The sequence below is a fragment of the Streptomyces sp. BBFR2 genome, from assembly GCF_044497305.1.
Taxonomy (GTDB): domain Bacteria; phylum Actinomycetota; class Actinomycetes; order Streptomycetales; family Streptomycetaceae; genus Streptomyces.
Window position 1 is genome coordinate 3,256,311 of the sequence record NZ_CP172415.1, and the last position, 919,522, is coordinate 4,175,832.

At 72.3% G+C, this 919,522-nt stretch carries 796 protein-coding genes, 20 tRNA genes, 3 rRNA genes, 6 pseudogenes and 3 riboswitches (1 of these 828 running past the window's edge); of the genes and pseudogenes, 503 read left to right on the forward strand and 322 right to left on the reverse strand.

Annotated features, from left to right (window positions below):
• The first annotated feature begins 53 nt into the window (after nt 1-53).
• Nucleotides 54-482: a helix-turn-helix domain-containing protein gene (locus ACGH2B_RS12790; protein WP_399088132.1), complete on the forward strand. Its 429-nt coding sequence runs from the start codon at nt 54-56 to the stop codon at nt 480-482.
• A gap of 100 nt (nt 483-582) precedes the next feature.
• Here the strand turns inward: ACGH2B_RS12790 and ACGH2B_RS12795 are convergent, their stop codons facing one another.
• From ACGH2B_RS12795 to ACGH2B_RS12825, 7 genes are all read right to left on the reverse strand, one after another.
• Nucleotides 583-1,185, reverse strand: coding sequence for a ClpP family protease (locus ACGH2B_RS12795; RefSeq protein ID WP_399088134.1), 603 nt, complete (start codon nt 1,183-1,185; stop codon nt 583-585).
• Nucleotide 1,186: 1 nt separating this feature from the next.
• Nucleotides 1,187-1,825 carry an ATP-dependent Clp protease proteolytic subunit gene (locus ACGH2B_RS12800; RefSeq protein WP_399088136.1) on the reverse strand — a complete coding sequence of 213 codons (639 nt, stop codon included), beginning with the start codon at nt 1,823-1,825 and terminating at the stop codon, nt 1,187-1,189.
• Nucleotides 1,826-2,091: 266 nt separating this feature from the next.
• Nucleotides 2,092-4,482, reverse strand: coding sequence for an ATP-binding cassette domain-containing protein (locus tag ACGH2B_RS12805; RefSeq protein WP_399088138.1), 2,391 nt, complete (start codon nt 4,480-4,482; stop codon nt 2,092-2,094).
• Between the two features lie 90 nt (nt 4,483-4,572).
• Nucleotides 4,573-4,986, reverse strand: a complete 414-nt coding sequence (locus ACGH2B_RS12810; RefSeq protein WP_399088140.1) for a VOC family protein — start codon at nt 4,984-4,986, stop codon at nt 4,573-4,575.
• A 10-nt stretch (nt 4,987-4,996) separates the two neighbouring features.
• The gene (locus tag ACGH2B_RS12815) at nt 4,997-5,467 is read right to left on the reverse strand and encodes a helix-turn-helix transcriptional regulator (protein ID WP_399088142.1); all 471 of its coding nucleotides are present in this window, start codon (nt 5,465-5,467) and stop codon (nt 4,997-4,999) included.
• A 222-nt stretch (nt 5,468-5,689) separates the two neighbouring features.
• Nucleotides 5,690-6,301, reverse strand: a complete 612-nt coding sequence (locus ACGH2B_RS12820) for a DUF6461 domain-containing protein (RefSeq protein ID WP_399088144.1) — start codon at nt 6,299-6,301, stop codon at nt 5,690-5,692.
• 246 nt (nt 6,302-6,547) lie between these two features.
• Complete coding sequence (locus ACGH2B_RS12825) at nt 6,548-7,510, reverse strand: alpha/beta hydrolase (RefSeq protein WP_399096968.1); 963 nt, start codon at nt 7,508-7,510, stop codon at nt 6,548-6,550.
• Between the two features lie 834 nt (nt 7,511-8,344).
• Here ACGH2B_RS12825 and ACGH2B_RS12830 point away from each other — a divergent pair.
• On the forward strand, nt 8,345-8,701 hold the full coding sequence (locus tag ACGH2B_RS12830; protein WP_399088146.1) for a hypothetical protein: 357 nt from the start codon (nt 8,345-8,347) through the stop codon (nt 8,699-8,701).
• A 789-nt stretch (nt 8,702-9,490) separates the two neighbouring features.
• Here ACGH2B_RS12830 and ACGH2B_RS12835 read toward each other — a convergent pair.
• Nucleotides 9,491-9,614 (reverse strand) — tRNA-Ser (locus ACGH2B_RS12835).
• 609 nt (nt 9,615-10,223) lie between these two features.
• Here ACGH2B_RS12835 and ACGH2B_RS12840 point away from each other — a divergent pair.
• Nucleotides 10,224-11,075 carry a hypothetical protein gene (locus ACGH2B_RS12840; RefSeq protein WP_399088148.1) on the forward strand — a complete coding sequence of 284 codons (852 nt, stop codon included), beginning with the start codon at nt 10,224-10,226 and terminating at the stop codon, nt 11,073-11,075.
• 70 nt (nt 11,076-11,145) lie between these two features.
• Here ACGH2B_RS12840 and ACGH2B_RS12845 read toward each other — a convergent pair whose 3' ends face one another.
• The 3 genes from ACGH2B_RS12845 to ACGH2B_RS12855 form a co-directional block, all read right to left on the reverse strand.
• On the reverse strand, nt 11,146-11,712 hold the full coding sequence (locus ACGH2B_RS12845) for a hypothetical protein (RefSeq protein ID WP_399088149.1): 567 nt from the start codon (nt 11,710-11,712) through the stop codon (nt 11,146-11,148).
• 245 nt (nt 11,713-11,957) lie between these two features.
• Nucleotides 11,958-12,302 carry a hypothetical protein gene (locus ACGH2B_RS12850; protein ID WP_399088151.1) on the reverse strand — a complete coding sequence of 115 codons (345 nt, stop codon included), beginning with the start codon at nt 12,300-12,302 and terminating at the stop codon, nt 11,958-11,960.
• Nucleotides 12,303-12,313: 11 nt separating this feature from the next.
• Nucleotides 12,314-12,607, reverse strand: a complete 294-nt coding sequence (locus ACGH2B_RS12855) for a hypothetical protein (protein ID WP_399088153.1) — start codon at nt 12,605-12,607, stop codon at nt 12,314-12,316.
• 339 nt (nt 12,608-12,946) lie between these two features.
• Here ACGH2B_RS12855 and ACGH2B_RS12860 point away from each other — a divergent pair, with 339 nt between their 5' ends.
• A complete protein-coding gene (locus ACGH2B_RS12860) occupies nt 12,947-14,161 on the forward strand; it encodes an amidohydrolase family protein (protein WP_399088155.1) in 1,215 nt (404 codons plus the stop codon).
• Between the two features lie 64 nt (nt 14,162-14,225).
• Here the strand turns inward: ACGH2B_RS12860 and ACGH2B_RS12865 are convergent, their stop codons facing one another.
• Both ACGH2B_RS12865 and ACGH2B_RS12870 read right to left on the reverse strand, forming a co-directional pair.
• Nucleotides 14,226-15,011 (reverse strand): GntR family transcriptional regulator, encoded by a 786-nt coding sequence (locus tag ACGH2B_RS12865; RefSeq protein ID WP_399088157.1) that lies wholly within the window; start codon nt 15,009-15,011, stop codon nt 14,226-14,228.
• Between the two features lie 84 nt (nt 15,012-15,095).
• On the reverse strand, nt 15,096-15,365 hold the full coding sequence (locus ACGH2B_RS12870; RefSeq protein ID WP_399088159.1) for a hypothetical protein: 270 nt from the start codon (nt 15,363-15,365) through the stop codon (nt 15,096-15,098).
• A 75-nt stretch (nt 15,366-15,440) separates the two neighbouring features.
• On the opposite strand from ACGH2B_RS12870, the gene ACGH2B_RS12875 reads away from it, so the two are divergent.
• From ACGH2B_RS12875 to ACGH2B_RS12890, 4 genes are all read left to right on the forward strand, one after another.
• Nucleotides 15,441-16,199, forward strand: coding sequence for a GntR family transcriptional regulator (locus ACGH2B_RS12875; protein WP_399088161.1), 759 nt, complete (start codon nt 15,441-15,443; stop codon nt 16,197-16,199).
• A gap of 45 nt (nt 16,200-16,244) precedes the next feature.
• Nucleotides 16,245-17,168, forward strand: coding sequence for an FkbM family methyltransferase (locus ACGH2B_RS12880; RefSeq protein WP_399088163.1), 924 nt, complete (start codon nt 16,245-16,247; stop codon nt 17,166-17,168).
• A 1,044-nt stretch (nt 17,169-18,212) separates the two neighbouring features.
• The gene (locus ACGH2B_RS12885; protein WP_399088165.1) at nt 18,213-19,826 is read left to right on the forward strand and encodes an Hsp70 family protein; all 1,614 of its coding nucleotides are present in this window, start codon (nt 18,213-18,215) and stop codon (nt 19,824-19,826) included.
• Between the two features lie 162 nt (nt 19,827-19,988).
• Nucleotides 19,989-20,579 carry a hypothetical protein gene (locus tag ACGH2B_RS12890; protein ID WP_399088167.1) on the forward strand — a complete coding sequence of 197 codons (591 nt, stop codon included), beginning with the start codon at nt 19,989-19,991 and terminating at the stop codon, nt 20,577-20,579.
• A 124-nt stretch (nt 20,580-20,703) separates the two neighbouring features.
• On the opposite strand, the gene ACGH2B_RS12895 is transcribed toward ACGH2B_RS12890, so the two are convergent.
• Nucleotides 20,704-21,459, reverse strand: coding sequence for a glycosyltransferase family 2 protein (locus ACGH2B_RS12895; protein WP_399096971.1), 756 nt, complete (start codon nt 21,457-21,459; stop codon nt 20,704-20,706).
• Nucleotides 21,460-21,461: 2 nt separating this feature from the next.
• Complete coding sequence (locus ACGH2B_RS12900) at nt 21,462-22,250, reverse strand: GntR family transcriptional regulator (protein ID WP_399088169.1); 789 nt, start codon at nt 22,248-22,250, stop codon at nt 21,462-21,464.
• A 489-nt stretch (nt 22,251-22,739) separates the two neighbouring features.
• On the opposite strand from ACGH2B_RS12900, the gene ACGH2B_RS12905 reads away from it, so the two are divergent.
• From ACGH2B_RS12905 to ACGH2B_RS12960, 12 genes are all read left to right on the forward strand, one after another.
• Nucleotides 22,740-23,042 (forward strand): hypothetical protein, encoded by a 303-nt coding sequence (locus ACGH2B_RS12905; RefSeq protein WP_399088171.1) that lies wholly within the window; start codon nt 22,740-22,742, stop codon nt 23,040-23,042.
• On the forward strand, nt 23,039-23,284 hold the full coding sequence (locus ACGH2B_RS12910; RefSeq protein ID WP_399088173.1) for a hypothetical protein: 246 nt from the start codon (nt 23,039-23,041) through the stop codon (nt 23,282-23,284). The genes ACGH2B_RS12905 and ACGH2B_RS12910 overlap by 4 nt, the downstream gene beginning before the upstream one ends.
• Entirely contained in the window at nt 23,265-24,554 is a 1,290-nt protein-coding gene (locus ACGH2B_RS12915) for a hypothetical protein (protein ID WP_399088175.1), read from the forward strand. The genes ACGH2B_RS12910 and ACGH2B_RS12915 overlap by 20 nt, the downstream gene beginning before the upstream one ends.
• Nucleotides 24,555-24,724: 170 nt before the next feature.
• On the forward strand, nt 24,725-26,896 hold the full coding sequence (locus ACGH2B_RS12920; protein ID WP_399088177.1) for a cell division protein FtsK: 2,172 nt from the start codon (nt 24,725-24,727) through the stop codon (nt 26,894-26,896).
• Between the two features lie 140 nt (nt 26,897-27,036).
• Nucleotides 27,037-27,288, forward strand: a complete 252-nt coding sequence (locus ACGH2B_RS12925) for a hypothetical protein (RefSeq protein ID WP_399088179.1) — start codon at nt 27,037-27,039, stop codon at nt 27,286-27,288.
• A 60-nt stretch (nt 27,289-27,348) separates the two neighbouring features.
• Complete coding sequence (locus ACGH2B_RS12930) at nt 27,349-27,537, forward strand: hypothetical protein (protein WP_399088181.1); 189 nt, start codon at nt 27,349-27,351, stop codon at nt 27,535-27,537.
• Nucleotides 27,538-27,548: 11 nt separating this feature from the next.
• Nucleotides 27,549-28,157 (forward strand): hypothetical protein, encoded by a 609-nt coding sequence (locus ACGH2B_RS12935; protein WP_399088182.1) that lies wholly within the window; start codon nt 27,549-27,551, stop codon nt 28,155-28,157.
• A gap of 5 nt (nt 28,158-28,162) precedes the next feature.
• Nucleotides 28,163-28,558 carry a hypothetical protein gene (locus ACGH2B_RS12940; RefSeq protein WP_399088184.1) on the forward strand — a complete coding sequence of 132 codons (396 nt, stop codon included), beginning with the start codon at nt 28,163-28,165 and terminating at the stop codon, nt 28,556-28,558.
• A gap of 90 nt (nt 28,559-28,648) precedes the next feature.
• On the forward strand, nt 28,649-30,451 hold the full coding sequence (locus ACGH2B_RS12945; protein ID WP_399088187.1) for a DnaB-like helicase N-terminal domain-containing protein: 1,803 nt from the start codon (nt 28,649-28,651) through the stop codon (nt 30,449-30,451).
• 251 nt (nt 30,452-30,702) lie between these two features.
• Nucleotides 30,703-30,876 (forward strand): helix-turn-helix transcriptional regulator, encoded by a 174-nt coding sequence (locus tag ACGH2B_RS12950; protein ID WP_399088189.1) that lies wholly within the window; start codon nt 30,703-30,705, stop codon nt 30,874-30,876.
• Nucleotides 30,877-31,205: 329 nt separating this feature from the next.
• Complete coding sequence (locus ACGH2B_RS12955) at nt 31,206-32,342, forward strand: tyrosine-type recombinase/integrase (protein WP_399088191.1); 1,137 nt, start codon at nt 31,206-31,208, stop codon at nt 32,340-32,342.
• A gap of 345 nt (nt 32,343-32,687) precedes the next feature.
• Entirely contained in the window at nt 32,688-33,809 is a 1,122-nt protein-coding gene (locus tag ACGH2B_RS12960; protein WP_399088193.1) for a hypothetical protein, read from the forward strand.
• A 61-nt stretch (nt 33,810-33,870) separates the two neighbouring features.
• On the opposite strand, the gene ACGH2B_RS12965 is transcribed toward ACGH2B_RS12960, so the two are convergent.
• Nucleotides 33,871-34,677 (reverse strand): DUF6602 domain-containing protein, encoded by an 807-nt coding sequence (locus tag ACGH2B_RS12965; RefSeq protein WP_399088195.1) that lies wholly within the window; start codon nt 34,675-34,677, stop codon nt 33,871-33,873.
• Between the two features lie 198 nt (nt 34,678-34,875).
• On the opposite strand from ACGH2B_RS12965, the gene ACGH2B_RS12970 reads away from it, so the two are divergent.
• Entirely contained in the window at nt 34,876-35,847 is a 972-nt protein-coding gene (locus tag ACGH2B_RS12970) for a DNA cytosine methyltransferase (protein WP_399088197.1), read from the forward strand.
• 220 nt (nt 35,848-36,067) lie between these two features.
• On the opposite strand, the gene ACGH2B_RS12975 is transcribed toward ACGH2B_RS12970, so the two are convergent.
• Both ACGH2B_RS12975 and ACGH2B_RS12980 read right to left on the reverse strand, forming a co-directional pair.
• Nucleotides 36,068-36,155: transfer RNA gene (locus ACGH2B_RS12975), tRNA-Ser, on the reverse strand.
• A gap of 43 nt (nt 36,156-36,198) precedes the next feature.
• Nucleotides 36,199-37,809 carry a S1C family serine protease gene (locus ACGH2B_RS12980; RefSeq protein ID WP_399088199.1) on the reverse strand — a complete coding sequence of 537 codons (1,611 nt, stop codon included), beginning with the start codon at nt 37,807-37,809 and terminating at the stop codon, nt 36,199-36,201.
• Nucleotides 37,810-38,179: 370 nt separating this feature from the next.
• Here ACGH2B_RS12980 and ACGH2B_RS12985 point away from each other — a divergent pair, with 370 nt between their 5' ends.
• The 3 genes from ACGH2B_RS12985 (at nt 38,180) to ACGH2B_RS12995 (ending at nt 41,206) form a co-directional block, all read left to right on the forward strand.
• Nucleotides 38,180-39,028 carry a glycerophosphodiester phosphodiesterase gene (locus ACGH2B_RS12985; RefSeq protein WP_399088201.1) on the forward strand — a complete coding sequence of 283 codons (849 nt, stop codon included), beginning with the start codon at nt 38,180-38,182 and terminating at the stop codon, nt 39,026-39,028.
• Between the two features lie 53 nt (nt 39,029-39,081).
• On the forward strand, nt 39,082-39,918 hold the full coding sequence (locus ACGH2B_RS12990) for an ATP-binding protein (RefSeq protein ID WP_399088203.1): 837 nt from the start codon (nt 39,082-39,084) through the stop codon (nt 39,916-39,918).
• 319 nt (nt 39,919-40,237) lie between these two features.
• Nucleotides 40,238-41,206, forward strand: coding sequence for a DUF5926 family protein (locus ACGH2B_RS12995; protein WP_399088205.1), 969 nt, complete (start codon nt 40,238-40,240; stop codon nt 41,204-41,206).
• A gap of 623 nt (nt 41,207-41,829) precedes the next feature.
• Here the strand turns inward: ACGH2B_RS12995 and ACGH2B_RS13000 are convergent.
• A complete protein-coding gene (locus tag ACGH2B_RS13000) occupies nt 41,830-42,534 on the reverse strand; it encodes a bifunctional DNA primase/polymerase (RefSeq protein ID WP_399088207.1) in 705 nt (234 codons plus the stop codon).
• 653 nt (nt 42,535-43,187) lie between these two features.
• On the opposite strand from ACGH2B_RS13000, the gene ACGH2B_RS13005 reads away from it, so the two are divergent.
• Complete coding sequence (locus tag ACGH2B_RS13005; RefSeq protein WP_399088209.1) at nt 43,188-45,083, forward strand: SpoIIE family protein phosphatase; 1,896 nt, start codon at nt 43,188-43,190, stop codon at nt 45,081-45,083.
• Between the two features lie 227 nt (nt 45,084-45,310).
• Nucleotides 45,311-46,768 (forward strand): aminopeptidase P family protein, encoded by a 1,458-nt coding sequence (locus ACGH2B_RS13010; protein ID WP_399088211.1) that lies wholly within the window; start codon nt 45,311-45,313, stop codon nt 46,766-46,768.
• A gap of 181 nt (nt 46,769-46,949) precedes the next feature.
• On the opposite strand, the gene ACGH2B_RS13015 is transcribed toward ACGH2B_RS13010, so the two are convergent.
• Together ACGH2B_RS13015 and ACGH2B_RS13020 are read right to left on the reverse strand one after the other, a co-directional pair.
• Nucleotides 46,950-47,228, reverse strand: coding sequence for a DUF1876 domain-containing protein (locus ACGH2B_RS13015; protein ID WP_399088213.1), 279 nt, complete (start codon nt 47,226-47,228; stop codon nt 46,950-46,952).
• A gap of 60 nt (nt 47,229-47,288) precedes the next feature.
• Entirely contained in the window at nt 47,289-47,945 is a 657-nt protein-coding gene (locus tag ACGH2B_RS13020) for a TetR/AcrR family transcriptional regulator (protein WP_399088215.1), read from the reverse strand.
• 464 nt (nt 47,946-48,409) lie between these two features.
• On the opposite strand from ACGH2B_RS13020, the gene ACGH2B_RS13025 reads away from it, so the two are divergent.
• Nucleotides 48,410-49,732 carry a glycosyltransferase family 87 protein gene (locus ACGH2B_RS13025; RefSeq protein ID WP_399088217.1) on the forward strand — a complete coding sequence of 441 codons (1,323 nt, stop codon included), beginning with the start codon at nt 48,410-48,412 and terminating at the stop codon, nt 49,730-49,732.
• A 76-nt stretch (nt 49,733-49,808) separates the two neighbouring features.
• On the opposite strand, the gene ACGH2B_RS13030 is transcribed toward ACGH2B_RS13025, so the two are convergent.
• On the reverse strand, nt 49,809-50,099 hold the full coding sequence (locus ACGH2B_RS13030) for a DUF397 domain-containing protein (RefSeq protein WP_399088218.1): 291 nt from the start codon (nt 50,097-50,099) through the stop codon (nt 49,809-49,811).
• 388 nt (nt 50,100-50,487) lie between these two features.
• Between ACGH2B_RS13030 and ACGH2B_RS13035 the strand changes: the two genes are divergently transcribed.
• Complete coding sequence (locus tag ACGH2B_RS13035; RefSeq protein WP_399088220.1) at nt 50,488-51,144, forward strand: DUF4232 domain-containing protein; 657 nt, start codon at nt 50,488-50,490, stop codon at nt 51,142-51,144.
• A 262-nt stretch (nt 51,145-51,406) separates the two neighbouring features.
• Nucleotides 51,407-51,856, forward strand: coding sequence for a hypothetical protein (locus ACGH2B_RS13040; RefSeq protein ID WP_399088222.1), 450 nt, complete (start codon nt 51,407-51,409; stop codon nt 51,854-51,856).
• Between the two features lie 64 nt (nt 51,857-51,920).
• Here ACGH2B_RS13040 and ACGH2B_RS13045 read toward each other — a convergent pair whose 3' ends face one another.
• On the reverse strand, nt 51,921-52,460 hold the full coding sequence (locus ACGH2B_RS13045) for a MarR family winged helix-turn-helix transcriptional regulator (RefSeq protein ID WP_399088224.1): 540 nt from the start codon (nt 52,458-52,460) through the stop codon (nt 51,921-51,923).
• Nucleotides 52,461-52,559: 99 nt separating this feature from the next.
• Between ACGH2B_RS13045 and ACGH2B_RS13050 the strand changes: the two genes are divergently transcribed.
• A complete protein-coding gene (locus ACGH2B_RS13050) occupies nt 52,560-53,066 on the forward strand; it encodes a cupin domain-containing protein (protein WP_399088226.1) in 507 nt (168 codons plus the stop codon).
• A gap of 37 nt (nt 53,067-53,103) precedes the next feature.
• On the opposite strand, the gene ACGH2B_RS13055 is transcribed toward ACGH2B_RS13050, so the two are convergent.
• The gene (locus ACGH2B_RS13055; RefSeq protein ID WP_399088228.1) at nt 53,104-53,718 is read right to left on the reverse strand and encodes a hypothetical protein; all 615 of its coding nucleotides are present in this window, start codon (nt 53,716-53,718) and stop codon (nt 53,104-53,106) included.
• A 225-nt stretch (nt 53,719-53,943) separates the two neighbouring features.
• Between ACGH2B_RS13055 and ACGH2B_RS13060 the strand changes: the two genes are divergently transcribed.
• From ACGH2B_RS13060 to ACGH2B_RS13100, 9 genes are all read left to right on the forward strand, one after another.
• The gene (locus tag ACGH2B_RS13060) at nt 53,944-54,471 is read left to right on the forward strand and encodes a flavin reductase family protein (protein WP_399088230.1); all 528 of its coding nucleotides are present in this window, start codon (nt 53,944-53,946) and stop codon (nt 54,469-54,471) included.
• Entirely contained in the window at nt 54,464-54,838 is a 375-nt protein-coding gene (aroH, locus tag ACGH2B_RS13065; protein ID WP_399088232.1) for a chorismate mutase, read from the forward strand. The genes ACGH2B_RS13060 and aroH overlap by 8 nt, the downstream gene beginning before the upstream one ends.
• 125 nt (nt 54,839-54,963) lie before the next feature.
• Nucleotides 54,964-56,406, forward strand: coding sequence for an FAD-binding oxidoreductase (locus ACGH2B_RS13070; RefSeq protein ID WP_399088234.1), 1,443 nt, complete (start codon nt 54,964-54,966; stop codon nt 56,404-56,406).
• 35 nt (nt 56,407-56,441) lie between these two features.
• A complete protein-coding gene (locus tag ACGH2B_RS13075; protein ID WP_399088236.1) occupies nt 56,442-57,623 on the forward strand; it encodes an acyl-CoA dehydrogenase family protein in 1,182 nt (393 codons plus the stop codon).
• 119 nt (nt 57,624-57,742) lie between these two features.
• Nucleotides 57,743-58,723 carry a methionyl-tRNA formyltransferase gene (locus ACGH2B_RS13080; RefSeq protein ID WP_399088238.1) on the forward strand — a complete coding sequence of 327 codons (981 nt, stop codon included), beginning with the start codon at nt 57,743-57,745 and terminating at the stop codon, nt 58,721-58,723.
• A 76-nt stretch (nt 58,724-58,799) separates the two neighbouring features.
• Entirely contained in the window at nt 58,800-59,342 is a 543-nt protein-coding gene (locus ACGH2B_RS13085; protein WP_399088240.1) for a quercetin 2,3-dioxygenase, read from the forward strand.
• On the forward strand, nt 59,339-60,559 hold the full coding sequence (locus ACGH2B_RS13090) for an MFS transporter (protein WP_399088242.1): 1,221 nt from the start codon (nt 59,339-59,341) through the stop codon (nt 60,557-60,559). The genes ACGH2B_RS13085 and ACGH2B_RS13090 overlap by 4 nt, the downstream gene beginning before the upstream one ends.
• A gap of 39 nt (nt 60,560-60,598) precedes the next feature.
• Nucleotides 60,599-61,345: an SDR family oxidoreductase gene (locus ACGH2B_RS13095; protein WP_399088244.1), complete on the forward strand. Its 747-nt coding sequence runs from the start codon at nt 60,599-60,601 to the stop codon at nt 61,343-61,345.
• A gap of 220 nt (nt 61,346-61,565) precedes the next feature.
• Nucleotides 61,566-62,144, forward strand: coding sequence for a TetR/AcrR family transcriptional regulator (locus ACGH2B_RS13100; protein WP_399088246.1), 579 nt, complete (start codon nt 61,566-61,568; stop codon nt 62,142-62,144).
• 87 nt (nt 62,145-62,231) lie between these two features.
• Here ACGH2B_RS13100 and ACGH2B_RS13105 read toward each other — a convergent pair whose 3' ends face one another.
• Both ACGH2B_RS13105 and ACGH2B_RS13110 read right to left on the reverse strand, forming a co-directional pair.
• Nucleotides 62,232-63,671, reverse strand: a complete 1,440-nt coding sequence (locus tag ACGH2B_RS13105) for a LuxR C-terminal-related transcriptional regulator (RefSeq protein WP_399088248.1) — start codon at nt 63,669-63,671, stop codon at nt 62,232-62,234.
• 551 nt (nt 63,672-64,222) lie between these two features.
• Entirely contained in the window at nt 64,223-64,684 is a 462-nt protein-coding gene (locus tag ACGH2B_RS13110) for an ATP-binding protein (RefSeq protein WP_399088250.1), read from the reverse strand.
• 244 nt (nt 64,685-64,928) lie between these two features.
• On the opposite strand from ACGH2B_RS13110, the gene ACGH2B_RS13115 reads away from it, so the two are divergent.
• From ACGH2B_RS13115 to ACGH2B_RS13165, 11 genes are all read left to right on the forward strand, one after another.
• Nucleotides 64,929-65,801: a hypothetical protein gene (locus ACGH2B_RS13115; RefSeq protein WP_399088252.1), complete on the forward strand. Its 873-nt coding sequence runs from the start codon at nt 64,929-64,931 to the stop codon at nt 65,799-65,801.
• A gap of 175 nt (nt 65,802-65,976) precedes the next feature.
• Entirely contained in the window at nt 65,977-66,750 is a 774-nt protein-coding gene (locus tag ACGH2B_RS13120; RefSeq protein ID WP_399088253.1) for a YcnI family protein, read from the forward strand.
• Nucleotides 66,751-66,819: 69 nt separating this feature from the next.
• The gene (locus ACGH2B_RS13125) at nt 66,820-67,470 is read left to right on the forward strand and encodes an SCO family protein (RefSeq protein WP_399088255.1); all 651 of its coding nucleotides are present in this window, start codon (nt 66,820-66,822) and stop codon (nt 67,468-67,470) included.
• Entirely contained in the window at nt 67,467-68,045 is a 579-nt protein-coding gene (locus ACGH2B_RS13130) for a copper chaperone PCu(A)C (RefSeq protein ID WP_399088257.1), read from the forward strand. Before ACGH2B_RS13125 ends, ACGH2B_RS13130 begins: the two co-directional genes overlap by 4 nt.
• A gap of 247 nt (nt 68,046-68,292) precedes the next feature.
• A complete protein-coding gene (locus ACGH2B_RS13135; protein WP_399088259.1) occupies nt 68,293-70,617 on the forward strand; it encodes a copper resistance CopC/CopD family protein in 2,325 nt (774 codons plus the stop codon).
• Entirely contained in the window at nt 70,614-71,975 is a 1,362-nt protein-coding gene (gene efeB / locus ACGH2B_RS13140; RefSeq protein ID WP_399088261.1) for an iron uptake transporter deferrochelatase/peroxidase subunit, read from the forward strand. The genes ACGH2B_RS13135 and efeB overlap by 4 nt, the downstream gene beginning before the upstream one ends.
• Before the next feature lie 134 nt (nt 71,976-72,109).
• The gene (gene pheA, locus ACGH2B_RS13145) at nt 72,110-73,036 is read left to right on the forward strand and encodes a prephenate dehydratase (RefSeq protein ID WP_399088263.1); all 927 of its coding nucleotides are present in this window, start codon (nt 72,110-72,112) and stop codon (nt 73,034-73,036) included.
• A gap of 754 nt (nt 73,037-73,790) precedes the next feature.
• A complete protein-coding gene (gene serS, locus ACGH2B_RS13150; protein WP_399088265.1) occupies nt 73,791-75,080 on the forward strand; it encodes a serine--tRNA ligase in 1,290 nt (429 codons plus the stop codon).
• Nucleotides 75,077-75,904, forward strand: coding sequence for an HAD family hydrolase (locus ACGH2B_RS13155; RefSeq protein ID WP_399088267.1), 828 nt, complete (start codon nt 75,077-75,079; stop codon nt 75,902-75,904). Before serS ends, ACGH2B_RS13155 begins: the two co-directional genes overlap by 4 nt.
• Nucleotides 75,905-76,087: 183 nt before the next feature.
• A complete protein-coding gene (locus tag ACGH2B_RS13160; RefSeq protein ID WP_399088269.1) occupies nt 76,088-76,798 on the forward strand; it encodes a FadR/GntR family transcriptional regulator in 711 nt (236 codons plus the stop codon).
• A 416-nt stretch (nt 76,799-77,214) separates the two neighbouring features.
• Nucleotides 77,215-78,513, forward strand: coding sequence for a CynX/NimT family MFS transporter (locus ACGH2B_RS13165; protein WP_399088271.1), 1,299 nt, complete (start codon nt 77,215-77,217; stop codon nt 78,511-78,513).
• A gap of 174 nt (nt 78,514-78,687) precedes the next feature.
• Here ACGH2B_RS13165 and ACGH2B_RS13170 read toward each other — a convergent pair whose 3' ends face one another.
• From ACGH2B_RS13170 to ACGH2B_RS13190, 5 genes are all read right to left on the reverse strand, one after another.
• Nucleotides 78,688-79,401, reverse strand: a complete 714-nt coding sequence (locus ACGH2B_RS13170) for an adenosylcobinamide amidohydrolase (RefSeq protein WP_399096973.1) — start codon at nt 79,399-79,401, stop codon at nt 78,688-78,690.
• Between the two features lie 332 nt (nt 79,402-79,733).
• On the reverse strand, nt 79,734-80,501 hold the full coding sequence (locus tag ACGH2B_RS13175; protein WP_399088273.1) for an ABC transporter permease: 768 nt from the start codon (nt 80,499-80,501) through the stop codon (nt 79,734-79,736).
• Nucleotides 80,502-80,669: 168 nt separating this feature from the next.
• Entirely contained in the window at nt 80,670-81,581 is a 912-nt protein-coding gene (locus tag ACGH2B_RS13180) for an ABC transporter ATP-binding protein (protein WP_399088275.1), read from the reverse strand.
• A 79-nt stretch (nt 81,582-81,660) separates the two neighbouring features.
• On the reverse strand, nt 81,661-82,617 hold the full coding sequence (locus ACGH2B_RS13185; RefSeq protein ID WP_399088277.1) for an ABC transporter permease subunit: 957 nt from the start codon (nt 82,615-82,617) through the stop codon (nt 81,661-81,663).
• Nucleotides 82,607-83,743: an ABC transporter ATP-binding protein gene (locus ACGH2B_RS13190; RefSeq protein WP_399088279.1), complete on the reverse strand. Its 1,137-nt coding sequence runs from the start codon at nt 83,741-83,743 to the stop codon at nt 82,607-82,609. The genes ACGH2B_RS13185 and ACGH2B_RS13190 overlap by 11 nt, the downstream gene beginning before the upstream one ends.
• A 1,174-nt stretch (nt 83,744-84,917) precedes the next feature.
• On the opposite strand from ACGH2B_RS13190, the gene ACGH2B_RS13195 reads away from it, so the two are divergent.
• The 3 genes from ACGH2B_RS13195 to ACGH2B_RS13205 all read left to right on the forward strand — a co-directional run bounded on the left by ACGH2B_RS13195 (nt 84,918) and on the right by ACGH2B_RS13205 (nt 89,267).
• Entirely contained in the window at nt 84,918-85,784 is an 867-nt protein-coding gene (locus ACGH2B_RS13195) for a M24 family metallopeptidase (protein ID WP_399088281.1), read from the forward strand.
• On the forward strand, nt 85,781-87,808 hold the full coding sequence (locus tag ACGH2B_RS13200) for an SDR family oxidoreductase (RefSeq protein WP_399088283.1): 2,028 nt from the start codon (nt 85,781-85,783) through the stop codon (nt 87,806-87,808). Before ACGH2B_RS13195 ends, ACGH2B_RS13200 begins: the two co-directional genes overlap by 4 nt.
• Before the next feature lie 193 nt (nt 87,809-88,001).
• Complete coding sequence (locus tag ACGH2B_RS13205) at nt 88,002-89,267, forward strand: MerR family transcriptional regulator (RefSeq protein WP_399088285.1); 1,266 nt, start codon at nt 88,002-88,004, stop codon at nt 89,265-89,267.
• Between the two features lie 154 nt (nt 89,268-89,421).
• On the opposite strand, the gene ACGH2B_RS13210 is transcribed toward ACGH2B_RS13205, so the two are convergent.
• Both ACGH2B_RS13210 and ACGH2B_RS13215 read right to left on the reverse strand, forming a co-directional pair.
• On the reverse strand, nt 89,422-90,741 hold the full coding sequence (locus ACGH2B_RS13210) for a carotenoid oxygenase family protein (protein WP_399088287.1): 1,320 nt from the start codon (nt 90,739-90,741) through the stop codon (nt 89,422-89,424).
• Between the two features lie 4 nt (nt 90,742-90,745).
• On the reverse strand, nt 90,746-91,303 hold the full coding sequence (locus ACGH2B_RS13215) for a hypothetical protein (RefSeq protein ID WP_399088289.1): 558 nt from the start codon (nt 91,301-91,303) through the stop codon (nt 90,746-90,748).
• Between the two features lie 116 nt (nt 91,304-91,419).
• Here ACGH2B_RS13215 and ACGH2B_RS13220 point away from each other — a divergent pair, with 116 nt between their 5' ends.
• The gene (locus tag ACGH2B_RS13220) at nt 91,420-92,058 is read left to right on the forward strand and encodes a PadR family transcriptional regulator (RefSeq protein ID WP_399088291.1); all 639 of its coding nucleotides are present in this window, start codon (nt 91,420-91,422) and stop codon (nt 92,056-92,058) included.
• Nucleotides 92,059-92,143: 85 nt separating this feature from the next.
• Here ACGH2B_RS13220 and ACGH2B_RS13225 read toward each other — a convergent pair whose 3' ends face one another.
• The 6 genes from ACGH2B_RS13225 to ACGH2B_RS13250 all read right to left on the reverse strand — a co-directional run bounded on the left by ACGH2B_RS13225 (nt 92,144) and on the right by ACGH2B_RS13250 (nt 97,260).
• Entirely contained in the window at nt 92,144-92,707 is a 564-nt protein-coding gene (locus tag ACGH2B_RS13225; RefSeq protein WP_399088293.1) for a hypothetical protein, read from the reverse strand.
• 108 nt (nt 92,708-92,815) lie between these two features.
• Nucleotides 92,816-93,715, reverse strand: coding sequence for a zinc metalloprotease HtpX (gene htpX / locus ACGH2B_RS13230; protein WP_399088295.1), 900 nt, complete (start codon nt 93,713-93,715; stop codon nt 92,816-92,818).
• A 285-nt stretch (nt 93,716-94,000) separates the two neighbouring features.
• Nucleotides 94,001-95,119 carry a 3-oxoacyl-[acyl-carrier-protein] synthase III C-terminal domain-containing protein gene (locus ACGH2B_RS13235; RefSeq protein WP_399088297.1) on the reverse strand — a complete coding sequence of 373 codons (1,119 nt, stop codon included), beginning with the start codon at nt 95,117-95,119 and terminating at the stop codon, nt 94,001-94,003.
• A complete protein-coding gene (locus tag ACGH2B_RS13240) occupies nt 95,112-95,624 on the reverse strand; it encodes a PaaI family thioesterase (protein ID WP_399088299.1) in 513 nt (170 codons plus the stop codon). Before ACGH2B_RS13240 ends, ACGH2B_RS13235 begins: the two co-directional genes overlap by 8 nt.
• A 20-nt stretch (nt 95,625-95,644) precedes the next feature.
• Nucleotides 95,645-96,451: an SDR family NAD(P)-dependent oxidoreductase gene (locus tag ACGH2B_RS13245; protein WP_399088301.1), complete on the reverse strand. Its 807-nt coding sequence runs from the start codon at nt 96,449-96,451 to the stop codon at nt 95,645-95,647.
• Nucleotides 96,448-97,260 carry an SDR family oxidoreductase gene (locus ACGH2B_RS13250; RefSeq protein WP_399088303.1) on the reverse strand — a complete coding sequence of 271 codons (813 nt, stop codon included), beginning with the start codon at nt 97,258-97,260 and terminating at the stop codon, nt 96,448-96,450. Before ACGH2B_RS13250 ends, ACGH2B_RS13245 begins: the two co-directional genes overlap by 4 nt.
• 875 nt (nt 97,261-98,135) lie before the next feature.
• On the opposite strand from ACGH2B_RS13250, the gene ACGH2B_RS13255 reads away from it, so the two are divergent.
• Together ACGH2B_RS13255 and ACGH2B_RS13260 are read left to right on the forward strand one after the other, a co-directional pair.
• The gene (locus tag ACGH2B_RS13255) at nt 98,136-99,050 is read left to right on the forward strand and encodes an LLM class flavin-dependent oxidoreductase (protein WP_399088305.1); all 915 of its coding nucleotides are present in this window, start codon (nt 98,136-98,138) and stop codon (nt 99,048-99,050) included.
• Between the two features lie 105 nt (nt 99,051-99,155).
• Complete coding sequence (locus ACGH2B_RS13260) at nt 99,156-100,232, forward strand: HAD family hydrolase (RefSeq protein WP_399088307.1); 1,077 nt, start codon at nt 99,156-99,158, stop codon at nt 100,230-100,232.
• 322 nt (nt 100,233-100,554) lie between these two features.
• On the opposite strand, the gene ACGH2B_RS13265 is transcribed toward ACGH2B_RS13260, so the two are convergent.
• From ACGH2B_RS13265 to hisC, 5 genes are all read right to left on the reverse strand, one after another.
• Nucleotides 100,555-102,300 (reverse strand): GAF domain-containing sensor histidine kinase, encoded by a 1,746-nt coding sequence (locus ACGH2B_RS13265; protein ID WP_399088309.1) that lies wholly within the window; start codon nt 102,298-102,300, stop codon nt 100,555-100,557.
• 130 nt (nt 102,301-102,430) lie between these two features.
• Nucleotides 102,431-106,087 (reverse strand): thiol reductant ABC exporter subunit CydD, encoded by a 3,657-nt coding sequence (cydD, locus tag ACGH2B_RS13270; RefSeq protein WP_399088311.1) that lies wholly within the window; start codon nt 106,085-106,087, stop codon nt 102,431-102,433.
• Between the two features lie 161 nt (nt 106,088-106,248).
• On the reverse strand, nt 106,249-107,250 hold the full coding sequence (cydB, locus tag ACGH2B_RS13275) for a cytochrome d ubiquinol oxidase subunit II (RefSeq protein WP_399088313.1): 1,002 nt from the start codon (nt 107,248-107,250) through the stop codon (nt 106,249-106,251).
• Nucleotides 107,251-107,260: 10 nt separating this feature from the next.
• Entirely contained in the window at nt 107,261-108,766 is a 1,506-nt protein-coding gene (locus ACGH2B_RS13280; protein ID WP_399088315.1) for a cytochrome ubiquinol oxidase subunit I, read from the reverse strand.
• 265 nt (nt 108,767-109,031) lie between these two features.
• The gene (gene hisC / locus ACGH2B_RS13285) at nt 109,032-110,111 is read right to left on the reverse strand and encodes a histidinol-phosphate transaminase (RefSeq protein ID WP_399088317.1); all 1,080 of its coding nucleotides are present in this window, start codon (nt 110,109-110,111) and stop codon (nt 109,032-109,034) included.
• 407 nt (nt 110,112-110,518) lie between these two features.
• Here hisC and ACGH2B_RS13290 point away from each other — a divergent pair, with 407 nt between their 5' ends.
• Together ACGH2B_RS13290 and ACGH2B_RS13295 are read left to right on the forward strand one after the other, a co-directional pair.
• Nucleotides 110,519-111,619 carry a LacI family DNA-binding transcriptional regulator gene (locus ACGH2B_RS13290; RefSeq protein WP_399088319.1) on the forward strand — a complete coding sequence of 367 codons (1,101 nt, stop codon included), beginning with the start codon at nt 110,519-110,521 and terminating at the stop codon, nt 111,617-111,619.
• Nucleotides 111,620-111,963: 344 nt separating this feature from the next.
• A complete protein-coding gene (locus tag ACGH2B_RS13295; RefSeq protein ID WP_399088321.1) occupies nt 111,964-113,124 on the forward strand; it encodes a metallophosphoesterase in 1,161 nt (386 codons plus the stop codon).
• Nucleotides 113,125-113,191: 67 nt separating this feature from the next.
• Here ACGH2B_RS13295 and ACGH2B_RS13300 read toward each other — a convergent pair whose 3' ends face one another.
• Nucleotides 113,192-113,401 carry a hypothetical protein gene (locus ACGH2B_RS13300; protein WP_399088323.1) on the reverse strand — a complete coding sequence of 70 codons (210 nt, stop codon included), beginning with the start codon at nt 113,399-113,401 and terminating at the stop codon, nt 113,192-113,194.
• 214 nt (nt 113,402-113,615) lie between these two features.
• Nucleotides 113,616-115,409 carry a phosphomethylpyrimidine synthase ThiC gene (gene thiC / locus ACGH2B_RS13305; protein ID WP_399088325.1) on the reverse strand — a complete coding sequence of 598 codons (1,794 nt, stop codon included), beginning with the start codon at nt 115,407-115,409 and terminating at the stop codon, nt 113,616-113,618.
• Nucleotides 115,404-115,559: riboswitch (TPP riboswitch) on the reverse strand. It overlaps the preceding gene by 6 nt.
• A gap of 69 nt (nt 115,560-115,628) precedes the next feature.
• On the opposite strand from thiC, the gene ACGH2B_RS13310 reads away from it, so the two are divergent.
• Entirely contained in the window at nt 115,629-117,011 is a 1,383-nt protein-coding gene (locus ACGH2B_RS13310) for a YibE/F family protein (protein ID WP_399088327.1), read from the forward strand.
• Between the two features lie 136 nt (nt 117,012-117,147).
• Here ACGH2B_RS13310 and ACGH2B_RS13315 read toward each other — a convergent pair whose 3' ends face one another.
• The 4 genes from ACGH2B_RS13315 to ACGH2B_RS13330 form a co-directional block, all read right to left on the reverse strand.
• Entirely contained in the window at nt 117,148-117,573 is a 426-nt protein-coding gene (locus ACGH2B_RS13315; protein WP_399088329.1) for an SsgA family sporulation/cell division regulator, read from the reverse strand.
• Nucleotides 117,574-117,676: 103 nt separating this feature from the next.
• Nucleotides 117,677-118,453, reverse strand: a complete 777-nt coding sequence (locus ACGH2B_RS13320) for an IclR family transcriptional regulator (protein WP_399088331.1) — start codon at nt 118,451-118,453, stop codon at nt 117,677-117,679.
• Between the two features lie 501 nt (nt 118,454-118,954).
• Complete coding sequence (locus tag ACGH2B_RS13325; RefSeq protein WP_399088333.1) at nt 118,955-119,179, reverse strand: DUF5326 family protein; 225 nt, start codon at nt 119,177-119,179, stop codon at nt 118,955-118,957.
• Nucleotides 119,180-119,476: 297 nt separating this feature from the next.
• Nucleotides 119,477-119,794, reverse strand: a complete 318-nt coding sequence (locus ACGH2B_RS13330; RefSeq protein WP_399088335.1) for a cupin domain-containing protein — start codon at nt 119,792-119,794, stop codon at nt 119,477-119,479.
• A gap of 45 nt (nt 119,795-119,839) precedes the next feature.
• On the opposite strand from ACGH2B_RS13330, the gene ACGH2B_RS13335 reads away from it, so the two are divergent.
• The 4 genes from ACGH2B_RS13335 to ACGH2B_RS13350 all read left to right on the forward strand — a co-directional run bounded on the left by ACGH2B_RS13335 (nt 119,840) and on the right by ACGH2B_RS13350 (nt 122,567).
• Nucleotides 119,840-120,220 (forward strand): phage holin family protein, encoded by a 381-nt coding sequence (locus ACGH2B_RS13335; protein WP_399088336.1) that lies wholly within the window; start codon nt 119,840-119,842, stop codon nt 120,218-120,220.
• Between the two features lie 7 nt (nt 120,221-120,227).
• Nucleotides 120,228-120,803, forward strand: a complete 576-nt coding sequence (locus ACGH2B_RS13340; RefSeq protein ID WP_399088338.1) for a low molecular weight protein-tyrosine-phosphatase — start codon at nt 120,228-120,230, stop codon at nt 120,801-120,803.
• The gene (locus tag ACGH2B_RS13345) at nt 120,793-121,923 is read left to right on the forward strand and encodes a cystathionine gamma-lyase (protein ID WP_399088340.1); all 1,131 of its coding nucleotides are present in this window, start codon (nt 120,793-120,795) and stop codon (nt 121,921-121,923) included. Before ACGH2B_RS13340 ends, ACGH2B_RS13345 begins: the two co-directional genes overlap by 11 nt.
• A 164-nt stretch (nt 121,924-122,087) precedes the next feature.
• The gene (locus ACGH2B_RS13350; RefSeq protein ID WP_399088342.1) at nt 122,088-122,567 is read left to right on the forward strand and encodes an NUDIX domain-containing protein; all 480 of its coding nucleotides are present in this window, start codon (nt 122,088-122,090) and stop codon (nt 122,565-122,567) included.
• A 166-nt stretch (nt 122,568-122,733) separates the two neighbouring features.
• On the opposite strand, the gene ACGH2B_RS13355 is transcribed toward ACGH2B_RS13350, so the two are convergent.
• The 3 genes from ACGH2B_RS13355 to ACGH2B_RS13365 all read right to left on the reverse strand — a co-directional run bounded on the left by ACGH2B_RS13355 (nt 122,734) and on the right by ACGH2B_RS13365 (nt 126,591).
• On the reverse strand, nt 122,734-123,558 hold the full coding sequence (locus ACGH2B_RS13355) for a pyridoxamine 5'-phosphate oxidase family protein (protein WP_399088344.1): 825 nt from the start codon (nt 123,556-123,558) through the stop codon (nt 122,734-122,736).
• Nucleotides 123,559-123,607: 49 nt separating this feature from the next.
• Nucleotides 123,608-125,485, reverse strand: a complete 1,878-nt coding sequence (locus ACGH2B_RS13360; protein ID WP_399088346.1) for a globin domain-containing protein — start codon at nt 125,483-125,485, stop codon at nt 123,608-123,610.
• Between the two features lie 470 nt (nt 125,486-125,955).
• Nucleotides 125,956-126,591, reverse strand: coding sequence for an HAD family hydrolase (locus ACGH2B_RS13365; RefSeq protein WP_399088348.1), 636 nt, complete (start codon nt 126,589-126,591; stop codon nt 125,956-125,958).
• Nucleotides 126,592-127,073: 482 nt separating this feature from the next.
• Here ACGH2B_RS13365 and ACGH2B_RS13370 point away from each other — a divergent pair, with 482 nt between their 5' ends.
• Nucleotides 127,074-127,526 carry a GNAT family N-acetyltransferase gene (locus tag ACGH2B_RS13370; RefSeq protein WP_399088349.1) on the forward strand — a complete coding sequence of 151 codons (453 nt, stop codon included), beginning with the start codon at nt 127,074-127,076 and terminating at the stop codon, nt 127,524-127,526.
• Nucleotides 127,527-127,654: 128 nt separating this feature from the next.
• On the opposite strand, the gene ACGH2B_RS13375 is transcribed toward ACGH2B_RS13370, so the two are convergent.
• The 5 genes from ACGH2B_RS13375 to ACGH2B_RS13395 all read right to left on the reverse strand — a co-directional run bounded on the left by ACGH2B_RS13375 (nt 127,655) and on the right by ACGH2B_RS13395 (nt 133,877).
• A complete protein-coding gene (locus ACGH2B_RS13375; RefSeq protein WP_399088351.1) occupies nt 127,655-128,440 on the reverse strand; it encodes a TetR/AcrR family transcriptional regulator in 786 nt (261 codons plus the stop codon).
• An 868-nt stretch (nt 128,441-129,308) separates the two neighbouring features.
• Entirely contained in the window at nt 129,309-130,445 is a 1,137-nt protein-coding gene (locus ACGH2B_RS13380; protein WP_399088353.1) for a pyridoxal-phosphate-dependent aminotransferase family protein, read from the reverse strand.
• Between the two features lie 271 nt (nt 130,446-130,716).
• Nucleotides 130,717-132,201, reverse strand: a complete 1,485-nt coding sequence (locus tag ACGH2B_RS13385) for a serine hydrolase domain-containing protein (RefSeq protein WP_399088355.1) — start codon at nt 132,199-132,201, stop codon at nt 130,717-130,719.
• A 181-nt stretch (nt 132,202-132,382) separates the two neighbouring features.
• The gene (locus tag ACGH2B_RS13390; RefSeq protein ID WP_399088357.1) at nt 132,383-132,907 is read right to left on the reverse strand and encodes a GNAT family N-acetyltransferase; all 525 of its coding nucleotides are present in this window, start codon (nt 132,905-132,907) and stop codon (nt 132,383-132,385) included.
• A gap of 499 nt (nt 132,908-133,406) precedes the next feature.
• On the reverse strand, nt 133,407-133,877 hold the full coding sequence (locus ACGH2B_RS13395) for a DIP1984 family protein (RefSeq protein ID WP_399088359.1): 471 nt from the start codon (nt 133,875-133,877) through the stop codon (nt 133,407-133,409).
• Nucleotides 133,878-134,222: 345 nt separating this feature from the next.
• Between ACGH2B_RS13395 and ACGH2B_RS13400 the strand changes: the two genes are divergently transcribed.
• Entirely contained in the window at nt 134,223-134,363 is a 141-nt protein-coding gene (locus ACGH2B_RS13400) for a hypothetical protein (protein ID WP_399088361.1), read from the forward strand.
• A gap of 116 nt (nt 134,364-134,479) precedes the next feature.
• Here ACGH2B_RS13400 and ACGH2B_RS13405 read toward each other — a convergent pair whose 3' ends face one another.
• On the reverse strand, nt 134,480-135,037 hold the full coding sequence (locus ACGH2B_RS13405; RefSeq protein WP_399088363.1) for a sugar O-acetyltransferase: 558 nt from the start codon (nt 135,035-135,037) through the stop codon (nt 134,480-134,482).
• Between the two features lie 175 nt (nt 135,038-135,212).
• Here ACGH2B_RS13405 and ACGH2B_RS13410 point away from each other — a divergent pair, with 175 nt between their 5' ends.
• Complete coding sequence (locus tag ACGH2B_RS13410; protein WP_399088365.1) at nt 135,213-136,154, forward strand: LysR family transcriptional regulator; 942 nt, start codon at nt 135,213-135,215, stop codon at nt 136,152-136,154.
• Between the two features lie 115 nt (nt 136,155-136,269).
• Here the strand turns inward: ACGH2B_RS13410 and dnaB are convergent, their stop codons facing one another.
• A complete protein-coding gene (gene dnaB / locus ACGH2B_RS13415) occupies nt 136,270-137,739 on the reverse strand; it encodes a replicative DNA helicase (protein WP_399088367.1) in 1,470 nt (489 codons plus the stop codon).
• Nucleotides 137,740-138,204: 465 nt separating this feature from the next.
• Between dnaB and ACGH2B_RS13420 the strand changes: the two genes are divergently transcribed.
• Together ACGH2B_RS13420 and ACGH2B_RS13425 are read left to right on the forward strand one after the other, a co-directional pair.
• Nucleotides 138,205-139,542, forward strand: coding sequence for an MATE family efflux transporter (locus ACGH2B_RS13420; protein ID WP_399088369.1), 1,338 nt, complete (start codon nt 138,205-138,207; stop codon nt 139,540-139,542).
• 39 nt (nt 139,543-139,581) lie between these two features.
• Complete coding sequence (locus ACGH2B_RS13425; protein ID WP_399088371.1) at nt 139,582-140,445, forward strand: trypsin-like serine peptidase; 864 nt, start codon at nt 139,582-139,584, stop codon at nt 140,443-140,445.
• Nucleotides 140,446-140,515: 70 nt separating this feature from the next.
• On the opposite strand, the gene rplI is transcribed toward ACGH2B_RS13425, so the two are convergent.
• The 4 genes from rplI to rpsF form a co-directional block, all read right to left on the reverse strand.
• Nucleotides 140,516-140,962 carry a 50S ribosomal protein L9 gene (gene rplI, locus ACGH2B_RS13430; protein ID WP_399088373.1) on the reverse strand — a complete coding sequence of 149 codons (447 nt, stop codon included), beginning with the start codon at nt 140,960-140,962 and terminating at the stop codon, nt 140,516-140,518.
• 18 nt (nt 140,963-140,980) lie between these two features.
• Nucleotides 140,981-141,217, reverse strand: coding sequence for a 30S ribosomal protein S18 (gene rpsR / locus ACGH2B_RS13435; protein WP_003978893.1), 237 nt, complete (start codon nt 141,215-141,217; stop codon nt 140,981-140,983).
• Nucleotides 141,218-141,320: 103 nt separating this feature from the next.
• Complete coding sequence (locus tag ACGH2B_RS13440) at nt 141,321-141,917, reverse strand: single-stranded DNA-binding protein (protein ID WP_399088375.1); 597 nt, start codon at nt 141,915-141,917, stop codon at nt 141,321-141,323.
• Nucleotides 141,918-141,998: 81 nt separating this feature from the next.
• Entirely contained in the window at nt 141,999-142,289 is a 291-nt protein-coding gene (gene rpsF / locus ACGH2B_RS13445; protein WP_003978891.1) for a 30S ribosomal protein S6, read from the reverse strand.
• Nucleotides 142,290-142,518: 229 nt separating this feature from the next.
• On the opposite strand from rpsF, the gene ACGH2B_RS13450 reads away from it, so the two are divergent.
• The 3 genes from ACGH2B_RS13450 to ACGH2B_RS13460 all read left to right on the forward strand — a co-directional run bounded on the left by ACGH2B_RS13450 (nt 142,519) and on the right by ACGH2B_RS13460 (nt 145,229).
• Entirely contained in the window at nt 142,519-142,833 is a 315-nt protein-coding gene (locus ACGH2B_RS13450) for a hypothetical protein (RefSeq protein WP_399088377.1), read from the forward strand.
• A gap of 186 nt (nt 142,834-143,019) precedes the next feature.
• On the forward strand, nt 143,020-144,138 hold the full coding sequence (locus ACGH2B_RS13455) for a lipid II:glycine glycyltransferase FemX (RefSeq protein ID WP_399088379.1): 1,119 nt from the start codon (nt 143,020-143,022) through the stop codon (nt 144,136-144,138).
• Between the two features lie 59 nt (nt 144,139-144,197).
• Nucleotides 144,198-145,229, forward strand: a complete 1,032-nt coding sequence (locus tag ACGH2B_RS13460; protein ID WP_399088381.1) for an alanine racemase — start codon at nt 144,198-144,200, stop codon at nt 145,227-145,229.
• Between the two features lie 82 nt (nt 145,230-145,311).
• Here the strand turns inward: ACGH2B_RS13460 and ACGH2B_RS13465 are convergent, their stop codons facing one another.
• Nucleotides 145,312-146,790 (reverse strand): glycosyltransferase family 87 protein, encoded by a 1,479-nt coding sequence (locus ACGH2B_RS13465; protein ID WP_399088383.1) that lies wholly within the window; start codon nt 146,788-146,790, stop codon nt 145,312-145,314.
• 154 nt (nt 146,791-146,944) lie between these two features.
• Nucleotides 146,945-149,584 (reverse strand): transglycosylase domain-containing protein, encoded by a 2,640-nt coding sequence (locus ACGH2B_RS13470; RefSeq protein WP_399088385.1) that lies wholly within the window; start codon nt 149,582-149,584, stop codon nt 146,945-146,947.
• Nucleotides 149,585-149,945: 361 nt separating this feature from the next.
• On the opposite strand from ACGH2B_RS13470, the gene ACGH2B_RS13475 reads away from it, so the two are divergent.
• From ACGH2B_RS13475 to ACGH2B_RS13490, 4 genes are all read left to right on the forward strand, one after another.
• Nucleotides 149,946-150,626 (forward strand): helix-turn-helix transcriptional regulator, encoded by a 681-nt coding sequence (locus ACGH2B_RS13475; RefSeq protein ID WP_399088386.1) that lies wholly within the window; start codon nt 149,946-149,948, stop codon nt 150,624-150,626.
• A 46-nt stretch (nt 150,627-150,672) separates the two neighbouring features.
• A complete protein-coding gene (locus ACGH2B_RS13480; protein ID WP_399088388.1) occupies nt 150,673-151,755 on the forward strand; it encodes an inositol-3-phosphate synthase in 1,083 nt (360 codons plus the stop codon).
• An 80-nt stretch (nt 151,756-151,835) separates the two neighbouring features.
• Nucleotides 151,836-153,095: an MFS transporter gene (locus tag ACGH2B_RS13485; protein WP_399088390.1), complete on the forward strand. Its 1,260-nt coding sequence runs from the start codon at nt 151,836-151,838 to the stop codon at nt 153,093-153,095.
• Between the two features lie 109 nt (nt 153,096-153,204).
• Nucleotides 153,205-153,810 (forward strand): hypothetical protein, encoded by a 606-nt coding sequence (locus tag ACGH2B_RS13490; protein WP_399088392.1) that lies wholly within the window; start codon nt 153,205-153,207, stop codon nt 153,808-153,810.
• Nucleotides 153,811-153,935: 125 nt separating this feature from the next.
• On the opposite strand, the gene ACGH2B_RS13495 is transcribed toward ACGH2B_RS13490, so the two are convergent.
• Nucleotides 153,936-155,411, reverse strand: coding sequence for a CCA tRNA nucleotidyltransferase (locus ACGH2B_RS13495; protein ID WP_399088394.1), 1,476 nt, complete (start codon nt 155,409-155,411; stop codon nt 153,936-153,938).
• Nucleotides 155,412-155,684: 273 nt separating this feature from the next.
• Between ACGH2B_RS13495 and ACGH2B_RS13500 the strand changes: the two genes are divergently transcribed.
• From ACGH2B_RS13500 to trxA, 7 genes are all read left to right on the forward strand, one after another.
• Entirely contained in the window at nt 155,685-157,937 is a 2,253-nt protein-coding gene (locus ACGH2B_RS13500; RefSeq protein ID WP_399088396.1) for a DUF6049 family protein, read from the forward strand.
• Between the two features lie 46 nt (nt 157,938-157,983).
• Nucleotides 157,984-160,194, forward strand: coding sequence for a murein biosynthesis integral membrane protein MurJ (gene murJ / locus ACGH2B_RS13505; protein WP_399088398.1), 2,211 nt, complete (start codon nt 157,984-157,986; stop codon nt 160,192-160,194).
• Between the two features lie 104 nt (nt 160,195-160,298).
• Entirely contained in the window at nt 160,299-162,014 is a 1,716-nt protein-coding gene (locus ACGH2B_RS13510) for a protein kinase family protein (protein WP_399088400.1), read from the forward strand.
• Nucleotides 162,015-162,321: 307 nt separating this feature from the next.
• Nucleotides 162,322-163,014 (forward strand): RNA polymerase sigma factor SigM, encoded by a 693-nt coding sequence (gene sigM / locus ACGH2B_RS13515; protein ID WP_399088402.1) that lies wholly within the window; start codon nt 162,322-162,324, stop codon nt 163,012-163,014.
• Nucleotides 163,011-164,021, forward strand: coding sequence for an anti-sigma factor family protein (locus ACGH2B_RS13520; RefSeq protein WP_399088404.1), 1,011 nt, complete (start codon nt 163,011-163,013; stop codon nt 164,019-164,021). Before sigM ends, ACGH2B_RS13520 begins: the two co-directional genes overlap by 4 nt.
• A gap of 113 nt (nt 164,022-164,134) precedes the next feature.
• The gene (trxB, locus tag ACGH2B_RS13525) at nt 164,135-165,109 is read left to right on the forward strand and encodes a thioredoxin-disulfide reductase (protein ID WP_399088406.1); all 975 of its coding nucleotides are present in this window, start codon (nt 164,135-164,137) and stop codon (nt 165,107-165,109) included.
• Between the two features lie 48 nt (nt 165,110-165,157).
• Nucleotides 165,158-165,484 (forward strand): thioredoxin, encoded by a 327-nt coding sequence (gene trxA, locus ACGH2B_RS13530; protein ID WP_399088408.1) that lies wholly within the window; start codon nt 165,158-165,160, stop codon nt 165,482-165,484.
• A 70-nt stretch (nt 165,485-165,554) separates the two neighbouring features.
• On the opposite strand, the gene ACGH2B_RS13535 is transcribed toward trxA, so the two are convergent.
• The 9 genes and pseudogenes from ACGH2B_RS13535 to rpmH form a co-directional block, all read right to left on the reverse strand.
• Complete coding sequence (locus tag ACGH2B_RS13535; RefSeq protein WP_399088410.1) at nt 165,555-166,172, reverse strand: GNAT family N-acetyltransferase; 618 nt, start codon at nt 166,170-166,172, stop codon at nt 165,555-165,557.
• Between the two features lie 293 nt (nt 166,173-166,465).
• A complete protein-coding gene (locus ACGH2B_RS13540; RefSeq protein WP_399088412.1) occupies nt 166,466-167,554 on the reverse strand; it encodes a ParB/RepB/Spo0J family partition protein in 1,089 nt (362 codons plus the stop codon).
• Nucleotides 167,551-168,621: a ParA family protein gene (locus tag ACGH2B_RS13545; protein ID WP_399088414.1), complete on the reverse strand. Its 1,071-nt coding sequence runs from the start codon at nt 168,619-168,621 to the stop codon at nt 167,551-167,553. Before ACGH2B_RS13545 ends, ACGH2B_RS13540 begins: the two co-directional genes overlap by 4 nt.
• Nucleotides 168,622-168,912: 291 nt before the next feature.
• Complete coding sequence (gene rsmG / locus ACGH2B_RS13550; protein WP_399088416.1) at nt 168,913-169,638, reverse strand: 16S rRNA (guanine(527)-N(7))-methyltransferase RsmG; 726 nt, start codon at nt 169,636-169,638, stop codon at nt 168,913-168,915.
• 133 nt (nt 169,639-169,771) lie between these two features.
• The gene (locus tag ACGH2B_RS13555; RefSeq protein ID WP_399088418.1) at nt 169,772-170,278 is read right to left on the reverse strand and encodes a protein jag; all 507 of its coding nucleotides are present in this window, start codon (nt 170,276-170,278) and stop codon (nt 169,772-169,774) included.
• 13 nt (nt 170,279-170,291) lie between these two features.
• Complete coding sequence (yidC, locus tag ACGH2B_RS13560) at nt 170,292-171,470, reverse strand: membrane protein insertase YidC (RefSeq protein ID WP_399088420.1); 1,179 nt, start codon at nt 171,468-171,470, stop codon at nt 170,292-170,294.
• Nucleotides 171,471-171,473: 3 nt separating this feature from the next.
• Nucleotides 171,474-171,794 (reverse strand): membrane protein insertion efficiency factor YidD, encoded by a 321-nt coding sequence (yidD, locus tag ACGH2B_RS13565; protein ID WP_030285673.1) that lies wholly within the window; start codon nt 171,792-171,794, stop codon nt 171,474-171,476.
• Nucleotides 171,795-171,868: 74 nt separating this feature from the next.
• Nucleotides 171,869-172,225 (reverse strand): annotated as a pseudogene (gene rnpA / locus ACGH2B_RS13570) (ribonuclease P protein component); the annotation flags it as partial.
• Between the two features lie 24 nt (nt 172,226-172,249).
• The gene (rpmH, locus tag ACGH2B_RS13575; RefSeq protein WP_003949374.1) at nt 172,250-172,387 is read right to left on the reverse strand and encodes a 50S ribosomal protein L34; all 138 of its coding nucleotides are present in this window, start codon (nt 172,385-172,387) and stop codon (nt 172,250-172,252) included.
• Nucleotides 172,388-172,762: 375 nt separating this feature from the next.
• Here rpmH and dnaA point away from each other — a divergent pair, with 375 nt between their 5' ends.
• The 12 genes from dnaA to ACGH2B_RS13635 all read left to right on the forward strand — a co-directional run bounded on the left by dnaA (nt 172,763) and on the right by ACGH2B_RS13635 (nt 189,409).
• Nucleotides 172,763-174,622: a chromosomal replication initiator protein DnaA gene (gene dnaA / locus ACGH2B_RS13580; RefSeq protein WP_399088423.1), complete on the forward strand. Its 1,860-nt coding sequence runs from the start codon at nt 172,763-172,765 to the stop codon at nt 174,620-174,622.
• Nucleotides 174,623-175,702: 1,080 nt separating this feature from the next.
• Nucleotides 175,703-176,833 (forward strand): DNA polymerase III subunit beta, encoded by a 1,131-nt coding sequence (gene dnaN / locus ACGH2B_RS13585; RefSeq protein ID WP_030285679.1) that lies wholly within the window; start codon nt 175,703-175,705, stop codon nt 176,831-176,833.
• A gap of 161 nt (nt 176,834-176,994) precedes the next feature.
• Nucleotides 176,995-177,873, forward strand: coding sequence for a phosphogluconate dehydrogenase (NAD(+)-dependent, decarboxylating) (gene gnd / locus ACGH2B_RS13590; protein ID WP_399088425.1), 879 nt, complete (start codon nt 176,995-176,997; stop codon nt 177,871-177,873).
• Between the two features lie 38 nt (nt 177,874-177,911).
• Nucleotides 177,912-179,087, forward strand: coding sequence for a DNA replication/repair protein RecF (recF, locus tag ACGH2B_RS13595; RefSeq protein ID WP_399088427.1), 1,176 nt, complete (start codon nt 177,912-177,914; stop codon nt 179,085-179,087).
• Nucleotides 179,084-179,617, forward strand: a complete 534-nt coding sequence (locus tag ACGH2B_RS13600) for a DUF721 domain-containing protein (RefSeq protein WP_399088429.1) — start codon at nt 179,084-179,086, stop codon at nt 179,615-179,617. The genes recF and ACGH2B_RS13600 overlap by 4 nt, the downstream gene beginning before the upstream one ends.
• Nucleotides 179,618-179,937: 320 nt before the next feature.
• A complete protein-coding gene (gyrB, locus tag ACGH2B_RS13605) occupies nt 179,938-181,992 on the forward strand; it encodes a DNA topoisomerase (ATP-hydrolyzing) subunit B (RefSeq protein ID WP_399088431.1) in 2,055 nt (684 codons plus the stop codon).
• Between the two features lie 48 nt (nt 181,993-182,040).
• On the forward strand, nt 182,041-184,662 hold the full coding sequence (gene gyrA, locus ACGH2B_RS13610) for a DNA gyrase subunit A (protein WP_399088433.1): 2,622 nt from the start codon (nt 182,041-182,043) through the stop codon (nt 184,660-184,662).
• Nucleotides 184,663-184,678: 16 nt separating this feature from the next.
• Complete coding sequence (locus ACGH2B_RS13615) at nt 184,679-185,332, forward strand: DUF3566 domain-containing protein (protein ID WP_399088435.1); 654 nt, start codon at nt 184,679-184,681, stop codon at nt 185,330-185,332.
• A gap of 87 nt (nt 185,333-185,419) precedes the next feature.
• Nucleotides 185,420-185,493, forward strand: a tRNA-Ile gene (locus ACGH2B_RS13620).
• A gap of 180 nt (nt 185,494-185,673) precedes the next feature.
• Entirely contained in the window at nt 185,674-185,808 is a 135-nt protein-coding gene (locus ACGH2B_RS13625; RefSeq protein WP_003958712.1) for a DLW-39 family protein, read from the forward strand.
• 209 nt (nt 185,809-186,017) lie between these two features.
• Nucleotides 186,018-188,021 (forward strand): hypothetical protein, encoded by a 2,004-nt coding sequence (locus tag ACGH2B_RS13630; RefSeq protein WP_399088438.1) that lies wholly within the window; start codon nt 186,018-186,020, stop codon nt 188,019-188,021.
• A complete protein-coding gene (locus ACGH2B_RS13635; RefSeq protein ID WP_399088440.1) occupies nt 188,015-189,409 on the forward strand; it encodes a hypothetical protein in 1,395 nt (464 codons plus the stop codon). Before ACGH2B_RS13630 ends, ACGH2B_RS13635 begins: the two co-directional genes overlap by 7 nt.
• A 3-nt stretch (nt 189,410-189,412) precedes the next feature.
• Here the strand turns inward: ACGH2B_RS13635 and ACGH2B_RS13640 are convergent, their stop codons facing one another.
• Both ACGH2B_RS13640 and ACGH2B_RS13645 read right to left on the reverse strand, forming a co-directional pair.
• Nucleotides 189,413-190,708, reverse strand: a complete 1,296-nt coding sequence (locus ACGH2B_RS13640; protein WP_399088442.1) for a serine/threonine-protein kinase — start codon at nt 190,706-190,708, stop codon at nt 189,413-189,415.
• Nucleotides 190,709-190,831: 123 nt separating this feature from the next.
• Nucleotides 190,832-191,380: a helix-turn-helix domain-containing protein gene (locus ACGH2B_RS13645; protein WP_399088444.1), complete on the reverse strand. Its 549-nt coding sequence runs from the start codon at nt 191,378-191,380 to the stop codon at nt 190,832-190,834.
• A gap of 128 nt (nt 191,381-191,508) precedes the next feature.
• Between ACGH2B_RS13645 and ACGH2B_RS13650 the strand changes: the two genes are divergently transcribed.
• The 3 genes from ACGH2B_RS13650 to ACGH2B_RS13660 all read left to right on the forward strand — a co-directional run bounded on the left by ACGH2B_RS13650 (nt 191,509) and on the right by ACGH2B_RS13660 (nt 196,115).
• Nucleotides 191,509-191,581 (forward strand) — tRNA-Ala (locus tag ACGH2B_RS13650).
• A gap of 353 nt (nt 191,582-191,934) precedes the next feature.
• Nucleotides 191,935-194,739, forward strand: coding sequence for a DEAD/DEAH box helicase (locus ACGH2B_RS13655; RefSeq protein ID WP_399088446.1), 2,805 nt, complete (start codon nt 191,935-191,937; stop codon nt 194,737-194,739).
• Complete coding sequence (locus ACGH2B_RS13660) at nt 194,739-196,115, forward strand: hypothetical protein (protein WP_399088448.1); 1,377 nt, start codon at nt 194,739-194,741, stop codon at nt 196,113-196,115. Before ACGH2B_RS13655 ends, ACGH2B_RS13660 begins: the two co-directional genes overlap by 1 nt.
• 94 nt (nt 196,116-196,209) lie before the next feature.
• Here the strand turns inward: ACGH2B_RS13660 and ACGH2B_RS13665 are convergent, their stop codons facing one another.
• Together ACGH2B_RS13665 and ACGH2B_RS13670 are read right to left on the reverse strand one after the other, a co-directional pair.
• Entirely contained in the window at nt 196,210-196,827 is a 618-nt protein-coding gene (locus ACGH2B_RS13665) for a TetR/AcrR family transcriptional regulator (RefSeq protein ID WP_399088450.1), read from the reverse strand.
• 68 nt (nt 196,828-196,895) lie between these two features.
• Nucleotides 196,896-197,765: a 3-hydroxyacyl-CoA dehydrogenase family protein gene (locus ACGH2B_RS13670; RefSeq protein WP_399088452.1), complete on the reverse strand. Its 870-nt coding sequence runs from the start codon at nt 197,763-197,765 to the stop codon at nt 196,896-196,898.
• A gap of 200 nt (nt 197,766-197,965) precedes the next feature.
• Here ACGH2B_RS13670 and ACGH2B_RS13675 point away from each other — a divergent pair, with 200 nt between their 5' ends.
• Nucleotides 197,966-198,703, forward strand: coding sequence for an acetoacetate decarboxylase (locus tag ACGH2B_RS13675; RefSeq protein WP_399088454.1), 738 nt, complete (start codon nt 197,966-197,968; stop codon nt 198,701-198,703).
• 671 nt (nt 198,704-199,374) lie between these two features.
• Here the strand turns inward: ACGH2B_RS13675 and ACGH2B_RS13680 are convergent.
• A complete protein-coding gene (locus ACGH2B_RS13680; RefSeq protein WP_399088456.1) occupies nt 199,375-200,130 on the reverse strand; it encodes a DUF5324 family protein in 756 nt (251 codons plus the stop codon).
• A 279-nt stretch (nt 200,131-200,409) separates the two neighbouring features.
• Here ACGH2B_RS13680 and ACGH2B_RS13685 point away from each other — a divergent pair, with 279 nt between their 5' ends.
• Both ACGH2B_RS13685 and ACGH2B_RS13690 read left to right on the forward strand, forming a co-directional pair.
• Complete coding sequence (locus tag ACGH2B_RS13685) at nt 200,410-200,943, forward strand: peptidylprolyl isomerase (RefSeq protein ID WP_399096976.1); 534 nt, start codon at nt 200,410-200,412, stop codon at nt 200,941-200,943.
• A 145-nt stretch (nt 200,944-201,088) separates the two neighbouring features.
• Entirely contained in the window at nt 201,089-201,994 is a 906-nt protein-coding gene (locus ACGH2B_RS13690) for a rhomboid family intramembrane serine protease (protein ID WP_399088458.1), read from the forward strand.
• Between the two features lie 270 nt (nt 201,995-202,264).
• Here ACGH2B_RS13690 and crgA read toward each other — a convergent pair whose 3' ends face one another.
• Nucleotides 202,265-202,519, reverse strand: a complete 255-nt coding sequence (gene crgA / locus ACGH2B_RS13695) for a cell division protein CrgA (protein ID WP_030285707.1) — start codon at nt 202,517-202,519, stop codon at nt 202,265-202,267.
• A 177-nt stretch (nt 202,520-202,696) separates the two neighbouring features.
• Between crgA and ACGH2B_RS13700 the strand changes: the two genes are divergently transcribed.
• From ACGH2B_RS13700 to ACGH2B_RS13725, 6 genes are all read left to right on the forward strand, one after another.
• Nucleotides 202,697-203,467, forward strand: a complete 771-nt coding sequence (locus ACGH2B_RS13700; protein WP_399088461.1) for a DUF881 domain-containing protein — start codon at nt 202,697-202,699, stop codon at nt 203,465-203,467.
• Nucleotides 203,468-203,509: 42 nt separating this feature from the next.
• Nucleotides 203,510-204,214, forward strand: coding sequence for a class E sortase (locus ACGH2B_RS13705; protein ID WP_399088463.1), 705 nt, complete (start codon nt 203,510-203,512; stop codon nt 204,212-204,214).
• A 71-nt stretch (nt 204,215-204,285) separates the two neighbouring features.
• Nucleotides 204,286-204,462 carry a hypothetical protein gene (locus ACGH2B_RS13710; RefSeq protein WP_033266980.1) on the forward strand — a complete coding sequence of 59 codons (177 nt, stop codon included), beginning with the start codon at nt 204,286-204,288 and terminating at the stop codon, nt 204,460-204,462.
• Nucleotides 204,459-205,097: an aminodeoxychorismate/anthranilate synthase component II gene (locus ACGH2B_RS13715; RefSeq protein ID WP_399088465.1), complete on the forward strand. Its 639-nt coding sequence runs from the start codon at nt 204,459-204,461 to the stop codon at nt 205,095-205,097. The genes ACGH2B_RS13710 and ACGH2B_RS13715 overlap by 4 nt, the downstream gene beginning before the upstream one ends.
• Complete coding sequence (locus ACGH2B_RS13720; RefSeq protein WP_399088467.1) at nt 205,094-206,653, forward strand: class E sortase; 1,560 nt, start codon at nt 205,094-205,096, stop codon at nt 206,651-206,653. The genes ACGH2B_RS13715 and ACGH2B_RS13720 overlap by 4 nt, the downstream gene beginning before the upstream one ends.
• A 25-nt stretch (nt 206,654-206,678) precedes the next feature.
• Nucleotides 206,679-207,419, forward strand: coding sequence for a class E sortase (locus ACGH2B_RS13725; RefSeq protein ID WP_399088469.1), 741 nt, complete (start codon nt 206,679-206,681; stop codon nt 207,417-207,419).
• A 276-nt stretch (nt 207,420-207,695) separates the two neighbouring features.
• Here the strand turns inward: ACGH2B_RS13725 and pknB are convergent, their stop codons facing one another.
• From pknB to ACGH2B_RS13755, 6 genes are all read right to left on the reverse strand, one after another.
• Nucleotides 207,696-209,687, reverse strand: coding sequence for a Stk1 family PASTA domain-containing Ser/Thr kinase (pknB, locus tag ACGH2B_RS13730; RefSeq protein ID WP_399088471.1), 1,992 nt, complete (start codon nt 209,685-209,687; stop codon nt 207,696-207,698).
• A gap of 147 nt (nt 209,688-209,834) precedes the next feature.
• A complete protein-coding gene (locus ACGH2B_RS13735; protein WP_399088473.1) occupies nt 209,835-211,304 on the reverse strand; it encodes a peptidoglycan D,D-transpeptidase FtsI family protein in 1,470 nt (489 codons plus the stop codon).
• Entirely contained in the window at nt 211,301-212,698 is a 1,398-nt protein-coding gene (locus ACGH2B_RS13740; protein ID WP_399088475.1) for an FtsW/RodA/SpoVE family cell cycle protein, read from the reverse strand. The genes ACGH2B_RS13735 and ACGH2B_RS13740 overlap by 4 nt, the downstream gene beginning before the upstream one ends.
• Nucleotides 212,699-212,721: 23 nt before the next feature.
• On the reverse strand, nt 212,722-214,287 hold the full coding sequence (locus ACGH2B_RS13745; protein WP_399088477.1) for a Stp1/IreP family PP2C-type Ser/Thr phosphatase: 1,566 nt from the start codon (nt 214,285-214,287) through the stop codon (nt 212,722-212,724).
• 133 nt (nt 214,288-214,420) lie between these two features.
• Entirely contained in the window at nt 214,421-214,945 is a 525-nt protein-coding gene (locus tag ACGH2B_RS13750; RefSeq protein ID WP_399088479.1) for an FHA domain-containing protein, read from the reverse strand.
• Nucleotides 214,946-214,955: 10 nt separating this feature from the next.
• On the reverse strand, nt 214,956-215,780 hold the full coding sequence (locus ACGH2B_RS13755) for an FhaA domain-containing protein (protein ID WP_399088481.1): 825 nt from the start codon (nt 215,778-215,780) through the stop codon (nt 214,956-214,958).
• A 486-nt stretch (nt 215,781-216,266) separates the two neighbouring features.
• On the opposite strand from ACGH2B_RS13755, the gene ACGH2B_RS13760 reads away from it, so the two are divergent.
• Nucleotides 216,267-216,350 (forward strand) — tRNA-Leu (locus ACGH2B_RS13760).
• A 176-nt stretch (nt 216,351-216,526) separates the two neighbouring features.
• On the opposite strand, the gene ACGH2B_RS13765 is transcribed toward ACGH2B_RS13760, so the two are convergent.
• Entirely contained in the window at nt 216,527-217,177 is a 651-nt protein-coding gene (locus ACGH2B_RS13765) for an FMN-dependent NADH-azoreductase (protein WP_399088483.1), read from the reverse strand.
• Between the two features lie 127 nt (nt 217,178-217,304).
• Here ACGH2B_RS13765 and ACGH2B_RS13770 point away from each other — a divergent pair, with 127 nt between their 5' ends.
• Nucleotides 217,305-217,667 carry a winged helix-turn-helix transcriptional regulator gene (locus tag ACGH2B_RS13770; protein ID WP_399088485.1) on the forward strand — a complete coding sequence of 121 codons (363 nt, stop codon included), beginning with the start codon at nt 217,305-217,307 and terminating at the stop codon, nt 217,665-217,667.
• A gap of 37 nt (nt 217,668-217,704) precedes the next feature.
• Here the strand turns inward: ACGH2B_RS13770 and ACGH2B_RS13775 are convergent, their stop codons facing one another.
• Nucleotides 217,705-218,151, reverse strand: a complete 447-nt coding sequence (locus tag ACGH2B_RS13775) for a MarR family winged helix-turn-helix transcriptional regulator (RefSeq protein ID WP_399088487.1) — start codon at nt 218,149-218,151, stop codon at nt 217,705-217,707.
• 133 nt (nt 218,152-218,284) lie between these two features.
• Here ACGH2B_RS13775 and ACGH2B_RS13780 point away from each other — a divergent pair, with 133 nt between their 5' ends.
• The 4 genes from ACGH2B_RS13780 (at nt 218,285) to ACGH2B_RS13795 (ending at nt 222,673) form a co-directional block, all read left to right on the forward strand.
• Nucleotides 218,285-219,484 (forward strand): hypothetical protein, encoded by a 1,200-nt coding sequence (locus tag ACGH2B_RS13780; protein ID WP_399088489.1) that lies wholly within the window; start codon nt 218,285-218,287, stop codon nt 219,482-219,484.
• 329 nt (nt 219,485-219,813) lie between these two features.
• Complete coding sequence (locus ACGH2B_RS13785) at nt 219,814-221,253, forward strand: DUF2252 domain-containing protein (RefSeq protein WP_399088491.1); 1,440 nt, start codon at nt 219,814-219,816, stop codon at nt 221,251-221,253.
• 132 nt (nt 221,254-221,385) lie between these two features.
• Nucleotides 221,386-222,318: a hypothetical protein gene (locus ACGH2B_RS13790; protein WP_399088493.1), complete on the forward strand. Its 933-nt coding sequence runs from the start codon at nt 221,386-221,388 to the stop codon at nt 222,316-222,318.
• 10 nt (nt 222,319-222,328) lie between these two features.
• Nucleotides 222,329-222,673: a rhodanese-like domain-containing protein gene (locus ACGH2B_RS13795; RefSeq protein ID WP_399088495.1), complete on the forward strand. Its 345-nt coding sequence runs from the start codon at nt 222,329-222,331 to the stop codon at nt 222,671-222,673.
• A gap of 49 nt (nt 222,674-222,722) precedes the next feature.
• Here ACGH2B_RS13795 and ACGH2B_RS13800 read toward each other — a convergent pair whose 3' ends face one another.
• Nucleotides 222,723-223,865 carry an acyl-CoA dehydrogenase family protein gene (locus ACGH2B_RS13800; RefSeq protein ID WP_399088497.1) on the reverse strand — a complete coding sequence of 381 codons (1,143 nt, stop codon included), beginning with the start codon at nt 223,863-223,865 and terminating at the stop codon, nt 222,723-222,725.
• Between the two features lie 328 nt (nt 223,866-224,193).
• Here ACGH2B_RS13800 and ACGH2B_RS13805 point away from each other — a divergent pair, with 328 nt between their 5' ends.
• The 3 genes from ACGH2B_RS13805 (at nt 224,194) to ACGH2B_RS13815 (ending at nt 227,094) form a co-directional block, all read left to right on the forward strand.
• Nucleotides 224,194-224,862: a DUF5819 family protein gene (locus tag ACGH2B_RS13805; protein ID WP_399088498.1), complete on the forward strand. Its 669-nt coding sequence runs from the start codon at nt 224,194-224,196 to the stop codon at nt 224,860-224,862.
• A gap of 149 nt (nt 224,863-225,011) precedes the next feature.
• On the forward strand, nt 225,012-226,349 hold the full coding sequence (locus tag ACGH2B_RS13810; protein ID WP_399096979.1) for an HTTM domain-containing protein: 1,338 nt from the start codon (nt 225,012-225,014) through the stop codon (nt 226,347-226,349).
• Nucleotides 226,350-226,389: 40 nt separating this feature from the next.
• A complete protein-coding gene (locus ACGH2B_RS13815) occupies nt 226,390-227,094 on the forward strand; it encodes a TrmH family RNA methyltransferase (RefSeq protein WP_399096982.1) in 705 nt (234 codons plus the stop codon).
• Between the two features lie 204 nt (nt 227,095-227,298).
• Here the strand turns inward: ACGH2B_RS13815 and paaN are convergent, their stop codons facing one another.
• Nucleotides 227,299-228,981, reverse strand: coding sequence for a phenylacetic acid degradation protein PaaN (gene paaN / locus ACGH2B_RS13820; RefSeq protein ID WP_399088500.1), 1,683 nt, complete (start codon nt 228,979-228,981; stop codon nt 227,299-227,301).
• A 291-nt stretch (nt 228,982-229,272) separates the two neighbouring features.
• On the opposite strand from paaN, the gene ACGH2B_RS13825 reads away from it, so the two are divergent.
• The gene (locus tag ACGH2B_RS13825; RefSeq protein ID WP_399088502.1) at nt 229,273-229,857 is read left to right on the forward strand and encodes a TetR/AcrR family transcriptional regulator; all 585 of its coding nucleotides are present in this window, start codon (nt 229,273-229,275) and stop codon (nt 229,855-229,857) included.
• Between the two features lie 56 nt (nt 229,858-229,913).
• Here ACGH2B_RS13825 and ACGH2B_RS13830 read toward each other — a convergent pair whose 3' ends face one another.
• Nucleotides 229,914-230,450 (reverse strand): Lrp/AsnC family transcriptional regulator, encoded by a 537-nt coding sequence (locus ACGH2B_RS13830; RefSeq protein ID WP_399088504.1) that lies wholly within the window; start codon nt 230,448-230,450, stop codon nt 229,914-229,916.
• 223 nt (nt 230,451-230,673) lie between these two features.
• Here ACGH2B_RS13830 and pdhA (ACGH2B_RS13835) point away from each other — a divergent pair, with 223 nt between their 5' ends.
• From pdhA (ACGH2B_RS13835) to ACGH2B_RS13875, 9 genes are all read left to right on the forward strand, one after another.
• Nucleotides 230,674-231,843, forward strand: coding sequence for a pyruvate dehydrogenase (acetyl-transferring) E1 component subunit alpha (gene pdhA, locus ACGH2B_RS13835; RefSeq protein WP_399088506.1), 1,170 nt, complete (start codon nt 230,674-230,676; stop codon nt 231,841-231,843).
• On the forward strand, nt 231,840-232,871 hold the full coding sequence (locus ACGH2B_RS13840; RefSeq protein ID WP_399088508.1) for an alpha-ketoacid dehydrogenase subunit beta: 1,032 nt from the start codon (nt 231,840-231,842) through the stop codon (nt 232,869-232,871). Before pdhA (ACGH2B_RS13835) ends, ACGH2B_RS13840 begins: the two co-directional genes overlap by 4 nt.
• Nucleotides 232,871-234,265 carry a dihydrolipoamide acetyltransferase family protein gene (locus ACGH2B_RS13845; protein ID WP_399088510.1) on the forward strand — a complete coding sequence of 465 codons (1,395 nt, stop codon included), beginning with the start codon at nt 232,871-232,873 and terminating at the stop codon, nt 234,263-234,265. The genes ACGH2B_RS13840 and ACGH2B_RS13845 overlap by 1 nt, the downstream gene beginning before the upstream one ends.
• A 253-nt stretch (nt 234,266-234,518) precedes the next feature.
• Complete coding sequence (locus ACGH2B_RS13850; RefSeq protein ID WP_399088512.1) at nt 234,519-235,508, forward strand: NTP transferase domain-containing protein; 990 nt, start codon at nt 234,519-234,521, stop codon at nt 235,506-235,508.
• Nucleotides 235,505-237,934, forward strand: a complete 2,430-nt coding sequence (locus ACGH2B_RS13855; RefSeq protein WP_399088514.1) for a molybdopterin-binding protein — start codon at nt 235,505-235,507, stop codon at nt 237,932-237,934. The genes ACGH2B_RS13850 and ACGH2B_RS13855 overlap by 4 nt, the downstream gene beginning before the upstream one ends.
• Nucleotides 237,931-239,073, forward strand: coding sequence for a potassium channel family protein (locus ACGH2B_RS13860; RefSeq protein ID WP_399088516.1), 1,143 nt, complete (start codon nt 237,931-237,933; stop codon nt 239,071-239,073). Before ACGH2B_RS13855 ends, ACGH2B_RS13860 begins: the two co-directional genes overlap by 4 nt.
• Before the next feature lie 235 nt (nt 239,074-239,308).
• On the forward strand, nt 239,309-240,286 hold the full coding sequence (locus tag ACGH2B_RS13865) for an NAD(P)H-quinone oxidoreductase (protein ID WP_399088518.1): 978 nt from the start codon (nt 239,309-239,311) through the stop codon (nt 240,284-240,286).
• Between the two features lie 378 nt (nt 240,287-240,664).
• Entirely contained in the window at nt 240,665-241,498 is an 834-nt protein-coding gene (locus ACGH2B_RS13870; RefSeq protein ID WP_399088520.1) for a hypothetical protein, read from the forward strand.
• Between the two features lie 201 nt (nt 241,499-241,699).
• Nucleotides 241,700-242,260 (forward strand): bacterial proteasome activator family protein, encoded by a 561-nt coding sequence (locus ACGH2B_RS13875; RefSeq protein ID WP_399088522.1) that lies wholly within the window; start codon nt 241,700-241,702, stop codon nt 242,258-242,260.
• An 85-nt stretch (nt 242,261-242,345) separates the two neighbouring features.
• Here ACGH2B_RS13875 and ACGH2B_RS13880 read toward each other — a convergent pair whose 3' ends face one another.
• Nucleotides 242,346-244,010 carry a protein kinase gene (locus ACGH2B_RS13880; protein ID WP_399088524.1) on the reverse strand — a complete coding sequence of 555 codons (1,665 nt, stop codon included), beginning with the start codon at nt 244,008-244,010 and terminating at the stop codon, nt 242,346-242,348.
• Between the two features lie 407 nt (nt 244,011-244,417).
• Here ACGH2B_RS13880 and ACGH2B_RS13885 point away from each other — a divergent pair.
• A pseudogene (locus ACGH2B_RS13885) lies at nt 244,418-245,209 on the forward strand (protein kinase); the annotation flags it as partial.
• A gap of 851 nt (nt 245,210-246,060) precedes the next feature.
• Here the strand turns inward: ACGH2B_RS13885 and ACGH2B_RS13890 are convergent.
• The 3 genes from ACGH2B_RS13890 to ACGH2B_RS13900 all read right to left on the reverse strand — a co-directional run bounded on the left by ACGH2B_RS13890 (nt 246,061) and on the right by ACGH2B_RS13900 (nt 248,300).
• Nucleotides 246,061-247,104: a phosphotransferase gene (locus tag ACGH2B_RS13890; protein ID WP_399088526.1), complete on the reverse strand. Its 1,044-nt coding sequence runs from the start codon at nt 247,102-247,104 to the stop codon at nt 246,061-246,063.
• A gap of 15 nt (nt 247,105-247,119) precedes the next feature.
• The gene (locus tag ACGH2B_RS13895; RefSeq protein WP_399088528.1) at nt 247,120-247,545 is read right to left on the reverse strand and encodes a pyridoxamine 5'-phosphate oxidase family protein; all 426 of its coding nucleotides are present in this window, start codon (nt 247,543-247,545) and stop codon (nt 247,120-247,122) included.
• 98 nt (nt 247,546-247,643) lie between these two features.
• Nucleotides 247,644-248,300, reverse strand: coding sequence for a response regulator (locus ACGH2B_RS13900; RefSeq protein WP_399088530.1), 657 nt, complete (start codon nt 248,298-248,300; stop codon nt 247,644-247,646).
• A 327-nt stretch (nt 248,301-248,627) separates the two neighbouring features.
• Here ACGH2B_RS13900 and pdhA (ACGH2B_RS13905) point away from each other — a divergent pair, with 327 nt between their 5' ends.
• The 3 genes from pdhA (ACGH2B_RS13905) to ACGH2B_RS13915 are packed head-to-tail and all read left to right on the forward strand — an operon-like array spanning nt 248,628 to nt 252,280.
• On the forward strand, nt 248,628-249,818 hold the full coding sequence (pdhA, locus tag ACGH2B_RS13905; RefSeq protein ID WP_399088532.1) for a pyruvate dehydrogenase (acetyl-transferring) E1 component subunit alpha: 1,191 nt from the start codon (nt 248,628-248,630) through the stop codon (nt 249,816-249,818).
• Between the two features lies 1 nt (nt 249,819).
• Nucleotides 249,820-250,803, forward strand: a complete 984-nt coding sequence (locus ACGH2B_RS13910; protein ID WP_399088534.1) for an alpha-ketoacid dehydrogenase subunit beta — start codon at nt 249,820-249,822, stop codon at nt 250,801-250,803.
• A 22-nt stretch (nt 250,804-250,825) separates the two neighbouring features.
• Nucleotides 250,826-252,280 carry a dihydrolipoamide acetyltransferase family protein gene (locus ACGH2B_RS13915; protein ID WP_399088536.1) on the forward strand — a complete coding sequence of 485 codons (1,455 nt, stop codon included), beginning with the start codon at nt 250,826-250,828 and terminating at the stop codon, nt 252,278-252,280.
• A gap of 96 nt (nt 252,281-252,376) precedes the next feature.
• Here the strand turns inward: ACGH2B_RS13915 and ACGH2B_RS13920 are convergent, their stop codons facing one another.
• A complete protein-coding gene (locus tag ACGH2B_RS13920) occupies nt 252,377-252,553 on the reverse strand; it encodes a hypothetical protein (protein WP_399088538.1) in 177 nt (58 codons plus the stop codon).
• Between the two features lie 297 nt (nt 252,554-252,850).
• Here ACGH2B_RS13920 and ACGH2B_RS13925 point away from each other — a divergent pair, with 297 nt between their 5' ends.
• The 3 genes from ACGH2B_RS13925 (at nt 252,851) to ACGH2B_RS13935 (ending at nt 255,853) form a co-directional block, all read left to right on the forward strand.
• On the forward strand, nt 252,851-253,690 hold the full coding sequence (locus ACGH2B_RS13925; protein ID WP_399088540.1) for a GNAT family N-acetyltransferase: 840 nt from the start codon (nt 252,851-252,853) through the stop codon (nt 253,688-253,690).
• Between the two features lie 157 nt (nt 253,691-253,847).
• The gene (locus tag ACGH2B_RS13930; protein WP_399088542.1) at nt 253,848-254,540 is read left to right on the forward strand and encodes a GntR family transcriptional regulator; all 693 of its coding nucleotides are present in this window, start codon (nt 253,848-253,850) and stop codon (nt 254,538-254,540) included.
• Complete coding sequence (locus ACGH2B_RS13935; RefSeq protein WP_399088544.1) at nt 254,537-255,853, forward strand: nitrate/nitrite transporter; 1,317 nt, start codon at nt 254,537-254,539, stop codon at nt 255,851-255,853. Before ACGH2B_RS13930 ends, ACGH2B_RS13935 begins: the two co-directional genes overlap by 4 nt.
• A gap of 158 nt (nt 255,854-256,011) precedes the next feature.
• On the opposite strand, the gene ACGH2B_RS13940 is transcribed toward ACGH2B_RS13935, so the two are convergent.
• Both ACGH2B_RS13940 and ACGH2B_RS13945 read right to left on the reverse strand, forming a co-directional pair.
• The gene (locus tag ACGH2B_RS13940) at nt 256,012-256,836 is read right to left on the reverse strand and encodes a maleylpyruvate isomerase family mycothiol-dependent enzyme (protein WP_399088546.1); all 825 of its coding nucleotides are present in this window, start codon (nt 256,834-256,836) and stop codon (nt 256,012-256,014) included.
• Nucleotides 256,837-257,121: 285 nt separating this feature from the next.
• On the reverse strand, nt 257,122-257,652 hold the full coding sequence (locus ACGH2B_RS13945) for an LURP-one-related/scramblase family protein (protein WP_399088548.1): 531 nt from the start codon (nt 257,650-257,652) through the stop codon (nt 257,122-257,124).
• Nucleotides 257,653-257,716: 64 nt separating this feature from the next.
• Here ACGH2B_RS13945 and ACGH2B_RS13950 point away from each other — a divergent pair, with 64 nt between their 5' ends.
• The gene (locus tag ACGH2B_RS13950; protein ID WP_399088550.1) at nt 257,717-259,525 is read left to right on the forward strand and encodes an NHL domain-containing thioredoxin family protein; all 1,809 of its coding nucleotides are present in this window, start codon (nt 257,717-257,719) and stop codon (nt 259,523-259,525) included.
• Nucleotides 259,526-259,578: 53 nt separating this feature from the next.
• On the opposite strand, the gene ACGH2B_RS13955 is transcribed toward ACGH2B_RS13950, so the two are convergent.
• The 7 genes from ACGH2B_RS13955 to ACGH2B_RS13985 form a co-directional block, all read right to left on the reverse strand.
• Nucleotides 259,579-260,241 (reverse strand): hypothetical protein, encoded by a 663-nt coding sequence (locus ACGH2B_RS13955; RefSeq protein WP_399088552.1) that lies wholly within the window; start codon nt 260,239-260,241, stop codon nt 259,579-259,581.
• Between the two features lie 106 nt (nt 260,242-260,347).
• Nucleotides 260,348-261,394, reverse strand: coding sequence for an XRE family transcriptional regulator (locus tag ACGH2B_RS13960; protein WP_399088554.1), 1,047 nt, complete (start codon nt 261,392-261,394; stop codon nt 260,348-260,350).
• A gap of 145 nt (nt 261,395-261,539) precedes the next feature.
• The gene (locus tag ACGH2B_RS13965) at nt 261,540-262,496 is read right to left on the reverse strand and encodes a hypothetical protein (protein WP_399088556.1); all 957 of its coding nucleotides are present in this window, start codon (nt 262,494-262,496) and stop codon (nt 261,540-261,542) included.
• 368 nt (nt 262,497-262,864) lie between these two features.
• The gene (locus tag ACGH2B_RS13970; RefSeq protein WP_399088558.1) at nt 262,865-263,701 is read right to left on the reverse strand and encodes a DUF4232 domain-containing protein; all 837 of its coding nucleotides are present in this window, start codon (nt 263,699-263,701) and stop codon (nt 262,865-262,867) included.
• 503 nt (nt 263,702-264,204) lie between these two features.
• A complete protein-coding gene (locus ACGH2B_RS13975; RefSeq protein ID WP_399088560.1) occupies nt 264,205-266,112 on the reverse strand; it encodes a BTAD domain-containing putative transcriptional regulator in 1,908 nt (635 codons plus the stop codon).
• 1 nt (nt 266,113) lies between these two features.
• Complete coding sequence (locus tag ACGH2B_RS13980; RefSeq protein WP_399088562.1) at nt 266,114-267,406, reverse strand: M18 family aminopeptidase; 1,293 nt, start codon at nt 267,404-267,406, stop codon at nt 266,114-266,116.
• Between the two features lie 218 nt (nt 267,407-267,624).
• The gene (locus tag ACGH2B_RS13985; RefSeq protein ID WP_399088564.1) at nt 267,625-269,451 is read right to left on the reverse strand and encodes an acyl-CoA dehydrogenase; all 1,827 of its coding nucleotides are present in this window, start codon (nt 269,449-269,451) and stop codon (nt 267,625-267,627) included.
• Between the two features lie 192 nt (nt 269,452-269,643).
• Here ACGH2B_RS13985 and ACGH2B_RS13990 point away from each other — a divergent pair, with 192 nt between their 5' ends.
• The 3 genes from ACGH2B_RS13990 (at nt 269,644) to ACGH2B_RS14000 (ending at nt 272,620) form a co-directional block, all read left to right on the forward strand.
• Nucleotides 269,644-270,117, forward strand: a complete 474-nt coding sequence (locus ACGH2B_RS13990; RefSeq protein ID WP_399088566.1) for an SseB family protein — start codon at nt 269,644-269,646, stop codon at nt 270,115-270,117.
• Between the two features lie 176 nt (nt 270,118-270,293).
• Entirely contained in the window at nt 270,294-271,247 is a 954-nt protein-coding gene (locus ACGH2B_RS13995) for a pirin family protein (protein ID WP_399088568.1), read from the forward strand.
• A 239-nt stretch (nt 271,248-271,486) separates the two neighbouring features.
• Nucleotides 271,487-272,620 (forward strand): AI-2E family transporter, encoded by a 1,134-nt coding sequence (locus tag ACGH2B_RS14000; RefSeq protein WP_399088570.1) that lies wholly within the window; start codon nt 271,487-271,489, stop codon nt 272,618-272,620.
• Here the strand turns inward: ACGH2B_RS14000 and ACGH2B_RS14005 are convergent.
• The gene (locus ACGH2B_RS14005; RefSeq protein ID WP_399088572.1) at nt 272,542-274,764 is read right to left on the reverse strand and encodes a SpoIIE family protein phosphatase; all 2,223 of its coding nucleotides are present in this window, start codon (nt 274,762-274,764) and stop codon (nt 272,542-272,544) included. The two genes, ACGH2B_RS14000 and ACGH2B_RS14005, sit on opposite strands and share 79 nt — an antisense overlap.
• 467 nt (nt 274,765-275,231) lie before the next feature.
• Here ACGH2B_RS14005 and aspS point away from each other — a divergent pair, with 467 nt between their 5' ends.
• A complete protein-coding gene (aspS, locus tag ACGH2B_RS14010; RefSeq protein ID WP_399088574.1) occupies nt 275,232-277,004 on the forward strand; it encodes an aspartate--tRNA ligase in 1,773 nt (590 codons plus the stop codon).
• A gap of 74 nt (nt 277,005-277,078) precedes the next feature.
• On the opposite strand, the gene metG is transcribed toward aspS, so the two are convergent.
• From metG to ACGH2B_RS14045, 7 genes are all read right to left on the reverse strand, one after another.
• Nucleotides 277,079-278,797, reverse strand: coding sequence for a methionine--tRNA ligase (gene metG, locus ACGH2B_RS14015; protein WP_399088576.1), 1,719 nt, complete (start codon nt 278,795-278,797; stop codon nt 277,079-277,081).
• A gap of 200 nt (nt 278,798-278,997) precedes the next feature.
• Complete coding sequence (locus ACGH2B_RS14020; protein WP_399088577.1) at nt 278,998-280,611, reverse strand: MFS transporter; 1,614 nt, start codon at nt 280,609-280,611, stop codon at nt 278,998-279,000.
• Nucleotides 280,612-280,785: 174 nt separating this feature from the next.
• Nucleotides 280,786-281,034 carry a hypothetical protein gene (locus ACGH2B_RS14025; protein WP_399088579.1) on the reverse strand — a complete coding sequence of 83 codons (249 nt, stop codon included), beginning with the start codon at nt 281,032-281,034 and terminating at the stop codon, nt 280,786-280,788.
• 14 nt (nt 281,035-281,048) lie between these two features.
• A complete protein-coding gene (locus ACGH2B_RS14030; RefSeq protein ID WP_399088581.1) occupies nt 281,049-286,130 on the reverse strand; it encodes a putative T7SS-secreted protein in 5,082 nt (1,693 codons plus the stop codon).
• Nucleotides 286,130-286,726: a hypothetical protein gene (locus ACGH2B_RS14035; RefSeq protein WP_399088583.1), complete on the reverse strand. Its 597-nt coding sequence runs from the start codon at nt 286,724-286,726 to the stop codon at nt 286,130-286,132. Before ACGH2B_RS14035 ends, ACGH2B_RS14030 begins: the two co-directional genes overlap by 1 nt.
• Nucleotides 286,723-287,133 (reverse strand): SseB family protein, encoded by a 411-nt coding sequence (locus tag ACGH2B_RS14040; RefSeq protein ID WP_399088585.1) that lies wholly within the window; start codon nt 287,131-287,133, stop codon nt 286,723-286,725. Before ACGH2B_RS14040 ends, ACGH2B_RS14035 begins: the two co-directional genes overlap by 4 nt.
• 245 nt (nt 287,134-287,378) lie before the next feature.
• Nucleotides 287,379-289,523, reverse strand: a complete 2,145-nt coding sequence (locus ACGH2B_RS14045) for a VWA domain-containing protein (protein ID WP_399088587.1) — start codon at nt 289,521-289,523, stop codon at nt 287,379-287,381.
• 870 nt (nt 289,524-290,393) lie between these two features.
• Here ACGH2B_RS14045 and ACGH2B_RS14050 point away from each other — a divergent pair.
• Nucleotides 290,394-291,707, forward strand: a complete 1,314-nt coding sequence (locus ACGH2B_RS14050; RefSeq protein ID WP_399088589.1) for an alpha/beta hydrolase — start codon at nt 290,394-290,396, stop codon at nt 291,705-291,707.
• 91 nt (nt 291,708-291,798) lie between these two features.
• On the opposite strand, the gene ACGH2B_RS14055 is transcribed toward ACGH2B_RS14050, so the two are convergent.
• Nucleotides 291,799-292,617 carry a polysaccharide deacetylase family protein gene (locus ACGH2B_RS14055; protein WP_399088591.1) on the reverse strand — a complete coding sequence of 273 codons (819 nt, stop codon included), beginning with the start codon at nt 292,615-292,617 and terminating at the stop codon, nt 291,799-291,801.
• 373 nt (nt 292,618-292,990) lie between these two features.
• Between ACGH2B_RS14055 and ACGH2B_RS14060 the strand changes: the two genes are divergently transcribed.
• From ACGH2B_RS14060 to ACGH2B_RS14070, 3 genes are all read left to right on the forward strand, one after another.
• Nucleotides 292,991-293,731 (forward strand): ABC transporter permease, encoded by a 741-nt coding sequence (locus ACGH2B_RS14060; RefSeq protein WP_399088593.1) that lies wholly within the window; start codon nt 292,991-292,993, stop codon nt 293,729-293,731.
• Nucleotides 293,728-294,405: an ABC transporter permease gene (locus ACGH2B_RS14065; RefSeq protein WP_399088595.1), complete on the forward strand. Its 678-nt coding sequence runs from the start codon at nt 293,728-293,730 to the stop codon at nt 294,403-294,405. Before ACGH2B_RS14060 ends, ACGH2B_RS14065 begins: the two co-directional genes overlap by 4 nt.
• A 404-nt stretch (nt 294,406-294,809) precedes the next feature.
• Nucleotides 294,810-295,712, forward strand: a complete 903-nt coding sequence (locus ACGH2B_RS14070) for an ABC transporter substrate-binding protein (protein WP_399096985.1) — start codon at nt 294,810-294,812, stop codon at nt 295,710-295,712.
• A 273-nt stretch (nt 295,713-295,985) separates the two neighbouring features.
• Here ACGH2B_RS14070 and ACGH2B_RS14075 read toward each other — a convergent pair whose 3' ends face one another.
• Nucleotides 295,986-297,143 carry an ABC transporter ATP-binding protein gene (locus ACGH2B_RS14075; RefSeq protein ID WP_399088597.1) on the reverse strand — a complete coding sequence of 386 codons (1,158 nt, stop codon included), beginning with the start codon at nt 297,141-297,143 and terminating at the stop codon, nt 295,986-295,988.
• Between the two features lie 287 nt (nt 297,144-297,430).
• Here ACGH2B_RS14075 and ACGH2B_RS14080 point away from each other — a divergent pair, with 287 nt between their 5' ends.
• Nucleotides 297,431-298,372: an NADP-dependent oxidoreductase gene (locus ACGH2B_RS14080; RefSeq protein ID WP_399088599.1), complete on the forward strand. Its 942-nt coding sequence runs from the start codon at nt 297,431-297,433 to the stop codon at nt 298,370-298,372.
• A gap of 575 nt (nt 298,373-298,947) precedes the next feature.
• Here ACGH2B_RS14080 and ACGH2B_RS14085 read toward each other — a convergent pair.
• Together ACGH2B_RS14085 and ACGH2B_RS14090 are read right to left on the reverse strand one after the other, a co-directional pair.
• Entirely contained in the window at nt 298,948-299,997 is a 1,050-nt protein-coding gene (locus ACGH2B_RS14085) for a hypothetical protein (RefSeq protein WP_399088601.1), read from the reverse strand.
• Between the two features lie 46 nt (nt 299,998-300,043).
• Nucleotides 300,044-300,805, reverse strand: a complete 762-nt coding sequence (locus tag ACGH2B_RS14090; protein ID WP_399088603.1) for a hypothetical protein — start codon at nt 300,803-300,805, stop codon at nt 300,044-300,046.
• Nucleotides 300,806-301,481: 676 nt separating this feature from the next.
• On the opposite strand from ACGH2B_RS14090, the gene ACGH2B_RS14095 reads away from it, so the two are divergent.
• Both ACGH2B_RS14095 and ACGH2B_RS14100 read left to right on the forward strand, forming a co-directional pair.
• Entirely contained in the window at nt 301,482-302,252 is a 771-nt protein-coding gene (locus ACGH2B_RS14095) for a hypothetical protein (RefSeq protein WP_399088605.1), read from the forward strand.
• Nucleotides 302,253-302,685: 433 nt separating this feature from the next.
• Nucleotides 302,686-303,099 carry a VOC family protein gene (locus tag ACGH2B_RS14100; RefSeq protein ID WP_399088607.1) on the forward strand — a complete coding sequence of 138 codons (414 nt, stop codon included), beginning with the start codon at nt 302,686-302,688 and terminating at the stop codon, nt 303,097-303,099.
• A gap of 145 nt (nt 303,100-303,244) precedes the next feature.
• Here ACGH2B_RS14100 and ACGH2B_RS14105 read toward each other — a convergent pair whose 3' ends face one another.
• The 3 genes from ACGH2B_RS14105 to ACGH2B_RS14115 all read right to left on the reverse strand — a co-directional run bounded on the left by ACGH2B_RS14105 (nt 303,245) and on the right by ACGH2B_RS14115 (nt 305,485).
• Nucleotides 303,245-303,763, reverse strand: a complete 519-nt coding sequence (locus tag ACGH2B_RS14105; RefSeq protein WP_399088609.1) for a GNAT family N-acetyltransferase — start codon at nt 303,761-303,763, stop codon at nt 303,245-303,247.
• Nucleotides 303,764-303,787: 24 nt separating this feature from the next.
• Entirely contained in the window at nt 303,788-304,855 is a 1,068-nt protein-coding gene (locus ACGH2B_RS14110; protein WP_399088611.1) for a cation diffusion facilitator family transporter, read from the reverse strand.
• Between the two features lie 414 nt (nt 304,856-305,269).
• On the reverse strand, nt 305,270-305,485 hold the full coding sequence (locus ACGH2B_RS14115) for a hypothetical protein (protein WP_399088613.1): 216 nt from the start codon (nt 305,483-305,485) through the stop codon (nt 305,270-305,272).
• Between the two features lie 543 nt (nt 305,486-306,028).
• Here ACGH2B_RS14115 and ACGH2B_RS14120 point away from each other — a divergent pair.
• Nucleotides 306,029-307,252 carry a cytochrome P450 gene (locus ACGH2B_RS14120; protein WP_399088615.1) on the forward strand — a complete coding sequence of 408 codons (1,224 nt, stop codon included), beginning with the start codon at nt 306,029-306,031 and terminating at the stop codon, nt 307,250-307,252.
• Here ACGH2B_RS14120 and ACGH2B_RS14125 read toward each other — a convergent pair.
• The 6 genes from ACGH2B_RS14125 to tsaD (ACGH2B_RS14150) form a co-directional block, all read right to left on the reverse strand.
• Nucleotides 307,227-308,486, reverse strand: coding sequence for a cytochrome P450 (locus ACGH2B_RS14125; protein WP_399088617.1), 1,260 nt, complete (start codon nt 308,484-308,486; stop codon nt 307,227-307,229). The genes ACGH2B_RS14120 and ACGH2B_RS14125 overlap by 26 nt on opposite strands.
• On the reverse strand, nt 308,483-309,139 hold the full coding sequence (locus tag ACGH2B_RS14130) for a GTP-binding protein (protein ID WP_399088619.1): 657 nt from the start codon (nt 309,137-309,139) through the stop codon (nt 308,483-308,485). Before ACGH2B_RS14130 ends, ACGH2B_RS14125 begins: the two co-directional genes overlap by 4 nt.
• Nucleotides 309,120-309,476 carry a DUF742 domain-containing protein gene (locus ACGH2B_RS14135; RefSeq protein ID WP_399088621.1) on the reverse strand — a complete coding sequence of 119 codons (357 nt, stop codon included), beginning with the start codon at nt 309,474-309,476 and terminating at the stop codon, nt 309,120-309,122. The genes ACGH2B_RS14130 and ACGH2B_RS14135 overlap by 20 nt, the downstream gene beginning before the upstream one ends.
• Nucleotides 309,473-309,907 carry a roadblock/LC7 domain-containing protein gene (locus ACGH2B_RS14140; RefSeq protein WP_399088623.1) on the reverse strand — a complete coding sequence of 145 codons (435 nt, stop codon included), beginning with the start codon at nt 309,905-309,907 and terminating at the stop codon, nt 309,473-309,475. The genes ACGH2B_RS14135 and ACGH2B_RS14140 overlap by 4 nt, the downstream gene beginning before the upstream one ends.
• Before the next feature lie 36 nt (nt 309,908-309,943).
• Nucleotides 309,944-311,584 carry a sensor histidine kinase gene (locus ACGH2B_RS14145; RefSeq protein WP_399088625.1) on the reverse strand — a complete coding sequence of 547 codons (1,641 nt, stop codon included), beginning with the start codon at nt 311,582-311,584 and terminating at the stop codon, nt 309,944-309,946.
• Nucleotides 311,585-312,384: 800 nt separating this feature from the next.
• Nucleotides 312,385-313,464, reverse strand: coding sequence for a tRNA (adenosine(37)-N6)-threonylcarbamoyltransferase complex transferase subunit TsaD (gene tsaD, locus ACGH2B_RS14150; RefSeq protein ID WP_399088627.1), 1,080 nt, complete (start codon nt 313,462-313,464; stop codon nt 312,385-312,387).
• 391 nt (nt 313,465-313,855) lie between these two features.
• On the opposite strand from tsaD (ACGH2B_RS14150), the gene cbiE reads away from it, so the two are divergent.
• The 3 genes from cbiE (at nt 313,856) to ACGH2B_RS14165 (ending at nt 318,123) form a co-directional block, all read left to right on the forward strand.
• Nucleotides 313,856-315,307, forward strand: coding sequence for a precorrin-6y C5,15-methyltransferase (decarboxylating) subunit CbiE (gene cbiE, locus ACGH2B_RS14155; RefSeq protein WP_399088629.1), 1,452 nt, complete (start codon nt 313,856-313,858; stop codon nt 315,305-315,307).
• Entirely contained in the window at nt 315,304-316,080 is a 777-nt protein-coding gene (gene cobM / locus ACGH2B_RS14160; protein ID WP_399088631.1) for a precorrin-4 C(11)-methyltransferase, read from the forward strand. Before cbiE ends, cobM begins: the two co-directional genes overlap by 4 nt.
• Before the next feature lie 180 nt (nt 316,081-316,260).
• Nucleotides 316,261-318,123: a serine hydrolase gene (locus ACGH2B_RS14165; RefSeq protein WP_399088633.1), complete on the forward strand. Its 1,863-nt coding sequence runs from the start codon at nt 316,261-316,263 to the stop codon at nt 318,121-318,123.
• 127 nt (nt 318,124-318,250) lie between these two features.
• On the opposite strand, the gene ACGH2B_RS14170 is transcribed toward ACGH2B_RS14165, so the two are convergent.
• The gene (locus tag ACGH2B_RS14170) at nt 318,251-319,459 is read right to left on the reverse strand and encodes a cobalt-precorrin-5B (C(1))-methyltransferase (protein WP_399088635.1); all 1,209 of its coding nucleotides are present in this window, start codon (nt 319,457-319,459) and stop codon (nt 318,251-318,253) included.
• A gap of 309 nt (nt 319,460-319,768) precedes the next feature.
• On the opposite strand from ACGH2B_RS14170, the gene ACGH2B_RS14175 reads away from it, so the two are divergent.
• The 4 genes from ACGH2B_RS14175 (at nt 319,769) to ACGH2B_RS14190 (ending at nt 323,273) form a co-directional block, all read left to right on the forward strand.
• A complete protein-coding gene (locus ACGH2B_RS14175; RefSeq protein WP_399088637.1) occupies nt 319,769-320,125 on the forward strand; it encodes a type VII secretion target in 357 nt (118 codons plus the stop codon).
• A 6-nt stretch (nt 320,126-320,131) separates the two neighbouring features.
• On the forward strand, nt 320,132-321,802 hold the full coding sequence (locus ACGH2B_RS14180; protein WP_399088639.1) for an alpha/beta hydrolase: 1,671 nt from the start codon (nt 320,132-320,134) through the stop codon (nt 321,800-321,802).
• A gap of 31 nt (nt 321,803-321,833) precedes the next feature.
• Complete coding sequence (locus tag ACGH2B_RS14185; protein WP_399088641.1) at nt 321,834-322,385, forward strand: hypothetical protein; 552 nt, start codon at nt 321,834-321,836, stop codon at nt 322,383-322,385.
• A 117-nt stretch (nt 322,386-322,502) separates the two neighbouring features.
• The gene (locus ACGH2B_RS14190) at nt 322,503-323,273 is read left to right on the forward strand and encodes a cobalt-precorrin-6A reductase (RefSeq protein ID WP_399088643.1); all 771 of its coding nucleotides are present in this window, start codon (nt 322,503-322,505) and stop codon (nt 323,271-323,273) included.
• A gap of 14 nt (nt 323,274-323,287) precedes the next feature.
• Here ACGH2B_RS14190 and ACGH2B_RS14195 read toward each other — a convergent pair whose 3' ends face one another.
• From ACGH2B_RS14195 to cobG, 4 genes are all read right to left on the reverse strand, one after another.
• Nucleotides 323,288-323,785 carry a hypothetical protein gene (locus ACGH2B_RS14195; RefSeq protein WP_399088645.1) on the reverse strand — a complete coding sequence of 166 codons (498 nt, stop codon included), beginning with the start codon at nt 323,783-323,785 and terminating at the stop codon, nt 323,288-323,290.
• Between the two features lie 2,042 nt (nt 323,786-325,827).
• The gene (locus ACGH2B_RS14200) at nt 325,828-327,570 is read right to left on the reverse strand and encodes a precorrin-2 C(20)-methyltransferase (RefSeq protein ID WP_399088647.1); all 1,743 of its coding nucleotides are present in this window, start codon (nt 327,568-327,570) and stop codon (nt 325,828-325,830) included.
• Nucleotides 327,567-328,193: a precorrin-8X methylmutase gene (locus ACGH2B_RS14205; protein ID WP_399088649.1), complete on the reverse strand. Its 627-nt coding sequence runs from the start codon at nt 328,191-328,193 to the stop codon at nt 327,567-327,569. The genes ACGH2B_RS14200 and ACGH2B_RS14205 overlap by 4 nt, the downstream gene beginning before the upstream one ends.
• Before the next feature lie 133 nt (nt 328,194-328,326).
• The gene (gene cobG / locus ACGH2B_RS14210; protein WP_399088651.1) at nt 328,327-329,757 is read right to left on the reverse strand and encodes a precorrin-3B synthase; all 1,431 of its coding nucleotides are present in this window, start codon (nt 329,755-329,757) and stop codon (nt 328,327-328,329) included.
• Nucleotides 329,758-330,707: 950 nt separating this feature from the next.
• Nucleotides 330,708-330,828, forward strand: a riboswitch (cobalamin riboswitch).
• Between the two features lie 37 nt (nt 330,829-330,865).
• Between cobG and cobN the strand changes: the two genes are divergently transcribed.
• From cobN to ACGH2B_RS14240, 6 genes and pseudogenes are all read left to right on the forward strand, one after another.
• A complete protein-coding gene (cobN, locus tag ACGH2B_RS14215) occupies nt 330,866-334,492 on the forward strand; it encodes a cobaltochelatase subunit CobN (RefSeq protein ID WP_399088653.1) in 3,627 nt (1,208 codons plus the stop codon).
• Between the two features lie 221 nt (nt 334,493-334,713).
• Nucleotides 334,714-334,956 (forward strand): annotated as a pseudogene (locus tag ACGH2B_RS14220) (hypothetical protein); the annotation flags it as partial.
• Nucleotides 334,946-335,476, forward strand: a complete 531-nt coding sequence (locus tag ACGH2B_RS14225; protein ID WP_399088655.1) for a DUF6879 family protein — start codon at nt 334,946-334,948, stop codon at nt 335,474-335,476. The pseudogene ACGH2B_RS14220 and the gene ACGH2B_RS14225, both read left to right, overlap by 11 nt.
• 26 nt (nt 335,477-335,502) lie before the next feature.
• On the forward strand, nt 335,503-336,351 hold the full coding sequence (locus ACGH2B_RS14230) for a helix-turn-helix domain-containing protein (RefSeq protein ID WP_399088657.1): 849 nt from the start codon (nt 335,503-335,505) through the stop codon (nt 336,349-336,351).
• 134 nt (nt 336,352-336,485) lie between these two features.
• Nucleotides 336,486-336,710, forward strand: coding sequence for a DUF397 domain-containing protein (locus ACGH2B_RS14235; protein ID WP_399088658.1), 225 nt, complete (start codon nt 336,486-336,488; stop codon nt 336,708-336,710).
• Nucleotides 336,711-336,789: 79 nt separating this feature from the next.
• Nucleotides 336,790-337,272, forward strand: coding sequence for a hypothetical protein (locus ACGH2B_RS14240; RefSeq protein ID WP_399088660.1), 483 nt, complete (start codon nt 336,790-336,792; stop codon nt 337,270-337,272).
• A gap of 55 nt (nt 337,273-337,327) precedes the next feature.
• Here the strand turns inward: ACGH2B_RS14240 and ACGH2B_RS14245 are convergent, their stop codons facing one another.
• From ACGH2B_RS14245 to ACGH2B_RS14265, 5 genes are all read right to left on the reverse strand, one after another.
• Nucleotides 337,328-337,528: a DUF397 domain-containing protein gene (locus ACGH2B_RS14245; protein WP_399088662.1), complete on the reverse strand. Its 201-nt coding sequence runs from the start codon at nt 337,526-337,528 to the stop codon at nt 337,328-337,330.
• A gap of 108 nt (nt 337,529-337,636) precedes the next feature.
• A complete protein-coding gene (locus ACGH2B_RS14250) occupies nt 337,637-337,840 on the reverse strand; it encodes a DUF397 domain-containing protein (RefSeq protein WP_399088664.1) in 204 nt (67 codons plus the stop codon).
• A gap of 33 nt (nt 337,841-337,873) precedes the next feature.
• Nucleotides 337,874-338,077, reverse strand: a complete 204-nt coding sequence (locus tag ACGH2B_RS14255; protein ID WP_399088666.1) for a DUF397 domain-containing protein — start codon at nt 338,075-338,077, stop codon at nt 337,874-337,876.
• A gap of 108 nt (nt 338,078-338,185) precedes the next feature.
• A complete protein-coding gene (locus ACGH2B_RS14260) occupies nt 338,186-338,380 on the reverse strand; it encodes a DUF397 domain-containing protein (protein WP_399088667.1) in 195 nt (64 codons plus the stop codon).
• Nucleotides 338,377-339,261 (reverse strand): helix-turn-helix domain-containing protein, encoded by an 885-nt coding sequence (locus ACGH2B_RS14265; RefSeq protein WP_399088669.1) that lies wholly within the window; start codon nt 339,259-339,261, stop codon nt 338,377-338,379. Before ACGH2B_RS14265 ends, ACGH2B_RS14260 begins: the two co-directional genes overlap by 4 nt.
• Before the next feature lie 206 nt (nt 339,262-339,467).
• On the opposite strand from ACGH2B_RS14265, the gene ACGH2B_RS14270 reads away from it, so the two are divergent.
• The 4 genes from ACGH2B_RS14270 (at nt 339,468) to ACGH2B_RS14285 (ending at nt 341,781) form a co-directional block, all read left to right on the forward strand.
• Nucleotides 339,468-339,926, forward strand: a complete 459-nt coding sequence (locus ACGH2B_RS14270) for an ATP-binding protein (RefSeq protein WP_399088671.1) — start codon at nt 339,468-339,470, stop codon at nt 339,924-339,926.
• The gene (locus ACGH2B_RS14275) at nt 339,923-340,294 is read left to right on the forward strand and encodes a hypothetical protein (protein ID WP_399088673.1); all 372 of its coding nucleotides are present in this window, start codon (nt 339,923-339,925) and stop codon (nt 340,292-340,294) included. Before ACGH2B_RS14270 ends, ACGH2B_RS14275 begins: the two co-directional genes overlap by 4 nt.
• The gene (locus ACGH2B_RS14280; RefSeq protein WP_399088675.1) at nt 340,291-340,701 is read left to right on the forward strand and encodes a hypothetical protein; all 411 of its coding nucleotides are present in this window, start codon (nt 340,291-340,293) and stop codon (nt 340,699-340,701) included. The genes ACGH2B_RS14275 and ACGH2B_RS14280 overlap by 4 nt, the downstream gene beginning before the upstream one ends.
• A 204-nt stretch (nt 340,702-340,905) precedes the next feature.
• The gene (locus ACGH2B_RS14285; protein ID WP_399088677.1) at nt 340,906-341,781 is read left to right on the forward strand and encodes a glycosyltransferase family 2 protein; all 876 of its coding nucleotides are present in this window, start codon (nt 340,906-340,908) and stop codon (nt 341,779-341,781) included.
• 4 nt (nt 341,782-341,785) lie between these two features.
• Here ACGH2B_RS14285 and ACGH2B_RS14290 read toward each other — a convergent pair whose 3' ends face one another.
• Nucleotides 341,786-342,853 (reverse strand): NAD-dependent epimerase/dehydratase family protein, encoded by a 1,068-nt coding sequence (locus ACGH2B_RS14290; protein ID WP_399088679.1) that lies wholly within the window; start codon nt 342,851-342,853, stop codon nt 341,786-341,788.
• Nucleotides 342,854-343,127: 274 nt separating this feature from the next.
• On the opposite strand from ACGH2B_RS14290, the pseudogene ACGH2B_RS14295 reads away from it, so the two are divergent.
• Both ACGH2B_RS14295 and ACGH2B_RS14300 read left to right on the forward strand, forming a co-directional pair.
• A pseudogene (locus ACGH2B_RS14295) lies at nt 343,128-343,319 on the forward strand (helix-turn-helix domain-containing protein); the annotation flags it as partial.
• Between the two features lie 273 nt (nt 343,320-343,592).
• Nucleotides 343,593-344,477: an XRE family transcriptional regulator gene (locus ACGH2B_RS14300; protein WP_399096988.1), complete on the forward strand. Its 885-nt coding sequence runs from the start codon at nt 343,593-343,595 to the stop codon at nt 344,475-344,477.
• A 162-nt stretch (nt 344,478-344,639) separates the two neighbouring features.
• Here the strand turns inward: ACGH2B_RS14300 and ACGH2B_RS14305 are convergent, their stop codons facing one another.
• Both ACGH2B_RS14305 and ACGH2B_RS14310 read right to left on the reverse strand, forming a co-directional pair.
• The gene (locus tag ACGH2B_RS14305) at nt 344,640-345,692 is read right to left on the reverse strand and encodes an aldo/keto reductase (RefSeq protein ID WP_399088681.1); all 1,053 of its coding nucleotides are present in this window, start codon (nt 345,690-345,692) and stop codon (nt 344,640-344,642) included.
• A 334-nt stretch (nt 345,693-346,026) separates the two neighbouring features.
• Nucleotides 346,027-346,485, reverse strand: coding sequence for an Lrp/AsnC family transcriptional regulator (locus ACGH2B_RS14310; protein WP_399088683.1), 459 nt, complete (start codon nt 346,483-346,485; stop codon nt 346,027-346,029).
• A 62-nt stretch (nt 346,486-346,547) separates the two neighbouring features.
• Here ACGH2B_RS14310 and ACGH2B_RS14315 point away from each other — a divergent pair, with 62 nt between their 5' ends.
• Nucleotides 346,548-347,318: an AzlC family ABC transporter permease gene (locus tag ACGH2B_RS14315; RefSeq protein ID WP_399088685.1), complete on the forward strand. Its 771-nt coding sequence runs from the start codon at nt 346,548-346,550 to the stop codon at nt 347,316-347,318.
• Entirely contained in the window at nt 347,311-347,640 is a 330-nt protein-coding gene (locus ACGH2B_RS14320) for a branched-chain amino acid transporter permease (protein WP_399088687.1), read from the forward strand. The genes ACGH2B_RS14315 and ACGH2B_RS14320 overlap by 8 nt, the downstream gene beginning before the upstream one ends.
• Nucleotides 347,641-347,795: 155 nt before the next feature.
• Here the strand turns inward: ACGH2B_RS14320 and ACGH2B_RS14325 are convergent, their stop codons facing one another.
• The 4 genes from ACGH2B_RS14325 to ACGH2B_RS14340 all read right to left on the reverse strand — a co-directional run bounded on the left by ACGH2B_RS14325 (nt 347,796) and on the right by ACGH2B_RS14340 (nt 351,487).
• On the reverse strand, nt 347,796-349,130 hold the full coding sequence (locus ACGH2B_RS14325) for an LCP family protein (RefSeq protein ID WP_399088689.1): 1,335 nt from the start codon (nt 349,128-349,130) through the stop codon (nt 347,796-347,798).
• A gap of 484 nt (nt 349,131-349,614) precedes the next feature.
• Nucleotides 349,615-349,863: a hypothetical protein gene (locus ACGH2B_RS14330; RefSeq protein WP_399088690.1), complete on the reverse strand. Its 249-nt coding sequence runs from the start codon at nt 349,861-349,863 to the stop codon at nt 349,615-349,617.
• Nucleotides 349,864-350,029: 166 nt separating this feature from the next.
• Complete coding sequence (locus ACGH2B_RS14335; protein WP_399088692.1) at nt 350,030-350,998, reverse strand: M56 family metallopeptidase; 969 nt, start codon at nt 350,996-350,998, stop codon at nt 350,030-350,032.
• A gap of 3 nt (nt 350,999-351,001) precedes the next feature.
• Complete coding sequence (locus ACGH2B_RS14340) at nt 351,002-351,487, reverse strand: BlaI/MecI/CopY family transcriptional regulator (RefSeq protein ID WP_399088694.1); 486 nt, start codon at nt 351,485-351,487, stop codon at nt 351,002-351,004.
• Nucleotides 351,488-351,973: 486 nt separating this feature from the next.
• Between ACGH2B_RS14340 and ACGH2B_RS14345 the strand changes: the two genes are divergently transcribed.
• Entirely contained in the window at nt 351,974-352,549 is a 576-nt protein-coding gene (locus ACGH2B_RS14345) for a TerD family protein (protein ID WP_399088696.1), read from the forward strand.
• Between the two features lie 281 nt (nt 352,550-352,830).
• On the opposite strand, the gene ACGH2B_RS14350 is transcribed toward ACGH2B_RS14345, so the two are convergent.
• Nucleotides 352,831-353,286: a tellurite resistance TerB family protein gene (locus tag ACGH2B_RS14350; RefSeq protein ID WP_399088698.1), complete on the reverse strand. Its 456-nt coding sequence runs from the start codon at nt 353,284-353,286 to the stop codon at nt 352,831-352,833.
• 475 nt (nt 353,287-353,761) lie between these two features.
• Here ACGH2B_RS14350 and ACGH2B_RS14355 point away from each other — a divergent pair, with 475 nt between their 5' ends.
• The 4 genes from ACGH2B_RS14355 to ACGH2B_RS14370 all read left to right on the forward strand — a co-directional run bounded on the left by ACGH2B_RS14355 (nt 353,762) and on the right by ACGH2B_RS14370 (nt 357,399).
• Nucleotides 353,762-354,034: a hypothetical protein gene (locus ACGH2B_RS14355; RefSeq protein WP_399088700.1), complete on the forward strand. Its 273-nt coding sequence runs from the start codon at nt 353,762-353,764 to the stop codon at nt 354,032-354,034.
• A gap of 24 nt (nt 354,035-354,058) precedes the next feature.
• Entirely contained in the window at nt 354,059-354,580 is a 522-nt protein-coding gene (locus tag ACGH2B_RS14360; RefSeq protein ID WP_399088702.1) for a DUF5994 family protein, read from the forward strand.
• A gap of 262 nt (nt 354,581-354,842) precedes the next feature.
• Nucleotides 354,843-355,589, forward strand: coding sequence for a DUF6344 domain-containing protein (locus ACGH2B_RS14365; RefSeq protein ID WP_399088704.1), 747 nt, complete (start codon nt 354,843-354,845; stop codon nt 355,587-355,589).
• 1,126 nt (nt 355,590-356,715) lie between these two features.
• Entirely contained in the window at nt 356,716-357,399 is a 684-nt protein-coding gene (locus ACGH2B_RS14370) for a transglycosylase family protein (RefSeq protein ID WP_399088706.1), read from the forward strand.
• 107 nt (nt 357,400-357,506) lie between these two features.
• Here ACGH2B_RS14370 and ACGH2B_RS14375 read toward each other — a convergent pair whose 3' ends face one another.
• From ACGH2B_RS14375 to ACGH2B_RS14390, 4 genes are all read right to left on the reverse strand, one after another.
• Complete coding sequence (locus tag ACGH2B_RS14375) at nt 357,507-358,205, reverse strand: DUF4232 domain-containing protein (RefSeq protein ID WP_399088708.1); 699 nt, start codon at nt 358,203-358,205, stop codon at nt 357,507-357,509.
• Nucleotides 358,206-358,666: 461 nt separating this feature from the next.
• On the reverse strand, nt 358,667-359,539 hold the full coding sequence (locus tag ACGH2B_RS14380; protein WP_399088710.1) for an HpcH/HpaI aldolase/citrate lyase family protein: 873 nt from the start codon (nt 359,537-359,539) through the stop codon (nt 358,667-358,669).
• 5 nt (nt 359,540-359,544) lie between these two features.
• Nucleotides 359,545-360,606: an HpcH/HpaI aldolase/citrate lyase family protein gene (locus ACGH2B_RS14385; protein ID WP_399088712.1), complete on the reverse strand. Its 1,062-nt coding sequence runs from the start codon at nt 360,604-360,606 to the stop codon at nt 359,545-359,547.
• 187 nt (nt 360,607-360,793) lie between these two features.
• A complete protein-coding gene (locus ACGH2B_RS14390; RefSeq protein WP_399088714.1) occupies nt 360,794-361,897 on the reverse strand; it encodes an MBL fold metallo-hydrolase in 1,104 nt (367 codons plus the stop codon).
• 156 nt (nt 361,898-362,053) lie between these two features.
• Here ACGH2B_RS14390 and ACGH2B_RS14395 point away from each other — a divergent pair, with 156 nt between their 5' ends.
• The 6 genes from ACGH2B_RS14395 to ACGH2B_RS14420 all read left to right on the forward strand — a co-directional run bounded on the left by ACGH2B_RS14395 (nt 362,054) and on the right by ACGH2B_RS14420 (nt 370,376).
• A complete protein-coding gene (locus tag ACGH2B_RS14395; protein WP_399088716.1) occupies nt 362,054-362,350 on the forward strand; it encodes a hypothetical protein in 297 nt (98 codons plus the stop codon).
• Nucleotides 362,337-363,695, forward strand: a complete 1,359-nt coding sequence (locus ACGH2B_RS14400) for an amidase (RefSeq protein WP_399088718.1) — start codon at nt 362,337-362,339, stop codon at nt 363,693-363,695. The genes ACGH2B_RS14395 and ACGH2B_RS14400 overlap by 14 nt, the downstream gene beginning before the upstream one ends.
• 53 nt (nt 363,696-363,748) lie before the next feature.
• Nucleotides 363,749-364,321: a TetR/AcrR family transcriptional regulator gene (locus ACGH2B_RS14405; RefSeq protein ID WP_399088720.1), complete on the forward strand. Its 573-nt coding sequence runs from the start codon at nt 363,749-363,751 to the stop codon at nt 364,319-364,321.
• A gap of 1,321 nt (nt 364,322-365,642) precedes the next feature.
• Nucleotides 365,643-365,771 carry a hypothetical protein gene (locus ACGH2B_RS14410; RefSeq protein ID WP_399088722.1) on the forward strand — a complete coding sequence of 43 codons (129 nt, stop codon included), beginning with the start codon at nt 365,643-365,645 and terminating at the stop codon, nt 365,769-365,771.
• 121 nt (nt 365,772-365,892) lie between these two features.
• On the forward strand, nt 365,893-369,087 hold the full coding sequence (locus ACGH2B_RS14415; protein WP_399088724.1) for a lantibiotic dehydratase: 3,195 nt from the start codon (nt 365,893-365,895) through the stop codon (nt 369,085-369,087).
• Nucleotides 369,084-370,376, forward strand: a complete 1,293-nt coding sequence (locus ACGH2B_RS14420) for a lanthionine synthetase C family protein (RefSeq protein ID WP_399088726.1) — start codon at nt 369,084-369,086, stop codon at nt 370,374-370,376. Before ACGH2B_RS14415 ends, ACGH2B_RS14420 begins: the two co-directional genes overlap by 4 nt.
• 61 nt (nt 370,377-370,437) lie before the next feature.
• Here ACGH2B_RS14420 and ACGH2B_RS14425 read toward each other — a convergent pair whose 3' ends face one another.
• Nucleotides 370,438-371,448, reverse strand: a complete 1,011-nt coding sequence (locus ACGH2B_RS14425) for a helix-turn-helix transcriptional regulator (RefSeq protein WP_399088728.1) — start codon at nt 371,446-371,448, stop codon at nt 370,438-370,440.
• Nucleotides 371,449-371,622: 174 nt separating this feature from the next.
• On the opposite strand from ACGH2B_RS14425, the gene ACGH2B_RS14430 reads away from it, so the two are divergent.
• Complete coding sequence (locus ACGH2B_RS14430; protein ID WP_399088730.1) at nt 371,623-372,180, forward strand: DinB family protein; 558 nt, start codon at nt 371,623-371,625, stop codon at nt 372,178-372,180.
• A gap of 124 nt (nt 372,181-372,304) precedes the next feature.
• Here the strand turns inward: ACGH2B_RS14430 and ACGH2B_RS14435 are convergent, their stop codons facing one another.
• The gene (locus tag ACGH2B_RS14435) at nt 372,305-373,252 is read right to left on the reverse strand and encodes an NAD-dependent epimerase/dehydratase family protein (protein WP_399088732.1); all 948 of its coding nucleotides are present in this window, start codon (nt 373,250-373,252) and stop codon (nt 372,305-372,307) included.
• Between the two features lie 483 nt (nt 373,253-373,735).
• Between ACGH2B_RS14435 and ACGH2B_RS14440 the strand changes: the two genes are divergently transcribed.
• Both ACGH2B_RS14440 and ACGH2B_RS14445 read left to right on the forward strand, forming a co-directional pair.
• Nucleotides 373,736-374,617, forward strand: a complete 882-nt coding sequence (locus tag ACGH2B_RS14440) for an SDR family NAD(P)-dependent oxidoreductase (protein WP_399096991.1) — start codon at nt 373,736-373,738, stop codon at nt 374,615-374,617.
• Between the two features lie 197 nt (nt 374,618-374,814).
• On the forward strand, nt 374,815-375,906 hold the full coding sequence (locus tag ACGH2B_RS14445; protein WP_399088734.1) for a 3-oxoacyl-ACP synthase III family protein: 1,092 nt from the start codon (nt 374,815-374,817) through the stop codon (nt 375,904-375,906).
• A 124-nt stretch (nt 375,907-376,030) separates the two neighbouring features.
• Here the strand turns inward: ACGH2B_RS14445 and ACGH2B_RS14450 are convergent, their stop codons facing one another.
• The 4 genes from ACGH2B_RS14450 to ACGH2B_RS14465 form a co-directional block, all read right to left on the reverse strand.
• Nucleotides 376,031-377,665, reverse strand: a complete 1,635-nt coding sequence (locus ACGH2B_RS14450; RefSeq protein ID WP_399088736.1) for a multicopper oxidase family protein — start codon at nt 377,663-377,665, stop codon at nt 376,031-376,033.
• 104 nt (nt 377,666-377,769) lie between these two features.
• Complete coding sequence (locus ACGH2B_RS14455) at nt 377,770-378,297, reverse strand: hypothetical protein (RefSeq protein WP_399088738.1); 528 nt, start codon at nt 378,295-378,297, stop codon at nt 377,770-377,772.
• 693 nt (nt 378,298-378,990) lie between these two features.
• Entirely contained in the window at nt 378,991-379,161 is a 171-nt protein-coding gene (locus tag ACGH2B_RS14460) for a hypothetical protein (protein WP_399088740.1), read from the reverse strand.
• 205 nt (nt 379,162-379,366) lie between these two features.
• Nucleotides 379,367-380,548 carry a serine hydrolase domain-containing protein gene (locus ACGH2B_RS14465; protein ID WP_399088742.1) on the reverse strand — a complete coding sequence of 394 codons (1,182 nt, stop codon included), beginning with the start codon at nt 380,546-380,548 and terminating at the stop codon, nt 379,367-379,369.
• A 166-nt stretch (nt 380,549-380,714) separates the two neighbouring features.
• Between ACGH2B_RS14465 and ACGH2B_RS14470 the strand changes: the two genes are divergently transcribed.
• From ACGH2B_RS14470 to ACGH2B_RS14495, 6 genes are all read left to right on the forward strand, one after another.
• Complete coding sequence (locus tag ACGH2B_RS14470) at nt 380,715-381,347, forward strand: TetR/AcrR family transcriptional regulator (RefSeq protein WP_399088744.1); 633 nt, start codon at nt 380,715-380,717, stop codon at nt 381,345-381,347.
• Between the two features lie 570 nt (nt 381,348-381,917).
• Entirely contained in the window at nt 381,918-382,667 is a 750-nt protein-coding gene (locus ACGH2B_RS14475; RefSeq protein ID WP_399088746.1) for an urease subunit gamma, read from the forward strand.
• Nucleotides 382,660-384,690, forward strand: coding sequence for an urease subunit alpha (locus ACGH2B_RS14480; RefSeq protein WP_399088748.1), 2,031 nt, complete (start codon nt 382,660-382,662; stop codon nt 384,688-384,690). The genes ACGH2B_RS14475 and ACGH2B_RS14480 overlap by 8 nt, the downstream gene beginning before the upstream one ends.
• 51 nt (nt 384,691-384,741) lie before the next feature.
• The gene (locus ACGH2B_RS14485) at nt 384,742-385,416 is read left to right on the forward strand and encodes an urease accessory protein UreF (RefSeq protein WP_399088750.1); all 675 of its coding nucleotides are present in this window, start codon (nt 384,742-384,744) and stop codon (nt 385,414-385,416) included.
• A 71-nt stretch (nt 385,417-385,487) separates the two neighbouring features.
• On the forward strand, nt 385,488-386,192 hold the full coding sequence (gene ureG / locus ACGH2B_RS14490; RefSeq protein WP_399088752.1) for an urease accessory protein UreG: 705 nt from the start codon (nt 385,488-385,490) through the stop codon (nt 386,190-386,192).
• Entirely contained in the window at nt 386,189-387,022 is an 834-nt protein-coding gene (locus tag ACGH2B_RS14495) for an urease accessory protein UreD (protein ID WP_399088754.1), read from the forward strand. Before ureG ends, ACGH2B_RS14495 begins: the two co-directional genes overlap by 4 nt.
• 471 nt (nt 387,023-387,493) lie before the next feature.
• Here the strand turns inward: ACGH2B_RS14495 and ACGH2B_RS14500 are convergent, their stop codons facing one another.
• The gene (locus ACGH2B_RS14500; protein WP_399088756.1) at nt 387,494-388,426 is read right to left on the reverse strand and encodes a LysR family transcriptional regulator; all 933 of its coding nucleotides are present in this window, start codon (nt 388,424-388,426) and stop codon (nt 387,494-387,496) included.
• A gap of 75 nt (nt 388,427-388,501) precedes the next feature.
• On the opposite strand from ACGH2B_RS14500, the gene ACGH2B_RS14505 reads away from it, so the two are divergent.
• Together ACGH2B_RS14505 and ACGH2B_RS14510 are read left to right on the forward strand one after the other, a co-directional pair.
• The gene (locus ACGH2B_RS14505; protein WP_399088758.1) at nt 388,502-389,563 is read left to right on the forward strand and encodes a DMT family transporter; all 1,062 of its coding nucleotides are present in this window, start codon (nt 388,502-388,504) and stop codon (nt 389,561-389,563) included.
• A gap of 44 nt (nt 389,564-389,607) precedes the next feature.
• Nucleotides 389,608-390,069, forward strand: a complete 462-nt coding sequence (locus ACGH2B_RS14510) for a hypothetical protein (RefSeq protein WP_399096993.1) — start codon at nt 389,608-389,610, stop codon at nt 390,067-390,069.
• A 545-nt stretch (nt 390,070-390,614) separates the two neighbouring features.
• Here the strand turns inward: ACGH2B_RS14510 and ACGH2B_RS14515 are convergent.
• Nucleotides 390,615-390,688 (reverse strand) — tRNA-Gly (locus ACGH2B_RS14515).
• Nucleotides 390,689-390,936: 248 nt separating this feature from the next.
• Here ACGH2B_RS14515 and ACGH2B_RS14520 point away from each other — a divergent pair.
• From ACGH2B_RS14520 to ACGH2B_RS14530, 3 genes are all read left to right on the forward strand, one after another.
• The gene (locus ACGH2B_RS14520; RefSeq protein ID WP_345089704.1) at nt 390,937-391,122 is read left to right on the forward strand and encodes a hypothetical protein; all 186 of its coding nucleotides are present in this window, start codon (nt 390,937-390,939) and stop codon (nt 391,120-391,122) included.
• Nucleotides 391,123-391,336: 214 nt separating this feature from the next.
• Complete coding sequence (dcd, locus tag ACGH2B_RS14525; protein WP_399088760.1) at nt 391,337-391,912, forward strand: dCTP deaminase; 576 nt, start codon at nt 391,337-391,339, stop codon at nt 391,910-391,912.
• A 121-nt stretch (nt 391,913-392,033) separates the two neighbouring features.
• Nucleotides 392,034-392,531 (forward strand): phosphoribosyltransferase, encoded by a 498-nt coding sequence (locus ACGH2B_RS14530; protein ID WP_399088762.1) that lies wholly within the window; start codon nt 392,034-392,036, stop codon nt 392,529-392,531.
• 227 nt (nt 392,532-392,758) lie between these two features.
• On the opposite strand, the gene ACGH2B_RS14535 is transcribed toward ACGH2B_RS14530, so the two are convergent.
• The 3 genes from ACGH2B_RS14535 to ACGH2B_RS14545 all read right to left on the reverse strand — a co-directional run bounded on the left by ACGH2B_RS14535 (nt 392,759) and on the right by ACGH2B_RS14545 (nt 396,962).
• Nucleotides 392,759-393,676 (reverse strand): Yip1 family protein, encoded by a 918-nt coding sequence (locus ACGH2B_RS14535; protein WP_399096996.1) that lies wholly within the window; start codon nt 393,674-393,676, stop codon nt 392,759-392,761.
• Nucleotides 393,677-393,850: 174 nt separating this feature from the next.
• Nucleotides 393,851-394,384: a GNAT family N-acetyltransferase gene (locus ACGH2B_RS14540; RefSeq protein WP_399088764.1), complete on the reverse strand. Its 534-nt coding sequence runs from the start codon at nt 394,382-394,384 to the stop codon at nt 393,851-393,853.
• Nucleotides 394,385-394,694: 310 nt separating this feature from the next.
• Nucleotides 394,695-396,962 (reverse strand): heterodisulfide reductase-related iron-sulfur binding cluster, encoded by a 2,268-nt coding sequence (locus ACGH2B_RS14545; protein ID WP_399088766.1) that lies wholly within the window; start codon nt 396,960-396,962, stop codon nt 394,695-394,697.
• Nucleotides 396,963-397,280: 318 nt separating this feature from the next.
• On the opposite strand from ACGH2B_RS14545, the gene dnaK reads away from it, so the two are divergent.
• Genes dnaK through ACGH2B_RS14565 form a run of 4 tightly spaced genes read left to right on the forward strand, consistent with a single transcriptional unit; the run spans nt 397,281 to nt 401,489 of the window.
• On the forward strand, nt 397,281-399,143 hold the full coding sequence (gene dnaK, locus ACGH2B_RS14550) for a molecular chaperone DnaK (protein WP_399088768.1): 1,863 nt from the start codon (nt 397,281-397,283) through the stop codon (nt 399,141-399,143).
• Nucleotides 399,140-399,811, forward strand: a complete 672-nt coding sequence (gene grpE / locus ACGH2B_RS14555; RefSeq protein ID WP_399088770.1) for a nucleotide exchange factor GrpE — start codon at nt 399,140-399,142, stop codon at nt 399,809-399,811. The genes dnaK and grpE overlap by 4 nt, the downstream gene beginning before the upstream one ends.
• 45 nt (nt 399,812-399,856) lie before the next feature.
• Nucleotides 399,857-401,038 (forward strand): molecular chaperone DnaJ, encoded by a 1,182-nt coding sequence (gene dnaJ, locus ACGH2B_RS14560; RefSeq protein ID WP_399088772.1) that lies wholly within the window; start codon nt 399,857-399,859, stop codon nt 401,036-401,038.
• 1 nt (nt 401,039) lies between these two features.
• Nucleotides 401,040-401,489 carry a heat shock protein transcriptional repressor HspR gene (locus ACGH2B_RS14565; protein ID WP_399088774.1) on the forward strand — a complete coding sequence of 150 codons (450 nt, stop codon included), beginning with the start codon at nt 401,040-401,042 and terminating at the stop codon, nt 401,487-401,489.
• A gap of 319 nt (nt 401,490-401,808) precedes the next feature.
• Here ACGH2B_RS14565 and ACGH2B_RS14570 read toward each other — a convergent pair whose 3' ends face one another.
• From ACGH2B_RS14570 to ACGH2B_RS14580, 3 genes are all read right to left on the reverse strand, one after another.
• Nucleotides 401,809-402,213 (reverse strand): hypothetical protein, encoded by a 405-nt coding sequence (locus tag ACGH2B_RS14570; protein WP_399088776.1) that lies wholly within the window; start codon nt 402,211-402,213, stop codon nt 401,809-401,811.
• Nucleotides 402,214-402,661: 448 nt separating this feature from the next.
• Nucleotides 402,662-403,066, reverse strand: a complete 405-nt coding sequence (locus ACGH2B_RS14575; protein ID WP_399088778.1) for a TIGR03618 family F420-dependent PPOX class oxidoreductase — start codon at nt 403,064-403,066, stop codon at nt 402,662-402,664.
• 171 nt (nt 403,067-403,237) lie between these two features.
• On the reverse strand, nt 403,238-403,810 hold the full coding sequence (locus ACGH2B_RS14580; protein WP_399096999.1) for a Uma2 family endonuclease: 573 nt from the start codon (nt 403,808-403,810) through the stop codon (nt 403,238-403,240).
• 358 nt (nt 403,811-404,168) lie between these two features.
• Between ACGH2B_RS14580 and clpB the strand changes: the two genes are divergently transcribed.
• The 4 genes from clpB to ACGH2B_RS14600 all read left to right on the forward strand — a co-directional run bounded on the left by clpB (nt 404,169) and on the right by ACGH2B_RS14600 (nt 411,453).
• Complete coding sequence (clpB, locus tag ACGH2B_RS14585) at nt 404,169-406,808, forward strand: ATP-dependent chaperone ClpB (protein ID WP_399097002.1); 2,640 nt, start codon at nt 404,169-404,171, stop codon at nt 406,806-406,808.
• A gap of 86 nt (nt 406,809-406,894) precedes the next feature.
• Nucleotides 406,895-407,428 (forward strand): YbjN domain-containing protein, encoded by a 534-nt coding sequence (locus tag ACGH2B_RS14590; protein ID WP_399088780.1) that lies wholly within the window; start codon nt 406,895-406,897, stop codon nt 407,426-407,428.
• 300 nt (nt 407,429-407,728) lie between these two features.
• Entirely contained in the window at nt 407,729-409,864 is a 2,136-nt protein-coding gene (locus tag ACGH2B_RS14595; RefSeq protein WP_399088782.1) for a bifunctional polysaccharide deacetylase/glycosyltransferase family 2 protein, read from the forward strand.
• A gap of 248 nt (nt 409,865-410,112) precedes the next feature.
• Nucleotides 410,113-411,453: an LCP family protein gene (locus tag ACGH2B_RS14600; RefSeq protein WP_399088784.1), complete on the forward strand. Its 1,341-nt coding sequence runs from the start codon at nt 410,113-410,115 to the stop codon at nt 411,451-411,453.
• A 49-nt stretch (nt 411,454-411,502) separates the two neighbouring features.
• Here the strand turns inward: ACGH2B_RS14600 and ACGH2B_RS14605 are convergent, their stop codons facing one another.
• Nucleotides 411,503-412,687, reverse strand: a complete 1,185-nt coding sequence (locus ACGH2B_RS14605) for a pyridoxal phosphate-dependent aminotransferase (RefSeq protein ID WP_399088786.1) — start codon at nt 412,685-412,687, stop codon at nt 411,503-411,505.
• Nucleotides 412,688-412,838: 151 nt separating this feature from the next.
• Between ACGH2B_RS14605 and ACGH2B_RS14610 the strand changes: the two genes are divergently transcribed.
• From ACGH2B_RS14610 to ACGH2B_RS14675, 14 genes are all read left to right on the forward strand, one after another.
• Complete coding sequence (locus tag ACGH2B_RS14610; protein WP_399088788.1) at nt 412,839-413,096, forward strand: hypothetical protein; 258 nt, start codon at nt 412,839-412,841, stop codon at nt 413,094-413,096.
• Between the two features lie 480 nt (nt 413,097-413,576).
• Nucleotides 413,577-414,095, forward strand: coding sequence for a DUF2617 family protein (locus ACGH2B_RS14615; RefSeq protein WP_399088790.1), 519 nt, complete (start codon nt 413,577-413,579; stop codon nt 414,093-414,095).
• 204 nt (nt 414,096-414,299) lie between these two features.
• Nucleotides 414,300-415,955 carry a polyamine aminopropyltransferase gene (locus ACGH2B_RS14620; protein ID WP_399088792.1) on the forward strand — a complete coding sequence of 552 codons (1,656 nt, stop codon included), beginning with the start codon at nt 414,300-414,302 and terminating at the stop codon, nt 415,953-415,955.
• Between the two features lie 133 nt (nt 415,956-416,088).
• Entirely contained in the window at nt 416,089-417,084 is a 996-nt protein-coding gene (locus ACGH2B_RS14625) for an SRPBCC domain-containing protein (RefSeq protein ID WP_399088794.1), read from the forward strand.
• A gap of 69 nt (nt 417,085-417,153) precedes the next feature.
• Nucleotides 417,154-417,990 (forward strand): aldose 1-epimerase, encoded by an 837-nt coding sequence (locus ACGH2B_RS14630; RefSeq protein WP_399088796.1) that lies wholly within the window; start codon nt 417,154-417,156, stop codon nt 417,988-417,990.
• Nucleotides 417,991-418,033: 43 nt separating this feature from the next.
• Nucleotides 418,034-418,576 (forward strand): orotate phosphoribosyltransferase, encoded by a 543-nt coding sequence (gene pyrE, locus ACGH2B_RS14635; RefSeq protein WP_399088798.1) that lies wholly within the window; start codon nt 418,034-418,036, stop codon nt 418,574-418,576.
• A 251-nt stretch (nt 418,577-418,827) separates the two neighbouring features.
• Nucleotides 418,828-419,862 (forward strand): class II fructose-bisphosphate aldolase, encoded by a 1,035-nt coding sequence (gene fbaA, locus ACGH2B_RS14640; protein ID WP_399088800.1) that lies wholly within the window; start codon nt 418,828-418,830, stop codon nt 419,860-419,862.
• 100 nt (nt 419,863-419,962) lie between these two features.
• Nucleotides 419,963-421,735, forward strand: coding sequence for an MFS transporter (locus ACGH2B_RS14645; RefSeq protein ID WP_399088802.1), 1,773 nt, complete (start codon nt 419,963-419,965; stop codon nt 421,733-421,735).
• Nucleotides 421,736-422,376: 641 nt separating this feature from the next.
• Entirely contained in the window at nt 422,377-422,790 is a 414-nt protein-coding gene (locus ACGH2B_RS14650) for a DUF3151 domain-containing protein (protein WP_399088804.1), read from the forward strand.
• A gap of 209 nt (nt 422,791-422,999) precedes the next feature.
• Entirely contained in the window at nt 423,000-423,869 is an 870-nt protein-coding gene (locus tag ACGH2B_RS14655) for a tryptophan 2,3-dioxygenase family protein (RefSeq protein ID WP_399088806.1), read from the forward strand.
• Nucleotides 423,862-425,181, forward strand: coding sequence for a kynureninase (kynU, locus tag ACGH2B_RS14660; protein WP_399088808.1), 1,320 nt, complete (start codon nt 423,862-423,864; stop codon nt 425,179-425,181). Before ACGH2B_RS14655 ends, kynU begins: the two co-directional genes overlap by 8 nt.
• A complete protein-coding gene (locus ACGH2B_RS14665; protein WP_399088810.1) occupies nt 425,178-425,975 on the forward strand; it encodes an alpha/beta hydrolase family protein in 798 nt (265 codons plus the stop codon). The genes kynU and ACGH2B_RS14665 overlap by 4 nt, the downstream gene beginning before the upstream one ends.
• 73 nt (nt 425,976-426,048) lie before the next feature.
• Entirely contained in the window at nt 426,049-427,413 is a 1,365-nt protein-coding gene (locus ACGH2B_RS14670) for a sensor histidine kinase (RefSeq protein WP_399088812.1), read from the forward strand.
• Nucleotides 427,410-428,066 carry a response regulator gene (locus ACGH2B_RS14675; RefSeq protein ID WP_391646847.1) on the forward strand — a complete coding sequence of 219 codons (657 nt, stop codon included), beginning with the start codon at nt 427,410-427,412 and terminating at the stop codon, nt 428,064-428,066. Before ACGH2B_RS14670 ends, ACGH2B_RS14675 begins: the two co-directional genes overlap by 4 nt.
• Nucleotides 428,067-428,279: 213 nt before the next feature.
• Here the strand turns inward: ACGH2B_RS14675 and ACGH2B_RS14680 are convergent, their stop codons facing one another.
• Complete coding sequence (locus ACGH2B_RS14680) at nt 428,280-429,173, reverse strand: hypothetical protein (RefSeq protein WP_399088814.1); 894 nt, start codon at nt 429,171-429,173, stop codon at nt 428,280-428,282.
• A 237-nt stretch (nt 429,174-429,410) separates the two neighbouring features.
• On the opposite strand from ACGH2B_RS14680, the gene ACGH2B_RS14685 reads away from it, so the two are divergent.
• On the forward strand, nt 429,411-430,697 hold the full coding sequence (locus tag ACGH2B_RS14685) for an adenylosuccinate synthase (protein WP_399088816.1): 1,287 nt from the start codon (nt 429,411-429,413) through the stop codon (nt 430,695-430,697).
• A 228-nt stretch (nt 430,698-430,925) separates the two neighbouring features.
• Here ACGH2B_RS14685 and ACGH2B_RS14690 read toward each other — a convergent pair whose 3' ends face one another.
• Nucleotides 430,926-432,848: a protein kinase gene (locus ACGH2B_RS14690; protein WP_399088818.1), complete on the reverse strand. Its 1,923-nt coding sequence runs from the start codon at nt 432,846-432,848 to the stop codon at nt 430,926-430,928.
• Between the two features lie 211 nt (nt 432,849-433,059).
• Nucleotides 433,060-434,562 carry a serine/threonine-protein kinase gene (locus tag ACGH2B_RS14695; RefSeq protein WP_399088820.1) on the reverse strand — a complete coding sequence of 501 codons (1,503 nt, stop codon included), beginning with the start codon at nt 434,560-434,562 and terminating at the stop codon, nt 433,060-433,062.
• 657 nt (nt 434,563-435,219) lie between these two features.
• On the opposite strand from ACGH2B_RS14695, the gene ACGH2B_RS14700 reads away from it, so the two are divergent.
• Complete coding sequence (locus tag ACGH2B_RS14700) at nt 435,220-436,017, forward strand: polyphosphate polymerase domain-containing protein (RefSeq protein ID WP_399088822.1); 798 nt, start codon at nt 435,220-435,222, stop codon at nt 436,015-436,017.
• A 212-nt stretch (nt 436,018-436,229) separates the two neighbouring features.
• Here the strand turns inward: ACGH2B_RS14700 and ACGH2B_RS14705 are convergent, their stop codons facing one another.
• Nucleotides 436,230-437,633, reverse strand: a complete 1,404-nt coding sequence (locus ACGH2B_RS14705; protein ID WP_399088824.1) for a sensor histidine kinase — start codon at nt 437,631-437,633, stop codon at nt 436,230-436,232.
• A gap of 247 nt (nt 437,634-437,880) precedes the next feature.
• Nucleotides 437,881-438,559, reverse strand: a pseudogene (locus ACGH2B_RS14710) (response regulator transcription factor); the annotation flags it as partial.
• 495 nt (nt 438,560-439,054) lie between these two features.
• On the opposite strand from ACGH2B_RS14710, the gene ACGH2B_RS14715 reads away from it, so the two are divergent.
• The 3 genes from ACGH2B_RS14715 (at nt 439,055) to ACGH2B_RS14725 (ending at nt 442,191) form a co-directional block, all read left to right on the forward strand.
• Entirely contained in the window at nt 439,055-440,419 is a 1,365-nt protein-coding gene (locus ACGH2B_RS14715) for an aspartate aminotransferase family protein (RefSeq protein ID WP_399088826.1), read from the forward strand.
• A gap of 315 nt (nt 440,420-440,734) precedes the next feature.
• Nucleotides 440,735-441,409, forward strand: coding sequence for a GntR family transcriptional regulator (locus ACGH2B_RS14720; protein ID WP_399088828.1), 675 nt, complete (start codon nt 440,735-440,737; stop codon nt 441,407-441,409).
• A gap of 131 nt (nt 441,410-441,540) precedes the next feature.
• Nucleotides 441,541-442,191 (forward strand): hypothetical protein, encoded by a 651-nt coding sequence (locus ACGH2B_RS14725; RefSeq protein ID WP_399088830.1) that lies wholly within the window; start codon nt 441,541-441,543, stop codon nt 442,189-442,191.
• Nucleotides 442,192-442,243: 52 nt separating this feature from the next.
• Here the strand turns inward: ACGH2B_RS14725 and ACGH2B_RS14730 are convergent, their stop codons facing one another.
• Nucleotides 442,244-443,047, reverse strand: a complete 804-nt coding sequence (locus ACGH2B_RS14730; RefSeq protein WP_399088832.1) for an SLATT domain-containing protein — start codon at nt 443,045-443,047, stop codon at nt 442,244-442,246.
• A 310-nt stretch (nt 443,048-443,357) separates the two neighbouring features.
• Here ACGH2B_RS14730 and purD point away from each other — a divergent pair, with 310 nt between their 5' ends.
• From purD to ACGH2B_RS14745, 3 genes are all read left to right on the forward strand, one after another.
• Nucleotides 443,358-444,659, forward strand: a complete 1,302-nt coding sequence (purD, locus tag ACGH2B_RS14735; protein WP_399088834.1) for a phosphoribosylamine--glycine ligase — start codon at nt 443,358-443,360, stop codon at nt 444,657-444,659.
• A 583-nt stretch (nt 444,660-445,242) separates the two neighbouring features.
• A complete protein-coding gene (locus tag ACGH2B_RS14740) occupies nt 445,243-447,426 on the forward strand; it encodes a hypothetical protein (protein WP_399088836.1) in 2,184 nt (727 codons plus the stop codon).
• Between the two features lie 798 nt (nt 447,427-448,224).
• Entirely contained in the window at nt 448,225-449,691 is a 1,467-nt protein-coding gene (locus tag ACGH2B_RS14745) for a N,N-dimethylformamidase beta subunit family domain-containing protein (RefSeq protein WP_399097005.1), read from the forward strand.
• A gap of 92 nt (nt 449,692-449,783) precedes the next feature.
• Here ACGH2B_RS14745 and ACGH2B_RS14750 read toward each other — a convergent pair whose 3' ends face one another.
• Nucleotides 449,784-450,713 (reverse strand): LysR family transcriptional regulator, encoded by a 930-nt coding sequence (locus ACGH2B_RS14750; RefSeq protein ID WP_399088838.1) that lies wholly within the window; start codon nt 450,711-450,713, stop codon nt 449,784-449,786.
• 98 nt (nt 450,714-450,811) lie between these two features.
• Between ACGH2B_RS14750 and ACGH2B_RS14755 the strand changes: the two genes are divergently transcribed.
• Nucleotides 450,812-452,122: an MFS transporter gene (locus ACGH2B_RS14755; RefSeq protein ID WP_399088840.1), complete on the forward strand. Its 1,311-nt coding sequence runs from the start codon at nt 450,812-450,814 to the stop codon at nt 452,120-452,122.
• A gap of 81 nt (nt 452,123-452,203) precedes the next feature.
• On the forward strand, nt 452,204-453,103 hold the full coding sequence (locus tag ACGH2B_RS14760) for a phosphoribosylaminoimidazolesuccinocarboxamide synthase (protein ID WP_399088842.1): 900 nt from the start codon (nt 452,204-452,206) through the stop codon (nt 453,101-453,103).
• Nucleotides 453,104-453,155: 52 nt separating this feature from the next.
• Here the strand turns inward: ACGH2B_RS14760 and ACGH2B_RS14765 are convergent.
• The 4 genes from ACGH2B_RS14765 to ACGH2B_RS14780 all read right to left on the reverse strand — a co-directional run bounded on the left by ACGH2B_RS14765 (nt 453,156) and on the right by ACGH2B_RS14780 (nt 454,100).
• Nucleotides 453,156-453,228: transfer RNA gene (locus ACGH2B_RS14765), tRNA-Gly, on the reverse strand.
• A gap of 199 nt (nt 453,229-453,427) precedes the next feature.
• A tRNA-Gly gene (locus ACGH2B_RS14770) sits at nt 453,428-453,500 on the reverse strand.
• An 89-nt stretch (nt 453,501-453,589) separates the two neighbouring features.
• Nucleotides 453,590-453,661: transfer RNA gene (locus tag ACGH2B_RS14775), tRNA-Gly, on the reverse strand.
• 118 nt (nt 453,662-453,779) lie between these two features.
• The gene (locus tag ACGH2B_RS14780) at nt 453,780-454,100 is read right to left on the reverse strand and encodes an Lsr2 family protein (protein WP_399088844.1); all 321 of its coding nucleotides are present in this window, start codon (nt 454,098-454,100) and stop codon (nt 453,780-453,782) included.
• A 300-nt stretch (nt 454,101-454,400) separates the two neighbouring features.
• Here ACGH2B_RS14780 and purS point away from each other — a divergent pair, with 300 nt between their 5' ends.
• The 6 genes from purS to purM all read left to right on the forward strand — a co-directional run bounded on the left by purS (nt 454,401) and on the right by purM (nt 461,771).
• Nucleotides 454,401-454,652 carry a phosphoribosylformylglycinamidine synthase subunit PurS gene (gene purS, locus ACGH2B_RS14785; RefSeq protein ID WP_030284318.1) on the forward strand — a complete coding sequence of 84 codons (252 nt, stop codon included), beginning with the start codon at nt 454,401-454,403 and terminating at the stop codon, nt 454,650-454,652.
• Nucleotides 454,649-455,329 carry a phosphoribosylformylglycinamidine synthase subunit PurQ gene (purQ, locus tag ACGH2B_RS14790; protein WP_399088846.1) on the forward strand — a complete coding sequence of 227 codons (681 nt, stop codon included), beginning with the start codon at nt 454,649-454,651 and terminating at the stop codon, nt 455,327-455,329. Before purS ends, purQ begins: the two co-directional genes overlap by 4 nt.
• Nucleotides 455,326-457,575, forward strand: a complete 2,250-nt coding sequence (gene purL / locus ACGH2B_RS14795) for a phosphoribosylformylglycinamidine synthase subunit PurL (protein WP_399088848.1) — start codon at nt 455,326-455,328, stop codon at nt 457,573-457,575. The genes purQ and purL overlap by 4 nt, the downstream gene beginning before the upstream one ends.
• Before the next feature lie 415 nt (nt 457,576-457,990).
• Entirely contained in the window at nt 457,991-458,779 is a 789-nt protein-coding gene (locus tag ACGH2B_RS14800) for a sterol carrier family protein (RefSeq protein WP_399088850.1), read from the forward strand.
• A gap of 311 nt (nt 458,780-459,090) precedes the next feature.
• Nucleotides 459,091-460,650 (forward strand): amidophosphoribosyltransferase, encoded by a 1,560-nt coding sequence (gene purF / locus ACGH2B_RS14805; RefSeq protein ID WP_399088852.1) that lies wholly within the window; start codon nt 459,091-459,093, stop codon nt 460,648-460,650.
• Nucleotides 460,651-460,682: 32 nt separating this feature from the next.
• On the forward strand, nt 460,683-461,771 hold the full coding sequence (gene purM / locus ACGH2B_RS14810) for a phosphoribosylformylglycinamidine cyclo-ligase (protein WP_399088854.1): 1,089 nt from the start codon (nt 460,683-460,685) through the stop codon (nt 461,769-461,771).
• A 162-nt stretch (nt 461,772-461,933) separates the two neighbouring features.
• Here the strand turns inward: purM and ACGH2B_RS14815 are convergent, their stop codons facing one another.
• Both ACGH2B_RS14815 and ACGH2B_RS14820 read right to left on the reverse strand, forming a co-directional pair.
• The gene (locus ACGH2B_RS14815; protein ID WP_399088856.1) at nt 461,934-462,191 is read right to left on the reverse strand and encodes a DUF3073 domain-containing protein; all 258 of its coding nucleotides are present in this window, start codon (nt 462,189-462,191) and stop codon (nt 461,934-461,936) included.
• A 407-nt stretch (nt 462,192-462,598) separates the two neighbouring features.
• Nucleotides 462,599-463,738 carry a Leu/Phe/Val dehydrogenase gene (locus tag ACGH2B_RS14820; protein WP_399088858.1) on the reverse strand — a complete coding sequence of 380 codons (1,140 nt, stop codon included), beginning with the start codon at nt 463,736-463,738 and terminating at the stop codon, nt 462,599-462,601.
• Nucleotides 463,739-463,941: 203 nt separating this feature from the next.
• Between ACGH2B_RS14820 and ACGH2B_RS14825 the strand changes: the two genes are divergently transcribed.
• Together ACGH2B_RS14825 and bldC are read left to right on the forward strand one after the other, a co-directional pair.
• The gene (locus tag ACGH2B_RS14825; protein ID WP_399088860.1) at nt 463,942-464,781 is read left to right on the forward strand and encodes a hypothetical protein; all 840 of its coding nucleotides are present in this window, start codon (nt 463,942-463,944) and stop codon (nt 464,779-464,781) included.
• 602 nt (nt 464,782-465,383) lie between these two features.
• On the forward strand, nt 465,384-465,590 hold the full coding sequence (gene bldC / locus ACGH2B_RS14830; RefSeq protein WP_003980577.1) for a developmental transcriptional regulator BldC: 207 nt from the start codon (nt 465,384-465,386) through the stop codon (nt 465,588-465,590).
• Between the two features lie 1,008 nt (nt 465,591-466,598).
• Here the strand turns inward: bldC and ACGH2B_RS14835 are convergent.
• Nucleotides 466,599-466,673, reverse strand: a tRNA-Asp gene (locus ACGH2B_RS14835).
• Nucleotides 466,674-466,892: 219 nt separating this feature from the next.
• Nucleotides 466,893-471,002 (reverse strand): ATP-dependent RNA helicase HrpA, encoded by a 4,110-nt coding sequence (gene hrpA / locus ACGH2B_RS14840; protein ID WP_399088862.1) that lies wholly within the window; start codon nt 471,000-471,002, stop codon nt 466,893-466,895.
• A 144-nt stretch (nt 471,003-471,146) separates the two neighbouring features.
• Between hrpA and ACGH2B_RS14845 the strand changes: the two genes are divergently transcribed.
• A complete protein-coding gene (locus tag ACGH2B_RS14845; RefSeq protein WP_399088864.1) occupies nt 471,147-472,328 on the forward strand; it encodes an ABC transporter permease in 1,182 nt (393 codons plus the stop codon).
• 65 nt (nt 472,329-472,393) lie between these two features.
• Here ACGH2B_RS14845 and ACGH2B_RS14850 read toward each other — a convergent pair.
• The 3 genes from ACGH2B_RS14850 to ACGH2B_RS14860 form a co-directional block, all read right to left on the reverse strand.
• Nucleotides 472,394-472,467, reverse strand: a tRNA-Phe gene (locus tag ACGH2B_RS14850).
• Nucleotides 472,468-472,471: 4 nt separating this feature from the next.
• Nucleotides 472,472-472,546: transfer RNA gene (locus ACGH2B_RS14855), tRNA-Asp, on the reverse strand.
• Between the two features lie 47 nt (nt 472,547-472,593).
• A tRNA-Glu gene (locus ACGH2B_RS14860) sits at nt 472,594-472,666 on the reverse strand.
• A gap of 197 nt (nt 472,667-472,863) precedes the next feature.
• On the opposite strand from ACGH2B_RS14860, the gene ACGH2B_RS14865 reads away from it, so the two are divergent.
• The 3 genes from ACGH2B_RS14865 (at nt 472,864) to ACGH2B_RS14875 (ending at nt 476,924) form a co-directional block, all read left to right on the forward strand.
• Nucleotides 472,864-473,214 carry a metallopeptidase family protein gene (locus tag ACGH2B_RS14865; RefSeq protein WP_345088685.1) on the forward strand — a complete coding sequence of 117 codons (351 nt, stop codon included), beginning with the start codon at nt 472,864-472,866 and terminating at the stop codon, nt 473,212-473,214.
• Between the two features lie 1,206 nt (nt 473,215-474,420).
• A complete protein-coding gene (locus ACGH2B_RS14870; RefSeq protein WP_399088866.1) occupies nt 474,421-476,646 on the forward strand; it encodes a DEAD/DEAH box helicase in 2,226 nt (741 codons plus the stop codon).
• A gap of 205 nt (nt 476,647-476,851) precedes the next feature.
• Nucleotides 476,852-476,924: transfer RNA gene (locus tag ACGH2B_RS14875), tRNA-Lys, on the forward strand.
• Between the two features lie 157 nt (nt 476,925-477,081).
• Here ACGH2B_RS14875 and ACGH2B_RS14880 read toward each other — a convergent pair.
• Complete coding sequence (locus ACGH2B_RS14880; protein WP_399088868.1) at nt 477,082-477,489, reverse strand: MerR family transcriptional regulator; 408 nt, start codon at nt 477,487-477,489, stop codon at nt 477,082-477,084.
• Nucleotides 477,490-477,876: 387 nt separating this feature from the next.
• Here ACGH2B_RS14880 and ACGH2B_RS14885 point away from each other — a divergent pair, with 387 nt between their 5' ends.
• The gene (locus tag ACGH2B_RS14885) at nt 477,877-479,376 is read left to right on the forward strand and encodes a SulP family inorganic anion transporter (protein WP_399088870.1); all 1,500 of its coding nucleotides are present in this window, start codon (nt 477,877-477,879) and stop codon (nt 479,374-479,376) included.
• A 246-nt stretch (nt 479,377-479,622) separates the two neighbouring features.
• Nucleotides 479,623-480,762, forward strand: coding sequence for a PP2C family protein-serine/threonine phosphatase (locus ACGH2B_RS14890; RefSeq protein ID WP_399088872.1), 1,140 nt, complete (start codon nt 479,623-479,625; stop codon nt 480,760-480,762).
• A gap of 170 nt (nt 480,763-480,932) precedes the next feature.
• On the opposite strand, the gene ACGH2B_RS14895 is transcribed toward ACGH2B_RS14890, so the two are convergent.
• Nucleotides 480,933-482,036 carry a DUF2332 family protein gene (locus tag ACGH2B_RS14895; RefSeq protein WP_399088874.1) on the reverse strand — a complete coding sequence of 368 codons (1,104 nt, stop codon included), beginning with the start codon at nt 482,034-482,036 and terminating at the stop codon, nt 480,933-480,935.
• 385 nt (nt 482,037-482,421) lie between these two features.
• Nucleotides 482,422-482,573: riboswitch (cyclic di-AMP (ydaO/yuaA leader) on the forward strand.
• 12 nt (nt 482,574-482,585) lie between these two features.
• Here ACGH2B_RS14895 and ACGH2B_RS14900 point away from each other — a divergent pair.
• The 3 genes from ACGH2B_RS14900 to ACGH2B_RS14910 all read left to right on the forward strand — a co-directional run bounded on the left by ACGH2B_RS14900 (nt 482,586) and on the right by ACGH2B_RS14910 (nt 486,240).
• Entirely contained in the window at nt 482,586-483,794 is a 1,209-nt protein-coding gene (locus ACGH2B_RS14900; protein ID WP_399088876.1) for a M23 family metallopeptidase, read from the forward strand.
• Nucleotides 483,795-484,142: 348 nt separating this feature from the next.
• Nucleotides 484,143-485,087 (forward strand): aldo/keto reductase, encoded by a 945-nt coding sequence (locus ACGH2B_RS14905; protein WP_399088878.1) that lies wholly within the window; start codon nt 484,143-484,145, stop codon nt 485,085-485,087.
• 58 nt (nt 485,088-485,145) lie between these two features.
• Complete coding sequence (locus tag ACGH2B_RS14910; RefSeq protein ID WP_399088880.1) at nt 485,146-486,240, forward strand: protein kinase family protein; 1,095 nt, start codon at nt 485,146-485,148, stop codon at nt 486,238-486,240.
• A 472-nt stretch (nt 486,241-486,712) separates the two neighbouring features.
• Here the strand turns inward: ACGH2B_RS14910 and ACGH2B_RS14915 are convergent, their stop codons facing one another.
• Complete coding sequence (locus ACGH2B_RS14915; protein WP_399088882.1) at nt 486,713-487,015, reverse strand: hypothetical protein; 303 nt, start codon at nt 487,013-487,015, stop codon at nt 486,713-486,715.
• Between the two features lie 228 nt (nt 487,016-487,243).
• Here ACGH2B_RS14915 and ACGH2B_RS14920 point away from each other — a divergent pair, with 228 nt between their 5' ends.
• Entirely contained in the window at nt 487,244-488,194 is a 951-nt protein-coding gene (locus ACGH2B_RS14920; protein ID WP_399088884.1) for a YDG/SRA domain-containing protein, read from the forward strand.
• 41 nt (nt 488,195-488,235) lie between these two features.
• On the opposite strand, the gene trmB is transcribed toward ACGH2B_RS14920, so the two are convergent.
• Complete coding sequence (trmB, locus tag ACGH2B_RS14925) at nt 488,236-489,189, reverse strand: tRNA (guanosine(46)-N7)-methyltransferase TrmB (protein WP_399088886.1); 954 nt, start codon at nt 489,187-489,189, stop codon at nt 488,236-488,238.
• Between the two features lie 630 nt (nt 489,190-489,819).
• Here trmB and ACGH2B_RS14930 point away from each other — a divergent pair.
• Nucleotides 489,820-491,880: a PQQ-binding-like beta-propeller repeat protein gene (locus ACGH2B_RS14930; protein WP_399088888.1), complete on the forward strand. Its 2,061-nt coding sequence runs from the start codon at nt 489,820-489,822 to the stop codon at nt 491,878-491,880.
• Nucleotides 491,881-491,962: 82 nt separating this feature from the next.
• Here the strand turns inward: ACGH2B_RS14930 and lhgO are convergent, their stop codons facing one another.
• The gene (gene lhgO, locus ACGH2B_RS14935; protein WP_399088890.1) at nt 491,963-493,177 is read right to left on the reverse strand and encodes an L-2-hydroxyglutarate oxidase; all 1,215 of its coding nucleotides are present in this window, start codon (nt 493,175-493,177) and stop codon (nt 491,963-491,965) included.
• 272 nt (nt 493,178-493,449) lie between these two features.
• Nucleotides 493,450-494,907, reverse strand: coding sequence for an MFS transporter (locus tag ACGH2B_RS14940; RefSeq protein ID WP_399088892.1), 1,458 nt, complete (start codon nt 494,905-494,907; stop codon nt 493,450-493,452).
• A 686-nt stretch (nt 494,908-495,593) separates the two neighbouring features.
• Here ACGH2B_RS14940 and ACGH2B_RS14945 point away from each other — a divergent pair.
• A complete protein-coding gene (locus ACGH2B_RS14945) occupies nt 495,594-497,720 on the forward strand; it encodes an asparagine synthase-related protein (protein WP_399088894.1) in 2,127 nt (708 codons plus the stop codon).
• Here the strand turns inward: ACGH2B_RS14945 and ACGH2B_RS14950 are convergent.
• Both ACGH2B_RS14950 and ACGH2B_RS14955 read right to left on the reverse strand, forming a co-directional pair.
• Nucleotides 497,707-499,626: a sigma-70 family RNA polymerase sigma factor gene (locus ACGH2B_RS14950; RefSeq protein ID WP_399088896.1), complete on the reverse strand. Its 1,920-nt coding sequence runs from the start codon at nt 499,624-499,626 to the stop codon at nt 497,707-497,709. The two genes, ACGH2B_RS14945 and ACGH2B_RS14950, sit on opposite strands and share 14 nt — an antisense overlap.
• A gap of 231 nt (nt 499,627-499,857) precedes the next feature.
• Nucleotides 499,858-500,667 carry a TetR/AcrR family transcriptional regulator gene (locus tag ACGH2B_RS14955; protein ID WP_399088898.1) on the reverse strand — a complete coding sequence of 270 codons (810 nt, stop codon included), beginning with the start codon at nt 500,665-500,667 and terminating at the stop codon, nt 499,858-499,860.
• A 448-nt stretch (nt 500,668-501,115) separates the two neighbouring features.
• Here ACGH2B_RS14955 and ACGH2B_RS14960 point away from each other — a divergent pair, with 448 nt between their 5' ends.
• Nucleotides 501,116-502,495 (forward strand): NAD(P)/FAD-dependent oxidoreductase, encoded by a 1,380-nt coding sequence (locus ACGH2B_RS14960; RefSeq protein ID WP_399097008.1) that lies wholly within the window; start codon nt 501,116-501,118, stop codon nt 502,493-502,495.
• Nucleotides 502,496-502,834: 339 nt separating this feature from the next.
• The gene (locus ACGH2B_RS14965) at nt 502,835-504,619 is read left to right on the forward strand and encodes a SpoIIE family protein phosphatase (protein ID WP_399088900.1); all 1,785 of its coding nucleotides are present in this window, start codon (nt 502,835-502,837) and stop codon (nt 504,617-504,619) included.
• Between the two features lie 115 nt (nt 504,620-504,734).
• On the opposite strand, the gene ACGH2B_RS14970 is transcribed toward ACGH2B_RS14965, so the two are convergent.
• Nucleotides 504,735-506,039: an MFS transporter gene (locus ACGH2B_RS14970; protein WP_399097011.1), complete on the reverse strand. Its 1,305-nt coding sequence runs from the start codon at nt 506,037-506,039 to the stop codon at nt 504,735-504,737.
• 217 nt (nt 506,040-506,256) lie between these two features.
• On the opposite strand from ACGH2B_RS14970, the gene ACGH2B_RS14975 reads away from it, so the two are divergent.
• The 12 genes from ACGH2B_RS14975 to ACGH2B_RS15030 all read left to right on the forward strand — a co-directional run bounded on the left by ACGH2B_RS14975 (nt 506,257) and on the right by ACGH2B_RS15030 (nt 519,904).
• Nucleotides 506,257-506,814 carry a MarR family winged helix-turn-helix transcriptional regulator gene (locus ACGH2B_RS14975; protein WP_399088902.1) on the forward strand — a complete coding sequence of 186 codons (558 nt, stop codon included), beginning with the start codon at nt 506,257-506,259 and terminating at the stop codon, nt 506,812-506,814.
• A gap of 727 nt (nt 506,815-507,541) precedes the next feature.
• A 16S ribosomal RNA gene (locus ACGH2B_RS14980) occupies nt 507,542-509,070 on the forward strand.
• Nucleotides 509,071-509,377: 307 nt separating this feature from the next.
• Nucleotides 509,378-512,498 (forward strand): 23S ribosomal RNA (locus ACGH2B_RS14985).
• A 73-nt stretch (nt 512,499-512,571) separates the two neighbouring features.
• Nucleotides 512,572-512,688: ribosomal RNA gene (gene rrf, locus ACGH2B_RS14990) — 5S ribosomal RNA — on the forward strand.
• The 16S, 23S and 5S rRNA genes sit together here, the layout of an rRNA operon.
• 82 nt (nt 512,689-512,770) lie before the next feature.
• Complete coding sequence (locus ACGH2B_RS14995; RefSeq protein ID WP_399088904.1) at nt 512,771-513,418, forward strand: HAD family hydrolase; 648 nt, start codon at nt 512,771-512,773, stop codon at nt 513,416-513,418.
• Between the two features lie 113 nt (nt 513,419-513,531).
• Complete coding sequence (locus tag ACGH2B_RS15000; RefSeq protein ID WP_399088906.1) at nt 513,532-514,797, forward strand: MFS transporter; 1,266 nt, start codon at nt 513,532-513,534, stop codon at nt 514,795-514,797.
• Complete coding sequence (locus tag ACGH2B_RS15005) at nt 514,766-515,941, forward strand: acetoin utilization protein AcuC (RefSeq protein WP_399088908.1); 1,176 nt, start codon at nt 514,766-514,768, stop codon at nt 515,939-515,941. The genes ACGH2B_RS15000 and ACGH2B_RS15005 overlap by 32 nt, the downstream gene beginning before the upstream one ends.
• 310 nt (nt 515,942-516,251) lie before the next feature.
• Nucleotides 516,252-517,076, forward strand: a complete 825-nt coding sequence (locus tag ACGH2B_RS15010; protein WP_399088910.1) for a phosphatase — start codon at nt 516,252-516,254, stop codon at nt 517,074-517,076.
• A gap of 138 nt (nt 517,077-517,214) precedes the next feature.
• Complete coding sequence (locus ACGH2B_RS15015) at nt 517,215-517,424, forward strand: helix-turn-helix domain-containing protein (protein ID WP_399088912.1); 210 nt, start codon at nt 517,215-517,217, stop codon at nt 517,422-517,424.
• 118 nt (nt 517,425-517,542) lie between these two features.
• A complete protein-coding gene (locus ACGH2B_RS15020) occupies nt 517,543-517,641 on the forward strand; it encodes a 30S ribosomal protein bS22 (RefSeq protein WP_003948845.1) in 99 nt (32 codons plus the stop codon).
• Between the two features lie 212 nt (nt 517,642-517,853).
• Nucleotides 517,854-518,897 carry an NAD-dependent epimerase/dehydratase family protein gene (locus tag ACGH2B_RS15025; RefSeq protein WP_399088914.1) on the forward strand — a complete coding sequence of 348 codons (1,044 nt, stop codon included), beginning with the start codon at nt 517,854-517,856 and terminating at the stop codon, nt 518,895-518,897.
• A 14-nt stretch (nt 518,898-518,911) separates the two neighbouring features.
• Nucleotides 518,912-519,904 carry a lysophospholipid acyltransferase family protein gene (locus ACGH2B_RS15030; protein WP_399088916.1) on the forward strand — a complete coding sequence of 331 codons (993 nt, stop codon included), beginning with the start codon at nt 518,912-518,914 and terminating at the stop codon, nt 519,902-519,904.
• A gap of 73 nt (nt 519,905-519,977) precedes the next feature.
• Here the strand turns inward: ACGH2B_RS15030 and ACGH2B_RS15035 are convergent, their stop codons facing one another.
• From ACGH2B_RS15035 to ACGH2B_RS15050, 4 genes are all read right to left on the reverse strand, one after another.
• Nucleotides 519,978-521,168: a DUF5667 domain-containing protein gene (locus ACGH2B_RS15035; protein WP_399088918.1), complete on the reverse strand. Its 1,191-nt coding sequence runs from the start codon at nt 521,166-521,168 to the stop codon at nt 519,978-519,980.
• A gap of 284 nt (nt 521,169-521,452) precedes the next feature.
• The gene (locus ACGH2B_RS15040; RefSeq protein WP_030287733.1) at nt 521,453-522,241 is read right to left on the reverse strand and encodes an ECF subfamily RNA polymerase sigma factor, BldN family; all 789 of its coding nucleotides are present in this window, start codon (nt 522,239-522,241) and stop codon (nt 521,453-521,455) included.
• Nucleotides 522,242-522,599: 358 nt separating this feature from the next.
• Nucleotides 522,600-523,493 carry an HAD family hydrolase gene (locus tag ACGH2B_RS15045; RefSeq protein WP_399097014.1) on the reverse strand — a complete coding sequence of 298 codons (894 nt, stop codon included), beginning with the start codon at nt 523,491-523,493 and terminating at the stop codon, nt 522,600-522,602.
• An 863-nt stretch (nt 523,494-524,356) separates the two neighbouring features.
• A complete protein-coding gene (locus ACGH2B_RS15050; protein ID WP_399088920.1) occupies nt 524,357-524,644 on the reverse strand; it encodes a glutaredoxin family protein in 288 nt (95 codons plus the stop codon).
• A gap of 333 nt (nt 524,645-524,977) precedes the next feature.
• Here ACGH2B_RS15050 and ACGH2B_RS15055 point away from each other — a divergent pair, with 333 nt between their 5' ends.
• The 5 genes from ACGH2B_RS15055 to hemB all read left to right on the forward strand — a co-directional run bounded on the left by ACGH2B_RS15055 (nt 524,978) and on the right by hemB (nt 530,923).
• On the forward strand, nt 524,978-525,763 hold the full coding sequence (locus tag ACGH2B_RS15055) for a redox-sensing transcriptional repressor Rex (protein ID WP_399088922.1): 786 nt from the start codon (nt 524,978-524,980) through the stop codon (nt 525,761-525,763).
• The gene (locus ACGH2B_RS15060) at nt 525,760-527,130 is read left to right on the forward strand and encodes a glutamyl-tRNA reductase (RefSeq protein ID WP_399088924.1); all 1,371 of its coding nucleotides are present in this window, start codon (nt 525,760-525,762) and stop codon (nt 527,128-527,130) included. Before ACGH2B_RS15055 ends, ACGH2B_RS15060 begins: the two co-directional genes overlap by 4 nt.
• On the forward strand, nt 527,127-528,149 hold the full coding sequence (gene hemC / locus ACGH2B_RS15065) for a hydroxymethylbilane synthase (RefSeq protein WP_399088925.1): 1,023 nt from the start codon (nt 527,127-527,129) through the stop codon (nt 528,147-528,149). The genes ACGH2B_RS15060 and hemC overlap by 4 nt, the downstream gene beginning before the upstream one ends.
• Nucleotides 528,146-529,807 (forward strand): uroporphyrinogen-III synthase, encoded by a 1,662-nt coding sequence (locus tag ACGH2B_RS15070; RefSeq protein WP_399088927.1) that lies wholly within the window; start codon nt 528,146-528,148, stop codon nt 529,805-529,807. Before hemC ends, ACGH2B_RS15070 begins: the two co-directional genes overlap by 4 nt.
• Nucleotides 529,808-529,933: 126 nt before the next feature.
• Nucleotides 529,934-530,923, forward strand: a complete 990-nt coding sequence (gene hemB, locus ACGH2B_RS15075) for a porphobilinogen synthase (RefSeq protein WP_399088929.1) — start codon at nt 529,934-529,936, stop codon at nt 530,921-530,923.
• 61 nt (nt 530,924-530,984) lie between these two features.
• Here hemB and ACGH2B_RS15080 read toward each other — a convergent pair whose 3' ends face one another.
• Nucleotides 530,985-531,848 carry a LysR family transcriptional regulator gene (locus ACGH2B_RS15080; RefSeq protein WP_399088931.1) on the reverse strand — a complete coding sequence of 288 codons (864 nt, stop codon included), beginning with the start codon at nt 531,846-531,848 and terminating at the stop codon, nt 530,985-530,987.
• Nucleotides 531,849-532,058: 210 nt separating this feature from the next.
• On the opposite strand from ACGH2B_RS15080, the gene ACGH2B_RS15085 reads away from it, so the two are divergent.
• Entirely contained in the window at nt 532,059-533,090 is a 1,032-nt protein-coding gene (locus ACGH2B_RS15085) for an NAD(P)H-dependent flavin oxidoreductase (RefSeq protein ID WP_399088933.1), read from the forward strand.
• A 164-nt stretch (nt 533,091-533,254) separates the two neighbouring features.
• On the opposite strand, the gene ACGH2B_RS15090 is transcribed toward ACGH2B_RS15085, so the two are convergent.
• From ACGH2B_RS15090 to ACGH2B_RS15115, 6 genes are all read right to left on the reverse strand, one after another.
• Nucleotides 533,255-533,953 carry a tectonin domain-containing protein gene (locus tag ACGH2B_RS15090; protein WP_399088934.1) on the reverse strand — a complete coding sequence of 233 codons (699 nt, stop codon included), beginning with the start codon at nt 533,951-533,953 and terminating at the stop codon, nt 533,255-533,257.
• A gap of 302 nt (nt 533,954-534,255) precedes the next feature.
• Nucleotides 534,256-534,996, reverse strand: coding sequence for an ABC transporter ATP-binding protein (locus tag ACGH2B_RS15095; RefSeq protein ID WP_399088936.1), 741 nt, complete (start codon nt 534,994-534,996; stop codon nt 534,256-534,258).
• Entirely contained in the window at nt 534,993-535,574 is a 582-nt protein-coding gene (locus tag ACGH2B_RS15100; RefSeq protein WP_399088938.1) for a hypothetical protein, read from the reverse strand. The genes ACGH2B_RS15095 and ACGH2B_RS15100 overlap by 4 nt, the downstream gene beginning before the upstream one ends.
• A gap of 5 nt (nt 535,575-535,579) precedes the next feature.
• Complete coding sequence (locus tag ACGH2B_RS15105; protein WP_399088940.1) at nt 535,580-536,857, reverse strand: hypothetical protein; 1,278 nt, start codon at nt 536,855-536,857, stop codon at nt 535,580-535,582.
• A gap of 163 nt (nt 536,858-537,020) precedes the next feature.
• Nucleotides 537,021-537,416 (reverse strand): hypothetical protein, encoded by a 396-nt coding sequence (locus ACGH2B_RS15110; protein ID WP_399088941.1) that lies wholly within the window; start codon nt 537,414-537,416, stop codon nt 537,021-537,023.
• A gap of 228 nt (nt 537,417-537,644) precedes the next feature.
• Nucleotides 537,645-538,766 carry a YeiH family protein gene (locus ACGH2B_RS15115; RefSeq protein WP_399088943.1) on the reverse strand — a complete coding sequence of 374 codons (1,122 nt, stop codon included), beginning with the start codon at nt 538,764-538,766 and terminating at the stop codon, nt 537,645-537,647.
• A 70-nt stretch (nt 538,767-538,836) separates the two neighbouring features.
• Here ACGH2B_RS15115 and ACGH2B_RS15120 point away from each other — a divergent pair, with 70 nt between their 5' ends.
• On the forward strand, nt 538,837-539,808 hold the full coding sequence (locus tag ACGH2B_RS15120) for a LysR family transcriptional regulator (protein WP_399088945.1): 972 nt from the start codon (nt 538,837-538,839) through the stop codon (nt 539,806-539,808).
• A gap of 94 nt (nt 539,809-539,902) precedes the next feature.
• On the opposite strand, the gene argS is transcribed toward ACGH2B_RS15120, so the two are convergent.
• On the reverse strand, nt 539,903-541,681 hold the full coding sequence (gene argS / locus ACGH2B_RS15125) for an arginine--tRNA ligase (RefSeq protein WP_399088947.1): 1,779 nt from the start codon (nt 541,679-541,681) through the stop codon (nt 539,903-539,905).
• 177 nt (nt 541,682-541,858) lie between these two features.
• Here argS and lysS point away from each other — a divergent pair, with 177 nt between their 5' ends.
• Complete coding sequence (gene lysS, locus ACGH2B_RS15130; RefSeq protein WP_399088949.1) at nt 541,859-543,613, forward strand: lysine--tRNA ligase; 1,755 nt, start codon at nt 541,859-541,861, stop codon at nt 543,611-543,613.
• A gap of 93 nt (nt 543,614-543,706) precedes the next feature.
• Here lysS and ACGH2B_RS15135 read toward each other — a convergent pair whose 3' ends face one another.
• Nucleotides 543,707-544,561, reverse strand: a complete 855-nt coding sequence (locus tag ACGH2B_RS15135; protein WP_399088951.1) for a DUF3558 family protein — start codon at nt 544,559-544,561, stop codon at nt 543,707-543,709.
• A gap of 213 nt (nt 544,562-544,774) precedes the next feature.
• Nucleotides 544,775-545,698 carry a hypothetical protein gene (locus ACGH2B_RS15140; RefSeq protein WP_399088953.1) on the reverse strand — a complete coding sequence of 308 codons (924 nt, stop codon included), beginning with the start codon at nt 545,696-545,698 and terminating at the stop codon, nt 544,775-544,777.
• A 170-nt stretch (nt 545,699-545,868) separates the two neighbouring features.
• On the opposite strand from ACGH2B_RS15140, the gene ACGH2B_RS15145 reads away from it, so the two are divergent.
• The 4 genes from ACGH2B_RS15145 (at nt 545,869) to ACGH2B_RS15160 (ending at nt 549,495) form a co-directional block, all read left to right on the forward strand.
• On the forward strand, nt 545,869-547,062 hold the full coding sequence (locus ACGH2B_RS15145) for an RtcB family protein (RefSeq protein ID WP_399088955.1): 1,194 nt from the start codon (nt 545,869-545,871) through the stop codon (nt 547,060-547,062).
• A gap of 312 nt (nt 547,063-547,374) precedes the next feature.
• Complete coding sequence (locus ACGH2B_RS15150; RefSeq protein ID WP_399088957.1) at nt 547,375-547,779, forward strand: hypothetical protein; 405 nt, start codon at nt 547,375-547,377, stop codon at nt 547,777-547,779.
• A gap of 126 nt (nt 547,780-547,905) precedes the next feature.
• On the forward strand, nt 547,906-548,355 hold the full coding sequence (locus ACGH2B_RS15155; protein WP_399088958.1) for a hypothetical protein: 450 nt from the start codon (nt 547,906-547,908) through the stop codon (nt 548,353-548,355).
• A 390-nt stretch (nt 548,356-548,745) separates the two neighbouring features.
• Nucleotides 548,746-549,495 (forward strand): PP2C family protein-serine/threonine phosphatase, encoded by a 750-nt coding sequence (locus ACGH2B_RS15160; RefSeq protein ID WP_399088960.1) that lies wholly within the window; start codon nt 548,746-548,748, stop codon nt 549,493-549,495.
• Between the two features lie 62 nt (nt 549,496-549,557).
• On the opposite strand, the gene ACGH2B_RS15165 is transcribed toward ACGH2B_RS15160, so the two are convergent.
• The 4 genes from ACGH2B_RS15165 to ACGH2B_RS15180 all read right to left on the reverse strand — a co-directional run bounded on the left by ACGH2B_RS15165 (nt 549,558) and on the right by ACGH2B_RS15180 (nt 553,584).
• Complete coding sequence (locus tag ACGH2B_RS15165) at nt 549,558-549,962, reverse strand: peptidoglycan-binding protein (RefSeq protein ID WP_399088962.1); 405 nt, start codon at nt 549,960-549,962, stop codon at nt 549,558-549,560.
• 176 nt (nt 549,963-550,138) lie between these two features.
• A complete protein-coding gene (locus ACGH2B_RS15170; protein WP_399088964.1) occupies nt 550,139-550,903 on the reverse strand; it encodes an SDR family oxidoreductase in 765 nt (254 codons plus the stop codon).
• A gap of 262 nt (nt 550,904-551,165) precedes the next feature.
• On the reverse strand, nt 551,166-551,501 hold the full coding sequence (locus ACGH2B_RS15175; RefSeq protein ID WP_399088966.1) for a YnfA family protein: 336 nt from the start codon (nt 551,499-551,501) through the stop codon (nt 551,166-551,168).
• A gap of 505 nt (nt 551,502-552,006) precedes the next feature.
• The gene (locus ACGH2B_RS15180; protein WP_399088968.1) at nt 552,007-553,584 is read right to left on the reverse strand and encodes an FAD-dependent monooxygenase; all 1,578 of its coding nucleotides are present in this window, start codon (nt 553,582-553,584) and stop codon (nt 552,007-552,009) included.
• Nucleotides 553,585-554,134: 550 nt separating this feature from the next.
• Here ACGH2B_RS15180 and ACGH2B_RS15185 point away from each other — a divergent pair.
• Nucleotides 554,135-554,797 (forward strand): TetR family transcriptional regulator, encoded by a 663-nt coding sequence (locus ACGH2B_RS15185; RefSeq protein ID WP_399088970.1) that lies wholly within the window; start codon nt 554,135-554,137, stop codon nt 554,795-554,797.
• Between the two features lie 39 nt (nt 554,798-554,836).
• On the opposite strand, the gene ACGH2B_RS15190 is transcribed toward ACGH2B_RS15185, so the two are convergent.
• Together ACGH2B_RS15190 and ACGH2B_RS15195 are read right to left on the reverse strand one after the other, a co-directional pair.
• Nucleotides 554,837-555,217, reverse strand: coding sequence for a MazG-like family protein (locus ACGH2B_RS15190; RefSeq protein ID WP_399088972.1), 381 nt, complete (start codon nt 555,215-555,217; stop codon nt 554,837-554,839).
• Nucleotides 555,208-555,759: a hypothetical protein gene (locus ACGH2B_RS15195; RefSeq protein ID WP_399088974.1), complete on the reverse strand. Its 552-nt coding sequence runs from the start codon at nt 555,757-555,759 to the stop codon at nt 555,208-555,210. The genes ACGH2B_RS15190 and ACGH2B_RS15195 overlap by 10 nt, the downstream gene beginning before the upstream one ends.
• A gap of 324 nt (nt 555,760-556,083) precedes the next feature.
• Between ACGH2B_RS15195 and hemL the strand changes: the two genes are divergently transcribed.
• The 8 genes from hemL to ACGH2B_RS15235 all read left to right on the forward strand — a co-directional run bounded on the left by hemL (nt 556,084) and on the right by ACGH2B_RS15235 (nt 564,765).
• Nucleotides 556,084-557,391, forward strand: coding sequence for a glutamate-1-semialdehyde 2,1-aminomutase (hemL, locus tag ACGH2B_RS15200; RefSeq protein ID WP_399088976.1), 1,308 nt, complete (start codon nt 556,084-556,086; stop codon nt 557,389-557,391).
• A 121-nt stretch (nt 557,392-557,512) separates the two neighbouring features.
• A complete protein-coding gene (locus ACGH2B_RS15205) occupies nt 557,513-558,193 on the forward strand; it encodes a histidine phosphatase family protein (protein WP_399088978.1) in 681 nt (226 codons plus the stop codon).
• Nucleotides 558,194-558,414: 221 nt separating this feature from the next.
• Entirely contained in the window at nt 558,415-559,632 is a 1,218-nt protein-coding gene (locus ACGH2B_RS15210) for a hypothetical protein (protein WP_399088980.1), read from the forward strand.
• Nucleotides 559,633-559,755: 123 nt separating this feature from the next.
• Nucleotides 559,756-560,367, forward strand: coding sequence for a TlpA family protein disulfide reductase (locus ACGH2B_RS15215; RefSeq protein ID WP_399088982.1), 612 nt, complete (start codon nt 559,756-559,758; stop codon nt 560,365-560,367).
• A gap of 4 nt (nt 560,368-560,371) precedes the next feature.
• Nucleotides 560,372-561,133 (forward strand): cytochrome c biogenesis CcdA family protein, encoded by a 762-nt coding sequence (locus ACGH2B_RS15220; RefSeq protein ID WP_399088984.1) that lies wholly within the window; start codon nt 560,372-560,374, stop codon nt 561,131-561,133.
• Between the two features lie 4 nt (nt 561,134-561,137).
• Nucleotides 561,138-563,048: a cytochrome c biogenesis protein ResB gene (locus ACGH2B_RS15225; RefSeq protein WP_399088986.1), complete on the forward strand. Its 1,911-nt coding sequence runs from the start codon at nt 561,138-561,140 to the stop codon at nt 563,046-563,048.
• Nucleotides 563,045-564,199 (forward strand): c-type cytochrome biogenesis protein CcsB, encoded by a 1,155-nt coding sequence (ccsB, locus tag ACGH2B_RS15230; RefSeq protein WP_399088988.1) that lies wholly within the window; start codon nt 563,045-563,047, stop codon nt 564,197-564,199. Before ACGH2B_RS15225 ends, ccsB begins: the two co-directional genes overlap by 4 nt.
• Before the next feature lie 134 nt (nt 564,200-564,333).
• A complete protein-coding gene (locus ACGH2B_RS15235; protein WP_399088990.1) occupies nt 564,334-564,765 on the forward strand; it encodes a VOC family protein in 432 nt (143 codons plus the stop codon).
• Between the two features lie 27 nt (nt 564,766-564,792).
• On the opposite strand, the gene ACGH2B_RS15240 is transcribed toward ACGH2B_RS15235, so the two are convergent.
• The 3 genes from ACGH2B_RS15240 to ACGH2B_RS15250 form a co-directional block, all read right to left on the reverse strand.
• Nucleotides 564,793-565,413, reverse strand: coding sequence for a DUF4291 domain-containing protein (locus ACGH2B_RS15240; protein ID WP_399088992.1), 621 nt, complete (start codon nt 565,411-565,413; stop codon nt 564,793-564,795).
• A 291-nt stretch (nt 565,414-565,704) separates the two neighbouring features.
• The gene (locus ACGH2B_RS15245) at nt 565,705-566,142 is read right to left on the reverse strand and encodes a nucleoside deaminase (protein ID WP_399097015.1); all 438 of its coding nucleotides are present in this window, start codon (nt 566,140-566,142) and stop codon (nt 565,705-565,707) included.
• A 147-nt stretch (nt 566,143-566,289) separates the two neighbouring features.
• Complete coding sequence (locus ACGH2B_RS15250) at nt 566,290-566,688, reverse strand: PLD nuclease N-terminal domain-containing protein (RefSeq protein ID WP_399088994.1); 399 nt, start codon at nt 566,686-566,688, stop codon at nt 566,290-566,292.
• A gap of 86 nt (nt 566,689-566,774) precedes the next feature.
• Here ACGH2B_RS15250 and ACGH2B_RS15255 point away from each other — a divergent pair, with 86 nt between their 5' ends.
• Complete coding sequence (locus tag ACGH2B_RS15255) at nt 566,775-568,232, forward strand: menaquinone biosynthesis decarboxylase (protein WP_399088996.1); 1,458 nt, start codon at nt 566,775-566,777, stop codon at nt 568,230-568,232.
• Nucleotides 568,229-569,161 carry a menaquinone biosynthesis prenyltransferase MqnP gene (gene mqnP / locus ACGH2B_RS15260; RefSeq protein ID WP_399088998.1) on the forward strand — a complete coding sequence of 311 codons (933 nt, stop codon included), beginning with the start codon at nt 568,229-568,231 and terminating at the stop codon, nt 569,159-569,161. Before ACGH2B_RS15255 ends, mqnP begins: the two co-directional genes overlap by 4 nt.
• Before the next feature lie 161 nt (nt 569,162-569,322).
• Here mqnP and ACGH2B_RS15265 read toward each other — a convergent pair whose 3' ends face one another.
• Complete coding sequence (locus ACGH2B_RS15265; protein ID WP_399089000.1) at nt 569,323-569,928, reverse strand: DUF4870 domain-containing protein; 606 nt, start codon at nt 569,926-569,928, stop codon at nt 569,323-569,325.
• A gap of 66 nt (nt 569,929-569,994) precedes the next feature.
• The gene (locus ACGH2B_RS15270; RefSeq protein WP_399089002.1) at nt 569,995-570,582 is read right to left on the reverse strand and encodes a rhomboid family intramembrane serine protease; all 588 of its coding nucleotides are present in this window, start codon (nt 570,580-570,582) and stop codon (nt 569,995-569,997) included.
• Between the two features lie 100 nt (nt 570,583-570,682).
• On the opposite strand from ACGH2B_RS15270, the gene ACGH2B_RS15275 reads away from it, so the two are divergent.
• Complete coding sequence (locus ACGH2B_RS15275; RefSeq protein WP_399089004.1) at nt 570,683-571,420, forward strand: UbiX family flavin prenyltransferase; 738 nt, start codon at nt 570,683-570,685, stop codon at nt 571,418-571,420.
• A 55-nt stretch (nt 571,421-571,475) separates the two neighbouring features.
• Here the strand turns inward: ACGH2B_RS15275 and ACGH2B_RS15280 are convergent, their stop codons facing one another.
• Nucleotides 571,476-571,604 carry a hypothetical protein gene (locus ACGH2B_RS15280; RefSeq protein WP_399089006.1) on the reverse strand — a complete coding sequence of 43 codons (129 nt, stop codon included), beginning with the start codon at nt 571,602-571,604 and terminating at the stop codon, nt 571,476-571,478.
• Between the two features lie 123 nt (nt 571,605-571,727).
• Here ACGH2B_RS15280 and ACGH2B_RS15285 point away from each other — a divergent pair, with 123 nt between their 5' ends.
• The 4 genes from ACGH2B_RS15285 (at nt 571,728) to ACGH2B_RS15300 (ending at nt 575,720) form a co-directional block, all read left to right on the forward strand.
• Nucleotides 571,728-572,186, forward strand: a complete 459-nt coding sequence (locus ACGH2B_RS15285) for an Lrp/AsnC family transcriptional regulator (protein ID WP_399089008.1) — start codon at nt 571,728-571,730, stop codon at nt 572,184-572,186.
• 145 nt (nt 572,187-572,331) lie between these two features.
• Nucleotides 572,332-573,495, forward strand: coding sequence for an aminofutalosine synthase MqnE (gene mqnE / locus ACGH2B_RS15290; RefSeq protein ID WP_030287665.1), 1,164 nt, complete (start codon nt 572,332-572,334; stop codon nt 573,493-573,495).
• A gap of 171 nt (nt 573,496-573,666) precedes the next feature.
• Nucleotides 573,667-573,957 (forward strand): DUF4229 domain-containing protein, encoded by a 291-nt coding sequence (locus ACGH2B_RS15295; protein ID WP_399089010.1) that lies wholly within the window; start codon nt 573,667-573,669, stop codon nt 573,955-573,957.
• 413 nt (nt 573,958-574,370) lie between these two features.
• On the forward strand, nt 574,371-575,720 hold the full coding sequence (locus ACGH2B_RS15300) for a dicarboxylate/amino acid:cation symporter (RefSeq protein ID WP_399089012.1): 1,350 nt from the start codon (nt 574,371-574,373) through the stop codon (nt 575,718-575,720).
• A gap of 197 nt (nt 575,721-575,917) precedes the next feature.
• On the opposite strand, the gene ACGH2B_RS15305 is transcribed toward ACGH2B_RS15300, so the two are convergent.
• Nucleotides 575,918-576,799 (reverse strand): alpha/beta fold hydrolase, encoded by an 882-nt coding sequence (locus ACGH2B_RS15305; protein ID WP_399089014.1) that lies wholly within the window; start codon nt 576,797-576,799, stop codon nt 575,918-575,920.
• Nucleotides 576,800-577,082: 283 nt separating this feature from the next.
• On the opposite strand from ACGH2B_RS15305, the gene ACGH2B_RS15310 reads away from it, so the two are divergent.
• Together ACGH2B_RS15310 and ACGH2B_RS15315 are read left to right on the forward strand one after the other, a co-directional pair.
• Complete coding sequence (locus ACGH2B_RS15310; protein WP_399097020.1) at nt 577,083-577,730, forward strand: TetR/AcrR family transcriptional regulator; 648 nt, start codon at nt 577,083-577,085, stop codon at nt 577,728-577,730.
• A gap of 810 nt (nt 577,731-578,540) precedes the next feature.
• Nucleotides 578,541-580,472: an AMP-dependent synthetase/ligase gene (locus ACGH2B_RS15315; protein WP_399089016.1), complete on the forward strand. Its 1,932-nt coding sequence runs from the start codon at nt 578,541-578,543 to the stop codon at nt 580,470-580,472.
• A gap of 535 nt (nt 580,473-581,007) precedes the next feature.
• Here ACGH2B_RS15315 and ACGH2B_RS15320 read toward each other — a convergent pair.
• Both ACGH2B_RS15320 and ACGH2B_RS15325 read right to left on the reverse strand, forming a co-directional pair.
• On the reverse strand, nt 581,008-581,379 hold the full coding sequence (locus ACGH2B_RS15320; protein ID WP_399089018.1) for an ATP-binding protein: 372 nt from the start codon (nt 581,377-581,379) through the stop codon (nt 581,008-581,010).
• The gene (locus ACGH2B_RS15325; protein ID WP_399089020.1) at nt 581,376-581,612 is read right to left on the reverse strand and encodes a hypothetical protein; all 237 of its coding nucleotides are present in this window, start codon (nt 581,610-581,612) and stop codon (nt 581,376-581,378) included. The genes ACGH2B_RS15320 and ACGH2B_RS15325 overlap by 4 nt, the downstream gene beginning before the upstream one ends.
• A gap of 116 nt (nt 581,613-581,728) precedes the next feature.
• Here ACGH2B_RS15325 and ACGH2B_RS15330 point away from each other — a divergent pair, with 116 nt between their 5' ends.
• From ACGH2B_RS15330 to ACGH2B_RS15365, 8 genes are all read left to right on the forward strand, one after another.
• Entirely contained in the window at nt 581,729-582,583 is an 855-nt protein-coding gene (locus ACGH2B_RS15330) for a Scr1 family TA system antitoxin-like transcriptional regulator (RefSeq protein WP_399089022.1), read from the forward strand.
• A complete protein-coding gene (locus tag ACGH2B_RS15335) occupies nt 582,561-582,782 on the forward strand; it encodes a DUF397 domain-containing protein (protein ID WP_399089024.1) in 222 nt (73 codons plus the stop codon). Before ACGH2B_RS15330 ends, ACGH2B_RS15335 begins: the two co-directional genes overlap by 23 nt.
• Nucleotides 582,783-582,931: 149 nt before the next feature.
• Nucleotides 582,932-583,123: a hypothetical protein gene (locus ACGH2B_RS15340; protein ID WP_399097023.1), complete on the forward strand. Its 192-nt coding sequence runs from the start codon at nt 582,932-582,934 to the stop codon at nt 583,121-583,123.
• Nucleotides 583,107-583,631, forward strand: a complete 525-nt coding sequence (locus ACGH2B_RS15345; RefSeq protein WP_399089026.1) for a DUF6879 family protein — start codon at nt 583,107-583,109, stop codon at nt 583,629-583,631. Before ACGH2B_RS15340 ends, ACGH2B_RS15345 begins: the two co-directional genes overlap by 17 nt.
• Entirely contained in the window at nt 583,628-584,479 is an 852-nt protein-coding gene (locus ACGH2B_RS15350; protein ID WP_399089028.1) for a helix-turn-helix domain-containing protein, read from the forward strand. The genes ACGH2B_RS15345 and ACGH2B_RS15350 overlap by 4 nt, the downstream gene beginning before the upstream one ends.
• 44 nt (nt 584,480-584,523) lie before the next feature.
• Nucleotides 584,524-584,763 (forward strand): DUF397 domain-containing protein, encoded by a 240-nt coding sequence (locus ACGH2B_RS15355; RefSeq protein ID WP_399089030.1) that lies wholly within the window; start codon nt 584,524-584,526, stop codon nt 584,761-584,763.
• 76 nt (nt 584,764-584,839) lie between these two features.
• On the forward strand, nt 584,840-585,379 hold the full coding sequence (locus ACGH2B_RS15360) for a hypothetical protein (protein ID WP_399089032.1): 540 nt from the start codon (nt 584,840-584,842) through the stop codon (nt 585,377-585,379).
• Between the two features lie 35 nt (nt 585,380-585,414).
• A complete protein-coding gene (locus tag ACGH2B_RS15365; protein WP_399089034.1) occupies nt 585,415-585,963 on the forward strand; it encodes a CchlQ in 549 nt (182 codons plus the stop codon).
• A 64-nt stretch (nt 585,964-586,027) separates the two neighbouring features.
• Here ACGH2B_RS15365 and ACGH2B_RS15370 read toward each other — a convergent pair whose 3' ends face one another.
• Nucleotides 586,028-587,161 (reverse strand): hypothetical protein, encoded by a 1,134-nt coding sequence (locus tag ACGH2B_RS15370; RefSeq protein ID WP_399089036.1) that lies wholly within the window; start codon nt 587,159-587,161, stop codon nt 586,028-586,030.
• Nucleotides 587,162-587,313: 152 nt separating this feature from the next.
• Here ACGH2B_RS15370 and ACGH2B_RS15375 point away from each other — a divergent pair, with 152 nt between their 5' ends.
• The gene (locus tag ACGH2B_RS15375; RefSeq protein ID WP_399089038.1) at nt 587,314-587,808 is read left to right on the forward strand and encodes a MarR family winged helix-turn-helix transcriptional regulator; all 495 of its coding nucleotides are present in this window, start codon (nt 587,314-587,316) and stop codon (nt 587,806-587,808) included.
• Between the two features lie 415 nt (nt 587,809-588,223).
• Here ACGH2B_RS15375 and lysA read toward each other — a convergent pair whose 3' ends face one another.
• On the reverse strand, nt 588,224-589,558 hold the full coding sequence (gene lysA, locus ACGH2B_RS15380) for a diaminopimelate decarboxylase (protein ID WP_399089040.1): 1,335 nt from the start codon (nt 589,556-589,558) through the stop codon (nt 588,224-588,226).
• 11 nt (nt 589,559-589,569) lie between these two features.
• Nucleotides 589,570-589,923, reverse strand: a complete 354-nt coding sequence (locus ACGH2B_RS15385) for an SAV_915 family protein (RefSeq protein ID WP_399089042.1) — start codon at nt 589,921-589,923, stop codon at nt 589,570-589,572.
• A 220-nt stretch (nt 589,924-590,143) separates the two neighbouring features.
• On the opposite strand from ACGH2B_RS15385, the gene ACGH2B_RS15390 reads away from it, so the two are divergent.
• Complete coding sequence (locus tag ACGH2B_RS15390) at nt 590,144-590,392, forward strand: superinfection immunity protein (RefSeq protein ID WP_399089044.1); 249 nt, start codon at nt 590,144-590,146, stop codon at nt 590,390-590,392.
• Between the two features lie 483 nt (nt 590,393-590,875).
• Here the strand turns inward: ACGH2B_RS15390 and ACGH2B_RS15395 are convergent, their stop codons facing one another.
• Nucleotides 590,876-591,079 carry a cold-shock protein gene (locus ACGH2B_RS15395; protein WP_003984261.1) on the reverse strand — a complete coding sequence of 68 codons (204 nt, stop codon included), beginning with the start codon at nt 591,077-591,079 and terminating at the stop codon, nt 590,876-590,878.
• 271 nt (nt 591,080-591,350) lie between these two features.
• Here ACGH2B_RS15395 and ACGH2B_RS15400 point away from each other — a divergent pair, with 271 nt between their 5' ends.
• The 4 genes from ACGH2B_RS15400 (at nt 591,351) to ACGH2B_RS15415 (ending at nt 595,035) form a co-directional block, all read left to right on the forward strand.
• On the forward strand, nt 591,351-592,241 hold the full coding sequence (locus tag ACGH2B_RS15400; protein ID WP_399089046.1) for a menaquinone biosynthetic enzyme MqnA/MqnD family protein: 891 nt from the start codon (nt 591,351-591,353) through the stop codon (nt 592,239-592,241).
• A gap of 204 nt (nt 592,242-592,445) precedes the next feature.
• Complete coding sequence (gene mqnC / locus ACGH2B_RS15405) at nt 592,446-593,645, forward strand: cyclic dehypoxanthinyl futalosine synthase (protein WP_399089048.1); 1,200 nt, start codon at nt 592,446-592,448, stop codon at nt 593,643-593,645.
• 6 nt (nt 593,646-593,651) lie between these two features.
• Nucleotides 593,652-594,251: a hypothetical protein gene (locus ACGH2B_RS15410; RefSeq protein WP_399089050.1), complete on the forward strand. Its 600-nt coding sequence runs from the start codon at nt 593,652-593,654 to the stop codon at nt 594,249-594,251.
• Nucleotides 594,252-594,336: 85 nt separating this feature from the next.
• Nucleotides 594,337-595,035 carry a demethylmenaquinone methyltransferase gene (locus tag ACGH2B_RS15415; RefSeq protein WP_399089052.1) on the forward strand — a complete coding sequence of 233 codons (699 nt, stop codon included), beginning with the start codon at nt 594,337-594,339 and terminating at the stop codon, nt 595,033-595,035.
• A 50-nt stretch (nt 595,036-595,085) separates the two neighbouring features.
• Here ACGH2B_RS15415 and ACGH2B_RS15420 read toward each other — a convergent pair whose 3' ends face one another.
• Nucleotides 595,086-595,604, reverse strand: coding sequence for a GNAT family N-acetyltransferase (locus ACGH2B_RS15420; RefSeq protein WP_399089054.1), 519 nt, complete (start codon nt 595,602-595,604; stop codon nt 595,086-595,088).
• Between the two features lie 122 nt (nt 595,605-595,726).
• Here ACGH2B_RS15420 and ACGH2B_RS15425 point away from each other — a divergent pair, with 122 nt between their 5' ends.
• Nucleotides 595,727-597,046: a geranylgeranyl reductase family protein gene (locus ACGH2B_RS15425; RefSeq protein WP_399089056.1), complete on the forward strand. Its 1,320-nt coding sequence runs from the start codon at nt 595,727-595,729 to the stop codon at nt 597,044-597,046.
• 64 nt (nt 597,047-597,110) lie between these two features.
• Here ACGH2B_RS15425 and ACGH2B_RS15430 read toward each other — a convergent pair whose 3' ends face one another.
• A complete protein-coding gene (locus ACGH2B_RS15430; protein ID WP_399089058.1) occupies nt 597,111-597,398 on the reverse strand; it encodes a hypothetical protein in 288 nt (95 codons plus the stop codon).
• Nucleotides 597,399-597,432: 34 nt separating this feature from the next.
• The gene (locus ACGH2B_RS15435) at nt 597,433-597,738 is read right to left on the reverse strand and encodes a hypothetical protein (protein WP_399089060.1); all 306 of its coding nucleotides are present in this window, start codon (nt 597,736-597,738) and stop codon (nt 597,433-597,435) included.
• Between the two features lie 591 nt (nt 597,739-598,329).
• Between ACGH2B_RS15435 and ACGH2B_RS15440 the strand changes: the two genes are divergently transcribed.
• The 4 genes from ACGH2B_RS15440 to ACGH2B_RS15455 all read left to right on the forward strand — a co-directional run bounded on the left by ACGH2B_RS15440 (nt 598,330) and on the right by ACGH2B_RS15455 (nt 600,584).
• A complete protein-coding gene (locus ACGH2B_RS15440; RefSeq protein WP_399089062.1) occupies nt 598,330-599,202 on the forward strand; it encodes a helix-turn-helix domain-containing protein in 873 nt (290 codons plus the stop codon).
• Entirely contained in the window at nt 599,199-599,420 is a 222-nt protein-coding gene (locus tag ACGH2B_RS15445; RefSeq protein ID WP_399089064.1) for a DUF397 domain-containing protein, read from the forward strand. The genes ACGH2B_RS15440 and ACGH2B_RS15445 overlap by 4 nt, the downstream gene beginning before the upstream one ends.
• A gap of 129 nt (nt 599,421-599,549) precedes the next feature.
• Nucleotides 599,550-600,020, forward strand: coding sequence for an NUDIX domain-containing protein (locus tag ACGH2B_RS15450; RefSeq protein ID WP_399089066.1), 471 nt, complete (start codon nt 599,550-599,552; stop codon nt 600,018-600,020).
• A gap of 309 nt (nt 600,021-600,329) precedes the next feature.
• Nucleotides 600,330-600,584 (forward strand): hypothetical protein, encoded by a 255-nt coding sequence (locus tag ACGH2B_RS15455; protein WP_399089068.1) that lies wholly within the window; start codon nt 600,330-600,332, stop codon nt 600,582-600,584.
• A gap of 92 nt (nt 600,585-600,676) precedes the next feature.
• Here the strand turns inward: ACGH2B_RS15455 and ACGH2B_RS15460 are convergent, their stop codons facing one another.
• Nucleotides 600,677-601,666: a hypothetical protein gene (locus ACGH2B_RS15460; RefSeq protein ID WP_399089070.1), complete on the reverse strand. Its 990-nt coding sequence runs from the start codon at nt 601,664-601,666 to the stop codon at nt 600,677-600,679.
• 566 nt (nt 601,667-602,232) lie between these two features.
• Complete coding sequence (locus tag ACGH2B_RS15465) at nt 602,233-603,057, reverse strand: C40 family peptidase (RefSeq protein WP_399089072.1); 825 nt, start codon at nt 603,055-603,057, stop codon at nt 602,233-602,235.
• A gap of 717 nt (nt 603,058-603,774) precedes the next feature.
• Here ACGH2B_RS15465 and ACGH2B_RS15470 point away from each other — a divergent pair.
• The 14 genes from ACGH2B_RS15470 to nuoN are packed head-to-tail and all read left to right on the forward strand — an operon-like array spanning nt 603,775 to nt 619,937.
• Nucleotides 603,775-604,134, forward strand: coding sequence for an NADH-quinone oxidoreductase subunit A (locus ACGH2B_RS15470; protein WP_399089074.1), 360 nt, complete (start codon nt 603,775-603,777; stop codon nt 604,132-604,134).
• A gap of 9 nt (nt 604,135-604,143) precedes the next feature.
• Entirely contained in the window at nt 604,144-604,698 is a 555-nt protein-coding gene (locus ACGH2B_RS15475) for a NuoB/complex I 20 kDa subunit family protein (RefSeq protein WP_399089076.1), read from the forward strand.
• Nucleotides 604,695-605,417 (forward strand): NADH-quinone oxidoreductase subunit C, encoded by a 723-nt coding sequence (locus ACGH2B_RS15480; RefSeq protein ID WP_399089078.1) that lies wholly within the window; start codon nt 604,695-604,697, stop codon nt 605,415-605,417. The genes ACGH2B_RS15475 and ACGH2B_RS15480 overlap by 4 nt, the downstream gene beginning before the upstream one ends.
• On the forward strand, nt 605,417-606,763 hold the full coding sequence (locus ACGH2B_RS15485; RefSeq protein WP_399089080.1) for an NADH-quinone oxidoreductase subunit D: 1,347 nt from the start codon (nt 605,417-605,419) through the stop codon (nt 606,761-606,763). The genes ACGH2B_RS15480 and ACGH2B_RS15485 overlap by 1 nt, the downstream gene beginning before the upstream one ends.
• Nucleotides 606,764-606,789: 26 nt before the next feature.
• Nucleotides 606,790-607,662, forward strand: coding sequence for an NADH-quinone oxidoreductase subunit NuoE (nuoE, locus tag ACGH2B_RS15490; RefSeq protein ID WP_399097026.1), 873 nt, complete (start codon nt 606,790-606,792; stop codon nt 607,660-607,662).
• Nucleotides 607,662-609,017, forward strand: coding sequence for an NADH-quinone oxidoreductase subunit NuoF (nuoF, locus tag ACGH2B_RS15495; protein ID WP_399089082.1), 1,356 nt, complete (start codon nt 607,662-607,664; stop codon nt 609,015-609,017). Before nuoE ends, nuoF begins: the two co-directional genes overlap by 1 nt.
• Nucleotides 609,014-611,566, forward strand: a complete 2,553-nt coding sequence (locus ACGH2B_RS15500; RefSeq protein WP_399089084.1) for an NADH-quinone oxidoreductase subunit G — start codon at nt 609,014-609,016, stop codon at nt 611,564-611,566. Before nuoF ends, ACGH2B_RS15500 begins: the two co-directional genes overlap by 4 nt.
• Nucleotides 611,563-612,957: an NADH-quinone oxidoreductase subunit NuoH gene (gene nuoH, locus ACGH2B_RS15505; RefSeq protein WP_399089086.1), complete on the forward strand. Its 1,395-nt coding sequence runs from the start codon at nt 611,563-611,565 to the stop codon at nt 612,955-612,957. The genes ACGH2B_RS15500 and nuoH (ACGH2B_RS15505) overlap by 4 nt, the downstream gene beginning before the upstream one ends.
• Nucleotides 612,950-613,567, forward strand: a complete 618-nt coding sequence (gene nuoI, locus ACGH2B_RS15510; protein ID WP_399089088.1) for an NADH-quinone oxidoreductase subunit NuoI — start codon at nt 612,950-612,952, stop codon at nt 613,565-613,567. Before nuoH (ACGH2B_RS15505) ends, nuoI begins: the two co-directional genes overlap by 8 nt.
• Nucleotides 613,564-614,412: an NADH-quinone oxidoreductase subunit J gene (locus ACGH2B_RS15515; RefSeq protein ID WP_399089090.1), complete on the forward strand. Its 849-nt coding sequence runs from the start codon at nt 613,564-613,566 to the stop codon at nt 614,410-614,412. The genes nuoI and ACGH2B_RS15515 overlap by 4 nt, the downstream gene beginning before the upstream one ends.
• A complete protein-coding gene (gene nuoK, locus ACGH2B_RS15520) occupies nt 614,409-614,708 on the forward strand; it encodes an NADH-quinone oxidoreductase subunit NuoK (protein ID WP_030283548.1) in 300 nt (99 codons plus the stop codon). Before ACGH2B_RS15515 ends, nuoK (ACGH2B_RS15520) begins: the two co-directional genes overlap by 4 nt.
• Nucleotides 614,709-614,721: 13 nt before the next feature.
• A complete protein-coding gene (gene nuoL / locus ACGH2B_RS15525; protein WP_399089092.1) occupies nt 614,722-616,614 on the forward strand; it encodes an NADH-quinone oxidoreductase subunit L in 1,893 nt (630 codons plus the stop codon).
• A 12-nt stretch (nt 616,615-616,626) separates the two neighbouring features.
• Complete coding sequence (locus ACGH2B_RS15530) at nt 616,627-618,288, forward strand: NADH-quinone oxidoreductase subunit M (protein ID WP_399097029.1); 1,662 nt, start codon at nt 616,627-616,629, stop codon at nt 618,286-618,288.
• 5 nt (nt 618,289-618,293) lie between these two features.
• Nucleotides 618,294-619,937 (forward strand): NADH-quinone oxidoreductase subunit NuoN, encoded by a 1,644-nt coding sequence (gene nuoN, locus ACGH2B_RS15535; protein ID WP_399089094.1) that lies wholly within the window; start codon nt 618,294-618,296, stop codon nt 619,935-619,937.
• Between the two features lie 108 nt (nt 619,938-620,045).
• On the opposite strand, the gene ACGH2B_RS15540 is transcribed toward nuoN, so the two are convergent.
• Together ACGH2B_RS15540 and fahA are read right to left on the reverse strand one after the other, a co-directional pair.
• Nucleotides 620,046-620,525: a hypothetical protein gene (locus ACGH2B_RS15540; RefSeq protein WP_399089096.1), complete on the reverse strand. Its 480-nt coding sequence runs from the start codon at nt 620,523-620,525 to the stop codon at nt 620,046-620,048.
• 173 nt (nt 620,526-620,698) lie between these two features.
• A complete protein-coding gene (gene fahA, locus ACGH2B_RS15545) occupies nt 620,699-621,910 on the reverse strand; it encodes a fumarylacetoacetase (RefSeq protein WP_399089098.1) in 1,212 nt (403 codons plus the stop codon).
• A 706-nt stretch (nt 621,911-622,616) separates the two neighbouring features.
• On the opposite strand from fahA, the gene ACGH2B_RS15550 reads away from it, so the two are divergent.
• Both ACGH2B_RS15550 and ACGH2B_RS15555 read left to right on the forward strand, forming a co-directional pair.
• Nucleotides 622,617-623,630, forward strand: a complete 1,014-nt coding sequence (locus ACGH2B_RS15550) for a polyprenyl synthetase family protein (protein ID WP_399089100.1) — start codon at nt 622,617-622,619, stop codon at nt 623,628-623,630.
• Between the two features lie 326 nt (nt 623,631-623,956).
• Nucleotides 623,957-625,237 carry an outer membrane lipoprotein carrier protein LolA gene (locus tag ACGH2B_RS15555; protein WP_399089102.1) on the forward strand — a complete coding sequence of 427 codons (1,281 nt, stop codon included), beginning with the start codon at nt 623,957-623,959 and terminating at the stop codon, nt 625,235-625,237.
• A gap of 557 nt (nt 625,238-625,794) precedes the next feature.
• On the opposite strand, the gene rarD is transcribed toward ACGH2B_RS15555, so the two are convergent.
• From rarD to ACGH2B_RS15570, 3 genes are all read right to left on the reverse strand, one after another.
• Nucleotides 625,795-626,847, reverse strand: a complete 1,053-nt coding sequence (rarD, locus tag ACGH2B_RS15560) for an EamA family transporter RarD (RefSeq protein WP_399097032.1) — start codon at nt 626,845-626,847, stop codon at nt 625,795-625,797.
• A gap of 293 nt (nt 626,848-627,140) precedes the next feature.
• Nucleotides 627,141-628,238 carry a 2-oxoacid:ferredoxin oxidoreductase subunit beta gene (locus ACGH2B_RS15565; protein ID WP_399089104.1) on the reverse strand — a complete coding sequence of 366 codons (1,098 nt, stop codon included), beginning with the start codon at nt 628,236-628,238 and terminating at the stop codon, nt 627,141-627,143.
• Nucleotides 628,231-630,171, reverse strand: a complete 1,941-nt coding sequence (locus ACGH2B_RS15570; RefSeq protein WP_399089106.1) for a 2-oxoacid:acceptor oxidoreductase subunit alpha — start codon at nt 630,169-630,171, stop codon at nt 628,231-628,233. The genes ACGH2B_RS15565 and ACGH2B_RS15570 overlap by 8 nt, the downstream gene beginning before the upstream one ends.
• Before the next feature lie 878 nt (nt 630,172-631,049).
• On the opposite strand from ACGH2B_RS15570, the gene eccD reads away from it, so the two are divergent.
• The 14 genes from eccD to ACGH2B_RS15640 all read left to right on the forward strand — a co-directional run bounded on the left by eccD (nt 631,050) and on the right by ACGH2B_RS15640 (nt 647,257).
• Nucleotides 631,050-632,393, forward strand: coding sequence for a type VII secretion integral membrane protein EccD (gene eccD / locus ACGH2B_RS15575; protein ID WP_399089108.1), 1,344 nt, complete (start codon nt 631,050-631,052; stop codon nt 632,391-632,393).
• Nucleotides 632,394-633,274: 881 nt separating this feature from the next.
• Nucleotides 633,275-635,140 (forward strand): hypothetical protein, encoded by a 1,866-nt coding sequence (locus tag ACGH2B_RS15580; protein WP_399089110.1) that lies wholly within the window; start codon nt 633,275-633,277, stop codon nt 635,138-635,140.
• Nucleotides 635,141-635,375: 235 nt separating this feature from the next.
• Nucleotides 635,376-635,783: an NADH-quinone oxidoreductase subunit A gene (locus ACGH2B_RS15585; RefSeq protein ID WP_399089112.1), complete on the forward strand. Its 408-nt coding sequence runs from the start codon at nt 635,376-635,378 to the stop codon at nt 635,781-635,783.
• Nucleotides 635,774-636,442, forward strand: coding sequence for an NADH-quinone oxidoreductase subunit B (locus tag ACGH2B_RS15590; protein WP_399089114.1), 669 nt, complete (start codon nt 635,774-635,776; stop codon nt 636,440-636,442). Before ACGH2B_RS15585 ends, ACGH2B_RS15590 begins: the two co-directional genes overlap by 10 nt.
• Nucleotides 636,439-637,866, forward strand: a complete 1,428-nt coding sequence (locus ACGH2B_RS15595) for an NADH-quinone oxidoreductase subunit C (protein ID WP_399089117.1) — start codon at nt 636,439-636,441, stop codon at nt 637,864-637,866. Before ACGH2B_RS15590 ends, ACGH2B_RS15595 begins: the two co-directional genes overlap by 4 nt.
• On the forward strand, nt 637,863-638,828 hold the full coding sequence (gene nuoH / locus ACGH2B_RS15600; RefSeq protein WP_399089120.1) for an NADH-quinone oxidoreductase subunit NuoH: 966 nt from the start codon (nt 637,863-637,865) through the stop codon (nt 638,826-638,828). Before ACGH2B_RS15595 ends, nuoH (ACGH2B_RS15600) begins: the two co-directional genes overlap by 4 nt.
• Before the next feature lies 1 nt (nt 638,829).
• A complete protein-coding gene (locus ACGH2B_RS15605) occupies nt 638,830-639,417 on the forward strand; it encodes a NuoI/complex I 23 kDa subunit family protein (protein ID WP_399089123.1) in 588 nt (195 codons plus the stop codon).
• Nucleotides 639,414-640,091: an NADH-quinone oxidoreductase subunit J gene (locus ACGH2B_RS15610; protein ID WP_399089126.1), complete on the forward strand. Its 678-nt coding sequence runs from the start codon at nt 639,414-639,416 to the stop codon at nt 640,089-640,091. The genes ACGH2B_RS15605 and ACGH2B_RS15610 overlap by 4 nt, the downstream gene beginning before the upstream one ends.
• Nucleotides 640,091-640,465: an NADH-quinone oxidoreductase subunit NuoK gene (gene nuoK / locus ACGH2B_RS15615; RefSeq protein ID WP_399089129.1), complete on the forward strand. Its 375-nt coding sequence runs from the start codon at nt 640,091-640,093 to the stop codon at nt 640,463-640,465. The genes ACGH2B_RS15610 and nuoK (ACGH2B_RS15615) overlap by 1 nt, the downstream gene beginning before the upstream one ends.
• The gene (locus ACGH2B_RS15620; protein ID WP_399089132.1) at nt 640,462-642,366 is read left to right on the forward strand and encodes an NADH-quinone oxidoreductase subunit L; all 1,905 of its coding nucleotides are present in this window, start codon (nt 640,462-640,464) and stop codon (nt 642,364-642,366) included. Before nuoK (ACGH2B_RS15615) ends, ACGH2B_RS15620 begins: the two co-directional genes overlap by 4 nt.
• Nucleotides 642,367-642,368: 2 nt before the next feature.
• Nucleotides 642,369-644,081, forward strand: coding sequence for a NuoM family protein (locus ACGH2B_RS15625; protein ID WP_399089135.1), 1,713 nt, complete (start codon nt 642,369-642,371; stop codon nt 644,079-644,081).
• A gap of 8 nt (nt 644,082-644,089) precedes the next feature.
• Complete coding sequence (locus ACGH2B_RS15630; RefSeq protein ID WP_399097035.1) at nt 644,090-645,661, forward strand: NADH-quinone oxidoreductase subunit N; 1,572 nt, start codon at nt 644,090-644,092, stop codon at nt 645,659-645,661.
• 230 nt (nt 645,662-645,891) lie between these two features.
• On the forward strand, nt 645,892-646,755 hold the full coding sequence (gene htpX / locus ACGH2B_RS15635) for a zinc metalloprotease HtpX (protein WP_399089138.1): 864 nt from the start codon (nt 645,892-645,894) through the stop codon (nt 646,753-646,755).
• Between the two features lie 109 nt (nt 646,756-646,864).
• Entirely contained in the window at nt 646,865-647,257 is a 393-nt protein-coding gene (locus ACGH2B_RS15640; RefSeq protein WP_399089141.1) for a YccF domain-containing protein, read from the forward strand.
• A gap of 152 nt (nt 647,258-647,409) precedes the next feature.
• On the opposite strand, the gene ACGH2B_RS15645 is transcribed toward ACGH2B_RS15640, so the two are convergent.
• Nucleotides 647,410-647,898: a YajQ family cyclic di-GMP-binding protein gene (locus ACGH2B_RS15645; RefSeq protein WP_399089144.1), complete on the reverse strand. Its 489-nt coding sequence runs from the start codon at nt 647,896-647,898 to the stop codon at nt 647,410-647,412.
• 197 nt (nt 647,899-648,095) lie between these two features.
• Between ACGH2B_RS15645 and ACGH2B_RS15650 the strand changes: the two genes are divergently transcribed.
• Nucleotides 648,096-648,177, forward strand: a tRNA-Tyr gene (locus tag ACGH2B_RS15650).
• 84 nt (nt 648,178-648,261) lie between these two features.
• Here the strand turns inward: ACGH2B_RS15650 and ACGH2B_RS15655 are convergent.
• Nucleotides 648,262-649,158 (reverse strand): LysR family transcriptional regulator, encoded by an 897-nt coding sequence (locus tag ACGH2B_RS15655; protein ID WP_399089147.1) that lies wholly within the window; start codon nt 649,156-649,158, stop codon nt 648,262-648,264.
• A 147-nt stretch (nt 649,159-649,305) separates the two neighbouring features.
• Here ACGH2B_RS15655 and ACGH2B_RS15660 point away from each other — a divergent pair, with 147 nt between their 5' ends.
• Complete coding sequence (locus tag ACGH2B_RS15660; RefSeq protein WP_399089150.1) at nt 649,306-650,352, forward strand: YncE family protein; 1,047 nt, start codon at nt 649,306-649,308, stop codon at nt 650,350-650,352.
• Nucleotides 650,353-650,390: 38 nt separating this feature from the next.
• Here the strand turns inward: ACGH2B_RS15660 and ACGH2B_RS15665 are convergent, their stop codons facing one another.
• Both ACGH2B_RS15665 and ACGH2B_RS15670 read right to left on the reverse strand, forming a co-directional pair.
• On the reverse strand, nt 650,391-651,317 hold the full coding sequence (locus ACGH2B_RS15665; protein ID WP_399089153.1) for a maleylpyruvate isomerase family mycothiol-dependent enzyme: 927 nt from the start codon (nt 651,315-651,317) through the stop codon (nt 650,391-650,393).
• 403 nt (nt 651,318-651,720) lie between these two features.
• Nucleotides 651,721-652,176: a CBS domain-containing protein gene (locus ACGH2B_RS15670; RefSeq protein ID WP_399089156.1), complete on the reverse strand. Its 456-nt coding sequence runs from the start codon at nt 652,174-652,176 to the stop codon at nt 651,721-651,723.
• A gap of 300 nt (nt 652,177-652,476) precedes the next feature.
• Between ACGH2B_RS15670 and ACGH2B_RS15675 the strand changes: the two genes are divergently transcribed.
• Together ACGH2B_RS15675 and ACGH2B_RS15680 are read left to right on the forward strand one after the other, a co-directional pair.
• On the forward strand, nt 652,477-653,277 hold the full coding sequence (locus tag ACGH2B_RS15675; protein WP_399089159.1) for a DeoR/GlpR family DNA-binding transcription regulator: 801 nt from the start codon (nt 652,477-652,479) through the stop codon (nt 653,275-653,277).
• A 65-nt stretch (nt 653,278-653,342) separates the two neighbouring features.
• On the forward strand, nt 653,343-654,341 hold the full coding sequence (locus ACGH2B_RS15680; RefSeq protein WP_399089162.1) for a zinc-dependent alcohol dehydrogenase family protein: 999 nt from the start codon (nt 653,343-653,345) through the stop codon (nt 654,339-654,341).
• Nucleotides 654,342-654,930: 589 nt separating this feature from the next.
• On the opposite strand, the gene ACGH2B_RS15685 is transcribed toward ACGH2B_RS15680, so the two are convergent.
• Both ACGH2B_RS15685 and ACGH2B_RS15690 read right to left on the reverse strand, forming a co-directional pair.
• On the reverse strand, nt 654,931-655,593 hold the full coding sequence (locus tag ACGH2B_RS15685) for an SDR family oxidoreductase (protein ID WP_399089165.1): 663 nt from the start codon (nt 655,591-655,593) through the stop codon (nt 654,931-654,933).
• Nucleotides 655,594-655,998: 405 nt separating this feature from the next.
• Nucleotides 655,999-657,264: an amidohydrolase family protein gene (locus tag ACGH2B_RS15690; protein WP_399089168.1), complete on the reverse strand. Its 1,266-nt coding sequence runs from the start codon at nt 657,262-657,264 to the stop codon at nt 655,999-656,001.
• Nucleotides 657,265-657,446: 182 nt separating this feature from the next.
• Here ACGH2B_RS15690 and ACGH2B_RS15695 point away from each other — a divergent pair.
• The 6 genes from ACGH2B_RS15695 to ACGH2B_RS15720 all read left to right on the forward strand — a co-directional run bounded on the left by ACGH2B_RS15695 (nt 657,447) and on the right by ACGH2B_RS15720 (nt 660,002).
• Nucleotides 657,447-657,519 (forward strand) — tRNA-Thr (locus tag ACGH2B_RS15695).
• Between the two features lie 47 nt (nt 657,520-657,566).
• A tRNA-Met gene (locus ACGH2B_RS15700) sits at nt 657,567-657,639 on the forward strand.
• A gap of 88 nt (nt 657,640-657,727) precedes the next feature.
• A complete protein-coding gene (rpmG, locus tag ACGH2B_RS15705; protein WP_376682812.1) occupies nt 657,728-657,892 on the forward strand; it encodes a 50S ribosomal protein L33 in 165 nt (54 codons plus the stop codon).
• Between the two features lie 86 nt (nt 657,893-657,978).
• On the forward strand, nt 657,979-658,434 hold the full coding sequence (locus ACGH2B_RS15710; protein WP_399089171.1) for a MaoC family dehydratase N-terminal domain-containing protein: 456 nt from the start codon (nt 657,979-657,981) through the stop codon (nt 658,432-658,434).
• 1 nt (nt 658,435) lies between these two features.
• Nucleotides 658,436-658,870 carry a MaoC family dehydratase gene (locus ACGH2B_RS15715; RefSeq protein WP_399089174.1) on the forward strand — a complete coding sequence of 145 codons (435 nt, stop codon included), beginning with the start codon at nt 658,436-658,438 and terminating at the stop codon, nt 658,868-658,870.
• Between the two features lie 67 nt (nt 658,871-658,937).
• Entirely contained in the window at nt 658,938-660,002 is a 1,065-nt protein-coding gene (locus ACGH2B_RS15720) for a UDP-N-acetylmuramate dehydrogenase (protein WP_399089177.1), read from the forward strand.
• A gap of 186 nt (nt 660,003-660,188) precedes the next feature.
• On the opposite strand, the gene ACGH2B_RS15725 is transcribed toward ACGH2B_RS15720, so the two are convergent.
• Both ACGH2B_RS15725 and ACGH2B_RS15730 read right to left on the reverse strand, forming a co-directional pair.
• A complete protein-coding gene (locus ACGH2B_RS15725; RefSeq protein WP_399089180.1) occupies nt 660,189-661,208 on the reverse strand; it encodes an adenosine deaminase in 1,020 nt (339 codons plus the stop codon).
• 122 nt (nt 661,209-661,330) lie between these two features.
• Nucleotides 661,331-662,575, reverse strand: a complete 1,245-nt coding sequence (locus ACGH2B_RS15730; protein ID WP_399089183.1) for a pyridoxal phosphate-dependent aminotransferase — start codon at nt 662,573-662,575, stop codon at nt 661,331-661,333.
• Between the two features lie 181 nt (nt 662,576-662,756).
• Between ACGH2B_RS15730 and ACGH2B_RS15735 the strand changes: the two genes are divergently transcribed.
• The 47 genes from ACGH2B_RS15735 (at nt 662,757) to truA (ending at nt 699,915) form a co-directional block, all read left to right on the forward strand.
• Nucleotides 662,757-662,829: transfer RNA gene (locus ACGH2B_RS15735), tRNA-Trp, on the forward strand.
• A 109-nt stretch (nt 662,830-662,938) separates the two neighbouring features.
• Nucleotides 662,939-663,235: a preprotein translocase subunit SecE gene (secE, locus tag ACGH2B_RS15740; RefSeq protein WP_143940023.1), complete on the forward strand. Its 297-nt coding sequence runs from the start codon at nt 662,939-662,941 to the stop codon at nt 663,233-663,235.
• Nucleotides 663,236-663,307: 72 nt separating this feature from the next.
• Nucleotides 663,308-664,180 carry a transcription termination/antitermination protein NusG gene (nusG, locus tag ACGH2B_RS15745; protein ID WP_399089186.1) on the forward strand — a complete coding sequence of 291 codons (873 nt, stop codon included), beginning with the start codon at nt 663,308-663,310 and terminating at the stop codon, nt 664,178-664,180.
• 168 nt (nt 664,181-664,348) lie between these two features.
• On the forward strand, nt 664,349-664,783 hold the full coding sequence (gene rplK / locus ACGH2B_RS15750) for a 50S ribosomal protein L11 (RefSeq protein ID WP_030283474.1): 435 nt from the start codon (nt 664,349-664,351) through the stop codon (nt 664,781-664,783).
• A gap of 112 nt (nt 664,784-664,895) precedes the next feature.
• On the forward strand, nt 664,896-665,612 hold the full coding sequence (gene rplA, locus ACGH2B_RS15755) for a 50S ribosomal protein L1 (protein ID WP_399089189.1): 717 nt from the start codon (nt 664,896-664,898) through the stop codon (nt 665,610-665,612).
• 149 nt (nt 665,613-665,761) lie between these two features.
• Nucleotides 665,762-666,604: a hypothetical protein gene (locus tag ACGH2B_RS15760; protein WP_399089192.1), complete on the forward strand. Its 843-nt coding sequence runs from the start codon at nt 665,762-665,764 to the stop codon at nt 666,602-666,604.
• Between the two features lie 305 nt (nt 666,605-666,909).
• Entirely contained in the window at nt 666,910-667,440 is a 531-nt protein-coding gene (rplJ, locus tag ACGH2B_RS15765; protein WP_399089195.1) for a 50S ribosomal protein L10, read from the forward strand.
• Nucleotides 667,441-667,564: 124 nt separating this feature from the next.
• Nucleotides 667,565-667,954 carry a 50S ribosomal protein L7/L12 gene (gene rplL / locus ACGH2B_RS15770; protein WP_030283468.1) on the forward strand — a complete coding sequence of 130 codons (390 nt, stop codon included), beginning with the start codon at nt 667,565-667,567 and terminating at the stop codon, nt 667,952-667,954.
• A gap of 625 nt (nt 667,955-668,579) precedes the next feature.
• Nucleotides 668,580-672,065 (forward strand): DNA-directed RNA polymerase subunit beta, encoded by a 3,486-nt coding sequence (gene rpoB, locus ACGH2B_RS15775; protein ID WP_399089198.1) that lies wholly within the window; start codon nt 668,580-668,582, stop codon nt 672,063-672,065.
• 123 nt (nt 672,066-672,188) lie between these two features.
• Nucleotides 672,189-676,088, forward strand: coding sequence for a DNA-directed RNA polymerase subunit beta' (locus ACGH2B_RS15780; RefSeq protein WP_399097038.1), 3,900 nt, complete (start codon nt 672,189-672,191; stop codon nt 676,086-676,088).
• Nucleotides 676,089-676,305: 217 nt separating this feature from the next.
• Nucleotides 676,306-676,785, forward strand: a complete 480-nt coding sequence (locus ACGH2B_RS15785; protein ID WP_399097041.1) for a DUF1707 and DUF4190 domain-containing protein — start codon at nt 676,306-676,308, stop codon at nt 676,783-676,785.
• A 342-nt stretch (nt 676,786-677,127) separates the two neighbouring features.
• Entirely contained in the window at nt 677,128-677,499 is a 372-nt protein-coding gene (gene rpsL / locus ACGH2B_RS15790) for a 30S ribosomal protein S12 (protein ID WP_003948652.1), read from the forward strand.
• A 2-nt stretch (nt 677,500-677,501) separates the two neighbouring features.
• Nucleotides 677,502-677,972: a 30S ribosomal protein S7 gene (gene rpsG / locus ACGH2B_RS15795; RefSeq protein WP_004571813.1), complete on the forward strand. Its 471-nt coding sequence runs from the start codon at nt 677,502-677,504 to the stop codon at nt 677,970-677,972.
• A 39-nt stretch (nt 677,973-678,011) separates the two neighbouring features.
• Nucleotides 678,012-680,132 carry an elongation factor G gene (gene fusA / locus ACGH2B_RS15800; RefSeq protein WP_399089201.1) on the forward strand — a complete coding sequence of 707 codons (2,121 nt, stop codon included), beginning with the start codon at nt 678,012-678,014 and terminating at the stop codon, nt 680,130-680,132.
• A gap of 148 nt (nt 680,133-680,280) precedes the next feature.
• Nucleotides 680,281-681,474 (forward strand): elongation factor Tu, encoded by a 1,194-nt coding sequence (gene tuf / locus ACGH2B_RS15805; protein ID WP_399089204.1) that lies wholly within the window; start codon nt 680,281-680,283, stop codon nt 681,472-681,474.
• A 523-nt stretch (nt 681,475-681,997) separates the two neighbouring features.
• Entirely contained in the window at nt 681,998-682,306 is a 309-nt protein-coding gene (gene rpsJ / locus ACGH2B_RS15810) for a 30S ribosomal protein S10 (RefSeq protein ID WP_003948644.1), read from the forward strand.
• A gap of 14 nt (nt 682,307-682,320) precedes the next feature.
• Complete coding sequence (rplC, locus tag ACGH2B_RS15815) at nt 682,321-682,965, forward strand: 50S ribosomal protein L3 (protein WP_030283457.1); 645 nt, start codon at nt 682,321-682,323, stop codon at nt 682,963-682,965.
• Between the two features lie 8 nt (nt 682,966-682,973).
• Nucleotides 682,974-683,621, forward strand: a complete 648-nt coding sequence (gene rplD, locus ACGH2B_RS15820) for a 50S ribosomal protein L4 (RefSeq protein ID WP_399089208.1) — start codon at nt 682,974-682,976, stop codon at nt 683,619-683,621.
• Nucleotides 683,621-683,944: a 50S ribosomal protein L23 gene (rplW, locus tag ACGH2B_RS15825; protein ID WP_399089211.1), complete on the forward strand. Its 324-nt coding sequence runs from the start codon at nt 683,621-683,623 to the stop codon at nt 683,942-683,944. Before rplD ends, rplW begins: the two co-directional genes overlap by 1 nt.
• Before the next feature lie 40 nt (nt 683,945-683,984).
• Nucleotides 683,985-684,821 (forward strand): 50S ribosomal protein L2, encoded by an 837-nt coding sequence (gene rplB / locus ACGH2B_RS15830; RefSeq protein WP_030283452.1) that lies wholly within the window; start codon nt 683,985-683,987, stop codon nt 684,819-684,821.
• A gap of 12 nt (nt 684,822-684,833) precedes the next feature.
• Nucleotides 684,834-685,115: a 30S ribosomal protein S19 gene (gene rpsS, locus ACGH2B_RS15835; RefSeq protein WP_004571826.1), complete on the forward strand. Its 282-nt coding sequence runs from the start codon at nt 684,834-684,836 to the stop codon at nt 685,113-685,115.
• A gap of 43 nt (nt 685,116-685,158) precedes the next feature.
• Nucleotides 685,159-685,506 (forward strand): 50S ribosomal protein L22, encoded by a 348-nt coding sequence (gene rplV / locus ACGH2B_RS15840; protein ID WP_019329637.1) that lies wholly within the window; start codon nt 685,159-685,161, stop codon nt 685,504-685,506.
• Nucleotides 685,506-686,330: a 30S ribosomal protein S3 gene (gene rpsC / locus ACGH2B_RS15845; RefSeq protein ID WP_399089215.1), complete on the forward strand. Its 825-nt coding sequence runs from the start codon at nt 685,506-685,508 to the stop codon at nt 686,328-686,330. Before rplV ends, rpsC begins: the two co-directional genes overlap by 1 nt.
• Before the next feature lie 5 nt (nt 686,331-686,335).
• Nucleotides 686,336-686,755: a 50S ribosomal protein L16 gene (gene rplP, locus ACGH2B_RS15850; RefSeq protein WP_004571829.1), complete on the forward strand. Its 420-nt coding sequence runs from the start codon at nt 686,336-686,338 to the stop codon at nt 686,753-686,755.
• Nucleotides 686,755-686,979 carry a 50S ribosomal protein L29 gene (gene rpmC / locus ACGH2B_RS15855; RefSeq protein ID WP_030283449.1) on the forward strand — a complete coding sequence of 75 codons (225 nt, stop codon included), beginning with the start codon at nt 686,755-686,757 and terminating at the stop codon, nt 686,977-686,979. The genes rplP and rpmC overlap by 1 nt, the downstream gene beginning before the upstream one ends.
• Nucleotides 686,979-687,260 (forward strand): 30S ribosomal protein S17, encoded by a 282-nt coding sequence (rpsQ, locus tag ACGH2B_RS15860; protein ID WP_143940038.1) that lies wholly within the window; start codon nt 686,979-686,981, stop codon nt 687,258-687,260. The genes rpmC and rpsQ overlap by 1 nt, the downstream gene beginning before the upstream one ends.
• A gap of 131 nt (nt 687,261-687,391) precedes the next feature.
• The gene (gene rplN, locus ACGH2B_RS15865) at nt 687,392-687,760 is read left to right on the forward strand and encodes a 50S ribosomal protein L14 (protein WP_003974257.1); all 369 of its coding nucleotides are present in this window, start codon (nt 687,392-687,394) and stop codon (nt 687,758-687,760) included.
• A 3-nt stretch (nt 687,761-687,763) separates the two neighbouring features.
• Nucleotides 687,764-688,087 carry a 50S ribosomal protein L24 gene (gene rplX, locus ACGH2B_RS15870; protein WP_018847498.1) on the forward strand — a complete coding sequence of 108 codons (324 nt, stop codon included), beginning with the start codon at nt 687,764-687,766 and terminating at the stop codon, nt 688,085-688,087.
• A complete protein-coding gene (gene rplE, locus ACGH2B_RS15875; protein WP_143940040.1) occupies nt 688,087-688,647 on the forward strand; it encodes a 50S ribosomal protein L5 in 561 nt (186 codons plus the stop codon). Before rplX ends, rplE begins: the two co-directional genes overlap by 1 nt.
• A 5-nt stretch (nt 688,648-688,652) precedes the next feature.
• Nucleotides 688,653-688,838: a type Z 30S ribosomal protein S14 gene (locus tag ACGH2B_RS15880; RefSeq protein WP_003956452.1), complete on the forward strand. Its 186-nt coding sequence runs from the start codon at nt 688,653-688,655 to the stop codon at nt 688,836-688,838.
• A gap of 240 nt (nt 688,839-689,078) precedes the next feature.
• Nucleotides 689,079-689,477: a 30S ribosomal protein S8 gene (gene rpsH / locus ACGH2B_RS15885; RefSeq protein WP_004571835.1), complete on the forward strand. Its 399-nt coding sequence runs from the start codon at nt 689,079-689,081 to the stop codon at nt 689,475-689,477.
• A gap of 22 nt (nt 689,478-689,499) precedes the next feature.
• Nucleotides 689,500-690,039 (forward strand): 50S ribosomal protein L6, encoded by a 540-nt coding sequence (gene rplF, locus ACGH2B_RS15890; protein ID WP_399089222.1) that lies wholly within the window; start codon nt 689,500-689,502, stop codon nt 690,037-690,039.
• A gap of 3 nt (nt 690,040-690,042) precedes the next feature.
• Nucleotides 690,043-690,426, forward strand: coding sequence for a 50S ribosomal protein L18 (rplR, locus tag ACGH2B_RS15895; protein WP_399089225.1), 384 nt, complete (start codon nt 690,043-690,045; stop codon nt 690,424-690,426).
• Between the two features lie 46 nt (nt 690,427-690,472).
• Nucleotides 690,473-691,075, forward strand: a complete 603-nt coding sequence (gene rpsE, locus ACGH2B_RS15900) for a 30S ribosomal protein S5 (protein ID WP_006604888.1) — start codon at nt 690,473-690,475, stop codon at nt 691,073-691,075.
• Nucleotides 691,075-691,254, forward strand: a complete 180-nt coding sequence (gene rpmD / locus ACGH2B_RS15905) for a 50S ribosomal protein L30 (RefSeq protein WP_030283440.1) — start codon at nt 691,075-691,077, stop codon at nt 691,252-691,254. The genes rpsE and rpmD overlap by 1 nt, the downstream gene beginning before the upstream one ends.
• Before the next feature lies 1 nt (nt 691,255).
• The gene (gene rplO / locus ACGH2B_RS15910; protein WP_399089228.1) at nt 691,256-691,711 is read left to right on the forward strand and encodes a 50S ribosomal protein L15; all 456 of its coding nucleotides are present in this window, start codon (nt 691,256-691,258) and stop codon (nt 691,709-691,711) included.
• 229 nt (nt 691,712-691,940) lie between these two features.
• Complete coding sequence (gene secY / locus ACGH2B_RS15915; RefSeq protein WP_399089231.1) at nt 691,941-693,254, forward strand: preprotein translocase subunit SecY; 1,314 nt, start codon at nt 691,941-691,943, stop codon at nt 693,252-693,254.
• Nucleotides 693,254-693,907 carry an adenylate kinase gene (locus ACGH2B_RS15920; RefSeq protein ID WP_399089234.1) on the forward strand — a complete coding sequence of 218 codons (654 nt, stop codon included), beginning with the start codon at nt 693,254-693,256 and terminating at the stop codon, nt 693,905-693,907. The genes secY and ACGH2B_RS15920 overlap by 1 nt, the downstream gene beginning before the upstream one ends.
• Before the next feature lie 147 nt (nt 693,908-694,054).
• Nucleotides 694,055-694,897: a type I methionyl aminopeptidase gene (map, locus tag ACGH2B_RS15925; RefSeq protein ID WP_399089237.1), complete on the forward strand. Its 843-nt coding sequence runs from the start codon at nt 694,055-694,057 to the stop codon at nt 694,895-694,897.
• A gap of 225 nt (nt 694,898-695,122) precedes the next feature.
• Nucleotides 695,123-695,344 carry a translation initiation factor IF-1 gene (infA, locus tag ACGH2B_RS15930; RefSeq protein ID WP_003956442.1) on the forward strand — a complete coding sequence of 74 codons (222 nt, stop codon included), beginning with the start codon at nt 695,123-695,125 and terminating at the stop codon, nt 695,342-695,344.
• A 59-nt stretch (nt 695,345-695,403) separates the two neighbouring features.
• Nucleotides 695,404-695,517 (forward strand): 50S ribosomal protein L36, encoded by a 114-nt coding sequence (gene rpmJ, locus ACGH2B_RS15935; RefSeq protein ID WP_003956441.1) that lies wholly within the window; start codon nt 695,404-695,406, stop codon nt 695,515-695,517.
• Nucleotides 695,518-695,707: 190 nt separating this feature from the next.
• The gene (rpsM, locus tag ACGH2B_RS15940) at nt 695,708-696,088 is read left to right on the forward strand and encodes a 30S ribosomal protein S13 (RefSeq protein WP_100604412.1); all 381 of its coding nucleotides are present in this window, start codon (nt 695,708-695,710) and stop codon (nt 696,086-696,088) included.
• 93 nt (nt 696,089-696,181) lie between these two features.
• The gene (gene rpsK / locus ACGH2B_RS15945) at nt 696,182-696,586 is read left to right on the forward strand and encodes a 30S ribosomal protein S11 (protein ID WP_004571845.1); all 405 of its coding nucleotides are present in this window, start codon (nt 696,182-696,184) and stop codon (nt 696,584-696,586) included.
• A 27-nt stretch (nt 696,587-696,613) separates the two neighbouring features.
• Nucleotides 696,614-697,240: a 30S ribosomal protein S4 gene (gene rpsD, locus ACGH2B_RS15950; RefSeq protein WP_399089241.1), complete on the forward strand. Its 627-nt coding sequence runs from the start codon at nt 696,614-696,616 to the stop codon at nt 697,238-697,240.
• 108 nt (nt 697,241-697,348) lie between these two features.
• A complete protein-coding gene (locus ACGH2B_RS15955) occupies nt 697,349-698,371 on the forward strand; it encodes a DNA-directed RNA polymerase subunit alpha (RefSeq protein ID WP_143940049.1) in 1,023 nt (340 codons plus the stop codon).
• A gap of 128 nt (nt 698,372-698,499) precedes the next feature.
• Nucleotides 698,500-698,982: a 50S ribosomal protein L17 gene (gene rplQ / locus ACGH2B_RS15960; RefSeq protein WP_399089245.1), complete on the forward strand. Its 483-nt coding sequence runs from the start codon at nt 698,500-698,502 to the stop codon at nt 698,980-698,982.
• Between the two features lie 81 nt (nt 698,983-699,063).
• Nucleotides 699,064-699,915, forward strand: coding sequence for a tRNA pseudouridine(38-40) synthase TruA (truA, locus tag ACGH2B_RS15965; protein WP_399089248.1), 852 nt, complete (start codon nt 699,064-699,066; stop codon nt 699,913-699,915).
• 36 nt (nt 699,916-699,951) lie between these two features.
• On the opposite strand, the gene ACGH2B_RS15970 is transcribed toward truA, so the two are convergent.
• Nucleotides 699,952-700,782, reverse strand: coding sequence for a hypothetical protein (locus ACGH2B_RS15970; RefSeq protein WP_399089251.1), 831 nt, complete (start codon nt 700,780-700,782; stop codon nt 699,952-699,954).
• A 97-nt stretch (nt 700,783-700,879) separates the two neighbouring features.
• On the opposite strand from ACGH2B_RS15970, the gene ACGH2B_RS15975 reads away from it, so the two are divergent.
• From ACGH2B_RS15975 to glmM, 4 genes are all read left to right on the forward strand, one after another.
• Nucleotides 700,880-702,508, forward strand: a complete 1,629-nt coding sequence (locus ACGH2B_RS15975; RefSeq protein ID WP_399089254.1) for an ABC-F family ATP-binding cassette domain-containing protein — start codon at nt 700,880-700,882, stop codon at nt 702,506-702,508.
• Between the two features lie 428 nt (nt 702,509-702,936).
• Nucleotides 702,937-703,380, forward strand: coding sequence for a 50S ribosomal protein L13 (gene rplM / locus ACGH2B_RS15980; protein WP_030283422.1), 444 nt, complete (start codon nt 702,937-702,939; stop codon nt 703,378-703,380).
• A gap of 41 nt (nt 703,381-703,421) precedes the next feature.
• Nucleotides 703,422-703,934, forward strand: coding sequence for a 30S ribosomal protein S9 (gene rpsI, locus ACGH2B_RS15985; RefSeq protein WP_030283420.1), 513 nt, complete (start codon nt 703,422-703,424; stop codon nt 703,932-703,934).
• Nucleotides 703,935-704,095: 161 nt separating this feature from the next.
• A complete protein-coding gene (glmM, locus tag ACGH2B_RS15990) occupies nt 704,096-705,469 on the forward strand; it encodes a phosphoglucosamine mutase (RefSeq protein WP_399089259.1) in 1,374 nt (457 codons plus the stop codon).
• 70 nt (nt 705,470-705,539) lie between these two features.
• Here glmM and ACGH2B_RS15995 read toward each other — a convergent pair whose 3' ends face one another.
• Both ACGH2B_RS15995 and coaA read right to left on the reverse strand, forming a co-directional pair.
• Nucleotides 705,540-706,544: an esterase/lipase family protein gene (locus ACGH2B_RS15995; RefSeq protein WP_399089262.1), complete on the reverse strand. Its 1,005-nt coding sequence runs from the start codon at nt 706,542-706,544 to the stop codon at nt 705,540-705,542.
• A gap of 636 nt (nt 706,545-707,180) precedes the next feature.
• Nucleotides 707,181-708,170: a type I pantothenate kinase gene (gene coaA / locus ACGH2B_RS16000; protein WP_399089265.1), complete on the reverse strand. Its 990-nt coding sequence runs from the start codon at nt 708,168-708,170 to the stop codon at nt 707,181-707,183.
• Between the two features lie 183 nt (nt 708,171-708,353).
• Between coaA and ACGH2B_RS16005 the strand changes: the two genes are divergently transcribed.
• The 8 genes from ACGH2B_RS16005 to ACGH2B_RS16040 all read left to right on the forward strand — a co-directional run bounded on the left by ACGH2B_RS16005 (nt 708,354) and on the right by ACGH2B_RS16040 (nt 716,688).
• Nucleotides 708,354-708,608, forward strand: coding sequence for a hypothetical protein (locus tag ACGH2B_RS16005; RefSeq protein WP_399089268.1), 255 nt, complete (start codon nt 708,354-708,356; stop codon nt 708,606-708,608).
• Nucleotides 708,609-708,883: 275 nt separating this feature from the next.
• Complete coding sequence (gene glmS / locus ACGH2B_RS16010) at nt 708,884-710,731, forward strand: glutamine--fructose-6-phosphate transaminase (isomerizing) (protein ID WP_399089271.1); 1,848 nt, start codon at nt 708,884-708,886, stop codon at nt 710,729-710,731.
• A gap of 46 nt (nt 710,732-710,777) precedes the next feature.
• Nucleotides 710,778-711,146 (forward strand): holo-ACP synthase, encoded by a 369-nt coding sequence (locus ACGH2B_RS16015; protein ID WP_399089273.1) that lies wholly within the window; start codon nt 710,778-710,780, stop codon nt 711,144-711,146.
• Between the two features lie 462 nt (nt 711,147-711,608).
• On the forward strand, nt 711,609-713,072 hold the full coding sequence (locus tag ACGH2B_RS16020; protein ID WP_399089276.1) for an NAD(P)H-hydrate dehydratase: 1,464 nt from the start codon (nt 711,609-711,611) through the stop codon (nt 713,070-713,072).
• Between the two features lie 230 nt (nt 713,073-713,302).
• Nucleotides 713,303-714,496, forward strand: coding sequence for an alanine racemase (gene alr, locus ACGH2B_RS16025; protein ID WP_399089279.1), 1,194 nt, complete (start codon nt 713,303-713,305; stop codon nt 714,494-714,496).
• Nucleotides 714,493-715,758, forward strand: coding sequence for an alpha/beta fold hydrolase (locus tag ACGH2B_RS16030; protein WP_399089282.1), 1,266 nt, complete (start codon nt 714,493-714,495; stop codon nt 715,756-715,758). The genes alr and ACGH2B_RS16030 overlap by 4 nt, the downstream gene beginning before the upstream one ends.
• 25 nt (nt 715,759-715,783) lie before the next feature.
• A complete protein-coding gene (tsaE, locus tag ACGH2B_RS16035; RefSeq protein ID WP_399089285.1) occupies nt 715,784-716,314 on the forward strand; it encodes a tRNA (adenosine(37)-N6)-threonylcarbamoyltransferase complex ATPase subunit type 1 TsaE in 531 nt (176 codons plus the stop codon).
• A 182-nt stretch (nt 716,315-716,496) separates the two neighbouring features.
• Nucleotides 716,497-716,688, forward strand: a complete 192-nt coding sequence (locus ACGH2B_RS16040) for a hypothetical protein (RefSeq protein ID WP_399089288.1) — start codon at nt 716,497-716,499, stop codon at nt 716,686-716,688.
• 229 nt (nt 716,689-716,917) lie between these two features.
• Here ACGH2B_RS16040 and ACGH2B_RS16045 read toward each other — a convergent pair whose 3' ends face one another.
• On the reverse strand, nt 716,918-717,487 hold the full coding sequence (locus ACGH2B_RS16045; RefSeq protein ID WP_399089291.1) for a hypothetical protein: 570 nt from the start codon (nt 717,485-717,487) through the stop codon (nt 716,918-716,920).
• A 138-nt stretch (nt 717,488-717,625) separates the two neighbouring features.
• Here ACGH2B_RS16045 and tsaB point away from each other — a divergent pair, with 138 nt between their 5' ends.
• The 4 genes from tsaB (at nt 717,626) to ACGH2B_RS16065 (ending at nt 720,414) form a co-directional block, all read left to right on the forward strand.
• The gene (gene tsaB, locus ACGH2B_RS16050) at nt 717,626-718,285 is read left to right on the forward strand and encodes a tRNA (adenosine(37)-N6)-threonylcarbamoyltransferase complex dimerization subunit type 1 TsaB (protein WP_399089294.1); all 660 of its coding nucleotides are present in this window, start codon (nt 717,626-717,628) and stop codon (nt 718,283-718,285) included.
• Nucleotides 718,286-718,329: 44 nt separating this feature from the next.
• Nucleotides 718,330-718,857 (forward strand): ribosomal protein S18-alanine N-acetyltransferase, encoded by a 528-nt coding sequence (gene rimI / locus ACGH2B_RS16055; RefSeq protein WP_399097044.1) that lies wholly within the window; start codon nt 718,330-718,332, stop codon nt 718,855-718,857.
• Nucleotides 718,850-719,980: a tRNA (adenosine(37)-N6)-threonylcarbamoyltransferase complex transferase subunit TsaD gene (gene tsaD, locus ACGH2B_RS16060; protein WP_399089297.1), complete on the forward strand. Its 1,131-nt coding sequence runs from the start codon at nt 718,850-718,852 to the stop codon at nt 719,978-719,980. Before rimI ends, tsaD (ACGH2B_RS16060) begins: the two co-directional genes overlap by 8 nt.
• A 68-nt stretch (nt 719,981-720,048) precedes the next feature.
• On the forward strand, nt 720,049-720,414 hold the full coding sequence (locus tag ACGH2B_RS16065) for a hypothetical protein (protein WP_399089300.1): 366 nt from the start codon (nt 720,049-720,051) through the stop codon (nt 720,412-720,414).
• Here the strand turns inward: ACGH2B_RS16065 and ACGH2B_RS16070 are convergent.
• Entirely contained in the window at nt 720,398-721,621 is a 1,224-nt protein-coding gene (locus ACGH2B_RS16070) for a methyltransferase domain-containing protein (protein WP_399089303.1), read from the reverse strand. The genes ACGH2B_RS16065 and ACGH2B_RS16070 overlap by 17 nt on opposite strands.
• A gap of 701 nt (nt 721,622-722,322) precedes the next feature.
• Between ACGH2B_RS16070 and ACGH2B_RS16075 the strand changes: the two genes are divergently transcribed.
• Complete coding sequence (locus ACGH2B_RS16075; RefSeq protein WP_399089306.1) at nt 722,323-723,219, forward strand: polysaccharide deacetylase family protein; 897 nt, start codon at nt 722,323-722,325, stop codon at nt 723,217-723,219.
• 186 nt (nt 723,220-723,405) lie between these two features.
• Here the strand turns inward: ACGH2B_RS16075 and ACGH2B_RS16080 are convergent, their stop codons facing one another.
• Entirely contained in the window at nt 723,406-724,842 is a 1,437-nt protein-coding gene (locus ACGH2B_RS16080) for an FtsW/RodA/SpoVE family cell cycle protein (protein ID WP_399097047.1), read from the reverse strand.
• Between the two features lie 442 nt (nt 724,843-725,284).
• Here ACGH2B_RS16080 and groES point away from each other — a divergent pair, with 442 nt between their 5' ends.
• The 3 genes from groES (at nt 725,285) to ACGH2B_RS16095 (ending at nt 728,181) form a co-directional block, all read left to right on the forward strand.
• Nucleotides 725,285-725,593 carry a co-chaperone GroES gene (gene groES / locus ACGH2B_RS16085; RefSeq protein ID WP_030287454.1) on the forward strand — a complete coding sequence of 103 codons (309 nt, stop codon included), beginning with the start codon at nt 725,285-725,287 and terminating at the stop codon, nt 725,591-725,593.
• Nucleotides 725,594-725,696: 103 nt separating this feature from the next.
• Nucleotides 725,697-727,322: a chaperonin GroEL gene (groL, locus tag ACGH2B_RS16090; RefSeq protein ID WP_399089310.1), complete on the forward strand. Its 1,626-nt coding sequence runs from the start codon at nt 725,697-725,699 to the stop codon at nt 727,320-727,322.
• Nucleotides 727,323-727,587: 265 nt separating this feature from the next.
• Complete coding sequence (locus tag ACGH2B_RS16095) at nt 727,588-728,181, forward strand: GntR family transcriptional regulator (protein WP_399089313.1); 594 nt, start codon at nt 727,588-727,590, stop codon at nt 728,179-728,181.
• A gap of 241 nt (nt 728,182-728,422) precedes the next feature.
• On the opposite strand, the gene ACGH2B_RS16100 is transcribed toward ACGH2B_RS16095, so the two are convergent.
• Nucleotides 728,423-729,196, reverse strand: a complete 774-nt coding sequence (locus tag ACGH2B_RS16100) for an SDR family NAD(P)-dependent oxidoreductase (protein WP_399089316.1) — start codon at nt 729,194-729,196, stop codon at nt 728,423-728,425.
• Between the two features lie 216 nt (nt 729,197-729,412).
• On the opposite strand from ACGH2B_RS16100, the gene ACGH2B_RS16105 reads away from it, so the two are divergent.
• Nucleotides 729,413-730,324, forward strand: coding sequence for a LysR family transcriptional regulator (locus ACGH2B_RS16105; protein ID WP_399089319.1), 912 nt, complete (start codon nt 729,413-729,415; stop codon nt 730,322-730,324).
• 127 nt (nt 730,325-730,451) lie between these two features.
• Here the strand turns inward: ACGH2B_RS16105 and ACGH2B_RS16110 are convergent, their stop codons facing one another.
• A complete protein-coding gene (locus ACGH2B_RS16110; RefSeq protein ID WP_399089322.1) occupies nt 730,452-730,784 on the reverse strand; it encodes a WhiB family transcriptional regulator in 333 nt (110 codons plus the stop codon).
• Nucleotides 730,785-731,180: 396 nt separating this feature from the next.
• Here ACGH2B_RS16110 and ACGH2B_RS16115 point away from each other — a divergent pair, with 396 nt between their 5' ends.
• The 4 genes from ACGH2B_RS16115 to ACGH2B_RS16130 all read left to right on the forward strand — a co-directional run bounded on the left by ACGH2B_RS16115 (nt 731,181) and on the right by ACGH2B_RS16130 (nt 735,816).
• Nucleotides 731,181-731,792, forward strand: a complete 612-nt coding sequence (locus ACGH2B_RS16115) for a response regulator transcription factor (RefSeq protein ID WP_003948568.1) — start codon at nt 731,181-731,183, stop codon at nt 731,790-731,792.
• A gap of 497 nt (nt 731,793-732,289) precedes the next feature.
• On the forward strand, nt 732,290-732,865 hold the full coding sequence (locus ACGH2B_RS16120; protein WP_285229389.1) for a sigma-70 family RNA polymerase sigma factor: 576 nt from the start codon (nt 732,290-732,292) through the stop codon (nt 732,863-732,865).
• Nucleotides 732,866-733,017: 152 nt separating this feature from the next.
• Nucleotides 733,018-734,520 carry an IMP dehydrogenase gene (gene guaB, locus ACGH2B_RS16125; RefSeq protein WP_399089326.1) on the forward strand — a complete coding sequence of 501 codons (1,503 nt, stop codon included), beginning with the start codon at nt 733,018-733,020 and terminating at the stop codon, nt 734,518-734,520.
• Between the two features lie 183 nt (nt 734,521-734,703).
• Nucleotides 734,704-735,816, forward strand: coding sequence for a GuaB3 family IMP dehydrogenase-related protein (locus ACGH2B_RS16130; RefSeq protein WP_399089329.1), 1,113 nt, complete (start codon nt 734,704-734,706; stop codon nt 735,814-735,816).
• A gap of 106 nt (nt 735,817-735,922) precedes the next feature.
• On the opposite strand, the gene ACGH2B_RS16135 is transcribed toward ACGH2B_RS16130, so the two are convergent.
• A complete protein-coding gene (locus tag ACGH2B_RS16135) occupies nt 735,923-737,170 on the reverse strand; it encodes a nucleotide sugar dehydrogenase (RefSeq protein WP_399089332.1) in 1,248 nt (415 codons plus the stop codon).
• A 260-nt stretch (nt 737,171-737,430) separates the two neighbouring features.
• On the opposite strand from ACGH2B_RS16135, the gene ACGH2B_RS16140 reads away from it, so the two are divergent.
• Nucleotides 737,431-739,137, forward strand: coding sequence for a glycerol-3-phosphate dehydrogenase/oxidase (locus tag ACGH2B_RS16140; RefSeq protein ID WP_399089335.1), 1,707 nt, complete (start codon nt 737,431-737,433; stop codon nt 739,135-739,137).
• On the opposite strand, the gene ACGH2B_RS16145 is transcribed toward ACGH2B_RS16140, so the two are convergent.
• Entirely contained in the window at nt 739,074-740,726 is a 1,653-nt protein-coding gene (locus ACGH2B_RS16145; RefSeq protein ID WP_399089338.1) for a serine hydrolase domain-containing protein, read from the reverse strand. The genes ACGH2B_RS16140 and ACGH2B_RS16145 overlap by 64 nt on opposite strands.
• 187 nt (nt 740,727-740,913) lie before the next feature.
• Between ACGH2B_RS16145 and ACGH2B_RS16150 the strand changes: the two genes are divergently transcribed.
• The 6 genes from ACGH2B_RS16150 to ACGH2B_RS16175 all read left to right on the forward strand — a co-directional run bounded on the left by ACGH2B_RS16150 (nt 740,914) and on the right by ACGH2B_RS16175 (nt 749,838).
• A complete protein-coding gene (locus ACGH2B_RS16150) occupies nt 740,914-742,917 on the forward strand; it encodes a serine/threonine-protein kinase (RefSeq protein ID WP_399089341.1) in 2,004 nt (667 codons plus the stop codon).
• 186 nt (nt 742,918-743,103) lie between these two features.
• Entirely contained in the window at nt 743,104-745,260 is a 2,157-nt protein-coding gene (locus tag ACGH2B_RS16155; RefSeq protein WP_399089344.1) for a hypothetical protein, read from the forward strand.
• Nucleotides 745,261-745,394: 134 nt separating this feature from the next.
• Nucleotides 745,395-746,633, forward strand: coding sequence for an amidohydrolase family protein (locus ACGH2B_RS16160; RefSeq protein ID WP_399089347.1), 1,239 nt, complete (start codon nt 745,395-745,397; stop codon nt 746,631-746,633).
• Nucleotides 746,634-746,641: 8 nt separating this feature from the next.
• Entirely contained in the window at nt 746,642-747,796 is a 1,155-nt protein-coding gene (locus ACGH2B_RS16165) for an acyl-CoA dehydrogenase family protein (protein WP_399089350.1), read from the forward strand.
• 9 nt (nt 747,797-747,805) lie between these two features.
• Nucleotides 747,806-748,882 carry an acyl-CoA dehydrogenase family protein gene (locus ACGH2B_RS16170; protein ID WP_399089353.1) on the forward strand — a complete coding sequence of 359 codons (1,077 nt, stop codon included), beginning with the start codon at nt 747,806-747,808 and terminating at the stop codon, nt 748,880-748,882.
• 449 nt (nt 748,883-749,331) lie between these two features.
• Nucleotides 749,332-749,838: an ATP-binding protein gene (locus ACGH2B_RS16175; protein ID WP_399089356.1), complete on the forward strand. Its 507-nt coding sequence runs from the start codon at nt 749,332-749,334 to the stop codon at nt 749,836-749,838.
• Nucleotides 749,839-749,924: 86 nt separating this feature from the next.
• On the opposite strand, the gene ACGH2B_RS16180 is transcribed toward ACGH2B_RS16175, so the two are convergent.
• On the reverse strand, nt 749,925-750,851 hold the full coding sequence (locus ACGH2B_RS16180) for a cyclase family protein (RefSeq protein WP_399089359.1): 927 nt from the start codon (nt 750,849-750,851) through the stop codon (nt 749,925-749,927).
• A 97-nt stretch (nt 750,852-750,948) separates the two neighbouring features.
• On the opposite strand from ACGH2B_RS16180, the gene ACGH2B_RS16185 reads away from it, so the two are divergent.
• Nucleotides 750,949-751,860, forward strand: coding sequence for an SDR family oxidoreductase (locus tag ACGH2B_RS16185; protein WP_399089362.1), 912 nt, complete (start codon nt 750,949-750,951; stop codon nt 751,858-751,860).
• A 171-nt stretch (nt 751,861-752,031) separates the two neighbouring features.
• On the forward strand, nt 752,032-753,105 hold the full coding sequence (locus ACGH2B_RS16190) for a Zn-dependent alcohol dehydrogenase (RefSeq protein ID WP_399089365.1): 1,074 nt from the start codon (nt 752,032-752,034) through the stop codon (nt 753,103-753,105).
• 158 nt (nt 753,106-753,263) lie between these two features.
• Here ACGH2B_RS16190 and ACGH2B_RS16195 read toward each other — a convergent pair whose 3' ends face one another.
• Nucleotides 753,264-753,887, reverse strand: coding sequence for a flavin reductase family protein (locus ACGH2B_RS16195; protein ID WP_399097050.1), 624 nt, complete (start codon nt 753,885-753,887; stop codon nt 753,264-753,266).
• A 243-nt stretch (nt 753,888-754,130) separates the two neighbouring features.
• Between ACGH2B_RS16195 and ACGH2B_RS16200 the strand changes: the two genes are divergently transcribed.
• The 3 genes from ACGH2B_RS16200 to ACGH2B_RS16210 all read left to right on the forward strand — a co-directional run bounded on the left by ACGH2B_RS16200 (nt 754,131) and on the right by ACGH2B_RS16210 (nt 755,655).
• Complete coding sequence (locus ACGH2B_RS16200) at nt 754,131-754,685, forward strand: RNA polymerase sigma factor (RefSeq protein WP_399089368.1); 555 nt, start codon at nt 754,131-754,133, stop codon at nt 754,683-754,685.
• An 8-nt stretch (nt 754,686-754,693) separates the two neighbouring features.
• Nucleotides 754,694-755,359: a hypothetical protein gene (locus ACGH2B_RS16205; protein ID WP_399089371.1), complete on the forward strand. Its 666-nt coding sequence runs from the start codon at nt 754,694-754,696 to the stop codon at nt 755,357-755,359.
• 98 nt (nt 755,360-755,457) lie between these two features.
• On the forward strand, nt 755,458-755,655 hold the full coding sequence (locus ACGH2B_RS16210; RefSeq protein ID WP_399089374.1) for a hypothetical protein: 198 nt from the start codon (nt 755,458-755,460) through the stop codon (nt 755,653-755,655).
• A gap of 6 nt (nt 755,656-755,661) precedes the next feature.
• On the opposite strand, the gene ACGH2B_RS16215 is transcribed toward ACGH2B_RS16210, so the two are convergent.
• Both ACGH2B_RS16215 and ACGH2B_RS16220 read right to left on the reverse strand, forming a co-directional pair.
• Complete coding sequence (locus ACGH2B_RS16215) at nt 755,662-756,624, reverse strand: enoyl-CoA hydratase/isomerase family protein (RefSeq protein ID WP_399089377.1); 963 nt, start codon at nt 756,622-756,624, stop codon at nt 755,662-755,664.
• 424 nt (nt 756,625-757,048) lie between these two features.
• Nucleotides 757,049-759,298 carry an acetate--CoA ligase family protein gene (locus ACGH2B_RS16220; protein ID WP_399089381.1) on the reverse strand — a complete coding sequence of 750 codons (2,250 nt, stop codon included), beginning with the start codon at nt 759,296-759,298 and terminating at the stop codon, nt 757,049-757,051.
• A 625-nt stretch (nt 759,299-759,923) separates the two neighbouring features.
• On the opposite strand from ACGH2B_RS16220, the gene ACGH2B_RS16225 reads away from it, so the two are divergent.
• The 4 genes from ACGH2B_RS16225 to ACGH2B_RS16240 all read left to right on the forward strand — a co-directional run bounded on the left by ACGH2B_RS16225 (nt 759,924) and on the right by ACGH2B_RS16240 (nt 762,664).
• Nucleotides 759,924-760,376 carry a DoxX family protein gene (locus tag ACGH2B_RS16225; RefSeq protein WP_399089384.1) on the forward strand — a complete coding sequence of 151 codons (453 nt, stop codon included), beginning with the start codon at nt 759,924-759,926 and terminating at the stop codon, nt 760,374-760,376.
• Nucleotides 760,373-760,828, forward strand: coding sequence for a Zn-ribbon domain-containing OB-fold protein (locus ACGH2B_RS16230; RefSeq protein WP_399089387.1), 456 nt, complete (start codon nt 760,373-760,375; stop codon nt 760,826-760,828). The genes ACGH2B_RS16225 and ACGH2B_RS16230 overlap by 4 nt, the downstream gene beginning before the upstream one ends.
• Nucleotides 760,829-760,944: 116 nt before the next feature.
• Nucleotides 760,945-761,469: a GNAT family N-acetyltransferase gene (locus ACGH2B_RS16235; protein ID WP_399089389.1), complete on the forward strand. Its 525-nt coding sequence runs from the start codon at nt 760,945-760,947 to the stop codon at nt 761,467-761,469.
• 313 nt (nt 761,470-761,782) lie between these two features.
• A complete protein-coding gene (locus ACGH2B_RS16240) occupies nt 761,783-762,664 on the forward strand; it encodes an alpha/beta fold hydrolase (protein ID WP_399089392.1) in 882 nt (293 codons plus the stop codon).
• A 249-nt stretch (nt 762,665-762,913) separates the two neighbouring features.
• On the opposite strand, the gene ACGH2B_RS16245 is transcribed toward ACGH2B_RS16240, so the two are convergent.
• Nucleotides 762,914-763,642, reverse strand: coding sequence for a pyridoxal 5'-phosphate synthase (locus ACGH2B_RS16245; RefSeq protein WP_399089395.1), 729 nt, complete (start codon nt 763,640-763,642; stop codon nt 762,914-762,916).
• A 653-nt stretch (nt 763,643-764,295) separates the two neighbouring features.
• On the opposite strand from ACGH2B_RS16245, the gene ACGH2B_RS16250 reads away from it, so the two are divergent.
• On the forward strand, nt 764,296-765,462 hold the full coding sequence (locus ACGH2B_RS16250) for a macrolide family glycosyltransferase (RefSeq protein WP_399097053.1): 1,167 nt from the start codon (nt 764,296-764,298) through the stop codon (nt 765,460-765,462).
• A 168-nt stretch (nt 765,463-765,630) separates the two neighbouring features.
• Here the strand turns inward: ACGH2B_RS16250 and ACGH2B_RS16255 are convergent, their stop codons facing one another.
• Nucleotides 765,631-766,830, reverse strand: coding sequence for a thiolase C-terminal domain-containing protein (locus ACGH2B_RS16255; RefSeq protein WP_399089398.1), 1,200 nt, complete (start codon nt 766,828-766,830; stop codon nt 765,631-765,633).
• A 234-nt stretch (nt 766,831-767,064) separates the two neighbouring features.
• On the opposite strand from ACGH2B_RS16255, the gene ACGH2B_RS16260 reads away from it, so the two are divergent.
• The gene (locus ACGH2B_RS16260; protein WP_399089401.1) at nt 767,065-768,372 is read left to right on the forward strand and encodes an acyl-CoA dehydrogenase family protein; all 1,308 of its coding nucleotides are present in this window, start codon (nt 767,065-767,067) and stop codon (nt 768,370-768,372) included.
• 357 nt (nt 768,373-768,729) lie between these two features.
• Here the strand turns inward: ACGH2B_RS16260 and ACGH2B_RS16265 are convergent, their stop codons facing one another.
• Entirely contained in the window at nt 768,730-769,377 is a 648-nt protein-coding gene (locus tag ACGH2B_RS16265) for a TetR family transcriptional regulator (protein ID WP_399089404.1), read from the reverse strand.
• 366 nt (nt 769,378-769,743) lie between these two features.
• Between ACGH2B_RS16265 and ACGH2B_RS16270 the strand changes: the two genes are divergently transcribed.
• Both ACGH2B_RS16270 and ACGH2B_RS16275 read left to right on the forward strand, forming a co-directional pair.
• Nucleotides 769,744-770,535: a VOC family protein gene (locus tag ACGH2B_RS16270; RefSeq protein WP_399089407.1), complete on the forward strand. Its 792-nt coding sequence runs from the start codon at nt 769,744-769,746 to the stop codon at nt 770,533-770,535.
• A 729-nt stretch (nt 770,536-771,264) separates the two neighbouring features.
• Entirely contained in the window at nt 771,265-773,805 is a 2,541-nt protein-coding gene (locus ACGH2B_RS16275) for a PQQ-binding-like beta-propeller repeat protein (RefSeq protein ID WP_399089410.1), read from the forward strand.
• 97 nt (nt 773,806-773,902) lie between these two features.
• Here the strand turns inward: ACGH2B_RS16275 and ACGH2B_RS16280 are convergent, their stop codons facing one another.
• On the reverse strand, nt 773,903-775,204 hold the full coding sequence (locus tag ACGH2B_RS16280; protein WP_399089413.1) for a hypothetical protein: 1,302 nt from the start codon (nt 775,202-775,204) through the stop codon (nt 773,903-773,905).
• A gap of 234 nt (nt 775,205-775,438) precedes the next feature.
• Here ACGH2B_RS16280 and ACGH2B_RS16285 point away from each other — a divergent pair, with 234 nt between their 5' ends.
• Nucleotides 775,439-775,996, forward strand: coding sequence for a hypothetical protein (locus ACGH2B_RS16285; RefSeq protein ID WP_399089416.1), 558 nt, complete (start codon nt 775,439-775,441; stop codon nt 775,994-775,996).
• Here the strand turns inward: ACGH2B_RS16285 and ACGH2B_RS16290 are convergent.
• The 3 genes from ACGH2B_RS16290 to ACGH2B_RS16300 are packed head-to-tail and all read right to left on the reverse strand — an operon-like array spanning nt 775,956 to nt 778,415.
• Nucleotides 775,956-776,759 (reverse strand): enoyl-CoA hydratase/isomerase family protein, encoded by an 804-nt coding sequence (locus ACGH2B_RS16290; protein WP_399089419.1) that lies wholly within the window; start codon nt 776,757-776,759, stop codon nt 775,956-775,958. The genes ACGH2B_RS16285 and ACGH2B_RS16290 overlap by 41 nt on opposite strands.
• Nucleotides 776,756-777,238 carry a Zn-ribbon domain-containing OB-fold protein gene (locus ACGH2B_RS16295; protein ID WP_399097056.1) on the reverse strand — a complete coding sequence of 161 codons (483 nt, stop codon included), beginning with the start codon at nt 777,236-777,238 and terminating at the stop codon, nt 776,756-776,758. Before ACGH2B_RS16295 ends, ACGH2B_RS16290 begins: the two co-directional genes overlap by 4 nt.
• Before the next feature lie 25 nt (nt 777,239-777,263).
• Entirely contained in the window at nt 777,264-778,415 is a 1,152-nt protein-coding gene (locus ACGH2B_RS16300; RefSeq protein ID WP_399089421.1) for a lipid-transfer protein, read from the reverse strand.
• Nucleotides 778,416-778,506: 91 nt separating this feature from the next.
• Between ACGH2B_RS16300 and ACGH2B_RS16305 the strand changes: the two genes are divergently transcribed.
• Complete coding sequence (locus ACGH2B_RS16305) at nt 778,507-780,132, forward strand: FadD3 family acyl-CoA ligase (RefSeq protein ID WP_399089424.1); 1,626 nt, start codon at nt 778,507-778,509, stop codon at nt 780,130-780,132.
• 376 nt (nt 780,133-780,508) lie between these two features.
• Here ACGH2B_RS16305 and ACGH2B_RS16310 read toward each other — a convergent pair whose 3' ends face one another.
• From ACGH2B_RS16310 to ACGH2B_RS16330, 5 genes are all read right to left on the reverse strand, one after another.
• Complete coding sequence (locus ACGH2B_RS16310; protein ID WP_399089427.1) at nt 780,509-781,099, reverse strand: TIGR03086 family metal-binding protein; 591 nt, start codon at nt 781,097-781,099, stop codon at nt 780,509-780,511.
• 779 nt (nt 781,100-781,878) lie between these two features.
• Entirely contained in the window at nt 781,879-783,480 is a 1,602-nt protein-coding gene (locus tag ACGH2B_RS16315; protein WP_399089429.1) for a class I adenylate-forming enzyme family protein, read from the reverse strand.
• A 197-nt stretch (nt 783,481-783,677) separates the two neighbouring features.
• A complete protein-coding gene (locus tag ACGH2B_RS16320; RefSeq protein WP_399089432.1) occupies nt 783,678-783,932 on the reverse strand; it encodes a hypothetical protein in 255 nt (84 codons plus the stop codon).
• Nucleotides 783,933-785,256: 1,324 nt separating this feature from the next.
• Nucleotides 785,257-785,592 (reverse strand): laminin G, encoded by a 336-nt coding sequence (locus tag ACGH2B_RS16325; protein WP_399089435.1) that lies wholly within the window; start codon nt 785,590-785,592, stop codon nt 785,257-785,259.
• A gap of 213 nt (nt 785,593-785,805) precedes the next feature.
• Nucleotides 785,806-788,778 carry a BTAD domain-containing putative transcriptional regulator gene (locus tag ACGH2B_RS16330; RefSeq protein ID WP_399097059.1) on the reverse strand — a complete coding sequence of 991 codons (2,973 nt, stop codon included), beginning with the start codon at nt 788,776-788,778 and terminating at the stop codon, nt 785,806-785,808.
• Between the two features lie 480 nt (nt 788,779-789,258).
• On the opposite strand from ACGH2B_RS16330, the gene ACGH2B_RS16335 reads away from it, so the two are divergent.
• Nucleotides 789,259-790,500, forward strand: a complete 1,242-nt coding sequence (locus tag ACGH2B_RS16335) for an amidohydrolase family protein (protein ID WP_399089438.1) — start codon at nt 789,259-789,261, stop codon at nt 790,498-790,500.
• Between the two features lie 30 nt (nt 790,501-790,530).
• On the opposite strand, the gene ACGH2B_RS16340 is transcribed toward ACGH2B_RS16335, so the two are convergent.
• Both ACGH2B_RS16340 and ACGH2B_RS16345 read right to left on the reverse strand, forming a co-directional pair.
• Entirely contained in the window at nt 790,531-791,310 is a 780-nt protein-coding gene (locus ACGH2B_RS16340) for a GntR family transcriptional regulator (protein WP_399089441.1), read from the reverse strand.
• Complete coding sequence (locus ACGH2B_RS16345; RefSeq protein WP_399089444.1) at nt 791,307-791,849, reverse strand: GntR family transcriptional regulator; 543 nt, start codon at nt 791,847-791,849, stop codon at nt 791,307-791,309. Before ACGH2B_RS16345 ends, ACGH2B_RS16340 begins: the two co-directional genes overlap by 4 nt.
• A gap of 379 nt (nt 791,850-792,228) precedes the next feature.
• On the opposite strand from ACGH2B_RS16345, the gene ACGH2B_RS16350 reads away from it, so the two are divergent.
• From ACGH2B_RS16350 to ACGH2B_RS16395, 10 genes are all read left to right on the forward strand, one after another.
• On the forward strand, nt 792,229-792,495 hold the full coding sequence (locus ACGH2B_RS16350) for a hypothetical protein (RefSeq protein ID WP_399089447.1): 267 nt from the start codon (nt 792,229-792,231) through the stop codon (nt 792,493-792,495).
• Nucleotides 792,496-792,696: 201 nt separating this feature from the next.
• Complete coding sequence (locus ACGH2B_RS16355) at nt 792,697-793,647, forward strand: TIGR03619 family F420-dependent LLM class oxidoreductase (protein ID WP_399097062.1); 951 nt, start codon at nt 792,697-792,699, stop codon at nt 793,645-793,647.
• A 315-nt stretch (nt 793,648-793,962) separates the two neighbouring features.
• A complete protein-coding gene (locus ACGH2B_RS16360) occupies nt 793,963-794,748 on the forward strand; it encodes an SDR family NAD(P)-dependent oxidoreductase (RefSeq protein WP_399089450.1) in 786 nt (261 codons plus the stop codon).
• A gap of 192 nt (nt 794,749-794,940) precedes the next feature.
• Nucleotides 794,941-796,068 carry an LLM class flavin-dependent oxidoreductase gene (locus ACGH2B_RS16365; protein WP_399089453.1) on the forward strand — a complete coding sequence of 376 codons (1,128 nt, stop codon included), beginning with the start codon at nt 794,941-794,943 and terminating at the stop codon, nt 796,066-796,068.
• A 95-nt stretch (nt 796,069-796,163) separates the two neighbouring features.
• On the forward strand, nt 796,164-797,903 hold the full coding sequence (locus ACGH2B_RS16370) for an amidohydrolase family protein (protein WP_399089456.1): 1,740 nt from the start codon (nt 796,164-796,166) through the stop codon (nt 797,901-797,903).
• Nucleotides 797,900-799,426, forward strand: a complete 1,527-nt coding sequence (locus ACGH2B_RS16375) for an aldehyde dehydrogenase family protein (protein ID WP_399089459.1) — start codon at nt 797,900-797,902, stop codon at nt 799,424-799,426. The genes ACGH2B_RS16370 and ACGH2B_RS16375 overlap by 4 nt, the downstream gene beginning before the upstream one ends.
• Nucleotides 799,427-799,742: 316 nt before the next feature.
• The gene (locus tag ACGH2B_RS16380; protein ID WP_399089462.1) at nt 799,743-801,320 is read left to right on the forward strand and encodes an APC family permease; all 1,578 of its coding nucleotides are present in this window, start codon (nt 799,743-799,745) and stop codon (nt 801,318-801,320) included.
• Between the two features lie 369 nt (nt 801,321-801,689).
• Nucleotides 801,690-802,514 (forward strand): TIGR03619 family F420-dependent LLM class oxidoreductase, encoded by an 825-nt coding sequence (locus tag ACGH2B_RS16385; protein ID WP_399089465.1) that lies wholly within the window; start codon nt 801,690-801,692, stop codon nt 802,512-802,514.
• A 400-nt stretch (nt 802,515-802,914) separates the two neighbouring features.
• Nucleotides 802,915-803,316: a VOC family protein gene (locus tag ACGH2B_RS16390; RefSeq protein ID WP_399089468.1), complete on the forward strand. Its 402-nt coding sequence runs from the start codon at nt 802,915-802,917 to the stop codon at nt 803,314-803,316.
• Between the two features lie 42 nt (nt 803,317-803,358).
• Entirely contained in the window at nt 803,359-806,022 is a 2,664-nt protein-coding gene (locus ACGH2B_RS16395; protein WP_399089471.1) for a bifunctional FO biosynthesis protein CofGH, read from the forward strand.
• Between the two features lie 241 nt (nt 806,023-806,263).
• Here the strand turns inward: ACGH2B_RS16395 and ACGH2B_RS16400 are convergent, their stop codons facing one another.
• Nucleotides 806,264-806,527 (reverse strand): hypothetical protein, encoded by a 264-nt coding sequence (locus ACGH2B_RS16400; RefSeq protein ID WP_399089474.1) that lies wholly within the window; start codon nt 806,525-806,527, stop codon nt 806,264-806,266.
• Nucleotides 806,528-806,838: 311 nt separating this feature from the next.
• On the opposite strand from ACGH2B_RS16400, the gene ACGH2B_RS16405 reads away from it, so the two are divergent.
• Entirely contained in the window at nt 806,839-807,969 is a 1,131-nt protein-coding gene (locus tag ACGH2B_RS16405) for an ADP-ribosylglycohydrolase family protein (protein ID WP_399089477.1), read from the forward strand.
• Nucleotides 807,970-808,105: 136 nt separating this feature from the next.
• On the opposite strand, the gene ACGH2B_RS16410 is transcribed toward ACGH2B_RS16405, so the two are convergent.
• The 6 genes from ACGH2B_RS16410 to ACGH2B_RS16435 form a co-directional block, all read right to left on the reverse strand.
• Entirely contained in the window at nt 808,106-809,674 is a 1,569-nt protein-coding gene (locus ACGH2B_RS16410; RefSeq protein WP_399089480.1) for a sodium:solute symporter family protein, read from the reverse strand.
• 387 nt (nt 809,675-810,061) lie between these two features.
• Nucleotides 810,062-810,934, reverse strand: coding sequence for a DUF2690 domain-containing protein (locus ACGH2B_RS16415; protein ID WP_399089483.1), 873 nt, complete (start codon nt 810,932-810,934; stop codon nt 810,062-810,064).
• Between the two features lie 232 nt (nt 810,935-811,166).
• A complete protein-coding gene (locus tag ACGH2B_RS16420; RefSeq protein ID WP_399089486.1) occupies nt 811,167-812,390 on the reverse strand; it encodes a PLP-dependent aminotransferase family protein in 1,224 nt (407 codons plus the stop codon).
• 197 nt (nt 812,391-812,587) lie between these two features.
• Complete coding sequence (locus ACGH2B_RS16425; protein ID WP_399089489.1) at nt 812,588-812,788, reverse strand: DUF397 domain-containing protein; 201 nt, start codon at nt 812,786-812,788, stop codon at nt 812,588-812,590.
• 265 nt (nt 812,789-813,053) lie between these two features.
• Nucleotides 813,054-813,920, reverse strand: a complete 867-nt coding sequence (locus tag ACGH2B_RS16430) for a helix-turn-helix domain-containing protein (protein ID WP_399089492.1) — start codon at nt 813,918-813,920, stop codon at nt 813,054-813,056.
• A gap of 308 nt (nt 813,921-814,228) precedes the next feature.
• Nucleotides 814,229-814,996 (reverse strand): GPP34 family phosphoprotein, encoded by a 768-nt coding sequence (locus ACGH2B_RS16435; protein ID WP_399089495.1) that lies wholly within the window; start codon nt 814,994-814,996, stop codon nt 814,229-814,231.
• A gap of 257 nt (nt 814,997-815,253) precedes the next feature.
• Between ACGH2B_RS16435 and ACGH2B_RS16440 the strand changes: the two genes are divergently transcribed.
• On the forward strand, nt 815,254-818,307 hold the full coding sequence (locus ACGH2B_RS16440) for a D-alanyl-D-alanine carboxypeptidase (protein ID WP_399089498.1): 3,054 nt from the start codon (nt 815,254-815,256) through the stop codon (nt 818,305-818,307).
• Nucleotides 818,308-819,018: 711 nt separating this feature from the next.
• Nucleotides 819,019-820,545, forward strand: a complete 1,527-nt coding sequence (locus ACGH2B_RS16445) for a hypothetical protein (protein WP_399089501.1) — start codon at nt 819,019-819,021, stop codon at nt 820,543-820,545.
• Nucleotides 820,546-820,775: 230 nt separating this feature from the next.
• Here ACGH2B_RS16445 and ACGH2B_RS16450 read toward each other — a convergent pair whose 3' ends face one another.
• Nucleotides 820,776-821,093 (reverse strand): hypothetical protein, encoded by a 318-nt coding sequence (locus ACGH2B_RS16450; protein WP_399089504.1) that lies wholly within the window; start codon nt 821,091-821,093, stop codon nt 820,776-820,778.
• Nucleotides 821,094-821,477: 384 nt separating this feature from the next.
• Here ACGH2B_RS16450 and ACGH2B_RS16455 point away from each other — a divergent pair, with 384 nt between their 5' ends.
• Entirely contained in the window at nt 821,478-822,158 is a 681-nt protein-coding gene (locus tag ACGH2B_RS16455) for a hypothetical protein (protein WP_399089507.1), read from the forward strand.
• 142 nt (nt 822,159-822,300) lie between these two features.
• Complete coding sequence (locus ACGH2B_RS16460) at nt 822,301-823,662, forward strand: sensor histidine kinase (RefSeq protein WP_399089510.1); 1,362 nt, start codon at nt 822,301-822,303, stop codon at nt 823,660-823,662.
• Between the two features lie 98 nt (nt 823,663-823,760).
• On the opposite strand, the gene recQ is transcribed toward ACGH2B_RS16460, so the two are convergent.
• Together recQ and ACGH2B_RS16470 are read right to left on the reverse strand one after the other, a co-directional pair.
• Nucleotides 823,761-825,842: a DNA helicase RecQ gene (gene recQ, locus ACGH2B_RS16465; protein WP_399089513.1), complete on the reverse strand. Its 2,082-nt coding sequence runs from the start codon at nt 825,840-825,842 to the stop codon at nt 823,761-823,763.
• Between the two features lie 89 nt (nt 825,843-825,931).
• The gene (locus tag ACGH2B_RS16470) at nt 825,932-826,375 is read right to left on the reverse strand and encodes a DUF2000 family protein (protein WP_399089516.1); all 444 of its coding nucleotides are present in this window, start codon (nt 826,373-826,375) and stop codon (nt 825,932-825,934) included.
• Nucleotides 826,376-826,424: 49 nt separating this feature from the next.
• Between ACGH2B_RS16470 and ACGH2B_RS16475 the strand changes: the two genes are divergently transcribed.
• Complete coding sequence (locus ACGH2B_RS16475) at nt 826,425-827,294, forward strand: AraC family transcriptional regulator (RefSeq protein ID WP_399089518.1); 870 nt, start codon at nt 826,425-826,427, stop codon at nt 827,292-827,294.
• Nucleotides 827,295-827,407: 113 nt separating this feature from the next.
• Here ACGH2B_RS16475 and ACGH2B_RS16480 read toward each other — a convergent pair whose 3' ends face one another.
• Both ACGH2B_RS16480 and ACGH2B_RS16485 read right to left on the reverse strand, forming a co-directional pair.
• Complete coding sequence (locus tag ACGH2B_RS16480; RefSeq protein WP_399089521.1) at nt 827,408-827,743, reverse strand: deoxyxylulose-5-phosphate synthase; 336 nt, start codon at nt 827,741-827,743, stop codon at nt 827,408-827,410.
• A 335-nt stretch (nt 827,744-828,078) separates the two neighbouring features.
• Nucleotides 828,079-829,131, reverse strand: coding sequence for a response regulator transcription factor (locus ACGH2B_RS16485; protein ID WP_399089524.1), 1,053 nt, complete (start codon nt 829,129-829,131; stop codon nt 828,079-828,081).
• 160 nt (nt 829,132-829,291) lie between these two features.
• Between ACGH2B_RS16485 and ACGH2B_RS16490 the strand changes: the two genes are divergently transcribed.
• The 13 genes from ACGH2B_RS16490 to ACGH2B_RS16550 all read left to right on the forward strand — a co-directional run bounded on the left by ACGH2B_RS16490 (nt 829,292) and on the right by ACGH2B_RS16550 (nt 842,329).
• Complete coding sequence (locus tag ACGH2B_RS16490) at nt 829,292-829,438, forward strand: hypothetical protein (RefSeq protein WP_399089527.1); 147 nt, start codon at nt 829,292-829,294, stop codon at nt 829,436-829,438.
• Between the two features lie 220 nt (nt 829,439-829,658).
• Nucleotides 829,659-830,642: a 2-dehydropantoate 2-reductase gene (locus tag ACGH2B_RS16495; protein ID WP_399089530.1), complete on the forward strand. Its 984-nt coding sequence runs from the start codon at nt 829,659-829,661 to the stop codon at nt 830,640-830,642.
• Nucleotides 830,639-831,709 (forward strand): NAD(P)/FAD-dependent oxidoreductase, encoded by a 1,071-nt coding sequence (locus ACGH2B_RS16500; protein WP_399089533.1) that lies wholly within the window; start codon nt 830,639-830,641, stop codon nt 831,707-831,709. The genes ACGH2B_RS16495 and ACGH2B_RS16500 overlap by 4 nt, the downstream gene beginning before the upstream one ends.
• On the forward strand, nt 831,702-832,007 hold the full coding sequence (locus ACGH2B_RS16505; RefSeq protein WP_399089536.1) for a 2Fe-2S iron-sulfur cluster-binding protein: 306 nt from the start codon (nt 831,702-831,704) through the stop codon (nt 832,005-832,007). Before ACGH2B_RS16500 ends, ACGH2B_RS16505 begins: the two co-directional genes overlap by 8 nt.
• A 154-nt stretch (nt 832,008-832,161) precedes the next feature.
• Complete coding sequence (locus ACGH2B_RS16510) at nt 832,162-832,920, forward strand: hypothetical protein (protein ID WP_399089539.1); 759 nt, start codon at nt 832,162-832,164, stop codon at nt 832,918-832,920.
• A 102-nt stretch (nt 832,921-833,022) separates the two neighbouring features.
• Nucleotides 833,023-834,357 (forward strand): ATP-grasp domain-containing protein, encoded by a 1,335-nt coding sequence (locus ACGH2B_RS16515; RefSeq protein WP_399089542.1) that lies wholly within the window; start codon nt 833,023-833,025, stop codon nt 834,355-834,357.
• Between the two features lie 32 nt (nt 834,358-834,389).
• Nucleotides 834,390-835,736, forward strand: a complete 1,347-nt coding sequence (locus ACGH2B_RS16520; RefSeq protein ID WP_399089545.1) for an acetyl-CoA carboxylase biotin carboxylase subunit family protein — start codon at nt 834,390-834,392, stop codon at nt 835,734-835,736.
• Nucleotides 835,736-836,998: an acetyl-CoA carboxylase biotin carboxylase subunit family protein gene (locus ACGH2B_RS16525; RefSeq protein WP_399089548.1), complete on the forward strand. Its 1,263-nt coding sequence runs from the start codon at nt 835,736-835,738 to the stop codon at nt 836,996-836,998. Before ACGH2B_RS16520 ends, ACGH2B_RS16525 begins: the two co-directional genes overlap by 1 nt.
• Nucleotides 836,995-838,080 carry an LLM class flavin-dependent oxidoreductase gene (locus ACGH2B_RS16530; protein WP_399089551.1) on the forward strand — a complete coding sequence of 362 codons (1,086 nt, stop codon included), beginning with the start codon at nt 836,995-836,997 and terminating at the stop codon, nt 838,078-838,080. Before ACGH2B_RS16525 ends, ACGH2B_RS16530 begins: the two co-directional genes overlap by 4 nt.
• Complete coding sequence (locus ACGH2B_RS16535; protein ID WP_399089554.1) at nt 838,077-839,348, forward strand: MFS transporter; 1,272 nt, start codon at nt 838,077-838,079, stop codon at nt 839,346-839,348. The genes ACGH2B_RS16530 and ACGH2B_RS16535 overlap by 4 nt, the downstream gene beginning before the upstream one ends.
• Nucleotides 839,349-839,519: 171 nt before the next feature.
• Nucleotides 839,520-840,491: an EamA family transporter gene (locus ACGH2B_RS16540; RefSeq protein ID WP_399089557.1), complete on the forward strand. Its 972-nt coding sequence runs from the start codon at nt 839,520-839,522 to the stop codon at nt 840,489-840,491.
• Nucleotides 840,488-840,820, forward strand: a complete 333-nt coding sequence (locus ACGH2B_RS16545) for a hypothetical protein (RefSeq protein ID WP_399089560.1) — start codon at nt 840,488-840,490, stop codon at nt 840,818-840,820. The genes ACGH2B_RS16540 and ACGH2B_RS16545 overlap by 4 nt, the downstream gene beginning before the upstream one ends.
• 453 nt (nt 840,821-841,273) lie before the next feature.
• On the forward strand, nt 841,274-842,329 hold the full coding sequence (locus ACGH2B_RS16550; RefSeq protein WP_399089563.1) for a Shedu anti-phage system protein SduA domain-containing protein: 1,056 nt from the start codon (nt 841,274-841,276) through the stop codon (nt 842,327-842,329).
• 193 nt (nt 842,330-842,522) lie between these two features.
• Here ACGH2B_RS16550 and ACGH2B_RS16555 read toward each other — a convergent pair whose 3' ends face one another.
• The 3 genes and pseudogenes from ACGH2B_RS16555 to ACGH2B_RS16565 all read right to left on the reverse strand — a co-directional run.
• A complete protein-coding gene (locus tag ACGH2B_RS16555; RefSeq protein ID WP_399089566.1) occupies nt 842,523-843,950 on the reverse strand; it encodes a hypothetical protein in 1,428 nt (475 codons plus the stop codon).
• The gene (locus tag ACGH2B_RS16560; protein ID WP_399089569.1) at nt 843,907-847,335 is read right to left on the reverse strand and encodes an AAA domain-containing protein; all 3,429 of its coding nucleotides are present in this window, start codon (nt 847,333-847,335) and stop codon (nt 843,907-843,909) included. Before ACGH2B_RS16560 ends, ACGH2B_RS16555 begins: the two co-directional genes overlap by 44 nt.
• A 98-nt stretch (nt 847,336-847,433) precedes the next feature.
• Nucleotides 847,434-847,571 (reverse strand): annotated as a pseudogene (locus ACGH2B_RS16565) (IS5/IS1182 family transposase); the annotation flags it as partial.
• Between the two features lie 115 nt (nt 847,572-847,686).
• Between ACGH2B_RS16565 and ACGH2B_RS16570 the strand changes: the two are divergent.
• The 11 genes from ACGH2B_RS16570 (at nt 847,687) to ACGH2B_RS16620 (ending at nt 856,806) form a co-directional block, all read left to right on the forward strand.
• Nucleotides 847,687-848,625 (forward strand): hypothetical protein, encoded by a 939-nt coding sequence (locus tag ACGH2B_RS16570; RefSeq protein ID WP_399089572.1) that lies wholly within the window; start codon nt 847,687-847,689, stop codon nt 848,623-848,625.
• Between the two features lie 287 nt (nt 848,626-848,912).
• The gene (locus ACGH2B_RS16575) at nt 848,913-849,566 is read left to right on the forward strand and encodes an HAD-IA family hydrolase (protein WP_399089575.1); all 654 of its coding nucleotides are present in this window, start codon (nt 848,913-848,915) and stop codon (nt 849,564-849,566) included.
• Nucleotides 849,567-849,655: 89 nt separating this feature from the next.
• Nucleotides 849,656-850,858, forward strand: a complete 1,203-nt coding sequence (locus ACGH2B_RS16580; RefSeq protein ID WP_399089578.1) for a helix-turn-helix domain-containing protein — start codon at nt 849,656-849,658, stop codon at nt 850,856-850,858.
• A gap of 194 nt (nt 850,859-851,052) precedes the next feature.
• Nucleotides 851,053-851,499 (forward strand): hypothetical protein, encoded by a 447-nt coding sequence (locus ACGH2B_RS16585; RefSeq protein ID WP_399089581.1) that lies wholly within the window; start codon nt 851,053-851,055, stop codon nt 851,497-851,499.
• Entirely contained in the window at nt 851,496-851,690 is a 195-nt protein-coding gene (locus ACGH2B_RS16590) for a hypothetical protein (RefSeq protein ID WP_399089584.1), read from the forward strand. The genes ACGH2B_RS16585 and ACGH2B_RS16590 overlap by 4 nt, the downstream gene beginning before the upstream one ends.
• A 65-nt stretch (nt 851,691-851,755) precedes the next feature.
• Nucleotides 851,756-852,643, forward strand: a complete 888-nt coding sequence (locus tag ACGH2B_RS16595; RefSeq protein WP_399089587.1) for a glycosyltransferase family 8 protein — start codon at nt 851,756-851,758, stop codon at nt 852,641-852,643.
• Between the two features lie 41 nt (nt 852,644-852,684).
• Complete coding sequence (locus ACGH2B_RS16600) at nt 852,685-853,518, forward strand: phosphotransferase (RefSeq protein ID WP_399089590.1); 834 nt, start codon at nt 852,685-852,687, stop codon at nt 853,516-853,518.
• Nucleotides 853,518-854,249, forward strand: a complete 732-nt coding sequence (locus tag ACGH2B_RS16605) for a glycosyltransferase (protein ID WP_399089593.1) — start codon at nt 853,518-853,520, stop codon at nt 854,247-854,249. The genes ACGH2B_RS16600 and ACGH2B_RS16605 overlap by 1 nt, the downstream gene beginning before the upstream one ends.
• Complete coding sequence (locus ACGH2B_RS16610; RefSeq protein ID WP_399089596.1) at nt 854,246-855,160, forward strand: PIG-L deacetylase family protein; 915 nt, start codon at nt 854,246-854,248, stop codon at nt 855,158-855,160. The genes ACGH2B_RS16605 and ACGH2B_RS16610 overlap by 4 nt, the downstream gene beginning before the upstream one ends.
• The gene (locus ACGH2B_RS16615; protein ID WP_399089599.1) at nt 855,154-855,768 is read left to right on the forward strand and encodes an AAA family ATPase; all 615 of its coding nucleotides are present in this window, start codon (nt 855,154-855,156) and stop codon (nt 855,766-855,768) included. The genes ACGH2B_RS16610 and ACGH2B_RS16615 overlap by 7 nt, the downstream gene beginning before the upstream one ends.
• A 6-nt stretch (nt 855,769-855,774) precedes the next feature.
• Nucleotides 855,775-856,806 (forward strand): glycosyltransferase, encoded by a 1,032-nt coding sequence (locus tag ACGH2B_RS16620; RefSeq protein ID WP_399089602.1) that lies wholly within the window; start codon nt 855,775-855,777, stop codon nt 856,804-856,806.
• Here ACGH2B_RS16620 and ACGH2B_RS16625 read toward each other — a convergent pair.
• The 5 genes from ACGH2B_RS16625 to ACGH2B_RS16645 all read right to left on the reverse strand — a co-directional run bounded on the left by ACGH2B_RS16625 (nt 856,803) and on the right by ACGH2B_RS16645 (nt 862,521).
• On the reverse strand, nt 856,803-857,888 hold the full coding sequence (locus ACGH2B_RS16625; protein WP_399089605.1) for a phosphotransferase: 1,086 nt from the start codon (nt 857,886-857,888) through the stop codon (nt 856,803-856,805). The two genes, ACGH2B_RS16620 and ACGH2B_RS16625, sit on opposite strands and share 4 nt — an antisense overlap.
• A gap of 91 nt (nt 857,889-857,979) precedes the next feature.
• Nucleotides 857,980-859,689, reverse strand: coding sequence for a mobilization protein (locus ACGH2B_RS16630; protein ID WP_399089608.1), 1,710 nt, complete (start codon nt 859,687-859,689; stop codon nt 857,980-857,982).
• Nucleotides 859,690-859,693: 4 nt separating this feature from the next.
• Nucleotides 859,694-860,050, reverse strand: a complete 357-nt coding sequence (locus ACGH2B_RS16635; protein ID WP_399089611.1) for a plasmid mobilization protein — start codon at nt 860,048-860,050, stop codon at nt 859,694-859,696.
• 412 nt (nt 860,051-860,462) lie between these two features.
• Complete coding sequence (locus ACGH2B_RS16640) at nt 860,463-861,623, reverse strand: DUF3631 domain-containing protein (protein WP_399089614.1); 1,161 nt, start codon at nt 861,621-861,623, stop codon at nt 860,463-860,465.
• A 661-nt stretch (nt 861,624-862,284) separates the two neighbouring features.
• On the reverse strand, nt 862,285-862,521 hold the full coding sequence (locus ACGH2B_RS16645) for a helix-turn-helix transcriptional regulator (RefSeq protein WP_399089617.1): 237 nt from the start codon (nt 862,519-862,521) through the stop codon (nt 862,285-862,287).
• Nucleotides 862,522-863,174: 653 nt separating this feature from the next.
• On the opposite strand from ACGH2B_RS16645, the gene ACGH2B_RS16650 reads away from it, so the two are divergent.
• Nucleotides 863,175-864,359, forward strand: coding sequence for a tyrosine-type recombinase/integrase (locus tag ACGH2B_RS16650; protein ID WP_399089620.1), 1,185 nt, complete (start codon nt 863,175-863,177; stop codon nt 864,357-864,359).
• A 78-nt stretch (nt 864,360-864,437) separates the two neighbouring features.
• Here ACGH2B_RS16650 and ACGH2B_RS16655 read toward each other — a convergent pair whose 3' ends face one another.
• The 7 genes from ACGH2B_RS16655 to ACGH2B_RS16685 all read right to left on the reverse strand — a co-directional run bounded on the left by ACGH2B_RS16655 (nt 864,438) and on the right by ACGH2B_RS16685 (nt 869,256).
• The gene (locus tag ACGH2B_RS16655; protein WP_399089623.1) at nt 864,438-864,791 is read right to left on the reverse strand and encodes a hypothetical protein; all 354 of its coding nucleotides are present in this window, start codon (nt 864,789-864,791) and stop codon (nt 864,438-864,440) included.
• Nucleotides 864,792-864,902: 111 nt separating this feature from the next.
• A tRNA-Arg gene (locus ACGH2B_RS16660) sits at nt 864,903-864,975 on the reverse strand.
• 252 nt (nt 864,976-865,227) lie between these two features.
• A complete protein-coding gene (locus tag ACGH2B_RS16665; RefSeq protein WP_399089626.1) occupies nt 865,228-866,466 on the reverse strand; it encodes a cytochrome P450 in 1,239 nt (412 codons plus the stop codon).
• A gap of 414 nt (nt 866,467-866,880) precedes the next feature.
• Nucleotides 866,881-868,275, reverse strand: coding sequence for an NAD(P)/FAD-dependent oxidoreductase (locus ACGH2B_RS16670; protein WP_399089628.1), 1,395 nt, complete (start codon nt 868,273-868,275; stop codon nt 866,881-866,883).
• Nucleotides 868,265-868,489, reverse strand: a complete 225-nt coding sequence (locus tag ACGH2B_RS16675; protein ID WP_399089631.1) for a ferredoxin — start codon at nt 868,487-868,489, stop codon at nt 868,265-868,267. Before ACGH2B_RS16675 ends, ACGH2B_RS16670 begins: the two co-directional genes overlap by 11 nt.
• Before the next feature lie 270 nt (nt 868,490-868,759).
• Nucleotides 868,760-869,095, reverse strand: coding sequence for a hypothetical protein (locus ACGH2B_RS16680; RefSeq protein ID WP_399089634.1), 336 nt, complete (start codon nt 869,093-869,095; stop codon nt 868,760-868,762).
• Nucleotides 869,092-869,256 (reverse strand): hypothetical protein, encoded by a 165-nt coding sequence (locus ACGH2B_RS16685; RefSeq protein WP_399089637.1) that lies wholly within the window; start codon nt 869,254-869,256, stop codon nt 869,092-869,094. The genes ACGH2B_RS16680 and ACGH2B_RS16685 overlap by 4 nt, the downstream gene beginning before the upstream one ends.
• Before the next feature lie 102 nt (nt 869,257-869,358).
• Between ACGH2B_RS16685 and ACGH2B_RS16690 the strand changes: the two genes are divergently transcribed.
• Nucleotides 869,359-870,018: a TetR family transcriptional regulator gene (locus tag ACGH2B_RS16690; RefSeq protein WP_399089639.1), complete on the forward strand. Its 660-nt coding sequence runs from the start codon at nt 869,359-869,361 to the stop codon at nt 870,016-870,018.
• Between the two features lie 49 nt (nt 870,019-870,067).
• On the opposite strand, the gene ACGH2B_RS16695 is transcribed toward ACGH2B_RS16690, so the two are convergent.
• From ACGH2B_RS16695 to ACGH2B_RS16705, 3 genes are all read right to left on the reverse strand, one after another.
• Entirely contained in the window at nt 870,068-871,375 is a 1,308-nt protein-coding gene (locus ACGH2B_RS16695) for a M6 family metalloprotease domain-containing protein (RefSeq protein ID WP_399089642.1), read from the reverse strand.
• 123 nt (nt 871,376-871,498) lie between these two features.
• Complete coding sequence (locus ACGH2B_RS16700; protein WP_399089644.1) at nt 871,499-872,248, reverse strand: rhomboid-like protein; 750 nt, start codon at nt 872,246-872,248, stop codon at nt 871,499-871,501.
• 106 nt (nt 872,249-872,354) lie between these two features.
• Nucleotides 872,355-872,852 carry a MarR family winged helix-turn-helix transcriptional regulator gene (locus ACGH2B_RS16705; protein WP_399089647.1) on the reverse strand — a complete coding sequence of 166 codons (498 nt, stop codon included), beginning with the start codon at nt 872,850-872,852 and terminating at the stop codon, nt 872,355-872,357.
• Between the two features lie 153 nt (nt 872,853-873,005).
• Between ACGH2B_RS16705 and ACGH2B_RS16710 the strand changes: the two genes are divergently transcribed.
• Nucleotides 873,006-873,788 (forward strand): DODA-type extradiol aromatic ring-opening family dioxygenase, encoded by a 783-nt coding sequence (locus ACGH2B_RS16710; RefSeq protein ID WP_399089650.1) that lies wholly within the window; start codon nt 873,006-873,008, stop codon nt 873,786-873,788.
• A gap of 138 nt (nt 873,789-873,926) precedes the next feature.
• Here ACGH2B_RS16710 and ACGH2B_RS16715 read toward each other — a convergent pair whose 3' ends face one another.
• Complete coding sequence (locus ACGH2B_RS16715; protein ID WP_399089653.1) at nt 873,927-874,976, reverse strand: questin oxidase family protein; 1,050 nt, start codon at nt 874,974-874,976, stop codon at nt 873,927-873,929.
• A gap of 622 nt (nt 874,977-875,598) precedes the next feature.
• On the opposite strand from ACGH2B_RS16715, the gene ACGH2B_RS16720 reads away from it, so the two are divergent.
• The gene (locus tag ACGH2B_RS16720; protein WP_399089656.1) at nt 875,599-876,102 is read left to right on the forward strand and encodes a pyridoxamine 5'-phosphate oxidase family protein; all 504 of its coding nucleotides are present in this window, start codon (nt 875,599-875,601) and stop codon (nt 876,100-876,102) included.
• Nucleotides 876,103-876,213: 111 nt separating this feature from the next.
• Here ACGH2B_RS16720 and ACGH2B_RS16725 read toward each other — a convergent pair whose 3' ends face one another.
• Complete coding sequence (locus ACGH2B_RS16725; protein WP_399089659.1) at nt 876,214-876,744, reverse strand: hypothetical protein; 531 nt, start codon at nt 876,742-876,744, stop codon at nt 876,214-876,216.
• Between the two features lie 577 nt (nt 876,745-877,321).
• On the opposite strand from ACGH2B_RS16725, the gene ACGH2B_RS16730 reads away from it, so the two are divergent.
• Entirely contained in the window at nt 877,322-878,323 is a 1,002-nt protein-coding gene (locus tag ACGH2B_RS16730) for an RNA polymerase sigma factor RpoD/SigA (protein ID WP_399089662.1), read from the forward strand.
• A gap of 202 nt (nt 878,324-878,525) precedes the next feature.
• Here the strand turns inward: ACGH2B_RS16730 and ACGH2B_RS16735 are convergent, their stop codons facing one another.
• Together ACGH2B_RS16735 and ACGH2B_RS16740 are read right to left on the reverse strand one after the other, a co-directional pair.
• Nucleotides 878,526-879,854 (reverse strand): Ig-like domain-containing protein, encoded by a 1,329-nt coding sequence (locus ACGH2B_RS16735; protein ID WP_399089665.1) that lies wholly within the window; start codon nt 879,852-879,854, stop codon nt 878,526-878,528.
• An 82-nt stretch (nt 879,855-879,936) separates the two neighbouring features.
• A complete protein-coding gene (locus tag ACGH2B_RS16740) occupies nt 879,937-881,151 on the reverse strand; it encodes a CaiB/BaiF CoA transferase family protein (RefSeq protein WP_399089668.1) in 1,215 nt (404 codons plus the stop codon).
• Between the two features lie 291 nt (nt 881,152-881,442).
• Here ACGH2B_RS16740 and ACGH2B_RS16745 point away from each other — a divergent pair, with 291 nt between their 5' ends.
• Complete coding sequence (locus tag ACGH2B_RS16745; RefSeq protein ID WP_399089671.1) at nt 881,443-881,748, forward strand: hypothetical protein; 306 nt, start codon at nt 881,443-881,445, stop codon at nt 881,746-881,748.
• Between the two features lie 10 nt (nt 881,749-881,758).
• Here ACGH2B_RS16745 and ACGH2B_RS16750 read toward each other — a convergent pair whose 3' ends face one another.
• On the reverse strand, nt 881,759-882,361 hold the full coding sequence (locus tag ACGH2B_RS16750) for a YIP1 family protein (RefSeq protein WP_399089673.1): 603 nt from the start codon (nt 882,359-882,361) through the stop codon (nt 881,759-881,761).
• A gap of 83 nt (nt 882,362-882,444) precedes the next feature.
• On the opposite strand from ACGH2B_RS16750, the gene ACGH2B_RS16755 reads away from it, so the two are divergent.
• A complete protein-coding gene (locus tag ACGH2B_RS16755; protein WP_399089676.1) occupies nt 882,445-883,161 on the forward strand; it encodes a VIT family protein in 717 nt (238 codons plus the stop codon).
• Between the two features lie 270 nt (nt 883,162-883,431).
• On the opposite strand, the gene ACGH2B_RS16760 is transcribed toward ACGH2B_RS16755, so the two are convergent.
• The 4 genes from ACGH2B_RS16760 to ACGH2B_RS16775 form a co-directional block, all read right to left on the reverse strand.
• Nucleotides 883,432-884,586, reverse strand: a complete 1,155-nt coding sequence (locus ACGH2B_RS16760) for a P1 family peptidase (protein ID WP_399089679.1) — start codon at nt 884,584-884,586, stop codon at nt 883,432-883,434.
• A 223-nt stretch (nt 884,587-884,809) separates the two neighbouring features.
• Nucleotides 884,810-885,616: a hypothetical protein gene (locus ACGH2B_RS16765; RefSeq protein ID WP_399089682.1), complete on the reverse strand. Its 807-nt coding sequence runs from the start codon at nt 885,614-885,616 to the stop codon at nt 884,810-884,812.
• Between the two features lie 740 nt (nt 885,617-886,356).
• A complete protein-coding gene (locus ACGH2B_RS16770) occupies nt 886,357-887,514 on the reverse strand; it encodes a low temperature requirement protein A (RefSeq protein ID WP_399089685.1) in 1,158 nt (385 codons plus the stop codon).
• Nucleotides 887,515-888,045: 531 nt separating this feature from the next.
• Nucleotides 888,046-889,077, reverse strand: coding sequence for a methyltransferase (locus tag ACGH2B_RS16775; RefSeq protein ID WP_399097065.1), 1,032 nt, complete (start codon nt 889,075-889,077; stop codon nt 888,046-888,048).
• Between the two features lie 177 nt (nt 889,078-889,254).
• On the opposite strand from ACGH2B_RS16775, the gene ACGH2B_RS16780 reads away from it, so the two are divergent.
• Nucleotides 889,255-890,580, forward strand: a complete 1,326-nt coding sequence (locus tag ACGH2B_RS16780; protein ID WP_399089687.1) for an amidohydrolase — start codon at nt 889,255-889,257, stop codon at nt 890,578-890,580.
• Nucleotides 890,581-891,021: 441 nt separating this feature from the next.
• The gene (locus ACGH2B_RS16785) at nt 891,022-892,128 is read left to right on the forward strand and encodes a MerR family transcriptional regulator (RefSeq protein WP_399089690.1); all 1,107 of its coding nucleotides are present in this window, start codon (nt 891,022-891,024) and stop codon (nt 892,126-892,128) included.
• A gap of 422 nt (nt 892,129-892,550) precedes the next feature.
• On the opposite strand, the gene ACGH2B_RS16790 is transcribed toward ACGH2B_RS16785, so the two are convergent.
• Nucleotides 892,551-893,861 carry an MFS transporter gene (locus ACGH2B_RS16790; protein ID WP_399089693.1) on the reverse strand — a complete coding sequence of 437 codons (1,311 nt, stop codon included), beginning with the start codon at nt 893,859-893,861 and terminating at the stop codon, nt 892,551-892,553.
• 675 nt (nt 893,862-894,536) lie between these two features.
• Here ACGH2B_RS16790 and ACGH2B_RS16795 point away from each other — a divergent pair.
• Both ACGH2B_RS16795 and ACGH2B_RS16800 read left to right on the forward strand, forming a co-directional pair.
• Nucleotides 894,537-895,070, forward strand: a complete 534-nt coding sequence (locus ACGH2B_RS16795; protein WP_399089695.1) for an AMP-binding protein — start codon at nt 894,537-894,539, stop codon at nt 895,068-895,070.
• 642 nt (nt 895,071-895,712) lie between these two features.
• Nucleotides 895,713-896,117: a hypothetical protein gene (locus ACGH2B_RS16800; protein WP_399089698.1), complete on the forward strand. Its 405-nt coding sequence runs from the start codon at nt 895,713-895,715 to the stop codon at nt 896,115-896,117.
• 40 nt (nt 896,118-896,157) lie between these two features.
• Here the strand turns inward: ACGH2B_RS16800 and mscL are convergent, their stop codons facing one another.
• The 5 genes from mscL to ACGH2B_RS16825 form a co-directional block, all read right to left on the reverse strand.
• Nucleotides 896,158-896,664: a large conductance mechanosensitive channel protein MscL gene (mscL, locus tag ACGH2B_RS16805; protein ID WP_399089701.1), complete on the reverse strand. Its 507-nt coding sequence runs from the start codon at nt 896,662-896,664 to the stop codon at nt 896,158-896,160.
• A gap of 886 nt (nt 896,665-897,550) precedes the next feature.
• On the reverse strand, nt 897,551-898,384 hold the full coding sequence (locus ACGH2B_RS16810) for an S-methyl-5'-thioadenosine phosphorylase (RefSeq protein ID WP_399089704.1): 834 nt from the start codon (nt 898,382-898,384) through the stop codon (nt 897,551-897,553).
• A gap of 79 nt (nt 898,385-898,463) precedes the next feature.
• Nucleotides 898,464-898,811 (reverse strand): FmdB family zinc ribbon protein, encoded by a 348-nt coding sequence (locus tag ACGH2B_RS16815; RefSeq protein WP_399089707.1) that lies wholly within the window; start codon nt 898,809-898,811, stop codon nt 898,464-898,466.
• 69 nt (nt 898,812-898,880) lie between these two features.
• A complete protein-coding gene (locus ACGH2B_RS16820) occupies nt 898,881-900,191 on the reverse strand; it encodes an MFS transporter (RefSeq protein ID WP_399089710.1) in 1,311 nt (436 codons plus the stop codon).
• Nucleotides 900,192-900,472: 281 nt separating this feature from the next.
• Nucleotides 900,473-902,056: a potassium/proton antiporter gene (locus tag ACGH2B_RS16825; protein ID WP_399097068.1), complete on the reverse strand. Its 1,584-nt coding sequence runs from the start codon at nt 902,054-902,056 to the stop codon at nt 900,473-900,475.
• Nucleotides 902,057-902,257: 201 nt separating this feature from the next.
• Between ACGH2B_RS16825 and ACGH2B_RS16830 the strand changes: the two genes are divergently transcribed.
• Nucleotides 902,258-904,978 (forward strand): penicillin acylase family protein, encoded by a 2,721-nt coding sequence (locus ACGH2B_RS16830; protein ID WP_399089713.1) that lies wholly within the window; start codon nt 902,258-902,260, stop codon nt 904,976-904,978.
• Between the two features lie 622 nt (nt 904,979-905,600).
• Here ACGH2B_RS16830 and ACGH2B_RS16835 read toward each other — a convergent pair.
• Nucleotides 905,601-906,188, reverse strand: coding sequence for a 5-formyltetrahydrofolate cyclo-ligase (locus tag ACGH2B_RS16835; RefSeq protein ID WP_399089716.1), 588 nt, complete (start codon nt 906,186-906,188; stop codon nt 905,601-905,603).
• 87 nt (nt 906,189-906,275) lie between these two features.
• Between ACGH2B_RS16835 and galU the strand changes: the two genes are divergently transcribed.
• The 7 genes from galU to ACGH2B_RS16870 all read left to right on the forward strand — a co-directional run bounded on the left by galU (nt 906,276) and on the right by ACGH2B_RS16870 (nt 911,504).
• Nucleotides 906,276-907,178 carry a UTP--glucose-1-phosphate uridylyltransferase GalU gene (gene galU / locus ACGH2B_RS16840; protein ID WP_399089719.1) on the forward strand — a complete coding sequence of 301 codons (903 nt, stop codon included), beginning with the start codon at nt 906,276-906,278 and terminating at the stop codon, nt 907,176-907,178.
• 4 nt (nt 907,179-907,182) lie between these two features.
• On the forward strand, nt 907,183-908,499 hold the full coding sequence (gene glp, locus ACGH2B_RS16845) for a gephyrin-like molybdotransferase Glp (RefSeq protein WP_399089722.1): 1,317 nt from the start codon (nt 907,183-907,185) through the stop codon (nt 908,497-908,499).
• A 59-nt stretch (nt 908,500-908,558) separates the two neighbouring features.
• On the forward strand, nt 908,559-909,041 hold the full coding sequence (moaC, locus tag ACGH2B_RS16850) for a cyclic pyranopterin monophosphate synthase MoaC (protein ID WP_399089725.1): 483 nt from the start codon (nt 908,559-908,561) through the stop codon (nt 909,039-909,041).
• A complete protein-coding gene (locus ACGH2B_RS16855; protein WP_399089728.1) occupies nt 909,038-909,538 on the forward strand; it encodes a molybdenum cofactor biosynthesis protein B in 501 nt (166 codons plus the stop codon). Before moaC ends, ACGH2B_RS16855 begins: the two co-directional genes overlap by 4 nt.
• Entirely contained in the window at nt 909,535-910,158 is a 624-nt protein-coding gene (locus ACGH2B_RS16860; protein ID WP_399097071.1) for a GNAT family N-acetyltransferase, read from the forward strand. The genes ACGH2B_RS16855 and ACGH2B_RS16860 overlap by 4 nt, the downstream gene beginning before the upstream one ends.
• Nucleotides 910,159-910,309: 151 nt before the next feature.
• A complete protein-coding gene (locus tag ACGH2B_RS16865; RefSeq protein WP_399089731.1) occupies nt 910,310-911,359 on the forward strand; it encodes a hypothetical protein in 1,050 nt (349 codons plus the stop codon).
• Between the two features lie 72 nt (nt 911,360-911,431).
• A tRNA-Ala gene (locus ACGH2B_RS16870) sits at nt 911,432-911,504 on the forward strand.
• Nucleotides 911,505-911,656: 152 nt separating this feature from the next.
• On the opposite strand, the gene ACGH2B_RS16875 is transcribed toward ACGH2B_RS16870, so the two are convergent.
• Nucleotides 911,657-912,541, reverse strand: a complete 885-nt coding sequence (locus tag ACGH2B_RS16875) for a hypothetical protein (protein WP_399089733.1) — start codon at nt 912,539-912,541, stop codon at nt 911,657-911,659.
• A 544-nt stretch (nt 912,542-913,085) separates the two neighbouring features.
• Here ACGH2B_RS16875 and ACGH2B_RS16880 point away from each other — a divergent pair.
• The 3 genes from ACGH2B_RS16880 (at nt 913,086) to ACGH2B_RS16890 (ending at nt 915,304) form a co-directional block, all read left to right on the forward strand.
• Nucleotides 913,086-914,294: a serine hydrolase domain-containing protein gene (locus tag ACGH2B_RS16880; protein ID WP_399089736.1), complete on the forward strand. Its 1,209-nt coding sequence runs from the start codon at nt 913,086-913,088 to the stop codon at nt 914,292-914,294.
• A gap of 117 nt (nt 914,295-914,411) precedes the next feature.
• Nucleotides 914,412-914,951: a hypothetical protein gene (locus ACGH2B_RS16885; protein WP_399089739.1), complete on the forward strand. Its 540-nt coding sequence runs from the start codon at nt 914,412-914,414 to the stop codon at nt 914,949-914,951.
• Nucleotides 914,948-915,304 (forward strand): winged helix-turn-helix domain-containing protein, encoded by a 357-nt coding sequence (locus ACGH2B_RS16890; protein WP_399089742.1) that lies wholly within the window; start codon nt 914,948-914,950, stop codon nt 915,302-915,304. The genes ACGH2B_RS16885 and ACGH2B_RS16890 overlap by 4 nt, the downstream gene beginning before the upstream one ends.
• 66 nt (nt 915,305-915,370) lie before the next feature.
• On the opposite strand, the gene ACGH2B_RS16895 is transcribed toward ACGH2B_RS16890, so the two are convergent.
• The 4 genes from ACGH2B_RS16895 to ACGH2B_RS16910 all read right to left on the reverse strand — a co-directional run.
• Nucleotides 915,371-916,789 (reverse strand): glycosyltransferase, encoded by a 1,419-nt coding sequence (locus ACGH2B_RS16895; RefSeq protein WP_399089745.1) that lies wholly within the window; start codon nt 916,787-916,789, stop codon nt 915,371-915,373.
• 345 nt (nt 916,790-917,134) lie between these two features.
• On the reverse strand, nt 917,135-917,998 hold the full coding sequence (locus tag ACGH2B_RS16900) for a MerR family transcriptional regulator (RefSeq protein ID WP_399089748.1): 864 nt from the start codon (nt 917,996-917,998) through the stop codon (nt 917,135-917,137).
• Nucleotides 917,999-918,242: 244 nt separating this feature from the next.
• Nucleotides 918,243-918,641 (reverse strand): GntR family transcriptional regulator, encoded by a 399-nt coding sequence (locus ACGH2B_RS16905; protein WP_399089751.1) that lies wholly within the window; start codon nt 918,639-918,641, stop codon nt 918,243-918,245.
• A 181-nt stretch (nt 918,642-918,822) separates the two neighbouring features.
• Nucleotides 918,823-919,522: the 3' portion of an ABC transporter permease subunit gene (locus ACGH2B_RS16910; protein WP_399089754.1), read on the reverse strand. 266 nt of this gene lie beyond the right edge of the window; 700 of the gene's 966 nt are visible here — the last part of the coding sequence; its start codon lies off the right edge, out of view; the stop codon is at nt 918,823-918,825.

A 919,522-nucleotide genomic window follows, 5' to 3' on the forward strand; every position in this document is an offset into this window, starting at 1 on the left:
GGGCGGAACGTCGCTCCCTTCCCCCGGTGCCCCGGATCCCCGAGGCTGAAGGGGTGAGCCCTCATACGCGGAACGAAGCCCACGTCATCCCTCTGCGTCCGCAGACCCCGGCACCCGGCACCGGTCCGGCCGCCCCCGCACGGCACCCGGCCGGCGCGGCACCGGAGCCCGGGCCGAAGGAACCGCTCTGGCGGGACCTCGTCGGCCGGGCGCTGCGGCGCGAACGGCTGGCCCAGCGGCGCACGTTGAAGGAGGTCGCGCAGGCCGCGCGGATCTCGATGCCGTACCTGTCGGAGCTGGAGCGCGGCCGGAAGGAAGCCTCCTCCGAGGTGCTCGCGGCCGCCGCCCGCGCCCTCGGCCTCGACCTCGCCGACCTGCTCTCCCGCACCCAGGACGAACTGTCCCGGCCCGCCCGCAACCGGCCCCGCCGGGCCCGCACCTCGCCCCCGGCCCGGTACGACGTGCTCGACCTCGCCGCCTGACGGTACGGACGCGGCGCGGACCGGCCCGCGCCGCGTCCGTACCGGTGCGGCGGTGGCACACCCCCGCTGCCACCCCCGCACCGGTCCCGGCCGTACGGGCTCAGGTGAACGGCAGCCGGTGGCTCAGCACCTCGTCGGCGAGCCCGTAGGCGACGGCCTCCTCGGCGGTGAGCACCTTGTCCCGGTCCAGGTCCGCGCGGAGTTTCGCCACCTCGTGGCCGGTGTGCCGGGACAGCACCTCCTCCGCCTGCGCGCGGATCCGGGCCATCTCCTCGGCGGCGAGGCTGAGATCGGAGACCGTGCCGCGCTGACCCCCGCTGGCCGGCTGGCCGAGCAGCACCCGCGCGTGCCGGAGCACGAACCGCCGCCCGGGATCACCGCCGGCCAGCAGCACCGCCGCCGTCGACGCCGCCTGCCCGACACAGCAGGTGGAGATCGGCGCCCGGACGTACGACATCGTGTCGTAGATCGCCATCAGCGAGGTGAACGAGCCGCCGGGCGAGTTGATGTACAGCGAGATCTCGCGCTCCGGGCCCGCCGACTCCAGGTGCAGGAGCTGCGCGATGACGACGTTGGCGACCCCGTCGTCGATCTCGGTGCCGAGGAAGATGATCCGCTCGTTCAGCAGCCGGCTGAAGACGTCGGAGGAGCGCTCACCGTGCGGGGTCCGCTCGGTGACGTAGGGAACCGTGTACGACCCCATGTCAGAGCCCCGTCCGTCGGTGGGTCGTGGCCGGGGTGATGTCGGCGAGCGACCGCGCCACCTGGTCCACCATCCCGTACTCCCGGGCCTGTTCGGCGGTGAACCAGCGGTCCCGGTCACTGTCGCGGGCGATGGTCTCCTCGCTCCGCCCGGTGTGCGCGGCGGTGATCCGCCCGATCGTGTCCTTGGTGAACTGGAGGTTCTCCGCCTGGATCGCGATGTCCGCGGCGGTGCCGCCGATGCCCGCCGAGGGCTGGTGCATCATGATCCGCGCATGCGGCAGCGCGAACCGCTTGCCCGGCGCCCCCACCGTGAGCAGGAACTGCCCCATGCTCGCGGCGAACCCCATCGCCAGCGTCGCGACATCGTTCGGGATGAGGGTCATGGTGTCGTAGATCGCCAGGCCCGCGGAGACCGAGCCGCCGGGGCTGTTGATGTACAGGCAGATGTCGCTGCGCGGATCGTCCGCCGAGAGCAGCAGGAGCTGGGCGCACACCCGGTTGGCCGACACGTCGTCGACCTCGGAGCCGAGGACGACGATCCGCCGGGCGAGCAGTTGCGTCGCGAGATGGTCGTCGAAGGGGCTCGGCGGTGCGCCCTCGTCCGCCGCGCGGGGCGGAAGGGTGGCGAGTGAAGTCATCGGTTCTCCTCATCGGAGCGGGAATGCCGTCGACTCCACTCTTGGCCGCGGAAGCCCCCCGGGCACCGTTTCTCTGCCCACCGCAGATTCGCCATGGGCAGAGCGTTCAGCTCCGAACCTTCCTGACCTGCGGTGTTACGGGAACCGGCGGGGCCACCCGGCGCGCCCGGCGGCGGGCTGTGGCCGGGGCGCCGCCCGACGACCGGGGCCCCGGCGCCGCCCGGACGGCTCCGGCGCAGGTCAGCCCGCGCCCTTGGCGCTCCCCTTCACTCCCCCACGTACGCCGCCAGATGCTCGCCGGTGACGGTGGAACGCGCGGCGACCAGCGCGGCGGGCGTCCCCTCGAACACCACGCGGCCGCCGTCATGGCCCGCGCCGGGACCGAGATCGACGAGCCGGTCGGCGTGCGCCATGACCGCCTGATGGTGCTCGATGACGATCACGGACTTGCCGGAATCCACCAACCTGTCGAGCAGTCCGAGGAGTTGCTCGACATCCGCCAGATGCAGACCGGTCGTCGGCTCGTCGAGGACGTAGACGCCGCCCTTGTCCGCCATGTGCGTCGCCAGCTTCAGGCGCTGGCGTTCGCCGCCGGAGAGCGTGGTGAGCGGCTGGCCGAGGGTGAGGTAGCCGAGACCGACGTCGGCCAGCCGCTCCAGGATCTTGTGGGCGGCGGGGGTCCGCGCCTGCCCCGCGGCGAAGAACTCCAGCGCCTCGGCGACCGGCAGCGCCAGCACCTCGGCGATGTCCCGCCCGCCGAGGCGGTATTCGAGCACCGCGGCGTCGAAGCGCCGCCCTTCGCAGTCCTCGCAGGTGCTGGCGACCCCGGCCATCATCGCCAGATCGGTGTAGATCACCCCGGCGCCGTTGCACGTCGGGCAGGCGCCCTCGGAGTTGGCGCTGAACAGCGCCGGTTTGACGCCGTTGGCCTTGGCGAACGCCTTACGGATCGGGTCGAGCAGCCCGGTGTACGTCGCCGGGTTGCTCCGGCGCGACCCGCGGATGGGGCTCTGGTCGACGAAGACGACGCCCAGCTCCTCCGGTATCGAACCGTGCACCAGCGAACTCTTGCCGGAGCCCGCGACGCCGGTGATCACCGTCAGCACCCCGAGCGGAAGATCCACGTCCACATCCTGGAGGTTGTTGGCGCGCGCACCGCGGATCTCCAGCACCCCCTCCGGCTCCCGCACCGCCTCCTTGAGCGCGGCGCGGTCCCCGAGGTGGCGCCCGGTGACGGTGTCGCTGCCGCGCAGCCCGTCCACGTCCCCCTCGAAACAGACCGTGCCACCGGCCGTACCGGCGCCCGGCCCCAGGTCAACGACGTGATCGGCGATCTCGATGACCTCCGGCTTGTGCTCGACGACCAGCACCGTGTTGCCCTTGTCGCGCAGCCGCAGCAGCAGGTCGTTCATCCGCCGGATGTCGTGCGGATGCAGCCCGGCGGTCGGCTCGTCGAAGACGTACGTGACGTCGGTGAGCGACGACCCGAGGTGGCGGATCATCTTGACGCGCTGCGCCTCACCGCCGGACAGCGTGCCCGCGGGCCGGTCCAGGGAGAGGTATCCGAGGCCGATCTCGGTGAAGGAGTCGAGGGTCTGCCGCAGCGCGGTCAGCAGCGGGGCGACGGACGGCTCGTCGAGCCCGCGCACCCACTCCGCCAGATCACGGATCTCCATCCGGCAGGCGTCCGCGATCGAGACGTCCCCGATCGTCGCGGAACGGGCGTGCGCGGCGAGCCGCGTCCCGTCGCACTCGGGGCACGGCGTGAAGGTGACCGCCCGCTCCACGAACGCCCGGATGTGCGGCTGCATCGCCTCCTTGTCCTTGGCGAGCAGCGACTTCCGGATGCGCGGGATCAGCCCCTCGTAGGTCATGTTGATCCCGGCGATCTTCATCCGCACCGGCTCGTGGTGCAGCAGATCGTGGAGCTCCCGCTCCGTGAACTTCTCGATCGGCCGGTCCGGGTCGAAGAAGCCGGACTCCGCGTAGAGGCGGGAGTTCCAGCCGCCGCCGGTGTAGCCGGGGATGGTGAAGGCGCCCTCGTTGATCGATTTCGTGGCGTCGTAGAGCTGCGCCGGATCGAGATCGGAGACGGCGCCGCGCCCCTCGCAGCCCGGACACATCCCGCCCACCTTGTTGAAGGTGACCTTCTCCTTCTTGCCGTTCCCCACCGTGATGGCGCCCGCCGCCGACACCGACGGCACATTGAACGCGAACGCCCCGGGCGGCCCGACGTACGGCTTCGCCAGCCTGCTGAAGAGGATCCGCAGCATCGCGTTGACATCGGTGACGGTGCCGACCGTGGAGCGCGGATCGGCGCCCATCCGCTGCTGGTCGACGCTGATCACCGTCGTCAGCCCGTCCAGCACATCGGCCTCGGGCCGCGCCAGGCTCGGCATGAAGCCCTGGACGAACGCGCTGTACGTCTCGTTGATCAGCCGCTGCGACTCCGCCGCGATCGTGTCGAACACCAGCGAACTCTTCCCCGACCCGGAGACCCCGGTGAAGACCGTGAGCCGCCGCTTGGGGATCTCGATCGCGACGTCCTTGAGGTTGTTCACCCGCGCGCCGTGCACCCGGATCATTCCGTGGCTGTCCGCGAGATGCCCTGCGCCCTCCGGCCCGCCGACCGTTCCCGCGTTCGTACCCGTGCTCATCCCGGTGCTCTCTCCCGCTTCCACGCCCGCTCTGCTCCCTCCGTCGGCCGCTGTACCGCTCCGACCCCGTCCGACCTGCGTCTTCGCCCGCTACGACCGCGCCTGGGTGAAACGCAGCATGTTCCCCGCCGGATCCCGGAACGCGCAGTCCCGGACGCCGTACGGCTGGTCGACCGGCTCCTGGAGCACCTCGCCGCCCGCCGCGCGGATCCGCTCGAAGGTGGCGTCACAGTCGTCGGTCGCGAAGATGACCCCGCGCAGCAGCCCCTTGGCCAGCAGCTCCGCCATGGCCTGCCGGTCGGCGGGCGAGGCGTTCGGGTCGGCGAGCGGCGGTTCGAGGACGATGTTCACCCCCGGCTGCGACGGCGACCCGACCGTCACCCACCGCATCCCCTCGAACCCGACGTCGTTCCGCACCTCCAGCCCGAGCACGTCCCGGTAGAAACCGAGCGCCCGCTCATGATCGTCGACGGCGATGAAGCACTGCGAAAGCGTGATGTCCATACGCCCGACGCTACGGTCCACCGCGCGCATCCGCTTCTCCATTCGTGACGGGCTTCCCCGCGCCCCCGGCCGCTGCCCCGGCGGCCCGCCCGCCCCGCACCGGCCGCGTGAAGATCTTCGCCAGGCAGGGCGGCACCGCCTCACCCGCCGTGTGGTCACGGGCCCGGTAGGCGCTCGGGCTCTCCCCCACCAGCTCCGTGAAGCGCGAGCTGAACGAGCCGAGCGAGGTGCAGCCGACCGCGAAACAGACCTCCGTCACCGACAGGTCCCCCCGCCGCAGCAGCGCCTTCGCCCGCTCGATCCGCCGCGTCATGACGTACCCGTACGGCGTCTCCCCGAAGGCGGCCCGGAAACTCCGCGAGAAGTGCCCCGGCGACATCAGCGCGGCCCGCGCCAGGGCCGGCACATCCAGGGGCCCGGCGTACTCCCGGTCCACCAGATCCCGCACCCGCCGCAGCCGCACGAGCTCCTCCAACGTCATGGATTCAGCGTCGCACGGGGCACTGACAAACCGACCGGGGCCGGGGCCGGAAGCGGCCGGACCGACCGCCGAGGCCGCCCCGGCATCTCCCCGGAGCCTCCCCGGCCCGCGGACCGCGTATGAGGCGCACCGGATCACCGCAGCGGCCGGGCGGCGCCCCGGCCCGTTCCGTCAGGCACGGGGCACGCCATCAGGCACGGAGCACGCCGTCAGGGAGCGGAGCTAGATCCCGGGCATCGGCACCGATCCGCAGCAGAACTCCGCCCGCTCGAAGAGTTCCGGGGAGAGCCGCACGCCGGTGAGGTGATGGGCGAGCGCGAAAGCGGCTTCGGTGTGGGCGTCGATCACACGGTCGTCCGCATCGCTGAGGTCGAACCCCGACTCCCGCATGGCGTCGATGAGTTCGTCCGGGTGTGTGCCGTCGCGATCGTGGGCGAAGAGCGGCTCGAAGTGCAGCCGTATCGCGCCGTCCCGGTACCAGTAGAAGTGGTCCACCGCGTTGACGTTGCGGAAGTGCGAGACCACCGTCCGGCCCTGCGACAGGGGCAGCATGGCCTCGTCAGTGACGCCCAGATAGCCGTTGTACTCGACCATCAGCGACCACTCACCGAGCGAGGCGACCCCCAGGAACAGCCGGTCCTCATCGCCCGCTTCGTACGCCGGCTCGCTCAGCGCCGCGACCCCCGTCACCCCCGGCGCGGGCTCCGCACCGAGTGCCCGCAGCACCTCTTGGGGAGCGAGCCCGTGGATCAGGGTGACGCAGTACGCCTCCATCAACTCTTCGTACCGCTCACGCAGCCAGGCGTAGTCGGCGGCCGTCGTCGTATCGGTCATGAACGCAGCATCGCACCCACCACTGACATCCCGCCCCGCTCGCGGAGCCGTCCACCGCCCCCCGGCCGGCCACCCGCCCGGCCCGCGCCACCGCCCCGCTCACCGGACGTCCCCGCCCTCCCGCCCGCCGTATCCGTACGGCATCCGGAGTGACCGGTGACCGGTGACCGGCCGCGCGGAAAGCCCCGGGCGCCCGGAGCCGGTGCGGAGCGGGGCGCGGGTGCGAGGCGCGGGGCCCGTGTGCGTTCACCGGTCGAGGACGCGGCGCAGCCAGCGGACACGGGCCGCGCGGGCGTCACGGGCGACGGCGGCGTCGGGCGCGATCTGATCGAAACCGTGGAACCCGCCTGACCAGACATGGAGTTCGGCGTCGCCTCCGGCCTGCCAGATACGGGACGCGTAGGCGACGGCCTCGTCGCGGTAGGTCTCGGCGGCGCCGACGTCGATGTAGGCCGGCGGCAGGCCGGACAGATCGGTGGCGCGGGCGGGCGCCGCGTACGGCGGAATCCGCTCGGTCCCCCGGGCCTCACCGAGCAGCGACGCCCACCCGGCCCCGTTGGCACGCCGGTCCCACAGGCCACGGCCGGCCATCTGCCGGGCGGAGAAGGTGTCACGGTCGTCGACCATGGGGCACATCGCCAACTGCCCGGCGAGACGCGGCCCGCCCCGATCACGCGCCATCAGCGCGACGGCCACGGCCAGCCCACCGCCCGCACTGCCGCCCGCCACCACGATCCGCTCCGGATCACCGCCGAACTCCGCGGCGTGCAGCGCCACCCACACCAGCCCCGCGTAACAGTCCTCGACACCCGCCGGGTACGGATGCTCCGGCGCCAACCGGTAGTCGGCGGACACCACGACGAGCCCGAGAGGCTCCGCCCACTCCCGCAGAATGCCGGCCACCCCCGTACGCCCCGTCCCGCTGATCATGCCGCCGCCGTGCAGGTGGTAGACGACGGGCGCGCCCTCGGACAGCCCCACCGGACGCGTGATCAGCAACGGCACCTCCGGCGCCCCCACCGGCCCCGGAACCGCCCGCTCCACCACCTCGAACCGGCCGCCCTCCCGCAGCTCCTCCACCGTGGGATCAGGCCCGACCTCGGCGAGCCGCGCCCGCCACCGCGGCACCTCCCCGGGCGACGCGGGCTCAGCGGCCCGCAGCCCGGCCAGCCCGCCGAGCACACCCGCCGCCTCCGGATCGAACGGCACGGGGGCCGGGCGATCTTCCGGGGTTACCGCGCCGTCCGGCCCCGTTGCCCCCGAGGGCGTCCCGGGGGTCCGCTGCGGGCCGTCGTCCGGCACCGGGAGAGTGTTGTTCATGGCTTCCTTTCGGGACGGGTACGGGCTGCGCACCCGGCACGTACCGGGCACGCGGGCGGCGGCCCCGAACGGGACCGCAAGGAGCACGAAGGCGTCGACGAGCACGAAGGCGGCGCGGAACGCACCGACCGCGGGCGCGCGGACAGCCAGAGCTCCGGATCACCGAACGACGAGCAGTCCGGACCCGTGGCCGTGCCCGGACCCGTGGCCGTGCCCGGGCACGGATCCGCGCTCCGGTACGTACACGCCGCAGCCGATCACGCCCCGCCGGAAGCGGAAAGCGGTTTTCCTCGCACGAGAGGACGGCAAAGGGAGCCATTCCAAGGAAGACCCGCCCCCATCCCGGCGAAGCGACACACCAAGGCCACGTAGAAACATCAGCCCGGTCAAAGTCAAAGCCCATCGGGAAACCCGCCAAGAACCCGCCGAGAGACCCGCCACGTCCAGTACAACGCCTCCCCGTCCCCCAGGCAGGCGACCTCATTCCCGTCAAGCCCCGTCCATTCCCAGGCGGTTGAAGAGCCCAACGGGGGAATTGATGCCACATCGGCCATCCCCACCGCCCTCCACGACGGCGCCTCCCCCGCCAAACCCCCTCACGCCGATATGGCCGGACCGAAAGCGATCCGCCCGCCACGTGGTGGACCGGCCGGCCCCCGGCCCGTGACCGTAATACCGACCCCGTACGGGATCGGCCACGACCTCACGGAAGAGGGGACCTCCATGCCCAGTTTCCAGACCGGCTACGTACCGCACGGCTTCACCGCCGACGAGAACGGCGCACGAATCCACTACAAGGACGCCGTGCTCATCCCCGTCCCCCCGCCCAACGGCGGCTACGGCTGGAAGGGCCTGTGGTTCTCCCTCGGCTCCGACTTCGCCGACGTCCGCATCCGCGTCGCCCTCCACAACGGCACCACCTGGTCCACCTCCATCTACGACGTCCCGTCAGGCGGCGGACGCGTCGGCTTCTCCCTGGCCAACGGCACCACCAAGATCAGCCTGGGCCGCGCCAAGAAGTCCGCCACCGACACCGTCGACAACGCCCCGGTGGGCTGGCTCCTGGAATCCCAGGCCTGACCCCTCCCGGGACGACACCGCACACCACCGAAAGCGAGCGGGCCCGAAGCATTCCCTCCGCATACCGGACGGAGCGGCGAAACGTGGCCGGCAACAGCCGGCCACGGCACCCGGCACCCGGCACCCGCCCCGGAAATACCGAAGGCACCTCAAGGCGCCCGCAACTACCTGCCCGCGCCGACGCCAGACCCGGCTCCTGGAACTCGACGAGGCCAGACAGCAGAACAGAGAAAAACGCGCGACGCCCATAAGGGTGCTACTGGCCATCGCACTCTGCGCCCCAGGTCTCCACCTGCTCACGACCGGCGCTCACCGCCGTATTTTCGTGGCCCTGCCCGCAAGCTCCATGCTCTTCGGCAGCGTCCCCTCGCCCACGCCCTCCCGTCCTGGGCCCTGACGCCCCGCTCCGACGACGAGAACGACTCGGACACCCCAGTAAGAGCTACCCCCAACACCGCCCCGGCCCCACGGAAGACCTTCCACCCACCCCACTGACAGAGCCACGGCAAGCACAGCCGAACAAGCCGATCGACCGGCCAACGGGAGAAGCAGGCACGGCCAGAACCCCGTCCACAGCTCGTCCACACCCCTGGCCGACACAGGAAACCCCGGACACCGAGCCAGACACCACCAAGCCCGAGCAGACCCGCGACAGCCCCTCCACCCGCCAGATCCATGCCGGACGGAGCAGCGGCTCACAGCCGGACCACACCACCCGGCGACCGGAGACGAAGAAAGACCCCCAACCCGGTTTCCCCAGGTCAGGGGCCTTCTAGCAATGCTGAGCCGCGGAGGCTGTGGGATTTGAACCCACGGTGAGGGATCACCTCACGACAGTTTTCAAGACTGTTGAGGCTTCCGGCGCGGCATGCGGCCTGACCTGCCAGGGAGCTGCGGAACCCACTCTCACTCCCCCCGTCTTGGCCAGAAGATGGCCGCAAGTCCCCAGACCCTGGCCGGTCCAAGACGGCAGTGAGCACAGGTTCTGTGCGTGAACGCGGGCAAACCACAAGCTCAGGGGCCCAGACATGTAACCGATCACTCTCTGGTTGCAATTTTCTGCTGATAGCTGCCGCGTCCTCCAGCTATCGTTTGCACACACCCAGTCCACCTCTGGCCATATAGCCAGAAGGGACAGTACACAGGATCCGCGAATCACCGTCGCCGTCTTGAGCGTCACCCTCACACCTTCGAAACAATCCCATTCGAGCCAACGCCATCCACTAACCCTCTACACGCCCAGAGGAAAGCCGTGAAGGATGCTGCAGCGATAGATCTCCACCAGATGGTCTGCTCCCTTCACCACTTGGATACAGCACGGGAAAAATGGGTTTCCAGGAGATCTTGGCACTGGCGCAGAACTCGAGCTGAGCGCAATACGCAATCTCGCAAGCAGCGCCTACCCGAGTTTGCAGAGTACCTACCATTATTCTCCCCTGGGAGAAACTGGCCAGCCTCACTCCAGGATTCTTACCTAGTTCAGCACTACCCGCTCCCAGGGCGACTTTCACAGGCAACCTACATGCACCCCGAGGATATCCTGCCTGGGGCAAACTTGATCGAAGTGGCACCTGGGAGTAGGACCCGCGGAAAAAACAGCATAGTCAATTTTGAAGCCTTCCACCCAGTTGTCACAGCGAAGTTCGTCGACTACTCGCGTCTAGGTGGCAGCGGTCAGGCACTCTTGGCCTCGCGGACGGGAAAGGTAAAAGCCTTCTTCCTTGACAGTCACACGGCAGTCCAGCCTCCGCTAATTACACCTGACTCGTGCACTGAGGAATGCAACCGAAATCTGGTAGCAGGCGAGATCAAAAAGATCCTCATTGCCGGCGGATCTGAAATTTCTCGATCTACATATAGGGAACTGGCATTCAGTTCATCCCGCCAAGACAAGCAATTAATTGAGGCCGCCCGGGCAGGTCATACGTGGGGACTATTTAAAGTCACCCCCCGCGGGACGGCCCTAACTGATGCCGGTTACGTCTATCTTGATACCCTCAGGCGTCTGCGCGGGCAAAGGATCCCAGGCAAGGACCGAGAGGAAGCAATGTCATACGACTTCCGCGGCGCAAAGATCAACAACCTTCAACAAGGTGGAGTCAATCTCGGATCCCAAACCTTTAACGACAATGGACCTAAGCAGATTCCGCTTGAGCAAGCCACCGAACTCGTGCGGATGGTGCTCGATGAAGCCCCGCCTTTGCTCGCCTACGCCACAGTGGTACACAGCGAACTAAGGCGAGCGCAGGAAGAAGGAACCAGTCCCGATCGCGGAAGAATCGGAACTGCTCTTACCAATATCACTGCGGGACTAGCTGCAGGAAGTTCAGCACTTGCATTGGCTGAGGGGATCAGAAGCGCGCTAGGTTTCTGATCCCCCCTCCCCGCTAGGTGCCGCATGCGAGAGGGCGATCCGGTTGAACGCGGAACGCGAGCCGTAACAGTTACTGGACGTCCCCGGACCCCGACCGCGCCGGCGGCAGCAACAGATCCCGCTCCGGATGCTTCTCACCGGAAGTGCTGCCCTGCACCCCAAGATCCGTGCGCGCCGCATCGTGGAAGGTGTTGATCGCCCGGAACACGGCCCGATGCCGGTCGCGCCACTCCTCCAGGGTGCCGGTGATCTTGCCCGTCGCCTGCCAGTCGATTTCCAGGGCGATGGCGTTCAGGTCGTGGGCCGCTTCCATGACGTCGTCGGCGCCGAGCAACATGATGCGTTCGAAGGACCGGCCGCGGAGGCGGGATGCTTCCGCGTGTTCGGCGAGCAGCTCCTGCTGGGGCTTGTCCGCTGCGCGGATGCCTTCGTTGTCCTCGTAGATCCGGACGGCCAGGAAGATGACGGTCCGCATGCGGTCCACGTAGTCCTCGTACGCGGAGAGCTTGCGGTCGTCCCAGCGCGTCAGCAGCTCGTACCGTGTCCGGCTTCGGTCCGACAGGTAGTTGCCCACGTACGACGTGAGGGCGCCGAGCAATACCGCGCCGATCGTGACCAGTTGTTCGCCGGCAGCCATGTGCTCCCCCGAGCCGAGACTCATGTTGATGACTTGGCGGTCATCTTAAAGTCCGGGCTTCGCCGCCTTCCGTCCGTGGCTGGATCGAGGCGACACCTGGCGCTCGCGAACGCACGGAAGCCCGGCTCGCGTACGACGTCGTACGCGAGCCGGGCTTTCCCGGGTTGAGCTGGTGGTTTGGGGCGCAGACCACCACGATCAGCGAGTCCTCACCGCCCGATCAGGGCACCCGGCCCGGCAGCCCCTCAGCCGAAGGCGTCAGCCGGGAGCGTCGGCCCCTCTCCCTCCTCGCCACCGGTCTTGCCTTCCACCGGAGGCGTCGGCCACCCCAGGCGCTGCCCTCGGCTGTCGGCGATCCGGAGGACGTTCGTCAGGGCTTCGACCAGGCAGCCCGCCAGGTAGTGCAGCTCTTCCCGTGATGCGTGTTCCACGCCGAGCACCTCATGGGCGTGCTCGACGGCTCCGGCGGCCATGCCGAGTTGCACGGCTTCCGTGTTGTCCGCCAGGCGCCACATGAAGCCGGCGTCGTCGTCCGTGCTCAGGTGACACGGCTGACCGTTCTCCCCCGTCCAGGGGAGCAGGCGTGGCATCGGCGTCCGGGTCATGCGCGCACCCCCTTGCCGGAGGAGTGCGGGAGGCAGACCACTGCGGAGCGCGCCGCCCCGTGGCCGTTCTCCGTCTGCCGCTGCTCGTGGGCGAGGACGTACGGGCGGACGAGGTCGATGTCGCGGAGGTGCCCGGCTTCGTGGCGGGGCGGCGGGCTGACGAGGAGTGTGCGCCGCTTCTGGGCGGTGCGAGAGGACGGCCAACTCCCCTGCGCATGTCGGTGGCGCCCCCGTGCCGGGAGCAGTCGGCGGAGGGGCGGAACGAGGTAGCGGGCGATGCTGTGTGCCATGACGACCTGCTTTCTCAGGTTGGCGATGCCCCGGACCGATCGCGAAAGGGGCAGTTGTTCCGGCGTACGGAGCGCCTCACGGCGGGGCCCGTGGCGAGGAAGAGCAGGCTCACCAGGCCCTTTTACGCACGCGGGCGCACGGATTCACCAGGCGTGATTACCTGACGTAAATCTAGTTAACTAGCTTAGGCGGAAGGCGGAAGGTTCGCCACACCTTCGGGCGCGCACCCACGCCGACGAGGGAAAGTCCGGCACCGCCTTGTTGCTTGAAGGGTGGGTCTATACCCTCCATCTGACGCATCGTCAGATCGAGGTGTCCGGCACCTTCGGGAGGGCTCCATGACCAGCGAGGCAAGCGGCACGACCGAGATTCCGAAGATCATCAGCGTGGACGACCACGTCATCGAGCCCGCGCACCTCTTCGAGACCTGGCTGCCGGCGAAGTACCGGGACCGCGGGCCGAAGCCCCTCACCGCGGGCATCGGCGGCCTGGAGCGCGTCGCGAGCAAGTACCGGTTCACCACGGACCCCAACGGCCAGATGACCGACTGGTGGGAGTACGAGGGGAACCTCTTCCCGTACAAGCGGATCATCGCCGCCGTCGGCTTCTCCCGCGACGAGATGACGCTGGACGGCATCACCCGGGAGCAGATGCGCAAGGGCTGCTGGGACCCGAAGGCGCGGCTGGCGGACATGGACCTCAACCACGTCGAGGCGTCGCTCTGCTTCCCGACCTTCCCGCGCTTCTGCGGCCAGACCTTCGCCGAGGCCGACGACCTCGAAGTGGGGCTCGCGTGCGTACGGGCGTACAACGACTGGATGGTGGAGGAGTGGTGCGGCGACAGCGGCGGGCGGCTGATCCCGCTCTGCCTGATCCCGCTGTGGGACGTGAACCTCGCCGTCGCCGAAATCCGGAGGAATGCTGCCCGTGGCGTACGGGCCGTGACCTTCAGCGAGATCCCGACGTACCTCGGCCTCCCGTCGATCCACTCCGGCTATTGGGACCCGTTCTTTGCCGCGTGCGAGGAGACGGAGACCGTCGTCTGCATGCACATCGGCTCGTCCTCGCAGATGCCCGCCGCGTCCCCGGACGCGCCGCCGGCGGTGGAGGCGTCGCTCAGCTTCAACAACGCCATGGCGTCGATGATGGACTTCCTGTTCAGCGGCGTGCTGGTGCGTTTCCCGAAGCTCAAACTCGCCTACGCCGAAGGGCAGATGGGTTGGGTGCCGTACGCCCTGGAGCGCGCGGACGACGTCTGGGAGGAGCACCGCGCTTGGGGCGGCGTCCGCGACCTCATCCCGCACCCGCCGTCCACGTACTACTACCGGCAGATCTTCTGCTGCTTCTTCCGCGACAAGCACGGCGTCGCGTCGATCGAGACGGTCGGCGTCAACAACGCGACGTTCGAGACGGACTATCCGCACGTCGACTCGACCTGGCCGCACACCAAGCGGGTCGCCGAGGAGCACGTGGGCGACCTCCCGCCGGACGTCGTCTACAAGCTGCTCCGGGGCAACGCGATCCGGATGCTGGGGCTCGACTTCGACAAGTAGGGCAGCGGAAGCGTGCTGTGGCCGCACCAGGGTTCGGGGCGGCCACAGCAGGTAGGAGCGCTCGTCAGTGGCGGGCGGACGCCCCTGACATGGGGGTCGTGTATACCGCCGCGATGCGGTCGCCGCGCATCAGCAGGTGGGCGACCTCCACCGCACGCCCTTCGGCGTCCCGGGCGATCCTCTGGATGTACAGGACGGAGGTGCCGGGGCCGACCCCGAGTTCGGCGGCCTCATCCGCCGTGGGTGGCCGGGCGGTGAGCCGCTCCTCCACGTGGTCCGCCTCGACGCCGACGGCCGCGAGCCAGTGCTGGTAGACATCGCCCCATGGCGTTTCGCCGGCGAGAGTCAGCTCGGGCCCCCACGGTGCCCCCGCGACCATGTCGTACCGCAGGTAGGACCGCACGACGCTGCACGGGTACTCGTCCTGCGGGCGCTGGCCGAGGTGGACGAACTCCAGGAGTGGCGTCCCCGCCTCTATGCCCATCAGGTCCGCGATCTCCGGCGGTGCCACCACCTCCCCGCTGGTGGTCGAGACCTTGAGATCCGCATCGAGCCCGGTACGTCCTCGGCCGCGCCCACGACCACGCTCCCGCGGCGCGAGCTGCGACGGCCGGTCATTGGCGTACTCGATCAGCGGCACATCCGTACGCACGAAGGTCCCGCGCCCGTGGTATTTCGCGATCAGCCCCTCGCCGACGAGGAGCCCGAGGGCCTGGCGCACGGTCGGCGTCCCGGCCTTGTACGTGCGGACGAGCGCGCTCTCCGAGGGCAGACGCCCTTCGGTGCCGAACTCCCCGCTCCGGATCCGTCGGCGCAAATCCGCTGCGATCTCCTCGTATCGCTTAGCCATCCGCGCGCACCGCCGTTCCTCCAGTCGTACCTTCGTCGCTCGACCGCAAGGGCCGGCCCCCTCCCCATCCGTTCCGACATGCGTTCACCGCGGCCTCTGCTCTCCCCGCTCTTGGTCCGGCGGCTCCCGCCAGATGACGGCCCACGCGACGAGCCCGTCCTCGCCTCCGCCGATCCCGAAGCGGTCGGCACGCTCCAGCGCTGCGAGCAGCGCGCGCCACCTCGTCTCGGACGGGGATTCCGGCACGCTGACCTCGATGCGGATGCGGCCGTTGCGCCGGTTCATCCGGGGTTCGTACGCGGCCGCCTTGAGCCGCGCCGCGATGTCCTGCGCTCGGGAAGCAGGTGCAGGCACGGGCCCTCCGCCATAGACTGATACTCAGAGTAAAGTTAGTGAACTAGCTTAAGGCTAGTGGACTAGATTTGCTATATGCCTGAGCAGCCGCCTTACCTCGTCGTCGCCGACCGCCTCCGGCAGCGCATCACCACCGGCGAGTGGTCGCCCGGGGACCGGCTGCCGTCCCGCTCCGAGATCGGCGCCGACTACCAGGTCGGCGAGAACGTCGTACGCCGCGCGCAGGAACTCCTCATCGCGCAGGGCCTCCTCGAAGGCCGCGCGGGATCAGGCACGTACGTCGCGGAGCCGCGCGAACGCCTCCGTATGGTCCGGTCGTGGTGCCGCGATCAGCGCGGCGGCTCGCCCTTCCGCGCCGACATGGCGGGCGTCGGCAAGCGCGGCACCTGGGAACACCGCACCGAAGCGAAGGTTCCGGCGCCGGCGGACATCGCCGCACGCCTCGGCATCAGCGAGGGCGAACCGTGCGTGCGTACGGAGTACGAGTTCCTGGCGAACGGTAAGCCGGTACAGCTGTCCACGAGTTGGGAGCCGTACAGCATCACCGGCGGCACCATCGTCGTCCTGCCCGAGGGTGGTCCGCACGCCGGCCGGGGCGTCGTCGAGCGGATGGCGGAGATCGGTGTCGTGATCACGCACGTGGTCGAGCAGCCGGAGCCCCGCAAGGCCACCGCCCACGAAGCCCACCTCCTCGGCATCACGAAGAACTCCCTGGTCACGCACATCCAGCGGACCTACATGACGGAGGACGGGCGGCCGGCGGAGACCGCCGACATCGTCATCCCCGCCGCACACAGCGAGATCGTCTACGAGATCCCCATCGATCGCGTGTAGGTCCGCAACGCCACGCCACACCCCGTCCGACGTATGGGAGTTGGGATGACCGCCGCACGCCCGCGGATCAAGCGAGCCCTCGCCCGCTGGTACGTCCGCCACGCGCCGGGCACCCTCGGCAAGACCGCGATCCTCGACGGCTTCCTCAACGCCGAGCTGCGCGACCACCCGGTGCGGCGCCGCGCCCGCACCCGCTTCGGCGCCACCATCGCGGTGGACACCCAGGACCTCATCCAGCGCTACCTCTACCTCTTCGGCACCTGGGAGCCGAACCTCACGGGCTGGCTCGCCAGCCGGCTCAAGCCCGGCGACACCTTCGTGGACGTCGGCGCCAACATCGGCTACTACAGCCTGCTCGCATCCCACCTCGTCGGCGAGAGCGGGAACGTCGTGGCCATCGAGGCGTCGCCGACGTTCCATAAGGTCTTGGCAGCGAACGCCGCGGCCAACCGCTGCGGCAACCTGCGTGCCGTGAACGCAGCGATCTCCGACCGCGAGGAGACCCTGACGTTCACGCTTGCCAGCTCGCACAACATGGGGGCGAACAGCATCGTGCCGTACGCGGGTGAGGCGGAGTCGACGTTCGAGGCGCGGGCCTGGCTGCTGACCGATGTGCTGACGTCGGACGAGGTGGCCCGCGCCCGCGTCATCAAGATCGACGTCGAGGGGGCAGAGGGCGCGGTGGTCCGGAGCCTGGAGCCGATCCTGGACCGGCTTCGGCCTGATGTCGAGTTGGCCGTGGAGGTCACGCCGCAGCGGATGGCGGGGCTGGGGTTCTCCGTGGAGGAGCTTCTGGAGACCTTCACCAGCCGGGGGTTCCACGTGTACCGGATGGCCAACGACTACGCGGTGGAAAGCTATCCGGCGGCGCTGCGCCGGGGAGCCCAGGCACCGGTTCGATGGCGGGGGCCGGTCGTGGAGGAAAGCGAGTTTGTGTTCTCGCGGGTGGATTCTGGCGAGTTGCAGTGACTCTCCGAACTTTTGCCCAGAGGGCCAGCATCGGGATCTGGTTGCAATTTCCGCGGCCTCCCCATCAACTCGCCAAGAAACTAGGCTAGACACGACCCCATCCCTCCCTACACCTTCGATTCGAATGACGGGTTCCCCCGCGCGTAACTGACTCCCATGCAACCACCTTCCCCAAAGCTCTAGGTTCGAAAGTCCCAGCACGCCTCGCCACCAGCACGGAGGTTTGGCTAAGCGTGAAGACGCACCCTGTCACTCGCTTTCCGGAAACCCAAACACCCTCTGGGAATTCATTTGAGGACACTCCGCACTGTATTGCGCGAGTGACCGGTTAGCTGTGCGATGCGAACTTCAGTGAATCCCGCAGATTTAGCTTTGCGGATCAAATCATCGCGAGAACGCATGTATCTGCCATAGGTGAGCAGTTCACGCTCAAGCCCTTCACTGATGCCTTCTTCCATCTGCGCGCCAGAGGGGGCCCGCGACGGACTCAGGTTAGAGGATGTGGAGAACTCCTCAGGCGGGACCATGTCCATCGGTTCAGGGTTTGGCACTAAGCCCTCAATCCTGGGTGTTCAAAGCTGCACATGTTCAAGTTTGCGCACATTTCACATACAATCGGAATTTCTCTCGTAATACATTTACTCTCTGCGGGTGGCAAATCAGGATTTCTGGGCCTTCCAGCTTGCCTGGAATGGGAAACATACATGATCGTTCGGGCTGGACATCGACACTCCCTCCCAGTCCAACGGAAGGTACTGAATGGCTGCACCAAAGGTCGTTGTAGGGATCGATTTCGGCACACATGGGTCAGGAATCTCGTGGTGCACTTTCGGCGGGAGGAATGATGATCCCGCGGAGCGACGGATCAATTTCTTCAACTCCTGGCCAGGACAGCCAGTTGCCTCAGTAAAAAATCTCTCAGCGTTGTTGGTCGATGCAGAGTACGAGGTAACTGCCTGGGGGTATGACGCACGCAGACGAGCACTAAGCCACCCGCATGGGTGCGATGGCCCCCGGTACTACAGCGGTTTCAAAATGGGGCTCATGGAACAGGCCGTGGCAGATCGTATGGCAACGGGGGGAAGGCAGGGAAGCCCGAACGGCGACGACGCTGAAGATCTGGATGACGAGGAAGAAGAAGAGGAGTACGAAGAAGAAGATGAAGAAGACGACGAGCCCGAGGGAAAACAGCCCGAAGCTGACCAAGTTGAGTCCGCGGAAAGCGGTGATTGCAGGGTCACTCTGTCAGGCTCTCGCCGGAAAAACGCCGAGGAATTGATTACCGCCTACCTTAGGCACTTGTACGACACTGCCATCTCGCAGGTTACTGCCAGCGGCTACAGCAGGGAGGACATCCGATGGTGCCTCACCGTGCCTGCCATTTGGAGCGATGAGCAGAAACAAACTATGCGGGACATCGCCACCAAGGCAGGTATTCCCGCCGAGGACGGGCGCCTAATCCTCGCTCTGGAGCCGGAGGCTGCTGCTCACTACGCACGCGTCAGCGGCGTCAATTTGACCGTCGGCAACCTCGACGATGACGCAAGCCTCATGGAGCCCGGCTGCCGGTTCATTGTCGTGGATTGTGGAGGCGGCACCGTTGACCTCACTGCATATGAGAACGGCGCAGACGGCCGAATGGTGGAGATTGGTCTGCCGATCGGAGGTCCTCACGGCTCAGAGGAGATCAACCGTGCCTTCCGCGACGAGCACCTACTGGACCGCTTCGGCAAGCTGGAAATCTTGCAGGATCTCGCGTCGGAGCACCCCGATGCTCTCCTAGACCTAACCGAGGCGTGGGAGCGGGCGAAACTCCACTTTGGCCCCGAGGAAAGCGACCCGATCTATCTAACTCTGCCTACGGCGATCGACCGTCGCATCGGAGCTACTGTTCGCAAGCGTTTGTCCCGAAAGCAAAATGGTGTTACTGATGCCATCGTCGTGACCGCTGATGAAGCACGTAAGCTCTTCGACAATGTCGTACCTGACATCCTCGACCTCATCGACGAGCAGTTCAAAGAGATCGAGAATAGTGTAGGCCCCGGTAGCCGTGAACCCGTCGTCATTCTGGTAGGTGGGTTTGGTGCATCCCCTCTCCTGCAACACGCAGTCAAAACTCATCTCAAAGATCGGGCTCAAGTACTCGTTCCGCCTGATCCTGGCGCCGCAGTCCTATATGGGGCTGCCCACTTCGCTTACGAACCTCATACCCGTGCCCGCCGCAGCCGACTGACCTACGGGACTCAGTACTCACCTGAGTTCGAGGAAAACGTTGACCCAGAAAAGTACAGCTTCACCCTGAGCACCGGAGAAAAGCACTGCAAAAAGCGCTTCTCCAAACTCGTGACACGTGGCGACCTGGTGGATACAGATCAGGAGGCATACCACGTCTATGTCCCCCTAGAGGGCACATCAAGGAAACTGACTTTCGGCCTCTACTCCTCCACTGAGCCTAATCCACGCTATGTTACCGACGCTGGCTGCGAACATCTCGGAGAAATCACGATCGACCTAAAAAAGGTGATGGCATTCGCGCTCAAAGACCGCGGCGTCGCCCTTTACATGCGCTTTGGGGAGACTGAGATCAAGGCACGCGCCGTAGTACAGAAGAGCGGCGAAGAGGCGTCCACTACCCTCCGATTCCGCACTGACTACTAAACATCAAGGTTGATGGTGTCATACTACGACGACAACACACCCTCTCGCGTGCCCTCAAACTTCAGCCACCGAGAACACCTGCCCTCTCCGACACAAACCCGCCGCCTCGACCTTGAACTCGATGAGGGAGCACGCCGGCTGACCCTCCTGGAGCGGGATCATATGGTTCTGCAACAGGCGTATAAAGCGCAAGAGAGCCGCCTATCACGTCTGGAAAAACAACTGGACTCCTTCATGGCAAGTCAGACCCAAGGGCGCGGCGACATTGCTTCAAATAGCCACAGCGCCCACCACGTCATCGCACGCGAGTATGACGTACTCGTGGAGCAGAAGGTCCAGGGGCTAGCGAGGGCTACAGCAGGCGTAGCCCATGGCGAATTTCCCAACGGTGTGCCTCCGACACTGTGGCTAATGAGCCGGATCTGTATGGTGCTCTTCGGACCTGGCAAACCAGACGGAGAAACAGTTCTGGCTGTACTGGGTCGAGGCCGACTTGACCAGCTGGCACCACAGACCGCACGGCTATGCGAAGCTGCACTCAACCTAAGGCGACGATCCGCTCAAACAGGACTCCCCTGCCACTGGGATTTTGAAATCGTCCCTGGTCAACTTATCGACGAGGAGTGGCAGGAAGCGTGGCCATCGTGTGAACGCACCCTTCCAGGTCAATTTGTAATTTCTCCCGCTTATGTCGTAGCCGAACAAATCTATAGCAGACAGCGGGTTTTTACCAGCATTCCCATCCCCAACTGATTTGAGGGAAGCCGGGATAGGCTGATTTGGGAATATGGTTCACGGTGCATTCACGCGCCCAAGGCGGAAGGCTGTGTCCTGCAAGACGCACATGCAGGACACAGCCTCCCACTGAATATACGACTCAGCCTTCGAACCGCCAGTTCCCCATAGCCGCCAATGCCCGAGCCCGAGCCTGCACCACCGCGAACCGGGCCTCCCGCTCCCGCTCGTCAGCGTGCGCCGGCTGGCTCGTCACCTGCCCCGGCCACTTCCGGTAGAGGAGCCCGGTCTCCGCGGAGAACCAGCCTCGGGCCACCGCGCTCAGCGCCAGCAGAAGCCCGGTGTCCTCGGAGGCGGGCAGGGCCATCCAGCCGCCGAGGGCCAGCAGCAGATCCCGGCGGATGCACAGAGCCGCCGGGTGAACCTGCGCGCGGAAGTTGTGCTCCTCCCAGTGCTCCAGGACGGCGCCGCGCTCGATGATGCCCTCGGGCGGGTCCTGGTCGAAGCCGACGGTGGAGCCATCCGGCATCAGGTCGAGGACGCGGGACGTGGCCCAGCCGATCGCCGGGTCAGCGGTGAGGGCCTTCAGGTCACGGGCCAGGGAGCCGGGCGTCAGCATGTCGTCGGCGTCCAGGACGCGGATGTACTCGCCCTTCGCCCGGGAGAGCGCGAGAGTGCGGGCCATCGCGGCGCGGCCGTGGCGGCCCTGGCCGAAGCTGATGCGCGGGTCGTCGGGCACGTGCGGGCGGACCTCGTCCGTCTCGCCGTCCTCCTGGATCACCCACTGCCAGTCCCAGCCGTCCGGAAGCTCCTGCTCCAGCATCGACTTGTAGGCATCGGCGAGGTACTGGGCGGCCGGCGGGTGGACCGCCGTCATCACCGTGATCACGTTCGTCATCGTCACCACCGGGCCAGGGTCGTCGTGAAGACCATCTCGGTGCGGTCGCCGGGCAGGATGACGTCGGAGACCTCCACCACCCGGTCGGTGGTGTCGGTCGAGATCTTGCGGAGTTGGAACACGGAGACGCCCTTCTGGAGGCCGAGTTCCTCGGCCTCCTCTGCTGTCGGAGGCCGGGCCATGATGCGTTCCTCGATGTGGTCCAGTTCGATGCCGAGGGTCAGCAGCTGGTTCTGCGTGCCGCCTGCCCACGGTTCGTTGGACTCATCGAGGAGATCTGGGTTCGCCGAGACGACCTCGTGAACGAGGTAGGAGGTGACGAGGCTGAACGGGGCGTCGCCTTCGCGGGGGAAGGTGCGGTAGTTCCGCTCCAGCAGAAGCGTGCCCTCCGGGACGGAGAAGACGGCCGCCAGGTCTTCGTTGGCCGGCACCTCCCGGAAGTCGGCCTTGAAGGCGAGGTCGGAGACGGTGAGGCCGGTGTCGTGCTCGGTGGAGCCGGTCTTCTCGCGCTCCGCCTGGACGAGGCGCGCGCGGTCCTTCTCCCACTGGTGGCGCTCGTTGTTCCGCTCCACCCTCGGCCGCGGTTTGCGGACGAAGTTGCCGATGCCGTGGCGCTTGTCGATCAGTCCTTCGGCATGCAGCTCGCGGAGCGCGTCGCGCATCGTCGGCACGCTGGTCCGGTACTGCTCGGCGAGCTTGGTCTCCGCCGGCAGCTTCTCGCCCGGCCGGAGCTGGCCTGCGCGGATGTCCTGGCGCAGCGCCTCGGCGATCCGCTCGTACTTCTTGGCCATGGGTCCGCTCGCTGTCCGTCTCGGGTGCCGTTCCGTCCGTCTCGCCGGACAGCCTCAGCATAAGTCCTCAAGAGGAGTTGACGACGGCGGGCGAGCCCCCTACCTTCATCACATCGACTCCTAAAGAGGAGTTGAGGACAAGAGGTCTTCATGACTCTTGTCCGGTCGAGCCTGCCGAAAACCGAGGAAGGCGACTGTGGTCGCACGCCGAGGGAGCGACGGGAACCGGCTGTTCCTTGAGAACTGAATCGCACGGCGCCTGGCAAGCAGACCGTGCACTGACCAGTGGTTTTAGCCCCGGTGCCGTCGCTTTCCGGCGGCACCGGCGGCCATGACCACTCGTCTTCGACGAGCGGTTTCCGCGCCGGTCCCACAGGGGCCTACGGCGCGCTCACCGCGTATCTGCCGGGTCGGCGGCACTCCCGTGCAAAGGACATCGCTGCCGCCCCGTGCCCTCCCTGTCCACTGAACCCATTTCAGGAGAGCGCCATGAATGTCGCATTCGGCGGCTTCGAGCCTGGCTTCGACGACCCGATGGGCCTGACGATCGGGACGCCGCCCGAACTCTGGCTCGGCGTCCCGGGCGAGTCGGAGGAAGAACGGCTGACCCGTCTGGCGGCCGCCGCCGACATCCTCGCCGAGGAGCCGGGGCTGATGGACCTCGTGACCCACATCGTCACCGACGCCCTCAAGACCGAGACGCCCGACCTGCTCGCCCACCGGCGACGCCGCACCTCCCGTACCGATCATCGCCCGCACACCCGCACCCTCCCGGAAGGACTCGCCTCATGAACGGCTACTTCGACTACGACGAGTACGACCTCGCCGAGGACTACGACTTCACGCCCGCGGGCGCACCGCAGCGGGAACCCGCCGCCGGGTGCGACAACTGCCTGTTGCTGCCGGGCGAGGCCGTGACCGTGGGAGCCCTGACGGTCGTGTGCGCCTGCTGGATGGGACGGGGCGCCTCCGTGGAGGCGTGCCGCTGCGGGCCCAGGAAGGGGGACGCGCCCGGTGGCGGCATCCCGGACTGATCTCTCCTCCGCACCGGTCCCCAGGCCGGTAACCGAACAGGACGCGACCGCCGCCCGGCAGGCGATTCAGCAGTTGGAGAGGGTCGGCAAGCTCGTGACCCGCTCCCTGCTCGCCATCGGCTTCGGCGCCCTGGTGTTCACCTGCATCAACGTCACGACCTTCGCCACCTCGCACGACGTACCGGGCTGGGTGGCGTGGATGCTCGACCCGCTCGCGTCGATGGCGCTGTTGACCGTGTTGTACGTCGACGGAGTCCTGGCCGAGCAGGGCGGGTACAGCCCGAGCGGCTGGCCGTTCGCGCTCCGCTGGTTCGCCGGGCTGGCCACCTGGATCATGAACTGCTGGCAGAGCCTCTTCCCGGACGGGCACTTCCGCCTCGTCCCCTCCCAGGCGGACGCCGGCGGGCTTCTGCTCCACTCCGTAGCCCCGCTCCTGCTCATCGCGCTCGCCGAGGCAGCGGCCGGTTACCGGGCCTACCTCGCCGGGAAGTGCGCGGAGCACCGGCTCACCGTCAAGGCGTACCAGGAGACGGTGGCCGCCGAGCGGGCCGCGCGAGCCCAGCAAGCGCGTGAAGAGCGCGAGCGGGCCAAGGAAGCAGAACGCGCGCAGGAGCAGGAACGGGCCCGGCTGGCCCAGGAGCAAGCCCAGCGCCAGGCCGAACGCGAAGATCGCGAACACGCCGCGCGGCTCGCCGACGAAGCCCGGAAGGCGGAAATCGAGAAGGCCCGCGAGCTGGCCCGGATCGCGAGAGAGAAAGAGGAGCGCGAGGCCCGCCATACTGCCGAGCGACTGCGTGCCCAGACAGAAATCGAGGCCGCGGAGCGCGACCGGGAGGCCGAACGCGAAAGGCTCCGCATCAAGGCGGAAGCCGAGGCCAGGGCCCATGAGGAGAACGAGCGGGCCAAGCGGCAGGCGGCCGCCGAGCGGCGCGCCCGCGCGCCACGGACGCCCGTACGGCACCGCCGGCCCGCCTCGGAAAGCGCCTCGAAGAAGCAGCTCGCCGGCGTCGCGATTTCCGACATCCGCGCCTCGAACCGTGAGGAACGCATCCCTCGCGAAGTGCGCGCGGCTCAGCGGGACCAGGCCGAACGCGAGGCCGCCGCGGCGCTTCTCGACAATCGCGCGCCGGACCCCGTCCAACTCGCCAAGGCGTACGGCCTCGGCGAAACCTGGGGCGGTGACCGCATCCGCGCGGCCCGACGGCGGCTCGCCGAGGAGGACGGCTTCGAGGACGCGGTCATCGCCGCCGTACTCGAAGTGAGTGCCTGAGCGACCGCCTACGCGGCGGTGTGCGGCTCCGCGCCCACGGCTCCGCCACCCCATCGAAACACCGCAGCGCCGGGCCGTACGCCCTTCGCTGATCTGCCGCGGGGCGACCGTCCACGACTAAGCGACCGGCCGCCCCGCATGCCCCTCAACTTCTCGGAAGGACTCGCGCATTGAAGCATGAGGACGAGGAGCAATCGTCCGAGCACGGCGAGCCGGAACCCCGGTCCGCCCTCACCACAGAAACCGACGAACCCACCGCGGAAATCGGCGACTTGAACAAGGCACGCGACGCCCGCGCCCTCACCGCCGACCCGGTCGCGGTCACGCTGGTCGACGGCCCCGCCCCCACCGGCCCCGGGTTCCTGTCCCGCCTCGCCGGTGCCCGGCGCCGGGCGGTGCTCCCCGGCTGGCTCCGCTCCCGCCAGGAGCTGACCACCGCCGTGAAGTGGGTGGCCGGTCACTACGGCCACCTCACCGCGTACCACGGCATCCGTTCCCCGCTCTACGCCACGCGCCTCGTCCTTCAGGCGCCGCGCGGCACCGCCCGCTTCCTCGGTGGGGCGATGCGGTGGGTGGCGGACCGCGAGGGGGAGCCGGTCCGGCTGGCGGCGGTGCGCCGCGAGGACGCCGCCGACTACCTCAAGCTCTCCCGCCAGCGCGACGGCCGGGTACGGCTGCGCACCCTGACCACCGTCCTGGCCGCGCTCATCGGCACGTCCACGGCGCTGGCGCTGTACGTCCTGGCTCCGGGGTGGCTGCAATCCGTCTCCACCAGCGCCCTCGTGCTGGCGCTCGGCTGGACCGGCACCCCCGCCGACTCCCCGGTCATCACCCGCGCCGTGGAGACCTCCAAGGCGCCGAAGCTCACCAGCGACATCGTGCTCCGCGCGCTCGGAGCGCTGGGCATCCCGGCCATCAACCAGGCGCAGTCCAAGGGCCGGGACGGCTTCAGCTTCACCGCTCCGATCACCCGCGACGGTCCCGGATGGCGTGCCGAAGGCGATCTGCCATACGGCGTGACGGTCACCGACGTCATCGACCGCCGCGAGAAACTCGCCTCCGGCCTGCGCCGCCCTCTCGGTTGCGTCTGGCCCGAGGCGGTACCGGACGAGCACACCGGGCGCCTGGTCCTGTGGGTCGGCGACCAGGACATGTCCAAGGCGCGGAAGCCGAAGTGGCCGCTGCTGAGCGGCGGCAGCGTCGACCTGTTCAAGCCGGTGCCGTTCGGTACGGACCCGCGCGGGCGCTGGGTGGACGTGACCCTGATGTACATCGCGGGGATCATCGGTGCCATCCCGCGCATGGGCAAAACGTTCCTGTTGCGGCTGCTCCTGCTGATCGCCGCGCTGGACCCGCGTGCCGAGCTGCACACGTACGACATGAAGGGCACCGGCGATCTGGATCCGGTCGGCGACCGGGTCTCCCACCGGCACGCCGCCGGGGACGATGACGAGGCCATCGAGTACGCCCTCCGCGACTTCCGCGCCCTGCGCGAGGAGCTGCGGCGCCGTACCAAGGTGATCCGCTCGCTCCCCCGCGACCTGTGCCCGGAATCGAAGGTCACCAGCGAACTGGCCGACAAGAAGGACCTCCGGCTGCACCCCATCGTGATCGGCGTGGACGAGTGCCAGGTGCTCTTCGAACACCCCACCCACAGCGCGGAGTTCGAGGAGATCTGCACCGACCTCGTCAAGCGCGGCCCGGCCACCGGCATCGTGTTGCTGCTGGCCACACAGCGCCCGGACGCCAAGGCGCTGCCCACCGGCATCTCGGCCAACGCCTCGGCCCGCTGGTGCCTGAAGGTCATGGGCCAGGTTGAGAACGACATGGTCCTTGGCACCAGCTCCTACAAGCGCGGCGTACGCGCCACGATGTTCTCGTGGGCCGACAAGGGCGTCCACTACTTCGTCGGTGAGGGCGCCGACGCCCGGATCGTCGGCGCCGCCTACGTCGACAGCGTCGGCGCGGACGCCATCGCGGCCCGCGCCCGCCAGGCCCGGCAGAAGCTCGGCCTGCTCTCCGGACACGCCCTGGGCGAGGAGCCGGAGCAGAACACCACCGCCTCGTACGACCTGCTCGCTGACATCGCGCTTGTGGTGCCGGAGTCCGAGGAACGGGTCTGGAACGAGCGGATCGCCACCCGGCTCGCCGGTCTCCGCCCCGACATCTACGCGGGCTGGGCGGGCGAGAACGTCACCACCGCGCTCAAGCCGTACGGCGTCAGGACTCGCGGCGTGGCCGGCACCTCGGACGAGGGCGCCCGCACCACTCGCCGCGGCATCGTCCGCGCCGATCTCACCGCCGCGATTGCGGAACGTAGCGGATCACCGAAGGCGGCGTAGGCCCGCCGGGTCGCTACCGGTAGCGGGGGCTCCTGCTACCGGTAGCACCTCCGCTAGCACCCCAAAGCCGCTTCCACCAGCTCTGTAGCGCATAGCACCCCACCATCCACGACCCCGAAAAACTCCAGAGAGGCCCTGCGATGACCCCGACGACTGCTGCTGCCACGCTCTTCACGATCGTGACTCTTGGTTACCTCGCGCTCTGTGCGGTCAGCCCGTTCGGCAACTGCCGCAAATGCCGCGGCTTCGGCTTCTACATGAAGACCGACCGCCGGGGACGCCCGCGCCCCGGCCGGACCTGCCGCCGGTGCCACGGCGATCGCAAGCGCATCCGCGTGGGCCGCCACCTCTACAACGCCGCGGCCCGGACCCACCGCGACGGCACCCGCTGATCGCCGCGTAACCGGCCCCGGCACCACCCCACCACCGACCCGATCAAGGAGTACGCACCCATGGCCGTCACCATCTCGCTCGCCGCGCTCTTCGGAATCGTCCTGGCCCTCCTGCTCCGCGCCCGGACGCTCGGCTACGGCTCCGCCTTCATCGCCATGATGTTCGGCTTCTACCTCGCTTCCACCGGTGCGGCGGCGACCGTCAACGAACTCACCAACGCGGCCGTCGAAGCCCTCCGGAACCTGTAGGGAGACGCCCGGTGAGCGAGTACACCGTGCCGGCGAGGCGCCCCCGGAGGGCAGCCGCCGCCAAGTTAGCTCCCGTCATCGCCACCTCAGCAGTGCTGATCCTGGCCCGCGTCTGGAACGCGAACGGCGCCGAGCACTCCCTGGGCGACGCCTGGTTAATGGGCACGCTGGCCGTCTTCTCCTGCGCCGCGGGCGCCTTCTCCGCCATCGGGTACGCCGGCGCCCCCGTCATCACCGGGACCGCCTTCGCCGCGTCCGCCGCCTTCGCCCTCGCCGGAGTCGCCGCCTACGCAGACGGCTGGTCGCTGCCGCTCCTGCTGTGGGGCATCGCCACGGTCCTCGCGTACGCCCTGGCCCACCGGCACTGGCGCACGGATCGCCGCGAGGCCACCGCGTACGAACGGCGCCTCGCCGAGAAGCGCGAGGACCACGCCCACGTCGAGCGCATCGAGGCAATGCGCGGCCAGACGCAGATCACCATCGCCCGCGACCAGGCCATCTACGCGGCGAACCTCGCCGCGGCCCTCACCACCCGCGCCGCCCTTCCCGGCTTCGACGCCGCGGCGCTCACCGAGGCCGGTCTCCCGGAACTCCCGGCCGCCCGCACCACGGAGGAATGAGCCCCATGAACAACCCGCGTGGCGACGTACGCCTCCGCGCCACCGCCCCGGACAAGGCGTACGCCGATGCGCCGCGGCTCCTCGCCGAGATGCGGTGGGTCACCGATCAGGTCGCCGCGCAGCCGCTCAACACCGGCCTCAGCCGGGAGTTCTGGCTCCGCAAGGCCGCGCTCCTGGACCGCATCGCACTCGCGGAGACGGACGAGAGGTACAAGGCCGAGGCCGGCATCGCCGCGGCGAAGGCCGCTCACCACCTGGCGCGGTACGACCGCGAACGCGGCTCCGGCCCGTTCGCCACCCGCAACGGTCCGATCCCGCCCGACTCTCCGCAGTGGGGTTCGAACTACCGGCCGTACGTCCGCCAGGAATACGCCGCCTGGCAGCAGATCGCCCAGGGCTGACGCACCGGGGCGGTGGCACTCCCGTGCAAGGACAACGCCACCGCCCCGGCTCTCCCTGCTCATCCGAAGACAGAACAGGAGGCCTCCATCATGTCACCCGAGGCCGCACCGGAGCCGTACAACAACAATGTGCGGCCTCCCCACAGCGACCTCTCACGCGTCGCCGCCGGGCAACCGCCCCAGGACCTCGAAGCCGAGCAGTCCGTACTGGGCGCCATGCTGCTGTCCGCCCAGGCCCTCACCGAAGTGATCGAGACGCTGGACGCCGGTGACTACTACCGGCCCGCCCACGAAACGATTCACCGCGCGATCTGCGAACTGCACGACCAGGGCCAGTCCGCCGACCCGATCACCGTCGCCCACCGCCTCGGCACACGCGGCGACCTGGCCCGCGTCGGCGGAGCGTCCTACCTCCACACCCTCGTGGAGTCCGTGCCGACCGCGGCCAACGCGGAGTACTACGCCGAGATCGTGCGGGAGAAGGCCGAGCGCCGCCGCCTGATCGAGGCCGGCACGCGCCTCGTCCAGGCGGCGTCCGCCCCGGACGCCGACCCCCACCAGCTCCGCGCCGCGCTGCTCACGCAGATCACGGAGCTGACCGCCCGGCCGACGGAACCGGTCACCGAGGACCCGACGCCCACCGGTCCGCCGAACCCGCTCTACGACCGGCGGCCGGGCCTGCACCGCCCCCACCGACCCGGCCCGACTCCCCACCCGGACGTCTTCTGCGGCTGGCTCGGCGAAACGGTCCGCGAACTGGACCCGACCACGGAGGCGGACCCCATCGCGGTACTCGCCAACCTGCTCTCCGCCGCAGGCGCGATCATCGGCCGACGCCCCCACCTCATGGTGGGCAACGACCGCCACCCCACCCTCATCTGGGCCCTGACCATCGGCCCCACCTCCTCCGGCCGCAAGGGCTCCGCGACCTCCACCGCCCGCCGCGTCCTCGCCGAGGCCCTGCCGGACTTCTTCGGCCCCGACCACACCCCACGCGGTCTGAACTCCGGCGAAGGTCTCATCGAATACGTCAAGGACGACACCGGCGAGACGGCCGCCCCCGCCAGCATCGACAAGCGACTCTGGGTCGTGGAATCCGAGTACGCCGTCACCATGAGCCGCGGGCGGCGGGAGGGCTCCAGCCTGCCCGGCGTCCTGCGGCAAGCGTGGGACGGCGACTCCCTCGGCTCGATGGTCCGCGACTCCCTCAAGGCCACCAACCCGCACATCGCGATCCTGGGACACATCACCCCGGAAGAGTTCCGCGCCAAGATGCAGGGCTCCGAGATGGCCGGCGGCACGTACAACCGCTTCCTGCCGATCTTCTGCCACCGCAACCTGATCCTTCCCGGGTCGCGGGGCGCCAGCGCCGAGCTGATCACCAACCTGGCCAGCGGATGGCGCACCGTCCTCGCCGACGCTGCCCGCGTCGACGAGGTCGAATTCAGCGCCTCAGCCTGGGAGTTGTACTGCGAGGAGGTCTACCCGGCCCTGAGCGACGACTCGGCCGGCGGCGTCATCACACAGTTCACCGCCCGCGCCGCCCCGTACGTCCAGCGCGTCGCCATGGTCTACGCCCTGTGCGACCACACCGCCACCATCTCCGAAGCCCACCTGCGGGCCGCGTGGCAACTCCTCAACTACGCCCGCGCATCCGCCGTCCACCTCCTCGGCAGCACCACCGGCGACCCCAAGGTCAACAAACTCGCCGAAGCCGTCCGCACGGCCGGCCCCGACGGCCTCACCGCCGACCGCATCCGCCGTCTCTTCAAGAACACCACTCGCCCCGAACGCGACCGCCTCGTAGCCCAGCTCCTCGACCTCCCCGGCTACACCCGCTACCAGAAACCCACCGGCGGCCGCCCCACCACCATCGTGAAGTACGCGGGCTGACACCGGTAAGGGCGATAGGGCTGGAAAGCGCCCTGACCTGCGGAAACCTCGGAGCGAAAAGCGGTGCGGTCGGCGGTACGGAAAGCCCGCCGCCCCGTCCGGAGCGGACTTATCGCACCGCTCACCGCTCCCCATACCGCCCGCTCAAAACCCCAGGTCAAACGGCTTACCGCCGCTACCGCCCTTAACGCCCCCGCCTCACCGTGCTCTCCCCCTCGACGAGAGGACCGCTGCCCTTGCCCAAGGCCGAAATGCTCAAGCTTCCCGAAGTCCTCGACGAGATCTCCATGAGCCGCGCCGCCTTCTACCGCATGCGCGCCCGAGGCAATGCTCCCCGCCTCATCAAGCTCCCCAACGGCCAACTCCGGTGCCGTCGCCGCGACCTGGATGCCTGGTGGGAGCGATGCGAGCAGTCCACCGCTTGACGTAACCGCCGTCCGCGCGGGCCTGCCGACGCATCCGGCGGGCCCGCGCCTCCACGAAGGAGACGACACTGCATACCTACGACGTCCGCATCTGGGGTATCCGAAAGCGCAACAGCAAGAGCGCCCCCTTCCAACTACGCTGGCTAGTAGGAGGAGTTCAGCACCAAGCACCGTTCGCAACGAGGACACTCGCCGACGGCCGACGTTCACAGCTGAAGACCGCGGTCGCCAACGGCGAACAGTTCGACACCGAGACCGGGCTCCCCGTCTCCGAACTACGCGACCTGACCTCCCCGTCCTGGTACGAGCATGCCTGTGCATACGCCCTGATGAAGTGGCCCAACTCAGCAGCGAAGCACCGGGCGAACATCGCTGAGGCCATGGCCAACGTGACGGCCGTACTCGTTTCCTCCTCCAAGGGAGCCCCGGACCCCGAGACGCTCCGGCAGGCGCTCCGCGGCTGGGCCTTCCAGATGGTCCGCGACGGCGACGACGAGCTGATGCCCCGGAAGGACGCCGAGACACCACCCGACGACATCTCCCATGCCCTCACCTGGCTCACGGGCGCATCACTCAAGGTCGCGTACGTGGCCCAGTCCGACAACCTGCGCCGCGCCCTCAATGCCATCTCCCGTCGGCTCGACGGAAAACGCGCCGCGGATAACACCATCCTCCGGAAACGCACCACACTGAGCAACGCTCTCCGCTACGCCGTCGAACGAGAACTACTCCCCAAGAACCCGCTCTCCTCCATCGACTGGCGCCCACCACAGACAGACGACGAAATCGACTTCGAGTACGTCCCCGGCCCGAAGCAAGCAAAGCAACTCCTCCAGGCGGTACGAGGTCAGGGCCCACGCGGCGAGCACCTCTACGCCTTCTTCGGCTGCCTCTACTACGCCGCAATGCGCCCCTCGGAGGTAGCAAACCTCAAGAAGCGCAACTGCAAGCTCCCGGCGTCTGGCTGGGGCGAACTGGTCCTGACGAGCAGCCGCCCGGAAGTCGGCGCGGGATGGACGGACGACGGCAAGTCCTACGAGGAACGGGGCCTGAAGCGCCGAGCGCGCCGCGCAACGCGCTCCGTCCCGATCCCACCCGTCCTCGTACGAATGCTCCAGTCCCACGTCACGCAGCACGGCATCGCACCCGATGGCCGACTTTTTCAGGCCGCGCTCGGCGGCCGTGTCCGCTCTACGGAGTATTCCAACGTCTGGCAGGAGGCCAGGGAAAAGGCGCTACTGCCGGAGGAGTTGGAGACACCCTTGGCGAACGTGCCGTACTCGTTGCGACACGCTGGCGTCTCACTCTGGATCAAGGCAGGCGTGGACCCCGTCGAAGTATCCCGCCGCGCCGGCCACAGCGTCGCCGTGCTGTGGAAGTTCTACGCGAAGATCCTCCGCGGCCAAGAGCAGACGACGAATCAGCTCATCGATACAGCACTGGGTGACTCTGACCTCACGGAATAGGACATCTCGCCTGCTCATAGCTGCCCCGCACAGCAAGAGCCAATAGCGACAGTTGCCAACAGAACGCGCGCCGCGTAGGGGTTAGGCACCCACCTACTGGAGGTCTCTCCCTACGCCTCCCCAAGACCAATGGCGGGCGAGGAAGCGAGCCGCCCACGCTTTAGGGGCTCGACCAAGAGGATGAAGTGGCCTGGACGTCTAGGGGCCGCCCCGTACAGCGCCTGTGTGATCTGCACGCGTTGGTGGATGGCAGGCTTCCTCGGAAGAGCACTCCCTGGAGTGCCTACCCGTGAGGCCTTGAGCGGTTCATGTAGCACTGTCAGTGCAGTGCCCTAGGGTCAGCCCATGACCACCGGCCTTCATGTGATCAGCCCTGGGGACATACGTACACGCACGGAGATCCGTGCTGCGTTCGGGGGAAGCCCGCAGGGAGGGATCTGCCCCTCTGAGGAAAAGCGCAGCGTCAACCTCTACTCGGACCCAGACGTAGGCGAGAGGAACGGCTACTACGACGGTTGGTTGGCTGAGGAAGACGAGTTGGGAGCCGTCTTCGAGTACACCGGTGCCGGCAAGTCCGGCGACCAGACCTTTGACGGTAGTGCCGGATCAGGCAACAGGGCGATCCTTCGACACGCGGAGCAGAACCGAGTGCTTCGAGTGTTCACGCGGGTAGGCAAGGTGCCAGGGAGCGGGACAAAGACACACCGCTATCTCGGGACATTCACGCTGGACGGCATGGAGCCGTATGTGTGGCGCAGGGGCCATGGCGAGGACGGCAAAGAGCGCAATGCCATTGTTTTTCGCCTGCGCCAAGAGGGGGCCGTCCAGCGCTCCGAGCAGGACGAGATCCCCGCTGCCGACCAGACCACGGCTGAGTTCGTACCGTTCCGGGCGGTCACCGCAGCGATGTTCCAGTCAGACCCTGCAACAAGCGGCGCTCTGCCGCTCCCGAAAAAACGTGTTCGCAAAGGAAGTCCGGCACGAAAAGCGGCCCCCAACAAGGAGACCAGCGGCACGTTTGTCGTCCCTGAGGCTTTCAGTACCAAACTAAGTGTGCGCGCTGCCTCTGCTGCCACGGTCGCCATACGACACGAAGCCGAATTGACCCAGGCATATAAGGCCCACCTGGACTCCTTCGGGCACCGGACCGGCGCGTTTCAGATCAAGGTGAAGGGCCTCACCTCAACGCTCCGTACCGATTTGTACGATGCCACGGACCACGTGCTCTATGAGGCAAAGGGGTCGAGTTCCAGAGAGGACGTACGTATGGCCCTCGGGCAGATCCTCGACTACAGCCGCTATGTCAAGACGCCAGAGCATGAAGGCGAGCCCAAGCGCGTCATCCTGTTGCCGGCCGCCCCTCCTGCCGACATGTACACGCTGCTCGACCGGTACGACGTCGGGGTGGCATACCGGGCAGATGATGGCAGCTTCGTCGGAGAGGTTGTCCCCAAGAACGCCCAGTAGCGTGGCTACCTCTCTGTTGCCACACAATTGGCGACAGAGAGGAGCATACGCATGGTTACGCCTATATCTTCCACTGCCCGGAAATTTGCCCCAATGGCGTTGCACCAGAGTAGGGGACGAGGTCAAGCGGGTTCATCCAAGCATCGGAGAAATGGATGTTCAGGTGAAGCGCAAACGGGAGAAGGATGTCTTGGCCTGGGTCGGCATCGACCTGAAATAGGGATGCACCCGCCACCGGGGACCTAAAGAGGGAACCAGTACGAGCGTCACCCCACTGCAGGTGCCCCTTGCCTACCACCCACACACTATCGGGCCACTCAGCAGGATTACGATTCCGACACCAGTCCACGAGGTGGTTTCCAATCGTCTCCAGCTTAAGACTGTCAAACGCCACGACCATTCCCGATGTTGGAAAGTAGTCGTGATTCTTACCGTAAACCTTAGTGGAACGCGGTATGACGCCAGAGATTGGCCGGTATGCAGTCTTCGGCATACTGCGCATTCTACTGATCTTGTTGCAGGCGTCGACGAGCTGCACCCCGTCTAGCTTTGTCTTGACCTCCACCATCCCGTAAACGCATTCGTTGGGGATGATCCGAAACCCGTTGAGGCTCGTGAAGGGCGGCGTTCCCCGATCAATTAGGATAATATCGGATTGCGGCGAAACATCACCGTTTGCCGAGATAACTTCCGCATTGTGCACAGCTTCGACGTGAGCCGGCAGGTACCCAGAAAGAAACTCCTGAATCAGCACCTCACGCGACGTCCCGGCCTCGCCCTTGTGATTGAAGTTCTGAGACTGCTCGAAGTCGGCACGCATCCTTTTTGCTACTGAACCGAGGATCTTGCCGAGCTTGTCTTGGGTCATGTACGAATCTTAGAGGTGCTCGGAGAGCGGTAGTCACACCGCGGGACTGGGGCTTAAATTTGACCGCCGCAACCCAATGCGACTTGAGATTCAGCGGGTGAGATTTCGACGACCTCTCGCCCTGAGCCCCACAACGAATCGGCACTTCACTGCAGCAACTGCCCTAAGCAGCAAAGATGTTGCGAGCATGGAGAACTTATGAACGACTACAAGGTCGTGAACCTGTTTGCCGGAGCGGGGGGACTGGACCTCGCGGAATATAACTTGGGTATGCCGGCAGTGGGCATCGAATGGGACCCGTCCACTTGTTCCACTCGTCGGGCCGCCGGGTTGCCAACAGTCGAGGGCGACGTCCGTGCATTGAACCCAGCCGACTTCCCCTCTGCCACTACGCTCATCAGCGGACCGCCGCGCCAGGTGTGCAGCACCACTGGTCCTCCATCAGGGAATCGCTCACTAAGGGACATGCTCTCCCTCATACGATGCATGAGGGCTCGTGAGGACACCACGGCCTGCTTGGGCAACCTGGATGACGAACGAACGAGCCTAGCGCTGGAGCCTTTGAGATGGGCCCTAGCTGCCATTGATAGCGGCCTGCCCTACGAAGAAGTCGTACTGGAGCAGTCGCCATCGGTCCGGCCGGCGTGGAATGCAGTCGGTGAAGCTCTATCCGCTGAGGGCTACTCAGTGGCATGCGGAGTGCTGCGGGCAGAGGAGTTTGGAGTCCCGCAGACCCGCCTTTGCTCCGTGTTGATAGCCCGACTCCACGGGACGGCGCTTCTCCCGGAAACAACACATCAGCCGTTCCGCAGAGACGCTTCCCCCGCGTCAGCAGCTCCCGCGCTACTGCCGTGGGTAAGCATGGGCGAGGTGTTGGACCGCCCCAAATCCTATGTCGTGGTCTCCTGCTACGGCACTGCCGGAAACCCAAGGGCCCGCGGCCTACGCACCTCTGCAGAGCCGGCTTTCACCGTCACCAGCAAGTTCTCCCGCAATCAGGTTATGACCGCGGAACGCACTCCCCTTCGCCGCCTCTCTCCCTCTGAGGGAGGTCTTCTTCAGGGGTTTCCCGCTGATTATCCGTGGAGGGGAAGGAACATCTCCGAACAGATCGGCATGTCCATCCCACCGCCCCTGGCCACCCATGTCCTCGGTGCTGCGCTGGGATGAGACCACTCGCCTGCCCACGTCCTGTCGAGGTCAGCCCACGCCCCAGCTCAGAGCAACGCCCCAACACGCAGCACCGACGGCCCCCACCCTGGCCACAGGTTGGCCACACGCCTTGATCAACATCGGGATGCGGGCGAGTATAGGTGAGACACCCTCAACGCAAAAGGGGCGCCCGATCCACTCGGGCACCCCTTCTGACCAGCTACTTCGCTGACCTCTGCGGAGGCTGTGGGATTTGAACCCACGGTGAGGGATCACCTCACGACAGTTTTCAAGACTGTTCCCTTAGGCCGCTCGGGCAAGCCTCCCCGCGGCAGCGCCGGGGCGGTGCCGCGGGGTCAGGGTAGCGCGTCACTTGTCTCCTGTGCGCTGGCCCAGGGTGACTTCGGCGGTGTGCTCCTTGCCGTCGCGCTGGAAGGTCAGGGTGATCTTGTCGCCGGGCTTGTGCTGCCAGATCTCGCTGATCAGGGTGGGGCCGCTGTCGATGACGGTGTCGTCGAGCTTGGTGATCGTGTCGCCGGGGCGCAGGCCCGCGCGGTCCGCGGGGCCGTTCGGCGTGACGGAGTCGGAACCGCCGTTCCCGGTCTCGGGGATGGTCGCGCCGTTGCCGGTGTCCTTCATGGAGACCTGGACGCCGATCTGCGGGTAGATCGGCCGGCCCGTACGGATCAGGTCCTGGGCGACGCGGCGGGCCTGGTCGATGGGGATGGCGAAGCCCAGGCCGATGCTGCCGGACTGTTCGCCCTCGCCGCCCATGCCGCCGTTGCCGGCCGACTGGATGGCGGAGTTGATGCCGATGACGTTGCCGCCGGCGTCCATCAGGGGGCCGCCGGAGTTGCCGGGGTTGATGGACGCGTCGGTCTGCAGGGCGCTCATGTACGAGGCGCTGGAGCCGCCGCCGTCGCTGGACGCCACCGGGCGGTCCTTGGCGCTGATGATGCCGGTGGTGACGGTGCCGGAGAGGCCGAAGGGGGCGCCGATGGCGATGGTGGCGTCACCGACCTGTACGTCGGAGGACTTGCCGAGCGGCAGCGGGTTGAGTTTGGCGTCCGAGGCGTTCTTCAGCTTGATGACGGCGACGTCGTAGCCCTGGGCCCGGCCGACGACCTCGGCGGCGTACTTCTTGCCGTCGGAGAACGTCGCGGTGAGCTTGCCGCCGTCGGCGGCGCTGGCGACGACGTGGTTGTTGGTGAGGATGTGGCCCTGCTTGTCGTAGACGAAGCCGGTGCCGGTGCCGCCCTCGCCGGTGACACCCTGCGCCTCGATGGTGACGACGCTGGGCAGCGCCTTCTGCGCTATCCCGGCGACGGAGGTGGGCTTGCGGTTGAGCGCGCCGGCGTCACCGGACGCGGAGACCGTCGTCGAGGTGTGGTCGTCGCGGCCCGCGGCCCAGAAGCCGATGCCGCCGCCGACACCGCCCGCCACCAGCGCGGCGACCAGCACCGCGGCGACCAGACCGCCGTTGCGCCGCCGGGGCGGGGGCGGCGCGCCCCAGCCGTCACCGCCGCCACCGCCGCCGTACGGGGGCTGCTGCGCGCCCCAGCCACCGCCACCGCCGTACGCGGACAACTGGGTGGTCGGCTCACCACCGGGGGCGCCCGGGGCGCCGTACGCGCCGGGGGCGCCCGGCCCCTGGGCACCGGGTGCGCCGGGGCCCGGCGCACCCGGGTGCGGACCGTGCGGCGGTTGCTGCCCGGAGGCGGCGGGCCCGGAAGGCGCGGGTCCACCGGGCGCCGGCCCCGCGGCACCGGCGGCCGGAGCCGCGGGCTCCCCGCCCGGCGCGGGCTCCCCCGCCGCGCCCGGGGTGAAGCCGGGGGCGGGAGGCGCCGCGGGCGGGGGCGGGGTGCCCGGGGCCTGCGGGGCGGCCGGGGCGGCGGACGCGGGTGCGCCGTCCGACGCCTGGGGCGCCGCTTGCGGCTCGGCCTCCGGCGGGACGGAAGCGCCCTCGTTCTCGGTGCTCACAGCTCTCTCCTCGCTCACGACTGTGCCGGCCCGCCCCCGGTAGGCCCGCTCGGCCGGGGCGCCTCCTGCGCGCTCCGGTCCGCCGCGGTACGGGGCCGGGCTCCGGGTGGCCGGACGTTCCGGTCCCCGGCACCGGGGACGTGCCTGCGGACCGCGGACCGGGCTCCAGGATTCCGGATCCCGGTGGCCCGGGCGAGTCCCGGCCCGGACGGACGACCTCGCCTCAGCCTTTCCCACCGTGCGTCAGCGCACCGTAAGGCGAGGCTGTGACCGTCCCCATCCTTGATGCCGGGCCCCGATGGCGCATCCCCGGTAGCCGCCCCCGGGCAACGCGGGGCGGCCCCGGGACGGCGGATGGCACGATAACGCGGTGAACTGTGTACGCCCCGCCCAGGACGCCCGTCCGGACCGCCCCGCCCCGTCCGTCGTCGCCCACCGGGGCGCGTCCGAGGACGCCCCGGAGCACACGCTCGCCGCGTACCGGAAGGCCATCGAGGACGGCGCGGACGCCCTGGAGTGCGACGTCCGGCTCACCGCGGACGGTCATCTCGTCTGCGTGCACGACCGCCGGGTGAACCGCACGTCCAACGGTCGCGGTGCCGTCTCCGCCCTGGAGCTGGCCGATCTCGCCACGCTCGACTTCGGCTCCTGGAAGGCGGCGGCGGACGAGCCGGAGGCGCCGGACCGGCGGTACGAGGACCCGGAGCGGACCGGCGTACTGACCCTGGAGCGCCTCTTGGAGCTGGTCGCGGACGCCGACCGGCGCGTGGAGCTGGCCATCGAGACCAAACACCCCACCCGCTGGGCCGGACAGGTGGAGGAGCGGCTGGTCACCCTCCTCGACCGCTTCGGGCACACCGCCCGCCCCGGACGCCCGGCGGCAAAACCGCCCGCGATCCGGGTGATGAGCTTCTCGGCCCGTTCGCTGCACCGGGTGCGGGCCGCGGCGCCGGAGATCCCGTCGGTGTACCTGATGCAGTTCCTCACCCCGCGCCTCCGCGACGGACGGCTGCCGCCCGGCGTCTCCATCGCCGGCCCCGGTATCCGCATCCTGCGGGCCCACCCGGAGTACGTCGCCCGCGCCCACCGCGCCGGGCACCGTGTCCACGTATGGACCGTCAACGAGCCCGAGGACGTCGCGCTCTGCCGCGATCTCGGCGTGGACGCGGTCATCACGAACCGCCCGAAACAGGTACGAACCCAGCTCGGCCTGGGGTAGCCGCCCTCACCGCGCGTGCGCCCGCGCCTGCGCCCTGTAGGCCCACATGTCGGATGCGTCACTGCCCGGTACGTGGCCGGTTTCCGGTCCAGTCCATTGGGGAATTCATCCCGTGGCGTGGGGCAAAGGAGGTCTCGGGGGTGGCGTTGATGGTGGCACAGGAGGTGCCGACGTCGTCGATCATGGCCGTACCCCATGGTCCGGCGGGCGTGGGTATGGCAAGGCGGCGCATGCGCGGCGAGCTGTCGGCAAGGGGAATTCCGGACACGGTCATCGATGATGCCGCGCTGGTCCTGTCCGAGCTGCTGAGCAACGCCTGCCGGCACGCCCGCCCGCTGACCGCGAAGCATCTGCCGGACGCCGCCCGCGACGGCCACGGGCGCCCGGCCACCACGTACACGACCGCGCCCACGGGCGCCGCGTACGGGCCGTGCCACGAGGGCGCCGCGTACGCACCCGGGGACGGCCACCACGGCGGTACGCCGCCCGAGGCGGAGGCGGTGCTCGCCTCCTGGCGGGTGGACGACCGGGAGCGGCTGACGGTCGCGGTCACCGACGGCGGCGGGCCGACCCGGCCCCGCCCCTCCACCCCGTCGGTCACCGCGCGCGGTGGCCGGGGGCTCGCCATCATCCGTTCGCTCTCCCTCGACTGGGGCGTACGCCAGGTGATCGAGGGCGAGACCACGGTCTGGGCCGAGCTGTCCCTGCGGGACGCCTTCGCCGACCGCGTCGCCCGGACGCCGACGGCTCCGGCCCCCGTCCCCGCCGGGGCCCCGGGCCCGGAGGCCGCGCACCCGCCCCTGCCCGCCCCGGCGCCCCTGCCCGGCCTCCCGGAGCTGACGGACCTCTCCGGCTTCCCGGACCTCGAAGACCCGCTGCCACCGCGCTGAGACGGGCTGCCGCCGCACCCGGAGCGGCGGGCGGGGAGCCAGGCCCTCGGCGCACACCGCGGGACGGGCATGGCCCGAACACCGGGGCCTGTGAGGCCCGCGCCGCCCGCGGGCACGCCCTCCGCGAGGCCCGCACCGGCCGCCATGCCCACACCCCGCCCCGCGCCTCAGATCCGGCCACACCGCGCTCCGCCCGTACGGCGCTCCCGCGCGCACGGGACGTGGTGCACCCTCGGCCGACGCGCCCGCGCGCGTACTCCTCTAGGCTCGCGCCGACACGCGTCCACACGCACCGGATCGACCAGGAGACACCGCCGCCATGGCCAAGAAGCGCCGCCCTCAGCCCCAGGCCACCGCACGTTCCCCCCATGACGGGCCGGTGCCGGTCGTCGGTGCCCGGGAGCCCTGCCCGTGCGGTTCCGGCCGCCGCTACAAGGCATGCCACGGCCGGAGCGCGGCGCAGGCCGTCACCGAGTTGGTGCGGCGCCCGTTCGAGGGGCTGCCCGGCGAGTGCGACTGGGTCGCGCTGCGCGAGCTGGTGCCCGCCGCGACCGTCCCGCTGACGCTCAAGGACGGGCTGCCCGAGGGCGTGCCGTCGGTGACGCTGGCGACGGTGTTGCCGATGGCGTGGCCCGCGCTGCGCCGGGACGACGGTTCGGTCCTGCTCGGGCTGCAGAACGACACCTCCTCGGGCGATCTGAGCCGCGACCTCGCCGACACCCTGCGGCGGGCGCTGACCGCCGAGCCGGGCACCCCGGTGACCGCCGGGCGGCCCGAGGCCGACGGCCCGCGCCTTCAGGATCTGCTGGACACCGAGGCGCCTTTCGAGCCGGAGGTGCACACCGGGTTCGAGTTCTGGGTGGAGAACGCCGACCAGGCGTCCGGTGAGGTCGCCGCGTCCCTGGAGCGGGCGAACGCCGCCGCGCTGCCCACCGCCCGGATCGCCGGTCTGGAGGGCGCGTACTGGTGCGAGGCGCCCGGCAAGAACCACCTGCGCTGGGTCACCACGCACCCCGAGGAGCGGCTGCTGGACGCGCTCGCCCGGCTGCACGCCGCCGGGGAGTCGTCGCTCGGCGAGGACACCCGGCTGGTCGGCTCGTTCCGCGCCCACGGGCTGGTCGTCCCGGTGTGGGACCTGCCGTCGTCGATGAGCGCCGAGGACGTGACGGCACCGGCGGTCGCGTTCGGTGAGCGGCTGGCGAAGGCGCTCACCGACGAGACACCGCTGACCTCGGAGGAACGCCGGGCACGCGGCGGTCTCACCAACCGTCAGGTGACGCTCAGCTGACAGTGACCACTCCGGACGCCTCCGACGTGACTCCCGTCACAACACCCCCTACCTACGGGTAAAGAGGCGTCCGGAATACCGCGATCGAATTTGCGAACCGCCGATCTCTTGTTACGGTTCTGGGAGCCCGGTCGCTGGTGCATCCCCCGTCGCCAGCGACCGGGCGTTTCCATGTCCGCGGCCGGGTGTTCCGTCCCCCGCCGCCCCTCGCGCCCCCGACCTCCACGTTCGGCCTCCGGCGCCCCCTCATCGCCGCCCTCCTGGGCCCGCCGCGTACGGCCCGTACGGCATCCCTGCGCCCGCGTGAGCGCCTGAACGCCCGCCGGGCTCCGTGGAGTTGCCCCGCGCCGCGCACGGCTGCGTACGGGCACACGACCGGCGGGGCCGGACGGGCGTGTCGGTGACGGGCCTTCGGTCGTCAGGAGGTGACGAGGCGCCAGCCGTCATCCCGGGCCCGGGTCTTCGAGGCGCACCGCTGGGCCATCCGGGTGATTTCCCCGGCGGGTCGCCGATGCGGCCCCGGGGGCGTGCCGTCCAGGGGCATGGACGGCCACCACACCGCCGCGCGCACGGCTTCCCCCGGCCCCGTACCGCCTGGAGGCGAGGGGCGTGGCCGCCGCGCCTCAGTAGGCGAGGCGGCTGCCGTCCGGGGTGTGGGTGCTCGCGGTGACCAGGGCGTCCACGACGGTGGTGACGTCCGGGAGCCAGGGAGCCTCGGAGGTGGCGGCGGGGGCGCGCTCCCAGCGGACCGGGCCGGCGCCGGTCTGCGAGGGGGGCAGCACCAGATAGCCGCCGTCACCGTGGAACCGCAGCGAGCTGGGCACCTCGTCCCGGGAGTACAGCAGCTCCCCCAACTCCGCGAGGTCGTACGGGCTGACGAGCAGCGCGACGCGGGTGGGGGTGGCGATCACCGGGCCGAGGCGGACGCCGAAGTGGTCCAGGGCGGCCAGCGCCCGCGCGCCGGCGGTGGCCGGCAGGCTCACCGCGCACGGCGCGCGGCCACCGGTGGCGAGGATGACCGGGGCGTCGGGGCGGTTCGTCCACCACCAGCGGACCATGCGGGCGTCGGTGGTGGCCGCGAGCAGGCCGGGCTCGAAGGGGTGCGCGCCCGGTACGACGCACCCGGCGTCGGGGCAACTGCACCGGGGGGCCGCGCGGTCGCCGCGTCCGGACCGGGTGCCGGGCACCCGCTCACCGGAGCGGAGCCGTACGCCGGGCACCACCGGCCACTGCCATTCGGTGGCGCAGTGGAGCGCCGCGCCGATCAGGGCCGACTTCCCGGTGCGCCGGAACAGGTACTTGCGTCGCCTTCCGAGGATCTCGCGCATGAGCGCTCGTTCCTTTCGTTAACGCCGAGGGTTGCGTCCATCGCACTACATGCCGGTTCATCCCGCTGCGCGGCGCGTGGTGCGGGCCGGTCACCCTGCCCGGGGCCGGTCACACCACGTGGAGCTGTGGTCACCGCGTGGTCGAAGGGGCAGCGCATCACGCCGTACGCCGAGCGTGGAACGTGGCGGGAGGTGGCGCGCCGGGGCGCCTGCGGTGCGGTGGTGCGATCTCGCCACTTGTGGGTGCGTCGCGGTCGTCGTCCGTAATGACGCCCGTGCCTGCCGGTGGGTTCCGGTGCGGCCCCAACTGGCCCCGCATCTCTCGGAGTACGTACCCGCCATCGTGCATATGACGCGCTGCCGATCGCGGCCAGTCGACCTCAAATCGCCTTACTGAGGGCCCTTTTCAGGCCAAACAAGGGGACGGAAAAGCGGCGCCAAACCCTCGCCGGACAGTGCTGGACATCACATCTCCGGTGCGTGTAGATGTGGAGGCGCGGAGAGCTGAGCGGCACGATATGGGGGTTTGCGATGCTATTCCAGGCAGCGACGGAGCGGCGGAGCCGCACAGGATCGCTCAACAAAAGCCTTCATTTCCCACCGCAATCGGCGTTGAGCTGGGTAAATGATCGTGCCGTCGGACGCCGCCGCTCGTGAGCGCCTCCCACGTCCCGAAAGTGGCCGGAATCGATCCTTCTTCTTCCGGGCACACGCACACTGCCGCCGCTGCGGCGTCCGCGGCCGTCGGGCACGCCCCCGCCGCCGACGCGGCACCGCAGGCGCAGGCGCCCGGTACCACCGGCCCGGACTCCCCCGCCGAGGCCACCCCGCTCGACCGGATCGCCGTCGTCCAGGACCGGCTGGCGGGCTGGATCTCCGGGCTGACGACCCTCCACGACCTCACCGAACGGCTCGCGCGCACCCGGACCCTGGACGCGGCGCTCCATGAGGTGCTGCGGGCCGGTGCCGCTCTCGTCGGCGCGCCCCGGGGTCTGTTCGTCCTGGAACCGGCCGACGGACTCGGGCCCGCCACCACCGTCGGCCTCGGGCTCGGCCATGCCGAGCTGGGCCACCTCGAAACGGTCCCGCGCTCCGCCCTGGCCTACGGCCGCCTCCTCGACGGCCTGCCGGAGCCCTCCACCGGGCAGCGGCCCACGCGCCCGGAGCCCGGCCCGCTCGGGTCCGCCGCCGATCCGGAGTCCGAGCGCCCGGAGCCCGGCCCGCACGGGATCGCCGCCGATCCGGAGTCCGAGCGCCCGGAGCCCGGCCCGCACGGGATCGCCGCCGGGACCGCCGTCCGGCCGGACGCCACGCCCCCGGCGCACGGTGAGTCCTCGCACGCCCCCGGCGCCGGGGCCGTCCCCGGTGCCGCGCCCGACGGTCCGCACCGCGCCGGGTCCGTAACGCCCTCGCCCGTACCGCCCGCGGACACCGAGTCCGCCCTCGGGCACCCGGGGCCCCCGGTGGAGGCGGAGTCCCCCGGCGCCCCGGGGTGTCCGGGGGTCGCCGAGCCCGATGTGCTCGGGGCGCCGGGGCTCAATCCGCGGGTGCGGGAGGTCGCGACGCGGATCGGGTACGCCGCGAGTTACGCGGTGCCGTTCGACGCGGCGCCCGTCGGGCGGCTCGGTGTCGCCGTCTGGCTCTACGACGAACCGGCCGGGCCCGACGACCACCGCCGCCATCTGCTGGGGCTCTACCGCGCGTACGCCGCCGAGCATCTGGCCCGGCTGCTGGAGCTGCACCGGCAGCGGCACGCCACGGCGGCGCTCACCGCGGGGCTGTTGCCGCACCGGCTGCCCCGGGTGCCCGGTATCCGGCTGGCGGTGCGGCACAGCGCCGGGCCGCGCGGCGGCGGTGACTGGTTCGACGCGTTGCCGCTGCCGGACGGGGCCCTCGGGCTGGCCGTCGGTACGGTCTCCGGATCCGGTCCCGACGCGGTCGCCGCGATGGGGCGGCTGCGGGCGTCGCTGCGCGCGTACGCGGTGATGGAGGGCGAGGATCCGGTCGCCGTCCTCTCCGATCTGGAGCTGCTGCTGCGGCTGACCGAGCCGGACCGCTCCGCCACCGTGCTGTTCGCCTTCACCGAGGCGCCGGGCGGCGCGTCCGGTGCGGGCGGCGCGCCCTCGGGTGCGCCGGGCGGCCCGGTGGCGGCCGCTTCCGGCGGAACGTTCCCGCGCACGCTCACCGTGGCCGGGGCCGGGCACTGTCCGCCGCTGCTCACCGGGGAGCTGCGTACCGAGTTCGTGGAGACCTCGCTCTCCGCGCCGCTGACGATGCTGGCCTGCTGGGAGGCGCCGAGCGTGGAGATCGAGCCGGCACCCGGCGAGACGCTGCTGCTCTACAGCGACGGGCTGCTGCGCCGCACCGGCGACTGCGCGGACCGCGCCTTCGCCCGGCTGCGCGCGGCCGCCGCCGGGGCACCCCGGGAGGCCCGGCAGGACCCGGAGGCGCTCGTCGACCACATCCTCGGCCGCCTGCTGCCCCAAGGGCTCGACGATCCGGCCTCCCCGGAGGACGTCGTCCTGCTCGCCGCCCGCTTCGAGGCGTGAGCCGGGGGCGCGCGCCGACGGGGGCGCGCCCGGCCCCGCCCCCGTACGCCTGCCGGACCGGCGCCGCCGTCCGCGTCGGAGTCCGGCTCCGAACCCGGTCACCCGGGCTCCCGCCCGCCCTCACACCCCAAGGCCGAAGTGCCTGGGACGTCACACCTTTCGCCCTCTGGACCGTTTTCGGTTCGCACATACGATGGAGTGCGGTTCAGTCTTAACTAGGAGGCACCGTGACGGACGAGCTCACCCCGGAGACCCCGGACGAGGACGAGCAGCCGATCAAGCAGCGCAAGAACGGCCTGTACCCGGGCGTCTCGGATGAGCTCGCCGCGAACATGCAGAGCGGCTGGGCCGACACCGAGCTGCGCGACCTGAAGCCGATCGAGCAGGCGCCGAACGCCGCGCGCCGCCGCGCCGCGCTCTCCGCGCGCTTCCCCGGCGAGCGGCTGGTGATCCCGGCGGGCAACCTCAAGACCCGCTCGAACGACACCGAGTACGACTTCCGCGCGTCGACGGAGTACGTCCACCTCACCGGTGACCAGACCGAGGACAGTGTCCTGGTCCTGGAGCCCCGCGAGGGCGGTCACGACGCGACGATCCACCGGCTGCCCCGCTCCAACCGGGAGAACGGCGAGTTCTGGCTCGACGGCATGGGCGAGCTGTGGGTCGGCCGCCGGCACAGCCTGGCCGAGGCCGAGGCGCTGCTCGGCGTCCCCTGCGAGGACGTCCGCGAGCTGGCCGCCGCGCTGACCGAGGCGACCGGTCCGGTCCGCGTCGTCCGCGGCCACGACGCCGGTATCGAGGCGGCGCTGCGCGACAAGGTCACCGCCGAGCGGGACGAGGAGCTGCGCGTGTACCTCTCCGAGGCGCGTGTGGTGAAGGACGAGTTCGAGATCGGCGAGCTGCAGAAGGCCGTCGACTCGACGGTCCGCGGCTTCGAGGACGTCGTGAAGGTCCTGGACAAGGCCGAGGCGACCTCCGAGCGGTACATCGAGGGCACGTTCTTCCTGCGCGCCCGCGTCGAGGGCAACGACGTCGGCTACGGCTCGATCTGCGCCGCCGGTCCGCACGCCACCACGCTGCACTGGGTCCGTAACAACGGCCCGGTCCGCTCCGGTGACCTGCTGCTGCTCGACGCCGGTGTGGAGACGAACACCCTCTACACCGCGGACGTCACCCGCACCCTGCCGATCAACGGCCGCTACACCGACCTCCAGCGCAAGATCTACGACGCGGTGTACGAGGCGCAGGAGGCCGGTATCGCCGCGGTGAAGCCGGGGGCGAACTTCCGCGACTTCCACGACGCCTCGCAGCGCGTGCTGGCTCAGAAGCTGGTCGAGTGGGGTCTCGTCGAGGGCCCGGCCGAGCGGGTGCTGGAGCTGGGTCTGCAGCGCCGCTGGACGCTGCACGGCACCGGCCACATGCTCGGCCTGGACGTCCACGACTGCGCCGCGGCCCGCACCGAGGCGTACGTCAACGGCACGCTGGAGCCCGGCATGGTGCTGACCGTCGAGCCCGGTCTGTACTTCCAGGCGGACGATGTGACCGTCCCCGAGGAGTACCTCGGCATCGGCGTCCGGATCGAGGACGACATCCTCGTCACGGACGACGGCAACCGGAACCTCTCCGCCGCCCTGCCGCGCCGCTCCGCGGACGTCGAGGCGTGGATGGCCGGACTCCGCGGCTGACCCGCGCGTACCGCCCGCGCCACGGCCGGTGGCCCCGCACGCCGGGGCCACCGGCCATGGCATGTGGCGGGCGTTGTCCGTACGGGCGCTGTTGGGGCTGCCGCGCCCGGGCCGACCGGGTCCGCACGGGCCGCGTCCGCACGGCCCGCTTCCCTGCGTACAGCGTTCAAACGGCCGGAGTTCAGACGGACAGCGGGTACGACGTCCGGCCGGACGCCTGGTCGATCTCGTCGTGGGCCTTGGTCAGCAGTCGCATCGCCAGTTCGTTGAGGGCGCGGGCGGCGGCGACCTCCTCACCGACGCGCGGTTGGTTGGAGTCGGCCGGGTGGCGGCTGGCGTAGCCGTGCGCCCGTATCTCCTTGCCGTCCGGGAGCCGGACCAGCGCCGCGGCGCGGGTGCGGTGGGTGTCCTCCTGGAACTCCATCTCGATGTGCCAGCCGACCACGGTGTTCACCGTCATGACGTTCACCTCCGGGAGGGTCTGCCTCTCCCTCCAGGGTGCGCCCGTCCGCCGCGCACGTCAGTCCGTACGGGCCTCGGGAGCCGGGCCGGCGGTGGCGGCCGCGGCCGTCGTGCGGTAGGCGCCCGCCCGGACCGCGGCCCAGACGGCGGTGGCGGTGGACTCGGCGAGGTCCGCGTCGACGGCCTGCCGGGCGATGAGGATGCGGTAGTAGAAGGGCGCGCCGACGGCGGACATCACGGCTTCGGGGTCGGTGTCGGCGGGTACCTCACCGCGTTCGACGGCGCGCCGCACCAGTCCGCCGGAGAGCCGGAGCCGGTCGTGGAAGAAGTCCGCGAGCACGGTGTCGGCCTGGGCGTCGCGGGCGGCGGAGGAGACGACGGCTTCGATGAGGCGGCGCATGGGGGCGGCCGCGTAGAAGGCGCCGATGCGGCGGCAGAGCAGCCGCAGGTCGTCGGCGAGGCTGCCGGTGTCGGGCAGCGGGATGGCGGTGGCCGCCTCCAGCAGCAGATCGCAGACGAGTCCTTCGACGGTGCGCCAGCGGCGGTAGAGCGTCGCCAGGTGGATTCCGGAGCGCTGGGCGATGCGTTCCATGGTCAGCGCGGCGAAGCCGCCTTCGCTCAACTCGGCCTGTACGGCTTCGAGTACGGCGGCTCGGGTGCGTGCGGTCCGTCCACCGGGGCGGGCCCCTCCGTGTGGGTGGTGCGCTGGGGTCACAGCGACTCCGTATTGCAGTGTGGGTTCATGCCGCGTATCGTCCGTAACACATTAACGCGAGCGCTTTCGCGTTAACGAGGCGAGCGCCACTCTTACAGGGACGGGGACACGGCGGGGGATGTCCTCCCCTCCCTGTGAGAGGGCGCTGTCCGCCGTCGGCGTTCGGCGCTTTCCGGACACCCCGGACGCGGCGTCGCGGACATGACGACTCTCACATGGCGTGCGGCCGTCGCCGCATGGTGCAATCGAGTGAGCGGCAGGGCCACGGGCCTGGATCGATCGGGTTTTTGTCCGGTTCACGGCTCTACACCAAGCGTATACGCATTATGTATACTTGGCGTTTATAGTTGCGGTATGACCCTCCCTCTCCCCCCACTCGGCATACGTCTGCCCCGCGTCCGCCGAGCCGCCCGGCCCGTTCCGCCCGCTCCTGGCCTCCGGGCCCGTCGAGAGGCGGGGCGCTGATGGCCACGGACACCACGCACGCCGACGGCACGGCGGTCCCCACCCGCCGTGGTGGCTGGCGCTGGGACTGGCCGGTCCTCGCGGGCTGCGCCATCGCGGGCCTGAGCGTCGGGCTGGCTTCGCCGCCCGACACCTCGCAGCAGGCATGGGGCCTGTGCAGCGCCGTCGGGTACGCCGTCGCCGCGGTCATCGCCGCCTGTTCGGTGCGCCGCTGGGGCCGGTGGCCCGCGATCGTCTCCGTCGTCGGCGCGGGGCTGGTGCCGTTGATCTACCTGACGGTGATCGACAAGGAGCAGATGGAGGTCGGCGTCATCCAGCGCGGTGCGGCGCTGCTCCTGAAGTCCGGGACGCCGTACAACGCGGATCCGCACACCGTTCCGCAGTTCAACCCGTATCTGCCGGGGATGTCGCTGTTCGGGATACCCGACGCGCTGTTCGGCGACAATCCGCTGACCAGCGCGCGGCTGTGGTCGCTCATCGGTTTCCTGGCGGTGGTCCTGTGGGCGGTCCGCGTCCTGACGAAGGACCGCGGGCCGGCGCCGCTGGCGACGCCCGGCGGGGTCACCCCGAGCACCGGCGCCCTGTGGCTGATCGCCTGCCCCGTCCTCATCCTGCCGCTGACGATCGGTGGCGTGGATCCGCCGGTCATCGGCCTGATCGTGCTGGCGCTGGCCTTCCTCCAGCGGGACCGGCCGGGCGCCGCGGGTCTGGCGCTGGGTGCCGCCTCCGCGCTGAAGTGGACGGCGTGGCCGGCGATCCCGGTGGCGCTGGCGCTGCTGTGGGTGACGAAGGGGAAGGGCGCCGCGGCCAGGTGCGCGGCGGGTTCGGTGGGTCTCGCGGCGGTGTTCTCGATCCCGTCGGCGCTGATCGACTCCCACGCCTTCCTCCAGAACGCGATCCTCTACCCGCTCGGTATGGGCGAGGCGAACTCCACGGCGCAGAGCCCGCTGCTCGGCCACCTGATCGTCCTGCTGATGCCGGAGATCGGTAAGACGGTGACGGTCGCGCTGATCGGTGTCAGCGCCGTCGGTGTCGCGGTGTCGCTGCTGGTCCGCCCGCCGCGGACGGTCATCGCCGCCGCCGACCGCCTCGCGATCGGCCTGCTCCTGGCGATCGTCCTCTCGCCCGCGACCCGCCTCGGTTACGCGATCTACCCGGTCGTACTGATCTTCTGGCCCCGTTTCGCGGCGGCGCTGTCCCCGAAGGAAGCGCTCCCGACGATCCCGCGTCAGCAGACGGACGAGCCGACGCCGTCCGATGCCGGGACGGGCACCGGTACGGACGCCAGGTCCGGTAAGGGTGCGGAAGCCGCCGCGGGCTGACGCGGCACGGAGGAGAAAGGGCCGGGCCCGGGGAATCACCCCCGGGCCCGGCCCTTTCCGTCCGTCCGGCCGCCGTTCAGACCGTGAGCGTCCCGCCCTTGACCGCTGTCACGAACCGGCCCCACGCGCCCGTACCCACCACGAGGGCGGGCCCGCCCGGCACCTTGGAGTCGCGGACGGGGACGATGCCGGGGAAGTCTTCGAGGATTTCGACGCAGTCACCGCCGGCGTCGCTGTGACTGCTCTTGCGCCAGCGGGCGGTACCCGCGAAGTCCTCGGCCGCCCGGACGCGTTCGGCGCCGCCGGCCTCGCGGTGGCCGCTCTTCCGCCGGTGGCTCCCGGCGTCGTTCCTGTTGTGGAGCTGCATGTTCGTAGTCCTCTGCCGCTGCCTCGGTCATGACTGGGGGCACCCGCGGTGACGGCGCGGTGACCCTCGGCAGATCGTACGACCTGCGGTACGTGCCCACGAGGCGCGGGAAACCGGTGAGTTGACCGTGGTGGACGCCCGCGGTGCGGGGTGGTGGCGGCGGGGTCACGGGGTGGCGGTGCGTCAGGAGGCGTTGGATGTGCGGGGGTCGGGGCGGGGCGTTCCCGGGGCCGCGGGCGGGGCGGGCCGTGCGGGTTCCGGTGGGGATGTGTGGCTGTCTCGCACCTTCGCGGCACCTTTCACCAGTACGTATTCCGCGGACATGTCACTCTCGACGGCGAACGGCGCTCCCCCGCCGCTCCTTTGCCGAGCCCCACGAGGACCACGTATGCCCTTCCGCCTCCGCCGCTCCTTCGCCCTGGCCGCCGTCGTCGGCGCGACCGTGTTCGCCACCACGGCGTGCGACGCCGACGGGGGAGCCCCCGCCGCGCCGAGCGGCGCCGCCGGGTCGCCCGCCGGAACTCCCGCCGTCACGCCCGCCGTCACGCCCACCGGGTCGCCGTCCGCGTCCGGTGACGGGCGGGCGAACACCTCGCCCGGTGCGGGCGGGAGGGACGGCGCCGAGGAGGCGGTGGGCGACGCCTGCACCAGCGACAAGGTGGAGTTGGAGTTCGCGGATGCCGGGGGCACCCGCCCGGCGGTCCTCCTGAAGGCCACCAACATCTCGGACGCCGCCTGCACCGCCTACGGGATACCGGCCGTCGGCCACCCTGGCGCGCAGGCGCCCGTGGCCGCCGCGCCGCACGCCGACGCCCGCGCCGCGGTCGCCCTGGAGCCGGGCGAGACCGCGTACGCCGCGCTGCTCCTGCCCGAACGGGGCGGCCACCCGCACCACGCGACCTCGTTCACCCTCGGTCTGCGCGGTCAGGACGGCGAACCGCTCACCGCCCGGGCCACCTTGAAGGCCCCCGTCGAGGGCCTGACCGTCAACGACGCCTCCCGCGTCACCGCCTGGCAGGCGGTGCAGGAGGACGCGCTCGGCTGACCCGCACGGGCACCCTCCCCGTACGGGACGGTCGGTGCCGTACGGGGAGGGTCCCGCGAGGTCGTACGCGGGCGCCGGGTACGGGCCGGGCGGGCCGGTACGGGCCGGGCGCCGGGGTGCGGTCGCTGCCCGGGTGCCGTCCCATAGGCGCTCGGCGGGCGGGCCAAACCCGGTGCGGGGAAATTCCCCCGGACGGGGGTATCCGGGTGGTGGGTGCGGGCCGGGGCCGGGACGGTGGGCGTATCCGAGCAGAGGAGCGGTCATGGCGCACACGGCAACTCCGCAGAACGGACCGCAGCACGGCCCGCAGCACACCGATCCGGACGCCCCCCGTGCGTGGGCGGTGGGCGGCACGGTCTTCGCCGGGATCGTCCTGCTGGTCGGCGGCATTCTCGACATCCTCAAGGGCATCACCGCGCTCTCCTCCGACGCGATCTACGCCACCGTCGATCAGTACGTGTACCGGTTCGATCTGAACGCGTGGGGCTGGGTGCTGCTGGTGCTCGGCGTCGTCGCCGTCATCACCGGGCTCGGACTGCTGACGGACGCGATGTGGGCGCGGATCCTGGGCGTGATGATGGCGTCGCTCAGCCTCATCGCCAACTTCATGTGGCTGCCCTACCAGCCCCTCTGGGCGATCATCTCGATCGCCCTGGCCGCCTGGGTCATCTGGGCGCTCTGCGCCCACCGGCCCCAGCACCCGACACTCTGAGCCGGCTCCCCGACGGGTGCCCGCCACGTGTGACGCGTGGCGGGCGCCGGTGCGTACGGGGAGGTCAGGGCCGCTTCCGCCCGGTGGCGGGGGGCTCCTCGCCCGCCCCGGGCCGTTCCAGTTCCCGGAGCAGGACGCGCAGGGCGTGATCGAGGGTGGCCCGCTCGGCGGGGGCGAGACCGGCCAGGAGGCGGGACTCGTTCGCGACGTGGTCGGTGACGGCGGCGTCCACGACCTCGCGTCCGTGACCGGTGAGGGCGACGCGGAAGCTGCGCCGGTCACCGGGGTCGAGGCGGCGCTCCACCAGCCCGGCTTCCTCCAACCGGTCGAGGCGGTTGGTCATTCCGGCGCGCGAGAGCATCAGCGTCTTCGCCAGCTCGGACGGGATCAGGGTGTACGGCTCCCCGGAGCGGCGCAGCGCCGCCAGGACGTCGAACTCCCCGCGCCGCAGCCCGTGCCGGGTGAAGACGGCTTCCAGGGCGGGCGCGAGGACGAGGGTGAGGCGGCTCAGCCGCCCGAAGACCCCCAGCGCCGCCAGGTCCAGGTCCGGCCGTTCCGTGCCCCACTGGTCGACGATCTCGTCGACGGCATCCTTCTCACTCACACCCCCAGCCTATTCGACACCAGATAGTTTGACGCCTTACTGTCTCCTCTCGAACGAGGTGGCCGCACCGGCCGGCCTCACGAGATGAAGGGAAAGGGCATGTCCCTGCCTCTGCTCACCCCCGCCGACCGGGACGCGGTCCTGGTGCGCGACGCCGACGCCGAGACACTGGGCGGCGCCGGCAACACCCTGCGGCTCTTCGCCGACGCGGACACCACCGGCGGGGCGGTCAGCGCCCACCGCGTCACCCTGGCGCCCGGCGCCGACGGCGCCGCACCGCACCACCACACCGGCGCCGCCGAGCTGTTCTTCGTCCTCGGCGGACGGCTCCAGGCGCTCACCGGGGAGCGGGTGGTCACCGCCGACGAGGGGGATTTCCTCCTCGTCCCGCCGTGGATGCCGCACGCCTTCGCCGCCGAACCGGGCACGGAGGCGGACGTCCTCATCGTCCTCACCCCCGGCATCGAGCGCTTCGACTACTTCCGTCTGCTGGACCGGGTCCGCAAGGGCACCGCGGACCCGCGGGAGATCCTCGAATCGCAGGAGCGCTTCGACAACTTCTTCCTGGAGAGCCCCGCGTGGCAGCGGGCGCGGGCACCGCGCTGACCTGCACGGATCGGCCGCCCGGCGGCGCCTCACACGCTCAGTGGACCGTGGTGAGGAGCTGGTGGTAGACCACCGGCGCGACGAAGGAGAGGAGCATCGCGGTCGCGCCGACGACGACGCGGGCGACCGCGAACCGCTTGCGCATGGGCAACACCGCGGCGGTGAGCGCCAGGACGGCGACGAGGAGGAGCACGGCCCAGTAGCACCAGTAGTAGACGCCGAAGCGGTCCAACTCGGCGCGGTCGCAGGAGCCGCAGAACATCGGCGAGAAGTAGCCGAAGAGCCCGCCGAGGAACAGCATCATCACCGAGGCGGCGGTCGACACCCCCGTCCAGGCGATCGCCCACGGAGCGCGCGACTCCGGGCGCCAGGTCGGCAGCGCGGCGAGCGGGCCGCCGGCGTAGGGGCCGGTGCCGTCGTTCGCGGGGAGCCAGGTGCCGGGCGTGGCGGGGGCCGGAGCACCGGGCGGCACCCCGTCCTGACCTGCCGGAATGCCGGGGCCCGGCCGCGTCCCGTCCGCCCGGCCCGCCGCTGCCGCCCGGACCGCCGCGTCCGCCCCCGCTCCGCCCTGGATGAACCCGGGCGGCAGCGACAGGACGGGGCGGGGCGGCGGGGGCACGCGGGCGGGTCCGGTGGGCGGCTGAGCGGTCATGAGGTCATCCAACTGAGGTGCCCGGGGCGGCGCATGAGTCGCGGTACTCAGGCGGTGGGCGCCGCGCCGGGAGCGGCCGGGGCCGGTCACCGCCACCCCACCGGCCCCGTCAGCCCCACCCCTACCCGACCGGGTAGCCCTCGCGGACTACTCACGATGTCAGTAGTAACTGGCCGGTGACCGCCTTACGTTCGCTGTATGAGGTTCCCAGCGAACGGAGACACCGTGAGCACGACGACCCTGACCACCGCAGGCCCCTACGGAACCTCCGCCCCGGACCCGGCCTCCGGGGAGCAGTTGCGGCAGATCATGCGGCTGTTCCCGACCGGGGTCGCGCTGCTCGCCACCGGTGAGGGCGAGGACGCGGTCGCCATGACGCTGAACGCGCTGATGTCCGTGTCGCTCGCGCCGCCGCAGGTCGTGGTGAGCGTGCGCCGCGCGGCCCGCGCGCATCCGGTGCTGGAGGAGACCCGCGCGTTCCGCCTCTACCTGCTCGCCGGGGAACAGTCCGGCGACGCCGCGCTGTTCGCCTCGCCGGACAAGCCGACCGGTGCCGTGCTGACCCGGTACCTGGACTCGGCGGTGGCGCCGGACGCGCTGGCCGTCCTGGACTGCCGGGTGGAGACCCTGTACCCCGGCGGCGATCACACACTGCTGCTGGCCCGGGTCGCCACGGCCCGGACGCTGAACGAGGAGCGGGCGCCGCTGACGTTCCATCACGGGACGATGGCCGCCGGGGGTCACCGTGGCTGAGCGGCGGATGCGGGCGGTCCGGGGCGCCGTCCAGGTGACGGCCGACACCCGGGAGGCGGTGGGCGAGGCGACCCGGGAACTCCTGGGGCGGCTGCTGTCCGCGAACGGACTGACCACCGAGGACATCATCAGCGCGTTCTTCACCGCGACGCCCGACCTGACCAGCGAACTGCCGGTACTGGCGGCGAGCGAGGCCGGCTGGCGGCAGGTGCCGATGCTGTGCGCGGCGGAGATGGCCGTGCCCGGGACCCTGCCGCGGATCGTGCGGGTCCTCGTCCACGCCGAGCTGCCGCCGGAGCGGGACGTCCACCACGTCTACCTGCCGGGCACCACGCCCGACCGGCCCGCGCCCGCGCCGCCCGCCTGAGCGCGCCGGGCCCCGGCCCCGGCCCGCGGCGGACCCGTCCGAAAGGCCCGCCCGCGGCGGCCCGGCCGGAAGCCGCCCGGCGCCGCGCCCCCTGATCCGATCCCTGATCCGAGAAGAGGTTCTCCGTGACCGTGCTCCCCGCCGGACTGCCGGCCGATGTCGTCCACGCCCGCGGCGACGGCGGCCGGCCGCTGCCCCCGGCCCCCAACGTGAGCATGTTCCGCCCCCGCGACATCCACGGCGTCCTGCGCCCCGGTTCGGTCGACGAGGTCCGCGACGTCGTACGCGCCTTCGCGGCCGAACCGGACACCGCCGGCCGGCCCCGGCTGCACGCCGTCAGCACCGGGCGCAACTGGGGCCTGGGCTCCCGGGAGCCCGCCCGCGACGGCGCCGTCACCCTGGAGCTGAACCGGCTCGCCGAGATCCGGGAGCTGAACACCGACGAGGGCTGGGCCGTCATCGAACCGGGCGTCACCCAGCTACGCCTGGCCGAACTGCTGCGGGACACCGGCCGGATGCTCAACGTCACCGCCTCCTCCGGCCACACCAGCGTTCTGGGCAACATGCTCGACCGCGGAGTGGGCCTGCGCCGCCAGCGCACCGCCGACCTCGCCGGACTGGAGGTCGTCCTGCCGGACGGCGAGCTGATCCGCGTCGGCTGGTGGCCCGACGCGTCCGTCACCACCTGCGTCAACCCGCAGGGCCTCGGCCCGTCGCCGCTCGCCCTGTTCACCCAGTCCGACCTGGGCATCGTCACCGCCGCCGTCATCCGGCTGCTGCCGCGCCCGGAGGCCCAGCGCGTCGTGCGGCTCTCCTTCCCCCGCGAGGCGCTCGCCCCCGCCGTGGACGAACTGCGGCGCTGGAGCGCCCAGGGCCTGGTCCGCGGCGTGCTGAAGATCTACGACACGGTCTCCGCCGACTCCTACGGCGGCGTCCCGGGCTCCTACCAGGCGCACCTCTGCGTCGACGGGACCGCCCGCGCCGTCGAGGCGATGACCCGCACCATCGAGGCCGAGGCCGCCGCCTGCGGGCTGTTCACCGGATGGGTCCGCTCCGACGAGCACCCCGCCGGTGACGACGTGGTGGCCCGGGTCGTCGAGAGCGCCTACGCCGGGGACCCGTCGCACAACGAGGAGATGCTGCGCTCCGCCGTCGGGCAGGACGCCGACCGGGTCGACGCCGCGGGCGGCGGCTGGATCTTCTTCCTCCCGCTGGTGCCGTTCACCGGCGCCGCCATCACCCACGCCCGCGAACTCCTCGACCAGGTGCAGGCCGAGACGGGCACGGCCGCCGGCTGCACCGTCAACGCCCTGGACAGCGACGTCATCGACCTCGTCGTCTCGCTGCGCTTCCCGCGCACCGAGGCGGACGCCGCACGCGCCCACCGCGCGCTCGACCGCATCCACACCCTCTTCACCGAAGCGGGGTTCCTCCCGTACCGCCTGGACGCCGACCACCACGACTGGCTGGACCGGCTCTCCCCGGACGAGGGCGCCCGCGCCTTCGTCCGCCGCCTGAAGAAGAGCGTCGACCCCCACGGGGTCATCGCGCCCGGCCGGTACTCCTGACACCCCGCACTTCCCCTCGTAGCAGAAGGAAGCCCATGTCCTCCCCCACCGCAACGCCGCCCACCACCGCCGACGCCATACTCGCCGCCGCCCGCGACGCCGTCCCGCGCCTGCGGGAGCGCGCCGCCGCCATCGAGGAGCACCGCCGCCTGCCCGACGACGTCGTCGAACTGCTGCGTGCCACCGGTGTGTTCCGCGCCGCCGTGACCCGGGAGGCGGGCGGCCCCGGTCTGACGTCGATGCAGCAGGCCGAACTGGTCGAGATCCTCGCCACCGGGGACCCCTCCGCCGCGTGGTGCGCCATGATCGGCATGGACTCCGGGATCTACGCCGGTTACCTCGACGAGGCGACCGCCAAGGAGATCTATCCGCACCTCGACGTCCCCAACTCCGGCTGGATCTATCCCCAGGGCCGTGCCGAGCGGGTCGAGGGCGGCTACCGCGTCACCGGCCAGTGGCGCTTCGGCAGCGGCTCCACCCACTGCGAGGTGCTGGTCGCCGGCTGCCAGGTCTTCAAGGACGGCGTCCCCGAGCCCGACCCGTTCACCGGCGAGGAGCGCCAGTGGCGGGTGATGGTCGCCCGGCCCGAGCAGTACGAGATCACCGACACCTGGTACACCACCGGCCTCGCGGGCAGCGGCAGCGTCGACTACGCGGCCACCGACCTGTTCATCCCGGAGGAGCACTCGTTCTCCTTCCACGATCCGCGCCGTGAGGGCCCGCTCCACGCCTCCCCCGACGCGATCCTGCGCAAGATGTCCGGCGTCCCGCTGGGCATGGCCCGCGCCGCGCTCGACCACGTACGGGAGATGGCGCGCCACCGCACCGACCGGGAGACCGGCACGCCCTGGGCGGACGACGTGCGGGTGCAGTCCGCCGTGGCCCGCGCCGAGGCGGAGCTGGCCGCGGCGCGCGCCGGGGTCTACACCTCGCTGGAGCGGCAGTGGGACGCCCTGGAGCGCGGCGAGGAGCTGCGCCCGGAGGAGCGGGTGGCGACCGCGCTCGCCCGCCATCACGCCTTCCGCACCGCGCGCGGCATCATCCACACCCTGTTCGACCTGGTCGGCGGCGCTTCGGTGTACCGCCGCAAGTCGCCGATGGACCGGTGGCTGCGCGACGCCAACACCATGTGCCAGCACGCCGTCGCGCAGGACTCCATCCTCCAGCTCACCGGTCAGGTGCTGCTGGGCGGCGAGTCCCGCAGCCCGTTCTTCTGATCCGCACGCCGCCCGCGCGCCCGACGGCGCCGGCGGCCCGCGGCCCGGCTTTCGGTACCGGGCCGCCCGCAGGCGGCGGAGAAACCGCCGTCACCGCTTCACATCAACGGGGTATCCACATGTCCGCAACGATACGCATCGTCCTGTTCTCCGAGATCAACTCCAGACTCGGAGGCCCGTTCCTGAACGTGCTGGCCGCCCACCCGCAGGTGGACCTGGCCGCCGTCGTCACCTCGCCGCCCGGCCGCCAGTGCTCCTACTTCCAGGGCGAGCCGGACCCCGTCGACCTGGAGCGGCAGGCGCGGGAGGCCGGGATCCCGGTGCTGCGGCCCCGGCGGGTGTCCACGCCCGAGAGCGTGGCGGCGCTGCGGGAACTGCGCGCCGACTACTTCATCGTCGCCAACTTCCAGCAGATCTTCACGCCCGAACTCCTCGCCCTGCCCGGTGAGATCGTCGTCAACTTCCACCCCAGCCCGCTGCCGCGCTACGCCGGGCTCGCGCCGTTCTACTGGATGGTCCGCAACGGCGAACGGTTCAGCGCGGTCAGCGCCATCGAGATGGCCGAGGGCATCGACAGCGGCCCGGTGATCATGCAGCGGGAGGTGCCCGTCGACGGCACCGAGACGGCCCTGACCCTGCGCACCGCGCAGGAGGCGGCCAACGTCGAGATGTTGCGCGAACTCCTCCCGGAGCTGGCGGACCGCTCCTTCATCCGCGTCCCCCAGAACCCGGCGCTGCGCACCTACTTCAGCGCCCCGCGCGACGAGGACCACCTGATCGATTTCCGCGCCCCCGCCGCCACCGTCCAGCAGCTCGTCCGGGCCGGATACCGCCGCCCCGGCGCCCACACCTTCCGCGCGGACGGCACCCGGCTGACGATCCTCGGCGTCGCCCCGGCGGGCGGCGTCCACCTGCCGCCGCCGCCCGCGCCGGGCACCGTCCGCCGCGTCGGGGACGGTGTGTTCGTCGCGGCGGCCGACGAATGGCTGCGCGTCACGGCGATCGAACACGAAGGGGAGGAAATCCCTCCGCTCCAGGCGCCGTTGATGTTGACCGAAGGCATCCTCGGTCCACCTCAGCACCAGGCGGCACACGCCTGACCCAAATCGTCCCGGCCACCAGCGGTGGCCGGGACGCCCGCGGTCCCCCACCGCGGGCACGGCAGAAAGGAAGAAGATGAGTTTCATCCAGCGGGACGGCGGCGCGGCCGTTCCGGCCTCGCCCCCGAGCGCCTCGGGCGACGGCGGAGTCCGCCATGTCAAGGCCGGTGAGGGCCCCACCGTGTGGCTCAACGGCGACGTGTACACCGTCAAGGTCGGCTCGGAGGAGTCCCGGGGCGACCTGACCCTGCTGGAGGCGTCCGTGCCTCCCGGAGGCGGCCCGCCGCTGCACAACCACTCCCATGAGGACGAGGCGTTCTACCTCCTCGACGGTGAGCTGGAGATGCGCGCCGGTGACACCCGCTACGAGGTGCGGTCCGGCGACTTCGTCTTCGTCCCGCGCGGTACGTACCACCGGTTCCGCAACACCGGGCTGCACACCGCCCGGCTGCTCGTGATCTTCGCGCCCGGTGGTTTCGAACGCTTCTTCCTGGAGGCCGGCCGCGAGGCCCGGCCCGACGAGCCGATCCCCCCGTTCGACCCCGCGGACAACCCCGCGGCCAAGGAGATCGCGGAGCGCTACGGCTCCTTCCAGGCGGAGAACGGAGCGGTGGCATGACGACGACACAGGTGGCGGCCGCCAAGAGCCGCACCACGATGCCGCTGACCGTCTACGTCCTGGGCCTGGGCATCTTCGCGATGGTCACCAGCGAACTCCAGGTGTCCGGCCTGATGCCGGTGATGGCCCAGGGTCTGGACGTGCCGATCCCGAAGATCGGCTACCTCATCTCCTTCTACGCCTTCGCCATGGCCGTCGGCGGCCCGCTGCTCGCCATCGCCCTGCTGAAACTCCGTCACAAGACCAGCCTGATGGTCCTGTTCGTGACCTTCGTCATCGGTGAGGCGCTGGCCGCGGTCTCCCAGGGCTACGTGGTGATGGTCCTCGCCCGGATCATCACCGGCGCGGTGTCCGGCGCGTTCTTCGGCGTGGCGCTGGCCGTCTGCGTCGAGGTCGTCGACGAGAAGCTGCGCGGCCGGGCCACCTCCATCGTGCTGGGTGGCCTGATGGTCGGTACGGTCCTGGGTCTGCCGGGAGCCAACCTCATCGGCCAGCACTGGGGCTGGCGCGCCAGCTTCTGGACCGTCACGGTGCTCACCGCGGTCGTCGGGCTGATCACCGCCGCGACGGTGCCCGCGCTGGAGAAGCAGGAGGCCCGCAGTCTGCGCGAGGAGACCGCGGAGCTGAAGCGGCCCCGGCTGTGGGCGGTGTTCTCCACCAGCACCCTGGTCATCGGCGCGACGTACGCCGCGTTCAGCTACTTCACCCCGATCCTCAAGCAGGTCACCGGGTTCGGCGACGGCACCGTCCCGCTGCTGCTGATCGCCTACGGCGTGGCCACCGTCATCGGCAACAACGTCGTGGGACGGCTCGCCGACCGGTACACCCTCCCCGTGCTCACGTTCGGCCTGGTCGCGCTGACCGTGTTCCTGACGCTGTTCGGGCTCTTCGCCGACAAGCAACTCCTCGCCGTCGTCGCGCTGCTGGGCACCGGCCTGGTCGGCGTCACCATGAACCCGGCGCTGGTCACCCGCGTGATGCGCACCGCCAACGGCCGTCCGCTGGTGAACACCGTCCACACCTCCATGATCACCATGGGTGTCGTCATCGGCTCCTGGGCCGGCGGGCTGGGCATCGGCGCGGGCTACGGCCTGCGCGCCCCGCTGTGGGTCGGCGTCGGCCTGGCGGTCCTCGGCTTCCTCTCCCTCGTACCGGACCTCATCGCCGGACGGCGCGCCCGCCCCGCCGCGGAGCCGCTGCCCGACGCCGCTCCCTGACCCGCCCATGAAGCCTTAAAGCCACCAAGGAGTTACCGCATGAGTTCCCTGCGAGGGCATGTCGCTCTGGTCACCGGCGGCAGCCGGGGCATCGGCGCGGCCATCGCCCGCCGGCTCGCGGAGGACGGCGCGCACGTCGCCGTCACCTACGTCAACAACGCCGACGCGGCACAGGACGTCGTCCGCGCCGTCGGGAAGTCCGGCGGCACCGGGCTCGCCGTGCGCGCCGACTTCACGGACGCCGCCCAGGTCGGGCGGGCGGTCGACGAGGTCGCCGCGCACTTCGGGCAACTGGACGTGCTCGTCAACAACGCCGGTTTCATGGACGTGTCCGGCACCCCGGTCGCCGAGATCCCGCTGGACGTCGTCGACCGGACGCTGGACGTCAACGTCCGGGCGGCGTTCGTGGCCGCCCAGCACGCCGCCCGGCACCTGGGGCGCGGCGGCCGCGTCATCAACGTCGGAAGCTGCCTCGGCAGCCGGGTGCCCGGCCCCGGCGCCACCCTGTACGCGATGAGCAAATCGGCCCTGACCGGCCTGACCAAGGGCCTCGCCCGGGACCTGGGACCGCGGGGCATCACCGTCAACCAGGTCTCGCCGGGGCCGACCGACACCGACATGAACCCGTCGGGCGGGCCGAACGCGGACGCCCAGCGGGCGCTGACCGCGGTCGGCCGCTACGCGTCGCCCGAGGAGATCGCGGCGTGCGTCGCCTTCCTCGCCGGCCAGCCCGAGGGCTTCATCACCGGCGCGGACCTGGCGGTGGACGGCGGCACCACCGCCTGACCCGACCGGACGGCGGAGCCGCGCCGGGGTGTGCCAGGGATCTGGAACGGTCCCACGACGGCACCCCCGGCGCGGCTCCGCGCACGTCCGCCGAACGCCCCGGCCGGACGCCCCCGATCGCCGAACTCCCCTTCCCGGCAGGCATTTCGGCCCGGCCCAGGAACAGCCCGGCGGCCCGGTCCGTTGCAACCGAGCAGTACAGAAGACCTAGGATGGCCAGATGCCCAGACCACGTACGTTCGATGACGCCGAGGTCATCGAGGCCGCGATGCAGACCTTCTGGGCGCGCGGCTACGAAGGCACCTCCGCCGAGGAACTGTGCCGCCGTACGGGTCTGGGGAGAGGCAGCCTCTACAACGCGTTCGGCGCGAAGCAGTCGCTGTACGAGGAGGCCGTGCGCCGGTACGCCGACGCCACCTTCGACGATCTGCTGGCGGCCCTGGAGCGCCCCGGCCCGGTCAAGGAGCGGCTGCGCACCTTCATGTACGGCGTCATCGACGCGGACGTCGTCGACACCGACCACCGCGGCTGCCTCGTGGTGAACGCCGCCGTCGAGGTATCGGCCCGCAGCGATGTCATCCGCGATGTCATCCGCCGGCAGTCGAGCCGGATGGAGTCCACGCTCTGCGGGGTGCTGCTGATCGCCCAGCGCGCCGGGGAGATCTCCGCCGGCGCCGACCCGCTGCGCGCGACCCGCACCATCCTGGCCGTCCTCAACGGCCTGCGCGTCCTGGGCAAGATCGCCACCGACCGGGCCATGCTCACGGACGCGGTGGACGGGGTGCTGGCGACGCTCTAGGGCGGTCTTTTCCGGTCTTCGTGGATCAGGTCGCCACGGCCCCACGAAGACCGCGACGCCCTCCCTGAGGCCCGCCGCCCGGCTCCGTCAGGGCAGCCCCTTGGTGTGGGCGATGCCCAGCAGACCGATACGGGAGCCGATGCCCAGCACCTGGTACATACGGCGCAGGTGGTAGTTGACGGTGTGCGGCGACAGATGGATCTCGGCGGCGATCTGCCGGTTGGTCAGCCCGCCGATCACCAGCCGGGCGATGGCCCGCTGCCGCTCGTTGAGCGCCTCCCACGGGCCGGTCCGGGCGGACGTCACCGCGGTGGCCGCGTCCGGCGCGACGGCGGTGGCCGGGGCGGGCGCCGTTCCCGGCCGCCCGTCCGGCACCGTCCCGACGGCGGGCACCGGCTCGGGCCGCGCCTGCGGTGCCAGGAGCGGGCCCCCGGCCGCGTACGCCCGGGGCCGGTCGGCGCGGGCCGCGGCGAGCGGCGGCGCGGCGCTCCCCGCGGGGACCCGGGCGGGGTGGACGGTGCGGGCCCGCCGGCTCCCGGAGGCGTGCCGGACGCGCGGACTCCGGGCGGACGCCGGGTGCCCGGCCGGGCGGGCGTACGCGGAGCGCCGGGGCGGCTGCGGAGCGGCCTGCTGCCGCAGCGCGGCCCGTACGGTCGGCGGCACGGAGTCGTGGAGGACGCGCCAGAGCAGTTCACCGGTGAAGGCCAGGTCACGGCTGTCCGCGCTCAGCACCCCGGCGGCGATGGCCTCCTCGGTGGCGGGCAGCAGCTCGCTGGGGGTGAGCCCGAGGACGTGCGCCAGCTCGGCGAAGACGATCCGGGGGCCGAGGACCGCCGCGACGGGCACCATCCGGCGGCACTCCTGCGACCATCCCCGGGTCAGGCTCCGCACGAGGGCGCTCACCCGCGCGGGCACCGGCCCGTCCACGAGCTCGACGGCCGCGCCGCCGCGGATCCGCCGCTCCTCGACCAGCCCCTCCATCAGCGCCCGCGTGAGCCGGGGATGACCGCCGGCACCGGCCAGCTCGCGCCGCAGCGCGGGGCCGGGGCGACGCCCGAAGAAGTCGGCGGCCAGGACGTCGAGCGCGGCGGCGGGGAGCGGCGGCAGCATCCACCGTTCCTGGTAGCCGGCCATGCCCAGGAGGATCTCCTCGGCCGGCCGGTGGTCCCGGCCCGCGCGGCGGGCGGTGATCCAGACCACGGGTGCGTCGATGAGACCGCCGCGCAGCCGGTACAGGCTCCGCGCCTCCTCCTCACCCGCGCAGTGCAGATCGTCGAGGAGGACGGCCAGCGGGCGGTCCGTCGGTAAGCACCCCTCGGGCAGCCCGTTGACGACGGCGTACCCGGCCTCCCGCGCCACCCGGCCCGCCTCCCGCAGCATCCGCGACTTCCCGATGCCGGGCGGGCCCTCGAACGTCAGCAGCGCACTGCCGGGCACCGGCGGGGCCTCGACCAGCTCCCGCACCCCGGCGGTCTCCTCCGTACGCCCGCGCAGGGGCAGTTCATGCGGGCCGGGCAGAACATGCATGTCTGTATCGCCTTCGTCGTCGGGACGGCCGCCGTCGCGCGGTGACACCGGGCACCGCCCGGCACCTCACGCCCCGTGGGGAGATAAAGAAAAGAAGGGGTCCGTACAGAAGAAGAAGGGCTATACGGAAACCGCGCGGCACCGCCGGTGCCCCCGCCCCGTCCACGCCCTGAACGCGCTCCGATCAGCGCCCGCGCGACGTGCCCCCCGTGTGCACATGCGTCCTCCCCCTTGTGCGTACGACCCGTGTCCGACCCAACGCATCGTCACCGTAACACAGCCTTTGGATGCGGTCGTTACATTACTTTCGGCGGGCAATTGCGCAGCTCAGAGAGGTAGTTAGGGCTTTCTCTCCACGCGAGAAACGAGGCCCTGGAACGGGTTGCATGCGCGTGGTACAGAACCTCGACGCACCGGGTCCGCCAAGGGAGATCCGTAGGGGTCCCCGTCGTGGACACCGGCGTCCGCGCACGGACCCCACGCACGGAAAAGGCGGCCCGCACCGGCGGACCGCCGAAGAACACCGCGAGCGCCGCCGCCCGCCCCGGGCGCTACGACGCCATCGGCAGCGCCGCGCCCTCCCGCCATTTGAGGATCTTGTCGAAGCTGACCACGGCGCCTCTTCGGCCCGTCCCGGTGGCGTACCGGACGTGGTCGGTGAGCGCCTCGATGAGGAAGAGGCCCCGGCCGTCCTCGGCGTCGGCGGGGGCGGGCGGCGGGGTGAGCAGGGCCGGGTCGGCGGAGCGGGGGGCGCGGACGAAGCCGGGGCCGGAGTCGCTGACCTCGATGTGACAGGTGTCGCCGTCGATGTACGCCGTGACGCGGTAGTCGGAGCCGTCCTCGCCACCGCCGTGTTCGACGGCGTTCGCGCACGCCTCGGAGAGGGCGACCGACAGGTCGTAGCAGATGTCCGGATCGACGCCGGCGGTCTCCATCGCCCCCAGCAGCAGGCGCCGGGCAAGCGGCACACTGGCCGGTTCCCGGCGCAGATGGAGTGACCACCACATGCTCATCGCTCCAGCCTCCTGGCCGCGGCTCGACATACCGTTACGTATTGCCGCCGTAGGAGCGACGTAAGCATGCGCGGGGCGGCACACCGCTCGTTCGGCGGATGCGGAGTACCGAGCGCGCCGTGTAAGTGCGCTCCGGGGTATGCGCCCCCGCGCGCCCCGGTGTCCTCCGGTGGGCCCCTCAGGCGCCCCCGCGCGCCGACCTGCCGTAGGCCGCCCGTGACGCGGGTGGGATGATGGCGCGGCCATGACTGCCCCCGCCCGCCACGCGCGCGCCGCCGCCGATCTGCGGCTGCTGAGGGCCGCGGTGTTCACCGCGGTCTGCGTCGCGCTGTCCGCGGCCGGGCACATGGCCGGCTCCCTGGCCACCGTCCCGGTGTGGACGCTCGCCGCCGGGTGCGCCGCCGTCCTCCTCGTCGCCGCGCCACTGGCCGGACGGGAACGCTCCCTGCCCGGTATCGCCGCGGCGCTCACCGTCGGGCAGCTCGCCCTGCACGCCCTGTTCGCCACCGGGCAGCGCTGCGCCGCCCCGGGCACCACGGCGGGCGGGCGGCTCGACGAGGCGACGGTCATCGCTCTCGCACGGCGTCTGACCTGCGGTCTCGACGGCGTACGGCTCGGCGGCGAGACCGCGCAGCGCATCGTCGCGGAGAACGGCTTCGACCCGGCCGACCCGCGGACCGCCGAGGTCCTCGGCACCGGCGGCGCGCACGGTATGGCCGGAACCGGAATGGACCACCTCGCGGGCGCGCCGATGGCGCACTCGCTGCTGCCGTCGCTGCCGATGCTGCTCGGCCACATCCTCGCCGCACTGGCCGCCGGCTGGCTGCTGCGCCGCGGCGAGGCGGCCCTGTGGCGGCTGATCCGGCTCTCCGCACCGGTGGCGCACGAGGCCGCGGCGCGGGCCCTGGCCGGGGCGCTGCGCTCCGCGCTGGCGCTCGTCCGCGTCCTCCTCGCCGGGCTGCCCGGTCACCGCACCGGCCCCGCGGCGCCCCTCGCGCACGCGGCGGGCCCGTCCGGGCCCGAGGATCCGGCACTCCAGCACAGCGTCGTCCGGCGGGGCCCGCCCGCCGCGGTCCCGGGGCACGTCCGCACCGCCGGATACGCCCTCGCGGCCTGACGCGCACGCCCCGCCCGGCCTCCGGGTACGGGCTCCAGCGCCGTCACCGCCTGCGCCGGACCTTCCCTCGCGCGGCGCGCCGATGCCGGACGCATCGCCGCGCCGACGCCTGACGCTCTGCGCGTCGACACCGTTTTCGTCGACGCCTTCGACGCCGATGTGGAGACCTTTCGCCATGGCTTTTGCGACCACACCTCAGAACGACCCCCACCCGGCGGCACCGGCCGCCACCCCGTCCGCGCCGCGGCGCGCCCGGCGCCTCGCGCGGCGCCTGCCGGTGATCGGCGGCCTCGCGGCGGGCGGTGTGCTGCTGCTGGCCGCGCCCGCCTTCGCGCACGTCACCGTGCAGCCCGGCACCGCCGAACAGGGCGGCTACGCCACCGTCGGCATCAAGGTGCCGAACGAGCGGGACAACGCCTCGACGGTCAAGGTCGAGGTGACCTTGCCGACCGACCACCCGCTGGCGTCCGTCATGCCGCAGCCGGTGCCCGGCTGGACCGTCGAGGTCACCGAGGCGAAGCTGGCCAAGCCGCTGGAGATGCACGGCGAGAAGATCGACAAGGCGCCGTCGAAGATCACGTGGACGGCGGACGGCAAGGGCATCGCCCCGGGCCAGTTCCAGCAGTTCCCGCTCTCCATCGGCCAGCTTCCCGAGCACGCCGACCAGATCGCCTTCAAGGCGCTCCAGACGTACGACAACAAGGAGGTCGTGCGCTGGATCGAACCGGCGAAGAAGGGCGCCCCGGAGCCGGAGAACCCGGCGCCGGTCCTCGCCCTCACCCCGCCCGCCGGGGACGCCGGTGACGCCAAGCCCGCGGCCACCACGACCGCCGCCGCGGCCGCCTCCGGCAGCGACACCACGGCCCGGGTCCTCGGCGTCGTCGGCATCGTCGTCGGCATCATCGGAGTCGGCTTCGGCGTCCTCGCCGGACGCCGCCGCACCGCCTGACCGCCTCCGGGCCGGCGTCCGCGCGACGCCGGCCCGGCCCCCCGTTCACCGACCCCCGGACATATCGCCATGCGTGGAAAGACCCTGCTCGCCGCCGTCCTCACGGCGGCCGCCGCCCTCACCCTGACCGCCTGCGGGCCCGACGACGGCGGCGGCGACAAGCCCGCCGCGTCGGTCTCCGGCGCCACCGCCAAGCCGATCGTCACGCTCGACAACCCGATCGAGAAGCCGGACCTCACCCTCACCGACTCCGACGGCACGTCCTACGACCTGCTGGCGAAGACGAAGGGCCACCCGACCCTCATCTACTTCGGCTACACCAACTGCCCGGATGTCTGCCCGCTGACGATGGCCAACCTCGCCGTCGCCGTGAAGCAGCTCCCCAAGGCCGAACAGGACGATCTGCGGGTCCTGTTCATCACCTCCGACCCGGAGCGCGACACCCCCGAGGCCCTGAAGAAGTGGCTCGGCGGCATCAACAAGAACTTCACCGGCCTGACCGGCAAGTTCGCCGACATCCAGCGGGGCGCCCGCGACGTCAACATCGGCATCGACAAGCCGGTGGTGAAGAAGAACGGCGACGTGGTCTCCACCCACGGCGCGCAGGTCCTGCTGGCCTCCCCCAAGGACGACCGCATCCACTGGATGGGCATGCAGGACGCCACCCCCGAGAACTACGCCGCCGCACTCCCGAAGATCATCAAGGGGCAGAACCCGTGAACCGCCGCACCCTCGCCGCCACCGCCCTCGCCGCCGTCTGCGCCCTCGGCCTCGCCGGCTGCGGCGGCTCCGGTACGTCGGACAAGTCCGGCGCCCCCGCAGCCGCCGACGCCGCGAAGAGAGCCCCGCGGCTGAAGGTCTCCGGCGCGTACATGCCGCAGCCGGTCACCGACAAGATGGCCGGGGCGTTCCTCACCGTCGAGAACACCGGCGGCGCCGACAAGCTGACCTCCGTCACCAGCGACCTCGCCGACGACGTCTCCCTGCACATCACCAAGGGCAACGCCATGGAGCACGTCGCCTCCCTCCCCGTCCCGGCGGGCGGCGCGCTGAAGCTGGCCAGCGGCGGCAACCACGTCATGTTCATGGGCCTCAAGCGCAAGCCCGCCGAGGGCGACAAGGTCACCGTCGAACTGCACTTCGCCAAGGCCGGCCCGATCACCGTCCAGGTCCCGGTGAAGTCCGCGACGTACCGGCCCGGCGACGCCGGTGGCGGACACGACGGAGGCATGGGGGACATGGACCACATGGATCACTCCGGGGGCGCGGGCCACTCCGGGCACGGCCGCAAGTAGCCGGCCCGGGGGCGGGCTGCCGGTTGTGCGCCGCCCTTGGGGGCGCCGGTCCGGTGGCGCGTCCCTGGGATGCGCCGGTCCGGTGGCCCGCCCAGGGGCACGCCGGTCCGGTGGCCCGCCCAAGGGCACGCCGGTCCGGTGGCCCGCCCGAGGGGCGCCCGCCGCCCGCAGGCCCCCGGGTACGTCCGCTCCGTACCCGGGCCCCGCGGCCACTCGACGAACTCGACGAACACGAAGGGGAGCACCCATGACGACGCCCACCGGCACCGCCGCCCGTCCCCGGCGCGGTGCCGTCCGGCTCCGGCGGGCGGTGGCCGCGCGGCTGCCGGCCGTCGCCGTGGCCCTGTGCACTCTGCTGCTCGCCACCGCCGCACCGGCCCAGGCCCACGCGGCGCTGACCGGCAGCGACCCGGCCCAGGGCGCGGTGGTGGCGCACGCCCCGGAGCAGGTCACGCTCAGCTTCTCCGAGGGCGTGGCGATGGGCGACGACTCCGTACGGGTCCTCGATCCGCACGGCACCCGCGTCGACCGCGGCAAACTCCGCGACCTGTGCAGCGGCGAGAGCGTCAAGTACGGCACGGGCCTGCCGCCCGGCCTGCCCGACGGCACGTACACCGTCGCCTGGCAGGCGGTCTCCGCCGACAGCCACCCGGTCTCCGGCGCGTTCACCTTCTCCATCGGCGCGCCGTCCGCCACCAAGGCGCCGCTGCCGCAGCAGGAGGCGGGCGGCGGCCCGGCCGGCGCGCTCTACGGCGTCGCCCGCTACCTCGCCTACGCCGGGTTCGTGCTGCTCTTCGGCGGCGCCGCGTTCGTCCTGCTCTGCCGCCCCGCCGCGGCGGGCGTCCGCTCCGTGCAGCGGCTGACCGTGCACGGCGGCTGGGTCCTCCTCACCGCCGCGACCCTCGCCCTCCTGCTGCTCCGCGGCCCCTACACCGGCTCCGGCGACCTCGCCGGCATCGCCGACCTCGACTCCCTCCGCGCCGTCCTGGCCACGAAGACCGGCATCGCCCTCACCGCCCGCCTGCTCCTCCTCGCCGCCGCCGCGCTCTTCGTCACGCTGCTCTTCGGCGCGTACGAACGGACGCGGCGGGCGGCGGACGCGGGCGGCGTGGAAGGCGCACCGGGAGGCGCGGCCCGTACGGGTCCCGCCCCGGGCGAGGCGACGGCCCCCGGTCCTACGGGGGACGCGGCGGACCCCGGCTCCCCCGGCGGTCCGGCCCAAGGCTCCGGCGCCGCGGCGCGGGTACGGCTGCGGCGGCTCACCGCCGGGCTCACCGCGGGCGGTGCGCTGCTCGCCGTCGCGACCGCCGCGACCTGGTCGTTCGCCGAGCACGCCTCCACGGGGCTGCAGCCGGGTCTCGCCATCCCCGTCGATCTGCTGCATCTGCTCGCCGTCGCCACCTGGCTCGGCGGCCTCGCCGCCCTCGTCGTCTCCCTGTACTGGGGGCCGCCGGTGGAACGCGCCGCCGTCCGCCGCTTCTCCCGCCTCGCCTTCGGCTCGGTCCTCGCCCTGGTGGCCACCGGCCTCTACCAGTCCTGGCGCCAGGTCGGCACCGTCCACGCACTGACCGGCACCGCCTACGGCCGGCTCCTGATGTTCAAGGCGGGCCTGGTCCTCCTCCTCGTCGGCCTCGCCTGGATCTCCCGCCGGTGGACGGGACGCCTGACGGAGAACGAAGCGGGGGCGGGGGCCGGGAGCGGTACGGAGGCCGGTACGGCGGAAGCGGCCGGTACGGCCCCGGCCACCGTTCCCGGCCAGGCGCCCGCCCCGGGGACGGAGACGGACGCGGCGGCGGACCCGGCGGCGGAGCCCCGCCCCGAGGCCGCACCGGACACGCCCGGGGAGCCCGCGGCGGACCCGGCAGCCCCGGCGCGCGCCGCCACACCGGAGCGCACCGGCGCCGACGCACGCCCCGCCCCCGCGCTCCGGGACGCCCCGGACTCCGCCCCCGAGGCGGCGCCCCCCGCCCCCGTGGGGGAAACCGCCCCCGACCCCGTACGGGCCGCCCAACTCGCGCGCCAGCGGGCGGCGTTGAGCACCGCACGGGTCAAGCGGGAGCGCGACGCCGACCCGCAGCGGCTCGGGCTGCGCCGTTCGGTGCTGGCCGAGGCGGGCGTCGCCGTCGTCGTCCTCGCCGTCACCACCGTGCTGACCGGGACCGAGCCTGCCCGCACCGAGGCCGCCCTCCGGGCCGCCTCCGCCGAACGGTCCCCCGACGCCAACCAGCCCCGGGTCCTGACCATCCCGTTCGACACCGGCGGCCCGCACGGCGAGGGCACCGCCCGTATCGACCTCGACCCCGGCCGCGCGGGCGGCGGCAACCAGCTCCGGGTACGGATCTCCGACCCCTCCGGGGCCACCATGGACGTCCCCGAGATGAAGGTCTCCTTCACCCTGGGCGCCCAGCGCCTCGGCCCGCTCCCGGTGGCCGCCACCCACACCGGCAAGGGCCACTGGAGCGCCACCGACGTCCAGTTGCCCGTCCCCGGCCGCTGGCAGCTCTCCCTCCTCGTGAGGACCTCCGACATCGACCAGGTGACCGAGACCAGGAACGTGACGATCGACCGATGAGCACCAAGAAGCCGCACGGCAACCGCGCAGCGACACCGGGCGCGAAGCCCGTCCCCCCGCAGACCCCGCGCCCCGGAACCGCCCCGTCCGCACCGGCGGCCCCGGACACGCCCGCCGACGGCCCCACCGTCGAGCTGTCCCGCCGCCGTCTGCTCGGCACCGTCGGCGCCGCCGGGGCCGCCGGACTCGTCGTCGGCGGCGCGGGCGGCGTCATCGGCACGGCCGCCGCCCACGGCGACGCGCCCGCCCCGCTCACCGCCATCGGCACCACCCGCGTCCCCTTCCGCGCCGACCGCGCCGCCCACCAGCCCGGCATCACCACCCCGCTCCAGGCCAGCGGCCACCTCGCCGCCTTCGACCTCGCGCCGGACGCCGACCGCAAGGCCGCCGCCGCCCTGCTGCGCCGCTGGACCCGCACCGCCCGGGAGCTGATGGAGGGCCGCGCCCCCGCCCACGACACCGCCGTCGCCGCCGACGCCGGCCCGTCCTCCCTCACCGTCACCTTCGGCCTCGGCCACTCCTTCTTCGACCGCACCGGCCTGACGAAGCAGCGCCCCGGCCAGCTCGACCCGCTGCCCGACTTCTCCGCCGACGCCCTCGACCCGAAGCGCAGCAACGGCGACCTCTGGCTCCAGATCGGCGCCGACGACGCCCTCGTCGCCTTCCACGCCCTGCGCGCCCTCCAGAAGGAAGCCGCCCCCACCGCCCGCCTGCGCTGGCAGATGAACGGCTTCAACCGCACCCCCGGCGCCACCGCCCGCCCCATGACCACCCGCAACCTCATGGGCCAGCTCGACGGCACCAACAACCCCAAGCCGTCCGACCCCGACTTCGACACCCGTATCTTCGTCGGCCGCGACGCCGACGCCACCTGGATGCGCGGCGGCTCGTACGCCGTCGTCCGCCGCATCCGGATGCTCCTCGACGACTGGGAGCGGCGCTCCCGCACCGACCAGGAGAAGATCATCGGGCGCCGCAAGGACACCGGCGCGCCCCTGACCGGCGGCGACGAGACCACACCGATGCGCCTGGACGCCAACCGCCCCGACGGCCTGCCCGTCATCCCCGCCAACGCCCACGCCCGCATCGCCGCCCCCGAGACCAACCAGGGCGCCGCGATGCTGCGCCGCCCGTTCTCGTACCACGACGGCTTCCGGGACGACGGCGCCCCGGACGCCGGGCTCCTCTTCATCTGCTGGCAGGCCGATCCGCTGCGCGCCTTCACCCAGGTCCAGCGCAAACTCGACCGCGGCGACGCCCTCTCCCCCTTCCTCCGCCACGAGGCCAGCGGCCTGTACGCCGTCCCGCCCGCCCCGGAATCCGGCGGGTACGTGGCCCAGCCCCTGCTGGAGGGATGACGGATATCCACAAGGTGGCGGCCGGCGGCGGCCGCCCTGTGGACGGCGGACCGGCCCCCCGCGCGGGCTCGGTATCGTGACGGCACAGGGAGATCGGCGGGGCACCCCGCCGCGAACGCGAGGGAGACACCCGCATGTCGGCCAGTCGCTACACCTATCTCGGCCCGGCGGGCACCTTCACCGAAGCCGCACTGCGCACCCTCCCCGAGGCGGCCACCCGCGAGCTGGAGCCGATGGTCTCCGTGCCCGCCGCCCTCGACGCCGTCCGCGGCGGTGAGGCCGCCGCCGCCCTCGTCCCCATCGAGAACTCCGTCGAGGGCGGCGTCACCACCACCCTCGACGAACTCGCCGCCGGCGAACCCCTGATGATCTACCGCGAGGTGCTGCTGCCGATCGCCTTCGCGCTGCTGGTCCGCCCCGGCACCTCCCTCGCCGACGTCAAGACCGTCACCGGCCACCCCGTCGCCCAGCCGCAGGTCCGCAAGTGGCTCGCCGCCCAACTCCCCGACGCCGCCTGGGAATCCGCCGCCTCCAACGCCGACGGCGCCCGCCTCGTCCAGGAGGGCCGCTACGACGGCGCGTTCGCCGGTGAGTTCGCCGCCGCCACCTACGGCCTGGAGCCGCTGGTCACCGACATCCACGACGCGCAGAACGCCGCCACCCGCTTCGTCCTCGTCGGCCGCCCGGCCCGCCCCGCCGCACCGACCGGCGCCGACAAGACCTCGCTGGTGCTGTGGCTGCGCGCCGACCACCCCGGCGCGCTCCTCGAACTCCTCCAGGAGTACGCGGTCCGCGGCGTCAACATGATGCGTATCGAATCCCGGCCGACGGGCGAGGGCATCGGCCGGTACTGCTTCTCCGTCGACTGCGAGGGGCACATCACCGACCGTCGGGTCGGCGAGGTCCTGATGGGCCTCAAGCGGATCTGCCGCGGCGTCCGCTTCCTCGGCTCGTACCCCCGCGCCGACCAGGTCGCGGCGACCGTCCGCCCCGATATGACCGACGCGGCCTTCACCGACGCCGCCGACTGGCTCAACCGCTGCCAGGACGGCCGCCCTTGACGCGGGCGGACGCCTGACGGCGCGGGGCGCCCGGAGCGGCGACTTCCGGCCGCCGCCGGACGCCCGCACGGTCCCGTCCGACGCCCCCACCACGGGTGTTTCCACCCCCCTGTGGACTGTCCACAGGGTTATCCACAGGGGCGTTCCGGCGCCTGTGGGTAACCACTCGCGGGATTCGGACGGAATCGACAAATCACTCTGCCGACCCCAGACCTCACCACCTCGGCCCACACCGCCACACCTCGAACCGCGTCATCCCTTTTTCCGTGATCAGCCCTTTAGGGCTAGGTAACGCCACACGAAAGAGTGCGTGAAGAGGGTTTGGACACCTAATCCACGGCAGCGGATTCACCGCCCGGAGGTGCAAGTTCCGAGTTCCACAGATTCCACACACAGCCTGTGGATAAGAATGCCCACACCCCCCAAGCCTGTGGACAACTCGGCTTCCCCCTACCGCGCACCCCCGGAAATCCCCACCCGGAGACCGCCACGCCGCCCCGCCCCCACCACCCCGGACACCCCTCTCCACACCCCGGAAAACCGCCACGCCACGACATGAACGGCACCCCCGCGTCCGCCACGGGAATGCGCCGAATTCCTCCCGCCATTCCCTCCTCGCCGCCCCGCCCAGGCCCCCGGACCGACCCCCGCGCCTTCCCATACCTGCACAGAATAAATAACCCCAAAACAGACATTGCGCCATGCGCGGGAATATCGCGTCGAGCCCTGCCACCCCTCCCGGTAGCCTGGGAGGGTGATTGACCTTCGCCTGCTTCGTGAGGACCCCGACCGTGTGCGCGCCTCCCAGCGCGCCCGTGGAGAGGACGTCGCGCTCGTCGACGCCCTGCTCTCCGCCGACGAACGGCGCAGGTCGTCCGGCGTCCGCTTCGACGAACTGCGCGCCGAGCAGAAGGCGCTCGGCAAGCTGATCCCCAAGGCCACCGGCGACGAGAAGGCCGTCCTGCTGAAGAAGGCCGGCGAACTCTCCGCCGCCGTCAAGGCCGCCGACGCCGCCCAGGACGAGGCGAAGGAAGAGGCCCAGGCCCTCCTCCAGAAGCTCGGCAACCTCGTCCACCCCGACGTCCCCGTCGGCGGCGAGGAGGACTTCACCGTCCTGGAGACCCACGGCGGCATCCGCGACTTCGCCGCCGAGGGCTTCGAGCCCAAGGACCACCTGGAGATCGGCGAACTCCTCGGCGCCATCGACGTCGAACGCGGCGCCAAAGTCTCCGGCTCGCGCTTCTACTACCTCACCGGCGTCGGCGCCCTGCTGGAGCTGGCCCTGGTCAACGCCGCCATCGCCCAGGCCACCGCCGCCGGCTTCACCCCGATGCTCACCCCGGCGCTGGTCCGCCCCCGCGCCATGGAGGGCACCGGCTTCCTCGGCCAGGCCGCCGAGAACGTCTACCACCTGGAGCGCGACGACTACTACCTGGTCGGCACCTCCGAGGTCCCGCTCGCCGCGTACCACATGGACGAGATCGTCGAGGCGGAGAAGCTGCCGCTGCGGTACGCGGGCTTCTCGCCCTGCTTCCGCCGCGAGGCCGGTACGTACGGCAAGGACACCCGGGGCATCTTCCGGGTGCACCAGTTCGACAAGGTCGAGATGTTCTCGTACGTCGCGCCGGACGACGCGGAGAACGAGCACCGCCGCCTCCTGGACTGGGAGAAGCAGTGGCTGACCGGCCTGGAGCTGCCGTTCCAGGTCATCGACGTCGCCACGGGTGACCTCGGCGCCTCCGCCTCGCGCAAGTTCGACTGCGAGGCGTGGATCCCCACCCAGGGCAAGTACCGCGAGCTGACCTCCGCCTCGAACTGCAACGAGTTCCAGGCCCGCCGGCTCTCCGTCCGGATGCGCGAGACCGTCGACGGCAAGCAGAAGGTGCAGCCGCTCGCGACCCTCAACGGCACGCTCTGCGCCGTCCCCCGCACCATCGTGGCGATCTTCGAGAACCACCAGCAGGCCGACGGCTCCGTGCGGGTCCCGGCGATGCTCCGCCCGTACCTCGGCGGCCGGGAGATCCTGGAGCCCGTCGCCAAGTGACCGCCTCCGGATCCGCCTCCGACCTGCCCTACCAGCTCATCGCGACGGACCTCGACGGGACGCTGCTGCGGGAGGACGGCACGATCTCCGCCCGCACCCGCGCGGCCCTCGCCACGGCCACCGCCGCCGGCGCCGCCCACATCGTGGTGACCGGCCGCGCGGTGCCCTGGACCCGTCCCATATTGGAAGGGCTCGACTACCGGGGTATCGCGGTCTGCGGGCAGGGCTCGCAGGTCTACCACGCGGGCGAACGCCGTCTGCTGACCTCGGTGACCCTCGACCGCCAGCTCGCCGGTCTCGCCCTCGCCAAGATCGAGGTGGAGACCGGCCCGCTGCGGCTGGCCGTCAGCCGCGACGGCATCGAGGGCGAGGTCCTGGTCGGCCCGGGCTACCGGCACAAGGAGGGTCCGCTCCCGGCCGTCCCCGTCGACGACCACGCCGAGCTGTGGACCGCCCCGGTCAACAAGGTCTACCTCCAGCACCCGACGCTGAGCGATGACGCGCTGGCGGAGGCCGCCCGCGCGACCGCCGGTGACCTCGTCGGCGTGACGGTCTCCGGGCCCCACCTCGTCGAACTGCTCCCCCTCGGCCTGACCAAGGTCACCGGCCTCTCCCTGGCGGCCCGCCGCCTCGGCATCAAGGCCCACTCCACCATCGCCTTCGGCGACATGCCCAACGACCTCACCATGTTCGCCTGGGCCGCCCACGGCGTCGCCATGGGCAACGCCCACCCCGAGCTGAAGGCCGTCGCCGACGAGATCACCGCGTCGAACGAGGACGACGGCATCGCGGTGGTGCTGGAGCGGTTGTACGGGGGACTCTGAGGCCCGCCCGTCCCCGCTCCGGCGGGGACGGGGCCTTCTTCCGCCGGGGCCTCCGCCCGGCGGGCCCGTCCGGCCCGCCACCCCTGAACCGGCCCTGGTCTGCGCTTCCAGCGATCCGTGTACCCTCAACGTATGAGTTGTAGGATGACTGGGCAACCGGGCAGGATGAGGGTGTGAGGACGGATGGCGTTGCAGGCGGCGGGGCGGCGGTCCCTGGTGGACACGGTCGTCGAGGCGTTGCGAGCGCAGCTCGTCGCCGGTGAGTGGAAGGTCGGGGAGCGGATTCCCACCGAGCACGCGCTCGCCGAGCAGCTCGAAGTCGGCCGTAACACCGTCCGGGAGGCGGTACGGGTCCTGGTGCACGCCGGGATGTTGCGGTCCCGGCAGGGCGAGGGGACGTTCGTGGTGTCCGCCGCCGACCCGGGCGCGATCATGCGCGGGGTGCAGCGGGCCGGGATCCGCGACGTGCTGGAGGTGCGGATCGCGCTGGAGGCGGAGGCCGCGCGGCTTGCGGCGGTCCGCCACGAGCCCGCCGACCTGGAGCGGATGCGGGCGGCGCTCGACGCGCAGGCGCATCTGGAGGACGACGAGGGGCAGCCCGCGCACGGCAATCTGGAGCTGTACGCGGATCATGACGTCGCGTTCCACCGGGCCGTGGTCGAGGCGGCGCACAACACCGCACTGACGGCGACGTACGGCTGGTTCAGCAGTTCCGTACGGGAGGCGCTGGTCACGGCGTTGGACGACCAGGCGATTCCGAAGATCGTGCACGGTGATCACCATGCGGTCATGGAGGCCATCGCCTCCGGCGATCCGGAGGCCGCCGAGCGGGCGGTCCGGGCGCTGCTGGCCAAGCCGAGGGACGCCCTGGAGACGCTGCTCGCGGAGCGGTGAGGCGGGCGGCGGACGGGGGCGGCGGCGCCGGTCACGGGGTGTGGATCGGTGGCGGGCTGGCGGGCTGCGGGGGCTGTTCGGTCCCTGTGAGGGGAGCGGCTTCGGGCCCGTAGGGGTCCGGTCCCGTGAGAGTCCGGGTCCCATGGGGGCCGGGCTCCGTGGGGCGGGTTCGGCCCGGTGGGAGCTGTAGGGGGCCCTTGGGGCTGATCGGCCGGTCGCCGGTGAACGGTCATCGCCATCCGTGACCGTTCGCCGGGGTTCCGCCGGGGTTCCGCCGGGCGGATTTTCCCGGTCCCGCGTCTCCCTCCCCGTCCCTTTTCTCTTCATCCGCCCCCTTTCCTCTCCCCCTTCTCTCTTTTCCCTTCTCCTTCTCCCTTCCTCCTTTCTCTGAGTTCCGATTGGTGAGGTGTGTGCGCATGTCCGGGTTCAGATCCGAGGCCCCGTTGTCGGAGGCCCCTTTGATCGATGCCGAGGAGGATCTGGCGGCGGCGCCGCGGGTCGTCGTGGCGCGGCGGCGGTTGCGGGCGCATCCGGCGCTGCTGCTGACCGGGATCGTGCTGGCGTCGTTGAACATGCGGGCGGCGCTGGCGGGGGTGTCACCGCTGCTCGGTGAGATCGGGGGGCACTTCGGGCTGGCGGCGACGGCGAGCAGTCTGGTGACGGCGATTCCGCTGGTGTTCATGGGGCTCGGGTCGATCGTCGCGCCGAAACTGGCCCGGCGGTGGGGTACGGAGACGGTGCTGTGCGGGGCGTTGGTGCTGCTGTGCGGCGGGATCGTGCTGCGGGTGGCGCCGCCGGTGGTGGCGCTGTTCGCCGGGTGCGCGGTGGTGGGCACGGCGATAGCCCTGCTGAACGTGTTGATGCCCGGCCTGATCAAGCGGGACTTCCCGGACAGGGCCGCCGGGATGACGGGGCTCTACACGACGGCGATGGTGCTGGGCGCGACGGTGTCGGCGGCGACCGCGGTGCCGTTGGAGGAGGCGCTCGGCAGTTGGCAGGGGTCGCTGGTGTCGTGGTCGCTGCTGGCGGGGGCGGCGGCGCTGGTCTGGGTGCCGCAGGCGGTGATGTCCCGTAGGGGTACGCACCACGGGGAGGCGGCGGCACGTCCGGCGCACGCGTCCGAGGACGGGCCACGGCTGAGCCGGTCGGGGCTGGCGTGGCAGGTGACGCTGTTCATGGGGTCGCAGTCGCTGGTCGCGTACGTGACGATCGCGTGGCTGCCGACGATCTTCACGGACCACGGGATGGGGAAGGGCGAGGCGGGCCTCGTCTTCGCGTTCAGCACGTTGGTGCAGATGGCGGGTTCGTTCGTGGTGCCGATGCTGGCGGGGCGGATGCGGCGGCAGCGGGCGCTGGGCGTGATGGTGTCGGCGCTGATGGCCTGCGGTGTTGTGGGGCTGCTGGTGGCGCCGGTCGCCGGGGCGTGGCTGTGGGCGGTGCTGCTGGGGCTCGGTCAGGGCGGTGCGCTGGGGCTGGCGCTGACGATGATGGTGCTGCGGTCCGGCGACGCGCATACGGCGGCCCGGCTGTCGGGGATGGCGCAGACCGGCGGGTATCTGCTGGCGGCGGTCGGTCCGTTGGCGCTCGGTGCGGTGCACCAGGTGACCGGCGGGTGGAGCGTGCCGCTGACGCTGATGCTGGTGGTGTGTGCGGGGCTGGCGCTGCTGGGGATGGGCGCGGGCCGGGACCGTCGGATCGGGGCCCCGGGGGCCTGATCGACGCGGGGACGTACGGGAGCGGGGCGGTGGCCGAGTGGGCACCGCCCCGCTTCGTGTGAGTGTGGGGGGGCGGGGCCCTACGGGGCGGGGGCGTATCCCGTACGGGTGCGTGCGTAACACCTACGGGACGGGGGCCGGGCCCGTACGGGTGCGGGTTCCGGCCCGTAAGGGTCAGGGTGCCGGGGCCGGGCTGCGGAGGTGGGCGTCGCGGGCCACGGCCTCGTGGGTGGCGCGGTGGACGGCGCGGGCGAGGCGGGCGCCCCAGAGGGAGCGGGGGCCGCCGAAGTGTTCGGTGGGGGTGGCGTTCCCGGGGGTGCGGGCGGCGACGCAGACGGCGTCGGTGGGGGTGCCGGAGGCGTCGTAGCCGTTGTCGCGGAGGGCCTGGACCTTGGCCTCGGTGGCGGTGGTGACGGCATTGACGAGCGCCGCGTCGGTGAGGGGCACGGGGAGCGCGACGAGGATGTTGATCGTGCCGGGACCGGGGTGAGGCGCGGCGCGCTGAGCCGGGACAGCGGCCCAGCCGGAGACGCCGACGCCTGCGGTGACCAGAGCTTCCGCGCCGTCTTCCGCGGTGTGGGTGGCGGTGGCGAGGACATCTGCGGCAGTCATCAGGCCCACGCCGGGCGGGGGTTGGGGCGCCGGGTGCAGGGACGGTCCGGTCAGGGCGGGGGCGGCGATGCCGGCGAGGTGGCGGTGCGGGTCGTGGCGGGTGTAGCCGTGCGGGACCTGGGCGTTGAGGAACCAGTGGCGCTCGCCCATGCCGCCGCCGAGGACGGCGCTGGAGATCATCCGCCAGCCCGGACCGGCCCGCCAGAGGAGCGCCGGGAGGACGGCGGGTGCGCCCGGACCGGCGGCGCAAGGGTGGTACAGGGTCTCGGTGGTGATCAGCGGGGTGGCGTCCGGCGCCGTCGGGGGCGCGGGTGGCGTCGGGGGTGTCACGCGGTCACCTTACGGAGAGCCCGTACGGGGCCGTCGGCGCCTCTCCCCCGTTGTGCCTTCGGTCCGCCGGCGCCTGGGCCGCTCCCTCGTGCGCGGGACCCGGACCCGTAGGGGGGCCGCCCCGGACCCCTCCGTACGCGCGGGCCCGAACCCGTACAGGACCGCCCCGAACCCCTCCCGTACGCGCGGGCCCGAACCCGTACGGCAGTCGGTGACCTGGCCCCGTACGGGCCTTGGCCCCGGGCAGTTGTCCGGTGGTTTCGGTCGTGGGGTGGGGCTCATTCGTCTCCGGCGAGGGTGAGGGAGCGGAGGCGGTGGGTGGCGTACCAGGTGGCGGCGGTGGTGACGGCGATGAGGAGGATCGCGGCGGTGGGGAGGGTCACGTCGGAGGTGACGGCGGAGTCGGGGGCGAGGCGGGCGCCGAGGGCGAGGGCCCACTGCTGGATGCTGAGGGTGCGGGCGCCGGGGACGAGGTTGCCGAAGAAGGTTTCCCAGACGAGGGCGTAGACCAGGCCGATGACGACGGCGTGGCGGGTGATCGTGCCCAGGAGCAGGAAGAGGGCGGCGTAGGCGAGGGAGGCGATGGCCGCGGCGGTGGCGTAGGCGACGGCGAGGTGCTGGCTGTTGCCGTTGAGGATGAAGCCCGCGAGGAGGACGGGGAGGGCGGAGAAGACCAGGGTGACGCCGGTGGCGACGGTGAGTTTGGTGAGGACGATGGTGCTGCGGCGGACGGGTTTGGCCAGGAGGTAGATGACGGAACCGTCGTCGATCTCCGGGCCGATGGCGCCGGTTCCGGCGATGACGCCGAGCAGCGGGACGAGGGTGGCGAGGGCGAAACCGCCGAGGATCTCCTTGGTGGTGGTGTCGTCGGCGCCGCTGAGGGTGCGGACGGCGACGGCGATGACGAGGAGGAGGGCGGGCAGGGCGAAGAGGATCAGGGCGCGCCGGCTGCCGAGGAGGGCGCGGTAGGTGAGGCGGGCGACGGTCGGGTGGAAGAGGGCGGGGGGCGGGGCCGCCGTGGTGGTGGGTGGGCTGGTGGTGGACATCTGCGGGTTCCTTCCGGGCGGGGCGGCGTCGGACGGGTGGTGGGCGTGGCCCGTACGCCGGGTGGGCGCGGGCCGTGGGACGGGGCCGTAGGGGCGGCCGGGGTTTCCGGTCGGCGTGCGGGCCGTACGGCGTGCGGGTACGGGCCGGTGGTGGCCGGTCGGGGCGGGTCAGGCGGCGACGAGGTAGGAGAAGACGGACTCCAGGGATTCGTCGGAGGGGGAGACGGCCAGGAGGCGAATGCCCTGGTCGCGGGCGACGCGGGGCAGCAGGGCGGTGAAGCGGGCGAAGTCGACGGCCTGGATGTGGAGGGCGCCTTCGGTGAGGTCGACCTGGATGCCCGCGGTGGAGGGGTCGGCGATGAGGGCGGCGGCGAGGGCCCGGTCGTCGTCGGAGCGGACGAGGTAGCGGTGCGGGCGGTCCGTCATCAGGCGGCGGATCTTGCGGAAGTCGCCGGAGGCGGCGTGGCGTCCGGCGACGACGACCTCGATATGGGTGGCGAGCTGTTCGACCTCTTCGAGGATGTGCGAGGAGAACAGGACGGTACGGCCCTCGTCGCCCATCCGGCGCAGCAGTTCCATGAGGTGCATGCGCTGGCGGGGGTCCATACCGTTGAACGGCTCGTCGAGCAGCAGGACCGACGGGTCGTGGACGAGCGCGGAGGCCATTTTGACGCGCTGCCGCATGCCCTTGCTGTACGTCGAGATCTTGCGGTCCTGGGCGTGCGTCATGTCGACGGTGGCGAGGGCGGCGGCCGCCTGCGCGCGGCCGAGGCCGTGGAGTTCGGCGTTGGCGAGGACGAACTCGCGGCCGGTGAGAACGTCGTACATCGCCTCGCGCTCGGGGACGATGCCGAGGTGGCGGTAGCTGCGGGCGTTGCGCCAGACGGGGTCGCCGTCGAGGGTGACGGTGCCGTGGGAGGGGGCGAGGAAGCCGCCCATCATGTTGATGAGGGTGGACTTTCCGGCGCCGTTGGGGCCGAGGAGACCGGTGACGCCGGGGGCGATGGTCATCGTGATGTCGTTGACGGCGACGACGTTGCCGAACCAGCGGGAGACGTGGTCGATGCGGAGGGTGCTCACGGGCGCGGCTCCTCGTCGGTGGGATGGGTGACGGGCCCGGGGCGGTGCGGCCGGGCGGGGGCGGATGCGGGGCGGCGGGTCACAGGCCGGCCTTGCGGTAGCGGCGCATGAGCAGGGCGAACGAGGCGGCGATGGTGGCCAGGGTGATGACGAGGGCGAGGCTCCCCGCGGCGGTGGTGGGGGCCAGGCCCTCGGGGAAGGAGCTGCGGCCGCCGAGGAAGGTGGACTGGACGGCGTCGATCAGGGTCGTCGGGGAGAAGAGGCCGAGCCAGCCGATGGCGGCTTCGTGGCCCTGGACGTAGGCGATGCCCTGAAGTGCGCTGACGGCTCCGTAGGGGAGGGTCAGCGCGGCGATGACGGCGGCGACGCCGAAGCCGCGGCGCGGGGTGAGCGCGGAGATGACGAGACCGATACCGGCGAAGAGGAGGGAGAGGAGGGCGACGGCGATCAGGCCCTGGCCGAGGCCCTTGGTCTGGTCGGCGAGGTCCAGCTCCGCGAGGAGGGCGCCGATGTAGAGGATCAGCAGCGGGGTGGCGGTGAGGAGGAAGAGGGCCGCGGCGAGGGCGGCGAACTTCGCGGTGACGTAGTCGACGCGCTCGATGGGCCGCGAGAAGTAGAGCGGTACGGTCTTGAAGCGCAGGTCACGGGAGACGGACTGGGGTGCCTGGGCCGCGAGGTAGAGGCCGATGACGGCCTGGAGGTAGATCGCGTAGCGGCTGTAGTCGAGCGGCAGGCTGTGGGCCTTGGTGACGACGGTGACCGCGACCATGATCCCGGCGGGCAGGCACATGACGCCGAGGAGGAGCATCGGCAGGACCTTGGACTTGGCGGAGCGGCCGAGTCCGTAGGCGCCGCGCAGGCTCTGGACGAAGAGGGAGCGGCGGGCGTACGAGCGGCCGAGGCGGGGGCCGTCGTAATGGCGGTAGCCGATGTTGTGGATGACGTCGGGGGCGTGCGGTGCGGGGGCGGCACCGGGGCCGGGGCGGTGGTCGCCGGGTGCGGCGGCGGGTGCCGGTGAGGTGTGGTCAGCGGGCATCGGTGGCGCCTCCCTTCGGGGTGGGCGTGGGGCCGGGGGTGGCGGAACGGGGTGCGGGAGCGGTCGCCGCTCCGGGGCCGGCCGGGGCGTCGGCGCCGGCGGGGGTTCCGGCGCCGGCGGGGGTTCCGGCGCCGGTCGTGGCCCCGGGGCCGGTGGTCGCGGCGCCGGCCACGGGGGCGCGGAAGACCTCCGCGATGTGGTGGCGGCGGGGCTCCATGCGGACGAGGCCGAGGCCGAGGGCGGCGACGGTGTCGCGGACGAGGTCGTGCGGGTCGGCGCCACCGGGCGCGTCGGACGCCTCGATGTGGAGGAGGTGCCCGGCGGAGGTGGCCGGGGCGGCTCCGGGGACGTCGCGGCTGACGGTGGCGCCGGCGGCGACGAGGGCCGAGTGGAGGGCGGTGGTGCCGTCGGGGTGCGCGTCGGTGTCGGTGACCTCGACGACGAGGGAGGCGGTGGTCCGGGTGAACTCGCGGGTGGCGGACGAGCGCAGCAGCGTCCCGCCGTCGATGACGACGACGTGGTCACAGGTGCGCTCCAGCTCTCCGAGGAGGTGGGAGGTGACCAGGACGGAGATGCCGAAGTCGGTGTGGATGCGGCGGATCAGGGCGAGCATGTCGTCCCGGCCGACGGGGTCGAGGCCGTTGGTCGGCTCGTCGAGGAAGACCAGCTCCGGGTCGTGGACCAGGGCCTGGGCGAGTTTGACGCGCTGTTTCATACCCGTCGAGTAGCCGCCGATGGGGCGGTAGCGCTCCTCGTAGAGGCCGACGTGGCGGAGGGTGTCGGCGGTACGTTCGCGGGCCGCGGTGGGCGGCAGACCGGACATCCGGGCCATGTGGACGACGAACTCGGTGGCCGAGACGTCGGGCGGCAGGCAGTCGTGTTCGGGCATGTAGCCGACGCGTTCGCGGATGGCCGCGCCATGGGTGGTGACATCCATGCCGAGGACGCGCGCGGTGCCCTCGGTGGCCGGTGCCAGGCCGAGGAGGATCTTGATCAGGGTGGATTTTCCGGCCCCGTTGGCGCCCACCAGGCCGGTCACACCGGGCGCGATGTCCACGGTCAGCCGGTCCAGGGCGGTCACCCGCGGGAACCGCTTGCTGAGGCTTTCGGTCACGATGACGGTCACGTCTCGACGGTAGTGGCGCCGCTCACCCCGATCGTCCGCCCGGGCGACGGTACGGCCCTACCTCTCAGGGACGACGCCCCGTAGGGGATCCCCTCCTTCCGGGGCATGCGGCGTTGACGGGCGCGGTTGACGGGCGCGGTTGATGGGCGCGGATGACGAGGGAAGTTGGCGGGGCGGGGGCGGGGGCCGTACGGGGGTTGGCCGGGTGCGGCGGTGGGCCTGGGCTCGGACCGGGGTGCGGCGGGGCGGGGGCTCAGGGTGCGGCGGTGGGGCCGGGCTCGGGCCGGGGTGGCGGGTGCGGCGGGGCGCCGGGGCTCGGCACGGGTGCAGCGGTGGGCCAGGGCTCGGGCGGAGGGCATGCGGGGAGCCGGGGCACGGGCACGGGGTGCGGCGAACGGCGGGGCTCGGGCGGAGGGCGTGCGGGGAGCCGGGGCTCGGGCCAGGGGTGCGGCGGAGGGCCAGGACACGGACCGGGGTGCGGCGGGGAGCCGGGGCTCGGGCACGGGTGCGGTGGGCCTGGGTCCGGGCCAGGATGCGGCGGGGCCAGGGCTCGGGCGCGGCGATGGGCCAGGGCTCGGGCACGGGCGCGGCGGTGGGCCAGGGCTCGGGCGGAGGGCATGCGGGGAGCCGGGGCTCGGGCCAGGGTGCGGCGGAGGGCCAGGACACGGACCGGGGTGCGGCGGTGGGGCCGGGCTCGGGCCGGGGTGCGGGTGCGGCGGGGCACCGGGGCTCGGCACGGGTGCAGCGGTGGCCAAAGTTCGGGTCGGGGTGCGCCGGGGAGCCAGGGCTCGGGCCGGAGTGCGGCGAACGGCGGGGCTCGGACGGAGGGCGTGCGGGGAGCCGGGGCTCGGGCACAGGTGCGGTGGGCCTGGGCCCGGGCCGGGATGCGGCGGGGCCAGGGCTCGGGCGCGGCGATGGGCAGGGCTCGGGCACGGGCGCGGCGGGGAGCCGAGGCTCGGGCGGAGGGTGTGCGGGTGGGGGCGCGGGCGGCCGTGGAGGGGAGTGCCCGCGGGATTCAGGTAAGGGGAAACGCGGGGTTCGGGGAGGGGGATGTGCCGGGTTCGGTGGTGGTTCCGGTCTTCCTCTTGACGTAGACGTCAGCCATTGTCACATTCATCAGTGTCAAGTTACGTGCACGTACCGCAATGCTCTGCTCACGGACGGACGGTGGACGATGCCTGCAGTGACCTCACAGAATCCGGCGGCGACCGGGGGCCTCGGTGCGCGGCTGCGCGGCTTCCGGGAGGTCCAACGCCTCGCCTATGCCTGCGCGGAGGCCGTCGCCGCCCAGCTCAAGCCGGGGGTGACCGAGCGGGAGGCGGCGCGGATGCAGCGGGTGTGGCTGCGCGAGCGGGGGGTGCGGGACTGGTTCCACCTGCCGTTCGCGTGGTTCGGGGACCGGACGGCGTTCGCCGGCTTCCGCGTACCGCTGCAGTTCTTCCCGACGGGACGGCGGCTGGAGCCGGGGATGCCGTTCATCCTCGATATGGCCCCGGTGCACCGCGGCTTCACCGCGGACATCGGCTACTCCGGCTGTCTGGGCCTCAACCCGGTGCACGACCGGCTGATGGCCGACCTGGAGGCGCACCGTGAGCTGATCCTGCGGGAGGTGCGCGAGCGCCGTCCGCTGCGCGAGATCTACGAGGACGTCGAGCGGCTGATGGCGCGTCAGGGTCATACGAACCGGCACCGCGCCTACCCGTTCGGCGTCATCGCCCACAAGGTCGACCGGGTCCGCGAGCGTCGGTGGGCACCCACGGTGTTCGGCTTCGGGACGCAGTCCCTGAAAGGGCTGGCGGCGGACGCGCTGCACGGGCACCGGGAGGGCTGGTCCCCGCTCTGGAGCCCGTACTCCTTCTCCGACCATCCGCCGCAGCCGGGCCTGTGGGCCGTCGAACCCCATCTCGGATTCCGGGGCACGGGCGCGAAGTTCGAGGAACTCCTCGTCGTGACGGACTCCAAGGACCCGCAGGAGAGCGCCTTCTGGCTGGACGACGATCTGCCGCACGTACGGCGGTGGCAGGAGGAGAAGGCCGCGTGACACAGCTTCCGGAGCCGGTCGGGAACGAAGTCGTCGGGAACGAAGTCGAGGAAGAGGGCGAGGACGAGGACATGGCGGACGCGGTGGAGGGACGCGGAGCGGACGGCGCACCCGGTGCGGCGGGGCCCGGGAGCGGCGGGGCGGCACCGGGTCCCGGCGGCGCGGGCGGGGCAGGTACTCCGGGCCAGGACGGGTCGGACGCGCGTGGCGTGCGTGGTGCGGATGCCGGGCCGGGTGCGGTGGCCGGGGCCGCCGGACCGGAGACCGGGATTCCGGGGGCCCGGGAGCGGCGGGTGCGGACCGGCGGTATCGACCTGTGTGTCGCCGAGCTGGGTGACCCGGAGCGCCCCACGGTGCTGCTGGTGCACGGGTATCCGGACAGCAAGGAGGTCTGGTCCGATGTCGCGCGGCGCCTCGCTGGCCAGTTCCATGTGGTGCTGTACGACGTGCGGGGCTGCGGCCGTTCCACCGCGCCGCAGCCGCTGCGCGGTGGGTTCACACTGGAGAAGCTGACCGACGACTTCCTCGCCGTCGCGGACGCCGTCAGCCCGGACCGGCCGGTGCACCTGGTGGGGCACGACTGGGGCTCGGTGCAGTCCTGGGAGTTCGCGACGGTCCGGCGGACCGAGGGCCGGATCGCGTCGTTCACCTCCATGTCAGGGCCGTCCCTCGACCACTTCGGCCACTGGATCAAGCGGCGCCTCAAGCGGCCCACCCCCCGCCGCGCCGCCCACCTCCTGTCGCAGTCCCTGAAGTCCTGGTACGTCTACGCCCTGCACACCCCGGCCCTCCCGGAACTGGCCTGGAAGGGTCCGCTCGGCAAGCGCTGGCCGGCGCTCATGGCACGGTTCGAGAAGGTTCCGGGCGGCGCCTACCCGACATCGTCGCTGCCCCGCGACGCGGCCCACGGCGCCTGGCTGTACCGCGACAACGTCCGCTCCCGGCTGAGCCACCCCCGCGACGACGCCTTCGCGCACTGCCCCGTGCAGCTCATCACGCCGACCGGTGACGCCTTCTTGTCCGAGCGGCTCTACGACGACCTCGACCGGTGGGCGCCCCGGCTGACCCGCCGCACCCTCCCCGCCAAGCACTGGGTACCGCGCACCCGACCTGACCAACTCGCCGCGTGGATCACGGAGTTCGTCCACGCGCGGGAGGAGGGCGACCCGGCGAAGGAGGTCGCGGCGTCCGGGGCGTACGCGGACCGGTTCGGCGGCCAGTTGGTGCTGGTGACCGGGGCGGCGAGCGGGATCGGCCGGGCGACGGCGTTCGCCTTCGCGGAGGCCGGCGCGCGGATCATCGCGGTGGACCGGGACGCCGAGGGCGCCGCGCGCACCGCCGACATGGCCCGGCTGATCGGCGCGCCCGAGGCGCACGGCGAGGTGGCCGACGTCGCGGACGCGGCGGCGATGGAGAAGCTCGCGGACCGCGTCCACACCGCCCATGGCACGGTCGATGTGCTGGTGAACAACGCGGGGATCGGCCTGTCGGGCTCCTTCATGGAGACCTCCGTGGAGGACTGGCAGAAGGTCCTGGACGTCAACCTCTGGGGCGTCATCCACGGCTGCCGGACGTTCGGCAAGCGGATGGCAGAGCGCGGTCAGGGCGGGCACATCGTCAACACCGCCTCCGCCGCGGCGTTCCAGCCGTCCCGGGCGCTGCCCGCCTACAGCACCTCCAAGGCGGCGGTGCTGATGCTCAGTGAGTGTCTCCGTGCCGAGCTGGCGGGCCAGGGCATCGGGGTCTCTGCGATCTGCCCGGGACTGGTCAACACCAACATCACCGCCACCTCACGGTTCACCGGGGTGTCCGCCGACGAGGAGAAGGCCCGCCGGGCCAAGGCCACCCGCGCCTACGGGCTGCGCAACTACCCGCCGGAGAAGGTCGCCGACGCGGTACTGCGGGCGGTGGCCCGTAATCAGGCGGTGGTGCCCGTCACCCCCGAGGCGCGCGGCGCCCGCTTCCTCTCCCGTGTCGCACCCCGGGCCCTGCGCGCCGTCGCCCGGATCGAACCGCCGCTGTGAGCCGGGCCCGTGTCGGGGGCCGGGCGTTCCGGGCGGGCCCGGCCCCCGACACGGTGCGGGCCCGCCCGGGGCGGCCGTACCATCCCTCGCAGGACGGGGCGTTGCACGGCCGTCGCCCCGCCGGCGCCTCCCCGGTCGTACGCGCCGTGGCGGGTGCGGTGGGCGGCGCGGCCGACCTGTGAGGAGCACCGCCTTGACCGACCAGCCGCAGCCGGAGTACCGCATCGAGGATCTGGCCCGCCTCAGCGGCGCCACGGTCCGGACCATCCGCGCCTATCAGGACCGCGGTCTGCTGCCCCGCCCGGAGCGCCGGGGCCGGGCCAACGTCTACGGCGATGCCCACCTCGCGCGGTTGCGGCAGATCACCGACCTGCTGGAACGCGGCTACACCCTCGCCAGCATCAAGGAACTCCTGGAAGCCTGGCACGCCGGACGGGACCTCGGCGGGGTGCTCGGGCTGGCCGCCGAACTCGACGGGCCCTGGAGTGACGAGCAGGCGTCCCGGATCACCGTCGAGCAGTTGCACGACGCGTTCGGCGGCGCGGCGGACGGCTCGGCGCTCGACGGGGCGGCCCTCGCCGAGGCCGTCGAACTGGGCGTCCTGGAGCCCGTCCCGGGCCGGTCCGACGTGTACGCGGTGCCCAGCCCGCAGGAGCTGGCGGTCGCCGCCGAACTGCACTCGGCGGGTGTCCCGCTCGCCGCCGTCGCCACCCATCTGCGGGAGGTACGCGCACAGGTCGAGCACATCGCCTCCCGCTTCCTGGACTTCACCACCGAGCACGTCTTCCGGCCGTTCCTCGACCAGCCGCCGACGGAAGCCGCAGCGGCCGAGGCAGCGGCGCTGATCCGGCGGCTGCGCCCGCTGGCCCGGCAGACCATCGACGCCGAACTCGCCCGTGCGATGCGGACCCTCGCCACCCGCCATCTGCGCGAGCACCTCACCGTCACCCTCCCGCCGGGCGACGGTACCGGCGGGCCGGGGGACGGCGGGCCCAGGGGCGGCGGGCCCAGGCCCGCCGACAGCCAAGGGCACGCCCCCGGAGCGGACGTCCAGGGCCCCTCTGCCGCCGGACCGGGCCGGTACGTCGGTATGGCCAGTACGCCCCGGCGCCCGCCACATGAGGACGCCGCCGCGCCGCCCGCCGCGCCCGGGTCCGCTCCGGACCCCCGTGGTGAGACGGACCAGGTGGCGGTCATGCTGCCCGCCGACGCGGTCGCGGCCGTACGGGAACTCGTCGGCCCGGAGAACACAGCCGCGTTCCTCGCCGCCGCCGCACGACGGGAGGTGCAGGCCCGCACCCTGGACGCCCTGGTCACGCCGGCGCCGCCGCGCACCCACGGCACGGGCCCGGAGGACGCGGCCCCCGCCCCCGGGGCCGAGGAAACCGGCGCGCCCCACGGGACGGGCACCCCGTACAGGACCGGCGGAGCGGACAGGGCGGACAGAACCGGCGGCTGAGGCCGCGAGCCGGGCCTACGGCTGAGCCCACCGGCCGCCCCGGGACCGGCAAGAGCGGTGGCTGAGCCCACCGGCCGGGCCGCGGCCCGGCCTCGCCCTCATCGCACTGTTCTGTTGTCAAGGAGCAGGCCGGATACGCCGTGGCGCCGGGCGGTCAACGGGCGGGGTCGGGGATCCAGTTGCCGTGGAAGCCGTAGGGGACACGTCGGGGCAGGTGGATGGTGGCGACGGGGCCGGCGGTTATCTCCTCCGCGTCGAGGATCACCAGATCGCTGGTGTCCGTCGCCGCGTCATGGACGTAGGTCAGCAGCCAGCCGGGGCCACCAGGAGTGTCGTCGGCAGGGGCGAAGGCCGCTTCCCCGGGGGTGCGGCCGGGCCCGAAGCCGTACCGCTCGTACGCTCCGCTCCGCAGGTCGTACCGGAGCAGCGCGCCGGGGACCGGTCCGGAGCCGGGGCCCTCGGCGACGGTGGTGTGGCCGAAGCGGGCAGGGCGCCCGGCGAGACGGTCGTCGATCCGGGGGAACTCGCTGTCCTGGTCGTCGAGTTGTTCCTCGCGGACGGTGCCGGAGGTCAGATCGAGGGTCCACCGCCACAGGTGCGCCGGGGTCTCTCCGCCGAAAGAGGCGTACCGGGAGACGTACAGGACGATGCGGTCGACGCCGTCGTCGTGGGCGTTGAGGGCGTGGAAGACGTAGCAGGGGTCGATGGGGAGGCTGCGGACCGGGCCGAACGGGTCGTCGCGCCGCAGGACATGGAGGCGGGCGCCGTACTCCGGGTCCCAGCGGTAGGGCATGCCGGGGTGGGTGTGGTCGAAGACGACGGGGAGGTCCATGAAGACGACGTGGGCGTCGGTGAGATGGAAGTCGTGCATCATCGTGTGGCCCGGCACGTCGATCGGGCGGCTGACCGTCAACTCCCCCGCGGCGTCGGCACGGTGGTAGGTCAGGTAGGGCGGCCGGAGTCCGCCGTAGCCGAAGAAGTGCAGCTCACCGGTGGTGGGGCAGGTCTTCGGGTGGGCGGTCATCGCGGTGCCCAGGCGGCCGCCGAAGTCGTACGGGCCTAGCGTTTCCAGCTCATGGCCCGGGCGGTCGTCCAGTACGTAGGGGAAGGACGACTCGACCAGGGCCAGGGTGCGTCCGGCGTGCCGGACGACGTGGGTGTTGGCGAGACCGGCGGTGCGGTCGAAGTTTCCCCGGTCGTCGACGAGGCGGGCGCCGTCGGTGAAGGTCGTGGTGCGCACCCAGCGGTTGCGGTAGGCGGTGGCCCGGCCGGCTTCGAGGCGTACGCCGTGGACCATGCCGTCGCCGAGGAACCAGTGCGCCGAGGCGGCGGCGTGCGGGTTGGGGCCGTTGCGCAGGTACCAGCCGGTCAGCTCGGGCGGGACGGTGCCGGTGACCGGCAGGTCATGGACGGTGAGTTCGTCCGGCACCGGGGCGAAGTTGCCGGCCAGATGCGGGGCGGGCTGCGTGGTCATGTCGTCAGACTCCCTGGGCTCGGGCGGGGTGCTCGGGGACGGCCTCGGCGAGGTAGCGGGTGCGGGCCCGCTCCGGGTAGGAGGCGGTGAAGCGGGCCGGGAGGACGAACCCGGCGATCTGCACCATGACGGAGAGGCCGGGATGGCCACCGCCGAAGGACAGCGCCGCCTGGGCGAGGGCGGTGAGGACAGTGTTGATCTTCAGGAAGAGGGGGCTCGTGGTGATCTCGGGCGCCACCCGGCGGCGGGCTATGGCGAGGGTGAAGGGACACCCCGCGGCGATCGAGCCCCAGGCGAGGAGCGCCAGCCAGCCCATCGAGAGGGATCCGGCGTAGATCTTGAGGGCGCTCTCCGGCCGGAGGAAGGCGAAGGCGGTGAGGGCGGTGAAGAAGAGGACGGTGCCGTAGTCGAGCAGGCGCTCGGCGGGCGCCCAGCCCGCGGTGCGGTCGGCGAGAAGGAACACCGCCGCGAGCGTCAGACCGGCCAGCGCGCCCCACTGCCAACCGGCCGCGGACACGAGACCGAAGGCCAGCCATGGAATGAATCCCCGCAGGTACTGCACGACTTCTCCCCCCACCGGCGGGCCGAGCCCGCAGACGTTTCTGTTCCGACATGTCAAAAGTAGAAGGTGAGGTCCCGACGTGTCAACAGTGGAATGTGGGGAGTTAGTGTGCGGGTATGAGCCTGAAACACGCCGTACTGGGCCTGCTGTCCGAAGCTCCGGCCAGCGGCTACGACCTGATGAAGCTGTTCAACGCGTCCCTGGCCAACACCTGGCCGGCCACGCAGAGCCAGGTCTACGGCGAGCTGGCCAAACTGACCTCCGCGGGCCTGGCCGAGGTCTCCGCGCACGGCCCCCGCGGCCGCAAGGAGTACGCGATCACCCAGAAGGGCCTGGCCGAGCTGCGGCACTGGCTCGCCGACGTCGAGCCCGGCGGCCCGCACCGCGACGACAGCCTGCTGCGGGTCTTCTTCCTCGGCCTCCTCACCCCGCTGGAGGCCCGGGCGTACCTCCTCGGGCGCGCCCACGCCACCGCCGAGCTCCACGACAGGCTCCGCCGGATCGACGACGGTGCCGAGTGGGACGACGACATGATCTCCGTCTACGGGCGGCTCGCCCTGGAGTACGGGCTGCGGATGACGGCCGCGCAGGAGGAGTGGGCCCGCTGGGCGGCGGAGGAGATCGGCTCCGCGAAGGCCCGTGAGGCGAGCGAACGGGTCCGTACCCGCCACGGTCTCGCTCCCGGCGACGACGCCGGGAGCGCCCACGACAGCGACGGCCCCGCACCCACGGACCAGCACCCGTCGGCCCCGTAGGAGCGCCGCCGACGGAGAGCGGGCCCGCCCCGGGAAGTGCTTCCCGGGGCGGGCCCGCCCGTCGTACCGGTCTCGTCGTACCGGCTCAGAGTCCGGGCGCTCCCCACACCGGGAACCACCGGGCGAGGTCGCTCTCGATCCGCAGGTCATCCCCGAGCATCGCCTTGACCTGGAGTTCCAGCGGGTTGTCGCGCTTCTCGGAGCCGTCGGCCGCGGGGGCGAAGGGGTAGAACGTGCCGCGCTTGTAGAGGTAGACGAGCGCCAGCCGTCGCCCCTGGCCGTCCTCGAACCCCATCAGCGAGCAGAGCAACTGCGGGCCGAAACCGGCTCCCTCCAGGGCGGAGTTCACCGCGTGCAGGTCGTTGACCAGGCCCGCCACGTCCTGCGGGTCGTGCCGGGCCTGCATCCAGGTGTAGCCGTACGCGTCCTGGCTGAAGTCGACCGGCGCTCCCAGGAGGGCGCGGACGTCCGCCTGGATGCGGGCGAACTCACCGCCCTCGACGCTGGCGAAACAGACCGAACCGCGGCCGGTGGGCCTGAAGTCCGCCGCCGCTTCCAGGGTCACCGCCGCGGACGGCAGCGCGAAGAGCTGATCGAGGTCGGGGCGTACCTGCTTGCTGCGGCCGAGGAGGGCGTCCAGAAATCCCATGGCGTCATTCTCCCCGCTCGTCCCGCGCCCCGCCCGGGGCGCACCCACCGGGCCCGGAGAGCGGCGCGCCGCCGCCCCGGACATGCGCGCCCCGGGGCGCGCGCGCCGTCACGGGCGCCCCAGCTGTGCCGAGATCCGGCCCAGTTGGTCGAGGCGCTGCTCCAGCGTCGGGTGCGAGGACAGCAGCCGGCTGAAGGTCTCCTTGTTGAACGCCGGGGCGAAGAAGAAGGCGTTGAACGGCTGCGACTTGCGCAGGTCGTCGGTGGGGATCCGGGCGATCTGCCCGGTGACCTTGGTCAGCGCGGAGGCCAGCGCCGACGGGCGGCCGGTGAGGATCGCCGCGGCGCGGTCGGCGGACAGCTCGCGGTACCGGGACAGCAGCCGGGTCAGCAGGAAGCTGATCGCGTAGACCACCGCGCTGACCGCGGTCACCACGAGGACGGCGATCGCGGCGTTCTGGTCACGGTTGTTGCGGCCGACGCCGCTCCACAGGGCGGCGCGGGTGATGATCCCGGCCAGCACTCCCAGGAACGACGCGATGGTCATCACCGCGACATCACGGTGCGCGACGTGCGACAGCTCATGGGCGAGCACGCCCTCCAGCTCCTCCGGCTCCAGCCGCCGCAGCAGGCCCGTCGTGGCGCACACCATGGAGTTCTTCTGGTTGCGCCCGGTGGCGAAGGCGTTCGGGACGTCCGTCTCGGCGATGGCGACCCGCGGCTTCGGCATGTCGGCCAGCGCGCACAGCCGGTCGACGGCGCCGTGCAGTTCGGGCGCCTGCTCCGGGGTGACCTCCCGCGCGCCCATGCTGAACGCGGCGATCCGGTCGCTGAACCAGAACTGCGCGACGAACATCCCGCCGGCCAGCAGCAACACGATCACCCAGGCACCCTTGAGCAGCACCACCAGCGCGCCGACGACGACCACGTACAGCAGCCCGATGAAGAACATCGTGGTGACCATCCGCGAGGTCAGCCCGCGGTCGGGGGCGAATCGGGTCCGTGCCATGGCTTCCTCCACGCGCCGCGCCTTCGCGCACCGGGCGGCCCCGGCGTACGCGGCTTCCCGCGCGCCGGGTCCTGCTCACTGCGCCGCTCGTCTCCGATTCTCCCTCTTCCGGCCTGTGCGCGGAGTAAGCCCAGGTCAGCGGGGGCGGCGCAGCGGTCACCGGGGCCGGTGGGAGGCGCCCGCGCCGCGCCGGACACCGCGCGCCCTACGGGGACGGCACTCCCGCCGTCCCCGTAGGCGGGCGCCCCGGCGCGGGCAGAACCGCCGCGCGCCGGGGCGCCGGGCTCACGCCGCGGCCTCGCAGGTCGCCGCCAACGGGACGGTGAGCGCGCCGCGCTCGGGGCCGGAGCCGACCACGCTGAAGCAGACCCGGTCGCCGCCGCCGAGCGTCCCCGCCCGCAGGTCGTCGTGGAGCATCAGCACGGTCGACGCGGACACGGTGTTGCCCAGGGCCGCCGCGTTGCTCGGGATCTTCTCCCGGGGCAGCCCCAGCTCCTCGATGAGGTCCTGGACCATCGTCGGCGAACCCTGGTGCGTGTAGATCCGCGCGACCTTGTCGGGGTAGTGCGTGGTGGCCTCGCGCAACTGCGCGTCGTTGATGCGCATCGCCGTCGGGTAGAAGTGGCGGATGTGCGGCGGGCTGATGGAGTACCGCGGGCGCCCCGCCACGTCGGAGGGCGAGGTGCCGCCCGCGCCGCCCTCCACGTACCGGACGATCGGGTGGGTCAGGCCCGGCCCGCCGTCGAAGGACTGGGCGTCGCGGGAGTACAGCACCGCGTCCCCGGCGTCGTCACCCCGGGTGAAGACCAGGGCGGCGGCGGCGTCGGAGAAGGTGGCCGGGCTGGCCCACGTCAGCATCGGGGCGTCGGGCGCGGTGCGGTAGACCGGGTACAGCTCGCCGTTCTCGTCGAACATCGCCTGGCTGGGCAGGAAGTACGTGACGACCAGCGCGTTGCGGTAGTTGGCGCGGGCGATGTGGGAGGCGGCGCGGGCCACCCCGGCGCAGCCGGCGCCCGCCTGGATGGGCACCACCCCGTCGTCGAGCCCGATGAGCCGGGCCAGGTTGAAGGCGTCCTGGTCGAGCAGCCCTTCGTAGGGGCTGGCGGTCGCGAGGAACAGGCAGTCGAGGTCCTGGGGGCGTATCCGGGAGGCGTCCAGGGCGCGGCGGGCGGTCCGCACGATGGTGTCGAAGTCCCGGAAGAGTTCCGGGTCGTGGCTCTTGGCCGTGACGTTGAAGATCCGCCGCAGGTCCTGTCCCGACAGGTGCTCGGGCCGCTTGCGGTGGGGCAGACGGGCGAGGTCCGCCCACTCCTCGATCGGTATGACGCGGCCGGTCTCGGTGGCGACACCGGCGATCTCGTACGGGAAGGGCTGGGGCATCGTCACGGTCCTGTTCTCACGCATGGGACGGGTCGTCGGGCGGCGGGCAGGGACGGAGCAGCATGGTGGCGGTGGCGTGGGCGTAGAGGGTGCCGTCGGCGCCGGTCACCCGGGCCTCGGTCAGGGCACGCCGCAGATCGCCCTCGACGACCGTGCCGGTGCACAGGACGGGCTCGTCGCCGGTGCGCACCGGGCGCAGCATCCGCACGGCGAGGTCGGCGGTGGCGCCGCCGTACCCGGCCGGCAGCCGGGCCTGGGTGGCCAGCGCCGCGGCCGTGTCACAGAGCGTGGCGATGACCCCGCCGTGCATCACCCCGGGGAAGCTGGCCAGGTGCCTCCCGGGGCGGCAGGAGAGCACGACCCGGCCGGGCTCCACCTCGTCGAGCGTGACGTCGCCGAGCATCGCGACGGCGGGCAGACAGGGCGCCGGATCGGACATCAGGCGCCGGACGAAGCCCAATCCGTCGCTCTCATGGCGCCAGCGGTCCAGGTCCGGCGGGGTGCGCCAGACGTAGGTGCGATGGTTCACCAGATCTTGGTCGAGCACTCTCACTCCGGTACGGGGGCGGGGCGGGGCCGCAGGCCCGACGGCAGCCGCAGCCCGCCGTCGACGCGGAGGGTGGCCCCGTTGAGCATCGGGTTGTCCAGGACGTGCAGCACGAGGGCGGCGAAGTGGGCGGGGTCGCCGAAGGCGTCCGTGTGCGGGAGTTCGGCGCGGATCGCGTCGCGGGCCGGGTCGGGCAGCACGTCGAGCATCGGCGTCTCGAACATTCCGGGCGCCAGGGTGACGACGCGGATGCCGTACCGCCCCAGGTCCCGGGCCATGGGCAGGGTCATCCCGATCAGTCCGGCCTTCGACGCCGCGTACGCCGCCTGCCCGCGCTGCCCCTCGTACGCGGCGGCCGACGCGGTCTGGACGAGGACGCCCCGCTCCCCGTCGGCCGGCGCGTTACGGGCCATCCGTTCGGCCGCCAGCCGCGCCACGTTGAACGCGCCCGTCAGGTTCACCTCGACGGTCTCGGCGAACTCCGCGAGGGGGTGCGGCCCCCGGGCGGAGAGGGTGGTGCCGGAGCGTCCCAGGCCGGCGCAGTTGACTCCGATGCGCAGCGGAGCGGCCTCCTCCGCCCGGTCCAGGGCGGACGCGACGGCGTCCGGGTCGGTGACGCTGCCGGTCACCAGGTGCGCGCCGGGGCCCAGCTCCTTCAGGGCGCGCTCGCCCGTCTCCCGGCCGCGGGCGAGGAGGACCACCTCGTGGCCGCGGGCCAGCAGCGCGCGGGCGGTCGCCAGGCCCAGTCCGGAGGTGCCGCCGGCGACGAGCGCCGAACCGGGCCGCCCGGTGGCGCCGTCCGTGCTCACACGGCCTCCCCGGGGGCGGGCACCGGGACGATCCCGGGGTGGGCCGCGGAGAGGCCGCCGTCGACCACGAGGGTCTGCCCGGTGATGTACGCGGCCTGCGGGGTGAGGAGGAACGCGGCGAGGGCGGCCATCTCATCGGCGTCGCCCATCCGTCCTACGGGGACGTTCCGCAGGGTGGCGGGCAGGTCCATGCCGGTGTCGCGGGCGAACGCCTGCATGGTGCCGGTGTCGATGATGCCGCCGCTGACGGCGTTGACCGTGATGCCCCGGTGGGCGAGTTCGCAGGCAATGGAGCGCACCCACGCCTCGGTCGCCGCCTTCTGCACCCCCATCGCCCCGTAGGAGGGCAGGGCGAAGTCCGCTCCGATGGACGACATCGCCACGATGCGGCCGCCGTCCGTCATCAGGTCCGACGCGGCCAGCGCGGCGAGGAAGAACGCGCGGGAGTTGGTGGCGTGACTGCGGTCGAGGTGGTGCAGGCGCAGTTCGGTGACGGGGCGCAGCGGTCCGGCGGCCGCGTTGGAGACGAACGCGTCGATGCGGCCGTAGCGCTCGGCCACCGTGGCGAAGAGCCGCTCGATGTCCTCGGGCCGCTCGACGTCGGCCTGGACCACCAGGGCTTCCGCGCCGAGCGCGCGGATCTCCCCGGCGGTCGCCTCGGCGGCCTCGACCCCGCTCTTGCAGTTGACGACGATCGCCCCGCCCCGGGGCGCCAACTGGAGGGCCAGGGCCCGTCCGATGCCCCGGCTGCTGCCGGTGATGACGGTGACGGGCGACGGCGGGGGTGCGGTCTCGTGGTGCGCGGTCATGCGCCTCTCCTGAGGTCATGGGGCACCGGCGCGGGGTACGGCCGGTGGCGGATCGGGTGTGTCCAAGAGCGCGAGGGGCGTACGGGTGGTCCCGGGCGCCGGGGGCGCGCGGGGCGGTCCCGGGGGCGGAAGGGTCCGGCACCATCGGCGGATCCCTGCCGGAGAAACTGCGTTCCGGGGGCGGGCGGGCCGGTCAGGGGCAGCCTCGGAGGAACGGCAGGGCGGCGGGGGACGGCGCGGGCGCGGCCGTGCCGACGGGCGCCTCCCGGCGCTCTCCGCACCGGCGGACGGCGGGCGGCGGATGGCCCGGTCCGCTGCCGCGCGGCGGGCTGTCCGGCCCGCCGTGCGACCGTGCCGCGCGCTGCTCCGTCATCCGTCCGCTTTCCCTTCCGTGCGGGTCAGGGCCGTGCTCCACGGTGGTCCCGGCGCCATCTCCGAGGCGTTCGGACACCTCGCGGTGACGGCACGGGGACGGCCCCCCGGGACGGGCGGACACACGGCGGCCGGCCGACGCCCGCCCCCGCTTCCGGTGCGCCCCCTCGGGCACTCCGCCTACGGGACGGGGTACGTCCGCTCCCCGATCGCCCCCTTGACCACACGGCTGTAACTACCAGCTATTCCGTATTGTTCGCGCCACGACGGCACCGCGCCACCACCACCTGGGGGTGCCGCTCCGCCCCGCAACTCCCCAGGTCACCGCGGGTGGACGGCGGTATCGCGCCCCGCCGGACGGCCTCCGTGAGCGAGCAGCCCGGCGCACCCGGTGCGCGCGTCCCGGGCGGGGGCATCCCGGTACGGCCGGCCGCCGCCCCCGGTACGCGATCGACCCCGGGCACGCGCCCGTCCGGCCGGCCCGCCCCCGTACGCTGGCAGGCATGAGTCTGCGTCTGAGCACCGTGATCCTCCCGTACCGCAGGTGGCACGAGGGCGGCCGCGCCGCCTGGCAGCGGGCCGAGGAGCTGGGCTTCCACACGGCGTACACGTACGACCACCTGTCCTGGCGCGTCCCGTTCCGCGACGGGCCGTGGTTCGGCGCCGTGCCGACGCTCACCGCCGCCGCGGGCGTCACCGAGCGGATGCGGCTGGGCACCCTCGTCACCTCGCCGAACTTCCGCCACCCGGTCACCCTCGCCAAGGAACTGATCTCGCTCGACGACATCTCCGGCGGCCGGATCACCCTCGGCATCGGCGCGGGCGGCACCGGGTTCGACGCGAGCGCCCTCGCCCCCAGCGGACACGAGCCGTGGACGCCGCGCGAGCGGGCCGACCGCTTCGCCGAGTTCGTTCCCCTCCTGGACCGGCTGCTCACCGAGGACACCGTCACCTACGACGGCACCTTCTACGCCGCGGGCGGCGCGCAGAACATCCCCGGCTGTGTGCAGCGCCCCCGGCTGCCCTTCGCCGTCGCCGCGACCGGCCCGCGCGGCCTCAAGCTCGCCGCCCGCCACGGCCAGGCATGGGTGACCACCGGCGACCCGAAGCTGTACGCGACGGGCACGCCCGCCCAGTCCGTCGACGCGCTCCGGGCCCAGCTCGACAAGCTCGGCAAGGCGTGCGCCGACGCCGGACGCGACGCCGCCGCCCTGGACAAGATCCTCCTCACCGGCTTCACCCCCGACCGCGCCCGCCCCCTGGAGTCCGTCGCCGCCTTCGTCGACTTCGCGGGCCGCCACCGGGACCTGGGCTTCGACGAGCTGGTCGTCCACTGGCCGATCCCGGGGACGGACTTCGCGGCGGACCAGGAGGTGTTCGAGGAGATCGCCACGGAGGCACTGGGGCAGCTCGGCTGACGGCGGGGCCGGGTCGCTTCCCGCCCCGGAACCCCGCGCCCCGCCGGGGGAGCCCCGCCCGCCCCAGGGGTTCCCCTCACCGCCCCGTACGCGAAGATTGGCCCCGTGACCTCTCCGACGTACCCCCGAGTCCCCGGTCCGGGGGCGCTGCCCCGGCTGATCGCGACCGATCTCGACGGGACGTTGCTGCGCGACGACAAGACGGTCTCGGAGCGGACCATCGCCGCGCTCGCCGCCGCCGAGCGGGCCGGGGTGGATGTCTTCTTCGTCACCGGGCGGCCGGCCCGGTGGATGGACATCGTCAGCGATCACGTGCACGGCCACGGGCTGGCGATCTGCGCGAACGGCGCGGCCGTCGTCGATCTGCACCGGGGGCGCCGGTTCGTCGAGGTCAGCCCGCTGCCGGTGGTGGCCGCGCGGGCGGTGGTGGAGGCGCTGCGGAGCGCCGCGCCGGGTACGTCGTTCGCGGTCGAGCGGACCGGCGGCATCCACTACGAGCCGCACTACCCGCCGTTCCACCGCGACCCGGCAGCCGTCACCGCCCCGGTGGAGAAGCTGCTCGCCGACGACTTCGCCCCGCCCCCGGGGCCCGCTCCCCTCGCCCTGGGCCCGGCGGACGAAGGGACCGGCGCGCCCCTGGGGGCGACGGGTGCGGGCCCGGTGGAGGCCCGGGGTGCCCACCCGGTGGAGGCGACGGGTCCCGGCCCGGTGGCGGGCCCCGGCGCCACCCCGCCCCGTACGGTGAGCACCGTTCCGGGGGCCTCGGCGCCCGGGGTCGTCGCGGGCGGCATCCCCACGACGGGGGCGGGCCAGCCGGTGCTCAAACTGCTCGCGCACCACGACACGCTGGACCCGGACGCGTTCCTCGCGCTGGCGCGGCGGACCGCCGGGACGCTCGCCTCGTTCACCCGCTCCAGCCCCACCGCCCTGCTGGAGATCAGCGGCCTGGGGGTGAGCAAGGCCGGGACGCTCGCCCGGTGTTGCGCGGAGCGCGGGATCGCCCCGGAGGAGGTCACCGCCTTCGGGGACATGCCCAACGACATGGAGATGCTGGCCTGGGCGGGCGCCTCGTACGCCATGGCCAACGCCCACCCCGACGTCCTCGCCGTCACCACCGGCCGCACCGCCTCCAACAACGAGGACGGCGTCGCGGCCGTCATCGAACGGCTGCTGGGCGCCTAGAGGCGGCGCGGGGCGACGCCACGCGGCTGGGGCGACGCCGCGCCACCCGCGGTCGTACGGTCGCCGCGGCACCCGCGGGCGTACGGTCTGCCGCGGCCGGGCTGCCGTGCCCTCCCGGGACCCGCGCGCCGTCTCCGGGCCCGGGCGCACGTCACCGGCTGCGCGCCCTCCTCACGGACCGCCCGGCTCGGCGCGCACCGGCCACCCGCACGCCCCACCGTGGCCCGGCCCCGGCCCGGCGCGCGTCAGGCACCCGCACGCCCCCGCCGCGGCCCCGCGCACGCCGTCGTCCCGCGCGCCGCCGTGCGATGGCCCCGCGCCCTCACAGCGGCGCCTCCCACACCACCGTCGTGCCTCCGCCGTCCGGGCCGATGCCGGGGCCGTGGGTGCTCGATCCGCCCAGGGCCTCGGCGCGTTTGGCGAGGTTGCGCAGGCCGCTGCGGCGGCCGTCCGCGGGGATGCCGATGCCGTCGTCGGCGACGGTCAGGCGGACACCGTCCGTGCCGTCGGGCAGCGTCACCGTCGCGTCGACGACGACCTCGATACGGGACGCCCGGGCGTGCCGGAACGCGTTCGAGAGCGCCTCACGGACCGCGGCGATGAGGTTCTTGCCGGTCAGCTCGCCGACCCGGGCGTCGACCGGTCCGACGAACGACGCCGACGGCCGGAAGCCCAGCGGGACGGCGGCCGTGCCGATCTCCCGCAGCACCCGGGTGCGCAGCCCGGACGGCGCCTCGGCGGGCTCCTGCTGGAGGGCGAAGATCGCCGTCCGGATCTCCTGGATCGTCACGTCCAGCTCGTCCACGGCCTTGGCCATGTTCTCCTTCACCTCGGGCACCACGGCCCTCCGCTGGGCGCTCTCCAGCAGCATCCCGGTGGCGAACAGCCGCTGGATGACCAGGTCGTGGAGGTCGCGGGCGATGCGGTCGCGGTCCTCGTAGACGGCGAGCCGGGCCCGGTCGCGCTGCGCGTCGGCGAGGACCAGCGCCAGCGCCGCCTGCGCCGCGAACTGCGTGGCCAGGGTGCGCTCGGCCGTGGTGAAGGGGCGACCGCCGCGCGCCCTGGGGGTGGCGAGGGTGCCCAGGACCCGCCCGTCGCTCTTCAGGGGCAGCATCATGCTCGGCCCGAACCGCGGCGCCAGCGGGGTGACCATCCTCGGGTCGGTGGCCGAATCGTCGATGAACAGCGGCTCCCCGGCGAGCAGTTGCTCCGCCACCGGGCTGTCCGGCGGGATCTGCGTGCCCATGATCCCGGACGGGTCGTCCGCCGACACCGCGACGATCTCCAGACCGCCGTCCTCGTCGGGCAGCAGCACGATCCCCGCCGCCGAGTCCGCGAGGAGACGGGCCTGTTCGGCGACGACGGCGAGCGCGTCGTCGACGTCGCTGCCCTTGAGCAGCTCGGTGGTGACGGCGACGGACCCGTCGATCCAGTGCTCGCGCTGCCGGGTCGCAGCGTAGAGGCGGGCGTTGCCGATGGCGATGCCCGCCTCGGTGGCGAGGACCCGCACCATGTGCAGGTCCTCCTCGCTGAACTCGCCGCCGCCGTACTTCTCCGTCAGGTAGAGGTTGCCGAAGATCTCGTGCTGGACGCGGATCGGCACCCCCAGGAACGTCCGCATCGGCGGGTGCCCCGGAGGAAAGCCGCACGAGCGGGGGTCCCGGGTGAGGTCGGCCAGCCGCAGCGCCTGCGGATCGTGGATGAGCGCGCCGAGCAGCCCCCTGTGGCCGTCGGGCAGCGCGCCGATGCGCCGCCGGTCCTGTGCGGTCACGCCGTACGTGACGAAGTCCGACAGGCCCTCGCGCGCCTCGTCGATGATGCCGATCGCGGCGTACTTGGCGTCGGCGAGTTCGGCGGCGGTCTGCACGATGCGGTCGAGGGTGACGTGCAGATCGAGTCCGGCGCCGACGGTGCGCATCGCCTCCATCAGGCGCGGCACCCGCGCGGTCAGCTCCGTGGAGAGCCCCTGGAGGCTGCGGGTCGCCTCGGTGGCGGCCTGCAACGCGTCGGTGTCCGCCCCGGGCTGCCCGGCGTCCTGCGGTACGGAAGACCCTTCGGTGGCTGCCATACCCCGAGCCTAATACGGGCGGGTTTACGGGTGTTTGCGGCGGCGTACCGGGCCGGTGCGGGCCACGATCGCCCGGTGGGCACCCCCGGCGCGGCAGGGCGCCCACCGGGCGGGGAAGGGGCGCGTTCCGCTACCCGCGCGCCGCCCCCGCCACGGCCTCGCGCCCCGCCGCCCGCGCCCGCTCCCCCGCGGCCCCGGGACCGTACACCGCGTCCACCGCCCGCTCGCGCTCCAGCATCCGGCGGAACGGGCCGTCGGCCGCGGCCAGCTCCGCGTGGCCGCCGCGCTGCACGGGGCGGCCGCCGTCCAGCACCAGGATCTCGTCGACCGCGTCGAGCCCGGTGAGCCGGTGGGTGATCAGGACCGTGGTGCGGCCCTCGGTCGCGGCCAGCAGATCCGCGGTGAGCGCGTCGGCGGTCGCCAGATCCAGATGCTCGGCGGGCTCGTCCAGGACGAGGACCGGGAAGTCCGCCAGCAGGGCGCGGGCCAGCGCCAGCCGGCGGCGCTGACCGCCCGAGAGACGGGCGCCGTGCTCGCCGACCATGGTGTCGAGCCCGTCCGGCAGCGACCGCACCCACGGTGCGAGCCGCGCCCGCTCCAGCGCCTCCCACAGGTCACCGTCGCCGGTCACCCCCGGTGCGGCGAGACGGAGGTTCTCCCGCAGCGAGCTGTCGAAGACATGCGCGTCCTGGGCGCAGAGCCCGACCAGCCGCCGCACCGCGTCGCCGTCCAGCTCCGCGGCGTCCGTCCCGGCCAGCGTGTACGCGCCCCCCTCGCGGTCCAGGAACCGCAGCAGCACCTGCGCCAGCGTGGTCTTCCCGGAGCCGGACGGCCCGACGACCGCGAGCCGCCGCCCGGCGTCCAACGTGAAACCGACCCCGTCCAGCGCCGGGACCGCCTGCCCCGGGTGGCGCGCCGTCATCTCCCGTACGACCAGCGGGAACGGCGCGTGCGGCGCGGGCTTCGGCGCCTCCGGTTCCCGGACCGGGGCGGGCGCGTCCAGCACCTCGAAGACCCGCTCGGCGGCGCGCCGGGTCCGCAGCCGGTACTGCGCGGCGAGCGGCAGCCCGGCCACCGCCTCGAACGCCGCCAGCGGCGTCAGCACCACGACGGCGAGGAGCACACCGTCCAGCCGCCCGTCGTGCACCGCCCGCACGCCCAGCACCGCGGAGAGCGTGACGGTCACCCCGCTCAGCAGCGCCGACAGACCGGCGCCCACCCCTGCGGCCCGCGCCGAACGGGACGCGATCCGGGTCAGCGCCCCGTCCGCGTCCCGCACCGCGGCGATACGGGAGGCGAGCGCGCCCGCGACGGTCAGTTCGGCGGTGCCGGTGAGCAGGTCGACGACGCGGGTGGCGAGGGCGCCGCGGGCCGGGGCCAGGCGGCGCTCCGCCCGCCGGGACAGCGCGGCCGACAGCAGCGGCACCCCGGCCCCGGCGAGCAGCAGTCCGGCGGCGAGCACCGCGCCCGCCTCCGGCAGCAGCCAGGCGGTGAAGCCGACGGTGCCCGCGCCGACCACCACCGCCGCGCCGACCGGCAGCAGCCAGCGCAGGAAGTGGTCCTGCACCGCGTCGACATCGGCGACCAGCCGGGAGAGCAGATCGCCGCGCCGCCGCTCCCGCAGCCCGGCGGGGGCCAGCCGCTCCAGCCGCCGGTAGACCGCCACCCGTACGTCGGCGAGCATCCGGAACACCGCGTCGTGCGCCACCAGCCGCTCCGCGTACCGGAACACCGCGCGGCCGATCCCGAACGCGCGCGTCGCGGTGACCGCCACCATCAGATAGAGCACCGGGGGCTGCTCGGAGGCGCGGGAGATCAGCCAGCCGGACGTCGCCATCAGCCCGATCGCGCTGCCCAGCGCGAGACTGCCGAGCAGCAGCGCCAGCGCGAACCGGCCCCGGCGCGCCCGCGCCAGCCGCCGCAGCCGGGTGAGCGCGGAACCACCGGAGGAGGGGGCCACGGACGGGGCGACAGGGGAGTCGTCCGGGGCGGGGGCGGCACCGTCGTCCGGGACGGCGGGGCCGTCCGGCGCCGCGGCGGACCGCGCCGCCTCCCCGGGAGCCGGCGCCGTCGCCCCGTCCTCTCGTACCGCCCCGTCGTCCTCCACCGGATCCGGCAGCCGCACCACGCGGTCCGCCACCGCCAGCAGCGCCGGGCGGTGGACGACGAGGAGCACCGTCCGGCCGGCGGTCAGCCGGCGGACCGCGTCGACGACGGCCGCCTCCGTCGCCCCGTCCAGATTGGCGGTCGGCTCGTCCAGGAGCAGGATCGGCCGGTCGGCGAGGAACGCCCGGGCCAGCCCGATGCGCTGCCGCTGACCTGCGGAGAGGCCCGCGCCCGACTCGCCGATCCGGGTGGCGGCGCCGTCCGGGAGCGCGTCGGTGAAGTCGAGCGCCCCGGCATCCCGCAGCGCCCGGCGCACCGCCGCGTCGTCGGCGTCCGGACGCGCCAGCCGGACGTTCTCGGCGAGCGTCCCGGCGAAGAGGTGCGGCTGCTGCGGCACCCACGCGATCCGGGCGCGCCAGCTCTCGGGGTCGAGCGTGGCGATGTCGGTGCCGTCGACGAGGACCCGGCCCCCGGACGGCGCGGCGAAGCCGAGGACGGCGGCGAGCAGAGTGGACTTCCCCGCGCCGGACGGCCCGGTCAGGGCGACCGTCTCACCCTCCCGCACCTCGAACGAGGTCGCCGGGAGCGACGGGGTGCGGCGGCCCGGGTGGCGGACGGTGAGCCCGTCGACGGTCAGCGCGGTACCGGCGGGCGCCGGAGCCGTCCCGGCGGGCGGCAGCTCCGTCTCCAGCACGGCGAAGATCTCCTCCGCCGCCGCCAGCCCCTCCGCCGCCGCGTGGTACTCCGCGCCGACCTGCCGCAACGGCAGATACGCCTCGGGCGCCAGGATCAGCACCATCAGCCCGGTGGTCAGGTCGAGTTCGCCGTGGACCAGCCGCATCCCGATGCCGACGGCGACCAGCGCGACGGAGAGAGTGGCGAGGAGTTCCAGCGCGAACGAGGAGAGGAACGCGATCCGCAGGGTCCGCAGCGTGGCCCGGCGGTAGGCCCCGGTCAGCGTACGGATGGCGGTGGCCTGGGCCTTGGCCCGGCCGAAGACCTTCAGGGTCGGCAGCCCCTCGACGACGTCGAGGAAGTGGCCGGAGAGCCGGGACAGCAGCCGCCACTGCCGGTCCATCCGCGCCTGGGTCGCCCAGCCGATGAGCACCATGAACAGCGGGATCAGCGGCAGCGTGACGACGATGGTCAGCGCGGAGATCCAGTCGCCGGTGACGATCCGCGCCAGCACCGCGACGGGCACGACGACGGCGAGACCGAGCTGCGGCAGATAGCGGGCGAAGTAGCCGTCCAGCGCGTCGATACCGCGGGTGGCGAGCGTGGCGAGTTCACCGGTACGCCGCTCGCCGCTGTCCGGCCCCCGCTCCGCGCCGCCGTCACCGGTGGCGGGCCGGGTGGACGCGCCCGGCCCGAGCAGCGCCGCCCGTTCCACCAGCCGGGTCCGCAGCTCGGACTTGACCGCGGCGCTCGCGCGGTGCGCGGCGAGTTCGGTGAGCCAGGAGACCAGCCCGCGCCCGGCGGAGACCGCGGCGAGCAGAGCGAGAGGAACGGCCAGGTCAGCGAGGTCGCGGCGCTGCTGAAAGGCGCCGACGACGATCTCGGCGATGAGCATCGCCTGGCCGATGACGAGACCCGCGCCGACCAGCCCGAGGAGCACCACGGCGACGAGGAATCCGCGGGTGGCGCGGGCGTGACGGAGCAGGCGCGGGTCGATGGGTTTCACGTGAAACATCCGTCCTGGCAAGCCGGTTGACGCCGCCCCGGCAGGAGCGGCACCGCCCGGCGGGCGCGGGCTGGCGGCCCGGGAGGGCGCCGGTCCCGGCAGGACCGGCGCCGCCCCGGTCGGTGGCCGTGGCCCTCGCGGACGAGCACCACGGCCACCTCTCAATGGGCGTCGGCGATGTTCCGGGTGCCGATGCGCTTGCGGAACACCCAGTACGTCCACCCCTGGTAGAGCAGGACGATCGGCGTCGCGATACCGGCGCACCAGGTCATGATCTTCAGGGTGTACGGGCTGGAGGAGGCGTTGGTGACGGTGAGGCTCCAGGCGTCGTTCAGCGTCGACGGCATGACGTTCGGGAAGAGCGTCAGGAAGAGCATCGCCACCGCGGCGACGATCGTGAGGCCGGAGAAGGAGAACGCCCAGCCCTCCCGGCCCAGCCGGTTGGCCCCGAGCGCCGCGACCAGCGCGACGACCGCCACGATCAGCGCGATCAGGCTGGCGCCGTCGCCCCGGTGCGCCTGCGTCCAGATCAGGAACGCCGCCGCCAACGCCGCGGCGACCAGCCCGAGCCCGGTCGCCATCCGACGGGCCCGCTCCCGGATGTCACCGAGCGTCTTGAGCGCGGTGAAGACCGCACCGTGGAAGGTGAAGAGCGTCAGCGTGACCAGCCCGCCCAGCAGCGCGTACGGGTTGAGCAGGTCCAGGACGGTCCCGGCGTACTCCTTGTGCGCGTCGATCTTCACACCGTGCACGATGTTGCCGAACGCCACACCCCACAGGAACGCGGGCAGCAACGAGGCCCAGAAGATCGCGTGTTCCCAGTTGCGCTGCCACCGCTCCTCGCTCCGCTTGGCGCGGTACTCGAAGGCGACACCGCGCACGATCAGGCAGACGAGGATCAGCAGCAGCGGCAGGTAGAACCCGGAGAAGAGGGTGGCGTACCACTCCGGGAAGGCGGCGAAGGTGGCGCCGCCCGCACTGAGCAGCCACACCTCGTTGCCGTCCCAGACCGGGCCGATGGTGTTGATCAGGACGCGCCGCTCGGCACGGTCGCGCGCGAGCAGTTTGGTGAGGACACCGACCCCGAAGTCGAAGCCCTCCAGGAAGAAGTAGCCCGTCCAGAGCACGGCGATGAGGACGAACCAGACGTCGTGGAGTTGCACAGTCGCCTCCTTAGTACGAGAAGGCCATCGGCCGGTCGGCGTCGGAGTCGCCGCCGATCCTGGTGGGCGGGTTGAGGTCGTCGTCGGTCAGCTCCGGCGGCCCGGCCTTGACGTACTTGACCAGCAGCTTCACCTCGACGACGGCGAGGATCGCGTAGAGCGCGGTGAAGACGATCATCGAGGTGAGCACCTCGCCCTGGGAGACCCCGGGGGAGACCGCGTCGGAGGTGCGCAGCACGCCGTAGACGACCCACGGCTGGCGGCCCATCTCGGTGAAGATCCAGCCCCAGGAGTTGGCGATCAGCGGGAAGCCGAGGGTGACGAACGCCAGCGACCAGTACCACTTGGTCAGGCGGGCGCCGAGCGCGGTGTTCTTCGTGAGCGCGAGCCGGGGTGGCTCCTCGTCCCCGGTCCGCAGCCCCGGCGCGAGCCAGAACTTCCTCCGCGTCAGCCAGAGCCCGGCCAGCCCGATGACGAACGACGTCATCCCGAAGCCGATCATCCAGCGGAAACCCCAGTACGCGACGGGGATGTTGGGCCGGTAGTCGCCCGGTCCGAACCGCTGCTGCTCGGCCTTGTTGACGTCGTTGATGCCGGGCACCGGCGAGGAGAAGTCGTTGTGGGCGAGGAAGGAGAGCAGACCCGGGATCTCGATGGCGACCTTGTTGTGGCCCTTGTCGACGTCGCCGTAGGCGAAGACGGAGAACGGCGCGGGCTCCTCCTTGTCCCACAGCGCCTCGGCGGCGGCCATCTTCATCGGCTGCTGCTTGAACATCACCTTGCCGAGCGAGTCGCCGCTGATCGCGGTGAGCATCCCGGCGATCACCAGCGTGACCAGCCCGAGCCGCAGCGACGTCCGCATCACCTTCACATGCTTCTTGCGCATCAGGTGGTACGCGGAGATGCCGACCATGAACGCGGCGCCGGTGAGGAAGGCGGCGGTGAGCGTGTGGAAGACGACGACCAGCGTGGTGTCCTGGGTGAGCACCTTCCAGAAGTCGGTCAGCTCGGCCCGCCCGTTGGCGGCGTTGTACTTGTAGCCGACCGGGTGCTGCATCCAGGAGTTGGCCGCGAGGATGAAGTAGGCCGACAGGATGGTGCCGATCGAGACCATCCACATGCAGAAACAGTGGATCTTCTTGGGCAGCTTGTCCCACCCGAAGATCCACAGTCCGATGAAGGTGGACTCGAAGAAGAACGCGATGAGCGCCTCGAAAGCGAGCGGCGCGCCGAAGATGTCACCGACGAAGCGCGAGTAGTCGGACCAGTTCATGCCGAACTGGAACTCCTGGACGATGCCGGTGACGACGCCCATCGCGATGTTGATCAGGAAAAGCTTGCCCCAGAACTTGGTGGCCCGAAGGTACTTCTCCTTGTTGGTCCGCACCCATGCGGTCTCCAGCCCGGCCACCAGGGCGGCGAGGGAGATCGTCAGGGGCACGAAGAGGAAGTGGTAGACGGTGGTGATGCCGAATTGCCATCGCGCCAAGGTCTCTGGCGCCAACGCCAGCTCCACGTCGGTTCTCCTTACGTCGCCGTTTCCCTACGGCTTTTGCCCTTTATGCACGCAGTGAAGCGGGACATAAACGGCGCGCTTGTGAACGCGTTCACATTCACAAGCATTATCTCCTATGGGCCGGGGCCCGCTCGGACGGGGGGTGCGTGACCGCGATCACGCACCCGGCGCCACCTCCGCACCACGTCCACCCGCGAGGCGACCCGGAAAACACAGGAGGCCGCGGGCCCCTGCGGACCCGCGGCCTCCTGGCCGAATCACTCCGTCACAGCGTCTTGCGGAACTCCTCGGTGACCCCCAGGAACAGATCCATCGCCGCACTCTCGCCGATCGTCACCCGTACACCCTCACCCGGGAACGGCCGCACCACGACACCGGCCCGCTCGCACGCCGCGGCGAACTCCGCCGTCCGCTCCCCCAGCCGCAGCCAGACGAAGTTCGCCTCGGTCGGCGCGAGCTCCCAGCCCTGCGCGGCCAGCGCCTCGACGACCCGGGTCCGCTCAACGACCAGCGCCTCGACCCGCTCCAGCAGCGCCGCCTCACTACGCAGCGACGCCACCGCCGCCTCCTGCGCGAGCTGGCTCACCCCGAACGGCACCGCCGTCTTCCGCAGCGCCGCCGCCACCGGCTCGTGCGCCACCGCGAACCCGATCCGCAGCCCCGCCAGGCCGTACGCCTTGGAGAAGGTCCGCAGCACACAGACGTTGGGGCGGTCCCGGTAGAGATCGATACCGTCCGGCACCTCGGGATCGCGGACGAACTCGATGTACGCCTCGTCCAGCACCACCAGGATGCCGTCCGGCACCCGGTCGAGGAACGCCTCCAGCTCCGCCCGGCGCACGACGGTGCCGGTGGGGTTGTTGGGGTTGCAGACGAAGATCAGCCGCGTCCGGTCGGTGATCGCCGCCAGCATCGCGTCCAGATCGTGCACCTCACCGGAGGTCAGCGGGACCTGCACCGGGGTGGCACCCGAGACCTGGGTGACGATCGGGTACGCCTCGAACGACCGCCAGGCGTAGATCACTTCATCGCCCGGCCCGGCCGTGGCCTGCACCAGTTGCTGCGCCACGCCCACCGAGCCGGTGCCGGTCGCCAGATGCTCCACCGGCACCGAGAACCGGTCCGCCAGCTCCGCCATCAGCCCCGCGCAGGCCAGGTCCGGGTAACGGTTGAACGCACCCGCCGCCTCGACGGCCCGCTCCAGGACCCCGGGCAGCGGGGGATAGGGGTTCTCGTTGGAGGACAGCTTGTACGCCACCGGCCCGTCCGACGCCGCCGGCCGGCCGGGCTTGTAGGTGGGGATGCCGTCCAGCGCCGGACGCAGCTTCGGGGTCTTCTCGCTCACCGCAGGTCCTCCTCGACCGTCCCGTTCAACTCGAATACTGCACACCTTATGAGGATTCCCCCATCGGGCGGCAGCCCCCGCGAAGCCACTTCGGACGCCCGCCCTCACCCCCCTTGATCGCTTACGGCCCGTCGCCCGGCCGCACAGGGGGGCGCACTAGCCGCCGCTGTGCGCCGGTGGCTCGCTCCGTGGCGCGCGTCCCTCGTGAAGGTGACTTGAGACCTCTTCGAGACCTGGGAACATCGCCAGGCGAACACCCACACCAGCCCAGCTAAGCATCAGAGAGACCACTAACTACCTTCTTTTGCATGCCAATTGACGGTGCATCACCTTGCAGAAATGTTCCTTCACCAGCGGGTCCGGCGATCCCCTCCGATGGGCTTCCCGAGCCCTACTATCGGCTCGCCATGACAGCAGCAGGGAACCACCAGGTGAGCCGGTCGACCGGTCGCCGGCTGGGGCGGGCGGGCATCCGGGATGTGGCCGCCGCGGCCGGCGTATCGATCACGACCGTCTCCGACGCGCTCAACGGCAAGGGCCGGCTCCCGGACGCCACCCGCAGCCACGTCCGCGAAGTGGCCGACCGGCTGGGCTACCGCCCGTCCGCCGCCGCCCGCACCCTCCGTACCGGAAAGTCCGGGCTGATCGGCCTGACCGTGACCACGTACGGGGATGAACCTTTCACCTTCACCGAATTCCCGTACTTCGCGGAGATGGCGAGAGCCGCCACCTCCGCCGCCCTGGCCCGCGGCTACGCGCTGGTCATCCTCCCCGCGACGTCCCGCCACGACGTGTGGTCCAACGTCGCCCTCGACGGCACCGTCGTCATCGACCCGGCCGACGGCGACCCCGTCGTCACCGAACTCGTCCGCCACGGCCTCCCCGTCGTCTCCGACGGCCGCCCCGGCGGCTCACTGCCCGTGACCGGGTGGGTCGACAACGACCACGAAGCCGCCGTCCTCGGCCTCCTCGACCATCTCTCCGCGGCCGGCGCCCGCCGCATCGGCCTGCTCACCGGCACCACGACCGACACCTACACCCGCCTGTCCACCACCGCCTACCTCCAGTGGTGCGAACGCGTCGGCCAGGACCCGGTCTACGAGTCCTACCCGGCGCACGACCCCTGTGCGGGCGCCGTCGCCGCCGACCGGCTGCTGGCCCGCCCGGACCGCCCCGACGCCGTCTACGGACTCTTCGACCCGAACGGCACCGACCTGCTCGCCGCCGCACGCCGCTACGGCCTGCGCGTACCGGACGATCTGCTGCTGGTGTGCTGCAGCGAGTCCACCGTCTACGCCACCACCGAACCGCCGATCACCACGCTCTCCCTCAAGCCCCGCCGGATCGGCACCGCCGTCGTCCAGATCCTCATCGACGCCATCGAGGGGATCGCCACCGAGGGCCCCGTCGAGCAGGTGATACCGACCGACCTGATCGTGCGGACGTCGTCCCAGCGGCGCTCGCCCCGCACGACCGTCAGCCCGCCGCGCGGCCCGTCCGGCGACTGACCGGCCCGCGTCCGTACGGCGGCCGAGGGGCGCCGTACGGTGTCCCCTCGGCCGCGCCCCGGCGCGACGGCACCGCACTTGTCCGCCGTGGGCCGTGATCACGGGCCGCTCGGCGGGTACGCTCCCGGAATCGGCGGGGCGCACGCCCCGGCGGTGAGCGGGCGCCTTCCGGCGCCCGGAAAAAACGGGTTGATCTCGGGAGAAAACGTCCGGGAACGCCGGGCTCCGGCGGATTGACCACCCCCTGGTGCGTCACAACCCGCGAGCAGCGTTCCTATGATGGGCGAACGACACCGCGGACCGCCGTCGACCAGGCAAAGGTCCGAGAGGTACACGGCGGCGCGATGGTGGAGGGGTCAATGACTCAGGGGGCCGGTCAGGGACCCATGGCGTGGACCATGGCGGCACACACTCCGGCGTCCTCACCGCCGCCCGGACCGTTCGACGGCGCGCCCCTCGGACCGCCGCAGGACAACGCCCCCGCACCGCCGCCCGCGGCACCCGCGCCGCCCGCCGCCCCGGCGCCGCCCGCACCCGCGCCGCTCCCCGCCGAGCTGCCCGACGGGTACACCCCGACCGCCCGCGACCTCCCGGTCATCGGCCCGGCAGCCCGCACGGACACCCTCATCGACCAGCCCGCCGCGCAACTCCTGCCCACCCCGGAGCCGGAGGGCGACACGACCGCCGGCCCCGGCCCGCTCTACGTCGTCGGCGATGTGCACGGCTACTACGACGAGCTGCGCGAGGCGCTGACCGCCGAGGGCCTGATCGACGCGGACGGAAGCTGGGCGGCGGGCAACGCCCGGTTGTGGTTCCTCGGCGACTTCACCGACCGCGGCCCGGACGGCATCGGCGTCATCGACCTCGTCATGCAGCTCTCCGCCGAGGCGGCGGCGGCCGGCGGCTACTGCAAGGCGCTCATGGGCAACCACGAGCTGCTGCTGCTCGGCGCCAAGCGGTTCGGTGACACCCCCGTCCAGTCGGGTGCGGGCACCGCGTCGTTCCAGGCCGCCTGGCTGCTCAACGGCGGCCAGAAGACCGACATGGACCGCCTGGAGGACCACCACCTCCAGTGGATGGCCCGCCTGGACGCCGTCATGGAGGAGGACGGGCATCTGCTCGTGCACTCCGACACCACCGCGTATCTGGAGTACGGCGATTCGATCGAGGCGGTCAACGACACCGTCCACGACGTCCTCACCCGCAGCGAGGCCGACGAAGTCTGGGACCTCTTCCGGAAGTTCACCAAGCGGTTCGCGTTCCGCGACGACTCCGGCGCCGAGGCGGCACGCCGCCTTCTCGACACCTACGGCGGTACGCGCGTCGTGCACGGCCACAGCCCGATCCCGTACCTGCTGGGCGAGGTCGGCACGGAGGACAGCGACGGCGAGCAGGTCGCCGTCGAGGGCCCGCACGTCTACGCCGACGGCCTGGCCATCGCGATGGACGGCGGCGTCACCATGGCCGGCAAGCTCCTCGTCACCCAACTCCCGCTGGTCTCCTGAGCATTGGCGTCCGGCGCACCCGAGGGACGCCGGACGCCGTACCGGAGGCACGCTCCTCCGGCGGTGATCAGGTGAGGGCGAGCCAGACCATCCCGGCGCAGAAGACGGTGGCGGCAAGGGCGACCGGCGCGTGACGGATACGGCGGACGCGCTCGACGCGGTGCGCCGCGAAACCCACGACGACCGCGATGAACAGCACGAAGACCGCGCCGACCGTACCGGGCAGCGCCCCCTTGCTGAAGCCGAAGTTCCCAGTGTGCTGGAGGAACCAGCTCACGCCCGCCCACTTCATCTTTCCCACCCCTGTGCGCCCGTGCCGCCCTCACCGGCGGCGAACCGGAACGGCGGGATACGAACGGCCAACGTAACAACCCCTGGGCGCGCCCTACGGAACGGCAGCGCACGGGGCGGCAACCGGGAAGTGTCCGTGAACGGGCGCGGCGCGCCGACGCCACCCACGACGGTGGCCCCGGCGCGCCGCGGACGGAAGGTCAGTCGGCCAGCGGCAGATAGACGCGGTTGCCCGCCGCCGCGAACTCCTTGGACTTCTCCAGCATGCCCGCCTCGATCTCCTCGGGACTGGCACCGTCCTCGCCGCCGAACTGCTCCGTGATGCTCCGGCTGATCTTCATCGAGCAGAACTTCGGCCCGCACATGGAGCAGAAGTGCGCCGTCTTCGCCGGCTCCGCGGGCAGCGTCGCATCATGGAACTCCCGCGCGGTGTCGGGGTCGAGGGCCAGATTGAACTGATCCTCCCAGCGGAACTCGAAGCGGGCGTCCGACAGCGCGTCGTCCCACTCCTGAGCGCTGGGGTGCCCCTTGGCGAGGTCCGCCGCATGCGCCGCGATCTTGTACGTGATGACGCCGGTCTTCACATCGTCGCGGTCCGGCAGCCCCAGATGCTCCTTGGGCGTGACGTAACAGAGCATCGCCGTACCCCACCAGGCGATCATCGCGGCGCCGATGCCCGACGTGATGTGGTCGTAGGCAGGCGCGATATCCGTGGTCAGCGGGCCGAGCGTGTAGAACGGCGCCTCCTCGCAGATCTCCTGCTGAAGGTCGACGTTCTCCTTGATCTTGTGCATCGGGACATGGCCCGGGCCCTCGATCATCGTCTGCACACCGTGCGCCTTGGCGATCTTGTTCAGCTCGCCGAGCGTGCGCAACTCCGCGAACTGCGCCTCGTCGTTGGCGTCCGCGATCGAGCCCGGGCGCAGCCCGTCACCGAGCGAGAACGTCACGTCGTACGACGCGAGAATGTCGCACAGCTCCTCGAAATGCGTGTACAGGAATGACTCCTGATGGTGCGCCAGGCACCAGGCGGCCATGATCGAGCCGCCGCGGGAGACGATGCCGGTCTTGCGGCGGGCGGTCAGCGGCACGTACCGCAGCAGCACACCGGCGTGGACCGTCATGTAGTCGACGCCCTGCTCCGCCTGCTCGATGACGGTGTCCTTGTAGATCTCCCAGGTCAGCTCCTCGGCCTTGCCGTCGACCTTCTCCAGCGCCTGGTAGAGGGGGACGGTGCCGATCGGCACCGGGGAGTTGCGCAGCACCCACTCGCGGGTGGTGTGGATGTTGCGGCCGGTGGAGAGGTCCATGACCGTGTCGGCGCCCCAGCGGGTCGCCCAGGTCATCTTCTCCACCTCCTCCTCGATGGACGAGGTGACCGCGGAGTTGCCGATGTTGGCGTTCACCTTCACCAGGAAGTTCTTGCCGATGATCATCGGCTCGATCTCCGGGTGATTGACGTTCGCCGGCAGCACCGCCCGGCCCGCCGCGATCTCGTCACGGACGAACTCGGGTGTCACCCCCTCGCGGACCGCGACGTACTCCATCTCCGCGGTGATCTCGCCGCGCCGCGCGTAGGCGAGCTGGCTGACCGCCACGCCGTCCCGCCCGCGCCGTGGCTGGCGAGGCCGCCCGGGGAAGACCGCATCGAGATTCCGCAGGCCACCGCGGGGTGAGGTGTGCTTGAGACCGTCGTCCTCGGGGCGCGGTGGGCGGCCCGCGTACTCCTCGGTGTCGCCCCGCGCGATGATCCAGTTCTCCCGCAGCGGTGCCAGACCACGGCGGACATCGGTGTCGATCTGGGGATCGGTGTACGGACCTGACGTGTCGTACAGCGTCACGTCCTTTCCGTTGGTGAGGTGCACTCGCCGGACCGGTACCCGCAGGTCCGGGCGTGATCCGGCGACGTAGCCCTTGTGCCAGCCGATCTCCTTGACGGAGCCGTCCCGGCCGGACTCGCCGTTTTCGGGCGTGCGTGCATCCTGCAGAGTCATGAAGACCCAACTCCCTACGCCGGCATTACCCGGTAACAGGTTCGGCGGTCGACGCAGCGGCTTCCGTCCGCGGTGTTTCACGTGAAACACCGCCGGGACGAAGGTCAGCGCCCTCTCAGCCCGGTGCTCCGAGCTCCCGCGATTGCAAAGGTGGCACCACGGTAGCGGCCGGTACGCCGAGGTGGCCAGGGGGCCCGTGCTTCTTGCGATGATCGGGCGGTGACCGGCATCGACACGTCCTCCTCCGCCACCGCCTCCCACCACGGCCACAGCCATGGGCACGGGCACGGCCCGGCGGCCCCCGTCTCCCGACATCTGCGGAAGGTCATCGCCGCGGTGCTGATCCCGTTCGCGGTCGCCGTCGTGGTCGGACTGGCAGTGCTGTGGCCGGGCGGCGCCCCCGGCCACAAACCGTCCGGCGTCGGCTTCGACCAGCCCCAGGAATCAGCCCGCGTGATCAAGGTCGCCGAGGTCGACTGCGCGAAGGTGCACGCCGAACAGCAGCCTGCCCCGGGGGAGCAGCCGGGCGGGCCCCCGGCGAAGGCCAAGGGCCCGTGCGAAGTCGCGACGGTGAAGGTGACGACGGGTGAGAACACCGGCCGGACCTTCGACACGGTCGTCACCCCGGACGCGCTGCGCCACTACACCACCGGGCAGGAGGTCCGGGTCGCGTACTCCCCCAAGGCGCCGTGGGATCTGCAGTACTCGATCAACGACGTCGACCGGACGGTGCCGATGTGGGTACTGGCCGCGATCTTCGCGGGCGCCGTCGTCGTGGTGGGACGGCTGCGCGGGATTCTGGCGCTGGTCGCGCTGGTCGCGAGCTTCGGGGTGTTGACGCTGTTCATCCTGCCGGCGATCCTCCAGGGCTCGAACCCGCTGGTCGTCGCGGTGGTCGGCGGTAGCGCGATCATGCTGATCGCGCTCTACATGTGCCATGGGCTGACGGCCAGAACCTCGGTCGCCGTCCTCGGGACCCTCGCCTCGCTGCTGCTCATCGGGGTGCTCGGCTCGGTCTTCATCGGCTGGGCGCTGCTGACCGGCAACACCGACGACTTCACGGGGCTGGTCCACGGGCTCTACCCGGACATCGAGATCCGGGGTCTGCTGCTGGCGGGCATCATCATCGGCTCCCTGGGGGTGCTCGACGATGTGACGGTCACCCAGACCGCGGCCGTGTGGGAGCTGAAGGAGGCCGATCCGTCGGCGTCCTGGCGGACGCTGTACCGCGCGGCGATGCGGATCGGGCGGGACCACATCGCCTCGGTGGTGAACACCCTCGTCCTCGCCTACGCGGGCGCGGCGCTGCCGCTGATGCTGCTCTTCTCGATCGCGCGGAGCGGGATGGGCGCGGTCGCGGGCAGCGAGGTGGTGGCCGAGGAGATCGTGCGGACGCTGGTCGGCAGCGTCGGACTCGTCGCGTCGGTGCCGCTGACCACGCTGCTGGCCGCGCTGGTCGTCTCGGCCGACCGCGGGCGGCCGGACACTCCGGGGGACGGGAACGGAGCGGCCGGCCGGGGCGCGGACGCTCCACCGACCGGCGGCCGGGCGGCCGCGCGGCGCGCCGGGCGCGGGACACGCGGGCGGCGCCGCAGGGCGTGAGGCGCCGCCGGAAACCCGTCGCGCTGCCGGTGGTGCGGGCCCGGGCGGCCGGGCCCGTACCGCGTTCGGCCCGGACCACCGGGGGACAGGGTCGTCCGGGCCGAGCGCGGGCGGTGAGCCACCCGCGGCCTGCGGGTCAGCCCGCCTTCGACGCTTCGGTCAGGATGCGGTCCAGTACGGCGTCGAGGGTGTCGCAGACCTCTTCCGCGCCGAGGGGCACGAGGCGGTCCGTACGGTCGAGGAAGGCCACCAGGGGAGGGGCGCTGACGCGGAAGAGCGCGCGCTCGGAGCCCACTTGAAGGCTGATGAAGACATCGCTGAGATGGCCGCCCGCGACCGGTTCGATGCGTACATCGCCCTCGCCGGAGGGTCTGCTCAGTCCGTCGAGCATCAGCTCACGGCTGAAGGCCCAGGTGACCGGCATATCACCGGGTAGGTCGAAGGTGAGGCGGACGGCATACGGATCGGCGCTGTCGAAGTCCAACTGCACCGGGATCCGGAAGGCGAGTTCCTCCGAAACGAGGAAGCTCATGATCACTTCTGCCTGAACTGTGTCGGTCATCAACCACTGCCCCGCACTAGATCGGGATGGCCGGGATTCGTCCCCCGGAGCCCTATTGACGCCATCGTCTGTCACGTGCCAGCAGATCACAAGGAGTGAGTTTTCAGATACTGATAGAGAAGGCGAGTGTCGTTAGTGTCGCCTCCGCCATTTTCCGTAGCCGCGCCGTGACGGAGCGCAATCGGTGCAGTTCCTCGACGGGAAGAGAAACCGCCAGCGCCGCGGCGGCGGATCCGACCTGGATGGGAATCGCGGAGCAAACCGTGCCAAGGGCATATTCCTGTTGTTCATATGCGACGTGACCGCGACGCACCGTATCCAAACGATGCAGCAGATCGTCCTTGGATCGCACGGAAAAAGGGGTTATGGACTTCACCGGATAGCGGGAGAGATGTTCCTTGCGAGCGGCCGGGTCGAGCTGCGCCAGGAGGCACTGACCGATCGCGTGGGCGTGGGCGGCGGTGCGGAAGTCGACCCACTCCGTCACCGGTGGACGGTCCGGTGTGCCGCCGACCGCGACCACCTCCACCTCCCCCTCGCGGTAGACGGCGAAGTAGACCGCGGCGTCCAGCCGCTCACCCAGCGTGGACAGCGCCGTGGAGAGTTCCTGCCGCCGGTGCCGCTGCCCGCCCGCCCGTCCGAGGGCGTCCGCGGCCGCCCCGAAGACGAAGACGCCGTTGCACCGGCGGAGATAGCCCTCGTGGGTCAGGGTGCGGAGCAGGTGGTACGTGGTCGGCAGCGGCAGACCGGCCTCCCGGGCGAGTTGTTTTGCCGGGGCGCCCTCCGGGTGTGCGCCGACCGCTTCGAGGAGCCGCAGGGCGCGCTGGACCGAACCGATCAACGTGGGGTGGGAAATGGATTCGTCACTCGCGGCCGCCAACCTCAACCCCCAGTCCGATCGCCCGCGGGACACAGAGCCCCGGGCGCGGGATCGTTCCCGCGTCGCGCGCGTCTTCCAGGGCCCCGTCCGCGACATCCGGGCCGCGGTGTCGCCTCGGTCGCTTATTTTCCGGAACGTCAACATCCGGAAGATGCCTGCGACGGCACTCTAACGCGGTGCAACCAAGTGGTAACCCGAATGGCCTGGGAGTTAACTCACCTGGCGCACTTCTTGACCGGGACGTGGTGGGAGGGGCGTGGGATGGCGGGGGGGGTGAAGGGGCGGGTTATGGGTTCGCTGTGCTTCTGGGGCCCCCTCCCCCCTCCCCTCCCCACCCCTCGCCCCCGATGTTCAACTCACCGCGGCACAGCACTCATTTCGACGCACCGCAGTGCCGCCCCCCGGCACGGCCCCCGATACGACCGCACCCCGCTCCAGGGGGAAGGAGCGGGGCGTCGGCGGCGAGCGGGGACGGCGGTGTCGGTTGCCGTCGCGGTGCGGTTACCAGTCGCTCTTGGATGAGGTCGTGGAGGAACCGCTGAACCTGCGCACCAGGTAGATGACGCCCGCGATGAGGGCCGCCGCGATGAGGATCTTGAACAGCAGGCCGATGAGGAAACCGACCGCGCTGGCGATCAGCCCGCCGAAGACGACGAGCAGGACCACGGGTACGACGACCCAGGTCACCCACCACGGAAGCCCCGCGAATATTCCCTTACCTGCCACTGCTCTGCCCTGCTTTCTGTGTCCGCGGCGGTCCCGGCGCGGCCTGCCGTGCACCGCGCCGGACCCTGCCGTCGTCAACCGCTGCTGTGTACTGCTGCTGCCGTATCCGGAACTGCCGTTGACCGGAGATGGTCCGCTTCGCCCTTGCCGTGCGGTGGAGTGTGTGGTGCCGCTCCGTGCCGGTTCGGGTTCTGCGTCCCCCTTCACTCACGATGCTAGGGGGGTGGGGAGGGCTGTGGGGGCGGTGCGTCCCTGGGGTATCCCTGAGCCGACCCTTACGGGTTCCGGGGGCCGCTCTCAGCTTTCGGGGGGAGAGAACACCACCATGACCCTGAGGTCTTCGCTGATGTGGTGGAACTTGTGGGGGACGCCGGCCGGGACGTAGACCACGCTGCCGCGGGCGACCGACCGGGTTTCGCTGCCGACGGTGATCGCGGCCCGGCCGCTGACCACGAGGTAGACCTCGTCCTGGCGGTGCGGCTGCTGGGGGTCGGTGTCGCCGGCGTCGAGCGCGTACAGCCCGACGGACATGTTCCGTTCCTTGAGGAACTGCAGATACGCGCCGTCGTGGGCGGCCCGTTCCGCCTCCAGTTCGTCCAGTCGGAAAGCCTTCACGTCCTACCCCTCAGTCATCCAGGACTCGTCTGGGACGATCTCACCATGAAGAACTTCTTGGTCAAGACGATCGCCAACGCCGCGGCGCTTGCCGTGGCCGTCTTCCTGCTCAAGCCGGACATCTCGCTGACCGGCGACAGCACGGGTCACCAGGCGCTGACGCTGATATTGGTCGCGCTGATCTTCGGAGTGGTGAACTTCGTCGTCAAGCCGATCGTGAAGCTGCTGTCGTTCCCGTTGTTCATCCTCACGCTCGGCCTGATCACGCTGGTGGTCAACGCGCTGATGCTGATGCTGACGTCCTGGCTGGCCGGGAGTCTCGATCTCGCGTTCCACGTCGACGGTTTCTGGACCGCGGTGCTCGGCGGCGTGATCGTGTCGATCGTCTCCTGGGCCATGCACGTCATGCTGCCCGACGAGGACTGACCGCCCCGTGTCCCGTACGTCCCACCGTCCGTTCCGGGTCTGCTTCGTGTGCACCGGGAACATCTGCCGTTCGCCGATGGCCGAGTCCGTCTTCCGCGCCGAGGCCGCCGCGGCGGGGCTCGGGGACCGTGTCGTGGCCGACAGTGCCGGTGTCGACGGCTGGCACGAGGGCGAGGGCGCGGACCCGCGTACCGTCGCCGCCCTGACCGCGGCCGGGTATCCGGCGGACCACCGCGCCCGGCGCTTCGACGCCGCGTGGTTCGCCGGCCGTGACCTGGTGATCGCGCTGGACGGCGGGCATCTGCGGGCGCTGCGCCGGATGGCGCCCGGCCCCGGGGACGCCGCCAAGGTCCATCTGCTGCGGTCCTACGATCCCGCCGGGCCGGGGGCCGGGGCGCTCGATGTGCCCGATCCGTACTACGGCGGCCCGGCGGAGTTCGCGGCGTGCCTGGAGATGGTCGAGGCGGCGTGCGCGGGGCTGCTGACGGCGGTCTCCGGCGCCCTCGCCCGGGGGACGGCCGCCGCACCACCGCCCTCCGGGGGCGACGCCCCCGACTTCCCTAGGAGCGCTCATGACCGGTGACGGCACCCGTGCCGTACGCGCCGGGCTCCCCGAGCCCGTCGCCCACGAACCGTCCCTGCCCGGGCCGGTGTTCGCCGCCCACTACCATCTGCCCGGCGACGTCGGTGGTCCGTACGCCTACGGCCGGGACGCCAATCCGACGTGGACGCGGCTGGAGGAGGCCATCGGCACGCTGGAGTCGCCGGATGTGCCCGCGTACACCGTGACGTTCGCCTCCGGGATGGCCGCGATCAGCGCGGTGCTCTTCTCCCATCTGCGGCCCGGGGACGCGGTGGTGCTGCCGTCGGACGGCTACAACCTGCTGGCCGCGCTGCGGGAGAGGCTTAAGGGGTACGGCATCGAGGTCCGTACCGCGCCGACGGCGGGCGACGCGGCGCTGGACGTCCTGGACGGGGCACGGCTGCTGTGGCTGGAGACGCCGTCCAACCCGGGGCTCGACGTGTGTGATGTGCGGCGGCTGGCCGGCGCGGCGCACGAGCGGGGTGCTCTGGTGGCCGTCGACAACACCCTCGCCACCCCTCTGGGACAGCGGCCGCTCGATCTGGGCGCCGACTTCTCGGTGGCGAGCGGTACCAAGGCGCTCACCGGGCACGGCGATGTGCTGCTCGGTTATGTGTCCACCCGTGACGCGGGGCGGGCGGACGCGGTGCGGCTGTGGCGGAAGACGGTCGGTGCGATTCCGGGGCCGATGGAGAGCTGGCTGGCGCACCGTTCGCTGGCCACGTTGGCGCTGCGGGTGCGGCAGCAGTCGGTGGGCGCGTTGGCTCTCGCGGAGGCGTTGTGTGGCCGGGAGGAGGTCTCCGGGGTGCGGCATCCCGGGCTGCCGTCCGACCCGTCGCACGCGACGGCGGTGGCGCAGATGCGGCCGGGGCGGTTCGGCAACGTGGTGTCGTTCACGCTGCCGGACCGGGCGCACGCCGAGCGGTTCCTCGCCGCGTTGACGCTGGTGGATGACGCGACGAGTTTCGGGAGTGTGCGGTCGACCGCCGAGCGCCGGGCCCGTTGGGGCGGGGACGCGGTGCCGGAGGGCTTCATCCGTTTCTCGGTGGGTGTCGAGGATCCGGAGGATCTGGTCGCGGATGTGCGCCGGGCGCTGGATACGGCGCTGCGCGGGGCGTGAGGTCCGGCCCCGGTCGGCGCCGTCGCGGGCGGTGCGGGCCGGGGCTATCGTCGTGCGGGGGCGCGGCTCGGTGGTGCCGGAGGGCCGGGCCGTCCGCCGCGGGGGTGCGGAACCGGTGGCTCCGGTGGGGTTTCGGTGGCCGTCGGCTGCGGCATCTGTCCTCTATGACCGTACGGCCAGTCGTCAAACGGACCGCCCGGGCGATTCTGCTCGACGGCGCGGACCTCATCCTGATCAAGCGCACCAAGCCGGGCCGTGCCCCTTACTGGATCACGCCTGGTGGTGGTGTCGAGTCCACGGACGCCACGGTGACCGACGCGCTCCACCGTGAGCTGGACGAGGAGTTGGGCGCGAAGGTCAAGGACGTCGTGCCGGTGTTCGTGGACACCGTCGAGCACATCGGGGACAACGGTGTGGACGGTGTGAAGGTGCAGCATTTCTTCGTCTGCCGGCTGGACACCATGGATCTCTCCCGGCGGCACGGTCCGGAGGTCGAGGAGCCGTGCGGGGAGTACGAGATCGTGCGGGTGCCGTTCACCCGCGTGGGCATCGCCTCCGTCGAGGTCGTGCCGCTCTCGCTGCGGCACTATCTGGACGGGAACATCGAGGGCGTACGGGCGATGCACGCCCCTGACCTGGGGTGATCGTGAGTCCGCGCGGTGTTTCGGGCCGGTCGCCGGACGGGCGGGGTGCGGGGCGGGCGGGCCGCCGCTGGGGTACGGGCGGTGGTGTCGGAGCGCGATCCGGGGCGTAAAGGGCCCGGGGCGCGCCTCGTGTCGTGCGCCCCGGGGGTCCCGTCGCCGGCCGGTCTCAGCCGAACCAGCCGCGGAACTCCGGGTCCTCGGCGGGGCGTCGCTGCCGGGCCCGGGCGAGGACCCGCTCGACCTCGCCCTGGAACCCTTCGTTGAGCGCTTCGACGAGGCCGTCGGGCTCACCGCGCAGCCGGGGCTCGGCGGTGTCCTCGTGGCGGCCGCCGCGCAGGTGCTCCTGTTCGTGGCCGGGGCGGCGGAACGGCGGGCGGGTATCGGCTTCGGCTGCCGCGCCGAAGAAGTCGCCGCCCTTGCGCCGCTGGTCGTCGGTGCCCCAGGCGCGTGCGCCGCGCTCTTGCCGCGGGACCTTCTGAAGGTGCGGTATGTGCTTGGCGCAGTGGATGTACGCCTCCTCGACCTCGACGGCGACCCATAGCTGGGCGCGCCGCCCGGGGACGGGGTCGGCCGGCAGCCAGGGGTACTGCCGGCGCATCTCCTCGTCGAGGACCACCCGGGCCCGGCCGTTGATGTGCAGCCCGATGCGGTCCCGGAGGAAGTCGACCATCAGGATGCCGAGGCGGGGGTTCTCCGAGAGGTTGCCGACCGAGGCCATGACGCCGTTGCCGCGGTACTCGGGGTAGGCGAGGTACCGGTCGCCGAGCACCTGGACGAAGCCCGGCGGTCCGGCCCGGAACGAGGAGTCGCACTCGCCGTGCCGGTCCGAGGTGGCCAGGAAGAGCATCTCCTGGCGGGCCACGAACTCCTGCATGGCGCCGTTGAGGTGGTCGAGGACCTGGTCTCTGTAGAAACGGTTCGCCCGCTCGGTCGTTCCCAGCCGCTGCTGGACGAGGTGCTCCCCGTCGCTGCCCGGACGCGCGTCGTACATACCGTGACCCTCCCGCGGACCACCGGGTCCACCGTGTGCTGCCAAGACGTCACTCCCCCGCCGGGACCAGTTCGTCGACGGAGTCGTGGCGGATGCGGTCGGTCGGGATCCCGGCTCCCACCAGTGCCGCCACGCCGCTGCGGATGAGTCCGGGCGGCCCGGAGAGGTACGCGTCGAACTCCTGCCATGGGCCGTACTTCCGTACGGCGTCGGGCAGTTCGCCGGTGACGCCGTTCGCGCGGCCGGCCGCCGGGCCCGCGGCGACGACCGGGCGCACCTGGAGCCACGGGTAGGACTGTTCCAGCCGCAGCATGGTGTCCATGTCGTAGAGGTCGTGGTCGCTGCGGGCTCCGTAGAAGACCTCGACGCGGCGCTGGACGCCGTGGGTGGCGACGTCCTCGATGAGCGCCTTGATGGGGGCGATGCCGGTGCCGCCGCCCACGCACAGCAGGCCGCTGCGGGTGGTGTGGTCGACGGTCATGGAGCCGACGGGGCCGCCGAGGCGCAGGACGTCGCCGGGGCGGGCGCGGTGCACCAGCGCGCTGGAGACCCAGCCGGCCGGTACCGCCTTGACGTGGAAGGACAGCAGTCCGTCCGAGCGGGGCGCCGACGCGAAGGAGTAGTGCCGCCATACCCGCGGCCACCAGGGCGTTTCCAGGCTGGTGTACTGCCCGGCGCGGAACGGGTAGGGCTGGTCGGGGCGGACGGTGACGACCGCGATGTCGGGGGTGCGCAGTTCGTGGGAGACCACTTCGGCCTGCCACCAGGCGGGCGCGACGGCTTCGTCCTCCGCCGCCGCGTCGATCATGATCTGGGAGATCGCGGTGTACGCGCGGACCCACGCGGCCTCGGCCTCCGGGCCCCAGGTGAGCGTCGCGTACCGGGCGAGTGCGCCCAGCAGGCTCTCGCCGACGGCCGGGTAGTGGTCGGGCAGCGTGCCGTACTTGCGGTGGCCGCGGCCCAGGTGTGAGAGGTACGCGGTGAGGCGGTCGGAGTCGTCGATGTGCCGGGCGGCGGTGAGCAGGGCCTTGAAGAGGCGGTCGCGCTGGGTGTCCATCGCGGCGGGGAACAGTGCGCGCAGCTCGGGGTGCTGGACGAAGAGCACGGCGTAGAAGTACGACGTCACCTTGTCGGAGACCGGCTCGATCTCGGTGAGCGTGCGCCGGATGAGTGCCGCGTCGGGGGATTCCGGGACGGTGGAGGAGAAGGATTCCAGGGCGCCCGCGGTCTCCGGCGCCGACGCGGCGGCCGGGGCGGGGGCGGCCGCCGGAGCCGGGGTGGCGGGCGCGGCGGCTTCCGGGGTGGCGGGGGTGGCCGGGCCCAGGGGGGCCGTCGGGTCCGGTCTTGTCGCGTCGGGCGGGGCCGTGTCCGGGCCGGGGGCCGGTTGCTGCGCGGTCGCCCGGTCCGCCGGGGCGGGGGAGGTGTCCGTGGCGGGTGCGGGGCGGGCCGGGCGGTGGCCGAAGGCGGAGAACGCCACGGGCTCGGGTGCCGGGGCGGGCGCGGTCGCCCGGGCGGCGGCGGTGCCCACGGGACGGACCGGGTTCGGCCGGTGGCCGGGGACGCGCTCCTGTCCGGTCGCGCCCGTCTGCTCGGGCACCCGGGGCGCGGGGGCGGCGTCGAACCAACTGGCCGGGCGGCCGGTGGGCCGGCCGTCCGTGGCGTCGTGGCTGTGCGCGTCCGCGCCGCCGTATCCGTCGCCGCGGCCGGGCTCCGGTCCGCGCTCATGGCCGTGGGAGCCGTCGTCGCCGATGCCGCCACGGTCCGGCGGCGTCATACCGCCGTGCTCCTGGGGGTCGTGTCCGCCGTGAGCGCCGTCCGTCAGCTCCTGCTGCTCGTCGGACGGCTTCGTCGGAGTGAACCAGCCCCAATCGCCACTGCTGCCTCCGGAAGAGCCGTTATCGGCCGTCGCGGTGGTCGGAGCGTCCATGGTTAGCCTCGCCTCGAACGTCTTTCGGTTGTCGTCGCACTTTCCGCCGGTCGGAACGTGCCTGAATTCCCCCAGCCTGCCCCGGAATTCTTCAACCCCACCTGTCATTCCGGCAACGCCCGCCAAGACGGACAAAACTCACATTCCCGCTATAACGCCAGACGGGCGCCTTCCATACCTCTCAACCTCTCGCTCCGCCGGAACGGACAAACGCGCAGAAGCCATCATTTCGCGGGGCGCTTCACCGCCGGACCGCGTCGCTTCCGCGCCCGTCACGCGGGCGCTCACACCGCGCCGCCGCCGAACCGCCCCGACCATACCGGCAGTAGTTGAATCCACAAGGCCCCTTCCACACCAGGCTCCTGCACCACACCCGCGCACCCTCCACACGCCGCATCCGATATCCGCGGTTCCCGTCGGAGGGAAAAATTCATCATGCGCAACGGGCGAATCCACCACGAAATCCCGAATTACCAAGAGCCGACGACGAGTTCATATGCCTCCCGGAGATCACGCCCGGTGTACGCCCGAGTCGCCAGCCCGCTGACGTGGTGATCGGCGTTGACCGCGACCGACTCCGGGACCGCCGCGAACAGCGCGCTGTCCGACATCGAGTCGCCGTACGCCACGCAGTCCGCGCGGGTCAGCCCGTACCGCACGCACAGTTCGTCGGCTATCTCGACCTTCGCCGCCGCGGAGAGGATGCCCGCCGGGTCCACCCGCTCCCGGATCGGCACCGCGGGCCAGCGTGAGCCGCGGGCCGCGTCCGCGCCCCAGTCCAGCAGCCGCTCCACGAAGAAGCCGGGGGAGAGCGAGAGCACGGCGCACCGCTCGCCGCGTGCCCGGATGTCCGCCCAGACCTCCCGGATGCCGGCCAGCCAGGGCGCGCCCTCGAACGCGGCCGCCACCAGGGGTTCCGTCAGCTCCGCCGCCCACAGGTCGCACGCCCGCTGCGCGAACTCCGGCGGCGTCAGCTCCCCGGCCGCGAAGCCCCGCTCCAGCTCGGCGATCTCCCGGTCGAGCCCGAGCAGCCGGGAGATCTCCACGGCTGCGGCCGAACCGTGGAGCAACGTCCCGTCCATATCGAACAGATGCAACTTCCCCATGCCGCGGAGCCTAGGCGCTCCGCACCGCCCCGCCACGGCCCGAGTACCCCTACTTCTCCCCCATTCCCACCCCTACTTCCCGGCGCGGGCAACCACCTCGTACAGGGGTGGACCGCATCTGAACGGAAATTTCCGGGAGAATTCCGGGACGGATCAGGAACATCCCGGAGACGGAGTCAGGGGCCCGTTCAGGGATTCCCCGGAAAGGGACCCCTGAAAGAGGGCCCATGACGAAAGGGCAGGCCCCGCTCCGAAACCCCGGCGGCGGGACCGGGCCGAACCCGGCGGGCGGGCGGACGATACGGCCGGGCTCCGCATGCCGCATGCGGGCCGTCGGTACCGGGTTCCGGGCCCGGTACCGGAATCCACGCTCAGATGTTTGAGCCCCAAGGCCGGTCCCCGCTCTGGAAGCCTCGTGCCCCTCGCCCCCTCGTGCCTCCCCGGCCCGCGCCTCCGTACCGCGTCCGCATAGGGTCGCGCGCATGAGCGCTCTTGAGATCCGCCGCGCGACCGAAGCCGACCTCCCGGCCATCGTCGCGATGCTCGCCGACGACCCGCTGGGCGCCACCCGCGAGTCCCCGGACGATCTGACCCCGTACCGCTCCGCGTACGACGTCCTCGCCTCGGATCCGCACCAGCACCTGGTCGTCGCGGTCCGCGACGGCCGCACCGTCGGCACGCTGCAACTCACCGTCATCCCCGGGCTCTCCCGGCGCGGCGCCACCCGCTCGGTCATCGAGGGTGTCCGCGTCCACGCCGGGGAACGGGGCAGCGGACTGGGCACCCAGCTCATCGAGTGGGCCGTCGACCGCTCTCGTGACCTCGGCTGCCAACTCGTCCAGCTCACCTCGGACGCGACCCGTATCGACGCCCACCGCTTCTACGAACGGCTCGGCTTCGAAGCCTCCCACCTGGGCTTCAAGCGCCAGCTCTGACGGTCGCCCCGCCGATGCCCTGTCGGCGCCCCGCGCCGCCCCGCACCGCGCCGCCCCGCACCGCCCCGCGCCGCTCCGGGCCGCCGCCTTGCCCTCGTCCGCGAGAGCCGGTCCGCACGGCCGGTCCTCTACGGGCGCTGCCGCCCGGCCGACGCTGCGTCGGCGTTCCGCCCCTGCGCCCGGGCCCGCCGCGCGCGGTGCGCCTTCTGACGGCACGCCCCGCCGCAGTACCGCGCCGGACGCCCCGTACGCGCCACTGCCACCGGAGCGCCGCAGACACCGCACTCCACGCTGTTACGCCTTCGAGGCGCGGACGGTAGTTCCGTTACGGTGCGGCCCGGGCGGAGCGCGTCGCGCGCCAGCGCCGTCATCCGGCCCGGCACCCCGGTCGTATCCCCCGCCGCCACCCGCCGCCGCTCCATCGCCAGGCACCCCACCAGCAGCGTCCTCACGTCCTCGATCACGACGTCACCCCGTACCGCACCGGCTTCCTGGGCCCGTCGCAGCAGGACCTCGAAGGCCGCGACGAACTCCCGCCCGGCCCCCGCCGCACCGCCGGCGGCAGACAACTCCGGCGTCTCCAGTGCCTCGCCCACCGCACGGTTCTCCGTGGCCAGCCGGGCCACGGAGGCGAAGAAGCGGAAGAACACCTCGCCCGGTTCCGTAACGTCCGACAGGTCCTGCGCGGTGTCGGCGAAGAGGCGGATGCGGTCCGTCACCGCCGCCGCGAACAGCCTCTCCTTCGATGGAAAGTGGCGGTGGACGGTACCCGCCCCCACCCCCGCACGCCGCGCGATCTCCTCCAGCGTGACCACCAACCCGCCCTCCGCAAAGGCAGATCGAGCCGCCTGGAGCACCAGCGCACGGTTACGCCGGGCATCCGACCGCGAAGCCCCCGCACCCCCGCCAGACATCCGCACCTCTCCCGCGAGCAGCGCCCGCACACCTCGGAAACAGCCCCCATTTTAAACGGGGTCTACCACCCGTTTTCTTTCCGGCCACAAAACCTGGCTGTGACGGAGCAACGAATGGACGCAAGTGGGCGACGGAGCGGGAAGAGCGGCGCGAAGTCGCGCCGGTCCAGCGCGACGGAACGGAGTGACAGACACCGGACGCATACGTGCGGGACGGATGGGAGACGAGGGGAGCCGAGCCCGTGGAAGGAGCCGGGAGGGACGAGCGCGTCGGTGAAGTGAGGAGCGACGAGTACGCCCATGCGGGACCCGGATGACCGGGTGAGCGACCTTCTGAGCAGCAGTTACGCCGCCCCGCCATACCTCCGCCGTAGCGGAACAAGCAGCATCGGAGAGCGGCGCGAGACGCGGGAGGGGCGCATAGCGGGGAGGCGCAGACCGGGGAAAGGCACGGAGAAAGACGCGAAGCGAGGCGCGGAGACCGGCGCAGAGCTGAACTCCGAGAGGGGGACGAAGAGCCGCACCGCGCGCGAGCATGGAAAACGGCGCCGCACACGAGCCTCAGCAGTGCCGGGCCACCACCCCGCCCCGGTCACCGGCTGGCCACGACCGCCCCGAGAGCACTCACGCCCCCTACCCGGCGCACAAAGATGTCAACTTGCCTCGTTATTCGGAGACTTACTCCGCACCCTCGCTAACTTCCCCTCAACGCAAAGGGGTGGGGCTGTGTTTCACGTGAAACACAGCCCCACCCCTCGGGTTCACCGAAGCCGGAACTCCTCGCGGGCCCGCTCTGACGGCTACGGGGCGGCCCACCGACGTCGACGCCCGCCGGTCGGTACCTCGCGTGGCCCCGCTGCCGCCCGGTTCAGCCGCCGAGAACTCCGCTCCACGCGGTCTCGGCTGCCTCGGCCGCCGCGGCGCCGTCCACCGTCGCGCCCCGGGCCTCCAGACCCGCGGCGAGGGCCGCCAGCGAGGACCGCACCACGGAGAGGTCCGCGGCCCGGCCGTAGTGGTTCACCCGGATCATCTCCGTGGCGAGCGCCCCCGCGGCGGCCTGCACCGGGACCGTGCTGTCGGCCGCCAGGGCGGATGCCACCAGCTCACCGGCGTCCAGCCCGTCCGGCGCGCGCAGCGTGGTCGCCACCGGAGCCGCGTCCTCGTCCCGCGTCACGTACGGGGTGAGCCCGCCCAGCGCCCGGACGCCCGCCCGGGTGGCGGCGGACGCCGCGCGGTGCCGGGCGATGGCCGCGTCCAGCCCCTCGGCGTCGACGCGGTCGACGGCCTGTTCCAGGGCGAGCATCTCCAACTGTGCCGGGGCGTGCGGCAGCGCGGTGCGGCCCCCGTCGATCCAACGCTGCTTCCAGTCCAGCAGCGAGAGGTACGAGCGGCGGGGCGCCTGCGGGTTGGCCTCGATCCGCTCCCAGGCGCGGGCGCTGACCGATACCGCGGAGACCCCCGCCGGCCCTGCCAGCGCCTTCTGCCCGCCGATGACGCAGAGGTCCACACCCCATTCGTCGGTGAGCAGCGGTTCGGCGCCCACCGACGCCACCGCGTCCAGCATCAGCAGCGCGCCGTGCTCCCGCACCACGGCGCCGATCTCCGCCACCGGATTGGTGTTGCCGGTGGCCGCCTCGGCATGCACCAGGCTGACGAAGTCGATCTCCGGGTGCTCCCGCAGCGCCTCCGCGACCTGCCCCGGGGTTACCGCGCCGGTGAAGGGAGCCGTCACGGTCACCACCTCGGCCCCGCAGGACCGCAGCCAGCCGCCGAAGGTCTCGCCGTACGGTCCGGTGATGATGTTGAGGGCCGTGCTGCCGGGCCGTACCGCCGAGCGGATGCAGGCTTCCAGGGGCAGCAGCGCCTCCCCCTGCATCGCCACGACATCGCAGCGGGTCCGCATCAGCGCGGCGACCTTGTCCTCGATCCGCGCGAAGCGGGCCGCGTCGAGCGGCGGCAGATCCAGCAGAACCGGGGCTTCGGCATTCGCAGTCACGGCAGTCACAGTGGCCTTCCAGCGGTAGCGAGCCGCACGGTGGCGCGGCTCCTGACATCTCGCTCGACTGTACGTCCGGGTCCGTCGGCCCTGCCGTACGGCCCGGAGCACCGGCCGGAGGCCCCGGCGCGGCCCCGCGCATGCCCGCACCCGAGGCCCCAGTCCCAGCCCCGGGCCCGGCCCGTACGCCCGTCAGGAACGGCTCGGCGCATCCGCGTACGACCGCCCGGCACGCCACCCGGTCGGCTCGCCGGCCGACGCGCCCCACCGGCCGGAGCGTTCAGACCCGCCAGCCCTCCGGGTCCACCCCGCCCGGCACCGGTGCCTGTGGTGCGTACGGGCCCCGGGTGAGGACGAACGTCGCCAGGTCGAGATGGCTGACGGAACCGTCGTCGCCGCGCACCACGCGCAGCGTCTCCCCTGCGTAGTAGCCGTCGAGACCGGTCCAGGTGCCGTCCGGTTTCACGTGAAACCTCGACGCGCGGCCGGTGCCGGACAGCGGCGTCAGCTCCAGCCACCGCGCCTCGCGCAGCCGCAGTACGAAGGGTTTCGCGCCCCAGTACCAGGGACCGGTGAGCGCCAGCAGTTCCTCGTCCAACGGCCCGGACAGCGGCCGCCACGGCTCCGGGATGCGCGGCTCACGGTCGGCCACGGTCTCCAGCAGGCCGGTGGCGATACCGGAGATGGACGGCCCGTGCGTGCAGTTGGCCAGTGTGATGGCGGCGAGGTCCTGGTCCGGGTCGCACCACAGCGCGGCGAGGAAGCCGGGCATCGACCCGTTGTGCCCGACCAGCAGCCGTCGTCCCGGCGCCCCGCCCGGCACCGTACGGGGGCCCGTCCGCGCCAATTGCAGGCCCAGGCCGTACCCCGCGTCCCAGTCGTCGCCCTCCGGCGGTACCGCGGGCACCCGCATCTCCGCGAAGCTCGCCGCGGACAACACCCGCTCGTCACCACGCAGCAGGAACGTCGCCCACCGGCACAGATCGTCCACCGTGGACCAGAGCTGGCCCGCCGGTCCCATCAGCCCCGTGTCGTGCGCCGGTTCCGGCAGCAGCACGTCGGCCCACGGGTGCACCGCCCAGCCCCGCACGTACGGCTCCCTCGGCCCCACCGCCGTCTCCGTCATCCCCAGCGGTTCCAGCACCTCGTCGCGCAGCACCTCGTCCCAGGGCCGGCCGCCCCGCAGCCGTTCGACGAGCGCGCCCAGCAGCGCGTAGCCGAGGTTGGAGTAGTGGTGGCGCCCACCGGCCGGCAGCCGCTGCGGATGCCCGCCGAAGAGGTCCGCGAGCTCCGGGCGCAGCGTGCCCGCGGTCCGCTCCCACCAGGGGCCGCGCGGCTCGGCGGCCAGCCCGGAGCTGTGCGCCAGCAGCTCCCCGACCGTCGCCCCGGGCGCCTCGGTCCGGTCGAGATGGCGTCCGAGCGGATCGTCCAGCCGCAGCTTGCCCTCGTCGCGCAGCCGCAGCACCAGCACCGCGACGAACATCTTGGTCAGCGAGCCGATGCGGTACTGGACGGTGCCGTACGACGCGGGCGGTTCCGCCGCCCGCACTCCGCTCCACACCGTGCGGTCGCCCCGGACGACCGCTCCGACCACGGACGGCGCCCGTCCTTCGCGCTGCGCGGCGGCGAGCCGGTACGTCAGCTCCCGCCGGGTCTCCGGCAACAGCCCGGCGAACGTCTCACCCCCGGGGCAGCTCGACGCGTCCTGGACACCCGGCGCACGGGCGGGCTCGGGATGCGAACTCTCGGTCGGCACGGTGGACATGCTCCTCCTCAGCAGCGGCGGAGCGCCGGACACGAAACCGCCCGCCGCCGCCCACTCTCCCGCACCGGATCCGCCGCGGGCACCCCGCCCCGCGACGGCATCCGGTCACCTGCCCTTGACCTCCGGGACGTGGACGCTCTCAGGCCCCCGGCGAAGGGCCCGAGGAACCACCCGCCCCACATCACCCCCGGTGCTGATCCGCCTCCGTGATCCGGAAACGGGCCATGCCCTCTTCCGCGGACCACCGCCGGAACCCGGCCTTCTCCAGCACACGGACGGAGGCCGGGTTCGCCAGTTCCACATCGGCGAACACGGTGTGAACGCCGGGGGCGGTGAGGGCGAAGCGGGCGAAGGCACCGGCGGCCTCGGTGGCGTAGCCCCGGCCGCGACGGGACGCCACGATGCCGTACCCGATTTCGAGAGCCCCCTCGCCCGGCGGGCGGAACAGGCCGATCGAGCCCACCATCAGGCCGGTGTCCCGCTCGATGATCAGACGCTGGCCGTATCGCTCGTCGAGCCGACCGGGGTCCTGCTCCAAGAGACCCGCGATCACGCGGTCGCCTTCGGCGGGGAAGCCGTCCGCCCAGAAGGGCGAGGCGGTGTTGTCGATCACCGCGGCGGCCTCGGCCGGACACCAGAGCCGGAGAACGAGCCGGTCGGTGATCAGCTCCACGGGGGCCGATGAGGAAGATGAGGAAGAGGTCACGTGTCATTCCTGGTCGTCAGGGTGCCCGGCCCCGCCGCTCCGCAAGAGGCCGACGAGGCCGGACAGCAGTTGCGGAATCTCGCGGTCGGCGCCCCAGGCAGGCCCGCTGACCAGCCGTTCCCGTTCCTTCCGGGGGTGCTGACCCCGTGGTCGTTTCCGCGTACGTCCCGTTCCCGAGAAACTCGGGAGCGCCGCCGAGATCGCCGACGGGACCGCCGACGGATACCGATGGATACCGTCGGCGATCACCGTCCTCCGTGGTGCCGCGATGTGGAAAGCCCCGAACCCGCCCTCGCCGCCTCGAATCTGCACGTGGTGATGTGCTGTGCGCTGTACGCCGTTACCTGTACGCGGTGCTGAGCTGCACTGTGTCGTGGGGAGTCGAACCCCCGCGTTGCTCTTCACGCGCCAGGAGTGGGCCGGAAAACCGCCGGCCCTCGGTGTGTGCACGCCTCCGAAACAGCTACCTGCTCCACATCGTCACCGCTCGCCGGAGTTCTCAGTCCAGCAGGTCGACCTCCCAGTTCGTGCGCTGGATCCGCACATCGACCTCACGGATCTCCCGGGCGAGCGCATCCGCCTGACCACGCAGTTCCGCGACCGGAAGCGCGGAGAGCATCATCAGCTCGGACCTGAGCTGCCGGCCGTACCCCCGCTCGCCCTTCCCCGCCGCCGCGTCCGCCGCGGCGGTGACCACGGAGTGACGCAACCGCAGAACATCCCGGCGCGCGAGAGCATCGGTGAGCGTGCCGTCCGGGCCCATCTCCACAGTGGCGTTGGTCCGGTTGATCCGGCGGATCAGCGATTCCAGGGCGTCCAGCGCCTCACCGGCCTCGGCCAGAAGCTGAGCCGCGTCCTCGGCGGGCGTCTCCCCTTCCTGATACCGCGCACTGCTGACGACCCGCGCCCTTAGCTGCTCCACACGGCGCGTCGCCTCCGCGCGTTCCGCCAGTGCCTCGGCAAGCTTCACTCTCTCCCCCTCCGTGCCATGAGTTCGCAGGAGTATATGAATGCGAAGCCGCTCCTCCGCATCTGGTTTTCGCGCCGCCGCAGCCCTGACCAGCGAGAGGAGGACGAGCGGACAGCCGCTCCGGACGCCGCCGGGGAGAATCCGGCAGCCGCGCGGCAGACTCGCTCGTATGGTGCGCCTGAGGGTTCTCGCGACTGATGACTGGCCGTTGTGGCGGGACGTCCGTCTCGCCGCGCCGGCCGAGGCTCCGGGCCCCTTCAAGTCCCGGATCGAGGACTGGCACCGCGGCGAGGAGGAACGGTGGCATGCCCGTCCCGCCCTGCCCGGCGCTCGGGAGCCACCACCTTGAGGCTCACGGTGCTGCCCGGCAACGAGCCTGCGATGACGCTGTACCGACGTCACGGATCCGGCTTCTCCGGCGAACTCGGCGACCTCGTCTCCGACGACGGGACCGGAGAACGGCTGATGGTGAAGCGGCTTCGCTGAACTGCTGCCTCAGGAGCGCGTCGCTTCCTCAGGCGCTCGCGGGTCAGCCGGCGGTCTCCGAGAGAGTGCGGGCTCGCGGCACGTTCCGGCAGCGGGGTCCACCACCGGCCTCACCGTCAGCTGTTCCACCGCTTACGTGCGAACGCGGCCGGTCCGGTCACCAGAGTGTTGGCGGGCACGTCCTTCGTGACGACGGTTCCGGCGCCGACCACGGCACCGCGTCCGATCGTGACCCCGGGGAGCACCGTCACCCCCGCACCGAGCCAGGCGCCGGCTTCGATCGTGAGGGGTGCCATCGTGAGGAATTCGCTCCGGCTCCCGGCTTCCAGCGGGTGATCGGTGGCGATGAGGGTGGTCTTCGGTCCGATCAGCACACCGTCGCCGAGACGGATGGCGCCGCTGCCCACCTGGTCCATGAAGGTGCAGCCCTGGTTGACGAAGACGTCCTCGCCGAACTCGATGCCGAGTCCGTGGTGCGTGTAGAAGGGCGGATAAACGGTGACGGAGCCGGGGACCGGCTTGCCGATGATCTCGGACAGCAGGGCGTTGCGGGTGGCCTTGTCGTCGTAGGGCAGGGCGTTGAGCCGTGAGGTGAGCGTATTCACGTACTCGATCCGCTCGGCCACGCGGGCGAACTCGGCTGTGCGGACGTAGAGGCGATCTTGTTCAGGCATGAGAGTTCCTCACGAGGGGCGCTCGGGCCGGAGCTGTTGCGCGGCACCCGCCGCGAACGACGGGTGATCAACCGCTGGTTGACCGCAGCCATCAAAGCGATCGTGACAGTCCGGAATCAAACAACGCCTGCGACAGCAATGATCAACGGATGGTTGTCCACCTAGGATGAGCGGCATGGATGTCACCGCCGTACGCACCTTCGTCACCGTCGCGGACGCGGGACAGTTCCAGGAGGCCGCCATCGCCCTGACGGTCACTCCGCAGGCGGTGTCCAAGCGCGTGGCCGCGCTGGAGGGAGAGCTCGGTGTCCAGCTCTTCACCCGGGACGCGCGGGGAGCACGCCTCACCATCGACGGGCAGGCGTTCCTGCCGCACGCCCGTGCCTTCCTCCAGGCCGCAGAACGGGCAGCCGACTCGGTGCGGCCGGGCAGCCGGGCGTTGCGCGTCGACGTCATCGGCCGCCGGCTCTCCCTGGCGGGTCTGCTGCGCGGCTTTCATCTGGCCCACCCCGCCACCGCACTGGACGTGGTGACGCTGTTCGACTCCGACGCGGCCATCGCCGCTGTCCAGGCCGGGACGATCGACGCGACATTCCGCGCCGTGACCATGCCGGGCAGGCGCCTACCGCACGGCGTGGAAGCCACTGCCGTCTTCGACGAACCGCTCCATCTGTTCACCGGGCCGGGCCATGAATTCGCGGACGCCCCCGCCATCAGCCCCGCCCAGCTCGCCGGTCACCGAATCTGGATGCCCGGCAACATGCCCGGTACCGAATGGGCCGCCTACTACGACGAACTCGCGGCCGCCTTCGGCATCGTCATCGACCCGGTCGGCCCGGACTTCGGCATCGAGCCCCTGCTCGACACCATCGCCGGCTCCACGAAGCTGGCCACTTTCGTCAGCGAACAGACCCCCTTGGTCTGGCCCGCCGGCCACGACCTGCGCCGCATCCCTCTCAAGGACCCGATGCCGGTCTATCCGCACTTCCTGATCTGGCGCACCGACAACCCCCACCCCGCCCTGGGCGCCCTGCGCAGCCATCTCACCTCCGCCTACCCCGGACGCCCCGGCAGCGGGATCTGGACCCCGGCGTGGACCCGGCCCGCACCCGCCTGAGCCCCGCCCGCGGAGACGAAGCGAGTGGTGCGACCGGACTCCGGCCACCGACGGCGGCTCCGGCCGGGTGGGTGCGGCGCGGTGCTGCGCCGCACCCACCCGGCCGAGGGCGCCCTTACGTCTGCGCCATGTCCACGAACCGCGAGTAGTGGCCCTGGAACGCCACCGTGATCGTGGCCGTCGGGCCGTTACGGTGCTTGGCGACGATCAGGTCCGCCTCGCCCGCGCGGGGGGACTCCTTCTCGTACGCGTCCTCGCGGTGCAGCAGGATGACCATGTCCGCGTCCTGCTCGATGGAGCCGGATTCACGCAGGTCGGAGACCATCGGCTTCTTGTCCGTGCGCTGCTCGGGGCCACGGTTCAACTGGGAGAGGGCGATGACCGGCAGCTCCAGCTCCTTGGCGAGCAGCTTCAGGTTTCGCGACATGTCCGAAACCTCCTGCTGACGGCTCTCGGCCCGCTTGGAGCCGCCCGACTGCATGAGCTGGAGGTAGTCGATGACCACCAGCTTCAGCTCGTTGCGCTGCTTGAGGCGGCGGCACTTCGCGCGGATCTCCATCATGGAGAGGTTCGGCGAGTCGTCGATGTAGAGCGGCGCGGCGGAGACGTCCGGCATCCGGCGGGCCAGCCGCGTCCAGTCCTCGTCCGTCATGGAACCGGACCGCATGTGGTGCAGCGCCACCCGCGCCTCGGCGGACAGCAGACGCATCGCGATCTCGTTGCGCCCCATTTCCAGGGAGAAGATCACGCTCGGCAGGTTGCTCTTGATCGAACAGGCGCGGGCGAAGTCCAGCGCGAGGGTCGACTTACCCATCGCGGGACGCGCCGCGATGACGATCATCTGACCCGGGTGCAGCCCGTTGGTGAGCGCGTCGAGGTCGGTGAAGCCGGTCGGGACGCCCGTCATCTGGCCCTGACGGGAGCCGATCGCCTCGATCTCGTCGAGCGCGCCCTCCATGATGTCGCCGAGCGGGAGGTAGTCCTCGCTGGTGCGCTGCTCGGTGACGGCGTAGATCTCCGCCTGGGCGCTGTTGACGATCTCGTCGACGTCGCCGTCGGCCGCGTATCCCATCTGCGTGATGCGGGTACCGGCCTCGACCAGGCGGCGCAGCACCGCCCGCTCGTGGACGATCTCCGCGTAGTACTCCGCGTTGGCGGCCGTCGGGACGGACTGCACCAGGGTGTGGAGGTACGAGGCGCCGCCGACCCGCGCGATCTCCCCGCGCTTGGTCAGCTCCGCGGCGATGGTGATCGGGTCGGCCGGCTCGCCCTTGGCGTAGAGGTCGAGGATCGCCTGGTAGACCAGCTCGTGGGCGGGACGGTAGAAATCCTCGCCCTTGAGGACCTCGACGACGTCCGCGATGGCGTCCTTGGACAGCAGCATGCCGCCGAGGACGGACTGCTCGGCGTCGAGATCCTGCGGCGGGACCCGCTCGAAGCCACCGGACCAGGAGCCGCCCTCCTCGTCCCGCTCGGAGCGGTCGCCGCGGCCGCGGCCCTTGCCTTCGCCCCGGCGGAAGCGGCCGGCCGGCAGCCGGTCGCCCGGACCGGAGTCCGCCCAGGGATCGTCCATGGGCTCTGCCATGCTCACCCCGGCACCTCCTCCCGTCCGCGACGCGGACCTCGCCGTGCCTCTTCCTTCTTACGGCACGGCTCCGACAATTGAGACGCCCGACTCCGGTTACGGCGCGTCGAGTTCACGAGGTCCTCGGGCCGAAAGCAGGTGGCGGGCGCCGGTCAACGGTAGGCCCGCACGCACCGTCCGCCAATCTGGTTATCCACAGGCGGTGTGGATGACCGGCCCTGAGCTGTGGAGAACTCCGCCGTTCCTGTGCACGGCCTGGGGGAAACCACTGTGGACAAGCACACAATCACCCTCACCACACCGCTGTGACCTGCACCTTCGCCATCCAGAGGCTGTGGGGGAGAAAAACTTCGACAACCTGTTCATGATCGACGCCGCAGACGTGTGCGCCCTCACCCCGTCCAGCGAAAAGTAAGGATCACAAGCGCCTTGCATCCATTACCTGTGGAAGATTAGATTGAGTGCATGACACAGGCTCCCGCGACGCCACGGCGCTCCGCCCGCCGCCACGACCGCGAGATCATCGCACTCGCCCTGCCGGCCTTCGGCTCCCTCGTCGCGGAACCCCTGTTCGTGATGGTCGACAGCGCCGTCATCGGCCACCTCGGCACCCCGCAACTGGCCGGCCTCGGCGTCGCCGCCGCCCTGCTCACCACCGCCGTCTCCGTCTTCGTCTTCCTCGCCTACGCCACCACCGCCGCGGTCGCCCGCCGGGTCGGCGCCGGTGACCTGCCCGCCGCGATCCGCCAGGGCATGGACGGCATCTGGCTCGCCCTCCTCCTCGGCACCGCCGTCATCACCGCCGTCCTGCCGACCGCCCCCGCGCTGGTCGAACTGTTCGGCGCCTCCGGCACCGCCGCCCCGTACGCCACCACCTACCTGCGGATCAGCGCCCTCGGCATCCCCGCGATGCTCGTCGTGCTGGCCGCCACCGGCGTCCTGCGCGGCCTCCAGGACACCCGCACCCCGCTCTACGTCGCCATCGGCGGTTTCACGGCCAACGCCGTCCTCAACATCGGCCTGGTCTACGGCGCCGGGCTCGGCATCGCCGGCTCCGCCTGGGGCACGGTCATCGCCCAGTGCGCCATGGCCGCCGTCTACCTCGCCGTGGTGATCCGCGGCGCCCGCCGCCACGGCGCCTCGCTGCGCCCCGACGCCGCCGGGATCCGGGCCTGCGCCCAGGCGGGCGTGCCCCTCCTCGTCCGCACCCTCTCGCTCCGCGCCGTCCTGATGATCGCCACCGCGGTCGCCGCCCGGCTCGGGGACGCCGAGGTCGCCGCCCACCAGATCGTCCTCACCCTCTGGTCACTGCTGGCCTTCGCCCTCGACGCCATCGCCATCGCCGGCCAGGCCATCATCGGCCGCTACCTCGGCGCGGGCGACGAGGAGGGCGCCAAGGCCGCCTGCCGCCGCATGGTGCAGTGGGGCATCGCCTCCGGGGTCGTCCTCGGCGTCCTCGTCGCGGCCGCCCGGCCGCTGTTCATCCCCCTGTTCACCTCCGACGCCGCGGTGCGCGGCCCGCTCCTCACCACGCTTCTGGTCGTCGCCCTCACCCAGCCCGTCTCCGGCGTCGTCTTCATCCTCGACGGGGTCCTGATGGGCGCGGGCGACGGACCATATCTGGCCTGGGCGATGCTGGTGACGCTCGCCCTGTTCGCCCCCGCCGCACTGGCCGTCCCCGCACTCGGCGGCGGTCTCACGGCACTGTGGTGGGCGATGGCCCTGATGATGACCGTCCGGATGCTCACGCTCTGGCTCCGCGCCCGCTCCGGCCGGTGGATTGTGACCGGTGCCTTCCGTTGATCCTCTACCGATCTTCGCGACGTTGCCGATAATGACAAAGTGCGCCCGCTTGCCTGGAAAACGCTGCTGCCCCTGACGCTGGTGGTCATCGGGGCAGGCGTCGCCACGGGTTACGCCACCGAGGAACCCCCGCCACCGGCCCTCGCCGCCCCGGACGGCTTCGGCAAGTCCGGCAGCGGCGACGAGCCGCCCCAGGACCAGGACCCCGAGGCGACCACCCCCGCATCCGACGGCAGCGCCTACACCCCGCGCCGCACGGAGGAGAACGCCCGCATCGGCGCGGTCTTCGAGAAGGACGACACCGGCAACCACTTCTGCACCGCCAGCGTGGTGCAGAGCCCCGGACGGAACATGCTGGTCACCGCCGCCCACTGCGCCTTCGACCCGGACACCGGAAAGCCGGTCGACGACCTCGTCTTCGCCCCGGACTACCGCGACGGCGACGAACCCACCGGCCTGTGGAAGGTCCGGAAGACCTTCGTCGACCCCCGCTGGGCCTCCTCCGACGACGAGGACCTCGACGTCGCCTTCCTCACCCTGGACTCCAAGGGCGGCAAGCAGATCCAGGACGTCCTCGGCGGCAACACTCTCGGCATCGACCGCGGCTTCGACAACGAGGTCAAGATCACCGGCTACCCCTCCAGCCGGGACACCCCCATCTCCTGCCAGAACCGCACCACGAAGTACAGCAGCACCCAGATGCGTATCCAGTGCGACGACTTCGCCGGCGGCACCAGCGGCAGCCCCTGGCTCGCCGACTACGACCCCAAGAGCCAGACCGGCACCGTCATCGGGGTACTCGGCGGCCACCTCGGCGGCGGGGACGAGGACGACGTCTCGTACGCCTCGTACTTCGACGACGACATCGCCGCGCTCTACCGGCGCGCCCAGGACGGCGACTGAGCCGTCCCGGATACGGCGAAGGGCCGCACCCCGTTCCCGGGATGCGGCCCTTCGGCGTTTACTGCCCAGCTCAGGCGGCGACGACCTCGACGCCGACCTTCGCGGTGACCTCGGCGTGCAGACGCACGGAGACCTGGTGCGCGCCCAGGGTCTTGATCGGCGAACCGATCTCGACACGGCGCTTGTCGACGTCCGGACCACCGGCAGCCTTGACCGCCGAGGCGATGTCGGCCGGGGTGACGGAGCCGAACAGCCGGCCGGCGTCGCCGGCACGGACCGCGAGCTTCACCTTGACGCCCTCGAGCTGGCCCTTGACCTCGTTGGCCTGCTCGATCGTGGCGATCTCGCGGATCTTGCGACCGCGACGGATCTGCTCGACGTCCTTCTCGCCGCCCTTGGTCCAGCGGATCGCGAAACCACGCGGGACCAGGTAGTTGCGGGCGTACCCGTCCTTGACGTCAACGACGTCGCCGGCGGTGCCGAGGCCGGAGACCTCGTGGGTGAGGATGATCTTCATTATTCGGTCACCCTTCCCTTATCGCGCGGTGGACGTGTAGGGCAGCAGCGCCATCTCACGGCTGTTCTTCACGGCCGTGGCGACGTCACGCTGGTGCTGGGTGCAGTTGCCGGTGACTCGGCGGGCACGGATCTTGCCGCGGTCGGAAATGAACTTCCGCAGCAGGTTCGTGTCCTTGTAGTCGACGTAGGAGATCTTCTCCTTGCAGAACACGCAAACCTTCTTCTTAGGCTTGCGAGCAGGCGGCTTCGCCATTGTCTCTCTCCAGTGAGTTCAAGAAGTTTGTGCTGACGCCCTGGGGCCGCGGGCCGGAATCCGGTGGTGTTTCACGTGAAACACCACCGACGGCCGCACGGTCCTAGAAGGGCGGCTCGTCCGAGTAGCCGCCGCCGGAGCCACCGCCCCAGCCACCGCCGCCGCCACCCTGCTGGCCGCCGCCGGAGGGACCGCCGGTCGCCCACGGGTCGTCGGCGGGAGCCCCGCCGCCGCCCTGCTGCTGGCCGCCGCCGGGGCCGCCGCCCCAGCCGCCGCCACCCTGGCCACCGCCCTGCGGACCGCCGCCGAAGCCGCCGCCCCCCTGGCCACCGCGGCCGCTGGTCTTGGTGACCTTGGCCGTGGCGTTGCGCAGGCTGGCGCCGACCTCGTCGACGTCGAGCTCGTAGACCGTGCGCTTCACGCCCTCGCGGTCCTCGTACGACCGCTGCTTGAGGCGGCCCTGCACGATCACGCGGGTGCCCCGCGTGAGGGACTCGGCGACGTTCTCCGCCGCCTGACGCCACACCGAGCAGGTCAGGAACAGGCTCTCGCCGTCCTTCCACTCATTGGTCTGACGGTCGAAGGTGCGGGGAGTGGACGCGACGCGGAACTTCGCGACCGCCGCACCGGACGGGGTGAAGCGCAGCTCGGGGTCGTCGACAAGATTGCCGACAACCGTGATGACGGTCTCGCCTGCCATTAGGGGAACCTCTCGGCGGGTGTGCTGCTGGCTGCTGGTGTTGCTGCTACTCGGACCCGGTTACCGCTGACGCAGACGCGTTCAGTGGGTCTCGGGACGGAGGACCTTGGTCCGGAGGACCGACTCGTTCAGGTTCATCTGACGGTCGAGCTCCTTGACGACCGCAGGCTCGGCCTGCAGGTCGATGACCGAGTAGATGCCCTCGGGCTTCTTGTTGATCTCGTACGAGAGACGACGACGGCCCCAGGTGTCGACCTTCTCCACCTTGCCGTTGCCCTCACGGACGACGGAGAGGAAGTTCTCGATCAGGGGAGAGACAGCGCGCTCCTCCAGATCGGGGTCGAGGATGACCATCACCTCGTAGTGACGCATGTGGAACCCACCTCCTTTGGACTCAGCGGCCACGGTCGTTCCGTGGCAGGAGGGTCGTGATGCGTTCCGCGCCGGCTCCTACCGGAGTATCCGGACAGAGATGGGCGCAGACCGTACAGCGTACCCGCTGGCACGCTTCCGGTTGAAATCCGGCCGCAGAACCCCGCAATCTGGAACACATCGGGTGTGAGCGGCGTGACACCGCGCCGCCTCTCTTGGGAGGTGCCGCATGGCACAGGCAGTAAGGACCCCGCACAACCTGCTCGCGTTCCTCAACAGCGACGGCAGAGCACATCCAGTGGAGAACACGCTGGCCGCCGTGACCCTGGTCCTCGGCGCCATCGCCGTCTTCACCAGCCTCGCGCCCAGCCTGCACCTGGTCAGCTCCTGGGTCGGCCTGATCGGCATCGCCACCGGGCTCTGGAGCCAGTTCGTCTCGTCCACGACGGGCGAACGCTTCATGACGATCATCGGCCTCGGCGCCGCGGCCGTCGGCTTCTACATCGGCCTCGCGCACGGCGGACTCTTCGGCGGCGTCATCTGACCCGGCCGGACCGTTCCGTACCGGAGGCGGCGTCCAGCGCGGGCGCCGTCTCCGGCGTGCCCCGGCGTCTGTCGGGGCGGGCACGCACCCGGCTCCCGTACGCCTGAACGGGGCGCTCCCCAGTAGGCTTCGGCGCGAGAGCCGGAGCCCCGACCCTGGGGACACACCTGCCGAGGAGCGCCCCGCATGAGCCTGACCCTGAGGACCATCAGCCGAGAGCAGCATCTGGCGTATATCCAGAGTCTGCCGGCGGCGAGCCACATGCAGGTCCCGGCCTGGGCTGACGTCAAGTCCGAGTGGCGCTCGGAGAACCTCGGCTGGTTCGACAGGAGCGGCGAGCTGGTCGGTGTGGGCCTGGTCCTCTACCGGCAGCTCCCCAAGATCAAGCGGTACCTCGCGTACCTGCCCGAGGGTCCGGTCATCAACTGGTACGCGCCGAATCTGGAGGACTGGCTCCAGCCCATGCTGGCCCACCTCAAGCAGCAGGGCGCGTTCACCGTGAAGATGGGCCCGCCGGTGATCATCCGCCGCTGGGACGCCCCCGCGATCAAGGCCGGTATCCAGGACCCGGACGTCAAGCGGCTGCGGGACGTCGAGGCGACGCACATCGAGCCGCGCGCCTTCGAGGTCGCCGACCGGCTGCGCAAGATGGGCTGGCAGCAGGGCGAGGACGGCGGCGCCGGCTTCGGTGACGTCCAGCCCCGGTACGTCTACCAGGTGCCGCTCGCCAACCGTTCGCTGGAGGAGGTCCACAAGGGCTTCAACCAGCTCTGGCGCCGCAACATCAAGAAGGCCGAGAAGGCCGGTGTCGAGGTCGTCCAGGGCGGTTACGAGGACCTGGCCGAGTGGCAGCGGCTCTACGAGATCACCGCGGAGCGCGACAAGTTCCGGCCGCGCCCGCTCGGCTACTTCCAGCGCATGTGGACGGCCCTCAACTCCGAGGACCCCAACCGCATGCGGCTCTACTTCGCCCGCCACAACGGTGTGAACCTCTCCGCCGCGACGATGCTGGTCGTCGGCGGCCACGTCTGGTACTCGTACGGCGCCTCCGACAACATCGGCCGCGAGGTGCGCCCGTCCAACGCCATGCAGTGGCGGATGCTGCGCGACGCCTACGCGCTCGGCGCCACCGTCTACGACCTGCGCGGCATCAGCGACTCGCTGGACGAGACCGACCACCTCTTCGGTCTGATCCAGTTCAAGGTCGGCACCGGCGGTCAGGCGGCGGAGTACCTCGGTGAGTGGGACTTCCCGCTCAACAAGCTGCTGCACAAGGCGCTCGACATGTATATGTCGCGCCGCTGACCGTCCCTCCCGCACGTCCTCCGTCACACCCAGCCACGAGAAAGGTTCCGGGCCCGGCCATGGCGCTCACCCTCTACGTCGACACCGCGCGCTGGCGGGCGCATCACCAGAGCGTTCTCCAGCAGTTCCCCGGGCTGGTCCCGGTCTGCAAGGGCAACGGCTACGGCTTCGGCCACGAGCGCCTCGCCGATGAGGCCGCCCGCCTCGGGTCCGACATCCTCGCCGTCGGCACGACCTACGAAGCGGCGCGGATCAAGGACTTCTTCAGCGGGGACCTCCTCGTCCTGACGCCGTTCCGCCACGGCGAGGAGCCGGTACCGCTGCCCGACCGCGCGATCCGTTCGGTCTCCTCGGTCGAGGGGGTGGGCGGCCTGGTGGGCGCACGCGTCGTCATCGAGGTCATGAGCAGCATGAAGCGGCACGGCGTCACTCCGGAGGACCTGCCCAAGCTGGCCGCCGCCATCGAGGACGTCCGGCTGGAGGGCTTCGCCATCCACCTGCCGCTGGACCGCACCGACGGCTCCGACGCCGTCGAGGAGGTCATCGGCTGGATGGACCGGCTGCGGGCCGCCCGCCTCCCGCTCCACACCATGTTCGTCAGCCACCTCAAGGCCGAGGAGCTGGCCCGCCTCCAGCAGCAGTTCCCGCAGACCCGCTTCCGCGCGCGGATCGGCACCCGGCTCTGGCTCGGCGACCACGAGGCCACCGAGTACCGCGGTTCGGTCCTCGACGTCACCCGGGTCGCCAAGGGCGAGCGTTTCGGCTACCGGCAGCAGAAGGCCGCGTCCGACGGCTATCTGGTGGTCGTGGCCGGCGGCACCTCGCACGGCGTGGGCCTGGAGTCGCCCAAGGCGCTGCACGGGGTGATGCCGCGGGCCAAGGGCGTGGCGCGCGCGGGCCTGGCGACGGTCAACCGCAACCTCGCCCCGTACGTCTGGTCCGGCAAGCAGCGCTGGTTCGCGGAGCCGCCGCACATGCAGGTGTCGATCCTCTTCGTGCCGAGTGATGCGCCCGCGCCGCAGGTCGGCGAGGAGTTGGTGGCTCATTTGCGGCACACCACGACGCAGTTCGACCGGATCGTCGACCGCTGACGGGCCCACTGCCCGTACGACGAAGGCCCGGCCCCGCGGCACTCCCGCGGGGCCGGGCCTTCGCCCGTTCTTCCGGGAGGGCTCACTCCCGTACGGCGCCCCAGCGCACCCGCGGGGCGCTCTCGAAGTGCGCGGTCGCGCGGGGGAGCGGGGCCCGGCCCAGGACGAAGACGTCGGGTGCGCGGTCGAGGACGCCCCCGGACGGGTCGTCCGTGCCGTCCCGGCGGACCACATCGCGCTCCGGCAGCAGCACATCGCGGATCACGACGGCGCAGAGATAGAGCGTGCCCAGCAGATGCACCAGGATCGCCATCTGGTAGCCCTCGGTCGGCAGCCCCTGATGTTTGTCGCCGCTTCCCGTGTACGCGAGGTACAGCCAGATCCCCAGGTAGTAGAGGACCTCGCACGTCTGCCAGATCAGGAAGTCCCGCCACCGGGGCCGGGCGAGCGCCGCCAGCGGGATCAGCCACAGCACGTACTGCGGGGAGTACACCTTGTTCGTCAGGATGAAGAGCGCGACGACGAGGAAGGCGAGCTGGGCGAAGCGCGGGCGGCGCGGCGCGTGGAGGGCGAGCAGACCGAGACCGCCGCAGCCGACGAGCATCAGGAGGGTGGCGTAGAGGTTGGCGTTCTCCAGCGGGTTCCCGGTGCGCTGGGAGAGCAGCAGCCAGACGGAACCGAAGTCGATCGGCCGCTCCTGGCTGAAGGTGTAGAACTTCGCCCATCCCTCGCGGATGTGGAAGCCGCTCGGGCCGTGCGCGAACATCACCGGAAGATTCACCACGAGCCAGGAGGCGACGGCGCCGGCCAGGCAGCGGCCGTAGGCCCGCCAGGTACCGGCCCGCCAGCAGAGCACCAGCAGCGGGCCCAGGAGCAGGACGGGGTAGAGCTTGGCGGCGGTCGCCAGCCCGATGAGAACTCCGGCGCGGAGCGGGCGGCTCCGTGACCACAGGAGCATGCCCGCGGCGGTGAGCGCGACGGCGAGCAGATCCCAGTTGATCGTGGCGGTCAGCGCCAGCGCGGGGGCCAGCGCGACGAGCAGCCCGTCCCAGGGGCGGCTGCGGTGCGTACGGGCCACACAGACGACGAGGACGGCGGCGCAGACCATCAGCATCCCGGCGTTGACCAGCCAGTAGATCTGCTCGCGCTGGACGATCTCACCGCCGTTCGGGGTCAGCCAGGAGGCGACCTCCATGAACAGCCCGGTCAGGACGGGGTACTCCAGGTACTCCATGTCGCCGGGCAGCCGGTCGAAGTAGGGGACGAGCCCGTCGGCGAAGCCGCGCCCCGCGAAGAGGTGCGGGATGTCGGAGTAGCAGGCGTGGACGTACTGCGTGGTGGCGCCGAAGAACCAGCCGCCGTTGTAGCAGGGGAGTTTCTGCACCATCCCGAGGGCGAACATCCCGAGGGCGACGAGCACGATCACCCTGACCGGGGTCAGCCGGCCCGCGCCGGGCAGCGCCCGACGGCCGAGCGGTCCTCCGATCAGTTCGCTGCCGGCTGCCGCGACCTCGTCCCGCTGTGTGGGCCGTACGGACTCGTCCCCGCGCACGCTCGTCATGGGCCCATCCTGCCGCACGTCCCTGTGCGGAACGTGGCGAAGCCCCCGCCCGGTCGAGCCGGGGCGGGGGCTTCGTGGTGCGGTGTTTCACGTGAAACGGCCGTGGGTCCGGCGCTGCGCCGACGGCGGCTGTTTCACGTGAAACAGCGGTGAGTCAGGGGCGTTCCCCGGTGGGGCCGCCCCACCAGCCGGTAGGTCCGCCCGTCGGATCCGGCGATTCGCTGGAACCTCCGGTGTCGCCGCCCGTGCCGCCATCGGTTCCGCCGGGACCGCCGGTCGTACCGCCGTCGTTGTGGCAGCCGATGTCCCAGTCGGCACACGTCTCGGTGGCCGTCGGGGTCGGCGAATGGGTCGGTGTCTCGGAGTGCGTCGGTGTCTGGGACGGCGTCTGCGACGGCTTCTGGGACGGCTTCTGCGAGGGCTTCTGGGTGGGCATGCCGGGCTCGTCGAACGGCTGGCCGATGGGCGTGGCCTCCGGGAAGTCCTTGACCGGTGTCCCTTCCAGCGCCTGGATCATGTACTGCGTCCAGACCTCCGTCGGCAGCGCACCACCGTGGATCGAGTCGAAGCCGCCGACGCCGTTCATGGAGAGCTGGCGGGGGTTCTTCGGGTCCTCACGGAACATCGAGATCGCGGTGGAGAGCTGCGGGGTGTACCCGACGAACCAGGCCGACTTGTTCTCATCGGTGGTACCGGTCTTGCCCGCCGCGGGACGGCCCAGCTTCCGGGCTTCCTGCTTGGCCGTACCGTTCTGGATGACGTTCTCCAGCACCTTGGTGACGTTGTTGGCGATGTCCGGGGCGATCGCCGGTTCCGCGGCGGGAGCCTCGATTCCGTCCACCGTCTGCCCGTGGTGCTTCAGCTCGGTGACCGAGTACGGCTCCACCTTGGTGCCCGACTTCGCGAACGTCGCGTAGGCGTTGGCCATGCGGATCGCGCTGGGGGTCGAGGTACCGAGGGCGAACGAGGGGTTGAGGTACTTGTCGAAGCTCGCGTCCGAGATGCCCGCGGCCCGCGCCATGTCCCGCACCTTGCTCATCCCGACATCCATGCCGAGCTGGACGAACGGGGTGTTGACCGACTGCTCCATCGCCTTGTTCAGGGTGATGTAGCCCCAGGCGTGCTCGCTCTCGTTCTTCTGGTAGAAGGGCGAGTTGTCCTTCGACAGGTAGTCGGTGCCGTCGGCGTTCTTCACCTTGAGGTGGTCGTTGCCGTTGTAGCGGCTCTCCGGCGACAGCGGCTGGCCGTTGCTGTGCTGCGTCCCGTACTTCATCGCCGCGGCGAGGACGAACGGCTTCCAGGTCGAACCGACCGGCACACCGAAGGTGTCGGCGTTGTTGCTGAAGTGCCCCTTGTCGTAGCCCTCACCGCCGTAGATCGCGACGATCTTGCCGGTACCGGGCTCCACCGAGGCGCCACCGAACTGGACGTACTTGTCCTTCTCCCGCTTCTTCGGGTCGATGTAGCGCTTGTCGACCTTCTTCACCGAGTTGGCGAGCGCGGTGACCTTCTTCTTGTCGAAGGTCGTGTAGATCTGGAAGCCGCCCTTGTCGAACGCCGCCTGGCTGAGGTGGGCGTTCTTGAGGACGTACTTCTTCGCCGTGTCCGTCAGATAGCCGATCTGGCCGTTCTTGTCGGCCGATGTCTTCGGCTGCTGGGGCATCGGGAACTTCGTGTACTTGGCCCGCTCGCTCTTGGGCATCAGCCCCACCTGGACCTCGCGGTCGAGCACCCACGACCAGCGGTCCTTGGCCCGCTTCTCGTTCTCCTGCGGGCTGGAGTGCGGCACCGAACCACCGGCCGGGTCGTAGAGTTCGGGCCCCTTGAGCACCGTCACCAGCAGAGCGGCCTCGTCCGGCTTCAGGGCGCGGGCGTCCTTGCCGAAGTACGCCTGGGCCGCCGCCTGGATGCCGTAGGAGCCACGGCCGAAGTAGCTGGTGTTGAAGTAGCCCTGGAGGATCTGGGGCTTCTTCATCTTCCAGCCGACCTTGATGGAGATGAACAGCTCTTTGAACTTACGGGTGAGCGTCTGGTCCTGGCTCAGCATGGCGTTCTTGACGTACTGCTGAGTGATCGTCGAACCGCTCTGGGTCTCCTCGCCCTTGGCCATCTTGACCAGGGCGCGGGCGATACCCATCGGGTCGACGCCGGAGTCGTCCCGGAAGGACGCGTTCTCCGCCGCGATCGCCGCGTTCTGCAGCGACATCGGGATATCGCTGATCTGGACGATCTGCCGGTTGGTATCGCCGTCGCGGGCCATGACGTCACCGTTGGCCCAGTAGTAGATGTTGTTCTCCTGCCGGGCGGCGATGCTCTCCTTGGGCACCTCCACCAGCCACAGCGCGATGCCGGTGATCCCGACTATGACTCCCAGGAAGGCGATGCACAGCGTCGTGACCTGCTTCCACGACGGCACGAAGCGGCGCCACCCGACGCGTCCGGCCCGCGGGTAGTCGATGAAGCGCTTCTTGGCGGGGCCGTTTCCGCCCTGCCCGCGCCCCCTGCCACCGCTGTCCGCACCGCCGCCACGACGACCCCGGCCACCGCCACGTCCACCGCCGGCGGCCCCTCCCGCGTCGGACACCCGGCGGCGACCTCCGCGCTGCGCCGCACGACGTGCTTCCGCCCGCCCGCCGGGTGGCCGCTCCTGGCCGTGCGCGGCAGAGTGGGATGCGGAGCCGGAAGCAGCACCGCGGGGCGCCGCGCGACGCCCCGAAGACTGCTGTGCGGCACGTCGGGCCGCGGCGCGTCCGCCACCTTGCGGCTGTGGCGGTTTGCGACGGTGCTCGCTCATGGAACGGATACTCCTCGGGCAGGCGCGCTATCTCGTCGCCTGAAGGCGGTGGTTGTCTTCAGGTCCCCCCGATGCACGGCCCGTTCCTGACGCGCGGGCCGCACTACACCGAGCACAGGGACGCCACTTATCGGCCCACGGTTCCCGGCAGTCTGCATGCCGCACAGACTACGCACGGCCAAAACCTGCCCACCGCCTAAATTCACTCCAAATCAGGCAGGTTGGACCCTACGAATCGGTGATGTGACGCCGTTCACCGCGCCCCTGCTTGTCCCGTCCCACGTGGCGTTCTATCGTCTGGATGTATCGAGTCGATACATCAGCACGGCATAAAGAGAGTGCGGGATCGAGGAGGCAGAGCATGAGCAGACGCTCGGGCGTCCTCGAATTCGCCATCCTCGGCCTGCTGCGCGAATCTCCGATGCACGGCTACGAGTTGCGCAAGCGGCTCAACACCTCGCTCGGGGTTTTCCGCGCGTTCAGCTACGGCACCCTCTACCCCTGCCTCAAGGCGCTGGTCGCGAACGGCTGGCTCACGGAGAAGCCGGGCGGTCCGCCCGAGGGCGCGCCCGCCACGGCTCTGACCGGGCGCCGGGCGAAGATCGTCTACCGCTTGACCGCGGCAGGGAAGGAGCACTTCGAGGAGCTGCTCTCACACTCCGGCCCGGACGCGTGGGAGGACGAACACTTCGGCGTCCGCTTCGCGTTCTTCGGCCAGACGTCACGGGACGTCCGTATGCGCGTGCTGGAAGGACGTCGCAGCCGGCTGGAGGAGCGTCTCGAAAGGATGCGTACCTCCCTGGCCCGCAGCCGCGACCGGCTGGACGACTACACCCTCGAACTCCAGCGCCACGGCATGGAATCCGTGGAGCGTGAGGTCCGCTGGCTGAACGGACTCATCGAGAGCGAACGCACCGGGCACGAGCGGCATCCGCCCGGGCCCGCAGAGCGCGACAAGCAGGATCAGTCAGGAGAGACGGACGGCCTGCCCCGGCATCGGGGCGGATCCCGGCCGGACCCGTCCGATGACACCACCACATGAGGTCCTGTCCGGCAGGACCTCAGCGAGAACACAGGGAGCAACCGGAATGGGTTCGGTTCGCGTAGCCATCGTCGGCGTGGGCAACTGCGCCGCCTCGCTGGTACAGGGCGTCGAGTTCTACAAGGACGCCGATCCGGAGAGCCGTGTGCCCGGCCTCATGCACGTGCAGTTCGGCGACTACCACGTCCGCGACATCGAGTTCGTGGCCGCCTTCGACGTCGACGCCAAGAAGGTCGGCCTGGACCTCGCGGACGCGATCGGCGCCAGCGAGAACAACACCATCAAGATCTGCGACGTGCCGAACGCCGGTGTGACGGTCCAGCGCGGCCACACCCTCGACGGGCTGGGCAAGTACTACCGCATGACGATCGAGGAGTCGGAGCAGGCTCCGGTCGACATCGTCCAGGTCCTCAAGGACAAGCAGGTCGACGTCCTGGTCTGCTACCTCCCTGTCGGCTCCGAGGAAGCGGCGAAGTACTACGCACAGTGCGCCATCGACGCCAAGGTCGCCTTCGTCAACGCCCTTCCGGTCTTCATCGCCGGCACCAAGGAGTGGGCCGACAAGTTCACCGAGGCCGGTGTCCCGATCGTCGGTGACGACATCAAGTCGCAGGTCGGCGCCACCATCACGCACCGCGTGATGGCCAAGCTCTTCGAGGACCGGGGCGTCATCCTGGACCGCACGATGCAGCTGAACGTCGGCGGCAACATGGACTTCAAGAACATGCTGGAGCGGGAGCGCCTGGAGTCCAAGAAGATCTCCAAGACGCAGGCCGTCACCTCGCAGATCAGGGACCGTGAGCTGGGCGAGGACAACGTCCACATCGGCCCTTCGGACTTCGTGGCCTGGCTGGACGACCGCAAGTGGGCGTACGTCCGCCTCGAAGGCCGTGCGTTCGGCGATGTCCCGCTGAACCTGGAGTACAAGCTGGAGGTCTGGGACTCCCCCAACTCCGCGGGCGTCATCATCGACGCGCTGCGCGCCGCGAAGATCGCGAAGGACCGCGGCATCGGTGGCCCGGTGCTCTCCGCCTCCTCGTACTTCATGAAGTCGCCGCCCGTGCAGTACTTCGACGACGAGGCGCGCGAGAACGTCGAGAAGTTCATCAAGGGTGAGGTCGAGCGCTGACGCTCCCCCTGTATCGCCACACTCCACGGGCCCCCGGGTATCTCTCCCGGGGGCCCGTGGGCTGTGTGAGGCTGTGCGGCATGTCTGCTGTGCGCGACCTGCGTGTATTACTCCGGCTACGTGACTTCCGTTCGCTCCTCGCCGCGCGACTGCTGTCCCAGGCGGCCGACGGGGTGTTCCAGGTCGCGCTCGCCACCTACGTCGTCTTCTCGCCGGAGAAGCAGACCTCACCGGCGGCCATCGCGTCCGCCATGGCGATCCTGCTGCTGCCGTACTCGCTCCTCGGGCCGTTCACCGGCGTGCTGCTCGACCGCTGGCGGCGCCGCCAGGTCCTGCTCCACGGCAATCTGCTGCGCACCCTGCTGGCCTTGGCGACGGCGGCGCTGATCGCGTCGGACGTCCCCGACCAGCTCTTCTACGCCTCGGCCCTCGCGGTGACCGCGGTGAACCGGTTCGTCCTGGCCGGGCTCTCGGCCGCGCTGCCCCGGGTGGTCGACGGCGGACCACAGCTCGTCATGGCCAACGCCCTCGCCCCCACGGCCGGTACGCTCGCCGCGACGGCGGGCGGCGGGCTCGCCTTCACGGTCCGGCTGGCCGGCCCGGACGTGGACGCGTTCGTCATACTGCTGGCCGCGGCCCTCTACTTCTGCTCGGCGCTCACCGCGCTGCGTATGACGCCGCAGTTGCTCGGCCCCGATCTCACCGCCCGCCCGCCGCATCTGCGACAAGCCCTGCTGAGCACCGTACGAGGCATCGCGGAGGGACTGCGCCATCTCGCCGAGCGGCGCACCCCGGCCCGTGCGCTGGCCGCGATGACCCTCATCCGCTTCTGCTACGGAGCGCTGACGGTCATGGTGCTGATGCTGTGCCGGTACGCCTGGGTCGCGACCGAATCCGAGGGCCTGGCCCTGCTCGGGGTCACCGTCCTGGTGTCGGGCGCGGGCTTCTTCCTGGCCGCCCTCATCACTCCGTGGGCGGTGGCGCGCTGCGGCGCGTTCGGCTGGATCGCCTGCTGTGCCGCCATGGGCGCGGTGCTGGTGCCGGCGCTCGGGCCGTTCTTCACGCCGGGGCCGATGCTGGCCGCCGCCTTCGCCCTCGGTCTCGGCACCCAAGGAACCAAGATCTCCACGGATACGGTCGTGCAGTCCACGGTCGACGACGCGTTCCGCGGCCGGATCTTCGCCATCTACGACGTGCTGTTCAACGTCGCCTTCGTCGGTGCCGCCGCGGTCGCCGCCCTCATGCTGCCGCCGGACGGCAGGTCCGGCGCTCTGCTGCTCATGGTGACCGTGATCTACGCATTCGTCGCCGCGGCAGTGGTGCGCCCGAGGCGCGGTTAGGCGCCACTGCCCCTCATGGTCGCGGGCGGGCACAGCAGCCGGGCACGCGGACCAGGTACCTTACGGGCGTCCTGCACGAGCCTGTACACATCAAATTCGGGGGAGTTCCATGACCATGCCTCAGGGCCCGAACCCTTACGGCCAGGCGCCGTACGGGCAGAACCCCTATCCCCAGGCACCGCAGCCGCCCCAGGCTCCCTACGGTCAGCCTCAGCCCGGGTACGCCCACCCCCAGCAGCCACCGGCTCCGTACGGCTATCAGCAGCCGCAGCCGGGGTACCCCGCGCCGCCGCAGCAGCCCTACGCGCAGGGCGGTGCTCCCGTGCCTCCGCAGCAGCAGCCCTACGCGCCGCAGGGCGGTGCTCCCGTACCTCCGCCGCGTCCCGCCAAGAAGCGGTCCCCCATGGCGATCCTGAAGGGCATAGGCGTCGTCCTCGCACTGATCGTCGGCGCGATCTTCTGGATCAGCAGCATGGACGACGCGGACAGCGCCGAGGTCGGTGACTGCGTCAAGAAGTCCGAAAGCTCGCTCGACGACGGCCTCAAGGTCGTGGATTGCGGCACCTCGGAGGCCCAGTACAAGGTGACCGCGGTGCACAACGACACCTCCGACCCCTCCGTCTGCCCCGCGGGGGAGACGGCGTACTCCAAGTCCGTGCAGCGTCGTAAGCGCGCCGACACCCACATGGTGCTCTGCATGACCCCGACGAAGTAGAGCGTGATGAGGCTCGGGCGGTGTTTCACGTGAAACACCGCCCGAGCCTCATCCACCGTGTTTCACGTGAAACATGACGGCCCACCGACCGCCCGGCCCGCCGACCGCCTGTTTCACGTGAAACGTCAGCCCTGTGTGGCCCACCACTCCTTGAGAGCGGCGATGGCCGCCTCCCGGTCCATCGGGCCGTTCTCCAGCCGCATCTCCAGCATCTGCTTGTACGCCTTGCCGACGGCCGGGCCCGGGGCGATGCCCAGGATCTGCATGATCTCGTTGCCGTCCAGGTCGGGCCGGATCGCGTCCAGCTCCTCCTGCTCCTGGAGCAGCGCAATACGCTCCTCCAGACCGTCGTACGCGCGCGAGAGGGCGTTCGCCTTGCGCTTGTTGCGCGTCGTGCAGTCCGAGCGGGTGAGCTTGTGCAGCCGGGTCAGTTGCGGGCCCGCGTCACGGACGTAGCGGCGGACCGCCGAGTCCGTCCACTCACCGGTGCCGTAGCCGTGGAAGCGCAGATGCAGCTCCACCAGCCGCGAGACGTCCTTCACCAGGTCGTTGGAGTACTTCAGCGCGGTCATGCGCTTCTTGGTCATCTTGGCGCCGACCACCTCGTGGTGGTGGAACGAGACCCGGCCGTCGTTCTCGAACCGGCGGGTCTTCGGCTTCCCGATGTCGTGCAGCAGCGCCGCCAACCGCAGCACCAGGTCGGGTCCGTCCTCTTCAAGGTCGATCGCCTGCTCCAGGACCGTGAGCGTGTGCTCGTAGACATCCTTGTGCCGGTGATGCTCGTCACGCTCCAGCCGGAGCGCGGACAGTTCGGGCAGCACCCGGTCGGCGATCCCGGAATCGACCAGCAGCCTGAGCCCCTTGCGCGGGTGGGGCGCCAGGATCAGCTTGTTCAGCTCGTCCCGGACACGCTCCGCGGACACGATCTCGATCCGTTCCGCCATCGCCTTCATCGCCGCCACGACATCCGGGGCGACCTCGAAGTCCAACTGAGCGGCGAACCGGGCCGCGCGCATCATCCGCAGCGGGTCGTCCGAGAACGATTCCTGCGGAGTACCGGGCGTCCGCAGCACACGGGCCGCGAGGTCCTCCAGACCGCCGTGCGGGTCGATGAACTCCTTCTGCGGCAGGAAGACGGCCATCGCGTTCACCGTGAAGTCGCGGCGGACGAGGTCTTCCTCGATGGAGTCGCCGTAGGACACCTCGGGCTTACGCGAGGTGCGGTCGTACGCCTCGGAGCGGTACGTCGTCACCTCGATGTCGAAGGAGCTCTTCTTGCAGCCGACCGTGCCGAACGCGATGCCGACCTCCCACACCGCGTCGGCCCACGGGCGGACGATCTTCAGAACGTCCTCGGGGCGCGCGTCCGTGGTGAAGTCCAGGTCGTTGCCGAGCCGGCCCAGGAGCGCATCCCGCACCGAGCCGCCGACCAGGGCAAGCGTGAACCCGGCCTCCTGGAATCGGCGGGCCAGGTCGTCCGCCACGGGGGAGACCCGCAGCAGCTCGCTCACGGCACGGCGCTGCACCTGGGTCAGCGCGTTCGTCGACTGCGCAGACCGCTCGGACTGCGGGGCGGGGATGTCATTGTTGGCGTTCGGCACAACAGAAAAGGGTACGTGCCCGTGCCACGCCCGGCGTCCCGCCGCCGAGAGCGCCGCACAGGCCGGTCCGGCCGGTGATCTTGTGGCACACGCCATGGCACGACGCCGCGGCGCACCTCGTTACCATGCGTGGACGCACATTCCAACGACCACTGACGACGACGAGGGACGGGCGAGCGCGTGGCCGATGCGGCAAGGTTCCGGTGGACTGAACGGCCGCGCGGGCGCTGGCTACGACGCGGCGCGGCGCTGTTCACCGGGGTGCCCCTGCTCATGGGTGTGGTCCAGCTCCCGCAGGCCCCGGCGGCGCACGCCGCCCCCACCGGGCCGCACACCGTCGACGTCAGTATCGACTCGCTGACTCCGGCGGCCCCCGGCAAGGGCGACACCGTCACCGTCTCCGGCACGGTGACCAACGACAGCCGCTCCACGGTCACCGACGCCCATGTCGCCCTCCGGCGCGGCCCGGAGATCAGCGGGCGCAGCGCGCTCGACACCGCCGCACGGCGCACGGGCTTCTCCCCCGTGGAGGACGGCCCGGAGATCAAGGAGCGAACCGCCGACGTCGACACGCTGCAGCCCGGTGTCAGCCGCTCCTTCTCACTCCGCGTCCCGGTCAAGGACCTCGACCTCGGCGACGGCGGCGTCTATCAGCTCGGCGTCTCCCTCTCGGGCCGCCCGCAGGGACAGTACGAGCAGGTCCTCGGCGTCGAACGCACCTTCCTGCCCTGGCAGGAGGGCGAGACGGGGAAGAAGACCCAGCTCACCTACATGTGGCCGCTGATCTCCTCCACCCATCTCACCGCCCAGACCGACGCCGACGCGCAGCAGACGCCGGTCTTCCGCGATGACGATCTCGCTTCGGAGATCAAGCCCGGCGGCCGCCTGCAGCAGATGGTCGCGCTGGGCAAGGACCTCCCGGTGACCTTCGTCATCGACCCGGACCTCCTCGCGACCGTCGACGCGATGACCAAGCCGTACCGGGTGCACGGCCCCGACGGCCCCGCGGGCAAGAACCAGGACGTCGCCAAGCAGTGGCTGAACGACCTCACGGAGGCGGTGAAGAGCCACGAGGTCGTCGCGCTCCCGTTCGCCGACCCGGATCTCGCCTCCCTCGCCCACCAGGGCAAGAACGTGCCCAGCGCGCTCGGTCACCTCGGCCCGGCCACGGAGCTGGCGTCCACCACGGTCGACACCACGTTGGGCGTGAAACCGCGTACGGACTTCGCCTGGCCCGTCGACGGCGCGATCGACTCCTCGATCGTGGATGTCGCCACCTCCGCCGGTGCCCACAACGTCATCACCCGCAGCGACAGCCTGCGGGAGTCCGACCGGCTGACCTACACGCCCACCGCGGCCCGGCCCATCGGCGGCGGCAACACCGCCATCGTCGCCGACGAGGGACTGTCCACCGCTTTCGAGGGCGACCTCACGAAGAGCGGCCGGGCCTCCCGCGCGATCCAGTCGTTCCTCGCCCAGACCCGGCTGATCGGGCTCCAGGACCCCGACCGGCAGCGGAGCATCGTCGTCGCGCCGCAGCGGATGCCGTCCACCAGCCAGGCGCAGGCCATGGCCACGGCGCTGCGGACGCTGGAGACGGCCGACTGGACGCAGCCGCTGGACCTGAGCGACGCGGCCAAGGCCGAGCCCGACGAGGCGGCGGCGCGGAACATCCCGGCCCGCGCCGCGTACCCGTCGTCGCTGCGCCACCAGGAGATGCCCACCGAGGCGTTCCGCCAGATCCAGGAGACGCAGGCGGCGCTGGACGAGTTCCGGGTGAATCTGGACCGCCCCGAGCGCGTGGTGACGCCGTTCGGCAACGCGATCATGCGGGGGATGTCGACACAGTGGCGCGGCAACAGGGCCGGGGCCGCCGCGTTCCGCAGTTCGGTACGGGACTACCTCGACGAGCTGACGCGTAAGGTCCACCTGATCCAGAAGTCGAACGCCACGCTCTCCGGGCGCAGCGCGACGATCCCGGTGACGGTGCAGAACAATCTCCTCCAGGGTGTCGAGGGGATGACGCTGAAGCTGACGTCCTCGCAGCCGAACCGGCTGAGCGCGGGCGACCCGCAGGAGATCAAGGTGGACGGCGGCCACAGCCAGTCCTTCAAGTTCGACACCACGGCGAACGCCAACGGCCCGGTCCGCGTGAACGCCCAGCTCTACACCGCGGACGGAAAGCCGTACGGTCAGCCGATGACGTTCGTCGTGAACGTCACGGAGATCACCGCGACGGTGATGCTCGTCATCGCGGGCGGCGTGCTGCTGCTCGTCCTGGCGGGCGTGCGGATCTACCTCCAGCGCAAGCGCGCGGCCGCCCGGCAGACGGGCGAGGGCCCGCAGGGCGAGACCGGTCCGGACGGTTCCGACGGGCCCGAGGGCCCCGGCCCGGACGACCTCGACGACGCGGACGAGACCGACGGCGCGAACGGCGAGGACGCCGGGCAGCCGAGTGACCCCGCACCGGACACCGGTTCGGGAAACTCCGGTCCGTCCGGCTCAGGTGAGAAAGTGGACCGTTGATATATGGCGGGGCCGGAGGGCCGGCGACGGATGAGGTGGGGCAGCGATGAACGCGCCGTTTGACGGTGACCGCGGCCGGGGCGCCGAGGGCGACCCCGCGGGGCCGGTCCCACCGACGCCGCAGGCGCCCGGCGCCCGCGGCACCTACGCGCAGCAGGAGCCGTACGGCCCGGACGCGTACGGCCGGACCCCTTACACACCGGACGGCCCGCATCGCGAGACGCACCAGGGCTACGGATCCACGACGACCCCGGCGTACCCGGACGGCGCGGCACAGCAGCCGCCCGGCACGCCCGACGGACCGTTCCCGCCGCAGCCCGCCGCCCCGTACGCCCCCGGGCAGCAGGGCTGGGGCGCGCCCGCGCCGACCGCTCCCGCCGGCCCGTCGGCGGGAGCGCCGTACGGTGACGCGGACGCGACGATGCAGTTCGCCGGGGTGCGCGACACGGCCGGGCAGGAGCCGGAGTCCGACGCGTTCGCGCACCTCTTCCGCGATCAGCAGCCGTACGAGCCGCGTCGCCCGGTGGCGGCGGAGCCCGGGCCGGCGGCGGGTGTTCCCGAGGCCGTGCCGGAGCCGCCGGAGCCCGAGCCGGAGCCGGTCGCGGCAGCCGGGAAGCCGTCCGGGGGCCGCGCCTCCGGGCTGCTGAAGTCCAGTGCGGTGATGGCCGCGGGCACGATGGTCTCCCGTCTCACCGGCTTCGTCCGCTCCGCGCTGATCGTCGCGGCGCTCGGCGGCGCGGTGCTGGGTGACTCCTGGCAGGTGGCGTACCAACTGCCGACGATGATCTTCATCCTGACCATCGGCGGCGGTCTGAACTCCGTCTTCGTGCCGCAGTTGGTGCGCGCGATGAAGGAGGACGACGACGGTGGCGAGGCATACGCCAACCGTCTGCTGACGCTGGTCATCGTCATCCTGGGCGCGCTCACGGTCGTGGCGATCTTCGCGGCGCCGTTGCTCGTGAAACTCGTCTCGTTCGACATCTCCCGCGATCCAGCGGCCAATGAGGTCGCCGTCGCGTTCACCCGTTACTGCGTGCCCACGATCTTCTTCATGGGGCTGCACGTCGTGATGGGGCAGATCCTCAACGCCCGCGGCCGCTTCGGCGCGATGATGTGGACCCCGGTCCTCAACAACATCGTCATGATCGCCACGTTCGGGCTGTTCATCTGGGTGTACGGCACCGCCGAGACCTCCGGTATCGGCGTCACCACCATCCCCGACGAGGGCATCCGTCTGCTGGGCATCGGCACGCTGCTCGGTCTCGTGGTGCAGGCGCTGGCGATGATCCCGTACCTGCGGGACGCCGACTTCGCGTTCCGGCTGCGGTTCGACTGGCGCGGGCACGGGCTGGGCAAGGCCGCCAAGCTCGCGAAGTGGACCGTTCTGTTCGTCCTCGCCAACCAGGCGGGTGTCCTCGTGGTCACCCAGCTCTCCACCTGGGCCGGAAACACCGCGGACCGCCAGGGCCACCCCGGCACCGGCTTCATCTCGTACGCCAGCGCCCAGTTGATCTGGAACATGCCGCAGGCGATCATCACCGTCTCCGTGATGGCGGCGCTGCTGCCGCGGCTGGCCCGGTCGGCGGCGGACGGCGACAGCGGCGCGGTCCGGGACGACATGTCCCAGGGCCTGCGGACCTCGGCCGTCGCCATCGTCCCGATCTCGTTCGGTTTCCTGGCCCTCGGCGTCCCGCTGTGCACGCTGGTCTACGGCTCGTCCGGCGCGGGCGTCCCGATGGGCTACATGCTGATGGCCTTCGGTGTCGGCCTCATCCCGTTCTCGGTGCAGTACGTGATCCTGCGGGCCTTCTACGCCTACGAGGACACCCGGACGCCCTTCTACAACACCGTGATCGTCGCGGCGGTCAACGCCGCCGCCTCGGCCGCCTGCTTCCTGATCCTGCCCGCGCGCTGGGCGGTGATCGGGATGGCCGCCGCGTACGGCATCGCGTACATGATCGGCGTCGTGGTCGCCTGGCGGCGGCTGGGCAAGCGGATGAACGGTGACCTGGACAGCGCCCGTATCGTGCGCACCTACGCCCGCCTGGCGGGCGCGAGCATTCCCGCAACCGTGATCGCCGGTGCGGCGGTGTACGGCATCATGCAGGGACTCGGCAGCGGGTTCCTCGGGTCGCTCGCCGCACTGATCGTGGGTGCGGTCGCCCTACTGGGGGTCTTCTACGTGGCCGCACGGAAGATGCGCATCGAAGAGATGACGACGCTGGTCGGCATGGTCCGCGCCAAGCTGGGGCGCTGAGGCACAACCATCGACCGCCACCGCGTGTCGTGCATAGTGGCGGACTGTGGGCACAATTGTCGTGGCTCATTGAGCCTGCAACGGATGGGGAGGCAGGAACGACGGTGGCGGAACGGAGCACGGCTGCCGTCGACGTGGCCGACACGAGCGGTGACCAACCGCTGACCGCCAAGGCGGGGAAGGCCACGGACGACGGCGCGAAGCCCGACAAGGCGTCCGGCGCGGAAAAGGAAGCCGTCGGCACCGATGACGCGACCTCGGCAGCCGACGCACAACCCTCCGAGCTGCACAGCGGCCACAAGCTCGCCAAGCGCTACCGCTTGGAGGAGTGCGTCACCCGGCTGGAGGGATTCAGTAGCTGGCGCGCGGTCGACGAGAAACTGCGCCGCGCCGTCGGAGTGCACATCCTGCCCGCCGACCACCCACGGGCCCGCCCGGTGCTGTCGGCGGCCCGTTCCGCGGCGCTCCTCGGCGACCCCCGCTTCGTGCAGATCCTCGACGCGGTCGAGGAGAACGATCTCGTCTACGTCGTCCACGAGTGGCTGCCGGACGCCACCGACCTGGCCGCCGTGCTCGCCGCGGGGCCGTTGGAGCCGCACGACGCCTACCAGCTCGTCAGCCAGGTCTCGCAGGCGATGGCCGCCGCACACCGCGAGGGCCTGTCCCACCTGCGGATCAACCCCGGGTCGGTGCTCCGCACGGAATCCGGGCAGTACCGCATCCGCGGTCTCGCCATCATGGCGGCGCTGCGCGGGCTGACCTGCGAAGAGCCGCAGCGTGCGGACACGGAGGCGATCGGCGCCCTGCTCTACGCCTCGCTGACCCAGCGCTGGCCGTACGAGAACGACGCCTACGGCATGTCCGGGCTACCCAAGGGCGTCGGACTGATCGCTCCCGACCAGGTGCGGGCCGGCGTCCACCGCGGCCTGTCCGAGCTGGCCATGCGTGCGCTGGTCAACGACGGTGCCACCGCCTCCCGCCAGGAGCAGCCCTGCACCACTCCGGACGAGCTGGCCAAGGCGGTGGCGGCGATGCCCCGCATCCGGCCCCCGGAGACGGCGTTCACCACCCCGCCCCCGTACCAGCGGACCCAGTACCAGCAGGGCAGCTACGGTCAGGCGGCACGCAGCCACCCGATGAACCGCGCCACGCAGCCCGTGCCCACGCCGCCGCCCCCGCTGCAGAGCCGCACCGGCAAGGCACTGAAGTGGGGTGTCTCCGCGCTGCTGATCGCCGCGTTGGGTCTCGGTAGCTGGCAACTGGCGGACACCCTGCTCAAGCAGGAGAACGAGACCTCCGGCAGCGGGGCCCCGCAGCCCAACACGCACCACGACACCAAGCCGAACGGCAAGCCACTCAAGATCGAGGACGCCGCCGAGTACTACCCGGACGGCCGCCCGCAACATCCCGATCAGGTGCGCTACACCTATGACAAGGACTCCAGCACCTACTGGCGGAGCATGAGCTACCGCGACGGCCCCGACATGAACCCGCACTTCAAGCAGGGCGTCGGCATCGTCTACGACCTCGGCTCGGAGCAGCGGCTCGGCAGCGCGTCGATAGACCTGCACTACTCGGGCCAGCACACCAAGGTCACGCTCTACGCGGCATCGTCCCTGTCACCCTCCGCTCCGCTCAGCTCCATGAAGCGCCTCGGTGGCGCGGATACCTCGGAGACGACCGCGAAGGTCAAGCTCAGCTCCTCGGCGAAGGCACGCTACGTCCTGGTCTGGATGACGGCGATGCCCTACGCCCCGAGCGACGACTACAGCGGCGCGGGCTACAAGCAGGCCATCCGGGAGATCTCCTTCACCGGATGAGCGGGGAGCCCAAAAACGGCTCACCGGCATGCAGAAGCCCGGCCGGCGGATCGGCCGGGCTTCTGCTTTTCCCGTTCACCGGCCGGATCGACCGATACCACCGGATTTTCCCCGCATTCCGAAACAAGCCCGGTTTCCCCGTACGCGAATACCGCATTTCTCCCTCCCTTACCTCAGGCCACTGGACCGCGACCCCATTTGCGCTGGTCAGTGGCCCTCTTCCGAAGCCGTGCATCCGCAGTTTCATTTACTTTCGCCATGCGGCGGGCTTCAATGGGGCAGGGGAAAGAGCACCTGTGGGAGGGCCGTGCGCGCCGAAGATGACGAAGCAGCCACGTCGAGCGATGCCGAGCTTCTCGCGCTGCACGTCAAAGGTGATCCGGATGCCTTCGGGGAGATCGTCCGACGCCACCGTGACCGGCTCTGGGCCGTCGCGATCCGCACCCTCGGCGACCGCGAGGAGGCCGCCGATGCCGTGCAGGACGCACTGGTCTCCGCCTACCGGGCCGCCCACACCTTTCGCGGACAGTCAGCCGTCACCACCTGGCTGCACCGCATCACGGTGAATGCCTGCCTGGACCGTGCCCGCAAGGCAGCCTCCCGACGCACCTCCCCCATCGCCGAGACCGAACAGCTCGACCAGCTCCTGGAACCGCAGGAGTCGGCCGCGGTACCGGCGGAGCGTCAGGATCTCCACCGAGAACTGCTCGGTGCGCTGCGTACCCTTCCGGAGGAACAGCGCGCCGCGCTCGTCCTCGTCGATATGCAGGGCTATCCGGTCGCGGAGGCGGCGGCCGTTCTCGATGTGCCGACGGGCACGGTGAAGAGCCGCTGTGCACGGGGCCGGGCCCGGCTGCTGCCCCTGGTCCGGCATCTCCGGGCCGAGGGTGAAGGCGGAACGGCGAAGGCGGCAAGGAACCAGGAGCCGGGGGGATCCGTCCCACCGACACCAGGACCGAACGACACAGGTGCCGTGAAGGGCGGAGGTGGGCGAGCGTGACGTCGACAACCGGCACGGATGAGCATCCGGAGGTCTCCGAGATCTCCGACCTCACAGAGGGACTTCTTCCTCCGGCCCGCGCCACCGCACTCCGTGCTCACCTGGCCTCGTGCGCGCTCTGCGAGGACGTCCTCGCCTCGCTGGAAGAGATCCGGGATCTGCTCGGGACGCTCCCCGGCCCGGTGCCCATGCCCGCCGAGGTCGCCGGACGCATCGACGCCGCTCTCGCGGCCGAGGCGCTGCTGAACGCCATGCCGGAACCCTCGGTTTCACGTGAAACACCCGACGAGCCCGCTGCGGATCGCTCTGAGCCCGCTGCCGCTCCCCGTGAATCCGCCGACCCGATCAACGCTGTTTCACGTGAAACAGCCGAAGCCGCGGCCGATGTTTCACGTGAAACCGAGGCCACGCCGCCGTCCGGCGGTGTGAGCCGGCCCGCCGGGCATCCTCGCGGCACCACCGGCCCGGGACGGCGTACGCCAGGTGGGCGCTCGGCTCGCTCACGTCGCTGGCCCCGCGTCCTGCTGGGCACGGCTGCGGCCGCAGCCCTGATCGGGGTAGGCGGAATCGTCGTTCAGAACTCCTCGACCGACAGCGGTCCCGGTGGCGGTGGCGGGACGGACCGGCACACCACGGCGGAGGAGAAGGGCGCCGGCACACCTGGAGAGCTGTCCTCCGCGACACTCGCCACACAGGTCCACAAGCTCCTCGCCACCGCGGGCTCGCAGAAGTCCCCCGGAATCGGCACCCGCAGCGAACCGGAGACCCCGATGCGCGGCGGGAACGCCACCGTTCCGTCCTGCGTCAGCAGGGGCATCGGCCGCCCGGAGGCCCCACTCGCGGCCCGGCAGGACACCTACCAGGGCAAGAGCGTCTACCTCGCCGTCCTCCCCATGCCCTCCGACCCCAAGCGCGTCACCGCGTACGTGGTCGACGCCTCCTGCGTTTCCGCCACACCGCCGGCACCCGGGCAAGTCCTGCTGAACCGCTCCTACCCCCGGGACTGACCGGCCGCCTGTGCGCTGCGGCACGCCGGGAATGCTCGACCCGTAGGATCCGTTGGGTGGGGTGAGAGTTCCAGAGCCCCAGCAAGCAGTCGGCAGAGACAAGGAAGACACCCGTGAGCGACGTCCGCAACGTGATCATCATCGGCTCCGGGCCCGCGGGGTACACCGCAGCGCTCTACACCGCCCGTGCTTCCCTGAAGCCGCTGGTGTTCGAAGGTGCCGTCACCGCCGGCGGTGCGCTGATGAACACCACCGACGTGGAGAACTTCCCCGGCTTCCGCGAAGGCATCATGGGCCCCGACCTCATGGACAACATGCGGGCTCAGGCCGAGCGTTTCGGTGCCGAGCTGGTCCCGGACGACATCGTCGCCGTTGACCTCACCGGGGAGATCAAGACCGTCACCGACACCGCCGGCACCGTGCACCGCGCGAAGACCGTCATCGTCACGACCGGTTCGCAGCACCGCAAGCTCGGCCTGCCCCGCGAGGACGAGCTCTCCGGCCGCGGCGTCTCCTGGTGCGCCACCTGCGACGGGTTCTTCTTCAAGGACCAGGACATCGCCGTGATCGGCGGCGGCGACACCGCGATGGAGGAGGCCACCTTCCTCTCCCGGTTCGCCAAGACCGTGACGATCGTGCACCGCCGCGACACCCTGCGGGCGAGCAAGGCGATGCAGGAGCGCGCCTTCGCCGACCCGAAGATCAAGTTCGTGTGGGACAGCGAGGTCGCCGAGATCCAGGGCGACGCGAAGCTCTCCGGGCTGACGCTGCGCAACCTCAAGACCGGCGAGACCTCCGAGCTTCCGGTCACCGGCCTGTTCATCGCGATCGGCCACGACCCCCGTACCGAGCTCTTCAAGGACCAGCTGAAGCTCGACGACGAGGGCTACCTGAAGGTCGACGCGCCCAGCACCCGCACCAACCTGCCGGGCGTCTTCGGCGCCGGTGACGTGGTGGACCACACCTACCGCCAGGCGATCACCGCCGCCGGCACCGGCTGCTCCGCCGCTCTCGACGCCGAGCGCTTCCTCGCGGCGCTCTCCGACGGCGACGCCACCCCCGAGCCCGAGAAGACCGCGGCCGTCTGAGCCCGCGGTTTCCCAGCTTTCCACCACCCCTTGAGTAAGGAGACTGCCATGGCCGGCGCCACGGTTACCGTTACGGATGCCAACTTCGAAGAGGTCGTCCTCAAGAGCGACAAGCCCGTTCTCGTCGACTTCTGGGCCACCTGGTGCGGCCCGTGCCGTCAGGTTGCCCCGTCCCTGGAGGCCATCGCCGCCGAGCACGACGAGATCGTCATCGCCAAGCTCAACACTGACGAGAACCCGGCCACCACCGCCAAGTACGGCGTCATGTCGATCCCGACCATGAACGTCTACCAGGGCGGCGAGGTCGTGAAGACCATCGTCGGCGCCAAGCCGAAGGCCGGCATCGAGCGCGATCTGGCGGACTTCCTCGCCTGAGCGAACACCACGATGTTTCACGGGAAACGGGCCTGCCCCCTGCGGGGCGGGTCCGTTTTCTCATGCCCGCTCACAGCGGCCGTAGCGCGGGCTCCTTCTGCACCGCCCCCAGCAGCCGGTCGAGCGCCAACTCCACGTCTTCCTTCCACGACAGTGTCGACCTCAGCTCCAGCCGCAGCCGCGGGTACCGGGAGTGCGACCGCACGGTCTTGAAGCCGACGGCCAGAAGGTGATCCGCGGGCAGCAGGCATGCCGGTTCGGACCACTGGGCATCGCCGAAGGCCTCGATGGCCTTGAAGCCCCGCCGGATCAGGTCCTTCGCCACGGTCTGCACCATCACTCGCCCCAGCCCCTGTCGCTGGAATCCCGGAAGCAACCGAGCCGTCAGCAGTTGCACCGCGTCGGCCGACACCGGGCTCGTGGGAAACGCCGCCGCGCGCGGTACATAGGCGGGCGGCGCGTAGAGCACAAAGCCGACCGGCGCCTCGTCCACATAGACCACACGCCCACAAGAACCCCAGTCCAGCAGGACGGCGGAGAGCCAGGCTTCCTTCTCGGGGCCTGCACGGCCCGCTGCCACCGCGGCATCCCCGCGGACGGGGTCAAGCTCCCAGAACACACAGGAGCGACAGGGCTTGGGGATATCCGGAAGGTTGTCCAGGGTGAGCGGTACGAGCCGACGGCCCATGGCGCCAGATCCTCACTTCTCTCGCCCGCCGCACGCGGCCACCGTCCGCACCGCCGGCGCCCGGCGAACCGCGGTGCCTCCTCCGGCGGCCGCGCCGGATCCGACGGCGAGCGGCTTCGTGCGGCTCACCGGTCGCATGGCTCACTCCCCGGTGTGAGGCCACAGGGGCGGATGAGCCACTCTGTTCGCATCGTATCCACCCTTCATGGGTGGGAGTACCGCGAGAACGCAAAGGGCGGGCCGTGTCCCGGAATGCCTCCGGAACGCGGCCCGCCCTTTGCTCAGAAGTCAGCTCACTTCTCGCTGCCGTTCTCCTGGGGCGCACCGAGCACGGGCCCTTCGCCCGGGGCGAGGGTCCCCAGAATGCGCTCCAGGTCGTCCATGGAGGCGAACTCCACGACGATCTTCCCCTTCTTCTGGCCGAGGTCGACCTTCACCCGGGTCTCGAAACGGTCCGACAGCCGGGATGCGAGACCGCTGAGCGCGGGGGAGACGCGGGTGCCCGCCCGGGGCCCCTTCGCCTTGGCCTTGGCAGCCGGTTCCGATGCCTGGAGCGCCACGATCTCCTCGGTCGCACGGACCGACAGCCCCTCCGCCACGATCCGCCGGGCGAGCGTGTCCTGCGTCTCGGCATCGTCGACCGACAGCAGCGCACGGGCATGCCCTGCGGAGAGCACCCCTGCGGCAACCCGACGCTGGACGGTCGGAGAGAGCTTGAGGAGCCGCAGTGTGTTGGTGACCTGCGGGCGGGAGCGCCCGATCCGGTCCGCCAACTGGTCATGCGTGCACTGGAAGTCCTTCAGCAACTGGTCGTAGGCCGCGGCCTCTTCCAGGGGGTTGAGCTGAGCCCGGTGCAGGTTCTCCAGGAGTGCGTCGAGCAGCAGCTTCTCATCGTCCGTGGCCCGGACGATGGCCGGGATCTTGGCCAGGCCCGCCTCACGGCACGCCCGCCACCGGCGCTCACCCATGATGAGCTCATACCGGCCGGGCGACGCCTGCCGTACCACGACCGGTTGCAGCAGCCCCACTTCGCGGATGGACGTGACCAGCTCCGCCAGCGCGTCCTCGTCGAACACCTCCCGCGGCTGCCGGGGGTTCGGGGTGATCGCGTCCAGCTCCAACTCGGCGAAGTGCGCACCCGCCACCTCCGAGCCTGCCGCGGAAGCGTCCGCGGCAGGCTCGGCTGTTTCACGTGAAACAGGAGCCGTCGGCAGCGCCGCCACCTTGGCCGCGGCCACTCCCCGTTCCGGTGCCAGCACCGGGACCGCCGACGGTGACGTCGCGCCACGCCCCACCGCCGTGCCTCCCTGCTCGGCGCTCTGCGGCGCCGCGGGAATCAGCGCACCGAGCCCACGGCCCAGTCCCCTACGTCGTTCGCTCACTGCGTCCCCTCCGGCGTACCGTGCTGCGGTTCATAGTTCACACTCAGTTCCTGTGCCGCGGTACCACCCGCGCCGCGCAGGGCAATCTCTCTGGCCGCCTCCAGATAGGAGAGCGAGCCGCTGGATCCCGGGGCATAGGTGAGCACCGTCTGGCCGTAGCTGGGCGCCTCGGAGATACGCACCGAGCGCGGGATGCTCGTGCGGAGCACCTCTTTCCCGAAGTGGCTGCGCACCTCCTCGGCGACCTGGGAGGCGAGTCGCGTACGGCCGTCGTACATGGTGAGCAGAATCGTCGAGACGTGGAGCTTGGGGTTGAGGTGCCCCCGCACCAACTCGACGTTGCGCAGCAGTTGCCCCAGCCCCTCCAGCGCGTAGTACTCGCACTGGATCGGGATCAGCACCTCCGCACCGGCCACCAGCGCGTTCACGGTAAGCAGGCCGAGCGAGGGCGGGCAGTCGATGAGGACGTAGTCCAGCGGCTGTTCATACGCCTGGATCGCGCGGTGCAGCCTGCTCTCCCGCGCCACGAGGGAGACCAGCTCGATCTCGGCGCCGGCCAGATCGATGGTCGCCGGTGCGCAGAACAGTCCCTCGACATCGGGCACCGGCTGCACCACGTCCGACAACGGCTTGCTGTCCACCAGCACGTCGTAGATGGACGGCACTTCGGCGTGGTGGTCGATCCCGAGCGCGGTGGAGGCGTTGCCCTGCGGGTCGAGGTCGACGACCAGGACGCGCGCACCGTGCAGTGCCAGCGACGCCGCCAGGTTCACGGTCGTGGTGGTCTTTCCCACGCCGCCCTTCTGGTTGGCGACCACCATGACGCGCGTCTGTTCCGGGCGCGGCAGTGCTTCGCCCGAGCGGCCGATTGCCTGCACCGTCAGCTGAGCTGCACGACCGATCGGGGTGTCGTCCATCGGGGACGGTGTTTCACGTGAAACATTCTCCCCGAGCGACTCGCTGCGGGGACCGGGGACCGGATCGGTCATCGGTCCCGCGATATGGGCGTCGGACCGCAAGGATTCACTCTCCTCGACATCAGGCTCACAGTGCTCTGAGCCTGCCATGCTTTCGGTATCACGAACCAGTGAGGTCCGCTCTCCTGTGGATGAACCCACGTCTGTGGATACTTCGGTGCCCCGTGTGGGTCTACGGTCCCGCGGCTCGGCTGAGGCTTGACCACGCACGATGATCCCTTGCAGCAGAGAACGACGTTTCACGTGAAACACGATGCCAGCGCCACGTCCGAATAGGACGCGACACTCCGCCTTGCCACTTTTGCCTGGACCGCGCGGTGGGCGCCCCTCACCGATCGAGGGCGCGCCCACCGGTCCGTTGACAGTACTGCCGGGGCGGGATCAGCGACGCCGCCCCCGCGACGCCCGGCTGGGCCGGGCCGCCTTGGCACGCTTCGCGGCGAACCGCACACCGCCCGGACTCTCCCCGACCTCGACCCGGACCACGGTCGACAGCGGATCCACCACACCCTCGCCGACCTGCACCACCGAGGTCTCCACCACGCCCAACTTGCTCAGCGCCGCCCGGGCGCTCTTCAGCTCCTCCTCCGCGGTGTCTCCCTTGAGCGCCAGCATCTGACCGTACGGACGCAGCAGCGGAACGCCCCACCCCGCCAGCCGGTCGAGCGGCGCCACCGCACGGGCGGTCACCACATGCACCTGCGGCAACTTGCCCATGACCTCCTCGGCCCGCCCGCGGACGACCGTGACATGGTCCAGGCCCAGCAGCTCCACGACCTCCTGGAGGAAGTTCGTCCGGCGCAGCAGCGGCTCCAGCAGCGTGATCTTGAGGTCTGGCCGGACCAGGGCCAGCGGGATGCCGGGCAGGCCCGCTCCCGAGCCGACGTCGCAGACCGAGACGCCCTCGGGGACGACCTCGGAGAGCACCGCACAGTTCAGCAGGTGCCGCTCCCACAGCCTCGGCACCTCCCGGGGGCCGATCAGCCCTCGGGTCACACCGGCGTCGGCGAGCAGTTCGCCGTACCGCACGGCCTCCGCAAAGTGCTCACCGAATACCTCCTGCGCCTCTTTCGGCGCGGGAGGGAGCTCCGCTGCTGCCTCCGTCACGGGAACCGCCCTTCCTCTGGACTGCTGCTGGTGCTGCCGGAACCGGGGTCTTCCCCGGGATAACACAGAAGGCTGACAAGACTTGGCCCCGCCTGGCGTGCAGACGGGGCCAACGACACGGGAGTGCGGAGGGTCAGGCCGGCAGGACGATCACGCGTCGCTGCGGCTCCTCGCCCTCGGACTCGCTGTTCAGCCCCGCCGCCGCCACGGCGTCGTGGACGACCTTGCGCTCGAACGGCGTCATCGGGTCCAGCTTCACCGGCTGACCGGTCGCCTTCGCCTCCTCCGCCGCCTTCGCGCCCAGCTCGGCCAGCTCCTCGCGCTTCCGCGCCCGGAACCCGGCGATGTCGAGCATCAGCCGGCTGCGGTCACCGGTCTCCCGGTGCACGGCGAGGCGGGTCAGCTCCTGCAGCGCCTCCAGCACCTCACCGTCGCGGCCCACCAGCTTCTGCAGATCGCGGCTGGTCGAGTCGCTGATGATCGACACGGCGGCACGGTCGGCCTCGACGTCCATGTCGATGTCGCCGTCGAGGTCCGCGATATCCAGCAGACCCTCGAGGTAGTCGGCCGCGATCTCGCCTTCCTGCTCCAGGCGGGTCAGGGTGTCGGTGCCCTTGGCGGCAGGGGTCGTGTCCGTCACGAAAGGACTCCTCTTACTTCTTGGACGGGTGCTTGGGGCGCTGCTGGCCCTTGCGCTGTCCGGACTTGGTGGTACGGGACCCGGAGGAGCTGCCCTTCTCGGCAGCGCCGCCCTTCCCCTTGCCGCTCTCGGTGGACTTGCCGTCCTGCGGGGTCTTCTTCTCCAGCGACTGCTTCTTCTCGCCGCTCTGCTCGTCGCTCTTACCGGGCTGCGAGCTGGCCCGGGTCCGCGCACCGGCGGGACGCGCGGTGGCCGGACCGGCAGGCGCCTGACGCTTGGACTTCGGCTGCCGCTTGGGCTGCTGGCGGTTCTGCCGCGCCTCCTCGGCCGCCTTCTTGGCCTCGATCTCGGCCGGGTCCTCGACGATCTTGCCCTTGGCCCGCAGCCGCTCCTGCCGCTCCTCGTACGCCTTGCTGCCCGGGGTCGGGTTCCGGCGGATGACGAACATCTGCTGGCCCATGGTCCACACGTTGGTGGTCAGCCAGTAGACGAGGACACCGACGGGGAAGTTGATACCGAAGACGGCGAACATGATCGGGAAGACGTACATCAGCATCTTCTGCTGCTGCATGAACGGCGTCTTCACCGTGAGGTCGACGTTCTTCGTCATGAGCTGGCGCTGCGTGTAGAACTGCGAGGCCGACATCAGAACGATCATGACGACGGTGACGACGCGGACATCGGTCAGCGTGGCACCGAGCGCCTCGACCTTCGACGCGGAGTCCATGAACTTCACGGACAGCGGGGCGCCGAAGATGTGTGCCTGCTGCGCGCTCTCCAGCAGCGGCTGGTCGATGACGCCGACGATTTTGTTCTGCGCGATGTGGTTCAGGACCTGGTACAGCGAGATGAAGAACGGCGACTGGGCCAGAATCGGGAGACAGCTCGAGAGCGGGTTGGTGCCCGACTCCTTGTAGAGCTTCATCATCTCTTCGGACTGGCGCTGCTTGTCGCTCTTGTAGCGCTCCTGGATCGCCTTCATCTTCGGCTGGAGCGCCTGCATGTTCCGCGTCGCCTTGATCTGCTTCACGAAGAGCGGGATCAGACAGATACGGATCAGTACCACCAGCGAGACGATGGACAGACCCCACGCCGCGCCACTGTTCTTGTCGAAGATCAGGCTGTAGAACGAGTGGAACTGGACGATGATCCAGGAAACGGCGTAATAGAGGGGATTCAGGATCGTGTCCACGAATCAGGCTCCTTGGGCATTGGGCTGAGTCTCGGGCTGGGCGACGACGGGCTCAGAGGCGGTGGGCCCGCCCAGGCGGCTCCTCAGCCGCTGATGCCACACCGGACGCTTCCGGGGAGGGACGTGGTCGACGCCACCGAGCGACCACGGGTTGCAACGCAGAATGCGCCAAGCGGTCAGCGCAGTCCCTTTCACCGCGCCATGCCGGTCGATGGCGGTGTAGCCATAGTGCGAACACGACGGGTAGTACTTGCAGACCGGGCCCAGCAAGGGGCTGATGGTCCACTGATACAGCTTGATCAACAGCAGCAGCGGGTACTTCACTGTGCGCTCCCTCCCGGTCCCCTGCCGGGGATCCGAGGGTTGCCCCCCACGGGACGGCTGTCGCGCGGCACCTCACCCAGCAGCCGCTTCAGAGCGGCGTCCAGGTCACGGGCCAGCTGATCGTGGTCCGATTCACCCGCACCGGGCAGTGCCCGTACGACAACCAGGCTACCGGCGGGCAGCGCGGACAGCCGGTCACGCAGAAGGTGCCGGAGCCGGCGCTTGACCTTGTTGCGGACGACGGCGCCGCCAACGGCCTTGCTGACGACGAAACCCGCACGCGCGGGGGAAACGTGTTCCCCCGCTGCGTGCGGGTCCGTTGCACCGCTACGTAGATGAACGACAAGGAGCGGGCGCCCGGCCCTGCGTCCCCGGCGTACCGCGGTCGCGAAGTCCTCGCGCCGCCTCAGCCGATGCTCGGTAGGCAGCACGTCATGGACCTAGGGTCTGGCTGCTCAGGCCGACAGGCGGGCGCGACCCTTGCCACGGCGGGAGGCCAGGATGGCGCGACCGGCGCGGGTCCGCATGCGCAGACGGAAGCCGTGGGTCTTCGCGCGGCGGCGGTTGTTCGGCTGGAAGGTGCGCTTGCTCACTCGGGGGCTCCAGGAATGCTTGTTGCCTCATGCGAGACAGATGTGGGGCGTCGACTGGCTGTCACCGTGCGCCCACGAGTAGCTCGCAACGCCTAAGTGCACCGCTTCTTGACCGCTTGAGCGATCTTTGCCCATCGGAGGCAGGCGGCAGCAGCCATCGACAACTCGACCTGGTCACGGTACGCGCGGCTACGCCATCCGGTCAAACCACCGCTCGATCGCCCCGGACCGGGGGCCGCCGGGACACACTATGCACAGCCTGTGGACAACAACTTGAATCCCCAGGCCCGGCCTGACTACCGTGGCTGAACCCCGATTACTTCCCGCCCGTCCTGAGAATCACACATTCGTGGGACTGCTGAGAGAGCGTGTTCCGTGGCTGATGTACCTGCCGATCTTGCCGCAGTGTGGCCGCGCGTACTCGACCACCTCCTACGGGCGGACGGCGACGGCCTCAAGCCCAAGGACCAGGACTGGCTCAAGCGCACGCAGCCGCTGGCGCTCGTCGCCGACACCGCGCTGCTCGCCGTCCCCAACGAATTCGCCAAGGGCGTGCTGGAAGGCCGGCTGGCCCCGCTGATCGGCGAGGCCCTCAGCCATGAGTGCGGCCGCCCGATCCGGATCGCGATCACCGTCGACGACTCCTCCGAGGAGCCCGCCGCACCCGCGCCGCAGCCGCAGGCCCCGCAGCACTCCCCGCACCCTCAGCAGGGGCAGCACCCGCAGCACCAGCCGCCGCACGAGACGTACGAGAGCTACGACGGACGGCAGGGCTACGGGCGCCAGGGCGACGAGCTGCCGCATGTGCGGCCCGCCTACCCCGATTACCCGCAGCACCAGCAGCCCCGGCACGAGCCCGGCTCCTGGCCTCAGCACTCCTCCTCCATGCCGCCCGCGCCCGGTCCGCGCGAGGACTACGGCTGGCAGCAGCAGCGCCTCGGCTTCCCCGAGCGCGATCCGTACGCCACGCCGCCCCCCTCGCACGTACAGCAGCAGGGCGACTACCGCGGGCAGGGGCCCGAGCACCCGCGGGCGCAGCACTCCGAGGGGCGCGACCCCTACGATCCGCAGGCGCAGCGCCGGGACGCCGCCGAGCACCAGTCGGGGCGGCACGCCGGTCCCGGTCCGGCGCTGCCCGCGCCCAGTGGTGCGCCCGGCCCGCTCGCGGCGCAGCCCGCGCCGGCGACGGGTCCCGGTGAGCCGACCGCCCGGCTGAACCCGAAGTACCTCTTCGACACCTTCGTCATCGGCGCGTCGAACCGCTTCGCGCACGCCGCGGCCGTCGCCGTCGCGGAGGCGCCGGCCAAGGCGTACAACCCGCTGTTCATCTACGGCGAGTCCGGGCTCGGCAAGACGCATCTGCTGCACGCGATCGGGCACTACGCGCGGAGCCTGTATCCGGGGACCCGGGTGCGGTACGTGAGCTCGGAGGAGTTCACCAACGAGTTCATCAACTCCATCCGCGACGGCAAGGCGGACGCGTTCCGTAAGCGCTACCGCGACATGGACATCCTGCTCGTCGACGACATCCAGTTCCTGGCGAGCAAGGAGTCGACGCAGGAGGAGTTCTTCCACACCTTCAACACGCTGCACAACGCCAACAAGCAGATCGTGCTCTCCTCGGACCGGCCGCCCAAGCAGTTGGTCACCCTGGAGGACCGGCTGCGCAACCGCTTCGAGTGGGGTCTGATCACGGACGTCCAGCCGCCCGAGCTGGAGACCCGGATCGCGATCCTGCGGAAGAAGGCGGTGCAGGAGCAGTTGAACGCGCCGCCCGAGGTGCTGGAGTTCATCGCGTCCCGGATCTCGCGCAACATCCGTGAGCTGGAGGGGGCGCTGATCCGCGTCACCGCGTTCGCGTCGCTCAACCGGCAGCCGGTCGACCTCGGGCTCACCGAGATCGTGCTGAAGGACCTGATCCCCGGCGGTGAGGACGCGGCACCGGAGATCACCGCGACCGCGATCATGGCGGCGACCGCCGACTACTTCGGGCTGACCGTCGACGACCTCTGCGGCTCCTCCCGCAGCCGGGTGCTGGTGACGGCGCGGCAGATCGCAATGTACCTCTGCCGGGAGCTGACGGATCTGTCGCTGCCGAAGATCGGCGCGCAGTTCGGCGGGCGGGACCATACGACGGTGATGCACGCCGACCGCAAGATCCGGGCGCTGATGGCGGAGCGCCGCTCCATCTACAACCAGGTCACCGAGCTGACCAACCGCATCAAGAACGGCTGACGCGCGCGCCGCCGTGACGGCCGGTGCCGCGCCGCAGGGCGCTCCGGGAGATCCCGGGGCGCCCTCCGCGCTTTCCGGGGCCGTACACCGGCGCTCCCGGCCGTCCACGTGGCCTGCCTGCTCCCGGCCGCTAGCGGCCGGCCCCGCTTCCGCGGCCTTCTCATGGCTTCGCCCGTCCTCGTCGGGCGCCCTCGCGGGGTGGTCCGGCTTCGCTGTGCGGCGTTCTGCGGTGGCGGTGCGGTCGTCCCCAGGGGGTGCCGGAACGGCTCGGAAGGGCGCCGGGAAGGGGGTCCGGGACCGTCGGTGGGGGCGCCGGATCTGTGGACGACGCCCGGCTCTGTTCGATTTCCGGGGGAGGTCACGGCCTTCCTCCACAGATTGGGGGAAAATCTTCCGTCCACACCCTGGGGACTGGAAAGTTATCCCTGTGGGATCCACAGGCTCCCCTTCTGACGGATCATCGGGCGAGGTCAGAGGGGTGTGGATTTGTGGCAAACCGTAATCCACAGGCTGTGGACAGAGAGTTCGTCCACAGGGGGCCATTCGGGTTGTCCACCGGCTGCCCACAGGCTGGGGGCGGTTGTCCCCAGCTTCTCCACACCCCTGTCCACTGTTCGGCAACACGACACCGGCTCTCACCGGCCCGAGTGAAAGCGGTCACATCAACACCGGGGGTTGGGCTGTGGGGAACGTGGGTAAAACTGGGGACGGCGCTGGGGAGAAGTCGCCTTCCCCTGTGCATGGGGTGTGCAGAACTTTCGGCGGTCCACAGATCCGCCGGGTTATCCACGACCGCCACCCACAGGCCCGGTGGATAAAAAATCCGCGTTGACCTGCGAAAAGGCAGTTGTCCACGGTTTCCACAGGCCCTACTACTACGACCACGGATATCTACCGGGGAACTCGTTCGGAAACGGGGCCTGTGCACAACTCGCGCTCGGCTCGCCGACCGCCCGCCGAGCCGACTTGACCCCGAGCAGCAACGGCTGTCGGTGGCGTGCGTCAGACTGGAATCCGGCAACTCAGCCGACGACGAAAGCCAGCAGGGCGAGAGCCAGCAACAGCAGGAGGCGGTTTCCGGTGAAGATCCGGGTGGAGCGCGATGTACTCGCGGAGGCGGTGGCCTGGGCGGCCAAGAGCCTCCCGGCCCGTCCGCCGGTGCCCGTCCTCGCGGGCCTGCTGCTGAAGTCGGAGGACGGCAAGCTGTCGCTCTCCGGCTTCGACTACGAGGTCTCGGCGCGGGTCTCGGTCGAGGCGGAGGTCGAGGAGGAGGGCACCGTCCTCGTCTCCGGCCGGCTGCTCGCCGACATCTGCCGGGCGCTCCCCAACCGCCCGGTGGAGATTTCCACCGACGGTGTACGGGTGACCGTCGTCTGCGGCTCCTCCCGCTTCACCCTCCACACCCTGCCTGTGGAGGAATACCCGGCCCTGCCGACGATGCCCACCGCCACCGGCACCGTCCCCGGTGAGGTCTTCGCCGCCGCCGCCGCGCAGGTGGCGATCGCCGCCGGACGTGACGACACCCTGCCGGTGCTCACCGGTGTGCGGATCGAGATCGAGGGCGACACCGTCACGCTGGCCTCCACCGACCGGTACCGCTTCGCCGTCCGTGAGTTCCTGTGGAAGCCGGAGAACCCGGACGCCTCCGCCGTCGCGCTGGTCCCCGCCAAGACGCTTCAGGACACCGCCAAGTCGCTGAGCAGCGGTGACACCGTCACCCTGGCGCTGTCCGGTTCGGGCGCGGGCGAGGGGCTGATCGGCTTCGAGGGCGCCGGACGCCGGACGACGACGCGGCTTCTGGAAGGCGATCTGCCGAAGTACCGCACGCTCTTCCCGACCGAGTTCAACTCCGTCGCCGTGATCGAGACCGCGCCGTTCGTCGAGGCGGTCAAGCGTGTGGCGCTGGTGGCCGAGCGGAACACCCCGGTGCGGCTCAGCTTCGAGCAGGGTGTGCTGATCCTGGAGGCCGGCTCCAGCGACGACGCACAGGCTGTGGAGCGCGTCGACGCGGACCTGGAGGGCGACGACATCTCGATCGCCTTCAACCCGGGCTTCCTGCTGGAGGGCCTGTCCGCGATCGACTCCCCGGTCGCGCAACTGTCCTTCACGACGTCGACCAAGCCCGCGCTGCTCAGTGGCCGTCCCGCCAAGGACGCCGAGGCGGACGAGACGTACAAGTACCTGATCATGCCGGTGCGGCTCTCCGGCTGACGTCCGCACGCGGAGGGCCGGCCGGGGCTTCCGGCCGGCCCTCCGCGTCCCCGGGCGGGCGGAGCCGATGAGCGCTCGGGCCCACAGGTGTGCACGCACCACCCGGCGTAGGCTCGGAGGCGGGTACGAACAGCAACGACTACGTGCAAAGAGGGTCTCTGATGGAGCTCGGTCTCGTCGGTCTCGGCAAGATGGGCGGCAACATGCGCGAGCGCATCCGCCGCGCCGGCCACACCGTCGTCGGATACGACCGCAACCCCGATCTCGCGGATGTCCACAGCCTGGAAGAGCTTGTGGGCAAGCTCAAGGGTCCGCGGGTCGTGTGGGTCATGGTTCCGGCCGGTGACGCCACCCAGGCGACCATCGACGCGCTCGGTGAGCTGCTGTCCGAGGGCGACATCGTCGTCGACGGCGGCAACTCCCGCTGGACCGACGACGAGAAGCACGCCGAGGAGCTGGCGGCCAAGGGCATCGGCTTCGTCGACTGCGGTGTCTCCGGTGGTGTCTGGGGCCTGGAGAACGGCTACGCGCTGATGTACGGCGGCTCCGCCGAGGACGTCGCGAAGGTCCAGCCGATCTTCGACGCGCTCAAGCCCGAGGGCGAGTACGGCTCGGTGCACGCGGGCAAGGTCGGCGCCGGCCACTTCGCCAAGATGGTCCACAACGGCATCGAGTACGCGATGATGCAGGCGTACGCCGAGGGCTGGGAGCTGCTGGAGAAGGTCGACTCCGTCACCGATGTGCGGGAGGTCTTCCGCTCCTGGCAGGAGGGCACGGTCATCCGTTCCTGGCTGCTCGACCTCGCGGTCAACGCCCTCGACGACGACGAGCACCTGGACAAGCTGCGGGGCTACGCCGCCGACTCCGGTGAGGGCCGCTGGACGGTCGAGGCGGCGATCGACAACGCGGTGCCGCTGCCCGCGATCACCGCTTCGCTCTTCGCCCGCTTCGCCTCCCGCCAGGAGGACTCGCCGCAGATGAAGATGATCGCGGCGCTGCGCAACCAGTTCGGCGGCCACGCCGTCGAGAACAAGAAGTAACCAGCAGGTCCGCAGCCGCGGGAGGTCGGCGCAGCTCCATGCACGTCACGCATCTGTCGCTCGCCGACTTCCGCTCGTACGCCCGGGTCGAGGTCCCGCTCGAACCGGGCGTCACGGCGTTCGTGGGCCCCAACGGCCAGGGCAAGACCAACCTCGTCGAGGCGGTCGGCTATCTGGCGACGCTCGGCAGCCACCGGGTCTCCTCCGACGCGCCGCTGGTGCGGATGGGCGCCGAGCGGGCGATCGTCCGCGCCGCCGTCGCCCAGGGGGACCGGCAGCAACTGATCGAGCTGGAGCTGAACCCGGGCCGCGCCAACCGCGCCCGGATCAACCGCTCCTCCCAGGTGAAGCCGCGCGATGTGCTCGGCATCGTCCGTACGGTGCTCTTCGCGCCGGAGGATCTGGCGCTGATCAAGGGCGATCCCGGGGAGCGGCGGCGGTTCCTGGACGAGCTGATCACGGCGCGGGCACCGCGGATGGCCGGGGTGCGCGGCGACTACGACCGCGTCCTCAAACAGCGCAACACCCTGCTGAAGTCCGCGGCGCTCGCCCGGCGCCACGGTGGCCGGAAGATGGATCTGTCCACGTTGGACATCTGGGATCAGCACCTGGCGCGCGCCGGTGCCGAGCTGCTGGCGCAGCGGCTCGATCTGATCGCCGCGCTGCGTCCGCTGACGGACAAGGCGTACGCCCAACTGGCGCCCGGCGGCGGCCCGGTGGGCCTGGAGTACCGCGGTTCGGCGGGCGAGGCGATGGCCCGCGCGACCAACCGCGAGGAGCTGTACGGCGCGCTGCTCGAAGCGCTCGGCGAGGCGCGGAAGAACGAGATCGAGCGCGGTGTGACGCTGGTCGGCCCGCACCGCGACGAGCTGCTGCTCAAACTCGGTGACCTGCCCGCGAAGGGGTACGCCAGCCACGGCGAGTCCTGGTCGTACGCGCTGGCGCTGCGGCTGGCCTCGTACGACCTGCTGCGGTCGGAGGGCGAGATGCCGCAGACGCCGGAGGACGGCGGGCGGCGCAGCGGCGAGCCGGTGCTCGTCCTCGACGACGTCTTCGCCGAGCTGGACGCGCGGCGCCGGGAGCGGCTGGCGGAGCTGGTGGCGCCGGGCGAACAGGTGCTGGTCACGGCGGCGGTCGAGGACGATGTGCCGGGGGCGCTGGCCGGTCGGCGGTTCGCGGTGTCCGGCGGCACGGTCCGCGCGGAGACACCGTGAGCGAGGAGCCCGGGAAGAAGCCCGAGCCGGAGCTGTCGGGCATCGATCTGGCCCGGCAGGCGCTGGTGGCGGCGAAGGAGCAGGCGCGGGCGCGGGGCGCCGCCGCCCAGCAGAAGAAGCAGGCGCGCCGCGGCGGCGGGCTGCGCTCGGGCGCGCGGGCCGACGGCCGCGATCCGCTGCCGCTGGGCGCGGCGATCAACCGTCTGATCACCGAGCGAGGCTGGGAGACCCCGGCGGCGGTCGGCGGGGTGATGGGCCGCTGGCCGCAGTTGGTCGGCCCCGAGGTGGCGCAGCACTGCGAGCCGCAGCGGTACGACGAGGACGCCCGGGTGCTGACGGTGCAGTGCGATTCGACGGCGTGGGCGACGCAGTTGCGGCTGCTGGCCCCGCAACTGGTCCGGCGGCTCAACCAGGACCTGGGCCAGGGCACCGTGAAGCTCCTCAAGGTGCTGGGTCCGGGCGGTCCGGCGCGGCGGTACGGACCGCTGCGGGCGCCCGGCAGCACGGGCCCCGGGGACACGTACGGCTGAGGCGGTTCGCGCCTCCCGTGACGGTTGTGCACACAGGTTGTGGATGAGACTCCGCTCACGGTTGCGACCGGTTGACAGTCCGAAGCGCTGAGTGCCGGTGTGAGCGTCCTGAGGCCCCGTTCCAGATATGGGGAGTCGGCGGACGTGAGTTCAGGGCGGCACATGCGGACTCAGGTACCCGCAAAGCCCCATGAGTGTCGGCGCCACCGGTACACTGGTACGTAATCCCGCCGGATCGCGGGACACGTCGATCAAGACAGAACGACGCAGCCGCTCCCCTTCGACTCCGTGGGGTGTCCCCCACAGGCAGGGGAGGGCTCGTGCTGTGCCAGAAAGGGCGCTTCGTGGCCGACTCCGGCGACCTCAACGAGAACAACACGGCTTCCACCGAAGAGGGGGTCCCGGCAGGCGCCGCGGACGGTTCCTCCGGTGAGAAGTCGTACGACGCCAGCGCGATCACCGTCCTGGAGGGTCTGGACGCGGTACGCAAGCGCCCCGGCATGTACATCGGCTCGACCGGTGAGCGCGGTCTGCACCACCTGGTGCAGGAGGTCGTCGACAACTCCGTCGACGAGGCGATGGCCGGGCACGCCGACACCATCGACGTCACGATCCTCGCCGACGGCGGCGTGCGCGTCGTCGACAACGGCCGTGGCATCCCGGTCGGCATCGTCCCGTCGGAGAACAAGCCGGCCGTCGAGGTCGTCATGACGGTGCTGCACGCGGGCGGCAAGTTCGGCGGCGGCGGGTACGCGGTCTCCGGTGGTCTGCACGGCGTGGGTGTCTCCGTCGTGAACGCGCTGTCCCAGCGGGTGGCGGTCGAGGTCCGTACGGACGGCTACCGCTGGACGCAGGACTACAAGCTCGGTGTGCCGACCGCCCCGCTGGCGCGGCACGAGGCGACGGACGAGACCGGCACCTCGGTGACGTTCTGGGCCGACGGCGACATCTTCGAGACCACCGTCTACAGCTTCGAGACGCTCTCGCGCCGCTTCCAGGAGATGGCGTTCCTCAACAAGGGCCTGGCGATCTCGCTGACCGACGAGCGCCCGGACCACGTGGACGAGGAGGGCAAGCCGCTCTCCGTCCGGTACCACTACGAGGGCGGCATCGTCGACTTCGTGAAGTACCTGAACTCCCGCAAGGGCGAGCTGGTGCATCCGACGGTCATCGACGTCGAGGCGGAGGACAAGGAGCGGCTGCTCTCCGCGGAGATCGCGATGCAGTGGAACACCCAGTACAGCGAGGGTGTCTACAGCTTCGCCAACACCATCCACACCCACGAGGGCGGCACCCACGAGGAGGGCTTCCGCGCGGCGCTGACGGGTCTGATCAACCGTTACGCCCGTGACAAGAAGCTGCTGCGGGAGAAGGACGACAACCTCACGGGTGAGGACATCCGCGAGGGTCTGACCGCGATCATCTCCGTCAAGCTGGGCGAGCCGCAGTTCGAGGGCCAGACGAAGACGAAGCTCGGCAACACCGAGGCGAAGACCTTCGTCCAGAAGGTCGTCCACGAGCACCTGACGGACTGGCTGGACCGCAACCCCAACGAGGCCGCGGACATCATCCGCAAGGGCATCCAGGCGGCCACCGCCCGCGTCGCGGCCCGTAAGGCGCGCGATCTGACCCGCCGTAAGGGGCTGCTGGAGACGGCGTCGCTGCCGGGCAAGCTGAGCGACTGCCAGTCCAACGACCCGACCAAGTGCGAGATCTTCATCGTCGAGGGTGACTCCGCCGGCGGCTCGGCCAAGTCCGGCCGTAACCCGGAGTACCAGGCGATCCTCCCGATCCGCGGCAAGATCCTCAACGTCGAGAAGGCCCGGGTCGACAAGATCCTCCAGAACAACGAGGTCCAGGCGCTGATCTCGGCGTTCGGCACCGGTGTGCACGAGGACTTCGACATCGAGAAGCTCCGGTACCACAAGATCATCTTGATGGCGGACGCCGACGTCGACGGTCAGCACATCAACACCCTGCTGCTCACCTTCCTCTTCCGCTTCATGCGGCCGCTGGTCGAGGCGGGCCACGTCTACCTCTCCCGCCCGCCGCTGTACAAGATCAAGTGGGGCCGGGACGACTTCGAGTACGCCTACTCCGACCCCGAGCGGGACGCCCTGATCGAGCGCGGCAAGCAGGCCGGCAAGCGCATCAAGGACGACTCCGTCCAGCGCTTCAAGGGTCTCGGTGAGATGAACGCCGAGGAGCTGCGCGTCACCACGATGGACGCCGACCACCGCGTGCTCGGCCAGGTCTCCCTGGACGACGCGGCCCGCGCCGACGACCTGTTCTCGGTGCTGATGGGCGAGGACGTCGAGGCGCGTCGCTCGTTCATCCAGCGCAACGCCAAGGACGTCCGCTTCCTCGACATCTGAGTCTGTCGGCCCCTCAACAGCCGCAGCGCGAAAGGACTTTGAACCACCATGGCCGACGAGACTCCCCCCGTGACCCCGGACGGCACCACCGCCGAGGGCGCACCCGCCACCATCGAGGGCGTGGGTATGCGCGTAGAGCCGGTCGGGCTCGAAACGGAGATGCAGCGCTCCTACCTCGACTACGCGATGTCCGTCATCGTCTCGCGTGCGCTGCCCGACGTCCGCGACGGTCTCAAGCCGGTGCACCGCCGCGTGCTCTACGCGATGTACGACGGCGGCTACCGCCCCGAGAAGGGCTTCTACAAGTGCGCCCGCGTCGTCGGTGACGTCATGGGTACGTACCACCCGCACGGCGACTCCTCGATCTACGACGCGCTGGTCCGCCTGGCGCAGCCCTGGTCGATGCGGATGCCGCTGGTCGACTCCAACGGCAACTTCGGCTCCCCGGGCAACGACCCGGCCGCCGCCATGCGGTACACCGAGTGCAAGATGAAGCAGCTCTCGATGGAGATGCTGCGGGACATCGACGAGGAGACCGTCGATTTCCAGGACAACTACGACGGCCGGAACCAGGAGCCGACGGTCCTGCCGTCCCGCTTCCCGAACCTGCTGATCAACGGCTCGGCGGGTATCGCCGTCGGTATGGCCACCAACATCCCGCCGCACAACCTCCGCGAGGTCGCCGCCGGTGCCCAGTGGGCGCTGGAGAACCCGGACGCCTCCTCGGAGGAGCTGCTGGAGGCGCTGATCGAGCGGATCAAGGGCCCCGACTTCCCGACCGGCGCGCTGGTGGTGGGCCGTAAGGGCATCGAGGAGGCGTACCGCACCGGCCGCGGCTCGATCACGATGCGCGCGGTGGTGGCGGTCGAGGAGATCCAGAACCGCCAGTGCCTGGTCGTCACCGAGCTGCCCTACCAGGTCAACCCGGACAACCTCGCGCAGAAGATCGCCGACCTCGTCAAGGACGGCAAGATCGGCGGGATCGCGGACGTCCGTGACGAGACGTCCTCCCGTACGGGTCAGCGGCTGGTCATCGTCCTCAAGCGGGACGCGGTCGCCAAGGTCGTGCTCAACAACCTCTACAAGCACACCGATCTGCAGACCAACTTCGGCGCCAACATGCTCGCGCTGGTCGACGGGGTGCCGCGCACCCTCTCGCTGGACGCGTTCATCCGCCACTGGGTCACCCACCAGGTCGAGGTCATCGTCCGCCGCACCCGCTTCCGGCTGCGCAAGGCGGAGGAGCGGGCGCACATCCTGCGCGGTCTGCTCAAGGCGCTGGACGCGATCGACGAGGTCATCGCGCTGATCCGGCGCAGCGACACCGTCGAGGTGGCGCGCGAGGGCCTGATGGGCCTGCTCGCCATCGACGAGATCCAGGCCAACGCGATCCTGGAGATGCAGCTCCGCCGGCTGGCCGCCCTGGAGCGCCAGAAGATCACCGCGGAGCACGACGAGCTGCAGCAGAAGATCGACGAGTACAAGGCGATCCTCGCCTCGCCGGAGAAGCAGCGGCAGATCATCAGCGAGGAACTGGCCGCGCTGGTCGAGAAGTTCGGCGACGACCGCCGCTCCAAGCTGGTGCCCTTCGAAGGCGACATGTCCATCGAGGACCTGATCGCCGAGGAGGACATCGTCGTCACCATCACGCGTGGCGGCTACGTCAAGCGCACCAAGACCGACGACTACCGCTCCCAGAAGCGCGGCGGCAAGGGCGTACGCGGCACGAAGCTGAAGGAAGACGACATCGTCGACCACTTCTTCGTCTCGACCACCCACCACTGGCTGCTGTTCTTCACCAACAAGGGCCGCGTCTACCGCGCCAAGGCGTACGAGCTGCCGGACGCCGGACGGGACGCGCGCGGTCAGCACGTCGCCAACCTCCTGGCCTTCCAGCCGGACGAGCAGATCGCCCGCATCCTGGCGATCCGCGACTACGAGGCCGCGCCGTACCTGGTCCTCGCCACCAAGGCGGGCCTGGTGAAGAAGACGCCGCTGAAGGACTACGATTCGCCGCGCTCCGGCGGTGTCATCGCGATCAACCTCCGTGAGCAGGAGGATGGCAGCGATGACGAGCTGATCGGCGCCGAGCTGGTCTCCGGCGCCGACGATCTGCTGCTGATCAGCAAGAAGGCGCAGTCGATCCGCTTCACCGCCACCGACGAGGCGCTGCGCCCGATGGGCCGCGCGACCTCCGGTGTGAAGGGCATGAGCTTCCGCGAGGGCGACGAACTGCTGTCGATGAACGTCGTACGGGCGGGGACGTTCGTCTTCACCGCGACGGACGGCGGCTACGCCAAGCGCACGCCGGTGGACGAGTACCGCGTCCAGGGCCGCGGCGGTCTCGGTATCAAGGCGGCCAAGATCGTGGAGGACCGCGGTTCGCTGGTCGGCGCGCTGGTCGTCGAGGAGAGCGACGAGATTCTCGCCATCACCCTCGGCGGTGGCGTCATTCGTACGCGGGTCAACGAGGTCCGGGAGACCGGTCGTGACACGATGGGCGTCCAACTGATCAACCTGGGCAAGCGCGATGCCGTCGTCGGCATCGCACGGAACGCCGAGGCCGGGCGCGAAGCCGAAGAGGTCGACGGGGCCGAGGGGCCCGAGGAGACCGCTGAGGCGGCGGGTGCCGAGCCGGCGGCCGAGGGCGGGCAGCCCGCGGCGGAATAAGCACAAGGAGTAGGTCGTGAGTGGAGCCACGGGCGCTGCGGCGGGTGGAACGGGAGCCGGGAAGGGCACCTCGTCCGGACCCGCGACCGTGACGAAGGACAGCGCCCGTGGCTCCGGCACGTCCGGCAGCCCCGAGGGGGGAAGCATGACCGACACCCGTCAGCCGTATCCGCAGCATTCACAGCCGCAGCCCGAGGCGCAGCCGCCGCACAAGCCGTACGAGCCGCCGCGGGCGTACCCGGCGGACGGCGGCACCGGTTCGGTGCGGTTGCCGCGCACCGACGCCCGTACGGCGCCGCGCACCCGTAAGGCGCGGCTGCGGGTGGCGCGTACCGATCCCTGGTCGGTGATGAAGGTGAGCTTCCTGCTCTCCCTCGCGCTGGGCGTCTGCACGATCGTGGCGGTCGCCGTGCTGTGGATGGTGATGGACGCGATGGGCGTCTTCTCCACGGTCGGTACGGCGATCAGCGAGGCGAGCGGCTCCGCCGACGGCAAGGGCTTCGACCTCCAGTCGTTCCTGTCGCTGCCGCGGGTGCTGCTGTTCACCACCGTCATCGCGGTGATCGACGTGGTGCTGGCGACGGCGCTGGCGACCCTCGGTTCGTTCATCTACAACCTGTCGGCGGGCTTCGTCGGCGGGGTGGAGCTGACGCTCGCCGAGGACGAATGACCCGTCGGGGGCGGGCCGTGAGGGCGGCCCGCCCCTCGATTTTGGGAACGCCTCTGAAGTGCGCTAATCTTCTGGTGCAGCGAACGAGCGGCTATAGCTCAGACGGTTAGAGCGCTTCCCTGATAAGGAAGAGGTCCCAGGTTCAAGTCCTGGTAGCCGCACCGCCCATCGGCCCGGCCGGAGATTTCTCCGGCCGGGCCGATGTCGTTGACGGGGGCGGCAGTTGGGGCGGCCGCGGGCCGGTCGTCGCCCGGTGCGGAGGAGATAACCGATCGGTATCGGCCGGTGTGTATCATCGGCCCACATAGGTCCCCTACGTCAACGAAAGACGAGGTCGCGCGGTGAAGAAGCTTCTCCTGGTCGCACTGGCCGCCATCGGCGGGCTCCTCGTGTACCGCCAGATCCAGGCGGATCGCGCCGAGCAGGATCTGTGGACGGAGGCGACCGACTCCGTGCCCGCAGGTTCGGGTGTGTGAGACCAGACGCCCAGCACAGTTTGTACGGACCCCGGTTGCCACTGGCTTCCGGGGTTTCGTGCGTCGGGGGTGGGTGCGGGTGGCACCCGGGGTACGGACGCCGTGGTGCGGCTGTGGCTCCGCCCCGTGTGTTTGCCATAGCACATGATTGAGTTGCACTAGCAAAGTCACGTGGTGGGGTACCCGTACGGCGCGAGGGGGACGAGGGCATGGCACGACGGCATCGACGGTGGCGGGCGGCGCTGACCTGCGGGTTGTTGCTGGCGTCGGCCGCGGCACCGGCGCACGCCGCCCGCCCGGTACCGGCCGCCCGCGCCGAGGGCGGCGGCGCGGTGGCGGTCCTCGACTCCTCCGGCTCGATGGCGCGGGACGACGGCTCCGGCACCGGCACCGGCCGGATCGCCGACGCCCGTCATGCCGTCAGCGCCGTCGCCGATGCCGGGCCGGACGGCCACCCCACCGGGCCGCGGGGCCACGGGGACGGCGGAACGCGGGGGTGCGACGACGCCCGGTCGGTGCGGCCCGTCGGCCTGTCCGGCCGTGACGGTCTCGGGAAGGCGGTCGCCGCCGTCGGGTCCGAAGGGGGTGGCTCCATCGGCCGGTCGCTCCGGGCCGCCGCGGCCGATCTGCGGGCGCCCGGCGGGAGTTCCGGCGGTGAGCGGGCGATCCTGCTGGTCCCGGGCGGTGAGGACGGCTGCCGGACGCCGTCGCCGTGCGCGGTCGCGGACCGGATCGGCCGGTCGGCCGGGGAGCCGCGGATCGACACCGCCGGTTTCCAGGTGTCCGGCCCGGCCCGGCAGCGGCGGGAGTGCGCGGCCGGGGCGGGGGGCGGGCGGTCCTACGACGTGCGGGACGCCGCCGCGCTCACCCGGCAGGTGGAGCGGGCCGGGCAACTCTCCGCCGGTGGCTACCGCTTGAAGGGCGATCGGGTGCGTGGCGCGGCGTCCCGGGAGAGTGCGCCGAGCCTTACGCCCGGTCAGTACACCGACACCATCGGCCCGAACGAGAAGCGGTACTACGCCGTCGATCTGGATGCCGCCTCCACCGCCGACTTCTCGGCGACGCTGGCGCCGAGACCCGGCGCCGCCGTCGGCGTCGCGGACGCGCTCCACACCGAGCTGGCGTACGGCACCGCCGGTGTCTGCGGGGCCGCCACGCAGTTGTTCGGCCAGCGGGAGGGGGCCACTCCGCTCACCTCGGGGCTCAGCCGGGTGCCGTCGGAGAGCGGCTACCGCAGTTGCGACAAGGCCGGGCGGTACTGGTTCGTCGTCGAACGCCGAGCGGGGCGCGGGGCGGACGGCGCGCGGTGGCCGGTGGAGCTGACGTTTCACGTGGAACATCCGCTGGAGAAGGGCGTCACCCCCGCGCAGTCGGCACCGGAGTACGGCGCGGGCGGCAAGGACGCGGTGCTGCCCGCGGGCGCCCCGAAGGACGTCCGGGGCGGCACCGGCTTCAACGACGCCCGGGCGCTGGGTCAGGGCGTCTGGCGCGACCGGCTGCTGCCCGCCCGGACCCTCTGGTACAAGGTGCCGGTCGGCTGGGGCCAGCAACTCCGCTACGACGTGCAGTTCGCCAACGAGCCGACGGTGAACGGCCGCAGTACGCACTACTCGTACGCGGCCACCCAGGTCTACACACCGGACCGGGTGCCGGTGGGCAACGGCACCGGCGAGTTCACCTCCCGCAGGCCGTACACCGGGAAACCGACGTCGTTGCGGATGGGGACCGTGCCGGTGGCCTGGAGCAACCGCTACGAGTCCGGCACCCATGTCGTACCGGTGCACCGCGCCGGAGACTTCTACCTCGCGGTGACGCTGGGCGCCGACGCCGCCCGGTCCGCCCCGAACGCGCAGGTCGGGGTGGTGCTGCGGGTCGCGGTCCTGGGGAAGGCGAAGTCCGGCCCGGGGGCGGGCGCGGGCCGGGCCTCCCACACCACGTCCGGCGACACGGCGCCGGACGAGGACAACGGCAAGCTGCCCGGGGCCGGCTGGAAGCCCGGTCCGGTCGTGGCCGGGTGTTCCCTCGGAGTGGGGGTCCTGCTGCTGGCCGGGCTCGCGGGGGCGTACCTCCGGGCGCGCCGCCCGGTGCGGGGCGGTGCCGGGGCCGGGCCGGTGGATCCGCGGACGGACAGTACGGTGCGGCCGGCCGTTCCGGGGCAGGAGCAACGGGCGCGGGAGCGGCGGAGGAACGCGGCGAAGGGGGAGCCATGGTGACGGGGCGTGCGATCCGGAGGGCCACCGCCGCGCTGGCCGCGCTCTCGGCGGTGGCGCTGGCACCGGGCGCGGTGGGCACGGCGTCCGCGGCCGGCACGGACATCGAGGACGTGCCCCGCTACACCACGGCGCCGGACGCCGTCCCGGTCAAGGGCCGGGCCGGCGCGGCCGATGCCCCGGAGATCGGCACGGGGACGTACACCGACGCCATCGGGCGCGGGGAGCGGAAGTACTACACCGTGCCGCTCGACGCGAAGTCCACCGCGTACTTCTCGGTGGTCGCCGCGCCGCCGCCGGGCACCAAGGTCGAGGACCACGCCGACCGCATCAAGATCAGCGTGCAGGACGCCGACGGCACCATCTGCGACCGGGAGGCCGATCCGGCGTTCCGCGCGGACGGCACGGCGTACCCCATCGCCGACCACGCCACCCGCGGCGTCGACGGCGACAGCGCGCGGTGCCGGAGCGCCGGGGCGTACTACCTCGTCGTCAGCCGGGAGGGCCCGGCGACCTCCGGGCCGCAGGCGTGGCCGATCGAGATCACCCATCTCTCCGAGCCGGGTCTCAAGGGCACCCCGCCCGCCGCGCCCACGGAGGGCAGTTGGCCGTCGGCGACGCCTCCGCCGCCGGCCTCCGGTACCAAGCGGCAGGCCCGCGGTGGCAGCGGTTTCCACAACGCGGGGTCCGTGGGCACGGGGCTGTGGCGGGACCGCATCCGGCCCGGTGAGTCCCGCTTCTACCGGGTGCCGGTCGACTGGGGCCAGCGCCTCAACGTCAGCGCGGAGCTGCCCGACGCGGCCGGCGGCGCGGGCATCGCCAAGGCGCTCGGGGTGACCGCGTACAACCCGGCGCGCGGCGTGATCGACGACGACACCTTCGTCTTCTACGACGGGCGGCCCGCCGCCTCGAAGCTGTTCACCGCGCCCGTGGCGTACGGCAACCGCTTCGCCGCCTCCGACGAGGTGCGGGCCGTGCGGGTCGCCGGCTGGTACTACCTGGAGGTCACGCTCCACCCGGACGCCGCGCGGTTCTTCCCGCGGGGCGCGGACCTCACGCTGCGGGTGGACGTCCGCGGTGCGGCCCGGCCGGGGCCGGGGTACGCCGGGCCCGCCGGGGACTTCTCCGTACGGCCCGGGGGTCAGGAGGCGGCGGAGGAGGGGCTGCCCGCACCGCGGCCGGACGGCGGCGGGAATCTGCGGACACTGGGCTACGCCGGGATCGGCACGGGTGCGGTGCTGCTGGCCGCCCTCGGGGCCTGGACGCTGCGGGTCCGCCGGACGTCCGTCGCCGACGACCCCGCGCTCTCCGCGCAGGCGCACGCGGCGGAGCCCACGCGGTCGGGGCCGCGGGCCCCGGGCATCCCGCCCGGGTGGTCCGGCCGCCGGTAGCGGTCAGGAGACGGTGAGCGCCCAGATGCCGAAGGCGATGCAGAGCAGCGCGACGACGAGCACGGGCACCGCCACCTTGGCCGGTGGCCCGGGACGCCGCGCCACGGGGGCGGGCGGCACCGGCGCTGCGGGCGCCTGCGGTGAGGTGTAGGGCCGGGTGGCCGGCGGCTGCTGCCAGGGGCCGGCGGCCGGCCGGTACGTCCCCGACGGCGGTGTTCCCCAAGGAGTGCCGGGCGGTGTGCCCGGAGGCGTCGCGGGAGCCGGGACGTACGGGGCGGCCACCGGGGCCGGCGGGGTGGCGGGCGGCTGCGGGAGCGGCCGGGGCAGCGGCTGTCCGGGCGGGGCTAGGGCGAAGCTCCCGCTGCCGGAGGAGGAGCGCGGCGCGCCGGGAGCGCCGGGGCCGCCGTCGCGCGGCGGGGCGAGCGGTCCCTGTGGCCCGAACCCCTCGGGCAGCGGGCCTATGTGGTCGAAGACCTCCACGGCCTCCTCGTCGATGCCCGCCTCGGGCAGCAGCTCGACGGCGGCCAGCACCGCCTTCCGCGCCCCGGTGGCGGTACGGAAGCGGGACTCCGGGTCGGGGTGGAGCAGCGTCGCCAGCACCTGCCACAGCGGCTCCGGGACGCCCTCGGGCGCGTGCGGTACGCCGTGCTCGGTGAAGTGCCGCACCAGCGCGTCGGCGTCCGGTTTGGTGCCGGTGATCAGGTAGAGCGCGACCAGGCCGACCGCGAACAGGTCGGCGGGGAAGTCCGGTTCGGCGCCCAGCATCTGCTCCGGCGCGAAGTATCCGGGCGTGCCGACCACGTAGTTGGTCTCGGTGAGCCGCGGTTCGCCCTTGCGCATCGCGATGCCGAAGTCCGACAGGCGCAGATGCGGCCGCCCGGTGCCGGTCGCCTCCAGCAGGATGTTGGCCGGTTTGATGTCGCGGTGCACCACGCCCTCGTCGTGCACCGCGGTCAGCCCGGCCAGCAGTTGGTCCAGCAGGACGCAGACGTACCGCGGGGGCAGCGGGCCGTAGTCGCCGATGAGGTGGGCGAGCGAGCCGCCGTGCACCAGATCCATGGTGAACAGGACCTTGGCGTCGTCGGCGGCCCAGCTCGCCGGGGCGAGGACGTGCGGGTGGTCGATCCGCAGCGCCTGTTCGCGGACGAACCGCAGCAGGGTGTGCGCGTCGCTCTGCTGGAGCACCTTGGCGGCGACGTAGCGGCGCCGCCGGTGGTCCCAGGCACGCCAGACGGCGCCCACGCCCCCGCGCCCGACCGGGTCGACCAGTTCGTACCGCCCGGCGAAGATCTCACCCATGGTGCCCCGTCACTTTCCAACCTGTGCGTACCCGCGGTGACCGGCCCGGCCGGGCCGTGCCTTTCCGCTCGTCGCGGGTGCCTCGCCCGGTGGGCCGGTCCACGAGGAGCGGAAGGGCGCGGCCTAGCTCTGGTGCGCCTCGTAGTGGGCGACCGCGTCCCCGGTGCGGCCGGCACCGTAGACCCGGAGGAACTCTGCCAGCTCCGGGTGGGTGGCGGCGAGGGCGTTCGCCGCTTCGATGATCTCGCCGGCGTCCGAAACGGAGCGCAGCAGTGACTGGATCTCCCGCACCACGCGCCGCACGGTGGTCGAGCCGGTCGACGAGACGGCCTGCGAGGTGTTGCTCAGCACCGAACCGCCCGCGGTCTTCTTGATCTCGTCCATCCGGTCGGTGGCCTCGGCGGCGCTGACGCTGCCGTCGGCGACCTGACCGGCCAACTCCTGGAGTGCCTGGACCCGTTGGACCACGGCGGGGTTGCCTATCTTGGCCCGCTGACCGCTCATGAGCTGCGACAGCATCGGCGCGGAGAGACCGAGGACACCGGCGAGCCGGGCCTGGTTGAGCCCGAGGTCGTCGATGAGGCGGCGGAAGAGGGCGCCGAGCGGTTCCCCGTACCAATTTCGCTGCAGCTCCCGGGCCCGCGCGGTGGCTTCCTGCTGTGCTGCGTCCATGCCGTCTCCCCATCTCCCCGGTCACGCTTCGCTGCCGCGAATCTCGCGAAGCATCCTACGGAGAGCGACGGTGCCGGGCGATACCCGGTCGGGAAAGCGCCCCCGCACCAGGTACCCTGGTCGGCGACGGGGCCTTAGCTCAGTTGGTAGAGCGCTGTCTTTGCATGGCAGATGTCAGGGGTTCGACTCCCCTAGGCTCCACTCCTCAAACCCCTCCGAACTGCGAGAACGCAGAGCGGAGGGGTTTTTCCGTGGGCGGGGGCGCGGTGTTGGCGTCCCGTCCCGCCCCGCCCGCCGCACGGCGCCGTACGGCGGGAGCGGATACGTGCCGGGTGGCGCGGCGGCGTCCCCGTACTGGGGGCCCGGGGTGCCCTCGCGTACCCGCCGCCGACGTCGGCCGACGCTCGTTCCGGTCCGGTTTTTTCGTCCGCCCGTTCGGGAACACAGGGGCCCCCGCCGTCGTTCACAGCACTCCGACGAGACCGGCTTTCCCACGGGACCGGTACCCGGCGGGCGGTGGTTCGGCGGGGAGAGTCGGGGAGAGAGCGGTACGCATGACGGGGATGGCACGCGAAGAGGCGGAACTGCTGGCACGGTACGCGGCCGTGTTCGAGCCGGGCGATCCGGCGCGGACGGGCCGCGTCGTCTTCTGGGATCCGGCGGGCGGCGCCCCGCCGTCCGGACCGGCCACCGGTGAGCGGGGCACGGCCGAGCTGGTGGTGCCCGGCGGCGCGGCGGGGGAGGCGGCGCTGTGCCGGGTGCCCGTGCTGCGGCTGCCCCTGGCCGATGCCTTCCCGGCCCTGGCGCTCGCCCGCGCCCGGGGCGGTGACGGCGTCCACCGGGCCGCGGCGTTCTGGGGCGGCGCACTCGCCCTGGGGCTGCATCTGACCGCCCGGGAGCGGCTGCTGCCCGGGGTCTCCGCCGGCGGGTACGACGCCTGGCGGGCCGGGCCCCTCGACGCCGAGGACGCCCGGCGGCTGCGGGAGCTGGCCGGGGCGGCGCCCGCCGAGGCGTACGCGGCGCCGGGCAGCGACCCCGCGGAGCTGGTGCGCGCCTTCGCCGACGCGGTCGCCGACACCCTGCCGCGCACCGCCGCGGCGCCCGCCGCCACGGGCCGCGACGCGTTCGCGGCCACCGCCCCGCAGCACGTCCCCCATCTGCGGGAATGGGCCGAGGAGATGTCCGCGGGGCTCGACTCCGGTGTCCGGGTGTCGCTCCGGACCGAGCTGACGGAGGACGGCGACCGGCCGCCCGCCGTCCACCTGGTGCCCCGGGTGCACAGCCTCGCCGACCCCGATCTCGCCCTCGACGCGGACGAACTGTTCCGCAGCGCCGATCACGCGCTCGGCCCGCGCGCCCAGGCCGAGACGGTCCTCGCCGTCCGCCGGGCCGCCGGGGTGTGGCCGCCGCTGGAGCGGCTGATCCCGGTGCCCGGTCGGCTGGTCCTGGACGACGCGGAGGTCCGGGAGCTGTTCTCGGGCGCCGCCGACCGGCTGGCCGCCCACGGCGTCGACGTGGTCCGGCCGCAGGACGCCACCCGGGCGCTGACCGCCCGGGTGGTGATCGGCCCCGACCGTGAACCGCCCGCCGAACTCCGTTCCTTCTTCGGCGGGGACGGCACCGTCGCCGTGCGGTGGCGGATCGAGCTGGACGGGGAGCCGCTCACCGACGCGGAGACCGCCGCCGTCGCCGCGGACGGCCGGGCCGTGGTGCGGCTGCGCGAGCGCTGGGCCCTCGTGGACGCGGCCCTGTCGCGCAAGGCACGCGAGCCGCACCTGTCGCCGCTGACCGCGATCGAGGCCCTCGCCGCGGCGCTGACCGGCCACGCCGAGGTGGGGCCGGAACGCGTCCGGGTCGCTCCCGGGCCCTGGCTGGACGCCCTGCGCCGGTGCCTGGACGCGCCCGGCGACGGCGCCCCTTCGGACCAGCCGGCCGCGCTCACCGCCACCCTGCGCGACTACCAGTTGCACGGGCTGCGCTGGCTGACGCGGATCACCGAGCTGGGCCTCGGCGGCTGCCTCGCCGACGACATGGGCCTGGGCAAGACCGTCCAGTTGATCGCCCTGCACCTGGCCCGCCAGGACCGCGCGCACAGCCGGGGCCCCACGCTGGTGGTCTGTCCCGCCTCGCTGCTCGGCAACTGGGAGCGCGAGGTGGGCCGGTTCGCCCCGGGCACGCCCGTACGGCGCCACCACGGTCCGGGCCGGACACTCGACGGCGCCACCGACGGCTTCGTCCTCACCACGTACGGCACCATGCGGCTGGACGCGGAGGTGCTGGCCGGGCACGGCTGGGGGCTGGTGGTCGCGGACGAGGCCCAGCATGTGAAGAACGCCCGCTCCGGCACGGCGAAGGCGCTGCGGCGGATCCCCGCGCGGGCCCGGATCGCGCTGACCGGCACCCCGGTCGAGAACAGCCTCGCCGAACTGTGGGCGGTCCTCGACTGGACCACCCCCGGGCTGCTCGGCGGGTACGGGCGCTTTCGCCGCCGCTGGATCGCGCCGGTCGAGGCGGAGCGGCGGGAGGGCGTCGCGGAGCGGCCGACCGCCCGTCTCCTCGCCGACCTGGTGCGGCCCTTCCTGCTGCGGCGGCGCAAGACCGACCCCGGTATCGCGCCCGAGCTGCCGCCCAAGACCGAGACCGACCACCCGGTGGCGCTCACCGGAGAGCAGGAAACCCTCTACCGCGAGCAGGTCGACGCGGTGATGGCGGAGATCCGGTCCGGCAGCGGCATCGCCCGCAGCGGCCTCGTCCTCAAGCTGCTCACCGGCCTCAAGCAGATCTGCAACCACCCGGCGCAGTTCCTCGGTGAGACGGACGGGCCGCTGCCAGGACGCTCCGGCAAACTCGCCCTCCTCGACGAACTGCTCACCACCATCACCGCCGAGGACGGCGCGGCGCTGGTCTTCACGCAGTACGTCACGATGGGCCGGCTCCTCGAACGCCATCTGCGCGAGAGGGGCGTCGAGGCGCGGTTCCTGCACGGCGGGACGCCCGTGGCCCGTCGGGAGGAGCTGGTGCGGTCCTTCCAGGACGGCGCCTTCCCCGTCTTCCTGCTGTCCTTGAAGGCGGCCGGCACCGGTTTGAACCTCACCCGCGCCGATCACGTCGTCCACTACGACCGCTGGTGGAACCCGGCGGTCGAGGCCCAGGCCACCGACCGCGCGTACCGCATCGGGCAGACCCGGCCGGTCCAGGTGCACCGGCTGATCGCCGAGGGCACGGTCGAGGACCGCATCGCGCGGCTGCTGGAGGCGAAGAAGGAGCTGGCCGACGCGGTGCTCGGCGCGGGCGAGCAGGCCCTGACCGAGCTGACCAACGCCGAACTGGCCAACCTCGTGGAACTGAGGAGCATCTGATGAGCGGTTCGGACAGCGGCCGGGCGGTGGGTTTCCCCGCCTTCCCGGCGCGGCGGGGCAAAAGCGTCCGCGGCCGGTCGTTCTGGGCGGCGTCCTGGGCCGACGCGGTGGAGGACACCTGGCCCGAGGAGGGCCCGCTGCGGGAGGGCCGCGCCCTCGCGCGCGGCGGGCGGCTCGGCCCGGTCACCCTCGGCCCGGGGCGGATCGCGGCCGATGTGTACGGGGACGAGGAGGCCCGCACCACCGTCCTCACCCCACGGGAGCTGGACGACGACGCCTGGGAACGGCTCTGGGAACACTGCGCGGACCGGCCCGCCGTGGCCGAGGCGCTGCTGGCGGGCGAGATGCCCGAGGAGTTGCTGGAGGCGGCGGAGGACGCCCGGGTGGGGCTGCTGCCCGGCTACGCGAACCTCGTCGCGGAGTGCGGTTGCGACAGCTTCGACCACCCCTGCCCCCACGCCCTGGCCCTGGCCTACCAGGTGGGCCGGCTGCTCGACGAGGACCCCTGGCTGCTCCTCCTCCTGCGCGGCCGGGACGCGGAGAGCGCCCTGGAGGAGCTGAAGTACGCCGTGCTGTTCCGGTCGATGGCCGGGGCGGCGGACGAGGACGGCGAGGGCGCCGAGGACGACGGCGAGAGCGGGCCGGGCGACGGGGAGCCGGGCGACGGGGAGCCGGGCGACGGACCGGACGACCGGCTCTGGGAGGTCAACCGGCGGGCCTACGCCCGCCCCGCCGTCCCGCTCCCGCCGCTGCCCCCGCTGCCCGCGCCGCGGCAGCGCCCCGCCACGGTCACCGGCATCGGCGCCGACCCCTTGGAACTCCTCGCCGCGGACGCCGCCGTCCGGGCCCGGGAACTGCTCGCCGCGCTGCTCACCGATACCGCGCCGCCCCCGCCCCTGGATCGTTGGCAGGACACCGTACGGCTCGCCGCCACCCACCCCGATCCGCGCGTGCGGGCCCGGCTGCGGGAGTCCTGCGGTGATCCGGAGGGGCTGGACCGGGCTGCGGCGGCCTGGCGCACCGGCGGCCGGGCCGGGCTGGCGGTTCTGGCCGAATCCTGGGCTCCGTCGGGGCCGGAGGCGGCCCGGGCCCGTACCGCGCTGCTGGCCGCCTGGGAGGAGATGGAGGACGGGGCGGCCGGGGAGCCGTCCCCGTTCACGGTGGACGGCAACCACTGGACCCTGCCCGGCCGCGGTCTTCAACTGCGGCTGGGCCGCGACGGGCGCTGGTACCCCTACCGCCGCGCCTCCGGCACCTGGTGGCCGGCGGGCGCTCCCGGCCCCGATCCGTCCTCGGCCCTGGCCGAACTGCTGGAGCCGGCGGGGGCGGAGGAGGCGGAGGGAGAGGCGGAAGCCGCGGATCCGGCGGACGGCTGAGGGCCGCCCGCGCTCCCGCGGTGCCTGACCGCTCCGTCGGCGGCCGGGCGGATGCCGTCCCCGGTGGCCTCCCCGCCGGGGACGGGCGCCCCGGTCAGCCGTGCTCGTCCGGCCGGCTCAGTGCCTGGACGAGGTGGGGCAGGGCGCGGTGGACGAGCGCCGGGGTGTCGTGGTCACCGGCGTGGGTGACCTCCTGAGCGGTCAGGCCCTCGAAGAAGGCGACGACGAGCCGGGCGAGGGTGAGCGCGGAGACCTCGGGGGCGCGGCCGGTGCGCTCCAGGCAGCGGGTGAGGATGTCCGCGATCCCGGTGTTGAGGCGTTCCTCGTGCACGGCGAGGGCGCGGGCCACCTCCGGGTTCCGGGCGGCGTGCAGGGTGAACTCCATCGAGACCAGGAACCACGCGCGTTCCTGCTCGTTGTGGGCGGCCAACTGGTCGAAGAGGCCCGCCACCGGGTCGGGCGTGCCGCCAACTGCCTCGGCCCGGCAGGTGAGTTCCTCCAGCAGCCGGTCGGCGTGCGCGTCGTAGAGGGAGAGGAACAGCTCTTCCTTGTCACGGAAGTTGGAGTAGAAGGCACCCCGGGTGAGGCCGGCCCTGCTCACGATGTCGCTCACGGATGTGGCGTGGAAGCCGCGCTCGGTGAAGAGTGCGAGGGCGCTCTCACCGAGCGCGGCAACGGTGAGGGGGCGACGCTTGGTCGGGGATTTGGGCACGTACCGGCTCCTTGCTGCGGGGGGACGGCGTCGAGGGTACGTGCCCGTCGGCGGGCCGCCCGCCGATGTCAGCCAGGCAGGTCGTAGTCGTAGAAGCCACGCCCCGTCTTGACGCCGAGACGCCCCTCGTCGACGTAACGGCGCAGGAGATCGCGGGGCCCCTCGGGCAGGTGCGGGTTCTCCTCGGCGTAGTGGTTCTCGATGTCGAGGACCACGTCGAGGCCGACGGCGTCCATCATCCGGAACGGTCCGGCGGCGGTGCCCATGTTGACCTGCCACATCCCGTCGATGTCCTCGGGGGTGGAGACGCCGTCGGCGACGACGGCGAGGGATTCGCGCTTTATCGCGGCCCAGATGCGGTTGAAGATGAAACCGGTGCTCTCCTTGTGCGCCTCGAAGGGGTGGATGCCGTAGGCCGGGAGCGTGCGCAGGAGCAGGTCGAGGACGGCGCGGTCGGTGTGCCCGCACGACATGAGGTCGACGGCGTTCTGCTTCGGCGGCATGTAGAAGTGGATGTTCAGCAGCCGCTCGGGGTGACGGACGCTCCCGACGAGATTGCTGGTGGCGTACGAGGACGAGTTGCTGGCGAGGATCGCGTCGGCCGGAGCCGCCGCGTCCAGCTCTCCGAAGATCTTCTTCTTGAGATCCAGCCGCTCCGGTACGGCCTCGACGACCAGCCAGGCATCGTCCAGTGCGCGGGTCAGGTCGGTGGTGGTCTCGACGGTGCCCGGCCGGCCGCCCTCCAGGCTCGCGGCGACGGCGGGCAGCTCCTTCTCGACGTAGGCGCGGGCCGCGTCACCGGCCTCGGCGGCGGGGTCGTAGACACGGACGAGGCCGCCGCGGGTGGCGAACATCAGGGCGATACGGCGGCCGAGAGTTCCGGCGCCGATCACGGCCACGGGGCGGTTTTCCGGTGCGGTGGGGAGGGTGAAGGTCACGTTGACTCCTGGTGCGGTTCCCGTCGCGAGAGGCGGGGAGGGAGGCCGGGGCGCAGACGGCGTCACGGTCGACTACGAGATACAGTGTGTATCGGATACAAGGTGTATGCCAAATGGGCGGTGCGGCCCACCCCCTTATCCACCCCTATTTCCCGCGGGATGGATGGTCTGCCGCCCGGTCGAGAAAGCAAGGTCACACCATGCGCGAAGCCCAGATCCACCAGTTGCTCACCACGCCGGTGAACGCCCCCGCCTACCCGATGCCGCCGTACCGCTTCATCGATCGCGAGTACCTCAACATCACCTACCGCACCGACCCGGACGCCCTGCGGGCCGTCGTGCCGGAGCCGCTGCGGATACCCGAGCCGCTGGTCCGCTTCGAGGTGATGCGGATGCCCGACGTGACCGGGCTCGGCGACTACACCGAGTGCGGCCAGCTCGTCCCCGTCGAACTCGACGGCGAGCGGGGCGAGTTCAGCCTCGGGATGTACGTGGACAGCCTCCCGGCCATCGCCTCCGGCCGGGAGATGAGCGCCTACCCGAAGAAGGCGGGCGCCCCGCGGCTGTACGTCGACTCCGACACCCTCGTCGGCACTCTCGACTACGGCTCCCTCCGCGTCGCCACCGCCACCATGGGCTACAAGCACGCGCCGCTCTCCGCCGAGGACGCCCGCGCGGAGCTGTCCCTGCCCACGTTCATGCTCAAGACCACGCGGCACTACGACGGGCGTCCGCGGATCTGCGAGCTGGTGCGTACGGAGATCGCGGACCTCACGGTGAAGGGCTCCTGGAGCGGCCCGGCCCGCCTCCAGCTCTTCGAGCACGTCCTGGCGCCGCTGGCCGACCTCCCGGTCCGCGAGGTCGTGTCCGCCACCCACCTCCTCACCGACCTCACGCTCGGGATCGCCGAGGTGGCACACGACTACCTGGCGGACTGAGGCGGCCTGAGGGGGAGAGCCGGGCGGGCGGTCCGGGGCGATCCGGGTGGGGGCGGTCTCGCCGGCTCGGGAGGGGTGGGGCGGTTGCTCGGTCCGGCTCTGACTGGTTCGGGCCCGGTGGTTGCTCGGTCCGGTTCGGCTTGGCCGGGGCCGGCTGTGATTGCTCGGTGCGGGTCGGGCTTGATCGGCTCGGCTGGATCGGGGTGGGGCCGGTCGGGCTCGGGATTGGGCTCGGGCTTGGACTCGGTTCGGGGCCCGTCCGGTTCGGGCCCGGATCGGGCCAGGGGCGGGGCGGCGGCCCGGTACGGCTCGGGCGCGGGTGTGGTGGCCTGGCCTGGCCTGGCCGGTTCGGGCAGCGGCACCGGTCGGTTCGCCCGGCCGGTGCGGCCGTTTCACGTGAAACCTTGCGGGCGCCCGGAGACACCGATCGTCGATGTTTCCCGTGAAACATCCACGGCGGGTGGCCCTGCCCATGGGCGTACGGCCTGCCCTCACACGACGGTGCCCGCCACCCACCCAGGGCGACGGGCACCGTTCGGCATCCGGAGCGTGCGGGCCGGCCCACCGGCCTCGGCATCCCGGCCTGTGGTGGCCGCGCGTTGCCGCCACCCGGCAGCGCGCGGCCACGTGATGACGGCTCCGCGCCGGGCGGAGCCGCGGCGGCGCCGGGGTCAGGCCGAGGCGCCGCCCGGCCCGTCGCCGCGCTCCTTGTCCTCGTCCGGACGGTCGGCGCGGGCCGCGGGGCCGCTGCCGTCGACGGAGCTGAGCCGGCCGGGCTCGTTCACCTCGGTCGGGGCGGGCGGCTCCACCAGCCAGTCCGGGTTGGCCTGCTTGTCCCACCACTTCCAGGCGGCGACGGCGCCCCCGGCCAGCAGGCCCACCAGCAGCAGCCGCTTGGCGGCCTTCCCGGCCCGGGCCCGGCAGCGGTTCTTCCGCGCCAGCTTCTCGATCTCGGCGGCCGACACCTGACCGCGCAGCGCCGCGAGGGCCGCGGTGCCACGGGCGAACGCCTCCTCGCGGACCGGTTCGGCGGCCGCGCGGGCGGAGTGCACGGCGCTCTCCACCCGGGGCGCGGCATAGTCGGCGGCCTGCCGCGCCGCGGAGCGGGTGCGGTGGGCGGCGCGGCACGCCGCCGCGTCCACCTTCGGCGGCAGCGCGCCCCGGGCGTGCTCGATGTGTGGCTGCAGATGGCTGTCGTAGCGGGCACGGGCCTGCTGGGCGGCCTCCGTCATCAGGGGGGCCACCCGGGTGCGGGCCTGCTGCGCGGCCTCCGTCACCCTCGGCGCCACGCGCGTCCGCGCCTCCTGGGCGAACTGCACCGCGGTGTCCCTGGCCGTACCGGCGTAGGGAGCCACCACCTCAGCGGCGTGCCGCACGCTGTCCCTGGCCGAACCGGTCGCGGCACGCACGCTGTCCTTGCGGGTCACGGGATCCTCCTCCTCGGTGGTGTGTCCGGGTCCGTGGGGGCTGCTCCCCCAGCTCTGCTGTCTCGCCTGTCCACCCGGTTGACGATCATGCCTGCTCGCCCGCCGTACGGCATGTACCCGCGGGCATCCGGGTCACGGGCGGGTGCCCGGCGGCGGAAGACCCGCGCATACCGCCACCAGGGCGGGACGCACCGGGGCGGGCCATGGCACGGACCGCGCGCCGGGGCGGTCCGTGCGAGGATCGGAATCCGTCAGCGAAGACTCATGGAAGGCAGATCCGTGGCCGAGCAGCTCTACGCCACCCTGAAGACCAACCAGGGCGACATCACCCTTCGGCTGCTGCCGAACCATGCCCCCAAGACGGTCAAGAACTTCGTCCAGCTCGCCCAGGGAGAGCGGGAGTGGACCGACCCGGCCACCGGCCGCAAGTCCACGGACAAGCTGTACGACGGCACCGTCTTCCACCGCGTGATCAGCGGCTTCATGATCCAGGGCGGCGACCCGCTCGGCAACGGCACCGGCGGCCCCGGCTACGAGTTCGCCGACGAGTTCCACCCCGACCTGGCCTTCACCAAGCCGTACCTGCTGGCCATGGCCAACGCCGGTCCGGGCACCAACGGCTCGCAGTTCTTCATCACCGTCGCGCCGACCGCGTGGCTGACCGGCAAGCACACCATCTTCGGCGAGGTCGCCGACGAGGCCGGCAAGAAGGTCGTGGACGCCATCGCCGCAGCCCAGACCAACCCGCGCACCGACCGTCCGGTCCAGGACGTCGTCATCGAGTCGGTCACCATCGAGAACCGCGAAAGCTGACCCGGTGGCGGGCCGCCGTGCCCGCCGCCCCGGGAACCTTGCGCCCCGCCCGGTCGTAGACCAGGCGGGGCGCCCCGCGTGCTGGCCCGGTGGCGGGCGGGTGTGTTGTGATGACGCGCCCAGCCGCAGAGAGGACGACCGAGCGATGGACCAGGTGCCAGGCACGCCGCAGGAGCCGCAGGACGCGGACGGCGGGCGTGGCCTGCCGGGCTGCTACCGCCATCCCGACCGCCCGACGGGCGTCACCTGCACCCGCTGCGAACGGCCGATCTGCCCCGACTGCATGGTCAGCGCCTCGGTCGGCTTCCAGTGCCCGGAGTGCGTACGCACCGGCAGCGGCACGGGCCACTCCGCGCACGCCACCACCCCGCGCACCCTCGCGGGCGGCGCCGTCGCCACCGACCCCAAGCTGGTCACCAAGATCCTGCTGGGCCTCAACGTCGCCGTCTTCATCGCCGTCTACGCCACCAGCGGGCTCGTCGGGCGCCTCGACCTGATCGGCCTCGCCTTCGACCCGCAGCACTACCAGCTCGTCGGTGTCGCCGAGGGGCAGTGGTACCGCCTGCTCACCGCGGTCTTCCTGCACCAGGAGATCCCGCACATCGCGTTCAACATGCTGTCCCTGTGGTGGCTGGGCCCGCCCCTGGAAGCGGCGCTCGGCCGGCTGCGGTACACCGCCCTCTACCTGCTCGCCGGGCTCGGCGGCAGCGCCCTGTCGTATCTGCTCGCCGCGCAGAACCAGCCCTCGCTCGGTGCCTCCGGCGCGATCTTCGGCCTGCTCGGTGCCACAGCGGTCCTGCTGCGGCGGCTGAACTACGACATGAAGCCCGTCCTGATCCTGCTGGCCCTCAACCTCGTCTTCACCTTCCTGTGGCCGAATATCGCCTGGCAGGCGCATGTCGGCGGCCTGGTGGTGGGCGCGGCGGTGGCGTACGGCATGGTGCACGCACCGCGCGAGCGCCGCACCTTGGTGCACACCCTGACGTGTGTCGCCGCACTGCTGGTGATCGTCGGTGTGGTGTGGGTACGCACGCTCCAGTTGACCGGCTGAGAGCCGGACGGGCCTGGGGGTAACGGCCCCGGGAGGGCCCGTTCCGCGATGTTGTCCACAGTGCGTGGCGGACCCTGTGCACGCTGTGGGGAAAGCCCGCCCCGGAGTGAGCGAACCCGCGTTTCCCCAGTAAGCAAGGGGGGAGACGGGCCGCAGGGGCGGGCGGAACCGGTCACACCGGCGTCAACATCCCGAGAGGTTATCCACAGATCTTCTGAAGTTTTCCCCGGCTGTGGATAACTGTGTGGATGGCCTTGGGCAGGGCTTGCGTCACTTCCACTGCGTGGAGACGCCGAAGCCCACCGCGATGAAGCCGAACCCGCACACGATGTTCCAGTCGCCCATCGCCTTGACCGGCAGATCCGCCTCGGAGACGTAGTACAGCACGATCCAGGCGAGGCCGATCAGGAACATCGCCAGCATCACCGGAGCGACCCAGCCACGGCCGGAATTCATCTTCAGGCTGGTGGTCTTCGCCGGCGGCGGCGTGAAGTCGTCCTTCTTGCGGATCCGTGACTTCGGCACGAGGAACTCTCCTGTCGATGCGCTGCTCTCCCGCTCTCGACCCCTCGTGAGCGGGAGGTGCCCCCGTCCGCGCGGGCGTACGGGCGGGAGCCGGACGGATGCGCCGGGGAGCGGTTCGACGCCCCGGGGCGTCCGTTAGCGTAGTGCTTCCGCGGCGTCGTAAGGAGCAAGGGTACGTTGAGCACTTCAGCTGACTCCTCCGGCCGCCCGGCCCGCCCGCGGCTGCGGCCCGTCCGGCTGCTCACACTCGCCGTCTTCGCGCTCGCGGGCCTGATGTTCTGGCTCAGCTTCGACACCGCACGCGGCACCGATCTGCGCTCCGACGACTCCATGCTCCGCCTCTCCGACCTCATCCAGCAACGGAGCCAGAAGAACGGCGCCCACGACGAACGCAACGCGGTGCTGCGCCAGGACGTCGAGTCCCTCGCCCAGCGCGACAACGGCACCTCCGAGGCGGAGGAAGCCAAGGTCAAGGCCCTGGAGGAACGGGCGGGCACGGAGAAGCTGAAGGGCGAGGGCCTGTCGGTCACCCTCACCGACGCCCCGCCGAACGCCACCGCCAAGATCCCCGGCATCCCCGAACCGCAGCCCAACGACCTCGTCATCCACCAGCAGGACCTGCAAGCCGTGGTGAACGCGCTGTGGCAGGGCGGCGCCAAGGGCATCGAGGTCATGGACCAGCGGCTGATCTCCACCAGCGCGGTGCGCTGCGTCGGCAACACCCTGATCCTCCAGGGCCGCGTCTACTCCCCGCCCTACAAGATCACCGCCGTCGGTGACCGCGAGGCCCTGAACCGCGCGCTGACCGCGGCCCCCGCGATCCAGAACTACCTCCAGTACGTCAACGCCTACGGGCTCGGCTGGAAAGTCGACCAGCGCGAGGCGGTGACTCTGCCCGGCTACTCCGGCACAGTGGAGCTCCACTACGCACAGCCGGCGCAGCCGTAGCCCGCGCGCCGGTGACGGCGACGGGAGGGGGCGGGACCGGCGATGACGGTGCGGTGGATCGTCCGGACGTTCAGCGAACTCTGCGTCACGGCCGGCACCCTCATCGTGCTGTTCGTCTGCTACCTCCTCTTCTGGACCGGGGTACGCGCCGACAGCGCCATGGACCAGGAGATCGGCCGCCTCCAGGAACGCTGGTCGGCCGGCGCCCCCGGGACCGGTGACCCGCGCCCCGGCCCGGCCACCGCACCGGCGCCGTCCGACCACCCGCGCCCGTACACGGAGGGCGCCGCCTTCGCCGTCATGTACATCCCCCGCTTCGGCGCGGAGTGGTCCAAGCCCGTCCTCGAAGGCACCTCCACCGGTGTCCTGCGCCGCGGCCTCGGGCACTACACGGCCACCGCCCGCCCCGGCGGGACCGGCAACTTCGCCGTCGCGGGACACCGGCGTACGTACGGCGACCCGTTCAAGGAATTCCCGCAACTGCGGCCCGGCGACGCGGTGGTGCTCTCCGACGGCATCACCTGGTTCACCTACCGCATCGACCGGCGGCCCTACCGGACACTGCCCGACGACATCGGCGTGATCGACCCCGTCCCCCGCGCCTCCGGCTACCGCGGGCCCGGCCGCTACCTGACCCTGACCACCTGCGAACCGGAGTGGGGCCACAGCCACCGGCTCATCACCTGGGCACATCTCGACGCGACGCAGCCGGTGGCGCGGGGAAGGCCCCCGGCTTTGTCCGGCTGACCCACCCGGCCCCCTCCCCGCCCCGTACTCTGGTGGGGCAATCGACACCGTCATCGGCGAGTAGGGACAGCATGTACGGCTGGATCTGGCGGCATTTGCCGGGCAACACATGGGTGAAGGCGCTGATTTCCCTGGTGCTGGTGCTGGCGGTCGTCTTCGTGCTTTTCCAGTACGTCTTTCCGTGGGCGGAGCCGCTGCTGCCCTTCAATGACGTCACGGTCGATCAAGGGATGGCAGCCGTCCGATGAGTGCACGCATTCTCGTCGTCGACAACTACGACAGCTTTGTCTTCAACCTCGTGCAGTACCTCTACCAACTCGGCGCCGAATGCGAGGTGCTGCGCAACGACGAGGTCTCCACCGGCCATGCACAGGACGGCTTCGACGGGGTCCTGCTCTCCCCCGGCCCGGGCGCTCCGGAAGAGGCCGGGGTCTGCATCGACATGGTCCGGCACTGCGCGGACACCGGCGTCCCGGTCTTCGGCGTCTGCCTGGGCATGCAGTCCATGGCGGTCGCCTACGGCGGAGTGGTGGACCGCGCCCCCGAATTGCTGCACGGCAAGACCTCGCAGGTCTCGCACGCGGGTGAGGGCGTCTTCAGCGGCCTGCCCTCGCCGTTCACGGCCACCCGCTACCACTCCCTCGCGGTCCAGGAGGGCACGGTGCCGGACGAGTTGACCGTCACCGCCTGGACGGACAACGGCATCGCGATGGGGCTGCGCCACCGCGAACTGCCCGTCGAGGGCGTCCAGTTCCACCCCGAGTCGGTACTCACCGAGTGGGGCCACCGGATGCTCGCCAACTGGCTCGTCACCTGCGGTGACGCGGGAGCGGTGGAGCGCTCGACGGGGCTCGCCCCGGTGGTCGGCAAGGCCGGCGCGTGACCGCCACACGCCCCGAGCGTGACGGCACCCCTCATGATCCGTACGCCGTACCGGGCGCGTCCGGCGATCCGTACGGCGGGAACGGAGCCTTCGAGGCGGCGGTGGGGCGGCTCGACGACCCGCTGATGGACCCGCTGCCGGGTCCCGGCGGGCGGCACGCCCCTACGGACGGCGGGACGAACACCGCGCCCGGTGAGCAGCCGGGACCCGCCGGCCCGGCACCCGCCGGCGTCCCCGCACCGGGCGGCCCCGGCGGCCCAGGCGTCCCCACACCCGGCGTCCCCGGCGGTCACGCCCGGCTCACCGGCTCACCGGCGCCCGGCCACGCCTCCCCGTGGTTCCGGCCGCGCCCGGCGGAGGAGGCGCTGGCGGACGGCACACCGCCCGGACCGGCCACCGGATTCGGGCCCGAGACGCCCACAGGCCGCCACGCCGCCGCGGGCCCCGGGCCGGCCCAGGTCCCGGCGTTCGGCCCCGCGGTCGCCCCTCCTCGGGCCCCGGGCCCGTCCGCTCCCCCTGTAGCGCCGGTCACCGCCGGGCCGGTGACCGACGACGAGACCATGGCGCTGCGCCAGGCGGAGCGGGCCGGGATTCCGGGCGGCGACCCCTTCGGCAGCGACGTCGTTTCACGTGAAACAGCGCTGGACGAGACTTCGGTTTCACGTGAAACAGGAGCGGGCGCCGACGCCGTTTCACGTGAAACGGCGGATGCCCCGACCCCTGGCGGACGTGCCGCCCGTCGTAAGGCGGCCCAGCAGGCGGCGAAGCGCGGCGGGCGCCGCGGCAAGCACGGGGGCGCCGCGGCAGCCGCGGCCACCCCGGCTCCGCCGCCCGCGCCCACCTCCCGGCTGGAGGCCCGACGCGCCGCCCGCGCCGCGAAGGAGAGCCTGAGCCTCATCGCCAGCCGGGCCATCGGCGAGGTCTTCATCACGCTCGGCGTGGTGATGCTGCTGTTCGTCACCTACCAGCTGTGGTGGACCAACGTGCTGGCACAGAAGGAGGCGGGCGGCGCCACCACCACCCTCCAACATCAGTGGGACGAGGGCCGCGGCGAGAAGACATCCCCGGCCCAGGGCGAGCGCTTCGCCATCATGTACATCCCGAAGCTGGACGTGAAGGCACCGATCGCCGAAGGCATCGACAAGCACTCGGTGCTGGACCGCGGCATGGTCGGGCACTACGACAAGAGCAGCGGGATCAAGACCGCGATGCCCTGGGACAAGAAGGGCAACTTCGCGGTGGCCGCCCACCGCAACACCCACGGCGAGCCGTTCCGTTACATCAACAAGCTCACTCCGGGCGACAAGGTCGTCGTGGAGACGCAGAGTACGTACTACACGTACGAGATGGTGAGCATCCTCCCGCAGACCAGCCCGAAGAACGTCAGCGTCATCCAGCCGGTGCCGCAGGCGTCCGGGTTCAAGGCGCCGGGGCGCTACCTCACCCTGACCACCTGCACCCCGGAATTCACCAGTACCTACCGGATGATCGTCTGGGGCAAGATGGTCGCGGCGCAGCCGCGGAGCAAGGGCGAACCGGATGCGCTCACCGGCTGACCGAAGGTAAGAGGGGTACTACGCGGTGACTGCCACGGGCCATGACGAGGACATCGAACGGTCCGCGCCGCCGAACCGACCACGCCGGATGCGCCGCTCCGTCGCCGCCGTGATCAGCGTGATCGGCGAACTCCTGATCACCGCCGGGCTGATCCTTGGCCTGTTCGTGGGGTACTCGCTGTGGTGGACGAACGTTCTCGCCGACCGCGCCGCCGACAAACAGGGTGACGAGGTCCGCCGCCACTGGGCCGCTCCGAGTCCGAAGGGACCGGGGAAGCTGGACACCAGGGACGGCATCGGCTTCCTGCACGTACCGGCGATGAAGAACGGCGAGGTGCTGGTCAAGAAGGGCACCGGCTCCGAGATCCTCAACGAGGGGGTGGCCGGCTACTACACCAAGCCGGTCGCGTCCGCGCTGCCGCAGGAGAAGAAGGGCAACTTCACCCTCGCCGCGCACCGCGACGGCCACGGCGCGAAGTTCCACAACATCGACAAGCTCCGCGAGGGCGACCCGATCGTCTTCGAGACCAAGGACACCTGGTACGTCTACAAGGTCTACGCGGTGCTCGACCAGACCTCGAAGTACAACGTGGACGTCCTCGACCAGGTCCCCGAGGAGTCCGGCAAGCACAAGGCCGGCCGCTACATCACGCTGACGACCTGCACCCCGGTCTACACCTCGAACTACCGCTACATCGTCTGGGGCGAACTGGAGCGCACCGAGAAGGTCGACGCGGACCGCACCCCGCCGAAGGAACTCCGCTGACCGAAGGGCCGCCGCCCCAGGCACCCACCCGCTGGCTGTCCGCCGCCCCAGGCACCCACCATCCGGCTATCCACTCGCCGTGCCCACCCCGCGCGCCGCGCCCGTCCCACGTGGCGGCGAGCCCGGCCCTCCTGACAAGGCGGGCCCCACCCGCCGCACACTCCCGCCCCGGCCGGACAGCCGCAGACGAATGAGCCCCGGCCCCTGGAAAGGGGCCGGGGCTCACTCACAGAGCAGGTCGCTCACGTGGCTTCGGCTGAGGCGTGACCGCCGCCGCTAGGGGAACGGCCAGCCGCCGTCGTCGTCATCATCCCCGTGGTCACCGCCACCGCCGGCGGTGGTCAGCGTCACCGTCGTGGAGCCGGGGTCGGACGGGGTGGCGCCCGCCGGGTCCTGCGCCATGACCCGGGCGTTGTCGTCCTGGCTGCTGCCGTCCGCGAACCGGATGTTGGTGAACCCGGCCTCCTGGAGCGCCTTCTTCGCGTCCTTCACCTTCTGACCGAGGACGCTCGGCACCGGCTTCTGCGCCGCCGCCTTGCCCACGGTCAGCGTCACCGTGGAGTTGGCGTCGACCTCCGTATGACCCGCCGGGTTCATGGCGATGACCTTGCCGACCTGCGCCGGGTCGGACACGTCCTGCTCCTGCTTGGTGACCTGGAGCTGGAGGTCCTTCAGCTGCTTCTCCGCGGCGGCGAAGTCGTTGCCGACGACGTCGGGGACCTTCACCTTCGGGTTCGCCTTGGCGATCGTCAGCGTGATCGTGGCGGTCTTCGGCTTGCTGGCGCCCGGCTTCGGGTTCTGGTCGAGGACGGTGCCCTCGGCCTCCTCGGAGACCTTCTGGGTGACCTCGATGTTCTCGAAGCCCTTGTTCTTCAGCTCGGTCCGCGCCTCGTCCTCACTGAACCCGCGGACGTTCGGGACCTGCACCTGCTTGGGGCCGGTGCACAGCGTGACGGTGATCGTGCCGCCCTCGTCGATGGCGGCGCCTTCCGCCGGCTCCTGCTTGGTGATCTGGCCCTTCTCGACGTTCTCGCACGCCTCGCTGCCGCCCTTGGCGACCTTCAGACCGCCGTTGTTGTTCCGGGCGGACTCCTTCGCCTGCGCCAGGGTTTCGCCGACGACATTGGGCGCCGTCACCCCTCCGCCGGCGGTCTTGCCGCTGAACATCGCCTTGCCGATGAAGATCGCCCCGACCAGGACGAGGACACCGGCGACGGCCAGCAGGATCGTCGAGGTGTGGCTCTTCTTCGGCGGCCCGGAGGCACCGCGGCGGCCCGAGGGCCGGTCGTCGTAGCCGTAGCCGCCGTCGTCCGGGTTCATCGGAGGCAGCATCGCGGTCTGCGCACCCGGGTCCTGCGGCCGCAGCATCGTCGTGGGCTGGTCCTGGTCGAAACCGGCCGCGCCCATCGCGGCGGTGGCCGCGACCGGCTGCCCGTCGAGCGCCGCCTCGATGTCGGCCCGCATCTCATCGGCCGACTGATAGCGGTAGTCCGGATCCTTGACCAGCGCCTTGAGGACGATGGCGTCCATCTCCGGCGTGATCTCGGGATCGAAGTTGCTCGGCTTCTGCGGCTCTTCCCGCACATGCTGGTACGCCACCGCGACCGGCGAGTCACCGATGAACGGCGGCCGGACGGTGAGGAGTTCGTACAGCAGACAGCCGGTGGAGTAGAGGTCGGAGCGGGCGTCGACCTGCTCGCCCTTGGCCTGCTCCGGGGAGAGGTACTGCGCCGTGCCGATGACCGCGGCGGTCTGCGTCATGGTCATCCCGGCGTCGCCCATCGCCCGGGCGATACCGAAGTCCATGACCTTGACCTGACCGGTGCGGGTCAGCATGACGTTGGCGGGCTTGATGTCGCGGTGGACGATGCCGGCCCGGTGCGAGTACTCCAGCGCCTGGAGCACCCCGATGGTCATCTCCAGGGACCGCTCGGGCAGCAGCTTCCGCCCGGAGTGCAGCAGCTCCCGCAGCGTGGAGCCGTCCACGTACTCCATGACGATGTACGGGATCGAGACGCCGTCGACGTAGTCCTCGCCGGTGTCGTAGACCGCGACGATGGACGGGTGGTTCAGCGAGGCGGCCGACTGGGCCTCACGGCGGAACCGGGCCTGGAAGGACGGGTCACGGGCGAGGTCCACCCGCAGCGTCTTCACCGCTACGGTGCGGCCCAGGCGGCTGTCATGGGCGAGGTACACCTCGGCCATGCCACCGCGGCCCAGCACCGAGCCCAGCTCGTACCGGCCGCCGAGGCGACGCGGCTCATCCATAAGCTTCTCCAGCCCTCTCCGTCAGTCCCGACCGCACCCGTGTGTGGTCCGGCGGTGTGCTGTCCGGGCATACCGTACCCGGCGCGCCGCACCGGGCCGGGCCGTAGCCGCAAGCTGATATCCGACCGGTACGGCCATGCCCAGGAGTCACTTCTTGTCGCTGAGCACCGCTTCCATCACGCTCTTCGCGATCGGGGCGGCGAGCTTGCCACCCGCGATGTCACCGCGGAGTGTGTCGGACCCCTCAATCACGACGGCGACGGCGACCGGGGTGCCCTTGCCGGTCTTCGCGTAGGAGATGAACCACGCGTACGGGTTGTCCTTGTTGCCCTCACCGTGCTGCGCGGTACCGGTCTTGCCACCGACCGTCACGCCCGGGATCTGTCCGGCCTTACCCGTACCGTCCTTGACGACCGTCTCCATCATCTCCTGGAGCTTCTGGGCGTTCTCCGGCTTGAGCGGCTGGCTCATCTCCTTCGGGGAGTGCTGCTCCACGACGTTGAGGTTGGGCGCGACCAGCTTGTCGACCATGTACGGCTCCATCAGCTTGCCGCCGTTGGCGATCGCCGCGGTGACCATGGCCATCTGGAGCGGGGTGGCGCGGTTCGACGCCTGACCGATGCCGGCCTGGGCGTTCTGCGGCCGGTTGTCCACGGGGTAGACGCTCTCGGCGGCGCGGACCGGAGTGTCGACCTTCGCGTGGTTGAACCCGAACTTCTCCGCCTCGGCCTTCATCGTCTTGTTGCCGAGGTCCGCGCTGATCTTGCCGAAGACGGTGTTGCAGGACCAGCGCAGCGCCTCGCGGAGGCTGGCGTCCTTGCAGGGGATGTTGCCCTCGTTCGGCAGCGGGACGTGGTTGGTGTCCGGCAGGTACCAGGGCAGCGGAGACCGCGTCGGGGCGTCGATGTCGGTGTAGAGACCGTGCTCCAGCGCCGCGGCGGCCGTGACGACCTTGAACGTCGAACCGGGCGGGTACGTCTGGCGCAGCGCGCGGTTGAGCGTCGGGTCGTCCGGGTTGTTCTCCTTCAGCAGCGCGTTGTACGCCTCGGAGTCCTTGTCGCTCATCCCGGCGAAGGTGGACGGGTCGTACGACGGCGCCGTGGCCAGCGCGAGGATCGCACCGGTCTCCGGGTTGAGCGCGGCGACCGCGCCCTTCTTGTCACCCAGCCCCTCGAAGGCCGCCTTCTGGGCCTTGGCGCTGAGGGTGGTGACGACGTTGCCGCCCTCCTGCTTCCGGCCGGTGAGCATGTCGACGGTACGGCTGAAGAAGAGCCGGTCGTCGGCGCCCGTGAGGATCTTGTCGTACAGATTCTCCAACTGGTTGGATTCGAACGCCTGCGAGGCGTACCCGGTGACCGGCGCCCACATCTTGCCGTTCTTGTACGTCCGCTTGTACTTGTAGTCGCCGCTTCCGGTGGTCGTCGAGCCGGTTACCGGGGTCCCGTCGACGATGATGTTGCCGCGCGGCTTGCTGTACCGCTCGATGGCGACGCGGCGGTTGTCGCCGCTGTTCTTCAACTCGTCGGCCTGGACGAACTGCACCCAGTTGACGCGGACGAGCAGGGCGAGGACGAGCAGGCCGCAGAAGATCGCGACCCGGCGCAGGGGCTTGTTCACGGGCGGACCACCTGGGTCATCTCGGCATCGGTGGAGGGGGCGGGGGCCGGGGCGGGCCGCCGCGCGGTGTCGCTGATCCGCAGCAGGATGCCGACCAGCGCCCAGTTGGCGATCACGGACGAACCACCCTGGGCGAGGAACGGCATCGTCATACCGGTCAGCGGGATCAGGCCCGTCACACCGCCGGCGACGACGAAGACCTGGAGCGCGAAGGCCCCGGACAGGCCGATGGCCAGCAGCTTGCCGAACGGGTCGCGGGCGGCGAGCGCCGTACGGATACCCCGCTCGATGAGCAGGCCGTACAGCAGCAGCACGGCCATCAGACCGGCGAGCCCCGTCTCCTCACCGACGGTGGCGAGGATGTAGTCGCTCTTCGGGGCGATACCGCCGATGAGGCGGGAGTACCCCTGGCCGAGACCGGAGCCGAGGATGCCGCCGGAGCCGAAGGAGTACATCGCCTGCGCGGTCTCGGTGACGCCGCCGTTGAGCTTCTCCAGCGGGTTCAGCCAGTTGTGGACGCGGACCTGCACATGCGATTCGAAGGTGGCCACCGCGACGGCACCGCCGGCGCTCAGCAGCAGACCGAAGACGATCCAGCTCGTGCGCTCGGTCGCGACGTACAGCATGATCACGAAGAGGCCGAAGAAGAGCAGCGAGGTGCCCAGGTCGGTCTCGAAGACCAGGATCATCAGGCTCAGCGCCCAGATGACGAGGATCGGCCCGAGGTCACGCCCGCGCGGCAGGTACAGCCCCATGAAGCGGCGGCTGGCCAGCGCCAGCGCGTCCCGCTTCACCATCAGGTACCCGGCGAAGAACACCGCGATGATGATCTTCGCGAACTCACCGGGCTGCAGTGAACCGAGACCGGGCAGCGTGATCCAGATGCGCGCGCCGTAGCGGGCGGGGAAGAAGATCGGCGCGATCAGCAGCGCCAGCGCGACCACCATCGAGATGTAGGTGTAGCGCTGGAGGACGCGGTGGTCCTTGAGCAGGATCAGCACGGCGAGGAAGAGCGCGACACCCAGCGTCGACCACATCAACTGGCCGGGCGCCATCGGGCCGCCCAGCTTCGTCGTGGTGATCTGCGGCTCCTGGTCGAGCCGCCAGATGAAGACCAGCCCGAGTCCGTTGAGGAGGGTGGCGATCGGCAGCATCAGCGGATCCGCGTACGGCGCCCACTTACGGACGACGAGGTGGGCCACGCCCGCCAGCAGCGCCAGCCCGAGGGCGTAGCCGAGGACCCCGGCGGGGACCTCCTGCTTCTTGGCCAGCCCGACGTTGATGTACGCGAAGACCGGGATGACGATGGCGAAGACGAGCATCGCCAGCTCGGTGTTGCGGCGGCTCGGGGCTCCGATGGTGCCGATGGTGGTGGTGTTGGTGGTACTGCTCATGACGTGTACGGCCCCCTACGCCCTCACTGCTGGGTGCTGCAATTCTTTTCCAGCTTCAACTGCTCCTCGGAGGGGGCCTGGCTGGTGATGTCGGCCGGGGGAGTCGACGGGGACGCGAGGGTGCCGGGGGTACCGGCGGTGGCGGTCCGGTCGCCGGGGACGGTGGAGGTGCCGGGCCGGTGACCGCCGGTGTCGCCGGCCTTGCCGTTGCCCTGTGCCTTCTCCCGGTCCTTCTTGGCCTTGGCCGCGGCACGCTCGGCGGCCTCCCGCTGCTGCTTGCTCAGGCAGGCGTGCGCCTGCTTGCCCAGCTCGGTGACCTTGAGGGTCGCCTCGTCGCGGGTGTCGGCCGGGATCGTCTCCTTGACCTGGGTCTGCTGGTACAGCGGTAGGTACTTGAGTTCGATCTCGGGGTGGTCCTTGTCGACCTTGTTGAGCGAGATCCACGCCAGGTCCTGGCTGATGCCGCGGTAGAGCGCGACGTGATCGTCCTTGGCGCCGACGAAGTACTGGGTCTGCGTCCAGCGGTAGCCCGCGTAGAGACCACCGCCGATGACCGCCAGCGCGAGCGCCGAGAACAGCGACCGCTTGATCCAGGTGCCGCGGCGCCGCGGCTTGAGGAAGTCCTCGTCGGTGAAGGCGCCGAACGTGCCCTGCGGCGGCCCGCCGATGTCGCCGTCACCGCTGCCGGGCGGGCCGAAGCCGCCGCCGGGCGACTGCGCCGGGACGTCCCGGCCGCGGCCCAGTTCGGCGGCGCGGGCGGCCGGGGTCTGGAGGGTGCTCGGGTCGTTGAGCTGGTTCTGGTTCTCGGCGACCGCGCCGACGATGACCGGGGTGTCGTTGAACTGCCCGGCCAGCGCCTCGTTGCCGTCGACGTCGAGGACGTCGGCGACGATGCAGGTGATGTTGTCGGGACCGCCGCCGCGCAGCGCGAGCTGGATCAGCTCCTGGACCGTCTCGTGCGGTCCGTGGTAGCTGGCGAGGGTCTCCTCCAGCGTCTGGTGGCTGACGACACCGGAGAGCCCGTCCGAGCAGATCAGGTAGCGGTCACCGGCCCGGACCTCACGGATCGACAGGTCCGGCTCCACGCGGTCACCGCTGCCCAGGGCCCGCATCAGCAGCGAGCGCTGCGGATGCGTGGTGGCCTCCTCCTCGGTGATCCGGCCCTCGTCGACGAGGCGCTGCACCCAGGTGTGGTCCTGCGTGATCTGGGTGAGCTGACCGTCCCGCAGCAGATAGGCGCGGGAGTCGCCGACGTGCACCAGGCCCAGGCGCTGGCCCGTCCACAACAGCGCGGTCAGGGTGGTGCCCATCCCGTCGAGCTGCGGGTCCTCCTCGACCATGACGCGCAACTGGTCGTTGGCGCGCTGCACGGCGGTGCCGAGCGAGGTGAGGATGTCGGAGCCGGGGACGTCGTCGTCGAGCTGGACGAGGGTGGAGATCACCTCGGACGAGGCGACCTCGCCCGCGGCCTGACCGCCCATGCCGTCGGCGATGGCGAGCAGCCGCGGGCCGGCGTAACCGGAGTCCTCGTTGCCCTCCCGGATCATGCCCTTGTGCGATCCGGCGGCGAAGCGCAGGGAAAGACTCATGCGCACCTCACCTGTCGGCTCGGGGTACAGCCGGTCTCGTCGAGCCACACTGCCCACCCTCCGGTCGGGAGCACGCTCGGGGCCGTCGAGTGGACCGCCGCGGCTCGCTCGCTCCGCTCGCTCATAAGTCGTACTACTTCCGCAGCTCGATGACGGTCTTGCCGATGCGGATCGGGGCACCCAGCGGGATCGGGGTCGGCGTCGTCAGGCGGTTCCGGTCCAGGTACGTGCCGTTGGTGGAGCCGAGGTCCTCGACGATCCACTGGCCGTCACGGTCGGGGTAGATCCTGGCATGCCTGCTGGACGCGTAGTCGTCGTCCAGGACGATCGTCGAATCGTGCGCCCGGCCCAGGGAGATGGTCTGGCCCTGGAGGGCGACGGTCGTGCCCTGGAGAGTGCCTTCGGAGACGACCAGTTTGGTGGGGGCGCCCCGGCGCTGGCGGTTGCCGCCGCGCCCGCCTTCCTGGCGGCGTTGCTGCGGCGGCGCGGCCTGCTGCCGCTGGCCGCGTGCCTCCTGACCGCCCCTTCGGGCGGCGCCGCGCTGTGTGACGCGCGTGCCGAACAGATCGCTGCGGATGACCTGTACGGCCACGATGACGAACAGCCACAGTACGGCGAGGAAACCCAACCGCATGACCGTGAGGGTCAGCTCTGACATTGCCCCCGCTTCACCCTTCGGCTTGCCGGTAAACGATGGTGGTACTGCCCACGACGATCCGCGAGCCGTCGCGGAGACTAGCGCGGGTGGTGTGCTGCCCGTCCACCACGATCCCGTTCGTGGAGCCCAGGTCCTGGACCGTGGGGGGCGTGCCGACGCGGATCTCGCAGTGCCGCCGGGAGACCCCGGGGTCGTCGATCCGGACATCGGCATCGGTACTGCGGCCCAGGACGAGCGAGTTGCGCGAGATCTGGTGGCGGGTGCCGTTGATCTCGATCCAGCGCCGGGTCTGTGCCGGCGGCTGCGGCCCGGCACCGGGCGGTGCCGTACGCGGCGGAGCGCCGGGCGGCGGGGACGAGGGCATGGGGGGCGGGCCCACGTGGCCGCCGCCGGTGTAGCCGCCCCGGGGCGCCGACGAACCGCGCCCGGCGGGCGCCTGGCCCGGCTGTTCCTGGGATGTGCTGGAGGCGAGGGTGCGGCTGCGTACCCGGTAGAGGCCGGTGTCGAGATCGTCGGCCTTCTCCAGGTGCACCTTGATGGAACCCATGAAGGTGTACCGCTGCTGCTTGGCGTAGTCGCGGACCATCCCGGAGAGTTCGTCACCGAGCTGTCCGCTGTAGGGGCTGAGCCGCTCGTAGTCGGGTGCGCTCAGCTCGACGATGAAGTCGTTGGGGACGACCGTGCGGTCGCGGTTCCAGATGGTCGCGTTGTTGTCGCATTCGCGCTGGAGCGCGCCGGCGATCTCAACGGGCTGCACCTCGGACTTGAACACCTTGGCGAAGGTGCCGTTGACGAGACCTTCGAGACGCTGCTCGAAGCGCTTCAGTACTCCCACGGGGCACCTCCTTCCTCAGTCTTCGACAGAGTCGTCCTGATACTGCTTACCGATCGTATCCACGCGCCGGGAAATCAGCTGGTTCCCCTTTCCCGCCCGGAGTGACGAGTGTCCCCCCTCACAGGGTTGCCTGTTGGGGCGTTCGTTCCGTGCCCGCCGTCCGTGCACTGCGATGGTAGAGGTGCCCCGCCGACAGTGTCCCGCAACCGTTCACCTCGCTCCGGGCGGGGCCGGGTCCCGGCGCAAGGTGGCCGGGACCGGACGGGCGTACGAGGAGGGGAAGTGCGCCGGCGTCCGTGAGGCGGCCGGGAGCCGGGGCCGCGGTCCGCCGGCGGCGGCCGGTACGAGGGCCGGGCCGGGGGCGGGGATAAGGGCAGGTGAAACCACCCGCCGCGCCGTGCTAATGTTCTGCATGTCGCAAGGCGCTCCCCCGAAACGGGAAAGAAAAACCCGGATCGCGTGAGAGAATCTCACGACAACACCCATGCGCGGGTGGCGGAATAGGCAGACGCGCTGGATTCAGGTTCCAGTGCCCGAAAGGGCGTGGGGGTTCAACTCCCCCCTCGCGCACAGATGAGACCCCCGGTCTCCGGAGAAAATCCGGAGACCGGGGGTCTTTCGTTGTGCTTCTCACACCTTCCGGTTCCGGGGCCGCGATGCATCTCGTCCGAAAGATCGGCCGGGTTCCGGCCCCGGGATGACGCGGCGTGACCGGTCGTTCCCGGGGCGTACGGAGGTAGCGGGCGTCAGGCGGTGGCGAGGGCCGCGGCCTGACGGCCCTTGGCGGTGGCCTCGGCGAGCGCCTTCTCGCGGGACGCCTCGTACAGCGGGATCAGTTCGCTCATCGCGGGGTTGGAGGGCGCCATGGTCAGCTCGGGGACGATGAAGTCGACCTTCAGGCCGAAGCCGTCGCCCAGGACGGTCTCCAGGTAGTTCTGCACGTGGTCGGAGCCCTCGCGGGGGGTGCCGGGGGCGTACGAGCCGCCGCGGCTGGCGACGACGGTGACGGGGGTGCCCTTGGCGGACGGCTCGGCGCCGGCCGTGCGGCCCATGATGATCGTCTGGTCCAGCCACGCCTTGAGCGTCGAGGGGATCGTGAAGTTGTACATCGGGGCGCCTATGACGATGGCGTCGGCCTGTTCCAGCTCCTCGGCGAGGCGGGCGCGCAGGGCGAAGGCGGTCCGCTGTTCCGGGGTGTGGGTGGCCGGGTCGGAGAATCCGGCCGCGGCGGCGGTGCCGTCGAGGTGGGGGAGCGGGTCGGCGGCGAGGTCGCGGTAGATGACGGTGCCGTCGGGGTGCTCCGCCAGCCAGGCGGCGCGGAAGGCGGCGGTCACGGCGCGGGACGCGGAGCCGTCCTCGGGGAAGAGGGAGGAGTCGAGGTGGAGGAGCGTGGCCATGGTGGTCGGTCCTTCGCTTCGCGGCCGGGCGCTGCACGGCCTGCTGGTTGAATTTTGTACGTTGCTATTCATAACACAGGTGCTTACTTTTCCGCAGTACCAAACGGGAGGCCGGTAGGCTGGAGGCATGGCGGACCACGGCGAGGCGGCGTGCAGGCAGGTCGACGGCAGGATGACGCGCGTCTTCGAGCTGTTCGGGAAGCGCTGGACCGGCCTGGTCGTGGCCACGCTCCTGCCCGGGCCGGTGCACTTCGCCGATCTGCGGCGGGCGATCCCCGGCATCAGCGAGCGGATGCTCTCCGACCGCCTCGCGGAACTGGCGGCGACCGGCCTGGTGGTGCGTGAGGTGGACGCCGGGCCTCCGCTGCGCGTCGCGTACCGGCTGACCGAGGCCGGCCTCGCCATGGAGCCCGCGCTCAAGGAGCTGGGGCGGTGGGCCGAGACGTATCTGGCCGACGGCGGGCGGTGCCCGGAGCGCTTCCGCAAGTAGGCGCCCCGGGTCCGTAGGCGGCTTGTGGGGCGGGTGGTCAGCCGTTCCGCTCCTGTTCCCGTTCCTGGGCGGTGTTGTAGCGGAGCAGGTAGGACGCGAAGCGGGCGAGATCGGCCTCGTCCCAGTCGGCGAGCCGCTCGTGGAAGGCCTGGCGGCGGCTGGTCATGGCGTTCGACAGCACCGCGGCGCCCGCGGGTGTGGGGTGCAGCACCTGTACGCGCTGGTCGTCCGGGTCCGTCCGGCGCTCCACGAATCCCAGCTTCTCCAGTGCGGCGATCTGCCGGCTGACGGTGGACTTGTCCAGGAGATAGTGCGCGGCGAGGTCCGTCGCCCGGCATCCCCGCTGGTCGTCGAGGTGCGCCAGCAGGGTGTACGAGACCAGGGACAGCTCGGGGTGGATGCGGGCGGCGGTGGCGCGGGCGCGCCGGGCGAAGGCGGTGAGCTGCTGCTGGATGGTCTCGACGGATGCGTCGCGCTGGGTCATGGGTTGCCTTTCCGAGAAGTAGTTGTATAGTACAACGTGAATTGAGTTGTAAAAGCCAACCAATGAGCCATGAAGGTTGCAAAAGTCAACTTCTGGCCGCAGTCGAGCCGTCTAGCGTGAGAAGGCAAGCCCCATGAGTCCGGTCCGCTCCGACCACCACCCCGATCACGGACGTGAGCACCGTCGCAACCCGCACGCCGCCGGGCTGCGCCACGTACTGACACACCTGATCACCCCGCTGCTGATGTGCATCGGGATGGGCCTGGCCTACCTCGGCGCGTTCGCCAACCCGGCACCGCACGACCTGCCGGTCGCCGTCGTCGGCTCCGGGAAGAGCGCCCAACTGCTGGCACAGTCGATCAACGACAAGGCCGCCGGGGAACTCCAGGTACGGACGGTCGCCCACCGCGCCGACGCCGTGGACCAACTCCGCCACCAGGACATCTTCGGCGCGTACGTCCTCAAGGGCGGTGCGGACGGCGGAGCGCGGCAGGCGCCCGAACTCCTCGTGGCCACCGCGGGATCGGACACCAGCGCCACCGTCGTCCAGAAGATCTTCACACCGCTCGCCGCCGCACAGGGGCAGCCGCTGAAGGTCACCGACATCGCACCGACCGCGAAGGACGACCCCACGGGCCAGGGCATCTTCTTCCTGCTCGTGGCGATCAGCATCGGCTCGTACGCCTCGGTCGCGGTGATCGGCGGCGCCGGGGGCGTCCTCCCGATGCGGCTGCGGGCCGCGCTGGTGGCCGGTATGTCCTTCGTGGTGAGCATCCTCGGTGTGCTGTTCGCCGGGCCCGTCTTCCACCTCGTCGACCACGGACTGTGGGGACTGTGGGGCATGGCCTGGCTGTACTCCGCCGGCATCCTGCTGATCGGCGTCGGACTGCACACCTTCCTCAAGCGCTGGACCACGCTCGGCGTGATGGCGCTCTTCGTGATGCTCAACTTCACCTCGTCCGGCGGCATCTTCCGCCCCGAGATGCAGAACGGATTCTTCGCCGCCCTGCACTCCTTCTGGAACGGCGCAGGCTTCGTCGAAGGCACCCGCAGCCACGTCTACTTCGGCGGCAACGGACTGGCCGGACACGTCTGGACCCTGGTCGTCTGGCTGCTCGTCGGCGCCGTCATGATCACCGTCGCCGGCCTGGCCGAACGCCGCCGCAAGGCCGCCGAGAACGAAGCCGCCGAACGCGCCACGGCGGTCGCGGCAGCGGCGGTCGCCGCCACGGTGACCGACCCCGGCCCGCGGGCGGGACGCGACAGCGCGGCCCGCGCAACGGCCGAACACGCCGCGGAGGAAGAGGAGATGGAGGAAGCCGTGGGGGTGTGACCCGCACACGGCGGTGAGGGCCGGAGGCATCGGGGTGCCTCCGGCCCTCCGCCGTACCCGGGCGGCCGGAGGTGAACTGCGGTGGCGTGCACCGGCGTTGCCTGTGGAAAACGTCGGGCGCTGCGACTGCCGTGCAGGTCGGTGAGGGTGCGGAGCGCTCGCGCCGTGGGCCGGTACGGCAGGCTCCGGGCGCCTCGGGCCGGGCTTTTCCACAGGCCCGCCGCCCCCTCGTCGTGATCGGTAACGTCATCCGCGACAGGCCGGTCCGGGCACCACGCCCACGGCCGGACACCCCGTCCGGCACCGGCTCGAAACGACCGAAGGGGGAGGTGACCACGGTGGTACGAGTGCCGTACGTACCGGGTTTCGCACGGGCGGACACCGCGGGACGAGCCGCGAAAACCGCCGGACGGGCACTGCGGGAACGGCTGCCCAGATCGGCCCAGGCACTGCTCCCGCCCAAGACGACCGACCGGCCCGACGCCGTCACCGCCGTGGAACACACCAACGCCGGGCGGCTGCCGGAACTCACCCCGATACGCGTCGGACGGATGGCCGCCGGCCCGTTCGCCTTCCTCCGCGGCTCCGCCGGACTCATGGCCCACGACCTCACCACGGCACCCGTGACCGGCATCGGCGCACAGCTCTGCGGCGACGCCCACGCCGCCAACTTCGGGCTCTACGGCGACGCCCGCGGCGGCCTCACCATCGACCTCAACGACTTCGACGAAACACTCCACGGCCCCTGGGAATGGGACCTCAAACGCCTGGCGACCTCACTCGTCCTCGCCGGACGCGAAGCGGGCGCCGGTGAGGACACCTGCCTCGCCGCCGCACGGGACGCCGCGGGCGCCTACCGCCGCACCCTGCGACTCCTGGCAAAACTGCCGGTCACCGACGCATGGAACGCCATCGCCGACGAAGAACTGGTCTCCCACACCGACGCCAGAGACCTCCTGGGCACCCTGGAACGCGTCGCGGCCAAAGCACGCAACAACACCAGCGCACGGTTCGCCGCCAAATCGACCGTCCGCACCCCCGACGGCGGCCGCCACTTCATCGACGCACCCCCGGTACTGCGACGGGTACCGGACGCGGAAGCGGCGGCGGTCATCACCGCACTCGGCGGTTACCTCGACACCCTCCCCGACGACCGGCTACCGCTCCTGGCCCGCTACGCACCGCACGACGTGGCGTTCCGCGTCGTCGGCACCGGCAGCGTCGGACTCCGCTCGTACGTCGTGCTCCTCCTCGACCACCGAGGCGAACCACTGATACTCCAGGTCAAGGAGGCCCGCGCTTCCGCGCTCGCGCCCCACGTGGCGAAAGCCGGCTTCGAAGTCCCCGAGATACCCCACGAAGGACGCCGGGTGGTGCTCGGACAACGCCGCATGCAGGTGGTGAGCGACACCCTGCTCGGCTGGGCCACCGCCCACATACCCGCCACCGGCACCGCGGGAGACACCCGGACGACGGAGACCGCCTTCCAGGTACGGCAGTTCCGCAACCGCAAAGGCAGCGTGGACCCGGCAGCGCTCACCGGTGAGCAACTGGACGACTACGCCCGGATGACCGGAGCCCTGCTGGCCCGCGCCCACGCACACAGCGCCGACCCCCGCGTCCTCGCCGGATACTGCGGGAAATCCGAAGCGCTGGACGACGCCATGGGCAGCTTCGCGACGGCCTACGCCGACCGGACGGAAGCCGACCACGCAGAACTGTCCGCCGCGATCGCCGGCGGGCGGATCGCGGCGGAGAGGGGGGTTTGAGGGGAGGGGGTGGGGAGGGGCGGGGGGGGAGGCCCCCAGAGGAGCGCGGACCAGCCCCCGCCCCTCCCCGCTCCCCCGCCCTCTCCCAGCGCACCCACGCGTCCTCCTGGTACGGGGCCGTACGCTGGCCGGGTGACGAACTCGTACGCGGAGAACGTGCAGGACGGCCGGGGCGGAGCCGACGCCGGGGGAGCGGCGGACGCCACCGACACCAGGGGGGCGTCGGTCGCGCCGGATGCGACGGATGTGACGGGGGCGTCCGGGGCGTCCGAGGGGACCGGTGCGGCCGAGGAGGCGGCGACGGCGCGGCTCGCGGCGGCGGTGCGCGCTGCTGAGCAGGCGTTGATCGAGTTCGAGATCGCGGTGGAGACGTTCCGGGTGGAGGTGGAGAACTTCTCCCGGTTGCATCATCAGCGGCTCGGTCCGATGTACGCCCGGCTCGATGAGCTGGACGCGCAGATCGCGGAGGCGGTCGCCGCGCGGTCCGGTGATCCCGAGGACGTCCGTAAGGCGCGTGAGGCCCGGGCGGCGGTGTTGCCGATGCCCGAGGTGGAGGAGTTGTTCCACGGCTGGATGGGGCCGGACGGACTGTTCCCGGAGGCGCAGGCGATGCTCACCGAGCAGCCGGTGCAGCCGCCGCAGAAGGTGCGGCCCAGCGAGGAGGCCCGGCGGGCCTACCGCGATCTGGTGCGTAAGGCGCATCCGGATCTTGCGCGGGACGATGCGGAGCGGCGTCGTCGGGACGAGTTCATCGCCCGGGTCAATGCCGCGTACGCCGCCGGGGACGAGGCGGTGCTGGGTGCGCTGACGCGGGAGTGGGAGGCCGGTCCGGCCCCCGTCGAGGAGCGGCTGAGCGCGAGTGAGGAGCTGTACGCGCGGCTGGAGTGGCTGGCGGCGCGGAAGGAGATGCTGGCCGCGGCCGCGGCGGAGCTGGAGGAGAGTGCGATCGGCGCGATGATCAAGATGGCGCCGCAGGATCCGGACGGGCTGCTGGACGAGATCGCCGAGAAGCTGCTCGCCGATGTCTCCGAGCGCGAGGCGTACCTCTCCCAACTGGTCGGGTAGCGTCGGGGTCATGCACACAGGTTCTCTGCCCACGGTCCATGCCGACGCGCTCACGTCCGAGGATTTCCTGCTCGACGTCCGTGAGAACGACGAGTGGGTGGCGGGGCACGCCGAGGGCGCCCTGCACATTCCGATGAGCGAATTCGTCGCCCGTTACGCCGAGTTGACCGAGGCGGCGCCCGCCGACGGCAAGGTGTACGTGCTCTGCCGGGTCGGCGGGCGGTCCGCGCAGGTCACGCAGTACCTGCTCCAGCAGGGCGTCGACGCGGTGAACGTCGCGGGCGGGATGCAGGCGTGGGAGGCCGCCGGTCGTCCGGTCACGGACGGCAAGGGCGGCACCGGCCGGGTGGTCTGAGCCCCGGACCGGAGTGCCCGGGGCGTGGCGTTCCGCCCGCCCCGGGGTTTCAGCCCTCCTCGCGCAGGGGCTGCTCGGCGAGGAGGTCGCCGAGGGCTTCCTCGTGGGCGGCGGCGGGGCCGAGGGAGAGTTCCAGTTGCTTGGCCCAGGCGTGGTAGCGGTGGAGTGGGTAGTCGGTGTCCGCGCCGAAGCCGCCGTGCAGGTGCTGGGCGGTCTGCACGGTGCGGCGGATGCCGTCCGACGCCCAGATCTTGGCGACCGCCACATCGCCGGCCGGCGGCAGTGCGCCGGTCGCGCCCGTACCGATGCGCCAGGCGGCCTGCCAGAGGGTGGCCGCCATCGCGCGCAGGTCGATGAACCGGTCGGCCGCCTGCACCGCGACGGCCTGGAACGTGGCGAGGGGGAAGCCGAACTGTTCGCGTTTGCCGGTGTAGTCGGCGGTCATCGCGAGCACCGCTTCGCCCAGGCCCAGGGCGAGGGCGCAGATGCCGCAGGTCAGCAGTTGCCGTAGCTCCTCGGCGGCGCCGGTGGCGGTCAGGACGTCCGTGCCGGTCAGGCGTACCGAGGTGAGCCGCAGCTCGGCGTGGCGTTCGCCGGTGGTCGAGATCTGTTCGTGGCGGGTCAGGCCGGGGGCGGTGAGCGGGGTGAGGGCGAGGACCGCCCGGCCGTCGGGGGTGTGCGCGGGCAGCAGTGCCAGGTCGGCGCCGTAGGCCCAGGGGACGGCGGTCTGGACGCCGTCGAGCAGCCAGCCGTCGGTGTCCGGTCGTGCGGTGACGGCCAGCTCCGCCGCGTCGTGTCCGGTCCGTCCGCCGGAGGCGGCGGTGATCACGAGTTCGCCGCGTCCGATACGGGGCAGCAGTTCGGCGCGTACCGCTTCCGGCGCGTGGTGTTGCAGGAGGCGGGAGGCGGCGGCGCACTCCAGCAGCGGGACCCGGGCCAGGACGCGTCCTGCCTCGCGCAGCACCAGGCAGAGGGCGATCGGGTCGAGCCCGGCGCCGCCGTACTCGGGCGCGGTCAGCAGGCTGAGGAGGTCGGCCTGGGCGAGGGTGCGCCACAGGTCCCGGTCGAAGTCGTCGGCGACGGCGCCCGCGGTGAGCGCCGGGCTGGGTACCCCGTCGGGTGCCACCTGTGCGAACACGGCTTTCGCCGCCTCGGTGGCGGCCTGCTGCTCCTCGGTGAAGGTGAAGTCCACTGATTGTCCTTCCACGGGCGCTGACCTGACGAGGCGTCAAGGTAGAACAGGTTGCAGGAATTGGGAATGCGTACGGCTTCCGGCGGCGGCTCTCCGGGGCGCGGTCGTCGCCGGGGCGGGGGCCCGGATGGCCGCGGTCCGTACGGGGCCGAGGGCGCGGTCGCGAGTGGGGTGGCCCGTGGCGGGTGCGAACGGGGGCGCGGTGTGCGCCCGGCGGCGGTGCGGTGCCGGGGTGCCGGGTGACCAGGTGCGGCTGTGCCGGGTCGGGGTCTCCGGTTACGGTTCCGGGGCGTAGTGGGCCGATCGGGAATCTGGGAACGGGGCGGGAATGCAGTCAAACGGTGACGAATCGCGGTCGGTGGCCGCGCTCTCACTGCCCTCGCGGATCGTCATATGCATGGCGGTCAGTGCCGTGGCCGTGGCCGTGGCGATCCATCTGGCCATGATGTTTCTGCACGTCGCGCCGGAGAACACGCTCAGCAAGGCGCAGAGTGACGCGATCGGCGAGTACGTCTACCCCGAGTACGAGCAGAACTGGAAGCTCTTCGCGCCCAACCCGATGCAGCAGAACGCCGCCGTTCAGGTGCGCGCGGAGCTGCGTACCGGCGACGGCGGGGTGCGGACCACCGGCTGGACCGATCTCACCGCGCGCGACGGCCGTGCGGTTCACCACAATCCGGCCCCCAGCCATACGCAGCAGAACCAACTGCGGCGGGCCTGGGAGTACTTCGTCAGCACGCACAACGCGCAGAACGCCGCGATCGGAGCGCGCGGTGAGCTGTCCGAGCAGTACATCCGGCGGATCATGGTGCAGCGGATGGAGCCGGAGTGGTCGCGGCAGGGCCGCCCCGAGCGGTTCCAGGTCCGCTCGGTGACGACGCAGATCGCCCCGCCGAGCTGGAGCAGCGAGAAGATCAGCGACAAGCCCGCGTTCCGTGTACTGCCCTGGTGGCAGGTCACCACGGCGGACCTGCCCGAGGGGACGAAGAGCAAGTGACCGCAGCACCGGACCGGCGGGATCGGCAGCGCCAGGTGGATCGGCAGGACCAGCAGCAGCGAGCGGATCGGCAGGGGTTGCCGGATCAGGAGAACCGGGAGGTTCAGGGCGCCGGGGAGGAGCAGCGGGCCCGGCAGGCGTCGGAGGGCGTGTCCGCCGCCCCGGGTGCACCGGTTTCACGGGAAACGCCCACCGGGCAGGGGACGCCTCCCCCGCAGGGGCCCGAGTGTCCCTTGGCCCCGGAGTCCTCCGGCCCTTCCTCTCTCGCTTCCGAGACCCGTATCGAGCGCCTTGTGGGGAGTGGGTTCCGGCTGGTCACCGGGCGGGCGATGGCGCCGTACCAGACGGCGGTCCTCCGGATCGGGTTCGCGGCGACCTGGCTGCTGTTCCTGCTCCGGGAGTGGCCGCACCGCGCGGCGCTCTACGGGCCGGACAGTCCGTTCAGCCTGGACATGGCGCGGCGGCTGCTCGACGGCAATCACGCCTTCTCGGTGCTGCCGTGGTCGGACGGGCGTGGCTGGTTCGAGGTGGTCTACCTCTTCGCGGTCGTCTCCGCCGCGCTGCTGATGCTGGGCTGGCGTACCCGCACCATGTCGGTGCTGTTCATGATCGGTGTGCTGTCGCTCCAGAACCGCAGCGTCTTCATCGGTGACGGCGGCGACAACATCATCCATCTGATGGCGATGTACCTGGTGCTGACCCGGTGCGGTCAGGTGTGGTCGCTGGATGCCCGCCGCGCCCGGCGCACGGTGGAGCGGGGTGAGAGCGTCGGACGCGATCTGCCCGGCGTCGCCCTGTGGGCCGTCCTCGGCCCGGCGCTCGCCGTGGCCCAACTGCTCGGATGCTACGGCCTGAGCTGGTTCGGGCACGGTCCGTTCCCGTACGTGGGCTGGGGGCTGGCGCTGTGGCTGCTGTGGGCCGCGCACGGTCTGCGGTGGGTGGTGGACCGCCGCGCCGCGGGCGAGCCGCGGACGGTGCTCGACATCCTCGGCTCGGTACTGCACAACGGCGCCCTGCTGGTGATCATGGTCGAGGTCTGCCTTGTCTACGCGACCGCCGGCTGGTTCAAGATCCAGGGCTCGCGCTGGCAGGACGGCACCGCGGTCTACTACCCGATGCACCTGGACTACTTCTCGCCGTGGCCGGAGCTCTCCGGGCTGCTCGGCGCCAGCGGGCTGCTGGTCCTGCTCTTCACCTACGGCACGGTGATGGTGCAGGTCGCCTTCCCGTTCACCCTCTTCAACCGGCGGCTGAAGAACGCTCTGCTGGTCGTGATGGTCTGCGAGCACCTGTCGATCGCGTTCCTCCTCGGGCTGCCGTTCTTCTCCGCGGCGATGATCGCCGCGGACCTGGTGTTCCTGCCGACGCCCTTCCTGACCTGGATCGGCGGCCGGATCTCGGCGTTCACCGCCCGCCGCTCCACCCGCCGGGGCCCGTCGGAGCCGTCCGCCGCTGTGGAGGGTGTGCGGGCACCGGCCGGTCCGTAGCGCTTCCGCGGCGTTCTACGCTCGTGGGGTGAGCAGCGAGATGACCACCCCGGCCGAGCAGGGCCCTGACGCCGCGGCGGCGCCGTCCGCCGCGGCCGAACCGCTCCAGTACGACGAGGGCTACGGCCCGAAGGTCGGCGTCGGGCCGCACCCCGAGCCGTGGCCGGAGGATGCCCGGTACGACCCGGAGCTGCTCGCCGGGGGCGACCGGCGCAACGTCGTGGACCGTTACCGCTACTGGACGCGGGAGGCGATCGTCGCGGACCTCGACACCCGTCGCCACGACTTCCATGTGGCCGTCGAGAACTGGGGCCACGACTTCAACATCGGCTCGGTGGTGCGGACCGCCAACGCCTTCCTGGCCAAGGAGGTCCACATCGTCGGGCAGCGGCGCTGGAACCGTCGCGGTGCGATGGTGACCGACCGCTACCAGCACGTCCGTCATCATCCGGGCACCGAGGAGCTGACCGCCTGGGCCGCCGCCGAGGGGCTGCCGATCATCGGGATCGACAACCTTCCCGGTGCCGTGCCGCTGGAGACCACCGTGCTGCCGCGCCGCTGCGTCCTGCTCTTCGGTCAGGAGGGGCCGGGGCTGACGGAGGAGGCGCGGCGCCACGCCTCGGTGGTCTGCTCGATCGCGCAGTTCGGCTCGACGCGGTCGATCAACGCGGGCGCCGCCGCGGCCATCGCCATGCACGCCTGGATCGGCCGCCACGCCGTCATCGAACCGCCGGCCGCACCCTGACAGCACCTGCCGGGCCCTGTCGGAACCACGGACGCCCCGGCCGGAGGCGATGGGCCTCCGGTCGGGGCGTCGGGGTGCGGGCCAGGGACGGGCGGACCGGACCGGCGGACGTTTCACGTGAAACGTGCGTCGACGGGGGTGTCCGGACCGGCACGGCGTTTCACGTGAAACGTTGTGCCGGCGGCCCGACTCTCCCGGCACGTCTCACGCCGGGCGGCGCACCTCCACCGTCCGGAAGCGGTTGGCGACGAAGGCGCCGTCGCACAGCGCCGCGTTGGCGGACGGGTTGCCGCCGGAGCCGTGGAAGTCGGAGAACGCGGCGGTCTGGTTCACATAGACCCCGCCGGTCAGGTTGAGTGACAGTTGGGCGCACTCGTCCAGGCAGACGTCCTCGATCTGCCGCTCCACCTCGGGCGAGGTGGTGTACGCGCCGACCGTCATGGCGCCCTGCTCGCGGATCGTGTCCCGCAGCAGCGCCACCGCGCCGTCCGCGGAGTCGACGGCCACCGCGAAGGAGACCGGGCCGAAGCACTCCGTCCGGCAGGCTGCCGCGGACTCCGGCTTCGTACCGTCCAGCTTGATGATCGCCGGTGTGCGGACCGTCGCCCCGGGGAACTCCGGGTGGGTCACCGACCGGGAGGCCAGCGCTACCTCGCCCAGCTCGGCCGCACCGTCGAGACGTGCTTTGACCTGCGGGTTCACCAGTGCCCCCAGCAGGGCGTTGGCACGTGCGTCGTCCCCGAGCAGCCCGCTGACCGCGCCTGCCAGATCCGTGACCACCTCGTCGTACGACTTGGGGCCGGCGTCCGTGGTGATGCCGTCCCGGGGGATGAGGAGGTTCTGCGGGGTGGTGCACATCTGGCCGCTGTAGAGGGAGAGCGAGAAGGCGAGGTTGCCGAGCATGCCCTTGTAGTCGTCGGTCGACTCGATGACGACGGTGTTGACCCCGGCCTTCTCGGTGTACACCTGCGCCTGGCGGGCGTTGGCCTCCAGCCAGTCGCCGAAGGCGGTCGAGCCGGTGTAGTCGATGATCCGGATCTCCGGCCGGACGGCCAGCGTCTTGGCCAGGCCCTCGCCGGGGCGGTCCACCGCCAGGCACACCAGGTCGGCGGGGAACCCCGCCTCGGCGAGCACCTCGCGGGCCACCCGCACCGTCAGCGCCAGCGGCAGTACGGCCCGCGGGTGCGGCTTGACCAGCACCGGGTTGCCGGTCGCCAGGGAGGCGAAGAGGCCCGGGTAGCCGTTCCAGGTGGGGAAGGTGTTGCAGCCGATCATCAGGGCCACCCCGCGCGGCACGGCGGTGAACGCCTTGGTCAGCTCCAGCGGATCGCGCTTGCCCTGCGGCTTCGACCAGGGCGCCCGCTCCGGGACGCGGGTCTGCTCGGCGTACGCGTACGCCACCGCCTCCAGGCCGCGGTCCTGCGCGTGCGGCCCGCCGGCCTGGAGCGCCATCATGAACGCCTGCCCGCTGGTGTGCATCACGGCCTGGGCGAACTCATGGGTGCGGGCGCTGATGCGGGCCAGGATCTCCAGGCAGACGGCCGCCCGTGCCTCCGGTCCGGCGTTCCGCCACGCCGGCAGCGCGGCGCGCATCGCCGGCAGCAGCACATCGGGGTCGGGGTGCGGATAGGTGATGCCCAACTCGGGCCCGTACGGGGAGACTTCCTCGCCGACCCAGTCGTCGGTGCCGGGCTGGTCGAGGTCGAAGCGGGTGCCGCGTACCGCATCGAAGGCGGCGAGACCGTCCGGCGCCGCGCTCTCGCCGTACGCCTTGGGGTGCTCGGGGTGGGGCGACCAGTAGGCGCGGGTGCGGATCGTCTCCAGCGCCGTGTCGAGCGTCGGGCGGTGCTTCTCGATCAACTGCGCGGGGGTCATGTCGGCGGCCATCGAAGACCAACTCCTCGTCGAACCGGGCGGAGGGGAACAGGAGAGCGGAGCGCAAAAGCTGGCAACGGAGTTAGGGTAACCGAACGATCGGTCGGGGCAAGGGGGTCCGATGAGCCGGTGGAGAACCCGGCCGGAAGTGCCCCGCGCGCGGGGCCGGCGCGAGGCGTCACGAGGCGCCCGCGTCGGCAACGTCCCAGCAGGTCCGGGTCGCCCTGGATGTGCGTCAGGGATGTTCGGGACATCGTTCGGGCGCCCTGCGGGCGGGATGCGTGGGGTGCTGTAATCGTCTTCATGAGCAAGCGCGACGCCTATACGCCCGATTCGCTGCTCGCGGTCGCCGTTGAGGTGTTCATCGAGCGCGGGTACGACGGTACGTCCATGGAGCACCTCTCCCGGGCGGCCGGTATCTCCAAGTCCTCGATCTACCATCACGTACGGAGCAAGGAAGAGCTGCTGCGGCGGGCGATAAGCCGCGCGCTGGACGGGCTCTTCGGCGTCCTGGAGGAGCCGGGCGCGACCGGCGGCCGGGCGATCGAGCGCCTGGAGTACGTCACCCGCCGCGTCACCGAGGTCCTGCTGGACGAGCTGCCCTACGTGACGCTGCTGCTGCGGGTGCGGGGCAACACCGACACCGAGCGGTGGGCCATGGAGCGCCGCCGCGAGTTCGACCACCGGGTCGCCGCACTGCTGGAGCGGGCCGCCGCCGACGGCGACCTCCGCCCGGACGTGGACATCCCGCTGGCGACCAGACTGCTTTTCGGCATGATCAACTCCATCGTGGAGTGGTACCGCCCGGGGCGTGGCGGTATCGCCGGCCGGGACGAGGTCGCCGAGGCCGTCGTCCGGACGGCCTTCGCCGGCCTGCGCACCGCCTGACGGGCGGGGCCATGAGCCCGTACCCCCGCCGGGAGCCGCAGCGGCCGCCGGCCGCCTCACCGTGGCTGCGGCCCCAGCCCCGTCTCCTCGAAGACCAGCAGCGTGCGGGTGCTCAGCACCTCCGGCATCGCCTGGATCCGCGTCAGCACCAGCTCCCGCAGCTCCCGGTTGTCCTTGGTGTGCACCAGCAGCAGTACGTCGAAATCGCCGCTGACCAGTGCGATGTGGGAGGCGCCGGGGAGTGCGGTGAGCTGTTCGCGGACGGTGCGCCAGGAATTCTGGACGATCTTCAACGTGATGTAGGCGGAGGCCCCCTGACCTGCCCGTTCCTGATCCACCTGGGCGCTGAACCCACGGATCACGCCGTCGTCGATCAGTCGGTTGATGCGCGCGTACGCGTTGGCACGCGAGACGTGCACATGCTCCGCCACGGAGCGAATCGAGGCCCGCCCGTCGGTCTGGAGCATGCGCAGGATCGACCGGTCGATGGTGTCCAGCGGGCGGGCCGGAGGGGCCGCCGGGCCGGGTGTCCGAGGCGGTGGTGCCGCTCTCGGTGGCGCTCCGCCGGGATGGGCCATCTGTTCGTCCGGCATAGGGTCCTGCCTCCCCTTCTTGGACGCCCTGACTTCATCTGAAGCTGTGGAGAACCGTTTGTCCACAGGCCGGGCCCGCCTGTAGCCAAAATGCATCGGCGACCGAACAATCGGTAGGGAAGGGCTGACCGCCCCGACCCTTTTCATCCTGCCCATCCGTCGCCCGCCCCCATCCCACGAGGCGCACCGCGCCACCCCTTCGATCCCGGAGAAGGTGCTCGTCATGACGGTCCTTGAGCAGCCCGGCAGCAGCAGGCGCAAGGGCGACCTGCCCGGCCCGCCCCCCGCCTGGCACCCCCGCGTCGACCCGGCGCCGCTCCTGCCCGACGCGGAACCCCATCGGGTGCTCGGCACGGACGCCGCCCGGCAGCTCGACGCCGCACTCCTGAAGCGGCTCTACGTCCAGCTCGTCCGCGGCCGCCGGTACAACACGCAGGCCACCGCCCTCACCCGCCAGGGCCGCCTCGCGGTCTACCCGTCCTCCACCGGCCAGGAGGCGTGCCAGGTGGCCGCCGCCCTCGCCCTCCAGGAGCGGGACTGGCTCTTCCCCAGCTACCGCGACACCCTCGCCGCCGTCGCCCGTGGCCTCGATCCGGCCGAGGCGCTGACCCTGCTGCGCGGCGACTGGCACACGGGCTACGACCCCCGTTCCTGCCGTATCGCCCCGCTCTGCACCCCGCTCGCCACCCAGCTTCCGCACGCCGTGGGGCTGGCGCACGCCGCCCGTCTGAAGGGGGACGACGTGGTCGCGCTCGCCCTGGTCGGCGACGGCGGCACCAGCGAGGGCGACTTCCACGAGGCGTTGAACTTCGCCGCCGTCTGGCAGGCGCCGGTCGTCTTCCTGGTACAGAACAACGGCTTCGCGATCTCCGTCCCGCTGGCCAAGCAGACCGCCGCGCCGTCCCTGGCGCACAAGGCCGTCGGATACGGCATGCCGGGCCGCCTGGTGGACGGCAACGACGCCCCCGCGGTGCACGGCGTCCTCACCGAGGCGGTGCGCCGGGCGCGGGAGGGCGGCGGCCCCACCCTCGTCGAGGCCGTCACGTACCGCGTCGAGGCGCACACCAACGCCGACGACGCCACCCGGTACCGCACCGCCGACGAGGTCGAGGCGTGGCGGGCGCACGACCCGATAGCCCTGGTGGAGCGCGAGCTACAGGAGCGGGGCCTGCTCACGGACGAGTTCGCCGCCGCGACGCGGGAGGGCGCCGAGGAGATGGCGGCCGCCCTGCGCGAGCGGATGCACCAGGACCCGCCGCTCGACCCGGATGACCTGTTCGCCCATGTCTACGCCGAGCCCACCGCCCAATTGCGGCAGCAGGCCGGTCAGTTGCACGCCGAGCTGGCCGCGGAGGCCACCACCGACGAGCCCGCCCAGGAGGCCCGGCCATGACCCCGACCGCCGCCACCGCGCGCAAGCCCGCCACCATGGCGCAGGCGCTCACCCGTGCGCTGCGCGACGCCCTGGCCGAGGACCCGTCCGTCCATGTGATGGGTGAGGACGTCGGCACCCTCGGCGGTGTCTTCCGCGTCACCGACGGGCTCGCCGCCGAATTCGGCGACGACCGCTGCACGGACACCCCGCTCGCCGAGGCGGGCATCCTCGGCACGGCCGTCGGTATGGCCATGTACGGGCTGCGGCCGGTCGTCGAGATGCAGTTCGACGCCTTCGCCTACCCGGCGTTCGAGCAGTTGGTCAGCCATGTCGCCAAGATGCGCAACCGCACCCGCGGCGCCGTCCCGATGCCGCTGACGGTCCGCATCCCCTACGGCGGCGGCATCGGCGGCGTCGAGCACCACAGCGACGCCTCCGAGGCGTACTACCTGGCGACTCCGGGGCTCCAGGTGGTCACGCCCGCCACGGTCGAGGACGCGTACGGGCTGCTGCGCGCCGCCATCGCCTCCAACGACCCGGTCGTCTTCCTCGAACCGAAGCGGCTGTACTGGTCCAAGGCCGACTGGTCGCCCGAGGCGCCCGCGGAGGTGGCGCCCCTGGGACGCGCCGTGGTGCGCCGCCGGGGCACGGACGCCACGCTGATCACGTACGGGCCGTCGCTGCCGGTCTGCCTGGAGGCGGCCGAGGCGGCGCGGGCCGAGGGGTGGGATCTGGAGGTCGTCGATCTGCGGTCGCTGATGCCGTTCGACGACGAGACGGTCTGCGCGTCGGTGCGGCGCACCGGGCGGGCCGTGATCGTCCACGAATCGAGCGGTTTCGGCGGTCCGGGCGGGGAGATCGCGGCGCGGATCACGGAGCGCTGTTTCCACCATCTGGAGGCGCCGGTCCTGCGGGTGGCGGGATTCGACATTCCCTATCCGCCGCCCATGCTGGAAAGGCATCATCTCCCAGGAGTGGACCGCGTTCTCGACACCGTCGCCCGCCTCCAGTGGGAGTCGGACTGGACCGAAGGGAGGGGCGAGTGATGGCTGTGGTCCGTGAATTCACCCTGCCCGACCTGGGGGAGGGCCTCACCGAGGCCACCATCGTGCAGTGGATGGTCGAGGTCGGTGAGGTGGTCTCCGTCGATCAGCCGGTCGTCGAGGTCGAGACGGCCAAGGCGATGGTCGAGGTGCCGTGCCCGTACGGCGGTGTGGTCACCGCGCGCTTCGGGGAGGAGGGCACCGACCTTCCCGTCGGGGCACCGCTGATCACCGTCGCGGTCGGCGCGGCCACGCCCCCGGAGACGCCCGCGGATCTGGCCCCGGACACCGCCCCGGCCGCCCCTGCGCCGGAGACCGTTCCGGCGGAGTCCGCCGAGGGCTCGGGGAACGTCCTGGTCGGCTACGGCACGAGCGCCGCGGCCGCGCGCCGGCGGCGGGTCCGGCCCGGTGGCGGAGGCGGCGCGGCGGACGGTTCCGGCGGCCGACCGGAGCCCGTCGCACCCGGGGAGCCCGAGGAAGCCGGGGCGCCCCGTACGGTGGCCGTCATCTCCCCTCTGGTACGCCGGATGGCCCGGGAACACGGGCTGGATCTGGCCACGCTGCACGGCACCGGGCGGGACGGACTCATCCTGCGGACGGACGTCGAACGCGCGGTCCGGGAGCGGCAGGCCATCGCCACCGCCGGTGCCGCCACCGGGAATGTCCCGGCGGCCGGGAGCGTGCCCGCCACCGGCCGGACGCGGGCCGAGGGCGAGCGGATCCCGCTGCGGGGGATGCGCGGGGCGGCGGCCGAGAAGTTCACCCGCAGCCGACGGGAGATCCCCGACGCCACCTGCTGGGTCGACGCGGACGCCACCGAACTCCTCGCCGCCCGACGGGCGATGAACGCCCCGGGCGCCCCCAAGGTGTCGCTGCTGGCGCTGCTCGCCCGTATCTGCACGGCGGCGCTCGCCCGTTTCCCGGAGCTGAACGCCACCGTCGACACCGAGACCCAGGAGATCGTCCGGCTGCCCGAGGTCCATCTGGGGTTCGCCGCGCAGACCGACCGCGGGCTGGTGGTGCCGGTGGTGCGGGACGCCCACACCCGTACGGTCGAGGGCCTGTCCGCGGAGATCGCCCGGCTCACCGAGAGCGCGCGCTCCGGCGGCCTGTCGCTCGCCGACCTGACGCGTGGCACCTTCACCCTCAACAACTACGGCGTCTTCGGCGTGGACGGCTCCACGCCGATCATCAACCATCCCGAGGCGGCGATGCTCGGCGTGGGCCGGATAGCGCCCAAACCGTGGGTGCACGACGGTGAGCTGGCCGTACGCCAGGTCGTCCAGTTGTCGTTCACCTTCGACCACCGGGTGTGCGACGGCGGCACGTCCGGCGGCTTCCTGCGCTACGTCGCCGACTGCGTGGAGCAGCCCGCGGTGCTGCTGCGGGGGCTGTGAGCCGACGCGTCGGGAGCCGGGCGGCGCCGCGGCTCCCGACGCGGTGAGCTGGACGGATGTGGTGTGCGGTCCGGTTTCCGGTGCGCCCCGGGCGGGCTCGGGGCGGCTCCCGGTCGGTGCGTACGGATGCGCTCGGCCGGGCGTGTAGCCGGTTCGCCCCCGGAGTGGCCGGTGCGGTCCGTGGGCGGCGTGCGGCGGTCCGGCCGGTTCCGGTGAGCGGTGTGAGCGGCGTGAACCCGGCGATACTCAAGGGGTGAGTGACACGCGACGGCCGCCCGAGGACACCGGGGCTCGCCGGCCCCTCCCCGCCCATGACGCCCTCGTCCTGGCCGGGGGCGCGGCCCGGCGGCTCGGCGGGGCGGACAAACCCGCGCTCTCCATCGGTGGCCGTTCGCTGCTCGACCGGGTGCTGGCCGCCTGCCCCGACGCGGCGACGACCGTCGTCGTCGGCCCCCCGCGCCCGACGGTCCGCGCGGTGGTGCCCGCCCTGGAGGACCCGCCGGGCGGCGGCCCGCTGGCCGCCCTGGACGCGGGGCTGCGGCACACCACCGCCCCGACGGTGCTGGTCCTCGCCGCCGACCTGCCCTTTCTGACACCGGCGACGGTGCGCGCGCTGCTGACGGCGGCGACCGGCACGCCCCCGGACGGCGCGGCCCGTGTGGACGGTGCGGTGCTGCGCGACGCCGGGGGCCGCGATCAGCCACTGGTGGCGGCGTACCGAAGCGCTTCGCTGCGACGGGAGTTGGCGGTGTTGCGGGCGGCGCACGGTTCGCTGTCCGGTCTGCCGTTGCGCGCGGTGACGGCCGCTCTGACGCTGGAGCGCGTCGAGTCCATGTCGGCTTCGGCGTCCTTCGACTGCGACACCTGGGAGGACGTCGGCGCGGCCCGTGCCCGGATCAGGGAGCATGGAGGCGTGTTGGACGAATGGATCACCGCAGTCAAGGCCGAACTGGGCATCGAGCTGGATGTCGACACCAAGACGCTGCTGGACCTCGCCCGTGACGCGGCGCACGGAGTGGCCCGCCCGGCAGCGCCGCTGACGACATTTCTGATCGGATACGCGGCGGGCCGTCAGGAGGGCGGCGACGTGGCGGAACTGTCCCGGAGAATCGGCGCGCTGGCCGAACGCTGGGCGGCGGAGCACGCTTCCGATGACGGCGGCGCCTCCGGCGACGGTGGCGCTGGTGGCCCCGGTGGTGCTTCCGGCGGCGCGGGACGGCCCGACCCGAAGTCCGCCCCGTGACCGAGGGCGATTTCGACGACGCCTTCGCCGACGCCCTCGCCGTCGCCAACGGCGACCGGCACCCGCGAACGGAGAGCCAGGAGCCGTCCACCGCGGACCCCGGCGATCCGGCGGGGCCGCCCGTACCGCTCGCCGCGGCGGACGGGGACGGGGCGGACCCGTCAGCGACTCCGACGCGGGCCGGGGCCACGGACACGTTCTCGGCCCCGACCGCTCATACCTCGGCCCTGGTCGAGCCCTCGGCCCCGGCCTCGGACCTGGACCTTCTCGCCCGGCTGGTGGGAGAAGCGGGGACGGCAGCACGGCGGACGGTGCCGGAGCGCGGTCCGCTCGGAGCACACGGCTCAGGTGAGCCCGCCGCCGCGGAATGCGGTGCCACAGCTCCTCGCGCGGTCTCCGGCGTGACGGCCCCTGGGCACAGCGACGCCGGGCCCCTGGACTCCTGGGCACCGGTACTCGGGCCGATGGCATCCGGTACGGCACGCCCCGTCCGGGCGGCGGGTTCCGAGGCGGTGGGCGGCTCCGGCCCGTCCGGCTCCGGACCGGTGGGCGCCGGGGGTTCCGGTACGACGGCCGACGATGCGGCGCTGTGCGCCGTCCCGGTCTCGGCGGGAGAGGGCCCGACCGCCTCCGGCGCGGGCCGGGACAGCGGTACGTGCGGTGGCGCGCCGCCCGTGGCACCGGGCGGCGGTGCCACGGGAAACACCTGCGACGCCGTGCCCTCGTCGACCGGGAAGGGCCAGGCCCTGGGCGACGCAGGCTCCGACGCCGGGGCACCGGGCCCCAGCCCCGCCGGTGACGCGCGGCCCGGGGGCTCCGGCACCACGTGCTCCGGTGAGGTCACCAGGGGCTCCGACGGTGCCACCGGAAACGCCGGCCCGGAGAGCGACGCGAACGCCCCCGCGCAGCCCGGTACCCCTCGCACCTCCGGCGACTGCTCCACGTCCGACGACCGGCCGGCCTCCGACGACCGTCCCGTCTCCGGCGACGGGCCCGAACCCGGCAGCCGTCGTACATCCGGCGCCCGGCCCGAGCCCGTCGGCCACCGCACGTCCGGTGATCGGCCTGCCCCCGGGCCCCGGCGGCGGGCTGCCCCCGTCGCCTGGGCGATCGCGCGGGAGCGGGCGATCCGGGCGGCCGGCGGGCCCCGGCCGCCGGAACTGCGCGCAGGCGAGGAAGCGCTGGGGCGGACGCTGGCGGAGCCGCTCACCGCGCTGACCGACCTGCCCCCGTTCGACACCTCGGCCATGGACGGCTGGGCGGTCTCCGGGCCCGGCCCCTGGGACCTTGACCGCGTGGCCGGGGGCGACGGCACCGATCGCGGGATCCTCGCCGGTCACGCCGCCACGACGCTGGCGGACGGGCACGCCGTCGCCATCGCGACCGGGGCGCGGGTGCCGGACGGCGCCACCGCGGTGCTGCGCAGTGAACACGGCGAGATCCACGAGCGCAGCGACGGGCGGCGCCGGCTCGCCGCGCCGCGCGCCGTACCGCTCGGCCAGGACATCCGCCCCCGAGGCCAGGAGTGCGGCGCGGGGGAACCGCTGCTGCCGGCCGGTGTGCCCGTGACGCCCGCCGTTCTCGGACTGGCCGCGGCCGCGGGGTACGACCGGCTGACGGTCCACCCGCGGCCCCGCGTCGAGGTGCTGGTCCTTGGCGATGAACTGCTCCAGGACGGGCTGCCGCGGGAAGGCCGCATCCGCGACGCGCTCGGGCCGATGCTCGGACCGTGGCTGCGGTCCCTGGGCGTCGACGTCACCGGGACCCGGCCGCTCGGCGACGACGCCGACGCCCTCCACGCGGCGCTCACCGGCTCCACCGCCGATGTCGTGCTCACCACCGGCGGCACCGCGTCGGGCCCCGTCGACCACGTCCACCCGGCCCTGCGCCGGATCGGTGCGGAAGTGCTGGTCGACGGCGTGGCGGTACGCCCGGGGCACCCCATGCTGCTGGCCAGGATCGCCCCGGGCCGGTACCTCGTGGGCCTGCCCGGCAACCCGCTCGCCGCGATCTCCGGGCTGCTGACCCTGGCCGAACCGCTGCTGCGGAGCCTCGCCGCCCGCCCGCCCGCGGTACTGCCCCGCACCCCGCTGGGCGCGGCGCTGGCCGGGCATCCGCACGACACCCGGCTCGTTCCGGTCGCCTACCGCGACGACGCCCGTCACGGCCGCGTCGCGACTCCGCTGCCGTTCCACGGACCGGCCATGCTGCGCGGTATCGCCGCCGCCGACGCGCTGGCCGTCGTCCCGCCCGGCGGCGCCGACCGGGGTGACCTGGTCGGTGTGCTGGAACTGCCCTGGCCCACGGGGAGCGCGGCGGGTGGCTCCGAGAGATCGGGACCGCCGTACGGGCCCGGATCCCACCCCGGCGGCGGCCGTCCCGTACGCTCCACCTTTTCCGCACCCCCGACCGGAGGCGCCGCGTGAAGCTTCCCTCCCACGACGCCGCGGCGCGTGAGGTCCCCGAGGACAACTCCCGCCGGGTCCTGCTCCCGCGCCGGACACCTGTGGAGCCGATCCGGCAGGTCGCCAGACGGATCCTGATGGCGCTGCTCGTGCTGGTAGCGACGGTCTTCATCGTCTGGATGGACCGCGATGAATACCACGACAACGCGAACGGCACGGTCGATCTTCTCGACTGCGTCTACTACGCCACCGTCACACTCTCCACCACCGGCTACGGCGACATCGTCCCGTACGGCGACAGCGCACGGCTGCTGAACATCGTGCTCATCACGCCACTTCGGGTGCTCTTCCTGATCATCCTGGTCGGCACCACACTGGAAGTGCTGACGGAACGCACCCGTGAGCAGTGGCAATTGAAACGCTGGAGAAAAACCTTGCGTGACCACACCGTCGTCGTCGGATTCGGCACCAAGGGCCGGTCCGCCGTCCAGACCCTCTGCGCCACCGGACTGACCCGTGAACGCATCGTCATCGTCGACCCGAGCCCGAAGGTGATCGACTCCGCCGTTGCCGAAGGGTTCGTCGGCGTGGTCGGCGATGCCACCCGCAGCGATGTGCTCGTCCGTGCGGAGATCCAGCGTGCGCACCAGGTGGTCATCGCCACCCAGCGCGACGACACCGCCGTGCTCGTCTCGCTCACCGCGCGGCAGTTGAACAAGAAGGCCAACATCGTCGCCGCGGTCCGGGAGGAGGAGAACGCCCCGCTGCTGCGGCAGTCCGGCGCCGACTCCGTGATCACCTCGGCCAGCGCCGCCGGCCGGTTGCTGGGGCTCTCCGTCCACAGCCCCAGTGCCGGAACGGTCATGGAGGACCTCATCCAGCAGGGCAGCGGCCTCGATCTGGTCGAGCGCCCGGTCGTGAAGTCCGAGGTCGGCAAGTCCGTACGGGAGACCGAGGACCTGGTCGTCTCCGTGCTGCGCGGCCACCGGCTCCTCGGCTACGACGACCCGGCGGCCAGCCCGCTGCAGCCCGCCGACCGGCTGATCACGATCGTCCGTGCCGCCCCCGTCGAGGAGGGCGACCTGCCGGGCAAGTCCCGTGCGGCCAAGCCGCCGCTGCCGGGTTCCGGGGTCTCCTCGATGCGCCGCATGGACGACTGACCGCGCCGCCCTCGGTGGGCCTCACCGTCTGCTCCGCGATCCGGCTCGTTTCACGTGAAACGAGCCGTTTCACGTGAAACACGAGGAGGGAACGGCGCGTCAACTCCCTTTCCCAGCGGCCTGTTTCACGTGAAACAGGCCGCTGGGCGCGTGGTGCGGCGCCCCCTCTGGAGCCGTACCGGCATCAGCGGTGTGCCTGTCGCTGCGGGCGGCCCCGGCGAGTAGCCTCGCGGCCATGCGAGCGATCACCATTCCTGAACCCGGTGGCCCCGACGCCCTCGTCTGGGCGGAGGTGCCCGATCCGCAGCCCGCCGAGGGCGAGGTCCTGATCGACGTCGCGGCGAGCGCCGTCAACCGCGCCGATCTGCTGCAACGCCAGGGCTTCTACGACCCGCCGCCCGGTTCCTCTCCGTACCCCGGGCTGGAGTGCGCGGGCCGGATCGCGGCCCTCGGCCCCGGGGTGCACGGCTGGGCGGTCGGCGATGAGGTCTGCGCGCTGCTGGCCGGCGGCGGTTATGCGGAGAAGGTGGCGGTCCCGGCCGGGCAGGTGCTGCCGGTGCCGGACGGCCTCGACCTGGTGACGGCCGCCGCACTGCCCGAGGTCGCCTGCACCGTGTGGTCGAACGTCTTCATGATCGCCCACCTGCGCCCCGGAGAGACGCTTCTGGTGCACGGCGGCTCCAGCGGTATCGGCACGATGGCGATCCAGCTCGCCAAGGCGGTCGGTGCCCGCGTCGCGGTCACCGCGGGGAGCGCCGAAAAGCTGGCGCGCTGCGCGGAGTTGGGCGCGGATGTGCTCATCGACTACCACGAGCAGGACTTCGTGACGGAGGTACGCGCGGCCACCGACGGCAGGGGCGCCGACGTCATCCTCGACATCGTCGGCGCGAAGTACCTGGAACGGAACGTGAAGGCACTGGCCGTCAACGGCCGCCTCGCCATCATCGGGATGCAGGGCGGGGTGAAGGCGGAACTGAACATCGGCGCGCTGCTGGCCAAGCGTGCCGCGATCACCGCGGCCGGACTGCGCGCCCGCCCCCTGCAGGAGAAGGCCGCGATCGTGGCGGCGGTACGTGAACACGTCTGGCCGCTGATCGGCAACGGTCAGGTCCGCCCGGTCGTCGACCGCACCCTCCCGATGGCGGACGCCCCCGAGGCGCACCGCGTGCTCGACGCGAGCAGCCACATCGGCAAGGTCATCCTGACGGTCTGAGCGCTACGGGACTGGGCGTTGGAGGGGCCGCTGCCGAAGCCCGCACGGCACCTCCCGACCGGTCCGCGCCCGCGGCGCCCGGCAACGCGTACGAGGAAGCGTTGCCGGGCACCGGCGCTTCGGGGCACGTAGGTCTCCTCGCGGTCGACTGCTCGGTCGCCGCCCATCGGCACCATGTCGCCTCCGCGCACCCGGCTCCCCACCCGGGCCGCCCCGTCAGTGGTCGGCACCGAACCAGCCCGGCCGCATCCTGATCGGCCCCCTCGAACCCGTACGGCCCTGCCCCTCCCCCGCATAGACCGCCCGAGATGCCGGAATTGTTGCGTCATGTGACGCTGAGTAGGTCACACGGCGGCTCGGCACGGGAGGGGCACATCCGTGGCTCGATTCCCTATGCGTATCCCCATCGGCCTGCTGGTGGTCACGGCGGCGTTGCCCTTCTCCCTGGCGCTCGGTACGGCAGCGGCTCATGCGGCCGCCCCCGTATCCCTGGGGCAGGGCGCACTCCGCGCTGCCCCGCCCCCCGCGTCCGATGTGCCTGACACTTCGGACCCGGGCCCCTCCACCCACCGCGACCACCAGGGTGAGGAACCGGGCCTTCTCGATCTCACCGAGCTCCTGGGAGCCATCGGTGCCGACGGCATGCCGTCGGCTGCCGCCGCGCCGCCCGGCAAGGGCACACCCTCCGACGGCCGGCTCCCGCCGCGCCGCCCGGCCGACGACACAGCCGGGCCGCCGCGGCCACACGTACCACCGCACGCACCGCCGGCCGCACCGCACCGGCCGTCCGCCCCGGCGCCTCCCACCCCCGCCCCGCGCCCCCCGGCTCCGCACGTCACCCGGCCGGCGCCGCACCGTTCCCCGGACGGCGACCGCACCACCGAGGCCGCGTCCCCGTCCCCCCGGGCCACCCCCTCGCATCACCGCACCGCGCACCGGCACCCGGCCGTTCCGCCGCACCGCCCCGCGCGGGTGCCCGCGGCCGTTCCGCACGCGGTCCGCGCGGAGGAGTCCTCCGCGTCTGCCCCGGCGGTCCGGGAGGCGGACGACCGGCAGACACCGGATACCCAGGCCGAACCGCCGGCCACCGACGACTCGTATCCCTTCGCCGGTACGGGCACCCACGCCGAGCGGGTGCTCCCGATGGGTGCGGGGATGGCGCTCACCGGTCTGGGACTGGCCTTCCTCGCCCTCCGGCTGCGGCGCGGTTGACCCGGCGCCCGACCCGTACGCCGTTTCACGTGAAACACCGGCCGGCGGCCCCTTCTGGCGGGCCGCCGGACCCCGGCCGCCGGCCCGCCGCCGCAGGGCCGTCCGGCGCCCGCCCACGCTCCGGTACACCGGACCCGGCCAGTGGTTGCGGGCCGGTGGGGTCACCGCCTCCGGCGTACCCGTGTACGAGAGAATGGCGGTATGGATATGCCGATGAACGAACGGTCGCAGGAGAACCAGCACGTCCTGGTAGTCGGCCCGGACGGCATGGCGCTGGGGAGCGCCGCCGCCGGAGGCGGCGAGGGCGACGGGGAGTCCCGGGAGACACCGGTGACGGACATGGTCGAGCAGCCCGCCAAGGTCATGCGGATCGGCAGCATGATCAAGCAGCTACTGGAAGAGGTGAAGGCCGCGCCGCTCGACGAGGCGAGCCGGGTCCGTCTCAAGGAGATTCACGCCAGCTCGGTGAAGGAGCTGGAGGACGGGCTCGCGCCCGAGCTGGTCGAGGAGCTGGAGCGGCTGTCCCTGCCGTTCACCGACGAGTCGGTGCCCACCGAATCGGAACTCCGCATCGCACAGGCCCAGTTGGTCGGCTGGCTGGAAGGGCTGTTCCACGGCATCCAGACCGCGCTCTTCGCCCAGCAGATGGCCGCCCGCGCCCAACTGGAGACGATGCGCCGTGCCCTGCCGCCTGGTGCTGCCCTCGCCGAGGAGGGCGAGCAGCCCGGCCACGGCGGCGCGCGCTCCGGGCCCTACCTCTGAACTGCGGCGAACCGACCGGGAACCGCGAAAGGGCCGGGCACACACCCCGTGTGCCCGGCCCTTTCGCGTCAGCGCGACCGGTGGATCAGTCGCTGCGGCCCGTCGAGACCGTGATCTCCAGGGGTTCGTCACCGTGCGGGTCCCAGGCGGTGAAGCTGCTCGGGGACTGCTTGGTGACGGTGTTCTTCCCCCAGAGCACCTCGTTCTGCTCCTTGATCGTGTACTTCCAGTGCGCCTCGTCCATGCACTTCTTCACCGATTCCAGGTTCCGGAACAGGAAGGAGGGGACGTAGATCTTCTGCTTCTCGCCGTAGGGGTGCGAGGGGTCGGTGCACCGGCTGGTCTCGACCGTCAAGGACTTGTCCTCGGGCCGGGCGCTGCCCTCTTCGGGCGTGGAGTACGTCGACGTCGTCGGGTCGCTCGCATTGTCCTTGTGGTCGCTGCCGCCGCCACCGGCGCTCAGCCCGATGCCGATCGCGATGGCGGTCACCACCACCACACCCACGATCGTCGCGACGATGACCACCGGGGTGTTGTTCTTGCGCGGCCGTGGTCCGCCGTTCGCGGGCGGCATCGTCGGTGCCACCGGCGGCGGGGTGAACGCCGCCGGGCCGGGCGCCGACGTCGGGAACCCACCCGCGTTGTACGGCGCGGGTCCGGGCGCCGGGGTCGGGAAGGCGTTGTTCACCGGCGGCGGCGTCGACGGGCCGTACCCGGCGGTCGGCATCGGCTGGTACGGCTGCTGGACGTTCGGCGGCGCCGGGGTGTGCGGGGCGCCGGTGGCGGACGGGAAGACCGCCGACGAGACGGACGAACCGCTGGTGCGCGCCCGCGGGCCCTCGCTGATGATCAGCGGTGAACCGCCGGACTGTGCCGACCCGGCGATCCGCAGGCACTCGTCCTGCATCGCCTCGGCCGTCGGGAAACGCTCGTTGGGGTTCTTCTTGAGCGCCCGGGCGACCAGCGCGTCCACCGCCGGGGGCACCGACTGGTTGATGCTCGACGGCAGCGGCGGCTCCTCCTGCACATGCGCGTAGGCGATGGCCAGCGGGGAGTCCGCGTCGAACGGGAGCTGCCCGGTGAGCAGCTCGAAGAGCATGATGCCGACGGAGTAGAGGTCGGAGCGGGCGTCGACACCGCGGCCCAGCGCCTGCTCGGGCGAGAGGTACTGCGGGGTGCCGACGACCATGCCGGTCTGTGTCATCGATGTCACACCGGACTGCATGGCACGGGCGATGCCGAAGTCCATGACCTTGACGACGTTCCGCTTGGTCAGCATGACGTTGCCCGGCTTGATGTCCCGGTGGACCAGGCCCATCTCATGGCTCGCCTCCAGCGCGGCGAGCACATCGGCGGTGATCTTCAGCGCCTTCTGCGTCGGCATCGCGCCGTGCTGGGCGATGTCGCCGTCCAGTTCCGAGCGGAGCGGCTGTCCGGAGACGTACTCCATGACGATGTACGGCACCATGCCGCCGTCGAGCTCGTCCTCGCCGGAGTCGAATACCGAGACGATGTTGGTGTGCGTCAGCTTCGCGACGGACTGTGCCTCACGCCGGAAACGCTCGCGAAATGCCTGCTCACGGCCGAGTTCGCTGTGCAGGGTCTTGATCGCGACCTCGCGGTCGAGGACGCTGTCGTAGGCGAGGTGGACGGCCGCCATACCGCCTTCGCCGAGAAGATCACGAAGCTGGTAACGTCCCCCGCCTACCGAACGGCCCTCGTACGGGCCCTGAGCGCCGTCCTGGCTCATCGTTCCGCTTCCCCCTCGGCGCAGTGCCCGCACGTATGGCGATCACATCTGTTGATTGCGCAGCCAAGTCTGCCCCAGGGCAGTGACACGTCAAGCTGTGTGCCCGTTCCGTGACAGTTGCGCCCGATGCCATCCGGGCGTCCCGAAGCGGTCGCCCGGTGGTCGACTTGCGACGCGGGGTGGCCGGAAGGTTTGATGGCCGGTCCGCTCGGACCGGCGGGCGTTCCCGAGCCTGTAGCGTGCTCCGAAGGGGCAGGTGCGGATGGCCGCGCCCGCCCGGCGAGGACCGAGACCTTACCGCTCCGGCGGATCGAATTCGACGGCGAGGACCGATGGCACCGACGCAGGGCCCCCAGGGCCCGTCCGACCCTGACGCCACCGGCTCCCACACCTCCGACGTACCGGAGATGTGGGGCAACGGCGGCCTGGTCGGCGACGGCCGCTACCGCCTCACCCGCCGTCTGGGCCGCGGTGGCATGGCGGAGGTGTTCGCCGCCGAGGACGTACGGCTGGGCCGCACCGTCGCGGTGAAGCTGCTCCGCGCCGACCTCGCCGAGGACCCGGTGTCCAAGGCCCGCTTCACCCGCGAGGCACAGTCCGTCGCCGGGCTGAACCACCACGCCGTCGTCGCCGTCTACGACTCCGGCGAGGACTACGTCGGCGGCAACACCGTGCCGTACATCGTGATGGAGCTGGTCGAGGGCCGCACCATCCGTGACCTGCTGCTGAACGCCGACGCACCGCCGCCGGACCAGGCGCTGATCATCGTCTCCGGAGTGCTGGAGGCGCTGGCCTACAGCCACCAGCACGGCATCGTGCACCGGGACATCAAGCCCGCGAACGTGATCATCACCAACAGCGGCGCCGTCAAGGTCATGGACTTCGGCATCGCCCGCGCGCTGCACGGCGCCCAGTCGACGATGACCCAGACCGGCATGGTCATGGGCACCCCGCAGTACCTCTCCCCGGAGCAGGCGCTCGGCAAGACCGTCGACACCCGCTCCGACCTCTACGCCACCGGCTGCCTGCTGTACGAACTGCTGGCACTGCGGCCGCCGTTCACCGGTGAGACCCCGCTGTCGGTGGTCTACCAGCACGTCCAGGACATGCCGGTGCCGCCGTCGCAGGTCGCCGAGGTGCCGCCGGAGCTGGACGGACTCGTCATGCGCTCCCTGGCCAAGGACCCGGACGACCGGTTCCAGACCGCCGAGGAGATGCGCGGGCTGGTCCAGTACTCGCTGCAGATGCTGCACGAGCAGGGCGGTCACACCGGCACCTGGAACACCGGCCCGGTCGCCCTGCATGAGGGCGCCGGTACGGCCGCGATGGGCACCGCCGCGACCACCGCGATGCCGCACGCGGACGCCGGGCAGACCGCCGCGAACCCGATCCTGCCGCCCGGTATGCGCGACGACGACGGGGCGTTCGAGGGCGGTCACCGGCCGGCGCGGCGCGGCCGCGGCAAGTTCTGGCTGATCGCGGTGCTGGCGCTGATCGCCATCGCGGTGGGGGTGGCCTTCGCGGTGCGCAACAGCGGCACCGGCGGCGGTTCCACGCCCGAGCCCACCAAGACACCCACGTCCACCGCCGCCACCCAGGACGAGAACACCGAGGAACCGAGCGACGAGCCGACGGACGAGACCACCGAGCCCGGTGGCATCGGCGGCTACACCCCGCCGGCCTCCGAGGCCCCGCCGACTTCCGAGGAGCCCAGCACGCCGCAGTCCCCGACCGCCCCGACCACCCCGCCGACCTCGACGAACGGCGGCGGAACGACCAACGGCGGCACCAACACGGGCGGCACCGGCACCGGCGGGACGAGCAACGGCGGCACCACCGACGGCACCACCGACGGCGGCACCACCGACAACGGCGGGACGAGCGACGGCGGCACCACCGACACCGGTGGCGCCACCGACGGCGGACAGCCCACCACCGGCGGTACGGACGCGGGCGCGGCGGCCGGCACCACCCCCTGACCGCACCGGAGGTACGAACCTCCGCACGGCTTCCGGCCCCGGACGGCGATCGCCCGTCCGGGGCCGGAAGTTCATCCCGTGAACGCGTCCCGGACCGCCTGGTACTCGCGGGTCCACCAGACCGCCAGCGCGGACGCGGCGGGGAACTGCGGATCGGTGCGCCGGTCGCCGAGGCGGTAGCGCCAGGTCAGCATCCAGAAGTCGTTCAGCCGCTCCCACCACACCCGGTGGACGGCCGCGGCCAGCTCCCCGGGATCCGCGCCGCGGGCACCTCGGTAGGCGCCCGCGTACGCCGCCACCTTCGCCAGATCCAGCGTGCCGCAGGGCCGGACGAAGAAGATCGCGGCGGCGCGGACCGCCTCCTCGGCGCGCGGCTGGACGCCCAGCCGGTCCCAGTCGATGATCGCGGCGGGCGTGGCGCCCCGGTAGAGGACGTTGAGCGGGTGGAAGTCCCCGTGCACCCAGCCGACGGCCGCCGCGCAGGGGTCGGCCGGCCGGCGGTGGGCATGGCGTTCCAGCAGCGCCCGGCGCTCGCGCAGCCGGTGCTCGGCCAGCTCGTCGAAGCTGGTGCGGGGGCGGGTGACCCGGGCCAGCGCCAGCAGCTCGTCGATGACGTCGAAGGTCTGGGCCGGCTGGGCGCTGGGCTGGGCGTGCGGGGCGGGCCCCGGCCGCCGCTGGGCGGGCATCACCCGTTCCAGGGCGGTGTGGACGAGGCCGAGCAGCGCGCCGAGGCGGCGGGACTGGGCGAGGGTGAGCGCGGTGCCGCCGAGGTGTTCGCCGTCGACCCAGGGGTGCAGGGCGTAGCAGCGGCCGTCCAGGACGGTGACGGTGCGGCCGTCGGCGCGGGCGAGCGGCGGGGCGAGCGGCAGGCCGAGAGCGGCGAGCCGGAGGGTGGCGCGGTGCTGGCGGGAGATGGAGCCGCGGTCCCCGTCGAGGTGGTGCTTGAGGAAGTACCTGCCGTCGGTGGTGACCAGCGTGTATCCGCGGTTGAGCAGGCCCTCGGCGACGGGCTCGCAGGAGAGCGGCTCCCCGGCGTCGGCGTAGTGGGCGAGTAAGGAGCCGAGAGTGCGGCCGTCGGGGGCGGCCGCCGTCCGGACTACAGATGAGCGCAGCACGCGCCAGATGTTAGATCACTGGCCAGGGGCCCAGGGGGCGGTTCCGAATTCCGGTACATCGGTCAGGTGGTGCAAGGCGATGAATTCCGGCTCAATCCGCAGGAAAACCGGGTCGAACGGATCACCGTCGGCCAGCCGTGGCGTCCGGCCGAACCGCTGCCGTTCGGCGTCGGTCGGCTCGGCGAGCCGCGCCGTCCCGGTCAGGTGCACGGACCAGGCGTCACCGGCCCCGCTGTGGAGGTTGTCCGCCTCGTACGCGACGACCGCTCCGTCCAGGGCGCGGTGGTAGCCGTAGCCGCGGTGCAGGCGCACGAGCAGCCGGTCCCCGGTGACCAGGTGCCGGGAGATCGCGGTGAAGGGCAGCGCGCGCAGGCTCGACGACACCCGCCCGTAGGGGGTGCGGCCGAGGAGTTCCGTGGCGCGGGGATCGTCGCAGGGCATGTCGTCCAGCCTGCCGCCGGGCCGGGCGCCGCCGACAGGGGCAGCGGCCCTCAGCTCGCCGGGACGTTGGTCCCGCCGGGCCCGCGCGGCGGGCGCCGTCAGCGGCGTTCGGCCTGGCGCCGGGCGACGTAGGCGGCGGCCTGGGAGCGGCGCTCCATGCCGAGCTTGGAGAGCAGGCTGGAGACGTAGTTCTTGATGGTCTTCTCGGCGAGGTGGAGGCGCTCGCCGATGGCGCGGTTGGTCAGGCCCTCGCCGATGAGGTCGAGGATCCGGCGTTCCTGGTCGGTGAGGGAGGCCAGCTTGTCGTCCTCCTTGGTGCCGCCGCCCCGCAGCCGCTCCAGGACCTGCGCGGTGGCCACCGGGTCGAGGAGGGACTTGCCGGCGGCGACGTCCCGTACGGCGGCGAGGAGTTCGTTGCCCCGGATGGCCTTGAGGACATACCCGGCCGCACCGGCCATGATCGCGTCGAAAAGGGCTTCGTCGTCCGCGAACGACGTCAGCATCAGGCAGTTGATGTCCTCGTTCTGCGAACGGATCTCGCGGCAGACCTCGACCCCGCTGCCGTCCGGTAGCCGGACATCGAGCACCGCGACGTCCGGTCGGGTGGCCGGGATCCTGACCAGGGCATCTGCGGCGGTGCCGGCCTCGCCGATGACTTCGATGTCCGGTTCCCCCGACAGCATTTCGTGGACGCCGCGCCGCACCACTTCGTGATCGTCGAGCAGGAATACCGTGATTTTTCCATCCTCGTGCACGGCTCCAGTCTCACACATCGACCCTTCCCGTGCCCCAGGTCACCGATATAACGTGCCGGTGTCCCGGCGGCCTGCAACGCTGTGACCAGGAGTTGTTCCCAGCTTTCGCGATTTACTTGGAAATCCAAGCAAAATCGCAGGTCAGGGCCGTTTCCACTTAGGCTTTGACAATGGGTAACGTGCGACGGGCAGGCCACCTTCCGGGGCGCTTTGTTCCACCCGGATCCGGCCGCGTTCGCACCCACCCCGTGCGCCGTATCGGAACCGGGTGAGCCGCAATACGGCCACCGGCGGACCCCGGGGGCCGGACAGACGGAGGAGCAGCACGTGACCGTGGAAGGCACTGCCCAGCGGAAAACCACCCGCGGCGGCAGCAAGCGCACCACCGCCAAAAAGGCGTCACCGGCCAAGGACAAGGCCGCCCGCCCGGCGGAGCAGGACGAGCTCGTACAACTGCTGACCCCTGAAGGGCGGCGGGTCGAGCACCCGGAGTACGCGATCGACCTGTCGCCGGAGGAACTGCGCGGTCTCTACCGCGACATGGTGCTGACGCGGAAGTTCGACGCTGAGGCCACCACGCTCCAGCGCCAGGGTGAACTGGGCCTGTGGGCCTCCCTGCTGGGCCAGGAGGCCGCGCAGATCGGCTCCGGGCGGGCCCTGCGCGACGACGACTACGTCTTCCCGACCTACCGTGAGCACGGCGTCGCCTGGTGCCGCGGGGTCGATCCGACGAATCTCCTCGGCATGTTCCGCGGTGTGAACCACGGCGGCTGGGACCCGAACAGCAACAACTTCCACCTCTACACCATCGTCATCGGTTCGCAGACGCTGCACGCGACCGGATATGCGATGGGGGTGCAGAAGGACGGCGCGGATTCCGCGGTGCTCGCCTATTTCGGTGACGGTGCCTCCAGCCAGGGAGATGTCGCCGAGTCGTTCACCTTCTCCGCGGTCTACAACGCCCCGGTGGTTTTCTTCTGCCAGAACAATCAGTGGGCGATTTCCGAGCCGACGGAGCGGCAGACCCGCGTCCCGCTCTATCAGCGTGCCCGCGGTTTCGGATTCCCCGGCGTCCGCGTCGACGGCAATGACGTACTGGCCTGTCTGGCCGTGACCCGGGCGGCGCTGGAGCGCGCCCGCACCGGTCAGGGCCCGATGCTGGTCGAGGCGTTCACCTACCGGATGGGCGCCCACACCACCTCCGACGACCCGACGAAGTACCGCGCCGACGAGGAGACCCGCGCCTGGGAGGCGAAGGATCCGATCCTGCGGCTGCGCCGGTACCTGGAGGCCGAGGGGCTCGTCGACGACGCCTATCTCCACTCCGTCGGGGAGGAGAGCGAGGCGCTGGGCAAGCGGGTGCGGGACGCCGTCCGGGCGATGCCCGACCCCGACACCATGGCGATCTTCGAGAACGTCTATGCGGACGGGCACGCGCTCGTCGATGAGGAGCGCGCGCAGTTCGCCGCGTACCAGGCGTCGTTCGCCGACGCCGATGCCGCCGCGGAGGAGAACTGACATGGCCGTCCACGAGAAGATCACCATCGCCAAGGCGATCAACGCCTCGCTGCGTGCCTCCATGGAGGCGGACCCCAAGGTCCTCGTGATGGGTGAGGACGTCGGCAAGCTCGGCGGCGTCTTCCGCGTCACCGACGGCCTCCAGAAGGACTTCGGCGAGGACCGGGTGATCGACACCCCGCTCGCCGAGTCCGGCATCATCGGCACCGCGATCGGCCTGGCCCTGCGCGGCTACCGCCCGGTCGCCGAGATCCAGTTCGACGGCTTCGTCTTCCCCGCCTACGACCAGATCGTCACCCAGCTCGCGAAGATGCACGCCCGCGCGTTGGGCAAGGTCAAGGTGCCCGTCGTCATCCGCATCCCGTACGCGGGCGGCATCGGCGCGGTCGAGCACCACTCGGAGTCGCCGGAGGCACTGTTCGCGCACGTCGCGGGGTTGAAGTGCGTGACGCCGTCGAACGCGTCGGACGCCTACTGGATGCTGCAGCAGGCCATCGCCGGGGACGACCCGGTCATCTACTTCGAGCCCAAGCGCCGCTACCACGACAAGTCGCGCCTGGACACCGAGGCGATCCCGGACCCGCTGCACACCGCCCGGATCGCCCGCAGCGGCTCGGACCTCACGCTCGCCGCGTACGGCCCGATGGTGAAGGTCTGCCAGGACGTCGCCAATGTCGCGGCGGAGGAGGGCAAGTCGATCGAGGTCGTCGACCTGCGGTCGCTCTCCCCCATCGACTTCGACACCGTCCAGGCGTCGGTCGAGCGGACCCGCCGGCTGGTCCTGGTGCACGAGGCGCCGGTCTTCCTCGGCGTCGGCGCCGAGATCGCCGCCCGGATCACCGAACGCTGCTTCTACCACCTGGAGGCCCCGGTGCTGCGGGTCGGCGGTTTCCACGCGCCGTACCCGCCGTCCCGCCTGGAGGACGAGTACCTGCCGGGCCTGGACCGGGTGCTCGACGCCGTCGACCGCGCGCTGGCGTACTGAGGGGGAGAGGAGAGCCGTGACCATGACTGCAACCACCGCCTCGGCGCAGCGTTTCCGCGAGTTCAAGATGCCCGACGTGGGCGAGGGACTCACCGAGGCCGAGATCCTCAAGTGGTACGTACAGCCCGGTGACACCGTCACCGACGGCCAGGTCGTCTGCGAGGTCGAGACCGCCAAGGCCGCCGTCGAACTGCCCATCCCCTACGACGGGGTGGTGCACACGCTCAACTTCGACGAGGGCACCACCGTCGACGTCGGTACCGTCATCATCTCCGTGGACACCGACCCGGGCGCCGGCCCCGCGGAGGCGGCGGCCCCGGCCGCACCGGCCGCCGCGCCGGCGCCCGCCGAGGCCGAGGAACCGCAGGGCCGCCAGGCCGTGCTCGTCGGCTACGGCGCCGCTCCGTCCTCGACGAAGCGGCGCCCGCGCAAGGCTGCGCCGCAGGCCGCGGCGGAGCCGGTGACCGCGGGACTCCAGGCGGAGCTGAACGGGCGGTCCGCGGTGTCCGCACCGGCGGCCGTCCCGGCGCCGGCCGCTCCCGCTCCCGCCGTGTCCGCACCGGCCGCTCCCGGCGCGCCCCGGCCGCTGGCCAAGCCGCCGGTACGCAAGCTCGCCAAGGACCTCGGTATCGACCTGGCCACGGTGGTGCCGACCGGCGCCGACGGGGTCGTCACCCGCGAGGACGTGCACGCCGCCGCGGCCGCCGCGGCGCCTGTTTCACGTGAAACGGTGCCGGAGGCCGCACCCGCTCCCGAGGTGTCCGCCGCGCCGTCGGCCGGGGAGACCCGGATTCCGGTCAAGGGCGTCCGTAAGGCCACCGCGCAGGCGATGGTGGCGTCGGCCTTCACCGCGCCGCACGTCACGGAGTTCATCACCGTCGATGTGACCCGCACGATGAAGCTCGTCCAGGAGCTGAAGCAGGACCCGGACATGGCGGGGCTGCGCGTCAACCCGCTGCTCTTCGTCGCGAAGGCGTTCCTCGTCGCTCTCAAGCGGCACCCGGAGGTCAACGCGTCCTGGGACGAGGCGAACCAGGAGATCGTGCAGAAGCACGAGGTGAACCTGGGGATCGCCGCGGCCACTCCGCGCGGGCTGATCGTCCCGAACATCAAGGACGCGGGCGCCAAGACGCTGCCGCAGCTCGCCGAGGCGCTGGGCGAGCTGGTGGCGACCGCCCGCGAGGGCAAGACCTCACCGGCTGCCATGTCCGGCGGGACCGTCACGATCACCAACGTCGGCGTCTTCGGCGTCGACACCGGTACGCCGATCCTCAACCCGGGGGAGTCGGCGATCCTCGCCTTCGGCGCGGTCAAGCTCCAGCCGTGGGTCCACAAGGGGAAGGTCAAGCCCCGTCAGGTCACCACGCTGGCGCTCTCGTTCGACCACCGGCTGATCGACGGCGAGCTGGGCTCGAAGCTCCTCGCCGATATCGCGGGCGTCCTGGAGAAGCCGAAGCGGCTGATCACCTGGGGCTGACCCGGTAGCGCACGGCGAACGGCCGGTCACCGCTTCTGCGGTGGCCGGCCGTTGTGCGGTGTGTGCCGTGACGCGTCGGCCGTCCGGCCGCGCGTCTCAGCCGCGGATGAGGTCGACGACGTTCCGGAGATGGGCGACCGGACCGGTCGGCGCGGAGGTGTCCGCGTGCGAGGCGTTGCGGACCACCGTGGTGCCCGCCCAGACGGCGGCGGCGATCAGCACCACCACGGCGGTGGTCCGGGCGCGGCGGGCGGTGTTCGTCCTGGTCTGCATGGCTTCTCCCCCTCGGGTGCCGGAACCTTCCCGGCGTCATGCCTCCATTCACCCATGGATTTCCGCCCCGTCCGTACGCGTCAGGTACGGGATCAGCTACAACCTGAGAGGGACCCGGCCCCGCACTTCCGGAGGACCGGCGGTCGGAGAGCGCCTCCGGCGGTGGGGCGCGGCAGTCTCGGCCGACCCGTGCGGCCGGTGGGCGTCCGGGGTGGCCGCGAGGCCGGTGCGCGGGGTCGCGCGGCGGGTGCCGGAAAGGATTTGCCGCAGGCCAGGGCGGTGTTTAGCTTCGCTTCCATGAGCAGCAGTGAGGTGAAGATCCGGCGTTACCGGGAAACCGACGAGGACACCGTCGTCGACCTGTGGTCCCGCGCCGTCCGCCAGGCCCACCCCTTCCTCCCGGGGGAGGGCGGCGGCGAGCGCGCCCGCAGGCTCCGGGAGGTGTACCTCGTCCAGGCGGACAACTGGGTCGCCGAGCGGGACGGCGTCGTCGTCGGGCTGCTGGGGCTCATGGGCGCGGAGGTCGGCGGGCTGTTCGTCGATCCGGCGGCACAGGGCCGCGGCACGGGCCGGGCGCTGATCGAGCACGCCGCGACGCTGCACGGCGCGCTGACCTTGGAGGTCTTCGCGCGCAACGACCGCGCCCGCCGCTTCTACGACCACCTCGGCTTCACCGAGCGCTCCCGTCGGCCCGACGAGGAGACGGGCGAGACCCTGATCGCCCTGGACCGCGTCGCGCCGCTGCGGTCGGTGTCCTGGCTGCATGTGCGCGAGGGCCGGCTGCTCAGCGTGCGCACCCGCGGCAACGACACGTTCTACCTGCCCGGCGGCAAGTACGAGGACGGGGAGACCGCCCCGGAGGCGCTGTCGAGGGAGCTGGCGGAGGAGCTGGGCCTGACGGTCCCGGCCGCGGAGCTGACCGAGGCGTTCGTCATCCATGACGTGGCCCACGGGCAGGGTGGCCGCCGGCTGCACATGACCTGCTTCACGGGCGGTCCGCAGGACATCGAGCCGTCTCCCGGCCGGGAGATCGCCGAGTACGCCTGGTTCGACCGTGCCCAGGCGCGCGAGCGCTGTGCCCCGGCCCACGGTCAGGTCGTCGACCGGCTGGTGGCCCAGGGACTGATGGCGGGCTGACGGACCGCGGCCGACCGGGGCCGGGACGGGTACGCACGGCTCTGACCTGCGGATTCGATCCCGGCCCCGGCTTTGTTCCGGCCTCGTTCCCGGACACCGGGTGTCCGCATCGTGGAAGCCCCCCCGCATGCATACCTGTTGTATCTATCCTGTGCGCATGCCATCTGCCTCACCCGCCGCCCCCGGCCGGCAGTCCGCCGGGACTCCCCACGCCAAGCAGCCACCCGCCGCCGAACGCGTCTACACCCACGTCAAGGACGCCGTGCTCCAGCGCCGCTACGAAGGCGGGATGCTGCTCACCGAGGGCGAGCTGGCCGAGGCGGTCGGGGTGTCGCGGACGCCGGTGCGCGAGGCGCTGCTCCGCCTGGAGGTGGAAGGGCTGATCAAGCTCTACCCGAAGAAGGGCGCGCTGGTGCTGCCGGTCTCCGCACAGGAGATCGCCGACGTCGTCGAGACCCGGCTGTTGGTGGAGCAGTACGCCGCGGCCAGGGCCGTCCCGGCGTCCGAGGCGCTCCTCGACGAACTGGCCGGACACCTCCGCACCATGCGGGAGCGGTCCGCGGCGGGCGACCTGGCGGCGGTCTCCGTCGCCGACCGCTGCTTCCACGCCGCCCTGGTGCGAAACACCGGCAACCAGATCCTCAACCGCCTCTACGAGCAGCTGCGCGACCGGCAGCTACGTATGGGCGTGGCGGTGATGCACGCCCACCCGGACCGCATCGCCAAGAACGTCGCCGAGCACGCCGAGATCCTGGAGGCGCTGCGCACCGGTGATGCCGAGGCGGCCACCGCCGCCGTGCACCGCCACGTCAGTTGGGTCCGCAACCTCGCGCAGGGAGACGTCCGATGAGCGAGGGCACCACCACGGCACGGGCCCTGCCCGGCGACCCGCCCGGCGGCGCCCGCGCCGTGGCCGTCTGGGGCATCGGCGTCGCCGTCTACTTCGTCGCGGTCACCTACCGCACCAGCCTGGGCGTCGCCGGTCTGGACGCCGCCGACCGCTTCCACATCAACGCCTCGGCGCTCTCCACCTTCTCGATCCTCCAGTTGCTGGTCTACGCGGGCATGCAGATACCCGTCGGCCTGCTCGTGGACCGGCTCGGCGCCAAGAAGGTGCTGGCCCTCGGCGTCGTTCTCTACACCGTCGGCCAGTTCGGCTTCGCGCTCTCCGGTTCGTACGCCATGGCGCTCGGCTCGCGGGCGCTGCTCGGCTGCGGTGATGCGATGACCTTCATCAGCGTGCTGCGGCTGGGCTCCCGCTGGTTCCCGGCCCGGCGCGGGCCGATGGTCGCGCAGATCGCCGCGTTGGTCGGTATGGCGGGCAACCTCATCTCCACGCTGGTGCTCGCCCGGCTGCTGCACACCCTCGGCTGGACGGCCACCTTCGCGGGCAGCGCGGTGGGCGGTGTCGTCGTCCTCGTTCTGCTGCTGGCCTTCCTCAAGGACCACCCCGAGGGCTTCGCCCCGGCGCCCGCGCCCACCACGCACACCGGTGCCGCGTTCGTGCGCCGGCAGATCGCGGACGCCTGGCGCGAACCCGGCACCCGGCTGGGCATGTGGGTCCACTTCACCACGCAGTTCCCCGCGATGTTCTTCCTGCTGCTGTGGGGGCTGCCCTACCTCGTCGAGGCGCAGGGCCTGTCCCGGGCCACCGCGGGAAGCCTGCTGACCTTGATCGTCCTCTCCAACATGGTGATCGGCCTGATCTACGGCCAGATCATCGCCCGCCACCACGCGGCCCGGCTGCCGCTGGCGCTGGGCACCACCGGCGTCACCGCCGCGTTCTGGGCCATCACCCTCTACTGGCCCGGTCCGCACGCGCCGATGCCGCTGCTGGTGGTGCTCTGCCTGGTGCTCGGCGCCTGCGGTCCCGCGTCGATGATCGGCTTCGACTTCGCCCGCCCGGCCAACCCGCCGGAGCGCCAGGGCACCGCCTCCGGCATCGTCAACATGGGCGGCTTCATGGCCTCGATGACGACGCTGCTCGCCGTCGGTGTGCTGCTGGACGCGACCGGCGACAACTACCGGGTGGCGTTCACCTCGGTCTTCGTGCTGGAGGCGCTCGGTATCTCGCAGATCCTGCGGCTCCGTCGCCGGGCGGCGCTCCGTGAGCGGGAGCGGCAGAGCGTCAGCCGCGTCGAGGCGGTGCACGTTCCCGCCTGACCGCCGGTATGCCGCCGGACTGTGATCCCGCTGCCCCCCTTCTCCGTAACGCCCTTACGGAGAAGGGGGGTTGGCCGTATGGGCGCGGGCCCGCGTTTCACGTGAAACAGCCGCGGCGTTTCACGTGAAACACCGCGGCTGTCTCCGTCTGCCGTCCGCTACGGGGTGACGGCGAAGTTCTCCAGGATCGCCGTGGCCAGCTCCTGGTCACCATCGATCTTGATCTGGTCCGCGACGGCCCGCGGGCGGGACCGGCCGCAGGCCAGCCGGGCGAAGACGTCCCAGTCCAGGGCGAAGGTCACGGTCGGGCCGAGCGAGACGCTGCCGTCGACGGTGCCGTGGCCCTCGGCGTCCACCCGGACCGTCCGCATGAACTCCACCGGGCCGGTGACATCGAAGACCACCGCCGAACCGGCGGGCGCCTGCGCCTTCTTGGCGACGACGACCGGCAGCGTCTTGACCAGCAGGTCCCGGGCGATATGCGCGCCGGGGGCATCGAGATTGCCCGGTCGGCCCAGCGCCCGGCGCAGGTCCTGCTCGTGCACCCAGACGTCGAACGCGCGCAACTGGAGTACGAAGTCCAGCGTGCGGTCCTCGTCGAACGGGCTGCGCACCAGCGCGTCCGGTTGCCGGGTCTCGTTGCGGAGCTGCCGCGAGCGGCGGATGACGGTGTACTCCAGCTCGGAGACCATCTCCGGGGCGGTGTGGTGCCGGCGGACGTCGACCTGCACCTCCATCCGACGGGCCGACTCGCTGCGTACGTGGTAGAGGTCGCGCGGCAGCGAGTGGATCGGGCGCGGGTCGCCGAGCATCTCGCACTCCAGGCCGATGATGTGCGAGACCACATCGCGGACCGACCACCCCGGCAGGTCCGTCGCCCTGCTCCACTCCCCCTCGGCGAGCGGTGTCACCAGCTCGGTTACCGCTTCTATGGAGTGAGTCCAGGCATCGATGGAGGACTGAAGGCTGGGATGGACGGTCACGTGACCCCTCGGACGATTCGTACGCGGGCTGCTGTCTGGCAGTTAAGTTACGCTGCGCACGGGCACCCCGGCAGTGCTTTCGGGTGACCATCGTAGGCAGATTTCCCGTGGCATCCAGGCTTTCCGGCCCCGGCGGTGGTACTGTGCCCCGCCCCTGTGATCCGGCCGTCGCAGGGGGTGTCCGGACCGGCCGCCGAACAGGGCGCGAACCGGGCAATTCCCAACGGACCGGCGGCGCTTCGGCCGCCGCGCACAGAGCCGTCCGCATACGGCGGACCTTCGCCGTCAGTCGTCGTCCCGTTCCCGCTCCGCCATGCGGATCACGCAGACCGCCACCCCGATCAGCAGCGCCGGGTCGGCGTCCTCACGGACGACCTTGATGCCGTAGGTGTCGCGCAGCGTCAGCCAGCGGCGGGAGATCTCGGCGAGCAGTTCGCCCTCGTACTCGACGGCGAACTCGCGGTCCAGGATCTTGCCGCTGACGTCCAGTTCGGTGCCGTCGACCAGCTCCACGCGGTAGTGGTTGCGCAGCAGCGACAGGCGTTTGCGGCGGATGGTGGCGAGCGGCCGGTCGTCCCGCTCGATGGTCATCGCATCGCGCAGGCTCAGCACCTTCTTGCGCAGGGTGATCAGCACCCGGCCGTCGGTGCCCTTCAGCTCGAAGGTCTCCCGCAGCCGCAGGGCCTTGCCGTCGACGAGGAAGGCGTGGTGACCGTGTTCGTCGTCGATCCAGTAGTCGTCACCGATCCCGAAGATCCGGTCGCGGACGAGGTAGGTGCGCAAGGACGGGGCGTGGCCCCCGGTGAATGGCTGCATTGCTCACGTGTTCCCCACCGCCCCGGCGGAATGCGTGGTCAGGTGGGTGACGTTGAATGGGGTCATGGCTTCACGTGCGCGCGTCAGGGCCCCCGAGCTGATCGGCAAGGGCGGCTGGCTGAACACTGGCGACAAGGAACTGTCCCTCGCCGATCTGCGGGGACGCATCGTCGTCCTCGACTTCTGGACCTTCTGCTGTGTGAACTGTCTGCACGTTCTCGACGAGCTGCGCGAGCTGGAGGAACGCCACCGCGACACCGTCGTGATCGTCGGCGTGCACTCCCCCAAGTTCGTGCACGAGGCCGAACACCAGGCGGTCGTCGACGCCGTCGAGCGGTACGGCGTCGAGCACCCGGTCCTCGACGACCCGGAGCTGGCCACCTGGAAGCAGTACGCGGTCCGCGCCTGGCCCACCCTCGTCGTCATCGACCCCGAGGGGTACGTCGTCGCCCAGCACGCCGGTGAGGGCCACGCCCACGCCCTCGCGACGCTGGTCGAGGAGCTGATCGCGGAGCACACCGCCAAGGGCACGCTGCGGCGCGGCGACGGCCCGTACGTTCCGCCGGAGCCGGTCGCCACCGATCTCCGTTTCCCCGGCAAGGCCGTACGGCTGCCGTCCGGCAACCTCCTCGTCTCGGACACCACCCGTCATCAGCTCGTGGAGCTGGCGCCGGACGGCGAGCGGGTGGTCCGCCGGATCGGCACCGGCGAGCGCGGTTTCGGCCCCGGCACCTTCAACGAACCGCAGGGCCTGGCGCTGCTGCCCGACGGCACGGTCGCCGTCGCCGACACCGTCAACCACGCGCTGCGCGTCCTCGACCCGGAGACCGGCACGGTGACGACGGTCGCCGGGACCGGCCGCCAGTGGTGGCAGGGCTCGCCCGCCGCCGGCCCCGCCCTGGAGACCGACCTCTCCTCACCGTGGGACCTCGCCTGGTGGCAGGAGCGCCTGTGGATCGCGATGGCCGGCGTCCACCAACTGTGGACGTACGACCCGGCGACCGGCACCGTCGAAGCGGTCGCGGGCACCACCAACGAGGGGCTGGTCGACGGTCCGGCCGCCGAGGCGTGGTTCGCGCAGCCGTCCGGGCTCGCGGCCGGCGGTGACCGGCTGTGGATCGCCGACTCGGAGACCAGCGCGGTGCGCTGGGTGGAGCGGGCGGACGACGGCGGGTACACGGTGCGGACGGCCGTCGGCACCGGGCTGTTCGACTTCGGGCACCGCGACGGCGCGGCGGAGCAGGCGCTGCTCCAGCACCCGCTGGGCGTCACCGCACTGCCGGACGGTTCGGTCGCCGTCGCCGACACCTACAACCACGCGCTGCGCCGCTTCGACCCGGAGAGCGGCGAGGTGACGACCCTCGCGACGGATCTGCGGGAGCCGTCCGGCGCGGTGCTCGTCGACGACGACATCGTGGTGGTGGAGTCGGCACGGCACCGGCTGACCCGGCTGCGGCTGCCCGAGGAGGCGGTCCGGGTCGCGGCGGTCGCGCACCGCACACAGCGCGCGGCGACGGAGGTGGCGCCCGGCGCGCTCCGTCTCGACATCGTCTTCCAGGCACCGGCCGGGCAGAAGCTGGACACCCGCTACGGCCCGTCGACCCGGCTGCTGGTGAGCGCCACCCCGCCGGAGCTGCTGGCCGCGGGCGAGGGTGTGGGCACCGACCTCACCCGGGAGCTGACGCTGGCCGACGGCGTCACCGAGGGCGTGCTGCACGTCTCGGCGATGGCCGCGTCCTGCGACGACGACCCGGCGATCGAGTACCCGGCCTGCCATGTGCACCAGCAGGACTGGGGCGTGCCGGTGCGGGTCACCGACGGCGGGCGGGCCCGGCTGGGCCTGGTGCTCGCCGGGCTGGACGCGGAGGACTGACGGCGGGGCCGGTGACCGGGGGCGCGGGGCCCGTCCCGGTCACCGGCCGCGGCTCAGCGTTCGACGTGTGCCTTGACGCGCGCCTCGGGGAGGCTGGTGTACCAGTTGCCGACCTTCGCCTGCTGGGTGGCGTAGTTCGGCGTGTACTTCGAGAACGTGTAGCCCGTGACGCCCCGGCTGTCCACGCCGCGGTTGTCGGTGAGGGAGATCCACACCTTCTTGAGGGGCTTGGTGCCCTTCGTGGCGGCCGTGTTGGTGGGGATCAGCGCGTACGCGTCGCGGTTGGCCTGGACGGTGATCTGGCGGCCGATGAGCGAGTCGCCGGGGTCGCCCTCCAGGAAGCCCAGCGGCGTCTTGGAGTCGTCCAGGGTCACCTTGGGGGCACCGTGCAGGATGCAGGGACGGCTGAGCTTGTTGTGGTAGGTCAGGATCATCACGGACGGCTTGGTGCTCGTCGCGGCCTCCAGGCTGGAGGGCCCTCCCGAGCAGTCGGAGGGGCGGGCGCGGTGGGCCGCCGCGCCGGCGCCCGCCGCGCCCGCCCCGCCACCGATGAGGCGGTGCTTCTTCTTCTTGTCCTTGTACGTCGAGGAGGACGAGTGCTTCCGCGACTTGGAGGACTTCGAGTGGGTGCAGCCCGTCAGCGCGAGCGTGCCGCAGAGCGCTGCGGCCAGCGTCGCGTAGGTGACGGAACGGCGGCGTGAGCGGTGTGCGGTCATGAGGTTCCCCCAGTGGTTGCTGCGTTCAGCGAGCTGTCTGTGTCATGGCACCGCCACGATATCGATTCGCGCCCGACGCGCCAGGGCCGGTGGACGGGGATCCGGATCAGTGCCGGCACACCGGTAGATCGGTGTTCTGCAGTTGTTCCGGACGGATGCGGATGCCGGGCACCCACGCCTGACCGCCGTCGTGGTCGACGCGCAGCCAGATGCTGCTGTGCCCGCCGGCCTCGTCGGTGACGGAGACGCCATCGGCGATCCGGCACCGGGCGTGCAGGGTGTCGTCGTGCCAGACGTGGCCGACGACGTTGGGGCGGCGGTAGGTCTCGTACGGGTCGCGGGCCAGTCCGAGTCCGCAGTCCGGGCCGCGGCTCTCGCGGCAGGCCCGTTCGACGTTGAAGACGGTGACGGTGGCGCCCGCGCCGGACTCCGTCCCGCCCTCCGCCGTACCGGAATCCTTGGCGCCGCCGGTGAGTCCGAGGGCGGTGAGCCCGGCGGCGACGGCGACGGCGGCGCCGAGCCCGATGAGCAGCGGGCGCGGCCATCGCGGGCGGCCGGCGGCCGGTACGGCGGGCGTCCCCGGTACGGCAGCCGGGCCCGGCGGGTCGGTCCGGGGCCCCGGCACGGCCATGGGCCCGCCCGGGTACGGGGTCACGGCGGCGGGGGTGACCACGGCGGGCGCGGTGGGCCCGTCGGTCGCGGGGGCATCCGGTGCGCTGTTCCCGCGGAGCGCCGGGGACTGCGCCGGGATACGGGCGACGGTGGTCACTCCGGCCCCTTCGTCCCCCGCGGCCCCCTCCGTACCGCCGGGCGGTTCTTCCGCCGCGCCCGCCGACTCCTGCGCCGCGCAGGCGGCGTGCAGCAGGGCGACGAGGGCGGGCAGCCGGTCCTCCCCGGTGAAGGAGAGCTTGCACCACTGCACCAGCAGCCGTTCGTCCGGCAGGCTCTGGCCCCGCAGATACCGGGAGAGCGAGGAGCGGCTGGCCGGGAGCCGGGATTCCATTTCCTTGAGGCTGTAGCCCAGTTCGCCGTGCATGCGCCGCAGTGCCGTGACGAAGTCCCGTACGGGTCCGGTGAGATCGGCGGGCAGCGGGGCGAGCGGTTTGCGGCGGGCGTTCGCGGCGTGGTTCTGGTGGCCAGGCACGCCCTGCATTCCAGCACAGCGGCGGTACGCGTGCGAGGGGCACTTCCGCTCCCCTGTGACGGAAGTGCCCCTCGTGACACGATCCGGACCGGATCCGGACCGAACCGTGAAGTACACGCACCCGTGCGCCCCCTACGGGCGCCCCGGACGCCGCTCAGTCGCCGAAGACCACCGGTCGGTAGGGCTTGAACTCGGGGTCGCCGTCCGGCAGCCCGTACGTCAGGCTCCGGTGGTCGGTCCCGTGGTCGCCGCGTTGCTCGTACGCGGTGTAGGAGCTGTGCGCCGCGTCGTTCCACTTCTCGAAGATCACGGCATGGCGGGTGTCACTGGTGCCGTCCGCGTCGATCAGCAGGTCACCGGGGGTCAGCTCACCGAGGGAGATCGGGCGGGTCAGCGAACGGTCGGTCGCCAGCCCGACCGTGTTGGTCCCCGGCGTGGGCAGCCCCAGCGCCATCGACACATAGCCCGAGCAGTCCTGCCGGTAGCCGTCCTTCCAGTACGCGGTCTGGCTGTACGGGACCTGCGCACCGCCGTTCGCGGTGAGCCAGGTCGCCGCGCGCCGCAGCGTCTCCTCGCGGGAGGCGCTCGGCTGCTGCGGCGGCGGGCCGTCCTTGACGGGTATGCCCGGCAGCCGGTCCTCGGGTATCGCCACCGCGACGACGGTGAGGAAGCCCTCGACCGGCCCGGTCACATGCGCCATGTACGAGGAGCAGGCATCGCCTTCGCAGACCCTGCGGCCGGTGTCCACCTGGTAGTCGGCGGTGATCCGGTCCTGTCCGGCGGCGGTCTTGTTGATCATGCCGACGGCGGGGGAGGCGGTGTCGGCCGAGGCGTGCACCACCCAGCGGGTGCCCCAGGTCGGGAAGGTCGCCGTGGCCGCCTGCGCCCGGTCGGCGGCCGGGCCCGGCGCGGTCGCCGACCGGCCGTGCGCCACCCCCGCGAAACCGGTGACGCCCAGACCGGCTGCCGCGAGCACGGGCACCACCCGCCGCAGCATCCGCCGCCCGGCCCACCTCGTGGACGCCGCCGTTCCGTCGTCCGCCGCTCCCTGTCCGCCGGTGCCCGCGGGGGTGGTGCCGTACGCCGTGTCCGTGCCGCCGTGGCCGCGCATCCGCTGTCCCCTTCTGTGCCGTCCGTCGCCGTGTGTGCCGCCGCGGCGCCCGGCCCGTCGGGGCGGGCCGCTCGGTCCGCGGCGGTGGAGCCATCCTGGAACGCCCCGGTGGCCGATGCGGGCGACAACCCGTCCCATGGGACGTACGGCCCTCGCGCTACCTCGGTGACCTGCGGAAACATGCTGACCGGCGGGCCGGGAACGGGACGTGGGCCGCGGCGCGCGGGACATGACGGGACGGCGGTCGGCGCATCGGCGGCGGGCGGGCGGCGCCCGTGCCCGGTGGACCGGCCCGCAGACGAGGCAGGGCGCCCGCTGGGGGAAGGCGGGCGCCCTGGTTCTTGGGGGGGCGGTCGCCCCGGAGTGGCCTACCAGGTGGTGGCCGTGCTCAGGTCGGCCTGCCAGTAGGTCACCCAGGCGCTGTCGTCGAGGTAGGCGGAGCCGCCGGGCAGCGCCACCGGGGCCGAACCGCTGCCGCCCTGACCGTCGCGGTCGGCCAGGCTGACGTTCAGCGAGGTCCGCGTGTGCCCGTTGGTCCCGTTGCCGTCGCCGGACGAGGTCATGATGCCGGCGTAGCCGGATTCGCCGGGGGCGAGGGTGACCACCGCCTGCGGTTTGCTGTCCTCCAGCGGGGCGAGCGGCGCCTGGGCCTGGTCGAACTGGAGGAACGGGTAGGAGTACAGGTCGCAGCTTGTGCCGGAGGTGTTCTTCGCCTCCAGGAGAAGGTGGTTGACGGGCCGGTTCAGCGGCGAGACGGCGATGCTGACATCCGACGGGTCGCAGGCGGTGTGCTCGTCGGGGTCGCCGGTGGGGGCCGTCGGGCCGCCCGTGCCGGGTGCGTTGCCGGTCCGGTCGGAGTCCGGCCGCGCGTCGTCGGCACCGCTCTTGCCGGCCGGGGACTCCTTACCGGCCGCGCCGCCGGTGCCGCCGTCCGCGCGGACACCGCCGTTCTTTCCGGGGGCGGCGCTGTCCAGATGGTCCTGCGGCGCCGCGTCGAAGGGCTGCCCGTCGCTGGTCTTGAGCCGGTTCTCCGACTGGCCGCACGCGGTGAGGGTGAGCCCGGCGACGGCGACGAGGCCCGCCGCCGCGAGGCGGAGACCGGTACGCCGGAAGCCGGTACGGGAGGTGGCGGGCCCGGACGCGCCGCCGGTACGCCGGGTGCGCTGCGCCGACTCCGCGTGCGGCAGGTGCGACATACGTGACATGGCGGTCTCTCCCCCGATGGGCGGTGGCCGGTGGCGTTCTCCGAGCTGTCCACCACCTTGCCGCCCGCCGCTGCCGCGCTGCTAACGGATGCCTAACGGAGCCGGCCGGGCCGGAACCGGATGGGCCGGGGCGCCCTCCGACGTGCCCGGGCCGACCGGGCCGGGCTACCTCGTAGGACGGGCTCGGCCGCCCGCTGAGCTGGGCAGCCGCCGGTTGGGAACGCCGCGGGGCCGGGGCGCCGCCGGGCGGAGCCGCCTTGCCGGGCCGGGGCCGGGCCATCTCCGGTCCGGGCCACCGTCGGTCCGGGCCACCTCGTGGGGCCACCCGCCGGGCCGGGGCCGGAAGGGGCACCGCCGACGGGACGGGGCGCTGCCGGGCCGGGCCGGTGCGGGATTGCCGCCGAGCCGGGCGCCGGGACACTGCCGGGCCGGACTTCCCGGACTGGGCCGAGCCACGGGGCCGGGCGGGAGCCACGCAGCCCCGGCCCGGCCCCGCCCGCCGTTCAGGCCCCCGGCCCGCCCCCCTCCGAGCGCTCGTCGCGGGCGAACAACTGGGTGAGCGTGCTGATCGTGTAGACGTCGGTGGACTCCTCATCCACCAGATGCATCTCCGCGAGCCGGTCCAGCGCGTCCTGGGTGCGCTCCTGGTCGTACCCGGCGAGGGCCGCGGCCACCGACGAGTTCAGGTGCCCGTCGGCGCTGGTGGCCAGTGCGCTCAGCAGCCGGGCGTCATCGGCGGAGAGCCGGGCCACGGACATCCGCAGCGCGGCCGCGATACCGGTGTCCTCGGCGGACAGCAGCGCCAGCCGCCGCCGCTCGTCCCGCAGCGCCGACGCCAGCCGGCCCAGCCGCCAGCGCGGCCGGGCCGTCAACTGCGCGGCGGCGGCCCGCAGCGCCAGCGGTAGCCCGTCGCAGAGCGCGACCAGCTCCTGCGCCGCCGCCGGATCCTCGGCGACCCGCTCCGCCCCGAGCATCGCCCCGAGCAGCGCGGCGCCCTCCTCGTACCCCATCGCCTGGAGGCCGACGGGCCGGGCCCAGTCGGTGGCGACCAGCCCGTCGAGGCGGCTGCGGCTGGTGACGACGGTGGCGCAGTGCGGGCCGCCGGGCAGCAGCGGCCGCACCTGCGCCGAACCGCGCGCGTTGTCGAGGACCACCAGCAGCCGCCGCTCCGCCACCAGCGACCGGAACAGCGCGGACGCGGACTCGGCGGAGGACGGCACCCGCTCCGGCGGCGTGCCGAGCGCCAGCAGGAAGTCCCGGAGGATCTCGGCGGGATCCGCCTCGTCACCCTCCCCGAAACCGCGCAGATCGGCGAAGAGCTGACCGTCCGGGAACGCCGCGGCGTACTGGTGCGCCCACTGCACGACGCACGCCGTCTTGCCGACACCGGCCGGTCCGGCGACCACCGCGAGCGGACTCTCCTGCGGCGTACGGTCCGTCAGGATCGCGGTGAGTGCCGCGAGTTGGTGCTCCCGCCCCAGGAAACGGGCCGGTGGCCGGGGCAGCAGCCGGGGCGTCGCGGTGCCCCGCCCGGAGCCTTCCGCGGCGCCGGTGGCACCCGGCGCCGCGCCGCCCTGCGTGGGCACCCGGGGCTCGCCGGATTGCGCGCCGCCGGACGCCGGGGTGCCTGTTTCACGTGAAACAGCGGCCGGTTTCGCGGTCGGCCGGGCCTCCTCCGCCCGCAGGATCTCCTCGTACGCCCCGCGCAGCCGCTCGCCCGGATCGACGCCCAGTTCCTCGTTGAGCAGCCGGCGGGTGCGGTGGAACCACTCCAGCGCGTCGGACTGACGCCCCGTACGGAACAGCTCCCGCATCAGGCCGGCGATCAGGCCCTCGCGCAGCGGGTGGTTGACGGCGGCGTTGTAGAGCACCGCCGCGGCCTGTTCATGGGCGCCGAGTGCGCCGTGGGCGCGGCCCAGCGCCTCGACGGCGGTCAGCCGGCGCTCCTCCAGCGCGTGCGCGGCGGCGGCGAACGGCGGGCTGGTGACCGTGCCGGTCAGCGCCGGGCCGCGCCAGAGTCCCAGCGCCTCCCGCAGCAGCGGGACCGCGTCGGCCGGTGCCTCCTCGGGCCGGGCCAGCGCGACGAGTTCACCGAAGCGGTGGGCGTCGATCAGCTCCTCGGGCAGCCGCAGCAGATAGGCCGAGCCATGGGTGGTCAGCTCGATGCCGTACGCGTCGGCGCCGCCCTGGGCCAGCGTGGCGCGCAGCCGCGACACATGGCCCTGGACGACCGTACGGGCGTGTTCGGGTGGCTCGTCCTCCCAGAGCGAGTCGATCAACTGCTCAAGAGGGACGGTGGTGTTGGGCTGGAGCAGCAGCAGCGCCAGCACGCTCCGCCGTTTCGCCGGCCCGAGCGACAGCTCCCCGGAGCCGGTGGTGACGGCGATCGGGCCCAGCAGTGAGAAGTCCAACTCAGCCCTCCAGGAAGGCCGTCAGGGCGTTCGCGAGCAGGTACGGGTCCTCGGCGCCGCACAGCTCACGTGCCGAGTGCATGGAGAGGATGGCGACGCCGACATCCACGGTGGTGATGCCGTGCCGCGCGGCGGTGATCGGTCCGATCGTGGTGCCGCACGGCATCGCGTTGTTCGAGACGAACGACTGCCAGGGCACGTCGGCGCGCTCGCAGGCGGCGGCGAAGACCGCCCGCCCGTCGCCGTCCGTGGCGTACCGCTGGTTGACGTTCACCTTCAGGATGGGCCCGCCGTTGGGCATCGGGTGGTGTCCGGGCTCGTGCCGCTCACCGTAGTTGGGGTGGACGGCGTGACCGGTGTCGGAGGAGAGGCACAGCGTCCCGGCGAAGGCGCGGGCGCGGTCCTCGTACGCGCCGCCGCGGGCGAAGACCGAGCGCTCCAGGACCGATCCGAGCAGCGGCCCGTCGGCGCCGGTGTCGGACTGGCTGCCGTTCTCCTCGTGGTCGAAGGCGGCCAGTACCGGGATGCTGGTCAGCTCACCGGCCTCGGCGGCGGCGATCAGCGCGGCGGTGCCGGCGTGCACGGACAGCAGGTTGTCCATCCGCGGTCCGGCGAGCAGTTCGCAGTCGCGGCCCAGGTAGGCGGGGGGCTCGATGCTGTGGACCATCAGGTCCCAGCCGCGGACCTCGCCGGCGGGCAACTGCGCCTCCTGCTCGACGAAGGCGATCAGATCGCCCTCGTCGACCTGGCCCAGGCCCCAGATCGGCGTCATGTGGCGCTGCTTGTCCAGCTTCAGGCCGTCGGTGTTGACCGACCGGTCGAGGTGGATGGCGAGTTGCGGCACCCGCAGCAACGGGCGGTCGATGTTGACCAGGCGGTGGCTGCCGTCCCGGAGCGTGACCCGGCCGGAGAGCCCGAGGTCCCGGTCGAGCCAGGTGTTGAGCAGCGCGCCGCCGTAGACCTCGACGGCGACCTGCCGCCAGCCGTGCGCACCGGTGTCCGGCAGTGGTTTGACCCGGAGGTTGGGGGAGTCGGTGTGGGCGCCCAGGATGCGGAACGGGGTGGCGGGGCCGGCGCCTTCGGGGACGTACCACGCGATGAGCGCCCCGCCCCGCAGGACGTACTTGCCGCCGTGCTCACCGTCCCAGGCGTCGGTCTCCGCGACCTGCCGGAAACCCGCCGCTTCCAGCCGCGCCGCCGCGTTCGCCACCGCGTGGTACGGCGACGGACTCGCGGCGAGGAAGGACATCAGGTCGTCGGTGTGGCCGCGGTCGAAGCGGGCGGAGTTGGTCATGGCTCCAGCATAAGGAGGAGGGCTGCCGGTGGCCCGCGCCGATGCGGGCGGACCGTGGCCCGCTCCATCCTCTTCCGGCCAGGATGCGGGCGTTCGCCGGAGTTGCACCGCGGGGCGCGCGGGCCCTGCGTACAGCGGTGCCCGCCGTCCCCGGGGGATGGGGAGGCGGGCACCGCCGGTGGGCGGCGGGCCCGGACGGGTCCGGATCCGCCGCGGGCTCAGAACGCGGACTCGTCCAGCTCCATCAGGGACTGGTCGATGCCCTCGGCGAGCGAACGCTGCACGGAGAGGCCCGGCAGGACGTTGTGGGCGAAGAACTTCGCCGCGGCGATCTTGCCGGTGTAGAACGGCTTGTCCTTGGCGGTGGCACCGTCCAGCTTGCCGGCGGCGACGGCCGCGCCCTTCAGCAGCAGGTAACCGATGACGACGTCACCGGAGGCCAGCAGCAGCCGGGTGGTGTTGAGGCCGACCTTGTAGATGGACTTGACGTCCTTCTCGGTGGCGGCGAGGTCGGTCAGCATCGCGCCGACGATCGCCTCCAGGTCGGCGGCGGCCTTGGCCAGCTCGCCGCGGGCGGCGGCCAGCTCCTCGCCGCCGGTCTCCTGGGCCAGGAACTCCTTGATCTCGTTGGAGAGCGCGGTCAGCGCCTGACCCTGGTCGCGGACGATCTTCCGGAAGAAGAAGTCCTGGCCCTGGATCGCGGTGGTGCCCTCGTAGAGGGTGTCGATCTTGGAGTCCCGGATGTACTGCTCGATCGGGTACTCCTGGAGGTACCCGGAGCCGCCGAAGGTCTGGAGCGACTGCGCGAGCTGCTCGTAGGACTTCTCCGAGCCGTAGCCCTTGACGATCGGCAGCAGCAGGTCGTTCAGGCGGGTGGCGGCGGCCGCGTCCTCGCCCGCGGCCTCCTTGGCGATGATCTCGTCCTGGACGGACGCGGTGTAGAGCACCAGGGCGCGCATGCCCTCGGCGTACGCCTTCTGCGTCATCAGGGAGCGGCGCACGTCGGGGTGGTGCGTGATGGTGACGCGCGGCGCGGTCTTGTCGGTGAAGGCCGCGAGGTCGGGGCCCTGCACGCGCTCCTTGGCGTACTCCAGCGCGTTGAGGTAGCCGGTGGAGAGGGTGGCGATGGCCTTCGTGCCGACCATCATCCGCGCGAACTCGATGATCTTGAACATCTGGCGGATGCCGTCGTGCTTCTCGCCGAGCAGCCAGCCCTTGGCGGGGTGGTTGGCGCCGAACGTCATCTCGCAGGTGTTGGACGCCTTGAGGCCCATCTTGTGCTCGACGTTGGTGGCGTAGGCGCCGTTGCGCTCGCCCAGCTCACCGGTCTCCCAGTCGAAGTCGTACTTGGGGACGATGAAGAGCGACAGGCCCTTGGTGCCCGGACCGGCACCCTCGGGGCGGGCGAGGACGAAGTGCACGATGTTCTCGGACATGTCGTGCTCACCGGAGGTGATGAAGCGCTTGACGCCCTCGATGTGCCAGCTTCCGTCCTCCTGCTGGACCGCCTTGGTGCGCCCGGCGCCGACGTCCGAACCGGCGTCCGGCTCGGTCAGCACCATGGTGGAGCCCCACTGCTTGTCCACCATCAGCTGGGCGATGCGGTGCTGCTCCTCGGTGCCCTCGTCGTAGAGGACGCCGGCGAAGGCGGGACCGGAGGCGTACATCCAGATCGCCGGGTTGGCGCCCAGGATCGTCTCGGCGAAGGCCCACAGCAGCGAGCGCGGCGCGGTGGTGCCGCCGATCTCCTCCGGGATGCCCAGCCGCCACCACTCGGCGTCCATGTACGCCTGGTAGCTCTTCTTGAAGGTGTCGGGGACCGGCGCGGTGTTGGTCTCCGGGTCGAAGACCGGCGGGTTGCGGTCGGCGTCGGCGAAGGAGTCGGCCAGCTCGTTCTCCGAGAGCCGGGCGATCTCCGACAGCACGCTCCTGGCGGTGTCGACATCCATCTCCGCGAACGGTCCGGTGCCGTACACGCTGTCACGGCCGAGCACCTCGAAGAGGTTGAACTCGATGTCGCGGAGATTCGACTTGTAGTGCCCCATGGGTACGGCTCCGTATCAGTTCAGCAAGAGAGTGGCGCGTGGCGCCTCGTCGCGAGGCCCTGTGCGGTGCGAGACCCCGTCACGCAAATACCAGCAGGTAGCTCCGATGATGCTACCCATCGGTAATAAGAAGCAACCCCTAACCGGCCATCTGTGACGAGCATCCCGTCCCGACTCAGTACCCTGTGGCGCATGTACGGCTACGACCAGGACGCGGGTGCAGGGCAGCAGTACGGCGCGCCGCCGCCCCCGCCGCAGCAACCTCCCTCCGGGAGCTACGGCGAGCAGCCGCTGTATCCGGAGCCGTCCCCGCCCTCCCTCGCGGACGCGGTGCGCGCCTTCACGACCGGCTCGATGTCCGCCGAGGACTTCCAGGGGATCTTCGCGACCTCGAAGATCTACTGTCCGCGCGGTGACAACCCCGGCTTTCTGGCGCTGCACAACACCCAGCAGCCGGTGATCCCGATGTTCACCTCGCTCAAAGAGCTGCGGCGGTACGCGGGCAAGGAGTCCAAGTACTTCGTCATCACCGGTGCTGAGGTGCTCGACCTGCTGCCCACCGGCTACGGCTTCGTCCTCGACATGGAGGGTGACCACCGGATGGTCTTCGACGCGAAGGCGGTGGAGCAGATGGTCGACTTCGCGATGCGCCGGATGTACGGCTGAGCCGCCTCCCCTGACCGTGCCGAAGGGCCGGCCCGCACGCCGCGGGTCGGCCCTTCGCCGTGTCGGGGCGGCGGTGACCTGCTCCGACCTGCGGTGATGCGGTCAGGAATGCAGTACGCCTTGCGGGTTGTTCATCATTCAACTAAGTTGAAATCCGAACGACCGAGGAGGCCGTCATGCCCGCAGTGACCGTTGAGAATCCGTTGACCCTGCCGCGTGTGGCGGCACCCGCCGAAGCACGTCCCCGCCCCGTGCTGGCCGTCTCGACCGCGCCGAGCGGCTTCGAGGGCGAGGGCTTCCCGGTGCGCCGGGCGTTCGCCGGCATCGACTACAAGCACCTCGACCCGTTCATCATGATGGATCAGATGGGCGAGGTGGAGTACGCGCCCGGAGAGCCCAAGGGCACGCCCTGGCACCCGCACCGCGGCTTCGAGACCGTCACGTATCTGATCGACGGCACCTTCGTGCACCGTGACTCGCACGGCGGCGGCGGGGTCATCAACGGCGGCGACACCCAGTGGATGACCGCCGGGTCCGGGCTGCTGCACATCGAGGCGCCGCCGGAGTCGCTGGTCATGTCCGGCGGGCTCTTCCACGGCCTCCAACTGTGGGTGAACCTCCCCAAGCGCGACAAGATGATGGCGCCGCGCTACCAGGACATCGGCGGCGGCCAGGTCAAGCTGCTCACCTCGGCCGACGGCGGTGCGCTGCTCCGGCTGATCGCCGGTGACCTCGACGGCAACAAGGGCCCCGGCGCCACGCACACCCCGATCACCATGCTGCATGTCTCGGTCAATCCGGGCGCGGAGGTGACCCTGCCGTGGCGGGCCGACTTCAACGCCCTCGCGTACGGGCTGGCCGGACGCGGCACGGCGGGCGAGGAAGGCCGTCCGTTCCGGACCGGACAGGCGGTCGTCTTCGGCTCCGGTGACTCGCTCACCATCCGGGCCGACGAGAGTCAGGAGTCCCGCAGCCCGAACTTCGAGGTCGTCCTGCTGGGCGGGGAGCCGATCCGGGAGCCGATGATGCACTACGGCCCGTTCGTGATGAACACCCACGCCGAACTGGCCCAGGCCTTCGAGGACTTCCAGGCCGGGCGGCTCGGGACCGTTCCCGCCGAGGAGAGCTGAGCACGGCCCCGCGGGGGCGGTGGGCGCGGTCGTCCCGCGTTTCACGTGAAACATGGCGCGCCGCGCTCTCCGTTTCACGTGAAACACGGACCGTGCCGGCCGCCCCCGCACGGCTGCGTGGGTCCGGAGCCGGTCGCCGCGCGGGGCCGGGCCCGTCGGGGCGCCGCCTCCGCCACATCCGTACGGCGCCGCCCGAGGCGTGACGGCCGGTCGGCCGGTGCGCATGGTGGACTGGTCGGGTGCAGAACGACCTGAAGAGAGACCGGCCCCGCGGCGAGGCGCCGCTGCTTCCTGCCGCCGCCCGGCGGACCGCCGCCTGGTGCGCGGTGGCGCTGCTGGTGGCGGGGGTGATCGCGGTCGGCGTCTGGCTCTGTGTGAAGTTGAGCGCGGCCGTCACACCCGTCCTGCTGGCTCTGCTGGGCAGTGCGCTGCTCAGGCCGGTGTACCGGCGGATGGCGGCGATGAAGCTCAACCGTTCGCTGGCCGCCGGGCTGACCTGCGCCCTGCTGGTCGTCGTGGTCGGCGGCGCCGGTTACATCGTGGTCAGCGCGCTGGTCGACACCGGGGACCAGATCATCGCCTCGCTGAAGGAGGCGGCCAAGCAACTCTCCCAGCACTTCGGCACGGCCGGTACCTCCCTCGACGATCTCGCCTCCAACGCCAAGTCGCTGATCGGCAAGTTCGGCACCACCGCCGCCTCCGGGCTGCTGGCGGGCGTCAGCGTCGTCGGTCAGTTCATCGCGGCGGCGGTCCTCGCACTGCTGCTGACCTTCTTCTTCCTCCGCGACTCGGGCAAGGCGCTGGGCGCGCTGCGCGACTGGGCGCCCGGTGATTCGGCGCCGCAACTGGAGGGGATGGCCCGCCGCGGCTTCCAGGCGGTCGAGGGTTTCATGCGCGGCACCACCCTCATCGCCCTGATCGACGCCGTCTGCATCACCGTCGGACTGCTGATTCTGGGCGTCCCCAACGCCTTCGGACTGGGCGCGCTGGTCTTCGTCGGCGCCTACATTCCCTACCTCGGCGCCTTCATCTCGGGCGCCGTCGCGGTTCTGGTGGCGCTCGCCGAGGGCGGTTTCGTCAAGGCCCTGTGGGTGCTCGGGGTGGTGCTCGCGGTGCAGGTGCTGGAGGGGCACGTGCTCCAGCCGATGATCCAGAGCCGTACGGTCCAGATGCACCCGGCGGCCGTCCTGCTGGCGATCACCGCGGGCGCCGGGGTCGCGGGCATCCTCGGCATGCTGCTGGCCGTGCCGCTGACCGCAGCCGCCTTCGGCGCGCTCCACGAACTGCGCCGCCACTACGTCAGCTCGGCCACCGACTCGCCCGACTCGCCGGACGCCACGGGCCCGGGGGCGCCCGGCTCCGCACCCGCGTAGGGCGGTTCTCCGGCGTTCGGCTCCGCCGGGGAGCCACCGGCCGCGTCCTCGTAGATCTCGAACCACGTCGACTTGCCGTCGCCGCGCGGTTCCACGCCCCACGCGCCGGCCAGCAGCTCCATCAGCACCAGGCCGCGGCCCGAGGACGCCAGCTCGCCGGGGCTGCGGCGGTGCGGCAGCTCGTCGCTGCCGTCGGCGACGTCCACCCGCATCCGGCGGCTGCCGGCGGGGCCCGACAACTCGACGACCAGCAGCGCGTCCCCGTCGGTGTGTGTCAACACATTGGTGACGACCTCGGAGACCAGCAGCACCGCGGCGTCCACCTGCTCCGGGTCGGCCCAGTCGTGCAGGACGTCGCGGATCTGGCCGCGGGCCTCGGCGATCCGCTCCGGCTCGGCCTGCGCGATGGTCAGCACCGTGCGCCGCACCGGCCGCACCGCCTCCGGGCCACCCGCGCCCACCCGGCACGCGGCGGCGTCCCGGGACAGCAGCAGCATCGCGATGTCGTCCTCCCGCCGGTCCACCAGCGGCCCGGTCGTGTGGTGCGAGGACGGGCCGTGGACCGCCTGGACCAGCGCGTCCGCCAGCCGCTCCAGACCGCCGTCGGCGACCCCGTCCGGATGGGCCTCGATGACGCCGCGCAGCCGGGCCCAGCCGGTCTCCAGGTCGTGGCCGCCGGTCTCGATCAGCCCGTCCGTACAGACCAGCATCGTCTCGCCGGGCTCCAGCACCAGCCGGGTGGTGGGGTAGTCGGTGTCCGGTGTGATGCCCAGCGGCAGCCCGCCCGCGGTGGCGCGGACCAGCATGGTGCCGTCGGCGGTACGGATCGCCGGTTCGGGGTGCCCGGCGCGGGCGATGTCCAGCAGCCCGGTCGCCGGGTCGACCTCGATGTAGAGGCAGGTGGCGAAGCGCGGATCGCTGCCCGCGGCGCCCTCGGTGTCGTTGATGCCGGACAGGAAACGGGAGGCGCGGGAGAGCACCCCGTCCGGGTGGTGCCCCTCCGCCGCGTAGGCGCGCAGCGCGATCCGTAGCTGGCCCATCAGCCCCGCGGCCCGTACGTCGTGGCCCTGGACGTCACCGATGACCAGCGCGGTCCGGCCGGACGGCAGCGGGATCATGTCGTACCAGTCGCCGCCGACCTCCAGCCCGCCGCCGGTCGGCACGTACCGCGCGGCGACCGTCATGCCGGGGAGGTCCGGCCGGACCGTCGGCATCATGGTGCGCTGGAGACCGACGGCGAGTTCGTGCTGCGACTCCTGGGCCCCGGCACGGGCCAGTGCCTGGGCGAGCATCCGCGCGACGGTGGTGAGCACCGCCCGTTCGTCGGCGGTGAAGGCCACCGGGTGGTTGAACCCGGCCATCCAGGCGCCGATCGTGCGTCCCGCGTTGACCAGCGGCAAGAACGCCCACGAGGTGCGCGCGAAGCGGGCGGCGAGCGGCCAGGCGGTGGGGTAACGCGCGCGGTACGCCTCGGGCGTCGGCAGATAGATCGCCCGCCCCGTCCGGACGACCTCGGCCGCCGGGTAGTCGGTGTCCGTCGTCATATCGGTGAACGGCCGCTCCTCGCCGCCCGGCTGACCGTGGTGACCGATGACGGTGAGGCGGCCGCCGACGACGCCGAAGACGGCGAGGCCGTCGGGTATGAACCCCGGCATCGACAGTCCGGCCGCCACCCGCAGCACCTCCGCGGTGGACCGGGCCTCCGCCAGCGCCCGCCCGGCGTCCAGCAGGAACGCCTCGCGTGAGCGCCGCCGGTCGCCGGTGACCGGGGTGCGGGCGGCCGCGGTGTCCGGCTGCGGGTCGGGCACCTCCTGGACCGTGCCGAGCAGGGTGAAGGCGCCGTCGCGGGTCAGCGGGCGGCAGCGGGCGCGGACGGTGCGCAGCACCCGGCCGCCGGCGTCGACGACGCGCAGCCGGGCCTCGGCGAGACCCCGTTCGGCGACGGCGAGCTGCATCACCCCGTTGATCTCGGCGAAGTCGACCGGGTGGAAACGGGACCGTACGGTCGCCTCGGACAGCTCCACGGCCCGGTCCGGGAGCCCGAGCAACCGGGCGGCCTCGGCGTCGAGCCGGACCCGTCCCGAGGCGTCGTCCCAGCGCCACAGACCGGTCGCGAGGGCCGCCAGGAGATCCTTGGTACGCATTGCCTCACTTTAAGTTGATTCCTCCGGGCGTCACCAACGCGGTGAGCCGGTACGGGGCGGGCCGCGACCAGGGCGGCGCCGGGCCCCCGGGGCGCGGTGAGCCGGGCCCGGCGGAACAGCGGCCCGGCCCGGCGGCAGCTCGCGGCCCTCAGGCCCAGGCCCCGGCCCGGCAGCAGCCCGCGGCCCTCACGCCCCCCGCCTCGCGGCCCGCGCGCGGCGGCGCAACTGACCCACGGCCCACGCATGACGAGTGCGTCGCCCGCGCCTGCCTCCGTCCGGCCCCGGCCCGCAACCGCGCCGCCCCGCTGGCATGTATACGCCGACCCGGCCGCCGGCGCCGGGACGGTAACCTGGAGCGGTTATCACATACCCGGGGCGGTCCTCCACGGACGGCAGCGGTTCGGCCACGGACGGGCAGCGTCCGTGTGCGGCCTCCCCACCTCGACTCGCGACGACTTGGATGAGCGATGCATCGGTACCGGTCCCACACCTGCGGCGAGCTTCGGGCCGCGGACGTCGACACGGACGTCCGCCTCAGCGGCTGGCTGCACAATCGACGTGACCTGGGCGGCATCCTCTTCATCGATCTGCGCGACCACTACGGTCTGGTGCAGCTCGTCGCCCGTCCCGGCACCCCCGCCAACGAGGCGCTCTCCTCGCTGACCAAGGAGACCGTCGTCCGTATCGACGGCAAGGTCTCCGCCCGCGGCGCGGACAACGTCAACCCCGAGCTGCCGACCGGCGAGATCGAGATCGAGGTCTCCGAGGTCGAGGTGCTGGGCGCCGCCGAGCAGATCCCGTTCACCATCAACGCCGAGGACGGTGTCAACGAGGAGAAGCGCCTGGAGTACCGCTTCCTCGACCTGCGCCGCGAGCGGATGCACCGCAACATCCTGCTGCGCACCGCCGTCATCTCCGCCATCCGGCACAAGATGACCGCGCTCGGCTTCAACGAGATGGCCACCCCGATCCTGTCGGCCACCTCCCCCGAGGGCGCCCGCGACTTCCTCGTCCCCTCGCGGCTGCACGCCGGCAAGTTCTACGCGCTGCCGCAGGCGCCGCAGCAGTTCAAGCAGCTTCTGATGATCGCCGGGTTCGACCGCTACTTCCAGATCGCGCCCTGCTTCCGCGACGAGGACGCCCGCGCCGACCGTTCGCCGGGCGAGTTCTACCAGCTCGACGTCGAGATGAGCTTCGTCGAGCAGGAGGACGTCTTCCAGCCGATCGAGAAGCTCATGACCGAGCTGTTCACCGAGTTCGGTGGCGGCCGTACGGTCACCTCGCCGTTCCCGCGCATCCCGTTCCGCGAGTCGATGCTGAAGTACGGCTCCGACAAGCCGGACCTCCGCGCCGAGCTGGAGCTGGTCGACGTCTCGGACGTCTTCGCCGGTTCCGGTTTCAAGGCGTTCGCCGGCAAGCACGTCCGCGCGCTGGCCGTGCCGGACACCGCGGGCCAGTCGCGGAAGTTCTTCGACCAGATGGGCGACTTCGCCGTCCAGCAGGGCGCGAAGGGCCTGGCCTGGATCCGCGTCGGCGAGAACAACGAGCTGACCGGCCCGATCGCCAAGTTCCTCACCGACGAGGACACCAAGGCGCTCGTCGACGCGCTGGGCCTGGCGCCCGGCCACGCCGTCTTCTTCGGCGCCGGCGAGTTCGACGAGGTCTCCAAGATCATGGGCGCGGTCCGCGTCGAGGCGGCCAAGCGCACCGGCCACTTCGTCGAGGGCGAGTTCCGCTTCTGCTGGATCGTCGACTTCCCGATGTTCGAGAAGGACGAGGACACCGGCAAGATCGAGTTCTCCCACAACCCGTTCTCCATGCCCCAGGGCGGCCTGGAGGCGCTGGAGACCAAGGACCCGCTGGACATTCTCGCCTGGCAGTACGACATCGTCTGCAACGGTGTCGAGCTGTCCTCCGGCGCGATCCGTAACCACGAGCCGGACGTCATGTACAAGGCGTTCGCCATCGCCGGTTACGACAAGGAGACCGTCGAGGCGGAGTTCGGCGGCATGCTCCGCGCGTTCAAGTTCGGCGCCCCGCCGCACGGCGGCATCGCCCCGGGCGTCGACCGCATCGTGATGCTGCTCGCCGACGAGCCCAACATCCGCGAGACCATCGCCTTCCCGCTCAACGGCAACGCCCAGGACCTGCTCATGGGCGCGCCCAGCGAGGTCGAGGAGGCGCGCCTGAAGGAGCTGCACCTCTCGATCCGCAAGCCTCAGGTGAAGACCCAGGGCTGACGGACACCGCGTACGGCGAAGCCCCCGCGACCTTTCGGAAAGGTCGCGGGGGCTTCGTCCGTGCGGGCAGTCGGCTACGCCTCGTCACCGCCGCCGAAGCGCGTGCGGTACGTCTCCAGGTCGTCCTCGGTGATCTTCGCGAAGAGGACCGGCGGCACGGTGAACGGCGTACCCGCCGGGACGAAGGCCAGCGCCGCGGCCTCCTCGGCGCTCACCCATGCCGCGGTGTCGTCGGTCAGCGCGAACGCGCCGCGCATCGCCTTCGCGGACGCCGGGATGAACGGCTCGGAGATCACCGCGTAGAGGTGGATGAGGTTCATGGCCGTGCGCAGTGTCAGCGCCGCGGCGTCCTGGTCGGTCTTGATCTCCAGCCAGGGGGCCTTCTCCTCCAGGTAGGAGTTGCCCGCGCTCCACAGGGCGCGCAGCGCCGCCGCCGCCTTGCGGAACTGCAGGGCCTCCATGTGGCCCTCGTACTCCGCGAGCAGCCGCGCGATCTCCTCGCCGAGCTTCCGCTCCGCCTCGCCCGCCTCGGCGCCGGCCGGGACCTCGTCGCCGAACCGCTTGCGGGAGAACGACAGGACGCGGTTGACGAAGTTGCCGAGGGTGTCGGCGAGGTCCTTGTTGACGGAGGAGGAGAACAGCTCCCAGGTGAAGGAGGTGTCGTCGGACTCCGGGGCGTGCGCCATCAGGAAGTAGCGCCAGTAGTCGGCGGGCAGCAGCTCCAGCGCCGCGTCGGTGAAGATGCCGCGCTGCTGGGAGGTGGAGAACTTCCCGCCGTAGTAGTTGAGCCAGTTGAACGCCTTGAGGAAGTCGACCTTCTTCCACGGCTCACGGGTGCCGAGCTGGGTGGCCGGGAACATCACCGAGTGGAACGGGACGTTGTCCTTGGCCATGAACTCCGTGTAGCGCACGTCGTCCGCCTCGTACCACCACGACTTCCAGTCGCGGTTCTCCGCGTCGGCGTCCGCCCACTCCTTCGTCGATCCGATGTACTCGATCGGCGCGTCGAACCAGACGTAGAAGACCTTGCCCTCGGCGGCCAGCTCCGGCCAGACGTCGGCGGGGACGGGGACGCCCCAGTCCAGGTCGCGGGTGATGGCGCGGTCCTGGAGGCCCTCGGTCAGCCACTTGTGGGCGATGGAGGAGGCGAGCGTCGGCCACTCCGTGCTGCCGTTGCCGGCCAGCCAGCCCTCGACCTCGTGCTGCAGCTTCGACTGGAGGAGGAAGAGGTGCTTGGTCTCGCGGACCTCCAGGTCACCGCTGCCGCTGATCGCCGAGCGGGCGTCGATCAGATCCGTCGGGTCGAGCACCCGGGTGCAGTTCTCGCACTGGTCGCCGCGGGCCTTGTCGTAGCCGCAGTGCGGGCAGGTGCCGACGATGTAGCGGTCCGGCAGGAACCGCTCGTCGGCGTTGGAGTACACCTGGCGGATCGCCCGCTCCTCGATGAAGCCGTTCTCGTGGAGCTTGCGGGCGAAGTGCTGCGTCAGCTCGACGTTCTGCTGCGAGGAGCTGCGGCCGAAGTGATCGAATTCCAGGCCGAAGCCCTCGTAGATCGCCTTCTGCGCCTCGTGCTGCTCGGCGCAGAACGCGTCGACCGACTGCCCCGCCGCCTTCGCGGCCAGCTCCGCCGGGGTGCCGTGCTCGTCCGTCGCGCAGATGTAGAGGACGTCGTGCCCGCGCTTGCGCATATACCGCGCGTACACATCGGCCGGGAGCATGGACCCCACCATGTTGCCCAGGTGCTTGATCCCGTTGATGTACGGAAGGGCGCTGGTGATGAGGTGTCGAGCCATTGCCGGCTGCTCCCAAGTCGCTACGGTAAGTGAGGAATTGCTTTACGGAACGTCAATATCGTACTGGACGTGGCCAGGCGAATTCGCAGGCGTTTCCGCGGGCATTTCCGCCGGCGAAATGGCGGGTACGGGGCGCGGGACGGCCCCGTGACGGGCTGTTCCGGCCGGTGTACGGGCCGGGAGTGCCCCGGCCGTCCCGTTCAGTGCGGGGCGCCGTCCGGGGAACCGGTGCCGGGGCGGTGGCCGGGCGGCGGGCCGTGGCGCGGGGCACGGGCCGTGACCAGCAGCGCCGCGACGACGGCGGCCAGCAGCATCACCGACGCGGAGACGCTGATCGCGACGGTGAAGCCGTGCACCACCCCGTCCTTGACGACGGCGCCGCGCACCGCGGGCGTCAGCCGCCCGGTCCGCGCGGCGGCGAGCAGCCGGTCCGCGATGTACGTCGCCCCGGCCGACGTCGCGATCGTGTTCAGCAGCGCCGTCCCGATCGAACCGCCCACCTGCTGCGCCGTGTTGACGGTCGCCGAGGTGACGCCCGCGTCCCGCGGCGCGACCCCGGACGTGGCCGTCGCCATCACCGGCATGAAGATCAGGCCCATACCCAGCCCGACGAGGAGTTCGGCGGGCAGCACGTGCGGGGCGTACGCGGAGCGCGCCGTCAGGAACGTCAGCAGATACAGTCCGCCGGCCGCCAGCAGCGCGCCGGGCACCATCAGCAGCCGCGGCGGGAGATGGTGCAGCAGCCGCGCCGATATCTGTGTCGAGGCGGTGACGATGGCGGCGGTCATCGGCAAAAACGCCAATCCGGCCTTCAGCGGCGAATAGCCGAGCACGATCTGGAAGTAATAGGTCAGAAAAAGAAACATGCCGAACAGTGCGATGGTCGCCAGTGCCATCGTCAGAAAGGCACCACCGCGATTACGGTCCCGCACGATGTGCAGCGGCAGCAACGGATGCCGGGCCCGCGTCTGCCACCACGCGAACACCGCGAGCAGCGCGGCACCACCGCAGAGCAGCCCGAGCACCACCGCGTCGCCCCAGCCCCGCGGGCGCGCCTCGCTGCACCCGTAGACGATCGCCACGAGCCCGCCGCAGCCCAGCACCACACCGGGGACGTCGAGACGGGCGCCACCCCGCTCCGGGCGGTCGTGCAGGAAGACCGCGGCGCCGGCGAACGCCACCGCCGCGATCGGCACGTTCACATACAGACACCAGCGCCAGTCCAGATACTCGGTCAGCAGCCCGCCGACGATCAGCCCGATCGCCGCCCCGCCGCCCGCGATCGCCCCGTAGATCCCGAACGCCTTGCCGCGCTCCCGGCCGTCCGTGAACGTCGTCGTCAGCAGCGACAGCGCGGACGGCGCCAGCACCGCCGCGAACACGCCCTGCAACGCCCGCGCCCCGAACAGCAGCCCCGGCCCACCCGCCGCACCCCCGAGCCCCGACGCCACCGCGAACCCCACGAGCCCCACCATGAACGTCGTCTTCCGCCCGACGAGATCCGCGACCCGCCCACCGAGCAGCAACAACCCACCGAACGCGAGGGTGTACGCGGTGATCACCCACTGCCGGTCCGCATCCGAGATCCCCAGCTCCCGCTGCGCCGACGGCAACGCGATGTTCACGATCGTGGCATCGAGGACCACCATGAGCTGCGCGAGCGCGATGGTGATCAGGGCCCACCAGCGGTGGGGGTTCTCTGTGCCCAGGTTGGGGCCTGCTTCGGGTGCTCCGGCCTGGCCTGCCCGCTCCGCCCGGTCGGCTTGCCCGCCTGTGGTGACTTCCCCGTATCCCCCCTGGCCGTCTCCGCTCATCACCCGACCTGCTTCCGTCGGCCACTGTCCCGCACTCGTCCGCTGGATGCATGGATCGGGGCAAATGGGCTAGTTCATCCACTCAGCGTAGGAGGGGTGGGGGCGGAGTGCCTGGTGAGGGTGGTCGAGCCCCCCTGAAAGGGAGATGTAAGGCAGATGCTTTCCGCCCGATGGTCATTCATTGCTGTACTCGTCAACCCAAAGCCACTCTTTGCCGCGCTTTTTCAGCAAAGTCAGCGCTGTGGTGAGGCACTCCTGAAGTGTTTCCCCGTCGTAGCGCACCGGCCCGCTTTCTGCCAGCGGGCCGCCTGTGGCGACGAAGGTCCACGGGGCGCTGCCATGCGCGACCCTTTCGCCGTCACACTTGATGAGAGCTGATGCTCCCGTGGATGAAATTCGCGCCATAAGTGATTCGATGTCCATTGCGCAATGCCTTTCTATTTGTATCCGCGGAGGATCTCGCTAATTTCTTGGATTTCGTGCACCTGTCCCTTGGCTACCTTTGACACGGCTGACCAGAGGTCGGTGCGTGTTGGTCCGGATGTGATGTTGTTGCGTCGCATCAACTCCTCAACTGCGGCCACGGCGGTTCGTTTGTTTCCGTTGTCGTACATGTGGGCTCCGGCTATATCGCGGATTGCCACCGAAGATTTTTCCCAGAAGCCGTGGTAGCGCTCTGCGTTCCTGAGCATATTCTCTGGGGTGCCGTTCAGGAGGGTTGAGCCACCGTAACTTTCGTTTATCTTGGTGATTTCGTCGGCTGATATGGGTTTGCTGAAACCGCCATCACATGGGGAGAGTCCTAGGGGGTCCAGCCACCGGAGAGGGTTCCTTGTGTATGTGATGGGATTGTCGTCTGGCCGCAAACCCAGAGGGTCTGGGGAGAAGAATCGCCCGGTTTGAGTTTCGTAGTGCCGATGGAAATTGTAGTGTGCTTGCGTTTCTCTGTCGAAATACTGGCCAGGGAATCGAAAGGGGGTGTATGCGGTTGCTGCTTGGTTCCAGGTGAATGTGCCCCAGAGGGTGGAGCGGGAGCGCCAGGTCACGCGGCCGTGAATATCTCTCATCTCGGCGGGAGAGCCGGATGGATCACATATGATTGCGTAAGAGCGTCGATCTTTCCTGGGGGGGATTCCTGTTGTGCCCTCCAGTGTCGATGTCTTTTGCTCTGCCTGAAACGCTGGGAATATCCCATCGTAATCCCAGGAGATGATTACGCATATTGATTCTGGTGTCGTTCGGGAGTGTTCTTCGGAAAGAGTTGTGGCGTCCCATGTGAAGTGTGTCTGCTCGGCAATTGTTTGCTTTCTGCTCTCCAGGCGCAGCTTCGCCACCCGCCGCCCGAACGGGTCGTACAAATAGCGCCACACCGTTCCGTCCGGTGTCATCACCGACGTCAGGCGGTCCTCCGTGTTCCACGTGAAACGCCAGGTGTCGGGTTTGCGGGAGAGGCGGGTTTTCTGGCGGAGGGTGACGCGGCCGAGGGCGTCGTGTTCGTAGCGGTAGGCGCCGGCCTTGGTGATGCGGGTGCCGGTGTAGGTGCGGGGGCCGCGGGCTGTGGGGTTGGGGTGTTCGTCGGGCCAGGTGGCGTGGGTCTGGTTGCCGGCCTCGTCGTAGGCGTAGGTCTCGGTCCAGTTGGTGGCGTGGACGGCGGTGACGCGGCCCGCGCGGTCGAGGTCGAAGGTGCGGCGGCCGGAGTGGGAGTCGTCGAGGGCGATGAGGTGGCCGTCGGCGCGGTAGGTGTAGGTGCGGTGGTGGAGGAGGGTGGTGGCGGGGGCGGCCGATGCGCCGGAGGCTTCGCCCGAACCGGGTGCGCCGCCCGCCCCGGGTACGCCACCCATGCCGGGTACGCCACCCACGCCGGTCATGCCGGGTGCCCCGCTCGCCCCGGGTGCTCCGCCCGTCCCGCCCGCCCCAGGCCACCCCGGATCGAACGGACTGCTCGGCACTCCGGCACCCGGCGAGCCCGGACGGCCCCCGGCACCCGGCGAGCCCGGACCGCTCCCGGCACCCGGCGAGACCGCACCGCCCCCGGCGCCGACCGGCCCGGCCCCCGGCAGAGCGCCAGGCCACTCGGTCCCCGGCAATCCACCAGGCACCCCGCCCCCCGGCGAACCGCCCGGGAGGCCCGCAGCAGCCCCATTCGCCCCCTCCACCCGCAGCAGCGACTGCCCCGTCAGCCGTCCCGTCGCGTCCCACGTCGAGTCCAGCCGGAGCCGGTCGCCGATGGTGCGGGTGCGTTCGTTGCCTGCGGCGTCGTGGGTGAAGGTGAGGAGGTTGCCGCCGGTGGTGAGCGTGGTGCGGTTGCCGGCGGCGTCGTAGGTGTAGGTGCTGGTGTGGCCGGAGGGGGTGGTGCGGGAGGTGCGGCGGCCCAGGGCGTCGTAGGTGAACGTCATGGTGCGGCCGTTGACCGTTTCGGCGGTGACGCGGCCGAGGGTGTCGCGGGTGTAGGTGACCGTGGCGTCGGGGTTGGCGGCCTCCAGGAGGGCGCCGGACGGGGAGTGGGCGTAGGTGGTGACGAGTCCGGCGGCGTCCTTGGCGGTGATACGGCCCATGGTGTCGCGGGTGTAGGTCGTCACCTCGCCCAGGGTGTTGGTGCGGGTGGCGAGTTGGCCGGCCGCGTCGTGGGTGTAGGTCAGGACGCGGTCGTCGAAGTCGGTCTCCGAGATCAGGCGGCCGGCCGCGTCGTAGGCGTAGTTCCAGGTCAGGCCCTGGGGGTTGGTGACCTGGGTGAGGCGGAGTTCGGTGTCGTGGGTGAACTCGTGGCGGACGCCGTCGGGGTCGGTGCGGGCCACCAGCAGGTCGAAGTGGCCGTACTCGAAGCGGGTGGTGCGGCCCACCGCGTCCGTGTGGGAGGTGCGGTTGCCCTCGCCGTCGTAGGTCCAGGTCTCGGTGGCGCCGGTGGGGTCGGTGCGGGAGGCGAGTTTGCCCTCGACGGTCCAGGTCAGGCGGGTTGTCGCGCCCAGCGGGTCGGTGACGGAGACGACCCTGCCGAAGGCGTCGCGGACGTAGTGGGTGCTCGCGCCGAGCGGGTCGGTGACGCGGCGGGGGAGGCCCGCCGGATCGCAGTCGAGGCGGGTGGTGTGGCCGAGGGCGTCGGTGACGGCGGTGAGGTGGCCCCTGGCGTCGTGGGTGTAGGTGGTGGTGGCGCCGGTGGGGTCGGTGGAGGAGGTGCGGTTCCCGGCGGCGTCGTAGGTGTGGCTCCAGGTGGTCCCGTCGGGGGCGGTGGTGCGGAGCGGGCGGCCGCCGTCGTCGAAGACGGTGGTGGAGGTGGTGCCGTCGGGGAGGGTGAGACGGGTGGGGTTGCCTTCGTCGTCGTACTCGATGCGGGTGGTGCGGCCGAGCGGGTCGGTGACGGCGAGAACGCGGTGGTGCGCGTCGCGCACCGTGCGGGTGGTGGCGCCGGTCGGGTCGGTCTCCGCGACGATCTGGTGCCGGTCGTTGACCTGGTACGTCGTGATCCGGTCGTGGGAGTTGCGCAGGGTGTTGGTCCGCAGGCCGGTGGCCGGGTCGGCGTCGCCCCAGGTGAAGTGGGCGTGGAGGTGGCCGTCGGCGCCGCTCTGCCAGGTGCAGCGGTCGCGGTCGTCGTAGCGGTACGCGTAGCTGCTGCCGTTGGTGTCCGTCCAGGACGTGATGCGGCCCGTGTCGTCGTAGCCGAAGCGGAGCGGGAGTCCGCAGGAGTTGGTGACGGTGGTGAGGTTTCCCGCGTCGTCGTAGCCGTAGCGGAGGAGGAGCTGGTCGCCGCCGTCCGGGGCGCCGCCGGCCAGGTGGAGGGCGGTGACGCGGTCGCCCTCGGTGGTGAACAGCAGCCGGTATCCGGCGCTGTGGGTGAGGGCGACGGGGGCGCCCCGCTCGTCGTGGTTGAAGGTGTGGTGGTGGCCCCGGCGGTCGGATATCTCGTCGAGGAGGGCGAGGTCCTCGCCGTACGAGGTGAAGTACCAGCGCATACCGGTGGACGGCTCGGTGAGGACGTAGTCGCCGTCCGGGGTGCGCTCCAGGGGGCGTTGGGGGCCGTCGGCGGGGAGGGTGGGGACGCCGACGGCCGGGTGCGGGTAGGTGGCGAGGTTGCCCTCCTCGCCGATGAGGATGACGCCCTCGGCGTCGATCTCCAGCCGCTGGTCGAGCGTGCTCATCCAGGTGGGGCCGAACCAGTGGCCGGTGCGGTACGACGATTCGAAGGTGCGGGTGAAGGCGAGGGGGTGGCTGCCGGGGAGCTGGATGTCGGTCTGCGGCAGGATCATCCGGCCGGTGGCCATGTCGATCGGGTCGTTGCCGAAGGTCTTGCACCAGGCGATGCGGGCGCGGTCGCGGAGGGTGAGTTTGCCGCCGTCCCGGGCGGCGGTGCGTGCCGCGGTGCGGGCCGCGTCACGCGCGCCGGACCTCAGCAGCCCCTTGCCGACGGCGCCGACGCCCTTGCCGCCGACGAGATTGCCGAGGAAGGCGCCGCCCGCCTCGTAGGGGTCGCTGCCCCAGCCCTCGCCGAGCATCCCCTTGGCCAGCCGCCCGGGGTGGGCGGCGCTGCTCGCCAGCCCCAGCAGGGTGGTGGTCGTGTTGTTCATGAAGCGGATGGGGTTGCTGAGGTTGTACGGGTCGACCGGGTTGACCGTCCGGGCGAGGTTCACGGAGTCGGCCCCGGCCTTGATGAGGCCGCCGGCGGCGTGCATCAGGTTCATCCCGCCGGCGGCGACCCCGTCGGCGGCGTCGAGCACGGTCCGCTCGGTGAACTTGGGGGCCTGCGGGGCGTGGGCCAGCGCCGAGGTGAGCGCGTGGCGGGCGCGTTCGGCCGCTTCGTCCCGCTGGCTGCGGGCCTCCTTCAGCAGATGCTCGGCGGACGCGCGGCCCTCTTCGCCGGGGTCGGTGAACTCGCCGGGTTTCGGCGGTCCGTCACCGCTCCCCGAGCCGTCGGCGAGGGCGGCGTTGTACGCGTCGACCTTGCGGTTGTACGCGTCGGCCGCCTTCTCGGTGGCGTCCTGGGCACAGCGGTGGCGGTCGATGGCCGAGCGGGCCTTGCCCTGGGCCCAGGTGACGGTCTCGGCGTAGGCGTTGAGGGCCTTGCCCGCCGCCTCGCAGGCGTCCGCGGCGTGCAGCCAGGACTTCGGGTGGGTGTCGAACTCCTCGCGGAACCGGTCGGCGGCCTTGCCCTGCCAGGCGCCCGCGTCGAGTTTCCGCATCCCCTGCCCGACGCGTTCGAAGGCGGCGTAGAAGTCCTTGAGGTGGGCGGCCACCTCGTGGATCTTGGCCGGATCCCCGTGGATCAGCTCCTTCGGGTCCTCGCTCTCGCCGAGCTGCCGCTCCGCGACCTGGGCGCCGAGGACGTCGGCGACGTCGTCGCCGGCCGAGCGGACGGCGCGTGCGGCCCCGTCCGCGCCGACGGCGTGGAGGGCGTCGGCGGTGGTGTCCGCCGCGTACTCGACGGTCTCGCCGACCATCTCCTTCGCGCCGTCGACGGCTTTTCCGGCGGTGTCGGCGGCCGAATCGATGCCGTGCTTGATCGCGCCGAGCGCGTCGCCGATGCCCATCAGTGCTGCTCCCCGTCGGCGTGGTTCCGGTCGGCCGGTGCGTCTTCGGGGGCGTCGGGCAGCAGATGCCGCGCCGGGCTGGTCCGGATGTCCTCGGCGGTGCGGTGGAGCGCCTCGTTCCCCTCCAGGTACGTCTCCATGGATTCGGCGGAGGTGGGGTCCCAATTGCCGTGCTGGAACTGGGTGACCGGATTCTCGTCCAGTACGTCGTCCCAGGAGGTGTCCCGGAGTTGTTCGGCGCTCTTGGTCGGGTCGCCCATGGCGGCGTTGACGCCGATCTTCAGCGTCGTGGAAACGTACTGTTCCTGTTCGTGGTAGAGCCCGGCGGAGAGGTCGAGGCGGCGGGCGAATTCGTTGGCCTCGTGGATGAGACCGCGTACGCCCCACCCCCAGCGTTCGCAGAACGTCTCGAAGACCGTGGCCACCGCCGGACTTCCGCTTTCCAGCCCGGAGAGAGCCAATTTGTCGAATCCGTGGCCGAGTTGGGCGTCGGTGTCGAAACCCAATTCCTTCAGCTCGGATATCGCGCCGTTGATGCCCTTGGTGATCTGCTGAAGTGCTTCCGGGTCGACCTCGTAGCCGTCGGCGGGGCTCATACGGCGCCTCCGGCGGCGTCGGCGAGGTCCACGGCGACGGCGTCCGGGACGATGCCGGTCACCGGGGGGAAGAGCATGCCCAGCTCGCTCCCGGCGTTCAGCGCGACGCCCGCCGGGCTGCCGATGGCGGGGATGACGACGTCCAGCAGGCGGGCGCCGACCGCGCTCACGTGGTCGGGCGCCTCTTCGGGGGAGATGCCGCGGTGGGCGAGGAACCGTGCCAGCGCCTCTTCGTCGGTGAAAGCGAAGAGCCAGCGGATTCCGTCGGATTCCGTCGACATCAGATTGTCGCCGCTGAGGGGGATCAGTACCGGAGTGCGCCGGAATTCCCCTACGAGTGCTGCCGGGTTGCCCCGGCCGTCACGTATGCGCGATATCTCCGAGAGCAAGGACATGTCGCCCCCCATTGCCTGTTTCCTTCCCCTGTGCCGTGGCGCCCCCCCCGGGTCGCCGAAGACACCTTGCCATAAGGGGTGGGGCAGGTGTTCGAGGGTTTTGGCGGGCGGCTGAAAGAGGTGGGTATTCCCCGCGATAACCGGCTCGCGGGTCGGTTATTGCGGGGAAATGCGGGAGGGGCGGAAACGGCGACCGGCCGTGGTGCCGGGCCCGGAGGGGGCCCGGCACCACGGCCGGTCGGTCGAGGGCTGCGGGGTCAGTTGTCCTTGAGGATTCCCGCGGTGCGGGCTTCGGTGAGCCATTCGGGGAATTCGACCATGAGCTGCTGGTAGAGCTCGTCGGAGGAGAGGGCGCGGGGGTCGCGGCCGGCGTGGAAGAAGCCGGCGTTGTCGACGACGCGCTTTTCCGGGACGGCGAGGTCGTCGAGCTTGCGGAGGAAGTCGAAGCCCTTGGCGTCCGGGTCGCCGAAGCCGATGAACTGCCAGAAGATGGGGAGCCCGGCGGCCTCGCAGAGCGCCTTCTCGGCGGCCGGCTTGGAGGTCGGGGCGCCGTCGGTCTGGAAGATGACGAAGGCCGGGGCGGTGGTGCCGGACTTCTTGTAGTGCTGGACCACGGCGTCGATGGCCCAGTGGTAATTCGTCCGCCCCATGTGGCCGAGTCCGGCGTGGAGTTCGGCGATCCGGCCCTCGTAGTGGGTGAGGTCGAGATCGGCGGTGCCGTCGACGTCGGTGGAGAAGAAGACGACGGGGACGGTGCCGTCGTCGTCGAGGTTGGCGGAGAGGCCGAGGGCCTGCTCGGCGAGGTGCTGGACGGTGCCGTCCTTGTAGTAGTTACGCATCGAGCCGGACCGGTCGAGCACCAGGTAGACGGCGGCGCGCTGGGTGGTGAGGCCGTGCTTGTCGAGCGTCGCGGCGGCGGACTTGACGAGACTGACCAGTGCGGGCGCGGTGGCCTTGGCCTTGTCCAGGGGGGTGGCGGGTGCTGCCTGGTCGGCCTCTGCGACCGCCTCGGCCTTCGCGGTCTCCGGCTTCTCGGAGGTGGCCGGGGGCGCGTCGGCCGGCGTCGTGGACGGGGCCGTGGGCTCGTTCGCGGCGCCGGTGGCCGTGGGCTCGTGCGCCGTGGCGGTCTCGGGGGTGGCGTCCTCGGAGAGAGCGTCGTCGGAGGGGGCCGTTGCCTTGGCGTCCGTGGCGTCCGTGGCGGGTGCTTCGGCCGGGGCCGGGGCCGGGGCCGGGGCCGGGGCCGGGGCTTCGGCCTTCGGCTCGGTGGGGGCGTCGGCTTCGGTGGTGCCGGTCCCGGTGGCGGTGCCGGTGCCGGTCCCGGTGGCGGTGGTCTCGGGAGCGGTGTCCTCGGCCGAGGCGGGGGCCTCGGTGGCGGGGGCTTCGGCCTTGGTGCCGGTGGTCTCGGTGGCGGGGGCCGTCCATTCCGCTTCCGGCTTGGCCGTCGCCGTCGCCGTCGCCGTCGTGTCCGTGGTGTCGGTCGCCGCGACCGCGTCCGCGGCGTCCGTGGGGGCAGCGATCGCCGCAGGTCCGGTGGCCTGCACGGCCTCTGCCTCCACGGCGGTACCGGCGCCCTTCGCGGCCTCCTCGGCTACGGCCTCAGCGGCCCTGGCCTCGGGGGCTCCGGCCTCCGCGGCCCCGGAAGCCTGCGCGACCTCCGCACCCTCAACGGCGCTCGCGCTCTCCTCGGCCTTCTCCGTATCAACAGGCGCGGCCACCGCCGCAGTTGAGGGCTTCGCCGCGTCGAACGCCTGGCTCACCAGGTCGGTGGCGTCCTCGGCCGGAGCCTTCCGCTCGCCCGCTTCCGCCGATGCCGATGCAGATCCCGGCTCCGGCACCGATGCCGACGACTCGGCCTCCGGGCCGCCATCGGCTACCGCCTCGGCCGCGTCCTTGGCCGCGAGCTCCGCCTCGGCCTTGCTCCCGGCCTCCTGCTCGGCCTCGGCCTCGGCCTCGGCCGTAGCGTTCGCGGCCTCGGGGGCGCGTCCGGCCTCGTGCTTCGCACCGGCCCCGGCTTCCGCCTCGGCCCCGGCCGCCGCCTCGACGTCCCGCTCCGGTTCGGTGGCCTCGGGCTGTGCGGCCGCGCGGTTGGTCTGGGCGGGGACGGTGGGGGTCTCCGCCTCGGCGGTGGACTCGCCGGGGGCGGTGCGGGCGGCGGGGACCTCGGCCACGGGGCGTTCGGTGGCGGGCTGTTCGGCCGCGGGCGCGTCCGAGGCGGCCCGGTCCGCGGTGGCCCGGTCCGTCGTGGGCCGGTCGGCGGGGGCGGATTCCTCGCGGGCCTCCGGGATGGTGGTGGCGGAGGTGGCCGGTTCCGGCGTTTCCGTGCCGCTCGGTGTGGTGCCGGACTCCTCCCGCGTCGCCTTGGAGCGACCGAAAGCGTTGCGCAGCAGACTCCGAATGCCCATCGGCGGACCTCTCTTGGGGTGGTGGGTGCGGCGTATGTCCGTGAAGCTGCGGACATGTCCCTGACCAGGACGGATACGTAAGGGTAGCCGCCCGCACCGGCGTCACCGTGGGACCTCGGGCACCGCGTTGCCCTTACGGCGGGGCGCCGTACGGGCCGTCGGCGGGCGGTGTACGAGCCGTACGGCGGAGGTGCGGCGGCCCCCGTGACGCGATGCGTCGAGCGGGGAACCGGCCACGGGGAGAAGGGGAGGGCGGGGGCGTCCCGCATCTCTCCAGCTCACCGCCTCCGGCCCCGGCTCGTTGCCCCCGGGGCCAGCTCACCGCCTCCGGCCCCGGCTCATCGCCTCGGGGCCCCAGCTCCTCGCGTCCGATCCGCCAGCCCGCAGCCCCCGCTCTCCCACCCGTCACCTCCGCAGGGCGGCGACCCGTCCCACCCGGGGGCTCCCCCCGAGCCCAGGCCCAGGACTCCCCGAGACCGGCCACAAGGCCCCCCAGGGCTACCCGAGGGGAAATCCGGGCTCCCCCGAGCCTCCCCCGAGGTCGGATCCGGCCTCCCCTATAGCCGGCACCTGCCGTCGCCCGAGGCCAGATCCGGCCGCTCGGATTCCGTTCGTGGATACGTGCTCCCGTATGATCACCGCTCTTCTCCTGGTGCGTGGACGTGGCCGTGCGGGGGTGGGTGCGCATCACGGTGCGGACACGGGTCGGCAAGGTGTGGGTAAGGAATGGCCCCGGTCCGGTATCCGATGTCCGGTCGATCCCCTCTTATCCGGTGACCATCGGTCCGGGCCGCCCGTTGTGGGTCAAGGCGGTCGCAAGCCGGGAGCCGGGCGAGAGCCCTTGCGAGGGTGACAGGAGATGTGGGGCGCATGGGGCTGACCAGTCGGTCGCTCGAATTCGCGGTGGTGGCGCTGGCGGTGGTGCTGGTCGCGCTGACGGTGTGGCAGTGGCCGCGGTTGTCGGGGCGCGGGGTGCGCGTCCTCCTCGGCAGGCTCGGCGCCGTCGTGCTCACCCAGGTGGCGCTGGTGTGTGCGCTGGCCCTCGCGGTCAACAACAGCTTCGAGTTCTACGGCAGTTGGGACGACCTCCTCGGCAACGAGGACAAGGCGCCGGTCGCGGTCAGTGACAACGGCGGGCAGTACGCCTCCATCGGTACGACCAAGGGCGCGCTCATCCAGCCCGCGGGTCCGCAGGGGCTGGACCGGGTGACGGGGCTGCCGAAGGGCCCCGCCGACAAGGTCGGGAAGATGGAGTCGGTACGGATCGTGGGGCGCCGCAGCCGCGCGATCAACCCGGCGTTCGTCTATCTGCCGCCGCAGTACTTCCAGCCGCAGTTCCGCCGCCAGCGCTTCCCCGTGATGGTCGTGATCAGCGGTTACCCCGGCGGCATCATGAACCTCGCGCAGCACCTCCAGATCCCGCAGAACGCCGGGCGGCTGATCGCCAAGGGCACCATGCAGCCGACGGTGCTGGTGATGGTGCGGCCGACGATCGCCCCGCCGCGCGACACCGAGTGCGTGGACGTGCCGGGCGGCCCGCAGGCGGAGACGTTTTTCACCAAGGACCTGCCGGACGCGATGCGGTCCGCGTACCGGGTGGGCCACGACTCCAGCGCCTGGGGCGCGTTCGGGTACTCGTCGGGCGGCACCTGCTCGCTCCAGCTCGCGATGCGCAACCCGAAGATCTACACCTCGGCCGTCTCGCTCTCCGGCGACTACGCGATCAAGGACGACCTGACGACCGGCAGCCTCTTCGGTGCCGGCCCGGAGGGCGCGAAGCGGGAGCGGGAGCACGATCTGCTGTGGCGGATGAAGCACCTGCCCGTACCGCAGATCTCCGCGCTGGTGGCCAGCAGCCGGCAGGGCGAGCCGGACTACGGCGCGACGATGGACTTCCTCCACGCGGCGAAGCCGCCGATGACGGTCGACTCGATCATCCTGCCCCGCGGCAGCCACCAGTTCGGCACCTGGCGGCGTGAGGTGGTTCCGGCGCTGGAGTGGCAGAGCCGGCAGCTCACCTTCCCGCAGGACGTCGAGGCGGCGCCGCACAAGCCCGCCGCCCCGCACGACGCGCAGGCACCGCACGACGACAAGCCGGGCGAGCACCACACGGGGCAGCCGGCCGGTGCCCCGGCCCAGGCGGAGCGGCGCCGGGAGCCGGTGGAGTCCGCTACGCGGGACTGACGGCGCGGGAAACGGAAACGGGCCGGGCACGGGGTGAGCGATCACCCGGTGCCCGGCCCGTCGTCTGTCCGGGGGCGGTCCGGTGCCGGGGTCAGGGCCGGTAGACCATGCCCGGTTCCGGCTTCGCGGGCGAGAGGAGCTGGGAGACGGTGACGAGGGTGAAGCCGCGGTGCTTCAGCTCCTCGATGATCCCGGGGACGGCGGGGACGGTGCCCGGGTAGATGTCGTGCAGCAGGATGATGCCGTCCTGCTCGGTCTGGTCGAGCACCCGCTTGGTGATCAGCTTCGAGTCGTTGGTCTGGTAGTCCTTCGCGGTCACGCTCCACAGGACCTCGGCGAGCCCCAGCTCCTTGCTGACCTTCGCGACCTTCTCGTCGGTACGGCCCTGGGGCGGGCGCATCAGCGTCGGGGTCTTGCCGGTGAGGTCGTGGACCGCCTTCTGGACGCGGGAGAGCTGGTCGCGGATCTCCGCGGGGGTGGCGTCGGTGAGGATCTGGTGCGACCAGGTGTGGTTGGCGAGTTCATGGCCCTCGCGGTCGATCCGCTTCACCTCGGCGGGGCGCTCGGCGATGTGGTTCTTGCCGAGCATGAAGAAGGTCGCGTGGGCGTTCTCCTTCTTGAGGATGTCCAGCAGGCGGTTGGTGTTCTCGCTGGGACCCGCGTCGAAGGTGAGCGCCACGCACTTGGCCTCGCGGCAGTCGACGTCCGCGCCGTTCGCGCCGCTCTTGTCGCTCTTGCCGCCCTTTCCGTCCGCCGCGAGCTGGGCGTCGCGGGCCTTGACGTCGGCCGCGGGCGCGTCGTCCCGGGCGTCGGCGGGGACGATCTCGTTGGCGGGGGTGCAGCCGCCGAGAACCAGGGTGGCGGCGGTCAGCAGCCCGGCTATGAGGGGGCGGCGGGCGGTCTTCGGCATGGAACTCTCCGGGCGGCGCGAGGTACGGCGGCAGCCGTCCGGACGACTGCCGTCGGCTGCCCGGAACTATACATAGCGTGTAGAGATGCAGTGTCTACGTGGTGTGTCTACGTGGTGTGTCTACGCGGTGTGCCTACGTGGTGTGCAGAGGCGGGGCCGCCCGGAGTGCGGCAGTGCGGGTGCCCGTGGAGGGCGCCGGAGACCACGGGCTTCGGCGCCCGGGGCGGGGTGCCCGTACGGGAGAGGGCGCGGCCCCTACGGACGGCAGGCTCGGCCCCTACGGGGTTTCCGGAGCGGCGGGGCGCGGGGCGGGCGGGCCCGTTCGGACGCGTTCCGCGCGACAGGCCGCGGCGCCCCGGGGTGGACTCGTACCGTGACCGCACCGCCGGACGACTGCCTGGCCCGCAACGACTGGATCTGCGGCGACTACCTCAGCAGCCGCCGGCACATCCTGCTCGACGCGGTGGCCGAGCACGTCGAGTTGACGGTGGTCTCCGTCGCCCTCGGCGTGGTCGTCGCGGTGCCGCTGGCGCTGCTGGCCCGGCGGCACCGGTGGACGGCGGGTCCGGTGCTGGGGCTGACGACGGTGCTCTACACGATCCCGTCGCTGGCGATGTTCTCCCTGCTGCTGCCGGTCTACGGCCTCTCGTCCGCCCTGGTCGTGGCCGGACTCGCGCTGTACTCGCTGACCTTGCTCGTACGGAATCTGCTGGCCGGGCTGGCCGGCGTCCCCGAAGGGGCGAAGGAGGCGGCGCGCGGCATGGGGTACGGGCCGACCCGGCAACTGCTCACCGTGGAGCTGCCGTTGGCGCTGCCCGCGGCGATGGCGGGGCTGCGGATCGCCACCGTCTCCGCCGTCGCGCTCACCACCGTCGGCGCGATCGTCGGCCACGGCGGGCTCGGCAACCTCATCTACGCCGGGATGAACTCCTACTTCAAGGCGCAGGTGCTGACCGCGTCGGTGCTCTGCGTGTTGCTCGCCGTCGTCTTCGACCTGCTGATCCTGGGCGCGGAGCGGCTGCTGACCCCATGGCGGCGCGGGGCGCGCACCGCGCGGCGGGGGCGTGCGCGGGCGGCCGTGCGCCGCCTCGTACCGGCCGGGCGGCAGCCGTGAACGCGGTCTTGGGCGCCCTCGGCTGGCTGACCACCGCCGCCCACTGGACCGGCGAGGACGGCGTCTGGCACCGGCTCGCCCAGCACGCCGCGCTCACCGTCGGCTGCCTGCTGCTGAGCTGTCTGCTCGCGCTGCCGGTCGCGGTCGTCCTCGGGCACCTGGGGCGCGGCGGGGCGCTCGCCGTCAACCTCGCCAACGTCGGCCGCGCCGTCCCGACCTTCGCCGTGCTGGTCCTGCTGCTGCTCACGCCCCTGGGACGGCACGGCGAGTGGCCGACCGTCATCGCCCTGGTGCTGTTCGCCGTACCGCCGCTGCTGACCAACGCGTACGTGGGGATGCGCGAGGTCGACCGGGACGTGGTCCGGGCCGCACGGGGGATGGGCATGACCGGCAGTCAGCTCGTGTGGCGGGTCGAACTGCCGCTGGCGCTGCCGCTGCTGCTCACCGGCGTCCGCATCGCCGCCGTCCAGCTCGTCGCCACCGCCACCCTCGCCGCCCTGGTGGGCGGCGGTGGCCTCGGCCGGATCATCACCGCCGGCTTCAACCTCGCCTCCACCCCGCAGGTCGTCGCCGGCGCGGTCGTCGTCGCGGTGTTCGCGCTGCTCATGGAGGGGGCGTTCGAACTCGGGCAGCGGTACGGGGTCCGACGGTCGCGAGGACAGGGGGCGTGGTGAGGCGCCGCGGCCGGGCGACGGGCCCCGCGGCGGCTCCGGAGGCGGCCCCCGACACCGCCCCCGCCACGGCCCCGGGGACGGCGCGGGGAGAGGACCGGGCGCGTGTCCGGGCGGCGCACCCGGGGACGGCGGCCCGCGGCCGGGCGGTCGGTCCGGCGCGCGGCCGGGGCTCGCACGCCGGGGGCGCCGTACCGAGGCCCGGGGCGCGGGCCACCCCACCGCACGCCGGGGGCGCCCCTCAGCCGTCCGGGGCGCGGGCCACCGCTCCGTACGCCGGAGACACCTGCCGCCCGCCGGGGGCGCCTGCCCCGGCCCCGCGCGCTCCCGGAGCGCGCACCGCCCGCCGTGCCCGTACCGCCCGCCGCACCGGCCGCACGCTCGCCCTCGCCCTCCTCGCCGTCCTCCTGGTCTCCTGTGCGGGCGGTCCGTCCCTGGAGGACCGGGGTGCCGTCACCGCCGCGCCCGGGGACCGGCACCACCTCACCATCGGGTCGGCCGGTTTCACCGAGAGCGAGTTGCTGGCCCAGATGTACGCGGCGCTGCTCCGGCACGCCGGGTACCGCGCCGACCTCCTCACCGTCGGCAACCGCGAGCTGTACGAACCGGCCCTGGAGAGCGGCCAGATCGATGTCGTCCCCGAGTACGCGGCGACCTTCGCCGACTGGCTCCAGGCGAAGACACACGGGGCGGACGCCCGGCCGGTGGCCTCCCCGGACCTCGGCGCGACCATGACGGCGCTGCGCGCCCTCGCCGCCCCGCGCGGGCTGACGGTGCTCGCCCCGGGCCGCGCCGTCGACCGCAACGCCTTCGCCGTCAGCGCCTCCTACGCCGCCCGCCACCGCCTGCGCACCCTCAGCGACCTGGGCCGGGCGAAGCTGCCGGTGCGCCTCGCCGCGGGCGACGAGTGCGTCCGCCGCCCGTTCTGCGCGCCGGGGCTGCGAAAGACGTACGGCATCGACATCACGGCCGTCGACCCCAAGGGCGTCGGCACCACCCCGGCCAAGCAGGCGGTGCAGAACGGGCAGGACCAGATGGTGCTGACCACGACCACCGACGCGACCTTGGACCAGTTCGGGCTGGTGGTCCTCGCCGATGACCGCAAGCTCCAGAACGCCGACTACGTCGTGCCGGTCGTCAACCGCTCCCGCGCCGGGGGCGCCCGCGCCGCCGCCGCGCTCGACCGCCTCAACTCCGTCCTGACCACCGCCGACCTCGCCCGTCTCAACGAACGCGTCGACAGTTGGCGCCGCCTCCCCGAGGACGTCGCCCACGGCTATCTGACGGAGAAGGGACTGCTGCCGGAGTAGCCCGGCGACCGGCGTCGCGGAACCGCCCGGCCCGCCCCGGGGCCGGACGCGCGTCCGCAGGCCGTCACCGCACCTCACGCCCGCGCCACGGACGCAGGCACGGGCACCCGCCTCGCCGGTGGGCGCGGACCCCACCTCGCCCGTAGGCACGGATACCGCCTCGCCTGTAGGTAGGACCCTTCCTCGCCCGTAGGCACGGATACCGCCTCGCCCGTAGGTAAGAACCCCTCCTCGCCCGTAGGCGCGTCGGCCGGGCCGGGGGGCCGGTCCCTCTCACCCCGTGGGCACCGAAGCCACCTCGTCCGCGGCGCGCGGGGTCCCGTGCTCCCCGGGGACGATGGTGCGGCGCAGGGCCTCGTGCAGGCGGGTCGGGGTGAGGACGCCGAGGAAGCGTTCGCCGTCCAGGACCGCGATCCACCCCGCGTCGTGCTGCAGCATCTCGCCGAACGCCCGCTTGAGGGTGGCCCCGACCGGAACCCATGCCTCCATCCGCCGGGCGTGCCCGGACACCGGCCCCGACGCGCCCGCCAGCTCCGCGGCGCCCGCCCAGCCGTGCAGCGCGCCGGAGTCGTCCAGCACCACCGCCCACCGCGCGCCGCGCTCCCGCAGCCGGGCCGCCGCTTCGGCGGCCGGTTCGCCGAGCCGGGCGAGCGGCGGGTGCTCCAGGTCGGCCCGGTCGATCCCGGTGACCGACAGTTGCTTGAGCGCCCGGTCACTGCCGACGAACTCCGCGACGTACGGGGTGGCCGGGGCGCCCAGCACCCGGGCGGGCGTGTCGAACTGCTCGATACGGCCCTCCCCGTAGACGGCGATGCGGTCGCCGAGGCGGATGGCCTCCTCGATGTCGTGGGTGACGAAGAGGACGGTTTTGCCGAGTTGCCGCTGCAACTGCCGGAATTCGTTCTGGAGGTGTTCGCGGACGACGGGGTCGACGGCGCCGAAGGGTTCGTCCATGAGGAGGACGGGCGGGTCGGCGGCGAGGGCGCGGGCGACGCCGACGCGTTGGCGCTGGCCGCCGGAGAGCTGGTCGGGGTAGCGGTGTCCGTAGACGGTGGGGTCGAGTCCGACGAGGTCGAGGAGTTCCGCGGCCCGCGCCCGGGCCTGCTTGCGCGGGGTGCCGAGCAGGTGGGGGACGGTGGCGGTGTTGTCCAGGACCGTCCGGTGCGGGAAGAGGCCGACCTGCTGGATGACGTAACCGATCCGGCGCCGCAGCCGGACGGGGTCGGTGTCCGCGATGTCCTCGCCCGCCACCGAGATGGTGCCCGCGGTCGGGTCGATGAGCCGGTTGACCATCATCATCGTGGTGGTCTTGCCGCACCCCGACGGGCCGACGAGGGTGACGAGTTCCCCCTCCGCGACCTCGAAGGACAGACCGTCGACGGCGGTCGTCCCGTCCGGGTAGCGCTTGGTCACGGACTCGAAGCGGATCATCCGCCCATTCCAGCGCGCCCGGTCGCGCCGGTCCCCTCATCCGCGCAATCGGGTGGGCGGGCCACCGGCCACCGGGCGACGCGGCCCCCGGCCCGCCCGATTGCGCGGCGGTCCGGCCCACCCGGTGGCGCGGTCGCCCGGCAATCGGGTGCGGCGTCCGGATGGGGCGCGGCGCGGGGGCCGTACGAGTTGCTTCGGCGGCGCCGCCTTTCCGCCTGCCGCGTCGGGCCCGTCCGGCGTGCTTACGATCGCGCCCGGCCTCCGGTCGGACGGGTGGAAGGGACACGATGAGAGCCGTAGCAGTCAGCGCATTCGGTGCCGAGCCGCAGCTCATTGAGCTGCCGCAGCCCGAACCAGGGCCGGGGGAGGTCCTGGTGCGGCTGTCCGCCGCCGGGGTCAACCCCATCGACTGGAAGATCGCGGGCGGGATGTTCGGCGACGCCGTCAGCGCGTCGTTCCCGCTCGTCATGGGCGCGGACGGCGCGGGCGAGGTGCTGGCCGTGGGGACCGGCGTGCGGCGCTTCACCGCCGGGGACGCGGTGTTCGGCACGTTCCAGCGGCCCGAGCGCGGCGGCGGCTCGTACGCGGAGCTGGCCCTCGCCGACGAGCGGTCCCTCGCCCACGCGGCCCGCAGCGTCACCTACGCGACGTCGGCGGCGGTCCCGACGGCCGGGATGACGGCGTACAACCTGGTCGAGGAGACGCGCGTAGGGGAGGGCAGCCGGGTGCTGATCGTCGGGGCGACCGGCGGCGTCGGTTCCTTCGCCACGCAGATCGCCCATGGGCGCGGCGCCGAGGTCATCGCGACCGCGCGCCCGGTGCTGGCCGACCTGATGCGCACCCTGGGCGCCGCCGAGATCGTCGACCACACGGCGGGGCCGGTCGCCGACCAGGTGCTGGCCGCCCACCCGGAAGGCGTCGACGTCCTGATCGACCTGGTCAGCGACGCGGACGCGTTCGTGGAGACGATGCGGACGGTGCGGGACGGCGGAACGGCGGTGTCGACGATCGGCGCGGCCGACGCGGATGTCCTCACCGACCACAACCTCCGCGGTTTCAACTTCGTCAACCGGCCGTCCCCCCAGCTCCTGGAGATCCTCGCCGGGCACGTCGACGCGGGCCGTCTGACGGTCCTGGTCGGCAGGGAGATCCCCCTGGAGGAGGCCCCGGAGGCGGTGGCGGCGCTGCGCGACGGCCGGGCCCAGGGGAAGACGGTGCTGGTCATGTAAGGGCCCGGCGCGGCCTCTCCGCGACCGGGCACGGCCCGGGGCACGGAGGGCCGCCCGGAGGTACGGCGCGGCCCCGCGGGAGCTTCCTGCGGGGCCGCGTGGTGCGTGCGGGGACTTGAGGCCGGGGCGGTGGGCTCGGCGGGGGCCTGCGCTTCGGGAGCGTCCGGTGCGCGTTCGGCCTCCGGACGCGCCACCCGGCCGTCCCAGGGGCGGGCTGCTGGGCCCGGTGTGCGGCGTGCGCTCGGGCGCCGGGTGTCCGCCTTCTCCTTGGGCGGGACGGACACCCGGCCCGGGGGCCGTGGTGGGGCCCTTCCCTCTCGGGCGCGGTGCTCGGCCCTCGGGCGCGTTGCCCGGGCCGCCTGTCCTTCGGGTGCGTCGTCCGGGCCATGCGTCCCTCGGGCGTGCCGTTCGGCCTCGGCACCCGGTGGCTGCCCGGACCGGCGGCGGTCTCCCCTAGGGTGCGCCGTCCGCGCCCGCCCCAAGGCGCGCCGCCCGGGCCCCTCCGGTACCGGGCACGCGCCGCCCGGTACCGGCCTCCGCGCCCCCACCGCCCTCCGCGCCCCACCGGTACCGGCTCAGCCGCCCTGCCGCTCGGTCGCCGCCGGTTCCGTCAGCGGGTCCTCCGGCCGTCGTGCGGTGCCGCTGCGGTGGGTGCGCCAGGTGGTCCGTACGGCCCGGAGCACCGGGCCGCTCGCCGCCGTCAGGGCGGCGGTGAGCAGGGCTGCGCAGATCAGCGCCGTGATGCCGGTGTGCAGGGAGGCGGTGAGGGCGTCCGCGTACGTGGTGGCCGCCGGGCGCGGGACCGCGTGCGGCAGGGCGTCCAGGGCCCGGGAGCGGAGCGGGACGAGGGCCGCCGTCAGGAGGGCGGTGGCAGCGGCGCAGAGCAGCGCCGTGACGGTCAGGGCACGGCGCCGGCGGCGGGCCAGCAGCAGTCCGGCGGCGAGGCAGCCGGCCGCGGCCGGGGGCGCCAGCCGGGCCGTGGTCCGTACGGCCCGGTGGACGGCGCGGGCCCGGGGCACGTCGGCGGCGCGCAGCAGCACGATCTCGGTGCCGGTGTGCGGCACCCGGCGGGCGATGTCGATGCCCAGCCCGTTGGCGGAGAGCTGGTGTTTGACGCGTTCGATGACCGGGGCGACGTCGAGGCGGACGGCCGCGTCCCCGGGGGCGGCGAGGGCGGCGTCGAGGGTCTGGTGGGCGGTGCGGTGCACCTGCCGCCACAGGGCGGGGAAGGCCGGCCCGGTCACGACCTGCCGGACCTGCTTGTCGACGAACTCACGGATGCCGCGGGTGAACCGCTCACGCAGCGCGGGGCGTTGCCGCCGGGGGATGGCGGAGAGCAGCCCGTCGAGGTGGACGTGGTCCATCACCCCGTCGGTGACGTCGTCGACGATCGCGTTCCGGATGGTGCGGTCGCGGGCGAGCGGCGCGACGGCGCTGACGTACCGGTCGGTGTCGGTGAGCTGGTCGCGGGCCCAGCCGGCGGTCAGGGCGACCGGTACCAGTAGCGCGGCGAGGAGCAGCAGCACGGTGGCGGCGCCCGCCCGTCCCGGCCGCCGGGGGGCGCGGGGCGCCCCCTCGCGCGCCGTGCGGCGGCCGCCCCCGCGCAGGGGCGCGCTCGCGGTCACGTCGTCGCTCCTTCCGTGGGCGGCCCGCCGGCGGCCGGACCGCCTCTCAGGTGCGGGCCGTGGTGTGCCCGGGCGCCGGTGCGGCGGAAGCCGCCGCCGTGGTGGACGCGGGCGCGGTGGCGGCGCCCGCCGCGGCGGTGGGGGCGGGTGCGGGCGTGGTGGCGGCGTCCGCCGCGGCGGCGGGGCCGGGGACGGGTCCGGCCGGGGACGTGGCGCCGGGGGCGGCCGTCCCCGCCGTACCGCGGCGGCGGCGCAGCAGCAGGCCGGCGCCCGCGAGCAGGCCGGCGACGAGCAGCCACGGGCTCCAGGACGTCCAGGAGGGGCCTGAGGTGCCGCCGTGGGTCTCGGGCAGGTCGTCGATGTCGCCGGAGCAGGCGGCGGGGGCGGCGGAGCCGGGGGCGTGGACGCAGGCGGTGGTGGCGGCGCGGAGCGTGCCGGGGGCGCCGGTGGGGCCGTCGGCGCGGTCGCCCAGGACGACGCCGGCGGTCAGTACCCGGACGCCGCCCGGGGCGAGGTCGGTGTGCCAGACGGCGGTGTGGTCGGCGGTGACGTGGCCCTCGGGTGCCTCGGCGGACTCGGTGGTGGCGGGCAGCCGGGCCTCGACGCGGGCGCCGCGCAGCGGGACGGAGCCGAGGTTGCGGAGTGTGACGCGGTAGTCGAGCCGGTCGCCCGCCTCCGCCGCGTCGGTGCCGTCGCTGACCTCGACCGCCACCTGCGGCGGTGCGGGTTCCGCCGGGGGCCCGGCGGCCACGGCGCGTCCGGGGAGGGCGGCGGTGCACAGCAGGGCGCTCAGGAGGAGGGTTCGCATCCACCCATCCGAGCACCGCCCACCGCACCCGCCCCTCCGCCTTGACCGGGGCGCGGCCGCGGTTCACCCGCGCGGGTGGGCGCCGACGGGGCCGGATGCGGGCCCGGGCCCGCCTTCCCGGCGGCGGCCACCGGGTGGAGCGCCCCTCCCCTCCGGGCGAGCACCCCTCGCCTCCGGGGAACACCCTTCGCGTCCGGGGAGCCCCCCGGGCGTAGCACCCCACGCCCCCGGTGCTCCCCGGCCCCGGCTCCTCGGCGGTGGCCACCGGGCGGAGCGCCGCTCCCTCCGGGGAAGCGCCCCTCGCCTCCGGGAGGGCACCCCACGCCCCCGGGCGCTCCCCGGCCTGCCTCCCGGTCCCGCCTCCCCGGTCCCGCCTCCCCGGTCCCGCCTCCCCGGCGGCGGCCACCGGGCGGAGCGCCCCTCCCCTCCGGGCGAGCACCCCTCGCCTCCGGGGAACACCCTTCGTGTCCGGGGCGCCCCCCTCGCCCCCCGGGCGGGGCACCCCACGCCCCCGGTGCTCCCCGGCCCCGCCTCCCCGGCGGCGGCCACCGGGCGGAGCGCCCCTCCCCTCCGGTGGAGCGCCCCTCCCCTCCGGGGGGCACCCCTCGCCTCCGGAAGCCCCCTCGCCCCCGGCCGGCGCACCCCACGCCCCCAGGTGCGCCCCACCCGAGGTTGAATGCGCCCCGTGAAGGTGGTGCTGAGGTTTCTCGATGAGCGATTGCGGGCGGACGGGGCGTCGGGTGCGGTGGACATGGAGGAGGTGCCCGCCGTGCCGGAGGCGGTGGCGCGGTACCTGTGCGCGCGGCAGGAACGGTGGGCGGCGGAGCTGACCGCGCGCCGCGCCCTGCGGGCCGCCGCGGCTCCGTCCCGTCCCGGTCACGCCGCACTCCTCCGGCTGCTGACGGCCCCGTACGCCGGGCTCCCCGGCCACCGCCCGTCCTGGCTCCCGCCCGGCTTCGCCACGGCGTACGGGACCGGCGCCCCGGGCGGCTCGACCCCGGCGGGCCCCGGCGGGACGTCCGGCCCGGGTACGGCGGCCGCGGGCCCCGCGCCGGACGGCCCCCACGCCCGGGACCACCCCGGGACCCCGCCGAACGCCTCCGCCCCACCCGGTGGCGCCGCCACCGGGGACGAGGCGCTGCGGGCCGCGTGGGAGCGCTGGGCGGCGGAGGAGCGGCTGGCGCGGGAAGCGGCCGCGGTGGCGGGTGCGCGGTACTCCTGGCGTCCGGCGCTGCGGGCCCAGGGCGAGGAGCTGGGCACCGTACTCGACGGCGCCGGGCGCCCCCTCTGGGACACCGGTGTGCTGATCGCGGGCGGCCCCGGCCTCGTACGGAACGCCCCCGGCCCCGTCCTCGCCGACCTGGCCGCCAAGCGCCGTATGACCACCCTCCTCGACCCGGCGCGCACCGCCGACCGCCCCCTGCTCCGGCTGCTGGCCGCGGCGTAGGCACACGGAGCACACACGCACCGAAACGCGGCCACCGTCCGGCCGCCCCCGCCGACCGCACCCGGCCGCCCCCGCCGACCGAGCAGACCACCGGCCCCCGGAGCCACCGGACCGACCCCCACTGGACCCACCGGCCCACGGGACCGACCCCCTACCGGCCCACCGGACCACCGGCCCCGCACCCCACCCGCCCCCGAAACCGCCGCACCCGCCGCACCGCCGCACCCCACGCGCCCCGCTGCCAGGCATCCCGTCGGCCCCCACCGGCCCAGCCCCGTTTGATGGCCGTACGGGGGCCGCCTACGGTGCATACCGTCGGGGCACAGCAGCGGGCCGTGCCGTTGTGGCGGGCGGGTTCTTGCCGGGTGGCGGGTCCGGCGCCGCTGGGGCCCGTGGCCTCGGCGGATCAGGTCCCGGTACCGGAGGGCACTCCATGAGAATCCATCTGACCAGCGTCTTCGTCGATGATCAGGCGAAGGCCCAGCGCTTCTACACCGAGGTGCTGGGGTTCGAGACGAAGCACGACGTACCGCTGGGCGAGGGGCCGGACGCGGACCGCTGGCTGACCCTGGTCTCCCCGGAGGACCCCGGGGGCACCGAACTGCTTCTGGAGCCTTCCGGACACGCCGCCGTGCCGCCGTACAAGGCGGCGCTCTTCCTGGACGGCATCCCCGCCGCGTCGTTCGCCGTGGACGACGTGCCCGCCGAGCACGAGCGGCTGAGCGCGCTCGGCGTCCGCTTCGCCCAGGAACCGCAGGCGATGGGCCCGGTGACCACCGCGATCCTGGACGACACCTGCGGCAATCTGATCCAGCTCTTCCACAGCGCGGAGGACCACAGCGCGTAGGACGCGCCCGCGCGCCCCGTACCCCACCCGGCGCGCGCCCCGAGTCAGGGTCCGCCCCGACCGGCCGCGCGGCCACGTTCGCCCCGACCGGCCGCGCCCCGCTCGGGGGGGCCCGGCATCGGCCGAGCCGGGCCGCGCGCCTTTGTCACCCGCCGATGCGCCGGTGGAAGCAGACCCGGTCCTCCCCGGGCCCGTCGTAATCCGTGTGCACCGGCAGCCCGCCGACGCGCCGGTCACCGGCGCCTTCGGGCGCGAACCCCATCGCCTGGTGGAAGGCGAGGGAGGCGGCGTTCCCGGGGGAGACGATCGCGCGGACGTCGGTGCGGCCCGCCTCCGCCGCCTGTGCGAAGAACGCCGTGTAGAGCTGCCGGCCCACGCCCTGTCCCCGCAGTTCGGGGTGGACGCCGACGAAGTGGATGTACGCGTCGGTGGTGTTCTCCGGCGCGTGGAAGCCGACGAGGAACGCCTGCACCCCGCCTCCGTCGCCCGCCTCGGGGGATTCCAGGACCAGGCTCGTCCGGGAGAAGAACTGGAGGAAGAGGCGCGGCAGCAGGAGCGAGAGCGCGCGGGCCTCCTCGGGGGTGCGGGAGTCGCCCCACCAGTGCTGGACGCAGCGGACGAGCGCGGGGTGGTCGGTGACGCGGGCCGGACGCGGTACGGGCATGGCGTTCCTTCCGGGAGCCGGTGGTCAGTGGTGGTGCGGCCCCCGCCGGTGGACCGGGCCGTGGGCGTCCTCGCAGTGGCCTGGGGCCGCTTCGGGCGCGGGCCCGGAGCCGACGTGCAGCACGGTGTCGGCGTCCTGCTCCCCGACGTGGTCGACCTGGAGCGTGGCGTGGGTGATGCCGTAGTCGGTGGAGAGCAGGGACTGCAGGCGGCGGCGGACCTTGTGGCAGTCGCCGGACGGCGCCACCAGGATGTGCGCGGAGAGCGCGGGCTCTCCGGAGGTGATCTGCCACAGGTGCAGGTCGTGGACCTCCGCGACCTCGTCCGCCGCGACGAGGTGGTCGCCGAGCGCGTCCGGGTCGATCCCGGCGGGCGCCGCCTCCAGGAAGATCCGCCCGGACTCGCGGACCAGCCCGTACCCGGCGCGCAGCATCAGCGCGACGACGACGAGCGTGGCGAGCGCGTCGGCGCGGGCGAAGCCGGTCGTCCACACGACGAGTCCGGCGACGGCGGTGGCGACGAAGCCGAAGAGGTCGGTGAGGATGTGCTGGTAGGCGCCCTCGACGTTGAGGCTGGAGCGGTTGGCGCGGGAGAGGAACCACGTCGCGACGAGGTTCACCACCACGCCCGCCAACGCGGTGACCAGCACCAGTCCGCCGGTGACCGCGGGCGGTTCGATCAGCCGCCGCACCGCCTCGTACGCCAGCCAGGCGGACAGCAGGAGCAGGGTGATGCCGTTGGCCTGGGCGGAGAGGATCTCGGCGCGCTTGAGGCCGTAGGTGTAGCCGCCGCGGGCGGGCCGGGCGGCGAGCCGCATGGCGACCAGCGCGAGCACGATCGACGCCGCGTCGGTGAGCATGTGCGCCGCGTCGGAGAGCAGCGCCAGGGAGCGGGCGACGACGCCGATGACCACCTCGACGGCCATGAACGCGCAGATCAGCGCGAGTGCGGCGCGCAGCCAGCGGCGGTCGGCGTCGGGGGAGACGGTGTGCGCGTGGCTGTGTCCGCCGTGGCCGTGGGCGTGGGAGTGATCCGGACGGTGGCCGTGCGGCGGTTCCCCGCCCGGGTGGTGCCCGTGGGCGTGCTCACTCAAGGCGCGCTCCCTCCTGGTCGTCCTCCTGGGTCGTCCTCCTGGGTCGTCCACGCGAAGCAAACCGCACTTCCGCCCGATCTCCAAAGGCTGCACCGGTGACCGTTGTCATTCCCGTCGAACGGCGCAAAGCCGCAGGTCAGAAAGGTGGTTCCGTCTCGCGCGCAGTGGAGCGGAAGCCTCCGGTACGCCCCTGTCCGGGCTGCCCCGCCGTGCCCCGCGCCGTCTCACGCGCCCCGCCGCGCGCCCGCGCCGCCCTGCCCGCCCAGGGAACGACGAACGGCGGGCCGGCCGGCGTGGGATGCGCCGGCCGGCCCGCCGTTCGCCCCGGTTACGCGGGGCCGCCCGGACGGCCGCGGGGCGGGCAGATCTTCCGGCCCGCCCGTACCGAGCGGGTCGCGCCGTACTCCGGATGGGTCAGGTGCCGTCTCCCGTCGTCCCGGCCGCCCGGACGGCCCGGTGGTATTCGTCGTTGAGGGCGTCCGCCGCGGCCTCCGCCTCGGTCTTCGTGGGGATGCCCACGGCCGCGCGGGTTCTGCCGTCGGGGTGGGAGAGGTGGGCGAGATGCCCGTCGGGCGTGTGCACGATGTACCACGTGCCGTCCTTGTTACCGCGTGCCTCGAACATGCCCATGACGACTCCTCGTACCCGGAAGGGCACCTAACGTAGCGGGCCCTGTGGTCGGGCCCGCAACCCCGCCGTCAAGGTCCGCATTCGCCCCGGTGGTCAGTTCGGCGACGGGGGTGGCCCCTGCGGCGGGGGCGTCGCTCGGCGCCCGGGTCTCGACGGCGACGCGGGGCGCGGCGGTCGCGGCGGCGAGCCGGACGTCGAGGCCGTCGGGGGTGCCGCCGGTGTGTTCGGCGAGCGGCGGGGCGGGCGGGCGGAGTTCGGTGGAAGATCCAAAGCCGTGGACCGGGCGCCTCCCGGCTTCGTCGGGAATGGATGAAATTGCAGGTCAGGGGCGTGATGGGAGGGGGTTTTCGCGCCCTGCGGAAGGGGCGGGGGCGTCCGCTTCCGGGCGGGGTGGCGGGTGGGGGCTCTTGATAAGTGGCCGGTCCGAGACGATCTTGGGTGTGCCTGTGGCCCCGCGCGGGGGCGCGGGGGCGGCCGCCGGACGCGCGGGAACCTCCGCACCCCATTGTGTGTCGTCTACATCTATCGAGGAGTGCCGTGCCCGTGAGCCGAGCAGTGCCGCCGGACATCCTGTCGCCCGAATTCCGTGCCGACCCGCACGGCGCCTACCGCGTACTGCGCGACGACTTCCCGCTGATCCACCACGCGGCCACCGACAGCTACGTCCTCTCCCGCTACGAGGACGTCGAGCGCGCCTTCAAGGACCCGGTGTTCACCACCGGCAACTACGACTGGCAACTGGAGCCGGTGCACGGTCGCACCATCCTCCAGATGAGCGGCCGCGAACACGCCGTCCGCCGCGCGCTGGTCGCCCCGGCGTTCCGCGGCAGGACCCTGGAGACCGCGTTCTTGCCGGTCATCGAGCGCAACGCCCGCGAACTGGTCGACGCCTTCCGGGGCGACGGCAGCGCCGACCTCGTCGCACAGTTCGCGACCCGCTTCCCCATCAACGTCATCGTCGACATGCTCGGCCTCGACCGCGCCGACCACGACCGCTTCCACCGCTGGTACACCGCGATCATGGGCTTCCTCGGCAACCTCGCCCAGGACCCGGACGTCGCCGCCGCCGGACTGCGCACCCGCGACGAGTTCGCCGCGTACATGCTCCCGGTCATCCGCGAACGCCGCGCGCACCCGGGCGACGATCTGCTGTCCACGCTCTGTGCCGCGGAGATCGACGGGACGCAGATGAGCGACGAGGACATCAAGGCGTTCTGTTCGCTGCTGCTCACCGCGGGCGGCGAGACCACCGACAAGGCGCTCTCCGCGCTGATGTACAACCTGCTGCGCCACCCCGAGCAGCTTGCCGAGGTGCGTGCGGACCGGTCGCTGATCGCGCCCGCCTTCGCGGAGACCCTGCGGTACACCCCACCGGTCCACATGATCATGCGGCAGCCGTCCGAGGACGTGGCGATCGCCGGCGGGACGATCCCCGCGGGCGCCACCGTGACCTGCCTGATCGGCGCCGCCGGACGCGACGAGCGCCGCTACGCCGACCCGGACACGTTCGACATCCACCGCGCCGATCTGGCGGCCACCACCGCGTTCTCGGCCGCCGCCGACCATCTGTCGTTCGCGCTCGGCCGGCACTTCTGCGTCGGTGCGCTGCTGGCGAAGGCGGAGGTCGAGACCGGCGTCAACCTGCTGCTGGACGCGCTGCCCGACCTCGCCCTCGCCGACGGCGCGGCCCCGCGTGAGGAAGGCACCTTCACCCGGGGCCTGGACGCGTTGCCGGTCCGTTTCACCGCGGCGCGTACGCGGGGGTGAACTCCACCGGGAGCGCGGTCAGTCCGCGCATCCACAGCGACGGGTGCCACACCAGGTCCTCGGCGGGCACCGACAGCATCACGTCGGGCAGGCGGTCGAGCAGCACCTCGACCGCCGCCTGCGCGATGACCTCGGCGATCTCGGGCGCCGGGTAGGGGCAGGCGTGCTCGCCGTGGCTGAACGACATGTGGGCCTGGTTGCTGTCCGTCCCGGGCGCGGTGAAGTCCGGGCTGACCTGCGGATCGTTGTTGGCGGCCGCCAGGCCCATGACCAGCAGGTCACCTGCGCGGATGCGGCGCCCGCCGAGCTGGGTGTCGCGGGCGGCCCACCGGCCGATGTAGTTCTGCGTGGGGGTGTCCTGCCACAGCACCTCGTTGAGGGCCTGGCCGACGCTGCGGCGGCCACCGGAGAGCGACACCGCGAAGCGGTCGTCGGTCAGCATCAGCCGCAGGGTGTTGCCGATCCAGTTGGCGGTCGGCTGCTGGGCGGCGGCCATCACCACCAGCAGGTCGATGACGACCTCTTCCTCGGCCAGCTTCGCGTGGTGGGTCAGCAGCCGGGACGGTACGTCGGCGGCGGGCCGGGCCTTCCGCTCGTGGACCAGCCGGGCCATCCGGGCGGCGACCCGCTGGTGCGCCTCGATGGCGCCGGGCCCCTCGTCCAGCGATTCGGAGATGTCCTGGACGAGCTGCGGCACCTCCGTCGGCGCGATGCCGAACAGTTCGGTGACGACGAGCAGCGGCAGCCGCAGCGCGTAGTGGGCCATCAGATCGGCCTCGCCGCTGCCGGCGAACGCGTCGATCAGTCCGTCGGCGAGCCGTTCGCAGATCTGCCGCAGTTCGAACTGGTCGATGGCGAGCAGCGCGTCGCTGATCGCCCCGGAGCGGCGGCGGTGCTCGGCGCCCTCCGCGAACATCACCGACGGCTGGTAGCCGACGAACGGCATCAGCGACCAGTCGGCGGGGATCGACTCCCAGGCGTGCCAGCGCCGCGAATCGCGGGCGAACAGCTCGTTGTTGGACGTGACCTGGTGCACCTCGCGGTAGCCGAGGACGAACCAGGCGGGGATGTCGCCGTCCAGCAGGACCGGTGCGACCGGCCCGTGCTCGCGCCGCAGCTCACGGTAGAGCCGCGCCGGGTCGCCGCTGAGCTCTTCGCCGTAGAGCCGGACGGCGCCGGACGGGTGGGCGGCGGCGTGCGCGGGGCAGCCGGGCGGGGGGAACTGCTCGGTCACGGGGTGGCCTTCGCACTCTCGTGAGGGGCGGACAGGGAGTAGAGGTGGTTGGCCAGCGCGATCAGTACGGCCTTGCTGGACGCGCGGTCGCGGGCGTCGCACCGCACCAGCGGGATCCCGGGCGCCAGGTCCAGCGCCTCGCGGACCTGCTCCAGGGTGTGCTGCGGCCCGCCGAACTCGTTGCACGCCACGATGAACGGCATGCCGTGCGCCTCCAGCCGGTCGATCGCGTACCAGGAGTCGTCCAGGCGGCGGGTGTCGACGAGGACGACGGCACCGAGCGTCCCGGCGAACAGCCGGTCCCACAGGAACCAGAAACGCTCCTGGCCGGGGGCGCCGAACAGGTACAGCACGGCGCTGTCGTTGATGCTGATGCGGCCGAAGTCGAAGGCGACCGTCGTCGTGGACTTGGTCTCCACGCCGGTCGGGTCGTCGACGCCGACGCCCGCCCGGGTCATGGTCTCCTCGGTGCTCAGCGGACGGATCTCGCTGACCGACCTGACCATGGTGGTCTTGCCGACGCCGAAGCCGCCGACGATGACGATTTTCAGGCCGTTGTCCGCGGTGGCCCGCAGCGGGGTGCGGGACGGGGCGGCGTGGGCGTCCGGCGCCGGTGCGGCTCCGGGGGGAAGGTCAGAGGCGGTGGAGTGCAACGAGCACCTCCTTCAGCAGGTCGGTGTCGGGAAGGTGGTCCGCGGCGACCGCCCGGGGGTGACGGGCCGTCACCTTGCCGGTGTCCAGCAGGTCCGACAGCAGGATCCGTACGACGCTCACCGGCATCCGCAGCTCCGCGGAGACCTCCACGACGGCCATCGGGTGGCGGCACATGGACAGGATCCGCACGTGCTCCGACTGCATGCCGGGCGCCGGATCGCATTCGCTGACGATCAGGGTGACCACATCGAGGTGCCGGTCTTCGGCGGCGCGGCTGCGGCCCCCGGTGACGGTGTAGAGCCGGTCCGGATCGTCGTCGGGACCGAGTCGCTTCATGCCTGCTGCTCCGGGCTGAGTGTGCGGCCGCCCTCGCCGCGCGGGGCGGCGGCGAGGTAGTCGCCGATCTGCTCGACCAGCTCGTTCATGGTGAAGCCGATGAGGCCGACGTCGGCGTCCTCGACGGCGAGGAGGGCCAGGTGGGCGCCGTGTCCGGCCTCGACTATGAAGAGGATGCCGCCGTGGAACTCCGTCATCGCCTGGCGGATGCCGCCGGTGCCGTCGCCGAACTCCACGGACGCGCCGTGCGACAGGCTCTGGATGCCCGACGCGATGGCGGCGAGCTGGTCGGCCTGATCGATGGTCAGACCCGGGGAGTGGCACAGCTTCAGGCCGTCGCGGGAGAGCACCAGGGCGTGGCGGGCGCCCGGCGTCTTCTGGAGCAGGTTCTCCAGCATCCAGTCGAGGCTGCGGTCGGTCGTGTTCGTCATCGGCTCTCGTCCTCCGGGGGAGCGGGGGTGGGGGTGTTACGAAGGGTCGGGGGCGCCACCGGGGGCCCCGGGGCCGCCGTGGGCCGCGCCGCCGTCGCCGGACGCCGGGTGGCCGGGGTCCGTCCCGCCGTCGCGCCGGACGGCCCGGCGGAAGGTGCGGAACCGATCGGCGGCCTCCTCGTGGGAGCGGGCCGGGCGCGGTGCGGCGGGCCGCGGCGCGGGCTTCGGCGCGGCACCGGGCAGCGACGAGGCGGCCAGCGTCTGGCCCCGGCGCCGCTTGGGCAGTCCGCTCTCGCCGAACTCCTGCGGGGGCGCGGCCGCCCGGCGGTGCTGCTGCTGCGGCGGGACGGCGGCGCGCGGTGCGGGGGCCTCGGGCGCGGCGGGCGGCTGCGGCGCGGCGGGCCGCAGCTCGGCCGGCGGGAACGGGTCGAGCGGCGCGACCGGCTCGGCCGGGCCCCGGTGCGAGCCGTGGCGCGGCGCGGACTCCGACGGGGTGCGGCGCGCCGCGTGACGCGGCCCGGCGGTGCGGGTCAGCGACTCGGGCACGGTGTCCGGGACGACGGGCCGCTCCGGCTCCCGCACCAGCGGCCGGCCCTCGGTGATCAGTTGCTGCGGGATGAGCACCACGACGCTGGTGCCGCCGCGCGCCGACGGGCGGAACGACACGTTCAGGCCGTGCTTGCGGGCCAGGCAGCCGACGACGGCGAGGCCGAGACGGGTGCCGGACAGCGACATCAGGTCCAGGGAGTCGGCGGAGACCGCGGCCTCGGCGCGGCGCAGCGCCGTCTCCCCCATGACCAGTCCGCTGTCCTCGACGCTGACGACGACGCCCGCCTGGGTCTCCTCGACGTAGACGTGGACGGCGGACGACGGCGGGGAGAAGGACGTCGCGTTGTCCATGATCTCGGCGAGGGCGTGCATGACGCCCTCGGCCGCGTGCCCGGCGACCGCGAGGGTGCTGCTGTTGTGGAGCTGGACGCGGCGGTAGGCGCTGATCCGGCCCATGGCGCCGCGCAGCACGCTCTCCATCGGGATCGGCTTGTTCCAGCGGCGGCCGGAACGGGCGCCGGTCAGCACGGCGATGGAGTCGGCGAGCCGTCCGGCCTGCGCCGTGGAGTGGTCGAGCTGGAGCAGGTCGCCGAGGACGTCCTCGCCGTGCCGGTGCTCCATCTCGCGCAGGTCGGCGAGCATGCTCGTGGAGAGGGCCTGGACGCGTCCGGCGGCGTTCGCGCAGGCGGCCATGGCGGCGGCGCGCATCCGCTCCCCGCGGCCGACCTCCTCGGCCAGGCTGCGGACGATGCGCTGGTGGGCGGGGGCGGTGGGCAGCGGCACCCGGTTGAGCGCGGTGTCGGCGGAGGCGCCGGTGCGAAGCTGCGCGACGACGGCGGGCAGCGTCTCGTCGGCGAGCCGCTCGGCCTCGGCGCGGACCGCCTCGACGCGGGCGCGGTGCGCGCGGGCCTGCCGCATTCCGTAGACGGCGGCGGCGACCGCCCCGCTGAGTGCGACGGCCGTGGCGCCGCCGCCCCAGGCCAGGCCGGTGGCGACGGTGTCCGGGGCGGTGAGGACGGCCCACAGGCACAGCCCGCCGGTGATCAGGAGCGTGGCCACCAGGGTGAGTAGCGCGGCGCCGAGCGGCGAAGGCTCTGCCCGACGGCGGGAGGGTATCTGCGGTGACATCGGACGGGTCCTCGGAGCTCTTGCGGCGGCGGTACGGGGGAGGGGCCGGGCAGGGACGCGGACACGTTCCTGACGGGCCGTCCGGCCGACCGCACGGGCTCCGGGTCGCGGTGGGGCGCGGGCCGGTGCGCGGCGCGGGCGGAAGCGGAAGATCTTCTGCACTTTATCCGCTCGGTCGGATCCGGCAACCCTCGCCCGGGGGCGGCGGCTTGGACCGCCCCGGGGCGCCCCGGGGCACGGTGGGAGTAGACCCCGGAACAGTCGGGACATATGGGGTGATGGCGTGTCAGAGGATGCCCTTATCGGGGACACCCGAGGGTCACCAGGGGCGAGAAGTCAGGGATCCGTCAGGGGCCCGGGCGCGGTCGGAAGCGCCTGGACGGGGAGGTTCTGGAGTGGGGGCCCGGAACGGGAGAGGGAGCGGTAGTGGGGCCCGGAACGGGAGAGGGCGCGGTCCCGGGTGTGGTGAGCGGCGCGCCGGGGCCGTCTGCCTTTCCGCCGGTCCCGGCGCGGGCGCCCTAGGGGGAAGTGCGAGCGCCCTAGGGGGCGAATTAGGGGAGAAGCCCGGGTCGGCCCCACGGTGAGGGGGTTTCAGGCGGGGAGGTTCTGGAGTGGGGCCCAGCCCCGGGAGCGGGGCCCAGCCCGGGAGTGGGCCCCGGCCCCGGAGACGAGTTCCGGCATCCACCGGGCTGCTTCCCGGCGCGGGCTCCGCCGGCCTGGCCATCAGGTGACGCCACGTCCCGTGCCGGCCCCCCTCTTGACCGCTGTCCGCCCCGCCCCCCGCCTCCCCCGCCGCTCGCTCAGGCCGCCCGTCGCCCGCCTCCGGCCACAGGATGCAGCGCCGCGTACTCCAAGGGCGCCGACGGGTCGATGGAGACGTCCGCCGGTGCCGGGGCGGCTCCGGCCCGTACCAGGAGGTCGCCGACGGCGGCGATCATCGCGCCGTTGTCCGTGCAGAGCCGCAGGGGCGGCACCCGGAGGGTGAGGCCGGCCGCCGCGCACCGTTCCTCGGCGAGTGCCCGCACCCGGGAGTTGGCGGCCACCCCGCCGACCACCACCAGCGTGCCGACGCCGTGTGCGGTGCAGGCGGCCACCGCCTTACGGGTCAGGACGTCGGCGACCGCCTCCTGGAGTGAGGCGGCGCCGTCGGCGAGCGGCAGTTCCCGGCCCGCCGCGCGCTTCCGTTCCGCCCAGCGGGCCGCCGCGGTCTTCAGCCCGGAGAAGGAGAACGCGTACCGGGTGCGGGGGTCGCCGGAGGTGAGCGGCCGGGGGAAGGGGACGGCGCGCGGATCCCCCGCGCGCGCCGTCCGGTCGATGGCGGGCCCGCCGGGGTACGGGAGCCCGAAGACGCGCGCGACCTTGTCGAAGCACTCGCCCGCCGCGTCGTCCACGGTGTCCCCGAGGTGGACGATCGGATCGCGCGCCAGATCGCGGACGAGCAGCAGCGAGGTGTGGCCGCCGGAGACGATCAGGACGACGCACGGGTCGGGCAGCGGCCCGTGCTCCAGGGTGTCGGCCGCGACGTGCCCCGCCAGGTGGTGCACCCCGTGCAGCGGCACCCCGAGCGCGTACGCGAGGCTCTTCGCCCCGGCCAGCCCGACCTGGAGCGCACCGGAGAGCCCCGGCCCGGTGGTCACGGAGACCGCCCCGATGTCGGTCATCCGCAGCCCCGCGTCGTCCAGCGCGCGGTGGACGACGGGCAGCAGCGCGTGCACATGGGCGCGCGCGGCGATCTCCGGCACGACGCCGCCGAACCGCGTGTGCTCGTCCATGCTCGACGCCAGCGCGTGCCCGAGGAGCCGCCCGTCGCGCACCAGCCCCGCCCCCGTCTCGTCGCAGGACGACTCGATTCCCAGCACTACGGGGGCGGAAGGGGGCATGGGCGGGCTCCTCGGGGAGATTTCTGCGGGTCAGTTGTTATTGCGAATGATAGGCAATAGGGGCCTGGGTCGGCCCCGGCCGGGACTCCGCCCGCCCCCTGGCCGGGGGCTTCGCCCGGCTTGGCCTCCGGGGCCCCACTCGGCTCGGCCCGGGACTCGCCACGCTCCCGGCCATCACCCGGCCCCCGCGCCGTTCCGGCCCGCCCCAGGGGGCTCCGGACCCGCCCTCCCCCTGGGGCCGCACCCGTCCCCGCCCTGGGGCCGCACCCGTCCCCGCCCGGAGGGCACCCCCGCCCCCCTCAGTAGAGTGCGGAAACGTCCCCGGCCCCCCGGCCGCTTCTCCCCACCCCACCGGCCGCCCGGCGGCTCCCGAGGTTCGAGGTACTCGGCAGTGACCTCCCAGGCATCCCCTCCGCTCCCCGCCCCGCCCGTGCTCACCGTCGTCGGTATCGGCGCCGACGGCTGGGACGGGCTGGCCCCCGCCTCCCGCGACGCGCTGCGTACCGCCGGGGTGCTCCTCGGCGGCGCCCGCCAGCTCGCCCTGCTGCCCCCGGAGTGCGCCGGTGAACGCGTCACCTGGCCGTCGCCGCTGCGCCCCGCCGTGCCGGGGCTGATCGCCGCCCACGCCGGACGCGGGCTGACCGTGCTGGCCAGCGGCGACCCGATGTTCCACGGCATCGGCCGCACCCTCACCGAGGTACTGGCCGCCCTCCCCGACGCCCCCGGGGCGCCCCGCCCCCGGCTGCGGGTCCTGCCGCACCCCTCGTCCGTCGCGTACGCCTGCGCCCGGCTCGGCTGGCCGGTGGCGGGCACCGAGGTCGTCTCGCTGGTGGGGCGCCCGGTGGCGAGCCTCGCGCGGGTGCTGCACCACGGGCGCCGGGTGCTGGTCCTGTCGTCCGGCGCGGACACGCCCGCGCGGATCGCCGGGGCGCTGCGGGAACGCGGCTTCGGCCCGTCCCCGATGCGCGTCCTGGAGCAGTTGGGCGGCCCCGCCGAGGCGCGGACCGACGGCACCGCCGCCACCTGGGAGCGCCCGCCCGGCGACCCGCTGAACGTCGTCGCCGTCGAGTGCGTCCGCGAACCGGGCGCGCTGCGGCTGCCGGTCGTCCCCGGCCTTCCCGACGAGGCGTACGACCACGACGGGCAGCTCACCAAGCGCCACGTGCGGGCCGCGACGCTCGCCGCGCTCGCCCCGGAGCCCGGCGAACTCCTCTGGGACATCGGCGGCGGCTCCGGCTCCATCGCGATCGAGTGGCTGCGTGCCCACCCCGCCTGCCGCGCCGTCACCGTCGAACGGGACGACGCCCGCGCCGCCCGTATCGCGCGGAACGCGGACACCCTCGGCGTACCGGGCCTACGGGTGGTGCGGGGTGCCGCCCCCGGGGCGCTCGCCGGACTCCCCGCCCCCGACGCGGTCTTCATCGGCGGCGGCCTCACCGCCCCCGGACTGCTCGACGCCTGCTGGGCGGCGCTGCCCCCGGGCGGCCGCCTCGTCGCGAACACGGTGACCCTGGAGTCCGAGGCGCTCCTGACGCGGTGGTACCGGCGCCACGGCGGTGACCTGGTACGCCTCGCCGTCGCCCACGCCACCCCCGTGGGCGGCTTCACGGGCTGGCGCCAGGCGATGCCGGTGACCCAGTGGACGGGCGTGAAACCGGGCGAGCCCGTACCCGCCCCCTCCGGGGGAGCCACCCCCGCGTCCCCCGGGGACACCACCCCCGCGTCCCTCGGGGAAGCCGCCCCGGCGCCTCCCGGGGAAGCCACTCCGGCGCCTCCCGGGGAAGCCACCCCCGCCGCCCCCGAGGACCCCACCCCCACCCCTCCGGAGAACGAGGAACGATGACCGTCCACTTCATCGGCGCGGGCCCCGGCGCCGCCGACCTGATCACCGTGCGCGGTGCCCGTACCCTCGCCGCCTGCGGGGTGTGCCTGTACGCGGGCAGCCTGGTGCCGCGCGAACTGCTCGACGGGTGCCCGCCCGGCGCCCGGCTGATCGACACCGCCCGGCTCGACCTGGACACCATCACCGCCGAGCTGATCCGCGCCCACGAGGAGGGCCACGACGTGGCCCGGCTGCACTCCGGCGACCCGTCCGTCTTCAGCGCCGTCGCCGAGCAGATGCGCCGCCTGGACGCCGCGGGCGTGCCGTACGAGGTGGTGCCCGGCGTCCCGGCGTTCGCCGCCGCGGCCGCCGCCCTCAAGCGTGAGCTGACGGTCCCGACGGTCGGTCAGACCGTGATCCTCACCCGTATCGCCGAGCGCGCCACCGCCATGCCCGAGGGCGAGGACCTCGCCACCCTGGGGCGCAGCGGTGCGCTCCTCGTCCTGCACCTCGCCGCCCGGTACGCCGACCGCGTCGTCGCCGAACTCCTGCCGCACTACGGCGCCGACTGCCCCGCCGCCGTCGTGGCCCTCGCCTCCCGCCCCGACGAACTGGTCCTGCGCGGCACCCTCGCCGACATCGCCGGCCAGGTGAAGGCCGCGGGCGTGGTCCGCACCGCCGTCATCATCGTCGGCCGCACCTTGGCCGCGGAGCAGTTCGGCGACAGCTTCCTGTACTCCTCGGACCGCGAGCGCCCGGCGGACGGCCGCGGGGGCGCCTGGGGAGCGGACTGAGGGTGTTCCCCGCCGGTTGCGATCACCCGCCGGCGGGGAACACGCTGGAAGCGAGATGCGATGAGTGCGCCACGCGCCATCGCCCCTCGACGCGACGTTCCCCCTAGGGAGCGGGGATCGTCCGGGCGGTCGGATATCCCTGAATCCGGGAAGTGGTGCGCTGAAGGGTGAGGCGAAATCATGAACCCGGCATGGCAGGCGCGACACGATCTGACCCTCAGTCAGTACCAGCCCGAATTCGATGCGCGCGTCGCCCAGGGCTACCGCCTTCTCGACGTCAACGGATACAGCGTCAACGGCGTGGATCATTACGCCACCGTATGGGAGCAGTCGCAGGGACCGCCGTGGGTGGCCCGGCACGGATTGACCAGCCAGGACCACAACAGCCTTTTCCAGACGCTGCCCGTCCAGGGATTCCGGCCCGTATCCGTGAGCGGCTGTGACCGAGCCGGTCAGCCGCGTTTCACGTCGTTGTGGCAGAAGATCCCGGGCCCGGCTTTCGAAGCCCGGCACGGTATGACCCCGGAGCAGTACCAGACGGCGATAGATCAGTTCACGGCCCGGGGATTCCGCCCCGTCGACCTCTCCTGCTATCTCGACGCGGGGCAGGTGCGGTTCGCCGCGGTCTGGGACCAGTCACCCGTTCCCGGATGGGTCGCACGCCACGGCCTGACCTCCGCCGAATTCCAGACGGAATTCACGCGTCTGACAGGGCAGGGGTACATCCTGTGGCGCGTCAACGGCTACGAGGTCTCGGGTGGCACGCGCTATGCGGCGATCTGGATCAAAGGGCCCCCGGTGACCTGGCAGGCCCGCCACGGCCTTTCCTCCGCCGACCACCAATCCGCCTTTGACGCTCTCGTGGCGCGCGGATACCGGCTGCAGAAGATCAACGGCCATACCGCGGGCGGCACCACCGCATACGCCAGCATCTGGCACAAGCCGTACCTCTCCGACGACGACGAGAAGTTCATCCGGCAGACCGTGAACACGTTCATGACCGCGCACCGCGTGCCGGGCGCCTCCCTCGCGCTGACCGACTCGGAACGGCTGATCTTCGCCCGGGCGTACGGGGTGGCCGACCCGGCCACCAACGCCCCCGTGACCACCGGCCAACTGTTCCGCATCGCCAGTGTCTCCAAGCCGATCACCGCCGTGGCGATCTTCCGGCTGATCGAACAGGGCCGCCTCACCATGAACGACCGGGTCTTCGGCGCCGGTGGCATCCTCGGCACCACCTACGGCACCCAGCCCTACGGCACCAACATCGGCCAGATCCGCGTCCAGGACCTCCTGGAACACACCAGCGGCTGGGCGCGCTCGCAGGACCCGATGTTCGGTCACCTAGACCTCACACAGCGCCAACTGATCGACTGGATGCTCGGCCGCGACGCGACGGGCGCCCTCAACGCCCCGCTGACCCACACCCCGGGCACCACCTACGAGTACCTCAACTTCGGATACTGCCTGCTCGGACGCGTGATCGAGACCATCACCGGGCTGCTCTACGAGAACGCCGTACGCCAACTCGTACTGACGCCCTGCGGTATCACCGACATGCACATCGCCGGCGACACCCTCGCCGACCGGCGCAGCAACGAGGTCGTCTACACGCAGCAGGGGTCGGTGAGCCCGTACGGCATCCGCGTCTCACGGATGGACGCGCACGGTGGCTGGCTGGCCACGCCGACGGAATTGCTGCGATTCCTCGTCCGGGTGGACGGATTCACCGGCAAGCCGGACATTCTGTCGTCCGGATCCGTCACGACGATGTCCACACCGACCACCGCCCGCACCCCCGCCGGTGACCCGACCGGATACGCCAAGGGCTGGATCACCAATTCCGCGGGAAACCGCTGGCACGACGGCGACCTCCCCGGTAACACCTCGATCCTCGTCCGCACGAGCGGCCACCAGTGCTGGGCGGTCCTGGTCAATTCCCGGGACGACGCGAATCTGGACGCGATGCGTACCGACCTGGACAACGTCATGTGGACGGTGGTGCGCCGCATCACGGACTGGCCTGCGAACGACCTGTTCTGACCATGTCGAAGGCGACTCCTGACCATGTCGAAGGCGACTGGTGAAAGCAACGGGTGAATTGACTGGCGAAAGCAACAGGTGAATACGGAAAGGGGCGAGTCGTGTCGGATCGAGAAATGGCGCGCCCCTACGGCCCCGGCTCCCCCGTACGCCCCGGCCCTTGAGGCGTGGAGCGCCCCACCACCAGCCCCGCCCGGTCGATACAGACCACATCGACCGTCACGGGTGCGCCCCGCAGCACCGCCAGCGCCTCGTCCCGCGCGGTGGCGGCCACCAGATCGCCCAGGGGCACGCCGGCGGCGGCGCACAACTGGAGCGCCCCGAGGCCCGTGTTGGCGTCCGCGACGGCCGTGGCCAGCGCCTCGTCCGCACCGGCGTGCCGGGCCAGCTCCGCGAGGAACCCCTTGTCCACCTGTGACCGCGCCGAATGCAGATCGAGGTGCCCGGCCGCCAGCTTCGACAGCTTCGCGAACCCGCCGCAGATCGTCAGCCGCTCCACCGGGTGGCGCCGTACGTACTTCAGCACCGCGCCCGCGAAGTCCCCCATGTCCAGCAGCGCGTCCTCGGGCAGCCCGTGCAGCGCCACCGCGACCTTCTCGGACGTGGCCCCCGTACAGCCCGCCACATGGCGCCGCCCGGCCGCGCGCGCCACGTCCACCCCGCGCCGGATCGAATCGATCCACGCCGAGCAGGAGTACGGCACGACGACGCCGGTCGTCCCCAGGATCGACAGCCCGCCGAGGATGCCCAGCCGCGGGTTCCACGTACTGCGCGCGATCTCCTCACCGTGATCGACGGACACCTCGACCTCGACGTCCCCGCGCCCGCCGTACCGGGCCGCCACCTCGGCGAGATGCCCGGAGATCAACTGCCGCGGTACGGGGTTGATCGCCGGCTCGCCGACGTCCAGCGGCAGCCCCGGCCGCGTCACGGTCCCGACCCCGGGCCCCGCCCGGAACACCACCCCGGATCCGGCCGGCAGCTCCCGCACCGTCACCCGGATCAACGCCCCGTGCGTCACATCCGGATCGTCCCCCGCGTCCTTCACGACCGCCGCCATCGCCCACGACCGGTCCGCCGCCAACTCCTCCTTCGCCAGCGCGAACGACGGCGTGTGCCCCTTGGGCAACGTGATCCGCACCGGGTCCGGGAACTCCCCGCTCAACAACGCCGCGTACGCCGCCGCCCCCGCCGCCGTCGCACACGCCCCGGTGGTCCACCCGGACCGCAACCCGGTATGCGCGAGCTGGGCGCCGCGGCCACCGGCGGGGGCCTGCGCTCCCTGGGCCCCCGCCGCTCCCTGCGGCCCCGGCGCGCTCGCCCCGGACGCGCTCATCGCCGCCACCTGCCCTTTCACCACCCGATCCACCGCTACGCGACCCCGCGAGCCGCCCGCCCATGTTCCCCTGCCGCGCCCCACGGCACGTGGACCGGGTCACCCACTGCCCTACGGAACCACCGCTCCGCCGCCGCCCGGAATGCCCGGCACCGGACGGATCCGCCGCCCCCTTTCGGCCTGCCGTCGACCGAATCACGCCTCATAAAGGTGGCTTCTGCACGCATCACTTAGAGTGAACGGCTGTCTCTCCTGCCGCACAGGACAGACGGAAAACGTGAACGGGGAATCGGGGAATCGGGGGGCACTGTGCCGGACACCGAAGTACAGCCACAGACATTGCGTACCGCAGCGGGCCAGAGCGAGGAAATGCAGTCAGGGACGGGCTCCGCCATCAGCGCCCTGAACGCACACCACCAGAGCGTGCCAGGGCAGACCGCGGGATTCTCCTTCGCCCAGCAACTCCTGCGCACACACCACTCCTGGCAGGGCAGGCTCGGCGACATCCGGAAGGAATGCGGCGACGTCGCGCAATCCCTCCGGAAGTCCGCGGACAACTACGAGACGAACGACGCCGACACCGCGAGGTCGTTCACCCGGCGCTCCGAGAGCCAGGTCATGGTCCGCCCCGCGGCACAGTCCCGCCACAACAGCCCGTTCGGATGATGCCCGATGCCCACACTGCAGGAAATCCAGGATCTCCGCTTCTCCGCCCTGGAAGAGGCCAAGGAGGAATGGGCGAGGTCGGCGCATCGCTTCGGTGGCTACCAGGACCGGGTGGAAACCTACATGCAGCGCCCGTTGAAGGGCGATTGGTCCGGTGAGGCGGCTGACGCGGCACAGGTACGTCTGGGCCGTCTCGGACAGAACTTCCAGTTCGGCTCCCAGGAATGCACGCTCATCGAAGCCACCATCGACGGTTTCGTCACCGAGATGAAGGAGCAGCAGAAGCGGCTCCGCACACTGCTCGATGACGCGGCCGCGAAGGGGCTCAAGGTGTTGCCCAGCGGGGAAGTGGTCTACAAGGACGAGGGCTCCATTCCGACGGGAGACCCGGACGGGGGCACCCCGGACGCGGAGATCGAAAGGCGTGACCTCGAAGAGCACATCTTCGGTGTCCGGCGCACCGTCGAGGAGATCGACGGCCGGTACTCCATCGCCATCGCGCGCCTCCATACCGACCGTGGCCTGAAGGTCGACAGCCGGGAATCCCGGCGGGACGCCTCCGACATCTCCCAGATCGCCGGTACGGCGGTCGGCCTGCACACCGCTCCGCACCGGGGCACGGACCCCAAAAAGGTCCACGACTGGTGGAACGGCCTGAGCCAGGAGGAACGGGACGAGCAACTGGCACTGAATCCCGACTCGATCGGAAACCTCGACGGCATACCCGCCGAAACCCGTGACGAAGCGAACCGCGTCAATCTCGACCGGCTGATCGACGCGCACCCGCCTGGTTCACCCATGTCGGAAAGGGAAGCGGAACAGCAGAAGGGATTCCGCGCCATCAGGGACCGTCTCGACCGGGATGACGGGAAGAACCCCGAGCCGCTCCTCCTGGGAATCGGGGAAGAGGGTAACGGGCGGGCCATCCTGTCGTACGGAAACCCTGATACGGCCGACAATGTCGCTGCGTATGTGCCCGGTTTCAGCACCACGCTTGAGAGCGTGGGTGGTGACGACGGAGACCGGGCGCAGCAAGTCTGGAAGTCATCGACCGACGCGGACGCTGGCGAGAAAACCGCCTCGATCGTCTGGCTCGGGTACGACGCGCCGCAGAGCGTCGAAGTTGCCGGCGAGGGGCCGGGCAAGAGAGGTGGAGAAGACTTCGGCACCTTTCTCGACGGAGTTCAGGCAACCCATCAAGGAGAAAAGCCGCACGTCACGGCGATCGGCCACAGCTATGGCTCCTTCACCGTGGGTCAGGGAGCGCAACGCCCGGGGGGTATCGCCGCCGACGACATCATTCTTGTGGGAAGCCCCGGTACGGGGGCGGAGAGGGCGGAGGATCTCGGCGTGGGGAGGGACCACGTCTGGGTGGGCGCGGCGGAGTTCGACCCGGTCACCCACCTGCCTACCAAGGAAGAATCCATGGGAGGGTCCATCGGGATAGGGATAGGCAGCATATTGAACCCGCATCAATTGTGGTTCGGGCAAGACCCGGCCAGCCAAGATTTCGGCGCCATCCGCTTCGGTGTAGACCCGAGCGACCCCGCTCACGGAATCGATTCGCACTCCCGCTACTTTGAACCAGGAGATGGAGCGGAAGGAGATTCGTTGAGAAACATGGGGAAAATCGTCGCCGGACACCCGGAACGTGTGAGCCTCCAGGAGAGGAGGTAGTTCGATGCGGATACATGGCGCTGGTGCTTTCGTGGCAGGAATGCTGCTGGCCTGTACCGGAATCAGTGGTTGCTCGATCATTTCGGGAACCCCTGACCTGACTGTCGATCAGGCACTACGGAAGATCGACTCAAGCCTGGACGGGGTCTTCGGCGCGATAAATCCTCGCGTCAAGTGGAGGGAGGGGCCCGGTGAGATGAGTATGCACGAAAACTCGATCACCAGGGAGCCGGATGGAACGGTAGGTGTCCATCGGACGCGGTACCTACGAACCAAGGTGTCCGAGCGCAATCTCGATAGAATGACGGCGATTGTGCGTAAATACCTGAAGGGTTCCGGTTATGAGCTGGAGGAGGCTGTCGTGCGGCCTCACTTCGTCTCGGCGAAATCTTCCGACGGTCTTGAGGTGGGATTCTCGGCTGAGGAGGACGGGAGAATTTCCATCGGTGGCAGCGTGGATGCGAAATCTCCGGGCGGTCATGGCGGAGATATCGAGGGGGAGGAAGGCGACACCTTCCCCACCGCCCCCAACGGCAGCCCGGACCACCGCCCCGACCTCCGCGACCCCTACTGGTCCAAATAACCGACAGCCGTCCAAAGGCCCGGCCCCAGCCACCCGCCGGGCCGCACCACCCCTCCCGTACCCTTCCAAGGCGCTTTTCGCCGTTGAGATACCCAAGCCCCGAAGGACCCCGGCTCGATGACCGCTCACCCCACCGCACCGGGCTTGCGCCACGTCCTCATCCTCGGCGGCACCGCCGAGGCGCGGGAGCTGGCCGCGGCGCTGGTCGCGGGGGGCCGGGTGCGGGTCACGTCGTCGTTGGCGGGGCGGGTGGCGGCGCCGCGGTTGCCGGTGGGGGAGGTGCGGGTCGGGGGGTTCGGCGGGGTCGAGGGGCTGGTGCGGTGGGCGCGGGAGCACGGCGTTGACGCGCTGGTGGACGCCACGCATCCGTTCGCCGAGGTGATGAGCGCGAACGCGGCGCGGGCCGCCGCTGCCGCCGGGGTGCCGTTGCTGGCGCTGCGGCGCCCGGGCTGGGAGCCGCAGCCCGGTGACGTATGGCATCGGGTCGCGTCGCTGGACGGGGCGGCGGCCGCGCTGCCCGCGCTCGGGCGGCGGGTGTTCCTCACCACCGGCCGCATGGGTCTCGCCCGTTTCGCGCACCTCGACGGCCTCTGGTTCCTCGTGCGGTCCGTGGACGCGCCCGAGGGGCCCCGGCCGCCCCGTATGAAGACGCTGCTCGACCGCGGCCCGTTCACCCTTGAGGGGGAACGGGCCCTGTTGGCGGCGCACCGTATCGACGTGCTCGTCACCAAGGACAGCGGGGCCGCCGCCACCGCCCCCAAGCTCACCGCCGCGCGGGAGGCCGGGGTGCCTGTCGTGCTGGTGACCCGGCCCCCGGCGCCCGCCGGGGTGGCGACGGTGCCGGGGCCCGCGGAAGCGGTGGCGTGGCTGCGGGACCGGCTGGGCTGACGACCCGCCCGCCGTCAGCGCCTACGGGACGGGCGGCGCCGTCGCGTACCGCGGCAGGCGCAGGTGAACGCCTCGTCGCGGACCTGACGGTACGTGGGGGTGGCCTCCCGGCCGCACTGCGCGCAGCGGCACGGCCAGGGCTCGTACGCGCCGGGGCAGGGCACGAGGGGGAGGAACCCGGCGGCGTGCATGGTGCGTTCGGCGACGGTCGCCGGCTGGCCGGTCGGGGGCTGTCCCGCCGCCGGTGGCGCTATGGGGTGCGGGCCGGCCGGCGGCTGCGGCCCGGTGGCCGCCTCGGCACCCGGGGGCGGCCCGGTCGGCGGGTCGAGGTGGGGCGGCGCGGACGCGGCGGGCGCGGGCAACGGCACGGCGGCCACGGGCTGGGCCTGCGGCGCCGCGAGGCCGTCCGTCGGAGCCCCGTTGACCTGCGGATCGACGGTCGGGTACGCCCCGCCGCCGTCCTCCGCGACGGGCGCGAGCGGCGGCAGCGGCAGCGAGGTGCTGCCGTTCACGGCCGGGACGGGAAGCGGCGCGACGAGCCCGGCGGGCGGACCGGCGGGCACGGGGAGGACCGCCCGGTCGCTTCCTGAGGGGTAGCCGACGTCAACGGGTTGGCCGGTCCCAACGGGCTGGTCGGCGTCAACGGGTTGGCCGGTCCCAATGGGCTGGTCGGCGTCAACGGGTTGGCCGGTCCCAATGGGCTGGTCGGCGTCAACGGGTTGGCCGGTCCCAATGGGCTGGTCGGCGTCAACGGGTTGGCCGGTCCCAACCGGCTGGTCGGTGCCTACGGGCGAGGCGGTCTCCACGGGCCGGCCCGTATCCGTGGGCCGGTCGGTCCCGGCTAGGTGGTCTCCCCCGGTGGTCAGGTGGTCCGCCTCGGCGAGATGGCCCGTCTCTGCGGGCAGGGCGGCGTCCTCGGCGCGGTCCGCCGGTGCCGGGGTGGCGTGCGGCTGTTCCGGCGGTACGGGGGCCGGTGCGGGCGGTTCGGTCGGGGCGAGGCGCGCGGACGGGTCCGGCGGGGCGAGATACGGGCCTGCCGTGGGACGCGGGCCCGCCCAAGGCTCCTGCTCCTGCGACGCGGCGGGCTCGGGGCGCACCGGGCCGCCCGGGGAGGCTTCCGGACCGGAGGACGCCGGGGCCGTCGGGCCCGCCGTGGCTTCCGGCGCGGTGGCCGCCGTGGGCTCCGCGGGGCCCACGGACGCCAGGGGGCGGTGGCCCGTCGCGGGCTCCTCCGCCGCGGCCGTCACCGGCTCCTCGGACGCCATGGGCCCCGGCTCCGCCGTGGCTTCCGCCGCCGCGGGCGGGAGCGCCGGGCGGGGCGCGTCAGCGGTACCCGAAGCCGTGTCCGGGGCGGACCGTGTGCCCGCGACGACCGGCTCCGCACCGGGCAACTCCCGCGCGCGGCCCGCCGACGGGGCGGCGTGCGCCGCTACGGCCTCCGCTCCGGCCCCCTGGACGGGCCCGGAGCCCACCCCCTGCTCCGCCGCCACTCCCGGCCCCGGAACCTGAGCCACACCCGGAGCCGGAGCCGGAACCTGAGCCACACCCGGAGCCTCCATCCGCCCCGGAACCTGAGCCACACCCGGAGCCGGAGCCGGAACCTGAGCCACATCCGGAGCCGCCGCCTGCCCCGGAACCAAGGCCCCGCCCGCGTACGGGTTCGGTCCGGCGGTGTCACTTCCGTACGGGCTCGGTCCGGCGGTGTCACTCCCGTACGGGCTCGGTCCGGCGGCGTCGCCCCCGTACGGGTTCGGGACCGCACCCTCCCCGTACGGGGGCGGCGGCCGGAGCGCACCCGGGGACTGCCCCGGAACCGTCGCCCTCGGGTCCGTGCCCGTACCGGACGCTTCTCCGTACGGGCCGGGCGCGGCGGCTCCCGCTCCCGGCGCCTCCCCGTACGCACCGGACACCGACGGGCCGGTGCCCGGTGGTTGTCCGGGCAGCGGCGTGCCGGGGCCGCCCCCGGGCGCAGGGGCGTGAGGCATCGGCGCACCCGCGCCCGGGGCGGGGTAGTCGCTCGCGTGCCACTGGTGGAGGCAGTCGGCGCACCACCACAGCAGTTCGCCGCCGCCGTAGACGCCCTCGTCCTCCCAGAGGAGGTCGGTGCCGCCGCAGGACGGGCAGGGTGCGGCCGGGGTGCGGCGTCGCCGTGTGCGACGGCTCATGAGTGAGACCTGGTCATGGTTCTCCGACTTCATCTGTTCTGCGCCGTGATGGCAAGGGCACACCCCGCCGTTGCCCAGGGTGGGCGTGCGGTTCCTCGGGGGCGGAGGCGGAGGGCCTGCGCCCCGGGTCGGGACACGCACAGCAACAATGTGCCACCCGTCCATGGACAACAGCCGACAGTTCGGTCAATTTGGCGGACCGGCCTCGCGGGAAGCGCCCGGGAGGACCCGGGGCGGCCCCGGGGGCCCGCCCTCCAGGGAGCGGGCCCGTACGGATGTCCGGGCGGCTTCCGTGCGCCGACCGCGAGGCCGTTCGTCCGTAACGTCCCCCGTGCCCACCGGTGTTCACCCCTCGTCCGACCCTGAACCCTCCCGGATACGGGCCGCGCTCACCCCTCCGGGTACCGGCGCGGCGTCCACACGGACTCGGTGCCGTCGCCGCGCCGTACGGACCGCGTCTGCGACGAGCCGATCAGCAAGATCGTGCGCATGTCGACCTCGGCGGGGTCGAGGTCGGCCAGCCGCACGGTGCGGACGGACTCCTCGGGGCCGCCGACATCGCGGCCCAGCACGACCGGGGTGTCCGGCGAACGGTGCTCCAGCAGCAGGTCACGGGCCTTGCCGACCTGCCAGGTGCGGCTGCGGGAGCCCGGGTTGTAGAGCGCCAGGACGAGGTCGGCGGCGGCCGCGGCGCGCAGCCGTCCGGCGATCACCTCCCAGGGCTTGAGGCGGTCGGAAAGGGAGAGGACCGCGTAGTCGTGGCCGAGCGGCGCGCCCGCCTTGGCCGCTGCGGCGTTGGCGGCGGTGACACCGGGCAGCACCCGTACGGGCACGGTCCGGTACCGCTCCTCGGCGGCGACCTCCAGGACGGCGGTGGCCATCGCGAAGACACCCGGGTCGCCGCCGGAGACGACCGCCACCCGGCGGCCGCGGCGGGCCAGATCGAGGGCGAGTTCGGCGCGTTCGGACTCGACCTTGTTGTCCGAGCCGTGCCGTAGCTGACCGGGGCGGAGCGGTACCCGGTCCAGGTAGGTGGTGTAGCCGACGAGGTCGTCGGCGGCGGCCAGCGCGCCCCGCGACTCGGGCGTCAGCCACAGCGGCCCGGCCGGTCCGGTACCGACGACGACCACCTCGCCGGAGGCGGACCCGGGCGCGGCACCGGCCGCCCCGGCGGGGGCGTGCGCCGTCTCGCCGTCCGCCCCTGACGCGTCCTCCGGGGCGCTCCCGGGCACGCTCTCGGGGGTGTGCGCGGCTCCGTCGCGCGCCCCGGACGCGCTCTCGGGGGAGCCCCCGGGAACGCCCTCGGGGGTGTGTGCCGCCCTGTCGGGCGCCCCCGACGCGTCCTCCGGGGCGCCCCCGGATCCGCTTCCAGGAATCTCCTGTTCCGCCACCCGGCTCGGGACCACCGCCACCGCGAAGTACGGGACGGAACCAGGGTCGACGTCCGCCAGTTCCCCGGTGCGTTCGCCCGTCATCGTGGCGCGTTCTACGTAGCGGGCCTCCGGGAGGCGGCCGGAGCGTTCCATGGCGCGGCGGACGGCGGGGAAGGTGCGGCCCAGCTTCATGACGACGGCGGAGTCGGTGGCGGCCAGCCGGGCCGTCAGCTCCTCCTCGGGGAGCGTGCCGGGCAGCACCGTCAGCACCTCGTCGGCCTCCACCAGCGGCCTGCCCAGCCGGGCGGCGGCCGCGTTGATCGAGGTCACACCGGGGATGACCTCGGTCGGGTAGCGGTGCGCGAGGCGCTTGTGCATGTGCTGGTACGAGCCGTAGAAGAGCGGGTCGCCCTCGGAGATGACGGCGACGGTACGGCCCGCGTCGAGGTGCGCGGCGAGCCGGGCCGCGGCCTCCTCGTAGAAGTCGTCGAGCGCGCCCCGGTAGCCGCCGGGATGGTCGGTCGACTCGGTGGTCACCGGGTAGACCAGCGCCTCCTCGATGTGATCGGCGCGCAGATGCTCGGCGGCGATGGCGCGCGCGATGGACCGGCCGTGGCGGGCGCTGTGGTACGCCACCACATCGGCCTCGGCGATGACCCTTACGGCCCTTACGGTCATCAGGGACGGGTCTCCGGGGCCGAGCCCCACACCGTAGAGGCGGCCCGGGGTGCGGGCGGCGGACTGCTCGGGCACGCTCATTCCTCCTCGCTCGCCAGGGCGTTGACTGCCGCCGCGGCCATGGCGCTGCCGCCGCGCCGTCCGCGCACCACCAGGTGCTCCAGGCCCGCCGGATGGGCGGCCAGTGCCTCCTTGGACTCCGCGGCGCCGATGAAGCCGACGGGTATGCCGAGCACGGCGGCGGGCCGCGGCGCGCCCTCCTCGATCATCTCCAGGAGGCGGAAGAGGGCGGTCGGGGCGTTGCCGACGGCGACGACCGCGCCGTCCAGCTTGTCCCGCCACAGCTCCAGCGCGGCGGCGCTGCGGGTGGTGCCCAGCTCGGCGGCGAGCGCGGGCACCGACGGGTCGGCGAGGGTGCAGACCACCTCGTTGCCGGCGGGCAGCCGCTTACGGGTGACGCCGCTGGCGACCATGTTCGCGTCGCACAGGATCGGCGCACCGGCGCGCAGCGCGGCGCGCGCGCTCGCCACCACGCCGGGTGAGAAGGCGAGGTCGCGGACGAGGTCGACCATGCCGCAGGCGTGGATCATGCGGACCGCGACCCGGCTGACGTCGGCGGGCAGCCCCGCGAGGTCCGCCTCGGCGCGGATGGTGGCAAAGGACTGGCGGTAGATCGCCGCCCCGTCCTTCTCGTAGTCGAACACGGTGCCCTCGGTGTGGTGGGTCGGTGGTGGGGTGGGGAAACGGGTGCCGGATCGGGGTTTCCGGTCCGGGGTACTGCGTCGGGACGGGGTACGCGCTAACGGGCGCGGGGCCCGGGGCGTGGCCCGGTGGCGGTCACGGTGCGGTACCCGGGGCCGCCGGGGGCACCCCGGGCGCGACGGCTTCCGCCACCTGCCGCACGGTGGCGCCCGCCGCGAGCGGCTCCGGTGGCGCCCCCGGCCGGACCACGGTGACGTCGTAGCCACCGCCGGTCGCCAGGACGTCGATCCAGGCGCCGTGCGGGTGGCCGCAGCGGCGGTAGCAGCCGGACCACTGCACCGGCAGCGCGGGAGCCCGCCCGAGGGCCGCCGCCACGGCGCTCGCGTCGGCCCGTACGTCGGTCAGGGATTTGGCGCACCCGGGGCGCCCGGTACAGGCGCCGAGCCGGTACCAGGGCGAGTCCGGGGCGGTGACCAGGCCCGCGTCCGCGCACTCCCGCAACCGGGCGGCGGCCACCGGCCCGGCGACCCCGGGGACGAGGACGCCGCGCCACGGGGTCAGCCGGAGCGTGCCGTCCCCGTCGCCGGCGATACGGGTCAGCAGGCGCCACTGCGCGCCGGTCAGCCGCCCCAGCGGCGCCAGGACGCTCAGCGTGCGGCGCCCGCCGGGCCCTTCGACGGGTCCGGGTGACGGCGCACCGCCTTCCGGCCGGTCCGGGACGGTGCCGGGCGGTACGTACGCGGCGGGGACCCCGGCGGCGCGTAGTCGTTCGCCGACGGCGCGCGCGTCCGGCGCCGCGCCCCCCGGAAGATCCCGGACCCGCCAGGCGCCGCTGCCGCTCGCGTCGGCGGCGTCGAGGAAGACCCGGGCGGCGGCGAGCGCGGCACGGGCGGCGTCGGCGCCCGCGACCCGCAGCGCCGCCGGGGCGCCACCGGTACCGTCGGGGGAGCCGAGGAAGAGGAGAGCGGAAGGGGCGGCCCCGGGAGCGCCCCCCGGCCCCGCGTCGGCCGCGCCCGCCGCTCCCCCCGCGCCTGCCGCGTCTTCCGCGTCTTCTGCGATCAAGGTCACATCTCCGCCGAGGCCCGTCACGTCGCCCCGGCCGTCGTCCAGGACGAAGAGGAACCGGCCCGAAAGCCGCGCCGTCCACTCCTGCGCGCAGAGCATTCCGTCCAGCTCACGGGCCCAGCGCCGCACGTCGGCGGGGGTGCGGCCGTCGAGTCCGGCGAGCGGCGAGGCGACGATGTTGCGGACGCGTTCATGGCGTACGGAGGGCAGCAGACCGGCGTCGGCCAGCAGCGCGGCCAGGTCGCCGCCGCAGCCGTCGCCGAGGCCGCGCAGCTCCACGTTGCCGCGCGAGGTGAGGGAGAGCCCGCCGTCCCCGAAGCGGTCCGCCGCGTCCGCCAACGCGGTCGCCTGACGCTCCGTCAATTCCCCGGCGGGTACCCGTACCCGGGCCAGCGCACCGTCCGCCGCCGTGTGCAGCCGCAGCGCTCCCGGGCAGGCGTCACCGCGCTCACGCAGCGGCGGCTGGGCCCCGGAGGGCCGGTTCGAGGGGGAGGGCGGCATGGCCGCGAGCATACCGACGCCCCCCGAAGGCCGACGGCGCCCCGGGGCCCGCCCCGCCCACCGGCCCGGACACCCACCACCTCGCACGCGCCCCGTCCGGGATGCCCGTACGGGGCCCGGACCCGCATCCCGCAGCGGCCACCCGCCCTCTACGGGGAACGGCCCGCGTCCCGTAGGGGCCGCGCGCAGCCCTGTACCTCCGGAGCCACGCCCCCGGACGGGGAACCCGCGCTTCGGACCGGGCCCGCACCCCGTAAGTCCGAGGGCCCCGCCCCCGAGGGCCCGCCCCCGGTGAGGCCACCCGAGGATGCCCGCCCCGCCCGCCGCACGGCCCTGGCCGCCGCCCCACCGGAGCCGAACCCGCGCCCCGGGCCGCCCCGCACCCCGTACGCGCGGGGCCCCGCACCCCGTACGGCCGCCCGCAAGGGGCTCCGCACCTCGGGCCGGCCCCGCACTCCACCCCGGGCCGGCCCCGCACCCCGTAAGGCCACCCCGCAGGACCCACGCCCCGCACCCCGTACGGACTCCGCCCCGCACCCCGTACAGGCCCGAGCCCCCGCCCATCCAGCCGCCCCTCCCCGCAGGGGCACCCCGTAAGGCCACCCCGCAGGGCCCACGCCCCGCACCCCTTAGGGACTCGGCCCCGCACCCCGTACGGGCTCGGCCCCGCACACCCCGTACGGGCCCGACCCCCCCGCCCATCCAGCCGCCCCTCCCCGCAGGGGCACCCCGTAAGGCATCCGTGCGCCCGACCCGTAAGGCCATCCCGCCCGGGCCGCCCCATAGGGACATCCCGTAAGGGCAACCCACGATGGATCGCGCCGCGCCCCCAAGGCGCCCCCTGACCTCGTGCGTCGATCCGAAGGCCCGCTCCCGTGGCGGCGGGGCAGCCCTTACCATTCACTCCGGTGGGTCAGCCGGCCCGCCGACGCCGGCGACGGCGACGAGGGCTTTTCCCGACGCGGGGCGGCCCTCAGGGAGGAAGCCCGGTGAGAGTCCGGCGCGGTCCCGCCACTGTGAGCCCGGCAGCCGCCGGGTGAGTCAGGAACTCCCGCCGTCCAACGAACCACCCGGGGCGCGGATACCCCGAGGAAGGCTCTGCGCTCGCATGCTTCTGCTGCTGTCGACCTCCGACACCGATCTCCTCAGCGCCCGCGCCGCCGACGGCCCCGTGCCGTTCCGGCTCGCCAACCCGGCCCGGCTCGACCTCGCCGAACTCCCCGCGCTGCTCGACGGCGCCGACCTCGTCGTGGTCCGTCTCCTCGGCGGTATCCGCGCCTGGGAGGAGGGCCTGAACCTCCTCCTCGCCGAGGACCAGCACCGCCCCGTCGTCGTCCTCACCGGCGAACAGGCCCCGGACGCCCAGTTGATGGAGGCGTCCACCGTCCCCGTCGGCATCGCCGCCGAGGCGCACGCCTACCTCGCGCACGGCGGGCCGGAGAACCTCGGCCGCCTCGCCCGCTTCCTCTCCGACACCGTTCTGCTGACCGGCCACGGCTTCGAACCGCCGCAGCCCGCCCCGTCCTGGGGCGAACTGGCCCGGCCCGCCGCCCGTACGGACATCGACGGCCCGCTCATCCCGGTGCTCTACTACCGCGCCCACCACATGAGCGGCAACACCGGCTTCGTCGACGCGCTCTGCACCAAGATCGAGGAGGCCGGCGGCCGGCCGCTGCCGCTCTTCGTCGCCTCGCTGCGCGCGCCCGAACCGGAGCTGATCGAGGCGCTGCGCCCGGCCGACGCCATCATCACCACCGTCCTCGCGGCGGGCGGCACCAAGCCCGCCGAGGCGTCCGCCGGCGGCGACGACGAGTCCTGGGACGCGGGCGCGCTCGCCGCCCTCGACGTGCCGATCCTCCAGGCGCTCTGCCTGACCGGGAACCGCGCCGCCTGGGAGGAGAACGACGAGGGTCTCTCCCCGCTGGACGCCGCCACCCAGATCGCCGTCCCCGAGTTCGACGGCCGCCTGATCACCGTCCCGTTCTCCTTCAAGGAGATCGACGAGGACGGTCTGCCGACGTACGCCGCCGACCCCGAGCGCGCCGCCCGCGTCGCCGGGATCGCCGTCCGCCACGCCAAGCTCCGCCACATCCCGGCGCCGGAGAAGAAGCTGGCGCTGGTCCTCTCCGCGTACCCCACCAAGCACTCCCGCATCGGCAACGCCGTCGGCCTCGACACCCCCGCCTCCGCCGTCGCCCTCCTGCGCCGCCTGCGCGAGGAGGGTTACGACTTCGGCGACGAGGAAGTCCCCGGTCTCGCCTCCGGCGACGGCGACGAGCTGATCTACGCCCTCATCGAGGCGGGCGGCCACGACCAGGAGTGGCTGACCGAGGAACAGCTCGCCAAGAACCCGGTCCGCATCCCCGCCGCCGACTACAAGCGCTGGTACGCCACGCTGCCGCAGGAGCTGCGCGACGCCGTCGAGCGGCACTGGGGCCCGCCGCCCGGCGAGATGTTCCTCGACCGCAGCCACGTGGACGAGCCGGGCCGCGACCCGGAGGGCGATATCGTCCTCGCCGCCCTGCGCCGCGGCAATCTGCTGATCCTCATCCAGCCGCCGCGCGGCTTCGGCGAGAACCCGATCGCGATCTACCACGACCCCGATCTGCCGCCGTCCCACCACTACCTCGCCGCCTACCGCTGGATCGCCGCCTCCGCCGACGACGGCGGCTTCGGCGCCGACGCCATGGTCCACCTCGGCAAGCACGGCAACCTGGAGTGGCTGCCCGGCAAGAACGCGGGCCTCTCCGCCGCCTGCGGCCCCGACGCCGCCCTCGGCGACCTCCCCCTCGTCTACCCGTTCCTCGTCAACGACCCGGGCGAGGGCACCCAGGCCAAGCGCCGCGTCCACGCCACCCTCGTCGACCACCTCGTCCCGCCGATGGCGCGCGCCGAGTCGTACGGCGACATCGCCCGGCTCGAACAGCTCCTCGACGAGTACGCGCAGATCAGCGCCATGGACCCGGCGAAGCTCCCGGCCATCCGCGCGCAGATCTGGACCCTCATCCAGGCCGCCAGGCTCGACCACGACCTCGGTCTGGAGGCCCGCCCCGACGACGACGGCTTCGACGACTTCCTCCTCCACGTCGACGGCTGGCTCTGCGAGGTCAAGGACGCCCAGATCCGCGACGGTCTGCACGTCCTGGGCGCCGCCCCGACCGGCGAGGCACGCGTCAACCTCGTCCTCGCGATCCTCCGCGCCCGCCAGATCTGGGGCGGTACGTCCGCGCTGCCCGGACTGCGCGAGGCGCTGGGCCTGGACGAGTCCGCCGCGACCCGCACCACCGCCGACGAGGCGGAGGAGCGAGCCCGGGAGCTGGTCCAGGCGATGGAGGACGCCGACTGGGCGCCGTCCGCCGTCGCGGCCGTGGCCGCCGGACAGCCGGAACAGGTCGCCGCGATCCTCGACTTCGCCGCCCGCGAGGTCGTCCCGCGCCTGGCGGGCACCACCGCCGAGATCGACCACGCCGTCCACGCCCTCAACGGCGGTTTCGTCCCCGCGGGCCCGTCCGGCTCCCCGCTGCGCGGCCTCGTCAACGTCCTGCCGACCGGCCGCAACTTCTACTCCGTCGACCCCAAGGCCGTCCCCTCCCGCCTCGCGTGGGAGACCGGTCAGGCGCTCGCCGACTCCCTCCTGGAGCGCTACCGCACCGACAACGGCGAGTGGCCCACCTCCGTCGGCCTCTCCCTCTGGGGCACCAGCGCCATGCGCACCGCCGGTGACGACGTCGCCGAGGCCCTCGCGCTGCTCGGCGTCCGCCCCGTCTGGGACGACGCCTCCCGCCGCGTCACCGGCCTGGAGCCCATCGCCCTGGAGGAGCTGGGCCGCCCCCGCATCGACGTCACCCTCCGCATCTCCGGCTTCTTCCGCGACGCGTTCCCGCACGTCATCGGCCTGCTGGACGACGCGGTACGGCTCGCCGCCGGGCTGGACGAGCCCGCCGCCGACAACTTCATCCGCGCCCACGCCCAGGCCGACCTCGCCGCCCACGGCGACGAACGCCGCGCCACCACCCGCATCTTCGGCTCCCGCCCCGGCACCTACGGCGCGGGCCTGCTCCAGCTCATCGACTCCCGCGACTGGCGCACCGACGCCGACCTCGCCGAGGTCTACACCGTCTGGGGCGGCTACGCGTACGGCCGCGGTCTGGAGGGCCGCCCGGCCCGCGACGAGATGGAGAGCGCGTACAAGCGCATCGCCGTCGCCGCGAAGAACACCGACACCCGCGAACACGACATCGCCGACTCCGACGACTACTTCCAGTACCACGGCGGCATGGTCGCCACCGTCAAGGCGCTGAAGGGCACCGCCCCCGAGGCGTACATCGGCGACTCCACCCGCCCCGAAACGATCCGCACCCGCTCCCTCGTCGAGGAGACCTCCCGCGTCTTCCGCGCCCGCGTCGTCAACCCGCGCTGGATCGAGGCGATGCGCCGCCACGGCTACAAGGGCGCCTTCGAACTCGCCGCCACCGTCGACTACCTCTTCGGCTACGACGCGACCACCGGCGTCGTAGCCGACTGGATGTACGACAAGCTCGCCCAGACCTACGTCCTCGACCCCGACAACCGCGCCTTCCTCCAAGAGGCCAACCCCTGGGCCCTCCACGGCATCGCCGAACGCCTCCTGGAAGCGGAGTCGCGCGGCATGTGGGAGAAGCCCGACGCGGAGACCCTCGCCGCCCTCCGCGAGGCGTTCCTGGAGACGGAGGGGGAGCTGGAGGGCGAGGAGTGATCTTGCGCGGCGGCGGGGTTTTCTGACGCCGTGTGTCGGTGCCGTTGCGGCCCGTTCCGCCTGTGAGGGGTGGGGCGGGCCGCCACCTTTCCCGGAAAGGAGGGCGTGGCCGATAACTGCCTGGAGAGGGCCCTTCGGGCGGCCGCCGTTCTTGACGCCTCCCTCCCTCTCCCCCGAAGCTCGTGCAAGATGGCGAAAGCCGCTCGACACCGGAGGCAGTTATGGCACTGCGGTTCATCGGGATCGATCCGGATACCGGCCAGGTGGGCTCCCCCACCGTCTGGGTCGATGAGGCACAGGGGGAATTGGTCCTTCAGGGGTGGAAGCCGGACGCCCGGCTGGAGGCGGAGTGCGCCGCATTCGAGGCACCCGGCCACTCGCCGGGGATTCCGCCACACGAAGCAGTGATCCGTATCCCGGCACGCATGGTGCCGATGCTGAGAAAGGCGTGCGATGTCGCAGAAGGAACCAAGCTTCCACGAGCTGCTGGCGGCGACCCGACACTCGGCCGTACATCTGGAGATGCGCGACACGTACGGCGTGGGTGACGAGGCCGGGGACTTCGAGCACTGGAAGCGCACGGGCCACCGGGACGTCGACCCGGGATCGGCCTACTGGGCGCCCTGGGTGAAGCTGATCGGCGACACCGTGGCCCGGGGCGTCACCATCCGCCGCGCACGCGTGGTCTCGGAGCCGGTCACGGAGTACATCCGGTACGAGCACGCCGGCACCCCGGTCAACCTCCACGCGGGTGAGCAGGTCCGTTGGCTGCCCCGGCGCCAGGCGTCGGACATCGCACTGCCCGGCAACGACTGCTGGATTTTCGACGGCGAGACGGTGCTCTTCAACCACTTCACCGGTGAAGGAGACTGGTCCGAGCCCGGCTGGGAGGTCCGGACGGAACCCGCGGTGGCGCGTCTGGCCTCGGCCGCTTTCGAGGCGGTCTGGGAACGCGGAACCCCGCACGAGAAGTACCAGGTCTGACACGACGAACCGCGAAGAGCCGACTCATGTCCGTCTCCCCTTCCTCCAGCGCCCAGGCCGCCCGCGAAGCGCTCGCCGCGCGCCTCGGGGAGCTGCGCAGAGAGGCGGAATTGACCGGGCAGGAGTTGGCTCTCCGGTGCGGCTGGAGTCCGGCCAAGTCGTCCCGCATCGAGCGGGCCAGAACCCCCGCGTCCGACGCGGATATCCGCGCGTGGTGCGCGGCGTGCGGTGCCGAGGACCGGGCCGCCGATCTGATCGCTGTGAACCGCCAGGTCGATCAGATGTATGTGCACTGGCAGAAGCTCCACCGGCACGGCATGCGCCGGGCGCAGGAAGACGTGGTGCCTCTGCACCAGCAGACCCGTCACTTCCGGGTGTACTGCTCGAACGTGGTTCCCGGCATGCTCCAGACCGAGGCGTACGCCACGGCCCTGCTTTCGACGATCGCCGCGTTCCAGGAAACGCCTGACGACTCCGAGCAGGCGGCCGCTTCCCGGATCGAGCGTTCGCAGGTCCTGCATGAGGGTCGGCACAGCTTCGCTCTGCTCATGGAAGAGACCGTCCTTCGTTACCGCATCGGCGACAACGCCACCATGGCCGGGCAACTCGGTTATCTCCTGGCCACGATGGCGCTGCCGCACGTGAGCATCGGAGTTATCCCGTTCGCGGCCCGCCGCAGCGTCTGGCCGCTGGAAGCCTTCTACCTCTTCGACAACCGGCAGTCGACCGTCGAGCTTCTGACAGCTTGCGTGAACATCACCGCCCCGAGCGAAATCGCCACCTATGCAAAGGCGTTCTCCGAGCTGTCCGCGATGGCTGTGTACGGAGGCGCGGCCCGAGCGCTGATCTCGGATGCGATCACCTCGCTCGGGTGATTCACGTGCAATCTGCTGCAAGAACGTGGCGACAGGAATTTGCCGCTTCCTAGGCTCGTCCCATGACCTGCCGCCCGACAGGGCGGAGGAGGCCGGCATCCGGTCGGCCGACGGCAGCTCAGGAAGGGCACGAGATGACCGACCTGTACGGACTCCCCATCGACGACGCCGAGTTCCGCACCGCATGCGGAGGAAACACGCACCCGGACGGCGAGGCATGCGTGACGCTGGCCCGGATCGGGACGGATGCCTGGGCGCTGGGCGACAGCAAGCGCCCGGCCGGTGACTCGCTGCGTTTCACCTCGGCGGAGCTGGCAGCGGCCGGGATCGACCCGGCGCGCTTCGGGCTCTCCGCCTGATCTTCCGGTCCATCCGACCGACGGCCCCGCCTCGCACACCGACGGGCGGGGCCGTCGCCCTTTCCGGAACGGAGTGGCGGTGCACCATCACGGCTACGCATGGCTCGGTGAGAAGAAGGCGTTCGACAACGAAGCACTGAGGCGGCCTCCCCACCCCGACCCGCCCCCTCCCGCAGCCCCGGACGATGCGGCGGGGCAACGGCTGACCGCTCGGTACCGCGAAGTGGCGGCCGAATTCACCGTGACGGACCTCCCGCCCTTGCAGACCGCGCACTGGCTGATGAAACCGGCATCCGTCGTCCGGGGGACCTGGCAGGAGCCGAAAGAGGCCGGAGCGTGGATCGGTACTCAGCTCGCCGCGGTGGCCGGTCGGTTCGCGGCTCCTTCCGAACGGGACGAGGCACGCCTGGACCACCTGGTCACCTCGGCGCTGGAGCGGCTGACCTGGGGCGGCGACATCTCCCTGGGCCACTACCTCACCGGCACGCTCTTCCACTCCCTCGCCGTGATCACCTGCTCCCCGAACCGCGACAGCCCGGAACTGCGCTGCCCGCTGCGGTAGCGGAACGACGTGAGGGGTCCCGGCCGGTTGGCCGGGACCCCTCACATGATGGCGTTCAGAAAGCTGTGTCCTCGCCCTTGAGGTTCTGGACGAACGTGTCCCAAGAGCTTGCGGTGAAGGTGAGGTGGGGCCCGGCGGCGCGCTTGCTGTCGCGGACGGCGCGGCCATCGGTCGAGGTGCGGGCTACCTCGACGCAGTTGCCCTCCTGGTTGGAGTACGACGACTTCCGAAAGAGGGTGGTGATCTCAGGGTGCATGGCCAGTCCTCCGGTCAGCTCGGCAGGCATCGGTCCGTTGCACCCATCTCAACGAAGGAGCCCCCGGCCTTCAAGAGGGCCAGGGGCTCTGACGGGGGAACGAGCTGGTCAGCAGCTTGTGCTGTCCTCGCCCTTGAGGTTCTGGACGAACGCGTCCCAAGCGGCTCCGCCGAAGTCGATACGAGGCCCCTTGGGGCGCTTGCTGTCACGTACGGCGCGGCCATCGGTCGAGGTGCGGGCAACCTCGACGCAGTTGCCGTTCTGGCCCGAGTGCGACGACTTTCTGAAGGGGGTGGCGATCTCAGACTTCACGATGAGTCCTCCATCCGTTGGGTATGCCTTGGCTCAGCAACACGCCTCGCCGTCTTCTTTAAGGTTTTGGAGGAATGCGTACCAGGAGGCTGCGTTGAAGGCGAGTCGCGGCCCGGTGGGGCGTTTGCTGTCGCGGATGATGCGGCCGTTGGTCGAGTTGTGGGCGACCTCGACGCAGTCGCCGTTCTGAGCTGAGTGGGACGACTTCTGGAAGGGAGTGGTGATCTCAGATTGCATGGTCAGTGCTCCTAGCCAGGGCGCGAGGCTCGGTCCGGTGAGGCCATTTCAACGAAGGAGCCCCTGGCCTTCAAGAGGGCCAGGGGCTCTGGGAAAGGCGTGAGCTGGTCAGCAGTTCGTGCTGTCTACGCCCTTGAGGTTCTGGACGAACGTGTCCCAAGAGCTTGCGGTGAAGGTGAGGCGGGGCCCGGCGGTGCGCTTGCTGTCGCGGACGGCAGTGGCCCCGGGGATATTACGGGCGACCTCGACGCACTCCCCTTGGGAACCGCTGTAGCTGGACTTATGGAACTCGAAGTCGGTCACCGGTACTCCTTGATCAAACTGGCCAGTCGTGCGCGAGTGTCGTCGGGGGACAGCGCTTGTCTGCGCACGCTATCGAACAGCCCGCGATGCCTGTTCGCGTCCTCCTCACGCTCCAGCCACAGCCGGGAGCCCGCAGTTTCTACGTGGACTACGTCCAGCGCAGCGGGTTCCTCGAAGCCCACGATGACGAAGGGGCCGGTCATCGACGCGTGCGCCGCTGCTTCGAACGGCCACACCTGAAGCTTGATGTTGGGCAAGCTCGATGTTTCGAGGAGTCGCTCCAACTGCCTCCGCATGACCGTGGGGCCGCCGACCTGCTGGCGGAGGGCGCCCTCGGACAGCACGGCCCACAACTCCAGGTCCCGGCTTTCCATGAGCCGCGCCTGCCTGCTGATACGAGCCGCCACGAACTGGTCGACCTCGTCGGGGTCCTCCCACACGTCATCGGCCACCACGACAGCCCTGGCGTATTCGGGCGTTTGCAAAAGGCCGGGGACGAGTTGGTTCTGGAACGTACGGATCCGTGAGGCCCCGGCTTCGAGCTGGATGTACTCCAGCAGATCGCCGAGGTTGGTGTACTCCTCCCACCAGCCCTTTGCCCTGCGGCGCTCGCGGTCCGCCCTGGCGAGCGCCAGCAGACGATCGCGAGCGGGGCCGGGGCGTTCCAGTCCGTACAGGTCGCACAGCGCATGAAGGTCCGGATCGCGTACGGGCACCACGCCGCGCTCTATCTTGACGACCTTCGTCTGCGTAGCGGTCAGATGCTGTGCGGCCTGCGGCTGAGTCAGCCCCTGGGCGACGCGGAGCTTCAGCAGCTCGCCGCCCAGTTTCCTGCCCAGAACCGTGGATTTCCGCGCGGCGGCTGTCTGTTGACTCGTCACTTCTGGCCTTCCTTGAGCGCTGCGCACAGTCTGCGGTGGGACGGCTTCAGCCTGCAACACGATCGGGGCTATCACTCGCGGGAATTAATTCCCCAGTTTTAGTTGCGCCGGGGAATGGCTCGCTGTCACGGTGGGTCTCACCTCGTTCACGCTCTGGGGTAGGGGGTGTGGCGGGGTCTCCTTGTCGTGCTCTCAAGGGAACGCTCATGTCTGCGTACGTCGGCGCGCCAACACTCCAACTCCCATATCTCTCCTGCCAGTTACCCCTGGACCCCCGCAGCGTCCGCCGTGCCCGGCTGGCTCTCCGGGCCCGGTTGCTGGCCTCGGGGATCGGCCGGGACGCGGCCGGAGTCGCGGAGTTGCTGGTGTCCGAGCTGGTGACGAACGCGGTCAAGGCGCGGGCGCCGGTGATGGGGGCGGTCGGGGTCCGGTGCGGGGCGTCGGGGGACGGCCGGTTGCGGCTGGAGGTGCAGGACGGGAGTGCGGAGCTGCCCGTGCGTGAGGGATGTCCAGGGGAGGACGCGGAATGTGGGCGTGGCTTGATGCTGGTGGACGCGTTGGCCGATGGCTGGGGCGTCGTGCGGCACGTCATCGGGAAGACGGTGTGGGCGGAGCTTGCCGTCCCGCCTGCGGAGGGGCCGGGGCCGACGCTCCGGGCACGGTGAAACGGCCGGAACTCGTCGCGTACCGGGTGCGGGCCACGGCCCGGCGGCCGGACGGCGGGGAGATTCCGCTCGGCGGATGGGTGTCGTACTCGCCGGGTGGCGCGGTGGCCTGGATGCGGCGGCGGGCGGTGCAGGTCGCGCAGCAGGTGGGCGCGCCGTACGACGGGGCGGTACGGGCCTGGCTGAGGGACCCCGCCGAGCAGGACGGGGCGCGGGAGGCGCTGGTGGCGGGGGTCGGCGTCACGGTGCGGGCCGTGGACGCGTACGGGTGCCTCTACACGGTCGCCGTCCGCCCGGAGCGGCCCGCCGAGCGGGAACGGCCCCGCGTGCGGCGGGGGCGGGAGGCGGCGGCGTGGAGCGGCGTATGACGGAGCGGGGGCTCGTCTCGTCCGGGTACTGGTGCGAGCGGTACGTGTACTCCTCGGGGGACGCCGAAGCCGTCGCCTCGTGGGTGTCCGCCGCGGTACGGACCCCGGACGCGGCGGTACGCCGTATCGCCGACGACGCACGGGAGGTGAGCGCCGGGTGCGCGCCGTACGAACGGGACCGTGTGCGGCGGCTGCTGGACCGGCCGGAGGCGACCGAGGCGGCGCTCGCACTGCGCCTGGGAGCCGCCTGCGGGCTGACCCTCGACTGCGGCGCGACGTGGGTGGAGTGGTCGGCACAGCCGGCCCGGTTCCTGCGGCTGGCGAGCGGGACGGAGGCGGTTTGCCCCAGGAGGGCCGACACGGGGGAGGAAGGGTTCGGGGCGCCGTTGGACGCGGGGGTGGGGTAGGGCGGGCCGGGTGCGCAGGCCCCGAGCACGTCCCTTGGAACCCCCGGGCCCGTAGGGGGCCGCAGCCCCGTGCGGGTTTCCCAGACCCTTACGGCCCCCTCGCCCCTCCCGTTGTCAGAGTCGCGGCCCGGTCGGCCCGCCTACCGCGGCCCGGCCGGTACGGTCACTGGCATCACGCCTCATCCCAGCGAACGGAGCCCAGCCGTGCGTCACCCCCGCGTAGGCGTCGCCGTCTTGACGATGGGGAACCGGCCAGCGGAGCTGCGGGCGCTGCTCGACTCCGTCGCCGGGCAGGACACCGCCGCCACGCGGGTCGTGGTCGTCGGCAACGGCTCACCGCTGCCCGCACTCCCCGACTGGGTCACCACGGTGGAACTGCCGGAGAACCTCGGCGTCTCCGGCGGCCGCAACGTCGCGATGCGGCGCCTGGCGGAGTTCGGCGACGTCGACGTCCTGGTGGACCTGGACGATGACGGCCTGCTGGTCGGCACGGACGTCTTCCGCACCGTCGCCGATCTCTACGCGGCCGACCCGGAGCTGGGCATCGTCAGCTTCCGGATCGCGGACGAGAGCGGGCACACCCAGCGGCGCCACGTCCCCCGGCTGCGGGCGAAGGACCCGATGCGGGCCGGGCCGGTGACGACGTTCCTGGGCGGCGGGCACGCCCTGTCGATGCCGATGCTGGCGGAGATCGGCGGCTGGCCGGAGGAGTTCTTCTTCGCGCACGAGGAGACGGACCTGGCCTGGCGCGCCCTGGACGCGGGCTGGTCGGTGACGTACGAGCCGCGGCTGCTGCTGCAACACCCGCGGACCAGTCCCGCACGGCACGCGGTCTACCACCGGATGACGGCCCGCAACCGCGTCTGGCTGGCCAAACGCCACCTGCCCGCGGCGTTGGTCCCGCTCTACCTCGGCACCTGGACCGCCCTCACCCTGGCCCGCGTCCGGCAGCGGGACGGCCTGCGGGCCTGGGCCGGCGGCTTCACCGAAGGCGTACGGCAACCGTGCGGACGACGCCGGCCGATGCGCTGGTCCACCGTGTGGCGCATGACGCGGCTGGGCCGCCCGCCGGTCATCTAGGCCGTCACGCGGCGCCGGACAGGTGGCGCATCCACTGCGGGACGGCGTCGGGGCGTGCGGCCAGCCACCTCACGTACCGGTCGACTCCGTCCTCCACCGTGATCCGCGGTTCCCAGCCCAGGGCTTCGCGCATGCGGCGGGTGTCGGCGTAGCCGCCCATCGGATCGCCGGGCGGCAGCGGGCGTTCGACCAGGGCGGCGCCCGGGTGGTGCCTCACGATTCGCTCGGCAATGGCCCGGATCGTTGTCGGCCGCCCCGTGCCGACGTTGATCACGTGCCCGGACGCACCGGGTGCGACCAGCGCGCGGATGGTGCCTGCAGCGATGTCATCGACGTGGATGAAGTCGCGTACCTGATGCCCGCCGCCGTTCAGCTCCAGCGGAAGTCCGAGGTGAGCCCGCATCGCCAGCCAGGCCACCACCCACGAATGGCTGCCCTCCTTGACCGTCTGGGGCTCGCCGTAGACGGAGAAGTAGCGCACCACGCAGTACGGGATGCCCTCCGCCGCACCGGCGATCCGCACCTGGTGCTCGCCCCACAGCTTCGTATTGCCGTAGACCGACAATGGGGCGGGTACATCGTCCTCGTGGAACTGCACGGGGTCCCCGGCAGCGACGGGGCGGCCGTTGCCGTAGACGCTCGCCGACGAGGTGAACACCAACCGCTGCACGCGCCCCGCGCGGACCACTTCGTCCAGCAGGATCTGGGTTCCCGTGACGTTGGTCCCCAGCGCGGCGAGCGGGTTACGGGTGCACGCGGCCACGTCCGCCATCGCCGCGGCGTGGATCACGTAGTCGCTCTGCCCGATGACGTGCCGCATCAGCGCCCGGTCCGTCACATCGCCGACCACGGTGTCCCGGTGTCCGGTGTCGATGCCGAACAGCTCGGTGTAGACCCGGCTCGGATACGCGTCGAGCCTGCCGACCACGATCACGCGGGCACCGGCTGCCCGCAGTTGGACGGCGATCCGGCTGCCGATCAGCCCTCCACCGCCGGTAACCGCGACGGTCGCCCCCACGAAGGGGGACGAGGAACGGGAGAAGGGCGGGGGGACGCTTTCCGAGTTGCTCATTGCTTCCTCCGTTTCGAGTCCTGCTCCTCGCGGGCCACGCGACGGGCAGTCACTCCGTTCTCGGACGCTGAAAGCACGCCGTGATGCGCGCTTCGCGTTTCCCAGGACACCCCCGGAACTTCCTTTGCGGACCGGCCGCGGCGGTATCCGGTAACCGTCTTGCGCGTCACGCAAAAGAATTACAACGTCCTCGTTGTGTACGGCAGTTGGGAGAAGATCGGCGGTTGGGAGGTGTCCCGTGGATCCACACGAGGTGGTCTGGCGAACGACGTCGATGCGGGCGGCCGTCGGCCGGAGCGACCGACCCGCGATCATCCGGCTGGCACGCCGTGCAGCCGATATGACCCTCGATGAAGTCGGCCGGGCCGTCGGCTATACGGCGGCGTCACTGTCCCGGATGGAGAGAGGGAAACAGCCCCTGGGGGACGCGGCCTTCCTGCGGCGGATCGCGTCCGTACTCGACATCGACCCACGGGTGCTGGGGCTGCCGGTATCACCCCCGGAAACAGGCCGCGCGACGCCACCGGCGACACGTGCGCTCCCCGTTAGGGTGAGCATGGAGCCCCGTGGTGAGGAGACGGAAGAGATGCGACGGCGGAACCTCCTGGTCGGACTCGCAGCCACAACGGCCGCGGCCTTAGGAGCTCAGCCGGCCACCGCCGCCGCCCAGCCACGACGGCCCCTCGCCGGGCTCGAAGAACTTCTTCTCCATCGCCGTACGGCCGAAGCCCCCGCAGGTGTGGACCCGACCGGCGACACGGTGCAAGCGGCCGTCGACGCCTCCCGCGCGGAATTCGGCGCGGCCCGCTACGACCGGCTTGCCTACGAGTTGCCCGCCCGACTCACCCTCGCCCAGCAGCTCGGGGGAGCCGGAGACCCTGAGCGTTCGGCAGTCGCCGTCGCCGACCTGTACAACATCGCGACGCGCCTGTGCATCAAACTCGGCGGTGAGGACGGGCTCGCCGTCCTCACCGCTGACCGTGCCCTGACCGCCGCCCTCGACGGTGCCGGGCCGCTGACCGTGGCGGAGTCCTACCGCATGGTTTCCAGCGCCTGGCGGCGCGCCGGCCATCTCCAGCGCGCGACCGGCATCGCCCTCCACGCCGCACAGCAGCTCACCATCGCGGACCCGCGGGAGCAGGCCGCACACCTGTCGGTGCAGGGCAACCTCTACGCCACCGCCGCTTACACGGCCGCCAAGGCGGGCGACCGGCACACCGCGCACGACCTGATCGGCGAGGCGCACGCCGCCGCCGTACGGCTGGGCCGGGACACCGCGCTCCACGGCTCCGTATTCGGCCCCAGCCAGGTCCTCCTGCACCAGATCTCGATCAGCCAGCTTCTCGGGGACGCCGGGCAGGCCATCGCGTACGCGCGCGGGGTCGATGTCCGGTCCCTGCCTACCAGCGAACGCCGCGCCCGCTACTGGATCGACGTCGCCCGCGCCTACGACCAGTGGAACAAGCCCGTTCACTGCTATCGCGCGCTGCTCGCGGCCGAGGAGGCCGCGCCGCAGGAAGTGCGCCGGGGGTCCGTGAGGGTCCTTGTCGAGACTCTTCTGCGGCACGATCGCTCTCTCGCGGGGGTGCGGGACTTCGCTGTGAGAGCCGGAGTGTTCGCTTGACCTCATGAGGAGCTGGCCCGGCGCTTCCTGTTATTGGGTCCCCTCGTACGGCACAAGCAGGGTGACCAACAGCAGCGCCCCACGCCGGGTGCGCCTGTGAACGTGCCGGGCCGGGGCGCGCCGCCGCCGGGGGGCGCCCCGAAGCGGCGCCCCCGAGGAGCCCTACCTCACCCCATGCGCCGTCCGCCGGTACGTGGACCGCCGGTCCTCGATCGCGTCCCAGCGGTCGCCGTAGACGTTCGTGGTGATGGCGGGGTCGCGGAGGAAGTCGTGGGGGAAGCCGAGGGGGACGGCGCTGACGGTGTCGAGGCGGGTGAGGGCGTCGGCGTCGAGGGTGACGTCGAGGCTGGCGAGGTTGTCGGTGAGCTGGGATTCCTTGGTGGCGGCGATGAGGGGGATGACGTTGCCGGGGCGGGAGCGGAGCCAGGCCAGGGCGACCTGGGCGGGGGTCCAGCCGCCTTGGTCTGCGATGTCCAGGACGGCGTCGAGGACGGCGTCCTCGTGGGCCGCGGTGCCTTCGTTCTCCGTGGTGAGGCGGCCGGTCTCGCCCCGCCGGTACTTGCCGGTGAGTTTTCCGGCGGCCAGCGGTGCCCACGCCAGGACGGCCTGGTCGAACGCGCGGGCCTGCGGGAGGAGTTCGCGTTCGGGGGTGCGCTCCAGCAGGTTGTAGCGGAGCTGGGAGCCGGCGAACGACGTCCAGCCGCGCAGTTCGGCGAGGGTGTTGGCCTGCGCGATCTCCCAGGCGGGCCAGTCGGAGACACCGAGGTAGAGGACCTTGCCGGAGCGGACGACGTCGTCGAGGGCGCGCATCACCTCCTCGACGGGGGTGAAGTTGTCGCGGGCGTGCACCCAGAGGATGTCGACGTGATCGGCGCGCAGCCGGGTGAGGCTGTCCTCCAGGGCGCGGACGAGGCTCTTGCGGTGGTTGCCCGCCGAGTTGGGGTCGCCCGTGCGGGTGGCGCAGGTGTATTTCGTGGCGAGGACGAAGCGGTCGCGGCGCCCGGTGAGCAGTTCGCCGAGGATCGTCTCGGAGCTGCCGTCGGTGTAGTTGTTCGCGGTGTCGAGGAAGTTCCCGCCGGCGTCCGCGTACGCGTCGACGATCCGGGCGCTGACCTCCTTGGACGCGCCCCAGCCCCAGTCGTCACCGATGGTCATGGCGCCGAGGCTCAGCTCACTGACCCGCAGACCGGTCCTGCCGAAGAGCGTGTATCGCACGGTGTCCCTTTCGGTGCGGCGGGCGGCGGCCCGGAGTGGCCCGCCGCTGGTCAGGCGCGAGGCTAGGTGCTGGAGTGCGCTCCAGGGCAAGGGACACGGGCGCAGGGCCGCCGCCGGACACCGGCCACGGCCGCCGGGGGCGCCGGACCACCCGTACGGGGCGTCCCCGAGCGCCGGCCTCATTCCGTACGGGCCGAGAGCCCCACCCCGTACGGGACGCCCCCGAGGCGGCCCCGCCCCCGTACGGATCACCCCTACGGGACCACGGGACCACGGGACCACGGGACCGCAGCACCCCGGGACCGCAGCACCCCGGGACCACGGCACCCCGGCCCTACGGAACGCTCTTGATCTCCTTCATCGTCAGATGGGATTCGAGGCGGCGGACGGCGGGCAGACCGCTGAGCCGGTCGGTGAGGAACGCTTCGTAGGCGGCGTGGTCGGCGACGGCGACGCGGATGAAGTAGTCGGGGCGGCCGTACATCCGGCGGAACTCCACGACCTCCTCGAAGGAGGCGACGATGGTCTCGAACTCCTCGAAGCTCTTGCGGTCCTGCGCGTAGATCTCGACGTCGATCATGACTTCCAGGCCGCGCCCCACGGCCTCGCGGTTGATGACGGCGCGGTAGCCGGTGATGACGCCGGACTCCTCCAGACGCTTGACCCGGCGCAGGCAGGGCGGTGCGGTCAGACCGACGCGTTTGGCCAGTTCGACGTTGGTCAGCCGGCCGTCCTGACGCAGATGAAAGATAATTTCCCGATCGATCGCATCGAGTGGCACTTCCTTGCTCATATCGCGAGATTACAGGGTCTTTCGGCAATCAAATGAGGCGCGCCTTTTCCTAAAATTGCGCCATGCACACTCGTCCTGCCGTCGCGGTGCGGGCGCCCTCGGCCACGCCCGCACCACCCTCCCCGATACCGCCCCAGCCCTCTCCGGAGCCCTCCCCGGCGCGCGCGGCGTTCAAGGACTCGGCGGGCGCCGGGCTGGCGTTCGTCCCGCTCGGCCTCGCCTTCGGGGCGCTCGTGACGCAGTCGGGTCTGGACTGGTGGTGGGCGGGGCTGTCCGCGGTGCTCGCCTTCGGCGGCTCGTTCGAGTTCCTGCTCATCGGCCTGGTCACCGCCTGCACCCCGCTGGCGTCCATCGCCGTCTCCGCCTTCATGGTGAACGTCCGTCACGTCTTCTACGCGCTCTCCTTCCCCCTGCACCGCGTGACCGGCCGCCTCGGCAAGACGTACAGCACCTTCGCCCTGTGCGACGAGGCGTACGCGCTGACCACCGGGGAGGAGGCCCGCACCTGGCCCGGCCGCCGGATCCTCTGCCTCCAGCTCTATCTGCACCTGTACTGGGCGGGCAGCGCGGTGGCCGGGGCGCTGCTCGGCTCCCTCATCCCAAAGAGCGTCACCGGCCTGGACTTCGCCCTCACCGCGCTGTTCACCGTCCTCGCGCTGGACGCGGTGCGCGATCTGCGCGGCGATCCGCCCACGCCCGTGCTCGCGCTGCTCAGCGCGCTCGTCGCCCGGGTGCTCTGCCCGGACGAGATGCTGCCGGTCGCCTTCGGACTGTTCACCGCGGCCGTTCTGGCCCGCCACTTCGCGGCCCGCAGGAAGGCGCACCATGCCTGACCCGCGCTACGCGATCGCCGCGATCCTCGTCTCCGCCGCCGTCACCTGGGGCCTGCGCGCCCTGCCCTTCGCGGCCCTCACCCCGCTGCGCAACAGCTCCACGGCCCGGTACCTCGCCACCCGGATGCCCGCCGGCGTCATGGTGATCCTGCTCGTCTACGCCCTGCGGGACGTGCCCGTCACCCACGCGAGCGCCCTGGCCCCGCTCACCGCGCTGGCCGTCACCATCGGCCTGCACCTGTGGCGCCGCAACGCCCTGCTGAGCATCCTCGGCGGCACGGCCGTCCATACGTTCCTGGCGAGCGTGGTGTTCGCGGGCTGAGAGCCGCCGGCCGTCGTGCCGGACGGTCCGTCCCGTACGGGTTCCGGGCCGGGCCCGTAGGGGAGCCGCTTCGGTCCCGTAGGGGGAGGTCCCCTCCCGTAAGGGAGACGGCCCGCCCCGTACGGGACCGCCTCTCGTCCCGTACGGGTTCTCCCTCAGCCGCCGTCGGACGGGAAGTCCGGGCCGACCGTCAGCGTGATCTCGCCCGGTGGCGCGTCCGCCGCCTGACGGGGTGTGAGGTGGCCGGGGAGGCGGGCGGCGAGGATCTCGGCGTGGTCGCGCAGGCCCGCCGGGTAGCCGAGGGCCGTGGTGGCCGCCGCGGGGGCGTTTCCGGTGGTGGTGACGGTGAAGCCGAGGGCGCGCAGCGATGCGGCGGCGGTGGCGGCCCGGCCGGGGACGCCGGTGCCGTTGAGGACGCGGACGCGGACGGCGGACGCGGTGACGGGATGCGTGGCGGCCGCGGCCAGCTTCCGCTTGGCGGCGGCCCCGATCTCCCGGTCGTGCGCGAGGTCCCGGAAGACCTCACCGGCCTGCGGGTACTGCCAGACGACGTTGGCGCGGTCGCTGGGGACGTCCGCCTCGCGCGGATAGTTCGGCACGGTGAGGAAGGTGAGCCGGTCGGCGGGGATGTCCTTGAGGGTGGCGGCGAGGTCGTAGAGCGGCTTGATCCCGGCCAGCTCGCGGTCGGTGGTCAGGGACCGGGTGGCCGAGTCGAGGAAGTCGTAGAGCGAGCCAGGGCTGGTCAGTTGGGCGCGGGCCTTGGTGCCGAGGGCCTTCAGGAACTCCTGCTGGCGGCCGATGCGGCCGAGGTCGGAGCCGTCGCCGACGCTGTACCGGGTGCGGACGTAGCCGAGCGCCTGCTCGTCGCGGACGTTCTGGCAGCCCGCCGGCAGGTCGAGGCGGGCCTTGGTGTCGTGGATGGCGTGCTCCGGGCAGACCTCGATCCCGTCCAGGGCGTTGACCATGCCCTTGAAACCCTGGAAGTCGAGGGAGGCGAAGTGGTCGACGCGCAGCCCGGTGGCGCCCTCGACCGTCTTGATCGCGCAGGTCGCGGCCTTGCCGGTGTCGCCGGTGTCCCCGCCGATCGAGAACGCCTCGTTGATCTTGAAGTGGTGCGGCGCGGACGAGGAACCGTCGCCGCGGACGCAGGCGGGGATGCGCACCCAGGAGTCGCGCGGGAAGGACAGCGCGGTCGCCCAGCGCCGGTCCGCCGAGAGGTGCAGCAGCATCAGCGTGTCCGACTGCATCGTCGTCAGGCCCTTGCCGTACGCGGCGTTGGCGCCCGCGCGGCTGTCGGAGCCGACGACCAGGATGTTCTTGGAGCCGGGGCTGAGGTTGGCGGGCCGGTCGCCGAGCCCGTCGCCGATGTCGGCGCCGCGGATGTTGGCGTCGAGATGCTGGTAGACCCAGGCGCCCGCGCCGGTGGTGCCCAGCAGCACCGCGGCGAGGACGGCACCGGCCCACGCGACGATCCGGCCGCGGCGCGTCATCCGCAGCTTCCCGGACGGCGCGGGCGGGCGCGGCGCCCGGGGCGGTCCTCCCGTACGGGGCCGGGGGACCGGCGCGCCCGGAGCGCCCCGGCGCGCGGAAGCGGGACCGCGCCGGGGCCCGGGGACACCCCGGCCGGGCGGGGCGCCGGAGCGCGGGGATCCTGACCGGAGGGGCGGGCCGCCCCGGGAACTCTGCCTGTCGTGCACGCCGTTGGGCCTCCTCGTCGTGCGGATGCTACGTCGGGGAGCGCGGCTGCGGGGAGCGTCGCAGGTGGCGGTGGCAGACGCGGGGGCGCCGGACGCGCCGGACGGGCCGGGGGCGGCGCGGCGATCGGCGCGGTCGGGGCGGGCCCGATGGCGCGCACCGGCGCGGGCGCGCTGCCCGGCGGCGCCGCCGTGGCCATCGGGAGCAGCGGCGCGCGGGGGGCGCGCGACAGGGAGTGCGTACGCCCCGGGCGCGGGTCGGTTCCGCCGCGCCTGCCGGTCAGATGCCGGAGCTGGGGAGGAGCTGGATGGCGTCCGGGTCGTACCGGAACCAGCGGGCCGGATCGCCGCCGGCCGCCGTCCGCATCCGGCACCACCGGTCGCCGTCCTCGTCCGTCCACCAGGCGGTGATCCGGCCCACCGACCAGCGGCCGTCCGGGTACCGCACCTCGACGGGCTGGTAGACCCATCGCACCTCCGCCTCCGGCGGCGGACAGTCCCAGCTCGGGAGCGTGCACCTCGTCGCCATCTCCCCCTCCGAAAAAGCCGGTTGCCCTTGTGTGGACGTCCAGCGTACCGGCAATATCTACAGCTTTGTAGAACTTGCTCGCGGTGAGATCAACGGATCGGGCGCGTTGCCGCGCGGCAACGGCCACCGGGTGCGGCGGGGGTGCGCGCCCCGGGGAGCCCACCCCTCAGAGCGGCGTCGCGGCCTTGAGGATGAGGACGAGGGCGATCGTGGAGTTCAGGGAGGCGAGGGCCGACGTGGCGGTCCCGGCGGCGGCGACGAGCGCGGCGAGGCCGGTCGGGGTCAGCGCGGGCGGCCAGCCCCGGGCCGGCGGGACGGGCGCGAGCAGCGCCGCCACCCGCCGCGGCACCGGTCCGGTCTCCGCCGCGGCGAAGTGCGCCAGTTGCGGATGGGGGGCGCCCGCCCGGCCCACGAGCGCCGCCTTGCCGATCGCGTGCGCCGTCACCCGGCGGTCGCCGACGGCCCGTGCGGCCTCCTCGTCGGCCCAGCGCTCCGTGGCGTACGCCACCGCCGGGCGGAGCGGCAGCAGCAGCGGGTTGAGGCAGCCGGCCAGCCGTACGGCGAGCAGATAGCGGTGGTGATGGCAGTCCAGATGCGCCCGCTCGTGCGCGAACAGGGCCCGCCGCTCCGCGCCGCCGAGGCTGTCCAGCATCCCCTGCGACACCACGATCCGCCCCGGCCGGGCGCCCCGCCCCGGGCGGCCCGGGGTGCCCGGCACGGCGTACGCGTACGGTGCCGCGTCCGGGAGTACGGCGGGGTCGCTCCCCGGGGGCAGCGCGGCGAGCGCGTCGTGGGCGCGGGCCCGGATGCGGCGGTGGCGGCGCAGCGCCCCGGCGACCGTGACCGCCGCGGCGGTCAGCGCGAGGATGGCGGTGCTCCCGGCGATCTCCACGCCCGGCACCGCCGTGCGGACCTCCGGGTCGGACCAGCCGTCCGGCAGCGGGTTGCCGGGTAGCTGCGCCGTCCCGACGACCATCAGCAGCCCCAGGCAGAGCGTGCTGCACACCGCGAGGACGGCGGCGAGCAGGGTCAGCAGGCGGGTGGTGACGCGCGGGTGGAGGTGCTGGCCGGCGAGTTTGGCGATCGGCAGCGCGGTGAGCGGCAGGACCAGCGGGAGGAAGACGAAGAAGCCCACCGGTCAGTCCCCGCCGGGTGCCGGGCCGCCGGGGCCTTCGCCGTCCAGGAGGGCGCGCAGCACCTGCTCGTCGTGGGCGGACAGCGCCGAGACGAAGCTGGTCAGGACGGCGTCGCGGTCCGGTTCGCCGTCCAGGACCCGGCGCATCCGCAGCGCCGCGAGCCCCGCCTCGTCGGCGGCGGGCGTCCAGAGGTAGGCGCGGCCGGAGCGCTCCCGGGTGACGGCCTTCTTGGCGTGCAGCCGGGACAGGATCGTCATCACCGTCGTGTACGCGAGGTCGCCGCCGAGCCGTTCCTGCACCCAGGCGGCGGAGACCGGCTCCGGCGCGTGGTGCAGCGCGGTCAGGACCTGCGCCTCCAGCTCACCCTGGCCGCGGCGGCGGGCGCGCTCCGGGCCGCCCGCGCCGTACCCGCCGGAGGCGTCCGCGCCACCGGAACCGCCGCGTCCGGAGGGCGCGCCGAGCGCTCTTCCGAAGGATTTCCCGCCCATGCCGTCGCCTCCCGCCGTGCCGGGCGTCCCGGGGCCGGGACGTCGGGGCATCTTACGACCGCGCCCCGCGGTCCGCGCCGGGCGGCCGGTTCCGCCGTACGGGCCGGGGGCCGTAGGGGGAGGGCCACGGCCCCCGGCCCGTGCGGGGCGGGCCGTGGAGGGGGAGCCGTAGGGGAAGCCCCGTGGGGGACTTCCCGTACGGGGTGGGCCGTAAGGGAAGAGCCCTACGGGTCGGGCCCTTCGGGGTCACCCGTGGTGGACCGGCCCCGGTTCGCCGCAGCAACTTCTACACTCCTGTAGATTTTAACTCCGTGTGCCGCACCTGTCCCGCCCGTTCACCCGGGCGTCGGCGGGGCGGTGCCGTGCCCACCTCATAGCCCTCATAGCTCTGAACCCGATACGCCGGTCCGTGCGCGGCGCGCCGCGCGGCCGGGCGCCGCGTGCGTCCGGCCCGGGCCCGGACCGGCACAGCACTGGAGGTAAACCATGGGAGTCTCGCTGGCCAAGGGCGGCAACGTCTCGCTGTCGAAGGAGGCGCCGGGCCTGAGCGCGGTCACCGTCGGCCTCGGCTGGGACGTGCGGACGACGACGGGTGCCGACCACGACCTGGACGCGAGCGCCCTGCTCTGCACCGAGGCGGGCAAGGTCGTCTCGGACCTGCACTTCGTCTTCTACAACAACCTGACCAGCCCGGACGGCTCGGTCCAGCACACCGGCGACAACCTCACCGGTGAGGGCGAGGGCGACGACGAGTCGATCAACATCAACCTCACCGATGTCCCCGCCGAGGTCGCGAAGATCGTCTTCCCGGTCTCCATCCACGACGCGGAGAGCCGTGGCCAGAGCTTCGGTCAGGTCCGCAACGCCTTCATCCGCGTCATCAACCGCCGCGACGGCGCCGAACTGGCCCGCTACGACCTGAGCGAGGACGCCTCCACCGAGACCGCCATGGTCTTCGGTGAGCTCTACCGCCACGGCGGCGAGTGGAAGTTCCGCGCCGTCGGCCAGGGCTACGCCTCCGGCCTCGCCGGTATCGCCGCCGACTTCGGCGTCAACGTCTGAGGCGCCGCCGCACCGCGCGGCCGGAGCACCGGCAGCATCAGCCCGGCCCTGTACGGGAAGTCCGTACGGGACCGGGCGGACGCGTACGTAGGGGCGGTTCCGTACGGGGGATGCCGTACGGAACCGCCCCTACGTGGCGTCCGGGCCGATCGGGACCCTTACGGGCCGGTGGCCGGTCCCCTACGGGTCCGGCGCCGGGTCGGCCGGTCCCCTACGGGCAGGCGTCGGCCGGGCCGGTCCCCTGACGGGACCAGTCCCCTGACGCGACCGGCCCCGGGCCGTCAGAGGTCGAACTCGCCCGGGTTGATGTCCAGGGCGAAGCACGCCTCGCGGACCACGGCCTGCTCGGTCTTGTCGAAGTCGCCGTCCGCGCCGCCGATGACGATGCCGATCTGGATCACCGCACGCGCCTCGACCGGCTTCTTCTTCACCTTGCCGATCTCCTGCATCACGGCGACCTTGCCGAAGTCGAAGTCGGCGGTCAGCTTGTCGAGGTAGCCGTCGAAGCGCCGCTGGAGGTCGTCCGCCGCGAAGTTCTGGAGCACCTCGTTGGTGGCGATCAACTGCGCCACCCGGCGCCGCTCGGACGGGTCGATCGTGCCGTCGGCGGCCGCCACCAGCGCGCACATCGCCATGGAGGCGTCCCGGAAGGCGCCGCTCTTGAGGTCGTTCTTCTTGGCGACGAGCTGGGTCTGCATCGTCTGGGCGGAATCCTTGATCCGGTCCCACAGGGCCATCGGGATCTCCTTGTCGTCGTCGTCCGTTGTTCCGTGTGCCGGTGCTCCGGCGCAGGGGCGGGGCGGGCGGCGCGGTCCCCCGGTGCGGGCACCGTCACGCCCGGCCGACCGGCAGCCGTTTTGGTCATGCGTAGGTAAAATCTACAGGCATGTAGAAGTTCGCGGCCGGGGAGGTCCGCAAAGGGCGGGAGTGACCCCTTCCGGGAGCCCTCGCGGCTCCCCGGGCGGGCCCGCCCCGCACCCCGCCGGTACCGGCTTCCGCCCAGGGCATTCCGCCCCATACAGGGCAAGTCGGGGTTACGGTGGAGTGACCGGAGACCGTGTGCGCCGGCCGAGGCGTACACCCGGCCCTCCTTCCGGGAGACGGGGCGGCGCACGGAGCCCGGCCCGCGCCTCTCGCGGGCGGTCGCACCACCCGCGGGCGAGCCGCGCGGCCATGAGGCCCGAAGCGCCGGCCCCGAGTGAGGTGAGCGCGATGCAGACCGCCGTGAGCGTCCTCGTCCTGCTGGCACTGATCGCCCTGGGCGTCCTGTTCCTCGCCCGGGTCAACGCCCAACGGGCGGGCCGGATGGCGACCCACAAGTACGCGACGCTGCAACCCTCCTTCCGCCTCCGGATGCGCAAGTGGCCGCACGGCGGCGGCAGCCGCCCCGGACCGCACGCCGCCGGACCCCCGCCGCCCACCTCCGGCGGGCGCGGCGACGACCGGACCACCGGCCGCGGCGGCGACCGGACCACCGGAACCTGACCGCGGCGTCCGCCGCCCCGCGCCATGAACCCCGCCGCCACCGGGACCGCCCGCCGCCCCGCCCGCCCCGCACCCCCGCCCGTCGCCCGGCTCGCCATCGCGCCCGCCCCCGCCGCCGGCACCGCCCGCCGCGTCGACGGCGTCTGGTGGCCGCACTCGGCCGACCTGGAGGCCGAACTCCCCGAACTGCTCCCGGCGTTGCCCTTCGACTGGCCCCGCATCACGCACGCCACCGCGAACGGCGCGCTCTGGGCGCCGCTGCCCACCCTCACGCTCGTCGCCGGCCACGTCATCCGCCTGCGCCGCCTCCCCGACCGCCCGGGGCCGCCCACCCTCTGCCTGGTGGCCGCCGGTCTCGGCCGCTGGGACCTGCGCGTGCTGCCGCCCCGTACCGCCGAGGACGAGGCCGTACGCGTACTGGCGGGCGTCGCCACCGGGGCGCTCCCGGCCGACGCGCCCGTGCCGGGTGCGGACGCGGGGCCCCGCCGCCCGGAGCGCCCGGGGGCGGCCCGGCTACGCGACCCCCGCGCGCTCCGCAACCGCTGACGGCTGCCGGTACCCGCCCGCCGTGGGACACCGGGCGCCGCGGCTACTGCGGTCGGGTGGTGTTGATCCGAAGAACGGCACCGCGTGTGCGTCGCTCCTCCGATCCTCCCATTGCGTATTCATCATGAGAAAGCACCACAGAACCGGCAGAACGAAAAGCGGTGGCCCACCGCCGCGTTCCCGGTCCGGTGGCTGCGGTGCATCCCGTACCGACCGACATCCCGGCGGCCGACCGCCGGTACGTGAACGAAAGCGAGGGACCATGGCTGCGTCCAAGGTCATGAAGTTCTGGGCGGTGTGCCTTGCCGTACTCGGCAAGCTGCTGGCGACGTTCCGCTACGCCGCCCCCGGTGCGGCCGCCTGCCGCCGCGCCGCCCGGTACGGCGACTCCCTGTACGGCGCCACCCCGTACGCCCCGGCGCTCCGCACCACCACACGCGCCCCCCTCGCTCCCTGCACGCCGGCGCCACGCACCGCACCCGGCGCCCCGCGCACCGCGTACGCACCGCCGGTGGCGGTGGCGGCGGTACCGGTGGCGGCGGGCGATCCCGGCCCCGCACCCGGCGGCCCCGCGACGGCGCCCACGGCCCGGACCGCTTCCGCAGGCGCCTCCTCCGTACCCGCCACCTCCGCACCGGTCGCCGCGCCCGCCGCCGTCACCCCCGCCGCCCGCCGGGCACCCGAGGACCACTTCCTCCCCGAACCGCTGCCGGCGCCCCGCGCCCGGCTGCTGCCCGCGGCACCGTTCCTCCCCTCGCCCCGTATCGCGAGCCCCCGCGTACCGGAGCTGCGCGCCTACGACGGGCCGCAACTGCCGCCCACGCTCAAGCAGCGCATCCGGGCCGAGGCGCACGGCTCCTCACCCACCACCCGCAGCCGTCTCGCCACCGGGACCGAACCCTCACGCACCGTCCCGGCGGACGACCCGCACGGCGCCCCCGCGGCCGCCCGGTCCGCGGCCACCATTCCGGCGGCCCGCAGCCGCGAGCACACCGCCTGTACGACCTGACGGGTCCGACGCCACCGGGCGACACCCCGGACCCACGCCACATGCGCGGCGCTTCCGAGCGCCGCGCGGCGGTGTGCCCGGAGGGGGCGGGGGCGCGCGACCGGCCGGGGAGGTCGGGGAGACGTAGGGGGTGAGCGGGGGATGGATCAGGGGAGCCCGGCGCGTGAGGTGGCCGCGTCGGGGGATGAGGGACGGGGGGCGTACGCGAGTCGTACGGGCCGGGCGGCGGGGTGAGGCGGCCGGGCCCGTGCCGGAGCGTGAGTGCGTGCCTGCCGGCCCGTCGGGGTTCGGGAGGTCGGGCTCTCGGAGACCGGGGCCCGGGGGGGGCCGGGATTGCTGAGGTCAGGTGGCTGAGCCGCCTGGCCTTGTGTGCGTCCGTGTGACGCCGGGGGCGCCCGGTTCTGGGAGCGCGTCTGTGCGGCGCCGTTCTGTGTTCCCGTTCCTACGGAGAGCGTTCCGGCGCTCACGTCTCTACGGGCCTGTGTCCGTGCCTATGCCTGTGCTCGTGCCTATGCCTGAGCCCGTCCCTGTGCTCGTACTTGTGCTGAGCGTGCCGGTACGGCGGAGAGCGCCCGTATCCTCGCCCGGCCGCGCTTCGGCCCGTGCTCGCGGGATCTGGCCCGCCCGGGCGCCTGCCCCCCCCGTGCGGTGCCTGTCGTCGGGCGCCCACCGTGCGGCGCCCGTAGTCGGCGTACGCCGCTCCCAGCAGGCCGCCGCGAACCCGTCCGCCCGACCCGTCGTTTCCCGCCACGCAGGCCCTCGTACGCGCCGCGCGGCGCGCGTCTCTACACCTGGGTCCGCGGTGTCGCCACCCGACCCTCCCCGCCACCCCTGGCGACGGCCTCCCGCTACGGCGGGAGCGTGGCGGGGAAACGGATCAACCCGCCCTGGAAATGGGCAGGTTGGAGTTTTTCCCCGGCCGTTGCTCCGATGCGGCCTCCGCGCCGGGAAAGCCGCCTTCCGGAACGTCCCGTGTGCTTCCGCAACAGCGGCCGACCGGGTGAAACACGCGCATTTCAGGCTCAGCAGACGTGCCGAAAAGCATATTGCCCGGTTTCTTGGGTCGTGCCCACGGCCGTGGCGGACATCGCGTCACGGCGTCGCCGGAGCATGGAGGAAAGCCGTCATGTCGTCAGCTCTTGCCAAACGGTCCGTCGGAACCGTCCTGTACATGCTGGTCGTTGTCCTGAGCACGCTCGGCCTCGGCGGCCAGAGCGCCACCGCCGCGGCCCCCGCGGCACCGGTCGGACCGGTCGCCCCCGTGGGCACCGACTGGGACCGCATCGCCCACTGCGAGAGCAGCGGCAACTGGCACATCAACACCGGCAACGGCTACCACGGCGGCCTCCAGATCGCCCCCTCCACCTGGCGGGCCTACGGCGGCAAGAAGTACGCCCCGCGCCCCGACCTCGCCACGAAGTCCCAGCAGATCGCCGTCGGCGAACGTATCCGCAACGACCGCGGTCTCCAGCCCTGGCCCAACTGCGGCCGCTTCGGCGCGACCGGCTCGTCCGACGGCGTCAGCAAGGCCACCCCGGAACGCCCGGTCACCAAGCCCGCCCCGGCCCCGCAGGCCCAGCGCCCCTCGCACTCCCAGGTCCACCGCCAGCACGGCACCACCGCGCACCGGCAGCAGAGCTCCCTCACCGGCAGCGGCTACGTGGTCCAGCCCGGCGACTGCCTCTCCGTCATCGCGCAGCGCGCCCACACCCCCGGCGGCACCCAGAAGCTGTACGAACTCAACCGCCACACGCTCGACGAAGGCCCCGACCACATCTACCCGGGCCAGCGTCTGAAGCTGCGCGCATGAGCCGGGGAGAGGTGACCGGGGCCGTGGAGCCGACCGCCCTGGAGCCGGGGACCGGGGAGACCGGTGTCCCGGGAGCGGGTCCCGCCGAAGGGTTCGGCACCCTGGGATCAGTGGCCGCCGACCGGGTTGACGAAGGTGCCGGGGTGCGTGGCAGCGGACTGGTCGAGGATCGAACCGCCGAAGGACCACTGAAGCTGGAAGTGCTTGGTCTCGTTCGGGGGCGTGATCGTCACCATGCCGGGGGTGACCTGATTGCCGCTGGAGTCGGTGCTCGGCAGCAGGGAGATCGTGAAGTTGGTGTGCTCACCGGGCTTGAGGGTGACGGTGGGGGTCGCCTGGTTGGAACGGCGCAGGTCCCAGGAGCTGCCCTCGGTACCGCTGATGTTGACGCCCGGGAAGCCCTTGATCGTGCAGGTCGAGCTGCCGATGTTCTTCAGCCAGACCGCCGCGGTCTGCTGCTCGCCGCTCTTCATGTCGGGCACACCGCCACCGTCGGCGCCCCAGCCGGCCTGGAGACCGTCGGTGTGGCAGCGCTCCGTACCGCGCGGGGCCGAATCACCGGACTGCGCGGGCTTCCCCGCGGACGCCGGCGCACCCTCGTCGGTCGACTTACCGGCATCCGCGCCGTTGGCCTCCGCCGGGCCGCCCTTACCGGCGTCCTGACCGGCGGCCGTTTCCGCGGCGGCGGTCGGCGAAGCCTTGTCCGCACCACCCTCCTGGCAGGCGGTCAGGCCGATCGCGGCAGCGGCGATCAGGGAGGCGATGGCGGTCTTGCGGGCCAGACGGAGCGTGGTGTGGCGCGACATGGGGTTCCCCTCGTGGTTGATGCTGGTGCTGCGGCCCGTTCCTCCGTTCCGCACCCACTACATTGCCGACGCGCCCTGGTGATCCACTAACAGCGCACTAACGTCCGGACAGCACGCGAAACCCACGCCCCGCAGCGCCCCACTACGCCACTGAACAGTGGTGATGCCCCTTTTCCGCGAGGAAGACGGCGAAGTGCCACCGCGCGTTCCCCCTCCGCCGCCCCTGTCGCGACCGCCTCCTGGGAAGAGTCGCTCCGTACCTGCCTCCCGACGGGATCGGTGCTCCGTATCCGCCTCCTGACGGGAGCCGTTCCGCGCCTGCACCGGCGTCTGCACCGTGACGGAAGCCGGAGCGTGTCCTCCCCTGGCGGGAGCCGTCCGGAGACCCGGCAGGTCCGGGCCCTGGGGCCGTCGACCGGCCCGACGTCCGGGACGGCCGTCACCGACCGCCCCGGGAGCCGCTACCGTCCCGCGACCGCCTCCGCCAGCGCCAAGACGCGGCGGGCGTCCTCCACATGGAGGTTCTCGATCATGCGGCCGTCGACGGTGACGACGCCGCGGCCCTCCCGCGCCGCCTCGTCGAACGCCTCGATGATCCGCCGGGACCGCTCGACCTGAGCCTCCGACGGCGCGAACACCTCGTTGCACGGACCGACCTGCGCGGGATGGATCAACGTCTTGCCGTCGAAGCCCAGCTCACGCCCCTGGACGCACTCCGCCTCGAAACCGGCGAGATCCTTCACGTCGTTGAAGACGCCGTCCAGGATCACCTTGCCGCTCTCACGGGCCGCCAGCAGCGCCAGGGAGAGACCGGTCAACAGCGGCGCACGACCCGGCACATGCTCGGCGTGCAGCTCCTTCGCCAGGTCGTTGGTGCCCATGACCAGCACCGACAGCCGCTCCCCGGCGGCAGCCACCTCCCGGGCGTCCAGCATCGCCCGGGGCGTTTCGAGCATCGCCCAGATGGCCGTGTGCTCCGGCGCGCCGGCCGCCTCCAGGGCCCGCTCCACCTCCCGTACGGTCGCGGCCGATTCGACCTTCGGCACCACGACGGCGTCCGGACCGGCCGCGGCGGCGGCCCGCAGATCGTCGGCGTGCCAGGCGGTACCGGGGCCGTTGACCCGGATCGTCACCTCGCGGTGGCCGTACGCACCGGAGGCGGCGGCCGCGGCGACCCGTTCGCGGGCGGCGGCCTTCGCGTCCGGCGCCACCGCGTCCTCCAGATCGAGGATGAGCGCGTCGGCGGGGACCGACTTGGCCTTCTCCAGGACGCGTTCGTTGGCGCCGGGCATGTACAGCACGGAGCGGCGGGGCCGCAGCGCGGGACCGGTCACCGTACTCACTCCTCTCCGGCCGCGTCGTACGCGGCGCGCAGCTCGGGGTCGCGGGCGGCGAGCGCTTCCGCCAGCTCGACCACCACCTGGCACTGCTTGAATGTCGCGTCGTCCTGCATCTTGCCGTCGAGCATCACCGCACCGGTGCCGTCGCCCATCGCCTCGATGACCCGGCGGGCCCAGCGGACCTCGTCCGGCGACGGCGAGAAGACCTTCTTCGCGATGCCGATCTGCACCGGGTGCAGGCTCCACGCCCCGACACAGCCCAGCAGGAACGCGTTACGGAACTGGTCCTCGCAGGCGGTGGTGTCCTTGATGTCCCCGAACGGCCCGTAGTACGGCAGGATCCCGTGCGCCGCACAGGCGTCGACCATCCGCGCGAGGGTGTAGTGCCACAGATCCTGCTGGTACGTGGCCCGGGGCGCGTCCGCGTCCTGGGCGTCGGGGTCCTCGCGGACGAGGTAGCCGGGGTGGCCGCCGCCGACGCGGGTGGTCTTCATCCGGCGGCTGGCGGCGAGGTCGGCCGGGCCGAGGGAGATGCCCTGCATCCGGGGGCTGGCCCCGGCGATCTCCTCGACATTGGCGACGCCGGTGGCGGTCTCCAGGATGGCGTGCACCAGGATCGGCCGCCGGACTCCGGCCTTCGCCTCCAACTGCGCCAGCAGCCGGTCGACGTAGTGGATGTCGGCGGCGCCTTCGACCTTCGGCACCATGATGACGTCGAGCTTGTCGCCTATCGCGGTGACCAGCGTCAGCAGATCGTCGAGGACCCACGGCGAATCGAGGCTGTTGATCCGCGTCCACAACTGGGTGTCGCCGAAGTCGGTGGCGCGGGCGATCTCCACCAGTCCGTCCCGCGCGGCCTCCTTGCGGTCGGCGGCGACCGCGTCCTCCAGATTGCCGAGCAGGACATCGACGGTGGGGGCGATGGCGGGGATCTTCGCGGCCATCTTCGCGTTGCCCGGGTCGAAGAAGTGGATCATCCGTGACGGGCGGAACGGCACCTCCCGTACCGGCGTCGGCGCCCCGACAGCCAGCGGGCGGAAGAAGTCCTTCGGAGAGCGCATGCAGTCTCCCTGGTCGGATCGAGGGTTCCGGGGGCCGCCCGCGCGCACGAACGCCGACGGCGTGCGGCTCACTCTAGGCGGGCGTCCCGCGGATGCTACTGATCAGTATGTGTGCCGTTGGTCACCGCCCGCGCATGCCCCGGCGGGTGCCGCGGGCGGTGCGCGGACGGCCCGGCGGGGCTCGGCGTCACACCCGCGAGGCGGTCGCTGCGGGGGTGCCGGCCGGGCGGCCCGGGACCGGTATCAGGCGGTAGGCGTCGCCCTGGGCCCGGACCAGCCCGCCGGTGGGTGGCGGGAAGTGGGTGCCCAGGAGCAGGGTGCCGGTCCCGTCGAGGGAGGCGAGGAGGGTGCGCCGGGTGGCCACGGCCAGCTCGGGGTCGGTGTCCACGCAACTGCCCAGCGCGGGGTGGCCCAACTGGACGGGGTGGTGCACGCAGTCGCCGGTGACCAGGGCCGTGCCCGTGCGGCCGCGCAGCTCGACGGCGACGTGGCCCGGGGTGTGGCCGGGGGTGGGCAGCAGGCGGATGCCCGGCGCGATCTCGGTGCCCGCCGCCGGGACGTCGACGAGGTCGAACTGTCCGGCGTCCCGGACCGGGTGGACGGAGTCGCGGAACATCTGCCGGCGGGCGTCATCCATCTCCGCCGTGGCCCAGTGGTCCCACTCGCGGCGGGACGTCACATAGCGGGCGCGGGGGAAGGTGGGGCGCCAGTCGCCGTCATCGAAGCGGGTGTTCCAGCCGACGTGGTCGGTGTGCAGATGGGTGAGGAGCACCAGGTCGACGGTGTCCGGCGGGAAACCGGCGGCTTCCAGGCGGGCGAGGTAGTCGGTCCGCAGGCCGTTCCAGGCGGGGTTGGCGCGGGTCTTGCCGTTGCCGATGCCGGTGTCGATCAGTACGCGCAGATCGCCGACGGCGCAGGCGAAGGTGTGGCTGCTCAGACGCAGGATCCCGGCGTCGTCGGCGAAGTCGGGCCGCAGCCACGGGGTGTGGCTCACCAGCTCCGGGGTGGCGGAGGGCAGCAGCCAGGGGCCCGTCCGCGGGGGCAGCGCCACCTCGTCGACGCGGTGGAGGGTGAGGCCGCCCAACTCCCAGGCGGGCGCGGTCGGCAGGGACGGGCGAGGCGCGGGTGCCGGATGCCCGGGCGGGCGGGGTGCGGGCGCGGGGCCCGCCGTCTCCCCTTCCTCCCTCCCCGGCCTCTCCCTCTCTTCCGTCCCGCCGTGGCCGGGCGCCGGGCGGGGGTGGTGGTGCGGGTGTGCCGTGGTCTGCCGGGGTGTGGGGGTGAGGGGAACCATCTCTCGCGCCTCTTTCGTTCGCCGTAAAAGCAATCTGTTTGCGTTAGAGGACGCTAGCGCCTACTCTCAGCTAACGCAATGATTTAGCTTTAGCTCGATCGGGTGTCGGCTCCGGACCGCAGGTCGGTCCAACCGCGCCTGTACGGAGGGGAGTTCATGGACAGCGCGAACGAGAGGGCGGAAGGCGGTGCGCCCGCCGCGGGCGTCACACCGGCCGCGTCCCCCGCGACCGCGGAGGACGGCCGGCCGCCCTCTCCCGGCTTCACCGCCGGGGAGGCCGCGCGGGCGGTGGCCCGGACCGGGCTGCGGCTTCCGGTGGAGCGGCAGGCCGAGGTCGCCGCCGTCGCGAGCCACCTCCACACCGTCCTGCACGTCCTGCGCGAGCTGGACCTCGGGGAGACGCCCCCGGCCCACCACACCACCGAACGGGAGCCCGTCGATGCACCCCGCTGACCTGACGCTGACCGAGGCGTCCGCCGCCGTGCGGGCGCGGGAGCTGTCCCCGGTCGAGCTGACCGCCGCCGTCCTCGACCGCCTCGACGCCGTACAGTCCCGCCTCGGGCCCTACGCCGCCGTCACCCCCGACGCGGCGCGCGCGGCCGCCGCCCGCGCCGCGTCCGAGAGCGCGGCCGGGCGCCACCGGGGCCCGCTGCACGGCATACCGTTCGGGCTGAAGGACCTGATGGACGTCGCGGGGATGGCGACGGCCGCCGGATCCCGGGTGCGGGCCGGTCACCGCGCGGCCGCCGACAGCACGGTGGCCGCCCGTCTCGCCGATGCCGGTGCCGTCCTCCTGGGCAAGACGCACACCCATGAGTTCGCCTATGGGCTGATCACCCCGCAGACCCGGAACGCCCGGGACGGGAGCCGGATAGCCGGCGGGTCGAGCGGCGGGTCCGCGGTCGCCGTGGCCACCGGCGCCGCCACCTTCGCCCTGGGTACCGACACCGGTGGTTCCATCCGGGTCCCCGCCGCGCTCAACGGCGTCGTCGGACTCAAGCCGACCTACGGCCTCGTCCCGCGGCGCGGGGTGACCTCGCTGTCCTGGTCGCTGGACCACGTCGGCCCGCTCACCCGCACGGTGTCCGACGCCGCCCTCGTCCTCGGTGAGCTGACCGGCCCCGGGCACGCCCCCGTCCTCCCGCCCCCGGACGGCGACCTGGCCGGCCTGCGGATCGGCGTGCCGGACAGCTACTACTTCGACCACGTCAGCCCCGAGGTCGAAGCCGCCGTCCGGACCGCCCTCGACCGGATGGCGGGGCTCGGCGCCGAACTCGTCGCCGTCCGGACCCCGATGGCGCGCTACGTCCAGGCCGTCCACTGGGGGCTGATGGTCCCGGAGGCGACCGCTTACCACGAGGCCACTCTGCGCACCTCACCCGAGCTGTACGGGCCGGACGTCCGGGTGCTGCTGGAGGCCGGGACGACGGTCGCCGCGGCGGATCATCTGCGGGCCCGGCGGGCCCAGGCGCTGATGCGGGAGGCGTGGATACGTCTCTTCGAGCGGGTCGACGTCGTCGCCGCGCCGACCGTCCCGACGACCGCCACCGAGGTGGGCCGGTCCGCCGTGACCTGGCCGGACGGCACGGTGGAGAGCGTCTCCGACGCGTACGTACGCCTCTGTGCGCCGGCCAATATCACCGGGATACCCGCCCTGACCCTGCCCGTGGGTGAGGACACCGCCGGGCTGCCCATAGGCATGCAGCTCATGGGCCCTCCCCTGGGGGAGCCGGTGGTGCTGCGCACCGGGCACGCCTACGCCGTCCGGTACGGCGCCCCGACCGCCGTGGCTCCGTGATCCGGGGCGTCCGGGGCGGGCGGAACGCAACGATGTTGCTTTAAGGTGGCGTCATGAGTCCCAAGGCCATGGCGCGCCCCGGCGGGCGCAGCGCGCGCGTGCAGGAGGCGGTGCACACCGCCGTGCGGGAACTCGAAGCCGAGCAGGGCCGCGCCAAGCTGACCGTTCCGGCGATCGCGGCCCGTGCGGGCGTCACTCCGTCGACGATCTACCGCCGCTGGGGCGATCTCCATGAGCTGCTGTCGGACGTCGCGGTCGAGCGGCTGCGCCCCGAGGCGCCGCCGTCCGATCACGGTGCGCTCCGCGCCGATCTGACCGCCTGGGCCCGGCAGTTCCTCGACGAGATGGCCTCGCCGCCCGGCCGCGCCTACGTCCGCGACGCACTGCTGGGCGACCCCGACGGCTCCCACGCCGGGCAGTGCTCGGCCTACGCCGCAGGGCAGGTCGAGACGATCCTCGCCCGCGCACTGGAGCGCGGCGAGACCACACCACCCGTGGAGACGGTCATGGACCTCGTGGTGGCCCCGATGATGTACCGCATCCTCTTCCGCCCCGACCCGCTGACCACCGCCTACGCCGACCACCTCGTCGACACGGCCCTCGCCGCACCGGAGGAATCCGCCTGACGGCGCGGGCGGGCGGGTAGCCCGCGGCCCGGACCTGCGCGGCTCGGGCCGCGCGCCGGGCTGCACGGACCCGCGCGGTCCGGCGCACGGCCGGTCGGCCTGGCCCGCCTGCGCTCGCCGGCCCGCTTCCCTCGTCCCACGCCTGCCGCCCGCGCCTTGCCCGATGTCCGGTGCACGGCCGGTCGGCCTGTGCCCGTCGGCCCGTCCGCGGTCACGCTCTGCCCGCCGCAACTTTTCCCCGCCCAGCCCTGCGCTGCCCCGCCCAGCCCCGGGAAAGCCTCCGCTGCAGGACGCGCCCCGGAAATCCTCCGGAAATACTGGCCGCCACCTGCCGCCTGCATAGATATATGCCGTCCCCCGGCCTCTGTATATCCGCTACGGCGAACGGTGCGGCGGACGCATTCCGCCAACTGCTGAAGGCAAGGCCCCTCGGCCGGTCCGCAGGAAATACCGGACCTTGAGTGCCGTCCTTCGCCATCCACCCAACTGGTGAATGCTGGCGCGAATCCTCGCCATCATATTACCCACCGTAACAGCGGGCCCACCATGTGTGGCGAAGGCATTCCTCCTTACTGTCGGGTAAGAAGTTTCTTCGTCTATCGCGCCGCCTCGCCGCGCTCCCCGTCGATGTCCATGCGCCGTTATCGGGATTCCCCTACGGGGGAATGCGGTATCGGAGAAAGGGGATCTGTCAACGTCCGCCGGTGAGCGGTCGCGGGGTCGGAATGCTTCCGTCCGCCGCCGGATTCAGGGTCGCTCCGAGCGGCGATTCGCGGACTCCTTGCCTCGGATCGCGCATCTGACCTGCGTGGACACTGCCGATTGCCGCAAGGCGGGAGCGGTCTCCCCCTGCCGCTGTCGCCCGTGCGGGCCGCGCTCCGGGACCGTCGGAAGAGGGGACGGACTCATGTCCCCGAAAGAGGTCATGCGAGTTCGGCCATGTCCCTGGAGGGTGGCTGTGTGCGCGTACCAGGAAAGCGGTGGATGAATTGTTCGCGGAGAGTGAGGGGGTATTCCGTTCCGCCGCACAGGAATTTCGGGAAGTGAATTCCACCGGGCCCGGGTGTCCGGTTTTTGCTGCTTTGGATCCCTGGTTCGATAACGAGACATGGGCGGATGCGTGGCAGAGCGGGAAGTAAGCAGGGTGTTAACTCCCGGAGAACTGTTGACAGTCAAGATTGGCCAGTCCTACGGTTACGGCGCCCGGTCACCTGGCTGGCAGCGCGGTTCTCGGTAAAGGGAGTGGAGTTTTTCTCCCGCCCCCGTGCAATCCCTTTATTAACCGCGTGCACCACTCATTTCCCACGACAGGAGAACTGATATGCCCGCCGCTCTGCTGGAAGACTTCGACCTCGACATCCGTGAGCTCTTCGACGAGGAGGCCGGCGTCGAGACCGGTGCTCGCGCCGAGACCTCCCCGTCCGCCACGGGCATGACCTGCTGCTGCTGACCACCGGCAGCCCCGGGGCCCTGCGGCACAGCGCCGCCGGGCCCCGGACCTTTTTGAGCCGTACCCGGTAGCGGCCCGGGCCCCGGTGCCGGGCCGCCCCTCAGACGAGGAGCACGCTCAGGTGTCCCAGCAGTCCCTCTTCCATCCCGTCGGTATCGGCATGCTGCGTGCCCCCGTCCGTCCGGTGGCGGCGGCGCGCGCCACCGTCCCCGTGCCGGGGGCCGAGGGGGACGACCGGACCGTCGCCCCGGCGACCGCCCTGCGCACGCTCGCCGCCGACCCGCTGCTCCGGGAGGCTGTCGAGGTCGCCAGCCCCTCCCTCGCCGGGCTGCTCGCCCGGGTCGTCGACGACGGACAGGACATCGACCCGGAGCGGACGCACCGCGCCGTCCGGGCGCTCGCCGCCTACCGCCTCCGGATGAGCACCCGCGCCACGCCCTTCGGCCTGATGGCCGGTGTCGCCCCGGCCTCCTTCGACGCGCCCGCCGGGACCCCCGCCGAAGCCTCCGGCACGCGCCTGGGCACCGCGCACCGCCGCGCGGTGCGCCCCGACCGCGCCTGGCTGACCGGTCTCGTCACCGGATGGGAGCGGCGCCCCGGCGTGTTCCGGCAGCTCCCCCTCGTGGCCAACGCCCTCTGCCGGGTCCGCGGCGACCGCCTGATCCTGCCCTACCTGCCGCAGTCCGCCGACGAGGACGGCGCGGAGCACGGCGCCCGGCACGCTCAGGGCGTCAGCCTGAAATATTCGCGGGTGGTCGCCGCCGTCCTGGAGCTGGCCCACCGGCCCGTCCTGGGCTCAGCGCTGGCGGCGGAGCTGCGGGAGCGGTTCCCGGGGGCCACCGAGGAGGCCGTCGACAGCCTCCTCGCCCAACTCATCGGCAAAGAGGTCCTGCTGACCGGCGCCCGGCCGCCGCTGGAGGAGACCGATCCGCTCGGCCACGTACTGCGGTCCTGCGCCGCGGTGGACCCCGAGGCGCTGCCCGAGCGGGTGGAACTCGCCGCCGTCCAGAAGGAGATGGCGTATTACGCCGGGCGGCCTTTCGGGGACGGGCGGGCCGAACTGCGGGCGGTCACCGACCGGATGCGGAGGCTGCGCCCCGGCACCGATCTGCTCCATGTCGATGTGGCGCTCGACGCCCGGGTGCGGCTGCCCGCCGCCGTCGCGGAGGAGGCCGCCCGTGCCGCCGCGCTGCTGTGGCGGCTCTGCCCGGACGATGGCGGCCCCGCCCACCTGCACGAATACCAGCAGGCGTTCCTGGACCGCTACGGCACCGAACGGGACGTCCCGCTCACCGAACTCCTCGACCCGGACACCGGGCTGGGGGCGCCCGCAGGCTACCGGCGCCCTTCGAGCAACCGGACCGCGCCGCCGTGGAAGCCCGACCGGGACCGGGACCAGATCCTCGCAGCCCTCGCGCAGGAAGCGCTGCTGTCCGGCGCGTCCGAGGTGGTGCTGGACGACGACCATCCCGCCGTACGGCTCCTGGCGAAGGACACCGGCAGGCCGCCGGAGTCGCTGGAACTCCTCGGCCATCTGCAGGCCGCCGACCCGGAGGCGCTGGCCCGGGGAGACTTCCGGTTCGTACTGGCCAGCGCCGTGCCCCAGGCCGGACGGCTGCCCGGCCGGTTCGGCTACCTCTTCGACGGGCCGGACGGGGACGCCGTCGCCGCGCTGGCCCGCTCCGGCGGCACCGCGGCCGATCCGGAAGCCCTCTCCGCCCAGGTCGCCTTCCGGCCCAGCCGTCCGCGCGTCGCCAACGTCTCCCAGGCCCCGCGGTGGCTGGAGCGCCTGCTGCCCGTCGGCTGCTTCGCCGATCCCGGCGACCCGGCCGTCCTGGACCCGCGTGACCTGGCCGTACGGACCGATCTCGAACGCCTCCACCTGGTGGAGCGGGCCACCGGCCGGCCCGTGCGACCGGCCGTCTTCCACGTCCTCAACCAGGAGTGGGACATGCCCAACATGGCCCGCTTCCTCTGCGAGATCGCCGACAGCGGGCGGCGCCGCTGGCAGTCGTGGAACTGGGGCGGCGCGCTCGTCCTGCCGCGGGTGCCGCGCGTCCGCTACGGCCGCGTCGTACTCTCCCCCGCGCGCTGGCGGCCCGAGGAGTCCCTGCGTGACAGGACCCTGCCCTTCGAACAGTGGTGGGAGCACTTCCGTGCCTGGCAGGCGCGGTGGCACGTCCCCGACCAGGTGCAGGTCGGCCGGTCCGACCGCTTCGTCCAGCTCGACCTGACCTCGCCCGGCCACCCGCGGCTGCTGCGGCACGAGCTGACCCGTAAGGAACCCTGCGAGATACGCGAGACGCCCGCCGGCTCCGCCGGACTCCCCGACGGCTGGCTCCGGGGGCCGGACGGCCCGCACCACGCGGAAGTCGTCGTCCCGCTGCGCGCCGCCCCCGGGGCGCTCGCCGAGGGCGCGAAGCCGCGTACCGCACGCCGTCCCGCACCCCGCCGCGCGCCGGGCGCCGTCCACCTCCCCGGCGGCGAATGGCTGTACCTCTCCCTGTACGCCCCCGCGGACCGCCACGACGAACTCCTCGCCGCCCACCTCTCCCCGCTCCTGGAAGAGCTGCCGGACGAGGTGGACCGCTGGTTCTTCCTCCGCTACATCGATGAGAACGGCCCCCACCTGCGGCTGCGCTTCCACGGCCCGGCCGCCGCGCTCGCCCGCGGCCTCCAGCCGCGGCTCCACGGGGTCACCACCGCCCTGCACACCGCCGGACTGACCCGACGGGTGCTCTGGGACACCTACGACCCGGAGCTGGAGCGGTACGGCGGCCCGGAGGCGATGGCGGCCGCCGAGCGGGTCTTCCACGCCGACAGCGTCGCCGTTCTGGAGCACCTGCGGCGCCGCCACACCCGGCGCGAGCGGACCGAACCGCTGCTGGTCGCCGCCGCGGGCTTCGCCGATCTCGCCCGCGCCTTCCAACCGGTGGACGGGACGGCGCCCTCCGCCGGCGCCGACTGGCTGCTGCGGATGATCACCAAGGACGAGGAGCGGCAGCGCGCCTTCCGCGAACGCCGTACGAAGGCCCTGCCGCTGGTGGACCCCTACCGGGCAGGCCCGGAGGACGGCGCCGACGACGCGCTGCGCGCCCTGTGGCAGCGGCGCGCCGAGGCCACCACCCGCTACGGGGCGCTCCTCCGGGACCTGGGCGAGGAGAACTGGTCGGACCCCGACCACGTCCTCAGCTCCCTGCTGCACATGCACCACAACCGCCTCGTCGGCATCGACCGCCCCGGCGAACTGCTCGCGCACGCCATCGCCCGCGGCGCCGCCCAGGCCCACACCGACCGCAGGAGGCACACCCGGTGACTTCGACCGGCGCCACCGCTGCCCAGGACCTCCGTGCCCGCTCCGCCGCCGCGGCGTTCGGGATCGCCGAGCGGCTCGCCGACCCGCAGGGCCCGGCCGCGCGGACCCCCGGCCCGGCACCGTCGAGCCTGGACGACGGCCATCCCGCGATGGCCTTGCTCTGTGCCGAACTGGGCCATGAAAGAGAGGAGTTGCGCCGCGCCGCGCATGCTCACCTGTCCGCCGGGGCGGCCCTGCTGACCGCCGCCCCGCCGCAGGCACTCTTCCGCGGCGGCGTGCCGGCCCTCGCCTTCGCGGCCCATGCGGCCCGCCGGACCCCGGACGACTACGCCGGTCTCCTCGCCCGTCTCGACACGGCGCTCGACCGCGTCACCGCCCATGCCCTGCACGAGGAGAACGCCCGCCTGGACGCGGGCCGCGCCGGGGTCGGCTACTGGCGGTACGACCTGATCAACGGCGTCACCGGACTGGCCCGCCTGCTGCTGCTCCGGTACGGCACCCACCGCGAGACGGTGTCCGAGGCGCTGACCTATCTGATCCGGCTCACCCGCCCGCTGGCCCGCGACGGCGTGCCCGTACCGGGCTGGTGGTGCCACGAAGGCCCCGGCGCCCCCGGTGAACCGCACCCCCGATACCCCCACGGCCACGTCAACTTCGGCCTCGCCCACGGCATCAGCGGCCCCCTCGCCGTCCTGGCGACCGCGCTCCGCGACGGCGTCCCCGTCCCCGGACTGCGTACCGCCGTCACCGACCTCACCGCCGAACTCCTCGCCCACCGCACCGAGGCGGGCGGCTGGCCCGCGCAGATCGCCTTGGAGCGGTACGGCACCGAGCCGCCCGAGCCGGGCCGTACCGCGTGGTGCTACGGCACGCCGGGCACCGCCGCCGCACTCCACCAGGCCGGACGCGCCCTGGGCGACGCGGAGCTGTGCGCCCTCGCCGCGGACGCCCTCGCCGACGACCTCGACCGGCCGCGCGGCGTCACCGGCCACGCCTTCTGTCACGGCCACGCCGGACTGCTCCACCTGTGCCACACCCTCACCGAGGAGGCCCCGCACCCCCGGCTCACCGCCCACCGCGACGCCCTCGCCACCCGGCTCATCGCGGCGTACGACCCCGAACTCCCCTACGGGTTCCAGGAATCGGCCACGGACGCCGAAGCCGGCACGGACGCTCCCGCCGGTCCCGGTCTCCTCACCGGCGCCGCCGGCATCGCCCTCGCCCTCCACGCGTACGCCACGGGCGCCCCGCCGCGCACCCCGTGGGACGCGGCCTTCCTGCTGCGCTGAGGCGGCCGGGCCACGGGCGGCGGTTCAGCCCTCCGCCCACGGCCGGGCCACGGGCGGCGGTTCAGCACTCCGCCCCGGGAACCCGGCCCCCCGCTCCCGGTGCCGGGGCCTCCGGCCCCGCGGCCCGTCCGAACCGCTCGCCCAACTCCCGTGCGAGCACGCGGAGTTCAGGCGGTCCGATGACCTGGAAGTCGGCGCCGAGGGTGCCCAGCACCATCGCCGGCCACTCCAGCGCGTCCGCCGCGAACACCACCCGGCAGCGCCCGTCGTCCGTCTCCTCGACCGTGCCCCACCGGCCGATCCGGGCGCGTACCGCCGCCGCCGGGGCCTCGACCAGCGCCTCGGCGCGGTAGGGGCCCGGCCGGTTGTCCAGTCCGGCACGGACGAACGCGGCGGCGTCCTCGGCGGGCAGCTCCCGTGGCCGGAACCGTTCCCCCGTACAGCTCGGACCGGTCATCCGGTCCACCCGGAAACTGCGCCAGTCGTGCCGCATCAGGTCGTACGCGACGAGGTACCAGCGGCGCCCGGGGCAGACCAACCGGTGCGGCTCGACGTGGCGTTCGGTGCGGCGGCCGTCGGCGGCGGTGTAGGAGAAACGCAGCGCCTCGCTGTCCCGGCAGGCCAGCGCCACCGTGGTGAGCGCCCCCGGATCGACGCCGGCCGCGGCCGGACCGCCCCAGTCCGCCGGGACCGTCATCGCCCGCAGCGCCTCCACCCGCCGCCGCAGCCGCGCCGGCATCACCTGCACCACCTTGGCCAGCACCCGGACCGACGATTCCGCGATGCCCTCCACCGCGCCCTGCGCCGCGGCCTGGAGCCCGACGGCGAGCGCCACCGCCTCCTCGTCGTCGATCAGCAGCGGCGGCAGCGCCGCGCCCGCCGCGAGCTGGTACCCGCCGTCGACGCCGCGCCGCGCCTCGACCGGGTAGCCCAGTTCCCGCAGCCGGTCGACGTCGCGCCGGAGGGTGCGGGCGGAGACCTCCAGCCGGTCGGCCAGTTCGGCGCCCGGCCAGTAGCGGTGGGTCTGGAGGAGGGAGAGCAGGCGCAGGGTGCGGGAGCTGGTGTTCGCCATGCCCCCGATTCTCCCCGGCATTGCGGCCGGAAAGTGGCCGCAATGGCTCCTACCGTGGTCGCAGACCGAGGGAACGAACCGCCGGACGGCCCGCACGCGTCGCCCGGCGGACCCACCGCACACCTCGTCCGGACGCACCGCCGGCCGGACGACCCACCGACGGAGGGCGCGGACATGACCGCCGAGCAGCAGAACACCACCGAGCAGACCGCCGCACAGGCCGCCACCGGGGAGCACGCCGACCTGCTGGCCGCCCTCGCCCAGCAGCGCCACTTCCTGCGCTTCACCGCCCGCGACCTCACCGACGAGCAGGCCGGAGCGCGGCCCACCGCGAGCGAGCTGTGCATCGGCGGAGTGGTCAAGCACGTCACCGCCGTCGAGCGGGCCTGGGCCGGGTTCATCGTCGAAGGCCCGTCCGCCATGCCCGACTTCACCGCGATGACCGAGGCCGACCTGGCCCGCCGCGCCGACGAGTTCAGCGTGCTGCCCGGCGAGACGCTGGCCGGCATCCTCGACGACTACGCCAAGGTGGCCGAGCACACCGATGGGCTGGTGGCCGGCCTGCCGGACCTGGGCGCCGACCACCCGCTCCCGAAGGCCCCGTGGTTCGAGCCGGGCGTCCGCTGGTCGGCCCGCCGGGTGCTGCTCCACCTCATCGCCGAGACCGCCCAGCACGCCGGGCACGCCGACATCATCCGCGAGACCCTCGACGGCGCGAAGAGCATGGGCTGAGCCAGCGGCCCGGCCCGGTGCCTCCGTGAGCCGGAACGCCGTCAGGGGCGTGCGTCCTGCCGACGCACGCCCCTGAGGCCGTTCCCCGGGGCGCCCCCGACCGGTCTCGGGGGCGCCCCGGGTCTCACTTCCCGGCGGTCCGCTCCAGGCGGTCGCGCCACCAGTCCACCGTCGCCCCGACCTGCTCGTCGATCGGCGTGTGCCGGACGCTGAACTCCGCCTCGTAGGCGGACGCGTCCATCACGAAGCCGCGGTCGAACTGGTACCGGACCTCCTTCAACTCCCGCAGCATCGGGGAGAACAGCCCCCCGAGGAACAGCGCGAGCGGCGGCACCTTCTTCACCTCGACCGGCTCCGTACCGGCGTGTCCGGTCAGCCGCTCCACCATCTCCCGGGCCGAGCGGGCGGTCGACGTCGGCACGTGCCAGGCGCGGCCCAGGGCCCGTTCCTCACCCGCCACCTCGACCATCGCCCGCGCCACGTCGGGAAGGTAGGTCCAACTGTGCGCCGCGTCCGGGTCGCCGAGCGCCGAGACCGCCTTGGCGGCCAGCAGCCTCGGCAGCACCCGCCCGGCCAGATGCCCGCCGTCGGTGACGCCCGGCCCGAAGAAGTCCGAGGCGCGCACCTCGACCGCCCGGATCCGCCCGGCGTCGTGCAGCTTCTTCGCCTGCTCCCAACCGGCGGCGCGCACCCGGCCCTTGACGCCCGTCGCCGCCAGCGGCAGCTCCTCGGTCAGCGCCCCGTCGACCGGCCCGTATCCGTAGAGGTTCCCCAGCATGACGAGGACGGCGCCGCTGTCCTCGGCCGCCGCGCAGACCGACGCGGTGAGCGCGGGCCACTCGCGCCCCCAGCGCTGGTAGGGCGGCGCGGCGCACTGGTGGATCACCTCGGCGCCCCGCACGGCCTCCTTCAGCCGCTCGGTGTCGGCCGCGTCGCACGCGACGTGCTCGATCCCGTCCTGTGGACCGCGTCCCGTACGGGTGACGACCCGTACCGTATGGCCCTTCTCGACGAGCAACCGCGCTGTGGCCGCCCCGGCGGGCCCGTACCCAATGACGACATGAATGCTCACGCGGGCACAGTAACGCGCGGTCCGCGGCGGGCAACCTCCTTCGCCGGGGTCGATCGTCAACTGCCGCGTGCAGAAGGCAAATTCAGCCAGCGCGCCCGCCTCCATGGCCTCCCGCATCCCACCCGTCGCGGGGCGTGGCGGGCCGGCCGGCCACCGGTGCGCGGGACTCCCCGGGCGCCCCCGCCTGCGGACCAGTACCGGACCAGGGAGTTCCACCCGCGAGAGGGGCCCGGACCGTTCCCCCGGCCACGCCTGTACGGGGTGTCCGGACCGCCCGTCGGCCCTGTCCGGTATCCGCCGGTGCGGACGGGCCGTGGCCCCGCCCCACCGGGGCCGGCCCGCCGCCGACCGGAGAGGTAGGGGGTGCTTAGGGGGTGGACAGGGGTCTCGTACGGCGCTTCCGGGCGGTTGGTTACCTCTGTGGAGCCCGTCGTGAGGAGCACGTCGCGGGCCGTTGGGCGTGAGGAGTTCCCGTTGAAGAGCGTGCTGGTGACCGGGGCAGGGAACGGCATCGGCCGGGTGTCGTCGCTGCGGCTCGCCGATGCCGGGTACGAGGTTTTCGCGGCCGTCCGTACCCCGGAGGAGGCCGAGCGGCTCACGGACGAGGCGGCACGGGGCGCGGCGCGGCTGCACGCGTTCCCCCTCGACGTGACCGACGCCGAGGCGTGCGCGGCGGCGGTCGCGGAGATCGGCGACCGCACCGGCGCCGGGCCATGGGGCCTGGTCAACGCCGCCGCGGCGGTGACGGCGCGGGCGGTGGAGGAGACCGACGAGGAGGAGATCCACCGGCTGCTGGAGCTGAACCTCCTCGCCGCCGGACGCCTCGCGCGGCTGGTCCTGCCCGGGATGCGCGCCCGAGGGGCGGGCCGGATCGTCACCGTCTCGTCGGTGTCCGGCCGGGCCGTGCTGCCGTGGCTGGGCTGGTACAGCGCGAGCCGGGCGGCCGTCACGGCGATGACGCACGCCCTGCGGATGGAGACCGCGGGGACGGGGATCCGGGTGGTGCTGCTCGAACACGGTGTGCACCTCACCGGGCTGCTGGAGGAGGCGGCCGGGTCCCTGGAGCGCCCCAGCACCGTCTCGCCCGACTTCACCCGCTCCTACCGGGCGGCCGCCGCGGCGCTGCGCGACCGCGCCCGGTACACCCCCGCCGGTGAGCCCGCCGCCGCCGTGCACCGCGCCCTCACAGTGCCGCGCCCGGCGGCCCGCTACGTGGTGGGCCGCGACGCCCGCGTCGGCGCGGCCCTCGACGCCTGCCTCCCCTACCGCTGGGGCGACCCCCTCAAGCGCGCCCTCCTCGGCCTCACCACCCCGCGGCCGGCGACCCGCGCCCTGGCCGGGGCCTTCCGGCTGCCCCGGCTGTGACCGGGCCCCGGACCGCGCCGGGGGGCCTGAACTCCCGTTTCCCCTAGGGGTGGTGAACGCACCCCCTAGTGGAAGCGGGGCGCGCGGATAGGGGGCGGACAGGGGGTCGAAGGGCGGTACCTCCGCCGTTCCGGCTCGTTCTTCCCCGCACTACGGCACGTGACGTGCGTGCCGTACGGACCGAGGAGAGATGTGTGATGACGGCGGTGAATGGTGTGGCGGGCCGGATATCCGAGACGGACGGCGCCCCGCAGGACGCGGTGGACGGCCTCCCGGGGCGCGGCGGTGACGGACCCGCTCCGTACAGCCGGATCTCCCAGGTGACCGTCCACCTGCCGGAGACCGTGGAGACCGTGGAGGAGATCGAGGAGCGGGTCCGCGCGAACAGCCCGGGCATCCGTGTCCCGTCCGGACTGCTGCGCCGGATGTACGGGATGGTCGAGCGGCGGGTGGCGCCCGAGGGGGAGCGCCCGTCCGACCTCGCCGCCCACGCGGTCAGGAAGCTGATGGCGGAGGCGGGCACCGCGCCCGACGACATCGACCTGCTGATCTACTCCGCGGTGGGCATCGACACCATCGAGCCCGCCAACGCCCACATCGTGGCCGCCAAGACGGGCCTGACCTGCCCGGTCTTCGACGTCACCAACGCCTGCAACAGCGTGCTGAACGCCGTGGAGGTCGCCGACGCCCTCATCCGCGGCGGCGGCTACCGCCGCGTCCTCATCGCCTCCGGTGAGATGTGCACCCGCGTCACCCGCTGGTCGTTCGCCGACACCGAGGAGTTCCGCACCGGCGCCGCCTCGCTGACCTGCGGCGACGCCGGTGCCGCGGTGCTGGTGGAGGCGTCGGACACCCCGGGGATCACCGCCGGTACCGCCCTCGCCAACTCCCAGGGCTGGACCGCCGCGACGGTCTTCAACCCGTACCAGGTCCTGGACGAGCCGGCGCATCTGAGCATCGACTCCGGGCGGCTGCTCGCCTCCTTCGACGGGCTGCCCGAGGGGATCATGCAGTGGATGAAGGAGCGGGGCGACTCGCTCGACGACGTCGACCTGATCTGCGTGCATCAGCCGTCCGTCGCCTTCGTCGGCGCCTTCTGCGACCGGGTCGGCATCTCCGCGGACCGGATCCTGCCGACCTTCCCGCACACCGGCAACATCGCCTCGGCGACCCTCCCCCTCCAGCTCGTCCGCGCCCAGGAGCAGGGGCTGCTGCGGCCGGGCTCGCGGGTGGCGCTCTTCGGTATCGCCAGCGGCGCGAGCATGGGGGTCATCCTCCTCGACTGGTGACCCCCCTGTACCCGGGGCGCCGCCCGCCTCCCCTGTGTAGCGGCGCCCCGACCGGTGGCGCGGGCGGACCGGGAAACTCCGGCCCGCCCGCGTCCCCTAGGGGTCAACTCCCCTAATTTCAGGGTTACTTCAGGTACCCGAGCACTGTCATCATCCCCGACTCCGAGTGATAGACGTTGTGGCAGTGGAGCATCCACAGGCCGGGGTTGTCCGCGTCGAAATCGGCGTGGACGGTCCGGCCGGGGAGCACGATCGCGGTGTCCTTGCGGGGACCCGAGGAGCCGAGGGAGAAGGTGTGGCCGTGCAGGTGCATCGGATGCCACATCGTGGTGTTGTTGACGAACGACAGGCGGACGCGTTCGCCCGCGCGGACGGGGTGACGCCGCGCCGGGTCGTAGCGCTCGCCGTTGATGGCCCAGTCGTACTTCTCCATCGAGCCGGTCAGCCGCAGCTCGATCGTCCGGTCCGGCTTGCCGCCCTTGAGCCGCACCGACGCGTCGGCCGTGAGCTGATCCGCCCGCAGCAGCTTGCCGTCCAGCTCCTTCGGGCGTGCCGAAGCCTTCGGCGCCGCGCCCCCGCCGGAGCGCAGCAGCGCCCGCGCCGTCCGCTTCTTGCCCTCGGCGAGCGCGGTGAGCGGGAAGACGCCGTCCTTGACGGTGACGAGCACGTCGTACCGCTCGCCCATGCCCAGCAGCAGTGCGTCCGTCCCGGTGTGGGTGACGGGGAAGCCGTCGGTGTGGGTGACGGTCATCCGGTGGCCGCCGAGGGCGACGCGGAAGGCGGTGTCGCCGCCGGCGTTGATGAAGCGGATCCGGACGCGGTCGCCGGGCTCGGCGCGGAAGGTCTGCGGATCGTCCGCCGTCCGCCCGTTGACCAGGTAGTACGGGTAGGCGACGTCCCCGGCGTCCCCGCCGAGCAGATCGCTGGTCGCGCCCATCATCATCCGGGGCGGGCCGGACGGGCCGGGCCCCTTCCGGGCGGCGGTCCACGACGCGGTGGTCACCCGGCCCGCGCCCCCGGAGCGGCCCAGGCCCATGTCCATGCCCTCGTGCTCCATGTCCATGCCGCCGTGGTCCATACCGTCGTGGTCCATGCCCGCCATGCCCTTGCGCAGCTCCGCGAGGACCGCGTCGGGTGTGCTGCCGTCCACCCCGTCGACCCAGTCGTCGAGCACGACGACCCACTCCTTGTCGTACCGCAGCGGCTCCTTGGGGTCCTCGACGATCAGCGGCGCGTACAGCCCGCGGTCCTGCTGGACGCCCGAGTGCGGGTGGAGCCAGTACGTGCCGGGGTGCGCGGTGGCGAAGCGGTAGGTGAACGACGCGCCCGCCTTGACCGGCGCCTGGGAGAGCCCCGGCGTGCCGTCCATGTCGTTGCGGAGGGCGAGCCCGTGCCAGTGGACGGAGGTGGACTGCGGCAGATGGTTGGCGAGCGTGGCCTCCAGCGTGTCGCCGGCCGTCACCCGGATCTCCTTGCCGGGCAGCGCCTCCCCGTACGACCAGCTTCGGACGGTACGGCCGCCGAGGTCGAGGGTGGAGGGGGTGGCGGTGAGCCGCACCTTGCGGACGGCGCCTGGTTCGCGCGCGGACTCGGCGGCGGCGACCTCCTTGCCGTCCGGGGAGACGTAGTCGCGGGCGGCCGGGCCGCCGTGGCCGGAGTGGTCCGAGCCGGAGCCGGAGCCGGAACAGGCGGCGAGCAGACCGCCCCCGGCCAGGGCGATGCCGGCGCCGAGCGCGGTACGGCGGGTGGGGGTACGCATACGGAAATGCACCTCGTATCGGTGTGCTGCGAAAGAGTGGGCGGACGCGTGCGCCGGCCCCCGCGGCGTGCCGGGACGGCGGCCGGGGGCGGCGGGGCGCGCTCCTACAGGCGCAGCACCGAGGCTCGGGCGAGGAGTATGCCGTGGGGCGGCGGCGGGATCGGCCGCAGCGCGTGCGGCAGCCGGGCGAGCGTCGCCCCCGGCCCGTCCGCCGACCGGCGCGCGAAGGCGGCGCCGAGCAGCACGAGGGAGACGGCGGTGAGCACCGCCAGACAGATGGCCGCCGGGTCCGCCCCGCCCGGAGGCAGCGGCGCGTGCGCCCGGGGCGCGGCGGTGTCGCCGGAGAGGCGGGCCGGGCCCGCCTCCGGCGCCGTGGCCCCGGAGTCCCGTACCGCCATGGCGGAGGACGCGCCCCCGCCCATGTCCATGGGCCCGTGGGCGAGGGGCATACGGGCGGGCGCCATCGCCTCCGGCCCCGGGGCGTGGTGCGCCGCGGCGCCGCTCCCGGCGGTCGGGGAGGCGGGGTGCCCGGCGCAGTGCCCGAGGCTGTGCATCGCGACGATGCCGAAGACCAGCGCGGCGAAGAGCAGCAGTCGCCCGCACCAAGCGGTGACCCTCCACTGCCCGGCCACTGCGCGACCTCCCCTGCGTCCGTCGACCCGTCGTCCCCGGATCGTACCGGGAGGGGGTATACGGAGGGCGTAACGGGGCGCGGCACGGTGCGGGCACGGCCGGTGACCTGGGACGGCGGGGAGCGGGGTGCGCCCCGGTGCCGGACGGGCCCCGGAGACCCGCACCCCCGCGCGGCCCCGGGAGTTGTGTGCGGCGGGACCGTACCGGCGGGACCGTACCGGCGGGACCGTACCGGCGGGACCGTACCGGCGGGACCGTACCGGCGGGACCGTACCGGCGGGACCGTACCGGCGGGACCGTACCGGCGGGACCGTACCGGCGGGACCGTACCGGCGGGACCGTACCGGCGGGCGTTCCCGGCACGGCCGAGCGCGCCCGGCGCCCTGGGGCGGGGCAGGCACACTCCCCCACCCCGCCGCGGGACACCGCCGGGCTGCCAGGCCGCCGGACTCCGGGCTCCAGGCCGCCGGACTCCGGGCCCCCGAGGTCCGGGCCCCCGGACCGGCAGCCCGCCGGATCGCCGGATCGCCGGATCGCCGGACTCCGGACCTCCGGGCTACCGACCCCGGACCGCCAGTCCGGCAGCCAGTCGACCCTCAGGCCCGTCGACCCTCAGGCCCGTCGACCCTCAGGCCCGCCGGCCCGCCGGCCCGCCGGCCCGCCGGCCCGCCGGCCCGCCGGCCCGTCGGCCCTCAGGCCCCCACCGGCTCCGGATCCGCCGCCCGGAGCCGTCCCGTGCGGGCCAGGGCCGCGACGGCGGCGGCGCAGCCCAGTCCGGTCGCGGTCAGCGCGGCCCAGGTCAGCCACCGGTCATGGCGTGCCGCCCAGTCCCACAGGGCGCCTCCCGGCACGCCGGGCGCCATGCCATGAGTTCGGGCCGCTCCGGCACCGCCTCGGCACGGCCGGGAATCGCCGCACCTGCACGGCCGTGCAGGTGCGTCTGCGCGCAACGGCGGCCCTCGGAGGGCGACTTGCCGTACGGCGGACGCCGCGGAGGCGGCGCCCGGACGGTGCGCCGGGACCGCCCCGGCCCGCCCGCCGAACGGACCCGGGCGGGCGTCCAAGGTCTCAGTGATGGACTCCGACGGCGGCGGCGACCGCGGCGATCAGGCGGTGGTTCTCGGGGGCGCCCCCGCCTCCGGGCGCGAAGCTGCGGCGGGTGTAGCTGTAGGCGATCCCGGTGGCGGGGTCCGCGAAGGACTGCGCGCCGACCGCCCCGCTGTGGCCGAACGCCCGCGCGCTCAACGACCGCCCGTACCGCACGCCTTGGGCCTCGAAGCCCAGCAGGAAGTGGTCCACCTCGCCGGTGACCAGGTCCGTGCCGGGGGTGTGCGGGGCGGTGAACTCCGCGAGCACGTCCGGGCCGAGCAGCGGGACGCGGCCGTCGACCGGCGAGATCGCCGCGGCATACATCTTGGCCAGCCCCCGCGCCGTACCGACGCTGCCCGAGGAGGCCGAACCCTGGGCGCGCACCTCACGGGTGTTGGCGTACGCCACCAGGTCGGTGGGCGGATCGGCGTGCGCGTTGAAGGCGAGAGCGGTCAGACCGGTGGGGGCAGGCCCCCGGTCCGCGTCCGCCCGGCCGGGTTGTGCGGGCAGATAGCGGCTCTCCTCGCTCGCGGGCAGCCCGAGGTGGAAGTCGAGCCCGTAGGGGATCCGCAGCCGCTCGCCGTAGTGCTCCTGGAGCGTGCGGCCGGTGAGGCGGCGTACGACCTCGCCGGTCAGCGCCGTGGCGGTGAAGGCGTGGTAGCCGTACCCGCCGCCCGGCGCCCAGGCCGGGGGCAGCGCCGCGAGCAGTTCCGCCAGGCGTGGTTCGTCGGCGAGTTCCGAGGTGCTCAGCCCCTCCGGCGTGCCGAGGAGCCCGGCCCGGTGGGACAGCAGGTCGCGCAGCGTCAGTCCGGCTTTCCCGTCGGCGGCGAACTCGGGCCAGTCGCGCGCCACGGGCCGGTCGAGTTCCAGTACGCCGTCCTGCACGAGCAGCGCCGTGACCAGGTGGGCGGCGCCCTTGCCCGAGGAGTACAGGGCGAACAGGGAGTCACCGGTGACGCCCGGGCCGGTCCACAGGTCGACGACCGGCCGCCCGTGCAGCCGTACGGCCAACTGCGCGCTCAGCCCCGGCTCTCCGGCCGCCACGGCGGCGAACGCGGCGCGTACGGCGGTGAATCGGGCGTCGGCCGTGCCGTACACGGCGACCGCGGGCGGGGCGGACGGCGCGGGCGGGGCCGGAGGGGCGGCACCGATGCGGCTCATGGATTCTCAACTCCGTTGATCTGCTAGCAGGTTGGGCCGATCGGCCCGCCCATGACAGGCACGTCGGGGGACGGCGCCGACGCCGGCCGACGAGGCGAATCAAACTGTACGGTCCAGTTCACATGAACTCAACTGTTCAGTTCAAATAGTTGCTAGCATGAGGCCGATGAAGGACTCCACGAACAAGCGGAAGCTGCCGTCGGGGGAGCGCGCGGCCCGCAAGCGCGCGGCGATCATCGAAGCCGCCCGGGAACAGTTCCTCCGCCACGGATTCGGCATCGGTGTGGACCAGATCGCCGCCGAGGCGGGCGTGTCGAAGGTGACGATCTACAACCACTTCGGCAGCAAGGAGGACCTGTTCACCGAGGTGGTCGGCGACGCGCTCGACCAGGCCCTGGGCGACTCGGCCCGAGCGATGAACCGGCGACTGGCGGCCGACGACGACATCCGTGAGGTGCTCGCCGCCGCGGCCCGCGGCTGGGTCGAGGGCATCGCCCAGGACGAGGTGCTGGCGCTGCGCGCGCTCATCGCCGCCGAGTCGCACCGCTTCCCCCAACTGGGCCGCGCCTGGCGCGCCCAGGGCCCGGACCGCTTCGCCGAACCGCTCGCCGCCGCCCTGAAAACCCACGCCGACCTGGACATCCCGGACATGGAACTGGCGATCCTCCAGTTCTACGCACTGGTCCTCTACCCGCACATCGTCCACAGCGGATACGGCGAACGCCTCTCGCCCGACCTCGCGGAACGCCTGGTGGAACGCGGTGTGGACATGTTCCTGGGGTACTACCGCAGAACGTGACCCGGGCCGGGGCCGGGGCCGACGGAGCCGGCCCCGGGCGCGCTGCCGGCCCCTCTGCGAACGACTTCACCACCCGCGTTCTCGACCCGCGTTCTCGCCACGGCTGTCGTCCCCGGCGGCCACCCCACGGCGCCGGACACCGGCGCCGCCTGCTCCACCCGCCTGCTCCACCCGCCTGCTCCACCCGCCTGTTCCGCCCGCCTGGAACAAGACCACCACGCCCCGCTCGCCGACAGGTGACCGGGACGCCCGCTTGCCGGGTCTGACGATCCGCCCCACGCGTCAGCCGCAGGGCTTCATTCGAATGGCGGTTTCGGTATTCCCCCGTGAGGGTGCTGATCCGGGCGATCGTGAGGTGTCACTCCGGCCCGGTGATCAAATCAGCGCTACGAGTGGGCCGTTGACCAGCGGCGGTGTGGGAGCCGCGCCGGACGGAGCGCGGCGGAAATCCTCCGGCTTCCCCTTGTCCGCGCGAGGGCACATGGTCCGCGCGAGGGCACACGGCCGAACCGCAACGCGTAGGGCCCGGGGCGACACCCGTCCGGGGCGGGACGAACACGAGGTAGGTCTGTGCACCTGACGCAGCATGAGCAGGAACGCCTGATGATGTATCTGGCGGCGGAGGTCGCCGAGAAGCGCCGGGCCCGGGGCGTACGGCTCAACTACACCGAAGTGATGGCGTTGTTGATCGTGCATGTCCTGGAGGGCGCCAGGGACGGGAGGACCGTCGCGGACCTCATGTCCTCCGGGCGGAAGGTGCTGTCCCGGGAGGAGGTCATGGAGGGCATCCCCGAAATGATCGAGAACGTGCAGGTCGAGGCGACATTCCCGGACGGCACGAAGTTGGTCACCATCCATGACCCCTTCCCCGAGCCGGGCAAGGGCGAGGAGCCGGCCGTCTGGCCGGGGAAGACGGACTTCTCCCCGCTGGAGGGCGACCGGGTGGTGGAGTTCAACGTGGAAAGCGGCGACGCGGCCGCGAAGGGCGGGAGCACGGTCCCGCACAAGATCAAGATCATGGTCAAGAACGAGGCGGACCGCCCCGTCCAGGTCGGTTCACACTTCCACTTCGCCGAGGCCAACGCCAAGCTCACGTTCTCCCGCCACGCGGCGTGGGGCTACCGCCTCAACGTGCCATCCGGCAGCTCGGTGCGGTTCGAGCCGGGCTTCGAGGAAGAGGTCGAACTCGTACGCATCGAGGGTGAGAGGCGGGTCCACGGCCTGAGCCTGAACGAGCCGGGCCTGCCCAGGAAGAAGGACGGCTCCCTCGACGACGTCGACGGGGAATTCGATGACGAGGGGTGCCCGAAGCATGTCTGAGTGCCCGAACGGCTGCCCCTGCTGCCAGGAGGAGCCGGAGCGTAACGCTCCGCTGACCCGAGCCACCTACGCGGACCGGTTCGGCCCGACGGTCCGTGACCGTATCCGCCTCGCCGACACGGCGCTGAAGATCAAGATCGAGGCCGACTGGTCGGGCGGCCCCGGACGCAGCGGCGACGAGCTGGTCTTCGGTGGCGGCAAGGTCATCCGCGAATCGATGGGGCAGTCCGCCTACCCGCGTGATCCGCGGCGGCCCGAGGGGGATGCCGAGGCGACGGCCCGTGGCGCGGTCACACCCCCGGACACGATCATCACCGGCGTCGTCGTGCTCGACCACTGGGGCGTCGTCAAGGCCGATGTCGCCCTCCGGGACGGCAAGATCATGGCGATTGGCAAGGGGTGCAACCCCGAGATCATGAATCCGGTGCACGAGGGCGCCGGACCGCACAACGGCATCGGGCCGACACCCACCGACTTCGTCGTCGGCGCGGAGACCGAGATCATCTCGGGCAAGGGCCGGATCCTCACGGCGGGCGGGATCGACACGCACGTCCACTTCATCTGCCCCGACGAGGTCGGCGTGGCCCTCGCCTCGGGCGTCACCACACTCATCGGCGGCGGTACGGGCCCGGCGGAGGGCTCCACCGCCACCACCGTCACGCCCGGCTCCTGGCATCTGGACCGCACCTTCGAGGCGCTGGATTCCTTCCCGGTCAACGTCGGACTGCTCGGCAAGGGCGCCACCATGTCGAAGGACGCCCTGCTCAACCAGGTCGACGCCGGCGCCATCGGCTTCAAGATCCACGAGGACTGGGGCGCCACCCCGGCCGCTCTCGACCACTGCCTTCAGGTCTGCGAGGACACCGGCGTCCAACTCGCGCTGCACGCCGACTCGCTGAACGAGGCCGGTTTCCTTGAGAAGACCATCGAGGCCATCGGTGACCGCCCGATCCACGTCTTCCACGTGGAGGGCGCGGGCGGCGGCCACGCCCCCGACATGATCAAGATGGTGAGTCTGCCGAAGATCCTCCCCGCCTCCACCAACCCCACCCGGCCGCTGACCGTCAACACGGTCAAGGAGCACTTCGACATGGTGATGGTCGCCCATCACCTCAACCCGCAGGTCGCGGAGGACCTGGCGTTCGCGGACTCCCGTATCCGGCCCTCCACGATGGCCGCCGAGGACATCCTGCATGACCTCGGCGCCATCTCGATCATGTCCTCGGACGCCCAGGCCATGGGCCGCATCGGCGAGATGATCATGCGCACCTGGCAGACCGCGCACGTCATGAAGGTGCGCCGCGGCTTCCTCGAGGAGGACCTGCCGAAGAAGGCGTCGGAGAAGGCACCCCGGGAAGAGCCGGACGCGGAGCCGGAAGGCGCCGGGGCGGCGGATACCACGCCGGACCCCGAGGAGCCGTTCGCCGACAATCGCCGCGCTCGCCGGTACGTCGCGAAGTACACGGTCAACCCCGCCCTCGCCCACGGCATCGCCGAGGTGGTGGGGTCGGTGGAGACCGGAAAGCTGGCCGACCTCGTCCTGTGGGAGCCGAGGTTCTTCGGCGTCAAGCCGCATCTGGTCATCAAGGGCGGCCAGATCGCGTACGCGCAGGTGGGCGACGCCAACGCCTCGATCCCCACGCCGCAGCCGGTACTGCCGCGCCCCATGTGGGGGTCCACCGGCCTGGCACCGGGCGCCATCTCCTACAACTTCGTCACGCAGCGGGCCATCGACGCGAGCGCCGCCCGGAAGGCGAACGCCCCGGAGATGCCGGACGACGACCGGCCCCGGCGCCGCGAGCTGAACAAGCCGTTCAAGGCCATCACCAGCACCCGTGGCGTCTTCAAGGAACACATGAAGGAGAACCGCGCCACCCCCGACGTCAAGATCGACCCCGACACCTACGAGGTCATCATCGGCGGCGCGAAGGTGACGGATGTGACGACTTTCGTCGACGACAAGATCGTCGATCGGGCTTACGTCAGTGAACTGCCCATGGCCCAGCGGTACTTCCTCTTCTGATGCGGCGCGGGTGATGTTGGCTATGAGTGGTACGCGTCTTGGGGGTCGGCGATGAGCCGGGCCGCTCTCATGGTGCTGGCTGATGGCCGGTTTCCTGCTGGGGGGCATGCGCATTCCGGTGGGGCGGAGGCGGCGGTCGCGGCCGGGCGTGTCACGGATGCCGCTTCTTTGGAGGTGTTCTGCCGGGGGCGGTTGCATACCGCGGGTCTGGTTGCGGCGGGGCTCGCGGCGGCTGCCGCGGCCGGTGGTGATCCGTTGGCGCTCGACGACGCGGCGGATGCGCGTACTCCGGTTCCGGCGTTGCGGAGTGCGGCGCGTCGGTTGGGGCGGCAGATGATGCGGGCGGCGCGGGCGGCGTGGCCGTCGGCGGAGTTGGCCGCGTTGGCGGCGGCGCGTCCGCGTGGTGCGCATCAGCCGGTGGTGCTGGGTCTCGCGGCCCGTTCGGCGGGGCTGGCGTCGCTGGATGCCGCGTATGCCGCTGTGTACGAGAGTGTCAGCGGTCCGGCGACGGCGGTGGTCCGGTTGCTGAGCCTGGATCCGTTCGACGCGACCGCCGTCCTCGCCCGTCTGGCTCCCGAGGTGGACCGGGTGGCCGCCACTGCTGTCGCCGCTGCCCGGCGCGTTCCGGGGGAAGGTGTCGATGTCCTGCCGGCCGCGTCCGCGCCGTTGCTGGATCTCACCGCCGAGCAGCACGCGGCCTGGCCGGTCCGTCTCTTCGCTTCCTGACCCGCCGCCGGGAGCCCGTGTTCCCGGCGGCCCCGGGCGCCTCACGCGCCCGCTCGACTTACGGAGTCTGTATGCACCTCGACCACGAACTCGACGAGATCTTCCCGCACCGTCACAGCTACAGCGCCGCGGCGCCGGTCCGCCCCGACGGTTCCCGCCGTGCGTTGCGGATCGGTCTGGGTGGCCCGGTCGGCACCGGCAAGACCGCCACCGTCGCCGCCCTGTGCCGCGCGTTGCGCGACGAACTCTCCCTCGCTGTCGTCACCAATGACATCTATACGCGTGAGGACGCGGAGTTCCTGCTGCGTGAGGCGGTCCTGCCCGCCGAGCGGATCAAGGCGGTGGAGACGGGTGCGTGCCCGCACACCGCGATCCGCGACGACATCTCCGCCAACCTCGAAGCCGTCGAGGATCTGGAGGACGAGGTCGGGCCGCTGGATTTGATCCTGGTCGAGTCCGGTGGCGACAACCTCACCGCGACGTTCTCCAAGGGTCTGGTCGATGCGCAGATCTTCGTGATCGATGTGGCGGGTGGTGATGACATTCCCCGTAAGGGTGGTCCCGGTGTCACCACCGCTGACCTGCTGATCGTCAATAAGACCGACCTCGCTCCGTATGTCGGGGTGGATCTGGAGGGTATGGCCCGCGATGCCAAGGCGCAGCGTGGGGAGCTGCCGGTGGTGTTCACCAACGTCAAGTCCGACGGTGGTGTCACCCCCGTCGCCGCCTGGGTCCGCGACCGCCTCACCGCCTGGACCACGAGCGCCGCCGCATGACGCTCACGGACGAGAGGAACGCCCCCGAAGCCCCGCGGAACCCGGTGGCCGGTGTGCACGCCACCGCCCGCATCACGGCGGTCGACCGCGGCGGCGTCACCACCCTGCCCGTCCTCGACGGCGACGGCCCCTTCGAACTGCGGCGCCTGCGCGCCCGGGGGACCGAGGCGCGGGTATGCGTCATCGGCGCCATGAGCGCCCCGCTCGGCGGCGACCGGCTCCGTATCGAGGCCACCGCGCACCAGGACGCCACCCTCCACCTCACCTCCGCCGCCGCGACCCTCGCCCTGCGCGGCACCACCTCCGCACCCGCCACCTACGACATCCACCTCACCGTCGCGGACCGCGCCGAACTCCGTTGGCAGCCCAAGCCCCTGATCTGCGCCGCAGGCAGCAATCTGCACCAGAGCTGGACCATCGACCTCGCCCCCACCGCCCGCCTCGTCCTGCGCGAGGAACAGATCCTCGGACGCACCGGCGAACCGCCCGGCCACGTCGCCACCCGCCTCACCGTCCGCCGCGCCGGCCGCACCCTGCTCGTCCAGGAGACCGAGTACGGCCCCGGCGCACCCGGCTGGGACGGCCCGGCCGTCCTCGCCGCCCACCGCGCCACCGGCCAACTCCTCGTCATCGACCCGGCCTTCGAGACCGCCCCGCCGACCGTGCAACTCTTCGGCGACGCCTCCGACGGCTGCCACGCGGCCCTCACCCCCCTGACCGGCCCCGCCGTCCTGGCCACCGCCGTCGCCCCGGACGCCCTGCGCCTACGCCAGCTCCTCGACACCGCGCGGGCCGCCGTACCCCGCCCGGCCCCGGCGGACGGGCGGTAACCACCCCGCTGCCCGGCCGGCCGACGGTGGGCGACGGGCCGGACGGACGGACGCGGGGCGCTCCCCCAAGTCGGCGTGCCCAACGGTGCGTTATGCCACAGGCGTGCCCCGCACCCCGAAGCGGTCCGGACGACAAACAAGGCCCAGGTCGCCGACCTGGGCCTCAACTATGGAGCGGGTGACGGGAAGCGAACCCGCGTTCTGAGATTGGGAATCAGGGGGCTTTCGGGGGCCTGATGGCCATCTGACCAGCGAAGACGCAGCTACTGGGGATGGTGCTCCCGAATGCTTCTCCTGCACTTGCCGACCGCTGTTCACCGCTCCATCTGGCACGGGAGTGGCACGACGGCTTGCGGAGGCGGTGGTGAGGGCGACGACCGGCCGGCGACCGGCTCAGGCGAGGTGAGGATCACCGTAGGCAATCGGCGGCGTGCATGCGTGCATGCTCTCGGACGCCCCGGTAGTGGCGCCTCAGCGCAGGCCGGGGCGCGGTGACGGCAGACGACCCGCCGTGCCGCCGGCCTCGGCCAGGGCTTCGACGACGGCAAGGACCGATGGACGGACCGACCCGTCCGTGCGCCACGTCGCGTACACCCGGCGGATCAGCGTCGGCTCGACGTCTACGACCCGGATGCCGGCGGGAAGCGGCCCAAGGCCCAGCGTGGGCACTACAGCCAGACCCACTCCCGCCGAGACAAGGGCCAGTTGGGTGGGGTGCTCGTCGACGGTGTGCACGATGCGGGGCTCCGCACCGTGACTCCGCATGGTGAGTACCAGCCACTCGTGGCATGTCGAGCGTCGCGCCCGGCTGATCCACGGTTCGTCAACGAGGTCACCGATGCCCACCGAGGTGCGCTCGGCAAGGTGGTGTTCTTCGGGCAGGGCCACCTTGGCGGTGTCCGTCACCACGAGCCGCTTTGCCACGTCGGCGGGCCAAGCCAGAGGCGAGTGGGCCCAGTCCTGGACCACTCCGACATCCAGGTCGCCACGTTCCACCTGTACCAGAGGCGACGCGGAGTCGAGCTCGTTGATCCGCACTTCGAGGTCGGGCGCACGCTCGCCCAGCAGGCGCAAGGCGTGGGGGACCAGGCCCCGGGCCGCCGTGGGGAAGGCACCCAACGTCAGCGTGCCCACCACATCTGACCGGTGTGCCTGCAACTCGGCCTCGGTACGGTCCACCAGCTCCAGGATGTGTGCGGCACGGTCCGCCAGCAGGCGGGCCACAGGTGTCAGTTCCACGCCGCGCCCGCTGCGGATCACGATGCGGTGCCCGCACTCGTGCTCCAGCTTGCGGATCTGCTGGGAGACGGCGGACGCCGATACGTACAGGACGTCCGCTGCCGCGCTGACGGAGCCGTACTGAGCGAGGGCTCGCAAGGTGCGGAGGCGGTCGAGATTGAGCACGGTGAAGGACTCCTACATCGGCGGATCACATTTTATTGCTTGTCGTTGACGGGCGGTGATCGCAGGGTTTCCTCCATGGACTCGCTACGCCCCGGGGCCGACGAGGCAGCCTCCTCCTTGCCCCGCCCCGCCCCGCACTCCTCTCCCCACGCCGCTCCCGCGGCCGCCGTCCACCGCGTCGGTCCCGGTGCTCCGCAACACCCCGGCGCCTCCCGCTCCCCTCTCGACTGGCGGGTGCGCTTCGGTCTCCTCGCGTTGGTCTGGGGGCTGAGCTTCCTCTTCGTCAAAATCAGCGGGCAGGCGTTCGCGCCGCTCCAGGTATCTCTGGGCCGCGTCGCCTTCGGTGCCCTCGCCCTGCTTGCCGTCCTCGTGGTCCGACGGCAGCCGCTTCCGCGGATCGGGCTCCTGTGGGGCCATCTCGCCGTGGCTGCGCTCTTGCTGAACGCCGTCCCCTTCACGCTCTTCGCCTACTCCGAGGAGCGGATCACCTCCGCGCTCGCCGGCATCTGCAACGCCACCACCCCTCTGTTCACACTGCTGGTGGCGGTCAGCGCGCTGCCGGGGGAGCGTCCCCACCGTAACCAGATGGCTGGCATGGCCCTCGGATTCGCCGGGGTGCTGGTGGTCTTCGGCATCTGGAACGGTGCCGACGTGGGAGACCCGGCGGGTGCGGGCATGGCTTTGGGGGCGGCCATGAGCATGGGCGCGGGATGGGTATACGTCCGGCGCTTCGTCACCGGCTCCGGCCACTCCGCGCTGCCCCTGGCGGCCGCCCAACTGATCGCGGGTGCCGTCGAGCTTGCCGTGGTCACCCCCTTCCTCACCTCGGCGCCCACGGCCTTCCCGGCCGCACAGGTGCTCTCCCTCCTGATCCTGGGTGCGCTGGGCACGGGAGCGGCGTTCCTGATTCAGTACGGTCTGGTGCGGGACGCCGGCGTCACCATCGCATCGATGGTGACCTACCTGGTCCCCGTCGTCTCCACGCTGGCGGGCGTCGTCGTCCTGGACGAGGCGCTGAACTGGCATCAGCCGGTGGGCGCCGTCGCCATCCTGGCCGGCGCGGCTCTTTCGCAACGCACGGGGCGTACGGCGACTCCGTCGCGCGCGGCACCCCCCGACGAAGTCTCCGCCAAGTGACCGCCCCTTACGCGTTCGGGAACACCCGAAGAAGGGTGAACGAGTTGAAGATCGCAGTAGACGATCTCAGCGGCCCTGAGATCGCCCGGTTCCTCCAGGAGCACGTCCAGCAGATGCGGCCCATCACGCCGTTGGAGAGCAAGCACGCACTCGATCTCGACAGCCTCCGCAAGCCCGACATCACGTTCTGGTCGGTCCGGGACGGTAACGGCCTGGTGGGCTGCGGCGCGCTGAAGAGGCTGGACGCAGGACACGCGGAGCTGAAGTCCATGCGTACGCGGCCGTCACGGATTTCTGGGCCCCTGTTGACCGTCGTTTACCGCTCGATCCGGCACGGGAGTGGCGCGGCGGCTGGGTTTGCCGCTGAAGGGGCTTGCGCTGTACCCAGGGGCTTTTGCTCGGAGGGTGTGCGCAAGGGCGGTTCGGAGTTGGCATTGCTGCCGCGAGCGGTGGCTTGTCCTGCGAGGCTGGGCGGCGTGACGTACGCAGTGACAGTGGATACGTAGATCGCCGCAGTCGAAGTCGGTCGGTCGGCAACGGAGAAGGGTGCAGGCGCCCCTTCGGGCCACGACGGACGCGGCCCCTGCGCCCAAGCGGTTATGGGCGGGGAAAAAGTTCTCGCTGAGTTCAGCGCCCGATATGACAGTGGGCTGTTTATCGGTGCACAGAGCCATGATGCGTATCACGGTGGTTGCGAGGGCCCGGGATATCGATCAGCCGTGTGGCCCGGCGTGTTTGCGGCTGCCAGGCTGATCGCCCCCCCGGCTCTGGAATGGCCGGCCAGGTGCGGGCCTCATTGGGGAGCCCCTGTGCCAAGATCTTCTGCCGGATTTCTCCTAAACGGCCACCTGGGAACGTATGAGAGCCCCGATCCTCGGAAGGACCGGGGCTTTCACTTGGTGTTTCACCTGTCGGGGAGGCGGGACTTGAACCCACGACCTCTTCGCCCCGAACGAGGTTCGGGCGGGATCAGCACCTGCCTGTTTGGCGTTCCACAGGTCAGAGTGTCGGAAACAAGTAAGCCCCAGGCCACTGGCCTGGGGCTTCCGTCTGGAGCGGGTGACGGGAATCGAACCCGCGCTCTGAGCTTGGGAAGCTCATGTTCTACCATTAAACTACACCCGCGAAATCGCCAGCATGTGCGGCGAGATAACTGCGGACACTGTACCCCATGGCCCGGCCGGCGCGTGCGGCGCCACGGTGCGGGGTGGTGGCCCCGATGGTGTGAAGCTGCTGTGGGAGCGGGAGTTGGGGCGTACGGTGGGGTGGTTCCCCGGTTGCCGAGCGGGTGGGTCCATGGTCCTCGGCGGGGCTTTCCGGTGGCGGAGTGCCACTGGGGAAGGCGCCCGGTTGATCCCCTAATGTGGCTTTCGTTGTCCACGCAGTTGGGAGAGGACTTGATGGAGCGCACCGTCGTCCGTTGTGCCGAGGGGCACGTGTTCAGCACCGCTTCGTTCCCGATGCAGACCACCGACCGGCTCGGTCCCGGACGGCTGCTGCGGTGCCCGCGCTGTGCACGGCTGCGCAACGCGGTACCGGTGGAGTACGCGAAGCGGTAGCCCGGCGGCCCGCCCGGCAGGTGCCGCGGCGGGCCGGAACCGACGGAAGCAGGAGTGACGGGTGACGGCCCGGTCCCGGTGGGGCCGGGCCGTCCTCGTGTCCGGGCCCGGCGGCCGTCGGCCGGTGCGGTGGATCACCGCGGCCGGAGTTGCGCAGGTCACGCCCGTCCGTCGCGGGTGAGGTCCGGGTGGGCGGGCGCGTATCCTCGTCCCCGTGCTTCTCTCAGACAAGGACATCCGGGCCGAGATCGACGCCGGTCGGGTGCGCATCGACCCCTACGACGAGTCGATGGTGCAGCCGTCCAGCATTGACGTGCGTCTCGACCGCTACTTCCGGGTGTTCGAGAACCACCGCTACCCGCACATCGACCCCGCCATGGAGCAGGCCGACCTGACGCGTGAGGTCGTGCCGGAGGGTGACGAGGCGTTCATCCTGCACCCCGGCGAGTTCGTACTGGCCTCGACGTACGAGGTCATCACGTTGCCGGACGATCTGGCCTCCCGGCTCGAAGGCAAGAGCTCACTGGGGCGGCTGGGGCTGCTGACGCATTCGACGGCCGGGTTCATCGACCCGGGGTTCAGCGGGCACGTGACCCTGGAGCTGAGCAATGTGGCGACGCTGCCGATCAAGCTGTGGCCGGGGATGAAGATCGGGCAGCTCTGCATGTTCCGCCTGACCTCGGCGGCCGAGCACTCCTACGGGTCTGAGCGGTACGGCTCCCGGTATCAGGGCCAGCGGGGGCCGACCCCGTCGCGGTCCTTCAAGAATTTCCACCGTACTCAGGTGTGAAGGCGCGCCCGCCGGAGCGAGCGTGCGCGGCGGGGGTGGCGTACGGCGTGCGAAGGCGGGGCTTGCGCCCCGGGGCGTGGCGCGCACAGGGCGTAAGACAGAGAAGGTCTGAGAGAGATTCGTGAGTGATGTACGGGAAAACCTGACGTACGAGCGGTTCGGCGGAGCCATCCGCGAACTGGCGCAGACGATCGCCGACGACGGCTTCGAGCCCGACGTCGTGCTGTCGATCGCCCGCGGCGGAGTCTTCGTCGCCGGTGGCCTGGCGTACGCGCTGGACTGCAAGAACATCCACCTGGTGAACGTGGAGTTCTACACCGGTGTGGGCACCACCTTGGAGATGCCGGTCATGCTGGCGCCGGTGCCGAACGCCATCGACTTCAGCGACAAGAAGGTGCTGATCGCCGACGACGTCGCCGACACCGGCAAGACGCTCAAGCTGGTGCACGACTTCTGCAAGGACACCGTCGCGGAGGTCCGCAGCGCGGTGATCTACGAGAAGTCGCACTCGCTGGTGAAGTGCGAGTACGTGTGGAAGCGCACCGATGACTGGATCAACTTCCCGTGGTCCGTGCAGCCGCCGGTGGTCCGCCGGGACGACCAGGTGCTGGACGCCTGACGGGCGAACGAACTGATCCGAAGGGGCCGTGGCAGAGCGTCGCGGCCCCTTCGGCGTTCCGGCGTTCGCTGGGCCGATGCCGGTCCGGGCGGGCCCCACAGCCAAAACGGACGACGGACGACGGCCGAAGGGCCCCGTCCCCGGGAGAAATCCGGGGGCGGGGCCCTTCGGTCCGTACGGGCCGGGTGGCTGTTTCACGTGAAACAGCCACCCGGACGGTCGTACGGTCAGAGCGTGCCGAGCTTGACCAGGGCGAGCAGGGCGACCAGTTGGATCGCGGAGGCGCCCAGTGCCTTGGGCCACGGCAGGTCGTGGGACTTGCTGACCATCTGTGTCAGCAGGAAGCCGGAGGCCAGCCAGGTCAGCCAGCCCAGGACCGTCACCAGCGGGCTGTCGCCGCCGAGGAACATCGCGAAGAGCAGCCGGGGCGCGTCCGTCACGGCCGTGATCAGCATCGACAGGCCGATGGTGGGCGCCCAGGCGCCGTCGCCGCCGAGCTGGCGGGCGAGGGTGTGGGTGACCGCGCCGAGGATCAGACCGCCGACGATGAACATCACGGCGGTGATCAGCACCCACGGGATGCTCTGCGCGAGCGTGGCGTTGAGGACGTCCTCGCGCGCCTTGTCGAAGCCGAAGACGGCGAGCAGCCCGTAGAGGAACGAGACGATCAGCGCGGGCGCCCAGACCTGGTGGTCGCGCATCTGCCAGAACGTCGCCACCGGCCGCAGCACGATGCCGGACAGCAACTGCTTCCAGTGCAGCCGGGGGCCGGACGGGGCGGTGTTCTGCCCGGCACGGTAGACACCACCGTCGTCGTACTGCCGGCCGTCGTCCCCGTAGGGCTGCTGCCCGTACGCGTCCGGGGCCTCGCCGAGGCTGAACTGCTGGGTGTGGCCGGGGGCGTCGGCGGTGGAGTACGGGGGGTACGGCTGCTGCTGGTAGCCGCCGTCGCCGAAGTACTCCGGCTCGCCGGGGCGGTCCGGCTGTGTGGCGCCGGGCCCGCCGCCGTACGGCCCGGGCTGCGGCTGCTGCCACTGGGCGTGCGGGGGCGGGGGCTGCTGCCCGTAGGGGCCCTGCCCGTACGGTGCCTGCTGCCCCTGCTGCTGCCTGTCCTGTGCGGCGCGGGGATCTTGTCCGCGACCCATCCTGAATCCAGCCACGCCCTCGAACGTACCTGCTCCGCACCGGCCCGGTGACAGCCCGGGACGGCGGGAGGGGGGTTTGCTGCCGAGCTGTGACATCCCCTAGGGGTAACCGGACACCGCTACCTGCCCAAACCGGCCACGCCCCCTAGGGGATGCCCCGAGGGGACGCGCGCCTCAGCGGGCCGGCCCCCGGTGGAGGGTCAGCTCGGGCAGGCCCTCCATGTTGTCGGAGCCGGTGGCGACGGTGGTGAAGCCGTGGTGGGCGTAGAAGGCGCGGGCACCGGTGTTGGCCTCGAAGACATGCAGGGTGAGGCCGTCCGGCCGGTGACCGAGCGCCGTTTCCAGGAGCCGGGTGCCGAGCCCGCGGCGCAGTTCGTCCGGGTGGAGATAGAGGTCTTCGAGCGCGTCGCCGCGGACGGCGGCGTAGCCGATGACGTCCGTGCCGCGTTCGGCCACCCAGGTGGTGCAGACGGGCAGTAGCTGGTCGCGGATCCAGGCGGTGACGCCGTCGAGGTCGTGCCGCTGCGGCGGGAGGTAGGGCATGGTGACCCGCCGGGACTCGCGGTGGACGTGGGCGATGGCGCGGGCGTCCGCGGCGGTGGCGCGGCGGACGCGGACGCCGTCGTCGGCGGTGTCTCCGGTGGCGGCGGTACCGCGTCCGGGCGCGCTGTCGCCGGGCCGGGCGTCGGGTGCCGGGGCTGAGGTCATGGCCGTCATCGTGCCGGACGGCGCCCCGGACGTCGCCCGGATTTCCACCCCGGCCCGACGGGCGGAACCCGTAGGGGAGTCCCGGACCCGACCCGGACCCGACCCGGACCCGACCCCGACCCGGACCCGACCCGGACCCGACCCCGACCCGGACCCGACCCGGACCCGAAGACCGGAAACGCCGACGGCCGGCCCGTACCGGCACCGCTCTCGCGGTATCGGTACGGACCGGCCGTCGGCGGGGCCTGCCGTCAGGGGGCCGCCCGGGCGCGCCCGAAGGATTGCTGAGGGGCGGCCCGGGGCACCGGCCTCACTTCGCCGGTTCGGGCTCCGGGGCGTCCTCGGCGGGGGTGTCGTCGGCCGGGTCGGCGGGTGTCTTGACGGAGTCGAGCAGTAGCTGCGCGACGTCCACGACCTGGATCGACTCCTTCGCCTTGCCGTCGTTCTTCTTGCCGTTGACCGAGTCGGTCAGCATGACGAGGCAGAACGGGCAGGCGGTCGAGACGATGTCGGGGTTGAGGGAGAGCGCCTCGTCGACCCGCTCGTTGTTGATCCGCTTGCCGATGCGCTCCTCCATCCACATACGGGCGCCGCCGGCGCCGCAGCAGAAGCCGCGCTCCTTGTGGCGGTGCATCTCCTCGTTCCGCAGGCCCGGCACCTTGGCGATGATCTCGCGCGGCGGTGTGTAGACCTTGTTGTGCCGGCCGAGGTAGCAGGGGTCGTGGTACGTGATCAGGCCCTCGACGGGCGTGACCGGCACCAGCTTGCCCTCGTCCACGAGGTGCTGGAGCAGTTGCGTGTGGTGGATGACCTCGTACTCGCCGCCGAGCTGCGGGTACTCGTTGGCGATCGTGTTGAAGCAGTGCGGGCAGGTCGCGACGATCTTCTTGGCGGACTTCGGCTTCTTGGTCTCCGGGTCCTCGTCGTCCTCACCGAACGCGGCGTTCAGCGTGGCGACGTTCTCCGCGCCGAGCTGCTGGAAGAGGAACTCGTTGCCCAGGCGGCGCGGGGAGTCACCGGTGCACTTCTCGTCGCCGCCCATGATCGCGAAGTTCACGCCCGCGATGTGCAGCAGTTCGGCGAACGCCTTGGTGGTCTTCTTCGCGCGGTCCTCCAGGGCGCCGGCGCAGCCGACCCAGTAGAGGTAGTCGACCTCGGTCAGGTCCTCGACGTCCTTGCCGACGACCGGGACCTCGAAGTCGACCTCCTTCGTCCAGGCCAGCCGCTGCTTCTTGGCCAGACCCCAGGGGTTGCCCTTCTTCTCCAGGTTCTTCAGCATCGTGCCCGCCTCGCTGGGGAAGCTGGACTCGATCATGACCTGGTAGCGGCGCATGTCGACGATGTGGTCGATGTGCTCGATGTCGACCGGGCACTGCTCGACGCAGGCGCCGCAGGTGGTGCAGGACCACAGCACGTCCGGGTCGATGACGCCGCCCTCTTCGAGGGTGCCGATCAGCGGCCGCTCGGCCTCGGCCAGCGCCGACGCCGGGACGTCCGCCAACTGCTCGGCGGTCGCCTTCTCCGCGCCCTCGGCGTCCTTGCCGCCACCGGCGAGCAGGTACGGCGCCTTGGCGTGGGCATGGTCGCGCAGCGCCATGATCAGCAGCTTCGGCGACAGCGGCTTACCGGTGTTCCAGGCGGGGCACTGCGACTGGCAGCGACCGCACTCGGTGCAGGTGGAGAAGTCGAGCAGGCCCTTCCAGGAGAAGTGCTCGATCTGCGAGACGCCGAACTGGTCGTCCTCGCCCGGGTCCTCGAAGTCGATCTCCTTGCCCTCGCTGGTCATCGGCTGCAGCGCGCCGAGCGCGACATCGCCGTCCGCCTCGCGCTTGAACCAGATGTTGGGGAAGGCGAGGAAGCGGTGCCAGGCGACGCCCATGTCGGTCTTGAGCGAGACGGTGATCATCCAGATGAAGGACGTCGCGATCTTCAGCCCGGCGAAGAAGTAGGTGAGGTTCTGGAGCGTCGCGACGTCCATCCCCTCCAGCCAGTTGACGACCGGGTAGGAGATGAAGAACGACGCCTCGTAGCCGTCCACATGGTGCTGGGCGCCCTCCAGCGCGTGCAGCATGAAGATGCAGACGCCGACGATGAGGATGACCGCCTCGACGAAGTACGCCTGGCCGAAGTTGGAGCCCGCGAAGCGGGACTTGCGCCCCGGCTTCCCCGGCTTGCTCAGTTGGCGGATCACGATCAGCACGGCGATGCCGAGCGCCGTCATCGTGCCGAGGAACTCGACGAAGACGTTGTACGGGGCCCAGTCGCCGATGACCGGCAGGATCCAGTCCGCCTTGAAGAGCTGGCCGATGGCGTTGACGATCGTCAGCAGCAGCGAGAAGAAGCCCACCGCCACGAACCAGTGCGCCACGCCGACGACGCCCCAGCGGTTCATGCGGGTGTGGCCGAGGAACTCCTTGACCACGGTGACGGTGCGCTGCTTCGGGTCGTCGGTCCGGGAGCCGGCGGGGATGTTCTGGCCGAGCCGTACGAAGCGGTAGATCTGTGCGATGGCACGGCCGAACAGCGCGACGCCGACCGCGATTAGGACCAGCGACACGATGATCGCGGCGAGTTGCATTGATGGCTCCTCGGGCCTGCGAGAGCGGGGACTACTGCGACTACTAAGCAGTAACTTTTCGGGTCTGCGCTGAGGTTACCCAGTATCCCGGGCCCCATGAAGCCGCCCGGCCGGTGATCTGCGTCGCGCGAGCGCCCCCGCGCGAGGTGCCGTACGGGCCTTGGGAGGCGGCGGCGCGGCGGGTGCGCTCCCCTTGATCGCTCCACTGAGGATAAGGCCGACATAAAACTTGAGCGCTCAAGACTCAACTCTGTTGACAGGTTCTGAGGGCTGGTGCATGCTTGAGTCCGTTCCACTCAAGTCACTGGAGGAATCGACATGGCACGTGCGGTCGGCATCGACCTGGGTACGACGAACTCCGTCGTCAGTGTTCTCGAAGGCGGTGAGCCCACCGTCATCACCAACGCCGAGGGCGCCAGGACCACGCCGTCCGTCGTCGCCTTCGCCAAGAACGGCGAGGTGCTGGTCGGCGAGGTCGCGAAGCGCCAGGCGGTCACCAACGTCGACAGGACCATCCGGTCGGTCAAGCGCCACATGGGCACCGACTGGAAGGTGGACATCGACGGCAAGGGCTTCAACTCGCAGCAGATGAGCGCCTTCATCCTGCAGAAGCTCAAGCGTGACGCCGAGGCGTACCTGGGCGAGAAGGTTGTGGACGCGGTCATCACCGTCCCGGCCTACTTCAACGACTCCGAGCGCCAGGCCACCAAGGAGGCTGGTGAGATCGCGGGTCTGAACGTCCTGCGCATCGTCAACGAGCCCACCGCCGCCGCCCTGGCGTACGGCCTGGAGAAGGACGACCAGACCATTCTGGTCTTCGACCTCGGTGGCGGCACCTTCGACGTCTCGCTGCTGGAGATCGGCGACGGCGTCGTCGAGGTGAAGGCCACCAACGGTGACAACCACCTCGGTGGTGACGACTGGGACCAGCGCGTCGTCGACCACCTGGTCAAGCAGTTCCAGAACGGCCACGGCGTCGACCTGTCCAAGGACAAGATGGCGCTCCAGCGGCTGCGCGAGGCCGCCGAGAAGGCGAAGATCGAGCTGTCGTCCTCCACCGAGACGACGATCAACCTTCCCTACATCACCGCCTCCGCCGAGGGCCCGCTGCACCTGGACGAGAAGCTCACGCGCTCGCAGTTCCAGCAGCTCACCGCGGACCTCCTCGACCGCTGCAAGACCCCGTTCCACAACGTCATCAAGGACGCCGGCATCTCGCTGTCCGAGATCGACCACGTGGTCCTGGTCGGCGGTTCGACCCGTATGCCGGCCGTCGCCGAGCTCGTCAAGGAGCTGACCGGCGGCAAGGAGGCCAACAAGGGCGTCAACCCGGACGAGGTCGTCGCCATGGGCGCGACCCTCCAGGCCGGTGTCCTCAAGGGCGAGGTCAAGGACGTTCTGCTCCTCGACGTCACCCCGCTGTCCCTCGGTATCGAGACCAAGGGCGGCATCATGACCAAGCTCATCGAGCGGAACACCACGATTCCGACGAAGCGCTCCGAGATCTTCACGACGGCCGAGGACAACCAGCCGTCCGTCCAGATCCAGGTCTACCAGGGCGAGCGCGAGATCGCGGCGTACAACAAGAAGCTCGGGATGTTCGAGCTGACGGGTCTGCCGCCGGCCCCGCGCGGTGTCCCGCAGATCGAGGTCTCCTTCGACATCGACGCCAACGGCATCATGCACGTGACCGCCAAGGACCTGGGCACGGGCAAGGAGCAGAAGATGACCGTCACCGGCGGCTCCTCGCTGCCGAAGGACGAGGTCGACCGCATGCGCCAGGAGGCGGAGCAGTACGCGGACGAGGACGCGAAGCGCCGCGAGGCCGCCGAGTCCCGTAACCAGGGCGAGCAGCTCGTCTACCAGACGGAGAAGTTCCTCAAGGACAACGAGGAGAAGGTCCCCGCCGAGGTGAAGACCGAGGTCGAGGCCGCCGTCGGTGAGCTGAAGGAGAAGCTCAAGGGCGAGGACTCCGCCGAGATCCGCACCGCCACCGAGAAGGTCGCCGCCGTCTCGCAGAAGCTGGGCCAGGCCATGTACGCCGACGCCCAGGCCGCGGGTGCCGACGCCGGTGCCGCGGGCGCCGCGGGTGCCGGTGCGGGCGAGGCCAAGGCCGACGACGACGTCGTGGACGCCGAGATCGTCGACGACGAGAAGCCCAAGAAGGACGGTGCGGCGTGACGGAGGAGACCCCGGGCTTCGAGGAGAAGCCCGACGTCTCCGGCGCCGAGTCCGCAGGCAACGCTGACGACGCGGCGCGAGCCGAGTCCGCCGACAAGGCGGGCTCGGCCCCGGCCGGGGACGACAAGCAGGGCGCGCAGGACATCGCGCTCACCGCGCAACTGGACCAGGTGCGTTCGGCGCTCACCGAGCGCACGGCGGACCTCCAGCGGCTCCAGGCCGAGTACCAGAACTACCGGCGCCGGGTGGAGCGGGACCGCGTCGCGGTCAAGGAGGTCGCCGCGGCGAACCTCCTGTCCGAGCTGCTCCCGGTCCTCGACGACGTGGGCCGCGCCCGCGAGCACGGCGAGCTGGTCGGCGGCTTCAAGTCGGTGGCCGAATCGCTGGAGGCCGTGGTCGCCAAGCTGGGCCTGACGCAGTTCGGCAAGGAGGGCGAGCCCTTCGACCCGACGATCCACGAAGCCCTGATGCACTCGTACGCACCGGACGTCACGGAGACCACGTGCGTGGCCATCCTGCAGCCCGGGTATCGCATCGGTGAGCGGACGATCCGCCCCGCGCGGGTCGCCGTCGCCGAGCCGCAGCCCGGTGCCCAGGGCGGCAAGTCCGCCTCCGAGGACGGTGGCAAGGCTTCGGACGAGGAGAACGGTGGCCCGGACGAGGGCTGACGTGCGGACGGCAGCGAAGAAGACGCGGAAGGAGGGACGTCGGGGATGAGCACGAAGGACTTCGTCGAGAAGGACTACTACAAGGTCCTCGGCGTCCCGAAGGACGCCACCGACGCCGAGATCAAGAAGGCGTACCGCAAGCTGGCCCGGGAGAACCACCCGGACGCCAACACCGGTGACTCCGGCGCCGAGGCGCGCTTCAAGGAGATCTCCGAGGCCAACGACGTACTCGGCGACCCCAAGCGGCGCAAGGAGTACGACGAGGCGCGGGCGCTCTTCGGCAACGGCGGCTTCCGGCCCGGCCCCGGCGGGGGCGGCGGCAGCTTCAACTTCGACCTCGGCGACCTCTTCGGGGGTACGCAGGGTCCGGGGCAGGGGAGTGCCGGCGGCTTCGGCGGCGGCCTCGGGGACGTCTTCGGCGGTCTGTTCAACCGCGGTGGCGGTGCGGGCAGCCGCACCCAGCCGCGGCGCGGGCAGGACATCGAGTCCGAGGTGACGCTCAGCTTCACCGAGGCGGTGGACGGGGCCACGGTCCCGCTGCGGATGTCCAGCAAGGAGCCGTGCAAGGCGTGCTCGGGCACCGGCGACAAGAACGGCACCCCGCGGGTCTGTCCGACCTGTGTGGGCACCGGTCAGGTCAGCCGGGGCGCGGGTGGCGGCTTCTCGCTCACCGATCCGTGCGCCGACTGCAAGGGCCGCGGCCTGATCGCGGAGAACCCCTGCGAGGTCTGCAAGGGCAGCGGCCGGGCCACCAGCGCCCGGACGATGCAGGTCCGCATCCCGGCGGGCGTCGCCGACGGGCAGCGCATCCGGCTGCGCGGCAAGGGCACGCCCGGCGAGCACGGCGGACCTGCCGGTGACCTCTACGTCGTGGTGCACGTCCAGCCGCACCCCGTCTTCGGCCGCAAGGGCGACAACCTCACCGTCACGGTGCCCGTCACCTTCCCGGAGGCGGCGCTCGGCGGCGAGGTGCGGGTACCGACGCTGGGCGGCCCGCCCGTCACGCTCAAGATCGCACCGGGCACACCCAACGGCCGCACCATGCGGGCGCGGGGCAAGGGCTCGGCGCGGAAGGACGGCACCCGGGGTGACCTGCTGGTCACCGTCGAGGTGATCGTTCCCAAGGACCTCGGCGACAAGGCGAAGGAGTCGCTGGAGTCCTATCGCGAGGCGACCGCGGATCAGGATCCGCGGGCGGAGCTGTTCCAGGCCGCGAAGGGAGCATGAGATGGACAGCCGGGGTCACCGTCGGAATCCGTATGAACTGACCGAGGATTCACCGGTATACGTCATCTCCGTCGCGGCCCAGCTCTCCGGCCTGCATCCGCAGACCCTGCGCCAGTACGACCGGCTCGGACTGGTCTCGCCCGACCGCACGGCCGGGCGGGGCCGCCGGTACTCCGCCCGGGACATCGAACTGCTCCGCACGGTGCAGCAACTGTCCCAGGACGAGGGCATCAACCTCGCCGGTATCAAGCGCATCATCGAGCTGGAGAACCAGGTCGCGGCGCTCCAGCAGCGCGTCGCCGAACTCCAGGGCGCCCTGGAGGGCGCCGCCAGCGCGATGCAGCAGCGGGAGGCCGCGGTCCACGCGTCCTACCGCCGCGATCTGGTCCCGTACCAGGATGTGCAGCAGACCAGCGCACTGGTGGTGTGGCGCCCCAAGCGGGGCGAGTGACCACCGCGGAGCGCTGAGGGAAGCGGAGAGGGCCGGGGCGACCCGGCCCTTTCGCATGCCCGGGGGCGGGCCGGGCGTGCGGCCGTGAGGTGCCGGACCTGCTGAGGTGCGTGGCCGGAGGCGACCGGTCCGGAGGCGAGTGGGCTCCTGGCGGGGCGCTGGGTCTTACGCTCGCCCGGCTGCCCGGCTGCCCGGCTGCCCGGCTGCCCGGCTGCCCGGCTGCCCGGCTGCCGCCGGTCCCGGTCCCGGTCCCGGTCCCGGTCCCGGTCCCGGTCCCGGTTTCTTCCGACGGTCGCCCGGTCTTCCGGTGGCCGTCCGCTCAGTGTCCGCCGTATCCCGCTGTGGGCATCGACAGGCGGCGGTGGACGTCCGAGGTCATCGCGAGGTCGTAGACCGGTTCGTCGAGGTCGGCGGTGGCCAGGCGGATGCCGGCGGTGGCGCAGCGGGCGGCGAACGCGTCGGCGTCGTCCACGGCGTGTTCCAGCGCGCGGCGGTGCGGGGACACGAAGACATCGACCAGTCCGCGTTCCGCGTCGCGCCAGAGCGTGGGGTGCCCGGCGGGCAGCCGGTGCAGGCTCAGCCGGACGGTGAGGTCGTAGCCGCGGGCCGCCGCCCACCGTTCGCACATGGCGTGCTGTCCGCGGTCGTCGACGAGGAACGGCTCGTCGCCCAGCTCGGACAGCGGCATCAGACAGGCGAGGGCGGTGGCGCGGACCGGGTTCATCGTGCCCTCCGGGCGGGGTCGGTGTGCGGGCGAGAATACCGGCGTACGGCAGCCGTCGTAACGGGCCGTCACCCGCCGGGTACCCGTGGTCCGGGGCTGTCGGGCGCTCGCTCCCAACCGGCCTGCCGCCCGTGCTCCGGACCGGCTGACCGCCCGTGGTCCGGGCCGGTCGGGCGGCCGTCCTCGGGCTGATCGGGCGCTCGCTCCGGGCCGGGGGGTGCGGGCCGCGTTCCGGGCCGGGCGGCGGGCCCGCGCTCCGGGCCGGTCGGGTGCGTGTTCCGTACCGATCGACGGCCCGTGTTCCGCGCCGGTCGGGTGCTCGTGCCGGATCGGCCGGCCCCGCCCGCGCCCCGGCGGCTCCGGATCGGCCGACCGCCCGCGCCCCGGCGGCCCCGGAACCCGGGCCGCGCTCCCGGGCCTTGGCGCGGCGCTCCCGTGTTCCGCCGGTTCAGGCCCGGCCGAGTGCCCGGGTCACGGCGATCTCGATCACCACGCGCTCCGGGTTGGGGGTCGGCGTGCGGCCGTACCGCTCGGCGTACCGTCGCTCGGCGTCCGCGACCGCCGCCGCGCTGTCCCGGACCCGGGCGATGCCCTCCAGCGTCGCCCAGCGCCGCCCCGCGAACTGGCAGACCGCGGCCCGCGCCCCGTCCGCCCCGGCGGCCCGGACGTTCCGCGCCTTGGTGCTGCCGCCGCGCGTGATGATCCGCGCGATCCGCTGCTCCGCGTCGTACGTCACCCCGACCGGCACGACGTGCGGGGAGCCGTCGGCCCGCGGCGTGGTCAGCGTCGAGATGACGCGCTCGCCCCAGAAGGCGAGGTAGGCGGGGTTGAGGTCGGCGAGATCGTGGGCCATGGGGGAAGCGTAGCGACGGGGTCGGGGGCGCCCGTTTCCGCGTAGGGCGGGCGGTGTCCGGAGAGCCGTCCCGACGGGCGTGCCGCTGCCCGTACGGCGGTGGGTCCGGGTCCGCGTACGGCGAGGGGCCGGGCCCCGTACGGGCGGGCCCGGCCCCTCGGGGTGCCTGCCTCAGAGGAAGTCGCCGGTCTCCAGAGTGAAGGAGAACGGCGCGGGCAGCGGCAGCGGTTTGCCGAAGGCCACGGAGTGGGACTCGCGGTAGTCGTCCCCCTCGGGGTCGCTGAACAGCGTGACCGTGGAGGTCTCGCGGTCGACGAGGAGGTGGAGGGGGAGGGCCGCGCGGGCGTAGCAGTGGCGTTCGGCGACGCGGTCCTGTTTCGCCTTGCTGCTGGTCACCTCGACCACCAGGGCGACGCCGGTGGGTGGCATCCAGGGTTCGGCGCCCCGGAAGAGGCGGAAGGCGCGCGGTGCAACCGTGGCGTCGGGGATGACGTGATTCCTGGTGCACCGCCCTCCGCTGGGCAGGACCAGGCCCTTGTTCCCCGAGACGTCCATCTCGGTCGCCGAGGACCGGAAGAGCTGCCGGGCCAGTGTGCTCAGGTAGTCCTCGTGATCCCCGTCGGTCGGCGGCGACACAACAATCTCCCCCTCGATGAACTCGGCGCGGAAACCGTGGGGGGTGTCCATGCCGAGGAAGAAGTCCAGGAGGGTCTGCTGGTCGGTCGCCGTCGGCTCGTATGCCATAGCCGTCATGCTGCACCTCCATCGCGTTCCGGGCCAGTGTCGGCGCCGGGCATGGGGTGCCATTGGCATATGCGGACGGTTCACCCGTAGGTGTGGCAGGGCACGGTCCGGGGAACCCGGGCGCCGTGCCCGCGCGGCAGTCCCGGACCGGCTGCCGTACGTGGGTTTCGACCGGCCCCGCTCTTTCCGCATTATTGAGCCGATCCCGCTCAACTTTCATCTTGAGTGAAGTAGACTCAACTTACTGGACGCCAACCAGGGCATGTACCGGACGCGTCATACGCCCCGTACGCGCCCGCCGCCGGGCGGACCGGCAGTACAGGACGAGAACGCCGAGCACGAGGAGGACCCCGCGACCGTGGACGCCGAGCTGACCAACAAGAGCCGGGAGGCGCTGAGCGCCGCCAACGAGCGGGCGATCACCGCCGGGCACGCGGACATGACCTCCGCCCATCTGCTGCTCGCGCTGCTGGCCGGGCCCGCCGACAGCAACGCCAACATCATCGACCTGCTGGCCGCCGTCGGCGCGGACGCCGCGGTGCTGCGCGGCGGCGCCGAACGCCGCCTGGCCGCCCTGCCCAGCGTGCAGGGCTCGACGGTCGCGCCGCCGCAGCCCGACCGTGAGCTGCTGGCCGTCCTCACCGACGCCGCCCGCCGCGCCAAGGAGCTGGGCGACGCCTACGTCTCCACCGAGCACCTGCTCATCGGCATCGCGGCCAAGGGCGGCGCCACCGGCGCCCTCCTCGACGAACAGGGCGCGTCCGCCAAGAAGCTGCTCGCCGCGTTCGAGGCGTCCCGGGGCGATCGCCGGGTCACCAACGCCGACCCGGAGGGCACGTACAAGGCGCTGGAGAAGTTCGGTACGGACTTCACCGCGGCGGCGCGCGAGGGCAAGCTCGACCCGGTCATCGGGCGGGACCACGAGATCCGCCGGGTGGTGCAGGTCCTCTCCCGCCGGACGAAGAACAACCCGGTGCTGATCGGCGAGCCCGGCGTCGGCAAGACCGCCGTCGTCGAGGGGCTGGCCCAGCGCATCGTCAAGGGCGACGTCCCCGAGTCGCTGCGGAACAAGCGGCTGGTCGCGCTGGACCTCGGCGCGATGGTCGCGGGCGCGAAGTACCGCGGTGAGTTCGAGGAGCGGCTGAAGACCGTCCTCGCGGAGATCAAGGCCAGCGACGGCCAGATCATCACCTTCATCGACGAGCTGCACACCGTCGTCGGCGCGGGCGCCGGCGGCGACTCCGCGATGGACGCCGGCAACATGCTCAAGCCGATGCTGGCCCGCGGTGAGCTGCGGATGGTCGGCGCGACCACGCTCGACGAGTACCGCGAGCGGATCGAGAAGGACCCGGCGCTGGAGCGCCGCTTCCAGCAGGTGCTGGTCGCCGAGCCGACCGTCGAGGACACCGTCGCGATCCTGCGCGGGCTCAAGGGACGCTACGAGGCGCACCACAAGGTCGCCATCGCCGACTCCGCGCTGGTCGCCGCCGCCACCCTCTCCGACCGCTACATCACCTCCCGCTTCCTGCCGGACAAGGCCATCGACCTCGTCGACGAGGCGGCGTCCCGGCTCCGGATGGAGATCGACTCCTCGCCCGTCGAGATCGACGAGCTCCAGCGGTCCGTGGACCGGCTGAAGATGGAGGAGCTGGCGCTGCGGAACGAGACCGACGCCGGTTCCGTCGCCCGGCTGGAGAAGCTCCGCCGCGACCTCGCCGACAAGGAGGAGGAGCTGCGCGGGCTGACCGCCCGCTGGGAGAAGGAGAAGCAGGGCCTCAACCGCGTCGGTGAGCTGAAGGAACGCCTCGACGACCTGCGCGGACAGGCCGAGCGGGCGCAGCGCGACGGCGACTTCGACACCGCCTCCAAGCTGCTCTACGGCGAGATCCCCGGCCTGGAGCAGGAGCTTGAGGCGGCCGCGGCGGCCGAGGCGGAGCAGGAGGCGTCCGCCGAGTCGATGGTGAAGGAGGAGGTCGGGCCGGACGACATCGCCGACGTCGTCGGGTCCTGGACGGGCATCCCCGCCGGCCGCCTCCTCGAAGGCGAGACGCAGAAGCTGCTGCGCATGGAGGACGAGCTGGGCAAGCGGCTCATCGGCCAGGGCGAGGCGGTGCGCGCCGTCTCCGACGCGGTGCGCCGCACCCGCGCCGGTATCGCCGACCCGGACCGGCCCACCGGCTCGTTCCTCTTCCTCGGCCCCACCGGCGTCGGCAAGACCGAGCTGGCGAAGGCGCTCGCCGACTTCCTCTTCGACGACGAGCGGGCCATGGTCCGGATCGACATGTCGGAGTACGGCGAGAAGCACTCCGTCGCCCGCCTCGTCGGCGCGCCTCCCGGCTACGTCGGCTACGAGGAGGGCGGCCAACTGACCGAGGCGGTCCGCCGCCGGCCGTACTCCGTGGTGCTGCTGGACGAGGTGGAGAAGGCCCACCACGAGGTCTTCGACGTGCTGCTCCAGGTCCTCGACGACGGCCGGCTCACCGACGGCCAGGGCCGTACCGTCGATTTCCGGAACACCATCCTCATCCTCACCTCCAACCTCGGCTCGAACTTCCTGATGGACCCGCTGCTCAAGGAGGACCAGAAGAAGGAGAAGGTGCTGGAGAGTGTCCGGGCGGCGTTCCGGCCGGAGTTCCTCAACCGCCTCGACGACCTCGTCGTCTTCCACCCGCTCGGCACCGACCAGCTCCAGCGGATCGCCCGCATCCAGATCGACCACCTCCAAAAGCGCCTCGCCGACCGCCGTCTCACCCTCGACGTCACCGACGCGGCCCTGACCTGGCTCGCCTGGCTGGGCCAGGAACCGGTCGTGGACGCCCCGGCGCCGGACTTCTCGTACGGTGCCCGGCCGCTGCGCCGCCTGGTGCAGACCGCCATCGGCGATCAGCTCGCGCGCGCCATCCTCGCGGGCGATGTGCTGGACGGCGACACCGTCCGGGTCGACGTCGACGGCGACCACCTCGCCGTGACGTCCGCCCCCGCCGCCGCCCGGGACTGACGCGCCGTGCCCCGCCCCGCCCGGGGTTGCCAGGACGGGGCGGGCATGGTGGAGGATGACGCAGACCATACGAAGGGAATTCCACGGTGAGCATCGACCCGTCCTCGATTCCGAATTTCGGGGGCCAGCCCGAACCGCAGCCGACCGGGCCTGAGGGTCCCGTCGTGCCCGACCAGGATCTGGTCAAGCAGCTCCTCGACCAGATGGAGCTGAAGTACGTCGTCGACGAGGAAGGTGACCTCGCCGCCCCGTGGGAGCAGTTCCGCACGTACTTCATGTTCCGCGGCGAGGAGGAGCAGCAGATCTTCTCCGTCCGCACCTTCTACGACCGCCCGCACGGCCTGGAGGACAAGGCCAAGCTGCTGGAGGCGATCGACGACTGGAACCGCCGCACCCTGTGGCCCAAGGCGTACACCCACACCCACGACGACGGCACCGTCCGGCTGATCGGTGAGGCGTCGATGCTGGTCGGCACCGGTGTCGCGCTCGAACACTTCGTGTCGAGCACCGTGAGCTGGGTCCGTGCCTCCATCGAGTTCGACAAGTGGGTCATCGAGCAGCTCGGCCTGGAGTCCGAGATCGACGACTCCGGCGACGGCAAGCCGGACGACGAGGGCTGACCCGCCCACGACGCCTGACGCGGGCCCCCGGAACGCTTCCGTTCCGGGGGCCCGCGTCATGTCCGGCAGGCGGCGAACATCCGCTTTTCCCTCCGTATGGAATCCGGTGCCCTTTCCGCCGCGTACCGCCGCACCATGGCGGGAACCGGATCTCCAACCCGCCGGTAGGCCCCGGATACACTCCCCTGCCATGCGTGAACGGACAGTGGATACCAGGTGGCGAATACGGGCGCCGCGGCAGGACCGGAGCAGATCGGGCGGCGCCGGCGGTGACCCGCACAGCCGTGATGTCCGCCGCTGATGGCGGCCCGCGGCAAAGCGACCGGTAACGGCGCGGCCCGCCACAAACAGGCGAGAGACCCCCGGGCCCACTGGCTCCTCCTCGCCCTGACCCTGCCCGTCCTCTTCGGGGCCCTGCTCTTCCAGGGCTGGACCGAGAACGAGGTCGACGGCTCCAAGACCAAACAGGACTGCACCCGCCCGGTGCCCGCCGCCGCGGCGGACGCCGGACCCGTCCTCACCGTCAACGGCGACACGGCGCGCTCCACCTCGATGCCCGCCGGCACCGTCGCCCTCACCTACGACGGCGGCCCGGACCCGTACTGGACGCCGAAACTGCTCGACCTGCTGAAGAAGCACCACGCGCACGCCACCTTCTTCCTCGAAGGGGCGGACGCCGCGCAGTACCCCGACCTCGTCCGGCGGATCCGGGCCGAGGGGCACGAGATCGGCTCCCACTCCTACACCGGCGCCGACCTCGGCAACGCCTCCGGGGTGCGCCGCGCCCTGGAGCTGCGCCTCACCCAGGGCGCGTTCGCCGGGGCGGGCGGTTTCCGCACGACGCTGCTGCGGATGCCGATGACCACCACGGTCGCCACCCTGTGCGGTCGCGAATGGCGGGCGGCCGAGCGCGCCTCCGCCCACGGCTACACGCTGGTCGCCGCGGACCACTCGGGCCGCGAGCCCGCCCGCGGTCTGGTGCGGCAGTTCAGCCTGACCTCCCTCGCCTACCGCGAGACCGGGCAACTGCTCGCCGACCCGGACGCCCGCCGCTTCACCACCATCTCGGCGGGGACCGGCGCCACCGAACCCGCCATGACCGAGGCGGGCGCCCCGCAGCGCTGGCTGGGCACCGCGCTGATCTGGTTCCAGCAGCTTGGCCGCGGCTCCGTCTCCACCCTGACCTGGGTGCTGACGATCGCCGCCGCACTCGGCCTGTTCCGGCTGGTGACGCTGGTGCTCTTCGCCCGCGCACACGTCAGACGGCTGGAGCGGGAACGGCCCGGCGCGCCCCGGCTGCGGCAGATCACCGACCCGGTGACCGTCCTCGTCCCCGCGTACAACGAGGAGGCGGGCATCGGCACCACCCTCCGCTCACTCCTCGCCTCCACCCACGAGCGGCTCCAGATCCTCGTCATCGACGACGGCTCCACCGACCGCACCGTGGAGATCGCGGAGGGGTACGCCGAGCGCGACCCGCGGGTGCGGGTGCTCTGCCAGCCCAACTCCGGCAAGGCCGCCGCCCTCAACCACGGCCTGGCGTACACCCGCTCCCCGTACGTCGTGATGGTCGACGCGGACACCGTCTTCGAGGCGGACGCGATCGAGCGGCTGATCCAGCCGCTGGCCCATCCGGCGGTCGGCGCGGTGAGCGGCAACACCAAGGTCGGCAACCGCACCCGCCTCCTGGGCCGCTGGCAGCACCTGGAGTACGTCTTCGGGTTCAACCTCGACCGCCGGATGTTCGAGGTCCTGGAGTGCATGCCGACGGTGCCCGGCGCCATCGGCGCGTTCCGGATCGACGCGCTCATGGGCGTCGGCGGTCTGAGCGAGGACACCCTCGCCGAGGACACCGACCTGACCATGGCGCTGTGGCGGGCCGGCTGGCGGGTGGTCTACGAGGAGAACGCCATCGCCTGGACCGAGGTGCCCACCACGCTGCGGCAGCTTTGGCGCCAGCGCTACCGCTGGTGCTACGGCACCCTCCAGGCGATGTGGAAGCACCGCCGCGCGGTCCGGGAGGTCGGCCACGCCGGCCGCTTCGGGCGCCGCGGGCTGTCGTATCTCCTGCTCTTCCAGGTACTGCTGCCGTTGCTCGCGCCCGTCATCGACGTCTTCATGCTCTACAGCGTGCTGTTCACGGACAGCCCGGTGAAGTCGGTCGTGACGTGGTTCGGGTTCCTGGCGGTGCAGATCGCCGTGGCGGCGTACGCGCTGCGGCTGGACGGGGAGTCCCGGCGTCCGCTGTGGGCGCTCCCCTTCCAACTGCTGGTCTACCGGCAGCTGATGTACCTCGTGGTCCTCCAGTCGGTGGTCGCCTTCGTGACCGGCAGCCGGCTGAAGTGGCAGCGCATGCACCGCTCCGGTACGGCCGCCGCGGCGGCCCAGCACATCGGCGGCCCCCACGACCGCCGCAGTCTGACCGTTACGAGGTGACGACCCTGTATCCCCCCACATCCCCCACATCCCCCACATCCCCTACGGACCCACCACCCCCCGCCGACCCCCACCTGCCTCCCGCCGGATACGACCGGTGGCCTGCGACCCCCCACTTCGCAGGGCACCAGGAGTACGGCCAGGAGCACGGCCGGGGACACGGCGCAACGTACGGCCCGGGGTACGCCCCCGCCGCCGACCCCCTGTCCGCCCCGTTCCCGACCGGGACCGGGTACCTCCCACAGCCCGTGGCGCCCCACCGCCCCGGCAGCTACGCCCGCGAACCGCTGACGGCGTACGCGCCCGACCCCGGCGGCCCCGCCGCCGGCGCCTGGCCACCGCACGCCCCGGACCCCGTGGGGTACGCGCCCGAACCACTGGTGCCGTACGCCCCGGAGCATCCGGCGCCCGCCATGGGCGAGGTGGTGCCGTACGGCCCGGAGCCCGGCGGGTACGCGCCGGAGCCGGTGGCGCCGCACGACGCCGAGGTCGCCGGGGTGCCCGAGCCGCACCCGCTGGACCCGGCGGACGCGGAGGCGGTGCTGCCGGACGCGCCGCCGGTCGGGCTGCCCCGGCGCGGGCGCCGCCCGTCCCGGCGCCGCCGGACCCGCGTGGGTCGCGCCGTCCGGGCCTGCTGCGCCCTGCTCGTCCTGGTGCTGGGCGGCAGCGCCGGGGCGTACGCCTGGGCGGACTCCCGGCTGGACGACCGGCTCGACCTGTCCGCGCTGCCCGGCCGGCCCGCGCCCGGCAAGGGCACCAACTATCTGATCGTCGGCTCCGACAGCCGCGCCGGACTCACCGCACGGCAGGCCGAGGAGATGCACACCGGCTCCGGCGCGGAGGGCCGCCGCACCGACTCGATGATGGTGCTCCACACCGGCGCCCACGGCACCACGATCACCAGCCTGCCGCGCGACTCCTGGGTGGTGATCCCCGCCTACGTCGACCCGCGCACCGGCATCCACCACCGGGCCGCCCGCAACAAGCTCAACGCGGCGTTCTCGCTGGGCGGGCCCGAACTCCTCGTCCGCACCATCGAGTCCAACACCGGACTCCGGGTCGATCACTACACCGAGATCGGCTTCGCCGGGTTCGTCGGCATCGTGGACGCGGTCGGCGGGGTGCGGATGTGCGTGGACCGCCATGTGGTCGACGAGAAGTCCGGGCTCGACCTCACGCGCGGCTGCCACACCCTCTCCGGCCGCCAGGCGCTGGCCTTCGTACGCCAGCGCCACCAGGAGAAGCAGGGCGACCTCGGGCGCTCCCGCAACCAGCGGAAGTTTCTGGCCGCCCTCGCCGCGAAGGCGGCCTCCCGGGACGTCCTGCTCAATCCGTCCGCCCTCATCGGCACCGCCGGCGCGGGCCTGAGCACCCTGATCGTGGATTCCGCCACCGGGCTGCCCCGGCTGACCCGCCTCTTCGAGGCGCTGCACGAAGCGTCCTCCGGCCGCGGCAAGCAGCTCAACGTGCCCATCTCCGGCTTCGGCGTCGGCACGAAGAAGGGCAGCGTCGTCGTCTGGGACAAGGCGAAGTCCCGCCGCCTCTTCGCCGAACTCCGCGCGGACCGCCCGGTCACGGTCACCGGCTGAACCACACCTGACGGGGCGCGCCCACGCGCCCCGTCAGGCGGCCGGGCCATCAGCCCGTCAACCCCTTGAGCCGGACCACGGCCTCTTCGAGCACCTCGGTCTTCTTGCAGAAGGCGAACCGGATGAAAGGCGCCCCCTGGTCCCGGTGGTCGTAGAAGACCGCGTTGGGGACGGCGACGACGCCGGCGCGTTCGGGCAGTGTCCGGCAGAAGGCGTGGCCGTCGGTGTGGCCCAGCGGCCGGACGTCGGCGGTGACGAAGTACGTGCCCTGTGGCGGGTAGACCGCGAACCCGGCCGCGCGCAGCCCGTCGGAGAGCAGATCGCGCTTGGCGCGCAGATCCTCCAGGAGCCCGGTGTAGTAGCTGTCCGGCAGTGCCAGCGCCTCGGCCAGCGCGTGCTGGAACGGCCCGGCCGAGGAGAAGGTGAGGAACTGCTTCGCGGCGCGGACCGCGGCCACCAGCTCGGGTGCGGCGGTGACCCAGCCGACCTTCCAGCCGGTGAACGAGAACGTCTTGCCCGCCGAACTGATCGTCACCGTCCGCTCCCGCATCCCGGGGAACGACGCGATCGGCACATGCGCGCCCTCGAAGACCAGATGCTCGTAGACCTCGTCGGTGACGACCAGCAGGTCCCGCTCACAGGCGAGCCGGGCGATCTCGGCCAGCTCCTCGCGGGTCAGCACGGTCCCGGTGGGGTTGTGCGGGGAGTTGAGCATGATGAGCCGGGTGCGGTCGGTGACCGCGCCGCGCAGCTCGTCCAGATCGAGGGCGTACGTCCCGGACTCCGGCCGCGGGCGCAGCGTCACCGGCACCCGCCGGCCACCGGCCAGCGCGACGCACGCGGCGTACGAGTCGTAGTACGGCTCCAGGGCGATGACCTCGTCGCCGGGCTCCACCAGCGCGAGCAGCGCGGCGGCGATCGCCTCGGTGGCACCGGTGGTGACCAGGACCTCGGTGTCGGGGTCGTAGCTCAGGCCGAGGTGGCCGTAGAAGCGCTCCTGGTGGGCGGCGATCGCGGTGCGCAGTTCGGGGACGCCGGGGGCGGGCGGGTACTGGTTGCCGCGGCCGTCGCGCAGGGCGCGCACCGCGGCCTCGCGGACCTCCTCCGGGCCGTCGGTGTCGGGGAAGCCCTGGCCGAGGTTGATCGCGCCGGTCCGCGTGGCGAGCGCGGACATCTCGGCGAAGATCGTCGTACCGAATTCGGCCAGGCGGCGGTTGAGCAGCGGTCGGTCCATGCGCGCCATCCTCCGCCGAACCTCTGGTCTTCCTCAACTGCGCTTTGAGTCAGCGAGGCGGGGGCATCAGCCCCGGCACGGAGGGATCACCGGTGCGCGGCGACGCGTCCGCGGGGCTCCCGCTCGGGGGAACGGAAAGGGGTGCGGGCGGATGGGTGTGGCGCTTTTCCTGCTGATCGTGGTGGCGGTGGTGGGCATCGTGTCCGCCGCGTCCCGTGGCTCCGGCCGGGGCCGGAGCCGGTCGGGAAGCTGGTGGGTCGCGGGCGGGGACTCCGGCTCCGGCCATCTCGGCAGCCATCACGGACATCATGGACATCACGGCTGCGGCGGAGGCGGCCACCACGGCTGCGGCGGCGGTTCCTCCTGCGGTGGCGGTGGCGGTTCGTCCTGCGGCGGCGGCTCGTCCTGAGACGGCTCCCGGGCGGGGCGCTCGGCCCGGGGCGCGGAGCCGTCGCACGGGGCACCGGCGTGCGCCGGGGTGTGTCCCGGGGAGCGCCGGGCGGCCCGGTGGTGGCGGCGTAGGCGGTGTGACTCCCGTCCGCCCGCCGGGCGGCGTCCGTCCCGTATGTCCGCGTACGGGCCGTGGCCACCGTCTTCGTCCCGGGCCGCCGTACCGCCGTGGCGCGCGCCTTGTCGTGGCGGCCCGTTCAACAGGTCAAGACCCCTTGTGTGCTTGGCGGTTGAACAAATGATCTGATGGGCCCTCTGAGGGATGGAAACCCGGTGAAGACGGGAAATTCCGCTGTGGGGGCCGGGCATTCGTGGTTCCCTCTTCAGTGAGAATCCCCCAGTTCTCATCCCGCGTGGGCGCGAGCCGGCAGACAGATTCCCTGACGTTTTCCGGGGCGGGCCGGCCCACCCATCCACTGCGTGCTTGCGGAGCCGACCCATGCTCACGACCCTGACAACGGCCTATACCGATACCCGTGCATCAGATCTTGCCTGGGCGCTCGGCAGGGAGCCCCTGCCCGCCCTGGCTGTGCTCGATCTCCAACTCAACGACGCCCAGGTCCAGTTGAGGCTTCTGGGGGCCTCTCATCAAGTACTGCTGGAAGAGGAGCGCGGTGCGTGCTCCGAGACCGTCGCCTGTATGCCGGGCAGCAGTACCCCGCTCCCTCTGGGCGTGGCCAAGCGCCTGGGGGACTGGGAGTACGAATTCGCCGCCCATGTCGAGACGCTGTCGCGCGGCTCGTTCGCCGGGCGCGCCCAGGAATTGCTCGCGCTGGTCTCCGAGCATCCGCACGGCCTGGCCGGGACGTTCCCCGGCTCGCCGCACGCCTTCACCGCGATGCTCGCCCAGCGCCGTCACGGCGAGGTGTGCTGGCGGACCTGGCACTCCTACCCCCAGGAAGGGCGCCTGGTCACCACTCGTACGAGAGTGGGTGTACGGATCCCCGCGCCGGTGTGAGCCGGGCGGGCTCGGGGGCGGCGGGGCGCGGGGCCGGGGTGTGCCCGGCGGCAGGGGGCGCGGCGCTGGGAGGTGAGGGGCCCGCGCGCGGCGGCGGGCGGGCGCCCCCTGTGCACCACAATCATCCAACTCCCGTGTGTAGCACGCTTACTGCACTCTTGTGGGTGACGAATGCGCACGGAATCGTCACGTAGCGTTCATTTCATGATCGATCCGCAGGAGCCCGTTCCAATCACCCCCTTCGGGCCACCGGAGGTCCTGCGCCCGGCGCGGCTGCCGGTACGGTCCGGGCCCGGCCGGCTGCTCGTCCTCGCCGCGGTCTTCGTCTGCGCCGCCTGCGGCCTGGTCTACGAACTCGAACTGGTCGCCCTGGCCTCCTACTTGACCGGCGATTCGGTCACCCAGTCCTCCGTCGTGCTGTCGGTGATGGTCTTCGCGATGGGCATCGGGGCGCTGCTCGCGAAGCGGCTGCGCTGCCGGGCGGCGGTCGGCTTCGGCGTGATCGAGGCGGGGCTCGCACTGGTCGGCGGCTGTTCGGCGATGGCGTTGTACGCCTGCTTCGCGTGGTGCGGCCAGTCCCGCCCCGCGCTCGTCGGCTTCTCGCTGGTCATCGGGGTGCTCACCGGTGCCGAGGTGCCGCTGCTGATGACGCTGATCCAGCGGGTGCGGCAGCAGGACGCGGGCGGCGCGGTCGCCGATCTCTTCGCCGCCGACTACGTGGGCGCCCTCGTCGGCGGGCTGGCGTTCCCGTTCCTGCTGCTGCCGGTGCTCGGTCAGCTCACCGGGGCGCTCGTCACCGGCTCGGTCAACGCGGTCGCGGGCGGCGCGCTGGTCCTGTGGCTCTTCCGCCGCGATCTGACCCGGCGCGCCCGCCGCCGCCTGCTGGCCGTCAACGCGCTGGTGCTGGTGCTGCTCGCGGTGGCCGTCCTGCTGGTCGCCCCGTTCGAGCGTGCCGCCCGGCACGCGGTGTACGGCTCCGCCGCCCGGGTCGTGGTGCAGACCGGCGTCCAGGAAGTCGTGATGACCGGCGGTGCGGGACACGGGAGGAAAGGTTCCGGCGGGCCGCTCGCGCTCTACCTGGACGGCCGGCTGGAGGTCAGCGCGGACAACGAGTTCCGCTACCACCGGGCCCTGGTGCACCCCGCCCTCGCCGGCGGGCCGCACGGCCGCGTCGTGGTCCTCGGCGGCGGCGACGGGCTGGCCGTCCGCGAGGTGCTGCGCCACCGCGCGGTCCGCTCGGTCACCGTCGTCGAACTCGACCCCGGCATGTCCCGCCTGGCGCGCACCGACCCCGGGCTGGCCGCGCTCAACCACCACGCCCTGGACGATCCGCGCGTCCACCTCGTCACCGCCGACGCCTTCGACTGGCTGCGCGCGGCGAGCGCCCGCTGCGGACGCCGGTGCCGCGGCCCGTACGACGTCATCGTCTCCGACCTGCCGGACCCCCGGGCGACCGCCGGGACGAAGCTCTACTCCCAGGAGTTCTACGGTCTGGTGGCGCGGCTGCTGGCGCCGGACGGGCGGTTCGCGGTGCATGCCGGGGCGCCGGGGGAGCGGCCCCGGGAGTTCTGGACGGTCGAGGCGACGCTGCGGGCGGCGGGGCTGGCGACGGTGGCGTACCGCTCCCCCGGGCAGGGCGGCACGGGCACGCTCCCGGGGGCGGACCCGGGGGCGGCCGGCTCCGGGGACTGGGGCTTCATCCTGGCCGGGCACCGCGCCGGCGCGCTCGATGTGGCGGCGCCCGCGCCCCGGCGTCCGGCCGGGGTCCGCGCCGCCCTGCGCGACGGGGCGCGGGCGCTGTCCCGCGCCCGGATCGACGGGCTGCCGCCGTCGACGCTGATGCATCCGCGCTACGGCTGACTTCCGGCGCGGCGGACGCCCGGGCGTCCGCACCGGTACGGGCCCCGGGGCCGCCGGGCGGGCCGGGCCACAACGCCGCGGACACCCGCTGACGGCTCCCCGCGGCGGTGGCAAAGGAATTAGGCTCCCAGCCATGGAGCACGAGATGTACGTTCCGTTCCCCGTCAAGGCCGTCCGGCGGGCGCTCGGCGAGGCGCCGCGGGTCGCGCGCTGCGTGCCCGGCGCCCAGCTCGACGCCGAGGCCGACCCGGCCCGCCCCGAGGGGCGGCTGCGGCTGCGCGTCGGCGGCTCCACCATCACCTACCGGGGCACGCTGACGGTCACGTCCCCGGGGGAGGCGGGCGCGGACGCCACCGTCGAGGCGCGGGGCACGGAGGCGCGCGGTGCCGGGACCGTCGCCGTCACCCTGTCCGTACGGCTGGCGCCCGCCGAGTCCGGTACGGCGCTGACCTGCTCCGGCACGGTGCGCAGCGAGGGGCGGCTCGCCGAGGCCGGGGCCCAGCAGGCGCTGACCGCGGGCCGCCGCCTCCTCGACCGCTTCGCCGACCACCTCGCCGCCGATCTGGCCCGCCACCCGGTGGCGGACACCGGTGCGCCGGACGCGCCCGGTGACGCCGGGACGTCCGCCCCCGCCTCCGGGGCGGGCGCCGAGGGGCCCGGGACCACCGGGCCGGACGCCTCCGGGGACGAGGGCTCCGGGGCCGCCGCCCCCGGGGCCGGCCCGTCCGAGGGCGACCGTCCGCACGGCGGCATCTTCGACGCGGAGGTCCCGCCGTCCTCGCTCGCCCGGGAGCCGGACGACGGGCCCGACGCGGACGACGAGGCGTTCCCCGGGGCCGGCCCCGACGGTGTCGTCGACGGGGAGAACTACGACGGGCAGACGTACGACGGGCAGCACTTCGACGACGACGAGGACGCGGTGCCCGCCGAGGCGGCGCACGCGCGGCGCACGATGATCGGCCGCAGCGCCGAGGAGGTCGACCACGCCCCGCCGCGCGGCCGGTACGCGCCGGTGCCCGCGCCGGAGACCCGTTCCGCCTCCGCGGCGCTGCGCTGGGCGGCGCCGGCCGCCGCCGTGGCGCTGGCGGGCGCGGTCGTCGTCGGCCGGGCGCTGCGCCGCCGCCGCTGAGCGCGGGGCCGGTCCCCGGAGGGCGGCCGTTCCGCGGCGAACACGGGGGCATCGCCTAGGGTCGGGCGGGTGAGTACGGACAACACCTCCCAGGCGCGGCGGACCGTCGTACGGCTGACCGCGGGCGACGCCGAGGTCGACATCGAGCCGGACAACGGCTGCCGCCTCTCCGGTCTGCGCACCGGCGGCACCGAACTGCTGCGGCAGGGCGCGAAGTACGGCTGTTTCCCGATGGTCCCGTGGTGCGGGCGGATCGACCACGGGGAGTTCCGCAACGGCGCCGAGCTGCACCGGATGCCGGTCAACTCCCCGCCGCACGCCATCCACGGCACCGGCCGTGACCTGCGCTGGCGCACCGTCCGCCGGAGCGAGAGGGCCGCCGCCTTCACCTACGACCTCACCGACCCGGCCGCTCCCTGGCCCTACCCCGGCACCGTCACGCAGCTCGTGGAGCTGGCGGAGGACGGCCGGTCGCTCACCCTGACGCTGGGGGTGGAGGCGACGGCCGACTCGTTCCCCGCGCAGGCGGGCTGGCACCCGTGGTTCGTACGGCGGCTCGACGGCGGCGGCGCGCCCGTGGAGCTGTCCTTCGACGCGGCGTGGCAGGAGGAGCGCGGCGACGACCATCTGCCGACCGGCCGCCGGATCGATCCGCGGCCCGGCCCTTGGGACGACTGCTTCGGCATGCCGCAGGGCGTCGCCGCGACGGTGACCTGGCCCGGCCGTCTGGAGCTGACCGTCGCCAGCCGCGCCGAGTGGGTCGTGGTCTACGACGAGCAGGAGGCGGCGGTCTGCGTCGAGCCGCAGTCCGGCCCGCCCAACGGCCTCAACACCCTGCCGCGGCTGGTCACCCCGATCGATCCGCTGGAGGTCTCCACCACGTTCAGTTGGCGCCCGCTCGGCTGACCGGCGCGAATCCCCTGGTACCGGCCCAATTAAGCTCGTGGCCATGACCGAGGACGTACGCGGCGCGCTGCTGCAGCAGATCAAGGACAAGGCCGTGGTGCACGGCAAGGTGACGCTCTCCTCCGGCAAGGAGGCCGATTACTACATCGACCTCCGCCGGATCACCCTGGACGGTGCGGCATCGCCGCTGGTCGGGCAGGTGATGCTGGACCTGACCGCGGAGCTGGAGTACGACGCGGTCGGCGGTCTGACGCTGGGCGCCGACCCCGTCGCCGCCTCGATGCTGCACGCCGCCGCCGCGCGCGGCCGCCGTCTGGACGCGTTCGTCGTCCGCAAGGCGCAGAAGACCCACGGCATGCAGCGCCGCATCGAGGGCCCGGACATCAAGGGCCGCCGGGTGCTCGTCGTCGAGGACACCTCGACCACCGGTGGTTCGCCGCTGACCGCGGTGGAGGCGGCGCGAGAGGCGGGCGCCGAGGTCGTCGCGGTCGCCACGATCGTCGACCGCGGTGCCGCCGACGCCATCGCCGGGGCCGGTCTGCCGTACCTCACCGGCTACCGCCTCGGTGACCTCGGACTGGCCTGATCCAGGGCCGCCCGGCCCGCCGCGCGCGGCGGGGAAACAGCGGGTGGCGTCGGTCCTTCCGTACGCCACCGCGCTGACCAGTGTTTTTCTTCGGGGGTCGGCTGTTTCACGTGAAACAGCCGGCCTTCGGTGTGTCCGGCCCGGCAGGCGCCGCGGAGTGATCCGGGGCGTCTGGGAAGATGAGGGCGGCGCGGTCGTCGCCCCCAGGTCAGGGCCTAAACGCATACCCGTACTTCACAAGGAGCGGACAGATGCCCATCGCAACTCCCGAGATCTACAACGAGATGCTCGACCGGGCGAAGGCGGGCAAGTTCGCCTACCCCGCCATCAACGTGACCTCGACGCAGACGCTGCACGCGGCGCTGCGCGGTTTCGCCGAAGCGGAGAGCGACGGCATCATCCAGATCTCCACCGGCGGTGCGGAGTTCCTGGGCGGCCAGTACAGCAAGGACATGGTCACCGGCGCGGTGGCGCTCGCCGAGTTCGCGCACGTCGTGGCCGGGAAGTACGGCGTCAACGTCGCGCTCCACACCGACCACTGCCCCAAGGACAAGCTGGACGGCTACGTCCGTCCGCTGATCGACATCTCCGCGGAGCGGGTCGCCAAGGGGCAGAACCCGCTGTTCCAGTCCCACATGTGGGACGGCTCGGCCGAGACGCTCGCCGACAACCTCGCCATCGGCCAGGAGCTGCTGGCCAAGGCCGCCGCCGCCAAGATCATCCTTGAGGTCGAGATCACCCCGACCGGCGGCGAGGAGGACGGCGTCACCCACGAGATCAACGACGAGCTGTACACCACCGTCGACGACGCGCTGCGCACCGCCGAGGCGCTGGGCCTGGGCGAGAAGGGCCGCTACCTGCTGGCCGCCTCCTTCGGCAACGTCCACGGCGTCTACAAGCCGGGCAACGTCGTGCTCCGCCCGGAGCTGCTCAAGGACCTCCAGGAGGGCGTCAGCGCCAAGTACGGCAAGCCGGCCGGTTCGCAGCCGTTCGACTTCGTCTTCCACGGCGGCTCCGGCTCCACCGAGGAGGAGATCACCACCGCGCTGGAGAACGGCGTCGTCAAGATGAACCTCGACACCGACACCCAGTACGCGTTCAGCCGCCCGATCGCGGACCACATGTTCCGCAACTACGACGGCGTCCTGAAGGTCGACGGCGAGGTCGGCAACAAGAAGGTCTACGACCCCCGTAGCTGGGGCAAGCTCGCCGAGGCCGGTATGGCGAAGCGGGTCACCGAGGCGTGCGCCAACCTGCGTTCCACGGGCACCACGCTCCAGAAGTGAGCTGACACCGCTCCTGCGAGGGCCCCGCACCCGGGTGGTGCGGGGCCCTCGTGTGTGCGCCCGGCGGGAATCCGCCGCCGGTGGTGGGCATGCTCGCCGTATGACGATGCCGAGTCCGTCCGGGGGCGTCCGCCTGGCCTCACCGCAGGGCCGATGGGTGCTGCTGACCGCTGTCCTGGGGTCAGGAATGGCGATGCTCGACAGCACGGTGGTGAACGTCGCGCTGCCCCGCATCGGCGACGATCTCCACGCCGACCTGGGCGTTCTCCAGTGGACGATCACCGCGTACATGCTCACGCTCGCCTCGCTGATCCTGCTGGGCGGGGCGCTGGGGGACCGCTACGGGCGGCGGCGGGTGTTCCTCGTCGGGGTGGTGTGGTTCGCGGTGGCGTCGCTGCTGTGCGGGCTGGCGCCGACGTCGGGGGTGCTGATCGCCGCGCGGGCGCTCCAGGGCATCGGCGGGGCGCTCCTCACGCCGGGCTCGCTGGCGTTGATCCAGGCGGTGTTCCGGCCGGACGACCGGGCGCGGGCGGTCGGCGCCTGGTCCGGCCTCGGCGGGGTGGCCACGGCGATCGGCCCGTTCGTCGGCGGCTGGCTGGTGGACGGCGCGGGCTGGCGCTGGGTCTTCTTCCTCAACGTGCCGCTGGCCGCGGTCTGCGTCCCCGTCGCGCTGCGGTACGTACCGGAGACCCGGGAGCGGGCGGCGGCGCGCGGCGGGTTCGACGTGGCGGGCGCGGCGTTGGGGGCGCTGGCGCTCGCCGGGGTGACGTACGCGCTGATCGCGGCGCCGGGGCGGGGGCTGTCGGCGGGGGTGGTGGTGCCGGGCGTCGCGGGGCTGCTGCTGGGCGTGGCGTTCGTCGTGGTGGAGCGGCGGCGGGCGGCGCCGATGCTGCCGCCGGAGCTGTTCGCGATCCGGCAGTTCAGCGCGGTCAACGCGGTGACGGTGTGCGTCTACGCGGCGTTCGGCGGGTTCTTCTTCCTGTCGGTGGTGCAGCTCCAGGTGGTGGCCGGGTACTCGGCGCTGGCGGCGGGCACGGCGCTGCTGCCGACGACGGTGCTGATGCTGCTGCTCTCCGCCCGCTCGGGCGAGCTGGGGCAGCGCGTCGGGCCGCGTATCCCGCTGACCGTGGGCCCGCTGCTGTGCGCGGTGGGGATGCTGCTGATGACGCGGGTGGGCGCCGGGGCGTCGTACGTGGCGGATGTGCTTCCGGCGCTGGTGGTGCTGGGGGCGGGGATGGTGACGCTGGTCGCGCCGCTGACCGCGACGGTGCTGGCCTCGGTCGACGTGGACCGCGCCGGGCTGGCCAGCGGGATCAACAACGCGGCGGCGCGGGCGGCGGGCCTGGTGGCCGTCGCGGCGCTGCCGCTGCTGGCCGGGATGGGCCCGCAGGCGTACCGCTCGGCCGACGCGTTCGAGGCGGCGTTCCGCCGGGCGATGCCGTGGTGCGCCGGGGTGCTGCTGGCCGGCGCGGTGATCGCGTGCGTGGCGGTACGGACTCTCCCGGCGGTGGCGGAGGAGCCGGAGGAAGCCGCGGCGCCGGGAGTGGCCGGGGCGGCGGAAGCGGCCGGGGTGGCGGAGGCGGTGGCTCCCGGGGCGGCCGGGGGAGCGGCGGCGGTGGCCGGTCCCGGGGCCGGGCACGGCGCGCCGTGCCACCCGGAGTGCACGTACCACTGCGGGGTGGGGGCACCGCCGCTCGACCCGGGGGACGCGGCGGTGGAGCCGCCGGCGGGCGCGGGAGCGCCGCCGGGCTCCGGCGTCGCGCCCGGTCCCGGCGCGGAGGCGTCCGGCCCGGCAGGCCCGCCCGGCCCGTCAGCGCTGCCAGGCCGGTCAGGTCCGGAGCGGACGGGGCCGGAGGGCGGCGGGGCGACGTAGGGCACCTGGCAGGACGGGCCGGGTCACCCGGATCGGCCGAGCCGTTCGGACTGGCCGAGCCATCCGGACTGGCCGAGCCATCCGGACTGGCCGAGCCGTTCGGACTGGCCGAGCCACCGGGACCGGCCGCGTCTGCTCGGTCGGGCCGCACCTGCTCGGACCGGCCGAGCCACCCGGAGGGGCCGAGCCACCCGGAGGGGCCGAGCCACCCGGAGGGGCCGAGCCACCCGGAGGGGCCGAGCCACCCGGAGGGGCCGAGCCACCCGGAGGGGCCGAGCCACCCGGAGGGGCCGAGCCACCCGGAGGGGCCGAGCCACCCGGAGGGGCCGAGCCACCCGGAGGGGCCGAGCCACCCGGACTGGCCGCGTCTGCCTGGTCCGGCCGCACCTGCTCGGACCGGCCGCGCCGTCCGGCCGGCCGTCCCTGCCTGGTCCGGCCGCGTGCCCAGGCCCGGGTTCGCGGCCCGAAGGCCGTGACCGGAACGCGGATGGCCGTCCCCGGGCGCGGCGAGCGACCGCGCCCGTACGCACCCCGGGCACGTGCCCCCGCGCCCGCTCCTTTCCGGCCACGAGCCCGCCCCCTCTCCGTCCCGCTCTCCGGGCCGTGGCCGGGCCGCCTCCGTGACCAGGCAGACTTGAGGCATGGCCATTCACGAGAACCTTCTGGGGGGACCGCCCCCGACCCATCTGCCCGACGACCCGGGCCCGCGCGAGCTGCTCGCCGCCGGTACGGCACCCGCCGATGTCGCGGCGAAGTACCCGACCTCCTCGCTGGCCTGGGCACAGCTCGCCGACGACGCGTTCCAGGGCGGCCGGACCGTCGAGTCGTACGCGTACGCCAGGACCGGCTACCACCGCGGGCTGGACGCGCTGCGGCGGGCGGGCTGGAAGGGCCACGGCCCGGTGCCGTTCGAGCACGAGCCGAACCGCGGGTTCCTGCGGGCGCTGCACGCGCTGGCCCGCGCCGCCCACGCGATCGGCGAGGACGCGGAGTACGAGCGCTGCACCACCTTCCTGCGCGACTCCTCCCCCACCGCGGCGGACACTCTCTCCTGACCCCACCCGGAGGCCGGCCGTGCGGACGGCCGGCCTCCGGGCGCGCCCGCGCCGCCGTGGGCCGCCCGTGCGGTCGGCTCTTGCGCCACCCGCGACCAGCACCGATGATGCGAGTGGGGCGGCCGAACCGTCCCGAGGGGACCGGGGCTCCCGAGCCGATCAGGAAGGGGCGGACCGCTACCCGGAGTTCGCAGCCTGAGGAGTCCCTCATGTCGCACCCTTCGCCGTCCGCGCACAGCTCGCCCGCCGCCCCCGGCGACGCGCCGCTCGCCCCGGATCTCACCATCGGCGCCGCCACCACCACCCCGTACGAGGACTACGTCCACGCCGACGTCCTCACCCACCTCCAGCACCCGCTCTCCGACGATCCCGGCGAGATGGTGTTCCTGGTGACCACCCAGGTGATGGAGTTGTGGTTCACCGTCATCGTCCACGAGTGGCAGACCGCCTGTGAGGCGCTGCGCCGCGACGATCTGCCGGTCGCGCTGGACGCGCTGAAGCGCTCCACCCACGAGCTGACGGCGCTGAACGCCGCCTGGCAGCCGCTGGCCCGGCTGACCCCGGCGCAGTTCAACGCCTACCGCGGGGCGCTGGGCGAGGGTTCCGGGTTCCAGTCCGCGATGTACCGGCGGCTGGAGTTCCTGCTCGGTGAGAAGTCCGCGTCGATGCTGGTGCCGCACCGCGGCGCGCCGCGCGAGCACGCCGAGCTGGCGAAGGCGCTGCACGAGCCGAGCCTGTGGGACGAGGTGCTGCGGCTGCTGGCCCGCCGCGGCCACGCGGTGCCCGACGCCGTCCTGGAACGCGATCCGGCCGAACGGTACGAGCCGGATCCGGCGGTCGAGGCGGTCTGGGCCGGGATCTACGCCGGGGAGCAGGACACCGACCTCGTCGCCCTGGGGGAGGCGCTGACCGACGTCGCCGAGCTGGTCTGGCGGTGGCGCAACGATCATTTGGTCGCGACCCGGCGGGCGATGGGCGCCAAGATGGGTACCGGCGGTTCCGCGGGCGTGGCCTGGTTGGAGAAGCGGGCCCGCAAGAATGTCTTCCCCGAGCTCTGGACGGCACGCAGCCATGTCTGATCACCGCGAGAACCACGAGCCCCACACGCCCCGCGACCACCGTGCGGAGGCCGCCACCCTCGACGCCTCCGACCCGCTGGCCGCCGTACGGGACCGCTTCGTCCTCGACGACACCGTCTACCTCGACGGCAACTCCCTGGGCGCGCTGCCCCGCTCCGTCCCCGACAAGGTCGCCGACGCCGTCGCCCGGCAGTGGGGCGAGATGCGCATCCGGTCCTGGACCGAGGGCGGCTGGTGGGAGGCGCCGCAGCGGGTCGGCGACCGCATCGCCCCGCTCATCGGCGCCGCCCCCGGACGGGTCGTCGTCGGTGACTCCACCAGCGTCAACGTCTTCAAGGCGGTCGTCGCGGGCGTCCGGATGGCCGGTCCCGGCTGTACGGAGATCCTGGTCGACGCGACGACGTTCCCCACCGACGGCTACATCGCCCGTTCGGCGGCGCGGATGACAGGCCTGGCGGTGCGCCCGGTGGAGCCCGCGCGGATCGCCGACGAGGTCACCGAACGGACCGCGCTGGCGCTGGTCAACCACGTCGACTACCGCACCGGACGCCTCCACGACCTGCCCGGTATCACCGCCGCGCTGCACTCCGCGGGCGCGCTGGCGGTCTGGGACCTCTGCCACAGCGCGGGCGCGCTGCCGGTGGGGCTGGACGCGCACGGCGTCGACCTCGCGGTGGGCTGTACGTACAAGTACCTCAACGGCGGGCCCGGTTCGCCCGCGTACCTCTACATCCGCGAGAGCCTCCAGGAGCGGTTCGACTCCCCGCTGCCGGGCTGGAACTCGCACGCCGAACCGTTCGGGATGACGTCGGGTTACGAACCGGCCGACGGCATCGTCCGTGGCCGCGTGGGCACCCCCGACATCCTCTCGCTGCTCGCCCTGGAGGCGGCGCTCGACGCCTGGGACGGCGTCACCATCGAGGCCGTACGGACCAAGAGCCTGGCGCTGAGCGACTTCTTCCTCGACTGCGTCGCCGCGTACGTACCGCCCGGCGAGGTCCGCTCGGTGACGCCGTACGAGCACGCGCGGCGCGGCAGTCAGGTGTCGCTGGAGTGCGCCGGGGCGGGCGAGGTGATGGCGGAGCTGATCCGGCGCGGCGTGGTCGGCGACTTCCGCGAACCGGACGTGCTGCGCTTCGGGCTCACCCCGCTGTACACCTCCTTCACCGACGTGGACCGCGCCGCCCGGATCCTGGGCGAGGTGCTGCGGGAGCGGGCGGCCAAGTCCGGCGCGGAAGCGGACGGCGGCGCGGACGGTCCCGGTCCGGCGGCCGGGTCCGGCGATTTCGGGCCCGGCGCGCCCACCGCGTGAGCGTTCCCGACGAGGAGGCGGCGCTGCTGGGGCTCGCCCCGGTGGCGCCGCACCGCTCGCTGACGTACGGGCCCCATCCTGACCAGCGCGTCGATCTGTACGACCCGGCGCCCGGCACGGTCCGCGGTCCGCACGTCGTCCTCGTGCACGGCGGGTTCTGGCGCGCCGCCTACGACCGGACGCATCTCTCCCCGGCCGCCGCCGCGCTGGCCGGTCAGGGGCTGCCGGTCGCCCTCGTCGAGTACCGCAGGGTCGGCGCGGGCGGCGGCGGGGAGCGCACCTTCGGCGATGTGGCGGCGGCGGTCGCGGCGGCCACCGGGGCGTGGTGGGCGGACGGCGCGCCGCCGGACGGCCTCGTGCCTGTGCTCGCCGGGCATTCGGCGGGCGGGCAGTTGGCGTTGCTGACGGCGGCGCGGGCGGCCGGGCCGACCGGGCGGGTGGTCGCGGTCGCGCCGGTCGCGGATCTCGCGGCGGCGCACCGGCTCGGGCTGAGCGATCACGCCGTCGCCGCCCTGCTCGGCGACGGTCCCGGCTTCGCGGCGCGTCTCGCCGCCGCCGACCCCGTACGCCACCCACCGGTGGGCGCCTCGGTCACGCTGCTGCACGGCACGGACGACCCGGAGGTGCCGCCGCGGCTCTCGCGGAGCTTCGCCGCCGCCGCGCGGGCCGCCGGGGTGCCGGTGGCGCTGCGGGAGCTGGCCGGGGTGGGGCACTACGCACCGTTCGTCCCGTCCACCGCGGCGTTCCGCACCCTCCTGGAGGAACTGCGCGGGCCCGGTCCGCACACCGCGTAGTACTTGAGGCGGACCTCGGTAGATCCTCTTCCGTGGGGACGATTCGGGGGTGCGCGCTGCTTACCGTGGTGGGGTGAAAGAGACCCAGTCGCAGGATGCCCTGCGTTCCGAGGCCCGGATAGCCCGTGGCGCACTGCAGTTGCTGCGCAAGGACCTCTTCGAGGACGCCTTCGCCTTCCGCCCGATGCTGCCGCTCGACGATCCCGGCGTGCCGGGCTGGCGGCAGCGGATGCCGAAGCGGATGCGGCACCACATGCGGTGGGCGCCGCACATCGTGCTGGTGCTCGCCACGGTCGCGAACTTCCTGCTCGGGCTCTCCGCCACGATCGGCGTGGACCCCTACTACAACTCCGGCTTCCTCCCCATCCCGGCTTCCATCGTCTTCTGCCTGATCGTCGCGGTCCCGGTGGTCCTCACGCTCTTTCGGCCGGTCGGCGCGTTCTGGGTCTCGTTCGTCGGATTCGTCCTCGCGATGCTGGATTCCGGGAACGGCGCCTACGACGCGACCTGGCCGATGGTGTCGCTGCCCACGCACGTCGTCGTGATGGCGCTGGTCGTGCTGCGCACCCGGCCGCGGCTCGCGCTGGAGATGTGGGTGGTCACGCTCGTCGCCGGCGGGGTGCTGTCGACGTTCACGGGGGGCTTCGGCTACCGCGAGCTGTTCTCCCTCGCGGTGCCCTCGGCCTTCCTCCTCACCGCCGCCGCCGCGGTCCGCGCCTGGCGCGAGGAGCGGCGGCACGTCGTCGAGACGCAGACGGTCACCGCGGAGGAGCGCTCCCGCCGCACACTCCTCGAGGAGCGGGCCACCATCGCCCGGGAACTGCACGACGTCGTCGCGCACCACATGTCGGTCATCGCCATTCAGGCCGAGGCCGCGCCGTACCGCGTCGAGCACACCCCGCCGGAGCTGGCGACCTCCTTCGCCACCATCCGGGAGAACGCCGTCGCCGCGCTGACCGAACTCCGCCGCATCCTCGGCGTCGTCCGCTCCGAGGACCCGGACGCGTTCACCGAGAACGACCCGGAGGCGCCGCAGCCGAGCCTCGACCGCCTCGATGACCTGCTGAAGAGCGTGCGCGGTGCCGGACTGACCGTCGAGGCGGTCATCACCGGCGCGGCGCGCCCGCTGCCGCAGGGCGTGGAGCTGTCCGCGTACCGCATCGTCCAGGAGGCGCTGAGCAACACGCTGCGCCACGCGCCCGGAGCCGAGGCGCGGGTGGAGATCTCCTATGTGCTCGGCGGGATCGGGCTGCGTATCGTCAACGGCAAGCCCAGCCGGCTCGCCACCCCGTCACCGGGCGCGGGTCACGGCGTGCTCGGGATGCGGGAGCGCGTGCAGATGCTGGGCGGGGAGATGACCGCCGACCACACCGAGGAAGGCGGGTTCGAGGTCGCGGCGTTCCTTCCGGTCTCCGCCGCGGGGGAGGCGCAGTCATGATCCGGGTACTGATCGTCGATGACCAGGTGATGGTCCGCGAGGGTTTTTCGGTGCTGCTCAACGCGATGCCGGACATCGAGGTGGTCGGCGAGGCGGTGGACGGGCGGCAGGCCGTCGCGAAGGTCGGGGAGCTGCGGCCGGACGTCGTCCTGATGGACATCCGGATGCCGGAGATGAACGGTCTGGAGGCCACCCGCGAGATCGTCGCCGCCGACGCGGACGCGAAGGTGCTGGTGCTGACCACCTTCGACCTCGACGAGTACGTCTACCAGGCCCTCCGTGCCGGGGCGAGCGGCTTCCTGCTCAAGGACGCCTCCGCCGGGCAGCTCGCCGACGGTGTCCGGGTCGTCGCCTCCGGCGAGGCGCTGCTCGCACCGACCGTCACCAAGCGGCTGATCTCGGAGTTCTCCCGGCTGGGCACCCCCCGCGCGCCCGCCCAGGAGCGCATCGGTGAGCTGACCGAACGGGAGACGGAGGTCCTGGTCCTCGTCGCCCAGGGCCTGTCGAACGGTGAGATCGCCGAACATCTGGTGGTCGCCGAGTCGACGGTGAAGACGCATGTCAGCCGCATTCTCGTGAAGCTCGGCCTGCGGGACCGCACCCAGGCGGCGGTCTTCGCCTACGAAGCGCGGCTGGTCACGCCGGGGGGCTGAGCGGGAGGCCGGGGCCGTTCGCGTGACGGGCGGTGGTTCTCCGGGCGGCCGTGCCAGGGCGAGCCGGTGCTCCGGGCCCCTGGGCCGCGTGGGCTGTACGCGATCGGGTCGGCCTCGGGCCGGGGGCCGGGCCTCCCGTGTGGGTTTCACGTGAAACCGTCCACAGCCTGTGGACAGTTTTCGGCGGTGCGCCACCTCGGCGCACCGCCTCCGTCATTCCCGGGGCAGCGTCAGCCGCCACGCCCCCGGCTGCACCGTCCAGGTACGGGTACGGACCGGGCCGCCGACCACCGCGTCCGCGCGGTAGCGGAAATCCGGCCCGGAGACCGTCACCGCCCGTGCGCGGGCCCGCAGCGGATGGTCGGAGCCGGGACGGTCCACCACCACCTCGGCCAGCCCGTCGCCCCCGCCGGACGTCGCGGCGGACGCCTCCCCGCCGACCCCGGGCAGGGCGCCCGGCACCACGGAGACCCGCTGCACCGGCCGGTCCAGGTCCGCCAGCAGGACGCCGTCCGCCTCGATCCGCAGCCGCTGCCCCGGCACGCCGGGCCGCTCCCGCCCGGTGGCCTGCGCGGCGAGCGCCGACAGCGCGGCCCGCGCGGTGCGCGCCGCCGGACGCCACCAGGACTGCCGCCCGCCGTCGCCGGGCGCGGGGGACGGCGCTCCCGGCGGCGGATACGTCCCGGGGGCGGCGCCGTCCCCGTACGGGATGCGCAACCCGCCCAGGACGATGCCGTCGCTGTCGTCGGTGAGCAGATCGAGGGCGCGGGCGTCGCCGTCCAGGACGGTGCGGGCCGCGGCCACCGTGCCCGTGGGCACGCCCAGTGTCCGGCTCAGCGCCACCGTCTCCGCCGCGCCGACCGGCACCATCGACACGGCGACGCCGTCCAGCTCCCGTTCCTTGTGCAGCAGGCCGACGGCGAAGAGCAGCGCGCGGTCGTCGCCGATCACCACCGGGCGCCGCCGGCCTCGCCGGGAGAGCGCGCGGGCGAACTCCTCGGGACCGTCCGGAAGGCAGATTTTCGCCCCCGCGCCCGCACACAGCACGTCCTTGGCGATCCGGACGGACTCGCCGTCCGCCGTGCGGGCTGCGGGGTCGATGACCACGAGCAGCGGGTTCCCCCGTACGGGGTCCGGTGAAGAGTGCCCAGAAGGCTGCGCCGACACCTCGGTCCTTCCTCAGGTAGCATCTCGGTGCAAGAGCCCCTTGCGCTATTGCGCCAGGGGCTTCGTCTATTCCGGGGCACCGGTTCGACGGCTGCAGTGATGACATCCGCGTGCGACACGCATGCTCACGCCATCCACGCACGTTGGACATGCCCCGCCCGGAAGGGGTGTACGCCTGTGCCCGCACTTGTGCTGCTCGGTGCTCAGTGGGGTGATGAGGGCAAGGGAAAGGCCACCGATCTGCTCGGTGGGTCCGTTGACTACGTGGTGCGTTACCAGGGCGGCAACAATGCCGGCCACACGGTCGTCGTGGGTGACCAGAAGTACGCGCTGCACCTCCTCCCTTCCGGAATCCTCTCGCCGGGGTGCACCCCGGTCATCGGTAACGGCGTCGTCGTCGACCCGGCGGTCCTGCTCTCCGAGCTGAGCGGACTCAACGAGCGCGGCGTCGACACGTCCAAGCTGCTGCTCAGCGGCAACGCGCACCTGATCACGCCGTACAACATCACGGTCGACAAGGTCACCGAGCGCTTCCTCGGAAAGCGCAAGATCGGCACGACCGGCCGTGGCATCGGGCCGACGTACGCCGACAAGATCAACCGCACCGGCATCCGGGTGCAGGACCTCTACGACGAGTCGATCCTGACCCAGAAGGTCGAGGCGGCCCTCGACGTCAAGAACCAACTGCTCACCAAGCTCTACAACCGCCGCGCGATCGAGGCCGGCCAGGTCATCGAGGAGCTGCTGGGCTACGCGGACAAGATCAAGGGCTATGTCGCCGACACCACCCTGATCCTCAACAACGCGCTCGACGAGGACAAGGTCGTGCTCTTCGAGGGCGGTCAGGGCACGCTGCTCGACATCGACCACGGCACGTACCCCTTCGTCACCTCCTCGAACCCGACCGCGGGCGGCGCCTGCACGGGCGCGGGTGTGGGGCCGACGAAGATCAGCCGTGTCATCGGCATCCTCAAGGCGTACACCACCCGCGTCGGCGCCGGTCCGTTCCCGACCGAGCTGTTCGACAAGGACGGCGAGGCGCTGCGCACCATCGGCGGCGAGCGGGGTGTCACCACCGGCCGTGACCGCCGCTGCGGCTGGTTCGACGCGGTCATCGCCCGCTACGCCACCCGCGTCAACGGCCTGACCGACTTCTTCCTCACCAAGCTCGACGTGCTCACCGGCTGGGAGCAGATCCCGGTCTGCGTCGCGTACGAGATCGACGGCAAGCGGGTCGAGGAACTGCCCTACAGCCAGAGCGACTTCCACCACGCGAAGCCGGTCTACGAGATGCTGCCGGGCTGGTCCGAGGACATCACCAAGGCGAAGACCTTCGCCGACCTGCCGAAGAACGCGCAGGCGTATGTGAAGGCGCTGGAGGAGATGTCGGGCGCGCCGATCTCCGCGATCGGTGTCGGCCCGGGCCGTGACGAGACGATCGAGATCAACTCCTTCCTCTCCTGAGCCCTGAGCCTGGTGGCCGCCCGCAGGCGGCTCGAACGGCCGGGCCGGTGGACGCATCTCGTCCACCGGCCCGGCCGTTTCACGTGAAACGCCAACTCCCGTGCCCTGGCGGGTGTTTCACGTGAAACGCGGGTCGTCGTGTCCCTGCTCGGCGTTTCACGTGAAACACCAACTGGCGTGTGTCGCCCGCTGTTTCACGTGAAACAGCGGGCGCGGTGACTGTTCCGTTCAGCCTGTGCGGGAGTAGTTCCTCGGGCGCAGATCGCGGCCGAGGAAGTCGCGGCGCAGATCGCCGGAGCCGGTGAGCCGGAGCGCGGAGGCGTGGCCCGGACGGCAGTCCGGCCCGGGGTGGTCGACGACCGTGGGGCCGATGACCAGTTGGTTCCCTCCGGAGTAGAGGTCGGCGTGGGCGGTGCAGCGGCCCTCGGGCCCGTCGGCCACGAGGGTGACGGCCTTGCTGCCCACCGGCGCCCGGACGATCGTCAGCCGCTGGACGGCGCCCCCGCCGGTCGGCCGTTGCCAGGTGCCGAGGAAGCCCTCCGGCACCCGCTCCGACGCCGGAGGGACGCGGTGGAGCGTCGCCGTGCGGCCCGCCGCCGTCCACCGGAGCGTGCCGTCCGGGCCGGGCCGCAGCAGATGTTCGCCCAGCGCGGCGCACCGGCCGGGCGGCAGGGACCGGACGACCTGGGTGTCCAGCCGTAGCGCGGGCCGGTTCGCGGAGTCATGGACGGAGACCAGTTTGGCGTCGCTGCGGCACTCGTACGTCCCGCCGAGGCTGGTGCTGTTGGCGACCACCTCGCCGATCTTGCCGTGGCTGATCACGAACCGGCGCCGCTGGCCGGTGGGGACGCCGTCGCGCAGTACCGGACCTGCCCAGACGCCGATGTACCGGCCGGTGATGTCCGAGGAGTTGTCGCCGTCCGCGTGGTCGCCGCCGCGCAGCGCCGCCGGCAGCGCGAACGCCCCCGCGGCCAGCGCGCACACGGCCGCGGCGATCAGCAGCGTCCGCCACCTGCGGCGGCGTGGGGCCGGAGTCTGCGTCGTGCCGTCGGCCGGGCGCGGGACGGCGGTCGCGGTGCCCGCGCCAGGGGCGAGCGGCGGCGCGGGAGGCGCGGCGGGCGCCTGCTGCCCGGACCGTACGGTCGCGTCCCCGCCCGCCCGGGTCGCGGGATGCTCCGGGGGCCGGGGTGCCGGGCGCCGCTGGTCGCCGGGCGGGGTGTCGGTGTCGAGGAGACGTACCGCGTGACGGCCCAGGTGGGCGATGAGCCCGGCGGGCAGCCAGGGCGCGGCCGGGTCGCCGTCGCGCAGCGGATCTATCCGGGCGGCGATGTCCTGCGGCGCCGGCCGGTCCTGCGGTTCCTTGGCCAGACAGGCGCGGATCAGCTCGCGCACCGGGCCCGCGGGCGCCGCCGCCAGGTCCGGCATCTCCTGCGCGATCTTGAACATCACGGCGTGCACACCGGAGTCCATGGAGCCGAACGGCGCCCGGCCGGTCGCCGCGTACGCCAGCACCGAGCCGAGGCAGAAGATGTCGCTCGCCGGGCCGACGCGGTGGCCTTGGACCTGCTCGGGCGACATGAAGCTCGGTGAGCCGACGACCGTTCCGCTGCCCTGCTGGGTCTGTTCGCCGACCGCGTCCAGTGCCCGGACGATGCCGAAGTCGATGACGCGGGGGCCGTCGATGGTCAGCAGGACGTTGGACGGTTTGAGGTCGCGGTGGATGAGGCCCACGCCGTGGATGTCGATCAGCGCGCAGGCGAGGCCGTAGGCGAGGCGGCGCAGCGCGTACTCCGGGAGCGGGCCGTGCAGTCCGGTCCGGCCGAAGCCGCCGCCGACCACCTCGCTCAGCGTCGGCCCCGCGATGTAGCCGGTGGCGACCCACGGCACCTCGGCCTCGGTGTCGGCGTCCAGGACCGGCGCCGTCCAGCGGCCGCCGACCTTCCGGGCGGCCGCCACCTCGGCGCGGAAGCGGTCGCGGAACTCCTGCTCGGTCGCCAGCTCCGTGCGGATCAGCTTCACCGCGACGGTTCTGCCGCCCTCCGAGCGCGCGAGGTAGACCCGGCCCATGCCGCCGCTGCCGAGCCGGCTGAGCAGCCGGTAGTCCCCGATCCACGCCGGATCGCCGGCCGTCAGCCCGCGCAGGCCCTCCATCCGGGCGCCTCCCGTGTCGTTACCGTGCCCGCCGTCGTCGCCGGCCGCCGCGCCGTCACTCTCCGGCGCCCCTCCCGAGCGTAGGTGTCCCCGTATCGCACACCGGCCGCCGGGGCGTTACGACGGGAGAACGATCGATGGCGGTGCGGGTATCGGAACACCCGCGCTGACCGGCGGATTTCCCCCACCGCACGCGAATCGGACGCCGGGTTCACCGCACCTTGCGGTACGTCAGCGCGGGCGCCCCGCCGTCACCGTCGAAGGAGCGGCGCAGCCCCTCGGGAGTCTTCTCCAGCGTGCTCGGCTCACCCGGGCGGCAGCTCGTGGCGGGACCGGAGACGACGCGGGAGGGCCCGAGCCGGACCGGCGGGCCCGCGGAGCGGAGCGCGGCGGAGAACGTGCAACTGTAGGCGGCGCCGGACGCGGTCATCGTCAGGACGGTGTCCCCGGCCGCGCCCTGGGTGAGGGTGAACCGGCGCACGTCCGGCGAGCCGTCGGCCGACGCCTGCCAGGTGCCGAGGTACTCCGCCGGGATCTGGGCGGTCTCCTGGGCGCCCCCCGTACCGCCGCCCGCCGTGTCGTCGCTGTCCGCCGACGCGCTGTCGCTGTTCTTCAGCAGGAGGTACGCGCCGCCCGCACCGGCACCGGCCAGCATCAGCGCGCCCACGGTCAGCAGTGCGGTGGTGGTGCCCCGGCGGCGGCGTTTGGGGGCCGGGGCGGGCGCCGGGGCCGCCGGGTCGGCGCCGGCGTCGGGGTGCTCCGCCTCCAGCAGTTCCACGGCGCCGCGGCCGAGCCGGGCGACCAGCGCACCGGGCAGCCACGGTTCGTCGTCCGCCGTCGCGAGCGCCGCCGCGTCCCGCTCGGCCCAGGCGACGATCTGCGCGGGGGACGGGCGGGCGGCCGGGTCCTTCGCGAGACAGGCGGCGATCAGCGGGCGCAGCCCCTCGGGCACCTCGGTGAGGTCCGGCTCCGACTCGGCGATGCGGTACATCACGGCGTGCACCTGGCTCTCCGGCGTCCCGAACGGCGAGCGTCCGGTGGCCGCGAAGGCCAGCACCGAGCCGAGGCAGAACACGTCGCAGGCCGGGGTGAGGTCGTCGCCGCGGACCTGCTCGGGTGCCATGAAGCCGGGGGAGCCGACGGCCTCGCCGGTGCGCGTCACGCCGTGGTCGGTCACCGCCTCCAGGGCGCGGGCGATACCGAAGTCGATGACGCGGGGGCCGTCGAGGGTCAGCAGGACGTTGGAGGGCTTGAGGTCGCGGTGGATGATGCCCGCGGCGTGCACCGACTCCAGCGCGCGGGCCAGCCCCGCCGCCAGGATGCGCACGGTCCGTTCGGGCAGTCCGGGGCCGCGGCCGACGGTCTGCTGGAGGGAGGGGCCGGCGATGTAACCGGTGGCCACCCAGGGGGTTTCGGCCTCGGTGTCGGCGTCCAGGACCGGGGCGGTCCACTCGCCGCCGACCCGCCGGGCGGCCCGTACCTCGCGCCGGAAGCGGGTCCGGAACTCCTCCCGGCCCGCCAGTTCCGCGCGTACCAGCTTCACCGCGACCGTCCGGCCGCGGTCCGAACGGGCCAGGAAGACATGGCCCATGCCGCCTTCCCCGAGGCGTCCGATCAGCCGGTATTCGCCGATCCGACGGGGGTCCTGGTCCCTGAGCGGCACCGGCCCACCGGTGCGTACCGGCCGTCCCGCGCGTTCCGGGTGCAGTTCCACGATCGCCGCCCTTTCCCCGAAGCCACCCCCGGAGCCGCCCCGAGGATATCGACCGCCGGGCGGCGGCCGGGGCACGCACCCCGGCCAAGTGCGCCTCCCCCGGCCCGTTAACCCGGGAAGGGGGCGCGCTTAACCCGCCGGTGCCTAGCGTGCGGGACGTACCGGAGAACAGCCGGCGGAATCGGCCGCACCACACGGAGAGGGGAACGGCATGGAGCGTCCTGGACACCGCACGGCGCGTCCGGCGCCGGGGCCGCGCCGTGCGGCCACCCGTACGGCGCCGCCCGCGGGCACCGCGCCCGCCTCCCTGTCCGGTGCCGTGCGGGACGCGCCGATATCCGGCCGCCCGGTCGGGTGCCCGGCGGTGGAATGCGGGTATGCGGCCTGCTACGCGGCGCCTCCCACGGGGCGGGCCGGTCCGGGCGGGAGCCCGGGGCGTCCCCGCCCGGCGGGCCGGCCGGCCCGGGACGGCGCCGCGTTCACCCGCCCGCACCCGAACTCCTCGGTGCGGGGGACGGAGGGGCCCGGCACCGCACCGCACGCCGCCCTGCGACCAGCCGCCCCTGTCACCGCCGCCGATTCCCCCCGATCCCCAATATCCGCCTTCCGGTTCCGCTCCGCCGCAGGCCGCCGCCGCACGACCGCCAAGGAGACCGCGTGATTCCCGCCGTACGCGCCATCGCCCGCGCCGCCATGGGCGCCCGACCCGTTCCGCTCGCCGATGTCCAGGCGCGCGCCGAACTCCTCGCCCGCTACGACAACCGCTATCTCGTGCCGGTCGATGTCTTCGCCGAGTTCGCCGCCGAGCTGACCGACCGGCGCCGCCCCGGCGGCCCGTTCGCGTCGCTGTGCATCAACGGCCGCCGCTGGTTCCGCTACCGCTCCGTCTACTACGACACCCCTGACCTGCGTTCCTTCCATGACGACCAGCACGGGCGCGGGCGCCGTTTCAAGATCCGCGAGCGGCTCTACCAGGACACCGGCGAGCGGCAGTTCGAGGTGAAGCTGAACGGCACCGGCGGCCGGACCGTCAAGCACCGCCGCCCGCTGCTGCCGGACGACGTGGGCCTCGGCAACGGCCAGCGGGACTTCCTCGCCGGTGTCCTGGACCGCGCCTACGGCATCGACACCCCCGCCGACCTGGGGCATTCCTTGACCACCGACCACCAGCGCGCCACCTTCGTCGCCGATGGCCAGCGCATCACCTGCGACGCGGCCCTCGTCGGCCGGGACGCGCGCACCGGCCGCAGCGTCCGTGCCGACGGCGGGCTGGTCCTCGTCGAGACGAAGACCGCCGCCCCGCTGTCGGAGGCCGACCGTCTGCTGCGCGGCTACGGGTTGCGGGCCGCCGCGTTCAGCAAGTACTGCGGCGCCCTGTCGGCGCTCCGTCCCGACCTGGCCGCCAACCACTGGCAGCGCACGGCGGGCACCCCGTTCCCGGCCCGCGCGGCGTGAGGCGCTGAGCGCGGCGGCGCGCCGGGGCGGCGACCGGGAGGCGGGCGCGGCCCCCGGACGGTCCGTTCAGGACCCGTACCTGCCGCATCCCGCCGCCGCCCCGGGGCCCGTACGGTCATGACTTCCGTACGGGCCCCGGGGCTTGGCGCACGGGGCTGTCCGCCCGGTGCCGGGTCTCGCAGGGGTACGGCCTGCCGGTCCTCGTACGGGACCTACGCCCGGCCGCCGGGCTCCGTACGGTCGCGGCTCTCCGTTCGCCCGTCGTCGCCGCCGAACATCGCCGTCACGCGGGCGCCGCCGCCGGGGGCGCGGGTGAACTCGACGGTGCCGCCCGCCTCCTGGGCGGCGCGGCGGACGATGTCCAGGCCGAGGCCGGTGGAGCCGCCGCCGCTGCGGCCGCGTTCGGGGACGTGGCCCTCGGGGAAGCCGGGGCCGTCGTCCTCGACGGTGAGCCGGCCGCCGTCGCCGTCGGGGGCGCGGGCCACCGCGAGCCGTACACCGGTGCCCTCCGGGGTGTGGTCGAAGACGTTGCCGAGCAGCGCGTCGACGGCGGCGGCCAGCTCCGTCTCCTCGGCCCGGACCGGCACGGGGACGACCGCGCCGTCCCCGTCGCCGAGACCGTCGCGGCCGTCCGGGAGCGTGCACTCCAAGGCGCGGCCCTGGTCCTCGGCGAGCGGCAGCCAGAAGGCGGCGCGGTCGCGGACCACGGCGGCGAGGTCGGCCCGGGGCGGGCCCGAACGGTCCTCCCGCAGCGGCTTGCGGGCGGTGCGGATCACCTCGTCGACGCTCCGTTCCAGGGCCGCCACGTCCGCCCCGATCCGCTCCGCCTCCGCCGGGTCGCGCAGCCCCTCGGCGTCCAGCCGCAGCGCGGCGAGGGGCGTACGGAGCCGGTGCGCGAGGTCGGCGGCGTTCTCCCGCTCGGCGGTCAGGAAGGACTGGATCCGCTCGGCCAGATGGTTCAGCTCCCCGGCCACCAGCCGCAGTTCGGGCGGGCCGGACGGTTCGGCACGGGCCGTCAGATCGCCGCGCGCCAGCCGGTCGGCGACGCCGGCGAGCCGCCGGGTGGCGCCGACGAGCCGGGAGCCGAGCCGGTCGGCGAAGAGCAGCCCCAGCACCATCAGCCCGGCGCCCAGCCCCGCGAACCCCAGCGACGAGGCGAGGGTGCCGTCGTAGAGCTGGTCGTCGCCGATCGCGATGTGGATGACGGCGGTGCCCCCGGAGACACCCTGGACGGGCACCAGGACGGTGCGGCCGCCGCCCGGCGGTTCGTAGGTGAACGCCCGCCCGTAGCGCGCCAGCCGTACCGCGTCGGACACCGGCGCGGGCGGTCCCAGGACGGTACCGTTCCCGAGGATCACCGAGGTACGGGGCAGGCCGGGGCCGTTGGCCGCGGTGACCAGCGCCGTCGCGGCGGCGCGGCCGGACGCCGGGGCGGCGCCGGAGCCCGCGGCGAGCGCCTGCCCGAGCCCGGAGGCGAGCGCGTGCGCCCGCGAGGTGGCGTCGGCGGTGGCCCGGTCGGCGGCGTGACTGCGCGCCAGCAACGACAGCGGCACCAGGAGCGCGGCCAGGATCAGCGCGGTGGTGGCCGCGGTGACCAGCAGAATGCTGCGGCGCACGGCTACGCCCGGCCGGGGGCGGGACGACGCGGCCCGGGGCCCGCGGGGCCGTCCGGGGCGCCCGCGGCGTCCGAGGCCGTCTCACCCCGGAGGCCCGGTCCCGCGGCCTCACCCGGGGTGCCCGCCCCCGCCGACGTACCGGGCGGGCCGGACGCGCCCGGCCCGCCCGGGGCGGGCACCCCACCGGACGTCCCCGGGGCCGCCGCTTCCGCCGCCCCCGGCCCGTCCGCCGCCTGCGCCCCCTCCGTCTCCGGGGCCGCCAGCTTCACCCCCACCGTGCGGACCGTGTGCAGATAGCGCGGCCGCTGCGCCGTCTCGCCCAGCTTCCGCCGCAGCCAGGACAGATGGACGTCCACGGTCTTGTCCGCGCCGCCCAGCGGCTGCTGCCACACCTCGGCGAGGAGTTCGCGCCGCGAGACCACCTGGCCGGGACGGCGCGCGAGGTACGCCAGCAGGTCGAACTCGCGCGGCGTCAGATCCAGCGGCGCCCCGGCGAGCGTCACCTCACGGGCCGCGACGTCCAGGGACAGCTCCCCGATCCGTACCGCGGGCTCCGGCTCGGCGGTGCCCAGACGGCGCAGGACGGCCTTGATCCGGGCGTCGAGCTGGGCCGCGCCGAACGGTTTGACGATGTAGTCGTCGGCGCCGTCCCCGAGCACCGCGACCATGTCGGGCTCCTCGTCCCGCGCGGTCGCCACGATCACCGGTACGTCGCTGACCGCGCGCAGCATCCGCAGCACCTGCGCCCCGTCGACGTCCGGCAGCCCGAGGTCCAGGACGACGAGGTCGGGGCGGTCGGTGACGGCGGCGTCCAGGCCGGACATGCCCGTCGCCGCGGTGGCGACGGCGTGCCCCCGGTCGCACAGCGCCCGCACCAGCGCGCCGCGCAACTGGGGATCGTCCTCGACAACAAGAAGATGTGGCATGCACGTACCGTGCCACGCCCGCCCCGCCCCGGCGACGGCGGGCAGCCTCGCCCGGAGCCGTGCCCCGCTGCCCGGCCCGCCCGGACCGCCCCGGCCGAACCCGCACCACGCGCCCGGATCCGTCCCGGGGACATACCGCGACCGGCCGGACGGAGACCGCACCGCGACCAGGCCGGACGGAGTCCGCACCGGGCCCGGCCCGGACGACCCCCGCACCACAGCAGGTCCGCCCGGCGACCGCACCACCCCGGCGACCGCACCACCCCGCCGACCGGGCCCGCCGCCCCGTACGGGCCCGCGCCCCGCCACCCCCAGAGGGGCGCACACCCGCTCCCCTCACGCCCCCATGGCCCTCCCGCGCCGACACACTGTCCGCGCCCGCCCCGGCTGCCGTACAGACTGTCGGTACCGGTGGGCGGCCGGTGATCCCTAGGGTGAAGAGGTTCGCCGCGCCTGTCCCCGGCGGACCCGAGCGACCGATCCGAGGTACTGACCGTGACCACGACGCCCACCGCCCCCTCCGCCGCCGACGGCGCGGCCGTGAAGGCCGCCGACCGCGCGCATGTCTTCCACTCCTGGTCCGCCCAGGGTCTGATCGATCCGCTGCCCGTCGCCGGCGCCGAAGGCTCGTACTTCTGGGACTACGACGGCAACCGCTACCTCGACTTCTCGTCGCAGTTGGTCAACACCAACATCGGCCACCAGCACCCGAAGGTCGTCGCGGCGATCCAGGAGCAGGCCGCGAAGCTCTGCACGATCGCGCCGGGCTTCGCCGTCGACGTCCGGTCCGAGGCCGCCCGGCTGATCGCCGAGCGCACCCCCGGCGACCTCGACAAGATCTTCTTCACCAACGGCGGCGCGGAAGCCGTCGAGAACGCCGTCCGGATGGCGCGGCTGCACACCGGCCGGGCCAAGGTCCTCTCGGCCTACCGCTCGTACCACGGCGCCACCGCCGCCGCGATCAACCTCACCGGCGACCCGCGCCGCTGGCCCTCGGACACCGCGTCGGCCGGTGTCGTCCACTTCTGGGGCCCGTTCCTCTACCGCTCGCCGTTCCACGCCGAGAACGAGGCGCAGGAGTGCGAGCGCGCCCTCGCCCACCTGGAGGCGACCATCGCCTTCGAGGGCCCGCAGTCGATCGCCGCGATCATCCTGGAGACCATCCCGGGTACCGCCGGCATCATGGTCCCGCCGCCCGGCTACCTCGCCGGCGTCCGCGAGATCTGCGACCGCCACGGCATCGTCTTCATCCTCGACGAGGTGATGGCCGGGTTCGGCCGCACCGGCCACTGGTTCGCCGCCGACCACTTCGGCGTCATCCCCGACCTGCTGACCTTCGCCAAGGGCGTCAACTCCGGGTACGTCCCGCTCGGCGGCGTCGCGATCAGCGCCGAGATCGCCGCGACCTTCGACACCCGCCCCTACCCGGGCGGCCTCACCTACTCCGGCCACCCGCTGGCCTGCGCCTCCGCCGTCGCCACGATCAACGCGATGGCCGAGGAGCGGATCGTGGAGAACGCCGCGGAGATCGGCGAGACGGTCATCGGCCCCGGGCTGCGCGCCATGGCCGAGCGCCACCCGTCCGTCGGCGAGGTCCGCGGTCTGGGCGCCTTCTGGGCCCTCGACCTGGTGCGGAACAAGGAGACCCGCGAGCCGCTGGTGCCCTACAACGCCTCGGGCGCCGACAACGCCCCGATGGCGGAGTTCGCCGCCGCCTGCAAGCAGGGCGGTCTGTGGCCGTTCATCAACATGAACCGTACGCACGCCGTTCCGGCCTGCACCATCACCGCCGCCGAGGCCGAGAAGGGCCTGGCCATCCTCGACACCGCCCTCGACACGGCGGACGCCCACACCGTCTGACGGGACACCGCCACCCCCGCGGCGCGTACGCCGGGACCGCGCGCTCCCCTCACCGGGGGCGCGCGCCCGGACCGTACGCGCCGTACGTCAGGGAGGCCCCGCCGGGGCGCGTACCGCACGGCGCGCGCCCACCGGCCGACGGCGCGCGCCTGACCCGTCACCGGTCACCGGTGGCGGCCCCGCCCCGGCCCCCGGGCAGGTCACAGCGGCCCTCGCCTATCGTGGGCGGGGCCGCCGGCCCGCCGCGCGGCTCCGGGAGCAGGCCCCGCCACCGGGCTCTGCGGCCCCGGACCGGTCGTCGAAGGGGACGGACACATGGCCGCTGACCGGCCCGGCGCGGTCGTACGGCGCAACACCCTGCGCCGCCAGATCGCCGACGCGCTGCGCGACGAGGCGCTGGCCGGGCGGTTGCCGTGCGGCCACCGCTTCACGGTGAAGGAGATCGCCGAACAGTACGGCGTCTCCGCCACCCCCGTCCGCGAGGCGCTCCTCGACCTGTGCGCCCAAGGGCTGCTCGACATCGAGGAACACCGCGGCTTCCGGGTGCGCGCCTTCAGCGCCGACGACTACCGGGCCATGGTCGAGGCCCGCACCCTCGTCGTCGAGGGCGTCTTCCGTGGCTCCGGCGTCATGGCGGCGCGCCCCTCCGGCGAGGCACTGCTCTCCCTCCGCCGCCGCGCCGAGGAGGCCGAACGCGCCGCCCGCGCCGGCGACCTGGACGTGCTCATCGGCTACGACCTGCGGTTCTGGCGCGAGTTGGGCGGCCTCGTCGGCAACGCGTACATCGGGGACTTCCTGGACCGCCTCCGGGTGCAGACCTGGATGTTCGCCGTCCCGCTCCTGCGCGAGCGGCACGAACTGCGCGGCCTCCTCTGGCAGGGCCACCGCGCCCTCGCCGACGCCGTCGCCCGGCACGATCCGCCCGAGGCGCGGCGCCTGATCGCCGAGTACAACGCGCACGCCCTCGCTCTCGTGGGAACGCCCGGCTAGCACTACGCTGTCCCGACCGTCGGCCGGAACCTCCGCCACCGCGGACCACCCCGGCCCCGTCACACCCGTCCGCCCTCTCCGCACCACGCGCGCCCGTGCCAGTGGCCCCGACCGGAAGCGAGCACTCACTCGTGGCATGTGACCTGTGGCTGGTACCCCTCGTCGATGTGCTGTGCCACAGCCCCGACAACCCGTTCTCCGAAGAGATCGCCGCCTACGACAAGGCCCTGACGGAGGCCGGTCTGCCACCGGTGCCGGTCTTCAGCTACATGCCGGGGCTCTCCGGCGACGTGGCGCCGGTCGCCGGATTCGACTACGACGCGCTGCACTTCCTGCGCCGCGCCTACCTGCTGCACCTGTGCGGCCTGGAGGTGACCCCGGTCGACGAACTGGGCGGCGACTACGAGCAGTTGCTGGAGATGTTCGAGCAGACGGCCCAGCAGTCGCACCTCGTCTGGCACTACGACCACGCCGGGGCGTACGTTCCGGTCGATTTCCCGCACCCGCTGGCCGATGAGGAACTCCTCGACGGCGGCGGCCCGTTGGGCTCCTCCCACGGCCTCCTGCGCGACCTCGAACTGGTCGCCCCGGCCCTCGGCATCGACCCCGCCAACCCGCCCGCCCCGCCCGCGCCGCCGACCGGCCCCACCGGCCTGGAGGAACGGTCGGTGACCCCGCCCACCGACGACGGCCCGTTCGCCCGCGAGCGCCACGTCTGGCTCGGCCTGCACGCGGCCGCGACCAGAAGCCTCGGCCAGGGCTCCATGATCGTCTTCAGTTGACGCATCCACCGGCCCCGGAGGCGCACCCCGACGGGACGCGCCCCGGGGCCGTTCAGCGCGGCGGCTCCGGCGGACGCTGGCGCGGCATGTTCGGCCGGGCGCCCGGCGGCAGCGTGAACCGCCCGCCGCCCGGCTGCCCCGCCCCCTCGGCCCGCGGCCCGGACCACGGCAGCGCCGGCCGGTCCGTACGGGGCACCGGCCCGGCCCGGAACTGCGTCATCCAGTCGCCGGTCTCGGACCGCACCAGCTCCCCGATGTCCTCGTGGAAGCGGCGCAGCACCCCCAGACACCGCTCCGCCGCCTCGCTCGCCGTGCCCTCCGCCGGGCCGAGCACCTCCCGCACGCTCTCCGACGCCCAGTCGAACTGCAGCGCCTCCAGCCGCCGCTGGATCGCCTGCGCCGTCGCGACGTCCCGCATCCAGCCCGCCGTCACCCCGAAGTACCGGTCGCACCCCACGCAGACGGCGCCTATCAGCAGCGTCAGATACCCCCAGGGCGCCCCGCCGTGCCACGCCCCGGCCAGATCGATCAGCGGCAGCGCGGCGCCCACCGAGACCCCGGCGGCGGCACCGGCGCGCAGCGCCCGCGCGGCGCGCCGCTTCCCGCGCCGGTCGTTCAGGTACCAGTCGGCGGCGCGCAGCGCGCTCTCCTCCGTCCACGCGTAGAGCGCGTCCAGCCGGTCGGCGGGCTCGCCCCAGTCGCCGTGCGGGAACGCCCGCCCGGTCAGATCACCGGGGCCGCGCCCCTGGCCGCCGACCCCCAGCAGGGCGGCGGCCCGTGCCCAGCCGCGCCGCGGCTCCCGGCCCGGCCCGCCGTCCCCGGGCGTCCCCTCCGGCTGCATCTCCGGCTGACTCAACCGTGGACTCCCTCGTTGCGGCTACGTACGGTGCGCCCGGTGCGTAGGAAAAGCGGATGGATGATCACCCCTTCCTACCGCCGAACGGTGGGCCTTGCCCACAAGATCACGGGATTCCCGCCCGGAAGTGGCCGCCCATCGGGTATAGGGCGCCGGGTGCTCTCACCCGAAAGAGTTGCCGCACCCGGGGGCGCGGGGTTGCCGGGGCGACTTCCGGCCGTTCGCCCGGACGCCGCGGAGCGGGCGGGACCCGGCGGGACCTGAGGGGCGCCGGGCCGGGCCGGAACCCCGGACGGCTAGGCTGCCACCCGTGAAGGTCCTCGTCATCGGCGGCGGCGCCCGCGAACACGCCCTGTGCCGCTCCCTGTCCCTCGACCCCGACGTCACCGCGCTGTACTGCGCTCCCGGCAACGCCGGTATCGCCGAGGTGGCCGAACTCCGCTCCGTCGACGCCCTCGACGGCGCCGCCGTCGCCGCGCTCGCCGCCGACCTGGGGGCCGGACTCGTCGTCGTCGGCCCCGAGGCGCCGCTGGTGGCGGGCGTCGCCGACGCGGTCCGCGAGCGCGGCATCCCAGTCTTCGGCCCGTCGGCGCAGGCCGCCCGGCTGGAGGGCTCCAAGGCGTTCGCCAAGGACGTGATGGCCGCCGCGGGCGTCCCGACCGCCCGCAGCTACGTCTGCACCACCCCGGAGGAGATCGACGCGGCGCTCGACGCCTTCGGCGCCCCGTACGTCGTCAAGGACGACGGGCTGGCCGCGGGCAAGGGCGTCGTCGTCACCGAGGACGCCGCGGCCGCCCGCGCGCACGCCCTGGCCTGCGTGGAGCGCGGCGGCGAGGGCGGCGGGCAGACCGTCATCGAGGAGTTCCTCGACGGTCCCGAGGTCTCCCTCTTCGCGGTCACCGACGGCGAGACGGTCGTGCCGCTCCAGCCCGCCCAGGACTTCAAGCGCGCCCTCGACGGCGACGCCGGGCCCAACACCGGCGGCATGGGCGCGTACAGCCCGCTGCCCTGGGCCGACCCGCAGTTGGTCGACGAAGTCCTCGCCACCGTCCTCCAGCCCACCGTCGACGAACTGCGCCGCCGCGGCACGCCCTTCTCCGGACTGCTCTACGCGGGCCTGGCGATCACCTCGCGCGGGGTGCGGGTCATCGAGTTCAACGCCCGCTTCGGCGACCCGGAGACCCAGGTGGTCCTGGCCCGTCTGAAGACGCCGCTGGCCGGGCTGCTGCACGCCGCCGCGACCGGCACGCTGGCCGCCCTCCCGCCGCTGCGCTGGAGCGACGGCGCCGCGGTGACCGTCGTCATCGCCTCGCACAACTACCCGGGCACCCCGCGCACCGGCGACCCGATCGAGGGCCTCGCCGACGTCGCCGAGCAGGACAGCCCCAAGGCGTACGTGCTGCACGCCGGCACCAAGCAGGACGAGTCCGGCAAGGTCCTGAGCGCCGGCGGCCGGGTGCTGTCGGTGACCGCGACCGGCGCCGACCTCACCGCCGCCCGCGACCGCGCCTACCGCGCCGTGGGCCGGATCTCCCTGGACGGCTCCCAGCACCGTACGGACATCGCCCGCAAGGCCGCGGCGGACGCGTCCGGGGCGACGGCCCAGGCGTAACGCCACCCCGTTCCACCGGACGGCCCCGGTGCCCCGCCCACCACGGCGGGGCACCGGGGCCGTCGGCGTGTCCGCAGGTGGCCGGAGCTTTCCGGCGGGCGAGGGCGGGACACGGCCGCCGGGCGGACGGTGACGGGGGAGCGCCGCGGGGCGCGGCGCACGGCCGCCGGCGCCCCGTTCTCAGGCGGCCCGGCAGCGGGGGAGCGGGCGTGGTCCGGGCCCGGTCGCCGCGGGTCCCCGGGCGCGGGGGCCCGGCCGGGAGCAAGTTCCCAGCTTTGCCCAAAGCCATACCATCGAGTGACCGATCCGGTGACCTGCTGACGGGAGCCGGACCCCCAACTAGGGTGCCGCGCAGGCGTTCTGTTCCGCCCCGGTACGGCGGTCGCGGTGACGTCCGGCAAGTGGCTCACCGGCATTGCGATGTCAGTGGCCGGTGCCACAGTGGTGGGGAGCGCGCGACGGCTCGGGCACGGTGTCCGTGCGGGCCACGGCCGCCGGACGCTCCCGCTGTTCGGCTCGAAATGCGTGATCTCACCGATGTCTCCGTCCGTCTCCACGAGGACAGCAGGGGGTGTGCAGGCTCATGGCTGGTCCGGAAACAGGCGTCCTCGCGGCGCGCTCCCGTGCCCTGGCCGTGCTGCGGATCCGCGGTGCGGCGCTCGCCGTGGCGCTGCTGCCCGCCGCCGTCGCCGTGGTGCTGCTCGTCGGCGGCGCCACCGGCCGACTGGGCACGCCGGACGCCGCCGCGGGCTCCGGCTGGGGTCTGGCCCGGCTGGTGGTGAGCGGCGTCGCGGTACTGACGCTGGCGCTCGCCGTGCTGGCCGGCGCGGTCGTCGCCGGGGCCAGGCCGGCGCTCAGCCCCTCCGTCCCGGTGTCCGAGGAGGCCGCGCCCGACCTGTACCGCCTGGTCCGCGAGCTGGCCGACCGCCTCGACGTCCCCGCGCCGTCCGCGCTGGCCCTCACCCCGGACTGCGACAGTTGGCTGGAGGACCGTACGCACCGTGCCCACGGCCCGCCCCGGGGCACCCTCCGCTCCGTCCGTAAGGCCACGGCCCCGGTGCTGGTCATCGGCTCCCCGTTCCTGTGGTGGATGCGCGTCGGCGAGCTGCGCGCCCTCCTCGCCCCCGTCGTCGCCGGTACGGGCCCCGCCGCCGACCCGGACATAGCCGCGGCCCGCCGGTTCATCCGCGGGCTGGACGCCGCGGTCGCCGTCGCCGCCCGCGCCCGGGGCGTACGGGCCCCCGCGCTCCGCTTCGCGGGTCTGGCGGCGCGCCTGATGCTGCGCGCCTGCCGCGACCACGCGACGCTCATGGAACGGGCCGTGGCGGCCGCCGCCTCCGAGCGCGCCCAGGACGTCGACCACCGGCTGCGGACCGTCGCCCAGGAGCAGGTCGGCCTGGCGTACGCGGGCTGGGACCGCCTGCTGACCCGGGTCGCGCTGCCCGCCTGGCGGCTGGGCCGCTGGCCCGCGCACCTGGACTCCGGCGTGGTCTCCGCGCTCACCGAGCTGTCCCGCCGCGACCGGCTGGCCGACGGCTTCACCGCCCGCCTCGGCGAGCGCCCGGCCTGCGACCTCCTGGAGGAGCCCGGCCTCATCGACGGCGCGGCGTCCCTGCTGGCCGCCCGCCTCTTCCACGGCGGCCCCGCGACGGCCGGCCCCGGCTGGTCACCCGTCGGCTGGAGCGAGTATCCGGACGAGGTCGTGGACCGCACCTGGCGCCTGGAGGCAGCCCGCCTCCACCGCGTCCTGGACGACCTGCCCGCCGCATCCCCGCCCGCCACCGACGCGCACGAGCCCCGTGCCCCGGAAGGCCCGGCGGCCCACCCGGGCGGTTCCCCGGACCCTGCCGCCCTGCCCGGGGAGCCCGGCCCCGCGCCCCTGTCCGCCCCGGTGGCCGGGACCGGCGGTACGGCCACCGGCGCCCCGGCCCACGGCCCCTCCGCCGTGGCCACCGCGACCGCCCCGCCCCCGGCCGCCCCGTCCCTGGGCCCGACGCTGGAGCGGGTCATCGACCAGTTGTCGGGCGAGCCCGGCGCGGGCGACCTCGTAGCCGCCCGCCTGGACGCCGAAATGGCCCACGAGGCCCGCACCGCCGCCCAGCACCACGCCGCCTCGGGCACGCCGGGCAGCCCGGGCACGCCGGGTGGCCCGGAGCCGTTGGGTCACCCCGTCGCCCCGGAGCCGGCGGATACAGCCGGTTTCCCGGGGGCGCCGGACGCGGCAGGTTTCCCGGAGTCCGCGGACCGCCCCCGCTCCCCGGGTACGACGGACGGGCCCGGTGCGCCGGAGACCACCGACCGTTCCGGCTCCCAGGGCGCGAAGGACCGTTCCGGCTACCCGGAGGCGATGGCCCGCCCCAGCTCCCCGGAGGCATCGGGCCGGGCGGCGGCGCCCGCGGCCACGGGCCGGGCGGAGGTGTCCGGTCTCCCGGAGTTCGCCGGCATGCCGGAGCTGCCGGATCTGAGCGGTACGGACGGCCTGACCGACGGCGGCCTGCCGCTCTTCCCGCTCCAGCCGCCCCGCACCGGCCGTGACCTGCTCGCCGACCACGTCACGGCGATGGTCTGCTGCACCGCCGTGGACACCGCGGGCGCGGCCCCCGGCCTCGACTGGCTGGACGGCCCCGCCCTGCTGATCGACGGTGCCCGCCGCACCGACCTCGGCTCCCCCGTCCGCAGCCTCGTCGAGGACGGCGACGCCGCCCCCCTCCGGGCCTGGCTCGCGACGATAGGCGCCCGCCCTGAAAAACCGGTCCGCCTGCCCTGAGCCCGCCCACGCCGAACCGGCCCCCTGGTTCCGCTCGTCCAGCACTTTGCCGCCCTGCCGCCCTGCCGCCCTGCCGCCCTGCCGCCCTGCCGCCCTGCCGCCCTGCAGCCGTTCGCCCCGTAAGGCCCTCCCGCTCCCGGGAGACCCCGGCGCCCGCCTCCCGGCTCGTCCACCGCCGAGCCACGGCCGCCCCTGGCCCGCCCGACGCCTTGGCCCGCCCGACACCCCGGGCCCCGGCGTCGCTCCTGCTCACGGCCCTGCTCCCGCCCCACGGCGCCCTCGACGGCGCTCCCCGCAGCGCCCCCGGCAGGCACGGCCCCCGAACCCCGGCACCCCACGGCCTCCCCGCCTCAGCGCCGCCGAGCCCCCGCCCACCCGAAGCACCCGCGCCAGGCGGGCACCCACCACCTCCCGAGAAAGGGAGCGGCCGCCCGATGCCGCCCACCGCCAGGACGCCCGGCCCCGGCCGCGGACCCCACGCGTCACGCCCGCCACCCGAGCCCCCGGACCGCCCCGAACACCCTTTCCCGGACACCCCCGTGAGGTCCCGTTCCGTATACCTGCCGGGTTGTTTCTCTCGTCAAGTCCGTTGAATTCGCGACGAAGGGTGACCAACTGAGTGCTTAATGTGATGTGCTGGGAGCGGCCGCGCCGGTCCGGAGGACCTCTGCGGCGCCGCTCCCGCACGCCGTAGCGGCCCTGCGCGGGCGGCCCGTGACGCCGGCCCGCCGCAGGTGCCCGGCCGGCGGTGTACGGAAATCCGGCCGGCCCACGGGGGACGCGGGAGGGGAGCTGATGGTGGGGACGGATCAGATCAGGCGCTGGGAGTCGGGCGCCCTGGCCCACGCGGTGACGGACCCGTTCGGACAGGGCCCGCTGCCCTGGCTGCGCGGCAGCGAGAGCTACTACGACTCCGGCCACACCGCGCCCTGGTACGCCGACCACGGCGACCCGCGGGTGCCGCCGCCCCGCAAGCACAACGGCCCGCGCACCGCCGACGACATCCACCGGCAGATCAAGGGGTTCGCCACCACCGGCGCGGTCGCCCCGGGCGAGGCCATCGACTTCCGGGTCTCCGTCGACCCGCCGCAGCCGTTCAGCATCGACATCTACCGCATCGGCCACTACGGCGGCGCCGGCGCCTTCAAGATCACCACCAGTCCGCGGCTCTCCGGCATCGTCCAGCCCGCCCCGCTCGCCGCCGAGCGCACCGTCTCCTGCCACCACTGGTGGCTCTCCTGGCGCCTCCAGGTCCCCACGTACTGGAACCTCGGCGCGTACGTCGCCGTGCTGACCACCGCCGACGGCTACCGCAGCCACATCCCCTTCACCGTCCGCGACGACCACCCCGCCGACCTGCTGCTCCTGCTCCCCGACATCACCTGGCAGGCGTACAACCTCTACCCGGAGGACGGCCGCACCGGCGCCAGCCTGTACCACGCCTGGGACGAGGACGGCGCGCTCCTCGGCGAGCGGGACGCCGCCACCACCGTCTCCTTCGACCGCCCCTACGCCGGCGCCGGACTGCCGCTGCACGTCGGTCACGCCTACGACTTCATCCGCTGGGCCGAGCGGTACGGCTACGACCTCGCCTACGCCGACGCCCGCGATCTGCACGCCGGACGCGTCGACCCCTCCCGCTACCGCGGCCTGATCTTCCCCGGCCACGACGAGTACTGGACGGCGCCGATGCGCCGCACCGCCGAGCGCGCCCGTGACCAGGGCACCTCACTGGTCTTCCTCTCCGCCAACACCATGTACTGGAAGGTCGACCTCGCCCCGTCGCCCTCCGGCCCGGACGCGCTGCTCAGTTGCCGCAAACGCCAGGGTCCGGGCCGCCCCGCCCTCTGGCGCGAGACGGGCGAGCCGGAGCAGCGGCTGATGGGCGTGCAGTACGCGGGCCGGGTCCCCGAGCCCGCGCCGCTCGTCGTCCGCAACGGCGGCCACTGGCTGTGGGAGGCCACCGGCGCGGGCGAGGGCGACAAGCTGCCCGGCCTGGTCGCGGGCGAGGCCGACCGCTACTTCCCGCGCACCAGCCTCCCCGAGCACACCGACCGCACGCTGCTCGCCCACTCCCCGTACCGCGACACCGAGGGCCACCGCCGCCACCAGGAGAGTTCGCTCTACCGTGCCCCCAGCGGCGCCCTGGTCTTCGCCTCCGGCACCTTCGCCTGGTCACCCGCGCTGGACCGCCCCGGCCACATCGACCCCCGCATCCAACGCGCCACGGCCAACCTCCTCGACCGCATCTGCAAACGCGACTGACGGGCCGGTCCGCACCCGCGCCCCTGCCGTACCGGGCCCGCGAGGGGCCGGGCCCGGCCCCTCCCGGAAGCCGCCCGGCCCCGCGGACCGGCTCACTCCGGCGCGGCGCCGGGCCCCCGCTCCGCGAACGGCGCCATCTCCCGCGCCAGCGCCACCGTCAGCGCCCGGAAGATCCGCACCTCGGGGTGGGTGTCCCCGGCCCGCGTCGCCAGCACGCTGTGCGCGGGCGCCGCGTCCAGCACCGGTACGTACACCGCCCCCGGCCACGGGTAGTACCGCGCGAACGACGCCAGCCCGGAGCCCGCCCCGCGCCCGGCGGCCACACTCGTCAGCACGTCCTGCGGGGTCAGCGCGCAGTCCGGCGCCCGCCGCTCGCCCTCGCCGAAGTAGAGGTAGTCGGTGAACGGCCGCGGGGTGTGGCGCGGCAGCCGCAGATACGGTAGCTCCAGGACGTCGGCGACGCGCAGCCCCTCCCGCCGCGCGTCCGCGTACACCGACCCGGCCGGCACCGCCACGATCCGCCGCTCCGTCGTCAGCACGTCCACCTCGATGCCCTCGGCCTCGATCGCCGGGCGGACGAACGCGACGTCCACCCGGTGCTCACGCAGCGCGCTGCAGTGCTCCGTGAAGTTCAGTTGGACGAGCCGCAGCTCCACCTCGGGCCGCGCCCGCCGGAAGGCGTTGACCGCGGCGGGCGTGACCTCCCCCGAGCCGTGGCCCATCACCCCGACCCGCAGCCCGCGCGCGGGCGGACCGCTGCCGAGGGCCACCTCGGAGACGTCCTCGACCGCCGCGTTCGCCGCCGCCAGCAGCGTCCGGGCGTGCGACACCAGCCGCCGCCCCGCCGCCGTCGGCACCGCCGTGCCCCGGCCGCGGTCCAGCAGCCGGGTCCCGAACTCCCGCTCCAACTGCTGGACGTGCCCGGTCACCGCGGCCGGTGACAAGTACAGCCGGGCCGCCGCCCGCCCGAAATGCCCCTCCTCGACCACCGCCAGAAAAGAGGACAGCCGCCGCAGATCCATGGCGCCACGATACGGCCGCGCGCCCCGGCGGCTCGTACACGTTCACGATTCCTGAACGCGTACGGCACCCGCCCCTGGCCTCCCGTAGAACGGCCGGTATGACGACGCCTTCCCTCCGGGCCACCCGGCCCGCCGCCCCGGCACCCCCGGTCGCCCGGCGCCGCCACTGGCTGCGCGCGGGCTGGCTGATGACCGCGTCCGGCTGGAGCGCCAACCAGTTCTCCGCCCTCCTCGGCGCCTACCGCACCGACCTGGGCCTGACCGACGCCGCCACCACCGGCCTCTTCGCGGTCTACGTCCTCGGCCTGATCCCCGGCCTGCTGCTCGCCGGACCGGCCGCCGGCCGCCACGGACGCCGCCCGGTCACCTTCGCCGCGCTCGCCGTCTCCGCCCTGGCGACCTGCCTGCTGATGGCCGGCCCGGCCGCCGCCTGGCTGCTGTGGCCCGGCCGCTTCCTCACCGGGCTAGGCGCCGGCACCCTGCTCACCGCAGGCAGCGTCTGGATCAAGGAACTGTCCGCCGCCCCGTACGGCACCGCCCCCACCCCGGGCGCCGCGGCCCGCCGCTCCGGCCTCTTCCTCTCCGCCGGCTTCGCCTCCGGCGGCCTCGCCGCCGCCTGCATCGCCGAGTGGGCCCCGCACCCGATGGTCCTCGCCTACGTCCCCCACCTCGCCCTCACCGCGGCCGCCGCCCTCAGCGCCTCCGGCACCCCGGAAACGGGCCTCACCCACCACCCGGCCGCCCCGGCACCCGCCGGAAAGCCCACGCGGGCCGCCGGGTCCGTGCCCGCCACCGCCCCCGCGCCCGCCGCCGACCCCGTACTCACCACGGAGTCCACCCCCGCCCCGCCGTCCCCCACCGCCTTCCGCCGCCTCGTCGCCCCCCTCGCCCCCTGGGTCTTCGCCGCCCCCACCCTCGCCTTCGCGACCCTCCCGGGGCTGGTCGACGCCCACCTCGACGGCTGGCGCACCGTCTACGCGGGCCTCGCCACCGCCGTCACCCCCGGCACCGGCCTCCTCGTCGCCCCGCTCGCCCGCAGCCTCGCCGCCCGCCACCGCATGGCCACCGCCTACTGCGGCCTCGCCGCCATCGCGGCCGGCCTGCTCCTCGGCGCCCTCGCGGTGGCCCGCACCGACCCGGCCCTGGCCCTGCTCGCCGCGGCCCTCCTCGGCGGCGGCTACGGCCTCGCCGTCGCGTACGGCCTGACGGAGGTCGCCGCCCTCACCCCGCCGCACCGGTCGGCCCACCGCACCGCCCGCTTCTGGGCCCTGTGCTACCTGGGCTTCTGCGCCCCGTACGCGGTCACCCTGCTCACCGGTGTCTGGAGCCCGGCGACGGTGCTGACCGGCGCCGCGGCTCTCGCCCTGCTGACCCTCGCCGCCCTGGCCCGTAACGCGGCCCGCACCTGACCGGTCGCCCCCGCCCCGCCGCCCTTCCGCCCCGTACGGGAGAATCGGCAGGACTCCTGGACCAACCTACGCGGAGGCAGCGTGTCCGGTTTTGTAGAAAAGCCCGAGCCCTTGCAGGTGCCCGGCCTCACCCACCTTCACACCGGCAAGGTGCGTGACCTCTACCAGAACGCCGACGGCGAACTGATCATGGTCGCCAGTGACCGCATCTCCGTGTACGACTGGGTGCTGCCCACCGAGATCCCGGACAAGGGCCGCGTCCTCACCCAGCTCTCCCTGTGGTGGTTCGACCAGCTCGCCGACCTGGCCCCCAACCACGTCCTGACCACCGAGCTGCCGCCCGGCGCCCCCGCCGACTGGGAGGGCCGCACCCTCGTCTGCACCTCCCTGGACATGGCCCCCGTCGAGTGCGTCGCCCGCGGCTACCTGACCGGCTCCGGCCTCGCCGAGTACCAGGAGTCCCGCACCGTCTGCGGCCTGGCGCTCCCCGAGGGCCTCGTCGACGGCTCCGAACTCCCCGCCCCGATCTTCACCCCCGCCACCAAGGCGGCCGTCGGCGACCACGACGAGAACGTCTCGTACGAGGAGGTCGCCCGCCAGGTCGGCCCGGAGACCGCCGCCCGGCTGCGCCGCGCCACCCTCGACATCTACTCCCGCGCCCGCGACATCGCCCGCGGCCGCGGCATCCTCCTCGCCGACACCAAGTTCGAGTTCGGCTTCAAGGACGGCGAACTGATCCTGGCCGACGAGGTCCTGACGCCCGACTCGTCGCGCTTCTGGCCCGCCGACCTGTGGCAGCCGGGCCGCGCCCAGCCCTCCTTCGACAAGCAGTTCGTCCGCGACCACCTGACGTCCCCGGCGTCCGGCTGGGACCGCAAGGGCGAACTCCCGCCCCCCGGCCTCCCGCAGGACGTCGTCGACGCCACCCGCGCCAAGTACATCGAGGCGTACGAGCGGCTGACCGGCCTGACCTGGAGCTGATCCACGACAAAGGCCCCGTCCGGTGTTTCCACCGGCCGGGGCCTTTTCCTTGAGCGGACGACGAGGCTCGAACTCGCGACCTCAACCTTGGCAAGGTTGCGCTCTACCAACTGAGCTACGTCCGCATGCTCCGGGCGAATCCGGTGACCGTTTCCGGTCCCCGCCGCGCGGTGCGGGGACCACTATAGCCAATGAATGCGCCCTCGCGAACCACTTCCGCGGACCGCCCCTCTTCTGTGTCCGCCGCCACACCTCGACGGAAGATGGCTGCGAACACGACAAAGGCCCCGTCCGGTGTTTCCACCGGCCGGGGCCTTTTCGCTGAGCGGACGACGAGGCTCGAACTCGCGACCTCAACCTTGGCAAGGTTGCGCTCTACCAACTGAGCTACGTCCGCAGGCATCCACCCGGCTTTCACCGAGCGGCGCGACAGCTACTCTACCTGATCGAAAAGGCTGCTTGAGCCTGAAGATCGAGAACTGTCAGAGCGGGTGACAGGGATTGCACACTGCGCCTCCCTCTTGGAAAGAGGGCGCTCTACTACTGAGCTACACCCGCGTGACTCCTCGGGGCCCGGCTTTTCGGCCTCGCCCCTCGGCGTGCTCCAGACTCTAGCTGATCACCGGGGGTGCCGTGCAAGTCGGCTCCGTGCGGGGCACGGCACCCCTGTGCGGGGTCAGTGGTTGGCCGCGCTGAAGGCTTCGTAGACCTTCTTCGGGATGCGGCCGCGCGGCGGCACCTCCATCTGGTGCGAGCGGGCCCAGGCCCGGACCGCCGCCGGGTCGGGCGTCACCGCCGTGCGGTGGTACGCCTTGCCGGACTTGGCCCGCTTGCGGCCGGCCTCGACGAACGGCTCCAGGGCATCGCGGAGTTTCTTCGCATTGGCGGGATTGAGGTCGATCTCGTACGACTTCCCGTCCAATCCGAAGGCGACCGTCTCTGCGGCTTCTCCTCCGTCGATGTCGTCGGAGAGCGTTACTACTACGCGCTGCGCCACGGATATCGGTCCTTTCGTGCAGCAACCCCGTGTTGACGTGGGGTGTTGCTTCGGATCCTGTTGACAGGAATCAATGCTTTTTCATTTGTACAGCGGGGGGCAATGCATTGTGAAGCCCAGTTAATTTCTTCAGCGTGTCATGTCGCAATCCGGACCGTGGATCTTTTCGAGGATTTTCCCCGGTGTGCACGGCCGGCCGATACCGGACCGTGAGGGGACGGTCACTTGTCTATGCGCGTAGAATTTCGCACACGGTAGTGTGAGGGAACCGCCTTACGCACCACACCACCGGGAGTGCCAGTGGCACGCGTCGTAGTCGACGTCATGCTCAAGCCGGAGATCCTCGACCCGCAGGGCCAGGCGGTGCAGCGCGCACTGCCACGCCTGGGATTCGAGGGGATCGCCGACGTCCGTCAGGGCAAGCGTTTCGAACTTGAGGTGGAGGGCCCGGCCGACGACGCCGCCCTCGCCCGTATCCGCGAGATGGCCGAGACCTTCCTCGCCAACACCGTCATCGAGGACTTCACCGTCCGCGTCGAGGCCGGATCATGACTGCACGCATCGGCGTCGTGACGTTCCCCGGAACCCTCGACGACCGCGACACGCAGCGCGCCGTCCGGGTCGCCGGGGCCGAGGCCGTGCCGCTGTGGCACCGGGACAAGGACCTCAAGCAGGTCGACGCCGTGGTGCTGCCCGGCGGTTTCTCGTACGGCGACTATCTGCGGGCCGGGGCGATCTCCCGGTTCTCGCCGGTGATGGAGTCCGTCATCGCGCAGGCGAAGGACGGGATGCCCGTCCTCGGTATCTGCAACGGCTTCCAGGTGCTCACCGAGACGCATCTGCTGCCCGGCGCGATGCTGCGCAACGAGAGCCTGCACTTCGTCTGCCGTGAGCAGAAGCTGCGGGTGGAGAACGCCGGCACCGCCTGGACCACCGACTACAGCGCGGGCCAGGAGATCGCCGTCCCGCTGAAGAACATCGACGGCCGTTACGTCGCCGACGCGCGCACGCTCGACATGCTGGAGGCGGAGGGCCGCGTCGCCTTCCGCTACCTCGACGTGAACCCCAACGGCTCGCTCCGCGACATCGCCGGTATCACCAACGAGGCGGGCAACGTCGTCGGCCTCATGCCGCACCCCGAGCACGCCGTGGAACCGCTGATCGGCACGGGCCGTACCGACGGTCTCGGGTTCTTCACCTCGATCCTGAAGAAGTTGGTCAACGCATGACGCTGGACACGGTCACGCACGCCGCGCAGACCCCCGAGGCCGAGCAGCCCTGGGCCGAGCTGGGGCTGAAGCAGGACGAGTACGCGCGTATCCGCGAGATCCTCGGCCGCCGCCCGACCGGCGCCGAGCTGGCGATGTACTCCGTCATGTGGTCCGAGCACTGCTCGTACAAGAGCAGCAAGGTCCACCTGAAGCAGTTCGGTGAGAAGGCCCCCGAGAACGACGCGATGCTCGTCGGTATCGGCGAGAACGCCGGTGTCGTCGACGTCGGCCAGGGCTACGCCGTCACCTTCAAGGTGGAGTCGCACAACCACCCCAGCTACATCGAGCCGTACCAGGGCGCGGCCACCGGCGTCGGCGGCATCGTCCGCGACATCCTCGCCATGGGTGCCCGTCCGGTCGCGGTCGTCGACCCGCTGCGGTTCGGCGCCGCCGACCACCCCGACACCAAGCGCGTCCTGCCGGGCGTCGTCGCGGGCATCGGCGGCTACGGCAACTGCCTGGGCCTGCCCAACATCGGCGGCGAGGTCGTCTTCGACCCCTGCTACCAGGGGAACCCGCTGGTCAACGCCGGCTGCATCGGCGTGATGAAGCATGAGGACATCCACCTGGCGAAGGCGTCGGGCACCGGCAACAAGGTCATCCTCTACGGTGCCCGCACCGGTGGCGACGGCATCGGCGGCGTCTCCGTGCTCGCCTCGGAGACCTTCGACGACACCAAGCCGGCCAAGCGCCCCGCCGTCCAGGTCGGTGACCCCTTCCAGGAGAAGCTGCTCATCGAGTGCACCCTGGAGGTCTTCAAGGAGGACCTGGTCGCCGGTATCCAGGACCTCGGCGGCGCCGGTCTGTCCTGCGCCACCAGCGAGCTGGCGTCGGCCGGTTCCGGCGGTATGCGCGTCGAGCTGGACACCGTTCCGCTGCGTGACTCCTCCCTCTCGCCCGAGGAAATCCTCATGAGCGAGTCGCAGGAGCGCATGTGCGCGATCGTCGAGCCGGAGAAGGTCGACCGCTTCCTGGAGATCTGCGAGAAGTGGGACGTCATCGCCACCGTGATCGGTGAGGTGACCGAGGGCACCCGGCTGGAGATCTTCTGGCACGGCGAGCAGATCGTGGACGTCCCGCCGCGTTCGGTCGCCCACGAGGGCCCGACCTACCACCGGCCGTACGCCCGCCCGGACTGGCAGGACGCCCTCCAGGCCGACGACGCGAACAAGCTGGCCCGGCCGGGCACCCCCGAGGAGCTGCGGGCGCAGATCCTCCAGGTCGTGGCCTCGCCGAACCAGGCGTCGAAGGCGTGGATCACCGACCAGTACGACCGGTTCGTGCAGGGCAACACCGTCCTCGCGCAGCCGGAGGACTCCGGCATGGTCCGTATCGACGAGGAGACCAACCTCGGCGTGGCCCTCGCCACCGACGGCAACGGCCGCTTCGCCAAGCTCGACCCGTACGCGGGCGCGCAGTTGGCGCTGGCCGAGGCGTACCGCAACGTCGCCGCGACGGGCGCCAAGCCGCTGGCGGTCTCCGACTGCCTGAACTTCGGCTCGCCCGAGGACCCGGCGGTGATGTGGCAGTTCGCCGAGGCCACCCGTGGTCTCGCCGACGCCTGCCAGACCCTGGGGACGCCGGTGACCGGCGGCAACGTCTCGCTGTACAACCAGACCGGCGAGGTGGCGATCCACCCGACGCCGGTGGTCGCGGTGCTCGGCGTCATCGACGACGTCAACCGCCGGACGCCGGTGGCGTTCGCCGAGGCGGGGCAGCTCATCTACCTCCTGGGTGACACCAAGGAGGAGCTGGGCGGTTCGGCCTGGTCGCAGGTGGTCCATGACCACCTCGGCGGGCTGCCGCCCGAGGTCGACCTGGAGCGCGAGCGGCTGCTGGCGGAGATCCTCATCTCGGCCTCCCGCGACGGTATGGCCGACGCGGCGCACGACCTCTCCGACGGCGGTCTGATCCAGGCGCTGGTCGAGTCGTGCCTGCGCGGCGGGAACGGCGCCCGGCTGGTCGTCCCCGAGGGCGTCGACCCGTTCGTCTTCCTCTTCTCCGAGTCCGCGGGCCGCGCCGTCGTCTCGGTGCCGCGCAGCGAGGAGTTGCGCTTCACCGACATGTGCGGGGCGCGCGGTCTGCCGGCCACCCGGATCGGTGTGGTCGACGGTGACGCGATCGACGTCCAGGGCCAGTTCAGCATCCCGCTGGACGAGCTGCGGACGGCGCACGAGGAGACGATCCCGGGCCTGATCGCCTGATCGCCTGATCGCCTGATCGCCTGATCACCTGATCGCCTGATCACCTGGGCGTGATCGCCTGAGTGATGCCCGGCCGCGTACGGCGGCCCGGCCGCGCGGAACGGCCCGCCGGGGAATCTTCCCGGCGGGCCGTTCCCGTTCTTTTTCCGCGTTCCTGTTCCTGTTCCTGAGCCCGTTCCGTTCCGGGCACGAGGCCCTGGTGCGCGGGCCGGTCCCGCACGGGATACGCCGGTGGCCGTGCCTTCCCGTTCCCGCTCCCGTCGGTACGGCCCGGTGTTCCGAAAACATTTCTCCCGCCATATCCCGGCCACATCCCGGCATACGGCGCATAAGGGAGCCGACGGCTTTCCCCGGCGGTCCGGGAGAACGGAAAGCGCCCGGCCGTTTGTCAGTGGTGCCGCCTACGCTGAGCAACATGCCACCGACTGCCCGCGCCCGCAGGTACGACGGCCAAAAGACCCGCGCCGCCGCCCTCGCCCAGCTCGACCACGTACGCACCGCCGTAGGCGGTCTCACCCCCGAGCAGTTCGCCCTGCCCACCAGGCTGGGGGAGTGGACGGTGCGCGAGCTGGTCGCGCATCTCGCCATGGCCACCGGCAGCGTGGCGCGCGGTCTGGAGCAGCCGCCCCCGGCGAAGGCGGCGGCCACCCCCGCGCAGTGGCCCCGCGCCTCCGCCGCCCTCGCCGCCTCGGTCGACGACCGCACCCGCGCCCTGGCCGCCGCCCACGACCCGGTGGAGCTGCTGGAGCGCACCGCCGAGGAGTTCGCCCGCGTCACCGAGGAGACCTCCGCCGAGCGGGTCCTCGCCGTCCGTCCCGCCGCCATGCGGCTCGCCGACGCCCTGGCCACCCGCTGTGTCGAGCTGATCGCGCACTCCGACGATCTGGCCGCCGCGACCGGCGCCGGGATCCCGTACGACCGCCAGGCCCTCGCCACCGCCACCCGCGTGCTGGCGGACGCGCTGGCGGACGCGGCGCCGGGCGGCTCCGTCGAGGTCCGTATCCCGCCGTTCGCCGTCGTCCAGTGCGTCGAAGGCCCTCGCCACACCCGCGGCACCCCGCCCAACGTCGTCGAGACCGACCCGCTGACCTGGATACGCCTGGCCACCGGCCGGACGAGCTGGGCCGAGGCCCGGGAAGCCGCCCAGGTCACGGCCAGTGGCGAGCGCGCCGACATCGGCGGATATCTGCCGATCCTGTCCTGAACGGCCGACGCCCTCCCCGGCGTAGCGCATCTCACACGCGAGCGCGGGCGCTCGCGCGAGCCGTGGCCGCGAGGTGTATGCCGGACGCCGCCCGCGGCCGCGCCCGCGGTGGCGAGCCCGCCCGGCCGCACCCCGCCACAGGCCAGGCATCGCAAGGGATCGGGCGGCCGCGCCCGCCCGGTGCGCGCTCCCGGCGGGCGGACGGCGCGGCGTCCCGGCGCCCCCGCGTCGCGCGCCGCCGCCGAGCAGCCATCCGGCCCGGCGGCCATCCCCGGTTCGGATGAATCAGCGACCTGCCCTAGACTCAAGGCGTGCCACGTGGTGACGGACGACTCAGCCACGACCTGCTCCCCGGCGAGAAGGGCCCCCAGGACGCTTGCGGCGTCTTCGGTGTCTGGGCTCCGGGTGAAGAGGTCGCCAAACTCACCTATTTCGGGCTGTACGCCCTGCAGCACCGCGGACAGGAGTCCGCGGGCATCGCAGTGAGCAACGGCTCGCAGATCCTCGTCTTCAAGGACATGGGCCTGGTGTCCCAGGTCTTCGACGAGACTTCGCTCGGCTCTCTCCAGGGCCATATCGCCGTGGGCCATGCCCGCTACTCCACCACCGGTGCCTCGGTGTGGGAGAACGCCCAGCCGACGTTCCGTGCCACCGCGCACGGCTCGATCGCGCTCGGCCACAACGGCAACCTGGTGAACACCGCCGAGCTGGCGGATCTGGTCGCGGCGCTGCCCCGTGAGGGCGGCCGCGCGACCCAGGTCGCGGCCACCAACGACACCGACCTGGTCACGGCGCTCCTCGCCGGCCAGGTCGACGAGGACGGCAAGCCGCTGACCGTCGAGGAGGCCGCCCCGCGCGTCCTCCCGCAGGTCAAGGGCGCCTTCTCGCTCTGCTTCATGGACGAGCACACGCTCTACGCCGCCCGCGACCCGCAGGGCATCCGCCCGCTGGTACTCGGCCGGCTGGAGCGTGGCTGGGTGGTCGCCTCCGAGACCGCCGCGCTGGACATCTGCGGCGCGTCCTTCATCCGGGAGATCGAGCCCGGCGAGATGGTCGCCATCGACGAGAACGGCCTGCGCTCCACGCGCTTCGCCGAGGCCCGCCCCAAGGGCTGCGTCTTCGAGTACGTCTACCTCGCCCGCCCGGACACCGACATCGCCGGCCGCAACGTCTACCTCTCCCGTGTGGAGATGGGCCGCAAGCTGGCCGCCGAGGCGCCCGCCGATGCCGACCTGGTCATAGCGACGCCCGAGTCCGGCACCCCGGCGGCCGTCGGCTACGCCGAGGCCAGCGGCATCCCGTACGGCTCCGGCCTGGTCAAGAACTCCTACGTCGGCCGGACCTTCATCCAGCCCTCGCAGACCATCCGGCAGCTCGGCATCCGTCTCAAGCTCAACCCGCTCAAGGAAGTCATCCGCGGCAAGCGCCTGGTGGTCGTCGACGACTCCATCGTCCGCGGCAACACCCAGCGCGCCCTGGTCCGCATGTTGCGTGAGGCGGGCGCGAAGGAGGTCCACATCCGGATCTCCTCGCCGCCCATCAAGTGGCCGTGCTTCTTCGGCATCGACTTCGCCACCCGCGCCGAGCTGATCGCCAACGGCCTCACGGTCGACGAGATCGGCAAGTCGCTCGGCGCCGACTCCCTGGCGTACATCTCCATCGACGGCATGATCGAGGCGACCACCATCGCCAAGCCGAACCTCTGCCGCGCCTGCTTCGACGGCGAGTACCCGATGGAGCTGCCCGACCCCGAGCTGCTCGGCAAGCACCTCCTGGAATCGGAGACCGCGGGCGGGGCCAAGCCGGATGTCGACGGCGTCGGGACGCTGACGGCCGGTGTCGGCGGCGCCGATGCGCTGCGCCGCCCGTAGCCCGCACACCCCTCACACGAAAGTTCTGGGCCATGTCTCCTGAGTCCTCCGAGCCCGCGCGCACCAGCGGCGCCAGCTACGCGGCCGCCGGTGTCGACATCGAAGCGGGCGACCGCGCCGTCGACCTCATGAAGCAGTGGGTGAAGAAGGCCACCCGCCCCGAGGTCGTCGGCGGGCTCGGCGGCTTCGCCGGCCTCTTCGACGCCTCCGCCCTCAAGCGGTACGAGCGCCCTCTGCTCGCCTCCGCCACCGACGGCGTCGGCACCAAGGTCGACATCGCCCGCAAGATGGGCGTCTACGACACCATCGGCCACGACCTCGTCGGCATGGTCGTCGACGACCTGGTGGTCTGCGGTGCCGAACCGCTCTTCATGACCGACTACATCTGCGTCGGCAAGGTCTACCCCGAGCGGGTCGCGGCCATCGTCAAGGGCATCGCCGAGGGCTGCGTCCTCGCCGGTTGCGCCCTGGTCGGCGGCGAGACCGCCGAGCACCCCGGGCTGCTCGGCGCGGACGAGTTCGACGTGGCGGGCGCCGGCACCGGCGTCGTCGAGGCCGATCAGGTCCTCGGCGCCGACCGCATCCGCAGCGGTGACGCGGTGATCGCCATGGCGTCCTCCGGCCTCCACTCCAACGGCTACTCGCTCGTCCGCCACGTCCTCTTCGACCGTGCGGGCCTCGCCCTCGACCGCGAGATCCCCGAGTTCGGCCGCACCCTCGGCGAGGAGCTGCTGGAGCCCACCAAGATCTACTCGCTGGACTGCCTGGCCCTCACCCGTACGGCCCCGGTGCACGCCTTCTCGCACATCACCGGCGGCGGCCTGGCCAACAACCTCGCCCGCGTCATCCCCGACGGACTGCACGCCACCGTCGACCGCTCCACCTGGACGCCCGGCGCGGTCTTCGACCTGGTCGGCACCGCCGGCGCGGTCGAGCGCCTGGAGCTGGAGAAGACCCTGAACATGGGCGTCGGCATGATCGCCGTCGTCCCCCAGGAGTCCGTGGACGTCGCCCTGACCACCCTCGCCGACCGCGGCGTGGACGCCTGGGTCAGCGGCGAGATCGTCGAGCGCGGCGACCACGCCGAAGCGGTGACCCTGACCGGTGACTACGCGGGCTGACGCGCCGGTATCCGGGCAGCACAGAACCCGGTCCGAGGTGAGACACCCCGGACCGGGTCCGTGGAAAAGCTGTGCACGCCATGAGCGGATCCGCGAGCGGACACACAGAGGCCCGCAGAACGACCGCGGGTGGCTTCCCGCGGAAGTGTCTACGGTGCGTCGTCAGGCGCGGCGACGATGCTGGGACGAATCCTTCTCGTCCTCGTCATCGTCGTCGTTGTTATACAGGTCGGCGTACCGCGCGTACGGGTCGTCGTCCTCGTCATCCTCGAACGGCTCGCCGTTCGGCGGCTGCTGTGCCGGCTGTTGCGGCGATGCACCCAGCTCCTCGGCCAGGCGTGAGAGATCAGTCCCACCGCTGTTGTACTTCAGCTGGCGGGCGACCTTCGTCTGCTTGGCCTTGGCCCGGCCGCGCCCCATGGCTCGACCCCCTCAACGACGGGGCTCGACGGCCCCAGAGTCTTGACACGCGTTCATGATTCAGAGCGGACTCTCGACAGAGAGACCGGTCTGTAGGGCTTCAACGGTACCTGCTTCCGCGGCCATACGGTACGTCGCCCGCATCACCCGCCGCTCGGCATGACCTGCGAGGCGCCCTGTCCGCGCTGGTCAACTGCGATTTTAACCCGTCCCTTGCGGCGACCCGCCGACGGGTGGTGAGAGAAGTCTCCCCGGGCCCTGTCGGCGGGTCGCACAAGGGGCAATTTCCAGCCAGATTTCGGGCACCGACGCGGTGCCCGGCCGCGCCAGGCGACATTCCGGTACCGGCGAGGGTGTGTTTCCGGCCTTGCGCGGAAACACACCCCCGGCGCGGCCGGCCGTCGGCGTCAGCCGCGCCGGGCCTCCGCCATCCGCTGCTCCGCCAGCCGGTCCGCCGCCGCGACCGGCGGGATGCCGTCCGTCTTCGCACGAGCGAATATCGCCAGCGTGGTGTCGAAGATCTTCGCCGCCTTGACCTTGCACCGGTCGAAGTCGAAGCCGTGCAGCTCGTCGGCGACCTGGATGACACCGCCGGCGTTCACGACGTAGTCCGGCGCGTAGAGGATGCCGCGGTCGGCGAGATCCTTCTCGATACCGGGGTGGGCGAGCTGGTTGTTGGCGGCGCCGCAGACCACCGTGGCGGTCAGCGCGGGCACCGACACGTCGTTCAGCGCACCGCCCAGCGCACACGGCGCGTAGATGTCCAGACCCGGCGTACGGATCAGCGCATCGGTGTCGGCGACCGCGGTGACCTGCGGGTACGCCGCGAGCACCCGCTCGACGGAGGCGTCGCGCACATCCGTGACGACGACCTCGGCGCCGTCCTCCACCAGATGCCCGACGAGGTGGTACCCCACCTTGCCGACCCCGGCCACGGCGACCTTGCGGCCACGCAGCGTCGGGTCGCCCCACAGATGCTGCGCCGAGGCGCGCATGCCCTGGAACACGCCGTACGCGGTCAGCACCGAGGAGTCACCGGCGCCGCCGTTCTCCGGGGAACGGCCGGTGGTCCACTTGTTGGTGCGCGCCACGACGTCCATGTCCGCGACGTAGGTGCCGACGTCGCAGGCGGTGACGTACCGGCCGCCGAGCGAGGCGACGGCGCGCCCGTAGGCGAGCAGCAGCTCCTCGGTCTTGACGGTCTCCGGGTCGCCGATGATCACGGCCTTGCCGCCGCCGTGGTCCAGCCCGGCGAGGGCGTTCTTGTACGACATCCCGCGCGAGAGGTTCAGCGCGTCGCGCACCGCCTCCTCCTCGGAGGCGTACGCGTGGAAGCGGGTGCCGCCGAGGGCCGGGCCCAGGGCGGTGTTGTGCAGCGCGATCACGGCCTTGAGGCCGCTGGCGCGGTCCTGGCAGAGCACGACTTGCTCATGGCCGCCCTGCTCCGTACGGAACAGGGTGTGCAGCGCGCCGTCGGCGGGGGGTGCCGCCGGTGCGGGCTGCTCGGGGGAGGAGGGACGTACGTCGGTCACGGTGGTGACTCCCATAGGCCGCGGAGGAACGCCCTCCTGTGGGGTGGGGAGGGCCGGTCGGGAAGAGCGTAAGACCTCCGGGGAGCGAAGATCGGCCCTGTCCACGGGATGACCCACTCGCGGGGGACGGACGTGCGACGATTTGCCGTGTCCCGGGCCCGGCGGGGCCGTGGCCTCCGGTAACTCCCGGTGGTGGACTTCCCTTTGAAGGAGCGCGCGTGGCCCTGGCGTCGTCGGTGACGGTCCCGTATGCGGCGTACCTGCGGGTCTACGAGCCGCTGGCAGCTTTCCCGGAGCCGGAGCGCTCCCACTGGGCGCGGTACGCCAGGCGCGAGTCCACCCCGACGGCCCAGGACGAACAGCGCAAGGCCCTCGCCGACCTGCTGCCGACCCCGCCGGTCCCGGTCCCGGTGCACGAGAGCGCCGACGCGTTCGTCGCCCACGTCGACGAGGTGCCCTGCATCTGCCCGTGGCGCACCCGGCTGCGTGGCTGGCAGGCGCTCCAGGGCCTGCCAGAGCTGCTGCCCGCGCCGGTGCTGGACGCCGCGCTGCCCCCGGTGGTGCGCCTCCAGGCCGCCACCGACTACGAGGAGTGGCAGGAGCGCAACCCGGACGCCCGCCCCTGGATCCGCGGTGCCACCTGGCACGTCCCGGTCCGCTGGTTCGTCCTCTTCGACGACGCCGAGCGCGAGTACGAGCCGAAGGGCGCCGACGGGCCGCTGCTGCGCTACCGCACCCCGATGGTCGAGGCCCGCCGCCGGGTCGCGCGCGGACTGCGCACGCTGCGCGACGCCTTGGAGGAGGGCCCGCTGATCGACGGCCTGCTGGACGTGGGCCGGTGGCTGGAGGAGTTCCACCCGCGCTCCCTGGTGGAGCTGGATTACGGCGGGCTGGTCCACACGGTCTCCGAGCGGCAGCTCGCCGAGGACCGGTCGGCGGCGGAGGTGGCGCAGGGGCTGGCGGCACTTCGCGACGGCGACGGTGAGCGCGCGGGCGCCGCGTACGAGAAGTTGAGCGACCGGTGGCGGGCGGTGCGGGAGCGGCAGTTCTCCAGCTAATCCCCGGTCGGCCGGGGGCGGGCCGGGGGAGTGGGCCCTGTCGGGCGGCCGCGGCTTTCGCGCCGCCGCGGCCGGAACGCGGCGCAGGTCCGGGTGCGGGCGCCGGGACACGAGATGATCTTGAAAGCGGGCGTCGTCGCGTAGGCTGGTGCTCTCCAGGACGTAGGTCCCGATCCGGGCGTTTGCCTCAGTAGTGACCTAAAGCACTGACAACGGGCCTTGCGCCCAAGCCATATCCTCGTGCCAAAATAGGACAAGGAGTCTGACTTGGGCTCCTTCCGCTCTATTTTGGGTGGAGAGATCGGTATTGCGCTCCTTGAGGGGTCTAGTGACGCGTGATCACCCTGTGACTGATCGTCACGGTGGCGTGACTGTCCGCTATGACATGGTCCATCGGCTTCCGTCGAGGTTGAACACCTGAGAGGGCAATTCCATCGGTTTGGCCGACGTGGCTGGACGGATGGTGTAGTTGTAGTGCCGAGGACAAGCCGTTCGTCCTATAACCGACTCGGCCCGCGTCCGCCATTTCGGGCAACGCGGGTCAAGGTGCAGAATTTAGAGGAAAGAACCGTGATGGTTCGGTTCTCCCGAGGAGGCCGCTCATGACCGCTCGCACCCCTGACGCCGAGCCGCTGCTTACCCCCGCCGAGGTCGCCACGATGTTCCGCGTGGACCCGAAGACGGTGACCCGTTGGGCCAAGGCAGGCAAGCTCACGTCCATCCGCACGCTCGGAGGACACCGGCGTTACCGCGAGGCTGAGGTCCGCGCACTGCTCGCGGGCATTCCGCAGCAGCGCAGCGAGTCCTGAATAACCGCATAGCCGGGCTGTTTTCGGGGCCCCCAACCCGTAAAACACCCATGTAGCACCCTTAGCTCCACATAGCTCCATACGACGCGGCGCCCGCCCCAACGGGCCCACACCCGCAGCAGTTGGGTACGTCATCGATCGCGCTGGACTCCGCCGGGTCCAGCGCGATCTTTTTTGTGCGCGCGCTCCGGGGCCTCTCGCCGGCGCGGACCCCGCCCGTCGCGCCGCGCTCCCCGGCGCCCGCACAGGGGCCCTTCGCGGGCCCTGCGGACCGCTCCGTGGACAGACCCTGCGGTCTCCTTTCGGGTGGTCCCGAGGGCGGTGCAATTGCACATATTAAATGGACCAGTTGTAGGGCGAGGGTAAGTTCCCCGCATCTGGAAACTTGTGCGGTGACACCCGTCACACCGTGGAGAGGTTGAAGCTCCGCTTGCCTCTGCGGTAAAGGCCGGTTCGTCCGATGTGCTGTCACCAGCCTCCCACCGCAAGGGCGGTGACGATGCCTCCTTTGGTCATCAGGTGGCGGGACTTTGGGCCTTCGGCTCACGCGCCCCGTGAGCGGCCCGCGGCGCGCCCGGAGCGGAAGTTGGACGCCGCACCCGCCGAACGGCCCGCAGGCGCCCGCTGAGCCGCCCGGGGCGCCCGGTCGCGGAGAGAGGCAGGCCCCACGGCCGGTGGCGACAGGCGGGCGGGACTGCGGGGCGGTGGTGAGGGAGGGAGCGGATCCAGGGACGGGCGGCCGGAGGGGGCCCCGGAGTGACGGTCCGTAGAGCCGGATGCCGCCCCGGGGTGCTCGTCCTGACGGCTCGCCCCGAGGTGGCCGTCCGCCGGATGCTCCGCGCTCGGCGTTCGCACGGAAACCGACCGCGGTACGGAAACCGGCCGTCGTACGGAACCGATCGCCCCAGGGGGAGCGGTTCCGGAAAACGGGCGGTGGAGAGCGGGCGGGGCGGTGGCGCGGAAACGAGGAACGGCCCGCATCCTTATCGGATACGGGCCGTTCTGCTGCGGTCCTGACGGGATTTGAACCCGCGGCCTCCACCTTGACAGGGTGGCGAGCACTCCAAACTGCTCCACAGGACCTTGCTGCCGCTTCCGCTTGCGCGGTCGCTGCGAAGCAAGACTCTACAGCAGGTCAGGGGGTGCGGTCGAACCAGGCTCCGGGCGGTGCCCCGCCCGGCGTACGAGGGGCGTTCCGGGGCCCCTGCGGGCGGGTGCGCGGTGCCCGGAGCGGCGCGTACCGGAGCCGGTGCCCGGCCCGGGGCCGAGGGGCCCCGCCGCCGTCGGCTCCGGGCGACCGGGCTACGGTGCCGCCGCGTCCACGGCCTTGACGATGCGCTTGTCGGAGATCGGGTACGCGGTGCCCAGGGCGTGGGCGAAGTAGCTGACGCGTAGTTCCTCGATCATCCAGCGGATCTCCCGGGCCGCCGCCGGGACCGGGCGGCCCTGGGGGAACTGCTCCAGGAGCCAGGCGTACTCGTCCTGCATCTCCTTGACCTTCGCCATACGGGCGCGGTCGCGTTCGGCGTTGGTCGGGAGCTGCTGGAGGCGGCGGTCGGCGGCGACCAGATAGCGCATCAGGTCCGGCAGCCGCTTCGCGCCGTGTGCGGTGACGAAGCCGGGCTTGATGAGCGCGGCGAGCTGCTCCTTGATGTCGGTGAGCGACGGCAGCAGCGAGGGGAACGAGGTGTCCTTCAGGCGCCGTTCGCACGCCTGCCAGGCGGCCAGCACCTCCTGGACCTGCCCGATCGTCTTCATCGTCGCGTCCACCAGATCGGCCCGGACGCCGTCGAACAGCTTCCGGAACGACTCCTCGTCCCAGGCGGGGCCGCCGCGCGCGGCCATCAGCCGGTCGGCGGCGGCGGTCACGCAGTCGTCGAAGAGCGCCGGGATGGAGCCGTGCGGATTGCGGGACAGGGCGAGCTTCTGCTGGTTGCTCAGCTTCGACTGGGCGAACTTGGCGGGGTTGGAGGGGATGTTGAGCAGGATGAGGCGGCGGGTGCCGGCCCACATCGCGGTCAGTTGCTCCGCCTCGGTGTCGAAGAGGCGGACGGCGACGCTGCTGCCCTCGTCGACCAGCGCAGGGTACGCCTTCAGCGGCTGGCCGGCCCGGCGCGTCTCGAAGGTGCGGGGCAGGGCGCCGAGCGTCCAGGAGGTCAGGCCCGTGCGCTGTTCCAGGCCGGGGAGGGCCGGACCGTCGCCCTTGGTGCCCTTGCCGCCCTGGGCGGGGCGGTCCGCCGCCTGCTCGAACGCCTTGGAGATCGCGGCGCGGGTCTTCGGCTTGAGCTGCAGCCGCAGCGCCTCCAGGTCCTTCGCCTCGGCCAGCTTGCGGCGCCGTTCGTCCACCACCCGGAATGTGATCTTGAGGTGGTCGGGGACCTTGGCGGTGTCGAAGTCGTCGGCGGAGACCGGGACGCCGACCATCCGCTGGAGTCCGGCGGCCAGCGACGCCGTCAGCGCGCCCTGGAGCGGGACGGTGGTGTCGAGGAAACGGGCCGCGAAGTTCGGCGCGGGCACGTAATTACGGCGGATGGGCTTGGGCAGCGAGCGGATCAGCTCCGTCACCAACTGCTCGCGCAGGCCCGGGATCTGCCAGTCGAAGCCCTCGGACGCCACCTGGTTGAGCACCTGGAGCGGGATGTGGACGGTGACGCCGTCCGCGTCCGCGCCGGGCTCGAACTGGTAGGTGACCTTGAACTTCAGCTTTCCCTGCCGCCAGGAATCGGGATAGTCGTCCTTGGTGACGGCTTCGGCCGATTCGTTGATGAGCATCGAATGCTCGAAGTTGAGGAGTTCGGGCTCCTCCTGGCGCTTCTTCTTCCACCAGGCGTCGAAATGCGCACCGGAGACGATGTCCGCCGGAATGCGCTGGTCGTAGAAGTCGAAGAGGGTTTCGTCGTCGACGAGGATGTCGCGGCGGCGGGCACGGTGTTCCAACTCCTCGACCTCGCCGAGGAGTTTGCGGTTGTCGTGGAAGAACTGGTGGTGCGTGCGCCAGTCACCTTCCACCAGAGCGTTACGGATGAACAGATCGCGGGAGGTCTCCGGGTCGATACGGCCGTAGGCGACCTTGCGCTGCGCGACGATCGGGACGCCGTAGAGCGTGACCCGCTCGTACGCCACCACCGCGGCCTGTTTCTGCTCCCAGTGCGGTTCGCTGTAGGTGCGTTTGACCAGGTGCTGGGCGAGCGGTTCGATCCACTCCGGCTCGATCTTGGCGTTGACGCGGGCCCACAGCCGGGACGTCTCGACCAGCTCGGCGGACATGATCCAGCGCGGTGGCTTCTTGAACAGCGCGGAGCCGGGAAAGACCGCGAATTTGGCGCTGCGGGCACCGAGATATTCGTTCTTCGCGTCGGTGTCCTTCAGCCCGATGTGCGAGAGCAGACCGGCCAGCAGCGACGTATGGATGTGGTCGGGCGCCGCGTCCTGTTCGCTGAGGTGAATTCCCATGGTCTTGGCGACCGAACGCATCTGGGAGTAGATGTCCTGCCATTCGCGTATGCGCAGGTAGTTCAGGAATTCATTGCGGCACATACGGCGGAAGGCGGAGGAGGAGAGGGCCTTTTGCTGCTCGCGTACGTAGCGCCAGAGATTCAGGTACGCGAGGAAATCTCCGCTCTCGTCCTTGAACCGGGCGTGCTGCTGATCGGCCTGCTGCTGCTTGTCGGAGGGCCGCTCGCGCGGGTCCTGGATGGAGAGCGCCGCCGCGATGACCATGACCTCGCGGACGCAGTTGTTCCGGTCGGCCTCCAGCACCATGCGCGCCAGCCGCGGGTCGACCGGTAGCTGGGAGAGCTTGCGGCCCATCGGGGTGAGCCGGGGGCCACCGCCCTTCGCCGCGCCGTCCTTCGCGCCGCCGGAGCCGCCCTTCGTACGGGCCTCCAGCGCGCCCAGCTCGTGCAGCAGGTCGACGCCGTCCTTGATGTTGCGGCGGTCAGGCGGGTCGATGAACGGGAACTTCTCGATGTCGCCGAGGCCGGCGGCGGTCATCTGGAGGATGACGGAGGCGAGGTTGGTCCGCAGGATCTCCGCGTCGGTGAACTCGGGACGGGAGAGGAAGTCGTCCTCGGAGTAGAGGCGGATGCAGATGCCGTCGCTGGTACGGCCGCAGCGGCCCTTGCGCTGGTTGGCGCTGGCCTGCGAGACCGGCTCGATCGGCAGCCGCTGCACCTTGGTGCGGAAGCTGTAGCGCGAGATGCGGGCCATACCGGGGTCGATGACGTACCGGATGCCGGGCACCGTCAGGGACGTCTCGGCGACGTTGGTGGCGAGCACGATGCGGCGGCCGGTGTGGCGCTGGAAGACGCGGTGCTGCTCGGCGTGGGAGAGGCGGGCGTAGAGCGGGAGCACTTCGGTGGCGCGGAGGTTCTTCTTGTTGAGCGCGTCCGCGGTGTCGCGGATCTCGCGCTCGCCGGAGAGGAAGACGAGGATGTCGCCGGGGCCCTCGGCCTGGAGTTCGTCGACGGCGTCGCAGATCGCGGTGATCTGGTCGCGGTCGCTGTCGCTGCCGCCCTCCTCCAGGAGCGGGCGGTAGCGGACCTCGACCGGGTACGTCCGGCCGGAGACCTCGACGATCGGGGCGCTCGGCGCCTCCTCGTCCCCGGCCGGGCGCGGCGCGTCCGGGCCGACCGCCGCGAAGCTGCCGAAGTGCCGGGCGAAGCGCTCCGGGTCGATCGTCGCGGAGGTGATGACGACCTTGAGGTCCGGCCGCTTGGGCAGCAACTGGGCGAGGTAGCCCAGGAGGAAGTCGATGTTGAGGCTGCGCTCGTGGGCCTCGTCGATGATGAGGGTGTCGTACTGGCGCAGCTCGCGGTCGGTCTGGATCTCGGCGAGCAGGATGCCGTCGGTCATCAGCTTGACGAGGGTCTCGCCGCCGACCTGGTCGGTGAAGCGGACCTTCCAGCCCACCGCCTCGCCCAGCGGCGTGTTCAGCTCCTCGGCGACGCGCTCGGCGACCGTACGGGCCGCGATCCGGCGCGGCTGGGTGTGGCCGATCAGCCCGCGGACGCCGCGCCCCAGCTCCAGGCAGATCTTGGGGATCTGGGTGGTCTTTCCGGAGCCCGTCTCACCGGCGACGATCACGACCTGGTGGTCGCGGATCGCCTCCAGGATTTCGTCCTTCTTCTGGCTGACCGGAAGCTGTTCGGGATAGCTGATCGCGGGCACGGCGGCGCGCCGGCGGGCGACGCGCTCCTCCGCCTCCGCGACCCCGTCGGCGATCTCGGCGAGGACGGCCGTACGGGCCTCGGGCTTACGGATGCGCCGGGCACCGTCGAGCCGCCGCCCCAGCCGCTGCTGGTCGCGCAGCATCAGCTCGGGCAGCCGCTCCAGGAGAGCGGGGAGCGTGGGCGCGGCCGCGGGCGCGGCGGAGGCGCCGTCGGGCAGGGCGGAGGCAGGCTGACTGGACATACGCGTCCCAGGATCTCACCTCCCCGATTCGGCTGGCGAACGATTTGCCGGAGCGGGCGGGGCGCCCCGGGCGGGCGCGCCCGCGACCACCCCCGGAACCCACTTGCACGGGTATATCCGTATTACGTGCTTTAGCGTGTTCGCATGGCTGATCAGCACGGCGCCCACGGCCCGGACGGCACGCCCCCGCGCGGCGGGCCGGAACCGTACGACGGGACGGACGGGCACGACGCCCCCGGTGACGGCACCGGGGCGGGGCCCGCGCACGGGGCCCACGGCCGTCCCGCGACCGCCGCGCAGCACTGGCACGCCTTCAGGACCTCACCGTTCTTCCCCGCCTGCGTCCTCGTCGTCATCCTCGCGGCGGCCGCCGGGCTCTTCGCCGGCTCGTACACGTACACCATGGCCAATCCGACGCCGCGCCATGTGCCGACGGCGATCGTCGGGCGGGCGGCCGCCCCCGGCGGCGGGCCGACGCGCGAGAAGATCTTCATCGACGGCATGGAACAGGCGCTGAACGCCTCGCTGCGGCTCACCGTGTATCCGACGTACGCGCAGGCCAGGAAGGCGGTCGAGGAGCAGCGGGAGTTCGCGGTCGTACGGTCGCGCGGGGCGGGTGTGGAGCTGGACGTGGCGGGCGCCGCGGGCGCGTCGGTGGCGGAGCTGCTGGCCACGGCGGGGCCGAAGGTCGGCCGGGCGGTCGGGGTGCCGGTCCGCGTCCAGGACATCAAGCCGCTCCAGAAGGGCGACCCGCGAGGGCTGGCGCTCTTCTACATCTCGCTCGCCGCGGTGATCATCGGCTTCGTCGGCGCGATCCAGCTCAGCGTGCACGCCCGCGCCCTCAACCCGGCCGAACGGATCGCCTTCACGATCGCCTACGCGCTGCTCGGCGGCTTCGCCATCGCCGCGATCGTCGACTGGTGGCTGGGCGCGCTCAGTCTGCCGTTCGTGCACTCCTGGCTGATCCTGGCGTTCACGATGTTCACGTCCGGCATGGTCTTCACGATGTTCAACACCCTGATGGGCCGTTGGGCGATGATCCCCACCTGGGGCGTGATGGTGCTGCTCGGCAACCCGTCCTCGGGCGGCGCGGTCTCCTGGCCGCTGCTGCCGTCGGCGCTCGGCCACATCGGCCGGTGGCTGCCCCCGGGCGCGTCGGTCAACGCCCAGCACACCGCGGTCTACTTCGGCGGCTCCCGGCACCTCTTCCCGTATCTGGTGCTGGCCGGCTGGGCGGTGGTGTCCTGCACGGTCTTCTGGGTGTGGCGCCACCGTCATCCGGGCGGCCGGGAGACGGCGAAGCCGCCCGCGCACGCGGCGGAGTGAGCGGCGCCCGTGCCGCACACGAAGAAGGCCCCGATCCGAAGATCGGGGCCTTCTCCCAATGGGTGTGGCTGGGGCCGGGGTCGAACCGGCGACCTATCGCTTTTCAGGCGATCGCTCGTACCAACTGAGCTACCCAGCCGCAGCGGTCCTGACGGGATTTGAACCCGCGGCCTCCACCTTGACAGGGTGGCGAGCACTCCAAACTGCTCCACAGGACCTTGCATTGTGCGGAACGACGTGAATCATTCTCGCACACGGTGTTGCGTGCCCCCAACGGGATTCGAACCCGTGCTACCGCCTTGAAAGGGCGGCGTCCTGGGCCACTAGACGATGAGGGCTGATGGCCCGCCTTGGCGTCGTTACCGGCGCCGTCGGGGACGTGAGAAGCATATGGGATGGGAGGACCGTTCGCCAAAACGGTTGACCTGGCGTCGCCGCGACGACCTGTGGCGGGGCACCGCGGCGCCTTTCGGGGACGGGCCCGGGGGCGCGCCGGGGGCGGCGCGGTAGGGCGGTGGGGGCGGACAATGGCCGGGTGCTGGAAATGACGCGCGAGGAGTTCGAGGAACTGGTCGCCGAGGCGCTCGACCGGATCCCGCCGGAGCTGACCCGGCTGATGGACAACGTGGCGGTCTTCGTCGAGGACGAGCCGCCGTCCGACGATCCCGATCTGCTCGGGCTCTACGAGGGGACGCCGCTGACCGAGCGCGGTGAGTGGTACGCGGGCGTGCTGCCCGACCGGATCACCGTCTACCGGGGGCCGACGCTGCGGATGTGCGACACCCGGGAGGACGTCGTCGCCGAGACCGAGGTGACGGTGGTGCACGAGATCGCCCACCATTTCGGCATCGACGACGAGCGGCTGCACGCGCTCGGGTACGGCTGAGGGGTGCGGGGGCGTGCCGGGCCGCGCGGGTGGACGGTGTCCCGTCGCGGATGCCGGATGCGGGCCGGTGTGCGGGCGCGTCCCGGATCGGGGCGGTGCGGCGCGTGTCCTCGGGCGGGGCGCGGGAGTTGGGCAGGGCGTCCCCCGCTCTTCCAGCCGGCCGCGCCGACGTCTGCCGCCGTCCGCGCCCCGGGCCCGGAGGCCCCCCGTGCGACCGAACCCCGCGATCCCCGCGCCAGTGGCGGACGCCGCCCCGCCGCTCCCCGGAACGCCCCGCGCCGCGTCAACGCCCGCGTCCCGTAAGGACGGTGGGCCGGTGCGCCGGGCCGTCGCCGCGGTGGCCGCGGTCGCGTCGCTGGCCGCGCCGCTCGCCGGATGTGTGAGCGTGAGCGGGCATGTGCCGCGGCCGGTGGGGAGTGCCGCGCCGCGCGGCGGGACGGAGGGCAGGGCGCCGCGCGCGCCGGGCGGGCTCACGGTCGACGGCAGCGGCTCGGGGCCGCACCGCATGGGGCGGCCCGTGGCCACCCCGGGGGCGGGGGAGCGCGGCGCGGGCCGCCCTGGGGAGGACGGGGCCGGGCGTACACCGGGGGCGGAGACCGCCGCGTCACCCGTGTCGTCCCGGACCGCCGATGTGCCGCAGGGCGGGGCGGGATCTCCGGCGGGGCCGCCGCCGTCGGCGTCGGGGCCGGTCGCCGGGCCCGCCTCGCCCGCCGGGCCGACGCCGCCGGCCACGCCGGGCAGCCCCGTACCGCCGTCCGGTGACGCGGGGACGCCGACCGCCGGGGCGTCCGGGCCCACGCCGCAGGCGCCGGGGCCGCTGCCGGACGTGCTGCCGCCGGTGGGCTGAGGCGGCCCGGGCGCCGTAGGGGGCCGCGTCGGGTGCCACGTGCGTACGTGGGCGTCGTGACCCTGCCGCTGGGGGGCGCCCGGGCGGGCCGGTGTCGTGCCGGCGGGACGGCGGGGCCGCGGAGGTGGCCGGGTGGTCGCGGTCCGTGGCCGTATCGGGTGGGCCGGGAGCCATTTGCCTTACCGGGGTGGAGGTGCGTATGGTGGTAGATCGTTTGATCCCATTTGCCCGGCGCCAGAAAAGAAGCGCGCCGCGTGGCGCGTTCTCTCCCTTGCCGTGGCTGACCGCATTGAGGCGGTCTCTGTGAAACACACGGAGTTTGGGCGCGTGCCGAGACTCCGGAAGGTTTCGCATTTCGCATGTCCATTTCCACTGAACAGTCCGTCCTGCCCGCAGACGACGAGCAGGCCGTGACGGCGCTCCCCGCCGAGGCCGCCGAGCAGACCCCCGAGGCCCCTGAGGCCCCCGAGGCCGTCGCGGAGGCCGCCGCCGACGAGGAGCCGCAGATCACCTTCGCGGACCTCGGTCTCGACGAGAAGATCGTCCGCAAGCTCGCGCAGAACGGCGTCACCACGCCGTTCCCGATCCAGGCGGCGACCATCCCGGACGCCATCGCCGGGCGCGACATCCTCGGCCGCGGCCGTACCGGCTCCGGCAAGACCCTCTCCTTCGGTCTGCCGCTGCTGACCCGCCTGGCCGGCGGCCGGACCGAGAAGAAGCGTCCCCGCGGCGTCATCCTCACCCCCACCCGTGAGCTGGCCATGCAGGTCAGCGACGCGCTCCAGCCCTACGGCGACGTCCTCGGCCTGAAGCTGAAGGTCGTCTGCGGCGGCACGTCCATGGGTAACCAGATCTACGCCCTGGAGCGTGGCGTCGACATCCTCGTCGCCACCCCGGGCCGGCTGCGGGACATCATCAACCGCGGAGCCTGCTCGCTGGACGAGGTCGAGGTCGCCGTCCTCGACGAGGCCGACCAGATGGCCGACCTGGGCTTCCTGCCCGAGGTCACCGAGCTGCTCGACCTGGTGCCGACCGGCGGCCAGCGGATGCTCTTCTCCGCCACGATGGAGAACGAGATCGGCACGCTGGTCAAGCGGTACCTGAACGAGCCGGTCAGCCACGAGGTCGACAGCGCCCAGGGCAACGTCACGACCATGACCCACCACGTCCTCGTCGTGAAGCCGAAGGACAAGGCGCCGGTCACCGCCGCCATCGCCGCCCGTAAGGGCCGCACCATCATCTTCGTCCGCACCCAGCTCGGCGCCGACCGCGTCGCCGAGCAGTTGCGGGACGCCGGTGTGAAGTCCGACGCGCTGCACGGCGGTATGACGCAGGGCGCGCGGACCCGCACGCTGGCCGACTTCAAGGACGGCTACGTCAACTGCCTGGTCGCCACCGACGTCGCCGCGCGCGGTATCCACGTCGACGGCATCGACCTGGTCCTCAACGTCGACCCGGCCGGTGACCACAAGGACTACCTGCACCGTTCCGGTCGTACGGCCCGTGCGGGCCAGTCCGGCACCGTCGTGTCGCTGTCCCTGCCGCACCAGCGGCGCCAGATCTTCCGGCTGATGGAGGACGCGGGCGTCGACGCCTCGCGCCACATCGTCGGCGGTGCCGGCGCGTTCGACGACGACGTCGCCCGGATCACCGGTGCGCGCTCGCTCACCGAGGTGCAGGCCGAGTCGGCCGCGAACTCCGCCAAGCAGGCCGAGCGCGAGGTCCAGGAGCTGACCCGGGAGCTGGAGCGGGTGCAGCGCCGCGCCGCCGAGCTGCGCGAGGACGCGGACCGGCTGACCGCCCGCGCCGCCCGTGAGCGCGGCGAGGACCCGGCCGAGGCGCTCGCCGCCGTCGCCGCGACCGTGGAGGCCGCGGCCGCCGAGGTCCCGGCCCAGGCCGACGACGCCGAGGACCGCCGCCCCGCCGAGCGCACCCAGCAGCGCGACGACCGCGGCAACTACGAGCGCCGCGACCGCCGTGACGACCGTTCCGGTGGCCGTTCCTTCGACCGCCGTGACGACCGGTCGGGTGGCCGTTCCTTCGAGCGTCGTGACGACCGTTCCGGTGGGCGTTCCTTCGACCGTCGGGATGACCGTCGTGACGAGCGTTCCGGTGGCCGCTCGTTCGACCGCCGTGACGACCGTTCCGGTGGGCGTTCCTTCGAGCGTCGTGACGACCGGTCGGGTGGCCGTTCGTTCGACCGCCGCGATGACCGTCGTGACGAGCGTTCCGGTGGCCGTTCCTTCGACCGTCGGGATGACCGCCGTGACGACCGGTCGGGTGGCCGTTCCTTCGACCGCCGTGACGACCGTTCCGGCTTCAGCCGTGACCGCGGTGACCGTCCCAGCCGTCCGTTCAACCGTGACGAGCGTTCCGGGGGCCGTTCCTCCGGTGGCTACCGTTCCGGTGGCGGCGACCGTCCGTTCAACCGTGACGACCGCTCCGGTGGCCGTCCGTCCGGTGGTTACCGTTCCGGTGGCGGCGACCGTCCCTACGCCCGCCGAGACGACCACCGTGGCTCGGGCGCCGGTACCGGTTCCTTCGGCCGCCGTGACGACAAGCCGCGCTGGAAGCGCAACGGCTGACCGTAGCTGACCCCGGACACCGCGCCGCCGTGAGACGGCGCCACCGGTCCGCCCGCAGGGCCCGTACCGCACGCAAGTGCCGTACGGGCCCTGTGCGTTGAGCCTTTCGGCGGGGCGCGTCCGCGCCGGCTCGGGCCGCCGCGGGGTGCCTCGGACGGCAATACCTTCGGGCGGCGGGAGGGTGTCGGGCTATGCTGCTCGGTGCGGGCCATTAGCTCAATTGGCAGAGCAGTGGACTTTTAATCCATTGGTTCAGGGTTCGAGCCCCTGATGGCCCACCGGATGCGGTGCGTTGTAGCGCCGCTGACCTGCGAAGGAGCGCCTCACCCGGGATTCACCGGGTGGGGCGCTCCGGCTTTCCGGCCGCTTGCGTGCGCGATGCGTGCGCGGACGGCCCGGCGGGCCGCACGCCGGATGCCGTACGCGCCCGGGGCGTCAGGCGTCGTCGGCGGTTCGGGCGGTGCGGGCGCGGAGGGTGGCGGCGAAATCCTCGGCGCGGGCGAGTTGGCGGCGCAGGTCCTCGATCTTGCGGGCGGCGGCGGTCTCGTAGCCGCGTACGCGCTCCAGGAGCTGTGCGCGTTCGGCGGGGTCCGGGGCGTCGGGGGCGTCGAGGCGGTCGGTGGCGGTCAGCAGGTCGCGCATCTCGTCGAGGGTGAAGCCGAGGGGTTTCATCCGGCGGATGACCATGAGGCGGGCGACGTCGGTCTCGGTGTAGAGGCGGAAGCCGCCCTGGGAGCGGGCCGAGGGGGTGACCAGGCCGGTCTCCTCGTAGTGGCGGATGGTGCGCAGGGAGAGTTCCGTGCGCGCGGCGACCTCGCCGATCTGCATGTGTTCGCTGCTCACCTGGTGCGCCCTCTCGCGGCCGGGCGGCGGGGAGGCCGCCGCCGATCTCTACCCTAACGTCAGGGTAGAGTTGGTGTCCGGGGAGAGCGTGACGCCCTCCCCGTGTGTGCGGGCGCGCCCCGCGCCGTCCGCCGTGCCGGGACGGAAGGCCGTTCCCGGTGAGCACCGCCGAGTCCGGGAGCGCGCGCATGTCCAGGATGCCGGGCGCCGTCTGCCCGCCGTGATCCGGCGTCACCGCTGATCAGCCGGGGTGTGCGCGAGCCCGAGCCCGCGCGCCCCGGATCTTTCGCCCGCGTGTTGTGCCGCGCGGCCTCCGCGAGGGCGTTCCGGCCCCGCGCCACTTCCGTGCGCCCGCCGGGGCGTGCCCGAGCCCGACAGGTGACCACCTTGCCCCTCTCCGTACCGTCCGTGGCCGCGCGTCCGCGTCCGGGCCGTCCGCCCTGGCTCTCCCCGAGTGTCTTCCGGGTGGAGGTCCTGGCGGGTCTGGTCGTCGGTCTCGCGCTGATCCCCGAGGCGATCTCCTTCTCCGTCATCGCGGGCGTCGACCCGAAGGTGGGGCTCTTCGCCGCCTGCACCATGGCGATGGTGATCGCCTTCGTCGGTGGCCGGCCCGCGATGATCTCCGCGTCCACCGGCGCGGTCGCGCTGGTCGTGGCGCCCGTCGCCCGGCAGCACGGGCTCGGGTACCTGATCGCGACCGTCATCCTGGCGGGTGTCTTCCAGATCGTTCTGGGGGCGCTGGGGGTGGCCCGGCTGATGCGGTTCGTACCGCGGTCGGTGATGGTCGGGTTCGTCAACGCGCTGGGGATCTTGTTGTTCACCGCGCAGATCCCGAATCTGCGCGGGGTGCCGTGGGCGGTGTATCCGCTGGTCGCCGCGGGTCTGGCGCTGATGGTGTTCTTCCCCAGGATCACCCGGGCGGTGCCCGCGCCGCTGGTGTCGATCGTGGTCCTCACGGTGATCACGGTGGCCGCCGGGATCGCGGTGCCCACCGTCGGCGACAAGGGGCGGCTGCCGTCGTCGCTGCCCGTTCCGGGGCTGCCTGACGTGCCGTTCACCGGTCACACGTTGACGGTCATCGCGCCGTACGCGCTGGCGATGGCGCTGGTGGGGCTGATGGAGACGCTGATGACGGCCAAGCTGGTGGACGAACTCACCGACACCCGCTCGAACAAGACGCGGGAGTCGATCGGTCAGGGCGTCGCCAACATCGTCACCGGGTTCTTCGGCGGGATGGGCGGCTGCGCGATGATCGGCCAGACGATGATCAACGTGAAGAACGGCGCCCGGACCCGGCTGTCCACCTTCCTCGCGGGCTTCTTCCTCCTGGTCCTCTGCATCGCCCTCGGGCCGGTCGTGTCCGAGATCCCGATGGCCGCGCTGGTCGCCGTGATGGTGCTGGTCTCCGTCGGGACCTTCGACTGGCACTCGGTGCGGCCCGCGACGCTGCGGCGGATGCCGTTCGGCGAGACCGCCGTCATGGTGCTGACCGTCGTGGTCGTGGTGGCCACCGGCAATCTCTCGATCGGGGTGGTCGTCGGTTCGGTCACCGCGATGGTGATCTTCGCGCGCCGTGTCGCCCGGCACGCGGACGTCACGGCGGTCACCGATCCGGACGGTGGTCAGGTCGTCTACGCGGTGACCGGCGGGCTGTTCTTCGCCTCCGCCAACGATCTGGTCACCCGGTTCGACTACGCGAACGACCCGGAGAAGGTGGTCATCGACCTGTCCGCCGCCCATGTGTGGGACGCCTCCTCGGTCGCCGCCCTGGACGCGGTCACGGCCAAATACGCGCAGCGCGGCAAGAGCGTCGAGATCACCGGCCTGAACGCGCCCAGCGCGGATCTGCACCGGACGCTCAGCGGCGCGGTCGCGGGCGGTCACTGACGGGCGGCCGCCCCGGGGCGCGGCGGCTGCGGGGCGGTACGCGTCAGGGGCGGGCGAGGCCCTCCACGCTCGGGGCCGGCCCGGTCCGGGACCGCGCCCGGAACCCCCGCGGGCCGGGCCCGGATGACCCGTCCGGCCCCCGTGAACTCGCCGTCCGGGCCCGGGGCGGACAGCCTTGGGAGGCCGGAGGAGCGGCCGGGAGCACGGCCGGCCGCGGGCAGGTGAGGCGGGAAGAGGCCGGTGCGGATGGGGCGAGGCGGGCGGGAGCGCACGGGCGACCGGGAGCGGTGGGCGCGGCGCGCGCAGATGTCGCCGGCCGGCCGCCGGGTGGCGCGCTGGCTGCCCGTGGCCCTGATCGTCATCGGCGTCGTCTTCGACAGCGTCACCCCCGCGCGCTACACCGCCTCGCCGTTCTTCTCGGCGGCGCCGCTGGTCGCCGCGCCGCTGTACTCGCTGCGGAACACGGCGCTCACCGCCCTCGCGGCGCTGCTCGGCCAGTTGACGGCGGCCCTCTACACCGACACCCAGGACACCAATCTCTCCGCCACCGAGGTCTTGACCGTCTTCGTCGTCGCCGTCCTCGCCCTCGGCATCAACCGCGTCGTACGCCTCTCCGACGCCCGGCTCGCCTCCGTACGCGATGTCTCCGAGGCGGCGCAGCGGGCCGTGCTGCCGACGCCGCCGGAGCGGATCGGGGGGCTGGCGGTCGCCGCCCGCTACGTGGGCGCGCAGGCCGACGCCCGGATCGGCGGGGACCTCTACGCGGTGCAGGAGACCCCGCACGGCGTGCGGCTGATCGTCGGTGACGTACGGGGCAAGGGGCTGGAGGCGGTCGAGGCGGCGGTGATCGTCATCGGCGCGTTCCGGGAGGCGGCGGAGCAGGAGGCGACGCTGGAGGCGGTGGCCGGCCGGCTGGAGCGGGCCCTCCAGCGGGAGGGGCGGCGGCGCGAGGGCCTGGACCAGTACGAGGGGTTCACCACCGCCGTGCTCGCGGAGATCCCGTCCGGGGAGCGCGCCGTGCTGCGCGTCCTCAACCGCGGGCATCCGCCGCCGCTGCTGCTCGCCCCGGACGGCGGGCTGCGGACGCTGGTGCCCGCGGTGCACGCGCTGCCGCTGGGGATGAGCGAGGTGGCCGGGTGGCCGGACCGGGCGGACGAGACGTTCTTCCCCGCCGGTTCGGTCCTGCTGCTGTTCACGGACGGCCTGACGGAGGCCCGCAACCGCGCGGGGGAGTTCTACGACCCGGTGGCCCGGCTGCGCGGCCGGGCCTTCCCCGGGCCGGAACGGCTCCTGGACACGCTGGTCACCGAGGTCGCCGCGCACACCGGCGGGGCGGGCGCCGACGACATGGCGCTGCTGGCGGTGCAGCGGCCGCTGGAGGAGTAGGGCGCGCGGGCGTGGAGCGTCGCGTGGGCGCGGCGGGGCGCGGGCGGAGCGGCGCCCGGCGCGCGGGGGGCTGGTGCGCGCCGGACGCGCGGGGGAGCCCTGGGACCGCACCCGCGCGCGGGGCGTACGGCCGGGCCCCGCGCGCCGGTGCCGCCTCCGGGTGCGGACCCCTACGCCACCCAGTGCAGGCTCTGGCCGTACGCCCCGGTCAGGGCCACCGGGCGGTCGTCCAGCGCGAGGGTCAGCAGCCGTTCCCGGTCGTCCGGGGCGAGGCGGACGGCGGACGGGGCGGGCCGCCACGGGGTGACGGAGTGGTGCTCCTGGGAGATCCAGTGGCCGCCGCCCGGCCGCCCGGCGAGCAGCGCGCGCACCCGGTCGGCGAACCGCTCCCGGTGCGCGGGCGGCAGCGCGGGCAGCACATCGGTGTGCAGGACGACGAGGGTGGCGTCCGCCGGGACCCGCGCCGCCAGTGCGGGCAGCTCCCCGACCAGGTCGCCGCGGACGATCTCGGGCCGCGGCGCCGCCCGTACCGCGTCCACCGCCGCCGTCAGCAGCCGCGCGCGCTCCGGGGTGCCCGGCCACACCAGGGACCGCAGCCAGCGCAGCGCCTCGGGGTCGCCCACCGGGTCGAGCGGGGCGGGATCGATGCCGCCGCGCCACACGATCTCCGGCAGCCGCGCGGGCGGCGCCGCGTCCGCCTCGGCCACCCGGTTCTCCCGTCCGACGCGGCACCGGAAGGTGACCGGGCTGTCCGGGGCGCCGAGGGTGTGCGTCTCCGGGGGCGCGGCCGGCCCGGGCGTCCCCGGGGCGGCGGGCTCGTACGCGTACCGGTAGCGGTCCGGATGGAGGCAGAGGCCGGCCGAGGTGCCCAGCTCCAGGAGGGCCAACGGGCCGCGGAGGCGGGCCAGGAGGGGCAGCAGGGCGGCGCAGCGGGCCGGTTCGCCGGTCCGGGGGGAGCGGCTCATGACGACGGCGCGGACCTCGTCCCAGTGCCGGATCGTCCACTCGCGCCAGCGGCCGTACGCCGGCTCGCCGCGCGGGCCCTGCTCGGCGTGCGGACCGTCGAGGTGGCGGACGGCCGCCAGCAGAAGGCCGGGGTGCTGCCTGTCGCCCGCCGGGAGGGACGCGGCGAGGAGTTCGCACAGCTCCTGGTCCTGCCCGATCCGCGCCGTCAGCTCCTCGTGGGCCGCACACCGGCCCCGCGCCTGCCACCAGGAGAAGTCCCGGTAGCGCGCTGCCAGGGCCGGTGCGTTGTTGACGAAGTCGACGACCATGATCAGACGCTACTTCGCTCACGGAGCGTGAGGGATACGCACCCCTCCGCATAACAAGTGATGCACAATCACGCGGAGGCCGTTTCGTGAGGGGCGGTCAACTCGCCCGTTTTTCACGGATGTTGCCCCGGAAAGTCTTGGCCAGGGAACGCGGTCGGGCGGAGCGGATTCACGGGAACGCTTGGAAAACGGCCGCGATCTCTATTACTGTCCGATAACGGAGCGCGGTCGTCCCAGCCGTCGCAGAGGCGGCACCGTGCCCCCACGCCGAATCCCGTACGCGCTCTTCAGGTACCCGGACATCCGGGCACACCGGTGGTCACTTCGCATACGGCGCTTCCGTGCACGCCGGTGCGCCGATATTTCGTGAACTGCCGTGATGTGTCCTGATGTTGTGCCGGGCGGCCCGAGCGGCGCGGAGGGAACCGGGGAACCACCACCATGGGGTGAATCGGACGCCTCGGCCAGAGGCCGCCCGTAGGAGACCTTCCTGCTCCGAACCCGTCAGCTAACCCGGTAGGCGCGAAGGAAGGAAAGGAGTGCGCCCCCGTGGCGTCCAACAGGCTTGCCCCCGAGGCCCCGTCCGCCCACCTCTCCCACGGCTTCGCCCCCGGGCCGACCGCCGCCCCGGCCGACACGGCGGTCTTCGCCCCGGGCACGTTCACCCAGGAGGGCCTCGCCGCCCAGGGCCCCGGCCCGTACGGCGCGGACGCCGGCGGGCCCGCGCCGCTGGAGACCGCGGGCGCGGCGGACGACGCCCCCGGTGAGTGGAACCCGACCGAGGAGTCCGTGCGGGCCGTCCGCGGCCGTCACCGTGTCGCCAAGCAGCGCGGCGGGCTGGCCCGCGGCGGCACGGTCCTCGGCGTCGGCGTGATCGCGGCGGTCGGCGCCGGCGGGATGGCGACCGCCGAGGAGAAGCCGCCGGTCCCGATCTCCGTACCGGACCTAGGCACCCTCGCCGCCGACGTCACCGGAGCGCTGCCGGACGCCGAATCGCTCCCCGGCATCGGGCCGTTGCTCGGCTCCTCCGACGACGCGGACACCACCACCGCGGCGCCGCTGTCGTCCGCCGGCCTCACCACCGAGGACGGCCGGGGGACGGGCGCCGGGGAGGCGCTGCGCAGCCGCATCCTCCAGCAGGCCGACAACCAGCAGACCGCCGCCGAGCGCGACGCCCGGGACGCCGCCGAACACACCGCCTTCGCCCAGGCGGAGAAGACCGCGGCGGGCGACCACCAGGACGCGGTGGCCGACGCGAAGGCGGAGCGGGCCGAGGCCGCGCGCAAGGAGGCGGCCGCCAAGGCGAAGCGCGAGGCCGAGGCCCGTGCCAAGGCGGAGGCGGCCCGCCTGGCCGAGCTGGCCAAGAGCTATCTGCTGCCGGTCACGTCGTACACCCTCACCGCGAGCTTCGGTCAGGCGGGCGACCGCTGGGCCGCCGACCACACCGGCCAGGACTTCGCCGCCCCCACGGGTACGCCGGTCAAGGCCGTGCACTCCGGCACCATCACGCAGGCGGGCTGGGCCGGTTCGTACGGCTACCGCATCGTCCTCACCCTCGACGACGGTACGGAGCTGTGGTTCTGCCACCTGTCGTCGATGGTGAAGACCGGCGGGAAGGTCTCCACCGGCGAGGTCATCGGCCGTGTCGGCGCCACCGGGAACGTCACCGGCCCCCACCTTCACCTGGAGGTCCGCCCCGGTGGCGGCGGCCCCATCGACCCGGTGCCGTGGCTGCGCGGGCGCGGGCTGCACGTCTGACCCCTGGGGGAGCCGGCTGATTCCGGGGGCGCCGTCGTCGGCGGGAGGTGCGGCGCCCGGGTGTCCGGCGCCGCGCCGGGGCGCCGTCGCGGTTCCGGGCGGACCGTGGTTGCCGGGGCGCGCGGGGCGCTGCCGTGCGCCGGGCGGGGGCCCGGGCACCTGGGGCGCGCACGGTGCCGGCGCGCGCCGGTCGTGGCCCCGGTCCTGGCCCCGGGCGAGGCGGCTCCCCGGGCGCCCGTCGCGGTGCCGTGGCGGGGCGCGGCGGCCCGTACGCCCGGCATACGGGACGGGCTCCTCCGGATGCCGCGCGCAGGAATATCTCCGCACGTCGTCACGCTGCACCTACGCATGACCACCACCACGCGTAAGCCCCTCGGCTCGCTCTCCGTCTCCCCGCTCTGCCTCGGCGGCAACGTCTTCGGCTGGACCGCCGACGAGTCCGAGTCCTTCGCCGTGCTCGACGCGTACGTCGCCGGCGGCGGCAACTTCATCGACACCGCCGACGTCTACTCGGCCTGGGTGCCGGGCAACAAGGGCGGCGAGTCCGAGACCGTCATCGGCGACTGGCTCGCCGCCCGCGGCAACCGCGACGATGTCGTCATCGCCACCAAGGCCGGCGCCCACCCCGACCTCAAGGGCCTGGCCGCCGACACGATCAAGAAGGCCGTCGAGGGTTCGCTGCGCCGCCTGCGTACCGACCACATCGACCTCTACTACACCCACTACGACGACGAATCGGTCGAGGTCGGCGAGTTCCTGACCGCCCTCGACGACCTCGTCCGGGCCGGCAAGGTCCGCGAGATCGCCGCCTCCAACATCTCCGCGGCGCGCCTGGCCGAGGCCCTGGCCTTCTCCGAGCGCGAGGGCCTCGCCCGCTACATCGCCCTTCAGCCGGAGTACAACCTGGTCTCCCGCGACACCTACGAGGGCGAACTGGCCGATGTCGCCGCCCGCCACGGCCTGGGCGCCGTCCCGTACTACGCCCTCGCCTCCGGCTTCCTGACCGGCAAGTACCGCCCCGGTACGGACGTCGACAGCGCCCGCGCCGGCAAGGCGGCCGCCCACCTCGCCACCGACCGCGGCGTCCGCGTCCTGACCGCCCTCGACACCGTCGCCGCCGCCCACGACGCGGAGATCGCCACCGTCGCCCTCGCCTGGCTCGCCGCCCGCCCCACGGTCACCGCCCCGATCGCCAGCGCCCGCACCACCGCCCAGCTCCCCGCCCTCCTGGCCGTTCAGGACCTCCGGCTCACCCCGGCGGAGCTGGAAGCGCTGGACGAGGCTTCGGCGTAACGGGGAGCGCCGGGCGGGAGATCCGGAAAGCACCGGGAAGCACCGGGAGGGAATCCCCATGGAGGAGGCACGCGGGCCGGACACGGCGCCCGCGCCGCTGCCCGCCGGCCGGCTGGCGGCGTACGCGGACGCGGGCGCGCGACTCGCCCTGCTGAGCGACCGCGACCTCGGCGCCGCGGTGGCCGCCGCCCCGGTGCACGGCTCGGGTGTCGGCGGCCGGCGGACGGAGATGGAGGCCGGGGGACGGCGGGTCTTCGTCAAACGGGTCCCGCTGACCGACCTCGAACTGCGGCCGGAACACGTCCGCTCGACCGCCAACCTCTTCGGTCTCCCCCTCCAGTACCAGTACGGGGCGGGCTCGGCGGGCTTCGGCGCCTGGCGGGAACTGGCCGCACACCTCATGACCACCGCCTGGGCCCTGCGCGGCGCGTACGCGGGATTCCCGCTGCTGTACCACTGGCGCGTCCTGCCGGACCGGCCCCCGGACGACTTCGCCGACCTGTTCGGCGGCGTCGCGGGAACCGTCGCCCACTGGGACGGCTCCGCCGCGGTACGCCATCGGCTGGAGGCCATCGGCAGCTCCTCGTCCAGCCTGGTGCTCTTCCTGGAGCATGTGCCCCGGACGCTCACGGACCACCTCGGCGACGTCCGGCGCGGCGCCTGGGCGGAGCCCGGCGGCGCGGCGCCCTACCTGTGGGCGGAGAGCGAGCTGCGGCGCGGCACCGAGTTCATGAGCGCCCGCGGGCTGGTCCACTTCGACGCCCACTTCCGCAACCTGCTCACCGAAGGCCGCCAGGTCTACTTCACGGACTTCGGCCTGGCCCTGAGCCGCGACTTCGACCTTTCCCCCGAGGAACACGCCTTCCTCACCGGCCACCTCGCGTACGACCGCTCCTACGCCCTCGGGCACCTGCTCCGCCACCACCTGCCGGAAGCCGTACGCGGCGACACCGATCAGGAAGCCTTCCTGAAAGCCTGGCTCGTGGGCCACCGCCCCGACGGCGTTCCCCCCGAAATCACCCAGCTCCTCGACCGGCACGCCCCGCATGCGGCAGTGCTGGCCGACTTCCACCGCCGCTGGTTCGAGGTGAGCAAACGGACGCCGTTCCCGGGCACTGAGATCGAGAGGGCGTTGAGGGCGAGCGGGTGTTGAGGCGAGGGGGCCTTGAGATCGAGGGGGTGTTGAGGGCGGTGAGGTGACGAGGGCCGAGGGCTGGCGGAGGGGCGGCCGAGGGCCGGGGCCTGAGGGCTCGGCCGGGTGAGCGGGCGGCCGGGCGGCCCGTTTCGACCGGCCGCCCCGTTTCGGCCGGGTGACCGGTTCGGTTGGGGTGACCGGTTCTGTCGGGGCGGGCGCCTGGCTGGGCTTCGGTTCGGCCTTGCGGTTGTCCGGGCCGGGGCGGCCCAGCCTGGCTCGGTCCGGACCGGTCCGGACCAGCTCGGCCTGGCTTCTGCTTCAGTTGCGGCCTGGCTCGGTCCGGTCCAGCTCGGCCTGGCCCGGGGCCTGGCTTCTGCTTCGGTCGCGGCTCCGACTCGGGCCCGCGGTTGTCCGGCCCGGCCGCTCCGCGGCCCCCGGCCCTCCCCAGTCACCTGCCCCCGGCCGCCCCGCCCTGGTCACCCGCCCCAGGTCACCCGCGCCGGTCCGCCACCGCCCACGACGCCAGCGCCATACCGCCGGCCACCGCGAAGACCGACGGCCACGCCCCGATCTTCTTCGCCAGCGGATGCGACCCGGCGAACGCCGCCACATACGCCCCGCCCAGCGCCGCCGCGGCCTTCCCGCCGGCCTTCTCCTGCCACCCCTTGGCCGCCACCGCCCCGGCAGCAGCCAACGCCACCCCACCCAGAGGCCGCTTCTTCGTCCACCGAGCCACGGCGTAACCACCCACGAGACCGGTCGCGGCCACCGCTGCTGTCGGAATGTTTGCCATCACTCATGCCTCTCGTTCACAGCTTTGATAAGCGTCTCGCTAACGGACTTTACGCCCGTGTCACTGAACCTGGGCGGGCTGCCCACCAGGGCAAGGAACGCAGGAGCGCTACGCCGGCAGATGTCCGACAGGCACAAAGGCCTTGAGCGTTTACGAAGGTAGATGTGGCTCTGCGCACATCGCTCGTGAACGCGTGCCATTTCTCTGGTGAGTTGGCAAGATCAAGTCATGGCGAAGGAGAAGTCGGCACCCATTTGTTTTGGAACCCCTGAAGGGGTAACCGAGGGGCAGTGGTTCAAGGGGCATCAGGAACTGCACGATGCCGGAGTGCACCGCGAGTTGGGCAAGGGCATCTCGGGAACCGCTTCGGGCGGGGTTGATTCCATTGTCCTCTCCGGCGGATATGTCGATGATGTCTACGGCGAAGAAGAGATCATCTACACCGGCGAAGGATCCCGAGATAGGGAAACGGGGCGCCTCTATGCAGACCAAGACATGGCAAGTAGGGGCAACGCGGGGTTGTTGCTCAACGAGGCGCGTGGCCACGAAGTTCGCGTCATTCGCGGCCTGAAAATCAAGGGTAAGAAGCGGCGCAGGGCCACGGGTGGGTACGAATACTGCGGATTGTTCCGGGTTGCCGACCACTGGATGACCGTCGGGAAAGAAGGTTTTCTCGTCTGCCAGTTCAAACTGGTGAAGTTGAGTCCCGGTGAGGTTCCCGCCGCGAAGCCGATTTCCCTTCCGCAGGGCGAGAGCACCGCTGTTGAGGAAGTGATGCTTCGTGCTGTGGAGTACCAACGTCTGGTTCGGGACTCCAAGGTGGTCCGTGCCGTGAAGGAAATGTACGACAACACATGCCAGATATGTGAAAGTCGCCTCCAGGTATCCCCCGAGGGGGAGGCGTATAGCGAGGCCGCGCACATCCAGGCATTGGGTAAGCCGCATGGCGGGCCAGACGTACTGGAGAACGTTCTCTGCCTATGCGCTAACTGCCACGCACTGTTTGACCGGGGCGCGCTTCAGCTATCCGATCACCTTGAGGTGCTCGACGGGCTGACGCGGGAGATTAAAAGCAAGCTGACAAAGATCCGGGAGCACAACATCAAGATCGAGTATGTGCGCCAGCATCGGCAGCGTTGGGACGACCGCTTTAGCACGCCCCTCGATCGCGAAATGTGAGGGCGAAGAAGACAGCTCTGGCTAACGCCGCAGCCCCTCCTCTACCCCTTCCGGAACATCAAGTCCCGCACCACATGCCCCTTGTCCAGGCCCTGGCCCTCGAATTTGGTGAGGGGGCGGAAGGCGGGGCGGGGGGCGTAGTCGGGGTGGAGGTTGTGGAGGGTGGGTTCGGCGGTGAGGACGGTGAGCATCTGCTCGGCGTAGGGCTCCCAGTCGGTGGCGCAGTGGACGAGGGCGCCGGGGGCGAGGCGGGTGGTGGCCAGGCTGATGAAGTCCGGCTGGATGAGGCGGCGCTTGTGGTGGCGCTTCTTCGGCCAGGGGTCGGGGAAGTAGACGCGCAGTCCGGCCAGGGAGCCGGGGGCGAGCATCTCGCGCAGCAGGATGATCGCGTCGCCGTTGGCCACGCGGACGTTGGTCAGGCCGTTCCGTTCGGCGAGGGCGAGGAGGTTGCCCTGGCCCGGGGTGTGGACGTCGCAGGCGAGGATGCCGGTGTCCGGGTCGGCGGCGGCCATCTGCGCGGTGGCCTCGCCCATGCCGAAGCCGATCTCCAGGACGACCGGACGGCCGTCGAAGAACGTGTCGAGGTCGATACGGGAGAGCCCGTCGATGTCCCGCCCCCACACCGGCCACAGGCGGCGCAGCGCGTCGGCCTGGTTCGGCGAGACGCGGCTGCGGCGGGGCTGGAAGGAGCGGATCCGGCGCTCGTGGTGGTCACCGGCCGGGTCGGCGGCGGGCCCGGTCCCGTCGGGGAACATCGGGCCGTCGCGGCGGATCCGCGGTGCGCCGGAGGCGTGGGAGCCGCCGGATTCCGGGGCCAAGGTGCCGTCGGCGGTGCTCCCGGCGGGGACGTTCGCGCCGGTCACGTCCGTGGCCGGCGCACTGCCGCCGTTCGGTTCGCTGCCTGCCGGGGCGCCGTCGGCAGGCGACGGGGCGGCGCCTTCCGGGACGCGGGTTTCCTGGCTGCCGGACTCGGGGGTGCGGGGGTTCTCGGACACAGTGCCGAGATTCTACGGGCCGGAGAGAGGCACGGCCCGGGCCGGACGTCCCGAGCCGGCGGGACCACGGGCCCTGTCCTCTTCTTCCTCTTCGTCCTCCGTCATCTCTGTATGCCGGACCGGGACGGCTTCTCCGTGTGCCGGGCAGGCGGGGGAGGGTATACGAGGCCACCGGGCGGCGCCGGGCCGCAGAGCCGGGGGGACGTTCCGGGGTCTGAGGCCGCCGGACCGGGCGACCGTCCCTACTTCCCGTGTCCCCCGGACCGGGCGGTTCCTTCCGGGGCCCGAGGCCGCCGGACCGGGCGACTGTCTCCACTTCCCGTGACCGCCGGGCCAGGCGATTGCCTCCGCTTCCCATGACCGCCGGACCAGGCGATTGCCTCCGCTTCCCATGACCGCCGGACCAGGCGACTGCCCCCACTCCCCGTAACCGCCAGGCCGAGCAACCGCCCCCGCCCCCTCCGTAACCACCGGACCGACCAACCACCCCCTCACTCCCCACGCCATCAGCCCTTCACCGCTCCTACCCCGCCCCCGCGTACCCCCCTCCCCGGGGGTGGCTGGCGCGCTGTGGAGCGGGCTGCATACGATGCGTGGCCGCCACACGAACAAACCAGGGGGTAGGCCGGTATGACGCAAGGGCAGGAGAACACGGGGCATCCGCAGGGAGAGCCGCCGGGCTCCGGGCCGGAGCGGCCGGCCGACGCGGGCCAGGGGCCGGGGGCGGGCCAGGAGCGGTCCGCCGCTCCCGGCGCCCCGCAGCCGGAGGCGGGTGGGCCCGCGCAGCCGCAGTCCCCTGAGCAGCCCCGGCCGGGTCAGGCGCAGGGACAGGCCCCCGCACGCCCCGCCGGGACCATGAAGCTGGCGGCCGTCCAGCCTCCCACCGCCCCGCAGCAGGGCCCGGACCAGCAGGTTTCCGGTCAGCAGCCCCCCGCCGGGACCATGCAGTTCTCCATGGCCAAGCCCGGCGGCCGGCCCGCCCCCGGCACCCCGCCGGTGCCACCGCAGGGCGCGCCGGGCGCGCAGCCGCAGCAGGGACAGCCCGGCGCCCCGCAGGGTCAGCCTGGTGGCCAGCCCCCGCAGGGTCAGCCCGGCATGCAGAGCCCGCAGGCCCAACCGGGCCCGTACGGTGCCCCGCAGGGCGCCCCCGCCCCGCAGCCCGGTCCGTACCCGCCGCCCGGCCAGGGAGTACCGGGCGCGTACGGCCAGCAGGGCGGGGCGCCGGGCGTGTACCCGCCGCCCGGCGGACCGATGGGCCCCGGCGGACCGATGGCTCCCGGGCCGGGCGGCGCCGCCCACCCGCAGCCCGGTGCGCCGCAGGGGTTCGGACAGCCGCCGCAGGGCGGGCCGGGGTTCGTGCCGGGGCCCGGCGGGGCGCCCGGCGGACCGAGCCGGGGGATACCGGTGCCCGCGATCATCGCGATCGTGGTCGTCGTCGTACTGATCATCGGCACCGGCGGTTACTTCCTGCTGGCGGGCGGCTCCGGCGGCGACGAAGCGCAGCAGCAGCCCCCGGCGCTCTCCATGAGCCGGATGTGGAACACCGACCTGAAGAAGAGCGACAGCCGGCCCAGGGAAGAGCTGGGCATGCGGTCGGTGTGGCTGGTCGACGGAGCCGTCGTCTACGGCGACAAGGACGGCGTCCGCGCGTACGACGACCAGACCGGTAAGCAGGAGTGGGAGCTGGAGACGCCGAAGGGCGCCGGCGCGGTCTGCGCGCTGCCCACGGAGCCGAACGGTGACGGCGTCGCCGCCGCGGTCTTCGACTCGGGCGGCGGCGACTGCTCCTTCCTCTCCGTCTTCGACACCGGCACCGGCCACACCCTCTGGGTGCGGAACCTCAAGGGCCGGCAGTCGGAGGACCGCCCCGTCGTCGGCATCAGCCACCGGGAGGTCGTGGTCGCCATCGGTGACACCTACTCCGGCTACGCCATCTCCGGCGGCGCCGGCAAGTGGAGCCTGAAGTGGCCCGCCGGTGAGTGCACCGCGTCGTTCGGGATCAGCAACGAGTACCTGGCGCGGGTCAGCGACTGCACGAAGGCAAAGCCGAAGCGGGAACTGCTCATCCAGGAGCACGAGCTGGACAGCATGAACGCCTCCGTCCCCGGCGAGAAGATGGAGGTCCAGCGCGTCCTCTCGGACCGCCCGCTGGTCCTGCTGATGGCCGACTCCGGTGAGAACCGGGCGCTGCGGACCTTCGACTCGGAGGGCAAGCCCAAGCCGGACCGGAGCATCGAGCTGACCGGTGACCTCGACGAGCTGGACCTCGACGCCCGGACGACCATGGTCGACGAGGACTCCAAGATCCTGCTGACCACGTACGCCAACCACACCGGCCTCGCCGCCCTCGACCTGAAGACCGGCAAGCGCCTGTGGAAGCGGGCCGGGGCGGTCGCCGTGGCCCTCGACGACGAGAACGTCATCGCCGTCGGCAACTCCCACGGCAGCCCCGCACACCACTCCTCGCAGGACCCCGAACTGCTGTCGATGGGCCTGCGGGACGCCAAGACGAAGCTGATGGGCACCCTCTTCACCCAGGGCCACGACCTGCCGTCCCCGACGAGCATGTCGATGCGGTGGGACGGATACGGCGTGCTGTACGTCGAGGGCGAGTCGCTGACGACCGGCCGTCCGTTCCTCCGTGCCTACAAGGCGTCGAAGGGCTCGCCGATCCCCATCCCCGCCGACTGACGACCCTCCACCGGGCGGCCCGCCGCCCGTGAGCACCGCGTGGGCGGTGCGGGCCCGGCGCCCGCACCGCCCACGTCCGCGTTCAGCGCCGGTCCAACGCGGCCCGCACCCGCCGGGCGATCTCCCGGCCGATCGGCAGGGACGCGGTGGCCGCCGGGGACGGGGCGTTGAGGACGTGGACGATGCCGGGGGACTCGGCGAAGAGGAAGTCGTCGACGAGGGTGCCGTCGGGGAGGACCGCCTGGGCGCGGACCCCGGCGGGGGCGGGGCGCAGATCGTCCTCGGTGACGGCGGGCAGCAGGCGGCGCACGGCGGCGGTGAAGGCACGGCGGGAGAGCGAGCGGTGCAGCTCGCCCGCGCCGTACCGCCAGTGGCGCCGGGCTATGTGCCACGAGCCGCGGTAGGCGAGGGTGCCGGCCAGCTCGGCGGGGCGCAGCGTGCGCCAGTCGTAGCCCTCGCGGGCCAGGGCCGGGACGGCGTTCGGCCCGATGTGGACGGCGCCGTCGATCCCGCGGGTCAGATGGACGCCGAGGAACGGGAACGCGGGATCGGGCACGGGGTAGACCAGGCCGCGCACCAGCCCGGCGCGCTCCGGGGCGAGAAGGTGGTACTCACCGCGGAACGGCACGATCCGCATGCCCGGGTCGTCCCCGGCCAGCCGCGCGACGCGGTCGCTGTGCAGACCGGCGCAGTTGACCAGGGCGCGGGCGCGGTGGACCGTGCCGTCCGCCGTGGCGACGGCGACCCGCCCCGGACGCCGCCCGATACGAGTCACCTCCGCGCCGTACACGAGCCTCGCCCCGGCCTCCTGGGCGAGGCGGCCGTAGGTGCGGGCGACGGCCTGGAAGTCGCAGACGCCGGTGGTGCCGACGTGGATGGCGGCGAGGCCGCGCACCTCCGGCTCGTACGCGGTGATCTGGGCGGGGCCCAGCTCGCGGACGGGCAGACCGTGCTCGCGGCCACGCTGGATCAGGGCGTGCAGCCGGGGCAGCTCATCGCGGTCGGTGGCGACGATCAGCTTGCCGGTGACCTCGTGCGGGATGCCGTGCTCGGCGCAGAACCCGACCATCTCGGCCGACCCCTGGAGGGCGTAGCGGGCCTTGAGGGAGCCGGGCGGGTAGTAGATGCCGCTGTGGATCACGCCGCTGTTGCGACCGGTCTGATGGCGGGCCGGGCCGGACTCCTTCTCCAGGACCGTCACCCGCAGCCCCGGCACGGCACGGGTGAGCGCATGCGCCGTCGAGAGCCCGACGATGCCCGCACCGATCACCAGCACATCGCAGTCGTACGCCGCCACTGCCCCTCCCAACCGCGAGAACGCGGGAACCGCCCCCGACGCGGGCCACCCCTGACCGCGGCCCGCTCGCCGTCGCCCGACGACCTACCCCATCATGACGCGAGGTACTGACAACGCCATGTGACCAGGGCGGGAACCCGTACAGAGCGGCCGGAACGGCGGCGGAAGCGGGCAACTGCGGCGGAACCGGCGGGCGGGCCGACGAGCCCCGGCCCCGGAGCGGGCCGCCGCGCGCCCCTCGGCCGCGAGCCCGGCCCCGGCCCCGGCCGTTCCTACGCCGGCGCCGCCAGCAACGGCCGGGCCCGCTCCCGCAGCTCCACCACGCGCGGCTCGTCCCCGTACGGCTCCAGGCGGTGCAGCAGATCGCGGACGTACTCGGTGGTGCGGGCCGAGGAGATGCGGCCGGCGACCTCGACGGCGCGGGTGCCCGCGGCGCAGGCGGCGTCGAGGTTGCCGGACTCCAGCTCGGCGACGGCGGAGACCACCAGACGCAGCCCGTGCGAGCGGACGAACTCCTCGGTGGGCCGGGAGAGGGCCTGTTCGGTGAAGCGGCGGACCTGGCGGGGCAGGCGCAGATCGCGATAGCACTCGGCGGCGTCGGCGGCGAACCGCTCGTAGGAGTAGAAGTCCAGCCAGGACGGGTCGGCGTCGCCGCCGCGGGAGCGCTCCAGCCAGCCCTCGGCGGCCTTCAGCGCCACCTCGCAGGCGCGCGCCTCCCCGGCCTTCGCCTGGGCGCGCGCCTCGACGAGACGGAAGAAGCTCATGGTGCGGGCGGTGGCCAGGCCGCGGTTGCGCTCCAGCGCCGCCTGGGCGAGATCGACGCCCTCGTCGGCGAAGCCGCGGTACGTCGCCTGGAGGGACATCGAGGCGAGGACGTAGCCGCCCAGGGGGACGTCGGCCGCGGCGCGGGCCAGCCGCAGCGCCTGGATGTAGTAGCGCTGGGCGGCCTCCTGCTGCCCGGTGTCGAACGCCATCCACCCGGCGAGACGGGTGAGTTCGGAGGTCGCGCCGAACAGCGCGCGCCCCACTTCATCGCTGTACGAGGCCAGCAGCAGCGGTGCCGCGTCCACCCGCAGGCACTCCGGCACCATCGACGAACGCCAGTCGCCGCCGCCGTACTTGGAGTCCCAGCGGCGCGCGTCCTCCGCCGCCTCGCGGAGCTTGCTGACATCGCTGTGGCCGACATGCTGCGGCGTCGCCGCGTCCGCGGGCGAGGCGGCGTCCTTCCCGCCCGCCTCGGCCGCTTCGGCCGCGTTCCGCGCCACCGAGCTGTCGGCCGGGGATATCAGCCACCGGGAGGCGGGGGTGGCGTACGCGCTGACGGCGAAAGATCCGGCCAGGCTCTGCCAGATGCCCCCGCCGCCGGCCCGCCGTCCGGCCAGATCCAGCCGGTAGAGATCGGTGGCGGAACGTACCGCCGCGCCCACATCGCGGGGAAATGTCAGCCCGACCTCGGGCGCCGGATCGGCGTCGCCCAGCCCGATCTCGTGCAGCGGGACCGGCCGGCCGAGCTTGCTGCCGATCGCGGAGGCGATCAGATGGGGCGCGGCGCCCTGCGGCACCATCCCCTTGGAAACCCAGCGGGCGACGGACGTCTTGTCGTAACGAAGCGTCAACCCGCGCTGTGCGCCGAGGTCGTTCACCCGGCGCGCCAGACCGGCGTTGCTGATACCCGCGAGGGCGAGAACGGTGCCGAGCTTCTCGTTCGGCCCGCGTATATCCCTGGACATGCGCACCCCTCGACACTGCGACGGCAGCCCCGGTGCCCCGGGGCGTGCGTCCACCCAGAGTAGTTCGCCGGATCCCGACCGTTAAGGGCCGGTGTCGCGGATGGCGAGATTCATCTTCGGCCGGGGGAGCGGGAGTTGGCATGTGCTCCGGGTACGTGTTGCCGTGCGCCCACACGTGCGCGCTGCCTCCCCGGAGGGGCCGCCGCTTCCATGGGTGCCGCGTGGGTCGGCCCGCTGTACCGGATCCGGTGGGCTGGGGGATACCGCCGCTCCATTCCCCGCGGGCGGCGGTCCGGCCCGGGAGGCGCAGCCCGCCTCCCGGGCCGTCGCGCGAGCCGGACGCGGCCCCCGCGCCGCCGGTCCGTACGAGGTGCCGCCACACGCGCCGACTGAACATGGTTCAGCAGACTTTGGCCGAATAGCATCGGACGGCAAAAACGCGCCGCGGGCCTCCGCCGCGGCACGGCGCGCCCCCGGCGGCCACCGCGCGCCCCCGTCCACGCTCCACCGCGTGGCACACGGCACGGCCCGGCCCAGGGGCGTCAACTCCCCACCGCCGGGCGCCGCCCCGCCGCTCCGTTCGGCTCCCGCACGCCCCCGCCATGGCAGCATGGACCGCACAACGGCTGAAATCCGCGGTACGGGGCGGTGGCGCGCCCCCGCGGCACGGGGAGCGGGGAGGCGGTATGCGCTGGTTGGTGGGGTGGAGCAGTGCCACCGCGGGACCGGCCGCCACCGGGGGGAGCCGCACGGTCCTGCCCGTGGGCGCCCAACTCCTGTGGGACGGGCCGGATCCGCTGTGGGCGGTCGGCGACTGGCGGCCCGACGAGGTACGCACCGTCCGCGCCGACCCGGAGACCGCGCTCGCCGTCTTCGGCGTCTGCGGCGCCACCGACGATCAGCTCCGCGTCGGCCTCTTCGCCGCCCGCGGCGGTGCGCTGCGCCACCTCACGGCCTGGCCCGGCAGCTACACCGCCGTCGTCCGCATGGGCCGCCGCCTCACCGTCACCGGCGACCTCGCCGGGGCCCGCCCCGTCTTCCACACCCCCTGGGAGGGCGGCACCGCCTTCGCCACCGCCGCCCTGCCCCTCGCCGACCTCACCGAGGCCGGACTCGACGTCGGCCACCTCGGCGCCCTCCTCGCCTGCCCCGACGCCCCCGAGGCGCTCGGCTCCGGCACCCCCTACGAAGGGGTGCGCCGCGTCCCGCCCGGACACGCCCTGGTCCTGCGCGGCGGCGCCCACGAGATCACCTCGTACGAACCGGCCGCCTCCCTCGCCGTCGCCGCCCCTCAACTCGCCCCCGACCAGGCGATCGACGGCGTCCGCGAGGCCCTGGTCGAAGCGGTCCGGGCACGGCTGGCCGGCCCCCGGCACGCCCCCGACCCGGACGGGCCCGACGGCCTGGACCCGGGCCCGGTCCCCGGCATGGGCCCCGCCGAGCGGCGCGCGGCCCGCGGCGCCCCCGCCCCCGGCATCGGCGCCGACCTCTCCGGCGGCAGCGCCTCGGGCACCCTCGCCCTGCTGGCCGCCGGACTGCCCGGCGCCCCCGGGGCGCTCACCGGCCACGGCGAACGCCTCCTCGCCGTCACCTTCACCGACCACACCACCCAAGGGGGCCGCGCCCACCGCGACGCGGAACTGGAGCGCGCCCGCGCCCTGGCCGACAACCCGCGCCTGCACCACCGCGTCGTCACCGGCGGCGAGGAGGCCCTGCCGTTCGCCGGGCTCGGCACCCTCCCGCTCACCGACGAGCCGGGCCCCTCCCTCGTCACCGCGTTCCGCCACCGCAGCCGCCTGCTCGCCGGGGGCGCCGACCACCTCACCGGCCACGGCGCCCGCCAGGTCCTCGACGCCCACCCCGCCCGCCTCGCCGACCTCCTCCTCGACCGCCGCCGACGCCACCTGCTGCGCCCGGTCACCGCCCTGGCCAGGGCGGACGGCCCCTCCGCGCACTCCGTCCTGGTGCCCTTCACCGTCTACCGCGCCGCCCGCAAACTCGCCCGTACGCCCTACGGGACCGGGGTCGCCGAAACGGCGCGGCGCCTGGTGGAGCGGGGGGCCGGCGGCATCGGGGACCCGGCCGGGGGCGGCGCCGTCGACGCCTCCCTCGCCGCGCTGTTCTGGTGCCGCCCCGGGCCCGCCGCCCGCTGGCTCACCGGGGAGGCGCTGGCCGAGGTGGGGATGCGGCTGGGCGCCGCGGCGACGCGCGCCCCCGGCGCGGGGCGGCCGGGCGAGCGCCGGGCGCGCGCCGCGCTGGCCCGCCACGCCGCCGACCACCGTGTCTTCGAACAGGCCGCGGAGGTCCGCAGCCAGCGCCTGCACGCACCCTTCCTCGACAACCAGGTGGTCCTCGCCTGCCGGGCGCTGCCCGACACCCTCCGCGTCCAGCCCGGAGCCCGCGCCGCCGTCCTCCGCTCCGTCCTCGCCCAGGCAGGCGTACGGGACCTCCCGCCGGGCTGGGGCGCCCCCGCGCACCTCCCGCACACCGCCGCCCTGCGCACCGGGCTGCGCGCCGCCGTCGACGGTCTGGTGCAGCTCTTCGACGCGCCGCTGCTCGCCGACGCCGGGCTGGTGGAGGCGCGGGTCGTCCGCAAGGCGCTGTGCGCCGCCGCCGAGGGCGCCGCGCTGCCCCTGGACGGCCTGGCCGAACTGGTCTCCACCGAACTGTGGCTGCGCCGCCTGGTCCTGCGCCGCGGCAGTTGCTGGACCGACGCCGCCGCCACCCCGCGCCGCCGCGCGGTCGCCGCCGGGGTCCCGCCTCTGAACGGCGTGGCAGGAGCTGCCAACGCGCCCCGTATCAGCGGCAGTTGATCCGGGAGTCCGCCCAGTCCGCGAACGCCAGCGTGTCCACCGGGGTCCACGGCGCCACGGTCAGCCGCAGCGTCTTCACCCCCGTCAGCGGGACGTGCACCGGCACCGCGGGCCGCCCGCCGCGCACCACGCCGGAGCGCCACAGCACCGCGCCGTCCCCGTCCACCGAGAACCGCACCGCACCGAGGCCCAGGCTGAGATCGTCCACCCCGGCGCGGGCGTCGTACGACGTGCAGGCGCGGTTCAGATCGATGACGACGGTGGACGTGCCGTGGACCGTCACGCCGTGCGGGTACGACCGGCCGCCGATCTCCGGCTCGTCCCGCTGCCATATCCAACTGCTCTCCGCGGCGCGGACCTCCGGCTCCGTACCGTCCCCGCCGATATCCATCCCCAGCGAACTGAGCAGGTACGGCGTCTCCGGCACCGGGGTCGGGGACGGCGTCGGCGTCGGCGTCGGGGACGGCGTGGGCGTGGGCTTCGGCGTGGGCCTCGGCGGGGTGGGACGCGGTGTCGGCGTGGGCCTCGGCGCGGGCGGCGCCGGACGTGCCGAGGGCGGGGCGGGCTCCGGCTCCGGGGCGGGCGGCGCCGGCGTCCGCGGCGCCACGGCGGGCGTCGGCTCCCGCTTCGCCTCCGGCTTCGGCGGCTCCTGCGCCCCGGTCATCGCCATCGCCAGCGCCGCCCCGGCCACGACCATCACCCCGGCGCCGATCGCCACCTTGGCGGGCAGGCCCAGCGCCTCCCCGGCCGCGGCACCGCCCGCCGCACCGGAGGACGAGGAACCGCCCGCCGCGGCCGCGGCGCCCGCCCCGGCCGCCGCGCCGACCCCGGCCGTCCCCGCGACCGCCGCCGCGGCCTTGACCGCGTACGACGCGGCGAACCAGCCGATGACGGCGACCGGCAGCACCGCCCCGATCCGCTGATTGACGTCCGCGACCTCCCGCGCCGCCATCCGGCACCGCGCACACTCGTCGAGATGCTTGCGCAGCCCCCGCTCGGCCCGCATCCGCAGCCCGCCGCGGGCGTACGCGCCGAGCCGGTCGGCGTAGCGCGCGCAGTCGCCCCCGGCCGTCAGCGACCGGCTGACATGGGCCTGGAGATACGCCTGCTTCAGCCCTTCCCGGGCACGGTGCGCCAGCACCGCCGTGGCGTTGGCGGTCAGCCCGAGCAGCGGCGCGACCTGACTGGGCGTCTCCTCCTCGACGGTGGTGTGCCACAGCACCGTCTGGTAGCGCTCCGGCAGGCTCCGGAACGCCCGCATCGCCAGCGTCCGCTCGGCCTCCTGCATCGCCCGGACATCGGCCCCGAGATCGACCCCGCTGCCCGGACCGCCCCCGGCATCCATCGACGTCCCGGCCGCGGAGACCGCGAACACCGCGAAATCCTCGACCAGTTGCTCCCGCTTCGCGGTCTTCGCCCAGGCCGCCGCCACCCGCCGCACCGTCGTCAGCAGATACGCCCGCACCGCGGTGTCCGGCCCGGCACCGCCCCGCACCGCCTGGAGCGTACGGGCGAACACCTCGCCGGTCAGATCCTCGGCGGTGTGCGCGTCCCGGCAGCAGGTGCGCGCGTAGCGGCGTACGGCATCGGCGTGCCGGCGGTACAGCTCCTCGTACGCGCCGTCGTCGCCGCCCCGCATGGCGGTGATCAGCACGGCGTCGGACGGCGGGGCGCTCTCGGCGCCGTCCGCGCCCGCGGGTGGCTCCGGCGATGCCTCGGCGGGCTCGCGCTGCGGCGGCACACCGGCGAGCGGCGGTGCCTCGGCGCGGTCGTGACGTGCGGCCGGCTCGGTGGCCGGGGGAGCGGGGTGCGGCGGACGCGCCTGTTCCGGTACTCCGGATCGTTCGCCCGGGTCCGTGGTGGTGTGGTCCCCACCGCGCCGTTCGTCCCGCCCGTCAAGAGTCATAGCCAAGGCCCCCGAACACGCCGTCACACCGGAACACCGCGCAAGCGTGCCACACGACACGCCCGGGCCGAGGGGTCCGTCCCCTTAACCACTCATCCGGGGCGCACTGCCCGGAGAGGGTCCCTCCGACCGCCACCACGAGGCACAATGTGCGCGCGCCGGAGCCGGACGCCCGGCTCCGGCGGACCATCGGGGCCCGGCCGGAACACGCCGCCCCGGCCGGAGCCGCGCTCAGCTCTGCGGCCGCGACCGCAGCCCCTCCAGAAGGATGTCCAACAGCCGTGCGGAAGCCGCCTGTTGATGCCCCGGATCGGGCAGCGACGGCGCGCTGGTGGCGATCACCAGCAGGACGTCGCCGACCGTGACGTCCGGCCGCAGCGCCCCCGCCGAGCGGGCGCGCTCCACGAGCCGCCCCACCACCTCCAGCAGCGCGGGCACACCCCCGGGCCGCTCCGTCTCCGCACCGAACACGGAGCCCTCCGCGGCGGGCTCCCCGCCCACCGGCGCCGGACGCTGCTGCGGCACCCGGGCACCCGTACCGGGCAGCCCGTCCGCGCACTCACCGGCCGCCTCCGCACCGGCGCCGACGCGCAGGACGTTCGGCGGCAGCAGCCGGCCGGCGCCCGAGGCGACCGAGGTCCGCAGGAAGCGGGAGAGCGCCGACCAGGGGTCCTCCTCCTGGCCCAGCGCGGTGCGCGCCTGCTCGGTCAGCCGGGACGTCTCCTCCTCGGCTATCCGCCGCACCAGCACGTCCTTGCTCGGGAAGCGGCGGTAGACCGTCCCGACGCCGACCCGCGCCCGCCGTGCGACGTCCTCCATGGGCGCGCCGTACCCCAGCTCGCCGAAGACCTCGCGCGCGGCGCGCAGTACGTGCTCCAGATTGCGCTGTGCGTCCACCCGCAGCGGTGCGCTGCGGGCACCCCCCGTGGGCCGCGCGGCAGGTCCGCCGCGGCCGTCGGCATCGGCGCCGTGCGCCGTGGCACGCCCGCCGTTACCGGGCGCCGTGACGGCGCCCGACCAATGTGTGCCCTGAACATGCATGTGTGATCCCCCGGTCATGACGTCTCCCCCCGGAGACTCCCCGCCCTGACGGCTCAGGGGCGCGCCGATCGAGCGGGCCCGCCCCCCTGAACCACCGAACATAGTTGAGCCCCGGTCAAGAATGAAGGGTCAGTTCCGGGCACATGGCACCCCCGATCGGCCTACCGCGGGGGCGGCTTCTCCTCGGCCTCCGGCCACCGCCCCGCAACCGCCCGTCTGACCTGCGCACCTCCTCCGCATATCGCGGAAGCCGACCCTCCGTCCGGGCCCGTACGACCGCCTGCGCATTTCGTCGAGCCTGTGGACAAAGCGCGGCCGGGGGTGCGTCATGGAACGGTGCTGTGCCTTCCCGGGGGCACAGTGCCTCCTGGGACTGCTGTGCCGCCGGCCGGCCGGAACCGGGAGCCTTCCGGGACCGGTCCACCGCGAGGAGAGCTCTGTGAAGGCTGTGTCTTCGAACGAAGTGGCGCGCATCCTGATCGTCGGCGGCGGTTACGTGGGCATGTACACCGCCCTGCGGCTCCAGCGGAAGCTCAAGCAGGAGCTGCGGCAGGGGACCGCCGAGATCACGGTGGTCGACCCCGAGCCGTACATGACGTACCAGCCGTTCCTCCCCGAAGCGGCGGCCGGATCCATCTCCCCGCGCCATGTCGTCGTACCGCTGCGCCAGGTGCTGCCGCGGTGCCGCGTCGTCATCGGCGAGGTCACCGCCCTCGACCACGAGGCGCGCACCGCGACCGTCGAGACCCTCGCCGCGGAGGAGGCGGGCGCCGCCGACGCCGAGATCTCCTACGACGAGCTGATCCTCGCGCCCGGCTCCGTCTCCCGCACCCTCCCGGTCCCCGGACTCGCCGACTTCGGCATCGGCTTCAAAACCGTCGAGGAGGCCATCGGCCTGCGCAACCACGTCCTCGAACAGCTCGACATCGCCTCCTCCACCCGCGACCCGGCGGTCCGCGACGCCGCGCTGACCTTCGTCTTCGTCGGCGGCGGCTACGCGGGCGTCGAGGCGCTGGCCGAACTGGAGGACATGGCCCGCTACGCCGTCCGCTACTACCACAACGTCGAGCCCACCGACCTGAAGTGGATCCTCGTCGAGGCGACCGGAAAGATCCTTCCCGAAGTGGGTCCCGAGATGGGCCGCTACGCCGTACGCGAGCTGCGCGCCCGCAACATCGACGTCCGCCTCGACACCCGCCTCGACTCCTGCGAGGACCGGATCGCCGTCCTCAGCGACGGCTCCCGCTTCCCCACCCGCACCCTGGTGTGGACCGCCGGCGTCAAACCGCACCCGATTCTCGCCGCCACCGGCCTGCCCCTCAACGACCGCGGCCGCCTCAAGTGCACCGCCGCCCTCCAGGTGGACGGCGCCGACCACGCCTGGTCCGCCGGTGACGCCGCCGCGGTCCCCGACCTGACGGCCCCCGAACCCGCCACGCCGGACGACCCGCCCGCCCTCTGCGCCCCCAACGCCCAGCACGCCGTCCGCCAGGCCCGCACCCTCGCCGAGAACGTCGCCGCCGCCGTCCACGGCGGCCCGCTCCTGGAATACCGCCACAAATACGCCGGCTCCGTCGCCTCCCTCGGCCTCCACAAGGGCGTCGCCCACGTCTACGGCCGCAAGCTCAAGGGCTACCCGGCGTGGTTCATGCACCGCGCCTACCACCTCAGCCGCATCCCCACCTTCAACCGCAAGGCCCGGGTGCTCGCCGAGTGGACCCTCGCCGGCCTGTTCAAACGGGAGATCGTCTCGCTCGGCTCGCTGGAGCACCCCCGCGCCGAATTCGAGCTGGCCGCCGGAACGGGCCGCCACAACGAGACAAGCTGACCGCCCGCCACCGGGGCGCGCCACGCCCCACCCGAGCGGCCCCGGCCGCCCCGGGTCCGGCCGGGCGAAACGGAGCCCGGAACTCCCTCCCGGCGCCCGGACGTCTGACGGATACCGCCCGGGTCGGCCACACTGGTCGTGTGACCATGGGTGGGCCCGTCTCTGCGAAGAGTAATAATCACGAGGAAGACGGACGTTTGCTGCAGCACGTCAGAGGGCGCCACCCAGGGCCCCGGCCGACCCCCGGCCGGTTCCCCGGCGGGCGCTTCCCCCGCGCCGAAGGCCCCGGGCCCTGGAGCCACAGCCCGCGCGACGAAGCGAAGTAAGAGGTACCCCTCCGTGATCTTCACGCGCTGGAGCGCCAAGCTCCCTCAGCGGCGCACCGCCCGCCCCGGCCGCGCCGCAGCCCCGGCCGCCACCCCGCCGAACGCCCGCCCGGCACCCGCCGCCGACGGCTCCGGCGGCGCCGTCCCGGCCGCCCGCGCCGAGTCGTCCGGCCCCGCGGCACCCGAGGGCGACGCCCCGCCCGACACCCCCGAGGAGGGCACGGAGGCGAGCGCCCCCACCCCGCCGCCCACCGTCGACGCCCTCTCCGCCCACGACATCCTCGGCACCATCCCCGCCCTGGTCGCCGTCGTCTACGGCCCCGAGCACCGCCTCGCGTACGTCAACGCCGCCTACGCCACCGTCTTCGGCCCCCGCCCGGCCGGGCACACCGCCCGCGAGGCCCTGCCCGAGCTGGACGAACTCGGCCTGCTGCCCCTGATGGACCAGGTCCTGCGCAGCGGCCGCACCCGGATGGTCAAGTCCCGCCGGGTCCGCGCCGGCGCCGGCCGCGCCCGCGACGGCTACTACACCTTCACCTGCACCCCCATCGAGGTCGCCGCCAGCGGCCCGGCCCCCGACCCGGAGGTCGCCTGCGTCGCCCCGCACAAGGGCGTCCTCGTCTTCGGCGCCGAGGTCACCGACCAGATCGAATCCGCCGAACGGCTCCGCGCCAGCGAGGCCCGCCAGCGCGCCGCCGCCGTCACCCTCCAGCGCTCCCTCCTCCCGCAGGAGCTGGAGCAGCCCGACGACCTCCGGGTCGCCGCCACGTACCGCCCCGGCGGCACCGACGCCGCGGTCGGCGGCGACTGGTACGACGTCATCACCCTCGGGGGCGGCCGCACCGCCCTCGTCATCGGCGACGTCATGGGCCGCGGGGTGCGCGCCGCCGCCGTCATGGGCCAGTTGCGCACCGCCGTCCGCGCCTACGCCCGCCTCGACCTGCCGCCCCACGAGGTCCTCCAGCTCCTCGACGGACTCGCCGCCGAGATCGACGCCAGCCAGATCGCCACCTGCGTCTACGCCGTCCACGACCCGAACGAGGGCCGCCTGGTCTACGCCTCCGCCGGCCACCTCCCGATCCTCGTCCGCGACGCCGACGGCGCCGTCCACCGCGCCGCCGAACCGACCGGCCCGCCCCTGGGCACCGGCGGCTGGCTGCACACCTCCGGCACCGTCCCGCTCGGCCCCGGCGCCGCCGCCGTCCTCTACACCGACGGCCTCGTCGAGCGCCGCGACAAGGACATCGACCACGGAGTGGAGGCGCTGGCCGACGCCTTCGCCGGCGCGGACGACACCCCGTCCGTCGTCTGCGACCGCCTGCTGCGCGCCATGGGCATCACCGACGCCCACGACGACGACGTCGCGATCCTCGTCGTCCAGCACCCCGAGCGCACCGGCCACGACGCCGAGCTGTTCCACAACGCCGTCCTGGAGCTGCACGGCGGCACCGAGGCCGCGCCGCGCGCCCGCGCCTTCGCCTCCGGGGTGCTCGCCTCCTGGCGTTTCGCCCCCGACCTGCACGACCTCGGCGTCCTCGCCGCCAGCGAACTGGTCGCCAACTCCCTCCAGCACGGCACCCCGCCGATGCGGCTGCGCCTGCGCCGTACGGACCGCCGCCTGATCGTGGAGGTCACCGACGGCGACGACCATCTGCCGCGCCGCCGCACCGCCGAGCCCGCCGACGAAGCGGGCCGCGGCATCTCCATCGTCGCCACCATCGCCTCCCACTGGGGCGCCCGCCGCACCCCGGACGGCGGCAAGTCCGTCTGGTGCGAATTCGCCCTCCCGTCCGCCTGACCCCGGGGCCCCGGACACGACGAACGGCCCGGCGCGTCACGCCGGGCCGTTCCCCCTGCTCACTCACCCGTACGGTCTCCCCCTACGGGCACGGGCCACCGCCCGCCGATGCCGTTCAGGCCACCGCCACCGCGGTCTCCGCCTCGGCCGCCGGATCCGCCGCCGGACGGGCCGGAGCGGCCGCCACCCGGTGCGGGTTGTCCTGCGCCGGGGTCAGCATCCGCCCCAGCCGCAGCGACAGCGCGGTGATCCCCAGCGCGCACAGCACCAGCATCCCGACGTACGCCACCGACATCCCGTGGCCCACCATCAGCGCGCCCACGGCCGGACCGACCGCCAGCGCCAACTGCTTGACCAGCGCGAACGCCGAGTTGTACTGCCCGATCAGCGACGCCGGAGCCAGATCGGCCACCAGCGGCGACACCGTCGGCGACAGCAGCGACTCCCCGATGCCGAACAGCGCGTACGTCGAGATCAGCAGCGTCGTCGCCACCACCTGCGCGCCGTGCACCAGCCCGGACAGCCCGGCGGCGATCCACGCCACCGTCCAGATCAGCCCGACCACCGCCATCACCCGGCTGCGGCGCCGCCGCTCGACGAGCTTGAGCACCACGAACTGCGCCACCACGATCGCCGCGGTGTTGGCCGCCAGCGCGATACCCAGCGTCGCCGGCGCGATCCGGGTGACCTCGGTGGCGTACGCCGCGAGACCCGACTCGAACTGCCCGTAGCAGGCGAAGAAGAGCACGAAGCCCAGCACGCACAGCCACACCATCCGCCGGTCCGACAGCAGCGCACGCCAGGCGCCCTGCGGCCGCTCACCGGTCGGCACCGCGTCCTCGACCTTCGGCGCCCGCGGCAGCCGTACGGTCGCCACCGCCGCGCCGAGCACCAGGAACATCGCCGCCTCGATGGCGAAGAGCCGCACGAAGCTCGACGCGTTCGTCTCGTCGACGAGCAGCCCGCCGACGAGCCCGCCGATACCGAGCCCGAGGTTGTTCAGGAAGAACTGCGTGGCGAACGCCCGCGAGCGGGTGACCGTCGTCGAGCACCACACGATCATCGTGGCGAGCGCCGGCTGGATCACCGCGATACCGGCACCGAGCGCCACCGCCGACGCGATGACCTGCGCCTCACTGACGGACAGCCCCAGACCCAGCGCACCGACCGCCGCCGAGACGGTACCGACGACGGCCACCGGAAGGGGCCCGCGCCGGTCGATCGCCCGACCGGTCAGCGGCAGCACGACCAGCGCCGACACGGCGAGCATCGCCAGCACCACACCCGCGGTACTGGCGCCCAGGTCCCGCACCTTCGCCACATAGACGTAGAGATACGGAACCGTGAAGCCGTTGCCGAACGCGCTCAGCGCGTTCCCCAGCTGGATCCGGCGCAGCGCGGCGCCCATCGCGGTGGTCACACTCACCTACCTAGGTCAGGTCGGAAGACGGTCAGGAAGTACGGAACGAACGGCGGAGGAAGTCCGGCGGACCGGCGCGTGGACACACGGAAGCGCCCCCGCCTCTCCAGGGGACCGGGACGGTCACACCCTGAAGACTTCAACTCTAAAGTTCGAAGCTAAAGAGTACATGGCGAAGGACTTCAACGCCAATGAGTTCCATGCCATACTGCGGCGCATGCCTGAGACCTCAGATACGGCCGGCACCGCCGAGCCGAGCCTTGAGGAACAGATCGCGGCCTACCAGCGAGAGTTCCAAGACCTCGACCCCCAGGTGGAACAGGTCGTCTCCGCACTCCAGCGGCTCAACCGGCGGATGAACGTCGCCTACGGACGCCAGACCGCCACCCTCGGCATGAGCAACGCCGAATGGGAGGTCCTCAAGGCCCTCGTCGTCTCGGGCGCCCCGTACCGCCTGGGCCCCGGCGAACTCGCCAAGCGCCTCGGCCTCACCCCCGCCGCGATGACCCACCGCATCGACCGCATGGCCGCCGAAGGACTGGTCAACCGCGAGCGGGACGAGAACAACCGGGTCCGCGTCATCGTCGAGCTGACCCACGAGGGCCGCGAGAAGTGGCTGGAGGCGATGCGCATGGCCTCCGTCTTCGAGGAAGACCTCCTCCAGGACCTCGACGGCGAGGAGCGCCGCGTCCTCGGCGCGGTCCTCACCCGCCTCCTGCGCCGCGTCGAGGAGACCCAGCCCGACGCCGAAGGCCGCCTCACCGACCTCGACTGACCAGCGTTTGACACGCCCCTGGCCGATACGTAGTGTTCTCCGAGTTGCCACGTAGCCGGAACGGTTCTGTGGCAGCCATCCGCCGCATCGCGGCACACCACTACTGCACGACTCCTCACCGGGACGAATTTCGGCATGCCCGAATTTCACACCGCGACGTGATTATGCGTCACCGGGGAATTCCGCTAAAGTAGTGACCCGCCAAGGCCCGCAAACGAAAGTGCGCAGGCCGAAGCAAACCCTCCGACGGGTAATCGGAAACGAATTCGGACCGGAAACGGCGAGAATCGGATCTGCTAGAGTCGGAAAGGCCGGAAAGCGAAAGCCGAAGGCCACCCCGCTCCAACAGGGGGCCGGAAACGCCCAGCGGATCTGGTAAGGTTGGAAACGCGGAAAAGCCGAAAGGCCCGACCGCACCGGCGGAAATCAGAACCGAAAGGATCTGATAGAGTCGGAAACGCAAGACCGAAGGGAAGCGCCCGGAGAGCCTGGTGAAACAGGCACAAAGGAAGCGTCCGTTCCTTGAGAACTCAACAGCGTGCCAAAAGTCAACGCCAGATATGTTGATACCCCGTTACCGGCCATCAGGCCGGAACGAGGTTCCTTTGAAAGCCCACCAAAGCCCACAGGGTGACGGTGGCACACACAGCGAGGACGCTGTGAACCATCGGACTATTCCTCCGATGGTTCCGCTCCCGTGTGTGTTCACCCGGATTACCGGGAAACATTCACGGAGAGTTTGATCCTGGCTCAGGACGAACGCTGGCGGCGTGCTTAACACATGCAAGTCGAACGATGAAGCCGCTTCGGTGGTGGATTAGTGGCGAACGGGTGAGTAACACGTGGGCAATCTGCCCTTCACTCTGGGACAAGCCCTGGAAACGGGGTCTAATACCGGATACGACCACCGACCGCATGGTCTGGTGGTGGAAAGCTCCGGCGGTGAAGGATGAGCCCGCGGCCTATCAGCTTGTTGGTGGGGTAATGGCCTACCAAGGCGACGACGGGTAGCCGGCCTGAGAGGGCGACCGGCCACACTGGGACTGAGACACGGCCCAGACTCCTACGGGAGGCAGCAGTGGGGAATATTGCACAATGGGCGAAAGCCTGATGCAGCGACGCCGCGTGAGGGATGACGGCCTTCGGGTTGTAAACCTCTTTCAGCAGGGAAGAAGCGAGAGTGACGGTACCTGCAGAAGAAGCGCCGGCTAACTACGTGCCAGCAGCCGCGGTAATACGTAGGGCGCAAGCGTTGTCCGGAATTATTGGGCGTAAAGAGCTCGTAGGCGGCTTGTCACGTCGGATGTGAAAGCCCGGGGCTTAACCCCGGGTCTGCATTCGATACGGGCAGGCTAGAGTTCGGTAGGGGAGATCGGAATTCCTGGTGTAGCGGTGAAATGCGCAGATATCAGGAGGAACACCGGTGGCGAAGGCGGATCTCTGGGCCGATACTGACGCTGAGGAGCGAAAGCGTGGGGAGCGAACAGGATTAGATACCCTGGTAGTCCACGCCGTAAACGTTGGGAACTAGGTGTGGGCGACATTCCACGTCGTCCGTGCCGCAGCTAACGCATTAAGTTCCCCGCCTGGGGAGTACGGCCGCAAGGCTAAAACTCAAAGGAATTGACGGGGGCCCGCACAAGCGGCGGAGCATGTGGCTTAATTCGACGCAACGCGAAGAACCTTACCAAGGCTTGACATACACCGGAAACGGCCAGAGATGGTCGCCCCCTTGTGGTCGGTGTACAGGTGGTGCATGGCTGTCGTCAGCTCGTGTCGTGAGATGTTGGGTTAAGTCCCGCAACGAGCGCAACCCTTGTTCTGTGTTGCCAGCATGCCTTTCGGGGTGATGGGGACTCACAGGAGACTGCCGGGGTCAACTCGGAGGAAGGTGGGGACGACGTCAAGTCATCATGCCCCTTATGTCTTGGGCTGCACACGTGCTACAATGGCCGGTACAATGAGCTGCGATACCGCGAGGTGGAGCGAATCTCAAAAAGCCGGTCTCAGTTCGGATTGGGGTCTGCAACTCGACCCCATGAAGTCGGAGTCGCTAGTAATCGCAGATCAGCATTGCTGCGGTGAATACGTTCCCGGGCCTTGTACACACCGCCCGTCACGTCACGAAAGTCGGTAACACCCGAAGCCGGTGGCCCAACCCCTTGTGGGAGGGAATCGTCGAAGGTGGGACTGGCGATTGGGACGAAGTCGTAACAAGGTAGCCGTACCGGAAGGTGCGGCTGGATCACCTCCTTTCTAAGGAGCACTTCTTACCGAGTCCTTCGGGGTGAGGTCAGAGGCCAGTTTGTGAGCGAATGTCTTGCACTGGTTGCTCATGGGTGGAACGTTGACTACTCGGCACACTCGGTTGATTGTCATTAGTACTGCTTCGGCGTGGAACGTGAGGGTCATCTGGTTGTGTCGGGCACGCTGTTGGGTGTCTGAGGGCACGGACGAGAGTTCGTACCTTCGCGATGCCGGCCCCAGTGAACTCAGCCTTCGGGTTGGGGTGGTGGGTGGCTGGTCGTTGCTTGAGAACTGCACAGTGGACGCGAGCATCTGTGGCCAAGTTTTTAAGGGCGCACGGTGGATGCCTTGGCACCAGGAACCGATGAAGGACGTGGGAGGCCGCGATAGGCCCCGGGGAGCTGTCAACCGAGCTTTGATCCGGGGGTGTCCGAATGGGGAAACCCGGCAGTCGTCATGGGCTGTCACCCGCTGCTGAACACATAGGCAGTGTGGAGGGAACGCGGGGAAGTGAAACATCTCAGTACCCGCAGGAAGAGAAAACAACCGTGATTCCGGGAGTAGTGGCGAGCGAAACTGGATGAGGCCAAACCAGTCACGTGTGATACCCGGCAGGGGTTGCGTGGTTGGGGTTGTGGGATCTCTCTTTCACAGTCTGCCGGCTGTGAGGCGAGTCAGAAACCGTTGGTGTAGGCGAAGGACATGCGAAAGGTCCGGCGTAGAGGGTAAGACCCCCGTAGCTGAAACATTGACGGCTTGCTTGAGAGACACCCAAGTAGCACGGGGCCCGAGAAATCCCGTGTGAATCTGGCGGGACCACCCGTTAAGCCTAAATATTCCCTGGTGACCGATAGCGGATAGTACCGTGAGGGAATGGTGAAAAGTACCGCGGGAGCGGAGTGAAATAGTACCTGAAACCGTGTGCCTACAAGCCGTGGGAGCGTCGCACAAGGACTTGTCCTTGTGTCGTGACTGCGTGCCTTTTGAAGAATGAGCCTGCGAGTTTGCGGTATGTTGCGAGGTTAACCCGTGTGGGGGAGCCGTAGCGAAAGCGAGTCCGAATAGGGCGTTTTAGTAGCATGCTCAAGACCCGAAGCGGAGTGATCTAGCCATGGGCAGGTTGAAGCGGAGGTAAGACTTCGTGGAGGACCGAACCCACCAGGGTTGAAAACCTGGGGGATGACCTGTGGTTAGGGGTGAAAGGCCAATCAAACTCCGTGATAGCTGGTTCTCCCCGAAATGCATTTAGGTGCAGCGTCGTGTGTTTCTTGCCGGAGGTAGAGCACTGGATAGGCGATGGGCCCTACCGGGTTACTGACCTTAGCCAAACTCCGAATGCCGGTAAGTGAGAGCGCGGCAGTGAGACTGTGGGGGATAAGCTCCATGGTCGAGAGGGAAACAGCCCAGAGCATCGACTAAGGCCCCTAAGCGTGTGCTAAGTGGGAAAGGATGTGGAGTCGCAGAGACAACCAGGAGGTTGGCTTAGAAGCAGCCATCCTTGAAAGAGTGCGTAATAGCTCACTGGTCAAGTGATTCTGCGCCGACAATGTAGCGGGGCTCAAGCACACCGCCGAAGTCGTGTCATTGCCATATGAGCCCTAACGGGTGTGGTGATGGGTAGGGGAGCGTCGTGTGCCGGGTGAAGCAGCCGTGGAAACGAGTTGTGGACGGTTCACGAGTGAGAATGCAGGCATGAGTAGCGATACACACGTGGGAAACGTGTGCGCCGATTGACTAAGGGTTCCTGGGTCAAGCTGATCTGCCCAGGGTAAGTCGGGACCTAAGGCGAGGCCGACAGGCGTAGTCGATGGACAACCGGTTGATATTCCGGTACCCGTTGTGAAGCGTCAAACATCGAATCAGGCGATGCTAAGTCCGTGAAGCCGCCCTGGATCCTTCGGGTGAAGGGGAGTGGTGGAGCCGACGGACCAGACTTGTAGTAGGTGAGTGATGGGGTGACGCAGGAAGGTAGTCCAGCCCGGGCGGTGGTTGTCCCGGGGTAAGGGTGTAGCCCGTCATCTAGGCAAATCCGGATGACATTGAGGGTGAGACCTGATGCCGAGCCGATTGTGGTGAAGTGGATGATCCTATGCTGTCGAGAAAAGCCTCTAGCGAGTTTCATGGCGGCCCGTACCCTAAACCGACTCAGGTGGTCAGGTAGAGAATACCGAGGCGTTCGGGTGAACTATGGTTAAGGAACTCGGCAAAATGCCCCCGTAACTTCGGGAGAAGGGGGGCCATTGCTGGTGATCGGATTTTCTCCGTGAGCTGGTGGTGGCCGCAGAGACCAGCGAGAAGCGACTGTTTACTAAAAACACAGGTCCGTGCGAAGCCGTAAGGCGATGTATACGGACTGACGCCTGCCCGGTGCTGGAACGTTAAGGGGACCGGTTAGTCATGATTCGTCATGGCGAAGCTGAGAACTTAAGCGCCAGTAAACGGCGGTGGTAACTATAACCATCCTAAGGTAGCGAAATTCCTTGTCGGGTAAGTTCCGACCTGCACGAATGGCGTAACGACTTCTCGACTGTCTCAACCATAGGCCCGGTGAAATTGCACTACGAGTAAAGATGCTCGTTTCGCGCAGCAGGACGGAAAGACCCCGGGACCTTTACTATAGCTTGATATTGGTGTTCGGTTCGGCTTGTGTAGGATAGGTGGGAGACTGTGAAGCGGCCACGCCAGTGGTTGTGGAGTCGTTGTTGAAATACCACTCTGGTCGTGCTGGATGTCTAACCTGGGTCCGTGATCCGGATCAGGGACAGTGTCTGGTGGGTAGTTTAACTGGGGCGGTTGCCTCCTAAAGGGTAACGGAGGCGCCCAAAGGTTCCCTCAGCCTGGTTGGCAATCAGGTGTTGAGTGTAAGTGCACAAGGGAGCTTGACTGTGAGACTGACGGGTCGAGCAGGTACGAAAGTAGGGACTAGTGATCCGGCGGTGGCTTGTGGAAGCGCCGTCGCTCAACGGATAAAAGGTACCCCGGGGATAACAGGCTGATCTTCCCCAAGAGTCCATATCGACGGGATGGTTTGGCACCTCGATGTCGGCTCGTCGCATCCTGGGGCTGGAGTCGGTCCCAAGGGTTGGGCTGTTCGCCCATTAAAGCGGTACGCGAGCTGGGTTTAGAACGTCGTGAGACAGTTCGGTCCCTATCCGCTGTGCGCGTAGGAGTCTTGAGAAGGGCTGTCCCTAGTACGAGAGGACCGGGACGGACGAACCTCTGGTGTGCCAGTTGTTCTGCCAAGGGCATGGCTGGTTGGCTACGTTCGGAAAGGATAACCGCTGAAAGCATCTAAGCGGGAAGCCTGCTTCGAGATGAGGGCTCCCTCCCACTTGATGGGGTAAGGCTCCCAGTAGACGACTGGGTTGATAGGCCAGATATGGAAGACCGGTAACGGTTGGAGTTGACTGGTACTAATAGGCCGAGGGCTTGTCCTCAGTTGCTCGCGTCCACTGTGTAGGTTCTGAAGTAACGACCTGTGTTGTGCCGGGTTGGTTAACTTCATAGTGTTTCGGTGGTCATTGCGTTAGGGAAACGCCCGGTTACATTCCGAACCCGGAAGCTAAGCCTTTCAGCGCCGATGGTACTGCAGAGGGGACTCTGTGGGAGAGTAGGACGCCGCCGAACAATTTTTAGCTCCGGTCTCCGCAACCAGTTTGGTTGCGGAGACCGGAGCATTTTTGCGTTCAGGCCCGGTTACGCTCGGGGAATGCGCTACGACCTGGTCATTTTCGACAATGACGGTGTGCTGGTGGACAGCGAGCCGATCTCGAATCGGATTCTCGCCGCGCACCTGACGGAGTTGGGCCACCCCACCACGTACGAGGAATCGATACGGGACTACATGGGCTCCGCCATGCACCGTATTCATGACCTGGTGCTGGAACGGTCCGGGAAGCGGTTGCCCGAAGGGTTCGATGACGCGTTCCATGACCGGGTTTTCGCCGCGTTCCGTACGGAATTGAAGCCGGTGCGGGGCGTCGACGGCGTACTGGACCGGTTGGCGGCGGCGGGGGTGCCGTACTGCGTCGGGTCGTCCGGTAGTCATGAGCGGATCCGGGTGGGGCTGCGGACCACCGGGCTTTACGGGCGCTTCGCCGAGGAGCGGATCTTCTCGGCGCAGGACGTCGGCCGGGGGAAGCCGGCGCCGGATCTCTTTCTGTACGCGGCGGAGCGGATGGGCGTGGCGCCGGAGCGGTGTGCCGTCGTCGAGGACAGTCCGCTGGGAGTGGCGGCGGCTCGGGCCGCGGGGATGGAGGTGTACGGCTTCACGGCGATGACGCCCGCCGCGCGCCTGGCGGAGGCGACCGGGCTCTTCGCGGAGATGGCGGAGCTGCCCGCGCTGCTGTCGGCGTAGTCCCCCGGGGGCGGCGCCCGCGCCGTGTCCCGTCGACAGCCGGACGCCGTCCGCGGAATTACCTGTGTGACCCACCTACCGTTCGGTAGTGGCGAGTTCTACGCTGTGCGGCCATGACGGCGCCTCGGGTTCCCGGTACGCAAGCGCGGTACGGCAGGGTCTCGCTGGCCCTCAGCTTCTTCGTCCAGGGCACGGCGTTCGCACTTCTGGTGACGCGGATTCCGGCGATCCAGGACCGGTACGGGATCTCCGACGCGCTGCTGCCCGCCTTCCTCGCGGCGGTGCCGGTGCTGGCCGGGATCGGCAGCGTACTGACCGAGCGGCTGGTGCGGCGGGTACGGCCGAGCCGGGTGCTCCGCGCGGCGCAGCCGGTGGTCTGTCTGGCGCTGTGGGCGGTGGGCGCGGCCGGTTCGATGGCGCAGGCGGCCGTGGCGCTGGCCGTGTTCGGGCTGGCGGTGGGCGTGTTGGACGCGGCCATGAACATGCTCGGGGTCAGCCTCCAGCGGGCGTACGGCCGGAGCATCATGCTCGGCTTCCACGCCACGTACAGCCTGGGCGGTATCGCCGGGGCGTCGCTGGCGTGGGCCGGGGCGCACGGGGAGGTGTCGCTCGCGGAGCTGTACGGGCCGGTGGTGGCGGTGCTCGTCCCGGTGGCGGTGGTCGCCGGGCGGTGGTTCGTCGACGGGCCGGCGGTGGCGGGGCGGGACCGCGGCGGGCCGAACGGTGAGGGGCAGGGCGGTGCCGGCGCGCCGGGCGGCGTGGCCGCCGTCCCGATGCGGCTGCTGTTGCCGCTGTGTCTGGTGATGGCGTTCGCGTACATCGGGGATTCGACGGTCTCCAACTGGAGCGCGAAGTACCTCCAGGACGTGCTGGGCAGTTCCGAGCAGGTGGCGACGGTGCCGTACAACGTCTACATGGTCACCACGCTGCTCGGGCGGGCCGTCGGGGATCCGGGGGTGCGGCGGTTCGGGGCGGGCGCGGTGGTGCGGGCCGGGGCGGTCGTCGCGGCCGGAGGGTTCGCGGTGGTGGCGGTGGCGCCGGGCCCGCGGACGGGGATGGCCGGATTCACCCTGCTCGGCCTCGGGCTCTGCGTGATCGTGCCGCAGACCTTCGCGGCGGCCGGACGGCTGGCGTACGAGCACAACGGCGCCGGGGCGTCCGACAGCGCGATCGCCCGGCTCAACATCTTCAACTATGTGGGCTTTCTGGTGGGTTCGCCGCTGGTCGGGGTGCTCGGGGACGCGTGGAGCTATCGGGGCGCGATGCTCGTACCGATGCTGCTGGTGCTGGTGACGCTGGTGTACGCCCGCTCGTTCGGGTCATCCGGTGCCCGATACGGTGACGGGCATGAGCGGCCGCGCACAGCTGATGTGGGATGAGGCAGTAACGGGCTACGACTTCGGCCGCGGGCACCCCATGGATCCCGTACGGCTGGCGCTGACGATGCGGCTGGTGGAGGCGTTCGGGCTCGACCGGGCGCCCGTGGAGGTGGTCGCGGCGCGGCCCGCGGGCGAGTCCACGCTGCGGCTGGTGCACCGCGCGGACTATCTGGACGCGGTACGGGCCGCCTCCGCCGATCCGGCCGTGGCGGACGCCCGGTACGGGCTGGGCACCGAGGACGATCCGGCGTTCCCGGGCATGCACGAGGTGTCCGCGCTGATCGCCGGGCAGTCGGTGGGCGCCGCGGAGGCCCTGGCGCGCGGGGACGCGCTCCACGCGGTGAACTTCGCGGGCGGACTGCACCACGCGATGCCGGGCGGGGCGGCGGGTTTCTGTGTCTACAACGACGCGGCGCTGGCCATCGCCCGGCTGCTGGAGCTGGGCGTGGAGCGGGTCGCGTACGTCGACACCGATGTGCACCACGGGGACGGTGTCCAGGCGGCGTTCTGGGAGGACCCGCGGGTGCTGACCGTCTCGCTGCACGAGCACCCGCGGACGCTGTTCCCGGGGACCGGCTGGCCGCAGGAGGCTGGCGGGCCGGGCGCGGAGGGCAGCGCGGCCAACCTGGCGTTGCCCGCCGGGACCGGCGACGCGGGCTGGCTGCGGGCGTTCCACGCGGTGGTGCCCGAGCTGCTCGGCGCGTTCCGGCCGCAGGTGCTGGTGACCCAGCACGGTACGGACACCCACATCGAGGACCCGCTGGCGCATCTGGGGGTGAGCCTGGACGCGCAGCGGACGGTGGCGCTCGCCTGCCACACGCTGGCCCACGAGTACGCGGACGGGCGGTGGCTCGCGCTGGGCGGTGGCGGATACGCGGTGGTGGACGTCGTCCCGCGTGCCTGGACCCATCTGGTGGCCATCGCCACCGGGCGGCCGCTCGACCCGGGGACGCGGGTGCCCGAGGAGTGGCGGCACGAGGCGTTCCGCCGCACCCGGCAGCCCGCGCCGCACCGCATGACCGACGGCGCCGAACCGCGCTGGCGCGACTTCACCGACAGCGGCTACGACCCGGCCGACCGGCTCGACCAGGCGATCCTCGCCACCCGCCGCGCCGTTTTCCCGTCACACGGCCTGCTGCCGTGAGGTGAAGGGGGCTACGGGGGCGGGACACGGCCCGCGCGGCTCGGCCTCGGTCCGTCCGTCCCCGTGCGGCTCGGCCCCGTGCGGTTCACCCCGCCCTCGGCCCGACCGTCCCCGCGCTGCCCGCCCCGCCCTCGTACGCCTGCGGTGCTCCCGGCGCTCCCGGTGTGGCTCCGGCCCGCTCCCGTACGGACCGGCCTCGGCCCGCTCCGTTCGGCCACTGCCCCGAGGGGCGCGGCTCCGACGCGCCCCGTGCGTCCGGATGTGTGACTACCGGGCGGTTCCGGCCCGTGGGGGCGGGTGGCGGGCGAGCATGGGCGGCGTGTCGGGGACCGGTGCGTTGCGCGCCCATCTGATCGAGGCGCGGCTGGCGGGGACCCTCGCGACGCCGCGGGAGAAGAGCCTGGCCCGCTACCGCCTCTTCGCGGCGCGCGACCCCCGGGTGCTGCTGGGGCTCGACCCGGTGGGGGAGTGGCCGGTCGCGGAGGTGGCGCGGCTGATGGCTCGGGTCTGCGGGGCGCCGGCGGGCCCTCCGGACGCCCGGGGCTCGAACGTGATCGACCCGGACCGTACGCTCGCCGCCCTGGGACGGTTCGCCGACCGGATCGCCGCGGCGGCCCGCCGGCGCGCCCCGGTACTGCTCGGCACCGGTCACCCGCAGGGCCTGCTGGAGTTCTACGCCGCGCTCGCGGACGGACTGGCGGCGGCGGGGTGCGCCGTACTGACCCCGGGGCGGGGCCTGCCCGCCGCCCTGACCGCGGGGTGCGGCGTACGCACGTACGTACTCGACTACGTACGGGGAGTCGCGCTGATGCGCGGGACCGGCGTGGGGGGCGCATCCGGCAAGGGGCGTGTGCATACCCATTCGCCCCTCCCCGTGCGGCTGGCCCTCGCCGCCGCGGCGGAGGGCGGCGGGCCGTTGCCGGAACTGGTCATCGGCGATCACGGTTGGATCTGCGGTGCAGGTGAGCTGGGGTTTGAGGCGATCGGGCTGGCCGATGCGGACGATCCGGGGCCGTTCGTCGGAGAGGCGGAGGGCCGGGTGTGCGCGGTGGTGCCGCTGGACGACGCGGTGGCCGCCGCGCACTACCGGCCGCTGTGGCGGTATGTCCTCAATAGGGCAGAACTGCCCTGTTAGTTGGGCTTTTCGCGGTCCCGGTGGCTCCTCTTCCCCACTCGCATCACCCGCCCCTAAATTGGGGAGTGAGCGCATAGCGACGAAGAGTGACCGGAGGGGAAGCCGGTGCCCGTCATATGCGGAAGGTGCAGGTGTGGCATGGCTGCGGACCAGAAACCTCTGAACGAGGTCGTGTTCCTGACGGTGGCGGAGGTCGCCGCCGTGATGCGAGTGTCGAAGATGACCGTGTACCGCCTGGTGCACAGCGGTCATCTGCCCGCGATCCGGGTGGGCCGGTCGTTCCGCGTGCCGGAGCAGGCGGTCCACGACTACCTCCGGGAGTCCTACGTAGGCGTCGAATCGGCCTGACGGAGACTCCCGGGCCCTCGATTACGCCGTACGCCCGGCGCCGGGTAGGCTGGCCCGATGTAGGTAGTGTGGGCTCGGACGCCCCGCACCGAGTGATTCGAAGTGAGCGAGGGTAGTCGTGGGCTCTGTTATCAAGAAGCGGCGCAAGCGGATGGCCAAGAAGAAGCACCGCAAGCTGCTCAAGCGCACCCGCGTGCAGCGTCGCAACAAGAAGTAAGCGACGCGGATCGCGTTTTCGTGGCCCCCCACCGCCTTGTGCGGTGGGGGGCCACGGTGCGTTCCGGCGGCTCGTACGGCGAGCTCCTGGGGCCGGTGGGGCGGAAACGCGGCCCCGGGCGGTGTGAGTCGTCGTGGCCCGATGGCGACCCGATAGCGTGGAGCGCACAGCTCGGCCCAGGCGGCGGGCCGAGGGCGGAAGGAGTGCCGGTCTTGGGCAAGGTCGTGCTCGTCACGGGAGTCGCCCGGCAGCTCGCAGGCCGGTTCGTCCGGCGCGTCCTGCGCGACCCGTCCGTGGAGCGGGTGATCGGCGTCGACGCGGTGGCCCCCGCGCACCCGATGGGCGGCGCGGAGTTCTTGAAGGCCGACATCCGGCATCCGGCCATCGCCCGCGTCCTGGCGGAGACCGGCGTCGACACCGTCGTCCACATGGACGTCAACAGCACCCCGCCGGGCGGCCGCGGCGGCCGCACCGCCGTCAAGGAGACCAACGTCATCGGCACCATGCAGCTACTCGGCGCGTGCCAGAAGGCGCCCCGGGTGCAGCGACTGGTCGTCAAGTCCAGTACCGGCGTCTACGGTTCCGCCCCGCGCGATCCGGCGGTCTTCGGGGAGGACACCCCGCCGAAGTCGCTGCCGTCCGGCGGGTTCGCCAAGGACGTCGTCGAGGTCGAGGGGTACGTCCGCGGCTTCGCCCGGCGCCGCCCGGACGTCGCGGTGTGCGTCCTGCGCTTCGCCAACGTCCTGGGGCCGTGCGCGGACTCCCCGCTCGCCGAGTACTTCTCGCTGCCGGTGCTGCCGACGGTCCTCGGATACGACCCGCGGCTGCAGTTCGTGCACGAGGAGGACACGCTGGCGGCGCTGCTGATCGCGGCGTCCGAACCACGTAGGGGCACGCTCAACAGCGGCACCTTCAACATCGCGGGCGACGGCGTACTGCTGCTGTCGCAGACCGCCCGCCGGCTGGGCCGCCCGACGCTGCCGCTGCTGCTGCCCACCGTCACCTGGGCCGGTGCCGCGCTCCGCGCCGTCGGCGTCACGGACTTCTCGCCCGAGCAGATCCGGCTGCTGACCCACGGCCGGGTGGTCCGCACCACGCAGATGCGCGAGACGCTGGGCTTCGAGCCGGAGTACACGACGGCCCGGACGTTCGCGGAGTTCGCCCGCAGCCGTGGCCCGGGGCTGCTGCCGCCCCGGACCCTCGCCCGTACCGTCGACCGGCTCGCCGACGCGCTCTCCGCGCGCCCGGCCCAGTGAGGAGTTCACGCGAGATGGCGGACGCCAAGGTCATTCCGTTCGGCGAGGAGCCCCGGGCGCGCCACAAGGCCCGGCGGACGGTGAACGGCACCGCCTCCGTACTCACGCCCGTACCGGAGGCCCGCACCGGGGATTCGCGCCCGGCGCCGCCGGCGGCGCGCGGCGGCCGCTCGCTGGACGAACGCCTCGCCGGTGGCCTGCGCTTCCTGCGTCGGCGCCTGACCGGCGAGTACGAGGTCGACGACTTCGGCTACGACGAGGAGCTGACCGACCAGGTCCTGATGTCGGTGCTGCGCCCGCTGGCCGAGAAGTACTTCCGGGTCGATGTCCGCGGTGTGGAGAACATCCCGGCGGACGGCGGCGCGCTGGTCGTCGCCAACCACTCCGGGACGCTGCCGCTGGACGGCCTGATGCTCCAGACCGCGGTCCACGACCACCATCCGGCCGACCGGCATCTGCGGCTCCTCGCGGCCGATCTGGTCTTCGTGCTGCCGGTGGTCAGCGCGCTGGCGCGGAAGGCCGGACACACCCTGGCGTGTGCGGAGGACGCGCAGCGGCTGCTGGAGCGCGGCGAGATCGTCGGGGTGATGCCGGAGGGGTTCAAGGGCATCGGCAAGCCGTTCGCCGACCGGTACAAGCTCCAGCGCTTCGGCCGGGGCGGTTTCGTCTCGACGGCGCTGCGGGCCGGGGTGCCGATCGTGCCGTGCTCGATCGTGGGCGCCGAGGAGATCTACCCGATGATCGGCAACGCCCGGACGCTGGCGCGGGTGCTGGGCCTGCCGTACTTCCCGGTGACGCCGACGTTCCCCTGGCTCGGGCCGCTGGGCGCGCTGCCGCTGCCGACGAAGTGGACGATCCAGTTCGGCGAGCCGATCGCGACGGACGGCTATCCGCCGGAGGCGGCCGACGACCCGATGCTGATGTTCAACCTCACCGACCAGGTCCGGGAAACGATTCAGCACACGCTCTACAAACTGCTGGTGCAGCGCCGGTCGGTCTTCTTCTGACACCTGCTCCGACAGCGTTACGGCCCGCTCCCCGCCCGGTTGTGCCGCCGGGCGGGAAGCGGGCCGTACGCCGTCAGCCGCGGGTGTTCTCGCCGTCGATGCCCAGACCGGGCAGCAGGCCCGGGATGAGCGGCGGCACGGTGATGTCCGGGTGGTCAGCGGAGCCCTTGCCGCCGCTGTGCGACGGCGTGGGGTCGTCGTGGGCGGAGCCGCCCAGCAGACCGCCGGTGTCGCCGCCGAGCAGCCCCTGCTCCTCGGACGGGGTGGACGAGGGGCCGGCCGGGTGGCGGGCGTCGCCCTCGGCGCCGGACGGGGCACGCTCCTCGGAGGCCGATGGGTTCGGCTGCCCGGACGCGCGGTCCGGCGTGGCCGGTGAGGCGCCCTGCCGCGCCGCTTTCTCCGGGGTGGGCAGCAGGCCGCGCAACGGCTTGACCTGCTTGTCCATCGCGTCGAAGACCGAGCTGACCTCGTCTCGCGCGTCGGTGAGCTGAGTGGGGAGCCGGTCGCGTAGCTGCGTCCAGGTGGCGCGGTGGGAGGCGGTGAAGGAATCCAGCGTCTCGATGGGGCCGAGGGAGCCGTCCCGCTCGTACGCGGCGTACAGCAGGCGGTGGCCCTCGCCCGCGTCGTGGGTGATCCCGGCGAGGGTCCGGCGGACCTCGGCGAGTGATTCGTGGTCGAGGTCGGCGGCGCGGCCGCGCTCCATCAGGCGGCGGGCCTCCAGCATCCGGGTGGCGGCCTGGTCGAGGTAGAGCCGGCCGCGGTCGGCGTCGTCGTCGGTCAGACCGAGCTTGAAGTCCTCCATGCCGCGCTTGAGGCCGTAGAGGGAGTCGCCGGGCAGTGCGTCGGAGCTGGCGGCGGCGACACCGCTGAACGCGCCGGCGGCGACGCCGACGGTCAGGCCGCCCGCCGCGAGCCGCTTCGTCAGCCGGGAGCGCGGGCGCAGCTTCCCGAGCTGCTCGGCGGCGCGGTGGGCGCCGCCGGGGGAACGCTGTCCGGGCACCCGGGCGCCGTCGGAGGGCGTGCCTTCGGCGAAGGCGGCCTCCATCGCGGCCATGAGCTGGGCGCGCTGGACGCTCTTCACCTCGGTGGCCAGTTCCGGCTTCGGGAGTTCCCCGAGGCCGTCCGCCACCGCCAACAGTCGTGCTTCACCCGGCGTCTGTGCCGCGGCGTCGTCCTGGTCCTCGGCCGCGCCCCGGGAGGTCTGGTCCTCCAGGGCCTGGGCGAAGGCGTTGGCCCGCCGGTGCACCGAGATATGTGTGATCACGGGCGGCACCTCCTCTCGTCATCCCGCTCGGCTCCCCTGACTGGCTTGGACCATCCAGACGGGCCGGACGGTTGCACGCCGCCCTCCGCGGCCACTCGAAGGAGTGAGCGGCAGCGGACAGGGCGTGACCGCTTGGAGCCTGCATCCCGCACAACGAGCGGCGCGGCACACGGGTTACGCACACACGATGATCTGACCGAGGGGGCACGGCCGCTCACCGTACGTCACCGAAAGTGGACGTACGTGTGACCGGGCGGCGGACGGGAGGGCGGGGTGGGCGAGGGTCAGCGGGCGTCTTCGGGCAGCAATCGGGCGAGGGTGCGCACCGCGCGGTACTGAAGGGTCTTGATCGCGCCTTCGTTCTTGCCCATCACGCGGGCGGTCTCGGCGACCGAGAGACCTTGCAGGAAGCGCAGGGTCACGCACTCCTGCTGCTGGGGGTTGAGCTTGCGGACCGCCTCCAGCAGCGCGGCGTTCGAGAGCGATTCGAGGACGGAGTCCTCGGGGCTGCGCTCGACCTCGTTGGCGTCGAGCATCTCGCCGGTGGTGACCTCCAGGCGGAACCGGGAGGACTTGAAGTGGTCGGCGACGAGGTTGCGGGCGATCGTCACCAGCCAGGCGCCGAAGTCGCGGCCCTGCCAGGTGAAGGTGCCGATGCGGCGCAGGGCTCGCAGGAATGTCTCGCTGGTGAGGTCCTCGGCGGTGGCCCGGCCGCCGACGCGGTAGTAGATGTAGCGGTAGACGGTGTCGGCGTACTGGTCGTAGAGGCGGCCGAAGGCTTCGGCCTCCCCGGACTGGGCGCGTTCGACGAGGTCCATCATGCGACGGCTGTCGCTGTCGACGGGGCGGCGGGCGGTGGTCGTGCCGGTGCCGGAGCGGCGGGATCTGCCGGCGGTCGCGGGCTTGCCGACCGCCGCGCTCCCGTCGGCCAGGGCGTAGCAGGGGCCGGCGGGGACGGCTGTGGCGAATGCGGGGACGGCGTACGCGGTGGGGACAAAACTGCGCAGGTGGTCGACGAGCGTCGTACGCAGCGTAGCCAGGCCCGAGGCGTCAACCCCGACGTGTGGGTACACGGGACTCCCAGAGGCAGAGCTTCCATCACGTGCAGTGCGGGACCATTCACTCGTCGTAGGGACGTGTGGGTTCCGGAATGCGTCTGAGGAGAATAACGCTTCGTATAGGCAGCGCTACACCCAGTTGTTCAAATCGTCGATTACTTACGGTCCGTGCCTGAATAGTGGCGGAAGTAGTATCGATTACTGAGCAGCTTTTGATCGAAAGGTGACGCAATCTGCCTGGTTGGAGGGCGTGTTGTGGTGGAGCGCCAGCAACCGGACCGCAGGTGGGGCGGGGTGGGGCGCCGTGGTGAACGGACGCGCCCGGCTGCCGGTGATCAATCCTGGTCAGCGGCGGCGTACGGGGACGGGCGGGTCAGCGGCGGCGGCGCTGGAGGGCGATGGCGGCGGCCGCACCGCCGGCGAGCGCGCCCACCCCGGCGGCGGCCGGGATGCCGATCCGTACGGCCTTGCGTCCGGTGCGGTAGTCGCGCAGCCGCCAGCCGTGTTCCCGGGCGTGCTTGCGCAGCCGTCCGTCGGGGTTGATGGCGTAGGGGTGGCCGACGAGGGAGAGCATCGGGATGTCGTTGGCGGAGTCGCTGTACGCGGCGCAGCGGGCGAGCTGGAGGCCCTCGGCGGCGGCGAGGGCGCGGACCGCCTCGGCCTTGGCGGGGCCGTGCAGCGGCTCGCCGACGAGCTTGCCGGTGTAGACGCCGCCGACGGATTCCGCGACGGTGCCGAGCGCGCCGGTCAGGCCGAGCCGCCGGGCGATGATCGTCGCGGTCTCGATGGGCGCCGCGGTGACCAGCCAGACCTTCTGGCCGGCGTCGAGGTGGGCCTGGGCGAGGGCGCGGGTGCCGGGCCAGACGCGTTCGGCCATGTACTCGTCGTAGATCTCCTCGCCGATGGACATCAGCTCGGAGACGCGGTGGCCCTGGACGATGGAGAGGGCGCTGTTGCGGACGTCGGCCATGTGCTCGGGGTTCTCCGAGCCGGCCAGCCGGAAGTAGATCTGCTGCCAGGCGAAGCGGGCCAGGTCGCGCTTGTGGAAGAAGTGGCGCTTGTAGAGGCCGCGGCCGAAGTGGAAGAGGGCGGCGCCCTGCATGACCGTGTTGTCGAGGTCGAAGAAGGCGGCGGCGTGGTCGTCGCCGACGACCGGGAACTCCGGCTCCTCCGCGGCGGCGCCCGTGAGGGTCTCCGTCTGCTCCGTCTGCTCGGCCTCCTGGGAGGTTTTGCGGGCGGCCTCGGCCGCGGCTTCGCCGGCCAGCACGCTGCGGGCGGTGGCGGGGCGACGGCGGCGGCCGAGCCAGGCGGGGGCGCGGACCCCGGAGAGCGCGGCGCCGAGGCGGTTGCCGGGGGCGGCGGGCGCGTCGGAGGGAGCCGCGCCGGGCTGTTCCTCGGGCGACGGGGTGCCGGGCGCTCCGGGGGGACCGCCGGCGGGGCGGTGGTCGGGCGACGGCGTGTCGGGCGTCCCGAAGGGACTCCTACCGGGGCGGTGGTCGGGCGACGGGCGGGCCATACGGACAGCGTAGCCAGTCGCTTCGGTGGTTCCGGTGACGGCCCGGTGTCGTGCGACGGGTGGGGAGCCGAAGAGCGGGTGACGGGCCGGGCGGGAGGCCGGGGCGGTGTCGCGGCCCGTGCCGGGGCGGGCCACGGCCGGGTGCCGTACGGCTCCGGGGCGTACGGAGGCTCCGTACGGGAGTGGCGTGAGTGGGCGCGCGGGGCCGGGGCGGTGAGGTGTACGGGGCGTCGGGGGGCGGCTCCGGGGGCGGGGTGAACGTGCGGGCGCGGGCGGGGCGCGGCCTCCGGAGTGGCCTCCGGCCCCGGGGAGCGCGGAGGTGCCTCCCCCTGGGCCTGGCCTCGGGCTCCCGGGGCGGCGCGGACATGCTCTGTCCTCGCCCCGGCCCCGGCCTCGGTTCCCAGGGCGCGGAGGAGCCCCCCGGGCTCGGCCTCAGACTCCCGGGGCGGCGCGGACGTGCTCCGGCCCCGGGCCTGGCCTCAGACTCCCGGGACGGCGCGGACGTGCTCCGGCCCCGGCCTCAGACTCCCGGGGCCGCGCGGACGTGCTCCGGCCCCGGCTCCGGCCCCGGTCTCGGCCCCGGGCCCCCAGGGCGGTGGAGGGCCGGGGCCGGCTCAGGCTCCCAAGGCGGTGCGGAGGCGGGCGGGGTCGACGCGCCAGAAGTCGTGTTGGGCGCCGTCCACGAGGATGACCGGAATCTGCTCCCAGTATTTGCGGTGCAGTTCGGCGTCCTCGGTGATGTCCTTCTTCTCCCAGGAGGCGCCGGTCTCGGCGCAGATCCGCTCGATGACGGCCTGGGCGTCGTCGCAGAGGTGGCAGCCGGGCTTCCCGATGAGGGTGACGGTGCGCTCTGCGGGGCTCTTGCGGGGGGCGCGGCTGAACATGCCGAACGAGGGGGCCATGGGGTCATTGTGCCGGGCGCGCGGCGGCACGGGACGGCTCGGAGGTCGACTACCATCGGTGGGCGATTTGTAGGTTTCCGGGGGCACAGCGGTGAGGAGTGAGGGCGCGTGCTCCCGTCGGCGAACCCGTGTGACCTGCGGGTAGCGGGCGAACGGTGCGGTGCGGAAGTTGGTTCCGCGAACGGCGTCAAAAGCCGCGTGACACCGATCACTTTGGCCAGACAAAGCGGACATCATCTTTGTGCACGCGTTCACAAAGACATAGCCTGCACAGGACAGGGCGACCGGGTGACGTATGGCCGCCCGCAGCCCCGCTCTACCCGCAGGAGCACCGTGGCAACTGGCCGAACTCACCGACCGGCGACCCGAAGCCGAGGGATTCCCGAGGCCACCGTCGCCCGGCTTCCGCTGTATCTGCGTGCGCTGACCGCGCTCTCCGAGCGCTCGGTCCCCACGGTCTCCTCCGAGGAACTGGCCGCAGCGGCGGGGGTCAACTCCGCCAAGCTGCGGAAGGACTTCTCGTACCTCGGCTCCTACGGGACGCGCGGTGTCGGGTACGACGTGGAGTATCTCGTCTACCAGATCTCGCGCGAACTCGGCCTCACCCAGGATTGGCCGGTTGTCATCGTCGGTATCGGTAATCTCGGCGCCGCGCTCGCCAACTACGGCGGGTTCGCCTCGCGTGGTTTCCGGGTGGCCGCGCTGATCGACGCCGATCCCGCCATGGCCGGGAAGCCCGTCGCCGGAATCGCGGTGCAGCACACCGACGAGCTGGAGCACATCATCGAGGACAACGGCGTCTCGATCGGCGTGATCGCGACGCCCGCCGGCGCCGCCCAGCAGGTCTGCGACCGGCTCGTCGCCGCCGGTGTCACCTCGATCCTCAACTTCGCGCCGACCGTGCTGACCGTCCCGGACGGTGTGGACGTACGGAAGGTCGACCTCTCCATAGAGCTGCAGATCCTCGCCTTCCACGAGCAGCGCAAGGCGGGCGACGACGGCGGCGTGGCCGCGGCCGCACCGGCGCCCGCGGCCCGTGCCGTCGCGGAGCCGGCCGCGGCACCGGCCGACGACCGCAAGGGACCGGACGGGGACGTCCCCGCCGTGATGCCGGCATGAGCTTGCTCGTCGTAGGACTCAGTCACCGCACGGCGCCCGTGAGCGCGCTGGAGCGGGCCGCGCTCGCGCCCGAGGTGCGGGGGAAGCTGCTCCAGGAGGCCGTCGCGGCCGAGCCGGTGAGCGAGGCGGCGGTGCTCTCCACCTGCAACCGCATCGAGCTGTACGCGGACGTGGACAAGTTCCACGCCGGTGTCGCCGAGCTGTCCACGCTGCTGGCCCGCCACGGCGCCGCCGAGCTGGACGAGCTGACGCCCCATCTCTACGTCCACTACGAGGACCGCGCCGTCCACCACCTGTTCTCGGTGGCCTGCGGGCTGGACTCGATGGTCGTCGGCGAGGGGCAGATCCTCGGGCAGATCAAGGACGCGCTCGCCGTCGCTCAGGAGCAGCACACCGCGGGGCGGCTGCTGAACGATCTCTTCCAGCAGGCGCTGCGGGTCGGCAAGCGGGCGCACAGCGAGACCGGTATCGACAAGGCCGGGCAGTCGCTCGTCACCTTCGGTCTGGAGCAGCTCGCGGGCGGCCCGGACGTCGAGGGCTGGGCGCGCGGCAAGCGGGCGCTGGTCATCGGCGCCGGTTCGATGTCGTCGCTGGCCGCCACCACCCTGGCCCGCGCCGGGATCGGTGAGCTGGCCGTCGCCAACCGCACCGTGGAGCGCGCCGAGCGGCTGGCCCGGATCCTCACCGAGCCGGGCGGCCCGGGCGCCGCGACCGGCCTGCGGGCCCGCGCCGTGGCGATGGCCGCCGTGGACACGGAGCTGGCCGCCGCCGATGTCGTCGTCTCCTGTACGGGGGCGACCGGTCTGGTGCTCGGCGCCGAGGCGGTCGCCGCCGCCCGCGCCGGGCGCACCGCGGAGCTGGCGCTGCTGGACCTGGCGATGCCGCGGGACATCGACGCCGCCGTGCACCGTGTCGAGGGTGCGCACCTCGTCGACATCGAGTCGCTGGCTCAGGCGTCCGCGGACGCGCCGATGGCGGCCGATGTGGACAAGGTGCGGTCCCTGGTCGCGGACGAGGTCGCCGCGTTCGGCGCGGCGCAGCGGGCGGCGCACATCACGCCGACCGTGGTCGCGCTGCGCACCATGGCCGCCGATGTCGTGGCGAGCGAGATGGCCCGCCTCGACGGCCGCCTTCCCGACCTGGACGACAAGGAGCGCGCGGAGATCACCCAGACCGTGCGCCGGGTCGTCGACAAACTCCTGCACGCGCCCACCGTGCGGGTCAAGCAGCTCGCGAGCGAGCCCGGCGGCGCCGGGTACGCGGACGCGCTGCGGGAACTCTTCGATCTCGACCCCCAGACGGTCGCCGCCGTCAGCAGGGCCGATACGCGGGCCGACAGGCACGATGCAGCACGGGAGCGGGCATGACTGACAGCACAACGAGGGGTACGCCCCTTCGGCTGGGCACACGGCGGAGCAAGCTCGCCGTGGCCCAGTCCGGACAGGTCGCCGACGCGGTCCGCGAGCTGACGGGCCGCCCCGTCGAGCTGGTGGAGATCACCACGTACGGCGACACCTCCCGCGAGCAGCTCGCGCGGATCGGCGGCACCGGCGTGTTCGTCTCCGCGCTGCGCGACGCGCTGCTCGCCGGGGAGATCGACTTCGCGGTCCACTCGCTCAAGGACCTGCCGACGGCGCAGCCCGGGGAGCTGACGCTGGCGGCGGTGCCGCGGCGCGAGGACCCGCGGGACGCGCTCATCGCCCGCGACGGGCTCGCCTTCGAGGAGCTGCCGGACGGCGCCCGGGTGGGGACGGGCTCCCCGCGGCGGATGGCACAGCTCAACGCCTGGGCGCGGTCGCTGGGCCGCCGTATCGAGGCGGTGCCGATACGGGGGAACGTCGACACCCGTATCGGCTTCGTCGAGAAGGGCGAGCTGGACGGCGTCGTACTGGCGGCCGCCGGGCTCACCCGGATCGGCCGTATCGACGAGGCGACGGAGCTGCTGTCGCCCGACATGGTTCTGCCCGCCCCCGGCCAGGGGGCACTGGCGGTCGAGTGTGCCGCGGTCAACGCGGACCTCGCCGCCCAGCTCGCCGGACTCGACGACCCCTTGACCAGGGCCGCCGTGATCGCCGAGCGTTCCCTGCTCGCCGCCTTGGAGGCCGGCTGCTCCGCACCTGTGGGTGCGCTGGCCGACTTTCCCCCGAACTCTCGGCTCCGTTCGAGCGGGGGAGGCCCCATGGCCGGCGAACAGACTGTCACCGAAATGCGCCTGCGCGGCGTCGTCGGCACGACCGACGGCAGCGCGCTGGTGCAGCTGTCCACCACCGGGCACGTACCCGCCTCTCCCGACGACGCCACGACGCCGCTGCGCATGGGCCGTGAACTCGCCGCCGAGATGCTCGCCAAGGGTGCGGCCGGTCTTATGGGGGAGCGAGCACTTTGAACCCCACCGCCCCGAATCACTCCGCCTCCGGTCAGGTCACCTTCCTCGGTGCCGGGCCGGGAGATCCGGGTCTGCTGACGCTGCGTGCCGTGGAGGCACTGGCCCAGGCGGACGTCCTGATCGCCGACCCGCAGGTGCTGGACGTCGTGCGTACGCACGCCCGTCCGCAGGTGGACACTCCGCTGCAGGCGTCAACTGACGAGGCGTCAAAGCCCGTCATGCCCGCAGAAGTTTCCTCGCTGCGCGACACCGCCAATCTTGTCATGGGGGCCGCGCGCTCCGGCAAGCGGGTCGTCCGTGCCGTGACCGGCGACCCCGGTCTGGACGGCAACGTCGCCGAGGAGATGCTGGCGTGCGCCGCCGAGGGCATCGTCTTCGAGGTCGTGCCCGGTATCGCCGCCGCCGTGGGCGTCCCCGCGTACGCCGGGGTGCCGCTGCGGGACGCCGAGGGCACCGACGTCCGGTTCGTCGACGCGCGCACGGCGGACGGCCGCTGCTGGGCCGAGCTGGGCGGTTCCGACGCGACCGCCGTCGTTTCCACCAGCCTCGACTCGGTGGCCGCGGCCGCCGGTGAGCTGGTGTCGGCGGGCCGTAAGCCCGACACCCCGATGACGGTCACCGTCGCCGGGACGACGACCCGCCAGCGCACCTGGAACGCCACCCTCGGGTCGGTCGCGCAGGTGCTGAAGGCCGCGAAGGTGCTGCCGTCGCCGGACGGCGGGCAGCCGGTCATAGCCGTGGTCGGTGAGCGGGGCGCCGTGGCGCAGCGCGACCGGCTGTCGTGGTTCGAGTCCAAGCCGCTGTTCGGCTGGAAGGTCCTCGTACCGCGGACGAAGGAGCAGGCCGCGTCGCTCTCCGACCAGCTCGTCTCGTACGGCGCGGTGCCGCACGAGGTCCCGACGATCGCCGTCGAGCCGCCGCGTACCCCGCAGCAGATGGAGCGGGCGGTCAAGGGCCTGGTCACCGGCCGGTACGAGTGGATCGCCTTCACCTCGGTCAACGCCGTCAAGGCGGTCCGGGAGAAGTTCGAGGAGTACGGGCTCGACGCCCGCGCGTTCGCCGGGATCAAGGTCGCGGCGGTCGGGGAGCAGACCGCGAAGGCGCTGGTCGCCTTCGGTGTGAAGCCCGATCTGGTGCCGTCCGGTGAGCAGTCGGCGGCCGGGCTGCTGGAGGACTGGCCGCCCTACGACGCGGTCTTCGACCCGATCGACCGGGTCTTCCTGCCGCGCGCCGACATCGCCACCGAGACGCTGGTGGCGGGCCTGATCGAGCTGGGCTGGGAGGTCGACGACGTCACCGCGTACCGCACGGTGCGGGCGTCGCCGCCGCCGGCCGAGACGCGTGAGGCGATCAAGGGCGGCGGGTTCGACGCGGTGCTCTTCACCTCGTCCTCGACCGTCCGCAACCTCGTCGGTATCGCGGGCAAGCCGCACAACGTCACGGTGATCGCCTGTATCGGCCCGGCGACCGCGAAGACCGCGGAGGAGCACGGGCTGCGGGTGGACGTGATGTCGCCGGAGCCGTCGGTGCACAAGCTGGCCGAGGCGCTGGCGGACTTCGGCGCGGCGCGCCGGGACGCCGCGATCGAGGCGGGCGACCCGGTGACCCGGCCCAGCGAGCGCCGTCCGGGCTCGCGGCGGCGCCGCGCGACGCCGTAGCGCCGGCCCGTGCCGTGCCCTGCCCCGTATCCGCTCCGGCGGGTGCGGGGCGGCGCTGTTTTTGGGGCCGCGGGCCCGACGTCGCGTCGGCAAAGGCAGCGGCGGGGCGGGCGTAGCGTGGACGGTATGACGAAGTACGGAACCTTCCCCGGCGCGCGGCCCAGGCGGCTGCGGACCACCCCCGCCATGCGGCGGATGGTTGCCGAACACCGTTTGCACCCGGCCGATCTGATCCTCCCGGCGTTCGTCCGTGAGGGGATCTCGGAGCCGGTGCCGATCTCGGCGATGCCCGGCGTCGTCCAGCACACCCGGGACACGCTCCGTAAGGCGGCGGTCGAGGCGCTGGAGGCGGGCGTCTCCGGGATCATGCTCTTCGGCGTGCCCGAGGAGGCGAAGAAGGACGCGGCGGGCACCGTCGGTACGGACCCGGACGGCATCCTCCAGGTCGCGCTGCGGGACGTGCGTGCCGAGGTCGGCGACGATCTGGTGATCATGTCGGACCTGTGCCTGGACGAGTTCACCGACCACGGCCACTGCGGGGTGCTGGACGCGGACGGCCGGGTCGACAACGACGCGACGCTGGAGCGGTACGCCGAGATGGCGCAGGTCCAGGCGGACGCGGGCGCCCATGTGGTGGCGCCCAGCGGGATGATGGACGGTCAGGTCGGCGTCATCCGGGACGCGCTGGACCAGACCGGCCACGAGGACGTGTCGGTCCTGGCGTACACCGCGAAGTACTCGTCGGCGTTCTACGGGCCGTTCCGCGAGGCGGTCGGCTCGTCGCTGCGGGGCGACCGCAAGACGTACCAGCAGGACCCGGCGAACCTCCGCGAGTCGATGCGGGAGCTGGCGCTCGACCTCGACGAGGGCGCCGACATGGTCATGGTGAAGCCGGCGCTGCCCTACCTCGACGTGCTGGCGAAGGTCGCGGACGCGGTGGACGTGCCGGTCGCCGCGTACCAGATCTCCGGGGAGCTGGCGATGATCGAGGCGGCGGCGGAGAAGGGCTGGATCGACCGGGACAAGGCGATCCTGGAGACGCTGACCGGCATCAAGCGGGCGGGCGCCGATCTGATCCTGACGTACTGGGCGACGGAGGTCGCGCGCGGGCTGTGAGCGGGGGCGCGCCCGTGGGGCGCGTGTCCGGTGGTGCGGCGTCCGGTGACCGTGGAGACGGTCACCGGACGCCGTCTTCGCTCCCGGCGGCGGTGGCGGCGTGCAGGAATTCCCGGAGCAGCCGGCGGTCACCGCCCGCGGTGAGGTGGGCGAGGCGGACGGGGACGGCGGGGGCGCCGGTCAGCGGGATGAAGCGGACCCCGGAGTGGCCGACGCGGCGGGCGGCCGGCGCCGGGACCACACCGACACCGCGGTCGGCGGCCACGGTCTCCAGCCATTCGTCGTAATTGGCGCACGGAATGACGGTGTGCGGGGCGGCGCCGGGGGGCCAGGAATCGGGGGTGGTGGTGCCGGTGACGGTATTCACCACGAGCGGCCACCGGTGGAATTCCGACCAGTCGATGCTTTCGCGGTCGGCGAGAAAGGAAGAGGCCGCCACGGCGGCGATACGTTCTTCGTCGAAGAGCGGATGGACAATCGCCCCGGCGGGTGCGGTGTGGCCGCGGAACACGGCGATGTCGACGGTCGCCGAGGCGAGGGCGGCGGCCGGATCGTCGACGCGGACGAGGGTGACCTCCGCGTCGGTGGCCCGCTCGAAACGGGCGAGGGCGTGCTGCGCCCACGGGTCGGGCAGCAGCCAACTGAAGCCGAGGCGGAGCGTGCGGTGGGCGCGCATCTCCCGGACGGCCCGGTCGAGGTCGCCGAGGACGCGGCGGGCGTGGCCGAGGAAGTCCCGGCCCGCGGGGGTGAGGGTGGTGTGCCGGGACGAGCGGTCGACGAGGCGTACGTCCAACGCCGCCTCCAACTGCTGGATCGTGCGGGAGAGCGCGGGCTGGGTGAGGTGGGAGGCGGCCGCGGCGCGGGTGTAGGAGCCGTGGTCCGCGAGCGCGGTGAAAGCGCGCAGATGCCGCAATTCCAGATCCATGTCCGCGAAGCATAGTTCAGCGCCGAGAGGCATTTCCCGGCGCTGCGGCGGCTCCGTAAAGTGGCGGAGCGGCCGGGTTTTCCGGGCGGTTTCCGCTTTCGGCCTGGTCCTGCCTCCGGCCTTTTCCGATTTCCGGCGGGCGCGGCCGGGCGGTCGCGTCTTCCGGTCCGCCGCCACGTCAGTTCCGTGTCCCGCACCGAAGGAGCCACCGTGTTCGACCTGTCCCAGTTGCGTGTTCCGCTCGTGCAGGCGCCGATGGCCGGGGGTCCGGGTTCCGTGGGGCTGGCGGTCGCCGTGAGCCGGGCCGGTGGCCTCGGCACCCTCGCCGCCGGGTACAAGACGCCGGCGCGGCTCGCCGAGGAGATCGCCGGGGTGCGGGCGGGCACCGGCGCCCCGTTCGGGGTCAACGTCTTCGTCCCGCAGGACGTCCCGCACCCGGACACGGTCGCGTCGTACCGCGCGGAGCTGGCCGCGGAGGCGGCGCGCCGGTCGGTGACGCTGCCCGAGCCCGACCGGGGTGACACCGACTTCTGGGACGAGAAGATCGCGCTGCTGACGGAAGACCCGGTGCCGGTCGTGTCGTTCACCTTCGGCGCGCCGCCCGCCGAGGTGGCCGGGGCGCTGCGGCGGGCGGGCAGCCGGGTGGTCGTGACGGTCACCACCGTCGCCGAGGCGGCGCAGGCCGAGGCGCGGGGCGCCGACGCGCTCTGTGTGCAGGGCCCGGAGGCGGGCGGACACCGCGGCACCTTCGACCCGTACGCCGAGCCGGACCCGATGCCGCTGGCCGAGCTGCTGCCGGCCGTCGCGGCGCGTACCCGGCTGCCGCTGATCGCCGCCGGTGGCCTGGCGACCGGCGCGGACATCGCGGCCGCCCTGACCGCCGGGGCGACGGCCGCGCAACTGGGCACCGCGTATCTGCGGACCCCGGAGGCCGGTACGCATCCGGCGTACCGGGAGGCGCTGACCCGGCCGGAGTTCGCCGCCACGGTCGTCACCCGCGCGTTCTCCGGCCGCTGCGCACGCGGGCTGCGCAACCGCTTCATCGAGGACCACGACGCCTCCGCCCCGGCCGCCTACCCGCTCGTCAACCAGCTCACCAAGCCGCTGCGCGCCGCCGCCGCGGCCGCGGGCGACCCGCACGGCCTGAGCCTGTGGGCGGGCGTCCACCACCGCGGGACACGGGCCGTTCCGGCGGGGGAGCTGACGGCGGAGCTGTGGGCGGAGGCATCCGCCGCCCTGTGAGGGGGGCGGCGGCGAGGGCGGGCGGCGCCTGTGCCGGGAGGGGGCGGCGGCGAAGGGCGGCGCGTGTGCCGGGAGGGGGCGGCGGCGAAGGGCGGCGCGTGTGCCGGGACACGCCCGCCGTACGCGTCGCCCCGGCCCGGCGGCCGCCGCCCGCCGCCGCGTGCTCAGCTCGGCTGGTCGCCGGTGTAGCGGTAGATGTTGCCTGCGGAGTTGACGCCCCAGACGGTGCCGTCGGCGGCCGCGCCGATGTCGGTGAGGGCGCCTGAGATGAGGATCCAGGGATCGGCGTCGTTGCCCGAGTACCGGTAGATGTTGCCGGCGGAATTCACGCCCCAGACGTTGGTGCGGGATCCGGCGGAGATGCGGGTGAGGGCGCCGGAGATCTGGATCCAGGTGTTGGGGCTCTGGTCGCCGGTGTAGCGGTAGATGTTGCCTGCGGAGTTGACGCCCCAGACGGTGCCGTCGGCGGCTGCGCCGATGTCGGTGAGGGCGCCCGGGATGCGGGTCCAGGGGTTGGCGTCGTCGTTGGTGTACCGGTAGATGTTGCCGGCCGAGTTGACGCCCCAGACGTTGGTGCGGGATCCGGCGGAGATGCGGGTGAGGGCGCCGGAGACCTGCTTCCAGGTGTTGGGGCTCTGGTCGCCGGTGTAGCGGTAGATGTTGCCGGCGGAGTTGACGCCCCAGACGGTGCCGTCGGCGGCTGCGCCGATGTCGGTGAGGGCGCCCGGGATGCGGGTCCAGGGGTTGGCGTCGTCGTTGGTGTACCGGTAGATGTTGCCGGCCGAGTTCACGCCCCAGACGTTGGTCCGGGAACCGGCCGAGATCGCTGTCAGGGCGCCGGAGATCTGCTTCCAAGAAGCCATGCCACGCTCACTTTCCCTGCTCGTGGACGGTACGTCCGGAACTTCGGCAGGGCAGCGGAGGACCAAACGGCACAATGTCGTGATTGATCTTCAATACGACTGAAAGCAGCCTGTTTGGTGCGGTGTTTCCGGTCACGGAAAGGGAGGCGGCCCCGCCGCCCTCGGCCCTCGCGGCTCGATCGGTGGTCCTGCCGGCGAGGGATCGACAGAGCGGGACGTCTTTGCAAGTCACCCGTTGGGGGCGGCCGTGCCGCGCGGGTGGCCTTGCGGGGATGCGGGAGCGGTGGCGGCCCCGCGCCGGATCAGGGCGTCGCGCGAGCGCCCAGCAGGGCCGTGTACGCCTCCTCCGCCGCGCGGGCCGGTGTGCTCCCGTGCGGGGCATGGGCGAGGAACGTGGCGGTGGGGCCCGAGTGCAGGAGCCCGCCGTCGTGCAGCACCGCCACATGGCCGGCCTCTTCGGCGAGGTCGGTGACGTCGTGGGTGGAGAGCAGCACCTGTACGCGGTCGGTCAGTCCATTCAGCAGCGTGCGGAAGACGCGCCGCTGGTGCGGATCCATGCCGGCGGTGGGTTCGTCGAGGAGCAGGACCCGGGCGTCATGGACCAGCGCGCCCGCGACACCGACGCGGCGCAGTTGCCCGCCGGAGAGCCGGTCGGTGCGGACACCGGACCGCTCGCCGAGCTCGACGGCGGCGAGGGCCCCGGAGGACCGGTCCCACGCGTCGCTGCGGCTCAGCCCCTTCAGCCAGCCCACGTAGGCGACGTATTCGCGCGCGGTGAGGCCGGGCATGGCGGTGATGTGCTGCGGCATCCAGGCGACGGCGGCGCGGTACGCCGCACTGCGGGAGGACAGCCGCCCCAGGCGGACGGTGCCGGAGCGCGGCTGCACCACGGCCGCCGCCAGCTTGAGCAGCGTCGACTTCCCGGCACCGTTGGGCCCGAGCAGGATGGTGAGGCCCTCCGGCAGCCGGAAGCCGAAGTCCCGCAGGACGGGGGCCTTGCGGCGGCCGTAGGAGTAGGTGCAGGCGGTCAGTTCCAGGGTCATGACAGCTTCCTCGACATACGCGGCAGGGTCGCGATCCCGGCCAGGAACAGTACGGCCGCCCCGAGGGCGGCGTGCGGGGCGCCGGGCGGTTCGGGCACCACGGTCCAGGGATACGGGTCGCCCGAGGCCCGGAATCCGAGCAGGACGACGGCCATCAGCCACGCGACCGGAACGAGAACGCCGCGCGGGCCGGTGACGGTCCGCGCGCAGAGGAACAGTCCGGTGAGGAAGGCGGTGTTGCGCCCGGCGGCAGCCGCCTGCGTGGCCCCGGTGAGGGGCACGAGCAGCAGCCCGAGGACCACGGCCGTCAGCACGACGGCTGTGACCAGCGCCGTGTCCCACCGGGCGACGCGGCGGGTACCCGAGACCTCGGCCGCGGGCAGCCGGGCGGACAGCACGACGGCGAGCCCGGCCACGACGGGCACGGGGGCGAAGGACGACAGCACCACGTTGCTCCCACCGACGAGGGAGGGCAGCGCGACGAAGGTGTCGCGGGACGCCAGGACGTACAGCAGATACACGGCCAGCGCGACCGGGAGGACGATCAGGGCGCGGCGCGCCTTGAGCCACCAGAGCATGTCCGTCACCCGCCGCCGTGGCACGCCTGACGGCGGCTTTCCTCGAACCAACGGGCCTGTTCCGCGGCGGGCTCGCGGTACACCCTCCGCAGCAGCGCCTCCGCCGCCTTCCGCCGGCCCCGGGCGTCCGGGTCCCTCTCCTCGGCCTGCCGGTGGCGCAGCGCGGACTCCTCACCGGTGGTACGTGCCGCCCAGGAGGAGAGGGCGGTCGCCAGGACGGGGGAGGGACGGGGGCAGCCGAGCCCGACGGCGGCGTCGGTGAGGAGCGCGCGGGCCTGTCCGGTGGCGGCCGCGGCGGAGAGCGGGAGCTGCCACTCGCCGGGCCGGGAATGCCCGGCGAAACGCCCGTGGTTGATGCTGTCCGTGATGCGCTGCGGTGAGCGGTGGACGCCCGCCGCGGCGAAGTCCGCGAGGACGGACACGGCCGCGCGCCGCACGGCTTCCAGATGCTCCGACCGCTCCCGCGGCATACACACCTCGGGGGCTGTTCCGGCACAGCGCATCGCGCCGCGGCCGGTCGCCAGCGGTGGATTGTGGTCCCAGTCGCCCACGAGATGCAGGGCGCCCGCGGCCGGTACGACCGCGAGGGCGGCCGCCGGGACGAGGCGCAGCAGGCCACGCCGGACGGGAAGCCACAGGGTCGCCACCGCGAGGCCGATTCCCCCGGTGAACAACAGCGGCGGTGCGAGGGAGAGCCACGTCGCCTCCTCGCCGAACATGAGGTCACCCGGGAACTGCCCGGCCACATGCCGGGGCCAGTAGGCCGTCGCAGTGTGGGAGAAGGCGACGAGGATCCATACGGCCACCGCGAGCAGGGGGGCGGCGATGAAGCGGGGGACGCGCTGCCCGGCACCGAACCCGATGACGGCGTGCGCGCCACAGAGCACAACGGCCATGAGCAGCGGCCCGAGGCTCCCGGCCGTGGGAGCGGCCCCGGCGGCGACGAGCGCCAGCGCCGCCGGGAGCACGAGGGTCAATGACGCGGCGCAGACGACGGGCAGCAGTACCTCGGCGGCGACGCGGTACCGGGACCGGGCCGGAGCCAGGTCCCATACCCCGTACTCCTTGAGCCGTCCGCTCTCCCAGGCGCCCAGGCACGACGCCATGGCGTACGCGAACGCGTACATGGGGGTGAGGGAGAGGGAGACGGCACGCGGTGCGTAGTGCAGGCCGTCGTCCACGACCGGAAGGACGGTGACGAAGAAGTAGAAGGATGTCAGCGGGATGGCGAAGAGGGCGCCCCATGCGGCGCTGCTGCTGCGGAACCGCAGTAAGAGTCTCAAGGTTTCTCCGGTGGGGAGCGGTGTCCGTGCCCGCGGGCGCCGGTGCGTCGGCAGGGCTTCGACGGCCTCGGGCCGGTCCGGGCCGCCGCCGGATTCCCCAGGCGGCGGCCCGTATGCCGTGCTGTTGCTTTCCGGTGCGGCGGAGAATTCCGCGTGGTTTCCGCTACTTATCGGCCGCGCTGGTGTCGACGGCGACCTTTTCCACGTCGACGTAAGCATTTCCGGCCTTATTGCTTACGCCTGTGATGGCGAAGTAGTAATTGCCGCTCGGGAGATTGTGCCACTCGCCCATGGAGCTGTCCGAAGAGTTGAAGCAGGCGGTGAAGCGCTTTTCGTCGTAGCCCGGGTCGGGCTGGAAGGGGAGGTCGCGGTAGTACCGGACGTCCGCGTTGTGGGAGGTGGATCCCGACCCCGAGACGTAGCAGCCCTTCCACCAGAGCTGTGAATAGGACCCGTCGGCCCAGCGCCGGGACTCGAAGCCGTCCCCGCCGTCCTTGACGGAGCTGGTCCAGTTCGCCCAGGCGGCCGGTGCGGTGGCGAGGAGAAGGGCGCCGCTCATACCGACGACCGCTGCGATTCTTTTCTTTTTTAACACTGATTCCCCCCGTGGGAATGTTTTTCAGGGTGCTGTGATGCGCCCTTGGATGCCCAGTGAGATTAAAGGGGTTCCTGTGTGGTGTCAAAAGGTTCTTGTTGGTTGGTTTTTTCCGCCACCGGAAGAGAAAAGCGGGGCAGCGGATTCCGCTGCCCCGCGGTCGTGCCGGGGAAATGTCTGCCGGGCCGTCTCTCAGGTGAATGCCAGGATCCCCGCCAGTGACAGCGCCGCCGCGAGGACGGTCGAGCCGGCGCCGAGGGCGACCGGCCGTGCGCCCGTGCGGATCAGCGACATCAGGTGCACCGACGTGCCGAGGCCGAAGAGGGCGCCCGCCAGCAGCAGGGTGGTCAGGGTCTGGGCGGCGCTCAGGACGGGGGCGGGCAGGACGCCGGAGCTGCGGACGGCGACCATCGCGATGAAGCCGAGGACGAAGAGCGGGACCAGGGGCGGGCGCTTGCCGGTGGCGTCGGCGGTGCCCTTGCGGCGGCGGATGACGCTGTAGCCGGCGATGAGGGGGGCGAGCAGGACGACGCGGGTCAGTTTGACGACGGTGGCGACGGCGAGGGCGGCGGGTCCGGCGACCGAGGCGGTGGCGACGACCTGCGCGACCTCGTGGACGCTCGCGCCCGACCAGACGCCGAAGGAGGTGTCGGACAGGCCCAGCGGGTGCTGGAGCAGCGGCAGCAGGACGATCGCCAGGCTGCCGAAGATCGTCACCAGCGCGACGCCGGTGGCGAGGTCCTCCTCGTCGCTGTCGCTGACCGCGTCCATCGCCGCGGCGGCGGAGGCGCCGCAGATGGAGAAGCCGGTGGAGACCAGCAGGGTGGTGCCGGGGCGGATGCCCAGCCGGCGGCCGAGCCACATCGTCCCGGCGAACGTCCCGGCGACGGTCACCGCGACCACCAGCAGCACCCCCGGGTCGAGCTGGAGCACCTGGGAGAGTGCGAGCTGGAGGCCCAGCAGGACGACGCCGGTGCGCAGCAGCTTCTTCGTGGCGAGCTTGGCGCCGGGCAGCACCCGGTCGCCGAGCAGCCCGGTGTTCCGGGCCAGCGCGCCCAGCAGCACCGCGATCGTCAGGGCGCTGACCGCCGGGACGAGCCGGTTGAGCCCGTACGAGACGGCGACGCCGGCGACGACCACGGCGAGGCCCGGACCGTGGTGGGCGAGCCACCCGGAGCCGCTGCCGGCACCGGGCGCGGGCCGGTCGCCGGAGGGCTGCGCGGCGCTCTCCGCGGGGGTGTGCGGGAGGGGCGTGGCGGCCGGTTCCGGGGCGCTGCGGTGGTCGGGGCGGGCGGTCCCGTCAAGAGAGGGCATGTCCCGATCGTCCGATCGGGGGACAGTTCGTGGTAGCCACCAACCCCCTATGCACCCATAGACTTGTGCTATGGACGGCCAATACGCTATGAGGACGGATCTGCGGTCGCTGGAGATGCTGCTCGCGGTCGTCGACCAGGGCAGTATCGGTGGCGCCGCGCGGGCCCTGCAGGTCGCGCAGCCCTCGGTCACCAACCGCATCAAACGGCTGGAGCGGCACCTCGGGCTGACCCTCGTCGTCCGCTCGCCGCGCGGCTGCCGGCTCACCGACGAGGGCGTGGCGGTCGCCGACTGGGCCCGCGAAGTCCTCAGCGCCTCCGACCAGTTGGAGACCGGCGTCGCCGCGTTGCGCCGCAGCCACGACTCCCAGCTCAGCGTCTCCGCGAGCCTGACCGTCGCGGAGTACCTGCTGCCCCGGTGGCTCGCCGACCTGCGGCTGCGCTCGCCGGACACGGGCGTGGCGCTGCGGATGTGCAACTCCGAGCAGGCCGCCCAGGACGTGCTGCACGGCGCCGCCGACCTCGGCTTCATCGAGGGCCCGCGCACCACGCGCGGACTGCACGCCCGGGTCGTCGCCGTCGACGACCTCGTCATCGTCGTCGCGCCCGGCCACCCCTGGTCGCGGCGGCGCCGCCCGCTGACCGTCGCCGAACTGGCCGCCACCCCGCTCATCGCCCGCGAGAAGGGCTCCGGCACCCGCGACACCCTCGACCACGCCCTCGTCCGCGCCGGGGCGGAGAGCGCCGCCGCACCCCGCCTCGAACTGGCCTCGACCGCCGCGATCCGTACGGCGGTGCTCACCGGGCAGGGCGTCGGTGTCCTCAGCCGGTTCGCGATCAGCGACGACATCCGGGGCGGGCGGCTGCGCGAGGTCGCCGTCGAGGACGTCGATCTGCGCCGCCGGCTGCGGGCCATCTGGCGCGCCGGCTCCCAGCTCTCCGGCCCCGCCGCCGATCTCACCAACTGTGCCCTGCAGTCGAGTTGGGGCCGCCCGGCCCCCGCCACCCGTACGCGGACCGCCCCGGCGGAGGCGGCGGGCTGACCCGGGCCCCGTCCGCGTACGGCCCCGCGGACGCGAACGGCCCCGGCGGGACGCCGGGGCCGTTCGGTGCGCGCCCGGGCGGGCGCGGGGTGGGTCAGAGGCGCTCGGGGGTGCGGATGCCCAGCAGCGCCATGCCCTGGTGGAGGGTGCGGGCGGTCAGGTCGCAGAGGAAGAGGCGGTTCTCCACCTGCTCGGGCGTCCCGGCCTTCAGGACCGGGCACTGGTCGTAGAAGGTCGTGTAGAGCGACGCGAGCTGGTAGAGGTACGCGGTGACCTTGTGCGGCGCGTACTCGGCGGCGGCGTCCGCGACGGTCTCCGCGAACTGGTCCAGGTGCAGCCCGAGCGCCCGCTCCGCCGGGGCCAGCGCCAGCTCCGGGTGGGCGGCGGGCCTCGCGTCGCCCGCCTTGCGCAGGATCGACTTGATGCGGGCGTGCGCGTACTGGATGTAGACCGAGGTGTCGCCGTTGAGCGAGACCATCTGGTCGAGGTCGAACTTGTAGTCGCGGTTGGCGGAGGTGGAGAGGTCCGCGTACTTCACCGCGCCGATGCCGACCTGGGCGCCGCGCTCGGTGATCTCCTCCTCCGTCAGGTCCAGGGCCTTCTCGCGGACGACGGACGCCGCCCGGTCGATCGCCTCGTCGAGGAGGTCCACCAGCCGCACCGTCTCGCCCGCGCGGGTCTTGAACGGCTTGCCGTCCGCGCCGAGGACGGTGCCGAACGCCAGTTGCTGGGCGGTGGTGCCGTCCTTGAGCCAGCCCGCCCGGCGCGCCGTCTCGAAGACCATCTTGAAGTGCAGCGACTGCCGGGCGTCGACGACGTACAGCAGGGTGTCGGCGCCGAGGTTGCCGACCCGGTCGCGGATGGCGGAGAGGTCGGTGGCGGCGTAGCCGAAGCCGCCGTCGGACTTCTGGACGATCAGCGGGACGGGGTTGCCGTCCGGGCCCTTGACGTCGTCGAAGAAGACGCAGAGCGCGCCGTTGGAGCGGACCGCGACGCCCGACTCCTCCAGCAGGCGGCAGGTCTCGGCGAGCATGTCGTTGTAGCCCGACTCACCGACCACGTCGGCGTCGTGGATCTCCATGTCGAGCTTGTTGAAGACGGAGTAGAAGTAGACCTTCGACTCGTCGACGAACTTCTGCCACAGCGCGAGGGTCTCCTCGTCGCCCGCCTGGAGGTCGACGACCCGGCGGCGGGCCCGGTCCTTGAACTCCTCGTCGGAGTCGAAGAGCGCCCGGGACGCCTTGTAGAGGCGGTTGAGGTTGGACATCGCCGCCTCACCGGCCTGCTGCGACGCCTCCTCGGGCTTCTCGGCGGCCTGGTGGTCCAGCTCCTGCGGGTGCTCGATGAGGTACTGGATGAGCATGCCGAACTGGGTGCCCCAGTCGCCGATGTGGTGGCGGCGCACCACCTTCTCGCCGGTGAACTCCAGGATCTGCACGACGGCGTCGCCGATCACCGCGGACCGCAGGTGGCCGACGTGCATCTCCTTGGCGACGTTCGGCTGCGCGTAGTCGATCACCGTCGTGCCGGGGTGCTCGGCGTACGGGACGCCGAGCCGGTCGTCGGCGGCGCGGGCGGCCAGCGTGGTGACGATCGCCTCGTCGCTGAGGGTGATGTTGAGGAAGCCGGGGCCCGAGACCTCGATGTCCTTGATCAGCTCGGGCGCGGAGATCTCCCCGACGACCTTCCCGGCCAGCTCCCGCGGGTTGCCCTTCAGCTTCTTCGCGAGCGCCAGCATGCCGTTGGCCTGGAAGTCGGCCCGGTCGCTGCGTCGCAGCAGCGGGTCGGCGGGACCGGCCTCCGGCAGGGCTGCCGAGAGGGCGTCCGCGACGCGCTGGTGGACCGTAGCTGCGAGGGAGGGGACCGAAGCCATGGGGTGCTGCCGTTCCGTTGAAGGCGATCAGGGAAGTTGATCTGTCGGTAAAGGGTTTGCGGTCAGTATTCCACGGCGGTTCCATCGGTTTTCCGTCTGGGAGAATGGGGAAACCGGGCGCGTGCCCGGCACAGCAACCGTGAGCGAACGAACGCAGCGCGCAGCGCGGAGAGCGCCGTGAGCGCAGAAGAGGAAGGGCCGACCGTGGCTCAGAGCACCGAGACAGCCGACTGGGTCTCCCGTTACGCGGATGAGGTCATCGCCGAGTCGGAGCGTCGCGCGCCTGGCAAACCGGTCGTCGTCGCCTCCGGCCTGTCGCCCTCCGGCCCGATCCACCTCGGCAACCTCCGCGAGGTCATGACCCCGCACCTCGTCGCCGACGAGATCCGCCGCCGCGGCCACCAGGTGCGGCACCTGATCTCCTGGGACGACTACGACCGCTACCGCAAGGTCCCCGCGGGCGTCGACGGCGTCGACGAGTCCTGGGCCGAGCACATCGGCAAGCCGCTGACCTCCGTCCCGGCGCCGAAGGGCTCCGCGTATGCGAACTGGGCCGAGCACTTCAAGGCCGCGATGGCCGCCGCCCTGACCGAGCTGGGCGTCGCGTACGACGGCATCAGCCAGACCGCGCAGTACACCTCGGGCGTCTACCGCGAGCAGATCCTGCACGCGATGAGGCACCGCGGTGACATCGACGCGATCCTGGCGCAGTACCGCACCAAGAAGGCGCCCGCCAAGAAGTCGCAGAAGCCCGTCGACGAGGCGGAGCTGGAGGCGGCCGAGGGCTCCGGCGCCGCCGGGGAGGACGACGGCAGCGCCGGCGGCGCGGGCTACTTCCCGTACAAGCCGTACTGCGCAGAGTGCGGCAAGGACCTCACCACCGTCACCGCCTACGACGACGCCACCACCGAGCTGACGTACACCTGCGCCTGCGGCCACGGTGAGACGGTCCGCCTCGCCGAGTTCAACCGCGGCAAGCTGGTCTGGAAGGTCGACTGGCCGATGCGCTGGGCCTACGAGGGCGTGATCTTCGAGCCGTCCGGCGTCGACCACTCCTCGCCGGGCTCGTCGTTCCAGGTCGGCGGCCAGATCGTCGGCATCTTCGACGGCACGCAGCCGATCGGCCCGATGTACGCCTTCGTCGGCATCAGCGGCATGGCCAAGATGTCGTCGTCCAAGGGCGGCGTGCCGACCCCGGCCGACGCGCTGAAGATCATGGAGCCGCAGTTGCTGCGCTGGCTCTACGCCCGCCGCCGCCCCAACCAGTCCTTCAAGATCGCCTTCGACCAGGAGATCCAGCGGCTGTACGACGAGTGGGACCGCCTCGGTGCCAAGGTCGCCGACGGCTCCGCGCTCCCCGCGGACGCCGCCGCGTACGCCCGCGCCGTCGGCACCGCCGCCGGTGAGCTGCCGAGGACGCCGCGCCCGCTGCCGTACCGCACGCTCGCCTCCGTCGCCGACATCACCGCCGGCCACGACGAGCAGACCCGCCGCATCCTCAGCGATCTGGACCCGGCCCATCCGGTCACCTCGCTCGACGAGGTCCGGCCCCGCCTCGACCGCGCCGAGCACTGGATCACCAGCCAGGTCCCGGCCGATCAGCGCACCATCGTCCGCGCCGAGCCGGACGCCGAACTGCTGGATTCGCTCGATGACCAGGCGCGCGCCTCGCTGCGGCTGCTGCTCGACGGGCTTGCGACGCACTGGTCGCTGGACGGCCTGACGCACCTCGTGTACGGCGTGCCGAAGGTGCAGGCCGGGTTCGCGGCGGACGCCACGCCGAAGGAGCTGCCGCCGGAGATCAAGGTCGCCCAGCGGACGTTCTTCGCGCTCCTGTACCACCTGCTGGTCGGCAAGGACACCGGCCCGCGGCTGCCCACCCTGCTGCTCGCGGTCGGCGCCGACCGCGTCCGCACGCTGCTGGGCGGCTGACCCCCGGGCCCGTACGCGGTCCGCACACGTCGGCGCCCGCCATCCCCTCGGGGGTGGCGGGCGCCGACGTATGCGGGGGCGGGCCTTGAGGCGTCAGCTCTTGGTGTCCTTGGAGTCGTCCGAGCCCTTGGCGTCCTTGCCGTCCTTGTCGCCGGACTTCTCGTCCTTGGACTTGTCGTCCTTCTCGGCCTCGTCGGTGGGCTTGCCGCTCGCGCTCTTCGAGGCGTCCGGGGCGGCGGGCTTGCCGGTCGCCGACTCCAGCGCCTCCTGGGCCGCCTTCTCCGCGTCCTTCAGCAGGTCACTGGCGTCGGGGGTGTCCCCGCCGGCCAGCCCCGCGCCGTTGTAGTTCAGCGTCAGCACGATGTTGGCGGCGCGGACCACGACCGTCTGGTTGCGGTAGTCGTTGCCCTTGCTCTTCATGTTGTACGTGATCCAGGTCGCCGCGTCGCCGGTGCCGTCGACCGCGCCGGACTTCACCTTCGTGGCGTCCTTGGTGGCCTTCGCCAGCTCGACCTGCTTGGCGTAGAACTCCTCGGCGCGCTTCTCACCGGTGGCGTTCACCGCCGCCTCGGAGTCGTACCGCTTGAAGCTGACGTCCAGCCAGCGGAACTGGCTGCCGTCGACGCCCTCGGACTTCGAGCTGTACCAGGAGCAGGTGGCGCTGGTGTTCGGGTCGGAGCTCTTGCCCTTCTCACCGGCGTCGTTCTTCGGCTTGGGCAGCAGCTTCTTGAGCGTGCCGTTGGAGAACACCGTGCACGGGTCGGGCAGCTTCGCGTACTTCGCCGGGGCCAGGCTCGGCGACGCCTTCCCCGCGGAGGTGGCGGACGACGCGGAGTCCGAGGCGTCGGCGGCGTCCTTCGAGCCGGAGTCGGAGCAACCGGCGACGAGCATCACCGGTACGGCCGCGCAGGCGAGAATGCTGGCGAGTCGCTTGGATGAACGGTGCATGGTTCCTTCGCTGTTCGTCGTTGTTCCGGCACATCAAGGCCGTTCCGGTGCGCCGGAACGTACGGCACCGGCGGTGTCCGGACCAGGGCGTACGGCGACAGACCCTAGACCGCACCGTACGTGGCGCGCGGACGATTCGCCCCGTAGATCACCTGGCGAAACGGACTGTTCGGCGACAAGCCGACAGAAGGATCAATCGCCGCGAAGGGCGCATTACTCGCTGAGCGAGTCGGCCAGCTCCTCGGCCAGCGCATGGGCCTTGTCCTGCAGTTCCCCGCTTTCCGGGACCCGCGTCTTGTCGGTCGACCACTGGTCGTAGGTGAGCGTCACGATCACATTCGACGTGCGGAACACCACAGTGATGTCGCGGTGCACCCCGGAGTCCGCCGTGGCCAGCGCGTCCTGGAGGAAACCCGCGTCCCCGAGGTCGTCCAGGGTCTGCGCGGTGGTCCCGGTGGACGGGGAACCGCTCGGGGCGCCGCCCTTGCCGTCCTCGCCCTCGCCCTTGCCGGGTCCGCCGTCCGCCGAGACCCCGCCCGCGGCGTCACCGGCCGCCCGCCGCGCCTCGGTCGCGCCGCCCTTACCGTCCTTGGCGTCCTTACCGCCCTTGCCGTCCTTCTTCCCGGGCGTCGCGGACGAACTGGGCGCGTCGCTCGGCGGCGCGGACTCCGTACCCTCCTGCGGCACGCCCGCGGCCAGCGCCCGCTCCCCGTACAGCTCCCGCGCCCGGTCGTCGTCGCTGATCTTCGTGTCGTACGAGACGACCCGCTGGATGTCGAGGGTCAGATGCCGGGTCCCGGCCGTGGACTCCCGCTTCCAGCGGCAGCCGACGCGGCGGTCCGTGTCGTACGTGACATCGGCCTGCCCGCCGTAGACCTGCGCGGCTTCCTCGCCGGTCAGCCGCTTGCCGTCACCGGGCAGCAGCGATCGTACGGTCGACTCGGCGGGCAGCCGGCACGCGTCGGGGAGCGTCGAGTAGCGGCCCGGCTGACCGGACTGCGCCAGCGCCGCCGGGTCACCGCCCTTCTCGTCGGCGCCGCCCGTGGCGGAGGAGCCGCCCGAGCAGCCGGCGAGGCCGACGGTCAGTGCCGCGGCGGCCGCCAGTGCGGCAGTGGGGACGAACGACCTGCGCTGCATCGTCCGGTGCTCCTTCCTGCGAATGCCCGGGAAATCCGGTTGCCGCCGGACGGCGGGCGATGGACACAATGTCTACCGCACGTCTCACCGCACACGCCGGTCGACCGTCCCGCATCGCATGGATGGTCCGCGTTTTGCGTTCTATGTCTTTTCGGGGGAATGAGGAAGTTATGTCGTACACCGAGCTGCCCGGTGCGCAGGTGCCGATCCGGATGTGGGCCGACCCGTCCACCGTCGAGGGCGCCGCGATGCAGCAGCTCCGCAACGTCGCCACCCTGCCGTGGATCAAGGGCCTCGCCGTGATGCCCGACGTCCACTACGGCAAGGGCGCCACCGTCGGCTCGGTCATCGCCATGCACGGCGCGGTCTGCCCCGCCGCCGTCGGCGTCGACATCGGCTGCGGCATGTCCGCCGTGAAGACCTCCCTCACCGCCGCCGATCTGCCCGACGACCTCTCCCACCTGCGCTCCCGCATCGAGCGGGCCATCCCCGTCGGCCGCGGTATGCACGACGAGCCGGTCGACCCGGGCGCTCTCCACGGCTACCCGACGGCCGGGTGGGACGACTTCTGGTCCCGCTTCGACGGCGTCGCCGAGGCGGTGCGCTTCCGCCAGGACCGCGCCACCAAGCAGATGGGCTCCCTCGGCTCGGGCAACCACTTCATCGAGTGCTGCCTCGACGAGGACGGCTCCGTCTGGCTGATGCTCCACTCCGGCTCCCGCAACATCGGCAAGGAGCTGGCGGACTTCCACATCGGCCAGGCCCAGAAGCTCCCGCACAACCAGGGCCTCGTCGACCGCGACCTCGCCGTCTTCATCGCCGACACCCCGCAGATGTCCGCGTACCGCAACGACCTCTTCTGGGCCCAGGAGTACGCCAAGCACAACCGCGCCGTGATGATGGCCCTCTTCCAGGACGTCATCCGCAAGGAGTTCCGCAAGGCCCGCCCGGTCTTCGAGCCGGTCATCAGTTGCCACCACAACTACGTCAGCGAGGAGCGGTACGAGGGCCTGGACCTGCTGGTGACCCGTAAGGGCGCCATCCGCGCGGGCAGCGGTGAGTACGGCATCATCCCCGGCTCGATGGGCACCGAGTCGTACATCGTCCGCGGTCTGGGCAACGAGAAGTCCTTCAACTCCGCCTCCCACGGCGCCGGCCGCAAGATGAGCCGGAACGCCGCGAAGAAGCGCTTCTCGACGAAGGACCTGGAGGAGCAGACGGCGGGCGTGGAGTGCCGTAAGGACTCCGGTGTCGTGGACGAGATCCCCGGCGCGTACAAGCCGATCGGCAAGGTCATCGAGCAGCAGCGGGACCTGGTGCAGGTCGTGGCCAAGCTGAAGCAGGTTGTCTGTGTGAAGGGGTGAGGCCGCCCGGCGACCGGGCGGTGTGCGCGCACCGCGCCGCTCGATGACCGGGCGGTGTCCGCGCATCGCGCCCCTCGTCGCCGTCGGAGCGTGCGTCAGCGCACGCCCTGCGAACGGCAGTTGTCCGGTGACGGGGGCGGGCCGGTAGCGGGCGCAGGCTTCGGCGGGCCTCCCCCGGGGGAGGCGTTCTTCTACATGTCTGTAGTAAGAAGGGGGCGGGTGGTGTCCCGTCAGCTCATCGGGGATTCGGTACGGCTGACGGGGCGTCGTGCTGCCCGCACATGTGGAATCGCCATACACAGGGGAGAAGTTATGACAGACCGAATGCGGCGTACGCGGTTCGCGGCGAGCGCCTTGGTGGGCTGTGTGTCGCTGCTGGCGCTGGCGACCTCGCCGGCTGCCGCTTCGGCGGAGGGGTGCGCAGGGAATCCCGGTTCCACCGACGGTTCGGGCTCCGTCTGCCTCAACGTCAAGGGGACCAAGCTCAAGGTCAACAAATTCACCCTCGACAAGCAGTCGAACAACCGCGCCTGGAAGGACAAGCCGGTCATCACCGCGGGGAAATGGAAGTGGACGGGTAAGACCGTCAGCGCCCGGCGCGTCGAGAACAAGAAGGTCAGCAAAACCATCAACAAGAGCTTCCCCAACAACACCCGGATGTGCGGTTACTGGAGCAAGTACCCGGGCACCAAGGCGTGCATCACGATCCACAAATGATCCGGCGCTCTTGACCGGAATATGATCCGGTAGTCTTGCCTGGCGGTGGGTGGGTCGCACCCTGGCGGGGTGATTCCCGCCCACTCGCCGCCAGGCGCGACGGAGCAGGTGGAACGAGGAGGGCGGATGCCGACAGCGCGGAAGGGCGCGACGCCGACGACGCGGCCCCGGGAGGGCAGGCGAAAAAGCAGCCGCCTCCTTCTCCCGCTCGGTCTCGCCGTGTTCGCGGGGTGGATCGCCGTGGTGGTCGTCGGCATCGCACGGGAGCCCGACCCGGGAGCGCCCTCGCAGCAGAGACTCGCCTCCGGTGTGGAAGAAGAGCTGCGCAAAGGCGATGCGGAAAGTCTCGCCCGCTACATCAACGGTGACGGTGCGGACGCCTACGCCAAAACACTGGTCGGCAAGGTGAAGGATTCCGGGGAATCCCGGGAGGCCGCCGTTTCCCGCCCGAACGAAAAGCAGGTGCAACTGCACGCGCCGCATCTCTGCATGACATGGGATGTGGAGAAGAGCGACGGGCGTTTCTTTCTCGACCCTGTTCCGCCGGTGACGCCGGGGCCGTGTCCCGCGCGCTGAAGTTTCGGTGGGCTGAAATTCCGGATTGCATTGCCGGGGTGCTGAAGTCCGGGACGGTCGAATCCCGGCGAGTCGTTATGTGAAGTGCCGGCGCGCTGGAATTCTGACGCGCTGAATTCGGCTCCACGTTTTCCGTCGGTCTTTTCCCTCGACCTTTCCCCCGGCCTTTTCCCTCGGCCTTCCCCGGTGCCCCGCTGTGTCCCGTTCTGGCCTCCGCTCCCGTTCCCGCCCTCGTCCCGCCTCTGTCTCCCTGTCTCCCTGTCTCCCGTCTCGCCGGGCGCGACCGCCGGACCCGGGCACACAATGGAGGGGAGGCGTGCGGCATGCGCGTCTCGGGGCAGCAGTGATGTCGAGGCGGCCCGGTCGGGGCGGGCGGCGGGGAGTGTGCCGATGCGGTACGTCACCGTGACCGCGCTGAGCCACACGGGGCTGGTCCGGGAGCAGAACGAGGACAGTCTGGTGGCCGGCCCCTGGACGCTCTGCGGAACCGTCACCGAGAACCCGCAGACCCTTGTCTTCCCGCTCGGTCATCCGCTGGTCGTAGCGGTCGCCGACGGTATCGGCGGCCAGCCCGGCGGAGAGGTCGCCAGCGAACTGACCGTCCGTCAACTCTCCATGTCCAGCGGCTCGTTGGGATCCGAGGAGGCGCTGCGTGACGCGCTGGACGTCTGCAACCGCGCGGTCTACGACGCCGCCGACCGCAACCGCGCCCTGGCGACCATGGGCACCACCGTCGCCGGTGTGGTCGCCCTGGCCGACTCCGTCCTCGCCTTCAACGTCGGCGACAGCCGGGTGCTCGCAGCCGGACCGGACGGGCTGCGGAGGCTCAGCACCGATGACAACCCGCCGCTCTCCCAGGGCCGCCGCACCACCTCCCTCCTCACTCAGTCCCTCGGCGGCGGACTGCGCTTCACCCCCGTCGTCCCGCATGTCGCGACCGTCCCGCACACCCCCGACGCGCGGTACCTGATCTGCACCGACGGCCTCACCGACCCCGTACCGGAGGACGAGATCGACGACGTGCTGCGCCGGTACGCGAACGACAACAGCAAGGCCGCGTTCACGCTGTGGAAGGCCGCCATCGAGGCGGGCGGGCCGGACAACATCACCCTCGCGCTGATCGGCGTCGGGCTGGACTGACCGGCCCCGGACAGCCGTAAGGGCCGCCCGGGGACGGCCCTTACGGGTGGGACGGAAAGGAATCAGGCGGCGACGGTACCGGCGTGGTACAGCGCGTTCCAGGTCTCGGGGGTCACGGCGCCGTCCGGCACCAGACCGTAGTTCCGCTGGAAGTTGACGATCGCCACGAGGGTGGGGGCGTCGAAGGTGCCGCTGAGACGGTTCCAGCCCAGGTACTTGCGGTTGGCCAGCAGGCACTGGATCTGCGACACGCGGTCGCCCTGGTCGCCGAAGGAGGTGGTCTGCCGGCCTTCGTAGAACGCGCAGGCGGCCGGGCCGTCCACGACGTTGTCGCCCATGGCGGCGAAGGCCGGACCGGCGGAGACGCCGGCGGTCAGCGCGCCCACGGCGACGGTCAGTACGGCGGCGCGCTTGAGGGCGCGGCCGGAACGGCGGATACGGGGGAGAGGGTTACGGAAGGTACTCACGCTTCTCCCCGTTCCCCGCGACACGGATTCCATGTGGCCCGCCGGAGCCCGATGTTGATCTTCATGGTGATCTTTCTGTGGGCGGGATGTGTGGACGCGGTGAGCGGTCCCCGCGACGCCCCGCAGCGCCCTCCGCAAGCCGCGCTACGGCGGCCGGGGCGGTCCGGCCGGCGGTCTCAGGAGGTGCGGTGGACCTTGGAGTTGGACGCCTGGGCGCGCGGTCGGACCACCAGCAGATCGATGTTGACGTGGGACGGGCGGGTGACGGCCCAGGTGATCGTGGCGGCGACGTCATCGGCGTCGAGCGGCTCGGCCACGCCCTCGTACACCTTCGCCGCCTTCGCGGTGTCACCACGGAAGCGGGTGGTCGCGAACTCCTCCGTCTTCACCATGCCGGGTGCGATCTCGATGACGCGGACGGGCTGCCCGCACAGCTCCAGCCGGAGCGTCTCGGCGAGGACGTGTTCACCGTGCTTGGCGGCGACGTACCCGCCGCCGCCCTCGTACGTACCGTGCCCGGCGGTGGACGAGACAACCACGACGGTGCCGTCCCCGGACGCGGTGAGCGCGGGCAGCAGCGCCTGGGTGATGTGGAGCGTGCCGAGGACGTTGACCTCGTACATGGCGCGCCAGTCGGCGGGATCGCCGGTGGCCACCGGGTCGGCACCGAGGGCGCCCCCGGCGTTGTTGACGAGCACGTCGCAGCGGCCGAGGGAGGCGGCGAACGCGTCGACGGCCGCCCGGTCGGTGACGTCGAGGACGTACGCCTGGGCATCCGGAAGCGTGGCGGCCAGCTCCTCGATACGGTCCCGGCGCCGCGCGGTGAGCACGACGCGGTACCCGGCGTCGGCCAACTGCCGCGCGGTGGCGGCACCGATACCGCTGCTGGCTCCGGTGACGACGGCGGTACGGACGCCTGCGGTGCGCTCCTCGGCGGTCATGCGCTCTCCTCGGGACAGGGACGGAGACACCCGCCGCGACGACGGGCGCCCGGTGCGCCACCCAGGATAGGCGGCACGATCTTGAACGAAACGCGGTGCGGCGAACGGCAGCGAGGGCCGGTGAGGGCCGGTGAGTGCCGCGCCTGGCTGCCTGATGGGCCCGTGGGCGGGTGTTGGTGGGGCCGGGCCCGGGGTCTCGCCTCGGCCCGGGAGCCGGGGCGTTTCAGGGGCCCGGCCCGGGATGTCGCGTCGGCCCCGTGGGTCAGCGGCCCCGGGGCGCGTACATGATCACGGCCATGCCGGCCAGGCAGATGAGGGCGCCGGTGATGTCCCAGCGGTCGGGCCGGTAGCCGTCGGCGACCATGCCCCAGGCGAGGGAGCCCGCGACGAACACCCCGCCGTACGCGGCCAGAATGCGCCCGAACTCGGCATCCGGCTGCAACGTCGCGGCGAAGCCGTAGACGCCCAGCGCGATGACGCCCGCACCGATCCACAGCCAGCCTTTGTGCTCCCGCACGCCTTGCCAGACGAGCCACGCCCCACCGATCTCGAAGAGCGCGGCAAGAACGAACAGCAACACGGAACGGGCGATCACCATGCGCCCCAGAGTAGAAGCGCCGTCCTACTGCCCCGGTCGGGCCGATGACGTACATATGCCTGCGAGCGGCACCGGCTGGGCGGAGGAAAGGGCGTGGGCCGTCCCGGCTCGACACCGCCGTCCCGGCTCGGCACCGCCGTCCCGGGGCTTGGGTCTACTGGGCCGGCAGCCGGCAGCCGGCAGCCGGCAGCCGGCAGCCCGGTGGTTGGGGCTGGTGGCCGGCGGTCGGGATCCGGGGCCGGCGGCCAGCAGCCCATCGGCCGGGGCTGGTGATCGGTAGCCGGGACGGGCGGTCGGCAGCCAGCACCGGCCGGTTGGAGGTGGTGCCGATACGCCGCCGCACCGCACCGAGGCGACGACGGGCACCCGCGTCGGACGGCTGCCGGACGAGCCGCCCGCCCGAAGCAGACCCCAGTCCCCGACCCAGACCCCAGAGCCCGGCCAGCCCCGGCTCCCGCGCCCAACCGCCGACGGGCGGTCAGCTCCGCTCGCTCTGCGGGGTTGTTCAGGCCGCAGCCGGACCGGCGGCGTGGTGAGCGGGGCGGTCGGTGGCTTGGGCGGAGGGCTGGTCGTCGCTCCGGTCGCCGGTGGGGAGGCTCGCTCCCGTCCAGTGCTGGAGCGCGTCCCGGAGGGCCGCGGCGCGGGTTGCCGGATCGGTCGCGTCGTCGGCCCAGGCTATGTAGCCGTCGGGGCGGACGAGCAGGGCGGTGCGGCGGTCGCTGCGCCAGGATGCGGTGGTCAGACGGTCGCTCGGGGCGTCGGGTGTTTCGCCGGGCGGGGTGATGAGGACGAAGGTGCCGCGGCGCAGCAGCGCGTAGAGGCGGTTGTCATCAGCCAGGTGGAGGTCGGGGGCGCGGCGACCGGTCAGCGGATGGGCCGTGCGGGGCGCCGGATAGGCGAGGGCGAGACCGGAGAGCCGGCGGACGGCGCCCCGGGCGATCGGCGGGACGTGGTTGACGACCTGCGCCACAGCCGCCCGCGCGGCGCGCTGCGGCGGGGTCCGGAGCTGGGCGAGGCGGAGCAGGGCGCCGCTGGTGCGCAGCACCGCCGCGCCGACCGGGTGCCGCTCGGCCTGGTAGCTGTCCAGCAGGGACTCCGGGGCACGGCCGCGGAGGACGGCGGCGAGTTTCCAGCTCAGGTTGGCGGCGTCCTGGAGACCGGTGTTCATGCCCTGACCGCCCGCGGGGGAGTGGACGTGCGCGGCGTCGCCCGCGAGGAACGCCCGGCCGACGCGGTAGGAGGGGGCCTGCCGCTCATCGCTGCGGATACGGGAGATCCAGCGGGCGTCGTGCATGCCGTAATCGGTGCCGAAGGCGAGCCGGGTGAGGGTGCGGACCTCGTCCAGGTCGGCGGGCGTGTCCTCGGCGGGCTGATGGCGGGGGCTCCAGCCCGTGATGCGGTACCAGCCGTCGCCGAACGAACCGATGAGGGCGACGGCGTCACGGGTGGCCTTGAGGGAGAACGGGTGTGGCGGGGACTGCGCCAGCCGTACATCGGCGAGGATCAGGGAGTGGAGCACGGACCGGCCGGGGAACGGCACCCCGAGCGCGGTGCGGACCGTGCTGTGGGCCCCGTCCGTGCCGACGAGGTAGGCGGCGCGGAGGCTGTGGACCCCCTCGGCGTCGCGGACGCGGACCGTCACCTCGGACGAGGTCTGCCGGACGTCCTCCACCGCGGAGTCGTACCGGAAGGTGACCCCCGCCTCACGGGCACGCCGGATCAGCAGCCGCTCCACTTCGTACTGCGGGACGGCGAGGACGAGGGGGAAGCGTGACCGCAGCCGGCTCGCGTCGACGGTGACGCCGCCGAAGAGCCGCAGTTGCCGCAGCGGATGGCCGACGGCGACGAGCGTGTCCGCGAGACCGCGGGCGTCGAACTGCTCCAGGGTGCGGGCGTGGACCACCAGGGCGCGGGTGAGATTGCTGATGGTCTCCGGGCGTCGCTCCAGGAGCGTCACCCGCACCCCCGCCTCGGCGAGGTCCCCCGCCAGCAGCAGCCCCGTCGGCCCTGCCCCGACGACCAGCACCTCGGCTTGGGCGTCGACGGGGCCGGGCCCGGAGGGCGCGGCGCTCCCCTGCTCCACCGCGTCCCCCGTCCCCTTCTCCCCCTCGGGCCCGGCTGGACCCCGCCCGGCCGCACCATCCGGCGCCGCCAGGTTCTGCGGTCCGCCCGTGATGGCCGGACCCTCCGTACCGGCCCGGCCGCGGGCACCCGCCGGTGCCTCTGTGACCGCCGGGTCCGCCGCGTCTCTCGGCGCGTCCGTGCGCTCCGCGCCTGCCGCCGTACCTGATGTGTCGTGCATGTCGTTCATGGCCGCCTCCCCGTGCCACACGTACTGCCCAACCTGTTGCGACCGACGTACTGCTGGCGGTGCGGGACGCCTTCGCGGTGATCTACGCGGTGACCTACGCGGTCGTTCCGCGGCAGCGCCCCGACATCAGTGCCAACACTTGTTGGTCAACGCTTGTTGGCAAGCGTACGTCCGCCGCGTCCGCGAAGTCAACGGTTGTGGGCAAAAGCGCGCGGGCGCTCCCGCGCGTCTCGTCCCGTCGCAGGTCAGGGCCGGTGCGCGTCCGGCCCGGTCGGACCGGGAGCCTCCCGGGGTCCACGTCTGTGGGCATACAGTTGTGGGCATGGCCGAGCGAGCAGCTTCCGTACCGTCCCCCGATGCCGTGGCGGCGGACGCCAACGCCGCCACCGTGGTCTCCGGCGCCCGCCCCCGCCGCTCCGACGCCACCCGGGCCGCGATCCTGACCGCCGCCCGCGAACGCTTCGCCGCCGACGGCTACGAGCGCGCCACCATCCGCGCCATCGCGCGCGACGCCGGGATCGATCCGTCGATGGTGATGCGGTACTACGGCAACAAGGAGGGCCTGTTCGCCGCCGCGTCCGCGATCGATCTGCACGCGGAGGAGTTGGCCGCCGTGCCTCGGGAGGAGATGGGCGCGCGCCTGGTCCGTCACTTCCTGGAGCGCTGGGAGTGCGACGAGACGCTGACCGGCATGCTCCGCGTCGGCGTGACGAACGAGGCGGGCGCGGAGCGGATGCGCGGGGTGTTCCGGGACCAGATGGGACCGGTGATCGCGCGGGTCTGCCCGGCGCCCGAGGAGGCGCCGCGCCGCGCCGCGCTCGTCGCCTCGCAGATCCTGGGCATGGCACTGTGCCGCTACGTCCTGCGCCTGCCGCCCGCCGTCGACCTCGGACGGGACGAGATCGTGGCCTGGACGGCCCCCGTGGTGCAGCGCTACCTCACCGCCGCGCACCCCGAGGGGATGGACACCGCACCGGGCGTCTGAGCGGTGCGCCGGACGAAGCGGCCTCGCCGCCCGCCGGCATCAGCCCCGGGGCAGACGCTCCGCGAGACCGGCCAGATGCCCGTCGAAGACCTCGCGGGCCTGCGGGGTGAGAGTCGTGAGGGCGACCAGCGCGGTCACCGCGACGTCGCACAGCTCCCGCTGGACGTCCTCCCAGGTGTGGCTGCGGCCCTTGCGGGGGTTCTGGCCCAGTGTGCCGATGACGGCCTGGGCCACCTCGCCCGCCTCCTCGGAGAGCTTCAGCACCCGCAGCAGCCGCTCCTGCTCGGGCGGCAGGGCGCTCTCCCGGTCGAGCCAGGCCACCAGCGCCTCGACGGTCTCCCAGACGTCGGTGGAGAGCGGAGGCCGGGCACCGGGGGAAGACCCGCCCGCCGGCTCTCCGGCCGCCACCGCTACGGCCACACCAGGCAGTACGCCTGGTGACCCGCCTCGTGGAGCCGGTGGCTGAAGTCCTGCCACTCGTGCAGTAGCTGGTAGACGGTGTAGGCGTCGCGCGGGCCGCCGCGGTCGGGGACGGTGGACCATATGAACGCGGCGGCGCCGACGGACTCCTCGCCGATGCCGCGCAGCGGGTCGACGACCGTCATCGGCAGCTTGACCACCGCGTAATCGGGGTGCAGGACGACGAGTTCGAGCGGCGGGACCTTGTGGAGCGGGACGCCCTCGATGCCGGTGAGCACCATGGCCGCCATGGTCTCCGGCTTGATCTTGGTGAACATGCCGCCCATGCCCAGCTCATCGCCGCCGAGCTCCTCGGGACGCATCGAGATCGGTACGCGGGCGGCGGTGGCGCCGTTCGGCGCGCCGAAGTACTTGTACGTCACCCCCATGCGGCCGCCTCTGCTGTGCCCACCCTTGATCCCGTCGCGCCGGTGGCGGCCGCGCTGGGCGCGTTCCGGGCCCCGGTCCTCGGTCCCTTCGCCCAGTCCGCCACCGCGATGCATATCTCCCACCCGACCACTCGCAGCCTCAGCCACGCAACCCGATCATCGTCTCAGAACCTCCCCCGTCACCGGCGCGTGAAACCGCCCCGCCGCACGCCCCCGCGCGCCTCTGAGACCATGGGTGGCGTGACCCCTTCGTACGATGCCCCAGTTTCGCAGACGCGCGGGGGTTGACGCCCGGCCGAGAGCGGGAGGAATCCAGAGGGAACGGGAAGGAACGGCGTGGGCCGGGCCGGTCGTGCGCCAGGGTTTCCCGCACCGTTGTCAGCCGGGCCGTGTCCGTGTGGCACCGCCCTTCCTCCGTATATGCAGGTCAGGATCGCTGTGACTTTTCCTTATGAAGCCCCTGTTTCGCAGTCGCTGTTCGACCGTGCGTCCCAGGTGACGCCCGGTGGCGTGAATTCGCCGGTGCGGGCCTTCCGGGCCGTGGGTGGTACGCCCCGGTTCATGGTGTCCGGCGCCGGTCCGTACCTGACGGACGCCGATGGTCGCGAGTACGTCGACCTCGTGTGCTCGTGGGGACCGATGATCCTCGGACATTCCCATCCCGAGGTGATCGCGGCGGTCCAGGAGGCGGTCGCGCGCGGGACGTCGTTCGGGACGCCCGGTGCGGGCGAGGTGGAGCTGGCGGAGGAGATCGTCGCGCGGATCGCGCCGGTCGAGCAGGTGCGGCTGGTGTCGTCCGGCACCGAGGCGACGATGTCCGCGATCCGGCTGGCGCGCGGTTTCACCGGCCGGGCCAAGGTCGTGAAGTTCGCCGGCTGCTACCACGGGCATGTGGACGCGCTGCTGGCCGCGGCCGGTTCGGGCGTGGCGACCTTCGGGCTGCCGGACACCCCGGGTGTGACGGGCGCGCAGGCGGGCGACACGCTCGTGCTGCCGTACAACGACATCGAGGCGGTCCGGGCGGCGTTCGCGGCGTACCCGGGTGAGATCGCGTGTGTGATCACCGAGGCGTCGCCGGGCAACATGGGCGTCGTCCCGCCGCTGCCCGGTTTCAACCAGGGTCTGAAGGACCTCTGCGCGGCCAACGGCGCGCTGTACATCTCCGACGAGGTGATGACGGGCTTCCGTGTCTCGAAGGCCGGTTGGTACGGGCTCGACGGCGTCACCCCGGACCTGATGACGTTCGGCAAGGTGATGGGCGGCGGCTTCCCGGCGGCGGCGTTCGGCGGGCGCGCCGATGTGATGGCGCATCTGGCGCCGGCCGGCCCCGTCTACCAGGCGGGCACCCTGTCCGGGAACCCGGTCGCGACCGCGGCGGGCGTCGCGCAGCTTCGGCTGCTGGACGACGCGGCGTACGCGAAGGTCGACGCGGTCTCCGCGGAGGTGCGGGCGCTGGTCGGCGAGGCGCTGACCAAGGAGGGTGTGGCCCACCGCGTCTCGGTGGCGGGCAACATGTTCTCGGTGTTCTTCACGGACGCCGAGGTGACGGATTACGACGCGGCGAAGGCGCAGGAGGCGTTCCGCTTCACCGCGTTCTTCCACTCGATGCTCTCCCAGGGCGTCTACCTGCCGCCGTCCGCGTTCGAGTCGTGGTTCGTGTCGACCGCGCACGATGCCGCGGCGGTGGAGCGGATCGCCGCCGCGCTGCCCGCCGCCGCGCGGGCGGCGGCCGAGGCGAGGGCCTGAGCCGGAGCGCGGCAGGCGGCCGGGGCGCGTACCGGTTCGGCCGCGCGCCCCGGCGGGGCGGTGTTTCCACGGACCCACGGACCCACGGGCCCACGGACCGACGACTGAATGAATGGGTGACATGAGCAGCGAAGACTTCACCGTGGTGCATCTGATGCGGCACGGCGAGGTGCACAACCCGGAGGGTGTCCTCTACGGGCGCCGCCCCGGGTACCACCTCTCGGATCTGGGCCGGAAGATGGCCGACCGGGTCGCCGAGCACCTCGCGGACCGCGACATCACGCATGTCGTGGCCTCACCGCTGGAGCGTGCGCAGGAGTCGGCGGCGCCGATCTCGGCGGCGCTGGGGCTCACGACGGCGACCGATGAGCGGCTGATCGAGGCGGCGAACGTCTTCGAGGGGAAGACGTTCGGGGTCGGCGACGGCGCGCTGAAGAAGCCGGGCAACTGGAAGTACCTGACGAACCCGTTCCGTCCGTCCTGGGGCGAGCCGTACATCGAGCAGGTCGTGCGGATGATGGCGGCGCTGGGTGCGGCGCGGGACGCGGCGCGCGGGCACGAGGCGGTGGCGGTCAGCCATCAACTGCCGATCTGGATCGTGCGGAGCTTCGCGGAGCGGCGGCGGCTGTGGCACGACCCGCGGCGGCGGCAGTGCACGCTGGCGTCCCTGACGTCGTTCACGTTCCAGGGCGACAAGATTGTTTCCGTCGGTTACAGCGAACCGGCGCGGGACCTCGTCCCGTCTCATCTGCTGGCGGGTGCCAAGCCGGTGAAGGGGAAGGCGAAGGCGTTCGGCGCGTGAGGTGAGCGTGGTGTGTCCCAGGGGCGGCCCGGTCGTGGGCCGCCCCTTCGTCGTCCGGGGGCGCGTGCGGGCTGACGGCTTGTCAAGGATGACTCGCTGGAAGTAGGAAAAGTCATAAGAATTAACTGAATAGCGCGGAACCTCCTTGTTCGCCAAGCCATCTAACCGATTGTCCATTTATATGGTTATTGAAATCGGCGAGCACGGATGGGGACGACGCTATGCGCGCAATCAGTCGGCGGAACCTGCTGGGAATGGGTATCGGGGCGGCCGCGGCGCTGGGCGTCGCCGGCTGCTCGACCGGTTCGGACACCGCCTCGGACAAACAACGGGTCAAGAACGCGATCCAGGCGCGGCCCAAGCTCATCGGCGACGGCTCGACCGCCGACTACGGACGCCAGCCCCACCAGCCCGGGAAGCCCGAACGGCTGGAGCCGGGCCAGACACCACCACAGTTCGTGATCTTCTCCTGGGACGGCGCGGGCGAGGTCGGCAACGGCCTCTTCCCCCGCTTCCTGCGACTCGCCCGGGACCACGGCGCGGCCATGACCTTCTTCCTCTCCGGCCTCTACCTCCTGCCGGAGAGCAAGAAGCACCTCTACCTCCCGCCCAACAATGCGCCCGGCGCCTCCGACATCGGCTACCTCACCGACGAGCACATCAAGGCGACCCTCAGGAACGTCCGTCAGGCATGGCTCGACGGCCACGAGATCGGCACCCACTTCAACGGCCACTTCTGCGCGGGCTCCGGCACGGTCAAGAACTGGACGCCCGACCAGTGGAGCTCCGAGATCGACCAGGCCGTGGACTTCGTCACCAAGTGGCGGACGAACACCGGCTTCACGGATCTGGAACCGCTGCCCTTCGACTACCGCAAGGAGCTGATCGGCGGCCGTACCCCCTGCCTCCTGGGGCAGGAGAACCTGCTGCCCACCGCCGAGAAGCTCGGCTGGCGCTACGACGCCAGCTCGCCCGGCGGCCTCCAGATGTGGCCCCGTAAGAAGGGGAACATCTGGGACTTCCCGCTCCAGCAGATCCCGTTCCCCGGCCACACCTTCGAGGTGCTGTCGATGGACTACAACATCCTCGCCAACCAGTCGAAGAACTCCACCCGCGCCCCGTCCGTCAACTACCCGGGCTGGCGCCGCCAGGCCACCGACTCGTACATCTCCGGCTTCCAGCGGGCGTACGAGACCAACCGGGCGCCGTTCTTCATCGGCAACCACTTCGAGGAGTGGAACGGCGGCATCTACATGGACGCCGTCGAGGAGGCGCTCAAGCACATCGCCAACGAGCAGAACAAGGATGTCCGGATGGTCTCCTTCCGGCAGTTCACCGACTGGCTCGACGCGCAGGACCCCGCGGTCCTCGCCAAGCTCCAGTCGCTCCAGGTCGGCCAGCAGCCCGCCGGCGGGTGGAAGACGTACCTCGCGGCCTGACGCACTCCCGCGCGCGGCCCGTCCGACGGGCCGCGCACGGCCGTGACATGCCGTTTCGTGGCGGGAACCGCCCGGTGAGGGGGGCGCCAAAGATCCGGAATCAGCCCATGCGAAACTTTTCACATGAGTGCCTGCCGCGCCCCCCGCCGCCTCACCGGCCGCCGTCGCCTCACCCTGCTCGCCGCGGGGACGGTGCTCGCGTCGCTGACGCTGAGCGCCTGCGGCGAGGGCACCTCCGGCGGCTCCTCGCAGACCCGGTTCGTCCAGGGCAAGAACGGCATCGCCAGGGTCGCCGCGGCCGACCGGCAGCAGGCGCCGGACATCGCGGGCGAGAGCACCACCGGCGCACACCTCGACCTCGCCGACTACAAGGGCAAGGTCGTCGTCCTCAACGTCTGGGGCTCGTGGTGCGGTCCGTGCATCGCGGAGGCGCCGAACTTCGCGAAGGTCGCCAAGGACACCGAGAAGCAGGGCGTCCAGTTCGTCGGGATCAACACCCGCGACAACAAGACGCAGGCGACCAGCTTCGAGGACCAGCACAAGATGCCGTACCCGAGCCTGTTCGACCCGGCCGGCAAGCTGATGCTCCGCTTCCCCAAGGGCAGCCTGAACCCGCAGTCGATCCCGTCGACCATCGCCATCGACCGGCACGGGAAGATCGCCGCGCGCTCCCTCGGCCCGCTCGCCGAGGACGATCTGCGCGCGATGCTCAAGCCGCTGATCGCCGAGAAGTGATCACGTGACCACCCTCGCCGCGGCTGTGTACAACGACACCGTCATGACCGGCGCCCTGCTGGCGGCGGTGCCCCTCGCCCTCCTCGGCGGGCTGGTCTCCTTCTTCTCGCCCTGCGTCCTGCCGCTCGTACCGGGCTACATGTCGTACGTCACCGGCGTCACCGGCACCGACCTCGCGGAGGCCAAGCGCGGCCGGATGTTCGCCGGGGCGCTGCTCTTCGTCCTCGGCTTCACCGCCGTCTTCGTCTCCGGCGGCGCGCTCTTCGGCTTCTTCGGGCAGCGGCTCCAGGAGAACAAGGAGATCATCTCCCGGGTCCTCGGCGCCCTGATGATCCTGCTCGGGCTGGCCTTCGCCGGTGTCCTCAAGCGGTTCGGCCAGCGCGAGGTGCGCTTCCACAAGAAGCCCGCGATGGGGCTGGCCGGCGCGCCGCTGCTGGGCGCGCTCTTCGGCGTCGGCTGGACGCCGTGCCTGGGCCCCACCCTCACCGCCGTCAACACCCTCGCCCTCAACCAGGCGAGCGCCCCGCGCGGCGCGCTGCTCACCGTCGCGTACTGCCTGGGCCTGGGCCTGCCGTTCATCGCCGTGGCGCTGGCGTTCCGCCGGATGCTCGGCGCGTTCGGCTGGGTCAAGCGCCACTACGTCTGGGTGATGCGGATCGGCGGCGGCATGATGGTCGCGCTCGGCATCCTCCTGGTCACCGGCGTCTGGGACGGAATGATGTCCGGGCTGCAGAGCTGGACGCAAAGCTCCACCGTTGGGATCTGAACCGATGTCCACCACGACCGACACCTCTCGCGACGCGGAGTCCGGCGCCCCGCGCGACGGCGACGCGGGCTCCGACCTCGGCGCGGCCGGATCGCGGCTCTCCACCGCCCCCAAGGAGGAGATCAGCTTCCCCTCGCTCGGCCCGATCGGCTGGGTGCGGTGGTTCTGGCGCCAGCTCACCTCGATGCGGGTGGCGCTGCTGCTGCTCTTCCTGCTCTCGATCGGAGCCATCCCCGGCTCACTGATCCCGCAGACCTCCATCGACCCCACCAAGGTCGACGCCTTCCGGGCCGACCACCCCACGCTCGGGGACGTCTACGACAAGCTCGGGATGTTCCACGTCTACAGCTCGGTGTGGTTCTCCGCGATCTACCTGCTGCTGTTCATCTCCCTCATCGGCTGCATCGTGCCGCGCACCTGGCAGTTCGTCGGCCAGCTCCGCGGCCGCCCGCCGGCCGCGCCGCGCCGGCTGACCCGGCTGCCCGCGTACGCGACCTGGCGTACGGCGGCGGAGCCGGAGGCGGTGCTCGACGCGGCGCAGCGGCTGCTGAAGAAGCGGCGGTTCCGCGTCCACCGGGCCGGTACGGCGGTGGCCTCCGAGAAGGGGTACCTGCGGGAGCTGGGCAACCTCGTCTTCCATGTCGCGCTGATCGTGATGCTGGTGGCGTTCGCCGTCGGCAGCCTGTGGAAGTCCGAGGGCGGCAAGCTCATCACCGAGGGCGACGGCTTCGCCAACAACCTCACGCAGTACGACGACTTCAAGTCCGGCCCGTTCTACGACCCGGACGCGATGGCGCCGTTCGGCTTCACCCTCAACAGCTTCGACGCGACGTACGAGCGCACCGGCCCGGAGCGCGGCACGCCGCGGACCTTCCGCGCCAACGTCACATACTTCACCGGCTCGGACGGTGAGGAACACCGCACCAAGATCGAGGTCAACGAGCCGCTGGACATCGCCGGCTCGCGGGTCTACCTGCTCAGCCACGGCTACGCGCCGCAGGTGAAGGTCAAGGACGGCCGCGGCAAGGTCGTGTACGACGGCGCGGTGCCGTTCCTGACGCAGGACCCGAAGAACTTCACCTCCACCGGTGTGGTGAAGGTGCCCGGCGCGCAGACCAAGGACGGCGAGCGCAACCAGTTGGGCTTCCAGGGCTTCTTCGTGCCGACCTTCGGCGGCAAGGGCTCCGGCTCGATGTTCTCGACCTTCCCGGCGCTCGACTACCCGGTGCTGACGCTCACCGCGTACCACGGTGACCTGGGGCTGGACTCGGGGCTCTCGCAGAGCGTCTACCAGCTCGATCAGAAGCACCTCAAGCAGTACAAGGTGAAGGACCGCAAGCTGGCGCAGATGATGCTGCCGGGCGAGACGATGAAGCTGCCGAACGGCGACGGCTCCATCACCTTCACCGGCGTCAAGACCTGGGCCAGCTTCAAGATCACCCACCAGCCGGGCAACGGTCTCGCGCTGACCGGCGCGGTGGCGGCGCTGCTGGGCCTGGCGGCCTCGCTCTTCATCCAGCGCCGCCGGGTGTGGGTCCGCGCCGAGCCGGGCCCGGACGGCACCACCGTCGTCGAGATCGCCGGTCTGGGCCGCAGCGAGTCGGCCCGGCTCCCGGAGGAACTCGCCGGTCTCGCCGCCGCGCTGACCCCGGACGCACCGGTCGCACCGGACGCGGAGCCGGACGACGGGCCGGACGACGGGCCGGACGACGGCCCCGGCGCGGACGGCGCGTCGCCGGCCACCGGCAAGGCGTCCACCGAGGACGGAGCCCCCGGTGAGTCCTCCGCCGAGGTCAAGGCCCCCGCCGCGGCCCCGGCGTCCCCCGACGAGGAGGCCCCCGAAGGCCCCGAAGACCCGGCGCAGCCCACCGACTCCGCCGACCCCGCTGACCCCTCCGAAGGAGCGCGCGCGTGAACATCGCGGCCGCAGCCAACGAGACACTGGCGCACAACAGCAATCTGCTGGTCTACGGCGCGATGGCCGTCTACACCCTGGCCTTCCTCGCGCACATGGCCGAGTGGGTGTTCGGCAGCCGCAGCAAGGTCGGCCGTACGGCCGCCGCGCTGACCGCCGAGACGGAGCAGCCCGCCACCGTCACCGTCCGCGCGGCGGCCAAGGGCGGCACCGCGGTACTGGACCGGCCCGCGGTCGTCACCCGTACCGCGCCCGGCGCCCGGGACGTCCCCGACGGCCCCGGCGCGGCCGGCGGCACCGAGAAGGGCGACCTCTACGGCCGGATCGCCATCTCCCTGACGGTGCTGGCCTGGGCGCTGCACCTCGGCGGTGTGGTCACCCGCGCCCTGTCCGTGCAGCGTGCCCCCTGGGGCAACATGTACGAGTTCTCGACGACGTTCGCCGCCGTCGCGGTCACCGTGTACCTGATCCTGCTGGCGCTGAAGAAGAACGTCCGCTGGATCGGACTGCCGCTGGTCACCACCGTCCTGCTCGACCTGGGCCTCGCGGTCTCCGTCCTCTACACCGCCAGCGACCAGCTCGTTCCGGCGCTCCACTCGTACTGGCTGTGGATCCACGTCAGTTGCGCGATCATCTCCGGCGCCGTCCTCTACATGGGCGCCGTCGCCACGCTGCTCTTCCTCTTCCGCGACCGCTACGAGGACCGGCTCGGCGACGGCCGGGTCGCCGCCCTGCACGAGCGTCTTGACACGCTGCGCCGCTCCGGCAAGGACAAGCAGGAACCGACGTTCTGGCTGCGGGTCCGTATCGGCGCCAACGACGTGCTCTCCCGGCTGCCCGCCGCCGCCTCGCTCGACAAGTTCGCCTACCGGGTCAACGCCACGGTCTTCCCGCTGTGGACGTTCACCATCATCGCGGGCGCCATCTGGGCCGAGGCCGCGTGGGGCCGCTACTGGGGCTGGGACCCCAAGGAGGTCTGGTCCTTCATCACCTGGGTCGCGTACGCCTGCTACCTGCACGCCCGCGCCACCGCCGGCTGGAAGGGCCGCAAGGCCGCCTGGCTGGGCCTGATCGCCTTCGCCTGCTACCTCTTCAACTACTACGGCGTGAACATCTTCGTCACCGGTCTGCACTCCTACGCCGGCGTCTGACGCGCCCGTATCCACCCCCGGAGGCGGTCCCGTTCGCGGGGCCGCCTCCGGGCGTTTCCGGGACGGCGCCCGGCACAGCGGCGCGCGGGCGCGAGCGGCGCGCGCGGGCCGGGCGCGCCGCCTACGGTGAGCGCATGGAACAGCGCATCACCCTGATCACCCTGGGCGTCACCGATCCCGCCCGCGCCAAGCGGTTCTACGAGGCGCTGGGCTGGCGCGGCCAGGAGGTCGAGGAGACCGTCTTCTTCCAGGCGGGCGGCCTGGGGCTGGTGCTGTGGGGCCGGGAGAAGCTGGCGGCGGACGCCGGGCTCGAACCCGGTACGCCGGGCGGCTTCGGCGGCATCGCCCTGGCCCACAACGTCCGCTCCGATGCCGAGGTCGACGCCCTGCTGGCGGCGGCGGAACGGGCCGGCGCCACCGTCACGAAGCCCGCCGCGGTCAACCCGATCGGCTTCTACTCCGGCGTCTTCACCGACCCGGACGGCCACCCCTGGGAGATCGCGCACAACCCGGGCTTCCCGCTGGCGGCCGACGGCTCGCTGACACTCCCGGACTTCGGCGCCTGACCCGCGGCTGCCCCGGCGTCCGGCCCGCTATGCCGGGGACAGCGCCGGGGTCTCCGGCGGCGCCGGGTACGGGCGTTCCGCGGGCAGCAGCGCGGTGGCGGCGGCGGTGTCGCCCGCGCGCACCAGGGCGTGGATCTCGCGGGCCAGCGGGGTGACGTCGGTGATGGCGACCGTCCACTCGTCGGCGTAGCGCCGGGCCGCCTCCCCGGACAGCCCCAGTTGGAGTGAGCGGTACGGCAGCGGGCGCAGCGCGAGGTCACGCTCCGGGTCCCACTGGAGCCGCACCGGGGACGCCGTCAACTGCCGCCGCCAGGCGTCGTGGTCGGGGTGGACGCGGGGGTCGTGGTGGGAGAGGCAGGCGGTGCGCAGCGCGGCGTCGAAGCCCGCGCGGTCGATCTCGACGGCGAGCACCGTCTCCTGACCGGGCTTGGTGGCCCAGCCGCAGCGGTACATCATCCACAGGAACGACGGCTTGATCCACGTCATGCGGTCCCGCTTCCAGGCCGCCGGGAACCGTCCGTCGCGGGCGGCCGGCCCGCCGAGCGACGGGGTGTACGCCTGGTAGACGGTGACGGTACGTGCGGTGTGCCGGGCCCGGACACGCCGTGCCGGCTCGTCGACGGCGGGCCGCCGGGCGGGAAGATCCATGGGACCAGGGTGGCCCGGCGGGGCGGCGGGGGCCACCGGATTTCGGGGCCACGGGCGAGCGGGAGCCGGTGCCGGCCCGCTCCGCCGGTGCCGTGCCCGAGCCGTGCCCGAGCCGGACGCCGGGCCCGCCGCCCTGGACCCGCCGCCCGGGCCCGCCGCCCCGCGCCCGCCGCCCCGCGCCCGCCGTTCGCGCCCGCCGTTCGCGCCCGGCGGGACCCGCGTCCGCCGCCCGCCCCTGGCCCGCCCCGCTCGGCGCGCGGCCTCACCTCGTCCGTCGCTCCGGACGCGGCCTCACCCCGTCCCGCCGCCCCCGATGTCCTCCCGCCACAGCTCCGGGTGCCGGCCGGTGAACTCCCGCATCAGGGCGGCGCACTCCGGGTCGTCGAGGACCACGATGCGCACGCCGTGGCGGGCCAGCCAGTCGTGGCCGCCGTGGAAGGTGCGGGCCTCGCCGACGACGAGCCGGGAGATGCCGAACTGCCGCACCAGACCGCTGCAGTACCAGCACGGCGAGAGGGTGGTGACCATCGTGGTGCCGCGGTAGCCGGGGCGGCGGCCGGCCGCGCGGAACGCGGCGGTCTCGGCGTGCGCGGACGGATCGCCGTCCTGGACGCGGCGGTTGCGGCCACGCCCCCAGAGCGCGCCGTCGGGCCCGTAGAGCGCCGCGCCGATCGGCACGCCGCCCTCGTCGCGTCCGGCGCGCGCCTCGGCCAGCGCGGTCGCCAGCATCGTGCGGGCCTGTTCCTGGAGGTGGCGGGGGTCGCCGGGCAGCGTGGGGGCGGGGTGGTCGTCCGTGCCGTCGCGCATCAGGGCGTCGCGGTCACGCGCCCATTCCTGGCGGCCGGACTCCGATGGGTCGTCCATGCCGCCAGAGTGTCAGTCCTTCGACGGCGGCGGGTTCTGGCCGGGGCCGTTCGGCGTGCCGTCGTCGCGGCGGCGCAGCTCCTCCTCGCGGCGGCGCAGGTCCGCCTCCCAGTCCTTGAGCAGCGCCTCGTCCTTCTTGTTCTCGTCCTTGAGGGACTGGAGGAACTCGGGGTTGTCGTCGGGCGCCACCCAGGTGGCGCGGGCGCGCGGCGCGCCGCCCGCGGGCGTACGGACCTTGCCCGCGACGAGCCAGGCGACGGGGCCGACCAGCACCTCGCCGAAGAGCAGGATGATGAGCACCCAGATGACCTTGGGCAGGCCGCGGATCTGCGACTCCGGGGTGTTCACGCAGTCGATGAACGCGTAGATCCACAGGGCCAGGACCAGAAGGAACGGCAGATACCTGAGCATTGCGGAGGGCCCCCTGGGCGCGGCGGCGGGCCCGCTGCGGGGCCCGGTGACCCGTCCAGGGTAGTGCGTACCCGATACTGGGACGTATGGCTTATGACGATCTCCGCTCGTTTCTGCGGGCGCTCGACCGGGAGGGCGACCTCAAGCGCATCAAGGCCGAGGTCGATCCTCATTTGGAGGTCGGCGAGATCGTTGACCGGGTGCAGAAGGCGGGCGGCCCCGCGCTCCTCTTCGAGAACGTCAAGGGCGCGGCGATGCCGCTGGCCATGAACGTCTACGGCACCGACCGCCGCCTGCTGAAGGCCCTCGGCCTGAAGTCCTACGGCGACATCAGCGACAAGATCGGCGGACTGCTCCGGCCCGAGCTGCCGCAGGGCTTCGTCGGGATGCGGGAGGCGTTCGGCAAGCTCGCCGGGATGACCCACGTCCCGCCGAAGAAGGTCAAGGGCGACGACGCGCCCGTCCAGGAGGTCGTGCTCCGCGGCGAGGACGTCGATCTGGACGCGCTTCCGGCGCTCTTCACCTGGCCGAAGGACGGCGGCTCCTTCTTCAACCTGGGCCTGACGCACACCAAGGACCCCGAGAGCGGCATCCGCAACCTCGGGCTCTACCGCCTCCAGCGCCACGACAAGCGCACCATCGGTATGCACTGGCAGATCCACAAGGACAGCCGCAACCACTACCAGGTCGCCGCCCGCCGAGGTGAGAAGCTGCCGGTCGCCATCGCCTTCGGCTGCCCCCCGGCCGTCACGTACGCGTCGACCGCGCCGCTGCCCGGCGACATCGACGAGTACCTCTTCGCCGGGTTCCTCCAGGGCAAGCGGATCGAGATGGTCGACTGCAAGACCGTCCCGCTCCAGGTCCCGGCGCAGGCGGAGGTCGTCATCGAGGGCTGGCTGGAGCCCGGCGAGATGCTGCCGGAGGGCCCGTTCGGCGACCACACCGGCTTCTACACGCCGCAGGAGCCGTTCCCGGCGCTGAAGATCGACTGTGTGACGATGCGGAAGCGGCCGCTGATCCAGTCGATCGTGGTGGGGCGCCCGCCGACGGAGGACGGGCCGCTGGGCCGCGCGACGGAGCGTTTCTTCCTCCCGCTGCTGAAGATCATCGTCCCGGACATCGTGGACTACCACCTCCCGGAGTCCGGCGGCTTCCACAACTGCGCGATCGTCTCGATCGACAAGAAGTACCCCAAGCACGCGCAGAAGGTCATGCACGCCATCTGGGGCGCCCACATGATGTCGCTGACCAAACTGATCGTCGTCGTCGACGCCGACTGTGACGTCCACAACCTCCACGAGGTCTCCTGGCGGGCGCTGGGCAACACCGACTACGCCCGCGACCTGACCGTCGTCGAAGGCCCCGTCGACCATCTCGACCACGCCTCCTACCAGCAGTTCTGGGGCGGCAAGGCAGGGATCGACGCGACGCGGAAGTGGCCCGAGGAGGGCTACACCCGCGACGGCGGCTGGCCGGACATGGTCGAGTCGGATCCCCGTACGGCGGCGCTCGTCGACCGCCGGTGGAAGGAGTACGGCCTGTGAGCAGCGAAGCCCTCCCCGGCGACGGCGGGGCGCAGGTCCCCGCCGCGGCCCCGCGGCCCGGCCGGACCAAAGCCTTCCTGCGCCTGGTGATGATCGAGCACTCGGTCTTCGCGCTGCCCTTCGCCTACATCGCGGCGCTCACCGCGATGTTCGAGTGGGACCGGAACATCCACTGGGTCCGGCTGCTGCTGGTGACGGTGGCGATGGTCGGGCTGCGGACGTTCGCGATGGCCGCCAACCGCATCATCGACCGCGAGATCGACGCCCGGAACCCGCGCACCGCCGGCCGTGAGCTGGTGACCGGCGCGGTGTCGGTCCGCTCTGCGTGGACCGGCGCGCTGATCGCCGTCGTCGTCTTCCTGGGCGCCGCGGCGCTGCTCAACCCGCTGTGCCTGGCGCTGGCGCCGGTCGCGGTGGTGCCGATGGTGGTCTATCCGTACGGCAAGCGGTTCACCAACTTCCCGCAGGCGATCCTCGGTCTGGCGCAGGCGATAGGGCCGGTCGGGGCGTGGTTGGCGGTGACCGGGTCGTGGAACTGGGACGCGGTGATCCTCGGCCTCGCCGTCGGCATCTGGATCGGCGGCTTCGACCTGATCTACGCCTGCCAGGACGTGGAGACGGACCGCGAGGTCGGGGTGAAGTCGGTGCCGGCGCGGTTCGGCATCCCGGCGGCGATCCGGGGCGCCCGCGCCTGCCACACCGTCACCACCGCACTGCTGGTCTGGTACGCGCTGGCCACCGGCGCCGGGGTGTTCTTCTGGATCGGCCTGGTGATCGTCGCGGGCGCGTTCCTCTACGAGCACACGATCGTCCGGCCGCACGACCTGTCGCGCCTGAACCGCGCGTTCTTCAGCGTCAACGGCTTCATCGGCATCGCGCTCTTCGTCTGCGCCCTCGCCGATCTGCTGGTGCGCGGTCTGACGGTGTGACGGCCTGACGCGGCGGTACGGATACGGCGGCGGCCCGGAGCTGAAGCTCCGGGCCGTTTCCGTTCGGCGGGGCAGGGCGGTGCCGTCCGTCCCCGCGCGCGGACCGGGCGCCCTCACCGGGCGGCCCGGCCGGTCACCGCCGAGGCGACCGGCCCCGGGGCTCACGGCTTGAGCATCGGCCAGGCGATCAGGCGGGGGTAGGACCACCACTCGCCGCGGTTGGCCTTCACCGTGGCGATGATGCCGCAGATCACGCTGGCGAGGCCGTACCCGCCCATCATGATGATCACCGTCAGCATCGGGACGGCGAGCCCGGCGGACTCGCGCTGCGCCTCGTCGGCCACCATGCCGAAGACGAGCATCGTGCTGAAGTAGAGGACGGTGCCGATGACCGCCATGATCGCCTGGGTGAGGCCGAAGTTCAGCGCCTCGGTGGTGTGGTGGCGCAGGTACGGGTCGTTCTTGCTGCGGGAGTCGTTCCGCATCGACATCGGGCCGATCCAGCCGGCGAACGCGCCGATCCCGCAGCACACCATCGACCCGGCGGTGAGCGTCAGCACCGCGCTCAGGTGCGCCCACATCGCGGTGGAGTACGACGACCGTCCCGACGGGGGCTGCGGGGCGTATCCCGGGGCGGGGTACTGCCCCGGGGCCGGGTAGCCGTATCCGCCGGGTGGCGGGGCCGGCTGCTGCCATCCCTGGGCGCCGTAGGGCTGCTGCGGCTGCCCTTGCGGGCCGTAGCCGTAACCGGGCTGCTGGTCGGACATCTCGTCACCCCGTCGCACTGCGAGCCGGACGGCAGGCCCGCCCGGTGCTCTTCCTTCACCGAGAGATTACGGGACACCACTGACAGCGGGGCGGGCGGAGCGGTGCGGCAGGGCGCGCAGCGCGAACGCCGCGAGCACCCCGCCGGCCAGCCCGAAGAGGTGGCCCTGCCAACTGACGTCCCCGGCGCCGGGCAGCACGCCCCACAGCAGCGAGCCGTAGAGCACCGCCACGCCCAGACCGATGAGGACGTCGGGCAGTGAGCGGTCGGTGAAGCCGCGGGTGAGGAGGAAGCCGAGGATGCCGAAGACGACGCCGGACGCGCCCAGGGTGTTGCTGTGCGGGGAGGCCGTCAGCCAGACGCCGAGCCCGCTGACGACGGTGATCAGCGCGACGGCGGCGAGGAAGCGGCGCACGCCGGTGCGCAGCGCGGCGAGGAAGCCGAGGACGAAGAGCGGCACGGTGTTGGCGGCGAGGTGGCCGAAGCCGAAGTGGAGGAAGGCGGCGGGGATGATGTCGGCCAGCTCCGGCAGCTCGCGTGGCCGGATCCCGAAGGTGTCGAGGGCGTTGCCGCTGAGGCTGTCGGCGATCTCCAGCACCCACAGGAGGGCGGTCCAGCCCAGCATCAGGAAGAGCGCGGGCTTCGCACGGCTCATGGTCCGGCCTCCTCGGTCGCGGCGCCCGCCCGGACGGCGGGGTTCACGGGGGAGAACGGCCGTGACGGGGTCGGCGGTTCCGCCGGATAGGCTCGATGTCGTGGAGTTCTCGCCCGTCGACACCAGTTCATCCGGCGCCCCGCAGCCGGCTCCCGGCCCGCGCCGCCCGTGGGTCGTCGGGGTCTCCGGCGCCTCCGGCACCCCGTTCGCCGCCTCGGTGCTCCGCGCGTTGCTCGCCGCGGGTGAGGCGGTGGATCTGGTGGTGAGCCGGGCGTCCCGGCTCACGCTGCTGGACGAGACCGGCATCGCGTTCCGGGATGCCCACTGGCAGGACGACCTGCGGCAGTGGCTGGCGCGCGGCGCCGACGGCAAGCCGGGGACGTTCGCGGTGAGCGACGAGGAGCTGGCGCGGGTGCGGCACTGGCCGGCGGGGGATCTGGCGGCGGGCCCGTCGTCGGGTTCGTATCCGGCGAAGGGGATGGTGATCGTCCCGGCGAGCACGGCGTGTGTCGCAGGGGTGGCGCTCGGACTCTCGAAGGATCTGCTCCAGCGGACGGCGAGCGTGACGCTCAAGGAGCGGCGGCCGCTGGTGGTCGCGGTGCGGGAGACCCCGCTGAGCGGACCGACGCTGAAGCAACTGGTGGCGCTGGACGAGGCGGGCGCCGTGGTGCTGCCCGCCTCTCCGGCGTTCTACGCGGGGGCGACGCACATCCAGGATCTGGTGGATTTCGTCGCGGGCCGGGTGCTGGACGCGGCGGGGGTGCCGCACGGTCTGTACCGGCGCTGGGAGGGGGAACTGGGGCGGGCCTCCCGTGAGGAGGGCCCCGGTGTCCGTTAGGGAGAGGTCCGCGGGGGCCGGGCCGTTCGGCGGCGCGGGGCCCGCGGTGCGCGGGTCAGCGCTTCTTGGCGGCGCGCTGCGTACGGCGCCGGGCCCGCGGGGCGGCGGGCTGGTGAGCACGGGAACGATTGGCCCGGTCCTGCAGCTCGCGCATGCGGGCGTAGGCCATCTCGATCGAGTACACGGTGACAACTCCTGTGAAGATCGTCCTTGATCGTTTGAGAGAATCACAGGGCATCGGGCCCTGTATGCCTTAGATTCTACATGTAGAACTCGAAAATGCATAAAGATTGGAAGGCTAGAGTCCATGGACGCGGTGGATAGGCAGCTCATCCAGGCACTTCGCGAGAACGGGCGGGCCTCGTACGCGGAGCTGGGCCGGCTCGTCGGCCTCTCCGGGCCCAGCGTCACCGACCGCATCAACCGTCTGGAGGCGGCCGGGGTCATCACCGGCTACCGCGCGACGATCGACGCCAAGTCCCTCGGGCTCGGCGTCACCGCCCTGGTCGGCATCTCCCTGTCGGACGCCGCCGACCACGAGGACGTCGCCCAGCGGCTGCGTGATCTGGAGGAGATCGAGGACTGCTGGTTCATCGCCGGCGACGACTCCTACATGCTCAAGGTCCGCGTCGGCGACGTCGACGGCCTGGAGACCACGATCCGGCGGCTCTCCGGCACCAAGGGCGTCTCCCGCACGCGCACCACCATCGTGCTCTCCACCAAGTGGGAGAACCGCGTCGGCGAACTCCCCGAGGAGTCCGTGTAGCAGACGCCGGGCGGGCGGGGTGTCCTCAGGGGGCCCCGCCCTTCCCGCGGGCGGGGGAGTAGGCTCGGGCGGGTCCGTTCGCAGGGGCGGAACAGGACGGAATCGGACACGGCAGAGACTGGGAGGCGACCGGATGGCTGCGTCGATGGATGCGGGCCTCAAGCGCGAGCTGGAGGCGAAGGTCCACGCCGGCGAGCGGCTGACCCGCGAGGACGGCATCGCCCTCTACGAGTCCGACGACCTGGCATGGCTGGGCGGTCTCGCCCACGAGGTGCGCACCCGTAAGAACGGCGACGTCGTCCACTTCAACGTCAACCGTCACCTCAACATGACGAACGTGTGCACCGCGTCGTGCGCCTACTGCTCGTTCCAGCGCAAGCCGGGCGAGAAGGACGCGTACACCATGCGCATCGAGGAGGCCGTCCGCCTCGCCAAGGCGATGGAGAACGACAATCTCACCGAGCTGCACATCGTCAACGGGCTCCACCCGAACCTGCCGTGGCGCTACTACCCGCGCTCCCTCAGCGAGCTGAAGAAGGCGCTGCCGAACGTCTCGCTGAAGGCGTTCACCGCCACCGAGATCCACCACTTCGAGACCATCTCCGGGCTCTCCGCCTCCGAGATCCTCGACGAGCTGATCGAGGCGGGCCTGGAGTCGCTGACCGGCGGCGGCGCGGAGATCTTCGACTGGGAGGTCCGGCAGCACATCGTCGACCACCGCACCCACTGGGAGGACTGGTCGCGCATCCACCGCCTCGCGCACGAGAAGGGTCTGAAGACCCCGTGCACGATGCTCTACGGCCACATCGAGGAGCCGCGCCACCGCGTCGACCACGTCCTGCGGCTGCGTGAACTCCAGGACGAGACCGGCGGCTTCCAGGTCTTCATCCCGCTGCGCTACCAGCACGACTTCGTCGACATGCAGGACGGCAAGGTCCGCAACAAGCTCCAGGCGCGCACGACGATGGCCACCGGCGCCGAGGCGCTGAAGACCTTCGCCGTCTCCCGGCTGCTCTTCGACAACGTCCCGCACGTCAAGTGCTTCTGGGTGATGCACGGTCTGCAGACCACGCAGCTCGCGCTCCAGCACGGCGCGGACGACATGGACGGCTCGGTCGTCGAGTACAAGATCACCCACGACGCGGACAACTACGGCACGCCCAACAAGCTGACCCGTGAGGACCTCCTCGACCTGATCCGCGACGCCGGCTTCCGCCCCGTCGAGCGCAACACCCGCTACGAGGCGATCCGCGAGTACCCGGGCCCGGACCCGGACCGCCGTGAGTCGCCGCAGGCGATGCGCGTCTGACGCCGTGTACCGACAACGCCCCCTGGCTCCGGCCGGGGGGCGTTCCCGGTGGTCGGGGACGTCCCCGCGGCGGCCGGGCAACGGCCGCCGGGGCCACGGAAGATCGCCCTCGGCGCTGTGCTTGACTGGTTGGCGACCCTTTGGTTGCCGTTGAGAAGAAGGTTCCGCACCGTGAGCAGCCCCAAGTACGCCACTCTCCGCTACACCGCGCTCCGCATCGGCCTCTTCCTCGCCTGCTTCGCGGTGGCCTGGGGGCTCGCCTGGCTCGGGGTCATCCCGCTCGCGATCAAGGGCTCCAACATGGTCTGGCTGCTGCTGGTCGCCATCGTGGTCTCCGCGCCGCTCAGCCTGGTGCTGCTGCGCAAGCAGCGGGACGCGATGTCCGTACAGATCGTCGACAAGGTCGAGCGGCAGCGGGAGCGGCTGGCCGCCAACCGCAGCCAGGAGGACGGCCTCCTCTGAGCCGCCGGGCCGCGCCGCGGCCCGCCGTCACGCCACCGCCGCCCGCCGCCGCGGTGTCGGACACCTCACATCCCTCTTCCGCCGTCCCGGACGCCCCGCCTCGGAATTTCCCTTCCGTGGCGGGGCGTTCGGCATGGACGGCCGGTTCCGCGGGCGAAAAGACCAAAGATTTCCTTTGGGTTCCCCAAAGCTTGAGTGTTAACGTAATCGCCATGAAGGCAGCAATCGCGCACACGTTCCCGCCGGGCATCCGGCTTGTGGCGCGCCTGCACGTCGATCTTTGCCGCTGTGTCTCCGCGGCCTGTTGCCGTCGCTGAACCTGAGCGGCCGGAGATCCGCGTACGGACCTCCGGGCGGCCTGACGCCCCCCACCTTCACCTTCCCGACGCCTGACCTGTCCAGGAGTGTGTCCGTTGTCCACGTCCTCCGAGACCTCCGCATCCGCGGCCAAGTCCCGAATACCGAAGATCCCGTTCTGGGTCCAGATCCTGGCCGGTCTGGTCCTCGGCGTCCTGCTCGGCTGGATCGCCAAGAGCGGTGACGTCGCCTGGCTGACCTCCACGCTGGGGCACATCGGTGACCTCTTCGTGCAGTTGCTGAAGCTCGCCGTCGCCCCGCTGGTCTTCTTCGCGATCCTGGTGTCGATCACCAACCTGCGGCAGGTCAACAACGCCGCCCGGCTCGCCACCCGCACCCTGCTGTGGTTCATGGTCACCTCGCTGATCGCCGTCGCCATCGGCCTCGCGATCGGCCTGCTGACCCACCCCGGCGCGGGCACCGGCCTGACGCCGAAGGACGGGCAGGCGCCCGAGCACGCCGGTTCCTGGATCGACTTCCTGACCGGCATCATCCCCACCGACGTCATCACGCCGTTCACCGAGCTGAACGTCCTGCAGATCGTCTTCCTGGCCGCCGTCGCCGGTATCGCCGCCCTCCAGCTCGGCGAGAAGGCCGAACCGGTCCTGAAGATCAGCCGCTCCGCCCTGGAGCTGCTGCAGAAGGCCCTGTGGTGGGTCATCCGCCTCGCCCCGATCGGCACCGTCGGCCTCATCGGCCGCGCCATCGCGACGTACGGCTGGGACCTCATCGGCAAGTACGTGACGTTCACCGTCGACATCTACGTCGGCTGCGCCCTCGTGCTCTTCGGCGTCTACCCGCTGCTGCTGTCGACGGTCGCCAAGGTCAACCCGATCCAGTTCTTCAAGGGCGCCTGGCCCGCGATCCAGCTCGCCTTCGTCTCCCGCTCCTCGGTCGGCACCATGCCGGTCACCCAGAAGGTCACCGAGCGCCTGGGTGTGCCCAAGGAGTACGCGTCCTTCGCGGTGCCGTTCGGCTCGACGACCAAGATGGACGGCTGCGCCTCGATCTACCCGGCCATCGCCGCGATCTTCATCGCGCAGATCTTCGATGTGCCGCTGGGCATCGGTGACTACATCCTGATCGTGTTCGTCTCCGTCATCGGTTCGGCGGCGACCGCCGGTCTGACCGGCGCGACGGTCATGCTGACCCTGACGCTGTCCACCCTGGGCCTGCCCCTGGAGGGCGTCGGTCTGCTGGTGGCGATCGACCCGATCCTCGACATGATGCGCACCGCCACCAACGTCGCGGGCCAGTCGGCGGTCCCGATCATCGTCGCCGCCAAGGAGAAGATCCTCGACCGCGACGCCTACGCGACGGCCCACGGCAGCACGCTGGAGGCGGACGCGGAGAGCGCCGCCGCCGAGCAGGTCGCCCCGGTGCCCGCCGCGGCCGCCGCGAGCTGACCCCCGCGCGGGCCGTCCGTCCCCCGGCCCGCGCGTGACGGCGCCCCCGGAACCCCACGGTTCCGGGGGCGCCGTCGTCGTACGGGCCCGGCGGCCGGCCGGTGTCCGCGATCCCGTCGGCCCGCGGCGGCCGGTGTCCGCGATCCCGTCGGCCCGCGGCGGCCGGTGTCCGCGACCCCTCGGCCCGCGGTGCCTTCTCAGCCCCTTTCCGCGGCGTCCGTGTGCGCCAGGACCGCCGCGGCGAGCGGGCCCTGGACGGCCGGCGGCAGGGCGTGGCCCATGCCCGGGATCTCCGTGGTGCGTACGGCGTTGAGGCACTGCGCGAGGTGGTGCGGGTGCGGCGGCGGGAACACCGGCTCGGCGGGGGCCACGATGACCTGCACCGGAACGCGGTTGGCGGCCAACTCCGCGGTGCGCAGCAGCCCGTCGGGGTCGGCGCGGGAGTGCGCGCTCGGCGGGGTGTGCGTCCCGGTGTGCGCGATGATCCGCCGCTCCAGCTCCCGGTACCACACCGCGTCGAACGGCAGTCGCCCACCGGCGAGGAGCTGCCAGTGCTCGGTGCGTCGGTCCAGTTCGGCCTCCTCGCCCCGGTCCTCGACCGGCCGTGCCCAGAATTCCAGGACCTCCGGTGAGATGCCCGGCAGCTCTTCGGCGGGGACCTCGGTGCCGTCCGGCGCGGTGTACGGGCGGGTGCTGAGCGCGTTGGTGCCCATCAGGGTGGCGGAGCGGACCCGTTCGGGGTGGTCGGCGAGGACGAGCTGGCTCAGCATGCCGCCGAGGGAGAGCCCGACGAGGTGGGCGCTGCCGATGCCCAGCCCGTCGAGGACCGCGACGATGTCCTCGGCGAGCGCCGCGATCGGATACGGATCGGTGTCGAACGCCCAGGTGGAGCGGCCGGTGTCGCGGTGGTCGTAGCGGATCACGCGGTGCCGCCGGGCGAGCGCGTCGACGAACTCCTCGGGCCAGCCGATGCCGGACGCCTGCGCGCCCATGACCAGCAGCAGCGGGGGCGCGTCGGCCGGACCGCGCTGCTCGGTCCACAGGCGGATACCGGGGGCGGCTTCGACGTACTGCTGCATGGGGTCCTCCGGGGTCGGATACGGGACGGGGCGGACGGTGCGGCCGGGCCGGTGCGCCGCCGTGCGGCGGAACCGGGCCAGGGAACGGTCGACCCACGAAACGAGACGGTCCGTCTCGTCGTGTCGAGACGCATCGTCTCGTCACATGGGGGGTGACGTCAAGGGAAGGGGTGTGCGAGCCGAAGATCGTAAACTTCGGTGCGGTCGAGGGTGGGACGGAAGGGCGTTCGGCGTGGGTGCGGTGAAGGGCAAGCGGGTGCCGCGTGCGGTCCGCGAGCAGCAGATGTTGGACGCGGCGGTGATCACCTTCGCCCGGCACGGCTACCGCGCCGCCTCGATGGACGGCGTCGCGGAACTGGCCGGGGTCTCCAAACCGCTCGTCTACCTGTATCTGCACTCCAAGGAAGAGCTGTTCAGCGCCGTCATCCGCCGGGAGGCCGCGGCGCTGACGGCGGCGGTGACGGCGGCGGTGGAGCCGGACGCGCCCGCCGACCGGCAGCTCTGGAGCGGGCTGACCGGCTTCTTCGCCTACACCGCCGCGCACCCCGAGAGCTGGGCGGTGCTGCATCAGCAGGCGCGGACGCAGGGCGAGCCGTTCGCGCGCGAGGTGGCGGCGATGCGCGCCGGGCTGGTCGACTTCGTCGCCGGTCTGATCGCCGCCGCGACCCGCGAGGCGGGCTGCGCCACCGGACCGGCCGGCCACGAGGTGGCGGGCCTCGCCCACGCCCTGGTCGGCGCGGCGGAGTCACTCGCCGAATGGGCCAACGTCCGCCCCGGGGGCGAGGGTTCGGCGCGGGGCGCCGCGGCCGGTCCCCGGGAGGCGGCGGAGCGCACGGCCGCCACGTTGATGGACTTCGCCTGGACGGGGATGGGGCGGCTGATGGCGGGGGAGCGGTGGGAGCGGCCCCGGGCGGCGGGGGAACGCCCGTAGGGGGCCGACCGGTTGAGCTGCTGCGAGGCTCGGGCTGTGGGGCCTGTGGCGGCCCGCCGGTGAGCGGCGCGGCCGCTGAGCCGGCCCTCGCTGTCGGCCGTGGGCGGCTCCGCCGTGGGCGGCTCCGCCGTGAGCGGCGGGCGCCCGGCATCCTGTTCCGCCCCGACTCCGCCGCGCCGTGAGCGGCGGGCGCCCGGCATGCCGTTCCGCCCGTCCCCTCACCAGCTTCGAGACGTGGGCCCGCCGGCACATGAGCCCCACCGCGTGAGGTCCGCGGAACCGGCCCGGCTGCCGTGACTTCGGCCCCGCACCCGGGAGTTGCCGTACGGAACCCCGGCGGCCTCCTGCCATCGCCTCGATCGGCTCCCGTACGGAGGCGGCGCCGGTCCCGACTCCCTTGGCCGGTCGGCGCATTGGCGGTGCCCTGCCAGGAGTCCGTGTCAGGGACCCGAGTCAGGAATCCGTGCGGTGAAGGCGCTCACCGGGCATTGGCCAACGCGTCGCCCTCGCGTAAATTTACCGGGAAGTAAGGTTACCGGCGGGTCGGGCCGGCTGTCGGTCACGCACCGCTCGGCGACCTCGGCCGACCTCAACACCCGTGAAAAAGAAGGGAGTTGGCCGACCTGCCGGATGTCCCCGCGCATCCCCACGCACACCCCCGCGCATCCCGTTCCCGTACCGCCCCGCACCACCCCGCTCCCCTCCCTCCCCACGTAGCGCACCCGTCCACGTTCCGCGTATGCGGCGTGGCCGCCGCCCGTCGGGCCGTACGCGTCCGACGGCGACTCCACCACCGACGAGGAGCCGCTCGTGTCCCGCCAGGATTCCGCCCCGCCCCCGCACCCGCCCACCGGTTCCGCGACGACGGCCCACGGCGGCGCCGTCCGGGAGGCGGCGACGCCCCCGCTGGCGCCGCCGCTCGTCCACGGCTCGCTGGCGGACCTGCCGTTCGTCAACGCCGAACGGGCGCCCGGAGCGGTCGCACTGGCCCGGCGGCAGGCCGACGGCGGTTGGCGCGACGTGACCCGCGCGGCCTTCGCCGACGAGGTCCGGGCCGTCGCCAAGGGGCTGATCGCCCACGGACTGCGCCGCGGTGACCGGCTCGCGCTGATGGCTCGCACCACGTACGAGTGGATCCTCATCGACTGCGCCGCCTGGGCCGCCGGGCTGATCACCGTCCCCGTGCACCCCACGGCCTCCGCCCACCAGACGGCCTGGATCCTGCACGATTCCGGGGCCGCCGCCTGCGTCGTGGAGAGCGTCACGGAGACCCGGCTGGTCACCGGGGTGCGCGGCAAACTGCCCGGACTCGCCCACCTGTGGCAGTTCGACACCGGCGCCCTCTCCCAACTCGTCGCCGCCGGACGGGAGGTGCCCGACGCGGCGGTGGAGGAACGGCGCGCCGCCACCGGCCCGTCGGACCTCGCCACCCTCCTCTACACCTCCGGCACCACCGGCCGCCCCAAAGGCTGCGCACTGACCCACGGCGCCCTCCACGCCGGTATCGACAACACGGCGGCGTTGCTCCGCCCCGCTCTCGCCCCGGACGACGAGGGCCCCGCGGCCACGCTCCTCTTCCTCCCCCTCTCCCATGTCTTCGGCCGGATGGCCGCCCTCACCTGCCTGCGCGCCGGGGTCCGCCTCGGCCACGCCCCGAGTGTCCGGACCGGCGACCTCCTCGACGGTCTGGCGTCCTTCCGCCCGACCTTCCTCCTGACCATCCCGTACGTCCTGGAGAAGTTCTTCCGCACCGGGCGGGCCACCGCCGAGGAGGCGGGACGCGCCGCCGTCTTCGACCGCGCGGCCCGGATCGCCCGCGCCTACGGGAAGGCCACCGCCGCCCGCGACCGCGGCACCGGAAAGGGCCCGGGCCCCGGCCTGAAAGCGGCCCGCCGCCTCTACGATCCGCTGGTCTACCGGCCGGTCCGCGAGGCGCTGGGCGGCCGGGTCCGGTACGTCTTCTGCGGCGGCTCCCCGCTCGACCGCCGCCTCGCGGGCTTCTACGCCGGCGCCGGCATCGAGGTCCTGGAGGGCTACGGCCTGGCGGAGACCTGCGGCGCCGCGACCGTCACCCCGCCGTCCCGGCCCCGGCCCGGCACCGTCGGCCGGCCGCTGCCCGGCGCGGCGGTCCGGATCGCGGACGACGGTGAGGTGCTGCTGAGCGGCGGGCAGCTCTTCGCCGGTTACTGGGACGCGGCCCGCGCCACGGCCGTGCCCGCGACCACCGGCGGCTGGTTCGCCACCGGTGACGTCGGCGCGCTCGACGCGGACGGATACCTCACCCTCACCGGCCGCAAGGACGAGCTGATCGTGACCAGCGGCGGCCGGAAGATCGCCCCCGGCCCGCTGGAGGACCGTCTGCGCGCCCACCCGCTGATCGCCCACTGCCTGGTCACCGGCGACAACCGCCCCTACCTCACCGCCCTGCTCACCCTGGACCCCGACGCCCTCGCCCACTGGCGCCGCACGGCCCGCAAACCGGACACCCCGCTCGCCCGCCTCGTCGGCGACCCGGACCTCCGCGCCGCCCTCCAACGCGCCGTCGACGACGCCAACCGCCTCGTCTCCCGCCCCGAATCCATCCGCCGCTTCGCCGTCCTCCCCGTGGAATTCACCGAACGCTCCGGCCACCTGACTCCGTCCCTCAAACTCCGCCGCACGGACGTGACCAGCGATTTCGCGGAGTGGATCGAGGGGCTGTACGGGGGCGGGGGAGGGGCAGGCGGTACGGGGGCGGGGTGACGCGGCGCGTCGTGGGTGGCGGAGGCGCCCCGGGCGCGGGGCCGTCCCGTACGGCTCGGCTGCGGGGTGGGCGGCCGTGGTCCGGCGCGGCTCCGGTCGGGGGCGGTCGTGGGGCCCGGTGCGGCTCCGTCCGGCAGGCGCGGGGCCGTCCTGTACGGCCCGGGTGCGCCCCGTACGCGTGGATCGGGCGGCCCGCGCGAGCCGCCCGGAGTGACCCACGTGACCTGACTCCCGCGTAAGAAACCCGGCACCCCCTATGGAGCCATCCCGCGCGGCACGTCAGACTGGAACCCCCGTGTCACCTCTGTGGGGGAGGTGGCACGGGGGTTTCCGTGTGCGGGGTGGGCGGGGTGAGTCCTGGGGCGGAGGCGGAGGCGTAGGCGGAGAGTTGGGCCCGGGCCCGCTGCCCCGGAATTCAAGGAAACCCCGGGGACCCTCCCGCCGTACCCCGCCCCCTCATCGGGTAGAGGCAGAACCGGGGGCCCACCCACCCCCTACGGGACATCCCCCACCCACCCCCGAGCCCTCGGCGCCCTCACTCCCGCGGCAGCTCGCACCACACGGTCTTGCTCCCGCTCCCGCGCCGCACGCCCCAGCGCAACGCCACCGCCTCCAGCAGCGCCAGCCCGCGCCCGCCCTCCTCGTCCCGGCACGCCGTCCGCCGTACGGGCAGCGCGAACGGCTCCGGATCGGTCACCGCCAGCCACGTCCGCCCGTCGCCCCCGCCGGTGACCTGCACCGTCACCGGCGCCCCCGACCCGACATGCCGGATCACATTGCTCAGCAGCTCACTGGCGCACAGTTGCGCGTCCCCGCACCCGTCCCCCAGATGCCTCCGCAATTCCCGCCGTACGGTGCGGACCGCGCCCGGCACGGCCAGCAGCTCCAGCAACAGCGTCGCCCTCACCGCACCGCGGCCTTGAACAGCGCCCCCGCCAGCCGCAGCGCGGTCGTGCCGTTGCACCGCCCCAGCGCGACCAGCGGCATGTGCCGCGTCCCCGCGAACGCCACCAGGTCCACGTCGAGCGAAGGCAACGTGATCCCGTTCGCCCGCAACGCGTCCCGCAACGTCGCGCAGCAACCGTCGACGTCATCGGGGGACGGGAAGTCCTCGGGGAGCGGTGAGAGGTGATCAGTCATGACATACGCCCTTCCGTGCGCTGTGTGACGAAGCCCTCACAGCGTGGGGTCGCCGGGCGTAGCGTGGGAAGGGAATCGGGTTGTGCAGAGCAACCTGCGTACTGCGGTGGTGAGTTATGCCTCCTCGTAAGAGCCCCGAAGCCTGGTTGAACGTGCCCTGTTTCTACGGGGCGGAGCTGCGCTATCAGCGGGAGGCCGCGGGGCTCACGTTGGAGGAGCTGCTGAAGGGGAGCTTCCGTGGCATCTCCTTCCTCAGCCAGATCGAACGCGGAGAGCGCAGGATGCCCGCCGATCTGGCCGCGCATGTGGACAGCAAGCTGGGTACGGGCGACTTTTTCCAACGGCGCTGTGAAGACGCCGCGAGAGCCAGCCGGAACGGACTTCCCCGCTACTTCGCCAACATTCCGGAGCTGGAGAAGAGCTCGACGACCGTCGAGGACTGGGCGCCTTCCGTCTTCCCCGGTCTGCTGCAGACCGAGGCGTACGCGCGAAAGCTCAGCGTGACGGTGACGCCGTGGCAGGAGGACGAGGAGATCGAGCGCAAGGTGCGTGCGCGAATGGAGCGCGCGGCCTTCTGGGATCAACGGGACCGCCCCGCGTACTGGGCGATCCTGCACGAGAGGTTGATCCGCCAGCCGTTGCTTCCGCCGGAGGAGATGGCGGAGCAGTTGGAGCACATCGCCGAAGTCATCCGGGCCAGCAAGAGCGTTGTGCAGATCCTTCCGGAAACGACGGTCGCGCACCCGCTGATGATGGGCATGGCCAAGCTTCTGACCTTTGCTGATGAGCCTCCGATGGTCTGGTCCGAGGGTGATTTCAGCGGCCAGTCCATCGATGATCCGGCGCTCGTTGCGGGCTACCGCAGGTCCTACGATCGGCTCAGGGCCGCCGCGCTGTCACTGGAGGCGTCCCTCGCCCTCATCGAAGACGCGGCAAGGAGATACCGGGATGAAGCGCAGGCGCAGTACTGAATTCGACGGCGCCTGCTGGCGTAAGAGCAGCTACAGCAACGGCGACGGCGCGGACTGCGTGGAGATCGCCGACAACCTCCCCGGCATCGTCCCCGTCCGCGACTCCAAGGCGGCGCCGGGCGGACCGGCCCTCGTTGTTCCGGCGGGGGCCTGGCACCGGTTCGTCACGGCGGTGAAGGGCGAGGAGTTCGCCGCGTAGGGACAAGGGCCGGGAAATTCACCGAATTCTGATCTCTCCGGTCGGTTTCCTGTTCTCTCAACTGGCCTTGCTTGACGCCGCGTTCACCGGTCGCGAGGATCGTTTGTGAGGCGGCGCGTCGGCGCTGTGAAGAGGGGGTGGGTGTGTCCATGAAGGTCACCAAATTGGTCAGCACGTGTGAACACGACAACTGTCCCACGCTGTACGCCACCGACCGTGGCACGTTTTTGGTCCAGGGGGAAACCCCGGCCGATCACGGGCTGAACATTCCCGGACACGAAAATCTCGTGGAGATCCCGGCGGACCTCATCAGGAAGGCGATCCGTGGCAAGCTCATCTAAGACGTTGGGAGAATACTTCGCCGCTTTCGAGCGGGAAGCATTCAGGCTGGAAACGCTCGACGACTACGGGAAGTCGGGGAACGCGGCGGCCTTCCAGTCCTTTCTGGCGGGTGAAGAACAACCGGTGGACTACAACGACCACTGGGTCGCTGAGCTTCGCAAGCGTTCCGCAGGAGGAAAGCGGATCTACCGGGTGCATGTCCTGTCCCGTCCGTTGACGCCGTACCTCCAGTACGAGTTGGGCTGGGGATACTGGAAGAATATGACCGGTGGTGAGGAGTTCTTCATCCTCGACACCACCGAGCAGCCGAATCCGTTCGAAGGGGTGCCGGACTTCTGGCTCTTCGACTCCCAGACGATCGCCGTACTGAATTACGACGACGAAGGCGGGTTCCTGGGAACGCAGGAACTCTCGGCGGACCGGGTGGAGGAATACCTGGCGATCCGCGACAAGGCCATGGAACAGGCCGTGCCCTTCCCTGACTGGTGGGCAGAGCACGGCCAGTGAATCGGGCCCAGATCGGTGCGGCGCTGCGGGCACTGCGGAAGACCTCCGGCAAGGAGGCCAAGGCAGTGGCCCGCAGCGCCGTCATGTCCCAGTCGAAGCTGTCGAAGATCGAAAACGGCAGGCTGACCCCGAGCCCCCAGGACGTGGACCGCATCCTGGGGGCCATCGGCGTTTCCGATGAAGTCAGAAGTGAGTACATAGAAGCATCACGCGAGGCCGCCACGGAGGCGGTCGCCTGGCGACTGCTGAAAAGGACAGGGCTTCACAAAGCGCAACAGGTGACGAGGGCGCTCGAAACCCAGATGTCCATGATGCGGCTCTTTCAGCCGTCGCTTGTTCCTGGGCTGTTGCAGACTCCGGAATATATTCGGGCCATTCTGGCACGGCATGGGCTCTCCGAAGACTCCTTCAGGAAAACCGTCGCAGGTCGGCTGGAGCGGCAGGAAGTTCTCTACGATACGAGCAAGGAGCTGCGGTTCGTCATCACTGAGCCCGTGCTGCGCTGGTGCATCGTGCCGCCGCCGATGATGGCTGCGCAAATGGACCGCATCATCTCCGTTTCGCGACTCACCCACGTGGATATCAGAGTGGTGCCGCTCGGCGTGCGACAGTCCGACGTCCCCGGTCATTCTTTCGTGATTCGCGATGACCGCATGGTGGCAGTGGAAACGATTCACGCCCAAGTCACGGTGACCGACCCCCAAGATGTGGAAATCTATGTCCGCAAGTTCGAAGGGTTCGCGAAAATGGCGGTTTCCGGTGCGGAGATGCGCGGGCTGCTCGAAGGTATCCGCGACGACTTCTTGAGCGAACAGGAAAGTGGCGCCCGCGGCGCCGAATCCAGGTGACGATGGACCGGAAAATCTCGTCCTCCAAGGAATGAGGAAGGTCCATGACGGTGTCGCGGAATGAGGATCTTTACGTACTGCCGCTCGACGGGGTGGAATTCCGGGCGGCATGCGGTGGCAACACGCACCCGGACGGGGAGTCCTGCGTGACCCTCGCCCGTATCGGTCCCGGCGTGTGGGCGATGGGCGACAGCAAGCGGCCCGGTGGGGAGCCGTTGCGGTTCACGACGGCGGAGTTGGCGGCGGCCGGGATCGACCCGTCGCGGTTCGGTCTCTCGGCCTGACGGACGGCCGTCCACCCGGTGGCCCCGCCCGCAGGCTCGGGCGGGGCCACCGCAACTCACGGAAGGGTGCGGGCCGTTGCATCACCACGGCTATCTCTGGGTCGGTACGAAGCGGGGCGTGAAGGGCGGCGAGCCGGACGGTGTTCACTTCGACCGGGAGGGGTTCCGGCGGCCGCCGCCCCCGATGGAGCCGGTCGCGACCTGTCCGCCCGATGTGGTCGAGCGGTACCGGCGGGCGGCGGCGGAGTGGCGTACCGGTGAGATGCCGCCGATCGAGGTGGCGCTCTGGCTGACGAAACCGGCCGGGCAGGTACGGGGCACCTGGCGCGATCCGGCCGGGGCGGCGGACTGGCTGGCCGGGCAACTCGCCTCGTACGCACCACGGTTCGCCTCGGTGCAGGAGCGGGACGTAGAACGGCTGGCGCGATGGGCGGGCGCCGCGGCCGACCGGCTCGGGCGGGGGCTGGACGTGGTGCACGGGGTGTATCTGGGGCGCCCGCTGTTCCTGTCGTTGGGGGTGGTGACGTGCTCACCGAACCGGGCGCGGGGCGATCTGCCCTGCCCGTTGCGGCGCCCTGCCGGTGCGGCCCTTTCCGGCCCGGTTGTCGCTCAGTAGATTCGGCCCCACATTCGATCACCACGGGGGACGGTATGGACTGGGGGACGCTCGCGGGGGCGGTCAGCGGTGGGGCGTTGGCGATGGCGGGGACGGTGCTCGCCGACCGGTTGCGGCATCGGTACGAGGCGGACCGGGGGACGGGGGAGCGGCGGCGGGCGGTGTATCTGGAGTTCATCACGGCGGCGGAGGCGTGCCATGCGCGGTTGCGGGCGATAGCCGAGGACCCGGCGGCCGAGGCGGATCCGGAGACGGCCGGGCGGGTGGCGTTGAGCGAGGCGGGGATCTACGAGGCGCGGGAGCGGCTCTTCCTCGACGCGACCACCGGGGTGGCCGGTGCCGGGCAGGCGATGTTCGAGCGGCTGCGCGCGGTGCAGCGGGCGGTGGCGGGCGGCGCCGCGCTGACCTCGGCCGCCTTCCACGACGCGTACCACCCGTACATCGGCGCGGTGTGGGCCTACCGCGTCGCCGTCCGTGAGGAGTTGGAGGGTCAGCACCTCGTGCCGGCGGATTTCGGGTGGGGCCGGTGGGACGGTAGGGACCGGTGCGCGAGGTGCCGGGAGGCGGCCGTGGCGGGGGTGTGAGGGGGCGGGCTCGCCCGGCCTTCCGCCTCGGACGGCCCGGTGGTCGGGCCGTCCGGCGCCCGCCTCAGACGGCCCGGCGGGACACGGCGCCGACCCCGCCGCCCGCGTCGAGGCGGGGGATGCGCCGCTGGGCGGCGTGGGCGGCGGCCCGGTAGCGGGGGTCGGGGCGGAGGGTGTACTCGCGCAGGCAGGCTTCGGTGAACTTGATGACGTGCTCGTCGCCGTGGTCGGCGGCGCGGGCGGCCTGGTCGGCGAGGGACGGCAGGTCGGGGAGCTCGTCGCGCCAGGCGTCGCTGCCCTCGCCGCGCCGGTCGGTGGTGAACGCGAGCAGCAGCGCGGTGTGTACCTGCCAGAGCCGGGCCAGCGTCGGTTCGTACAGCTCGTGGGGGAGGTGGGGCAGGACGAGGCGGGCGGCGGCGGGGGCGGTGACGCCGTGGACGAGGGGGACCGGCGCGACCTCGGGGTGGCCGAGGTAGACGTCGGTGAACTGGAGGGTCATGTCGCCGAGCAGGCGGGGCGCGTGTTCGGGGGCGAGGCGCGTCAGGCTCTCGTGGTAGCCGGGGTGGTCGGTGAGGGCGTCGAGGCGGTGGCGGACCGCGCCCGGGGTGAGGCCGCCGTCCTGCGGGTCGCGGGGGAGCGCGGCGACGGCGGACGGGAGGGTGAGGGTGCCGTTGAGGCTCGGCGCGCCGGGGAGTTCGGCGTAGCGGGCGGCCCAGTAGGCGAGGCCGCGGGCGAGTTCGGTGAGCTGGAGCCCGGTGGCGTCGGCGCCGGCCGCGTGGAGGCCGCGGACGGCGTGGGCGGTGCGGATCAGGCCGTGGGTCAGGCCGGCGAACAGGCCGGGGAGCAGCCGGGGCCACCAGCGGACGAGGACGTCGCGCCAGGGGGCGTCGGCGAGTTCGCGGGCGAAGAGGGCTTCCCAGTCGCCGGCCCGGTCGAAGGCGCCGAGGGCGGGGCGCCAGGACGACGGGTCGGCGGGGTCGAGGGGGAAGCGGGCGGCGGGCGGGGCGTGGTGGTCGAGGGCCTTGCGGTAGCGGCCGACCCAGCGGGCGACCTCGTCCTCGTGGCCGAGTGCGGCCAGTGCCTCGGCGCCCATGGGGCCGTGGCTGGCGAGGTCGACGCCGTGGCCGCGTTCGTAGCCGAGGTCGTCCATCCGTTCCAGGGCGTCGTTGAGGGCGTCGCGGTATTCGGTCGACGGCATGTGCTCTCCCCGTTCTGATCGGTGCGGTCCGGGCCTGGGCGGTCCGGGTCCGAGGGGTCCGGCCTGGGCGGTCCGGGCCGGGCGGTCGGGCCCGGCCGGATCGCTTAGGTTTGCCAAACAGTTTGGTTTTCCGAACCATCTAGACTCGCAGTATGCCCCACACGCCCGAACCCGGGAAGGCCCCCCGGGTGCCGACCCCCGCGGAACTCGAAGTCATCGGCCTGGTACCGCTGTTGGAACCGTTCTTCCGGCCCGGCGCGGTACGCGGCCAGATGCCGGAGAAGATGCGGACGGCGATGGAGACGAACGGACTGACCGCCCGGCACGGCGCGGTCCTGCCGCAGTTGCTGGCCTGCGGCCCGCTGACCGTCGGCGAGATCGCCCGGCGGCTGCACATCTCCCTGCCCACCGCCAGCGAACTGGTCGGCGCCCTCAACCGCGCCGGGATGGTCACCCGGACCGAGGACCCGGCCAACCGCCGCCGCGTCCTCGTCGCCCTCGCCGACGCCTACCGCCCCGCCCTCGAAACGTTCGTCGCCCACCGCTCCGAAAGCCTCCTGCGCGCCCTCGACGCCCTCACCCCCGAGGAGCGCGCCGGCTTCCTCGCCGGACTGGCGGGATGGGTACGGGAGATCGGGGAGAGCTGAGGGGACCGGGAAGCGGGGAGAGTCAGGGGGAAATCAGGGGCCCTTCCCCCGTACCCCTGCCACCCGCCGGGCAGGGATCAGCCCGGGGGCCCACCCACCCCCTACGGGACATCCCGCACAACCCACCCCGCTCTCCGCCCGCCTCCGTAGGGGAAGCGGGAACGCATCCCGTACGGGAATGGCACCCAGGCGCACCCCGTACGGGAAAAGCAACCGGGCGCACCCCGTACGGGACGCGCCCAGCCAGGCCCGATAACAGGAGGCGGGCGACGCCCCGTACGGGAGCCGAACGCCACCCCGGACGCCCCCGTACGGCCGCACCCCGTACGGGCCCCCGGCCGCCCCCCCCCGCACAGGAAGCGGCCGGGTACCCCCGTTCAGGAGACACCCGGCCGCGCCCCGTAAGGGCCCCCGTCTACACCCCCACGTCCCGCCGCTGGATGTCCTGAAGGTTTTCGCGGCGTACGAGCAGCCGGGCCTCGCCGTCGCGGACGGCGGCCACGGGGGGCCGTCCGACCAGGTTGTATCCGGAGGCCATCGAGAGCTGGTAGGCGCCGGCGACGGGGACGGCCAGCAGGTCGCCGGGGCGGATGTCGTCGGGGAGCGGGACGTCGGCGGCGAGGATGTCGCCCGCCTCGCAGTGCCGTCCGACGACGGTGGTGGGCCGTACGGCGGCGGTCGTGCGGCGGCCGATCAGGCGCGGGGCGTAGCGGACGCCGTACAGGGCGGGGCGCGGGTTGTCGCTCATGCCGCCGTCGACGGCGACGAAGGTCCGGCCGCCGGTGTCCTTGACGGCGAGGACGCGGTAGAGCGCGACGCCCGCGGGCCCGGAGACGGCCCGGCCCGGTTCGATGAGCAGGCGGGGCACGGTCAGTCCGGCGACCGCGCAGCTCTCGACGAGTTCGGCGCGCATCCGCCGGGCCAGGGTGGTGAGGTCGAGGGCCGGGTCGCCGGGGCGGTAGGCGATGCCGTGGCCGCCGCCCATGTCCAGCTCCGGCAGGGTCACGCCGTGTGCGTCGCGGACCCGGGCCATCAGGCCGACGGTGCGGCGCAGCGCCGCGAGGTACGGCCGGACGGTGGTGATCTGTGAGCCGAGGTGGCAGTGGAGGCCGGTCAGTTCGAGTTGCGGTTGGCCCAGGACGCGGGCGATGGCGTGCTGGGCGGAGCCGTCGGTGAGGGAGAGGCCGAACTTCTGGCCGTCGGTGCCGGTCCGGATCTTCTCGTGGCCGCCGGCGGAGATGCCGGGGACGACGCGCACCATGACCTTCTGGTGGCCGGTGGGGCCGACGAGGGCGGCGAGGCGGGCGATCTCGGAGGGGCTGTCGATGACGATCCGGCCGACGCCGAGCCGCAGCGCGCTGTCGAGGTCGTGGGGCGATTTGGCGTTGCCGTGCAGCACGATGCGGTGCGGGTCGAAGCCGGCGGCGACGGCGAGTTCCAGCTCACCGGCGGAGCAGACGTCGAGGCCGAGCCCTTCCTCGTCGATCCAGCGGACCATGGCGCGGCAGAGGAACGCCTTGGCGGCGTAGTGGACACCGGCCTCGGGGAACGCGTCGCGGTAGGTGCGGCAGCGGGCCCGGACCTCGTCCTCGTCGAGGAGGTAGAGGGGGGTGCCGAAGCGGCGGGCCGCCTCGGCGAGCGGGACGCCGCCGATCGCGAGGTCACCGTCGGGCAGGCGGGTGGCGGAGGACGGCCAGACGGACAGGTCGTCGGCGTCCTCGGGGAGGCGGGGGAGGACCGCGGTGGTCATGGCGGCCCCTTTCAGACGGTCCGGGCGGTGCGCCGGACGGGCTGCCGCGGGATGGCCGCGCGGGCCGGCGGCGTGGTGGCGCGGGGTGCGGTGAACGTCGGGTCGACGGTCAGCAGGGGTGTGCCCAGCGGGGCGGTGAGGGTGCGCAGCGCGGTTTCGGAGAGCCGTATCCAGGGCTGTCCGGCGCCGAGGGTGGCGGTCAGCCGGTCGGGGCCGGTGAAGCCGACGGCGGTGCGGGCGCCGAGCGGGGTGCGGAACAGGCGGATCGCGGGTCCGGTCCGGCCCGGCCGGACGGGGACGCAGAGGAGTCCGGCCGGGTTCGGTTCGGGGGGTTCGGCGTCGTCGTCGTACGAGTGCAGGCACATGCGTCGGTCCTCCGGGAAGTCGGGGCCCCGGACGCGGGGAGGCCGCCGGGGCGCACCGAACGTATCCCCGCCCGTGGCGGCCCGCGGGCCTGTCCTGACGGGTCTTTGACGGCGGGTGGCCCGGCCCTTGCGGATCACTGACGGCGGGTCGGGAGGCGGCGAGCGGCTCGGAAGAGGGTGTTGATACCGGCCAGGTACGGTGTGCTCACGTCAAGAGCAGATGAACGACCGGGAAGTGTGGTGCAAGGTGTTCGACCTCAAGTCTCTGGCCCCCGTGGTGGCCGTGGCGCTCGCGGCGGTGGTCCTGGTGATCTACTTCATCCCCACGTACGTGGCGTTCCGCCGCAAGGTGGAGGTCCGCTGGGTGGTCCTGGCGATCAACGTGTTCCTGGGCGGCTCGCTCGTGGGCTGGGTGATCGCCCTCGTCCTGGCGACGCGGAAGCCGGCCGGACCGCCGCAGACGGCTTGACGGTGTGAACGGGGCTCTGCCCGGGGCGTGCGGGCCGGAAGGCTCCGCCCCGGCGACACCCGGCCCGGTCCGTGCCGCCGGGGCCGCGGAATCATGACGGAACCCTGACAGAAAGCCCCGGAAGAACCGCGGCGGAGGAACCTCCCGGAGGATTCCGCGGAACGCGGAACAGGCCCCGGGAACTCCCGGGAATTCGGGTGAACGCGAGCCTCTGCTGACCTGGGAGTCAGGAAATCGCGGCGGCCGGCCGGTGCCGCAGATCCGTTTCCGCGGCCGTTTCCCCCGATGTTTTCGTCCGGTACATGCCCGGTTTGCGCGACGTATGTCGGTGCTTCGGCACGGGGAATCGGAAAACCGGTTGCGGCCGGTGGAAAAACCGAAAAAAGCAGGAGCCCCGCTCGCCGCCGAAGTGGCGGAGCGGGACTCCTTGGGTACTGCTCTTGAGAACTCCTGCAATGGCCGTTACCGGCCGTCCCCAGGTGCTCAGACCGGGGTGACGTTCTCCGCCTGTGGGCCCTTCGGGCCCTGCGTGACGTCGAAGTTCACCTGCTGGTTCTCCTCCAGGGAGCGGAAGCCAGAGGCGTTGATCGCGGAGTAGTGGACGAAGACATCCGGGCCGCCGCCGTCCTGGGCGATGAAGCCGAAGCCCTTTTCAGCGTTGAACCACTTGACGGTTCCGGTAGCCATAAGCCCTCCTTGGGCCAAAGGGTTGCCCTGCTCCAGAACCTGCAAACAAGTCTGAAAACGACGAAAGCCTGCGGGTTACATGCTCCGCAGGCTCTGTACTGCAAGGGAAACCAAACTGCAACTTGCGCTGAGCGTAGCATGGTGCGCTCGTGCGGTGGAAGAGCCAAAGATCACGTTTACCCGAAGGGGTCAGAGTCATGCGTGCGCCGCGCGGGGGGCCATATGCGCCCCCGCCGTGCCGGTTCCCGACCCGCGGGTCTAGCCTCCGCATGTGGACAATTCAACCTTTGGTGACGCTCCCGCCGATGCCGCTGCCGACGCCCGTCGCAGCCGGCCGCGGGTGGGCCACATCCAGTTCCTGAACTGCCTGCCCCTTTATTGGGGCCTCGCCCGTACGGGCACGCTGCTCGATCTGGAGCTGACCAAGGACACCCCGGAGAAGCTCAGCGAGCAGCTCGTCCGCGGGGAGCTGGACATCGCCCCGGTCACGCTCGTGGAGTTCCTGCGCGCCGCCGACGACCTCGTGGCCTTCCCGGACCTCGCGGTCGGCTGCGACGGTCCGGTGATGTCCTGCGTGATCGTCTCGCAGAAGCCGCTGGAGCAGCTCGACGGCGCCCGGGTCGCCCTCGGGTCGACGTCGCGTACCTCGGTGCGGCTGGCACAACTGCTGCTCGCCGAGCGGATCGGCGTCAAGCCGGACTACTTCACCTGCCCGCCGGACCTGGGGCTGATGATGCAGGAGGCGGACGCCGCCGTCCTGATCGGGGACGCCGCGCTCCGCGCCAACCTCCACGACGGGCCCCGGCTCGGCCTCCAGGTCCACGACCTGGGGCAGATGTGGAAGGAGTGGACGGGCCTGCCGTTCGTCTTCGCGGTCTGGGCGACCCGCCGTGAGTACCTCGCGCGCGAGCCGCGGGTGGTGGAGAAGGTCCACGAGGCGTTCCTCGCCTCCCGGGATCTGTCGCTGGAGGAGGTCACCAAGGTCGCCGAGCAGGCCGCCCGCTGGGAGTCCTTCGACGAGACGGTGCTGGAGAAGTACTTCACGACGCTGGACTTCCGCTTCGGCCCCGACCAACTGCGCGGCGTCACGGAGTTCGCCCGCAGGGTCGGCCCGACCACCGGTTTCCCCGCCGATGTGGCGGTGGACCTCCTGGGGCGCTGACCGGCCGGGCCACCGGCGCGCGCCGCGCCTTCCCGCGCCCCTGACGTCACCGGGTACGCCCCTGACGTCCGGCCCGTCGCCCGTACGTCACGTCACGGCCCGGCCCGCCTCCCGTCCGGTCGCGGCGGGAGGCCCCGGGGCGGCCCGGAGTCCCTGGCGTAGGCTGGGCCGGTCCGTCAATACCCCTCCGAAAGGGACGCTCCGGTGACCGAGAACGCCGACCTCCAGTCCGTACTCGACCGCGCCGCCGAGGGCGGCCGCATCACGCCGGAGGAGGCGCTCGACCTCTACCGTTCCGCGCCGCTGCACGCCCTCGGGCGCGCCGCCGACGCCGTGCGCCGCCGCCGCTACGCCGGCACCGAGCACATCGCGACGTACATCATCGAGCGGAACATCAACTACACCAACGTCTGCGTGACGGCCTGCAAGTTCTGCGCGTTCTACGCGGCGCCGAAGGACACGAAGAAGGGCTGGAGCCGGGACCTCGACGACATCCTGCGCCGCTGCGCGGAGACCGTCGAGCTGGGCGGCACCCAGATCATGTTCCAGGGCGGCCACCACCCGGACTACGGCGTCGAGTACTACGAGGAGCACTTCTCCGCGATCAAGAAGGCGTTCCCGCAGCTTGTGATCCACTCGCTCGGCGCGTCCGAGATCGAGCACATGGCGCGGATCTCGAAGGTGTCGGCCGAGGAGGCGATCCGCCGGATCCACGCCGCCGGGCTCGACTCGTTCGCCGGTGCCGGTGCCGAGCTGCTGCCGGAGCGGCCCCGTAAGGCCATCGCGCCGCTGAAGGAGTCCGGCGAGCGCTGGCTGGAGATCATGGAGATCGCCCACAACCTCGGTGTGGAGTCCACCTCCACGATGCTGATGGGCACCGGCGAGACCAACGCCGAGCGGATCGAGCACCTGCGGATGATCCGGGACGTGCAGGACCGTACGGGCGGCTTCCGCGCCTTCATCCCGTACACCTACCAGCCGGAGAACAACCACCTGAAGGGCCGGACGCAGGCGACGCTCTTCGAGTACCTGCGGATGATCGCCATCGCGCGGATCTTCCTCGACAACGTCGCGCACATCCAGGGTTCCTGGCTGACCACCGGCAAGGAGATCGGTCAGCTTTCGCTGCACTACGGCGCCGACGACCTCGGTTCGATCATGCTGGAGGAGAACGTCGTCTCCTCCGCCGGTGCCAAGCACCGCTCCAACCGCCAGGAGATCATCGACCTGATCCGCAAGGCGGGCCGCGTCCCCGCGCAGCGCGCCACCACGTACGAGCACCTCGTCGTCCACGACGACCCGGCGAACGACCCGGTCGACGAGCGCGTCGTCTCGCACATCTCGTCCACCGCGATCGAGGGCGGCACCGCCCACCCCGAGCTGAAGCTCATCGACGCGGGCTGAGCCGCGGTGCTGACCCTTCACGTCGCCGAGTCCTCCCCGAAGACCGCGGTCCTGGTCGAGGGCGCGTCGCTCGCCGCCGTCGGCCCGTACGAGGAGCTGGCCGCCGCCCGCCCCGGAGCGCGGGTGCGGCGGTGGCCCGGCATCCTTACCCCGGGGCTGCTCAACCCGTACGGGCCCGAGCTGCTGGAGGACGCCTACCACCCGGATCCGCGTGAGGCCGACGAGTTCGGCACCGAGCCGGTCACCGGGGAGCGGGCGCGGGCGATCTTCCGGGCCGACCCTTCGCGGCGCGGCGCGAGCGCCCGGCGCGGGATCCAGCGGCTGCTGGCGCACGGCACGGTCGCCGTCGCCGGGGAGCTGCGTCACCGGGCGGTCGTGGACGCGGTGCGCCGGGCCGGGCTCGCGGTCGGGCAGCGTCCGCCGAATCCGCCGGGCCCGGCGTCCTTCTCGCCGTCCCCGCTCGTCCTGCTGCCGCCGCTGACGGCGGGCGGGCCCGCCCGGTTCGCCGTGTTCGACGTGCCGGACCGGGCCGCCCTCGTCCGGCTCGGGGCCGCCACCTGCGTCGCCACCGTCATCGGCGGACGTCTGGTCCACCGCCGCCGCTGACCGCCGGCGGGCCGCGTCCGCGTCCCTTCCGTCCCGGTGCGTGCCCGGTGCCGGGTGCCGCGGGGCGACGGTGGACAATGGCCGGGTGACCCGAGCATCCCTGGACAAGCAGCCGCACGAAGTCGCCGCGATGTTCGACGACGTGGCGGCGCGCTACGACCTCACCAACGACGTGCTCTCCCTGGGGCAGGCCCGGCTGTGGCGCAAGGAGGTGGACCGGGCGGTCGCCGCGCGGCCCGCCGAGCGCATCCTCGACCTCGCCGCCGGGACGGGTACGTCCTCGCTGCCCTTCGCCCGCACCGGCGCCCACGTCGTGCCGTGCGACTTCTCCGTGGGCATGCTCCGCGAGGGCAAGAAGCGCCACCCGTGGCTGCCGTTCACCGCGGGCGACGGCACGAAGCTGCCCTTCGCGGACGAGGTGTTCGACGCCGTCACCATCTCCTTCGGCCTGCGCAACATCCAGGACACCGACGCCGCCCTCGCCGAGCTGTACCGCGTCACCAAGCCCGGTGGCCGCGTGGTGATCTGCGAGTTCAGCGAGCCGACGTGGGGCCCGTTCCGCACCGTCTACACCGAGTACCTGATGCGGGCGCTGCCGCCGGCCGCCCGCGCGGTCAGCAGCAACCCGGACGCGTACGTCTACCTCGCCGAGTCGATCCGCAGTTGGCCCAACCAGCCCGCGCTCGCCGCCCGGCTCCAGGGCGTCGGCTGGTCGAAGGTGGCGTGGCGCAACCTCACCGGCGGCATCGTCGCCCTGCACCGCGGCGTCCGCCCCGCGCACTGACACCGGCCGGCCGGGGCGGCGCACCGCCCCGGCCGCTCACCGGCGCGGTCTCAGAGCGCCAGCCGGTAGCAGTACGCCGTGAGGTCCGGCTTCTCGTACGTCTCCGCGCGCCGCATGCCGAGCCGTTCGGCGACCGCGACGGACCGCGCGTTCCGGGTGTTGATCATCGCGACGACCTCGGGGACACCGGCCGCCCGGACGTCGTCCAGCGCCGCGCGTGCCGCGGCCGTCGCGTATCCCTTGCCCCAGTGGCCGCGCCCCAGCCGCCAGCCGATCTCGATCTCACCGACCGGGCCCCACGATTCGTGCGGCCACGGCTGGGCGCCGGTGAAGCCGAGGATGCTGCCGTCCGGGCCGAGCAGGGTGTAGAGGCAGTAGCCGCGTTCGGCGTGGTGGCGGCGCTGGCGGGCGGTCAGTTCGTCGTAGACGGAGAGTTCGGCCGGGGCGCCGCCGTGGAACTCCATGACGTCGGGGTGGGCGAAGGCGTGGTGCCAGTTCCACGCGTCCTCCTCGGTGGGTACCCGCAGTGCGACGGCGGGGGGCGCGCCGTCCGTGGTCGTCTTCGTCATCGGCTTCACGGCCAACCCTTCAGGTTCTGATCACCAAGGCCCCCATAGACTGCCCATGCCCGGTGCCGTTCGGCACCCCGGATATGCAGAAATCCAGATATCGACTTCCCTGGAGATCCCCCGTGACCGAGTCCGCGCCCGTGACCGAGTCCGCGCCCGCCGCCGAGCGGCGCTCTGAGCACAGCGCGGATGTGATCGTCGTCGGCGCCGGTCCGGCCGGCTCCGCGACCGCCTACCACCTCGCCCAGGCCGGACTCGACGTCCTCCTGCTGGAGAAGACGGCGTTCCCCCGCGAGAAGGTCTGCGGTGACGGTCTGACGCCGCGCGCCGTCAAGCAGCTCGTCGCGATGGGCATCGACATCTCCGAGGAGGCGGGCTGGCTGCGCAACAAGGGCCTGCGCATCATCGGCGGCGGCTCCCGCCTCCAGCTCGACTGGCCCGACCTCGCCTCCTTCCCCGACTACGGACTCGTCCGCAAGCGCGACGACTTCGACGAGCAGCTCGCCCGCCAGGCGCAGAAGGCCGGCGCCCGGCTGTACGAGCGCTGCAACGTCGGCGCCCCGATCGTCCACGAACTCACCGGCCGGATCACCGGCGTGCACGCCAAGCTCGGTGCGGAGAAGACGCCGGTCACCTTCCACGCGCCGCTGGTCGTCGCCGCCGACGGCAACTCCACCCGCCTCTCCGTCGCGATGGGCCTGCACCGCCGCGACGACCGCCCGATGGGCGTCGCGGTCCGTACGTACTTCACCTCGCCGCGCCACGACGACGACTACCTGGAGTCCTGGCTGGAGCTGTGGGACCGCCGCGGCGCCCAGGACCGGCTGCTGCCCGGCTACGGCTGGATCTTCGGCATGGGCGACGGCACCAGCAACGTCGGCCTGGGCATCCTCAACTCCTCGTCCGCCTTCAAGGAGCTGGACTGGCGGGAGATCCTCAAGGCGTGGTGCGCCTCCATGCCCGAGGAGTGGGGCTACACCCCCGAGAACATGACGACGACGATCCGCGGCGCGGCGCTGCCGATGGCCTTCAACCGCCAGCCGCACTACACCCGCGGTCTGCTGCTCGTCGGCGACGCGGGCGGGCTGGTCAACCCGTTCAACGGCGAGGGCATCGCGTACGCCATGGAGTCCGGCGCGCTGGCCGCCGAGGTCATCGTGCAGGCGCACGCCCGCGCCACCTACCTCCAGCGCGAACGCGCCCTGGAGCGCTACCCGAAGGTCCTCAAGGAGACCTACGGCGGCTACTACTCCATGGGCCGCGCGTTCGTGAAGCTCATCGGCAACCCCAAGGTCATGCAGATCGCCACCCAGCGCGGCCTGACCCACCCGCTGCTGATGCGCTTCACCCTCAAGATGCTCGCCAACCTCACCGACCCGACGGGCGGCGACGCGATGGACCGCATCATCAACGGGCTGAGCAAGGTCGCCCCGAAGGCGTGATCGCGCGGGACGGCCCCGGCCACGCCCCTGGCCTAGGGGCGTGACCGGGGCCGCGTCCTTGCCGTCAGTCCGGACGGCGACCGGCGTCGGCCGCCTGCCTGCGGTACGTATCGAGCAGATCCAGCGCGTGGTTGAGCCGCCAGGCGATGTCCGCCGCCTCCTCGGGCGGGATCGACCCGAGGAGAAGCCGGTACCCGGTCCGCCGGCACCCGCCGCACGGCTCCTTCAGCTCGATGTCGTCGAACTCGATCCCCAGCCGCCGGAAGGCGTTGACGAACGCGCTGCCCTTCTCCTCCGCCTCCTGCCGTTCGCCGTCCACCCAGAAGGCGTGGTCGGCCTTGATGAAGTCCATGTGTACGTCTCCTGTACGTCTTGGTGGAAGGGCGCTACGCGACGGCGGCGCGGAGTTCTCGGGGCTGCGGGCGAACGGCCCGGGACCCGGCCCCGCGTTCGTACGCGATGAGGTACGGGCGGATGAGGGCGATCTCCTCACCGTCGAGCGGCAGCGCCCTGCGCCGGACGTGGTCGGGCAGCGGCCGCCGGGCGTACGGCGGGGCCGGTGCGATGACCGGGGGTGGAGGCGGTGGGGGTGGCGGGAAGAGGAAGGCGGACACCTGGCGGGCGGCTGAGCGCGCACGGCGGCGGGCCGGTTCTCCTAACCAGAGGAACAGCAGGGCGATAAAATCGCGCATTGGTTGTCAACTCCTCAGTGGTGGTGACTTCTTCCCCCGGTGGCCGTGGCTGCGGCGTGCCGGGGTGGTACCCGCGCCCCCTGCCGTGGCCGGGTCGGCGCTGGCAGGCGCCGACCGGATCGGCCGGGCAGGGGGCGGGGCATCAGGGGCGTCGGGGCGGGGCGGTGGTGAGCCCGTGAGCCCTGTCGCCGGTGACCTGATGTGTCGCGGCCGACGGACTCGATCCCGTTCCCAACCGGCTCTCTCCCCGTAGCCGTGCGAAGTGCCGCTCGACTCGCTCGTACAGCGCCTCTTGCCTTCGGGTGAGGTCGTCCGTCTCCGTTTGCCCGGTGGGCTCTTCGTTCTGCTCGTGCTTGATCACGGGTGTCCCCTTAGCGAGCAACTTCCATTGCGGGCACGGCCGTTCGCGCGTACCCGCTGGTTTCTCACCATCAGAATGCGCTTACGTCAGAGGCATCCGCAACACCCGATACGGTGAAATAGAAATTTGCACGCGCTGCCGGAATTGCGGGGTGGCGCCGGGAATCGGCAGGTGACAGGCGATGACGGGGCACGGCAGACTGTTGGGCACCGGAAGAGGAGGGGGAGCCCGTGAGTGCGCCTACGGTGCGTCGTCGGCGACTTGGCGCGAAGCTCCGTGCCCTACGCGGTGACCTCACACTCGAAGAGGTCTCGGAGCGGTCCAAGGGCACGTTCGCCGTCTCCAAGCTGTCGCGGATAGAGACGGCCAAGAGCGCGGCGAAGGCGAAGGATGTCGAGCAACTGCTTGACCTGTACGCCAAGCTCGGCCGGAAAGTGAGCGCCGAGCTACGCGCGGCCCTGGTCATCCTGACGAAAGAAGGCGCCCAGCGCGGCTGGTGGCACTCGTACCGGGGTGTTCTTACGCCGGTGCACGAGGATCTGATCAGCCTGGAAGCTGAGGCGGAGTCGGTGTGTACGTGGCAGCTCGGCGTGATCCCCGGACTGCTCCAGACGGCCGAGTACGCGCGCGAAATCATTCGGACGACGGCGATGTCCGAAGCTGTCGAGGCCAAAGTCGATGCCCTGGTCGAGATCCGTCTCGCTCGCCAAGCGATCCTCACCCGCGACAGCGATCCCCTGACGCTGTGGGCGATCATCTCGGAACAGGCGCTGCGCTCGACCACCCAGACCGCCGACGCGATGGACGAGCAGCTGGGGCGGCTTCTGTCGCTGGGAAAGCGGCCGAACATCAACATTCAGGTCCTGCGTTCCGGCGCTCCCCTGCATGTGGGACAGCTGGGCACATTCACCGTTCTCGGATTCGGTCCTCACGCGGACCTTGACGTGGTCCACACGGAGGGGCTGACCTCACTGCTCTACATCGAGGACCACGACAAGGTCGCCGTACACCGCGATGCCTACCAACGACTCACTTCTGCTGCTGAGTCCGTCGAGGCGTCGGCGAAGTTGATCACAGAGATAAGAAGGAAGAACAACACATGAGCCATGTTGACGACGCGTCGACCCTGTCCGTGACGTGGTGGAAGTCCTCGGCTTCCGGGGCGCAAGGGGACTGTGTCGAACTCGGCATTGTCGATGACGCGACGGTCGCCGTCCGGGACAGCAAGAACCCCCGGGGGACCGCCCTGCTGCTTTCCCACGAGCAGATGACCGCGTTCGTCTCCGCTGCCGCCTCGGGCCGGTTCGGCGGGGTCGCGTAAGGGAGGCCCTTTCGACCGCTGATCCGGCGAACGCGTCGAGACGCTCCCTGTGCGGCCTGGGCCGTGCGGGGAGCGCCGTGCTGTTCGGCGGAAGCGTGATCGATGGCCCCGCGCACCGAAAGGCCGCCCATGACCCGCACCGAGTTCTACGACGACCCGGACGCTCCCGAGCCCAACAGCCTCGTGGTCGCCGCCTCCGCCGTCGTCACTGATGCGGAGGGGCGCATTCTTCTCCAACGCCGCCGGGACAACGGGCTCTGGGCGCTGCCCGGGGGCGGCATGGAGAGGACCGACTCGCTCCCCGGGACGGCTGTCCGGGAGGTGAAGGAGGAGACGGGGCTGGACGTCGAGATCACCGGGCTGGTGGGGACGTACACCGATCCGCGGCACGTCATCGCGTACGCGGACGGCGAGGTGCGCAGGCAGTTCAACGTCTGCTTCACGGCCCGGGTCGTGGGTGGGCGGTTGGTGATCTCGGACGAGTCGACGGAGCTGCGGTTCGTCCGGCCGGAGGAGATCGACCGGCTGCCGATGCATCACACGCAGCGGCTGCGGATCGGGCATTTCCTGGAGCGGCGGGAGCGGCCGTACCTCGGCTGACGCGGCGGCCGTGCTGCCCGGGGAGCCGGTGAACCGCGGTGCGCGGAACGTGCGGCGGGGCGCACCCGGCGGCGCCGACGAGCATCCCGGGGGACGCGTCGGCCACCCCGCGGACCGGCCGGGCTCCGTCGCCCACTCCGATCGGCAAGCGCACCCCGAAGGCGTGAACCGCGGGCGCCCATCGGCGCCCCGTGTCACCTCACCGGGTACGGCTGCCCCCGAGAACGTCCTCTTCCGAGCAGGTCACGCATGGTCCGCGCGGGCCGGGGGGAGTACGGAGGGGATTCATCAGCCCGTGGATGTGAGGTCATGGAGTTGGACGCGATGATCAGGGATGCCGAGGGAGCGCGCGACGAGCTGCGGGCCGCGCTGCTGGGGGTCGGTGTCGTCCTGCCCACCGTGCGGCTCGACGCCGCGTCGGTCGCCGGGGAGGACCCCCGGCCATTGGTGGAGCTGGGCCGCTGCGCCCCCGACGTGGCACGGCAGCTCGCCGCCGTCCTCCGCCGCTGCGCGATGCACAGCACGTACGAACGGAACCGGCAGGAGGCGGGCAGCAGGCCGTGATCCGGGGAGCTGCCGGGGCGGCGCCCCGTGACGCGGGCCGTCGGCCGGGGCAGCGTCCCCTGAGCCCGTACGCCGTCCCCGGGAGCGGTCCGTCAGGGGCGTGCGGTCCCGTCGGCGGGGCGGCCGTCGGCGCGGCGTTCCCGGTGGCGGGCCAGCAGATGGCCGCCCGCGGCGGTCGCCGCGAGGACGGCGCCGCCGGCGGCGAGGAGCGTGGTGGCGCGCAGCTCCCCGGAGGTGATCCGCGCCAGCTCCGCGAACCGCGCCTCGGTCGTGGGGTGTTGTTCCGCCGTAGCGCCGCCCCCGGCGGCCACCGGCCCGTGCGGGGCGCGGGGGTGTGAGGTGTGCGGGCCGCCGGAGGCCGGGCCCCCGGGGCCCGGCTTCTTCGCGTACGGGCCCTCGGCGCGGGGGAGTTCCCGGTGCGGGCCGCCGGGCCGCGGCGCGGTACCGGGCGCCGGGGCGGGCCCGCCGGACGGACCGGACGGAGTACGGCGCGGCGCGGCGGACGGCGCACCCGAAGGGACCGCGGACGGCGCACCCGAAGAGGGCCCGGACGACTGCCCGGACGAGCTTCCGGACGGCGGGCCGGACGGTTCGTGCGCCGGTCCCGTGTCCGCGACGGTGGTCCGTACGGTGACGCTCCAGGGGGCGTCGTCGGGGCAGACGCCCTCGATCGCCCAGGCCGCCCGGGCGTCGGCCCGCGCGGCGGCGGCCTCGTCGACCGGCCCGAGGCCCAGCGGCACCCGGGGGGCGGTCCGCGCCGTGCCCCGGTAGGTGCCGGTCTCTCCCTGGCGTTCCAGGGTGACGGTGCCGTCCCGCAGCACCCGCCCCTCGCCGCTGATGTTCCGCGGCATCCGCCGCTCGTCGCCGACCGCGCAGGTCACCGCCACCGTGACGGACCGGCCGCGGCGTACGGTCGCCGGATCGACGGAGGCGGACGGCCCGTCACCGGAGGCCGCCGCCCGGGCCGCGGCGGCGGTCGGTATGGACCGCGCGACGGGCGTGGCCGAGGCCGCCGGTGCGGTGAGGGCGACGGCGGCCGCGCCGAGCGCGGACACGGCCAGGGTGCGCGCGGCGCGGCACATACGGGTCCTCCTGGTACGGCGTCGGGAACGCCCCGGGCCGACCGCCCCGGGCGCCGGGCCCCGCACCTCTCCGTGCGGGGCCCGCTTCCGTAAGCCATGTCAGCCCAGGCCCGGCCGGCGCGCACCCGGAACGGTGCGGCGGAGGGGCACCGGTGAGCCGAACGGGCGGAAGGTGCCGGGCCCGCGCCGGGCCCGCGCCCCGCGTCCCGCTCCCCTGTTCCGCGCGGCGGACGGCGAGAGACACAACGTCCCAGGCGGTCCACCGGTCGCTGCCGGATCCCCCGTGAGGGTGGAATCCGTCCGGAATCCGCCGCCCCGCCACGCGAAAGGGCCACCCACGTACGCCGATACGGACCCGACCGCGTACGCACACCCGGCCACGGGCCCGCCGCACGCCGAAGGCCGCCCCTCCCGAGCGGTGGGAGGAGCGGCCTTCGTCAGGCGTTACAGGGCGGCCGACCCGTCACGGATGGATCCGCCGGAAAGGGGTCGTACCGGGAGGAACGGGCGCCGCAGCGCGCCGCGTCCGGACCGGTAACGGGCCGGGTGCTGCGGTGGTGCCGGTCTCAGAGGACGCGGACGGCGCCGGTGGGCTGGTCGTAGCTGAGCGGACGCTCGACCACACCGGTGCTGGAGTTCTGCGCGCCGATGAAGTTGCCGTTACCGACGTAGACACCCACGTGGTACGCGCTGCCCGCGCTGCCCCAGTAGAGGATGTCGCCGACCTGGAGGTTGCCCAGACCGACCTGGGTACCGGCGGTCGACTGCGACTGCGAGACGCGCGGCAGCTCGATGCCGATCTGCCGGAACGCGGCCTGCGTGAGACCGGAGCAGTCGTACGCGGAGGGGCCGGTGGCGCCCATGACGTACGCCTTGCCGACCTGCGCGCGCAGGAAGGAGAGCAGCGTGGCGGTGGAGCCGGTGGCACCGGTGGAGGGCGTGCTGTCGGTGGAGCCGGAGGGCTCACCGCCCGTCAGAAGGGTGCGGTCGGCGGAGCGGGAGGCGCGGACCTGCTGGGCCTCGGCGGCCTTCTTGCGGGCCTCCTCCGCCTTCTTCTTCGCCTCGGCGGCCTTCTTCTCGGCCTCGGCCTTGTCCTTCTTCGCGGCCTTCGCGGCGGTCAGTGCGGCCTTGTCCTGCGCGGCCTGACGCTCGTACACCTCCGCGACCTGCTGCGTGGCTTCGGCGCTCTCGGCGAGGTCCACGGAGAGTGCCGTCGTGATGGTCGGCAGCTCCTGGGTTTCGGAGACCGGCTTCTCGGCGGCGTTGGCCGGAACGGTCGCTCCGGTCACCGCGAGGGTGAGGAAGCCACCGGTGACGCCCGCACGCAGGGCCCGCGAGGACGCGGAACGGCGGGGCTTCCGGTGGCTGGGTATGAGTGCGTTCGGGGACATGGCACCACGGCTATCAAGAGTCACAGGTTGCTGCCAACAAAGGTGGCTTGCACCACACTTGACGCGTACACGATGAACAAAAGGGATCAATTGCCGACCGTGGTGCCACTCGAACGGTGTCCGAAAATCGCGATCATGCACCTACGCACGGCTTTTACAGCCGATGCGGGCGGAAGGGGGCGCCTATCACCTCTCCAGGCGCCACGCCAAGGCTTCCCGTAGGTCAAGGAGTTATGGCGCGAAACCGCGTGGGATAGCTCACTCGTGAGTGTCCGTTATGTTCCCGTGATCCGCCGCCGGATCGCCGCTCGTGAAGGCGTGCACGTACGGACGATCACGGGCGGATCACGAGGCGGTCACGCCACCGGCCGCGCGGCTTATAGCAGTTGACGGTGTCCAGTGCCAATTTGCCTGCACGGCGCCTGTCTTGATAATGACATCGCCGCCCTGACCAGCGGTAACCCGCGTGAATGTCACCTCTCGTGATCACTCGCGCGCTTCACGTACGTAGCTCACCGCTCATCCGACTTCATGATCCTTCGTCAGGTGGTGGAGATCACAAAGGCGTTGGTGTACCCCGTGTCGCAGATCACAGGAGGACGGGCATAGGATGCAGGCGGTCCGGGCTTGTGAACTGCCTCACATGCGCACGATCTCTGTGGGGCGAGCCCGGGCGGACCGCCATCCAGTCATCGTCGACTGAAGGGAGCGAGGACGGTGAACGCCTATGCGCCCATCCTCGTACTGGGAGCCCTCGGGGCAGGCTTTGCGATCTTCTCCGTCGTGATGGCCACGCTCGTGGGACCCAGGCGCTACAACCGGGCCAAGCTCGAAGCGTACGAATGCGGGATCGAGCCGACTCCGCAGCCGGCGGGCGGCGGTCGCTTCCCGATCAAGTACTACCTGACGGCGATGCTCTTCATCGTCTTCGACATCGAGATCGTCTTCCTCTATCCCTGGGCCGTCACCTTCGACGCCCTGGGGGTGTTCGGGCTCGTCGAGATGCTCCTCTTCGCGCTCACCGTCTTCGTCGCCTACGCCTATGTATGGCGTCGCGGCGGCCTGGAATGGGACTAGGGGCCACCCATGGGACTTGAAGAGAAGCTGCCCAGCGGCTTTCTGCTGACCACCGTCGAACAGGCCGCGGGCTGGGTACGTAAATCCTCCGTCTTCCCCGCCACCTTCGGGCTCGCCTGCTGCGCCATCGAGATGATGACGACCGGCGCCGGGCGCTACGACCTCGCCCGCTTCGGCATGGAGGTCTTCCGCGGCTCCCCGCGCCAGGCGGATCTGATGATCGTGGCCGGGCGGGTCAGCCAGAAGATGGCGCCGGTGCTGCGGCAGGTCTACGACCAGATGCCGGACCCGAAGTGGGTCATCTCCATGGGCGTCTGCGCCTCGTCGGGCGGCATGTTCAACAACTACGCCATCGTCCAGGGCGTCGACCACATCGTCCCGGTCGACATCTACCTGCCGGGCTGCCCGCCGCGCCCCGAGATGCTGCTGGACGCCATCCTCAAGCTCCACCAGAAGATCCAGGAGACCAAGCTCGGCGTCAATCAGCGGCAGGCGGCCCGTGAGGCGGAGGAAGCCGCGCTCAAAGCGCTCCCGACGATCGAGATGAAGGGACTGCTGCGGTGAGCGAGCAGGACGACCCCAACGCACCCGGCCAGAACGTCCCGGCCCAGCGCGACGACACCGGCGACCTCATCGCCACCCGCCGCGGCATGTTCGGCGCCGCGAACGGCGGCGACACCTCCGGCTACGGCGGACTCGTCCGCACCGTACGGCTGCCCGGCGCCAGTGCCCGCCCCTACGGCGGCTGGTTCGACGAGGTCGCCGACGAACTGGAGGGCGCCCTGGAGGAACAGGGCCTGGTCCCCGAGAACGTCATCGCCAAGACCGTCGTCGACCGCGACGAGCTGACCTTCCACATCGAGCGGGAGTTCCTCCCGGCCGTCGCCCGCACGCTCCGCGACGACCCCGCGCTCCGCTTCGAGCTGTGCACCGGCGTCAGCGCCGTCCACTTCCCCGGCGACAAGGGCCGCGAGCTGCACGCCGTCTACCACCTGCGCTCGCTCACCCACAACCGGCTGATCCGGCTGGAGGTCTCGGCCCCCGACGCCGATCCGCACATCCCGTCGGTCGTCGCCGTCTACCCGACCAACGACTGGCACGAGCGCGAGGCGTACGACTTCTTCGGCCTGATCTTCGACGGCCACCCGGCGCTCACCCGGATCATGATGCCCGACGACTGGCAGGGCTTCCCGCAGCGCAAGGACTACCCGCTCGGCGGCATCCCCGTCGAGTACAAGGGCGCCCAGATCCCGGCTCCCGACCAGCGGAGGTCGTACAGCTGATGACTCCTTCCCCTTCCCCCGCCGAAGCGTCCGCCGCCCCCGGGCCGCGCGAGACGACCGAGGGCGCCGTCTACACCGTCACCGGCGGCGACTGGGACGAGATCGCGACGGCCGCCGCCGCGTCCGACGACGAACGCCTCATCGTCAACATGGGCCCCCAGCACCCCTCCACGCACGGCGTGCTGCGGCTCATCCTGGAGATCGACGGCGAGACCGTCACCGAGGCCCGCTGCGGTATCGGCTACCTCCACACCGGCATCGAGAAGAACCTCGAATACCGCACGTGGACCCAGGGCACGACGTTCGTCACGCGCATGGACTACCTGACGCCGTTCTTCAACGAGACGGCGTACTGCCTCGCGGTGGAGAAACTCCTCGGCATCACCGAGCAGATCCCCGACCGGGCCACCGTCGTCCGCGTGCTGCTGATGGAGCTGAACCGCCTCTCCTCCCACCTCGTGGCCATCGCCACCGGCGGTATGGAGCTGGGCGCCACCACCATCATGATCTACGGCTTCCGCGACCGGGAACTCATCCTCGACCTCTACGAGTTGATCACCGGCCTGCGGATGAACCACGCGTACATCCGCCCCGGCGGCCTCGCCCAGGACCTGCCGCCCGGCGCCGTCGACCAGGTCCGCGCCTTCGTCAAGAAGATGCGCAAGAACCTCCCCGAGTACGACAAACTCGCCAGCGGTAACCCGGTGTTCAAGGGCCGCATGGAGGGCATCGGCCACCTCGACCTGGCCGGCTGCCTCGCCACCGGCGCCACCGGCCCGATCCTCCGCTCCGCCGGTCTGCCGCACGACCTGCGCAAGACCCAGCCGTACTGCGGTTACGAGACCTACGACTTCGAGGTGCCGACCGCCGACACCTGCGACGCCTACGGCCGCTTCCTGATCCGCCTGGAGGAGATGCGCCAGTCGCTGCGGATCGTCGAACAGTGCCTGGACCGGCTGGAGCCCGGCCCCGTCATGGTCGCCGACAAGAAGATCGCCTGGCCCGCGCAGCTCGCCCTCGGGCCGGACGGTCTCGGCAACAGCCTCGACCACATCAAGAAGATCATGGGCACCTCGATGGAAGCCCTCATCCACCACTTCAAGCTCGTCACCGAGGGCTTCCGGGTCCCGCCCGGCCAGGCGTACGCCGCCGTGGAATCCCCCAAGGGCGAACTGGGCGTGCACGCCGTCAGCGACGGCGGCACCCGCCCCTACCGCGTGCACTTCCGCGATCCGTCCTTCACCAACCTGCAGGCCATGGCGGCCATGTGCGAAGGCGGTCAGGTCGCCGACGTCATCGTCGCCGTCGCATCCATCGACCCCGTGATGGGAGGCGTCGACCGGTGACCGAGAACGCTGCGACGAGCCTGGGCATGCCCTCGCTCCCCGCCCCCGACTACCCGGACGACGTCCGCGCCCGGCTGGAGACCGACGCCGCGGAGGTGATCGCCCGCTACCCCGGCGCCCGCTCCGCGCTGCTGCCGCTGCTCCACCTCGTCCAGGCGGAGGAAGGGCATGTCAGCCGCACCGGCATCCGCTTCTGCGCCGACCGCCTCGATCTGACCACCGCCGAGGTCACCGCCGTCGCCACCTTCTACTCCATGTACCGCCGCACCGACGGCGGCGACTACCAGGTCGGCGTCTGCACCAACACGCTGTGCGCGGTGATGGGCGGCGACGCCATCTTCGAGCGGCTCCAGGAACACCTCGGCATCGCGGGCGGCGAGACCACCGAGGACGGCGCCGTCACCCTCGAACACATCGAGTGCAACGCCGCCTGCGACTACGCGCCCGTCGTGATGGTCAACTGGGAGTTCTTCGACAACCAGACCCCGCAGTCCGCCACGCGCCTCGTCGACGACCTGCGCGCCGGACGCACCGTCGAACCCACCCGCGGCGCCCCGCTCTGCACCTTCAAGGAGACCTCCCGGATCCTCGCCGGCTTCCCCGACGCGCGCCCCGGCGCCGTCGAGGCCACCGGCGGCGCCGGACACGCCTCCCTCGTCGGACTCCGCCTCGCCAAGGGCGAGACGGCACCGGGCCGCGCCGCCGACCACGTCATCGCCCCGCGCACCACCGCCGACGGCGCGGAGCACACCGCGGAACACCCGCCGGGCGAACCGCCGTCGGGCGCCCCCGGCGAGCAGGCGTCCCCGGCCCACCCCAGCTCCCACGACGCGCCGCAGCAGACCTCGGCCTCCGACGAGCACCACCCGTCCGGGCCCGAAGCCGAGGAGGGGAAGTGATGACGATGGCAGCCGAGGTCGACGAAGCCAGCCCGCAGAAGATCCTCGCGCCGGTCCTGTCCGCCTTCTGGGACCAGCCCGGCTCCTGGACCCTGGACACCTACCGCCGCCACGACGGCTACGAAGGGCTCCGCAAGGCCCTCGCCATGGCCCCCGACGACGTCATCGCGTACGTCAAGGACGCCGGGCTCCGCGGACGCGGCGGCGCGGGCTTCCCCACCGGCATGAAATGGCAGTTCATCCCGCAGGGCGACGGCAAACCGCACTACCTCGTCGTCAACGCCGACGAATCCGAGCCCGGCACCTGCAAGGACATCCCGCTCCTCTTCGCCAACCCGCACTCCCTCATCGAAGGCATCGTGATCGCCTGCCACGCGATCCGCTCGAACCACGCCTTCATCTACCTGCGCGGCGAGGTCGTCCCCGTCCTGCGCCGGCTGCACGAGGCGGTACGCGAGGCGTACGCGGCGGGCTTCCTCGGCAAGAACATCCTCGGCTCCGGACTCGACCTCGACGTCACCGTGCACGCCGGTGCCGGAGCGTACATCTGCGGTGAGGAGACCGCGCTGCTCGACTCGCTGGAGGGCCGCCGCGGCCAGCCCCGGCTGCGCCCGCCCTTCCCCGCGGTGGAGGGCCTGTACGCCTGCCCCACCGTGGTGAACAACGTCGAGTCCATCGCGTCGGTCCCCGCCCTCATCCACCGCGGCAAGGACTGGTTCCGCTCCATGGGCAGCGAGAAGTCACCCGGCTTCACGCTCTACTCCCTCAGCGGCCACGTCGCGAGCCCCGGCCAGTACGAGGCGCCGCTCGGCATCACCCTGCGCCAGCTCCTCGACATGAGCGGCGGGATGCGCCCCGGCCACCGCCTGAAGTTCTGGACCCCGGGCGGCTCGTCCACCCCGATGTTCACCGAGGAACACCTCGACGTCCCCCTCGACTACGAGGGCGTCGGCGCCGCCGGTTCGATGCTCGGCACCAAGGCGCTCCAGTGCTTCGACGAGACCACCTGCGTGGTCCGCGCCGTCACCCGCTGGACGGAGTTCTACGCCCACGAGTCCTGCGGCAAGTGCACCCCCTGCCGTGAGGGCACCTACTGGCTCGTCCAACTGCTCCGCGACATCGAGGCGGGCAAGGGCCGCCCCGGCGACCTCGACAAGCTGAACGACATCGCCGACAACATCAACGGCAAGTCGTTCTGCGCCCTCGGCGACGGCGCCGCCTCGCCGATCTTCTCCTCCCTGAAGTACTTCCGCGAGGAGTACGAACAGCACCTGTCCGGCAGGGGCTGCCCCTTCGACCCCGCCAGGTCGACCGCCTGGGCCGACAACGACGCTCACCTGGGGGTGAACGCATGACCGTCACCACGAACGCCCCCCACAACGGCGGGGGCGGCGAGGCGGCGAAGCCGCCCGAGGACCTCGTCACGCTGACGATCGACGGCGTGGAACTCTCCGTCCCCAAGGGGACGCTGGTCATCCGCGCCGCCGAACTCCTCGGCATCGAGATCCCGCGCTTCTGCGACCACCCGCTGCTCGACCCGGCGGGCGCCTGCCGCCAGTGCATCGTCGAGGTCGAGGGCCAGCGCAAACCGATGGCCTCCTGCACCATCACCTGCACCGAGGGCATGGTCGTCAAGACGCAGCTGACCTCGCCGGTCGCCGAGAAGGCCCAGCGCGGCGTCATGGAGCTGCTGCTCATCAACCACCCGCTGGACTGCCCGGTCTGCGACAAGGGCGGCGAGTGCCCGCTGCAGAACCAGGCGATGCAGGTCGGCGACCCGGAGAGCCGCTTCGAGGGCGGCAAGCGGACGTACGAGAAGCCCGTCGCCATCTCCACACAGGTCCTCCTCGACCGCGAACGCTGCGTGCTGTGCGCCCGCTGCACCCGCTTCAGCAACCAGATCGCCGGTGACCCGATGATCGAGCTGATCGAGCGCGGCGCCCTCCAGCAGGTCGGCACCGGCGACGGCGACCCGTTCGTGTCGTACTTCTCCGGCAACACCATCCAGATCTGCCCGGTCGGCGCCCTCACCTCCGCCGCGTACCGCTTCCGCTCCCGCCCCTTCGACCTGGTGTCGTCGCCGAGCGTCTGCGAGCACTGCGCCGGGGGCTGCGCCACCCGCACCGACCACCGCCGCGGCAAGGTCATGCGCCGCCTCGCCGCCGACGACCCCGAGGTCAACGAGGAGTGGATCTGCGACAAGGGCCGCTTCGCCTTCCGGTACGCGCAGCAGCGCGACCGGCTGGAGAGCCCCTTCGTCCGCAACGCCGACACCGGTGAGCTGGAGCCGGCGAGCTGGCCCGAGGCGCTGGCCGCCGCCGCCCGCGGTCTGGCCGCCGCCCACGGCCGCACCGGCGTGCTGACCGGCGGCCGCCTCACCGTCGAGGACGCCTACGCGTACGCCAAGTTCGCCCGAACCGTCCTCGGCACCCACGACATCGACTTCCGGGCCCGCCCGCACAGCGCCGAGGAGGCCGGTTTCCTCGCCTCCCGGGTCGCCGGACGCGGTCTGGACCAGGGGGGTACCTCCCTGTTCGAGCGAAGCCGAGAACTTGGGGGAGGCAGCGGGGTCACGTACCGCGCGCTGGAGCAGGCGCCCGCCGTCCTCCTCGCCGGGATCGAGGCGGAGGAGGAGGCGCCCGGCGTCTTCCTGCGGCTGCGCAAGGCCCACCGCAAGCACGGCCAGCACACCTACGGGCTCGCCCCGTACGCCACCCGCGGGCTGATCAAGACCGGCGGCACCCTGCTGCCCGCCGCCCCCGGCACCGAGACCGAATGGCTCGACGCGCTCGCCGGGGGCGTCGGTCTCGACGGCGACGGACGCGAGGCGGCCGAGGCGCTGCGGGGCGAGGGCGCCGTCCTCGTCGTCGGCGAACGCCTCGCCACCGTGCCCGGCGCGCTGACCGCCGCGGTCCGCCTCGCCACCGCCACCGGCGCCCGCCTGGTGTGGATCCCGCGGCGCGCCGGGGAGCGCGGCGCCGTCGAGGCGGGCGCCCTGCCGGGGCTGCTGCCCGGCGGCCGGCCCGCCACCGACCCGCGCGCCCGCGCGGAGACCGCCGCGATCTGGGGCGTCGCCGAACTGCCGTCCGGCCACGGCCGGGACACCGGCGAGATCGTCGAGGCCGCCGTCACCGGCGAGCTGGGCGCCCTGCTCGTCGGCGGCGTGGAGGTCGCCGACCTGCCGGATCCGGCCCGCGCCACCGCCGCCCTCGACGCCGTCGGCTTCCTCGTCAGCCTGGAGCTGCGGCCGTCCGCCGTCACCGACCGCGCCGACGTCGTCCTCCCCGTGGCCGCCGTCGTCGAGAAGCCCGGCACCTTCCTCAACTGGGAGGGCCGGGCCCGGATGTTCGAGGCGGCGCTCAAACCGGACCAGATGACCCGGCGCCACCTCCAGGCCGACGCCCGCGTCCTCCACATGCTGGCCGACGCGCTCGGTACGCCGCTGGGGCTGCCGGATGTGCACGCCGTCCGCCGGGAGCTGGACCGCTTCGGCGGGCGCGGTGGCCCGTACGCCGCCGACCCGCTGGAGACCGGCCGTCCGGTGCCCCGCCCGGAGCCGGGCGAGGCGGTCCTCGCCGGCCACCGACTCCTGCTCGACCAGGGAAAACTCCAGGACGGCGACGAAGCGCTGACCGGCACCCGGCATCCGGCGGTGGCGCGGCTCTCCGCCGCCACCGCGCGGGAGACCGGCGTCGCCGACGGCGAGCTGCTGGCCGTCACCGGCCCGGCGGGCACCGTCCGCCTGCCCCTGCACATCACGCCGATGCCCGACCGGGTCGTCTGGCTGCCGCTGAACTCCACCGGCGGCGGCGTGGCGGCCGACACCGGCGCGCACCCCGGTGAACCGGTCACGATCGCCGCCGTCCCCGGTGCCCCGGCGACGGCCGAGGAGGTGGACGCATGATGCCGCAACTCGCGCTCGGCACCACGGCGCTGGCCCAGGAAGACCTGTCGATGTTCGGCCGCGACCCGTGGTGGCTCATCGTCATCAAGGCGGTCTTCTGCTTCGCCTTCCTGATGCTGACGGTGCTGTTCTCCATCGTCTGGGAGCGCAAGGTCGTCGCCTGGATGCAACTGCGTATCGGCCCCAACCGCCACGGTCCGTGGGGGATGCTCCAGTCCCTCGCCGACGGCATCAAGCTGATGCTGAAGGAGGACGTGGTCGTCAAACGCGCCGACAAGGCGGTCTACGTCCTGGCGCCGGTCGTCGCCGCGATCCCCGCCTTCATGGCCATCGCGGTGATCCCCTTCGGCCCCGCGGACAACGAGATCTCGATCTTCGGTCACCGCACCCCGATGCAACTGACCGACCTGCCCATCGGCATCCTCTACATCCTCGCCACCGCCTCCGTCGGCATCTACGGCATCGTCCTCGCCGGCTGGTCGTCCGGCTCGACGTATCCGCTGCTCGGCGGGCTCCGCTCGTGCGCGCAGATGATCTCCTACGAGATCGCGATGGGGATGTCGTTCGCGGCGGTCTTCCTCTACTCCGGTTCGATGTCGACGTCGACGATCGTGCAGGCGCAGCAGGACCGCTGGTACGTGCTGCTGCTGCCGGTCTCCTTCATCATCTACATCGTCGCGATGGTCGGTGAGACCAACCGCGCGCCGTTCGACATGCCGGAGTCCGAGGGCGACCTCGTCGGCGGCTTCAACACCGAGTACTCGTCCATCAAGTTCGCGATGTTCATGCTCGCCGAGTACATCAACATGGTCACCGTCTCGGCGGTCGCGATCACGCTCTTCCTGGGCGGCTGGCGCGCGCCGTGGCCCGTCTCGACGTTCTGGGAGGGCGCCAACCACGGCTGGTGGCCGCTGCTGTGGTTCACGCTCAAGGTGCAGCTTCTGCTGTTCTTCTTCATCTGGCTGCGCGGCACGCTGCCCCGGGTCCGCTACGACCAGTTCATGAAGCTGGGCTGGAAGGTGCTCATCCCGGTCTCGCTGCTGTGGCTGATGCTCGTCGCCACCGTCCGCGCCCTGAAGAACGAGGGCCACGACTTCCAGCAGATCGTCCTGTACGTCGCCGGCGCCGCCGTCGCCCTGCTGCTGATCTCCCTGGTCGCCGACTTCTTCCGGCGCGGCGCCGCACCGGACGGCAAGGAGCCGGACGGTGCGGACGACGGCGCCTTCGACCCGATGGCGGGCGGATTCCCCGTCCCGCCGCTGCCCGGACAGGAGGTGCCGCCGGTGCCGCGCCGACGGCCGCGCCACGAACGCGAGTTGATTGTCAGTGGCCGGGTGGACACTGTCAGTGACGTAGAGGGAACGGACGGAAAGGGGGGCGACGGTGCCTGAGTTCCAGAACCCTGTGGCCGGCTTCGGCGTGACCTTCAAGGCCATGTTCAAGAAGCGGCTGACCGAGCAGTACCCGGAGGAGAAGAAGCCGACGGCGCCCCGGTTCCACGGCCGCCATCAGCTCAACCGGCACCCGGACGGCCTGGAGAAATGCGTCGGCTGCGAGCTGTGCGCCTGGGCCTGTCCCGCCGACGCCATCTACGTCGAGGGCGCCGACAACACCGACGAGGAGCGCTACTCCCCGGGCGAGCGCTACGGCCGCGTCTACCAGATCAACTACCTGCGCTGCATCCTGTGCGGCCTGTGCGTCGAGGCGTGCCCGACCCGCGCGCTGACCATGACCAACGAGTACGAGCTGGCCGACCGGACCCGCGAATCGCTCATCTACACCAAGGAGGAGCTGCTCGCGGGCCTGGAGGACACCATGGTCGACACCCCGCACGCGATCTTCCCCGGGATGACGGAGAAGGACTACTACCGGGGCCTGGTCACCGAGGCCGCTCCCGGCACGGTCCGTCAGACCGCCCACAGCAAGGGCGAGATGCCGCAGGAAGCGGCCCACACCACGGGGGAGAACGAACCGGCCGCCCCGGAGGTGATGGAACGATGAACTCCCTCGCCGCCGCGGCCTCCACCGGTGAGGCCGTGCAGTTCTGGATCCTCGGCACCGTCGCCGTCATCGGCGCGCTCTGCACGATCCTGATGAGGCGCGCCGTTCACAGCGCCCTCTCCCTGGCCGGCACCATGATCGTCCTGGCGGTCTTCTACCTCGCCAACGGCGCCTATTTCCTCGGCGTCGTCCAGATCGTCGTCTACACCGGCGCGATCATGATGCTCTTCCTCTTCGTCGTGATGCTCGTCGGTGTCACCGCCGCCGACTCCCTCAAGGAGACGCTGAAGGGCCAGCGCTGGCTCGCCGCCACCCTCGGCCTCGGCTTCGGCGTCCTCCTGATCGCCGGGATCGGCAACGCCTCCCTCAAGGAGTTCAACGGCCTCGGCGACGCCAACGCGGGGGGCAACGTCCAGGGCCTGGCCGCCCTCATCTTCACCAAGTACGTCTTCGCCTTCGAGGTCACCGGCGCCCTGCTGATCACCGCCGCCGTCGGCGCGATGGTCCTCACCCACCGCGAGCGCACCGAGCGCACCCCGTCCCAGCGCGAGCAGTCCCTCGCCCGCATCAAGGACGGCAAGCAAGTCACGCCCCTCCCGGCCCCCGGCGTCTACGCCCGCCACAACGCCGTCGACATCCCCGGCCTGCTCCCCGACGGCACCCCGTCCGAGCTGACCGTCAACCCCACGCTCCGCGGGCGCGGCCAGATCCGTGACGTCTCCCGGGAAGCCCTCGCCGAGCTGAAGGCCCTGGAGCAGCGGTCGGAGGAATGGCTCGGCCGCGGCGGATCCGAGCCCCCGGCCGCCCCGTCCCCGGCGGCGCCGAAGGAGGAGGCCAGCAAATGAACCCGGTCTACTACCTCTACCTCGCCGCCCTGCTGTTCACCATCGGCGCGGCCGGCGTGCTGATCAGGCGGAACGCCATCGTGGTGTTCATGTGCATCGAGCTGATGCTCAACGCCTGCAACCTCGCCTTCGTCACCTTCTCCCGTCTGCACGGCAACCTCGACGGCCAGATCATCGCCTTCTTCACGATGGTCGTCGCCGCCGCCGAGGTCGTCGTCGGGCTGGCGATCATCGTGACGATCTTCCGCACCCGTCATACGGCCTCGGTCGACGACGCCAGCCTGATGAAGCTGTAAGGGGTCGCACAAAGTGGAGAACTTGATCGCGCTGCTCATCGCGGCACCGCTGGTCGGTGCGGCCCTGCTGCTGTGCGGCGGTAAACGCCTCGACCGCACCGGCCACTGGATCGGCACGCTCCTCGCGGTCGCCTCCTTCGCCGTCGCCGCCGTCCTCTTCACCGACATGCTCGGCAAGGCCGCTGATGACCGCGCCCTGCACCAGCACCTGTTCACCTGGATCCCGGTCGGCGGCTTCCGCGCCGATCTCGCCTTCCAGCTCGACCAGTTGTCGATGACCTTCGTCCTGCTGATCACCGGGGTCGGCTCACTGATCCACCTCTACTCGGTCGGCTACATGGCGCACGACGAACGGCGCCGCCGCTTCTTCGGGTACCTCAACCTCTTCCTCGCGGCGATGCTGCTGCTCGTCCTCGCCGACAACTACCTGCTGCTGTACGTCGGCTGGGAGGGCGTCGGCCTCGCCTCGTACCTCCTCATCGGCTTCTGGCAGCACAAGCCCAGCGCCGCCACCGCCGCGAAGAAGGCGTTCCTCGTCAACCGCGTCGGTGACGTCGGCCTCTCCATCGCGATCATGCTGCTGTTCACCACCTTCGGCACCTTCGCGTTCGGCCCGGTCCTCGACGCGGCGGGTACCGCGACCTCGGCGGGCGAGGGCAAGGTCACCGCCATCGCGCTGATGCTGCTGCTGGCCGCCTGCGGCAAGTCCGCCCAGGTGCCGCTGCAGTCCTGGCTCGGGGACGCGATGGAGGGCCCGACCCCGGTCTCCGCCCTCATCCACGCCGCCACCATGGTCACCGCGGGCGTCTACCTCATCACCCGCTCCGGGGCGCTCTTCGACGCCGCGCCCGCCGCGCAGACCGCGGTCGTCGTGGTCGGCGCCGTCACGCTCCTCTTCGGTGCGATCGTCGGTTGCGCCAAGGACGACATCAAGAAGGCCCTCGCCGGGTCCACGATGTCGCAGATCGGCTACATGATCCTCGCCGCCGGCCTCGGCCCGATCGGCTACGCCTTCGCGATCATGCACCTCGTCACCCACGGCTTCTTCAAGGCGGGCCTCTTCCTCGGCGCCGGTTCGGTGATGCACGGGATGAACGACGAGGTCGACATGAGGCGTTACGGAGGGCTGCGCAAGCACATGCCGGTCACCTTCGTCACCTTCGGCCTCGGCTATCTGGCGATCATCGGTTTCCCCGGTCTCTCCGGCTTCTTCTCCAAGGACAAGATCATCGAGGCGGCGTTCGCCAAGGGCGGCACCGAGGGCTGGATCCTCGGTGGCGCGGCCCTCCTCGGCGCCGCGATCACCGCGTTCTACATGACCCGCGTGATGCTGATGACCTTCTTCGGTGAGAAGCGCTGGGATCCGGACGAGGTCCATCCGCACGAATCCCCGAAGACCATGACCATCCCGATGATCGTCCTCGCCTTCGGTTCGGTCTTCGCCGGCGGCCTGTTCAGCGTCAACGAAGCCTTCGTCACCTGGCTGGAGCCCGTCACCTCCCTCGCCCACGGCCACCCGCCGCTCGGTGCGACGGCCACCACCGCCGCCACCGTCGTCGTCCTCCTGATCGGCGTCGCCACCGCCTGGCTGATGTACGGCCGCAAGCCCGTACCGGCCACCGCGCCCCGCGGCTCTCTCCTCACCCGCGCCGCCCGCCGCGACCTCCTCCAGGACGACTTCAACCACGTGGTCCTGGTCCGCGGCGGCACCCATCTCACCGACACCCTCGTCCGCCTCGACCACACCCTCGTCGACGGCGCCGTCACCGGCACGGCCCTCACCATGGGCGGACTCTCCGGCCGTCTGCGCCGTCTGCAGAACGGCTTCGTCCGTTCCTACGCCGCCCAAATGGTCGGCGGGGCCGCCGTCCTCGTCGCCGTGACCCTGCTGATGAGGGGTGTCTGACCCATGGCAGCCATGTCGTTCCCGTTGCTGACCTGCGCCGCGGCGCTCCCGGCGGTCGGCGCCGTCGCCACCGCCGCGCTCCCCGCGGCCCGGCGCACCGCCGCCAAATGGGTCGCGCTGCTCTTCTCCGTCGCCACTTTCGCGCTGGCCCTGGTCATCGCCTTCCGCTTCGACCCCGGCGCGAAGGGACCGTTCCAACTCACCGAGTCCCACGCCTGGATCGCCGACTTCGGCGTCCGCTACGAGCTGGGGGTGGACGGCATCGCCGTCGCCCTGATCGCCCTGACGGCGCTGCTCATCCCGTTCGTCATCCTCGCGGGCTGGCACGACGCCGACCCGCTGGAGGAGGCCCGGCCCAACCGCCGCTGGCGGCCCACCCAGGGCTTCTTCGCCCTGATCCTCGGGGTCGAGGCGATGGTGATCCTCTCCTTCGAGGCCACCGACGTCTTCCTCTTCTACCTCTTCTTCGAAGCCATGCTCATCCCGATGTACTTCCTCATCGGCGGCTTCGGGGACGGCGCGAGCGGCGCCGACGAGGAGGGGGCGGCGGCCCGGCGGGCGAGCGCCGCGGTGAAGTTCCTGCTGTACAACCTCGCCGGTGGCCTGATCATGCTCGCCGCGGTCATCGGTCTCTACGCCGTCACCGCAGATCAGCTCGGCGCCGGCACCTTCTCGCTCCAGCAGATCGTCGAGGCGCGCGCCGCCGGCCATCTGGCCCTCGGCACCGGCACCGAACGCCTGCTGTTCCTCGGCTTCTTCTTCGCCTTCGCGGTGAAGGCGCCGCTGTGGCCGCTGCACACCTGGCTGCCGGGCGCCATGGGCGAGTCCACGTCGCCCGTCGCCGTGCTGATCACCGCGGTCGTCGACAAGGTCGGCACCTTCGCGATGCTCCGCTTCTGCCTCCAGCTCTTCCCCGAGGCCAGCCGCTGGGCCACCCCGGTCATCCTCGTCCTGGCCCTGATCAGCATCCTCTACGGCGCGCTGCTCGCCGTCGCCCAGCGGGACATCAAGCGGCTGATCGCCTACGCCTCGATCTCCCACTTCGGCTTCATCATCCTGGGCATCTTCGCGATGACTTCCCAGGGCCAGGGCGGCGCCACCCTCTACATGGTCAACCACGGCATCTCCACCGCCGCGCTGATGCTGGTCGCCGGGTTCCTCATCAGCCGCCGCGGCTCCCGGCTCATCGCCGACTACGGCGGGGTGCAGAAGGCCGCGCCGCTGCTCGCCGGCACCTTCCTCATCGGCGGCCTGGCCACCCTCTCGCTGCCCGGTCTCGCCCCGTTCGTCAGCGAATTCCTCGTCCTCGTCGGCACGTTCAGCCGCTACCCGGTCATCGGCATCATCGCCACCGTCGCCATCGTCCTCGCCGCGCTCTACGTCCTCGTCCTCTATCAGCGGACGATGACGGGCCCGCCGAAGGACGAGAAGATCCGTGCCCTGCCGGATCTGCGCGTCCGCGAGCTGGTCGTCGTCGGCCCGCTGATCGCCCTGCTGCTCTTCCTCGGCGTGTACCCCAAGCCGCTGACCGACCTCGTCAACCCCGCGGTCGACCACACCCTCTCCGTCGTGGACGAGCAGGACCCCAAGCCCGAGGTGCGGGTGGACGCGGTGCCCGGGCACCAGCGGGCCGGTCACCCCGCGCACCACCACGATGCGGAGGCCGCGAAGTGAACCCCGTGACAGACGTCCACACCCTGTGGACAACGGCGGCCGAGGCGCCCGGGAGGATCCCGGCCCCGCACATTGAGTACGCCCAGATCGCCCCGACCCTCATCGTCCTCGGCGCCGCGGTCGTCGGCGTCCTCATCGAGGCGTTCCTGCCCCGCCGTAACCGCTACACCGCGCAGTTGCTGCTCTCCGTCGTGGCGCTGGCCGCCGGGTTCGCCGCGGTCATCGGCCTCGCCGCGGGCGGCTTCGCCACCACCAAGGCGCATCTCGCGGCGATGGGCGCCCTCGCCGTCGACGGCCCGGCGCTCTTCCTCCAGGGCACCATTCTGCTGGTGTCCCTGGTCGCGGTGTTCACCTTCGCCGAGCGGCGCCTCGACCCGGTGGCGCACGGCAATCGCGTCGATTCCTTCGCCGCGCAGGCGGCCGCGGTGCCGGGCGGCGCGGCCGAACAGCAGGCGGTCAAGGCCGGGTTCACCACCACCGAGGTCTTCCCGATCCTGCTGTTCGCCGTCGGCGGCATGCTGATCTTCCCCGCCGCCAACGACCTGCTGACCCTCTTCATCGCCCTGGAGGTCTTCTCCCTCCCGCTCTACATCCTCTGCGCGCTCGCCCGCCGCCAGCGTCTGCTCTCCCAGGAAGCCGCCCTCAAGTACTTCCTCCTCGGCGCGTTCTCCTCGGCGTTCCTCCTCTTCGGCATCGCCCTGCTCTACGGCTACGCCGGAACGGTCACCTACGCGGGCATCGCCGAGGTCATCGCCGACGGCGCCAAGCAGATCGACCCCGCTCTGGCGGGCACGATGGGCAACGACGCCCTGCTGCTCATCGGCGGCGCGCTCGTCCTGATGGGCCTGCTCTTCAAGGTCGGCGCGGTCCCCTTCCACATGTGGACGCCGGACGTCTACCAGGGCGCCCCCACCCCCGTCACCGGCTTCATGGCCGCCGCCACCAAGGTCGCCGCCTTCGGCGCGCTGCTGCGGCTGCTGTATGTCGTACTGCCCGGGATGCGGTGGGACTGGCGGCCGGTGATGTGGGCCGTCGCCATCGTCACGATGCTGGGCGGCGCGATCGTCGCCATCACGCAGAACGACATCAAGCGGCTGCTGGCGTACTCCTCCATCGCCCACGCCGGGTTCATCCTCGCCGGTGTCCTCGCCACCAACCGGGACGGCATCTCGTCCGTCCTCTTCTACCTCGCCGCGTACTCCTTCGTGACGCTCGGCGCGTTCGCCGTCGTCACCCTGGTCCGGGACGCCGGGGGGGAGGCGACACAGTTGTCGAAGTGGGCGGGGCTGGGCCGCCGTTCACCGCTGGTCGCCGCGGTGTTCGCGGTCTTCCTGCTGGCCTTCGCGGGTATCCCGCTGACCTCCGGGTTCGCCGGAAAGTTCGCCGTCTTCAAGGCGGCGGCGCAGGGCGGCGCCGGCTGGCTCGTCGTCATCGGTGTGCTGTCGTCGGCCATCGCCGCGTTCTTCTACATCCGCGTGATCGTGCTGATGTTCTTCAACGAGCCGAAGGCCGACGGCCCGACGGTCGCCGTGCCCAGCCCGCTCACGACGACGGCCATCGCCATCGGCGTCGTCGTCACGCTGGTGCTCGGCCTGGCGCCGCAGTACTTCCTCGACCTCGCGGGGCAGGCGGGCACCTTCGTCCGCTGACCCCGCCGGGCGGGCCCGGGGCACCACGCCCGGTCCCGCCCGGAGAAGAACGGCCGCCGCCCGGACCCTTGTGCAGGGTCCGGGCGGCGGCCGTCGTACGGGCCGGGCTCAGCCGCCGTTCGGCGCGCCGCTGGGCAGCTTCGGCAGATCCGGGATCTTCACCTTGCCGTCTTCCGCGCGCTGGTACTTCTCCGTCGGGCCGCCCTTCCAGGTGACGGTCAGGCTCTTGCCGTCCGCGCCGGGCTTGAGGCGGCCCATCGTGCGGCTGGTGTCCCCGTCGGTGCACTTCAGCGCGACCATCGACAGTCCGGCCATCGATTCGACCTTGCCCAGGCAGCCCGCCTCGTGACCGCGGCTGAGGGCGGCGGTGCCGTTCTTGAACACCAGGATGAGCGGGTCGCCGCCCTCCTTGGTCTCCCAGGCACCCTCCAGCGCCGCGTCCCCGCTGGGCTTGGAGCCCGCGTCGGGGGCCGACGGCGCGCTGCTCTCCGGTGTGGCCGGCTTGTCCTCGGAGCTGCTGCTGCCGCAGCCGCTGAGCAGCATCGCGGCGAGGGCGGCCGCTCCGGCGATCTGCGCTGCCTTGCGCACCTGCGTCTCCTCGATCGGTGGGGAGTTGGGAGCCGTGAGGCTAGCAGGAGGGGTGTGGAGAGGAGGTGACGATCGTGCGCCGACCGCCGACCGCCGACCGCCGACCGCCGACCGCCGACCGCCGACCGCCGCGCCTCCGTCTCCCGCCGCCGCTGCGGCCGGTGGCCGGGAGGTCAGGGTGCGGCCGGTGCCTCCGGTGCGGGGAGGATGCGGCCGGTGACCTCGCCCAGTCCGATGCGGGCGCCGTCGGGGCCGGGGGCCCATGCGGTCAGGGTGACCTCGTCGCCGTCCTGGAGGAACGGGCCCTTGCCCTCGGTGAGTTCGAGGAGGCAGCCGCGCTGGTCCGGCTCGGGGCCGGAGACCGTACCGGAGGCGTAGAGGTCGCCGGTGCGCAGGGAGGCGCCGTTGACGGTCATATGGGCCAGTTGCTGGGCTGCCGTCCAGTACATCGAGGAGAACGGGGGCCGGGAGACGGTCTCGTCGTTGATCCGGACCTCGATGCGCAGGTCGATGCCGCCCGGCTCGGCGGCCGTGTCGTCGAGGTAGGGCAGCAGCGGGAAGTCGCGGGCGGGCGGGGCGGTGCGGGCGTCGTCGAAGGCGTCGAGCGGGGTGATCCACGCGGAGACGGAGGTGGCGAAGGACTTGCCGAGGAACGGGCCGAGCGGGACGTACTCCCATGCCTGGATGTCGCGGGCGGACCAGTCGTTGACGAGGCAGACACCGAAGACGTGGTCGCGGAACGACTCCAGCGCGACGGGCTCGTGGAGTGTGGAGGGGGTGCCGACGACGAAGCCGACCTCGGCCTCTATGTCGAGGCGGCCGGAGGGGCCGAACGTCGGCGTGGCGTCGCCGGGGGCCTTGCGCTGGCCGTTGGGGCGGACCACCGGGGTGCCTGACACGACGACGGTGCCGGCGCGGCCGTGGTAGCCGATCGGCAGGTGCTTCCAGTTGGGCGGGAGGGCGGCACCGTCCGGGCGGAAGATCTTGCCGACGTTGGTGGCGTGGTGCTCGCTGGCGTAGAAGTCGACGTAGTCGGCGACGTCGAAGGGGAGGTGGAGGGTGACGTCGTCGAGAGGGTGCAGCAGGGGGGCGACGACGGAGCGGTGCGCGGGGTCGGTCAGCGCGGTGCGGACGGCGCTCCGGACCTCCGTCCACACCGCCCGTCCCGCGGCCAGCAGAGCATTGAGGGAGGGCGCGGCCAGCAGTCCGGCGTGGGCGGGGCGCAGGGGCGCGGGCAGCGCGCTCAGATCGAGGACGTACCGGCCGTAGCGGACGCCGATGCGGCGGCGCGCGGGCGCCCCGGCGAGGGTGAACACGCCGTAGGGCAGGGTGTGCGGGCCGAAGGGGTCGTCTTCGGGGAGGTCGAACGGGCTCTGCTCGGTCATGCCAGCTCCTCGCGTTCGTCGTCACCGGCGGGCGCGGCGTGGTGGCCCCGCCCGCCCGGCCGGTGGCCGTGGGGTCGATCAGCAGACTACGGCCCGCCCACCGCCCGCCGCGGCCCCTGTGGATAACTTCTCGCAGCCCCTGGCCGGGTGGCGGAAACGGGTGGGGGAGGGCGCGATCGGGTGCGGGGCCGAGGCCCGTACGTACACGGGCGGGGCCGGGTCGCCACCGTGGTCAGTGGCCCGTTCCGGGCCTCCGGCCGGTCTTGGGGCTGCGGCGCACCGGGATGCCGGGGTGGCGTGATGCGCCGGGACGGCTCGTACGCGCCGGTCGCCCCGATGGATCCGGCGCCCGTGCCCGACCGGAGCCGCACCCGGCGAACCGGCCCGAGCCCCCCTGCCCCGCGCCGGGCCCGATCACCTGCCTGACCGGCCGCCCGCCCCGGGCAGGCCACCTCGGGCCCCGCCCACTCCCCACCTCGCGGCCCCGCGCCCCACCAGGGAAGTCACCCAATCCTCGCCCCCATCCGCGTCATATCGGGGGAAAAGGGGCCTGGGAACATACCGGGCACAGGGCTGGTCGGCTGCCGATGGGGTTCGGGGGGCGGGCGCTCACGGTGATCGAACTGGGACCGGATACGCTGGCGGGCGGTGGAGACAGCGACAGATCGACATTCCGTTTGATCGTCAGCAGACAGGAGTACCCCTCGTGACCGTCGTCGGGCCCTTCGGGCTGAGCGTGCGGGACCAGGCTCTTGAGGCCGATGTCCAGGCCGGGTTGGCGGCTGTCGAGGAGGGCCTGCTGGAGGCCACCAAAAGCGACGTGCCGTTCATCACCGAGTCCGCACAGCATCTCGTCCGCGCGGGCGGCAAGCGGTTCCGGCCGCTGCTCGTCACGCTCGCCGCGCAGTTCGGTGACCCGTACGCGCCCGGTGTGGTGCCCTCGGCCGTCGTCGTGGAGCTGACGCATCTGGCGACGCTCTACCACGACGACGTGATGGACGAGGCGGACGTGCGCCGCGGTGTGGCCAGCGCCAACGCCCGCTGGGGCAACTCCCTCGCCGTCCTGACCGGCGACTTCCTCTTCGCGCGGGCCTCACACATCCTCGCCGACCTCGGGCCCGAGGCGGTCCGTATCCAGGCCGAGGCGTTCGAGCGGCTGGTGACGGGCCAGATCCTGGAGACCGCGGGGCCGCGCGACGGGCACGACCCGGTGGAGCACTACCTCGACGTCCTCGCCGGGAAGACCGGTTCGCTGGTCGCCGTGGCCTGCCGCTTCGGCGCGATGATGTCCGGCGCCGACGAGAACACCGTCGACATCCTCACCCAGTACGGCGAGCGGCTCGGCACCGCCTTCCAGCTCGCGGATGACGTCCTCGACATCGCCAGCGACTCCCACGAATCCGGCAAGACACCCGGCACCGACCTGCGGGAAGGCGTCGCCACCCTGCCGGTGCTGCACCTGCGGGCCCGCGCCGAGAGCCCGTCCGGCACCGCCGAGGACCGCGCCCTGTGCGAGCTGCTCGCCGGTGACCTCACCGATGACGCCCGGCACGCCGAGGCGCTCGCCGGGCTCCGCGCCCACCCCGCGCTGGAGCAGGCCCGCCGCGACACCGTCCGCCACGCCCAGGAGGCCCGCGCCGCGCTGGCGCCGCTGCCGGAATGCATGGCGAAGACGGCGCTGGAGAGCCTCTGCGACGCGGTGGTCCACCGGGCGGGCTGAACCGGAGCGGACGCTTCCCGGGAGTACGGCGCTACCGGCCCCGCTCCAGGTCACGGACGCTCCCCGGGCCGCGGGACGGTGCCGGGTGCGTGCCGCCTGCCACCACGGTGCCAGGGCCCGTGTCACCCTCCTGGTGTAGGAGGTCCGTTCCGCGCTGACCGGATGTCATACCCCAGCAGGAGGACGGGTTGGCTCTGCGGGTTGACGCGGTACTCCGGCCGGTTTGATGGGATGAGAGTCACCACAACGCGGCGGGTACGGCCACGATGGGGCCCGGGGGGACCGGTGCGCAGCGCGGGTCCGCCGCTCACGACGGAGGTAGGCACATGCCACGGAACGAACCGACAGACGCCACCGCGGGCGCCCCGGAGCTGGCGGGGGACGGCCCGGTGAAGCGCAGCAAGGCCGTCCGGTACGGGATCCCGGTCGCGGTGGTGGGGGCGGTGGCGACGGTCGGGCTGGTCCCGGCGTTCGCCGGAGCGGGCTCGCCCGATCTGCCGAAGATCACGGCGCAGCAGCTCCTCACCAAGATGGCCGGGTCCGGCACCCAGCAACTGTCCGGCACGGTCCGCGTCACCACGGATCTGGGACTGCCGTCGCTGCCGGGCGCGGAGAGCGCGCTCCCGGGCTTCGGCGGCGCGGACGGCCCCGGCGCGGGCGACGGCGGCGCACCGAAGTCGCCGCAGAACAAGCTGATGGAGCTGGCCTCCGGCTCCCACACCCTGCGCGTCGCGGCCGACGGCCCCGCCAAGCAGCGCGTCACCTTCGTCGACGGCGGTTCCGAGTACAGCCTGATCCGCGACGGTGCCCACGCCTGGGCGTACGACAGCCGCAGCGACACCGCCGTCCGCTCCGAGCGGCCCGCGGACGCCGCGCACGGACCGCGGCACGGCGCGAAGCCGCCGCGTGACCTGGCCGGGGCCACCCCGCAGGAGCTGGCCCGGCAGGTGCTGGAGGCCGCCGGGGACAGCACCTCCGTCACCGTCGGCGACACCGCGAAGGTCGCCGGGCGGGACGCGTACCAACTGGTGCTGACGCCGAAGCAGAAGGGTTCGACGGTCGGGTCGGTCCGGATCGCGGTGGATGCCGCCAACGGCGTACCGCTGAAGTTCTCGCTGCTGCCCCGAGGCGGCGGCGCCCCCCTCGTGGACGCGGGCTTCACCACCGTCGACTTCGCCCGTCCGGCCGCCTCGTCGTTCGCCCCGCCCCGCGGCGCCAAGATCACCGACGCCCCGCGGACGCACCCGGGGAAGGACGGTCTCCACGGCCCCAAGGGGTTCGAGGGCTTCAAGGGCTTCAAGGAGTTCCGTGACGGGAAGGGCGCGCGGAACACCGAGGGCCCGGAGAACCTCACGGTCCTCGGCAAGGGCTGGGACCGCGTCGCCGTGCTGAAGGGAGCCGGCGGTCCGCTGCCGACCGGCAAGGGCGGGGTGGGCTCCTTCCTCGACAGCCTCGGTGACAAGGTCCACGGAGAGTTCGGCACCGGCCGGGTCTTCACCACCCGCCTGGTCAACGCCCTGATGACCGACGACGGCACGGTCTACGTCGGCGCCGTCGACCGCCAGACCCTCGTCAACACGGCGAACACCGCCCGCGCCGCCAAGTAGGCCCTCCGGCCCCGGGGGCGCCCGGCACCGACCGGCGCGCTCCTGGGGCGGGGCGGGTCGTCCGGGGCCGTCGTACCGGCGCCCTGGGCATCCGTCGCCGCGGCCGGGGCCGCCCGGTCCTGACAGGGCCGCCCGGTCCATACGGTGCAGGGCCGCTTCCGGGGCGGCCGGTCTTGGCCTGGACGCCGCCCGGGCGCCCGGGCCCGCCGCCGTCAGCCCGTACGGGCCCGGGCTGCCCCGGGCCGGAACACCCCGGGCCGGACCCCTGACCGGACCACCTCGGGCCGGGGCACTTCAGGCCCACGAGGCCCACGAGCGCCCCTGAAGCCGCAGTGGCTCAAAGTCCAGCGGCCCGAAGTGGAGCGCCCCCGAAGCCGCGACGTCCCCAGAGCCGAGCGCCCCCGAAGCCGCAACCAACGTCCCAGAGCCGAACGACCCGCAAGCCGCAGCGGCCTCAAAGCCGCAGTGCCCTGAAACCGCAGCGGCCTCAAAGCCGGGCGCCCCCGAAGCCGAGCGCCCCCCAGATCCGCAGCGCCCCTGGCCCTCAAGCCCGCCCGTCAGGCCGTCGGCTCCTCCCCGGCCCCCGCCGGAAGCCGTGCCCCAGGCTCCCGGGCAGCGGTGCTCCCGACCGCACTGCCACCGACCGCACTGCCACCGGCCGCACCGCTCCCGACCGCACTGCCACCGGCCGTACCACCCTCGGCCGCACCGCTCCCGGCCGCTCCGCCCCGGGCCGCCGTCGCGGCGGCGGCCCGGCGTCCGGCGGTCGCCATCGCCGCTCGTGCCGTACGGGCGGTCCGCAGCGCGTCCCAGGTCAGCAGCGCCAACGCCAGCCACACCAGGGCGAAACCGGCCCACCGCTCCGGCGGCATCGACTCGTGGAACACCAGCAGGCCCAGGGCGAACTGGAACGTCGGCGCCAGGTACTGGAGCATCCCGATCGTCGTCAGCGGCAGCCGGACCGCCGCGGCGCCGAAGCAGATCAGCGGCACCGCCGTCGCCACCCCGCAGCCCACGAGCAGCAGCGCCGTGCCGGTGCCACCGCTCACGAACACCGAGTCGCCGCGGACGCCGAGGAAGATCAGGAAGCCCACCGCGGGCACGAACTGCACCGCCGTCTCCGCGGCGAACCCGTCCACACCGTCGAGTTTGATGCCCTTCTTGAGCAGGCCGTACGTGGCGAACGAGAAGGCCAGGACCAGCGAGATCCACGGCACCCGGCCATAGGCGACGGCCATCACCAGCACCGCGAGGGTGCCCACGCCCACCGCCGTCCACTGCAACGGCCGCAGCCGCTCGCGCAGCACCAGCACCCCGAAGGCGATGCTGACCAGCGGATTGATGAAGTACCCGAGTGACGCCTCCAGGACGTGCCCGGCGTTCACCGCCCAGATGTACAGGAACCAGTTGACGGAGATGACCGCCGCGCACGCCGCGACCAGCCCCATCCGGCGCGGCTGCCGCAGCAGCGGACGCACCCACGACCAGCGCCGCAGCGCCACCAGGATGAGCCCGGCGACCGGCAGCGACCACGCCATGCGGTGCGCCAGGATCTCGGCCGGCGCCGCGGCGTCCAGCAGATGCCAGTAGAGCGGCAGCAGCCCCCACATGCCGTACGCGGCGAGGCCGTACGCAAGCCCTGTGCGCTGCGTGTTCCCAGAGTCCAAGGAAGCCCTCCCGATGCTGCCCGGCCTGCCCCGGGCGGGCGATGCCGACCCTGCGACGGTAGCGCCGCCCCGCCCGCCTGTCATGTGCGTACCGGCATACGGTCATGACCGCCGGGCGGCCCGGCGACGCACCGCCCCTCACCGCCCGAACCCCCTGGTCACAGCGGTGGAACGCACCGGTGCCCCCACCGGACGAGCCGGGTGGGGGCACCGGGAGGAGCGCGCGGGTGCGGTGCTCAGCCGACGACCGTCCAGGTGTCGTTGCCGGCCAGCAGGGCACCGAGGTCGCCCTTGCCCTTCTGCTCGGCGGCGGCGTCCAACTGCTCGGCCATGAGGGTGTCGTAGACCGGGCGCCGGACATCACGCAGCACCCCGATGGGGGTGTGGTGGAGGGTGTCGGGGTCGGCGAGGCGGGTGAGGGCGAACGCGGTGGTGGGCGACGGGCTGTGCGCGTCGTGGACGAGGACGGCGTCGGTGCCTTCCTCGGTCACGTCGATGATCTTCAGGTCGCCGGTGGCCGGGTCGCGGGTGACGCCCTGGGAGCCGAGGCCGTCGGGGGCGGGGGTGCCGAAGCGGATCGGCTGTCCGTGCTCCAGGCGGATGACGGCTTGCTGGGCGCGGTCCTTGTCCTTGAGGGCTTCGAAGGCGCCGTCGTTGAAGATGTTGCAGTTCTGGTAGATCTCCACCAGCGCGGTGCCCGGGTGGTCGGCGGCGGCGCGCAGCACCGAGGTGAGGTGTTTGCGGTCGGAGTCGACGGTGCGGGCGACGAACGACGCCTCCGCCCCCAGCGCCAGCGAGAGGGGGTTGAACGGCGCGTCCAGCGACCCCATCGGCGTCGACTTGGTGATCTTGCCGACCTCGGACGTCGGCGAGTACTGGCCCTTGGTCAGTCCGTAGATCCGGTTGTTGAACAGCAGGATCTTGAGGTTGACGTTGCGGCGCAGGGCGTGGATGAGGTGGTTGCCGCCGATGGACAACGCGTCGCCGTCACCGGTGACGACCCAGACCGACAGGTCGCGGCGGGCGGAGGCCAGGCCGGTGGCGATGGCGGGGGCGCGGCCGTGGATGGAGTGCATCCCGTAGGTGTTCATGTAGTACGGGAAGCGGGACGAGCAGCCGATGCCGGAGACGAAGACGATGTTCTCCTTCGCCAGGCCCAGGTCGGGCATGAAGCCCTGGACGGCGGCGAGGACGGCGTAGTCACCGCAGCCGGGGCACCAGCGGACCTCCTGGTCCGATTTGAAGTCCTTCATGGACTGCTTGGCCTCGGCCTTGGGGACCAGCGCCAGTGCCTGCGGCCCGGAGGCGGCCGGCCCGGGGATCGTCTCAGTCATCGATGGCCTCCTTGAGAGCCGTGGCGAGCTGCTCGGCCTTGAACGGCATGCCGTTGACCTGGGTGTAGGAGCGGGCGTCGACCAGGTACTTCGCCCGGACGAGGGTGGCGAGCTGGCCGAGGTTCATCTCGGGGATGACCACCTTGCCGTAGGCGCTCAGGACGTCGCCGAGGTTCTTGGGGAAGGGGTTGAGGTGGCGCAGATGGGCCTGGGCGATCGGTGTGCCGGCGGCGCGCAGCCGGCGGACGGCCGCGGTGATGGGGCCGTAGGTGGAGCCCCAGCCCAGCACGAGGGTGGTGGCGGCGCCGGTGGGGTCGTCGACCTCCAGGTCCGCCACCTCGATGCCGTCGATCTTGGCCTGCCGGGTGCGGACCATGAAGTCGTGGTTGGCCGGGTCGTAGGAGATGTTGCCCGTGCCGTCCTGCTTCTCGATGCCGCCGATCCGGTGCTCCAGCCCCGGTGTGCCCGGCACCGCCCACGGACGGGCGAGGGTGCGCTCGTCGCGCTTGTAGGGCCGGAAGACCTCGGTGCCGTCGGCCAGGGTGTGGTTGGGGCCGGTGGCGAAATCGACGCGCAGGTCGGGCAGTTCACCGGTCTCGGGGATGCGCCACGGCTCGGAGCCGTTGGCGAGGTAGCCGTCGGACAGCAGGAACACCGGGGTGCGGTAGGTCAGCGCGATCCGGGCCGCGTCCAGCGCCGCGTCGAAGCAGTCGGCGGGGGTCTTCGGCGCCACGATCGGCACCGGCGCCTCACCGTTGCGCCCGTACATGGCCTGCAGCAGATCGGCCTGCTCGGTCTTGGTCGGCAGACCCGTCGACGGCCCGCCACGCTGGATGTCGACGATGACCAGCGGCAGTTCGAGGCTGACGGCGAGTCCGATGGTCTCCGACTTCAGCGCCACACCGGGGCCGGACGTCGTCGTCACCGCCAGCGAGCCACCGAACGCGGCGCCCAGCGCCGCGCCGATCCCGGCGATCTCGTCCTCCGCCTGGAAGGTACGCACACCGAAATTCTTGTGCTTCGACAACTCGTGCAGGATGTCGGAAGCCGGCGTGATCGGATACGAACCCAGATATACCGGCAGGTCCGCCTGCACACCGGCGGCGACCAGTCCGTAGGACAGGGCCAGGTTTCCGGAGATGTTGCGGTACGTCCCCGTCGGGAATGCCTTCGTGGCGGGCGCGACCTCGTAAGAGACCGCGAAATCCTCCGTCGTCTCCCCGAAATTCCAGCCCGCCCGGAACGCCGCGACATTCGCCTTGGCGATATCCGGCTTCTTCGCGAACTTCGCCGCCAGGAACTTCTCGGTCCCCTCCGTCGGGCGGTGGTACATCCACGACAGCAGACCCAGCGCGAACATGTTCTTGCTGCGCTCGGCCTCCTTCCGGGAGAGCCCGAAGTCCTTCAGCGCCTCGATCGTCAGCGTCGTCAGCGGCACCGGATGGACGCGGTACGCCTCCAGCGAACCGTCCTCCAGCGGGCTGGTCGCATAACCGACCTTCGCCATCGGGCGTTTGGTGAACTCATCGGTGTTGACGATGATCTCCGCGCCGTGCGGCACATCCGCCAAATTCGCCTTCAGGGCGGCGGGATTCATCGCCACCAGCACATCAGGAGCGTCGCCCGGGGTGAGGATGTCGTGATCGGCGAAATGCAACTGGAAACTGGAAACGCCCGGGAGGGTTCCGGCAGGAGCGCGGATCTCGGCGGGGAAGTTCGGCAGCGTCGACAGGTCATTACCGAAAGTCGCGGTCTCCGACGTGAACCGGTCACCCGTGAGCTGCATGCCATCGCCCGAATCACCCGCAAAACGGATGATCACCCGGTCCAGGCGCCGGACCTCCTTGCCTGTGCCTCCGTCACCAAAGGAGCGCTGTTCCCCGACGTGCGCTCCGTCGGCCTGTTCGGCTGTGCTGCTGACCTGGCTGGTCACTGCTTCGGACCTCCCTAGAGGGGTACGGCTCCCCGCCGGAGGCGGGCTCGGGACGTGTCATGCCGACCGGACGGTCCCCTCACCATCGTACGGGGGTAAGGGTCGCCTTCCCTGGGCCGATCACATGATGGACGCTCTCGTGAGACGGCTGATGCTTGCGAATTGTCATGAAAACACTGGTTACATCCCTGCCCTCCCGAGGCGCTCCGGACTCCGTCGGCGCTCCGGCAATGGTGCTAGGGCTCCGGACCTACGTCCCCCGGGGCGCACGGTGTGCGCCTGGACCGGAGGGGAGCGGTGCGGTCGTTCCGGGAAGAGTGGGGCACGGATGGCGGGCGGGGAAAGGTGATCCCTGTCACTCGGGTGTGGGGTGGCCGCCTCCGGCGGAGGCGTGCCCGGGCCTGCGGTGCGGGTGCGGTCGCTTGCCGGGACGGCCGGGGCAGGGCGGTCGCCCGTCCCGGGTTCCGCGGGGGTGTCACTCCCGGACGTACCGACGCGATCGGGGCCCTTCGGGCCGGCCGTTTCCGGAGCGCCCGGGATGGTCGCCCTCGGGCGTGCCGGGGTGCCCGCGCTCCTCTCGTGCCGACTTGCCCCTGTGCGGGCCGCTCGCCCCGCTACCGGCTTTGACCTGCCCTTTTGTCGGTTCCGGCGGGGCCTGTGGCCGGGGCGTCCGGCGGGTGGGCCGCGCGGGGGTGACCGTAGGGTGGCGCCGTGCGTACAGGGGAGGGGTGACGGGCGATGGCGCGGGACGAGGGTGGTCGGCCGCCGGGAAGGGGCGCCGCTCGGTCGCGGCAAACCCGGCATGTGTCCCTGTACGGGGGCAAAGCGCTGACGGCTGATGGTTGTTGGGCGGATCGCCGCCGGGCGGAGGCCCCGGCGTGAGCGCGAGCGTGAGCGCCCCCGAGGAGCGGCGCACCACCCTGAGCCGGGTCACCCTCATCACCGTGGGCGGCCGCCGCACCGATCTGGTCGTCCCGTCCGGGGAACCCGTAGGGGCACTCCTGCCGGAGCTGCTGCGGCTGCTCGGTGAGCGCCCGGCCGGCCCCGGCGTGCGGCGGCTGGTCACCGCCGACGGCACCGCCCTCGCCCCGGACAGTTCCCTCACCGCCGCCGGAGTCGCGGACGGCGCCGAACTTCACCTGGTCCAGGGCCCGTTCACACCCGGTGCCCGCCCGGACGACGGCCGCATCGCCGAGGTCGCCGCCCCGCTGGAGGTACGGGGCTGGGGCTGGGGCGCGCGGAGCGCCGCGGTGGCGGCGGGCGCGGCGGGCGTCCTGCTCGGCGCCGTCGCGGGCGCCGGGGCCGGCCGCTGGTACGGCGGCGACGCGGCCGCCGCGCTGTGGCTGGGCGTCGCCGCGGTGCTGTCCGGCGGCGCGGGCGCCGCCCTGGCCGCGACCCGGACCACCCGACGCGCCACCGGGGCGGTCCTGTTGCTCCTCGGCGGCACCCTGGGGGCGTACGCCTCCTGGTACGCGACCCCGGGAGGCGAGGCCCGCCTCGCCGCCCTCGCCGGGACCGCCGCCGTCCTCCTCGCGCTCTTCGGGCTCCGCGCCCCCTGGCGGCGCGCGGCGCACCTGGGAGCCGCGGCGGTCCTCGTCTCCCTGGGGGCGTGGGAGGCCGGTCTGGCGCTGACCACACCCGCCCGTACGGGTGCGGTGCTCGGCCTCGTGGGCGTCCTCGTCCTGGGCCAACTGCCGCACCGGGCACTGGCGTCGGCCGGGCTGACCGGCCTCGGCGACCGGCCGGCGGGCGCCACCCCGGTCAGCCGCCACCGGGTGGCCGCCGCCCTCGGCGCCACCCACCGGACGCTCGCCCCGGCCACCGTGGCCCTCGCCGTCTCGACCGGCGCCGGCGGCTGGCTCGCGGCGGGCCAGGGGGACGCGTGGGCGGTGGCCGCCGCACTGCTGCTGGGCCTGGTGCTCTGCGCCCGGTCCCGCGCCTACCCGCTGGCCGTACAGGTCGCCGCGGTCGCCGCCGCCGGGTGCGCCGCCTGTCTGCACCCGGTGGTGCGCTGGGCCGCGGACGGCCCGGCACCCGCCGCGGGCGCGCTCCTGTGCCTGCTGGCCGCCCTCCCGGCCGCACTCCTCGCCCTGCGCACCACGGCCCCGCGCCCCGGCCTGCGGCGCGCCGTCGCCCGCGCCGAGTCGGTGGCGGTCGTGGCCCTGATCCCGGTGACGGCGGGCGCCCTGGGCGCGTACGCCCTGCTGGGGAACGTCTTCTGACGCGCGGCGGCGGAGGGACGGACGAGCGGATGAACGGTACGGAGCGGGTGCCCGGGGCGCCGCGGCCACCGGTGGCGGAGGCGGCCCCGCAAGGCGCGTCCGCGCTCCCGGAACCGCCGGACCCCTCTGAGCGGTCGGAACAGTCGGCGGTGCCCGAACAGCCGGGGCGGGCGGCCCCGGGGGAACGGCCGGAGGCGACGGAGCGGCCGGTCCGGCCGGAGACACCGGAGACACCGGAGGAAGAGGGGCGGCGGAACGTGGCGGCACGGGAAGGGACGAGGGGCGCGCCGGAGGCTTCCGGAGCGGGTGCCCCCGGGCGCACCGACGTGAACGTCCCGGGGGTGCCCGGCACGGATGCCTCGGGGGCGCCCGCGCAGGTGGCGTGCGCCGGGGGCGAGGCGGAGCCGGAGCCGGTCCCGGGCCCGCCACCGGGTGGCCCGGACCTCAGGCCGGATGCCGGTCCGGGCCCGGCGCCGGGCGGAGCGCCGTCCCCGGCCGGAGCCGCGCCCGTGGTGCCGGGCCCGGGCCCGGCACCCGCCGCACCCGCGCCCGGGGACGAGGCACGGGCCCCGGCCGCTCCGATGGCTTCCGCCGCAGGTCAGGCCCTGCCCGCGCCCGCCGCCGACGCGCCACGGAACCCGGCTGCCCCCGCGGCTTCCGACGCCGCGCAGCCCCCGCCCGTATCCGCCGGCCCGGCCCCGGGCCCGGCCACTCCCGGTGTTCCGGGTGGGGCACGGCCCCCGGCCGCACCCGCCCCGGCGCAGGCCCCGGCCGCACCCGCTGACGGTCCGGCGCGGGCCCTGCCCGTACCCGTCGCTCCTACGGACGCGGCACCCGCCCCCGCCCGGTACGGGCGTCCCGGGCTTCCGGCGCGTACGCCCGTGTCCGTACCGCTGCTGCCGCCCGAACTGGCCGACGGGCAACCCAAGCCGCGGCGTGGTGATCCGCTGGGGCGGCGGGCCGGGCGGGCGCTGCGGAAGGTGTTCGCGTCGTCGCCCGCCTCCGAGACGGCGGCGGTCACGGAGGCGGCGGCCGCCATCCGGCAACCGGTCGTCACCGGGCGGCAGATCGCGGTCTCCAGCATCCGGGGCGGCGCGGGCAAATCCACCGTCGCGGCGCTGCTCGCGCTGACCTACGCCCACCACCGGCCCGATCCGGTGCTCGCCGTCGAGGCCGATCCGGCGCTCGGCACGCTGCCGCACCGGCTCGGCGCGCGCGAGGTGCGCTGGTCGGGCAGCGATCTGGCGGAGATCGTCGACCCGTCGATGCTGATCACCGACCTGACCGGCTATCTGCTGCCGTTCGCGGGCGGCGGCTGGCTGCTGCCCGGCAGCCAGGGCGCGATCGGCACCCGGCTGGACCTCGACACGTACCGCACCGTCATGACCTCGCTGCGGCGGCACTTCGCCGCCACCGTCGTCGACTGCGAGACCCTGCCCGCCGAGGTGGCCCGCACCGCGCTGGTCACCACACAGGCCCGGGTGCTGGTCACCCCGGCCACCCCGGAGGGCGTCGCGGCCACCCGTTCCGTACTGGACTGGGTGGGCGGTCTGCACCCGGGGCTGCTGCCGACCACCGTCGTCGTCCTCACCCACCTGGCGCCCGACACCGGGGTCGACGCCCGTACGGCCACCACCCACCTCGGCGCGGGCGGTGCGGCGGTGCTGGCGCTGCCCTACGACCGCCACCTGGCCGCGGGCGGCGCGATCCGTACGGAGCTGCTGGGCGAACGGACCCTGGCGGCCGCCGCCCGGATCGCCGCCGAGGTGATGAACCGCGCGGTCTCCCGCGAACCCGGCCGCCGCCCCTCCGACCGGCCCGCGCACGGCGGCGAACCGTACATCGCCCACGGCGTCGTCCGCCCCGCCGGCCCCGCCACCGCCCGGCCCCGCCCGGTGCCGACGATCGTCCCCGGCGCCACCGGTCCCGCCGGGCCGGCCCCGGGGCCCGCCACGGTCATCCCCGCGGGGTCCGCCACGGGTGCGCCCGCCGAGCCCGCCACGGTCATCCCCGCAGGGCCGGTCGCCGCCTCCGTCGCGGGACCGCAGCCCCACGCTCCGGTCGGTCCGCGGCAGCCGCAGGGACAGCCCGCGCACCAGCCGCACCTTCAGCACCCGCTCCCGCACCAGGACCAGCCGCCGCACCAGGCTCAGGCCCCCCAGCAGCACCACGTGCCGTACCAGGAGCATGCGCCGCACCAGGGCCCGCTCACTCATCAGGGACAGCGGCCTCATCAGGCCCAGGCCACACCGCGGAATCAGTCGGCTCAGCAGAGCCCGATGCCCCAGCAGCCCCACGCACCGCAGGGCACTTACACACCGCAGCAACCCCTGACTCCGCAGCAGCCCCTGACTCCGCAGCAGCCTCTGCCTCCCTCACACCCTCTGCCGCCGCAGGCGCCCGGCTCGTCACCCCTTCCTCCGCAGCCCGGAGCCGCGCCGCAGCACCCCGTGTCGCCGTACGACAACCCGTACATGCAGCCCCGCCCGCCACAGGGAACGCAACAGCCGCCCTCGTCGCCGCACCCCCAGGCGCCCCCGTACGGACAGCCGCCGCAGCAGCCCGGCGCCGTCCCTCCGGGGCAGCCGGAACCGCTGCGTGCCACCCGGCATCCCCAAGCGCCCCCGGAGGCGGGACAGCCGGACGGTGCCGGCGGCGGTGAGCGGAGTCCCTTCGATCCGCCGCCCGACGAGCGGAGCCCCTTCGACGGCGGTCCGCTGCCCCGCCCGGACGGCGCCGGGGCCTGACCCCCGGGTGCGGCCCCGGTCCGCCGGCGTACGGGCGGGGCCGCGCCGCTTCCCGGTCCTGTCCGTATGGCGGGCAGGACCGTCCGGCAGGCGGCCGCAGAGCCGGGACGAAGTGGGGTCAACCCCACCGACGGCGCGACGCGGCTGCTCAGCGCGGGAAGAGCAGGGCCTAGACTCCGTGCGTACAGATCGTCGAAGTCGTTGAACAAGCGCAGTCAGGGAGCGAGGGGCGGACGTGCCGGACGACACGACCGTGCGCACCATCACCAGCGCCGCGGAGTACTTCCAGGGGTATTCCTTCGTCGGCCTGGTCGCCGTCGTCGGTGTCCTCTTCGTGGCCGTGGCCTTCGGCGCCGGGCGGCTGCTGCGGCCCGTGGTTCCGACGCCCGAGAAGCTGCTGACGTACGAATGCGGTGTGGACCCGGTCGGTGAGGGCTGGGCGCACACCCAGGTCCGCTACTACGTCTACGCCTTCCTCTACGTGATCTTCGCCGTCGACTCGATCTTCCTGTTCCCCTGGGCGACGGTCTTCGCCGCCCCCGGCTTCGGCGGCGTCACGCTCGTGGAGATGTTCATCTTCCTCGGCTTCCTCACCGTCGGCCTGCTCTACGCATGGAAGAAGGGCGTCCTGGAATGGACGTGACCCCCGCCCCCGACGGCGCGTCGGCAGCGGCCGAGGGCTCCGCCCGCGCCGATCTCCCGATGCCGCGCCGCCTGGGCACGCTCGCCCGCCTGGCGCCCGAACCGATGAAGGTGGTCCTCAACTGGGGCCGCCGCTACAGCCTCTGGGTCTTCAACTTCGGCCTCGCCTGCTGCGCCATCGAGTTCATCGCCGCGTCCATGGCGCGCCATGACTTCATCCGGCTCGGCGTCATCCCGTTCGCGCCCGGCCCGCGCCAGGCCGACCTGATGGTCGTCTCGGGCACGGTCACCGACAAGATGGCCCCGGCCGTCAAGCGCCTCTACGAGCAGATGCCCGAGCCGAAGTACGTCATCTCCTTCGGCGCCTGCTCCAACTGCGGCGGCCCGTACTGGGACTCGTACTCGGTGACCAAGGGCGTCGACCAGATCATTCCGGTGGATGTCTACGTACCGGGCTGCCCGCCCCGCCCGGAGGCGCTGCTCCAGGGCATCCTCAAGCTCCAGGAGAAGATCGCCCGCGAATCGCTGGGCGAGCGGTACGGGACCACCAAGACGCCCGCGGCCTCGGTGGACGCGCTGCGCAGCGGCCTGGTGGCGCCCCCGGCGCCCGGTACGCCCGCCGCGCCGGAACCCGGCGGCCCGGGGGAGGAGCCCCGATGAGCGAGCCGACGAACGAGCCGGTGGGCGGGGCGGCGAACGAGCCGGTGGGCGGGGCGGCGAACGAGCCGGTGGGCGGGTCGGCGGAGGCGCCGGCGGGCGAGGCGGGCGAGCCCGTCGTCGGCTGGCTGCCCGGCCCGGCGAGCGCCCTCTTCGGCGCGGGCGCCACCGCGGAGAGCGCCTACGACCTGCTGACCGTCGACGTACCGGCCGACCGCTGGATCGAGGCCCTGACCGTCGCCCGCACCGCCCTGAGCTGCACCTATTTCGACTGGCTGAGCGCCGTCGACGAGCCCGGCACCGGCTTTCGGATCTGCGCGCACCTCGCCGACGTCTCCCGCCCCGGCACCGTGCGGCGGCTGCTGGTCCGCACGACCGTGCCGCACGAGGCACCGGTGCTGCCCACCGCCACCGGCGTCTACGCGGGCGCCGCCTGGCACGAACGCGAGACGCACGAGATGTTCGGCGTGGACTTCACCGGCCATCCGCACCTCGCCCCGCTGCTGCTTCCGGAGAACTTCGAAGGCCACCCGCTGCGCAAGGACTTCGTCCTCGCCGCGCGGGTCGCCAAGGCATGGCCGGGCGCCAAGGAACCGGGCGAGTCCGAGCACGGCGGTCCCAAGCGCCGCCAGATGCTGCCGCCCGGCGTCCCCGACCCGAACGAATGGGGCCCGCTCAAGGGCCAGCTCCCCCCGGCCCCGGCCCGCCCGGCGCGCGGCGCACGCGCGGCCGGCGGTGCGCGGGCCGCCGGGGCCGAACGCCCGGCCGGTGCGGGACGCGCCGCCGCCGCGGAGCGCCCGGCGGCGGGCGAACGCCCCGCCCGCCGCACCCGCACGGCGAGCGCCGGATCGGCCAGCCAGCGCACCACCCCGGCCACGGATTCCGCGCCTGCGGGGGCCGAGGCTCCGTCCGGACCGGCCGCACCGCCCGGACCGGCTGGGCACGAGGCTCCGGCCGCTCCCGCCACACCGACTGGGCCTGCGGCTTCGGCGAAGCCGGAGACGGCAGCGTCGGCCGAGCCCGAGGCGGCGGCGAAGCCGGAGACGGCGGCGTCGGCCGAGCCCGAGGCGGCGGCCAAGCCGGAAGCGCCGGCCAAGCCGGAGGCGTCGGCCGGAGGCGCGGCCTCCCGCCCGCCCAGGCCCGCCGCCGCCACCTCCTCGGACGCCCCCTGGCACCACGCCCGGCCGGCCTTCGGGGAGCCCGGGCCCGCCCCGGCGGACGCGGCTCCCGGCGGCACCGGCTCCGGTACGGACGACAGGACGGGAAGCCCCGGCGAGGAAACCGGCCCGGACGAGAAATCCGGCCTCGGTGAATCCACCGGCACCGGCGAGAAACCCGGTCCCGACCAGGGCCCCGGCACCGGCGAAAACACCGGCACCGGCGAGGCCACCCCCCACCAGGACCCGGCAGGAGGCGACACCCCATGAGCGACGCTCTCGACATCGTGGTGCGCCTGCTCGCCGTCTTCGTCGCCTTCCTCGTCCTCCCGCTGGTCGTCGGCCAGACCGAACACAAGGTCATGGCCCATATGCAGGGCCGCCTCGGACCGATGTACGCGGGCGGGTTCCACGGCTGGGCGCAGCTCGTCGCCGACGGGGTGAAGTTCGCGCAGAAGGAGGACATCGTCCCGGCCGGCGCCGACCGGCGGATCTTCCAGCTCGCACCCGCCGTCGGACTGCTGCCGTACCTGCTGGTCCTCGCCGCCATCCCCATCGGACCGGGCGACGCGGTCGGCCAGAGCCTCGACGCGGGCCTCTTCTTCGTCCTCGCGGTGATGGGCGTCGGCGTTCTCGGCTCGATCATGGCGGGCTGGGCGTCGGCCAACAAGTTCTCCCTGCTCGGCGGCTTGCGCACGGCCGCCCAACTGCTCGCCTACGAACTGCCGATGCTGCTCGCCGCCGCCTCCGTCGCGATGGCCGCCGGCACCCTCTCGCTGCCCGGGATCCTCGACTCCTTCCACTGGTGGTGGGTGCCGTGGCAGCTCATCGGCGGCGTGGTCTTCTTCGTGGCCGGACTCGCCGAACTGCAACGGCCGCCGTTCGACATGCCGGTCGCCGACTCGGAGATCATCTTCGGTGCGTACACCGAGTACACCGGCCTGCGGTTCGCTCTCTTCCTGCTCGCCGAGTACGCGGGCATCGTCGTGCTCTGCGCGCTGACCTCCGTCCTCTTCCTCGGCGGCTGGCACGGCCCGTCCGGCGCCGACGGCCTCGGCTGGCTGTGGACGCTGCTCAAGACCGCCGTCCTCGCCTTCGTCATCATCTGGCTGCGGGTCACCTACCCGCGGCTGCGCGAGGACCAGTTGCAGAAGCTCGCCTGGACCGTCCTCATCCCGCTCGCCCTCGTCCAGATCGCCCTCACCGGCGTCGTCAAGGTGGTGACCTCCTGAGATGGCCGCGGACAAGAAGTCCAAGCCGTCCGGCTTCCCCGGCTCCGGGCTCGCCAAGGGCCTCGCCGTCACCCTCCGGACGATGACGAAGCGCACCACCACCGCGCAGTACCCCGATGTCCAGCCCGACCTGGCACCGCGCACCCGCGGCGTCATCGGACTGTTCGAGGAGAACTGCACCGTCTGCATGCTCTGCGCCCGCGAATGCCCCGACTGGTGCATCTACATCGACTCCCACAAGGAGACGGTGCCGCCCGCCGCCCCCGGCGGCCGCGAGCGCAGCCGTAACGTCCTCGACCGTTTCGCCATCGACTTCTCCCTCTGCATGTACTGCGGTATCTGCATCGAGGTCTGCCCCTTCGACGCCCTCTTCTGGTCACCGGAGTTCGAGTACGCCGAGACCGACATCCGCGAGCTGACCCACGAGCGCGACAAACTCCGCGAGTGGATGTGGACCGTGCCCGAACCGCCCGCCCTCGACCCCGCCGCCGAGGAGCCGAAGGAGATCGCCGCCGCCCGTAAGACGGCCGACAAACTCGCCGCCCAGCAGGCCGCCGCCGACACCGAGACCTCCGGGGAGGACGCGTGACGCTCGCCGCCGCAAGCCACGGCTTCCTCACCCCCTCCGGCGTCGAGATCGTCTTCCTCCTCGTCGGCCTCGTCACCCTCGGCGCCGCGGTCGCCACCGTCACCACCCGGCAGCTCGTCCACGCCGCGCTCTGGCTGGTCGTCGCCCTCGGCGGCACCGCCGTCGAGTACCTGCTGCTGACCGCGGAGTTCATCGCCTGGGTCCAGGTCCTGATCTACGTCGGCTCCGTCGTCGTCCTCCTGCTCTTCGGGCTGATGCTCACCAAGGCGCCCATCGGCCGGTCACCGGACGCCGACTCCGGCAACCGCTGGGCCGCCGTCGCGGTGGCCGCCGCCTCCGCCGCCGCCCTGGTCTGGGTCGTCGTCGACGCCTTCCGCGCCACCTGGATCGAACTCGGCACCCCGCAGGGCACCACCGAGACCACCGGCCGCAGCCTCTTCCAGTACTGGGTCCTCCCCTTCGAAGCCCTCTCCGTCCTGCTGCTCGCCGCCCTGGTCGGCGCGATCGTCCTCTCCCGCAAGGGCACCGGCACGGCCGGCCCCGGCGGGGGCGGTACGGCCCCGGCTGCGGCACCCGGCGCGGCGGGCACCCCGGTCGGCGCGGCCCCGGCACCCTCCGGCCCGGCGGACGCCCCCGGGGCCCCCGGCCCCGCCCCGCGAGAGGACCAGCGCTGATGCATCTCGTCCATCCGGCCGTCCTCGCCGCCCTCCTCTTCTGCACCGGGCTGTACGGCGTGCTCGCCCGCCGCAACGCGATCCTGGTGCTGATGTCCGTCGAGCTGATGCTCAACGCCGTCAACCTCAACCTCGTCGCCTTCGACGCCTGGCTGCGCGACACCCTCCACGCCGGTCAGGCACTGACCCTCTTCACCATCGCCGTCGCCGCCGCCGAGATCGGTATCGGCCTGGCGATCGTGCTGCTCGTCCACCGCCACCGCGGCACCTCCGACATCGACCGGCTGCGGGCCCTCGCCGACACGCCGGGCACCCCGGACGCCGACGGCACCACGGACCCGCAGCCGGACACCAAGGCGGAGGCCACCGCGTGACACCCACGACCACCGCCGTCCTCGTCCCCCTCCTGCCGTTCCTCGGCGCGGTCGCGGGGTTCTTCCTGGGCCGCCGCGCCCCCGGCTTCGTCCGGCCGCTCGCCGTGCTGCCCACGCTCGCCGCCGCCGTGCTCGCCGTCGTCACCGCCGCCGGGGTGGGCACCGGGCCCGCCACCGACGTCGCCACCCGGCTCACCCCGACCGGCTCCGTCCCCATCGACCTGGCCTTGCACCTCGACGGTTTCGCCGTCCTGATCGCCGTCCTCGTCGGCGTGGTCGCGACCTGCGTGCAGATCTACTCCACCGGCTATCTGCGCGACGACCCGCGCTACCCCTCGTACGCCGCGCTGGTCTCGCTCTTCACCTCCGCGATGCTGCTCGTCGTCTACACCGGCGACCTGATGGTGCTGCTCGTCGGCTGGGAGGTCATGGGCATCTGCTCGTACTTCCTCGTCGGTCACTACTGGGAGACCGAGGCCGCCCGCGCCGCCTCCCTCAAGGCGTTCCTCGTCACCAAGCTCGGCGACGTCCCCTTCCTCTTCGGCATCTTCGCGCTCGCCGCCGACACCGGGACCTTCCGCATCACCGGCATCCTCGGCTCCGTCGCCCGCGACGGTCTCGACCACCCGACGCTCATCGCGCTGCTGCTGCTCGCCGGTGTCGCGGGCAAGTCCGCGCAATTCCCGCTGCACACCTGGCTGCCCGACGCGATGGCCGGCCCCACCCCCGTCTCGGCGCTCATCCACGCCGCGACGATGGTCGCCGCCGGTGTCTACGTCGTCGCCCGGCTCCTCCCCGTCTTCGCCGCCTCCGCCGCGGCGCTGGTCGTCCTCGCCGTCATGGCCGCGATCACCATGATCGGCTCCGGTCTGGCCGCGCTCGCCCAGGACGACGTCAAACGCGTCCTCGCCTACTCGACCATCGGCCAGCTCGGCTACATGACCGGCGCCCTGGCCGTCGGCGACCGCGGCGCGGCCGTCTTCCACCTCCTCTCCCACGGCGCCTTCAAGGCCCTCCTCTTCCTGGGCGCCGGGGCGCTCATCCACGCCGCCGGCACCAACTCGCTCTCCGCCATGTCCCGGATGAGCGGCCTCGACCGGCGCGTCCCCGACGCCTTCTGGACCGTCACCGTGGCGCTCCTCGCGCTCGCCGCGATCCCGCCGTTCTCCGGCTTCTTCTCCAAGGAAGCCGTCCTCGGTGCCGCCGAGCACGCCGCCACCGGTGGGGCCGCGGGCATCCCCGGCGCGGCCGGCTGGACCGTCCTGATCTCCGGGCTGATCGCCGCCCTCCTCACCGCCGGATACGCCACCCGGCTGTGGCTCCTCGCCTTCCGCGGCAGCGGCGCGGAGGCCCCCGACCACGGCCCGCAGCCGCTCGCCATGAAGGCCGTGCTCTGGGTCCTCTTCGTCCCCACCGCCGCCTTCGGCCTGGCCGCGCCGCTCCTGGCCGACTGGTTCGACGGACGTTCCCTCACCCCGGCCCTCACCACCTCCGTCCTGGGCACCGGCATCGCCCTCGTCGGCGGCCTCGTCACCTACGCGACCTGGCGCCACACCACCGCACCGGCCACCCGCACCGCGGCGGACAACGCCGCCACCGACCCCGGCCGGGTGCTGCTCGGGCCGCTGTACCGCCCCGCGGCCGCCGGGTTCCACCTCGACGCCGCCTACACCGCGCTGTTCGTCCGGCCCGTCCGCGCCGCCGCGGTCCTCGTCCGCTTCCTCGACCGTGAGGTCGTCGACACCTACGTCCGCGCCGCCGGAACCGGCCCCCGCTGGCTGGGCGCCGCCGTCCGCCGTGCCCAGACCGGCAATGTGCAGACCTACCTCGGCGCACTGCTCGCGGGCGCGCTCGTCCTGGCCGTCGCCGCCGTCCTCGTCGCCACGGGCACCGGAGCCTGACCATGAATCACACCGCTATGCAGCTGCTCCTCGCGGCCGTCGTCGTGCTCCCGCTGCTGGGCGCCGCCGCCGCGCTGCTCCCGGCCCCGCCCGGCCTCCGCGGCCGCGGCCCCGACCAGGCCGTCCTGCGCCACGGCGTGACCGTCACCGGTGTCGTCCTCGCCGCGGCCGTGGCCCTGGCCATCGGCTTCGACCACGGCCACCCGGCCACGATGCAGGCCACCACCGACCTCAGTTGGATCCCCGCGCTGGACATCCGCGTCCACCTCGGCATCGACGGCATTTCGCTCCCCCTCGTCGTCCTGACCGCGCTGCTGACCTTCCTCTGCGCGCTCTACAGCTACTTCTCGATGCCCAAGGGGCCGTCCCCCAAGGCGTTCGTCGCGCTGCTCCTCCTGCTGGAGTCCGGCACTCTCGCCACCTTCGCCGTCCTCGATCTCGTGCTGTTCTTCCTGGCGTTCGAGATGGTGCTCATCCCGATGTACTTCCTCATCGCCCGCTGGGGCGGCAATTCCGGCGGCGCGGTGTCCGGCGCTCCGTCCGGCCGGGAGTCGGGCGGCCGGCAGGCGGCCGCCTGGAAGTTCATCCTCTACACGCTGCTCGGTTCCGTCGTCATGCTGCTCGGCCTGCTCCTCGTGGGTGTGAAGAGCGGCACGTTCGACATGGTGGCACTCGCCACTGACAACGGCCCGAAAGCCCAGCTCAGCCACACCGTTCAGCTCGTCGCGGTGCTCGCGATCGGCATCGGTCTGGCCGTGAAGTCGCCGCTGTGGCCACTGCACAGTTGGCTGCCGGACGCCCACACCGCCGCCCCCACCGTCGGCTCGGTGCTGCTCGCCGGCGTCCTGCTGAAGATGGGCACGTACGGTTTCGTGCGGATCGCGCTGCCGATCGCGCCCGAGGGCATGCACACCTTCGCGCCCTACCTCGCGGCCCTCGCCGCCGTCGGCATCGTCTACGGCTCGCTCGCCTGCCTCGCGCTGGTCCGCAAGGGCGCCAAGGGCGATCTGAAGCGGCTGATCGCGTACAGCTCCGTCGGCCACATGGGCTTCGTACTGCTCGGCATCGCCTCCATGACGCCCACCGGCGTCAACGGCGCGCTCTTCGCCAACATCGCCCACGGCCTCATCACCGGCCTGCTCTTCTTCCTGGTCGGCGCCCTCAAGGACCGCACCGGCACCACCGACCTCGACACCCTCGCCGGTGCCACCGGCGCCGCCCTCTACGGCCGTGCGCCCCGCTTCGGCGCCTTCCTCGCCTTCGCCGCCGTGGCCTCCCTGGGCATCCCCGGGCTGGCCGGGTTCTGGGGCGAGATGCTCGCCATGTTCGGCGCGTTCCACCCGGCCCCCGGGCTCAGCCGGCCCGCCTTCCTCACCTTCATGGCGCTGGCCGGGCTCGGCACCCTGCTGACCGCCGCGTACCTGCTGCTCGTCGTCCGCCGCGTCTGCATGGGCGCCACCCCCGGGGCCGACGAGCCCGCCGCCGCGGTAGAGGAGGGCACCGCCTCCCCGGACGAGGCCGCGCACCACGCCGCCCCGGGGAGGAGGCCCGCCACCGTGAGCGCCGCGGGCGCCCTCATCCCCGACATCGCCCGTCACGAATACGCGGCCTGGAGCCCCCTCGCCGCCCTCACCGTCCTCGCCGGACTGTGGCCCGCGGCCCTCCTCGGCCTCACCGACCCGGCCGTCCAGCAGCTCCTCGGAGGCGGCAAGTGACCAGCCCGATGATCCCGACGGCCGCCGGCGGAGCGGCCTCCCTGGTGCAGTCCGTCGACTGGGCCGCCCTGGCGCCGCCGGTCATCACCGCCGCCGTCGCCCTGGTGGTGCTCGTCGCGGACCTGTTCCTCCCGGTGGCCCGCAAGCCGCTCCTGGGGTGGCTCGCCACCGGGGGCCTCGCCCTGGCCGGGCTCTCCCTGCTGCCCCTGACCGGCGGCGACCGCCGGACCTTCTGCATCGGCGGCGGGGACGTCTGCAGCTATGTCGCGGACCCGTTCGCCCTGGTCATCCAGTTCCTGGTGCTGGCCGGCGCGCTGCTGACCGCGCTGCTGTCCATCGACACCGTGAAGGACGGCGGCCTGCCCGCGGGCGAGTACTGGTTCCTGCTGCTCTCCTCGGCCGCCGGCGCCGCCCTGCTGCCCGCCTCCCGTGACCTGGCGACCCTAGTCCTCGCCCTGGAGGTGGCCTCGCTGCCCGCCTTCGCCCTGGTCGGCCTGCGCCGCGACGACCGGCTCTCCTCCGAGGCGGCCCTGAAGTTCTTCCTCTCCTCGGTGGCCGCCACCGCCGTGATGCTCCTGGGCGTCAGCTTCCTGTACGCCGCCACCGGGAGCCTCCACCTGACCCGCGTCGCCCATGGGCTCGCCCACCTCCCGGACCCGCGCCTGGCCACCCTCGCGAGCGCCGGTGTGGCCCTCACCCTCGTCGGCTTCGCCTTCAAGACCGCCGCCGCGCCGTTCCACTTCTGGGTGCCCGACACCTACGTCGGCGCCCCGCTGCCCATCGCCGCGTACCTCTCCGTCATCGGGAAGGCCGTCGGCTTCTCCGGTCTGATCCTCGTCACGGTCGAGGGCTTCCCGTCGTACGCGCACATCTGGGGGCCGGTGCTGGCGGTGCTGGCCGCGCTGACCATGACCGTCGGCAACGTCGCGGCCCTGCGCCAGGACCCGGGCCGCGCCCACAGCGCCGTCCGGCTGCTGGCCTGGTCCTCCGTCGGCCAGGCCGGATACCTGCTGGTGCCGATCGCCGCCGCCGCGTACGCCGACGCCCCGGGGCGCGCCATCGGGTCGACCGTCGCGTACGCCCTGATGTACGCCGCGGTGAACCTCGGCGCGTTCGCCGTCGCCGCCCTGGTGGCGCGGACCAGCCCGGCCAACCGCCTCACCGACTACCGCGGTCTCGCCACCCGCCGCCCCCTGGTGGCGCTGGCCCTCGGCTTCTTCCTGCTCTGCCTGGCCGGGCTGCCGCCGGGCGTCATCGGCCTGTTCGCCAAGGTCACGGTCTTCTCCGCGGCCGTCGACGCGGGCCTGGGCTGGCTCGCCGTCGTCATGGCCGTCAACGTGGTGATCGCGCTCTACTACTACCTGCGCTGGACTGCGGTGCTGTTCCGCGGCGCCCCCGAGGACGCGGCCGACGAGGTGTCCGTCGACGTCACGGCCGGGGGAGCCGCCGTGGCCCGCCCCGTGGCCGCCCGGATCCCCGTGCCGCTCGCCGTCGCGCTCACCCTGGCCACCGTCCTCGGCGTCGCCCTCTCCGGCGCCCCGCAGCTCGTCCTGCGCTTCGCCGCGAGCACCCTCCTGTAGCGCTGCCTCGGCGCCGCTCCCCGGCCGGAGCACCTCTGCTCCGCGCCCGCCGCCGGGCCGCCGTACGCGCCCGCCGGGCACCCCGTGGCCCCCGGAACCGGCCCTCCCCGGGTGCGGAGGGTCAGGGAACCTGCCCTCCTCATCCCGCGTTGACCAGTGAGGAAGGATCCACCGAAGGGTGGAACGCGCAAGCACAGGGTTCCCCTGCCGGACCGCTTGGAGGGCGTACGGTGCACCGCGGGCACAACGGGCTCAAAACCGCCGTACTCCTCGGCGGTCTGTCCGTCCTCATCCTCGTCATCGGCGGCTTCTTCGGACGTACGGGCCTGATCGTCGCCGTGCTCGTCGCGGTGGGGACGAACGCCTACGCCTACTGGAGCAGCGACAAGCTCGCGCTGCGGGCCATGCGCGCCCGCCCGGTGAGCGAGTTCGAGGCGCCCGGCCTGTACCGCATGGTCCGTGAGCTGTCGACCGCCGCCCGCCAGCCCATGCCGCGTCTCTACCTCTCCCCGACCCAGGCGCCGAACGCCTTCGCCACGGGCCGTAACCCCCGTAACGCCGCGGTCTGCTGCACCGACGGCATCCTCCAGTTGCTGGACGAACGGGAGCTGCGGGGCGTGATCGGCCATGAGCTGAGCCATGTCCACAACCGCGACATCCTCATCTCCTCGGTGGCCGGGGCGCTGGCCTCCGTGGTGATGTTCCTGGTGAATTTCGCCTGGCTGATCCCGGCCGGCCGCTCGGACGACGACGACCGCCCCGGGGTGCTCGGCATGCTGCTGATCATGATCCTGGGTCCGCTCGCCGCCTCCCTGATCCAGCTCGCCGTCAGCCGCTCCCGGGAGTACCAGGCCGACGCGTCGGGCGCCCGGCTCACCGGCGATCCACTCGCCCTGGCCTCCGCGCTCCGTAAGCTGGAAGCGGGCACCCAGCAGCTTCCGCTGCCACCGGAGCCCCGGCTGGAGACCGCGGGGCACATGATGATCGCCAATCCGTTCCGCGCGGGCGAGGGCATGTCGCGCTTCTTCGCCACCCACCCGCCGATGCGCGAGCGCATCAGCCGTCTGGAGCGGATGGCCGGCCCTCACATATGACCGCCGGGCCGCCCCCGCACCCGGGGGCCGCCTCGCAACGTTCCCCACCGGCCGCCGCGTCTACGAGGGCGTACGCACCCGTCGTCCCGCCCGTGGAAGGCTGTCGATCATGAAGCTCCTCCTCAATGTCATCTGGTTGGTCCTCAGCGGCTTCTGGATGGCGCTCGGCTATGTCCTCGCGGGCATCATCTGCTGCGTCCTGATCGTCACGATCCCGTTCGGTATCGCGTCCTTCCGCATCGCGGGCTACGCGCTCTGGCCCTTCGGCCGTACCACCGTCGAACGCCGGGACGCGGGCGCCGGGTCCATGATCGGCAACATCGTCTGGATCGTCTTCGCGGGCTGGTGGCTGGCGCTGGGCCACATCTTCACCGGCATCGCGCTCTGCATCACGATCATCGGCATCCCGTTCGGCATCGCCAACTTCAAGATGATCCCGATCTCCCTGATGCCGCTCGGCCGCGAGATCGTGCCCACGGACGAACCGTTCGCCACCCGCTGACCACGCCGCCGGAGCCACGGAGCGGGGCGGCGGGCCCGCCCGTACACGCCGGTGGGGCGGCGCGCCCATGGCCCGCCGCCCCACCCGGTCGTTGCGTCCTGCCGGCGGCGCGGTGCCCCGCTCCGCGGGCCCGTACCGCCGTACGCCGGTGACTACCGGTAGTTCACGAACTGGATCGCGAAGTCCAGGTCCTTGCCCTTCAGCAGCTGCTGGACGGCCTGGAGGTCGTCGCGGCTCTTGGAGCTGACCCGCAGCTCGTCGCCCTGCACCTGCGCCTTGACGCCCTTCGGGCCCTCGTCGCGGATCGTCTTGGCGACCTTCTTGGCGTTCTCCTGCGAGATGCCCTCCTGGATGGAGGCGAAGATCTTGTACATCTTGCCGGAGAGCTGCGGCTCGCCCGCGTCCAGCGCCTTCAGCGAGACCCCGCGCTTGACCAGCTTGGACTGGAAGATGTCGAGGACGGCGGCCACCCGGCTCTCGGCGTTGGCCTTCATCTCGATCTTCTCGCCCGACCACGCGATCGACGCGTCCACGCCCTTGAAGTCGTAGCGCTGCGAGATCTCCTTGGCGGTCTGGTTGAGGGCGTTGTCGACCTCCTGCCGCTCGACCTTCGAGACGATGTCGAAACTGGAGTCGGCCATGGTGAGTTGGCTCCTCGTGGATAGGTCCGTCAGGGAAACGGCCCGTCCCGGACCGCCCCGCCAGCCTAGAGGAGGCACCCCCGCCACCTGCGACCCCGGCCATGGAACCGAGTGGCGGAGCACCCCCTGCCATCAGGTATGGTTTACGTCGTTGCCACGGAGCGCCGCAGCAAGCGGATCTCCTGGCAGCAAACCCTGGCGGTGTGCCCGAGCGGCCAAAGGGAGCAGACTGTAAATCTGCCGGCTTCGCCTTCCCAGGTTCGAATCCTGGCGCCGCCACAGTTGGGGAACGGCCCGTGATCAGCGGAAACGCGATCACGGGCCGTTTTCGTTGCCCGGGTGACCCCGCCCCGGGGCGTACGTTCACCCGGTCGACGGCCGTGGCCCCACCGCTTTCACCTGGGCGCGGAACCAGCGGTGCGCGGGGTCGGCGGAGTGGCGCGGATGCCAGGCCATGCCGAGGTCGAGCGACGGCAGGTCGAGCGGGATGGTGAAGGTGCGCAGGCCCAGCGCCTCGATGGTGTCCGGGAGCCAGCCGGGGAGCGTGAGGCCGACGAGGTCGGTGTCGCGGGCCAGTTGCATCGCGCTCATATGGCTGGGGACGACGGCGGCGACGCGGCGCCGCAGGCCCAGGTCGGCCAGGGCGCGGTCGATGGGGCCGAGGCGCCGGCCGCGCCGGGAGATGCCGATGTGGTCGGCGGCGGCGAACCGGCGGGCGGTCAGCGGTCCGTCGAAGAGCGGGTGACCGGCGCGGGCGAGGCCGACCAGGGACACCCGGGCGAGCGGTTCCGTACGGGTCTCCGGGTCCAGGTGGTCGAGGACGCCCAGTTCCACGTCGATCCGGCCCTGGCGGAGCGCCGGGCCGTCCTCCACCGCCTCGGGCAGGAAGACGAGGTCGACGTGCGGGGCGGCCGTGCGCAGCCGGTCGGTCAGCGGGCCGGCCAGCCCCGCCAGCAGGATGTCGCCGGCCTGGAGTGTGAAGGTGCGGTCCAGGTCGGCGGCGCGGAACGGCGCCGACGGGCGGAACAGCCGCTCGCAGTCGCGCAGGACGCCGCCGACCTGGTCCCGCAGTTCCAGGGCGCGCGGGGTCGGCACCATCGTCTGCCCGGCGCGGACCAGCAGCGGATCGCCGACGGCGCGCCGCAGCCGGGCCAGGGTGCGGCTGACCGCGGCGGGCGAGGTGCCGAGCCGTTCGGCGGCGCGGGTCACGCTGTTCTCCTGGAGCAGCGCGTCGAGCGTGTGCAGCAGATTGAGATCCATAACCCCCGGGAACCTTCCTGACCTGCATCTTTGCGCATATCGGCAATGGTTCTGTGCCTATCTTTGCATTGCCGCGTAACGCGGTCCGCGCCGAGAGTGAGGAGGTCGCCGCAGCCGCGGGGACACCTCTTCGCCAAGGAGCGCGTCATGCCGCAGTCCGCCCGTGCCGGTCGTGAAGGTGACGTCCTGGCCGTGGTCAGCCAGACCGGGCCCGCCATCTCGTTCCACGACGCCGCCACCGACCGGCACCTCGGCACCACCGAACTCGCCGCCGAACCGCACGAGCTGTGCTTCGACCCCGTACAGCGCCTGCTGTGGTGCGCCACCCCGTACCTCTCCGGCGTCTACCACGACAACAGCGGGCGGCGGACGGAGGTGACCGTCCTCGACGCCGACACCCGCCGCGTCGTCGGGACCGTCGATCTCGCTCCGGAGCACGGGCCGCACGGCCTGGCGCTGGACGCGGCGCGTGGGCGGCTCTACGTCAGCGTCGAGGGCTCCGCGGACCGGCCGGGCGGCGTCGTGGTGATCGACACCGCGACCCGGCGCCCCCTCGGGCGCATCGATACCGACGCGCCCGGCCCGCACTGGTTCATCCTCTCCCCGGACGGCACGACCGGTTACGCCACCAACAAGGAGGCGCCGTTCGTCTCCGTCGTGGACCTCGGCAGCGGCGCGCTCACCGCGAAGATCGAGGTACCGGGGAGCGAAGGGCTGGCGGTCTCGCCGGACGGGGCGCTTCTCTACGTCGCCGCGCCCTACGCCGCGTTCGGTACGCCCGCCGCGCCCGGGGAGGAGCGGCCGGAGCCCGGGATCCGGGTGATCGACACCCGTACGCTGCGGGTGACCGGCACCCTGCCGACCGGGGACGTCGTCCTGCCGGTGCACACCACGGCGGACGGGACGCTGCTCGTGGGGGAGACCCGCCAGGAGCCCGGGGGCGGGCAGGCGCCGGGGCGCCTCACCGTGTTCGCCGCCGGTGACCACCGCCGTCTGGGCGAGGTGGAGGTGGGGACGCTGCCGCTGACCCTCACCTCGTCACCCGACGGCCGGATCGGCTACGTGGCCGCCACCGGCTCCTCGACCGTCGACCTCGTCGATCTGGTGACGCTGGAGCGGCTGGCCCGGCTCGACGTGCCGCGCCGCGGCGGGCCGGGCGCCCACGGGCTGGCGTATCTGCCCCGGGAGGCCTGAGCGCCCCGGGCGGCCCGCGCCACGCCCGGCGGCTCCCGTCAGGTCAGCCAGAACGCCGCCCGGTCCCGCCACAGGGTGAGCAGGTCCCGGTCTCCGGTGATGTCCAGGGAGCCGTCGGGGACCGGTCGCCCGTAGAGGAAGAGCAGCAGGGCGGTCGGGGTGGCGCGGACGGTGACGGCGGCCGGGGCGGCGGTGCGGTGGAGGACGGGGGCGTCGCCGGTCAGGTCGACGAGCCAGCGGGCGGGGGCGGTCGGTCCGGGAGCGTCGCAGGTCAGGGGGTGGCCGGCGGCCGAGGGGGTGTTGCCGGGGGCGGGGCTGCCGCTTGCCGCGGGGCCGCCGTCCGCCGGGGGCGCGCCGCCCGTGGGGCTGCCGCCGCCCGCCGCGGCGCCCGGTGCCGTGTCGAACGCCAGGGTGCGCCCCGGGCCGAGGACGGCGGGGGAGCCGGGGAGCGGTGCGTACGCCTCCGGGTGGTCGCAGAAGGACAGCCACTCGTCGACCGCGTCGCGGGCCGCCTCGTCCGTGGCGGTGAACTCCGCGCCGACGGCGAGCGCCGCGTCCGCGCGGTGGACGAGGGTCTCGCCCGCCATCCGCCGGGCCCAGAACGCCGGGGACGTCACACCGGGCAGCACCGTCCACACCCGGGCGCCGGGCCCGGCCGCGCGCAACTCCGCGACCAGCCGCCCGGCGCCCTCGTCCAGCCAGGCGCCCAGGGCCGCCATGTCCTCGGCCCGGCGCGGCGCGACCTCGTTCACCGCGTCGTCCGGGACCTCCCGGGTGGCGCGGGTCCGGACGATCTCCTCGACCCAGCGGTGCGCACCCCCGACATGCCGCACCAGTTGCCCCAGATGCCATCCCGGGCAGCCGGGAACGGGCGTGAGCGCGTCGGCCCCCTCGACGAGGTCCCGCAACTGCGCGGTCTGACGGGCGATTTCGGCGCATCGGCGATCGAAGTCCGGTGTCGTCATGGCCGGATCGTACGGCGGGGCGGAGGGGGCCGCCACGCGGTTACGGGGCGGCGCGGTGCCGGGGAAGCGGAGGCTCCGGGCGTCCTTCGGGGGCAGGCGTGTCGGGGTGCGGCGGCGTGCGCGGGCGGGGCGGCGCGCACGCTCCGGGCGATCTCGGGGCGCGGAGGTTCCGGGGCCTCCGGACACATGGCTCCGAGGCCCGGCGGGGCGTACACGGCGGGACCTGGCCCGGGCCATGGGCGTACGGGCCGGGGCTCGCCCCGCACGCTCCCGGTGCCCGAGCCCCTGCCGCGACCGGCCGCCGTCCCGCGCGGAACGGCGGCCCGTCAGCCGACGCCGCTCACGTACGCGGTACGCACACCCCGCGTATGCGGTACGCACACCCCGCGTACGCGGACGCGTCTCACCGCGCGTCCGCGTACACCCGCCCCGCGAACTCGGCGACCTGGGCGTCGGTGAGGTTCTTGGCGAGATCCGCCTCGGTGATCATGCCGATGAGGCGGTGGCCGGCGCGGACGTCGATCACCGGGAGGCGCTTGATCCGGTGCTGTTCCATGGTGTCGAGGACCTGCCGGGCGTCCGCCGCCGCGTCGATCCAGTGGAGGGGGCCGTCCAACGTGCCGGCCTGCACCGTCGCCGGGTCGATGCCCTCGGCGCAGCACCGGATCACGATGTCGCGGTCGGTGATCATGCCGATGAGACGGTTGTTGTCGCCGCAGATGGGCAGGCAGCCGACGCCCAGATCGCGCATCATCCGCGCCGCCGCGCGCAGCGAATCGTGGGCGCCGATGCAGTGCGCCCCGCTGGTCATGATGTCCTGGGCGCGCAGCGGGCCGGCCGTGTCGGATGTGCCGGGCATGACAGTCTCCTTCCGGGTGGCGGAGCGCCGCGACACCCCCCCCGGCGGCGCCCCGGGGCGGCTCCCCTTCCGCCCCTTTCGTGCCGTCTTCTCCTTCCATCACACCACCGATGCCCGGGCCCCGCCGCCCGCCCCGGACGCGCCCCGCGAGCGGGACGCGAACCCCCAGGGGGAACCCTGGGAATTCCCTGAACTTCACATAAAGTGTGTGACTTTCGCATGCCGCGCCTTATCGTCGGAGGAAGCCGTGAGCGACGTTCCGGGGGAACGCGTCGAGCCAGCGAAGGGGGGCGGCCGGCCATGCGACCGAGCCGTGGGTCGGAAGCAGAAGTGGAAGCGCGCCGCAGGACGGTCCTGCGCCAGGTCGCCGACGAGGGCGAGATACGGATAGCCGATCTCGCCGAGCGCCTCGGCGTCAGCGTGATGACGATGCACCGCGATCTCGACAACCTCACCGAACGCCAACTCCTCCACAAGGGACGCGGGGTGGCCACCGCCTTCCCTGTCGTCACCATGGAGAGCGCGGTCCGCTTCCGTGAGCACGCCGACCTCGACATCAAGACGGCGCTCGCCGACGCGCTGGCCGCGGAGGTCGCCCCGGGCAGCACCGTCCTCGTCGACTGCGGCTCCACCCTCTTCCCGCTCGCCCGCCGCCTGGCCGCCGTGGAGGGCGTCCACGTCATCACCAACTCCCTGCGCGTCGCTTACCTCCTGTCCGGCTCGTCCGCCGAAGTCACCCTGCTGGGCGGCCGGTTCCACGAGGACTTCGAGTCCTGCGCGGGCCCCCGCACCCGGCGTGAGCTGCGCGGGCTGCGCGCCGCCGTCGCCTTCGTCACCGCCACCTCGATCAGCGCCGGGCGGCTCTACCACCCGGTCCGCCAGTACGCCGACAACAAACGCGCCTACGTCCAGGCCGCCGACCGGGCCGTACTCGCCGTCAGCCACCGCAAGTTCGGCCGCACCGCCCCCTGCGGCTACGGCGACGTCGGCGCGTACGACCTGCTGCTCACCGACGACCGCGCGCCCGCCGACGAACTGCGCACCGCCCGGGAGCTGGGCACCGAGGTCCGCACCGTCACCCCCGCCGCCCCACGGACCTGAAAGCCCCCGCCCACCCGCCACCCACGCACCACCGCACCCGGAACCGCAACGAGAAAGGCCGATCCATGCGCGCCGTCGTCGTCGAAAAGCCCGGCACCCACACCCTCACCACCGTCGCGGACCCGACCCCCGGGCCCGGCGAGGTCGTCGTGGCGCCCGCGGCCGTCGGGATCTGCGGAACCGATGTGCACATCGTCGAGGGCGAGTTCGCCCCCACGCCGTACCCGATCATCCCCGGGCACGAGTTCACCGGCGAGGTCGTCGCCCTGGGGGAGGGGGTGGCGGGGCTGCCCACGGGCACGCAGGTCGCCGTCGACCCCTCGCTGTTCTGCGGCGCCTGCCACTTCTGCGCCATCGGCCGGGGCAACCTCTGCGAGCGGTGGGGCGCCATCGGCGACACCGTCGACGGCGCGATGGCCGAATACGTCACGGTGCCCGCCGCCAACTGCCACCGCCTCCCGGAGAACGTCGACACCGTCCAGGGCACCCTCATCGAGCCGCTCTCCTGCGCGGTCCGCGGCTTCGACGTCCTGCCGCGCCGCCTCGGCGACCACTACCTGATCTACGGCGCCGGGACGATGGGGCTGCTGATGCTCCAGCTCGCCCGCGCCGCCGGAGCCGCCTCCCTCTCGGTCGTCGACGTCAACGAGGATCGCCTCGCCGTCGCCGCCCGCCTCGGCGCCGACGCCACCGCCACCGGCGCCGACGCGCTGGAGCGCCCCGGGGGCTGGGAAACGGTCATCGACTGCACCGGCGCCGTCCCCGCCATCGAGGACGGCCTCACCCGGGTGCGGCGCGGCGGTACGTTCCAGCAGTTCGGGGTCGCGCCATCGGCGGCCAAGGCGTCGTTCTCGCCGTTCCAGGTCTACAACGACGAGATCACCATCGTCGGCTCGATGGCCGTCCTGCACAGCTTCGGCCGCGCCGTCGACCTCATGGCCAAGGGCGTCATCGACGCCGACATGATGCTCACCCACCGCTTCGCCCTGACCGACTTCACCACCGCCCTGGACACCTTCCGCGCGGGAACGGGCCGGAAGATACAGATCCTCCCGGGGGCTTGATCGGGGGCGCCCCCGCCGGGCGGTCGTGCTCCCCGTACCGGGGGCCCCGGCCGGGCGGGAGGCTTCGCGCCTGCACGGGGGCGGCCGTGGGGCGCGCCCGCACCGGGACGGCACGGGCCAGGAGGGGGCGGCCACGGGCCGGACGGGGTGTGATGGCCCTGCGGCCCTGCGGCCCTGCGGCCCTGCGGCCCTGCGGCCCTGCGGCCCTGCGGCCCTGCGGCGCAGCGGCCCACACCGCCCGGTGTCGCGGGAGCGGGCGCGCGGCCGGGCCTGTTCCGGCCGGGCGGTTGACGGGCAACTGCCGCTCCGATCAGCGTGGTTCCGGCCGGGCCCCGGCCGGACCGGAGACGGCCCGGCCGGACGGTGCGAGGGCCCGGCGCGACGCCCGGCCCCGGCGGCTTGCCCTGGCCCGACGCTCCGAACGTCCCGCTCTCACTCCGGTGACCCGCCCTGGAGGGATGGCCCGACGTCCGATCCGATGGCGCGGCGGCCCGCACCGTCCCGGCGGCACGAGAACAGTCCGCACGAGAACAGTCCGCGACGCACCCGGCGGGGCCGCAGCCGACCGGCCCCGCCGGAGGCCGCCGGATCAGCTCCCGGCCACCGCCCGTACCGCCTCCTCGACCGGTGTCCCGCCGTTGATCAGCTCCAGCGTGCGGCCCGCGGTGGCCGGGGTGTCCAGCAGGGCCAGCAGCGTCGCCGCCACGTCGTCGCGGGTCACCTCGGCCCGGCCCGTCGACTCCGCCAGCGTCACCCGGCCCGTCCCCGCGTCGTCGGTCAGCCGTCCGGGACGCAGGACCGTCCAATCGAGTCCGGCCCGCGCCCGTACGTCCGTGTCCGCGGCGCCCTTGGCCCGCAGATACGCGGCGAACACCGGGTCGGTGCCCTCCGGCGGCTCCCGGTCCGCGCCCATCGAGGACACCACCACGAACCGCCGGACGCCCGCCGCCTCCGCCGCGTCGGCGAACAGCGACGCCGCACCGCGGTCCACGGTGTCCTTCCGGGCGGCGCCGCTGCCCGGCCCCGCGCCCGCGGCGAACACCGCGGCGTCCGCGCCCTCCAGATGCCGCGCCACATCCGCGACGGACGCCGACTCCAGATCGCACACCACCGGTTCGGCACCCGCCGCCAGCAGGTCACCCGCCTGCTCCGGCCGGCGGATGACGCCGGCCACCTCGTCCCCGCGCGCGGCGAGCAACCGCTCCAGCCGCAGCGCGATCTGACCATGTCCACCTGCGATGACAATGCGCATGCCGCCGACCGTAGACGACCTGGCCCCGAAACCCGTCCGCCGCGACGGACCCACCCCCGCCCCGGGCCCGCACGGCCGACACCCCACCCGCTACCCGCCTCCGGCCCCCACCAACGAGCCGCACCCCGGAGCCACCCCTTACGGGCCCGGGCCCACGCTCACCCCCACACCCACCCGGAACGCCCCCGCACCGCCCCACCGAACCCGCAGTCCCTCACCCCTGGCGCCACCCCTTACGGGCCCGGCCGACGCACCCACATACCCACACGGAACGGCCCGGCACTGCCCACCGAACCGGAGCCCCGGACAACCCCCCGCCCCCGGGCAATCCCCGGCCCTCGAACAGCCCCCGGCCCCGCCCCGAGCCACCGGCCTCACCCCGATGTCACCCCGGCCCGCCCCCGCTCACCGCTGTGACTGCCGCGGCAGTTCCAGGGCCACCGCCACCGCCGCGTCGCAGTACTCCCGTACCGCGCTGGTCCGCGCCACCACCCGCCCCCGGTGGATCACCACCCGGCTGTACGCCAGCGACAGCACCCCCGCGATCCGCTCGCCCCGCACCGCCAGCAACTCCGCCGGGAAGCCCGCCTCGACGCGGACCTCCGGCAGCCCCTGGACCGCCCGCGCCGCCCCGCTCACCGCCTCGTACGCGGCCTCCGGCGTGGCCTCCCCGAGGGACGCCAGCAGGTACGCCGCCTCCAGCGGGTCACCGCGGCCCACCGGGTTCGCCGCGTCCCGCAGCGCGCCGCTGCCCGCCGCCACCCGTACGCCCGCGTCCCGCAGCAGCCGCACCGGCGCGGGCCGGGCCACCCGGGACCCGTACCGCTCCAGCGCCGTGCAGTCGCCCTGGGGCAGGCAGACGACGGTGACGTCCGCCGCCGCGAGCTGCTCGGCGACCCGGCCCGCCACACTCCGCGGCATCCGGGCCATCCCGGCGCACGGCCCGATCGCCACCCCGGGCCGCAGCCCGCCCGCCATCGCCGCCAACCGGGCCAGCCGGGCCGGATCGTCACCGTCCGTGTGCAGATCCACGGGAGCGCCGTGCTCCGCGGCCACCGCGAGCACCGCCTCGACGTGCCCGGCGGGATCCGGGTCCAGATCCGGGCAGCCGCCGACCACGGACGCGCCCATCGCGACCGCGTCCCGCAGCATCGCCAGCCCGTCCGCGCCCGCCACCCCGGTCAGCACCCGGGGCACCGCCACCGCCGACAGATCCGCCAGCCCCCGCAGCGACCGCCGCGCCTTGAGCACCGCCTCCAGCGCCCGCAGCCCCCGCACCCCGCCGACCCGGACATGGGTGCGCGAGGCGGTCGCCCCGTGCCCGAGCTGCAGCAGCGCCGCCTCGGTGGTGCGCCGCTGGACGTCGTCGGGGGAGTCGGACGCCGGGCCCGCCGCGTCCGCGGTCAGCGCCGTGTCGCAGTGCGCGTGCGGTTCCACGGGCGCCGGCAGCAGCAGATAGCCGGAGAGATCCACCCGGGCGCCCTGCGGGGCCAGCGCCCCGGCCGTCCCGACCGCCTCGATACGCCCGCCGCCGAGCCGTACGTCCACCGTGCGGCCGTCGGCGAGCCGCGCGCCGCACAGCACCAGGGAGCCCGCTTCGGAGTGCGCGGACGAGCCGCCGTCCGGCCTGCCCGGCCGCGAGGGCGGCTGCGGTGAACTGCTGTCGGACATCGCGCTCCTCGAAGCCACGGGCGTGCAAGATCACGCAGCGTGCCCCGAGCCTAGGACGCGCCCCCGGGCGCCCCGCGCAGGCGCGGAATAGTCGTACCGGCGTGGTGCGGACCGCCACGGCGGGCGCCGCCCGGATACGGATTTCACGTTTGGCGGCGGGCCGTGTAATGTCTTCATCGCTCGCCCCAATAGCTCAGTCGGCAGAGCGTCTCCATGGTAAGGAGAAGGTCTACGGTTCGATTCCGTATTGGGGCTCTGGTGTGAGGATTCCTCGCCTTCGGGCGAGGTCACCTTCGCATCGCAGCGGTGTAGCTCAGTCGGTAGAGCAAGCGGCTCATAATCGCTGTGTCACCGGTTCAAGTCCGGTCACCGCTACTGACAGTAGCCGATTGTGGGGTCGGTCCTTCGATCGGCTACTCTTTTATGCGTTCATCCATCCGTCCGTCCGTCAAGGAGCACTCACGTGGCTGCCACCGACGTCCGCCCGAAGATCACGCTGGCCTGCGTGGAGTGCAAGGAGCGGAACTACATCACCAAGAAGAACCGGCGTAACAACCCGGACCGTCTTGAGATGCAGAAGCACTGCCCTCGTTGCAACTCGCACACCGCGCACCGCGAGACGCGATAACTCAGGCTCGTTCGTGAGGCCGTCCCCAGATAATGGGGGCGGCCTCACGGCGTTATCACCCCAGTAGTCAGGGAGGTTGCGAGCCAATGGCGCTCGACCCGTCATTCATCGGTCGTACGTACCCGCCCACCGACCCGTATGAGGTCGGCCGGGAAAAGATCCGGGAATTCGCCGAGGCGATCGGTGATCCGAATCCCGTGTACACCGATACCGAAGCGGCCAAGGCGCTCGGCCACCCCGAGGTGATCGCCCCGCCGACCTTTGTGTTCGCTATCACTTTCCGGGCCGCGGGACGGGTGATCGAGGACCCGCAACTCGGCCTGGATTACAGCCGCGTGGTGCACGGCGATCAGAAATTCGCCTACTCACGCCCGGTGCGCGCCGGTGACCGGCTCAGCATCACCTCCACCATCGAGGCGATCAAGACGATGGCCGGCAACGACATCATCGACATCCGCGGTGACGTCCACGACGAGAACGGCGAGCACGTCGTGACCGCGACCACCAAGCTCGTCGCCCGCGCCGTCGAGGAGGCGTCCTGACATGACCGCGAAGATCTCCTACGACGACGTCGAGGTCGGCACCGAACTCCCGGCGCAGTCCTTCCCGGTGACCCGCGCCACCCTCGTCCGCTACGCGGGCGCCTCCGGCGACTTCAACCCGATCCACTGGAACGAGAAGTTCGCCAAGGAGGTCGGGCTGCCGGACGTCATCGCGCACGGCATGTTCACCATGGCCGAGGCCGCCCGCGTCATCACCGACTGGGCCGGCGACCCGGCGGCCGTCGCCGAGTACGGCGTCCGCTTCACCAAGCCCGTCGTCGTCCCCAACGACGACACCGGCGCGCTCATCGAGGTCAGCGGCAAGGTCTCGGCCAAGCTCGACGACGAGGCCCGTACCGTCCGCGTCGACCTCACCGCGAAGAGCGGCGGCCAGAAGGTGCTGGGCATGTCCCGCGCCGTGGTCCGCCTCGCCTGAGCGGACACCCGCCGGGCGGACACCTGCGGGGGCGGCCGGTACCGGCCGCCCCCGTACCCTTGGGCGCGTGCAGGAACGCCACGAGGAAACCCAAGCCCCGCTCGCCCCGCTGACCACCTTCCGGCTCGGCGGCCCGGCGAACCGACTGATCACGGCCGTCACGGACGACGAGGTCATCGCCGCCGTCCGGGAGGCCGACGCCGCCGGGACCCCGCTGCTGATCATCGGCGGCGGCTCCAACCTCGTCATCGGCGACAAGGGCTTCGACGGCACCGCCCTGCGTATCGCGACCCGCGGCTTCACCCTCGACGGCACCCGCCTGGAGCTGGCCGCCGGCGAGAACTGGTCCGACGCCGTCGCCCGCACCGTCGAGGCCGGACTCGCCGGGATCGAATGCCTCGCCGGCATCCCCGGCTCGGCCGGCGCCACCCCGATCCAGAACGTCGGCGCGTACGGCCAGGAGGTCTCCGCCACGATCACCGAGGTCGTCGCCTACGACCGGCGCGCCGAGGAGACGGTCACCCTCACCAATGCCGAGTGCGCCTTCTCCTACCGGCACAGCCGCTTCAAGGCCGAGCCGGACCGCTACGTCGTGCTGCGCGTCCGCTTCGCGCTGGAGGACGCGGGCGGGCTCTCCGCGCCGCTGAAGTACCCCGAGACGGCCCGGGTACTCGGCGTCGAGGCAGGTCAGCGCGTTCCCGCGGCCACCGCCCGCGCCACCGTCCTCGCCCTGCGGGCCGGCAAGGGCATGGTCCTCGACCCGGACGACCACGACACCTGGTCCGCCGGTTCCTTCTTCACCAACCCCGTCCTCACCGAGGCCGAGCACACCGCGTTCGTCGCCCGCGTCCACGACCGTCTCGGTCCGGACACCGCCCCGCCCGCCTTCCCCGCCGGCGACGGCCTGGTGAAGACCTCCGCTGCCTGGCTGATCGACAAGGCCGGTTTCACCAAGGGCTACGGCACCGGACCCGCCCGCATCTCCACCAAGCACACCCTCGCCCTCACCAACCGCGGCGAGGCCACCACCGAGGACCTCCTCGCCCTCGCCCGCGAGGTCCGCGACGGCGTCCACGCCGCCTTCGGCATCACCCTCGTCAACGAGCCGGTGACGGTGGGCGTCAGCCTCTAGCACGTACGCCGGCCTCCGGCCCGTACGACGACGGCTTCCGGCCCCGGAAGGTCCGGGGCCGGGCGGCCGGGCCCCCGCGCCGCCCGGCCGCACCCCGCCCGGCCGCACCCCGCGGCCGCTACGAAGCCGCCGGCCGCCGGACCACCGCGTACGGGCCGCGCGCCCGGCCCGGCGCCCGTAGCGCCCTCAGCCCGCCAGCCAGGCGTCGATCCCCGCCAGCAGCCGTCCACGCTCCGGCTCCGGCGCCCGGGAGCCGCGGACCGACTGCCGGGCCAGCTCCGCCAGCTCCGCGTCGGTGAAGCCGTGCGTGCGCCGCGCGATGTCGTACTGCGCGGCCAGCCGCGAGCCGAACAGCAGCGGATCGTCGGCGCCCAGCGCCACCGGCACCCCGGCCTCGAAGAGCGTCCGCAGCGGCACGTCCTCCTGCTTCTCGTACACGCCCAGCGCGACGTTGGACGCCGGGCACACCTCGCACGTCACCCCGCGCTCCGCCAGCCGCCGCAGCAGCGCCGGATCCTCCGCGGCGCGCACCCCGTGGCCGACCCGCCCGGCGTGCAGATCGTCCAGACAGTCCCGCACGCTCGCCGGACCCGACAGCTCCCCGCCGTGCGGCGCCGCCAGCAGCCCGCCCTCGCGCGCGATGGCGAAGGCCCGGTCGAAGTCCCGCGCGAAACCCCGGCGTTCGTCGTTGGAGAGCCCGAACCCGACAACGCCCTGCCCCGCGTAGCGCACCGCGAGCCGGGCCAGCGTCCGGGCGTCCAGCGGATGCTTCATGCGGTTCGCCGCGATCACCACTCGCATCCCCAGACCGGTCTCCCGCGAGGCGGCGCGGACCGCGTCCAGGATGATCTCCAGCGCCGGGATCAGCCCGCCCAGCCGGGGCGCGTAGGACGTCGGATCGACCTGGATCTCCAGCCACCCCGACCCGTCCGCGACATCCTCCTGGGCGGCCTCGCGCACCAGCCGCTGGATGTCCTCGGGGGACCGCAGGCAGGACCGGGCGATGTCGTACAGCCGCTGGAAGCGGAACCAGCCGCGTTCATCCGTCGCCCGCAGCCTCGGCGGCTCCCCGCCGCGCAGCGCCTCGGGCAGATGGACGCCGTACTTGTCGGCCAGCTCCAGCAGGGTCGTGCTCCGCATCGACCCCGTGAAGTGCAGGTGCAGATGGGCCTTCGGCAACAGACGCACGTCACGAACGCTCTCCATTCACCGATCTTGCCGCACACACCCGCCACGCCGGTAGTCCGGTCCCCGAACGAGCTGACCGGGGAAAACGCGTGCGGGCCACCGGGAGACCCCGATGACCCGCACGAACGGCCCGCGGACGGCTACCGCGCCTCGGCCAGCAGCCGCTGGATCCGCGTCACACCCTCGGCCAGATCGTCGTCGCCGAGCGCGTACGACAGCCGCAGATAGCCGGGCGTACCGAACGCCTCACCCGGGACGACCGCGACCTCCGCCTCCTCCAGGATCAGCTCCGCCAGCTCCGCGCTGCTGCCCGGCCGCCGCCCGCGGATCTCCTTGCCCAGCACACCCTTCACCGACGGGTACGCGTAGAACGCGCCCTCCGGCTCCGGGCACACCACACCGTCGATCTCGTTCAGCATCCGCACGATGGTGCGCCGCCGCCGGTCGAAGGCGGTCCGCATCGCCTCGACGGCCGTCAGATCGCCGGTCAGCGCCGCCACCGCCGCCGCCTGCGCGACGTTCGCGACGTTGGACGTGGCGTGCGACTGGAGGTTGGTCGCCGCCTTGACCACGTCCTTCGGCCCGAGCACCCACCCCACCCGCCAGCCGGTCATCGCGTACGTCTTCGCCACGCCGTTGACCACCACGCACCGGTCCCGCAGCTCCGGCACGACCACCGGCAGCGAGCAGAACTCCGCGTCGCCGTAGACCAGATGCTCGTAGATCTCGTCGGTCAGCACCCACAGCCCGTGCCGCGCCGCCCACCGGCCGATCGCCTCGACCTGCTCACGCGGGTACACCGCCCCGGTCGGGTTCGACGGCGAGACGAACACCAGCACCTTGGTCCGCTCCGTACGCGCCGCCTCCAACTGCTCGACGCTCACCCGGTACCCGGTCGTCTCATCGGCGACCACCGGCACGGGGACGCCTCCGGCCAGCCGCACCGACTCCGGGTACGTCGTCCAGTACGGCGCCGGGACGAGCACCTCGTCGCCCGGGTCGAGCAGGGCCGCGAACGCCTCGTAGATCGCCTGCTTACCGCCGTTGGTCACCAGCACCTCGGCCGGTTCGACCTCGTACCCCGAATCGCGCCGGGTCTTCTCGACGATCGCCGACTTCAGCTCGGGCAGCCCGCCGGCCGGGCTGTAGCGGTGGTACTTCGGCAGGCGGCAGGCGGCGACGGCCGCCTCCACGATGTAGTCGGGCGTGGGGAAATCGGGCTCCCCGGCGCCGAACCCGATCACCGGGCGGCCGGCGGCCCGCAGGGCCTTGGCCTTGGCGTCGACGGCGAGTGTGGCGGACTCGGAGATGGCCCCGACACGGGCGGAGACCCGGCGGGACCCGCCTGCGGAACCGGTGGTTTCTGAGGAGGAGACAGCGCTCATGACGGCATCGTCGCAGACCTCGGGCGGCCCGGCCGGGGGCTTTCCCGGCGCCACCCGGGACGTTTCTGTTCGACGCCCGGCCTCGGAACACGTACACTCGCTGACCGTTGGCTCCCAACCGGGCAGCGCGTTCCACGCACTTGGTGCGCCGGACACATGAGGTAGGTTGGGGGACGCACAAAGGGTCGTAGCTCAATTGGTAGAGCACTGGTCTCCAAAACCAGCGGTTGGGGGTTCAAGTCCCTCCGGCCCTGCTACACGCACTTCTTCACCGCAGTGCGTGCACGCGTACGTACTGAAATGCACCGCCGTGCGGCCGGGCCGGACGCTGTACGGCCACGACCCGGATTCAGGTGAGGACGAGTGACGGACGCCCTGGGCTCCATCGACATGCCTGAGCGCGGTCGTTCCGAGGACGACACCGCGGAGTCGAAGAAGAAGCCCCGTCGCGGCGGTAAGCGCGGCAAGAAGGGCCCGCTCGCACGTATGGCGCTCTTCTACCGTCAGATCGTCGCGGAGCTCCGCAAGGTCGTCTGGCCCTCCCGCAGCCAGTTGTCGACGTACACCACCGTGGTGATCGTCTTCGTCGTCATCATCATCGGTCTCGTAACCGTGATTGACTTGGGGATCAACCGAGTCGTCGGGTACGTCTTCGGCTGATCCCGCGGAGGGCACCTCAGCGGGGTGCCCTTTCGCATGTTCAACCCCTTGAAGCCAGGAAGAAGCAGCCACGTGTCTGACCCGAACCTGAACGACGCCGCCGAGCCCGTCACGGCCGCTGAGGCCGACGTGGACGCGGCCGTCCCGGCCGAGGTCGAGGGCGACGCTGCCGCCGTCTCCGATGGCGAGGGCGCCGTCGACATCGTCGAGGACGCCGACGGCGCCGACGAGATCGACGCCGAGGACACCGAGGCCGGTGAGCCCGCCGAATCCGCCGCCGTGCACGTCGAGGACGAGGCCGAGGCCGCCGAGGAAGAGGCGGAGCCGGTCGACCCGATCACCGCCCTCCGCGACGAGCTGCGCGGCCTGCCCGGTGAGTGGTACGTCATCCACACCTACGCGGGCTACGAGAAGCGCGTGAAGGCCAACCTGGAGCAGCGCGCCGTCTCGCTCAACGTCGAGGACTTCATCTACCAGGCCGAGGTCCCCGAGGAAGAGATCGTCCAGATCAAGAACGGCGAGCGGAAGAACGTCCGCCAGAACAAGCTCCCGGGCTACGTGCTCGTGCGCATGGATCTGACGAACGAGTCCTGGGGCGTCGTCCGTAACACCCCCGGCGTCACCGGCTTCGTGGGCAACGCCTACGACCCGTACCCGCTGACGCTGGACGAGATCGTCAAGATGCTCGCCCCGGAGGCCGAGGAGAAGGCCGCCAAGGAAGCCGCCGCGGCCGAGGGCAAGCCGGCGCCGCAGCGCAAGGTCGAGGTCCAGGTGCTGGACTTCGAGGTGGGCGACTCCGTCACCGTCACCGACGGCCCGTTCGCGACGCTCCAGGCGACGATCAACGAGATCAACGCCGACTCGAAGAAGGTCAAGGGCCTCGTCGAGATCTTCGGCCGCGAGACCCCGGTCGAGCTGAGCTTCGACCAGATCCAGAAGAACTGACACTCTTCCGGACACCCGCTTCCGATCAGGTCAGACCGGCTCTCGCAGCCTGTCTGACCTGCTCGGTTTTCGGCCGCGCGACTATACCCGTTATCGTTGTGCGGTATGCCTCCATCCGGATGACCGGATAGCGGGGCGAACCACCTCTCACTAGGACCCGGAGAGAGCATGCCTCCCAAGAAGAAGAAGGTCACGGGGCTCATCAAGCTCCAGATCCAGGCCGGTGCCGCGAACCCGGCCCCGCCGGTCGGCCCCGCGCTGGGTCAGCACGGCGTGAACATCATGGAGTTCTGCAAGGCCTACAACGCCGCGACCGAGTCGCAGCGCGGCATGGTCGTGCCGGTGGAGATCACGGTCTACGAAGACCGTTCCTTCACCTTCGTGACCAAGACCCCGCCGGCCGCGAAGCTGATCCTCAAGGCCGCCGGTGTGGACAAGGGCTCCGGCGAGCCCCACACCAAGAAGGTCGCGAAGATCACCGACGCCCAGGTGCGCGAGATCGCCACGACCAAGATGCCCGACCTCAACGCCAACGACCTGGACGCCGCCGCGAAGATCATCGCGGGCACCGCCCGGTCCATGGGCGTCACCGTCGAGGGCTGACAGCTCGTACCGGCGTAACCGCCACCCGTGGCAGGGCCAGGCGCTGGCCCGCACCACGACTCCATCCTCCGCGCGGTGAGAACCGCACGGTCGCACCTGTTCAGGAGCAGCAGTGAAGCGCAGCAAGACTCTTCGCAACGCGGACGCGAAGATCGACCGGGAGCGTCTGTACGCCCCGCTCGAGGCCGTCCGTCTCGCCAAGGACACCTCGTCCGCCAAGTTCGACGCGACCGTCGAGGTTGCCATGCGTCTGGGTGTCGACCCGCGCAAGGCCGACCAGATGGTCCGCGGCACCGTGAACCTCCCGCACGGCACCGGTAAGACCGCCCGGGTCCTGGTCTTCGCGACCGGTGACCGTGCTGCGGCCGCGGAGGCCGCGGGCGCCGACATCGTCGGCTCCGACGAACTGATCGACGAGGTCTCCAAGGGCCGTCTGGACTTCGACGCCGTCGTCGCCACCCCGGACCTCATGGGCAAGGTCGGCCGCCTCGGCCGCGTGCTCGGTCCCCGTGGTCTGATGCCGAACCCGAAGACCGGCACCGTCACCCCGGATGTCGCCAAGGCTGTCACCGACATCAAGGGCGGCAAGATCGAGTTCCGCGTGGACAAGCACGCGAACCTCCACTTCATCATCGGCAAGGTCTCCTTCGACGAGTCCAAGCTGGTGGAGAACTACGCCGCGGCGCTCGAGGAGATCAACCGCCTCAAGCCGTCCGCCGCGAAGGGCCGCTACATCAAGAAGGCGACCATCACCACCACGATGGGCCCCGGCATCCCGCTGGACGCCAACCGCACCCGCAACCTCCTCGTGGAGGAAGAGGCCGTCTGATCCGAGTGATCGACGTGCCTCCAGCGCGCGCAGCATGACGCAGGCCCCGTGTCCGGAACCGGACACGGGGCCTGTTGCGTGCTGTGTCGGTGGGGTGCATTAGAGTCACCCCCGCATTCCGCACAGCAATTTTCTAGGGGGAGCCTCAGATGCGTAGCACGCGAATCACCGCCGCGGTGGCGGGGGTTGTTCTGCTGGTGGGCGGTCTCAGCGCCTGTAACAACGGTGCCAAGGGGTCCGGCAGCGGCGGCGGTGGCGCCGCGGGCGGCGACAAGGCGGCGCCGGCGGACGCCCTGAAGGCGGCCAAGGAGGCCACGGCGGCCAAGAACTCCGCGAAGTTCGACGGCACGACCGAGACCACCAACGCCAACGGCCGGTTCAAGCAGACCACCAAGGGCGGTCTCGACTGGTCGCAGGGCATGCAGATGAACGTCGAGAACACCCTGTCCGGCGCCAAGAGCCCCACCGGCGGTAAGCCGATCAAGGCGCTCTACACCCAGGACGCGGTGTACATGAACATGGGCTCGGCCATGCCCGGCGCGGGCGGCAAGCCCTGGGTCAAGTACTCCTACGAGGCCCTGTCGAAGCAGATGGGCGCGTCCGGCACCGCCGTCAAGGACGTCCTCAGCAACGCCAACCCGAGCATGCCGATCGAGCTGCTGATGGCCTCCGGCACCGCCAAGGTCGTCGGCAAGGAGCAGGTCAACGGCGTCGAGGCGACGCACTACACCGGCACCGTCACCATGGCCGACCTGAGCAAGAACCTCAGCAAGGAGATCCGCGACGCCGTCCAGAAGCAGTTGGAGCAGGGCGGGGCGAAGAGCGAGAAGCTCGACCTCTGGATCGACGGTGACAACCTCCTGGTGAAGAAGGAGGAGCACGTCTCCGGCAAGATGCCGACCGACGCGACGGCGTTCTACACCGACTACGGCACCAAGGTCGCCGTCGAGCCGCCGCCGGCGAGCCAGACGATGACCGCCCCCGGCGCCTGACCGAGGCGCGGCACCGCAGGCGAGGGGCGTGACGGCGCCCCTCGCGGCGGATTTGCCTGCGCGTGGGCCGTTCGCGTACCGTACCGAGGAAGCCAAAGACCGCTGGTTGTCTCTGCGCGTCCTTCCCGGGGCGCGTGGTGGCCGAAGGATCCGCTAGCTGCGGACGGCCTGCGCAGGTATGTGTGGATGAACTCCCGGACGCTCCGTCGGACGGTCGAGTCACGCCCCGTGCGCCTGCGCCGGGGCGTTTGTTTTGCCCAGCCCCTTCTGCGCGGTCCTCATCACCCGGAAGGAGGCCGAGGCTCATGGCAAGTCCCGACAAGGTCGCAGCTGTCGAGGAGATCACGGACAAGTTCCGTAACTCCAACGCTGCTGTCGTCACCGCGTACACCGGACTTACCGTCGCGCAGATCAAGGATCTGCGCCGTTCGCTCGGTGACAACGCTCAGTACCGTGTGGTGAAGAACACGCTGACCAAGATCGCGGCCCAGGAGGCCGGGATCTCCGTGCTGGACGAGCACCTTCAGGGCTCGACGGCCGTCGCCTTCGTCACCGGTGACCCGGTCGAGGCGGCGAAGGGTCTTCGTGACTTCGCCAAGGAGAACCAGAACCTCGTCATCAAGGGCGGTGTCTTCGAAGGGAAGGCACTCTCTGCTGACGACATTAAGAAGCTTGCGGACCTCGAGTCCCGCGAGGTTCTGCTCAGCAAGCTGGCCGGTGCCATGAAGGGCAAGCAGTCGCAGGCTGCCTCTGTCTTCCAGGCGCTGCCGTCGAAGCTCGTCCGCACTGTGGACGCGCTCCGTGCCCAGCAGGCCGAGCAGGGCGGTGCCGAGTAATTCGGCTCGCACATTGGCGGCTTCCGTCTAGGCGTGCCTAGGCGGAGCGGCCACAGCGGGCCCGACGTACGCCCGCCTCACATGTACATCCGGCACCAGCCGAATTAGTGGAAGGACCGCCACCATGGCGAAGCTCAGCCAGGAAGACCTGCTCGCGCAGTTCGAGGAGATGACCCTCATCGAGCTCTCCGAGTTCGTGAAGGCGTTCGAGGAGAAGTTCGACGTCACCGCCGCCGCTGCCGCGCCGGTCGTCGTTGCCGGTGGCGCCGCCGCCGGTGGCGACGCTGCCGCCGCCGAGGAGCAGGACGAGTTCGACGTCATCCTCACCGGTGCCGGCGACAAGAAGATCCAGGTCATCAAGGTCGTGCGTGAGCTGACCTCCCTGGGTCTGAAGGAGGCCAAGGACCTCGTGGACGGCACCCCGAAGCCGGTCCTGGAGAAGGTCGACAAGGCTGCCGCCGACAAGGCCGCCGAGGCCCTCAAGGGCGCCGGCGCCTCCGTCGAGGTCAAGTGACCTCACTGAGTCTCCGACTCACGTCCTGAACGCCCTCGTGGCGTAGCGGGACCAGCGAAGGGCGATCACCCAAGCGGGTGGTCGCCCTTCGGCGTGCTCGTCACGGCTGCGGCGCCCCCGCCGACGTGCGAGTATGGTGATCTTCGTCGTCCGGACGTGGGCCGTGTGACGTTCCCGCCGGGGCTGGGGGCCTTGACGAACCGCACGTGGCGCGCAATTCTCGGGACGCGATGCGAAGCGGTCCGAGCTCCGAGGCATGGATCGCGGGCGAAGAGGGAAGCATCGATGTGCGCCACAGGCGCGGGGCTTTCGGCAGGCGCAGGGCATTGAACGCACAGCAGAACAACGAGGGGCTCCTCCGGTGTGGAGGCGCCACCTCCCGGAGGGAGAAGAGCGGTATCACGGCGTTGAACCGGTCTTCCGGAAACTCGCTCTGGACATCAGTGGGCCAAGTGGCTACACTGACCCTTTGCGCTGCCTGTTAGCTGCTCCCTGCCCGTCACCAGGGGCATACCCGAAGTCGAACATCACTGATCGAACCGCTCTGACCTGGGCTTTCCCTCAGTCTGTTCCTCTCGGGACCGGTACGCGCGTAGTGAGTCCGAGCCCTCGGAAGGACCCCCTCTTGGCCGCCTCGCGCAACGCCTCGACTGCCAATACGAACAACGGCGACAGCACCGCCCCGCTGCGCATCTCCTTTGCGAAGATCAAGGAGCCCCTCGGGGTTCCGAACCTCCTTGCGCTGCAGACCGAAAGCTTCGACTGGCTGCTCGGCAACGCCGCATGGAAGGGTCGCGTCGAGGCTGCGCTGGAGAGTGGGCAGGAAGTTCCCACCAAGTCCGGTCTGGAAGAGATCTTCGAAGAGATCTCCCCGATCGAGGACTTCTCCGGGTCGATGTCGCTGACGTTCCGCGACCACCGCTTCGAGCCCCCGAAGAACAGCATCGACGAGTGCAAGGAGCGCGACTTCACGTACGCGGCTCCGCTCTTCGTCACCGCCGAGTTCACCAACAACGAGACCGGCGAGATCAAGTCCCAGACGGTCTTCATGGGCGACTTCCCGCTCATGACCAACAAGGGCACCTTCTGCATCAACGGCACCGAGCGTGTCGTCGTCTCGCAGCTGGTCCGCTCGCCGGGTGTCTACTTCGACAGCTCCATCGACAAGACGTCCGACAAGGACATCTTCTCCGCCAAGGTCATCCCCTCCCGTGGTGCCTGGCTGGAGCTGGAGATCGACAAGCGCGACATGGTCGGTGTGCGCATCGACCGTAAGCGCAAGCAGTCCGTGACCGTGCTGCTCAAGGCCCTCGGTTGGACGACCGAGCAGATCCTTGAGGAGTTCGGCGAGTACGAGTCCATGCGCGCCACCCTGGAGAAGGACCACACCCAGGGCCAGGACGACGCGCTGCTCGACATCTACCGCAAGCTGCGTCCGGGCGAGCCGCCGACGCGCGAGGCCGCGCAGACGCTGCTGGAGAACCTCTACTTCAACCCCAAGCGCTACGACCTCGCGAAGGTCGGCCGCTACAAGGTCAACAAGAAGCTCGGCGGCGACGAGCCGCTCGACGCCGGTGTGCTCACCACCGACGACATCATCGCCACGATCAAGTACCTGGTGAAGCTGCACGCCGGTGAGACCGAGACGATCGGTGAGAACGGCACGGAGATCGTCGTCGAGACCGACGACATCGACCACTTCGGCAACCGCCGTCTGCGCAACGTCGGCGAGCTGATCCAGAACCAGGTCCGTACGGGTCTCGCCCGTATGGAGCGCGTCGTGCGTGAGCGCATGACCACCCAGGACGTCGAGGCGATCACGCCGCAGACCCTGATCAACATCCGGCCGGTCGTCGCCTCCATCAAGGAGTTCTTCGGCACCAGCCAGCTCTCGCAGTTCATGGACCAGACGAACCCGCTGTCGGGCCTGACCCACAAGCGCCGTCTGTCCGCGCTGGGCCCCGGCGGTCTTTCCCGTGAGCGGGCCGGCCTGGACGTCCGTGACGTGCACCCCTCGCACTACGGCCGCATGTGCCCGATCGAGACGCCCGAAGGCCCGAACATCGGTCTGATCGGTTCGCTCGCGTCGTACGGCCGGGTCAACGTCTTCGGCTTCATCGAGACGCCGTACCGCAAGGTCGTCGACGGCCAGGTCACGGAGGAGGTGGACTACCTCACCGCGGATGAGGAGGACCGCTTCCTGATCGCGCAGGCCAACGCGAAGCTCACCGATGACATGCGCTTCGCCGAGCAGCGTGTGCTGGTCCGCCGGCGTGGCGGCGAGGTCGACCTCGTCCCCGCCGACGAGGTGGACTTCATGGACGTCTCGCCGCGCCAGATGGTGTCGGCCGCGACCGCCATGATTCCGTTCCTGGAGCACGACGACGCCAACCGCGCGCTCATGGGATCGAACATGATGCGCCAGGCCGTTCCGCTGATCAAGGCGGAGTCGCCGCTGGTCGGCACCGGTATGGAGTACCGCTGCGCGGTCGACGCCGGTGACGTCATCAAGGCGGAGAAGGACGGTGTGGTCCAGGAGGTCTCCGCGGACTACATCACCGTCGCCAACGACGACGGCACGTACACCACGTACCGCGTCGCCAAGTTCACCCGCTCCAACCAGGGCACCTCCTTCAACCAGAAGGTCGTCGTGGACGAGGGCGCGCGGGTCATCGAGGGCCAGGTCCTCGCCGACGGTCCGTCCACGGACGAAGGCGAGATGGCGCTCGGCAAGAACCTGCTCGTGGCGTTCATGCCGTGGGAGGGTCACAACTACGAGGACGCGATCATCCTGTCGCAGCGCCTCGTGCAGGACGACGTCCTCTCCTCGATCCACATCGAGGAGCACGAGGTCGACGCCCGTGACACCAAGCTCGGCCCGGAGGAGATCACCCGGGACATCCCGAACGTCTCCGAGGAGGTCCTCTCCGACCTCGACGAGCGCGGCATCATCCGTATCGGTGCCGAGGTCGTCGCCGGCGACATCCTCGTCGGCAAGGTCACGCCCAAGGGTGAGACCGAGCTGACCCCCGAGGAGCGGCTGCTCCGCGCGATCTTCGGTGAGAAGGCGCGCGAGGTCCGTGACACCTCGCTGAAGGTGCCGCACGGTGAGATCGGCAAGGTCATCGGCGTCCGCGTCTTCGACCGCGAGGAGGGCGACGAGCTTCCTCCGGGCGTGAACCAGCTGGTCCGCGTCTACGTCGCGCAGAAGCGCAAGATCACCGACGGTGACAAGCTCGCCGGCCGTCACGGCAACAAGGGCGTCATCTCGAAGATCCTGCCGGTCGAGGACATGCCGTTCCTGGAGGACGGCACCCCGGTCGACATCATCCTCAACCCGCTGGGTGTCCCGTCCCGAATGAACCCGGGTCAGGTCCTGGAGATCCACCTCGGCTGGCTCGCCAGCCAGGGCTGGAAGGTCGAGGGCGTCGACGAGGACTGGAAGAAGCGGCTGCACGCGATCTCCGCCGACGAGGTCGCCCCCGGCTCCAACGTCGCCACCCCGGTGTTCGACGGTGCGCGCGAGGACGAGATCTCCGGCCTCTTCGAGTCGACGATCCCGAACCGCGACGGCGAGCGCATGGTGAAGGGCTCCGGCAAGGCCCAGTTGTTCGACGGCCGCTCCGGCGAGCCGTTCCCGGACCCGATCTCGGTCGGGTACATGTACATCCTCAAGCTGCACCACCTGGTCGACGACAAGCTGCACGCCCGCTCGACCGGTCCGTACTCGATGATCACCCAGCAGCCGCTGGGTGGTAAGGCCCAGTTCGGTGGCCAGCGCTTCGGTGAGATGGAGGTGTGGGCGCTGGAGGCGTACGGCGCCGCGTACGCCCTCCAGGAGCTGCTCACGATCAAGTCCGACGACGTCACCGGCCGCGTGAAGGTCTACGAGGCCATCGTCAAGGGCGAGAACATCCCCGAGCCCGGCATTCCCGAGTCCTTCAAGGTGCTCATCAAGGAAATGCAGTCGCTCTGCCTCAACGTGGAGGTGCTGTCCTCGGACGGTATGTCCATCGAGATGCGCGACACCGACGAGGACGTCTTCCGCGCGGCGGAAGAGCTCGGTATCGACCTGTCCCGGCGCGAGCCGAGCAGCGTCGAAGAGGTCTGACGGGTCTGGCCGGGGCCTCCCTGTGAGGCCCCGGCCAACCCCGGACCCCGTCAGACCAAGATTGAGACTCGTCCCTGACAGCAACAATTGTCGGGGCAACCCCCGAAGGTGGGATTGACGACAGTGCTCGACGTCAACTTCTTCGACGAGCTGCGGATCGGCCTCGCCACCGCTGACGACATCCGTCAGTGGTCGCACGGTGAGGTCAAGAAGCCGGAGACCATCAACTACCGCACCCTCAAGCCCGAAAAGGACGGACTCTTCTGCGAGAAGATCTTCGGTCCGACGCGGGACTGGGAGTGCTACTGCGGTAAGTACAAGCGCGTCCGCTTCAAGGGCATCATCTGCGAGCGCTGCGGCGTCGAGGTCACTCGCGCCAAGGTGCGCCGTGAGCGGATGGGCCACATCGAGCTGGCCGCTCCCGTGACCCACATCTGGTACTTCAAGGGCGTCCCGAGCCGGCTGGGTTACCTGCTGGACCTCGCGCCGAAGGACCTCGAGAAGGTCATCTACTTCGCCGCCTACATGATCACCTGGGTGGACGAGGAGCGCCGCACGCGCGACCTGCCCTCGCTGGAGGCGCACGTCTCCGTCGAGCGTCAGCAGATCGAGCAGCGCCGCGACTCCGACCTGGAGGCCCGCGCCAAGAAGCTCGAGACCGACCTGGCCGAGCTGGAGGCCGAGGGCGCCAAGGCCGATGTGCGCCGCAAGGTGCGCGAGGGCGCCGAGCGCGAGATGAAGCAGCTTCGTGACCGCGCGCAGCGCGAGATCGACCGTCTCGACGAGGTCTGGAACCGCTTCAAGAACCTCAAGGTCCAGGACCTGGAGGGCGACGAGCTGCTCTACCGCGAGCTGCGTGACCGCTTCGGCACGTACTTCGACGGTTCCATGGGCGCCGCCTCGCTGCAGAAGCGCCTGGAGACCTTCGACCTCGACGAGGAGGCCGAGCGCCTCCGCGAGATCATCCGCACCGGCAAGGGCCAGAAGAAGACCCGTGCGCTCAAGCGCCTCAAGGTCGTCTCCGCCTTCCTGCAGACCCGCAACAGCCCCAAGGGCATGGTGCTGGACTGCATCCCGGTCATCCCGCCGGACCTGCGTCCGATGGTGCAGCTCGACGGTGGCCGCTTCGCGACCTCCGACCTCAACGACCTGTACCGCCGCGTCATCAACCGCAACAACCGCCTGAAGCGGCTTCTCGACCTCGGCGCGCCCGAGATCATCGTGAACAACGAGAAGCGCATGCTCCAGGAGGCCGTCGACGCGCTCTTCGACAACGGCCGCCGCGGCCGCCCGGTGACGGGCCCCGGCAACCGTCCGCTGAAGTCGCTGTCCGACATGCTCAAGGGCAAGCAGGGCCGCTTCCGTCAGAACCTGCTCGGTAAGCGTGTCGACTACTCGGCGCGTTCCGTCATCGTCGTCGGCCCGCAGCTCAAGCTGCACCAGTGCGGTCTGCCGAAGGCCATGGCGCTGGAGCTCTTCAAGCCGTTCGTGATGAAGCGCCTGGTCGACCTGAACCACGCGCAGAACATCAAGTCGGCGAAGCGGATGGTCGAGCGCGGCCGCACGGTCGTGTACGACGTCCTCGAAGAGGTCATCGCCGAGCACCCGGTGCTGCTGAACCGTGCGCCCACCCTGCACCGTCTCGGCATCCAGGCCTTCGAGCCGCAGCTCGTCGAGGGCAAGGCCATCCAGATCCACCCGCTCGTCTGCACCGCGTTCAACGCGGACTTCGACGGTGACCAGATGGCCGTCCACCTGCCGCTCTCCGCGGAGGCGCAGGCCGAGGCCCGCATCCTGATGCTGTCCTCGAACAACATCCTCAAGCCGGCCGACGGCCGTCCGGTCACCATGCCGACGCAGGACATGGTCCTGGGTCTGTTCTTCCTCACTACCGACGAGGAGGAGCGCAAGGTCATCGGTGAGGGCCGCGCGTTCGGTTCGGTCGCCGAGGCGATCATGGCGTTCGACGCCAAGGAGCTGTCGCTCCAGGCGAAGGTCGACATCCGCTTCCCGATCGGTACGGTTCCGCCGCGGGGCTTCGTCCCGCCGGTCGCCGAAGAGGGCGAGCCGGAGTGGCAGCAGGGCGACTCGTTCCGTCTGCGGACGACCCTGGGCCGCGCGCTCTTCAACGAGCTGCTGCCGGAGGACTACCCGTTCGTCGACTACTCGGTGGGCAAGAAGCAGCTCTCCGCGATCGTCAACGACCTCGCCGAGCGCTACCCCAAGGTCATCGTGGCGGCGACGCTCGACAACCTGAAGGCGGCCGGCTTCCACTGGGCGACCCGTTCCGGCGTCACCGTCGCCGTCTCGGACATCGTCGTCCCGGAGGCCAAGAAGGGCATCGTCGCGGGCTACGAGGCCCAGGACGAGAAGGTCCAGAAGCAGTACGAGCGCGGTCTGATCACCAAGGACGAGCGCACTCAGGAACTGATCAACATCTGGACCAAGGCGACCAACGAGGTCGCCGAGGCGATGAACGAGAACTTCCCCAAGACGAACCCCATCTTCATGATGGTTGACTCGGGTGCCCGAGGAAACATGATGCAGATGCGGCAGATCGCCGGTATGCGTGGTCTGGTGTCGAACGCGAAGAACGAGACCATCCCGCGTCCGATCAAGGCGTCCTTCCGCGAGGGCCTGTCCGTGCTGGAGTACTTCATCTCCACGCACGGTGCCCGTAAGGGTCTGGCGGACACCGCCCTGCGTACCGCCGACTCGGGTTACCTGACCCGTCGTCTGGTCGACGTCTCGCAGGACGTGATCATCCGCGAGGAGGACTGCGGCACCGAGCGCGGCCTCAAGCTGAAGATCGCGACCCGCGGCGCCGACGGCTCCCTGCGCAAGACGGACGACGTCGAGTCGAGCGTCTACGCCCGGATGCTGGCCGAGGACGTCGTCGTCGACGGCAAGGTCATCGCCTCCGCCAACGTCGACCTCGGTGACGTGCTCATCGACCAGCTCGTCGCGCACGGCGTCGAGGAGGTCAAGACCCGCTCGGTCCTGACCTGTGAGTCGGCGGTCGGCACCTGCGCCTTCTGCTACGGCCGTTCGCTGGCCACCGGCAAGCTGGTCGACATCGGTGAGGCGGTCGGCATCATCGCCGCCCAGTCCATCGGTGAGCCCGGCACCCAGCTCACGATGCGTACCTTCCACACCGGTGGTGTGGCCGGTGACGACATCACCCTGGGTCTGCCGCGTGTCGTCGAGCTCTTCGAGGCGCGTACGCCCAAGGGTGTCGCCCCGATCTCGGAGGCGGCCGGCCGCGTCCGGATCGAGGAGACCGAGAAGACCAAGAAGGTTGTCGTCACCCCGGACGACGGCAGCGACGAGACGGCGTACGGCGTCTCCAAGCGCGCCCGTCTGCTGGTGGGCGAGGGCGACCACGTCGAGGTCGGCCAGCCGCTGACCCTGGGTGCCATCAACCCGCACGACGTGCTGCGGATCCTCGGCCAGCGTGCCGTCCAGGTCCACCTCGTCGGCGAGGTCCAGAAGGTCTACAACAGCCAGGGCGTGGCGATCCACGACAAGCACATCGAGATCATCATCCGGCAGATGCTGCGCCGCGTGACGATCATCGAGTCCGGCGACGCGGAGCTGCTGCCGGGCGAGCTGGTGGAGCGCTCGAAGTTCGAGGGTGAGAACCGTCGCGTCGTGGCGGAGGGTGGCCACCCGGCCTCCGGCCGTCCGCAGCTCATGGGTATCACCAAGGCTTCGCTGGCGACGGAATCCTGGCTGTCGGCCGCCTCCTTCCAGGAGACGACCCGAGTGCTGACGGACGCGGCGATCAACGCCAAGTCCGACAGCCTCATCGGCCTCAAGGAGAACGTCATCATCGGTAAGCTCATCCCGGCCGGTACGGGCCTGTCCCGCTACCGCAACATCCGGGTGGAGCCCACCGAGGAGGCCAAGGCCGCGATGTACTCGGCCGTCGGTTACGACGACATCGACTACTCGCCCTTCGGCACCGGCTCCGGCCAGGCGGTCCCGCTGGAGGACTACGACTACGGTCCGTACAACCAGTAAGGGCCCGGTCCGCACGACGCCGCAGGGCGGTCATCCCGTACGGGGTGGCCGCCCTGCGGCGTTGCCGGCGGATGCGCCGCGGACCGCGGAACTCGCGCTCCCATTGCTGCGTCTGTGATGAGAAGATGGGGATCAACTGTCGAGCGGGGGAGGATCGCGCATGGCATTCCAGCCCTGGCAGGGTGGGCAGCCCGCTCAGCCGCATCAGGTACCGGCGATGCGTGCCTCGCACGCGGACCGTGAGCGTACGGTCGACGTGCTGAAGGCCGGGTTCGCCGAGGGGCGGCTCGCGCAGGGGGAGTACGAGCAGCGGATCGGCCGTGCCTACCAGGCGCAGACCCATGCCGAGCTGCAGATGCTGGTGGCGGATCTGCCGACGGGCCCGGTGGGCCAGTCGCAGTTCGAGCCGCGGCCGGTCCCGGCGACGTTCATGCCGGTCGCACCGATGCCGGTGCCGCCACAGACCAACAGCTCCGCCACCGCCGCGCTGGTCTGCGGCATCCTGACGCCGGTGACGTGGGGGGTGACCGCGATCCCGGCGGTGATCCTCGGACACAAGGCGCGCGCCGAGGTGCGCCGGACCGGTGAGCGCGGCGACGGCCAGGCGCTCGCCGGGCTGGTCCTGGGCTGGCTGGGCATCGGCGGCTGGGCGCTCTTCATCGGGCTCATGATGATCGCACTGGTGGCACACGCCTGACCCGCGCCGCCCGGCCGGCGGGTGACGGGCGGGTGACGTCCGTTCGGCCGTCCGGGTGACGTTCCGTGAGCACTCCGACCGGTTGCGCCCGGCGTGTCGGCCGCGGAGCATTTGTTTTGACCGGAGTCGGTGAGGTAGGTACGCTCAGACCTTGTGCCTGGGGTGTGCCCTGGCTGCCATGCGTGTCTTCAACCGTATGGAGCCACTACCGGCCACGCCGCAATCTGCGCCCGTTTTCCGCCTCGCGGAGAGTGCTGCAGTGTTCGACACACCCGACCTCGTGGGTCGGTGGGTGTTCCAGGTTAGCTTTACCGTGATCGGCACACAGAAACCGGAGAAGTAGTGCCTACGATCCAGCAGCTGGTCCGTAAGGGCCGGCAGGACAAGGTCGAGAAGAACAAGACGCCCGCACTTGAGGGTTCGCCCCAGCGCCGTGGCGTCTGCACGCGTGTGTTCACGACCACCCCGAAGAAGCCGAACTCGGCCCTGCGTAAGGTCGCGCGTGTGCGTCTGACCAGCGGGATCGAGGTCACCGCTTACATTCCGGGTGAGGGCCACAACCTGCAGGAGCACTCGATCGTGCTCGTGCGTGGCGGCCGTGTGAAGGACCTGCCGGGTGTTCGGTACAAGATCATCCGCGGCTCCCTCGACACGCAGGGCGTCAAGAACCGCAAGCAGGCTCGCAGCCGCTACGGCGCCAAGAAGGAGAAGTAAGAATGCCTCGTAAGGGCCCCGCCCCGAAGCGCCCGGTCATCATCGACCCGGTTTACGGTTCTCCTCTGGTGACCTCCCTCATCAACAAGGTTCTGCTGAACGGCAAGCGCTCCACCGCTGAGCGCATCGTTTACGGCGCCATGGAGGGTCTGCGCGAGAAGACCGGCAACGACCCGGTCATCACGCTCAAGCGCGCGCTCGAGAACATCAAGCCGACCCTTGAGGTCAAGTCCCGCCGTGTCGGTGGCGCGACCTACCAGGTCCCGGTCGAGGTCAAGCCCGGCCGCGCCGCCACCCTCTCGCTCCGCTGGCTCGTGGGCTACTCCCGCGCCCGTCGCGAGAAGACCATGACCGAGCGCCTCATGAACGAACTGCTCGACGCCTCCAACGGCCTCGGCGCTTCGGTCAAGAAGCGTGAGGACACGCACAAGATGGCCGAGTCCAACAAGGCCTTCGCGCACTACCGCTGGTAGTCGCAACCCCCATCGAGACCGAGAGAAGACTGAGCCGATATGGCTACCACTTCGCTTGACCTGGCCAAGGTGCGCAACATCGGCATCATGGCCCACATCGACGCGGGCAAGACGACCACCACCGAGCGGATCCTGTTCTACACCGGTGTCTCGTACAAGATCGGTGAAGTCCACGACGGCGCTGCCACGATGGACTGGATGGAGCAGGAGCAGGAGCGTGGTATCACCATCACCTCCGCTGCCACCACCTGTCACTGGCCGCTCGAGAACGTCGACCACACGATCAACATCATCGACACCCCCGGGCACGTCGACTTCACCGTCGAGGTGGAGCGGTCCCTGCGTGTGCTCGACGGTGCTGTGACCGTGTTCGACGGCGTGGCCGGCGTTGAGCCCCAGTCCGAGACCGTTTGGCGTCAGGCGGACCGCTACGGCGTGCCGCGTATCTGCTTCGTCAACAAGCTCGACCGCACCGGCGCCGAGTTCCTGCGCTGCGTCGACATGATCGTGGACCGCCTGGGCGCGGTGCCGATCGTGATGCAGCTGCCGATCGGTGCCGAGGCCGACTTCGAGGGCGTCATCGACCTGGTGCGCATGAAGGCCCTGGTCTGGTCCGCCGAGGCGGCCAAGGGCGAGATGTACGACGTCGTCGACATCCCGGCCGACAAGGCCGAGCTGGCCGAGGAGTACCGCGGCAAGCTGCTCGAGACCGTCGCCGAGAACGACGAAGAGATCATGGAGCTGTACCTGGAGGGCCAGGAGCCCACCGAGGAGCAGCTGTACGCCGCGATCCGTCGTATCACCATCGCCGCCGGCAAGGCCGAGAACACCACCGTCACCCCGGTGTTCTGCGGTACCGCGTTCAAGAACAAGGGCGTGCAGCCCCTGCTCGACGCCGTGGTCCGTTACCTGCCGTCGCCGCTCGACGTCGAGGCCATCGAGGGCCACGCGGTCAACGACCCCGAGACGGTCGTCACCCGCAAGCCCTCCGAGGACGAGCCGCTCGCGGCGCTGGCGTTCAAGATCGCCAGCGACCCGCACCTGGGCAAGCTCACCTTCATCCGTGTGTACTCGGGCCGCCTCGAGGCCGGCTCGCAGGTGCAGAACTCGGTGAAGGGCAAGAAGGAACGCATCGGCAAGATCTACCGGATGCACGCGAACAAGCGTGAGGAGATCGAGTCGGTGGGTGCCGGTGACATCGTCGCCGTCATGGGTCTGAAGCAGACCACCACCGGTGAGACCCTCTGCGACGCGGGCAGCCCCGTGATCCTTGAGTCGATGGAGTTCCCGGCCCCGGTCATCCAGGTCGCCATCGAGCCCAAGTCCAAGGGCGACCAGGAGAAGCTGGGTGTCGCCATCCAGCGTCTCGCCGAGGAAGACCCCTCGTTCCAGGTGCACACCGACGAGGAGACCGGCCAGACCATCATCGCGGGTATGGGCGAGCTGCACCTCGACGTGCTGGTCGACCGTATGAAGCGTGAGTTCCGCGTCGAGGCCAACGTCGGTAAGCCGCAGGTCGCGTACCGCGAGACGCTGCGCAAGCCGGTGGAGCGTCTGGACTACACGCACAAGAAGCAGACCGGTGGTTCCGGTCAGTTCGCGAAGGTCCAGATCGCCATCGAGCCGCTCGAGGGCGACGGCTACGAGTTCGAGAACAAGGTCACCGGTGGCCGTATCCCGCGGGAGTACATCCCGTCCGTGGACGCGGGCTGCCAGGAGGCCATGGAGTTCGGCGTGCTCGCCGGCTACCCGCTGACCGGCGTCAAGGTCACCCTTCTCGACGGTGCCTTCCACGACGTGGACTCCTCCGAGATGGCGTTCAAGATCGCCGGTTCGATGGCCTTCAAGGAGGCCGCCCGCAAGGCCAGCCCGGCCCTGCTGGAGCCGATGATGAAGGTCGAGGTGACGACGCCCGAGGACTACATGGGTGACGTCATCGGCGACATCAACTCGCGTCGTGGTCAGATCCAGTCCATGGAGGACCGCGCCGGCGCCAAGCTCGTCACGGGCCTGGTTCCGCTTTCGGAGATGTTCGGCTACGTCGGAGACCTCCGCAGCAAGACCTCGGGTCGCGCAAGCTACTCGATGCAGTTCGACTCCTACGCCGAGGTTCCCCGGAACGTCGCCGAGGAGATCATCGCGAAGGCCAAGGGCGAGTAGCTCCGTTAGCCGGAACACGCTTTAGGCTTGACACCGTCTGCCGGGGCAAACCCCGCAATCCGTGAGGAATGCCCCGGCGGTCGGCATCCCAGCAAAGATCACCTGGCGCCGATGAGTAAGGCGTACAGAACCACTTCAGGAGGACCCAGTGGCGAAGGCGAAGTTCGAGCGGACTAAGCCGCACGTCAACATCGGCACCATCGGTCACATTGACCACGGTAAGACGACCCTCACGGCCGCCATTACCAAGGTGCTGCACGACGAGTACCCCGACCTGAACGAGGCCTCGGCCTTCGACCAGATCGACAAGGCTCCCGAGGAGCGTCAGCGCGGTATCACGATCTCCATCGCGCACGTCGAGTACCAGACGGAGAACCGTCACTACGCCCACGTCGACTGCCCCGGTCACGCGGACTACATCAAGAACATGATCACCGGTGCCGCCCAGATGGACGGCGCGATCCTCGTGGTCGCCGCGACCGACGGTCCGATGCCGCAGACCAAGGAGCACGTGCTCCTGGCCCGCCAGGTCGGCGTTCCCTACATCGTTGTCGCCCTGAACAAGGCCGACATGGTGGACGACGAGGAGATCCTGGAGCTCGTCGAGCTCGAGGTCCGTGAGCTCCTCTCCGAGTACGAGTTCCCGGGCGACGACGTCCCGGTCGTCAAGGTCTCGGCGCTGAAGGCGCTCGAGGGCGACGCCGAGTGGGGCAAGTCGGTCGTGGACCTGATGAAGGCCGTCGACGAGGCGATCCCGCAGCCCGAGCGTGACGTCGACAAGCCGTTCCTGATGCCGATCGAGGACGTCTTCACGATCACCGGCCGTGGCACCGTTGTCACCGGTCGTATCGAGCGTGGTGTCCTCAAGGTCAACGAGACCGTCGACATCATCGGCATCAAGCCGGAGAAGACCACCACCACGGTCACCGGCATCGAGATGTTCCGCAAGCTGCTCGACGAGGGCCAGGCCGGTGAGAACGTCGGTCTGCTGCTCCGCGGCATCAAGCGCGAGGACGTCGAGCGCGGCCAGGTCATCATCAAGCCGGGCTCGGTCACGCCGCACACCTCCTTCGAGGGCCAGGCGTACATCCTGTCGAAGGACGAGGGTGGCCGCCACACCCCGTTCTTCAACAACTACCGCCCGCAGTTCTACTTCCGCACCACGGACGTGACCGGCGTCGTGACCCTCCCCGAGGGCACCGAGATGGTCATGCCGGGCGACAACACCGAGATGAGCGTCGAGCTCATCCAGCCCGTCGCCATGGAGGAGGGCCTGAAGTTCGCCATCCGTGAGGGTGGCCGGACCGTCGGCGCCGGCCAGGTCACCAAGATCAACAAGTAAGTCGTTGATCGGGGTAACCCGGTAGCTCCCTGCGAGCGTTCGAGCCTCGGCTCACGGAAGCGCCCGCACGGCTTCGGCCGTGCGGGCGCTTTCCGCTGCCCGGAAACGGGCCGGCGGCGGTCGGGTGGCGCGCCCGGCCGTGCGGCGTCAGGTGTAAGTGATCGTCGCGTGGGATAGGCTCTACGGCTCGATTGGCCTCGGCCCTTGGCCGTATGGCACACTGTCCAGGTTGCTCGGTTGAGTGCCGATGCTGCGCGCCTCCCGCCGGGGGGACCGGAAGCGAGTCCTAGGTATTCGTCGCCTCTTATCAGGGGCGGAAGTACGGGAATCTTCCGGGAAGCGTCAGCGGGGTGCCTCAGCCAGGCGCTCGGTGGGTGTTCTGCCCCCACGTCTCCTTCTCGAAGGATTTCCGTACGGAAATTTCTCCGGTGGGAGTGCGACACGCCCGACCGCGTGGGTCGGAGGCGGAACGCGTACGCACCGAGTCCCAGAGCGTTACGAGAGACAGGACTACGAAGTAGCCATGGCGGGACAGAAGATCCGCATCCGGCTCAAGGCCTACGACCACGAGGTCATCGACAGCTCGGCGAAGAAGATCGTCGAGACGGTGACCCGCACTGGTGCGTCGGTCGCGGGCCCGGTGCCGCTGCCCACTGAGAAGAACGTGTACTGCGTCATCAAGTCGCCGCACAAGTACAAGGACTCGCGCGAGCACTTCGAGATGCGCACGCACAAGCGCCTGATCGACATCCTCGACCCGACGCCCAAGACCGTTGACTCGCTGATGCGCCTGGACCTTCCGGCCGGCGTTGACATCGAGATCAAGCTCTGAGAGGCGCGGAAGAGATGGCTAAGCAGATCAAGGGCATCCTGGGCGAGAAGCTCGGCATGACCCAGGTCTGGGACGACAACAACCGTGTCGTTCCGGTGACCGTGGTGAAGGCCGGCCCCTGTGTCGTTACCCAGGTGCGCACCAATGACCAGGACGGCTACGACTCCGTCCAGATCGCCTTCGGCGAGATCGACCCGCGCAAGGTGAACAAGCCCCTCAAGGGCCACTTCGCGAAGGCCGACGTCACCCCCCGCCGTCACCTCGTCGAGGTCCGTACCACCGACGCCGGTGAGTACACCCTCGGCCAGGAGCTGACCGCTGAGACCTTCGAGTCCGGCGTCAAGGTGGACGTGACCGGCAAGAGCAAGGGCAAGGGCTTCGCCGGCGTCATGAAGCGTCACGGCTTCCACGGCGGCAAGGCTTCCCACGGTGCCCACCGCGTGCACCGTAAGCCGGGCTCCATCGGTGGCTGCGCCACCCCGGGCCGCGTGTTCAAGGGCATGCGGATGGCCGGTCGTATGGGCAACGAGCGGGTCACCACCCAGAACCTGACCGTCCATGCCGTTGACGCGGAGAAGGGTCTGCTGCTCATCAAGGGCGCAGTTCCTGGTCCGAACGGCGGCCTCGTCCTGGTCCGTACCGCGGCCAAGGGGGCCTGAGGTAACCGATGAGCACCATTGACATCCTTTCGCCGGCAGGCGACAAGGCCGGGACCGTCGAGCTCCCCGCGGAGATCTTCGACGCGAAGGTCAGCGTTCCGCTGATCCACCAGGTCGTTGTCGCACAGCTGGCCGCTGCCCGTCAGGGCACGCACAAGACCAAGACCCGTGGCGAGGTCCGCGGCGGTGGCAAGAAGCCGTACCGCCAGAAGGGCACCGGCCGCGCGCGCCAGGGTTCGACCCGTGCGCCGCAGTTCGCCGGCGGTGGCGTCGTCCACGGCCCCGTGCCGCGTGACTACTCGCAGCGGACGCCCAAGAAGATGAAGGTCGCCGCCCTGCGCGGTGCCCTCTCCGACCGGGCGCGCAACAGCCGTATCCACGTCGTCTCCGGCGTGGTCGACGGCGCGATCTCCACCAAGGCCGCCAAGGGTCTCCTCGGCAAGGTCAGCGAGCGGAAGAACCTGCTCCTGGTCGCCGAGCGCTCCGACGAGGCCGCGTGGCTGTCCGCCCGCAACCTGCCCCAGGTGCACATCCTGGAGCCGGGCCAGCTGAACACGTACGACGTGCTCGTCTCCGACGACGTGGTCTTCACCACCGCCGCTCTGGAGTCCTTCGTGTCCGGCCGGAACGCTGAGACCGAAGGGAGCGACGCCTGATGACTGAGGCCGTCGTCACCAGCAAGACCTTCTCGGACCCGCGCGACGTTCTCGTCAAGCCCGTGGTCTCGGAGAAGAGCTACGCGCTGCTGGACGAGAACAAGTACACGTTCATCGTCGCGCCCGGCGCGAACAAGACCCAGATCAAGCAGGCCGTCGAGGCGGTCTTCTCGGTCAAGGTCACCGGGGTCAACACGATCAACCGCCAGGGCAAGCGCAAGCGCACCCGCACCGGTTTCGGCAAGCGTGCCGACACCAAGCGCGCCATCGTGACCCTCGCCGAGGGCGACCGTATCGACATCTTCGGCGGTCCGACCGCCTAAGGGCGGTCTGGATCGTCCGGAATCGGACGAGGACTGAGAAATGGGTATCCGCAAGTACAAGCCGACGACCCCGGGCCGTCGTGGCTCCAGCGTCGCCGACTTTGTCGAGATCACGCGGTCCACGCCGGAGAAGTCGCTGGTCCGCCCGCTGCACAGCAAGGGCGGCCGTAACAACGCCGGTCGTGTGACCGTTCGCCACCAGGGCGGTGGCCACAAGCGCGCCTACCGAGTGATCGACTTCCGTCGTCACGACAAGGACGGCGTGCCGGCCAAGGTCGCGCACATCGAGTACGACCCCAACCGCACCGCGCGCATCGCGCTGCTGCACTACGCAGACGGCGAGAAGCGCTACATCATCGCGCCCCGTGGCCTGTCGCAGGGTGACCGGATTGAGAACGGCCCCGGCGCCGACATCAAGCCCGGCAACAACCTGCCGCTGCGCCACATCCCCGTGGGTACGACGATCCACGCGATCGAGCTGCGTCCGGGCGGCGGTGCGAAGTTCGCCCGCTCGGCCGGTGCCTCCGTGCAGCTCCTGGCGCGTGAGGGCTCCATGGCCCACCTGCGTATGCCGTCCGGTGAGATCCGCCTGGTCGACGTCCGCTGCCGCGCCACCGTCGGCGAGGTCGGCAACGCCGAGCAGTCGAACATCAACTGGGGCAAGGCCGGCCGTATGCGCTGGAAGGGCGTCCGCCCGACCGTGCGTGGTGTCGTGATGAACCCGGTCGACCACCCGCACGGTGGTGGTGAGGGCAAGACCTCCGGTGGTCGCCACCCGGTCTCGCCGTGGGGTCAGAAGGAGGGTCGTACGCGTTCGCCGAAGAAGGCTTCGAACAAGTACATCGTCCGCCGCCGCAAGACGAACAAGAAGCGCTAGGAGCGGGTTTAGATGCCGCGCAGTCTCAAGAAGGGGCCCTTCGTCGACGACCACCTCGCCAAGAAGGTGGATGTTCAGAACGAAGCCGGCACCAAGAACGTCATCAAGACCTGGTCCCGCCGCTCCATGATCGTCCCGGCCATGCTCGGCCACACGATCGCGGTGCACGACGGCCGCAAGCACGTCCCGGTGTTCGTCACCGAGTCGATGGTTGGCCACAAGCTCGGCGAGTTTGCGCCGACCCGCACCTTCCGCGGCCACGAGAAGGACGACCGCAAGTCGCGGCGTCGTTGATCGGCGGAGTGCGAAGACTATGACTGACACCGAAGGGACAACCATGGAAGCCAGGGCCCAGGCGCGGTACATCCGCGTCACGCCCATGAAGGCCCGCCGCGTGGTGGACCTTATCCGTGGCATGGATGCCACGGAGGCTCAGGCGGTCCTGCGTTTCGCCCCGCAGGCCGCGAGCGTGCCGGTGGGCAAGGTGCTGGACAGCGCCATTGCCAACGCCGCGCACAACTACGACCACACCGACGCCGACAGCCTCTACATCTCCGAGGCGTATGTCGACGAGGGCCCGACCCTGAAGCGGTTCCGTCCGCGCGCCCAGGGCCGTGCCTACCGGATCCGCAAGCGGACCAGCCACATCACCGTGGTCGTCAGCAGCAAGGAAGGAACCCGGTAATGGGCCAGAAGGTAAACCCGCACGGGTTCCGGCTCGGCGTCACGACGGACTTCAAGTCCCGCTGGTACGCCGACAAGCTGTACAAGGACTACGTCAAGGAAGACGTCGCCATTCGTCGCATGATGACGAAGGGCATGGAGCGCGCCGGTATCTCCAAGGTGGAGATCGAGCGCACCCGTGAGCGCGTCCGCGTTGACATCCACACCGCTCGTCCGGGCATCGTCATCGGCCGCCGTGGCGCCGAGGCCGACCGCATCCGCGGCGAACTGGAGAAGCTGACCGGCAAGCAGGTCCAGCTGAACATCCTCGAGGTCAAGAACCCCGAGACCGATGCTCAGCTCGTGGCCCAGGCCGTCGCCGAGCAGCTGTCCTCCCGCGTCTCCTTCCGTCGCGCCATGCGTAAGAGCATGCAGTCGACGATGAAGGCCGGCGCCAAGGGCATCAAGATCCAGTGCGGTGGCCGTCTCGGCGGCGCCGAGATGTCCCGCTCGGAGTTCTACCGCGAGGGCCGTGTGCCCCTGCACACCCTCCGGGCCAACGTCGACTACGGCTTCTTCGAGGCCAAGACCACCTTCGGCCGTATCGGCGTGAAGGTCTGGATCTACAAGGGCGACGTCAAGAACATCGCCGAGGTTCGTGCGGAGAACGCTGCCGCCCGTGCGGGTAACCGCCCGGCGCGTGGTGGCGGCAACGACCGCCCGCGCCGCGGTGGCGAGCGTGGCGGCCGCGGCCGCAAGCCGCAGCAGCAGAACGCCGCTGCCGAGGCCCCCAAGGCCGAGGCCGCTGCCGCTGCTCCGGCGGAGACCCCCGGAACGGAGGCCTGACCGACATGCTGATCCCTCGCAGGGTCAAGCACCGCAAGCAGCACCACCCGAAGCGCAACGGCATGGCCAAGGGTGGCACCGAGCTGGCCTTCGGTGAGTACGGCATCCAGGCCGTCACCCCGGCTTACGTGACGAACCGTCAGATCGAGTCCGCTCGTATCGCGATGACCCGTCACATCAAGCGTGGCGGCAAGGTCTGGATCAACATTTACCCGGACCGCCCGCTCACGAAGAAGCCGGCCGAAACCCGCATGGGTTCCGGTAAGGGTTCTCCGGAGTGGTGGGTCGCGAACGTCAAGCCCGGTCGGGTGATGTTCGAGCTGTCCTTCCCGAACGAAAAGGTTGCCAAGGAGGCGCTGACCCGCGCCGCCCACAAGCTTCCGATGAAGTGCCGCATCGTGCGGCGCGAGGCAGGTGAGTCGTGATGGCGGCCGGTACCAAGGCGACCGAGCTGCGCGAGCTGAACAACGAGGACCTCGTTGCCAAGCTTCGTGAGGCCAAGGAGGAGCTGTTCAACCTCCGCTTCCAGGCGGCGACCGGACAGCTTGAGAACCACGGTCGGCTCAAGTCCGTCCGTAAGGACATCGCCCGGATCTACACCCTGATGCGTGAGCGTGAGCTGGGCATCGAGACGGTGGAGAGCGCCTGATGAGCGAGAAGAATGTGACTGAGACGAACGACCGCGGCTTCCGCAAGACCCGTGAGGGTCTCGTCGTCAGCGACAAGATGGACAAGACCGTCGTCGTCGCCGTCGAGGACCGTGTCAAGCACGCGCTGTACGGCAAGGTCATCCGCCGTACCAACAAGCTCAAGGCGCACGACGAGCAGAACGCCGCGGGTGTCGGCGACCGCGTCCTCCTCATGGAGACCCGGCCGCTGTCCTCCTCGAAGCGCTGGCGCATCGTCGAGATCCTCGAGAAGGCCAAGTAGGCAGTTCCCGTAAGGGAACGCCACGAAATACCGCCTGAGGGTTCCCCCTCAGGTCAGTTCCGCCAGGCTCGGCGGGGCCCCGCCTCACCGCGGGGCCCCGCCGGGAACCGGCAGACGATCAGGAGATAGACGTGATCCAGCAGGAGTCTCGGCTTCGCGTCGCCGACAACACGGGTGCGAAGGAAATTCTCACCATCCGTGTTCTCGGTGGCTCGGGCCGGCGCTACGCGGGCATCGGTGACGTCATCGTCGCCACCGTGAAGGACGCGATCCCCGGTGGCAACGTGAAGAAGGGTGACGTCGTCAAGGCCGTCATCGTTCGCACCGTCAAGGAGCGCCGCCGTCCGGACGGCTCGTACATCCGCTTCGACGAGAACGCGGCCGTCATCCTCAAGAACGATGGCGACCCCCGCGGCACCCGTATCTTCGGCCCCGTGGGCCGTGAGCTGCGCGAGAAGAAGTTCATGAAGATCATCTCGCTCGCGCCGGAGGTGCTGTAACCGATGAAGATCAAGAAGGGCGACCTGGTCCAGGTCATCACCGGTAAGGACAAGGGCAAGCAGGGCAAGGTCATCGCGGCCTTCCCCCGCGAGGACCGTGTCCTGGTCGAGGGTGTCAACCGGGTCAAGAAGCACACCAAGGCCGGCCAGACCGCGCGCGGCTCGCAGACCGGCGGCATCGTCACCACCGAGGCCCCGGTGCACGTGAGCAACGTGCAGCTCGTCGTGGAGAAGGACGGCAAGAAGGTCGTCACCCGCGTCGGCTACCGCTTCGACGACGAAGGCAACAAGATCCGCGTTGCCAAGCGGACCGGTGAGGACATCTGATGACTGCCACCACCAACGCGCCGCGTCTCAAGCAGCGCTACCGCGAAGAGATCGCCGGGAAGCTGAAGGACGAGTTCTCGTACGAGAACGTCATGCAGATCCCCGGTCTGACCAAGATCGTGGTCAACATGGGTGTGGGCGACGCCGCCCGCGACTCCAAGCTGATCGACGGTGCCATCAAGGACCTCACCACGATCACCGGCCAGAAGCCGGCCGTCACCAAGGCCCGGAAGTCCATCGCGCAGTTCAAGCTGCGTGAGGGTCAGCCGATCGGTGCCCACGTCACCCTCCGCGGTGACCGCATGTGGGAGTTCCTGGACCGCCTGCTGTCGCTCGCGCTGCCGCGCATCCGCGACTTCCGCGGGCTGTCGCCGAAGCAGTTCGACGGCCGGGGCAACTACACCTTCGGTCTCACGGAGCAGGTCATGTTCCACGAGATCGACCAGGACAAGATCGACCGTACCCGGGGTATGGACATCACCGTGGTCACCACGGCGACCAACGACGATGAGGGCCGTGCCCTTCTCCGTCACCTCGGCTTCCCGTTCAAGGAGGCGTGAGCGAGATGGCGAAGAAGGCTCTGATCGCGAAGGCTGCTCGCAAGCCCAAGTTCGGTGTGCGCGCCTACACCCGCTGCCAGCGCTGTGGCCGCCCGCACTCCGTCTACCGCAAGTTCGGCCTCTGCCGCGTGTGCCTTCGTGAGATGGCTCACCGTGGCGAGCTGCCGGGCGTGACCAAGAGCTCCTGGTAATCCCCTAGTTGGGATGACCCGGAAGCTCTCGGTAAGCATCCGGTCGGCAGGCGCCCCGCCCTTCGTCCCGTAGGGTAGAAGGGTTGGGCGCCCCGCCGCCCGAGACCGACCGCGGGCACCTCGTCCGCATAACGTCGCTTACTACGCCGTAGGTCCCCGTGCCGCACCCGTCCCGACTCTGATCGGGGAGAGGGATGGCACATATAGGAAACCCCGGCGAGAGAGGCCGAAGGCCAATTCATGACCATGACTGATCCCATCGCAGACATGCTGACCCGTCTGCGGAACGCGAACTCGGCGTACCACGACACCGTCGTGATGCCGCACAGCAAGATCAAGTCTCACATCGCGGAGATCCTCCAGCAGGAGGGCTACATCACCGGCTGGAAGGTTGAGGACGCCGAGGTCGGCAAGAACCTCATCCTCGAGCTGAAGTTCGGCCCGAACCGCGAGCGCTCGATCGCCGGCATCAAGCGCATCTCGAAGCCGGGCCTGCGGGTCTACGCAAAGTCCACCAACCTGCCGAAGGTCCTCGGCGGCCTGGGCGTGGCGATCATCTCCACGTCCCACGGTCTCCTGACCGGCCAGCAGGCCAGCAAGAAGGGCGTGGGTGGGGAAGTCCTCGCCTACGTCTGGTAATCAGGGAACGGAGGAAAAGCTAATGTCGCGTATTGGCAAGCTGCCCATCCAGGTTCCCGCTGGTGTGGACGTCACCATCGAGGGCCGCACGGTCAACGTGAAGGGTCCCAAGGGCTCCCTTTCGCACACCGTCGCCGCGCCCATCGAGGTCGCCAAGGGTGAGGACGGCGTCATCAACGTCTCCCGCCCGAACGACGAGCGTCAGAACAAGGCCCTTCACGGCCTGTCCCGCACGCTGGTGGCGAACATGATCACCGGCGTGACCGCGGGCTACAGCAAGGCGCTCGAAATCAGCGGTGTCGGCTACCGCGTCCAGGCCAAGGGCTCCAACCTGGAGTTCTCCCTGGGCTACAGCCACCCGATCCTCGTCGAGGCGCCCGAAGGTATCTCCTTCAAGGTCGAGTCCCCGACGAAGCTCAGCGTCGAGGGCATCGACAAGCAGAAGGTCGGCGAGGTTGCGGCGAACATCCGCAAGCTGCGCAAGCCTGACCCGTACAAGGCCAAGGGCGTCAAGTACGCCGGCGAGGTCATCCGCCGCAAGGTCGGAAAGGCTGGTAAGTAAGCCATGGCATACGGTGTGAAGATCGCGAAGGGTAACGCCCGTAAGGGTGCCGCCCTCAAGCGGCGCCACATCCGCATCCGTAAGCGGATTTCGGGTACGCCGGAGCGTCCGCGTCTGGTCGTGACGCGCTCCAACCGCGGTATCACCGCTCAGGTCATCGACGACATCGCGGGCCACACGCTCGCGTCGGCGTCGCACCTGGACGCGTCGATCCGTGGCGGCGACGGCAGCAAGGGCGACCAGGCCAAGCAGGTCGGTTCCCTGGTTGCCGAGCGCGCCAAGGCCGCCGGCGTCGAGGCCGTCGTGTTCGACCGCGGTGGCAACCAGTACGCCGGGCGCATTGCCGCTCTGGCGGACGCCGCCCGCGAAGCCGGGCTGAAGTTCTAAGCCCCGGTTCCGGAGCTAGCGGACGTAACAGAGAGAGGTAAATCCAATGGCTGGACCCCAGCGCCGCGGAAGCGGTGCCGGTGGCGGCGAGCGGCGGGACCGGAAGGGTCGCGACGGTGGCGCTGCCGCCGAGAAGACCGCATACGTTGAGCGCGTTGTCGCGATCAACCGTGTCGCCAAGGTTGTCAAGGGTGGTCGTCGTTTCAGCTTCACCGCGCTCGTCGTGGTGGGTGACGGTGACGGCACCGTAGGTGTCGGTTACGGCAAGGCCAAGGAAGTTCCGGCTGCCATCGCCAAGGGCGTGGAAGAGGCCAAGAAGAACTTCTTCAAGGTTCCCCGTATCCAGGGCACCATCCCGCACCCCATCCAGGGCGAGAAGGCTGCGGGCGTCGTCCTGCTCAAGCCGGCTTCCCCCGGTACCGGTGTGATCGCCGGTGGCCCGGTGCGCGCCGTCCTGGAGTGCGCGGGCATCCACGACGTCCTGAGCAAGTCGCTCGGCTCGTCGAACCCGATCAACATCGTGCACGCCACGGTGACCGCGCTTCAGGGCCTTCAGCGCCCCGAGGAGATCGCGGCCCGTCGTGGCCTGCCGCTGGAGGACGTTGCTCCCGCAGCCCTGCTGCGTGCGCGTGCCGGGGTGACTGCGTAATGCGCATCAAGATCACCCAGACCAAGTCCTACATCGGTAGCAAGCAGAACCACCGTGACACGCTGCGTACGCTCGGCCTCAAGCGGCTGAACGACAGCGTCGTCCGGGAGGCCCGTCCCGAGGTCGTCGGCATGGTGCACACCGTGCGTCACCTCGTGACGGTCGAGGAGGTCGACTGACATGGCGGAGCAGAACCCGCTGAAGGTCCACAACCTCCGTCCTGCCCCGGGCGCCAAGACCGCCAAGACCCGTGTCGGTCGTGGTGAGGCGTCCAAGGGTAAGACCGCTGGTCGTGGTACCAAGGGCACCAAGGCCCGTTACCAGGTTCCGGAGCGCTTCGAGGGCGGGCAGATGCCCCTCCACATGCGTCTCCCGAAGCTGAAGGGCTTCAAGAACCCCGCTCACAAGCAGTTCCAGGTCGTGAACCTGGAGAAGCTGGCCGCGCTCTACCCGCAGGGTGGCGAGGTCACGGTGGCCGATCTGGTCGCCAAGGGCGCGGTGCGCAAGAACGAGCTCGTCAAGGTCCTGGGCCAGGGCGAGGTCTCCGTGGCGCTGCAGGTGACGGTGGACTCCGTCTCCGGCTCTGCCAAGGAGAAGATTGCCGCTGCCGGCGGCACCGTCACCGAACTCCTCTGAGTTCGTTGGTTCAACTGACCGGGGATGCCCATCGTTTGGGGCATCCCCGGTCGGTCGTTCCACGGGGGTACGGTCGCCGGTAAGGTGGCCTGCCGGTGCAACTTTTCCAAGGGGGATGCACCGGACCCCCGCCGCACGGTCCGTCCGTGCGGCGTTTCAGGCCGCTTTTATTCGTCGATCCTCAAGACCGTCACCTCTCGCCCGTCCGGCGGGGGGCGCAGGAGGCACCGTGCTCACCGCGTTCGCCCGAGCGTTCAAGACGCCCGACCTGCGCAAAAAGCTGCTGTTCACGTTGGGCATCGTGGTGCTCTACCGGATCGGTGCCCACGTCCCGATCCCCGGGGTGAATTACACCAACGTCGAGACCTGCATGAAGAGTCTCGGCGGGAACAACGGATTGTTCGCCCTGGTGAACATGTTCAGCGGTGGTGCGCTGCTGCAGGTCACGATTTTCGCGCTGGGGATCATGCCGTACATCACGGCGAGCATCATTCTCCAGTTGCTGACCGTGGTGATTCCCCGGCTGGAGGCCCTCAAGAAGGAGGGCCAGACCGGCCAGGCGAAGATCACCCAATACACCCGCTATCTGACCATCGCGCTGGCGATTCTGCAGGGCACCGGCCTGGTGGCCACGGCCCGCAGCGGTGCGCTCTTCAACGGCTGCCCGGTCGCCGGCGAGATCGTGCCGAGCGACTCGATCTTCACCACCATCACCATGGTCATCACGATGACCGCCGGTACCGCGGTGGTCATGTGGCTCGGTGAGCTGGTCACCGACCGCGGCATCGGCAACGGCATGTCGATCCTCATGTTCATCTCGATTGCCGCCGGTTTCCCGGGCGCGCTGTGGCAGATCAAGACCACGGGCAAGCTCGCGGACGGCTGGGTCGAGTTCTTCGCGGTGATCGCCGTCGGACTCGCGATGGTCGGTCTGGTGGTCTTCGTCGAGCAGGCGCAGCGCCGCATTCCGGTGCAGTACGCGAAGCGCATGATCGGCCGCCGTTCTTATGGCGGTACGTCCACGTACATCCCGCTCAAGGTGAACCAGGCGGGTGTGATTCCCGTCATCTTCGCGTCATCGTTGCTCTACATTCCGGCCCTGGTCGCACAGTTCAGCGGCTCGAATGCCGAGTGGGCCCGGTGGATCGAAACGAACTTCACCAAGGGAAACCACCCGGTTTACATCGTTACGTACTTCCTGCTGATCGTCTTCTTCGCCTTCTTCTACGTCGCGATCTCCTTCAACCCCGAAGAAGTTGCCGACAACATGAAGAAGTATGGTGGCTTCATCCCGGGTATCCGGGCTGGTCGCCCGACGGCCGAGTACCTCAGCTACGTGCTCAACCGGATCACGTGGCCGGGCTCGCTGTACCTGGGGCTGATCGCACTCGTGCCAACAGTGGCGTTGGTGCTGTTCAACGCGAACCAGAACTTCCCGTTCGGCGGGACGAGCATCCTGATCATCGTGGGTGTGGGCCTGGAGACCGTGAAGCAGATCGAGAGCCAGCTTCAGCAGCGCAACTACGAAGGGTTCCTCCGCTGATGCGAATCGTCCTCGTCGGACCCCCGGGAGCCGGTAAGGGTACGCAGGCCGCGTACCTCGCCCGGAACCTTGAGATCCCGCACATCTCCACGGGCGACCTGTTCCGCGCCAACATCAGCCAGGGGACGCCCCTGGGTGTCCAGGCGAAGTCCTACATGGACGCCGGCAACCTGGTCCCCGACGAGGTCACGATCGGCATGGCCGAGGACCGTCTGGAGCAGGCGGACGCCGCCGGCGGCTTCCTGCTCGACGGCTTCCCGCGCAACCTCAAGCAGGCCGAGGCGCTCGACGTCTACCTCAAGGGCAAGGGCATCACGCTGGACGCGGTGCTCGACCTGGAGGTCCCCGAGGACGAGGTGGTCAAGCGGATCGCCGGCCGCCGCATCTGCCGGAAGAACTCCGCGCACGTCTTCCACGCCGAGTACAGCAAGCCGAAGACCGAGGGCGTCTGCGACGTCTGCGGCGGCGAGCTGTACCAGCGCGACGACGACCACGAGGACACGGTGCGCAAGCGCCTGGAGGTCTACCACTCGGAGACCGAGCCGATCATCGACTACTACAAGGCGCAGGAACTCGTCGTGACGATTCCCGCCCTCGGCAAGGTCGAAGAGGTCACGCAGCGGGCGATGTCCGCTCTCGGACGCGGCGAGTAACCTCCGCGTACGCTTCGCATACGGCCGCGGTGCCCGCCCTGGGCACCGCGGCCGTATCGTATGGAGGGGCGGGCGCGCCCGCACGGTGGTCGGCCGTGCGAACGACGCGGTTGTCGGCACAGTCGGTTCAGGAAGGCGTTACCCGCCATGGTGGAGATCAAGACCCCTCAGCAGATCGCGAAGATGCGCGAGGCGGGGCTGGTGGTCGCCGCCATCCACGCCGCGACCCACGAGGCGGCGGTGCCGGGCGCGACCACCCGTGATCTGGACCAGGTGGCCCGTAAGGTCCTCGCCGACCACGGTGCGAAGTCGAACTTCCTCGGGTACGGCGGCTTCCCCGCGACGATCTGCACGTCGGTCAACGACGTGGTCGTCCACGGCATCCCGGACGACGAAACGGTCCTCCGTGACGGCGACATCATCTCCATCGACTGCGGCGCGATCATCGACGGCTGGCACGGCGACGCCGCGTACACCGCGTTCGTCGGGTCCGGGCACTCCGCGGAGCTGGTCGAGCTGAGCCGGGTCACCGAGGAGTCCATGTGGGCCGGGATCGCGGCGGTCGCCAAGGGCAACCGGCTGATCGACATCTCCAAGGCGATCGAGGGCTACATCCGCCGCCAGCCGCGTCCGTCGTGCGGCAAGTACGGCATCGTCGAGGAGTACGGCGGCCACGGCATCGGCTCGCAGATGCACATGGACCCGCACCTGCTGAACTACGTCGACCGCAAGCGCGGCCGTGGCCCGAAGCTGGTGCCGGGCTTCTGCATCGCGATTGAGCCGATGGTCAACCTCGGCACGCACAAGACGCACGTCCTCGACGACGAGTGGACGGTCAAGACGAACGACGGCGGCTGGTCCTCGCACTGGGAGCACTCGGTGGCGCTGACCGAGGAGGGGCCGCTGGTGCTGACCGCGGTCGACGGCGGCCGTGCGAAGCTCGCCGAGCTGGGTGTGACGGTGGCGCCGGATCCGGCCGCGGGCGCCTGACGGCGGTCGCTCGTCGGTTGCCGCCGTGCGGGGTCCGTGCGGAGGAACGGTGACGGGCCGTGGCGCGGTGGAGTAAGGATCTCCCCGGGTGGGCAATAATCGTGGATTCGTCTTTTCGGGGCCTCTGACGTAGACTGACGCGTCGGCTCTCGTGCATCTGCCTGCCCTTGGCGTGGTGGCTCTCGCGGGGGAGCCGATCAAGGTAGCCGATTCGAAAGGCGAAGCGTGGCCAAGAAGCAAGGTGCCATCGAGATCGAGGGCACCGTGATCGAGTCTCTGCCGAACGCGATGTTCAAGGTGGAGCTCCAGAACGGTCACAAGGTCCTCGCGCACATCAGCGGCAAGATGCGGATGCACTACATCCGTATTCTCCCGGATGACCGGGTCGTGGTGGAGCTCTCTCCGTACGACCTGACGCGTGGCCGGATCGTCTACCGCTACAAGTAGATCTTGTCGGCGCCCCGCTCCGCCGGGGTGACGGCACTGACCCGGAGAACCTCACACCCATGAAGGTCAAGCCGAGCGTCAAGAAGATCTGCGACAAGTGCAAGGTGATCCGCCGCCACGGCCGGGTCATGGTCATCTGCGACAACCTGCGCCACAAGCAGCGCCAGGGCTGACGCACGACCACCTGCATTTCGCAGTTCGCGCGACGCACGTAATTCGTACATACGCAGACACCCGACCCCCGCGTTTTTCGCGTGGGACGAAACCCCCGGCTCGGAGGCCGGGGCCCGGCTCGTAATTCAGCTGAGTCTTACGGGAACGGTGCTGCGGAAGACCTCCGAATAGCCATCAGGAGCCACATCAATGGCACGCCTCGCAGGCGTTGATCTCCCGCGCGAAAAGCGCGTGGAGGTCGCCCTCACCTACGTCTTCGGTATCGGGCGCACGCTGTCGCAGCAGACCCTCGCCGCCACCGGCGTGGACCCCAACACGCGGGTTCGCGACCTGGCCGAGGAAGACCTGGTCAAGATCCGCGAGTACGTGGACAACAACCTCAAGACCGAGGGTGACCTCCGTCGCGAGATCCAGGCCGACATCCGCCGCAAGGTCGAGATCGGTTGCTACCAGGGTCTGCGTCACCGCCGCGGCCTGCCGGTCCACGGCCAGCGCACCAGCACGAACGCCCGTACCCGCAAGGGCCCGCGTCGCGCGATCGCCGGCAAGAAGAAGCCGGGCAAGAAGTAGTCCTCAGCAGGACGCACTGCGGTTCCGTTTCCCCGGGCCGCGGAAGTCAGCGGTCTTCGCTGTAGGACCGACCACCTCCATTAGGAGAATTTCATGCCTCCGAAGGGCCGTACGGCCGGCGCCAAGAAGGTGCGCCGCAAGGAGAAGAAGAACGTCGCCCACGGGCACGCTCACATCAAGAGCACGTTCAACAACACGATCGTTTCGATCACCGACCCGACCGGCAACGTGATTTCCTGGGCCTCGGCCGGTCACGTGGGCTTCAAGGGTTCGCGTAAGTCGACTCCGTTCGCCGCGCAGATGGCCGCCGAGTCGGCTGCCCGTCGCGCGCAGGAGCACGGCATGCGCAAGGTCGACGTGTTCGTCAAGGGTCCCGGCTCCGGCCGTGAGACCGCGATCCGCTCCCTCCAGGCCACCGGCCTCGAGGTGGGTTCGATCCAGGACGTCACCCCGACCCCGCACAACGGCTGCCGCCCTCCCAAGCGCCGCCGCGTCTGACCCACTGAAGTAGGAGACAACTAGACAATGGCGCGTTACACCGGGGCCGACTGCAAGCGTTGCCGTCGGGAGAAGCAGAAGCTCTTCCTCAAGGGGAGCAAGTGCGAGAGCGCGAAGTGCCCGATCGAGATCCGTCCTTACCCCCCGGGTGAGCACGGTCGCGGGCGCACCAAGGACAGCGAGTACCTGCTCCAGCTTCGTGAGAAGCAGAAGTGCAGCCGTATCTACGGTGTCCTTGAGAAGCAGTTCGTGAACTACTACAAGGAAGCGAACCAGAAGACCGGCAAGACCGGTGAGAACCTTCTGCGCATCCTTGAGACCCGCCTCGACAACGTGGTCTACCGGGCCGGCTTCGCCAAGTCCCGCGACCACGCCCGTCAGCTGGTGCGTCACGGACACATCAACGTGAACGGCCGCAAGACCGACATCCCGTCGGCCCGCGTCTCCGTGAACGACATCATCGAGGTCCGCGAGGGCTCCCGGAACCTGACCCCCTTCGAGGTGGCCAAGGCCGAGGCCGGCGAGAAGACCGTTCCGGCGTGGCTGGAAGCGATCCCGTCGAACCTCCGGATCCTCGTGCACAGCATGCCTGAGCGCCAGGTGATCGACACCCAGGTGCAGGAGCAGCTCATCGTTGAGCTCTACTCCAAGTAAGTAGGGCGACGGGCTCGGGCGGCACAGGTTCTCCGGAACCGCGTGCCGCCCGTACCCTTGTCAGCAGAGGGCGTCAAATAGCGGGCGCCCACGACTGAAGGAACACACATGCTTATCGCTCAGCGTCCGTCGCTGACCGAAGAGGTCGTCGACGAGTACCGCTCCCGGTTCGTGATCGAGCCCCTGGAGCCGGGCTTCGGTTACACCCTCGGTAACTCCCTCCGCCGTACGCTCCTCTCCTCGATCCCGGGTGCGGCGGTCACGTCGATCCGTATCGACGGTGTCCTGCACGAGTTCACCACCGTGCCGGGCGTCAAGGAGGACGTCACCGACCTCATCCTCAACATCAAGCAGCTCGTCGTCTCCTCGGAGCACGACGAGCCGGTCGTGATGTACCTGCGCAAGCAGGGCCCGGGTCTGGTCACCGCCGCCGACATCGCGCCCCCGGCCGGTGTCGAGGTGCACAACCCGGACCTGGTCCTGGCGACCCTGAACGCCAAGGGCAAGCTGGAGATGGAGCTGACCGTCGAGCGCGGTCGCGGCTACGTCTCCGCGGTGCAGAACAAGCAGGTCGGCCAGGAGATCGGCCGGATCCCGGTCGACTCGATCTACTCGCCGGTCCTCAAGGTCACCTACAAGGTCGAGGCGACCCGTGTCGAGCAGCGCACCGACTTCGACAAGCTGATCGTCGACGTCGAGACCAAGCAGGCCATGCGACCGCGTGACGCCATGGCGTCCGCCGGTAAGACCCTGGTCGAGCTGTTCGGTCTGGCGCGTGAGCTGAACATCGACGCCGAGGGCATCGACATGGGCCCGTCCCCGACGGACGCCGCCCTCGCCGCCGACCTGGCGCTGCCGATCGAGGAGCTGGAGCTCACCGTTCGGTCGTACAACTGCCTCAAGCGTGAGGGCATCCACTCGGTGGGCGAGCTGGTGGCCCGCTCCGAGGCGGACCTGCTCGACATCCGCAACTTCGGTGCGAAGTCGATCGACGAGGTCAAGGCCAAGCTCGCGGGCATGGGCCTGGCGCTGAAGGACTCGCCCCCCGGGTTCGACCCGACCGCCGCCGCGGACGCCTTCGGCGCGGACGACGACGCGGACGCCGGTTTCGTGGAGACCGAGCAGTACTGAGTTCCACCGGCCGGGCCCGGGGCGCGTACCCCGGGCCCGGCCGTGCGTGATCTTCCGCGGGGCGGCCGCCTCGCGGGAACTGACACCGGTACCTGATACGGCCGGTGCAGCAATGGAGGAGAAACACCATGCCGAAGCCCACCAAGGGTGCCCGTCTGGGCGGTAGCGCGGCGCACGAGCGTCTCATGCTGCGCAACCTGGCCACCGCGCTCTTCGAGCACGGCCGCATCACGACGACCGAGGCCAAGGCCCGTCGTCTGCGCCCGTACGCCGAGCGTCTCGTGACCAAGGCGAAGAAGGGTGACCTGCACAACCGTCGTCAGGTCATGCAGCTCATCTCGGACAAGAGCATCGTGCACACGCTGTTCACCGAGATCGGCCCGCGGTTCGAGAACCGTCCGGGTGGTTACACCCGCATCACCAAGATCGGTGCGCGCCGTGGCGACAACGCCCCCATGGCCGTCATCGAGCTGGTGGAGGCGCTGACCGTGGCCCAGGAGGCCACCGGTGAGGCCGAGGCCGCCACCAAGCGTGCGGTCAAGGAAGACGCGCTGAAGAAGGACGCCGCCGAGGCGACCGAGGCGCCGGCCGAGGAGTCCAAGGACGCCTGAGGCCGCTGAGTCCCGCGGGCGGGCCCGTTCCCTTCGGGGAGCGGGCCCGTTCCGTTTGCCGTGCTCTGAGAGGATCGACGGGTGAGCGATGAGGTGGAGCCCGGGTTCGTCCGGGTGCGGCTGGATCTTTCGTACGACGGCGCGGAGTTCTCCGGCTGGGCGAAGCAGCGTGAACGGCGCACCGTCCAGGGCGAGTTGGAGCAGGCGCTGCGGACGGTGACCCGTTCCGGCGAGACGTACGAGCTGACCGTGGCCGGGCGGACGGACGCCGGGGTGCACGCGCGCGGGCAGGTGGCGCATGTGGATCTGCCCGAGGGGCTGTGGGCCGAGCACGGGGAGCGGCTGCTGCGGCGGCTGGCGGGGCGGCTGCCGAAGGACGTCCGGGTGTGGCGCGCCGCGGAGGCGCCGTACGGCTTCAACGCGCGGTTCTCGGCGATCTGGCGGCGGTACGCGTACCGGGTCACGGATCACCCCGGGGGCGTGGATCCGCTGCTGCGCGGCCATGTGCTGTGGCACGACTGGGCGCTCGACGTGGACGCGATGAACGCGGCGTCGCGGGCGCTGCTGGGGGAGCACGACTTCGCGGCGTACTGCAAGCGGCGTGAGGGGGCGACGACGATCCGTACGCTCCAGGAGCTGAGCTGGGTGCGCGGCGCGGACGGGATCGTCACGGCGACGGTGCGGGCGGACGCGTTCTGCCACAACATGGTGCGCTCGCTGGTGGGCGCGCTGCTCTTCGTCGGGGACGGGCACCGGCCCGTCGACTGGCCGGGGAAGGTGCTGGCCGCGGGCGTGCGGGACTCGGCGGTGCATGTGGTGCGGCCGCACGGGCTGACGCTGGAGGAGGTCGGCTACCCGGCCGACGACCGGTTGATGGCACGGAATCTGGAGGCGCGGAACCGGCGGACGCTGCCGGGGGCCGGGTGCTGCTGAGGACGGGCGGGGCCGTCGCCCCGCCCGCGCCGCCCGTCAGGACTGCTGCTCCCGTGCGGCCTTCGCCGCCTGGTCCTTGCCGCGCTGGATGATGCGCGCGAAGGCGTAGGACTCGCCGTCGCGGCCGATCTGGAGGGCGGGGGCGGACTGCTTGGTGACGCGCTCGCCGTCGAGGTAGCCGGCGATGGTGAAGTACGCGTACCGGCCGGTGGCGTTGGCGGTCATCCGGCAGGCGGTGCCGCGGCAGAACTCCGCGCCGACGTGGCCGCCGGCGAGCGGGGCGAGATTGCCCTGGGCCTTCTTGACGCGTTCGGCGGCGTCGGGGGAGTCCAGCGCGGCGATTCCGATGGTGACCGCGACGCCGCCCTTGGCGTAGGTGGCGCGCAGCAGTGTCCTGCAGCCGTTGTGCTTCAGCAGGGAGCCGAGCGCGCCCTGGGTGCCGGCCGTGCAGTCCTTCGACGCGGACTGCGCGGTGCGCGGGTAGGTGTGCTCGCCGATGACCATGGCCTTGTCGGGGAAGAGGGTGGCCGTGGTCAGCGGGGCGCGGTCCTTCGCGGGGTCGGTGATGTAGTCCCGCGGGTTGGGCGGCGGGGGGACCGAGACGTCGGAGAACGACGGGTGCGGCTCGGGGGCGGCGGAGCCGGAGGCGGCGGTGCCCTTGGGCGGCTTGTTGTCGGAGCCGCCGCTGAGGACCATCGCGGTCGCGACGATGCCCGCGACGACGAGGGCGGCCACCGCCCCGCCGCCGATCATCAGCCAGCGCTTGCGCCGGGCGCCCGCCTCGCTCCGCTCGGCGAGTGCCTCCCAGTCCGGGGTGGAACCGGACCCCCCTGGGCCGTCGAACGGCCCCCCATGCCCAAAGCTCATGCCGCGCATCCTAACGACCGCGGGTATCCGCGCGGCCACTGCCGCCGGACCGTAATCGGGTTGGGGAATGCGGCGCCGGGCGGCGACAATCCGGTCCATGGGACATGTGGAGGCCGGTCATCTGGAGTACTACCTGCCGGACGGGAGGGTGCTGCTCGGGGACGTCTCCTTCCGCGTCGGCGAGGGCTCGTCGGTCGCGCTGGTGGGGGCCAACGGCGCGGGCAAGACGACGCTGCTGCGGCTGCTCGCCGGGGAGCTGACGCCGCACGGCGGCGCGGTCACGGTCAGTGGCGGCCTCGGCGTGATGCCGCAGTTCGTGGGGTCGGTGCGGGACGAGCGGACCGTGCGTGACCTGCTGGTCTCCGTCGCGCCGCCGCGGCTGCGGACGGCCGCGCGGGCGGTGGACGCGGCCGAGGAGGCCGTGATGACGGTCGACGACGAGGCCGCCCAGATGGCGTACGCGCAGGCGCTCAGCGACTGGGCGGAGGCGCGCGGCTACGAGGCCGAGACGGTCTGGGACATGTGCACCACCGCCGCGCTGGGGATGCCGTACGAGAAGGCGCAGTGGCGGCTGGTGCGGACGCTCTCCGGCGGTGAGCAGAAGCGGCTGGTGCTGGAGTCGCTGCTGCGCGGCGGCGACGAGGTGCTGCTGCTGGACGAGCCGGACAACTATCTGGACGTGCCGGGCAAGCGGTGGCTGGAGGAGCAACTGCGGCAGACGAAGAAGACAGTGCTCTTCGTCAGCCACGACCGGGAGCTGCTGGCGCGCGCCGCCGACAAGATCGTCAGCGTGGAGCCGGGGCCCGCGGGGTCGGACGTGTGGGTGCACGGCGGCGGCTTCGCGACGTACCACGCGGCGCGCAAGGAGCGCTTCGCCCGCTTCGAGGAGCTGCGGCGGCGCTGGGACGAGAAGCACGAGCAGCTCAAGAAGCTGGTGCGGAACCTGCGGCAGGCGGCGGAGAACAGCCACGACATGGCCTCCCGCTACCACGCGGCGCAGACCCGGCTGCGGAAGTTCGAGGAGGCAGGTCCCCCGCCGGAGCCGCCGCGGGAGCAGGAGATCACCATGCGGCTGCGCGGCGGCCGCACCGGCGTACGTGCCGTGACCTGCGCGGACCTGGAGCTGACGGGGCTGATGAAACCGTTCTCGCTGGAGGTCTTCTACGGCGAGCGGGTCGCGGTGCTGGGGTCGAACGGCTCCGGCAAGTCGCACTTCCTGCGGCTGCTGGCCCAGGACACGGAGCGCCCGGTCGCGCACACCGGGCAGGTCAAGCTGGGCGCCCGGGTGGTGCCCGGGTACTTCGCGCAGACCCACGCCCACCCGGAGCTGACCGGCCGCACCCTCCTCGACATCCTGTGGACGGAGCACGCCAAGGACCGGGGCGCGGCGATGAGCGCGCTGCGCCGGTACGAGCTGGAGCGCCAGGCGGAGCAGCGGTTCGAGCGGCTGTCGGGCGGGCAGCAGGCGCGGTTGCAGATCCTGCTTCTCGAGCTGGCGGGCGCCACGGCGCTGCTGCTGGACGAGCCGACCGACAACCTCGACCTGGAGAGCGCCGAGGCGCTGCAGGAGGGGCTGGACGCGTTCGACGGCACGGTGCTGGCGGTGACGCACGACCGCTGGTTCGCCCGCGCCTTCGACCGCTTCCTGGTCTTCGGCGCGGACGGCGTGGTCCGCGAGACGACGGAGCCGGTGTGGGACGAGGGGCGCGTGGCGCGGGAGCGGTGAGGGACGCGGCCCCGGGGCATACGGGACGCGACGGCGATGCGTACGGGCGGGCCGGGCGCCGCGGCCGTCCCTGTCCGCAGGGCCGATCGGGTACGGAGCCGGACCCTCGCGGGGCCGGGTCCGGGCCGGTCGGGGCGGTGGCCCGGGGCTCGCGGGTTCGTCCACCGGTTCGAGGCGCGTTTTGACCCGGCCGGGGGCGGGCCGGTATTCTGCCAGTTCGTTATGCGTATTGGCTTGCTCTATCTCACGTGAGGGGCCCTTACGCCGGCCACCGGGCCGATGAACCGGCGGCGGACGATCGGGTTGCGTCACCCGTAGCGCCGCACTGCCGGTCCGATCGACCGAGGTGCCAGTACAGGACCCCGTCTCCTGAGTCTCCTCCGGGAGGCATGGGTGACCCCATCACTGAAGAAGCGAAGGCTACGACCGTGCGTACGTTCAGCCCCAAGCCCGGCGATGTCCAGCGCCAGTGGCACGTCATTGACGCGCAGGACGTTGTCCTGGGCCGTCTGGCCTCTCAGGCCGCGTCCCTTCTGAGGGGCAAGCACAAGCCGGTGTACGCGCCGCACGTTGACACCGGTGACTTCGTCATCATCGTCAACGCCGACAAGGTGCACCTCTCCGGCAACAAGCGCAGCCAGAAGCTGGCCTACCGCCACTCCGGTTTCCCCGGCGGTCTGCGCTCCGTCCGGTACGACGAGCTGCTCGACAAGAACCCCGAGAAGGCTGTCGAGAAGGCCATCAAGGGCATGCTCCCCAAGAACACCCTCGGCCGTCAGATGCTCTCGAAGCTGAAGGTCTACGCGGGCGCCGAGCACCCGCACGCTGCGCAGCAGCCGGTCCCGTTCGAGATCACCCAGGTCGCGCAGTAAGTCCGGCCACCCCCTAAGACGAAGAGAATCTGAGGAGCATCGTGGCCGAGACCACTCCCGAGAACGTCATCGAGAACGAGGACGTCGTCGAGGAATACACCACCGAGACCGAGGTCGTGGAGGGTGAGTACACCTCCGAGTCCCTCGCCTCCCGCTTCGGCGACCCGCAGCCGGCCGCCGGCCTGGGCCGTCGCAAGAACGCCATCGCCCGCGTCCGGATCGTTCCGGGCACCGGTCAGTGGAAGATCAACGGTCGCACCCTTGAGGGCTACTTCCCCAACAAGGTGCACCAGCAGGAAGTCAACGAGCCCTTCAAGGTGCTCGAGCTCGACAACCGCTACGACGTGGTCGCCCGTATCTCCGGCGGCGGCATCTCCGGCCAGGCCGGTGCGCTGCGTCTGGGCGTCGCCCGTGCGCTGAACGAGGCGGACGTCGAGAACAACCGCGGCACCCTGAAGAAGGCCGGGTTCCTCAAGCGTGACGACCGTGCGGTCGAGCGCAAGAAGGCCGGTCTCAAGAAGGCCCGCAAGGCGCCGCAGTACAGCAAGCGCTGATCGCGCTCGCTGCGCTCGCAGCACTTTCCCGTACGCCCCGGTGGCACTTTCCGTGCAGCCGGGGCGTTCGGCTATCCGGGACCGGTGCGTTATTCGGGCGTCCGGGAGGCGTATACCTGGACGCAATGCCTGGTTCAAGCTCATCTATGCGGAGGACACCAGTGGGACGACTCTTCGGAACGGACGGGGTGCGCGGTGTCGCCAATGCGGATCTGACGGCGGAGCTGGCGCTCGGCCTGTCGGTCGCTGCGGCGCACGTACTCGCAGAGGAGGAGTCGGGGCACGGCCGCGCTCTGGAGGGACGCAGGCCGGTGGCCGTCGTCGGGCGGGACCCGCGGGCCTCGGGTGAGTTCCTGGAGGCGGCGGTCGTCGCCGGGCTGGCGAGCGCCGGGGTGGATGTGCTGCGGGTGGGCGTGCTGCCGACCCCGGCGGTGGCGTATCTGACGGGTTCGCTCGGCGCGGACCTCGGCGTGATGCTCTCCGCGAGCCACAACCCGATGCCCGACAACGGCATCAAGTTCTTCGCCCGCGGTGGCCACAAGCTCGCCGACGAGCTGGAGGACCGTATCGAGCGGACGTACCGGGCGCACGCCTCCGGTGAGCCGTGGGAGCGGCCGACCGGCGCCGGGGTGGGCCGGGTCACCGTCTACGACGAGGGGTTCGACAACTACGTCGCGCATCTCGTCGGGGTGCTGCCCAACCGGCTCGACGGGCTGAAGATCGTCATCGACGGGGCGCACGGCGCGGCGGCGCGGGTCTCGCCGGAGGCGTTCGCGCGGGCGGGGGCGGACGTCGTCACCATCGGCGCGGACCCGGACGGCCTCAACATCAACGACGGCTGCGGCTCGACGCATCTGGGCCTGCTGCGCGCGGCGGTCATCGAGCACGGCGCCGATCTGGGTGTGGCGCACGACGGTGACGCGGACCGCTGCCTGGCCGTGGACCGCGCGGGCAACGAGATCGACGGCGACCAGATCCTCGCCGTGCTGGCGCTGGGGATGCGCGAGGCGGGGACGCTGCGGAAGAACACCGTCGTCGCCACCGTCATGTCCAACCTCGGCTTCAAGCTGGCGATGGAGCGGGCCGGGATCGACATGGTGGCGACCGCGGTCGGCGACCGGTACGTGCTGGAGGAGATGAAGGCGCAGGGCTTCGCGCTCGGCGGTGAGCAGTCCGGGCACGTCATCGTGCTGGACCACGCCACCACCGGCGACGGCACGCTCACCGGTCTGATGCTGGCCGCGCGGGTCGCCGCGACGGGCCGGCCTCTCCACGAGCTGGCCGCGGTGATGGAGCGGCTGCCGCAGGTGCTGATCAACGTCCCGGATGTCGACAAGTCGAAGGTCGCGACCTCCCCGGCGCTGTCCGCGGCGGTCGCCGAGGCGGAGCGGGAGCTGGGCTCGACCGGCCGGGTGCTGCTGCGGCCGTCCGGTACGGAGCCGCTGGTGCGGGTGATGGTCGAGGCGGCCGACATCGAGCAGGCGCGGGCGGTCGCGGAGCGGCTGGCCGACGCGGTGAAGTCGGCGCTGGGCTGAGCCCCGTCCCGTACGCATGACGTGCCCCCGGTCGCGAGCTGCGGCCGGGGGCACGGGCGTTCACGACGGGTCAGAGGGCCGGGCCGTAGTCGCGGCACTCCGGGGTGAAGTGCGGGTCGTTCGGGCCGAGGGCGTTGACGACGTTCTGGAGGGTGGGGCTGTCGAGGAAGAGGCCGACGTGGCCGGCGTTGTCGTCGGGGCACTGGTCCTGGAGCGTGATGTTGGTGACGCCGTCGCCGTGCAGGAAGCCGTTGGTGTACGGGGTGACGACCTTGTCCTGGGTGGTGCCGATGACGACGTAGCGCACGCCCGGCACGGTGTCGCCGTCCTTCCACAGGTCCTTCTGGAAGTCGGAGTCCACCTCCTGCTGCTTGAGCCCGGTGAGCCCGGCGAGGTCGAAGAGGTTGTTGACGAAGCCGAGGGCGTTCATCTGTTTGCCGAGGCCGACCAGTCCGTCGAGGGTGGTGCCGTGGTTGCTGGGGGCGATGCCGACGAGGGTGCGGATCTTCGCGGCGCCGCCCAGCCGCTTGAGGTAGTGGTTGGGCATCATGCCGCCCTGGGAGTGGCCGACGATGTCGGCCTTCTGCGCGCCGGTGGCGGCGAGGACCTTGTCGACGAAGGCGCCGAGCTGCTTCGCGGAGTCGCCGATGTCGGTGAGGCCGCCGACCCGGCCCGCCGACAGGTGGTTCATGCCGTAGTTGAACGCGTAGACGCAGTAGCCCTGGTTGGCGAGGGTGGGGGCGAGGGCGACCCAGTTGGCGCCGGCGTTGGCGAAGGTGCCGTGGGAGAGGATCACCGGGTAGGGGTGCTCGGCGCTCGGTTTGCAGTTCCAGTCGTTGGCGCCGGCTACGGCGTCCGGGCTGGTCAGGAAGTTGTGGACGGCGGTGCCGAGGTCGCCGACGGGCAGGTCGGCGGCGCGCGCGGGGGCCTTCGCGGCGGTCGCCGGGGCGGGCGTGGCCTCGGCGGGCGCGGTGAGGGCGAGGCCGGCCGCGCCGAGGCAGAGCGCGGCGGCGGCAGCGGCCAGGCGGCGCCGCGGGCGGCGGTGGCGGACAGGCCGACGGGGTGCGGGTGTCATGGGGGGCTCCTGGTGAGAGGGCAGGCCGGGTCCGGGCAGGCCGGACCGGTCGGCGGACTGTCAACGAGGGGGGAGCGCGCGGGGGCATGCCGCGGTGCGTCCGGCTGGGCCGGACGGCGTACGGACGGCCGTGGGGACCGTGCGTGGGCGGGTGCGCCCCGGTGGTGCGGGTGGGTGACGGGACGGCTCAGGGGCCCCGGCGGCCGGGGTCGGGGGGACGCGCCATGGCACCTGCCTGCCTCGTCAGGGACGCGGTCCGCGTACGGAGTGCGGGTACGGGCCGCGTGCATCACCGGTGTACGTCGTGCGGCACACGGCCCGGAAAGCTCTGTGCCCGGACCGTGTGTTACCTGACGGTAGGGCGGTGGTGTCGCCGCCGACAAGACGTGGGACACGGGCAATTACGGGGCGCCCGGGCGGCGTGCGGCGCGTGTATCCGGCCGGGGCGGGTGCGGATCGGTCGTGCACGGAGGGTTCCGGGGCGGTGCGGGCCCGCGTTTCCGGCCGCGTGCGGGGCGGCCGGGCGGCGGTGCGGGCCCGGCGTGCGCGGGGGCGGTGGCCGGTCCGCCGGGTGCGGGGTGTGCCGTCGCGCCGGGCCGGGCCGGGGCGTCCCGCCAGGATCGTCCGGACGTTCCGTCAGAGCTTGCGCAGGGACAGGCGCTGGACCTTGTGGTCGGGGCCCTTGCGCAGGACGAGGCCGGCGCGGCCGCGGGTGGGGGCGACGTTCTGTTCCAGGTTGGGCCGGTTGACGGTGCGCCAGATCTGCCGGGCGTAGTCCAGGGCCTCCTCCTCGGAGACCTGGGTGTAGCGGCGGAAGTACGAGGACGGGTCCTGGAACGCGGTCGCGCGCAGTTTGCGGAAGCGGCCGAGGTACCACTTCTCGATGTCCTCGGTCCGCGCGTCGACGTAGACGGAGAAGTCGAAGAAGTCGGCGAGGCCGAGGCGGGTGCGGCCGTCCTTGCCGGGCAGTGCGGGCTGGAGGACGTTCAGACCCTCGACGATGAGGATGTCGGGGCGGTGCACGGTGAGCCGTTCGCCCGGCACGATGTCGTAGATCAGGTGCGAGTAGACCGGCGCGGTGACCTCGGCGCGGCCGGACTTCACATCGGCGACGAAACGGGTCAGCGCCCGCCGGTCGAACGACTCCGGGAATCCCTTACGGGACATCAGCCCGCGGCGGTGCAGTTCGGCGTTGGGGTAGAGGAATCCGTCGGTGGTGACCAGCTCGACCCGGGGGTGTTCGGGCCAGCGCGCCAGCAGCGCCTGGAGCAGGCGCGCGGTGGTCGACTTGCCGACCGCGACGCTGCCCGCCACGCCTATGACGAACGGGGTGCCCGGCTGTGAGCCGTGGCCGCCGCCCGCGTCGCCGAGGAAGGTGTTGAGCGCGCCGCGCAGATTGCTGGTGGCGCCGACGTAGAGGTTGAGCAGCCGGGAGAGCGGGAGGTAGACGTCGCGGACCTCGTCGAGGTCGATGACGTCGCCCAGTCCGCGCAGCCGCTCGACCTCTTCGGCGGTGAGCGGCAGCGGGGTCTTCTCCCGCAGCGCGCTCCACTCCGTACGCGTCAGATCGACGTACGGGGAGCGCTCGGCGCGGCGTCGTTGCTGCGGATCGGTCGTCGGGGCCACGGGTTCATTGTGCGCGGGCCTCCGGGGGCGGCGACCCCGGGGTCGGCCGGGAGTGCCCGGGTGGCCGGAAGTGGATGTGCGGGGCGGGAACGGTTGGGAGCCTTGCGCCGTCTTCGACCGTGGACCGGGGTACCCGGGGCGGACGGTGCAGGGCCCGGAGCGGGCCGGGGAGGGGTGGACGGGATGGGTGGACGGCAGAGCAGGGGCGTACTGCGGCGGCGCCGGGGCGGGACGGCGACGGCGGAGCGGGAGACGTTCGCCGCCCTGGTCCACGCCGAGCTGGCCGAGGAACTGCCGGACGTGGACCTGGACCTGGACGAGGACCTCGACGGTTTCCTGGAGCGGTACGCCTCCCCGGCCTGCACGGACGCGGAGGCCGAGGAGGAGTTCCTGGAGACGGTCCGGCAGGCGGCGGAGCGGCTGGAACGCGGGTACTGAGAGCGGGGCGCGGCGGGCGCGGGGGCGCGGGGCGGTCCGGGAGTTGTCCCCGGGGGATGACTCCCGCCGTGTCCCCGGGGCCGGCGGCGGTCGCCGCGACGGCTCCGCCGGGGCCCGGCGGCGCACAACGGCCCGGTGCCGTAGGGGCGCACGCGCGCCGTTGTGCGCCGGGTCCGGAGGCGTTCGCGCGGGCCGGATCCGGCCGCGGCGCGCCGGATGCGGCCGGGCGGCTGCCGGGCACGGGGGCGCGCGGCACCGGCGCGTACGCTGCCCCCATGTGCGGAATCGTGGGTTATGTGGGCGGGCAGAGCGCCCTGGACGTCGTACTGGCCGGGCTGCGCCGACTGGAGTACCGCGGGTACGACTCGGCGGGCGTCGCGGTGCTGGCCGACGGCGGGCTGGCGTCGGCGAAGAAGGCCGGCAAGCTCGCCAATCTGGAGAAGGAGCTGGCGGCGCGGCCGCTGCCGGCGGGGACGACGGGCATCGGGCACACCCGGTGGGCCACCCACGGCGGGCCCACGGACGCCAACGCCCACCCCCATCTGGACAACGCCGGGCGGGTCTCGGTCGTCCACAACGGCATCATCGAGAACTTCGCCGCGCTCCGCGCCGAGCTGACCGACCGCGGCCACGAGCTGACCTCCGAGACGGACACCGAGGCCGTCGCCCATCTGCTGGCCGAGGCGTACTCGTCCTGCGGCGATCTGGCCGAGGCGATGCGGCAGGTGTGCCGCCGGCTGGAGGGCGCGTTCACCCTCGTCGCGGTGCACGCGGACGCGCCGGACGTGGTCGTCGGGGCGCGCCGCAACTCCCCGCTGGTGGTCGGCGTCGGCGAGGACGAGGCGTTCCTCGCGTCCGATGTGGCGGCGTTCATCGCGCACACCCGTGAGGCGATCGAGCTGGGCCAGGACCAGGTCGTCGAGGTGCGCCGGGAGGGCGTGACCGTCACCGACTTCGACGGGGCGCCGGCGCAGGTGCGCGCGTACCACGTCGACTGGGACGCGTCCGCCGCCGAGAAGGACGGCTACGACTACTTCATGCTCAAGGAGATCGCCGAGCAGCCGAAGGCGGTCGCCGACACCCTGCTGGGCCGGATCGACGGCGCCGGGGTGCTGTCGCTGGACGAGGTGCGGATCCCGCCGGAGGTGCTGCGGGAGGTCGACAAGGTCGTCATCGTCGCCTGCGGGACGGCGTACCACGCGGGCATGATCGCGAAGTACGCCATCGAGCACTGGACGCGGATCCCCTGCGAGACCGAGCTGGCCAGCGAGTTCCGCTACCGCGATCCGATCATGGGGCCGCGGACGCTGGTCATCGCGATCAGCCAGTCCGGCGAGACGATGGACACGCTGATGGCGCTGCGGCACGCCCGTGAGCAGGGCGCCAAGGTCCTCGCCATCTGCAACACCAACGGCTCGACCATTCCGCGCGAGTCGGACGCGGTGCTCTACACCCACGCCGGTCCCGAGGTCGCGGTCGCCTCGACGAAGGCGTTCTTGACGCAGCTCGTCGCCTGCTACCTGGTGGCGCTCTACCTCGGGCAGGTCCGCGGGACGAAGTGGGGCGACGAGATCCAGGGCGTGGTCCGGGAGCTGGCCGCGATCGGCACGCAGGTCGAGCAGGTGCTCGGCACGATGGAGCCGGTGCGGGAGCTGGCGCGGAGCCTGGCCGGCAAGAACACCGTGCTGTTCCTGGGGCGGCACGTCGGCTACCCGGTGGCGCTGGAGGGCGCGCTCAAGCTGAAGGAGCTGGCGTACATGCACGCCGAGGGCTTCGCGGCGGGCGAGCTGAAGCACGGTCCGATCGCGCTGATCGAGGAGGATGTGCCGGTCGTGGTGGTCGTCCCGTCGCCGCGCGGCCGTTCCGTCCTGCACGACAAGATCGTCTCCAACATCCAGGAGATCCGGGCCCGCGGCGCCCGCACCATCGTCGTCGCGGAGGAGGGCGACGAGACGGTGGTGCCCTACGCCGACCACCTCGTGCGGATCCCGCGGACCCCGGTACTGCTCCAGCCGCTGGTGTCGGCCGTTCCGCTCCAGGTCTTCGCCTGCGAGCTGGCCACCGCCCGCGGCAACGAGGTCGACCAGCCGCGCAACCTCGCCAAGTCGGTGACGGTGGAGTGAGCCGTCGTCAGCGGTGCCCGGCGCGCCCCGGGGACGGGGTGCGCCGGTGATCATCGGGGTGGGGATCGACGTCGCCGAGATCGACCGGTTCGGGGCGGCGCTGGAGCGTACGCCGGAGCTGGCGCGGCGGCTGTTCATCGACGCGGAGCTGGTGCTGCCGAGCGGGGAGCGGCGCGGCACCGCCTCGCTGGCGGCCCGTTTCGCCGCGAAGGAGGCGGTGGCCAAGGCGCTCGGCGCGCCCGGCGGGCTGCACTGGACCGACGCCGAGGTGTACGTCGAGGACAGCGGCCAGCCGCGGCTGCGGGTGCGCGGCACCGTCGCCGCCCGCGCCGCCGAACTGGGCGTCCGCGCCTGGCACATCTCGCTCAGCCATGACGCGGGCGTGGCGTCGGCGGTGGTGGTGGCGGAGGGGTGAGGCCCGGGGCGCGCGGCCCGGAGACGGCGCGCCCGGGATGGACCGGCAGCGGGGCGGAGCCGGGCCGGGGCGGCCGGGGTCTCGCGCACGGGCCCGGGCTTCCTCCCGTACCGGCGGTAGGTCTCCCGGCCGGTGTCGACCATCGGCGACACCGGCGCGGCGGGCAGGCCCGTCCCTCACGGGCCGCTTCCCTCATGGGGCCGGGCAGTCCCTTACGGGGCGTGGCCGGCCCTTACGGGTTCCGGCGTCCCTTACGGGTTCGGCCCGCCCCTACGGGCCCCCACGTCCCCTACGGGCCTGGCCTTCCCCTACGGGTTCCGGCGTCCCCTACGGGCTCGGCCCTCCCCGTACGGGCACACGTCCCGTACGGGACGGCCCGCCCGCTCCGTCCGCACTCGCTCCGTCCCCCGGCCCGCCCCGTAGCCCGTGCCGCACCGGCGGGCCGGTGTGAGACTGGGGCGCATGAGGACTGCGTACAGCGTGGCGGACGTGCGGGCGGCGGAGCGGGAGTTGATGGCGCGGGTGCCCGAGGGGGCGCTGATGCAGCGGGCGGCCGCCGGGCTCGCGGCGGTCTGCGCGCGGCTGCTGAGCGGGGGGCGCGGGGTGTACGGCTCCCGGGTGGTGCTGCTGGTCGGCAGCGGGGACAACGGTGGTGACGCCCTGTACGCCGGGGCGCGGCTGGCGCGCCGGGGCGCCGGGGTCGGTGCGGTCCTGCTGACGCCGGAGCGGGCGCACGCCGGGGGACTGGCGGCGCTGCGGGCGGCCGGCGGCACCGTCGCCGACGACGCGGAGCACGCCGTGGCCCGCGCCGATCTGGTGGTCGACGGCATCGTCGGCATCGGTGGCCGTGGCGGACTCCGTCCCCGCGCCGCCCAACTCGCCGCGCTGGCCGCCGGGTCGGCCACCGTCGTCGCCGTGGACCTGCCGAGCGGGGTGGACGCGGACACCGGCGAGGTCGCGGGGGAGGCGGTCCGGGCCGATGTGACGGTGACGTTCGGGGCGTACAAGCCGGGGCTGCTGATCGATCCGGCGCGGGAGCGGGCCGGGGTGGTGCACCACGTCGGCATCGGGCTGGCGCCGTCCGCGTCGCCCGCCGCCGAGGCGTTGCAGCACGCGGACGTGGCGCGGCTGCTGCCGGTGCCGTCGCCGGAGAGCGACAAGTACCGGCGCGGGGTGGTCGGCGTGGTCGCCGGCTCCGCGCGCTATCCGGGCGCGGCGGTGCTGGCGGTGGCCGGTGCGCTGCGCGGCGGCGCGGGCGCCGTCCGGTACGTCGGCCCGGCCGCCGACGCGGTCCTCGCGCGCTTCCCGGAGACGCTGGTGCACGCCGGGCCGCCGCACCGCGCGGGCCGGGTCCAGTCCTGGGTGATCGGCCCCGGCATCGGCGACGAGGCGGACGCCCTGGACGACGTCCTCGCCGCCGACGTGCCGGTGCTGGTGGACGCCGACGGGCTGCGGTTCCTGACGCCGGAGCGGGTACGGGCCCGGACCGCGGGCACGGTGTTGACCCCGCACGCCGGGGAGGCCGCCGCGCTGCTGGGCACCGACCGGGCCGAGGTCGAGGCGGGCCGCTGGCGGGCGGTCGGCGAACTGGCCGCCAGGTTCGGCGCGACGGTGCTCCTCAAGGGCTCGACGACGCTGGTCGCGGACGGCTTCGGCCCCGTACGGGTCAACCCCACCGGGACCGGCTGGCTGGCGACCGCCGGCAGCGGCGATGTGCTGTCGGGTCTGGCCGGATCGCTGCTCGCCGCGGGGCTCGTCCCGCGTGACGCGGCGTCGGCGGGCGCGTATCTGCACGGCCTCGCGGCGCGCTTCGCCGCCGGTCCGGACGGTGCGCCCATCACCGCCGCGCAGGTCGCCGGACGCCTCGCGGCGGCCTGGCGGGACGTCGGACGGCACACCCCGCGCACCGGCGGGACGGCCCGCTGAGCGGCGGTCGCGGGCCGGTGCCCGCACCCCGCGCGGACGCTGTTTCCGGGGTCGGGGCGGGGCCTGTGTGTCGCCCCGCGCACCGGCGGGACGGCCCGCTGAGCGGCGGTCGCGGGCCGGTGCCCGCACTCCGCGCGGAGGCTGTTTCCGGGGTCGGGGCGGGGCCCGGGGACGGTGTCCGTCCGGGCGTACCCCGGGTCCGCCGGGCGGCGCCTGAGACACTGAGAGGGATGAACGAGAGAGCAACGCGGGCCCGCGCCGTCATCGACCTCGCCGCCGTGCGGTCGAATGTCCGAGCGCTGCGCGGCCGCGCACCCGGGGCAGAGCTGATGGCCGTGGTCAAGGCCGACGGCTACGGACACGGCGCGGTGCCCTGTGCGCGCGCCGCCCGCGCGGCCGGCGCGAGCTGGCTGGGCACCGCGCTGCCCGAGGAGGCGTTCGCGCTCCGCGCGGCCGGGGACACCGGACGGCTGATGTGCTGGCTGTGGACGCCGGGCGGCCCCTGGCGCACCGCCGTCGAGCAGGACATCGACGTCTCCGTCAGCGCGCTGTGGGCACTGCGCGAGGTGAGCGAGGCGGCCCGCGCCGCCGGGCGCCCGGCCCGCGTCCAGCTCAAGGCCGACACGGGCCTGGGCCGCAGCGGCTGCCAGCCCGCCGACTGGCCGGAGCTGACCGCCGCCGCCCGCGACGCCGAACGCGCCGGGCTGCTCACCGTCACCGGCATCTGGTCCCACTTCGCCTGCGCCGACGAACCGGGCCACCCCTCGATCGCCGCGCAGCTCACCGCCTACCGCACGGCGCTGGCCGTCGCCGGGGCCGCGGGGCTGCGCCCTCAGGTACGGCACATCGCCAACACCCCGGCGCTGCTGACCCTGCCCGAGTCCCACTTCGACCTGGTCCGCGCCGGCATCGGGATCTACGGCATCTCGCCCGCGCCCGAGGTCGGCACCGCCCGGGAGCTGGGGCTGCGCCCCGCGATGACGCTCCAGGCGTCGCTCGCCTCGGTCAAGGGCGTCCCGGCCGGCCACGGCGTCTCGTACGGCCACCACCACACGACGGCGGCCGAGACCACGCTCGCGCTGGTGCCGCTCGGCTACGCGGACGGCATCCCGCGCCACGCCTCCGGCAGCGGCCCGGTGCTCGTCGCCGGGAAGCGGCGGACGATCGCCGGGCGGGTCGCGATGGACCAGTTCGTCGTCGATCTGGACGGCGACACCGCGCTGCCGGGCGACACCGCGGTGCTCTTCGGGCCGGGCGACGACGGTGAGCCCACCGCCGAGGACTGGGCGCGGGCCACCGGCACCATCGCGTACGAGATCGTCACGCGGATCGGCGGCCGGGTCGCCCGCGTCCACCGCGACGGCGCGCCGGAGCCGGGCGTGCCCGCGGCGGTGGGCAGCCGCGGCGTCGGGGGTACCGGATGACGGACGGCCGGGACGCGGCGGCCGGGGCCACGGCCGTGGGCAACTGGGCGAAGGCCGGGCGCCACGCGGGCCTGGCGGGCGCCGCGATCGGCGTGGTCGCCGCGGGCGCCGCCGCCGGGGTGGCGATGGAGCGGATGACGGTCGGCCGCGGGATGCGCCGCCGCGCCCGCGTCGCGCTGGACGCCGTCGGCCCCTACGGCACCCTGCGCGGCGCCCCGGGCACCGCCGTCGCCGAGGACGGCACCCCGCTGTACTACGAGATCGACGAGACCGGTGACACGGCGCCGCGCCCCCGGACGTCGAAGGGGACGGCCGCGTCCGGCGCCGAGCGGGCCGCCGCGCGGCAGGCCGCCGAGGTCCGCCGCCGCCTCGCCGGACCGCGCCGCCGCTCGCCCGCCCCCACCGTCGTCTTCTGCCACGGCTACTGCCTCAACCAGGACTCCTGGCACTTCCAGCGCGCCGCGCTGCGCGGCGCGGTCCGCACCGTCCACTGGGACCAGCGCAGCCACGGCCGCTCGGGCCGCTCCCGCCCGCCCGCCGACGGCGGCGCGCCGGTCACCATCGATCTGCTGGGCCGCGACCTGAAGGCGGTGCTGGACGCGGCGGCGCCCGAGGGGCCGCTGGTGCTGGTCGGGCACTCCATGGGCGGGATGACGGTGATGGCCCTCGCCGACCAGTACCCGGAGTTCGTGGCCGAGCGGGTCGCGGGCGTCGCGCTGATCGGCACGTCCGCCGGGCGGCTGAGCGAGGTGGCGTTCGGCCTGCCGTCGTTCGGCGTGAAGGCGTTCCACCGGCTCGCCCCCGGCCTGCTGAAGGTGCTGGGCGCGCAGAGCGACGTCGTCGAGCGGGGCCGCCGCGCCACCGCCGACCTCTTCGCCGGGATCATCAAGCGGTACTCCTTCGGCACCCCGCAGGACGTCGACCCGGGCGTCGCCCGCTTCGCCGAGCGGCTCATCGAGGCCACCCCCATCGACGTCGTCGCGGAGTTCTACCCGGCCTTCGCCACCCACGACAAGGCGGCGGCGCTGGTGGCGTACGACACGGTCGCCTCGCTGGTGCTCGCCGGGGAACGCGATCTGATCACCCCGGCCGACCACAGCGAGGCCATCGCCGAACTGCTGCCCGCCACCCGCCTGCTGAAGGTGGACGGCGCCGGCCACCTGGTGATGCTGGAGCGCCCCGAGCTGGTCACCGAGGAGCTGGTGACGCTGATCGAACGGGCCGCGTCGGGCGGACGGAAGGGCCGCCCGGCCCGGGCCTGACCGCCGCGCCCGTACCATTTGCGGCATGAGTGCCACCGCCACACAGACCCGTGTCACCGTCGAAACGCCCGAGCGTATGCAGGAGTTGGGACGCCGGCTGGCCGCGCTGCTGCGCCCCGGTGACCTGGTGCTGCTCACCGGCGAGCTGGGCGCGGGCAAGACGACGCTCACCCGCGGCCTGGGCGAGGGCCTGGGCGTACGCGGCGCCGTCACCTCCCCGACCTTCGTCATCGCCCGGGTCCACCCGTCGCTGACCGGCGGCCCCGCGCTGGTCCACGTCGACGCGTACCGCCTCGGCGGCGGGCTCGACGAGATGGAGGACCTGGACCTCGATGTGTCGCTGCCGGAGTCGGTGGTGGTCGTGGAATGGGGTGACGGCAAGGTCGAGGAGCTGTCCGACGACCGGCTGCACGTCGTGATCGAGCGCGCGGTGGGCGCGGACGCCCCCGCGGACGCCGGGTGGGAGAGCGACGCCGCCGACGTCCGCACGGTGACGGTCACCGGGATCGGCGCCCGCTGGACGGACGCGGGCCTCGCGGAGCTGACCACGGGCTGACCGGCCCGGCGGGCGTCCGCCGCGGGTGCGGGGCCACGGGTGCGTGTGTGTTTTCCGACAGGCCGTCGGTAACGTGTTGCGCCGGTGGCCTCTGCCGTGGTGACATGGGAAGAGGAGAAGAAGTTAGGCTTGCCTAAGTTCGCTCTCGTCCGCCGCTTGCCCCAGGAACCCGGGAGGCGACCATGACAGCCCACGAGCCCGCCGCCGCACCGCCCGCCCACGAGACGTGCGACGCACCGCCCACCATGCGCCAGCTCCTCGCGTCCTGCGCCGCCGCCACCGCCGTCTCCACACCCCCCGAGCCCCCGGCCGCCGCACCCGCGGCCGAGCCCGGCCACCCCGCCCCGTCAGCCCCGGAGCGCGACGCGGCATAGCCCGTACGGGGGAGCGGTCGGCCCTGGGACACGCACGGGCCGGCCCTCACTCGTGTACGGGGTGCGGCCCCCTCAAACGCCGATGCCGCGGGCCGGAGCGCGGCCGCGGTGGGGCCCCGGTCGAACGGAAAGCCGGGCCCCGGGCAGGAACGGAAGGGCCCCGGGCAGGAGCGGAAGCCGGGCCCCGGACAGGGGAGGCGCCGCCGGAAGCCCCGCGCGGGCGGCCCCGTCAGGCGACCACGACCACCTTCGTGCCGTTGACCGCGAAGTCCCACATCGCGGCGCCGTCGGCGCGCGATTCGCGGATACCGCCGGTGCGCTGCGAGGCGTCCGGGTTGGGCGACGAGCCGTCGACCGCCGCGCTGAAGCCGATGACCACACCGTCCACGCCGGCGAACCGTACGACGTGCTCGATGGCGATGCCGTCCGACCCGGTCACGCTCACCGACCGCGAGGTCACCGCGTAGGTGCCCATCGGCGGGGAGACCGTGCTGGGGGCGACGGTGAAGGTGCGGACGGGGGTGTTGTCCGCGCCGACCAGCCAGACCCGCTTGGCGCCGAGCGCGTAGACGATCCGCTTGCCGGTGCCGGACGCCTCGGGGACCTCCGGCGCCGCCGGGCGGTGCTCCTTCTTGCCGCCCCCGGGCCGCGCGGGGTGCTTGCCCGCGGTGTCACCGCTCTTGTGGTGCGGACGCAGATCGGCGGGGGCGGACGCCGACGCCTGGTAGCCCAGGAAACCGACCGCGACCAGCGCCGCCGCGGTGAGCGCGGTGACGATCGTGCTGCTCCTGGCGGGCATCGCTGTGCCACCTTCCGCTGTGTGCGCTTCCGTGGTGCTCGCCCGCCGGGGCGAGTCGGCTCGCGGTCCGATTGACGTACTGGACGCCGACCGTAGCACCGGAAAAGGCACCGCCCGGCGCGCCGTACGCTTGAGGGCGTGCTGCTCCTAGCCCTAGACACCGCCACGCCCGCCGTCACCGTCGCGCTCCACGACGGGGAGCGGGTCCTCGCCGAGTCCCGCCAGGTGGACGCGCGCCGCCACGGTGAGCTGCTGCTGCCCGCCGTCGACCGGGTGCTGGCCGAGGCGGGCGTGAAGCTCGACGCGGTCACCGATCTGGTGGTCGGCGTCGGCCCCGGCCCCTACACCGGCCTGCGGGTCGGCCTGGTCACCGCCGCCTCCTTCGGCGCCGCGCTCGGCATCCCGGTGCACGGCCTGTGCTCCCTGGACGGCCTCGCCCACGCCGCCGCCCTGGACACCCCCTTCATCGTGGCGACCGACGCCCGCCGCAAGGAGGTCTACTGGGCCCGCTACGGTGCCGACGGCCGCCGCCTGACCGAACCGGCCGTCGACCGCCCCGCCGACCTCGCCGAGCAGGTCGCCGGTGTCCCCGCCGTCGGCGCCGGCGCGCTCCTGTACGACACGGTCTTCACCGGCGTACGGCGCGACGGGCCCGAGCACCAGTCCGGCGCCGCCCTCGCCTCCGCCGCCGCCGCGCGGCTCGCCGCCGGTGAGGAGCTGCTGGAGCCCCGGCCGCTCTACCTGCGCCGCCCCGACGCCCAGGTCCCGGCCAACTACAAGGTGGTCACGCCCCGGTGAGCACGACCGTCCCGGGCGCCGTGGACGCCCCCGTCCTGCGCGAGATGCGCTGGTGGGACCTGGACGCGGTGCTCGCCCTGGAGCGGAAGCTCTTCCCGGAGGACGCCTGGTCGCCCGGGATGTTCTGGTCCGAGCTGGCGTACGCCCGCGGCCCGGCCGCCAACCGCCGCTACCTCGTCGCCGAGAGCGGCGGGGAGATCGTCGGCTACGGCGGACTCGCCGCCGTCGACGGCACCGGCGACATCCAGACCATCGCCATCGCCCGCGCGCGCTGGGGCACCGGCCTCGGCGCCCGGCTGCTGACCGCGCTGCTGACCGCCGCCACCGCCTTCGAGTGCCACGAGGTGCTGCTGGAGGTCCGTGTCGACAACCACCGCGCCCAGCGCCTCTACGAACGCTTCGGCTTCGTCCCGCTCGGCTTCCGCCGCGGCTACTACCAGCCCGGCAACGTCGACGCCCTGGTCATGCGGCGCGCCGCGACCGACCCGGACGCCGAGGCCCCGGACCCCGATCCGGACGCCGCCCCCGCCCCCGACGCCCCCCGTTCCAAGGAATCCGATCACCATGGCTGACTCCCGCGGCGGACCGCTGGTCCTCGGCATCGAGACCTCCTGCGACGAGACCGGCGTCGGCATCGTCCAGGGCCACACCCTGCTCGCCGACGCCGTCGCCTCCAGCGTCGACGAACACGCCCGCTTCGGCGGCGTCGTCCCCGAGGTCGCCTCCCGCGCGCACCTGGAGGCGATGGTCCCCACCATCCAGCGCGCCCTGAAGGACGCCGGCGTCGCGGCGAGCGACCTCGACGGCATCGCCGTCACCGCGGGCCCCGGGCTCGCCGGCGCCCTGCTCGTCGGCGTCTCGGCGGCGAAGGCGTACGCGTACGCCCTCGGCAAGCCGCTGTACGGCGTCAACCACCTCGCCTCGCACATCTGCGTCGACCAACTGGAGCACGGCGCGCTCCCGGAGCCGACGATGGCGCTGCTGGTCTCCGGCGGCCACTCCTCGCTGCTGCTGGCGCCCGACATCACCTCCGACGTCCGGCCGCTCGGCGCGACCATCGACGACGCGGCGGGCGAGGCGTTCGACAAGGTCGCGCGGGTGCTGCACCTCGGCTTCCCCGGCGGCCCGGTCATCGACCGCTACGCGCGCGAGGGCGACCCGGAGGCGATCCGCTTCCCGCGCGGTCTGACGGGGCCGCGCGACGCCGCGTACGACTTCTCGTTCTCCGGTCTGAAGACCGCGGTGGCCCGCTGGATCGAGGCGAAGCGGGCGGCCGGTGAGGAGGTGCCGGTGGCGGACGTCGCCGCGTCCTTCCAGGAGGCGGTGGTGGACGTGCTGACCCGTAAGGCCGTCCGCGCCTGCAAGGACAACGGCGTCGACCACCTGATGATCGGCGGCGGTGTCGCGGCCAACTCCCGGCTGCGGGCGATGGCCGCCCGCCGCTGCGAGGACGCCGGGATCACCCTGCGGGTGCCGCGGCCCAAGCTGTGCACGGACAACGGCGCCATGGTCGCGGCACTCGGCGCGGAGATGGTGGCCCGCGGCCGCGCCGCCTCCGACTGGGACCTGCCCGCCGACTCCTCCCTCCCGGTCACCGAACCCCACGTCCCCGGCGCCCACCCCCACGACGGCCACGGCCACACCCACGACCACGACCACGTCCACGAGCTGAGCAAGGAGAACCTCTACGGCTGACCGGGCGGGCGGGGGCCCTCGCTACCCTGGCAGCGGCCGAACGGCCGGCGGCGCGCGGGGAGGCGGGCATGGACTGGTTCTGGTGGGTCTTCATCTTCTTCATGGCGGGCGGCTTCGCGAAGGTCGCCGACCTGGCGCGCGGCGCGCTGCGCACCCGCCACGAGCGCCGTATGGAGCGCCTGGAGACCGACCGCGCGCGCCGCGCCGAACTGGCCGCCGCCCAGGAGCCGCCCAAGCCGGTCTGCGGCTGCACCCACCATCTCGCCAAGCACGACAAGAGCGGGAAGTGCCACGAGCCGGTGGAGCGGCCGGTCGCCTGGGACGCCGACCACCGGCCGGTGCGCTACGAGGCCGGCACCTGCGCCTGCCAGCAGTACATCGGCCCGCAGCCGCTCGCCCAGATCTACGCCGAGGACCTCACCGACCGGGCGTGACCCGCGGGTTCGCCGGGTGCCCGAGCAGCATCGCGGGGGCGCCCGCGACCCGGGTGAGGAAGACCGTGCAACTGTTGCGCCCGCCGAGCTTCAGCTTCTTGCGCAGTTCCTCCGGCTCCACCGCCGACCCGCGCTTCTTGATCACCGCGACGCCGACCTCCCGCTCCCGCAGCAGCGCCCGCAGCTTCTTGACGTTGAACGGCAGCACATCCGTGATCGCGTAGGAGGTGGCGTACGGCGTCGGGACCAGGGTGTCGGCGGTGATGTAGGCGATCGTCGGATCGATGAGCCGCCCGCCGACCTGCCGGGCGACGTCCGCGACGAGATGCGCGCGGATCACCGCGCCGTCCGGCTCGTGCAGCCAGCCGCCGACCGGGCCCGGCTCCGGGTCGGGCAGGTCCGCGCCGAGCAGCGACTCCCCGGCGGGCAGCAGCGTCGCCCGGCGGCCGCCCGGCCGGACCGCCCCGGGCGCCGTGTCCCCGGCGGGCCCGAACCACAGCACCGCCTCCTTCACGTCGCCGCCGTCGGAGATCCACTCGGTCTCGGCGTCCGCGGGCAGCGCCTCGTGCGGCACGCCCGGCGCGATCTTCAGCGCCGCGTACGGGGCGGTGCGGGCCGCGCCGATCGCCCAGGACAGCGGCGGGGAGTACGCCTCGGGGTCGAAGATCCGCCCGCCGCGCGCCTTGGTGCGCCGCGCCGGATCGACGAAGACCGCGTCGTAGCCGGTGGTGTCGGTCTCCGTGACGTCCGCGCGGCGCACCTCGATCAGGTCGCCGAGCCCGAGCGCCTCGGCGTTGGCGCGGGCCGCGGCGCAGGCCAGTGGGTCCCGGTCGACGGCCAGCACCCGGATCCCGGCGCGGGCCAGTGCGAGCGCGTCCCCGCCGATGCCCGCGCACAGATCGGCGACGGAGCGGACGCCCAGCGCCGCGAGGCGGGCGGCGCGGTGCTCCGCGACGGCGGTCCGGGTGGACTGCTCGACCCCGTTCGGCGTGAAGTACATCCGCCGGGCGTCGGCCCCGAACTTGGCCGCGGCGCGCTGGCGCAGCCGCGCCTGTCCCAGCGCGGCGGAGACCAGCTCCGCCGGATGCTCCCGGCGCAGCCGGGTCGCGGTGGCCAGCTCATCGGCCGGGTCATGGTCGTGCAGGGCGTCCAGCAGCGCCTGCCCCTCGGAGGTGAGCAGCGCGGCGAAGGAGTCGGGATCGGTCACGCCCCCATCATTCCTCCCCGCCGCGGCGGTGCGGCGGACGGGCCGGACGAGCCTGGTCCCCCGGGGCCCTTACGGGGTGAGGGCCGGAGCCCGTACGGGGGTTGGCCGGGGCCGTACGGGGCGGGAGCGGAGCCCGTACGGGATGGGCCAGGGCCCGTAGGGGACGGAACCAGAGCCCGTACGGATGGGCCGTGGCCTTACGGGAGGGGGCCCGGAGCCCGTACGGGGTGAGCCGGACTCCGTCCGGGGCGGGAGCGGAGCCCGTATGGGACGGGCCAAGAGCCGTAAGGGACGGAAGCGGAGCCCTACGGGACGCGCCGGTGCCCCGTACGGGCCGGAAGCCGAACCCTTACGGGGCAGGCCAAGCCCCGTACGGGCCGGAAGCCGATCCCGTACGGGACGGCCCGACACCGTACGGCCCTGAGCATCCCTCCACGAGCCGAGCCGGCCCCACGCCGTTCCGAAACCCGGCCCCCGACCCGCCCCCGACCCCGCCCCGACCCGCCCCGACCCGCTCGGCGTACGGCGGGTGGGGCCGTCGGGCGGACGGCGCGCCGGGCGGCGTGGGCCGGTCGCCTGACTCTGCCGCGTGGCGGGCGGCGGCGCGGCGGAGGGCGCTGCCACGATCCGGCGTTATGCAGCTAATCAGACTTTTCTCGCGATCCGGGTGTCCCGGGCCGGCCCGGGCGGTGCCCCGCCCGGTGGCGCGCCGCACCCGTTCCCTGGCCGCGTTCGGCGCCCTGGGTCTGCTCGCCGTCGGCTGCTCCGCCGCCGCGACACCCTCCTCCCAGGACAACGTCCCCGCCCACGGCCGCCCCGCCGTGGCACCCGCCGCCCGCGCCCTGCTCACCCAGGCCAAGCTGCTCGAACGGGCCCAGGCCCGCCGCGACGCCGTGGCCGCCCGCTGGGGCCTGGACGAGGCACCGCTGGAGCCCCCCGAGCCACCCGCGGCCAAACCGCACGTCACCACCGAGCCGGTCTTCTCCCGTGGCGACGACCCGAAGCTCCCGGTCGCCCTCTCCCGCGTCCCGACCGACCGGAAGATCGTCTTCCTGACCCTGGACGACGGCTACGACAAGGACCCCGAGTTCCTCCGGATGACGAAGGAACTCCACATCCCCTACAGCGCGTTCCTCAGCGACTACCTCGCCAAGGACGGCAAGGGCTACGGCTTCTTCCGCACCGTCCAGCAGCAGGGCAACGGCGTGCACAACCACACGCTGCACCACCCCTACCTGCCCGGCCTCAGCGTTGACCGGCAGCGCGAGGAGATCTGCGGCCAGCAGGAGAACCTCACCCGCGAGATGGGCCGCACCCCGCGCCTCTTCCGCCCGCCCTACGGCGACTACTCCCGCGAGACCCTGGAGGTCGCCGCCTCGTGCGGTATCAGCGTCGTCCCGCTGTGGGCCGAGGAGTTCTTCCCCGACCGCATCGACTACAGCCGCGGCGACGGAAAGCTGCACCCCGGCGACATCATCCTGAGCCACTTCCGGGGCCGCGACGACTGGCAGGCGACCATGCCCGACCTGCTCCGCAACGTCCTGCGCACCGCCACCGAACAGGGCTTCGCCCTCGCCCGCCTGGAGGACTACGTCTGAGCCGGACCCCTGCGGGCGGCGGCGGCCGGGGCGTGACGCTCCCGCCCGCCGCGTACGGAACGGCCACCGCGTCCGCTCCGCGCGGGCGGCGGCCGGCCGCCGGGGCGCGGCGCTCCCGGCCGTCGGCGCTCCGGCGGCCGGGGCACGGCGTAACCGTCACTCTCCGGGCCGCCGGCTTCCCGCCCGTCAGCTCCCCGGCGCGCCCGCGCGCGGGGCCGGCACGCCGCGCCGGGCCGCGCGCCGCCGGGTGCGCCGGGCGAAGGCGCCCACCGGCTCCCGGCGCCGCTGCGCCGCATCGCTGATCCGGAGCAGGACGGCGACCATCATCCAGTTCGCGACCAGCGACGATCCGCCCTTGGCGAGGAACGGCAGCGCCTTGCCGGTCAGCGGGATCAGCCCCGTCACGCCTCCGGCGACCACGAAGACCTGGAGTATCAGCGCGCCCGACAGCCCCACGGCGAGCAGCTTGCCGAACGGGTCGCGGGCGCTCACCCCGACCCGGAACCCGCGCTGCGCGAGCAGGGTGTACAGCAGCAGGACCGCCATCACCCCGGCCATGCCCAGTTCCTCGCCGACGGTGGTGAGGATGAAGTCGCTGTTGCCCGCGAACCCGACCAGCTCGGGATGGCCCTGACCCAGCCCGGCGCCGCCCACGCCGCCGCTGCCGAAGCTGAACAGCGACTCCGCCGACTGCGCGGAGATCAGCCCCGGCGGCCGTTTCTCCGGCGGCAGGAAGATGTCCATCGGGTGCAGCCAGGCCATCACCCGGCCCTTGACGTGCGGCTCCGCCGACCCGACCACCGCCGCGCCGACCGCCGCCATCAGCAGACCGCAGACCACCCAGCCGGTCCGCTCGGTGGCCATGTACAGCATGATCACGAAGATGCCGAAGAAGATCAGCGACGTCCCCAGATCACGTTCGAAGACCAGCACCAGCAGGCTGATGACCCAGATCGTGAAGATCGGCCCGAGCTGCCGGCCGGGCGGTAGCTGAACCCCCATCACCCGCCGCCCGGCCAGCGCCAGCGCGTTGCGGTTGACGGTCAGGTACCCGGCGAAGAACACCACGATCATCAGCTTCACGAACTCGCCGGGCTGCAACGACAACGGCCCGAGCAGGATCCACCGCTTGGCGCCGAACTGGTCCGCGCCGAAGAACGCCGGCGCCATCAGCAGCACCAGCCCGACCGCCATCGTCACGTACACGTACCGCTGGAGCACCCGGTGGTCGCGGACCAGGAGCAGGATCGCCACGCAGACCGCCGCCCCGAGCCCCGTCCACAGCAGTTGCCCGTCGGCCGCCTGCGCGGTCTGCAGGCGCGGCAGCCGTTCGTAGGTGATGTCCAGCCGGTTCAGCAGGACGAGTCCGATGCCGGTGAGCAGCGTGGCCAGCGGCAGGATCAGCGGGTCGGCGCGCTCGGCGACGCGGCGGACGACCAGATGCGGGACGAACGCGATCAGCACCATCGCGCCGGTGAACCACGGCAGTCCGCCGGGCAGCCGCCCTTCCATCGACAGTCCGGTGTAGGCGTAACCGCCGACGGTGATGGCGACGGCGAAGGCGAGCATCCAGGCCTCGGTCCGGCGGCGGTCCGGCGCCTGGGCGAGCGCGGCGAACGTCATCGTGCGCTCGACGTCGCTCTCCTCCCGGGCGGCCCGTGCCGCACTCCTCGCTCCTCGCACCTGTTTCCTCCGTCGTCCGGGAAGCCGCCCGCCCCTGTGGCCGGCTCGGGCAACCCTTGAGGGAGACCGGAGTCCGGGGCGCGGGGTTGCGGCGGCCGCCCCTGATGTGTCCGGTTCGGCACGGTATCCGGCCGGAGCGGCGCCGGGTATGGCGCATCGGGGCCGCGCCCGGGGCCCGCCGTGGCCGCGCCGGTCCGTTTCCGGCGCGACTGGCACTCCACTTGACCGAGTGCTAACCGCGTCATAGTGTCGGCGTTGGCACTCTCCGAAGGGGAGTGCTAAGCACGGCGATGGGCTGGTCCGGCACCCGCGACGACGGATCCATCTGCTCGCCACCTCAGACAGTTAACCCCGTGAGATCTCCGAAGGGGGAGGTCGGATCGTGACGACCGCCAGCACCAAGGTTGCCATCAAGCCGCTTGAGGACCGCATCGTGGTCCAGCCGCTCGACGCCGAGCAGACCACGGCCTCTGGCCTGGTCATCCCGGACACTGCCAAGGAGAAGCCCCAGGAGGGCGTCGTCCTGGCCGTCGGTCCGGGTCGCTTCGAGGAGGGCAACCGTCTTCCGCTCGACGTTTCCGTCGGCGACGTCGTGCTCTACAGCAAGTACGGCGGCACCGAGGTGAAGTACAACGGCGAGGAGTACCTCGTCCTCTCGGCTCGCGACGTTCTCGCGATCGTCGAGAAGTAAGTCACCCAGCATTCTGCTGTGATCTGCGCCCCTGGTTCCCGCGTCCAAGCACCGGGGCAGGGGCGCAGTTCGTTGAGAGCACGACGTTAAGGACACGTAACTCATGGCGAAGATCCTGAAGTTCGACGAGGACGCCCGTCGCGCCCTGGAGCGCGGCGTCAACAAGCTTGCCGACACGGTGAAGGTGACGATCGGCCCCAAGGGCCGCAACGTCGTCATCGACAAGAAGTTCGGCGCGCCGACCATCACCAACGACGGCGTCACCATCGCGCGTGAGGTCGAGGTCGACGACCCCTACGAGAACCTCGGCGCCCAGCTCGTCAAGGAGGTGGCGACCAAGACCAACGACATCGCGGGTGACGGCACCACCACCGCCACCGTGCTGGCCCAGGCGCTGGTCCGTGAGGGTCTGCGCAACGTCGCCGCCGGCGCCTCCCCCGCCGCCCTGAAGAAGGGCATCGACGCCGCCGTCAAGGCCGTCTCCGACGACCTGCTCGCGACCGCGCGTCCCATCGAGGACAAGACCGACATCGCCGCCGTCGCGGCCCTGTCCGCCCAGGACAAGCAGGTCGGCGAGCTGATCGCCGAGGCGATGGACAAGGTCGGCAAGGACGGTGTCATCACCGTCGAGGAGTCCAACACCTTCGGTCTGGAGCTGGACTTCACCGAGGGTATGGCCTTCGACAAGGGCTACCTCTCGCCCTACATGGTCACCGACCAGGAGCGGATGGAAGCGGTCCTGGAGGACCCGTACATCCTCATCCACCAGGGCAAGATCGCCTCGATCCAGGACCTGCTGCCGCTGCTGGAGAAGGTCATCCAGGCGGGTGGCTCCAAGCCGCTGCTGATCATCGCCGAGGACGTCGAGGGCGAGGCCCTGTCGACCCTGGTCGTCAACAAGATCCGTGGCACCTTCAACGCCGTCGCCGTCAAGGCGCCCGGCTTCGGCGACCGCCGCAAGGCGATGCTCGGCGACATGGCCACCCTCACCGGTGCCACCGTCATCGCCGAGGAGGTCGGCCTCAAGCTCGACCAGGCCGGTCTGGACGTGCTGGGCACCGCCCGCCGCGTGACCGTCACCAAGGACGACACCACCATCGTCGACGGTGGCGGCAACTCCGAGGACGTCCTCGGCCGCGTGAACCAGATCAAGGCCGAGATCGAGACCACCGACTCGGACTGGGACCGCGAGAAGCTCCAGGAGCGCCTCGCCAAGCTCGCCGGCGGCGTCTGCGTCATCCGTGTGGGCGCGGCCACCGAGGTCGAGCTGAAGGAGAAGAAGCACCGTCTGGAGGACGCCATCTCCGCGACCCGCGCCGCGGTCGAGGAGGGCATCGTCTCCGGTGGTGGCTCCGCGCTCGTCCACGCCGCCAAGGTGCTGGAAGGCGGCCTGGGCAAGGAGGGCGACGAGGCCACCGGTGTCGCCGTCGTCCGCCGCGCCGCCGTCGAGCCGCTGCGCTGGATCGCCGAGAACGCGGGCCTCGAGGGCTACGTCATCACCTCGAAGGTCTCCGAGCTCGACAAGGGCCAGGGCTTCAACGCCGCCACCGGCGAGTACGGCGACCTGGTCAAGGCCGGCGTCATCGACCCGGTGAAGGTCACCCGCTCCGCCCTGGAGAACGCCGCCTCCATCGCCTCGCTGCTCCTCACGACCGAGACCCTGGTCGTCGAGAAGCCCGCCGAGGAGGAGCCCGCCGAGGCCGGCCACGGCCACGGCCACGCCCACTGACCCGGCCCTCCATCAGGCCGCGCCGGTAGCGCCGCACGAGGCCCGGTCCCCTTCGGGGGGCCGGGCCTCGCGGCGTCACGTGAGGGCTTGACCGGTACGGGCCGGGACCCGCGTCAGGCGGCGGACGAGGTGCCGCCCTCAGGGGCCGTAAGGGTTCCGGCCGGATTTCCGCGTCAATACTTCTCCGGGATGCCACCCGTGGAGATGTGCGCCCGCTGTACGGGCGGACAGGTGGTCCAAGGTGTCCGAAGGGCAGGAGGGGCGTATGGCCGTCGAAAGTGACGAGCGTCAGCCGGAGATTCGGCCCGGCACGGAGGCGCCCCGTGCCTTCCGCCCCCTGCGCCGCCGCGGCGTCCAGCGGCTCGCGCGGGAGCGGTGGGGAGAGGGGCGCTCCGTCTGGTCGGCCGATGCCGAAGGGCGGGAGCTGGTCGTCGATCAGGTCGTCGTCGGTGAGGAGCGGGCGCCCGCCGCCGTCGCGGACGTGCTGGGGATCGAATCGCACGAGGCGGTGTGCGTGCGCCGCCGCCGGTTCGTCCTCGACGGCAAGCCGGTGCTGCTGGCCACGAGCTATCTGCCTGCCGCGCTGGTGGCCGGTTCGGCGATCGTCCAGGAGGACACCGGGCCCGGCGGCGTCTACGCCCGCCTGGCCGAACTGGGCAGTGAACCGGTGCGCTTCCGGGAGGAGATCCGCAGCCGCATGCCGTCCCGTGACGAGGCGGACCGGCTGAGCCTCGGCGCCGGGACGCCCGTGATGATCATCGCCCGCACCGCCTTCGCGGCCGGCGGCCGCCCCGTCGAGGTCAACGAGATGACCCTGGACTCGTCGGCGTACGTCCTGGAATACGACATCGAGGCGTAACGGTGGCGCGCGGAGCCGCGGTGCTCGGGGCCCGCTGATCCCGACGTGGGCCGCGTCCGGCGGGCCAGGCCGGGGCCCACACCTCCGCGCACCCCGGGCCGGACCGAGCCGGAACGCACGCCCACCGCACCCGCCGGACCGGGACGCACGCCCACCACGCCCGCCGCGGCGGACCGGGACGCACGCCGCCGCACCCACCCGGGCCGGAGTGCAAGCCATCGCGCGCCCCGGCGCCCGCGCGTCACTTCGGCCCGAACTTCCGCCCCGTACGCGAGGTCAGGCCGCTCAGCACGCTGCGCGGGGTCAGTTTCACGGCGCCCATCAGGGCCTTGTAGCGCGGGTCGGGGATGGAGAGCGAGCGGCCGCGGGCCAGGTCCTGCATCGCGGCGTCGACCAGCTTGTCCGCGTCCAGCCACATCCAGCCGGGGATGTTGTCGGTGCGCAGTTCGGCCCGCTGGTGGAACTCCGTCCGGACGAATCCGGGGCACAGTGCCATCAGCCGTACCCCGCTGTCCGCCAGATCCCGCGCCGCGCCCTGTGTGAACTGCACGACCCACGCCTTGCTCGCCCCGTAGGTGCCGCTTGGCACGAACGCCGCGACGGAGGCGACGTTGACGACCCCGCCGCGCCGCCGCTCCCGCATCCCGCGCACCGCCGTCGTGGTCAGCCGCAGCACCGCCTCGCAGTGCACCTTCAGCATCGCCAGCTCATCGGCCATCGGGACGTCCAGGTACTCGCCCTTGTTGCCGAAGCCCGCGTTGTTGATCAGCAGATCCACCGGGTGCGTCCGGTCGCCGAGCCGCTCCTCGACCGCGGCGATGCCCTCCTCCGTGGCCAGATCGGCGCTCAGCACGCTCGCCTCGATGCCGTGCAGGTCGTGCAGTTCGGTCGCCTGCCGGTGCAGCCGCTTCTCGTCGCGCGCCACCAGGACGAGGTTGTGGCCGTCGTGCGCGAGGCGCCGGGCGAACGCCGCCCCGATGCCCGAGGTCGCTCCCGTGATCAATGCAGTCGTCATGCGGGCACGCTATCCGCCCCGGATGACATGAACGCACCCGTCCGGCCACCCGTACGAACGCCCGCCACCCCCGCCCCGGACCCATCCGCCCAAAGCCCTCGTACGGCACCTCCCGGGCCGGAACGGGAGGGGAGGGCGGGAACGGGCACCGCACTCACATTCAAAGCCACATCCCTTATTTTCCCCTTACCTCCAAGTCTGACTTATGCTGGGTCCATGATCGAGGCTCGCCATCTCCGCGTGCTGCGTGAGGTCGCCCGCACCGGTTCGTTCTCCGCCGCCGCCCGTGAACTGGGCTGCACCCAGCCGGCCGTCAGCCAGCAGATGAAGGCCCTGGAGCAGTCGGCGGGCACCCCGCTGCTGATCCGTACCGGCCGCGAGATGCGGCTGACCCAGGCGGGCGAGGCGCTCGTACGGCACGCCGTCGGCATCCTCGCCGGGCTCACCGCGGCGGAGGAGGAGGTCGCCGCCATCGCGGGGCTCCGCGCCGGCCGCGTCCGCCTGGTGTCCTTCCCCTCCGGCAGTTCGACGCTGGTGCCCACCGCACTGGCCGCCATGCGCGCCGCCCACCCGCGCACCCGCGTCTCCCTGGACGAGGCCGAACCGCCCCGCTCGATCGAGATGCTGCGCAACGGCGACTGCGAGATCGCCCTGACCTTCCGCTACCCGGAAGGGCGCGCCGCCGCCCCGGAAGCCTGCGCCGACTGGGACGACCTGGTCGTCCGCCCGGTCCTCACCGACCGTCTGGTGGGCCTGGTCCCCGAGGGACACCGGCTCGCCGCCACCGGCTCCGCCGCCTTCGGTGACCTCGCCGACGAGCCGTGGATCGCCGGCTGCCCGCGGTGCCGTACGCATCTGGTCGAGGTCTGCGAGAGCGCCGGTTTCACCCCGCGCATCGATTTCGCCACCGACGACTACCCGGCGGTGATCGGCCTGGTCGGCGCGGGTCTCGGCGTCGCCGCCCTGCCCGAGCTGACCCTCGCGTCGGTCCGCCCCAAGGGCGCGCGCACGCTGCGCCTGGAGCCCGCCGTGCACCGCGAGATCGTCGCCCTCACCCTGCCGGACCTCGCACGGGTCCCGGCGGTCGGCGCGATGCTCGATCAACTGGAGTGCGCCGCGGCCCGCTGACGGCACGGCGTTACGCGGCCGGGTTTCCGGTCTCCGGCGGCCGGTGTACGGCATGACCACACCCCTGGCCGAGGTGCGGCCACGCCCATGGAGGAACGTTTCTGCTTACCGGTTCCGCGGTCCGGTGTCAGCCGCTCTGGGCGCTCGCGTGGCCCACCAGTGTGGTCGCCGGGACCATCCGGTGCCGTGCCCGGCCCATCAGCTCCTCGCGCTCGTCCTCGGTCAGGCCGCCCCAGACCCCGTAGGGCTCGCGGACGGCCAGCGCATGCGCCGCGCATTCGGCCCGTACGGGGCAGCGCATGCAGACCTCCTTCGCCGATGTCTCACGCGCGCTGCGGGCGGCACCGCGTTCCCCTTCGGGGTGGAAGAACAGCGAACTGTCCACACCGCGGCAGGCTGCCAGAAGCTGCCAGTCCCAGAGGTCTGCGTTCGGGCCCGGGAGGCGGGAGAAATCTGCCATTGCGTGTCCCCTCGAAGCGATTGCTGTATCGGGCTCGGTGGTGACGACGGTACATCTACTGTGTAAGTAGATGTAAATATGACTCATTGCGAATCTAGCCGCAGATCGCTGGAAAATGGAAGGAAGAGAGCCAAATAGGGCATAGGGTTCATGCGGGGTGGATGGTCGCTCGCGAAGAACCGTGTCCGTCTGCGTATCCAGGCCCTCACGCAGCGTGCCGAATTCGATGCTCGAACCCGTAACTCTTTCGAGTGACCGTCGTTGAGTGTGCGAAAGCGGTTGGCGGAGTAGTGGTCGGGCAGGTGTCCGAGCCCGTCAAGCGCACCGGTGACGATACGTATCAGCCTGGAGGCTCAAGGTGACGCGCAGCAGCAGTGAGAGCCGCGGGGGACAGTCATGACATCTGTCCTCGTCTGCGACGACTCCCCGCTTGCCCGAGAAGCGCTCCGCCGGGCGGTCGCGACCGTGCCCGGCGTCGAGCGCGTGACGACGGCCGCCAACGGCGAGGAAGTCCTCCGCCGCTGGGGTGCCGATCGCTCGGACCTGATTCTGATGGACGTGCGCATGCCCGGCCTGGGCGGCGTGGAGACTGTGCGCCGGCTGCTGTCCGCCGATCCGGGCGCCCGGATCATCATGCTCACGGTGGCCGAGGATCTGGACGGCGTGGCCCTCGCGGTCGCCGCCGGGGCCCGCGGCTATCTGCACAAGGACGCCTCCCGCGCCGAGCTGCGGGCGACGGTCACCCAGGCGCTCGCGGACCCGACGTGGCGGCTCGCGCCGCGGCGGCTGCGCTCCGCCGAGATGGGTGCCGCCCCGACGCTCACCGCCCGGGAGATCCAGGTGCTGGAGGGCATGAGCCACGGCCGGTCCAACGCCGAGATCGGCCGCGAGCTGTTCCTCTCCGAGGACACGGTCAAGACCCATGCCCGGCGACTGTTCAAGAAGCTCGGCGCTTCGGACCGCGCCCATGCGGTGGCCCTGGGGTTCCGCTGGGGTCTGGTGCGCTGACCGACCGGTGATCGGGGTCACGGCGGCTTCTCCGGTGGGAGGGGTGAGCGCCGTGGCCCTCTTGCCACATGTGCGGCGGGTGGCGCGGTGCGGGCCGTGCGGGGGAGCGTCGCCGTACGGGCGGTGGGCCGCGCCGGTTTTCGGGGAAGGGTGCCGGTCGGTGCCCTGTACCTCGGGCGGTGGGGTGGTCCGTGAGCGGTGTGGGCAACCCTTGGGCGCCGAAACGTCACGGGATGCCGCATCCTTGACGTGTGACTCCTCCCCGGCGGAGGCCGGGGCTTCTCACTCGGCCAAGAAGAGACCTCATGACGGACAAGCCTTACCCGATGCCTCACGGCACGGATACACGCTACCGGCGAGGACTCGACGTCGGCATGGGCACAACCCGATCGGGGGAGGCGTGGGACGTGCGTGCTAACGCGGCGGCTCGTAACGGTTCAGTGCACAACGACGAGGGCGGTGCCAAGGGCGGTCCCGCGCCAGGGCACCATGGACCGATGCGCGATGACGGCAAGCAGGAGATCGGTGATCTCGTTGCACGCGCAGTCGAAGGGGATCAGCGGGCCACGCACGATCTGCTGGCCCATGTGCATCCGCTGGCGCTGCGCTACTGCCGGACCCGACTCTCCCGGTTGCCCGGGGACGCCCGGCACTTCGTCGAGGATCTGGCGCAGGAGGTCTGTGTCGCGGTGCTCTGCGCGCTGCCGCGCTACCGCGACACCGGGAAGCCTTTCGAGGCGTTCGTCTTCGCCATCGCGGGGCACAAGGTCGCCGATCTCCAGCGGGCCGCGATGCGCGGGCCCGGGAGTACGGCGGTGCCGTCCGACGAGATGCCCGAGCAGCCGGACGATTCGCTGGGGCCCGAGGAGCGGGCGCTGCTGAGCAGTGATGCCGCCTGGGCGAAGAAGCTGCTGGCCAATCTGCCGGAGAACCAGCGGGAGCTGGTGTTGCTGCGGGTCGCCGTCGGGCTGACGGCGGAGGAGACCGGGCAGATGCTCGGGATGTCGCCGGGTGCGGTGCGGGTCGCGCAGCACCGGGCGCTGAGCCGGCTGCGGGCGCTCGCCGAGCAGTAGGCCGTCCGTGGCGGGCGAACCGTACGCCAATGGCCGGATGCGCACGTAGGAATGTACGGGTGATGAGGCCCTCATCTCTCGTGGAATGAGACACCACTCCAGGCCGTTAGCATGGACGTCCGCGCTGAGGCAAGAGCATTGGGGAAGGTGTCATGAGTGACAACGTCGACGGTATGCCCGCCAAATTCGCCATGCTGGGGCTGACGTACGACGACGTTCTGCTGCTGCCCGGCGCGTCGGAGGTGCTGCCCAACGCGGTCAGCACCGCCTCCCGGGTCTCGCGGAACGTACGCGTGAACATTCCGCTGCTCTCGGCGGCGATGGACAAGGTCACCGAGGCGCGGATGGCGATCGCCATGGCGCGTCAGGGCGGCGCCGGTGTGCTGCACCGCAATCTCTCCATCGAGGACCAGGCCAACCAGGTCGATCTGGTCAAGCGTTCCGAGTCCGGCATGGTCACCGACCCGATCACGGTCCGTCCCGATGCCACGCTCGCCGAGGCCGACGCACTCTGTGCGAAGTTCCGGATCTCGGGTGTGCCGGTGACCGACGCGGCGGGGAAGCTGCTGGGCATCGTCACCAACCGCGACATGGCCTTCGAGATGGACCGCAGCCGTCAGGTCCGCGAGGTCATGACGCCGATGCCGCTGGTCACCGGCAAGGTCGGTATCTCGGGCGAGGACGCCATCGAGCTGCTGCGCCGACACAAGATCGAGAAGCTGCCGCTGGTCGACGAGGCGGGTGTCCTCAAGGGTCTGATCACGGTCAAGGACTTCGTCAAGGCGGAGAAGTACCCGAACGCCGCGAAGGACGCCGAGGGCCGGCTGGTCGTCGGTGCGGCGGTGGGTGTCGGCGACGCGGCGTACGACCGGGCGCAGGCGCTCGTCGAGGCCGGTGCGGACTTCCTCGTCATCGACAGCGCGCACGGTCACAGCCGCGGCATCCTCGACATGATCGCCAAGGTGAAGTCCAACATCAGCGTCGACGTCGTGGGCGGCAACGTCGCGACGCGGGACGGCGCGCAGGCGCTGATCGACGCGGGTGCGGACGGCATCAAGGTCGGTGTCGGCCCCGGTTCGATCTGCACCACCCGGGTGGTCGCCGGTGTCGGCGTGCCGCAGGTCACCGCGATCTACGAGGCGGCGCAGGCGGCGCACGCGGCCGGGGTTCCGCTGATCGGTGACGGTGGTCTGCAGTTCTCCGGTGACATCGCCAAGGCCATCGCGGCGGGTGCGGACACCGTGATGCTGGGCTCGCTGCTGGCCGGTTGCGAGGAGTCGCCGGGTGAGATGGTCTTCATCAACGGCAAGCAGTTCAAGTCGTACCGCGGTATGGGTTCGCTGGGTGCGATGCAGTCGCGTGGCCAGGCGCGTTCCTTCTCCAAGGACCGGTACTTCCAGGACAACGTCCTCTCCGAGGACAAGCTGGTGCCCGAGGGCATCGAGGGTCAGGTGCCCTACCGTGGCCCGCTCTCCTCGGTGGCCCACCAGCTCGTCGGCGGTCTGCGCGCCTCGATGGGCTACGTCGGCTCCGCCGACATCCCGGAGCTGAAGGAGAAGGGCCACTTCGTCCGCATCACCGCCGCGGGCCTGAAGGAGAGCCACCCGCACGACATCCAGATGACGACGGAAGCGCCGAACTACTCGCGGCGCTGAGCGGGCCCCCGGCCGGGGGTCCGGGGGTCGTCCCCCGGGGGATGGAGTCAGATGACGACCGAGGCGCCGAACTACTCGCGGCGCTGACGCCCCTACCGTGAAACCCGCGGCCGGTGCCCCGGCCGCGGGTTTTGCCGTGTCGGGGATACTTGAACCGCATACGTAGAGGGAAAGGCCACACACGTGACTGAGATCGAGATCGGGCGCGGCAAGCGCGGCCGCCGGGCATACGCCTTCGACGACATCGCCGTCGTACCGAGTCGCCGCACCCGCGACCCGAAGGAGGTCTCGATCGCCTGGCAGATCGACGCCTACCGCTTCGAGCTGCCGTTCCTGGCGGCGCCGATGGACTCCGTGGTCTCGCCGCGGACCGCCATCCGCATCGGTGAGCTGGGCGGTCTCGGCGTCCTCAACCTGGAGGGCCTGTGGACCCGCTACGAGGACCCGGAGCCGCTGCTCGCCGAGATCGCCGAGCTGGACGGTGACGCGGCCACCAAGCGGATGCAGGAGATCTACGCCGCGCCGATCAAGGAGGAGCTGATCGGGCAGCGCATCAAGGAGGTGCGCGACTCCGGTGTCGTCACCGCCGCCGCGCTGTCGCCGCAGCGCACCGCGCAGTTCTCGCAGGCCGTGGTGGACGCCGGGGTCGACATCTTCGTGATCCGCGGGACGACGGTCTCCGCCGAGCACGTCTCGTCGGCGGCCGAGCCGCTCAACCTCAAGCAGTTCATCTACGAGCTGGACGTGCCGGTGATCGTCGGCGGCTGCGCCACGTACACGGCGGCGCTGCACCTGATGCGGACCGGTGCCGCCGGTGTGCTGGTCGGCTTCGGCGGCGGCGCGGCGCACACCACCCGTAACGTGCTGGGCATCCAGGTGCCGATGGCGACGGCGGTGGCGGATGTCGCGGCGGCGCGGCGGGACTACATGGACGAGTCCGGCGGCCGGTACGTGCACGTCATCGCCGACGGCGGGGTGGGATTCTCCGGCGATCTGCCGAAGGCCATCGCCTGCGGTGCGGACGCCGTGATGATGGGCTCCCCGCTGGCCCGCGCGACGGACGCGCCCGGTCGCGGTCACCACTGGGGCATGGAGGCGGTCCACGAGGACGTGCCGCGCGGCAAGCGGGTGGATCTCGGCGCGGTCGGCACCACCGAGGAGGTGCTGCTCGGCCCGTCGACCACGCCCGACGGTTCGATGAACTTCTTCGGCGCGCTGCGCCGGGCGATGGCGACGACCGGCTACTCCGAGCTGAAGGAGTTCCAGCGGGTCGAGGTGACGGTCGATCCGGCGTAGCGCGGCAGGCGCTGACGGTACGGCGGCAGATACGCGCGGGGCCCGGTCCACCACCACGGTGGGCCGGGCCCTTCCGTGTGTCCGGGGGCGGGCGGCGCCGGTCCGGTCACAGCCGGTGGGCCGCGCCGGCGGGGGTGGCGCCGCGGGTGTCGAGCAGGAGCTGGGCCTTCACGGACAGGCCCTGGAGGTCGTAGGTGCGGTGCGGCTGGAGCAGGACCGTCAGATCGGCCGCGGCGGCGGCCTCGTGCAGGCAGTCGGCGCGGGGGACGGGGTGGTCGAGGACGGTCCAGTGGGGGACGTAGGGGTCGTGGTACGTGAGGTGGGCGCCGAGTTCCCGCAGGCGGGCGGCGATCTCGCGGGCGGGGGCGCCTTCCTGGTCGCCGATGTCGGGTTTGTAGGTGACGCCGAGGAGCAGGACGCGGGCGCCGCGGGCGGATTTGCCGTACTCGTTGAGGAGGGTGGCGCAGCGCCGGGCGATGTAGCCGGGCATCCGGTCGTTGACCTCCTGGGCCAGTTCCACCATGCGCAGCGGGTAGCCGAGGGAACGGCCCTGGTAGGCGAGGTAGTTGGGGTCGACGGGGGCGGCGTGGCCGCCGACACCGGGGCCGGGGCGGAACGCCTGGAAGCCGAACGGTTTGGTCTCGGCGCAGCGGATGACGTCCCAGAGGTCGACGCCGATGTCGTGGCAGAAGACGGCCATCTCGTTCATCAGGGCGATGTTGAGGTGGCGGTAGTTGGTCTCCAGCAGGCCGGTGGTCTCGGCCTCGCGGGGGCCGCGGGCGCGGACGACCTTGTCGGTGAGGCGGCCGTAGAAGGCGGCGGCGGCTTCGGTGCAGGCGGGGGTGAGGCCGCCGATGACCTTGGGGGTGTTGGCGTACCGGTGGGTGCGGTTGCCGGGGTCGTGGCGGGCGGGGGAGCAGGCGAGGTGGAAGTCGCGGCCGGCGGTGAGGCCGGAGCCGTCCTCCAGGAGGGGGCGCAGGACGTCCTCGGTGGTGCCGGGGTAGGCGGCGGATTCGAGGATGACGGTGGTGTGCGGGCGCAGGTGGGCGGCGAGGGTGCGGGCCGCGTCGGTGACGGCGGTGAGGTCGAGGGCGCGGTCGGGGCCGAGCGGGGTGGGGGCGCAGATGACGGCGGTACGGACCCGGCCGAGGGCGGCGGGGTCGGTGGTGGTGCGGAATCCGGCTGCGGTCAGCCGGCGGAGTTCGGTGGCGGTGAGGGGGCCGTCGGTGGCGGTGGGCGGGGCGGTGCGCGGGCCGGGGGTGTAGCCGAGGGTGGTGAGGCCGGCCGCGGTGGCGGCCTGGGCGAGGGGGAGTCCGAGGTGGCCGAGGCCGATGACGGCGAGGTCTGCGGGCATGCTGCTGCCGCCCTTCCCGAGCGATTCCGATTGACGCATAAGTAGACTAAGTGGACATTTGCCACAGAATGGGAATTGGTGGATCAAGGAGGCGGGGTGTTGCCGCCGGTGGCGGCAGGGGCCGCGTCGGGATCCCGTCGTTCACCCGGACACCGCGCGGTGTCCGGCCCTTCCGGTGCAGGCGCAGGGGGGACAGCGGCGCGGCGCGCGGACAGAATCGACCGACGGGGGTGTGGCCCCGATCACAGTGGGAGGCAGTGGTGAAGACAGCGACCCTGGGACCGGTGCAGCGCGCCGAGGCGCTCGCCCGGATGGCCGAACGGGAACTCGACATTCTGGTGGTCGGCGGCGGCGTCGTCGGCGCCGGCACCGTGCTCGACGCGGCGACCCGCGGGCTCACCACCGGGCTCGTCGAGGCACGCGACTGGGCGGCGGGCACCTCCAGCCGCTCCAGCAAGCTCATCCACGGCGGACTGCGGTATCTGGAGATGCTCGACTTCGCGCTGGTCCGCGAGGCGCTGAAGGAGCGCGGGCTGCTGCTGGAGCGGCTGGCCCCGCACCTGGTCAAGCCGGTGCCGTTCCTCTATCCGCTCCAGCACCACGTCTGGGAGCGCTTCTACGCCGGCTCCGGTGTGGCGCTCTACGACGCGATGTCGCTCTCGTCCGGCCACGGTCGCGGGCTGCCCGTCCACCGGCACCTCTCCCACAAGCGGGCGCTGCGGGTCGCGCCCTGTCTGCGCAAGGACGCGCTGGTGGGGGCGTTGCAGTACTACGACGCGCAGATGGACGACGCGCGGTTCGTCGAGACGCTGGTGCGTACCGCCGCGTCGTACGGCGCGGCGGTCGCCAACGGCGCGCGGGTGGTGGCCTTCCTGCGGGAGGGCGAGCGGGTGGTCGGCGCGCGGGTCGAGGACGTCGAGTCGGGCGGGACGTACGAGGTGCGGGCCCGGCAGATCGTCAACGCCACGGGGGTGTGGACCGACGACACCCAGGGGCTGATCAACGAGCGCGGGCAGTTCCACGTCCGCGCCTCCAAGGGCATCCATCTGGTCGTCCCCAAGGACCGCATCCACTCCACGACCGGGCTGATCCTGCGCACCGAGAAGAGCGTGCTCTTCGTCATCCCCTGGGGGCGGCACTGGATCATCGGCACCACCGACACCGACTGGGATCTCGACAAGGCGCACCCGGCGGCCTCCAGCGCGGACATCGACTATCTGCTGGAGCATGTGAACTCCGTCCTCGCCACCCCGCTGACCAGGGATGACGTCGAGGGCGTCTACGCCGGTCTGCGGCCGCTGCTGGCCGGGGAGTCGGACGCGACGAGCAAGCTCTCGCGCGAGCACACCGTCGCGCACCCGGTGCCGGGGCTCGTCGTGGTGGCCGGCGGGAAGTACACGACGTACCGGGTGATGGCGAAGGACGCGGTGGACGAGGCGGTGCACGGGCTCGACCAGCGGGTGGCGGAGTGCGTCACCGAGGACGTGCCGCTGCTCGGCGCCGAGGGGTACAAGGCGATGTGGAACGCGCGCGCCCGGATCGCGGCCCGCTCCGGGCTGCACCCCGCCCGCGTCGAGCATCTGCTGAACCGTTACGGCTCACTGACCGAGGAGGTCCTGGAGCTGGTGGTGGCCGATCCGGCGCTGGGCGAGCCGCTGACCGGCGCGGAGGACTACCTCCGTGCCGAGGTGGTGTACGCCTGCACCCACGAGGGCGCCCGCCACCTCGACGACGTCCTGACCCGGCGCACCCGCATCTCCATCGAGACCTTCGACCGCGGCACCCGCTGCGCCCGCGAGGCGGCGGAGCTGATGGCCCCGGCGCTGGGCTGGGACGCGGCGCAGGTCGACAAGGAGGTCGCGCACTACGCGAAGCGGGTCGAGGCGGAGCGCGAATCGCAGCGTCAGCCCGACGATCTGACGGCCGACGCGGCGCGGCTGGGCGCACCGGACATCGTGCCGCTGTAGACGGCGGGCCGGGGCGCGCCGGGGGAGGCTTCCCGGGCGGCGGTCCCCCGGTCTCCGGCGGCGGGCGCGGCGAGGGCGGTGGCCCGCGGCGCGCCCGCCGCCGTGCCGGGGGCTGTCCCGGGGGCTGTGCCCGCGGTGGTGCCCGCGGTGGTGTCCGCCGCCGCGCCCGGTGGCGTGACTGTTTCCGTCCCCGTCCCCGTCCCCGTCCCCGTCCCCGTCCCCGTCTCCGTCCCCGTCTTCGTCTCCGTGTCCGTGGCCGGTTCCGCCGTGCCGGGGGCCGGGGCCGTCCCCGTACCGGCGCTCGGGTCCGGGCCCTGACCCGGCGCCGGCTTCGGGCCCGCCCCCGGCTTCGGGCAGAACTCCGCGGTCAGGACGGTGTCGTCGTCGGCCCGGGGGCCGAGGGCGTCGGTGTTGAGGTGGTAGCTGACGAGGTGGCGGCCGTCCGCCGAGGCGGCGGTGCGGGCGTACGAGCCGGGGATGTCGCCGCTGTGGCCCCAGACCGTCACCCCGCAGGGCAGCCGGGTGGTGTAGAGGCCCAGGCCGTAGACGCCCCGGGTGGCGCGTTCGTCGCGGAGTTCGGCCATCTCGCGCGCGGGCAGCAACTGGCCGCCGAGGAGCGCGGCGAAGAAGAGGTTGAGGTCGTCGAGGGTGGTGACCATCTCCCCGGCGGGCCCGGCCCAGCTCGGGTTGAGGTCGGTGGCGTCCGTCCGCCGGGGGCCGGTGCCGGCGTAGCCGCGGCCGTGCGGGCGGGGCAGGACGGTACGGGTGCCCGGGAAGCTGGTGCCGGTCAGGCCGACGGGGACGAGGATCCGGCGGCGGATCTCGTCGGCGTAGCGGCGGCCGGTGACCGTCTCGACGATCAGGCCGAGGGCGAGGTAATTGGTGTTGGAGTAGGCGTAGCGGGCGCCGGGGGCGGCGGTCGGCGGGTGGCGCAGGGCGCGGCGCAGCAGCTCGGCGGGGGTGTGGGTGTCGTAGCGGTGGGCGGCGAAGCCGGGACCGTCCAGGCCGCGGGCGAGGGCCGGGTCGGCGGTGTAGTTGAACAGGCCGCTGGTGTGGCCCAGGAGCTGGCGGACCGTCACCCGGGACAGCGGGGCCAGCGCGCCGCGGGGCAGGCCCGGCGGCGGCCCGTGGCCGGTCGTCAGCAGCCGGGCCGCGGAGTCGTCCAGGTCCAGCCGCCGTTCGGCGGCGAGCTGGAGGACGACGGTGGCGACCAGCGTCTTCGTGAGGCTGCCCGCCCGGAAGCGGTCGTCGCGGCCCATGGGGCGGCGGGTGCGCAGGTCGGAGACGCCGGCGGCGGAGTAGCGGGCGGCGGCGAACTGCCCGCGCCGGGTGACCAGGGAGGCGGCGCCGGGGGCGCCCGCGGCGACCAGGGCGCGCAGCGCGGGGGCCGTCGTATCGGGCGGCCGGGGGACCGTGAGCGGCCCCAGCAGGTGGTAGTGGCGCTGCGTACAGGCGGTGAGCAGCAGACAGGCCAGGGCGAGCGCCGCCGCCAGGAGCGGGCGCGCGGCGGGCGGGCGGCGGCGCGCGGGGCGTGCGGGCGGGCGCCGGGCGGCGCCCACGGGGGCGGGGCGCGGCCGTCGCGTCGTCATCGGGACTCCCGTCCGTCGGGCCGTCAAGGCGGTTGCGCGCGGCACTGTACGTCACGGCCCCGGGCCTTCCGCACCCCCGCGGATGAGAGAGAATGAAGGCTCTGCCAGGGTGGGTTGTCCGAGTTGACCAGTTTGGCGCCGATGGGAATCGGGGCCGTCAACTCGGCTGGATTGCAGAGGGGATTCAGTGGGCGACGAGGTCGAGATGGACGGCAAGGAGGGCAGGCTGCTCGCCGGCCGGTACCGGCTCGCCGGAGTCCTCGGCCGCGGCGGCATGGGCACCGTCTGGCGGGCGCGCGACGAGGTGCTGGGCCGCACGGTCGCGGTCAAGGAGCTGCGCTTCCCCGGCGGCGTGGAGGAGGACGAGAAGCGCCGCCTGATCACCCGTACGCTGCGCGAGGCCAAGGCGATCGCCCGGATCCGCAACAACGGCGCGGTGACCGTCTACGACGTGGTCGACGAGGACGACCGGCCGTGGATCGTCATGGAGCTGGTCGAGGGGCGTTCCCTCGCCGAACTGGTGCGCGACGACGGTCCGCTCACCACCCGCCGCGCCGCCGAGGTGGGTCTCGCCGTCCTCGACGTGCTGCGCGCCGCGCACCGCGAGGGCATCCTGCACCGCGATGTGAAGCCGTCCAACGTCCTGATGTCGGACGACGGCCGGGTGGTGCTGACCGACTTCGGTATCGCCCAGGTCGAGGGCGACCCGTCGGTGACGTCCACCGGCATGCTCGTCGGCGCCCCCTCGTACATCTCACCGGAGCGGGCCCGCGGCCAGAAGCCGGGCCCGCCCGCCGACCTGTGGTCCCTGGGCGGCCTGCTGTACGCCTGCGTCGAGGGCGTCCCGCCGTACGACAAGGGGTCGGCCATCGCGACGCTGACGGCGGTGATGACCGAGCCGGTCGAGCCGCCCAAGCACGCCGGCGCGCTGGCGGACGTCATCCTCGGACTGCTGGTCAAGGACCCGGACGGACGGCTGGACGACGCCGGGGCGCGGGTGCTGCTGGAGAAGGTCGCGCACGGTCCGGAGGAGAGCGAGCCGCCGCTCGACGCGACGCGGGCGATGACGCTGCCGGTGGTGCCCGAGGAGGCGCCGCCGCGGCCGGCGGCGAGGCCGAAGGCCGCGCCGAAGCCGGCCCGTCCCCGGCCGAAGAGGCCGAAGGCGGCGCCGAAGCCGGCCGCGTCGCCCGCGCCCGCGCCGGTCGCGCCGAAGCCGGCCGCCGGGAGCGGTACGGCCAAGGGCGGCGCGCCCGCGAAGGCGGCGGGCGACCGGCCGGGCTTCGACAGCGAGGCGGCCAAGGAGCGGATGCGCGACGCGCTGAAGACGGTGCGGGCGGCCGCGGCGTCGGCGGCTTCCACGGCTTCCACGGCGGCGTCGAAGGCGGCCGCGGCACGGAACGGCGCCGGGTCCGGCTCGGGTTCCGGCGCGGGCGGCGGGCGGCCGCCGCGGGCCTCGGTCACCGATGTGGTGCCGCGCCGCACGCTCATCATCATCGCGGTGGTCGTGGCGCTCGCCGTGGTGGCCGCGATCCTCGGGTTCGCGCTGTCCGGCGGGGACTCCGGCGACAGCGCCGACGCGGGCAAGGACATCGAGGCGACGGCGGCGCAGACGCACGCCTCGGGCGGCGGCGGTACCCCGGACGGCGGCAAGGCCACACCGTCCGGTGACGCCCCGTCGGCCCCCGGCGGGAAGGGCGACGGCAAGGGCGAGGACGACGGGAAGGACGCGCTGCCCGACGGATACGCGAACGTCACCAACGGCGACTTCCACTTCCGGGTGGCGATGCCCGAGGGCTGGCACCGTACCGGCACCGCGGGGCAGAACTCCGGCGCCATCTTCGGCAAGGACGCCGACGGTTTCCCGCGCATCCAGATCGACTACAACGCCTCGCCGGGCAAGGACGCGGCGGCCTCCTGGCGGCAGTTGGAGCCCGCGGTGCGCGGTTCGACGCCCGACTACCACCGCATCGCCATCAAGCCGGTGCGCTGGCGCGACTACCCGACGGTCGCCGACTGGTCGTTCACCCGCAGCTCGCACGGGCAGAAGGTGCGGGTGCTCAACCGCGGTTTCCGCGCGGACGACGACCACGGCTACGCGATCATGATCACTTGCAAGGCGGACGCCTGGTCGGACGCGGAGTGCAAGAAGCTGCGGGACACCGCGTTCGCGACGTTCGCCGTCAAGGACTGACGGCCCGGGGCGGCTGCCCCGCGGGCGTTCGCCCGGAGCGGGCCGCGGCCGGGCCCCGGGCACGTATCGTGAGATTCACAAGGCTGTTCGGGCCCGCGGGGCCCGGGGCGGGCGGCCCGGCGGGCGCCCGTGGGGGTACGCCGGGCCCGTGCGGGTCCGGCGCGGCACATACGCAGGGGAGGCGTCGTGGAGCGGTACGCGGGGCGGGTGCTCGCGGAGCGTTACCGTCTGCCGCTGCGGCCCGGGGGCGGCGACGGCGCCACGGCGTTCCGCGCCCTCGACACGCTCAGCTCGCAGGAGGTGCTGCTGCGTCAGGTGCCGCTGCCCGAGGTGGTGGAGGCGGAGTTCGCCGACGCGGCGCCGGGCGGGTGGCCGGGCGCCGGGCGGGCCGGGGCGGCGCGGGAGGCGCCGCGCGATCCGCGGGATCCGGTCGTACGCCGTGCGTTCCTGGCGGCGACGCGGGCCGCGGAGCTGCCCGACCATCCACTGCTCGACCAGGTCTTCGACGTCTTCGTGGCGGACGGTTCGCTGTGGATCGCCGGTGAGCTGATCGCCGCCCGCCCGCTCGCGGTGCTGCTCGCCGAGGGCCCGCTGGCGCCGCAGCGCGCCGCCGAGATCGGCGCGGACGTCCTCACCGCCCTGCGCGCCCTGCACGCCCGGGGCTGGGTGCACCGCAACGTCACCGACCGTACGGTCCTGATCTGCGACGACGGCCGCGCGGTGCTGAGCGGCCTGGCGGCGGGCGCGGCCCAGGAGGCGCTGTGCGGGACGGAGCCGATGCCCCTCGCGGCACCGGCCGTGGCGGTGCCCCCGGCGCGGGGCCCGGAGCCGGAGGGCGGCGCGGGAGAGCCCGCCGGGGCGTCCCCTACGGGTCCGGGCGCGGCCGGGGGCGCGTCCCCTGCGGGCCCGGCCGAGGCCGGTCCGTCCCGTACGGGTGCGGCCCCCGCGGTGCTGACCAAGGGCGGCGCGGCCGCTACGGGTCCGGCCGGGGGCGTCCCGGCTCCGGCGGGCCCGGCGCCCGTCGGGTCCGCCCCCGCGCTCCCCGTTCCCGTGGACGCCGGTCCCGGGGCGGGCGGGCTGCTCGCGGGGCGGGTGCGGGAGATGCGGCTGGCGGTCGTCGGGCCGGTCACCGAGCGGTGGGCGCCGGAGCAGGCGGCACCGGCCGGGTGCGGGGGCGCCGTGGGCAGCGGTACCGACCTGTGGGCGCTCGGCGCGCTGCTGTTCCGGTGTGTGCAGGGCCGTCCGCCGTACCCGGAGGAGAGCGCGGCGGAGCTGGCGCGGATGGTGTGCGCGCACCGTCCGGCGCCCGCCGGGGCCTGCGGCCCGCTGCGGCCCGCCGTCGAGGCGCTGCTCGGCCCGGACCCGGCCGCCCGGCCCGCCCCCGGGCCGCTGCTGGCGGTGTTGCGCGAGGTGACCCGCGGGGCGCCCGAACCGGAGCGGGACGGCGGCCTCGTCACCCTCCCCGCGCGCGGGACGGGCACCGATCCCGGGCGCCTGCCGGTGGTCCGCCGCCGCGGTGAGCTGGTCCGCAAGGAGAAGAAGGGCCGGGGCGCCGCTCCGGCACGGACCGCTCCGGCACCGAAGCGTCCCGGGCGCACGCCCCGCGCGGCGGCGGCCGGGCAGGAACCGCCGGGCCTCGCGGCCTCCGCGCCGGGCCGGGCGCCGAAGCCGCCGCGCGCCCGTGGTCCGCGCCATCTGGGCCGGCTGCTGCTGGTGGCGATCTTGCTGCTGGTGGCGGGCGCGGTGGCGTTCGCCGTGCTGTTCCTGCCGAAGGCCGGGGAGGAGGGCCGTGGCCGTACGGGCGCGGGCGCCCCGTCACCGTCGGCCGCCGCCCCGGGCGGCGGCCGTGGCGGGCCCGAGGCGGGCAGTCCGCAGACCACCACCCCCGCCGGGCTCGCCACGGGCTTCGCGGTCCGCAAGGACCCGGCCGGTTTCCAGATCGCGGTGCGTAAGGACTGGCAGCGCCGCGGGCCGGACGGCCAGGGCCGGATCCGTTACGCCGGCGGCGGCTACGAGCTGCTCGTGGTGCCGGGCCGGGACACCGTCGCCGCGTTCGGCGCCGACCCGCTCGCCTACCAGCAGGACAAGGAGCCGGAGCTGGCGGCGTACCGCGCCTCCTCCTGGGCGACGGCGTCCGGGCTGCGGCGGATGGACGTGGGGCGGACGGCGATGGCCGAGGGCGGCTTCAGTTGGAAGGACGGCGGCCGCGAGGTCTACGCCCGCAATTTCGTCATGATCCACCAGGGCCGCTACCACCTCGTCCAGGTGAGCGGACCGAAGTCCGGCAGCCGCACCGTGGACCGTCTCTACGACCAGGCCACGGGCTCGTACCGGCCCAACTGACCGTCCCGGCAGCCCTTTCGCGGCCCGGCTCCCGTTCCCGGGGGCCGGGCCGCCGCGCGTCCGCGCGCCCCGTCCTTGAGCCTTGTCGCCCTCGTACGGCCGGGGCTAGCCTCGTATCTGACGGAGCATCAGATATGGCGGGCCGGGCAGCGGATCCGGCCGGTACGGGTGAGGGGATTTGGGTGGAACTACCGCGCATCATCAGCGTCGACGACCACGTGATCGAGCCCGCGCACCTCTTCGAGACCTGGCTGCCGCGCCGCTACCGCGAGCGCGGCCCCAAGCCGCACACCGCCGGCATCGGCGAGCTGACCTACACCGGCGGCAAGTACGTCATCACCATGGACCCCGACGGCCCGCCGACCGACTGGTGGCTCTACGAGGACCTGAAGTTCCCGTACAAGCGGAACATCGCCGCCGTCGGCTTCGACCGCGACGACATGACGCTGGAGGGCATCACCCGCGCAGAGATGCGGCGCGGCTGCTGGGACCCGAAGGCGCGGCTGGCGGACATGGACCTCAACCACGTCGAGGCGTCGCTCTGCTTCCCGACCTTCCCGCGCTTTTGCGGCCAGACCTTCGCCGAGGCGCGCGACAAGGAGGTCGCCCTCGCCTGCGTACGCGCCTACAACGACTGGATGGTCGAGGAGTGGTGCGGGGACAGCGGCGGGCGGCTGATCCCGCTCTGCCTGATCCCGCTGTGGGACATCGGCCTGGCCGTCACCGAGATCCGCCGGAACGCGGCGCGCGGCGTACGGGCCGTGACGTTCTCCGAGATCCCCACCCACCTGGGGCTGCCGTCGATCCACACCGGGTACTGGGACCCGTTCTTCGCGGTGTGCGAGGAGACCGGGACCGTCGTCAACATGCACATCGGGTCGTCGTCCCAGATGCCCGCCGCCTCCCCCGACGCGCCGCCCGCCGTCCAGGCGTCGCTCTCCTTCAACAACGCCATGGCGTCGATGACGGACTTCCTGTTCAGCGGGGTCCTCGTGCGATACCCGCGGCTCAAGCTCGCCTACAGCGAAGGCCAGATGGGCTGGATCCCGTACGCCCTGGAGCGCGCCGACGACGTGTGGGAGGAACACCGCGCCTGGGGCGGTGTGCGCGAGCTGATCCCCGAGCCGCCGTCCACGTACTACTACCGGCAGATCTTCTGCTGCTTCTTCCGCGACCGGCACGGCGTCGCCTCGCTGGACACCGTCGGCGTGGACAACGCGACCTTCGAGACCGACTACCCGCACGTCGACTCGACCTTCCCGCACACCAAGGAGGTCGCCCTCGATCATGTGAAGGGCCTCGACGACACCACCGTGTACAAGCTGATGCGCGGCAACGCCATCCGCATGCTCGGCCTGGACCTGGACCGGTAGGCCCGCCCGTGGACCTCACGTACACGGACGAGGAGGAGGAGTTCCGCGCCGGACTGCGCCGCTGGCTGACCACGGCGCTCCCGGCGCTCCCGCCGCCCCCGGACCCGCACGACTGGCCGGGGCGCCGCGCCCACGACACCACCTGGCAGCGGATGCTGTACGACGCCGGGTACGCCGGACTGCACTGGCCCGCCGACGCGGGCGGGCGCGGCGCCACCCCGACCCAGCACCTGATCTTCCTGGAGGAGACCGAACGCGCCGGGGCGCCGTACGTCGGGGCGAACTTCGTCGGACTGCTGCACGCCGGGCCGACGCTCGCCGCCGAGGGCACCGCGGCCCAGCGCGCCCGCTGGCTGCCGCCGATCCTGCGCGGCGACGAGATCTGGTGCCAGGGCTTCTCCGAACCGGACGCCGGATCGGACCTGGCGGCACTGCGCACCCGCGCGGTCCGCGACGGCGACGCCTACGTGGTCACCGGCAGCAAGATCTGGACCTCGCACGCCGAGGTCGCCGACTGGTGCGAACTGCTGGTCCGCACCGACCCCGGCGCCCCCCGCCACCGCGGCATCACCTGGCTCGCCATGCCGATGGACGCGCCCGGCGTGACCGTCCGGCCGCTGCGCACCCTCGCCGGGTCCACCGAGTTCGCCGAGGTGTTCCTCGACGAGGTCCGCATCCCGGTGGCGCACCGGGTCGGGGCGGAGAACGACGGCTGGCGGGTCACGATGGTGACGCTCTCCTTCGAGCGCGGCACCGCCTTCGTCGGCGAGGTCGTCGCCTGCCGCCGGGTGCTGGGCGAACTCGCCCGCACCGCACGGGCGAACGGCCGCTGGGACGACGCGGTGCTCCGCCGCCGGCTGGGGCGGCTCGCCGCCGAGTTCACCGCGCTGTGGCGGCTGACCCAGTGGAACGTCAGCGCCGCCCAGCGCGGCAGCGGCGTCCCGGGCGCCGGCGCCTCCGTCTTCAAGCTCCGCTACTCCCACGCCCGCCAGGAGCTGTACGACACGGCGGCCGAGGTGCTGGGCGCCGGGGCGCTCGACGCGGACCACGAGTGGGTCGCCGCGCGCCTGTCGTCCCTCTCGTACACCATCGCGGCCGGCACCTCGCAGATTCAGCGGAACATCGTCGCCGAGCGGATCCTCGGCCTGCCGAAGGGACGGTGAGATACCGCCGTGGACTTCCAACTCACCGTCGAACAAGGGGAGTTGCGGGACGGGATGCGGGCGCTGCTGGCCGGGCGGTTCGGCCCGGAGCGGCTGCGCGCGGCCGTCGCGGCACCGGCCCTGGACCGCGCGCTGTGGCGGGAGCTGGGCGCCGCCGGACTCTTCGCGCTCCGGCTCCCGGAGTCCGGCGGCGGCGTCGGCCTCGGTCTGCCCGAGGCGGCCCTGCTCTTCGAGGAGACCGGCCGGGCCCTGCTCCCCGGCCCGCTGGTCGCCTGCCATCTGCTCGCCGGCCACCTCGCCGGCGTCGCCACCGGCGACCGGATCGTCGGCCTGACCGAGTCCCCGGGCGGCCCCGGCCTGTGGGAACACCCGGACGACTGCACCGAGTTGGCCGTTCTGCCGGGCGCGGGGCGCGGTGGCGCGGACGCGGTACGGGGTGGGCCGGGTGCGGGGCTGGACGGTGCGGACGCGGTACGGCGTGGGCCGGGCGCGGCCGGAGGTGCGGGGCGGGCCGCGCCCGGCGCCCACGCCGCCCCGGTGAGGGTGCTCCGTCCGGCCACCGGCGCCGGGGGCCCGCGCCCCGCCTCCGTCGATCCGCTGACGCCGCTGGCTCCGGTGCCCGCGGGCGTCGGGGAGCCGCTGCCGGGGCCCGCGGTGGACGTGCGCCGGATGCGCCGGGAGGCGGCGCTGCTCACCGCCGCGCAGCAACTCGGCAGCGCGGCGCGCACGGTGGAGAAGGCCGTGGCGTACGCCCGCGTGCGCGAGCAGTTCGGGGCGCCCATCGGCGCGTTCCAGGCGGTGAAGCATCTGTGCGCCGGGATGCTGGTCCGGGCCGAGACGGCGCGCGCCGCGGTGTACGCGGCGGCGGTCACCGAGAGCGAGGACGAGACGTACGCCGCGAAACTGCTCGCCGACGACGCGGCGGTGCGTAACGCCCGCGACTGTCTGCAAGTGCACGGCGGCATGGGGTTCACCTGGGAGGCGGAGGTCCATCTGCACCTCAAGCGCGCGTGGTGGCGCGCGGAGTGCTGGGGCGACGCCCGCGAGACGGAGGAACGCCTGGCGGCGGGCCTGCTGACCGGATGATGTCCGCCGTGGCCGCAGGGGATGTCAGCTTCTTGCAGCCGATGCGCGAAATGTCGGTTCTGGTAGGCAGATTCGGTCACGGAGCGTCGATATCGGGTTGTGTCCTGAGCGTGACTCGTCACACGGGGGAGTCGGCGACCTGCTCGGGTACGCTCGCTCGGGTGCGAGTGGTTCTGTTGCGCAGAGATCACGGTGGCGTCGGCGAGACGGCTCCGGGAGACGGAGTGCGCCGGGCTCGCACTGGTCGCGGGGGTCGGTTTCCCCGTGTTCGACTCCCCCAAAAAGTGCGTCGCACAGTATGCGGTACGCATACTCCCTTGCGCTGGAATATGCCCGAAGCGCTTGTTGGGGTGACGGAACGTCAACCATGCTGGGCGTCGTTGGGGTCACGCACCGTGACCTCGTGGAGGCGCAAGGCGAAGTTTCCGCCGGTTCGGATGGTGTGAGCGGTGCAGGTGCTTCAGGTGCAGTTGGAGGTACGGCCCGACCCCGCTGAGGTGGGGCGGGCCCGGCGGTGGGCCCGGTCGCGGCTGGCGGGGTCGGGGATAGGCGCCGATGAGCCGCTGTCCGAGACGCTGATCCTGCTGATCTCGGAGCTGGTCACCAACGCCGTGGTTCACACGGGCACCGGTGCCGTGCTGCGGATGTGCTTCTCCGGTTCCGGCGCCGTGGTGGGGACGGTGCGGGTGGAGGTCGCCGACGCCAGTGCCCGCCCGCCGCGCCACCGCCACGCCGACGGCGACGACACCCACGGCCGGGGTCTGGAGCTGGTCGACGGGCTCGCCGACCGCTGGGGCTGGCAGCCCGAGGGCGCGGGCAAACGCATCTGGTGCGAGGTGGACCGCGGGCAGCCGCTGCCGTTCGCCCCGGAGTGCCAGGGCGCCTCGTACGCGTCCGGCGGTGCCGCGGTGTCCGGTGTGTGCGGGACCCACCGCGTCACCCACCACGCCGTCTGACGGTGCGCCGCCGGGCCCGCCGTCGCCCGGGCGGACGGCGGTCCGCGCCGCGTACGGGCGGGCCCGGACCGGGGCGGACGGGCCGGTCAGAGCAGGGCCACGGGGGCGACGGGGGCGCCCGCGCCGCCGGTGAAGGGTTCGGCGACGGCGGACAGCAGGAAGGCGTGGCGGCCCAGCTCCGCGCAGGTCTCCGACAGCTCCTCCAGGTTCCAGTTCTGGCCCTGCAGCATGCCCATCTCCACCAGGTGCAGCGCGTGCACCGCCAGCCACAGCCCCTCGATCTCCGGCGGGAAGATCTCGAACGTCAGGGTGTCGTTGGCGACCGCCGCCACGTTCCGCTCGTGGAACCACCGGGGTGTACGCACCGACAGCCCCGGTGACGGGAGTGCGTACGCCTCCCGCTCGCCCGCCAGATAGCGCCTCATCTGGCCGGTGCGGACCAGCACCACATCGCCCGCCCGTACCCGCGTACCCGCCAACTCCTCGGCCGCGTCGAGGTCTTCGGGCGTCACGGCGTGCCCCTCGGGCAGCCGGTCGGTGCCGTGGGCGCGGGCCACGTCCAGCAGGACGCCGCGGGAGACGACGGGCGGGAGTTTCTCGGTGCCCAGGGCGGTGGCCCCGGCGTGGGCGGTGACGGCGCCGGCGGGGCGCCCGTTGTAGAGCCGCCCGGAGTGTGAGACGTGGCTCAGCCCGTCCCAGTGGGTGCCCGCCTGGAGTCCCATGGTGACCGCGTCGTCCGAGGTGGCGACGGTGCCGGGGCCGAACAGCTCCTGGTTGACGGCGGTCATGGTGTGCAGCGGATTGATCCGGCCGGGGATGGCCCCGGTCTGTACGCCGTCGTGGCGCAGCGGCAGGGCGAGCGGGACGCGGTGGCCGCTGCGGACGCATGCCGCGGCGTCCCGGACCGTCCGCTCGGTGATCAGGTTGAGGGTGCCGATCTCGTCGTCCGGGCCCCAGCGGCCCCAGTTGTTCACCTGGCGGGCGAGGTCGTGGAATTCCTGCGGCAGCGGCACGGGCCCTCCTGGGGCGGGATCGGGTCGGGGGGTTGTGTTCGTACGGGGACTGCTCAAAAATCTAACGGTCCGTCAGAAACTCTGGGAGGGTCGCGGTATGGGCAACTTCTTGGCCGGCAAGGTGATCGCCGTCACGGGGGCGGGGCGCGGCATCGGCCGGGCGGTGGCCCTCGCCTGCGCCGCCCACGGCGCCCGTGTCGTCGTCAACGACTACGGCGTCTCCGTCGCGGGCGCCGAGCCGAGCAGTGAGGTCGCGGCGGCGGTCGCCGAGGAGATCACCGCGGCGGGCGGTGAGGCGGTCGCGGTCGCCGACGACGTCGCGACGATGGCCGGCGGGCAGCGGATCACCGACACCGCGCTGGAGCGCTACGGGCGGCTCGACGGCGTGGTCTGCGTCGCCGGGATCCTGCGCGAGCGGATGCTCTTCAACATGACCGAGGAGGAGTGGGACCCGGTGGTCGCCACCCACCTCAAGGGCACCTTCACCCTCTTCCGCGCCGCCGCCGCCGTCATGCGGGAACAGGGCCACGGCACCCTCATCGGCTTCACCAGCGGAAACCATCAGGGCAGCGTGGCCCAGGCCAACTACGCCTCGGCGAAGGGCGGCATCATCTCGCTGGTGCGCAGCGCCGCGCTGGGGCTGCACAAGTACGGCGTGACGGCCAACGCGGTGGCGCCCGTCGCCCGCACCCGGATGTCGGCGAACGTGCCCATGGAGCTGACGGAGATCGGCGAGCCCGAGGACGTCGCCGCGTTCGTCGTCTACCTGCTCAGCGACCGGGCCCGGGAGCAGAAGATCACCGGGCAGGTCTACACCGTCGCCGGACCCAAGATCGCCGTCTGGGCACAGCCCCGCGAACTGCGTGCCGCCTACAGCGACGGCGGCTGGACCCCGGAGAAGCTCGCCGCGTCGCTGCCGGGCACGGTCGGTACGGATCCGATGCCGATGCTGGCGCGGTTGGAGGCGATGGCCGCCGCGGCGGCCAAGGGGGAGCGGCCCAACCGCTGAGCCCGTCCCCGTCCCGCCCCCGGGTGACGCGGCGGGCCGCGGCGCGGGGGCGGCAGGTCCGGCGCCCGGCAGGTCCCCGCCCGCGGGGCGGTGCACGGCGCGCCGCGCGGGGCGGTGTCCGTCCCGTCCGTCTCCCGCCCCGGTCCGGGCGGCCGATCCACGGAGGTTGTGATGAGAGGCGTCATCTTCGACGGTGAGAAGCCCCGGGTCGTGGACGACCTGGAGGTGCGCGACCCCGGGCCCGGCGAGGTGCTGGTCGCCGTCCGGGCGGCCGGACTGTGCCACAGCGATCTCTCGGTCATCGACGGCACGATCCCCTTCCCGGCGCCGCTGGTGCTCGGGCACGAGGGCGCCGGGGTGGTCGAGGCGGTCGGCGCGGGCGTCGGCCACGTCGCGCCGGGGGACCGGGTGGCGCTGTCCACGCTGGCCAACTGCGGGGCGTGCGCGGAGTGCGACCGGGGGCGGCCGACGATGTGCCGGAAGGCGATCGGGATGCCCGGCACGCCGTTCCGGTGGCGGGGCGCGCCGCTGTACCAGTTCGCGTCGAACTCGGCGTTCGCGGAGCGGACCGTCGTCAAGGCGGTGCAGGCGGTGAAGATCCCGCCCGGTATCCCGGCGGCGTCCGCGGCGCTCATCGGCTGCTCGGTACTGACCGGCGTCGGCGCGGTGCTCAACCGCGCGAAGGTGGACCGCGGCGACTCGGTGGTGGTCATCGGTGCCGGCGGTATCGGCCTGAACGTCCTCCAGGGCGCCCGGCTGGCCGGCGCCTCGGTGATCGTCGCGGTGGACGCCAACCCGGCGAAGGAGGCGATGGCCCGGCAGTTCGGCGCCACCCACTTCATCGACGCCTCCGCCGTACCCGACAGCGTCAAGGCGGTGAAGGAGGTGCTGCCGACCGGCGCCGACCACGCCTTCGAGTGCGTCGGCTCCACCCGCCTCATCCGGCAGGCGGTGGACCTGCTCGACCGGCACGGCCAGGCGGTGCTGCTGGGCGTCCCGCCCGCCACCGCCGAGGCGTCGTTCCTGGTGTCGTCGATGTATCTCGACAAGTCGATACTGGGCTGCCGCTACGGTTCCGCCCGCCCCCAGCGCGACATCGCCCTCTACGCCCGCCTCTACCGCGAGGGCCGCCTCCTCCTCGACGAACTGGTCAGCGCGGAGTACCCGGTGGAGGACTTCGCCCGCGCGGCCGACGACGCCCACCACGGCCGGGTGGCACGCGGGGTGCTGGTCTTCCCGGAGTGAGGGCCGGGGTCCTGGGGGAGCGGGCCGGGTCGGCGCCGGGTGGGCCCGTTCCGTACAAGCGCGGGGGAGAGGCCGCCCCGACCGTTCCCGTACGGGTGCGGAGAGGGCGACGTACGGGCTCGGGCGGGGCGCGAGCCGTCCGGGCCTGCGCCCCCGGCTCACGCCTCCCGGAAGGCTCCGAACGCTCCGCGGTGGAAGAGGAGCGGTCCGTCGGCCGCCGCGGCCGGGTCCGTGCCCAGGGCCTCGACCCGGCCGACGACGATGAGGTGGTCGCCCCCGGTGTGCACCGCGTGGACGGTGCAGTCGATCCAGGCGGGCACGGCGTCGAGACGGGGCGCGCCGGTCGCCGGCGCGGGCGAGTGCCGCACCCCGGCGAACTTGTCGGCCCCGCTGACCGCGAACGCCCGGCACAGCGCGCCCTGCCCGGCGCCCAGCACATTGACGCAGAAGACCCCGGCGCGGGCGATCCGCGGCCAGGTCGTCGACGTACGGGCGACCATGAAGGTCACCAGTGGCGGCTCCAGGGAGAGTGACGCGAAGGACTGGCAGGCGAATCCGGCGGGGCCGGTTCCGCCCTCCGCCGGGGCGGGCGCGGTGATGACCGTGACCCCGCTGGCGAAGTGTCCCAGGGCGGCGCGGAACGCGGCCGGATCGCACGGCGCGCGCTCGCCGTCGCGGACCGCCCGCAGCGTCCGGCGGGGTGCCGGTGGTGCGGTGGGCGGTGCGTCCGCCGAGGTCGTGGCGCCGCTCGCGCGCAGATAGCGGACGGCCGCCGCCGCCATTCCCGCATGTCCCATCATGGCCCCATTGAAGCTGACGCCTCGTCAGATGTGAAGCGTTCTCGTTCGCCATGAGGGGCTGCGGAAAAGGGAGTTGACCCTCACGGGTGGTTTACCGACCCGGGAGTACGGAACAGGGGGCATTTTCGGCCGAGGCCCGGCGAGGGCCTGATTTGCTGCGCATCGTGCGGGTAGCGTCCATCCCGGCCGCGACCGTAACCGAGTAACGGGGGAGGGTTCCGGTAGATGGCCGATCTGATGCCGTCATCCGCGTCCGCCACGTCACCGACCTTCGACGAGGTCTTCTGCGGGCTGCTGCCGCGCCTCTACCGGCGCGCGGTGATGCTGGCGGGCTCGCGCCACTCCGCGGAGGACGTGGTGCACGAGACCTACCTCAAGCTCGCCGGGCGCCCGCAGCGCTTCCTCGCCCACCCGGAGCCGTACGCCTATGCGTTCACCACCGCGCTCAACGTCGCCCGCGACGCCTACCGCAAGGCCGGCCGGCAGGTGCTCGTCGACGCCGTCGAGGGCTTCGACGAGGAGGCCGCACCGGCGGACGGCGGGTGGGACGGCGGACTGGAGCACCGCCACGCGGAGCTGGAGGCGGTACGGATGCTGGGCATGCTCACCCACCGCCAGGCGGGCATCGTCATCCTCGTCGACCTCGACGGCTACACCCTCGACCAGGCGGCCAAGATCATGAAGGTGCACCGCGGGACGGCGGCCCGGCACCGGGCCCGCGCCCTGGACAGGCTCCGCGCCCACCTCGTTCAATCGGCGCAGGGACGGGCGGAGAGGTGAACGGCGCGGTGGACACGGGACGCGGACACGACGGAGCGGAGACCGTATCCGGCCACGGCGGTGGCGGCCCCGGCGCCACGGGCCGCTCCGGCGGGCCGGGCGGTGAGGACGACGCCGTGGCGCTGCTGCGCGAGCGGCTGCACCGCGCCGACCGGGAGATCGGGACGCCCCCGGGCCTGTGGGAGCGGGTCCGGCAGACGCCGTCCGAGCGGCCCGCGGTCGCTTTCGCGCCGCTCCGCCGCAGGCCGCCGGCCACGGCGTTCGTGGTCGCCGCGGCGGTCGCGGCGGTCACGCTCGGGGTGTGGTGGGCGGTGCGCCCCGGTGGCGGGGAGCCGCGTCCGGCCGCGCCCCCGACCGTCCCGGTGGCCGTCTACAACACCGAGTCGGTCTGCCGCGGCAGCCACACCCTGGAGTGCGGGTTGCGGCTGGCCAAGGACCCGTACCGGCGCTACGCCGACGGCGCCAACGCCGCCGGGCGGGTCTGGCACGGCGACGTCCTGGCGGCCCGCTGTGTGGTCACCGACGGCGTCCTGGTCCGCGACGAGCAGGGCATGACCTCCACCCGCTGGTACCGCGTCAGCACGGCGCGGGGCGAGACGGGCTGGCTGCCCGGGGTGCGGACCCGCAACACCCGCGAGGTGCCGGTGTGCACCGCGCGCGAGAGCAAGCTGTGACACGGCTCGCCCCGAGCGGTGTCCTACGGATCGGCGGGCCCGGCCTCAAGGGCGCCCGGGCCGCACTGCACGGGAGAGCGACGATGAAGGTACGCGCGATGTTCAACGGAGCCGTCGGCGCCGGGGTCCTCACCGTAGGGCTGCTGGGCGCGGCGGGCGCGGTCACGGCGTCCACGGCGGACGACGACGGGGCGCCGGCGGCCGTGGACCGGGTCGTACCGACCCAGCCGGGGCCGCCGGGCGAGGGGCCGCCGGGTCCCGCCGTGCCCCGGGTCCCGGCCCAGCGCACCCGGTAGGGCGCGTCAGCGCCCCCGGTAGACGGGGGTGCGGCGGGCGACGAACGCGGCGACGCCCTCCTGGGCGTCCGCCGTTGTCATGGTCAGCTCCTGGGCGGTCGCCTCGGCCGCGAACGCCGCGCTCCGGTCGCCGTCCAGGGACGCGTTGACAAGCTGTTTGGTGAAGGCGAGCGCCCTGGTGGGGGCGGCGGCCAGCCGGTCGGCCCACTCCCGGGCGCGGTGCGGCAGCTCGTCGTCCGGCACCACGCGGTTGACCAGGCCCAGCCGTTCGGCGCCGGCGGCGGGCAGCGCGTCGCCGAAGAACATCAGCTCCTTCGCCCGCTGCGGCCCGATGAGCCGCGGCAGCAGATACGCGCCGCCGCCGTCCGGCACCAGACCGCGGCGGACGAACACCTCGATGAACCGCGCCGATTCGGCGGCGAGCACCAGATCACAGGCGAACGCCAGATGCGCGCCGAGCCCGGCGGCGGTGCCGTTGACGGCCGCGAGTACCGGCTTCTCGCAGTCCAGCACCGCGCCGATGAGCCGTTGCGCACCGCCCCGGATCAGCCGCGCCACATCTCCCGCCACCCGCTCCCCGGCCCCGCCCGCACGCGGGGCCCGCAGGTCCGCCCCGGCGCAGAATCCCTTGCCCCGCGCGGTGATCAGCACGGCTCGCACCGCCGGGTCGGCGGAGGCTTCGGCGAGCCGGTCGATCAGGCGTTCGCGCTGGTCAGGGGTGAGGGCGTTATGGGCGTCGGGCCGGTTGAGGGTGAGCGTGGCGACGCCGTTGTCAGTGGTGTGCAGTATCAAGGAATCAGTCGCGTCGGCCGCCGTGCCGCAAGCGCCGTCCGCCGCCTGCGCGCGGTCCGAACGGCTCCTTTCCGTACGGGGTTCGGGAGCGCCCGAAGGCCCGGGAGCCCCGGGTCCGGCCGGGTCGGACGCGTCGGACGTACCGGGGGAATCGGGGGAGAAGGGGGCGGAGGTCATGGGGGCGTGGCTCCTGACGGGGTGGGTGCGGTGGCTGCTGCGGGGGTGGGGCCGGTGCCTGGAGAGGGTGCGGACGCCGGGCCCGGGCGGGGGTGCGGGTGCAGGACCGGCCGGTGGTGGCGTGCGGTCCGGGCCGGTGGGGTGTGCGGTGCGGTCTCCGGGGGCGGCGGGGTGCGTGGGGGTGCGGTCCGGGCCGGTGGGCGTGGGGCCGCGCCCGCCGAGCGGTGCGGGGGCCGGTGCGGCGGCGGTCGGTGCGGTGGATGGTGCGGCGGTCGGTCCGGTGGGCGGCGCGGGGCACGGGGTGCGGTCTCCTGGAGCGGCGGGTGCGGGGCCGGGGCCGACGCCCGGCCCCGGGGGCGGCCCGGTGCCGGAGGCCGGGCGCGGGCCGGTGCGCGGCCCCGGGGGCGGGCCGGGGTCGCATCCGTCAGTGGCAGACGGCGAGGGCGTCCAGGGCGACCGCGCCCTGGCCCCGGGGGAGCACCACGAGCGGGTTGATGTCCAGCTCCGCGAGGTCGCCGTCGAGTTCGAGCGCCATCCGCTGGACCCGCAGCACCACCTCCACCAGCGCGTCCACGTCGGCCGGGGGCGCGCCCCGGACGCCCTCCAGCAGGGCGTGGCCGCGCAGTTCGCCGAGCATCGTGCGGGCCTGCTCCTCGCCGAAGGGCGGTACGCCGACCGCGACGTCCCGCAACACTTCCACCAGCACCCCGCCGAGCCCGACGGTCACCGTCGGCCCGAAGAGGCTGTCGCGGGTGACGCCGACGACCATCTCGACGCCCCGCTCGATCATCTGGCAGACGAGCACCCCGTCCAGCTCCGCGCCCTCGCAGCGGGCGATCTCGGTCAGCTCGCGGTAGGCGTCGCGGACCTGGCTGGCGGAGGTCAACCCCACCTTGACCAGGCCGAGTTCGCTCTTGTGCGCCAGTCGCGGCCCGGACGCCTTCATGACGACGGGGTAGCCGACCAGGCTCGCCGCCCGTACCGCCGCCGCCGCGCTGGTCACCAACTGCTCGCGCGGGACGCGGATGCCGTAGGCGCGCAGCAGTTGCTTCGCGGCGTGCTCGCTGAGCTGGGTGCCCGGGCGCAGCAGGGCGCGGGCCTTGCGGGCGGAGGGGGAGAGGGTGCGCGGGGCGTCGTCGAAGGGGGAGCGGTAGCCGTCCGTGAAGCGGTGGTGGCCGAGGTAGGCGCGGACGGCGGTGACGCAGTTGCCGAAGGTGCGGAAGGTCGCCACCCGCGAGGAGCCCAGCAGCGTGGTGCGGTACGCCTCCTCGGTGCCGACGGGCGAGCCCCACACCACGCACACCAGCTTGTCGGTGCGCTCGGCGGCGGCCACGAGGTCCTGGGCGAGCTTGTCGCTCATCGGTGGGAACGGCCCGGTGATCGGGCAGATCAGCACGCCGATGGACGGATCGTCGAGGATCGCGTCGATGATCTTCGGGCCACGGTGGTCGCCGACGGGGTGGCCGCCGTTGTCGATCGGGTTGGCGACGTTCAGGTAGTCGGGTATCCACTGGTGCAGTTCGGTCTGCTTGGCGTCGGAGAGCACGGGCAGCCGCAGTCCGGCGGCGGTCGCCAGGTCCGCGAAGTGGGCGCCGGTGCCCCCGGAGATCGAATAGACCGCGACGCCGTCGGCGAGCGGCTTCCGGGCCCGGGCCAGCAGCGCCGCGGTGTCCTGGAGTTGGTCCAGACCGTCCACCCGGATGACGCCGAACTGCCGCATCGCCGCGTCGATGACGCCGTCCGCGCCGGTGAGTTTGCCGGTGTGGGAGGCGGCCGTACGGGCGCCGGTCTCGGTACGTCCCACCTTCACGGCGACGACCGGCACGCCCCGGCGGGCGGCGTGGTCGGCGGCGAGGAGGAAGCTGCGGCCGTCCTTGAGCCCTTCCACATACGCGGCGATGGCGCCGGTCTCCGGGCGGGAGGCGAAGTAGGAGAGGAAGTCGGCGGTCTCCAGATCGGCCTCGTTGCCGGTCGGGGCCCAGTGCGAGAGGCGGATGCCGAGTTCCTGGAGGGCGAAGACCGGGCGGCCCTGGTGGCCTGACTGGGTGATCAGGGCGATGGCCGGTCCGTCGAGGTCGTCGCGGAACTTCTCGAAGGCGTTGAGGTTGGTGTTGGGTCCGAGCAGCCGGACGCCGGAGCGCCGGACGGCGTCGGCGAGCCGTTCCTGCGCGGCGGCGCCGTCCTCGCCGGTCTCGGCGAAGCCGGAGGCGAACGCCACCGCGAACCTCGCCCCGGCCGCGGGCAGTTGCTCGATGACAGGCGCCGGGTCGGCGACGAGCAGCACCGCGAGATCGACGGGTTCGGGCAGGTCGGCGACGGTCGGGCAGCAGGGGCGTCCGAAGACGGCCGTCCGTCCGGGGTTCACCGGGTGCAGCCGGGCGCCGACGCGGTCGGCCCAGGCGATGAGCTGCCGGGTGATGCCGGTGTTGGGGCGGCCTTCGCTGTCGGACGCGCCGACGACCGCGACCGAGGTGGGCCGGAAGAAGCGGTCCAGGTCGGGTACGGGTGCGCTGAGCGGCCGACCGCTGACGTCGAGGTCGTCCGAGGGGCCGGGAGGGCCGCCGCCGGCCGGGGCCACGGGGCCGCGTGCGGTGTGGGGTGGTTGCTCCCCGCAGGCCACGACGCGGGCCGGGCGGGAGTGAGTGCTGAGGGTGCCGTGGGTCGATCCAAGCATCGCAGTCGCCCGCTCCTCTGTGACGGCGGCTCTCCTTGCTGACGCTGGGTCAGATTACTGGAACTGACGGCCTGTCAGGAATGGGGTGACACGGGAAAGGTTCGGAGGGCGCCCGTGTCGGCCTCGGTCTGCGCGTGCCGCGCCCGGCCTCTCGCTCGGTCCGGGCCTCTCGGCCGGTCCGGTCCGGCCCGGCCTTCCGTTCGGCCCGGTCCGGGCTCTTGCCGGACCCGGTTCCGGCCGCTCGCTGGGCCTGGTCCGACTTCTCATCCATCCAGGTCAGGCCCTTGCGTGGCCGGCCCCGACGGTCAGGGCCGACGCCTCGTGCGGCCGGGGTCGGGCTCCCGCCCGGCCGGGCTCGCACTCCCCGCCCGGCCCGGTTCGACTCCTCGCCGGTCCGGTCCGGCCCCTTGCGCCCCCGTGCCCGGATCGGCTGAACTGGCCCGGCCCGTAACTGACGTAGCGTCAGAAACGCTCGGAGGGGGCACGGCCGGGCCACGGCACCCACCGGCCACGGCCCCTACCGGTCACGGCCCCTACCGGCCACGGCCGGAGCGGGAAGTGCGTGCTCCGGGGGCGGCCGGTGGGCGGTGGTATGCCAGGGGCTCTTCGAAGGAGGACGCGCGCGATGCAGACGATCTGGCTCGGCGGGGCCGAATGGCTCGCCGTGCTCCGTATCGGCCTCGGCCTGTGGTGGCTGGAGAGCTGGCGGCACAAGGACAGGAAGGCGTGGTTCAGCCGCGGCACCGGCATCGCCTGGGCCGCGGGCGTGGCGGCCGAGCACCGCTGGCCCGTGGTGCGCCGGGGGTTCGACGCGGTCGTCCGGCCGCGCCCGAAGGCGATGGCGTACGTCGTCGTGTACGCGGAACTGGCCCTCGGGCTGGGGCTGGTACTCGGCGTTCTCACCCCGGTGGCGCTGGTCGGCGGAGCGCTGTTGAACCTCCTCTATCTGGTGTTGATGATCCATGACTGGGCGGAGCAGGGGCAGAACGCGATGATGGCGCTGATCTCGCTGGTCGGGCTGTTCGCGATGTGCGGCCAGGTCTGGTCGGTGGACGCGGCGCTGGGGCTGTTCCGGTGACGGGCGGGGCGGCGAAGGGGACGGGTGCGGTCCGCTTCGATCTGCCGGAGACCGACGCGTTCACCCGCCCGTACTGGGAGGCGGCCGCGGCCGGCCGGTTGCTGCTGCGGCGGTGCCGGGCCGAGGGGTGCGGCGCGGCGCACCACTATCCGCGCGAGTTCTGCCCGTACTGCTGGAGCGAGGACGTGGTGTGGGAGCGGGCCGGGGGCCGCGCCACGCTCTACACCTGGTCGGTCGTGCACCGTAACGACCTGCCGCCGTTCGGGGAACGCGTCCCGTACGTCGCCGCCGTGGTGGACCTCGCCGAGGGGCCCCGGATGATGACCGAGATCGTCGGCTGTCCGGAACCCGCGCTGCGGATCGGGATGGCGCTGCGGGTCGCGTTCCGGGACGCCGGGGCCGGTGAGGGGGCGGAGGGGGTGGTGGTTCCGGTGTTCCGGCCGGAGGGGTGAGGTCCGCCCCGGGCCGTCGTCCGGCCGCTGTCCGGGCCCGGCGCCGTCCACCCGCCGGCCGGACGGCGGGGAAAAAGCCGGTGGAGCGGCGGCCGGGGCGAAGGCATGCTGTGGCGATGCGCAACGAGAACGAGGGTCACGGCCGGGTGCGGCTCCGGATCCGGGAAGCCACCGCGGCCGACTGGCCCGCCGTCTGGGCGTTCTTCCGGCCGATCGTCGCCGCCGGCGAGACGTACACCTACCCGCGCGACATCGGTGAGGACGCCGCGCGGGAGCTGTGGCTGCCGCACCCGCCGGGCCGGACCGTCGTCGCCGTGGACGCGGCGGGTACGGTCCTCGGCTCGGCGAAGATGAACCCCAACCACATGGGCGCCGCCGACCACATCGCCGGTGCCAGCTTCATGGTGGATCCCCGCCACGGCGGCCGGGGCGTCGGGCGGGCCCTGGGTGAACACGTCCTGGAGTGGGCGCGCGCCGAGGGGTACCGCGCGATGCAGTTCAACGCCGTGGTGGAGACCAATACCGGCGCCGTGGCCCTGTGGCGGTCCCTCGGCTTCCGGATCCTGGCGACCCTCCCCGAAGGCTTCCGGCACCCGTCCAAGGGCTACGTCGGACTGCACATCATGTTCCGGGAGCTGTGAGGGCACCGTACGAGGACGGCCTGAGTACGGGCGACCGGAGCGCGGTTCCGCGGGGCGGGAGCCGGGGCGGGCGCCACCCGTTCCGCATCGAATGCCCTGGTGGGAGCGCCGCACTCCGGCGAAACCGCGTGCCCGGGGCCGGACGTGCGCCGGGGCCCGGCACTCCGGATCCGCACGCCGCCGCCCGCATCCGGCGCACCGGGCACCGTGCGGCCCGGGCCCTCGGCGTCCCCGGGCCGCCCGGCGCGGCGCCGGGCGACGGTGGCGGGGAGAGGGGCTGTGCTCCCGGAAAGCGTTCCGGCAGACTGCCGGTATGCCGATCATCGACGTACCGACCGGAATGTCCCTCGCCTACGAAAGCTTCGGTGATCCGGGCGACCCTCCGGTGCTGATGGTGATGGGACTCGGGGCGCAGATGCTCGGCTGGCCCGAAGGGCTCTGCCGCGCGCTCGCGGACCGTGGCCGCCATGTGATCCGGTACGACAACCGCGACTGCGGGCGGTCGACCACGTTCGACGACCACCCCCTGGACACGGCCCGGTTCATCGCCACCGTCAAGGCGAAGGATTTCCCCGCCGCCCTCGCGATGGTGCCCTACCGGCTCACGGACATGGCCGACGACGGATTCGCGCTGCTCACCGCGTTGGGCATCGAACGCGCCCATGTCGTCGGTGCCTCCATGGGCGGCATGATCGCCCAGCGGATGGCCCTGGCTCACCCGGAGCGCGTCCTGACCCTGACGTCGATGATGTCCACGACCGGCGAGCCGGAGTACGGGCGTTCCACCCCGGAGGCGCGGGAGGTGCTGTTCGCCCCGCGGCCCGACGACCGCGAGGGGTACATCGCGACGGCCGACCGCGAGCTGGTGTGGGCCTCCCGGCGGTACGGCGACGCCGAGGAGCTGCGGCGGCTGGCCGCCGAGAGCTACGACCGCGGCCACCATCCGGGCGGGTACGGACGGCAGCTCGCCGCGATGGTCCTCGACGGCTCCCGTGCGGACGCGCTCCGGGAGCTGCGGGTGCCGACGCTGGTGCTGCACGGTCTGGACGACACGCTGATCGACCCCAGCGGCGGGCGGCGCACCGCGGAGCTGGTGCCCGGCGCCGAACTGCTGCTCCTGCCCGACATGGGCCACGACCGCCCGCGCCCGCTCTGGCCCGCGCTCGTCGACGCGCTGGTACGCCACACGGCCTGAACGCAGCCGCGGCGAGGGCGCGTCACCCCCGCCGGACGGCTCGTGACGGCGGGCTCAGCGCATCTGACGCGCGTATAGGGGCGGAAGGTCCGCCGAGTGGCACGTTTTTCGAATCGGTGCCGCCCGGGGGCAGGAGGGAGAGCCCCCGGAGGTGCGGTGCGTCCGGTGCGGAGGAGGCGCGTCGAACCCCGGGTGCGTCCGCCCCCGCCGGGGCCCGGCCGGACGCTTCCGGCCGGGCCCCGGTGTGCCCTACGGCCAGAGCAGCTCCCTGCGCCAAGTGCCGCCATCCGACCGGTAGTTGAGGCGTACGTGGCGGCGGCGGGCGTCGCCCTGGAAGAACTCGGCGGTGTCCGCGTGCAGGGTGTAGCGGGTCCAGTCGCCCACCGGGGCGTCCGGTTCGCGGACCGCGCGCTCCCAGGCGGCGTCGGCGGCGCGGTCCAGTTCGGCCGCCGAGCCGAGGGGCCGGCTCTGCCGTCCGACCAGTGCGGCGGCGAGGGAACCGGTGGACCGCGCGTGCAGCGCGGCGGCGCTCTCCTCGGGCCCGGCCTCGGTCACCGTTCCCTCGATCCGGACCTGACGGGCGACGGCCGCCCAGTAGAAGAGGAGGGCGGCGCGGGGCCGGTCCGCGAGTTCGCGTCCCTTGCGGCTGCCCCGGTGGGAGCCGAAGTGCCAGCCCCGCTCGTCGGCGTCGTGCAGCATCACGATGCGTACGGAGGGGTTCCCGGCGGCGTCTGCGGTGGCCAGGGCCATGGTGTGCGGCTCGGGCTGCCCCGCCTCGGCGGCCTCGCGCAGCCAGCGGCGGAAGAGCGGCAGCGGCGCGTCCGGCGCCCGCGAGGCGTCGAACGGCGGCAGCGGATGGTCCCAGACCCGCAGCCCGCGCAGCAGCTCACGGAAGGCGAGGTCCTCGTCGTGCGCGGCACCGGAGGGCGCCTGCGCCCCGGTGCCGTCCCGGCGCTGATTCGTGGAGTCGTCGGACATACCGGGAGCGTACGGGGGCGCCGCTGCGGGGGGAGTGGGCGCGGGGCCGACGGCGTACGGGTGCGGGGCCGACCGGACGGGCCGGGCCCGGTGCGGCCGGAACCCGGGGCGCGCCGCCGTTCCGGGCCCAGGCCCCGCTCCCGGCGCCGTTCCGGGCCCAGGCTTCCGGCCGCCGTTCCGGGCCCCGCTCCCACCCCACGCCCGCCCCCGCCTCCGCAGGGAAAACCCATGGCGCCCTCACGCACGGTTGTTCTACCGTCGGCGCATGCATCACTTCTGCCAGATCTACGGCTGACCGGGCCGGGCGCCTGCCGCCCCGCCTCGCCCTGCCCCCGGCTGACCGGCTCCGTGCCGGTCCGTGCCGCGTCGCTCCCGTGCCCTTCGTGCGGCCGGGACCGCGGCCGCTGAGTGGCGCCCGGAACCGTCACCGCCACGCGGTGGCCGGAGCCGTGGCCACCGCACGGCGCCCGGGGGCGTGGGCTCGGTCCACGTGCCGTCGCGGCCTCCCGCGTACGGCATCCCGCATCCGTAGATCACCGCAGAGGAATGTCATGCCTGACACCAACACCCCGCGCCCGCACGCCCCGTCCCGCGGCTCGGCGCTGGTGCCGCCGGGAGCCGACGCGCCCGTGCGGCGGCGCGCGCACGTCGCCATGGTGGGAACGCCGATGGTCAGCCATGTGCTGCCCGGTCTGGAGATCATCCGTGAGCTGGTGGCGCGCGGGCACCGCGTCACCTACGCCAACTCCGAGCACGCCGCCGAGCTGATCCGGCCGACCGGCGCCGAGTTCGTCCGCCACACCACGGTGCTGCCGGTGGCCACCAACATCTGGCCCGAGGACCCGGTGGGCGCCGCGTCGCTCTTCCTCGACGAGGCCATCGAGGTCCTGCCGCAGCTACGGGCCTTCTATGACGAGGACCCGGCGGACCTCTACCTTCACGACGTCGGCGCGTTCGCGGGCCGGGCGCTGGCCGAGGCGCAGGGCCGGGAGCTGGTCCAGCTCTCACCGACCTTCGTCGGCTGGGAGGGCGCGCAGGAGGAGATGGGCGCCGCGTTCGCCGGACTGCCGGGCGCCGAGGCGTACACCGCGCGGTTCGCGGCGTGGCTGGCGGAGTCCGGCGCGACGACCACGGACGTGGCGGAGTTCAGCGGGTGGCCCCGGCAGGCGCTGGCGTTGATCCCGCGGGCCATGCAGCCGCACGCCGACCGGGTCGATCCCGGCCGGGTCACGTTCGTCGGGCCCTGCTCGCGGGCGCGCGCGGACCGCGAGAGCTGGCACCGCCCGGCCGGTGCCGAGAAGGTCCTGCTGGTCTCGCTGGGCAGCGCGTACACCCGGCAGCCGGAGTTCTACCGGCGGTGCGTCGCGGCCTTCGGGGAGCTGCCCGGCTGGCATGTGGTGCTCCAGATCGGCCGGTACGTCGATCCGGCGGGACTCGGCGAGGTGCCCGGTAACGTCGAAGTGCGGTCGTGGGTACCGCAGTTGGCGATTCTGGAGCAGGCGGACGCATTCGTCACCCATGCCGGGATGGGCAGTTGCGGGGAGGCGCTGGCCTGCGGGGTGCCGATGATCACGGTGCCGCAGGGCGCCGAGCAGTTCGTCAACGCCGACCGCCTCGTGGAGCTGGGCGTCGCCCGCCGGATCGACACCGCCGACGCGACACCCGACGCACTGCGCACGGCGCTGCGCGAGCTGCTGGCCGACCCGGACACGGCGGCCCGTACGGCGCGGCTCCGTGCCGACGCCCGCGCGGAGGGCGGCGCCGGGCGCGCCGCCGACCTGATCGAGGAGCGGCTGGAGCGGATCACGGCCGAGGGCTGAGCCCCGGGGCGGGCGCCGGGCGCCGGGCGCCGGGCACCGGGCCCCGGCTCGGCGCCCGCCCTCTGCGGGGCCCTCGCCCCCCCCGGGGCACCGGTTCCGCATCCGGACGGCGTCCCGCCCGCCCCGTGTCCCGCCCGCCGGCGCCTCACCTCCGGGCGGTGCCCCCGCCTACCCCGCCCCCAGCACCACCGTCCCCGACGAGCAGAACCATCCGCCGGTGCCGGAGACGGCCGCCAGCCGGGGCGGGCGCGTGCCCCCGGCGCCGTCGGGGCGGTGGACCTGGCGGCCTTCCCCGGCCGTGCCGCGTAGCTGCCGTACGGCCTCGACCAGCAGGAACAGGCCGCGCATCCCGGGGTGGCAGGCGGCCAGACCACCGCCGTCGGTGTTGACGGGCAGCGCCCCGTCCCGCAGCAGCCGCCCCCCTCCGACGAACGCGCCGCCCTCGCCCTTCGCGCAGAAGCCCAGGTCCTCCAGGGTCACCAGGGTCATGTAGGTGAAGGCGTCGTAGAGCTGGGCGATCTCGATCTCGTCGGGGCGGACGCCGGCACGGTCGAAGGCGAGGCGGCCGGAGGTGGCGGCGGGGGAGATGGTGAAGTCCTCCCACTCGGACATCGTGGCGTGCGAGACGGCGGTGCCGGTGCCGAGCACCCATACCGGGGGCGCGGCGAGGTCCGCGGCGAGGTCCTCGGCGACGAGCAGGACGGCGCAGCCGCCGTCCGAGCGGACACAGCAGTGCAGTGTGGTGAACGGGTCGGCGATCATCGGCCCGGCCAGCACCTCGTCGACGGTGACCGGATCGCGGTACAGGGCGTCCGGGTTGGTGGCCGCGTTGGCCCGCGCCTGGACGGCCACCTCGGCGAGCTGTTCCAGGGTCGTCCCGTACTGGTGCATATGGCGGCGGGCGGCCATCGCGTACTTGGCGATCAGGGTGTGCCCGTAGGGGACCTCGAACTGGAGGGGGCCGCGGGAGCCGAACGAGAGGTTGGCGGTGCGGCGCCCGGCCCGCAGGTCGGCGCGGGCGGTGGAGCCGTAGACCAACAGGACCGCACGGGCGTGGCCGGCGGCGATGGCGTCGGCGGCGTGGGCGGCCATCACCTCCCAGGTGGCGCCGCCGACCGAGGTCGAATCCACCCAGGTGGGACGCAGTCCCAGGTACTCCGCGACCTCGACGGGCGCCAGCGTGCCGAGCCCCGCCGAGGCGAACCCGTCGACAGCGCTCCGGTCGAGCCCGGAGTCGGCCAGCGCCCGGCGCGCGGCCTGGGCGTGCAGTGCGTACGGCGTCGCGTCCGGCACCCGCCCGCAGTCGGACAGGGCGACTCCGGCTATGGCGACCTTGCGCTTCCCGTAGGGGTTCCCCGGCGGCGTCATGAATCTGACGGTACATCAGGTACGGGGAGGGGCGGCAGGGGTCGGGGTTCCCTTACGGGTGCGGTGGCGCCGGCCGCTCACCTCTAGGAAAGTCCGCACCCCGTCCCTACCATGACGAGCCGTCAGATTCCGCGACGGCCGCCCGCCGGTACGCGGCGGGCGCCCCGGGCCGCGGCCTCGGCCGCCCGCCGCCGTACCGGAGGGTGCTGCCGCACGGCCGGGAGGAGCCCGCCGATGGACGCCGCGACCACCGAGGGACAGGAAGAGTTCCGCCGCACCCTGCGCGCCCGGTTGGGCGGCGGCCCGCACCCGGACGAGAGGCCGGACGGCGGCGACGCGTACCTCGGACCGACCCCCGGGCCGGACGCCGACGGCGGCGCGGATCCCGGCGCGGACCCCGGGCCGGATGCCCGACCGGACGCACCCTTCTCCGGTACCCGGTGGCGGCGCCTGGCGGAGCGGGCGGGGCTGGCCGGGATCGCCCTGCCGGCCGCGTACGGCGGAGGCGGCGGCGGGCCCGTCGCGCTCGCCGTGGCCTGCGAGGAGACGGGCCGGACGCTGCGGCCGTCCCCGCTGTTCGCCACCGCCGTGCTCACCGCGCCGCTGCTCCTCGCCCTCGGCACCGCGCCGCAGCGCGCCGCACTCCTGCCGCGCTGCGCCGCCGGTGAGCTGACCTGCGCCACCGCCGTCCCCGCCGGACAACTGGCCACCGCGCTCGCGCTCACCGGCCCGAACGGCGGCGACTGGGCCGGGGGCGGCCGCGCCGGCGGCGTCCAGGCCCGCAGGGTTCCCGGCGGTCCCGGCCGGTCACCGGCGGACGGCGGCCGATGGCTGCTCTACGGCGAGGCGGCGCGGGTCCCGGACGGCCACACCGCCGGCCTCCTGCTGGTCGCCGCCCACACCGGCGGCTTCGCCCGCAGCCGCACCCGCCTCTTCCTGGTACCGGCGAAGGCACCGGGGCTGCGCCGGATCGCGCTGCCCGCGCCGCCCGGTGAACGCCCCTGCGCCCGCCTCGAACTCCGGCAGGTCGAGGGTGAGTTGCTGGGCCCGGGGGAAGACGCCCCGGAGGAAGACGCCCCGGGGGCGGCGCCGGAGGCCGCCGCGCTCGCCGCCGTCGGAGCGGTGGCCGCCGCGGCGCTGGCGGCGGAGACGGTGGGCGCGGCCGATACGGTGCTCGCCCGCGCCGCAGCCCGGGTACGGAACGGGGGCGCCACGGCGGGCGACGGGGCGCGCGTCGCGGAGCTGCACGCCGCCGTACGCGCCGCCCGCGCCGCCGCGTACACCGCCGCGGGCTCGGCCGAACCGGGCATCGGGGCGCTCGCACTGGCCCAGGCGCTCCAGGCGCAGCGGGCGGTGGCGGCCCAGGCGGCGCCGCCCGGGGACGAGGGGGCGGCGTACGGCCGGCGGGCGGCCTGCGACGAGCTGCTGCTGGGCCCCGTGCACCGGCTGCGCGAGCGGGCCGCCGAGGAGGCGGGCCTGTTCACCACCGGGGAACCCGTACGGACCGGGCCGCCCGAAGGTGCCGTGGCGGCCGTCCGCTGAGCGGGGCGCGGGGCGGGAGCGGGCCCGGTGGCGGACCCGGCGTTCCGGCCGCCGTACGCCGTGCGGCGGCCCCGGGGCAGGGCGGCGGACCGGTCCCGTCCGGTCGGCGCGGCGCTGACCGGGGGAGACGCGGGGAAGACAAGGGGAAGCGGCGCCGGGCGGGGCCCGGCGGCGGGGGAACGGGTGGGGGGAGCGAGAGACCCGGGGTGGGGTCGGGGTCCGCGGTGGGGGTGGCGCCACAGGGGCGCGGCGGACCGGGGCGGTACTCCCGGCGGCCGCGTCGGCGCCGGGTGGATCCGTACGGGTTTCCGCGGGCGGGCCCGGGGAGCGGGGCCGGCCTATGGGCGGATGCCCGTATTACTTCGTGGGCTTCTTTCCGGTGACGCCGAAATGCACCAACAGCGCGAGATTGGGCTTCAGTTCGGCCTGTTTGACGCCCCAGCTCTGGAATCCCTTCTGATGGCCCGCGACGGCCGCCAGCATGGCCACGATCGAACCGGCCATGGCTGCCGCACTCACCTCCTTGTCGACCTTGTTCCGGCTCTGCAGGTCCTCGATGGATTCCGTGAGTGAGTTGGTCACGGCATTGAGGATCTTCATGCGGATCTTGTAGAACCGCTTGTCGCCCTCGGCGGCGCCCAGATCGACGACGCGGAGAATCGCGTCGTTCCGGCGCCAGAACGACAGGAAGCCGTCCACCAGCTCCTCCGCCGCCGCCCAGCCGGACTTTCCGACCCAGGAACGCCCGGCGACGAGATCGGTCAGTTCCGCGCCCTCTTTCGCCATCCCCTCGGCGATTTCGAGGACGGCGCCCTCCACGTCGGGGAAGTACTGATAGAACGTAGCGGGTGAAGTGCCCGCTTTTCGGGCCACGTCAATGACCTTCACATCCCGGTACGGGGATGAACTGAGCATTTCACTGAGGCAGTCGAGAAGCTTCTGCCGCGTCGCCTGCCCGCGGCGGCCGGCAACTCTGCCGTCGACGGTTCGCACTTGTCCTGTCATGCCGTCAGCTTACCGAGGGGGGAACGGAGCGCGATTTGGCTGCCTGCAAATGGGGATGGGGGAGTTCGGGATATTCGGTCCCGGTTGATTCCGCCGCGGCACGGCGCCGTACGGGCGTACCGGAGTCGCCTCGCCGGAGTACGGACCGTGCGGACACATCCCGGTCCGGAGTGCGGCGCCCCCGGAGCGGCCGATTGGTCCGAACCGGTGAATCCCCTTATCAACAGCCTGTGGACAAGTTCGGTGGACGGCCGCGCGGTAAGTCCCGTGTTCCGCCGCGCCGTTGAGTCCGTACGCCCGCACGGCTGACGCGTGCGTTCGAATTCCCGGCGGGCGGTGCCCGGTGAACACCGCTAGCGTGCCCCTATGACGGCGATGACGGCATTCCCGGAGGGCGCACCCTGCTGGGTGGATGCGATGCTCCCCGATCTCGGCGCCGGAAAGCGTTTCTACGGAGAGCTGTTCGGCTGGACCTTCGACGAAGGCGCCGCCGAATTCGGCGGCTATACCGTCGCCTTCCGCGACGGCCGGAAAGCCGCCGCCCTCATGCCGCGGCCGGATCCGTCGATGCCCGTCTCCTGGGGCATTTCCTTCGCCACCCCCGATATCGCCCGCACCGAGCAGACCGTCATCCGCTCCGGCGGGCGGATCGTGTGCGCCCCGATGCCCGTCGGCGACCTCGGCACCCTGATGGTCGCCACCGATCCGGGCGGCGCCGTCTTCAATGTCTGGCAGGCCGGCACGCACCGCGGCTTCGAGATCTCCGGCGAACCCGGCGGCTACGTCTGGATGGGCCTGAGCGCCCGCCTCCCGCACACCGCCGACGCCTTCTACGCCGAGGTCTTCGGCTTCACCGGCGTCCGGGACGGCCCGTCGGCGGCGCCGGGCCGTCTGCCGTGGCGGCTGCCCGGCGCGGACCGCGAGATCGGCTGCCGCGTCGCCCTCGGTCCCGACCGGCCGGACGTCCCCGACCACTTCACCGTCTGCTTCCTCACCGACGCGATGGACGAGACGGTGCGCACCGCCACCGCCCTCGGGGGAACCGTCACGGGCGGACCGCACTCCTCCCCCGGGGGCCCGTTCGCGGTCCTCCGCGACAATCAGGGCGCCACGTTCGGTGTCATGGCCCCGAAACAGCCTGCGAGACCGCAGAATTGACGAGTACGGCATCGAGTACGCATGGACAGCACGGCAGAGGGAACGGCAGGGCCACCCGGCGTGACCGGAGACGGGCCGGGGCGGGCGACGACGGGGAACGCATGACCAGCAGGGATCGGCGGCGCGAGCGCACCGCTCGGTGGGCGCCACGGCGGACGGCACGGCACCCGGCGCCGGGCGCGGCACGGCGGACGGGCGGCGCCCCGCGCACCCGAGTCCGCCGCCCCGCCCGAGGGGCGCACCGGGAGCGCCGCCCCGGCGCCCGGAGACCGGCGGCCCGCCCGTCACGGAGCGTCGTTCCCGCCTGACGGGCGGCCCGCGGTGGCCGGCCCGGACCGTCAGTTTCCGGACACCGCGCCATCGGCCCCGCGCCCGGTGCGGCCGGGGCGGACGGGCGGGCCGCACCGGGCCCCGCCGCCCGGCCGCGTACCGGCCCGGCGGGCCGCGCCAGGCCGGTCGGAGAGCGGTGGGCGGCCCCTCCGAGCGGACGCATCGGTGCACGTCAGACAGGGATTGATCACGTTGGGTGACGGTGTCGCCGCGTAGTGCGGGGACGGCCCGGTGCAGCCGCGCGCGGGCCCCGGGTTCGCCACCGTGGCCTTCGCCAGGAAGAATCAGCTCGCATATGGCCGTTCAGGCCAGCGGTGAGACGCTGCACGGGGCAGTGGCTCTCGGCGGCGCGGTGCTTTGGAGAGTCTCTTTTACGCCCCACGGGGAGGTGGCAGGCAAGTGGTGGAGCAGCTGACGCAGCTGACGCAGCACGATCCCCGGCGGATCGGCCCGTTCGAGGTGCTCGGCCGTCTCGGGGCCGGCGGCATGGGACTGGTCTATCTGGCGCGCTCGGCGTCCGGGCGGCGCGTGGCGATCAAGACGGTGCGCACGGAGCTGGCCGAGGACCAGTTGTTCCGGGTCCGCTTCACGCGCGAGGTCGAGGCGGCCCGCGCGGTGTCCGGCTTCTACACCGCGGCGGTGGTCGACGCCGACCCGCGCGCCGCGGTGCCGTGGCTGGCGACCGCGTACGTCCCGGCGCCCTCCCTGGAGGAGATCGTCAACGAGTGCGGACCGCTGCCCGCCCAGGCGGTGCGCTGGCTGGCCGCGGGCATCGCCGAGGCGCTGCAGTCCATCCACGGCGCCGGACTCGTCCACCGTGACCTGAAGCCCTCCAACGTCCTCGTCGTCGAGGACGGCCCCCGGGTCATCGACTTCGGTATCGCCTCCGGCGTCTCCAACACCCGCCTGACCATGACCAACGTCGCCGTCGGCACGCCCGCCTACATGTCGCCCGAGCAGGCCCGCGACTCCCGCAGCGTCACCGGCGCCAGCGACGTCTTCTCCCTCGGCTCCACCCTGGTCTTCGCCGCCACCGGGCATGCGCCGTTCCACGGCGCCAACCCCGTCGAGACGGTCTTCATGCTGCTGCGCGAGGGCCCCGACCTCGCCGGGCTGCCGGACGAACTGCGGCCCCTGATGGAGTCCTGTATGCAGATGGAGGCGGCCCACCGGCCGTCCCCCGCCGACCTCCAGTCCCAGCTCGCCCCGCACCTCTTCGGCTCCGGTACGGATGACAGCGGCACCGCCTCGGCGTGGCTGCCGCCCGGCGCCGTCGCCCTCATCGAGGGGCGCCGCGGTGGCCGCTCCGGCCGCTCCGGCGGGGCCGACCGCTCCCCGGCCCGCCCGCCGGAGCCCCCGCGGCCCCCGCAGGACGCACCCCCGCGCCCGGTGGGCACACCCCCGGCCGCCGCCCCCGCCACCGGCTGGCCCGGCCGGATCGGCGCCGGGCCGGGCGCGCACCGCGGCGCCGACCCGCGCACCGGCGCCGGCCCGCTGCCCGCCCCGGGCCCCGACCCCGCCCCGGCCCGCGTCGCCCCGCCCCTGGACGCCCCGGCCGCGCCCGAGGCGGACGGCCACGGCGGGCCCGTACGCCTGGGCGCGTCGGCCGCACCGATAGGGCCGGGGCCGCGCGCGGCCGACGCCCGGGAGACACCGCGCGGCCACGCCAGGGCGACGGACTGGGTGCGGCCCCCGGGCGGCGCCACCCACGGGGTCCCCGCACAGACGGGCCGCCCGGGGGGACCGGCCGACGCCCCGGCACGCCCCGAGCAGCCGCCCGCGCCCGCCGAACCGCCCGGCGCGGAGCCGGGCCGCTGGCGCCCCTGGCGCTTCCGTATGTCGAACGACGTCTGGGGCACCCCGGCCGTCGCCGGTGACCTGCTGTACGTCACCTCGTTCGAGGTGCACGCCCTGGACGTGGCCAGCGGGCGGCGGAAGTTCAAGACCCGCGACGTGGCCTGGGCGATGGCGGTCGCCGACGGCCGGATCCACGCCTCCGACGGCCCGACGCTGTACGCGCTGGACGCCGTCGACGGCACCGAGCGCTGGCGGCTGAACACCGACGGCTGGGTGTACGCGCTGTCCGCGGCGCACGGCACCGTCGTCACCAGCACCCGGGGCGGCGGCGTCCAGGCGTGGGAGGCGGCCACCGGCGAGCTGCGGTGGGAGATCCGCGGCGCGCAGACCGACTTCGAGACCGCCGAGGCGGCCCCGGTGCTCCACGAGGGCACGGTCTTCCTCTGCGCCGACGGGTGCCTCAAGGCGCTGGACGTCCGTACCGGCGCCGAGCGCTGGTCCTGCCGGGTCGGGGACGCAGCGGCCTGCGGCGGCGTCCCGGTGCGGCTGCTGCCCGCCCCGGACGGCATGGTGTACGTCGTCGCGGGCGCGCGGGCGCTCGCCGTCGACATCGCCCGCGGTGAGGTGCGCTGGCACTTCGAGGCGCCCGCGGTGTTCGTGAGCCCGCCGGCCTTCGCCCCGGGCCCGGCCGTCACCGGGGGCGGCGTCTACCTGGTGGACTACCTCGGCACGGTCTACGCCCTGGACGCGGCCGACGGCCGGGACCGCTGGCGGATCGCGACCGAGCCCCGGCAGGCCACCGAACCGGTCCTGGTTGCCCACGGCGCCGTCCACCTGGGCAGCGGCAAGGCGCTCTACACCCTCGACGCCGTCACCGGCACCCCGCGCTGGCGGTTCCAGGCGGGCGGCGAGGTCATCGGCGCCCCGGTCGTCGCCGAGGGCCGCGTCCACTTCGGCTCCGCCGACCACTGCCTCTACACGCTCGACGCGATGGGCGGCCAGCTCCGCTGGAAACTGGCGACCGGCGGCGAGATCACCGGTACGCCCGTGGCCTCCGGCGGAGTGGTGTACGCGTGCAGCAAGGACCGCTGTGTGTACGCCCTGGACGCGGCCCGGGGGACGGGCCAGGCGCGACGGGCCTGAGCGTCCCGAGAACGGAACGGATGCGGGCGGCGGCGCCCCGGGGCCAGGGAGGCTCCGGGGCGCCGTCCGCGTTTCTCGGAGGACTCGGGGGACGCGTTCAAGGGGTGTCGTGGCGGTCGTCGCCCGGGTGGCGCGGGGGTTCCCCGGGGGCCGGTGGTTCGTCCGGGGGCGGGGGGTTGTCCGGTGCGTGGGGAGCGCCGGGGTCGGGTGGCTCCTCCGGGGAGGGCCGGTTCTCCCCGGGCGGGCGGCTTCCGGATGCCGGAGCGGCGGTGCCGGAGTCGGGGGTTCCGGGGCCGCGGTGTGTGCCGGGACCGTCGTGCGTGCCGGGACCGCCGGGTCCGGGTGTCCGGGGGCCGCGGTGCGCTCCGGGTGCTCCGGGGCCGGGCCCGTCCGGTCCGTCGGCCCGGCCGCTCCCGGGGCCGGTTCCGTAGGGGCGTACGGCCTGCTGCCGCACCGTCTCGTCCAAGGGGCCGGCCGCCCCGTCGCCCGCTCCGGTGGTGCGGCCGCCGGGCCGTACCGGAGGGAAGGGCACGGTCGCGTCGGGTGATCCGCCCGGGGCGGGCCAGGCTCCGGGGCCTGAGGAGGAGGGGCCCGTGTCCTCGGCCGGACCGGTGCCGTACGCGGGGGTGGCTCCCGAGGCGTGGGCGCCCATGGGGGCGTGCGGTTCCTCGGCGCCCGCCTGCGGGCTGGTGCCGGGGTGCCGGCGCAGTTCTTCGGCCCACCGCACCGGGGGCGTGGGGGGCTGGGGCCGGCCGTTCTCCTCCGGGGGCGGGCCGGGCGTGAGCGGTGGGGGCGGGCGCCACTCCTGTGCGGGCGGGCGCCCCGGATCCCAGGGCGGGGCCACCGGCGCGGGCGGCGCGTCGTGCGCCCCCGGCGAACTCCCGTACCCCCGCTCGCCGTAGGGCGCGGCGCCGCGCTCCCGGGGCGGTCCGGTGCCGCGCGGTGCCCGGTCGTCGTCCCGTCCCCGGCTGTGGCGGCCGCGTGCGGGGTGGTGGCCGGGCATCACCACCGCGCCGAGGAGCAGCAGCAGACCGCCGCCGAACGCGAACGCCACCCCGTCGCCCAGACCGCCCCGGGGCCCGGCGGTGAGGCTGCCCGCCGCCTGGCCCTGGCGGACCATCCACAGGATGGTGAAGCCCAGTACCACCACACCGGCCACCGCCACCGGCGCGCGGCTGCGCAGCACCACGCCGGCCAGGGTGAGCAGGGCGGCGAAGGCCATCGGCAGGAAGAGGGAGCCGGGCAGTTCGGCGGCGGCGCGGGTGAGCCCGCCGAAGAGGTCCTCGATCCGGACGTCACGCGCGGGACGGCCGTCGTACCAGGGACGGAAGGGGCTCCATACGGCGGCCGTCGCTCCGATGAGGGCGATCAGGGAGCCGAAGACGTTGCGCACCACCACCGGCGTCGCCTCGTTTCCGCGTCGTCCTGATGTCCTCGGTCCCGACGCTACGCCTGCCCGCCCGGGGGCGCGCGGCAGCCGCGGCGCCCGTAGGGCCCCGGCCCGTCCCCGTGGGGCGCCCGCCTGTCACCGGCCCTTGCTAGGGTGCCGTGCACGCGTCAGGCCCGGGCCCGCCCGGCGGCGCGGCCTGGTTTTCCGGCGAGTTCACAGGTGTCACGGGGGATGGACAGCGATATGCAGCAGCGCACACGTACGCGCGCAAGGGCCGCGGTCGCGGCCGCACTGGTCACGGTCACGGCCGCCGCGGTGGGCGGCTGCGCGCAGCTCAACCCGTTCAGCTACGCCCGACCGACGGTGGCCCCCACCTTCTCCGCGAGCCCGTCCCCCGGGGCGACCTCGTCGTACGGCGCGGACCCCACCGACGGCTACTCGCCCAGTGACGCCTATTCGCCGTCGTACTCCCCGTCGCCGACGATGGAGACGTACGACCCCGACGGCCGCTCCGATGTGCGGGGCAGCGGCTGCGACTTCTCCAACTCGCTGCACGAGTTCACCTACCGGATCAGCGTCACCAACACCTCCCTGTCGGACACCTTCTCGTACGACATGGAGATCGACTGGATGAAGGCGCGCCCGGCGGACGGCACCAGTTACGGGCGGCACACCCGCAGCATCACGGTGGCGCCCGGCGCCACCGAGACGTACATCGCGCGCTACACCGTCAACGGGTCGTCGTTCGCCCGTTTCTGGTTCACCTGCGAGGTGACCCGGGCGCAGAAGTCCCGGATGTGACGGGACGCCCCGGGGCGCGCTCGCGGGCCGCGAACAGCTCCGCCTGCCGCTCCGGGGGCAGATTGCCCAGCGCGATCAGGTGCGGCGCCTGGGCCAGCGCCCGCTCCCGGGTCGCCTCGTGGGCGGCCCACAGCGCCCGTACGGTGCCCTGCACGGCGTCGGTGGGCTGCGCGGCCAGCACCGCGGCGCGGCGCAGCGCGGTCGCCGCCGCCTCGCCCGGGGCGGTCAGCTCCGAGACCAGGCCCGTGCGGTGGGCGCGGACGGCGTCCAGCCGCTCCGCGGTGCCCATCAGACACATCCGGGCGGCCTCCCCGTAGGGCATCCGCTGCGCCATGAGGATCGCCTCGTAGGCGCTGACCATCCCGTAGGTGGTGTGCGGGTCGAAGAAGACGGAGTGCTCCGAGGCGATGATGAACTCCGCCTCGCCCAGCAGGTAGCAGGCGCCGCCGCAGGCCATCCCGTCGACCGCGGCGATCACCGGTTTCCACAGGTCGTTGGCTTTCGGCCCGATGCGCAGCAGGGGGTCGTCGAGGGAGTACGGCGACGGTGGCTGCGGGACGGTGACGTCGCGGTCGATGCCGGTGCAGAAGGCCCGGCCGCCCGCCCCGGTGACGACCGCGGCGCGCACGGAGGTGTCGAAGCGGAACGCCTGCCAGATCCCGGCCAGTTCGGCGGCGGCGGTCAGGTCCAGGGCGTTGAGCTTGGCGGGCCGGTCGAGGGTGACCAGCGCGACGCCGTCGTTGATCTCGGTGCGGACGCTCACGGCCGCTCCAGGACCCAGCGGGGCACCGTGACGCCCCCGGGCAGGGTGTGGAAGACGGCCCGTACGGGCGCGCCGATGCGCAGCCGCGCCGGGTCGACGGAGTCCAGGCGGGCACCGGCGTCCGCGACGACGTTGCCGACGAGCCGGATGCGGGGCGCGTCGGCCAGCTCCACGACGACGGCGTTGTACGGCGCCTGCGCCGCGTAGGCGGGCAGCAGCGGCGGGTGCGGGACGACGAACGACCAGACGCGGCCGCGGCCCGAGGTCGCGCGCCAGTCGCTGTCGAAGGACTGGCAGTGCGGGCAGCAGGGGCGCGGCGGGAAGCGCCAGGCGGCGCACTCCGCGCAGGTCTGGACGCGCAGTTCGCCGCGGGCCGCGTACTCCCAGAACGGCGCGCCGTCCTCGTCGGGGACGGGAAGCAGCAGGTCAGCGGCGGTGTCGGCGGGATTGTCAGTGGGGTGTGTCACGCTCTGTGACATGTCCTTACGCGAACGCATGTGCCGATCAGCTCCTCAGCAGCAGGGCCGAGGTGGGGACGCCCTCGCCCGCGGTGACCAGACAGGTGGCGGCGCCGGGTACCTGCGCGGTGCTGGTGCCGCGCAGTTGCTTGACGCCTTCGGTGATGAGGTTGAAGCCGTGGACGTACGCCTCCGAGAGGCCGCCGCCGGCGGTGTTGAGCGGCAGCCGCCCGCCGGTCTCCAGCGCGCCGCCCTCGGTGAAGGCCGCGCCCTCACCGCGCCCGCAGAAGCCGTAGCCCTCCAGGGAGAGCGGGATCAGCGGGGTGAAGGCGTCATAGATCTGCGCCACGTCGACGTCCTGCGGCCCCAGATCGGCGTGCTTCCACAGTTGGCGGGCGGCGGTCCAGGCGGGTCCGCTGAGCGGGTCGTCGTTCCAGTAGTTGACCATCCCGTGGTGCTGGGCGGGCAGTCCCTGGGCGGCGGCGTGGACGTACACGGGCCGCCGGCGGCAGTCGCGGGCGCGCTCCGCGGAGACCACGACGCAGGCCAGCGCGCCGTCGGTCTCCAGGCAGTTGTCGAAGAGGCAGAGGGGTTCGCTGATCCAGCGGGCGGTCATGTACATCTCGCGGGTCAGCGGCCGGTCGTACATCATCGCGGCCGGGTTCTGGTTGGCGCGGTTGCGGCAGGCGAGGGCGACGTTGAAGAAGTGGTCGCGGGTGGCGCCGTATTCGTGCATGTAGCGGCGGGCCAGCATGCCGATCTCGTCGGCGGGCCGCAGCAGTCCGAAGGGCCGGGTCCACTGCCCCGGGGTGGGCAGTTGCACCTGGGTGTTCTTCCACGGGCGGGGCCCCGAGCCGCGTTTACGGGAGCGCCAGGCGACGCCGACGCCCGCCTGTCCGGTGGCGATGGCGGCGGCCAGGTGGGCGACGGTCGCGCAGGAACCGCCGCCGCCGTAGCCGACCTTGGAGAAGTGGGTGACGTCCCCGGCGCCGATGGCCTTGGCGATCTCGACCTCGTCGGTCTCCTCCATCGTGTAGGAGGCGAAGGCGTCCACCTCCGAGGGGGCGATCCCGGCGTCGTCGAGTGCGGCGAGGATCGCCCGGCAGGCGAGGGTCTTCTCGGATTCCTCCAGCCTCTTGGCGAACGGAGTCTGCCCGATGCCGGCTATCGCCGTCGCGTCCTTGAGGGTCGCCCCCATGGCCACCTCCGTGGTCGGTCGTCCGTACTGACAGCCGAGGAGGCTACCGCTAATCTGACGGGTAGTCAGCTCTTTCGCGGGAGGCGGTCCGATGCGCGATGACCTGGAAACGCGAGCCGATCTGCGGTACGGCTCCCTGCCCCGCCTGGTGCGCGAGGCCGCCGCGCGGTACGGCCCGCGCGAGGCCGTGGCCGGAGGCCGCACCCGCCTCACCTACACCGAGCTGGGCGAACGCGTCGAGCGGGCCGCCGCCGCCTGCCTCGCCGCCGGGATCGCCCCCGGCGACCGCATCGCCGTCTGGGCCCCCAACACCCCCGACTGGATCGTCTCCGCGCTCGGCGCCGTCACCGCCGGAGCCGTCCTGGTCCCCGTCAACACCCGCTTCAAGGGCGCCGAGGCGGCCGGCGTCCTGCGCCGCACCCGGGCCCGGCTCCTCTTCGTCACCGGCGCCTTCCTCGGTACCTCGTACGTCGCCGCGCTGCGCCGCGCCGCCGGGGAGGGGACCGGCGACGGCCCGCTGCCCGGTCTGCCGGACCTGGAGCGGGTGGTGGTCCTCGCCGACGACGCCCCGGCCGACTTCGACAGCCGCCCGGCCTTCCTCGCCGCGGGCGCCGCGGTCCCGCCCCGCGCGGTCCGTGAGCGCGCCGACGCCGTCCGCCCCGGCGATCCGTCCGACATCCTCTTCACGTCCGGCACCACCGGGCACCCCAAGGGCGCGGTGCTCACCCACGCCCAGACACTGCGCGCCTACGACACCTGGAGCGCCCTGGCCGGACTGACGGAGGGGGACCGCTACCTCATCGTCAACCCCTTCTTCCACACCTTCGGCTACAAGGCGGGGATCGTCGCCTGTCTGCTGCGGGGCGCCACGATGGTGCCGCAGCCGGTCTTCGACGCCGAGGCCACGCTGGCCCGTATCGCCGCCGAGCGGATCTCCGTCCTGCCCGGCCCGCCCACCCTCCACCAGCAGCTACTGGAGCACCCCGCCCGGTCCCGGCACGACCTGTCCGCGCTGCGGCTGGTGGTCACCGGCGCCGCCGTCGTCCCTCTGGAGCTGGTCGAACGGCTCCGCGGTGAGCTGGGCGTCGCCACCGTCCTGACGGCGTACGGCCTGTCGGAGGCGGGCGGTCTCGTCACGATGTGCCGCCGCGGCGATCCGCCCGGGACCGTCGCCGCGACCAGTGGCCGGGCCGTCCCCGGCACCGAGGTCCGCGTCGCCGACGCCGCGGACCGGCCCCTGCCGCCCGGCACCCCCGGCGAGGTGCAGGTCCGCGGGTACCACGTCATGTCCGGCTACTTCGAGGACCCGGAGGCCACCGCCCGCACCCGCACCGCCGACGGCTGGCTGCGCACCGGCGACGTCGGAGTCCTCGACGCGGACGGCAACCTCCGCATCACCGACCGCCTCAAGGACATGTTCATCGTCGGCGGTTTCAACGCCTACCCGGCCGAGATCGAGCAACTCCTCGGCCGCCACCCGGACATCGCGGAGATAGCCGTCGTCGGGATACCCGACGCGCGGCTCGGCGAGGTCGGGAAGGCGTACGCCGTCCGCCGCTCCGGCGCGAGCCTGACCGCCGACGACCTCATCGCCTGGTCCCGCCGCGAGATGGCCAACTACAAGGTGCCCCGCCAGGTCGAATTCCTCGCCGAACTGCCCCGCAACGCGAGCGGAAAGGTACTGAAGACCCGCCTCCGGGAGTCGGCGGGGCGGTGAATTCAGGCGTGGGGGTCGGTGGGACGGGAGCCGGGACCGTGCGTGCGCCGGAGCGTGGAGCTTGTGACGGGCTGCGCCGGGGGAGAGGGTGCCGGGACCGGTGAACGGTGCCGTACGTGAGCCGGGGCAGGGAGTCCGCAAGGCGCTGAGGCTGCTCGGGGCCTGGGGCCTGGGGCCCGAGGTCCGGCGCCGGCCCCCGGCACCGGGAGCCCGAACTCCGTTGGCCACCAAGGATGTTCGGGGCCCGGCCCCGAAGCGTCGGCGGACAGTGACGGCGAGGCATTCCCCGGGCCGGGCCGGGCCCGGGCCCACCGGATCCTGGTCGGATTCGGATGGGCCCCGGCCGCGTGGGGCCCCGGCCGGACGGGGTGCGGCGTCAGCCCCGGGGCGGGGTCCAGTCCGGGCGGCGGCCGCTCAGGGCGACGACGCGGTCCAGCAGCGGGGTGTCGTCCGGTACGGGCACGGCCGGGCCGAACATTCCGCCGCGTTCCGGGTCCTCGGCGGCGGGGGCGAGCAGCGCGTACGACACCCCGAGGCTCGCGGTGTCGGGGGCGTAGGGCTGGCCGGTGGCGCGGGCGAGGTCCCAGCCGTGCAGGATCAACTCGTTGAGGGCGACCCGGCCGGCGAGGGCGGCGGGCAGGGTGAGGCCACCGGCCTGCGTCTCGCCCTCCCAGGCGTCCGGGCGGTGCCAGGCGGCGGCCAGCGCGTCGAGGTTCGCGGCCAGTTCGCCGCGCCATCCGGGGGCGATGTCGGGCAGGACGCTCCCCGGCGGGGTCGCGGTCGCGGGGCCCGTCTCCTTGGCCGCCGCGTCCCGGAATGCCGAGGTCAGGCCCACGAGATGCCCCAGCAGGTTCCGTACCGCGTACTCCGTGCACGGGGTGGGCGCCGCCAGTTGGTCGTCCCGGGTACGGGCGGCGAGGTGGGCGATCAGCGCGGTCTGCGCACCGAAGTCGATGGTCTCCGTCATGTGCGGGCCTTCCTTCCGTCATCACCGGCACCGGCCGTCGCCACCGGCCCGGCCCTCAGTGAAGCGGCCCCGTGCCCCGCACCCCGGCCGCCACACCGGGACGGTCACCGGGGAGACGGCGCCCAGCCGGTTACGGGGGCGCCTTTCCGGCTGACGGCAGGCGCGGAGTCGTCCGGCTACCGGCGTACGCCGTCCCGGGCACCGGCTTCCGCCCCGCTCCCGGCTGCGGCCCGGGCCCCGAACCTGACGTCGGCCTTCTTCCTGGTGACCGCCTTGACCGCCCCGCCCGACCCCTTCGGCGGCTGTCCGGCCTGGCCCTCCGGGACCGGCCCTTTCGGCGGCTGTCCGGCCTGGCCCGCCGTTCGCCCGGCCCTTTCGTGGCTGCCCGGCCCTCAGCGGGTACCGGCCCGCGTCCTTTCCCTCCGCGTCCTGCCCCTCCGCGACCGGCCCTTTCGGCGGCTGCCCGGCCTGGCCCTCCGGGGCCTGCCCTTTCGGGCGGCTGTCCGGCCTGCCCCTCCGGGACCTCCCCTCTCGACGGCTGCCCGGCCTGGCCCGCCGCCCCGGTACCACCCTGTCCCGCGCCCCGACGCCCCCCGACGGCCCGCCCCCACCGATCCCCCCCGGGCCACAGCCCGCCCTCCGGGCGCCCGCCCGGCTCCCCACCGGCCCCGGCGTGCCCCACAGCCGGTCACACCAACGCCCATCCGACCAGTGCCCCAGAGCCCAGTGCCCGGAGCCCGGTGTCCACAGCCCCAGCCCCCAGGGGCAGCCCCCGCCCCTCACCCGTACCGCTCCCTGAGCACGTTCTTCAGCACCTTCGCCAGGGGGCCGCCCCGGGGCAGGGCATCGGTGATCTCCAGTTGTTCCGGGAGTTTCTGGGTCATCAGCCCGGCCGACCGCAGGTGGGTGGTCAGCGCGGGCAGGGTGGGCGGCGGGGCCGTGGGGGTGGTGAGGGTGACGACGGCGCAGACCCGTTCGCCGCGGGTCCGGTCGGGGAGTCCGATCACCGCCGCTTCGGCGATGCCCGGGTAGGTCCGGACCAGTTCCTCGACCTCCTGCGCCGAGATGTTCTCGCCCTTGCGGATGATGATGTCCTTGAGCCGCCCGGTGAGGACGAGATGCCCGTCGGGCCGCAGATGCCCGAGGTCACCGGTGCGGAAGTAGCCGTCCGCGTCGAACGCGGCTGCGGTCAGCCCGGGGTCGGTGTACCGGCGGAAGACCATCGGCCCCTTGACCGTCACCTCGCCGCTCTCCCCGGCCGCGGCCTCGGAGCCGTCCGGCCGGACGATCCGCAGGGTCGCGCCCGCGACGGGCCGCCCGGCCGTCCGGGCCAGTTGCTCGGCCGTGTCGTACGGCGTGCCCATCGTGATCATGGGGCATTCCGTCATGCCGTAGCCGTGCACCAGTGCGCAGTCCAGTTCCGCCACGGTCTCGGCGTACAGCTCCGGTGGCAGCGGCGCCCCGCCGCCGGAGAGCAGCCGCAGCGTCGGCAGGAGTCGTCCGGCGCCGGACGACTCCTGCCGACGCCGCCGCGACGCATCGAGAAACGCCTGGTAGAACGCGGTGCTGCCGCCCGCCATGGTGACGCCGTACCGCCGGTAGACGGCCGCCGCCTCCGCCGGCCGGAAGGTGTCCAGCACGACGGCGGGAAAGCCCCCGGCCAGCATCGCGACGAGGTAGTCCGGCCCGGCGATATGGGCGTACGGGAACGCGATCGAGCCGACGTCGTCCGCGGTCATGCCCAGCGCCGTGGCCAGTCCGAACCCTCCGGCGATCAGCGTCGCGTCGGTGTGCTCGACGCCCTTGGGGGCGGCGGTCGTGCCGGACGTGTAGTAGATCCAGGTGGTGACCGCGGGGACGCCGGGGAGCGGCGCCGCCGGGGGCGGGGGCAGCACCCCGGGATCACCGGTCGGCAGCCCGAACTCCCGGCCGCCGTCCCCGTCCCCACGCGGGTCCGCACCGTCCCCCACTGTCAGCACCCGTACGCCGTCCCCGGCCGCCTTCCGCGCCATCGCCGTGAAGTCGACGTCCCGCCACACTCCGGGGATGAGGACGAACTCGGCCGCCGATTCGGCCAGGATGAAGCCGATCTCCCGCTCCCGCAGCAGGTGGAGCACGGGTATCTGCACCGCTCCGAGCCGGGCCAGCGCGAGGGAGGCGAGCACCGTCCCGATCCGGGTCGGCAACTGCCAGGCCACGCGCGAACCGGCCCGGATGCCCCGCCCCCACAGTCCGGCGGCGATCCGCAGGGCCGCGTCCCGCGCTTGCGCGAAGCTGACCCGCCGCCCCTCGGCGTCGAAGAACATCGGCGTCCCGGGGGAGACCCCCGCGCGGTACTCGACCAGTTCCCAGAGCGTCTGCACACGACCGGGCTCGAACACGGCGCCTCCTGGCCACGAGGGAGCGGTGCGGGGCGCCAAGAGTAGAACTGATGCCTCGTCAGGTCCAGGTCCAGGTCCAGGTGCGGGCCCCGGCCCGGACCCGCGGCGGCCCGACCCCGGGAGCGCCCGCGGCCGGCGCCCGCGGGTCCCTTACGGGTGCGGGGCCGGCCGCCGGGTGGTGCCGTACGGGTGCGCCCCTACGGGACGAGCGGAATGTGGCTGTCGCTCGTGGTGACGGAGCCGGGCGTGACCGGGATGTGGCTGTCGCTCGTGGTGACCCCACCGGGGGCGAACGGGATGTGGCTGTCAGCCGGGGCGAACGGTATGTGGCTGTCGCCGGTGATGGTGGGGGGCGACGGGATGTGGCTGTCGGCCAGGGCGGGGGAGGCCGCGATGCCGAGGGCGGAGACGCCGAGGGCGGCCGTGACCAGGGTGCGCGTGATGCGGTTCATGCCAGCTCCAAAAGGTGGGGTATGCGTAAGGGGGCGTTCCCTTGTGTGAACCGTGCCTGACCAGACGACGGTAGCCGCTTGTCAGCCAGATGTTCGAGCAAATCACGGGAAGTTGCCCAAAAAACACGCGAGTTGAAGCCCTCTCGGGAGGGCGGCAGACCTCTCCCTCACCCCGTTCGCCCGCCGCCATGAACGTTGCAACCGCATTGACGCGGTCGCCGTCCGACGGTAACCGCCCCGCCCCACACCGCTTTTCGGGTAGGTCCGGAAGCCGCCGGGCCCGCACCGGCCCGCTACGCGGCGCCACCCGCCACACGCCGGTGGGCACGCGGCCGGCACGGCTCCACGAAGAGCACCGGCCACCGGCCCTGAGCCGCACCACCCGGCCTCATGACCGGCCCGGCCTCACGAACGGCTCGATTCTTGACCGGTTCGGATCCACGGCCGGCCCGGCCGCACGGAGCGGCCCGCCTTCCCTCTCGGCCCCGGGCGCGGACCCGGCCTCGCCGACCGTCCTCCTCCGACGCCCCAACGCCCTTGAGGACCGCACCTTCACCCCGTAAGGGCCGCGCGCACACCCGTAAGGGCCACGTCTGCACCTGCACACGGCTCGCGCATCGGGGCCGCGCCGGGCGGGCCGCCCCCGTAAGGGTTCCCGCACGGGTACGGCCGGTTTCGATGGCTCCCCTGATTACGTCATCGAAACCGGCCGCCACGATCCCCCGATCGTGCCCGGCGCACGGTGGCGCCGGGCGCCCGGAACGGTCGGCCCCTCCCCAGGTGCCGCCCGCCCGGACGTCTTGCCCCCCTCGGGCCGCACGGACCCACGGACCTTCCGGCCCACGGGTCCCGGACCCCACGGCCTCGGCCCGGGGGAGCGATCCGTACGGAGGTCCGTACGGGCCGTCCCCCACGGGCGAGCCCTACGGGGCACGAGCCAACAGGCCCGGGCCCCGCCCCCCTTGCTACCGCGCCGCCGGTCATGGCGGCGCGGTCCCCCTCCGCCAGCGGCAGCCGGGCCATCCCCCGGCCTGGCCACCACCGACGTCCCGGGCCCTCCCCAGAGCCCGGCCCCCCCCGGCCCGTTCCGTCGGCGCCCCGATCCCCCCGGGGCCCGCGGAACGGACCATCCCCCCTGATGCCGGTACGTCGGCACGCACCCCCGGTCTTCCCCCGTCCGGGAGCACACCGTGCCGCCGTACCTGTGGCACCCGGACCGTGTCCCCTACGGCATGCCGTAAGGGGACCGGCCCTCGGTGGGTGCGCCGTGGGCGCCGCGTCCGGTGGACGGTATGACGCGGCACCTACGGCGACTCACCGGGTCTCAGTGCTTCGGCTCGGCGATCGGACGGTTGTTGTCCTTCGCCTCGATGCCGCCGCCGGCCGCCGCGGGCGCAGGGTGATCGGCCGTCGCGCCGGAGCCGATGACCGGGCGGTTGTTGTCCCGCGTGTGGATCGTCCCCGCGGAGTCGGCGGGCTGGATCGGGCGGTTGTTGTCCATGGGCCGGATGGGGCGGTTGTTGTCCATCGGCTGGATGGGACGGTTGTTGTCCATGGGCCGGATAGGACGGTTGTTGTCCATCGGCTGGATCGGGCGGTTGTTGTCCATCGGACGCACGGCGTCGTTTCCTTCGCCGCGCTGTTGGGGCTGCGTGGTCATGGTGGCTCAACTCCTGTGCATGGGCGTTGATGGACCCACTCGCCCGGCAACTCCCCCGTGGGTTGCCGGACGAGTGGACCAGGCCCGCACCGTGGCGGTGGGGCCGTGGTTCCCGAGCCGCTTGCCCCCCGAGGCGGCGGTTCGGTACCCATGAGAGTGCCCGTCGGCGATGAACGATCGATAAACGTCCGCGGCACCGCCGCTGACCTGCGGTTACGCCACCGCTGCGGGGGACCTCAACGGTTGCCCCGCGGTGTTCCCCGAGAGCGCGGCGCGCATCGAACTGTCGGCGGACAGCCCCAACTGCTCGTGGATGAGGACGACTTCCTGCCAGCAGACCTTCGCGCGGCCGATGTGCCCGATCTGGTTGAGCGCGTCGCCCAGCGTCCGGAGCGCGTCGGCCCGCCAGTGTGCCCCGCCGATACCGCGCAGCGCGTTCAGCGCCTGCTCGGCGTGGTCGGCGGCGCTGGTGGGGCGGTGCGCGGCGAGATCGACCTCGGCGAGACGCAGGTACGTCATCGCCTCCCAGAACCGCTGGTGGCTGTCGCGGAAGATGGCCAACGCGGCGAAGAGCTGATCGGTCGCCTCTTCCAGTCGGCCCGCCACGGTGAGTGCCATGCCCAGGGCGTACATGCCGTTGGCCAGACGGCGGGAGGCGCCGGCCTCCCGGTAGCAGGCGATGCCCTGCTGCGCGAGGCGGATCGCGCTGTCGGTGCGCCCGGTGTCGAGGTGGACGCGGGAGAGGTTGCACAGCGCGCTGGCTTCGGACTGCTTGCTCTTGTTCTCCCGGAAGGCGAAGAGCGCCTGGTTGAGGTAGGCCTCGGCCTCCTCGTGCTGGTGGCGGATGCTGGCGATGATGCCGCGGTCGTTGGTCCCGTTGGACGAGATGAAGGGGTCACCGGCCGCCAGCCCGAACAGTGTGGCGAGCTTGGCGTGCTCGTCGGCCTCGGTGAGTCGTCCGAAGTGCGTGCAGATCGGCAGCAGCGACCAGTGGATCCGCCCCGCGGCCTGCTGGTCATCGGCCTCCAGCGCCGCCTCCAGCAGGACGTGGTTGGCCTGCTCGTACTGGCGGTTGTTGGCGCCGGACTCGGCCATGTCGCGGGTGAGCAGCAGCAGGTCGACGGCGCGCCGCAGCCCGGTGGGGCCGGTGTTCTGCAGGGCGCAGGCGATGATGCAGCGGGTCTCGCTGAACAGCCAGGCCAGCGCCTCGGCGCGGTCGGCGAAGTCCAGGCCCGGGTAGTGCGGCGTCTCCATCTGCGTGACGAGGGCGTCGCCGGGCCGCTCCAGGGCGTACATCCGGGCGGCGGTCGCCAGGTAGAAGTCGAGCAGCCGGGAGAGTGCCGCGTCCCGCTCCTCGGGCGGCTGCTCGTCCCGCTCGGCGCAGGAACGCGCGTAGAGCCGGACCAGGTCGTGGAAGCGGTACCGGCCCGGGGCCGCGGATTCCAGCAGGGAGGTGTCGACGAGGGATTCGAGCAGGTCCTCGGCGGTTTCGGTGTCCATGTCGAGCAGCGCGGCGGCCGCCGCGAGCGACAGGTCGGGGCCGTCAGCGAGGCCCAGCAGCCGGAAGGCCCGGGCCTGCTGCGGCTCCAACTGGCCGTAGCCCAGCTCGAAGGTGGCCTTGACCGCGAGGTCCCCGGCGCGCAGCTCGTCCAGGCGGCGGCGCTCGTCGGCGAGCTTGCGGGCGAGGAAGGAGACCGTCCAGGTGCGGCGGGCGGCGAGCCGGGAGGCGGCGATGCGGATCGCCAGCGGCAGGAAGCCGCAGGCGCCGACGACATCCATGGACGCCTCGCGTTCGGCGTTGACGCGCTCCTCGCCGACGATCCGGGTGAAGAGGGTGAACGCCTCCTCCGGGCTCATCACGTCCAGGTCGATGAGTTGCGCCCCGGCGAGGTCGATCATGCGGGTGCGGCTGGTGATCAGCGCGGCGCAGCCCTCGGTGCCGGGCAGCAGCGGGCGGATCTGCGCGGCGTCGCGGGCGTTGTCGAGCAGCGCGAGGATGCGGCGTCCGGCGAGCGTGGAGCGGTAGAGCGCGGCGCGTTCGTCGAGACCGTCGGGGATGGACGTCTCCGGGGTGCCCAGGGCGCGCAGGAAGGCGCCCAGGACGACTTCCGGGTCGACGGGGGTGCTGCCGGCGCCCTGGAGGTCGACGTAGAGCTGGCCGTCCGGGAAGCGGCTGTGGGCGGCGTGGGCGACGTGCACGGCGAGGGTGGTCTTGCCGACGCCGCCGATACCGGCCACCGCGGAGACCGCCATGATGTGGCCCTCGGCGCTGGCGAGCTGCTCGCTCAGCTCGGCGACGAAGGTGGCCCGGCCGGTGAAGTCCGGGACGGTGGCGGGGAGTTGCTGCGGGCGCAGCAGGACCGGCTCACCGCCTCCGGGGGCGGCGCCGGGCGTTGCGGGCAGGTCCAGGTCCGGATCGGCGCGCAGGATGCGCTGCTGGAGTTCGGAGAGGGAGGCGCGCGGGTCGACGCCCAGCTCCTCGGAGAGGAGGCGGCGGGTGTCGGCGTAGACGGCGAGGGCCTCGGCCTGCCGTCCGCTGCGGTAGAGCGCGAGCATCAGCAGCTCCCGCAAGCGTTCGCGGAGCGGGTGCGCGGCGGTCAGCGAGGTGAGTTCGGAGACCACCTCGGTGTGGTGGCCCAGCTCCATCTCCAGCTCGATACGGGACTCCAGCAGCGAGCGGCGCCATTCGTCGAGGCGGGTGCGCTGGTTCTCGGCGTACGGGCCGGCCAGTCCGGCGAGCGGTTCGCCGTCCCACAGGGCCAGGGCGGCGTCGAGGAGTTCCCGGGCGCGGCAGCGGTCGCCCGCCGCCTTGGCCTTCTCCGCCTCGGTGGCGTACCGCTCGGCGTGGTGGTGGTCGAGGTCGAGCGGCCGGCCGTCGGCGGTGCGGATCGCGTAGCCGCCGGATTCGCTGACGAGCAGGTCGGCGTCGTCGCCGAGGGTCTTGCGGATGCGGGAGGCGTAGGTGCGCAGGGCGGCGAGGGCGGCGTGCGGTGGTTCCTCGCCCCAGAGGGCGTCGACGAGTTCGGCGGCGGTGGCGGTGCGTCCGCCGCGCAGCAGCAGCGTGGCGAGCAGTGCCCGTTGTTGCGGTGATCCCACCGCCAGCTTGTGCTCACCGCGCCACGCCCGCACGGGACCGAGCACGGTGAAGCGCAGTCGCTCCCGCCTCTGTCCCGGACCGTCGTCCATGGTGAACCCCCTGCCCTGCCGTCTCTTCTGTGTGGTGATGGTGTCGTTCCGCTGGGTGCGCAACGGTCAGTCTGCCTTGTTCCGGTGGTTCGCGTCAGTAGGGGGCCGGACCGTCCACAAACCCTCCTCGGCCACCGGAGCCCGTGCCGGGCGGGCGCCGCCGGTGCGGAGCGCCGCGCTCCGCCGGATGCGCCGTTCCGCGCGCGGGCGGCGTGCGCCGGACCGCCGTGCGCCCTTCCTCCACCCTCTCTCCGCCTCCGCCCCGCCTCGCCCGGTCTGTGCATGTCCATGCCGCTTCTTCACCGGTTGTTCGCGTGGTGTACGTGAAGTCCCCGGAGCGCGGGGCCCGTTGCCTTACGGAATCGGTCCACGCGACCGCACAACGTAACCCAGTGCGGGGTGTGCGCGCACCCGCCGGTGGCGCGGGTCACGCCTCCATAGTTGCTGACGATCCGTCAGATCGGCGTTAACGTACCCCTCATGGACACCCACGAGACCCTTCCGCAGATCATCTCGGTGGACGACCACACGGTGGAGCCGCCTCAGGTGTGGCAGGACCGGCTCCCCGCGAAGTACCGCGACACCGGGCCCCGGATCGTGCGCGCGCCCCTGAAGGACATGACCTTCGTCGGCGGGAAGTTCACTCCGAAGATGGGCGCCCCCGGGGACGACGGGCCACTCGCCGACTGGTGGGTCTACGAGGACCTGCACCGCCCGCTGACCCGCCTCGACACCGCCGTCGGCCACCCCCGCGACGAGATACGCCTCGAAGGCATCACCTACGAGCAGATGCGCCCCGGCTCGTTCAGCGTCCCCGAGCGGCTGGCCGACATGGACGTCAACCATGTGCAGTCCGCGCTCTGCTTCCCCACCTTCCCGCGCTTTTGCGGGCAGACGTTCACCGAGGCCAAGGACCGGGAGCTGGGGCTGCTGGGGGTGCGCGCGTACAACGACTGGATGGTGGAGGAGTGGTGCGGTCCGCTCTCCCGCGGACGGCTGATCCCGCTGACCCTCGTCCCCCTCTGGGACGCGGAGCTCGCCGCCGCCGAGGTCCGCCGCAACGCCGCCCGGGGTGTCCGCGCCGTCTGCTTCAGCGAGATCCCGCCGCACCTCGGGCTGCCCAGCATCCACACCGACGAGTGGGACCCGTTCCTGCGCGCCTGCGACGAGACCGGCACGGTCATCGCCATGCACATCGGCTCCTCCTCGAAGATGCCGTCCACCTCCGCCGACGCCCCGCCCGCGGTCGGCTCCACCATCACCTTCGCCAACTGCTGCTTCTCGATGGTCGACTGGCTGCTGAGCGGCAAGTTCGACCGCTTCCCCAACCTGCGGATCATGTACGCCGAGGGTCAGATCGGCTGGATCCCGTACATCCTCGAACGCGCCGACCTCGTCTGGCAGGAGAACCGCGCCTGGGGGGGCGTCGCCGACAAGGTCCTCCGCCCGCCCTCCGAACTCTTCGCCGACCACGTCCACGGCTGCTTCTTCGACGACGCCTTCGGCCTGCGCAACCTCGACGCCATCGGCGTCGGCAACGTCCTCTACGAGACCGACTACCCGCACTCCGACTCGACCTGGCCCCGCTCCCGCCAGGTCGCCGAGGAACAGATGGGCCACCTGCCCGGCGATGTGGTGGAGCGCCTCGTACGGGGCAACGCGATCGAGTTGCTGGGGTTGACGGGGGAGGGACTGTGGGGGCCGTCGGTGCCGAAGGGGTGAGGGGTTACCGCCGCTCACGGACGGAGGGGCTCAGCTCGGAGTGAAGTCGTACCGAAGCTCGTAGAGGTGGCCCGCCTTGACCATGACGGTCGCTTCGACGGGGCGTTCGTCGTGGCTGTAGACGACACGGAGCGTCCGTAGTACGGGCAGGTTCCCCGGGAGCTGGAGTGCCTCGTACTGCTCCTGGGTGGGGATGCGCGCGGAGACGCGGTCGACGCTGAGGACGGGCGGGTGGCCCAGCTCGGTCAGGAGGGTCGGGGTCCCGCCCTTGATGCGGCGGCGTTCCGCCAGCGCGGTGCCCCGCGCGAGATCCGGCGGATAGAAGCACAGAACCAGTTCGGCAGGTTCGTCGTCGATCAGGATTATCTGCCGACGCAGCAAGGCCGTGCCGCCGTCGGGAAGCCCCAGCGCCCCCGCGACATCACCCGGCGGTACGGTTTCCGCGACCTCCAGGAGCCGGCTTCGCGCCGGCGCCCCGCCCTCCCGCGCCTCGGCGAGCCAGCGATAGGGCTCTCCGGGGCCGGCCGGTTGCATGGAGGCGGCGGGCCGAACCGTCCGCTGCCGGTGTTCGCGGACGGTCACCGCCGCGCCCGCCCGGCCGACGACGAGCCGTTCGTCCTTGAGGAGTCCGAGTGCCTTCTGCACCGTGGCGTTCGAGGCGTCGAAACGTGCCTTGAGCTGCGTGGTCGATGGCAGCTTCGCACCCGGTGCGAGGCTGCCGCTCATGATGTCGTCGCGAAGATCGGCGGCGATCCGCTCGTGCAGCGAGCGCCGGTCGTGGCCTTCGGCCTCGGCTGTCGGCCCGGTCATCCGATCGTCCTCTCGTAACGGAGTCGCTGGCGCTCCGGGGGCATCACCATGCGGTCGGTCTGGAACGGGTGGCCTTGGGCGTCGAGGGTCACCCGGGTGAGGTGGAGTACGGGCTCGTCCGGGCCGAGGTCCAGGGTGGCGCGTTCCTCGGGGGTGGGCATCCGGGCGGTGACGTCCTCGCGGACGTGGGTGGCGGTGTGGCCCAGGTCGGCGAGGAGGGTGACCGCGCCGCCGGGGATCTTGGCGGTCTCCGCGAGGCGGGTGCCGCGGGCGATCGCGGTCGGGTAGTAGGAGTCGGTCAGTTCGCAGGGGACGTCGTCGAGGTACATGATCCGGCGCCGTACGACGACGTCCGTGCCCGGGGCGAGGCCCAGTTTCTCGGCGACCTCCGGTGGGGCCGGGACCTCTCCGGCGTGGATGATCCGCTGCCGTCCGCGGCGGCCGGCGGCGGCGGTCTCGGCGGTCCACGGGTCGGGCTGCCCCTTCTCCCGGGGGGCGAGGTACGGCATCGAGGTGCTGACCCACTCGCTGCTCTCCATGGCGTCCTCCTGGGCGTCGGCGATCTCTGGGCTCCGCGTACACGGTAAGCGACTCTCCCGTCGCGGTGACCACGGGAGGACCTTGCCGCTATTCGCGAATAGCGATACGTTTTTCGCGTCCAGAAACCTTGAGGTGAAGGTGGTGGCTAGTCATGCTTTGTTCCCTGCGGCTTTCCCGGTCTCCGGTGGGTGTGATCTCTGGCGTGGTGTCGCGTCTTGCTCGCCTTCTTGGGTGGAAACGGTGTTCGTCGCCCCCGTCGTCCGGTTGCCGTGAAGAGGTCGGTGGCTGGGCGTTGTCGCTGCCGCACGCGGCGCCGATGGTCGGTCTCTCGGGCGGGGTGTATGCGCCGGGCGCTCGTGTCGCGGAGGTGGTTGTGCGATGAGCGGGGTGGATGGCGTGCGGGTGCTGCCGTGGGAATCGCCGGACGGTAAGACCTGCCTACTGATCGGCGACGGCGAGGGTCTTGTCTCGCGGGTGGCTGACCAGGTGGAGGAGATGCAGCTCGGGATGGCGGCTGAGCTGCTCGGTCATGCGGATGCCCTGCTCGGTGACCGTCGGGTCACCGGGGTCGAGCTCCGGTTCCTGGCGAGCCGGCTGGCGGAGGCGCTGCGCTGTGCCTGTCGTATCGCGGAACGGCGGGCGTGAGGGAGTCCGGGGCAGCGCAAGGGGCGAGGAGCGGAGGTGGTGGCCGGGGCTCCGGTCATGTCCGCCGCCTCTTCGTCCGTTTCGTTTGTCGGAAGTCCTCGCGTTCTTGTCCGGGGTGTCCGGCCCCTTGTCCGGTGCGGGCTCAGCGCTCACCATTGCCGCACATCGGGATGTGACGTGTCGTCAGATTTGAGGTGCGGGATGGTGCGGGTGCTGCCCGGGGGGCGGTTGGCGTACGGGATGCAGTTGCCGGTGCAGGCGCAGAGCGGGGTGTTCGCGGAGGGGTGGGAGGCCGGGGCGGGGCCGGTGGAGCTGGTGGCGGTGGCGCGGGCGGCGGACGCGTACGGGTTCGCGTATGTCGCCTGTTGTGAGCATGTGGCCATTCCGCGGCGGCTGGCGGGGGCGATGGGGACGGTCTGGTACGACCCGGTGGCCACGCTGGCGCATCTGGCGGCGGTCACCGAGCGGGTGCGGCTGCTGAGTCATGTCGCGGTGGTGGGGCTGCGGCATCCGCTGCTGTCGGCGAAGCAGTTCGCGACGCTCGACCGGCTGTCGGGCGGGCGGCTGATCATCGGGGTGGGCGCCGGGCACGTCCAGGAGGAGTTCGAGGCGCTCGGCGTGGACTTCGCGCGGCGCGGGGCGGTGCTGGACGAGACGGTGGACGCGTTGAAGGCGGCGCTGGGGCCCGAGGAGTTCGTGGCGTTCGAAGGGGAGCGGTTCGCGTTCTCGGGGCTGGGGCAGGCGCCGCGTCCGGTGCAGACGCCCCGGCCGCCGGTGTGGGTGGGCGGCTCCTCGCCCGCGGCGGTGCGGCGGGCCGCGGAGCGGGGGGACGGCTGGCTTCCGCAGGGTGACCGGCGTCCACAACTCCGGGAGAAAATAGGGGTGTTGAAAGGGCTGCGGGAGGCAGCCGGGGTGGTCGAGCCCGCGGAGATCGGGGCCATCGCCGAGCCGCTGTACGTGGGTGAGCCCGGGTGGGACGCCGGGCGCCGGACGCTGAGCGGGACGCCCGAACGGATCGCCGCCTCGCTGCGGGAGTACCGGGAGATGGGCGTCGACCAGATCCAGGTGCGGTTCCGGTGCCGGGGGCCGGAGGAGCTGACGGATCAGATGGCGGCGTTCGGTACGGAGGTCGCGCCGTTGTTGGGGGAGTGAGGCGAGCCGCGCGCGGGGCGGCGGCGGTGCCGGGCGCCGCCGTGCCGGCCCGCGGGCTCCGCCGAGGCCGCGCGCCGAGCTGTTCCCCGGCCCGGTCCGGGCCGGGGCCCGGGTCAGGCACGGACCCGTACGCGGGCCGGGCGTCAGGCTGAGCGCCGGGCCGGACCCCGGCCCGGTCCGGGCCCCGGGCCAGGCACGAATCCGTACGCGGGCCGGGCGTCAGGCTGAGCGCCGGGCCGGACCCCGGCCGAGCATGAGCGCCCCGGCCCTGATCACACACCGAATCACCCACGAATCCACGTCAGGAGTAGCGGTATGGGCAAGCTGGACGGGCGGGTCGTCGTCATCACGGGGGCGGCGCGGGGGCAGGGGGAGCGGGAGGCTCGGCTGTTCGTGGCCGAGGGGGCGCGGGTGGTGATCGGGGATGTGCTGGATGAGCAGGGGGCGGCGCTCGCGGCGGAGCTGGGGGAGGGCGTCGCGCGGTTCGTACGGCTGGATGTGTCGCGGGAGGAGGACTGGGCGGCGGCCGTGGCGGTGGCGAAGGACGCCTTCGGGAAGATCGACGGGCTGGTGGCCAACGCCGGGATTCTGCGGTTCAACGAGCTGACCGCCACGCCGCTGGATGAGTTCATGCAGGTCGTGCAGGTCAATCAGGTGGGCTGTTTCCTCGGGATCCGTACCGTCGCGCCGGAGATCGCGGCGGCGGGCGGCGGCACCATCGTCAACACCGCCTCGTACACGGGCGTGACGGGCATGGCGTACGTCGGCGCCTACGCGGCGAGCAAGCACGCGGTGCTGGGGCTGACCCGGGTGGCCGCGCTGGAGCTGGCGGCCAAGGGGATACGGGTGAACGCGGTGTGCCCGGGGGCGGTGGACACCGCGATGACGAATCCGGCGGCGCTCGACCCGGACGCCGATCCGGAGGCGTCGGCGCGGGCGGTGGACGGGCTGTACCGCAAGCTCGTGCCGATGGGGCGGATCGGGCGGCCGGAGGAGGTGGCCCGGGTGGCACTCTTCCTGACCTGCGACGACTCCTCGTACATCACCGGGCAGCCGTTCGTCGTGGACGGGGGATGGCTGGCGGGCGTCGGCCTCGGCTGAGCGGGGACGGGGTGGCTCCCGGAGCCCTTATCTGACGGCCTATCAGCTATTGACGCGTGGCGGTGCCGGTGGAACAGTCTGCGCAGGTTTTCTTATCTGACGGTGCGTCAGGAAAGGTCTCCCGCACGGCCCGTCACCCAGCGGCGTCCTCGCGAAGCGGCGTCGGAAGAGACGTAAGGACGGTGAACCCCCGTGGAATTCGGGATCTTCGTACAGGGCTACGTCCCCGCCGCGCGCGCCGCGGCCGACCCCGACGCCGAGCACCACGCGCTGATCGAGGAGACGGAGTACGTCATCCAGGCGGACCGCTCCGGCTTCAAATACGCCTGGGCCTCCGAACACCACTTCCTGGAGGAGTACTCCCACCTCTCCGCCAACGACGTCTTCCTCGGCTACCTCGCCCACGCCACGGAACGCATCCACCTCGGCTCGGGGATCTTCAACCCCCTCGCGCCCGTCAACCATCCGGTGAAGGTCGCCGAGAAGGTCGCCATGCTCGACCACCTCTCCGGCGGACGCTTCGAATTCGGCTCCGGACGCGGGGCGGGCAGCCACGAGATCCTCGGCTTCATGCCGGGCGTCACCGACATGAACCACACCAAGGAGCTGTGGGAGGAGACCATCGCGGAATTCCCCAAGATGTGGCTCCAGGACGAGTACGAGGGCTTCCAGGGCAAACACTGGCAGCTCCCGCCCCGCAAGGTCCTCCCCAAACCGTACGGCCCCTCCCACCCCGCCATGTGGTACGCCGCCGGCTCCCCCTCCTCGTACGCGATGGCCGGACGCAAGGGCCTCGGCGTCCTCGGGTTCAGCGTGCAGAAGGTCGCCGACATGGAATGGGTCGTCGACTCGTACAAGAACGCCGTCAAGGACGCCGAGCCCGTCGGGGACTTCGTCAACGACAACGTCATGGTGACCTCGACCGCGATCTGCGCCGAGACCCATCAGAAGGCGGTGGAGATCGCCGTCGGCGGCGGGCTCAACTACCTGCAGTCGCTGCTCTTCCGCTACCACGACACCTTCCCGCGGCCCGACGGCATCCCCGCCTGGCCCGCGCTCCTGCCCGACTACACCGAGGAACTGGTCGAGCTGCTGATCGCCGAGGAGCTGATGATCTGCGGCGACCCCGACGAGGTACTCGCCCAGTGCCGCCGCTGGGAGGCGGCCGGCGCCGACCAGCTCTCCTTCGGCCTGCCCATCGGCATCAGCCGCCAGGACACCCTCACCACGATCGAGCTGATCGGTGAGCACGTCATCCCGGAGATCGACACGGACCCGGTGCACCGGACGACGCGCTTCCGGCAGGCGGGCGGGGCCTGACGGAAACGGCCGGGCGCGGCGGCGGCCGAACGGGACCGGCCGCCGCCCGCCCCGGCCACCCGCCGGCCCGCCCGCAGACGAGAAGGGAACCCGCCATGCTCGACCACCTCATCCAGGGCGCCACCGTCGTGGACGGCACCGGCGCGCCCCGCCACCTCGCCGACGTCGGCCTCACCGGCGGCCGCATCACCACCGTCGCCCCACCGGGCACCGTCACCGAACCCGCCCGCACCACCGAGGACGCCACCGGACTCGTCCTCACCCCCGGCTTCGTCGACCCGCACACCCACTACGACGCGCAGCTCTTCTGGGACCCGTACGCGACCCCGTCCCTCAACCACGGCGTCACCACCGTCGCCGGCGGCAACTGCGGCTTCACCCTCGCGCCGCTCAACCCCGACCGGCCCGGCGACGCCGACTACACCCGCCGCATGATGAGCAAGGTCGAGGGCATGTCCCTCGTCGCCCTCGAAGAAGGCGCCCCCTGGGACTGGCACGGCTTCGGCGACTACCTCGACGCCCTCGAAGGCCGCACCGCCGTCAACGCCGGCTTCATGGTCGGCCACTGCGCCCTGCGCCGCCACGTCATGGGCCCCGACGCCATCGGCGGCCGCGCCACCCCCGCCCAGCTCGACGCCATGACCGCCCTCCTCCACGACGCCATGGACGCCGGCGCCTGGGGCCTGTCCACCACCCGGTCCTCGACCCACTCCGACGGCGACGGCGCCCCCGTCGCCTCCCGCCACGCCGACCGCGGTGAACTCCTCGCCCTCTCCCGCGCCGTCGGCGACCACGAGGGCACCCAGCTCGAAGCCATCGTCACCGGCTGCCTCGACCGCTTCGACGACGACGAGATCGACCTCCTCGTCGCCATGACCGCCGCCGCCGGACGGCCCCTGAACTGGAACGTTCTCACCATCGACGCCGCCGTCCCCGACCGCGTCCCCCGCCAGCTCCTGCCCAGCGCCCGCGCCCGCGCCGCCGGTGGCCGGATCGTCGCCCTCACCATGCCGATCCTCACCCCCATGAACATGTCCCTCGGCACCTTCTGCGCCCTCAACCTCATCCCCGGCTGGGGCGACATCCTCGGCCTGCCGCGCCCCGAACGCCTCGCGAAACTCCGCGACCCCGGCGTCCGCGCCACCCTGCTGCGCCACGCCCGCAGCGAGGAAGCCGGCGTCTTCCGCCGCCTCACCGACTTCGACCGCTACGTCATCGGCGACACCTACTCCGCCGCCAACGACGGCCTCAGCGGCCGTGTCGTCCGCGACATCGCCGCCGAACGCGGCCAGGACCCCTTCCACTGCCTCGTCGAGATCTGCGCCCATGACGACCTGCGCACCGTCCTGTGGCCGATGCCCACCGACAACGACCCCGCCAGTTGGGCCCTGCGCCGCGAGACCTGGCGCCACGAGGACGTCCTCCTCGGCGGCTCCGACGCCGGCGCCCACCTCGACCGGATGTGCGGCGCCCCGTACACCACCCGCTTCCTCGGCGACTGCCTGCGCGGCCGGAAACTCGTCGGCCTGGAGGAAGCCGTCCGGATGCTCACCGACGACCCGGCCCGCCTCTTCGGTCTGCGTGGCCGCGGCCGTATCGCCGAGGGCCACCACGCCGACCTCGTCCTCCTCGACCCGGAGGCCATCGACGCCGGGCCCGCCACCCTCGTCCACGACCTGCCCGGCGACAGCCCCCGCCTCGACTCCAAGGCCCAGGGCATCGTCAGCGTCCGCGTCAACGGCGTCGAGACGATCCGCGACGCCACCGTCACCGGCGCCGTCCCCGGCACCGTCCTGCGCTCCGGCCGCCACACCGCCACGGTGAGCACCCGGTGAGCGCCGGAACGGCCCCGGCGGGCCGGGGCGTGGACCCGGACCGTGCCGAACGGCTCCTCATCGGCGGCGAGTGGACCGAGCCCGACGGCGGACACCACGACGTCATCGACCCGGCCACCGAGGAGAGGGTCGGCCGGGCCCCGGAGGCGTCCACCGCGCAGGTCCGCGCCGCCACCGAGGCCGCCCGCGAAGCCTTCGGTCCCTGGTCCCGCACGGCCCCCGAACTCCGCGCCCGCGTCCTCGACCACACCGCGCGGCTGCTGCGCGAACGCCTCGTCCCGTACGCGGACCTCGCCCAGCGGGAGAGTGGCGCCACCACCGCCACCGCCCGCGGTATGCAGGTCGGCGTGGCCGCGGCACGGTTCGCGCGGTACGCCCGCGGCGCCCTCGAACCGGTCGAGACGCCGCTGCCGCCGCAGGTCAACCCGGCCGGCCCGATGGGTGAGGCCGCCGTCATCGGCGCGTACGCGGCCCGCCGCCCGGTCGGCGTCGTCGCCTGCGTCACCTCGTACAACAACCCCTGGGCCAACCCCGCCGGCAAGATCGCCCCGGCGCTGGCCATGGGCAACACCGTCGTCGTCAAACCCGCCCCGCAGGACCCGCTCTCCGTCTACCGCATGGCCGAGGCGCTCCAGGAGGCGCTGGACGAGGCGGGGGCGCCGCCCGGGGTGGTCAATGTCGTCTCCGGCACGTCCCCGGAGACCGGCGCCGCGGCCGTCGCGGCACCCGAGACCGACATGGTCAGCTTCACCGGCTCCACCGCCGTCGGCCGGGCCATCGCCGAGGAGTGCGGCCGGGGGATGAAACGCCAGCTCATGGAGTTGGGAGGCAAGGGCGCCGCGCTGGTCTTCGACGACCTCGACGACGCCGGACTGGACGCCGCCGTCGCCGGTATCGGCACCACCTTCTCCTTCTACAGCGGCCAGATCTGCACCGCCCCCACCCGCGTCCTCGTTCAGCGCTCCCTCCACGACCGGCTGGTGGACCGCCTCGCCCGCTACGCGTCCCGGCTGCCCGTCGGCGACCCGCGGGCCCGCGGCACCGTCGTCGGCCCGGTCATCTCCGCCGCCCACCGCGACCGCGTCGAGTCCTACCTCGACCTGGGCCGCGCGGAGGGCGCCCGGCTCGTCACCGGCGGGGCGCGCCCGGACGGCCCGGACACGGCGCGCGGTTTCTACGTCGCGCCCGCCCTCTTCACCGACTGCGCGCCCGGTATGCGGATCGTGCGGGAGGAGATCTTCGGCCCGGTCGTGGTGGTGCTGCCCTTCGACGACGAGGACGAGGCCGTGGCGCTCGCCGACGACAGCGACTACGGGCTGCTGGACTACGTCTGGTCCGGCGATGTGGCGCGGGCGTTCCGGGTGGCGGCGCGGCTGCGGGCCGGCGGGGTCGGGATCAACACCGTGGGCCGCAACATGGAGGCCCCGTTCGGCGGCTTCAGACAGAGCGGCGTGGGCCGCGACGTCGGCTCGTACGCGCTGCACGCCTACAGCGAGACGCAGTCGGTGGTGTGGTCGGGGTGAGCGCGGGGCGAGGTCGGCGCCGGACCGCTTCGGGCGTCCGCCGGGCGGTGTCCGGCGGACGCCCGCGCGGTGACCGGCAGGCGTCCGGAAGTCGGACGGGAAATTTTTGAAACGGGCAAAACGGGCGCGGCTGCGGTTACCGTACGGAGCGCGCGATCGCTTGTGGATCGTGGAGTCTAAGGCGTACGCGAGATTCGTCATGTCATTACGTGAGTGAAACGCGAGATGTGGGTTCGTAATGAAGGTTGCGCGAGGTGCCCGCTAAGCGGATTTCCGGCCTCCGGATGCGGAAACAGCAGCACTTAACGTCCTGTTCATGGTTCAGGTAGACCCCCGGCCCCAGACCGGAGACACGGTAACGAGCGTCGGCGCCACCGGTGGAGAAGCCCGCGACGGCACCCGCGGCAAGGGACTGAGCGGCAACTCCGTCGGCCTGCTGGGCAGCGCCGTCATCGGCGTCTCCACCGTCGCCCCCGTCTACTGCCTGACCTCCACCCTCGGCCCCACCGCCGGAGAGGTGGGCCTGCAGATGCCGGCCGTCTTCCTCGCCGGATTCCTGCCGATGCTGCTCGTCGCCTTCGCCTACCGCGAGCTGAACAAGGCCGTCCCCGACTGCGGCACCTCCTTCACCTGGTCCGTGAAGGCGTTCGGCCCCCGCGTCGGCTGGATGTGCGGCTGGGGCCTGGTGATCGCGACGATCATCGTCCTCTCCAACCTCGCCGGCGTCGCCACCTCCTTCTTCTACCTGCTGCTCGGCGAACTCACCGGCAGCCAGGCCCTCGCCGGCCTCGACGGCAACAAAGCCGCCCACATCCTCACCTGCCTCGCCTTCATCGCCGCCGCCACCGCCATCAGCTACCGCGGTATGACCGCCACCAAAGGCGTGCAGTACACCCTCGTCGGCCTCCAACTCGCCGTCCTCGCCGTCTTCGTCGTCATGGCCGTCGTCAAGGCACGCTCCGGCGACTTCGCCGGCTCCCTGCACTTCTCCTGGACCTGGCTCGACCCCTTCGCCGTCCGCTCCTTCTCCGCCTTCACCGCCGGGCTCTCCCTCTCGATCTTCATGTTCTGGGGCTGGGACGCCTGCCTCACCGTCAACGAGGAAACCGCCGGCAGTGCCAAGACCCCCGGCCGCGCCGCCCTCCTCGCGATGCTCGTCCTCATCGGCTCCTACCTGCTGACCGCCGTCGCCGCCCAGATGTACTCCGGCGTCGGCGACAAGGGCCCCGGACTCGGCAACCCCCACACCGCCGACAACGTCTTCGCCGCCCTCGCCGACCCCGTCATGGGCACCGTCCTCGGCATCCTGCTGTTCGTCGCCGTCCTCGCCTCGGCCGCCGCCAGCCTCCAGACCACGTTCATCCCCGTGGCCCGCACCGTCCTCGCCATGAGCGCGTACGAAGCGCTGCCGCCGTCCTTCGCCCGCATCCACCCGCGCTTCAGGTCACCGGGCCGCGCCACCGTCGCCGCGGGCATCGCCACCGGCGTCTTCTACGCCGTGATGAGCCTCCTCAGCGAGAACGTCCTCATCGACACCATCTACGCCCTCGGCCTCATGATCTGCTTCTACTACGCGATCACGGCCTTCGCCTGCGCCTGGTACTTCCGCCACGACCTGCGCACCTCCACCCGCGACCTGTTCTTCAAAGGCGTCTTCCCCGTCCTCGGCGGCATCCTGCTGACCGCCGTCTTCACCAAGACCCTCGTGGACATGTGGAACCCGGCCTACGGATCGGGCAGCTCGGTGTTCGGCGTCGGTTCGGTGTTCGTCATCGGAGTGGGACTGCTGGCACTCGGACTCGTGCTGATGCTGGTCATGCAGCGGCGCAGCCCGGGGTTCTTCCGGGGAGAAGTGCTCACCCGGGGGACGCCGGCGCTGGTGGTGGAGGAGTAGGAGGCGGGGCCGGGGCGGCGTCGTCGGCGCGGAGGAAGAAAGCGCTGCGGCACCGCCGGACCGGCCGCGGAGGCCCCGGGCGCCGGTGCCGCGGCCGCGAAGCGCACCGGACCGAGGGCAGGTGCCCCGTCCGCGCCCGTCGCCGCGGAGAGTTTGAGTACGTCGCGCCATTCCCGCCCCCTGATGCCGGTGTCCGTCGTCCGCGCAGGCCCGTCGCCGGGCCTGCGCACGGCGTCGCGGTCACGCTGTGTGTCGCCGTGTGAAAACTGTTCTACGCGGCTGTGACACGGCGGGAAAGGGCTGTGGATAACCCGCGGACGGTGAGGCACCATGCGCTGACCGACACGGTTCACACGGAGGTGCGCGCGGATGCGGATCGCGACCACGATCTTCCTTACCGACGAGACGATCCGGCCCGACCGCCTGGCCAGAGAGCTGGAGCAGCGCGGCTTCCACGGCCTCTACCTCCCCGAGCACACCCACATCCCGGCGGCCCGCGAGACCCCCGCGCCCATGGGAGGCCCGCTGCCCGACGAGTACGGGCGTTGCCTCGACCCGTTCGTCGCGCTCGGGCAGGCGGCCGCCGTCACCGAGGAACTGCGGCTGGGCACCGGCATCACGCTCGTCGCGCAGCACGACCCCATCGACCTGGCGAAGCGGATCGCCACCCTCGACTTCCTCTCCGGCGGCCGCTTCACCCTCGGTGTCGGCTTCGGCTGGAACGTCGAGGAGGCCGCCGACCACGGGGTGCGCTGGTCCACCCGCCGTGACCTGGTGCGCGACCGGATGGCCCTGATGCGCGCCCTGTGGGCGTCCGAACCCACCGCGTACGAGGGACGGTTCGGCTCGGTGCGCGCCTCGTACGCCCACCCCAAGCCGGTGGGCGGCGCGCCCCGGGTACTGCTGGGCGGCGCCGCCGGGCCCCGGTTCTTCTCGGACCTGACGGCCTACGCCGACGGCTGGCTGCCCATCGGCGGCCACGGTCTCGGCGAGGCGCTGCCCGCGCTGCGTACGGCGTGGGCGGCCGCCGGGCGCGCCGGTGCGCCCGCCGTGGTGCCGTTCGCGGTACGCCCCACGCCGGGCAAGCTGGCCCACTACCAGGACCTCGGCATCGACGAGGTGGTGCTGCAACTGCCACCCGCCGACGAGCCGGAGGTGCTCCGGACCCTCGACGATTACGCGCAGTACCTCTGAGGCGGACGGGCGGCGGCCCCGTGCCCCGGGGGCAGGAGAGTCCGGAGCCGGGGGAGATCCGGCCGCGCAGGTGCTCGACGACCTCCGCGCGGCCGGGGGCGGGGCCGTCGAGGACGCCGGGACGGTTTCCCGTAACGGTGTGCGGGGCGGCCGGCCCGGAATTCCGGCGCGCGGCGGGGCGTCCGCCGCCGCCCGTCCCCGGGGGCGGCCGAAGCCCTCCGGCCTAGGCCCGAAGCCCGATCCGTCCGCCCCTACGACCCCCGACCGTGGACCGATCCGCCGCCGCACGGCCGGGCGTACCGTCGAAGACACGGGGTGCTTCCGTACGGGGCGGGCACGACGGCCCTCCCGCGCGGGAGGCGGCCCCGCCCGGTAGTCCGCGGCTTCCTAGGAGTTGACCATGCCGCAGCTCGACCACACGATTGTCCACAGCACCGACCGTTTCGCCTCCGCCCGCTTCCTCGCGGAGCTGCTCGGCGCCCCCGAGCCCCGCGCGTACGGCCCGTTCGCCGCTCTCCCTCTCGACAACGGCGTCGTCCTCGACTTCGCGGAACACGTCGCACCCGACGGGGACTTCGCGCCCACGCACTACGCGTTCCTGGTGACGGAGGACGAGTTCGACGAGATCTTCACCCGGATAAAGGACAAAAACCTTCCCTATTGGGCCGATCCCCGGCATAAGAACCCGCAGAGCATCAATCACCACGACGGCGGCCGCGGCGTGTACATCGACGACCCCGACGGACACGCCCTGGAGTTCATAACGCGTAAGTACTCGGAAGCTCTGCTCACAGGTTTGTAGTGATCTTGTTCCGATGTCGGTGGGCACTCGTATGCTCGGAGGATGACTTCCAGCGCGCACGTACCTGACCAGGGATCACACCGAGCGGACGCGCCGTCGGCGGGCGGCGGGCCGGAGGTTTCCGGGCCGCCCGCCGCGAACGCCGTACGCCGCGCGTTGCGCCGGGCCCGCGACGGCGTCGCGCTGGACGCGGGCGAGGCGGCGGTCCTCCTCCAGCTCCGCGGCGACGACCTGAAGGACCTGTGCGCCAGCGCCGCCCGGGTTCGCGACGCGGGCCTGGAGGCCGTGGGGCGGCCGGGTGTCATCACCTACTCCCGCAAGGTGTTCATCCCCCTCACCCGGTTGTGCCGCGACAAGTGCCACTACTGCACCTTCGTCACCGTCCCCGGCAAGCTGCGCCGCGAGGGCCGGAGCATGTTCCTCTCGCCCGACGAGGTGCTGGACATCGCGCGCCGTGGCGCCGAAATGGGCTGCAAGGAAGCGCTGTTCACGCTGGGCGACCGCCCCGAGGACCGCTGGCCCGAGGCCCGCGAATGGCTCGACGCCCATGGCTACGACGACACTCTCGCCTACGTACGCGCCATGGCGATCCGCGTCCTGGAGGAGACGGGCCTGCTGCCGCACCTCAACCCCGGGGTGCTGTCGTGGACGGACCTCGCACGGCTCAAGCCCGTCGCGCCGTCCATGGGCATGATGCTGGAGACCACCGCGACGCGCCTGTGGAGCGAGCCCGGCGGCCCCCACCACGGCTCGCCCGACAAGGACCCCGCCGTACGGCTGCGTGTCCTGGAAGACGCCGGGCGCTCCAACGTCCCCTTCACCACCGGCATCCTCATCGGCATCGGCGAGACCTACGAGGAGCGCGCCGACTCGATCTTCCAGCTACGCAAGACGGCCCGGGCCTACCACGGCATCCAGGAAGTCATCGTGCAGAACTTCCGCGCCAAGCCGGACACCGCGATGCGCGGTATGCCTGACGCGGAGCTGGAGGAGCTGGCCGCCGCCATCGCCGTCACCCGCCTGCTGCTCGGCCCGTCGGCCCGTATCCAGGCGCCGCCGAACCTGGTGGACGCGGAGTACGCCCTGCTCATCGGCGCGGGCATCGACGACTGGGGCGGGGTCTCCCCGCTGACTCCGGACCACGTCAACCCCGAGCGCCCCTGGCCGCACATCGACGAGCTGGCCGAGAAGACCTCCGCCGCCGGCTTCACGCTCCGCGAACGCCTCACCATCTACCCCGAGTTCCTCCAGCGCGGCGAACCCTGGCTCGACCCGCGCCTCCTGCCGCACGTCCGCGCGCTGGCCGACCCGGAGACCGGCCTCGCCGACGAGGACGCCCCCGTCGTGGGCCGCCCCTGGCAGGAGCCCGACGAGGGCTTCTCGCTCGCCCCCTCCGGCCGTACCGACCTGCACCGCACCATCGACACCGAAGGCCGCACCGGCGACCGCCGCGACGACTTCGACAACGTCTACGGTGACTGGGAGGCGCTGCGCGAGGCCGCCGCCCCCGGGATGGCGCCCTCCCGCATCGACGCCGACGTCCGCGAGGCCCTGAAGCAGGCGGCCGACGACCCGACGAAGCTCACCGACCCGCAGGCCCTGGCCCTGCTGCACGCCGACGGCCCGGCCCTCGACGCCCTCTGCGAGATCGCCGACGAGTTGCGCCGCGACACCGTCGGCGACGACGTCACGTACATCGTCACCAGGAACATCAACTTCACCAACGTCTGCTACACCGGCTGCCGGTTCTGCGCCTTCGCGCAGCGCCGCACCGACGCCGACGCCTACACCCTCTCCCTGGAGCAGGTCGCCGACCGCGCCCAGCAGGCGTGGGACGTCGGCGCGGTCGAGGTGTGCATGCAGGGCGGCATCCACCCCGACCTGCCCGGCACCGCGTACTTCGACATCGCGCGCGCCGTCAAGGAACGCGTCCCCGGGATGCACGTCCACGCCTTCTCGCCCATGGAGGTCGTCAACGGCGCGACGCGCACCGGCCTGTCCATCCGGGACTGGCTCGCCGAGGCCAAGGCCGCCGGCCTCGACACCATCCCCGGGACCGCGGCGGAGATCCTCGACGACGAGGTCCGCTGGGTCCTCACCAAGGGCAAGCTGCCCACCGCCACCTGGGTCGAGGTCATCAAGACCGCCCATGAGCTGGGCATCCGCTCGTCCTCGACGATGATGTACGGCCATGTCGACCAGCCGCGGCACTGGCTGGGCCATCTGCGGCTGCTCGCCGACATCCAGAAGTCGGCGCTGGACAAGGGTGTCGAGGGCTTCACGGAGTTCGTCACCCTGCCGTTCATCCACACCAACGCCCCGGTGTACCTCGCGGGCATCTCCCGCCCCGGCCCGACCACCCGCGACAACCGCGCGGTCACGGCCATGGCGCGGCTGCTGCTCCACCCGTACATCACCAACATCCAGACCAGTTGGGTCAAGCTCGGCACGGAGGGCGCCGCCGAGATGCTCCGCTCCGGCGCCAACGACCTGGGCGGCACCCTCATGGAGGAGACCATCTCCCGGATGGCGGGCTCCAGTTACGGCTCCTACCGCTCCATCCAGGACCTGCTGGCCATCGCCGACGCCGCGGGCCGCCCGGCCCGCGCCCGCAACACGACGTACGGCCCGGTCCCCGAGGAGCGGCAGCGCGCCGCACACGCCTCCGACGGCCACCTGCCGGAGCTGCTGCCGGTCCTCGACTGAGAGACGGACGGCGGTACGGGGCGCCCGGCACACGGCACGCGGGCGCCCCTCGGCCTGTCCGGGATGGCCCCGGGCACCCGGGGCCGGGCGCGGGCATGCGGGCGCCCCGGGCCGGGCGCACGCAGCCGGGCCCCGTGCGCCCTCCCGGCTCCGGGCCCCCGGGCCGGGCGGCACACGCGCGCAGCCGGGCCCCGCGCGCCCCCGGCCCCGGGCCCCCCGGAGCACCGCCCGGCCGCGACTCCTAGGGCGGCGCGCCCCCGTCGTACTCCGCCTCGTGCTGGAGGATGCACTGCTGCCACTGCGACAGGGCCTCCGCGCGGTCGCCGCCGGCGTCCTGGGCGGCGGTGATCAGCGCATCGGCCGCCATGGCCGCCAGCCGGACCGCGACATGGCAGACGTCGCGCTGCGGGAGCGGCCGGAGGAGTTCCACCGCGCCGTCGCTGTCACCGGAGAGCGCGGTGGCGACGACGGCCATCGTGGTGCGGTCCCACTCGTACTCGGACATGCCGGGAGCATGCCCACCCCGGCCCGCCGCCACCTTCGAACTCCCGCCTGAACCCGGCCCACGGCCCGCCCGGCCCCCGGGGCCCGCCGCCACCCGCGCGTCCTCCCGGTGCGCCGGTCCGCCGCGGCCGTCCGGTACGGAGGTCTCGGGCGGACACCCACCGATCGGGAGCGGACCGATCAAAAGCCGCCCTATGTACGTCTTGTGGCATTCCGTTCCCGTCCCGAACCGATCAATCCCGGTCGATTACAGTGCTGCGCCAGAGGGTCCGTACGGGTCCGACGGGCGTTGTGGGGCTTCGGGAGGGCACAGTGAACGCAGCGGCAGGCACCACCGGCACCACCGCCATCTGGGGCCGTGCCGAACAGCAGGACTTCCGCAGCCGGGTCCGCGGCTGCCTGCTCGGCGGCGCGATCGGCGACGCACTCGGCGCGGGCATCGAGTTCGACTCCCTGGACGCCATCCGCGAGGCCCACGGCCAGGAGGGCGTCACCGACTTCGTCCCCGCCTTCGGGCGGCGCGGCGCCGTCACCGACGACACCCAGATGACGCTGTTCACCGTCGACGGCCTGATCCGCGCCCAGGTCCGCCGCGACACCGGCGCCTGGCACCCGCCCACCGACGTGCACCGCGCCTACCTGCGCTGGGCCGCCACCCAGCGCGACTGGGGGCCCGACGAGCGCAAGGAGGACGACGGCTGGCTCGCCCGCGAGGAGTGGCTCTACTCCCGCCGCGCCCCGGGCCGCGCCTGCCTCACCGGACTCGGCGACACCACCATGGGCACCCTGGAGAAGCCGAAGAACCCCGACTCCAAGGGGTGCGGCGCCGTGATGCGCTCCGCGCCGTTCGGTCTGCTCGTCGGCTGGGAGCCGCAGCTCGTCTTCCAGCTCGCCGTCGAATGCGCCGCCCAGACCCACGGCCACCCCACCGGCTACCTCGCGGCCGGCGCCTTCGCCGTCATCAGCCACTCCCTGGCCCGCGGCGACGACCTCGACAGCGCCGTTCAGAAGGCCCTCGCCCACCTCGCCACCCGCCCCGGCCACGAGGAGACCACCGAAGCCCTCAAGCGCGCGCTCGGCGCCGTACGGCAGGGCATGCCGACGCCCGCCCGCGTCGAATCGCTCGGCGAGGGCTGGACGGCCGAGGAGGCGCTCTCCATCGGCGTCTACTGCGCACTGGTCGCCGAGGACGTCCGCCACGGCCTGCTGCTCGCCGTCAACCACGGCGGCGACAGCGACTCCACCGGCGCCATCTGCGGCAACATCCTCGGCACCCTGCACGGCGAGACGGCGCTGCCGCCCGTCTGGCTGGTCGAACTGGAAGGCCGCGACACCATCCTCCAACTCGCCGACGACTTCGCCCTGGAGATGACCCAGGGCCCGGCCCTGCACGGCCCCGCCGGCTCCGCCCCGGGCTGGCTGGCCCGCTACCCGCGCGCCTGACGGGCCCGCGGCTCCCGGGGGAGAGCCACCCGCGCCGGGGCGGAGGTACGCCCCCCCCGCCCCGGCATCCGCCCAGCTCAGGCCCCGCCCCGGGCGTACCCGGATCCGACCCCGACCCGGCGCGCACCCGGCCGCCTCACGCCTTCCCCGCGCGCCCCGCGGCCCCGTCCGCCCGCTGTCCGGGGAGCCGCCGGGCCGGACCGAAGCCGTCCGCGCCGTCCCCGTCCCCGTTGATCCGCTCCAGGACCGCGTCCCGCTCCGGGGTGTCCTCCGGCCTGACCAGGCCGATCAGCAGGAACAGCACCAGCGAGGTGGCCACCGGCGCCACGATCTGGATCTGAAGCTGCACCCCGTCGATCCCGTAGTTCGTCAACCAGAACGCGAACAGACCCGCCGCCCACGACACCAGCGCCGCCGTGGGTCCGGAGCGCCGGCACCACCGCACCATGCCCAGCAGGAACGGGATCGAGATCGGCCCGACCAGACCGGCCACCCACTTGATGACCACGGTGATGATGTCCTTGAACGCCGGCGAGTTGACCTGCGTCGCGATCGCCATCGACAGCGCCAGGAACGCCACCGTCGACAGCCGCGCCGCCAGCAGCCCCGCCCGGTGCGACCAGCCCCGCACCCGCTCCCCGACCTTCGGCAGCGCCGGGGCGATGTCCCGGGTGAAGACCGCCGAGATGGCGTTCGCGTCCGACGAGCACATCGCCATCGTGTGGGAGAAGAACCCGACCACGACAAGCCCCAGCAGCCCGTGCGGCAGCAGCCGTTCGGTCAGCAGCGCGTACGCGTCCGACGCGTCCGGCTTCTGCGCCCGCACCAGCAGCGGCGCCATCCACATCGGGAAGAACAACACCGCCGGCCACACCAGCCACAGCGCTGCCGACAGCCGCGCCGACCGCACCGCCTCCCGCGCACTGCGCGTCGCCATGTAGCGCTGCGCCTGGTTCCACATCCCGCCGCTGTACTCGAAGGTCTTGATGAAGAGGTACGCCAGCAGGAACGTCAGCGTGTACGGCCCCGCGGTCGGCGCGGTGTGCCCCGCCGGCAGCCGGTCCCACGCCGTCCACAGCGCGCTGACACCCCCGAGCTGCGCCAGGACCGTCACCAGCATCGCCACCCCGGCGAGTAACTGGATGACGAACTGCCCCAGTTCGGTCAGCGCGTCCGCCCACAGCCCGCCGACCGTGCAGTAGATCCCGGTGACCACACCGGTGATGAGGATGCCCTGGTTCAGCGACATGCCCGTGAACACCGACAGCAGCGTCGCGATCGCCGCCCACTTGGCGCCCACATCCACGATCTTCAGCAACACCCCCGACCAGGCCAGCGCCTGCTGTGTCGGCAGGTTGTAGCGGCTCTTGAGGTACTCCAGCGGCGACGCGACGTGCAGCCGCGACCGCAGCCGGTTCAGCCGCGGCGCGAACAGCCGCGCCCCGATGGCGATCCCCATCGCGATCGGGAACGACCAGGTGACGTACGAGGTGATGCCGTACTGGTACGAGATGCCCGCGTACCCGGTGAACATCACCGCGCTGTAGCCGGACATGTGGTGCGAGATGCCGGACAGCCACCACGGCATCCGGCCGCCCGCGGTGAAGAAGTCGCCGACATCGTCGACGCGCCGGTGCGACCACACGCCGATCGCGACCATCACACCGAAATAGCCGATGAGCACGGCCCAGTCGAGACTGTTCATGCCCCCTCCAGGGGTCCGCCGGGTGAACGTGGACCACTTCGCCGTGGCGTTCCGTCGGGGCGGTTCCCCGTACGGGAGCGGGGACTTGGGGATTGAACCGTTCGCCGCGCGGACCGGTCAAGGCCCCACAGATCATGGATATGAACAACGGTCATCACGGCGAACGATTTTGCCCGCTCTTGACCGGCTGAGGCGTTGTCCCCCGTCCACCGCCGCCCGCACGATGTGCGGACACTTCGCCGGGCTCCGCGGGCCCGATCAGCACGGCCCCACCGTCCCGCCCCGGCGGCACGGCACCCGGCCGCACGGGAGCGGGATCCCGCGCGGCACCCCACCGACCGCCGGGAGGACGCGCAGCCACGAAACCCCCGGCGGACGGCCCGCGGCTCACTCCCAGTCCGACCGCTCCGTGCCCTCGAAGCAGTAGGGGACCCATGTCCCGACCCGGTGTGTACTGGTCGACGGCACCGCGCACAGCCGCACATGGAACGTCCGGCCCACCGAAGCCATATCGGTGAACTTGTCATGGTTGAAGTCGATGACCGCGCTCCGGGACGAGCCACCCCGCACCCGGATCGTCACCATGTCCCCGGGCTCGCCGTTGACGATCCGGCCCCACACCGCGCCGCAGGTCGCGCTGTAGCGCAGATGGAGCCGTACGGGATTGCCCACCCGCGGCTCCCAGGTGACGGCGTCCGCGGAACACTGCCCGGCCGGACTCTTCCCGTCGCAGCCCGCCCCGGGACACTTCGGCGGCGGCTCCTCGAACGCCTTCCGTACCGCCTCCACCGCGAGCGGCACCAACGCCCCCGCGACCGCCGCGGCCACCGCCACCACCAACGTGTGCCGCGCATGCGCCCGCAGCCGCCGCCCGAGCGCGCGGATCCGCCCGCCCGCTTCCGGAGGGGGCGCGCCACCGGCTGCCGCACCGCCCCCGGAGGCGGCCGTACCGCCGTCCGGTCGGCCCTCGGCGGCGCCGTCGGGCCGGGCCGATCCGGCCTCGGGCGGGCCGGTCGCAGGAGCCGCCCCGGTCGACGCCTCGGTGACCGGCGGCTCAACGGCGTGCGGCCCGGCGGCGGACCTGACGTCACCGGGACGGTCCGGGGCGGGCGGGCCGCCGGACGGCCCGGCTCCGGGCGCACGCGCGGCAGCGGGCCCGCCGCCCGGCGAACCGGCCGCGGGCGGATCGACGGCGTGGGGAACATCGCCCGGCTCCCCGCCGCCGGGCCGTTCCGCGGGATCGATCGGGTGGGTGCTCATCCGGCCTCCTGAGAGGTCCCTGGCCTGCCCCGATTCTCCGTCGCCCGGGGCCCCGCCGGAAGCGCATTGTCGGCCCGTCCCCGGGGCGCACGGAAGGGCGCAAGGTCTCAACAGGCTTACAGACAAAGGGAGATGAGCCTCACGCGACCCCGTATGCGCCTCCGCGGCGCCCGCCCCTTCTCCCGTGCCCCGTGCCCCGTGCCCGGGCGACGCACCGCCGCACCCGCCCGGGTCAGCCCGCCGGACGGGCGCCGCGCAGCGCCGTACCCAGCCGCACCAGCCCCTCGCCGATCTCCTCCGGCGGATGCGTCACGAACGAGAGCCGCATCGCCGCCGTATCGGGCGTCCCCGCGAAGAACGGCGCCCCCGGGACGTACGCCACGTCATGCCGCACCACCTCGCGCAGCAACGCCGCCGCGTCGTACCCCTCGGGCAGCGTCGCCCAGACGAACATGCCGCCCGCCGGACGGTTCCACCGCGAGCCCTCGGGCAGCGCGTCACCCAACCCGCCGAGCAGCGCGTCCCGCCGCGCGCGGTACGCCTCGCGCACCCGCGCCAGATGCGCGTCCAGGTCCGCCACCGTCAGATAGTGCGCGGCGGCCGCCTGATCGACGGTCGAGGAGTGCAGGTCGGCGGCCTGCTTCGCGATCACACAGGCCCGCCGCAGCCCGGCCGGGGCCCGCAGCCACCCCAGCCGCAGCCCCGGCGCCATCACCTTCGAGAACGACCCCAGCAGCGCCGTACGGTCCTCCGCCCCCGGGAACGACGCGATCCACGGCACCGGCTCCCCCTCGAACCGCAGCTCCCCGTACGGATCGTCCTCGGCGATCCACAGCCCCCGCCGCGCCGCGACCGACGCCACGGCCGCCCGCCGCCGCGCCGACAGCGTCCGGCCCGTCGGATTCTGGAACGTCGGCACCAGATAGAGCAGCTTGGGCCCCACCCGCGCGGCGATCTCGTCCAGCGCCTCCGGGAGCAGCCCCCCGTCATCCGTCGGCACCGGCACCACCCGCACCCCCGCCAGCGCGAAGATCTGCAACGCCGCGAGATAGCACGGGTCCTCGACGAGCACCACGTCCCCGGGCTCCAGCAACGCCGTCGCCAGCAGCGTCAGCCCCTGCTGCGACCCGGTGGTCACGATCAGATCGTCCGCGGTGGTCGCCAGCCCCCGCGCGGTGGCCCGGTCCGCGACGACGGCGCGCAGCCGCGGATCGCCGACGGTCGGCGAGTACTGCAACGCCCGCCGCGGCTCCTCGGCCAGCACGTGCCGGAACGCGTCGGCGATCCCCGCCGCGTCGAACAGCTCCGGTGCGGGCAGCCCGCCCGCGAACGAGATCACCTCGGGGCGCGCGGTCAGCGCCAGGATGTCGCGCACCGGGGAACTCCCCGCCCGCGCCGTCCGGGCGGCGGGCTCCGGCGCCGGAACGGTGGACGGTATCCGGTCCTGCTCCGTCATGACGGCTCCACTCCACTCGGGTACGGGCCGCCTCGCGCCCGGGCGGCCGGTCGCCGGAGCTTAAGCCGCCCACCCGGACCGGTACAGAGGGCCGATACCGGCCCCGGACAGGGAAGAGCCCCCTCGGCCAGGACAGGGGAATCCGGTCGAGAGGGCTCGGCACCGCGCGAGGGACGCGCGGCGGAACGGCGGGCCGGTCAGGCCAGGTCGAAGGCGCCACCGGCGACGTCCGACACGAAAGTGCTCCAGGCGGAGTTGTCGAAGGTGAGGCGCGGGCCCTCGGGGTCCTTGGAGTCGCGCACCGCAATGGCCGCGGCGGTCGGCACGGCGATTTCGACGCACGCGCCGCTGGCGGAGTACGACGACTTCGTCCAGGAGAACGCGGAATTGGGCTGCATGACCTTGTTCACTGTTCGCTCCGGCTACTGTGAGTTGCTGCGGATTAGGCAGAGCTGACGCTACGCGCCAACATCCCTTGCAGCGGGAGCAGTTCACCCTTCCGAATGGCGTGTTTCTTGATCCCTTTTCAAGCCGCCGACCACCGGTGTACCTTGCCGAACCCTCCGCCGGAGGGCCGGCCCATACCCCTTCCCACCGGCGCATACCGGCCCTCCGGCCGTCCCGCTCCGCCTCCGGCCGAACCGGAATTCCCCGACGGTGAGTTCAGCTCACCGCATCCGCGTGCCGCTTCGCCGCGGCCGCGATGAATTCCCGGCTCTGATCGGCATTCAACGCCTGTGCCCGAAGATGTTCGTACATGATCGTGTACTTGTTGACGTCGTTCGTCTTCTCCAGATACAGATCGCTCGTGACGCCCTCGATGTAGACCACGCTCGAATCGGAAGTGGCATCGAATTCGAGAATGGAGAACGTGCCCGACATTCCGGCGTGCGCACCCGTGTCGTACGGCAGCACCTGCACCGTCACATGTGGCAGGGCGCTCATCTCGACCAGATGCTCCAACTGCTCGCGCATCACGTCGTGACCGCCGACCACCCGCCGCAGCGCACCCTCGTCGAGCACCACCCACAGCCGCAGCGGACTCTCGGGATCCTCCACCCGCTCCTGGCGCCGCAGCCGCACCTGGATCCGCTTCTCCAACTGCTCGGGCGGCAGCTCCGGCAGCACCCCGGGGATCACCGCGCGGGCGTACCGCGGTGTCTGCAGCAGACCGGGCACCACCAGCGACTCGTAGACCCGCAGCGAGGCGGCTTCGGTCTCCAGCCCGATGTAGACGCTGTACGGGATGTCGCCGAACGCGTGCCACCAGCCCTGCTGCCGGGAGTCCTTCGCCATCTGCATCAGCGATTCCACCACCCGGCGGTCTTCCACCTCGTACACGCCGCACAGATCGCGGACGTCGCGCTGGCTGATGCTGCGGCGGCCGTTCTCCAGCCTGCTGATCTTCGACTGCGAGACCAGCAGCCGCTCGGCCACCTCCTCCGCCGTCATGCCCTTGAGCTCACGGAGCCGGCGCAGCTCCTGGCCCAACCGGCGCCGTCTGACGGTGGGGTTGACATGGGACGCCACGGGACGCGCACCTCCGGGGTCGTACTGCCGTTGTTCCGTGCCAGCAGAGTGCCACCCCGGATGGACGCCGCGCAGTCAAACGCCTACAGAAGGCGAGCACGGCAAGGCGCGGGGCGGCGAACCGGCCGTCGTCCGGAACGGCCGGCCCGCCACCCCGCGCCACTTGCGGCTCCCGAACGGGCTCGTGGGGACGGTTCTGCAACGGGACGGCACCCCGCCCGGCGTACGGGACGCCGGGGTGGGGTGCCGTCCGGGAGCATCACCGGAGCGCGCGGACGGCGCATGCACCGCCCCGCGCGCCCCTGGGATCAGCGCGCGCCGGCCCGGGCCATGCTGCCGTGCCCGTGCCGTGACGGGGCCGGGACTCCGGACGCGGTCACCGCGCCCCGACCGGCCGGCTGGCGCGCCGGGCCGTGGCCCGAGCCCGCCGTGGACGCCCGCCGCGGCTGCGCCGCGACGCCGTTCTGAACGTCCATGACCGCGTGTGCGACCAGGCCGCCCATGGGGTCGTGCCGGATCAGATCCCGGAGACGGGAGCGTGATGAACGCCCTTCGTTCCCCGGGTAGAGGTGCTTGCCGAGACCGACCGCATGGGCCAGCGCGGCGAGCGCCGCGGTCCGCGGGTCCGGCGGTACGCCGGTGCGGATCGCGGTGTCGAGCCGGGCCCTGATCTCCCGGCTGATGGCCGTCTCCGTCGCCTGGTAGCGCGTCGTCGGCAGCACCCCGCACATCTGTCCCTCCACGGCATGGACCATGCCGCAGCGTTCGAGATGTGAGAGATACGTCTGGCGCAGCCCCAGCCGGGGCCCGCCGATCCAGTGGACCGCGCGCACCGGACTGCCGCGTCGGCGCAGCAGTTCGAGCGCGGAGTCCAGCGTCGGATCTCCGGTCGGCCGTGGCATCACCACGGCGATACGATCCCCGTCCGGGGCTATCCGTCCTGCCAGAGCCAGCTCCACTAGCTGGGCCCCGGCCAGGCCGAGGTCGAGCGACTGCGGCTGTGCTGTGGTGCCCGTTGCCGGGTCCAAAGCCAGCAGCAGAAGCTCCTCCGGAATTGTTCTGCGGCTCCTGCCCATCCATGCCTCCCCGCGTGGATGCATGACAGGGTGACCCCTCTCACATTCATCTGTCGAGAGTGCGTGGGGGGTTCGGCAGGGAACCTGTAGGTATGTCGTTCTCGTCTAGCACGGCGACGGCGTCCTCCGCGAGATACGGCGGGACGGGGCGGCAGGGGTCGGCGGAGTGCGCGCCGCGCGGACACAGGACACTTGGGAACACTGGCCGGACACTTGGAAACACTGGCCAGACAGTGCGACGTACGAAGGAGACATCGGTGGCGGGCGAGTCCCCCGACAAGTCGGACAAGAAGCAGGCGTCGGGGAAGGCGCAGGGTGTGAGCGACCCGCGCCTCGCCGTCCTCCGGGGGGAGCCGGCGGAGACGACCGCGGAGGCCGAGAACGCCGCACGCGGGGCCGCCGAGGCCGCTGGGGCATCCGGGGACGCGGGGGCTCCGGAGAAGCCGGAGACGGCGACGGACGGGGCTTCTGGGGCCGATGGGGCGTCCAGGGACACCGAGTCCGCCGAGTCCGCTGGTGCGGACGGGGCCGCCGATGACGCCGACGGCCCGGACGGCGCGACGGGCGACCGGCTGCGGGCCGCCGTCGCCGCCTGGGTCGCGGGCAAGGACGACGAGACGGAGAGCCCGGACGCCACCGCCGCCGATGCCGTCGGCGGCGCCGGTACGGATGGTGACGCCACCGCTGCCGCCGATGGCGGGAGTGCAAAGAAGCCTGCAAAGGCCGCGGGGGACATAAGCGCCGCGGCCGGGGGCGTGAAGGAGTCGGCCGCCGGGGCGGAGACGGCGGCCGGTGCGGACGCCGGGACCGGGTCCGGCGCGCGGTCCGGGGCCGACGGTGCCGGGGCGGGCAGCGGTGACGCCGCCGGTGCCGGTGACGCCGACGACGCGGGGGCCGAAGGCGACGGGCCGGCCGGTGAAGCGAAGGCCGTGGGCGACGCCACCGAGGACAAGGGCGGCGAAGCTCGCCCGAAGGGCGGGGAAGCGAAGGCCGCGGACCGGACGGTGTCCGGTGCGGAAGGCTCGGACGCCAAGGGCGGCACGGCCTCCGGCGCCGGTGCCGCGGGCGGTGGCGCCTCCGCCGCTGCGGGCGAGGGCACCCCCGACGAGGACGATGACGTGGACCGGCCGACGGCCGTTTTCACGGCCAAGGGCAAGAAGTCCGGCGCGGCCGAAGAGCCCGTCGACAACGCCACCCGCGTCTTCACCATCGCGAAGTCAGAGGGCAAGCGGAAGCCGGAGAAGAAGGCGGAGCCCGAGGGCGAGGCAGCGCCCGGCGCCCAGGGGGAATCCGCCGCGGACCCGAAGGGCACGGCCGGAGCCGACGCCGAGGGCGAGACCGGCGGGAAGAGCGCGGCGTACGGCGACAGCAAGGCCGGAGCCGACGCCGAGGACAAGGCCGACGGCAAGGGCATGGCTGACGCCAAGGACAAGACCGACGCTGAGGGCAAGGCTGACGCCGCGAGCAAGGTCGACGGCAAGGGCGGGGCCGGGAGCGGGAAGAAGGGCGCTGACCTGGTCGATCCGCCCACCACCGCCTTCCGGCTCGCCCCGCCGGACGGCGCCGAGTCGTCCAAGGGCGCGAAGGACGCGAAGGGCGCCGACGGTAAGACCTCCGGCACCGAGGGAGCCGAGCTCGGTTCCGAGGGCGAAAAGGAGCAGGGCGAAAAGAAGCAGGGCGACAAGGAACAGAAGGGCGCCAAGGCCGACCCCAGGAGTGCGGGTAAGGCCGGGGGCGGGGAGCGGGACGCCGAGCGGACCAGCCAGTTCGTCGCGTTGAAGTCGGACGACACCGGTGCCGCCGGGCGTTCCCTCGGCAAGACGGCGGCCAAGTCGGGCGAGAAGGACGCCGGGGCGACGGCCGTCCCGGGCGCGGCGAGCCGGCCCGCGGCCGATGGGCCCGGAACGGAGAAGTCCGGCGGGAGCAAGCCCGATGCGGCGGCCGTCGCGGGTGCCGGAGCCGCCGCCGGACCGGGGCCGGGCGCGCTGCCCGAGGCCGAGCGGACGCGGCAGGAGCCGCTGCCGCCCCTCGACCTGCTCGCGCAGCTCACCAACACCCCGCCGCCGCCGGAGACCACGTTCCGTACCGTCGTCCGCCGGTTCAAGATCTGGACGCCGCTGGTGATCCTGCTGGCGATCATCTTCGTGGTCGTCCAGTCGGTGCGCCCGCTGCCGGATCCGGCGCTGGCCCTCGGGGACTCGACCGCGTTCACCTTCAAGGGCGGCCGGCTCTCCATGCCGTGGCCCGGCCAGGGGCAGTCCGCGGCGGAGGTCGTCGGTGTCGGCAGCCTCGGCACGTCCGGGCCGCAGAAGCCGGTGCCGACGGCGAGTGTCGCCAAGGTCATGACCGCCTACGTCATCCTGCGCGACCACCCGCTGAAGAAGGGTGAGAAGGGCGAGTCGATCACCATCGACGCCAAGGCGGCGGCCGACTCGAAGAACAAGGACGAGTCGCGGGTGCCGTTGCAGGAGGGGCAGAAGTTCAGCGAGGTGCAGATGCTCCAGATGCTGATGATCCCCTCCGGTAACAACGCCGCCCGGCAACTGGCCCGTTGGGACTCCGGGAGCGAGGAGGCGTTCGTGAAGAAGATGAACGCCGCCGCCGGCAAGCTCGGCATGACGAAGACGACGTACACCGACCCCAGCGGTCTGGCGAAGACGACGGTGAGCACCGCCGTCGACCAGCTCAAGCTCGCCGGTGAGGTGATGAAGAACGACGCCTTCCGCGCCGTCGTCGCCACCGAGAACGTCCAGATCGACGGGCTGCCCGAGCGGCTGTTCAACAACAACAGCCTGCTCACGACGATGCCGTACGTGGTCCGCGGCATCAAAACCGGCTCCAGCACACCCGCGGGCGGCGCCTTCATGTGGGCCGCGTACCGCACCGTCGGCGGCAAGGACCAACTGCTGCTCGGCGTCACGATGGATCAGCGCACCAGCAGCAGCGACCCCAACGCCCACCTGAAGCTGGCGCTCGACAACAGCGCGAAGATCATCACGGCGGCGCGGGAGGCGCTGGTCGCCGACACCGTCGTCAAGAAGGGGCAGGTCGTCGGCTACGTCGATGACGGTCTCGGCGGTGAGACGCCCGTCGTCGCCACCAAGGACCTCCCCGCGGTGGGCTGGCCCGGCATGAAGGCGACCTTCACCATCGACGGCGGCGGCAAGACCGTCCCGCACGAGGCCAAGGCCGGCACGGAGGTCGGTGTCCTGACCGTCGGCAGCGGCGACAGCACCCAGCGGGTACCGGTCGCCCTCGCCGAGGACCTGACCGAACCCACCTTCGGCGCCAAGCTGACCCGCATCGGCTGAGCCCGGCCCCGTACGGGGTGGATACGTCGGCTCCCGTCCCGTACGGGAGCCTGCGCCCGTCCCGTACGGGGGGCCGCGCCCATCCCGTACGGCCGACGCCCGTTCCCGGAGTGGGCGTCGGCTTCATCTCTTACGGGGGCCGACTCCGTCCCTTACCGGGCCGACTCCGTCCCTTACGGGGCCGACTCCGTCCCTTACGGGGTCGGCTGGGTCCCTCTTACGGGCCGGGGCCGTACCCGTAGGGGCCGCCCCGGCTCCCGTAGGAGCACGTCCGTGACCCGTACGGGGCGCCCCGGAGCGCACAGCCGCCCGCCACCGCGCCCCAGCCGGAGCAGCCCCGGACCTGCGGGTTCGCCCGCAGACGGGGAGCCGGGGCCGCGCGGAAGCCTCGGGGGCCGTACGTCCGCTTCCCCTACGGGGCGGGCGCCGGGCCCGTAAGGTGCCGGAGCCGCCCGCCGGGGGAGCGAAGCCGTCCCGCAGTCCGGGGGAACGGCCCGTAAGGGGTGAGGCGCAGAGCCCTGCGCAGGGGCGAGCATGGGAGCGCCCCTCTCCGGGCGGGCACCTCGGCAGGCACGGGCGGCCGGTGCCCCGCCGGACCGCCCGCACCGAACGCGACCGGAGCCCGCCATCGACGCCACCCGAACCGAACCGGCACCCGAAGCCCCGGCCACCGCACCCCCTGAGCCGCCCGCCCGGTGGCCGTGGCGCGCGGTGACACCGGTACCTGCCGCGCTGATGTGCGCACTCGGCGTCTGGGGACTGCGCCGCGACGGCGCCATGTGGCGCGACGAGATCGTCACGTACGACATGGCGCACCGCGCCCCCGCCGCGCTCTGGGCCACCCTCCACCACATCGACGTGGTGCACGGCCTCTACTACGCGCTGATGCACCTCTGGTTCACCGCCTACGAAGCGGTCCTGGGGCCCGGCGGGCTCCTCGGCCCGGCGTTCGGCGGCGCCGTCGGACGGACCCTCGGCGAGGATGTCATCGCCCTGCGCCTGCCGTCCCTCGCCGCCATGATCGCGGCCACCGCCGGCGTCGCCCTCCTCGGCGACCTCCTCGTCGGACGCCGCACCGGCCGCTGGGCCGGCATCGCGTTCGCGCTGCTCCCGCCCGTACAGCAGTACGCGCAGGAAGGCCGCTCGTACGCGCTGGTCTGCGCCCTCGTCGTCTGGTCCTGCCACCCGCTCGTACGGATCGCGGTCCGCACCCGGCAGGAGCCCGGCCGCTCGTGCCGCGCGCTGTGGGCCGGTTACACGGCCCTGACGCTGACGGCGTGTCTGCTGCACGAGTTCGCCGTCCTGGTGCTGCCGGTGCACGGCACCGCGCTCGTCCTCGGCCGGCTCCCGCGCCGCACCCTGCGCACCTGGGCCCTGACCGCCGCCGGGGTCCTCGCCGGACTCGCCCCGCTCGCCCTCTACAGCACCCGCCAGTCCGGCCAGCTCAGTTGGCTGGTCTGGCCCGACCCGCTGCAACTGCTCACCTTCGCGGTCCTCGCCGCCACCGGCATCGCCTGCTCCCGCGCCCGTATCCGCTCCCGCGGCCCCATCGGCCTGCGCGCCCTCGGCCTCCCCCTGCTCCTGCTCCCCACCCTCCTGCTCTTCCTGCTCTCCTCCGCCGAACCGGCCTACGTGGACCGCTACGTCCTCTCCTACACGGCGGGTTTCGCGCTGCTCGCCGGCGCCGCGCTGGCCCGGCTGCTGCGCCCGGCGGGGGAGGAGGGCCAAAGCGGCGCCCGGCTGCGGCGGCGGGCGCTCGCGCTGGCACTCGTCGTCGTGGGGTTGCTGCCCGTGGATGTCCGGCTGCGGATGCCCGTCAGCCGGGTCGACGACGCTACGGCCGTGGCCCGCGCCGTCCGCGCGCTCGCCGGGCCCGGCGACGGTCTGCTCTTCCTCCCGGCCCGCCGTCGCGTCTGGGTCGCCGCCCACCCCGACACCTACCGTGACCTGCGCGATCTCGCCCTGCGCCGCGATCCGGCCGCCTCCGGCACCCTCTACGGCACCGAACGTTCCGGCGACGCCGTCAGCGACCGGATGCTCACCACGCCCACCGGCCGCATCGTGGTCGTGGGCGACGGCCCCGGCGGACCGGACGACCCCAACGACCAGGAGATCGCCAAACGTACGACGCTCCGCGACGCCTTCACCCTCTGCCGCAGCCGCACGGTCCACGGCGGGTGGGTCGCGCTGTACGCACGGACGGGGCCGGAGTGCGGGGCGCAGGGGGAGAGGCGGTAGGGAGCCGGGGTGGTGGGGGTTGCTGAGCTGCCGGCCTGCGGACCTAATGGCCTGCTGGCCCCGTTGACCTGCCAGTTCGGCTGGGGTGGCTCGTTGGTTCGTCGGCCTGCCGGTGGGGCTGTCGGCGCGGGGGACCGGCCGGGTGTGGGGCGGCCGGTTCGCCGGCCGGTGCGATCGGCCCGTCAGCCCGTCAGCCCGTCAGCCCGTCGGTCCGTCAGCCCGTCAGCCCGTCAGCCCGTCACGCGGCTGCGGCGGTTGGCCGTGGCGCTCAGGGCGGAGTCCTGGCGGCGTCGGCGCATCGCCAGGCCGACCATGCCGAACGCCATCAGCGCGCCGACCCCGGCGACGAGGAGCGCGGTCGGCAGATGGCCCACCTTCTCCGCCAGCCCGGCCAGACCGTCGTCCGGCAGCATGATCGACGTACGGTCGCCGGCGACCGGCCCGGTCATATCGGCGGCGACGGCCGCACCGGCGGGCAGCAGCAGCGCGATGAGCGCACCGGATGCGACGGCAACGGTGCGGATCACAGAGCGACGCTGGTCGGACATCGGGCACTCCTCGGCAGGGACGGTTCGGGCGGACACGGTCGGGTCGGTGCGACGCACACGGCCGTGCGCTCTGATGGGAAAGCGCCCGAGGCCGGTCCCGGATACGGATCTCCACCGTTCACATGACCGTCTCCGGGCCCGGCCCCGGACCGATTCCGCGTCCCTACGCTACGGAGCTTGTTTCACGGGAAACCGTACGTCGTGTAACAGTCACCGCGATCTCTGCGTACGGTCCCGTCACGGAAGGCCCATCTGAACTCTCCCTCGCACGCCACCTTGGATATTTTTACGAGGTATGTACCGATTCTTATGCGGTCATGCCGGAGTCGGCGGGGCCCGTGCTCCTGCCCGGTGGTGCCCGCCGATCAGGTAAGGCGGTGACCGATGCGGCAACGGGCCAGGGCGTCGCTCGCCGCGCTGCTCCCGCTCACCCTCCTGGCGGGGTGCGCCGGGTTCGAAGGGTTGCAGAGCGACGGGCGGGCCAGAGAGGTGAAGGCGCCGTTCGCGCTGTGGGCCGACCGCTCGCCCGCACCGCCGAGCCGGAGCGACAACCCCGTGGCGCTCAAGCCCGTACCGCGCATTCCGCACATCCCGAGCGGCAGCATGGCCGACGCCGACCCGCGCGCCGTCCTCGACGCCGACCTGGCAGCCGACGGACAGAAACCACCGGCACCGGGCTCCGTACGCACCCCGGTGCTCCACGACCTCACCGACGACGGCAAACCCGAACTGATCATGGCCGTCGACCGCGACGAGCGCACCAGTGACCTGCGCGTCTACAGCGTCCGGCACGGGACCGTCACCCGCGTGCTGGCCCTGCGCGGCGTCCTCGCCGGCGTCGAACTGGCCGCGGGGCACCTCGTCGTCCGCGAACCCACCAAGGATCCGCGCTACGTCAGCGTCACCGACTACCTGTGGGACAAGGACCGGATGACGCTCTGGGACCTCACCCTCGACGACGCCCGCAAACCCCAACCGGCCCGCAGCGGTACGCCCGGACCGGTGCCGCCCGAACCGGCCGAGTCGCCCGCCGCCGCGCCGCTCCTCCGCGAGGAGCGGCGATGAGTACGGGTGGAGGCGGGCGATGAGGCGGCGCGGGCGGCGGCGCGGCTCTTCCGGGGGGCCTCCCCCCTCCCCCTCCCCCTCCCCCTCCACCCCTCCCCGCCCCGCCCCCTTCCGCCGTGCCGCCTCGCAGGGTGTGCGGGGCGTGCGCGGCGTGCCGGTGCGGCTTGTCGCGTTGGTGCGTCGTGCGGTGCGCCGTGCGGCGGTCTCCTTGCGGTGGAAGATCGCGTTGACGGTGACCGCGGTGTGCTGTGCGGTCGCGGCGGTGCTCGGTGTGCTGGTGCACAACGCGGTGGCTCGTCAGACCGTCGGTCAGGTGCGTAAGGAGACGCGCGCCGACCTCGACATCGCCTTGGACCTCTTCGAGTACGGCACGTCCGGTGAAGGCATCAACTCCGTTCTGGATCCGCCGCAACTACCGGAGCCGCTGAGGAAGTTGGCGCGCAGTGGTCAGCAGGGCAGCATGGTGGGGACGTATCGGGGGCGGCCCGTCATGTGGGCGGCGGCGCCCGCGGGGGATCAGGTCATGGCGGTGTGGTCGCCGTACGGCAACACCAGCCGCTCCCTGGAGAAGTTCGACACGGCCATTCTGGGCTCGGCGGTGCTGGCGGCGGTGGCGGTGGCGCTCGCCGGGTTGTTCCTCGCGCACCGGATCAGCCGCCGGTTGACCAGGACCGCGGCGGTCGCCCGGCGGATCACCGCGGGTGATCTGGACGCCCGGGTCGGCACGGCGCCAGGTGACGCGGCCGGCGAGGGAGGCGGTTCCGGTGGGGGAGGGGCCGGGCGCGGTGACGAGGTGGCGGCCGTCGCCGCGGCGCTGGATTCGGTGGCCGGTTCGCTGCAGAGCCGGCTCCAGGCCGAGCAGCGGTTCACCGCCGATGTCGCGCATGAGCTGCGGACGCCGCTGACGGGCATCCTGGCCTCGGCCGCGCTTCTCCCGGAGGGCCGCCCCAAGGAAATGATCAACGACCGGCTGCGGGCCCTGCACCGGCTCACCGAGGATCTGCTGGAGATCTCCCGTCTCGACTCGGGCGCCGAGCACGCCGACCTCGACTCCTACGATCTGGGCACCCTCGTCGAGCGCAGTGTGCACGCCACCGGGCTCGACACGGAGGTGCGGATCGTCTCCTCCGGTGTCGTCGAGACGGACCGGCGGCGGCTGGACCGCATCCTCGTCAATCTCGTCCTCAACGCGCACCGGCACGGCCGTCCGCCCGTCCAGGTCACCGTCGACGCGGCCCCCGGCGGTGTGCCGGGCGGGGCGCCGCGGATCGAGGTACGCGATCACGGCCCGGGCTACCCCGAGGATCTGCTGCACCACGGACCGCGGCGGTTCCGTACCGACGCGCCGGGGCGGGGCCGGGGGCACGGTCTGGGGCTGACCATCGCCGTCGGCCAGGCCGCGGTCCTCGGCATCGATATCCGCTTCTCCCACGCGCCCGGCGGCGGCGCCCGTACGGTGCTGCGCCTCCCCCCGCCTTCCCCCGTTCATGAACACGCCTCCTGAGCTGCGGTTTTCCCCGTTTTCGGCGGGCGGGCCGGATGCGGCGGCCGGGCCGCCGTGGTTCCCGGTCGCCGGGCCCCGGCGGCCCCGGCGACCGTCTGTCACCAGTCGATGTCCTCCGGCGGCTCCGGCGCGTCCCAGTCCTCCGGCGGAGGCTCGGGCAGGTCCGCGGGGTGTGCCGGGCCGCCGGAGCGGCCGCCGAGGGCGCTCGCGTTCCGGGCGGCGATGGCCGCGCGCGTCGCGGCTCCGGCGGGCTGTCCGGTGTCTGCGGCGCCGGAGGACGGCCCGGCGTCCGGGGTGCCGCCCGTGCCGTCGCCGCCCGCGAGGACCTCAAGGATCTGGGTGCCGTACTTCGCCAGCTTGTTCTCGCCGACGCCGTTGACCGTGCCCAGCTCGGCGGTGGTGGCGGGGCGGGCGATGGCGATCTCCCGCAGCGTCGCGTCGTGGAAGATCACGTACGCCGGGACGCCCTGCTCCTTCGCGGTGCTGCCACGCCAGGCGCGGAGCGCCTCGAAGACCGGGAGTGCCGCCTCCGGCAGATCGACGGGGGCCCGCTTGCCCTTCGACGTCTTCGCCTTCGCCGCGCGCGCCGCCTTCTCCGGCTCCCGCCGCATCGGCACCTCGCGTCCGCCGCGCAGCACCTCGCCGCTCGCCTCGGTCAGCACCAGCGTGCCGTAGTCCCCCTCGACGGCGAGCAGGCCCTGCGCCAGCAACTGGCGGACCACACCGCGCCATTCGACGTCGCGCAGGTCGGTGCCGATGCCGAAGACGCTCAGCGCGTCGTGGTCGAACTGGACGACCTTCGCGGTCTTGCGGCCCAGCAGGATGTCGATGATCTGGCCCGCGCCGAACTTCTGGCCGCGCTCCCGCTTCAGCCGCACGATCGTCGACAGCAGCTTCTGCGCCGGGACGGTGGCGTCCCAGGTCTGCGGCGGTGCCAGGCAGGTGTCGCAGTTGCCGCACGCGGTGCTCTCCTGGCCGAAGTAGGCCAGCAGCCGCACCCGGCGGCACTGCACCGTCTCGCACAGCGCGAGCATCGCGTCCAGATGCGCCGACAGTCGCCGCCGGTGCGCGTCGTCGCCCTCCGAACCGTCGATCATCTTCCGCTGCTGGACCACGTCCTGGAGTCCGTACGCCAGCCACGCCGTGGACGGCTGGCCGTCGCGCCCGGCACGGCCCGTCTCCTGGTAGTAGCCCTCCACGGATTTCGGCAGGTCGAGGTGGGCGACGAACCGTACGTCGGGCTTGTCGATGCCCATGCCGAACGCGATGGTGGCGACGACGACCAGGCCGTCCTCCCGCAGGAACCGTGACTGGTGCGCGGCGCGGGTCCGGGCGTCCAGCCCGGCGTGGTACGGCACCGCGGCGACGCCGTTGTCCGTCAGGAACTGGGCGGTCTTCTCCACCGAGGCGCGGGAGAGGCAGTAGACGATGCCGGCGTCCCCGGCGTGCTCGGTGCGCAGCAGCTCCAGAAGCTGGCGCTTCGGCTCGTTCTTCGGCGCGATGCGGTACTGGATGTTGGGCCGGTCGAAGCTGGCGACGAAGTGGCGGGCGCGGTCCATCCGCAGCCGGGAGGTGATCTCCTTGTGGGTCGCCTCGGTGGCCGTCGCGGTCAGCGCGATGCGGGGGACCTCGGGCCACCGCTCGTGCAGCATCGACAGGGCGAGGTAGTCGGGCCGGAAGTCGTGGCCCCACTGGGCGACGCAGTGCGCCTCGTCGATCGCGAAGAGGGAGATCTTGCCCCGGTCGAGCAGGCTGAGTGTCTGCTCGACGCGCAGCCGCTCGGGCGCGAGGTACAGCAGATCCAGCTCCCCGGCCAGGAACTCCGCCTCGACCAGCCGCCGCTCCTCGACGTCCTGTGTGGAGTTGAGGAATCCGGCGCGGACGCCCAGCGCCCGCAACGCGTCGACCTGGTCCTGCATCAGCGCGATCAGCGGGGAGATCACGATGCCGACGCCCGGCCGCACCAGCGACGGGATCTGGTAGCACAGCGACTTGCCGCCGCCCGTCGGCATCAGCACGACGGCGTCCCCGCCGCCGATCACATGCTCGATGATCTCCTGCTGACTGCCGCGGAACGCGTCGTAACCGAACACCCGGCGCAGGACCTGCACCGCCTCGCCCGCATCCGGCTCGTCCGCCATCTCGCTGCCTGCGCTTTCTGCCACGTCGACCTCACCCATGCATGAAGCGTACGAGGAATCCACCCGACCACGCCGAGCCTGTGGATAACTCCGCTCCGTGCACGCCACGGGCCCTCCTGCCGGACGGTTCACGGATGCATCCGGGCCCCCTTGAACGCCTTGTCGACCGCGTTGCGCGGCCCGTACACGGCCAGTCCGACCAGGTCGAGCCGGTCCGCCGGGACGGCCCGGACCGCGGCGCGGTTGTCCCGGTCGTTGCCGGTGGCGAAGAGGTCGGCGGTGAAGACCGACCGCGCCAGCCCGCGGGAGAGCGCGCGGCCGTGCGCGGTGGTCAGCGTCTCCTTCGTCCCCTCGAAGATCAGGACGGGCTGGCGGAACATCGGCAGGTACGGGGTGCCGTCGGCGTCGGCGTACGGCTCGCCGATGGTCTCCGGCAGCTCCGGGCCGACGCCGCTGACCAGGAACGCGGTCACATTCAGCCGCTGCCAGACCGCCAGGTCCGCACGGAGCAGCACGGCGATCTTGGTGTCGAAACGTACGGGGGCGGGCTCGTTCCTCATGGCGTTCGTCATGCCATGAGACTGCCGGTCGCCCCGCCGCTGCTTCTTGTACGTTCTTTGCATGGAGGCAGGTCAGGAGGTTTCCGCGTGGCGCCCCCGGGTGCCCGGGATCGCGGAGGTCCTCCACGCCCGGTTCACCGGGCACGCGTACCCGATGCACCTCCACGACGTGTGGACGCTGCTGCTCGTCGACGACGGCGCCGTCCGCTACGACCTGGGCCGCCGCGAGCGGGGCACCCCGGACGGCACGGTCTCCCTGCTGCCGCCGCAGGTGCCGCACAACGGGTCGTCCGCCACCGCGCGGGGCTTCCGTAAACGGGTGCTCTACCTGGATCTGACGCAGTTGGACGAGACCTTCATCGGCCCGGCGGTGGACGGACCGGACCTCGCCGATCCGCTGCTGCGGCGCCGCGTCGGACAACTGCACACCGCCCTGGCCGCCCCGGGGGAGGAACTGGAGGCCGAGAGCCGCCTCGCCCTCGTCGCCGAACGGCTCCGCGGCCATCTGCGGCCCCGCCTCCTGGCCGGCCCGCCGCAGCCCGGCCGCGGCGTGGCCCACGCGCTGCGCGACCTCCTCGATGAGCGGCTGGTCAGCGGCGTATCCCTGGACGAGGCGGCGCGGCTGCTGCACGCGCACCCCGCCCACCTGGTGCGGGCGTTCACGGCCGCCTTCGGCATCGCCCCGCACCGCTATCTGACGGCCCGCCGCGTCGACCGCGCCCGCCGTCTGCTCCTCGACGGACTGCCCCCGGCGGACACGGCGGCCGAGGCCGGATTCCACGATCAGCCGCATCTGACCCGCCACTTCAAACGGTTCCTGGGCACCACCCCGGGCCGCTTCGCCCGCCGGGGCCCGGCACCGGGGCGGCGGCCCGCGACCGGGGCCGTCCGGCGGGCGGCGGCGGGCGGCCAGGACCGGGACGGGGCGTAGCGGCGCGGTGCCGGGACGAACGGGTCCGCCCCACCGGACGCATTCCTTTCACCGCGTCCGCGCCGGCCGGGGCCCGTACCGGGAACGGCCCCGCCGCGTTCCCGGTGCCGCCGTCACGGCAGTTCGCGCCGGACCAACGCGCGCGCGAACGGCTCCCCGGAACTCCGGGCGTGGTTCAGTCGCTCCCGTACCTCCCGGAGAGTCCGGGGGCGGTAACCGGGGCCGCCGCAACAACTCTTGTGAAAGCCGACTCCGGAGTTCAACAGGACGGAGAGCACCCGCCAGGCATCGGCATCCCGCTTCTTGGGAGCCGCGAAGGCGGAACCGACATGAATCAACGGTTTCGCACAGTGCGGGCAGATCCGCTCCCGGTCATAACGCTTCGGGTAGGGCAACTTGTACGAGGCCCGGCAGGGCAGACAGACGTAAGAGGTCTTTCCGGTCGGCATACGGGAAGCGTAGGTCGGCCGGGCCCCCGGATTCGAGGGAATTAGCCGCCCGCTCGCCGTACGTACCGCCGCACTCCGCGCGGCGAGCCGTTCATTGCGGAGTTCGGGGAGAACGGTTACCGGTGGCGCTGTGCGGGCGCGGGCCGTCGGCGAATGGCCGGGCTTCGCGGCGGCGGTCGCCGTAGGGGCATGGGCGCGTCGCCGCGCGGTGCGGGTTTCTGTTCCCGGCGGGCTGCCGCCGCCGGCCGTGTCTGTGGGGCACCGGCCGGCTCCGCGGCAGCCCGCCGGCTCCGCGACGACGGGCCGGGGCGTCGTCGTCGGGGCGGGCCGGTACGTCAGTCGACCAGCCAGCCGGCCCGCCGGGCGTAGCTGCCCGCCTGGAAGCGGCTCTGGGCGCCCAGTTCCACCAGGAGTTCGGACACATGGCGGCGGTAGGTGGTGGCGGACATGGACAGCCGGCGGGCGGCCATCTCGTCCTTCATGCCGGACTCCAGCATGCGCAGCACCTCCCTGCGCACATCGTCCTTGGGGGCGGCCGAGGGGTCACCGTCCGACGCCGTGAAGGGCCGTCCGGAGTCCCACATGCTCTCCCAGGAGCGGTAGAGGAAGCGGGCGAGTGAGCGGTCCCGGATGACCAGGGCGCCTCGGTTCGCGGGCTGGTCGGGATCGGCGACGACGGCCGTGTCCGCGTCGAAGAGGATGATCCGGTCGGTGATGTGGCCGACGGTGCGGAACTGCACGCCCGCCCCGGCCACGGTGCTCAGATGCTGCCGCATGTAGGGGTGGGACAGCACGGAGTGGGGGTAGAGCGTGCGCAGCCGGATGCCGCGCTCGGCGGCTTCCGTGGTGCGGCCCCGTCCCTCGTCTATCACCGGCTGGGCGGGGAGTGAGGGGTGCGCGGAGGCGATCTCGACGCTCGCGGTCAGCGTGAGCCGTTCCAGGACGCCGCGGATCGCGTCGATGCCGGTCAGCCGTTCCACGCCGGTGCGGGTGTAGTGGCTCTGCCGGGCCTCCTCGAACACCCCGCGCATGATCATGACGTGGTTGTTGACCTGGTCCGACCGCTGCCGTAACTGCCGTATCCGGGCGTCCACGGGGCCGTTGAGATGGGCCGTGGCGACGTCGGGGCTGTTGGCGGTGTACGTGGGAGAGGCGCCGGGGTCCTCGCCCGGGGCGTCGGCGCCGGCGGTCTGCGTGGGATGCAGCAGACGGAGGGCGGCGAGGTCGCGCACCGCCTCGGTGATCTCGGCGGTCGGACGGTCGAGTTCCCGCGCCACGAGCGCGGTGTGCAGGACGCCGTTCTCCAGGGCGATGCGATAAAGCGTCTGGTGCAGTTCGAGCAGTTGCGGCAGCTCCTGGTCCGCCCCCACCCCCGTGCTGGGGTCCATTTTGCCCACTTTTCTTCCACTCTGTGTGGATTAGCCGTGACGAGAACTTGTCAGTGACTTTTCACCATCAGCTTTCAGTGGCCATGGACACCCCCGTTCCGGCAAGATTTCTGTCGGGCGAGGGAGAACCTTTCGCCCGATAAAACTGGGGGAGAAAACCGTGAGCACCAGAAGTTCCGCTGTCGCGTTCAGCGCCACCTTTTTCCTTGCCGTAATTCCCGGAACGGTGACGGCGGTCACCGCGGACACCGCCGTGAGCAGTCATGTCGGTGCGGACGACGTCATCTGGGGCAGCGTCGAAAGGTGACGCGGCGCCGCTGCGTCCTCTCCCCCCTCTCCGCACTCGTTCACCCTTTTTGAAAATCCCGTTCAATAGTGACCGGATAATCGGATGAACCATACCCGACGGACTTGTGGAGCAGGAGGGTTGCGCTGTGCCGCCCCGCTCGACGGCGAGCCCTGCAGAGGAACCACCCGAATTCCGTACAACAGCAGGCGAAATCTGAGTCAAAAGCGAGGAAAGAATCGTGAAGATCGCGATAGTCGGTGCGGGGGGCGTCGGAGGGTTCTTCGGTGGCCGCTTAGCCGCCGCCGGACACGACGTACGGTTCGTCGCCCGGGGGGCCCATCTGGAGGCGCTGCTCCGGGACGGACTCACCGTGCGCTCACCGGACGGCGACTTCGCCGTCGAGCGGGTACGGGCGACCTCCGACGCCTCGGAGATCGGCGTGAGCGACTTCGTCCTCCTGTGCGTCAAGACCTGGCAACTGCCCGCCGCCATCGAGGCGTTGAAGCCTCTGGTGGGACCGGGAACGGGCGTGGTGACGCTGCAGAACGGCGTCGAGGCGCCGGAGCTGGTAGCCGAAGTCGTCGGCCGGGAAGCGGTGCTGCCGGGTGTCGCCAAGGTCATCGCGCGGCTGGCCGGACCCGGTGTGATCCAGCACGTCGGCGGTGAGGGATCGCTGACCTTCGGCGAGTGGGACGACCGGGTCACCGACCGCGCGCAGCGGCTGCGGGACGCGCTCACCGAAGCCGGTGCGCGCGGCGTCGTCGCCGGCCGGATCTGGGCCGAACTCTGGGCCAAGTTCCTGTTCGTGGTGCCGTTCGGCTCCCTCGGCGCGGTGACGGACGCGGGCTTCGGCGAACTCCGCTCCCGTCCGGGAACCCGCCGGCTGCTGGCCGACGGCATGGCCGAGGTGGCGCGGCTGGCCCGCGCGGCCGACGTTGAACTCCCCGATGACCTCGTGGAATCGACGCTCGCCTTCATCGACCGCCAGCCCGCCCAGGGCACCTCGTCGCTCCAGCGGGACATCCTGGCCGGTCTCCCCTCCGAACTCGACGCCTGGACCGGAGCGGTGGTGCGGCTCGGCGACCGCCTCGGCACACCGACGCCCGTCCACGACGTGCTGTACGAGGTGCTGAACCTGCGCGAGGAGCGCGCCCGGACGGCGCGTACGCAGGACGGCGACGAGGACGGCGAGGACGGCAGAACCGGGGGCGGCGGGCGATGACCGGAGCATCCGGAACCGCCGCGGAGGCGGCCGGCCCCACCCACATACCCGGCACGGCCGATCCGGCCGTCACCGTCGACATCGCCGTCATCGGCGCGGGCCCCGCCGGCCTCCACGCCGCCTACTACGCCGGATTCCGCGGCCTGACCTGCGCCGTCATCGACGCTCTCGACCAGCCCGGTGGTCAAGTGGCCGCGCTCTACCCGGAGAAGGCGCTCTACGACGTCGCCGGGCACCTGGCGGTCAAGGGGCGTGAACTGATCGACAACCTCGTCGCACAGGCGGCCGTCTTCGCGCCGCGGTATCTGCTCGGCCACGCGGCGACGACGCTCACCCGGCGCGCCGGGGGCGGCTGGAGCGTCGGCACCGACCGCGGCCGCACCGTGCACGCCGGGGCCGTCGTGATCGCCGTGGGCCTGGGCCGGTTCACACCCCGCGCCCTGACCTGCGCACTGCCGTACCTGGGCCGGGGCGCCGCCTACCACGTACCGCGCCCCGCGGACCACGCCGGACGGGACGTCGTGATCGTCGGTGGCGGCGACAGCGCCGTGGACTGGGCCCTGGCCCTCGCCCCGATCGCCCGCAGCACCACCCTGGTGCACCGGCGCGCCGCCTTCCGCGCCCACGAGCACAGCGTGAAACAGCTCCACGACGCCCCCGTACGGGTCCTCACGGACGCGCAGGTCACGGCCTGCCACGGTGCGGAACGGCTGGAGCGTGTCACGATCGCCCACGGCGGGGAATCGGCGCAGGTCCCGGCGGAGACGCTGATCGCCGCGCTGGGCTTCTCCGCCCACCTCGGCCCGCTCGCCGACTGGGGAGCGCGGCTGGAGCACCGGGCGTTCCTGGTGGACGCCGCCACCCAGGGGACCGACCTGCCGGAGGTGTACGCGGTCGGCGACGGCTGTGTCCGGCCCGGCCGGGTACCGCTGATCTCCGTCGGCTTCGCCGAGGCGGCCACCGCGGTCAACCACGCCGCCGTGGCGCTGCGCCCCGGCAGCCGGCTGGCACCCGAGCACTCCTCCGACGTCCCTCCCCCTGACCGCACCACGCGGAAAGGTGCCTGACGCCGTGCAGTTGAAGAAGCTGACCGTACTTCCCCACGGGCTGGACATCATGCTGCCCGCGGGCTCCCGCCTCACCGACATCGAGTACGAGACCCCCGAGCGCGTCATCCCCTTCGGCTGCCGCTCCGGAGCCTGCGGCGCCTGCGTCGTCGAGGTCATCGAAGGCGCCGACGCGCTGGGCGAGAGCGACGACGACGAACGGGACTTCCTGGAGGACCTCGGCAGGTCCGAGGGCTCCTACCGCCTGGCGTGCCAGTGCCGGCTCCACGGTCCGGCGACCATCCGCCTCGCCGACTGACACGCCCCTTTCCTCCTTCCTTTCCACCGCGCGCACCGCACCGGCAGGACCTGCCGCCGTGGCCCGACGGCCCGCGGCGTCGCCCGTGCGCGCCCCCGAACCATCTCCATTCCCGGAAGAAACCCGCCCGAACGGGCCTATCAGAGGGAGACCCATGTCCAACCGAGTCATCAACGTCGGCTACGACAACCGCCGGCCGTTCCTGAGCGCGTCCGCCTCCGCCGAGCTGCGCGCCGAGATCGACGTCCTCCTCGACCGGCAGGTCGAGGAGTGGTACGAGACCGTCCCGGCCGCCGCCCACCTGGAGGGCAAGGACGTCAACTCCGAGTACTACAAGCGGAATCTGATCGAGACCGCCTGGCGTATCCGCCTGCTGCGGGTGGCCGAGTCCAAGGCGCTCACCGAGATCGCCAAGCGGAGCCCGGAGGCGGCCCAGGTGTGGGCCAACTACGAGCAGGAGGAGATGCTCCACGACGAGCTGTTCATCGACGACCTCGCCAAGGTCGGCGTCAGCCGCGAGGAGTTCCTCTCGGTCGAGCCGTACCTGTCGACCAAGCTGCTCACCGGCTACTTCTCGTACCTGCTGGACCACGAGGGCCCGCTCGGCGTGGTCGCCTACTCGTACCTGGTCGAGTACGTGAACGTGAAGCTGGAGCCGCGCAAGCTCGTCGCGCTCAAGACTTCCGTCGGCGAGAAGAACATCGGCGGCCAGATCAGCCACTCGCACACCGACATCAACGACGACCACCCCGGCGAGGTGTGGGCGGCGCTGCGCCACCTGATCCGCGACGAGCAGGACATCGACGCGCTCAAGCGGTACCTCCAGGAGCACCAGCGGCTGCTCGCCCAGTACTTCGAGGAGCTGTACGCCAACACCCTCGGCGCCGAGGCGAAGGCGACCACCGCGGCCTGACCCGCTCCAGAGGCTCCCGCCTCTGCCTCCCCCTGCCCCGTGCTCCCGGGGGAGGCGGAGGCGGGAGCACCCCGCACCCGTACACACCGAAGGGATCGCAAGGTGAGCCACCCGGCCACGGCACACGGCGAGGGCGTCCTGCTGCTCAGCCACGTCGGCTTCTCCTTCATGGAGGACCTGATCGCCGCACTGGACGCGCGCGGACTGGCGTCCTACGTCCTCAGTTCCCTGCCCGAGCCCGAGCACCTGCCCACCCGGCAGGCCGACCTGGAGGCGAAGGCCACCCGTGTCCGGTGCACCGACGACCATGTGCTCACCCGCGCCGACGTCGAGTCGTACCTGACGGAACTGCGCGAGCGCGGTGCACACGTCCGGGCCTGCGTCACCGTGTGGGAGGGCTACCGCCATCTGATGGCGCACGCCAACGCCCTGCTCGGGGTGGACGACCTCGCCCCGGACCAGGTGCTGGCGCTGCGCGACAAGCTGACGCTGCGGCAGACGCTGACGGCGGCCGGGCTGAGCCGGGTGCGCGCCGAGGCGCTCACCGAGGAATCGCTCGCCGCCCACCAGCGGCGCCCGGGGAAGTTCTTCATCAAGCCCGTGAGCGGGATCGCCTCCTACGGCACCTTCCCGCTGTCCGCCGCCACCACCTGGGCGGAGATCCGGCGGATCACCGAGGAGTCCCGGGGCGACAGCGTCTACGCCTCCGCCTTCGGCGACGACGGGCTCGCCTTCCTGGTCGAGGACTACCTGCCGGGACGCGAGTTCAGCTTCGAGGTGCTCGTCGGCGACGGCGAGGCGTTCGTGGTCGCCGTCCACGAGAAGTGCGAGGTGACCGAGACCGGCGGCGCCGTCCTGGAGAACGCCTGCACCAGCCCGCCCGTCTCCGCCGGCCCGGAGCGGACCGCAGCCGGCCTGGCCTGGGTCACCGGCCTCCTGGCCCACCTGGACCTGCGCTGGGGCTGCTTCCACGTCGAGGCCCGGTTCGACGGCTCCCGGTGGGACCTGATCGAGATCAACCCGCGCGTCGGCGGCAGCCTCATCTCGCCCAGCGTGCGCGAGCTGAACGGCGAGGCCGGACTGCTCGACCTCTGGCTCGACCTGCTGCTGGAGCCCGTGGACCGGGGCCGGCTGCGCCGCCTGTCCTTCCGGCCCGACGGCACCCCGCCGACACCGCACGCCACCTTCTTCCGCGTCTTCTTCGCCGAGCCCGGCCGCATCGAGCACATCGGCGTCGCGGACGATCTGCCGCTCGCGCCCGCGCTCGCGCAGATCCTCCTCGGCGAGGGCGACACCGTCGAACCCCGCTCCCGCGAGGTCTTCCTCGGACAGATGCTGTGGCGCTTCCCGCTCGCCGAGCGCGACCGCCTCCTGCCGGAGCTGGAGCGGGCCTCCGCCCACGCCGTCGACGTGCGCTACGGCCCCCTGCCGCGCTGACCGCCGGACCCCTCATCCCAGGAGGCGACCCCATGCCCACCGCACCGCCCAGATTCCTCATCGTCGACTACAACCTCAGCCGCGTCGACGACGTACGGCACATGCGCCGCTACGCACGCGAGCGGCACGGCGCGCTGACCACCCTGGTCCGCGCCCGGCCCGGCGAGAGCGACACCCGCATCAGCGACGAGGTGATAGACCTCGACCCGCTCGACGCGGACTTCGCCGAGCGGGGCGAGAAGCTGCTGGGGCCGCGCCGCGCGGAGTTCGCGGCGGGCATCGTCTTCTCGGACAACGCGGTGCACAGCGGCGCCGAACTGCTGCGCCGGCTGGGCCTGCGGGTGGACGCGCCGGAGCCCGCCGAAGCCGCGTTCTGCAAGCTCGCCTACCGCGACGCGGAGCGCGCCGGCGGCGCCCTGCTGAGCGCCCAGCGGGTCCTGGTGCCCGACTACACACGGGTCGAAACAGTCGCCGACCTGCGGGAATTCGCGCGGCGCCACCCCGGCGGCTTCGTCGTCAAACCGGCCAAGGAGGGCAACAACCGCGGCGTCGTCCTCGTCCGCCCCGGCGACGACCTCGACGCCGCGTTCGCGGAGGTACGGCCGTACGTCCGCGACGGCGTGCTGTGCGAACAGCTCATCCCCTACCGGCGCGAGTTCTCCTACGACGGCCTGGGGAGCCTCTCCTTCGTCACCGAGAAGGTCAGCGCGGCCGGGCGGTACCCGGTGGAGGTGGCCCAGGTGCTGCCCGCCCGGGTGAGCCCCGCCGGACACGCCACACTGCGCCGCGCCGGACGGCTCGCGAACTGGCTCGTCGGCCAGTGCGACGGCCCCTTCCACAACGAGATCAAGCTCAGCGACGACGACACCCACGCCGCCGTCGTCGAACCCAACCGCCGGCCGGCCGGTATGCGGATCTGGTCACTGGCGTCCTGGGTCCACGGCGTCGACCTGTACGAGAAGTGGGTCGACGCGGCCTTCGGCCTCCCGGCGGGCGGCGACCTGCCCGACGCGGACCGCTCCGCCGCCACCGTGATGCTCGGCGTCGCCACCGACCGCGGCTTCGCCCCGGCCGACGTACGCCCCGGCGCGGCCCCCTTCGACGACGCCCTCGCCGCTACCCGCGCCCGCCACGGCCTCGCCGCCGACGAGCTGACCGCCACCGAGTTCGGCTGGCTGGCGCGCGAGCGACGCGACCTGCACGCCGTCCCCCGCGACAACGCCGACTTCGCCGCCCAGTGCTGTGTGCTGCTGCACTCCGCGCACGCCGACATCCGGGACGTCGTGCACACCCTGCGCGAGCTGTGGCCGGCCGCGCTGGACGCCGCCTGCGACGCCCCGGACACCGACCGCCGTAGCACCTTGCTGGAGGCTTGCTGATGAGGATCCTGATACTCCACCGCATCCCCTACCCCAAGATCGAATACCACCGGGGCATCGACCACGACCGCCACGACGTCACCTACCTCGGCACCGCCACCGCCCTCGCCACCCTCCCCGCGGACCTGCGCGCCACCCGCGCCGTGCGCCCCGGCGAAGGCGCCACCTACGACGAGGCCGTGGCCTGGCTCGACGGGCAGCGGGGGCGCTTCGACCGGATCATCTCCATGTCCGAGTACGAACTGCTGGACGCGGCCCGGCTGCGGGAACGGCTCGACGTGCCCGGCGCCCGGGTCGAGCGGGTCCTCCTCGCCCGCGACAAGGTGCTGATGAAGAGCGCCGTCGAACGGGCCGGGCTGCGCGTCCCGCGCTTCCTGCCCCTCGCCGACCTGCTCAAGCGCGGCGGCGCCGCCCCGTGGCAGGGCCGGACGGTGCTGAAGCCGCACCGCGGTGCCTCCAGCGAGAACGTCGTCGTCTTCGCCACCCCGGCCGAGGCGTACGCAGCCGTGACCGCCCGGCGCTCCTCCGCCGCCGACCTGGACACACCGGACGACAACGGCGAGGCGGTCGCCTCGTACCAGGTGGAGGAGTTCGTCGACGGGCCGGTGCTGCACTTCGACGGACTGGTGCAAGGCGGCCGGGTGCTCGCCCTGACCGGCAGCGAATACCTTGGCACCTGCCTCGGCTACGCCCAGGGCCGCCCGCTGGGCTCCTTCCAGATCCGGCTCACGGACGGCGCCGAACGCTGGGTGGACCGCGCCCTGGACGCCGTCGGCATCCACGACGGCAGCTTCCACCTGGAGGCGATCCGGGACGACGCGGGCGAGTTGGTGTTCCTGGAGGTCGGCAACCGGGTCGGCGGCGCCGACGTGGCCGACACCTTCGAACGGCGCACCGGCGTCCACCTGCCGTCCTGGGAACTGCGCGTCCTGCTCGGCGAGGACGTGGCCGGCCGGCTGCCCCAGCCGCCCGCCGACCGCGCCTGGTACGGCTGGTTCGTCCACCCAGGACACCACCTCGGCGCCGGTGTCCTGGAACGCCTCGACGGTACGGACGGCTTCCGCGCCGAGGCACTGACCTGGCACGAACTCCCCACCGGGACGCCGCTGCCCGACCACATCACCTACGGCGCGCACGAGACCGTCCTCACCGGGACCATCGGCGCCGCCTCACCGGACGGGACGCGGGACTGGATGACCCGCCTGTTCGGTTCGCTGCGCCTGCACGCCGCGGCGCATCCGCACGAAGGAGCACAGACATGAGCGCGTTGCGGTTCCACTGGGGATCGGCGCTGGACAGCGGCCAGAAGAAGTCCACCGAGAAGTACCGCTCGGACGTCCTCGACCTCGACGGCGCCCTGGACTTCGCCCGCGAGGCCGACGCCCTGGGGGCCGAATCCCTGCTGATGGCGCAGAGCTACACACTGCCCGACCCGGTGCCGCTGCTCAGCGCGATGGCGCGCGAGACCCACCGCGTGAAGTACATCCTGGCGTACCGCCCCGGCCTGCTGTCCCCGACCCTGTTCACCCAGCTCGTGAACACCCTCTCCTGGATGTCCGAGGGCCGTATCGCGCTGAACCTGGTCGCCGGCATCTCCCCCGTGGAGCAGGCGTACTACGGCGACTTCCTCGCCCACGACGACCGGTACGCACGCGCCACGGAGTTCCTCGACGTCCTGCACCGCTTCTGGCGGGGCGAGACCCCGATGACGTACCAGGGCGCCCACTACCGCCTGCGCGACGCCCAACTGGGACTCGCCCCCTACGCCGGACGGCGCCCCGAGATCTACGTCAGCGGAGCCTCCGAGCCCGCCCAGCGGCTGGCGCTGGAGTACGGGGACTGCTGGTTCCGCTACGGCGACGTCCCCGAGAAGATCGCCGAGGTGACCGGGCCGTTCCTGGCACGGGACCGGGAGGTCGGCCTGCGCATGCAGATACTGGCGCGGCCGACCCGCGAGGAGGCGCTGACCGATCTGGCGGAGGTGATGAGCGAGACCGACGAGACCCACCGGGACTTCGTGGCCCGCTTCGTGGCGGCGGCCGACTCCGAGGCGGTGCGCAACTCCTTCCGGCTCGCCGAGGAGGCGGACGGCGGCTGGCTCTCCCCGCTGCTGTACTCCGGCGCCGTCGCCTACCGCGGCGGCCCCGCCCTGTGCCTGGTGGGCAGTTACGCCGAGGTCGCCGGCCACCTCATGGAGTACAAGGCCGCCGGCGTGGCCCAGTTCATCTTCTCCGGCTGGCCCGCGCGGGACGAGATGCGGCACTTCTTCACCGGCGTGCTGCCGCTGGTACGCGAACTGGAGGCCATGGACCGGCACGCCGTGGCGGCCGGAGGGACGCGGTGAAGCGGAGCCGCCCCGAGCGCGTACGCCGATTCCTGTTCGGCACCGGAGTGCTGGCCGGGCTGATGGCGGAACAACTCGTGCTGTTCGCCGTCCCGTTGCTCATCTACCAGGAGACCGGGAAGGTCACCACGCTGGGCGCCTCCTTCGCACTGGAGTGGCTGCCCGCGCTGGCGATGTACCCGTTCGCCGGGCTGCTGGCCGACCGCGACGGCGGCACCCGGCTGTTCACCCGCGCCAACTCCGCCCGTGCCGCGGTGCTGGTGCTCACCCTCGTCCTGTGCCTGGCCGTCCCCTCCTGGACCGTCGGACTGCTGATGGCCAACGGGGCGCTGCTGGCGTCGGTCATGCCCGCCGTCCGGATGTCCGTGGAGAAGGTCGTACCGCGCCTCGCCCAGGGCGACGACCTGCCGCGCACCCAGGCCCTCTTCCAGAACATGGAGCTGCTGGCCCAGGCCCTCGGCCCGGGCCTCGCCGTGCTCGCCGCGGCCGCGCTCGGCAAGATCTGGCTGCTGGGGATCGCCGCCACGCTGTTCGCCACCGGCGCCGCCTGCTGGCTCGGCCTGCCACGCCTCGCCGGCTCGGGCGACGGCCCCGGCAGCGCCCGGGTGATCCTCGCCGACCTGCGGCTCGGCTGGCGGCTGCTGGTGACCAACCGCCCCGTCCTGCTGCTGGCCGGCCTCAACTTCGCCATCAACCTGGCCTTCGCGACGATGCTCAGCGCCAACGCCGCCGTCGTCACCGGCGAACTGCACGCCCCCGAGTCGTCCTTCGCCCTGCTCAACACCCTCGTCGGCGTCGTCGGCCTGGCCAACCTCGCGCTCACCCCGCTGCTGGTGCGGCGGTTCGGCGTGCCGTTCCTCGGCGTGGTCGGCTACCTCGTCCAGTGCGCCGCGCTGCTGCTGCTCTCCTTCGCCCCGACCTTCGCGCTGTACGCCACCGGATTCGTCGTCGCGATGGGCGGAGTGGCCTACTTCAACGTCTTCAACCGCACCCAACGCGTCAAGGTCATCCCCGGCGAACACCTGGGCAAGGTCATGGGCCCGTTCTTCCTCGTGGGCCTGACGCCCTACCCGGTCGCCGGTCTGCTCGTCAGCACCCTGGGCGCGTCGGTGGGCCCGCAGCACCTGGTCGCCGGACTCACGGTGCTGCTCGCCGCCGTCGGCGCGCTCGCCCTGCCGGTGACCCTGCGCAGCTTCCGCGCGGCGCTGCGGACGTCACCGGAGCCGGACGCCCCCCTGACCACGCCGTCCACCCCAGCGGAGGCATGAGCATGAGCCCGACCCCGGAGGCATGAGCATGAGCCCGACCCCTACCCGTACCGAAGAGCCGCCACGGACCGGACCGCACTGCGGCCCGCCGGCCCGCCCCCTCCTCCGGCACCGGCGGGACTTCTGCACGGGCACCGCAACCGCCAGGCAAGAACCGGAGAACACACTGCGATGAAAGCCCGACACGTACTCCTCGCGGTGGCGATCACCGCGATCTGGGGACTCAACTTCTCGGTGACGAAGATCGGCCTGGAGACGGTGGACCCGTTCCTGCTGACCGGCATCCGCTTCACCCTCACCGCCTTCCCCGCGGTGCTGGTGGTCCGGCGCCCCGACGTCCCCTGGCGCTACCTCGCCGGATACGGCCTGATCTTCGGCGTCGCCCTGTGGGGCGTGGTCAACCTCGCGGTGCAGGTGGGCGTCTCCGCGGGCATCGCCTCACTGGTACTGCAGCTCAGCGCGTTCCTGACGATCCTGCTCGGCGCGGTCGTCTTCCGGGAGAAGCTCACCCGGCACCAGATCACCGGCACCGTCATCGCCCTCGGCGGCCTCGCCTGCACCGCGTTCCTCACCGACGGCAGCGTCACCTTCGCGGGCCTCGCCCTGGTCGTCCTCGGCGCGTTCTCCTGGAGCGCGGCCAACGTCCTGATGAAGAAGGCGGCCCCCGACCGGGTCGGCGCGTTCCTGGTGTGGTCCTGCCTGTTCTCACCGATACCGCTGTTCCTGCTGGACCTCGCGGTGGGCGGCACCGCCGGCTTCGAGCACCTCGGCTCCGGACTGGACCTCACCGCCATCGCCTCGATCCTCTTCCAGGCGTACCCCAACACCCTCCTCGCGTACGCCATCTGGAACTGGCTGCTCAGGGAGTACCCGGTCTCCACCGTCGCCCCCCTCTCCCTCCTCGTCCCCCTCTTCGGCATCACCGGCTCCGTGCTGATCTTCGGCGAACAACTCCCCGCCCTCAAGATCCTCTCCGGCCTCCTGATCATCGCCGGCCTGGTGACCAGCCTCTACGGCGCCCGCATCCAAAACGCCCTGACCAGGCACCGCCCCCCGAGGCCGTCCGGCACCGAGCCCTCGGCCGCGTCCGAGCCTTCGCCCTCGTCCTCGCCCCCGTCCTCTTCCGAGGAGGCCACGAGATGACAGCCCCCGCGGTGATCCCCGGAGTGGTCGACGGAACGGTCACGGCATCAACAGAACCCGACGGCACGGTCTCCCTGCGCATCACCATCGGCCCCCACACCGACGACTGCGACTACATCGAACTGATCATCACCGCCGACCACGCCACCCGCATCGCCACGACCCTGCTGCACACGGCGGCCACCTCCACGCCCCCGCTGAGCCCGGCGAACCCCGCCACGCCCCCGCTGAGCCCGGCGGATCCGCCCGCAACCACGACGGCCCCCTGCTCGGTCGGAGTCCGGCTCACGACGGGCGCTGCGGGCACCACGGGGACGCTCCGGAGGTGAGGGGGCCGGACGCGCCACCGGCACCGCCCGTACGCCATATACATGCCGCAAGACCGGAGGCCCTGCCACCCACTCGGGCGGCAGGGCCTCCGACCTGCAATTTCCCTGTGCCCCCGGCAGGATTCGAACCTGCGACACCCGCTTTAGGAGTTTTCCCTGATCAAGGTCGTGACCTGTGGAAACATCGGCCTCAGGGTGCCTGGCCTGGGAAAACACCCCTCCATATTTCTCACGTGTTCGTGGGGTTTCCCAGCCTCATGTGTGCTGAATCCGTTCTGGCTCCTCGTGTCAGCGGTAGCTGCCACGGTGGTCTGTACCAGCGTGAGGCGCTGCTCTGAGCCGTCAGTCGCAAGCAGGGGTGTCAGTGGCTCCTGGGAGTATGGAGCGCTGGCGAACGAGTGCCCCTCCACAGCGGACGCCGACGTGTGGCAACCAAGCAGACTAGGAGACCAGTTGACGCGCCTCGCACTGACAGAGTCCCTGCTTACCTGGCGCTATCCACGCCTTGATCTCCCAGCGCGTCAGCGCGTGGCGGCCTTCTGCCGTGCCTTTATGACGGAAGGCGCCGATGCCGCGCTCGGCTCGCCCAAGTGGGCGGCAAAGCCGTTGCTCGGGGACCGTGGACGGATACAACCCATGTTCTCTGTGCGCCTCGATCACACGATGCGGGCTCACTTGCTGCAGCCCGCCCAACCTGCCGGTCCACATGTGCTCGTCGACGTGCATGATCGCCACCCAGTGATCGACTGGGTGGACCGTTACGTCGCCGAAGCGGCCACAGCGCCAACTGTCGAACTACTCAGCACCAGTGAGGCCCTGGACCCGACGGTCGAGACTCTGGGTCTCGCCATGGTCGATGGTCGACTGAGGCTGGTCTCTCTGCAAATGGACGGTTCGGTGCGGCTGCCCTCTGCCCCCGGCATCGCCCATGACCTGCTGAACATCGTCACACCGAGCCTGACGGCCCTTACCCGCGAGCTTGAAGACCTGATTAATGATCCCAGAGTGCGCGAAGCCAATCTTCAACGATTCTTCGAGCAAAACCCAGATTTCCTGCTCAACGATGCGTACGTAAGGGCCATCCCGCAGCTTGTTTTGCCGCTCAGCGGCGGCAGGTCGCTCCGGCCAGACTTTGCGCTCACCCCATCCAACCCCGCCGATCTCTGCGATCTGTTGGACCTCAAGCTCCCCCAGCATCAGTTGTTGGCGGGCATCGACAGCCGCATACATCTCTCCGCGAAAGTCATGGATGCGGTTGGGCAGATGCGCACCTACCGGAACTACTTCAACGACGAGCGTCGGCGCGAGGCGGTGCATGCAACCTACGGCCTTCACTTCTTCAGACCGCGAGTGATCGTTGTGATTGGGCAACGGAAGGTCGTCGATCCGATCCAGCTGCGCGAGGCAGAGTCAGACGTCCCGGGCCTCACTCTGATTACTTATGATGACATCCTCGAACGAGCCAGACGTCGAGTCCGTCGCAGGTCTCCCTTAACCGAGCACAGGTAGCGTGCTGTGCAGGTTTCGCATCGTCCCCTTGACGCGCGGCGGCGGTGAACTGGCCCAGGGCGCCTATCAGTACCAAGCAGGCTTCCAGCACCAACTATCCAGAAGGAGACCTCGGTGTAGAGATCTGGGTCCATGCTGCCGAATCGTGCCGCACGCGCGAACCGCGCAGCCAGCAGGCTTCCATCACCGGTGACTATCTGCGTTGTTCGTCGATCAGCTCGAGGTATCGGGCGTACTGGGTGTCGGTGACCTGGCGGTTACGGATGAGACTTCCTTCTTCCATGCGGTAGGTGCGGTCGGGATCGCCCTTGAAGGACAGCCAGTTGAAGGAGGTGGTCACCCACACGTCGTCGTAGACGAGGACCTTGGCGTGGGTGCTCTTGAGCCGGGTGAAGGAGAATTTGTCCTGGTAGCGGGCGGCGAGGTTGTTGAGTTTCCGGACAGCGGCCAGGTCGGTCTTAGTGTCGTTGTCCTCGTAGCCGTAGGCGATGTTGATCTTCACACCCCGGGCTAGGCGGGTTTCCAGACGGCTGAGGAACGTCGTGGTGATGATCGCGTTCTTGATCCACGGCGAGATGATCAGGAGACGCCGCCGGGCGTGGGTGAGGGCTTCGTCGAGGATCTCTGCGTGCTCGAAGACGCCGATGGCACGGATCTCGTCTGCCTGAGGTTGGGGTGCCGCAGGCGGGGCCGGCGCGGGGGCCTGGGAGCCGAGCTGGAAGGCAGCCTGTTCGGCGCGGTGCTGGGTTACCTCTTGGAGAGGGACGCGGGCCTTTTCCAGGTCAGGTTCCAGGAGGGGGCGCTCAGGCGGCGGTTCGATGGTGATGCCGAGGGCCTTGGCGCCACCGTGACCGATCAGCTCGAGTTCGTGGGCCTGGCTGAGCTCGCCGTCCACGACGACGCCAAGCTGGATTTCGGTGCGGTCCTCGTCGGCGTACACGAGGAGCTTGACCGGGAGGACGCGGCGTGCCTTGGTCTGGCTGATGCTCTTGACCTGGAGCACCTCGCGGTTGGTGGTCCCGTTCTCCCGGAGCAGCGCGGTGATGTCGGCAGCCGTGATGTTGCTTTCGTCTACGGGGCCGGACCTTGCAACAGGCAGCACGATCAGGCCGTCTTCTTCGGCCAGTCCGCGCGGCACGGTGGTGCGGCGGTCGTAGGGTGCCACCTTCCCCAACATCTGGTCGTACACAAGTGGCTGGTTGACCCGCACTGGGACGACGGCGGCTGCCTTCTGCGCCGTGGTGCGGCCCTTGTCGGTGAGCCGCAGACCTGGGGTGCGGGCATCGTCTTGTGGAGCAGGCGGTCCCCACCTGAGGTTGTCCGAGCGGAATAGCTCGGCGACGGTCTGGTCCACCATCCGCTCGGGCACGCCGAGCATGCCCGCGACGTCGCGCCCAGTGTTCACGTTGCGGTCGACCAGCCGCAGCACAAACTCGTCCATCAGCGGCAGGCCCTTGCTGTCTTGGGCGAGGACTTCGGCGGTGATCTGTGCGACGGGGAGTGCTGCGTCGACGATGGTGACCAGCTCGAGCCCGGGACGGGCGTGGTGGTAGCGAACAGCCAGGAGACTGTCGGGGCTAAAGGTAGGCATCGCGAATCTGGCACTCTTCCGGGTGGTCACTCATGTAGTCCAGGACGTCGCGCAGGGCCCCGGCCCGACTACGGCAGAATCCGGCATCACCGATGATCATCAGACCGAAGCGAGCACGGCTGAGGGCAACGTTGATGCGGCGCCAGTAAGGCTGGCCGAGGAAGCCGAGTTGACCGCGGTTGTTGCTGCGCGTCACGGAGAACACGGCCAGGTCGCATTCGCGGCCCTGCACCGCGTCGACGGACAACACCTCAGGGGTGATGTGCTTGAGCTTCAGTGCAGCCAGACCCCGCGTGAGTTCCTCTACCTGGCGGCCGTAGGGGGCGATGACCAGGACATCGAGGCGACGCTTGTTTTGAGGGACCTTGATCATCTTTTTGTCGATGGCCTGGTCGATGACCTCGAGGCGACGCATCGCCAGCTTGCTTTCGAGGGGGTTGGAGATGCTGGTCTCCGAGGAGGTCCGCTCGGATTCACGCCGACCGGGTAGGGCGCTGGTGTCCAGCCAGAGGACCGGCTTGTTGATCTGAACGTACCCCGGCAGTGTGTGGTCGTTGGGCGAGATCAGTTGTCCGTCGTAGAAGCAGGTACTGATCATGTTGCCGATCGCCGGCGTCATCCGGTACTGCTCGCGTAGAAGATGCTTGACCGGTGTATCTGTGCAGTTGGCGAAGTACTGGAACAGTGTGGTCATCACCAGCTCGGGGATGAGCTGGTGATCGGACATGATCTTCTCGTCGCGCAGCAGATCCTCGTCGATGGGAGGCAGCTGGTTGGTGTCACCGACCAGCACCCATCGCTTAGCCCGGGCCAGCGGCACCAGGGCCTCGGTTGCGGTCGCTTTGGACGCCTCGTCGAAAATGCACAGATCGAATTCGAGATCCCTCGCTGCGGGGTGGCCAAGGAAGCCGAGAGCCGTGCCGCCGATCACGTGCCGAGTCCGCAGGAAGGCGCTGATCAGGTTCTGGTCGGTGCCGATGCGCTGCAGCCACTCGCCCTGCAGACGTAGCAGGTTCATGAGCTCGCGCCCGGGGCCGGACGGGCCAAGAAGGACTTCGACCGAGTCGCGGGCATCGATGGCGCTGAGGTCCTCGCGTAAGGTGAGTTCGCCGGTGAGCATGGATTGGACCTCGGCGAAGAGCTCGGCACGCTGTTCGAGCAGCTGCTCTTGGCGGGCGCGAATGGTGACGACTTCCTCGCCGAGGTCCCGGGCGGAGCTGGTGCGGTCAAGGGCCGGGCGACTCGACATTTCCTCGAGTTTGAACGATACGTGGGTCAGGTTGGCGGCTACGGAGGCGAGTTCCTCCAGTAGCAGGGCGGCTTTGAGGTGCCGGGCCTCCAGCCCGTTGTTGGCGGCCACCGTGTCCAGGTGCTTCTCCGCCCGTGCACGAACCCCCTGGGTCCATTTCTTGATCTGCTTGTCGAGGAGCAGCGGCTGGGCGCTCTCGGCAACCCGCGGGTCGTCGACGCGGCCCAGGCGGACGAGGCCGCTGATGCCGGCGTCCTCGATGCGCTTGAGCGCATTGTCGATGGCGATATGGGTTTGGCTGACGATGAGGATGCGGGCGTGGGGATCGCGCTTGAGCGTCTGCTCGACGATCTCGGCGATCACCGTCGTCTTGCCGGTGCCGGGCGGCCCCTCGACCAGCAGCAGATCCTGGGTTCCCAGGGCGTGGGCGACGACTTCGCGTTTGCTCTTATCGAGGTCGGCCCGGAACCACTGGGCGACCTCCGCGGGCGGACGGGAGGGAATGGCCGCGGGGTTGTCGATGAACTGCCGAAGGAGTGGGTTGGTCGTCTGTCCGGCAGCAACGGCGCTTAGGGCATCCCGCTGACGGTTGATAGCGCTCTGACTAGGCCCAAGGAATGGCAGCAGGACACCGCGAGAGGGAAGGACCGCCTTGGGGCGCGTCATCCGCAGCACGATGGTGTCGTCGGTCTGGTTGATCACTTCGCCGCGGTCGGCGGGCCGGCTATAGGGGTACTCGGCCACTGACCACTCTTCACCGATCTCCACTGTGGTGCCTGGCGCGGCGAGGTGGAAGACGCGGGTGAGGCCGCCTCCCTCTATCCGTTCGTACTCGATGGGCTGCCGGCCGTTTGCCACCGCCTCCTCGCGAGCCTCCAGGACCCGTCGCCAACCGTCGAACAAGTCGCCGAGCTGGTGGCGCATGCGGTCCCTGGCATGCTCTTCGCGTTCAGTCTGGTGCGCATTGAGGCCGTCCAGCAGCAGGTTGAGCCCGTGATAGGCCGGATCCTCGCCTGGATCGTCGAAGGTCCAGGTGAGGATGGGCAGGAGCTTGAGTGAGGACTCGCGGCGCCTGGCCATCCACTCTTCCGGTCGCTCCTCCGCGGAAATGATGACGCACCTGTCGTCGTACTCTTCGTCGCTGACTAGGCGGAGGAATAGAGTGCGGCCGAACACCCGCACCGTGGTGTCGTCGATCTCTTTGGTCTGCGGGTTGTAGCCGTAGTCGACGTGAACGGTGCCGGAGATGTCCGCCAGGATGTCGGACTTCACCTGCACCCAGTCGATCTCTTCGCCGGCCGAGGTGCTGCTCAGTTTCTCGGCTGCCCGGCGGGTCAGTTTCATCCAGAGCGCATTGCGATGGCGTGCCTCACGGCTGCTGCAGATCTGCTCTGCTTCCAGGAGCCGATACTCCAGGACGCTGGCGTTCGCCGGGCGCTTCTGCGGGTCGTAGTCGATACAGGACTTCAGGATGCTACGGATCTCTGGAGCCAGCTCCAGCTCATCGAGTACGGCCGCCAAGTCCGGGTAGTCGCGGGCCTGGTTGCGGGACAGGACCTGGATGGCGAGGACTGCGTAGGCGTAGACATCACGGACGTACGGGATCGCGTCGCTCTGCTCCGGCGGCGCATACAGGGTCGAGCGGAAGTCGGCCACCGTCTCGTCCGTGGCGACGGCGGCCTTTGAAAGGAGTTTGGCAATCCCGAAGTCGGCGAGCTTAACTGTATCGTCATCGCTCAGCAGGACATTGCCCGGCTTCAGGTCGCGGTGCTCGATTTGGTGATCGTGCGCGTACGCGAGGGCGGAAGCCAGGGGCCCGCCGATGCGGGAGAAGTAGGCTGGCCAATCCAGAGGACGACCGTCTGCCATCTCATCCTTGAGGCTGCGGTCGATCCACTCCAGTGCGATGAAGTAACGCTCACGCTCGGCGTCCCAGCCAGAGTCGAGCATGTGCACGATGTGGGGATGGTCCAGTGCCTTGAGCGCCGATGTCTCCCGCTCCAGGAAGATCTCGCTGATTGCGTCGTCGCGCTGCTTGAGCAGTTTGACAGCCACGTAGTCGCCGCCTTCGCTGGTGACATCTACGGCCTTGCGGACCTCGGACAGTCCGCCAGGGCGGGCCTCCTGAGGTAGCAGCAGAAACCGGCCGTTGATCGTCTTTCCCACCCACTGCTCCCTGCTGATTGCTGCTGGTACAGCTCCCCCTACTGCCATCTTGCCAGCGCGTGTCTCATCGGATCACCAGTTTGCTCTAAGACGTCGTTTCACTTGGTGAGTCGGCCGTAGTTGATCAGGCTGGTGGCTATGGAGGTGAAGGCGAGGAAGTGCTCGGGCTTGCGCTCGTAGCGTCGGTGCGACCGGCGGCAGCCGGAGAGCCAGGACATGGTGCGTTCGGCGGCCCAGGCTTATGCAAAGTGGTGAGTGGACGGCACTTCAACTGCGTTGGGACGTGGACGAGGTGCAGGATCTCCACATCTGCTGGACACGCGAGTCTTCAGGGCTGCACGATCACCTCTCATGGACAGCGTGGCCGAGCCCGACAGTCGTGAGACCACCTCTTCTCGAGCGCGCGGATGGCTTCTTGAGGGATCCGTCGCGCTGGGGTCCTTCGCCCTGTTGTGGGGCACAGGATGGGTCGTGAACAGCGGCAGAGCACTGCCAGAGATGGTCCAAGGGATCGTCGGTCTCCTCGGTGTCGGGTTCAGCGTTACCGGCATGGGCTGGTTCGTTCGTCGCAGATTGGCCGCTGACGCGGACCGCTTCGCGGACGGACGTGAGCGCGTACGCGAAGCGGAGCAGGGACTCGAACGTGCGCTGCAGCCACACCTCGTCACCGATGGTCTGGTGGTGCAGGGCTCAGTGCACGGCGGCGTGATCATCCACTACCCAGGCACGGACGGCTCCGGCGCGACCTCGGTCCCAGAGTCGGCCGGTCGGGGGGAGGGCGAGGCCGTCACTGGAGTGGCAAGCGTCCCCACTGCTGAAAGGAAGACGAGGCTCCCGCTTTCTGAACTCTGGGCCGTGACTCACCGACGTCTCGACCATTATCACGAGATTGCCCTGCGCCAGGCTTCGCGTTCGTTCCGCAACGCTCAGATTGCCATGGGGCTCGGCTTCGTCCTTCTCTTTGCCTTCGTCTTCATGGCGCTGCGCGCCAGTACGACGGCGGGGAGTGTGGTGGCTGGAGGGTTGGGAGCCGTCGCGGCCACGCTGGCCGGGTACGTCAGTCGGACGTTCATCCGCTCTCAGGAAACTGCGGCGGGGCATTTGAGGGCATACTTCGATCAGCCCTTGGAGTTCTCTCGCTACCTCGCTGCAGAACGGCTCATCGCCGAAGCTGAGTTGAGCGAGGGACAGCGCGGCGAAATACTGGCCACGCTAATCGAAGCAATGGTAGTAGCGGGAGACCAGAAGTCTGCGGCAAAAGATGCAGCCTCGGAGGCTCCCACCGCTTGAAGAAGCTCACAATGCCTAGCTTCAGGGCTGAAGCCGTAGTGTGGAGGCCGGTTAGGCATTTGCCTTCCTCGCAGCGTAGTTGGGCGAGGCGGCGGGCCCGCCAGGCTCGGTAGTCCGGCGGTTAGGTCTCGGCGGTGCGGTCGAGGACGATGCTGGGGGCGCGCCATTCGGCGAGGAGGCCGGTGGTGGCGACGATGGGGAGGCCCGCGAGGTGCAAGAGAGGGTGGCGGCCTGGTGGGCGCGGTAGCGTCGCCGGGAGAACACGTCAGGGAAGGAACGATCATCGGATGCCGCACAGGACTGATGTTGCCGACAGGCGCGGCCTGATCCTCGACTTCGCCGGGGTGCTCACGGCCAGTCCTCTCGCCGTTCACCGTGAGTGGTGCGTGTCGGAAGGGCTTGCTCCGGGCGCCTGGCGTAGCACTCTCAACGATCACCCTGAGGGTCGGCGTCTGTACGCGGCTCTGGAGATCGGGGAGATCGGGCAGGCCGAGTGGAACGAGGGAACGGCCGCGCTGTTGGGTGCGCATGTGGATCCGGTGAACCTGATGGGGCGGGCCTGGGCCGGGGTGCCTGTGGCCCGCCGGATGGTCGCGCTCGCGCGTGCCGCGCGGGCCGCCGGTCACCGTCTCGCTCTGCTGTCCAACAGCTTCGGCCTCGACCCGTTCAACCCGTACGAACACGTCGGAATCTGGGACCTGTTCGATGTCCACGTCGTCTCCGAGCTGGTCGGGATGGCCAAGCCTGATCCGGCCATCTATGAGCTCGCCCTGGAACGGATCGGGCTGCCCGCCCAGCGGTGTGTGTTTGTGGACGATCACGCGGTGAACCTTCCGCCGGCGGCCGATCTGGGCATCACCACGGTCCACGTCACGGACGAGGGCGCGGCCGTGGCCGAGCTGGAGGCCCTCCTCGGTGTCACGGCGGTGCTCGCCGCGTGAGTCCGGCTGCGTTCTGAGGAAAGGCTGTCAGACCCGGCGCTCCTGCCAGTACTGTCCGTGTGGGGCCCATCACGCGGAGGTGCTGGAGCATGCAGTGGTCGGAGTACACCACCTCTGAGCGCTTGAAGGCGCTGCGCGGCGGCATGACGCAGGAGCAGTTGGCGGAGGCGGCCGGTGTGTCCGTCGGCGTGGTCCGCAAGCTCGAACGTGGCGGAACGGCTTCCCTGCCGTCCCTGCTGTCGATTGCCGACGCGCTCGGTACGGACATCGCCGTGCTCCTCGGCCAGCAGGCGCCACGGCGTTCCATGGACCGCGATGAGCGGGCCGCGTTGCGCCTGGTCTCCGCAGCCACCCATGACGCAGCTATCGGCATCCCCGCCGAGGTCGAGCCGGGCACCGTCGAAGAGCTCCGCGCCGTCGTCCGTCGCGCGGACGCCGCGTACTGGGGAGGCCGGTACACCGAGCTCGGCACTCTCCTGGGGCGGCTCCTTCCCGAGGCGCGGGCCAGGTTCGACGTGGCCGGTCTCGATGAGCGGGAAGCCGCCGCGGGCGTCTTGACCGACACCTTTCAGACGGCGGGCATGGCCGCCAATGTGCTCGGATCACGAGATCTGGCGTATGCAGCGCTGACGTACGGCCGCCAGATTGCCGTGCAGGGCGGGGATGACCTCCGTGATGCGCACCTCGCCGCCACCACCGCGTGGGTCAATCTCCGCGACGGCCGTACGAAGCAGGGGTTCCTCCTCGCCGCGGCCCAGGCCGACCGGATCGAGCCCAAGATGAGCGAGCACGACCCGGATCGGCTCAGCGTCTACGGCCAGCTCGTCACGAACGCCGCTGTCGCCGCCTCCCGGGGCGGCGCGCACGCCGACAACGCTCGCGAGTACCTCTCCCAGGCCCATGCCGTTGCTGCCCGGATCGGGGACGAGCACGCCCGCGGCTCGCACGCCCAGCCGTACGGGCCGATGTACGCCGCCACACAGGCCATGAGCATCGCCGTGGCCCTTGGCGATACAGCCGGCGCGCTGCGGCTCATGGACACGGTCCGCCTGGACGACACGGTTCCCCTGGCCACACGGGCCCGTTACGGCCTGGACGTCGCCCTCACCCAGGTCGAATGCCGACGGTGGGACGCCGCTGCCGACACTCTCCAGGCCGTCTGCGAGATGGCCCCGGGATGGGTGCGCCACCAGATGCTTCCCGGCGTCATCATCAGCAGGCTCGCCGGTGTGTCCGTCAACCGACTGCGAGGACTGGCGAACTCCGCGGGTGTACCGCTCGGAGTGCGTTGACCTACGAGCCGAAGTACCACGCCCCGTAGTAGGTACGAGCACCCCATCAGCGCGATCGCTACGGGGCATGGCACACCTCCGGGCGACCCTGCTTCCGCTGCCACGGGACATGGCAGTCCGACCGGATACGGAGCCTCTCCACTGCGACGGGCCATGCCTGGGCACGAACTCCGTAGCCCAGCAGCCTGGTGGGCATGCCGAACAACCCGCCCGGCGGACTCGGGCACGTACCCGTCGCCGTCTACTCCTGCGCCACCACCTCCACCGCCCTCGGTGAGAGCGAGGAGCGTGGTCGCTACTACGCCGACGCCCGGCACTGGCATGTCGCCGGTGTCTGGTCCGATCCCGACCCGGCGCTGCCGCTCATGGAGCGGCCGGGTTGGCAGGCTGTCACGGCCGCCCTGTCCGCCGGGATGATCCGGGGCGTCGTCGTCAGCGGCCCGATGCATGTAGCTGCCGACGCCGCCCAGTTCGCGGCTCTCGGCGTTCTCCTCCGCGACCGGGGAGGGTTCTTCGCGGACGCGTCGAGCGGTACCCCAACCCGTCGAACCCCCGGCCAGGCCCGTCGTCGCCGCGACATCGCGGACGCAGCCTCCGGCTGGTTCATGCAGACAAGGACGTACGAGGAGGACGGCTCGTGAGCGCCCGGCACGCCTGGGTCGGCGACCTCGTCCGGGACGGCGGTGGCCGGCGGGCGATCGTCACCGACGTCCGCGTCGGCGGCACCGTGTGGGTTCTGCGACCGCCGACCGGCGGTGGCCCCCACTGGGAGACCGACGACCCCAACGGCCTCGAAATCCTCGCCTGCTCCGAAGCCCGGGACAGGCCGTGAGCGACCGCGCTCGCTGCCGGCTCTTCCATCACGCCCGTGCACCACGCCCGAAAGGCGAAGCCCCCGTGTACGCGTTCGGCCTGTGCATCGACCAGCAGTACCTCGTCCCCGGCCTCGCCGCCCTCGCTGGCCTGGCCGACAGCCTGACCCCGGCGGCCCGCCGCGAAGCTGCCGTACGGGTGCTCACCCTCGACCTGGCCCCGTCGCAGGCACTCCTCCTCGCCGACCTCGCCAAGCGGGCCGGCTTCGGCTCCTTCGACCTCCGTCGATGCGCCCCTCTGCGCTCCTCGCGCATGGCAGACGCCTCGTATATCACCGTCACCACCTATCTGAGGTTCGAGTTCACGCCGAGCTTCGTCCGCCGTCCCTACCTGATCTATGTGGACGCCGACGTGCTCGTATGCGGAGACGTGAGCGAGCCGCTCGGCTCCCTCGGGCCGGACGAGACCGGCGCCGTGCGGGACGAGTTCAACCCGGCCGTCGGCGAGTACCCGGCGCTGCCCGGAGCCGCCGAGCGCTGGCCTCATCTGCGTGGTCGCCCGTACTACAACGCGGGCGTGCTCTGGACCCACACCGGCCACATGCCCCGCATCCGACGAGGCGTCGAGCATGCCCTGATCCACGCCCGGCGCCACATCCTCCACAACGACCAGGACGCCCTGAACCTGTGGCTGCTGCGATCCGGTCGAGTCCGCCCGGTGGCCGGCGGCTTCAACCGGTTCGAGGTCGGCCGATTCCTTGAGCGCGGGAACTGGGTACGCCGGGTCGTCACGCGCTCACTGAAGTCTGATCCGGCCGCCGCCCTCGTGCACTTCGTCGGTCCCCAGAAGCCGTGGCAGGCCGACTGCCCCGTCACGGAAGAAGTCGTCGAATACCGAAGGCACCTGGAAAGGACCATGCGTCACGTACGGCGTCTGGGTGCCGTTGGCGTGGAATGGGCGGGTGTGCGGTGACCGCGGGGGTACCGCCCGCTGTCTCGCGAGCCGTCCTCGCGATGACCGGCGTACCGGCCCGCGCCGCCCACCGCCTGTCCGTCCGTACGCGCACCGTCGTCTACCGGGTGGGCCTGGCCGACGGACGCGGTGTCGTGATCAAGCTGTACGCGGCGACCGCACGCCGCAACGCGATCACGGAGAGCGCGGCCATCCGGACCGTGGCCGACCACGTTCCTGTACCGGGCCTCATCGGATACGGCCCCGTTCCTGGCCACGAGGCGACCGCCCTCGTTACCGCCGACCTCGGTCCGCTCACCCTCGGCAACGCCGTCCGCTCCGGCCGGATCTCCGACGAGCGAGCTTTGAAAGACCTGGCCGGCCTGCTCGGCCGTCTGCACCGGGCGCCCGTCCGGCCGTGGGCCCCGCGCCGGCCGCTCCACGAGCAGGTCACCTCACTGAGCCGCCGCTGCCCGCCCAGCAGTCTCGACCGCATCGCGCCCGCGCTGGCCGCCATCGCCGACGCCGCCCACACGGCGCCCGTGTGGTGCCACGGCGACCTGCACGGCGACAACGTCGTGATCTCCGGCCCCCGAGCCGTCCGTCACCTGGTCGACTTCACCGACGCCGCAGCCGGTCCCCGCGAATCCGACGTCGCCCAGACCCTGGTCATGACCGATGCCCTCTCGACCCTCAGGGCCCGCACGATCACCGATGCCTATCCCCTTGCCCTCGATCACCACTTGTTGGCGGCCTGGGCCGTCTTCCACACCCTCCGCTCCTGGGCGCATTCCTCCACCGGCGACGACCGCGCCTTGTGGGCCCGCCGCCTGGACGATCTCAGCCGGCGGACTCCGCACCTCTTCCGTATGCGCCGCCCGGAAAGGACGCGCTGATGAGCAGCCCTGCCCTGTCGGTAGTGATCCCGGCTTTCAACGAGGCCGCCTACCTGCCCCGTTACCTGCCCTCTGTCCTGGCCTCCCTCGCCCGCTGGGAGGAGGTCACCGGCCGCACGGGCGAGGTGGTCGTCGTCGACAACGCGAGCACCGACGCCACCGCCGACATGGCCGCCTCCTTCGGCGTCCGCGTCGTCACCGAGGCCGTCCGCAACATCGGTCGTGTCCGCAATACCGGAGCGAGCGCCGCCCGCAGCGGACGCCTGTTCTTCACCGACGCCGACGTGGCGCTGCCCCTGGAGGCGGTCACCGCCGCTGCTGCCGCAATGGACGCAGGGGCCGTCGGCGGCGCCATCCCCCCGCTCTACACGCCCGAGCGGCTGGGCGCCCGCCTGCTGTGCGCGTACTGGGACCACTACCGAACCCGCCGCGGCGGAGCCCAAGGCGTCAACCACTTCTGCACCGCCGACGCCTTCCACCACATCGGTGGGTACCGGGACGACCTGTTCATGAGCGAGGACGTCGAGTTCTTCGCCCGACTCACCGCCCACGGCCAGGCCACCGACCGGCCCGTGACCATCCTCGACGAACTGCGCGTACGCCCGTCGACCCGCCGCTACGACCAGTGGTCGAGCCTCCGGATGCTCTGGTGGCAGAACCCCATGACCGCCCGCCTGCGCCTCCGGTCACCCCGCATGTGGCGCCACTGGTACGAGACGACCGTGCGATGACGAAGGAGACCTCTGTGCAGCCCCAGCCCCTGGTCGACCTGCCGGTGCCGGACGGGCACGGCATCTACACCTTCCCCGACGACCTCCACCGCGCCCACCGGACGCACACCCAGCAGCTCGCCGCCCGCCACCGGATCCACGACCACCGCGTCCTGGAAGTGACCGCACCCCACACTCGCGTCCCGTACTACATCGAGGCCCGCACCCCCGTCGGCCGTCAGGTTCTCGTCATCGAGCCCCACCACGACGACTTCGCCCTCTCCGCCTCGGGCACCTTCCTCGCCCACCCCCGACCGCTGACCATCGCCACCGTCTTCACCCGCTCCCGGAGCGTGCGCCCCGCCCTGGAGACCACGTACGCCGACGTCGACACCGTGTCCGAGCTCCGCGACCGCGAGGGGGCCGCCGCGCTCTCACCGTTCGCCGCTCGCCGGTACCTCCTCGGCCACAAGGACGCCGAGCCCCCGTACCGTCCCTACGACCCGGAATTGCTCGACCAGGTCACCGAGGAGCTTCGCCGGATCGCCGTAGCCCACCCCGGCGCCGAACTCCTCGCGCCCGCCGCTGTCACCCGCCACCCCGACCACCTCCTCGTCCACGAGGCGGCCGTCCGCATCGGCTGCACCTGGTTCTGGGAGGACCTCGCCTTCTGGGCGACGTACGCGCTCGCCGGCTGCGACCAGCACCTGTTCCGTACGCGTACGGGGGTGACGATGCGGCCCGAGCTGGTCGACATCACCGACGTCGTGCTCGACAAGGTCACCATCCTGCGGATGCACGGCTCGCAGATGCACCCGGCCCGGAAGATGTACCGGCCGATCCGGCACGCCTTCACCACGGCGGCCGATCTCGTCGACGGAACCAGCCTCTACGCCGAGCGCTTCTACAGGACGGAGGCGCCGACGTGCTGATCATCGCCCTGGAAGGGCCTTCCTACGCCGGTAAGTCCACGGCCGTACGCCACCTCCGCCAGACCGCCCTCGGCTCGCGGGCGTACGTCTCCGACTGCTACGTCGAGCACATCGCCCACCGCGACGACATCCCTCCGGCCCGCACCGACTCGGAGGCCGCCCAACTCGCCGCCTTCGAGAGGTTCATGGAAATCGAGGCCATCCGCGTCGCCGAGGCCGCCGCGAGCGGCAGGCAGCTCGTCATCCTCGACCGCTCCGTGGACACCCTCCTCGCCCACGCGTACGCCCTGGACGCCCTGTTCGGGCATGGCGTCCACCACCAGCTCCGCCACCGGCTCAAGACGCTCCCGTTCCTGCGCCCCGACCACACCCTCTACCTCGACGTACCGGCGGGGACGCTCCACCTCCGCCGAAAGACCGTCGGCCACACCGCCGCCGAGTCCGAGTACTTCCTTCACGAGGCAGGCTTCCTCCGCCACGCCCGCGATTACTTCGTCCACACGCCCCGCCGACCCGTGACGCAAGAGCTCACGGTCCTGGCCGCCGACGCGGGACCGGGGGGAGTCGCCCAGGCCGTGGAAGCCCTAGTCGGCTTCTGGGCGAGGTGACCGCCGATGCCCACCGCTCTCTTCACCTGGCGCCGCACCCCGCCCCCGTTCCTCATCGGCGGCGCCGAGGTCACCCAGCAACTCCTCGCCGAGGAACTCGCCGCCGCCGGTTGGCACGTCACCTACCTCGGCTCGCACGAGGCGCCCTGGGACGGAGCCACCCAGCTCCCCGACATGCGTGCCCACCTGGACAAACATCGTGTCCCGTACGACGAAGAAGAGGGCGCCCTGCGCTACCGGTGGAGCGGGGTCGAGTGCGTGGCGTTGACGCAGGACAACGTGGAGCACGTACTCGACGGCCTCCTGCGCGACCTCCACCCCGACATCGTGTTCACCTCGCAGGAAGGCTCGGCGCAGCTTGCCGCGCAGGCCCGACCGATCGCGCTCGTCGTCGGCCTCCTGCACTCCGTCTCCGCCACCGGCTTGGGGGTCCTCGCCGGCCGACCCCACTACGGCCTCGCCGTGTCGGATTTCGTCCGGGCACGTGCACCCCACACGCCTGGAACCCGGCTGGCCGTGATGTACCCGCCGTTCGCACTGCCCGGGGAGAGCTTGGGTGAGGCCCGCACCGCGTCCGTACTCATGATCAACCCCATCCCCGCCAAGGGATCCGAGCTGCTGCACCAGATCGTCCGTCTCATGCCCGAACAGCACTTCACCCTGGTCGAGGGCTGGTGGGACGCCTCAGCCGACTTCGTGTCCTATCCGAACGTCACGTACGTGCCCCGCGTCTACGACATGGAGCCGTTGTACCGCGGTCACCGACTGCTGCTGGTCCCGTCCACCGTGGAAGACGCCTTCCCCCGCGTGATCGTCGAGGCCGCCCTCCACGGTGTCCCGACCATCGGCACCGACAAGGGCGGCATCCCCGAAGCCATCGGCGGCGCCGGGATCGTCCTGCCTGCCACCGCCGGCCCCGAGGCGTGGGTGCGAGCGATCCGAGACACCGACCACGAATCGCTGGGGGAGCAGGCCCGCACCGGAGCGGCACGGTTCACCCGCCCGTGCCTGCCGGAGCTCCGGGAACTGGGGATCTAGAGAGCGCCGCCGAACGCCCGCTCCACCTCGTCGAGCCGCTCCGTCCACCAGTGAAGGAGCGCCTCGTCGGCGATGAAGAGGTCGTCGCAGGAGTGGTCGCCCCGGTCGTAGTGGAATTCGAGCTGCCAGAAGTCCGTCATCCGCTTCCACCACAGGCGGCGCGCGGCGTCGAGCAGCGCGGCCGGCTCCAACGGGACCACCGACCGGTAGCCGCTGACGAAGGCCGACACCCGCTCCAGGTCGAAGACGCCCTCCACCCCGAACTGCACCTGCGCGGTGCGGACGACCTCTTCCGCGTACGGGCGGACGCCCAGCCGGTCCCAGTCCAGGACGGCAACCAGTTCGCCGTCCGCCCAGAGGAGGTTCCGGTACTGGAAGTCACCGTGCGTCCAGCCGTGCGGGCCCGCGGGGGTGTCTCCCTCGGGGCGCAGGTGGGCGTGCTTGTCGAGGAGGATCTTGCGTTCTTCGAGGGCGACGCCCGCAGCTGCGTCGAAGCTGTCGCCCGTGCCCCGGGCCGACACCACTCCGGCAAGCCGATCGGCTTTCTGGACGGCTCGGCCGACGCCCGTCACCTCAGCGGTGACCGAGGTCGGCACGGCCGGCATCCCGGCCTCATCGACCGCCCGGTCGAGTGCCGTATGGAGTCCCGCGAGGTGTGCACCGAGCTCGGACGTCTGCGCCGGCGACAGGTCGGTTCCGCGAATGTGCTCCCCGGACGACCAGGGAAACAGGCAGTAGACACCACCGCGGACCTCGGCGATCAGATCACCGTGGACGGTGGAGACCGGGGCGCATGCGGGGACTCCGTACGAAGCCAGGACAGGAAGGACCGCGAGGTTGCGACGCAGTCGATCGAGCGGCACGTCCGTGACCCGCTTGAGGACGAACCTCCCGGCCCGGGTGTCCAGCCGCCAGTTCACGTTCATGAGGCCATCGGCCAGGTGCTGCCGATCCAGCACTTCGTCGATGCCGTAGGCCCTGATCAGCTCGGCAAGATCAGCTGCGGGGATGCGCGTCCTGTCCGCCCCACTCGTGTCGGTCACCCAGGCGACGATACGGGGGTCGGCTGCCCCGACGCACAAGGATCACTGGACTGTGGGGTGGTGCGCCTTGTGTCCGGGGGGGCATTCAGTGACGGCTGCGGCCTGTTCCGTTTCGGATCAGCTCAACTGATCAACGTCGTCGCACGTGCGGTGGCTGCTGCTGTGCGGCGGCCGGTGTGGCTGCTGGCGGGTGGGGCGTGGTGGTGGCGAGCCGTGTGGTGCTGCGGGCCATGGCTGCCTGGGCGCGGGGGCCGGGTGTGTGGCGTTGGCCGAGGCGCTGGATGCGCCAGGTCAGGGTGCGGGCGGGGTTGCGTGCGTCGTCGCGGGTGCGGTGGCCGAGGGCCCGGTCGAGGAGGTTGCCCAGGTTGTGGCCGGCTGCTTCCGCGTCGGCGAGGACGGTGGCGAGGGCGTCCCAGGCAGGGGCCTGCAGGATGCGTTCGGCATACTCGGGGACGGCCTGCTGGAGGTGTCGGGCGTAGCGCTGCCTGGCCTGGATGCCGGGGGTGCGGTGGGCGAGGCCGTCCAGGACCGGAACTGCGATGTGTGCGTGGGCGGTCTGGAGGTGGACGAGGGTCTGCTGGGCTGCCGCTTCCTGCTGGGCGTGCTGGTGGGTGCGGTGCCAGTGCCTCGCGAACGCCACGGCGATGAGGGCGGCGTCCAGGAGCATCGCCAGTCCGGCGCCGTCTCGTGCGGCGGCGGGGGTGCGCAGGATTGTCTGGATGCTGTGGCGCAGGACTTGGGCGCTGTCGAGGTCGGCGGCGATACGGGAGCGAGTGGCGCGCTCGAAGACGGCGGCGGCACGTTCGAGTTCGACCCTCGCCGCAGCTGGTGCGGTGAGGGGCAGCAGATCAAGGGCTCCGCCGAGGGCGACGAGCTGGCCCTGGACGATGCGGTCGTCGCCGTGTGTGACGTGGTCGGGGATGCGTTCGGTGGCGGCGGTGGCCTGGTGCCAGGGGTCGGTCGGACGGACGGTTATGGGTTCGGGGCTGGTGGCGGTGAGGCGGTGGCGGATCTTGGGCAGGGAGAGATCGCCGGCGAGGGTGGAGCCGGAGAACCACACCCGCTTGCCCTCCTTGTTGAGGTCGCCGGGCAGGGCGACGCTGTAGCCGAGGACGTCGCCGGACGGGCCGGTCTTGGGGCGTACGTCGACGCCGGTCGCCTCCAGCAGCGCGAAGAACTCCGTCTCGCTGGAAGCGGCGGCCACCGCGCGGCGGACACGCCGGCGCAACATCTCGCGGGTCGTGATGTTCTGGCCTTGGCGCTTGGCCTTGAAGTGTTCCTTGCTGGTGGGGCGTTTGGCAGCGGTGCCGTCGCCAGGGTTGAGGCGGCGCAGGCCGAGGTCGGCTTCGATCTTTCGGGCTTCGCGTTGGACGGCGCGGATGTCGTGGTCGCGGCGGGGGCGGCGGCCGTCCTGACGTACGAGGGTGGCGGCGATGTGGATGTGGTCGTCGGCATGGCGGACCGCCACCCAACGGCAGGCTTCCTCGTCGCCTTCGGGGGCGATGCCGGCGGCGGCCACGATCCGTCGGGCGATGTCCGCCCACTGGGCGTCGGTGAGGATCGGGTCATCGGGAGCGGCCCGGACCGGGCAGTGCCACACGGTGGTCGTAGGAGCCTTGTCGCCGAGCATCTTCAAGGGCTGGTCGAGCTGCGCGGCGAGCTGCTCCTCGACCTGCTTCGGGTTGCGGTGGGGGCTGCGGCCGGGGTCGGGGGCGAAGCCGTTCCAGGACGCCACGAGGTGCGGGTCGGTGTGCTCGTTGGCGCTCCCCGGGCCGTAGAGGTAGCCGATCAGACGGCGTGTGGCGCGCTCGCCCTTGCCGAGGATGATCTTCGGGATCATGCGGTCACCGCCCCGAAGCCACTTGGGAGACGGCCACGTCCACGTCGCCGATCGACGCCTCGACCCGGTCCAGCAGCCGGGCCACGATGTCCGGTGCGGGCCACGCGCCGTCCTTGTTGAGGTGCCAGGCGAGCTGGTTGAGATTGCCACCGATCTTGGCGAGCTGCCTGTTCGCGGCCATCAGCGCCTTGACCATGGCGCGGTAGTCGGCGACCGCAGCCGAGGGGTCGTCGGAGCGGGCAGCGGCGAGCGAGGTCTCGGCGACGTAGCCGCCGACAGGCATACGGCTGAGGCCGGCGGCTGTCGTGAGGAGGGCGAACTCGTCGTCGCTGTAGCGCGGGTGTACGCGCTTCTCACGCAACGTGGGCTCACGCAGACGACGACGAGGCGCAAGTGGCTGCGTGGCCCCTCCCACAGTCGGCTCCCCCGGGCCGGCCAACTCCGGCGCCCCCTCGGCGCCGAACGCCTCCGCCTCCTCCGGGGCGGAGGCCGGGTAAGGACTCCTTACCCGACAACTTGCTCCGCTGTCCTGAGTCGAGGAGATGAGTGTCTGCTGCTGAGCTGCGGGGAGTTCAAAGCGCTGTTCAGGCATGGTGGCTCCAGTGGTGACAGGTACCATGTCCCATCCGTCGCACGCGTCCCATGCCTGGTCAGCGCAGGTACGGATACGCGGGCAGGTACGGACATGTGCGTCCCGGTGAGTGCATCCGTCCCCGAGCTGACCTGCACAGGGACGGATGCGACGCAGTGATACGGACCCAGGGGGACGCGGGTTAGCGGGCGCGTGTGGGGCCGGAAAGACCGCCGGGCGGGCCGATGGGTAGCGAGCCCGAGGGCGCCGCGGGGAGCTTGCTCCGGGACGGGGGTGCAGCAGCGGACGTCTCGGCGAGGTCGGGGCAGTGTCGTGCCCAGGGATCCACGAAGCGATTACGTGCGTATGCCTTGGCCTGCTTACCTTGCTCGAACCGGTAGTTGGCGGGGCGGATACCGAAGTCACGGAGCATGGCGCTCAGGTAGTAGGCGTTGAGCCCCTTGTTGCCGTGCTCCGCCCAAGGGGCGTCGGCGTCCTGGAGCAGGTCGGCGACCAGAGTCTGTGAAGGTAGGGCCTCGGGGTTGCCGTGTTCCTGGAAGATGCGGTGGATGTCGCGCAGCAGCCGCGTCTTCAGGCTGGTCTGTTCGTCCTGGACCGCCTCGTACCGGGTCATCGCTACGCAGGCTGCACGGGCACGTGCAGGCCAGTGGCCGCCGGCCAGGCCGGCGATGATCACCAGTGGCTCCCAGGTGTCCGCCGCCCGGTCCTCCACCGGCATCACCGGCACTCTGTGGGAAGCCGCGCTGCGCAGCGGCCCCAGCCAGGCCGCCAGCCTGTCACGCAGTGAGTTGAGTTCGGGCACCGAGAAGCGCGAACGGAACGGGGCGACCTTCTCCGTCGGCTTGCGCTTCTGCATTCGCAGCACGACGGCCCGGTCCATGATCGTGTCCGGCAGGTCTCCGATGCCCGCTAGCGCGGCCATGGCGAAGGTGGGGTACGCGGTGGGCTTGTGCTCGGGGCCAGAGATACGCCAGGCGGGCCGGTTGCGCTGGTGCCCGGCGTTCAGCAGGCCGCGCAGGTCCTCCTTGTCGCCGGCCTTGGGGCCGAAGATGGTGTCGGCCTCGTCCACCAGCAGTGTCGGCGGGTTCTTGCCGATGACGCGGAAGACGACCGCAGGCGAGGTGTTCACCGTCATCATCGGTTGGTGCACGGTCTCGTGGAGCACGTCCAGGACACGGGACTTGCCGCATCCCTTGGTCGGGCCCACCACCGCCAGTCGCGGCGCGTGCTGCAGAGCGGTCTGGATGTGTGTGGCCGCCACCCACAACGTGACCGCTGTCAGCGCCTCCTCGCTCGGCAGCACCACGTACTTGGCGACTGCCGCCCGCACCTCATCCAGCACTTCCGCGCCGTCGCCGGAATCCTGTTCCGCTGGGCCTGCCGGTCCCCGAGGAGGCCGGAGATCTGTCTCGTGCTCCGGTCCCGGTGAGCTGACGGGACCGGCCTCGTTCTGCTGGCCGGTGCCCGCTTCGGGACCGACGGTCCCCGGCGGTCGGTGGGGACCGCGCTCGCGGTCCCCGTCCCGGTCCCCTGGCGTAGCGCCGACCTTCTGGGGACCGGTCCCCACGCCAGCACTGTTGACCTGCGCGTTTGCATCCGATGCGGGCCCGGGGACCGCAGCTTGCGGGGACCGTGAATCGGGCACGTCGCGGGGACGGTCCCCAACGGCGGCCTCGGGCGGAGATTGGGGACCGCGCGCTTCTGCATCCAGCGGGGGTTCGTCGGTCCCCGATTCCGGGGACCGTGTGTCCTCCTGGTTTCCGCGGCGCCAGGGGATGCCTTCGCCGGGGACCGCGGGGGTCGGCCACTTGGCGGGCGAGGTGTTCGTGGTGATGCGGGACGTAGAGTCCTCCATAGGCGTTCCTCTCCGGTGAGGGGCAGGACGGGCAAGGTCCCGCCCCTCACCAGCTCGTTCGATCAGGGATGGGCAGTCGGCAGGGGAGTCTTCGGCCCTCGGCGTTGGCTCGCCGGGGGCCGCTTCGTTGTCCGGGCCAGACGTGGGGTTACGCCGTGAGGTCGTACGACGTTTGGGAATCCAGCCATGCGTCCACCTCCTGCCAGCGGTAGCGCAGGTGACGGCCGACCTTGTGGACGTTCGGGCCGGTGCCCCGGTACTTCCACTGATAGAGGGTCTTCACCGGCACCCCGAGGTACGCGGCGACTTCCGCAGGGGCGGCAAGCGGACCGCGCTGGGCAGCCGCAGCAGTGGCAGGGGCGCGACGGGGAGAGGGCTTCGGCACAGGGCTCCTTTTCGTTCTGGATAACAGGTAGGGGGACACCTCCAAGCTGCCCGGCGAGGGGTGCGGGATCAGTTCTAAATCCTCGGTCAGAGCAGCGGAGGGCAAAACTGTAAGGGTGAATCGCCGGTCGCAGAAATTTCTCTCGCGGGGTCGGAAATTTTTCTGCCGCCGGGCTATCGTCCGAGGTGCCGGAATTCGATACCTCTGCAGTTCAGAGGTGAAATGCAGAGGTCGGGACGAGTGCGGTGAGGCCCCGACCAATGCGACCGATAGGTGGCTAAATCGGTCATATCTGAGAAGGGGTGGAAAGATAGCACAGGCTTCTCGCTGAATCTGCTCGTGAGGTATCAGAATTCGACGAGATGAACGCCACTTCCTTCTGGGGCGACTTCTGTGGAGTTTGTGAACCAACTCTTGCCAAGGGACCCGAATGCGAGTTAAAGCTATCCGTCATGGCAACTCGACCCCACAGAATTCGGCCCGCTGGCTTCCGCGCCGCCCGTGCCGTCGCGCACGAACGTCTCGCCCTCGGTCTTCCTTCCGCTCTCTTGCTCCTACCGATTTCCACGGTGTCCGGTGACGACCGGAGGGGGTGCTAGTTGGCGCGCGTCTGGATTGAGGACCGCACCGCTCACGCGGCGTACACACGGGCCGTGGCACAGGCCAAGCGGGCAGGCCGCACCCCACCTGGGCGCTACCGCGTGCGCTGGTACGACCCCGATGGCAAGCCGAAGATGAAGACGGTGGCCCGCAAGGTTGATGCCGAGGCGGAGCGGACGAGGGTGGAGTCCCGCCTCGGCGATGGCACATACCGTGATCCGGCCGCGGGGCGTGTGAAGCTGGCGGAGGTGGCAGAGTCCTGGCTGGCGGCGCAGGTCCACCTCAAGCGCTCAACCCGTAACCGCTACCGGGGTGTTCTCGACGTCCATGTGATCCCGAAATGGGGCTCCACCCCGTTGGACCGCATCCGTTTCGAAGATGTCTCCGAGTGGCTCGCCGAGATGCTGTCCGGCGAAGCGGCGGGTGGCAGGAAGCTCAGCCCCCGCTCGGTCCGCAAGGCGTACGTCGTCCTCAGCCGTGTGCTCGGTTTCGCGGTCAAGTCCCGCCGCCTGGCCTTCAACCCGGCCGTTGGCGTAGCCCTGCCGAAGCCGGTGCCGGCCGACCACGTCTACCTAGACGACATGCAGGCTGAGGCGTTGGCGGACGCCGCAGGCGCGTACCGCGTCTTCATTCTTCTGCTTGCCTACACGGGCTTGCGCTGGGGCGAGGCGTCCGCGCTGAAGGTGGGCCGCGTCGACCTCGACGCGTGCCGCGCGCACATCGTCGAGGCGTACGTCGAGGACAACGGCAAGCTCTACCTCGACAGCCCGAAGAACCACGAACGCCGGTCCGTGCCGATCCCGCGGTTCCTCGTCGAGGAGTTGAAGCTCCACGTCGACGGACGAGGAGAGGGTGAGCTCCTGTTCACCGCACCGCAGGGCGGCCCGCTGCGGGCCCGCAACTTCCGGCAGCGGTTCTTCGTACCGGCGGTCACCAAGGCGGACCTCGGCCACCTCGAGCTCACTCCGCACAAGCTGCGGCACACGGCGGCCTCGCTCGCCATCGCCAGTGGCGCGGACGTCAACGTCGTCCAGACCATGCTCGGCCACAAGTCCGCGACCCTGACGTTGGACACCTACGGCCACCTCTTCCCCGACCGCCTCGACGAGGTCTCGAAGAAAATGCACAAGCGCCGCGCCAAGCAACTGGCCAAGGCGAAGGCCAAGCTGGAGAAGGCGGAGAGGAAGGCGCGCGAGGCCGCAGGTGTGGTGGCAGACCTGGAGGGCGTCGCAGTGTGACGGCTGCCCGATCCGTGCCGAGGTACGCAAGGAACTGCCCGACAGAGCAGCGGGCAGCATCCGGCGCCAGGGTGCCGCTCAGCTGTTACTCGGCCTCTGGTTCATGTGCGGTCGCATGAGGGCATCCACTGCCTCGGCAGCGTTGCGCATTGCCACTCGACTGATCTCTTCGGGGACCTTGCGGTCGTCGTAGACGAAGAGACGTCCGTCGACGAGCTGGGTCTTCGGCTGCCAGTCGAGGCGGCGGCCCGCCTCGCGGGCGGCACGCCGTACGTCCTTGAGCTCGCCCATCTCTTCGAGGTCGCTGCTGCCCAGGATCAGCTGCCCGTAGTAGCCCTGGTAGCCGGGCTTCAGCTCAGCCTCCATGAGGCTCTCCAGGCGGTCGACCAGGTTGTCGTAGCGGCGCTTGGCCAGTTCGTCCTTGGCGGGCATCGCGGTACAGCTCCCCCTTGGCGCACACCCCATGTGTGCCAAATCCGTGCCGGAAGCCAGAGGCCCTGTCGCCCCAACGGGTGACAGGGCCTCTGACCTGCTACTTAAACGTGCCCCCGGCAGGATTCGAACCTGCGACACCCGCTTTAGGAGAGCGGTGCTCTATCCCCTGAGCTACGGAGGCGTGCGGCCCGCGGAAGACACGGCGGGCAGCCCTGGACAGGGTAGCGGATGCGGGTGGGGGCGCGGGGAGCGGTTGACGTGCGGAGGCAGGGCCGGGGACAGGGGCAGGGACAAGACGTCGGACATGCCGGGTGCCGGGTGCGGACGCCACCTGCCAGACCTCGGGCGGCGGCTTCGCCGGGCAGAGGGTGCCGGGCGTCGGCGAAGGCGGACCGAGCCGGCCGCCTTTCCGCCCCTACGCTCCCCGCGCCCCCTACGCCCCCACCCCCTCCACCACCACCGGCAGGTGCCGTGGTCCCCTCAGGACCGCGTTGCGGCGGTACGGCGGGGGGTCCTCGGCCAGGCGGGGGTTTTTGAGGCGGCGGGTGAGTTCGGTGAGGGCGATTTGGGTTTCCAGGCGGGCGAGGGGGGCGCCGAAGCAGGTGTGGATGCCGCTGCCGAAGCTGAGGTGTTGGTTGTCGGGGCGGTCGGGGTGGAAGGCGTCGGGGTCGGGGAAGCGGTGGGGGTCGCGGTTGCCGGAGGCGAGGAGGAGCCAGAGGGAGGCGCCTTTGGGGATGGTGGTTCCGGCGATGTCGATGTCGGTCAACGTGGTGCGCTGGGGGAGGAATTGGACGGGGGGATCGAAGCGGAGGAGTTCCTCGACGAAGGGGGCGGCGAGGGCGGGGTCGGTGCGGAGGCGGTGGAGGAGGGCGGGGTCGCGGAGGAGGGCGAGCATGCCGTTGGTGATGAGGTTGACGGTGGTCTCGTGGCCGGCGATCAGCAGGAGGGCCGCGGTGCTGACCATCTCCAGGGAGGACATCCCGCCGTCGGGCCCGTGGTCGGTGGCCATGGCGGAGAGCATGTCGTCGCGGGGGGCGCGGCGGCGTTCCTCGATGAGTTCGGAGAGGTAGGCGGCGAGGTCGGCGCGGGCCCGGCGGACGGTCCGTAGCTGGTTCTCGCGTTCCTCGGGGGTGCCGTGGACGGGGTCGAGACCGGCGGCGAGGGTGTCGGCCCAGACGTGGAAGCGGGGCTCGTCCTCGCGCGGGACGCCGAGGAGCCGGCAGATCACCGTGACGGGGAAGGGGTAGGAGAAGCTGTCGACGAGGTCGAGGTGGTCCCGGTCGTGGAAGCCGTCGATGAGGTCGGTGACGATGGTGGTCAGTTCGCCCCGCATGCCGGAGACGCGGCGGGGGCTGTGCGGGGGGCCGAACGGGCGCATCGCCAGTCCGCGCAGCCGGTCGTGTTCGGGCGGGTCGAGGCGCAGGAACGTCGGCGGCAGGTTCGGGTCCTCCTCCTGGCCCAGGGCCGCGGCGGCCTCCGGGTTGAGGTTGCGGGCGTCGGAGCTGACGCGCGGGTCGTGCAGCAACTCCTGGATCTCCCAGTACGTGCTGACCAGGTAGGCGCCGGTCTCGTCCCGTACGACGGGGGTCTTCCGTAGCTCCGCGTAGAGGGGGTAGGGGTCGGCGCGGTGGGCGGGGTCGAGGATCTGCCGCAGGAGGGCGACCGACGTCATGGGGGTTCCTTCCGGGCTGTGAACGGGCGTTTTGAGGGGCGTCGTTGCGGTCGTGGGGCGGGGGCGGTGCCGTGGAGCTACGAGGACGGGCCCGGGCCGGTGGCGTGCGGGGAGAGTTCCGCGGGCCGGGGCCCTGGGGCGCGGGCCCGGTCGCCCCTGCGGGCCGGGCGTGGCGTGGTGCCACGAGGGGCGGTCCCGGCGCGCGGTGGGTGGGGGGCGAGGCTCCGGGAAGGCCGGTGGCGCGGGGCTTCGTGGCGGGCGCTTCCGTGGTGCGGGGGACTGGGCTCGGGGTTGCGGGGGCGGGGCCGAGGGGATGCCGCGCGGTGCCGGGCCGAGGCTTCGTGAGGGCCGGTGCTCGGGCCCGGCGGTGGCGGGCGTTTCCGCGTCGCGGGGGCCGGGCGCGTACCCCCGGGGTCACGCGCGTCGTGGGGTGAACGAGAGGCGGCGGTCGGTGGGGGAGTGGCCGCTGAGGGTGACGGTGGGGCCGTGGGTGGGGAGGGACGGGTCGGGGAAGCCGGCGGCCACCGGGTGGAGTCCTTCGGGGCGCCGGTCGACGGTGGGGAACTCCGGGGGGAAGGGGGCCGCCCGTTCGATCTGCCGCTCGTAGAACTCCAGCCATTTGCCCTGGTCGAAGGTGACGGCGGCGATGACGCGCCCCTGGTGTCCGTAGACCGCGGTGAAGTGGCGGTCGGTCAAGGAGCCCTGGGTGACGAGGAGTTGGTCGGCCATGGGCGGGACGCCGACGGACTTGATGTTGACACCGAACTGCGCGGACCAGAACGACGGCATCCACAGGTGCGGGCGGCGGTCGGTGCTCGCGCTGATCATGTTGTGGGCGGCCGTCGCGGCTTGGGCGACGGCGTTGCCCCAGTGCTCCAGGGAGAGGAACTGGTAGCCGAAGAGCGGGTGCGGGGAGCGGGCGACGTCCCCCGCGACGAAGATGTCGTCGGTGACGATGCCCCGGACGTCGAAGGCGCGGCAGCCGGCGTCGCAGGCGATGCCGCGCGGGCCCGCGCCGAGGCCGGAGCCCGCGAGCCATTCGGTGTTGCGGGTCGCGCCCAGGCAGACGACGACCACGTCCGCGTCGAGGGCCGTACCGTCCGAGAAGTGGGCGCGTCGCACCCGCCCGGCGGAGTCCCCTTCCAAGCCGGTGACCTGCACTCCGCAGCGCAGATCGACGCCGTTGGCGCGGTGCAGGGCGGCGGCGGTCTCGCCGATGACGCCGCCGAGCGCGCCGGAGAGCGGGGCCGGGCCGCGTTCCGCGACGGTGACCGGCAGGCCCCGCTCGCGGCAGGCGGAGGCGATCTCGGAACCGGTGAATCCGGCGCCGATGACCAGCACCCGGTGCGGTCCGGCGGACAGCCGGCGGTGCAACCGCGCCGCGTGGTCGCGGGTGCGCAGCACGAACACGCCGTCCAGGTCGGACTCCAGCTCGTGCGGCCAGGGGCGGGAGCGGACGCCGGTGGCGATCAGCAGCCGGTCGTAGGGGACGGTGTCGCCGTCGGCGAGCGTCACCCGCTTGGCCGCCGGGTCCAGGGCGGTGGCCGCGGTGCCGAGCCGCCACCGGGCGTCGAGCGCGCGGCTTCGCGGCAGCGCCGTGTGGTCCGCGGGGACGTGGCCCATCAGCACCTGTTTGGACAACGGCGGCCGGTCGTACGGTTCGTGGGGCTCGTCACCGATCAGCGTGAGCGTGCCGCGGAAGCCTTCCGCGCGCAGCGTCTCGGCGGCCCGCAGGCCCGCCAGGGAGGCGCCGACGATGACGATGCGGCCCTCGCGGCGGAAGGTCTCCAGGTGGCTCTCACCCGGCATGGCGGTCACCCGCCGGTGCCAGGTCCGCGTCCTCGACGGTGATGGCCCGGACCGGGCAGGCGTACGCGGCCCGCAGCACCTCCGGGCGCCGTTCCTCGCCGGGCTGCGGGTCGTACATCAGAGCTTCCGCGCCGTGCAGGGTGAACACATCGGGTGCGAGGAAGGCGCACTGCGCGTACCCCTGGCACCGGTTGAGATCGACGACCAGCCTCATCGGGTCTTTGCTCCTTCGCGAGGTGACCGTGCGCGCCTGCCGCCCCCGCCCCTCGGCGCGCACGCCGGAATCCGCCCGCCCCGCTCCAGCATCGGAGGGGGCCGTGGGCGGTGCACTCCGGTCGATGCGACGGGGTGACCTGCCGGGCGGGGGTGGGGCGGGGAGGAGACGGGCGGCGCCCCGGCCGGGGTACGCGTGGCCGGGTGATGTGGCGGTGCCGGTGGTGCGGTTCGCCGCGGTGGCTCACGGCGGGCGGCTGCGCGCCGCCGGTCAGCCGCCGATGTGCCAGCTCACGGTGGCGTCGGCGGCGGTCAGCGCGGCCAGGATGATCAGGTCGGCGGCGCCGAGGGCGAGCCCGAGGACGGCGCGGCCGCGGCGCCGGGTGCGGCGGGCCAGCGCGAGGCCGCCGAGGATGAGGGCGCACGGCCCCAGGACGACGTTGAAGACCAGGGTGCCGAGCAGTCCGAGGACGAAGGACGCGACGGCCATCCCGTCGGCGGACCCGGCCCGTGCGCGGCCCGGACCGGCGGCCGGACCGCTCCCCGCGGTGTCCGGGGAGTGCGGTGCGGTGTCCTGCGGGCGGTCGGTGAGCGTGGCGGGGGTCATCGGGAGGCCCCCTTGGCGGAGTTGCGGCGTTCGCGTACGGAGAAGACGAGCAGCCAGCCGGCGATGACGGCGGCGGCGAGGAGAGTGACGGAGACCGGGAGGTGTGCCGCGGCGCCCAGCAGGATCCCCATCATGAGGAGGGCTGCGACGAGAAAGAGCATCGATCTGCCTTTCCAGTTCGGAGGACAGTTGTTCACTCACTTCCCTCAGTGTAGGGGTTCCCCGGGTGGAGAAGTTCGGAGAACGCTTGTTTACTGGATGATGTGAGTCACACCGTAGGGGTCCGCCAGGCCCAGAAGCAGAAAACCCGTCAGGCCCTGCTCGACGCCGCCTTGGGCCTGCTGGAGGAGCAGAGCCTGAGCAGTCTGGGGCTGCGCGAGGTGACCCGGACGGTCGGCATCGCCCCGACCGCCTTCTACCGGCACTTCCGCGACCTCGGCGAACTGGGCGTCGCCCTCGTGGAGGAGGCGCTCGGCAGCCTGCACGCCATGGTGCGGACGGTCCTGATCGAGCAGGCGGGCATCGAGGCGCAGATCGGGAGCGCGGTGGCGGTGGTCGACCGGCACGTGCGCGAACACCCCGCCCACGTACGGTTCGTGGCGCGCGAACGGCACGGCGGGGTGCGGGCCGTACGGCAGGCCATCGCGGGCCAGTTGGACCGGTTCGGCGCCGAGGTGGCCGAAGCGCTCGTGGCCCAGCCGACGGCGCGGGGCTGGGACGGGCACGACCTGCGCATGCTGGCCGACCTCTTCGTCGACCGGCTGGTGACGACCGCCGCGGCCATCCTCGACGCGGAGGACGCCGAGCACCCCGAGGCGGCCCGCGCCCGCGTCGTCGAGGCCGCCCGCTGGCAGCTCCGGCTGATCGCCCTCGGCCAGCAGCACTGGAAGGACGAGGCGGCGGGCCCGGGGGACGACGGCTGACCCGGCGCCCGTCACGGGCCCGGCGCCCTTTCGCGGGCCCGGCGTCCCCTCACGAATCCGGCGGCGACGGCAGCGACGGCGGTCGTACGCGGATGCGGAACGTGCCGTCCGGCGCGGTGGCGAGGACGGTGACGGCGGTGCCGCTGCGGGGGTCGGTGAAGGTGCCGCCGGGGCGGTAGGCGGCGTCGGAGAGTTCGGCGTCGACGTAGCGGTCCCCGGTGTGGCAGCCGCCGCTGCCCGGTGTCGCGTCCATGACCTGGAGCGGTCCGCCGCCGGAGCGGACGTCCGCCGAGACCCGGTAGACGAGGACGCCGGGGCGGCACAGCGCGGGATCGAGCGGCCCCCGGGTGCGCGCCTCGGCGACGAGGGCGGTGTGCGCGGAGGTCGGGATGACGGCGATCTTCGTGCCGCCCGGGGTGGCCAGCGGCGTCAGCGTGTGGTCGGCCACCGGACCGCCCGGCGGGACGCAGTCGACCTGGCCCGCGGCGAGCCAGCCGAGCTTCCACTTGTGCCAGCCGAGGAAGTCGTTGCTCGGGCCCCAGTCCTCGTCCATGGGGTCCCAGTGGCCGACCGGGGGCGGCGCCGCCCGCCCGTCGGTGAAGTACAGGTCGGGCAGGCCGAAGGAGTGCGCGTTCTCATGGTTGACCACCCGGAAGGCGCTCGGTCCCGGCTGCCGGCTCCAGAGGAACGACGTGTTGCGGAACGGCACCCCGTCGCCGGTCCGCAGCCCCAGATCGCCGCCGCTGAACGTCACCGACAGGACGGTACGGGTCGCGGGCGGGCCCGCGTTGGGGGCGGCGATGACGTTGATCAGGTCGTAGTCGCGGAAGTCGACGGAGCCGTCGACGGCACGGACGATCTCGCGGGCGAGGGCGTGGTACCCGCCGTCCGACCCGGCGTCGAAGGCGGCACCGCGCTGGATGCCGTACGCGGTGAGCGGCTTCGCCATGTGCAGCCAGCGCAGCAGCGGCGCGGGGCGGTAGCGCAGCCGGCCGTACGAGCTGCGGTGGAAGTAGTCGGACGCGGCGGGGAAGAACTCCGCGTACCGGGCGCGCGGGCTGATCGTGGCGCGGGCGTCGGGGAAGTCGATGAAGAGGGTGAGGGCTTTCACGGTGCCGCGGGAGCGCGCGTAGCCCTCGGGGGTGGCGGTGGTCTCGCCGACGTCGTCGCTGACGCCGCGCAGGGCGCACGGTCCGTGGCGTCCGCCGGGCGGTGCGGGGCCGGTGGGTATGTCGGGGTGCTGGGGGCCGGCCGCCCCCGGGGGTATGGAGAGCGGGGCGGGGGGCCCGCACAGCGCGACGGCGGCGGCCACCGCCGACGCGCCTGCGGCGAACGCCGCGGAGATGCACCGCTTCATACGGCCACCCTCCGGCGACCGGCCCGACCCCGCGCGCGGGGTTACGTCATCCGGCGGGCCCGGGGAATTCCGGGCGCCCGGTGCGGCAGTGGAGTGACGGGGCGCGCCCCGCGCGGTGGGCGTTCACGGCGCCGGGGTGGAGCGTTCCGGCACGGCGCCGCCGGGAAGGCCCGCCGGGGCGCCGCGGGTGAGCGGACGGCAGGCGAACCCGATCAGCGCGGCGGCGAAGTGGCCGACGTCGGTGAAGCCGCGGCCGGTCAGCAGCGGCCCCCCGTAGAAGGCGAGGACGCCGAGCGCGTAGGCGTACCGCCAGGGCCCGGCCAGGCGGTAGGTGAGGACGGCCACGACACCGGCGAGCGCGTAACTGACGCCCACGTCGAGGGTGTTGACCGCCGATTCCGGGGCGGCGCCGGTGCGGATGGCGACGGCGAGGAGTCCTTCGCTCAGATACGTCGCGCCGATGTGCGCGGTGGCGAGGACGGCGAGCCAGCGCCGGGTGCCGAGCCAGCGTTCGGCGGGCGCGTGGACGACGTTGTAGAGCACGAAGTGGAGCGGCCAGCCGCCGCCGTCCAGCCACAGGGCGCTGGTGAGAAGGACCCGGCCGGGCGCGTGCAGCAGATTGTGGATGTTGGTCGAGCGGCGCTGGAGGAAGTCCGTCAGGACCTCCGGGCTGCACCGGTGCATGATCGCCGACGTCACCAGCAGGACGCCCAGCCAGAGGAAGGTGCCGGGCGCCCGGCGCAGATGGGTCCACAGGTGCCCGGCGAGGCGGCCGGGCGCCGGGCCGGAGCCGGTGGCCGGCCGCCGTACGCGGTGCCGCGTGCGCGTCGGACGGGATATCCGGCAGGCGGCGAACTTGGACCTGGCGCGCATGGCGGACAAATTACCAAGAGGCGGGCAGCGCGGCCCGGGGAGCGGGCGGGCGCCCGGAGGGCGGGGAGTCGCACGGCAGGGCCGCCGGGCGCCCGGCGGCCGTGTCTCAGCGGAGCCAGGGCAGGTCGGCGCCCTTGGGCTGGAGGCCGTCCGCCATCACCCGGCAGATCTCGGCGAGTTGGCCGACCTGTTCGGGGGAGAGGCGGTCGAAGAGCGCGCCGCGCACCGCGGCGACGTGCCCGGGGGCCGCCTTCTCCAGGACGTGCAGGCCCTCGTCGGTGAGGTGGGCGAGCTGGCCGCGCTTGTCCGACGGGCAGTTCTCGCGCCGTACCCAGCCGTTCTTCTCCAGGCGGGCGATGGCGTGCGAGAGCCGGGAGCGGGTGATCTTGGCGTTCTGGGCCAGTTCGGTCATCCGCATCCGGCGCCGGGGGGCGCGCGAGAGCTGGACGAGCAGGCCGTAGTAGACGTGCGGCATACCGGCGTCACGTTGTAGCTGGCGATCGAGGTGATCCTCCAGCAGCGTGGTGGCGTGGAGGTAGGACTGCCAGGCGTACTGCTCCTCGTCGCTGAGCCAGCGCGGCTCGGCTGCGGATTCGGTGCTCATGCCATCCATTCTCGCACCGCCCCCACCCTTCTTGAATGTTTAACAATCTCGCCGGGGAGGGGTAGGCTCGCAGTATCACTTGAAACTTCAAGCAGATGTCCCGGGAGGGTGTGTGCCCGGGGCCCGTAGCCACGACGTCCGCCGGGAGCCGCGATGTCCGCACAGCCGATGCCGGCCCTCTACCTCAGCCACGGCGCACCGCCGCTCGCCGACGACCCGCTCTGGCCCGGCCAGCTCGCGGCCTGGTCCGCCGGCCTGCCGCGCCCCACCGCCGTCCTCATCGTCTCCGCCCACTGGGAGGAGGCCCCGCTCGCCCTCGGCGCGACGGTCACCACACCACTGGTGTACGACTTCTGGGGCTTCCCGGAGCACTACTACCGCGTGCGGTACGCCGCGCCCGGCGCCCCGGAGCTGGCCGACCGGATCCGCCGCACCCTGCGGACGGCCGGTACGCCGGTGCGGGACCTCCCCGACCGCGGGCTCGACCACGGCGCGTACGTCCCGCTCGTCGAGATGTTCCCGCGGGCCGATGTGCCGGTCCTCCAGATCTCCATGCCGACGCTCGACCCCCGCGCGCTCTTCGCCCTCGGCCGGAAGCTGGCGCCGCTGCGCGACGAAGGGGTGCTGATCGTCGGCAGCGGCTTCTTCACCCACAACCTCGCCGCCCTGCGGCACCAGGGGCCCGGGGTGCCGTCCTGGTCGGCGGAGTTCGACGACTGGGGGCGGCGCGCCCTGGAGGACGGCGACCTCGACACGCTCCTCGACTTCGGCCACAAGGCCCCCGCCGGGCGGCTGGCCCACCCCCGTACCGAACACTTCGCGCCGCTCTTCGTCACGCTCGGCGCCGCGGACGGGCACGGTCAGCTCTCGGACGGCCGGAGCGTGATCGACGGCTTCTGGATGGGGCTGGCGAAGCGGTCGGTGCAGTTCGGCTGAGGGGGCAGGGCCTGGTCCCGGTCCCGGTACGGGGCGTCGGGTGTCCCTGGGACCGGTCCCGCGCGGCCGTCCGGCGCGACGCCGGCCGGGCCGCCTCATGTGCGGCCGGGCCCGGCCCACCGGGTGTGTCACCGCAGGTCAGACGCCCGGTTCGATCAGTTCCAGGGAGCGGAGGGCGGCGGTCAGCGCGCGGTCGTCGCCGTCCGGTGTCCAGGTCGCCACGTCCAGGGCGGTGTCCGTCAGCTTGATCGCGTGCGCGTCACCGTGCGCGGCGGCCCGCTGGAAGACCTCCTCGGGGGTGAGCGGCCCGGTGCGCAGCGGCGGCAGCGCGTCCGCCGTCCCGTAGACGGAGGTCAGCGCGGCGCTCGCGGCCCAGGCCACGGCGAACGACGGCGCCCACAGGGGACGCGGCAGGGCGGGCAGGGTGCGCAGGATCGCGTTGGGCGCGGTCGCCGCGTGGACCAGCATCACCCCGTCGCCGTGCCCGTGATCGGCGTACCGGTGCGTGGCCGCCTGTACGAGCGCGGTGAGCTGCGCCCGCGCCGCGTCCGGATCGCGCGGCGCCCGGACGGCCTCGGCCGCCGCCTGCCAGCCCGGGGTGTCCGGCAGTTGGGCGAGGCCGCCGAGCGCGCTCGTGCGCTGGTCGGCGACGCGGGGCAGGGCGTCGAGCGCGTCGTCCGGCGCGGTGGTGCCACCGGGCGCCACCGACACCGGCAGCGTGGTGTGCCGGGCCGCCCAGTAGCCGAGGGCGTGGGCCAGTTCGGCGATCCGCGGCTCCGTCTCCTCCTCGGCCAGCAGGGTGCGGACGATATGGCCGACCCGGATGGCGGGGTGGGTGGCCGCGCCCGCGATACCGGGCAGCAGCCGGGGCCACCACTCCGCGAGCACCTCGCGCCAGGGCCGCTCGGCGACGGCGCGGGCGAAGTGACCGGTCCAGTCGGTGACCCGCCGCCGATCGCCCAGCGCCTCCCGCCAGTTGGCGTCGGTGACCGCCTCGCGGGCGCCCGGCACGTCCTCCAACTGTGTGGTGTACGTGTCGAGCCAGCGGTGGACACCGCGGCCCTGCCCGTGGCGGGCCAGCGCCTCGACCGCCATGGGGCCGTGATTGCTCAGATAGCCGTGGAATTCCGGCCCGGTGGAGTGCAGTCGCTCCAGGGCCTCGTCGAGGGTGCCGTGGTGTGCCGTCATATCCGTGAGGCTAGAAGCGCGGACGCCGCCCGGTAACCGGCTGCGGACCTGGTCCCCGCGTCGTACGGCGCGGCCGCCGTCGGTCGCGCGGACGAGACCGCGGGGACGAGACCGAGGGGTGGAGGGGTGGGCCCCGGACGTAGGCGCGGTCGGCAGAGGCGCGTACCGCACGCGAGGGCCGGTGCGTTGTCAGTGGCCGGTGTCACCATGAAGTCATGGAGCAACGCGGCGTAGTTGACGAGGCGGGCCGGCCGGGCGACGTGGCGCCGGGGGCCGGGGATCAAGGCGGAGCGGGCGGTGGCAGGCGCCGCCGGGCCGGGCGCGCCCGTACGTACAGACACGTGGGGGAATCCGGACAGCGGATGGCGGGATTGAGGACGACCGTGGAGGCATGACAGGAAGCGCGTACGGAGAGACCGGCCCGGGCGGAAGCGGGACGAGCGGGAGCACGCCGGGCGGGAACGGGCCGGACGGAGGCGGGCCGGACGGAGGCGGGCCGGATGGAGGCGGGCCGGGCGGGAACGGGCCTGACGGGAACGGGCCTGGCCCGGTGGGGGCGGCGGGTCCGGCCGCCGTGTCCGGGGCGCCGGGGCCGGAGGTGCCACCGGCGGGGCGGCCGGGCGTGGTGACACGGACCGGGCCGGGCGGACCCGTACCGCGCGGTGTCGGCTGGGCGGTGGCCGAGGCACGGGAGCCGGAGTTCGTCCGTGCCGTGCGGGAGCGGTTCGGGCGCTACCGCCACCACGTGCTGGGCACGCTCCGCGCGGACGGCTCCCCGCGGCTGACCGGCCTGGAGGCGGACTTCCGCTTCGGTGAGCTGTGGCTCGGCATGCTGACGGGCTCCCGCAAGGGCGCCGACCTCCACGCCGACCCCCGGTTCGCCCTGCACGCCAACCCGGGGCCCGGCACGGACCTGTCGGACGGCGACGTCCGGGTGTCCGGCCGCGCGGTCCGGACCGCCGACGAGGAGGTGATCAGGCGCTACGCCGCCGAGGTCCGGCCCCCGGAGCCGTTCCTCCTCTTCCGCGCCGAGGTGACGGAGATCGTCCGGGTGTCCGTACGGGACGCCTCGATGATCGTCCAGAGCTGGCGCCCGGACGACGGGCTGCGCACGGTACGGCGGTAGGGAGCGGGGCGGGGAGGGGAGGGGAGGGGGGAGAACGCACCGAGGCCCCGGCCGGTGGCCGGGGCCTCGGGCAGCGCCTTGTCTCGTCGGCGGCGCGGGCCTCGTGGGTCGTCAGTGCGCCCCGTGAGGGGTGCGGTTCATGTGGCGGGGGCGGTGGCGGCCGTGGGGCTCGCGGACCCGCTGGGAGCGGAAGATGTAGAGGGAGACGACGAACATCACGGCGCCCATCACCAGGCCCCAGGCCGACGACTTCAGGACGGACGGGCCGCTGAGGTTGTAGAGCCAGCCCATGCTGCTCCCGAACAGCGCGCCGTAGGCGAGCGCCCGGGTGTCGGTGATCATCGTGGACTGGAAGTGCACGAGGGTCAGCCCCAGGGCACCGGTGACCACCGCGGCGATCAGCCCGAGCAGGGCGGCATGGCCGCCGCTCGCGCCGCCGGTGTGGTCGATCCAGATCGTGTAGCAGCCGAAGCCGAGCGCGGCGATGACGGGCCAGACCACCGTGGCCGGCAGCCTGCGGCCGCCCTTGGGGCGTGCCGCACCGGACTCCGTCCCCCTACCGGCGGTCGCACCGTGTTCCCGTTCGACCGCGCCGTGCGTACCGGCGGCCCGCGCGTCGTGGCGCGGAGCGTGGTTCTCCATGACGGGCTCCTCTCGCTTGCCCCTCCTGTCCAGGCGACACCCGCACCCCGCCCCCGTCAACTGGATCAGCGAGCCCCCGGGAGCGGGCCCGCGCCCCGCGCCTGGGCGCCCGGGGCGACCCGGGGCAACCAGCCGGGTGCGACCCGGCGGAGGCCGGCTGCCGTCCCGCGTCCCGCGCCTTCGCGCAACCCGCGGACGGCGCGGGCCGTCTTCGGAAGGGGGCGGCCGCCGCCGGACCGCAGGCGTCCCCGCCCCGGCAGGCCTCCCGGCCTCGGTGGGGACACGCCATCGAGGTGACGGACGTCCCGGGCGAAGGAATTCCCCACCGGCCGCGGCGGCCCCCCACAGGGCGACGAACCGCCCCTGACCTGGGGTTCTTCCCTTTCTTCGGCGACCGGGCGCCCGTGGTCGGGCCGCAGGGTACTGCATGATCAGAAAAATAGACGGGCAGCTTGGGAATTCTGTCCGGTTTCCAGCCGTTGTTTCCTTCGGACGGGGCAGTCCGGTCATCCCGGTCTTCCGCGTCCACCGTCCCGCGAACGACTCATCACCGACTCATCGCAAAGGGAGCTCACGCATGGCAACCCGTGCCGTCGCCCGCCGTCGGACCACCAGCGACGGTGCTGACCGGGCCAGCAGTGTTCGCGCCGTAGGCGGGGAGATCGCCGACCGCGACCTGGTCGGCATGTACCTCGACGAGATAGCGCGCACGCCCCTGCTCGACGCCGCCAAGGAGGTCGAGCTGTCCCAGACCATCGAGGCGGGCGTGTACGCGCAGAAGATCCTCGACGAGACCGTGACCGACGGCAACGCCGCGGACGCGAGCCGTGCGGAGCTGGAGGCGCTGGTCGCGGAGGGCGAGCGGGCGAAGGACGTCTTCATCCGCTCCAACCTCCGCCTGGTCGTCGCCGTCGCCCGCCGCTACCCGCGCGCCGGTCTGCCGCTCCTGGACCTGATCCAGGAAGGCAACGCGGGCCTGGTGCGCGCGGTGGAGAAGTTCGACTACGCCAAGGGCTTCAAGTTCTCCACGTACGCGACGTGGTGGATCCGCCAGGCGATCACCCGCTCCATCGCCGATCAGTCGCGCACCATCCGGCTCCCCGTCCACCTCGTCGAGGAGCTGGGCCGCATCCGCCGCGTCCAGCGGGAGTTCAACCGCGAGAACGGCCGCGATCCGGAGCCCGCCGAGGTCGCCGCGGAGCTGGGCTCCACGCCCGCCCGCGTCACCGACGTCCTGGACTGGGCCCGCGACCCGGTCAGCCTCAACATGTCGGTGGACGACGACGGCGACACGCAATTCGGTGACCTGCTGGAGGACACCTCAGCCGCCTCGCCCGAGCAGTCCGTCCTCTCCCTGCTGCGCAGCGAGGAGCTGGAGGACCTGATCGACCGCCTCGACCACCGCACCGCCTCGATCATCAAGGCGCGCTACGGCATAGAGGACGGCCGTGAGCGCACCCTGACCGAGGTCGGCAAGCAGCACGGTCTGACCCGCGAGCGGATCCGCCAGATCGAGAAGCACGCCCTGGTCGAGCTGAAGCGGATGGCCCGCGACACCGGCTTCGACGCGGCGGCCTGACCACCCCGGCACACCGGGCACGCCCGCCCCGCGGCGCGTGCCCGGTCGCGCTGCCCGAGGGGCGCCCGGCCCGCCCGCACCCGCGCCGCCACCCGCCGCCCCTCCCCGTACACACACCGGCGGCCGGCCCTCACGCAGAGGACCGGCCGCCGGTTTCCGTACGGGCGCGGGGGACGGGCCGGGCCGGCCCCCGCGGAAGGGGTCAGACCGCGCTGCCCGCCTTCCACGCGGACCAGGAGAGGTTCCAGCCGTTGAGACCGTTGTCGGGCTGGACGGTCTTGTCGTGGGAGTTCTTGACGATCACCACGTCGCCGATGAGCGATTCGTTGAAGAACCACTTGCCGGGGGTGTCCCCGCCGCCGCCCTTCGCGTCGCGCAGACCGACGCAGCCGTGGCTGGTGCCGGAGCGGCCGAAGATGGACGGCGAGCCCCAGTAGTTGCCGTGGATGAAGGTGCCGGACGACGAGAGCCGCATGGCGTGCGGGACGTCCTTGATGTCGTACTCACCGCCGAAGCCGACCGTCGAGCCGTCCATCCGGGTCTGCTCGAACTTCTCCGAGATCACCATCTGGCCGTTGTAGGTCGGGTGGTCGGGGCTGCCGCCGGAGATCGGCACGGACTTCAGGACCGAGCCGTTCCGCTTGACCGTCATGGTCTGGGTGTTCATGTCGACGGTCGAGACCTGCGACCGGCCGATGGTGAAGGTGACCGTCTTGGACTGCACACCGGTGATGCCGTTGCCGCCCTGCACACCGTCCAGGTCGATCTTCATCGTGACCTTGGAGTTGGCCTTCCAGTACTCCTCGGGCCGGAAGTCCAGACGCTGCGCGCCGAACCAGTGGCCGACGACCTCCTGGCCGCTGCTGGACGTCACCGTGATGTGGGACTGGACGTCCTTCTTGTTGGTGATGGCCTTGTCGAAGTTGAACGACACCGGCATGCCGACGCCGACGGTCTTGCCGTCGTCCGGGGTGTAGTTGCCGATGAAGCTGTGGTCCGACGAGACGGTGCTGAAGGTGGCGTTCTCGGTGGCGGAGCGGCCCTTGGCGTCCTTGGCGTTCGCCACCAGCTTGTACTTGGTGCCCCGCTCCAACTGGACGCCGGGCTTCCAGGAGGTGCCGTCGTCCGATATGGCGCCTTCGACGGCCGCGCCGCTGGCGGCGACCGTCAGCTTCACATCGGTCAGCTTGCCGCCGGTGACCTTCACGCCGGTGGCGTTGATGCTGGCGTCCGTCGCGCCGTCCTTCGACGAGACCGTGATCTTGGCGTCCGAGGCGTCCTTCGCGGCGGCGGCGTCCGCGCCCGCCTGACCGTTCTTGCCGTCGCCCGAACCGGCCTCGGCACTGCCGCCGCACGCCGACAGCGTCAGCGCGCCGGCGGCGAGCAGCGCCGTCAGTGCGAGGGTGCGGCGCGTCCGGCGGCCCCGGCGCGGCGCCGCGGCGCCGTCCTGCTCGGGCGGCTGGAGCAGCAGGTGCGAGGTGCGGGACCGAGCGGTGGTGGAGTTGTCCGGCGATGTCACGAGCTGCTCCATACAAGGGTGTTGTGTGATCCGTGCTGGTAAACAGCACGTACGGCGGGAATTGGTTGCGGATGGCCTGAACTTGTGGGCAAGGTCACACGTATGGCGGAACGGGGTGGTCGGGAGGACCCGACAGCCAGGTTCGCAGCGGTGTGCCGTGTTCGTCCAGACGCGGAGGGGGTGTGGGGGTTGTGACGGGTGTCTCGGAGAGCCGGAGTGCGCTGCTGATCTGGGGAATTCTCCCCTCTCCCACCGGAGTCACGGGCGCCAGGCCCAGCCGCCCGGCGAACTCCAGCGCCTCCGAGAGGGTGTTGACGGGGCCACAGGGCACGGAGGCCGCGGTGAGCCGTTCCGTCCAGACCTGCGGCGTATCCGAGGAAAGTAACTTCTCCAGCAGTTCGACCAGTTCTGTACGGTTTTGCACACGGTCCTGATTGCGACGGAATCGCGCGTCGTCGGCGAGTGAGGGCGCGCCCAGGGTGTGGACCAGGGCCCGGAACTGCCGGTCGTTGCCCGCCGCCACGGCCAGCAGCCCGCCCCGGCAGGCCAGCGTCTCGTACGGGGCGATGCTCGGGTGCCGGTTGCCCATCGGGCCCGGATCGCTCCCCGTCGCCAGGTGACCGGACGCCTGGTTGACGAGCGAGCCCAGCAGCGACGACAGCAGATTGACCTCCACCAGTTGCCCCCGCCCGGTGCGCCCGCGGTGGTGCAGCGCGGCGAGGATCGCGGTGGTGGCGTCCTTCGCGGTGAGGACGTCGACGAGGGCGACGCCTGCCTTCAGCGGCGGGCCGCCGGGCTCCCCGGTGATGCTCATCAGCCCGCCGACCGCCTGCACCACGAAGTCGTATCCGGCCAGATGCGCGCCGCCGCCGGAGCCGAAGCCGGTGATCGAGCAGTGCACCAGGCGCGGATTGGCGGCCCGGGTGGACGCCGGGTCGAGGCCGTACTTGGCGAGGGCGCCGGGCCGGAAGTTCTCGATCAGGACGTCGGCGCGGCGGGCCAGTTCGCGGGCGGCGGCCGCGTCGCCGGGGTCGGTGAGGTCCAGGGCGAGGCCGCGCTTGGAGCGGTTGGCGGCGTCGAAGTAGGCGGCGGTGCCGTCCGGGCCGAACGGCGGGCCCCAGGACCGGGTGTCGTCACCGGCGCCGGGCCGCTCCACCTTCACGACGTCGGCGCCCAGGTCGGCGAGGGTCGCCGCGGCCAGCGGACCTGCCAGCACCCGGCTGAAGTCGGCGACGAGCAGCCCGTCCAGAGCGCGGGCGGGCGCCCCGCCCGGCTGCGGGGACCGCGGTTGCGGGGGCGGCTGCGGCACGGCGTACTCCTCACCTCGCGGACGGCTGCCGCCATCGTCGGCGACGCCCCGGGGCGCGGGAAGGCGCCGCCATGTCCAACGCGGGGGCCGCACCCTGCCGCCCCGGAGGGAGTACGGGGCCCGGCGGCGGAGCGGGCGGGCACTTCCGTCATAATGGTGTGAAGTGCTGCAATACCGGTAATTCTCCTGAGGGGTACAGGACTTCACCCGGTGCCCGTAGAGTTCCGCGAGGCCCGGCCGGTGCGCGTCCGGCCACGGCCTCGTCCCGTCCACCGTAGCCACCGCGCCCGCGTGGCCACGCCGTCCGCCGCACCCCGCCCCGCCCTGGAGGACCGCATGCTCCTCTCCGCCTCGACCTTCCAGCTCATCGGATTCGCCGTGCTCGGCGTCGCGAGCGTTCTGTGGGTCGCCGGGCTGCTCCGGCTGCTGCGCCGGGAGGAGCACCGCGCGGCGACCGCACGCGACGGCCGGGCGCTGCTGGACCGGGTGCCCCGGCAGACGGGTCCGGCCGGCCCGCCCGCCGAGTGCGTGGAGCTGACCGCCGCCGAGCGCGAGGCGTTCGCCCTGCTCGTACGGCAGTTGACGCGCCGCGGCTGAGCCCCGTGGCTCACTGCGCGGGCCCGAGCTTGAGCAGCGCCAGCGCCGCCAGCATCTGCACCGATATCGCGGCCGCCGCCTTGTGCGTCGGCAGATGGTGCTGCCCGCGTATCAGCAGCACCGCCAGGACGTAGCCGAAGCCCCAGGTCGTCCACGTCAGCGCCTGGACGAAGGTGGCCTGCGGGGGCAGCCAGGTCGCGAGGAGCAGCCGCGGCAGGTCGGTCACCCAGAACAGCACGATGAACAGGCTCGCGGTCGGCGCGAAGCGGCCGTTGCCGCCGAGCGTGCGCGCGATGGCGTGGGTGGCCGCGCCCAGCGCGAAACTGGCGGCCAGTACGCACCCGACGGCCAGCCCCATCAGCTTCAGCGCCGCGCTCGGGTCGGACGTCCACTGCCCGTCGAACGCGTCCGCCGACAACACCCCGACCACGCCGCTGACCAGGCACAGCACCACCGCCGCGCTCCACGCGGAACGGTCCCGCGCCTCGTCCAGGGTCTCCACAGGCCGGTACCACAGGCCGAGGAACAGCCGGTGCCACCACAGCCGCCGCCGCTCGGGCGCGGGGCGGGGCGGCTGGACGAGCGTGGGCGTGGGGGGCGGCGGAGCGGGCATACAGCCGTTCTACCATCGGCCGTTTTGTCGCGTTGCGGTGGCGCCGGCGCCGGGCGGGCGGCCCCGGATGAGAACCTGCGGGCATGAGCGAACAGACGCCCGATCACGGTGAGGCGCACGGAGGCGGGTTGGGCGGGCGGCTCAACTGGCTGCGCGCCGCGGTGCTCGGCGCCAACGACGGCGTGGTCTCCACCGCGGGCCTGGTCGTCGGCGTCGCCGGGGCCACCACGTCCCGCGCCACCTTGCTGACCGCCGGGCTCGCCGGACTGCTCGCCGGTTCCATGTCGATGGCGGCGGGCGAGTACGTCTCCGTCTCCACCCAGCGGGACGCCGAGAAGGCCGCGCTGGTCCAGGAGCGGCGCGAGTTGGCCACCGAGCCGAAGGCCGAACTCGTCGAACTGACCGGTCTGCTGAAGGCGAAGGGGCTGAGCGCGAAGCTGGCCCGCGAGGTGGCCGAGCAACTGACCGCCCACGACGCGCTGCGCGCCCACGCCGAGGTGGAGCTGGGCATCGACCCGGACGAACTGACCAACCCCTGGCACGCGGCGGGCGCCAGCTTCCTCGCCTTCACCGTCGGCGCGCTGCTCCCGCTGCTGGCGATCGTGCTGCCGCCGCACGCCCTGCGGCTCCCGGTCACCGTCGTCGCCGTGCTCGCCGCCCTCGCCCTCTGCGGCTGGACCAGCGCCCGCCTCGGCGGCGCCCCCGCCGCCCGCGCCATCCTCCGGAACGCCGGGGGCGGGGCGCTGGCGATGGCGGTGACGTACGTCGCGGGGTCGGCGCTGGGCGCCAGCGGGGTGTGAGGCGGGGCGTTCCCCCGTAAGGGATGTCCCGCCCGGGGCGCGGTGTCCGGCCTGCCAGGACGCGGTGCCCCGGAGCGCGGTGCTCCGGTGCGGCCCGGCCACGGTTCACCGGTGCGGCGCCGGGCTTTCGGTGCCCCGCCGGCGCACGGGGCGGGCCCGTCGCGGCCTCGCGCCGCGGCAGACGTCGGCCGCGCCCCGCGCCCTGCCTCGCGTCGGCCGCGCCCCGTGCCGGGGCCGTCGGCGCTCGCCCGACGGGCCGGTGCCGTATCCCTACGGCTGCCCCGGTGCCTCCGCGCCCGAGGCGCCCGGTGCGCCGCCCGCGCCCGGCTCGCCGTACAGCTCGGTGTACGAGGGGAAGAGGCCGCCGGGGCCGTCGACGGAGGTGGCGGAAAGGAGCGCGTCGGTGACGGCGCGGGTCAGGGCGTCGGCCCCGGCGGCGAGCACCTCGTTGAGCGCCCCGGCTTCGGTGTGCACCGCGAAGGCCGGGGCCGTGCCCTCCGGGGCGAGCGGCCGGGCGCAGGTGGACAGGGCGAAGACGGTGTCGCCGTCGGACATCAGATGCACCGGGCGCACCGCGCGGGCCAGCCCGTCGTGCGCGGTGCCGGCCAGCTTGTGGGCCTGGGCCCGGGTGAGCACGGCATCGGTCGCGACGACCGCGAGGGTGGTGTTGAGCGGCGGCCGGGCGGCGGCCGCCGCCCGCTGCCGGGAGGTCTCACGCGCCGCGTCCAGCGCGCGGACCGCCGCCGCGTGCCGCTCCGGCGCGGGCGGCGCGCCGGGCGCCCCGTCCGGCCCGAGGAGGTGCCCGTAGAGCACACCGGTACGGGGATCGACGGGCGACCCGACGGCGTTGACGGCGGCGAGCGCGGCGACGGTCACCCCGGACGGCAGCAGCACGCTCGCCGTGCCGATACCGCCCTTGAGCCCGCCGGCCACCGCGCCCGTACCGGCGCCGACGTTGCCGCGCTCGACGGGACCGCCGGACGGGGAACGGTGGGCCGCGTGGGCCGCGGCCCGGCCCAGCGCGGCGTCCGGCCGGGCCCGCCAGTCGCCGCCGCGTCCGAGGTCGAAGAGGGCGGCCGCCGGGACGAGCGGCACCACCTGCGAGGGGTCCGGGCCGACGCGGAAGCCGCGCCCCTGGTCCTCCAGCCAGGCGGCGACCCCGGACGCGGCGTCCAGCCCGAAGGCGCTGCCGCCGGTCAGGACGACGGCGTCGACGCGCTGGACGAGGTTGCGGGGATCGAGGGCGTCGGTCTCACGGGTGCCGGGCCCGCCGCCGCGCACATCGACCGCGGCGACCGCGCCGCCCTCGGGCGCGAGGACGACGGTGGTCCCGGTCAGATGGCCGGATCCGACCCGCTGGGCGTGCCCCACCCGCAGGCCGGTCACGTCGGTCAGGGCGTCGTGGCGGTGCGCTGCGTCAGCCATGCCCCATGCGTACCACGGCGGGCACGGGGCGGGGCAGGGGCGGGCATGCGGGGGCGCGGACGTGGTCCGGGGCGCTACGGGAGGGACGGGCGCGGGCCCGGAGGCCGTGAAGTGGCCGGGCGCTCGGGCTCCGGCGTGGGCCGGGTCCGGCCCGGCGGGAGCGGCCCGGGCGCGGGCCCCGCGAGGCCGGGCCGGCCGGGCGCGGGGCCCGGCCGGCGGGCCGTCAGTTGTCGCCCGGACCCATCACGATGACCGGGTGCTGTGCGGGATCCAGCGTCCGCAGCAGTTCCCGCATCACCTCGGGCTTGAGGCTCACACAGCCCTGGGTGGGGCCGTCGTGGTCGACGTGCAGCCACACGCCGCCGCCCTTCTCGTCACCGTCCGGGCGCTCCGGATCCAGCGGCGAGGTGCCGGGCACCCGGTTGTAGTTGATGGCGATGACGTAGTCGAACGCGCCCGCCAGGGGCTCGCCCTCCACGCCGGTGCCGTTGGCGACGAAGCTGTCGTTGTGGTCGTAGGGGAGCTTGGTGCCCTTGGGGGCGGGCAGCAGGCCACCGGCGTCGGTCAGGGCGAAGACCCCTTCCGGGGAGCGCAGGTCGCCGTAGTGGTGGTCGTCGGTCCAGCCGTGCGCGGCGTTGTGGGCGGCCCACCGCGCCCCGGGACGCCAGTCGTCCGACCCCTTGGCGCGGGTGTACAGAACCACCTGCGAGTCGAACGAGTCCTTGTCCTCACCCCGCACGACGAGGACCTGGCGGGAGTCGGCCGGTATCCGCTTCCGCTCCGTGTCGCTCAGACCCGGGATGGTGCGGGTGGCTTTCGCGACGGTCTTGGCACCGGACGGTTTCTCCGGACCGGACACCGACGTGGGGGTGCCGTTCTTGGCCTCCTGCTGCGCGTCGTGGTCATCGCCGGATGCGGGCCAGGCCCACAGGGCGGTTCCCACCAACGTGGTCAGCGCGAGACCGCTCACGGCCTTCCCGCGGCGGGACATGCTTCTGCGCGCGCGGGGCTGAGCGTGGCGGGCGGCCATGGCTGGCGTCTCCTCAGATACGGATCAGATGCGGATCAGATACGGGCGATCGGGTACGGCGGTCGGTCGGTACTGCGGTTCGGTCTCCTGCGGGCGGTACGGCCGGTCAGATACCGGTGAACGCACGGTCCGTAGGTATAAAAAGGGCAATATGCACCCTACCGCGAGGAGGTCGTGCCGCCGCCCCGGCCTCCGCCCCGCCGCTCGGGCCACCGAGCCCGAACGCCCGGAATGTACGCCCGAAAGAGGCAGGTGTGGTGCGGTTCGCGCTCCTGTACGGGGCGCCGGTGACGGCCCGTCCGAAGCTCCGGAACATGGCTGAAAATTCACCGCAAAACCCCCTACCCGTCCCCGAGCTGTCCTCCAATGCCGAGGAGGCGCAGGTCACGGCGTACGCCGGAGGGGGAGCGGGGCGCGGGGCCGTGCCGGGGAACGGCGCGCGGACGGCCCGGCGACGCCCTCCGCCGGGGGCGCCCGGCGGTCACGCGTCCGGGGGAACCACCCCGATTCCAGAAATCGGACGCCGTAATTCCGCCGGTCGGGCCGCGGCGGACGCTCCGTTCACCGGGGTGGCGGAGGAACGGGGCGTACGGACGGCACCGGGGTAGGGCGTGTGGGGACGCAGGGGCGGTCCTCCGGAGCGGGGGCGTGGGGCTCGCAGGGGCCGGCCCTGCGCGGCGGGCGCGTGGCGCCGGTCCTCCGGAGCCCGGCGGGGGCCGGGGCGGAGCGCCGCCCACGGCTCACGCGCTCAGCGCCGTGCCCTGGCGGGACGTCAGGGTCACACCGGCGGTGACCGCCGCCGCGCACACCAGGCCGGACGCGAGCACCGCGTACGTCCCGGCGAAGGTGCAGCCCAGCACGGCGACCGCGGCGAGCGGCAGCACCAGTTGCTGGGCCCAGCCCCGCTTCTGATGGCGGGAGTGCAGCAGCCAGACGCTGAACAGGAACAGCGCGGCCGGAACCGTCACACAGGCGGACGCCGCCAGGACCGACAGGTGCGAGGCGCCGACCGACTGCTCCACCGCGACCTCGATACCCGCGCCGATCGCCGCCGCCGAGCCGAAGACGACGTAATGGCCGTAGCCCCAGACGAACGCCTGACGGCTGGAGCGCAGATGCAGATGGATGGGGACGGCGAAGTAGATCCAGTACGCGGCGAAGACCAGCAGCAGACCGCCGCCGGCGATCGGCAGCAGCGCCCCCAGCTCATCGTGCTCGTCCAGCGCGGACTGCACCGCGACGGTCGCCGCCGAGATCGTCTCGCCCAGCACGATGATGGTGAACAGTCCGTACCGCTCCGCGATGTGGTGCGGATGCCACGCCGTCGCCCGGCGCCGCTCCGCGAACGCCGGTACGCACATCTCCGCCACCGCCATCACCAGGAACACCCACGGGCGGCCGCTCTCCGGCAGGAACAGCAGACCGAGCCAGCCGACCTGGCACAAGGTCACCCCGCCCGCGTAGCGCAGCGCGGTGCGGCGCTCCTCGCCCGCGCCGCCGTGCGCGGCCCGCAGCCACTGGCCGACCATCGCCAGCCGCATCACCAGATAGCCGAACCAGACGACCGCGAACTGGCTCTGCTCGAAGGCCCGCGGCACGCCGGCGGCCAGGATCAGCACACCCGCGATCTGCACCAGCGTCGTGACCCGGTAGAGGGTGTCATCGGTGTCGTAGGCGGAGGCGAACCAACTGAAGTTCATCCACGCCCACCAGATGGCGAAAAAGAGCATGAGGTAGCCGCTGATGCCGTGGCCGGGGTGCCCCTCGGCGAGGGCGTGCACGAGCTGCCGCCCGGCCTGGGCGATGCCTACGACGAAACACAGGTCGAAGAAGAGCTCCAGCGGGGTGGAGGCGCGGTGCGCCTCATCGGTACGGCGGGCTCGCATACGGACCGGCACGGCGGCGTTCCTCCTGGGCGACCGGTGATCCCTCTCGGCGTGATCACGTAGGCCACGACGGTACGCGTGCACCCCGGCCGACCGGCGGAGCCACCGCTTCGCGAGGGGCGGTGGCCGGCGTGCGGGGCTTGGCGGCCGTGGGGTGTGGGGTTCGGGCCGGGCGCGGGTGAGGCGGGCCTGGGTGAGGCGGGCCCGGGCGGGCGGGCGCTGCCGATGTGGCCGGACGTCCGCCGTGCCGTGGCGGGGCGCCGCCGGTGTGGCCGGGCGTCCGCCGTGCCGGGGCGCCGCCGGGGCGGCCGGGGCGCCCGCCGTGCCGGGGCGGGGCGCCGCCGGGTGGGGTGCGCCCGGGGCGCCCGGGGCGCCCGGGGCGCCCGGGGCGGTCGCGCGCCGTTGGTGCCGCCGCCCTTCGTGCGTGGGGTCCGCCGTGAGCGGCCCGCGCGGTGGGCGCCCCGGTTGCACGCGCGGTGGCCTGGCCCGCCCCGGGGCGCGGGTGCCGTACGGCCCGGACGGTCGGGCCGCCCGGCCGTCAGGTCATTCGGCGACCGCCTCCACCACGGACGGTGACGCGCCGGTCGGCAGGACGCGGGTGAGCCGGAAGCCGCCGGACGACAGCAGCGCCGCGAACTCCTCCGAGTCGCGCTCCCGCCCGTCGACGACGGCCATCATCGCGACGTCCATCGTCTTGCCGAAGTGCGGGGCGTTGCCCGGCGGCAGCACCGATTCGACGATCAATATCCGGCTGCCGGGCGCCATCGCGGCGCGGCAGGTCCGCAGGATGTCCCGGCACCGCTCGTCGGGCCAGTCGTGCAGCACATGCTTGAGGACGTAGACGTCGCCGCCGTCCGGGACCGCCGTGAAGAAGTCGGCCTCCTCGGTGCGCCAGCGGCCCTTCAGCTCGTCGTCGTCCAGCAGATGCCGGGCGAGGGGCGGCGCCTGGTCGACGAGGATGCCGGTCAGCGCCGGGCGGCGGCGCAGCACCGCGCGGAGCAGGCCGCCCCGCCCGCCGCCGACATCGACGACGGTGCCGCTCTCCGGGAAGGGGTAGGCCGCCGCGATCGCCTCGTCCGCGGCGGACGTCAGGGAGGTCATCCCGTCGTCGAGGAGGGTGCGGGCCCGCTCGTCGCCCTGGAGGTAGGAGAAGAGGGGCTGCCCGAAGAGCCGCTCGAAGGGTGCCGCGCCGTCCCGGACGGTCTCCTCCAGCTTCTGTGATGTCCGCAGGAACAGCGTGTCCGTCAGCATCAGCACCGCGGTGTGCAGGGAATCGGGTACGTCGGTGCGCAACAGGCGGGCGGCGGGCGTCAGTTGGTAGGTGCCGGAGGAGTCCTCATGGAAGATGCCCCGGCTGGCGAGGAGGCGCAGCACCCGGCGCAGATGCGGGGCGTGCGTGCCGGTGGCCTCCGCCAGTTGTTCGGGGGTGCGGGGGCCGCGGGCCAGGTGGTCGGCGAGGCGGTAGTGGGCCGCGGTGCGCAGCGCGGCCGAAAAGAGATGCCCCAGCGCCTGGTCCGTCAGGTGCGTGACGAGATCGGTGGGCTCGCCGGTCGGTCGGGGGGATGAAGTGGCCAACGTCCGCCTCCGGTCATCGACGTGAAGGTGCTGGTCCACGGTGGCAGCGTCCGGCCCGCGTGTCACCAGAGCGCCGGGCCGCACCCGCGAAGTCCGGCCAGCCGGGCGCCGGGTTCGCGCCGTACGGAGGTGGCCGGTAGAGATGCCCGGACAGCCGGACCGTGATCGAATACGTGTATGGGCCACCGTGATGAGGATCGTGAGAACAGGACCGATGCCGCCGCCGGGAGCGAAGGCGGGAGGGGACCCGCCGGCGCGGACGCCACCGCGGACCGGGACGCCGTACTCGCCCCGCTCGACGCCCGCCTGGACGATCTGGTGGCGCTCTACGAGGACCTGCACCGCCACCCCGAACTCTCCTTCCAGGAGACCCGCACGGCCGCCGAGGCCGCACGGCGCCTGACGTCCTGGGGGTACGACGTCACCACAGGGATAGCCGGGACCGGTGTCACCGGGGTGCTGCGCAACGGGTCGGGGCCGGTGGTGCTGCTGCGCGCCGACATGGACGCGCTGCCGGTCGCCGAGGAGACCGGTCTGCCGTACGCGTCGACCGTGCCCGGGGTCATGCACGCCTGCGGGCACGATGTGCACGTCAGTTGTCTGCTGGGCGCCGCCGACCTGCTGGCGGCGGGGCGATCGCACTGGTCGGGGACGCTGGTCGTGCTCTTCCAGCCCGCCGAGGAGAGCGGCGGCGGCGCCCGCGCGATGCTGGAAGCCGGGCTCTACACCGAGGGGATCGTGCCGACGCCGGATGTGGTGCTGGCCCAGCATGTCGCCCCCTTCGGCGCGGGGCTGATCGCGTACTGCCCCGGGGTGTGCATGGCGGCGGCCGACAGCCTGGAGATCACCTTCCACGGCAGCGGCGGTCACGGCTCCCGGCCGGAGACCACCGTCGACCCGATCGTGATGGCGGCGTCGTTCGTCCAGCGGGTGCAGTCGGTGGTGGCGCGCGAAGTGGCGCCCGGCGAGCGGGCGGTGGTCACCGTCGGCTCGTTCCGCGCCGGTGACAGCGCCAACGTCATCCCCGACCGTGCCCAGGTCAAGCTCAGCGTCCGCACCTTCGACGAGGCCGTACGGTCCCGGGTGCTGGACGCCATCGACCGGATCGCGCGGGCGGAGGCGGAGGCGTCGGGGGCGAAGCGGGCTCCGGAGACCGTGGTCCTGGACGCCTTCCCGGTGACCTTCAACGACGCGCGGACGCTGCGGCAGGTCAACTCGGCTCTCACCGGACTCTTCGGTGAGCAGCGGCTGTTCGCGTACGACCCGGCGTCGGGCAGTGAGGACGCGGGGCTGCTGGCGACGGCCGCCGGGGCGCCGCTCTACTACTGGTGGCTGGGCGGCTGGGAGCCGGCGGCGTTCCATGCGGCGTTCGCCGCCGGGCGGCTGGCGCAGGACATCCCCTCCAACCACTCGGCGCGCTTCGCGCCCGTCCCCCGCCCGACCCTGACCATGGGCGTCCAGGCCCTCACGACGGCAGCGCTGAGCAGGCTCGAAGCGGCGTAGCGGAAGCTGTCCGGTGGGTCGATCCCGACGCGGGCCGGGGCGTCGCGCGGGTGCCGGGGTGTGTCGTGCCGTGGCCGATGCGACCCGGCCCCGGGCGGTGCTGCGGGGCGGCGCGGGGGCGCGCACCGGAGCCGGTGCGGGACGGCGGGTCCGGGGTGTGGCGACGCGGACCGGCGCCGGGGCTGCCCCTGCCGCGGGGCCATCCGCCGCTTGGCCCGGCCCCGGCACCGTTCGTCCCGGCAGCCCCGGCAGCCCCGGCAGCCCCGGCAGCCCCGGCAGCCCCGGCAGCCCCGGCAGGGGAAGGGATTGACCTTGCCCTTGGGGGAAGCCGCAGCATCGGTGGAGCCGGGCGACGGACCCGGCGCGAGGAGGACGGCCGGGCACCCGGGCCGGGCGGCTGCCCGCCCCACGGCCCCCGGGCGGCCCGGGAAGGGACGGACGGTGACGGGGTACGGAGAGCGCGCGGAACCAGGGGCGGGGCTGCTGACGATCGGGGCGTTCGCCCGCGCCTGCCGGCTCTCGCCCAAGGCGCTGCGGCTCTACGACGACCTCGGCCTGCTGATCCCGGCGCACGTCGACCCGCTGAACGGCTACCGGCGTTACGCGCCCGCGCAGTTGGAACGGGCGCGGCTGGTCGCCTGGCTGCGGCGGTTGGGGATGCCGCTGGCCCGTATCCGGGAGGTGTGCGCCCTGCCCCCGGACGGGGCGGCCACCGCCGTCGCGGCGTACTGGGAACAGGTCGAGGCCGACACCGCCGACCGCCGGGACCTGGCCTTCTTCCTCGTCGATCACCTGACCCGGAAGGGCTCCACCATGACGACCACTCCCTCCCCCGTGACGCTGCGGGCCGCGGCCCTGACCGACGGCGGGCTCGTCCGTACCGCCAACCAGGACGCGGTCCACGCGGGGCGGCGCCTGCTCGCCGTCGCCGACGGATACGGAGCGGACGGCGGCCGGGCGGCGGTCACCGCGCTCGCCGAACTGACGGCCCTTGAGGCGCGCGACCTCGCGCCCGCGGACCTTCTCGGCGCGCTGGAGGAGGCCGCGCACCGCGCCAACCGCGCGGTCCAGCGGCTCGGCGCCGAGGGCGCGGCGGAGGCGGGCTGCACCCTGACGGCGCTGCTGCGCGCCGGGGCCCGGCTGGCGTTGCTGCACATCGGGGACTCGCGCGGCTACGTGCTGCGGGGCGCCGGGCTGGTGCGGCTGACCCATGACCACAGCTTCGTGCAGTCCCTCATCGACGAGGGGCGGCTCACCCCGGAGGAGGCGCCCGGACATCCGCAGCGCGGGCTGCTGACCCGCGCCCTCGACGGCGGTGAGGCGTTCGCCCCCGAGCTGCGGCTGCTGGACGCGCGCCCCGGTGAGCGGTACCTGCTCTGCACCGACGGACTCCACACCGTCCTGCCGCCCGCCATCCTCCAGGAGGTACTGACCGCCGCGCCCGGCCCCGAAGAGGCCGTACGCGAACTGGTCGCACGGGCGCGGGAGGCAGGCGCTCCGGACAACATCGGCTGCGTGGTCGCCGACACCGCCGCGCCGGACGCCTGACCCCGTGGAGTGCGGTGGACGCGGCGGAAACCGCAACCACCGCCATGCCCGGCGCGGGTCACGACACCACTCGCGCCACTCGCGCCGGGAGCCTCCGGGCTCGCCGGGGCGGGGCCGGGCAGCTCCGCGTTCACTCGGATCGCGCCGGACGGCCTCGAGCCCGCCTGCGCCATGTCGGATGGCCTCGAGCCCGCCCGCGCCACGTCGGACGGCCTCATCTCCGCTCGCACCGCGCCGACCACTGCTGCGGCTGTCCGCTCCGAGCCGATCCGCCCACCGACCACTCGTCAGCTTCCTCATGTCCCACCCCCGTTGCCAACCCTGCGTAACTTTCCGCGTGATGTCGCTAACGCAGCGTACGACCGCCGGCCCGCGCCGCGCTGAGCCTGTGGATAACTTCGCGCGAGGCCGTGCGGCGGTCCTCACCGGCCGGAGCGGCGGTCATTCCGCGCCGCCTCCCCTCCTCTTCGCGGTCGGCGCAGGGCCCGGAGGGCGGACGGGGCAGCCAGGGCGATCGCCGTCGTCAGACAGGCCGCACCGAGGAAGGCGGGGCGGGGGCCCTCGTCCGGGAGCGGCAGGGCGAGGCCCAGACCTGCGGTGACGGTCAGGACCGCCTTGGTCACCCCGGCGGCGGTGCCCGCCCCGTCGGCCGCGGCCAGGGCCTGCGTACCGGTGAGGGCCAGGGCACCTGCCGTCCCCAGGGCGGCCGCCGCGACCGTGGCCGCCACCAGGACCGGCAGCGGATCCGTACCACTCCGGGACAGCGCCCCCGACGCGACGGCCGCCACGGCCAGACAGCCCGCCATCACCGCGGGTCCGGCCGTCGGCCGCACCCGCCCGGCGACCGGGCCGCCTGCCGCCAGTGCACCGGCCGGGGCCAGGAACGCCAGGCCAGCGGCGGCCGGTGACAGTCCGGCGGCCCGTTCCAGCAACTGCGGCACGGTGAAGAGCAGGGCCACCGTCGCCGCGTTGGCCACCGCCCCCGAGGCCGTCAGCCGGAGATACCGGCCGTCGTGGAGCAACGCCGGGTCCAGGAGCGGTGCCGTCCGGCGCGCCCGGTGGACGCAGCCGGCGCCCAGTACCACCGCGGCGCCCCACCAGGCCCACCACCAGGGGCCGCCGCCCAGGCCGAGCGCCAGCGAGGCGCAGGCACCCGTGGCGGCCACCGCGCCCACCACATCCGGCCGGGCCGCGTCCCGCCCGGCCGGCCCCGGGACGTGCGGTGCGGTGGGGCGCCGGGCGACCGCCGCGGCGGCCAGCGCCGGGAGCGCCGTCAGCCAGAAGACGGCCCGCCAGGAGCCGTACTGCGTGGCCGCGCCGCCCATGAACGGGCCGCAGGCGGTGGCGAGTCCGGCCAGCCCCAGGGCGCGACCGGTCATCCGCTGTCCCCGGGGCCCGGGAAAGACCCGGGTCAGCAGCGCCAGCCCGTTCGGCATGATCAGCGCGGCGCCCGCCCCCTGGCACACCCGGGCCGCCACCAGGAGCGGCAGCGTCGGCGCTAGGGCGCACGCGACGGCCGCCGCGGCGAACAGCAGCAGCCCGGCGCGGAACATCCGGCGCCCGCCGTACGCGTCGCCGAGCCGCCCGGCAAGAGGCATCAGCGCCCCGGCCGCCAGGAGATAACCACCGCTCACCGCGCGTCCGAGGGCCGCCGGCCCCGGCAGGTCGTCCCGGATGACGGGCAGCGCGACATGCAGCGCGAACGCGTCCAGTTGAACGCAGAACGCACCCATCGCCACTGCGGCCGGTGCCCACCACCCGCCCGGACCAGGGCCGTGCGGCGGCAGAGGCGGCGGTTCGTACGGGGGAGCGGGCATACGGGGCGGCCTTTCGTACGGGCGCGCGTGCGAGGCGCGCGGCATCGGTGAACGCGCCGGGGCGCGAGGGCGCGCACCCGGAGCGGCCGGAGTACGGGGCGACATCCGTCGCGGGGGAGGGGATTGGGGCCCGGAGCGAGGGGCAGAAGGGGCGGGCCGGACCTACGCGGAGCGGCGGCGGTCCGGAACGAGGCGGGATCCCGCCGGGCGACCGGACACGGAGCGCGGTCGAGAACCCGAGATCAGGCGCGGCGCCGGAAGGTACGGGCGCGGAGAGCCAGGATCCGGCCGTGGAAGAGGGGGCAGCGGAGCCTGGAAGAGGCGGGAGCGGAGCGTTGGAATCCGGTCCGGAAGATACGGTGCGGACCCGGCTCGGTGCGGAGCGGGGCGACCGGCGGCGGACGGCCGCAGTGTCCGCGGGGCGACGCCTTCCGGTAGCGTACCGGCCCGCGCCGTACCGGGTGCGCCGGTGGGGAACAGGCACCGGGAAAGGGCGGTGACCGCCCCGCCACGTCGGTGGCCGGGCGCGTACAACGGACGTTCAGCGATCGTTGATCGGCGATCTTCACACTGATCCGTATGTTGCGCCGTGTGACCTCAGAGCATGCAGATGGCCCCAGCGAGCCGCGGGGTGGCCGCCGGCCGGGCGGCTCGCGGCCCGCGCTGACCTGGTCCGGGGAGCCTGGCCGGCTGGAGGAGTTGACCCACGGCATGCTCCTCGACCGGGCGGAGCGGGCCGCGGCCGCGCTGCGCCGCCTCGGCGCCGTCGCCGGCGGCCGGGTCGCCGTCCATCTGCCGCTGGTCCCGGAATCAGTGATCGTCACACTCGCCTGCGGGCAGTTGGACGCCATCCGGGTCACGCTCCCGGTGCAGCTCACCGCCCCGCAACTCGCCTCCCGTATACGGGAGACGCGCGCCCAGGTACTGATCACCGCGGATGCGGCGTTCTGGGAAGGGGCCGTCCACCCCGTGAAGCCGGTCCTGGACCGGGCCCTGAACCATGCCGACTGCCGGGACACGACGGCTCCCGCCACCCCCGTCCTCGTCGTCAGCCGCTGCGCCCGCCCGGTGGGCTGGACCCCGGGCCGCGACCACTGGTGGCACGAGGAGCTGGAACGGGACTGAGCCCCCGGTCCGCCCCCTACCCCGAGGGCGGGACCGCGCCCGGATGGCCCTCCGGGACATGCGGCCGTACCCCCGGGCCGGGCAGGGCCGCGGCGCGTACGGTGCCGTCTGCGCCGTCTGCGCCGCCGGTGCCGCCGGTGCGCGGGCGAGCAGCAGATGGCCGGTCGAGACCGATCCGGCGGGCACGGTGCACCGGACGGACGGCGGACGCGAAGCCGAGGGTGCCGGCCGTCAGGCAGCCGAGCATCGGCCCCGTGCCGCTGCCGACCGGCGGGCTGGCGGATCGGCGGTGCGCAGCGCCGCGAACACCCCGCCGTACGAGGCGATTTCCACGTTCACTCCCTGTACCCGGCCCGTCAGCCGCTTCCCTACGGCCCACCCCGGGGCCCGGCACCGCGCCGCGCCCGGAACGCGCGGCGCCCCTGCCCCGGCGAGGGTTGGCCCCGCCGTCGCCCAGGCACGTTCGGGCCGACGGTTCCCGGGAGCGCACCGGGGGCGGGCGCGGGGCACGGACGGTCGGTAGCCGGGCGGGCGCGACCGGCGCCGTGACGGTGCCGGGCCGCCCGGCCGCGCCCAGGACCTGGCCCGCACCTCGCCCCGGCCGCCCCGGGGCAACGCCGGGAGCGGCCGTACCCTGAGAGGGTGAGCACCACCCCCGCACCCGACCCGGCGGACCCCCAGGACCCGAGGCCCGCGCCCGTATCACCGGGCCCGGCCCCGGAGAGCGGCACGCCTGCCACCACGCCCGCCACCGGAAGCCGTGCCGAGGACCCGCGGCCGGAAGGCCGGGCGGACCAGGACGAATCGGCGGAGGACCGGCCGCCCCACGGCTCCGCCGACAGGCGGCCGGACCGGGACACCGACGAGGAGCGGGCGGCCGCCGCGCGCCGCCGCGCCCGTGCCGCGCTGATCTTCGACGATCCGCTCTCCCGCCGCTCGGACGACGACTCGGACCGCGGCTGGGGTGAGCGCCCCACGGGCGCCTCCGCCGACAGCGCCGCCGACCTCCGGCGCTTCCTCGACGAAAAACCGCCCCACCACCTCTGAACGAGGCGGTGGAGCGGTCCTGGTCGTCCGCGGGCTTCCGCTACGACTGTGTCTTCTGCGTGATGACCGTTCCGACGGCTTCCGACGCCGACGAGGAGGAGGAGCCGTTGCGCTGCGCGATCAGGGTGTCGCGGATCTGCGCCAGCAGCTCGACCTCGGTCGGCTCCGCCGGGCTGTCGTCCACCGGCTTGCGGGCGTCCACCCGCTCCTTCCACTTGTTCATCGGAAGGATCATGAGGAAGTAGACGACACCGGCGGTGATCAGGAACGTCAGCACCGCACTGAGGACCGAGCCCCACAGGATGTAGATCCCGTCGGTGAACTCGCCCGTCTTCTTGTCGACGACGCAGGTGGTGAGGCAGGTCTTGTAGTTGTCGAGGTTCTGCGAACCGAAGGCGCCGACGATCGGGTTGATCACGCCCTTGACCACCGCGTTCACGATGTTGGTGAAGGCCGCACCGACGACCACCGCCACCGCGAGTTCGATGACGTTGCCCCGCATCAGGAAGTCCTTGAATCCCTGCAGGACGCTCTTGCTCTCGCTCACCGGTCGGCCTTTCTCCATGTGCTCTACGGACGGTGCCCAAATAAACAGCACCGCAACTTACGTCAGGGCGGGGCAGCGGTGTCCAGCCGCCCCACACGAACCAGTGAGCGACCAGAGCGTCAGTACGGATCACATCCGGGGCGCCGGGGAAAAAACGGGCGCGCTCCGGGCGACATGCGGCAGCGACCCCGCCGCCCGGAAAAGTCTCGCGCGGCCGGGAAACGGATGCCACTCGATCTTGCCCCATGGACTACCGCCCCTCCGGCGCCGACGGTGAGGCGCATCCGGCACCGGACGGAGCCCCGCCCCCGTCCGATAACTCCCCGAATGCCCATGTCGCGGCCGTGATCGCGAGCCCCGCCGCGGTCAGCCGCCACCAGGCGGCCCGGCGCCACGGACGCCGCGCGCCACCGGGCCGCAGCGGCGGGAAGTGGGGCACCTCACACGGCGCGGGCGCGGGCAGCGGCACCGGAGGCGGGGCCGGGCGCAGGGCGTGCGGAGCGGACGGGAGGATCGGGGCGTGAGGCACGGGAACACCGCCTGCGGTGAGGGAACGGGACCGACGCCACCCACCGTGCCCGCTCTCCCCGCCCCGTGCGCGGGCCTGTGGACGGCCCCGGCGGATGGGGAAAACTCCGCCACCCGCCCGAGGGAACCGCCCCGAAGGCCACCACGGACCGGCCCGCGAGCCGGGCCTGCGCCCGCAAGCTCGCACCCGCAAGCCCGCACCCGCAAAACCGCGCCCGGAAGCCACATCTTCCCGGAAGGCCGTACCGGACCGGCCCCCCGGAAGGCCCGGCTCGCGCCCGTACCCGCAGGCCACGCGCGCCTCGGGAAGCCCGCCCCGGAGTCCGCTCGCGAGCCTCACCCGGGGCTCACGGCGCCCCTACGGCAGCTCGATCCCCAGCTCCCACCCGTCGTGCACAGCCGCGCATCCACAGCTCCGGTCGCCGGTGGCCGGGAGGGCGCCGACCGCGTCGAAGAGGACCTCGCGCAGCCGGCCGACGTTCTTCCCGAAGACTTCGAGGACGTCGTGGTGGGAGACGCCCTCGCCCGTCTCGGCGCCCGCGTCCAGGTCTGTGACCAGCGTCAACGAGGCGTAGCAGAGGCCCAGTTCGCGGGCGAGCGCGGCCTCGGGGTGGCCCGTCATGCCGACCACCGACCAGCCCTGGGCGGCGTGCCACCGGGACTCGGCGCGGCTGGAGAAGCGCGGCCCCTCGATCACCACGAGCGTGCCGCCGTCCACCGCGTCCCACTGACGGCCGCGCGCCGCCGTCAGCGCGGCGGCCCGGGCGCCGGGGCAGTACGGATCGGCGAACGGCAGGTGGAAGACGCGCGGAATGCTGCCGTCGGGGAGCGGGACACCGTCGAAGTACGTCTGGGCGCGCGTCTTGGTGCGGTCCACGACCTGGTCCGGAACGAGCAGCGTGCCCGGTCCGTACTCGGGGCGCAGCCCGCCCACCGCGCACGGGCCGAGGACCTGCCGGACGCCGACGGAGCGCAGCGCCCACAGGTTGGCGCGGTAGTTGATGCGGTGCGGCGGAAGGTGGTGGCCGCGCCCGTGACGGGGCAGGAAGGCGACCTGCCGGCCGGCGACCTCGCCGAGGAACAGGGAGTCGCTGGGGCTCCCGTAGGGGGTGTCCACCGTGATCTCGGTCACGTCGTCGAGGAAGGAGTAGAAACCCGATCCGCCGATGACGCCAATCTCCGCGTCAGCCATGCCGGTCAGCCTACGGGGTGCCCCGCACGCACCGGACCCCCGCCGTCGGTGCGACGGCGGGGGTCCGGGGAAGCGGGGATCAGGCGGCGGAGCTGCTGCTCGCCGAGGACGAGGTGCTGCTCGTCGACGAGGACGAGGAGCCGGTCGACGAGGTGGACGACGACTTCGTGTCCGAGCCGGAGCCGGACGAGGCGGAGTCGGACGTGCTCGTCGAGGAGGAGGACTTCGCCGGGCTGCTGCTGGACGACGCGCCGCGGCTGTCGTTGCGGTAGAAACCGGAGCCCTTGAAGACGATGCCGACCGCGGAGAACACCTTCTTGAGGCGTCCCTGGCAGCGGGGGCACTCGGTGAGCGCGTCGTCGGTGAACTTCTGCACCGCCTCGTGGCCCTGGCCGCACTCGGTGCACTGGTACTGGTAGGTCGGCACTGTGACTTCCTCCTGGCACTCTCACTCGATGAGTGCTAACGACGATCCATAGTGCAGTATTCCGGCGCGTCAGTCCACTGTGGCCGCCGTACGGTGACCGACCCCACGCTCCGCCGCGTCGTCTTCCGCCTCGCCCGAGGGCGCTCCGGACGGCGCCACCACCCGGCTCGTCCCCCGGGGCAGTAGCCGGGAGCGCAGCGTCAGCAGCACCGCGAACGCCAGCGCCGTACCGGCCAGCGGCACGAGGAAGCCGCTGCTCGGCGTGTACGCGTCGGCCAGCCGGCCCGCCGAGGTCGCGGCCGCCGCCTGGCCCAGCGCCACCGCGCCGGTCAGCCAGGTGAACGCCTCCGTACGGGCGCCCGCCGGGACCAGCGACTCCACCAGCGTGTAGCCGGTGATCAGCGCCGGGGCGATGCACAACCCGATGACCAGGCCGTTCGCCGCCAGCAGCGGCACCGCCGTGATCGCCCACAGCGGGACGGTCGCCAGCGCCAGCAGCCCGTACGCGACGAGCAGCCGGCGGCGCGGGCCGGTCTTCCAGGCGAGGGCGCCGCAGGCCACACCGGCCAGCATGTTGCCCGCCGCGAAGATGCCGTAGAGGACGCCGTTGATGCCGGGGCGGCCGATGTCCTGGGTGAACGCGGTCAGCGTGACCTGCATGCCGCCGAAGACGGCGCCGATGCCGAGGAACGCCACGATCAGCACCCGCACCCCGGGGACCGACAGCGCCGAGACGTGCGGCGCGTCCCCCGGGCGGTCGCGGTGGACCGGCGGCTGGCTGCGCCGCTGCGCCGCGAAGAGCAGTCCGCCGGCCAGCGTCAGCGCCGCCTCGGCGATCAGTCCGGCCGCCGGGTGGACGCCGGTGCACAGCGCCGTGGCCAGCACCGGACCGACGACGAAGGTGAACTCGTCGGTGACCGATTCGAACGCCGCCGCCGTCGGCATCAGCGGGCTGCCGCCCAGCCGCGCCGCCCACCGGGCCCGCACCATCGGGCCGACCTGCGGCGTCGAGGCACCGGTGGGCACCGCGACGGCGAGCAGCGCCCACAGGGGCGCGTGCGAGAGGGCCAGCGCGATCAGCGCGGCGATACCCGCGACGTGCACCAGCACGCCGGGCAGCAGCACCGCGCGCTGCCCGAACCGGTCGGCGAGCTTGCCGCTCTGCGGGGCGAACAGCGCCATCGCGACGCCGGTGGTCGCCGAGACCGTACCGGCGGTGCCGTAGGAGCCGGTGGTGTGCTCCACCAGCAGGACGATGGAGATCGTCAGCATGGCGAAGGGCTGCCGGGCCAGGAAGCCGGGCAGGAGGAAGGTCCACGCACCGGGGGTGCGCAGCAGTTGTCCGTATCCGGGACGGGAGTCCTTGACCGCGGATGCCACGGCCGGGCCTTTCTGCCGCCTGGTAGCGCACGACCGCGAGTGCTCACGGGTGGTGCGCCGAGAGCTGTCCTCTCGCGCAGGACCGAGTGATACCGCGTGGCCCGCACCGGGCCGCGGCCGCCGAGCGGTCGCGCCAGCTCTGCATCAGGCAGAGTGGTGTGGTGATGTGCTGAAGGGATTGTACAGGCCGGTAGGTGTACGGCCCTGGGATCGGCCGGGGCCGGACGGGGTTCTCCTTCGGAATCGGTGGTGCGCCGCCCGCCGGGGCGGCGCACCGGCCGTCAGTCGCGGTGCGGGCGGCGCCGGTCCGTACCGTGCCCGGCGGTGGCGGGCGTCTTCCGCCGCCACCCGTGGCGGCGCACCGCCTCGGCCGGCGCCTCCACCGCGGTGCCCAGCCAGCCGGCCAGCTTGCCGCCGGCGGAGACCGCCTGGAGCCGCTTCTCCGCCGCGTCGCGGACCTGGTCGGTGGCGACGACCAGCAGTTCGTCACCGTGCCGCAGCACCGTCGTCGGCGTCGGGACGAAGCTCTCGCCGTCGCGGACGACGAGGGTGACCGCGGCGCCGGCCGGCATCCGCAGCTCCCCTACCTCCACGCCGTGCATCCGGGAGGTGGCACTGATCGAGGTGGACAGCAGATGGCCGCGGAGCCGCTCCAGCGGTGCCGATTCGATGCCCAGGTCGGCCGCCTCCTCCTCGCCGAGCCGCAGCCGCCGCGCCAGCCACGGCAGCGTCGGGCCCTGGACGAGGGTGTAGACCACGACGAGGACGAAGACGATGTTGAAGACGCGTTCGCTGCCGGGCACCCGGCCCACCATCGGGATGGTGGCCAGGACGATGGGCACCGCACCGCGCAGTCCGGCCCAGGACAGCAGCGCCTCCTCCCGCCACGGCACCCGGAACGGCAACAGCCCGAGGAAGACCGACAGCGGCCGGGCCACCACCGTCAGGATCAGGCCGATCAGCAGCGCGGGCACGATGTCGTCGAGGAGGTTGTGCGGCGTCACCAGCAGGCCCAGCAGGACGAACATGCCGATCTGGCCTATCCAGCCGAGCCCTTCGGCGAACCCGCGGGTCGCCGCGGAGTGCGGCAGCTTGGCGTTGCCGAGGATCACCGCGGCCAGATAGACGGCGAGGAAGCCCGAGCCGTGCGCCAGCGCGCCCGCCGCGTACGCCGAGATCGCGATGGCCATGACGGCGATCGGGTACAGGCCCGAGGCGGGCAGCGCCACATGCCGCATCCCGTACGCGCCGAGCCAGCCGACGGTCAGGCCGACGGCCGCGCCGATCGCCAGCTCCAGGGCGATCTCGCCGATCAGGACGTACCAGTGCTCCACCGGACCGGCGGTGGAGAAGGCGACGACGAGGATGACCACCGGGGCGTCGTTGAAGCCGGACTCGGCCTCCAGGACACCCGTCAGGCGGGACGGCAGCGGTACCGAGCGCAGGACGGAGAAGACCGCGGCGGCGTCCGTCGAGGACACCACCGCGCCGACCAGCAGCGCCTGACGCCATTCCAGCCCGGCGAGGTAGTGCGCTCCGGTCGCGGTGACCCCCACGCTCACCGCGACGCCGAGCGTGGAGAGCAGCGCCGCCCGGGGCAGGGCGGGCCGGATCTCCTTCCACTTCGTCCCGAGACCGCCCTCGGCCAGGATCACGACCAGGGCGGCGTAGCCGAGAAGCTGTGTCAGCTCGGCGTTGCTGAAGTCCACGCCGCCCAGTCCGTCCTGCCCCAGGGCGATGCCTATCCCGAGGTAGATGAGCAGGCTGGGCAGCCCGCTGCGCGAGGAGAGCCGCACCGCGGCCACCGCGACGAGCAGTACGAGCGAGCAGATCAGCAGGAGTTGGTTGAGATGGTGGACAGTCAGGAGCTGGTCCTTCCGCGCGCGGTCCGGAGCCGGGTCCGGTGCCTTTCCGTGGCGTAATCCTTACCGTATCTAGTTACTGAGGCTAACAATTTACCATCGCTTGAACCTCGGATGCGCTGGTCATGACTCCGCGTAGGGGCCGCGCGACCCGTGCGCCTATGGTTGCTCCAGCACTCCCACCCTGCCCCTCGAAGGACAGAGATGCCCGCCAACAAGACCGGCCCAGCCCCCAAAAAGAAGAAGGGGCGGCGCGGCCGCCTCGTCGCCGTCGCGGTCGTGCTGCTGCTCGTGGCGGGCATCGCCTTCGGCGCCTTCTGGGGGGTGAACACCGTGCGGGCGTCGTTCCCGCAGACCACCGGGTCGCTCAAGCTCGCGGGGCTGACCGACCCCGTCGACGTCCGCCGCGACGCGCACGGCATACCCCAGATCTACGCCGACACCGATGAGGACCTCTTCCGCGCACAGGGCTACGTCCAGGCGCAGGACCGCTTCTGGGAGATGGACGTCCGCCGCCACATGACGGCCGGCCGCCTCTCCGAGATGTTCGGCAAGGACCAGGTCGACACCGACTCCTTCCTGCGCACCCTGGGCTGGCACCGCGTCGCACAGCGGGAGTACGACACCAAGCTGTCGCCGGCCACCAAGAAGTACCTCCAGGCGTACTCCGCGGGCGTCAACGCCTACCTCAAGGACCACGAGGGCTCCGCGCTCTCCCTGGAGTACGCGGCGCTGGACCTCCAGAACGACTACAAGCCCGAGCAGTGGACGCCCGTCGACTCGGTGGCCTGGCTCAAGGCCATGGCCTGGGACCTGCGCGGCAACATGCAGGACGAGATCGACCGCTCCCTGATGACGAGCCGGCTCGACGCGCGGCAGATCGCCGACCTGTATCCGGCCTACCCGTACAAGCGGAACAAGCCGATCGTCGAGGGCGGCGCGGTCAACCCCGTCACCAAGGAGTTCGACCCCAAGGGCCACGGCACCGGCACCACCGCGAACGGCACCCCCGGCGGCGCCGCCCAGAGCCTCCAGAAGCAGCTCTCCGCGCTCTCCACGTCGCTCGACAAGGTCCCGGCGCTGCTCGGCCCGAACGGCAACGGCATCGGCTCCAACTCCTGGGTCGTCGCCGGCTCCCACACCACCACCGGCAAGCCGCTGCTCGCCAACGACCCGCACCTCGCCCCGCAGATGCCCTCGCTCTGGTACCAGATGGGCCTGCACTGCCGCGCCACCGGCCCGAAGTGCAATTACGACGTGGCGGGCTACACCTTCTCCGGCATGCCCGGCGTGATCATCGGCCACAACCAGGACGTCTCCTGGGGCATGACCAACCTCGGCGCCGACGTCACCGACCTGTACCTGGAGAAGATCACCACCGACGGCTACCTCTACGACGGCCGCCACCGCCCCTTCACCACCCGCAAGGAGACCATCAAGGTCGCCGGCGGACCGAGCCACGAGATCACCGTCCGCTCCACCGCCAACGGCCCCCTCGTCTCCGACCGCGACGACGAGCTGGCCACCGTCGGCAAGCGGGCCCCCGTCGGCAACGCCGCCCCCGACCGCGGCGACGGCTACGCCATCTCGCTGCGCTGGACCGCGCTCGACCCCGGCAAGTCCATGGACGCCGTCTTCGAGCTGAACCGCGCCAAGGACTGGACGGACTTCCGCAAGGCCGCCGCCGACTTCGAGGTCCCCTCGCAGAACCTCATCTACGCCGACACCAAGGGCAACATCGGCTACCAGGCCCCCGGCCGCATCCCCGTCCGCGCCAAGGGTGACGGCTCCCTCCCGGCCCCCGGCTGGGACTCCGCCTACCGCTGGACCGGCACCATCCCGCAGTCCGCGCTGCCCTGGGAGTACAACCCCGCCCGCGGCTACATCGTCACCGCCAACCAGGCCGTCGTCGACGAGAAGAAGTACCCCTACCTCCTCACCAAGGACTGGGGCTACGGCGCCCGCAGCCAGCGGATCAACGACCTCATCGAGTCGAAGATCAAGGACGGCGGCAAGGTCTCCACGGACGACATGCAGAGCTTCCAGCAGGACAACAGCAGCCAGATCGCCCGGATCCTGACGCCGTACCTCACCAAGGTCAACATCTCCGACCCGTACGTCCGCGAGGCGCAGCAGCTCCTCGACGGCTGGGACTTCACCCAGGAGCCGGACTCCGCGGCCGCCGCCTACTTCAACGGCGTCTGGCGCAACCTCCTCAAGCTCGCCTTCGGCAACAAGATGCCCAAGGAGCTGCGGGTCAAGGGCGAGTGCCTGACCGTCCGTCCGGCCGCGGGCACCGGACCTGTCGAAGACCTCGACAAGTTCGTCCGCGAATGCGGTGAGCGCGCCCCCGACATGGCCCAGCCCGACGGCGGCGACCGCTGGTACGAGGTGGTCCGCTCGATCCTCGACGATCCGGACAACGCCTGGTGGAAGACGGCGGACCTGCCCGGCCACCCCGGTGCCGAGAACCGCGACCAGCTCCTCGCCCACGCCATGAAGGACGCCCGCTACGAGCTGACCTCCAAGCTGGGCAAGAACATCGACAACTGGACCTGGGGCCGCCTGCACCAGCTCTTCCTGAAGAACCAGACCCTCGGCACCGAGGGCCCCGGCTTCCTCCAGGGCCTCTTCAACCGCGGTCCGTGGAACGTCGGCGGCGGCGAGGCGGCGGTCAACGCCACCGGCTGGAACGCCTCCGGCGGCTACGGCGTCACCTGGGTCCCGTCGATGCGGATGGTCGTCAACCTCGCCGACCTCGACAAGTCCCGCTGGATCAACCTCACCGGCGCCTCCGGCCACGCCTACGACGCCCACTACTACGACCAGACCGACAAGTGGGCCAAGGGCGAACTCCTCCCCTGGGCCTTCGGCGAGGAAGCCGTCAAGAAGGGCACCAAGGACACCTTGACCCTCACCCCCTGACGGCCTCCGGCCCGTGAACCACGGCCCCGGCCTCCGACCGCGCGACGCGGCCGGGGGCCGGGGCCGTTTTCCGGACCGGCAGGGCGGGCTGTTCCGGTCGCCCGGATCGTTCCGGTCACTCGGGCCTGGGCCGGAGCGGGACGGATCCGGCCCCGGCCGAGGCGGCTTCCGTACGGCGGACCCGGCCCCGCACGGCGGACCCGGCCCCGCACGGCGGACCCGGCCCGCACGGCGGTCCCGCCGCGCAGGGCGGACCCGGGCAGCGCGGCCGAGGTCGAGGTGGCCCCTGCCCCTGCCCCGCGGCCTGACCCGAGGTGGCTCCTGCCCCGCGGCCCGGCCCGAGGCGGCTCCCGGCGGCCCGGTCCCGTATGACGGCCGGCCCCGGACGGCGGCTCGCCGGAGGTGGCGCCCGCCCCGGCCCCCCATGACGGCCCGGCCCCGTACGAGGGCCTGGGCCTGGACGCATGACGGCACCGCTCCGTACGGCGGCTCGCCCGAGGTGGCTGCGCAAGGCCCGCCCTGTCTCACCCGGCGGCCCGCCCCGCCTCACCTCGTGGCCCGGCTCCCGGCCTCCCTTTTCGGCCAACACGCAACGGCCGGAAAGCGCTACCCGAAGTCCGGCCTATGCCGTGAACCGCCACACCTCCGACGGTGTCACCGCCGCGTCCACCGGCCGGTCGTGCGCCTCCGCCGGTACCTCGTCCAGCACCTCGCCGTCGTACAGCAGCACCACCGTCGCCGGATGCGCCCCGGCCCGCTCCAGACGTGCCAGCACCCGGTCGTACGAGCCGCCGCCGCGCCCCAGCCGCACGCCGTTCCGGTCCACCGCGAGCCCCGGCAGCAGCACCGTGTCCGCCGCCGTCACCGCCTCGGGGCCCAGCCGTGGACCGGTCGGCTCCAGCAGCCCGCGACCCGCCTTGACCAGCCGTTCCGCGCCCTCGTACACCGCCCAGTCCAGGTCGTTGTCGGCCAGCAGCACCGGCAGCAGCACCCGCGTCCCCGCGCCGCGCAGCCGCTCCAGCAGCGCGCGGGTGGACGGCTCGCGCCCCACCGACACGTACGCCGCCACCGTCCGGGCGTCCGCCAGCTCCGTCAGCCCCTGTGCCCGGTGTGCGAGCCGGTCCCCGGAAACCGCCGCGACATCGGACGGCAACGCTCTTCTCACCTCCAGGAGACGCCGTCGCAACCTCTGTTTTCTACTGTGATCCACGCTCACCGTGTGGCCCCGCTCCCGCTCTCGGAGAGTGTTAACCGGACGCTCATCATCGTCGCGAACGGTCCGGTTATGGTGCTCCGCATGACCCCATCGCACCCCCGGATCAGCAAGGCTGTCATCCCGGCGGCCGGCCTCGGCACCCGCTTTCTGCCCGCCACGAAGGCCACGCCCAAGGAGATGCTGCCGGTCGTCGACAAGCCCGCCATCCAGTACGTGGTGGAGGAGGCGGCCGCCGCCGGACTCTCCGACGTCCTCATGGTGACCGGCCGCAATAAGCGGCCCCTGGAGGACCACTTCGACCGCAACTACGAGCTGGAAGAGGCGCTGCACCGCAAGGGCGACGAATCCCGCCTCGCCAAGGTCCAGGAGTCCAGCGACCTGGCGACCATGCACTACGTCCGCCAGGGCAACCCCAAGGGCCTGGGCCACGCCATCCTCTGCGCCGCCCCGCACGTCGGCGACCAGCCCTTCGCCGTCCTCCTCGGCGACGACCTCATCGACCCGCGCGACCCGTTGCTCCAGCGCATGATCGACATACAGGAGCGGCACGGCGGCTCCGTCATCGCCCTCATGGAGGTCGACCCGGCCCAGATCCACCTCTACGGCTGCGCCGCCGCCACCCCCACGGGCGACGACGACGTCGTGGTGGTCTCGGACCTCGTCGAGAAGCCCGACCCGGAGCACGCCCCCTCCAACCTCGCCATCATCGGCCGCTACGTCCTCGACCCGGCCGTCTTCGACGTGCTGCGCGAGACCGCCCCCGGCCGCGGCGGCGAGATCCAGCTCACCGACGCCCTCCAGACGCTCGCCGCCGACCCGTCCCTGGGCGGTCCGGTGCACGGCGTCGTCTTCAAGGGCCGCCGCTATGACACCGGCGACCGCGGCGATTACCTCCGTGCCATTGTCAGACTGGCATGCGAACGTGAGGACCTGGGCCCGGAGTTCCGGACCTGGCTGCGCAGTTACGTCACCGAGGAGTTGTAGGGCCTTGAGCGGTACCACCGACCCGACCCGCCGTCCGCACCGTGTCTGGTCGGTGGCCGGCCATCTCGACGACGTCCTCGCCAAGATCCGCCCCCTCGACCCGATCGAGCTGCAACTGCTCGACGCCCAGGGGTGCGTCCTGGTCGAGGACGTCACCGTTCCGGCCGCGCTCCCGCCGTTCGACAACAGCTCCATGGACGGCTACGCGGTCCGCGTCGCCGATGTCGAGGGCGCCACCGAGGAGTTCCCCGCCACCCTCACCGTCATCGGCGACGTCGCGGCGGGCAGCGGTGAGCTGCCCGCCGTCGGTCCCGGTCAGGCCGCCCGCATCATGACCGGCGCGCCCGTTCCGCCCGGCGCCGAGGCCGTCGTCCCCGTCGAGTGGACCGACGGCGGCAGCGGCGGCGGCCCCGCCGACTCCATGGCGGCCCACGGCGCGTCCCCCGCGGGCGCCTCCGGCGAGGTCCGGGTGCACCGCCCGGCCGCCGCCCGCGCCCACATCCGCGCCGCGGGCAGCGACGTCACCGCGGGCGAGCGCGTACTGCGTGCCGGTACCGTCCTCGGCCCGCCGCAGATCGGCCTGCTCGCCGCCATCGGCCGCGGCACCGTACGGGTCCGGCCCCGCCCCCGCGTCGTCGTCCTGTCCACCGGCAGCGAACTGGTCCAGCCCGGCGAGAGCCTGGGCCCCGGGCAGATCCACGACTCCAACAGCTTCCAGCTCACCGCCGCCGCCCGGGACGCCGGCGCCATCGCCTACCGCGTCGGCGCCGTCGCCGACGAACCGGACACCCTCCGCGCCACCTTGGAGGACCAGTTCATCCGCGCCGATCTGCTGGTCACCAGCGGCGGCGTCAGCGTCGGCGCGTACGACGTGGTCAAGGAGACGCTCACGGACCTCTCCGCCGAGGAGGGCACCGTCGAGTTCCGCCGGCTCGCCATGCAGCCCGGCAAACCCCAGGGCTTCGGCCTCCTCGGCCCCGACCGCATCCCGCTGCTCGCCCTCCCCGGCAATCCGGTCAGCGCGTACGTCTCCTTCGAACTCTTCGTCCGCCCCGCCATCCGCACGCTCATGGGCCTGCCCGACGTGCACCGCACCACCGTCCCCGCCGCGTGCACGGAGGCGATCACCGGCTCCCCGGAGGGCCGCCGCCAGTTCCTGCGCGGCTCCTACGACGCGGACGCCGGGACGGTCACCCCGGTCGGCGGCGCCGGCTCCCACCTCATCGGGGCGCTCGCCCAGGCCAACGCCCTGATCGTCGTCCCCGAGGACACCATCGGGGTCGACGCGGGCGAGAGCGTCGACGTCGTCCTGCTCGGGTAGCCGCCGCGCCCCAGGGGTACGGTGTCGTCCCACAGGCGGCAGCGCGGACCAGGAGAACAATGAGCAGCGGCCAGCAACACCTCACCCATCTCGACGCGGCGGGCGCCGCCCGGATGGTCGACGTCTCGGCCAAGGACGTCACCGCCCGCACCGCCCGCGCCACCGGCCGCGTCCTGGTGTCGCCGCAGGTCATCGCGTTGCTCCGGGGCGAGGGGCTGCCCAAGGGCGACGCACTGGCCACCGCCCGGATCGCCGGGATCATGGGCGCCAAGCGCACCCCGGAGCTGATCCCGCTCTGCCACCCCCTCGCCGTCTCGGGCGTCACGGTCGACCTCACCGTCGCCGACGACGCCGTCGAGATCGCCGCCACGGTCCGCACCACCGACCGCACCGGCGTCGAGATGGAGGCCCTGACCGCGGTGTCCGTCGCCGCACTCACCGTCGTCGACATGGTCAAGGCGGTCGACAAGGCGGCCGTGATCACCGACGTACGGGTCGAGACGAAGACCGGCGGCAAGTCCGGCGACTGGAGCCGGGGATGACCGCCCCGCGCGCCCTCGTCATCACCGCCTCCAACCGCGCGGCCGCCGGCGTCTACCCCGACAAGGGCGGCCCGCTGCTCGCCGAGGGGCTGACGGCCATGGGCTTCACGGTCGACGGGCCGCGCGTCGTCCCGGACGGCGCGCCCGTCGAGCAGGCCCTGCGCGAGGCGGTCGCCGCCGGGTACGACGCCGTCGTCACCACCGGCGGCACCGGCCTCTCGCCCACCGACCGCACGCCCGAGGCCACCCGCGCCGTCCTCGACCGGGACATCCCCGGTATCCCGGAGGCGCTGCGCGCCGCGGGCCGCGAGGCGGTGCCCACCGCGGCGCTCTCCCGCGGGCTGGCCGGTATCGCCGGCACCACCTTGATCGTCAACCTCCCCGGTTCGTCCGGCGGTGTCCGCGACGGCCTCGCCGTCCTCGCCGCTCTCCTGCCGCACGCCGTCGACCAGATCCGCGGCGGCGACCACCCCAGACCTCCGCGGAGCACCCACTGAACGCGCCCTGGCCGGTCGTCCTCACGGACAACGACGTCACCCTCCGGCCGATAAAGCTGCGCGACCAGCGCGCCTGGCGCGAGGTCAACGTCCGCAACCGCGACTGGCTGCGCCCCTGGGAGGCGACGGTCCCGCCGCCCCCGCCCGGCATCCCCGTACCGCACCGCCCGACCTACCGTCAGATGGTCCGCCATCTGCGGGCCGAGGCGTACGCGGGCCGGATGCTGCCGTTCGTCGTCGAATACCGGGGCCGGCTGGCCGGTCAGCTCACCGTCGCCGGAATCACCTGGGGTTCGATGTGCTCGGGCCATATCGGCTACTGGGTGGACCGCGAGGTAGCCGGCCGCGGTGTCATTCCGACCGCCGTCGCACTCGCCGTCGACCACTGCTTCCGGGGTGTGGGACTGCACCGCGTCGAGGTGTGCATTCGCCCCGAGAACGCCCCCAGCCGCCGGGTGGTGGAGAAACTCGGATTCCGTGAGGAGGGGCTGCGCCCGCGCTATCTGCACATCGACGGCGCCTGGCGTGACCACGTGGTATTCGCGCTGACCGCGGATGAGGTCCCCGAAGGGATGCTGAACCGCTGGCGACGGCAGAAGCCCAGCACATCCCACAAATAAAATACCTGTTCGAATTACTCCATCGAATGGCCACATCCGAAGAGTGCTGATCTCAACAATCACAAAAAAAGTTCGAGATATCAGCCAGATCGTGCGACACACCGGCCCAATTGGCGGATGGCCCCCCGCAAACCCCTCTACCGTGTGAGTCGTGAGAAGCAGCGGCCTCATCTACGCAGTCATCGTCGGGGCCTGGGCTGCCTACTTGGTGCCGATGTGGCTCCGTAGGCAGGACGAGCTGAACGAAGCGCGTCCCACGGAGCGCTTCAGTACGGCGATCCGGCTCCTTTCCGGCCGAGCGGCCATGCAGCGCCGCTACGACAAGGAGCAGGACGGTCTCGCCGACGATGCCGCCGACGAGCAGGAACCGGACCACCGGCCCGACGAGGCCGACGCCCGGCCCCCCGGCGACCCCGCGACCGACCCCCGCACCCGGGTCGCCGCCCACCCGCCGCGCCCCTCACTCGGGGAACGCGCCAAGCGGGCCAAGGTCCTCGCCCGCCGCCGGCGCACCATCACGGTGCTCTTCCTCGCCTTCACCGTCGGCGCGATCGTCGCCGCGGTCGGCGGCACCGCCTTCCTCTGGGCCCCCGCCGCCCCCGCCCTCCTGCTGAGCGCGTACATCGTCTACCTCCGCACCCAGGAGCGGCGCCGCTTCACCTTCACCATGGATCAGCGCAAGGCGGAGGCGGCGGCGCAACGGCTGCGGGAGGGCCGCCCCCGCCCTCCGCGGGCGGCCGACCAGCCGCCCGCCGCCGATCACCCGGCCGACCCCGCCGCTGACGCCCCGGCCGAGCCCCACCCGGAGCCACGCCCCGAGCCCGCCCAGGCGGCCGGCCGCCGCGCCCTCGTGGAGGAGACCGACCACGCCGAGTGGGTCGACCAGCAGCGCGAGCGGGAGCGCCCGCACCCGGGCTCCGGCAGTTGGGAGCCGGTCCCCGTACCGCTCCCCACCTACGTCACCGCGCCGGTCGCCCCCCGCGCCACCAGCCACGTCGACCTCGACACCGACGACGCCTGGAGCTCCGCCCGCTCCAGCGCCGCCGCCGAGCACCCCGAGCCCCCGCAGCGCCAGGACCGGCCCGCCCCGTCCCGCCGCTCCCGGGGCCGCACCCCGCTGTTCGACCAGTACGCCTCCCCGGCACCCGACGACGCCGCCGGCCCGGACGACTACGACCGCCCCCGCGCCGCGAACGAGTAGCCCGCCGCTGACCAGCGCGGGAAGCGATTTCCGAGCACCGCCGTCGAGGTGCTAGAGTTTCACTCGTCGCAAGGGCCTGTGGCGCAGCTGGTAGCGCACCTCGTTCGCAACGAGGGGGTCAGGGGTTCGAATCCCCTCAGGTCCACCGGCGGACTCTTCTGGAAGAGTTCTTGGAATCCCGCCCGATCTTGAAGATCGGGCGGGATTTCTGCGTTGGGGGGCGTTGAGGGGGCGGTGGCCCCGGTCGGGCGGGCGCGCCGCCGGGCGGTGCGTTCCGTACGGGCCGGGGCCGGTCGGTCAGCGGTAGGTGATTCCGTACTGGAGGCCGGTCGTGCCGGGGCTCGCGGCCTCCGGGGCGGGGCCGTCGGCGGTGATCACGTAGGCGCACACCTGGTACCTCTCGCCGCGTACCAGGTCCTGGCGGACCTCGATCTCGCGCCACTGCGGGGCGTCGTCGCGGGGGGTGGGGTAGGCGGGCATGGCGTGGAAGCCGATGCCGCTGCGCTTGTCGGGGCCGGGGTAGACGACCTTCTTGGCGGAGTCCTCCAGCCAGAGATAGACGTCCACGAGGGCGTGGCCGGACGTGGTGCGCCATTCGCCGACCATGTAGAGGCGGTCCCCTTCGCGGCGGGCGCAGGAGCGGACCTGCACGCCGGGAGCCTGGGGACTCGTCGTCCAGGAACGGCAGTTGCCCGCCGCGGGGTTGGGGACGGGGCCGGAGTCGGCGGGGTCCGTGGACGCGGCGGGTGCGGCGGGCCGTTCGGTGGGCGTCGCGGTGGGTGTGGTCGGGGCGCCGGTGGGGCGGTCCGGTGACGGGCTCGGGCGCGGGGTGGTGGCCGTGGGGGAGGCCGGGGTGGTGGTGCCGGTCGGGCCGGTCGCGGTGGCCGGGCCGGTGGCTGGTGTCTTGTGCCGCTCCCACAGGACCACGCCGGTGACGGTGCCGAGGGCCAGGATCGCCGCGGTGACCAGCGACCAGGTGACGCCGGCGGGGACGGGGCGGTTCGGCCGGGCGGGGGCGGGCGGCGAAGGCGGGTAGTGGTGGTGCTCGTGGAGGTCGCGGCCGGCTTGGTACGTCCGTGCCTGGTCGGTGGCGTGCGCGGTGAACGAGGCGGTGGGGGTGGACGGTTGGCCGGGCGGCGGCTGCGGGGGCTCCGCGGGGGCGGGCCGGGGCTGTTCGGTCATCGCGGGGCGCCGTTCGGGAGTCCGGTGGAGGGGTGGGGGCGGGCGGTCGGTGCCGCCGTCCCGGGGGTTGAGGCGCGTGCCACCGTCTCGGCGTCCACAACGCTCCTTCTGGTGTCCAGGAGAGTCCAGTAGGGGGCGTTATTTTAGAGCATCAAGTGAGGCTCGGTGAGCGTCAGTTGAGGCACGCGGCCGGGCTCCACCTGCGGTGCGGGGCCGGGCGCCGTCGGGGTGTCGGGTGGGCCGTCGGCGAGGGCGCGTCATGGATGCGGGAGCCGCCACCGGTGCCGGTAGGGGCGGGAGCGCCGTGTGCCGCGAAACCCCCGAGGTGTCGGGCGGTCGCGGGCTCAAGGGGCGGGCCGTCTCCCGGGTGCACTCGCACCGGACGCTCCTAAAATGAAAATATCGGCGTGAGGCGCGCGATGGGGCGGTCCGCCGGGGTTCGGATTCTCGTGGGCCGGGTGGTCGAACCGGTGGGACCGCTTTCGCCGGAAGCCTGTGAGAGGTCGCCATGACCATACGTATCCCACCCGCATTGATTGCTTTGATGAAACTTCTGGCGGACCAGAAACGGTCGCGTGAGGAGCTCTACGGAGCGAGGCTCGAACGGGACATCCGTAACTACTTGGTGAAGTACAGCGTTCCAGGGATCTCGATCGCCATCATGCGGGACGGGAGGCTTGAATACGCTGACGCTTTCGGCTCGGCCAGGAGGCCGTTCGGAACTTCACAAGCGCTCACCGAAAGTGATTCTTTCCGCGTGGCGAGCATATCGAAGATGGTGACGGCCGCGTGCGTCATGAGGCTGTCCCAGGAAGGCAGGATCACTCTGGACCGAACGGTGTTCGGGACCAACGGAATTCTCGGTACCGCCTATGGCACGAAGCCGTACACCGGCTTCACGACCATGCTGACGGTGCGCCACCTCTTGAAGCATACGAGCGGTTGGACGGACCTGGACGCGGTGGGCGCTCCGCTGGATCCGATGTTCACGAGTCCGGGCAGGACCCGTGCTCAGATCATCGGCTACATGCTGGACGAGCGCCCTCCGATGCGGGCGCCGGGGCTGCTCTACGAGTACAGCAACTTCGGCTACTGCCTCCTCGGGAGGGTTATCGAGAAGGTCACCGGAAAAACCTATGAGCAATACGCGAAGGATGCCGTGCTCAGTAAGTGCGGAATCAGTCGTATGCATATCGGGTCCGAGTCTCCTGCTGCCGTGAACTCCGGAGAAGTCGAATATTTCGGAGAGGGGTTGCGAAACCCCTACAAGCTCAGGGTGGGCCTGTTCGACTCGCACGGCGGATGGGTCGCCACCCCGATAGATCTGCTGAGGATGGTGAAAGAGATAGGCGTGTTCAGCATGAGGGAGGGTGTGCTGACGCGGGGAACCAAAGCACAAATGATTTTCGGCTCGGATGATGCGCCCGGTTATGGTGCGGGGCTGGAACTCTTCCACGGCCCTCCCATGTATGTGCCTCCCGTTACCCCTTCTTCGCCCCCGGTGAAAATTCCCGGGCGGGTGGTATCGGCCGGGCACTCCGGCTGGATGGTCGGGACGATGGGGTTCTTGATATCGCGTGACGACGGCTACTCGTTCGCTTTCCTGGCCAACAAGCAGCCCGAGCGCCTGAGCGGGGAGTCCGCTTATGACGGCTCCATTCTGTATGTCGCCGACCGGATCATCTGGCCTGCCATCGACTTCGTTTCGGCGAGTGGGTACAAGCCGTACGACTTGTTCCCTTTGTATGACTAGCGGGCCCCTGTGTGGTGACGTCCACCCGGGAAAGTATTTTCCGCAGTGGAAAGTGTGTGGCAGGGTGGGGTGCACGACGTGCGGCGCCCGGTCGGGGTGCCGGGAGGGGTGGTCAACGTGAGGGCGGCGCAGGGCAGTACGCCGGATGGGGCGGGTGGCGGGGCCGAGGCCCTGGCGCTGGACGCGGTGAGCGGGCTGCGGGAGGCGGAGGCGGTCCGGGCGCGGGCCGCGATACAGGCGCGGATCTTCCCCTCGTGGTGCGGCCCGGTGTTCGCGCTCATCGTGGTGGCGGTCGGCGCCACGCAGAGCTGGAGCGCGGACCGGAACGGCTTCCCGGTCCTGGTGGCGCTGGTGGTCGCACTCGCCGGGGTCCTGGCGGTCCGCCTCGTACGGTGGCTCGCCACGCGCGGCACCGGCGTGGTGCGGTACGTGCCGTTGTGGGCGCGGCTGCGGCGCGGCCGTTACGGACTGTTGATCACCGCGGTGGCGTGCGCGGTGACCTGGGGTGCGGCGCGACTGCTCGGGACCGGCGCGTTCGCGGAGCGGCTCGCGGTGTATGTGGTCGCGGGCCTTTGCGTATGGGGCAACTTCGTGTGGCGCAACGCCGCCGCCCGGCGCGAGCTGGCGCGGCTGCGGGACGCGCCGGGGGCGGCGTGAGCGGCGGCACCGGGCCCGGCGCGCCCGGGGAGCCGCGGTGGGACGCGGCGATCCACCACCCGACCCGGCTGGCGGTGATGGCGTTCCTCTCCGCCTGCGACGAGGCGGAGTTCGCGGCCGTACGGGACGGCTGTCAGGTGTCCGACTCGGTCCTCAGCAAGGCCGCGTCGGCGTTGGAGGCGGCCGGTTACGTCGCGATCCGCAAGGGATACGCGGGCAAGCGGCCCCGTACCTGGCTCGCTCTCACCGACGCGGGAGAGTCGGCGTTGACCGGTCATCTGGCCGCGCTCCAGGGCATCGCGGACACGGCCCGCAGCGCGGGAGCGCGGGCGCGTTCCGGAGCGGGGGAGTAGCGGGGCGAGCCTGTTCGGGGCCGGTGCGGGCGGGCCGGGGCCTGGTGCGTCCGTGCGGTGCGGGTGTCAGCCCGCCAGGCGGGCCACGGCGCAGACGACGGCGGCGATGCCGTCCTCGGCCGCCATCCGGTGGGCGGCGTCGGCGGCGCGGGCCCGGTAGGAGGGCTCGGTGGTGGCCCGGGTGAGCGCCGCGGCCAGTTGGCCGGCGGCGTCGTCGGCGGCGAGTCCGGCGAACGGGATCGGGGGTGTGGCCGCCCCCAGTGCGGCCAGCCGCCGGGCCCAGAACGGCTGGTCGGCGGTGACGGGCACGGGCACGCTCGGGACGCCCGCGCGGAGCGCGGCGGCCGAGGTCCCGGCGCCCGCGTGGTGCACCACGGCCGCGGTGCGGGGGAAGAGCAGGGCGTGCGGCACCTCCCCGATGGTGAGGACGTCGGACGAGGCGTGCGCGAGGGGGCCGGTGGTGGCGTGGGTTCCCGTCCGTGGGACGGCGGCGCCTTCAGGGGAGGGGGCACCCGTACGGGAATCGTCGGGGGCGGCGGAGCGGGAGCCGGTACCGGCGGGGGTGTCCGGGCCCGCGGTCCTGGCCGGGCGGGGCGGGAGGACCGCCGGTTCGTGGCGGATTCCGGTGACGGGGGCGGTCAGGCCGGCGGTGCCTGATTGGAGGATGCCGCGGAGTCCGGCGCGGCGCAGGGCCCGTACGGCGAGGTCGCCGAGGCGTTCGCCCTCACCGGCGGCCATGCTGCCGAAGCCGACGAAGACCGGGGGCGGGCCGTCATCGAGGAACTCCCTTATTACTTGCGGGAGTTGGGCATCGGGGGCGTGCCAGGGCCACCAGTTGCCGACGACGTCGAGGCCGGGGCGCCAGTCGGCGGGCCGGGGCAGCAGGGCCTCGCTGAAGCCGTGCAGCACCCGCGGCCGGAGCGCCTCGGCGCGGCGGCGGACGGTGCCCGGGGCGGCGGGCGGCAGGCCGAGGCGGGCGCGGAGGGCGCGGGCCGCGTCGGCGTACAGCCGGTCGACGACGCGCGGGGCGAGGCGGCCCGCGAGACGGTTGCCCCAGCCGCCCAGGTGCCGCCCGCCGGCCACCACGGGGGCGAACTCCCTGGTGGGGGCGGTGGGATGGAGGGGAACGTCGAGTGCGGGGATGCCGTACGCCTCGCGGAGGTGGCGGCCGAGCGGGGCGGTGGTGGCGGAGAGCAGCAGCAGTTCCGTGTCCGGGGCGACGGCGTCGGCCATGCCCGCCCCCAGCTCACCGGCGAACGCGGCGGCGGCACGCATCAGGGCCCGCCCGCCGCGCCCGGAGCCGCCCGCCCGCCCAGGATCGGCGGGCAGCCGCCGGAACTCGGTCCCGGCGGCCCGGACGAGCGGGGCGAAGCCGTCGTGCGTGGCGATCGCCACGTCATGCCCCGCGGCGACGAGTGCGGCGCCGATCCCGGTGTACGGGGCGACGTCACCGTACGAACCGGCGGCGGTGAGGAGGATTTTCATGGTGTGGGCCTTCCGTGGGCGCGCGGTCCGGAGCCGGTGCGGCGGGACGGGCGCGGTGGCCGGGGAGCGGGAAACGGGGTGTGTGGTGCGGGCCCGTAGGGGGCGTGGTCCGTCCGGAAGTTTCCGGGGCACGGCGCGCCGGGGCCTTCGGGCCGGCGCCTCGGGCCTCGGCCAGGGCGCATCGGGAGCCTTCGGTCGGGGCGCCTCGCGCGCCTTCGGCCCGGCGGGGGAAAGCCCCTGCGCCTGCCGGTCCGGACTTCCGGTCGCCTCGGGGCCCTCGCCAGGCCGCCTCGGGAGTCTTCGGCCCCGGTGTGCCGGAGGTCCCTGGGCCTGCCGGTCCGGATGTCACCGGTCGCGTCGGGACGCCCCCGGCGGGGCCGCTGCCTCTCCGCCGGACTTCCCGGGCCCCGCCTCCGGGGGCTCTTCCGCCGTCCCGGTCCTCGGGCCGCGTACCGCGTTGGCGTGGATGGCGGTGTGCAGGTAGGAGGCGAGGCCGGGGCGTTGTTCGGACGGGGGGACGAGGAGGGCGAAGGCGCGGGGGTCGGTGAGGAAGTCGTCGGCGATGCGGGCGTGCATATCGGTGGGGCAGGGGGTGAACCAGCGGCTGATGTGGGCGCGGTGTTCCTCGGCGAGCCCCACCGCCACCGGGCCGTCCGGTGGTTCCTCGGCGTCGTACGCGGTGAGCAGGCGGGTGCGCCAGGCCGCCGCCTGGGCCATCAGGCGGGCCCAGTCCTCCTTGGTGTGGGAATCGGCGCGGGCCATCGCACGCCGGTGACCTGCGCTGTCGCGCCATTTGTGCTGGGCGTCGGCGGCGTAGCTGAGGTCGAAGGCGATCTCGCCGAAGACCTCGAAGCGTTCGTCGGGCGTCAGCCGTACGCCGGTCCGCTGGACCTCCATGGCGCGTTCGGCGACCTCCACCAGGCGGCCGAGCCGGGCGATCTCCTCGGTGAGGCGTCGGTGGCGGGCGCGCAGCCGGTCGAGGAGGTCGGCGTCGGGTGCCTGGAGGAGCGTGGCGATCTCGTCGAGGGGGAAGCCCAGCTCGCGGTAGAAGAGGATCCGCTGGAGCCGGGCGAGGTCGGCGTCGGTGTAGCGGCGGTATCCGGCGGGGCTGCGGTCGCCGGGGCTGAGCAGTCCGGTCTTGTCGTAGTGGTGCAGCGTCCGCACCGTGATGCCCGCGAAGCGGGACACCTGGCCGACCGTGTAGCTCATCGCGGCGCCTTCCGTCCTGGTCCGTCCTGTGGTTCTCACGGCGGATCCCCGGCCCGCCCGTAGGGGCCGGGGCGAGCCGCCCCCGTCGCCTCTCAGGGTGAGCCCTGACGTGACGTGAGGGTCAAGCGGGCCCGTACGGGAGCGGGCTCCGGGAAGGCGGACGCCCCCGGGAGCGGCGGGCTCCCGGGGGCGGTGCGGTGGCGGGCGGGCTCCGGCGGCGGAGGTCAGCCGCCGGAGCGGGGGCTCAGCCGCCGTCCTGGTAGGTGTCCTGGAGGACGGAGTTGAGGAGGGCCTGGGTGTCCTCGCGGGTGAGACCGGCGGCGCGGGCCCGGGTCATCCAGGCGCGCAGCTCCTCGCGGAGCCGGGTGTCGGCGGCCGATTCCGGGCGGGCCAGGGTGCGGCTGACGAAGGTGCCGAGGCCGGGGCGCGGCTCGACCAGTCCCTCGCGTTCCAGCTCGCGGTAGGCCTTCAGCGTGGTGTTCGGATTGACCTTGGTGGTGGCCGCGACCTGCGCCGCCGTGGGCAGCCGGTCGCCTTCGACCAGGGTGCCCAGACGCAGCGCCTGCTGCACCTGCTGGACGATCTGGAGGTAGGTGGCCACGCCACTGCGCCGGTCGATCCGGAACTCGACCACGCTCACCACCTCTCCGGCTCTTCCTTTTGCCGCGGTCGCCCGCCGGCTCCGTGCGGGCCCGGCCGCCCCGATCGCCGTGCGCCGCGTGTGCCGGACTCCGTACGGCCCGACCGATTGATGATGGTGCGACCGCTACCGGGTGTCAAAGCGCGGCACGGCAGGTGACCGGGGGCGGTGGGCCGGGCGGCGCTCAGAGCGGCCGCCGGTGGGCGCGCCAGATGACGAAGCCGAGGATCAGCACGCTCGCCGCCAGCATGAGGAGCGAGCCCCGCCATTGCATGCCCGCCATCTGGTCGAAGCCGAAGTAGTCGGTGACGCTCTGGGTGATGCCCAGCTTCTTCTCGCAGGCGGTGGTGGCGGACTCGGTCGTCTCCGCGCAGGTGCCGAAGCCGTAGAGCTTGCCGTCGGCGGTGGCCACCCAGTTGTCCATGTAGATGGCGTCCACCGGGATCGGCGGGGTGTCGGCGAGCGGGGCGAACATCCGCCGCAGGGTGCCGAGGTGGGCGGGGACGCGCTCCCAGACGAAGCTGAACGCCCCCATGAAGACGACGGTGGCGACCATCGCGGTGAGGATCCGCTTGAGGACCACGCCGAGCGCGATACCGCAGACCGCGAAGAGGAGCGCCTTGGCGGGCAGCATCGGGCCGGTGACGTCGAACGGTCCGCTGTTCAGCCAGTCGCTGTGGAACGCGAGGACGTGCACCGGGGCCCACATCCACCGGAACGCCATCGACAGCGCGGTGGTGCAGAGGACGACGAGGAGCAGGGGCAGCGCCAGGGTCGCGGCGATCCACCGGCCGCGGCTGACGGACTGCGTGGTGACCAGCCGGACCGTGCCGTGCTCCTGCTCGCCGGAGATCAGCGGGGCGCCGAGGAAGAGCCCGATGAGC

Coding starts and splice junctions, on each gene's coding strand:
- ACGH2B_RS12795 (WP_399088134.1), bottom strand. CDS start 1,185: ATGGGGTCGTACACGGTTCCCTACGTCACCGAGCGGACCCCGCACGGT.
- ACGH2B_RS12800 (WP_399088136.1), bottom strand. CDS start 1,825: ATGACTTCACTCGCCACCCTTCCGCCCCGCGCGGCGGACGAGGGCGCA.
- ACGH2B_RS12805 (WP_399088138.1), bottom strand. CDS start 4,482: ATGAGCACGGGTACGAACGCGGGAACGGTCGGCGGGCCGGAGGGCGCA.
- ACGH2B_RS12810 (WP_399088140.1), bottom strand. CDS start 4,986: ATGGACATCACGCTTTCGCAGTGCTTCATCGCCGTCGACGATCATGAG.
- ACGH2B_RS12815 (WP_399088142.1), bottom strand. CDS start 5,467: ATGACGTTGGAGGAGCTCGTGCGGCTGCGGCGGGTGCGGGATCTGGTG.
- ACGH2B_RS12820 (WP_399088144.1), bottom strand. CDS start 6,301: ATGACCGATACGACGACGGCCGCCGACTACGCCTGGCTGCGTGAGCGG.
- ACGH2B_RS12830 (WP_399088146.1), top strand. CDS start 8,345: ATGCCCAGTTTCCAGACCGGCTACGTACCGCACGGCTTCACCGCCGAC.
- ACGH2B_RS12840 (WP_399088148.1), top strand. CDS start 10,224: ATGCACCCCGAGGATATCCTGCCTGGGGCAAACTTGATCGAAGTGGCA.
- ACGH2B_RS12845 (WP_399088149.1), bottom strand. CDS start 11,712: ATGGCTGCCGGCGAACAACTGGTCACGATCGGCGCGGTATTGCTCGGC.
- ACGH2B_RS12850 (WP_399088151.1), bottom strand. CDS start 12,302: ATGCCACGCCTGCTCCCCTGGACGGGGGAGAACGGTCAGCCGTGTCAC.
- ACGH2B_RS12855 (WP_399088153.1), bottom strand. CDS start 12,607: ATGGCACACAGCATCGCCCGCTACCTCGTTCCGCCCCTCCGCCGACTG.
- ACGH2B_RS12860 (WP_399088155.1), top strand. CDS start 12,947: ATGACCAGCGAGGCAAGCGGCACGACCGAGATTCCGAAGATCATCAGC.
- ACGH2B_RS12865 (WP_399088157.1), bottom strand. CDS start 15,011: ATGGCTAAGCGATACGAGGAGATCGCAGCGGATTTGCGCCGACGGATC.
- ACGH2B_RS12875 (WP_399088161.1), top strand. CDS start 15,441: ATGCCTGAGCAGCCGCCTTACCTCGTCGTCGCCGACCGCCTCCGGCAG.
- ACGH2B_RS12880 (WP_399088163.1), top strand. CDS start 16,245: ATGACCGCCGCACGCCCGCGGATCAAGCGAGCCCTCGCCCGCTGGTAC.
- ACGH2B_RS12885 (WP_399088165.1), top strand. CDS start 18,213: ATGGAACAGGCCGTGGCAGATCGTATGGCAACGGGGGGAAGGCAGGGA.
- ACGH2B_RS12890 (WP_399088167.1), top strand. CDS start 19,989: ATGGTTCTGCAACAGGCGTATAAAGCGCAAGAGAGCCGCCTATCACGT.
- ACGH2B_RS12895 (WP_399096971.1), bottom strand. CDS start 21,459: ATGACGAACGTGATCACGGTGATGACGGCGGTCCACCCGCCGGCCGCC.
- ACGH2B_RS12900 (WP_399088169.1), bottom strand. CDS start 22,250: ATGGCCAAGAAGTACGAGCGGATCGCCGAGGCGCTGCGCCAGGACATC.
- ACGH2B_RS12905 (WP_399088171.1), top strand. CDS start 22,740: ATGAATGTCGCATTCGGCGGCTTCGAGCCTGGCTTCGACGACCCGATG.
- ACGH2B_RS12910 (WP_399088173.1), top strand. CDS start 23,039: ATGAACGGCTACTTCGACTACGACGAGTACGACCTCGCCGAGGACTAC.
- ACGH2B_RS12925 (WP_399088179.1), top strand. CDS start 27,037: ATGACCCCGACGACTGCTGCTGCCACGCTCTTCACGATCGTGACTCTT.
- ACGH2B_RS12930 (WP_399088181.1), top strand. CDS start 27,349: ATGGCCGTCACCATCTCGCTCGCCGCGCTCTTCGGAATCGTCCTGGCC.
- ACGH2B_RS12940 (WP_399088184.1), top strand. CDS start 28,163: ATGAACAACCCGCGTGGCGACGTACGCCTCCGCGCCACCGCCCCGGAC.
- ACGH2B_RS12945 (WP_399088187.1), top strand. CDS start 28,649: ATGTCACCCGAGGCCGCACCGGAGCCGTACAACAACAATGTGCGGCCT.
- ACGH2B_RS12950 (WP_399088189.1), top strand. CDS start 30,703: ATGCTCAAGCTTCCCGAAGTCCTCGACGAGATCTCCATGAGCCGCGCC.
- ACGH2B_RS12955 (WP_399088191.1), top strand. CDS start 31,206: ATGAAGTGGCCCAACTCAGCAGCGAAGCACCGGGCGAACATCGCTGAG.
- ACGH2B_RS12960 (WP_399088193.1), top strand. CDS start 32,688: ATGACCACCGGCCTTCATGTGATCAGCCCTGGGGACATACGTACACGC.
- ACGH2B_RS12965 (WP_399088195.1), bottom strand. CDS start 34,677: ATGACCCAAGACAAGCTCGGCAAGATCCTCGGTTCAGTAGCAAAAAGG.
- ACGH2B_RS12970 (WP_399088197.1), top strand. CDS start 34,876: ATGAACGACTACAAGGTCGTGAACCTGTTTGCCGGAGCGGGGGGACTG.
- ACGH2B_RS12990 (WP_399088203.1), top strand. CDS start 39,082: ATGCGTCACTGCCCGGTACGTGGCCGGTTTCCGGTCCAGTCCATTGGG.
- ACGH2B_RS12995 (WP_399088205.1), top strand. CDS start 40,238: ATGGCCAAGAAGCGCCGCCCTCAGCCCCAGGCCACCGCACGTTCCCCC.
- ACGH2B_RS13000 (WP_399088207.1), bottom strand. CDS start 42,534: ATGCGCGAGATCCTCGGAAGGCGACGCAAGTACCTGTTCCGGCGCACC.
- ACGH2B_RS13015 (WP_399088213.1), bottom strand. CDS start 47,228: ATGACGGTGAACACCGTGGTCGGCTGGCACATCGAGATGGAGTTCCAG.
- ACGH2B_RS13025 (WP_399088217.1), top strand. CDS start 48,410: ATGGCCACGGACACCACGCACGCCGACGGCACGGCGGTCCCCACCCGC.
- ACGH2B_RS13030 (WP_399088218.1), bottom strand. CDS start 50,099: ATGCAGCTCCACAACAGGAACGACGCCGGGAGCCACCGGCGGAAGAGC.
- ACGH2B_RS13035 (WP_399088220.1), top strand. CDS start 50,488: ATGCCCTTCCGCCTCCGCCGCTCCTTCGCCCTGGCCGCCGTCGTCGGC.
- ACGH2B_RS13040 (WP_399088222.1), top strand. CDS start 51,407: ATGGCGCACACGGCAACTCCGCAGAACGGACCGCAGCACGGCCCGCAG.
- ACGH2B_RS13050 (WP_399088226.1), top strand. CDS start 52,560: ATGTCCCTGCCTCTGCTCACCCCCGCCGACCGGGACGCGGTCCTGGTG.
- ACGH2B_RS13055 (WP_399088228.1), bottom strand. CDS start 53,718: ATGACCGCTCAGCCGCCCACCGGACCCGCCCGCGTGCCCCCGCCGCCC.
- ACGH2B_RS13075 (WP_399088236.1), top strand. CDS start 56,442: ATGTCCTCCCCCACCGCAACGCCGCCCACCACCGCCGACGCCATACTC.
- ACGH2B_RS13080 (WP_399088238.1), top strand. CDS start 57,743: ATGTCCGCAACGATACGCATCGTCCTGTTCTCCGAGATCAACTCCAGA.
- ACGH2B_RS13085 (WP_399088240.1), top strand. CDS start 58,800: ATGAGTTTCATCCAGCGGGACGGCGGCGCGGCCGTTCCGGCCTCGCCC.
- ACGH2B_RS13090 (WP_399088242.1), top strand. CDS start 59,339: ATGACGACGACACAGGTGGCGGCCGCCAAGAGCCGCACCACGATGCCG.
- ACGH2B_RS13095 (WP_399088244.1), top strand. CDS start 60,599: ATGAGTTCCCTGCGAGGGCATGTCGCTCTGGTCACCGGCGGCAGCCGG.
- ACGH2B_RS13100 (WP_399088246.1), top strand. CDS start 61,566: ATGCCCAGACCACGTACGTTCGATGACGCCGAGGTCATCGAGGCCGCG.
- ACGH2B_RS13105 (WP_399088248.1), bottom strand. CDS start 63,671: ATGCATGTTCTGCCCGGCCCGCATGAACTGCCCCTGCGCGGGCGTACG.
- ACGH2B_RS13110 (WP_399088250.1), bottom strand. CDS start 64,684: ATGAGCATGTGGTGGTCACTCCATCTGCGCCGGGAACCGGCCAGTGTG.
- ACGH2B_RS13115 (WP_399088252.1), top strand. CDS start 64,929: ATGACTGCCCCCGCCCGCCACGCGCGCGCCGCCGCCGATCTGCGGCTG.
- ACGH2B_RS13120 (WP_399088253.1), top strand. CDS start 65,977: ATGGCTTTTGCGACCACACCTCAGAACGACCCCCACCCGGCGGCACCG.
- ACGH2B_RS13125 (WP_399088255.1), top strand. CDS start 66,820: ATGCGTGGAAAGACCCTGCTCGCCGCCGTCCTCACGGCGGCCGCCGCC.
- ACGH2B_RS13135 (WP_399088259.1), top strand. CDS start 68,293: ATGACGACGCCCACCGGCACCGCCGCCCGTCCCCGGCGCGGTGCCGTC.
- efeB (WP_399088261.1), top strand. CDS start 70,614: ATGAGCACCAAGAAGCCGCACGGCAACCGCGCAGCGACACCGGGCGCG.
- pheA (WP_399088263.1), top strand. CDS start 72,110: ATGTCGGCCAGTCGCTACACCTATCTCGGCCCGGCGGGCACCTTCACC.
- ACGH2B_RS13160 (WP_399088269.1), top strand. CDS start 76,088: ATGGCGTTGCAGGCGGCGGGGCGGCGGTCCCTGGTGGACACGGTCGTC.
- ACGH2B_RS13165 (WP_399088271.1), top strand. CDS start 77,215: ATGTCCGGGTTCAGATCCGAGGCCCCGTTGTCGGAGGCCCCTTTGATC.
- ACGH2B_RS13175 (WP_399088273.1), bottom strand. CDS start 80,501: ATGTCCACCACCAGCCCACCCACCACCACGGCGGCCCCGCCCCCCGCC.
- ACGH2B_RS13185 (WP_399088277.1), bottom strand. CDS start 82,617: ATGCCCGCTGACCACACCTCACCGGCACCCGCCGCCGCACCCGGCGAC.
- ACGH2B_RS13195 (WP_399088281.1), top strand. CDS start 84,918: ATGCCTGCAGTGACCTCACAGAATCCGGCGGCGACCGGGGGCCTCGGT.
- ACGH2B_RS13210 (WP_399088287.1), bottom strand. CDS start 90,741: ATGACCACGCAGCCCGCCCCGCATCTGGCCGGCAACTTCGCCCCGGTG.
- ACGH2B_RS13220 (WP_399088291.1), top strand. CDS start 91,420: ATGAGCCTGAAACACGCCGTACTGGGCCTGCTGTCCGAAGCTCCGGCC.
- ACGH2B_RS13225 (WP_399088293.1), bottom strand. CDS start 92,707: ATGGGATTTCTGGACGCCCTCCTCGGCCGCAGCAAGCAGGTACGCCCC.
- htpX (WP_399088295.1), bottom strand. CDS start 93,715: ATGGCACGGACCCGATTCGCCCCCGACCGCGGGCTGACCTCGCGGATG.
- ACGH2B_RS13235 (WP_399088297.1), bottom strand. CDS start 95,119: ATGCGTGAGAACAGGACCGTGACGATGCCCCAGCCCTTCCCGTACGAG.
- ACGH2B_RS13250 (WP_399088303.1), bottom strand. CDS start 97,260: ATGACCGCGCACCACGAGACCGCACCCCCGCCGTCGCCCGTCACCGTC.
- ACGH2B_RS13255 (WP_399088305.1), top strand. CDS start 98,136: ATGAGTCTGCGTCTGAGCACCGTGATCCTCCCGTACCGCAGGTGGCAC.
- ACGH2B_RS13265 (WP_399088309.1), bottom strand. CDS start 102,300: ATGGCAGCCACCGAAGGGTCTTCCGTACCGCAGGACGCCGGGCAGCCC.
- ACGH2B_RS13290 (WP_399088319.1), top strand. CDS start 110,519: ATGACAGCAGCAGGGAACCACCAGGTGAGCCGGTCGACCGGTCGCCGG.
- ACGH2B_RS13295 (WP_399088321.1), top strand. CDS start 111,964: ATGGTGGAGGGGTCAATGACTCAGGGGGCCGGTCAGGGACCCATGGCG.
- thiC (WP_399088325.1), bottom strand. CDS start 115,409: ATGACTCTGCAGGATGCACGCACGCCCGAAAACGGCGAGTCCGGCCGG.
- ACGH2B_RS13315 (WP_399088329.1), bottom strand. CDS start 117,573: ATGACCGACACAGTTCAGGCAGAAGTGATCATGAGCTTCCTCGTTTCG.
- ACGH2B_RS13335 (WP_399088336.1), top strand. CDS start 119,840: ATGAAGAACTTCTTGGTCAAGACGATCGCCAACGCCGCGGCGCTTGCC.
- ACGH2B_RS13345 (WP_399088340.1), top strand. CDS start 120,793: ATGACCGGTGACGGCACCCGTGCCGTACGCGCCGGGCTCCCCGAGCCC.
- ACGH2B_RS13350 (WP_399088342.1), top strand. CDS start 122,088: ATGACCGTACGGCCAGTCGTCAAACGGACCGCCCGGGCGATTCTGCTC.
- ACGH2B_RS13355 (WP_399088344.1), bottom strand. CDS start 123,558: ATGTACGACGCGCGTCCGGGCAGCGACGGGGAGCACCTCGTCCAGCAG.
- ACGH2B_RS13360 (WP_399088346.1), bottom strand. CDS start 125,485: ATGGACGCTCCGACCACCGCGACGGCCGATAACGGCTCTTCCGGAGGC.
- ACGH2B_RS13365 (WP_399088348.1), bottom strand. CDS start 126,591: ATGGGGAAGTTGCATCTGTTCGATATGGACGGGACGTTGCTCCACGGT.
- ACGH2B_RS13370 (WP_399088349.1), top strand. CDS start 127,074: ATGAGCGCTCTTGAGATCCGCCGCGCGACCGAAGCCGACCTCCCGGCC.
- ACGH2B_RS13375 (WP_399088351.1), bottom strand. CDS start 128,440: ATGTCTGGCGGGGGTGCGGGGGCTTCGCGGTCGGATGCCCGGCGTAAC.
- ACGH2B_RS13385 (WP_399088355.1), bottom strand. CDS start 132,201: ATGTCCACCGTGCCGACCGAGAGTTCGCATCCCGAGCCCGCCCGTGCG.
- ACGH2B_RS13405 (WP_399088363.1), bottom strand. CDS start 135,037: ATGCCTGAACAAGATCGCCTCTACGTCCGCACAGCCGAGTTCGCCCGC.
- ACGH2B_RS13410 (WP_399088365.1), top strand. CDS start 135,213: ATGGATGTCACCGCCGTACGCACCTTCGTCACCGTCGCGGACGCGGGA.
- dnaB (WP_399088367.1), bottom strand. CDS start 137,739: ATGGCAGAGCCCATGGACGATCCCTGGGCGGACTCCGGTCCGGGCGAC.
- ACGH2B_RS13420 (WP_399088369.1), top strand. CDS start 138,205: ATGACACAGGCTCCCGCGACGCCACGGCGCTCCGCCCGCCGCCACGAC.
- rplI (WP_399088373.1), bottom strand. CDS start 140,962: ATGAAGATCATCCTCACCCACGAGGTCTCCGGCCTCGGCACCGCCGGC.
- rpsR (WP_003978893.1), bottom strand. CDS start 141,217: ATGGCGAAGCCGCCTGCTCGCAAGCCTAAGAAGAAGGTTTGCGTGTTC.
- ACGH2B_RS13440 (WP_399088375.1), bottom strand. CDS start 141,917: ATGGCAGGCGAGACCGTCATCACGGTTGTCGGCAATCTTGTCGACGAC.
- rpsF (WP_003978891.1), bottom strand. CDS start 142,289: ATGCGTCACTACGAGGTGATGGTCATCCTCGACCCCGATCTGGAGGAG.
- ACGH2B_RS13450 (WP_399088377.1), top strand. CDS start 142,519: ATGGCACAGGCAGTAAGGACCCCGCACAACCTGCTCGCGTTCCTCAAC.
- ACGH2B_RS13455 (WP_399088379.1), top strand. CDS start 143,020: ATGAGCCTGACCCTGAGGACCATCAGCCGAGAGCAGCATCTGGCGTAT.
- ACGH2B_RS13460 (WP_399088381.1), top strand. CDS start 144,198: ATGGCGCTCACCCTCTACGTCGACACCGCGCGCTGGCGGGCGCATCAC.
- ACGH2B_RS13465 (WP_399088383.1), bottom strand. CDS start 146,790: ATGACGAGCGTGCGCGGGGACGAGTCCGTACGGCCCACACAGCGGGAC.
- ACGH2B_RS13470 (WP_399088385.1), bottom strand. CDS start 149,584: ATGAGCGAGCACCGTCGCAAACCGCCACAGCCGCAAGGTGGCGGACGC.
- ACGH2B_RS13475 (WP_399088386.1), top strand. CDS start 149,946: ATGAGCAGACGCTCGGGCGTCCTCGAATTCGCCATCCTCGGCCTGCTG.
- ACGH2B_RS13480 (WP_399088388.1), top strand. CDS start 150,673: ATGGGTTCGGTTCGCGTAGCCATCGTCGGCGTGGGCAACTGCGCCGCC.
- ACGH2B_RS13485 (WP_399088390.1), top strand. CDS start 151,836: ATGTCTGCTGTGCGCGACCTGCGTGTATTACTCCGGCTACGTGACTTC.
- ACGH2B_RS13490 (WP_399088392.1), top strand. CDS start 153,205: ATGACCATGCCTCAGGGCCCGAACCCTTACGGCCAGGCGCCGTACGGG.
- ACGH2B_RS13500 (WP_399088396.1), top strand. CDS start 155,685: ATGGGTGTGGTCCAGCTCCCGCAGGCCCCGGCGGCGCACGCCGCCCCC.
- murJ (WP_399088398.1), top strand. CDS start 157,984: ATGAACGCGCCGTTTGACGGTGACCGCGGCCGGGGCGCCGAGGGCGAC.
- trxA (WP_399088408.1), top strand. CDS start 165,158: ATGGCCGGCGCCACGGTTACCGTTACGGATGCCAACTTCGAAGAGGTC.
- ACGH2B_RS13535 (WP_399088410.1), bottom strand. CDS start 166,172: ATGGGCCGTCGGCTCGTACCGCTCACCCTGGACAACCTTCCGGATATC.
- ACGH2B_RS13545 (WP_399088414.1), bottom strand. CDS start 168,621: ATGGCAGGCTCAGAGCACTGTGAGCCTGATGTCGAGGAGAGTGAATCC.
- gnd (WP_399088425.1), top strand. CDS start 176,995: ATGGAGCTCGGTCTCGTCGGTCTCGGCAAGATGGGCGGCAACATGCGC.
- recF (WP_399088427.1), top strand. CDS start 177,912: ATGCACGTCACGCATCTGTCGCTCGCCGACTTCCGCTCGTACGCCCGG.
- gyrA (WP_399088433.1), top strand. CDS start 182,041: ATGGCCGACGAGACTCCCCCCGTGACCCCGGACGGCACCACCGCCGAG.
- ACGH2B_RS13630 (WP_399088438.1), top strand. CDS start 186,018: ATGGCACGACGGCATCGACGGTGGCGGGCGGCGCTGACCTGCGGGTTG.
- ACGH2B_RS13635 (WP_399088440.1), top strand. CDS start 188,015: ATGGTGACGGGGCGTGCGATCCGGAGGGCCACCGCCGCGCTGGCCGCG.
- ACGH2B_RS13640 (WP_399088442.1), bottom strand. CDS start 190,708: ATGGGTGAGATCTTCGCCGGGCGGTACGAACTGGTCGACCCGGTCGGG.
- ACGH2B_RS13645 (WP_399088444.1), bottom strand. CDS start 191,380: ATGGACGCAGCACAGCAGGAAGCCACCGCGCGGGCCCGGGAGCTGCAG.
- ACGH2B_RS13655 (WP_399088446.1), top strand. CDS start 191,935: ATGACGGGGATGGCACGCGAAGAGGCGGAACTGCTGGCACGGTACGCG.
- ACGH2B_RS13660 (WP_399088448.1), top strand. CDS start 194,739: ATGAGCGGTTCGGACAGCGGCCGGGCGGTGGGTTTCCCCGCCTTCCCG.
- ACGH2B_RS13675 (WP_399088454.1), top strand. CDS start 197,966: ATGCGCGAAGCCCAGATCCACCAGTTGCTCACCACGCCGGTGAACGCC.
- ACGH2B_RS13690 (WP_399088458.1), top strand. CDS start 201,089: ATGGACCAGGTGCCAGGCACGCCGCAGGAGCCGCAGGACGCGGACGGC.
- ACGH2B_RS13705 (WP_399088463.1), top strand. CDS start 203,510: ATGACGGTGCGGTGGATCGTCCGGACGTTCAGCGAACTCTGCGTCACG.
- ACGH2B_RS13710 (WP_033266980.1), top strand. CDS start 204,286: ATGTACGGCTGGATCTGGCGGCATTTGCCGGGCAACACATGGGTGAAG.
- ACGH2B_RS13715 (WP_399088465.1), top strand. CDS start 204,459: ATGAGTGCACGCATTCTCGTCGTCGACAACTACGACAGCTTTGTCTTC.
- pknB (WP_399088471.1), bottom strand. CDS start 209,687: ATGGATGAGCCGCGTCGCCTCGGCGGCCGGTACGAGCTGGGCTCGGTG.
- ACGH2B_RS13740 (WP_399088475.1), bottom strand. CDS start 212,698: ATGAGCAGTACCACCAACACCACCACCATCGGCACCATCGGAGCCCCG.
- ACGH2B_RS13745 (WP_399088477.1), bottom strand. CDS start 214,287: ATGAGTCTTTCCCTGCGCTTCGCCGCCGGATCGCACAAGGGCATGATC.
- ACGH2B_RS13750 (WP_399088479.1), bottom strand. CDS start 214,945: ATGTCAGAGCTGACCCTCACGGTCATGCGGTTGGGTTTCCTCGCCGTA.
- ACGH2B_RS13765 (WP_399088483.1), bottom strand. CDS start 217,177: ATGGCCACGCTCCTCCACCTCGACTCCTCCCTCTTCCCCGAGGACGGC.
- ACGH2B_RS13770 (WP_399088485.1), top strand. CDS start 217,305: ATGGCGGACCACGGCGAGGCGGCGTGCAGGCAGGTCGACGGCAGGATG.
- ACGH2B_RS13775 (WP_399088487.1), bottom strand. CDS start 218,151: ATGACCCAGCGCGACGCATCCGTCGAGACCATCCAGCAGCAGCTCACC.
- ACGH2B_RS13780 (WP_399088489.1), top strand. CDS start 218,285: ATGAGTCCGGTCCGCTCCGACCACCACCCCGATCACGGACGTGAGCAC.
- ACGH2B_RS13795 (WP_399088495.1), top strand. CDS start 222,329: ATGCACACAGGTTCTCTGCCCACGGTCCATGCCGACGCGCTCACGTCC.
- ACGH2B_RS13805 (WP_399088498.1), top strand. CDS start 224,194: ATGCAGTCAAACGGTGACGAATCGCGGTCGGTGGCCGCGCTCTCACTG.
- ACGH2B_RS13815 (WP_399096982.1), top strand. CDS start 226,390: ATGACCACCCCGGCCGAGCAGGGCCCTGACGCCGCGGCGGCGCCGTCC.
- paaN (WP_399088500.1), bottom strand. CDS start 228,981: ATGGCCGCCGACATGACCCCCGCGCAGTTGATCGAGAAGCACCGCCCG.
- ACGH2B_RS13825 (WP_399088502.1), top strand. CDS start 229,273: ATGAGCAAGCGCGACGCCTATACGCCCGATTCGCTGCTCGCGGTCGCC.
- ACGH2B_RS13830 (WP_399088504.1), bottom strand. CDS start 230,450: ATGCCGGACGAACAGATGGCCCATCCCGGCGGAGCGCCACCGAGAGCG.
- pdhA (WP_399088506.1), top strand. CDS start 230,674: ATGACGGTCCTTGAGCAGCCCGGCAGCAGCAGGCGCAAGGGCGACCTG.
- ACGH2B_RS13840 (WP_399088508.1), top strand. CDS start 231,840: ATGACCCCGACCGCCGCCACCGCGCGCAAGCCCGCCACCATGGCGCAG.
- ACGH2B_RS13845 (WP_399088510.1), top strand. CDS start 232,871: ATGGCTGTGGTCCGTGAATTCACCCTGCCCGACCTGGGGGAGGGCCTC.
- ACGH2B_RS13865 (WP_399088518.1), top strand. CDS start 239,309: ATGCGAGCGATCACCATTCCTGAACCCGGTGGCCCCGACGCCCTCGTC.
- ACGH2B_RS13875 (WP_399088522.1), top strand. CDS start 241,700: ATGGATATGCCGATGAACGAACGGTCGCAGGAGAACCAGCACGTCCTG.
- ACGH2B_RS13880 (WP_399088524.1), bottom strand. CDS start 244,010: ATGAGCCAGGACGGCGCTCAGGGCCCGTACGAGGGCCGTTCGGTAGGC.
- ACGH2B_RS13895 (WP_399088528.1), bottom strand. CDS start 247,545: ATGCCCTGCGACGATCCCCGCGCCACGGAACTCCTCGGCCGCACCCCC.
- ACGH2B_RS13910 (WP_399088534.1), top strand. CDS start 249,820: ATGGCCGTCCACGAGAAGATCACCATCGCCAAGGCGATCAACGCCTCG.
- ACGH2B_RS13915 (WP_399088536.1), top strand. CDS start 250,826: ATGACTGCAACCACCGCCTCGGCGCAGCGTTTCCGCGAGTTCAAGATG.
- ACGH2B_RS13920 (WP_399088538.1), bottom strand. CDS start 252,553: ATGCAGACCAGGACGAACACCGCCCGCCGCGCCCGGACCACCGCCGTG.
- ACGH2B_RS13925 (WP_399088540.1), top strand. CDS start 252,851: ATGAGCAGCAGTGAGGTGAAGATCCGGCGTTACCGGGAAACCGACGAG.
- ACGH2B_RS13930 (WP_399088542.1), top strand. CDS start 253,848: ATGCCATCTGCCTCACCCGCCGCCCCCGGCCGGCAGTCCGCCGGGACT.
- ACGH2B_RS13935 (WP_399088544.1), top strand. CDS start 254,537: ATGAGCGAGGGCACCACCACGGCACGGGCCCTGCCCGGCGACCCGCCC.
- ACGH2B_RS13945 (WP_399088548.1), bottom strand. CDS start 257,652: ATGCAGCCATTCACCGGGGGCCACGCCCCGTCCTTGCGCACCTACCTC.
- ACGH2B_RS13950 (WP_399088550.1), top strand. CDS start 257,717: ATGGCTTCACGTGCGCGCGTCAGGGCCCCCGAGCTGATCGGCAAGGGC.
- ACGH2B_RS13955 (WP_399088552.1), bottom strand. CDS start 260,241: ATGACCGCACACCGCTCACGCCGCCGTTCCGTCACCTACGCGACGCTG.
- ACGH2B_RS13960 (WP_399088554.1), bottom strand. CDS start 261,394: ATGCAGGGCGTGCCTGGCCACCAGAACCACGCCGCGAACGCCCGCCGC.
- ACGH2B_RS13965 (WP_399088556.1), bottom strand. CDS start 262,496: ATGCGCGGCCACGGCGGCACGGACACGGCGTACGGCACCACCCCCGCG.
- ACGH2B_RS13970 (WP_399088558.1), bottom strand. CDS start 263,701: ATGTCACGTATGTCGCACCTGCCGCACGCGGAGTCGGCGCAGCGCACC.
- ACGH2B_RS13980 (WP_399088562.1), bottom strand. CDS start 267,406: ATGACCAACTCCGCCCGCTTCGACCGCGGCCACACCGACGACCTGATG.
- ACGH2B_RS13985 (WP_399088564.1), bottom strand. CDS start 269,451: ATGGGGCACTACAAGTCGAATCTCCGCGACATCGAGTTCAACCTCTTC.
- ACGH2B_RS13990 (WP_399088566.1), top strand. CDS start 269,644: ATGTACGGCTACGACCAGGACGCGGGTGCAGGGCAGCAGTACGGCGCG.
- ACGH2B_RS13995 (WP_399088568.1), top strand. CDS start 270,294: ATGCCCGCAGTGACCGTTGAGAATCCGTTGACCCTGCCGCGTGTGGCG.
- ACGH2B_RS14005 (WP_399088572.1), bottom strand. CDS start 274,764: ATGCGTACCAAGGATCTCCTGGCGGCCCTCGCGACCGGTCTGTGGCGC.
- aspS (WP_399088574.1), top strand. CDS start 275,232: ATGCATCGGTACCGGTCCCACACCTGCGGCGAGCTTCGGGCCGCGGAC.
- metG (WP_399088576.1), bottom strand. CDS start 278,797: ATGGCTCGACACCTCATCACCAGCGCCCTTCCGTACATCAACGGGATC.
- ACGH2B_RS14020 (WP_399088577.1), bottom strand. CDS start 280,611: ATGAGCGGAGACGGCCAGGGGGGATACGGGGAAGTCACCACAGGCGGG.
- ACGH2B_RS14025 (WP_399088579.1), bottom strand. CDS start 281,034: ATGGACATCGAATCACTTATGGCGCGAATTTCATCCACGGGAGCATCA.
- ACGH2B_RS14030 (WP_399088581.1), bottom strand. CDS start 286,130: ATGGGCATCGGCGACGCGCTCGGCGCGATCAAGCACGGCATCGATTCG.
- ACGH2B_RS14035 (WP_399088583.1), bottom strand. CDS start 286,726: ATGAGCCCCGCCGACGGCTACGAGGTCGACCCGGAAGCACTTCAGCAG.
- ACGH2B_RS14040 (WP_399088585.1), bottom strand. CDS start 287,133: ATGGGGGGCGACATGTCCTTGCTCTCGGAGATATCGCGCATACGTGAC.
- ACGH2B_RS14045 (WP_399088587.1), bottom strand. CDS start 289,523: ATGGGCATTCGGAGTCTGCTGCGCAACGCTTTCGGTCGCTCCAAGGCG.
- ACGH2B_RS14050 (WP_399088589.1), top strand. CDS start 290,394: ATGGGGCTGACCAGTCGGTCGCTCGAATTCGCGGTGGTGGCGCTGGCG.
- ACGH2B_RS14055 (WP_399088591.1), bottom strand. CDS start 292,617: ATGCCGAAGACCGCCCGCCGCCCCCTCATAGCCGGGCTGCTGACCGCC.
- ACGH2B_RS14075 (WP_399088597.1), bottom strand. CDS start 297,143: ATGATCCGCTTCGAGTCCGTGACCAAGCGCTACCCGGACGGGACGACC.
- ACGH2B_RS14080 (WP_399088599.1), top strand. CDS start 297,431: ATGAGAGCCGTAGCAGTCAGCGCATTCGGTGCCGAGCCGCAGCTCATT.
- ACGH2B_RS14090 (WP_399088603.1), bottom strand. CDS start 300,805: ATGCGAACCCTCCTCCTGAGCGCCCTGCTGTGCACCGCCGCCCTCCCC.
- ACGH2B_RS14095 (WP_399088605.1), top strand. CDS start 301,482: ATGCGCCCCGTGAAGGTGGTGCTGAGGTTTCTCGATGAGCGATTGCGG.
- ACGH2B_RS14100 (WP_399088607.1), top strand. CDS start 302,686: ATGAGAATCCATCTGACCAGCGTCTTCGTCGATGATCAGGCGAAGGCC.
- ACGH2B_RS14105 (WP_399088609.1), bottom strand. CDS start 303,763: ATGCCCGTACCGCGTCCGGCCCGCGTCACCGACCACCCCGCGCTCGTC.
- ACGH2B_RS14115 (WP_399088613.1), bottom strand. CDS start 305,485: ATGGGCATGTTCGAGGCACGCGGTAACAAGGACGGCACGTGGTACATC.
- ACGH2B_RS14135 (WP_399088621.1), bottom strand. CDS start 309,476: ATGAAGCGACTCGGTCCCGACGACGATCCGGACCGGCTCTACACCGTC.
- ACGH2B_RS14140 (WP_399088623.1), bottom strand. CDS start 309,907: ATGACGAACACGACCGACCGCAGCCTCGACTGGATGCTGGAGAACCTG.
- ACGH2B_RS14145 (WP_399088625.1), bottom strand. CDS start 311,584: ATGTCACCGCAGATACCCTCCCGCCGTCGGGCAGAGCCTTCGCCGCTC.
- tsaD (WP_399088627.1), bottom strand. CDS start 313,464: ATGCCCCCTTCCGCCCCCGTAGTGCTGGGAATCGAGTCGTCCTGCGAC.
- cobM (WP_399088631.1), top strand. CDS start 315,304: ATGACCGTCCACTTCATCGGCGCGGGCCCCGGCGCCGCCGACCTGATC.
- ACGH2B_RS14165 (WP_399088633.1), top strand. CDS start 316,261: ATGAACCCGGCATGGCAGGCGCGACACGATCTGACCCTCAGTCAGTAC.
- ACGH2B_RS14170 (WP_399088635.1), bottom strand. CDS start 319,459: ATGAGCGCGTCCGGGGCGAGCGCGCCGGGGCCGCAGGGAGCGGCGGGG.
- ACGH2B_RS14180 (WP_399088639.1), top strand. CDS start 320,132: ATGCCCACACTGCAGGAAATCCAGGATCTCCGCTTCTCCGCCCTGGAA.
- ACGH2B_RS14190 (WP_399088643.1), top strand. CDS start 322,503: ATGACCGCTCACCCCACCGCACCGGGCTTGCGCCACGTCCTCATCCTC.
- ACGH2B_RS14200 (WP_399088647.1), bottom strand. CDS start 327,570: ATGAGCGTGCCCGAGCAGTCCGCCGCCCGCACCCCGGGCCGCCTCTAC.
- cobG (WP_399088651.1), bottom strand. CDS start 329,757: ATGCCGCCCTCCCCCTCGAACCGGCCCTCCGGGGCCCAGCCGCCGCTG.
- cobN (WP_399088653.1), top strand. CDS start 330,866: ATGCTTCTGCTGCTGTCGACCTCCGACACCGATCTCCTCAGCGCCCGC.
- ACGH2B_RS14225 (WP_399088655.1), top strand. CDS start 334,946: ATGTCGCAGAAGGAACCAAGCTTCCACGAGCTGCTGGCGGCGACCCGA.
- ACGH2B_RS14230 (WP_399088657.1), top strand. CDS start 335,503: ATGTCCGTCTCCCCTTCCTCCAGCGCCCAGGCCGCCCGCGAAGCGCTC.
- ACGH2B_RS14235 (WP_399088658.1), top strand. CDS start 336,486: ATGACCGACCTGTACGGACTCCCCATCGACGACGCCGAGTTCCGCACC.
- ACGH2B_RS14245 (WP_399088662.1), bottom strand. CDS start 337,528: ATGCACCCTGAGATCACCACCCTCTTTCGGAAGTCGTCGTACTCCAAC.
- ACGH2B_RS14255 (WP_399088666.1), bottom strand. CDS start 338,077: ATGCAATCTGAGATCACCACTCCCTTCCAGAAGTCGTCCCACTCAGCT.
- ACGH2B_RS14270 (WP_399088671.1), top strand. CDS start 339,468: ATGTCTGCGTACGTCGGCGCGCCAACACTCCAACTCCCATATCTCTCC.
- ACGH2B_RS14280 (WP_399088675.1), top strand. CDS start 340,291: ATGACGGAGCGGGGGCTCGTCTCGTCCGGGTACTGGTGCGAGCGGTAC.
- ACGH2B_RS14290 (WP_399088679.1), bottom strand. CDS start 342,853: ATGAGCAACTCGGAAAGCGTCCCCCCGCCCTTCTCCCGTTCCTCGTCC.
- ACGH2B_RS14310 (WP_399088683.1), bottom strand. CDS start 346,485: ATGAGCAAGGAAGTGCCACTCGATGCGATCGATCGGGAAATTATCTTT.
- ACGH2B_RS14315 (WP_399088685.1), top strand. CDS start 346,548: ATGCACACTCGTCCTGCCGTCGCGGTGCGGGCGCCCTCGGCCACGCCC.
- ACGH2B_RS14320 (WP_399088687.1), top strand. CDS start 347,311: ATGCCTGACCCGCGCTACGCGATCGCCGCGATCCTCGTCTCCGCCGCC.
- ACGH2B_RS14325 (WP_399088689.1), bottom strand. CDS start 349,130: ATGACGCGCCGCGGCCGGATCGTCGCGTGGGCCGGTGCCGTCCTCGCC.
- ACGH2B_RS14330 (WP_399088690.1), bottom strand. CDS start 349,863: ATGGCGACGAGGTGCACGCTCCCGAGCTGGGACTGTCCGCCGCCGGAG.
- ACGH2B_RS14340 (WP_399088694.1), bottom strand. CDS start 351,487: ATGGGCGGGAAATCCTTCGGAAGAGCGCTCGGCGCGCCCTCCGGACGC.
- ACGH2B_RS14345 (WP_399088696.1), top strand. CDS start 351,974: ATGGGAGTCTCGCTGGCCAAGGGCGGCAACGTCTCGCTGTCGAAGGAG.
- ACGH2B_RS14350 (WP_399088698.1), bottom strand. CDS start 353,286: ATGGCCCTGTGGGACCGGATCAAGGATTCCGCCCAGACGATGCAGACC.
- ACGH2B_RS14355 (WP_399088700.1), top strand. CDS start 353,762: ATGCAGACCGCCGTGAGCGTCCTCGTCCTGCTGGCACTGATCGCCCTG.
- ACGH2B_RS14360 (WP_399088702.1), top strand. CDS start 354,059: ATGAACCCCGCCGCCACCGGGACCGCCCGCCGCCCCGCCCGCCCCGCA.
- ACGH2B_RS14365 (WP_399088704.1), top strand. CDS start 354,843: ATGGCTGCGTCCAAGGTCATGAAGTTCTGGGCGGTGTGCCTTGCCGTA.
- ACGH2B_RS14370 (WP_399088706.1), top strand. CDS start 356,716: ATGTCGTCAGCTCTTGCCAAACGGTCCGTCGGAACCGTCCTGTACATG.
- ACGH2B_RS14375 (WP_399088708.1), bottom strand. CDS start 358,205: ATGTCGCGCCACACCACGCTCCGTCTGGCCCGCAAGACCGCCATCGCC.
- ACGH2B_RS14385 (WP_399088712.1), bottom strand. CDS start 360,606: ATGCGCTCTCCGAAGGACTTCTTCCGCCCGCTGGCTGTCGGGGCGCCG.
- ACGH2B_RS14390 (WP_399088714.1), bottom strand. CDS start 361,897: ATGGTTCCCCTCACCCCCACACCCCGGCAGACCACGGCACACCCGCAC.
- ACGH2B_RS14395 (WP_399088716.1), top strand. CDS start 362,054: ATGGACAGCGCGAACGAGAGGGCGGAAGGCGGTGCGCCCGCCGCGGGC.
- ACGH2B_RS14400 (WP_399088718.1), top strand. CDS start 362,337: ATGCACCCCGCTGACCTGACGCTGACCGAGGCGTCCGCCGCCGTGCGG.
- ACGH2B_RS14405 (WP_399088720.1), top strand. CDS start 363,749: ATGAGTCCCAAGGCCATGGCGCGCCCCGGCGGGCGCAGCGCGCGCGTG.
- ACGH2B_RS14410 (WP_399088722.1), top strand. CDS start 365,643: ATGCCCGCCGCTCTGCTGGAAGACTTCGACCTCGACATCCGTGAGCTC.
- ACGH2B_RS14425 (WP_399088728.1), bottom strand. CDS start 371,448: ATGGCGAACACCAGCTCCCGCACCCTGCGCCTGCTCTCCCTCCTCCAG.
- ACGH2B_RS14430 (WP_399088730.1), top strand. CDS start 371,623: ATGACCGCCGAGCAGCAGAACACCACCGAGCAGACCGCCGCACAGGCC.
- ACGH2B_RS14445 (WP_399088734.1), top strand. CDS start 374,815: ATGACGGCGGTGAATGGTGTGGCGGGCCGGATATCCGAGACGGACGGC.
- ACGH2B_RS14450 (WP_399088736.1), bottom strand. CDS start 377,665: ATGCGTACCCCCACCCGCCGTACCGCGCTCGGCGCCGGCATCGCCCTG.
- ACGH2B_RS14460 (WP_399088740.1), bottom strand. CDS start 379,161: ATGGCGCCCGGCGTGCCGGGAGGCGCCCTGTGGGACTGGGCGGCACGC.
- ACGH2B_RS14465 (WP_399088742.1), bottom strand. CDS start 380,548: ATGAGCCGCATCGGTGCCGCCCCTCCGGCCCCGCCCGCGCCGTCCGCC.
- ACGH2B_RS14470 (WP_399088744.1), top strand. CDS start 380,715: ATGAAGGACTCCACGAACAAGCGGAAGCTGCCGTCGGGGGAGCGCGCG.
- ACGH2B_RS14480 (WP_399088748.1), top strand. CDS start 382,660: ATGTCTGAGTGCCCGAACGGCTGCCCCTGCTGCCAGGAGGAGCCGGAG.
- ACGH2B_RS14485 (WP_399088750.1), top strand. CDS start 384,742: ATGAGCCGGGCCGCTCTCATGGTGCTGGCTGATGGCCGGTTTCCTGCT.
- ureG (WP_399088752.1), top strand. CDS start 385,488: ATGCACCTCGACCACGAACTCGACGAGATCTTCCCGCACCGTCACAGC.
- ACGH2B_RS14495 (WP_399088754.1), top strand. CDS start 386,189: ATGACGCTCACGGACGAGAGGAACGCCCCCGAAGCCCCGCGGAACCCG.
- ACGH2B_RS14505 (WP_399088758.1), top strand. CDS start 388,502: ATGGACTCGCTACGCCCCGGGGCCGACGAGGCAGCCTCCTCCTTGCCC.
- ACGH2B_RS14535 (WP_399096996.1), bottom strand. CDS start 393,676: ATGGGTCGCGGACAAGATCCCCGCGCCGCACAGGACAGGCAGCAGCAG.
- ACGH2B_RS14540 (WP_399088764.1), bottom strand. CDS start 394,384: ATGACCTCAGCCCCGGCACCCGACGCCCGGCCCGGCGACAGCGCGCCC.
- ACGH2B_RS14545 (WP_399088766.1), bottom strand. CDS start 396,962: ATGCAACTCGCCGCGATCATCGTGTCGCTGGTCCTAATCGCGGTCGGC.
- dnaK (WP_399088768.1), top strand. CDS start 397,281: ATGGCACGTGCGGTCGGCATCGACCTGGGTACGACGAACTCCGTCGTC.
- dnaJ (WP_399088772.1), top strand. CDS start 399,857: ATGAGCACGAAGGACTTCGTCGAGAAGGACTACTACAAGGTCCTCGGC.
- ACGH2B_RS14565 (WP_399088774.1), top strand. CDS start 401,040: ATGGACAGCCGGGGTCACCGTCGGAATCCGTATGAACTGACCGAGGAT.
- ACGH2B_RS14570 (WP_399088776.1), bottom strand. CDS start 402,213: ATGAACCCGGTCCGCGCCACCGCCCTCGCCTGTCTGATGCCGCTGTCC.
- ACGH2B_RS14575 (WP_399088778.1), bottom strand. CDS start 403,066: ATGGCCCACGATCTCGCCGACCTCAACCCCGCCTACCTCGCCTTCTGG.
- ACGH2B_RS14580 (WP_399096999.1), bottom strand. CDS start 403,810: ATGGCATACGAGCCGACGGCGACCGACCAGCAGACCCTCCTGGACTTC.
- ACGH2B_RS14595 (WP_399088782.1), top strand. CDS start 407,729: ATGGCGGCCCGCGGCAAAGCGACCGGTAACGGCGCGGCCCGCCACAAA.
- ACGH2B_RS14605 (WP_399088786.1), bottom strand. CDS start 412,687: ATGGACCGACCGCTGCTCAACCGCCGCCTGGCCGAATTCGGTACGACG.
- ACGH2B_RS14610 (WP_399088788.1), top strand. CDS start 412,839: ATGGGTGTGGCGCTTTTCCTGCTGATCGTGGTGGCGGTGGTGGGCATC.
- ACGH2B_RS14615 (WP_399088790.1), top strand. CDS start 413,577: ATGCTCACGACCCTGACAACGGCCTATACCGATACCCGTGCATCAGAT.
- ACGH2B_RS14620 (WP_399088792.1), top strand. CDS start 414,300: ATGATCGATCCGCAGGAGCCCGTTCCAATCACCCCCTTCGGGCCACCG.
- ACGH2B_RS14625 (WP_399088794.1), top strand. CDS start 416,089: ATGGAGCACGAGATGTACGTTCCGTTCCCCGTCAAGGCCGTCCGGCGG.
- pyrE (WP_399088798.1), top strand. CDS start 418,034: ATGACCGAGGACGTACGCGGCGCGCTGCTGCAGCAGATCAAGGACAAG.
- fbaA (WP_399088800.1), top strand. CDS start 418,828: ATGCCCATCGCAACTCCCGAGATCTACAACGAGATGCTCGACCGGGCG.
- ACGH2B_RS14645 (WP_399088802.1), top strand. CDS start 419,963: ATGACGATGCCGAGTCCGTCCGGGGGCGTCCGCCTGGCCTCACCGCAG.
- ACGH2B_RS14650 (WP_399088804.1), top strand. CDS start 422,377: ATGGCCATTCACGAGAACCTTCTGGGGGGACCGCCCCCGACCCATCTG.
- ACGH2B_RS14655 (WP_399088806.1), top strand. CDS start 423,000: ATGTCGCACCCTTCGCCGTCCGCGCACAGCTCGCCCGCCGCCCCCGGC.
- kynU (WP_399088808.1), top strand. CDS start 423,862: ATGTCTGATCACCGCGAGAACCACGAGCCCCACACGCCCCGCGACCAC.
- ACGH2B_RS14675 (WP_391646847.1), top strand. CDS start 427,410: ATGATCCGGGTACTGATCGTCGATGACCAGGTGATGGTCCGCGAGGGT.
- ACGH2B_RS14690 (WP_399088818.1), bottom strand. CDS start 432,848: ATGGAGGGCCTGCGCGGGCTGACGGCCGGCGATCCGGCGTGGATCGGG.
- ACGH2B_RS14720 (WP_399088828.1), top strand. CDS start 440,735: ATGGCCGCTGACCGGCCCGGCGCGGTCGTACGGCGCAACACCCTGCGC.
- ACGH2B_RS14740 (WP_399088836.1), top strand. CDS start 445,243: ATGGCTGGTCCGGAAACAGGCGTCCTCGCGGCGCGCTCCCGTGCCCTG.
- ACGH2B_RS14750 (WP_399088838.1), bottom strand. CDS start 450,713: ATGGATCTGCGGCGGCTGTCCTCTTTTCTGGCGGTGGTCGAGGAGGGG.
- ACGH2B_RS14755 (WP_399088840.1), top strand. CDS start 450,812: ATGACGACGCCTTCCCTCCGGGCCACCCGGCCCGCCGCCCCGGCACCC.
- purQ (WP_399088846.1), top strand. CDS start 454,649: ATGACTGCACGCATCGGCGTCGTGACGTTCCCCGGAACCCTCGACGAC.
- purL (WP_399088848.1), top strand. CDS start 455,326: ATGACGCTGGACACGGTCACGCACGCCGCGCAGACCCCCGAGGCCGAG.
- ACGH2B_RS14800 (WP_399088850.1), top strand. CDS start 457,991: ATGCCACCGACTGCCCGCGCCCGCAGGTACGACGGCCAAAAGACCCGC.
- purM (WP_399088854.1), top strand. CDS start 460,683: ATGTCTCCTGAGTCCTCCGAGCCCGCGCGCACCAGCGGCGCCAGCTAC.
- ACGH2B_RS14815 (WP_399088856.1), bottom strand. CDS start 462,191: ATGGGGCGCGGCCGGGCCAAGGCCAAGCAGACGAAGGTCGCCCGCCAG.
- ACGH2B_RS14820 (WP_399088858.1), bottom strand. CDS start 463,738: ATGGGAGTCACCACCGTGACCGACGTACGTCCCTCCTCCCCCGAGCAG.
- bldC (WP_003980577.1), top strand. CDS start 465,384: ATGACCGCTCGCACCCCTGACGCCGAGCCGCTGCTTACCCCCGCCGAG.
- hrpA (WP_399088862.1), bottom strand. CDS start 471,002: ATGTCCAGTCAGCCTGCCTCCGCCCTGCCCGACGGCGCCTCCGCCGCG.
- ACGH2B_RS14845 (WP_399088864.1), top strand. CDS start 471,147: ATGGCTGATCAGCACGGCGCCCACGGCCCGGACGGCACGCCCCCGCGC.
- ACGH2B_RS14870 (WP_399088866.1), top strand. CDS start 474,421: ATGTCCATTTCCACTGAACAGTCCGTCCTGCCCGCAGACGACGAGCAG.
- ACGH2B_RS14890 (WP_399088872.1), top strand. CDS start 479,623: ATGGGGCGAGGCGGGCGGGAGCGCACGGGCGACCGGGAGCGGTGGGCG.
- ACGH2B_RS14895 (WP_399088874.1), bottom strand. CDS start 482,036: ATGGTCGTCGACTTCGTCAACAACGCACCGGCCCTGGCAGCGCGCTAC.
- ACGH2B_RS14905 (WP_399088878.1), top strand. CDS start 484,143: ATGACCACCACCACGCGTAAGCCCCTCGGCTCGCTCTCCGTCTCCCCG.
- ACGH2B_RS14910 (WP_399088880.1), top strand. CDS start 485,146: ATGGAGGAGGCACGCGGGCCGGACACGGCGCCCGCGCCGCTGCCCGCC.
- ACGH2B_RS14915 (WP_399088882.1), bottom strand. CDS start 487,015: ATGGCAAACATTCCGACAGCAGCGGTGGCCGCGACCGGTCTCGTGGGT.
- ACGH2B_RS14920 (WP_399088884.1), top strand. CDS start 487,244: ATGGCGAAGGAGAAGTCGGCACCCATTTGTTTTGGAACCCCTGAAGGG.
- ACGH2B_RS14930 (WP_399088888.1), top strand. CDS start 489,820: ATGACGCAAGGGCAGGAGAACACGGGGCATCCGCAGGGAGAGCCGCCG.
- ACGH2B_RS14940 (WP_399088892.1), bottom strand. CDS start 494,907: ATGTCCAGGGATATACGCGGGCCGAACGAGAAGCTCGGCACCGTTCTC.
- ACGH2B_RS14945 (WP_399088894.1), top strand. CDS start 495,594: ATGCGCTGGTTGGTGGGGTGGAGCAGTGCCACCGCGGGACCGGCCGCC.
- ACGH2B_RS14950 (WP_399088896.1), bottom strand. CDS start 499,626: ATGACTCTTGACGGGCGGGACGAACGGCGCGGTGGGGACCACACCACC.
- ACGH2B_RS14955 (WP_399088898.1), bottom strand. CDS start 500,667: ATGCATGTTCAGGGCACACATTGGTCGGGCGCCGTCACGGCGCCCGGT.
- ACGH2B_RS14975 (WP_399088902.1), top strand. CDS start 506,257: ATGCCTGAGACCTCAGATACGGCCGGCACCGCCGAGCCGAGCCTTGAG.
- ACGH2B_RS14995 (WP_399088904.1), top strand. CDS start 512,771: ATGCGCTACGACCTGGTCATTTTCGACAATGACGGTGTGCTGGTGGAC.
- ACGH2B_RS15000 (WP_399088906.1), top strand. CDS start 513,532: ATGACGGCGCCTCGGGTTCCCGGTACGCAAGCGCGGTACGGCAGGGTC.
- ACGH2B_RS15005 (WP_399088908.1), top strand. CDS start 514,766: ATGAGCGGCCGCGCACAGCTGATGTGGGATGAGGCAGTAACGGGCTAC.
- ACGH2B_RS15010 (WP_399088910.1), top strand. CDS start 516,252: ATGGGCGGCGTGTCGGGGACCGGTGCGTTGCGCGCCCATCTGATCGAG.
- ACGH2B_RS15015 (WP_399088912.1), top strand. CDS start 517,215: ATGGCTGCGGACCAGAAACCTCTGAACGAGGTCGTGTTCCTGACGGTG.
- ACGH2B_RS15030 (WP_399088916.1), top strand. CDS start 518,912: ATGGCGGACGCCAAGGTCATTCCGTTCGGCGAGGAGCCCCGGGCGCGC.
- ACGH2B_RS15050 (WP_399088920.1), bottom strand. CDS start 524,644: ATGGCCCCCTCGTTCGGCATGTTCAGCCGCGCCCCCCGCAAGAGCCCC.
- ACGH2B_RS15060 (WP_399088924.1), top strand. CDS start 525,760: ATGAGCTTGCTCGTCGTAGGACTCAGTCACCGCACGGCGCCCGTGAGC.
- hemC (WP_399088925.1), top strand. CDS start 527,127: ATGACTGACAGCACAACGAGGGGTACGCCCCTTCGGCTGGGCACACGG.
- hemB (WP_399088929.1), top strand. CDS start 529,934: ATGACGAAGTACGGAACCTTCCCCGGCGCGCGGCCCAGGCGGCTGCGG.
- ACGH2B_RS15080 (WP_399088931.1), bottom strand. CDS start 531,848: ATGGATCTGGAATTGCGGCATCTGCGCGCTTTCACCGCGCTCGCGGAC.
- ACGH2B_RS15090 (WP_399088934.1), bottom strand. CDS start 533,953: ATGGCTTCTTGGAAGCAGATCTCCGGCGCCCTGACAGCGATCTCGGCC.
- ACGH2B_RS15095 (WP_399088936.1), bottom strand. CDS start 534,996: ATGACCCTGGAACTGACCGCCTGCACCTACTCCTACGGCCGCCGCAAG.
- ACGH2B_RS15100 (WP_399088938.1), bottom strand. CDS start 535,574: ATGCTCTGGTGGCTCAAGGCGCGCCGCGCCCTGATCGTCCTCCCGGTC.
- ACGH2B_RS15110 (WP_399088941.1), bottom strand. CDS start 537,416: ATGAGCGGCGCCCTTCTCCTCGCCACCGCACCGGCCGCCTGGGCGAAC.
- ACGH2B_RS15115 (WP_399088943.1), bottom strand. CDS start 538,766: ATGCCCTCTCTTGACGGGACCGCCCGCCCCGACCACCGCAGCGCCCCG.
- ACGH2B_RS15120 (WP_399088945.1), top strand. CDS start 538,837: ATGGACGGCCAATACGCTATGAGGACGGATCTGCGGTCGCTGGAGATG.
- argS (WP_399088947.1), bottom strand. CDS start 541,681: ATGGCTTCGGTCCCCTCCCTCGCAGCTACGGTCCACCAGCGCGTCGCG.
- ACGH2B_RS15135 (WP_399088951.1), bottom strand. CDS start 544,561: ATGCACCGTTCATCCAAGCGACTCGCCAGCATTCTCGCCTGCGCGGCC.
- ACGH2B_RS15140 (WP_399088953.1), bottom strand. CDS start 545,698: ATGCAGCGCAGGTCGTTCGTCCCCACTGCCGCACTGGCGGCCGCCGCG.
- ACGH2B_RS15145 (WP_399088955.1), top strand. CDS start 545,869: ATGTCGTACACCGAGCTGCCCGGTGCGCAGGTGCCGATCCGGATGTGG.
- ACGH2B_RS15150 (WP_399088957.1), top strand. CDS start 547,375: ATGACAGACCGAATGCGGCGTACGCGGTTCGCGGCGAGCGCCTTGGTG.
- ACGH2B_RS15155 (WP_399088958.1), top strand. CDS start 547,906: ATGCCGACAGCGCGGAAGGGCGCGACGCCGACGACGCGGCCCCGGGAG.
- ACGH2B_RS15160 (WP_399088960.1), top strand. CDS start 548,746: ATGCGGTACGTCACCGTGACCGCGCTGAGCCACACGGGGCTGGTCCGG.
- ACGH2B_RS15170 (WP_399088964.1), bottom strand. CDS start 550,903: ATGACCGCCGAGGAGCGCACCGCAGGCGTCCGTACCGCCGTCGTCACC.
- ACGH2B_RS15175 (WP_399088966.1), bottom strand. CDS start 551,501: ATGGTGATCGCCCGTTCCGTGTTGCTGTTCGTTCTTGCCGCGCTCTTC.
- ACGH2B_RS15185 (WP_399088970.1), top strand. CDS start 554,135: ATGGCCGAGCGAGCAGCTTCCGTACCGTCCCCCGATGCCGTGGCGGCG.
- ACGH2B_RS15195 (WP_399088974.1), bottom strand. CDS start 555,759: ATGCATCGCGGTGGCGGACTGGGCGAAGGGACCGAGGACCGGGGCCCG.
- ACGH2B_RS15205 (WP_399088978.1), top strand. CDS start 557,513: ATGAGCAGCGAAGACTTCACCGTGGTGCATCTGATGCGGCACGGCGAG.
- ACGH2B_RS15210 (WP_399088980.1), top strand. CDS start 558,415: ATGCGCGCAATCAGTCGGCGGAACCTGCTGGGAATGGGTATCGGGGCG.
- ACGH2B_RS15215 (WP_399088982.1), top strand. CDS start 559,756: ATGAGTGCCTGCCGCGCCCCCCGCCGCCTCACCGGCCGCCGTCGCCTC.
- ACGH2B_RS15225 (WP_399088986.1), top strand. CDS start 561,138: ATGTCCACCACGACCGACACCTCTCGCGACGCGGAGTCCGGCGCCCCG.
- ACGH2B_RS15235 (WP_399088990.1), top strand. CDS start 564,334: ATGGAACAGCGCATCACCCTGATCACCCTGGGCGTCACCGATCCCGCC.
- ACGH2B_RS15240 (WP_399088992.1), bottom strand. CDS start 565,413: ATGGATCTTCCCGCCCGGCGGCCCGCCGTCGACGAGCCGGCACGGCGT.
- ACGH2B_RS15245 (WP_399097015.1), bottom strand. CDS start 566,142: ATGCTGGCGACCGCGCTGGCCGAGGCGCGCGCCGGACGCGACGAGGGC.
- ACGH2B_RS15250 (WP_399088994.1), bottom strand. CDS start 566,688: ATGCTCAGGTATCTGCCGTTCCTTCTGGTCCTGGCCCTGTGGATCTAC.
- ACGH2B_RS15255 (WP_399088996.1), top strand. CDS start 566,775: ATGGCTTATGACGATCTCCGCTCGTTTCTGCGGGCGCTCGACCGGGAG.
- ACGH2B_RS15265 (WP_399089000.1), bottom strand. CDS start 569,928: ATGTCCGACCAGCAGCCCGGTTACGGCTACGGCCCGCAAGGGCAGCCG.
- ACGH2B_RS15270 (WP_399089002.1), bottom strand. CDS start 570,582: ATGAGCCGTGCGAAGCCCGCGCTCTTCCTGATGCTGGGCTGGACCGCC.
- ACGH2B_RS15285 (WP_399089008.1), top strand. CDS start 571,728: ATGGACGCGGTGGATAGGCAGCTCATCCAGGCACTTCGCGAGAACGGG.
- mqnE (WP_030287665.1), top strand. CDS start 572,332: ATGGATGCGGGCCTCAAGCGCGAGCTGGAGGCGAAGGTCCACGCCGGC.
- ACGH2B_RS15305 (WP_399089014.1), bottom strand. CDS start 576,799: ATGCAGCAGTACGTCGAAGCCGCCCCCGGTATCCGCCTGTGGACCGAG.
- ACGH2B_RS15310 (WP_399097020.1), top strand. CDS start 577,083: ATGTTGGACGCGGCGGTGATCACCTTCGCCCGGCACGGCTACCGCGCC.
- ACGH2B_RS15325 (WP_399089020.1), bottom strand. CDS start 581,612: ATGACTGATCACCTCTCACCGCTCCCCGAGGACTTCCCGTCCCCCGAT.
- ACGH2B_RS15330 (WP_399089022.1), top strand. CDS start 581,729: ATGCCTCCTCGTAAGAGCCCCGAAGCCTGGTTGAACGTGCCCTGTTTC.
- ACGH2B_RS15335 (WP_399089024.1), top strand. CDS start 582,561: ATGAAGCGCAGGCGCAGTACTGAATTCGACGGCGCCTGCTGGCGTAAG.
- ACGH2B_RS15340 (WP_399097023.1), top strand. CDS start 582,932: ATGAAGGTCACCAAATTGGTCAGCACGTGTGAACACGACAACTGTCCC.
- ACGH2B_RS15355 (WP_399089030.1), top strand. CDS start 584,524: ATGACGGTGTCGCGGAATGAGGATCTTTACGTACTGCCGCTCGACGGG.
- ACGH2B_RS15365 (WP_399089034.1), top strand. CDS start 585,415: ATGGACTGGGGGACGCTCGCGGGGGCGGTCAGCGGTGGGGCGTTGGCG.
- ACGH2B_RS15370 (WP_399089036.1), bottom strand. CDS start 587,161: ATGCCGTCGACCGAATACCGCGACGCCCTCAACGACGCCCTGGAACGG.
- ACGH2B_RS15375 (WP_399089038.1), top strand. CDS start 587,314: ATGCCCCACACGCCCGAACCCGGGAAGGCCCCCCGGGTGCCGACCCCC.
- lysA (WP_399089040.1), bottom strand. CDS start 589,558: ATGACCACCGCGGTCCTCCCCCGCCTCCCCGAGGACGCCGACGACCTG.
- ACGH2B_RS15385 (WP_399089042.1), bottom strand. CDS start 589,923: ATGTGCCTGCACTCGTACGACGACGACGCCGAACCCCCCGAACCGAAC.
- ACGH2B_RS15390 (WP_399089044.1), top strand. CDS start 590,144: ATGAACGACCGGGAAGTGTGGTGCAAGGTGTTCGACCTCAAGTCTCTG.
- ACGH2B_RS15395 (WP_003984261.1), bottom strand. CDS start 591,079: ATGGCTACCGGAACCGTCAAGTGGTTCAACGCTGAAAAGGGCTTCGGC.
- ACGH2B_RS15420 (WP_399089054.1), bottom strand. CDS start 595,604: ATGACGAAGACGACCACGGACGGCGCGCCCCCCGCCGTCGCACTGCGG.
- ACGH2B_RS15430 (WP_399089058.1), bottom strand. CDS start 597,398: ATGGACTTCATCAAGGCCGACCACGCCTTCTGGGTGGACGGCGAACGG.
- ACGH2B_RS15435 (WP_399089060.1), bottom strand. CDS start 597,738: ATGCGCGATTTTATCGCCCTGCTGTTCCTCTGGTTAGGAGAACCGGCC.
- ACGH2B_RS15445 (WP_399089064.1), top strand. CDS start 599,199: ATGAGCCATGTTGACGACGCGTCGACCCTGTCCGTGACGTGGTGGAAG.
- ACGH2B_RS15450 (WP_399089066.1), top strand. CDS start 599,550: ATGACCCGCACCGAGTTCTACGACGACCCGGACGCTCCCGAGCCCAAC.
- ACGH2B_RS15455 (WP_399089068.1), top strand. CDS start 600,330: ATGGAGTTGGACGCGATGATCAGGGATGCCGAGGGAGCGCGCGACGAG.
- ACGH2B_RS15460 (WP_399089070.1), bottom strand. CDS start 601,666: ATGTGCCGCGCCGCGCGCACCCTGGCCGTGTCCGCGCTCGGCGCGGCC.
- ACGH2B_RS15465 (WP_399089072.1), bottom strand. CDS start 603,057: ATGTCCCCGAACGCACTCATACCCAGCCACCGGAAGCCCCGCCGTTCC.
- ACGH2B_RS15475 (WP_399089076.1), top strand. CDS start 604,144: ATGGGACTTGAAGAGAAGCTGCCCAGCGGCTTTCTGCTGACCACCGTC.
- ACGH2B_RS15485 (WP_399089080.1), top strand. CDS start 605,417: ATGACTCCTTCCCCTTCCCCCGCCGAAGCGTCCGCCGCCCCCGGGCCG.
- nuoE (WP_399097026.1), top strand. CDS start 606,790: ATGCCCTCGCTCCCCGCCCCCGACTACCCGGACGACGTCCGCGCCCGG.
- nuoF (WP_399089082.1), top strand. CDS start 607,662: ATGACGATGGCAGCCGAGGTCGACGAAGCCAGCCCGCAGAAGATCCTC.
- ACGH2B_RS15500 (WP_399089084.1), top strand. CDS start 609,014: ATGACCGTCACCACGAACGCCCCCCACAACGGCGGGGGCGGCGAGGCG.
- nuoH (WP_399089086.1), top strand. CDS start 611,563: ATGATGCCGCAACTCGCGCTCGGCACCACGGCGCTGGCCCAGGAAGAC.
- ACGH2B_RS15515 (WP_399089090.1), top strand. CDS start 613,564: ATGAACTCCCTCGCCGCCGCGGCCTCCACCGGTGAGGCCGTGCAGTTC.
- nuoK (WP_030283548.1), top strand. CDS start 614,409: ATGAACCCGGTCTACTACCTCTACCTCGCCGCCCTGCTGTTCACCATC.
- ACGH2B_RS15530 (WP_399097029.1), top strand. CDS start 616,627: ATGTCGTTCCCGTTGCTGACCTGCGCCGCGGCGCTCCCGGCGGTCGGC.
- fahA (WP_399089098.1), bottom strand. CDS start 621,910: ATGACCGAGCAGAGCCCGTTCGACCTCCCCGAAGACGACCCCTTCGGC.
- ACGH2B_RS15555 (WP_399089102.1), top strand. CDS start 623,957: ATGCCACGGAACGAACCGACAGACGCCACCGCGGGCGCCCCGGAGCTG.
- rarD (WP_399097032.1), bottom strand. CDS start 626,847: ATGTGGGGGCTGCTGCCGCTCTACTGGCATCTGCTGGACGCCGCGGCG.
- ACGH2B_RS15565 (WP_399089104.1), bottom strand. CDS start 628,238: ATGACTGAGACGATCCCCGGGCCGGCCGCCTCCGGGCCGCAGGCACTG.
- ACGH2B_RS15590 (WP_399089114.1), top strand. CDS start 635,774: ATGGACGTGACCCCCGCCCCCGACGGCGCGTCGGCAGCGGCCGAGGGC.
- ACGH2B_RS15595 (WP_399089117.1), top strand. CDS start 636,439: ATGAGCGAGCCGACGAACGAGCCGGTGGGCGGGGCGGCGAACGAGCCG.
- nuoH (WP_399089120.1), top strand. CDS start 637,863: ATGAGCGACGCTCTCGACATCGTGGTGCGCCTGCTCGCCGTCTTCGTC.
- ACGH2B_RS15605 (WP_399089123.1), top strand. CDS start 638,830: ATGGCCGCGGACAAGAAGTCCAAGCCGTCCGGCTTCCCCGGCTCCGGG.
- nuoK (WP_399089129.1), top strand. CDS start 640,091: ATGCATCTCGTCCATCCGGCCGTCCTCGCCGCCCTCCTCTTCTGCACC.
- ACGH2B_RS15625 (WP_399089135.1), top strand. CDS start 642,369: ATGAATCACACCGCTATGCAGCTGCTCCTCGCGGCCGTCGTCGTGCTC.
- ACGH2B_RS15630 (WP_399097035.1), top strand. CDS start 644,090: ATGATCCCGACGGCCGCCGGCGGAGCGGCCTCCCTGGTGCAGTCCGTC.
- ACGH2B_RS15640 (WP_399089141.1), top strand. CDS start 646,865: ATGAAGCTCCTCCTCAATGTCATCTGGTTGGTCCTCAGCGGCTTCTGG.
- ACGH2B_RS15645 (WP_399089144.1), bottom strand. CDS start 647,898: ATGGCCGACTCCAGTTTCGACATCGTCTCGAAGGTCGAGCGGCAGGAG.
- ACGH2B_RS15655 (WP_399089147.1), bottom strand. CDS start 649,158: ATGGATCTCAATCTGCTGCACACGCTCGACGCGCTGCTCCAGGAGAAC.
- ACGH2B_RS15660 (WP_399089150.1), top strand. CDS start 649,306: ATGCCGCAGTCCGCCCGTGCCGGTCGTGAAGGTGACGTCCTGGCCGTG.
- ACGH2B_RS15665 (WP_399089153.1), bottom strand. CDS start 651,317: ATGACGACACCGGACTTCGATCGCCGATGCGCCGAAATCGCCCGTCAG.
- ACGH2B_RS15670 (WP_399089156.1), bottom strand. CDS start 652,176: ATGCCCGGCACATCCGACACGGCCGGCCCGCTGCGCGCCCAGGACATC.
- ACGH2B_RS15675 (WP_399089159.1), top strand. CDS start 652,477: ATGCGACCGAGCCGTGGGTCGGAAGCAGAAGTGGAAGCGCGCCGCAGG.
- ACGH2B_RS15680 (WP_399089162.1), top strand. CDS start 653,343: ATGCGCGCCGTCGTCGTCGAAAAGCCCGGCACCCACACCCTCACCACC.
- ACGH2B_RS15685 (WP_399089165.1), bottom strand. CDS start 655,593: ATGCGCATTGTCATCGCAGGTGGACATGGTCAGATCGCGCTGCGGCTG.
- ACGH2B_RS15690 (WP_399089168.1), bottom strand. CDS start 657,264: ATGTCCGACAGCAGTTCACCGCAGCCGCCCTCGCGGCCGGGCAGGCCG.
- ACGH2B_RS15710 (WP_399089171.1), top strand. CDS start 657,979: ATGGCGCTCGACCCGTCATTCATCGGTCGTACGTACCCGCCCACCGAC.
- ACGH2B_RS15715 (WP_399089174.1), top strand. CDS start 658,436: ATGACCGCGAAGATCTCCTACGACGACGTCGAGGTCGGCACCGAACTC.
- ACGH2B_RS15725 (WP_399089180.1), bottom strand. CDS start 661,208: ATGGAGAGCGTTCGTGACGTGCGTCTGTTGCCGAAGGCCCATCTGCAC.
- ACGH2B_RS15730 (WP_399089183.1), bottom strand. CDS start 662,575: ATGAGCGCTGTCTCCTCCTCAGAAACCACCGGTTCCGCAGGCGGGTCC.
- rplK (WP_030283474.1), top strand. CDS start 664,349: ATGCCTCCCAAGAAGAAGAAGGTCACGGGGCTCATCAAGCTCCAGATC.
- ACGH2B_RS15760 (WP_399089192.1), top strand. CDS start 665,762: ATGCGTAGCACGCGAATCACCGCCGCGGTGGCGGGGGTTGTTCTGCTG.
- rplJ (WP_399089195.1), top strand. CDS start 666,910: ATGGCAAGTCCCGACAAGGTCGCAGCTGTCGAGGAGATCACGGACAAG.
- rplL (WP_030283468.1), top strand. CDS start 667,565: ATGGCGAAGCTCAGCCAGGAAGACCTGCTCGCGCAGTTCGAGGAGATG.
- ACGH2B_RS15785 (WP_399097041.1), top strand. CDS start 676,306: ATGCGTGCCTCGCACGCGGACCGTGAGCGTACGGTCGACGTGCTGAAG.
- rpsG (WP_004571813.1), top strand. CDS start 677,502: ATGCCTCGTAAGGGCCCCGCCCCGAAGCGCCCGGTCATCATCGACCCG.
- fusA (WP_399089201.1), top strand. CDS start 678,012: ATGGCTACCACTTCGCTTGACCTGGCCAAGGTGCGCAACATCGGCATC.
- rpsJ (WP_003948644.1), top strand. CDS start 681,998: ATGGCGGGACAGAAGATCCGCATCCGGCTCAAGGCCTACGACCACGAG.
- rplC (WP_030283457.1), top strand. CDS start 682,321: ATGGCTAAGCAGATCAAGGGCATCCTGGGCGAGAAGCTCGGCATGACC.
- rplD (WP_399089208.1), top strand. CDS start 682,974: ATGAGCACCATTGACATCCTTTCGCCGGCAGGCGACAAGGCCGGGACC.
- rplW (WP_399089211.1), top strand. CDS start 683,621: ATGACTGAGGCCGTCGTCACCAGCAAGACCTTCTCGGACCCGCGCGAC.
- rplB (WP_030283452.1), top strand. CDS start 683,985: ATGGGTATCCGCAAGTACAAGCCGACGACCCCGGGCCGTCGTGGCTCC.
- rpsS (WP_004571826.1), top strand. CDS start 684,834: ATGCCGCGCAGTCTCAAGAAGGGGCCCTTCGTCGACGACCACCTCGCC.
- rplV (WP_019329637.1), top strand. CDS start 685,159: ATGGAAGCCAGGGCCCAGGCGCGGTACATCCGCGTCACGCCCATGAAG.
- rpsC (WP_399089215.1), top strand. CDS start 685,506: ATGGGCCAGAAGGTAAACCCGCACGGGTTCCGGCTCGGCGTCACGACG.
- rplP (WP_004571829.1), top strand. CDS start 686,336: ATGCTGATCCCTCGCAGGGTCAAGCACCGCAAGCAGCACCACCCGAAG.
- rpmC (WP_030283449.1), top strand. CDS start 686,755: ATGGCGGCCGGTACCAAGGCGACCGAGCTGCGCGAGCTGAACAACGAG.
- rpsQ (WP_143940038.1), top strand. CDS start 686,979: ATGAGCGAGAAGAATGTGACTGAGACGAACGACCGCGGCTTCCGCAAG.
- rplX (WP_018847498.1), top strand. CDS start 687,764: ATGAAGATCAAGAAGGGCGACCTGGTCCAGGTCATCACCGGTAAGGAC.
- rplE (WP_143940040.1), top strand. CDS start 688,087: ATGACTGCCACCACCAACGCGCCGCGTCTCAAGCAGCGCTACCGCGAA.
- ACGH2B_RS15880 (WP_003956452.1), top strand. CDS start 688,653: ATGGCGAAGAAGGCTCTGATCGCGAAGGCTGCTCGCAAGCCCAAGTTC.
- rpsH (WP_004571835.1), top strand. CDS start 689,079: ATGACCATGACTGATCCCATCGCAGACATGCTGACCCGTCTGCGGAAC.
- rplF (WP_399089222.1), top strand. CDS start 689,500: ATGTCGCGTATTGGCAAGCTGCCCATCCAGGTTCCCGCTGGTGTGGAC.
- rplR (WP_399089225.1), top strand. CDS start 690,043: ATGGCATACGGTGTGAAGATCGCGAAGGGTAACGCCCGTAAGGGTGCC.
- rpsE (WP_006604888.1), top strand. CDS start 690,473: ATGGCTGGACCCCAGCGCCGCGGAAGCGGTGCCGGTGGCGGCGAGCGG.
- rpmD (WP_030283440.1), top strand. CDS start 691,075: ATGCGCATCAAGATCACCCAGACCAAGTCCTACATCGGTAGCAAGCAG.
- rplO (WP_399089228.1), top strand. CDS start 691,256: ATGGCGGAGCAGAACCCGCTGAAGGTCCACAACCTCCGTCCTGCCCCG.
- ACGH2B_RS15920 (WP_399089234.1), top strand. CDS start 693,254: ATGCGAATCGTCCTCGTCGGACCCCCGGGAGCCGGTAAGGGTACGCAG.
- map (WP_399089237.1), top strand. CDS start 694,055: ATGGTGGAGATCAAGACCCCTCAGCAGATCGCGAAGATGCGCGAGGCG.
- rpmJ (WP_003956441.1), top strand. CDS start 695,404: ATGAAGGTCAAGCCGAGCGTCAAGAAGATCTGCGACAAGTGCAAGGTG.
- rpsM (WP_100604412.1), top strand. CDS start 695,708: ATGGCACGCCTCGCAGGCGTTGATCTCCCGCGCGAAAAGCGCGTGGAG.
- rpsK (WP_004571845.1), top strand. CDS start 696,182: ATGCCTCCGAAGGGCCGTACGGCCGGCGCCAAGAAGGTGCGCCGCAAG.
- rpsD (WP_399089241.1), top strand. CDS start 696,614: ATGGCGCGTTACACCGGGGCCGACTGCAAGCGTTGCCGTCGGGAGAAG.
- ACGH2B_RS15955 (WP_143940049.1), top strand. CDS start 697,349: ATGCTTATCGCTCAGCGTCCGTCGCTGACCGAAGAGGTCGTCGACGAG.
- rplQ (WP_399089245.1), top strand. CDS start 698,500: ATGCCGAAGCCCACCAAGGGTGCCCGTCTGGGCGGTAGCGCGGCGCAC.
- ACGH2B_RS15970 (WP_399089251.1), bottom strand. CDS start 700,782: ATGAGCTTTGGGCATGGGGGGCCGTTCGACGGCCCAGGGGGGTCCGGT.
- ACGH2B_RS15975 (WP_399089254.1), top strand. CDS start 700,880: ATGGGACATGTGGAGGCCGGTCATCTGGAGTACTACCTGCCGGACGGG.
- ACGH2B_RS15995 (WP_399089262.1), bottom strand. CDS start 706,544: ATGACACCCGCACCCCGTCGGCCTGTCCGCCACCGCCGCCCGCGGCGC.
- ACGH2B_RS16005 (WP_399089268.1), top strand. CDS start 708,354: ATGGGTGGACGGCAGAGCAGGGGCGTACTGCGGCGGCGCCGGGGCGGG.
- glmS (WP_399089271.1), top strand. CDS start 708,884: ATGTGCGGAATCGTGGGTTATGTGGGCGGGCAGAGCGCCCTGGACGTC.
- ACGH2B_RS16020 (WP_399089276.1), top strand. CDS start 711,609: ATGAGGACTGCGTACAGCGTGGCGGACGTGCGGGCGGCGGAGCGGGAG.
- alr (WP_399089279.1), top strand. CDS start 713,303: ATGAACGAGAGAGCAACGCGGGCCCGCGCCGTCATCGACCTCGCCGCC.
- ACGH2B_RS16030 (WP_399089282.1), top strand. CDS start 714,493: ATGACGGACGGCCGGGACGCGGCGGCCGGGGCCACGGCCGTGGGCAAC.
- tsaE (WP_399089285.1), top strand. CDS start 715,784: ATGAGTGCCACCGCCACACAGACCCGTGTCACCGTCGAAACGCCCGAG.
- ACGH2B_RS16040 (WP_399089288.1), top strand. CDS start 716,497: ATGACAGCCCACGAGCCCGCCGCCGCACCGCCCGCCCACGAGACGTGC.
- ACGH2B_RS16045 (WP_399089291.1), bottom strand. CDS start 717,487: ATGCCCGCCAGGAGCAGCACGATCGTCACCGCGCTCACCGCGGCGGCG.
- rimI (WP_399097044.1), top strand. CDS start 718,330: ATGCGCTGGTGGGACCTGGACGCGGTGCTCGCCCTGGAGCGGAAGCTC.
- tsaD (WP_399089297.1), top strand. CDS start 718,850: ATGGCTGACTCCCGCGGCGGACCGCTGGTCCTCGGCATCGAGACCTCC.
- ACGH2B_RS16065 (WP_399089300.1), top strand. CDS start 720,049: ATGGACTGGTTCTGGTGGGTCTTCATCTTCTTCATGGCGGGCGGCTTC.
- ACGH2B_RS16080 (WP_399097047.1), bottom strand. CDS start 724,842: ATGACGTTCGCCGCGCTCGCCCAGGCGCCGGACCGCCGCCGGACCGAG.
- groL (WP_399089310.1), top strand. CDS start 725,697: ATGGCGAAGATCCTGAAGTTCGACGAGGACGCCCGTCGCGCCCTGGAG.
- ACGH2B_RS16095 (WP_399089313.1), top strand. CDS start 727,588: ATGGCCGTCGAAAGTGACGAGCGTCAGCCGGAGATTCGGCCCGGCACG.
- ACGH2B_RS16100 (WP_399089316.1), bottom strand. CDS start 729,196: ATGACGACTGCATTGATCACGGGAGCGACCTCGGGCATCGGGGCGGCG.
- ACGH2B_RS16105 (WP_399089319.1), top strand. CDS start 729,413: ATGATCGAGGCTCGCCATCTCCGCGTGCTGCGTGAGGTCGCCCGCACC.
- ACGH2B_RS16110 (WP_399089322.1), bottom strand. CDS start 730,784: ATGGCAGATTTCTCCCGCCTCCCGGGCCCGAACGCAGACCTCTGGGAC.
- ACGH2B_RS16115 (WP_003948568.1), top strand. CDS start 731,181: ATGACATCTGTCCTCGTCTGCGACGACTCCCCGCTTGCCCGAGAAGCG.
- ACGH2B_RS16120 (WP_285229389.1), top strand. CDS start 732,290: ATGCGCGATGACGGCAAGCAGGAGATCGGTGATCTCGTTGCACGCGCA.
- guaB (WP_399089326.1), top strand. CDS start 733,018: ATGAGTGACAACGTCGACGGTATGCCCGCCAAATTCGCCATGCTGGGG.
- ACGH2B_RS16135 (WP_399089332.1), bottom strand. CDS start 737,170: ATGCCCGCAGACCTCGCCGTCATCGGCCTCGGCCACCTCGGACTCCCC.
- ACGH2B_RS16145 (WP_399089338.1), bottom strand. CDS start 740,726: ATGACGACGCGACGGCCGCGCCCCGCCCCCGTGGGCGCCGCCCGGCGC.
- ACGH2B_RS16160 (WP_399089347.1), top strand. CDS start 745,395: ATGGCGGGCCGGGCAGCGGATCCGGCCGGTACGGGTGAGGGGATTTGG.
- ACGH2B_RS16185 (WP_399089362.1), top strand. CDS start 750,949: ATGGGCAACTTCTTGGCCGGCAAGGTGATCGCCGTCACGGGGGCGGGG.
- ACGH2B_RS16190 (WP_399089365.1), top strand. CDS start 752,032: ATGAGAGGCGTCATCTTCGACGGTGAGAAGCCCCGGGTCGTGGACGAC.
- ACGH2B_RS16195 (WP_399097050.1), bottom strand. CDS start 753,887: ATGGCGGCGGCGGCCGTCCGCTATCTGCGCGCGAGCGGCGCCACGACC.
- ACGH2B_RS16200 (WP_399089368.1), top strand. CDS start 754,131: ATGGCCGATCTGATGCCGTCATCCGCGTCCGCCACGTCACCGACCTTC.
- ACGH2B_RS16210 (WP_399089374.1), top strand. CDS start 755,458: ATGTTCAACGGAGCCGTCGGCGCCGGGGTCCTCACCGTAGGGCTGCTG.
- ACGH2B_RS16215 (WP_399089377.1), bottom strand. CDS start 756,624: ATGACCTCCGCCCCCTTCTCCCCCGATTCCCCCGGTACGTCCGACGCG.
- ACGH2B_RS16220 (WP_399089381.1), bottom strand. CDS start 759,298: ATGCTTGGATCGACCCACGGCACCCTCAGCACTCACTCCCGCCCGGCC.
- ACGH2B_RS16225 (WP_399089384.1), top strand. CDS start 759,924: ATGCAGACGATCTGGCTCGGCGGGGCCGAATGGCTCGCCGTGCTCCGT.
- ACGH2B_RS16235 (WP_399089389.1), top strand. CDS start 760,945: ATGCGCAACGAGAACGAGGGTCACGGCCGGGTGCGGCTCCGGATCCGG.
- ACGH2B_RS16240 (WP_399089392.1), top strand. CDS start 761,783: ATGCCGATCATCGACGTACCGACCGGAATGTCCCTCGCCTACGAAAGC.
- ACGH2B_RS16245 (WP_399089395.1), bottom strand. CDS start 763,642: ATGTCCGACGACTCCACGAATCAGCGCCGGGACGGCACCGGGGCGCAG.
- ACGH2B_RS16250 (WP_399097053.1), top strand. CDS start 764,296: ATGGTGGGAACGCCGATGGTCAGCCATGTGCTGCCCGGTCTGGAGATC.
- ACGH2B_RS16255 (WP_399089398.1), bottom strand. CDS start 766,830: ATGACGCCGCCGGGGAACCCCTACGGGAAGCGCAAGGTCGCCATAGCC.
- ACGH2B_RS16260 (WP_399089401.1), top strand. CDS start 767,065: ATGGACGCCGCGACCACCGAGGGACAGGAAGAGTTCCGCCGCACCCTG.
- ACGH2B_RS16265 (WP_399089404.1), bottom strand. CDS start 769,377: ATGACAGGACAAGTGCGAACCGTCGACGGCAGAGTTGCCGGCCGCCGC.
- ACGH2B_RS16270 (WP_399089407.1), top strand. CDS start 769,744: ATGACGGCGATGACGGCATTCCCGGAGGGCGCACCCTGCTGGGTGGAT.
- ACGH2B_RS16285 (WP_399089416.1), top strand. CDS start 775,439: ATGCAGCAGCGCACACGTACGCGCGCAAGGGCCGCGGTCGCGGCCGCA.
- ACGH2B_RS16295 (WP_399097056.1), bottom strand. CDS start 777,238: ATGTCACAGAGCGTGACACACCCCACTGACAATCCCGCCGACACCGCC.
- ACGH2B_RS16300 (WP_399089421.1), bottom strand. CDS start 778,415: ATGGGGGCGACCCTCAAGGACGCGACGGCGATAGCCGGCATCGGGCAG.
- ACGH2B_RS16305 (WP_399089424.1), top strand. CDS start 778,507: ATGCGCGATGACCTGGAAACGCGAGCCGATCTGCGGTACGGCTCCCTG.
- ACGH2B_RS16310 (WP_399089427.1), bottom strand. CDS start 781,099: ATGACGGAGACCATCGACTTCGGTGCGCAGACCGCGCTGATCGCCCAC.
- ACGH2B_RS16320 (WP_399089432.1), bottom strand. CDS start 783,932: ATGAACCGCATCACGCGCACCCTGGTCACGGCCGCCCTCGGCGTCTCC.
- ACGH2B_RS16325 (WP_399089435.1), bottom strand. CDS start 785,592: ATGACCACGCAGCCCCAACAGCGCGGCGAAGGAAACGACGCCGTGCGT.
- ACGH2B_RS16330 (WP_399097059.1), bottom strand. CDS start 788,778: ATGGACGACGGTCCGGGACAGAGGCGGGAGCGACTGCGCTTCACCGTG.
- ACGH2B_RS16335 (WP_399089438.1), top strand. CDS start 789,259: ATGGACACCCACGAGACCCTTCCGCAGATCATCTCGGTGGACGACCAC.
- ACGH2B_RS16340 (WP_399089441.1), bottom strand. CDS start 791,310: ATGACCGGGCCGACAGCCGAGGCCGAAGGCCACGACCGGCGCTCGCTG.
- ACGH2B_RS16345 (WP_399089444.1), bottom strand. CDS start 791,849: ATGGAGAGCAGCGAGTGGGTCAGCACCTCGATGCCGTACCTCGCCCCC.
- ACGH2B_RS16350 (WP_399089447.1), top strand. CDS start 792,229: ATGAGCGGGGTGGATGGCGTGCGGGTGCTGCCGTGGGAATCGCCGGAC.
- ACGH2B_RS16355 (WP_399097062.1), top strand. CDS start 792,697: ATGGTGCGGGTGCTGCCCGGGGGGCGGTTGGCGTACGGGATGCAGTTG.
- ACGH2B_RS16360 (WP_399089450.1), top strand. CDS start 793,963: ATGGGCAAGCTGGACGGGCGGGTCGTCGTCATCACGGGGGCGGCGCGG.
- ACGH2B_RS16370 (WP_399089456.1), top strand. CDS start 796,164: ATGCTCGACCACCTCATCCAGGGCGCCACCGTCGTGGACGGCACCGGC.
- ACGH2B_RS16380 (WP_399089462.1), top strand. CDS start 799,743: ATGGTTCAGGTAGACCCCCGGCCCCAGACCGGAGACACGGTAACGAGC.
- ACGH2B_RS16385 (WP_399089465.1), top strand. CDS start 801,690: ATGCGGATCGCGACCACGATCTTCCTTACCGACGAGACGATCCGGCCC.
- ACGH2B_RS16390 (WP_399089468.1), top strand. CDS start 802,915: ATGCCGCAGCTCGACCACACGATTGTCCACAGCACCGACCGTTTCGCC.
- ACGH2B_RS16395 (WP_399089471.1), top strand. CDS start 803,359: ATGACTTCCAGCGCGCACGTACCTGACCAGGGATCACACCGAGCGGAC.
- ACGH2B_RS16400 (WP_399089474.1), bottom strand. CDS start 806,527: ATGTCCGAGTACGAGTGGGACCGCACCACGATGGCCGTCGTCGCCACC.
- ACGH2B_RS16410 (WP_399089480.1), bottom strand. CDS start 809,674: ATGAACAGTCTCGACTGGGCCGTGCTCATCGGCTATTTCGGTGTGATG.
- ACGH2B_RS16415 (WP_399089483.1), bottom strand. CDS start 810,934: ATGAGCACCCACCCGATCGATCCCGCGGAACGGCCCGGCGGCGGGGAG.
- ACGH2B_RS16420 (WP_399089486.1), bottom strand. CDS start 812,390: ATGACGGAGCAGGACCGGATACCGTCCACCGTTCCGGCGCCGGAGCCC.
- ACGH2B_RS16425 (WP_399089489.1), bottom strand. CDS start 812,788: ATGCAGCCCAATTCCGCGTTCTCCTGGACGAAGTCGTCGTACTCCGCC.
- ACGH2B_RS16435 (WP_399089495.1), bottom strand. CDS start 814,996: ATGGGCAGGAGCCGCAGAACAATTCCGGAGGAGCTTCTGCTGCTGGCT.
- ACGH2B_RS16450 (WP_399089504.1), bottom strand. CDS start 821,093: ATGTCCGACCAGCGTCGCTCTGTGATCCGCACCGTTGCCGTCGCATCC.
- ACGH2B_RS16455 (WP_399089507.1), top strand. CDS start 821,478: ATGCGGCAACGGGCCAGGGCGTCGCTCGCCGCGCTGCTCCCGCTCACC.
- recQ (WP_399089513.1), bottom strand. CDS start 825,842: ATGGGTGAGGTCGACGTGGCAGAAAGCGCAGGCAGCGAGATGGCGGAC.
- ACGH2B_RS16470 (WP_399089516.1), bottom strand. CDS start 826,375: ATGACGAACGCCATGAGGAACGAGCCCGCCCCCGTACGTTTCGACACC.
- ACGH2B_RS16475 (WP_399089518.1), top strand. CDS start 826,425: ATGGAGGCAGGTCAGGAGGTTTCCGCGTGGCGCCCCCGGGTGCCCGGG.
- ACGH2B_RS16480 (WP_399089521.1), bottom strand. CDS start 827,743: ATGCCGACCGGAAAGACCTCTTACGTCTGTCTGCCCTGCCGGGCCTCG.
- ACGH2B_RS16485 (WP_399089524.1), bottom strand. CDS start 829,131: ATGGACCCCAGCACGGGGGTGGGGGCGGACCAGGAGCTGCCGCAACTG.
- ACGH2B_RS16500 (WP_399089533.1), top strand. CDS start 830,639: ATGACCGGAGCATCCGGAACCGCCGCGGAGGCGGCCGGCCCCACCCAC.
- ACGH2B_RS16510 (WP_399089539.1), top strand. CDS start 832,162: ATGTCCAACCGAGTCATCAACGTCGGCTACGACAACCGCCGGCCGTTC.
- ACGH2B_RS16520 (WP_399089545.1), top strand. CDS start 834,390: ATGCCCACCGCACCGCCCAGATTCCTCATCGTCGACTACAACCTCAGC.
- ACGH2B_RS16525 (WP_399089548.1), top strand. CDS start 835,736: ATGAGGATCCTGATACTCCACCGCATCCCCTACCCCAAGATCGAATAC.
- ACGH2B_RS16530 (WP_399089551.1), top strand. CDS start 836,995: ATGAGCGCGTTGCGGTTCCACTGGGGATCGGCGCTGGACAGCGGCCAG.
- ACGH2B_RS16540 (WP_399089557.1), top strand. CDS start 839,520: ATGAAAGCCCGACACGTACTCCTCGCGGTGGCGATCACCGCGATCTGG.
- ACGH2B_RS16545 (WP_399089560.1), top strand. CDS start 840,488: ATGACAGCCCCCGCGGTGATCCCCGGAGTGGTCGACGGAACGGTCACG.
- ACGH2B_RS16570 (WP_399089572.1), top strand. CDS start 847,687: ATGGACAGCGTGGCCGAGCCCGACAGTCGTGAGACCACCTCTTCTCGA.
- ACGH2B_RS16575 (WP_399089575.1), top strand. CDS start 848,913: ATGCCGCACAGGACTGATGTTGCCGACAGGCGCGGCCTGATCCTCGAC.
- ACGH2B_RS16580 (WP_399089578.1), top strand. CDS start 849,656: ATGCAGTGGTCGGAGTACACCACCTCTGAGCGCTTGAAGGCGCTGCGC.
- ACGH2B_RS16585 (WP_399089581.1), top strand. CDS start 851,053: ATGCCGAACAACCCGCCCGGCGGACTCGGGCACGTACCCGTCGCCGTC.
- ACGH2B_RS16600 (WP_399089590.1), top strand. CDS start 852,685: ATGACCGGCGTACCGGCCCGCGCCGCCCACCGCCTGTCCGTCCGTACG.
- ACGH2B_RS16605 (WP_399089593.1), top strand. CDS start 853,518: ATGAGCAGCCCTGCCCTGTCGGTAGTGATCCCGGCTTTCAACGAGGCC.
- ACGH2B_RS16610 (WP_399089596.1), top strand. CDS start 854,246: ATGACGAAGGAGACCTCTGTGCAGCCCCAGCCCCTGGTCGACCTGCCG.
- ACGH2B_RS16620 (WP_399089602.1), top strand. CDS start 855,775: ATGCCCACCGCTCTCTTCACCTGGCGCCGCACCCCGCCCCCGTTCCTC.
- ACGH2B_RS16630 (WP_399089608.1), bottom strand. CDS start 859,689: ATGATCCCGAAGATCATCCTCGGCAAGGGCGAGCGCGCCACACGCCGT.
- ACGH2B_RS16655 (WP_399089623.1), bottom strand. CDS start 864,791: ATGCCCGCCAAGGACGAACTGGCCAAGCGCCGCTACGACAACCTGGTC.
- ACGH2B_RS16665 (WP_399089626.1), bottom strand. CDS start 866,466: ATGACGTCGGTCGCCCTCCTGCGGCAGATCCTCGACCCCGCCCACCGC.
- ACGH2B_RS16670 (WP_399089628.1), bottom strand. CDS start 868,275: ATGCCGGGTGAGAGCCACCTGGAGACCTTCCGCCGCGAGGGCCGCATC.
- ACGH2B_RS16675 (WP_399089631.1), bottom strand. CDS start 868,489: ATGAGGCTGGTCGTCGATCTCAACCGGTGCCAGGGGTACGCGCAGTGC.
- ACGH2B_RS16680 (WP_399089634.1), bottom strand. CDS start 869,095: ATGACCCCCGCCACGCTCACCGACCGCCCGCAGGACACCGCACCGCAC.
- ACGH2B_RS16685 (WP_399089637.1), bottom strand. CDS start 869,256: ATGCTCTTTCTCGTCGCAGCCCTCCTCATGATGGGGATCCTGCTGGGC.
- ACGH2B_RS16695 (WP_399089642.1), bottom strand. CDS start 871,375: ATGAAGCGGTGCATCTCCGCGGCGTTCGCCGCAGGCGCGTCGGCGGTG.
- ACGH2B_RS16700 (WP_399089644.1), bottom strand. CDS start 872,248: ATGCGCGCCAGGTCCAAGTTCGCCGCCTGCCGGATATCCCGTCCGACG.
- ACGH2B_RS16705 (WP_399089647.1), bottom strand. CDS start 872,852: ATGAGCACCGAATCCGCAGCCGAGCCGCGCTGGCTCAGCGACGAGGAG.
- ACGH2B_RS16710 (WP_399089650.1), top strand. CDS start 873,006: ATGTCCGCACAGCCGATGCCGGCCCTCTACCTCAGCCACGGCGCACCG.
- ACGH2B_RS16715 (WP_399089653.1), bottom strand. CDS start 874,976: ATGACGGCACACCACGGCACCCTCGACGAGGCCCTGGAGCGACTGCAC.
- ACGH2B_RS16725 (WP_399089659.1), bottom strand. CDS start 876,744: ATGGAGAACCACGCTCCGCGCCACGACGCGCGGGCCGCCGGTACGCAC.
- ACGH2B_RS16730 (WP_399089662.1), top strand. CDS start 877,322: ATGGCAACCCGTGCCGTCGCCCGCCGTCGGACCACCAGCGACGGTGCT.
- ACGH2B_RS16735 (WP_399089665.1), bottom strand. CDS start 879,854: ATGGAGCAGCTCGTGACATCGCCGGACAACTCCACCACCGCTCGGTCC.
- ACGH2B_RS16750 (WP_399089673.1), bottom strand. CDS start 882,361: ATGCCCGCTCCGCCGCCCCCCACGCCCACGCTCGTCCAGCCGCCCCGC.
- ACGH2B_RS16755 (WP_399089676.1), top strand. CDS start 882,445: ATGAGCGAACAGACGCCCGATCACGGTGAGGCGCACGGAGGCGGGTTG.
- ACGH2B_RS16760 (WP_399089679.1), bottom strand. CDS start 884,586: ATGGCTGACGCAGCGCACCGCCACGACGCCCTGACCGACGTGACCGGC.
- ACGH2B_RS16765 (WP_399089682.1), bottom strand. CDS start 885,616: ATGGCCGCCCGCCACGCTCAGCCCCGCGCGCGCAGAAGCATGTCCCGC.
- ACGH2B_RS16780 (WP_399089687.1), top strand. CDS start 889,255: ATGGGCCACCGTGATGAGGATCGTGAGAACAGGACCGATGCCGCCGCC.
- ACGH2B_RS16790 (WP_399089693.1), bottom strand. CDS start 893,861: ATGGGTGCGTTCTGCGTTCAACTGGACGCGTTCGCGCTGCATGTCGCG.
- ACGH2B_RS16810 (WP_399089704.1), bottom strand. CDS start 898,384: ATGGCTGACGCGGAGATTGGCGTCATCGGCGGATCGGGTTTCTACTCC.
- ACGH2B_RS16830 (WP_399089713.1), top strand. CDS start 902,258: ATGCCCGCCAACAAGACCGGCCCAGCCCCCAAAAAGAAGAAGGGGCGG.
- galU (WP_399089719.1), top strand. CDS start 906,276: ATGACCCCATCGCACCCCCGGATCAGCAAGGCTGTCATCCCGGCGGCC.
- moaC (WP_399089725.1), top strand. CDS start 908,559: ATGAGCAGCGGCCAGCAACACCTCACCCATCTCGACGCGGCGGGCGCC.
- ACGH2B_RS16855 (WP_399089728.1), top strand. CDS start 909,038: ATGACCGCCCCGCGCGCCCTCGTCATCACCGCCTCCAACCGCGCGGCC.
- ACGH2B_RS16875 (WP_399089733.1), bottom strand. CDS start 912,541: ATGACCGAACAGCCCCGGCCCGCCCCCGCGGAGCCCCCGCAGCCGCCG.
- ACGH2B_RS16880 (WP_399089736.1), top strand. CDS start 913,086: ATGAAACTTCTGGCGGACCAGAAACGGTCGCGTGAGGAGCTCTACGGA.
- ACGH2B_RS16895 (WP_399089745.1), bottom strand. CDS start 916,789: ATGAAAATCCTCCTCACCGCCGCCGGTTCGTACGGTGACGTCGCCCCG.
- ACGH2B_RS16900 (WP_399089748.1), bottom strand. CDS start 917,998: ATGAGCTACACGGTCGGCCAGGTGTCCCGCTTCGCGGGCATCACGGTG.